This is a genomic window from Bacillus sp. FSL L8-0152, assembly GCF_038006365.1.
GTDB lineage: Bacteria > Bacillota > Bacilli > Bacillales > Bacillaceae_G > Bacillus_A > Bacillus_A cereus.
In genome coordinates this window covers 1,974,117-2,896,862 of record NZ_JBBOVB010000001.1, presented here as the reverse complement: position 1 = coordinate 2,896,862, position 922,746 = coordinate 1,974,117, and the positions used below count along the sequence as shown (strand labels likewise).

The window sequence follows — 922,746 nt, the reverse complement described above, 5'->3', positions numbered from 1 at the left end:
CCAAAGCTTCAAGTTAGCCATATTTTAGTAAAAGATGAAAAGACAGCAAAAGAAATTAAAGAAAAATTAAATAGTGGCGAAGATTTCGCGGCATTGGCTAAACAATATTCAGAGGATCCAGGTTCTAAAGAAAAAGGTGGGGAACTATCTGAATTTGGACCTGGTATGATGGTGAAAGAATTTGAGGATGCTGCGTATAAGTTAGAAGTTGGTCAATTGAGTGAACCTGTTAAATCTTCTTTCGGATATCATATTATTAAGCTAACGGATAAAAAAGAGCTTAAACCATATGAGGAAGAGAAAGAGAATATTCGTAAAGAATTAGAACAGCAACGTATACAAGATCCTCAATTCCATCAACAAGTTACTAGAGATCTGCTTAAAAATGCAGATATAAAAGTATCTGATAAAGACTTGAAAGATACCTTTAAAGAGTTAGAAAAATAATAAATGGAATGTAAGACAATCGATAGAAATATCGGTTGTCTTTTTCTCTATTTTTCCGGCTATTTGCCGGGCAGTAAGACCCCAAAACTCAAAATTCAGCGGAAGCAAAGAAGTTAGGTGGGGGCCCCGCTGCCCGTAAACGCCCGATTGGTGTGGGCTCACTTTATATAGAAGCTGGGAGTGGGAAAATACTTTCACACCTGTATTGAATTTTACTTAATAAGAAATCTTTGAGTTTCTCAACTATTATATAAAAATAAAACTGAATTTTCAGTTATTTTGTTATATAGTAAAAGAGAACGAATAAGGGGAGGGAACATTTTGAGTAAAAAGAAAATGGCAATTACACTGTCAGCAATGCTATCTGCAACAATTATACCTAGCTTTACTATGGATGTGCATGCAGAGAAGAAAGAAGAGACTAAAAATACGAAAATTGAATTAGAAAATGGGATGACAAAGCCGATTTATTCTCTCGATGAAGCCATTATCGAAAATTTATATGTAGAGACAGAAGTTGATAGTGATCGCGACGGTAAGAAAGACAGAGTATCGATAAAAGTTATGCGTCCAAAGACAGATTCGAATGTGAAGGTTCCTGTTATTTATGAAATGAGTCCATATCGATCTGGATTAAAAGATGTTCCTGTATATAATGTAGATGAAGAATTGTATGCGTATGAAGGAAAACCGTATGGAGCGGTTAATCTTGGTTCGTATGGGAACTATTACGTGCCAAGAGGTTATGCAGTTATTCTAGGCGAAAGTATCGGTACTGGAAAATCAGATGGATGCCCTACAACTGGAGATGAACAAGAAATACTCGGTACAAAGTCTGTTATTGATTGGGTAAACGGTCGCGCGAAAGCATTTACAGAACAGGGTGAGGAAGTTCAGGCAAATTGGTCTACAGGAAATGTAGGTATGACTGGAGTTTCTTATAATGGTACACTACCAAATGCTGTTGCGACTACTGGAGTTGAAGGTTTAAAAACAATTATTCCAATCGCAGCAATTAGTAGTTGGTATGATTATTATCGTGCAAATGGTGCAGTAATTGCGCCAGGCGGATATCAAGGAGAAGATACAGATAATATGGCAGAAGCAGTACTGACAAGGGAAAATCCTGAAGTTTGCGGACAAGTTATAAAAGAGTTAACGGCTGGACAAGACCGAAAAACAGGTAATTATAATGATTTTTGGGATAAACGCAATTATGTAAAAGATGCTAAAAATGTAAAAGCAAGCGTATTTGTTGTTCATGGTTTAAATGATTGGAATGTTAAGACGAAGCAGTTCGCGCAATGGTGGGATGCACTCGGAGAAAATCATGTACCTCGTAAAATGTGGCTACACCAAGGTGGTCATGGTGGGACATCAAATAATAACTGGCAGCAAACACAAAATAAATGGTTAGATTATTGGTTGTACGGAATTGAAAATGGAATTATGGATGAACCAATGGTTGATGTGCAAAGAGAAAATAAATCGTGGCAAAAGATAAAAAATTGGCCAGATCCAGCGGCTGTACCTTCAAAAATCCGTATGTATTTAAGTAATAAATCAGTCAATTTTCCACTAAGTATGGGATCTGTTAATAAAGTTTTCTCATTCTTAGATGATGCACAAATGAAATCAAATCAATTAGTAGCAAACCCAGAATTAGAAGTAGCCAATCGATTAGTATATACAATGCCTGTACTGCAAAAAGATACACGCATAAGTGGTACACCAAAGATTTCAATTACAGGAAATATTGATCGATCTGTATCAAATTTAACAGCATTACTTGTTGACTATGAAGGAACGAAGCCGGAAATCGTAACGAGAGGCTGGATGGATCCACAAAACTTAAATAATATAGAAGATTCAACAGCGATTCAACCGGGCAAAGATTATACATTCACATGGGACATGCAGCCAGATGATTATGTCTTTAAAGCTGGACATCAAATAGGGGTCGTTTTAATTGCTAGCGACTATGATTATACAATTAGACCGAAAGCGGGCACGAAACTTACAGTGAAATTAAGTGAAGTGACATTGCCGATTGTGAAATAAATATCTTTTCCAAAGAGTTTACTAAAGTAAGCTTTTTGTTTTATAGTCTGAATTTTTAATTTTATATTTCAAATTGGAAGGTTATGTAATACAATATCATTATATTCTATGGAAAGTGAGTGATATATTATGACAGTCAGCTCTTTCGAAAGCGCATTAAAATTAGAGGTACGAGAAGATTAGTTGAATTGGAATCTTCCGTACGTAAAAACGGAGGAGAAAATAAATGTTTAGTTTTTATAGTACACTTTGTACGGAACTGTATGATTACACAAAACCAGTCGGTTATTCTTTAAATGGTGATATTGAGTATTACAAAGAACGTTTAAAAGATTGTAGAGGTAGAATTCTCGAAGCTGCAGTAGGTTCAGGGCGTGTCATCATTCCGCTTCTAGAGGCTGGTTTTAAAGTGGATGGGATAGATTATTCACCTGAAATGCTTGATTCTTGCCGTAAGCGGTGTAAAGAGAGAGGCTTACATCCTAATTTATATGAAGGAAGCTTGCAACAATTTTCACTTCCGCATAAATATGAGGCGATTATCATTCCTACTGGATCTTTTTGTTTAATTGAAAATCGTGTGGATTCTATAAACGCATTGAAATGTTTTTATGAACATCTTAATCCAGGCGGACGATTAATCGTAGATATTATGCTTCCGCATGACTGGAAGACTGGGGAAATTCATACATCGACTTTTTCTTTGCCGAGTGGAGACGGAATCACATTAGAAAATAAATCAATTGAAATAGATTGGCTGAACCAAGTTACTGTATCATATTTGAAATATGAAAAGTGGAGTAAAGGACAGCTAGTACAAACAGAGTTACAACGTTTTGCGCTGCGCTGGTATGGAATAGTAGAGTTTAAACTCCTTTTAGAAAGTATAGGTTTCTCTAACATTACTTGCTCTGCTGAATATGTTTATGAAAAAGAACCGTCAAATGCAAATCAAATGATTACTTTTGAAGCTCTGCGAAACGAAAAATAGAGAACTATCTATGGAAACAAGGCAGTCAATACAAAATCGACTGTCTTGTTTCCATTGTCCAAGCATTCTCCTACTAACTACATATACTATTTATGTTAAAATCGGTCACTATTTTAAACAGGACTGCTATTTTAATATATATAACTATGCAGGGAAGAGGGGAGAATAAATTTGGAGAACGTAGAACAAGATAGAATTGAAAATCAAGTGTATTCAAATCGTGTAGTAAGATCAGAATTTGATTCGAATTGGGAAACTTGTATATCAAAGAGTGGTTATGTAATTTATGTAGCAACAAGTAATAATGCTGAAGTAATAGTGCTTCTTGCAGATGGTTCAAGTAAATTATTAATTTTCGAAAAAGGCGGTAAAGTAGTAGTTGGTGGCGGTGGAACAAGTCATTACAGTAAGCCGCATATTGCAAGAAATATTTAAGGTAAAACATGTTAATTGAGAAGAAGCTGAAAGACGGTTAGTCATTCATATTTAGAGAATGACTAACCGTTTTTAAATGTAGTTTTTGAAGAATTATATATGTTATAGTATAATAGTGTTTTAAAACAATGTTATTTTAATATATTTCAAATTTTGTTATGTATTATTTTTATATTAAATTAGCACCTAAAGTATTTTTTTATATAAGGAGTAGTAATTAGAGAAATGAAAAATATAGACTTTATACTAGAAAGTGATGAGGCATTAAAACCGTCTGAACGATTAGTACTATTATTATTAGAGAAGCATAGAATGTTATATACGAACGATCTATTGGCATTATCAAATTTATCATATAAAACATTAACAGATTCATTAACGGCGCTTGTTTTAAAATCGTATGTGTTAAAGGAAACAGGTAAGGGAAGAAGACAGAATTGCTATAGATTAGTATGATAAGGCAGCTGTTTTAGAGATTTTTACATATGTTTTTTAATCGTAAGGCGAAAATGTGTTTTTGGTTTTCAAACGAAAAACTTACTATAAGAGGGGCTAAGATAGTAGTATTTCATTTTTGTAAGTGTAATTATTTCGTCATTGAAAATACAAAAATAAAATAAACCGCATAAAACAGAAATAAAAAAACAATCCATTTTTAAAATGGATTGTTTTTTTATTGGAATAATATTATTTGATATGTTGAAAGCATGAATAGCAGAATAAACATTACCTGTTTTAGTTCATGCAACTGAACGAATACGATGAAAACTATGTGTATAGTTTTTTTAATTGCTTTTTTCAGTAACTCTAATGAAATCATAGTCTTTATTGTTTAAAGGTATTATTTTAAACATTATTGCTATTCAACATTAAGTACAAAAGTAATTTATAATATTATTATGTAAACTTAAGTTTTTAAAAGGAAAATGTAATAATTAATAGAACATGTAGAAGGGGATGCTTAAATATTTTGAAGGATAGGAGATTATTATGGAGCATTTACAATCAATAGTACAAGCTGTTTTAAGTGGTCATAAGGAAAAAGTAGTGGAGTTTATAAAGGCGAGTCCAAGTATTTATTGTTAACGAATGTAGTGAAGATGGATGGACACCACTTCATTTAGCAGCTTATTTTGGACAGAAAGAAATAGCGAGTTTTCTTTTAGAAAGCGGTGCAGATATACATAGTAGAGCGAAAAACGAAAATGAAAATACGCCTTTGCAAGCAGCAATTGCGAACAAGCAAAGTGAACTTGTTGCTTTCTTAATTGAAAAAGGATCAGATGTAAATATTATGCAAAGTGGTGGCTGGACAGGACTTCACGAAGCGGCATTATTAGGAAATGAAGAAATAATTATGTTACTCCTTAAAAATGGAGCTAATAAGATGATAAAGAAAAATGATGGGAAAACAGCGTATGATATTGCATTAGAAAAAGGATATGATCATCTATTACATCATTTGAAACAGGAAGTGAACTTATGATGAATAAATGGAGTGTTGGTATATTTTTATTTAATGAAGTAGAAGTGTTAGACTTTGCAGGGCCATTTGAAGTTTTTTCTGTAACTGAGGTGAATGAAGAAAAACCATTTACTGTTTATACCGTTAGCGAGAATGGGGAAATGATTACAGCAAGGAACGGATTGAAGGTACAGCCAGATTATAGTATTGAAAATTTACCATCAGTGGATATTTTAATAATTCCGGGTGGGCTAGGTGCTAGAGAATATGAAATAAAAAATGAAATAGTAATAAAATGGATTCGCCAACAAATGAAAGAAGTAAAGCTGATGACTTCAGTTTGTACAGGAGCGCTATTACTGGCGAAAGCAGGTTTACTGGAAGGTTTAAAAGCAACAACACATTAGGCTAGTATTGAAAAGTTTAAAAATGAGTTTCAAAATGTTGAAGTTATAGAAAATGTAAAGTTTGTAGATGAAGGACATATTATAACATCTGCCGGAATTTCAGCTGGAATTAATATGGCATTTCATATTGTGAAAAACTTGTTAGGTATGCATGTTGCGGAGGACACAGCGAAGCGAATGGAGTATGATATTAGTTTGCCAAATTAAAAAGCCCGGATTGGGCTTTTTATATTGAATGAATATAGTTAAGCTCTTCATCACTCAAAATAGGGCGAACAGATGCATTTGCATTTTCTTGTGCTTGCATTCCGGTTTTGGCACCAGGAATTACAACACTTACTGCCGGATGAGAGAGTACATAGCGAAGTGCAAGTTGCCCTAGGTTCTGATTTTTATTTGAGAACAATCGAAGTTTTTCTACGGTTTGTAAGTCTTCTTGAAACCAAGTTTCATTTGGCCATTCTTTGCGTAAATCTCCATCTGGAAAAATTGTTTTATTTGTGAATTTTCCAGTTAAAATGCCCATTTTTAATGGACCACGAATAATAGCTCCTAGATTTTTCTCTTGTAAGAATGGTAATATATCTTTTTCAGGTTTTCGATTTAATATATTGTAATCAAGTTGTACGATATCAATTTCGTTGTTGTTATTGAAATGATGAATGTATTGTAAATCATGAGTCGAAACACCGACTGCCCTTACTTTTCCATCACGTTTTAATATGTCAAATGCACGTAGAAATGCTTCTGTTTCTCTACGATTATGTCACCAAATATGACAAAAATAAAGATCAATATAATCTGTTTGAAGACGTTGTAAACTTGTTTCAAATACGGCGATGATTTTTTTGGGAGTATCATATACAGGAACTCCATTAGGGTCGTAGTGGTGTCCGATTAAACCACCTTTCGTTGATAGGATAATATCATTACGATGTCCTTTAATCGCGGTAGCCACCAACTTTTCACTATGTCCTAAACCATACACATCCGCAGTATCAATAAAATTCACACCACACTCAATTGCTTTTTTTATAGCAGTTATAGATTGTTTATCGTTAACAGGTCCCCATTCATCACCACCGATTGCCCATGCCCCAAAACCTATTTCAGAAACAGTTATTCCAGTTTTACCTAATGTGCGGTAATGCATATTTCCCCTCCTTGTAAGCATGTTATAACATGGATATGTGAGGTAAGAATTTTGTGTGTGAAAAAACTCTTCTACAATAGTAGAAAAAGAATTACAGAAACTACTATTTTATAGCAGCATGTATAAAAAAAAACGGTGTAAATGTAGAAATGTCGTCGAATGCTATCTTTAATTGGTTAATTTATGGGATATTTTTGTGAAGGAGTTTATTTTATAAGAATAGAATTTAGTTTAGTAAGAAAACGTGCCGATGGTAGTGAAAAATATGGGTTAGGGGGATTTGAATGAGGAAACTCAAACGAGTAAATGTTCCTAATATACCAGAACAATCATCACAACCTAGTGACAAGCGTAAGATAAATAAAAAGAAGTTAAGGCGTCTTATTTTAATGGTCCTTTTTATTGCGGCAACTACTCTGTACGTTCAATATATTTTAACGAAACAACAAGAAGTAATTGATAAAAAGAAAGATACGATTACGGATCAAAAGAAACAATTAGTATCTTTAAAGAAAGATAAAGGTTCTTTAAAGACTAACATAGAAAATTTAACAGACGATGAAGAAGAAATTTTGAAGTTTGCGAGAAAAGAGTATCAATTTTCTAAGTCAAATGAAACTATATTTGTGATGCCAAAGTAATAAAAAAACAGCTAGCCATTGAACTGCACCTCCAATTGTTAGACACCGTCTAACAATTGGAGGTGCAGTTTTTTATGTATGAATGTCATGGTACAAGGAACAATCACATATTGTAAAAATGAAGAGTTTAAGCTATTTGCATAAATATGGAATATGGAATATGCACTAAAATAAATGTTGTTAAAATTCTGTTAATTATATTATAATACAAGGTAAGCGGATACATTTTTTAATCAACGTTGAGTTCCTCGCTCATACGACTATTAAGAAACCCGTTATCCTCGTATAAGAAAGGAAGATAGCTGTGTACGCTTCAAATACAATTTATATCGTAGGGGATGCGAAAGCACCTCAAAATAATCCCATTACTGAAAAGTTTAAAAGCTATTTCGTAGCATTTGTACTTGTTAAGGATACAGGGGAAATTGTAGATGCAGACTGCTCAGCGACAATTGCATTAACATCTCAATTTGTTAAATATTTATTTCTACATAAAAATATAAATGACCCGGCGTTAGTAATGGAAGTAAAGAACCGATATTTCGGCTCTTCTCAAAAAGCGTTACTTGTAGCGCTAAAAGATGCACAGAAAAAATATAATCAGATTGCTGCTTTGTCTACTCAATCATAGACAAAATCCAGCCGTAAGAATCATTCTTATGGCTGGATTTTTTTATTTCACATTATCATCCTACACCAAAAGTAAACGAAAACAAAGTAGAGAGATAGGAGAGTAAATGCTCAATAGGTTTACCTAATAATCTGTGGGTATAAATTTCCAGTGGATTAAGATTTCACTTCATTGGAAGAAGAAAGGATGAACAAAATGAAAATTACAGACGTAAAAGTAAATCGTAGACGTATAAAACTGCATACACCGTTTAAAACCGCACTTCGTACTGTAACAGAAATTGAAAGTATAGATGTTTATATTCATACAGACGAAGGATTGATTGGTAAGGGGGCTGCAGCCGCAACGCCAGTTATTACGGGTGATTTCACCAGTGGAATGGAAGAAGCGATTTTAGGACCGATGCGTTCATGTTTAATTGGTCAAGATATCATTCAGTTTCAGCAGTTACTACAGCGCATTCAAATGAGTTGTATTGGAAATTCAAGTGCGAAAGCAGCGGTAGATATCGCTTTATATGATGTATATTGCCAATATCAAAATGTGCCGTTATATGCATTGTTAGGCGGGAAGAAAGAAATTTATACCGATATTACAGTGAGTGTGGATGAGCCTGTATTAATGGCAAAAGAAGCGAAGAAACATATAGAAAAAGGATTTCAAACATTAAAGATTAAAGTGGGTAAAGAGGCGCATTTAGATTTGGAACGTATTGAGGCAATTCGAAATGTGGTACCAAGAAATACGACATTACGTTTAGATGCGAATCAAGGTTGGAGTCCAAAAGAAGCGATCTCTATCATTCAAGAGATGGAAAATCGTAATTTAAATATAGAATTTATTGAACAACCAGTACACGCGAAAGATTGGGATGGGTTAAAGTACGTCAAAGATCGTGTGCAAACGCCAATTATGGCCGATGAAAGTATATTTTCAGCAAGTGATGCATTAAAGCTCGTTCAAGGAAGATACGCAGACTTAATTAATATTAAATTAATGAAATGTGGTGGCATACGTGAAGCATGGCGTATTGCAGATATCGCAGAAACGGCTGGTGTGAAGTGTATGGTGGGAAGCATGATGGAATCTTCACTTTCCGTTAGCGCTGTTGCACATTTAGCGGCAGCACATCCTAATATACATTATTTTGATCTTGATGCACCGCTTTGGTTAATGGAAGAGCCAGAAGGAATGACTTATTCTGGATCAAAGGTAAACCTTCAATCGACAATGAATAGTAAGTCTTAGGAAAAGAGACTAGTAAATTATTTTTTTAAGGGGGATATATATGAAAAAAGTAGGAACTGCATTTTTAACAACTTTATTTATATTTTCATCGTTTACATCGGCAAATGCTGAAGAAAAGAAGGATAATAAAGCATTTATAGATGTATCTGCTGCAACGTTATGGACAGCACCTGATTCATTAAGGTCAATCGATACACCGAGTGCAACAAATCCAGTGGATCTATGGAAATGGACGAAATCAATGACACTTGACGAGAAACTATGGTTAACAAATGCAAATAAATTAGAAACACAAGCGTTACTCGGTCAAGAAGTAACCGTTATTGATAAGAAAGGCGAGTGGGTGAAGGTATTAGTGCATGGACAGCCAACACCACGAAATGAAGAAGGTTATCCGGGCTGGATGCCTGAAAAGCAATTAACATATAATCAAGAATTTGCAGATAAAACAAATGAACCTTTTGTGTTAATAACAAAGCCAACTGCGATTTTATATATAAATCCTTCTGAAAAACATAAATCACTTGAAGTCAGTTATAATACAAGACTGCCGCTATTAAGTGAAGACACAATTTCATACCGTGTATTGTTGCCAAATGGTCAGAAAGCATGGCTACGAAAAAATGATGGAACAGTTTACCGTTCTCAAACTGATATTCCAAAACCGACAGCTGATGATTTAATTAACACAGGGAAAATGTTTTTAGGTTTACCGTATATATGGGCTGGTACAAGTGGTTTTGGATTTGATTGCTCTGGCTTCACGCATACGATCTATAAATCGCACGGCATTACAATTCCGCGAGATTCTGGACCGCAATCAAGAGCAGGAATTGCAGTTGATAAAGAAAACTTACAAAAGGGAGATTTAATCTTCTTTGCACATGATCAAGGGAAAGGTAGTGTCCATCACGTTGCAATGTATATTGGTGATGGCAATATGATTCACGCACCAAGAGCTGAAAGGTCGGTAGAGATTATACCACTAAATACACCAGGATATATAGAAGAATACGCTGGTGCTCGTCGTTACTTACCTTAAAAATAGAGGGGGTTTTTAAATGAAAAAAGTTGTTCGTTACTCATTAGTTAGTACTCTATTAGTTTCTTCATTTTTAGTTGGCTGCGCAAAAGAAAAAACTACAACAAAGCCGAAAGATGAAAAGAAAGTATTACAGTTACTAGAAACGGGTGAAATTCCGTCGTTAAACTCAGTGAAAGTCACAGATGCAGTCTCGTTTAACGTTTTGAATAACGTAATGGAAGGACTATTCCGTCTATCGAAAAATGATGAAGTAATTGAGGCAGGCGCACAAAAATATGAAGTGAGTAAAGATGGAAAGATATATACATTTCATTTGCGTGATGCGAAATGGTCAAACGGAGATCCAGTAACCGCTCATGATTACGTATACGCTTGGAAGCAATTGATTAATCCAGATACCGCTTCTCAATATGCATACATTGCGTACGATGTGAAAAACGCTGAGAAGATAAATAAAAAACAACTAGGTCTAGATGAATTAGGAGTAAAAGCGAAGGATGATAAAACGTTCGTCGTAGAGCTAGAACATCCTGTACCGTATTTTACGAAATTATTAATTTTACCATCCTTCTATCCAATTAACGAAAAATATGCGAAAGAGCAAGGTGATAAATACGGATTAGAAGCAAATAAAGCGGTATATAATGGACCATTTACATTATCAGAGTGGAAGCATGAAGCTAGCTTTACAATGAAGAAAAACGATAAGTATTGGGATAAAAAAGAAGTGAAGTTAGATGAAGTAAACTATCAAATTGTAAAAGAAATTTCAACTGCGGTAAATTTATATGAAACAGATAAAGTTGATAGAGCTGTTATTTCTACAGAATTCGTGGATAAATATAAAAATAATAAAGAGCTAAAACAATATACAGATCCAGTTATGTACTTCTTCCGATTTAATGAAAATGTACCGATTCTTAAAAATAAAAATGCACGTCTTGCGCTAAGTACAGTTTTTGATAAGAAAGGACTTGCGGATTCATTTTTAAATGATGGTTCGGTTGCTGCAAACTATTACGTACCAAAAGGATTTTTAAAGGGACCAGATAAAAAAGATTTTAGAAGTACGGCAGGTGAGTTTAATAAAACTGATGTAAAAAAAGCGAAAGAATATTGGGAAAAGGCAAAGCAAGAAACAGGTACAGATGAAGTGACGTTAGAACTATTAAATTATGACTTAGAAAACTTTAAAAAAGTTGGAGAGTACATTAAAGAGCAGCTTGAGAAAAATTTACCAGGTTTAAAAGTGAATGTGAAATTGCAACCACATACGCAAAAATTAGCACTAGAGAAGAAGAAAGAATATGAAATGTCGTTATCACGCTGGTTACCGGATTATCCAGATCCAATGACTTACTTAGAAGTATTCCTTTCTGGAAGCAGTGTTAATAATACAGAATATGCAAACCCAGAATATGATGCGTTAATTAAGAAGATTAAAACAGAATTAGGTAATGATGAAAAAGCTCGCTGGAAAGCAATGCAAGAAGCTGAAAAAATGCTACTTGATGATGCAGTAATTGCACCGGTATTCCAGCGCGGATTATCTTACTTACAAAAACCATATGTGAAAGATTTATATGTACATCAATTTGGTCCAGCTACAAGTTTAAAAGGGGCAGATGTACAAAAATAAAAGAATGGAGAAACAGACTTCACGTATGTGATAGTCTGTTTTTTTGTACAGTTCCGAATGAAATATAGACATTTCATATGTTTTTTTACGACTTAAAAATAAAATTATTACTAAAATTCCAGTGTGAAATTTATGTAGAATCTTGTATAATTAACGTGTTTCTATGGAAACATTTTCTTGCGCTATTTCTATAGGATTTAATAGAACAAGGAAGGAAATACATACATGTATATAATAGACAAATAGAATGGAACATGTATAGAGAAAAAGGAGAGAAAAGATGGCGTGTCAAAGACAAGGGTTACAATTTAATAACGATAGAAAGAGGGACAGAAGATGAAAATGAAGCATGCTTTTGGTCCTATAATTTTAGCGTGTGTGCTTTTTTTCATTATCATTCTAATCCCATCGAAAAGTTTAGTATCGCTTATTAGTGATAAGAAGGTAGAAGATGCGGCTACTTCTTTACAAAAAGAGAAATTACAAAGTGTTTTCTTACAGCAAAAAATGTTAGAGAATTCACAGTATTTACCGATGTACGGTTCATCAGAATTTTTACGAATGGATGCATATCATCCGTCTAATTATTTCAAAGTAAATCCAGCTGGTTTTACACCGTTTTTAATTGGAACTGGCGGTACACAAAGCTTAGCTCATATTTTAAATATGACATCTACTATGGATGAATTAGAAGGTAAAAAAGTAGTCTTTGTTCTTTCACCACAATGGTTTACAAAGACTGGTGTCTCACAAGGGGATTTCACTAATAATTTCTCCAAACAACAAGCATATCATTTTATTTTTAATGATGAGATAAATCCAGAAATGAAGAAGCAAATCGCGAAACGGCTATTAGATTATAAAGTTGTTCAAGAAGATGATATATTAAAAAATTCATTAGAAGGTATTGTATATAATGATACAAAACATAACATAAAAGCAGGTTTAGCTAAACCACTTGCTTATATGCATCGAAATATTTTAGATCATAGAGATTTATTTAACTCTTTATTTAAAATCGAACCGATGAAAGAGAAAACAAATATCGGACTTCGTTCAATTTCTTGGGAAGATGCACGTAAACACGCGGAACAAGAAGGGAAAGCTGAGTCTACTACAAATACATTCGGAATTGAAAATCCGTATTATCATAAGAATAATCTGAAGAAAAAACTAAAAGGTTTAAAAAACTTTAGAGCAAATGAAACATATGATGAATCACCAGAATATGATGATTTACAAATTATTTTAGATTTATTTAAAGAGAAAAATGTCAAACCACTCTTTATTTCTGTACCTGTAAATGGGCCTTGGTATGATTATACTGGATTCCCGAAAGAACGCCGTGAAGTGTATTATAAAAAAGTTCGAGAACAGGTTGAGAAAGCAGGATATCCAGTAGTTGATTTCTCTGGTCATGAATATGATAAGTATTTCTTAAAAGATACGATTCATTTGGGCTGGAAAGGTTGGATTTATTTTGATGAAGCAGTGCATAAATTTAATTCTGAGAAATAAAGTATAGAAATCGGAATGGCTATGAGCCGTTCCGATTTTTTTAGTATAGAGGATTTTGGTGAGGACAATTTGGGAATGCATGTATATCTTGAATCTGTCTATAATCATAATGTTTCATTGCGAACTGGGATTGATAAAGGTATTCATACACATATAATTGACCATCATGAGCTGAACATAATACACCAGAAGTTCCTTGCCCATTTATGAAGGAAATACCGATAGGGCGTCTGATTAAGTATGGTATTTTTTGCTGCCAATGCATAGGGGAATCACTCCTTTTTGAGATAATATACGAAAGAAATGATCAAACGGTTGCTTATCCATGTAAATGTAGATGGAAAGGTGTTATATAATTCTTGAAGATTAATTCATATATAAATAAAAAACCGCTATAACTCCGAATGAATTTATAGCGGTTTTTGTTATATACTTAAGCAAGATTTTTACGCTTTTTTGTCCATTTTTTTATAACGAAGTATAAAAGTATAAGTACGACGCCACCAATTGCGAATGATTTCACATAAGGACTAGCAATATCGTTAATATTTTCCCAATTTTCACCTAGTTTTTCACCTAAATAAATGAAAATAATAGACCAAGGGATAATCGCAAGTGCTGTTAATGTAGTGAAACGTAGTAAAGGCATTTTTGTAATACCAGCAGGAATTGAAATCGCATGACGCACTACTGGAATGAAGCGTGCTGTAAAAATGACGCCAGTTCCGTAACGATTAAACCAATCTTCTGCAGCATCTATTTGTTTTTTATGTATGAAAATATATTTTCCATAACGTTCTAATATAGGGCGTCCGCCGTATCGTCCAAGCCAATAAATAAAGATTTGGGCAATAACACCGCCAATTGTACCGAATACAACTGCGCCTACAAATGAGATACTTCCATTGAATACTAAGTATCCTGCATAAGCAAGGACAATTTCACTTGGGATAATCTCAATCATAAGTCCAAGCATAATGCCCCAATAACCTAATCCTTCAAAAAACGTTAATACTGAATGAATAAAACTACTTAACATTGTTGCACCTTCTAGTTTATGAATTTTTGAGTATAAGAACCTTTTATTTAATTACGTAAAAGGTTCACTATATGTAGATTATACCTTATTTACATAGGGGATTGCTATTTCAATTCTTTTATGTCTCTCATAAGTATTATAGTAAAGGATATAAGCCGCGTTTTTATGAAGGGTTAATGAAAAGATTATTAAAAATTTCTCATATATCAATGATAATAGACTGAAAATTAAGTATAATGGTATAGGTCTTTCATTTACAAAAATAGGAGGAGAACGTATGTATATTACAGATCCGATTTATGGACCAATCTCTATTCGTGATAGAGATATCCTTCGATTGATAGATACAAAAGCATTTCAAAGGTTGACGCATATTAAACAACAAGGACATACTTATTTTTTACATGAGAACGCAATACATACAAGAGAAGAACATTCGATAGGTGTATATGTGCTAGTAAATAAAGTGATAGAACATCTTACTGAGATTGGTGACATACATTTATCGAAATATGAACGAAAGCTAGTATCTACTGTAGCCCTTCTACACGATGTTGGACATGGGCCATATTCACATTGTTTTCAGCAAATATCGGGTGAAGATCATGGTGAGTGGACGGTACGAATCATTCAAGAGGACGAAGAAATACGTACGATTTTAAATCAAACACCTAGATTATTAGATGATGTAACGAAAGCTTTAACAGAAGATGGAGTTTTTCCAATTATAGATGAGCTCTTATTTAATTCATTAGGAATGGATCAATTAGATTTTTGGAATAGAGATATATATTACTCATCGCTTGAATTAGAAGGTTTACAGATAGAAGAATTGATTGCTAACATGCGTTTAATTGACGGTAAACTTGTTATTGAAGAATCGGGAATCCCCTTCATTGAACAATTAATGAAAATGAAAGAAGGGCTTTACAATAATGGATTTGGCCACCCGTTTGTGATAGGAAAAGGCATATTGCTGCAAACAATTTTTAAAATGATAGAGGAGAAAAATCTTTCGTTCTATACTCCTGGACTTCAAAACTTCTTTCATAAAGGAGAGAAGTTAGAAGTAGAAGACTTTCTTCCGTTACAAGATGAAATGATTTTAAATGAAATACAGTGCTTTGCAAAATCAGATGATGTTGAAATAGTATCTTTAATTCAACTTTATGTTTCACCAACTAAAAGTTTATCATTTCAAAAAGGAGTGGAGGGTGATTTTAAAAAGGAAAATAACAATTTAGCGATAATAACTGAGAAAAAGGCGTACAGTTCATATGCAGGTGGTATTTACGTCCATAGTGAGGGGCAGTTAGAGGACATTTTAGAGAAATCAAATTTCATTCAAGAGATAGTAAAATTGCCTAAAAAAGAATATGCCTATTCAATTTGATTTGGCTCGAAAATAAAAAATGAATGAGATGGAAACGTAAATTTAGAGGAGGGAATAAAATACATGAAACATAAAATTGCTGTACTGGCAGATGTACATGGAAATGCAACTGCTTTAAAAGCAGTTATCGAAGGTTCTATGAAAGAAGGTGTGACTGATTATTGGTTTTTAGGAGATTTAATTATGCCTGGTCCTGGATCGAATGATTTGTTTGAAATATTAGAAAGTATTAACGTTGATACTTATGTACAAGGAAACTGGGAAGATAGTTTTCTTGACGTTCTTAATAAAAATATTGATATTGATAACGCAACTGATATTTATGTTTCTAGATTAGTTCAGTATCAATGTGAAAACCTGGATGAAAACTATATTAAACATGTTAAAAATTTACCATTACATATAACAAAACAGGTTAATGATTTATCAATCAGTATTAGTCATAATCTACAAAATAAAAATTACGGAGGAGATTTGTGGCCCACTAATAATCAGGAACAGTTTGATCGGCTATTTGATCGTGATTATGATATTGCGATTTACGCTCATACCCACCATCAATTGTTGCGCTATAGTAGCAATGATCAATTAATTATTAACCCAGGAACAGTTGGACAACCTTTTTACAAGTGGAATAAGCTAAACTCTGACTTGCGTGCTCAGTATGCAATTCTTGAAATTGATGAGGCAGGGATTACTGATGTGAGGTTTAAAAAGGTTTTTTACGATGTAGAAAAGGAATATAAAAATGCCATGAATAAAAATCTTCCTTACATTGATTTATATCGTGAGCTGTTAGAGACAGGAAAAACTCATACGCATGATATTGAATTATTACAAGAAATTAATGACAAATATAATTATAAAGATGAAGTAATTAAGTTTATCGAGAAAATCTGATAGGAATTTAATAGAAAGAAATGAACATTGTTGAATGTTAGGTTAGTAATGATTTTTACATAATACATAATCAAGAGTTATTTTATAATGAAACTTAGATGTAAAATGATTTTTGTATTTTATATTGATTGAAAACAAGCATCCCCCTGTCCTAGGTATATGACGGGGGGATGCTTGTTTTTTTAAGGCTTCACATCTAAGTTCTGTAAAAATAAAGTTGCTGTTACGTAACGCTTTGCTAACATTTGTACATAAGCGGTATGTACAGAAAGGGTCGCAATGATAATAGCGTTACGAATTGCTTCGCGTTGTTCGTTATTAATTTGATCGAACTTGCTTGCGATTTTATCAGCTTTTTCTTTTACGATGTTTTCAATTGTATGAACTGTATCTGTTGCATTTAGTTGTAAGCAATTCCCTTGATTGAGTTCTTCAAATAGAGAAGAGTATGCTACATATAAATGAACAGGATTGATTAAATCATCACTTCGATCGGCTGGGTCATTAACGATAAGGCGTAATAGCTTACGAATTGATTCAAAATCAAGTGCTGTTTTTAAATCTTCGACAATAAATAGTAAGGCTGCTTGTTCAATCGAATATTTTTTCCCTTTTTGAGGAGAGCCAATCATTTCTTTTATATCTCGTTTCACCCAGTTTTGCATAGCAGTTACAGAGAAACTTGTGTTTTCAATCTGATTTCCAAGCGCAACTATTTCATTTAAAGAAAAACCGACATCAGTATCGTCAATTTTAATCAGCTTTTCAAAAATAGGAGAAAGTGCGGTAGTAATAAAAGCTGTAACGCTTTGTCCGCTTTCAATATCTTTTTTATGTGACTTTGCCCAAGCTTCTTGTAAAATACCGAGAGGCTTTTTCGTATTCCATCCTCTTAGTGATAGAAGAAGGGTAGCCATTTCGTTTCGTGTGAGATGAAATGTTTCCATCTTTTCACCTCCAAAATAATAAAAAGTTCTTATGAACTTATAATATGTTTTGTTTCATTTAAAGTCAATTCTGTTTTGCTTAATTTTTCCTTTGTCACCAAACTGTTGAAAGTAAATAATACTTGCATATTTCGACAAAAGTTCATATAATAAGTTCATAAGAACCTTTAAAATGTTCTTAAAAACAAATCTATCATTCTGAATTTACTAGAAAGATAGATTTCACATATATCTATATAAAAGGAGAATGGATATAATATGTTGAAAAAACTTGTAGCAGTAATGACAGCATTCATGGTTATCTTTGGGGCTAGCAGCTTTATGTTCGTAGATCATGCAGCAGCGAAAAGTTACAAATCTGGTAAAAAATCATTTACACCAAGTTCAGGTCAAAAGTCAAAAGTTGATTTAAACAAAAAAGACTCAAATGTAAATTCTCAAAAAACGACTCCAGATTCAAAAACGAAAGCAACAAACACAGCACCAAAAAGTAATAAAGGAAGCTTTATGAAAGGTTTATTACTAGGTGGTCTTGGTGGTTTACTAATGGGTAGCTTATTTGCAAATATGGGAGCTCTTGGTTCTGTATTAGCATTTATGGTAAATATGTTAGTAATGGCTGGTATCGTAATGTTAGCAGTTCGTGCATTTAAATACTTCAAAGACCAACGTAAAAAGAAGGCAGATGAAGTAGCATGGAAACAATAAAAATTTCTGAACAAGAATTAATAAATGCGCTTTGCGTATATATAGCTGAAAAAAGACAAGTGGGTCCAGAAGAAGTGTTAGTTGAACTCATGTATGACGATGACTACGGTTTCTCTGCGGAAGTAGAGGTAAATGGTCGCCAGCAAATTTTAATTCAAGCAAACTTAATCGAAGCATTACGCTTATTGCTTGACAGAGAATATAATGTCAATTCATTCGCAGCGAGATTACAACTTGAATTAGATGATGAAGAAGGTATTTACGCATTAGCGAAATTTAATAGTGATGAACAATAAGACTGTTAGGGCTTTATGCTCTAGCAGTTTTTTATTTTAATTTATATTTTTAGTATGTTTCCTATTTTAGGATAAAATTCAATTTTTAATAAACTGATGAATTGGTAAAAATATGTTATTCTTATTAAGAATGTTTTATGTTAATAGGAGGATATTATGAAAAAGAAATTATTAGCAACAATTGCTGCGGTATGTTTATCTTTAACTGCTTGTAATTCAACGGAGCAAACAAAAGATGTACAAGCGAATGAAAAAAAAGATAAGAATACTGAACAGCAAACAGCAACAACTAGCCCGAAAGCTAAAGAGATAAAAGAAAAAAGTGCAGTGGAGAGATTATCACAAGATCATAGTGTTTCGTTAGAAGGTGATGGTGCGAATTCTTCTGATTTTTTTGAGTTAAAATCCGGATTTGTTATTGCGGAAGTAGAACATACAGGAGAAAGTAATGCAATTCTAGAGTTAAAAGATGAACAAGGTAATGACTCTGGTTCACTTTCGAATTTTATTGGTAATGGAAAAGAAAAACGTGTAGTTTTATTAAACAAGAGTGGAAAATATTTTATTAATCCAATGGCAGATGGTCACTGGAAAGTGAATATGTCTCAGTCTATTCCAATAGATAAAGTAGTAACAGCTCCAGGAACAATTAGTGGTCACGGATCTGATGTTGTTTTTGTGAAACTTGAAAAAGGTTTGAAAGAATTGCATGGTGTACATAAGAATGGTGAAAGTAATTTTGTAGTGGATTTAAACGATAGCATGATATTTAATGAAATTGGTGCTGCCGATACTACGAAAAAAGTACCTGTAAAAGAAAATGGTATACATATATTCACTATTCAAGCTGATGGTGATTGGACAATCGAAGTGAAATAATTTGAAAAGCTCTCCTTATGTTTTTGATAAGGGGAGCTTTTTGACAAATAAGTCTTATTAAATAATTTCTTGTTGTTTATAGAAATCTTTATCATTTGTTTGGAATTTATGCCATAAATCATTCATCTTTCGTCTACCGATATCTACCATCGGATTAAACTGAATTGCAGCTTTCTGACGAACAGAGTGAACGTTTTGAATGGCGTGATATAATTGTTGGTCGACTATATCATGTTGTTCACCTGCATATTTAGCAATAGATAGACCTGCAACAGTTCCTTGCGCCATCGCAATTTTTCCGCTTTCAATGCCTGTAATATTGCCAGCTACAAATAAACCAGGAAGAGGGGTTTCCATTGTTTCGGAATGGAGAGGAACGTGTCCACCTAATTCTGAAATGTAATGGAAGGGACAACCAGCTACAGCTGCAAGTTCGGCAAGTGGGTATAATCCCCCAGCAATACAAACAAAATCTGCTTCATATATTTTCTCTGATCCATTAATAACATTTCCTTTAGAGTCAATATTAGCAATGCGTACACCTTCAACTTGATCTGTTCCGATAATTTCAAGAGCTGCTTTCCGAAGGTGAAGTGGCGTTCCGTTTATTTTCATTCCGCTGTTTGGATAGAATGTTAATCCAGCTTTTCGAATCCAATCATATTTCATAAAGTGGCTACCTATTCGTAAAATAGCAGAAGGAGCGAGATGTGCTGCATTTAAAAGAGAGTTTAAAACTTCTTCAGGTTCACCAGCTTTTTGACTTAACTCGCTTTTTTCAGGGAGTACAATATGATCTACTTTAATTCCCGCTAATTGCAATTCACTTAAAATGGCGAAAGACAAAATGTTAGCACCAATAATGATTCCTTTTTTTCCAACTTGCACGCGATGAACATTTGTCATAACTTGAGCTGCTCCAATTGACATCACTCCTGGAAGTGTCCAGCCTGGAAGGGGAATAGAATATTCCGCAGCACCAGTAGCAAGTAGTACGAAAGGTGCTTCTAACGTACCGATATTAGTATGTACAAACCAATTGTTTTCATCTTTATCTAAATTATAGACCGAAACACCGCACCTGATATGTACTGAAAGTGATTCTGCTTCTTCATGAAGTCGCTTCGATTCCTCTATTCCGTTCCACCATTCTCCAGTAGGCTCTTGATGCAACTGTCCTAACAATCTCCCACCCGGCTTCATAAATTCATCAATAACGAGCACTTTTAGTCCGAAACGAGCACAAGAGATAGAAGCAGATAATCCCGCTGGTCCTGCACCAATGATAATTACATCACTCATCGTTTTTTCACCATCTCTCTCACGATATTCGGATGCTGTTTCCCGCTTTCAACAACCATGTTTTCTTCTACAACAGTTAAGCATGCGCGTACATTTGTTTGATTATTTACTGTCACGCGGCATTCAGAACAGTGCCCAATATTACAATAAATACCTCGCGGTGTCCCGCTATCTTCATGAACTCTTAATGTCCGTATTTCATTTGCTAACAGGGCAGCAGCTATCGTTTCATGTTCATATGCTTCGTATTGATGACCGTTAAATTGAAAAGTAATACGCTCACTACTTTGTAAAGTACCTAAAATAGGGTGATGTGTAATTCTACTCATTTACTTTCACCTACCGATCCAAAAGTAACTGCACGTATTGGTGGTTGATATTTTAACGGTAGTTCATTAAGAGTTACGTCAGGATTCGCATTTTCAATCATTCGATCTATCATTATTCTGCATGTACGACCACCGCAAAATCCCATGCCAGCACGTGTTCTTAGTTTTAATTCTCTTGCCGAGCAGTTATATTCAGCAATTGTCGATTGAAGTTGTCCGTATGTAACCTCTTCACAACGACAAACGATTAAGTTGTTTTTATTGGTCATGTGTATTCCTCCTCTAGTTCGGTTTGCACAAATTATATATGCAAAAATCATGCCAATATAGAGGAAGGAGAGAGAGCTACCTGTAAACGCCTAATCGGTGCATACTGCTTCTTTATTGAAGTCCAAGTTTTTTTAAACGGTTATATAAAGTAGCCCTTGTTACGCCAAGTTGTTTTGCACATTCTAATTTATTCCCATTTAAAATTCGTAAAGCCCTTTCAATAACTTTTTTCTCATGCTCATCCATCTCTTCTTGTAAAGAAAGGATTGTATTATTGTTGCTGAGTAATAAGGAATGAGCTGTATGATTGTCTAAATTTTCGGTTGTATGAAATGGTAAATATTCTTGTTTTATAATTCCGTCTGTCGCAAATACCACAAGTCGTTCAACAACGTTTCGAAGTTCGCGAATATTACCTGGCCAATTGTAATGAAGCAGTTCATGCATAATGCTTGAAGGTAAGTCACGAATTGGTCTGTTATAGTTGATTGAAAAATCGTTTAAGAATGAGTATGTGAGTTCGATAATATCCTCTCGTCTTTCACGCAGCGGTGGAATATGCAGGCTAACTACATTTAAACGATAATATAAATCTTCTCGGAAAGTTCCTTTTCTCATTTCTTCTTGTAAATCCCGATTTGTAGCAGCGATAATGCGGAAATCAATATTAATTTCTTTTTCTCCGCCAACTCGGTAATACTTTCGTTCTTGTAGTACACGTAACAGTTTTACTTGCATATCGAGCGGCATTTCGCCAATCTCATCGAGGAATAAAGTACCGCCTTGCGCGAGTTCAATTTTACCTTTTTTTCCTTTACTATTTGCTCCAGAAAACGCCCCACGCTCGTAACCGAATAATTCACTTTCAAATAACGCTTCTGGAATTGCCCCGCAGTTAATCGAAATGAAAGGCGCCTTCGCTGCCTCACTTGCTTCATGAATTGCTTTCGCAAATACTTCTTTTCCAACTCCGCTTTCCCCAAGTATTAAAACAGTTGATTTCACCGAACAAACTTTTCTAGCTAATTGTATCGTTCTTTGTATAACAGGACTTTTCCCATTCATCGCAAGGAATGGATCGGATTCATCTTTATACTTTGCCACTTCTTGTTCTAAACGGTGCATTTCATGTGACATATTAAATAGTTTTTCATTTAAAGCGACTTGATTTGTAACATCTGTTTCTGAAACGACTGCTCCTATAATTTCATCATTACAATAAACTGGATTTGAATTAATTAATACGAATAAATCGGGACGAGGCTGATGGAACTGAGCGACTATGCTTTTTCCATCATGTAAAGATTGTAAAATTTCCAAGTCTTTATAATCAAAAAAACGAGTAATCGGTTGCCCAATAATTTCATTATGGTTGACTGAAAATATTTTTTCAGCACCATCTGTCCAAGTTCGAACGCATTCTTTACTATCAATGACTGTAACAGAAGAGTCAGTTGTTTGTATTACGGTGTCATAAAATGCCTGTAGTTCATTGTAGGACTTATAAAGAAATGGAATCATTTGCTGAGAAGTTATACAGCATATCGGCTCATCGTTTTCGTTAAGGATGATAACAGCTAATTCATAAGAAAAAGCGTCAATTAGTGCAGTGAATGAGTCATCTACATAAATAATGGCGCAATTATATTCATCTGTAGTAGAAGGGAGATAATAAAACCTTTCGTTTACTTGCTTAATGTGATTAAGGCTACATGTATGATCGATTAAAACACGTTCCAAAAACTCTTGTATAGTCGGAAATGAAAATGCCATAATGCCCTCCTGTTATGTATAAAAATTTTGACAGTGATAAAAAAATAATACACCTATTTGCTGTAAATTTAAATTATTTTTACAAATAAAAATATTGTTTATGGAAATTGTATATATGAAGAATTGGCACGTCAATTGCATAAAAGAAAGTGAGAGGTTTAGGGAAAGGAGGAGTATATTGTGAGGCACTGCGACGTTTTAATTATAGGTGGTGGAATAATAGGGTGTTCTATCGCTTATTACACTTCAAAATACGGAAGAGACGTAACAATCATTGAAAAAGGAGAATTTGTCAGCGGGACGTCTTCACGGTGTGATGGGAATATTTTGGCCATTGATAAAGACCCGGGATTTGATAGTCAAATGTCTTTAGTAAGTCAAAAATTAGTAACTGATTTAAGTGAAAAATTAGAGCATTCATTTGAATATAGGGCACCAGGAAGTATTCTCGTATGTGAGTCAGACGAAGAGATGGAAGCTGCACAGCAATGGGTAGATCGGCAAAAAGAAGCTGGATTACCGTTTCGAATGCTTGATAGGCAAGATATAAGAGAAGAGTCGCCTTTTTTTGCTGATGATTTATTAGGCGGTTTAGAATGTGCGACGGATTCAACTGTGAATCCATATCTCCTTGCTTTCTCGCTTCTGTCAGAGGCACAAAAGTTTGGCGCAAAAGCCTTTAAGCAGACCGAAGTAAAGAGTATGAAAATAGAGACGAATGGTTCATTTGTTGTAGAAACTACGAATGGTACTTTTACAGCAAAACAAGTTGTAAATGCAGCCGGTGTGTGGGCTCCTAAGATTGGTCAGATGTTAAATGTAAATATACCAATTGAACCGAGAAAAGGGCATATTATAGTAGCATCAAGGCAACAACATGTAGGATGCCGTAAAGTAATGGAATTCGGTTATTTAATTTCTAAATTTGGCGGAAAAAGAAAAGTAGATGTTTTAACTGAAAAATACGGGGTTGCGCTCGTATTTGAGCCTACTGAAAGTCAAAATTTCTTAATTGGAAGTAGTCGTGAATTTGTAGGGTTTCATACGAGAATAAACAATGAAGTCATTAAATGTATCGCAAATAGAGCGATTCGCTTTTATCCGAAAATGGCAGATATGATGGTAATTCGTTCTTACGCTGGTTTACGTCCGTGGACAGAAGATCATTTGCCGATTATTTCACGAGTGGAACATATTCCGAATTATTTCATTGCCGCTGGACATGAAGGGGATGGGATTAGTCTTGCAGCAGTTACTGGGAAAGTAATTGAAGAGTTATTAAATGAAAAAGAGACAATTATTCCTATTGAACCACTTCGTTTGAGTCGTTTTACAGAAAGGGTGTTAAACGGATGAGGTCACAAAGAGTCTTTACGACTATTGATACACATACGGGCGGGAATCCAACGAGGACATTAATTAGCGGACTTCCAAAGTTGATTGGAGAGACGATGGCAGAGAAGATGTTACATATGAAAAAGGAATATGATTGGATTCGAAAATTGTTAATGAATGAACCGCGTGGTCATGATGTAATGTCAGGGGCATTATTAACAGACCCATGTCATCCTGAGGCTGATATAGGTGTTATATACATAGAGACAGGTGGATACTTACCGATGTGCGGTCACGATACAATCGGTGTATGTACAGCGTTAGTTGAATCAGGTTTAATTCCAGTAGTTGAACCGATTACTTCTTTAAAACTAGATACCCCGGCTGGCTTAGTGGAAGTAGATATTGCTGTTCAAGATGGAAAAGCAAAAGAGGTATCTTTCTGTAACATACCAGCTTTTTTATTGAAAAATATTACTGTACACGTCAAAGACATTGGAACTGTAGAGGCTGATATTGCGTATGGAGGGAATTTTTATGCCATTATTGATGCGAAGTCAGTAGGCCTAGAATTAGTACCAGAAAATGCATCTACAATCATCGATAAGGCGATTCATATAAGAAACACAATTAATGAGAAGTTTGAAATCATTCATCCAGAGTATTCGTTTATTAGAGGATTAACACATGTTGAATTTTATACAGATGCTACTCATGAATGTGCGCATGTGAAAAATACAGTTGTTGTACCACCAGGCGGAATAGATCGATCCCCATGCGGTACAGGAACATCTGCGAAGCTAGCTGTATTATACGCTCAGAAAGAAATCAAAATTGGTGAAGAGTTCATTCATGAGAGTATCGTTGGTTCTTTATTTAAAGGATATGTCGTGAATACGACACATGTTGAAAATATTGAAGCTGTCATAACGAAAATTACGGGATCAGCTTGGCTTATGGGTATGCATAAATTTTTTTACAATGAAATGGATCCACTCAAAGAAGGATTTTTGCTAATTCCGCCGATGGAACATGAAACGGAGGATATAAAATGAACATTCAAAAAATGTATACAGCAGTAGACGTACATGTAAATGGCGAGGCATTTCGTGTAATGAAAGACGTACCATGCAAATACTACTACAGTTTGGAGCAATTAAATGAACAATTTTCAGGTGAATTAGCAGAAGAGATGAAGCTTTTATTAAATGAACCACGTGGTTTTATCGGTTTGAATGGGTGTATTGTCGTTCCATCTATCCATAATGAAGTGGATGCAGCTGTATTATTTTTTAATCATGAAGGTTCGATTCCGCTTCATTATGGGGGCATTGTTGCGGTAATAACGATGTTACTCGAAAGTGGGTATTTAAAAAAGAGAGAGTCCAATCAATACAAAATTGAAACGTTATCTGGAATATTTTTAGTTCATGCGTATGTAGAGAATGATGAAGTTATATCTGTTTCGTTTGAAAGCAAACTTTGCTATTTGATTGAGGAAAATTTACAGGTTGGTAATGTAAGTTATTCTCTCATACAAGCAGATAAAGTATATGCAGTTGTAGAAAAAGGTGCGTATTCGCCAGAAATTCGTGTTGAAAACATTTCAGAATTGAAAAGATGGGGAGAAGCTACACTGCAGGCTATACAAAAACAGTCGCTAATAAAAAGGCTTATTTTAGTAGATCCTTCGCAAAAAGAAAAGAACCATATAAAGTCGATTACATTTCATGAAGATAACTTTATCGTACGTTCGCCAGGTTTTGTTTCTACTATCGTTTCCTATGTTCATGCATTATTTAAAAATGATTATATGGCGGATAAACCTTTTAAAAATGAAAGTATATTTAATAGTTTTATAACTGTGGAAAAAGTGAAGAAGGAGGAACTAGGATACATTTTCCGTTTTGAAAGTAGAGGATTTATTACAGGGATGCAGACGTTTCTATTAGACCCTACGGATCCGTTTCCGGCAGGATTCTTATTAAAATAAAATGTGATAGGGAGAGATAAATATGCAAAAAATTAAAGGGGCATTTCCAGTATTAATAACACCGATGGATGAATTTCAGGAAATTAATTGGGATGGGGTAAAACAAAATGTAAATTACTTTATCGAACAAAAGGTTGCAGGTATTATCATTAATGGAAGTACAGGAGAGTTTGTAAGTTTATCAAAAGAAGAACGATTTAAAATGGTAGAAACTGTGTTGAAAGAAATTGATGGCCGTATTCCAGTCATTGTTGGAACTGCAGCAGAGACCACAAAAGAAACAATTGAATATACGAAACATGCAGAAGCGCACGGAGCGGATTGTGCATTAATTATAAACTCTTACTATTGTAAACCGAAGGAAGAGGAGATTTATTTTCATTTTAAAGAAATCTCAAACTCTGTAAATATACCAATTATGCTATACAATAACCCATTTACTTCTGGTGTCGATATGAGTACAGAGCTAATGCTCCGTATTGGAAAAGAGTGTGAAAATGTTACACATATTAAAGAATCTAGCGGAGATATTCGAAAAGCGAGAGGTTTAGTAAGACAAAGTGAAGGGGCTTTCCAAGTCTTCTGTGGTTCTGAAGATTTAGTTATGGAATCATATTTAGTTGGTGCTTCGGGATGGGTTTCAGTAGCAGGAAATATCGTTCCCGGTCTCGTTACAAAAATGTATGAGCATTTTCAAAATGGTGAATTAGAAAAGGCGTGGGAAATAAACGATGCTATTTTACCACTTTGCGAGTTTCTTGAAGGATCAGGGAAATATGTTCAAATCGTTAAACGTTCCATGGAATTACATGGGCAAGCGGGAGGACCTTCTCGCTATCCAAGACTAGGATTAACTGTTGACGAAGATCAAAAGCTTCAAACGATTTTATCAAATATTGCAGCTCATGCAGCTGTTTAAATAAGGAGGAGAACATAATGTTAAAGACAAATATTGAGCTGAAACCAAAAGTGGAAGCGTTTTTAAATGAAGAAATTAAAATGTTTATTAATGGCGAATTTGTTTCTGCTATTGGCGGAAAGACGTTTGAAACATACAATCCAGCAACAGAAGATGTTCTAGCAGTCGTATGTGAAGCGCAAGAAGAGGATATTGATGCTGCAGTAAAAGCAGCAAGATCTGCATTTAAATCTGGTCCGTGGGCAGAAATGACTACTGCTGAAAGAGCGCATCTTATTTATAAGTTAGCAGATTTAATTGAAGAACATAGAGAAGAATTAGCGCAACTAGAAGCTTTAGATAATGGAAAGCCATATCAAGTAGCACTTGATGATGATATTTCAGCGACTGTAGAAAATTATCGTTATTACGCAGGATGGGCTACAAAAATTATTGGGCAAACAATCCCAATTTCAAAAGATTACTTAAATTACACGAGACATGAACCTGTAGGTGTTGTAGGTCAGATTATTCCGTGGAACTTTCCGCTCGTTATGTCTTCTTGGAAAATGGGAGCTGCACTGGCGACAGGTTGTACGATCGTATTAAAACCAGCAGAGCAAACACCTTTATCCTTACTATATACAGCAAAACTCTTTAAAGAGGCTGGATTTCCAAACGGTGTTGTAAACTTTGTACCAGGCTTTGGTCCTGAAGCAGGAGCAGCAATTGTAAATCATCATGACATTGATAAAGTTGCTTTTACAGGATCTACTGTTACAGGAAAGTATATTATGCGTCAGTCTGCAGAAATGATTAAGCATGTAACGTTAGAGCTTGGCGGCAAATCACCAAACATCATTTTAGAAGATGCGGACTTGGAAGAAGCAATTAATGGTGCATTCCAAGGTATTATGTATAATCATGGTCAAAATTGTAGCGCAGGATCACGTGTATTTGTTCATCGTAAACATTATGAAACTGTAGTAGATGCACTTGTGAAAATGGCGAACAACGTAAAACTTGGAGCAGGTATGGAGAAAGGAACGGAAATGGGTCCACTCGTATCTAAGAAACAACAAGAGCGTGTGTTAAATTACATTGAGCAAGGGAAGAAAGAAGGTGCTACAGTTGCGGCTGGTGGCGAACGTGCGCTTGAAAAAGGTTATTTCGTTAAACCAACTGTATTCACAGATGTTACAGACGATATGACAATCGTTAAGGAAGAAATATTTGGACCAGTTGTTGTTGTACTTCCATTTGATTCGACAGAAGAAGTAATTGAACGAGCGAACAACTCATCCTATGGCCTTGCTGCGGGTGTATGGACGCAAAATATCAAAACGGGTCATCAAGTGGCAAATAAATTAAAAGCAGGAACAGTGTGGATTAATGATTATAACTTAGAAAATGCAGCTGCACCATTTGGTGGATACAAACAATCTGGTATTGGCCGCGAATTAGGTTCATATGCGCTTGATAATTATACAGAAGTGAAAAGTGTTTGGGTAAATATAAAGTAATAGGGTGTTTTACTGACAAAAATTGAGGGATGAAATAATGAAAGATGCGGACAACTAGAAAGTTTGATAATAGTTGTCCGTTTTCTTATATACAAAATTGCTTTTCAAAAGAATGATAAGGGGGATTTGGATGGAGAATTTAGTAGAATGGTTAGTAGGGCAAGTGTGGAGTATCGGTTTAGTTGTTTTTGCATTAGGGGCAGGCGTATATTTCACGATTGCAACACGTTTTTTGCAAATTCGTTATTTTAAAGAGATGATTAAACTATTATTTGAAGGAAAGAGTTCCGAGACGGGAATATCATCTTTTCAGGCATTTTGTTTAGCCTTATCAGGAAGAGTTGGAATTGGTAATATTGCAGGGGTAGCGACAGCGATCGCTTTCGGCGGGCCTGGAGCTGTATTTTGGATGTGGGTAATGGCTTTGTTAGGGGCAGCGAGTGCGTTTGTTGAATCAACATTATCTCAAGTATACAAAAGTAAAGTAGGGAATGAATATCGCGGCGGTACTCCATATTTCATTGAGAAAGGTTTAAAAATGAAATGGTTTGCAGTCATTGTAGCGGTAGTTGTAACACTTTCATATGGCATGTTATTACCAGGTATTCAATCTAGTAGTATCGCAGTTGGATTCGAAAACTCTAATGGTATTAACAAATATATAACTGGTATATTTTTAGTCGTGTTACTAGCGGCAATTATTTTTGGTGGTGTAAAGAGAATTGCTGGCGTTTCTCAAATGCTTGTTCCATTTATGGCAATTGGTTATGTAATTGTTACATGTATCATATTAATTGCGAATGTAACGGAGATCCCAAGTATGTTTGCTTTAATTTTCTCTAGCGCATTTGGTGTAAATGAAATGTTTGGTGGAATTGTTGGTGCAGCTATTGCATGGGGTGTAAAACGTGCTGTATTTTCAAACGTTGCTGGTGTCGGAGAAGCGACGTATAGTTCGGCTGCTGCTGAAGTATCGCATCCTGCAAAACAAGGATTAGTTCAAGCGTTTTCCGTATATATCGATACAATTGTCGTATGTACAGCGACAGCTCTTATGATATTAATTACAGGTATGTATAATGTTATACCTGAAGGGAAAAGCACTATTGTAAAAAACATAGGAAATGTGGAAGCAGGTCCAATTTATACGCAACAAGCAGTTGAAACTGTGATGACAGGGTTTGGTCCAATATTTATTTCAATTGCAATTTTCTTTTTTGCATTTACAACGTTACTCGCTTATTACTATATCGCTGAAACGACACTTACTTATTTAGATCGTCAATTGAAGTATGGCTGGTTAAAACCAGTTTTAAAATTTGGATTTTTAATTATGGTTTACATCGGTAGTGTTGAATCAGCGTCGCTTTTATGGAATCTCGGAGATTTAGGAATCGGTAGTATGGCATGGTTAAACTTAATCGCGATTCTATTATTAAGTAAAATCGCATTAAAAGTGTTAAAAGACTATGAAAGGCAGAAAAAAGAAGGGAAAGATCCAGTATTTAATCCTAAAAATGTGGGGATTGAAGGATTAACATTTTGGGAAGAAAGAAGTAAAGAGGTTGAAAGAAAAAGTTCTAGAGAAAAAGTTATTGTAGATGATAATTTAAAATTATAACGTAAATTAACTGAAAATTCTTAATTTAAAAGAAGGTATATTGCCTCCATTTCATCGCATACTACAATAGGTATGGATAATATGACTGGAGGGAATAAGATGGAACATGAGCAACATAGTTCGATAAATGATATTCTACATCATTATAAAGAAGGTATAGGTAGTTTTACAAATCAAATTCCTGAAATCGCTGAGACATATAATGCGTTCACGCAAGCTTGTTTTCAAGAGGGTGCTTTAACAAAAAGAGAAAAACAACTTATTGCATTAGGAATTAGTTTAGCAACGCAAGATGAGTATTGTACAATTTATCATACAAAAGGTTGTCTTGATCAAGGATGTTCGGATAAAGAGATTCTGGAAGCATGTGGTGTTTCAGCAGCATTTGCTGGCGGAGCTGCGATGAGTCAAGCGGTAACTTTAGTGCAAGAGTGTTTAACAGAACTGAAAAATCAAAAGCATTGAATAAAAAACGTTTTAAACTTTATGTTTAAAACGTTTTTTATGTGAAATTAAATTTGAGTATAAACATTATCTAGGATGGGTTCAATTTTTATCGTTTTCAATTTGTATTCAATTTAATATTCTATATCTTCATAAATAGATTTTCCTACATCAGGAAGAATTGTGTATATACTCTTACCGATTAAAGCTTCTAATTCTTTCTTAATCGCATAAAACCCTTTCCAATGTAAAGATGTATGAGATGTTGTACCATGACGCAAACCAACGGAAATTAATCTTCTTTCCAGCGTAGTAAAGCCATCTGCGTCAGCAAGAGCGTCACAAAGAGTAATTACTTTATTATATAAGTCGTAGTTACTATGTTCATTCAATATTGCAACTAATCGGCTTTTCATATGGTCAGGAACGAGACTCCATTCCGCTGCGATATCTATATGTTCATTTTTACAGGGAAATGAGTGTGTCACACAAATAATGGCGTTTCCTGTATATCCTAAATCATTCATATACATATAACCATCATAGGAATGAATGACCGATTTGGTAAAACCTTTGTATCTTCCGATATCATGCAAAAGGGCAGCGTTATATGCTATGTCAGCATCTAGCTTGTACCCTTTTTTTATAAGTTCTATAATTATGTTTTCAGTTGCATGAGCAACATGTAGTGAATGTTCAAACCAAGGGCCCGGGTTTTGTTCATATGCCCATTTGAGTAATTCTTTTGCGTACGTTCTATCTAATATATATTTCATATCGTTATCCTTTCAAAAAAAATCATATCTTAATATAAATTCATCTTATTATTTCATTATTCCTTCTTTAAAAATTGTTACAATGAAACAAAAGGGGGAAAAGTAATGCGAAATTTAGTAATTGAAGAAATTAAGAAACTAGAAAATGATATGGAAGAACTTTCGAAACTTTTGAAAATGGTTGTAAATGATGGGGCATCAATTGGTTTTTTGCCTCCACTGGAACAAAAAGACGCAACAAAGTATTGGCAAACAGTATTAGCGCCAGAAGTGATATTGTATGTGGCTAAAATAAACAACGAAGTAGCAGGGAGTATTCAATTACAATTAGTTACAAAGCCTAACGGAATTCATAGAGCCGAGATTTGTAAATTAATGACTCATCCAAACTTTAGACGTAACGGTATTGGACGATCGCTTATGCAAAAAGCAGAGGAACGAGCAAAGCAAGAAAACAGGTCTCTTTTAGTATTAGATACTAGAGAAGGAGATCCTTCCAATAAATTGTACAAATCACTAGACTACCAAGAAGTAGGAACAATACCAGGGTATGCAATTTCTCCGAATGGAAAGTTAGATGCTACGGTTATTTATTATAAAAACATTTAAGGTATAATCAAACGGGGAGAGTGCTTAATTATTAGTAAGTGAATAATAAACGACTATTTTTAACACAGTCTATATTTTTCTGGCGGTGTTAAAATAGTTAATTATAATCTAATTAACGCACTAAATGAATTTGAGAAAGTTTTTAGAGGGTTCTTTTAGTAATGATTCTCGTCTTATAATAAATGTAGAGAAGATGACTAGGCAACTATAGTTATTTTCGCTTTATTATTGGAAGGGGATGAAAGAATGAAAAAGAATAGTTTACAAAAGATGAAGAAAGTTATTTTAAGTGGTGGCGTATTACTTACGGGATTATTAACATTTGGATTTTCAGAAAAGGCTTCAGCTCATGGATATGTAGAATCACCAGCGAGCCGATCTTATTTATGTAAGCAAGGGGTAAATGTAAATTGTGGACCGATTCAATATGAACCACAAAGTGTAGAAGGGATAGGTGGATTTCCGCGACTAGGACCTTCTGATGGACAAATTGCAGGGGCTGGTCATTTTCCTGCGTTAGATGTTCAAACTGTAGATAGGTGGAAGAAAGTTACGTTAAATGGCGGAACGAATACATTCAAGTGGAAACTTACGGCTCCTCATAGTACAAAAGAGTGGAAATATTATATTACGAAAAAAGGTTGGAATCCAAATAAACCTTTAACGCGATCAGATTTAGATTTAGTGCCATTCTATGTGAAAAATGACGGTGGAGCTAGACCAGGGACAACAGTAACGCACGAAGCAAATGTACCAACTGACCGTAGTGGATACCATCTTATTTTAGCTGTTTGGGAAATTGCAGACACTGGAAATGCGTTTTATCAAGTTATAGATGTAAACCTTTTGAATAATGGCTTAGCTTCAAATTTCGCTTTTAACAACGTAGTGCAAACTCCTACACTATTTTAATTGAAACATATATTTCGATCATCTAATTCATTTTAGATGATTTTTTTTATGAAAATGATGAAAAATATAGAAGAAAGTGCAATTATTTATAAAAAAATATGCTTTAAATATTGTCATATTTGCTTCTTTAAGATATCCTTTTCATGAAGAGGTGGAAAACATGGAAAAAGTACTAGTTTTCGGGCATAAAAACCCAGATACAGATGCAATTTGTTCTGCAATTGCTTATGCAGAATTGAAAAAAGAATTAGGAATGAATGCTGAGCCTGTACGTTTAGGCGAAATCAGCGGTGAAACTCAATTTGCGTTAGACTATTTTAAAGTAGAAGGACCGCGTTTTGTTGAGACAGTAGCAAGCGAAGTGGACAACGTTATTTTAGTTGACCATAACGAGCGTCAACAAAGTGCTAACGATATCGAATCAGTTCGTGTGTTAGAAGTTATTGACCATCACCGTATTGCTAACTTTGAAACAAGCGATCCTATATACTATCGTTGTGAGCCAGTTGGATGTACAGCTACAATCTTAAACAAAATGTACAAAGAAAATGGCGTTACAATTCGTAAAGAAGTTGCAGGTTTAATGTTATCTGCAATTATTTCAGATTCTTTACTATTCAAATCTCCAACTTGCACAGAACAAGACGTAGCAGCTGCTCGTGAATTAGCGGAAATCGCTGGTGTAGATGCTGATAGCTACGGCTTAGAAATGTTAAAAGCTGGTGCTGACTTAAGCGGAAAAACAATGGAGCAATTAATCTCTCTTGACGCTAAAGAATTCCAAATGGGTAATGCGAAAGTTGAAATCGCACAAGTAAACGCTGTTGATACAAACGACGTTCTTGTACACCAAGCGGAACTTGAAAAAGTAATCTCTGCAGTAGTAGAAGAGAAAGGTTTAGACCTATTCTTATTCGTTGTAACTGATATCTTAACTAACGATTCTGTCGGTCTTGCGATCGGTAAAGCAGCAAACGTTGTTGAGAAAGCATACAACGTATCACTAGAAAACAACACAGCTACTTTAAAAGGTGTTGTATCTCGTAAAAAACAAATCGTACCAGTATTAACAGAAGCATTCCAAGCTTAATTTTATTGAGTACACATAAACAGCAAGGACAAGTAGTCAGATTGGCTACTTGTCCTTTTTTATCTCTAAAAAACAGAAAATTAAAAACGGGAGGATTGTGTATGTTGAATGATTTGGAGAGTAAATTACAGTCACTTTTAGAGCGAAATATTACGTCGGTTTCAGAATTAGAGAGCTGGCTTTCGGAGGAGCTGCGTTTAAACGCAGAAATAGAAGAAGAGTTAACGATCAATTTAATCGCTATGTATAGAGATACAAAAGATAGTAATATACGTGATATACATATGTATAACCAAAATGAAATTCAGCCACTTTTAAAAAGATACAATGCAAAATTTGACCAGAAATTTAGAGATTGTCCGTTTTCTGATTTATTAGATGAGCAGAAATATGGATTTATGAAAAAAGCAAGATTTGTGAAGAGTGAAATGTTTAATGAAAAGAACATAGCGCTTTCCGTTAAAGAGCAAGAACTTATTACGAAATATAGAGAAATAATGTCTAACATATCTATTAATTGGGAAGGCGAGCAAAAGACGTATGCATACGTAAAAGCAAGGATAGATAACCCAAATAGAGCTATTCGTGAAAAAGCTTGGTACGCTTTATGCGAAGCAAGAAGTATAGTAAAAATAGAAATAGATTGTATTATGAAGGAACTCGTACAATTGCGGAATCAGATGGCTTTAAATGCAGGGTTTAATAATTATAGTGAGTATGCTTTTAAACAAAAAAATAGAGATTACAGTATTGAAGATTGTTATAAGTTTCATGAGTCGATAGAAAAGTGTGTTGTACCAATTTGGAAACAGTTAGGAAGTCTTTTTAAAAAGAATCTTGATGTAAAAACGTATCGTCCTTGGGATCTTGCTCCTTGTAATTTGCAAAAATCTTCATTTGAAAATTACATTGATTTATTGGATGGGGTTGAAGAAATGTTTCGGAAGACAGATTCATGTTTTCATGAGGAATTTACTCATATAAGGGAAGCGGGATTAATTGACGTACAAGAACGGAAAAATAAAGCATCAGGAGCTGCTTGCTTTACCTTACCTCATAGTAAAGACGTTTTTATTTATTCTAATTTTAGTCCGTCATTTTATGCAATTCATGCATTAATACATGAATTGGGGCATGCATTACATTTTCATAAACAATTTAACAATGAAAGTAGTATGCAGGAAAGATACCTTCGTGAAGAGGTGGCGGAACTTTATTCCCTTAGCCTGGAGTTATTATTAATGGATAAGCTTACTATTTTTTATACGCAAGAGGATGATTATAAAGAAGTACAGCGAGTTCAATTATATCGTACTTTATCGTTATTAATATCGTCAGTTTCAGGAGATGTATTCCAGCACTGGCTTTATACAAATCCAAATCATTCACCAGAAGAGCGAGATGAGAAATATATTGAACTATGTAAAAGGTATCAATATTCATCAGTTGATATTGCAGGAGTAGAGAATGAAATTGGTTCTAGTTGGTTCGAGTCATTTCACTTTGTTCAGTTTCCTTTTTATAAAATTGAATATGCAATTGCACAAATAGGAGCGATTCAATTGTTTCAAATTTATCGAGAGAATCCGGAACAAGCGATTACTTTCTTTAAAGAGGGAGCGAGTTCAGATTGGAATTTATCTATACAGGAAATATATATAAATACAGGTGTTGCGTTTGACTTTTCGGAAGAAAGGATACAAAGTACTGCAAGGGCTATTTTAGATTTGATTAACGAATTAAAATAAGGATAGCGTTAGCTATCCTTACAATTGTTTATTCGTAAGATTTTTTCTTGTTTATATAAAATGTGATTATCGCAGTAATGAAGAAAATAGGTATCGCATACACTTGCCCAACAAATAACTTCCAGCCGACATAATTGTAGCCTTCAGATGCTGGGATGATAACGGAAATAACGCAAACGATAAAATAGACTAATAGTGCAGGGATAATATTTTTCATTTTTACGAACCTCCTTTTTAATTTTTATTCGCACATCATAATATTGTGATTTGTTTTTATTATTTTGAAGAAAAAAAGAAAAATTTTTATGGTATTATAATATTTGCATTGAGAGTGATCCATAGCACTTATATGGTAAAATGTGTAATTAAAACTTTCAGAATTATTATATAGTATTTCGAGAGAAAAATGTACAAAATAATGGATTTTATTTATTGAAGTAAAGGGAGTAGAAATATATATGAAAAGGCTATGTATAATTCCATGTGGAAAAAAGAAAATTTGGGATAAGCATTCAAACTACGGACCGATGGAAGCAAAAGATGTATATATTAGTCCGTTCGGAAAAGCATGTCAGGCGTACGCATCCATGTTTTTCGAAAACTGGGTTATATTATCAGCGAAACATGGATTTTTAAGGCCAAATGATATTGTATTAAAAAACTATGATCTTGCATTTGATTCAAAAAGCGATGAGGTAATAAGTATAGAGAAATTACAAAAACAGATGGTAGATAAAAGTTTACTACAGTTTGACGAAATCGTCTTACTAGCAGGGAAGAAGCATAAAAAAGTAGTGACAAAGTTATATCCAGAAGAAATGATTACATATCCGCTAGAGGGGTGTAAAGGAATTGGGTATATGTTGCAGAGGTTAAAAGAGGCAGTGAAGGAGGAGGCGGAAATATAGGTATAGTTTCGGTCACCATGATCTTAAACTTTATTTAGGAAACTTAAAAGTAAAATAGAGTTTTTAAGCATCGCCAAAAAGGTGATGCTTTTTTGTTCGTGTTACCATTCAAGTTAATACAATTTAGAGAATAAAGAATCCGATTTGTGAAGTGACATCTCTTTTTTAATCGAAAACGAATTGCCTTCACTTTTAGAAAATGTATGACGTATTGGTCTGGAAATATCGATAAATTTACAGCTTGGTTAGATTCACGTAAGTGGTACTATGAGTATGTGAGATAAGACTAATTATTATATAATCTTCTAACTCTACTTATGATATGGAGAAAATAGACTAATATACAAGCCTTTGTATACTTTCAAACATAGAATATGATGAATTCTATTTAGGAGGAAGTATATTCATGAGGAATACTTGTCATTGTGGGCATTCCCGAAATTGTAATAAATTTTGGGATGATTTAATGTTTGGGAGATGTAGATGTAAACGCAGAGATTTTCACGAATGTTGTTGCAAAGAGAAACCGAAATGTGAGTGTGAAAAATGTCATTGTAAAACAAAACCGAAATGCCATTGTAGGGATGAAGAGGAAGGGAATTAATAATAAAAAAGAGTACGATACTGAAGTGACCCCTAAAAGTTAGACACGGTTATTTCATTAGGCAGCTTGATAAAAGTGAGTCCGGTATTGTACTGGGCTCATTTTTAATTTTGCCTTAATCCGTTTCGTATTATAATAATCTATATATTTTTCTAATTCTATTTTAAAGTGCTCTACATTTTCAAATTCTTTTATGTAGAGGAACTCCGACTTCATAATCCCAAAGAAATTTTCTATTACTGCGTTGTCGTAACAGTTGCCTTTTCGAGACATACTCTGAACGATAGCTCTTGATTCAAGTGTAAGGACGTACTGTCTCATTTGATAATGCCATCCTTGATCCGAATGCATCAGTAGCTGGTGGGTTTCAGGTAAACGTTCCAATGCTTTCTCTAACATGTCTGAAACAAGCGAATACGTCGGTCTAGAACCAATTGTATAGGTAATAATTTCACCATTATACAAATCTAATACAGGTGATACATACAGTTTTTCTCCAAACAATTTAAACTCTGTGATGTCTGTTACCCACTTTTGATTCGGTGCATCTGTATAAAAATTACGCTCTAAAATATTAGGTGCAATTCTACCGACTTTTCCTTTATAGGATTTATATTTCTTCATACGCACAACACACTTTAACCCAAGCTCTTTCATAATGCGCTGAACCTTCTTGTGGTTCACTTTCTGGCCACGATTCGTTAATTCATCACGAATGCGACGGTAACCATAACGACCTTCATTTTCCTCATAAATCGCTTTAATCTCAGCTTTCAAATCGGCATCTAGATCTGGACGATTCATTTTCTTTACTAAATCATAATACGTGCTTCGAGGAATAGTAGCTAGCTCCACGAGTGCCTTGACCGAATATTTATGCCTTAATTCGTAGACTACTTGCGCTTTGTCTTGTTTTGTGATTTTTCCTTGTTTTGAACTAAGGCATTTAACTTTTTTAAGTACTCATTTTCCATCTCAAGCTGTTTAATGCGTGCTTCAAGTGCTTCGACTGACCCTTCAGCTAAAGGTTGTTTTAATTGTTTATTTGAATCTTTTTTCATGGATGGACGCCCCTTTTTCTTAGATTGAAGGGCATCAATATCAATTCCTTGTGTTTCGAGCTGTTTTTTCCAAACAGAAATCGTTGAAGGGGCAGGAATATTAAAGATAGCTGCCGTCTCAAATAAGGACATACCGTTTTCAATCATAAAGTTTAGTACGTCTAGTTTAAATTGTTGTGTGTAATTTGTACATCGTTTTAGAAAAGCTTCCAGACCATTCTGTTTATATTGGTTTACCCAATTCAAAATGATTGTGTCACTTATACCGAGCGATTTACCTATTTCTCGATAACTTTCATTTCCGTTCAAATAACGTAGAACGATTTGTATTTTTTCATCAGCTGTAAATTTAGCCATAGAAAAACTGCACCCCCAATTGTTAGACTGTGTCTAACAATTGGGGTGCAGTTCATACGTACTCTTTTTTTGGGGGGGAATTATAATCCATCTTGAACAGATTTCTTTACAATTACCCATGTGTCTTTCTTTTTAACCGTTATAGCTACATTAGTTCCATTAGATTCCTTATAAAAGATATATCCATTGTTTGAGTTTACATATGTTACTGGTTCGCCTATGCAATCTCGCGAGCAGGATTTGTTGACCAATTCAATTAGGGATAGTTCGCTTGGATCGGTTTTGCTTGCTTCTATAACAGCATCAAGGCTTGTTTTTCGATAACCTTGCAAGTTTATATGAAAAAGCTGCTCTATTTCTCCTGTAATGCTAGTATTCATTACTTCTACTGAATTCTTTTTTTCTTGAAGAAAGCCGTTTTCATAAAGTAATTTTGTATAGCCAATCCATGCTATTAATACTAGCATGAAAAACATACCCGTCAGTTTAAGTATTCGAAGTCGTTTGCTTATAATTGTTTCTGAGTATTTCATTCAGTCTAATCCTCCAATGTTTTTAATTTAAAATATGCTTGGATACGTATTTTTAGAAGAGGATGAGGGTGAATGAGTTTTCAATAAAAAAGAAAACATCTAGAGTTAGATGCTTTCTTTTTTGTATTTTTCGCTATCTGTTAGTTACATGTTTCATAAGTGGTCTTATTTCTTTAACCGGTGGTTTCTTATCATAGGCATCAACGTAAGAAAAGTAGTAGTTTAAGTTTCTTAGAAGACCTTTTCCTATTTTTGCACTTAAGAAAGGAAATACTTGTCCGGTATAATCATCGAGAGATTTACAGTAATATTTTTCGTCTAAATATATGCTGTATTTACATGTTAGTTCTACTAAAGAATTACCTTCATCATCAAATACTTCTTTAGAATCAATAATATCTATTAGTGCAAATTTTTCATTTAGGTAAACTTTCTTTTTTTTCTCGTGTTTATTTGTGAGTATAAAAACGAGACCAATGGCGTTAATCAAACTATTTCCTCCTATAAAAAACGGATATTAATAAAATATATCGATATAAGCTAAATGTAAAGAGGAGAGGTGAAATATCATGGATAAAAATAAGTCGATTTATGTTGGGAAATCGACTTATTTTTATCCAGTATTAATGAGTAGTAACCTACTCTGATTAAAGTTTCACTTTATTGAAAGACTTGCGGGAATTGTTTTACGATTGCGTTTGTTATCATGTCAGCCATTTCTAATGCTTCTTTTTCAATTTTATCGTAAAGTTTTACTCCTGCTTCATAATCTTTATTTAGGAAGGCAAGTGCTTCTGCTTTCGTTAGTGCTAAATGTTCATAAAACATTTTTCTAAATTCTTCTTTATCTATATATGGGTTGATACTGTTAAGAAATTCAATAATTGCGTCACCATTAGCGTACCATTTTTTCTCTATAGCGGCCGCTGCATTTTGATTACCAGCTTTTGCGGCTTTAACAAGATCCGCTGCAATTACTAAGTGATCTTTAATTAATGCACTATATTTTTTCACTGCATCCTCACCGTAAAATGGTTCAAGTGATAGACCCATATGTGTTGCGTTTTGTAGAAGCCGTCCAACAGTAACGTTAACATCTGGTAAATTAAATACAATACTTATAATAGCCAATCTCGTCCAAGCGACGTGTTGTTCCCATAAAGAACGCATATACCCTTTTAAAAAATTCTCGTTTTTACTAATTCGGTAGTTACGCACGGATAAATCATAGTTTACATAAGGGTTATGGTAGGGGGAGTAATACGATTGCCAATAAGAATACATAAATAGTAACACTCCTTTGAACATGTATAACTCAAAGTATGATAAATATTTATTTTTAGTTACGTGTCCTAGATTATTTTTAGGGAATTTGAAATGGAGAAATTCAACGAATGATGTTGTGGTATATATGAATAAAATGAATATAAAGTAAAAGAGGGTCTGCAAGGGAAGTTGCAGACCCTCAAAAGGGTATTGCCGAGATGTCGGACTCGACTACGTAATGTTATCATAAAATTCTTTTGAAAAAACCTGGTAAATGTGTCCAAATGAAATTGGTACCGTCATAAAGTCAAAGGGACCTGCTTCCCGCGGCAGGCCCCATTAACTAGATAATGTCGATGAGCAAAAACTCATCTAGAGTACTTTTATAGTAACAAGTAAAATGTGTTTTGTGTATTGAGAAAGAAGAATTGCATAATTATATGTGAACAATTTAGATCCCAACAATTAATGATTATCATTAATTGTTGGGATCTAAATATGGTTATAAAATGGAGAAAAGACTTGGAAGTGAGATCGAGGTACACAGAAGTATGTAATCATGAAAAAGACCTGCTAATATAAGCAGGTCAACTTAAGGGGTTTATCCAACAGATTATTATATATGGTAACAACTGAATTGTAGTAAGTCTATACGTTTAATATTGAGAAAACTTCTGTGAATGATACATTTTTTGCGCATATATTAACGTCTAAAAAGTTGAGAAAGAAAATGTAAAAGCTTTTTATAAGAGAATAATGGCTGGTACTTATAGTATGATTCATATTTCCACGCATCATTATTAGAGAATTGGAGTTGTGTTGTTTTCTTTTTTGTTGTGATGGAACTCATATTACGATGTTTCATATAGAAACCTCCTGAATTTATATGTATACGATTAGTAGTATTCAAGAAAGGGAAATAAAATGAATATTTAAATTGAAACTCTTTCTTCATGTGTACTGGATTTACGTTATAAATGTTGTAAAACATATAAAACACGGATGCTAATTCATATTAAATATAGAATAATGAAAAAACAATAAGCATTTATTCATCCCTTTCAAGTCGTATAAGTGATTGATATAATAGAAGTAGATGAAAGATAAAGAAAAGCAGGTGACTCTTTTTTGTTTACTAAAGCACAAGAACTTTTAGCGTCCTACTTTGGTTATTCTTCGTTTCGAAGAGGACAAGATGAAACAATTAAAAATGTACTAGATGGGAAAGATACGGTTTGTATTATGCCAACGGGTGGCGGTAAGTCGATTTGTTATCAAATTCCGGCATTAGTATTTGAAGGAACGACGTTGGTTATATCGCCTCTAATATCACTTATGAAGGATCAAGTAGATACATTGGTACAGAATGGCATTTCAGCTACATATATTAATAGTTCTATATCTATTGCAGAAGCAAATCAGCGAATTCAATTAGCGAAACAAGGACATTACAAGTTACTTTATGTGGCGCCTGAGCGTCTTGATTCGATGGAGTTTGTTGATCAACTTATCGATATGAAAATCCCTATGATTGCGATTGATGAAGCACACTGTATTTCACAGTGGGGACATGATTTCCGTCCAAGTTATTTACATATACATCGCATATTAGATTATCTTCCAGAAAAGCCGCTCGTATTAGCATTAACAGCAACAGCAACACCGCAAGTACGTGATGATATTTGTAACACACTTGAAATTAATCAAGAAAATACAATTATGACAACGTTTGAGCGTGAGAACTTATCGTTTTCTGTCATTAAAGGGCAAGATCGAAATGCATATTTGGCGGATTATATTCGTCAAAATCAAAAGGAATCCGGGATTATATATGCAGCTACTAGAAAAGTAGTCGATCAGTTATATGAAGATTTGATGAAGGCAGGTGTTTCTGTATCAAAATATCATGCTGGTATGAGTGATAGTGATCGAAATGAGCAACAAGAACTCTTTTTACGAGATGAAGTAAGTGTAATGGTAGCAACATCTGCATTCGGGATGGGTATTGATAAATCGAATATTCGTTACGTAATTCATTATCAGCTTCCAAAAAATATGGAAAGTTACTATCAAGAAGCAGGACGTGCTGGTCGTGACGGATTAGATAGTACATGTATATTGTTATATTCTTCTCAAGATGTACAAGTACAGCGTTTTTTAATTGATCAATCAACTGGAGAATCACGTTTTTCAAATGAACTTGAAAAATTGCAAAATATGACCGATTACTGTCATACAGAACAATGTTTACAATCATTCATTTTGCAATACTTTGGAGAAGAACCGAAAGAAGATTGTGGACGCTGTGGTAATTGTACAGACAATCGCGAGAGCATCGATGTGACAAGGGAATCACAAATGGTTTTATCATGCATGATTAGAACGAACCAACGCTTTGGAAAGCAAATGATAGCGCAAGTATTAACGGGGTCGAAGAATAAGAAAGTTATTGAATTTAATTTTCATACTTTACCAACGTATGGGCTTTTATCGAACCGTAGTGTAAAAGAGGTCAGTGAGTTTATTGAGTTTTTAATTTCAGACGAGTTAATTGCAGTTGAACATGGCACTTATCCGACGTTAAAAGTAACTGAAAAAGGGAAAGAAGTATTACTTGGTAAAGAGAATGTTTTACGAAAAGAACGAGTAGAGACAAGACAAATTGTTCAAGACCATCCTTTATTTGAAGTGCTTCGTGAAGTACGTAAAGAAATTGCACAAGGAGAAGGTGTACCTCCGTTCGTTATTTTCTCTGACCAAACATTGAAAGATATGTGCGTGAAAATGCCGCAAAGTGATTCCGAATTGTTGACGGTAAAAGGTATCGGAGAACACAAACTTGTGAAATATGGCTCGCACTTCTTACAAGCAGTTCAGCATTTTATTGAAGAAAATCCAAATTATGCTGAAACGATTAAGACAGAAGTAGTTTCAGAGCGTAAAAAGTCAGGAAAAGCGTCCGCAAATTCTCATTTAGAAACGTATGAAATGTATAAACAAGGTATTGATTTGAATGAGATTGCAAAAGAACGCAACTTATCAAGACAAACAATCGAAAACCATTTAATTCGCTGCTACGAGGATGGAATGGAAGTAGAGTGGCAAAGTTTTGTTCCAGCAGAGTATGAATCTCTTATTGAAACTGCCGTTCAAAATGCAGAGGGTGGTCTGAAATCTATTAAAGAACAGCTTCCGAATGAAGTGAGTTACTTTATGATTCGTGCTTATTTACAAATAAGAAAGTAGAGACATATAAAGGGGATAAGAATTTATGTATCATGTTTTCGTTTATGGCACGTTAAGAAGAGGACAATCGAATGCTCATTATATGCAAGGTGCAACATGCATCGCAGACAGAGCTTGGACATATGGAAAATTATTTGATACGAATGAAGGATATCCGGCCATGACTTATTCGATTGAAGAACAGGTGTATGGAGAAGTTTATGTAGTAAATGATGAGATATTGTGTAAGTTAGATGAACTAGAAGAATATACAGGTAATGCGGAGACTGATTTATATGATCGAATCACGCAAACAGTATATGTTGCTGATAGAGAAATTGAGGCATATGTGTATATCGCTCAAGATAAAAAGATGTTAAAGAAAGTGATAGAATCTGGTGACTGGCTTATGTATCAAAAAATATAATAAGGTAGTTTTAAAAATTGGAAAGCAGATAATGACGAATTCATTATCTGCTTTTTATTGTGTGAATAATTGTCGTTCTCTTTTTATTCTTATAGTTCTTAGTACGATTCCAATTCCGAGAAATAAAACAGTAGCAGCGACCCCGCTAATAGGATTTAACCAAAAATCACTACTGTTTGTAAGGGTAATAATCCCTGTTATGGTAACTAAAACAGTAGGAACAGCATCCTCGATCGCATGCATGATAACGCATGGCCAGACGGATTTTGTAAGTCTATATATTTCAACATACATAATTGACCAACAAACCATAAGGATACAGCCAGATAAAAGCATATTTAATCTTGAGATAGATTCAAAATATTCATTTGGCAAAAAGACTATATAATATGCAGCATGCCAAAGTGCCCAAATTAAACCAGAAATAATATAAATGTACCAATCATTTAGATTTAGTTCAATCAACTTTGGAGTTAAATAACCACGCCAAGAAAACTCTTCAAAAATATTTTTAATAAAGTTACCAATAGTAGACATGACTATGAGTGACAATAACGTGGATATATCAAAACTAGCAATATGAGCTACTCCAAAAATGAGCGATATACTTATCGTTATTACTGTAACGAATGGATAAATAAGTAGTGCAGTGAAATACCATATAAAGTTTCCTTTCAAATTTGGCTTGATGCCAAAATCATTCCAATCTCGGCTAATAACTCTAAGTAAAATGCTTACGAGGAAAGGTAATATTAGCCATAACCCCATACCTAAAGTATTTCCTTCAGGTTGATTTGTTAGAAGAGAATCTAGAAATACCCCAATCCATCCACTGGCCAAAACAGTTAATACAAAAATAAGTAAATATAACTTTAGTGATTTCTTTTTCGCGACATTCATTTGAAGAGCCTCCTTTACTTTTGTTTATCCTACTATTTATGGGCAGTAAAACGCCCATTGATTAAAGTCTTTAATTTTTACAATGTTTTTTAATAAATAAATTAAATAGGAGACAAATAGAAAGTAGTATCTTTTGCATGCATCACTATACTATATGTGTATTTGTGTGATTTAGATGTTGCATGTTCTTTTTAAATTAGAAAGATGAAAAGTAAGTTTTTTCGAAAAATTCAAATGGAAACTATTGACTTTATGATTGGATTTTTAATACAATAATACTTCGACTGAAAAATTAGAACGGACAGGAGGGAATCGTCGAAATGAGCAACATATTTGAAGATGAGTTACAAAAAATGAAGGATACTTTACATACGATGGATGAGCAATTGGATAAGCTTGAAAAAATCCCAGTTTATTATGGAGAAGATTTTAAAGAGCAAATTCTTGAAAGTATGAGAGAGTCTAATAGACAAAATTTACGTATTGGTGTGCAAGAGCCGTACTTTGGAAGGTTAGATTTTCAGGAAGATGGTAAAGAAGCAGTTATGCCGATTTATATTGGAAAAGTAGGGGTTTCGGATATGGACACGATGAAACCAATCATTATTGATTGGAGAGCACCTGTCGCAAGTATGTTTTATTCATTTACCGGTGGAGAAGAATTAGCATTTTATCAATCACCAGATGGGTTAGTAGAAGGTGATGTGTATTTAAAACGAAACATTTCTATTCGAAAAAGAGAACTTGAACGTGTTGTTGATACATATGTAAAAGGAAATGAAGATGTATCGCATGCCGATGATTTTCTTCTATATCGATTAGGTGAGAATAAAGATAATAAGCTAAAGGATATTGTTTCAACGATTCAATCGGAACAAAATGATATTATTCGAGCGGAAAGAAATTTACCATTACTTATTCAAGGGGTTGCAGGGAGCGGAAAGACAACAATCGCTTTACATCGCCTTGCTTTTTTGATTTATGAATATCGTGAGCAGCTAGAAGCTGAGAGAATGATCGTATTTGCGCCGAATAGTCTGTTTTTAGACTATATTTCGAGTGTACTTCCTGAATTAGGTGTAGGGAATATTAGTCAAACAACGTTTTCGGATTGGGCATTACGTACGTTAGATGATTCAGTTATACTAAAGCAGACAGAAGAAAAATTGAAAGAAGCATTTTCAATTAATCGTGATGAAAAGAAGGTAATGCTAGGTAAATTAAAGGGTACGTTGGAATTTAAGACGTATATTGAAGAGAGAATGATCCAATTTGAAAATGAGTTAGTTCCGACAAAAGATTTTGAGGCGTGGGATAGAGCGATTATTCCAGTAGAAGATATTAAAAAATGGATGCAAGTTGAATATAAACATTATCCTTTAAAGAAAAGAAGAGAACGATTAGTAGGACGAATGAAGCGCTGGATTGAAATTGAACTTAAAAAATTCGGGGAAACAAACGAGAAAAAATTACTAAAAAAAGAAGCGACTAAGAGACTGAACGCATATATGAAGTTTTGGCCGAAAATGAGTGCTCTATCACTGTATAGTTCAATAGTAAAAAGTAAAGAAATACTTGAGGTATTACCTGAAGAACTTGTTCAAGAAACAGAAAAGAGTTGTCGTAAAAAAGAAATGTATGTAGAAGATTTACCAGCTTTAATATACATACATCATCGTATAACAGGGATTGAAATAGGGCAGAAGTTTCATCACGTTGTTATTGATGAAGCGCAAGATTTTTCGCCTTTCCAAGTTTATGTATTAAAAGAAATTACATTAGGTAATTCTTTCACTATATTAGGTGATTTATCGCAAGCGATTTATGATTATCAAGGAATTGAAGATTGGAATGCTTTTAAGGAAGTATTCCAAGAAACCGGTTATTATGAATTAACAAGAAGTTATCGTTCTACAAAAGAAATTATTGAATTTGCAAATGAAATAATTAAAAATGCAGAAATCCCAGTAGGACTCGCAACACCAGTCTTCCGCAGTGGAGAAGATGTGAAAGTAATTCATACAGAAAATCAATTTACTGAAATTGTGAAGACGGTAAAACATTTGCAAAATGAAGATGTGAAAACAATTGCGGTAATCGGAAGAACAGAAGATGAATGCCGTGATATATATGTGAAATTAACAAATGCAGGATTAACGGTAAACGTAATTGAAGCAAACCAAAGTAAATATGAAGGTGGTATATCAGTAGTACCTGTCTATTTAGCGAAAGGTTTAGAATTTGATGCGGTGCTTTTAATTGATGTGGATGAGGAACATTACAAAAATACAAAACATGATGCAAAGTTACTATATGTTGGATGTACGAGATCACTTCATGACTTATGGATTTTCCATAGTGGGGAAGCGTCACCTTTAATTAAAGGATTAAAATAAAGTAAAACTATAATCAGTGGGGAGTTTTACTGCAAGCTAATGTGGGATAAATATAAAAAGAGGATTTTCTAGTACAGTATGAAGATCCTCTTTTTTATATTAAAATGGTAGACGAATTAATGACTTGAGCTGTTGTTTAAATGATATACGATGCTTTTTTCTAATTCCTTAGTTTGTTCTTTTTCCCATGTACGAACAGCATCTACTGGAGTTTGTGTATGTTTTAACCAATCTAGAATAAGGTGTAGTTGTTCTTGTATTTGACCAATGTTTTGCTCCTTTATGTTCTTATTCTGAATTCTATTAGTTAATTGAAGCATATAGGGAAGTTTTTCTATACATTCGCTTAAATCTCCGCAATAACCTGAAGGGAATTCATGTGTACCAAATTCTAAAGTATTGATGTAATTAGAAACTAGGTATATCATGGCTTTTTGTTCGGTATCACCACCTAATTCAATCGCTTTTCGAAGGGATTTTTCTAAATCGTCTTCTTTATTGCTAGAGTCCATATAAATTCCTATCCATCTAAAAGGTCTTGAATCAATCGGGTTGTTTTCTGTCCATCTATATAGAATGTCAATTAGAAAACTATTTAGTGAGAAAGTTAAGCCCTCATCTTTTTCGTTTAATGCATCTAAAATAGTAAACAGCGAAATGGCAAACTCTTCTTGATCTTTTGATTCCCATGTTTTTGCATTGGGAATAAATGTCTCTAAATGTTTATAAGCTAATTTTCGAAGTCCCGCTTCGCGATGCTGACAGTAACAAATAAAATCATGCTAATGCTCATTTGTATTCATATGTATAATAATAGTTTGTAATGTAGTGAGAGGTTTATCCATTATAAGTCCCCAATCTATTAAGAACGTGTTGAAAATTTAGTGTTATTATATCATTACATAAATTAAAAAGGGAGAGTTACTATGATTACAAAAGTAATTGGGAAATCGCAAAAATAATTGGAAAAATTAATGAAGATTCCCTTATAGAAGAGGGATTTATTCATTGTTCATTAGTAGATCAAGCTTTAAGAGTTGCAGAAAAATATTTCAAGCATGAAGAAGATGTTTTATTACTTACAATTGATCCAGCCCTATTAAAAGCAGAAGTAAAATATGAACTTGCTTCAAACGGTCAAGAATATCCGCATGTTTACGGAGTAATTAATGTTGAGGCGATTGTAGAGGTTGTTCCATTTTCTAAAGAAAAAGGGGAATTTATATTACTTAAATCAGTTCGACTTTAGTAATAGGCGATGGAGTTCGCTATAATTGCTATATATAGCTAATGAATCCTATTGATAAACGAGATTTTTTGTTTATCAGTAGGATTTTTAATTTTATTCGAACAGACTTAAAAAGAGCACATTTGAATAGTGCTCTTTAAGAGAAAAGTGAATTAGGGTTTTTACTTCTAGATAATGTATGAGTGATTCATCATAATGTGACGATGAATCACAAAAGAGCAGTTAGAGTGGGAAGAATTTAAGATGGATTTTATTGGTCACGGGATCCAATCGATTGGTAATGAAGCAGTTCTAACAGGACTCATTATAGACTTTGAAGATGAAACGTAAAAAAATTATTACGTTTATCTGAATATTGAGGGAATACAAAAATTTTATTTATCTAATTTTTAGAAAAAATAGACTATAACATTAATAAATGGTATAATTTCCTTGTTATTGGAATTAAAATGAAAATATTAGAAGAAAAAGGATTGGGCTGGTTTTAATGGGGGATTCTGATCACAAAGAAACAAAGGCAATATTAAAGTTATGGTTTATTTATATACCACTTGCATTTGGAGAGTTTGTCTTTTCGAATATCATAGGTTATTTAAAAAAATAAAGATTTTGCATTTGAAAAACAATTAACCTAATTTAATTGTTTTTTTATTTTACTTTAATAAACCAAATAAAAATAGAGATTTTGAACAAGATGAAGTTTATGAAGGAAATAACGTTGATTAGGTGCTGAAAACAGTGTGAAATCAACAGTGCCTAAAGAATAAAACAGGAATCATTCAACCATGGTAATTTGCCGTTTTAATAGCTTCCTATAGTGAGATGTTATGTTCACATCATATGTATACGATATTTGTAACATAGCATTACTAGAACTTCAAAATTAGTAGTTAAGGTGCTACCTTTTAGAGTGCTATAGATATATAACTTAGCTAAAAAAGCACAAATCATATAATTTGCGCTTTTCATTATCTGTTTTTGGTAAAAAAAGCACAGTTTTTGTCACACTAATACTGTACGATACATAGTATAAAACACATACTGTATGACATATAGTAATGGAAATGAGGTGAGTGAATGGATACTTTATTAAACTCGTTAATTACTGAGTTAAGAAGAGGGACATTAACGTTAGCTGTTTTAAGCCAATTAAGAACGCCACAGTACGGATATTCACTTGTCCAGTTATTGGAGCAATCAGGGGTTACAATTGATCAAAGTACTTTATATCCACTACTTCGCCGATTAGAAAAGCAGGAATTAGTGACGAGTAGTTGGGATAAAACGGAGAGTAGACCTCGTAAGTATTATGTTTTAAGTGATTATGGATTAGAAATATTTTTGCAGTTGAAAAAAGAATGGATAAAAGATTCGAAAGAACTTTATAACTTATTAAAGGAGGAGGAAGGGAATGAATTTAATTGATCTCTATATCCAAGAGGTTGCGAAGAGATTACCTGAAAAAAATCGTGAAGATATTACACTTGAACTAAGGTCAACTATAGATGATATGTTACCTGAAGATTATAATGAGGAAGATGTAAAGAGCGTTCTCGAAAAATTGGGGAGTCCGGTTTCATTGGCTAATGGTTATTTGGATAGACCGATGCATTTAATTGGACCACGTTATTTTGATGTATATACAACGTTGTTAAAAATGATTATACCAATCGCAGCTGTCATTGCACTCATATCAATGGTTGCAGAAAATTTTATAGGCTATAATGGTGATCAAGCGGTATTAAATGTTATTTTACAATTGATAGGTAAAGGTATAGGGGAAATTTTTGAAGTGGGTCTCCATGTATTTTTCTGGTTAACACTTGTATTTGCTATTTTAGAAAGAACTGATAAAGAAAAGGATCCACACCCATTAACAACAAGCTTAAAAAAATGGACACCAGATGACTTGAAAAATGTTTCGTATATCCCGAAGAAAAAGGCGATTTCAAAGTTTGAAGTTTTTGGAGGTTTAATGTGGACAGCAATATGGGCTACACTTTACTTTTATGCGAATCATCTTGTAGGCGTATATCATGGTACAGAAAACGGATTGAAGTTTGTCGCGCCAACGTTTAATCAAGATGTTTTGCTTCAATACTGGCCCCTAATTTTGGTTATGATCGTTTTCGAAGTAGCTATATCACTTTATAAGTTAGTACAGGGACAATGGACGAAAAGGTTGGCAATTGGAAATGCTATTCTTCAAGTAGCTGGGACGATAGTATTCATTGTAATTGTAGTAAATCCACATTTATTAAACGAAGGATTCATTACGTATTTGGCAAATGCATTTACTACTTCCCCAGAGGAGTTTAAAACGTGGCTCATTGGGGGAGGAATTTTCTTTTATATGTTATCTGCTGCAATAAATATATTTGATGGTTTCCGAAAAGCTAGTATTCGTATGTAGATAAAAATCGGAAATTTGGATAAAATAAAACTATTAAAAAGATAGTGAAATAAGATGAACATGATGAAAGGAAGAAAATAATGATAAGGGAAGCAACGAAAAGAGATTTAGCATACATTTTAGATATTTATAACGATGCTATACTATATACAACAGCTGTATATGCGTATAAACCTGTAAACCTTGAAAATAGAATAGATTGGTATGAACAAAAAAAGGCTGAAGGGTATCCAATTTTCGTATATGAATTAGATAATAAAGTAGTAGGATTTGCGACATTCGGCCCATTTAGAGCGTGGCCTGCTTATAAATATTCAGTTGAACATTCTGTGTATGTAGATAAGGCATATAGAAAAAATGGCATTGGGTCTTCATTAATGAAAGAATTAATCAAAATTGCGAAGGAAAGAGAGTATATGACCTTAATTGCTGGAATTGATGCGGAAAACGAGAAAAGTATTGCTTTGCATCAAAACTATGGATTTGTTCATGCAGGGACAATAAAAAAAGCAGGTTATAAATTTGATAAATGGCTAGATTTAGCCTTTTATCAATTGGAGCTTAATGGACCTGTAAATCCTATAGAAGAATAGAAGTTTTTTGGGAAAATTTATTTTTAGGTAGCAAGGAATTATCCGTGCTACCTTTTTCGTATTGTAATAGCAAAAATTATCTTCCAGAAAAGGAATTTTATATTCTATATTGAATTATTAGAAGGTGATATAACGATGTGAAAAGAGGAATGGAAATGGAAACTGTTATTCGAAAAATAAAAGAGATACAATCTGGTCATGTAGGAGTAGCTATTTATTCTACAAAAAATGAACGTGTAATTGCTTCATATAATGATGAACTATATATTCCATTAGCATCAGCAGCTAAAGTGGCAATTGGATTTGCACTAGCAAAGATGGTGAGGGAGAAAAAAGTTTCTTGGAATGATATACTTCATCACATTACGTTTAATCCAGGTGAAGATAGTGCACAGCTATATCCACATTTACAAGGAAGAACTACATTAACACTTAATAAAGCGGTTGAAGTAATGATAGCTTGTCATGACAGTTATGTTGCGCAGTCAATTGTAATGCACTGCGGAGGATGGAATACTGTCAGAGAATATGTTTTAACATACTTTTCGAAGATTTATATCCAGGAAAACCCTAGAGACGAGAAAAATATCGGAGAGTTAAATCAAGTTCTTTCGCTTTTAGTTCATATTTTTCAAGGGTATAAAACAGAACCAGAATTATGGGAACCAATTGTAAACGGGATGGTAAGACAACAAGGTGAATATGATGGAATACCTTCATATCATTTAGCCCATATGACAGGTGGATTGCTCACAGCTACAATAAATATTGGTATAATAGGAATGTTTAACGAATTTCCGCTTCTTTATGTGATTGGGGGAAAAGATTTACCGAATCGCCGTGAAAATAAAGAGGTAGATGAAGCTTTTGCAGTAGTTTTAAAGTACATATACAAAGAATATAGTGAAAACATGCTAGGAGTGAGCGGTTGAAAAGAAACTTAAAGACTTCAACAATCATTATTTTAATTTTAACGATTATTGCTCTTGAAGTTGGAATCGCACTATATGATCACGATTTGTCATTAGATACAATTTACTTTACAGCGATCCTTATTTGTATTGTATTGCTTTTTGGCACACGTGTTTCTGGAGAGAAAGAAAGTACATCGAAACGAGGAAGAAGAAAAACAGCTCTTATATTTTGGCCATCTATTTTATTGTCTATCGTTTGTTTTGCGGTTATAAGTTACATAAGGGTAGGATATGTCTTTGTACCAGGGATAATTGGCTTTTCATGCTTTGTTACATACGGTGGATTCGTATGTATTAGTATTTTAAAGAGAAAAAATAAAATGTAGCTTACTAAGCTGAAAGGAAGCAATATAAATGAAACATATAAAGAACGGTACACGCACTGAAGGAGAATATATTAAAAATAAAGTTATTCAATATAATATGTCCATCTTAACAGATGAGGCAAGACAGACGATGGAAGAAGTACGCCTCGTAGTAAAAAATGAAGAAGGAAAAATTTTTGGTGGCGTAACAGGTACGATGTATTTTTATCATCTTCATATCGACTTTTTGTGGGTTGATGAATCAGTTCGTCATGACGGTTATGGCAGCCAACTTTTACATGAAATTGAAGGGATTGCGAAGGAAAAAGGGTGTAGATTAATATTGCTAGATTCATTTAGTTTTCAAGCACCAGAATTTTATAAAAAGCACGGTTACAGGGAGTATGGTATTGTTGAAGATCACCCGAAAGGTCATAGTCAGCACTTTTTTGAAAAGAGATTATAATAATATTATGTATACTGTTTGATAGGAGAAAGAATATGTACACGTATAAATTGCAACAAGAACAACCAATCTGTGCAGAAAAAATAAAAAAACTTTATGATTCTGTCGGTTGGTGGCCAGAAAGAAAAGAAGTCGATATTGAAAAAATATTAAAGAATAGCATAGCCATTGGAGTATGGGAAGAAAATGAATTAGTTGGATTTGCTAGAGTCGTTTCTGATGGTGTTTTTCGAGCATACATTGAAGATGTTGTCGTACATGAGAGTGTAAGAAATAAAGGTATTGGAGAGAAGATGCTAACAATATTACTTCGAGAAATATCTCATATTGATATTGTTAGTCTATTTTGCGGAGAGAAGCTAATAAAGTTTTATGGTGAGCAACAATTTCAAGCAACGAAGCAAATTGTGATGCATCGTAATTAAACAGGGAAGAATAAGAGGTGCCAATTAAAATGAATGCAACAAGAGCGTACTGTTTATCGAAAAGAAAAGCGACAGAAGATTCTCCAGATGGTTGGAGTGCAATATGTATGAGACTTAATAATAAAATATTTGCGATAGTAAATCATGAAGAAGGTGAAAAAGCTGCGATTACATTGAAGTGTGATCCAGAAGTCGCATTAAGGATAAGAGAAGATTATCCAGAAACAATTATTCCAGGGTATCATATGAATAAAAAACATTGGAATACCGTTTATATTCATAAGGGTATAGAACAGGAGCAAATAAATAAAATGATTGATTGGTCGTATGATTTAGTACTACAATCATTTTCAAAGAAAAAGCAGCAGGAGTTAATGAATTAATATGTATTAGGAGTGTGTGTAATGAAAGATTCGATTAAAGATACGTATGATAAATTAGCGAGTACATATAAAGAAAATCTAGATTTCGCAAATCCATATAACAGTTATTATGAAAGACCGGCGATGATGGAGCTTATTTCAAAGGAACTAGAAGGAAAAAAGATACTAGATGCTGGATGTGCAGCTGGATGGTATACTTCTCAATTCATAGGAAGAGGAGCAAATGTTACAGCAATTGACGTAAGTCCTGAAATGGTAAAAGCAGCAAAAGAATATATAGGAGAAGAAGCAACGTTCCTTTGTCATGATCTGCAAGAAACATTGCCATTTGAAGATAATACGTATGATGTGATTGTAAGTTCGTTAACTCTTCATTACTTAGAAAATTGGAATCAAGTATTTCAAGAATTTCGTCGCGTATTGAAGCCGGGTGGAGAACTTATATATTCTATCCATCATCCTTTTATGGATTTCACAAAGTTTCCATGTGAAAGTTATTTTGAAAAACAGCTATTAATAGATACTTGGGTTAAACCGAATATTACTATTGAAGTCGAATTTTTCAGAAGGTCACTACAAGACATAATAAATGAAACAACAAATTATTTTGTATTAGAAGAGATAGTGGAACCGAAGGCAGTTGAAAAGATGAAAGAAGTAGACGAAAAATCATATTATTATTTAAATACGAATCCACATTTTCTTATCATAAAAGCAACTAATAAATAGCTAGTAAAATAACTTTATTTTACTAGCTATTTACAGTTATACATTATATATTAGGAGACTTTAAAATGAATACGAAACGAAATAGAGTGTTATATGCACTATTTACTATAGTTGTTATTATTTTAGGTCTTAGCTCAAGAAAGTTTTCTTTTGCACTACCACATCTATTAAATGATTACTTAGGCGATGCTTTATGGGCATTAATGATTTTCACTGGCTTTGGATTTTTGTTTCCTAAAACAGAGACGAAGAAGTTGGCTTTTATTAGTTTAATGTTTTGCTACGGGATTGAAGCGAGCCAATTGTATCATGCGGAATGGATAGATAGCATGCGTGCAACGACTTTGGGCGGACTCGTGTTGGGATACGGTTTTTTGTGGAGTGATTTAGTGGCTTATACAATTGGTGTTGGAGTGGGAATACTTTTTGAGTTTATGTTACGGAGGAAATAATCGATTTTAAAAAGGAGCCCTTTATGAAAAAAATAATATTAATTGGTTCTGGTGGTTCAGGAAAATCTACATTAGCAAGACAGTTAGGAAATAAATTAAATATTAAGGTGCATCATCTTGATGCATTATTTTGGAAACCGAATTGGGAAGGTGTTCCGAGAGAAGAACAAATAACAGTTCAAAATAACTTAATTAAAGATGAGAAATGGATTATTGATGGGAATTACGGCGGTACGATGGGTATAAGACTGAATGCAGCTGATACAATTATCTTCCTTGATATTCATAGAACAATTTGTGTTTATAGGGCTTTTAAAAGAATTGCAAAATATCGAAATAAAACTAGACCGGATATGGGCGCGGGATGTGAAGAAAGATTTGATTTACAATTTTTTAAATGGATATGGGAATATCCTAATGCTAAACGACCTACAATTTTAAAAGGGTTAGAGCAATTACCCGAAGACAAAAAGGTTATTGTTTTAAAATCTCCAAATGAGGTTCGGAAATTTTTAGAGTACATATAATAATAGAATGTAACACAAAAATTCTTTGTGGATCATACCGATTAGTTTAATAAAACTAATCGTTTTTTATTATGAAAAATTTAACGCTTTTTGAAAATTGTATTTTGTAATGAGTATATGAATATAAGTTCATATAAAATGAACGTTTGGAGGAATAGAAAATGACTAACGATTTAATTCAACTAATCGATTCATTAATGGTCAATATTCCAGCTGGAGAGGTAGTATTAAGAGATGATCGAATAAAAAAAGAATGGCTAGTACAAATTCAACCATTTCTTCTTGCAAAGTATGCTGTAACAATGGAACTATATGATGCTATTACAAATAGTACATTAAATAATTTTGATAAAAATCATAAACCAGTTGTCAATATTTCATGGAACGATGCCATTGCGTTTTGTAATGTACTTTCAAAAAAAGCGGGATTAAAAGAATATTATTCTATTAGTGATGGTGGTCAAATTGTGAAATGTAATTTAGATTCAAATGGCTACCGATTACCATCTGAGGCGGAGTGGCAATATGCATGTAAAGCAAGTACAACCGGATATACATACGGGAAACTTCATGATATAGCGTGGTATAATGAAAATTCAAATGGAGAGATTCATGACGTTGGCCAAAAAGAACCGAATGCATGGGGACTTTATGATATGCTAGGGAACGTTTGGGAATGGTGTTATGATTTGTATGATGAAACAGTGTACGGATCATACCGCATTTTTCGTGGTGGTAGTTGGGCTGAAACAGCGAGAGGGTGCGGCGCTACTTGTCGTCGTCGAAGCCATCCTACATTTCATATAGATGATCTCGGTTTTAGACTCGCTAGGTCAATTTAGTAGGAACATGATACGAACAGCTAGGAAAAGAGTATGGAGAGAATCCGTACTCTTGCCAACATAGAAATGATTTAACGTAAGGAGTGTTTATTATGGCGCGTGTTTTATTTATTAACGCTGGATCAGAAGGACATATAAATCCAACTTTGCCAGTTGTAGAAGAGTTGATTTCTCGCGGTGAAGAGGTCGTTTATTTTTCAATAGAAGCTTTTAGGGAACGAATTGAGAAGACAGGTGCTACTGTACGAACGATTGACGATCAAAAATTTATAAAAGCGTTTCTATCTGGAGGCAGAAATTATTTACAGGAAAGAATAAACGCTCTTCTACATACAGCAGATGTTGTTATACCTAGTGTTCTAGAACAAATTGAAGGTGAACATTTTGATTACATAATTCATGATTCTATGTTTGGCTGTGGGCACTTAATTGCTCAAATTCTTAAATTGCCATCCATAAATTCATGTACATCTTTTGCGCAGGATGAAAAATCTTTTGAGCAAATGTTAGGTCATCTGTCAAAAAATATCCCAGTAGAAATTCATGATAAAATACAGAATGATTTTCAAAACTTAACGAAGGGAATTGCTGAAAAATATGGTGTTGAAATAAAATCATCGTATGAAGTTTTCTGTAATCCTGCACCCCTTACTATTGTGTATACAATTAAGGACTTCCAGCCTTTTGGTGATACGTTTGATGAAATATATAAATTTGTAGGACCATCTATCTCTGCACAAATGAAAAACAGAGACGTTGATTTTACTTCAATTGAAGAAAAAAGTCCGATTTATATTTCATTAGGTACTGTTTTTAATGAAGCGATTGACTTTTATAAACTGTGTATGAAGGCCTTTGAGAATAGTGAGCATACAATTGTTATGTCTATTGGTAGTAAAACAAAAATAAGTGATCTAGGCGAAATCCCTAAAAACTTCATTGTGAAAAACTATGTGCCTCAAACCGAACTGCTTACTTATACGAAACTATTTATTACACACGGGGGGATGAACAGTGCGCATGAAGGACTGTATAACGGGGTTCCGCTCGTTGTAATACCGCAAAGTGCAGATCAGCCAGTAGTCGCAAAGCAAGTGGAGAGTCTTGGAGCAGGAGTAAAATTACAAATGCAAGGATTAACTGTGGATCAACTAAGTGAAAGTGTAGAAATAGTATTAAATAATCGTTCATTTAAAGAAGTTGCTTTGAATTTGAAGGAATCTTTCCAAAAATCAGGTGGATATAAGGAGGCTGTTGATGAAATTTTTATATTTGTAGGTCAGTGAAAAAAATGAAATTATACATTAGAAAAGCATCTAAATAGGATGCTTTTTATTTAACTTTATAATTCTTATTTTTAATATCTAGTATGGTTAAAAATAAGGCACTGAGAAATCTAAGTATAAGAATAAAAGTTAACCAGTTAAATGTATTGTTAATTATGAAGTAAAGATGATAGATAAATATATTCAAATTTTATTTTAAAATGTTAGGACTTTGTTTTACATGTTAGTAATAATTTCACTGTTTCTGCACAACTTCTGCACATACTCAGGTAATTTCTATGTCATGATATATTCATAAAGTGAAATATTTCACAAGAAAAATATAATTTCACTGCGGTGTATGCATAATTAACACATACATCGGTACAAGTTTGTCTCTTGTTATTCTTTTACATCAAAGCCCACATTCCACTACAAAGTATAACAAGAAGGAGACATGAACATGAATAATCGATTTTTAAAACAACTACAAAATATGAAAATGAACAAAAAAAGTTTAGGAGCTGTAGCATTAACAGCTGGAATTATTAGTACGACACTTATTCCTCAAAATGCTTATGCGCACGGTTTTGTTGAAAAGCCCGGCAGCCGATCCGCTTTATGTAGTTCAACTTATGGTGCGCTAAATGTAAACTGTGGAAGTGTTATGTATGAACCACAAAGTTTAGAAGCTCCAAAAGGTTTCCCACAAGGTGGTCCAGTAGATGGACAAATTGCTTCAGCAGGCGGAAAATTTGGTGGTATTTTAGATCAACAAACAGCAAATCGTTGGTTTAAAAATACAATCACTGGTGGGGAAAATACATTTACTTGGAAGTATACTGCGCCTCACTTAACGAGTAAGTGGCATTACTATATTACTAAAAAAGGATGGAATCCAAATAAAGCGCTAACAAGAGCAGATTTCGAACCAATTGGAACTGTACAACATGATGGTTCTGCAGCTTCAAATAATTTAACTCATAAAATCAATGTACCTACTGATCGTAGTGGATATCATGTGATTTTAGCAGTATGGGATGTAGCTGATACAGCAAATGCATTCTATAATGTAATTGATGTTAATCTTATTAATGATGTGAAACCAGACATAGAAGCGCCAAGTATTCCAAATGGACTTCAGACGCAAAAAGTAACAGCGAATAGTGTAGAACTAACATGGAACGCTTCTACGGATAATGTAGGGGTAAAAGGATATCAAATCTTCCGTAACGGAGAGATGATTGATACAGTACCAGGGACTCATTTTATTGATAAGAAGTTACAACCAAGTACAGAATACTCTTATACTGTAAAAGCAATTGACGCAGCTGGCAATGTATCGAAAGAAAGTACAGCGCTTACAGTAAAAACGACAGTTGAGACTCCTGATACAGAAGCACCAACACAACCAAAAGGATTACATAGTATGGGAACGACAGCGTCAAGTGTGGATTTAATGTGGAGTCCATCTGACGATAATATTGGTGTAGACCATTATGATATTTATAGAGAAACAGAAGGGTCAATGAAAAAGATTGCAACATTCAATACAACTTCTTATATGGATAAAAATCTGCTCGCTAATACTACTTATAAATATGTAGTGAAAGCTGTTGATGTAGCTGGAAATGAATCCGTACAGAGTGATATATTCACAATTACTACAAAAACTGAAAGCGCTTCACATGAAGCGTGGGATGCAAAAAAAGCATATAAAAAGGGAGATAGAGTTCTACACGAAGGAAAAGTATATGAAGCAGTCCAGAGTTATCAAGGAAATGGTGATCCGAACTGGATTTATGCATTATCATTATGGAAAACAGTGTAAGCTTTACCTAGATATGAACTAAGAGATGATGGGCTTTGATTTCAAAAGAGAATCTTGAGAATTCACTTTTCTATTAATAATAAAGGGTAGTGTATGAATACATAAGATTCATACACTACCCTTTTTATTATGATAACATTTTCGTCATAAGTATATGCGGAATGCCATCTTCCATAAATATATCAGAAGAAGTTTCATAACCTAATTTTTTATAAAATCCTTCAGCTTGTGTTTGCCCGTGTAGTTTCACTTTTGTAGCTTGTTCGTTACGAGCAATTTCTTCTAACGTTTGAATGATGACTTTACCTAATCCGTATGTACGATAATCTTTTAAAATGCAAATACGTTCTAATTTTCCGACGCCATCAACAAATCGTATACGCCCTGTACCTACAGGAAGCTCATTATAATAAACTAAAATATGTTTACATTGCTCTCCGATTTCATCGAATGTATCGAATTCATCTGCAAGAGGGACACCTTGTTCTTTTACAAATACTTCTTTTCGAATATGAAAGGCAGTTTCTAAATCAGCAAGTTCTGTTATAAGTTTGGATTGCAAAATGTTCAGTCCTTTCTAGTGTAATCAGCTTGTGTTTTCATAGTATATCATAATAAAGCGCTATTAAGAGAAGAACATACTAAAAAGCCAACTTTAAAAAGTTAGCTTTTATTACAATTCCTTTATCCCATTTTTAGCGCCGATAATTACTTTACTCGTCATACTTATAAACAACCCTGTTTCAACTACACCAGTAATCATTTTTAATTGAGTGTGTAAATGGGCAGGATTAGAAATACGATTAGGGAATATACAATCGATAATCATGTTATTGTTATCGGTTATATAGGTTTCATTATTTTTCAAACGTAATGTTGTTTGACATCCTAGAGACTGAATTTTATTTTCGGTTTGTTTCCATGAAAAAGGGATGATTTCAATAGGTAATGGAAAAGTACCTAAATGTGTTACAAGTTTCGATTCATCAGCAATGATAATTAGTTCTTTAGAGGAAGAGGCAACGATTTTTTCACGAAGTAATGCACCGCCACCGCCTTTTATAAGTTGTAAATTTGAATCAATTTCATCCGCTCCATCAATTGTAAGATCAAGACTTTGTACGTCGTTTAACGAAATTAGGGGGATATTTAGTTGATGTGCTAATGCTTCAGTTTCCTTTGATGTCGGTACAGCTTGAAATGATAATCCTTCTTTTACACGCTCACCTAATTTTTGTATTGTCCAATATACAGTAGAACCTGTACCAAGCCCAATCTTCATGCCATCATTTACAAAGTTAGCGGCATATTCGCCAGCGAGCTGTTTTAAATTCATCGCTTTACTCCGCCGGACGCGGTCCAGCATCAAGACCTGAATTTTCAACTGTAAGTACCGGACGAACGACTATATCTTTATGTACACGCATTTGACAAGATAATCGTAAATGATCTTCAATCCCTTTTTCCGTCATTGCATGTTTCTCATTCGCACTCGCTTCACAGAAATCACCTGCTAGTATTTCTACTCTACAAGTTGTGCAACGTGCATTCCCGCCGCAACGATGAAGAATGTTGACACCGCTATCTTCAATTGCTAATACTAACTTCGTTCCTTCTTTTACATCAAATGTTCCCGCACCTTCAATTGTTAATTTTGGCAAATTTGTTCCTCCTCATGTAAAATTGTACATAACATATTTATGACCGCGAATTATTGAACATAAACATTATTTTTTTATATCCCCGTAACTTTTTTTAATGTTGAATCGTTTATTAAGTAAGCGCTGAAAAGGAGTGGTTATTTTGTGCACAAAAGTAACTCATGTTTTAAAGAACCGTATCGATATGAATCATTCAAATATAAACTTTTTAATTGAACAATATGGAGAGTTAAAAAGATACTGTACTTTTTTAACGAAAAACAAATGGGATGGGGAAGATCTCGCCCAAGAAACAGTGTGTAAAGTGCTTCAAAAATATAGAAATAAAGATATTTGTATGACACTCGTCTATAAAATAGCAAGAAATCGTTGGTTAGATCAGATGAAGTCTAAGTCTGTTCATGAAAAAATAAGAGAACAAATCACTTTTGAAGAACCACATGAGAACATTGCAGATTTGCATGAAATGGTAGGGAAAGTATTGTCTTCATTAAATGTACAGCAATCCGCAATTTTATTATTAAAAGATGTTTTTCAATATAGTATCGCTGATATTGCTAAAGTGTGTTCTGTATCAGAAGGTGCAGTGAAAGCTTCTTTATTCCGGAGTAGAAATAGGCTGAAAACTGTAAGTGAAGAAGGGGTCGAGATAGTCGAATTCACAGATGATATGGAAGTTGTAGTAACGTCTATTCGAGAAGAGAGACCGGAATTATTAACGAAACTGCTTCCGTCAATAGATTTTACTAAGTTACCATCTAAACAGCCAGTCTTATTATTTAATGTGAAACAACCTTCTTCCTACAGTTGTATGCTTTGCGCAGCATAACAAGTATTGGAGGGATTTAAAATGAATGCAATTCCATATGTAGTAGAACAAACAAAATTAGGAGAACGTTCCTATGATATATATTCAAGGTTATTAAAAGACCGCATTATTATTATCGGTTCAGAAATTAATGATCAAGTAGCGAGTAGTGTCGTAGCTCAATTATTATTTTTAGAAGCAGAAGATGCAGAGAAAGATATATTCTTATACATCAATAGCCCCGGCGGTTCAACGACAGCAGGTTTTGCAATATTAGATACGATGAATTTAATTAAACCAGATGTGCAAACGCTGTGCATGGGCTTTGCGGCATCATTTGGTGCATTGCTATTATTATCTGGAGCAAAAGGAAAACGGTTTGCGCTCCCTAACAGTGAAATTATGATTCATCAGCCGCTTGGTGGTGCACAAGGGCAAGCAACAGAAATTGAAATAACTGCGAAAAGAATATTAAAGTTAAAGCATGATATTAATAAAATGATTGCAGAAAAAACAGGCCAACCGATTGAAAGAGTAGCACATGATACAGAAAGAGATTATTTTATGACTGCAGAAGAAGCGAAGGAATATGGGATTGTAGATGATGTTGTTACGAAAAAATAAGATGAAAAAGGCTAGAGGATATATTAATTCTCTAGCCTTTTTATTAATCCTTTACCCATTCATCAACTAATGCTTGATTTTTTTTAATCCATTTTCGCGCAGCTTCTTCAGGATCTTTTGTTTTATTTAACATGACCATTAACGTACCGAGCTGTTCATCGTTCATTTTCCATTTATCAAAGTATTTTATAACATCTGGGTGATCTTTTTCGAAACCTTTACGAACGGAGTAATAAATGTCATCTTTTTCACCATATACTTTCTTAGGGTCTTTTAAATATTTCAAGTCAAATTCTGAAAACCCCCAATGCGGATTCCAAAGCGTAACAGCGATTGGTTTCTTTTTTGTATATGCTTTCTTTAGTTCACTCATCATCGCAGCTTCAGAGGATTGGACAAGTTTTAGTTTTATATCATATTCTTTCATTGCTTTATTCGTTAAATTCATAAGACTACTACCGGGTTCGATACCGACAATTTTATTATCTAGTTCATCTTTATGAGCATTTAAATCTTCGATACTGTTTATATTTTTCATATAAGAAGGGACGACTAAACCTAGTCCAGTACCTTCGTACCATTTTGATTTTAAGACAATATCATCTTTATAACGATCGTTTAGCGGTTTATCTGTAACTGGTAGCCATACTTCTAAATTCGCATCAACATCGCCACGAGCAACACCAGTCCAAATTGCGGCTTTTTCTAAATACATGAGCTCAACTTTGTAGCCTTTTTCTTCTAATAAAACTTTCCACATGTTTGCAGTTGCAATATTTTCTTTCCAACTTGTTACACCAAGTTTAATTTTCCCTTTCGAATTTGCATTTGTTGCATTACATGAAGTGAAAATCATAGTAATAAATAATGCAAGGCATATAAACCAAATTTTCTTTCGCATTGAAAACCTCCTAAGTAACGTTTGCCTTATAAAATAAATGTATAAGTAAGCATTCTTATTATGAACGGAAACGAGAATTTTAAAGAAATCTTATGAATGTCATTTTTATGTAATATTTCTTTGTAAAATCGCAACACTATGTGAATAGATGGGTAGAAAAGGAGTAGTGACATGGATAATACAAAGGTGCGTGTTGAAAACGTAACAAAAGTATTCGGGAAACATCCGCAAAGAGCCCTTTCCTTATTAAAAGAAGGAAAAAGTAAATCGGAAATTTTAAAAGAGACAGGAATGAACGTTGGGGTGAAAAAAGCAACGTTTGAAGTATACTCTGGAGAAATTTTCGTTATTATGGGTTTGTCTGGTAGCGGGAAATCTACGCTAGTTCGTATGTTAAATCAATTGATTAAACCAACTGCAGGTCATATATACATAGATGGTGAAGACATCGCAACGATGGGAAAAGAAGAGTTACGGAGAGTAAGAAGAACGAAAATGAGTATGGTATTTCAGAAATTCGCTCTATTTCCGCATCGTACAGTTATACAAAATGTTGCATATGGTTTAGAAATACAAGGAGTTCCAGTTGAAGAGCGAGAGAAAAAAGCGTTAGAATCGCTACAGTTAGTAGGACTCGATCATCATAAAGATAATTATCCAAGTCAACTTAGTGGCGGTATGCAGCAGCGCGTTGGAATCGCCAGGGCACTAACGAATAATCCAGATGTATTACTAATGGACGAGTCATTCAGTGCATTAGATCCACTTATTCGAAAAGAAATGCAAGATGAATTGTTAGAGTTGCAAGATAAAATGGAAAAAACGATTATATTTATTACGCATGATTTAGATGAAGCGCTTCGAATTGGAGATCGTATCGCATTAATGAAAGATGGAGAAATCGTTCAAATTGGAACGCCAGAAGAAATTATGATGAGCCCCGCTAATGAATTTGTAGAAAAGTTTGTTGCGGACGTGAATTTAGGAAAAGTAATTACGGCGGAGTCTATTTTAAAACGACCAGAAACTTTATTAATTGATCGTGGACCTCGTGTAGCCCTTCAAATTATGAGGAATGCTGGTGTTTCAACTGTATATGTTGTAAACAAAAAGTATGAGTTTTTAGGTATATTAACTGCGGATGATGCGAGTAAGGCAGTACAAAAACAGTGGCCGATTGCTGATTTATTACTTAATGATATTCCGCATGTGTATTTAGATACTTTACTGGAAGAGACGTATGCAAAAATGGCGGAGATGAAATATCCGTTACCAGTAATCGATGAGAAGAAAAGGCTAAGAGGAATTATTAAACGTGAAAGTGTCATTCAAGCTCTTGCAGGAAACATTGAGGAAGAGGTGAAAGACGATGAATAGTATACCGCGTATTCCATTAGGGGAATGGGTCGACTCATTTGTTGCAAGTTTATATGAGCACTTTGAAGGCTTATTCCGAGGATTCTCTTATATTATTGGTGGATTCGTTGATTTACTCACTAATTTTTTAACAATAATACCTGCCATATTGATGATTATTATCTTATGTTTCCTCATTTGGTACACAACGAGAAAACCATCTTTAGTCATTTTTACGCTTATTGGATTATTATTTATTTTGAATATTAACTACTGGGCACAAACGATGCAAACATTGGCACTCGTACTTACGTCAGTTATTATTTCAATTATTGTTGGAATTCCAATTGGTATATTAGCATCTCAAAATGAACGTTTCTCAAAATTTTTAAAACCAACATTAGATTTTATGCAAACAATGCCTGCATTCGTATACCTTATTCCAGCGATCACATTTTTCGGAGTAGGTGTAGTACCTGGAATTATTGCATCAGTAATCTTTGCAATGCCACCGACAATTCGTTTTACTGATTTAGGAATTAGACAAGTTCCAGAAGATTTAATTGAAGCAGCGAATGCATTTGGATCCACTGCATCACAAAAACTATTTAAAGTACAATTACCACTTGCAACCGGAACGATTATGGCTGGTGTGAACCAAAGTATTATGCTTTCGTTATCGATGGTTGTAACAGCGTCACTTGTAGGAGCTCCTGGACTTGGAGTTGATGTATATCGCTCGGTAACACAAGTTAATATCGGAATGGGATTTGAAGCTGGATTAGCTATCGTAGTAATCGCAATTATATTAGACCGAATTACACAAGGGTTCCATACGAAAAGAAAATAATGACCAAAAAACACACTTTTATACTACAAAGTGTGTTTTTTATTGCATCCAGTTTACATACGAACGATAACCGAACCTCCAGCTGGTGCACAAACTTGGTTTTGCTGTTGTTCCATGGATTTAATTAATTGATTATTTTCTTCGATTAATGAGATTAATTTAGTTAATTGATTTTCAAGACTTGCAATACGCTGCATCATATATTGTGAATCATGATGCAATGTATTCCTTGCGGGATGAGGGGAATAAACATACTGTTGATTTATATTTGGATTCCAATGAGGATACATTTGAATCGTTCCTCCTTCAATAAATTACGAAGCTTTCTTATAGTAAATGCCTATATATATTTAATGGTTACTTGAAATTTTTTCATTATAAAAGGAGTATGTACAGAAAATGGAAAATATTATATATGAAGTTAAAGTGCATTTTTTGAAAAGATTCAAGCGAGATAGTGCGTATATTAATACATTTAAGTGAATGCATGTTGTTTAGGGAGAAATGATGGGAGGAGATGCAATTTTGGCTAAAAATAAAAAAAGAAATGATGCTTTGGCAATAGGTGTCGGTATAGGGGTTGTAATCGGTGTATTTCAAGGGCACTTTACAAATAATTTAGTAATCGGAATTGTGATTGGGATTATAATTGGGATTGCGTTTTTGAAGAAATAATGAGGTGTAAATTCATTTCAAAAATTGCTGTATAAAGAGAATGAAAATTCGGAATACGAAACTTATTTTTCCTTTTTTTGTGATATTATATATGAAAAGGATGGTGATGGATATGTCAACAAACAATCAAGTAGAACAAAACTGCTTCATTTGCGAAAAACATAAAGGAAATATTATAGTTCCAGGTGGAGCTATTTACGAAGATGAACTCGTTTACGTTGGACATGTCTACTGGGATAGTGAAGAAACATACCTAGGTTATGTAATGATAGATATAAAAAGACATGTACCTGGCCTTGCTGAACTAACAGATGAAGAAGCGAAAGCGTTCGGACTTATAACAAGTAGAGTAAGTAAAGCGCTAAAAGAAAGCGAAGGTGCAGAGCATATTTACACTTTTGTTTCAGGAAATGGTGTACCACATATGCATATGCACATTATTCCACGTTATCCAAATACACCAAAAGAATTTTGGTCACCAACCGAAGTAGCGAAATGGACTGGTGCACCATATGGTGATGAAGAGAAAATAAAAAAACTATGCGAAAGAATACGTAAGTATATGGTAAATGAGTATGCATACAACAAATAATACACAATATTCATGGGTTGGAAATATAGAAATGTGTTTAGGAGAAATTTCAGTTAAGCAATATGGTGATATTGTACTTGGTAAATATGGCGGGAATATAAGTGCTGGAGCGAAAAAGAATGAAGATGGTGTATTAGTTTGGTCAAATGGTGAATGGGAATTTGCAGCTATATTAGATGGACATAATAGTGCAGAAAGTGTTGATTTAGTAGTAAATACAATCGAAAAAGAATATGAAAATATAAAAGTAATTTTGAATGAACCAATTAATACAATGTTTCAATCTATTGAAAATCATATACTGACAATTTTTCAGTCATCTTCATTTAAGGAAAAGTGCAAAAGAATACAAGGTGAAACAGCTTGCTTACTATGTGTAAGAAAAGAAAATTATATATGGTGGCTTTCTATTGGTGATTGTTTAGTGTATGTATTTCATGAAGAGTTACATAAGTTAGGACAATATGCATTAAATCAACGTCATTTTTACGAATGGATTGGAAATGTAAACACATTTGATTTACCTGTTCCTTGTTATTCATCAGGTATTCGTGAATTACGTACTGGAAAGAACCGAATTGTAATGGTGACAGATGGAGTATTAGAATGCGGGGAACGCCGATATGAAACGCCAGTAAATCTGTATAATAATATGAATAGAAATAATAAAAAACTTGAAGAAAGTGTTCATCATGTATTAGAGCACGTTCATCATCAATTCGGACGCGATAGTGCGACTATAATTAGTTGGGACGTTGAAAATAAAGAGAGTGCTACGTATCCGAGTGATCAGCCGGAGAAAAGGTAAAGGAGGAGGCCTTTCTGTTTCTTTTGAAACTAATTGTCTTATTGTTATGGATTATAATTTTATTCTTTTTAGAAAAAATTGTGAGGAAGAAGTTAAATATACCGAGACAAACTGGATGGAATAGTAAATATGTCAGCCAATCACATAAATGGGGGCAATGGATTATCATTATTTCTTATGTAGTACTTATGATGATAGGTTCAATTTTGAATCCAATATACATGACTTATATACCAATTTTCTTTTTTATGACGTTGTACATTTTTCAAGGATATATGCAGTGGAAATATGATAGGAAAGCAAAAGAATATATTATTTCGTTTGGAATTGTTCCGTTACTAATAATTACAGGTTTTATTTTGAATGTATTCTATAATACGTATTGGTGATGAATGGTCATACAAATAAAGGGTGAGAAAATGATAAGACCACGTTTACGGGCTGAAGTAATGATTGTAAACGACGAACATTCAAAAGTACTAGTACAATGTGATGAGAATGAATCATTTTATCGTTTTCCAGGTGGCTCTATTGAATTTGGTGAAACGTCAAAAGAAGCAATAATTCGAGAGTTAATAGAAGAATACGATTTGAAAGTTGATGTTCAAGAGTTAGCAATTGTAAATGAACATATTTTTGAGTGGGGCAACGAAAATGGTCATCATTGTACATTGATACATTGGGGGACTGTTGAAAAAATCATTACAAATGAAATAAGGCATAAAGAGCATGAGGATATTATATTAATTTGGAAAAGTCTAGAGGAATTACAGGAGAAGCCGACATATCCTGAAGGCATCATAAGTTATTTAGAAGGGGATAACCGTAATATAGTCCAATTTATTTCAAGTAATTAAATGAAATAATAGGAGGGGTGAAAATGGGAGCTTCTACTTTTGGGATTATAACTATTGTTTTTTGTATAGCTGTCTACTTTCTCGATAAGTTTTTAAGAAAAAAATTGAATATGCCCAAGGGTGGTTTTTGGGGATATAAGAAACATGTAAATAGTTTACATAAAAAATTGGAAATAGGACTACTTTTTATTTATTTAATAACTAGCTTTATATTTATCTTTAAATTTGAAAGTGTTAATATCGCTTATGTCATTTTTACTTATTTAGGTGGGACGTTAATCTTAAGAGCATTGATGGAATGGAAGTATGATAAAGAATCGAAAGAATATATATTTTCGGTAATTGGGGTATTCACGTTTATTTTTATGACTTCGATACTATTTTACTTCTTTCCACCTGCTGTATAATAAAAATTTGATAGTACAAATAATGAAATAACTAATAAGCAAGAAACCATTTACTACTAAATGGTTTCTTGTTTATTTAAGCATTTATTTTAGTTAATATAGATGTAATGAAATTAGTTTTATCCTCTGCATACTTATGTTTATCAGTAGGATTAGCTTGTGAAAGTTGAATTTTTAACTGTTCATACTGCATGCGTGCAGTTTTATTGTCTTTTAAGTAATCACGAAATTGTAATTGTTCTATTAAATATGTATTCCTTTGTTCATATATACGAATTTTATGAGTTCTTGGTTCACTTTTATTAAAATAGTATCTTTCGGGTAATACTTCTTTTCTATATTTATAGTTTAGTAGTTCTAACTTTTTAATAAAATGTATACCGTCCGTATAATTTTCTAATTCAATTGCTATATCAATAATTGGCTTTGCACTTAAATATGGAATAGAAGTACTACCAATATGGTGTATCGCTAAAATATGTTCGCCAATTTGTTCCTCAATGATTTGTTTCTCTTTCATAAACTCAATTTCCCATTCTTCAGTCCACGGCACTAAAAACACTTTCCCATACGGTAAACCTAACATTTAATTAGCACCTCTTTCAAAATAGTTTTCAAAAAGTTTATTACATCTTCTTAAAGCTTCTCAAAACAAGGTGTTCCCACAATCTCCAAGGAAGAATCTTCTTCGTAAAGATCATAAATTTTACACCTTTTCCAATAGGATATCGTAAAGTAGTACGCTTTGTTTCAGCAATTTCAACGATTTTATTAGCAACATCTATCGGATTACCAAATGTATCACTACCGCTATTAATATGTTTTTGTATTTTATCCATATATTCTTTGTAAGGAGATGTTGTATCAGATTGGTTTTCAGCTAGTTGTTTACCAACCTCCCATATATTTGTATTGTAAGAACCAGGTTCAATTAAAGCGACATCTATTCCGAAAGGTTTTAATTCTAAGCGAAGCGATTCACTCCAGCCTTCTAATGCATATTTTGAAGATACATAAGGAGATAAACCAGGGAATCCAACTTGGCCGCTAGTGCTGCTTATATTAATGATTTTTCCACTTCTTTGTTTTCTCATATATGGTAAAACAAGCTGGGTAATTGATATAGCTCCAAAAAGGTTCGTTTCAAATTGCTTTCGATATTCGTCTACTGGGATTTCTTCTACAAAGCCCCCATTTGCATATCCTGCGTTATTTATAAGGAGATCTATTCTATTAATTTCTTTTAAAAACAATTGGAAATTATGTATAGAATTTTGATCTGTTACATCTAATTGTTGAACTTTTATATTGTGCTGTAAGTTAAGTTGAGTAACTTGGGATAGTAAGGTTCCTTGTTTTTCTAGGTTTCGCATTGTAGCGATAACTAAATAATCTTTTTTTGCGAGTTCGAGTGTAGTTAATAGTCCAAATCCACTTGAGGCTCCTGTAATTATTGCGATTTTTTTATTCATTTTCCGCCAGCTTTCTTTTTCTTTTATCATAACGAGTTATGATAAGAAAATCTATTATTCTTACATTTAGTATGAAATCAATTTGTATGTAAAAAAAGGGGATCATAGGGAATCAGCGTATATAGAGTAGTGTATATTAATATGATAATGAAATGAGGGAAGAAAAATGGTCCATGTAAAAGATGTATTAGCAGATCAGCTATTAGCGAATGCAAATGATCCCAGTTGGTATATGCCATTTTCAGATGCAGTTAAGGATTTATCTGAGAGGGAAGCTTTCTGGAAACCGAATGAAGAGAGTAATAGTATAGCTGAAATCGTACAACATTTACTGTATTGGAACTCTACGTGGCAAACTAGGTATAAAGAATCAAATGTGAATGCAGTACCCGCTATAGGAGATAATAACAAAAGTTTTATGCTCTCAGATAATCAAACTTTCGATGAATTACGGGAAAAACTACTAGAAAAACTGTTACAATGGCAAAATCTCATAAATGAAGAAAAGGTTGAAAGTGATGTAGTGGGATTTCCTGTTTCTGCAAAGTGGTGGGAAGTGCTAGCGAATGTAACAACTCATAATGCATATCATATTGGTCAAATTATTTACATCCGAAAATTACAGAAGAGCTTTGATAATGAATAAAGTAACAATTCTCTTATTAAGGGAACAAAGGTGGACAAAACGAGACAAACGTCTCATTTTGTCCACTTTTTTATTGTTAAAAGATAGAGAAAACCTATTAAAACAAGGATTCGAAATTGGCACAATACTTGCAATATAAAAGACGAACAAGAAAATAGGAGGGCTGGATATGTTAAAAACAACTGAAAGTAAAGGGAATGAAATTACGAAAGAACAAGCTCATTGGATGTACGAAAAAATGTTAGAAATTCGTAAGTTTGAAGATAAGGTGCATGAATTGTTCGCGCAAGGCGTTTTGCCAGGTTTCGTTCATTTATACGCAGGTGAAGAAGCGGTAGCAGTTGGTGTATGTGCCCACTTAACGGATAGTGACAGTATTACAAGTACACATAGAGGTCATGGACATTGTATCGCAAAAGGTTGTGATTTAAATGGTATGATGGCTGAACTTTTCGGGAAAGCGACAGGATTATGTAAAGGTAAAGGCGGTTCCATGCATATTGCCGATTTGGATAAAGGAATGCTTGGTGCGAATGGCATTGTAGGCGGGGGTTTCCCACTTGCTTGCGGTTCAGCATTAACAGCTAAATATAAAGGAACAAAAGATGTAAGTGTTTGCTTCTTCGGTGACGGAGCAAATAATGAAGGAACATTCCATGAAGGGGTTAATTTAGCGGCGATTTGGAAGTTACCAGTTATTTTTATTGCAGAAAATAACGGTTACGGTGAAGCAACTACATTTGAATATGCTTCAAGTTGTGATTCTATCGCTGATCGCGCAAAAGCTTATAATATTCCAGGTGTTCAAGTAGATGGAAAAGATCTTCTAGCTGTATATAAAGCTGCTGCAGAAGCAGTTGAACGTGCGCGTAATGGTGATGGTCCAACAATTATTGAATGTATGACATATCGTAATTATGGTCATTTCGAAGGTGAAGCGCAAACATATAAAACATCAGAAGAAAAAGAAGAACATTTAAACGAAAAAGATGCAATTGTGAATTTCCGTAAGCATTTAATTCATGAAGGTTTATTAACAGAATCTGAACTTGTTGATATGGAAAAAGCAGTAGATGATGCAGTACAAAGATCCATTGAATTTAGTGAAAATAGTCCATACCCAGACGATGAAGAATTATTAAAAGATGTATACGTTTCTTACAAATAAGAGGAGGGTGAAAAATTATGACTAGAACAGTAAGTATGTCAACTGCAATTAATGAAGCGATGAAAATCTCAATGCGTCGTGATGAAAATGTAATTTTAATAGGTGAAGATGTTGCAGGCGGTGCACAAGTTGATCACCTGCAAGATGATGAAGCTTGGGGTGGTGTTCTTGGTGTTACGAAAGGACTTGTACAAGAGTTTGGCCGAAATCGTATATTGGATACACCAATTTCTGAAGCGGGTTATATGGGAGCTGCGATGGCAGCTGCTGCAACTGGGTTACGTCCGATAGCTGAGTTAATGTTTAATGATTTTATCGGTAGTTGTCTTGACCAAGTATTAAACCAAGGTGCGAAATTCCGTTATATGTTTGGAGGTAAAGCAAAAGTACCCGTTACAGTACGTACGATGCATGGCGCTGGTTTTAGTGCAGCAGCTCAACATTCACAAAGTTTGTACGCATTATTTACGAGCATACCAGGTATTAAAGTTGTTGTTCCTTCCACACCGTATGATGCAAAAGGCTTATTATTAGCGGCAATTGAAGATGATGATCCAGTAATCTTCTTTGAGGATAAAACACTTTACAATATGAAAGGTGAAGTGCCAGAAGGATACTATACAATTCCATTAGGAAAAGCAGATATTAAACGGGAAGGTTCTGATGTAACAATTGTCGCAATCGGAAAGCAAGTTCATACAGCGCTTGCAGCTGCAAAGCAATTATCGAAAAAGGGGCTTGAAGTAGAAGTAATTGATCCACGATCTTTATCACCACTTGATGAAGATACTATTTTATCATCTGTTGAAAAAACAAATCGTCTTATCGTCATTGACGAAGCGAATCCTAGATGTAGTATTGCAACAGATATTGCGGCAATTGTAGCGGATAAAGGTTTTGATTTGTTAGATGCACCTATTAAACGAATTACAGCACCACATACACCTGTTCCGTTCTCACCACCACTTGAAAAGTTGTATTTGCCAACACCAGAAAAAGTAATTGAAACTGTATCAGAAATGATCGGAGACCAATCTTTATTACATGTGTAATAAAACGATGAGAAGGGAGAGAGAGACATGGCTGTAGAAGTTGTAATGCCGAAGTTAGGTATGGCGATGAAAGAAGGTATTATTACGAGCTGGAATATTAAAGCAGGCGATAATGTAGCAAAAGGAGAACTAATTGCTAGTATTAATTCAGAAAAAATTGAAACGGAAATTGAAGCGCCAGCTGATGGTACGGTACTTGATATAGCTGTAAGTGAAGATGAAGGAGTGCCGCCCGGTACTGTAATTTGCTACATCGGTAAACCGAATGAAAAGGTAGAAATGCAGGAAAGCACACATGTTGTAGAAGAAAAAACATCTAATATAGAAGTACAAAATGTACAAAATCAAGAAGCAAATGGGAAAGAAGTATCGAAGCAAAGAATTAAAATTTCACCTGTAGCCAAGAAAATTGCAAAGTCTGAAAATCTGAATATCAAGGTATTAGTTGGTACAGGTCCTGGCGGAAGGATTACAAAGGCAGATGTATTAAAAGCACTTGAGGTAAGAGTAAACGTTCCGGAAATATCTGAACGAGAAGAAAGTAAAGCGATTCCTGTTACTGGTATGCGTAAAGCAATCGCAAATCGTATGCACGCAAGCTTACAAAATAGCGCACAATTAACGTTAACGATGAAAGTAGATGTAACAGATTTAGTTGCTTTACATAAAGAAATAGCGGAAGTTGTACAAAAAAGATATGATAATAAATTAACTATTACGGATTTCGTCTCGCATGCTGTTGTATTAGCACTTGGAGAGCATAAAGAAATGAACAGCGCTTATATAGATGATGCAATTCATCAATTTGAACATGTGCATTTAGGCATGGCAGTCGCATTAGAAAAAGGGTTAGTCGTTCCAGCTATTCGCTTTGCAAATAATTTATCTTTAGTAGAGTTGTCTAAAGAGATTAAGAATGTGGCACAAAAGGCACGAGCAGGTAGCTTAAGTAGTGATGATATGCACGGAACGACATTTACAATTAGTAATTTAGGTAGCTTTGGTATTGAATATTTCACACCGGTATTAAATACACCTGAAACTGGTATTTTAGGTGTAGGTGCAATTGAACATGTTCCTGTATTTAAAGGGAAAAAATTAAGAAAAGGAAGTATGTTACCTTTAAGTTTAACATTCGATCATCGTGTATTAGACGGTGCACCAGCAGCTGCATTTTTACGCACAATTAAATATTATTTAGAAGAACCTATAACAATTCTTTTATAAAGAGAAGGTGAGAGAATGAGTAAATTAGTTGTTATTGGGGGCGGACCTGCTGGCTATGTAGCAGCAATTACCGCGGCTCAAAATGGCAAAGATGTCACTCTTATTGATGAAGCTGACCTTGGCGGAACATGTTTAAATGTTGGGTGTATGCCGACGAAATCACTGTTAGAAAGTGCTGAAGTACATGACATTGTGAGAAAAGCGAATGATTATGGGGTTACGCTTAATACAGGAAGTATATCAATTGATTGGGATCAAATACAGGCGAGGAAATCACAAATCGTAATGCAACTCGTCCAAGGAATACAATATTTAATGAAGAAAAATAAAATTAAAGTTGTAAAAGGAACAGCGAAATTCGAAACGGATCATCGTATGCGAGTTGTACAAGGAAATAAAGAAGAAGTAGTTGATGGAGAGAGCTTTATTATCGCAGCTGGTTCCGAACCTACAGAATTACTATTCGCTCCGTTTGATGGAAAATGGATTTTAAATAGTAGCCATGCCATGTCTCTTGAGAGTGTACCATCTTCATTGTTAATCGTTGGTGGTGGTGTAATAGGATGCGAGTTTGCAAGCATTTATAGTAGACTTGGCACAAAAGTATCGATAGTTGAAATGGCACCGCAATTAATACCTGGTGAAGATGAAGATATCGCGAATACTTTAAGAGAGAAATTAGAAAAAGATGGGGTGAAAATTTTTACGGGAGCAGTTTTAAAAGGTTTAAATAACTATAAGAAGCAAGCTTCATTTGAATACGAGGGAATTACTCACGAAGTAACTCCAGAATTTGTTCTTGTTTCTGTAGGAAGAAAACCACGAGTGCAACAATTAGGATTAGAAAAGGCAGGGGTTCAGTTTTCAAATAAAGGGATTGCTGTGAATGAACATATGCAAACGAACGTATCGCATATTTACGCAGCTGGTGATGTGATCGGTGGAATTCAGCTTGCTCACGTTGCCTTCCATGAAGGAACGACAGCAGCATTACACGCAAGCGGAGAAGACGTGAAAGTAAATTATCACGCTGTGCCCCGTTGTATATACACAGCTCCAGAAATAGCTAGTGTCGGGTTAAGTGAAAAAGGTGCAAGAGAACAATATGGTGATATTCTCATCGGAGAATTTCCTTTTACAGCGAACGGAAAAGCTCTTATTTTAGGAGAACAAGTAGGTAAAGTAAAAGTCATTGTAGAACCTAAATACCAAGAAATTGTAGGGATTTCTATTATCGGTCCTCATGCAACTGAACTTATTGGTCAAGGAACCATAATGATTCATACAGAAGTTACCGCTGATATAATGAGAGATTATATTGCAGCACACCCTACTTTATCAGAAGCAATTCATGAAGCGTTAATGCAAGCGGTAGGACATGCTGTACATGCTTAAATGGAAATATAATAAACCACTATTCTCTAAACAAATAAGAGAATAGTGGTTTGATTTTTTATTAATAGAATATCTTATTATTTTTTAATTTCAATCGCTGAAGTAATATCGTTCCAATCAGGAGCTAAATTAGCAGTTTTACCATACCAATCAGCGTGTTTAAATATAACACCTTTTCCATATCCTTGTGTTGAAGTGTGCTCCCAAAGTGTCGTTGAATAACTTGCAGAAGGTGACGCTGTACTTACAGAAGAAATTCTGTCATTCCAGCTAGATGGTAAGTTTTTAAAGCCGCTGCTCCAGTAAATATATTGACCACCTTTATCTTTATGTTCGTAAAAATCAGTACTACCAGCACCGCTACCTAAAGGATTAATATTATTTTTAATTGCTTTTTTATCCTTTGCAATATACGCATCCAATGTTTCACGGCTAGTAAAACCATAAGCTAGCCAATCTCCATTTTCATTTTGCTCTGGTAATACCATAGTAATTTGGATATCTTTCTTATCCTGATCACTTAATTTTGCAAATGAATTAACATTTTGTTCATCCACTTTTAAATAATCAAATGACTTAATTGTGTTACTTTTTTCCTCAGCACTTACTGCACCTAGTCCTCCAGTTAATGCAAAACCAGCTACTAATGTCCCTGCTACTAATTTCTTCAACATATAACCATCCCTTTTTGTTTGAATTTTTGTACAGGTGAATCTTGTACAGCTAAAATGTATTCTAATTTTATACTTTTGTAAATATTCTGAAGTTTTAGAAATAATAGGCGGAATATTTACATTTTTACATTATTTCTTTAGAAAAAATGGTTATTGGAATGATATAATAAGTGGATGTATTGCTTTTACTGGATGTAAAGATATTTTAGGAGAGGTGTCATTGAAATATTTTACAAGAGAATGGTATAAAAAAATGCAAGTTTTAGAATTTGTAAGTTTTATAGAGTCTATAAAAGAATGGTCGGAAATGGATATACAAAGTTTAAAGGAAGAAATAGAGGAAAGGAAAATAGATTTATTAAAATTCCTTCCTGAATCGATATACTCAATTATACAAAACATAACAATTAATTCAGAATACCCATCAGGTGAACTGAAAAAACTTATGCAAGAGTGGACAACAGATTATGAGAAAAGAATGGCACAATTAGATCAATCATACGTAGAATATTTTAATTCCATTGAGAAAAAACTTCCGTCAAATGTCGCTCAGTTACACAAGACATCACTACACGATAGTGTAATTAAAGTAATAAAGAGAGATTCAGAAGATACTTTGTCTATCGTATTAGATTGCAGTGGTACTTTTAGTGAATTTGATAAACTTGAAGTAACCTTTATAGGAGTAACAAAGTGTTCTGTGCAGGAAAACTTTGACAGTTCTTGGTGGCTATATCATGAAATAGCTCTTACTGAAGATGGTTTTGAACTAGGTGTTTTATTTGACTCTCCATTTAGAGAAGTGACGATTTGCGCAGCAGATGTATTACTTGTGAAGAAATAATGTTGTATGGAGTATTACAAACGTTTGACATAATAAAAAAATAAAGTTATTGTAGATACATGAAGTCTACAATAGGAGCTGTACTATGAAATATTCTAAAGCTACAAATTATGCTCTTCATACAATGCTTTTTCTGGCAAAGGCCACACCAAATAAGTTAGTTAGTGTTCACCAATTAGCAGAAATGCAAAATGTTTCACCAACGTACTTGTCTAAAATACTAACTAAGTTGACGAAGGAAGGGATGATACACTCATCATCTGGTCCAAAGGGCGGTTACTCGCTTAGTAAGAATTGGGAAGATATTTCATTTTTAGATATTATACATGCAATTGAAGGCAAAACATCATTGTTTGACTGTTGTTTACATGACAAACCTGGATGTTTAATTAATGAGGCAATGCTCGCAGCAGAAGAGAAAATGGAAGAAGAGTTAAGAAATCAAAAAATCGTAGATCTTGCGAAAAAAATAAAAGTGGATTTTTAATCTGCTTTTATTTTTAAATTAATTAAGGATAAAAAGGCTCTTTAATATCTTTAATTGTAGTTAGAAAATGATATGAAGAAGGAGAGAAGATGATGAATAATTTTTGGAATGATCGATATAAATCAGATGAATATTTTTACGGGGAAGAACCTAATACATTTATTAAAGAACAAGCATTTCGTTTAGCAAATCACAATAAAGTAATAGCATTTGCGGAGGGAGAAGGTAGAAATGCTGTATTTCTAGCAAGACAAGGGAACGAAGTAACAGCTATTGATTATTCGGAAGATGGATTAGAAAAGACAAAAAAATTGGCAGAGAAGCATAACGTAAACGTGCATACAAAAAAAGTAGATTTATTAGCTGATAGTTTGCCAGAAAATGAATATGATGCGGCAATTATGGTATTTGGACATTTTCATGATGATTATAAAAAAATGATATTAGATAAAATGATACAAACGATAAAACCTGGTGGATTAATTATGTTTGAAGTTTACTCAAAAAAACAAATAAACTATAGTACTGGTGGACCAAAAGATGTTGATATGCTGTATGATCCAATTGATATCCTTACTTGGTGTGAAGAACATAAGGTAATTCATTTCTTTAATGGAGAACAAGAGCGAGTTGAAGGGAAAGGGCACACTGGTTTAGCTGATGTTATTCAAGTTGTTATTAGAAAATTAATATAAGTGTTAATGAAAGTGTTAAATGTATAAATGTAAAAAGACCAGTCGTATAAGACTGGTCTTTCTATTTAGATACTAAATTATCAAGCTTCCAATATGTATTTGTTAACGGCGCAGCTTTGCTATCTATGTATAAATACATATTATTTAAATCTTTTGGTGAAGTTTTCAGTTCAAACACAATGTCAGTAGTTAAAGAGAATTCGTGTGGAACATTTTTATAGTGCTCGTCATCTATCGGATGAGCTTCACCTTCATATTTCTCACCAGTTTTTTCATCTTGTATGAAATATTTTATTTCCGAAAGATCAATAGTTTGTCCATCGTCTCGAACATTATTAATCATAACACGAGTAGTAAGGCGCCGCTCTTTGTCTATTTTTTCAAACTTTGCATTCTCAACTGTCGCTCTATAGTATTCATTTTTAACTATTTCTCCATAGTGCATTGCATTCTTTTCGAGAGCGCTCTTTTCTTGTTTTGATGTAGTATTACTATTACATCCTGTTAATATTCCAGTAAATAATAATGCTGTACATGTCGTTTTGATTAATGATTTCATAGTAATCCCTTTCTGTATTAAAAAGTAAAACATAGGAATAATTTTACATCAACAGGAAGGTAAATGAAAGTATTTTTGCGTAATATACAGATATACATTTATTTGGTTGGCAAATTAATGGGATAGAAAGCGGGAGAAGACTGTATAAAACGGAATAAATAAGAACTGAAAATATTGTAAAACAGAAGAGGCATACATATAATTAAAATAAAGTTTAAGTTTCTGAATCTTCAATAACGGTGGTGATAACATGTTTACTGAAGAACGTCGAGAGAGAATCTTAGAACTACTTAATACAGATGGAAGAGTAATCGCAAAGGAACTTGCGGAAAGATTTGAAATGTCTATTGATTCTATAAGAAGAGATTTGTCTATTATGGAAAAGGAGGGTTTATTAAAAAGAACGCACGGAGGTGCAATTGAACTTACGCGAGTGAGGAACTTAGCTGCGGAACCAGCTAAACGTTATAGTGATAGCTCAATATATGAGAACACAATTGCAAAAGTTGCGGCATCTTATATACAAGAAGATGATTCTATTTTTATTGGCGGGGCTTCCATTCATAATGCGATGCTGAAATATTTACCGGAAGTATCATTTACGGTTATTACGAATTCTATAGAAATAGCTGGTCATCTAAGAGAATATAAGAACATCGATACATATTTAATTGGTGGAAAAGTAAAGCCTTCAGGAAATATTACTGATACATTTGCCTCTGAATTGATAAGTAGATTTTCTATTGATCTTTATTTCTCTACAGGTGGAGGCATTTCATTACAAGGTATTAGTACTGCAACACCTGAAGTTGCTTATTTTAGTAAAAGAGTAAGTGAAATTGCTAGAAGAAATATTTGTTTAGTTCCGCATAATAAACTTGGAATAGATTGTTTTATAAGAGGAGAGTCTCTAAAAAAAATTGACATTATTATAACTGACGAAGAGGCTAGTAAAGAAACTGTTCAGGACTTTGAGAAACAAGGTAAACAAGTTGTAATAGCGCCATTATATTCATTTGAAAGGAGTTTGACATGATTGTAAAAGAGCAAGAGTTTCATATAAATGGATTAACTTATACAATTCGTTCTGCAGCTGAGAAAGATGCTGACCAGTTATCGAAAATTAGAGTTCAGATTGATGGAGAAACTGAAAATATGGATAGAGATGCTGGAGAGGGATTTATAGATAATCTAGGATTTCAAAAAATAATAAAAACAGATAGTGAAGAGACGAAGAATCTCTTTTTAGTTGCAGAAGTGCACAATCGAATCGTTGGATTTTCAAGGTGTGAAGGATCAAATTTTAAGAGATTGTCTCATAAAGTGGAGTTTGGCGTTTGCATTTTAAAAGAGTTTTGGGGATATAAAATGGGTAAGAGCCTATTACAACAATCTATTAAATGGGCTGACGAAAATGCAGTAAATAAAATATCTTTACAAGTATTAGAGACAAACGAGAAAGCTATTCATCTTTATAAAAAATTAGGTTTTGAAGTAGAAGGCGTTTTGAAAAATGACAAAAGACTATCGGACGGAAAGTATTATAATACGGTAGTGATGGGAAGGTTTACTGATACTTTTCATAAAAGAGGTGAAGAAGTATGTTTTACAGAAGGAAGTACTATGTAGTGAAAAATGAATTCATAGAAGTATTTAATGATCATTTCAATAACACGAACTTACCTAATCAATTAAAGCATGGTTCTAAGCTAATAGGACGCTGGATGAAAGATAATAAGAATGGTACGTCTGAAGTATTTGCCATATGGGAATATAATAGTTATGAACAGTATAAAGAAATAGAATCGAAAATTAGAAGTGACGAGAGGCATATTAGAAGAATACATGAATGGTATGAAAACCATGGCGGGAAAGAATATGTTTTACAGGAGTACATAGTAGAGATGAAAAATGAAGAGTTAGTATGTACTGTAAAGTAATAGAGGGGTGAGGGATAATAGGAATGAAAACAAAATTATATTTTAGTTTAGCATCCACTATTTTATTTGCAATAGCCGTGATTGTTTTCTTTATAAACGGTAATCCACAAAAGTGGTTTTGGTTATGTATTTTCTTTGCTTTGCTTCCATTATACAAAATATAGTGCTACTAAAAAAGAATAAAGAAGTGCATTAAGATATTCAAATTATTAACATATTTGTGTCGTCTTTCTAGTTTTATTGAAAACGCTTTTATTCAGTTTTATAATAAAAGTATGTTTTTACAGATCTCCAAAACAATGAATAGGGAGATGATACAATGTTAGCTTCACCGTTTTACTTACATACATGGAAAAAGTTTATTAATGAAGGAGTCCTTGATTCGAACCGTATAAACGAAAGAATTTCAGAGTCATGGCATCGATGTAAACAAGCAAATGTGAACCCTCACATGAATAAAGGTCAGAAAATTTTGTCTTCTAATTTTTTTCAAGATCAAAAGAAAAAGAGTGAAATCTTCCTAGATATCGCAATCCCTCAAATACAAAATATGAGAAAAACCATTGATGAACTACAAATGATGGCATTATTAATCGATCCAGATGGTTATGTTCTATCGTTAAGTGGAAATAAACAAACGTTAAAGCGAGCGAAACATATTAATTTTATTGAAGGTGTAAAATGGACGGAAGAAGCTGTGGGGACAAACGCAATAGGAACAGCGCTAGAAATTGAAGAAGCTATTATGATAAGTGGTACTGAACATTACTCTGTGGTATCTCATAGCTGGAGTTGTGCGGCTGCTCCCATTCATAATGATGACGGGAAATTAATTGGTGTTCTAGATTTCTCCTGCCCAATTGAATTTTCGCATCCATATATGCTCGGTATGGTGACTTCAATTGCACATGCGATAGAACGTGAATGTAGCATAAGAGTTCATCAAAATGAATTACACTTAATTCATCGTTTTTTAGATGTCATTGATAGTGATGAACAAGTAGTTATTTGTAATCATCGTGATGTTATCGTTTCTGCGAGTAAGAGCGTTCGTGAACGAATAAATAATTGGTCAAGAATGAAACTTGAAGAGTTAATGCACCATGGATTAGAAACTAAATTAGAGATACCAGTATATAGTAATGAAAGAATGATTGGGAAATGTATGTATTTAAAGGAAAACGAACAAATGAATACATATTCTGCTCTCACATTTATAAAAGGAATTACTTTTCCAGGAGTTACTGGGACAAGCAGAGCATTTCAACACACACTAGAAGAAATTAAGCTTGTTTCAACGACTGATGCTAGTGTGTATGTATGTGGTGAGACAGGAGTGGGAAAGGAATATGTCGCGAGAGCGATTCATGAAAATAGTCCAAGAAAAGACGGGCCCTTTATAGCTGTTAACTGCGGTTCTTTGCCTAAAGAATTAATAGAAAGTGAATTGTTCGGTTATGCTGAAGGTGCATTTACAGGTGCGCGACGTCAAGGATATAAAGGGAAATTTGAACAAGCGAATGGAGGAACATTATTTTTAGATGAAATTGGTGAAGTACCACCAGAGATGCAAGTAGCATTATTGCGTGTTTTACAAGAACGTACAATAACTCCAATAGGAAGTTCAAAAGAGGTACCAGTAAATATTCGTATTATTACTGCCACACATAAAGATTTACTACGGTTAGTAGAAGAAGGGAAATTCCGTCAAGATTTATATTATCGTTTGCACGTTTATCCGTTATATGTTCCATCGTTAATAGAAAGAAAAGAGGATATCCCATATTTTATACAACACTTTTGCGAACAGAAGAATTGGAATGTTGTATTTCCGAAGAGTATTTGCAATCAATTTTTACAACATACATGGCCCGGAAATATTCGAGAACTAGTAAATGCATTAGAACGCATTTACATTTTGTCGCAAGGACGGGAAATATGCGAAAAACAAGTCGCTCTTTTGATACAAACAATGATGGGAAATCAACAACAACTTGAGTTACAAGTTGAAAATAAAACCGAACATACATTGAATTTTCGCGAAAAAATACAGCGTGATAGCATGATTGAAGCATTACAAAAGACAAACGGAAATGTTTCATTAGCTGCAAAACTATTAGATGTACCCCGTAGTACATTTTATAAACGAATGCAAAAATATAAGTTATAAAGTAGATTTTTGTAATCTACTTTTTCTTTGTGGGCTCATGTTCTGTCGGAATGTGCGCTTACCGGGGAAATAATAGAATTGTTAGAAAGGAAATTTCCTAATGGGGGTTAGTGTGTGAAGTATATTGAAATTGGCTTCGGAAATAGGTGGTTCGTTCGAACAGAAACTGAAAATAAAGATGGAACTGAATTTGAAGAACGAGGAATTATAAAACCTATTTATTTTGAGTCTTTATATGTACGAATTTGGTTTCGGAAAACGTGTTTTATTTTTGATACGAAAGAAGGGTTTAAAAAAACTAAGAAGAGGAGGATTGAATATAAATTTATAGTTGGAATTGTAAGTAGAATAAATAAAGAAAAAGTGTGCTGATATACGTTATTATATTGACCAGGAAATTCTTTGGACTTATATTAAATTCATAAAAAGCAATTTTACTAAATATAAATTGTTAATAAAACCACTAAAAATTATTATCAAGACCTAAAAGCTAAAAATCCTAAAAAAATAAAGGTGAGCGCATATTAGTCATGTATAATATGTACTCACCTTTATTTTCTTGTTCAAAGCACCCGTTAGTCACTCATGGAACATGGAATAAAGTGTGGTATTGATTTGAAATAAAGTTTGATAATTTATAAAAAAGATTGATAAAACCCTGTATTAATATAAGATTTTTCTTTTGCCCCTTAAATTTCAGTTGTATTGTTCAATTAAAGGGCCAGAGTGTTGAGGAAACAGGAATAATAAGAATACTCAAAAGATTGTTTGTGAAGTGTTACACTTAAACTAACGGGCAGTTTAGCTTAAGTACATTTTTTCACAAATTTAAATGGGGAAATTTCCCCATTTTTATACCAGCTTAACGTTGATTCGGGAATGTTGAACTTCGCTACCTGCTAATTGAATTCTACTTCATCTGGAGACCTTTAAATTAAAATGTTTCCTTTCTTCTGACAGACTTATTAAATTTCGAAAACAATCAATTCAATCATCTTTTCGTATAGAAAAACTTATTAAGAAACATGCACTAGAAAAAATATAAATCATATATAGGAGATATCCCGTTTGAATGCTTGAGGAGGATATTATGAAACCTATGTTACCTAGTGAAAAATATTTCGGTAATTTAGAACTAGTTTATGCATTTTATGGGGCTATGCCTACAGGTGTTACTGTTTCAGAAACCGGTCGTATTTTCATTTGCTTTCCGAAATGGGGAGACGATGTTAAATTTACGGTGGCGGAAATTTTTGAGGATAAATTGCAGCCTTATCCTAATTTACAAACCAATTTGGTTAACCCCGAGAATATCCCAATGACTTTCATCAGTGTCCAAAGTGTAGTTGCTGATGGAAGGGGAACGCTTTGGATATTAGATACAGCGGCACCCAATTTTTCTGAACCTATTAAAGGGGGGGCAAAATTAGTCGCTGTTGATTTAGAAACTAATACAATAAGAAAAGTATATACCTTTACAGAAGATGTTGTCCTGCCTACAACTTATCTGAATGATGTCCGTTTTGATTTTCGTGTTGGAAAAGCAGGTTATGCCTATATAACGGATTCTTCTTCAAGAGGACCAGGAGCTATTATCGTCGTAGATTTATCAAATGGAAACGCGTTTAGACGGTTAAATGGAGCAAATTCAACTTCACCCGATCCCTATTTTTTACCGAAAGTAGAAGGTCAAATTTTAATGAATCGAAACAAAGACGGTTCAACTTCTCCATTTAGGTTGGCGTCTGATAGTCTTGCGATTTCTCCCGATGGAAAGATATTATTTTTTGCTCCACTAACCAGTCGGCATTTGTTCTCGATCTCAACAGAAGCCTTGAGAGACAGAACGATACCGGACATGAATTTACCTTATCATGTGGAGTATTGGGGAGAAAAAGGTGCGTCTGATGGAATGATCACCGATGCAAAGGGAGCTGTTTATGCTGGAGATTATGAAAACAACAGTATCCGTAAGATATTGCCAAATGGCATAATGGAAGCTATCGCACATGATCCGAGAATTTTGTGGCCGGATACTTTTTCAATTGGTCCGGATCAATATTTGTATGTCATTGTGAACCAATTACATCGACAGCCTAGATTTCATTATGGAAAAGACTTACGACAGAAACCTTATAGTTTACTTCGTATCAAAATTGATGAATTTCCTGCTCCGACCTTTTCATAATAAAAATAGTCAATTAATTGTTTTCATTGATAGAAAATGATTAAACTTTTTTATAAAACCAAAACATAAACCTGCTGGATAAGAATCCATTTTGATCAATCTTTTTCAAAATGGATTCTTTTTATTTACCATAGAATACGGGTTAACACGATATTTTTAATCAAACTTTATTTGAAAATTACGAAGGAACTCATGAATGTTTTAAAAAATATGGTGAAGTAGTAATACCCCAACTTATGAGTGAAATTAATGAAAAGTTAAAATGGGATGTTGTTAGTTATGTAGATCATAAGGAGTATGCTTTATGGCCACTACTAAAATATTTTAAAAAGATAATTACCTCAGCCTAAAGATATTAAAGAACTTGTTTGTAATATTCTATTTGAAGATTTTTCATTGAAAATCTCAATAGCTCTTTCACATATTTCTTAATTAATACAAAATCTTTCTGTTATCCAATAATTAAGTTCAGAAAATGTAAGGCTTTGTTCTATTTTCTTACCTTGGGAATATTGTTTTAAAACATTATTATTAATAGAAGTCGGAATGCCATCGATATAACCGAAAATCTGAATTTTCTTTAATACAGGAGATATACGCCAATCATTAGACTTTGTAATGAGTTCTTTCATACTTGATAAATGTATTGGATCTGTATGTAAGATTTTTGCTGGACCTGGATTTCTAGCAATTTTAATCCTATTATTTGAGACTTCACAAGTGAAAGTTTCTCTTACATTACTTACTTGAAATGCTTCATAAAGTGGATAAGCTTGGAATAAAGGCGCACAGTAACCAACATCGACATAATAAGGTTGCTCTAAATTAACTCGTAAACATAAATGTCTAGGATCCATATACATACATATAATGAACATCAAAATCAAGATTGGATAGTAACCAATGGAATCCAATTGAGTGTGTCCAACAAGTACCGCCCAAACCTTTTGTTGTAATACGGTTTATGTATGTCTCAATGTAAGGAAAATAATCCTCTGTTTCATTACTTTTTTCCCAGTCAATTATTTTAGTAAGAGTTTCCCACTTTACCTTTTCTTGATGAGCTTTAATAAGCTCATTTAAAAACTTTAAGCTAGTAGGTTGTTTTGTAGCACCTAAAAACGATAGAAACTTGTTTACAAGTTTTTCTTGTGACATGTTCTTATCCTTTCTATATAGTAGTTTGTATTAAGAATATTATACAATTAATATCAGAAAATACAGTTATTAATAGGTTAGGAGAGAATTGTATGTCAATGTCGCTATATTATAAAAAAATTCGTGAGCAATTAGGCCATGAACTAATTCTAATACCGAGTGTAGCTGCTGTTATTAAAAATGAGCAAGGGAAAATCTTATTTCAATATCCTGGTGGAGAATACTGGAGTTTGCCAGCTGGAGCAATTGAGCCTGGAGAAACTCCAGAAGAAGCGGTAGTTCGTGAAGTGTGGGAAGAAACGGGTTTGAAAGTGCAAGTAAAAAAACAAAAAGGGGTATTTGGAGGGGAAAGGTTCCGTCATATATATCCGAATGGCGATCAAGTAGAATATATTGTTGTTGTGTTTGAATGTGAAATTACTAGTGGAAAACTGAAATCGATAGATGGTGAATCTTTAAAACTACAATATTTCTCATTTTCTGAAAAGCCTACTTTAGCACTACCATACCCAGATAATATATTTTTATAGATGTAAAATAGCACACCGTATTTATTGCAGGTGTGCTATTTATATAACCCCGTCGTATACATCTCCGTCAATGTATGTACTATCTCTTCTAACTCAAAATTTTTATCATTTTTCACAATTGCCCAAAGAAACATCTCATTCATTGCGAACCAAGCACGTGCTACAATTTCTTTATTTAATTCAGGCTGTGCTAATCCACTTTCTTGAGAGTATGTAATATCCTGCGTAATATTGTTTATGAAGCGTTCCCGTATCTCGTCCCATTTTTGACGTATCTCTTTTGATAATCCGATTGCTTCTTCTACAACTTGTAAAATAGCTCGTTCTTTCTTTGCTAGTTGTAGAAATGCTCTAACTTGATTTTGAATCATTTTATGTGCTTCTTCCTTTGTTTGAGGCAAAAAGGAGCGCTTGGCAATATCATAAAATTGATTCATAACATCTTCCATTAAAACGGTGAGGAGATCATCTTTGTTTTTAAAGTATACATATGCTGTTCCGTAACCTGTTTCTGCATGTTTAATAATTTGTGTAATTGTCGTTTTTTGAAATCCGTTATTTATAAAAATAGTGTAACCAGAGTGTAATAGTTTTTTCTTCGTTTCTAAGGAGCGGTGTTTTCTTGATGAAAGGGTACTGTTTTTCAAAGAATCACCTCTTTATACTGAAATATCTGAAAATATAACTGTATTGTAAAAGAAATTCATATATAAAGTCAACTGACATAATATCATTGACGTCGTATCAATTGAGGTGATATATTTCAATTAGTTAGAATAAAAAGAAAATTAAGAGAAGGTGACACCATGTATAAAGAACCATTTCAACCGAATTATGAATATGCGCTTGAATGTGATAAACATGATGAACTGAAAGATTTTCAAACTGAATTCTATAAAAAAGAAGGAACGATATATTTAGATGGAAACTCATTAGGACTACTTTCAAAAAGAGCAGAGAAATCATTACTTACGTTGCTAGATTCGTGGAAAGAGTATGGCATTGACGGCTGGACAGAAGGTGAGCACCCGTGGTTTTTCCTTTCAGAGAAATTAGGTAAACTTACAGCCCCTCTTATTGGTGCTTTACCGGAAGAAACTATTGTAACCGGTTCTACAACTACAAATATACACCAAGTTATTGCGACGTTTTACGAACCAAAAGGAATACGTACAAAAATACTTGCGGATGAATTAACTTTCCCATCAGATATTTATGCACTTCAAAGTCAAATTCGTTTAAAAGGATTAGATCCAGAGGAGCATTTAGTAAGAGTGAAAAGCCGAGATGGTAGAACACTTTCTGAAGAAGATATTATTTATGCGATGGAAGATGATATCGCTTTAATTTTATTACCTTCTGTTTTATATAGAAGTGGTCAAATTCTGGATATGAAACGTTTAACAACGGAAGCTCATAAACGCGGCATTCACATTGGATTTGATTTATGCCATTCAATAGGATCTATTCCGCATCATTTCAAAGATTGGGATGTCGATTTTGCTGTTTGGTGCAATTATAAATATTTAAATGCAGGACCGGGTGGCGTTGCAGGAATTTATGTAAATAATAAACATTTTAATAGACTACCAGGGTTGTCTGGATGGTTTAGTTCTAGAAAAGATAAGCAGTTTGATATGGAGCATACATTAACAGCCGCTGATCATGCAGGTGCTTATCAAATTGGTACACCTCACGTTTTAAGTACAGCACCATTAATTGGTTCACTTGAAATTTTCAAAGATGCTGGTATTGAGCGTTTACGTGAGAAATCTTTACATATTACGAGGTACATGCTGAATTTAATTGAACATGAATTAAAAGATTTCGAATTTACAATTGGAAATCCATTAGAGGATGAAAAACGAGGCGGGCACATTTATTTAGAGCATGCAGAAGCAGCACGTATATGTAAAGCACTAAAAGCAAATGGAGTAATTCCAGATTTTAGAGCGCCAAATGGGGTGAGACTTGCGCCGGTCGCTTTATATAACACATACGAAGAAGTGTGGAAATCTGTACAAATATTAAAGAAAATTATGAAAAATGAAGAGTATAAGCAGTTTGAAAATAAGCGAGAGGTTGTGGCATAAATATGAAAACATCAGAGTGGATTGATATTTCACAACCGCTAAATAATAATATTGCAACGTGGCCAGGAGACACACCGTTCTCGTATGAAGTTTCATGGTCAAAAGAAGAAAGTGGCTCGGTAAATGTCGGAAAGTTAACGATGAGTATTCATACAGGCACTCATATTGATGCACCATTTCATTTTGATAATGATGGAAAGAAAGTATTAGATTTAGATGTTCAAGTTTATGTTGGTCCAGCACGGATTATTGACGTTTCTCATTTTGAAAGCATCGGGAAAAAGGAATTAGAAAGCTTTCATTTAGAAGGTGTAGAACGATTATTATTACGTACATCTTCACATGGAAAAGCTGAAGAATTTCCAGATGTGATCCCTCATTTACGTGCAGACATAGCACCTTTTCTTTCAGAGAAAGGTATTCGTTTAATCGGAGTAGATGTACCATCAGTTGATCCGCTAGATGATAAAGAATTAGCAGCGCATCATCAATTATTTAAACATGGAATTCATATTTTAGAAAATGTCGTACTAGATCATGTAGCAGACGGTGATTATGAACTTATTGCATTACCACTTGCATTAACTGATGCAGATGGAAGTCCAGTTCGAGCCGTTATTAGACCAATATAAGTAGAATCATATAAAAGGGGCGTTTGGCTAATATGAAAGAAAATGAAAAAGTAATTATGGAAAAAGGGATTCATACGGATTTTAAAGAGAATATGACGTATGGGGAGTATTTACAATTAGATAGTTTACTATCTTCTCAAAAAAGATTATCGGACCATCATGATGAAATGTTATTTATCGTTATTCACCAAGCAAGTGAGCTTTGGATGAAGCTCATTTTACATGAGCTAAATGCGGCGATTGAATCTATTAAACAAGATAAATTACAACCAGCTTTTAAAATGTTAGCACGTGTATCAAAAATTCAGTCTCAAATTATTCAATCTTGGGATATTCTTGCGACATTAACACCATCAGAATATATTGAGTTTCGTGATTCACTCGGTCAAGCTTCAGGTTTTCAATCGTATCAATATCGTATGATTGAGTATGCACTTGGCTATAAAACGCCACACGCATTAAAAATTTATGAAAAGGATCCAGAATTACATGCACGACTTCATAAAGCGCTACATGCACCAAGTCTATATGATGTCGCGATTCAAGCATTAGTAAAAGAAGGATTCCCTATTCATAAAGATGTGTTAAACCGTGATATTACGCAACCTTATGAAGAAGATGCAACAGTAGAAGCAGCGTGGTTAGAAGTATATGCGGATGTGAAAAAATATTGGAATTTATATCAGCTTGCTGAAAAATTGATTGATATTGAAGACTGGCTACAACAATGGCGTTTTCGTCATATGAAAACAGTAGAACGAATTATTGGACATAAAATGGGAACAGGTGGATCCTCCGGTGTTTCTTATTTAAAACGAGTACTTGATCAACAATTCTTCCCAGAGCTGTGGAATGTTCGTACGAAATTATAAAAATAAACCTGTCAGTTCATTATGACTGACAGGTTTATTTTTATTTGAGCACAATTATGTTTAAAATGAAGGAACAAGATATAATAAATGGAGTAACTATTTAAATGGAGGTAAAGTTTTTGGATTTCAAGCAACTAGAAAATAAATTCGAAAAGAAAAAAGTGAATACATTTCTTGTTTATCAAAAAGGGGAATTAACAACTGAGTACTATAAAACACCTGAATGTGCAAATAAATTATATAAAATAAATTCGATTACAAAAAGTATTGTATCTTTATTAATTGGTATTGCTCTTGATAAGAGCTATATAAATGATATACATACACCGATTACAGAGTGGATTGAAAATGTACCTGGGGAAAAACATGATTTGACGCTTTATCACTTATTAACAATGACTACTGGTGAGGATTGGAAAGAGTTTGGAAATGGAGTAGTATTCCCAAATGACTTTGTAGAATCAGAGAACTGGGTACAGTACATATTAGAAAAGCCAATAATTGAAGAACCTGCTACAAAAATGAATTATAATTCAGGTTCTTCTCATTTACTGAGCTATATTATTCAAGAAGCTACTGGAATGTCGACAGAGCGGTTTGCAAAGAAATATTTATTTGATCCATTAGAAATTAACGAATACGAGTGGCAACAAGATCCGCAAGGTATATATGTCGGCGGCTTCGGTATGAAAATGAAATCTACCGATTTATTAAAATTAGGAAAGTTATGTTTGCAAAATGGATATTGGAATGAAAAAGAAATTGTATCAGCGAAATGGTTAGAAGAGTCAAGTAGGGCTCTATTTGAAACATATGAACATGTCGGTGCATATGGATATCACTGGTGGGTATTAGATAACGGAAGATTTCACATACCGTATTGTATATATTTTGCTATGGGATACGGCGGACAATACATCGTTATCATTCCTCAGTTAGAAATAGTAGCTATTATAAGTAGTCATATGCCAAAACGTGGGCTTGTTCCATTAAAACTATTTATTGAGCATGTACAGGGAAATTCTAATTATATATAAGAAAAGGAGGGAATGTATGAAGGATGAAAAAATTTTATCTTTATTTAGATTATGTTTAAGTCTTCTAGTGTGTAGCGCCATTATTACGCAATTCATAATTAGGGCACAAGTGAAGCCGTTTAATCCAGTTAACTTTTTTAGTTTCTTCACTATTGAAAGTAACATTTTAGTTGCATGTATTCTCCTTTTAAGCAGTATCGGAACAGCTACATTTGGTCGCTCAGAACAGTTTAGTATACTTCGTGGTGCGGCAACGGTATACATACTTACGACAGGACTCGTTTATTTTTTGTTACTAAGAGGGTTAGAAGAGTCACTTCAAACGGCAATACCATGGGTAAATACTGTGCTACATTATATCATGCCGATTGCAATGCTTTTAGATTGGATTTTAAATCCACCTATTAAGAAAATCACTTGGAAACAAGCTGCAAGTTGGCTCTTATTCCCGTGTTTTTACGTTGTATATAGCTTAATACGTGGTCCAATCGTGAATTGGTATCCATATCCGTTTTTAGATCCGAGAATAGGTGGATATGGTAAAGTACTTTTATATAGTATAGGGATAGCTGTAGTAATTGGCGCTATTTGTATATTGGTAAGATTTTTAGGGAATCGAAACTTTAGGAAAGAATTTTAGAAATGCAAGGAACCCCACTGTTTCCATTTTTAACAGTGGGGTTTCACTTTATCTACTCGTCTTCTGAAACGACAACTTTATAAATTTCTCCGTCTTCGTTTCAAATTCTACATCAACAAAAACACCATATTCTTTTCCATCTTCACGTAACCACAATTTAAATTTTTCAACAGTTATTTGAACTGTTTTTGGTTTTCTACCTATATGAAGATAGTCAATAATTTCTGCTTTTGGGTATTGTTCTTTCGTCTTTTCTACGGCAAGTTTACCCCATTTGGCATACGGCGGCTGCGCATGAACAATTGATGAGTCTGTATATATATTTGAACATGTTGTTAGGAACAGAATGACGAGTGCGACACGTTTTAACGATTTCTTCATGATGAACTCCTTTCATCCTTTTTTTATATTGTTTACATATTTTTTCAACGATATTAGTTTGGATTTTTTTGTCTTCTTTACATAAAAGCGAGGCTTTTACAAAACATAACCAAGAAATCATTTCCGTAATTAAGGAGGGAAAATTATGCGCCAAAAAGCTATTTTTAAAATAGCAGTTTTACTTGCGTTCATAGGACTGTCTTTAATGGTCAGTAGTATACAACTAAAGAATGTAGAAGCTTTTTCTAATCAAGTTATTCAAAGAGGAGCATCTGGCGAAGATGTCATTGAACTGCAATCTCGTTTGAAATATAACGGATTTTATACGGGAAAAGTGGATGGTGTTTTCGGATGGGGTACATACTGGGCACTTCGGAATTTTCAAGAGAAATTCGGATTACCCGTTGATGGTTTAGCTGGAGCTAAAACGAAGCAAATGCTCGTGAAGGCAACGAAGTATGACAAGTCAACTGCTAATAAAGGGACAACAACGAATAAAGGAAATAGCGGCGGAACTGCACAAGAGAATAAACCACCTCAAAATAAAGGGACAAATGTTCCGAACGGTTATTCTCAAAATGATATTCAGCTTATGGCAAACGCAGTATACGGCGAATCACGTGGTGAACCGTATTTAGGACAAGTTGCAGTAGCTGCCGTTATTTTGAATCGTGTTACAAGTGCGTCATTCCCAAATACTGTTTCAGGTGTAATCTTTGAGCCTAGAGCATTTACAGCAGTAGCCGATGGACAAATATATTTAACGCCAAATGAAACAGCAAAAAAAGCAGTTTTAGATGCGATTAACGGATGGGATCCAACAGGAAATGCTTTATATTATTTCAATCCAGATACTGCGACTAGTAAATGGATTTGGACTCGTCCACAAATTAAAAAAATCGGTAAACATATTTTCTGTAAATAGAGCGGAGGTGGGACAATGTTACGAGGTATTATCATTGTATTATTAACAGTCGGTGTAGTAGGAACAGGCTATTGGGGCTATAAAGAGCACCAAGAGAAAAATGCGGTTTTAATTCGAGCGGAAAATAGCTATCAACGTGCATTCCATGATTTAGCATACGAAGTCGATTTATTACACGATAAAATTGGCACAACACTTGCGATGAATTCACGATCATCTTTATCACCTGCATTAGCGGATGTATGGCGTTTAACATCTGAAGCTCGCTCAGATGTTGGACAACTTCCTTTAACATTAATGCCATTTAATAAAACGGAAGAATTTTTAGCGAATATCGGTGATTTCAGTTACCGTGCAGCCATTCGTGATTTAGAAAAAGAGCCGTTAAATGAGCAAGAATATAAAACGCTACAAACTTTATATTCAAATGCAGGAAATATACAAGATGAACTAAGAAAAGTACAACATCTTGTTTTGAAAAATAATTTACGCTGGATGGATGTAGAAATGGCACTTGCATCAAATCGTGATCCAGCAGATAACACAATTATTGATGGATTGAAAACTGTAGAGAAAAACGTAACATCATATTCTTCTACAAACTTCGGACCGACCTTTACAAGTGCGCAAAAAAATAAAAAAGGCGGATTTGAAGCGGAAGGAAAGGCAATTTCTAAAGATGAAGCGGCGAAAATTGCCAAATCGTTTTTAAATTTAAAAGGAAATGAAAAAGTAGATGTAGAGAAAAGTGGAAAAGGTGCGAAAGAATCCTTCTATAGTGTGAAAATTAAAGATGAAGCAACGAACAATGAGTTCTATATGGATATTACCGGAAAAGGCGGATATCCAATTTGGGTTATGAATAACCGCGAAATTAAAGAACAGAAAGTTAGTTTAAACGATGCAGGTAGTAAAGGTTTAAAATTTTTAAAGGACCATAAGTTTAATAATATGGATCTTTATGATAGCTCTCAATATGATAATGTTGGTGTATTTACGTATGTAGTAAATGAAAATGGAGTACGAATTTATCCAGAAGCAATCCAAATGAAAATTGCTTTAGATGACGGTTCTATCGTAGGGTTCTCCGCAAAAGAATATTTAGCGTCACATCAAAAACGAACAGTTCCATCGGCAAAGCTAACTGCAGCAGAAGCAAGAAAGAAAATCAATCCGGATGTAAAAGTAATGGAAGAACGTAAAGCTGTAGTAGTTAATGATTTGCATAATGAAGTACTTTGCTATGAATTTGTAGGTACTTTAGGAAAAGATACGTACCAAATATTCATTAATGCTAATAGCGGGGCCGAGGAAAAGGTAAAGAAAATGCAAGCTGTTGAAAAAATTTATGATTAAACCTTAAAAGTGAAGTGGTGAAAATAATGAAAACTCTAATATATATATTAATGCTTTGCTTCGTTATAACTGGATGCAGTATTGGAACAAAAGAAAACCCAAACGAAAAGCCGGAACAAAAAAATGTTTCAATGAAAAATGTTAATTATACGAATAAATCAAATAAGCCAAATGAAAAAGCGGCAGATCATTTAGCATCTTTAGCAGCAAGTGTGCCAGGTGTGAATGATGCGACAGCGGTCGTTGTTGGAAAATATGCTATTGTAGGTATAGACGTAAAAGCAAAACTTGATCGAACTCGTGTTGAATCAATTAAATATTCTGTTGCAGAAAGTTTAAAAAATGACCCTGACGGTGCTAATGCAGTCGTTGTAGCAGATGTTGATACGTATGAACGCCTCAAACAAATCGGAAAGCAAATTAAAAAAGGAAAAACAGGTGAAGGTATACTAGATGAATTAGCGGCTATTGTGGGACGAGTAATGCCACAAGTTCCAAATGATATGATTGAAAATCGAGAAACGAATCCAATTAAAGATAATGATAAACAATTACCAAAAGATGAAGAACAAGAGTTAAGAAAAGAACAGGATGATCAATCAAATAATCATTTGAATAAATGAAATTAGCCTCGTACTTAATTGTGCGAGGTTTTTAACTATAATATTAAATATTCAGTTTATTTTTAAGGGAATATATGGTTTAATTATGATGGGAGGGACAACTGTTATGATGAAAAAAAGCGCATGTATATTGTTTAGTTTATGCTTAGGTTTCAGTATGACAGCGTGTGAAAAGAGAAAAGAAGTGAAAAATCAAACAGCAACTTCTTCTACTGTGATGGAAAGGCAACAGAAAGAATCTATCAATATAAATCATTTCTCGAACATAAATGAAGGAATGACTTATACAGAAGTGAAAGATTTAATTGGTTTTGAAGGGGATTTACTTATAGAAGAAGGGGTAGAACATTCTACACAAATTAAACAAATTTTTGCTTGGAAAGGAAACAATCCAAATTCATTTGTTGAAATTACCTTTTTAGATGGAAGAGTGCATTCAAAAGCACAGCAAGGTATAAGTTAATAAGCTAAAAAATGGGAGAGTTTAGCATGAACATACACACAGGGGAAATTCAATTAGTTCCGTATAAGGAGAAATATAAAGAAGTTATACAAACATTTACTTTACCAAGTGAACAAGTTCAGTTTACAGCAGATCCAAGCGCATTACTGGAAAAAGCAAAAAGTGATCGTACAAAAAATGTGATTGTTATTTTAGATTACAATGGCGTACCGGTGGGTCTTTTCGCATTGGAAACGGGAGATAGAGTAAAGGAGTTCACAGATAATGAGGATGCTTTACTTTTAACGTCATTTTCTATTAATCACAATAGACAAAGAAAAGGATTCGCTAAAAAGTCATTGTTATTATTAGAAGAGTTTGTAAAACGCTATTTTCCAATAAAAAATGAAGTTGTACTTGCTGTGAATGAAAGAAATATTCCTGCACAAAATTTATATGCAAAAGTGGGCTTCGAGGATAAAGGTTTTAGAAGAATGGGACCAATTGGCCAACAAATAATAATGCATTTACCTATAATGAAATAATGAGATAGAAAACTTACTCTTGAATATTCACGTAGTAGGTTTTTTTATTTTAGTAATATATGTATATAAAATGAAACAGAAATGAAGGATCTAAAAAATGAATCAAGATAGAAAATGGAATATCGTTGGGGGAAGAGTGATTAAAACTGGGATTGCAGTTTTTCTTACAGTGTTAGTTTGTGAAATTTTTAACATTCCAACTATTTTTGCTGTAATAACAGCAATTGTTACAATTGAACCAACTGCAACAGACTCAATAAAAAAAGGGCTTATTCGCTTTCCGGCCTCAACAATTGGATCGGCATATGCCATGACGTTCACATTTTTCTTAGGTCATCAAGCAATTTCTTATGCATTAGCTGCGATGTTTACGATCGTTACATGTCAAAAACTAAGGTTACATGCGGGAACATTAGTCGCAACTTTAACTGCTGTAGCTATGATTCCAATTACGGCAGATCATTATTTCACTGTGTTTTTAATTCGTTTAGCTACTACATCTACTGGTATTATAGTATCTACTTTAGTGAATTTTTTCATTTTCCCACCACACTACACGAAAACGATTTTTGGATGTACAGAGGATCTATTTGCTAAAACAGCAAATATTATGGAAGAATGGATTACTGCATTAGTTGCAGGAAAAGGTATGAAAAAGGAGACCGCTCAGGATTTATCTAAATTGACTGTATTATTGCATAAGGCGATACAATTTGTTCAATATGAGCAGAGAGATTGGAAATATCATCAACATACAAAGAAGGAAATGAGAAGCTTTTTAACCATGCAGAACCAACTTCATATATTACAGCAAATCATTTACCATATAGATAATTTAGCTCGAGTGTCAATTGAGACTTGTGACTGGTCACAAAGTGAAAGGGAAATATTACAACGAACAATTCATTCTATAATTGCTATATTGAGAAACCGTTGTAATGAAATTGATGAGGAACATTTGAAACTTATTGCTGAATTAGACAAGCAATTTTGGAGTTATAAAAATGATTTAAAAGATTATAAACCAAATCATTATCATCACCATTTTTCAAGTGAGTCTATTATTTTATTTGAGGTATTATCTATTCATGATATGTTAGAAGAATTAAAACAAATATCCGAGAAATATGAGTGGGAAAATCGATTCAATTGATAAGTTTATTTTATTGTGAGGGGAATAATATGACACTTTATATTGCATTACTAAGAGGAATCAATGTCGGTGGACATAAAGTAATCAAAATGGCTGATTTAAAACGAGTGTTTGAATCAATAGGGTTAAAACAAGTGAAAACATATATACAAAGTGGTAATATCGTGTTCGAATCTGAGGAAGATATAAACTTTCTAAAGGACCGAATACAATCTGAAATAAAAAATGAATTTGATTTCGATGTTCCAGTCATGCTAAGAACATATGGTGAATTTATAAATATTATTAAACAATGTCCGTATGAAGTTCATTCATTGTTAGAAGGAGAAAGTGTTCATGTTGCTTTTTTAGCTAATGTACTTTCTGAAGAGGAAAGTAGTCAATTGCTTACATTTAAAAGTGAACTTGAAGATTGCTATATAGATGAGAAGGTTGCTTATTTGTTTTTCAAAAATAGCATTCGAAATTCTAAATTAATGAACCAGTTTCAGAAGTTACATACACCAGCTACAGTTAGGAATTGGCGTACTGTGAATAAATTAAAAGCAATTGTAGAGAGTATGTAAATATAAAAAGATGAGGTTTTCTACATGTAGAAAACCTCATCTTTTTACTTATATTGTTTTGCAACTATGAGTTCGACAATAGGATAAATAAAGAATGAAGAGCAAATTGCGATGAACAGAGGGAGGTTTTTAACGCCATCTAAATTAGCCTTCATAGAAAATCCTTCGGAGAAGATTAATAAAAGGAACATTACAACTACAAGCACAAAATACGCAATTTTAAAGCTTTTATATGTAATTTGCTGGCCCATTTCATCTTGACTTTCTTCTGATACACCGTGGGGATCTCCCCAAGTAATGTGATTAATTAAATTACTAAGTATTAACGAGATAGCAAAAATCGTACCACCCAAAATAGAACCTTCAGTGATGTATTTATATGTGCCATGTACTAGTATTGCAATTAATGCTAAAACAATGATTATAAAAATAGTTTTTTTAGTATTCAATAAATAATTTCCCCCCTCGATTGTAAAAAACTCTTTACAAATATAAGTATAAAATTGGAAAAGCATCATGTCAAATACTTTTTACATATAATATGTAAGTATGCAATATTTTGGTTTTATGATAAATAAAAAATTACAATACATTTGAATGTAAAAGAATGGGCTCGCATATATTTGGAAGGGATGTCAGATTAATTTAGGGGGTAGTTATGTCTATACTTTTAAAAGCTGGTGCAGATGCAGGAAACAACGGTTTGAAGTTAATGGTGAAAGGGCAAGACCCTATTTTTATTCCGAGTATTTATTCTTTATATATAGGTGAGCCTACAGGACTCTTAGACGAGGTAGATGTTTCATTATCTGAATTAGAAAACCACATTGATGTGACTATAAGTTCGCCATCGTTAATGCTAAATAATGTACGATACATCGTTGGAGAAAAAGTCATTCAAGATCAATTAAAAGGTACTGAGGTAGAGAAGAAATCAAATAAGTCAACGGATGAGTTAATGGTTATTACAATACTATCAGGTTTGGCGGTAAGCGCTATGCGTCAAAGTCCAACTTCTAGCCATATTAATATTCGATATGATTTATCTGTCGCTCTTCCTATGCAGCTTATTACACAAGAAATAGCTGCTGAAAATGCAAAACGTTATATGGGAAATCATAAGGTTATTTTCCATTATCCGAACGGACGCGATGTGACAATTAATGTTTCAATTGAGTATTGTAAATGCCTGCCTGAGGGTGCTTCTGGGACGTGGGGCATTGTATACGATGAAGAAGGAAATGTTGTGAAACATAAAATAGAATGTGAGCAAAATCAAGTTTCTGAAATTGATTTTGTAGATAAAACTCTACTCTCTTTTGATATTGGTGCAGGGACGACAGAAGAAGTCGTTTCATTAGGGGTAAATTTCCGTCCGCAACTAAGTAAAGGTTTATCTTATGGTGTAAAAGAGACGTTACTACAAATCATTACGAGATGGAACCGGAAGTATCCAACTAAGACGATTGATAGTATTACAGAATTCAATCAAATTTATTTAAATGATAAGCATCCGAGAAATACCTTATTAGTTGAGGAATCACAGCCAGCGCTATTAGGTTTAGCAGCACGTGTTGCAACAGATATTATAAATAAAATTGATGATATGAAAGACGATCCATACGTGTTTATTTATGGCGGGGGTGCAGTAATTATTAAAAACAGTTTAAAAATGATTTTAAAGCAAAAAGGACGACTCAAAAATGTAATCTTTGTAGATAATCCGTTATTTACAAATGCACGAGGATTATTAGTTTATACTTGTTCGCCAAAATATAGAGAGCATAAGCAAAAAGAGTTAGGATTTACAAACTTAACGATAAGTTAGTTGGTGGAAGTATGCGATCTAGGCGATATAAACGTGGTGATCGAGTAAAAATCAATATTCATAAATCGGTATCACCTGAAATGCTTGCGTGGCTGAATAAACAATCAAATCCAACTAATTTCTTCTTTTTTGCTGCGCAGCAATTATTTAAACAAGTAGGAGATATTGACGTTTCAAAAGCTTTACCAAGCAGCCATGTTTTCTCATTATATGTGGAGCCTTCATCCTTATTAAAAGTCGAAGTAAACCCTTTTAAAAACATGACACTAGAAGCAAATACATCCACTGAAAATGCAAAAAAAAAATTATGGGAATCTGTTGATCAATTAGATTGTCCATTTTTTTAAACATAGAAAAATATAAGAAGTCCCATCACTATACATACGAATACAGTGATGGGTTTTTGTTTGTAAATGGAAGGGGCACAATACAAATTGTGCCCCTTCTGTTAATTATTTGTTTGTCTAAATTTCAGATGTATGTTTAGAAACCGCAGTAATTATGCTTTCCCAATCATTTGGATGATTTTCATGACCTGCCCCTTTAAGAGTTAATAGTACTGAGTTTGGAATTTCATCAATTAGTGCGAGGCCATGTTCAAATGGGAGTGCTGTATCGTCTGTTCCGTGAATAACCAATGTTGGTGCTTGTATGGAGTGAAGTACACCTTCATATGCATCATCACCTTGAAGTAAAGCGTGATTAAACATACTTAATAAATTGTTTGCGCGTTCTATTTCTTGTTTTACTTGTGTATAAACTCTATTTTCATCAAATATTCGTTCTGATCCACATAATAGACGAGATCCTGAAACTAAATACTCTGCCACATCATTTTTATTTGTCCAATCTATACTTGCGCTCTTTACATGATGTGTTAAAATCCTTTCATCCATTGGGGGTAAATCGCGAGTATTATTATCAGATCCTATTATACTAGTCGCTAGTAAAGTTAGCGTCAAAATTCTTTCGGGATGTTTTACAGCGGCAATTTGAGCAATCATACCACCTAATGACATACCAAAAAGATGGGCTTTATCAATATGATAAGCGTCTAATACTCCGATTGCATCTTCAGCCATATCTGTTACTGAATAATTTGAAGTGCCAGGTTCATATGTAACAGAGCGTCCAACATCGCGATTATCAAAGCGAATAACAAATTTTCCTGTGTTCGCCAACTGTTCACAAAATTCTTCATCCCAATATATCATTGAACAAGTAGCTCCCATAATTAATAAAATAGCGGGATCATTAGAGTTACCGAAGCTTTCTGTACATATATCAATACCGTTTATTTTAAATATCTTTTCACTCATAAAGTTAGCCCCATTTCTTTTGAATTTAATTAAAAATACAATTTTGAATGATTCTAAGGTGTGTGTAAGATTCATTTTGGAATTCACAACGATTCATGCATAATTACCCCCAAAAATAAGTATATGGTAATTCAAGGAAAAAAATTTTGAGAAATAATTGTATGTTATTAAAATAAACAGCAAGGAGGAGAGGAAATGAAAGCAATTGTTATTGATCAATATGGTAGTGTTGAAGAATTAAAAGAAAGACAAGTTTTAAAACCGATTGTTAAGAATAATGAGGTATTAATACGTATTCATGCAACATCTGTTAATCCAGTTGATTGGAAAATAAGAAAAGGTGACTTACAAGAACAGTTACGCTTTTCATTTCCAATCACTTTAGGATTAGATGTAGCTGGAGTTATTGAAGAAGTTGGAGAAGATGTAGAGTGCTTAAATATAGGAGATAAAGTGTTTACGAAACCTGAAAATATAGGAAGCGGCTCTTATGCTGAATTCATTGCAGTACAATTAGATTTAGTATCACATATGCCTAATAATATTAGTTACGAAGAAGCAGCTTCTATTCCTCTTGCAGGACTTACAGCGTGGCAAAGTCTTGTAGATTACGCAAAAATAAAAGAAAATGACCGTGTATTCATTCATGCTGGAGCTGGTGGCGTTGGAAGTTTGGCAATCCAAATCGCAAAATCATTTGGAGCTTTTGTTGCCACGACTGCTAGTAGTAAAAATAAAGAATTTTTACAGTCTTTAGGAGCGGATCTCGTTATTGATTATAAAAAAGATAAATTTGAAGAACTAGTATCAGATTTTGATATTGTGTTAGATACAATAGGTGGCGAAGTGCAAGAAAAAAGTTTTCGAATTATTAAACCTGGTGGTGTTCTAGTTTCTATTGTTCATGAACCACTACAAAAAGTAGAAGGAATAAAATCAGGATTTTTATGGCTAAAACCAAATGGAAAACAATTAGAAGAATTATCAGCTTTAATTGTAAACGGAAAAATCAAACCAATCATAAGTAAAGTGGTGCCATTTAATGAAGCAGGAGTTCGAGAAGCTCATATTTTGAGTGAAGGACAACATGTTAGAGGAAAGATTGTAGTTAAAGTGGAATGATAATAAAGATTACAGCTTATAGAGTAACTAGATTTGAATAACGAAAAAGCTCAACAATAGATAATATCCCATACTATACATTTTCATTTGTGGGTATTATTTATTGTTGGCTATTGTGATATTACTTCTAACAAATACTGTTTCGTATTGTATCGTGTAATTTCTCTAATCCAATTTCCATATCTTTCTCGTTTAACATTGAATAGCTAATTCTTAATTGGTTATCATTTGTTTCGTAATTTAATAGACAAGCTGTTCCTGGTAAAAAAGAGACATCTACTTCATTTGCTTTTTGTAATAAGGTAAAGGGATCTATCGAATCAGGCAGTGTCACCCATAAATTAAAACCGCCATTTGGTATTTCAAAGTTTAGTTCTTTTAATGGCGATAATATATCAATTGTTAAATCACGTCTCATTTGTAAAGCTGTTCGTAATTTTTCTAAATGATTTTTCATACGTTCCGCACGTAAAAACGGTAGAAGTGCCTTTTGTGTTAATAAAGGACTACCGATATCCATCGAACCTTTCACTGCATATAGCCATTCAAAAATAGGGCCACCGGCAATAAGTGCTGCAATACGCAATCCTGGTGCTAACGTTTTACTAAATCCTTTTATATATATTACGTGGCCATCCTTATCAAAACTTTTGATTGGAGGTGGTACTACAGCATCTTCAAAATATATTTCTCCGAAAGAATCATCTTCAATGATAAAAAATTGATATAGCTCCGCTAGTTCTATAAGTTCCATTCTTCGTTCTTTACTCATTACTGTACCTGTCGGGTTTTGGAAGGTCGGATTCGTATACAATAAAACGGGATTTTTACTTTGACAAATATCATCAATTAAGTCGGAGCGAACTCCATGATTATCAAGAGAAACAGGAATGATTTGAACACCTTTATTGATGAAAACATCAAGCGCGGCACTGTAACACGGACTTTCTACTAATACAGTATCTCCAGGTTTTAATAATGTTTGAGCAATTAAATCAATTCCTTGTTGTGCTCCGCTTGTAATTAATAATTGAGATGGGTCCGTCACTAATTTCTGGTGTTCATTTAAGTAATTTGCTATTTCAACTCGCAATTCATAATCGCCTTGAACTGGCCCATAAGTTGCTAACAACATCGGATTTTTATCTAGCAATTTATGCATTTCGTCTGCCAAAAATGGATTTGGTAACAGACGGGGATACAGAATTGCTTGTGAAAAATCATAATATTTACGGTGTTTATTCATTGCATATTGAGAACGCATAACATTAATAGATCTTGATTGTTGCCATTTATACGGTATCGGTTTGAAATCTTTCTTTACACGTTTATATATGTAAGCACCTTTTCCTTGTTCGATGCGTATATACCCTTTCGTTTCTAACTGTTTATAAGCTTTACGAACAGTTAATACATTGATTTGTAAATCTGTGGCCATACAACGTAAAGAAGGAAGGGATTCACCATGTGAAAGCATACCACTTTGTACTCTTTCAACAATTTGCATATATATTTGCTTGTAATACGGTATGTTTGATTCTTTACGCAATACAATCTTCATAGGTTCACCTATTTTTCTTTTTAATTTAATTAAAGCGAAAAATATATAGGGAATCAACTACAACTTGAAGTAACTGTTATATGTACCGATACACTGTTATACACCATAGCCTCTATACTCATTTTAAGAGTAAAAAGGAGGAAGTAAAATGGTCATTTTTAATTACATTTTAGTATGTATTATTTTCGGGACAACATTTTTAACGATTAAAATTGGAATTGAAGCAGGGGCGCCACCGTTGTTTTCAGCAGGAATTCGCTTCTTTTTAGCGGGTATAATCCTTATGATTATTTTTAAATTAAAGCGAAAAGAAATTATGCCACATATATTTTCAAAACGTATTATGTATGCTGGATTTTGTTTAACATTTATGACATTCGCAAGTTTATATTGGTCAGAACAATATATTTCTTCGGGATTAGCTGCTGTTCTTTCTGCTACGGGACCAATGATGATTTTATTAATACAAGCAAAGAGGAATAGGGAGAAATTACAAAAGGAACAACTCGTTGCCTTAGTTATTGCACTAATAGGTGTTATATTTGTTTCTTTACCAGGAATGCATCAACAAGTAAGTTTCATATGGAGTATTGCTTGTATTGTTTTAGTTATAGGAGAGTTATTTTACGGAATAGGCTCTATTCGTTCGAAAGAAATACTTTCAGATTTATCAAATGTATCACCATTTCTTATTAACGGAATTCAAATGTTTTATGGAGGGATTTTACTATTAATCGTATCTATTATTGTAGAACAACCAAATGTAACTGTATTAACTTCATGGAGTGTACAATGGCCTATTTTATATCTCATATTTATCGGATCGATTGGTGGACACGGATTATATTACTGGCTCTTATCAAAAACAAATCCAGTATTTCCATCGACGTGGTTATATGTATCACCATTAATTGCAATAATTGTGGGATATATCATTTTAGGAGAACCTTTAAATTCTACAATGGGAATGGGGGCTTGTCTTATATTGATTGGTGTATTTTTGGCCAATCGTTCAACACTACGGACTTATTTCAAAAAAGGGCGGTTATTAGAGAAGGAGATGTAGTTTAATAAAGCAATAGCCCTGTATATTACAGGACTGATAAAATCAAAAACACAGTTGGAAAAATAACCAACTGTGTTTTTGATAATTAATTCACTTTTTTAATAAAGCCTTTATAATGACGTTTTACAAGCTGGCTTTCTAACGTCTTCATAGTTTCTAGTGCTACACCGACAATGATAAGTAAGCTTGTACCACCAATTTGAGCAGAAGGTGGTAACGTAGCAATTTTCGTGAATACGAGCGGTAATATAGAAATAGCACCTAAGAAAATTGCACCGATAAATGTTAAACGGTATAGAATTTTAGTTACATATTGTTCAGTTGCTTTACCAGGACGAATACCAGGAACATATCCATTTTGCTTTTTCAAATTCTCAGCCATTTGTTCAGGATTTACTTGAATAAATGCGTAGAAGTATGTGAAAGCAACGATAAGACCGACATAAAGTGTCATTCCAATTGGATGTGCGAAATCAAGATTTGCAACTAACCATTTTGATACGCTTGAATCAGGGAAGAGCTGCGCAATTGTACGCGGCGTCATTAAAAATGCAGAAGCAAAGATAACTGGTATAACACCAGCACTATTTACTTTAAGCGGTAAATGAGTGTTTTTTGCTCCTTGATATTGATTGTTTCCTGAAACAGCTTTTGCATATTGGATCGGTATTTTACGTACAGCTTGTTGAATGTAAATAACACCAACAACTATCGCTAAAATTACGAGTCCAATTAAAACAATTTTTATTATGTGCATAAATAGCTGATCGCCAGCATTTTGGAATTGTTGTAAATAAATTTGATTTGCAACATTTGGAATCGCGGCAACGAGACCTGCGAAGATAATCATCGAAATACCATTACCAACTCCGTTAGCGGTAATTTGTTCGCCTAACCAAAGTAAAAATGCAGTACCTGCAGTTAAAACTGTCGCAATAAATAAGTATGTAGTCCAGCTTTGATCTGTTATTAATTGTCCACCTGCTATATTATTAAAGCCATAAGACATTCCGATGGCCTGTATGAATGCGAGAATGATTGTAAAGTATCGAGTGAATTGAGCTGATTTCTTACGGCCCATTTCTCCTTGCTTTGCCCATTCCGAAAACTTAGGTATAACATCCATTTGTAGTAATTGTACTATGATGGAAGCTGTAATATATGGTGTAATACCTACAGCAAAGATTGAGAAATGTTGCAATGCTCCTCCACCAAATACGTTTAACATACCTAGAACGTTAGCTTGATCTTGTACTTTTAATACCTCTGCGTTAGTATGAGGAACTGGAATAAACGTGCCAATTCGAAAAACGATTAACATCGCTAGTGTAAAAAGGATTTTCCTTCTTATCTCAGCTACTCTCATGAAATTTGAAATCGTACGAAACATTATGTCGCCTCCTATATTTTTATCAGTAAAAACTGATTATTATACCCTATGAAGTAACCACAAACCTCCTTCCGCACTAAATTCATTTGACAAATGGATTTTCATACACTTTGTAGTTTTCACGGATATAAAAATATAAGGTGTTATATAAGCGACCTTTACACTTTACGTAATCATTCAATACCCATAATATATCGAATAAATTAACAAATGTACATACATACGCATTAAAAATGAATAAATAGGGCCATTTTTTACATTTATTTAATGATAAATTGATAGGAGATTATTATTCAAGATTGTTATACATGTTATAAAAATAAAGGTGAGCCATTATGATTTATAACTAATATTCATTCAAATGTGTCAGCTAATAGTGTCTCCCAATCTTTAAAGGATAATTTATCATTTATATGTTTTAGTGCGTTAGGTACAAAAATATGACAAATAAGTTCTAAGCTATTACCATCTGGATCAATAAAATAAACAGATGCATTACCTTGATGTGGACGGACAAATGGTTCAATAGATTCATTACTCCCAAACGGAACAGCTTTAATTTGAAGTGAGTGTAACCAATATAATGATTCTTTTAAATCCTCATATGAAACTCTAAATGCAATATGACGTAAAGAAGGATGATATTTTGTTTCGTATTCAGAGCCCGCCCATAATCCTAGCCAACTTTTCCCATCCTCAATCCAAAAGAATGCTGTTGATTCATCGCTCCAGGCTAACTTCAACCCTAGTTTTTCATAAAATCCGATAGATTTTTGTAAATTACTCACTGGTAAATGCGCTTCGTATATTCCTTTAATCAATTAAAATCCCCCACCTTTTTATTTTCTTACAATTAATATATCGATTTAAAAAGAATGTAAAATCAAATAAAAGTATGAAAGTACATACTACTTTAGTAGTAGTAATAGTAATCAATTATATTTCAATTAAAATTCATCTCCCGCTGATTAAAGTTTCACTTTATATGATTAGAGAATTCTTTTAATTTAAGAAGGAATAAATGTAAAAAAAAGCTAATTAAACAGTGTACATATTTATAGGGGAGAAGATATAAATGAAAGTTGTTATAAAAAAATTACCACCATTAGAAATAGCGTATATAAGACGAACTGGTAGCTACTTTGAACCGCAAGATCACTGGGGGAAGTTACTGAACTGGTCAATTGAAAATAAACTGTATCCACCAGAGCAATCATTTATCGGAATATCATTAGATAATCCTGAACTTGTTGCAAGTCATAAGTGCCGGCATGATGCATGTGTTACGATTCCTGAAAACTTCGATAAAGAAAAGTATCATGATGTGCAATTTAAAAGATTAGATGGAGGTACATATGGTCTATACCAGTTCTATGATGAACCTCATAAATTAAGTGAAGCGTATCAATACATGTATGCAGAGTGGCTACTAAATAGTGAGTATGGTGCAGATTATGATAGAGATAATTTAGAGTTTTGCTTAAATAATGTTGCTGAAGATCTAGAAGGAAAGTTAAAGGTTGATTTATTTGTGCCAATTAAAAACATACAAAAAAACAAATAACTTCATTTGTGGCTTTAAAATGAAATTGGAATAGTAGTGAAAGAAAATCTGTTTTCGAAGATAATATTTTTAGCGTAGAAATTTAAGTATGTAGGTTGCAATGAAAGGAGAATCCGCATGGATACATTTGTAAATGAAAAGTTTTATGAAACGAGAAATCAATTAGTTGAGGAAATTTCTTTGTTGAGTGATGCTCAATTTAATAGGAAACCAGATAAGGATAAATGGAGTATTGCACAAGTTTGTCATCATTTAGTTTTATTAGATGAGAGAGTGATAACAGTTATTTCCTCAGGGTTAAAAAAGTTAGATAGTACCCAAAATGTGCGTAAAGAAATTCATACTATTTTATTAGATAGAACGAAAAAGTTTATAGCTCCAGAAATGATTGAACCAAGTATAGAACCATTTGAAGTGGAGCAAATGCTCAATATGCTAAACGAATCAAGAAAAGAATTGATGCGTTTCCTGAGTACAATAGAAGATGAGTCTGTATTAGCGAAAAAATCAGTGATGCATCCAGCTCTTGGAGAATTGCCCCTTGATCAGTGGATAGAACTGATCTATTTGCATGAACAGCGTCATATGTTACAAATCAAAGAGATAAAATTGCTTTGTGAAATTGAAAAGTAAAAATTATTCCCTAGTTATTGATACGTATTATAAACAAGGAAAATGGTTGATTCATATTGATTCAGAAGAAAACAAAAATAGAATGAAATTAGTTGAAAGTGACCAATAAGCTTAAGAAAATATGAAACTATCCGATTTTCTGTATAAGTGTAACCCCGTCTTAAATGAAGAGCGGGGCTATTTTTTTTGAAAGTGTTTTTATTTAGAAGGAAATAAATCAGCAACGAAATTCAAAAAATTAATCATCATAACATATTGTATATGCCCGTTTTAATAAATTGAAATAATGATAAATGATATGTTCTTATTTTGAAAGTACACTTCACACGCTTAAGGAAGGAGTATTTTGTCAGAAAACGATAAAATACAATTCTGTTAGGGGATGTATGCAATTTATTCTCTTTATTTTTGCAACAGAACCACCTTCAAAATTATCTTTTGTAGTTGAAGTTTCCTGAATAATAAGTTACATTTTTAAAGTTCAAGCAACTTTATGAAAGTACAAAAAGGGGAGAAATATTATTATTATGCAAAAAATGAAATGGAAGAACTATGTATGTTACTTTGTAATTCTATTACTGCTTGGAACGGCAGTAATAGTCAAACCATCTATCTCTAAGGCTGAGGAATCTGAAGTTAATATTACATTGTTAGGTACTGCAGATATTCATGGTAGATTTATGCCTTGGGATTATGCGCTTGATGGAGCAAATATGAGTGGAAGTTTGACGCAGCTTTATACGGTTATAAAGAAGGTCCGTCAAGAAAATCCAAATACCATATTAGTAGATGCCGGGGATACAATTCAAGGAAACTCAGTAGAATTATTCAACGATAAGCCACAATCGCCAATGATGGTAGCGATGAATACAATGGGGTATGATGCCTGGGCATTTGGAAATCATGAATTCAACTTTGGATTAGATACATTGAAAAAAGTTAGTGAGCAATATAAGGGAAAAACGTTAGCAGGAAATATTTACAAGCAAAATGGAGGGCGCTTTCTTCCTGCATATACAATTGTAGAAAAAGATGGAATTAGAGTTGGGATTATTGGTATGAATACACCAATGATTAGTGATTTTGAAAAAGGGACAGATCACTTAGATGGTTTAGTGGTGAAAAATCCGGTAGAAGAGACGAAAAAGGCAATTAAGGAATTAGAAGGTAAAGTAGATGTAATGGTAGGAGTTATGCATATGGGATTAGAAAATGAGAATGGTATCCCTGGTACTGGTGTTCAAGATATTGCAAATGCTTGTCCGGAACTAAGCGCTATTTTTGCGGCTCACATGCATAAACTTGTAAAAAAAGAAGTTGTAAATGGCGTAATTATTACAGAGCCAGATAAATATGGAACACATATTTCACGTATTGACCTTACTTTTACAAAGCAAGATGGGAAGTTGGTTTTAAAAGATAAAACTGCTACCGCTATACCTGTAAAAAATGCTGATGGAACAACGATATTATCTGATCCTACACTTGAAGAAACACTAACACCTTTTCACGAATATGCGAGAGGAGATGCAAATGTTGTAGTCGCTCAATTAAAGGGTAGAAATCTTGTTCCTGAAAATGAAATAAAGGGTATTCCAAGTGTTCAGATTCAAGAAACACCTTTATCAGATTTCTTTCATGAAGTCATGCTCTACTACAGTAAAGCAGATGTAGTAGCCCATCAAATTGATAATGATTATGCCCGTTTGGATACAGGTCCTATTAAGAAAAAAGATATTGCGTACAATTACCAATATGCCTTGGGAGAAATTACAGTATATAAGATTTCTGGAAAAGATTTAAAAGACTATATGGAATGGGCAGCAGGATATTTTAACTCATCTCGTGCCGGAGATGTAACCGTTAGCTTTGATAAAACCCGCCGTGCATCTAAATACAGTACGAACGATTTCTTTGGAGGCGTAAAATACGAAATTGACTTAACAAAACCATACGGAAGCAGAATTACAAATTTACGCTCTATTCGTACAAACAAACCAATCAAAATGAGCGATGTTATGACGCTGGGAATGAATGCATATAGAATGGAGGCTCTTCAGGCAAAAGGGGGAGCTTTAGAGGGGCGTAAGTTTGAACAAATTTGGTCATCTAAACAAGAGAATGCATTTGGAGAAACAGGTGGAACCATTCGTAACCTTGCTATTACATATTTAAAAGAGGTAAAGAACGGTGTATACACACCGAAAGTTATGCATAATTGGAAAATTACTGGTGTAGATTTACATTCTTCAGAGCATAAGGCTGTAGTTGATCTTGTGAATAAAGGGATTTTAGAAATTCCAAAAACAGAAGACGGAAAATACACAAATATAGCATCTATAAATACGAAAGATTCAATTACAAAAGAAGAGATTGTAGCACTCTCACAAAAAGCAAATATTAATCCAAATCAGTTTAAGCATATAAAAACAAAAGGTGAATTTTACAAAAAACTTAGTAGGATTACTAAAAAAATATAAATTATAAGGTTTCTTATAGTAATTGTTATTTTAATAACATTAAACCCACTCTTAAAATAGTAAAGAGTGGGTTTTTATGTTGTTATTTAGAGGTAAGTATACTTTTATTACAATGAATATAGATAATTAATAACTAACCAATTGGATGAGCGCCTATAAGGACTCTTTTTTATTCAAATTAATGTTCATATGTGTTCCGTTCATTATTTATAATATTGACCACAATTTATGTAATTTTGCATAATGTTACATAAATTGTGTATTTTCTCTTTTTTCCGACAGAAATAGACAGTATACTTTGTACAAGCTTTCTATTTCAAAAATTATACGAGGTGAAATAATGAAAAACACAAAGACATTAACTAAGGTAGCATTAACAACAGGATTAGCTTTAACAGCTGTGGCACCATATGGGGTAGGTCATGCAGAGGAAACAGATCAGTTACAAGTTCAAATTCAGGAGGAATCGTTCCGTTCGGGTGAACTCACACAACCGTCACAAAAGGCACCAGAAAATGTAGTAAAGGATGCACTTAAGGAGAAAACAGAGCAAGCTCTCTCCCAAAAACAAGTCAATGGAGAAGCAGGAGTAGATTATAAAGTCCTTCAAAAACGTGGTTCGTATGATGGAACTACACTTGTACGTATGCAGCAAACATACGAAGGAAAAGAAGTATATGGTCATCAATTAACTGCACACGTAGATAATAATGGTGTTATTAAAAGTGTTTCAGGTGATAGCGCGCAAAATTTAAAACAAGAAGAATTGAAAAAACCTATTAATCTATCAAAAGATGAAGCAAAACAATTTATTTATACGAAGTACGGGAACGATATCAAGTTTATTACTGAGCCAGAAGTTAAAGAGGTTATTTTTGTTGATGAAAATAATGGACAAGCAAAAAATGCATACCAAGTTACCTTTGAAGCTGCAACACCAAACTATGTTTCTGGTACTTATTTAGTAAATGCACAAAATGGTGATATGTTAAAAAATATGGTACAAGAATCTAACTTAAAAGCCAGTGACAAACTAGTTGGAGCTTTAAAGAAAAGTAAACAAAGCAGTCTTACATCATTAACCGGAACAGGAAAAGATGATTTAGGTATTTCTCGTTCATTTGGTATCTCTAAACAAAGTAATGGTAAATATGCTCTTGCTGATTATACAAGAGGGCAAGGAATTGAAACATATGATGTGAATTACAGAGATATTACTAAAGAAGAAAGCTATTATCCTGGTACATTAGCGACTAGTACTTCGGCAACATTTAACGATCCAAAAGCAGTAAGTGCTCATTACTTAGCAACAAAAGTATTTGATTTTTATAAAGATAAATACAAGCGTAATAGCTTTGATAATAAGGGACAAAAGGTAGTTTCAGTTGTACACGCTTGGGATTCTGAAGAGACGAATGATCCGAAAAATTGGCAGAATGCATTAAGTGCTAATAATGGAAGTATGCTTGTATATGGGGATCCTATTGTTAAAGCATATGACGTAGCTGGACATGAATTTACACACGCTGTTACTTCTAGCGAATCTAACCTTGAATATTTCGGGGAATCTGGTGCGATTAATGAGGCGCTATCTGATATTATGGGAACATCTATTGAGAAATACGTAAATAATGGAAAATTTAACTGGACAATGGGAGAACAAACGGGATCTGTTTTCCGTGATATGGAAAACCCAGCTTCTGTTCCATCTTCACTAGGAGTACCTTATCCAGATGATTACAGTGAATTTAACGATTTTAATGGATGGGATCAAGGCGGTGTTCATTTTAATTCAAGTATTATTAATAAAGTTGCGTATCTCATTGCGAAAGGCGGAACTCATAACGGAGTAACTGTTAAAGGAATTGGTGAAGATAAAATGTTTGATATTTTCTATTATGCAAATACAGATGAGTTAAACATGACTTCTAATTTCAAAGAATTGAAATCAGCATGTATTCGAGTGGCAACTAATAAATATGGTGCGAATACAGCTGAAGTTCAAGCAGTTCAAAAAGCATTTGATGCAGCAAAAATTAAGTAATTTAGAAACATAGTCATCATTCATATATTAATACATTATGAAAAACAGTTAATATCATTTTAAGGATATTAGCTGTTTTTTTACGTAGCTATGTATTGTTGAAAATAAACTGACTAAGCAATAATTAGGTGCGTTATCTATAAGAAGTTGCGACAAATAAATAAGGTTTAAAGTGTGTAAAAACAGAAAATTAATAATATATTGACCTCTTGATAGAAAGTCTATAAAATGAAAGCGATAACAAACGATTGCTTTAAAATAATTTCCCTGACCTTTTAGCATTTACAAATATATGAAGGCATACACAAATCTATTTTTTTAACTATTAATGCAAACGTTTTCGTATTAAAAGGTCATTGAAATACATACGTGAAAATAGCCAATATGGAGGTGAATTAAAAGAGATTTCTAGATTAATTTAAGCAGTGTTATTCAGTGTAAGCATAATAAATCGCTAGTAATATTTGAAGAAAGGGTGTATGTGGTGCAAATTACAAAAAGATTAATTAATAAAACAGTTTTATTACTTACTTTAATCATTATGTTATCATCTGTTTTCTCCTTTCAGAGTGTGAAGGCAGTTTCAAATTCGAAAACAACTGAAATTATCATTCATTACAAAGAAAAGCTTGGAAATACAAAAGACTGGAATCTTTGGTTATGGGGAGAAAATGCAAATGGTACATCTTATGAATTTACTGGTGAAGATGAATTTGGAAAATACGCTAAGATAAAAATAGACGGTGACTATAATCGTGTAGGATTTATAGTTCGAACAAATGAATGGGAAAAAGATGGTGGGGATCGTTGGATTGAAAATATAAAGGACGGTCGTGCTGAAGTATGGATTCTTTCGGGTGATGAAAAAGTATATAACTCTAAGCCTTCATCGGATCTCTCAATTCAAAAAGCAACTATTGATAGTTTCAATGAAATTACTGTAACGACTAATGTCCCGTTTAATATTAAGGAAAAGAAAATTGAAATTGAAGGCATTAAAATTAAAAATATTACTCCTTATGATACAAACAGTGGAGATATTACTAATAAGGTTAAAATAATTACGGAACAGAAAATTGATTTAAAACAAACATACAAACTTAAAATAGAAAACTTAGTTGATACGAATACTGAAATTGGTAAAGTCATTCGTAGCGAGGAATTTGATAATTTATTTTATTATAGTGGTAACGATTTAGGGAATACATATACCGCGCAACATACAAAGTTCCGTGTATGGGCTCCTACTGCAAGTGAAGCGAAGTTAGTTACATATAAAAAATGGAACGATAAAATAGGTACTGAAATAAACATGCAACAAGGTGAAAAGGGAACTTGGACAGCAGAACTAAAAGGGAACCAAAAAGGGCTCTTTTATACGTATAAGGTCAAAATTGGTGATAAGTGGACTGAAGCAGTTGATCCGTATGCACGTGCTGCTTCTGTAAATGGAGATAAAGGTGCGGTTGTTGATTTAGAAGAAACCACTCCGAAAAAATGGAAAGCAAACAAAAAGCCAAAATTTAAAAATCCGGAAGATGCTATTATTTATGAGTTACATGTACGTGATCTTTCCATCCAACCTGAAAGTGGTATTAAACAGAAAGGGAAGTATTTAGGTGTAACAGAAAAAGGAACAAAAGGGCCAGAAGGTGTAAAAACAGGACTTGATCATATAAAGGATCTAGGTGTTACTCACGTTCAGTTTTTACCGATATTTGATTATGCTTCAGTAAATGAAGAGACTTTAAATGAACCGCAATATAACTGGGGATATGACCCTAAAAATTTCAACGTTCCAGAAGGCTCCTATTCTACAAATCCTTATGAGCCAACTGTTCGAATAACTGAATTAAAGCAAATGGTTCAAATACTACATGATAATAATCTTCGTGTGGTAATGGATGTAGTATATAACCATATGTATAACGCTGCTGAATCTAATTTCCATAAGTTAGTTCCAGGTTATTATTATCGTTACAATGAAGATGGAACATTTGCAAATGGAACTGGAGTAGGAAATGATACTGCTTCAGAAAGAAAAATGATGAGGAAATTTATGATAGATTCCGTCACATATTGGGCAAAAGAATACAATTTAGATGGATTCCGTTTTGATTTAATGGGTATTCATGATTATGAAACGATGAATGAAATACGTAAAGCTGTTAATCAAATTGACCCTTCTATTATACTACACGGAGAAGGATGGGATTTAAATACACCTCTTGCAGCTGAGCTGAAAGCAAATCAAAAAAATGCAGAGAAAATGAAAGGGATTGCTCATTTTAACGATAATATACGTGATGGGTTGAAAGGTAGTGTATTTGAGGAAAAGGAAAATGGTTTTATAAATGGAAAGGAAAACATGGAAGATCGTATTAAAAAAGGTATTACGGCAGGTATTGACTACGATACAAATTCGTCTACCTATCAAGATCCGGAACAGGTATTAACTTATGTGGAAGCACATGACAATCATACATTATGGGATAAACTTGAGTTAACTAATTCAGGTGACAGTGAAGAAGTGCGAAAACAAATGCACAAATTGTCTTCTTCAATTTTATTAACATCACAAGGAATTCCATTTTTACATGCAGGGCAAGAGTTTATGCGGACGAAATACGGTGATCATAATAGTTACAAATCTCCAGATTCAATTAACCAGATGGATTGGCTGCGCCGTGCAACGTTTAATAATGAAGTAGATTATATGAAGGGTTTAATAGAATTACGCAAAAAGTACTCAGCTTTTCGAATGACATCTGCAGAGCAAATAAAAACACACGTATCATTTATTGATGCTCCGAAAAATACTGTAGCTTATACAATAGAGGGGAATAAAAATGAATACTTTACAGTGGCTCACAATGCAAATAGAGAAGCTGTTGAAATAACACTTCCATCGAAAGGGCCTTGGAAAGTACTAGTAGACAGCAAGCAGGCGGGAAGTAAACCACTTTATGTTGTCCATGACAATAAAATTAAAGTTCCTGCATTAAGTTCATTTGTCTTAAAAACAGAGAAACCGATTAAATAAAAGCGAAGAATGTGGAAATAAATACTGCATTGAGCAAATTTAATAAGGATTGCAAATGAAAAAAGCGAAGTGAGATTATTCTCACTTCGTTTTTAAAGTTAATGTAATATAATTTCACATACTGTAATTATATTACAATTTAATAAAAGAAATAAGCAATAGATTATTTCTTTTGTGGCAGTAGGAGAAGAAGATATCTTTGAGTTTATTTATAAAATTATCTGAAATACATTCGTAATTCAGATAATGTTTATTATATATTCGAACATATAACGAACTAGATGTTCGAGTTGTATTAATTCCTACAAATCGTTTAAAAATAACAAAGGCGTAAAAAGTATATGGAATTAAAATAGAGAAAAGACACCATTCAAGGTGTCTTTTCTCTATTTTGAATATGAAATGTAAGTAACTCGATTGTATGTAATAGTATGTGATATTTTCACACTAACTGATTAAGAAAAATTTAAAACTCTTTTCTTAATCTATTTGTAATAAATTACATCATAAAATTTTATCGATATAATAAATAAAACTTTCTCAACATTATTTGATTTAATAACTATATTCAACCGCTCTCCAATCCATTACAATAATTTCACATTGGAAATACATGAATATTCTCAATGTTATAAATGGTTTATACCTTATAGGATTACTATGGGAAAGGATGTGAAATATCCAAAAAAAAATCATTTTTTATGATGAAATAAAAAATTTTAATGAAGAAAAAGTTATTTCATTATTTTCAAGTTTCGTTAAAGTGCATGTATTTATAATCACTATGAGACAAGGAATAGAATTTTTAAAAAAATTAGAAGATTAGAAAATTGCATTTCAAAAATAAGTTAAACGTTTATGGAGGGTTATATGAGCGAGAAAATTTATTACTGGTCTCCGATTAAGCATTGGGAGAAGTTGCATAATGAAGTTTTGATAGGGGAAATGAGATTTACAGGTATTCTGTCTGAGTGGTTTCCTGATCTTTATTTTATGGCTCAAAAAGGTGTGAAAATCAGTGAACTAGTAGAGCGCTTTTCATTAGGAAATGTAGAAGAGACACAAAAAAACATAGAGCTCATGATAAAAAATCGTGTGTTAGTAAGTAACATATTACACCCAAGAGAAGTATTTTCTTCACAAGAAAAGATTTTTTCAAATCCATATAGCAACCAGATTCGCTTTTCTAAAGAAAAGTTAGATAAGTATATGAGTGAACAATTAAATCGCACGCACGTTGCTGCACGGTCGACCGAAATTCAACTTGAAACAACAAATGAGCTACCTACTATAATTAAGGAACGTAGATCTTGTCGTCAATTTGATATGGAAAAACATATTAGTTTTTCGGAATTTTCCCGATTCTTATCAACTCTAAAACAGGTTAGGGAAGAAAAAATATACTATCATTACGCAAGTGCAGGCGGGCTCTATCCCATTGATATCTTTGTTTATGTAAAACCAAAACGTATAGAGGGTATGAAAGCTGGATTTTATTATTATAACCCATCAAAAAATAGTCTTGTGATTGTAAACAGCATTGATCAAGTAATCAAAAGTGATCATGAGTTAATTAATCAGGATTTATTTACTCAATCTGCCTTCTCAGTTTATTTGGTTTATAATGCGAACGCTTCCATCCCGAAATACGGTTCAGATGGATATTTATTTGCTTGTATTGAGTCAGGCATTATCACCGCTACCTTAAATATGGTTGCTGAAACATTAAATTTAGGGGTTTGTTCAGTTGGTCATATGAAATTTGAAGATATTCAGCAATTTTTATGTTTGGATAATCATCAAGTGTTTCTCCATGGGCTTGAAGTTGGCTTAAAAATTAACGAGTAGAAGAAATGAATATTAGGGGGATAAAGATAAAAATGCACATTAAAGATCGAAGTTCAATTCATGAAAATAAAGAAGTAGAAGCGTTTTGGAAGGAGCAATTATCTTCCGAGATTCTCGATTTTTCTGTATTTAAATTTAATAGCGATTACCAACTAAATAAAGAAACACCTTGTGAGTACGTTCAAGTCATAGTAAATGTAGAATTTAGTAAAAGTATACAAAAAATAAGTAAGTCTCAAGATTTATTATTATTTAGCTGGTTTCAAGCCGCTTTAAGGGTTTGTTTGGCACATTATACAGATCAAGAAAGAATTACTATTGGTATTCCTATAATTGAAAAGAATCTTGAACAAAGTGAGAATCTTAATAAGTTGATTCCTTTAGGAAGTGAAATCCATCCGCATCACACCTTTAAACAATTAGTAAATGAGATTGAACAAACGACTTTATTCGGGTATGAAAATCAGGAGTATCCGCTCTCTGAATTATTAGTTAAACACAATTTAACTCCTTTTCAAATTGTAATCGGGATGGAAGGATTACATAATGAAAATTCGCTAGAAGAATACGCAGAGAATAATTTAGCCCTATGGATACGAAGAAAATGGAATGAAATACATAATGAATTTGAATTTCAAATTTCTTGTAAGTCCCGTTCATTCTCTTCTTTGCAACAGTTTGCCAATTCGTATTGTTATGTTTTAAAGCAAGTTTCACAAAATCCGAATTTGGCATTGAAAGATATTTGTATTATTGCAGAAGAAGAAAAAGAGTTGTTAGAAGGATTGAATACTTTTCAAACGGGCATAGACTTGTTTCAATCATTTCAAGATTTGTTTGAAGCGCAAGTATTAAAAACTCCAGATCAAATTGCTGTTGTTTGTAATGATCAATCTTTGACATATAGAGAATTGAATAAGAAAGCGAATCAATTGGCTTCTATTCTTCAAAGTAAAGGTGTTTCAAAAGAAAGTATTATTGGCGTTATGGTAGATCGGTCATTAGAAATGATTATTGGTATGATGGGGATTTTAAAAGCAGGAGCAGCGTATTTACCAATCGACCCTAACTACCCAACTGAACGAATTGAATATATGTTACAAGATAGTCAAGCAAAATATTTACTTAGTAAGCGAACAGAGGAAGTATTGCCGCAATTTGCGGGTGAAGTAGTGTATCTTGATAAAGAATATCTTTTCCAAGGTGAAGAAAGTAATTTAGTACGAGAACATAATCCTAATGATTTGGCTTATGTTATTTACACATCAGGATCGACAGGAAATCCAAAAGGGGTAATGATAGAACAAAAATCGCTAGTTCATTTTTTAAATGTAATGAGAGAAAAAGTAAAAGCTAATCAATCATTCTTGTTTCTTGCTAGTGTATCTTTTGATATTTCCTTGTTAGAAATATGTCTTCCTTTAACGCAAGGTTCAAAAGTAGTAATTGCTACAGAGGAACAGTTTGCAACAAAAGAATTGGCTCATTTGGTCAAAAAACATAAGGTGGATTTATGGGAATCAACGCCATCGCGAATGGAAGTGATTTTGAGTGATCCAGAAGGGGCAAATTTTCTAAAAGATTTAAAATCTATTTTATTAGCAGGAGAAGCATTTTCCATTGATTTGGTTGAAAAAATTCGTTGTATCAGTGAAGCAACAATTTTAAATATTTATGGTCCCACAGAAACAACCATTTGCGCAACAGTAAAAGACTTGAGCACTTCCAAAGAAGTTACGATCGGCAAACCAAATCCGAATTATCATTCCTATATATTGAATAAGTATGGCCAATTAAAACCATTTGGAATTCCCGGTGAACTCTGCATTGCTGGAGTAGCGGTAGCACGAGGGTATCTTGGTAAAAGTAAACTGACAGATGAAAAATTTGTACAGAGTCCTTTTGCGGCAGGGGAAATGATGTATCATACAGGTGATCTCGTTCGTTGGTTGCCTAATGGAGAACTTGAGTATTTAGGTCGAATGGATCATCAAGTGAAAATTCGAGGGTATCGGATTGAATTAAGAGAAATCGAAACTCAATTAAGGGAATATCCAGAAATAAACCAGGCTATCGTTGTTGATCAAGTGTATGGAAATAGGAAATTATTAGCTGCCTACTATGTATCGGATAACAAGGTGTCTTTTGGTGAAATCAGAAAATATTTAAGTGATAAATTACCTGAGTTTATGATTCCTGAAAAAATGATTCAGGTAGAAGAGATTCCATTGAATCCAAATGGAAAAGTGGATAGAAAAAGGTTATTGGATATAACCCAAACGGATTATGTATCAATTCCATACGTTGCCCCGCGCAATGAAATTGAACAAAAATTGGTGCGTGCGTGGGAAAAAGTTATGGAGATTGAGGGAATCGGTATTCATGATAATTTTTTTGCATTAAAAGGAGAATCCATTAAAGCACTTCAGGTAATTAATTTATTAAGAAAAGACTGCTTAAAAATAAGTACAACAGATTTTTTTAAGCACCCTACAATCGCTCAACTGAGTTCTTGTGTAAAGTTAGAGCATAAAGAAGAAAACTTTGAAAGTAAACCAACTCATGTTAAAGATTTGTCTAATCCATTCTCCTTAACAGAAGTTCAGACAGCGTATATGTTAGGAAGGAATTCACAGTTTGAATTAAGTGGTATTTCCCCTCAAACATATTTTGAATATGAAACAGCATTGGATATCAATCGTCTTTCAAAAAGTTTTCAAAAGGTGATCCATCGTCATCCAATGTTGCGAGCTGTAATTTTACCAGAGGGAAAACAGCAAATATTACAAAGCGTTCCTGATTACGAGATTGAAATAGAGAGTCTCATAGATTTAGATGATAGGAATCAACATGCTCGCTTACAAGAAGAGCGTTCTCGAATGACTAACCATGTATTCCCTTTGGGGCAATGGCCTTTGTTTGAATTGAAAGCTTTTCTTTTAAAAGAAGACACGTATTTATTATGTTTTCGATACGATGCTTTATTAATGGACGGAGCAAGCATGAACATTGTTGGACAGGATTTGTTGCATTATTATTATAAACCAAATCAAAAATTAGAATCTTTATCTTTTGATTTTCAAGATTATATGTTTATCTATTATGAAATGGAACAAAGCGAAGAATATAAAACAGCAAAAGATTATTGGACAAGTAAGCTTCCTGACTTTCCGTTTGCACCTTCTTTGCTGTTAAAAAAGGATCCAGCAGAGATTGCTACTCCTAAATTCCAATCACTTACAAAAATCCTGGATAATAAAAAATGGACAAAGCTACGAAAGTTAGCACAAGAGAAAGAGGTAACGCCTTCCGCTCTACTTTGTACAATATATGGTGATGTGTTGGCATATTGGAGTAATCAACGTCGATTAGCAATTAACTTGACTGTATTTAACCGTTATCCTGTTCATGATGAAGTAGAACAGATTGTTGGAGATTTCACATCACTTATTTTATTGGATGTTGATGTAAAACCAGAGCAAACTTTCTTTACTAGAGTAAAAGAAACGCAAGCTACTTTATTAGATGGCCTTGAACATCGTCATTACGATGGAGTTAACTTTATTCGAGATTTTACTCGATATCATCAAATGACGCCAAAAGCAGTTATGCCAATCGTTTTCACCTCGATGTTAGCAGGTGCAGGTGCTTTCTCTTGGGAACAACTTGGTTCTCTTCGCTATATTCATGCTCGGACTCCACAAGTGTATTTGGATAATGTAGTAATTGAAAAAAATGGAGAGTTACTAATTAGCTGGAACTATGTTGAAGAGTTGTTTGATGTTGATGTAATAGAAGCAATGTTTTCCCAATTTGTTGACTTATTGGAACAATTGGTGAAACAAAGCGATATAACATCTTTGCAGATGAAAGAATCGGATCAAATTTTAATTAAGCAATACAATGAAACAACAGAAAAAATACCTTCAACTACTCTGTATCAATTATTTACAGACCAAGTAAAACGTACACCGGATGAAGTAGCAGTGGTATTTGAACAAGAATGGTTAACATACACGGAACTTCATAAACGCTCCAATCAAATTGCCCACTTCTTAAAAGAGCAAGGCATTGGTCTAGGTGACAAAGTGGGTCTTTTAGCAAAAAGGCGAGTTGACACAATTGTTAATATGTTAGGTATTTTAAAAGCAGGTGCCGCTTATGTTCCGATTGATCCCGATCATCCTTTAGATCGCCAAACATATATTTTAAAAAATAGCTCATGCAAGCTTTTATTAGAACCTAGTCTTTATGAAGAAAATCATTTGTCATTTTATACAACAGAAGATATGCCCGCTATTGCTGGTCCAGAAGATATTGCCTATATTATATACACTTCAGGAAGTACAGGAAAACCAAAAGGAGTAATTATTACTCACCAAGCGGTTACAAATACTATTCAAGACATAAATCAAAAATATGAGGTGAATGAAGATGATCGTATTATTGGTATCTCTTCCATGTGTTTTGACCTATCTGTATACGATATTTTCGGAGCTTTAAGCACAGGTGCAATGTTAGTAATGATTCGTGATCCGAGAGACATGCAAGAATTAATCCGCACTGTCGAACGTAGAGGGATTACAATTTGGAATACAGTGCCTGCAATCATGGATTTGGCATTGGATCAAGTAGGTTCTCATTTTGAACATTCTTCTTTACGTTTAGTTTTACATAGTGGAGATTGGATTCCGCTTTCTTTACCAGAAAAAATAAAACGACATTTTCCGATTGCAGAAGTAGTTTCACTAGGAGGGGCAACAGAAGCATCGATTTGGTCAATTTATTATCCGGTCAAACAGGTGGAATCACATTGGAATAGTATTCCATACGGGATGCCCTTGGCAAACCAAACGTATTATGTGTTGAACTATGAAAAGAAAATGTGCCCTGTTGGTGTAATTGGAGATTTATATATCGGGGGAGTGGGCCTTGCTAAAGGATATTTAAATGATGAAAAGAAAACAAATGAAGCGTTTGTGTCACATCCTGATTTTGGTCTTATATACAAAACAGGAGATTGTGGGAAAATGCATTCTGAGGGATATATTGAATTTTTAGGCCGCCAAGATTACCAAGTAAAAATTCAAGGGTATCGAGTAGAGTTAGAAGAAATCGCTCATTGTCTTCTAACTTATAAACAAGTCGAACATGCTGTCGTAATTGATCAAACAGATGAGAACGGAATAAAATTTTTAGTTGCATATGTGGTAACTGAGCAAAATATTAGTACAACAGAACTACGAAAGCATTTGCGAGATCACTTGCCAGATTACATGATTCCTTCTTATTTTGTTTATTTGAACCAATTACCCTTGACTCCAAACGGTAAATTAGATAGAAAAGCGCTCCCTACTCCCGAGAAACAAACAAATGAAGTATTTATTGCCCCAAAAACTGAAATGGAAAAAATATTAACTAGTATTTGGCAAGAAGTACTCAAAATAGATCAAGTTGGAGTAAATGATCATTTCTTCGCCTTAGGTGGAGATTCAATAAAAGCGATTCAAGTGTCCGTCAGACTGTATCGACAAGGATTCGAGCTTGAACCAAAAAATATATTTTCATTTCCTATATTAAGGGACATGGTTCAATTTGTTAAAAAGCTAGACCAGTTTTCAAGTTCACAAACAAATGATGTAAACATAATGAACGATAATAAAGCTACATTACTAAATGTTAAAGATAAACAACTTAATCAACATACACTTAACAAAATACAAGAAAAAATGCCGGATATAAAAATAGAACGTATTTACCCGTTAGCACCTTTCCAGGAAGTTATTTATGAGCATGCTACGAATGAACCTGATACAAATGCATATTTTGAACAAACAATTTGGGCACTTGAGGGGGAGCTGGATATTAAACTCTTTATTCAGTGTTTCCAACAATTAGTTGATCGTCATGATTCTTTAAGAACAATAATTGTGCAAGATGAACAAGCAAAACCTTGGCAAGCTGTTCTATATGATGTTCAAATAAATTCAGAAATAAAAAACTTGATTGAGATGACGAAACAAGAACAGCAAGAATTCCTAAAACAGTGGATGAATGAAAATTTAAGTCGAGGATTTAAAAATGATGAACTTATGACACGTCTCTGTATATTCCAACTAGGTAATAACGAGCATAAAGTAATTTGGAGTTCCCATCATCTATTATGTGATGGGTGGAGCGTCAGCATTTTGATAGACGAATTATTCCAGCTCTACGAAACTACAAATGCCGGAACTACGGCGGGGTTACCTATGGTAAAACCTTTTGAAACATTTATAGATTGGACTTTGGCACAAGATCATGAGAAAGCACGTCATTTTTGGCGAGATTATTTATCAGGATACAATCAGAAAATTAGTATTCCTAAAAAGAAAGTCCCATCTAAAAGTGAAGGGTTAAACTTCACTTTTATGGATTTAACATTAGACAAGGATTTGACTGATCAGTTACAGACATTTGTAACTAAAAATAATATAACTATGAATACAGCATTACTAGCTGTATGGGGAATATTGCTTGGCAAATTCAACGGAACGAGAGAAGTAGTATTGCCTAATCTAGTATCAGTCAGACCTCCCGAAGTAGAAGGAATTGAAAATATGTTCGGTCTGTTCACAAATGTTTTGCCTATCCGATTAGCATGGACAGAAACGCAATCTTTTGTGGACTTCTTGCAAAAGGTACAACTAGAGACATTGAAATGTAATGAGTATGCATACTATTCATTTGTTGATATACAAAAGCAAAGTGAATTAAAAACTGAGTTGACTGACCATCTTTGGGTTTTTGAAAACTATCCAACTAATCCAGCAATCTTTTCTTCAAATGAAAACAGACATTTTGCTATCACGGATTACGAAGTTGTTGATGAGCCACATGTAAAGTATGGAATTATGTGCTTCCCTGAAGAAAGACTTACAATAAAGTTTGGATATGATCAAACGGTATATGAAGCAGAGAAAATACAGGAAATATTAAATCACATCCATGGGTTAATCAACACGATTCTTCAAAATCCAATACAAACAATTTGTGATTACAAATTATAAAAAATGAAAAGGCGAGCAAGAACTCGCCTTTTTAAATAGAATAGGAGTAAATCAAATGACAAAAAAATTACAGTTATCAGCCGAAGAAATGCGTCAGTTAGGATATCAAGCGGTTGACTTGATTGTTGATCATATGAATCATTTAAAAAGTAAACCAGTTTCAGAAACGATTGATAGTAATATTTTTAGAGACAAGCTAATTGAAACGATTCCGGAAAACGGATCTAATCCAAAAGAATTACTTCATTTTCTTAATAACAATGTGTTTAATCAAATTACTCATGTGGATCATCCTCATTTTATGGCTTTTGTGCCAGGTCCTAATAATTATGTTGGTGTATTAGCAGATTTTTTAGCAAGTGGGTTTAATGTATTTCCTACAGCTTGGATAGTAGGTGCAGGTGCCGAACAAATTGAATTAACGACAATTAACTGGTTAAAATCAATGCTAGGATTCCCTGATTCAGCTGAAGGACTATTTGTCAGTGGTGGTTCCATGGCTAATTTGACTGCACTTACTGTAGCGAGACAGGTCAAGCTGAATAATGACATAGAAAATGCGATTGTTTATTTTTCTAACCAAACTCATTTTTCTGTAGATCGAGCACTTAAAGTATTAGGTTTTAAACAGCATCAAATTTGCCGAATTGAGACAGATGAAGACTTAAAAATTTCAGTTAGTACTTTAAGAAAACAAATAAAAGAAGATCGATTAAAAGGGAAAAAACCATTTTGTGTTATTGCTAATGCAGGGACAACGAATTGCGGAGCGGTGGACTCCCTCGATGAATTGGCTGATGTATGTGGTGATGAAGATATATGGCTACACGTGGATGGGGCTTATGGGGCTGCAGCAATTCTCAGTGAAAAAGGAAGGGAGTTATTAAGTGGAATTCATCGTGCCGATTCTTTAACGTTAGACCCGCATAAATGGCTTTTTCAGCCTTATGATGTTGGTTGTGTACTTATTCGAAATAGCCAATATTTAAGTGAAACATTCCGTATGATCCCAGAGTATATTAAGGATACAGAAACTAATATAGAAGAAAAAGTGAATTTTGGGGAGCGTGGAATTGAACTTTCTCGTAGATTTAGAGCATTAAAGGTATGGCTTTCTTTTAAAGCATTCGGAGTTACAGCTTTTCGTGAGGCAATTGATCATGGCATTATGCTAGCTGAACAAGTTGAAGAGTTTTTAAGGAAAGAAAAAGATTGGGAAGTAGTAACACCCGCCCAATTAGGAATTGTTACTTTTCGTTATATTCCATGTGAGCTAACATCTACAGATACAATTCATGAAATAAACAAAAAATTGGTGGAAGAAATTAATCAAAGAGGATTTGCTATGCTAAGTACTACTAAATTAAAAGAAAAAGTAGTAATTCGACTTTGCTCTATCAACCCAAGGACAACAAAAGAAGAAATACTTCAAATCATGATGAACATAAAAGCATTGGCAGAGGAAATAAACACATCGCCTAAACATCTTATATCTGTTTCTCAACCTTGATATATTAGGCGGATTTTACATATTAATAGCCGATTCTCATTTAGAATCGGCTATTATGTTTAAATGATAACATATATACTATTTATAAGTATTTATCTTGTAATGGGATTAAGCCTCAACCTTGGATACTCGTTTGAAACCAGTCTTTATTGCTTGTACTATTTCGTTCACAGCATAAATAGATACATCGGCATTTGGATTTAACCCTTCAAACCAGTGATAGGCATTTGGATATAAATGAAACTCCACATCAACACCAGCTTGCGCTAGTTTGCTTACATAGGTTAATGTTTCGCTGCGGAATGGATCTAATTGACCAACAAATGTGTAAGTATACGGTAAGTCACTATAATCCTCAGCTCGAGAAGGTGCTGCATAGGCAGGGATTTGATCCGTTCCATACATTTCTCCTAAATACATTTTCCAGCCAGCTTCATTTGCCTTTTGATTCCAAACAAATCCCTCTTTAATTTCATTCGCTGAAGGTGTATCATTTCTGTCATCAATCATTGGATATAGTGGCATTTGTAAACAAATTGAAGGATATTTTCGATCTCGGGCTAATAATGATAATGCTGCTGTTAGTCCACCGCCGGCACTTACTCCTGCAACCCCAATACAATTTGAATCAATGTTTAATGACTTTGCATTATCAGCAATCCATTTTAAAGCTGAATAACAATCCTCAATTGGTGCTGGGTAAGGGTGTTCAGGTGCTAAGCGGTAGTCTACAGACACGACCACACAGCTAGCTTCTTTTGCAAACCTCATACAAGTATCATCGTTATCATCTATCGACCCTAAGATATAACCTCCACCATGTATCCATAATAAGACAGGTAAAGATTCATGATTTGATTTTGGACGATAAATTCGTAATGGTAACGGATTATCATCAGGCCCAACAATGACTTTATCTGTTAAAGAAAGAGAGTCATCAACAACGGTAGGTGGTCTCATTTGAGCTATTCCTTCTCTGATTGATTGCAAATTTTCTGGGCGTAAATCGAGATCCGGAAACATCTCTAACCCTTGTAATAATTCTGGATTTACTCTAGTTTTCATTTTAGCACCTCTATTTGTAATTGTTTTCAAATAAATGAAGTGTATTCTAAGTAGTTTAATTGTGAAAGAACACCACAATTAAATTGTAAATTGGATATGTTATAACGGTCAACAGAATATTCGGAAATTAAAACCTTTCTCAAGAAGGAGTTTCATGCAATTAATAATACAAGTAGCGGATTTAAGAGCAAAGTGTTTTAATGTCGTTGTAATTATGTACATTAGAAAAATTTCTTTTCTAGACTCATGAAGAATTATAAAAAGCAAAATTTTATAGATAGTTATTTTAAAAATAAACAAAAAGAGAAGAACTAACCAATGTTCTTCTCTCTTTTTCATATGTAATTAGGGTATCCATAAATGTAAATACGGATGGTATAGATTAATGGATGAATAATTTATTTTTAAATTAATAACGTAATAAATAAAGATTTTTGTATGTAATATTGCATATACAGGGACCACTGGTGAAAATGCTGAGCAATGTTTTTCCACATGGTAAATTAGTTCCTTAGTTATTTATTTTATTTCATTTTCAATCGTGTAAGGCTTGGGGCTAAGATTTACAAAGGTGACTAGTAAAAAATATAACAATATAAGTATAAGATTTTGTACTTAGTAATCTCGCGATTTAAGGCATGACATTGGATAAGTGCGGGGAGTTCAATCGATTTTGAATAAAATCAATAGTATCAGTTGCAATTTTTTTACGTTTAAGAACGATCCCGGCATGCCCACATTTATAAATATATCGTGGAGGTCTTTCCCAAGATTCCCACAAGTAGTCTGTATCCTCAGAATGCACATATAGATCATGCTTACCTGAAATTAATAAAATATTTTCTTTTTTTACTTTTGGCAATGCTTGACTCGGTTCAGTGATTTTCCAATAATCTATTAAATCATCATACGTAACACCATGATGTTCCAAGTCTTCTCTAATAAATTTACCTGGAGTTGTATTCCAAATAGAATAAGAAAGTCGATTTGCATAGAAAATGGATGCTAACACATCAATTTCTTCTTCAACAAGAGAGGTTAAGTTAGTAATAAATCCGCCTAAACTAATTCCTATTAGAATGAGGGGCCCATTTTTATTTGCTTTAATCCATTTAATCAAAGCCCGTAAATCAGCTACCGCTTGTCTAGTTGCTTGTACTGTTCGTTCAATATTTGCACTTACCATGTACTCTCCACTGAATAAGGATTGATCGGGTTTTCTTTCAAAATGATAGGGTAGAGTGAAATAATACATATTCCACTTCAGGCTGGTCATATGGTCATGGAATATTTTTTTTACACGTTCGTTAGAATCCATTCTCCAACCGTGAACAAAGATAACATGAGGGGCATCTTCAGTTTTATGTAAGAATAATTCCCCAGTTACAGAATCGTTGCGTGAATCACCGGATTGAACCGAGCTTTTATAGTTGAATTGCCCAACCATGTATTCATTTTCCTGCTTTGAATGCTTAATGTCAAAATGAATATGTGATGGTTTTACTTTATAAAAAGATTCTATGTCCTTTATATTTAATGAAGTGTTAGAAAGGGAAGTATACTGAAACTCTACACTTCTTTTTTTATGTAAATCATACAAGGCGTACCGATCAATGAGTTTTGAAAAAATCAAATTAACCTCCTCCAAGATACATATTGTTTAAAACATGGACAAAATTTATGTTGTAAATTAATTATAAAATATTCTCTTTTCCTAATAGTAGGTGATAAATTTGTATATCATATTATAAAGCTTGCAATAAAATAAAACTATAAATATATACTAAAATTTAAGAAGTAAGTTAATGTTCATATCCATATAAAAGAATATTAAATTGTTTCTTTTCTTATTAAAAGATGTAATTTCTATTAGGAACTTACATTCTCATATAAATATTTACAAATAGGTTTCTCTATATTTATTGTATAGAAATTACACAGTAAATATTTTTTGTGCTACATACATTAAATTAATCTTAACCTTTAATAAATTTATTAAACGGAATAACTCCATATCAATATTCAAAAACGGCTGCATTTTTGAATTTGTGTTCTAGCTTTTCTGAAACAGGTAAATAACTACACATAAACTCCTTATATCTCTAGTTAAACTACCGATTAGCTCCATATAAACTCTAGATAACCTATATAGAATACAAGTTATCAAGGAGGTAAGAAAAAATGAATTTTATGAAACGAGCAATTCTCAGTATGAAAAAAAGGATAGGAACATCATTAATTTTGATGGCAGTTTTTCTGATTGTTACAAATTTGGTTCTTTCAGGTTTCACAATCCAAAATGCATCAAAAAAAGCAGCGGATGCTGCAAGAAAAAAACTTGGTGCAGATGTTACTTTAGGTCTTGATTTCGACAAATTAGGTCAAAAAGCTAAGGAAACTGGAGAAATGCCAAATCCGCCGCAGCTCGATGCAAAAGAAACAGATCAATTAGCGAAGTCCAAGTATGTAAAAGATTATAATTACATAGCTAACACTTTCGGTATTTCTGATGGGCTTAAACTAGTAGGAGCTTCAGAAGGAGAAGGAAAAGGTAAAGTGGGAATGGCGGCTGCGCGAGGCGGTTCAAGCTCTGGTACAGAAATCGATATGAACGCTTCTTTTATGATTGAGGGAGTTCGCAAGACTGCATTACAAGAAAGCTTTAAAAACGGAAAAAGTAAAATCATTGATGGAAAACCAATAACAGAGCAAATGAAGGATCAGAATGTAGCTTTAATGGAAAAACGATTAGCGGAATTAAACAATTTGAAAGTAGGAGACAAAGTTAAAGTGCAATCAGGGGATAAGAAGGAAACCCTTGAGGTTGAAATTATCGGTATTTACGAAACAAATGAGCAAGCAATGGGTCAACAGGCTCCTCCTATTATGGATCCAGCTAATAAACTATATATGCCGCATTCAACTATGAAAAAATTAGAAGTAGACCAAGGTATAAGTAGTGTTCAAGTCGTGTATTTCTTGAATGATCCACAATATATTGATGCATTTAAAAAAGAAGCAAGAAAATTTAATATTGATTTTAATTATTATAAATTAGATGCGCATGATTCATTGTACAAGCAAATGATTGGTCCTATCGAAAATATCTCTTCGACTTCTCAAATGATTATTTATATTGTATCGATTGCAGGTGCGATCATTTTAGGATTAATCATAATGCTATCAATTAAAGGGCGTCGTAAAGAAATGGGAATTCTATTGTCCATTGGAGAGAAAAAGTGGAAGCTGATGGCGCAATTCGTAGTAGAAGTAGTGTGTGTCGCTATTTTAGCATTTGGATTATCCATAACAACAGGAGCTAAAGTTTCTCAATATATCGGGGATAATTTACTTTCGAATGAAATTGCTACTTCAAGCGAAGAAACAGATACCTCGCAACATGGTACTGTAATGATGGCTGGACCTGATGGTACTCTACAAAATCAAAAAGAAGATCCGATTAATAAAATTGATGTAAGTGTAACAGGAGAAGATGTAGGAAAAATGGGTGGAATTGGACTAGCTATTGCTATAATAGCAACGCTTCTTCCGGCATTATCTATTCTACGTTTAAACCCAAAACAAATTCTTTTAAAAGATGAATGAGGAGGCTCGATATGGAGACAATTTTACAGTTTAAAAATTTAGATTATTATTATGAAAGTAATGGAAAAAATGTAGCGATACTAGAAAATGTTAACTTTTCTTTTCAAAAAGGACATTTCTACACGATTTTAGGACCATCTGGATCTGGTAAAACCACAACTCTAAGCTTAGGTTGTGGACTAGATGTCCCTAAAAATGGTTATGTACTGTATAATGGCAAAGATATTAGAAAAATTGGTTTGGATCGATACCGTAATCAAAATGTATCTGTAATTTTCCAATCTTATAACTTAATAACCTATATGACAGCTCTTCAAAATGTCTTAACAGCAATGGAAATTACAGGTGTTAAAGTGCAAAATAAAACAGCAAGAGCATTACAGTTATTAGAGAGGGTAGGACTCTCAGAAGCTGAAGCGAAACGAAACGTCCTGCAACTAAGCGGTGGGCAACAACAGCGTGTAGCAATTGCTCGAGCACTATCTTGTAATGTTGATTTATTGATTGCGGATGAGCCAACAGGAAACCTTGATGAGCAAACCGCAATGGATATTATAGAACTGTTTCAAGAACTTGCACATAAAGAGAATAAATGTATTATTGTTGTGACGCACTCACAGGAGGTTGCTAAAAAATCAGATCGTGCAGTGTATTTAAGTAAGAAGAAGTTGGTTGTAAATGAAATCTAATATAAACATCGTAGCTGTTCAATTCACATAATTTTCAAAATCTAGACCTTTCAAAAGCTTATATTTGTTTTATAATAAAATCAAGCCATAATCAAAATGGTCTCCCTGTACTGAATGTTAAAATAGTTTGTTGTTCCCGTTTTAATAATATTTGAAAAAGAACTTGTAGGATATTCTACAAGTTCTTTTTAGTATAATTGGTTACCTATATCATGGGATAATCATACATAAAAAACGGAACATTACCTAGATGTATAATCTAAATATCGTCCCGTTTACCTATCTATGTATCTGTATAGTTATTGCAGAATTAAACCTACAATCATAATTAAACTAAATACTATCATCCAACCAAACGCGCAATATCCAAAAATTTTAATCCATTTAGGTAATTGATTCATGTTAATTTTATTTGTGGGAACTCCTTGCATCGAAAACATCATTTTTTGATCTCTATCTCTATTATTTTGTTGTTCATACATAATATCATCACCTTTCCAGAACTATTGTGTTTATAGTATATCAACCTAAAGAAAATTATGTACAGAATAAAAGAGGATAGCATATATATTATGTGGTGAATTTTATAAATAAATGCATTTAATTGCCATGATTCTAAGTGCTAATACGTTATAAATACTGAACAAGAGCCCTACATAAATAGGACTCTTGTTCTTCAAATATTAACTTGCTGGATATGCATCAGAACCAAGATAACGTTCTTTTATAATTTGAAGATGATGAAGCTCATGACCGGCAATGATGTATGCTAATGCACGAACTGTAACTTCAGAATTATTCGCATTTCCTCTTTGTGACCAGGCTTCTTTATCTAAGCTTCTAAGTAAATACAGGGTAGATTGGCGAACAACTATTAAATTCTCAAGAAGATCTTGCATAGATTGCTTATCAAAAGCAGCTCTAAGAACATACATATCATCATTATAGCCTGGAAGTTCTGCTGTCTCGCCTCGAGCGATTGATAGCAATCGATACGCCATAATCCGTTCTGTATCTGCTATATGACCGATTACTTCTTTTATACTCCATTTAGTAGGAGTATACCGGAAAAGTCCCTCACTATTAGAAATTCCCTTTAATAAAAGATTCGTTTCCTTCATTTGTTGTTCTAGAATATGTATGATATTTCCGTCTGATACTAAGTTGGTATACGTTGCATAATAGGAGTTATATTCACTTATCTTTGGTCTTATTTGCATACGAATCATCCTTTATGTTTTATGTTTAATCTTTACATATAGCTTATCATAAAAGAATTCCAAATTAATCTGAAAAATGGAGGCAAATATGCATTTTTCATCCTCCTTTTCAGTTTCATAGATGAAATGCATGTCAAATAAGAGAATCTAATTTGCTGCTAAGCGGAATTTCGTTTTTTGCTGTTATAGTAGAAGGTAAATATTTAAGTTGACTTATGACAATCGCCATTTAAAAAGCAGCATATGTCATTAAATGAAAAACCTGTTAATAAGTTTATATTTACTACAAAAAACAAACAAACTCGTCCTATTTAAAGGAGAGTTTGTTTGTTTTTTTATGTTTAGATAATGGAATACTCATGCGAAATTGCACACTATGTTCCATATTTTTTATTGAATACTTTATATCTAGCGTCTCAAGAATTTGTTTAACAATATATAGCCCCAAACCACTTCCTCCAGTATTTCGATTTCTTGATTTTTCAATTCGATAAAATGGTTTGAAAATTTGTTGTAAATCTTCATCTTTAATATTGACACCTGTATTTATAATTTGCATTTCGATTTGACTTTGTTTAGAATCCTCATTTAATTTTATATAGACTCTTTCATTATGTGGGGAATACATAACCGCATTATGGATAATATTTTTACATGCTTTTTCTAAAAGAGCACAATCTGTATAAATAGAAAGGTCAGAATCAATTTCTTTTATTATTTCAATGCTTTTTTGAGAAGCAAAAAATTCGAGATCTTTTGTAATTGTACCTATTAATTTTGAAAGATTAACTTCTTCTACTTTTAGTTTGAAGGTGTGTTGTTCTAATTTCGATACACTTAAAATTTCACGAACTAATTGTTCTATACTTTCAATAATTTGATGATTTTTCTTTAAATATTGATCGCGATTTTGATAAGGGCCAATATTGTATATCATCCCTTCTAAGTATCCTTTCATTACAGTAAGAGGGGACTTTAATTCATGTGCTACAATCGCAAAAAACTCTCTGCGTTTTGTTTCTATTTCTCTTTCTTTTTCAATATCATTTTTTAATTGTTCATTTGCTTTTTTTAAATCAAACATAGCTTGTTGTAAGTTAATAGACATGTCATTCAAACTATTAGACAATTCTCCTAACTCATCTGTAGAGCGAACCTCAATTTTTTCGGAGAAATCTAAATTTGCCATCTTTTGTGCACCTTCATTAATATAAATAAGTGGCTTTGTAATAAACCTGGAATAAAAATAAGCACTCCCTATACCAATTACGAGTACAATGATACTAATATAGGGGAGAAAGCGTACTAAAACTTGTGAAGCTTCATCAATCGGTTGAAATGTAGCAAACACTACAAGTGTTAAACTACCATCTTGAAATTGAATTGGTTTCGTAACGTTATATGAATTGCTAAGGGTACCTACATTCTCGAACCGTGTTGCTCTAGTAACTACTGTTGTTTGCGAACCACTTTGAGTAAAAGAAAATGAAGGAGAGTATTTAATTATTCCCTCATTATTTTGAAGATAAAGCATCGCATTATTTTTTTTTGCATATTCATCAAAAAGTGGTATCGCATCTTGAAACGTAAGATCTTTAGACTTATCAATGATTTCTTTTATTCCTGTTTGAAGTTGATCTGTTTTGTATTGCTCATAAAATGTAGGGAGAAAGAAGTATAAAGTTAAATAAATCAATACTGCAAAGGATAACAAAATGAGAGATGTAGTCATAAAGAGTTTATAAGTAATTTGCTTCATTTTCATGAGTTTCACAATACTATTCATCAATTTTATAACCAATACCCTTTATTGTTTTAATATAAGGGATAGCTAATTTTTTACGTAGATTTTTAATATGTGTATCAATAATTCGTGTTTCTCCAAAATAATCGTACCCCCAAACCTTCTCTACGATATTTTCTCTTGTAAGTACTTTTCTCTCATTTTGAAATAGTAGTTGTAGAATTTCAAACTCTTTTGTCGTTAATATAATTTCAACGTCATTTACATACACTCTATATGCATCCACATCGATACGAACTTCTTTAAATATTAAATGATTATTTACATTTTTATCATAACTTCTTCTAAGTACAGCTTCGACTCGTCTAATCAAAACATGAAATGAAAAGGGTTTTGTTATATAATCATCGATCCCAAGATCGAATCCTTTCATTTGATCTTCCTCTTCTTCCAACGCAGTTAGCATAATAATTGGTACGTTTGACTGACTTCGAATCATTTTAGAAACTTCAAACCCATTAAGATTGGGCATCATAACATCTAGAAGAATTAAATCAAATGATTGCTTATTAAATTGTGTCATACCCTCTAGTCCATCTGAAGCGACTACCACTGTATACTGCTGTGTCATTAAAAATTGTTTAATTAATTCCTGAATTTCTTGATCGTCCTCAACCACGAGGATATGATAATTTTTCATAATATCACCTCTGGTAGTCATTATAGCCGTACAATCTGGAGTTTATGTGGAGATACAGTAGTAAACTTCATAGGACGTTTACTACCAAAAAGTATTATTAGCTATATTCCTTTTTTATGGAGAAATAATTGCTTAAAAAAACTTATCGTATGAATTGATGTACGATTAATATTTACGAAAAACTAATGTATAATAACGTGAATTGTATGTAGTTTCTTAAAATTCTCGAAAATATACTTTTGCTTCTTTACCAAAAGAGGAAAAGGAATTTCAATATAGAAGAAGCTACTGTAATACTAGAGTGTGTGCCAAGAACTATGGATTTTTTTCATCTAGTTTTTATTTAATCGTTAATCACTACATAACAATGTTCTTGCTAAACCAAAAGTTTAAAGGTACAAACTTGGAAAGATTTATATAATGCTAGAAAGGTTGTGAAATGATTTGATGGGTTATAAAGCGATGCTGTTTGATTTAGATGATACATTACTTGATAGGGATAAAGCAGTAGAGGCATTATTTTTAATTGTTTTAGAAAAGTGTTATGAAAATGTAGATGGTGCGGCTAAAAGCAACATGTTACAGAAATTCAAAGAATACGATAAAAGAGAATATGGCATAAGTAATAAAACGACAGTTTTAGAATCATTGTTTGATGAATTCACGCCGAAGTATAGATTGCCACGCAATTACATCCAAGATTTTTGGAATAATAATTTCCCTAGATGTTTTTCAATAGACCAAAATACTATTCATTTCTTAAATCAAATAAAGAAGCACTTTAAAGTTGGAATTATAACAAATGGCTCAACTCAGAGGCAAAAAGCTAAAATATTTAACACGAATTTAAATAGGTATTTTGAAACAATCATTATTTCTGAAGAAGTGGGATTTAGTAAACCTGATAAACGTATATTCGAACTAGCATTAAATAAGCTAAATTTACAGCCGGAAAATACTTTATTTGTTGGTGATGACTTAGAAAAGGATATTGCTGGTCCTCAAAATGCAAATATAAAAGGTGTGTGGTTTAACCCTCAGAAAATCAAGAATACTACCAAAATACAACCATATGCCGAGATTAACACTTTGAATAGTTTGTTAAGTTATGTTACTCCACAATATTTTTATAACAAGTAAAGGCAATTCCATATATATATTCAAAAATATAAAAAAGAGAAACTATCATTAATTTCATTGACCGTATTAGTAATAAAAAATATATACTTATAATAAAAAAATAGAGACAATTTTAATAGCTGTGGCTAATTTAATCTATGATTAATACGAAGTTTTGTAAAACAATTTTACTCATACTGTGTAAATTATAAAGGGGTGGGACTATGGAAATAAAGAAAGTAGTAATCGATGGAATCAATATTGCGCTCATTAGAAACGATAAGGTATTAATATCGGATGTTCAGTCTGCATTAGATACTATGGCAACAGTTCAATATGAGGTAGATGCGAAACATATTATTATCCATAAATCTTTAATAAGGGAAGATTTCTTTGATCTAAAAACACGGCTTGCGGGCGATATCCTTCAAAAGTTTATAAACTACAAGGTAAAGATTGCTATTGTTGGAGATTTCTCTATGTATACTAGTAAAAGCTTAAAGGATTTTATTTATGAATGTAATAAAGGGAATGACATTTTTTACTTAGCAACTGAACAACAAGCAATTGAAAAACTAAGTACATTAAAGTAATAATTATATTCTGCTAAATTCCCCCATTTCAATTAGTTCATAATTATATACGATATAGAAGAACTGATGTTTGTGGTAAACTAAGAGATGAATAAAGGGGGAGTTTTTTTGAACAATTTTAATAATATAATCCAAAATTTAAATAATATAGTTTACAAACCTAACAACTTAATGATTACGAATCTAAAAGAAGAAAAGCAAAACGCAGAATATGCCGGATGTTTATTCCACTTAAATAACAAAACCATTCGTTTTAGAAAATCAAAAGTTACTCCTAATAAAATTGGGCAATTTGTTTCTTTTTGGGAGAAAGATGAAAATATGCGAAATAGAGCTTTCTCTTATGAAGCTGCTCCTGATTTATTAGTAATCACTTGTATTGCTGATAATAAACTAGGGCAATTTATTTTCCCTAAAGAGATTCTTCTTAAAGAAAAAATATCGAGAACACCAAGTCAAACAGGGAAAATGGCAATGAGAATTTATCCTGTTTGGGATACCACTGTTAGCAATCAAGCTAAAAAGAGCCAAACGTGGCAACTTCAATATTTTGTTGATTTAAGTGATATTAATAATTTGCCTATAGATAAACTATTAAATTTATATTCGTAGCTTTTGATTTGCCCCAAAAAGAAGTAATTACAGAAAAGACATTTGTAATGACGCCTTCTATTAATTTACCTCGTGAATCGTAATTTTTGTACCGGTACAGTTAAGTGAAATGTACATTGTTACAGTGCCCCTTAAAATTTACAATCAGCATATATTATTTTAACTTATAAATTTTTAAGGGGTGCTAAATATGACAAGTTTACAAGATCAGCTTTTCACAAGATTAAATCTTAAAAAACGTAATGATGTAACGTTTGAAGAATTACCTACCATACTCTTTTCGTTTGCGCATACTATACCATTTGAGAATTTAGATGTTATAGCACGAAATACGAATCAAATCTCTCTGGAAAACTTACGAGAGAAAATTTTAACTAGTTCCCGTGGTGGACTTTGCTACGAATTAAATACTCTTTTTTACTATTTCTTAAGAGACTGTGGCTATGATGTACAACTGGCATTAGGTACGGTTTATAAAAACGATATAAATGCATGGGCACTTGAGGATGGCCATATAACAATTATTTTAACTTATAATAATGTACAGTATTTAATTGATGTAGGTATAGCTTCGTTAGTACCTCTTGTTCCTGTACCTTTTATTGGTGAATCTGTTTCTTCAAAAAATGGTTCGTACCGGGTGAGACAAAAAGCTACGAGTAGAGGAAATTATGTTTTAGAAAGAAAAGATGCTGCTGGAGAATGGAAAGTTTGTCATGCTTTTTATAAACATATTATTGATGAGATAGTAGTAAATGATGTTCAAAGAAGAGTGATAGAAGATGAGAAGTCTATTTTTAATAAGGGACCAATTGCAGTAAAGTTGACGAACTCTGGCCATATTTCATTAACGAATACAAGTTTAACCGAAATTATTCATGGGGAAAAAACTAAGCGTGAAATTACAGAAGATCAATATAAAGAGTTTTTATATACTTTATTTGCTATTAAGTTATGAATAATAAAGATAGCCGGTTCTTATTCAGAAGCGGCTATCTTTATTATTTTTGGTGTAAATGGTTTTCTTCTAATATGTTTCGGAAACTGCGGTATAGTTAATGTTTTTAATGTTTCCTCAGCTTCTTCATATGTATGAAAAATTGGTTCTTTTCCATCATCCCCTTGTAAAACTAGCCCTTCATCTCGGATTACATATGGCATAAAACTACCCCATCTAGTAAAGAATTGTGTTCTTTTGCAGCAGAATAATATGATTTAAAGTTTGATTTTCTTAATACATATAATACACTAGAACAGTACGAAAAAGTATGTACAATGAATTTTGAATGTAAAGGAAGATTATTATGTCAGTTATTGATAAATTGAAACTTAATAAGTATACAAATATGGTCGTTATTAACGAACCAAGTGATTATGACATTTTTACAGGTAAAGAAACTGCATTCTCAAAAGAACACGATGCTATCTTTATATTTGTAGAAACGCTTGATGAAATGGTGAAACAAACGAATTTTATTATTAGTAATGAAGAATTACTAATTGAAAAAGGTTACGTATTCTTCGCATATCCGAAAAAAGGTAATGCTCGTTATAGTACGTTTATTCACCGTGATGAGATGTTTCCGGCATTAAACGTTGGAGAAGATGGTTATGTGGGAGAAAGCGATATTAAATTTGCACGAATGGTAAGTATGGATGAAGTCTTTACTGTTGTTGGTTTAAAACGTGAAAAGAAAAAAACAACAAAAACATCTGCTATGAGTCAATGTGTTGCCGATTATGTAGATCGAATTAAAGATGTTGAAGCATTATTAGCTAATCATCCGAATGAACTTAAGTTTTATCAAAGTTTAACGCCTGGATATCAGAAAGATTGGGCACGTAATCTTTTTTCTGTAAAACAAGAAAAAACACGTGAAAAACGTCTAGAGAAAATGATAGAGATCCTTTCACAAGGCTATAAAACAATTGAATTATTCCGTAAGAAGAAAAAATAATGATTAAGAAAGTCACAATGCTGCAACAATTAATTGTGATGAGTGCATTGAAAAAAGCATTCCTTCCATTATACTAAGGAATGTTCTTATATTTATATAATTAGCAAAAGAGAAAAGGTGTTTGAAATGAAATCGTATATTGTAGTTGGATCTGGAATTTTAGGAGCGTCTACTGCTTATCATCTTGCTAAGGCAGGTGCGAATGTTACTATCGTGGATCGCCAACAATTAGGGCAAGCAACTGATGCAGGAGCAGGTATTGTATGTCCATGGCTATCACAGCGTCGTAATAAAGCATGGTATAAAATCGTTAAAGGCGGTGCACGTTACTATTCTTCGTTAATTCAGCAATTAGAAGAAGACGGCGAAACTGACACAGGATATAATCGTGTAGGTGCAATTAGTTTACATACTGACGAGAAAAAGTTAGATCAAATGGAAGAGCGAGCTTATAAACGACGTGAAGATGCCCCAGAGATTGGTGAAATAACTCGCTTATCAGCTGAAGAAACAAAAAAATTATTCCCAGCATTATCAGACGAATATAGTTCTGTTCATATTAGTGGTGCTGCACGAGTGAATGGAAGATTATTACGCAATGCATTAATAAGTGCTGCGAAAAAACATGGTGCAACTTTTATAAAAGGCGATGCAGTATTAGTCCGTGAAGGAAATCATATTACTGGAGTTACAGTAAACGATGAAACAATTTTAGCAGAAAAGGTTATTGTAACTGCAGGCGCATGGGCGAATGAAATCTTGAACCCATTAGGGGTTAATTTCTTAGTTACATTCCAAAAAGGACAAATTGTTCATCTGCAAATTGAAAATACAGCAACAGAAAATATGCCAGTTGTTATGCCACCGAACGATCAATATATTTTAACGTTTGACAATGGTCATGTCGTAATTGGTGCAACACATGAGAATGATACTGGTTTCGATCATCGTGTAACAGCAGGTGGTTTACATGAAGTATTCCATAAGGCATTAACAGTTGCACCTGGCTTAGAAAATGCTACAATGCTTGAAACGAGAGTTGGATTCAGACCATTCACACCAGGATTCTTACCTGTTATCGGGCCACTACCTAACTTTGAAGGAATTCTCGTTGCGAATGGATTAGGGGCTTCGGGTTTAACAGCTGGTCCATACTTAGGAGCGGAACTTGCTAAACTAGCGCTCGGACAACCGATTGAATTAGATTTAAATGATTATGACGTTGCTGGCGCAATTGAATAATATGGAGTACTGCTAACATTTATGAAAAACCATGCTAAACAAATTCGACAGAGAATAAGTAGTTTTTCCTCTGTTAAGAGTAAGCCTGTTTATGAAAAATAAAATTATTTAAAAATAGAGGGCCGACATTATAGACCTGCATTAATAATGTAGAATTGTGATGTCGGCTCTTTATTCATATTGCTTTAAAACTTATTTTCGAGAGGAGGTTAAGTAATGAGAGCGCCATATCAAGTATTGATATTTCCTTATATAAAAACTGCCGATTCTATTCAATATGCCATTTTTAACCGAAGTGATTATGGTTATTGGCAAGGAATAGCTGGTGGCGGAGAAGACGGTGAGATTCCTATTGAATCAGCAAAACGGGAAGCATTTGAAGAGGCTGGTATTACAAGAGAATGTCCATATATACAATTAGATTCTGTGTCTTCACTATCAGTAGAAGATGTAGTTGGAGGATTCCTTTGGGGAGAAGAGGTTTATGTAATAAAAGAATTTTCTTTTGGAGTTAAAGTCCCTACAAAAAACATATCATTATCTAAAGAACACTTCAATTATAAATGGTTATGCTTTGAGGAAGCAGTAACGTTTTTGAAATGGGATAGCAACAAAACAGCATTGTGGGAATTAAACAAAAGACTATTAAAACAATAAAAGTTTTAGCTAACAAAGATAGTATTGGAACAAGAATGGAACCATTAACAAACCTTTGCTACACTTCTAAACAATGTTTTAGATTATAAAATAGAGTAATATAGATTTTGTATAGGTAATTTACTAAGAGAACTTGTACTAAGAAAAGCCCTATACAGTTGACTCTGAAAAAATGAAAATAGTTAGAAATATTTTTATATCGTACGGTTTTTGGCTATGAATAACGGAATAGATATTAAGTATTCAACAGTTTAAATAAAACGAGTTAGCTTTTTATTTTAAGAAGAAAGATGACTCGTTTTATGCTAAAATTCGCTTAGTGTATATTTTCGTTAAAATGTGGGTGGGCCCCCTTTTAGCAAAACCGGAGTGGGAATGATGAGTATAAATAGTTTTGTGGGATTGATAAAGGACGAATTATTAAAAGAGGTAAGTATAAGAAGTGAGGATGAATTCGAGCCTGTAGTAGTTAAAGATATTCCTAGACTTTGGAAGTGTTTAGGAACAGGTAATTATGCCGCAGTATTCATGCACAAAGAATACAAAGATTGGGTAGTGAAAGTTTACGTGCGAGAAGGAGAAGGAATTGAAAAAGAGTCAGAAGTATACCGAAGAATTGGAGATCATCCTTCTTATTCAAAGCTTATATATAAAGGAGAAAATTTCATAGTATTGAAACGTTTAAAAGAAATTACCTTATACGATGCTATTCATAAGGGAATTAAAATTCCTAAGCAAGTAATACTTGATATTAATGAGGCTTTAGAGTATGCGAGGGAACAAGGGTTAACTCCTTGTGATGTTCACGGGAAAAATGTGATGATGGAAAAAGGAAGGGGATATGTAGTCGATGTATCTGATTTCTTAAAAACAAAAGAAGATAGTAAGTGGAGAGACCTAGAAAAGGCATATTTCACCTTTTATTTTCCTTTCATTTATAAATTGCCTTTCCCCGTTAAAATACCGTATTTTATGTTAAACATTGTTAGACGTTCGTACAGAAAATATAAGAAGCTTAAAAAGAACTTCAAATTGTAAAAGGACCACATATGTTCCTGAAAACGATTTGAATTCACATAAATAACTTTAGAAAAATTTAAAATTTTGTTTAGGGGCTACTTCAAGACCTTAGCTTGCTGGGTATGTGGTGCTACCCCACATCCATCAACTTAAGGATTTAGACTATTTTTGAAGTTAAAAGCACGTTACTATTTTCTTATGTTAATGAGAAAGGGTGACGTGCTTTTTATGAATATGCATCAAAAACAAGAGTTATCTTTATTTGCCGAAGAGCTATATCGATATATGTCTCCCGCTACACTTAATCAATTAGCTATAGAAGCAGGCGGAATGAAACGAAAACGCAAGTGCCACGGGCACCATTTCTTATCTTTGTGTGTATGGTTAAATCAACAAATCGCTACTACCTCTCTTACTCAACTTTGTAGTCAATTAGAAACTTCAACAGGAATTTTATTAAGTCCGGAGGGACTTAATCGACGATTTAATTCGGATTCTGTAGCCTTCTTTCGCACTGTATTTACTACACTTCTACAAGCTAAAATTGGAGGAGTATCTAAGATTTCTCATTCTCTTTCTTCTTATTTTGAGCGGATTCTCGTCCTTGATTCTACAACCTTCCAAGTTCCAGATCGATTCGCAACTACTTATCCTGGTGCCGGAGGGTGTAGTCATACAGCTGGTGTGAAAATCCAACTAGAGTATGACTTGTTGAGTGGAAAATTTTCTGATGTGGAAATTGAACCAGGAAAACGAAGTGATCAGGCATATAGTGCGACTCGAACAGGCATGGCACAAAAGAATGAACTATATATTCGTGACTTAGGATATTTTCGTCTACAAGACTTTAAGTCTATTCAAGATAAGCAAGGATATTATTTATCACGTCTAAAGTTACCCACTAAAATATATAGAAAAGAATTTGAAACAGTAGTATTTAAAACAAAACCCGCTCAATTAAAACCCGTATATATACAAATTCATTTGGAAGACATCATGAAACAATTGCAGCCTGGCCAAGTGTATGAATTACATGATGTATATGTAGGGAGTAAAGACAAACTGCCTACTCGAATTGTAGTTTATAGATGTACCGAGGAGCAAAAACAGAAACGTCTACGTGATCGAGCTATTCGCGAAAAGAAAAAAGGAATTACATATACAGAGCGTACAAAACTTTTACAAGGTATTACGGTATATATGACAAACATTCCTACGGAATGGGTACCAAAAGAGAAAATTTATGATCTATATTCACTGCGTTGGCAAATTGAGCTGTTATTTAAAATATGGAAATCTTGGTTTCAAATTCATCGTTGTAAATCTATTAAACAAGAACGATTAGAATGTCACCTTTATGGACAACTCATTAGTATCCTATTATGTTCTTCTACTATGTTTAAAATGCGAGAACTCCTGTTACGTAAGAAACAGAAAGAGCTAAGTGAATATAAAGCGATGTACATAATTAAGGATTATTTTTTACTTTTTTACCAAGCATTACACAAAAACACCCAAGAATTATCAAAGGTTCTCCTTCGTCTGTTTAACCTCCTACAGCACAACGGACGAAAATCTCATCGATATGAGAAAAAGACAGTCTTTGATATTTTGGGTGTTGTTTATGAGTATACCACTTCTACTCATCAGGTAGCATAGTAAAAAAATTGAAGCCCGTCAGGGTTTATTTGATATGCCTACTTTTATAAAATCTATAAAAGATAATAAAAAACTATATAGAAAGACCGCATTTTGTATAAAAATATACCTTAAGTTGATGGATGTGTGGTGCTACCCCAAAATAAAAAGATTAGGAGTGAATCCTAATCTTTTTATTTATACATATTATTGTTAGTTATATCACTATCAATTCCAAAACGGGATATTTTGAATAAATGAAACCGTCAAAATAAGTGTTGATACGGAACCAGCAGTTACTAAAGTTACCATTTTTCGTCCATTCTGTTCTTTTGAAGGTTTTATAAGTTCTGTAATTAACACAATCCATATTATGATAGAGATTATTGAAATAATATTTATAGACATATGTAACACATCCCTTCTTGTTTTCACATAAATATTTCTTCTTTTATAAAATAAAAGCAATTTAACAAGAAAATATGTAACGCATTACAAATCAATATTTTCCTGTTAAACCACCTTTTTTAAATAGAAATACGACTGATAAAACGATAACAACAGCCTTCAAACTGCCCCAATATGGATAAATAGCATGATCTGTTAGACTAGCATATTGAAAAATATTCTCTAAACCGAAAATTCCTATCATGACTGCTAAAATGAATGAAGCAGATCCATACGTCCCGTTATGATAGAGGGTAAATAAATAGACTGCGAAAATTAGTGGTAAGATGATTTGTAGTACGATTATCATAGTTCGTCCCCCAGAGTATTTATAATTATATTATATACAAAATTGTAATAAAAAGGAATACGACTTATTTGATACTAACAGAACTACTCTAATCATATTCTTCTATAAAAAGAAGAAAAAGGGGTGTACAGTTAATTGACAAAAGTTAAAGTTAGTTTACGACCCATTGTTCATAATATAAATTTACCAACCGTATTGAAAACAACAATACTTCCAGGCGAATCGACCGAAAGACTATTTATCGCAACCCAATTAGGAGAGATTTTTTACATAGGGGATGGCGTTATAAAGACATTTTTAGATATTCGTCAACAAATTATTAAATTAGGTACATTTGAAGAAGGTGTTTCTAGTAGCGGTTATGATGAACGCGGATTGCTAGGACTTGCGTTCCATCCACAATTTTATCAAAATAGGTTATTTTATCTACATTATTCAGTAGCCGGAACTCAAGGGCCAGGTGCACTTTCTGAACAATTTAAACCGAATCCTTGTGACCCTAAAACGTTAAATTTAAAGTGGGTTAATAGAAATACGCAATATGATCACATTGATACTGTGGAAGAATGGACTTTACAATCTAATGGTCAAGCTCAAAAGCGACGAACATTACTGAATGTAAGAAGACCATTTTTTAATCATAACGGAGTCAATAGTTTAAACTTTTCACCTGAGACTGGAAAACTTGTTTTTACAAATGGAGATGGCGGATCAGGTTATGATCCATTTAATTTAAGCCAAGATGATTTAGAAATAGCAGGAAAAATAATTGAAATCGATGTAAGTAAAAATACATTTATAAATAACCCTCCTGTAGTTACACGCTTTAATGAACTTCCTTTATCTATACAAGAAACACTTACAGTAATTGCAAAAGGATTACGTAATATAACCGGCATTTCATTTCAAAGCTTTTATAATCAATATATCAAATACGCTGGAAATGTTGGACAAGATATTGTAGAGTCTATTTTTTCATTTATTCAATATAAACCTATACCGGTTACAGAACTTGTTCAAATGCATTTTATGAGGTTAACTCCCAATCAAGATGGGGTTATCAATTTTGGGTGGCGAGGATGGGAAGGGGATTTACCTACTTCTTTTATACGACATTGTTCCGAAAATCAGACTTTGGATGAGAGAACAATGGTTTATTATGATGAAACAATGCAAACTTCAGTGAAGCGTATTCTGCCTCTACTTAGTTATTTTCATAAAGATTCTAGAACAGATAAGTTTGGAGGAACTTCACTTACAGGAGTTCAGCCATATATGGGAAATGCAATTCCAAATTTAACAGGTAGCGTAGTGTTTACTGACCTTGCTAAGAAAGAAGATTCTCGACCGCCAGTTAAGGGTGTTTTAGCTTATACTAGAGCAGGTACAGACGGTAAACATGCTGACTTTCATGCTATTGAAACCAATTATGATTTTGGTACGCAAGCAGCTTATTATATGAGTTTAGGAACAAATTTGAATCAAACTAGATTATATTTAGGAGTTTACGGTTCTATGAAAGTAACTGATTTTAACAAAGGTACCATTTTTGAAATTATCCCTTAATACGATACAAATTATCAGTCTAAAAATATAATATAAGGAATTCATTCTGTTCCCAAAACGCACGACTTAACTTATCCCCCTAAAAATCTTCAATGTATGAGCATCTATTAACTTGCAGAAAGTAACTCATAAACCGTATGTGTACGAATAATATAGAAAGTAATGAATGAGGTGTCTTTAGGGGGGATTTTAATGAATCGGTTTGTACGTTATTGGTATCAACTGATGATAGAGCATGATATAAGCTTTGTTCATAAAAGAAAATTGTCCCTTGCGAATAAGTTAGTACTTACAGCTTTGATGAGTGCATTAGCCACCATGTTTCAAGCAGCGGGTAACTTAGTTCCTGGTATAGGTTTGCTCATTAGTCCATTTTCGACATTACCGATTTTTTTTGCTATTTTCTATTCTATTCGTGAGGGAATACTTTCTTATATTCTTACTATTTTTCTATTATTTATTATTGAGCCAAGTGAACTAATTATCTTTCCTTTTACTACAGGCTTATTAGGTCTAGCCTTAGGACTAGCCTTTTTAAAATTTAAGAGGAGAATTTGGATAGTTTCTTTTTCAGCAACGTGTCTACTTATAGGTATTATGATCGTTCTCGATGTTTTCCGTTTTCCGGTACTTGGTCCTACTGTTCATACAACTATGGACATGAAAATTATTTTATTAATATTTATACTGAGCTTTCTATATTGCTGGATTTATGCAGGTTTTTGCAGAATAATGATGAATAGATTATGTAAAGTGTTGTATTGACAATGGCATAATGAAGATTGGAGAATGTATTCATGACTAACGTTGCAGTTAGAAGACCGAATTTGAATGATGTAGATGAACTATATTTATTTTTCCGTATCGTTATTACGAATACATACAAAAATGAAGGATTATCACAACTATTGGATGACATAGAAAATGAAATTAACATGAAAAAGCAATATTTGAAAACAGATTTTGATAGTAATGGAGAAAAACGTTACTTTTTATTAGCAATTGATACAAATAACAATAAAATCATTGGAACAATTGAAGTTGGTCCAGCAAGTACATTGATTAATAGTTGTACAGGTGGTGTACTTAAGGATTTGTATGAAATAGGAACTGTATTTATACTTCCAGAGTATCAAAGAAAGGGTATCGGGAGTTTACTGCTACATACAATGTTTCTTACGTTACTTAGCAGAGGAATAACAGAATTCTGTTTAGATAGTGGATACAGAAAAGCGCAAAGTATATGGACAAAGAAGTTTGGAGAGCCTAGTTATGTACTGAAAGATTATTGGGGAGAATCAAGTGATCATATGATTTGGAAGAAGAGTTTACATGATACACCTATAATATTTGAATTATAAAATGAAATATAACTATGAACGTAGCTTTTCTTACATATGTATGCTATTATTTATCTTTATAATAAAAGAGGACGTGAATGAACTTGATTAAAATTAGTATCCCTGAAGTTGATGTTACAATTACTGAACGTAAACAAGTTATTAAAGGAGACGAGCCAATCATTACTCCAATTAATGGATTTATCGATTTCCACTTGTTCCCTAGAGATAAAGGCGGCATTTTTATGTTTTACAATATTAATGACGAACTACTTTTCGTAGGTAAAGCTCGTAAAATTAGACAACGTATTAAGAAGCATTTTGAAGATAATGTTTCACCAATTAAAAATCACCGTGATGAAGTATACCGCATTGATGCATGTATCGTAGAAGATCCAACAGAAAGAGAAATTTACGAAACATATATCATTAATGAATACAAAGCGAAATATAACGTTGATAAAGTATTCTACAAATAATCAACATTAATAAAAAACAATCCTAGCTAATATGCCAGGATTGTTTTTTATTTAGATTTATTCTTCATATCTTTCTCCTTTTTTCAAATGATTAGCCACAATAAAACAGAATATCCCTATAAATATAAGTACAATACCAAGCGTTTTATGGTTTCCTTCAAAGAAAGGAATATCTGAAATAACATTTGTCATACATAGTCCTAAAAATACAAGGATAGGGCCCATCCAAAGTAATACATTACCGAATTTTGTGTGCTTCCACATAATAACCCTCCTTAATTCTCTTTACATATATATCCATAAACTAAAAGTAAATTCATAGAGAAATATAGTTTTTTTCATATCGAAAATTTAACCCTCATATATTGGTACAAGCAAAAGAGAAAGGAGACCATCATGAATTGGTTAGAAGCTTTCATATTAGGTATAATTCAAGGTTTAACAGAATTTTTACCAATCAGTAGTACCGGACATCTTTATTTAGGAAGGCATTTATTTCAATTAGATGAAGCAGGCTTATTTTTAGATACGATGTTGCATATTGGGACTTTACTTGCAGTGTTTATTTATTACAAAAAAGAATTTATATATTTAATTAAAAACCCATTTTCAAAGCTCATGTTATTACTTATTGTTGGGACGATACCTGCAGTTGTTATTGGTTTATTGTTTAAAGACTTCTTTGAAGATATTTCAAAAACAGGAATCACGATCGGTTGGGAGTTTTTAGTGACTGGATTCTTTCTCTACATGGCAGATAAACAAAAAAATGGTCGTAAAAAAATGGATGACATAACATATAAAGACGCACTAATTATCGGGTCATTTCAAGCGGCTGCTATTTTTCCAGCCATTTCTCGTTCTGGAATGACAATTGTCGCTGCATTATGGAGAAAATTAGACCGTGAAACTGCTGCTTACTTTTCTTTTTTACTTTCGACACCAGCCATTGTTGGAGCTATCATTTTGCAATTTGTAGACGTTTTTCAAGGGAAAGCAGAATCTATTTCTAGTACATCTTTAATTGTCGGAACGTTATCAGCAGCGTTTTTTGGATACATAGCCGTTTCATGGATGATTCAATATTTAAAACGTCACTCCTTAAAAGTATTCGCGTATTACGTATGGGGATTAGGTATTTTAATTTTAACTTTGCAATTTACTGATGTATTTTAAGTATAATGATAAAGAAGTTAATTAGTTTAAGATCCTGTTTCATTCATACAAGGCAGGATCTCTTTTTATTAAGGGGGAAAATATGTTTAATCAGGCTATCGTTATTGGTGGAAGTATGGCAGGAAAGTTTGCAGCAAAAGCATTATCAACTTTTTTTAAAGAAGTAATCATTTTAGAAGTCGGTGAAAAATGGGATGGAAAAGCTTCAAGAAAAAGAGTTCCACAAAGTAATCATCCTCACGTGTTATTAAAAGGTGGAGAAAAAGCAATTGAAGAATTGTTTCCTACTATTACGAATGAATTAATAGAAGCGGGTAGTATTATAAACAACTTTACACGTGATTTAAAATGGCATCAATTCGGTCTATGGAAACAACCGTTCATAGGGGAAGTACATATGATTCAACAAAGTCGTCCTTTACTAGAATGGCATATTCAAAAACGAATACATCAGATTTCAAATATTACTATTAAATATGAAACATTGGTTAAAGGGTTATTGGTAGATGAAAAGCTTAACAAAGTGTGTGGAGTAAAAGTTAAATATTTAGAGACAGACATACAAGAAGAAGTTCATGCAGACCTTGTAGTTGATGCGAGTGGATTTGGCTCAAAAAGTATAGAGTGGTTACGAGAATATGAAATTGAAGTACAAGAAGAGAAAGTTCGTATTGATTTATTTTACGCAACGAAAATGTTCAAACTTAAAGAAAATGAGAAATTAGACTGTTGCAATGTGCTAATGTCTCCGAGTTTCCCTGATAGCCCTTATGGCGTTCTTATTCAAACGATAGAAGATAATCGTTATTTTGTTACTTTCAGTGGATACGCAAACGAGAAAGCACCACAAACAGATGATGAGTTTTATGATTTTGCTGAAAACCTATCAATTTCTAATGTTACAGACTTCCTAAACAAGGCTGAGGGAATTACTGATATAAAGACATACAAAATTCCCTATCAAGTACGCCGGCGATTTGATTTAGTGAATAATGTACCAGAAGGCTTATTAGTTGTTGGAGATGCGCAATGTCGTTTTGATCCCGTTTTCGGCCAAGGCGTATCAGTTGCTGCTATGGAGGCTCACCAGTTGCAATTACTTCTGCAAGGTAGAAAACAACTTGATAAAACATTTACACAACAATTTTATAAAAAGGCAGCTAATATAATAGAACCCCCATGGGATATGACAACAACGGAAATATCACGTCATCCGCAACTAAAGAGAGAATTAACTACAAAACAAAAATTTCAGCTATGGTATACGAAACAAATATATCGACTATCCGCAAGTAATTCTGATGTTTATATTCGGTTAGTACGAGTGATGAATTTAATTCGTAGTCCATTTCATCTTTTTCATCCGAAAGTGCTACTATCTGTATTACTTAATCGAAAGTAATAGCAGGAATATAATTGATTAAAAAAGAATGTATAACAGTTAGTAAATCTAGAAGGAGAATACGGGATGAAAATATACATAGAGCAACTAAAGAAACAAGATGCTAAGGATTTATTTACGTTTGAACTTACGAATAAATCTTTTTTTGAAACAATGGTGCCAAATCGTGGCTCAAAATATTTTGAATTTGAATATTTCCAAAAACTACTAGACGATTTATTAATAGAACAAGCAGATGGAGATTCTTATTTTTATTTAATTCGTAATGAAGAAAAAGAAATTGTAGGGCGAATTAATTTAGTAGATATAGATACGGAAACTCAAATTAGTTCGCTAGGGTATCGGGTCGGAGAAAAATTTACTAAAAAAGGAGTTGCTACAGCAGCCGTAAAATTAATTTTAGATGTAGCGAAAAATAATGAAATTACTGAAGTTCATGCTAAAACAACTACTAATAATCTCGCATCACAAATTGTACTAGAAAAAAGCGGATTTTCTTCTTATCAAAACGAATCAGATACAACTTCTGTAGAATTAAATGGAGAACATGTGAAGTTTGTACACTATATTTGGAGAAATACTTCACGCTTATAATAAGGAGGACTTATTCATGAATGATTTACGTTATCCAATTGGCCAATTTACATACAAACGTCCTATAACTGAAGAAATGATTGATACATGGATTCAAGAAATTGAAGATTTACCAAATGAACTAACAAAGGCAATTAAAGATTTAGATCAGAAGCAGTTAGATACACCATATCGCGTTGGAGGTTGGACTGTACGTCAAGTAGTTCATCACGTCGTTGATAGTCATATGAATAGCTACATACGCTTTAAATTAGCACTGACAGAAAAGAATCCCACTATTAAGCCGTATAAAGAAGAGAAGTGGGCAGAGTTACCCGATTCAAAATTACCGGTAGATGTTTCACTAGTAATGCTAGATTCATTACATAAAAGATGGGTTAACCTTTTATATTCTCTAGAAATTGAAGATTTAGAAAAGACATTTAACCATCCTGAAACTGGTGAAACAAAACTTGCTGTTGCAATAGGACTATACGCATGGCATGGTCGTCATCATACCGCTCATATTACCTCGTTAAGAAAGCGACTTAATTGGTAACATGGAGATTACATTAGAGAAGGCGACAGAAAGTGATGCAGAAGTTATATTTCAAATGCAAATAGACTCATTTAGCCCTTTATTACATAAATATAAAGACTATGAAACAAATCCAGCAAATGAAACTATCGAAAAAACTATTTGTAGAATAAATCATGTAGACGGTGGCTTCTATAAAATAATAGTGGCAATGAATCTTGTTGGAGCGATATGCATTTCACCAAAAGAAACACCCTATAAATTTTGGATCAGTCCAATGTTTATTCACCCGAGTTATCAAGGAAAAGGAATTGCCCAAAAGGTACTTACATTAATTGAGGAAATGTTTCCTGAAGCAACGAGCTGGGAACTTGCTACTATTTTAGAAGAAGAGAAAAATTGCTTTTTATACGAAAAGATGGGTTATAAAAGAACAGAGGTTATAAAGAAATTAAATGATGAAACTACACTTATTTATTACAAAAAAGAAAGGTAAAGCATATAAAATACGCTTTACCTTTTTATGTTATTTTAGATTAAATATACAAAAATAATGTATGTTCTTCCAAAATACTCGGGTTAGTAATTTTAAAAATGAATAAAAATACAAAAACCACTACTTAGTCGTAAAGGTTACTAACGCTTTTTGAATGCTTAAAATACTATCGTCACCTTTAAATTCTTTCGTAATTGGATCCTCCATACTAGACACCCAAATTTTAAGTTCTGCATCTAAATCAAAATGCCCAGCCGTTTCGATGCTATATTGTGTAATACTTTTATAAGGAATAGAATGGTATTCTGTTTTTTTGCCAGTTACTCCTTGTTTATCTACTAAAATAAGACGACGATTTGTAAATACGATTAGATCACGAATTAATTTATAAGCATGCTCTACTTTTTCATCGTCTAGCATAATCTTCTCTAAATCACGTTCTACACTTTCAGAACTCGTATTTGATGCATTTCCTAAAATACCGCTAAATAAACCCATATTAAATTCCTCCTTTAATATATGTGGAATGAATTACTTATATTGTAACATGTTACTCACAAAGATATTATGACATTACTTTAGTAGTTTCTGGTTATTGTTGTAATTAGTTTATATAACCTCATCTTAAAATCTTATGCTAATATGAAATTAAGAAAAAAGAAGCAGAGGGATATAGCATGAAGAATATAGGTTTAGTATTAGAAGGCGGAGGAATGAAAGGTTTATATACTGCAGGTGTACTCGAATATTTCATGGAAAAGAACTTATTCTTTCCGTATGTAGTCGGCGTATCAGCAGGAGCCTGTATGGGAGCAACTTATTTATCACGTCAAAAAGGGAGAAATAAGAAAGTAAATACAGAGCTAGTAGCAGATCACCGTTATATATCTTATCGAAATTTGATTCGAAAACGCGAATTATTCGGAATGGATTTTTTATTTGATGAAGTACCTAATAAAATTGTACCATTTGATTTTCAAACTTTCTTAAAATGTAATGAACAGTTTGTCATAGGGACGACTGATTGCGAATCAGGACAAGCCATTTATTATAATAAAGCAGAACACGGAAATGATATTTTAAAAATCATTCGCGCCTCAAGCTCTGTACCGTTTATAGCACCTGCTGTAGAATATAATAATCGAAAATTATTAGATGGAGGGATTATAGACCCTATACCAGTTTTGAAAGCCCAAAAGGATGGTTATGAAAAGAACGTTGTCATTATGACAAAGCCAGAAGGATATGAGAAGCAGCGAAATAAATTTTCAGGCCTGGCTAAAATTTTATATAGAAAATATCCGAAAATCGCAGAGAATTTAGTAGACCATTATCGTTTTTATAATGAGACGATATCTTATATGAATCGAGAAGAACAAAAAGATAATTTTTATGTAATTCAGCCAAGTGTACAGCTTCCTATAAGCGGAATAGAAAGAAATAAGGAAAAGCTTGTTAATCTATATAATCTTGGGTATATCGATGCTCAATATCATTATGAAAACTTATTAAATTGGATAGAGAAATAAAGGAGGAGAAAGTTGAAGTTAGGAAAACGAATTATTTTTAAGGAATTGCAGAAAATGCATAGTCCACTTCATAAACCGTTTCCTTATCGTGCTACAGCAAAATTACAGCGAGACTTAAAAAGTAAATTTACCGAAGATGACTGTATAAACGCTGATTTTAATCATTATTGGATGCATACAGCAGCTACTTTAAATTCTGTACTAAATGGAAACGAACAGAACATTACGTTTCAACAAATAAAGTGGTTAAGAAAATCGTTTTTCGAGTGGTTTCCGCAATATCGTTTTCTAGAAACAGAACTTGTGAATTATCCCATTTTGTATAGAGATTTCATAAGTTATGAGAAGACCAGGAAGCTATTACTTTATTACCTTACTGAATAAAAGCGAAAACGTACAGGTTACATTACTTGTACGTTTTTTTGTTCATAAAACATTCAATATTAACAACTAGTTTATATAGGAATTCTAATAAGAAGAAAGAAGTACATATAATAGAATGCTACAGGGGAGGAGAGAGGAATAGCTGTTTTACTTTAAGTTATTGTCCAACTCGAATACAGTTAGTTATTTATGTTAAAATATTTCGAGTGAAATCAAGCTTTTAAGGATTTCATTGAACATTAAACAAAACAAGTTAGCAACGTAGAAGGGATAACATTAACATGAAAAACGTATCAAATATAGATAAAGTAGAATCAATAAAATCTTTACAGTCAACAATTAGTAAACTTGAAAATGCCTTATCACAGATGACTCAAAAAGGATCAAATACTACTTTAGTGAAAAAAAGACTCAAAGCAGCTAGTATCGGCTTAGCTATGTTAGAAAGTGTTTGGAAGCAAGAAACTCATCATTATACTCAGGAAGATTTAGCAGAAGCTCGTAATGTTCTAATTGGTTTGCTTCCATCAATTGAAAAGATTTACGTTAAGTCAAAGCTTGGGAGTCCTCAAAGAACGCTTTTAGAAAGAAGAATAAAATCATTGGAACTTTCTATTCAGGCAATTGATTATTTTTCTAATAAATAACTTCGCTAAACAAATAACTTACGACTACTTTTATATAGGGATTCTAATGAAAAAAACTACATATTGAATACTACAAAGGAGGAAGAGAGGTGACTACAATAATCAGTCCTAAGTTAGAGAAGCTTAAAAATCAATTAAAGAATGGAAACAAAAAAGCTCTTTATACTTTTTTGCATGAAATAAAGTCAAATCACACGCCACTAATAGAACAATGCCCTGCAGATAGTCAGTATAAGCTTATAACGTATATATGGTTAGGGGATCAAAACACTGAAAACGTTTATGTATTCGGTAGTTTTCCTGGTTGGGATTTGTCTGTAAATCAATTACAACGATTGTTACAGACAGATATTTGGTATGTAACGTTTAGGACGGATAAGAGTTTTATTTCAACGTACTATTTTTCAGTAAACGATGTTTTCGAAAATGATTGGATAAAGTGTAGTGAACAGTACGAAATAGACCAATTTAATCGAAATACATTTGGAGAAGGTACCAATAAAGCGTCTGTGTTAAACATAGGAATGGAGGTGCAATATAGCAGTCGTTTTCCTTCAAATGATTATCCATCCGGAAAGATTGAAACATATTCTTTTTATAGTTCGATTTTAAATAACACACGCAAAATTCATATTTATACGCCTCATGATTATTCTCACACTTCACATCTTCAAGAACTTCTCATTGTATTTGATGGGAATTCATTCATTAATGACCTTTCAATCACAAAAACACTTAATTATTTAATTTACGAAAAAGAAATCCCATCGTGTATTGCTGTTGCTATAGATCCTGTCGATCGATTAGAAGAGCTAACTTATAACGATAAAATGAATGCATTTTTAACGAAGGAATTACTTCCGTGGATTCAAGCTAAGTATCACGTTTATCAAGAAAAGAATCATACAACAATTGCTGGTTTCAGTCTTGGTGGCTTAGCAGCTTTTTATGCAGCACTTCAAAATCCACATATTTTCGGAAATGTGTTGTCACTGTCTGGATCCGTACATTGGAAAAAGGATAATTATGAAAATACAATTCCTTGGATTGAAAATCAAATTTCATCAATATATTCTAATGCGACTCATCTACATTCTTACATAGCAGTAGGTGAACTCGAAAACGAACCTCTTTTAACGGCTAATAGACGGATATATAAAGCTTTAGAAGAAAAGAAACGCCAAACCACTTACGAAGAGTTTCAAGGCGGACATGATAGCGTATGGTGGCGAGAAAAGCTATTCGATGGATTAAGGGCATTAGAATTTACAAAAACGACATTAGAAAATAAAAAGGAGAGAGAATCTATGAATCAAGAAGAACTAGATAAAAAACTAAAAAAACAAGAGATTTTAGTAAAAGATGAGAAAGTTTGGTCTTATACGTATGAGGATCATATTAGTTCTATCGTTAAACAAGCAGAACAGAAAGGAGCTTTTGATAATTTACCTGGTAAAGGGAAACCTCTTAATCTTGATAAAGATCTTTCTTACAATCCTGAAAAGCAACTTTATAGAACTTTAGCAAATAATCATGTTTTACCTAGGTGGATTGAGCTTTCAAAAGAAATTGATGATTTAAAAGAAAAACTAAAAGAAAATACAAATACTGCAGAAGCAGCGGACTTAATTCGAACTATTAATAAAAAGGTTTTAGAACATAATTTACTTTGTCCACCAAGCGCGCAAAAAATGAGGGTGAAAATGGATTTTTAACGATTTTCAATTAAGCTATCGCTTGCTATATAATTAAGTTAGGCATTTTCAATTCATTACTAAAGGGAGGCAAATGTAGTGAAGAATACGTATCAACTTCAAATTCCGAAAGAACTAGAACAGTATCGTAGTATTTTAGAAGAAAGTGTGAAACCGTATGTTAAAGTGTCTGGAACGCAAGCAGAGACAACGCTTTTTGAAAGTAAGTTTGGTGGATATCCGTATTTACCTATAGATCAAGAGCATCCTAAAGACTCAAACGGACAACCTATGATGCTACTTGCGCAGTTAAACTTTGAAGAAATTCCGCATGTTGAATATATGCCTCAAAAGGGAATGTTACAGTTTTTCGTAAGTGCTGATGATGAGCTTTACGGAGCAGATTTTGATCATCCAACAATCCAAAAAGACTTTCGAATTATTTATCATTCTACAATTATAGAAGATTTAAATAAGGTTATTACTGATTTTAGTTATTTAAACACCTTAGAATTAGAGGACTTTATCATACCTGAAGCAACAAAACTGAATTTTGAGTTAGCTTATCAACCAGTAACACCAAGAGATTATCGATTTGAAATGATTTTTAGTGATAACATTGATTGGGAAGAAATTGTTGATGAAGAAAATAATACAGAATTAGGCGAACTGTATGATGATTTATGTAAAGATCAAGGGCATAAAATTGGTGGTTATCCATTTTTCACACAGACAGATCCGAGAGAATGGGAAGAAAAATACCAACAACATGATATATTATTATTGCAAATCGATACAGACGATTCATTAAATATTATGTGGGGAGATTCTGGCGTTGCTAATTTCTTTATACGTAAGGAAGAGGTGTTAAATCTAGATTTTTCCAATGTCATTTACAATTGGGATTGTTACTAGAAGATATAAATAATATAATAGCAAACAAAAAATCTTCCTGAAGGTGAGGAGGATTTTTTTATGTTAAAAATAAGCGTTATGTTAACTAGAATAAAAAACAATGATTGTAATGAAAGTCAAGTCTAAATAACAGAAATAACAACAAATAATGTAAAGTTGTAAAACATGTGCAAATAGCAATAAATTCATTAAGTAAAACATAAAATAAAATTACTAATTTATATTTTGTATAGAAATAATTTTTCTGTATAAAAATTTCTTGCCAATCAAAAATGTTTTTAATTCGTTAAATCTTAAGCGATTATTGATTAAGATTTGCTGTGATGAATTTATAACAAATAAAAACGATAAAAGCTGAAGAAATTTGTTTAGATAAGATTTCATGTGAATTTCACTAAAAATCTCTGTTTCGTCTCATTAAGTATAGTTTACTTGGTTTTTGATACCTGATATTACTTTGTTTCTATAACTGCCTATAATATATATTATGTTAACTAACTTTAAATAACAAACTTATTATATGTAAGTTTGTTATTGTGATTAGCCTCCCCTCGTTCTTTTTAATCATTCTGTTTGATGGATTGTTTAGTTGTTTGTTTTATAAGTTGTTGATGAAAATGTCTCCAGATATAAATTATATTTAAGACAATAAAAAATGCAATTCGTTTTAACTGAACGCATTAACCGAATTGCATGGATATGATTCATAATAAGTTTTTAAAATTAGTTTGCTACAGCAATTGCTTCGATTTCAATTAAAAAGTTATCGTTAATTAACTTTCTAACTTCTACAGCTGAACTTGCTGGTGGATTTTTAGGATTTTATATTTAGTTATCGCTAGTGGACATTGTTAAATTAATCTTTTCATAATCTCTTTTAAATTGATTATCATTTTTTAGCCAACGTTTGAAAGCCGATTCGCTTATTTCTAAATTTGAACAAGTTGTAGTATTACATTTATTTTTCATATATTCTTCAAGGAAATTTTGTTTTCTTTGTTTAACGGCAGTTTGAGTTTGTTTTAATTTTCGATCTTGTAATTGATCTAAATTCAGACTTTCTTTCTGAAACACTTCATATTTTCTATGCAAATAAATATCTTTGTCTTTATAAATCCAATTTGAAAATAGTTGTATTGATTTTCTTCCAGATAAAATAACGCGATAATGTTTGTTTTGATTTAGTAAATCGGCTCGTAAATTGCGATTTTGAAGAATTTGATGTAAAGAATTCATAAAGTTATATGATCCACCTACGAAATTAACTGTATAAGTTTCATACTTGACGTAACCATCCCCATCAAAATACCCACGAACAAAATGATGCAAATATTCTTCTGGTACAAAAGGAAATTCGATGTTAAATGATTTACATGGCATAATTCCGTGTATGTTCATAAGGTCGTCTTTTATTGTTTTGCTATTAATATTTAGCATATATACGCCTGTTTTTTTGTTTTGATAAAGTGGCTGGTTTGTTTTGAGTTCTTTTTTTATATCTTCTAAAATATAACTTTCTTTTTGAGATATACTGACACATTGATTTTCCTTCTGTATAACACCATCTGCTGCTATAAACCCTAAAATATAAGCCATGTTATTTGACCACGTTTTAAAATAATCTTCTGTTATGTCATACTTTCTCTTCCAACTCCCTATAGCGCGCCTTGGTACGTTATTGTCTGATAAAACCATACGAATATACCTTGCAGACACATTAGCAAGTGTAGCGATCTCTGAGGTACTCTTCCCCTCTGCATATAGCTGCGTTATTTCAGATTTTGATAGTTTACATTTTGATTTCTTTTTTCGTTTTATGTGCACTTACATCCTCTCCTTCCTTTCTTTTATTAGAGACATATTTTCTTCTATAACATACAACGGAACGTATGTTCTTTGCTGCGTATAAGAAGGAATTTACTAAATAAAAACAATTTACATGTACTTAATATTTGTCTTAGCTGCTGCTGTGCGATTTGTACTTTATAGATACAAATAATGAATTTGACGGATTTATGAAATACAAGGCATTTTAGATGAAAGGTAAAATAATATAGTTTAAACTACAAATAGCTACAATAACAACATACGTAAATTGTTAATCGTAAAAAGGAGAACGAATGAATAAGAAATATACAAATCAAATTCATACTGATATGAGTTTTAAACCGAAAGATATTATAAGTTTAATGACGGATTACTTTAAAATAAAATCAAAGCTGCGTCCTATAAAGGATTTGCCTATCGTTTTATCAAATAAAGATAATGAACCGTTAGAGAGTGTTACATGGTTTGGCCATTCTGCTTCTCTTTTGAAAATAGAAGGTAAAAAACTGTTATTAGACCCGATGTTTGGAGATGCCTCTTCCCCATTTCCTTTGTTTAATAGTAAACGCTATAGTGGTGCTTTTTCTTTAGAACGTGATGACCTTCAAGAAATTGATGCGATTATCATTTCTCATAATCACTATGATCATTTGAATTACAAAAGTATTATGCAGTTAAAAGATCGCGCAAAGCACTTTTATGTTCCAACTGGAGTTGCACAATATCTTATTAAATGGGGTGTTTCGCCTAGTAAAATTAGTGAGCATAATTGGTGGGACGAAATTACGTTTGATAATATTAAGTTAGTATGTGCGCCTGCAAGGCATTTCTCGGGACGTGGTATGACAGATAGAGATCGTTCATTATGGTGTTCATGGCTTATTCTTGGTCAAGAGACTAAAATTTTCTTTAGTGGTGATAGCGGTTATGCCCCTCACTTTAAGGAAATTGGTGATAAATACGGTCCATTCGATCTTACATTAATGGAATGCGGGCAATATGATCCGAGGTGGTCTGCTATTCATATGTTGCCTGAAGAAACGGTACAAGCTCATATTGATGTTAAAGGAGAATTACTTCTTCCAATTCATTGGGGTGCTTTTACGTTAGCATTACACAAATGGAGTGACCCGATAGAACGTGTTACGAAAGAAGCCAACCGTTTAGGTGTTAAAATTACAACGCCTCAAATTGGCGAATCTATTACGTTAAAATCTACAAACTATCCTTCAACAGCTTGGTGAAGAGAAATTTAATTATAAATAGAAAAAGAGCGAACTCTCTTATAAGGAATTCGCTCTTTTTCTGTATTTAAACTTATTTCACTATATTTGATTTCCCACTATCTAAAATTCTATTTGCTGGTACACTGAACATTTCAATCACTGTATTCATACTTTTATCAGTTAGTTCAATGAGTTCGTTTTCATGTTTTATTTTATTTAAATCCCACACCATCCCATGAAATTCATTATACTGACCACTTACTTTTATAATGCTTTTTGTTTTATTTGAAGGCTGTATTTGAAGATTTGTAAATTGATTCCCACTAATTTCATTTGGCGTAGTTACTTGACTATCCATATAAATCATATTCACACAGTCTTCTAAAGAAAAGTTCATAAAACGATTAGCATTTATCCAAGCTTGTCCGGTGCTCGGTTTTTTTGCTACTAATTTTAGTCCGGTTTCCATTCCTACAATTTTAATGTTTTCGAAGTTAATAAACGAAATTTCATTTTCTTTTCCAGCAGAGTATAAAGAAATTCCGGTACCTTTATTCGTTTCCGTCCAATTAATAATATTTATATCTTTTATTTGTGTTTTGTTCCAAGTGTTATAATATTTATTTTTACCGTCTAAATAAATAACTTCAGAGTTAAATTTAGGATCGTCAATAGCTATATACGCTCCTTCAATGGATGCGTTTTTCTCTAGTTCTAGAACTCTAAAGTTTCCCTCAACCACAAATTGTGATCCATAACCAAATAATAATTTCACACCTTTTTTAACAGTGATTGGTGACGTGATTTTATACTTTTTATCATCAAGCAATACGGTTTTTATTTTACTAGACGCTGCTTTATTAATAGCAGATTGTATTTTTATTGAATCATTTGCCCCTTTAAAGTCTTCTACATACAAGTTAGTACTTTTAGCTGCATAGTCTTTTTTGTTGTATTGATAAAAAGCAAAAATAATTAAAACTATACCAATGAGTAAAACAATTACTTTCTTCATCGTACTCACCCCATATCGATTAATCTATGCTTTTATATTTAGGTTATTATTATTTTGCTTTGTATTTCAGATTACCATTGCTGCTTTGTCTATGATTGAATTATATTATGTAGGATTTAGTAAACTGTTTGCTTTACTAATACATCATTCTTATAATGTATTAATTTATGATTTCATAAAACAAAAGTCTGCTTGTACATAATGTAATCCCTTCCTCTATCCCTAATAAGCTCTTACTGGTGATATAAGATGTACTGCTGCAGATTGCTCTCCTGCTTCAATCAATATCGGTCTCATAGAACCGCCAAAGCTTAAAGTAATCGTTTCTTCTTTTATTGCTCTTAAAGCATCAACCATAAAACGCCCATCGAAAGATATATTTAATTGTTTTTCACCTTGAATCGCATCTATTTGTTGCGTTTCGGATATTTGCCCAATTTGAGAAGCGTTTGAAGAAATTTTAATTGTAGATTCGTTTATGATTTCTAAGTTAACATTGTTATTGGCCCATTCACTTGCTAATAAACTTGATCGGTCTACACCTTGTAATATCTTTTTTCTATCTATGTTAATAATCGTTTTAAAGTCATTTGGAATAAGGTTAGAAATATTAGGATATTTCCCTTCAATTAGTCTTGAATATAATGTAGTTGTTCCGAGCGTAAATATAATATGACTCTCTGAAAGGTAAATATATACGAATTCCGAATTGCTGTTCATTAATTTTAGAAGTTCACTAATGGTTGCGCTTGGTACAATACAATTTGCTTTTACATCTGAGGAAAGTCGCGTTTCACGTATCGCTAGTCTATGTGAGTCAGTTGCAGCACAAATAAACTTATTATTAGATAACTCTATATGCACCCCAGTAAGAACAGGTCTAGATTCATTTTTCGCTACCGCAAAGACTGTTTGTTTAAATACTTCAATCAATTGCTCTGTCTCTACTTTGATTTCTGCATGATTGTCTATAAGCGGTACATTCGGAAACTCATCTGCAGGAAATCCATTTAAACTTAATGTGATTTCTTCTGATTGTATCGTAATTAATTGCTCATTCTTACTTTTTATTGCTATATCACTTGGCATTTTCTTTATTATTTCAATGAAATACTTTGCAGGTACAACAATAGTTCCTGCCTTTAAAATAGTTGCAATCTTTTCGTCTTCAATTGAAACAGGAATGAATTTTTCGATAAAAATATTCGAGTTACTTGCAATTAAAGTAATTCCAGATTGATCTGCAGTTATTTTTATACCAGATAATATAGGAATTAAAGATTTTGTTGATATCGCTTTGTTAACTTCTGAAAGTGCTTGAGTAAATTGTTTGTGATTAACGATGAACTCCATGTTTTCCCCACCTTACATGAGATAATATTTTTATGAAGATTGATGAACGATTGTTCCGTTAAAAAAGTACGGTACTGTTTCTTTCCTTTGTAATAAATCTAGTAAATGTTCTGGTATGCGTAAATATGGAGCTGCTATATGTAATTCCATCCAAGTAATCTCTTCGATTTCTTTTGGTCTTGATATATATGTCTCCCCGCCAATTATTTCGCCTAGAAAATTAAAGAAAATTGCATGATGATCTCTTTCCTCAAAAAAGGCTTCGCTGATAGAACAAATCCCGTTTACATTTATATGTAACCCTGTTTCTTCTTTTACTTCTCGAATTACTGCTTCTTCTAACGTTTCTCCTAATTTAACTGCGCCACCTGGTAATGTATAATAAGAACCATTTTCCCCTTTGTTTTTTACCATTAAGATCTTTTCGTTTGTTTTATCGTATAAAAGTGCATATGTAACATTTACTTTTTTCATATGTACCTCCTCTATTTTTAATAAAAGGAATTTTCTGTCTTTTATTTATTTTACCATTAACTCCTTTTAATATATATAAGTTAGTTAAGTCTTGCCTTTACCAGTATTGGTGGAATTAATAAGAATAGGCTACTGATATAAAAAAGAACGTACCTTAGGAAGATTATCCAAAGGACGTTCTTGCAGTTTTAGAATAAAAATTGATTCAATTAATACTGAAATTAATAATAACCTCGCCCTTATTGCATGTGTATTCCAAATACTAATGTTAACAAATTCTATATACTTTTTAGCCGTTTTTCTAAATAATAATGATTATGTCCTTTCGGATGATCTTCACTTACTCCGATTACTTTATATCCATGCTTCTTATAAAAATCAGGTGCCTGAAAACTAAAAGTATCTAAATTGATTAACCTGCACTCTTTTTCAATTGCAAACTCTTCAATAAGTTTTATTAACTTGGTTCCGTAACCTTCATGCCTATATTCTTCAGAAACCCATAGAAAGTCAACGTGTATATGGTGCCAAAAAGTTATCGCTGTTACCCCGCCTACGATTTCTTCTTTTTCATCTCTTACTATGAAACTAACCTTTTCTGAAGGTGTTTTTTCTTCATCTGCGAGATATTTTTGATTATATTCAATTACTTTCTCTCTTATGTAATCACTATCTTCTTGTACCCACTGCTGTACTATTTTCATTTTAAGTGTCACGCTCCTTTTTACTTATCTATTCAATTTTAAAATGATATTGTCCTGTCTTTAATGAGTTGGTAAAGAAGCAAAGTTAATGGAATAAAAAAGAGCCCTAGTATGAGGACTCTTTTTAAAATTAAGCTACTTTCCGATGTAAATGTTTTAGTTCCTTTTTCTTTTCTACATTTGGTGGACGGATTAATATTGAAATAATGAAGGAAATAACACTTAAAACACCAATTATAATGAAAGTTGGTTGAAATCCTCCAAGTATCGCTCCAATAAATGATCCTGCAAGCGCACCAAATCCGAAACCTTGGTAGACAATGCCGTAATTTGTACTATGGTTTTTTAATCCAAAGAAATCTCCGACAATAGCTGGGAATATAGTTATATTACCGCCGAAGCAAAAGGCGACACTTGCTACACAAGCAAAATAGATTCCGTAATTTAGCGGAATAAAACTTAAAGTAAAGACTGACAAACCTATAATAATAAACGTTGCAGAGACAATTTTCATTCGCCCGATTTTATCTGATAACGTCCCAAGAATGATTCTACCTACTGTATTAAAGATTGCAATCATAGCAACGGCGTTTGCAGCGGTTGCTGCGCTAAGTCCAACAAGTTGTACGCCGATATCTTTTACCATACTGATTAAATATAAACCACCCATACACGAGGTGAATAACATAAAAAATAGCAGATATACTTGTTTCGTTCGCATCATTTCACGCGGAGTATAGTCATTGTGTAATGTTTCAGTTACAGCATTACTTACAATTGCCTCACGTAAGAAGAACGATCCGATTAACACTAAAAGTAACACGATAATACCCCAATATAAGAATGCTTGTGATACACCAAAGTTATCGATAAGATTTCCGTTTATATATCTAAAGATTAAGCTGCCCATTCCATACGCTGATACAGATATACCTGAAATAAGCCCTTTCCGATTTGGAAACCATTTAATTAAATTAGATAGTGATGTAATATAAGCTGTTCCATCCGCATAACCAACAACGACACCAGCTAATAAATATAATAGTGGTAAAGAAGAAACTTGTGAACTAAGTATTAAGCCGAGTCCTAAAACAATTCCTGCAGTAGCAATAAGTTTTCGAAGTCCTAATTTTTTCTGCAACTTGGCTGCAAATAAAGTTGAGAATGATAAAGAAAAACTAGTTATGGAGAAAGTTATCGCTACTGAATTAAGATTCCATCCAAACTTACTTACAAGGGGTTGATTAAATAAACTCCATGTATAAATTGTTCCAAGGCCAATTTGAACAATGATTGTACCTAGAACAATTAGTAACGGATTTATAGAAGTTTGTTTCATACTAACTGTCCCCTTCTTTTATCTTGACATGAATTTTCACAGTTAGTATATCCATCATAAATTGCAAGATACTGTACGGAAAATGGTAATTAAGTTCATATACACAAAAAGACACTTCATAAAGAAGTGCCTTTTGCAGGTTATATCAGATATTTCTAAAGAAAGCTTTGTTAAGATAAGACATTTTCAAATGCTTATGTATATATGTTATCAAATAATTTCTTAAATGTTATGAGACTTAAGACGTATTTTTCATTCATCATATAGTCGGATGAAAAATTAATATTCGATTTCATCAAAATCTTTCGGCTGCGGTACAGTTTGCATATTAGCTGCATCTTTAGGATCGCTATAAATTGCATTTTGCTCTGTATTTACATCTTTTATATTTTGCTTTTTATTTTTGTTCACGTTATCTTTCATTTTCAATCACTCCTTTTTGTTATAGGAGTAATTATGCCCTATTACCGTTACTAAATGTATCAGCGACTAAATTACTAAATTCACGTAAATAATATAAGTAATTATCACCACCGTAGTTATATCTTTTATTATACATTTTTGCAACAACTACATTATATTCAGGTATTACTAAAATAGTCGGTCCAGTAATCCCTAATATTTGATACGACCCTTTTGGAATACGTTCACCAATTTCGCTTAATTGTGCAGGCTCATTTTGGATGAACCAAAACACCCCATTTTGTGGTAGCTCTTTGTTTATAAATGTTGGGCTCTGCAAACTCGTAGCGATTTTTATAACTTCTTTTGGAACAATTTGTTTATCATCTATCATACCTTGATTTAAATGCAGATTACCCCACTGCGCAAATTCTCTAGCTGAGACAAATAAATTTTTTTCAGTACCGTCATCTACCGTACCAATTTCACTAATTGCGTCTTCATTTGGATTATTAACAACGTCAACTAAATTTTCATCTCGCTGAACTCTCCAACCTGTTTCTTGAAAATTAGCAGGTTTAAACACACGCCCCTTTAACAATTCAGGAAAACTTTTGTTATATAGCTGATAAATAAGACGTGTCATCATTCTTACATTAATATCTCTATACGCCCATGATTGTCCCGGTTCAAATTCACGAAAAATTGTCCCGTCATTCGTTTCTTCTAATCCGTGCGAATGTGTTACTAAATGTCTTATCGTCGTTTTACTAAGCAATACAGGATTAAAGTCTTTAAAATATTTTATCGCTTCATCATCGATAGAACTTATTTTCCCCTCGTAAAGCGCATACGCTATCATTAATCCTAAATAACTTTTTCGAGCAGAAGCAACGTTAAATTGTGAAGATGCTGTTACTCTCTTGGTTGTAGATGTATTTGAGTGATAACCACTATAATGCTCTAGTACGATTTTATTATCTTTTATAATACAAAGTGCTGTAGCAGAACTATGATTTTTTTCTTTTATATCCTCTACCCAAGAAATCAACTTATCATATATATACAAATAAATCCCCCTTAATACACATCAAAATTACAGCATGAAAGAAAAGTGCAAAATAGTTTTTACACCTTTCTTTCATATAAAATAACTTGAATTTTCTATACTTAAATAATCCACCAGTTCCAGCAATTAAAGCAACTGAAACATCCTGCGCATCCTATGCATCCGCCGCAACGACCTGCACAACCACCACATCTACCGCCACATCCACCGCAACGTCCACCACAACCTCCACATCCGCCGCAACGACGTGCATCGTCTTGAATGTAATAGTATGGATATTGACTTTGTTGTTGATCCCAATACACAACATTGCCAGTTTGATAATCATTAAGGTTTAATGATTGTAGTTCTTGTTGAAACTGATTCATTATGAAACCCTCCATTTATAAATGTAAATTCCGTCCAAATATTAAAGTTAATAAATTCTTTTAAACAAAGTAGAAACAAGACTATAGACTAAATGCGTACATCAACAAAATATGAACTTACACTAGGTGATGTACCTTGTTTTTCAGCCTATTTTCTTTATATTCATTCGATGGACGTATTTACTATAAATAAAGTGATTTAAAAATTACTAATCCAACAATTTAGGAGTTCATCATTTAACTTACTTTCTAATAATTCCTTTACTAAAGGCATTGGCATGATTTCATAATGATTTAAGGCTTCTTTATTATAAGCTATCCAGTGAAATGCTAAATGAGACTCGCTAGATTTCGGTGTTAAGTCCGTATGTAAATCTTGTGACTCTACTTCAAAAATGTGGTTAATTTCATGATGAAGAACTTCTTTATCTTGCCATTGATTTTCTATGACGCCTAAAAATTGTTGTATACTACAGTTTACTCCAAGTTCTTCTCTTAACTCTCTTTTTAATGCATTCTCTGCTGATTCTCCAATTTCAACATGGCCACCAGGTAAAAAATAATGATGGCCGATATATTCAGCAACTAATAATTTTTCATCTTTTATCATGACTGCTCGTACAATATGATGAAATTTACTTTTCAATTGATATTCCTCCTAGTTATTTAATGTATAGTTTCTCAAAATAGTCATTTAGTATTGGTATAATATAAATCATAGGTGTTTCATACGGATGAATATCTTTAATAACTTCAAGAGCATCTTTTACAAGTTCTCGTTTACACTTTATTTCAACTTTACATTCTTGTCCTTCGCATATTTGACCAATTTCTCCATTAAAAGGAGATGCCTCTTCTAAAGGTCTCCAATATCCTTTCACTGAACTATAGGAAAGACAATGGTCATATTCGCCCGTTTTACATGCTCCAATTTTATTTAATTCATCCCTTAATGTTTCAATATATTCTTCAGGAATGAACACTTCAATTTTCACTTCAGTAAATTGCATATTTCATTTCACACCTTTACTTCCTAATAGTTAAACAAATAAACGATATACTTGCTCACCATCATACTCCTGTCCTAATGATATGAAACCATATCGTTCATATAATTTCTTTGCAGAGATATTATCTTTATGTACGGTTAATCTAATTTCTTTACATGCCTTAAACGTATTTTTTATTATATTAATACTTTCTTGTAATGCTGCTTTTCCATAACCATTACCTTGTTGCGATTGATCAATAATAAATCCGTTAATCCAATACATATCCGATGTCTCTATTACAACAGCATGCATAACAAAACCAACCATAAGGTCACCATCGTATATAGCGAATGGTATGTACTCTACATTGTCACCATCTGGTTTTATATATACTTTAGCAAGTGAAACTGCTACAGCGGGGACAAATTTTCTTTGATCTTCTTTAACTTGTAACTTTAATGCATCTTCCCAATTGTCTCTCGTAACAACCTTTAACTGGACATTCAATATTGTAAGCTCCTTTATCTAGAGGATGTATTTTTATATTCAACGCATTGAAATAATTCCCTTTTTCGACAGCAACTTATAACATAATTTTTATAAAATCTTGAATGAATTTTTCTGCATCTATTTCTAAAGCTATACGGGCTCCTTCAGATTTAGAGTTAGGGCGAAAATCAGCAAATGTTTGTCCTTTCGTATCTCCGTATGTATCTACATTTACTGTACGATGCACAAATTCAAAAAAACTTGGATTTACTAATCCACTTATTGCAACCACATCATGTAGCAAAGGCCCTTCCATAGATGGATTAAGTTTTTGGTATGCGGATAGATAGTAATCATACATTGGTTTCATTATCATATGAAATGGATTCTTTGTATTAGCTTGAATATAGTTAAATACATTTGGTGTTAACACAGCTTTGTTTGTTACATTTAAAGGGAATATGAATAAATTCTTTGCTTGATGGAAAACAATTTTACTTGCTATCGGATCTCCATACACGTTTGCCTCTGCTAATGGCGTAACGTTTCCTACTTCTAAAAAAACACCACCCATGAAATAGATTCCTTTTACATTTAGCATTAAATCATTCCATAAATTAAAAGCAATTGCTAACGAGGTAGATCTTCCTACATCAACAATCGTTAAATCTTTTCCGTACTTTATAAGAATCGCAGCAATACTGCCGAAATTATATATTGGAATAGATAATATATTTCCTGGAACATGGATGGGCCCTAATCCTTCTGCTCCGTGAATTTCAGGATAGTACGTAGTGATTTCTTCTGTCAGTGGTTTTGTTGCACCACTAATGACAGGAATGTCTTGTCTATTTGCTAACTGTAAAATATACGCTGCATTATGTGCAGCATGTATATGCTCAACATTTCCGTATCCAGTTACAATACCTACAATTTCAATTTCGGGATGCAGTAAACCATACATAATGGCAAATGAGTCATCAATACCTGGGTCTCCGAAAAATAATACTTTTTCCAAGAAATACTCTCCCTTCATAAAAACATAGAGTCATCAATAACTATGTATATGAAAAAAGCAAGTATATCTATGCGAATTTTAGAATGGATAATGTTTTACAAAACATTAAAAAGGAACTAGCGAATGCTAATTCCTTTCTTCAGTAACCATTCTCAAATTTAATTAATTATCGTATCCTTCATAAATTGCATCATTTATTAGATTTTGTGTTTTTTTATCATCAGGTACAGGCTTCCACCAATTTCCTGTAATAAATAACATAGTTAATAAATTATAACTATCACTAAAATAACTTTCTCTCTTATTCTTCATCCAATCCCAACCGCTATTTACCCACTTTTGATTATTGCTACTCGTTATACTTGCAGCAATAAACGGTGAAACAAATACAGCAGTTGGATAACTACCAATATTGGATCCATTTAATTGATAACCATCCACAATTTTAGAAGGATTTCCATTCGTTTTATTTTGAATCCATGAAGAGACTTTATCAGAAATGACTTTACTTCGCTTCTCGCCGTACATCGCATAGTCCATTACAATTCTTAAAGGTACTCGACTAGCATTATAATAATATGCATTTGTATATTCTGACTCATCTAAGAAGTCTTTAGGTGCAGGTTGTGGTGGGTTTTTTACAACAAAATCTGAAATAAGTCCTGTATTTGAAGAGTACTTATTACTAAATTGCGTATAAACATCGTACAAATTATTAATAACAGTAAGCCAAGTTTTATCACCTGTAAATTCATAAAATGCTCTAAGATGTGACATCATCCAATCAGATGGTCTCGTATCAAGTGAACTTTTAGAATCCCAATCTCCTAAATTTAGTCGGTTATTATTTGTAACATTACTAGCTTTAATACCTTTTGTAATCATGTCTTGTGCTTCTTTCAAATAATTAACTGTTCCATTAGATCCCCACTGCTTATGAGCAAGAAGAAGCGAATACGCAATATCTAAATCTCCATCAGTAGCAGAATCAAAATGACCTTGTGCTTTTTTACTATCTGCGACAACCCATCCCATTAAATTAGGATTTTGAGAGCTTTTAAAAGTTCTTGCTGTTTTAAATAAACCGTCATAGATTTTTTGAGCATTCGAATCATAACCAGCCATTAATACTGTAATTATCATCCCATACCCTTGACCTTCTGAAGTTCCAAGTGGCTTAAACCCATCCGCATCACCTGTAATCTCTCCTTTTACGTAATAACCACCAGGTAAAGAAGATAAATCATTTTTCAAATATTTCTTTTTCCAATTATCGTAGTAACTTCTTACAGAAGCATTTAAACTTTCCTGTGTAACATGATTCGGTTTTATAACACCTGCATAATTAACTTGCTGGGGAAATGGTTTCATTTCCTTTGCAGCAGCTACTTGTTGATTAACTACGGGAATAGAATTTTGTATTGAATTGTCCGTTACACTTGCTGCGAAACTAGAATTAGAAAAACTAGCTAGTCCGATTCCTACAATAGAAATACATGTGAAAATTTTTCTTTTTCCATTCATTATGTTGTCAGCTCCTTTTAAAATGCTTACTACATAAAATGTAACATACAATATTTAACTGAAATACAAAATATTATATTTATCAACATAAGAAAGAAACTATATAAAAAAGTATCATAAAATTATTATTGAATTACATTATACAGATTGATTATTTGCTAAATTCCTATTTTTTTCTTTTCTTAATACCGGTATATGAGCAATCACAATTCCAAGTATAGTAATTCCTCCGCCAATTATCGAAACTAAAGTTGGCACTTCTCCTAACCATATCCAAGCAATGAAACACGCAGTTATTGGCGTTAAATATAGAGAACTTGTTGCTTCAGAAGCACCAGCACGAGATATAATATAGGCCAATGCAATATACGGGAGTACTGTTGGAAAGACACCTAAATATATAACGCTCAAGTTAACTTCAAGAGGAGCTACTAGTATTTCTTGATAAACTCCGGGTAAGAAAATAAGCATACATACAGTACTAGACAAAATTGTATATATGGTAAATGGTAAGAAGCCGTCTTTTTTTAAGGAAGATGTTTGGAAAACGAAAAATAGACTTTCTGAAATCGCCGCTAATAATATAAATAATCCCCCGCTATTCAATTGAATAGCATCGCCCTGGCTAAATGAAATTAAGGCAATTCCTGCAAAACTCATTACACCACCGATCCAGCCATTTAATTTCATTTTTTCATTCAAAAAAACAGAAGCAAGAATTGCCGTCACTATTGGAGTGACTGAAATTATTAAACTTGCAGATCCAGCATTTACTGTTTTTTCGCCGTAGTTTAATGCGATGTGATAAATAGTAAATCCTAGAGCACCAAATATGAAAATTGCTGGGATATCCTTTAAATCCGGTAGTCGTAGTTTGTATATAAATGAAAATAACAAAAGTATAAATGAGGCGATTAATAAGCGTAGTAAAGTAAGGTGTTCAGGCGTATAAGATTCAAGCCCCAGACGAATTGCTGGAAAAGCAGTTCCCCATATAAGAATTGTAAAAGCGTGAGCACATATAATGCGTAAATCCCATTTTTTATTATGCATATTTTCTCTCCTTCCCTAAAAAACCAACCATTTTTAAATTACCAATTATTTCTTTTCATCATATTTAATAGTTGATACAATGTCTTCAACCAGTTATTTATCGGAAAAACCAACCACTTTGAATCTTTTAAATAAACGAAGGAGTTTTTTATATGACGACCGATAAAAAAGTGCCCAAATATCAGCAGATAATAGACTATATGAAAGAAAAAATTGAAAACGGAGAATGGCCAATTGGAAGTAAAATCCCTAGTCAGCGGCAGTTAGCAAAATTATTTCATGTAAATCGAAGTACTGTAATTACTGCGCTAGATGAACTTATGGCAGATGGTTTAATTCAAGGACAAATCGGAGCAGGAACAATTGTAATGAATAATACATGGTCATTATTAGCAACTAATCCTCCGCCCGATTGGAGTGAATATGTAAAAGCCGGTATTCATAAACCAAGTAAGTTAATGGTTCGAGAAATAAATGAAGCAGAAGCAAATAAAAAGCTTATCCATCTTGGTAAAGGTGAACTTGCACCTCATCTTTTCCCGCTCGAAACTATGCAATCTATAATAAAAACCGTCAGTGAGGAATTAGATTATTTCGGATACGAAGAACAAAAAGGTTTTTATCCGTTACGTGAAGCAATAAGCAAATACGTAAAATCATTTGGAATACATGCATCACCGGATTCTATATTAATAGTCTCGGGTGCACTCCAAGCATTACAATTAATATCAATTGGTCTTTTACATAGAAAATCAACTGTTTTACTTGAACAACCTTCTTACTTATATTCACTTCATGTTTTTCAATCAGCAAATATAAATTTATCCGGTATATCAATGGACCATCACGGTATTTTACCTAACGATTTATTAAAACGAATTAAATATAGTCAAAAGAATAATATTTTATATTCAATCCCTTGTTTTCAAAATCCAACGGGGATATTGATGACCAAAGAGCGAAGAAAAGAAATATTAAAAATATGTGAAAAAGAGCAGTTGCCTATCATCGAGGATGATATTTACCGAGAGTTATGGATTGATGAATCACCTCCAGCTCCTTTAAAGTCGATGGATAAACATGGACAGGTATTATATATTGGTAGTCTCTCTAAAACACTTAGCCCAGGACTTAGAATTGGATGGATAATCGGATCAGAACCTGTTATTGATAGATTGTCAGATATAAAAATGCAAACAGACTATGGATCCAGCTCTTTATCTCAAAGAGTAGCTGCTAAATGGATAAATGAAGGTTTTTATGAAGAACATGTAGCAAACGTAAGAATGCACCTGAAAGAGCGAAGACAAATAATGATACGAGCTTTAAATAAATATTGTGCAGATATTGCATCGTGGGATATTCCTAGTGGTGGATTTTTTATATGGCTAAAGGTTGTACATAACATTCCGATGAAAAAACTATTTTCAGAGGCTCTATCAAAAGGAATTCTTTTAAACCCAGGACGTATTTATGAAGAAGAATCAGATCAGTACATTCGTTTATCATATGGATATGCTTCACCAGAACAAATGACTTACGGGATTAAATTGCTCAGTGAATTAATTCGAAAGTTAACGGCATAAAAAAATCCTCTTTTGTTTTTGGAGGATTTTTTTACGTATCTTATTTACCACAATTTCATTTCCTGCCCTAATAAAATAAGTTTTTCATAAGGATCTCCGTCAATATTTAATACTTGAGCAAAAGCAGGTTCTGTTTTTAAACCTTGTTCCTTTAAGCGAATAACTTCTTCCCTTATATGGGGATGTTGCATTAATAACATGTGTTCCACTATCATATGTCTATATGCATTTTGATTACGCACTGGCTTCGGTTGAGCAAATAATTCAAATTCAAAACCTTCGAATTCAAAATTCACCTTTATCGATTCAGTACCTTTAATTTTTTTCTTTTTTATGTTGAACCCTCCATAAGAACCATATAAAGATCTCATTTCCTGCTCAAAAACATCAAAGTTATATACTTCCATTACGATATCTAAGTCAGATTGAGGAGTATCAATTCTTATAGGGATTGTCCCGCAAAGAACGGGATTATATAAAGCTAAATCCTCCATTATGTTTAGGCTATTCAAAACATCATATATTTTTTGTTGTTTCTCATTGCCCGATTGTAAATATGTAATAGATGTAAACATAGAAGTCTCTCCTTCATTTAACATAATAATCATCTCACTAAATATTTAAATCATTGGGTTTTGTTCTAGGGGTACCTTTATTTCAATATATTAAGCCGAACTAACTATATTTTTCAACTTTTCTCCTATACTGCAATACTATAAAAATAAAAAAGGAGGAATTATTATGAGCATTTTTAACATTCTTTTAACCATACACATCCTATTTGGAACAATATGCTTAATCACTGGTATTGTAGCGATGGTTGCCCAAAAGAAGAAAGGAAAACATACCGAATGGGGCGAAATATATCATGCATCCTATGTTGTCATTACCCTTACGGCAATAATATTATCCATTATCAACTGGGATAAAATCGCATATTTATTTTATGTAGCAATCTTCTCTTATTCATTTGCGATTTATGGATACCTTGCACGAAAAAAACGTTGGAAAAATTGGCTCCATCACCACATTAGAGGTATGCTAGGTTCTTATATTGGTGCAGTCACCGCACTTTTAGTAAATATCGGCATCCATATTCCCATTTTAAATTTACTTCCGCCAATATGGTTTTGGTTTTTACCCACCTTAATTGGTATCCCCCTCGTAGCCAGTGTATCAAAAAAATATAAAAAGCGTAGTTGAAATTAATTACATTTTGATTACTTTCTGATTATTAGAATGAAAAATTATACTCTATGTATTACAAATAATATTATGAATGCTCGTCCTATGAATATTTAAAATAAAATGCCGCCCAACAGGACGGCTCTTATTTTTACTTTACAAACGTAACATATTCACCAGAAACCCATTGATTTCCACCAACATTATACCAACCATCTTTATATCCAAATGATTGATATTTTTCACCTTGATACACGTTTTTCACAATGCCGTAATTTGTTCCTGGGCCGGTACGAACACGCAATACATCAGCGATTATAGTAACTACACCAACACCCTCGTTTGATGATTGTGAAGGTGTTGGTACATTTCCTCCCGTATAACGAATATATGATGGATCGTTATAAATCCACTGATCGCCACCGAGATTTAACCAACCATTTGATTGTCCAAATACTTTGTAGGACTCTCCTTTCCCTAATTGACGAATAACGCCATATCCAGTACCAGGTCCTTTTCGTAAATTTACATTACTACCGTTAATATAAGCAATCCCTACACTATCATTCGACGGGGGAGGAGTCACTACGTTTTGAGCACCTTTTCCAAAAGTATCCGTTCCATATCCTTTGTAGTTATATTGCAAATGCGGGCTATCCACAAATCCTTTCCAGTCGCCGCCCCATTCAAAGCCAATTTGTTTAGCATAACGAATTGCTGATGCCCACGGTTCTTTATTATAGCCATTCCAATCTTCTGTACCATTCGACTGGATTGGAACAAAATCTAATGCCTGTCCTACTAAGTGATATGAGCGCATCGTTTGTGATGCTCCTTTACGAACATATTCACGTTGTTGCTCGACCGTACGGATTGTTTCATAAATTAATACTTCAATTCCATTGTCGATACAGTACTGATACCACTTAAAAGCTGCAGCTTTCGTATTATCCGCTAATTTATTCAGATTACTTACATTTCTATTGTGGTATTTCAATATGCAACATCTCCTTTTCTATTATCCTATGCAAAACTCGTCTCACGGGTTGTACATATACCTAGAACGATACGAAGTACAAATACATAGGAAGCCAATTCAGCTAAAAAGGTTTTCACTTCTAGCTTCAAACTTTGTAAGTTGAAATCGAAGCAATAAAAAAACCACAACCTAAGTCTTCAAGTTGCGGTTTTTGGTATTTTCTTTTTATATGCAACATGCCACCTTGCATTATTAATCCTAATATATAGGTTGTGTAAATTTTCCCTTTATGAATAACACTTCTTATTCATGACTTTTCAAATCCAATATTGAATGTAAACGATCCGGATAATTAGTAAACATCCCGTCGACTCCCCATGAAAGTAACTTTTTCATATCTTTTTCATTATCTACTGTAAATGGATGAACTTCTAATCCGTTTTTCTTTATTTTATTTACATAATCTGAATCAATATATTTGTAATTCATACCAAGACCTATGCAGTACGTTTTATACTTTTCTATCTCTAATTCTGTTAATTGAACTGCTTTTTTATTAGGTAATAATTGTACTAAAGATATATTACTATTTAAGCTATGAATCTTTTGCAGACTTTCTTCACTAAACGATTGAATAATAACTTTATCCTGTATTTCATAGTGATTAATAATTTCTAATGATTTTTCTTCCATTCCTGGATATTCATTAGGTGATTTTGTTTCAATATAATAGTTTGCGTTATGCCCAAACGTTTCAATAATTTCTGTTAATGTTGGGACTTTAGCATTTTCAAATTCTTTCTTTGCTAAGTTCGGATATTTTTCGTTGAAAAAAGAATCTGCATTTAGTTGCTTTATTTCTTCTAATGTATGCTCTTTCACTAGCCCAGTACCATTTGTTGTACGGTTTAAGGTTTCGTCATGCATTGCCACTAAATGCCCATCTTTTGTCATTTGGAGATCAATTTCTATATAATCTCCATTCATTTTTTGTCCTAATTTATATGCTGCTATTGTATGTTCAGGCGCATATGCAGAAGCACCTCTATGTGCGATATTTTTTATATGATTTGATTGATTAATAGCTTTAGTATACTTATGTTCATTTATTTTCTGAAAAACAAAGATACTTATTACTATAAATGCACAAATTATTGTAACGAGATATATCTTTTTCATAACGATTTATAAGCTCCTATATAAAGACGATTTAACTTGAATGATTTACTCAATTAAATGTCGATTTTCCAATACAGTCATTTTGCCGATAGCTTGAAATCCCGATTTTTTATAAATATTGATTCCATCGGGTGAAGCTTGTAATACACAATACGTATTTTTAAATTTATGTGCTTCTTGCAGCAGGAAATTGAACATAGCAGATCCGAACCCTCGTCCTCTCATTCCTTCTTTCGTTGCTATGTCATAAATACCAATACTATCTTTTGAACATATCAATGAACCAACAGTTACGACTTCACCTTCATATAACCCTAAAAATAATTTCAGATTCTCACTGTTACATATATCAAGATTAGAAATTTGATTATAGAATGCTTGTACATGTATACCTTCTTCTGATGTACCGAATAGATCAGCTAACGTTTCTCCAAATTTATTTATTTGTCCAGGTGAAGATGCTTGTTGAATAGTAAAACTTACTGGCATGTTTATTGTTGGGGAAATTGTTTTTAAGTCTGCTACCATCGCAATATTCTGTTCTACTTCTTTTAAACCGATTTTAATTAACTCACTTTTTATATCCCGCTCTTGCTCCTCATCCCATAACCAAACACTCATTGGAAAATTTCTTTGATAATAGTATTCTACCTCTTTATATAATTTCTCGATCCCTTCCGTTAAATTATTGTTTAGTAGAGTGATGATATTAAATGTATCGGCAGGTAATCCACAATCAACAGCAATATAATCTTTCGTTTTTTTTATACTCATTCCGGGCACAAATTGTGCAACATATGAAGTTTTAAATGCAAAGTTTTCTAGTAGTAGTTGTTTATAATTCATCAATAGTTCTCCTTTTCATAAAAAGTAACACTCGAATTTTTCTATATTAAATATAACATATTAGAAATTTACCATTTTCTATAAAAAGTATCTCTTTAAATTGTGCTCTATAGTTTAAAATAATTAAAAATGATATAACGTTGTCGGAATGAAAAAAGTGGTATATAATAAATATTAACATTACTAGTAATTATTTTAGGTATTCCTAGAATAAAGGAGCGATACATATGAAAATTACTATTTATTTCGGAAGTCATGAAGATCAAGATGTTCGTACTATGGACTGTCATTTAGATGTAGAAGATACAGAAGAGATTGTTTCTGTATCATAATATAAATAGTTAGGGTAAACCCTATCCCTTACAGCGTTTAAGGCACCTTTTATAAGGTGTCTTTTTTGTTATATTTTCATCAAAAACCCTTTACTTTATAGCGTTTTAATAGTAAAATGTAAATATACGAACAAACGTTCTTTTTATTTTAAACGTACATGAAGGGATGATTTTAACAATGGCTCCATTAAAGCGCAGAGGAAGAAAAAAGCAAGCACCTATTATTTCAAATACAGGCTTTATCGGCTCTGTCTTTATTGATACATTGGAGTTACAAAAGAAATCCTATTATTTCGCTCGTAAAAAACTTCAAATTGTTCATCACGTACTAGATGGTCTCTCTGGAGCAACAAGTGCTTTATTTAAAGAACATAACATTTCAGCATACATGTCATGTGTGTATTTACATAAACAAAAGAAAATTGGTTTTGTTCTTTCAACGAAACCATTTGAACAAAGTGATGGCGTTGCTTATTTTGTAAATTATTTAATCGAAAAGAATTTTTATGGCGGCCATGATGAAGATGTAGAATATCAAGAAGTATTTAATACAGGTTTTATCGGTGTAGTATTCGCTGATTTATCTAGTATAGATCGCTTTAATTTCGAGTTTGAAATGGGTATGCTAACGAAATTAATGAAAGATATGATTATTCCGGTTAAAGAACTCTTTTTACGCCATAATGTACCGGCTTACATCTCCACTTCTCACTTAGAAGAACAAAACAAATTAGGTTTCGTTCTCTCTGTAAAGCCATATGACGAACGCGCTGAAGCAGATTTATATTTTGAAGCATATTTAAAAGAACGCGGATTATTTATTGGTGATGAAGAAGATGATATTGATAAGATTGTCATTAGAAAAACCGCTGAATTACGATAGAAAAGCGCAGGATGCTGATCCTGCGCTTTTTATAATTTATGAAACTGATTTACCAAATAAACGGTATTAATTTTTTTGTTTTCTGTTTATAGACTGTAAATTGTTCTTCATACTTTTTCTGTAAGTAACCATCAGATTTTGGAATATATTCAAAAACGAATACAAAGAACAGGCCTAGAGGTATAAATAAACTATAAATATTGCTAGCGATAAATGCTAAACCTAACACCCAAAGGCAATCCCCCAGATAATTAATATGAATCGCATATTTAAATAAACCACCTGTATATAGCTTACCTTGATTTACAGGATTGTCTTTAAAGGATTTTCTAAGTAGCTCTGAAACTGTGTTTAACATACTTCCTCCTAAAAACAATATCCAACCTATTGTAAGTAATATTAAATTAGGATCCTAATTACTAGTAATCATTAAGATTGGAAAACCTAAATAATAAATTCCAAAAGCAATACTGTTCATAATGGCTTCTTGCCATGAAATCCCTCTAGACAACCATATAAACATCATAGCCGTTAATCGTAAAGCGGTGATAATTAAAGCTATAAACAGCCCTATTGAAATGCCTGGTTTGAAATAAGTAATGAAAAGTAAGTAATACGCAATGATTAGATAGATAATCTCAGTAACTAAAATTAATATTTTTTCTTTTATTGTTGGCCGGTTTATACCATACATTGTGATACGCTCCTTCCTTTATTCATTTTATAGGAAAATAAACTTCTATGATATTATTCTCCTCCTGTGTGCTATAAGGATTCGTTTTATAAACTTCAAACGGAGCTCCATTCAGTTTATAGTTATTTTCTTCAATCCAAACGTGTAGCTTTGTATGAATAAAAGGTAATTCTTCGTAAGAACCAATAAGCGTAGCCATTGCGCAAAGACCGGGATTAAACACTTTTGTTTTATTTGTGGCTTCTGCAAGGGGAATCGCAATTTCCACATCATAATTTTCAGGTACATATTCTGAACTATGGAAAATAGCAAGTGGTTTTGCAATAGGTAATAAATTTTCAAATGAAATTTTACTAAACAACTCATTAAAGTGTGTTAGGAAATCAACGGTATTAATTTGTTTTCGCTGAGATGATATATTATAGGTTAAGTGATTTACAAGATTAATCTCAATATGATTTAAGTAACCTATGATACTTTCCTCTTCATCTAATTGTTGAATATCACGCTTTAATTTTTTTAATAAAGAAGAATAATATGTTATCTGCTGTGTTAGATTTTCTTGTTTGGTTTTCATTTTAGAGTTAAGCAATTCAGTTTTCTCCCGATTTTCTAAAATATCCTTAATTTCTTCCAGCGAAAATAAATAAGTTTTTAATCGTGTAATCAATAAAGCTATTTCTAATTGGAAAATATCATAGTAGCGATATCCATTCTTAGGGTCTATGAAAGCTGGTTTTAAAAGCCCAATTTCATCATAATAGCGCAGCGTCTTCATTGTAAGATGAGATATTTTTGAAAACTCTCCAATTGAAAGCATAACACTCACCTCCTGTAATTAATTATTTTAAATATACTGCTTCCTGTAAGGGGAAGGTCAATCAACAAAGTTAAATTTTCTTATTGTATTTAGAACGATATTCATCCCCCTCAACCTACAATTTTAAAGTAGTCTCCAAAACGAATATGTAATCTTTTCAAAATTGTTCATGGGAAATCAGCCGATTTTTTCATTTTATAGTATTTGCATTTCTTATCTTGAAAAATGTAGCAGTATCCATTATATAAATAATCTAAGATCTACTAAGCGCTATAATCTTTCGAATGAACTTCTAATATGAAACAATTCGATGAAACTTTAATTACTATTAAATATAAGATTCCCCCTACAATTGTAATCATGTAGGCTGGAATATAATTTAATAATAGACCGGATAGCGCCATTGCTATAGGAAGCATCATTTTACTTATACTTAATCCAATGCTGAGAACCCTCCCTCTATATTCATCAGGAATCTCTTTTTGCATGAAATAAGCTATAGGTATATCAATAAGCACTATAATTAGTCCTAAAAAAAACATAACAACACAATAGGTAATAACGTATACAAAATCATTTACCTCAAAACTTTTGAATAAAACTGGAATTCCTGAAATAATCATAAAAACCGCCAACATAAAGCTTAACTTTTTCAAAAAGATAAGCGTAAGAAAAACGATCGGTTATCTTTTTTACTAAAATCGCACCAATTATCATGCCTACTGGAAAAGTCCCTTGAATCATACCAAATTGTTTAGAACCAAGATCGAGAACTGTATTAATAATGTATGGCAATGGAACAGTTACAGCAAACCCTAAGAAGAAATTAAGTGAAATTAAAATACTGAACGTATTTTTTAAGCTTTTCCGCTCCATTAAGTAAGAGTATCCCTCCTTTATATCTTCAATAAAATTAATTTTTCTAATTGAACATTCCTCATTTATGTTTTGCTCAAACAATTTAAAGTTAATAAATAATATGGAAATAGCCGAAAGGATAAATGAAATACCGTTTATAATTATAAAAATTTTAATATCAAAGACTGCAAAAACAATACCACCTAACATAGGACCTAGAATTAAAGATATAGAATCGATAATTTTACTTATAGAGTTAATGCTCATTAGCCTCTCTTTGGAGACGATATTTGGTTTTGCAGCTTCTAATCCTATTCCAAAAAATGTTGTAAATATCGTTATAAGAAAGGTAGTAGCATAAATGGTGAATAAGTCTAATCCATAATTACTGCTAAATATATAAACAGTAATTAATAAGCTTCCACTTAGTAAATCCATACAAATGACCAATTTCTTTTTATCAACTTTATCTGCAATTACACCAGCAAATGGATTCATAACAATCATCGGAATAGTTCCTAAAATAAGCGTAATGGCAAAATTTAATGCTGATCCGGTTATATGTAAAACATATAATCCTAATGCAAAACTATAAATAGAGCTACCAAATATTGATACTGTTTTCCCGAATGAATAGAGACACATATTTCTTAGTTCTTGGTTTCTTTTTTTATTTTCTATATGTAATCGTAAACTTCCCATCACTTTTCCCCCTACCTAACTTTGTGTTACGTACATTGTAAGTTCTTGGGTCAACCCAATAGCAATATGTACTATTTGAAAAGTTTTAAGGGGAAATAAATAAAAGATGGGGTTAACCCCATCTTTTTCCGAAAAATGAATATGTATAAATTTCTTCTCCTTGAACAAAGAAATCCTCGTACCTTCCCCCTCGTATCAAATAATTTGAAGTACTTTCATCAATAGATTGAAACTGTAAATTTTCGATTTCTTTTGTTACTTTTGCAGATGTAAAATTCTCTCTGAGTCTAGGTGCAATTTGGCTATTTATGCTGAATTTATTAAATAAAATAAATGAACTTAATAAATAACAATTGTGTTTAAAAAGGGAATTTAATTCACACAATAAGAACTCCTCATATTCAAAACTATAATTACTTGTACCTGATTGATCGATTACAATATCAACAGAATTATTCTGAATAGGTATGTTTAGAAAGTCGGCACAGATAAATACAATATTTCTTTTCACATTTCTTCTCTCAATTACATCTTTTAAAAGTAAAAGTTTATTCAAATCTCGATCAACAGCAATATATAAACACTCTTCCGGTAGTTCTTCATAAATATTTCGTAAAAAGAACCCAATACCAGACCCTAAATCAAGTAGTATTTTTTCATTTAAATCTAATTGCATTAGTTTCTTTTTCGCCCATTCTCCTCCTCTTTGAACATTTTCCAAAAAAGCAGTATCCGTTTCATGGATATAATCTGAAATAGAATCTTCAAGTGATTTCCTCTTATACACCTCAAATAATTTTCCAGCTGTTAAAACTCCGGAAGTAATCGCGTATTCTTCACCACAATTACAAATTAATTTCCCCTCAACAATTTGATTTTTATTAATAATGCCATCTTCAAGAATTAAATTTCCGTTACACTTAACACATTTAAATAAATGAAGTACTTTTAAATCTACCCCTAAAATTGAACTCGAAATTTCAGTTTCTATAGATAAATTATTTAACGTTTTCTTTAATTTATCTTTTCGTTCCTTTAAGGTTTTTATCTCTTGTTCAATCTTTTCATATTTTACTTTAAATAAAGATTGATAAAAAATATCCTTTTCATAGTCTAAGGATTTCCCTAAATTTTTATAAAGAAACAGTTCTTTAATTTCATTCAAGCTAAACCCTATCCATTTGTACTCTAATATAAGTTCTATATCCTTTTGACAATACTCGTCAAAAAAATAGTGACTTCCTTTTTTCTCAGGAATAACGAGTCCGAGATCCATATAATGTCTAATCGTATCTACACTTACATTATTTACTTCTGCAAACTTACTGATTTTCATCCTAATCACTACCATTTATATATTTGTTTATACATACTTCTTTATTATTTTAAAAAATCCTTTCATCTCCCTATATAAAATTGTTTATATTATGAAAAAGATGTAATTAATTTTAGAGTTCCGCCACATATCCATCAAGCTAAGCTTATTTAAGTTTAGCTACTCTTTTTAATCTTGAATTTTAAAAAAGAGTAGCAGGTAGTACGGTTATGTCTATATATCTAAAAAACTTAAAATTAAACTATGAGTTCATGGATAAATTAAAAACTGCGGCGTAAGTACTACAGTTTCTTCCTTCTTCATTGAGTTGAAATATGTAAAGTTACGTACTTTAACTGTAGCGGACTTGTACTACGCGTTCATATTAATTTTATAGACGTTTAAGGATTTTGTTTTATGGTAAGTATTTTTGCTGTGAAATCAGGATTGTAAATATAGATGAACGTGATTCAAATCAAAAAAAGGTACTCCTAGAAGTACCTTTTTTACTATTCTATATGTGCGAACGCTTTCAAGATTATTGGATATAAATTGATGTACGCATTGTATTAAATGGTGAATTTATAGATGTCTTTTGGTACTCAAACGTTCCTTGTTGGTGTCCAGAAGCATCCCATTTATAATACCAGCCAACGATTGGTCTTCCGCCAATTATAGTGGAATCAATACTTTTTACATTAGAACCATTCATTTTAGCAAATGGGTTTTGGCCATAGCCCATTTCTTTCGTTGTAATATATAAATATTTTCCCCCGTGGTTACGCGATGTGCTGAAGCTGTTCTGATTAATTGTTTCTACCCCGCCTAGCTCAGACTCTACTTGTACGACGTTTAGTGAAGTAAGTGGTGCTGCTGGTCCAGCTGAAGCTTCTGTTGCCATTCCTAATCCGACGAACGCTGTAATTGCTAACGATGAAATCCCTAGTGCTGCTTTTTTAAACATAAAAAACATCCCCTTCCATCTATTGTTTTCTCTTTCATTTTCAATATAATCCTAATAACCTTATATGTAAATAGATTGTAGCTGTATAAATATTAGTGCGAATATTCTATTATATATTTCTGCAATTTATTATTTTCATTATTAACTAGCGTATACCGAATTTAAACCATATGAACCATTGTCGCTATTTTTTTGGTTCATAAACAGATGCCTATATTTCTTGTTACTGTATAATAATGTTACATCAAACTGATGTCAGTACACATAGAAACAATAAAAGAGAGCATATTTTAAAAGATTTATTAAAACAAGCTCTCTTTTTATTAATTTGAATGAATCTTTCAGTAAAAAAGTACATTGATTTGTATCCTTTATGTAACAGAAATAATCGTTTTAAAAATCTTGTTTTTATGCTTTTTCCTATTATTCTTAAAGATAATTTATTGAATATTTTTATTGTATTCTAATTGATTTTGAATTCCTGATCTATCAATTTGAATCCAATACTCTGAAATTTTCCCGTTTTCTATTCTATACACTGCACTTGCTATTTGAATTATAGGGAGACCTGTAGGTTCATACCCATCTATTTCTCCTATGTGTGTACCTACTTGTTTCCAGCGTACATATACTTTACTATCTTGTACTAATAATTCTTGAATTTCTAAAGAGAAATTCCCATATACTTCAACCATCTCTCTTACATGCTCAGCGTAATCTTTTGGCGATCTATATACTGTTTGTTCCTCTTCAGATATAACTTGATGTGCCAATACTTTATCTGCCATATATCGATTTGAAAAATCCGGATTACTCCCTGAACGCACTTCTTTAAAGAAATTTCTGATAATTATTTCTGGTTTCATTAAACATCCCCCTTAAAAATAAATCCAATACTAATAACCCCTGAATGTATCGGATAAGTGTTATATTTTCATTCTCACTCTTTCTCAATAAGTATGTCAAGTTTGAAGTGTTGACATTAAAAATTGTAAATTTGCATAGGGTTAGCTGAGCAATGGTTTAAAAATGCAATATTACTAAGTTCGATGGAGATATGTCGAGATCCCATTTTGTTTTAATTAAATAAAAAACCCGTGAATAATTCACGGGTTTTACTTTAATAACTAATTGCTATTGTACCTTCACCTGCATGAACCGCAAATGAAATTGGTAATGGATATAATTTGAAATCCATTTCAGGGAATGCTTGTCTAATATCTGCAATCCATTCTTCGGCTCCATCTTTATCATTAGCATGGAACATATGAAGTACTTTTGGTAATTCTTTTTCAAGTTCATTTTTAATATATTCTCGACATTTTTGGATTTTACGAACTTTCTTTTCAAGTAAAAGCTCTCCACCTTTTACTTCTAATATTAAGTTAACACTTAATAAACTTCCAAGTAAAAATTGAATGCCCTTTACACGACCACTTGCATAAAGGCCTTTTAAACTTTTCGGGAATACGTGGAAAGGTCTTCTTTTTTCATCTACTAATGTTTTGTGTATATCTTGTAAAGTCATACCATCATTGTATAACGATTTCGCTTTTCTAATTAGTTCATCCATTGGATAACTTGTTGTTTCACTGTCTAATACCGTTAATGGAAAACCTGCCATTTCTGCAGCTAGCTTCATATTTTGATAGGTTCCACTTACTTTTCCGCTAATAGCAACTGCAAATCCTTCTTCATATTCTTCTTTGCATTTCGTAAATAACTCTACCATTTCCCCAATATTAGGTTGTGAAGTAGTGACTGTTTTACCTTCGTTTAACGCATTATAAACACGTTCACGTACACCTTCTTCACAATCTTTGTACGACATTCCATCAATAATAACTTCGATTGGGATAACAAAGTTATCTCCTTCTGTTTTTAAATTCGCAGTTGTACTATCAGTAATCCAAGCAACACGCTTCATGTTGTTCCTCCCTTAATTCAATTCCTCTTTTCTAATTTTTCTATATATTTATGTTATAAAAAGAGAATATCCCTGTAATAGTAACAGGACTTTATTGTTTTGGCTATAGTAGATGTATATTAAATGTGACTATTTCTTGTCTATTTCACAAATAAAAAAGAAAATCAAGGAATTTGCTCGATTTTCTTCTTATCATATACTATTTAAAAGTTTCATTATCTAAAATTACAACATAATCATTCGTTAATCTTCCAGCTTCTTTTGTATAACTAACAAGCCTTTGTATATTATCACAGCAAATTTTTGCTCCCCATACGAGTAACGGTACGCCAATAAAATCGATATGGAACCTTCTAGAAAACAGACCACCAAAAGTCATTGGTAAAGGTACAGTTGGTGATGTATTAGAAAAAATAATTTTTTCATGACTTTGATAATGTTTTTGCAAGATTTCTCCTAAATGCTTCATCGCAGGTACAACAACTTTTGATGCGCCACATCCAATCGTATATACAGGATGACCATGTTCATCAATTCCATGAAAAATAATTTTTCCCATATCTTCTGTTTTCAATTTATTAAAGTAATCTACATTCAAAATTTCTTCTTTCGTTAACTTACGATCCGTTGGTAATTTATTTAAATGATACGCTGCAGCAAGTGAAGTTGTATGAGTACCGCCGAAGTCTGTGTAAATGTATATCATATTATCATCCCTTGTTGTAAAAGTTCAATGTTAATTAGTATTACCGTTCTTAGCAATGTTAAACAAGGGATGAATGTATTTACGCTTTTTGTGTTAATTCATTATATTTTTTCCAAATATAATAACGTCTACTAATCACGGTGCCTAATGTAATACATAAAAAGGCGTTTGTTACAACCATTAATGTCTGGTGTGTACTACCAGAAAACATACTTTGTTTAATTATAATTTTTGCTCCTAAAATAATAAGAAGGATTATTGTACTTACCCAATTTCCTTTTCGTAGTACATGACCTGTTTCACTATCTACTCGAAATGTTAAAGCTCTTCCTCGTATAATTCCAAGACCTAAGCCGATTCCAAGCATTACAACAAACAGTAGTCCTTGCAGCAAAGTTATTTGTCCCATATGAATAATGGACTGGATTGTTACAAAGCACAACAAAGCCGGAATGAGACAAATACGGTTTATTTTCACTTTTCGTTCTTTACTTTGCATCAAAACAATAATAAGAACAACAAGTAAAATATCCATTTAGAATCCTCCTATAAACTTGTTTATCTTTAAAAATTATATTCTCCTCTTTTCATTCCATACTTGAAATACGATAGCTACTTTCAAGTGTAAGATGGAAAATGTGATTTCTCATCAGCCTTAAGCATTATTTATAAAAATAAAAAGACGTACTTTTTACTCGTACGCCTTTAATAACTCGTTTAAACTCCTATTTATCAACTAATTCCACACCTTTAGAATTAGTTTTACCCAACACTCGAATGTTAAATTTATTAATGGCTTTTAAAAAGATATTATAAATAGAATATCCAATAATAGAACCTATAACATTACAGATCACATCATCAATATCAGTAATACGTCCCACTCCACTAAATAAAGACTGAATTAATTGTAGCAATTCAATACTAACTGATATAGTAAATCCCAATAAAATAGTATTTTTGAACTTTTTATATTTATCCCATAAAATTGGTGCTAAAAATCCTAAAGGCATTAATAATAAAATATTCCCGCCTACATTTCTTACAATTAGACCAATCATAAATAGGGCATCCCCATCATAAGCACTACCAATTTGATTGATGTCTTTAATAATTGATGCAAATGGAATTATATTGACCGAGCGATTCAGATTTTCAATATTAGAAGGAAAACCGATTGGTAAAGGGAATAAAGTTACTGCAACAACCATACAAATGTAGACCACGAATAAAAAACTTATTATTTCTTTCCACCAAATCATATGTTTTTTATTTTTTGTACCAATTAATATTCCACGTACAATTAAATAACAAATAACCCCTAAAATAATAAACAAACTACCGTTGATCATATACAAATTGTTAACACATCCTTTCATATGAATTAATAATTTAAATTTACAATTATATAGTAATGTTTTTTAATTTAAAAATCCATATAAACATATGTAATTGTGCAGAATTACAAAAACCCCTTATTTAATCAATAAAGGGTTCCTCGTTAACTAAAATATTTTTCAGAACAGAAACAATCATAAACCCGTTTAAATTATTTTCGTATCTCTTCTTTTATATCCATATAATTAAAAAGCTCTTTCTATTTCTGTCATTAATTTTTCAGGTCCTGCCCCTTTATTCGATGGAATAACTAAAGTGATTCCTAATTCTGGATATATGGCCGAGCGAAAACTGACGCCTGGATCATATCCCATTACATGATATTTGAATACCTTGTTTTCTCGTGTTTCAATCCATATTCCATATCCGTAAGACTGTTTATCATTTACATGAATGTGGGGAGTTAAAAGTAACTTTGTATATTCCTTTCCTAAAATTTCATTATTAAATAGTGCCGCCCAAAATTTCAACATGTCTGGTGCAGTAACATATGCACCTCCATCAGCCCCTCCTTTTATTGGTATAGAGTAAGCGTTTGTTCTCCAATTTTGGTTGGTTTCGTCCTTTATATATCCTAGAGCTGTATGTCTTGGTAATTTATCTAACGAAAAATAGCCAGAATCATTCATGCCAATCGAATTAAAAATGTTTGTTTCTATATACTCCGTAAATTTAAGTCCCGTCTGTTCTTCTATTATTAATCCAAGTATGATAAAACCTGCGTTGTTGTAGTGAAACTTACTCCCAGGTGTAAACATCATATTACTGTTTTGGAATAATGGTAAAAAGTCTTTTAAGCTCTTTAATAGATACATAGGTGTTTGTTTCCAAAGATCCTCGAAGTTATCCATAATACTTTCATCAAAATAATCTGGTATACCAGAGCTATGCGTTAGTAGTTGATGTATTGTAATATCTTCATCGAAGTTTGGAAGTTTTATCTCTAGACAATCCTTTAATTTTGTATGAAAAGAAATAACACCTTTTTCAACAAGTTGACAGATGCCAATTGCAGTGAAAATTTTACATCCTGAAGCAATGCCAAATCTTGTTTGTATCGTATTGTTTATACATTCACTTTGGTTTGCGTAACCCATTGCTTTTTCATAGATTAAGTCTTTTTCTTTTTTTACTAAAACTACCCCAGAGAAATCTATTTTCTTTTGTATTTCTTTTACAATTTTATTAATTTCATCTTTTGTTTTTATCACGACAACCACCCTTGTCTTTCGGTATTGTTCTTTACCCTTATTAATTTTTCCATATAAAGGGGAAAGAACCCTTTTATTAAATACGATAAATTGTTAATGAGAACACAAAGTTCATTTCGAATGTATGCCGCTATTTGTGGGCAGTAGGACCCCCATCTCAAAATTCAGCGAAAGCAAAGAAGTTAAGTGGGGACCCTGCTGCCCGTAAAAGCCCGATTGGTGAGGGCTGATAATCAGTGGGGGATGCCCCCCTGATTAAAGTTTCACTTTATTGATTCAGTAGAATACAACTTAGATTGTGATGGGAATAAAGTAAACACACACAAGACGATAGTAATAAATAACATGATCAATGAACCTACAATAACTACAAGTTGTATAGAAATGAACTGAGTCGCAACACCAGATAATATTGTAATAAAGATTGTTACTAACGCAATAACAAGTCCATATATACTTCCGATCCGTCCCATTATATGAACGGGAACGTTATTTTGGTAAAACGTATAAAAGCCTGTATTTGCATATGCCATAGAGAAAGATAAAATAAAGAATCCAATAGCAGCTATTAAAAATATATTTGAAAAAGCATAAATTAAATAACCAATTGCGATGAATAATGATCCTATTCCAATTAGAAATGAAGGTGCTAATTTCTTTGACAAAATTGTATTTGTTATGGCACCTAAAATAAATCCTGCACCAGCTATACTAACTAGAAAACCATATTCACTATCTGTTAGTAGTAATACCTCTTTCGCAAACGATAGTTCAAGTGAATCAGTAGCAGTTGCTAATACGAACATACTTTGAAATAAGAAATACACACATACGACATACACATGTTTTCTACTAAAATTTATAACAGTGTTCCAATCTTTTTTTAATACTGTAAGAGATAATGTATTACTTGTTGTATCCGAAGCTTCTTTCTTATCAAGATTAGGTAAAAGTAATGTAATGAATCCTGATAAGAGAAATGCTATAGCATTCATATATATAGCAAACTCTGGTGTACCTGCAATTAATAATCCCCCCGCTACTGCTGGTCCAATTAATGATGCACCAGATCCTATTAAAGTACGTAATGAGTTGAAGCGTTGTCTTTGCTCTACTGGAATTAATTTCGTCATATACGTCATAGCAGTTGGCTCATAAATTGCACTGGCCATACTTATAAAGAATACGAATACATAAACAATCCAAAGTGACGGAAGTAAAGGTAAAATAGCGATAAATAACGCACGATATATATCGAGGTGAATCATTAATTTCCGTTTATTTAAACGATCAATCATACTCCCAGACCAAGCGTTTGTAAATAAAGTGGCTAATGGTTTTATTACATATAAAGTAGCGACCGCTAAGGCTGAGCCACCCATATGATAGACAAGTACATTCAGTGCTATTAAGTAAATCCATGCCCCTAAATTCGCAATACCAACACCGGACAGTAGTAATAAAGGATATTTCCAATCTTTAAGAAAATTTTTCATTTTTGGCCCCCGCTTTCAAAATTGTTTTACAACAATAAAAAAATCCCACCCCCAAGACTTTTAATCTTAGGGACGAGATTTATCATCGCGGTGCCACCCTAGTTTGTTAATATGTCACCATACTAACCTTATCAGGTACTGCATTCTAATTCATGCTTATACCATAGCTCTATAACGGGAGCTCCCGTCACACCATCCCCTAATAATAGGTTCCGATGTGCTGCTCAGAGGCTTGGTTCAATAAAGAATTTTTACTCCTTTTCAGCTACATGGAGCTCTCTGTGAAAAATTCATTTTATTTACTCTTCTCTTCACTGCATTTATTTTTTCCATATTATCACATATACATTTAACTGTAAATAAACAATAATTAGATATTTAACAACGTGTCACTGTTAGTTCTTTTATTTATTATTTTTTCTGAAAATTACGGTGCGTGAAATTACTCGCAACTCTAAAGAAAGAGCTATTTGCATATAGCTCCTTCCAAATGCCTGGATTAATTCGTATTCGCCTCTGTTAACGGTTGTAACGGCGGTTCTAATTCTAGTTCTAGTGTATCTCCTTCTTGTAAATCTTGTCCTTTTTCAATACTTTGACTCGTTACATAACCCGTACCAGAAGTTTTCAAATCTAATTTCAAAAGTTTAGAGAAATACATAACATCACGCATGGACCACCCTTTTACATTTGGCATTTGTGCGTTATTCCCTAATAAAAATATCCGATCACCTTCACTTATTACCTCGCCAGACTGTGGATATTGTTTTATTATTTTTCCTTCTCCTAAAATTATCGGTTGGAGTTTCTCTTTTTTTACATTATTCTCTACCGTATCCATGGATTGATTCACATAGTTTTGCACTTTTAATTGGGATTTTTCCGTTGCATCAGCTATTTGTTTTTCTGTATACGGTTTCACCTTTAAATATTCAAGGCTGTTTTTTATAACAGGTTTAAATATTTCAGCAAGAGGCTGAGCTCCATACTCATCTCCTTTTAACTTTGGCTGCTTAATAGCTAAGTATACGATTAACTCCGGATCGTCAATTGGAGCCATTCCTAAAAAGGAGAAAATGTAATTCTCTTTCCCTTCCATATATCGACCATTTTCAGGATTCGGGATTTGTGCTGTTCCTGTCTTACCTCCAATTGGATAACCATCCACTTTATACATTGTACCAGTTCCTTTTGAAGATGTTATAACACGCTCCATTAAGCTTCTAACCTTGTCCGCTGTTTCTTTTTTTATCGGATTCCCAATTTCTTTCGGTTGATTTTCCATAATAACTTCTTTGTTTGTTGGATTTACAACTTTATCAACGATATATGGTTGCATCATTTTCCCGTCATTTGCTATAGCAGTAGCCGCTTGGATTAATTGAATCGGAGTTACTGTAGAACCTTGACCGAAAGAAGTTGTAACCTGTTGAATTTGTGTATTTAATAATAAAGTATTTTTCCTTTCTCCAGGTAAATCTATCCCTGTTTTTTGATTGAATCCAAATTTATTCATATATTGCTTAAATTTATTTGGTTTCAGTAACTGATCTTCTAAAATAGAAAAAGCTACGTTTGATGACCTTTCAAATCCTTCATCAAATGTAATTGATCCCCATCCAAATCCACCATTATGGTCTTTTATATCAGATGAACCAACGGAATATTTTCCAGATTGAAAATATTCTTTTCCGTTATATACACCTTCATTAATGGCAGCTGCTAATGTAAAAACTTTCATTGTTGAACCTGGTTCATATGCATTTGCAATCGGGTCATTTAAAAAGTATTCGATATCACCTACATTAGGATTGTAACTAGGTTTACTAGACATCGCTAAAACCTTTCCTGTTTTTGGATCAGCAATAATGCCAATTAACATAGAAGGATCATAATGTTCTTGCGCTTTGTTCATCGCTTCTTCTAAAAAACTATTAATTTGTTTATCAAGCGTTAAATATACGTTATTCCCATTTTTAGCTGGTTCTACTTTACCTATATCATTTGTAAGCGGAATTCCCCTTCGTGTACCCACATATTCTATATTTCCGTTTGTAGAGCGCAAATATTTATCCAAACTCTTTTCAAGCCCAAACTTCCCTTCCGTATTCCCTTTATCATCTGGTCTAGCAAAACCAAGTATATAGGATGCAAAGTCTTCATTCGGATACACTCTTGCTTTTTCTGACATAAAAGATACACCTGGTATTTTTAAATCATTAATTTTTTCCTTCTTTTCCCTAGATAAGTTCCGACCAATTTTCCCAATTTCAACTTGCGTACGCCCTTCATGAAAGTTTTTTAATACTTCTTCTTTATCAATTTCAAGCGCATCGGCTAATTGTTGTGCGGTTTCATCTTTATTTTTCACTTTATCTTTTCCTTTTAAATTCACAACAACTCGATACGTTGTAGAATCTTGTACTAACACCTTTCCGGTTTGATCATAGATAGTGCCACGATTCGCTTCTAAAACACCTTTTTTATTATGTTGTTCATTCGCGAGATCCTTTACATTCACATTATGCACGACTCCTACTGCCTGAATATAGAATATACGCAAAATCATAATAAGAAACAAAACAATAAAAGCAATCATCATATATCGAGCGCCTTTATTCGTTTGGAGTTTTTGCATACTTATCTCCTCTCTTTTGGAATGGATTCGTACGAAGATCCGTTTTAAAATTTGTAGTTTTTGTTTACGATACTATATGTTTCGAAGTTTTCTTTTTAATTCCTTTAAAACAATGCAAAACTAACTGTTGTTATTTTGTGTTATTATTTTATATATTTAAAATACGGTGCGTGAAATTTCAGAATATTAATTAGTACAACTTGATTACAGAGCACTCTAAACTCTTTTCGTATTTCCTATAAAAAAATTCCCCTCTGGATGTCCAAAGGGGAACTTTTTATAGGAAAATTATGCGATATGGTTATATTTCGCTAAGAAAGGAATTCGTCTCGCTACTAATGCATACATTTTGAATACAAGTTTCGCTATTGGTTCAAACATACGTGTACTTTGCATTACTAAAGCACTCGTAATAAGTGTTAAGAATGCTGCACCAAGTATATCTAAAGGATAATGAACACCTACGTACATACGTGATATACCGACTAGTACTGCCCATAATAGCGCGATATATTTCAGTTTTTCTCCTCTAAGAATAAATACGAAGGCGATTGAAAATACAAGTACAGAATGATCACTAACGAATGATGAATCTGCTGCATGTGGTACTAATTGATGTACATCATGTGATACGAACGGACGCGGATGGTAATATACCGCGTGTATAAGAACATTTACTAATAATGCAATAATAACCGAAAGCGTCGTATATAAAACTGTATATTGTTTTCTAATTGCCTTTTCTTTCTTTCCATTATTAAACCATAAGATAAACATAAATAGAACGGCTACGTATGCAGCGCTATTTGTAATAGCAATCATTAACGTATCTAATAGTTTGGATGAATCAGCAAAATTATTAAACCACTGAAATACTGTGTAATTCATTAAACTCTCTCCTTACATACAAGTGTTCTTGATTTACACAGTATACAATACCATTATGAAAATAGGCTTAAACTTTTTTCATCTAATTCTCATTTTACTATTACTCATGTGACAATTATTAAACAAATTTTATACGCTATTTATGTATAAAGCCGGTAAGCCTTTATAATAAGGCGGTTCGTATTTTTTTCATGTTTGAAATACATAACATATTCATTTAAATATACTAATTGCAAAATCATATTTTTTAATTCATTTGAAGTACAATATTTCCGAATTGTTCCCCATGTTCCATACGGCTTAGTGCTCGAATTGCTTCTTCTAACGAGTAAACCTTATCAATAATTGGTTTAATTTGATATTTTTCAATAAACTTTATCATCTCATTAAATTCCTCACGGCTACCCATGGATGTTCCCATAATATCAATTTGATTATAAAATAATGCGCGTAATGGTAATTCAATTTTATCTCCTGAGCTTGCACCAAAATTCACGATTCTTCCATTTGGTTTTAATACATCAAAATATTTCAAGAAAGTTGGCGGGCCTATACTATCTATTATTAAATCTACTTTTTCACCTTGTAAGCTCTCTTCCCAATTTCCGGTACTATTAAAAGAAATATCTGCACCATATTTTTCAGCAAGTTCCCTTTTATTCTCTACCCTTGAAGTAACACTCACTTTTGCGCCGATTGCTTTCACGAATAACATGGCAAATGTAGCTACACCACCGCCTATTCCCGGAATTAAAACATGTTCACCGCACTTCAATCTACCCTTTGTAAAAAGTGCTCTATATGCTGTTAATGCGGATAAAGATAAAACACCTGATTCTTCCCAAGTAAGATATGCCGGCTTTTCTACTACATTTTCAGCCGGTACAATTACATATTCAGCAAACGTTCCATCTTTCGGTCCACCTAGCACTTCCGGTAACTCCGGTACTTCAGTAGCATGTTCCCATCCAATACTAGGATTAATAATAACTTCTGTATGTAGTGTAATATTTGAAACTCCTTCTCCTATTTCTGTAACAATTCCTGAGCCATCTGACCCTATTACTAATGGTAGATCCATTTCTTTTCTATTGTTTATAATAAATAAATCCCTATGATTTAACCCTGCAGCTTTTAACTTTATTTTTACTTCACCTGCATTAGGACTTATCTCAGGTGAAAATTTATATTCTAACCCCTCTAATCCTTTTTCATATTGATGTACAATAGCTTTCATTGCTTAATTCCCCCTTAATATTTCCAATGTACTAGAAATATCAAAATAAATAAAATAGTTTGCCTCCAATAATTAGAAATTATATATTTTGTCATGAAAAAAACAAAAAATCCTCTCCCTATAAAAAGTATAGGAAGAGGTTTCAAAACTAGTTAGATAAGAATCTATAAATTTATTGAATTCTAGCCAATTCTAATATTTTTCGAATAAATGGCGCTTTTGCCTTTGTATATGAAACACGATCAAAAGCATATGTAATAGCAAGCCTCTCTTTTAATTCTCTATATTCTTTACGTGCCCATTCATGGCTTATTAGAAAGTCACGAAATAAAATATTGTTTCTCCACTCATCACTATTATAAATATAAATATGCAAATGATGAGTACCCGCTCTCCATTTTCCCTTTCTAAAAAAACGCCAATTGGTTGCATCTTTTGGAACATACTCATATCCAATTTCCGATAGAACTTCAATCCAGTTTTCAGTAATTTGTAAGTCTGTTACGCCAATCATCATATCAATAAGAGGTTTAGCTCCTAATCCTTCTACTGCTGTGCTTCCTATATGTTCAACAGCAATTATTTCTTGTCCTAACAAGGAACAGAATTTCTCTTTTTCTTTTATATACTCTTCAACCCAGTCTTTTTGATATGCTTTAATAACAATTTGTTGATCCATTGTATTCACCTCTTTATAAGTGTTTATCATTATATTTATAAAATTTTATATTATTAGCATAGGATTTCCATAAAATATGTCGAATAGTGGCATGTACAACATAATTATATTAAATGTGAGGTAATCTATGAAAGATAATTCCGTGGAAATTCAGTTAAATAACGTAACATTCCAATTAAAAGAATATCATAATTTTGATTGGCTTATTAAATTAGGGACCGTATTTGCAGTTTTTGACCAGCAAGACTCAGGTAATATAAGTTTTGGTGTAGAAAAAGATGGGCATAAGAAATTTATCAAATACGCAGGAGCACAAGCAATTGCATTTGAAGGAACAACGGGTCACGCTATTAAAAGGCTAAAAAATTCAGTTACTATCTATGAAGATTTAAAACATGAATCGCTCATAAGACTAATTGATCATTTTCCAGCTCAATCTGGATATGTATTAATTTTCGATTGGTTTGATGGTGAATGTCTTCATTCGCATTGGAGTTTCCCACCTCCTGAGAAATATAAAAATCCAAACTCACCATTTTATAAATTTAGGCATTTATCTGCTATAGAACGAATTCATTCCTTACATTCCCTTTTTTCTTTCCATACTTATGTAGAAAAGAAAAACTATGTAGCGATAGATTTTTATGACGGTAGTATTTTATATAATTTTAATACAAACGAAACAAAAATTTGTGATATAGATTTATACAGTAAGAAACCTTACATAAATAAAATGGGCCGGCTATGGGGTTCCTCCCGTTTTATGTCACCAGAGGAATTTGAACTAAACGCAACAATTGATGAAAGAACAAATGTATTTAATATGGGAGCAATGGCTTTCTCACTTTTAGGCGGTGAAAAAGATCGTTCTTTTATAAAATGGGAAGCAAGTAAGGAATTATATGAGGTAGCGTATCGTGCTGTAAATAACAATCGAGCAGAACGGTATGCATCAGTTACAGAATTCTACGAAGCGTGGTTAAAAGCAGCTAATGCAGAAAATATATAACCTTAAATTATTAAAAGAAATATAGAGTTTATACTATACTTGTTTTGTTTTCTTTGCTATTGCAAACTTCAAAAAAGCTGCAAGTAGGAGGAGGAGCGGTATTCCCTGAATAAAGAGACATCCTCCAAAAAAATCAAGCGTAGTGCTATATGGAGAGTCTGTTGCCATCACACCTATAAATAAAGCCATTGGACTTGTGAGTAGATTTATCCCTAAACAGATCATTATCAATGATAGATTTTTAGCCTTAATTTTTGATGAACCAGACAAGAAAAATAAAAATATCGCAGTACCAAATATAAGAAACAATGTTACATAAAAACTTACCATAATATCCCTCCATGAATCTAATTGTACCATTAGAAAGGACAAATTTGAATAAATAGGATATTTATGTAAGTCAGATATAGTGTCTCTTTATCAGTGGCAAGAAAAAAGTGGATCCCTACTCTCTCACAAGGAATCCACTCTTTCTATTTCTACAACTCTATTTATATACGTTCCTCTTTTTGTCCTTACGAGAACTGCCATCAATAGATCATTAACATAATTATCTTTAGCGGAAGTTAAAGTTTTTTATTTTCTTGCTCAATTAAAGCACCTGTTAGTTAAAGATTATGGATAATTAATTTGAAAGTTTTTTATCTAAATACACCTTTTCTTTTGGAAAGCCAATCTTCTAAGGCATCTTCGTGTAGTTTTGTGAATAATTTTGGTATTTGGTCTATTGGGAAGTATTTTAAATCCAAAGTCTCAATACCATCTACAGTAAGTTCTCCACCAATTGGCTTACATTGAAAACAATGAGTGATAGTCTGAGCTTTATCTCCGTTCGGAAACTCACCAGAATATTTAGAATAGACACCTATAAGATGTTCAACTTCAACATTTAATCCTGTCTCCTCAAATATTTCTCGTTTAGCGGTTTCTTCAAGAGATTCTCCAAGTTCCATAGCACCACCTGGAAGACCCCATTCATTTCTATCTCCCCGTTTTTGTAAAAGAATTTCATTTCGTTCGTTATAAACAATACCTCCAGCAAAATTAAGAAATATTAAATCATGTCCTACTTTTCCCCGGATATAACGAATGTAGTCCTTATTTGTAGTCATAAATTCCCTCCTAATTTATATATAAAATACAAATTAATTACATATAAAGATAGAAGAAAATAGTAACAAAAATGATAATATTCCTTATTCTCATAAGGGATTTGCCCTTTACTTTTTATCAATCTATGCGTTTATTAACCATTTCTATTCTAATACCTTCATTTCCTAAATCCCCTTTCAAAATAAAGCGAACACCATTTCTTAAAACAATTTTATCGCAGTTCTAAAAATTGGTGTCCTCTAGTTTTCTAGCCGGACTATATTCTATTTTCAAGCCCATTTCTATCTCCCCATGAATAAAACTCAACGTTCTGTTTATACTACAACTACATCTAGAGACACATCACTGTTTAGAGCGGCTAGGTTTTGTTAGCTGCTCTTTTGTGTTTTACACAAATAAAATCAATAACTCCGCATATAATATCTATGTAGCTAGACTATTGCCTCTGTATCGAGCAGTTAGGCTGGGCTAAATGCTCTCTTATTTATGACAAAATAAAACTTTTAAACAGAATTACTTTCGTATAACATTTTCAATCTCGCTTACACTATAACTGTAAATTTAAGTTACACATCTATTACTTGTAGGGCCTAATTTTCTTTTGTGTAACAATTGGTTAGCTCATAAAGTTAACCAATTTGTTGCCTTAAATATTTTTTATTTCTCAATACTTAATACCTAGAATTAATTCTAATTTATTGGCATTAAACTATTGACATTGATTTTCCTCATATGCAATTTTTGAAAAGGCCTTTTCTCTCACATTAGGCTCTTTTATTTATTAAAAAAAAGATTATTTTATATAGATTACTATAAGCATCCATAAAGCCAAAGCACCAATGATAGCGAGTACTATACGTGTAGATAGTATCCTTACTTCAAAGTCTGTTTTCTTGGAGGGTTCAGGATATGCAATTATGTAAATTCCCTTTAATAATGCAAGCCATGCAATAACCGTTAGGAATCCCCGCCAGTTGAATCCCCATACATTATGTAGAATTACAGTACCTAATCCTAGGAAAATCGATAGAAAACCATACATAATACCAAACCCTCTGTCTTCAACCACTAATTTTTTTAAGTCATGTAACACCGATGGACGGACGAAAAGTATTCCCGATACGATAACCGTCATCCATCCCCAGAACAGCCCTAAAAAAGTACTAGTTTCCATTATTATTTCACTCCCCTCAATTATATTTATATTTCAGATATTCCTTCCTTTAGAACAATTCCAGCACTTTTCACATTTACAATAACTAAATATTCCCATCTTACCAGTTCTAAAATCTTCATTGTCATGACTATTAATAAGTTTATATCTTTGTATACATTTAGGTTATTTTAATTTACCCAACCAATTTCCTAACATAAATTAATTCCTTTCCTCTAGAAGATACTCTTTCTATTCCCACCCTCTTAAGGATATATCGGAAAATATCTCCAATCATTGTAACGTGGTAGCTTGTTTTTCTTTAAACAAAAGGATTATTTTGTTTAAAAATTCATTCCAATTTATAACCACTATATTTTTCTTATATTTTCCATTAAAATTTAATAGCAATATTTTGATAACAAAGGATCAACCTATGAAGCATAATATAAATCTATGGTCTTTTATTTTTTCATTCGTTTGCATTGCTTTTTTTCTTTTATATCTTGAAGTATGCACACCTGAAATGAATGCGTCGTTTATAAATATCGTTTATTTTCACCCTTTATTTTTTGTACTCATTTTTTCAATAGGAACTTTTTTTGCTGGTATTAAAGGATTCTCTAAAGCAGGTAATTGGATAACAATGCTTAGAAGCATAGTAACAGTTCTGCTAACATTGTTATTATCAGTGTTTTTAACACTAACTTTAATCATTGCTTATGCATTAAGTTAAATGTAATTCTTCACGAATAAAACTAAATATTACGTCAATACTATATATGACATTAGATTTTCTCCTTGTTCCCCCTTGGAGATGAGCAGTTAGTTTTTGTTAACTACTCTTATTTTCTACAATTGGTTTCATTTACCTGATGTATTTAACGTAATATTAAGTTACGATATAAACGAATAAAATATATTTGGCTGTTATACCATTACCCTAGGAAACTAGGGTTTTTATTTCTATAAAATGAAATTTTTATTGTAATTACTCACCTATAGTTTTATATTTTTCAAACATTCCTTCCGGAGAGTATTTACTAGCTGCCTTATCATTAATTCCGTTCTTCCTAATGCTAAAGCAATTTCCTTCACCTTTCCGAATCCATAATACTTATATATGTAGGCTAATCCTGTCGTTGTATACGGCTTCTTATGATTCGGATGGTAATCGGGATGATACTTCATTCGGCCCTGCGCATCATATTGAACTTCCACCTTGATCACTTTCCTTTCAAATGAAGTTTTTATTAAGCTACTTGATAAGCTTTACAAACTCATGATTCATCTTCGTCTGCATCAATCCGCAAAGAATATTTCTACCTTCAATTTCAAACCATTCTTCATTACGGCCGTCGCCTCAAATACTCCGCTTATATGATCAAATTTCTTGATATCCTCGTCCTCTAACATTCCGAATTCTTCTGGGAGACTATCGTAGAATTTTTCTACTGCATTTTCTAAATCATACTGACTTTTATATGTTTGTTCGTGAATTAACTGGACCTCCATTTTCATCCTCCTTTTCTAATAAAATAGCGTTTTTGTTTAGTTTCACTCTAAAAGTAAAATTTTCATTTTTTCATTCAACCAAGTTCATAACATATTCTTTTCCCCCGATAAAATAATGATTAGGTGTCCCATGCGCATTTTATTCATTGGAAATAATACCTTTCACGTACTTACGTATTAGAAACTTCATTTCTGCTTCTTCTCCACTAGCAATTTTGTTCACTTTTTTGATACATTTATGAAACATTCACATGTTATCTTCAATATGTTCTATTCTTTTTGAAAAACCATGTGAGAATACCAAAATAAGAAGCCCTAGAGCCCTAACTCTAGGGCTTCTTGTTTTCAAATAAGGATTTTGCTAAAAAACTACACATTTATTAAGAACATGCATAAAATATAATGTGGTATTCTTTTTCAATATTAATGTTTATCCGAGAGCGCCTTGAATGGCGCTCTTTAATTTCCAAATAACATTTTTAGATAATTACGAGAGCAGATTTTATTATGTTGTACAAGCACTACTTCATTTTATTAAATAGACTATATAGATATTTAAAAGAAGGGAGCTTTAAATTCATATGGCTGATTACTTTTATAAAGATGGTAAAAAATATTATAAAAACCAATCACATTCCAACAATCAAAAAAATAACTGTTTTATTGAAACTCATACGATAGCTGGTTCTGCAGAAAATGAAAATGGAAATATACCTGTGTCAGTTTTCCTTGAAACCACCGCTCCACAAACTGTATTTGAGGATTTTACAAACAATCATAACAAAACATTAATTCAGTTATTCGTTGTCGGTATGAGTGCACCCGTTCAAGTAACTATTCTAACAAGAAGATCTAACGTACCAATTACTACTACATTACAACCTGTTCAAACAAAAATATTTCAAGTTGAAGATTTTCAAAGTCTTACTCTTACAAAGCAGGAAGGTTCTACTAGTGTAGTTAGTTTATTTGTTCAAAAAACATTTTGTATATGCTGTAACGATAATAACGATTCATGTGATGAATATTACCAAGAATGTAATTGATAGATTAAATCACCAGAAAAACCCTTTATATAAAGGGTTCTTTTCCTTTTACTCCCCTCATTTTCCCGTTTTTTATTAAAATAACGATTTTATTATGTTTCCTAACTTACAGTAATGTCCTTAAAAAACATTCATATATATTTATCAGATGCACTTTTAAATCCCAGAGTATCAAATACTTTTAAGAGTTGACTGACCAATAATATTCGAATTATCTTTAAAAACTTATTAAAAATAACTTAGATACAAAAAAGCTACGTTTTATATAGGATAAAAAATTATCTTAAGTAAAGGAGCTTGATTATTTGTGAATTATCAAAATGATAACAACTCTAACATTCACAAACCTTGTTCTTGTCCATCTCCCACGGCTAACAGTTTAAATGTTGTTCAAACTACCCCATCAATAGTTTCTGTAAACTCTGCGATTCCACTAGATACTGTGGTAAATTCTAATGGCACGGCAATCTCATTCACACCACCAACAACTGTTTTACTTGAAGGTGGAAGAACCTATTTGGCAATCTATGAAGTGCAAGTTATCATTCAACCAGGAGGTAATTCGGCAGGTATCACTATGTATCTGAATAATAATCCAATCATTGGATCAGGTACTTCTCTAGGATATACAGCCGGATTCACTTCTGTATCAGCCCCCGCAATTTTCACTACACCTCCAGGTATAACAAGTACTCTTACTGTTAATGTAGGACCATATTCTAATACATTAAATACGTTGGGCTTAACTCTTGCTGTTGTAGCATTGACATAATGAAATGTAAAACTCTCTACTATGATTTTCTTTGTCCTTTAACTGTTTTTTGGGCTAGCCTCTAGGAACTCAACATAACTACATATAGAAAAAGAACATTATTTGGTTCGATAGTACTAGGTGACTCGGCTAGCACAATTGCTGAGTCACCTATTTATCTATAACAAAATAAAGCATTTGTTTAATTTATTACTTGTTCTTTTTAATGCATTATTCTATTACAATTCATTTTCATGTTATAATTACCAACAGTACATATTTTAATAGGCACAACAAATCTCATAAATATAGGAGGACCTTAATGATCCTAGCTCAAGAAAAGAACATAAAATTAATTATGCATTTTCTTACATTATTATCTTTTTTTATTCTTATTTTCTTTAGTGTCACAATTTTTTATATACCTTTGGTTTTCTATTTTGTATGTAAATCACAAAACATTCGGAAAAATATTCTTGAAGCTGTTTTTTTTCAACTATTCATTTGGATAATTACAGTGATTTGGAATCTTTTCATAATAAGAATCTTAATGCTATTTTGGTCTAATTTAGACTTGGCTTCAAATAACGCTTTGATTATTTTCGGGGTAGCTTCTTTATATCTAATACTGTTTCTCTTGTTAATTTTTGGACCTATAAAAGGAATTTTATATGTGCTACAAGAAAAAGACTTTCATTATCCTATTATTTCTAAATGGATTAACAAATAAAAATACGTGTAGAAGAATTCAGAGTTTCACTGAATTCTTTTTTTATGGATCTTTTAAAATCTTTTACATCTTCCTTCATTCCTTCTTTTTAATAAACTTCAACTTTTATTACAATAACGCTTTTTTAAAATACAATCGTTTTTCTATAAACTTTGTAACCTTCATTTCCTTTCCTATGATTACAATTTCCTACTAGCAACCAAGTATTGGCTATCCCCCCATATGAACACCTCAATTTTATTGGCATATACTTTGAAGGAAAAAACATTTCAATTAAACATATACCTACAAATTCAGTTGCTAATAATTTACCAAAAATTACTTAACATTTAATTTTTTAAAGGAGGTATTTATGAGATATAATCGAAAATCAAATTCGTGTGATAAATTTCAGCAACCCTGCTTTGTTTCTATATCCCCTTGTGATCAAATTAATTGCTGTACACCTGTTTTTTTCTCGAATGCTCAACAACAAGAATTATTGCAAATAATAAATCAATTAAATCAAGCCACCCTTTCTTTTTTCACAACACCAAATCCAACAACTATACAAATACTCCAATCAGCATTACAGGCATTAAATGATTTATTAATAGCAGTACAACCAAATATACCAAATAGAAATTTAGTTATAAGAACTATAAATCAATTAATTAATTCTTTACCTACCGCATCTCTCACTCAAATCTCAGCATTATTCCAATTTCTATTCCAAAGCTTGTCTTCACTTATAAGTTGTTCAAATATATCGGACCCCTTATTACAGCAAACATTCAACTTAATTTTACAAGGAATCTTAAATAGTTCGCTATTAAGTAACATCGGAACACCGGGGCCGACTGGAGCCACTGGACCTAGAGGATTTCCTGGACCTAGAGGCGCTCAGGGTTCTCAAGGTGTGCAAGGAATTCAGGGGCCTGAAGGACCTCAAGGTGTGCAAGGGATTCAGGGACCGGAAGGGCCTGAAGGGCCTCAAGGACCTCAAGGTGTAGAAGGAATTCAGGGGCCTGAAGGACCTGAAGGACCTGAAGGACCTCAAGGTGTACAAGGGATTCAAGGACCACCAGGACCACCTGGGCCTACTGGTTCAGGGACCGGAATGGGAATTCCTGGACCACCGGGACCTACTGGGCCTCAGGGTATCCAAGGGATTCAAGGACCGGAAGGACCGGAAGGGCCCACTGGACCTCAGGGTGTACAAGGAATTCAAGGGCCGGAAGGACCGGAAGGAGCCACTGGACTTCAGGGTGTGCCAGGAATTCAAGGGCCGGAAGGACCACCAGGAGCCACTGGACCTCAAGGTGTGCAAGGAATCCAAGGGCCGGAAGGACCACCGGGACCTACCGGAGATTGTGATTGTCCACCGGGACCTACTGGACCGACCGGACCTACTGGGCCAACCGGACCTGCATGTAATTTCCTAGTATATGCTACAAATGCAGGACTCATAGATGACCCTACAAATGATACAGTATCTGTAATTAACACCGGAACAAATATAGTAGTTGATACAATTACTGTAGGTAATGCACCACTTGAAGTAACGGTTTCACCAAATGGAGCTCGTGCCTATGTTACTAATATTTTTTCTGATACCGTTTCCGTTATTGATACTGCTACGAATACTGTTATCGCTACCATTCCCGTTGGAACTGATCCAATCGGTGTAGCTGTTTCTCCAGATAACACAACTGTTTATGTTGGAAATCATGGTAATAATACTGTTTCTGTTATTAATGCAGCTACCAATGCAGTTATCACTACCATTCCTGTTGGCCTCGCTCCACAAGGAATCACTGTTTCACCAAATGGGACCTTTGCATATGTTGCAAACGAATTAAGCAACACAATTTCTGTTATTAATACTGCTACCAATGCAGTTATCGCTACCATTCCTGTCGGTATTCGTCCTAGAATAATCGTCTTCACACTAGATGGTACTCGTGCTTATGTCACAAATCAAAACAGCAATACTGTTTCTGTTATTAACACCGCTACCAATGCAGTTATTAATACAATTAACGTAGGTACCGAACCTGTTGGTATAGATATTACACCGGGTGGAAATCTTATTTACGTTGTAAATAAAGTTAGCAATAATGTATCTGTAATAAATGTGGCGACAAATACTGTGATTGATACAATTTCTGTTGGTTTATCCCCTGATCAAGTAACTATCATACCTGATGGCACTCGAGCATATGTTACAAATCAAGCTAGTAATACTGTTTCCGTTATTGATATTGCTACGAATACTGTTATCACTAATATCCCAGTAGGTGTCGCTCCAACCGGAATAGCTACTGGAACTATTTGTGAATAAAATAAAGAAATGAAAGCCACAGATAGTTTTTATTAACATTGATAGTATGTGATATTCTTTCTTTAACTACGTTCAAACAACCAGGATAAACCTCTATATTCTGTTAATATTCTTTTCTGTTTTGTCTTACAGAACCTGCCGAGCCGCTAGCTGTTGTTAGCTGCTCTCTTTCTATAAAATCCAAATCAAATACCAATCAATTTACTGAAATTGATTTTTTTGGAATTACATGATAATATTTACCTATAAAATCATTACCCTTATACAAAGAGCTATGAGCCTTTCCACTCATGGCTCTTTTTTATTACGATTTTCACTTCACATCTACACGATCAACTTTACCGTTTATCCAAACCGCGACTTGCTCACCAAATCCACTCATTGGTGGATTGACTACTGTTACATTTCCGCCCTTCACTATTAAAAGTTTGTTGCTACCAACATCAATTTCTACTTTTTTCAAATATCCATCTCCCTTTTACTACCGCATGTACTCGACAACATCAGTTTTAAAGCCACTTCCCAAATAAACCCTTACTGGAATTACTACACGACCTAGCTCGTCCACTTTTCTTGCAACACCTGTTTTTTCATAGCTTACTCTCCTTTAGTATTTTTATATTTATTTAGAATCTCATCCAAACGTTTCTAATTACGAATGGTTTCTGCTTATCAAGATTTAGATTTAATTAATTGTAATAAATCGGTTGGGGGTTTATACAGAAATGCTTTCAGGGAAATTTTTATAAAGAAATAAAAAATGCAGCAGTGAAAAAAATTAAAACTCATAATTTAAGACATACACACGCAACTATACTATTGAAACAAGGAGTTAACCCTAAAATTATCAGTGAGAGATTAGGTCATACTGACATTTCATTAACTCTTAGTATTTATTCTCATGTTTTATCGAACATACAGGAAGAAGGAGTAAAAAATTTTGGTAAAAGTATCATTGGATAGTTAACGTTTGCAAACTGTTTGTATTTTATAACAAAAAGCCAAACAAATCTTGTATTAACAAGGTTTATTCACTTTAACATATGTTATCATGTATAATACATATGTTAAGTAAATTCAGAATAACGAGGCAAATATTATGGACTTTGTTTATATTAATCAAAACGTATTAAATAATCTTCTATACATTTTATGTAGTATATTTGTTTTTTATTTCATATATGATAGCAGGCATTATTTGAAAAAATACAAAATATTACTGATTACCCTTTGTTCTAGTATCCCGCTTATTTTATGTATGCGATACCCTATCTATATGGATGAAAGTTGTATTCATGATTTAAGACAAATTCCGGTCATAATAGGTACGCTTTATGGTGGATTCCCTGTCGGTATCATATTGTTTACAATTTTATTAATTACAAGATTTATATTTTATGGCTTTAATATGCTGACAGTCGTTGTTTACGGAATAATGTTCATCGTTACAGCACTCGCATCTTCAAAATTTAATACATATAATAGAAAGCTTAAAGTAGCTTTTTCCATGTTTTTAACCTTTTTCCTAGCAATATTTACAACTGTAATTGTATTAACTTTATCAGATTTTGAAGTGAATAATTTGTATATTATTTATTTCATGGTATTACCGACTACTTTAATGTTATTTATTGTTTATATAAATGAAGTTATAAAAGATGCTGTATTAATGCGCTCAAAATTAATTAAAATGGAAAAAATGGAGATTGTTAGCCAACTCGCTGCAAGTATATCGCACGAAGTAAGGAATCCTTTAACGGTTGTAAAAGGATTTACACAGCTTTTAAAAACACCAAATTTAACTCCTGAATCAAGAGACGAATATATTAAACATATACTTGAAGAGTTAAATCGTGCCCAAGAAATTATCGATGATTACTTAACGTTTGCCAAACCTGCTCCAGAAAAATTAGATCAAATTTCAGTAAAGCAAGAGTTAAATCGAGTTATTAATATGATATTGCCATTGTGTAATATGAATACGATACATATTACACAGGATTTTTCTGAGGCAACCATTGTTGGTAATAAACAGCACTTTCAACAATGTTTTTTAAACTTAATAAAAAACAGTATTGAAGCAATGCCTAATGGTGGTACCTTAAATATTTCCTCATCTATCAATAATAGTAAAGTTGAAATACGAATTGAAGATAGCGGAGTTGGAATGTCACAGGAGCAAATACATCGATTCGGTGAACCGTATTTTAGTACAAAAACAAAAGGAACTGGTTTAGGTACGATGGTTGCTGTTAAGATTATTGAGACGATGCATGGAAGTTTAAAAATCCGAAGTATCATTAGTAAAGGAACAACTTTAACGATTACGTTCCCGAAATATAGTAAGAATACGCATTTAAACAAATAAAAAAGGAGCATAGTTGCTCCTTTTTTATTTGTTTCGATACATAAGTATCTTCAATGTTTTTTTAGTTTACATTTGTGAAGACTAATTAAAAATTAGTATCCTCCGCCCCAGCAGCTGCATCCTACAATTATTAATAGAATGAATAACACAACTAATAAAGCGAAACCTCCACCAAAACCACAAGAACCACCGTAACTCATATTTTCTCCTCCTTTTGGTTTGAAAACTAATAGGTAGTTGATCATTTTAACTGGTTCGTATTATACATTATGTGTATATCCCTTTTTTGAGCATGTCTACATAAAAATAAGTAAAAGCACTCGTTTAAAGAGTGCTTTAAAATGGATACCAAAAGTTTTGAAATACGTTTAATTTTAAATATACCGCAACAATAAATATGAAAATACCGGCAAATAAAGCGATGAAATCTTCACGTTTCGCCTTACTTGTATAAAACCATGTACGTTTATCCTTCTTTCCAAATCCTCTTAAATCCATTGCATTTGAAACCGTATCTATTCTTTCTAGAGAATGAATGATTAGTGGCCAGAAAATTAAAACACGGTTCTTCATACGAACCCATAAACTTGCTTCTCCTTTTTCAAAAGCCACTCCTCTCGCTTCTTGCGCGTGTTTAATAATTTTATACTCAGACTGGATGTCAGGAATATAACGTAGTGCAATATTTATTGCATAAGTAATCTTATAATGAATACCAAGTTTACTTAAGTTACTTACAAATTCACTTGGATCTGTCGTGTAAATAAAAAGAAGTGTAAATGGTAACAACGTAAAATACTTTAATGAAAGTGTAGCTGCATAAAATAATGTTTCATATGTAATCGTTACATATCCAATATGTAAAAACGCGGTATATGATTCAGTTAATTCAGATCCATGAGTTGGTGTAATCAATAAAATCATGACAGAGTTTAATAAACTAAATGTAAATATGACACTAAAAACAATTAAAATTTTACGAAATGGAATTTTAGCAATGCTGAGCCCGATACACCCAATAATAAATAATATTAGCAACACCCGAAAATCAAAAAATAAAAAAGTAAGCGTCATACAAAAAATAAATAAAAACAATTTCACTACCCCATCCATACGATGAAAATATGTACTATGCACCTTCCTCCCTCCTATTACTATCTAAATAAAGCTCCATAAATTTTTCTGGACATGCAATCCCACTAAATTTAACAAGCTTGGTTAAAGAACTCTCTCTTAAGTTGGCTCTTTGTAACGTTTCTTGATCGCCTAATACATCAAACACTGTATTATCCGCAATAATTTTCCCTTCATGTAGAACTACTGCACGGTCTGTATATTCTAGCGCGAGATTCATATCGTGAGTGATAAAAACAAATGAAATTCCCTTTTTAGCTAGGTTTTTAATAAAAGACATAAATTGTTTATAGTGATAATAATCTTGTCCCGCTGTTGGTTCATCTAATATGATAAGTTTAGGATTTGTTGTTAATACAGATGCGATTGTTAATCTCTTTTTTTGCCCATAGCTTAGTGCTTGAATTGGCCAATTACGAAATGGATATAAACCACAAATTTTTAAAGTTCCTTCTACTCTATTCTTAATTTCTTCCTTAGAAAAATTATGTAATGTTAATGTAAATAAAACTTCTTCAAAAACAGTAGGCTGTGTAATCATATGATTTGGATTTTGCATCACGTAAGATATGATTTCCCCACGTTTACGAATAGACCAAGAACTAATATCTTCACCTTTTAACAAGATTTTCCCATTTTTCATTTTATTTATGCCTATAAGACTATGAGCTAATGTTGATTTCCCTGCTCCATTATGCCCTAACAGTGCCACAATTTCTCCTTCATATATTGAAAGGTTTACATTTTCTAATACTTTTTGTTTATTAGAGTATGAAAATGATAAATTCTCCACTTTAAGTAATTCCTTGTTTTTAGTATTCCCTTTTAATATGACTTGTTTCTCCATCCACTCTTTTATAACGTTGCTTACCTTTTCTTTTTGAAGGTTTTCCATTGGATATATTACGTCATTATTACTATCAAAATGTAATCTCTTTAATGCTTCGATGTAAATAGGCTCTCTTAAGCCGATACGTGGTAATATATTTGACGCTAAGATTTCTTTTGGTGTTCCTATCGCAATGACTTTACCTTCATCAATTAATATAACTTTGTCTAAATCCAGGTTTAAAATTTCTTCTATTCTATGTTCAATAATAACAATCGTTTTATTATATTGTTCATGTATATCTTTCATAAGTTTTATCGTATGTAAGGCACTTAGTGGATCTAAATTAGCTAACGGTTCATCGAACAATAATATATCCGCATTTGTTGTTAATAAACCCGCTAGAGAAACTGTTTGCTTTTGACCTCCTGATAATTCATGTGGACTTTGTTTATGAAACGTATGCATCTTCACCTTTCTTAATGAGTCCGAAACAATCTTTTTCATGTCATCTTGCTTTACACATTCATTTTCTAAATAAAAAGCTACATCTTCTTCTACTGTCAGACCAATAAATTGAGCATCTTGATCTTGCAAAATTGTTCCTACCTGCTTACTTTGTTCAAAAATACTTCCTTCCCTCGGGTCTTTACCGGCAATTAAAACGTTACCTGTACTAGTCCCTTCGTAAGAAAATGGGATTAGCCCATTTATACAATGAGCTAATGTCGACTTTCCTGAACCACTTCGTCCAGCAATTAGTACTTTTTCCCCAGGGTATATATGAAAGGTAATATCACTTAAAGTAGGCTGCGCAGCATGCCCATATTGAAAGGTGAATTGTTCAAACGAAATAATTGGTTTCATGTTAACATCCCTACTTTTCAATTTTTAAATGTGTATGTTTCTTATTAGATTTTGCCAAGCCAATTGTAAGTGGCAATCCAACTACTAAGAAAACGATAACATCGGAAATTGTTGCTCCTAATACTTGGATAACAATTTTGTCAAATGGTTCTCCCATCACAATAATATCGAATGCCCCAGCAAATATAATAGCAATGACAATACCAACTAGCCCAGTAATTGCTAAATAAGAAATATGCCCCTTGTTAAACGACCCGTTTTTCACACTAAAACCAACTCTTTTTTGAATAAGACCCATCGAAAAACCAATAATCCCTGAACTAGTAACCCAGCCCCACCAAATCCCCCATCCAGCAATCGTATCTGTTACGGTATGACCGATAAGTCCGATTAACAGTCCTGCCACTGGACCAAATAATGCTCCAAAAACAGTTAATATAGCTAATGCTGGTTTAATAAATGTATTCGGTGCAATAGAAAATCCCCAAAGTCCTAATATCCCGTATAATGCTGCTCCAATACCGATTGCTACTACTAACTTTGTTGATAATTTGTTCATTACAATTCCCCTCTCATATTAGTCAACTTTTATTACTCTATATTTAATTTAAAAATGAATTATGCATCTACACTCCCTTTCTATACAACAAAAAATGACCTCTTATATAAGAGGTCATTTTCTTTCACGTTCAAGAATCCTCTTATCTTTCAAAAAACACAACGTGTCCTCTGCGGAATTAGCACCTTCCTATAAAATTACATAGGGGTTGCTGAGGTTTCTTAGGGCCGTTCCCTCCACCTCTCTGGATAAGTATTAATTTGTAATTCGTATTATGGCACTAAAGAATGTAAATTTCAACACTTTTCTTACTATTTTTTTTTTTTGTTAAATAGATCATTTAAATCATTGTATTCTTATCGGAATTATGAAATAATAAATTCAAAATCGTTTCGGGAGGAATGCATTATGAAAGTTATTGGTTTGATTGGAGGATTAAGTTGGGAATCTACATCATTATACTATAAACATATTAATACACTTACACTCTCTCAATACGATCAAAATGCAAAGTTAGTTTTATATAGTATGGATTTTGGTGAAGTAACTACTTTATTACAAAACCATCAATATGAAGAAGTGAAAAATGAACTAGTTACAGTTGCAAAGAAAGTTGAAAAATCTGGGGCTGAATGTTTATTAATGTGTTCAAATACCGTACATCTATTTGCCGAGGAAGTAGAACAAGCAATATCTATCCCGCTTCTTCACATTGGTGATGTAAGTGCTAAAGAAATGGTAGAACAGAATATAAAACGTATCGGACTATTAGGAACAAAACAAACGATGGAGCAAGATTTCTATAAATCACGATTAGCGAAATATAACATTGAGACAATTATCCCCAATGACGAGGAAAGAACTTTTATCCACCATGTCATATTAGATGAATTAAGTAGAGGGATCATTTCAGAAACATCTAAAGAAGAGTTATTACAAATTACAAAATCATTAATTCAAAATGGTGCTGAAGGTATATTATTAGGCTGCACTGAAATACCTTTACTCATCTCCCAAAATGATCTCACTGTTCCCGTTTTTGATACTGCTTTTTTACATGCAAATACTGCTGTGCAATTTGCTGGATAAGAATATACAAGCATAAAGGTGAGAACCTCTATGCTTGTATACAGTTACGACTATTTATCCCGCTATTTATGGGTAGTAAAATCCCTACCGATTAAAGTTTTACTTTATTTAAAAGAGATTCAATAACTGCAATTGCTTCTTTTGAACCACCACATTCTAAAAAGCTATCATTAAGTTTTCTTATACCATGTTTATACTTTTCATTTGAAAGAACATCTGTTACGGCCTCTTTTAAAGTGTGCACATTAACATGTTCTTTCAATAGTCTATGTGCCGCTTCAAGCTCAGTTAGTCTTTGCGCTATCATAGGCTGGTCTTTATCATGCGGTATTATTACAAATGGGACATTATAATGAATGGCATCGTGTACGCTATTCATACCGCCATGTGTAATAAAAACATCTGCTTCATTTAATATTTCTGATTGAGGTACGTATGGAGCAATTATAAAATTATCTGGTGCTTTCTTAATTTTAGAAATATCATTTCTATCACCAATTGCCATTACAACTATCCCATCAAAATCTGAAAAAGTATCAATACAAGTATTAAAGAATGGTTCGAGTCCTTCAAGCAGTGTTCCCATTGAAATATAAATAACTTTCTTTTCTTTAAGTGATTCCAGTGGAAACTTTATATTTGTTTTACGCTTTGAAATACTCGGTCCAATAAAAATGTTATTTTCCCCGAACGATTCGCTATTAGGTTGGAAATAACAACTTGTGTATACGAGACAAACATCACCCTTATTATTCATAAATTGAAGATTATTCTTTGGTTTTACTCCAAATTTATGTTCCATCTGATTTAGTAATTTTTCAGAGATTTCCTCTGGTTGGAATGGCATATCTGCATTTGGATGAAAAGGTAATGTCTTCAAAAATTCTGGCGGAATTAAAAATATAGGTGAGGACACTACACCTGGAACTTGTAAATACTCCTTTACTAACTCTCCTGCGCCAAATATATCATAAATTACGAAATCAAAATTTATACTTTCACATAATTGTTTCGTAATTTCTAATATATATAAAGAAGTTTGAACATGCACATGAAAGAAAGCATTTAACCCAGATGAGGTTTCAGCATCAATAGAAATCTCTTTTAATAGATCCGGATGAGTATGTACAGTAGCTCCTAAATCTTCAATTCTATCCTTAAAGTTTGCCGTTGTAATATAATGTACATTATCCCCTCGTTCAGTAAAGGCTTTTACTAAATTTAATGTAGGGTTTACATGCCCCTCTGCTGGAAAATTAACTACTAAAATATTTAGCACTTATTTCTCACTCCTTACATTTCATTGTTTTAATTAAGCATACTGTTATTTGTACAAGTAATCTTCCCCTAATAGTCCTAATATGCTTGTTACATTATGTTGATAAATAATTTTCAGTCATCAACATAAAAAAAGCATCTACCTATGTAGATGCCTAACCGTGATAAGGAGTGTTCTGTGAGGTTAGAACAAGCTTTTCTGCTTGTCCTATGCTATCAATATATGATTTATTTTATAAAATGTGAATCGTTAATAGAATTATTTTATCCATTTTATATGATCAAATGGATAAAATACCATTTCTACCTTACCTATTATATTTGACTCATCAATAAGTCCAAGTGTATTCCTACTATCTTTACTATGATTACGATTATCACCTAACACAAATAATTTATGCGTAGGAACTTTTATTTCTCTAAAATTTGAAAAACGATTGGATACTTGTAACATATCTAAATGTATATACGACTCATCACGCTTTTTACCGTTAATATATACCTCATCCTCTTTTAATTGTATATTATCCCCCGATAATCCAATAATTCGTTTCACATAGTAAGTAGGCTCGTCTTCTTTTTTTATGATGACAACATCCCCATGCTGAAAAGACGATAAACAGACGTTTACCTTATTAACAAGTATATAATCTTTTTCATTTAAAGTAGGTTGCATCGAAATTCCTTCTACCATACAAAATAAAAATGACTTATTAATAAAAATAACCCCTATTATAATTAAGATGTAGCTACATATGTTCCTCCAATATTTTAGAATAAACAGCTTCATATATACCTCATTTCTAATCTATTCCCAGATAAAAACGCCTCTAGTTCACATGAATGCTAGAGACGTTTCGTCCATTTTAATTCTCTTTAGAGTTATCTGTTTTTTGCGCTTCACCAGTTAATCGCTTATTTTTCAAATCAAAATAAGCATCTAAAACTTCTTTTCCAATATCGGAGTTAATGCCCGATTTATCATTTTCAACCCACGGTACTACAACAGAAAACGCTACTTCTGGATCATCATATGGCGCATATCCAGCTAATGTTAAGTTATAACATTCTCTACGGTCGCCTTTCTCATTTCGCCCAATTTCATTTTCTCCACCATATACAGTTTGTGCGGTTCCTGTTTTACCAGCTGGTTTATATGGTGCTTTTTGGAACGCTCTTACTCCCGTTCCATCTCCGTCTTGAAATACTTTTCTAAATCCTTCTTTTACTTGATTAATATATTCTTGTTTCATATCGATTCTATTTAAAACAACGGGTTCTATTGATTGTACTACTTTACCAACCTCATCTTTTTGAACGGTTTGTTCTCTAATCTCTTGAACAATTTGTGGTTTCATTCGATACCCTCCATTTGCGATAGTCGAAATATATTGTGCAAGCTGAAGTGGTGTATACGTATCATATTGTCCAATAGAATAATCTAATAAGAAACCAGGCTGATTATCTTTTCTTCCAATTTGGCCTGCAGTTTCATTTGGTAAATCAATACCAGTTTGTACGCCTAGTCCAAATTGCCTGAAATAATACCTCATTTTATCAAAATATTCTTGTTTAATATCTAGCGAACTATTTTTTACATAATCCACTCCAGCAATTTTTAATGCTATATTAAACATATAAACGTTTGAAGAAACTTGTAACGCTCTTAGATCGTCTATATCACCAAAATTTTTCCAAGACTTCTTTTCCTTAGTTCCTTTAAACTTCATAGGTGCATCATAAAAATGTGTCCCAGGAGTTATTGCATTTGTTTCAAACCCTGTTAACACTGTCGCACCTTTAACCGTTGATCCAAGCTCATATGAACTTGTCAGCGTGCCTAAAGCATAATCTTCTACTTCCATTTTCCCATCTTTTTCTACAAGCCTTTTCCCAGCCATTGATAATACTTGGCCATTTTTAGGATTCATCATCACTACGAAAGCACGGTCTAACATTGATTCTGATCCTTTATATTGTTTTAATATTTTTTCTATGCTCTCCTCTACTTTTTTTTGCAATTCCATATCTATGGTTAAAGTTAAATTTTTACCGCTTTTTCCTTCCGAAACCGTTTCCGTTCTAATAGTATTTCCTTGTTTATCAGCAATGCTTCTTACTTCTTTTTTTGTACCATGAAGTACATCTTCGTATTGCTGTTCGATATAACTTTTGCCGACCCTATCATTTCGGCTATAATCACGCACTAAATAATAATCTAATCGTTCACGTGGCAATCCTTCATCAGCATTTGAAACGTTACCAAGGACAGAACGGAATAATCCATCATTTACATAGATTCTCTCCCAATCAACTGATGCGTCTACTCCTGGAAGGTTCGCTAAATTTTCACTAATCACCGCATATTCCTGTTCACTAACGTCCTTTTTAATAATTTGAGGTGCCATTTGAAAACCTGAGGTCATTTTACTTTTAATAGCTAACATTTCTATATCTTTAGCCGTTAGTTCTTGAAGATTTTTATCTGTAACGCGTTTCCTTTTTAAATCTTCTATTTTTTTGTCTAGCTCTTTTCCGGTAATATCCTTATCTCGGAACTTATCTATTTCTTTTTTTGATACTAAGTCTTGAGCAAGTTCTGGATTTAATTGCATCCAAAAGTCTTTCTTATCAGTCTCAGTTAACTTATCTATATCTTCTTGTGGCATTTCAATAATATCTGCAAGTTGTCTTGCTGATTTTAATATTTCTTCTTGTTTTACACCTTTCACCTTTGTATATGTAATCGTACGTAAAGACTTATTATCAACTACTGGATTTCCTTCACGATCAAATATTTTCCCACGCGGTACAGAAAGGCCCACGGTTGCATTTTCTCTCTTCTCTACTTCATTTTTATATGTTTCTCCATCAAAAATTTGCACTTTCCCTAACTGAATAATAATGCCAGAAAATAATAAAAATACACAAAGGAATAAAATATTTAACCGGAGAGGTACTACTCTACCACTTTTCTTCTCTTGCTTTTTCACTTTGTCATAATCTCCTCCTTACAATATTTCAAATAATAATCACATTTCTATATTAAAAGTAATGTACAATTTCTATACATTGCTTTGTACAAATATTAATATAATGTTTAAAACTTAATAGAAATTAAAACAAAGGTAAAGAAAAGGTAAAGTTTACTAAATTAAATATAAAAAATACCCAATAACAAAAAGCTTAGTTTTCACTAATCGCTTTGTTATTGGGTATTAATTGATTTAAGAATTACTACTAGTGCGTATTGGTATACATTTGTCGTCACAATTAGAAAGAGATTGTTTACTTAGTACTTTCGGTAAGTAAATAGTTACTGTTGTCCCGACACCAACCTCACTCATGATACTAATTGTCCCTTGATGACTTTCAATAATTTTATAACTTAACATTAATCCAATACCAGTCCCTTTTTCTTTCGTACTATAAAAAGGTTCACCTAATCTCTTAATTCTTTCTTCAGGTATTCCTATTCCTTCATCTATTACATGAATAATGACACCATCATCATTTATTTCTTTTATGTGAATTGAAATTTCCCCACCATTTGGCATAGCTTCGATTGAATTTTGCAAAATATTAATAAATACTTGTTTCAATTGATTTTCTGAGCATTCAATAATTATATCTTTGTCATCCGTAAATAGTTCAACTTGAATATTTGTCATAATTGCTTTTGTATTCATTAACGATACGACATTTTTAAAAATTTGATAAATATTTTTCTTTTCTGTATTTATTTCATCTGTTTTAGCAATTGACAGAAATTCTTGCAGGATCGCTTCTATCCTTTCAATTTCAGAAAGCATAAGATCAAAATATCTTTCTTGATCTTCTTTATTAATTTGGAATAACTGTATAAAACCTTTAATTACAGTTAAAGGATTTCTTACTTCATGAGCTACGCCAGCTGCTAATTGACCAATTGCTGCAAGCGTATCTGATTTGTTTAACAATTCTTCTGTCTTTTTTCGCTCTGTAATGTCGCGTATAATAATCATAATTTTATCACGTAATAATGGTAAACACCTAGCTTCAAAGAAATCAATACTTCCATTAAGTGTGAGTGGATATTCTACAATTACATTCGTTCCTTTTTCCTTCACTTGATTAATGGCTTCCTGAAACTGCTGCGCTACTGAAGATGGTAATACTTCGTAAAACTTTTTTCCCATAAAAGCTTCTGCGGGTACGTAAAACTTCGTAGGAGATCCTGCCTTGTAATCAATAATCGTGCCATCATCTTCTGTTAAGAAACATAAATCTGGTAAAGCTTTAAAAATTAATTCAAGTTCAGATGTTTGTTGTTTTAACTGCTCTTCTATCGCTTTTAAATGCGTAATATCTACACCAACAGCCCAATAACTATATCCTGTTACAGGAAACTGTTCTGATATATTCGACCACATTATTGTTTTGATTTCACCATTTTTACATGTTAAGTGCATTTCCCAATCTCTGAAATTTTTTCCACAAGTTAAAAATTTCTTTTGTATTTGCTGGCGATAATTATGATCAGGATACAATAATTGCAGTGCATTTGGATTTCCAATTATTTCTTCAGCGGTATAACCTGTTACGATTTCACATTCTCGGTTCCACAAAACAAAATCTCCATTATAATCAAGCGCATCGACCATAACAGGCATGTTTTGTAAAATCGTATGTAGTTCCTCCTCTTTCCGAGAAAGCAACGTTGTATTTTTACTTTGAAATACCTTTATTGCACCATCTAAAATTAAACTTGAGAGCATTTCAAAGTATTTTTGACAACTGAAAATTTCACTTTTTTTGGACCATACAACAAAAGATCCTAAATGTTGATTGTATAAGAAAATGGGGATTTCAATCTTTGGAAGTTTACTCTTTTTTATCTCATTCATTCCGAATGAAAAAACACACTCTTTTTCAGCATCAAGAAGTTGATGTGATATGTTAGTTAATTTATAAAATTGTTCTGCCATGGTTTCTATTGTACTCACATCAATAAGTTCCATTAGCCGCGAATTCATTCTTTGTTCACCTCAATATGTAAAATTAATACAAATCTAAAATTCATACTTCTCCATTATACGAAGAAAGCTAGTGTAGGTATATAGCTGTAGAATAATTATTCGAACAAATTTTATTTTTCAATTAAAACAAGAAAAGAATATATATACTGAATACACCTTTAATTAGTATATATTTCGTTCATTCCTCATTTATTGTCTAGGTAACTTGAATTCCTCCTTACATTCACTTAATTTTCACTTGAGAGTCATACGCGTCACTAATAGCGGTATAAACATGCAATAAGTATAAAGTTCATAAAATATTCACATTTTTATGAAAAATATACACATTTATTCCAATATATTCTATATAATGAAATGTAATAAGGCTTCTATGAATCTCATAGAATACCTTACCCCTAATAAAAAGAAAAAAGAATCCATTTGGATTCTTTTTTCTTTTTTTAATTACATTACATATTTATATAAAGCATGTGCCACACCATGTTCTTCATTTGATAACGTTTCGTATTTACACATTGCTTTTATTTCTTCAACTGCATTCCCCATTGCAATTGATATGTTCGCTTTTTCCATCATAGAAACATCGTTTAGCCCATCACCTATCGCTACAGTGTTTTCAACCGGAATATTAAGATGTTCTGCTAAAGTATATAATCCATTCCCTTTTTGAGCATCTCGATGATTAATCTCTAAATTGTGCCAATATGAAGATGTAATTGCTAAATCTGTATTATGAAGAAATGTTTCTTTGAGTTTTTTTAATTTCTCAATTTCATAAGAAAATGGTAATAGTTTATGCACATGTATATCTGTTTCTACAATTGGTTTACAACTTTCCGCACTATGAAACGCTGTATGCTCAAGATATAATGCTGCGATTGTTTCTAACTCTTTCAAGTCGAAATTTTCTTTTGAATTCTTCACATGCTCAATTTCATTACGTACACTCTCTACTCCATAATCCGGTACATACACACCTTTATCAGTATAGAGCTGATAATATAAACCATTCTCTTCAAGATATTCTACAATTTCAAGTGCCTGCATATTTTGAATTGGATATCTCTTCATCATTTTTTTATCTTTATATATAAGAGCACCATTTTCCGCAATGATTGGACACTCTAAATCAACTTCTAACAATAATCGCTCAATGTCAACAATAGAACGTCCTGTACAAATTGCTACAACATGGCCAGCTTCTTGGCATGTTCGAATTGCTTCTGCATTTTCTTTACTTATCATTTTATTCCCCGAAAGAAGAGTTCCATCTAAATCAATTGCGATTAATTTCATTATTTCTTCACCACTTTCTATAAATACACGAGTTCTAATTAATTATTAGGTATCGTTTTCATACAATCCTCGTGAGGTACTTCTTATTTATAATTTATGAAAAGCGTTTCAGGTCAAGAAATAATTAAAAATAAAATCCAAAGCTTTTCTTTTTAAAAAAGCTTTGGATTTTAAACTATGAATTATAACTAATGTATTTTGTCTCACACATGTACACATTTTTTTCTTCAGTTGGGATATATACTTTAAACTTTTCTAACCGTTTTCCATAGACATGAATCGTAATAACGCTTTCATTTTTGCTAATTTCAAGAATATGACAATCCGCTGGTGGAATTACTTTATCTGTTTCTCCTTCTCCCAAATAAAGATTTCCTGTATGTGTTAAATAAACAAGTGAATTTCCAAGTTGTTTCGTTTGTATAAAGTTCTGCACCATAATCCTTCCTGAAAAAACGCCTTCTACGCCCCATGTGCCGTCATGATCATGTAAAGGTGTAGATTGTCCATCTTTCCATACGAGAGCTAGTACTTCAAAACGTTTGAGCGGATCTTCATACAATAAATGTCGTGCATATTGAGTCAAATTGGCCTTCTGTTTATCTAACGGAAGCCATGTTTTCTTTTCTAAAAGTTCTTCTAGTAACTTTTCAATGCCACACACTATTTCTTCTTCAAATAAACCGTTTTCCATAAGATCTGTAACACCTTTAATAAACTTTTGAAATGATTTACTTCCATTACAAGTCAACATAAGAATCCTCCTCTACGTTTTATACAATTCCATATTAAGGTGATTACCGAAAACTCACAATTGAGAAACAAAAAACAAGATGCAAATGTATGCACCTTGTTAAGATTTTTATTTAGCTTTCAATCGAATAGGTAAGTATTTTAATGTTTGTTCATTTTCCAATATACATTTTTCTAAACAGAAAGATGGAGATAGCTCTATTTTTTCAAAAGCATTTATAAAGGTAGTTAATGCAATCTCAGCCTCTAAACGTGCAAGTGGTGCTCCTAAGCAAAAGTGAGGACCTTTCCCAAAGGTTAAATGCTTTTCATTTCCTGTTCGATGTACATTAAATTGAGAGGCTTGTGAAAATTTTTTCTCATCTAAATTCGCTGCACTAACCCACGCAACAATCATCTGATTCTTTTTCATGAAAGGACCAAATATATTTGTATCCTCTGTAATCCTCCGGGCCAATGTAACAGGAAAGCGATAGCGTAATACTTCCTCAATCGCTTTTAAAATTAAGCTAGGTTCTTTTCTTAACTCTTCATAAATTCCAGGTGAATCTACTAAAAAGCAATAAAAGCTATTAATAATTAAATTTGTAGTGGTTTCATTCCCAGCCGCTAGTAAACCTAATGAAAAGGTTACAATTTCTTCATCGGTTAATCTTTCGCCTTCATATTCAGCTCGAATTAAATCAGAAATGATATCATCGGTTAAATGATATCTCTTTTCCTGAACAATCGGTAGAAGGTATGCTTTGAATTCATTTAATGCTATCCCTTTCTCAGTATCCAGATCATTAAACTTTTCTTTACTATACGGCATAAATAAAATATCAGACCATTCTTTAATTTTTTTACGATCTGTTGTTGGGACTCCTAATAAATCAGAAATAACGGTAACAGGTAAAGGTGCAGCAAACTGTTCAACGATATTAACTTCACTACATTTTTCGATATGTTGTACAAGTTCATCTGCGATAGCCTGTATTCGAGGTTTCCACTGTTCTAAACTTCTTGGAGTAAATGCCTTAGAAACAATGGAACGTACATTGCGATGTTCTGGTGGATCTGTAGAGTTTATATTTATTCTAGTTTCTAAAGGAGGGATTGAGAATTGTCTGCGCTCCCTTCTACTTGAAAATAAGCGATAATCTGATAAAACACGATTTACATCATCATATAAAAAAACATTCCATACATCCTGCTCTTCATCATAATGAACTGGGTGATTATCCCTCATCAAACGATACCATTCATATGGATTCCATAATTCTTCTTTTGTTTTCAGCTTTGAAATTTCATGAACTAAAATAACATTTTCAGGTGAAGCCATAGTTCTTTCCTCCCTTTTCTTTTACAATAAAAGTGATAGGTCGGCAGTCCAAAGTTGTATAAACTATCATATGTTATTTTAACATATACCAAAGGGGATTTTTCATTAGAGAACTTGAGAAATATATAAGGGGGATTTTTATGTACGTTGACATTTTACTACTAGCAGAATTAACGACAGGACCAAAACATGGATATGAAATTAAAAAAAATGTTCAAAATCGTTTAGGTGAAAATTTCGAATTAAATCACAACATGCTTTATCCTGCCCTTCGGCGCTTTGAAAATATGGGTGCTATAACGAAAAAAATACATAAACAAGTCGGAAAACCAAACCGAAATATGTACGATATAACAGAAACAGGAGAAGAAATTTTTTCTGAAATGTTACGAGAGTTTCCCGAAAAACTTGCGACAAACAATACAGAATTTCTTGTTCGTATTGCGCTATTTGAAAAACTTGACTATGAGGATAGAAAAGAGATTTTGACTGTACGTCAAAACGTACTATATAATCAGCTTACTGCTATTCAGTCTCTAGATGTTACCTCATCTTTTATTACTGAAGTCATTGAATTTAGTAAATCACGAATTGAACATGAATTGAGTTGGATTACATCACTTATGAAAAAAATATGAAAAAATAACAAGAAAAGTTAAAAACAATGAATGAAAATGATATTTATTATCAATACTATAATTAATAAAAGGGCAACCACGATTTGGCTACCCTTCAAACATTTACACTTCTGGATCGAAAGTTTTGCAATCTGTTTCTTCCGTTGTAGATGCATGTTTACCTTTATGACTTACTACGTAAATTGCCTCTGCACTACATTTATTACCGTTCGCCCAAAATTTACAGTTATTTACTTCACATAAAACGTCTTGTGCCATAGTATCACACCTCCTTGTTCTATTATCATTAACAAAATTCGGAGGTATGATACTCTTTGTCATGCATTTTTTATTCCCTTTTTAGCTTTCTTAATGGTTCAATATCTCCTCGTACAATCACATCTATATTTTCAGTTATTTTTTCAATGTCAAAATGCCACCATTGAATTTGTAATAATTCTTCTATTATTTCATTTGAAAATCTCTCTTTTATTTTATTTGCTGGATTTCCACCAACAATTGTATATGGTGCGACGTCTCTAGTCACAACAGATTTAGCTGCAATGATTGCACCATCTCCTATTTTTATTCCGGGCATAATAGTTGTGTCCATACCAATCCAAACGTCATTTCCTATAACTGTATCGCCTTTGTAAGGTAAATCAGACAAACTAGGTGTATACTTCTCCCACCCATTTCCAAAGATATTAAATGGATATGCCGAAAATCCATCCATCCGATGATTCGCTCCGTTCATTATAAAGTTAACTCCAGATGCAATACAACAAAACTTTCCAATAGTAAGGCGATCCCCAAGAAATTCATAATGATGTAATACTCGATTTTCAAATGTTTCTCCATCTTTCGCATCATAATAAGAATAGTCACCAACAAGTATATTAGGTTTTGTTATTGTATTTTTTATAAATTGAACGTTTTGATTTCCTTCAATAGGGTATTTAATATTTGGATTAGGATTCATTTTGTACAGCACTTCCTTTACCACTTATTTCACTTTCTACCGCTATTACTGGCTTTAAATTGTATATAGGTAAAATAAACAATAATCCAATTATAAAAAGTAAAGCCGTCCCTTCATACATCATACTTAATGAAAACATCTCTTTTAATGAGCCAGCTATACTCATCGTTACTACCATTGAACCGGTAAATAGCGGACTTAAAATACCATTTACACGACCTATAAAATCGGTATCGCTATTTTGAATAATAAGCGTATTAATACCAATTTGGATACAAGGAAGAGCTAAGCCACTAAAAAGCTGAGCTGTAAGTGTCACCCATAAATTTGTAGAATATCCTATAATGCCAATACCAATTGCTTGACCAAGCATACCGATAATTAACATCTTTTGCGGAGCAACGTTTTTCGCAAATACCATTGCTAATGTTCCGCCAACAATCATTCCCGCACCATTTACTGTTAGTAGCCACTGTAAACTCTCTTTTGATAATCCTAGCTGCTCAGTCACAATAAATATACCTAATGGTTGAATTAATCCTATACCTAGTCCTGCAGCCATAAAGCAAAGCCCTAGCAAAGTTAATGCTTTTTTCTTTTTGACATACTTAATACCATCCTTCATCTCCTGCAGCAGAGTGATATCTTTCTTTTCTACGTCGTTTTCAAGATCTTTCGGAAGAAATAACAATACAACTGCCGCAAGTAAAAACGAGATACCTGTTATGATGATTGAAATATAAATTCCAAAACTATGAAAGATAAATGTCCCTAGAATTGGTCCTAATACCATAAATATTGCAAATATCGTTTGATATATAGACATCGCTAATTGAATTTGTTCCGTTGATAAATGTTGTTTAAACAACTTCATTCCAGATGGTTGTGAAAACTGTGAAAGGATTGCAGAGATGAGTGTCACAAAAAACACAATTTTCCACGTTCCAAACATAAGCGTAATTAAGACAGCGAATACTGAAATGGAACTTAACGTTTCACACCATATCATTGTCTTCTTTGGCTTCCACCTATCAGCAAAGGTACCGCCAATAAATGAAAAAATAAAAATTGGAGCGAATTCAGCAACTGAAATCATGGAAATAGCAAAAGCATCACCTTTTGTCATTTCCATTACATATAGTAATACCGCAAAGTTTCGAACCCATATTCCTATTTGTAAAAATAATGCTGATGCTAAAATCCCTTGTACAAACCGATTTTTTAATACTTGTGATACCCCATTGTTTTGTTTCGTTACTACATTTGTCGACATAAAAAAGCCTCCTATTTCATGTTCTGAACAGGAGGCAGCACAAATCATATAAAAAGACTATATATTCGCAGAGCGAAATACATCCCTTTTCTATAAATGTACAGACTAACCCTATTCAGAAGAATATTTCGTTTTTTAACGAAGATCTCTTACAAATAGAATTAGTTGATCATTGGGATGTCTTCACCCTTCCGTTTCGAATTTAAATAACACATACATACTCTATGTAAATCATTTTCGATGTATGCATGTCTCCTTTTAACTATTCTAGAAAGTTAAAGGTAATTCCTCTAAAGAACGCATTAAATAGTTACCTTGCCATTTAATTTCTTCACGATTCCCTTTTATTTGTAGTTCAGGCATTCGATTAAACAAAGTAGTAATAGCAATCTTTGCTTCTAACCTCGCAAGTGGAGCGCCTAAACAGAAATGGCTACCATGACCAAAGGCAATATGACGATTATTTTCCCGAGTAATATCGAATACTTCTGGGTTTTCAAATACAGTTTCATCACGGTTTGCAGAAGCTAAGGCAATGACAACCATATCTCCTTTTTCGATTGTTCGGTCGTGAATTTGAAAAGGTTCCGCTGCCCATCTTGCAGTTGTAACCTCAACTGGAGAATAATAACGCAATCCTTCCTCAATAGCCGAATCAATTAGTTTTGGATTATCTTTTAATAACTGTAATTGATTTGGATTTTCAAGAAGTGCTAATACCGTATTTGTAATTAAATTCACTGTCGTCTCATGTCCTGCGACAATTAATAGCATTATCATTGAATATAGTTCCCGAGCGCTAAGTTTACGCCCTTCACTCTCTGCAAGTATTAAAGCACTCACCAAGTCTTCTTTTGGCTCTTTTCTTTTAATATCAACTAAATATTGAAGATATGTAATAAACTCAGATAGTTGTTTTTCGGTCTCTTTTATTTCTTCAGGTGTTTCTGGTGATGCAATAACAGCATGAGACCAAATCCTAAATTTCGCTTGATCTTCTTTTGGAATACCGAGCATCTCACTTATTACAATAATTGGTAATGGAAATGAATAATCATCCACAAGATTTAATGTACCTTTTCGCTCTATATCACTTATCAAATTATCTGCTATTCTCTGAATTCTTCCGTCTAATTGTGCAATCATCTTCGGTGTAAAAGCTTTTTGAACTAAAGATCGTAAACGACTGTGGTTAGGTGGATCTGAATTTAGCATATGTGTTGTTAAGTGGTCACTATTATCAACGGAAAGATACATGTTCTTTATATCTTGAGAAAACACATTTGTCCAATCTTTTTTTAAACGATTATCTTTTAAAAGTGGCAGAGCATCTTCATATCTAGTAATGAGCCATTCTTTACCGATTTCAACTTGGTTTACAAATAATATAGGTTGTTTTTTTCGCGATTCTTTATAAATTTCATACGCATCTTCTTTAAACTGAGCTGAAGCTAAATTAATGCCATCCTCTATGCTTAACCCAACTTTGTTTTTCATTGACATTGTATTCCCTCACTCTCATTTGTTTTTGAAAACCAACCAACATATGCATTATACTCTAATAAAAACGTGAAAATTGTAAATTTTTAATCAAAATCTTACTTCGTATATTGAAAAATAAAAAAGTGAGAGAGTACAATCGTTTTACTCTCCCACCTCTCTTTATGCGAAGCACATAAAATTACTAATTTGTTGATAGCGATAACTTACTTTACGACGACGACCACCTTGCCAAGTGTAACCTGATACTCCGTTTCTTCTCACTTCAGTCGGAAAGAACCATAAATCCCTTCCAAAAGGTCCAGGACGATGTAAACGTAAATAGCCCCATCTTCCTAAACAGTTACACATCCATGATTTCATATTGCCTGGTTGTGCTGGAGAAGCAAATGTAGACGGTAACGATGGCGCTTGTGACGGTGGTGGTGACGTTGGAGCATCCTCCGCATCATCTGGTCTGTAATCTTCTTGTTCAATATCTCTCACTTCATTTGTAGGTTCATACCCGTAGTTTTGTGGATTATAATACATCGCTTGATCATATGGATAATTTTGTTGGTTATACATATTAACAAATCACCTTCTTTTCATTCATTACCTTTATCATTCATATGTGATATGCCCTCTCTGGGAAGCTTATGTATAGCCCAAATTCAACTTAAAAAGCTCGTATTATTAAAAATACGAGCCTTTCAAAAATAGAATGTGTTTATTATTTCCTTAACTTCACACTATAAAAACGCATTTCATCTAACGAACCTTCAAATTCAAATACTTCTTGTTTAATTAATTGTTTCAAGCGATATTCTAAGAAGGTATCTCCAACCAATTGTTCAACAAGACCAAGTGCTTCACCAATTACTCTAGGAGCTTTGAGGAACTCTCGATCAGCACCCACACTTTTCGCGCATTCAATTATAAATTGATCAAAATAATCTACTTGTACAAAATGCACTTCATTTTCTTTCCACACTCTTAAACATTCTATGCTTTCCGATAATCTATCCCACTCATGTTCAAAATTCATGCGCTTCTCTTCAGTTAAAAAAGGTAACTTTGCAAAACTTTTTTGGAATAGAGCTAAACTTTCAGGTGCTAATTCTCCCGTTCCACGAATATCATACTCTTGTTTTAATAATTCTCTACTTGCTTCAGACGTATTAATAATTCTAATGTTTTTCTTATCCTTTAACTGTGCCATTACAAAGCTTAGACCTACATGTTCATGTGCATTATCAGCCTTCCAAATTGTAATAGGCGTTTCAACAGAAATAGTATGTAGTTCCTCTATAGTTGCTATAAATCTTGATAAATATTCTTCTTCAAAATAACTATCATAAGCAGTTAAGTTATTTATTAACCACTTCTGTCTTGCTAGTTGCCCCTCATTCGTATGCAACCTATATATCGGTCCAATTGAAAAGAATTCCGAAAAAGCAACAACACTCTCTTCAAATAATTCTTCTTGACTTAACATATATTTTAAGCAACCAGCCGTTGAATCATCAAAAGCAATATGTATGTGCGTACTTTCTTTTACATTCCTTTTATAAGTAGGATTACTTGTTAATTGTTTCGGAATATCCATCAAATTTTTAATTGTATCTTCACTGTAGTTTTCTTCTAATAAGTTTAACTGTATGAGAATACTTTGAAGTAAATCTTTAGCCTCATCTTCGTACATATCCTCTACAGCATTTTTAATTTTATCTATCACACAAATCCCTCTATTCATTTCAAACATAACGTAGATTATAGTGTATCATTTTAGTATAGTTCTTTAAAGTCAAATCCAGATTGCTACAGCAATCTGGATTTTCAACAAAAGCTTTCCTTATATTTTTGAATTGCTAAATATTTTACTTTGAAAATCCTTGTATCTAAATGTATAATTATATAAAAACAAAAATATAGGAGCTATATTTATGGAGAAAGTACTTACTAATTATAAACATTACTTAAAAAATTGGAGATTTATATTTATTTGCATACTACCTGCTATTGCCTTATTCGTTACTTTCGATGTCATCTTTGAACTACTGTTTCATCAAAATTTCTACTTATCTAACTTAATTTCTGCTATCATATTATTTTTAATATTTATTAACGTTAAAGATAAATTTAAAATTAAAGGCTAAAAAACACTATTTCAAAATAGCCCTTTATTATTGCATCCTACTATAAAATAAGGCTCGTAGTAGATTTTCATAAAAAATAAGAGCACCCTGCAATTGGCCGCTCTTATGTGATTAGAGGTTTTTTCTGAGTATTAAGTAGGACACGAAGATTTTGTCCTACTACATAATATATGCTTGTACTTATTATTTCGTGCATGTATTAAGCACCATGTTCAGGTACTTAATATATGCATAGTCATTGCTATAAAATCTACTCAAATATTTACTGTACGATTATCATATTTATAAATTAAAAAACATCCCCAATGGATGTTTTTTATCTAACATTTTAAGCTTCCATAAACTTAGCCGGTACACCAATTTTTTCAACTGCAGAAGATATATTAGTAGGATTAATCATTACATTTTCAATACATACTAATTTATTTTCTAATATCCCATTCTCTGCAGTAATAAGTTCTTCAAACCGATCTAAAGTCATTGAGAATTTATGTTCACTTCCACCATTCATACTAACTTTTACATACTTCATAGTGTCACCGCCTTTCATAATAATTTACATTTCGACAAGAAGGCGCTTACATCCTTTTTATTTACCCTTAGATTTCTCACGTTTACATGTATTTTGAGAAAAGCAGCTACTATTATTTACTCACAAAATTATTGCTAATAAGAAAGATAAAGATAAAAATGCACAAAGTGGAATATATAAACCGGTATCCATTCTAGCAAAGTGTGTATCTTTTTGTCGTTTAAAGATACCAAAATAATTAAACTCACCAATTACTCTAATAGAAAAGACGATCATACAAATCCAGGAACCGACTTGAATAATAACATTAGGAACTGCAAAATGAAAAATTTTTGCTTGTTGCAACAAAATTATTGCTGCCATACTTAATAATAATGCAATGAACAATGTCATTCCGGCGCGAGGTGTAAACGCCTTTTCCCCTGATTTAGTTGGAATAACACTATTTGTCCCCCAATTACCTCCGAAAGCCCAATATACATGTAAAAAGCTAACTAAGAATAATATACAAACAGATATATATATAATGATAAGCATTTTATCCTCCCCTTATTTTAGTTCCTATCTATAAAATATGCTATTCCCCTCCGCAATAGCAACCTTCATTTCATTACATAAAAAAACCGTAATGATTCATCAATATTAAGATAAGTCATTACGGGGTTATTAAACTTCATTATGCATTATACCTATTTCTTCGGCGTTCCATCCTTGTTTGACCTTGAACTGCATTTTCTTTGTATGGATCTATTTGCTCTGTCATTTCATATGTTGCAACTGGTTCTTCGTACTTATACTCATGGATTTTTTCTGGCATTTTACTTTTAGATTCTTTTCCACCAAACTTAAATAGTTTTATCCTTAATTTCGGTAATCTTGGAAGACGAATCTTAAATGATAATCTTTTGTGTTTCTTTTTTGGTCCAAGTAGATTTATATTTTCTTTATTATTATCTTTCTCTTTGCGGTGAATGAACATCGCGAGTAATCCTCCTATTACAAGTCCTCCAATTAATAGTAATATATATACATAATGGCTTGTCATTAAACTCGTTATGCGTTCAAGTATGACTAACGACTGTACTTCTTTTATATCCCATAGTAAAGCGGCCCATAATGAGAATAAGCCCAAAGTAAGTCCATATGTACGAAAACGGAATAAACATGGAATTAACGCGACACATGCAGCAATTTTCGCATTTGCTATGATTGAGCTTGTTGCAATATCCTGATGCCAAATAACTAACAGTAATGTTATAAATGGCGCATACGCTATCCAGCTGCATATACGTGAATACATCTTTTTAGCAAAATAACTACCGAAACTAGTAAAAAATAAAAGCCCTCCAATATATATAGATTGTTCTAGAGGGATTTGCTTTGTAAGTCCTGCAATTGGAAAGAGGCCGCTCAGTAGCATTAAGAGCACATCTAATTTCTTCACAATTCCCCATTCCTTTCAAATTTTTTCAATTAATAAAAATCGTTTTTCCATATGAAATAGTTTTTGTATTTCTAAAAAACATATTAATCCTGTCTGCACATAAAGTAAATATGTAAACGAAAAGATACTTGACAAAGGATATCCTTATTTACATAAAAAAATGACAAATCCTGATCGATATAACGAGCAGGATTTGTTTACAAGTATTTAAAGTAGAATAATTGAATCTTTCTTTTCTACTTTTACTACATCTACATCCAATTCATCATTAAATTCTTTAAACTCTCTTGCATCTATGTCAGTAATATAACTCTTTATTATCTTTTCCATATGCATGGAATATGTCATGTGTACATTCTTTTTCGAAAGCATACTAGAATTACAGCACATGTAATGTATCATTTTAGCGATATAATCCCTTTCTACAGGTTTTACACCTAATGGTAGAATTTCAAGTATATATCGCTGAAAAATCCCACTACAAGTAAGTGAATATTCACCAGTGCTATAATACATCCCTTTTTGATCTGCATATAAGCCAATGCTATCTAGAGCATCATCAGATTCTATTACACCGTAACTTGGTACATCAAAACCTGTATTTATTCTAATAATATTTAAATTTGGAACCTTTAGCACCTCTGGAACAATATCAGGTAAAATATCTATATTAATTTCTTTATTTTGTAACTCTTTTATCCAATATTTTCTCAAATTTGCATCTACAATGAAGTAAACTTGTTTATTTTTTTCTTTTGCATATTGTACAATTTCCATTAATGTTTCGAAAACATATTGTTTAAAAAGAGCTCCCATATCATTTCTCTTTGATGGTTGTGGTAAAAATGCATTATGTTTATTTATATTTAATAATACGTAATCAATCGTTTGCCACTCTGTACTCCCATATAATTTATATAAAATTTCTTTTCCTTTTATTTTTGAAAAAATAGGTAAGAAATCGAATTTCGATATTCGTTCAATTGATAAACTAACATATGTACAAGGTAGATTTATCTTATTCCAACTACGCCTCAAAAATCCTTTTTGTTCTAATAGACTAAAAACACTATTTACAATTGTTTTACGAGATACATTTTGGCCTATAAATAAATTAATAAATGTTGAAATACGGTTTGTTCGTGCAAATCCCTCTCTAATGATTTGTTTTGGATCAATTTTTTCGCGTCCATCACAATTTTTCATCGCGATTAATGCTAATGTCGCATCACTGCGCTTACCCGCGGTAGCATAGACAGCTTTCTTAACATCATCTACAAGATTTGTTTTATATTTTTGGCAATATTGCATTTTATATGGATTTTGTAACACCTTTTCAATATTGTATCTCACAATCTTTAATAACACTGGAAAATCTGTATTCAATACATAAGAATTTTCACCAACTTTAGTCAAAACAATTTCGCTATCAAGTAATGCTTGTTCTATTTCCAGCGCTATATTTTCAGACCAAACTTCTAATATTAATGTCTCTAATCCTTTTGGTGCAAATAAAGGAAATAATTCATTTTTGTTATTTGTAGCTACCTTTTTACATTCTGGAAGTATTGTGAAATAAGAGAATTTAAGCTGAAATTCTTTAAATAAATACTCTCTTTCCTTTACTGTTATACCCGGTTCTATTTTAGTACCTTGAACTTTATAAATTCTCTCATTGTATGGAAATAACACCCTTTTATTTTCTCCTACAATATAATCTTTCGGATATTGGAGAATATGGTCTAAATCCACCTCTCCCCCTATTTGAAAATCATCTTTTAAATTTCTAAATATCTTAATCCATTTCATGCCGGTTGTAGCTTGTTGTATTTTTAGTTTTACAAACCGTATTTTTTTATTATTTGACGCAAACTCTGAGGTAGAAATCAATATCATGCCTCGTTTTCGTCTTAAAAGTAAAGGAATATCTGGATGATTATATTCTTGATAAAATCTCCGAATCCCTATTGAAATATTTAATAATGGAGCGTTCTCACCACCGCGGGTTATGCATTCGAATCGATATACATAGGAGAAAAAATCTTGTGTTTTTTCATCTTTTATCGGCCCTGACATCGCCTCACAAATATTTTGTGATCTAAGAGGGGAAAAATAGATTTCTTCTTCATTTGTATTTTCTAAATATATAGGACGCTCACAAAAAATATGTGAGATTAAAGCGGGCACCCACTTAGAATACGTTTCATTATCATGTAGTACTGGCAAATTAGAAATCAAATCGGATTGCCATTCATATTTTGGTGGTTCTACTAATCTATTTGGTTTCCAATCATGAATAATCTCATACCAACTTTGAAAAATATAATCGAGCTGCTCTTGTCTAATAGGTTCTTTCGATACAATCCATGGTGTATTTTCATTTAATACGTACGGGTTATGCTGAATAAACAATATATCCGAAAACATATCATACAATCTTTCATTCAAACGTTTCAACTTACTCGTTAATAAAAATGTCTTATAATGTATCTCTACGATGTCCAGCCATTCAATAGGAAAGTATATAAATGATACCTTTTCATTTAAAAGGGGTTCTACTATATTTTCAAATGTTAGCAGCCTTAATTTTTTCATAAAATGATTCCTTCCTTTCTTCAGTTGTCTTGATTATCAAAAAGCTAGAACAATAGTTACTTAATCTCATCCATTTAAACCAAGTATTTAAAAGAAACGTAAAAACTGTTTATCTACATAAATTATTATCAAACCGACTCTTTTAAAAATTCAAAGTAATTATCATGTATAACACCTCTATTATATTTGAATTTCGATACATTCGAATTATACATTACATTTAATGCATTGTACTTATCATTTACAATATCTTTACAAAAAAACCAAAAAAGAACACCTTAATTCGGTGCCCTTTTTACAAATATCAACCTTTATGTAATTGAACATATAGATAACAGTAATCCCCCAAATGAAATTGCTCCTAGTAAACCTACTACAACTCCTGTTAAACAAATACAATCAGCAAGACAAATAGAAGACTGCGATAATGGAACAAATGACCTACTTGTACTCGAACCATATTGTTTTATTTTCTCATAATTCACATCTAACATTAGATGTAAACATGTTACACCATCCTCAATAGTATGTAGAGGTTCTTTTTCTAATCGCTCCAATAATTTACTATCAAAAGCAACTGATAGAGGATACTGCTTATCTAATTTCATATTTTGATAAATTAGTTGCAAACGAGATAATATATTGTTTTTCTTCTTTTCAGATGTTACTGTACATTTCATTTTATTAAATTCATTTAATAACAGTGTCAATTCATCTCTTTTTCCGTATAAATTTTTAGCTATTTTTCTCTTTAGTTTATACGAATGGATAATAGATTTTAGTTCAATCATATTCATACACTTCCTAATTACATATTATTTACCCGATTATTTTATAGATAAACAGTACTTTTTAATCTTATTTAAATTACACTCAAGCATCTTCATTTACTATCGATTAACATTACATTAACCTTACAAAGTTGTAATAAATTCATTAGCTAGAAGAAATCAATCCCTAAACCAGACAGATATTTGATGATAAAACCATAAGAAAAAAGCAATGATTAGATTTTAAATCTAGTCATTGCTTTATCCATCACCTCTTGATTACACCTATATATCTTATTGTTACTCTTTCACTTGAATGACTGAATATATCCATTAATAATGGCTATATTCTTTGTCGGCAAGTACATATATAAAACTAATGTTTTTTAATTGATAAAGTGAAGCTTTAATCAGCTCTCACCAATCGGGCTTTTATGGACAGTCCGCCACCTAACTTCTCTTTGCTCTCTCTGAATTTTAAGGGAGATTTTATTACCCGCAAATAGTGGGATAAATGTAATTAATATTCATACGTTACAATAGTACCAGTAGTATCAGTAGTACCACTAAAACCATCAAAACAATTAGAGCAACCGCCACAACCTCCGCAACCTCCGCAACCAAAACAACCGAAGCAACCAATACAACGGAATCCACCACAACGGAATCCGCCACAACGACCTCCACCACAACCACCACAACGACCACAACCGCCACAGCGACGAGCAGCATCTTCAATATAGTAATATGGATATTGGTTTTGCTGGTCCCAATAGACAATATTTCCAGACCGGTAATCATTAAGACTTAACGCTTGTAGTTCTTGTTGAAACTGATTCATTTTCATAACCTCCGTTTATAAAATACAACCTCATTGATGCTTCCCTATATTTCTGTTCGTTACATCTAAGTAAAAATAGTGCTATAAACTAAGTTCAATACGTACACCAACAAAGTATGACTTATCACTAAATGATGCACCTTGTTCATATACCTATTTTTGCTATGGGCTCATTTTTATAAAGTGAAACTTTAATCAGTGGGGGGGGAGTTCATCCCCCGCTGATTATTAGCCCTCACCAATCAGGCTTTTACGAACAGCCCGTTAATGCGGGATAAATAAAAATTAAAAAATATGAATTCTAGCGTCATATCTTCATACCTAATAAATTCAATTAATTTCTCAATAATTATGTTGCCATATCCTATATATTTCCGTCTGCCGCTTAGATTTTTCTGTAATGTAAATGCGTTTCGCTATAACATCTCCTAGTGACCGGTTTCTATGACGGATAAAAAATTCCTACAAAGAAAAAAGCCCTTATTAGGGCTTTTCATTCTATTTCTCCAGCAAAACTCTCTATGAAATTCCTAATTGAAAAAAGACACACTTAGATTGATGCGTCTTTTTGTGATGCCTCTTTTGTGAAATCATATAAAGCAATTGCGCCTAAAAGAACAAGTATACCTTGAGGAACATCTAGTAAAATAGTTTTCCAAATTTCTGGAATTACCCATTTGATATCTGCTGCTGTTTCAAGATATGTTTGGAAATAGCTGATTGTAAAATTAATGATTCCTAAAAATACAAACAACGATAAACCAAATCGAATTAATTTCTTATTTGTAAACATATAACACCTCTCAAAATTAATTGGATATTCCTGCTTTTACTTCTTTATATTCCCACATCCCTATATTTGATTTTAACACAAAAAGAACTCAAAAAAACACAATATGCAAATATGCATATTGTATTAACAACACTCCATGATAATTTAGAAATTCCTGCAAAGAAAAAACAACTCCGTTCCAGCTAACAGCTCGGGTTTCTTTTCTTATTTAACTTCATACCACCAACATTTACGTTCTTTGATTGTAAAATAAATGTGACAGAAGTTTATCCAGTTAATGCGTAGACAAGTAAATGAGCTAAATTATCGATATTCTATTTCGCCACATCCGTAGCACTAATGACTTTACGCGAATTTGACAAGAAAAAATATATAGATAGGTATGATCCATACCTATCTATAACATTACTTCTATTCTTTATCCAATTACGTCTTTTACGTCTGTATCCACTGGCCACTTTTCTAATGTATAAGCCATTTCCCAAAATGAATATTCATATTGACTGCTAATAATAAAATGCTGTTTCATACGTTTGCGGTCTGCCTCTGTTACTTTTTCAGCGATAGTATCTAAACGTGTAATTTGTTCTTCAACTAGCGTACGGAACCAATCAGATCCATAAGCAGAAATCCATTCGTTATAAATTGGCTCTTCCGGCTGGCACTCTTTTAAGCGTTCGCCAATTTCATAATACAACCAATAGCAAGATAAAATTACTGCAATGATATCTCCTAAATGCCCTTCATACGCAGCACGATACATATGTGAAGTATACGCATATGCAGTTGGCGCAGGAATAAAATTATCTTTTTCTTCTTTTGTTATCCCTAGCTTTTTAGCAAAATTCTCATGTAAAGATAACTCGGCCTCATATGTATTTTGAGCATGATGTGCCATACGAGCTGTCGTCTCTAATTCAAGAGCTTTTGCAGCTCCTAAAGTTTGTACTCTAGCAAAATGACTCAAATAATATGAATCTTGAAGCACATAATAGCGAAAACTAGCTAAATCTAATGTTCCTTCACCAAGTTTTTTTACAAAAGGATGGTTAAAACTCGCTTCCCAAATTGAATCTACTTCTTTACGTAATGATTGTGAAAAAGTCATTTAAATCCCTCCAATAATGTATAAAATATAAGTATTTATCCACAATTATTAAAGCTGTAAAATAAAAAAACTTTCTTTACAGGCGTAAAGAAAGTGAAATTGACAGTATTTATTTACTCATTAAATAGCAACGTCTTTCCCACTTCCCTACGCTGGCATTAACCAGATCAGGTACTAAGAGTCTCAAAATCACATTTGATCTCAGCCTATAAAAGGCTCCCCTAGTGGATAAATATTTTGTTTTTATAATGTATTCATCATAGCATACTTCGTGAAACTGTCAAAAGAATTAGTTATATAATCTCCTTAAAACCCTTCTTCATTTCTAACTTTTAATGATGTTTCAATAATTATATCTAATAGTTTGCTATAACTAATTCCCGCTGCTTCTGCACTTTTGGGCAATAGGCTTGATTGTGTCATCCCTGGTAATGTATTAATTTCCATTACATATGGAATTCCGTCCTTCACCATCATATCAACTCTTGCATAAACACTACATTTTAATGCTTTATAACAAGTCAGTGAAGCTTTATTTACACGTTCATTAATTTCTGCTGGAAGTTCGATAACTTCCTCAACTGTACTAGTATCATCATATTTTGCATTGTAATCAAAGAACTCGGCTGCATGTCGAATTGAAACTATAGGTAACTGTTTTCCATCCAGAATAGAACATGTAATTTCATCACCTTTTATATACTTCTCAATTACTACTTCAGAATCCCATTCGAATACAGTTTCTAGCATTGAGATCAATTCATTTTTATTGTAAACGATTTTCACCCCGACACTCGATCCGCCAGAGTTTGGTTTTACCACTAATGGAAATCCTAACTTATCTAACTCATCAAGATTTAGATCCTCCATTTTTGTAAGTTCAATCCAATCTGGTGTTTCTACACCTTCATAACGTAAAATCTTTTTCGAAATATTTTTATCCATACATATACTGCTAGATAACATATTACTTCCGCTATAAGGAATCCCTAAACTCTCCAGTGTTCCTTGAACTGTCCCATCTTCTCCGTATTTTCCGTGTAATGCGAGCAATGCAAAGTCAATGTCTTTCGCTTTTTCAATTAAATCCATTTTTTCGTTTAATGTAATTGGAACTATTTCATACTTATTTTTATCTAAATGAGCAATCATTTCATTCCCCGTCATAATTGAAACTTGTTTTTCAGACGATACCCCGCCCATAATAACACCGATTTTCATTTTCTCAACTCCAAATTTCATTTTTTAATGTATCACCAATTATTTTAATTCCCCGAACTATTTCTTCTTCTTTCAAGCGCGAAAACCCTAATCGGAAAGTGTTTGCTCCTTCTCCATCAGAGTAAAAAACATCTCCAGGTGAAAACGTAACGCCTTTCTCATAACACTTTTGTAAAAGTGTGCGGGCATTCATACGCTCTTCTAGCTCTATAAATAAATGAAGTCCACCATCTCCAGTCATTCTTTTAAAAGGAATGTACTGGTTACATGCCCCGACAGCTAACTCATATTTTTTCTTATAAACAGATCTTGCCTTTTTTAAATATTTTTCAAAATATCCCTCATGTAAATATTGAAACAGAACAGCTTGATCTAGCGTAGATGTGTGAATCGTTCTTGCTCTTTTTACGCTTTCTAAATAATGAATCAGCTCTTTATCTGCAATAATCCAGCCTACACGTAAACCAGGGAAAAGCACCTTTGAAAAGCTACTAATATAAATCACATTATTGCCAGCTCCCGCAAAAGTTAATAATGGAGCTAAATGTGAACCTGAATAACGTAATTCTTCATTAAATCCGTCCTCTATAATAGGAACCTTGTATTTTGAGAATAACCTCATCAATTCCGTTCTTTTCTCTGAACTCGTAACAATACCGGTTGGATTATGATAAGAAGGAATTAAATAAGCAAAATCAAAATCTTTTTCACGCAAACTTTTTTCAACTTCATTCGTATCAATACCATCCTCATGCATATCAATCCCATGAACTTCAAGTCCATGTAAACGGAAAAGCTTAAGTGCAGCATGGTGAGTTGGATTCTCACAAATGACACGACCGGATTTTTTTGATAAAGAAGAGAGTACAATATCCAATCCTTCTGTAAATCCATTTGTAATTAGAATATCTTTATTCGAAATGTCTACACCTTTCATTTCCATGTAATGAAGTAAATAATTCATTAACGGTCTATATCCCTTTGCATATCCGTAGTTCAATACGATGTCCCCTTCAATGGACATACGAGTAAGAAAAGCTCTTTTGAAATTTTCAACATCAAATAGCTTCTCATCCGGGGCTATACTATTAAAAACAATCATTCCCTTTTCCCAACGAACACCATGTTTCATTAAATCTAATTCGTCCGCTAATGCGGTCACTGTATTAAGTTTATTTTTCCAATCTATTTCAACAGACGAAGTGTTAGATATATCCACCTTCGCAACAAAGTTCCCTTTTCCTTTAACTGCATAAATGAGTCCTTCTTGCTCTAAATCTGCATAAGCAGCGAGTACAGTGTTTCTACTCACACTTAGTAATTCACTTAGTTCCCTTGTTGATGGGATTTTTTGATCCCCGAGCAAATGCCCTTTCATAATCATCTTTTTCAAATAGTCTTTTAATTGAATATAAACGGGACGATCTTTAACAACTTTAAAATCCTTAAACAATTCCTTACCCCCTGCAATCATTTTTGCATATTTATTTCATTCTCAAAAGGTCCACGACATATGTATTTTTTATAAAGGGCGGTACGGTCTTACAAATCTTTTCGATATAAGTTAATTACATCTTTTAAAGCTGCAGCTGCAGCGCCTCGTGGATTAGAAGCCCCGCCAATTGTAGTAACTTGCCCCATCGTATCTGTAAAGAACGTAATTCCTTTTTCGGTCCCATTTACTTTTGCTAACGGATGATCTTTTTCTATTTCGCACGGTTCAACATTTAAATTCACATTGCCACCCTCATCCTTATATGTTGATGCTATTAATTTAATAATTTTATGTTGTTTCTTAGCATTTTGTATTTGCTGTTTTGTAACGTGCTCGATTCCTTTTATATGTATATCAGTAAGTGTTTTCTCTGTTTCCATTAAGCTGTTAGTCAAAAGTAACAATTTACACGCACTATCTGAACCACTTATATCTAATATAGGGTTTGTCTCAGCAATCCCTTTATTTTGTGCTTCTTTCAGCGCTTCTTCAAATGTCATATCTTCCTCATACATTTTCGTAAGAATATAATTAGTTGTTCCATTTAATATTCCTTCTATTTTATCAATACTGCAACCCGCTAAACTAAATTGTCCAATATCTAGTGTCGGTAGTGCAGCGGCTGTTGCACCGCTATATCGAATTCGTACATTTGCGCCTCTTGCTGCTTCATTTATTTCTCTCCAGTTTGTAACGAGCGCACCTTTAGAAATTGCTACTATATCCATCTGTTTCTCAATCGCTTGTTTCATATATTGTTTCCCTGGATTTCCATCTTTAAGATTTGTAACCGTTGATTCTACCAATACAGTACCACTTATGCTAGTTATTGCACGTTCCTTCGGATGATACTCTAAATATTTTTCAATTGCAGCGGTACCGCCACCATACATCAATAAATGATGAAGAGATAAGCCTTCTTCATTATGTATTGCAATATTTCTCCCTAATACGCCACTTACAACTAATTGAATCCCATATGTTTCATATATATATGAATATTTTTCATTTAATAATTTTATAAACTCTCTGCCTACTGTTCCGTATCCTGATAATACAACTTGAATTTTCATAATATCCCCCCATATTTTTCTACCAAATCCCTCTTTCAATATAATATAAAGCGCTCTCGAATTCCATCGAGAGCGCTTTATTATTACCTATTTCGGTAAACGTGATAGCTTTTCAGCAATTGTTCTATAAAACTCTTGAATGCTAGAAAAACCTAACGAGTCTGAAACACTTAACCCTACCATGTCGAGATGGTCCCAATTCGCTTTCGTTTCGATATGATTCCATTTTCCAACCTGTAATGACTCATTATTATTTACAGCAACATTAGAAGATGGTGCAATCATGGAATTTGTATTTACTACACCATCATTTTGCCACCAAGAAGTATCAACTAGCGGACGGTTTTCTTCATATCTCGCATAAGAACCTAAGAAAAATGCATTTCCCATTAACACTTTATTCATCGTTATATGAGGCAAATGTAGACCTGTTATAGGTGCTGCTTGTGATGCATGTCCACTATAGGATAAATAATACACATCTGGTTGCGTCTTTACCCAATTATTTAACTCCTTTGCACCATCTGTACTTAAATCCCACTGACTTATATCTTTTGTATTTTTCCAAAGTGAACTATTTAGAATACGATTACTATATTGGAAAAAGGACTCTCCAGCATTCTTCTTTATACCCCATTGATCCAATTTAAAATCATATAATGATAAATTATTGTTTCCTCCAAAGCTTGCAGCTGTAATGAGTAAATCTTTAACGAACGGCAGTAGAAGACTCCCATCCGCAAGTGTTGTACCGTTGTGAGGGGTTGCTAATGTTGTAACACTATGAACATATGATTTTCCGCCTTCAAATAGTGGTGATATTTTGGTGTCTGGGTGATTTTTCACATAATTATTTTCTTCAAAACTACCTTCTTTTAATAGCTGTACTAATGTTCTAATCGTTTGTCCACCCATGCTATGTCCAACTAAATGAACTTTATTTGTTTCAGTCCAATTCGGTGCAAAACCACTATAAGTTCTGCCAAAACGATTATGTCCATGTTTCTCAGCATGTACGGCACCATAGTCTACTGTCCCACCGTTAATTTGTGCATACAATTCACATGCACGATCCCAGTTACTAGAAACAGGTCCAACAGCAGCGGTATGTACCGTATAACCATTTCGTTTCAAATCTTCCTGTATATCATGAACACCACCCCAATATTTTACGCCCAGCATTTCTTCCCTACCCCATCCAGCAAATCCATTCACCAATATGATAGGATAATTATTTTGTTGCCTTTCTTCAGCGTATGATATTTTCGCTGCGAATGAACATACGGTCACTAATGCGAAAAAACATATTTTTAAAAATAACTTCCCCATACTTTCTCCCCCTAATAAAACGTTTACATTTTTCTTTTCGGAAAATTAACAGAATAATTTAACAACTTAAACATAATGTAAAGTATTTTATATACGTTGTATATATAGAAAACATATACAAATGTTGATAAATATTAATTCAAGTAAACATTTACTTTTTACAATATAACTTGTAAATCTATTTATTTAGATTTATAATTAGATATAGTTTCCTCATGTTAAAAAGATTTAAAAACCATAAGAAAACTAATCTCATTGCTTCAAAAAGGAGGAAAAAACATGCAAATCGGATCAAATATTCATACATTATCTCAACCTACTAAAATAACTCCATCTACTCTTGAGCATAATACTATCTCTTCTACTAAACTTGAAAGTAAGAAAGTAAATGATCCTATCAAGTTTGATATTCGTTCATCTGAAAAAGAAATGAAACAGCCTGAGCATAAATTTAATGAATTAGATTTATGGAAGATGTTAAAGGATAAAGGTGTTCCTTTATGGATCATCCTTGAAATGCTACAAAAGGCTCGTAAAGAAAAAGAAGCCCAAAATAATTCAGTTCAAAATTCAAATGCGATTGAGGAAACAAACGAGACTCGATTAAATGAAGTAATGTAAAACATAATAATTGATTTGTCTATAAACTAAAAAGAGTTCGAAGCTGATAAACTTTCTATCAACCTCGAACTCTTTTTTAAGATTTTTCTCCGATCGTTACAAACTGAACTGATACTTTCTCTTTAAAACCTTCAATTAGCTTTCTTACTTTTACTTTTTCATTAATTAATGTATTATCTGTCGACATTTTAGGTTTTTCATCACCTAACGACTTTTTTAAATGTAGAAGTTGCATATTCGTTTCATTCGCTTTTATTTCTTTATACACACTATTTTTCGCCACAATGATATACCATAGTGCTCCATAGTCACGTTTATTGCCAAGCCAAGCATCACTATCATATGCAACTGGTATCTCTTTTCCTTCTATTTTAATACTTTTAATATTCTTTTCTTCTTCATTTATATATAGTAGTGAGCTTTCTTTTGGAAAATTAGGTAACGTATCTACCAGTTTGGAAAGGGCTCCTTGGTCACGTTTACGAAAAATCTTTGCTTTAATCATCGCTTGTGCAGTAGATTCATTTAATATTAATACCTTTCCTTTTTCAAATTCCCCTGTTTTCACTGGGAAAATTTCATGTTCTTTCGTATTTTCCTTATAACGATTCATAATTGCTCCAGTATGATTCTCATCTCCAATGATTAATACACCGTTAGCTGGAAATAATTCTTCACTTTTAGCACATGCACTTAAACTAATTAAAATTAATATACATAATATGAAAATTGATAATGTTTTTTTCATTACAATTCCTTTCATAACTCATATTGTTTTTTTACATGCTTTTCTGCAATGTTACTTGCTGATGTTCTCTACTGTTCCATAGTTTTATAAAGCTTTTGTAGGTAACGCCAACGAGTGATAAAGAAGTATAAAACTTGTATACATATAAATGAAATTAAAATGGCGATAGAGCTATTTATGATAGAAAAGTCGACTAATTGTTGTAATGCCATATAAGCGACTACAGTATGAATCACTGCAACGACAATTGGTAAAAAGAACATTAATAATAACTGCCTCGTTACAACTTTTTTCAACTCACCTTTACTTAATCCCATTTTCGAAATCATTTTATATTGCTGTTGATCGCGATCTAAATCTGTATATAATCGGAAATAAATAAAACTAGCGGCGAATGTAAAGAAGACGATTCCGACTAAAATACTTACCATAAGTAATAAACCATTCTTTTGCTTTGCTTCCAACAAGTTTAATGTTAAAGCTTCAAAGTAGAAATCTCTGTCCCTAAGATCTTTATCAAATATACTCTTTAATTGATTGGAAATCTCTTTCGTTTTTATCCAATCATCTACAACAAATCCGTAAGTACGATATGAAATTTCTTCATTAACTGGGTCACTAGTAAGAGGCATTCCATCATATACTTGATCTTGAACAGCGATATAAATAGTTCTAGAATCATGTGGTAAAACTAAATTTTCTACAGCTTTTTTCACATGAAATGTCTTTGTCCAATCGCCTTGAATGACTTCTATATCCTTTTTATACTCGCCATTTTTAAATTCTTGTTTTTGTGATACAACTCCAGGGATTAATAAAATTTCATCTTCTTTTTCAATGGTTTCTTGTTGATAGCCTAGTGCTTTAGCAAGATCGTTGTATTCACTTAACTTCATTACATTTACGCTATTTTCTGTGTATATATATGAAGATGAAGCCATTCGATACGGAATATTAGCATCAGAAAGGTGTTTTTTTATAATAGAAAGATTTTTATTCAATACTTTGTCATTTTCCAAACTTCCATACAAAAATGTATACGGATTTGTCATCCTTACCAAATCCCTATTTCCAATTGCGGCTGTTGTACCAATTGCTGTAAATGCAACTGCTGAAACAATAGATACTATAAAAAACATCGTTGCATTATCTTTCATACGGTAAATTAATTCTGAAAATGTTAATATATTTGTTCTCTTTAAAAAGAAAGATTCTCTCTTTTTAGCAAGGTGCAATATATAAACGCTACACTGAGTATATAAAAAGTACGTTCCTATAATTACTAGAAGCACACCTATTCCAAGCGTAATAAAATTGGTACTTGGTATAAAGCGAAATACTGAAAAATATCCATACCCTATACTAATTAAAGAAAGTATCGATAATAAAACTGAAGATTTCGGTTCAGGTTTTGGCTTTTCCTCTGCTCGAATAAGTTCCACAAGTTCCGTTACTTTTATCATTTTAAATGTAAATAATGAAACAATTAAAAACAAGAAAAGAAATGTAATAACTGTTAATAATACAGCTCGGACTGGTATATAAAAAGGTAAACCATTATTAATCATTAATACACTTGCACTTATCAATAAGACTAGTTTAGAAAATATGAGTCCAATGAAAATCCCTATACAAATTGAACCAAGTCCAATCAACATATTTTCAATTAATAATAATTTCTTAAGCTGTCTCATTGACATACCTTGCATCATTAAAATGCCAAATTCTTTCTTACGCGTCTTTAAAAACGAACTAACTGAATATAAAATAAAGAAAAATGAAAATACAAAAATCAATCCTTGCGAAACTGAAAATCCCAATGTACCAAATGCACTTATTGTTGCACTTGTCGATTTCAACTCACCTTGTAAATCAGGATGAAATAATAAAAGAGCATACGTAAAGAAAATCATAATAGAAAATGCACTACTTAAAAAATGGGCAGCATATGTACGCTTATTGCGAAAAATATTATTAAATGCGAACTGACGAAAAGTCATGCCTTTTTCCTCCTAACAAAGAAAGGACATCCATAATCTTTTGATAAAAAGTTTGCCTACTTTCACCACAATAAATTTCGTTATATAGTTGACCATCTTTAATAAAGATTACTCGGCTGCAAAAGCTCGCTGCATACGGATCATGTGTAACTAACATCATCGTTGCTTTTTCTTCTTTATTTAGAGTATCAAGCATCTCCATTACATCATTTGAAGATTTAGAGTCCAAGTTCCCTGTTGGTTCATCTGCAAGTAATAATTGCGGCTTATGAACGATCGCACGAGCGATTGCTGTTCTTTGAGCTTGTCCCCCTGATATTTCAAACGTTCTTTTACTCAATATATCAGTAATGTTTAACTTCTTTGCAATCTCTTCTACTCGTTTATTCATTTCTTGGACGGAAACACCATCTAAAGTCATCGGCAATACGATGTTTTCTTTTACAGTAAGTGTGCTAAGAAGATTAAATGATTGAAATACAAATCCTAATTGTTTTCTGCGGAATAACGCTAATTCTTCTGATGATAATTGAAAAGGATTTGTACCATTAATAAATATTTCTCCCGATGATGGAGAATCAATAGTAGATACCATATTTAATAACGTTGTTTTCCCACTACCTGACGGGCCCATAATTCCTACAAATTCACCTTCTTGAATTGATAAATCAATATCTACTAATGCTTTATAAGGTACTTTCCCTTTATATACTTTACTAATACTATTTGCCTGCAAAATTTCCATTTATATTCTCCCTTCATTTCCACTGCTCACTATAGAGTGTAAATGAATTGTCTTACAGCTCATATTGATTCACCTTTCATTTATCTTACACGCTTGTAAGATTTCTAAAAAAACTGATAACAAACCTATTTTCAAATCTATAAACAAAGCATATCTATCTTATAATATTTGCATATTGGTTAGAATTACAATGCTATTTTCTAATCTTTATTTTATTAATAAGAAAAGACCGATTTTTTTATCGGTCTTTTTACTTTCAAATATTATATTTTAACTATTGTATGTAGTTGAAGCATATTTGAGTTACCCATTAAATACTATTTCACTTTATAATAACCTCTGCAAAAAAATGAGTGCTTCGGTTTCATTGCAATCAAAAACGAATTGTAAATATCTGAGGCGGAAATGAATGCGTTTATCCAACATATAAATAATAAAATTGATTTAATATTTCCTGATACAAAGAACGATATCATGGCAGGAACTACTGATAATACAATTATAGGCAAGCTCATAAAGACCCAAAATCTCGTTTTGGGTAAGACTGCATTTGTATTTAACCAAAAAAATCTTTTACTAAATGTTAAGCTAATATCCCCTTTTTTACTTATTACTAAAATGTGTAGACATTCGTGAATGATGAAGACTAACATACCTATTATGATAAGATAAAATATATTAATATGAGTGAAACCTGTTTCAAAAAAATAAGGTATTATAAAAATGATTATCTGAAGTAAATATACAAACTTCATATAATGTTTTCGGTACCAATTATTCTGTATAAAAGGAGTCCATTCTGAAAAATCCATACTTATTTGTGGCAAGTGACGAAACCAAATTATAATATGTGTTCCCCTCCCTCATTTAAACTAATTCCTGGCTTATAGATTTAATCTACCTACTAGCACTCAACCGTAAGTTTTATATGTAGCTCTTTAATAGACTTACCAGCAATTTTTGTTGACTAAGACTAAATGCTTCTTTATACCGCCCACTTTTCCCTTCCATTTTTTAAGTAATTGATTTGTAGAATGATTTGAGTAAGAAATTTGTATTATCATTGATACATAAATTCGACAAAATATTCCAATCACCTTTTCATAAATGATTTTCAACTTGATATCCCATGTACAGCTTGATTTCCCTATTTTGTTGAAAAGCAATTCCTTTAAGAAGTCATTACAATTGTACCTTTCTTATGTCAGCAAGTATAAAGTGAAACTTTAATCAGTGGGGGTTTTACTGCCCGGTAATGCGGGATAAAATGAATATAAAAAAGCTTAGAGTTTTAGCTCTAAGCTTTTTTATGATTTCGTTTTAATTCCTTTTACAGAGAAATATTTTTTATCCATTCAGATTTACTCAATACATAATGATTATATAGTTGATTTTCTATCTTCTGTTCACTCAAATAAGTAAACCCGCATTTTTTAATAACTTTATTTGATGGTGCATTGTTAATTAAAGCAATTGCGTTGAGGATAATTAAATTTGTTTCTTTAAACAAATAGTCAATTAAACCTTTAGTCGCTTTTGTAGCATAGTCATGATTTTGATGTTCATTTGAGATAGCATACATTATCTCTCTGTTTGGTGAAGGGAGTTCTTCTTTCATGCCTGTGCAGCACCATCCAATGCATTCATTTGTAGCTTTCTTAAATATTCCTAGCTTTAACATACGATTATCTATGTTATTCGTAGTTTTCACTGCCTCAAGAAATACTTGGTTTGCTGGTATTTCATAATTTGCAATCCAATCCATCCTTTGTTCTTTTGTTGATTTCCAGTCTGGTAAAAACTTTTCTATTTCCGGTTGATTTGCTATTTTATAAATACTCTCTGCATCTTTGACCATAAACTCTTGCAAGTATATATCTCCACAATCTATTCTAAATAACTTAGTCAAACTCTCTTCTCCCATATTAATCCCCCTTACTTACGTTATAGCGCCTTAATCTGCTTCGTAAGTTCTATAAATCGTTCATCAAGTTCTTTATATTCTTTGTCGTTAGAAGTTAAAAAGCTTAATTTTCCTAATACTTCTTGTCTCTCTGTTTCTAACTTTAAACGTAGCTCTTCAATATCATCTCTTGTTATAGTAGGTTCTTCTAGCTGCTTTTGTATCGTATTGTTTGAAAACACGAGTTTTGTGTTAGTTGTTTTCTCCAGAAAATATCGATCGTGAGATACAATTACTAATGTTCCGTTATACTCAGCTAATGTATTTTCAAGTTGTTCACGTGAAGGTAGATCCAAGTGATTCGTCGGTTCGTCTAAAATGAGTACATCTTTTTCATCTAAAATATAAGCCATTAGCTTACATTTTACTCTTTCTCCCATACTCATATGCTCAATCGGCTCTTTCCATTGAGACGCTTGGAATCCTAAATGTTTCATTAAATTTTGGACTTTTCCTCTTTCTTCAAACGTCTCTTTAAAAAATAAATTTTCCGGTGTTCTATCAAGCGGTAAATCAAAAACTTCTTGTGTTAAATAGCCTATGTTTGCAGATGGTGAAATCCATATTTCTCCTTCAGCAGTTTCCGTTCCCATAATCATCTTCAGTAATGTTGTTTTTCCACTACCGTTTGGTCCAACAATCGCAACTTTCTCACCGTGCTGAATTGTAAAATTAACGTTTTCAAATAATGCTTTCCCATGAAAGTCTTTTTTTAATTGCTTCACTTCTAAAAAGCGTTTTCCTACTTTTTTGTTCGCTTGAATAGAAAACTCAACTGAATATTCTTCTTTCACACGTTCTACTTTCGTTTTCTCCAGCTCTTTTTCGAGTCGTTTTCGTTTTGACTTCACTTGTGCATCCATTCGCTTCGCTTTTACACGATAGAATTCTTTCACACCTTCTTGTTTTGTAGACTGCGCGTGTGCCTTTTGTGACCATGAACTCAATTCTTTTATATGTGTTTCTACTTGTTCTATCTTTTTTTGCTGCTTTTCATATTCACGCTGCTGCGACTTCCTTCTTTGCTCACGCACTTTCATGTAGCTCGTATAATTACCACTATGCTCAATTAATTTTTTGTCCTCAATTGACCATATTTTTGTTGCGACAACATCTAAAAAATATCGGTCATGCGATACAACAATAACAGTACCTTTCATCTTTTTTATTTGTTTAATGAGAAATCCCGTACTGATCTCATCTAAATGATTTGTCGGTTCGTCTAATATTAAGACATTAGGATTTTGGGCAAATCCTTTTGCTAATCGAATTTTCAGCTTTTCACCACCACTTAAAGTATGAAAATCGTTCGTTGGCACGCCCCATTTCGCAAGAAGTTCTGCTTCTTGCGAAATCACATCATTACTAATAAAAGATTCTATTTCTTGCTCAACATATGCGGTTGTCATATTCATTTGCTGCCATTCAACAATCCCTTTTGAAGGCTCAATCTTTCCATTTATTAATTGAAGTAACGTTGATTTACCAGCACCATTTTTACCAATTAATCCGATAACATCCCCTTGTTTCACTGCTACATTCATTTTTTCTAACAAAGTATTTTCCATTATTTCAACGTAAACATCATTTAATTTTAAAATTCCTTTCATATTACCGATCCCTTTCATTAAGGGAGAACAAAAAAATCCTCCCAAAGTAATTTTGGCAGGATTAGTCGTTACATTATTTATACCCAAATAAGCTATTACGCAAATCAAATAGCAATACCGTTGTTTGGAATTGGGCAGACTAATCCTAATTTTTATAAATTGAAATTTATTTCATTTCAACATTAAAAAATAAGATTAGTTAATCATCGTCCACCCATCATTCCTTTCCGTCATTAATAACCATATTGTACCATACTAGTACTGTATGAGTAAATGCAATTATTTGTGCTGTTAAAAAGATTGCTTTCTTTTAGGCTTATTTATCATTTCTTAGCTTCATATTGAACAAGCACAAATTACATTGATTGTAATACGTCCTTTAGATTTCCCCAGTAGTAAACTTCTAAGCACTCTCTCTTATATAAATTTTATATAAAAACAAAATGTTATTCGTTACCCAATAACCACTTATTGTTTTTCGATAAATTTTTATTGATTATTCCCTTGTGATAAGCTATTATATCTTTACAGAAAATAATAATGTAAGGATTGAATTTATGGACAGGACATTAAAAATCACAAAGTTAAATATGTTTTTAAGGATTTTTCTCATCCCGATTATAGTAGGGATTATTGTTGGTATACTAACTAAATTGGGGCAAAGTATACTTCCTGGACACTGGAATTCATTAGCTAATCTAGGAAGCGTTTGGTTAGTTCCATCCTTTTTTGTGGCTAGCTTTAGTTATTCTAAGCGTTCAGCTATACTTTCTGGTATCCTTGCACTACTCGGTATGGTATTAGGCTACTATGGTTATGCAATAGTTATTAAAAATGTAGCTCACTCTATTTATTTTATATCTGTATGGATTGTATGTGCATGTATAGGAGGAACTATCTTTGGAATTGCAGGTTTTCTATGGAAAGATACTACAAATCCACTTCATAAATTCGGAAGCGCACTTTTAAGTGGAGTTTTTGTAACGGATGGACTTAACATTCTTTTAAATTTTGAACACTATAGTCACATGTTACCTGTTGGATATACCGAAGTCATAGTCGGGATTATCTTGATTCTTGTATTAGAACGCTCTAATGCTAATCGAATTTCTTCTTTCTTAATGATGGTTCCTATCACTATTTTAGGATTAATTGGATATAAATTATTAAGTTTGTTTGTTTAATTACAATACTGTATCATGAAAAAATAAAAGACTAATTCTATTATAATCCACAAAAAATATCACGAATTTGAACATTATACTTATTCATGTTAATACACTTATTCATAGGATGGATACATAAAGCTACCTCTTTCAAAGGGATAGCTTTTTTCTTACAAAATCTATTTATCAATTTATTATTAAATCCTTCTAATTTAACACCCGTATTTATTAACGTGTCATTATACATACTAAGATGACCTTTTACTATTTCATATAATTGCTATAAAATAAGGCTAAAAAACCTATCTCCAAAGTTTTTTAGCCTATATCACTTATCTACACATTAAAAAATTTAATTCGTACAACTGTACCTTTACTAACCTCTGAATTGATTTCTACACTATGTCCTAATTGTTTCGTAATTTCATATACAAGATATAGTCCCATCCCTGTTGATTCTTTAAAATCTCTACCATTTTCTCCTGTAAAGAAAGGTTTAAAGACTCTTGGTAAATCTTGCTTTGGTATTCCTACACCATTATCGATAATTTCAAGCACAACTGTATTACCTTCCTTACAAGCTTTCACTTTAATCTTTTCTCTACTACCTGATGAATACTTAATCGCATTCGATAGTATTTGTCCGATTAAAAATTGTAACCATTTCACATCACTTTCTACAGTAATATCCTTATCAATTTCAAGCTCTGGATATACAAAATTCCGGATAAAGAATCGTTTATGTTCATGTACCGAATCATTCACTATTTTATGTAGTTGTACCCTTTCTACATAAAAGTCTTGTGTAAACGCTTCTAAACGTGCGACATACAGAGCCATTTCTAATCCCTTTTTTAATCGATCAGTTTCCTCATTTATACTTTCAAAACGTGAATCTACTTCATCCTGTGTAATTAATTCTATTACAGATAAAGGTGTTTTCATTTGATGGATCCACTGATTCATAAAGGTTAAATGGTCATTATTTTTTCTCTCTTGCATTTGCAGCTGATTTTGATAATGTCTATATTGCACCTCAAGTAATTCTTGAAGAGCAGCCGATACAGCTGCAAAATCAGATTTTTGAACAGATTCATCCAAAGATTGCATGGGGTTTGCTAGGCGCTCATAAAAAGAACGATGTGTAAAATAACGAAACACTAAATAACTTCCCATAAAGAAAACACCTAAAAACATTGCATATAACGCCGTTGTAATATGATTATGCCCATCAAACCAATATACGAGAAATATAGCTAGTAGTTGAATTATGGTAAAGCAAATAAGTGGTATATGATCACGTATAAACAACCTTATCATTTTTCTATACCAGTATCCCAAGTAATATGCAATCTATATCCAACACTACGAATCGTTTCAATCGCACCTTCTATATGTAACATTTGTAACTTTTTACGCACACGTGTTGTATTTACACTTAATGTATTATCATCAACATAAGATTCACTATCCCATAATTTATTAAGTAACACTTCTCTACTCACAACACGCGGATAATTTTTCATTAATGTCTCTAATAAAATAGCTTCGTTTCTCGTTATATCAATCTCGTCATTTCTAAGTTTCAATACCAGTCTTTCAGGATATAAACAAAGGCCATGTTGCTCAATCATTCGCTCTTCTAGTTTCGGTGCATAATCTCCATATGCACGTCTTAAATGACTACGAATTTTCGCCACTACAACTTCATAATGAAAAGGCTTCGGAATAAAATCATCGCCACCGTTTTCTAACGCCATAACTTGATCCATCGTGCCTTCACGGGCCGAAATGAATAGTATCGGACATGTTGAAACTCCGCGAATTTGACGACACCAAAAGTACCCATCAAAACTCGGTAAATTAATATCTAATAAAACTAACTCTGGTTGTTCTTCTAAAAAAATGTTTAATACATTTTGAAAGTCCGATACAATAACTCCTTGATAACCATATTTCGCAACATGTGTCGATAATAGTTCTGCAATTTTCATATCGTCTTCTACAATCATAATTTTGACCATTATTGAACTCCTTTTTAATCCGCAATCTCAAATATACTTATATAGAATAAATACTACCTCTTTTCACAAAATCCGTAAATTAAAAAAGGATGCTTTTATACAAAAGTATCCTTTTTCGTCCCTTATCTATTTAATATGAAATTTACTAAAAATAAATCCTAGTTTCTCCACATAATCCATTCCTAGTTCCATACGCGCTGTTTTCAGCGGATCCACAACTTGGCAAACTTTTAAATTACCTGCTGCCGATAATAAAAGCGTTGCATCAGCTTTAGACATTGCTAATTCTTCATGTAAAAATGTCACCATATTACGTACAGCACGATTTGCTGCATCATCTAACAATTTCTCTGAAGCAATCGTCATCATTTTTTCTTTTTGAATAGCCATTGGTAATGGCCATTGTTTTCCTTTTATAATTTGAACTGTTACCGTTACCTCACCAGCAACCTCTACACCACTAACACCAATTTCACCATCACCCATTGCTGCGTGTAAATCACCTAATGCTAATAGTGCTCCTGGGACATTAACTGGTAGTAGTAATGTTGTTCCTTCTTTAATTTCTTTACAGTCCATATTCCCGCCGTGATCATGCGGTGTGCCACATGAAATGCTCTCTTCTTTCGGTGCAGTACCAATTACCCCAATCATTGGATTAATCGGGATTTGTAGTTCACTTGAAAACAAAACATATTCATTATGTATTGGGACAATTTTCACTGTATTTTCATTTAACTCATCACCCATTACACCAAGGTTTGCACCTGTAGTTAAAACGCCCTGCTCTGCAATTTCAATTTTTTCAATCGTTACGACTAATATATCGCCAGGTTCTGCTCCTTTAACATATACAGGTCCAGTCGCTGGATTAATTCGGTTCCAATCTAATTCTTGAAACACAACATCTTCAGAATCGATTTGATTTTCAAAGCAATCATATGTTTCAAATACAAGACTGCTCCCAATTTCTACTTCCATACACGGCTTATTTTCTGGTGACATTAAGTAAATGATATGGTCTTTATGAATTCGATACATAATACCTCTCCCTTTTATATTTATCTACTATTACTAATTAGCTTTTTTTATACAAGCTCCTCTTAAAATTAAATGTTATTTTTAAGTAAAAAAGCACGCAGATTGTTTTATAACATACACTCTTTACTATAACAGAAAGGTGGTATCACTATGCCCCTTATTCCATACAACGAAAGTGATGTTGATTTACTAGCTCGATTAATTCGTGCTGAAGCTGAAGGCGAAGGTCGCCAAGGTGAGGAGTTAGTTGGATGCGTTGTAGTAAACCGTGTATTTTGTGATTGCTTAGATTTTAAACAACTCCGTACCGTACGAGACGCTGTATATCAAAGCCCCGGCGGATTTGAAGCAGTACAATATGGATATTTTTATCAACGCGCTCGTGAATCAGAAAAAGAAATCGCACGAAAAGTTTTACAAGGTCAATGGCGCTGGCCTGCACGATGGGCTCTTTGGTATTTCCGTCCAGTTGGAGCTTGTCCACCTGAATGGTATAATCAGCCATTTGTAGGACAGTTTAAAAGCCATTGTTTTTATGAACCAAGTGGTGATGAATGTCCGAAAATGTATTCACGATAGTAAAATTTGCAACGCAAGTACTTAGAAATTTTGGTACTTACGTTGCTTTTAACTGTGTTTTAGAAATCTAATAGTGTGATGAATTTTTCTATGCCTACTACATGTATTAATAATGGTATACGAGGACCATTTGATTGATTCATAATGAGCTTATATATAATAGTGAATAATTGTTTTTGATTTTCTTTCATTATTTTTTTATTTTCATGATGACAAATCGCATATAATTGCTCCATTAAGTTAGAGTAATCTTTATTAGAACGAAGTATTTTACAAACTTCTACTAGCCATTCTTTCTGCCTTTCATCTAATGTGTAGTAAAACTCTGCATTTTTCTCCTGATTTACCGCGATTAATTTTTCAGATTGAAAGTTTCTTATCCAATACTCTGCGCGATTACTTATCGCTCTCATTTCATCTAATGCATAGCTCCTATCTATTTTCTTTAATATCCCCTGTAAAATAGTTGAATCAAAATTTAATAATGGTAACGTTCCTGCTACTTGATTAAATTTCGGATATTCTTTAAACTCACTATCAACTCTAGAGATTTTAATTGCATCAAATAAATCTTCATTTTTGAGCGTTTTATTTTCATAACTATCTTTCAATCGCTCATACTCTGTATAATTACGAATCACATCTTCATCCAACCCAATATGAAAAGCAGCGCCTGGTTTGTATTTTGCAAACATAAAGAGAATTACTTCTGGTATATACACTTTCAATAAATCGCTTGGTGTAATACTATTCCCTGAAGAACTAGACATTTTTTCATGATTCCCTTTAATACCAATGAAATCGTAAGCAACGTAATGAGGCGCTTCACAATTGAATATTTTCCTTGCAATTTCTTTTGATACATTATAACTACCCGTTTCTGATGAATGATCTCTACCGCCCGGTTCAAAAATAACATCCTCTATCATCCATCTCATCGGCCAATCGATTTTCCAGTTTAGTTTCATTTTATTTGTATTTAATACGGATAACTCTTTTTCATTTCCGCATTCACATTCATACCGCACTGTTTTTAATACTTCATTAAAATGTGTAATAGTTGTTGTATCTTTTCCGCACCTCTCACAATATAATGTAGCTGGATAAAAGCTCTCTCGCTCTTCTTCACTACACTCTCCAGTTTTAAAACCCATTAAAATATCATATATTTCTTTTCGTTTATACAAGGCCTCTAATATATTTTCGTTATATCTTCCGCTTCTATATTCATCATGTTGATAAATAAATTCTACTTCAATTCCAAATGCTTGAAGCGATTTTTCAAACTCTTTTTCAAAATGCTCCGCATACGAGTTATGACATCCATACGGATCTGGAATATCACAGTATGGCATACCAATATACTTTGCAAAAGATGGATCAATATTTTTTGGAACTTTTCTAAACCTATCATAATCATCCCACGAAAATATAAAACGAGTCTTTTTCCCTAAATCTTGAAGTGCTCTTACTACGAAATAAGTCGTTACGATTTCACGAAAGTTCCCAATATGAACAGAACCTGACGGACTAATTCCAGATGCACAAACAAACATTTCTTTATTTGGATGTTTCCTAATTAATTCATGTGCTACTTCATACGCCCAATGCATATATTACTCACCTCAATTATTTTTTGTTTCTCATTTCCAGTTTTATGCAACAAAAAAACTCCCACCCCCAAGATTATTCATCTTGAGGACGAGAGTTGTTAGCTTCGCGGTACCACCTCAGTTTGTTAATATGTCACCATATTAACCTCTTCAGGTACGGCAAAATATGCTTATACCCTATCTCTATAACGGGAGAACCCGTCGCACCATCCCTAAATAAATTAGTTCCTTGCGCAGCTCCAAGTCTTTTTTCATTAAGATGTATACCGCTCTTTCTCAGCTACCAGAGCTCTCTGTACGTATTCTTTCTTAACTACTCTTCTCTTCTATGCCTTAAATATTAGTTTTTTAATATGATAATTTATAACACTTTTATTGTCAAACTTTTCCGAATCGAAATCGTAAAATTATCTAAAAAAATTCTTTATCGCTTCTAATTGAATTTTGTGGCTACACTCATCACAACAATATGCCCCTTTTGGTTTCTCTTTAAATCGCTTATATTTTTCACTACCTTCGTAAACACGAAATATATTCTTACAAGAAAAGCAAACAATCTCATAAAACATCATATGCATTTTCCCCTCCGTGTTTATAAACCTTTTAATCACTTGAGAAGATTAGTTTTCTAGAGCACAAATCATAATATCCTCTGACTAAAAGGTTTACCTCTATTCTTATCGAATTATATTAATATCTTATAACGCGAGGTGAACATCTTGTTCAGTAATATAGACTTAGCTTTAAATGTTAAAGCAAGTTTAGCTGAAGGACCATGTTGGAATGAAAAAAAGCAACTTTTATATTGGGTTGATATTATGGAGAAAAAATTATGCATATATAATCCTACTACCAATACGAACCGAGTAATCGCTCTCAATCAACAAATTGGCTGTGTTGTTCCATATTTAGAGGACATATTACTCTTAGCTATGGAAAACGGCTTTTATTCTATTAATGTAAATACAGAAAAACTGACACATATGTTTGACCCCGAACCTCATTTAATAGAAAATCGTTTTAATGATGAAAAATGTGATCCCGCTGGTCGTTTCTGGGCAGGTACTACAGATACATACGGTATGAATGCTGCAGGTTCCTTATATTGTTTACATAATAATTTGAGTGTAGAGAAAAAAGTTTCACATGTAAATACTTCAAACGGAATCGCTTGGTCACCTGATCATACATACCTTTACTTTATAGATACACCTACTAAAAAAGTGGTTCGCTATCAATATAATATACGTACTGGAGACATTCATAATCCAAGTGATGTAATCATTTTCTCTGAAAATGATGGTCTACCTGATGGTATGACAATTGACGAAGAAGGTTGTTTATGGATTGCACATTGGGGAGGTTCAAAAATAACTAGATGGAATCCCTCTACTGGAGAACAAATATTAAGTATTCCAATTCCTGCGTTATATGTAACATCATGTACATTTGGTGGACCTAACTTAACTGATTTATATGTTACAACAGCCAGAACAAGAATGACGATTGAAATTAATCTTTTAACCGAAGAAATGATAAGTACTTTAAAAAGCATTTATAAAGAATGGAAAGAACTAAAAGTTGAAATAAAAGAATTAGCTTATAATATAGTTCGTAATGAAAGACACATTCGATTAAAAACAAATGCCATTACATTTGTCATTCGGAAATAATACTATAAAAAGTAAGGATATTTCCTCATATATTCATAGGAATACCCTTACCTTTTATTTTCATAAAATTATTTTGTTATTAGTTTTCGCATCATTTAAAATATAATTTTCTTTCGACATACTACTCAGCTATTAATTGAATTCATTAACTGGAAGAAATATTCTGCTTCATGAGTCTCATTCAATTTATACCATGAATGAAGTGTATCCGGCGCAAATACATCTAATTTTTTCAGTACTTCCATGGCAAATTCTAGAGGCGCTACACCCGATGCAGTAATAAGGTTTCTACTAGACGCTACAGGTCCCACTTCATAAAAATTTTCTCCTTTATAAGTAGGACAAACCATTTTCATATACTCTAAACTATTACTTGTGTGATTTATAGAATCCAAGTAACCGTAATTTGCAAGACCTATAGTTGCACCGCAAATTGCTGCTACAATTGTACCAAGTTTTAAAGCTTCATCAACTGTTTTCAAAATAGGTTTATGTATTTCTTCACTCCAAGTATTCCCTCCAGGTAAAATTAATAAATCGTTACTCTCAAGGATACATTCATCTAGGGAAATATCCGGCTTTATATTCAAGCCCCCCATTGAAATAATCGTTTCTCTATTTATTCCAACTGTAACTACTTTAAAAGGCGCTACATCTTTTTTGAAATATCTCCCTGTATTAAGTTCAGCAATTAAATGTCCGTATTCCCAATCAGACATCGTGTCAAATACATATAGATAGGCTTTTCTTGTTTGCATTCAATAACACTCCATTCATATACTACACTCTTAATTAAAACAAGTGCTCTTTTCAGTTTAACATTTTATTCAATATTTATGGTTTAAAATTCCAAATAAAAGAGCACTTGTTTCCGCAAGTGCTCTTTTGGGGATTTTGAGATACCCTATTAACGAAAGTTAAGGTTACTTAAAGTTAAAAGGTATTTATATTATATGCTTGTCCTTTTTATTTGTGCATAATCAATATATAAACATCTTTAATCATTCTTAATAACTTTTAGTTATCGTTCTTTCTTACATTTTATCATTAAGAAATTGATTGAAGGTTTATTTGCCATGTTCTTATTTGGTTCATCAATTTCCGAAACTTTTACTAATCTATATTGATTAAAATCTTTTTTTATAGATTCAGAATCATAAAAGAACATTTTTACACCTTCCATTATCTCATAATAATCTTTATCCAACTGTTTTCCTTTTCCGTACATGGGAGCTTTTTTAGAAACAGTTGTAAAAACCATATATCCGCCTGGTTTTAACTGATTATAACAATCTTCAATAAATTTCTCTCTTTCCTGTTCATTCAACAAATGAAGAAGTGCATGACTAAATATCCCATCATACAGTTTATTATCAAAAGGCATTTCGTTTACTGAACCGTGATACATACTAACATCTTCTAGTCCGTTTTCTCTTGCTAAATCGATCGCTGTTTTCGAAATTTCAATACCTGTTACATTTATACCATTATCGATAAAAACCTTTGCATTTCTTCCATATCCAATACCCGGAACTAATATATTCTTAACGTTCTTTTCAAGAAAAAAATCTTTTGTCAAAATTGCAGATTCTGTAGGTTCAAATCCCCACATCGTTTGTTTTTCGATAAAACTTGATTCCCAAAATTCCATTATGTATCTATCTCCTTATTTTCAATCCATTTTTAGTATCACATTAAAAACTTATAAATTTTAACGCTGCGTCTACCTATGCCAAATTAGTTTTTTACCACATTCACTATAAGTCCATTGAATATAGCACAATTATAAGCCTATATCTATTATAATGATTGGTTTAAAATCCACCCTATTTTATTAATCCTTACGTTTGTAGAAAAATAAAAAAGCCAATACTTCCGTTATAGTATTGGCTTTTTCTCACGAGAAATTATCTTTTTATATTGTACCGATCTAATACTTTTTCTAACATTTCTAAAGTTATTGGTTGTGCTTCTTTTATTAATTGATAACCAATACGACCATTCGGTTCCGCTGTAACTTGCTGTAAACTCTTTACGTCATGAATCCCTTTTTCTCTTAATTCCATATAAAGTTGTTGTTCCGACATTTTTGCCTGCATCAAATTCTCTTTTACAATCTCTCCGTTTTCAACAATTATAATGCTACTTCCATTTAAAAATTGTTCCACCTTCCTTGATTTCAATTCAAAGAAATGAATGATAAGTAATATGCTTGCAAATATGATAGCCGCAAATATAGATGGGACTACTTTTCTACTTAATACAGGTTCTACAATAATACGGCCAATTGATACAACTATAATGATTTCAGCTCTTGTCATTTGGCTCACAGATGTACTACCTGTCATTTTCAAAACAATTATTCCAGTAAAAGTTAATATAATACTTTCCAAAATTATATTCATAACTACCCAATCCTTTAATGGTGTATTTTACTATCATTCCCATCAAAGGTGTGTTTTACTTACCTATTAAGTTGTTAAATCCTTCAGACCATGATGGAAATAAAGGTGTCCATCCATACTCTTTACGTGCCTTATTATTGGAAGCTCCTCTTTCCCAACTATTTTTCCCATCTTGAACTTTAGGCTGAGGTGCCCCTATCGCTGCTGCATATATTGGTAACCATTCTTTACTAGTTGCTGGATGATTATCTACAATATTTACGATTCCTGCAGGCCAATTAAGGGCTAGCATAGTAGCTCTTGCAGCATCTTCAACATGTATAAACGAGCTTATCCCGTCTGATGCGATAATTTCATTATTACGAACTTGATTTGCTATTAATCCGTTTTCCGCATACCATGTTCCTGGTCCGTATAATGTGCCGTAACGAAGTATAACCGATTCAGGTAACTCAGTAACAGCTTTTTCTAATTTCAATATGCCATTAACAGTGACTTGCCGAGGCATAGAAGCAGTAATATGTAGTGAGTCTTTTTCAGTCGCAAATGTATCCCCTGATTCATACGCCCATGAAATACTTTGAGCGATTATTTTCTGTACCCCTACATTTTTAGCGGCATCGACAAGGTTACGAGTGCCTTTTGTTCTAATTTTTGCATTATCCTCAAAATTCCATGAAGACAATGACGTTAATTGATGAATAACTACATCGGGATTTGTTTCTTCTAATACAGAAAATACAGCCTTTCTATTAAATACATCAGCTATTACTGGTATGGCACCAATCTTTTTCATTGCTTCTACTTGCGAAGTATTACGGATCATCGCAAAAACTGTATGCCCATTTTTTATTAACATTGGCAATAAAGAACGTCCTATTACACCAGTTGCACCTGCTACAAATATTTTCATATATGTTCCTCCTCATTTAGTAATCATAAATGTGACGAAACATTTGTAAGGTATGTGACAAATATTTGCTTATTTTTTTCGTTATTCATATGAAACATATACTTTTAATGGTTTAATTATCCCTAAACTCAATTCATCAAAGCATTCTATGAGTGAAGTATAATGTATTTCATGTTGAAAGATCTCTTCTATAAATGGTGTTTTTCCTATTTCTTTAAAAAACCAATCTGCATGCTTTTGATAATCGTATCCGTCACTTGATCCAATGATTTGCAATTCTTTCTGATAAAAGTTAGCAATTAATGTTAGTTCTTCTATATTACCATCAGACAGTATACATATTTCACCATTAGTTTTAAGAGCTTTTTGCAAAGTATGGAACCCACTATTTGTAGCAGAACATTCAAAACCATAATTATATGTTTCTATTATTTTCTCTTCTGAATCATATATGTTTTTCGCACCAAACTTCTTTGCAAAATCTTTTCTATTTTTATTAGGCTCAACAACATCCACGTGCTCAACGCCTACATAGTATTTTAAGAAATAACAAGCGAGTAAACCAATAACTCCCATTCCAGTTATAAGTACTTTTTCATCCTGTCGCGGGTTTAGTTTCAATACTCCTTTAGCGGCATCACACGAAAGAATAGATAATAAAGCAACTTTAGGTTGTATAGAACTAGGCACTCGAATTACTTTATAACCCTTAACTATCCCTATCGTTTCATGTCCATAAAAAGAAACTACTTTATCGCCTACGTTTACATGTGTTACTTTATTACCAACTTGAATCACTTCACCATAACTTTCATATCCAGTTTTTCTTGGATAAAAAGGATTCGTATCTGTAACATCGGATCCATTATACTGTGGTAACTCGGCCCCAATGCTTATCGCTCCTGCGATTGTTTTAACGATAATTTCATCGTCCTGTATGTCCTTAATTTCATTTGTTTCCCACTCAAGTTGTTTAGGCCCTTTTACAATTAACTTATATTGTTCCATTTATATCCTCTCTTTTTATAAAGATGTTATAAGTAATATTGTTATCCATCTAGATTTCGACTAAATTTATTTACCTAATAGATGATAAATTACCCTTGCCCAAGTTTATACCTTTAATGCTCCTGTACATTTCTGTTCAGCGTCTAATACTTTAAAATTACTATTCTGATAACATTTTAAGAAAAGTTGTTGCCGCCCAAATGAAATACGCAAGTTGTGTCACGATATACATCGTAATTTCAAAACCTGTAAGCTTTCTTTCCCTTTTTATTTTCTTTAAATATCTATAAAAACAAAATGAACATAAAATCAGTAAAACAATAGACATTTGATATAGATTTTCCACTAAAAGAACTGCCATTTATTTCATCACCTTTCCAATAAAGTGAAACTTTAATCAGTGGGGGTTTTGTTCATCCTTCACTGATTATCAGCCCTCACCAGTCGGGATTTAACGGGATAAAAAATATATAGTTCAAGCATATCATTTTAACGGAACGAATTACCACAATTTTCAAATTGAATAAACTTCCTAAGTAAAAGAAGTCACTTTTCGGAAATGTTTCAATACAATATTATGTAATTCAATACTCACTATATAATATTAGATTAGGTTTTCTTTTACTGTACATGCTTAGGAGGAAGTTTTACATGCAATTGATTCATAACATACAAAAAACGTTTAATAACCTATGTAACTACGATACGGTCAATTTAATACACGCTATTCAATCATTAAATATTTCACTTCATAAAATATCTCCTTTTATTACTTCACCAGTTAATCTTGAATACGGAAGGAACGTTATCTATCAGTCTGAATTTGTAGAGATTTTAGTATTAAAATTCCCCAGCAAAGCAAAGACTTTTGTGCACGATCACGGAATATCTGTAGGATGTATACTAATAGTCAATGGTACGCTACAAAATATAACGTACGAAAATAATAGCGAGCGGATTGAAGAGTTTACAGAGGGAAATATTTTCACAGTAAAAAAAGATACTGTGCATAAAATGTATAACGCTACAGATTCAACAGCAATAACATTTCACGTATATTCCCCACCATTAAAAGATGTACAAATATATGAGTAGCCTTTAAAAGGAGGAAATATGCAAAATTTGAAGGATTACTATATAAAGAGCTTACAAGATGGTCGTAACGTTTGGCTCTATGGACAAAAAGTAGATGTAACTACAGACAAACATTTTGCAGGTACATTAAGTACCATTTCTAATTTATTTACATTGTTTGATGACCCCATACGAAGAGATTCTATTGGATATGTGAGCCCAAAAACGAAAGAATTTGTTCATACTGCATTTTTAGTTCCGAATTCCTATAATAAATTATTAATGAGAAGAACTGCATTTGAAACGTGGAGTTATGCTACAGACGGTGTAATGAGTAGATTATCTGATTATGCAAGATCGAGACTTACTGGCTGGTACGTATCAAGATATTTTTATAAAAAATTCGATGCACAGTTTCCAGATAAAATTACATCTTATTATGAAAAAGCGAGAGATAATCACTTGTTCTTAAGTGTAGTTCAACGTGACCCACAAATAAATCGTTCTACAGAATCAATATTGAATGCAAAAAATTTAGGGTTACTAAGAGTTACGAAGGAAACTTCTGATGGAATTTATTTAAATGGTGCAAAAATGGTAGGTACTGCTTCTCCTTATTCAAATGATTTATTAATCTATCCATTAGCAAAACTGACTGATACTCAAAAAGATTTAGCTCACTTTCTCATTGTGGCAGCCAATTCCCCTGGATTACATATGGTTTGTAGAGAACCATTTGCGAATGCAAACTCAAGTACAGTTGATTCCCCTCTTAGCTCACAGTACGATGAAATGGATGCACTATTAATCTTTGATAATGTATTTGTACCATGGGAACGTGTCTTACTGTATAACAACCCTGAAGCATTATGGAAATTAAAGTCAGATATAGCTTCTAGTAGTTTAGCTTATCATCAAGCAATTGTACGATTAGTAGTAAAACTAGAATTTATAACTGCAATTGCTTGTGAAATTGCTGAAGCGATCGGTGCTACTACTTATTTGCATGTTCAAGAGAAGCTTGGGGAATTAATTATGCAAATCGAAACAATTCGCGCACTTTTAATTGCTGCTGAAGTTGAAGGTACTACAAATGAAACGAAAACTTATTTGCCGAATTTTAAATATATCGAAACTGCAAGGAATCTTGGTTCCAAATATTATCCCCGTGCAATAGAAATTTTACAATTAATTGGAGCAGGTGGGTTCATTCAACTTCCTTCGAGCTCAAATGACTTCCAGAGTCCTATAGCTGATTTATTGAAAAAGTACTTTAAAGGAACTAATATAGATGCCGAACAACGCACAAAATTATTTAAGTTAGCCTGGGATACCATCGGAAGCCCCTTAGGATCTAGACACGAATTGTATGAAAGATTTTATGCTGGAGATCCAATACGAAATACAGCTATGCAATATGTAAATTATGATAAAAATCACTTTAAAAAGATGATAAGTAAATATTTACATTGATGAAAAAGAGCACTCTTTGCTAAGAGTGCTCTTAAAAAATATATAATTATCCAATTACATATATAATTGCTCCGGCCACAACTGCTACTTTTCTCTGTAATGGTTTCATCTTATTCACTTTTATTTTTATAATTCAGCTTTATTACTTCTGGTATATACTTCCTATCATATTTTCTCGTATAGATTTCTCTATCAGGAGTAACTAATTGTAAAACAATCTCACCACAAACCCCATCTAGTATTTCAAATTCACCTTGTGCATTTGAAATACTGCGTTCCTTACTTTCAATTGAATCTTCATATATTTTCACATTAAATATAGGTTCGTTATTTTGATCTACGATAATACCTCTTGAATACTTAGCAACTGCTATGCATTGATCCTCTTTTTTATAATATGTAATCACAACAATTGCACCTGCCACTATAGCGCTACATACAAACAAGAGAATGATTTTGCGCCTCACAACGAACCTCCTAATTCAAATTATTCTTTTCTAAACTGAAAATTAAACTGTCTTAATTGCTTGATTTCCTCAATTACTTTACGAATACCTTCTTCAATCTTATCTTCTTTTACATTCGAAACATTTAATTTTAATAGTTTTTCTTTAGGAAAATTCCTCATATAATTCTTATCAATAGTATCGACACTTATTTGCATGTCACCTAATTTTTGTATAAGTGTTTCTGTAACTGTGTTTTTCTGCATTTCTAAACAAGTGTGTATTCCAAATGTGTTTTGTCTATTATATGTAAATAATGATGGATTTTCATTTTGCACTTTTTCTAATGTTTCTGCTAGTTTTATTGATCTATTGTAGTAGGAAGAATTAATTTTACTTTTATGACGTTCAAACATACCGCTCTTTATATAAATTTCTAAAGCCGCTTGAGAAATCATTGGACTATCAATATCTAGTATCTTTTTGTATGTATAGAACGCATTTGCAATGGATGGTGGGATGACTGCAACTCCAACCCGTAAACCAGGAAAAATAATCTTCGAATAACTTTTCAAATATATGACATGACTACAATTATCCAAGCTATATAACGGATCTGCTTTTGAATCAGTTTCTAAATCTGCTAAATAATCATCTTCCACTATAAATACATTGTATTTCTTAGCCAATAGTGCGATTTTTTCTTTCTCATCTTTAGAATAAGAAGTTCCAAGCGGATGATGATATCTCGGTATCGTATAAAAGAATTTTATTTTTCCAGTTTGAAATATTTGCTCCAATTCATTCAAATCGATACCTTCATTCGTACGTTTAATACCGATTACAGGAACTTTATTTATTTCTAGATAATCAATATATAGATGATATGTTGGCTGTTCAATTAATACAGTTTCATTTCCATTCGGAAATGGTATAGAAGTTAATATAGCAAGCGCCTGCTGCACACCTGATGTTATAAAAATATTGTCTTCTTTCGTGAACACTTGATAATTTGCCAACTGTTTTTGAATGACTGGAATTAAAGATGGTAACCCTTTCGGTGTTCCGTATACGAACAAATCATTTTTATAAGTATCAATAGCCTTATTAATGCAATGCTGAAAATCTAAATATGGGAAAACATCTGGATCTGGTGCTGAAGAAGCGAAATCAATTATCTCGTTATTTTCTATGGTACTCCCAGATTTCTTAACAACGTAGTATCCACTTTGAGGGACAGAATATATAATGTGACGCTTTTCTAATTCATGAAGCGCACGTATAACTGTTGCCTTATTACATTCATATTGCGTAACGAGTGACCGTATAGACGGTAATTTCTTTCCTTCTTTTATATCTCCATTTTGAATCTTATTTTCAATGTCATTTAAAATATGTAAATACTTATACATATTACACCTCCTTCAGCAATTCTATATTTGATTCCATCGGTTTTCTATTCATATAGCATTCATTCCTCAATTAGTTAATTTTCCGATCATCTATATCGTAAATCCCAATAGCATATGAATCATTTTCAATCCATTTCTTTACTGCTTCTGTTTTAAGTACAACTTCAACTTCTTTTTCTATTTTCTGTCCAAGTTCTCTCGCCCCTACTTCATCATCGCTAATCTTAGTTTTTATATCAATGGTAACAGGTTGATTCTTTTTATAATTTATTTGCTGAATACCAAACCCTTCATATCCATTTTTTCTGAATACATCATCAAATATATGTCCAAAAACTTGATTCCATCTACTCTCTGCCTTTACAACTTCTCTATTTCTTTGAGTTATATTGATTTTATAAGACGTTACACCTTGTATCACCAATCTTTTATTAATATCATTTTTTATTTCGTTACTATCTTCGCTATCAGCAATCTCTAAATCTACTATCCTTTCTTTTTCATCTCTTATAGCAGCACTAAAAAAAGATTCCTCCTTTACCGCTGCTGTGGCAATATCCATCACTATAGAATCTTCACTTTTAGCATCTTCAATGTCATTCTCACAGGCACATAATAAAGCAAATGGAAATAAAAGTACAAGTAACTTCTTTCCCTTTCTCATGTAGCACCCCTCCAAACATTTTCATTTACGATAAACTTTTTACTTTGACATATAAATACCTTCTTTAATTATTAAATTTAACATTATTTCACATTTTCCCCACTTAACAAGGAAATTACAATTAATAAATAGAATATCTCTATGAATAAATAAAAAGTGAGGGATATATAATGCAACGTGTAAATACGATTGATATTAGTAATGTACTACAATTGGACAAAACTCTTTCGACTTTATTAAATAAAATGATTTCTTCAAAACTAGACCTTGAAAATTGGTTAAAAGAGCAGTCAAAAGTAATTTGGGACATCGAAGAACAAGTAAGATCACACTATATCGCCTTTCAATGTAATACCGATAATAAAGAAATAAAAGATACTTTTGAATATGATCAACAATTTGTAAGGCCTCTTTTGAAACGCTATCAAAATTCATTTGATAATAAATATTTAGAATCACCTTTTCGAATGGAACTTGACCCAAAAACGTATAGCTTACTTGATAAAAAAATAAAAAATGCACAGACATTATTCTGTGAAAAGAACATTGATTTAGAAGTAAACGAAGACAAACTGGTAACCGAGTACTTTGAAATTACAGGTGGTTTAACTGTGGTATGGGATGGTGAAGAAAAAACAATTACTGAACTACAGTCTTACTTACAAGATCCGAATCGTGATATACGAAGAAAGGCAAGAACGCTCATTTCTGAAAAATTCCTATCTGTCGAAGATAAATTACAAAATATCTTAAATGAATTAATCGTAATCCGTCACGAAAAGGCAAAAAATATTCAACTAGATAATTATCGTGATTATATGTTCAAAAAATACGAGCGTTTTGATTATACAGCGAAAGACTGCTATGAACTAGCTGAATCCATACGTAAGTATGTTGTGCCTCTTAAAAATAAAATATTGCTAGAGAAAAAAGAGAAACTGCAAGTGGATACGCTTCATCTATGGGATGTATCAGCTGTAACTCCAGATCAAAAAGTACTTAAACCAATTGCAAATGAAAATGATTTAATTAAAAAGAGCACTCATATCTTTAATAAACTAGATGTTGAATTTTCAGCACTTTTAAACCGAATGTCTAAACACAATTGTCTTGATTTAACAAGCCGCAAAGGAAAAGCAGCTGGTGGCTTTTGTGAGTACTTACCAGCTTCACAATTATCTTATATTTTTATGAACTTAAATTATACACAAGATGATATTGTCACTTTTATACATGAAATGGGTCATAGTATTCATAACGAACTCATAAAACCATTAAAATTACGACAGTATATAGAAATTCCAGCTGAAACAGCTGAGCTAGCCAGTATGACAATGGAGTTATTCTCGCTTAATTATTGGGATACCTTCTATACAGACAAAAAAGATTTAAAACAAGCAAAAATTAACTTCTTTAAAGATGTTATTTCATATTTACCCGTTATGCTTATTGTCGATCAATTTCAACACTGGCTGTATGAAAATCCAATTCATACTTCTGAAGAAAGAAATGAAAAATACTTACAACTTCAAAAACATTATCAGTCTAGCGTCATACATATTGATGGTTACGAAAACTGGATAGCAACGAGTTGGTTACCTGTACTCCATATTTTTGAAGTACCATTTTATTATATTGAATATGCGATCGCCCAACTTGGCGCTTTACAAATGTATAAACAATATAAAGAGGAACCTAAACAAGCACTAGAAAATTATAAAAAGGCATTATCACTAGGAAGCTCGCAATCTATAAAAGAAGTGTATGATGCAGCCGGTATTCGTTTTGATTTTTCTGGTGAAACAATTAAAGAACTAATGCTATTTGTAGAAAAAGAATTAGAATTACTTGAGCAATTATAAGAAGAAAGCTGCACCTATATTTTTGGTGTAGCTTTCTTCTTTATTTTATTAATCAGCTCTATGTACTGAGTATCCCCATATCCGATTGTTGGAAAAAGATAAAACAACTTTATTAATAACTCACGAGTTGATAAATCTTTATTTTTAGAGATGAATTTCATTACTGCATTATCTTCTGTTAACATTTCTAAAAATAAGTCTATAGCCTGATACATTACAGGTGGTACTTTATGAGAGGTCTTTTTATGGTTTACTAATACTTCATTGTATATAGAAGAATAATTCCCCAATTCAAGTTCAATTTGATTTACTTTAAATTCATCCTCTCTAAAGCTATTTAAGTATACCTTCCCTTCATAAGCAGACTGTTCAAGGTGAGAAAGTATGGTAAGTAGGTTCATTTGGCAAAACATATCTTCACCAAACCATAGAACAATACATTTATACTTTTTCGTAAAAAGGTTTTCTAACGGATCTATAACCTTTTTTATATAACTTTCTACTGAACTGTTATGTCCTTTCGCTCTTGTTTTAATAAACTCTTCATTAAAAACTTGAGTAGTAGCCGAGTTCACACACATTGCCTCATTAAATGGGGCATAATCAGAATTACCCATTAGCTTTTCGTTTTTAAATTCTTCATACATAACTTGACCATTTAATATGTTAAGTACCTCTTTATCAAATAGCTCACTCTTCCTATCTCGTAACTGTTCAACCTCTATTTTTCTAGAAATATTCATTTTAAACGCCCCTTCTTTATTTAAATTTAGTTTAACAAATGATTGAATAGGCATTTTGTTAAGTTGGTATTCTCTTGGATTCATTCCAAAAACATTTTTGAAAGCTCTACTATAAGCCTCTTGGGAAGAGTAATCGTAATCCAACGCTACCTCAATTATCTTCCTACCATTCTTTAAATCTTCCGTAGATACATATAACCTTCTAAGAAGAATATAACGTCTAATACTGAAACCCGTTACTTGATGAAATTTAAAAGAGCAATAATAAGGAGAATACCCCATGTAACGAGATAATTCATCTAAAGAAAATCTCCTTTTTAAATTGCTCTCAATCCAATTAATCATCTGCTGTATATGTTCATTCATTTCCTTCACTCCTTATTTAAAAGTATAGGAGAAGTGCGTTTCTTTCTTTTGATATTTCTTGTGTTTTATAACATGAGCCTTTCTCTAAAGTCTTTATAATCTATATATAAGTATTAATTTTTATTTTTTCATCTATCTTATTTTGTCATACCTTCTATTCATTTTTCAATTTAGCGTTAATGAGTATGTTGGCAACACCTTACTAATTATTAAAGGTCAATTTACATCATATTTCATTTTAAAGGATTTCAAAAATTAAACACGAATTTTATAAAATAAAATTCTTTTAATTCCCAAGTTAAAAAATTAAGGTTTGGAAAGGACGTTTCAATGAACAAGCTAGAAAAAGAAATACTTCAATTCATAAATGAACAGTATCCGTTGAATTTTATTAACATTAAGCCAATAACAAATGAGATGTATGAATGTCTTACAGAACAAGGTACATACTTCAGTAGAATTACAAACTACAAAACATATGAAGAACAGATAGAAGAAGTTATATATACGAATTTTTTATATCAAAATGGTTTAGGTGTTCCACCAATAATCCCTTCATTACAAGGGAATTTTGTAGAAAAATTCACATTAGACAAGGAGATTTTTGCTGTATTATATAAAGCTGCTCCTGGTATACATTTACCAAGGTCTGAATGGAATTCTAATATATTTAAAAAACTTGGTAAACAAATTGGAAAATTACATCGTATATCTAAAAGCTTTGAAAAGATTAAACCAGTAAAACATATAAACGATTGGTATGAAAATGAAGAATATAATTTTCTTAAATATATCCCTAAAGAAGAAAATACAATAAGAGAAATTGCATCTGACGTTTTAACTTCCATAAAAGAGCTACCAAAATCCTCTTCAAATTACGGCTTAATTCACGGAGATTTATGGTTAGAAAACATTTTAGTCGAAAATAATTCAAACTTAACAATGATAGATTTTCAAGACTGCGAAAAACATTTTTACATATTCGATTTAGCCGTTCCTATTTATAGTGCGATAGAATATTCATTTGCTGGAAATGGGAATATCGTTGACTATGAGTATTCAATTACAAAAGCACTATTTGAAGGCTACCAAGAGGAAAATGAGCTACCAAAAGAGATGAAAGACAAGTTTCCGTTATTTATTAAATTAAAGGAGATTTTTGAATATAGCTTAATGCATATGTATTGGGATAAAGAAGAATTAACGGAGGAACAAGTACGGATTATGAACCTTTATAGGATGAAGATCGAAAATAAGAATACCTATATCAATATTTAAGAATGCTGTTGTTTAACTGCAAGGAAACTTTGGTTAAACAACAGCATTTATTAATTAGCTGACAACCTTTTTTATGACTTATAAATACTGATTCAATAATCTTCTCAAATACACTTCATTTTGCGGTGATACTTTTTCAGAAAATCTAGCTGCAATAATAATAGGAGCCCATTGAAAAACTTCATCTCTTGATATGCCGGTACGACTGCAATATATATGTAAATACATCTCAGCTAATTCTACCGAAGATTGTGAGTACAACAAGTATGTTCGAAATACATCTGCGCGAATATCACCTGAACTAGCATCTACCCAATCTATAACTTTCACTTTCTCTTCCTTACTCAAAATCAAATTAAATGGATGAAAATCTCCATGACATAGCCTAAAATCAAATGTAATAAAATCTAATTTTTGTAATATATCCTTCTTTTTGCGTTCATCCAATTTATGCACAGATTTAATTTGACGCTCTAACCTTTCCCTCATTAACTCCATTTCATCTGTATTCACATGTATAGCATGGATCTTTTTTTGCTCATTAACACAAAGGCTGATATAACGCTCTGCCTCATTTAAATTATTAAGCAGAAGATCACCAATGTTGTCCCCTTTTACATGTTCCATAATAATTGCCTGGCTATTTTGTATCTTTTTCACTTCAAATACGTTTGGAACTGGCAACCCACATGAATACGCATATTTTTGTTTTTTTGCTTCATTCATAGACTCTGTATCTGGGAGGTAATCTTTCAATAATTTTACAACCTTATCATCAGTTAAATAAATTTCTGCTGTATTCCCTTTTGCAATTAGATTACCTAAAACCACTTTATTTCCCCCCTTAACATAAATTAGAATAACACCTTATATTTCTCTTTAAATTCACTATAATCCTAGCTAAAACCTTCTTCACGAATATACAAAAAACTTACCGCTTTCCATCCTTAAATAGAAAGCGGTAAGCTTAATTGTTTAGGAATATCCGAATGAAACTCTGATGTATGCACAATTGAAAATGTATATCCTTGCTCAATAAATGATACTTCATTACGTTTACATTCAAATGGTACACTATTTTTCTTAAAGTTATTATGGATTCGCTGTAAAAATGCGACGTCTGGTGTTCCTAAAGAAACGTGTACTTTCGGTGATAGAGCTTTCATTGCAATTGGAATCCAAGGTCGCTGCCACCAAGTCGCGACGATATATGCAGTGCCACCTATAACAAAGTTAAAAATATCCCCATCTTCCATCGTTTTCATATTTAGATTTGATTTTAACCATTCCGTAAAAACAGGTACACTTTTAACAGGAAGACCAATTTCCCTTACGTATAAAATGTTTAAAGGTGAGTGTGGTACTAATACATCCTCTTTAACATAACTATGTGCGATAATTTCGAGTAGATTTCCATCTCCGTCTTTAAAGTATAAATTGAATAGACCATTCTCTTCACCAATTACATTTCCATTTTGCCATTTTACAATGAGTAATCCAGAGTCCTTTAACCATTTTGCTGTTTCATGGAATTTTGAATATGGGATTTCAAAAGCAAAATGTGCAGGTGCGATTGTTTCATACACTTCTTGAAAACTAATTGTTGTATAAGGTGTTACTTCAAATTGAATGAAGGATGCTGTTTCTTTTTTTATTGGAAAAGATAATATGTCCTTATAAACTTGTTTTACCCCTTCTATGGAAACCGTTTGTAGTTTTATATCTGATATATGTGTAATCACTTTACATTCCCCCTCATTTCTTATTATCTATTTGTATTGTATTACACTTATAAATAGATAAAATCAAACGGAAGGATGGATTTTTCATATAGAAACTACAACTTTAGTATGAATATGTTAGCTTCTTTTATTGCTAGTACACTAACGTTTCAAAACAAATATCCTCCATATTTCGGTTTTTAATTAACACTTTACTTATTTCTATTTTTTCAAATTTCCCCTGCATTGTTTCCATATAAAAAAGCTGCCTTTCCTTAAATGAAAAGCAACTTTTACGATAAAATACATTAAGGTTTTACAGCAATAATCATAAATCTTTTTGAATTAGTACGAATCCCTTTTTCAGAACTATACGTATCAATGAACTTTTGTAAAATAGTAAAATCCTCTTCCTGTTCTCCAAATCTAGGAATAATAGGAGTATGTTTTAATAAGAAAATGAGATCTTCAGACCTACTGTAATAATCAGTAACATCATATTCACGTACTTGCACGAGATCAAATCCTGCACTAATAAGTTCATTCATATACTTTTCTTTTAAAGTACCATCCCGTTCACCTAAGCATTGTCCTCTACCAAATGCTTCTTTCAGGTTTAATTTATCATTCTCACTTACTTGTTGTGTTAAGAAAAAGGCACCCTTTTTCATTACTTTTGCTAACTCAGATGCCAGAAACGGGGCATGACAACTTGAAGTAATATCAAAATGTGCATGTGGAAATGTTAAAGCTTCAGAACCCATTTGAAGAAACTCAACATTTTGTACACCTGATTTTTTCAAGTTAGAATGTGCCGTCTCAATCATGCCGTTAGAATTATCAATTCCAATCAACAATTTAGCTGATGATGCTATGTTAAGTACATTTTCTCCTCCGCCTGTACCAACATCAAGTAAAATATGTGATGGTTTACACCTTTCTTTTACCTCACTATAAAAGTCCCATGTATCTCCTACAGTTTCACATTTTATTTTGCTAAAATCCCATCCATTTAATCTTCCTACTTTATCATAGAAGCTTTTATACTCTAATTCGTTCATCTTATTACTTCCCCTTTGTAAAAATAAATTAAATATGTATAATAACCTACGACACTCCTTAATTATATATTATAAAATACAAATTATTAAAACAATATTTCCCTTCACACTACAATAAGTTTACATAACATTTTTATGGTTTATCTTTATCTATATATTTTAAATGCCCTCTTCCCCAACTACACATACTATCCAAAACAGTACTGACTGTTTTTCCATGTTGAGTTAAGCTATATTCTACTTTAGGTGGTATTTCTTGATAAATTTCGCGTTTTATTAGTTGATCTTGCTCTAATTCACGTAATTGCTTTGCTAACGTCCCTTGAGATATATCTGGTATTAATCGCTTTAATTCACCAAAACGCTTCGTTCCATCTGTTAGCAAAATAAACAAAATGAGCGGCTTCCATTTCCCACCGATTATTTGTAATGTTGCTATTACTCCTTTTAACTTCGGTTCTTGTAAATCCATTTTTCTCACCTCTCCTCAGATATCATAAAGTGAAACTTTAATCAGTGGGGGTTTTGTCCATCCCACACTGATTATTAGTTGAACCAATCGGGCTTTTACGGGCAGTTGACCTCTTACCTAACTTCCTTACATTTTCCTAACTTTGAGGTGAGAGTTTTACTGCCCGTTAATGCGGGATAAACCATATTTAGCGATTTTTCCAATTACTTATCCGCATGTATAGCGATTAGTACAAAATTTACGACTATGTACATATAAAGTGCGTACTTTTCACTTGCTCCCTTTTAGCGAATAATAAAAGCATAGCACAGTTATATTCTAAATTTTTTATTAAAGGAGTGGCTAAAATATGTCTATTACTACATTAGAAAATAGTCGTATTGTTATCATTGGCGGGAGTTCTGGTATTGGATTAGCAACAGCAACACAAGCAATTAAACAAGGCGCACATGTTATTATTGCCGGACGCTCGGAAGAAAAATTAAAAGTTGCTCGAGAAGTAATAAATAACAATCATCTTCAAACTTATATATTGGATAATCAAAATAAAGAGCAATTACAAAATTTTTTCAAGATAGTTGGGAACTTTGATCATTTATTCACACCGGGAGCCTCTTACACACTTGGACCGATTACCTCTACAGAGGAAATTGCTGAAAGTAGCTTCATCGGAAAGTTTTGGCCTCAATATTATGCCGTAAAATATGCAATTCCTTTTCTTTCAAACTCTGGATCGATTGTGTTAATGTCTGGTGCATTTAGTCAAAGACCACTTAAAGGGGCACCTGCTTATGGAGCTTGCAATGGTGCTATTGAAAGTTTAGGGAAAGCTTTAGCTGTAGAATTAGCTCCTATTAGAGTTAATGTTGTTTCTCCTGGAACAATACAAAGAGAGAATGAACAAAACGAAAATAGACTAGCTGCTTATGAATCTTATAAATCTCTTTCTCTTGTAAAAAGGCCTGGCCATAATAATGAAATTGCACATACTGTTCTATATTTAATGCAAAATAGTTTTACTACGGGTAATGTATTGTTTCCTGATGGAGGGTACACATATCATTAAATTATTTAAGACAAAAGCCCCTTATTACGGTGGCTTTTGTTGCTCATTTAAACATTGCTGAAATTTCCAAATAGATGATTACATTACTTTAGTACCAACTGGTTGGTTTTTAGATGATTCATTACAATCCGCTCATTTTGTACATTTGCAAATAAAATTGTGCTAGTAGTTGACGAATCGAATCTCGAAGTAATTTGTCTTGATATTTATGGATAAGTTTCCAAAGAAAAAAGGCATATAATTAATGCCTTTTTTCTTTATCATTATTTAACTGGATAACAAACTTCTGTAACCCACTTATTAGGATCCGATTCCATCGCTGGGCTCACATGATAAATATTAAACATCGGGCCTGCTAATTTGTAACCTTCTGTCTCAATCCATTTTGCCGCAGCCTCATTTACAGCTGTCATCTGTTCATAACTTCCATTAACTATTATAGAAGCTACATTGGTTGATTTCATATTTTTAAATGTAACGTCTTTTGTATTTTCGTGCTTACCTAGAATACTTAGCTGTATTTCTATATCTACATCATTTTCTTTGTATTCACGATCATGGAAAACCGCAATACTATAACTCGGATGGGCAATACTAATATTTTTCATTTGAATTTCTTGCATTAATACACTCCATAAATCACCTTCGCAATTATACGATGGAATAATCTTTCTAACACTAGCTACAGTTCTTTCTGGAATTTCTTTTATTGAAACATGATAATTCATCTCAACAACATCCTCTCTCATCGTTTTCATTGAGTCTTCGAGGAGACGTAATTGTTTTTGGAGGTTATTCATGTCTTCTTTAATTTGAGCACTACGATTTAAAAATCGCTCTTTTATGCTATCTATATTATCGCATTCTATTATTTCTTTGATGGTAGCAATATTAAACCCCATAGCTTTTAATGTTTGAATTTGATTTACCTTTTTTAATTGGTCAGCTGAATAAAATCGATATCCACTCTGCTCATCGACTTTTACTGGTTGTAATAATTCCACTTTATCGTAGTGTCTCAACATACGTATACTAATGGAAGATAGTTTCGAAAAATCCCCTATTTTAAACATGATTTCCTCCTATAAGTTACATCTACTTTGAAGCTCAACTTCATCATAAACAATGACATTATGTGAGGGTCAACTATTTTTAACGATTTAAATAACAATTTAACATGTTATATTTATATAATTAAAAACCTATATTCCTGTTTTTATGACTACTGCAATTGACAAATCCATCACTAGTTATTTTTCTCAAGACATTCATAAACCGCCATCATATCTCGTTTATCCAACTCACGTATGCGATTGAAAATGGGTATTTGTCCAACAGCTTCTGTTAATAAGCTTTCATTCACAACATCACTTACTTTTCCAGTTAACCACGTTTGTACATCCACGCCCTCGACAACTTCTTTTAACCCTTCGTCATTAATACCACTTGCATTACAAGTTACACATGGAATTGTTAGTTTAAAGACACCATCATGTAGATTATCTTCGGTTATCACTTTCTTACCTTTACAAAATGGACATGGATTACTTTTTTTAATTTTATTAATTTGGGTAACTAATTTTTTGTATCCAAACGCTTCGTATACATACGTAAGTTTTTTATATTTACCATTTGTGAAATACTTATCTATAATGGTTTCTCTCGTTTCATAAACATTAGGGAAATCACAAACAGTTACCTGATTATTAACACTAATGGATTCGATATTTCCTTTTATTTCGCTCCAGAATGGTAAGACATTTTGTAACACCATTTCATAGTTTGAAAAGCTTGCTTGTTCTAATTCAAACATTTTCAATGCAACTTGTGCTTTTCTTGGCAATAAAGAAACATCTTCCGTCAATACCATATCGCCACCAACAATAGACTTCAATTTAACAAGTGCCGGTAAATCACCAACTATTTTCAATACTTTATTAATAGGCTGATTGATTATTTCACGAATATCTACGTTACCAAATTTAAGTGGTTTATGATGATTTAAAACCGTCCCCTCACAAATTGGACATTTCATCATTTTTTTTGAACTCTTAATTTCTTCTTTAATAGGTGCTTTTGAAATAACAATATATCCACCAATAATTGTATTAAACCCTACCCATGTTCTGCGTGTCTTTCCTTTTTTATCATAAAATGATTTTTCAAAATATCCGTACCAAAACGTATGCTTTTCTTCTTCTGACATATCATTATAGCTCTTTGACAAATCGTGACCAAGCTCATTTTTTATTTCTTCGAATAGAAATTCTATTTTTTCATGCTGATAAAATTTTAATACCTTCATGATTTCTGGATCGAATAGCCCATCCCAAAATGGAACACTTTTATCTTGAATGGCAATATCTTTATCAAAAACTTCAATTTGAAGACGTCCAGAACAAGATGGACAATGATTGTCCTGTGAATAGAAATCAAAACTTCTCGTATCTTTATTAATTGGATGAGCAGCTACAATATGATTAATTAATCCACCAAGCTCATATAAGAAACTATATTGACTATATAAATGTTTTTCAAGATCAATAGCAATAACAGGTGCGATTGTATTAGATTCATATTCACCATAAATTAACCTAGCCATTGATGATAAACTTTTTAAAATACCGCCCTTATAAATATTTTCGGCATTTTTAAAATAGTTAATATGATTTTCTTCTAAATAGTGAACCCCTTTTTTCTGCCTAAGCATTGAAGAGATGTGTATTTTCTCTGTGCTATTCACATTACTTTTTTGACGATAGTAATCCTCATGATTGACAACATCCAAATGCTCTATAGATTCATTCTGCCTTTTTCCAAAATCAACTATATAATCAGAGCTTTCTAACATGTAACGATTATGCTCAATCATAATGATCGAAACTGATTCATCTTGCAGAATACCTCTAATACTATCGATAAATTGATTTAAAATATTTTGTGATAAACCTTTTGAAGGCTCATCAAAAATAAATAATGTATGTGGATTTCTAGTGTTTGCAAATAATTCCGAAACTAAATGAACACATTGAAACTCACCTGTCGATAATGTTTGTGTTTTTCTCTCTAATGTTAAATAGCCAAGCCCTAATTTAATTAGTAGGCTCAAACGTTTATAAGCGATATCTTCATTTGGAAGTTCATCAATAATATCCTCAATCGAGCGCTCAAAAATATCATCAATGTCTTCACTATACTTTGTCAGTTTCTTTTTAATATCTAGGAAAGTTGCTACAGTTGATCGACTTGTAATTGATTGATTTCGGTCTTGTCCTACCATAACTAATTTATCTTTTGGATATCGTTTCAAAAAATCTGTAGCTAGACATTCGTTGACAAGTGTAGATTTCCCACATCCTGATTCTCCTGTAACTGTTACAAGCCTGTTTTTAGGAATTTGAAACTCAGCCATTTGGATATTACGGCAATATAAATCATAGAATGTATAATATTCTGTTGGTATTTCTTTATTTCGATCCCACAGTATTGACTTTGGTCTTGGTGATTCTTCCACAATTTTCCCGCCATATTTTCCGCTACCAGGTCCAAAGAACAATTGCTCATCAGTTGTATCTAGTACTGTATCTGAATGATCAATAAGCCAAATTTGATTTTTACACCCTAATCGTTTAATCTCTTCTAAAATTTGTAATAAAGTTTCATGATCAAGTCCAACTGAAATCTCATCAATAATAATTACAGCATTTTCACTTACTGCCATGAATTCGGCCAAATAAAGTCGTGTTAACTCTCCACCTGATAACGTACCCATAATTCGATTTAATGTTAAATAACCAATGTTCATATTAATAATATTTTGCAGTATATGCTGTTTTTCTTCACTAATATTTAACTCTTTTGCTAGTGAAAGAATAGATTCAATACTTAAATCATTAATATTTGAGATTGAATGTGGCTTGTCCAACAAATCAATTTCATGTTGTTCAATTTCTTCACTATAACGTTTTCCCTTACATTTTTTACACTCAACATTTTTTGTAGTACCACGGCCTTTACAACCAGTACACCAGCCTAATTGATTATTAAATGAAAAGACCTCTGGAGAAAGATTAAATACTTCAGCAAGTTTTTCCCGAACCTCTGTAAAAACACCAGTATGAGTACCAATCGTTGAACGCGGATTAGACGAAATCGATGATTTTCCTAGAAAAAGTACTAACGGCATTTCTTCCATCTTAATAGCACTAAAATTTGTTTCCATAATGTTAGGAAATAAATATTGATATTCAGCCTTTGGTAATAAAGAAACTAATCGTTTTTTTGACTCTTCACCAATTGTTTGGCAAAAAGTTGTTTTACCCGATCCAGATAACCCAGCAATTCCAAACGATTTATTAAACGGTATAGTTGCATCTAATTTATTTATGTTATTAGCAATTAATTGATTTACTTTCATATTAACCTCTATTCTTATTTATTCACAAAAGCATTTTTACAATATAATAATTACATAATGAATATTACCTATTATGCAATTATCCTCTCACTTCATGAATCTTATCCTTGTATATTTCAAACCATTGTTGCCATTCATCTTTAGAAAATTCTTTCTCTTCTCCTTTTAAAACGTAAGAAAAAAGATTTAAACAAATATGCCAACCAGCTATATCTCTCGGTGTATGATCTGTTAATTCATGAATGTACTCTTTAAGAAGTAAAAGAGTACCATTCTCCTCTTTATGTATTTCAAATCGGACACGGTCTTTATCCCAAGTAAATTCAAGTACTGAGTTTAGTTGACACTCTAAAATATCAATGTTTATGAATGAACCGTCCATCATGTCGAACTTTATTATTCCACCAGTTTTAAGGCTTTCAATCTGTAAATTGGACATCCATTTTTTCAGCTTACTGTTTTCTGTTAATACAGACCAAACTTCCTCTACCGTATATGGAAATTCGCGTTCAAATTTTACAATATATCCATCAGTTAGTTTCCCAATTTCAGCTATCATTTTGATTGCCTCCTTATATAGAATGTATGTTCTCACTTCATTTTACACGAATATAAATATAAAATAAATATTTATAACAACGAAGTGTTAATTTAAAGTGAATGGTGCTGAGAAAAACTTAAATATTTTCTAAATCGAGTTAAATAATATTGAAAATTAAATATAGATTTACGTACAAATAAAAAAAGCCGCATTTGCGACTTATGAAATAATAGGATTAACTCCTGTTTTTGTGGAATGATTAATGATTAACGCTTAATCGCATCGACAATTAGCGATGGAAAACCAAGTTTATCGCCTTTATTTCTAGAATCATACCTTTTCGAACGGAAAATAACACCGTCGTTTGCATCCCATTCGTTGTAATAAAACCGACCATTTTCATCACAATATTCAAGTAAAACTACCTCGAATCCAGCAGTTTCAAACATTTTCGTTAATGTTATATAATTATGAACGATTTTATGACTTGCTGCTGGATGATCTTTCGGACCGGGGCCCCCTATTTGAACTATATTTTGATATACCTCATCCTGAAAGAATGCATCAGGGACTCCGCACCGAATATGACCAGATGGTTTTAAAAATTCATAACAAATTTCAGCTGCTCTTACACCTTCTTCAAAAGTAAGGTGTTCCCATACATGCTCAGCTAAAATAGCTGAAATAGAGTTGTATTCAAATCTTTCTTCCCACGTAGCTTTATCTAGTAAGTTAAGTTCATCTTCTTGCGTTTGAATCCAACCTGGATTATTATTAAACACTCCAGCTCCGACAACTACTTTAATTTCGTCTTGTTTTATTGCCACCATGTTCACCTCTTAAATATTTTAATTCATTAATATATTCTATGTTTACTATTATCCTTCCTCCTTTAACAAATTTAGTACCATGAGTCCAGTACAATACCGAACTCATGTCCTAAAAACTCTCTAACGTAACGATCTGTCTAACTCTATAAAATTAGTTCATAATATACGATTTTTCTTACAGAAATATAGCACACCAAACATTAGCATAATACCAATTACGTAAAAAATTGTTGTTCCGCTCCCACCAGTATTAGGAATTACCCAATTATTCTTCGCATTTTTCACTGTTATTTTTTGTGTCTTTACTGCTTCTGTAATTTCTATTTCTATTGGATCCCTAAGTAACATATATCCGTTTGGCGCTTTTATTTCTTTTATCGTATATTTTCCAAGTACTAATTGACTGGAAATCACCTTTCCTTTTTCATCCGTTGTTAATCTAGCCACTTCTTTACCCTCTTTATCTAAGACTTGAAATATAGCGCCTTGTAGTTTTAAATTGATATCCTTATCATCAACTTTCTCAATTTCAAATTGTCCAGTCGGATCTGGTAATTTCTTATTTCCTATTTTAATTTCTACTACTGCATCTTTTTCTACTTTTACAGTTATTTTTTCTTTTAATAATTCGTAACCTTTAGGTGCTTCTACTTCCACTAAGGTATAGTTTCCTATTGGTAAGTCTTTTGATACTACTTCTCCTTCTTCATTTGTCACTAGTTCTCCAACTATTTTTCCTTTTGAATCTTCTATATGAAACTTTGCCCCTGCTAGTTTTTTATTTTTATCACTTATGTCTACTTTCACAAGCTTCATTTTCCCCATTGGATCTGGCAATTTCTTATTTCCTATTTTAATTTCTACTACTGCATCTTTTTCTATTTTTACAGTTATTTTTTCTTTTAATAATTCGTAACCTTTAGGTGCTTCTACTTCCACTAAGGTATAGTTTCCTATTGGTAAGTCTTTTGATATTACTTCTCCTTCTTCATTTGTTACTAGTTCTCCAACTATTTTTCCTTTTGAATCTTCTATATGAAACTTTGCCCCTGCTAGCTTTTTATTTTTATCACTTATGTCTACTTTCACTAACTTCATTTTTCCCATTGGATCTGGCAATTTCTTATTTCCTATTTTAATTTCTACTACTGCATCTTTTTCTATTTTTACAGTTATTTTTTCTTTTAATAATTCATAGTCTTTTGGCGCTTCTATTTCTACAAGGATATAGTTTCCTATTGGTAAGTCTTTTGATATCGCTTCTCCTTCTTCATTTGTTACTAGTTCTCCAACTACTTTTTTATTTGAATCTTCTATATGAAACTTTGCTCCCACCAATTTTTTATTATCATTATTACTATCAACCTTTTTTATTTTTACTTTTCCAGTACTAGGCTTGTTCCAATGTTGCCAGTTAAATTTGAAATTGTGAAATTCAAATCCACCAGTTTGTTGTACCGCACCAACAAATGCTTGTCCATTAATCGAACCGCCTTTTGTTTCTAATACAGCATTGGGGGCAAACACACTCCCAACGACACCATATCCCTCTGTTGTAATTTTTTTCGCATTTGGAAAAACCCAAATCACTTTCCCATATAGCTCAGTAAACGGCGAATTAGGAGAATATGGTTGTGATGTAGGAACTATATCTGTAGCCCTTCCAATATTGTTCGTGTCATATAGAATAGACCCATTTTTAAATGTAACCTCTGTTGCATCCGAATACATAACAATAAAATCTTTGTCCTTAGCACTCGGTAAAAATACATCTCTTATATCTAAATTGTTTTTCCCTGTCAATTCTGATGAAACATAAATATTAGAATTGTTTATATCTTTTCCGATTCCATAACTCATATTTGGAATTGGGGTATTCGTTTTATATTGACCAGCATTTTTACTGACTTGGTTCACTATATTGCGAAATTCATTAAATTTCGCGTCAATTTCTAGTTTTTCTTTATAAACGATATGATCATAAGAAGATTGTATGATGCGATCTGGATCACTCTCTTTTGTCATTACGACTATTCCGTTTTGAATGATAAAAGATTCTTCTCTTGATTTCTTAAATTTTCCAGACAACAACAAGGACGGATATCCCTCATCAACCCATTTTTCACCTACTATATTAGATGTTCCCGCTGCAGCACCTACAATTGTATACCCCGATGCATCCATATCACCTTGAACTGCAATTGCTCCTTCAATGTCGCCACCTATTGCTTTATGGTTACCAAAGACAACTGCATTATAACGCGATATATCACCTAGACCTTCTAAGTTTGTCGTGGATCCATATGCTTCTTGTGGTACATATACGACAAAACTTACACTTAACATTAACAAAACAATAAAATGAATACTTACCAGCTTTAATCGTAGCCTCAATTCCTTTGTTCCCACCTTTACCGTATTTTTTCTATAGTCGAATAAAATGACATGTTTATCAATGAGGATTTACTTCATTCCCTATATATCTTCTTTACTTATCTCTGAATTTCCGGTCCCAATGTCCATTAATGCAGGATAAATAAATACATTCTATCGAGTTAACCTTTTCTTATAAATTACGACTAGAAACACACATAACAATAGGATTGGAACTATTACAGTCCACTTATTAAATATAAATATCTCTGTACTCACTTTTTGTTTTTCATTCTCGTTTAACTCCACACGCACACCTCGAACTAGCAATCTATTGGTGTTTACTCCATAAGGCGTACACGTAATTAAAGTTGTATAATCTTTATTTTCTACAATTTGTAGATCGTCCGTTTCGTGTGGTAACACTACTTTAATTTGATCTACTTTATAAGCAAGAACTTTGTCTAAAGAATGAATATAAAAGAGATCTCCTTCGCTCAACTTATCTAAATCTGTAAATAATTTTGCTGATGGTAAACCACGATGCCCTGTTAAAATAGTGTGCGTATTTTCTCCACCTATCGGGAGCGAAGAAAAATCTAAATGACCTATCCCGCGGCTCAATACTTCCTCAGATGTCCCTTGATAGATTGGCAGTTTTATATTAATTTTCGATATTTCAATATACCCCATTACATCTCCTAAATTTAACGCATCAGCATATGCTTGATGATTACTTTTTTTTTCAGAAAATGGATCAGTAAATGTTTTCGTGGAAGTGTGAACTTGTTTATTATATTCGGCTGCTTCTTTTTTCCTACGTTCGACTTCTTTCTTTTGTAGCGCTTTGATCTTCTTATCGTAAGAGCTAATCTCAGAATAATGTGCACGAGTCGCCAACCAATTACTAATAGTAGGATATAAAAAAACGCCTAATCCAAATAAAAAAATACCTCCCAAAACAAGATTTCGTTTCATATTTCCACCTCTGTATATGCTTAAATATCGAAAAGAGGGAAGCATTTTGCTTCTCCCCTTTTCCCATAGTTACATGTTCCTAAAATCTTAATTATTAGCAAACTTTTTTCTAAAGAAAACAAATGCCGCTGTAACCATTAACGTAAGGCCTATTACAGTAAAAAGAGTCGTTCCTATGCCACCCGTTACCGGAAGAACCCATCCACTTTTATTATTTTCAATCGTTAATTTAACCGTTTGATTATTTTCGCTAATCTTTACATCAATGGGATCTTTTAATAATTGATAAGAAGCTTTTGTACCATCTTCTTTTGTATATGTTGGTGCTTTCGTTTCAAAAATTTGATAGTCTCCATATGGAATGTTAGACCATTTAATAACACCATTTTCATCTGATACACCTGTTACTTCTTTTCCTGCTACAACAACTATTTTTCCATTTTTATCTTTAAGTACAAACTCTGCACCTTTTAATTTATTCTTATTAGCACCATCAATTTTTGTTAACTCAATTATTCCAGTTGTCGGAACAACAACTACAGGTTTAGATTCCTTTTCTCCAATTACATCATTTTTATTTGTAAAATCAATTTTTGCTGTATTTAAAATTTCCGAACCAGATGGTACTCCTTCTTTTACTTGAGATTTAATTTGCAAATGAAATTCTTTTTTACCATCTAATTTTGTGAAATCTTTTACTGTAGCTGTTACCTTTTGACCTTCTATAGCTACCTCTACAATGCTTGCATTTACTTCTGCTCCATCAATTTTCACGATTGGCTTTCCTTGAATCACTAAACGATTATCCAAAGTATCTGTTACCACATATTTTTTGTATTCCTTAATGTCTTCTGGAATTAATGTTTTAATATCATAATTATAATTAGTTAACGGATTGATTGGTAACGCTTCCAATTTTCCGTTAATCTTTTTATCAATTGTTGGTTCTTCATAGTTTTTCACTTCTAATTTAACTACTGTACCAGAAGTAATAGTTCCATCTTCATTAATTGTTCCGGAGTTCTTAACAAAAAACTCACGTTTAGTTGGATCTATTACATAGCCTTTCGGAGCTTTTGTTTCTTGGAAATAGTATTCTCCATACACCAATCCTTGCACGCGAATATGACCATTAGCATCTGTTACTAACTCTTTTTTCACTTCTGTACCGTCTTTTTTAAATAAAGAGAATACAGCACCTGCTAATGCTTTTTCATTTACACCAGTTTTTATTAAATCAACTGCACCACGTTTAACCTCATTTTTAGGATACATGTGAACATCATAGTTTAGCACCTTACCCTCTTTATTCGTTAATGGGATATCCACTGTATACGTATTGGGATTTAGATTAACATGTGGAGGTCCTGCCACTTCTTTCACCTCATAACGTCCTAGCGGAAGATCTTTTAATACAGCTTGTCCGTTATCATCTGTTACTACTTGATTTGGAGTGGCTCCCATTACAGGTTTCACGTCTTCTTTTACGATTTTCCCATCGTTTGAAATTTTTTCAAAAGAAGCAACCCTTTTTACTTCAAACGTTACACCTTTTAATGGTTTCGCATCTTTTGGCACCTCTTGATTTGCAGAACCGTCACCTTCTAGTCCCTGCGCTCCATCTTTTTCTTGTTCATACTTATGAATCGTTAAAGTACCTTTAGATGGTGAATCCGCCTTTACTAATACACTAGACCATGTAGAAAATGTTAAGAAAAACACTAAAAGCACACTAAATATTTTTTTCATTTCTCTTATCCCCTTTACTACTTCTATCATTTTAAAAATCTCTTTATTACTATTACCTTCTTAAAAGCAATAGTGTGCCAAGTATCAGTTTTAAACGAATAACATAAAACATAGTCGTCCAACAATCCATTGTTTACAATCACTTATTCACTTTTCTTATCTTCTATTATTACGTTGTCTCTCCACATGATATATGTAATTTTCTCCCCTAAATTACACTTATATCCCTATTTCAAGAATCATTACATTTGTTACATAATAGCTTTCACTACTAATTTCGACTAGTCACTTACTGTCAATCTATTAATTTCTCACTTCCTATCCCTATTTAAAATCCAATCTTAATCATTTTTTAATACATATAAGTAATAACCAACAAATAAGTGTGACGATTCATATTTTACGCTACTGTCCAAAACTATTACCTGTATATTCAAATAATATGTGCTATTCATGTTAAATTATGGTATTATTCTTAGAAGTTTATAACTTTTATTTATATTTTTTATTAATAAAGGTTTTCCGTTTCTACTTATGAAAAAAGGAATATATGTTTATTTAACTATTACGCATAACTGTAAGGAGGAAGAATATGACTAAAAAGCTCAGTCTAGTTGAGATAGAGTACATTTGCAATATGTTTTTCCAATCTTTTGAAATTCCAGTTTGTTTTTTAGATTGTAACAAAAATATTCTTTTAGAATTCACATCAAAAAGTGATTCACATTCGTTGTATACATCAAAAATAGAGCAGTTACATGTGCTTTTTCAGAGAAATGATACATATAATTTCCCCATCTTCAGAACTCACGAACATCTAGGGCACTTCATTTTAATTCACATAAAGAGCGATTATATGGTGAACGGTACTGTTATTATTGGGCCCTTGGCACATGTAAATTTTTCTACAAGTAAAACGGATAGTAACCTTAATTTCATTCCAAATTATAAAAGAACAAGAGACCATTATTTTTCATTGTCAGTCAAAGATCAAAATTTCTTTGTAAATATAGCAATATTGTTCTATAACATTCTCTATAAAAAAAATTCAGATGTAAGCACATTTTCAAATAACAGTGACTCACTTCATATAAGTCATAGCAGAATCTTAAACAAAGATGTATATATTTCAATGCAAAAAGACGAATCCATTTATCATAATTTATATATAGAGCAGCAACTGCTTGGTTCTATAGAAAACGGGGATAAAGAAACCGTACTCAAATATTATTACGAATTCCAACAAGAGACTCTTTCATCTTTATCTTCATTCCATCAATTAAGACGTCATAAAAACATTTGTATTTCATCCATCACGCTCGCTACTAGATATGCGATAAAAGGGGGACTTCCATCTGGGATTGCTTACAAAATTTATGATTTACATATTCAAAGAACAGAAGATTTAAAAGACAAAGAATCTGTTTGGGATTTATTAAAAAATGCTTTTTGTACCTTTGCAGACCGTGTAAAGGCACAAAAAACACAGCAACATTCACAGACTATTGCTATTTGCAAAAACTACATTTTTAAAAACATTTACAATCCAATATCTGTTAAACAACTTGCTAAATTTGCAAATGTGAATTCAGATTATTTATCTATATTATTTAAAAAAGAAGTCGGTATTTCATTAATTGAGTACATTCAACGTGAACGAATCGAAGAAGCAAAGAAATTATTAACTTTCACCACCTATCCTTTATCAGACATATGCGCTTCGCTTAATTTTAGCGATCAAAGTTATTTTACTAAAATTTTTAAAAAATTCACCAATGAAACACCTGGTAAATATCGAAAATCTCATGTTGTCATTTAGAGTGACACTTCCATTAAAGCAAAGTGTTTTCAGTAACTTATCAATGGCAAATTAGAAGTACTCCTATATTCATGAGCTATAGGATTTATGCTATTTTCAAATCAAAAAACACGTTACTATTCTCATTAAAATAAAAGAATAGTAACGTGTTTTATATGTAATATAGTTCTGTAGACAGAATAGTATCCAACTGCAAATTTTTATAAAAGCCAAATGTACCGCTTAACTATTAAAATCTTAATAAGTAAAAAATCCATATTTCGTTTTATTTACTTTCTACTTTATTTCTTTTGAATACTGAACTCTTTTCTTCAAACGAATAATCCCTACTATTATTTTTGTATCTTTCTAAATTTGCGAATCAAAGTGAGTACTGTACCTGCAATAATCATCAATATGCCGATTGTTGCACTGTTAGTTGTACTTACACCCGTCTTTGGAAGCTCCTTATATGTATATTCTTTTTTATCGGTATTACTGTTGTTTGTCTTATTAGCAAGACCATTAGGTTTGCTAGTTTCTTTATCTTTCACTAACACTTTTTGTATTGTATTTACCTCATTACCCACGGAATCTCTTACACTATATATTATTTCATAAGTACCAGCTTTAGTTATATCTATAGTTCCTTCATACGCTACTTTAGAAGTAAGGTCACCGTCTTCTTTGTCAGTAGCTGATACTCCTACCAACGGATCAAATTGATCACCCTCAGTAATTGAAGTTGTAGCAGGTACTTTTAGTATTGGTTTATCATTTTTAACTTCTTCTCTAACTTTGACCGTTACAGTTTGCTCCGCCGTTACTTCATGACCTTTAGAATCTGTAACCGTGTACGTTAATACGTAAGTACCAGCTTTAGATGTATCTACTTCACCATCAACTTTGATTTTAGAAGTGAGATCACCGTCTTCTTTATCGCTAGCTAATACTTCTGCCATTGGAACAAATGAATCTCCTACATGAATTGTCGCTCCAACAGGCACTGTTAATTTAGGTTCTAAATCTGATGTTTCTCCATTTTTCTCTACAATTACAGTCTGTGTTGCCGTTGCATTCCGCCCTTGAGAATCAACAACCATGTATTCCATAATGTATGTACCTGATTTTGAAGTATCTACATCGCCTTTATGCTTTACTTTATTTGTTAAATCACCATCTTCCTTATCAACAGCTTTTACATTTCTCATTGGATCAAACGTATCTCCTACACGTAGTGTAATGGTAATCGGTACAGTTAACTCTGGAGCTTGGTTTTCTACTGCTTTTTCGTTTTCTTTCACTGTTCCTGTAATTTTTGCCGCATCAAAAGCATTTTGGATTGCTTGAACTTCAATTGAGTTCGTTCCATATTTATTAGTTGCAACTGTAAGGCATGCCAATCTCAATTCAGAGAAATCAGAAGTCATGTTTAATTCATCAGTATTTGCATAATAGAAAATATCAAACATTTTATCCTCACCAATACCATTTACATTTACACCGTTATGAGTACCACCTTGTGCAATTAAATACGCAACTTTATTAATAATACTTGAGTTAAAATGAACGCCTCCATAATCCTCTCCATTTAAATCATTATATTTACTATAATCATCAGGATACGGTAGTCCTTCTGAAAAATTAATTGCAGTTGGATTTTTCATATTACGAAAAGTCGATCCCGTTTGTTCTCCTATTGTCCAGTTAAATTCTCCATTATTTATGTATTTCTCTATAGCCGTTCCCATAATATCAGATAATGCCTCGTTAATCGCCCCAGATTCTCCTGAAAATTCAAGGTTAGATTCGCTAGATGTAACCGCATGTGTAAATTCATGACCCGCTATGTCGAACGCTTTTACCATAGGATCTCCATATAAAAGCATACTAATGTTATTAATATTAGTACTAAATGCATTCTCCCAATTTTCAGGATCATTTGTTCCTCCGGAATCCCATGCATGTACAACTGAAACTACTTTTTTCCCTTTATTATCAAAACTATTACGCTTATATTTTTCTTTATAAAAATCATATACCTTTGTTGCTAAGAAATGAGCGCTTACCGCCTTTGGATCATTAAATGTTGTTGAAACGCTAGTTGTTAGTATACCAGGATAATAACTTTCTTCATTTGTAATATCTCTATAATTTACATCATATGTCTCAATTCCTTGTCCTCTTGTGTAATCAGCAAGCGCATAATTCCCACTGGTCTGTTTAGAAATACCAAATGTACGAGTTACGCCTAAATCATCTTTTCCTGTTCCAGTTAATGATGTGAAATTGCTAGTTTTATTTTCCTTAACGGATTGAACATACTCTTCACTTATTTTCAAACTTGATTCTTGTACCATATCTTTTAACATTTCACCATTATGAGCATTCACTAAATAAGTTCCAGATACATAATTTGGTGTTGTAGCAGCAAATGTAACTTGATATGCATTGCTAGCCTGCCCATGATTTTCATCAACAAAAATAACTGCCTTAACTTCTGGCTCAGAAATAAATTTAGTATCGTTTCCGTACTTTTTATAAATATATTGTTTTGCTTCTTCTTTTGATAAATTAATAGGTTTCTTTAAATCTTCTTGTGTTAAATTTTGTGCGCTAGCTCCTGAAATGCTTTTAATAATACCTTTTTTATCTACGTGAGCAGTCAACTGGTGGCCATATACTTCTTTTCCTTCATATATTTGTTGCATGCGCACAAGTGTAGTTCCATCATAAGAACCACGTTTTTGAAGAACCTTGTAATCTACTCCTGTTTCTGCACTAACTTGTTTTGGAGACAAAGCATGCTCCGTATTTTCCTTAAGTGCATCTTTCACTACATTCTCTGGTGCCTTTTTTGATGGTTGTGTCAGATCACCTGTACGGAACGAATCCTCTTGAATTTCAACTTGCATTTGACCAGGTTCCTCTGCATGACCTACTCCATATGGTGTTACACTTGTTAAAACGAATCCTGTTGTTAATGCTACTATAGCTATTTCTTTTTTATTTCCCATGATATTTACCTCGTATAAATTTCTATTATTTATATGAAACTGCTAAAATGTATACAATCTATTCCTAACATAAAAAGATGACTTTTGTAATCTACAAAAGCCACCTCTTCAATATGTAATATCCCTAAAATGTTTTTAATACATAATTTCTATACAAAAAGAAAAAAGCATTCATTAACGAGCATTTTGCAATACTTTTATTAGGTCATTTATATTTTCAACTTTCTGCTGAAACTGATCAAGTCTGCTATGTAGCGATGAAGGATTTTTATCTTCAGTTGAAATAACTTGTTTTAATTCGTTTTCTAATTTATCATACATATCAAAGAAATTATCAAATTCTACACTTACAAGCTCTTCATTTTCGCGATAGAATCTTTTTGCTTCTATATAAGTCATATATGATTTATTTAAAAATCCTAATGAAATTAAATATTTAGAAGTGTTTTCTTGATAAATAGCAATATCACATGCCATTTTAATATCAGAATAAGTCTTTTGAACGAGACAATGCAATTCAAAAATCTTAAACTTTAATCCATTATTCATTTCATCCCCTCCCATCGTATCTATTCTACATAAAATTAGAATATTATACAAAGAAAATTATTAGTATGAAATTGACAATTTAAAAAATAACTTAAGGATAAACAAACTCCCTCGCATTATAAATTATAGTTACGGAGCATTTACCAACATAACAGCAAAATAAAAAGCGAAAAGAATAAATCTTTCCGCTCTTAGAGTAATAAATACATTTCATATTGTGCTAAAGAATTCTTTTCAAATCTACATTTCTTTAAAAAAACCTCCAGTAAATTATTGTTAGGAAACCCAATTGATAAACTTGATAAATGTAATTCTTCTCTTGCTACTTCTAATAATTTCATCCCAACACCAATATTTCTATAATCTTTATCTACGAAAATAAAACTAATTTTACCTTCTTCATTTACACATAGAGAGCCTTTTAAGTCATTAGTGACATATGCACCATAAAATACATTATTTGTTTTTTCGATATAATCAACATCATTTTGCCAATTTATATGGAAGTTTAACCATTTCTGAATTTCATCTTTAAAAGTTGGAAATTCTAATTGTTTTACTTCAATATCCTTACAATCTTTATTCATTATTTTAGTCAAATCATTTAAATTATAATAAGAAAGATCGTACACTTTTTCATAGCCCAACTTATTATAAAAATGAATCGCTCGGTCGTTTCCTACAATGACTTCGAGAAAAAGTTGCTTACATCCATGTTGAATCGCCTCTTCTTTATGCAGTTCAAATAATTTTTGACTCACACCAATACCGCGGTAATTAGGATGAACCGCTAATGTTCCACAGCGCATAGTCTTTATACTTTCATAATCCTTTATACCACCTAATATTACGCCAACTGATTTGTCACCGTCTAAAGCAAGAAAAGAATGTTCTAGCAAATTACCTTCTGGTCCCAAAAAACGGTGTATAAAATCACCTTTTGAAACTTCCATCTTAATAATATAATCGGAAAATCCATCTTTAAAAGCTTCATATACTAAATCAATATTTACTTCACTACATCTTTTATATTGAATCATATAAAATTGCCCTCCAATTGCTTGTATTAACCGCAACATGTACCCATATAATATATTCCATCTATTATAAATTTCAGCTCTTAATTTGAAATGAACGGACATTTCCCTACATATAACCCACTATTAATTTGTTTTATAACAAACTATCTATTATTTACTACATTAATCTCATAAACACGCAAAAAAGCAATTAAATGCTCACATGCTCTTTCGCATGCTAGCATTTTAAAGATTTTTTGTTCTTCTTTCGTTTTATCATTTGCTTGATCTGAAGCAGCTTTTAAACATAGAAATGGTTTTTTATTTATTTGGCATACATAGGCGAAAGCTGCTACTTCTTGATCAACTGCCAATGCTCCATATACGGTATGGAGTAAATATCTCATTTCTGAACTGCGAATACGTTGATCTCCGGATAAAAATGTACCGAAATGTATTGGATCATATGATCGTATTTTTTTTATTCTTCTTACAAGTGATTTTGTTGTTTCAATAGGTGCTGTTCTACCGTTATATAAATTAAAAACATCTTCCCCTGAGCCAGCTGCAGTAACATCGTGTTGTATTGCGTTTAGTGCCACTACAATATGACCGTTTTTCACCTTGTTTGATAAACTTCCGCATATTCCTGTCATAAACAACTCATCTGGCTGAAACTCACTAATTAACAATTGTACACAACTAGCGCAGCTTACTTTACCAACACCAGTAACAACTGATATAATTTCCAGCTCATTAATAGTATGAAAATGAAATTCCCAAGCTGCTCTTTTTTCAACACGTTCACTCGGATAATGTTGATGCAAATACGTCAGTTCTGGTTCCCATGCAGATACTATTGCAATACGTTTCATTACACGCTTCACTTCCCCTATTGTCATTTAAATAAGTTATCTATACTTTCTCGTTCATAATCTGGAATCCATTCTTTGTATTTCTTATATAAATCTCGTATTATTTCTTTATTCTTCGCAATTACTTTACATCCTCTATCATCACACATAAACATGACAATATCTTTCGTTGCATTTATGAGAAATACATCTGGATAAGAAATTTCTTTTTTTCGTCCAAATCGAGGATACAGAGCAGAGAAATCCTCGTGATTAGCAGCTTGTATAAGCAATTCATACTTAATATCTTCCGCAAGACATTTTAAAGAAAAATGATATGTACAATATAAATCTGCTTCTTCATCTTCAAATAGAAACGGTAACGTTTCTTGTCTTATATGAAATCTTAAATCTCTTTTCTTAATATATTTATTGTATACATTTATTTTCTGTGGAGTTTTTATGTTTTCCTTTTTAAATCTATAAACATTTGTCACTACAAACACTACATCTCCTTTTGAAAATATGTCTTCAAATAAGAATTTATTATATGTATATAGTTGAGAAAAGTATTCCATATTTAAATCGTCGGTTCCTTCTACAATTTGATATTTATATTTTCCGAAATCAAAATGTAAATGATTTCCCCACTGAGAATATAAGTAGGGTCCTAATGTAACTCCTGGAAATGTTTGATTCATATATTCTTTTAATTGCATTTCCTTGTCCTTTCTACTGTAAAATTCCTTTTAAATCCCAGTATGCTTCTTCTAGCCACGGATGTATAACTTTCAATGTATCTTTCCTTTCCCACAAATATGAAATATATACAAAAGCTGCTTTTTCCAAAGATTTTTCCAATCCTTTTTTTATTTCTATTAAATATGGTGGTATCCCGTTTTGATCCCATTCTATTTTATCTGCAACAAATAATACTAAATCCATCTTCGTTGCATGTTTACGCAACGTTGTATGGCAACAAATTGCATTTAAAATTTCTTCATTTTCTACTTTAAATATTTCTTTTGCGATTACTCTCGATAATTTTTGATGAATAATCATAGGAAACTTTTTTCTGCTTCCACTATCTCTACCCCAAACTCTTCAGCAACTGCAATCCTCTCCTCGTTCGGAAAAATGCCACTAATATCATGTAAATATCCTGCAATTGCTGCTTTTTCTTTATCTACGTGAAACTTTTCTGCAATCTTTTTGCCTCATTTGCCACACGAATTGAATGTTTATATGTAAACTCTTTATTATATTTTAGTAGAAAGGCTTTAATATCATTTTCTATTTTTCCAGTTGGAGTAAATGAATATATATCACTATATAACATAGAAAATCCCCCTTATAACTAACTTACATTATAATGTAGAATCTAAATATCCTTTTTATTTTATATTCGATATTAATCTTTTTACTCCTTTTTAATACGTTACATGAAATTTTATACAAAATCATCGCTACAAGTACATAAATGTTTGATATTATAGTAATGTTGATGATTTGTAAGGAAAGGAACTACACAATGAATAAAAACATATTAATTATTGATGATGATAAAGAAATTGTTGAATTACTTGCTGTTTATTTGCGAAATGAAGGCTATAACATTTATAAAGCTTATGATGGCGATGAAGCATTGCAAAAGGTTTCTACATATGAAGTTGACCTTATGATTTTGGATATTATGATGCCAAAACGAAACGGATTAGAAGTTTGTCAGGAAGTACGTGAAAATAATACTGTACCAATTCTAATGCTTAGTGCAAAAGCAGAAGATATGGATAAAATATTAGGTCTTATGACAGGTGCCGATGATTATATGATCAAGCCATTCAATCCATTAGAATTAGTAGCAAGAGTGAAAGCTTTATTACGAAGATCATCTTTCCAAAACGCTACTTCGCAAAAGAATGAAGATGGTATTATTCGTATTCGCTCTGTTGAAATACACAAACATAATCATACTGTTAAAGTAAATGGAGAGTATATTAAACTAACCTCTATTGAATTCGATATTTTATATTTGCTTGCAAGTAATACAGGAAGAGTATTTAGTTCAGAAGAAATTTTTGAACGCGTTTGGAATGAAGATGGTTACGGTTCAAATAAGACTGTAATGGTCCATATTAGCAACTTACGGGATAAACTTGAAACAGTAATAAATGGAGAAAAATTTATTCACACTGTTTGGGGAGTTGGCTATAAAATTGAGAAATGAAGCATTTGATATATTAAAAGATATCCCTAAATGGAAACTTATTTTTTGGCTCTTATTAGCTATCACACTCACGCCTATTACTGAATTAATTATTTATCGCCTCGTTACGAGTGTAATTGAGAGTTCACTTACTCTAACTGAACTCGGTAAAGAATTCATTCGAATTTTTGGTTATGAAAAGTATAAAGGGATTAAAGAATCGTTATGGATGATGATTGTATCTTATTTGTTTTTATTTTCTATTTTTTCATCCTATCTTTACATTTTTTATCGTCACGAGAAAAAACTTTACTATGAAACTTGTATTAAAAAAATGATAGAAGAAATTCGTTATATTGCAAATGGAAACTTCAATCATAAAGTTTCTATTGTAAATCATAATTATCTAGAAGAATTAGCAATCGGGGTCAATGAAATTGTTGAACAATTAAAAGTCTCCATTGATGAAGAAAGACAAGCGGAACAAGCAAAAAGTGAACTTATTACAAATGTATCACATGACTTACGCACTCCCCTTACTTCTATAGTTGGATACGTAAATTTAATCCATCATGATAATTATAGAGATGAAGTAGAATTGCGATACTATATTCAAGTCATTTACGATAAAGTAACTCGTCTTAATGCATTAATGAATGACTTGTTCGAATATACACGTGTTCAAAATAAAGAGTTAAGCTTGTATTCTGTCCCTATTGACATAGTAGAGTTACTTGGGCAATTAACTGTTCAATTCCGTATACAATTTCAAGAAGCAAATATAGAATGTCGACCTTCTTTCCCATCTCAAAAGCTCATGGTATTAGCTGATGGTGAAAAATTAGTGCGTGTGTTTGAAAATCTTATTATAAACGCTATCGCTTATGGAAGCGAAGGTCGCTATATTGACCTTACTGCTTATGAAAGCAATAATATGATTACAATTGATATAACAAATTACGGACAACCTATTCCTAGTACGGATTTACCTCATATTTTTGAACGTTTTTATCGCGTTGAGAAATCTCGCTCTACAAACACTGGTGGATCTGGACTTGGATTAGCTATTGCAAAAAGTATAGTCGAATTGCATAAAGGAACAATTGAAGTATATAGTGATGATGAAAAAACAACATTCACTGTAAAACTACTCCCATACAAATGTTAATATTATAAATAAAAAGTTCAATTTCTTATCATATAAGAAATTGAACTTTTTTCCATTAATACCCAAAATTTAATAATCCTTTATAATTCTTTAGAAATTCTTTACCTTTTCTTTCTTCCTAATTAAGCATTCCTTTTTACAATACTAGTATTGATGTCATAATAGGAGGATCGCTTATGCAATTCTTAAAGAAATTCGCTATTTTATTATTATCTTTTTTTATTACCGCACTTATCGTTTTATATTTTTATCTTTATGTAAATGGTCCGATTATTCAAGCTAAATCAGCTATTTTAATAAATGCTAATTCAGGTGAAATTGTTTATAAAAAAAATGAAGAAACTCCGGTACAATCAGCTGCTTTATCTAAATTAATGACAGAATATATCGTATTGGAGCAACTAAATGATAGAAAAATACAGTTAGATGACTTAGTACAAATAAGTAACGAAGTTTTCCGAGTAGAAACAAGCCCTATACAAGTAACATCGAATGATAAAACAACGGTTCGTGATTTACTTCATGCATTGCTACTGGCAGGGAATAATCGTTCTGCACTCGCTCTAGCAGAACACATTGCTGGAAATGAAGATAACTTTACAGTATTAATGAATAAAAAAGCAAAAGAACTAAAGTTATTACAACCATCTCCATTTCTAAACTCTACTGGAATTAATAATGATACAGATAAACAATCAACTACAACAGCGATAGACGCAGCTAAACTAGCAGCAAAATTAGTAAAAGATTTTCCAGATGTATTGAATATTACGAAACTAACCTCTTACCAATTTACCTTCAAAGATTCCCAGGTTTTCAATACGAATAAAATGATATATTCCCTTAATGAAAACATTAAACTTCAAGGTGTTGATGGCTTACAAACTAGTTTTTCAACTAACGGTAATTATAGTTTTGTCAGTACAGCAAAACTTGGAGATACTAGACTAATTTCAGTAATATTAGATGCAGATGAAGAAAACATTTCATTTATTGAAACAAAAAAGTTGCTACAGTATGGTTTTGATCCTTCCTCGTACTCTGCACTCCAAGCTTTTAAAGACGCCCTTACATCTTGGACAATATTGCTTCAGTTTAAAAATTTAATTATACAAACTATAATGATTTTTTTAATCATTACCACCTTAATGTTTTTACATATACGTCAGAAAAAATCCGAGGATTTCAATTAAGAAATCTTCTTATATATATAAAACCGACTTGCGCTTAAGATGCAAGTCGGTTTTTAATTCTATCATCCTCGTCCAATCAAATTTGCTGAAACAGATTGCAAGTTTAACTCCCTCGCCCATATAGATAGCTGACCAATATGATGAATTTCATATCCCATTACATGTCTTAAAACCTATGTTTTTCGAGGCATACATCCATCTCTGTTTCCTTTCGTTATGTTCTTTTGTTTGTATAAATGGGTTAATCTATTAATTCTATTAAATCCAACAATTGAACTATTACATTTTAAAGTTCTACTCATATACTATAGTAAATTACTAGAAAGGAGGTTTAACTATGGATAGTTGCGTTGTATTTGTAAACGGACAACCTTTTTTAGTTCTTTCAGTAGCTGGTATTGAAATTGCTAGATTAGAGATTTCCCTTCAAGTAGCATTAGCTCTAAGAGTGCTTGGGATACCAATCTGTGATTAATTACCAAATTAAAAGAAAAAGAGGGCATTAGCCCTCTTTTTCTATTTTCTTCTCATCTTTTTTTAACAACTAACAAAATTTAAATTTTTATTTTGTAATGAAAATCCGAAAAATCAATCCATTTTATTCAATAAAAAAGATCAACACCCATACCTCATTATCCGTTTCTAAAAAATTAGAATTCGGTTAATTACAAGAAAATTTAAATATACGAACGTTACATAAAATACTTGTTAGAATATCTGTCCTTCACACTATTTATTTCGCCGACGTTATATAATCAAAGCACCAATGATTAACTTTTTATACGGCTTATTTTAAGTGTGCTAGCATTCTAGGCTAGATGATCATGACTGCAAAAAAACTTCAAGTTCTCGTTTATATAAATCAGATCACGCTTTCACTTTTTGAATCGATTGATAATCTTTAAATTACGGTTCTCTATCTTCTTATCCTTGAAGAGCACTAATCCAACTATACTCTACATCTACAATATGAAATCATGTTTTTAACATACCCCCAGTTTGCAAAGTAAATCTTCCTCTGAAAGTTGTTCACACCACTTAAACCAATCATCTCTTACTTGCCAATTATATTGAAATAAAGTGTACACATTTATCTCTCCCTTACTTCAATTATCCACCTAACAGCATCTGTTATATAATGTGGTTCATCATTTTGAATATAATGACCACTTTGTTCTGCAATTATTAGTTTATTTTTGTTTGATAATCGTAATAATTCTTCTTGCAATTGTAACCATTTTATTTGTGCATCTTGCGAATAAAAAGCTTTTTTACCAGCAGCTAACACGACGAGTGGAATATCTCTCGTCGACTGACAATATTTATCTGCTTCACCCAGACTAAACATAAACTCTTCATAAGAACTTTCATGTACAAATTGTTTATAGTAAGCTTCTTGAAATTCTGGAGACATGATTGGCAAAAATGCTTCTTTATAATTTTCTGGTGTCGAATCAACCAAAACTATTCCCAACATATCTTCAGGATAAAAATCAGTAAATAAACGTGCATTTATACCACCAAAAGAATGTCCTACAAAAATATAAGGTGGCTTCAGTTGTAAAAGATTTAAGCATGTTCTCAAATCTTTTACCATTTCAGAACTAATACGTTTCTTGGAACTCTTCCCGCTTTTGCCTAATCCAGCCCGATCGTATGTAAGTATCGTACCATATTCCGTCAGTTCTTCAGCAGTTTGATGCCATGCCTTCGAATAATCACCATAGCCTGATTCCAATATAATAACAGGCTGCTTCTTCTTTCCTTGGAATATTTTCGTATACATTTTAAAATCAGCAATTTGTATATATTCCTCTATACATTTAACCATTGACAATCACTTCTCTTCGGCCAAGTTCCTCGACAGCGTGATTAATTATTTCACTTACAGATAAAGAACCATCCAATATGATATCTGAATTCGGCTTAACAGTATGAATTGCCTCTAAATAAGCTTTTCTCGCATATGTCATGTAATGTTCCAAATCATTATGTATTTCATCTATTGTACCTTCCTTAAAATCTCGCAAAATCCTTCTAGCCATCGCAATATCTAAAGGCGTATCAATAAATATAGTTACATCAATGAATTTTCGCATCTCACTATTTAAGTATGCAAAAGGATAATCTACAATAATATAGTCTAAGGTATTATTTTGTATAAGTTGCTCAATATCATGAATTAATGGTGTTAATACCCACTCATCGTAATTCGCCCCATCATCAATCCATTTACAAATATCAGCAGGAGAGTTATCAAATGTATAACTATCAAAATATAGAGCTTTTGAGTTTTTAAACTTATGCTTTAATCTTTCTGTAATTGTAGTTTTACCTCCCCCCGAAACAGCTGCAATTGAAATTATTTTTGTTTTATTATTCACTATACCCACCAAGCCCCTTTTGTTAACATAATATAATTATAAATTACTATCGTTGCTACTTCTTCCATTCATATTCTAACATACTCATTTCCCATAAATTCCAATACGTTTCTCCTACTCTTTTTGACTCTCTTAATAAGCCTTCTTTTACAAACCCTATTTTTTCGTAACATGAAATGGCCGATATATTAAAATCATACACACCAAGAGTTACTCTATGTAGTTTTAATTCGTCAAAAGCAATATGAAGTACTGCTTTCATCATATGTTTTCCTATAGAACGTCCCCTCATCTTCGTATTACCAACTAATACTTTTCCAATTCTAGCGGACTTATTAATATTATCTATTTGCCCAAGCGAAATATGACCAATAACGTCTGAAGTCTCTTCATCTACCACTTTGAAAGCGAGTGTATTTGCACTTTCTATATACTTCTCTAATTGCTGTTCGTCTAAAGGGAATGTGAATGCATTTCCTGACCATTGTATTAGAAATTCTTCGGAATTAATCCAATTTATTAATTGTTTAAAATCAGATTTTTTAAAGGTTTTTAGTTTAATCACTTCCATGCTCCCTTCGTACATCATACTTTATAACCTCAAACTTATTTCTATATAAAGAATATATTCTCCTTTTATATGAAATTAAAATAAAGCCATTCATGTGAATGGCTTTACAAAAAAGCAGCATAATTATGCCTTGTTTGCTACATCAATACCATTAAAATCAAAGTCAGCAGTAACCGTTGTAACAGGTGGGAAAATTGCTTCAATTTTACAAATGGAAATAATTACTCCAACCGATCCAGGAATAGCCGCAAGCCTAACTACATCACAACTTACAGACGAAACAGTACCTACATAAGTACGTCCCTCTGTATTAATTTGAACTGTTCGATTAATTAATTTCTTAAGTTCATCTCTAATTCCTTGTACACAAGAATTATCACATTTCTCATGCTGTTCTTTTTTACACTCTTCGAATACTTCCCAACAATCATCTTGTTTACATGTACACTTCTTTTTACAATTATTAAATCGAGAACCCAATACCTCACCCCCTAATCCTTTCTATTAGTAAAGTATGTCCACTAGCTTAAAAGGGTACGAGGCAAACACATAAAAAGAAAAAAACAAACAATTGTACCAAACCTTCTTTTCATTATTCATTATAAAAACAGACTTCTCCTAATTAAAATCTTGTTTAATGAGCGGCCGTGAATTTAGTCCTACTCCATTTAATGTTTAGACACCACTTTCTAAAACAAATCTTTTTCTTTTAATAAGACGCCCCTTAAAAACACACTAGATTTTCCCATTAACTCACATATACATAGACTTTATTTGTGGATTTCCCATTTTTCATTGTGAAATATACATTTAAAAAGCGTACTCGAAAATAAGATATTATTTGTAATCAGAACATTTTCTTCAATAAATGTTTATTGAAAAATACCATAACTAGTAGTAGTTCTCTCCACTTTCTCTTAAAAATTAGCATAGTTTGTATGAATTCTATATCGAGTAGAAGACACTCTATCATATAAAGATAAAATAGTAGGTTAATAAACAAGCCATTTTTTTATTAAAACATAGAATAATATGAACACTATTGAAAGGAGGTAGAAATAAATGTCCTGGAAAAATGATTGCTGGAGTTCTCAGAAAAAGCATTGTTGTGATGATTGGTGGAAATCTAAAGAAAAGCATCATTGTGATGATGATTGGAGTTCTCAGAAAAAGCATTGTAATGATGATTGGTGGAAATCTAAAGAAAAGTGTCATTGTGATGACGATTGGAGTTCTCAGGAAAAACATTGTAATGATGATTGGTGGAAATCTAAAGAAAAGTGTCATCGTGATGATGATTGGAGTTCTAAACGAAATAAGTGTCGTTGTAAATGTTTCTTTATTTGTTGCCATTGTAAAAGGAAAAATTGGTAATATTTTCGATGCCAACTTAAAGGAAAGAATATGTCTTTTGGAACCGATAAATACTAGAATGTATTATACAAAAAGCTGAATGAATATAATCAGCTTTTTATCAATGAACACGTAAAGATTTCAACAGACATATGTATTTACTGATTAGGTGGGCTATTAAGAAAAAACAAGCTAACTCTTATAAATCGATTTTTAATTACTTCACGTACGTATAAAGCTTTAGATGCCCTCATTACTTCAGACGAATTCACCAGTATTTTCAGCAAAAAATTCATGGAATCTTTAATTAGTCGAGTACTTTCATTGCCTTCAGAAACCCCAGAGACAAGCGGGGTTTCTTTTATTTAAATAAAGATTTTGTTTAAACTTTACAAAACTCACCTATATTAAAATATCTTCTAAAATCCTTATTGAACATTTATAATACTATTAAACGGTTTAAATTCGACAATCAGTAATGGAGGCATTTTAATGGGAAACATCCCAAAAGTATCATCACACCAATCAAATCCTAATATACCCTCACAGCAAGTGAATCCTAATACCCAACAAGGTAGTATAAAAAAAACAAGACGCCGTATTATAACTACTTTGGCTTTTATATTACCTATAATTTTTGTCCTTCAATATTCTCTGAATAACCAACAAGAAATGATTAAAGAAAAACAAATCACACTTAATACGGAACAACAAAAATTATCTTCTGTAAAGAAGGATGGTCATTCCCTTAACAAGGATGTCAAGGCTTTAACAAGTAGTGAAGAAGAAATTTTAAAATTCGCAAGGAAACTGTATGGATTTTCCAAACCGAATGAAACTATATTTCAAATAACTGAATAAAATTACACGGCATTACCTAAAAGGCGATTTGAAGATAATCGCCTTTTTATATTTAATTTCTAAAGGAATCATACTAATCTCTCTTTCTATCATATAACTACTTTGTTTAATTTGTTAAAATAAAACCGCTTGTCCGTTTCACTTTGCTCTATCATTACATTTACTATTAGTAATACGATTTTTAGAGGTGATAAATAATGGACGAGTTTTTATCTTTTGCTGCACTTAATCCCGGTTCTATTGGACCTACACTTCCAACTGTTCAACCTTTTCAATTCCCTACCGGTCCCACCGGTTCTACAGGAGCTACTGGATTAACCGGATCAACTGGACCGACTGGGCCAACCGGATCAACCGGACCAACTGGACCAACCGGATCAACTGGACCAACTGGACCAACTGGATTTAATCTTCCTGCTGGACCTGCATCTATTACCTTGACTTCTAACGAAACTACAGCATGTGTATCCACTCAAGGAAATAATACTTTATTTTTTTCGGGTCAAGTATTAGTAAACGGTATTCCTACTCCAGGGGTAGTGGTCAGTTTTTCGTTTAGTAACCCATCTCTTGCTTTCATGGTTCCTCTTGCTGTCATTACCAATGCCTCAGGTAACTTTACCGCTGTATTTCTAGCCGCTAATGGGCCTGGAACAGTAACCGTTACTGCTTCACTTCTTGATTCTCCTGGAACAATGGCTAGCGTCATTATTACCATTGTGAATTGTCCGTAATGATTTTATTTTTAAGAACTAAGCAATTTCTAATAAAAAGAGCACTGATTTTATAGCGCTCTTTTTTTATCATTTGGATGTGCCTTTCAAATTAAATTTCGTAACAGCCTATTAAAATAACGCTTTTATTGAATTTCATCCTTAACAAAATTTAATTACTCCAATGAATAAACATGCCACAGTATCGTATTTTAATAAAAACTATAAAACAGACATACTTAACACTAATAGTAGAATTTTTCTTCTTCATCAAATTCACTTCTTTTCTTTTTATAAACATAAAAAAGGATCTCTATTTATACAGAGATCCTTTCTAACTTTATAATTTACTAGACTGTAACCCCTGAATAAACGGAACTACTTCAGGATTTACAAGTGAAGACAAATCACCTAATTCTTTTCCTAAGTAAGCTGCTTTAATAACACGGCGCATTACTTTAGAATTACGTGTTTTCGGTAAATCTTCTACAACGTGGATGTCTTTAGGACACAACGCTTTTCCAATATGAGAGTTTACTAAACTCATTAATTCTTTCTTTAATTCTCCTGTGAATGTTACATGATCTCTTAATACTACAAAACAATGACAAACTTCACCTTTTACTTCGTCAGGTACACCAATTGCAGCAGCTTCAATTACATCGTTATGTTTCACAAGAATAGATTCATATTCAGCAGGTCCAATACGTTTACCTGCAATATTTAACGTATCGTCTGAACGCCCTGTGATGATATATTGTTCACCATCGTAAATGACCCAGTCACCGTGGACCCATTTATTTTCAAAACGTGACCAATATGTGTTCACGTAACGTTCATCATCTTCCCAGAAGCTTTTCGTCATACCTACCCAAGGTTTCTCTAAGCATAATTCTCCGACTTCATCTCGAATTGGTTTACCTTGATCATCCAGTACGACAGCTGCCATTCCTGGTAAAGATGCGTTAAAACTAATCGGTGCGATTGGCTTAATAAGAACATTACCGAAAATCCCACCAGAAATTTCAGTTCCACCTGAGTAGTTACAGATTGGAACATTTCCTTTTCCAACTGTTTCAAACAGCCACATCCATGGATCAGGATTCCAAGGTTCTCCTGTTGATGCGAATACTTCCAAACTCTTTAAAGAATGTTTATTGACATACTCATCACCTTTTGCCATTAATGCTCGGATTAACGTTGGCGAAATACCTAGATGAGTAATCTCATATTTATCAACTGTCTCCCATAACCGGTCTGCTTCTGGGAAGTCTGGAACACCTTCGTACATCACCATCGTTGCTCCATTAATGAGTGAACCGAATAATAGAAACGGCCCCATCATCCAGCCCATATCAGTTACCCATAATACACGATCACCTTGTTTAATATTCATTCCAAATCCTGCATCAAAAGCTGCTTTCAAAGGAAATCCTGCATGCGTGTGTACTGTTCCTTTCGGCTTACCAGTCGTTCCTGATGTATAAATGAGCATCAATGGATCATCACTTTGCATTTCCTCTGCATGTATGAATGGTTTTTCTTTTTCTAGCGTACTCCACGAAAAGTCATAGTTATGTGGTGTAAAATCATTTCCTGCATGACGAACGATAACAACTTTTTCAACAGTTGGGCAATGTTCACAAGCTTTATCTACTTCATCTTTTAAAGAAACAATTTTACCGCGACGTGAAAATCCATCTGCGGTAATAATCATTTTTGAACCTGCCGCTTGCACACGTGTCATAACTGCATCAGACGCAAAGCCTGAGAATATTGGTGAAATAATTGCTCCAATTTTCATTACAGCTAGCATCGCAACAACTGTTTCTGGAATCATCGGCATATAAATTGTTACACGGTCACCTTTTTCAATACCCGCGTGTTTCAAACCATTGGCAACACGGCTTACCCAGTTATCAAGCTCTTCATATGTAAATGATTTTGAAGTTCCATTTTCTCCTTCGTACTGAAGTGCTGGCTGTATTCTTGTCTCTTCATCCGCAAGCCAGCGGGATAAAGCTGATTCTACAACGTTACATGTTCCGCCATTATACCACTGTGCAAACGGTGTACCATTTTCTAAATCTAACACTTCTGTATAAGGTTTCATCCATTGATAGCCAACTGCTTTTTCTGCCTCTCCCCAAAGCCAAGCTGTTTCCTCAATAGATTTATTATAAAAAGTTTCATAGTCTTCATATCCCAATGATTTCATCCAACTATATAAACGTGTTTTTTCCTTGTACTCTTCTGTTGGAAACCAAACTGCTTGTTTCAATGTTTTCCCCTCCTTAACTTTTTGAGCAAGAAAGCCCTAAATAGGGCTTTTAAACTGGATATACAGGATGTTTACGATCCGTGAATACTTGATATTTACTCATATACATTTCGAAACGTCCTTTTAACTCTTCACGTAAATTGTTTGGATGAACAATACCATCAATCACCATCTCTGATGCTAAATGATAAATATCAATATCTTTCTTATACTCTTCACGTTTTTCAGCAATGAAGCTAGCACGCTCTTCTTCTGGTAAAGCTGCAATTTTATTTGCATATACAGCATTAACCGCAGCTTCTGGACCCATTACCGCAATAGAGGCTGTCGGTAATGCCAAACAGCAATCTGGTTCAAATGCTGGACCTGCCATCGCATATAAACCAGCGCCATATGCTTTACGAACAACGATAGAAATCTTCGGTACAGTCGCTTCACTCATTGCAGAAATCATTTTTGCACCGTGGCGAATAATACCAGCACGCTCTACTTTTGTACCGATCATAAATCCTGGTACATCCGCAAGGAATAATAATGGAATATGATATGCGTCGCATAAATTAATAAACTTAGCAGCTTTATCAGCTGAATCATGGAATAATACGCCGCCCTTCATACGCGGCTGATTTGCAATAATACCAACTGGCTTACCATCAATACGTGCTAAGCCTGTAATTAGCTCTTGAGCAAATAATTTTTTTACTTCATAGAATGAACCTTCATCAATAACTCTATTAATGAGATCTTTCATATTGAAAGGAGCATTTTGATTTTCTGGAATGATTTGTTCTAACGTTTTATCGAATTGTTTCGGTTCTTGGGGTGTAACCAATGGAGTCTTTTCTAAGTAGTTATTTGGAAAATATGAAATGTATTGTCTTGCTTGTGTAATCGCATCTTCTTCTGTCTTACATAAAACATCTCCGCATCCTGATACAGAGCAATGCATACGAGCTCCGCCCATCTCTTCTAAAGTTACCTTCTCACCGATAACCATCTCAGCCATACGAGGAGATCCTAAATACATAGATGCATTTCCTTCTACCATCATTACAACGTCACAAAAGGCTGGAATATACGCACCACCAGCTGCAGAAGGTCCAAATAACAAGCATACTTGAGGAACTTTACCTGATAACTTCACTTGATTATAGAAGATTCTTCCTGCACCGCGGCGCCCTGGGAACATTTCTACTTGATCTGTAATACGTGCTCCAGCAGAGTCGACTAAATAAAATAACGGAACACGTAGTTTTTCAGCTGTTTCTTGAATACGTAAAATCTTTTCAACTGTGCGTGATCCCCATGATCCAGCTTTTACAGTAGAATCATTGGCCATTACACACGCAGTACGACCATGTATTTTACCCGTTGCCGTTACAACGCCATCCGCAGGTAAGCCTGTTTGTTCACAGTTAGCAAATAATGCATCTTCTACATATTCGCCATTATCAAATAGAAGCGCTAAACGATCTCGAACAAATAATTTTCCTTTTGCTTTATTTTGCTCATGATATTTCGGTGCCCCGCCTTGTTTAATTGTTTCAACTCGTTCTTCAAATGAATTAGATTGTTGTTTTTGGTCTAACATATTTACTCCCCCTTATACATCGGTTTGCGTTTTTCTTTGAATGCCTGTAATCCTTCTATTCGATCTTTCGTATGGATTACACCTTCATACGCTTGTTTTTCCATTTGTAATCCGGTATGTAAATCAACTTGAATACCATTTGAAATTGCCTCTTTTGCTAATCGAACAGCAATCGGTCCATTACTAGCAATTTTCTCTGCTATTTCAATCGCTTTCTCTTCAAGTAAATTAGCTGGTACAACAAATTCTACTAAACCGTATTCTTTTGCTTCTTGCGCTGAAATACGTCTACCTGTATAAATTAATTCTTTCGCTCTACCAACACCAATTAATCTCGGTAAGCGCTGTGTACCACCTGCTCCTGGTATAATTGCAAGTGTCGTTTCAGTAAGACCAAGACTTGCAGATTCAGCAGCAATTCTAAAATCACAAGCTAAACTTAATTCCGTACCACCACCAAGTGCAATTCCATTTATAGCAGCAATAACTGGCTGTGGTAATTGTTCAACCATCTCCATAGTAGTGCGAATCATACTAACAGCATGGCGAACTTGTTCTTCGTTCATATCGGCACGCTCTTTTAAATCTGCACCAGCACAAAATGCTTTTTCACCAGCACCAGTCAAAATAACTACACGCACGTTTGAATCTTCACTTATTTGAGTTAATATAGTTTGTAATTCATCTAATAATGCTAAAGATAATGAGTTTGCTTGTCTTTCACGATATAACGAAATCTTTACAACGTGAGGTGTTACATAATCAACTGAAATGTTTTGTAATTGTAGCATCTTCTCACCTACTTATCGTTTTATGTTGAAGCGCTCTATACACATGACTCGGTAATTGGATATTTAATTTACTTTGAATAAATTGACTTGCTCTCAATAACTTCTCTTCATCAATATTCGTTTGGACTCCTAACTTATGGAGCATATGTACTAGGTCATCAGTAGCAACATTACCTGATGCTCCTGGTGCATAAGGGCAGCCCCCGAGTCCACCACAAGAACTATCAAACGTTTTAATACCGTATTCTAATGATTTAACTACATTCGCTAGAGCCATTCCATACGTATTATGAAAATGCATTGCAAACTGCGAAGCATCATACTTCTTTAATAGATGTTCTAATACTTGTTCTACTTGTAATGGATTCGCTACACCGATTGTATCCCCAAGAGAAACTTCATAAATGCCGTATGAAAATAGTTGATTACATAATTCGTCAACTGCTGTGACACTTATATCCCCTTCATAAGGACATCCAAATACAGTAGAAACATAGCCTCTTACCTTTTTCCCTTCGAATAATGCCTGTTTTGTTATATCTTCAATTACAACTAATGCTTCTTTAATCGATTTATTAATATTACTTTTATTATGAGATTCACTTGCTGATAAAAAAACATTCACCTCATCTACATTTTGCAAAAAAGCTCGTTCCAAACCATTTTGATTCGGAACAAGCGCAGCATATGTAACATTTGGGTCCCTTTTCAGCTCAGAAAATACATCATTTGCATCTGCTAATGCAGGGACCCATTTTGGGTGAACGAATGAGGAAACTTCAACATACGACAATCCTGCTTCTGTAAGTAGTTGAATCCATTTTACTTTATCTTTTGTGCCAACAATCTTTTTTTCATTTTGTAAGCCATCACGTGGCCCGACTTCTTTAATGACAGCAAAATTAGGTAGTTTCAATTCGCTTCCCCCTATATCTCCCTATTCAATTTCTAATAATACATCTCCTTCATTTACAAAATCGCCTTCTTGCACATTAATTTTCATAACTGTGCCAGCTTCTTCTGAAATGATTGGAATTTCCATTTTCATAGATTCCAAAATGACGACATCCTGCTCTTCCTCTACTGTATCTCCTACTCCTACAACAATCTTCCAAACGTTTCCTGCCATCGATGCGTATACTTTCGTCATCATTTTTTCCCCCTTAATATTGTTAAATCTTATTTTTTAACGAGTTGTTTCGTTACAAACCCCGTTGTATAAATACCCTCTTTGAACACTTCGTCTTCCAAAACTTGCAGTAGCATTGGCGTGTTCGTTTTAATACCTTCTACTTTTAATTCTTCTAGAGCATCATGTAATTTCGAAATTGCTTCTTCACGAGTCTCGCCATGTGCAATGACTTTCGCAATCATTGGATCATAGAAAGGTGTAATCGTTACATGATTTTCTAAGAAGTGATCAATCCGTACATTTGACGGTAATGTTAAATCTGTAATTTTCCCAGGTGATGGGAAGAATGTTTTCGGATCCTCTGCATAAATACGAGCTTCAATGGCATGACCACTACGTTTTACATCATCCTGAGTAAATGATAGTTTCTCTCCACTTGCGATAAGGAGTTGCTGTTCTACAAGGTCTAATCCCGTAATTTCTTCTGTCACTGGATGCTCTACTTGTAATCTCGTATTCATCTCTAAGAAATAGAAGTTCTTCTGATCATCTACAAGAAACTCAACTGTACCTGCATTTGTATAGCCAAGTGCTTTGGCAGCTTGTACAGCAACTTCTCCCATCGCCTTTCGTGTACCTTCATCTAAAAATGGTGAAGGTGCTTCTTCGATTACTTTTTGATTTCGGCGCTGTACCGAACATTCACGCTCCCATAAATACACTGTGTTACCATGTGTATCTGCTAAAAGCTGAATTTCAATATGATGCGCATCTGCTATATATCGCTCTAAATACATTTCTCCGTTACCAAAGAAGTTTTGCGCTCTTGTTTTATTACTTTCAAACGCTTTGGTGAGCGTTTGCTCAGTTTCCATCAACTGCATACCAATGCCTCCGCCGCCTGCGGATGCCTTAAGCATTAAGGGATAACCAATTTGTTTTGCAATTTCAATTGCTTCTTCAGCAGTTTCAATATTTGTAGTAATACCTGGGACTACTGGGACATCTGCTGCTTGCATTGCGATACGTGATTCGATTTTACTTCCCATCTTCGTAATGATTTCTTCTGAAGGACCGATAAATACGATTCCTTCTTCTTTGCAACGAACCGGAAAAGACGGATTCTCTGATAATAAACCATAACCCGGATGAATCGCTTCTGCATTTGTCTTCTTAGCTATTTCAATAATTTTTTCAAGGTTTAAATAACTTTCTTGAACACGCGGTCCACCTACTAAGTAAGCTTCATTTGCCATCTTCACATGAAGGGCATTTTCATCTGCTTCAGAATAAATAGCAACAGTGCGTATGCCAAGTTTTTGACAAGTTTTCATAATACGAACAGCAATTTCCCCGCGATTCGCAATTAATATTTTTTGAAACATAGTGATTCCTCCCTTTTATCTACATCCTAAATGTCTAGCAATTACGAGACGTTGAATTTCAGAAGTTCCTTCACCAATTTCTAATAGTTTCGCATCACGAATATGTCGTTCAACTTCATATTCACGCATATAACCATATCCACCATGAATCTGTACTGCTTGATTCGCAATACGGCTTGCTGCTTCCGATGCAAATAGTTTTGCCATTGCCGCTTCTTTGCCGAAAGGTTTATCGTTATCTTTTAACCAAGCTGCTTTATGTACTAAATTGCGTGCTAGCTCTACTTCAGTCGCCATATCAGCTAATTTAAATTGAATCGCTTGGAAATTAGAGATTGACTTTCCAAATTGTTGACGTTCTTTCGCATATTGTAATGCACGTTCAAAGGCTGATTGCGCAATACCAACTGCCAATGCAGCGATTGAAATACGCCCTCCATCAAGTGTATATAAAAATTGTTTAAAGCCTTTATTTACATCACCAAGAATATTTTCTTTCGGTACACGAACACCATCAAGTACGATTTCACAAGTATTAGAAGCGCGAACACCCATCTTATCGTAAGGACTTGAAATCGTTAATCCTTCACTCGTAGTAGGCACGATAAATGCAGAAATACGTTTTCTACCATTCTCTTCAATACCGTTGACAGCGGTTACAATAATTGTATTTGCATACTCTGCGTTTGTAATCCAACACTTCTCACCACTGATTACATACTCATCACCATCTAATACCGCTTTCGTTTGAGTACCACCTGCATCTGATCCAGCATTCGGCTCCGTTAATCCGAAGGCACCTAATGTTTTACCTGACGCCATTGGAACTAAATACTTTTGTTTTTGTTCTTCTGTACCGAAATAATAAATTGGAGAAGCACCTAATGAAATTGTTGCAGCATAGCTTAAACCGGTGCCACCACAAGCGCGACCAATTTCTTCAACTGCTAAAGCATACGATACTGTATCGCCACCTGAACCTCCATACTCTTCTGGGAATGGGATGCCTAGTAATCCTAGTTCGCCCATTTTTTGAAATGTTTCATATGGAAACTCTGCAGTTTTGTCATAATATACAGCTTTCGGTGCGATTTCCTTTTCAGCAAAGTCACGTACCATTTCTTTAATCATTTGTTTTTCGCGAGTTAGAGTAAATTCCATTCCGCTACACACCCCTTATCGAATATTGAGTTTCGACAGCGTGCGAGTTTCTACTACAAACATAACAACTTAAAAGACAAGAATATTAGTTAGACAATTGCTATAATTCTGTCATAACTTAATTTTAAAACAGATTCTGTACTAATGCACAAAAAAATTCCTACATTGTTCTACAACAACATAGGAGGTTTTGTGTCGAATTATGTAATTTATTGTTTAATAATCTCTACCTTTTCCGGAATCAGAAATTTCTACTAATGCTTCAGGATATGGTTCGAAATATGTTTGTCTTAATAAATACTTTTCATCAAATCGAATAGCCCATGATTTTAAAATTGTAAGTAAACTACTAAGTGGTATTTTCTTTTCTGCATACTTTTGTAACAGTTCTATAAAATGATCTTTTTCTTGTTTTTTTAACTTTGTTTTAAAATATCCAAAAATGTGCTCGCATACATTTACATTCGATGTATAACGGGGCGCACGCATAAATAATTCATATAAAGTCTTCTCATAGTTTTCAAATACCACTTCAATCTTTTCATTTTTTTGATTTGCAATTATACGACCTAATTCCTTTTGTTTCACCTGATTATATGCCATAAATAAATATTTATTATCCGACTGAAACGATACAAGTTCTTTCATATTTTTATTGTGTTTAATCATTTTGTAATATGCGATTGTAAATAGCCTTGTAAAGAAATGCTCTCTAATAATAAAATTCGACAATCTACCTTCCTCTTCAATAGGAAGATACGAAAAATTTTTTACTACTGCTCCGCCAAATAAGCCAGCTCCTTTTCCCTTTGCTGGCGCTTTTTCAAAACCAGAATAAATTTTCACATCACGCGTACCACAACTTGGTGAACGATTCTTTAAAATAAAACCATCCACATCCGATATCGTTTGTAAAAAGTCATTTGAAAACTGCTCCATTTTTTCAGTTACATCTTCTCGTGTCGACGGTTGCACAAGTCTATTCTCACCATTTTCTTCTACAATTCGTATCGTTTCACGAGGAGTCCCCAATCCAATCTCGACTTCTGGACAAACAGGTATAAATGTAACAAATGGCTGCAAATTTCGTATTGTTACATCTGGAATCATCTCTCCATTATAACGACAAGCATCAAATTCTAAACATTTACTTACGACGATTGTAGGTTTTGCAAATTGTCGCATCTTATTACCTCCTTATTACTAGTCCGTATAATATAAATTGTACTAAGATTAACATTTTAAGCAAAGTTTGATTCAGTTATTTTTATGAGAAATATAAATCCAATGATACATTAACAATCATTCAACTCTATTTTCTATAAATGTGCGCCCTATTAATGAGGGTTTAGATATTGTGAAATGAATAATACACACATGCTTCGGAGAAATTAATGATTAAGAAAGGAGGGATTGTTATGAAAAAGAAATTATCATCTATTTTGAGTGTTTTAACACTATCTATTATGTTTTTAGGTACATCTACGCAAGCTGAATACGATGGAAATAATATGAATAGAGTTAATAACACTGATATTTCAACTCGAGTAAATGACAATAACTTAGACAGAGTTAATAATGATGTAAGAACTCGAAATGTAAATACAACAAATGATTTAAATGATAATCGTGATAAAAATAATAATTGGGCTTGGCTTGGTTTATTAGGACTAGCAGGATTATTAGGTCTTAGAAGAAGAGACAAAGAAACACGCTGATTTAGAATGTTTTTAGTAAACAAGCACTTATTTATCAAAAATATATAATGAAAATAAATCGCCTTTTTAAAGGCGATTTATTTTTACTTAAAAGTAATGTATGTAATTCACACTTCAACGATTAAAATCGTGGAGTTAATCCATACAATATAAATTGAATCGTATTTTCAATTTCCGCTTCATCATTCCATTTTTCTTCAGGCAATAATAAAAATCGTGTTAATAATAAACCTAATACAGCTGATAAAGTAAGACGTAGTACGGAAGATGGTGATATCTCAATAATTTCCCCTTCTTCTTGAAATTTCACAATCAACTTTTTGAAATGTGAAAACAGTTCTGTTTCTACTAATTGCTGTATTTCATTTTTCAGTTCTGGTTGGAATGGCACCTCTTGAATTAATATTTTTATCATAGGAAAGTGTTTTTGAGCAAATTTAAACCTATTATGAATTACAACCCTTAAAAGTCTTTCATATGATTCATACTCCGATTTAAATATTTCTTTTGCAAAGGTTTGTACGAAAAATGGTGCAGCGAACTTAGTTAAAGTTGGCATTACGACCGCTAGTAATAAATCTTTTTTCGTCTTATAGTAGCGGAAGATTGTTCCTTCCGCTACACCAGCCCGTTTTGCAATTTCACTTGTTGAAGTTGAAGCGTATCCTTTTTCTCCAAACATATCAACAGCCGCCTCTAATATTCGCATTTGACGTTCATTTCTTTTATCCGTATTAGTTGCAGCTATTAATTCCTCCAGCCAATCCTTCTGCATTTATAAAGCTCCTTTTTGTCATTATTATATTTTGCGATGTTTCTTTAAAGCAAATACATTTCCTACTGCAAATAATATTGAAAAAAGTAATAATACAGCAAGATCTAATGCAATCTCTGTAAACCCTTGATTCCGAATCATCACTTGTCTCATTGCGTCAGCGCCGTATGTGAGTGGAAATACTTTCCCTAACATTTGTAGCCACTTGTTCATAGATTCCATTGGAAACAATCCAGAAAAGAAGATTTGTGGCACAATAACAAGCGGTATAAATTGAATCATTTGAAATTCATTATTTGCGTATGCCGATAAAAACGTACCTAATGTTAGTGCAGTTAAAGAGAGCATACATGTAATAAGTAGCGTTAGCCATATAGATCCAGCTACGTATAAATCTAAAATATAAACGGAAAAACTTACGATAATAATGGATTGTATAAAGGCAAAGATTCCAAAACCAATAATATAACCTGCGACTATTTCCCATCTTCTTATTGGGGTGGATAATAACCTTTCTAGCGTACCACTTAAACGTTCTCTTACGAAGGATACACCTGATAATATAAATACAAAGAAAAATGTAAAGAAACCAATTAATACAGGACCAAGCCCATCAAACATCGTAAAGTCTTTAGAGCCATGTAAAAAATTTACTTCAGGTTTCATAATCGATACATCATTCTTCTCTGTGCTTTTTTGCAATACTTGAAGTACAGCACGATTTTTTGACGAATCACTACCTTCCAACAGAAGTTTCATTTTTCCATTCTCTATTCGAAGTATTGCATCTACCTTTTGTTTTTCTAACTCAGAAATCGCGTTTTCTTTACTGTATTCATAAATTGACGCTTCTTGATTTTTCATCACTTTTACTATTTGAGCGGGCATATCAACAACAGCAATTTGCGGTATATAGTCTTTTTGTGTAAACACTAGCGATAATAGCCAAAGTAATAACATTGGTGCCCCAAACATCATCGCTAACGAACGCTTATCTCGAAAAAATTGGCGAATAATACGAATGATTACACCAGTAACTCTCATGATGACACCACCTCTTCCAACAAAAAGACATCTTCAATCCGTCCAGATGACACGCGTTTTTTCAATTCTTCAGTTGTTCCAACCGCAACTAGTTTCCCTTCTCTAATTAATCCTAGACGCTCACAAAATTCAGCTTCATCCATAATGTGCGTCGTTACAATAATCGTTGTGCCTTTCTTTTTAAGATCATAAAATTTTTCCCAAATCGTTTTCCTAAGAAGCGGATCTATCCCCACTGTAGGCTCATCTAAAATTAATATTTCTGGTTCATGGAGGAGTGCTATTGCTAATGATAAGCGTTTTTTCATTCCACCTGAAAATTGTTGTACTTGCTTTTTCATATACTGTGACAATTGTACAAGTTCAAAAACCTCTGCAATTCTTGTCTTTTTACTTTTTCCCTTTAATCCATACATCGTTGCTATAAAATCTGCATTTTCATATGCTGATAATTCTTCATATAATGCATCCGCCTGGGCCATATAACCAATTCGTTTCATTTCATTTAAATTAGGCATATTAGTATTATTAACAAGTACTTCACCTTTCGTTGCCTCATTAATACCTGCAATCATTTTAATGAGCGTTGTTTTCCCCGATCCAGAAGGTCCAACAAAACCAAAAATCTCTGCTTTTTCAACTTGCAATGAAAGATTGTGTAACACTTCTTTTTTTCCAAAACTTTTTGATACAGTCCGTAAAATAATTGAAGGTTGTTGCACGTTTCATCCTCCTTTTCCAATAAAAATGAGTGAGTACTCACTTTTATTTTACTCTTGCTTAATTATATGTCAAACTTCGTTGATTAGTATGTATGTTCAATCACCGATATTAAAAAATGAAACAGAGTCGACATTAGAATTTCATTTCCTAAAGTCGACTCTGTTTCATTTAAACTATAAATTTCACTTTACGTTTTTAAATTCATATACTTCCGAATTCTAGCAACGTCTAAAGAATATTCGATAACTAATTGCTGTAACGGTAAAATAACTGTTTCAGGATATAAATGTGCATATTGTAATGTTTCTGCATATTTTTCTAACCTTTTTTCTAAATACTTTATTATTTGATCAGGATGACTTACTAATAAACATTTACAATAATAATGGATTTGTTCCTCAATCGCCGTGTATTCTTCAATTTCATATTCTTTATGCATGTGTACACCCCTTTAAGTTTTTATATGAATTACTTATCACAATTTTCACTCGACAAATTTTAAGTTTTTTGATTATTTACACTATAACAAACACTGAGGGTCAAATTTTGTTACTTTATGTAACGTAGAAAATTTTTAACAAAATTGTAATGTTTACTCCTGCAAAATACAGAAAGCCCCTTTACTCATTTTTGTATAAAAAAAATCGTACAGCTTAATTTAGCTGCACGACTACAATTTCTGGCCTATTCAAAATCCTTTGCGGAATGATACTATTTCCTAATCCTCTACTCACTACCATTGATGTATTTTGTTCTACATATAAACCCGCTGTATATTTAGGTAAAACACCTTGATTTGGCGCAACTAATCCTCCGATAAATGGCAATCTAACTTGCCCTCCATGAGCATGTCCCGATAAAACCAAATCCAACCTCTCATTCGTATATTCCTTTATAAATTCAGGCCGATGGGATAATAATACATTATATTTATCTGGCTGCATTTCAATTTTCGCTTTTTTAATTTCATCTATTATAATATTTCCTTCATCACGGTTTCCAGTAACAAACTCTGGATCATCAATACCGAGCAAGTTTATTTCTTGCTCACCCTTTCGAATGCCTACATGTTCATTCCTTAAAACATTGACATCATATTTCTTCAACTCTTTTTCTAAATTGTTATACTTTCCAGACCATTGTTCATGGTTTCCTGTCACAAAATATACAGGATATTTCTTTACAATTTCTCGTATTAATTGCATACTAACTTCTGCATCGCATGATTTACTGTCAATTAAATCACCCGTAATCGCAATAATATCTGGGTCTATACTTTTTATTTTTTGAATTAACACATCTTGATTATCGCCAAATTTTTTATTGTGTAAGTCTGAAATTTGTAGAATTTTATACCCTTTAAAAGAGGATGGTATTTTACTAGAGGTTATTTTAACCTCAGTTATACTTATTAAATTGTTCTGTAAATATAAAAAGATACTACAACCTACTAATGTAGCAATAAGTAATATACTTCTTTTAATCTTCTTGCTCATATTCCCTCCTAAAATCTTCATCAATACTACAATTCTCAAAAACATTTCAATAGATTATTCTTTTTATCTAACGGTTCTCTTTTAAAGTGAAATCGATTTAACTACGATAATCAAGTACAAGTTTCTAATTTTAGGAACTGAAGAACTTATATCACTCTGTTGAAGTAAACATGCCCGGTTCTGTTCTAATCGTAACTCTATCATATAACATTAAAGCCGAAATTCCCAAGTTAAGGAATTTCAGCTTTTTGAGTTCGTATGAATATCTTAGTTTTAGTTCTATGTATCTTGCCGTTGTACATCATAGTACATACCAGTTGTCTCTCTATATGTGGTGAGTTTTTTATCTTTTTCAATAATCAACTATGTATAAAACATTTAACTTAGTTAATACCCTTAATGAATATCATGCTTTTTAAAGTTTCCGCCTTGTACTTCCGCAACATCATATACAGTGACAAAGGCATTTTCATCAATTTCATGAATAAGTTCCTTCATTGTTTCTAAATTTTAAAATTATGTAGCGTCATTCCATTCAGACTTCAATATTGAATATTGATATTCATCAATCCACTGCCCTTTTAGCATGTAATTCTGTAATAAATGACCTTCTCTCCTCAACCCCACTCGTTCTAGTACAGAAATAGACTTATTATTTCGAACGTCCGAAAATGCAATCACTTTATGTTTCCGTAATGAATGAAATATGTAATTCAGTAAGGCACAAACAGCTTCAGTTGCATAGCCTTTCCCCTGATATTCTGGAGAAAGAGTAAATCCAATTTCTACGATGCGAGGTTCATTTACAAGTGTGTGAAGTGCACAATCTCCAATTATTTTGTTATTTTCAGCCAAAGCAATTGCGAACTGGAACCAAGTACCTGGTAGATTAGGATTATTTTTAACTTGTTCATTTACAAACGTTTTAGCCTCATGATATTGATAATTAACCCATGACTGAAATCTAGCCACTTCTGGATTAGAACGATAAAAATGAAAGTAGTTAGTGTCATCCATACTAAACCTTCTCAAAACAAGACAATCTGTTCTCCAAAAGACTTGATTGTCATTCTCCATAACTATTCACCCTCTTTTCTACATTAATTATATCTTTATAATACATAGGTATAAATAGTTTACATGCTTATAAAAAAGCGATTCTTTTCACATTAAAAAGAATCGCTTTCCAAGTTCTTATTTTTAATTATATTACATAAAGAATTGAAAGATTATTACTTAAGAGCCTTAACTATAACTTCCGTTGCCTCTGCAATGAGTTGATTATCATAGCTAGCCTCTTTCTCATCTTTACTAGATAAAATTGCGATGATAATTGGTGCTCTATTTGGAGGCCAAACGATAGCAATATCATTTCTTGTTCCGTAACTGCCAGCACCTGATTTATCTCCAACTACCCAGTCAGTTGGTACGCCTGCACGAATAAGTTTGTCCCCTGTAGCATTTCCTTTCATCCACTCTGTAAGAATTTTACGTTTTTCAGCTGGAAGTGCATTTCCGACCGTAAAAGCTTTAAGATTCGTAGCAATTGCTTTCGCTGTACTAGTGTCACGAATGTCTCCTGGAATAGCTTCGTTTAATTCTGTTTCAAAGCGATCAGACATAGTAACCCGATCCCCCATCTTTCTAAGCGCTTTTTCATATCCTTTAGGTCCGCCTATTTTATTAAATAAAATGTTCCCTGCAGTATTATCACTTGAACGAACAGCAGCCTCAGCAATTTCTCCTAGTTTCATTCCAGTATCTACATGTTTCTCTGTAACAGGTGAATAATCCACTAAGTCTTCTTTCGTAAATGTGATTACTTCATTTAATGTATCAATTGAGTTTTGCTGTAGTAATACTCCTGCTGCTAAAGCCTTGTAGGTTGATGCGAAGGCAAATCTTTCGTTAGATCGATAAGAAATTGTTTGATTTGTACCAGTATCAATCGCATATACACCTACTCGAGCATCAAATTTTTTCTCAAGTTGAGAGAACTCTTTATGCGTCGCCTGATTTTTATGTTTCACTTGTCCAGTCTTTTCTTTCGCTTCAACTTGCAGTGCCCCTCCTGTAAAAGCTTCTAGGCTTGTAATACTTAAACCTAATATACCAACGCATATTCCTATTTTTAGCATCCTCTTATTTTTCAAAATCATCATTCCTTCCAAATTTTTAGCACCTTTTTATACGTACACATAATAGACAATCACCGAACCAAATTTGTTCCATAAACTAAAAAAATTATAGCTAGTATGAGAGTTATTAACAAAATAAGAGATAGTAGCTACGACGCCTCTATCTCCTATTTCATATTTCATTTTTTTACTTATAAATGGCTTTATATGAACAGGTTCTTTCCCTGAGAAAAGTACTCTAATTTTGCTTAGAACTACCTGTACTAGTAGCTTCACCATGTATACGTTGCTGTTTCAAATCAAAGTATACATCTAATACTTCCTTTCCGATTATAGAATTAATTCCATTTTTATCATCATGAAGCCATGGAACTACTATGGAAAATGCTACTTCTGGATTATCATATGGAGCATATCCAACTAACGTTAAGTTGTAACATTCCATACGTTCTCCTTTTGCATTTCTACCAATCGGGTCATCTCCACCATATACAGTTTGGGCTGTTCCTGTCTTTCCTGCTGGTTTATATGGCGCGTTTTTGAAATATTTCACGCCAGTTCCATCACCTTCTTGGAATACCCATCTAAACCCTTCTTTTATCCGATCAATATGTTCTTTCTTCATATCAATTCGATTTAATACGACAGGCTCTATGGAACGTATAACTTTGCCAACCTCTTCTTTTATTGATTGTTCTCGTATTTCTTGTACAATTTGAGGTTGCATTCTATAACCACCATTCGCAATCGTTGAAATATATTGCGCTAATTGCAACGGCGTATACGTATCATACTGACCGATAGAAAAATCTAGTAAAAACCCAGGTTGACTATCTACTTTTCTCGTTTGTCCAATTATTTCATTCGGTAAATCAATACCTGTTGGGACACCTAAACCAAATTGCTTGAAATAATAGCGCATCGTATCAAATGCTCCTTGTTTAATATCCAATGAGCCATTTGGTACGTAATTAACTCCCGCAATTTTTAAAGCTGTCTGGAACATGTATACATTCGAAGATACTTGTAAAGCCCGTAAATCATTAATATTACCAAATCCGGATACATTCCACGATTTCTTAGCTTGTGTACCTTTAAATTTCATCGGCGCGTCATAAAATTGATCTCCTGGATGTATTGCGCCTGTCTCATATCCAGTTAATAAAGTAGCACCTTTTACAGCTGACCCTAGCTCATACGAAGTTGTCATGTTTCCTAATGCCAAATCCTCAACTTCTATTTTCCCTTCTTTTTCTACAATCTTTTTGCCTGCCATTGATAAAATTTGTCCGTTATTTGGATTCGTCATGACAACAAAAGCTCGATCGAGCAGTGGCTCTGAACTCTTAAAAGCTCTCAAGTTTTTCTCTATACTTTCTTCCACTTTCTTTTGTAATTCCATATCAATCGTTAATGTTAAACTATTACCACTTTTTCCTTTAGAGATTATTTCTGTGCTAACAATGTTTCCTGATTTATCAGTAATATTTTTCACTTCTTCTTTTGTGCCGTGTAATACATCTTCATATCGTTGTTCAATATAACTTTTTCCAACACGATCATTACGGTTATATCCACGTACTAAATAAGAATCTAAATTTTCTTTCGGTAATCCTTCTTCACTACTCGTAATATTTCCTAATACAGAACGAAATAAATTACCGTTTACATAATTACGTTCCCAATCAACAGTTGCATCTACTCCTGGAAAATTCGCAAGATTTTCGCTTATCCGCGCATACTCTTCATCTGTTACATCTTTTTTAATGATTTGTGGTGTTAGTTGATAACCTGAACTCATTTTACTTTTAATAGCTAACACCTTTAAATCTTGTGCTGTTAATTCTGCTAATTCTACCTCTGTAACACGACCTCGTCTTAAGTCTTCTATTTTTTTATCTAACTCTTTTCCCTCTATACCCTTTTCTTTAAACTTTTCTATATCTTTCTTAGTAATCTTTGTCTCCGCACGTTTCGAATTCAACTGCATCCAAAAATCTTTTTTATCGATATCTGTTAATTTATTTATATCTTGTTCAGGCATTTCAAGTACTTTCGCCAAGTCTTTTGCTGTTTTTAAAATATCTTCACTCGTAATTCCCTTCACCCTTGTATACGTAATTGTGCGAAGAGATTTATTATTAACAACTGTTTTCCCTTCTCGATCTAAAATTTGTCCACGTGGAACTGGAATACTAGTTATTGCATTTTGACTACTTTCCACTTGGTTCTTATAAGCCTCTCCCTCAACGATTTGTACCTTTCCTAGCTGCATAATAATAGCTGAGAATAGTACAAATATGCAAAGGAACATTATATTTAATCGAATAGATATATATGTCTTCTGCTTGTTGCCTTTTTGTTCTTTCATAAATCCTCCATTTAATCCTTTCAGAAATTGCTACAAATACTAAAAGCATTCCTTATATATTAGATACCGATAATCGGTTATAAATATTGCCTCAATTTTTTGCTTAATCCTTGTAAGCAACCATTTCTTTTCGTTTAGATACGGAATTAATAACTCTCCCTTCCTGTTTTCTCTCTATTTTTTTGCCACTTGCATGAGAAGTGCTAAACTGTATAATGACTCTTATTAAACTCACATATAAACTTGCTAGTAAATTTTCATGCTAATTATTCCTTTCTTCATGCTGTAATACTTAATAGACAACCTAAACAATAAAGTTGTTCCACATTTACAAAAAAAATAATTAAATATAAGATGAAATAGGCTACATAAGGGAGGGTTATATGTTACATATAAAAAGATGGAGATTTTTTTCGGTTTTTTCTATCGTAGGTTTGATTTTACTAATTTTATTAAAAATCAACTTCATTTCAATTACTATCGCAACTTCTTCAGCTGAAAGAGGAAAGATTTTTGATCAAAATGGTGTAATACTAGCTACAAATAAGAAAGTTAAGTCTCTATATTGCACTTCTAATGACGAAAAGCTATCGAAACAAGATACATCAAACACATTAGCTTTTTTTAATCAATTTTCAAGCGAATTTCAACATGATATTTCTACAGAGAACATAAAATCTCAATTACAACAATCTTGTAAAAAGCAGACTATGAATGATATACCGTTATACTCTGATATAACTGAGAATGAACTTGCATTCATAAACAAAAACAAACCCAATAATGTAATAATTAAAGATGAATGGATTCGATATTATCCTAAACACGAAATTGGTTCACAAGTAATTGGGTATGTAGAAAATGACCTTAATTCAAAGCATTTGGCTGTTGGAAAAAGCGGGATTGAGCTGCAATATGAAAATGATTTAAAAGGAAAACCAGGTAAAACTCTTATTTTTAAATTGAATAATAAAAAGTTCTTATGGAACATTCAAAACGTACAAAAAGGTAAAGATGTACGGCTAGCTTTAGACTCTGAGTTGCAGCAAAAGGCAGAAGAAGCATTAAAATCTCAAATTAAGAAAACACCTGATGCTAAAGCTGGTTATGCTGTAGTGAGCGATGCGAAAACTGGCGCAATTTTAACTATGGCCAACTCGGTAGTTTTTGATCCAAATATATTAAATACACATGTATCTTCTAGAAAAGAAAACATTAAATCTCTTTCGCAAAATAAAGCAATTCAAAAATTAAAGTATGGTGAATCTTATGTAAATATGGCTTCTACTATAAAACCACTTACTATTTTAATTGGATTAAATGAAAAGCTTTTCCAACCCGAAGATACTTATTTAGATAAAGGTACTTTTCAGTATGATAATCAAAATAACATTACGAATGCGCCTGGAACACCAACAGGGGAGATTACACCGAGGCAGGCTATCATTAATTCATCTAACACATTTATGACAGCAAAAGTAGCTCTGCCCCTATTCAACCAAAATAATGGGAATATAGAAAAAGTGGCACATATATGGACAGATTATTTAATGCAATTCGGCCTACGTTCTAAAACCGGGATTGATTTACCCTTTGAAGAAGACGGACAATATGAATTCCATCCATCTAATAAGTTTGAAAATGGAATCTCCGCTTTATTAAACGCCTCTTGGGGAGGAAATGAAGTGCATACCCCTCTTCAACTCGCTCAATATGCAGCAACTTTGGCAAGTAAAGGTGATAAATATAAACCTCAAACTGTAAGTGCAATTATTAGTCCGGACGGTAAGGAAACAAACAAGTTTAAACCAATTTTAGAAAGTTCAAATCGTTACCCGATGACCTTTTGGAGTGTCGTGCAAGGTGGAATGAGTCAAAATATAGAGGAAATTAAAAAGTTGCCCTTTGACGTCGCAGGTAAAACAGGTATTACAGGTTTTCCGAATGAGCAAGAAAGAATGATAAATCATTCTCTTTTCATTGCATATGCTCCTACCGAAGATCCACAAATTGCCGTTTCTGTCGTTATTCCTGGTAGTAATTCAGAAAAAAACATCGCTGCTCTCGTTACATCAGAAATTTTAGAGTCTTGGCATACACTTCAAAAAGAGAATAAAAACAAAGAGGAAGGTTCATTAAAGTGAACCTTCCTCTTTTACCAAATAGAATCTATATTTATTATTTTCCATTCACCATTATCATTTTTTTCGAACATAAATGAATACTTAATATCAGTTAAAACATACTCTTTTTGTACGTATCCAGTATTGCCATTAATTGTCGATATTTTTATATATCCATCATTTTGCACTTTTTCTGGAATCCAAGCTTTTACCATTTCATTAGATACTTCATATAACACTTGTGATTCTCGTTTTGGTTCAGCTAAAATTTTCGTTTTATTTCCAGTAACCGTTGCATATATAAAATGCGCTTGCTTTGGTTGGTTACTTTCTGTCAATCCACTTGGTACTTTGTATACTTTTTTTGTATCATTTGCAAACTCTCCCCCCATTGTAAGAGCGACTTGCAACTCATGAAAAATATCTTCATCAAACTTCAGTTCATCCTTTTTATAACTCTTCCCTTTAAATAGAACTTCATCATTTAACGCTTTGTACAGGTCATTTTCATTTTTTGAGTTCGTACTTTGATATAGTTCATTCATAAATTGTTTTAATGATGGATCTTGAGCAGACTCATCTTTTGTTTTAGGCTTAATTTGAGTACTACTTTGTACCGGTGATTTATTATCATCAAGCCAAGGTTGTTGAACAATGAAAAATAACATTGTACAAACCAAAACAACTACAATAGGTAATGCTTTTTTACGAAATGGTCTTTTATGTTTTACAAAATCCACTTCATTATTTTCATATATAGACTGCTTTATTTTAGAAATAAATTCTTCTTCATCTTTACGATTCTCCATTGGCCCTTTTTTTATTTTTCTATACCAGTCAGGATTTTGTTTATTGTTCATCACTACTACCCTCCCCTATTAATTTTGAAACCTTACTTCTCGCTCTACTTAATCTCGATTTTACAGTTCCAATGGATACTCCTAATGTTTCAGCCATTTCTTCATAAGATAATTCATATTTTGCGTCCAATATAATTATTTCACGGTGCTTTTTAGGTAGTTCTAATACAACCTTCCACACATCATTCATTTCTTCTTGCTTAAAAAATTCTTGTTCTGCTGACAGGGATTGCTTATCGTCACTAAAAAATCCTATTAAAGATATCCTTTTAAAATAAGAGGATTTCAAATAGTTTATTGCCGTATTTCTTGTGATTTTTAATATCCACGTTTTAATAGATGACTCCTTTCGAAATGAATTCCAATTTTTAAACACCTTTATAAATACATCTTGCGTGATATCATCTGATAAGTGTGGATCTTTCGTAATAATAAATGAATAATTCCATACATCTTGCCAATAGTCTTTTATAACATAGTCCAGCTCATCATGATTACACTTTTCAATAAACGTCTGTTCCATTTCCACACCTCAAACTTATTTGAATAAACATAAAAACTGCCCTCACTTTTATTATGGTTTCAATATATAGACAAGATACAAGTTTCATTTGTTCCATTGTTTATCTTTTTTCAAGCAGAATAATACTACTAAAAAACAAGTAAAGCATACAATGATAAAATTCTACTCATGAAAATCTGTTTTTTGAATTTAACGTAACACTCCACTTGTCCATTTCAATTTGCTATCTCCTTCTATTTACCATTAGCAATGTCAACTTTTCTAGAATCACAGCAAAAAAGCATTCTTTCTAATCGAGAATGCTTTTTTGAAATTTAATTGTTCTATATTTTCCCCAATTTATATCTTTGAGTTAAGCAAACATGTAATAAATTTAGTCAAAAAATTCACCATATAATTAAGTATTATTTCTGAAATACATGTTTTACTTTTTCACCTGGAACGTTACTTCCTCCTCTTCCTTTTACATCTTCAATCATCATTGTAACAATCATGTCTGGCGCATTTGCATCGAAAGCTGCGAACCATCCCAGTTCTTTTCCGTCTGCTTCTTTCGACTCTTTCAGTTCTGCTGTGCCAGTTTTACCAGCAAGCGTTACACCATCAACCTTTGCAATTCTCCCTGCACCATCAGGGTCATTAATGACTTTGATTAATGCACTCTTTAATATCTCTTGATTCTTTTTAGAAACCACATTTTCTTTCCAATTCCCTGCTACTTTTGCTTCTTTTAAAAGATGTGGCGACGGAATATTCCCTTCATTCACAATCGGTGCATATGTTAATGCTAAATGAAGTGGCGTCATTAATACTTGTCCTTGTCCATAGCCCGTGTCTGCTAGTTGAATATCGTTTTTTATCCCATCTTTTGCAATGATTGAAATAGGAAATTCGTATTCGATTGGTAATTTTTCATGAAATCCGTACTTTTTAAATTCCTTTACATACTGATCTTTTCCCATTTTCAAAGCTTGTTGAGCAAAATAAATATTATCAGAGTACTTCATTGCCTTATCAAAATCAATTGGACTTGCATCCTTTACACGCGTTACATAGTAATTTCCCCAAGATGAATCTTTTGTCCACTTCAATCCTTGAATTTTAAATTCTTCCTTCGGATTTATTGTGTTTGTTTCCAAACCAATTGCACCTGTGATCGTTTTAAATACGGAACCTGGTACAAATGCTTGTGTAAAGCGATTCGTCATTGGTAGTTTCGAGTCGTTACTCCATGCTTCTCGTTGGGCTTTCGATGCTCCTCTAACTATTATATTTGGATTATAAGCAGGGCTACTTACAAGTGCGATTGTTTCACCTGTTTTAGGATTGACCGCTGCACTAGACCCTGCTTCAGTTTTCATCTCATTAAAGATTTTTTCTTGAATTGCAGCATCAATTGTTAACGTAACATTTTCTCCTTCTTTTGCTTCTTTTTTTGCTACGTTTTTAATCTCTTTCCCCTTCTCATCTTCTATAAATACGCGTCCACCCTTTTCACCACGCAATTTATTTTCTAACACTTTCTCTAAACCGGTCTTACCTACTAAATCATCTGCTTGATAACCTTGTTTTTGAAGTGATTTTAACTCCTCCGCATTCACCTTTCCGATATATCCAGTTAAGTGTGCCGCTGCTTCACCTAATGGATACGTACGAATATTTACTGGGCGAGATGAAACTCCTTCTAATTCAATATAATCATTCTGTCTGGTTCCCTCTTTTAAAATACCAATTGGTACAAAGGAGTCTGGTTTTATCCATTTTGCTGTGAGCTTTTGTTCGACCTCTTCTATAGACATATCAAGTAATTGTGCTACTATTTCTTTCGTTTGCACTGCTGTTTCGCCTAGTTTCTCTGGAATAATTCCAACCTCAGTTGCTTTACCATTCGTTGCAAGCCCTTTTCCATTGCGATCATATATTTCTCCGCGTTTTCCTTGCTCTATTTGCATACGTACTTTGTAATCTTTTTTCATACCTGGGAAGATGAAGTCTGGTGTCCAATCTGTTTTCCAAGACTCTTTATCTTTCACAAGTTTTGCTTCATGGATGAATGAAACTGGTCCTACATCCGTATCCATCTTAACTTCAAAAAGAAAAAGCTCTTTATCTTTCGTATTCTCTCCTTTCATTTTAACTTTTAAATTCTTAGCTCCAATCCCCTCATAGATTTTTTGATATTTTTCTGTAAATTCTTTTTTAGAAATCGATTTTTTGGCATGATCTGATAAATGATCATACATATTTGCAAACTTTTTATCATTCCATAAATTAATATATTCTTCAAATGCTTGTTTTGGCGGTTCGTTTTTATTACATCCTACCAACATAACTGCGAAACAAATGAAAAACAGCATCCATAATTTTTTCAATTCAATCTTCTCCCTTAGTTAAAAATGATGATTCCTTTCTTAATTTATTTAATAAAAAATGTTTTAACGCTTAATAGACAGTGAAAGTAAGGATATTGTTCCATATTTACAAAAAACTAAAAAAGAGTGATAAGAATTCCGTAAATTTGGAATCCTCATCACTCTCGTTTGATATTGTGCAAATCATGAATATGAAATAATAATTTCTAATTTTAAAAAATAATTTTAATTTTCCAACTAACGAGATAAAAATCATGTATTTGTTCTATTTTTAATAATTCATAAATTCGTTGAAATGTTCGCATCAAATTCATCTGATGTTTTGGTATCTATTTTTCTCCCATCAATTGTCATCTTTATTTTTTGTTTTTGGTTTGCTGTTACCACCCAAGCGTTCGGTAAATAACGATCTTCATGGGATAATGTAGACGGTGAATTTATAACCTTTCCTCCTAAATATAGCGTAGCAGAAGAACCTCCATCCATTGCCATTGCATTTATAGCGCCTTTTTCATATAGAATATCTTGACACTCTTTTAACGTAGCCCCTATACTATGCGTCTGTCTACCGTCAATAACTAGAAACATAATTGTACCATCTTCTTTTTGGGCCATAATACTTCTTGGAGCCGACCCCCAACCGCCGTCTCCTTCTGTAATCATTTTTTCTCCATTTACAATTAACTGTGGCATAAATCCAGCTGCGGAAACGACTTGTTTATCCAACAGTTGTTGGGTAGAATAATTTCCTGTTATCATTTGACCAAACTTTGTTAATCCCGTAATAATTGTAGGGGCATTTCTATCCATATTTGTATCAATAGCTTTCCCATTTTCTATCACAATTCCAGTAGCAACATTTCCTCCACCCCTTCCTGTTTCGTCAGCAAATCCACTTGCATTCACAGCAACAAGTGCATGATTACGTTTTGCCATTACGCTAATTTTTTCTCCCCTGTTAGCGCCCTGTGTTCCTTGATGGCTAACAAGTTTAACATTGAAGGGATTGCTAATAGTAACTAATTTTCCTTCAAAAAGAAAGCGACTATCTTTGTTACTTTTAATCGTTTCTACATCAATTTCTAATGGCTGATTTTTAAATTCTTCTAATCTTTTTCCTGCTATTTTTTTATAAATATGCTCATCACTATTTGACCATTTTGGATGATTAATTCTATCTTGCAATTTATCTAGTTCCTTTTGGGATAGGAATGTATACTTCGCATATTGTGGATGCTGAGAAGTTAGTATACTCCCAGCCATTGTTATGCGAAGCTCCCGGCCATAGCTAGTACCAAATAATATTCCTATGCCAATAAGCATGAAAATAGACAATAGAAGCAAAATTCGTTTGAAGATTTTTCTTAGATGTTTCATAGTTTTATCCTCCGGTATTAATTACATTCAATGAATCTTTTAAAATATTTTTTAATAAAGACAAAGGTGTTTGATTTCCTCATGCCTGAATTCCCCGCTATATTTTAGCAATTAGGGCAAAATACTTATTCCGAATTTCATTTTTTCAGTGTATATTTATAAATTTAATAACATTTTTGCAACCATGAAATAAATTACTAATCCTGTTCCGTCAACAAATGTTGTAATAAATGGACCTGAAACAACTGCAGGATCTAGTTTTAATTTTCTTAGAATCAAAGGTAAAACAGCTGCTACAAGAGAGGCCCAAATAACAATAAATAATAAAGTAATTGCTACAACTTGTGCAACTTCTGTTCCAACTCCTAACATATAAGCACGAGTGAGCCCAGCTATCCCAAGTGCAAGTCCAAGAAGCATACCTATTGCAAATTCCTTTTTCATTACACGGAAAATGTCTTTAAATTTCACCTCTCCAATACCAATTGCACGAGTAATTGTTGCTACAACCTGTGTTCCTGTATTCCCTCCAGTACCTACTAATAATGGAACAAAGAAAGCAAGGGCAACTACAGTTTCAATTTCGTCTTCAAAATACTTTAATACTGTACCTGTATATGCCTCAGCAACAAAAAGAAGTAATAACCATGGTAGACGTTTGAAGAAAATACTCCAAACGCTAGCTTCAAAGTAAGATTGATTCAACGGTTCACTTCCGCCTAACTTTTGAATATCTTCTGTAGCTTCTGCTTCCATAACATTCATTACGTCATCAAATGTTATAATACCAATCATTTTATTATTTACTGTTATCACAGGTATGGCTGCTAAATTATAATTTAGTAGCTTTTTTACAACTTCTTGCTGGTCAACTTCAGCATGTACTGAAATTACCTCTGGCATCATGATAGTAGATAATATCTCTTCATCTGCTGCTAGTAATAACTCATGTATGGAAACGATTCCCTCAAGATAACCATGACTATCAAGAACATAACTATAAGATATTGATTCTACATTTTCAGAATGTTCCCTAATGTACTTCAATGTCATTTTTACTGACCAATTTCCTCTAACTGCAACAAAATCACTTGTGACAAGACTTCCTGCCGTTTCAGGTTTGAAATTCATCAATTTTTTTACGTTATGTTTTGTAATTTTGTCTAGATACGCCATTAATTTAGCTTGTTTTTCAGGATGAACCGCTAGAAGTAAATCTACTAATTCATCAATCGGTTGTAAATTTAGTAACTTTTTAGCTTTGTTTTCAGATAAGTGAATTAAGATATTATATTTTTCTTCTGCACTCATATATTGAAGAATTTTAGAGCTTTTTAATACGGGAATCGTATTTAGCAATATGATTTGATCTTCAATTGAAAATCTTTTTACTTCTTGCGCAACATCATACGAAGGAAGACGTAAAACTTTCTCTGCATCCAAATTATTTTTGGTTACAAGTAATTCTTTTAATAATTTCTTCATGTTAACTCCTCCTCATATTGCTAAGGGAGACTCTAGAGTTTCATGAGTGGTTTTGTTTTATTTTATCTGTCTAAAATTTTTTATTAGAGCAATAATAGTTACATTGCAATCAATTCATTATTTAGAATTCCTCCTTTTTGAATATAGACAAGATAAAAATAAATAACATTAAACAGAAAAACCTTTACTCAAAAAGGAGTAAAGGTTTTATCACAATACAAATAAATGATTATTAAGACAGCTCTGCCGAAATCACAGAGGTGCCTTTCTACCAAATCGTATACCACTCCCTCGTTGAGTTTTAGCACTGTATAGCATAGGTTTTTATAACCAGCTACATTAAGAAGGGCCTTAATCCGACCGTTCCTGTTGACCCATTGGCGTCTCTCGACATTTTTGGGCAGCAGCGTTTCTCTATACAGGAGCCTCACCTAACAAAGTTTATTGAATTACTTCAAAATTTAAACCAGAATTTAATATTTGTCAACTGACTTTCAATTCCATTCATAAAAAAATCTTTTATAGAAAATGAAATTATATTTTATTATAAATTTAAAATTCCCCTTAAAAAACATAGAATTCAAATAGATTTAATTCGAAGAAACGTAATAAAACATATGAAACTTATTGTTTTTAATCAAATTCCAACTTTATAACAAAAGATGAATAATTAGTCATTCTGTATATCAAAAGAACATTCACAAAAAAATCTTCTTTTATGATTAAAATCTTCTTTACTGTTTATCAAATTTATATGGTTAAACTACTTAATCAAACGATACACTACAAGTCAAAAATATGTACTTATACAGAATGATTACAGACATTTTTTCATATCATTTCTCAAAGAACTATAAAGCAATAAAACAAATAAAATTAGCAATATGGTTGCTTGACAAGCAAAAAAAATATATTTATGCTTGCTACACGAAACAAACACATAAAATTTATATTGCTTAACCTGTTAGGTGAGGCTCCTATGCAAACACAGGCTATTGCCCAAAAATGTCGAAAGACGCCAATGGGTAGAACAGGAATTGTCGGATTAAGGCTCTTCTTAAGATAGCTAAGTAATGAATTTTCATTACTTTACGTTGTATAGTGCCAAAGCTCTACTAGAGGGAAAAAAGCCTTATTTACTCATGCCATTTTGAATCCCTCTAGTTACATACTAGGGGGATTTTTGCGTAAAAAACAGGGAATAAGCGATAGAATCTTCCTAAACAAAAGTCATATTTAGTAATTGACGAGAACAAGATTCTATTCATTAGCAAATGTAATATTATGTTTTGTTTTAAATCAGGAGGATATTAAAATGAAAAAAATATTAAAACTCGATTATCTATTGCTCCTTCCTCTATTCATAACATGTACTTTAGGTATTATCATGATGTATAGTGCAAGCTCCATTGTCGCTGTCCAACATTACGGTTATAACAGTAGACATTTTGTTGATTCTCAATTAACAAAGCTACTTTTAGGAACAATAGGATTAATAATTTGTGCTTTACTCCCATATGAAATATGGAAAAAACGAATAGTCTCAATCTGTATTATGGTTGGGGGGATTTTTTTATTAATTATGGTTTTATGGAAAGGAAAAGTGGTAAATAATGCTCAATCATGGATCTTTGGAATACAGCCAGCTGAATTTCTTAAATTAGGAACAATCCTTGTAACAGTCCGTTTTTTTGCATTGCGACAAGAACAAGCTAAAAATAACTGGAGTGGTATCGGAAAACTTTTATTTTTTTTAGCTACAATTTTTTTTCTTATCTTTAAACAACCAAATTTAGGATCTGCACTTTTAATATTAGGTATAGGTTTTAGCATATTTCTTTGTTCAGGAATAAATATAAATCTACTAATCAAAAGAACTACCATCGGTTCTATTTTATGGTTACCTATTTTATATTATTTGATTCAATATAGTTTATCAGAAGTTCAAAAGACACGTATTACTACGATTTTCAATCCCTTTCTTGATGCGCAAGGAAATGGATACCAGCTTGTAAACTCTTTTATTGCCATGGGCTCTGGAGGAATCACTGGTCGTGGATTTGGAAATAGCATACAAAAAACAGGTTATCTTCCAGAACCACACACTGATTTTATAATGGCAATAGTTTCTGAAGAACTAGGATTTATTGGTGTATTTATTCTATTGGTTGGAGTTTTGACTATAGTACTTCGCTCCTTAAAAATTGCACAATTATGTGTAGATCCATTCGGCAGTTTTATAGCAATTGGTATAGGATGTATGATTGGTATGCAATCAGTTGTAAATTTAGGTGGTATTACGGGACTATTTCCTCTTACAGGTACTCCATTTCCATTTGTAAGTTTTGGTGGAAGTTCTTTAATGGTGAATTTAATAGCAATAGGAATATTGCTTAATATCTCAATTTTCAATAAAATAAAACTTTCTCCTTTTTAAAATCTATTGTACTTTAGTCATTTTTGTTACATTTAGAGAGATTATGCAGGCTTTCATAATGATTTGATTAAACTGTAGATTTATTAATTTTAAACGAACATTTAAAATATTTTATAGCATAGAATAGACAGTATACAGTAGACACCACTAATATCTACTAGGTGAATAAAAAAGAAGGAGAAAATAAATGACTCTAAATATAAATAGAGTATTCCCACGTAATTGGTATGCTGTGAGTTATGTAAAAGATATAAAAAAGATCCCAGTAAAAAAAGAGTTGCTGGCAAAGATTTTGTATTATATCGGGATGAAAAAGGCGAAGTTCAGGCTCTATCACCTTACTGCCCTCATCGTGGCGCTGACTTATCACTGGGACAAGTAGTAAATGGTAAACTAGTCTGTCCCTACCATGGTTGGGAATTCGATAGTTGTGGTACTTGTGTAAGAATTCCATCCCAACCCAATAAACCTATCCCGAAATTTGCTCATACCTTCTCATACCCTGTAAGAGAAAAAATTGGGTTGATTTGGATATACCCTGATAGTGAGGAAACTCCACCTGAATGGCAAACTTTTCATGTAATGGAGAACACTCCTTTTAAACTCTCTTTCTTCCACGCCACTTGGAATGCACACCTTACTCGATCAATCGAATCTGTGCTGGATACTGCTCATCTTGCTTATATACAAAAAAAAACGATTGGTAGAAAAACAAAAGCCGAATCAACCAATTATAAGCTGGAGGGAACACTGGATCAGTTTATATTCTCAAATGGTGATGCTTACCTTGAATACAAATTCCCACATCAGTGGATGCTTCACAGTGGCAAACAGGAGAATGAGTCATTTATTCCGTATATTACGTTTACACCAATTGATGAAGAAGAGACATTAATTATGGGATATACCGGAAGGACATTTTTAAAATACTTCCCTTTACTAGACCAAATTTTAGCTAAATTTAGTTTAAGAGTACTAAAAGAGGATCAAATTATTGTAGAAAGTCAACATCCTAGACCTATACCAGAAGCTTTAAAAATGGAGGCCCATGTTCATGCAGATATGGCTCAAATTCAGTTTAGAAAACGTTGGTTTCAGTTTTTACAAAATGGGTCTTGTTTTTCACTTGATTAAAGGCACGTAACGCAGTATTAAATATAGGTGTAGTGATGTTGATAGACGTGGATGCTACCCCATCGCCATCAAGCTAAAATTTTATAGTACCCCCTGAACCCAATTTTGTACTAACTCGTAACAAAAAATCCCTTCAAAAAAAGAAAGGCGCCTATGCACCTTTCTTTTGTAATTCATTCTCACTCTCTTAGCATTCAGAATCCCTTATGAATCACTTTAATGCATCATTGTACGGACCTAATGACTCTTTAGAAAAGTAATAATTTGTCTCCTTACTTTTCAGTAACATATTTCCTCTTATTATTAAAAATAAGTCGTTTCTACTTAATATTTTTACTATAACTCTAACTAGTGCTAACCAAAGGATCATAATAAGCCAAATATAATTTATTAATCACGTTTAAAGTACATAAGTCTGCACTGATTGAAAATGCAGAACCAGCATTAATATCGTTTAGCGTATTTCTAATCCGCTAACGACTTAAATCACCTTATTTCACTCTCTTCGGTAAAGTTGAGCCTGAATGTTCAATTACTGGATGAACATAAACATTAATGTCAGCATTACTAAAATAATTTTCACCTTGATCCCAATTCTTACTTATTTTCTTCCATTCTTTATAATTATTCCGCTTATATACTTCTCCTAATGCTAATACATCCACCTTATATTTTTTTGAACAAGCTTTATTGATTTTTGAATCCTTTGCTCCATCTCTTTTGAAATATCCTTCGTTAAGCGTTTTTCATCCATAACTTGTTTATAATCGCTAAAATGCAACTCCGCCAAAGTACCCTCGAGAAACAAATAGACGGATGTTTCTTCTCATTTCATGATCACGAATATGTACATCTAGCGTATTCTGTAAAACATTAGGATTCGAGAGTAATTTTTCAGAAAAAATAATCACTTGTATATGCGGAAAAAATAATTCACGACTAATTTTTTTAGCAATAATTCGTATTTGTTCAAATACACTATCTGCTTTTGCACTCACATTAATATAATTATTCCCTGCCCCTTTTCCACCTTGCTGCGCTAACTTACTGGGAAGTACCATCTGATACGTCCCTTTCATAATTGGATTTGATTTCTTTTCCTTAACAATATCGTAAGACGCGCCTACTACAAATCCTCTTTCTTCTATCTCCATTAACTCAGAGCAACCACTGTATTTTTCTGTTTAACTGTTGGGATTCAGCTCATAATGAAACATATTTTTACATAAAAGACTTTCGTATATAAATTTTTCAAATGATTTATTAGCGAATTGTTGACCAATATCACTTTTTTGAGTGAGTAATTTTTTAGATTGATGATGTAATGAATTTTGTTCGTTTCTTTTATGTAAAATATTCTAGTTTTGCATTAGGAAAGAACTGTTTCATATAGGAATAGAGATAATTTTTTATATCCTCTTCTTCTTCTTTTTGATAAATGTATTTTCCGATTCCATATTTCCCCCATTTATACCTTCTTTTCTCTTCATCTAATTCTAATTTTGTCATCGGGTAGTTTTTTTCAATCACTCTCTTAGCTGGCTTTGTAAAACGATGTTGAATAAATTCAAATGTAATATCATCCCGTGCATCAAGAGGTAATTCAGCATTTAGGCGTTCAAACATATGATAGTATCCTTCCTTCCAGCCTTCATGTAGGTAAATAGGAGCTACAATGAAACCAAGAGGATATCCAGCTCTAGCTACTTTTCCTGCTGCCTCAATTCGCTTAGCTAAGGGAGAAGTTCCTGGTTCAAAGTTTTTAATCACATAATCAGCGTTTACACTAAAGCGAAATCTTGTTTTTCCATTATGTTTAGCATCAAGTAAATGATCTACATGGTGGAATTTCGTAACAAATCTCAATTTCCCATATTCAGATTCTCCAAAATGCTCAATGGCCCGTTTAAGGGTATGCGTTAAATAATCGATTCCTACAATATCTGAAGTACACGACGCTTCAAATCTTGTTACTTCAGGTGCACGCTCTTTCATGTATTTATCAGCAGCATCTAAAATTTCTTCAACATTTACATACGTTCGTATATAAGGCTTACTTCCCATCGTTGTTTGTAAATAACAATAATGACAATGTCCCATACATCCCGTTGCAAAAGGAATTGCATACTCTGCCGAAGGCTTGGAAGTATCGAATTTCAGTGTTTTTCTAACACCAACAACCAGCGTGGATTTTGCTACTCGATACTTTTGAAAATCGTTATCCCCTGGCAAATCTCTTACTTGATTATGAGAAGTAGTATGTCGAATTTCAACATCCATCTTTGAAAACTTCTCAAACAGCTCTTTCCCCAAAGGATAATCTAGTGCTTTCGGTTCAAAATATACGAGCTTAGGCATAAATGGCTTATTCATTCTAACATCCCCTCTGAAATATCACCATAATAGTAAGTGTAAGCTTGGTTTGCCTCATCTTCGGTAGCATATATAGCCATCTCATTTGTTAGTGGATAATACGTTTCGTAAAGAAATAGTGCTAATTCATTAGGTCTTTCAGGATTATTTACAACTGCTGCAGCTTGTATGTTAGCTACGTCTTGAGTATGAGGATTTCGGTAAAAAATATAAACAATGTCACCAGCATGATACGTATTACTTTCAGAAGAAAATTCCATTCCATCACCATCTCATTTCATAAAATTCAATGCTCACAGTTTTACTTTCTAATTTCCTTGTAGTGTAACTATTTAATTACATTGATAATGATTACGTCATACAAACATATTTGAAAAATGAATAATAAATGTACTCCCAAAAAGGCAAGCATATATCAATGCTTGCCTTTCGTTCTAACGACGATGTTCAACAAGATCGATTACACCTAAAACGACGTGTGCTAAACCAAAACCAAATACTGTATTTGCAATCATTTTATTAGTTCCACGAGTTTGTTTAAGAGCATAACCTGCTGCTGTCACTGCTGTACCTAAAGCTGTTGGAATTAATCCTTCACGAATGTCCACAGTGATGCCTCCTTGTTTCGCAGTTAGTAAATTTGTTTTAATAACTCTAGGTAAAGTATTAAAACAAGTATTAGTATTTTTCTTTTTAATAAAATTATGTGAAATTTTTATGAATAATATTTTAAATTCATAACAGCTATAAAGATTGAAAAAATTATTAATTAACAAATAAGAAAATATCTTCAAAACGTATTTTCATATGAAAATTTTATACCTCTGACAAAAAAACTTTGCGGAAATTCTCTCCATAAAAAGTGCTCCTAAATTTATATAGGAGCACTTTTTTATGAAACACTATTCTTTATTTGCTTATGAACCACTTTATTATAATAACCATGCTTTACAACCTGCCTAAAATCATCTATCTCGATATCCATTCTTTCCGCAATATCTACAACAATTGTATTTTGTAAAACATTCACCACAAATCCTATTAATTGCAAATTAGGATTTTTACGATATGAAAATTGAACGTAATCCCCAAGTGTTACTTCTTTATTATGCTTCATTTGGCGCCCCCTAAATTATCGATAATTATACAATAGTTTTCCCCTTTTTCACTTCTACATACTGGGTCACCAGTTTATCATTTTAGCCAATTCATCTCCCACCTACTTATTTCGCGTTCCTTGAGGAAGGGGTCTTCTTGGTTAAAATGATAAAAGTTATGCATATAATAAAAAAAGACAAACTCTCCAATGTGAGGAGTTTGTCCAAAACCATGATTTCTTTAGTTTAACAATATAGAATTCAGTTCCGATAAGAATCTTTCTTTTTTCCATATCCCACGATTTTTGCATCGATACTAACAATAGTGGATTAGAATAATGACTTAATACTTGCTAGGACAGTAAGAATACCTATAATAATGACAAATACATTGCTCGATTTCCCTTTGTATTTAGCAAGTACTGATACTTTATGGATTGCATACATTGGTAGTATACATAAGATAGCAGCAACTAGCGGACCGCTAAGGGCATCAATGATTCCAAGAATACTTGGATTTGTATAAGCAACATACCAGCATGTTAATACGACAAAAGTAAGAATCATTGTCTTAACTGTTTTTTCTCCTATATCTTTCCCACGTTTTTTACTGGACTTGATAATCATGTCACGCATTACCTCATACGCTCCTATATAATGACCAAGGAAAGACTTTGTAATAGCCACAAATGCAATGATAGGAGCTGCAATAGTGATTACTGGCGAATTAAGCTCATTAGCAAGATATGATAGGATTGACAAGTTCTGTTCTTTTGCCACCTTAAGATCATTTGGAGTCAAACTTAAGGTACTGCTCCAAACAAAGAACATAACAACTACGAATGTCATAATATAACAAACTTTTTGTATTTGAGCACATTTAGCATCAGTAGCATCTATTCCATACGTAGCTCTCTGTTTCATAACAAATGACGAAATCATAGGCGAATGATTAAACGAGAATACTATGATTGGAAGTATCATCCATATCGTTCCTAAATATCCTGTTCCTGTTGAAGCAGTAGAAACACTTGAAAAACTAAGCATTGACGTATTCCACTGTGGAATCAAAGATATTGCGATAAAAAGGAGAGAAGCTATAAAAGGATACACTAGCATGCTCATGATCTTTACAGTTATATCTTGACCAAAATTTAGTATAGCGATAAGACCGAGTACTAAGACAAGCGATAAAATGGACCTTGGAGGCTCCGACATGTGCAATTGATGCACGATAAAGCTACTAGCGGTATTTGTAAGTGCGACCGAGTACATCAGCACGATCGTATAAATGGAGACAAAATACACAATATTAAAAATGATACTTGCCTTATTTCCAAAATACTCTCTTATTGTACCTGTAATCCCCTCATCGGCAGAGTTCGAAGCGTAAATCATTTTAGCAAGCGCCCTATGTGAATAATACATAACAGGATATGCAAGTATGGTAATTAACAGCAATGATAATAAACCACCTGAACCTGCATTAATCGGTAAAAAGAGTACTCCTGCTCCAATTGCTGTTCCAAAAAGGCTCAATGCCCAGGTAGTATCCTGTTTATGCCACTTTTTAGGGTCTAGATATTGCTCATTTTTTACTGCAGTGTTATCAGCTTGAAATTCTATGTTTTTTGCAGTATTCCCATCCATATAATAATTCCTCCTTGTGTCCTATTCTTAATTTTCTTTTTTTAGATATAGGAATATAGACCGTTCTTGAAAAATGAATAGCTTATATAGTGCGCCACAACGAATATCCCCCTTCTAGGTTAATAAAAATCAAAAAATTAGCGAAGCATCAACCTGAAGGGTTTATTACCACTTATAAAATATTTTAATTATATAGTAGTATATTTTATTGATAACTCCCCCAATATACAGACATCCTTAGGCGAACAATAGAGTAAAGATTGTTAAAAATTTCACAATACACTCGATAACTTATTGATTTAATTGTTTCTCCCCAAAGATTTTATTTTTAATGGCAATTCCTGTAGGTGTAGCTGCAATACCACCTAAACCTGTCTCTCTTAATTCGCGAGGCATCTGTCTTCCAACTCTATACATGGCTTCAATCACTTCGTCAGCATTGATGAGATTGTTTACGCCGGCTAATGCGATGTCCGCTGCTGCTAAAGCATTTGCCGTTCCAATGGCGTTTCTCTTTACACAAGGAATTTCTACCAAACCAGCGACCGGATCACAAACTAAACCGAGTAAATTTTGTAATGCAATCGAAAAAGCTTCAGAAGATTGCTGTGGCGTTCCACCCGCAGCTTCTACCGCAGCTGCAGCCGCCATCGCTGAGGCACTTCCTACTTCAGCTTGACATCCTCCGTACGCTCCTGAAATACAAGCGTTGTTTGCGACTATCGTTCCAAATAACGCTGAAGTGAATAGAAAATGAATCATATCTTCATGACTTAACTGCAACGTATCTTTAATACTAAATAGGACTCCCGGAGTCGTCCCACTCGCACCTGCTGTTGGAGTTGCACAAATAGCTCCTAATGCAGCATTTACTTCATTAACACCGATAGCACTTTGAATCCCTAACACCATCAAATCTCCAGAAAGAGTTTTCCTATTTTCTCGATAGTTTTTAATTTTTACAGCATCCCCTCCGGTCAAATCTGTTGGAGAAAATACACCGTCGCCCTCGATACTTTTATTTATTGCATGTTGCATAGTCGCTAAATTTCGTTCCATTTTACTCCATACTTCTTCATAAGAAATTTTAGTTTGTTTGATTTCCTGTTCGATTGCTAATTCATAAATTTGCTTTTGGCTTTTATTAGCTGCATCCACAATTTCTTTTATGGCCATATACATATTTTTCACTCCTAAATGTGACTAAAGAATAATAAGATTAGCTATATTGCTTAAATCTCCTAATTCCTTCTGAGCATTACCTGGCAATATCGAATCCAAAGCGAATGCATATAAATATTTTGTTTTATCTTCCAAACTATGAAAGTTGTTAATTTCCACATCATATTGTTTAAAGATCCTGCGTAAAACAAATTCAAAGTCAGCTCTTTCTGAAATCGCAATAACAACTGGCAATGGCCCCTGCAGATTTAAGCTAAATCCATCAATTTCAACATGTTTGACTTCAATCAACCCACCACCGACCGAAATCCCCATTACTCTAATACTTCGACTTTCATCCTCTGCATATACATCTGCCGTATTTGGATGACCAGCAGGACTATTACCCAATTTTTCAATAAAGGTAATGTCAATTCCCTTAGACTCTGCTATTTTAATAGCATCTGGCACTTTGCTGTCATCAGCAGCAAAGCCTAATATACCAGCAATAATTGCAAAATCAGTTCCGTGACCTTTATGGGTTTCAGCAAATGATTCATAATACTTTACCACAACTTTTTTGGGAAGACCTTGAAATAATTTATTAGCAACTGTTCCAATAGCCAAAGCACCTGCAGTATGTGAACTTGAAGGGCCTATCATTATGGGCCCAATCACATCAAAACAACTTTTGTATTTAACAATCTTTTTTTCTTTAATAGATGCTACATTTATGTTCATATAAGCACCCCCATAATTTATTATTTTTAGCTGTAGTTGAATCTAAGTTGTTAGAATGATCGATTCAAAACAAGTTTCATTTGATAACGCTTTCTTTATTGAGTTGAATAAACTTTCCTTCTAATCCGCTATCCACCGTATAGTAATCATATCAGTATGTCCAATTTTAAAAAATTACTGGCAAGTTCTTTAGAATTTTTAATCCAAAACAAGGTTTGATATTTTCTCTAGAGGTAATAAATTGTGTCTCGACGCCCTCATTATAACTTGTATATTTATAAGTTTAATCTTTTTTTATTTTTAGAAAGATTGAATAGACAGAATTTTGAATAGGTAATAAATCACACTTAGTATGTAGCAATTGTGTCCTTTGTTTGAAGCTGTATTAGTTAGTAAAAAAGCAAAAATAACACAGAGTTCCTTTCATAAACACATTGATTATATTGAAAAATCATTATAAAGATACTTATATTGTCTTTTGTTTAAACATCTTATTTTGGACGGGAAATCTGTTGCAATAAATAATTCATTCAGATGAAAAGGAATACATTAATGAAATTTAAAACCACTTCCGTATACTAATTACACAATTTGTATAAATATTAATTATCAGAAAAAACAAACTTCCCATTCGGATCTTAACATAAAGGATACATTCCAAATAACAATGGAGATTCTGCTTTATCAATTTCTTTATACGTTATATTTCCCTCTTTACCTGCAACAGCAACTTGTACTTTTTCATTTGTTTTCACATCTTCTGCACCTATTGCACCACCCGCCAATAATCCTTTACTTAACAGACTCTCGTGAACAAAAGTTAGAGAGTTATGGAACAAAATATAATGTGTATGTACATACATTTCTTTTAAAAGAAGTTTTGTAGTATGCAACTGAATTAAAAAAATATAGATTTTTATGACTCTTTTTAGGGGATATAGCAAAGTGGGATCTTTTATATGCACATTGCTATACCGAACTAGATTTCAGCATAGTATTTTTTTGCAACTCATTGATTTTTACCAAACACGTATAAAAACCAAAAATATGAAAATAAATGACTGGCTAAAATTTTACTTTCAATAAAATAAAAAAGAACCTGCAAATTTGCAGATTCTCCTGATAATGATTTATATGAGTAAGACTCGGAAATATAATACAATGATTCAAAAATAAGTTCAAGTAAATTCAAAGAACCCGCTGGAGTTCGAGTTCTTTCAGAAGTGATGATGTTTTCTAGGCTTAGCAAAGTGAGAAAATACAAGAATATAATACATTGAGATTTAGAGAATTTCAATACTTAAATTAGAGGTTATTTTAATATGATGTAACATCAGCATTTTGAAGGAATAGCAATGAATACCTTATACATTCCCAGTCTACATAACGCTTTATTATCAGTAGAAAGAAAAAGGAAAATCCCTACTTTCACAATAAATCCGTCTTGCTACTCTATTCATTTTTTGATACATTCCTATCCACCGTTTTAGGCTTCTCTTTTGTACTGTGTTAGCCGAAAAATTGTATAAATCATAATTCGTTTTTCTTCCACCTGTTTCACCCTTTCTACACCCTAGTTTTACAAAATAAGAAGTCATCAAAACTTATATTTATTACTTTCTGTTATCTCCTTTCTCTTGTTCTATGCATAGTCTATCTGAATTTTTATTAGCTACTAAAAAAAGAATTTACAGGACGATTAAAAAAAGCCAAGTGCATTGCACTCGGCTTTATGGTCGATTAAACAATTTTACTTCAGACGTATTAAACTGATGTAGATAGTCTTTAGTAGAAGTATAGCCTGAATTCATGAGTGTTTTCTTTTCTTCTTCTGTGATATCGAAATTAAACGACGGCGTAAAGAATGTATTGATAAATACAGTACGGGCAGCATCTTCTTTGGTTGTTTTTCCGCTCTCATGACCTTTGATCATCGTTTGAGACAAATTCCATGCAAAATGAATAAGAGAATGGCCAATATGATGTTCTGTTGAAGTTGCGATATGTTTTAACATGGCAATCTCGGCCTGAGATTCTAAACGGAAACCCAGTGTTTCTTTGTTGTAGACAATTTCATCTGCAGGATCAAAGAAAGATGCATTGTATTTCGTGTGTAAGCTTCTTAGTGTAGAATGATCCTCCGTATTGCTTACCAGTTTATTAACCTCGTCAATCGTATCTGTGGTCGTGAAGTGTTCTTCTTTATTCACAAAACTTTTCCGATCAAATAAACGAATTGGGTAGTTATCCAGTACACCTCCGTCTACATAATAATCTTTATCCCATTCCACAGATTTAAAAAAGAATGGGATGGACATCGAAATCCGCACAGCAACTACTAACGGGACATCAGGTGTCGTTTCGCGAGAAAACGTACGAAGCTGGTGTGTAGAAATGTTCGTTCCTTGGAAAAACACGTCTTTTCCTGTTTTGTCATATAACTGCTGAAAGGTTGTGTCCTTACTCCCTGTCCACTTTTCAACGATCTTTCCTACCCACTCAGTGAAGAAATCCCCTTTATAGATACCAAAACCATCAAAAAATAAACGAATATTATCTTGTACAATCGAAAAATCATCATCTTTAAACGCTTTAAAATTCATGTCTTTGTGGATTTTTACAAGATCTGCGAATGGAATGGAAAGACCTAAAAGTAATGCAGTAATCGCTCCTGCTGAAGTCCCCCCAAATCGTTGTATTTCTGGTAAAATCCCTTCTTCATTTAGTGCACGGATGGCACCTATATAAGCGCTTCCCTTTACTCCGCCACCTTCAAATACTAAGTTACGAAATGGATATGCCATTATATACCTCCAATAGAGAAATTTTCGATCTGTTATAGTATCGGAAGTATATTGAAATATATTCCAAATGGTATTAAGAAAGCTTCATGCCCTCCGATACATATGGCGGAATTATCTTTATTCAATGGATGAATTGTTTGAAAGAGAAGGAATCTGCTTGGAATGGTAATTTAGTAGGATAGGAAACAGGAAACGGAGCGTATCTATGGATGCACTAACTAATAACCCTTTTTGAATCGTATATAACGTAACTTCTTTTCCGATGTATCCTCAAAGTAAAATCACGAGCAAAAAACCAAGAAACAATCTACATTTCATAAATCCCCCACCATCTATAACATACAATCCAGTGAAATAATTTGTTTCAGATACGTAGAAATATGATTTAACCAGCAATCAATAATCAGGTCTTCTTACCCTAAATATACCTGAATCTATTTGTTTCCATACCGGAAGAGTTAAATCATTTTGTTCCCATTCATGCAATTAAACAGATATGTATAATTGCATATCCATTAAATCGCTTTTAGTGCTATATTTTAATAGCGATGAATGCTATTATTTCATAAGTTGTCAACAAGCGTTATGTATGTATGAGAAAAAGGAAGGAGCCAAATAGGTCCCTTCCTTTTTCTACTAATTAAATAAATTACTCTCTGGTAAAAATTTAATTAGTGATGCTCCTTTACAAGCGTCTGATTATGCATTAAAAATGCTAGCTTTGCTTGCTGTCGGAAAAATTAAAGATGATAGCATTAAGTTATTAAGAGACAAAAATTCATCAACACGAAGACAGACTCGTCTTGGCTAGATAAATTTGGTGATAAATACAGGAAGTAACTCTTACGATTCAATGATTCCTTTTCCTGCCTTCTACCCTTGCCACTTCTGTTTCATGACTTGCAAATATAGATCTTCAAACTCGTTAAAATGGACGCGAAAAGCACCTAATGTATCGATATAAGCAGTAATCACATCTTCTTTATTAAAATGGATACCTTCCTGTGCAATATCATAGCTATCATCAAGGCTGTATAAATCAAAATATTCCTCTTCCCAATATACGCCTCTGTTTACTAGTAAACGAGTGGAGCAAGTAAGCGCTTGTTTCACATTACATTTCTGAGCTACTAACTTTTCATTTAAGACAGAAAGAAGGATATTTACCGAGTATTTTTCATCAACTATGCGGCTATATGACAGTAAAGCCGATTCTATATATATCAGCTTTGCTTTAGACATTAAAGATATCTCCATAATTTCATATGGCGGGTGCTCATTTGCTTCAATCAACCTATCGCACCATGAAATTACCTCCTCTCTATCCCAAAGCCCGCAGCCTAGTCCTAATGCATACAAGTGGGCTAACGTTTGATAAGATTTCAATATGTTTCACCTTCTATTTAACTGTATAGTGTTATTGCATTCATTTTGGAAATAATCACGTTTAGTAATAAATACAATAGACTCCCCAAACGGACAGCTTATTTGCATTAAAAACGCTACACATGAACTTTTGCTTTTTTTCGACGAATAAGCCACCAAACTAAAGATAGCAGTACTAGAGGGAACGGAATTACCTGAATAAAGAAAAATACTTTCCAAAAATCGTGCATCGTACTACCAGGGGAATCTGTTGCCATCCCGCCAATAAAAAAAGACAATGGAATGACAAGTATATTTATACCTAAACTAATCATTAGAAATGATAGATTCTCCTTCCAGATTATTAGTAATGCAGCCACTATAAATAAAACCAATGCAGTACCCAGTATAAGAAACAGTGCTCCAAAAAAAAATACAAAGTATAAAATACCATTGATTAAAGGTTCCACAATAGCCCTCCTAAGGATTCATTCTATAGAAACACTCATGTTATTTAGAAAGTCAGGATGCTAAACCTCTTAGTTCTCTTTCAATTTCTTCATTGCTATAGTCTTCTTGTCTTCTACCATTTTATCAGCTAAGAATACTTTATCTACATGCTTATATTCTGGACTGCGTTAGGACATATGTTTCTATTGTACAACCCGCTAACACTTAGACCTGCTAATACGATACCTTTAAAGGCTCTGTTCATATTCATTTGCCCCTTTTATCTTTTCGTATTTTTTTCTCCATCCATAGACAGTCCATTATGAACGTTTTCATTATAAGTATTGTCTGCTGTTACTGTTTTACTTTCCTTACTATCTGTTTCGGCCCTGATTCTTCTCGTTTACCGTTTCAGTATTACACTTCAATTCGCATTATCATTACATAAAAAGGACATACCTATTCATATATACCCCTTTATTATTTTATAAAGATTATACAAAAATTAACAATTAATCATTTACTCAACAATAGATAATATGGATAAAGAAAAAATACTAGAGAGTATCACAGTGTAGTAGTCTCCTAGTATCTGTTCATAGTATTTTAACGGCTATGCAAATGAGGAGGGATAAAAAAAGACCTCTTACGGAAAGATAAGAGGTCATCAAGAAGATAAAAATGTTGTATTTGAAACACGCGAGTTTCTAATTCACATCATAACACAGTATATCCATATATTCAATATATACATTAAATAAAGGAATGTATGTTCAAAAAAACACACGGAATATTAATTTGGAACAGTATGTTTTCTTCTTTTATCCTACTTTTTCTACACTGCCGTAATTGTAACAATGGATGGTATCCTCTGTATACTGATGAGCAATTGTAGCAAGTTTTTCTAAATTCTCTTCCGTTACCTCATGAGTAAACAGAACAAAATTACTGTCGGATTCGGAGTCTGTTGAAATGGAACCATCGATCCGTTATGAAATGTTGAGCTTGCATCTCCTAGATTCCATGTAAATATTCGCTAATTCCAATCCCCTTTCGTGTCATTTTATGTTTAATATAGTCTCGTACCGTACAAATGGGAAATGTTGTTAATTTGAAAAGAGAGCGGAATAAAATTTCTTTATCGCCTCTGTTCTTTCTTCTGTATGATAGAAAAAACGGAGAAAGATGGAATTTTATCTATCCTCATCACTTGTTAGAAAATTCTAATTTGATTAAATTAAAAGAAAATGATATATTGATTTTAGAATAATAATCCAATTAATGGATGACAACCTAATACCTGTAATTGGACTATGACAATGTCAGATAAACGAGAGGAATTTAATATGCAAAAATTATGTTCATTTGCTTTAATCGGTGCCTTAACCTTTTCGGGTTTTATCGTTTTAGACAGTACGCTACCTGATAAAGCGCGCGCTGAAGTAAATACGATTAAGCAAGCTTCAGCTGTTGTGGATGATTGGCCATGGCAGACGTATTTCTTATTGCATCACAACGTGGGCTATCTACAAGAATTAGCCCCTGGTACGTTAAAACAAGGTGATACGTTTGATACGACGGTATATATAGGCGGAAAAGATGTAGGTGTTGTAAAGATTTATCGATTGAACGGAGAAGGTAAATTGCAACGCTACAAAACCATTTCTGCAGGTGAGGCTGGACACCACTACTATTCTAGGTTCAAAACACCAATTACAACGGTTTACACACCAGGTACATATGTGGCAGTACTAAAAGTAGACAATTCATATTATTATGGTGGCTCCTTCCAAATTACAAAGTAAAACATATAGGTATATTTGTCTGAAACGCACTGGGTTACGGTGCGTTTTTGTTATCTAACGAATAAATGATCACGCGGGAAGTCAAAGCATATTATCGAAACGGAGCTGAATGTGATGAAAATTGTAACAGTTAATGCGGATGCAACAATCCATGTTGGTATTTTAAAAGGGATGACAGGATGTGTTACTAGTTATGATGCGGATACTGGGATGCCGAAATCTAATTGGATCCATTTACAACGGTTATAATTAGGTCTATATTTCTAACGCAATAAGGTTTGTATAGGATTCTTTAGAAAATTAATATTTGATTTTTATAGTGATTCAATACATTCTATGATTAAAACTAAGTTACATATTTTAAAATCATCACCAGGAGAATCTGCAAATTTACGGGTTCTTATTTAAAACATAATGCCAGAAAAGCTGAGGTGAATAAAGTGCAAAGTTTAAAATCTTTAAAACGTGACGTATACATTTTTCTTCCATTTTCTATTTATTTTTCCTCCATTTTTATTTCATTCTATATTATAGAGAATACATTCAACTTGCTAAGTTTTTTACCAGCACTTGGAACCCTGTATGTCTGGCTAACTAGTGTGATAGACATTAAAAATAAAAATTACAAAATAAAATAAAAAAGCATCTGAACTAGATGCTTTGCTCTTAATGTTATAGAATATTGACGCCCATGACCATACAGCTACCAAAAACAATACATACCAAACCTAAAAATATTAAAAACTCTGGCAGATCAAAATGTTCGAGTAACGCGCCTATTAATAATAAAAAGGGATATACTAGAATTTCAATCCAGGTTACGCCCCCTGCTTTCTTTATTTCTCGGTAAGATACAACGCTGACAAGTAAAACGCCTACTACAATCAACCCTATTCCTAACATCATCCATTCACCCTTTTGAAAATTTAGTATTTCACTTTCATATACTGCTCTTTTACGAGCACCAATAATTCCCTCAGTTTCTTCTCTACAGGATGTTCTTGATTTTCTGGTACTTCTCTCCCGTATGATGAGAAGCTTTGTGAGCAAGCACTAGTTGTAACTGCCAATTTCGCGTATGAGAATGTATGCTCATTTTCTTTACCAATGTTTTCAGTAGTGCCTCCATTTGAACCAACGCGTATACAGCTTTCATCAAGTTTGGTGCGCTTACCTTCCTTGTTAACCGTGTAATACGTGTCATTGACTTCCCCATATTTCATATCGGCTGTAGATGTAACTGCGGTCCCGTCTGCAGAAAAAGTGACGACACGAAATCCATCTTCTTCTGGCAACAACTCAGCTCCTGGAACATTATATAGTACCAAAAGGTCTCCTTCGTATGCTTCAGGAATGAGATAGATTGTATCTGTAATGTCTTTTCCGAATCGGATACAACCGCTTAAAAGAATCATAATAAAGATCCCGCAATACATTATAACTTTTCTCATAGAGTCTCTCCCGTTATGTGTAAGAATGTATAGTATGTATTATATAATTCAATATATTCCCTTGGATAGAATAAGTTTCTAGTTTGAAGACGATTTTACTATTGTCATATAAAAGAGTTATGTCAGTGGATGATTAGCACAAAGAGAAATGGAGTGAATTGATGAGCAGACGTTTTGCATTAACATATGAAAATAAGATTTTGAGAAAGATAATAATTACCGTAAGTATTGTCATACTCGTTTTCATTGCAACAGGGTGTGATTCTGTCCAAAATGATGCAAAGGATGTAACGGAGATTCCGCTAAACAGCAAATTAGAATCCCTTATTTCAGAAAGTATCATTGCCTGGAATCAAGACAAATTAAATCATACAGAAAAACAATTTGAGACGCATGTAATCTATGGAACTGAAATGAAGGATGAAAAAATGTATGTCTACCTTCATTCCCTCATGCAAGGATACAACCGCGAAACACAGACAGTTTCTCAAGCAGGACATTTACTTCCAGTCCGTGTGACGGTCACAAAAAATGGGGATGATTACATCATTGAAGATTACCGTGAACCAGGAGATGGTGCTGAAAATGAACCTACTTTGCGCAACATGTTCCCGAAAAAGTATGCGGATCAAGCACTCACTATCTCAAATGAAACGATTTAATCATTAGAATCTCGTATGCAAGAATATGTTTCTAAGTGGCTGGAAGATACAAGTAATAAGAGACAAGATAGATAACAAATAAAATATTCATAATCGAATATTTTACAAAAAAAGGAGAGATATAATCTCTCCTTTTTCTACTTTATACCTAGCATTATTTGTTATATCCACCAAGTTGCTGTTCTGCCATAGCAACGAGACGTTTTGTGATTTCTCCACCTACAGAGCCGTTCGCTCTTGCAGTTGAATCCGCGCCTAATTGTACGCCGAATTCTTGTGCAATTTCATATTTCATTTGATCTAGTGCGCTTTCTGCACCTGCAACCACTAAAGAGTTGTTACGATTGTTTGCCATCATATATCACCTCCTGTACGTTTAATATGCTACGAAACAAAGAAAATATTATTGGTAAATAAAACCATTTATAGTTTGTTCTTTTATCCACTATTTTACTTTTCCGTAACGATTTCAGCAGAATAACAGTATGAGTTTCGTTTATTCGCATTAATATACAGAATGGAAAATATGTTTACGAAGAGTTATATTTTTTATAAACATTTATCGATGTAGTTGTATTGCAAGTTCTTCTAAAATATTGACAGATAATATGCCGTGTGTTAAATTCAAAATATTTAAATATTAAGGAGATGAGTGACAGATGTCAGTTAATAAGATAGAAGAATATTGGTATATGTACGCTAAAGAAAATGAGTTAAACATGAGTGTTCCAGATGCATGGATGTTTGGAGATGGTTCCAAAGAAATGGGAGATAAATTAGGAAGTTTAGTAGTTAAAGGAATCAAAACAGGAACATGCGCTGCACATTGTGTTTATGAGCTTGAAGGGGAAGAAATTCAAAAAGTTGGTCAGTACGATATTGTATTGGATGGAGACAATAATCCATTAGCAATTATAAAATATACAAAGATCGATTTACTAAAAATGAATGAAGTAACAAGTAATTTTGCAAGATCTGAGGGTGAAGGCGATTTAAGCTATGATTATTGGTATAGTGAGCACGTTAAATTTTTCACTTGGGAATTAAGTCGGTATGGACTTACTTTTACTCCAGACTTAATGCTCGTTTGTCAAACGTTTAAAGTAATGGATGTTTATAAAAATTAAACATGGATGAAAATCAAACATGTTTATTTTATATTATGTTTTTAAGCATTTCGTCATGTAAAAAAACAAAATCCCCTTCAGGAAAGCTGCTAAGCTAGCGTAAGGTGCTAAATTCCCTCAAAGTATCTCAAAAGCTGGATAATCATTTAATATTTCTGTACTCTCCAACTTACAACAAAACACATCGCAAAATATTTTTACGATGTGTTTTAAAAGGGAAATCATCATCAAGTTTTTCACCCATATTTTTATAAGGAGTTTTACCATTGAGGATAAACGCCTTCATTTCAAAACAGTTCTTTTCATTTGTATACGATATGTCTCACACATATAGTATACAAATTATTACACTTACTTTTCTTCACCGCTTGCTTGCATGGAATTAAAAGTCCAATTTAATTTCAACGCATCTCCTTGAAATACATTTTGTTCTTCACCGTTATCTACGAATGTAAACATTACATAAAATGTATCATCATCACCTGGAGCAAGTCCATTTCCTTCTCGATCTACAATACCGTTCTTTACAAGATTAGGAATATTTCCATTTTGCATAGCTACCTTTAATTCAGATAATGTAGTAGACCAAATTGGAACCTCATTTTTATCCAAGTTCCACAAGAAATCAACACGGATATGATCACCAAAATCAGCATTTCCATTATCCCCTTTCGCATCGATTACACTGTAATCTGTCAGGAGTTTCACATCTCCTATTGCTAAGGTTCCTTTGTTTACTAATTGAAAACCACGTTCCATTTCATCACCTGGTTTCAGATTGTCGACATTAATAACAACTTCTGGATTCACACTCAAATCTAAAGTACCCGCTGCAAACGTGTTTTGTGATACTTCCTTATCACTAAAATATGCATATGTTCCCCCGCCAATTAAGGATAAGCCAAGCATTGCAGTTACAACACCCATACCAAGTTTTTTCTTCATACCCATTTCACAAGTCCCCCTATTGTTAAAGTTTAAACTACAAACCTTATTTCCATCCCACAAACAACAATAATAATTAAGCAACTTCCTTGTCCCATAATGAAAGCAAACTTACTTTAAACTAGTTACTTCATGTACCCAAACGACTATGACTCTTAAAATGACCGGTAATGTTACCGTAAATCATTTCCGGTCATTTGTTAACCAATCCATTTCATTTAATATCCATTGTCTGATGCCTTTATTTACTCTAGAAGTTTGTCCACTTATTTTTTTGGTTCTAAACCGATAGAGCGTAAAATTTTCTCTAACGTCACTGGCCCTACATTTTCTTTCGGTTTCTCGTTTCCTTTAGCATCTGGGCCCTTTTTCAAGAAGTTTTTCTCAATTAAACGAACATCCGTTTCACCTACAACACCATCTTGATTTATATCTCCATCTTTTACAGATACTTTTCCTTTTCCATACGATAAAGCTGCTATTCTAGCATCTTGAATATCTACCATTTTATCGCCGTTTACATCACCTGCAAGGTTATCATCCATGTCAGCTCTAAAGTTTTGTCCCACTAATTCTCCATCCTGCATTTTCCCTATTTTTGTTGTTAATTTACTATTTAAATGACCTGGCATTTCTACGAAAATATCATATTCTTTATCGCTTACTGGAACACTATGAATTTCAAATTGTCCGTTATCACCAATCGTTCCTGTATATTTCTTTCCATCCTTTCCAACTGCGTACACTTTTGCTCCTAGTTTTGTATAGTCTTTCTTACCTAAATACCCCTCTTCATTCAAGAAAGCTTCCGGGCCAATATATCCTGTAACCGTTGAATGTTTCGAAACAATAGCAAAAGATTTATCTTTAAACGCAGGAATCTCAATGCCTTCTGATGCACCAACTTTTGTATAAGAGAACTTATCTACTCCAAATGCAGTCAAATCATTAAAGTATTCATCGTTCGTCATCTCGAATGTAACATCTAAAAATGGTTTATCTCCATCTAATCCTTTAAATTCTTTTCCTTCCAATGATGCGCCAACTTTCACCTTGTTTTCCCAAGCTCCTGCTTCACTTATCTTCGGATCTTCTAATTTAAGGTTCAATCCATGTTGTTCTACATATTCCGTAAGTGCTGGATTTGGTTTCACATCTGTAAATTTAAATAGCTGCTTGTAATAAGGAATTTCAAATGTACCTGACATAAGCTGTTTTACATTATTAAGATTCAAAGTTAATGTAATTTTCTCTCCTAATTTGATTTTATCTTTGTCATAACTTGGAACAGCGTATTCTGTCCCTTCTTTTACAAAGACGTAATCTTTATATCCAGTTGCCATATTCCCTGCAGTTGCAAGATCATATCCAAATAATTTTAAATTTAACGGCTCATTTATTTCCTCTGGAAGTACTCCAAATTTAAAATCACCATTTGCTTGAATTGTATTCAACCATCCCGATGGGAAGGCTGAGTTTTGATAATATACAATTTGATTCGCTTTTTGATCATATTGCAAGCCTTTTGCCTTTAATGCATCTACTGTAGAATCATAAATATTACCATGCACCCATAATGCACGCTGGCCGTCTTCTTCTTTAAACATAGAATCATTGACTTCGTGTATACCAGGTTGTACATCCTTAAATTTCATTTCAGGTATTACATTATCAATGATAATGCTATCGCCTTTTGTATAAGATTTTCCTTCTTTATCATATCCAACGAAGTTCAATTCGTAATCTCCATCAGGCAACATAACAGGTTTATCCGCAATTGGATGAGCTGGATTTCCTGTGAATGGAAGTACATACCCTCCCATACCAGAAAACATCATATATTCAACATTCGGTGTTAGACTACTTGCATTAAGTGTACCAACGACTCCTAATGCCTTCCCTGTCGTTCGGTCCTTCACAATTGCATCAATGGTTTCGAGAGGACTATTTAATTTAAATGACAACGGCGAACTTGGTCTTTCCATAAATGGATGGAATTTAGAAGCATCTGTTGCCATTGCATCTCTCAGTAAATCTACAGACGCAATCCCTTTTTCTGTGAATTTAACTGCAAATGGTACTTGATATACTTCTTTTTCATTGTTTTTATTTGAAATATGAATATAGCCCTCATATCTACCAAATTCAGCGTTTTCTGGAATGGTAATTTCAGGGTTAATTTCCTCTGATGCACCAGGAGCTACTTTAATAGAATCTGGTACGTTTAGCTTCACACCATTCTTCGCTGCATCTTGCACACCTACACTTGTAGGTGAAAATTTCACCTCTAATTTAAACTCTTTCCCATCTGTTTTACTGCTGTTCTTAATTAAAACTTTTCGACTATCTTTAATAGGCCCATTTTCAATTTGATTTTTATACCCAAATGCAATAGAACCTGTTTTTTCTTCAATTTCTACTTCTTCATCACCTACAACGTTTGATGTTTTATCAACAACCTCGATAGATGTATCTGCATGAACTGCACGATATGCATCAATTCGTCCTGAGCCCACCTCAAATACAGAACGCTCTTCCTTTAAATCAACTGCGGTATTCATGAGTGCTTCTTTTACTTCAAATGGACTATAGTTTGGATGTTCTTGTAAAATAAGTGCCGCTACCCCTGCAGTATGAGGAGTTGCCATAGAGGTACCTGACATACGTCCATACGCTACCGGATAATTATCTCCATCTTTTGGATCATTAATATATTCAGGAACAGTTGAGAAAATAGACACACCTGGTGCTACAATATCTGGCTTAATATCATCTGTCTTAGTTGCAGGACCGCGGGAGCTAAAATCAGCTAAGTGATCTCCCTCTATTTTTATATTACTTAGTTCTCCAAACGCTAACGACACATCTCCTTGTACAGCTTTTACTTGTAATTTCTCACCATCTACTTTTGTTAAGCGGAACGATGGAATAGACGAAGTACTTTCCCCAAGATAACTTGTAATTTCACCATCTACATTGTTATATACGATTACCGCTTTTGCGCCTGCTTCCTTAGCATGCTTAATTTTTTCATCAAATGTAATCTCACCGCGTTGGATAAGAGCTAATTTTCCTTTTACATCTTTTCCTGTAAAATCATTTGATTTTCCAAGCCCTGCATATACAACTGATACGGATTGACCTTTCAAATCTTCAATCTTATCAGTAAAGCTTTTTCCAAGTAGCATCATCTTATCCACATGTAAATCACCTGCATCGATAGAAAACGTTGGGATCGTCATTGCAGCATCACTGGCTCCAACTGTAATTGGAAGTGCCGCTGCACTAGGTGATCCAATGGTACCTTCTTCCGGACCACTGTTACCTGCTGCTACTACTGTAACAACACCAGCTAACATCGTATTGTTCACTGCGACAGAAGTAGGATATAAAGGATCATTAATAGACGCTCCTAGTGATAAATTGATAACATCCATATCGTCTTTCACCGCTTTATCAATCGCAGCAAGAATACCGCTTGTTTGTCCACTTCCATATGGACCTAATACGCGATATGAATATAAATCTACATCTGGAGCAACACCCTTCACTGCATAATCCACACTATTCTGTTTGTCTGCAGCAATTGTCCCAGCTACATGCGTACCATGGGATGTATAATATGCACTCCGCTCATAAATCTCAGGATATCCTCCAGAATTTTGCCAATCCTTATACGTTGTCTCCATTGGATCAGCATCATTATTAACAAAGTCCCATCCTTTTATGGAGTTCGGATCTATTTTACTTGGATCTTCACCTTGTTTTGCACGATATCCTTTATATGCATCTTTCAAATCCGGGTGGTTGTAATCAATACCTGTGTCCAGTACACCTACCTTAATTCCTTTCCCTGTTATTTTTTCATCATGCAGCTTGTCCACACCAATTTGCGGTACACTATCCGCCATTTTCGGTTCAACAGCAGTCTTAGTTGTTTCTTTCGGCAAATCAATTTTAACCTCATGATCTTCCCATACGCGCTTAACGATACCGGTACGAACTAAGTCTTCGATCATATTTGCTGGTAAAGAAATCGCTACACCATTAAAAGCATTCTTATATTCTCTTGTTATTTTTGCAGATTTTACATTTGTTCCTTTCTCTTTATTCTTTTGAAGCTGCTCAAGCTCTGCTTTAAATCCTTTATGTGATGCCTCTACCTTTTGTTCCGCATTTGAAAGAGCTACTTTTTTCCCTTTAGCCGCTTGTTTTAATACCTCTATTTTGCTAGGCGCTTGCTTAAATTCTATAATCACATTCACATTATTAGGACTTGTTGTATTGATACCTGGCGAAATAACAAAACCTGGTTTTGTATCTAACGTTTTTAAGGCATTACGTTGTTCCTTTGTAAGACCTTTTAAGATAGCATTTGCATCATCAATTCCAGTTAAAGTAGATGTATTTACCTCTTCCGCTAATACGTTATATGGAATTCCTTGAGACAATAACATTCCAGCTGTTAACGTTCCAATAAGAATCTTTCCAAATTTCCCTCGTTTCATATTACATCTCCCCATTATTAATATTATTTTTTGAAACAAATTGATTCTTAAATTCCCATGTAGCATTGGAAACTCTATTAATCTTAATCTTTTGTATCATGAAAGACTTCCAACACTACTACCATCCCCATACCTTACATAGCTAACCACTCACTTTACTCTTTCTATAAGAGCCCTCCGTCATTTATTTCCAACAAAAGATTTTCACAAAATGAATTATTAACAAGATTAAAATGTAATTCTATTTTTATTATTCCACATGTTGATTATTCTGAAAATTAAACAAAAGGAGTATCTTTTCTCTAAGGATTCTATGCCTACATAGTACAAAAGAACTACCTTGTCCTTTATTCTTTGTAATACAGAATAAAGCGACACGATAGTTCTTTGATAGATTTCTTATTTAATCTAGCGGAACTAATTGATTTCGGACTGCATAAATCACTGCTTGCGATCGACTTTTCACATTTAGCTTTTTAAAAATTTTATTGATGTGAATTTTAACTGTTTTATCACTAATATATAAAACTTCAGCAATTTCTTTATTACTAAGTCCTTTTACTAGTTCAAAGAGAATTTCCTTTTCACGTTCCGTCAGTTCATTTTCATTTGATTCTACTTTCATTTTTTGCTGATGATATGTAATTAATTTTTTAGTCATACGCGGATGAATGACTGAATCGCCTCGATATAACATTCGAATTGCTGCTACTACCTGATCTGATGATGAATCCTTCAATAAATAACCATCAGCACCGGCCTGGAGTGCATCCATTAAATACTCGTCATGTTCATACATTGTAAACACAAGTACACGGCAACTCGGATATTTTTTTTTCACTAACTCTGTAGCTTCAATCCCATTTTTCCCTGGAAGATTAATATCCATCAAAATACAATCTGGTCGGCATTCTTCTACTTTTCCCAATACTCCATCTCCAGAGCTAGCTTCTCCAACCACTTTTATATCAGATTCATCCTCTAGTATGCTCCGAATTGCATCCCGTAAAAAAGCATGATCATCTACTACTAATATTTTAATCATTTTACGCACCCCTTGTTTGTGAATCTGGAATTAACAGTGTAATTTCTGTCCCTTTTCCTACAGAACTATCAATCTGTAAAGTAGCCCCTAATTGGTCAGCTTGTTCATTCATATGTAATATACCATAATGTGGCTCATTCTTCGTTTTAACCATAGACTCAAATAGTGAAAAGCCAACTCCATTATCCTTAACTCTTAAAAGCACGTGCTCCCTTTGATAACTGATTAAAACATCAGCCTTTTTTGCTTGCGCATGTTTTACAATGTTTTGCAAACTCTCTTGTAATGTATCAAAAATAACCCTTTCTTTTGAAAAACTAAGCGCACGTGCATGACCCCTTTCATGATATGTAATATCTAGTTCATATTCTTGTTTTAAAGATTTTATTTTACTTGCTATCGCCTGCTTAAGGCCTAGTTGTTGCGTCGGATATGGCTTTAAAGCATAAATAGAGTAGCGAACTTCTCCTAGGCTTCCTCTTAAATCTTTTATGCTTTTCTCTACTACCTGCTGCATATCAATTGGTTTATCACGGTATTTTTTCCGAGCGGATTCTAATTGGAATATCACCCCGGCTAATGTTTGCGCAATACCATCGTGAATTTCACGGGCGATTCTATTCCTTTCTTCTAAGATCATTCTTTTTTCCTGTTCAGAAATCAATAACCTTGTTTTAACTACGTTAGCTAATTGGTTAGAAAATGTAGCTAACGACTGTACATCTTCCGGAAAGAAACCCGCATTTCTACTTTTCCCTGCAACAAACATTCCGACTAGTTCATCATTTACTATAAGAGGAAAATATACAAGTGAGCGTATAACACTATCAAATATTTCATCTTCAGGAGCAGTACCAATTTTCCAATCATTAAATACAAGATTTTTAGAAAGTCCCTCAAACGCCTCTAACTTTTCTGAATCATCAGATATATCAGAACGGACTTTCCCATCTTTTAATAGAATATTCCAGTTACCATCATCTTTTGTCCATATTACATATGCTTGTATGCCAAAAAAACCTTTAAGTGCTTGTTTAATATGTTTCAAGTTTCCTCCGGTTAATCCTCGACTAATTTCGGTCGTAATAAGAAATAACTCATATAATCGTTCCTTTTCCATCCTTATCCGTACAGAAAAAGAACTAATTACTGAAGTTGCTACAAGTGGAAAAAAGAAAAACAGTACTGTAATTTCGTTTACTTCCACACTATATGTACTAATTAGTACATGCATCAGTGCCGCATAAGAGAAACCAAAAGTTTCGCAAAGAAATACCGTAATAGTTTTTTTATACCATTGATAAATTGAATATGGCTGCGGAAGAAGTATCATTAACAAATCATAAAAGCGATTGTTGAAAAAACAAAAAAACACGCAAAATAATAACAAAGATATTAAATTCTCATACAGAACTGACATACCTATCTTATTAATTATTAAGGACATACATTTGTCTGAAAACCATTTGGCAAAGATCAAACTAAGTGCATGTTGAGTACTATTAAATAACATTCTTTGTATCGGTGAACGACGATGCAGGTGAATAATTAGCGTGACAAGTACAATAGCAACAATAGTTATATGGATTCCAAACTGCCAACTCATAGCGTAAATTATCGGAAAGGTAAGCGAACTAGTTCCTCTCCAAAATCTTACAGGAAAATACTCTGCAATCCCCATAAAAAGTAACAACAATATTAGTATTGTTAGATGAGAAGGGATTTTAATTTCAAGTAAAGATATAGTTATAGTAACCAAACCAAGAAAAGAAATAAAATAAAGATAAAAACTAGCAATCTTTTCTCTCATAAAGATAGAATTTACATCTTTCAAAACAACCCCTTCTTTCCTTATAAAAACTTCATTTTCTCTATTATCCAACAAAAAACCGGCACTGGCAAAATGGAAGGACATCCACTAGCCAATCACCGGCTGTGTACTACACCTAAAAAGGCAAGACACAATACTAGTATATATCAGTTTGTGAAGTTTACCCATTAGTCAAATGGTGTAATTGTACATACTTTTAGACTTAGGTCTACTAATACAAAAGATGTATACGCAATTTAAATTTTGATTCACTAAAAAAATTCTAAGAAAAATAGGAAGGCAATCGTAGTAAATACTTATCTATATTAATTTCATCTAAATCTTTAGGTTATGTATGTGTCAAATACTCCCCATCTAATATTTGCAAATAACCTATGAGATAATCTCCTTATATACTACATATGAAGTTTATCACTTAATATTTATTGAAGAAAAGACGATGCATACAATATTCAAATCTAATTAACATATCATTTGATTATCGGTAGCGAGATTAAAGAGACTCCCTACTCTTAGAAAGGAACCTCCAATTCATATTATTACCCCATGCCCATCAACTTAAGAATTTTATAACACCCCAAAACAAAAAGTCATGACCTAACTTTCGGGGTCACCTCAAACGAGCCCATGACTTTTTATATGCTATCTCACAAATAATCCGGGAACACTTTACAGCCCTTTTCTTGCTCCATATCATGGCCAAAGAAAATAATCGGATTTTCTTTCTTAACAACATCTTTTAAACGTTTTATTGAAGATAAAGCTAAATCCGAATCAAACCCAGCAAACGGTACTTCATCTTCAAAGTTTTCTTTCGTATATGATGCATCAATAGTTAGCAACACTGGACCTGATTTTTCCGTCTCAATTAATAATGACTGATGACCTGGCGTATGTCCCGGTGTATATATTAATTGCACACCTGGCACTACTTCATAATCTCCTTCAATGATTTTATAGTTTAAATTCGGCAATATACATTCTTTCAAATATTCCTCTCTGTAGAGTGCTACCTCATATTCAGCACGCTGTACAATAATTGGTGTATTTGTAAAAACGCCATTTCCTCCTGCATGATCAAAATGCAAGTGAGAACTAATGATATAAAGAAGATCTTCTGGCTCATATCCGGCACGCTTTAAAATATTTGCGATCCTATCGTTCTCATTCATTTTAGGTAAAACTTGTCCTTCAACAAATGTACCTTTAAAAAGATTCTCATTATTAAGAGCACTTTCTGGCATACCTGTATCTACTAAAATAAGTCCCTCTTTTGTCTCCAAAAGATAACACCAAACAGGTAAGTTTAGTAGTTTACCCGGTGTAAGTGTACTATTAACTGAAGAATGATCCAACATACAACGACCTGCTGGGAGGAAATAAAGCTTCTTTACTGTCATTATGTATCCACCTTTACAAATAATTTAGGATAAAACAATACAATATAATATTTCGCTTATTAGAAATAAACTCCTTTTCACCTTTCATTATTTCAACCATTATTTTTTCAATTGTTCACAACTTTTCATTACAAATTCAGTGATACTGGAAAACCTATGCAGGAATTCAGTCCGCCTTTAGGCATAGGATAAAAGTGTCAACTTTCCATAGAAAAGTTAACGTCAAGTAACTCCAAAATATATAATAAAGGTTGATTTTAGAGTTACTTTTCCACATTGGAATATCTTGTCTTATTCCCCTTTTTCGGTGGATGGGCAAAAACACCCTAATTCTAGAAATTCATCAGTTTCCATAAAACCAAACTTCTTATACACTGGTCTACCCATTTTTGAAGCCCCAAGCCATATTTGTGAGATACCTGAAATCTTAACTTCATCAACTAATTTAGTTAACAGCTTTGTTGCGATTCCTTGCCCACGATAATTTTCATTAGTATACATATTTGTGATATAAGCCTTTTTTCCAGTCTTATTGGTGTAACAAGGTGGAAATTCATAAAAAATTACTGCACCACAAGCTATAGTTTCTTCATTATCTTCCACTAGCCATTCAATTAAAGTACCTTCACTTAGTTTATTTTTAAAGAAAGCATATAGTTCTCTACCAATATCTATATTAGGTTCTATCCCCTCATCAACTAATTGCTTTTTCTTAACTCGACCAATTTATCAATATCATCGATATTTGCTTTGCGATATTTCAACTTTTCACAACTCCTTTATAAAATTACAACTGACCAGCCCCATAGCATAATTAATTCTCATCATTTTACCATTGGTTCTTATTAAACTAAACTGCCATTAAGTTATTTGGGGTATTTGCTCTTCTTTGCTTGATAGCCATATGTGTACTACCACGAATAGAACGATACCTTTTATATATTTTCTTTCGTAATATTAACCCCATATTCCCTATAAAAATCTAAAATTACAGATGCATTCATACCCAAATCTAATAAATTTTCCGGAAAGTAAATTTTAGAATCCGGAACCATAATATCAGATGTTTGTAAAATGTTCTCTGCTTGGACAGCTGCTCCTAAAGCAGTAAGATGTGTCTGTCCTAACGGATCTGATATGTTCACACATCGCCTATGCAATACACCATTAGCATCATAACCTTTAAGATGAATAACTATGTTATGTGCACTTCCACTTCCGGGTTTATAAAGAATATTTTTTCGTAAGTCATTAAATTTTTCTCCACTAATCAGTTTCCAAATTCCTGTATTCACCAGAGAAACCAGTCCATATGTAGATATTTTACTATCAAAAGCAATCCGAAAGTTAGCCGAAACAGCATGAATTGATTCTGGCAGGGTTACGTGATCAGGAGTATCCAAACGATAACATTTGGTTATATAACCGTTGGGAAAGCGGACTTTGATCGGATCAGTCATTGGATAAGCCTGTCGCATTCCCTCTCGAGCTTTGACTTCAAATGGAATCGTTAACCGGTCCATATATGCTGTTGAATTTGGTCCTGCTTTGTCTTGAAGAGAATATAGTGCGTTGATATCAACCGTAACCTCTTGAATATCTTTTGAATACATTTTAGCAAAAAGGGCTGCTGTCCCTCCCATCCACCCTGAAGCTAATACAACAGGGGATTGGACCTCAACATTTTTTAATCGATCAATAGAACTCTTAAAACGTTCAGTCCAACGAGTAATGTCAACCAATGGAATTTTTTTTTGAACTGCAGATAGAAGTAGTCTATCTTGCGGGTCATTAACCGCATTAACAACTAATGTGAAATTATCATCCAAATTTCTTAACGGATCATCTGTTGTGTTGTCTACAGTGACTATTTTTACTCTATCTGATTCAAAAGGTAACGCTTTCCCTAAAGTTCTTCCTCCTAATCTAATTTCCAAATCAGGATGTCGATCATGTAAAATTTGAGCAATTTGACTACCAACAACACCATACCCACCAACAATTAATACTGTTTTCTTATTCATCTGAAACCTCCATTTTAATTAGTGTGAAATCATAAGTTTAAATGATTAAAAACTTAAACCTTTTAACATAATGTCGCTAAAAAAAGGGACAAAGGGTGCCCCTAAACTATAAATGAGTACCTAATTCTTACATTCATCTTCAACTAAAGAAACAAGTTCTTTTAAAAGATTTATTGTTTCATTAAATTCAAGACAATAATACATTTCAGTGCCTTTTTTCTGAACTCGAAGTAACCCTGATTGTTTCAATATTTTCAAATGATGAGATACAGTAGGTCTTGACATGGGAATATGCTCCGCAATTTGCGTCACATTCAAGCTATCTTTATCAATTAAAAGCGATACAATTTGCTGACGAGTTGGATCTCCCAACCCTTGGAAACATGGTCTTAAATTTTCTAAAATATGCATTACTTTATCATTACAGTTCATTTCGCTAACATTACCTTCCGTTTAAGAATTTAATCATTTAAACGTATTATAAATTACATTGCTATCTAATGCAATAAAGAAGTAGCACCAACTTTAATTATAAATATTGAAAGTTTCATAAACAGCCATTTTCAATTTTCCAGATTTGTAAGAATGTCAGTTCTTTTTTCTGTAACAATTGTCAAATTCATTCTAGCTATAACCAGGACAAACCCACGAAATTTACTAAGCTTATATCGGATTGTATCAAGAACTTTCAACTCAAGTAATTCTGCTTCGCCTGTTTATCCTCCTACAGAAAAATGGCGAAAGTTCCACTGTTATGAGAAAAAGAAAGTCTTTAATATTTTAGATGTTGTCTATAATTGTACTCTGTGTCACAAGAAAACAGCATAGCAATAAATAAAATGCCTTAACTTCTCATAAATGACTGTTGTAGTGATATAAAATTTTCGTTATGGGGGTAATTTAAAATATTAACTTAATAGCTATGGGGTACCGCCACACATCCATCAACTTAAAAATTCAAAAATAGGGACTTTGATTTGTCTTGCAATCCCATCCAATGATACTTAGCCTTTTATGAAGGTCATGTTCCTCAGACCGTAGATTTGTCATTGTCTGTCTCAACAATTCGGGTCTGGATCCCTAGAGAATATATGTATGCTAGTTGTGCTCAAGAAAAAATATAGTTTGTCTTCCTACTTTATAAATCCCTTAACATTTCCTGTAACTTTCCTCCGTGTTTTTCAGCAATTCGAAGTCTTCCGCACTTTGAATATCCTCATCAATGTCCATAATTATGAGGAGTCTAAAAATTTGAAGAAAACAACAAAAATAGTGTAAAAAAGCTACATACTATTTTTGTTGTTTTCTTTTTTAATCAGTATAAATTTGTTAATTATTACAAGCGTTTAATTTATTACACTTTTTGCGTGCTTTAATTTCCGCCGGCTGGGCACCAAGCCAATAAGTTGGAAAAGCTGTCCCTTCAGTAACACCCCCATCACGATGCATGTAATAACGCTCATCATGGTTAGCTTTAAAGTTTCCTTCAAGTGCAAGTTCCACCCACTCTGCACCAAAACGAAAAATTTCTGCAGCTACTCCACCAAGCGGGTGAAATTCATTCTCATAGACGCGTATCTCCTTTGGTGCTTCTACAAACTCATAAAGACTTAATGCTTCTTCCAAACGGGTAAGTTCATCAAATTCTCCTATTCCCATGAAGACTGGACAAGTAATCTTTGGCGCCAATTTCCACAGGTTCATCTGGCTACTCAACTCGTTTTCAAAAGCAACTTCATCAGTGTAACCAGACATGTACATAAAATTGGCTTTGAAACTCGGCTGAGCTCTGTTAAAGATGGTATCAAATTCACCATATACACCTTCAAAAGTGGCTATAGCGTTTATACGATTATCACTCGCAGCAGCTCGCATCCCCCAATACCCACTCATACTGATACCAAAAAATCCAATCCGTTTTGGATCAACCTCAGGCCGTTTTAATAGAAAATCGATATAACAACTAACGGCGCGTTCGTAATTAGTCAAATCGACTTTTAGACCTTCAGATACAGATTCACCTTGACCCGGTCCTTCAATTGATAGAGCTATGATACCACGAGACGTATAATAACGTTGCGCAATCTGTATATAGTCTTCCTTAATCATATCCATACCTGGACCTAATATTACTGCTGGTGCATTCTGAACTTCACCTGAGGGCAAATGAAGTAGTGCATATATCTGTTTGCCTTCAAATTCTAGTACTATACGTTGTACTGTTCCTCCTCCAAGTGATGAAATAGCTGCCACACATTCGTTACAACGTTCTCGAAATGCCAATTTTCGTGGATCATCATTAAAATATGAATATTGTGCACGTCCCCACATAACAGCAGCTCGCTGATATAGATCACGAGCAGTAACAGTGAATCCCTTTTGTTCATAATGTTTTGCACGTTCTTGAGCCTGAGAAGCAACCGTCGCCCATGCTTTTGGTATCATTGCTCCACTCTTTACTTGAGAAAAAACTTTATCAAAATCAGTGTGGTCATGTCCTAACTGTTCCATAGTTGCCTTTGCTTCAGGATGCAAAGCATCAAACCCACCAAGTGCAAGGGCTATATCTAAAGCCCATCCTTGAGATTGTGAACGTTGAGTCATAATAATCATCCTTCATTATTTTAATTAAGTACTTAACAATTAAGTACTTAATTAAAATAATGAAGTATAATATGTACTTTTGTCAAGACTACAAACCAAGTCGTCTTATTATTTTATTGATGATTTAAGGTGAGCATATATAATATTGCTTGGAAAATGAATAGCCAGTCTCTACTTAATTTGACTCTACTCTTTTTCATATGTTAATGTTAACACCATATAATTAAGTACTTAGTTAACGGGAAAATGGTGATGTTATGAAAAATTCTTCAAATAAGTTAACTGCGATAGACGAACTTAGTCAAGCTATATATAGTCTGACTGCAGCCGATGGACGTTTAAGAGGGCGAGCTACTCGTACATTAGGGGCAGTTTCAATGGTCCATGCTCGAACCCTTAAAGTACTAGCTGAAGAAGGCGAATTGTCAGTCAAAGAATTAGCTGATCGAGCAGAAACTACCGCCGCTGGTATTACTCAATTAATCAATGGATTACAACAGGCTGGTTACGTTGAGCGTGTTCGTTCAAATAACGACCGGAGAGTTGTCAATGTCCAACTTACGCCTAGTGGTTTAAACTGTCACTTAGAAAGAGAGAAAAAACTAAAACATATTCTTAATGCGAACCTTTCAGATTTTGATCCAGAGCAAATCGAGAAATCCTCTGAAATAATTAGGTGTCTAGTTCATGTCCTTGACCAACTATAATAGTATTCTAAAGCTTTCTTGAGTTTTTAGAACTAACACATCGCTATTATGCTAAAAGAACTAGTTATCCCAAAATAATAAAACCGCATCTCCAATTATTAGATAAATATCTAATCCATTGGAAATGCGGTTCACTTAGGTCATTGATGTTTCAGCTATTCTCTTTATTTGAAAATTACATCTACCATACTAATTTAATATTATATTCCTGAAGCCAACTATTAACTTGAAGTAAATAATCTATTATACCTCGTGCATCATTACCTGAAATTACTTCGTCTTTTCCTTCTGCAATAGCACGAACTCTTTCTACATTAATCAATGGCAAAATAGGTGATTCAGGATTGTTCAACACATGTAACATCCAATCACTAATACCTTGTACATAAGAGGCATCCTTTGTGCTTGGATATGCACTTTTTTTGCGATAACGCACATCTTCTGGAAGTACATTTTCAAAAGCTCGACGTAAAATACCTTTTTCAATATTGTCTATGCTTTTCATTTCGAATGGGACATTCCATAAGTATTCTACAAGCCGGTAATCGCAAAATGGAACTCGTACTTCAAAGCCATTCATCATACTTGTGCGATCTTTTCGTTCTAGCATAAATGGCAAGAAACGTGTAATAAACATGTAAGACATTTGACGTTGCTTCATTTGCAGATCACTTTCACCTTCTAAAAAAGGAACCTCAGCAACCGCATCTTCAAATTTTTGTTTTTGATATTTTTCAGGGCTAATCTTCGCTTTAAAATCCTCTGATAGAATTTCTGTGCTATACCATAAATTAACACTCCAAGGGAATATCTCTGCATCTAGAAACTTCTCTTGATGGAACCATGGATATCCTGAGAATACTTCATCTGCGGATTCGCCTGAAAGTGCAACTGTTGCGTCTTTTTTCATTTCCTTAAATAGCAAATAAAGAGACGTTTCCAGTTCTCCAACTCCAGGTAGATCACGCGCTCGCATTGGAGTTAATAAATACTCTATTAAACTATCTGATCCTAACTCTATAGAATGATGCTTTGTTCCTACATATTCAGCCACACGTTTCACCCAAGGTTCATCACGATCAAAACGAAGGAAGTCTTGCTCAAAGTCTTTTTCATCATTGATGAAATTCAGGGAATATGTATGAAGGCGTTCCCCTTTATTCCCAAATTCATTTCCTGCTAAACCTGTTAAACCACTGGAATCTAAACCTCCGGAAAGCATAGATACCACTGGTTTATCAGCAATTAACTGCCGTTTAACCGTATCTTGTAAAATGGAGCGGATTGTCTCGACTGTTGTATCAATATCATCTACATGTTTTTTACTTTCAAGTTTCCAATACTGTGTCGTAGTCGAGCCATTAGAGGTAAACGTCATATAATGGCCAGCACGCACTTCATGTATATCCTTGAAAATAGCATGACCAGGAGTACGTGTTGGTCCAAGGCAGAATATTTCAGAAAGTCCTTCTTTATCTACCTCTGCATCTACAAATGGATGCGAAAGTAAAACTTTTAATTCTGAACCAAAAAGAACTGCACTTCCCCTTTGAGCAAAAAATAAAGGTTTCACACCTAGATGATCACGACCAAGCATCAATTTCCCAAATCTTTCATCCCAAATACCAAAAGCAAAAATCCCATTTAAGTGTTGAACACAATCTTCTTGCCATTCTAAGTAAGCGTGTAGTAATACCTCTGTATCCGACTTGGTCTGAAATTCATGACCTTTCTCCTCAAGTTCTTTACGTAATTCTTGATAGTTATAAATTTCTCCATTGAACGTAAGGCCAATCGTATTATTTCCATCTTTATACAGCATAGGTTGAAGGCCACCTTCAGGATCAATGACGATGAGACGTCGATGACCTAATGCCGCTCGTTTTGAAAACCAATGCCCCTCTGCGTCAGGTCCTCGGTGAATGATAGCATCTGTCATTTTTTTTAACGTTTCTTGTTCATTAGACAGGTCTTTAGACCAGTCTATCCACCCTGCAATTCCACACATAGTGTCTACCTTCTCTCAAATAGTATAGAAACCGACTAAAATCAAATATCAGTCGGTTTTTCGTAAAAAAATCCGACTAAAATCATCTTTTAGTCATGTTTATATAATAAAATGAATTGAATAAAAAATCAAATAATTCACTCAAGAAAGAAATCACCGTCCCCTTTCACTTGAATTCTCATCGTCCGATTAAAAAATTATTACCTTAAACTTTCATTTTCATCCTAAGTGATACAGTTGCATTCTATTATAGTTATATACTAGAAATAAGAATGGTGTATGTTATTCTATAAGAAGCAAATAGAGGACTTTCTATTAGGATTTACAAAATTAGAAATGAACTAATACAGAATGTAAAGACAGAAAACTTCGCTAAATATTTCAAGGATAGGGTGTAGACAATGATCAAATTAGAAAAAGAAAATAAAAAAATGAAAATCATTCAATCTGCCACAATACTGTTCTCTACGCGTGGTGTCCGTAACACAACGGTTGATGAAATTGCAAAGACAGCTAAAGTTGGTAAAGGTACTATTTATTATTACTATACAGATAAAACTGAAATATTATGTGACTGCTATATGCGTCATATTCAGCTTAAACGCTCACAATTATTTAATTTATATAAAGAAGAAAAAGATGTTTTACTTCGAATACAAAAAATTCTTCATTATATCAGCCTAGAATATCATCAAGATCCATTTGTTTCTACACTCTTTCAAGAATATAAAGAGTACCATTCACCTGAAATTACAACTTGTTTTAAACAATCTGAAGAAGAAGCAATTAACATGATAAGTAATTTACTTGAAAAAGGTTATCAGCAAGGAGCTTTGCATAAGGTCCCATTACCGCTTACAGCTTTTATGTTAGTACGAATGATTTTTAACTACGAACAGGATTATATAAAAGATGATAAAAGTGATACAGAATTTCTGCAGTTGCTAAAACATATGCTTCTTAAAAACTAGTTTTAACCACATACAAAAAATAAGTGCGGTGCAATTATATGAAGAAGAACGTGAATAATGGCGGTTTTTTATGAGTTCTTTTCACTCTAGACAAACATACGAAATATCCAACGCTTATGTAGAAATGAATGAAAAAATCATATAAATTTTTCTGAAATTAGAAAGCCTATACTTAAATCTACAATAAAATAGCCCAGTAAAAAGAGCGTGTTTCATCTATCTAAACACGCTCTTACAAATATTTAAACCCTATATGATTTGCTTATTCCATTCTGATTTTCTTTTAACTAATACATCTCTTTATATACGATTATCATGCCAGAAGTTTATTGGAAAATGATTATTCTCATCATAAGCTTCAAATTCATACCCTTTTTCTTTTAATCCTTTTATTATTGCTGGAACTGCTGCGACAGATTGTGGATGAATATCGTGCATTAAAACAATTTCCTTTGAAGACGTCGCACCTGCTAAGACATTTTGAACAATTTTTGCGGCCGCTACATCCACAGGTAATTTATTGTATTTCCAATCTAAAGAATCAATTGTCCAATCCCATACTTTCAAATCATTTCCGACCACTTCATTTCGAAGTGATTCATTTAAGCCAGGCATTGATCCATATGGTGGACGTGTTAATTTCGGTGTGTTTCCAATAACATTTCTAATTAAAGATTGATCTTCTTTCATTTCCTTAACATATTCCTGATTGGTGTACAGCTTTTTAAAATCATGTGTCATACTATGCATGCCCACATAATGGTTTTCTACATGCTCTCGTTTCACTAAATCTGGGAACCTTTTCACGTTATCGCCAATTAAAAAGAATGTTGCTTTCACATCATTTTTCTTTAATACATCTAATAGATTAGCTGTATATTTTCCTGGTCCATCATCAAAAGTTAAATATACAACTTTTCTTTCTTTACCATCAAAACGATTAGGTATCGATTTTTTCAATTCATTTTTAGGTAGACTGCTCACTTGTTGAACACTATTTGCCTCTTCCGCATTTACCAGCTTAGGATTCGTAATAGATTGAAACATGTAATACCCTATTGCTACTAATGTAATAGCCAACAATACACTTATAATTCTTTTTTTCTTAAGCTTAATTTTCATATTATAATCTTCTTTCTATCAAATCATTCCACTTTATGTCGTTTAGTTTTACTATCCTATTTGTTTATTAAGTTTTTTAACTTAACCAATCTCAATTTTGGACTAATCATTTTAATAATCTATATAGGTGAAAATTAGTGCCCTGCACTAGCGTTCATGGCATTTCCTATAATAGTTAGAACTACTGGAAATAATACTGGTCCTAAGGTAAGGACAATGTTTAAAAGTATAATAAAACTATATAGTAAGCTGTAATTTTTACTATTACGGTTTTCGAATACTAGGATGACTAATGTTATTATAGTAATTAAATGTAATAATAAAATTATCAACCAATAATACATCATTATAGTAAGATTCCACTTTCCTAATAGTTGGTATGTTACCCCTATTATTATCCCTAATATAGTAGCATTAAAGGAAATAAACAAAGTTCTTTTTAGTATTTTAGGAAATGTTTTGTGATCCACAGTTTTATTATATAAACCGATTAAAATGCCCAAAGATAGATATGCCAGTAATAACCCTACCCAATTCCAGATCCAATCTTGATCCCCCATTAAATTAAACAAAAGCGAAAGGATCCCTCCTACTGCAAGAATCGAGGAGATCATAATACTATTTAAAGCTGATTTCATACTATTTTCACTTCCTTAAAAATTTTACAATACAGCATTGAAGTCTACTCTTAAGTTGTCCTTTACTTATTAGAATCCTTTTCATTAAAAATCTTGTATGGAAATCCCATCATATAATACGGTCATCATACCTATTAGCATATACGGAAAATGGTAGGCCCAACAAAAATTACATGTCCATGATCCCGTACAATAATTTTTAAACCGAACGAAACACCACCAAATCCTACTCCACACGGTAGATATACAAATAGAGGATGCGATTCATCAACTTTTATTTGTATATCAATTATTCAGACGAGTAGCAGCTACTGCATAACCTTAAAATAAATGCTTTGATTTTTCATCGTCAATCAAATAGCACATTTGATTCTTATTAACTTGTATTCTTCCTTCTTCTACTGCTTTACTATAGCCCGCTGTATATTCAAAAATAGTAGCCCCTTTGTTTCTAAGTAAATCTTTTTCCCACTTTTTCGCAGCTGCTGCCATATGTACATATGATGTTTTAAACTTAATCATAATTTATTATAATTAAGTATATATTAACAATATATTAAGTATAAGTAAATAAAATTAATAATTATTTAATTTTATTTACTTATTTAAAGGGGATTACATATATGAACGATATTAATGTTGGTCACAGAATTAGGGCATTTAGAAAAGGTGCCGGATTAACCAGTAAGCGTTTAGCAGAGTTAGCTGATATAACACCTTCCATGTTAAGTCAGATTGAAAAAGGAATCACAAATCCTTCATTACAAACACTAAAATTAATTTCTGTAGCATTAAATATTCCATTGTTTAATTTTTTCTTAGAGGATACCAATACAGAAGAATTAGTTGTACGAGCTAACCAAAGGAAAAAAATAATTTTTCCTGAAAGCGGCAATGTTTCGTATGAGCTATTATCTCCTAATTTAGATGGAGCACTAGAATTGGCTTTAATGAATCTGTTACCTCAAACTGCTTCATCTATGGAGCCTGTGGCACATAAAGGGGAAGAAATAGCATTTATTATGGAAGGACAAGTGAAACTATATCTAAATGATGCGGTTTTACTTCTCAATACAGGTGATAGTGTTAAAATCCCACCTTATGCAAAGCATAAGTGGGAAAACACTTCTTTAAACAAAGTCACTGTTATATTTGGAGTAACTCCACCATCTTTTTAATTTCAAATACTAGCGAAGAAAAGTTAGAGAAAATAATTCTCTAACTTTTCTTGTATACATAACTTTATTTTAAGAAAGTAAAAAACTTGTCTCTCAATTATATGAGATTAAAACTAGTGAAATAGATCTTTTTAATTACATACTTAATTTACTTTTTAATGTCCAGTATTTTTCTCCATTCGCTTCAAAAGAGAATTCTACCCATCCATTTGGATCTTCACGATAAATAAAGATGGTTGTTCCAGGAGTTACTGTACCAACTTTATTCTCCTCGACAGCTACATCTGGTCTACTTTTAATTTTTAAATTAAATGGATAAGGTACCTGATAGTAAGTAGCTGATGATACAACATTTGAGCTTGAATCGTCTGCATACATTTTATATGGAATTTCATTAGATAACGCGTCGACATCTAATGTTTCAGGATTCTTTGGTAATTTTTTTGCATATGTATAGTCTTCTACACGAAACGGTTTAATACGTTCCATAATGCCTGCAATTTTCTTAGCCCAGCCTTTATCTGATGCATATTTCACGTTCATGCCAGTTAATGTTGGCCCGTTATAATACATACCGCTTTCTTCCAAATATCTTTCTCGTACATAATTAGCATTATAAGCAATGCTATCGCCGTAGCTTGGTAAATATTTCGCATATTTAAACGGATCTCCATCATATGCACGTAGACCGAATAGATTATGTTTTTGATATGCGATTTCTGATTTTCCGTATCCAGATTCTAAAATCGCATGCGCTGCTAAATAATGAGCACTCACACCATATTGATTTTGCGCATTGATAAAATCTTGCCCATGGCCAACTAAAGGACTATCCGAATGATATTTCGCAATAAAACTATCAATCTCTTGAGCTGTAATTTTCGAAGCCACTGTTAAATTTAAATCTTCATATGAGGTAGCAGTAATAATCTCTTTTTCATCGTTTAAATTTTGTTGTAACATATCTGTTTTTGCAGTAAGTTGAGCAGCTTCAGCACGTGTTATAAATCTATTTGGTTGCCAACCGTTCTCGGTACCATTAGAGATTTTTAAATCTATTAAAATATTGGCGTATTTTTCTCCCCAATGCCCTTTTAAATCTACAAATCTAACCTGCTCGTTATGATTTGCTGTGCTTTGTAGTTTATATGCATTTACTAACATCGTAGCCATAGCAGCGCGAGTTACTTTTCCAGATGGATTGAAGATTCCATTACCTTCACCCTTAACAATACCAGCTCTTTCAGCAGCAGCAATATAAGGAGTAGCCCAGTGATTTTGTGAATCAGTAAAAGATGGTTTTGCATTAGGATCAATTTGTATCCCTAAAACTTTTGTCATAATTTTTGTAGCCGAAGCTCTGTCCAATGAGTCATTTGAACCAAAAGTTCCATCTGGATAACCATTCAATACCTGTTTATCAACTAAATAATTAACAGATTTATCGGCCCATACAGGAACATCAGGGAATGTATGAGTATCTGCTAAAATATTAGAAGAATAGGATAATATAGATCCTGCAAGGATACCTGTTGCAATTAATTTGTGCTTCATTAAAATAAACACCTCTACCATTGTATTTATCAAATTGGGATTTTCTATTTTTATATTTACATGTTTGTAATAATAATAAAATCGTATTATCACACATTCAATTTGATGTAACGAGTATAGTTACTTATATACACAAGTGTCAATGAGTGCCTTTTGCAAAAATGTATAATATTTACATTATTTTAAATTTACATGATCTTATAATTGACTTAGGTATAAATTTTGTAAAGGACTTTTTGATAGATTACTTATTAGCTTACCTGAAGAAATCTCTTTAGTTGTTAATTTGCCAACCTTCCTTGTTTACTATTAATTAATCAATTAAAAAAAGAATTTTTTTGTTTAAGAGCTACTTTAAAATCTTAAGTTGATGGATGTGTGAACGTACCGCTACTAAAATTCTTGCTTTTAAATCATTATTAATGTATTATATTTACGTAGAAATATAATGATTATAGTATATAAAAAGGAATCAAATCTATAAGTAAGATTTAAATCCTTTTCCAAGTCAAAAAGACTTTGCCAAAATCTAATATAATTTATGCTTGTCTTTTTAATATGTATCTAGTAAAAACATATTTTTTATCAATGGAATTCTGTTTTCAATATAAATTGAAACTTTTAAATAGATGTTTATTTAGTTTCAATAATAGAAATTAGTGTTCTAAATAAGGAATTATACAAAGTGATCTGAAAAACCTGAGAGATATTGTATGTAGTTTGCTCATCTCCAGGTACTACAATAAAAGAGCCTTACCTCTCTAGGCAAGACTCTACTAGTTTAGTTGTATAATATTTACATGATAACTAAGAAACAGAAAACATATAACACCAAATAACAGCCCCCTATTACTCCTCCTACAGCTAATACCTGTTTAACCCAACTCTTAAATTTTTGATTACTGTAAATCGCTTGCACTCTTTCCATATTTCCTCCTATTAAGGAGAACTCTTAAAGACTCTCACCTCGCTATAGTACCATTAAAAAATGAATAATAGAGATCCAATGTATAAATATGCAATATTGCATACGAAAATGTATTGTTATTATTATAAGCGGTTACTATGATGAGGTTATAAAGATTTATCACATCTTAATACGAAAAAGAGGAGAGAATAATATGGAAATCGCAATGGCAGTTTTAAAATTTATAGGTGGAGCAATCCCATTAATTCAAGAACTTCTAAAAGCATTTATGTAAATTTACTATTTAGCAATTATTTATAAAAATTATTATACAAATAATCTGTATATCAAAAATAAATTGGCTTACATATCATTTGCGTGATCAAGGTCCCTTTAACATGACTAAGGGGACTTTTTGAAATTTTCAAATAATTAACGTTACGTCACATCACCATCAAGTTAGCAAAATAAAATGAAACTTTAACTTGATGGTGATGGGAGTAACAGTTGTGATTTAGAGATAAGATCAGATTATACAAAGTTTTGCACGTCAGCGATACCGGAAATAAAGTTCGCCTTTAGTAGCAAGGATCCCCATTAAAGATAGCCAACTTGCCTATTTAAGAATAGGAGTGTCAATTTAAATGATGCGTTCCTAGGCACTACTCTTCTTCTAAAATAGCGTAATAATATTCATCCCACCATTCATTCCCATGTGGTATACACTTCCTGAAATAGCCTTCTCTTCTCATTCCAATCTTCTCCATTACTCGATATGATGGGGTATTTTGTGGCTGACATGTAGCTATAATCCTATGTAATTTCATTTCCTTAAAGCCATATTTCAAAGTAGCTTTTGCTGCTTCAGAAGCATATCCTTTATTGAAATATTTAGGATTGAACACCCAACCAATCTCATATGTATGCTCACCAAAATATTTATGAAAGACTATATGGCCAATCAGAATATCTTTATCAATTAATACTACAGGAAAGTTTTTAGCGTTTTCACCAATGTTTTCATTCACAAAGTTTCTTGTATTTTCTTCAGTAAAGACCCCTTCAGGTATGTATTTCATAACATTGATATCTGATGTATACTCATGAACAGCTTGCCAATCTTTGAACTCAAATTTTCGTATTAATAATCTTTCTGTTTTTATAAACATTTACTTTTCCCCCTCAAAAAATTGCAACTATATTTAAACTCCACTTTCAAGGTGAAAATACGGGCCAAACAAACTATCTTACAGCTTGAATTTAGAAACTTTAGGGGTAATGTTTTGACAAATATATTATATAACAAATATTAACATCCACGGGATTTGTTTTTGAAAATTATGCGAACTAAGAAAGAAAGTAGTTTTTTCTTAGATATTATTGTTAATAACTGATGGTATCATTATATTTCATTCTGCAACTTATTTAGAAAAGCTATGTACATTTTGAAGAAGTTCTTCAATAAGTTTTGTTTTTTCATTTACCTTTGTGGCATATGTGAAATCACCATAACAATATGGATACCTAAAATTATTTTTATTTTCACCACAAGTATACATGGCTGGATTTTGATCAACTTTCATCTTAGAAAATTTTTTGGCCGAATCCTCCGAGTGTTGTTTAACTTCTTGACTAGCAATAAAATCAATATACCCTGGCCCCATATTATAACTTTGAATAATTGTATCTATGCTAACATCTTTGTCCGTTCCATATTTGTACATTTTAGCAAAGTGCTTTACCCCTTGTTTAATGCTCAAGCTTGTCTCTTGAATTTCATTTGGCTTTAATCCAAGTGATTCGGATGACTGCATAGGGTCGTTTCCCTCACCTCTACTCTCTTGATACATAATTCCTAATAAAATTGGTGTTTTCTCTCCTAAATTATATTTTTCTAATTCTTTTTTTAGGGTAGACTCATATTGCAATACACGTTTTTCGGTGGCTTGCGCTTTATTTTGTTGAATATTGGTTTTATGATTAAAATATAGCATTCCAAGTATTGTTCCTAAGCCTAAAATACTAATAAGGAACGCTTTTATAATTTGATTTTTACTTGTATCCTTCATATATTCCTCCTCGTATAAGAAATTCAATTTTTCAAAGGTAATTGGTTATATACAAACTATGTAATGAACACCTATCTCCCACCCTTTTTAGACTCATACATCAATACTTTAAGGTTTCAAGTTTAATATAAAAATTTAAAGATAAGGTAAAGATAAGATAAAATAAAATAAAAGGTATTTTTAGCGTACTTTAAAAGATATTGCTACAAACGGATATATGGCACAACTTGTTGATATGAATGGATTTAGTGATAATTGAAAGGTTATTGTACAAGTTATTAATTATGGAGATATTATTCCAGAAGATTTAACCTATCTTTTCAATATGCTTTATATAAAAACTACAACATAACATATAATAAAAAACGGCGGACCCTCAACCTAGAAGAATCCACCATCACAAATAAATGATTATTTCACACCTAGTTTTTCTTTTGCTTTCTTCGGGAGCTCGTCTTCCTGCACTTCCTCCCAAGCTGTTACACCTTTTTATCTGAATAATATACACGTAGGAATGCTTCTTTACGAAGATTCTTTTGTGCAATAAATTCTAACTCTTTTTCTTTACCTTCCTTATCAAAACCCGATAATGTATATTCATACTCCTTTCGCGTCACTTTACCATCCATAGATTTTGAAACCCCTCCTTTTCCATCCATGGCAATTTAAACGTAATATTCACCTTTACCAATACAATTGATATCACACCCAACTAAAACACTTGCAAATACAACTTCCTTATTTTTTACGTACCTGTGTATTTTTATCTTTTTACTCACTTTTATTTTTCTTTTTTAACTAACTTATTTAAGATAATCTCATATAAATTAATTAACGAATTAATGCTATTTGCGACATAAAAAAAGAGAGGCGTCTGCCCCCTAATGATTAGGCCTACGCTACCTTCTTTCTTCACCTTCCCATAGAATTTGTTAACATTATCATCCTTCTCCTAACTAAGATCTTTTACTTTTACTAATTTCATATGAGAAATTCCCTTCAAATGTATACACCAAGAATGAGATTTGATAGAAGATACTTGTCTTCATTTTGACTTTTCCAAAATACGAATAATATACCATTCGTTAATAGTCTGATTCGACTTTCCTTATTGAAACTGGAATATTTAGTAAAATAAATTAAACACGCAAATAAATTGATATCGTATCTCATGATTTTTAAGAATGATTCTGTTTTTCATTGTAGTAGTAAAGTTGTTTATCTCATATTGAATTACCTTTCATCTTTCTTACAAGCTCGCAATATTTTTGAAAATACAGTTTATAAAGCCGAGAATTATTATTTTTTGAGAGATAACATTGAGGAGTTTTTCATATGCACTGTACTATACGGTACTAGATTCCCGTACAGATTTCATTTACAATTCATTGTATTTTCTCTACCGTTCACCAAGTTAAAATGGAATAAATTACCTTTTCATTATAAGGGCCCCGATATAACAATGGAACGTGTGCAAGGCCTAACTTTTTACACCATGCAACTGTTGCATCCCACGATAAACATTCATTTTTCTCATTCCATATTGAAAAGACATAAAAATAGGACGTCAGTGCTATATAGTGAATACTATGACAAGCATACACATTTTCACCACATATCCGCCAGCCTTCTGGAATTCTATACCCCATATTAGTGATATGGCTATAAAAGTATAAAAACTATTAACAAAGCATCTTAATGTTTATGAAATGCTTTGTTAATAGTTTCTCTTCTCCCTAATCTCCTGCGAGACTATATTTTTTTATTGAAATTTTCCATATCTTATTTGATTTATTTATTCTGTAACACCAGATTGGGTTACTTTTACGTCAGCTGTTACACGAAAACGTAAATGTTTATAGGATTCTTCCCATTCTTGACTGTTCCATTTTCTTACGTGAGTTCTACCAAGCTTTCTAAGTCCTATAGGATCTGTGTCTTTTTTAATAAACCTCTTTATCAATGTAGTTGCTTTTTTTTCTATTTCTTTTTCCATAATTTTTTCTAATTTTTTTATTTCTTTAGGATTATCTAGATTTTTTGTTTTTGTAAATTCTTGAATTTCAGCTTTAACTTGAATATGAGCATTTACGAATGGATGCTTACTATTCCCCTCCATCTTATATTTTGTTCTAGCTTTTATATTCTCTATCGTGGCATAAGTGTTTGAAGAACCAGGTAGTTTGAATTGGTATGTACCTTGTTTAAAATTATCTGTCAACAATTTAAATACAAATAAATCTTTAGGGTTCACTTTATCAACCATTTTACATCTTTTAAAAAGTGCTATTCCATTTAACTCCAACACATTCCCTTTTTTAGATATCATCGGTAAATAGGAATCTCTCGCATCATCATCAAGTTGATTTAAAAACATAAAAAAGTTTGTTTTTGGTTGCGTTCCATTGTTCATATTTTGCTCCAGTAAAGAGGATAGATAAGAAGCAATTTCTTTTTCTTTAGAATAGTTCCCCTTTAATAGTGATTCCCCTTTTACATTTGTAATTGCTAAATAAATTGCATTTCCTACACTAGGATTGCGGTTCAAAGTCTCTAAAATTTCCTGCATTCCCTTTTCAATTATTTTTTCATTAAAAATAATAACACGCAATTGCCCCAACTCTAGAGGTCCAGAAGATTTTTCGGATGCTCTTGCAAGAACTTCTCTACCAGTCTGGCCTGATGCTGAATAGATTTTTGTTTCACCTTCCCCGCCTCCTTTATAAGCTGAAATCGCAAAGGTTCCTTTTAGCTTACCTTCTGCTTCAGTATCATATGCCGCAACTTGAACTAAATCAATGTCATCCACAATTTTTGTTTTAGCACAACCTATTAAGAAGACACCCAATATAAGGAAAAGTATCCAGCGCTTCATATTTATCTCCTTAACTTTATTTTGGCCGTTTGAATTAGCCATAGTACAGGTAGGTATACATATATATATACAAAGCCAATTTGACCTGTCCAAGTATTTAATAAGTTAATTTTATTACGGTTATTCAAGAAAAATGACAAAATAAAGATGAATAGGATGATAACTGGCAAAACATATTTTTGCTTTATTCCCAGTGCCTCTTTTATACCACGACTTACTCCCCATAATGTAAAGGAAACATTCGGTAATATAAAAAAAGCCCAAACAGAAACAATAATGTATTCAAACCGCTCTATAAAGGGAAATTGTATAATTTTAATCATGCTTAAATATGCCCATATCGCGTTCGCAAGTTGCTTTTCACTAAAAAACGCAAGAGTTAAAATCATAAGGTATGTGTAGACAATAGTCGTTACTAAATTTGCATAGTGCGCATATTTTTGAGACGTTCTTGCCTTTTTAATAAATGGATAGTACAACAATAACATTTCAAATCCAAAAAAACTAAACATATTTCCTTTCATTCCTTTCATAATTTCTAGGAATGAATGCTGTGCAATTGGAAATAAATTCTGGAAATCTGCATACTGCAAAGGATAAAAAAATGTGAAGATTAGAATGCTTGGGATAACGATTCCAAAGAAGCCGATTCCGGCAACTACACGAAATCCTCCAGTCACAATGTAATAACATAGACCCAAAAACGCCCCCGCTATAACCCAAGATGAAATTGAAGGAAACATCCAAACATGTACTACTTCGATATAAGTATGTAGTGTTGTTGCACCTAATAATACAATATAGGATAAAAAAATGAAGTTGAGCAATCCACCAATCCATTTTCCAAGTACGTTTTGATTGATTGCAATGATGTCTCCATTGCCCTGATTTAAAATCTGATATATGATCCAAATCATAAGATTAACAGATATTCCAAAAAGTAGCGTGCTAATCCACGCATCATTTCCAACTAATTTTGCACTAATCCTTTCAAAACCAAGCATACCAACTCCCATCTGTATAGTAATAATTAAAAAAAATACCATATATGGAGAGACTTGATACTCAATTGGGATCTGTTTCATAATGCTCCTCCCTGTTAAATTCAATCATCAAAATCATTTCTTGATAGTATTTTATTTTTCTCTACCTCTTCTGGATTAAAGCGAAAACGCTGTTTAGACCTTGAAAAAATAGGACGTCGAAACATCGCTGAGATCGGCATACGTATAATACTGTCTTTCCAATCTGTAGGGCGTGTAGGATAAAAAGGAAACAAATAAGGACGTCTTAATGATTCTGTACGTAATAAACGTGCTAAAAGCAAAGAGCTTGTTAAAACAATTCCTAATAAGCCCAATAGGTGTGCAGATATTATAAAAGGAAAACGAATTACTCGAATTGTATTACCAATACGATATATTGGTGCTGTAAATGAACTAAGAGCTGAAAGTGCAACAATGATAATAAGTACGTTACTTGTAAGACTTGCTTCTACCGATGCTTGTCCAATCACAATACCACCTACTATACCGACAGTTAAACCCACTTTAGTTGGTAAACGTGCCCCCGCTTCTCTCAGTAATTCAATTGTTATTTCTAAAAAAAGTGCTTCAATTAATGGAGGAAAAGGTACTTTACTTCTCGATATGATTAACGTTTCAAGAAGTTCTTTTGGGATAAGCTCGTAATGATATGTTAAGATCGAGACATATAATGGCGTCGTTAAGACAGAAAATATAAAAGCAAAAAGCCTTAATAGACGAAAAAAAGAGGCTATAATCCAAGGCATGGTGTAATCTTCTGTCGTAGAAAAAAAATCAATTAATGTTGTTGGAAGAGTGATGGCATAAGGCGAGCCATCTACAAAAAGTGCAATTTTCCCTTCTGCTAATACAGCTGCCACACGGTCCGGACGTTCTGTATTCAAAAATTGAGGGAATATAGAATTCGGGTTGTCTGCAATTAACTGCATCAAATAAGTACTATCCAAAACATGGTCTGTTTTTATTTGACTTACCCTTTTTATAATTTCTTGTAGATTTTGATCATTTACAATTCCCTCAATAAATACAATCGCAACAGTTGTGTTAGAGAGAGATCCTACTTTCAATTCTTTCATTTGTAAATAAGGTGTTGGAAGCTTTCTACGTACTAAATTTAAATTTACATCTAAATCTTCGACAAATGCGATTTGCGGACCCACAATATTATATTCAATTTCAGCTTTTGTAATATCCCTTTTTTCTTTCTTTGACACATTTACTAACAAACAATTTAATTTATCTGTATCGAACTGAATAAGTATATAGCCATTTAAAATACTATCCTGAATATCTTCCATTTGATTTGTTATTTTTGAATTCTCAAAAGGTAAGACAGAGTGAATATCTTGTAACGAATCGAAGCTCTTCTCTTTTATATAAGTCAAAACCTCTTCATGAAATATATTTACATCGATTAATGTTCTAAAATATGAAATGACTATAGAGGAATTATTAGAAGCAATTTCCAACGTTATAAAATCTTTAGATTTTTTTAGTAATTGCATTAATTCCTGCAAAGATTTTATAGAGTGAACAGGTACTTTTTCATGTGGTTTCAATTGATAATACCCTTCCTTTCAAAAAGAACCTATAAATATTTTTTAGAAATTTCTATTTTAAAAATGAGGGATATTTATATGTCAATATGCTCATTAAAAATAATTCCTTTTTAACTAACTTAACCAAAATTAGTTAAAAAATGTATTACAAGTAAAAAATTGAAATGTCTCCAAGAAAAATTACAATATTAAAAACATCCTTTCTTTTGGTTCTAAAGAAAGGATGTTTTTATAACAGGTTTTTTCAAGTGTCTATTCTATAGGGTACATTTACCAGTATTCTTCTCTTTATTATTTCATTAAGTAACATTAGCATTACATTTTGTATGGTTTCTTAAAAAATTTCAGTAAAAAGAATATATTAATTTTGAAGTGTACAAATAGGTAGCGTGACTTCAACTATAGTCCCCTTATTCACTTCACTCTCAATAAATACCTTTCCCTGATGTGTTTCAATGATTTTATAACAGATCATTAATCCTAAGCCAATCCCCTCTTCTTTAATACTATAAAAAGGTTCTCCGAGGTATGGTATACGTTCTTTTGGAATCCCACACCCTTGATCGATAAAACGAATACTTACTTGATTATTATCAAGTATATTTAATTGAATGAGAATTTCTCCTCCCATCGGCATAGATTCAATTGCATTTTTTAATATATTAACAAATACTTGCTTTAATTGATTTCCTTCACATGAAATCAATGGAATACCAGGGTTAAGATCGATTCTAAATTTTATATTATGCATCATTGCTTGAGGTTGTAGTAGCATTAAAACTTGATCCATTAGCACACTAATGTTATTAGGTTGCATTTTTACCACCTGTGGTTTGGCTACCGCCATAAATTCAGTTGTAATGCTCTCTATACGCTCAATCTCTGATGATACTATATTAATATAACCCTGATTATTCTCACTTTCCGTTGATTTTAGTAATTGCATGAACCCTTTCATTGCAGTTAATGGATTATTAATCTCATGAGCCATTACAGTCGCTAATTGTCCTACAACAGCAAGTTTTTCAGATTTTCGTAATAATTCTTCTGTTTTTAGCCGTTCAGTGATATCACGAGAAATACTTAGGAAAACTTTTTTACCATTTAAGTTAAAAACACGAACACTAAACTCAGTTGTTATTACTTTTCCTGTTGGAAAAACATATTCATCTTGCAAAGTGAAGGAAGTTTGTCCTTTTTTAATTTTTTCTAATAACCTTACGATCATTTGAGAATCTTGTGGTACTATATTTGAAAATGATAATGAGAGCAACTCTTCTCTACTATATCCAAACCTTCTACACCCAACAGGGTTTACCTCAATAAATCGACTTGGAGCATTCTCTTCATTCAGCTCTACTACATATACCGCATCAGTTGCTTGTTCGATTAGTGCACGGTACTTCATTTCACTATCTCTTAATTGCTGGTGTAATCGATGTCGTTCTCTTTCTGCTTGTTTTCTTTCAGAGATGTCTCTACATATTGCTGATAAAGCTATCACATTTCCTCTTACATCTAGTATAGGGGAAACTGTCAGACTAACATCAAGAAGACTCCCATCACTCCTTTGTCTAACAGTTTCTAATCTAGTAACCACAAATTCTCCTGTTAGAATTTTCTGAATATTTCTAAGCGATTCTTCCATTAAAAAATCTGGTACACAAGGTAATCTCTTACCTATGATTTCTTGTGATGACCACCCAAATATCTTTTCATAAGCTTTATTCGCTTGTAAAATATGCCCTTCTCGATCAGAAATGGTAATAGCATCTAGATTGTGCTTTATAAATGATTCCAATAATTCTTTGGTAGCGCTTAATTCTGATTCTACCTTTTTCCTTTCGGTTATATCAACTGTAGAACCAACAACTTCAATAACTTGTCCATTTCGTTTAATCGGCCTAAGCGCAATAAGAATAATAGTTTTATCATTTGGCCAAGGTAATTCAAATATAATTTCTTTTCCTTCCCATGCCTGAAGATAGTACTTCATCAATTGTGGAACTAAATGTGGAGGAACAATAGAAGCATCAATAGTACGTAAGCTTTTTCCTACCACCTGTTCAGAATAAAACCCGTTTTGATAATAAAACTGTCCATCACATAAAGTGTGTATAAAGTGCTTACCCACTTTTTTAAATTTAAAAATTCCTCCTTGAAGCTCATGTACGGTATCTGCAAGTTCTTGCTTCGATTTTTTTAATTCTCGATTCATTTTAGATAAGTCCTGTGTTAAATGATACAATCTCTGGTAGGCTTCCATAAGAAATAGCCCAATTAAAAGTCCTAACGCTATATATAATAGGCCTCCTGTGTAAAGTAATGTATTATTAAATAATACGCCAACTAACCACTTTATTCCAATAAAAACAGAAAAATATAACGATGCACTTTTAAAAGGATGTAGTTTTTTAAAATAAGTTTTAAAAGTAGAAAATAGAATCCCCATACCTAAATAAGCAATCACAGGAGGTTCCCAATACCCTCCAGTGTAAAAGATGCGCATTACAATTATGCTAATTAACGTAATCCAACCAGCAATACGACCAAAGTAAATAAAAGATAGAATAAGAGGAACAACTCGAAGATCGTAGGAAAATCCCATGTATGGAAAAGAAAAGAACATTAACGTAACTGCAATAATCCCTCCATAGAGCTTTTCGAAATATCGACTAGAATTAATTGTAAACACTTGAATAAATATTGCTGCGCTAACTAATAAAGAAAAAATAGAAAGGTTGATGAAATAATCTTTAATAATCATGTAATGTCCCTCCTTGCATTAAGTGTATTCGACAAAAAAGCTAAAAATCCTACAAATTGTATAAACAGTTCAAATGCATAAATTTTAAACTAGGATAAAATCTGGAAAAGTAAATAAGGAGCACAGCAGATGAGATATTTTAATGAAAAATAGTTCAAAAAAGATAATAGTAACCGTTGACTACTATTATCTTTTTTCTTTAAGTTATCGTAATACGTATGAAATTCTAAGGGACGTGGTATGTCATTTCATCAAACAATAATTATATGCTGATTCATGAATATAGAAACTTCAACAGTAATTTTTGAAAAATAACATAAAAAACAAAACTATCTTTGAAAATGAAAAAAATCTATATAAATGTCAACTAATCTATGTACAAAAACGTTCACTTAATTTTGCATAAAGTCACTCCACTTAGGAAGCTAAGTAGTTCTTCAAGGTCGATAAGAACACCTGTAGATGCTTCAGGATAACTACATAATTGTATGAGTAATGTACTTGAAACCTTTCGGTAAAACCATACACATAATACAACTAACTCCTTGGTTCAATATTTACTTTTTCGCTGAACAAATTCTTTTTCTTGAGCAAAATATTCTAGGATATAAGGAGATTTTTCAATTAACTTGGTGTCTAGTTTATTCTCCAGCTCCAATTACTTCGTTACTTTCAGATTCAGTTCATTATATTTTGTACTTTGTCTTTATACACAACATATTCTTTACCATCCACTACTGCTACTACCGCAAATTCATCATTTGGATTGAATGAAAGCCAATCAGCCCACATGTTAGTATTAGCCCCTCCACTCCACATATTATGAACAGTGTTTTTAGTTAAATTCATAACTTTATAAGACGCATTTGGCGCATTTGTTCCAGTCTTTATTTCAAAAGTGTATGCGTTATGAATTTTTTTATAAAAGTAAAAAACGTTTGATGGACGAAGCTGATTCAAAAAATCCTGTTCTTTTTTCTCTGCAATTTTTATCCCTTCTTGCAAAGTGACAACATCTGTTTTTAATGTTTTCCAACTGTTTTTCGCTGCATTCAAGCTGGGGGTTAAGAATTTATATTTATTTTGATCAGCTTTTTGATCAGCTTTATCAATATGTCCCAGTACACCCGAATATTGAGAATCTAAATCCTCCCATTGCGTAGACATATAAGTAAGAGCAGTGATAGCACTATCAAGCATACTATGCATATCACTAATATTATGAAATGCAACTCCAACTACACGATTCAATGTTATTTTATAATCTACAGTCTGACGTAATTGTGCTAATTCAGGTTCTAGCCAACCTAACTTACCTCTTGCATCACCTATCATTATGCCACCAGCAATCAAGGTTGGAATAAAGGGGATTTTCACCATGTCTAAGCCCTTAGATTCTATGTCTTTCTGATATTTTACTTGTCCTAAAAGGTCCTCTAGACGCTTTTGGTCAGCCTCTACATCAGCACCTTGGTTTTTTAAAATCGATTGCAATGTCTCTTTATGACTTCCAAATGTTCTAACATCTTCTCCAATAGCATTTTTTAATTGAATTAATTCTTCTTTTAATGCTTTTGCAGACTTTTGATTTTGTTGAATTCCTCCCTGTAAATCTGTGATCCCTTTTTTTAAAGTATCTCCATTTCCAGTATTGATCGCCTCTACTAATGTTTCATAATAATTTTCAAATTTTGTATCGTATTCTATAATGCCTGTCAATGTATCAAAAAGCTGTTTTTTTACTTGTGTATTCCATGTAACAGCATGTGCTCTTGCATTCTTTTGATCTTGTACAATTTTACTAGGTAAATCTGCATTTCCATTAATAGTTATTCCTTCAAAACTCACATCTGGATTATTAATTAGCAAATAAGAATATTCATTCATAGCTTTTGCAAATAAACCAGCATCTTGCAAAGCTTTTTTCATCTGTTCTTCATTTGCTGAAAGAGATATATTTTCATTGTTCGTTTGTTCAATTTCAATTGCAAAAGTTTCTAGTGGTATGACTGCATAAGTAGTTGTTATAGTTAAAAACGCTGATATAGCGAGTAGTTTATTAGGGATTTTTTTCATCATTTCGTATTCCTCCTATATAAGGCATGGTTTCAAGTTCTAATCTTATTAAAAAGCGATGTCTTTCAAAATGATTTCTACATCTTTTATCAATATCGTTTGAACTTTCTTTAGCAGCCTTCAAATCATTAAGTATTAAAGAAAATGTATATAATCTACTTCAAATTAACCGATTCTGTTACAAATTTAAAAAAAGCAATTAAACTACAAGGTTATTTTTTATTCGAATCATACTTATATATAATTGAAAGGCGAAGTCTTTAATGAGACTCCGCCTTTCTGTTATATAAGGATTTATTAATTATTACTTTTCTGTTTAACAGTGTAATCATAGACTTTCTATGTTTTAGTTCACTTTACAACAGAATTAATATTTCCCTATTTTTGTGGAGTAACAGTTTCCACTTTTAATTCCTTTATTCCTTCTTTTAATGTAACAGCATCTGTTCGTAATGTTTTCCAACTGTCTTTCGCTGCATTTAAATTAGGTTTTAAGAATTTAAATTTATTTTGATCGGCTTTTTGAGCTGCATTCTCAATATGCCCTAGAACGCCCGAATATTGAGAATCTAAATCATGCCACTGCGTGGACATATAAGTAAGAGCGTTAATAGCATCATCAAGGGCCTTGTGCATTTCATTAATATTACTGTAAGCAACTCCAACTACACGATTTAAGGTTACTTTATAATCCACGGTCTGACGTAATTCTGCTAATAAAGGCTCTAACTTACCTAAATTATCCCTTGCTACTCCCACTATAATACCGCCAATTATTGGTAGACCCAAAATAGCGCCCTTCATTACATTAAACCCATCAGATTCTAATTGTTTATAATAGTTTACTGATCCTAATACTTCTTCTAGACGCTTTTGATCGGCATCAACATCTGCACCTTGATTTTTTAAAATTGACTGCAAGAGCTCTTTATTACTTCCAAATGCTCTAACATCGTGTCCAATAGAGTCTCTTAATTTAGTTAATTCTTCTATTAGTTGTTGTGCATACTTTTGATTTTGTTGAATTTCACCTCGTAAATCTGTAATCCCTTCTTTTAAAGTTTCTCCATCCCCTGTATTAATCGCCTCTATCATTGTTTCATAATAATTATCAAATGTTGTATCGTATTCAACAATACCATTCAATGTATCTAAAAGCTGTTTTTTTACTTTCGTATCCCAAGTAACGGCATGTGCCCTTGCATTCTTTTGATCTTGTACGATTCTACCAGGTAAATCTACATATCCATTAATGGTAATTCCCTCAAAATTCACATCAGGATTCTTAATTAACATATAAGAATAGGCATTCATAGATTTTGCAAATAATCCAGCCTTTTGCAAGGTCTCTTTCATTCTCGCTTCATTTGCAGAAAGAGCCGTATCTCCATTGTTCGTTTGTTCAATTTCACTTGCAAAAGTTGTTACTGGTGAAACTACATTAGCAGTTGTAATAGTTAATAGCGTCGATACAGCGAGTAATTTGTAAGGGATTTTTTTTATCATTTCATTTTCCTCCAATTTAGGTTTTAAATTTCAGTTCTACTCCTGTTTAAAAGCAATATCTTTTGAAATGAATTCTGCATCTTTATGAATATCATTCCAACTTTCTTTAGCGGCTTTTAAATCATCTGGTATTAAAGAGAATTTGTGGTCTTGCATAGAATCGATATTATCCAGTAAATCTGTATAATTTGCGCCCATTGTATTCCATTGCTTTTGAATATTTGTTAGAGACAATATCGCTTGATCTACAGTCTGATATAAATATGCCAATGTTTCTTTCGCGTTAGTAAGTGAAAGAACTGCTTGATTAGCACGATCTGCTTTCATACTTAATTCTCCGATTTTGTTAGAAATTTCATTATAGGAGTCCATATGCTTAGATGCTGTGACACCAGCCGCAGTTCCTAGACCGATACCAGCTGCACCAAGAGCCGAGAGTCCACCAACAACAGCCGGTGTTGCTGTACCGCCAGTTACAACAATAACTACCGCTCCTCCAATAGCTGCAATAACTAAAATAGCTGCTCCCAATCCACCACCAATTGACCATGCTAATACATCATCAAAATGTTTTTTCTGAGTAGAACGAAGTTGCTCAATTTCAGCTTGAAGTTGTGGAATCGTTGCCTGTTGACCTGCTAATATTGCAGTTAATCCACCTTTCCCATCTGGACCACCAACATTATTTTTAAAATCTGTAGAATTTTGATATAGTTTTCCTTTGAAGTCTTGTAGCATCTTAATCACATCTGTAACTTCTTTTGAATTTGTATTGATTGTAGTAATTAAATCATTTATACCCTCTTTTAGACCTGCCTTATCTTTCTTTTGTACAGTTTCTACTAATGTGTCGTAATAATTTTGAAATTGTTCATCGTAATTTACAATATTACGAGCAGTTTTTTGAATCTGTGGCTTCGCTGTATCTAACCAGTAATTCGCATTGATTCGTGACAGCTCTTGATTAAGGTGAATATTTTTGAGCAACTCTCCCCCCTCTGACCCTAAATCGATATTAGATAAATTTACATTTGGTTGCTTAATCATTGTTTTTGCATATAAATCCATTACTAGAATATGAGACCCTGTTTCAGCCAATGCTTTCTTCAGTCCTTCGGGTCCTAATGCATAATTGCCTACTTTTTGTTCTTGAGCGGTCGTTTCTTGTGCAAATGCATGAATAGTGTTACCGGTAGTAGCAGTTATAACAGTTGCTAATGTAGCTAAAGTTAGTACTTTGAATGGAAATTTTTTCATGACTATTCTCCTTCTTTCGCTAAATGCTTATAATCTTTATGAATTCCCCAAAAACGCAATATTAAAATTTATATACTTGTTCTTCAAGGTAACTTATTACATTTTTTAATTGTCTTAATGTATCTTTTTGAGACTGCTCGTTAGTTGTATCAACATTAGTAGATAATTTTGTAATGCTATTTTTTATTAGATTTAAATCTTCTTTATAGCGCTTTAGTAGATCCAGTTCTACATCTACTTGATTTGCAAACGTATGCAAATCATTTTGTGTAAGAAGAAGCATTGATTTTTGTAAATCAGCTATTGATAGTTTCGTTGTTAAATCATATATTTTTTGATTTTGTTTCTCTAAATCATCTAAATATGCTCGCTGTTCTGCTGTTAATTTATTTACTTCAGCAAAAACACCAAATGTTTTCTTAATCTTTTCGGTATCAATGACCTTCATCAGGTCATACTCTTGTGTTTTTGCTGCGGCTGCGGCTGCTATTTCACCTTGTTTGCTTTTCTCAATTGCTTCACGAGCTGCTTTTTTTGCTGATTCAATCTCTAGAGCAGTTTTACCTTGTTCTGTCGCTTCTTGCGCCGCTTTTTTCTCCGCTTCTAGAATAGAGTTGTTAATTTCTTTTCCTTTGTTATACGCTGCCACCCCTGCTTGAGCAGCTGGTTCAATAATTTCTTTTGAAAGACTATAAACTTCTTTGAATATAGCAAATCCCTGTTCATTTAAAGCCCCTGGTATTAATGCAATTTGCTGTAAATCATTTTGAATTGCTTTTTTGGTATTTAATATTTCATTTTTTAACTGATCTATTTTTCCTGTTCCATCTGTACTTAGTATGCCTTGCGCAGTTGCCACATTAGTATCAAAATCTTTTAATTTTTTATCAAGCTGTAATTTAAGATCTGTTAATTCATTGATTTGTCGTTGCGCATTTTCTTGATTCGTCATAGCCATTTCTTGAAGTACTTCAAGTCTATCCGAAAACCCTTCTCTATCTTCTTTATTGTCTACAAACGATTTTAATGTCGGGTAATAACTATTAAATTTTGTTACAAATCCTTTACTTTTTGAATTTAATAGAATTAACTGTGGATAGAGTTCCGATGACCATTCCTTCATATCTTGTTTGATTAGGAATTGATTGGTATTTAAAGCTGGGACTTCCTCTAGCTGTACATTAGGACTCATTAAAGATTGATCAATATACGTTTGGATTAATTTAGATTGCGCACCTAATTTTCGTAATGATGAAGAAATATCCATATTTTCTTGTTGAGTTTCTGCTTGAACGATTGGTGTTGCGAGAGTATTGATAGGAATAGTTGCTCCAGTTACAATGGATGTTATTAAAAATCCTGTCATTATTTTAGTTTTCATTCCGTACACTCCTTTACCATTGTTTTTATAACTTAATTCATATAACTTGTACGACCGCTCTCTTTGTAAACTGGAGAAGAAGGAGAAATCTTTCAGATACGTTAATATCGTTGTTTTTTACTTCTAATAGGATGTAAGGATTTTATTTATCTCTCATTTCGATACTCTATTTTTTAAAATATAAATAACAAAAATTTATTAACTATATTTGAATCAGGCACCCTATGAGTAGTAAATTATTAATTCTTTCCTAAAGTTGCGGTTTAACTTACAGAATCGTGAGGATCAATAAACCAATGCTTACAGTTAATCTTGTCATAACATTGTTTAATTTCAATTTGATAATATCCCTCTTAGTTTTGTCAGCAAACTCCTTACTAGACAACAAAAGGTGAAATTATACTGTACATTGCTTATACTTTTATTGCGGAATAACTTCACTTTTGTTATGCAGAAACTTAGAACAAGTTTATTACCAATTTGATTCTTGACCTCTCATAAACAAAAAGACTATTCAGAAAAATATTCCCAACATAATGTTACTTATAACTTCACTATAATTCCTATTAGCGTAACCTTCTCCTTTCTGTCTGGTCATACCAGTTATGTTGTTCATTAAAACATTAAATTTTTAATGCGTAAATAGAAAAATTTTGTCGATTATGCTCGATAATTTACTGCTAAATAAAAATATGAACCGAAAAAAATTATATAAATATAGTTATTTGTAAATTTCATTTCTGTAATTGTAATGATTACAAATTAATGTGTATACGGTTAAAAATAACTATTTTAGCTCAACCAAGAAATTTTATTTTAGAAAAAATACTTATAGAATAATATAATAGGTTTTTTTATACTTTTTTACCTTTATTTAGTTATGTATAATTGCATAAAATGTAGATATATTTAGTAATATATGTTATATTATTGATTTTTTTCACGAGATATCCTAATATAAACATTAATAAATATCCAATATGAAGATATTAGTCTATAAACTTATCATCGTTATAAACATAGGTTTTAAATCACAAAAAAGCTGCAAAACTTCCTTGGAACACTTTGCAGCCTTCTGTATTTTTTTTTATTTCCTTTAGCAAAATAACGGTTAGTGTATTTTTTCAAATTAACAATATGGTACAAAGATTTCCATTGAGCTTTTGCTCACATATGTGTTTATTAAATCTTCAAGAGCTATTTGTTTGAGCTGACGTCAGACTAGTGTTTATCTAAAATAAAACTATACCTATAAATTCAGCACATGATTGTTATAAAAATTGAAACTGTTCCGCTAACAAGATAATATCAGGTTAATCTCATACGTCTATTTGAATACAAGTTCTTTTTCTAGACAAATCACAAACTCTTTCTAGCGTAATAAGTTCAGTATTTTCATCTTTTGGGATACTTACACCCATGTTTAAGTCTTTACATTGGAGACAGTAGATAACAAGCTTATATTACTGTATATTTTTCACGGTACTGCCTAGGAGTCATACTAGTGATTTTTTTGAAAACTCTTATAAAATAACTTTGGTCATTAAAGTTAAGCCAAGCACAGATATCTGATAACGAATAAGTAGTGAGTGTTAATAATTTCTTTGCTTCTTCCACTCGTTCCCTTTGAATATATTCGCTTAAAGTAATTCCCATTTCTTTTTTAAATAGTTTAGACAGATAAGTAGGCGTAATTTCTAAATGATTAGCAAGTTCATTCAGAGATATTCCATCGTAAACATTTTTATTAATATGTTTTATACATGTAGTAACCGCGTAAGAATACTTTTTTGCATTGTATTCTTTCACACGATCTGCAAAGGTACGTAAAGCATCCCCTGACAATCGCTTTACAGATTCTACATTATCTAATTGTTCCAGGGTTTGTATATATAAAATACTATGAGCAAAAGCAATATCTGGTGGCAGGTTTCCTTCTATTGCATATCGAGTGGCTAAGGTAATCGCAATAATTCCAAGGTTTTTTTGATTCCTGAGCGGATCCTCTATTAGCATAAGTTCAACATCTTCTTGTGAAACCGCATACATATACTGTATTAACTTTTTTTATTTCCTTCTTTAATAGTCGAAAAGAAATCATTTACTAATGCCATATTGTGCGTTTTAGGTTTGTTTTGTCGGCGTTTTAAAATATATAAATCCGGTTTCACAATTTTATTAGGAACTTCTTCTAGTACTTTATTTTTTTCCAAGACAATATCTACATCTAACTTTTCATTGAAAATCATGTAATGTAATAAAATTCCCATATCAATTAATGTAGTTTTTTTAATCTCAGATAAACACTGATAATAGGCAAGTCTTTCTTGAATGTTATCATTTGATTTAAATTCTTTCTGAAATTTTATGATCATATCATCTGAATCTTTTGGATGTATAGTAGGACCGATTATAATAGTCCCTTTAATATCATCATGATTTTCTATATGAATTAGAACAAAATTTTCAAGATAGTTGTTACTTCGGAAAAGTGGCAAGTTAAAGGGATCGTTTTCTTGATAAATATCAGTAAGATGTTCTTCTTTTGAAGAATAAAAAGGACTACAAACATTATCAGATGTAGAATGATATAAAATTTTTCTGTCTGCAGATAAAATATGTACAGGGGCATTAAATGCTTTATGTGCAAGATCACATAAGTGTTGTATATCGATAGAAGTATTCATTACATTCTCCTTTATAGATCCATAAAATATATTCTGTTATATATAATTCACGACAAATAATACTATAAAATATCAAATTAGTACAATTCACAGCAAAATATTACTATATCTTTTTTATAAAAATCATATATTATTTAATTGTAGTTAGCATCTAAATATCAGAGTAGATAAGTAAACGAAATAAGCTAAGTTCTTTTCTTAATTCTACAAGATATAATTATTGAACTTGAGAAAACAGTGAAGTACTACAAAATACAGTGGTAGTCAATGCGAGGACCAAGCTGGAAAAAGATTTAAAATAAAGCGAAAGTAACAGGAGATACTGTACCACCGCAAGAAACAACAGTCAAAGTTCCAATTCAATCATTTATACAAATTGAATTCAAAAAATAAATACTGCTAATTTAAATGTGAAACTGAAAAACTATTTTGCTCCAAATTTTAGAAAAAGATAATAAAGAATTTGTGAAATTGGAAACAGATGAAAGCGATACAGCTATTTTTGAAGCACTATGCTTTGAAAAGTACAAGATGGAGGAAATTCAAGTACTCAATTAAATATTTAATTGAGAGAAAGGTCTTTTCATCAACTAAAAATAAAAACAAAAAACGAATGGAATATTCAAAAAAATGACACTATATTACTGGTCGTAACAATAGTTTTACTTTCCACAAAAGAGGAAAAAATATATAGACTTTACAAATACTAAGAATAGCAAACTAGATAGTTTTATTACCGCATCACATAAAGTGAAACTTTAATCAGTGGGGGTTTTGTTCATCCCCACTGATTATTAGCCCTCACCAATCGGGCTTTTACGGACAGTTGATCCCCCACCTAACTTCTTTGCTTCCGCTGAATTTTGAGGTGAGGGTCTTACTGCCCGGCAAATAGCGAGATAAACTTATTAATAATTTCCAAATACAATAGTTGTTAATCAACAAAAAACTTCAATAACCAAGGTGCACAGTAAATTGACCTCAAATCAATAATTACTACAATATCAGGTTTTGCTTATTCTATAAAAAAGAAATATCACTTAAAAACTATTCCTTTATATCGATTTAGACATAAAACATTTTATTATATCGGCTTAAGTATTATGGAATTAAAATTACAAATAACATCAAAACCCTTTTAAGGGGTTATACATCGTTCGTATCGAATTTATCACCTTTTGATACCTATGTCATTAACACAACTAAAAAAGATTATTACAAAGGAATCTGAGAGGTTTTTTCAATTTCGAAATTTATTTTTTTGTAAATTAAAGGAAAAATAATCCGTATATATACGGATTATTTTCTTAGTGTAATCTGTATTGACCTGTTAACTGTTTTTCAGCCATTCAAACTAAGCGTTTTGTAATCTCTCCACCGATTCGAACCATTTGCAGATGATGTGATGTATCAGGTCCCAGTGTGACTCTTAGTTCAAAAGCAATTTCATACTTCATTTGCTCAATAGTACTTGTAGTAGCAGAAATAAGAATTTCATTTGTATTACTTTCGTATCTTTGAATATTTATAAATAACATGTGCCTAATTATGCTATTTACGCATGAGTAACCTAATTTATTCCAGTATTTTTATAGGAACCCTTTCCCTCCCCTTATTCCACCAATTAAATTTGAAACACAAATGTACATTACATTTCAATATAACAATAAAAGCTACAAAAGCAACGAATTTACTACTTTAAAGTTAAGTGCTTAACCTTGACGTACTTAAATTCTTTTTTCCAGATAAAGCATACATTATATCTTGATGTTTTATTGTCCTCTTATAATTATGTGGTATCGGGAATTTATTTCGGTGTTCTTTTATTATAATTAAAGTTTGAAGTTCTATGCTCAATACTTTTGCGAGGACATGATAGTTATATCCATTGTTTAACAGAGAAATTATGTCATAAAACATAGTTTTTCCACCCACTAATTTTACTAATTTATTCTTTAACTCATCCCCTTTTTCTTTAGCTTCATCAATTTCTAACAACATAGATTTTTTATTTGTCTGCTTAATGTATTGAGTATACAACTCTGGGAATTCTTTTTGTACTTCTTTGTTTAATACTGGTTTATATTTAATCATATAAGTAACTTGTAACAATGAGCGTTTTAACAAACTATCTTCAATGAGATACGCTACTTTATTAAATAAATGTACATATTCCTCAATATTGGAATAACTATTAAAATGAGCTAATACTCTACTTTTTATACTAAAAGCCTTGCCTACATAAATAATATTGTCATTATAATCTTTAATGAAATAAATACCACTATCAGATTTTTTCAATTTATTATCCAATTCTTCTATACTCATAAAATGCAATTCACTCATACTTCTCTCTCCTTAGCAGTTTTAAATCGTAAAAAACAAGCAAGGTTTCTAAAAAAGTACTTAGCTGCCCTAGCATCTCTTATTTTATCTCTTGCTAAATGTCAAAAAACTGTTTCTATGTTACTCAACTATCAATATGATTATTAATAAAATTTTCGATCGTTATTATCTCGCAATTTTATCATGTAATTTCGAGATCGTTTCCTCATTTAAATTACTGTGTTTTATCGAATAAAGGAAATATATTACTACCCCAATAGTAATCCAAATACTAAAGTACACCCATGTCCTTAACGGTAAATTTAGCATTAAAAACACACAGCATACAATTGCAACGCATGGTAATACAGGTACAAAAGGTACCATAAATCCACGTTTTAAATTTGGGTGTGATTTACGAAGGATAATAACTGATAGACAAACTAACGCAAACGTCACCAAACTACCGATATTAACTAAATTAACTAATTCTTTCAAATCAATAAACCCAGCTATTATAGAGCTCCCTATTCCTGCCAATCCAGTTATAAAAGTGGGTGCTCCAGTTTTCTTATTAACTTTCGCAAATGATTTCGGTAACAATCCATCACGACTCATTGCAAAGAATACTCGTGTTGCCGCATACATATTGGAAAAAATAACAGCCATAAGGCCAATTACAGCACCTGCAGCAATTGCACCAGCGACTTTTCCTTGTCCTACAACTTCCATTACATAAGCCATTGCCTCAGGGACATTTAATTCTTTATAGGAAACCATTCCTGTCATAACAAGGCATACCATAACATAAATAATTGTACATATGATTAATGATGCAATAATACCGATCGGAAGATTACGTTTCGGGTCTTTTACTTCTTCTGCTGAAGTTGCTAATATATCAAAACCCGTAAAAGCGAATAAAATAGCTGCTCCACCCGTAAAGACTCCACTTAAACCGTATGGTGCAATTGGTATCCAGTTCATTGGTTTTACATAGAATATACCAACCGTAATAAACAACAAAATCATTCCAATTTTAATCGATACCATTGTATTATTGATTCGTTTACTTTCCCTCGTACCACGGGATAACATCCATGCTAATATCAATGTAATGATTACCGCTGGTAGATTCACAATACCACCATGCGAAGGAATCGTTACTAGAGCTTTAGGTATCTCTAATCCAAATCCCTTTATTAAATTGTGGAAATAGCCTGTCCATCCAGCAGCGACAGCCGCTGTTGCCACGATATATATTAACAGCAATGACCAACCTACTAGATGAGCAACAAACTCACCAATTGTTGCATATGAGTACGTATATACACTACCAGACGCCGGGAGTGTAGAAGCAATTTCCGCGTAACATAATGCTATAAATCCACATATAATTGCCGCAAGTATAAATGAAAAAACAACTGCTGGACCAGCATTTCTTGCTGCTACTAATCCAGTTAACACAAGAACACCCGTTCCAACTATCGAGCCTACCCCTAACATAATTAAATCAAATGCTCCTAATGTTTTCGTTAAAGTCTTGCTTTGATTATGCTCTAACAATTGTGTAACGGATTTCTTTTTTAGTAAATTACTCATATTTTCTGTATCCCCTTTAAAATAAGGTTTGTTCTTCTCGTTAGTGTTGTATATAAATTTACTTAGTTATTAACTAGCCTCATAATATTTCTTTTACATTAAATAGATTTGAAATATTATATAAATTCGCTTCTCACTTACTAGTTAAACTAGACATTTCCATAGATTTTTGCGTACAACGTTTCATAGCTGAAATGATAGCTGTTCTTAAACCTTTTTCTTCTAGCGTTACTACAGCTTCTATCGTCGTTCCACCTGGAGAACAAACCATATCCTTCAATTCACCTGGATGTATTCCTGTTTCCAATACCATTTTTGCAGAACCTAATACAGCCTGAGCCGCAAATTTATAAGCTTGTTTTCTCGGCATACCGCCAAGTACAGCAGCATCTGCCATGGCTTCTATAAACATATACACATATGCTGGAGAAGAACCACTAATAGATGTAACAACATCCATTAGTTTTTCATTTATGACCTCCGTCTGGCCGAAAATATTAAATATGTTCAGTACCTCTTTTATATCTTTTTCTGTAACCATTTCATTAAAACATAACGCAGACATTCCTTCTCCAACAAGTGCCGGTGTATTAGGCATTACTCTAACAACTTTCAACTTTCTACCAAATTCATTCTCAGTGCTCTTAATACTTTTTCCTGCAGCAATAGTTACAACGATTACATCATTTTTTATTTGATCTTTTATTTGGTTAATTACCGATGAGTATAAATCTGGTTTGATTGATAAAATTAAAATGTCAGCGCTGTTAGCGACTTCATTGTTGTTAGTAGTTATAGTTATGCCATATTCATTACTAGCATTTTTTAAATTAATGACATTTAAATCTGAACAAATTATTTGATCTGGAGAAACTATATTTTTTTTAATCATCCCACCTATCATAGCAATACCCATGTTTCCACATCCGATAAAACCTATTTGTTTATTCATAATAATTTGCTCTTGCTCCTTCTACTCTAAATTTTATTGATTTTGAAATTATTATTCTAAATAAGGGCTATTACAATTACTTGGTTTATCAATAGAATTTCAAAATTCTCCTTCCTATATAGAGCTTACATATACCTCTAATAACTTCTTTGCTTTCGCTGAATTTTGAGGTGTGAGTCTTACTGCCCGGCAAATAGCGGGATAAAATCATTTCTTTAATCTATAATAAGAAGGACATAAAAAAACAAAAAGTTACAAAAATTTTCAAATTAAAACTTTTATAACTTTTTGTTTTGATTCAAATATAATTTCAATTAAGGTATCTCATCGTTTTAAACTTGACGCTCCATAATCTTGTATAGTTACATTTATATGATATTTAATCGGTACTTTACTAAATGTTTGATCCCAATCTTTTTTGACTTTCTCCCATGTTCTCGGGTGTTTAATTCTTAATTGGTTGCCAAAACCCGCAATATCGACTTGATATTCTTTTTGTATTTTTTTTGTAACATGATGTACTAAGTGCTTTACTTCTTTTTCAATAGCTTTTTCTTCCTTTTTTAAAAATTCATTTTCAAAATCTTTTCCTGATTGCATCCAATTTTCAGACAAACGCCCTTCTGATTCAATGTTTACATCAAAGGAAATATTATTTCCGTTAACATGTGGTATGATTTTGCTTTTTATTGACTTTATTTCGTATATAATGAGTTTCTTTGATTCTTTATCAAAAGTTTTTACCACACCACCATTCCTTTTTCCGTTTATCCATACTACTCCTTCCAATTCCTGTTCATTTAAAAAGCCCATCAACTTTTTTGTCTTCCCTTTAATTACAGCAGCTCCTGCAAATTTTGTTTCCCCTTTTATCGAGATTACATTTTGCAAAAGAAAACTGGACCCTGACCGCATCTTTCCTTCCAATTTAGCGAGCGATACAGGAGGTAAAATCCTTGTTGTTCTATTTCTATTATCTGCAATTCCAGACAAACGAAATGCTGGAATTTCTCCTTTTTTGTTTGATTCCAGTACCTCCTTCGCTAGCCCCTTGCTAATTAAGAGCATACAGCTAAGCCGAACTTCATTGTCACGGAGATACTGTTCAAGTAATTGTTCTAAACTGTATGTACGTACAAGACTATCACTAATAACAATGTTTTTTAAATGTGGGCTGAACATTGTGCTCTCTCTTTTCAATGAAAACTCACGAACAATTTGATGAATGGAATCACCTGTCTCAGAAACATTAATATAACGTTTTTGTTGTCCATTTCCTTTACTTTGTGCTTGCGAACTAACAATTTGATAAGTAGCTGTTATAAGATTTCTTTTAGGATAACCTCCTTCCTCATCCTCTTTCTCAATTGTTGAATCCTTCCCTTTATCTATTGCTATACCTGCAGTTAAACTCAACTCTTCTACTTCTTTACTGCTCCAACATCCTGTTAAAAATAGAAGCAAAAGCGTCCATAACAAAGCAAAATAGAACCGCATATAATTAAATTTATTTTTCACACTACTCCTCCTTTTAATCGCGTAATAATAAGAAGAAGTAGTGGCAGTAAACCAAATAAAAATAAAGCAGCATTACCGAGCATATCCCCCAATTTAAGCAAGTCATTTATATTTTTCGAAGTCATAGCAATGATGTAAATGATTGGAATCAAAGCAAAAATAAACGGATGAATACTCTTTTTAAAGAGTTGCGCTAATCCTAATGCAGCTGCATAATAACTAATCGTATAGGTAGCAAATATTTGCATAATCCATATTACAAGCAGTAAAGATTCAAAACGTTCAAATATCAATCCAGAAATTTCAAAACTGCGCATAAGGTCAATTGTCGGCCATGTTCTTGTTACAACCCCATCAATTGATAATGCACCAATGACCATTACAACAGTTATTACATAAAAGATTAACGGAATAGAAATTCCAACTAAAATAGCTTTTACTGCTTTATTTCGTTGTTCCATAAATACCAAAAGAATTAACATAATTTCAGGACCTGTATATGCGAGAGACGTTGTTTTTATCCCATCTAATACTGGTTTAATTCCCAAACCTAATACGGGACGGAGATTATCTATCTCGAATATTCCGATGCTCATAAAGGAAATGATTAAAAAAATAAAAACAGTAATAGGAAATATTATTTCAAACATCCGTGCAATTGAATTAATACCACTCATAATCAAATAGAGACCTATCCACATAAAAGGCATAACAATAGCCCATGTGGGGGTTCCTTCGAGCAAAAAAAAGCTTATTACTTCTGCCATTGAACGAATTTGAAATGCTGAAGTTGTAAGAAAATACCCTATAATAAGAAAACTAAGCAACCTGCCTATCCATTTCCCTACAATATCTTGACTGTATTGGTAAAATGTTTTTTCTGGAAACTGCTGACTTAATTTGACCATAATTACTCCTGAAACCATTGCCAGTATTCCACCTAATATCACACTTATCCATACATCTGGTGTTTTCACTTTTTCCACAGATGCTCTAGGCAGAGTGAGAATTCCTGTCCCAAGTATGTAATTTACAATAATAACAACTGCCTGTGAAGTTGTTATTCGGTCTTTAAGTTTAGTAATCACTGAAGGCCACTTCCTTTCGTCATCAGCTACCTTTTGCGGATATTTTTTTTGGTATGCATTATTTTTGGTCGACGTCTCATTATTTTTAATGGCATGCGAACCATAAAATCTTTCCAGTCACTGAATCGATATGGAACAGCAGGACTGGTATAAGGAACGCCAAAACTTTTCAGTTTCACTAAATGACTGCAAAGTAAAAGAAAGAAGAGAATAACTCCATACAAACCAAATATCGCAGCACAAAACATAGCTACAAAACGAAGAATGCGTAACGTAATTCCTACACTATATTGTGGAATAGTAAAAGAAGAAATAGCTGTTACCGCAACAACGATAACCATTATTGGACTAACAATTCCTGCTTCTACGGCAGCCTGACCAATTATTAAACCGCCCACAATTCCCATTGCAGGTCCAATTGGTTTAGGCAGACGTAAACCTGCTTCTCGCAAAACTTCGATAGCTACTTCCATAATTAACGCTTCTATTAAAGCGGGAAAAGGAACTCCTTCTCGCGATCCGATAATAGAAATAGCGAGCTTAGTGGGAATTAATCCTGGATGAAATGAAATAAAAGAAATATACAGTGCTGGAGCAAATAATGAAACAAAAGCTGTCATGAAGCGTAATAAGCGGAGAAGCGTACCAGGAAGCCACCTTTCATAATAATCTTCTGGTGATTGCAGCAGCATACTAAATGTAACTGGAGCAATTAAAACAAATGGTGTTCCATCTAACAAAATAGCTACTCGACCTTCCATTAAAGCACTAATAACACGATCAGGTCGTTCTGTATTTTGAATCTGTGGAAAAGGACTTAGATAATTATCTTCAATGAGTTGCTCTATATAACCAGATTCGAGTACACTGTCTATGTCAATTTTCTGAATTCTGTTTTTTACTTCATCCACCAATTCTGTACTAGCAAGATCTCTAATAAATGCGACAACTAACTCTTTCTTTGCACGTTCTCCTACTGGTAGCTTTACTAATGATAAACTCTCATCCGCACAATGTCGTCGCAAAAGTGAGGTATTATCACTTAATACTTCAGTAAAACCGACCCGTGGCCCTCTGACTAATGCCTCCGATACTGGTTCTTCAATGTTTCGTTTATTTGCTTTTGTTGTACCAAGAATAAACACATCTGCTAAACCATCAATTAAAAGAGCTGTTGAACCTATCAATACTTTGGGTATTAAATCTTTTATGTAATGGACTTCTGCTACTTCACTAATTGTAAGAACTTTATTTTTAATATATTCTTTTGAAACAGTCCCCTCCACATAAGAAGATTCATTTTTATATTCATCAGAAAAATCATCCATTAGTAATTTCATAATATGTTTGTCAATTATCTCTTTATCTGATAGGCCATCAACAAAAACGATCCCAGCCTGAATATCTGTGCGTCCAATATTAAACTTCCGAAAGCGAACATCAGAATTATGTCCGATTTGTTGCTTTATAAGTTCTAAGTTAGAGGCAAAATCATTTGTGAAATGAACGATTGCATTTTGAGAAGGTTTATGCTCTTGTTTCGTTTTACTTTGAATATTATTTTTTTTCACTTGTTTGTCTCTTGACTTCCACCAACTCATTCTTCCCACTCTTTCTCTGACATACGAACCCAATGAAAAACTCTTGAGATAGTATACGGAATTAAAAACAAGATAAAAGCTTGTACAAAGACTTTCCAATCTGGAAGATAAGAAGTAATTATGTTCCACATTTTTATCACCCAATTTATATACTCTGCTAGGATTGAGATTTCTAAAAAACGATATGTACTTAATAAAAAATAACGATAAGATTAAAGAGCAGAAAAGCGAGACATTATGCTTGTTTAGTACCAATAACCTAATTAGTATAAAAACATTTCTGACCTAAAATACCATTTCCAATTATAATTTGTTAAATATTATCTCCTTTTCCGTTATTTATATGCCCGCATTTGAATTTCAAATAATATAAGGATCAATGATATTTCCTCTTAAAGAAAAAAAGATGCTAGAAGATAGCATCTTTTTTTAAATTCAACTTACTATGTATTTATATTTTATTGTGAAAATATTCGTTTTTTTAATGAATATTAATGTTTAAAGAAATAAAAAATACATATTCTTTTGTTCTAAGTTCATACACTTCTACCAAATCGATACGGAATTTTCTGATTTTAAAACTAATATGAAATAAAGGAGAATAAAAAGAAAAACTATTATCAATCTATCAATTGAAAATAATACTTAGCAAGAGTTTATCATCTTAACTCCAAGTGTATTCGTTTTGCTTCAAAATAAAGAACTTGAATAAATTTTTTCGTATCAATACGAGCAGGTAATGTTGGTTCATTATTCAATTCTGTCATCTTTCTCCTTACGGTAGTAAAATCAAAAAATCTAGAAGCATAATTTTCGAACTTCGGGTTTAAAAAATCAGTAAGTCCAAGGGAAGCTAAATGGTTTAATGATTGATAAATTGCTCTCCGAATCCGTTGTTTGGAAGCTTCTATAAACCTTTTTAATTCGGCGTCTTCAGCTGAATCCCCAAGTTTTTTTTGAGCTAAATTCATAAAAATCTCTTTTAGTGAGGGAAAACCTTGTTCCAACGTGTTATCTTGTTCATATTTATATAAATAATCTAGCATATCCATTAAATCTTTACTTCCACTTTCACTGGCTATTCCTAATTCAGACAAAAGAAAATGAATGGAATTTTGAAAGTGATTAAAAGTATTTAAATGTTTTTCATTACGGTATTTTTCTTGCGCACTTGAATTACTATCCAATTTTAATACCATATTAAGCGATTCTTGAATGTTTTTTATCGATTTTTCCAAACGAATTCGTTCAATGACTTTCCGAACAACTGTTAAAACTTCAATCCGGTTAATTGGCTTAATAATATAGTATTCAACGCCAAGCGAATAAGCTTCAGCAATTAACTCTTTTGATTCTACTTGAGAAACCATGATGATTTTCCCTTTAAACGAAGGCTTTATTTGACGAATTGTTTTTATTCCATCTTGAATCGGCATTAACAAATCGATAAATAAAATGTCAATCTTTTTAAGGGTTGGCATGTTTTGCTCTAAAGATAAACCATCCTCAGCTTCTCCTATAACCTCTCCAAGATCTTCATCCTCGATAATTTGAGCCAACATTGAGCGAACCGCTTTTTCATCATCTACTATATAAAAATACATAGAATCACCCTTTCGAAATTATATGATCAATCCCTAATCTAATTATAAAAATTGATCCTTTTCCTTCGGTTCTGTCCTCAAGCGTAACATCACCTTCTAGTTGTTCGACCATTTCTTTAACATACGATAGTCCGATGCCTGTCGATGGATTGCCTAAATCATCATATTTAGAAGTAAAACCAGGCTCAAAAATTGAATCTTTATATTTGGAAGAAATACCTGGACCGTTATCTCCTACTCGAAATTCAACAAAATGATGGTCTTTATTAATGTCAATTGTGATGATTCCCATACTTTGGATAGCTTCTACAGCGTTTGTAACGATATTATTTATAATAGATAAGATTGTATAAATATGATAATGAGAATGCACACCATCAATTTTATACACAAATTGGATGTCTTTCTCTAGCAACCGTGCATATTTCGTATTTGCCCGTATAATGATATTTACTAGTTCATGTACAGACATATAATCTGTAAAACTTTCATCAGAAATTAATTTTGAAAGTCCCGCAAAAATACGTTGGTTATCCTTTTTAACGTCATGGACCTCACCAGCAATTTGTAATGCCTGTTGCCTTAAATCCCCAAACTGAAAATCCATCTGTTTGTGCTCAAAGGAGTCTAAAGTTTTATATAAATCATAAGATTTTTTTGTTATATTCTCAGCATCTTGTAATGTTTTTTTTAAATGAACAGCATCTTCATATAAATTAGAGATGAGCATGAGCATGTGTTCATTTTGCTTCTTTATATGTCTCTCCCTTGATTGCGCTTCATACAATTTCATCATATTGAAAAAGCTTAGAACTATAAAACTATGGGAACATGCGATAACAATGATCTCATTTATTGCCTCGGATGTGATTGATGTTTTTAATACGAAATATTGAATCATTAATTCCACACAGTCTGACAGTATTTCAATCATGCAACCAATCAAACCAATCATTAGTGGTTGATGATAAAAACGTTTGATTTTTGCTAAATGAAAGAGATACGAATAAGTAAAATAAAAGAAAAAACTAGGATAGTGAGTATGAAAAGCGGCTAGCCAATCCATATTTCCCTTTATAATGACATCCATTGAGATACGAAATACTACCACGACTATTGCTGTTAAAAAACCCGGTAAAAATGCTGGAATTCGTCGAAACAATAACAAAAAAAAGAAAAATGTTGGTGCACCAAAGCTCATTCTAAATGTTTCATTTAAAGGAAATGACTTTATTTCACCTACTAAGGGTACTGTAAGTATCATTAAAACGAGAATATAGATGTCTTTTTTTACTAAATTACTAAGATTCAAAATAATCACTTCTCACTTTCGCCTAACAGTCAGTATACAAACCTATTTGTATTAATACAATACTTACTCTATTTTTTTCAAAAACTGATAAATAAGATATAAACGAAAGCATTATAGATTGTGAGTATTCATTACACTCTTCTACTTTAGAAAGATACTTTATAACTCAAAAATGTTCAGACACAATATAAGGTCTGAACACTTTTGGACTCGCTCTAACACCAAAATACCTGTGCTCCTTTTTAAAATATACTTAAATCCCATTCTTTTGCAATATGTTCTAACAACATAATTCCTGGTAAACTATTCCCATACTCATCAATGGCTGGTCCGTAAATACCAATACCACATCCATCTTGGAACGGTAAATCCTTCCTAGATTTTGAGGGAACAAGTGTCATAATTCCGCCGGATACCCCACTCTTAGCTGGTAATCCAATGAAAGCAGCAAATTTTCCAGAAGCGTTGTACATTCCACAAGTAAGCATTAAAGCCTTTGTTAACCTAGCTACTTCTTTAGGGAGCACTTGTTCTTTGCGAATAGGATGATATCCATCATGTGCTAGTATAAGCCCTATTAAGGCAATATCTTCTGTATTTATTTCAATCGAACATTGTTTTAGGTAAACCTCTAGTGTCTCCTCCACATCTGATTCTAGAAAACCATTCTCCTTTAAATAGTATGCTAATGCTCTATTACGATGAGCGGTTTCCCATTCTGATTGAAATACTATTTCATTAATAGCGGGACGCTTCTCTATCATTTTTTCAATTAATACGTATATAGATTCTAATTTTTCTTGCACCGATGTCCCTGGCAAAAGTGAAGCTATCGTAATCGCTCCAGCATTAATCATAGGATTAAAAGGTTTTCCTGGTTTATGTATCTCTAAACGAATAATTGAATTAAAGGCATCTCCAGTTGGCTCTACGTCAACTCGTTCTAATACATAAGAAATACCGCGACTTAAACAAGCGGCTATAAAACCGATTACTTTTGATATACTTTGTAATGTGAAAGGTACCTCCCAATCTCCTGATTTTATCATTGTTCCATCTGGCTTTACTATACAAATACCTAACTGCGATACATTTATTTCTCCCAGAGCGGGAATATAACTGGCGCTTCGTCCCTTAGTTGCATACGTTCGATAATGAGCTACCCATTGATCTAAGCAAACTTTTTCTTGACCTTCAATTTGAACGCTATAATCTTTTATCATTTAAAAATATTCCCCCGTACTATTAACTTGATATAAAATAATTTTTTCTTTAATATCATCGATACTATTTACACTAGAACCAAGAAAAATATTCAGACATATTGCAGTCTGAATATTTTTCTTATTACACACTTTTCTTTTTTGAAATTTTCTCATAACTATCCCAACATTCAATATTTTCAAGTCCTTTAATGTTTTCTTTATAAAAAATAGGATCTTTACCAGCTTTTTTCTGGTTTATATAATCTTGTAACGCCGCAAATGCTACTTTTGAAAGTAAGGTAATAGCAATTAAATTAATAATAACCATAAAGCCCATAAATAAATCCGCTAAATCCCATACAATTTGGATCTTTGCAACAGAACCAAATACAATCATAGCCAACACACTTATTCTGTATATCATTAACCACACTTTACTTGTATGTAAGAAGCGAATATTTGTTTCACCATAATAATAGTTGCCAATTAACGCACCAAACCCAAATAAAAAAACAAAGATAGCAAGACAACCCGATGCCCAAGGACCGATGTGTTCACTTAATGCTGCTTGTGTCAGTGCAATACCATTTAATCCCGGTTGTTTATATGCATCAGACAGCAAAATAATAAAGGCAGTGCTAGTACAAATGATTAATGTATCCGTTAATACACCAAATGCTTGAATCAGTCCTTGTTTCACTGGATGGCTTGTTGTTGCTGTTGCGGCAACGTTTGGTGCACTTCCCATACCAGCTTCATTTGAGAATAAACCGCGTTTAACTCCATTCATAAGTGCTGCACCAATTGAACCACCTGCTATTTGTTTAAAACCAAATGCGTTTTGAACAATAAGAGAAAGAACTTCCGGCATTTTTGATATGTTGGTAACTACAACAAATAATGCAACTCCAATGTATAATACCGCTAAAAATACCACCTTGTATTCAGCCATTTTTGCAATACGTTGTACACCACCAAAGATAATCGCAGCGAAAGCAATAGCCATGATTATCCCAACTGTTAGACGATCTGTACCAAATGAGTTTTGAAAAGCGATTGTAACTGTATTTGATTGTACTGAATTGAATACAAGACCGAAAGTAATTGTAATTAAAATAGAGAATAATACTCCCATCCAACGTTTATTCAGCCCTTTTTCCATATAATAGGATGGACCACCGCGGAAACCAGTTTTATCTTTTACTTTATATATCTGTGCTAATGTGCTTTCGACAAAACTAGAGGCCGAGCTAATAATAGAAATAATCCACATCCAAAATACAGCTCCAGGACCCCCTAATGCAATTGCAATCGCAATTCCTGTGATATTCCCTGTTCCAACGCGGGCTGCCATACCAATACAAAACGCTTGAAAAGGAGAGATTTGATCTTTAGAACCACTTTTCCCCTCCATTAATACACGGACCATCTCTTTTAACATTCGAAACTGTACAAAATTCAATTTAAATGTAAAATAAATTCCGCAAATAACAAGCATAATAATTAACAATTTAGACCATAAAAAATCATTTGTTGATCCGACTAACTCTACAAAAAACCTTTCCATATCATCACTCCATGCTAAAATTTATCTATCATAATCTATATAAAATCACCTATATTTCCTGGTATAAATACCTCTTTCATATTCAAATACAACAAAGATAAAAATTTTCTATATGAATCGGATTGGCCTGTTTAAGCAAACATCACAACATGTAACCATAAAACTGAAATTTTGAAGTACTTAACGCTTATACAAACGGATGCTCTCCCCCTTTCTGCAAACTAATATTTTTATCCACTAACATTGTTGTACTATTATGTTTGTTTCGTTTACCGGTGATTTAAATCATAATAATCAATAGTGATTAAGTGGTTTTTTGTTAATTTTCTCAAGAACATGGAAATATCTCCTTTCTCACTACTAATCTCAAAAATAGGCTAGGTAAAAACTTCACGAAAAATCTATAAAGCGCTTTCAATCTTCAACTAAGAGAAGCTTGTCTTTAATTTATAATTAAAAGTACAGAATGTTACGAAAAAGTACAGATTTTTATAAAAACCAAAAAATATTTTAAGATTTTTCATCTAAAAAAACAGTGAGATTTTGTGAATTTTATACAGTATCCAAACGTCGCGGATGCTGTTCTACCTGATCTCTGACAAGCCTCTATTTTCTTCATAAAAACATGCATATTTTTTCTCTTTTAGAAGTTCATATAAAGTATTTGAAATCAAGAATCAACAGGATATTATAAGAATATTTAAAAAATAAAACATTTAATTTATTTATGGTATCATACAAAAAACATTTGGTTTCTCAATTAATCCCCCTAGTTGGGTTCGTCTATATTGCACATATTTACAATATTAAAGACACTAAGAAAAAAATGATTTTGTTGAAGGGATGAAACATTACAAAACTCTTATTTAGGACCTTATGACATCCTCTTTTCTAACAATATCGAGTTATCCCAAAAAACGTATATTTACTAACATAGATTACAGGTGGTGTATTGTGAAAGAAATAGTATTTGTTCAAAATAAAAAAAGACTCCTTATGAAATTCCAATTTTTAAAAAAGGATTTAGTACTTACCATTTCACTGATACTAGCAATTGTAAGCTGCTTAATACATTCGCCAAAGATCGAATATGTTAACTTTGAAGTGTTAATTAGCTTATTTAATCTAATGGTGGCCATTAAGGCCTTGGAACAGCTAAAGATATTAGACAAACTTGCCGTTGCGATTTTAAATAAATGCAATAACAGCAGGTCAATATCTATTATTCTAATTTTGTTATGCTTTATTTGCTCCATGTTTGTAACAAATGATGTCGCTCTCCTCACTTTTGTACCAATAACACTTGTCATTAGTAAAAAAACACAAATGAACATGATGGATACAATCATCCTGCAGACAATTGCGGCAAACATCGGTAGTAGCTTGATGCCTATGGGAAACCCACAAAATTTATACTTATATTCTTACTATGGAATTAAGCTCATCCCATTTTTAGGTTCAATCCTGCTTTTAGCTGTACTTGGAATTAGTTTGTTGTTTATATTTACTCAAAAACTTCAAAAAACAGATTTAAAAATAGAACTACCTGTTATTACCGTGAAGAATCGAAAAAAAGCTACCATCTGGATTTTGATACTTATCACTATCATTGCATCTATTTTTGGTTTCATTAATTATTACATTGCGCTAATAGTTACATTGATGGCAGCTTTTACGTTAGATAGAAACTTACTATTAAAGGTTGATTACTTTCTGCTAATAACCTTTGTCTGTTTTTTTATTTTCATTGGAAATATTTCTCATTCCGATGCGCTGGAGACCTTTGCTCGCGCTAATTTAAGAGGAGATACTTCAGTCTTCTTTAGTTCCATATTTTTGAGTCAATTGATTAGCAATTTTCCTACTTCAATTCTTCTATCAAACTTTACTTCTGATTGGAAAGCTTTATTACTAGGAGTAAATATTGGAGGGCTTGGAACAATTATCGCATCTTTAGCCAGTGTAATTTCCTATAAACTATTCATTCAGGCCAATGGTAAAGAGAGTAAGGCGTATTTCATTAAATTTAGCATTTATAACTTTGCATTTTTAATCATACTTACATGTATACAATACTTTATTTTTAAATTTCTATAACTTTAAAAAGTGATTACTACTAGAATAATAAAAACCAAAACTTTCTCAACATTAAATTGGGAAAGTTTTGGTTTTAAAGTACATAATACTTACAATTAGCATTATAAGCAAGATCCACAAATTGCATCAATTAACTCACCAGTTATCCAACGACTGTCTGATGATCAAAGAAAATCTCTAAAAACTAGTTGATAATCTTTTAAAATTAAACTTTCCTATAATACTATTTGCTATTTCTTCAATATTTTCATTTAGAAAGAAATGATTACCTTCAAAAGAATGAAAAGTACACGTTTTACTTGTGTATCGTTCCCATTTTATTACTTGATCATATGTAGTAAATTCATCATTTTCCCCATTAAATATAAGAAAATCAATATCACATGGTTGTGTATTTTTGTCATGAATATACGTCTCAACGATTTTAAAATCTGCTCTTAGAATAGGGAGAAAAATCTCCATTAATTCTTCTGATTGCAGTACCCCAGATGGTGTACCTCCCATTGCAATAACTTCTCTTTTAAATTGTTCGTTAGAAAGATTATGTCGGATGTTTTTTATTTTACTATTTGGATGATTTCTACCGGATAAGACAAGAAATTTAGGCAATACGCTTTTAGAATCTTGTATTTTTCTAGCTACTTCATAGGCAATCAAACTTCCCATACTATGCCCAAATAAAATATATGGCGAATCATCTATCTGCATAACGATATTATTATAGACATCATTTACCGCTTCTTCCATACTTCCGTACAAACTTTCTTCAATTCTATATCCTCTACCAGCTAACTCTATCGGGACTACCTCAATATATGGATTAAAGTAATTTTTCCATTTTGCGTAACTAAACGCGGATCCCCCAGCATGTGGAAAGCAAAAAAGTTTAGTCTTCTGCATTGATTTTCTCCTTACTTTCAAATTTGTATATAGTTTGGAAAATTGCATAAATGTCTTTAATTATTATCTCTTGCGGAAATTCATCCCTTGTTGCACAAGCAGATACCTTATAATTTGGCTCAATGTTATATTGTCTAAAGTAAAAGTTTTGAGGTATATACTTATATGAAATTAAAGTTGGTGACTCTTTTTTTATAGAGAATGAATTTAACGGGATATAAAGCCCTTTTCCAATCGTTTTTATATAACTTTCTTTTAATGTCCATAAATCATAAAAATAATTAATTTGTTCATCAGAATTTATATTAGATATATCATAAAATTCTTCCTCTGAAAAAAATTCATTTGCTAATTTAAGAGCCTCTATCTCTGAAATCTTTTCTATATCAATACCCACATTAAATTTAGCAGTAGTACAAACCACCCATTCTCCTGAATGTGACAGATTAAAATGAAAGTCAGAAAAGTTTTCAACAAAAGGTTTTCCATACTCATTATATATAAATTTAATTTCTTCATTATTAATTTTATACTTTTGGCAGATTAGAGATCGGATTAGTAAATCTCCTATCAGGGTCCTATTAATGTCGCATGAATTTAATAAACGCTTCATTCGTTCTTTCTTCTCATTTGAAACTAAGTTACTAAGTTGCTTAAACAAATGACTTTCAATATTCTTTGGTATTTTCACAGCTTGAATTTGTATGATAAATCACGTCCTTTTTTAAAGAATTACTTCATATATGAACGTTACATAAATTCAAATTCACATTACTAAATTGCATATACAATAGGAAAGGTGCATATTTACATATCAATGAAAATATGCACCTTTCCTCAGTAATATCATCAGGCATTCGCTTCTATTACAAAGATTTCTATGTCTCTACCAATTACTTTTTACATTATCCCCTTAAAAAGTAATGCTCTTAATATATTCATTATTCCCTACACTTGATATGCATGCAGGTATTGGTCTCCCCTTTTCGTTCATTGCGTTGCATCTTTTGCACTCTCTACTTTTCAGTTAATGAAAGGGATGTTTCTTTTATCCCTTCAAATTCATTTAATAGGTACTTAGCTATCTTTTCAACTGCGGGGAAGTCTACTATTTCCTCATGTGATCCAGGGACAGAATACTTATTTACTCTTCCTTTTAATAAAGGTCCCCAATCTGTAAACAACTCTTTTCCTTCCTCAGCACTAAAGTAGAGAACTTCTCCAGAGTATGGTATTAAATCATGCTCTGCCATTAAGTTCAGGCATTTCCTATGAGCATTGATAACTTGCTTCAAATTCATAAGATCTGCATCAGGCGGGAGTACTCCCTCCATAATTAATCGCTCCACAAGCATATCTTGTTTATGGATGAGGCCTTCTTCCTGCTCAGTAAAATCTCTAGGAATGAAATGCTCATATATATATGAGAGCATTTCTTCTCTTGTTTTATAGTCCTGCTCTGAAGGTACTTTAGTATCCATTAGTATCAACAACTCAACTTCCTCACCTTGATTCTTTAGTACAGTTGCGATTTTATAAGCAATTGCACCGCCTAAAGACCATCCTCCAAGACGATATGGACCTTCTGGCTGAACACGTTTTATTTCTTCGATGTAAAGTTGAATTACTTCCGGCAAAGTTAACTCGTCAATTTCTTTCTTTTCTATAAGAGGATTCTGTAAACCATAAAATGAACAATGGTTCTTAAGCAATCTTGCTAGTTGAATGTAACAGAATACATTCCCCATAAACGGATGAACGCAGAAGAAAGGTCTTTTCTCTGATTCTTGTAGTGGAACTAGCGCTACTACTGATTTCGTCATATCATGCTTATCACGAATAAGGCATGCGATTCCTTCCACTGTTGGATTCTTAATCAATGTAGACACCTTAATCTCTTTTCCAAACTTCTCCTTAATTTTTGAAACTAATTTAATTACAAGGAGAGAGTGTCCGCCTCTATTAAAGAAATCATCATTTACATAGACATCTTCTATCTGTAACACATCCTGCCAGATTTCAATCAACTGATATTCAATTTCATCCCTTGGAATGATTGGTGTAGAGAAGTTATTTTCTCTATGAATAGTTAAATTGTTCAATGCCTTTCGATCAACTTTGCCATTTGTTGTAAGAGGAATCTCGTCTACCTTAATAAAGTGAGCGGGAACCATATAATTTGGTACTTTTGTCTTGAGATATTCACGCCACTCATGCATACTACCATCTCCAACTACATAAGCAACCAATCTCTGCTCTCCTAATTTATCCTCTGTTACCAAAACTACTGCTTCTTTTACCAATGGATGCCTCTCTATACTCGCTTCAATCTCTTCAAGTTCAATACGAAAGCCCCTAATTTTCACTTGATTATCAATTCTTCTCAAGTAATCTAAATTACCATCAGGTAAATAACGAACCAAATCTCCCGTACGATATAAACGTTCTTCTTCATTAAATGGATGACGGATAAATCGCTCTGCTGTTAATTCTGGGCGATTCAAGTATCCTCTCGCTATACCTGCACCCCCAATATATAGCTCACCTGTTACACCAACTGGAACAGGTAACAAATTTTTATCAAATACATAAGTTTGAACGTTCGGCAACGGACGTCCAATTGTTACTCTCTTACTATCTTTTTTGATATGATAACACGTTGCATCAACCGTACATTCTGTAGGACCGTATACGTTATAAAAATCAATTTTTTCGGTCTCTACTAGCTGTTCCCATAATGACGGCATGATTGCTTCACCACCGACTAATATCTTACTTGGTATATGAACATCAGCACTTATTTCTAGCAATCCTCCATCTATAAGTAATTGAAGTAATGAAGGTGTCATATCAAACATTTCCAATTTATTCTCCCTAATATAGGACACAAATTGTTCCGGATTAGTGCGAACTTCACTTGGGATAATATATAAACTTGAACCATAAAGCAACATTTGTAATTGCTGAATAGATACATCAAAGGCAATTGACGCATTCAAACCGACGCGCATATTACTAGGTATGTCATGTGAGAAAACTTCTTTTTGTAAACCATAGGATAGGTTTATTACAGAATGGTGCTGTACTAAAGCCCCCTTTGGATTCCCTGTCGAACCAGAAGTATAGATAACATACGCTAAGTTTTCCCCTGTTACCTCACATATTGGTGAAAGTTTGCTTTCTTGAGAAAGCATTGCTTGGTCCCTATCTAGGCAAACTGTCTTGATGTCTTTAGGTATCCATCCTAGTAATACCTCATTTGTAACTAACACTTTAATTCCCGTGTCTTGTAAAATATATTGCAGGCGGCTTTCTGGATTCGATGGATCCAATGGAACATAGGCTGCTCCAGCCTTCCAAATTCCCATGAGACCAACAATCATCTCAACTGATCGATCAAAGCAGAGGCCAACTAATGACTCTGTCCCAATTCCACATTTCTGTAAATGATGGGCTAATTGATTAGCTCTTTCATTCAGCTCTCGATACGTTAGTTGCTGTTTTTCATCTACCACTGCCACCGCGTCAGGTGTACGATTTACTTGCTCTTCGAATAGTTGATGAATTACATTCTCACGTGGATAGGATATAGCATTATTATTCCATTCTTCCAATAGCTTTCTTTGTTCAGCCTCCGTAATATATACTAGCTCCGATAGATTTTGATCAATGTTTTTGAGCATTTGCATTAACACTTTGTGTAAATGACCCAGCATTCGTTCAATGGTTAATCTATTAAACTTACTACGGTCATACATTAACTTTAACGATAACTGGATTCCTGGAACTACAGCCAATCCTAATGGGTAGTGGGTTTGTTCTTCCCCTTTCAATTCACCAATTTCCAGATTTTCTGAAGATTCTTCTTTCACTGGATAATTTTCAAACACATATAAACAATTGAACAGCGGTGTACCTCTAGGAACCTCACTCCACCCCTGAATCTCTGTCAAAGAAGCATACTCATATTGTCTTCTTTCTAACTCTTCCTCTTGTAACTTCTGCAACCAATCTATTACTTTTATATCATCAATCAATTGAATTCGCGTCGGTGACGTTGTAATGAAAGGACCTACGATGTTTTCAACACCAATAATCTCCGTAGAACGCCCTGAGCTTGTTACACCAAAGACAATGTCATTTTCTCCACTATATCGGCTCATGAGATATGCCCATGCACCTTGAATTACTGTACTCAAAGTAAGTTTATTTCGTTTCGCCCATCCTTGTAACTCTTGAGTCTGCTCTTCTGATAAATACGTAACCTTCTCTGTGTAACCTTTTTCTTCCTCTTTATTTTCTAAGCCCAGTAAAGTTGGTGCAGTAAAACCTTTTAGCTTCTCTCTCCAGAATTGTTCCGCCTGCTCCTTATCTTGTTCTCTGAGCCATTGGATATATTTCTTATATGGTGAGGATTTAGGTAACTTTACAGCTTCTCCATTCATTCTCTTCTGATAGACTGTAAGTAATTCATTAAAGACCAATGGTAAACTCCATCCATCCAGTAAAATATGGTGATGTGTCCAAACAATCCGATATTCTTCCTCACCTTCTTGAATGACTGTTACCCGCATCAATGGTGCTTTATCAAATTGGAAGGCTTGTTTTCGATCTAATTCCAAAAAGACTTTTCTTTTTTCTTCTATCTCTTCACTTGTCATTGTACTCCAGTCTTCTTTGTTCACTTTAAATGGGATATTTTCATACACCACTTGTACAGGCTCTTCAATTTCGTCCCAAACAAATGCTGTACGAAAAATTTCATGCCGCTGAATTACAGATTTCCAAGCCTGCTCAAAAGTAGGAATATCCATTTCCCCTTGAATCATAAAACTCAATTGCACTATATACGGTGCAACATGTTCATCCCCTTGATCATGCAATGTGTGGAAGATCATACCTTCTTGCAAAGGTGATAGTGGATATAAATCAGTAATCTGATTTTTCTTTCCACGATGCATTTTATTTAGTACATTTGTCAAACCTTCTTGGCTAAGATTAGCCATTGCAAAATCCGAAATGGTCAGTGCAGATTCTCTATCTGAAGATTGAATCAATCTACTCAGTTGATATAGCATATTCTGTGCAATACTTTGAATCGTTGATTTGGCAAATTGTCCAACATTGTATACCCAAGTGAACTGAAGTTTTCCATCCGTTACAACCCCAATTACATCAATTACATGCGATCGCTTGGAACCGGCAGCATGATCTAAACGCTTAAATTTGTTCTCTGGAATAAACATTGCATCGCTAGAAAACATTTGGTCAAATTGTCCAAGATAGTTAAAACTAATAGACGGTGTATATTGGGAGCTTAATGGCTCACACATTGTTGTGTTCATGTAACGCAACACCCCATAATCAACACCCTTATTAGGAATTTTGCGAACTTGTTCTTTAACTGCTTTTAATGCTGCAATTGGCGTATTAGCATTAGTAATATTTAAATGAACTGGGTAAATACTTGTAAACCATCCCACGGTTCTCGATAAATCAACATCTTCAATAATCTCTTCTCGACCATGTCCCTCTAAATCTACGCTTAATATCGGCTGCCCCGTACATGCTGCTGTAGCTTGTACCAATGCTGCTAATAATACTTCATTGATTTGGACACGGTGAGTGCTTAAAGTCTCTTGCAATAACATACGGGTCTCATTCTCGTTTAACACCACAGTAATTTCCTCAGTTACTGCGCTTACTGGATTACTTATAGTACCATCTACTGGCAGTATAACTACGTCTTGTTCAACCTGCTGCTCCCAGTAATGTAGCACTTCTTTTGATATTCCAGTTTGAGCGTAATGTTGTAATTTCTCCGACCATTCTTTAAAAGATGTACTCTTCATAGGTAATTGAATTTTTTGCCCTTGGACCGCTTGCGTATATGCTGTTTGCAAATCTTCCAATAAAATTCGCCAAGAAACACCATCCACGGCTAAGTGATGAATTGTCCAAAATAATCGACCAGTCTCCTCACCTTCATCAAAATACACCATTCTCATTAAAGGACCATCATGTAAATTCAATCTTTCTTGTGCAACATTAATCTCTTTTTGAATAACTTCATGCCAATCCGCTTCCGGCACTTCGTCTAATGAAATGACAGTCAGCATCAATTGTTCTTCAATTCCTTCATTCCACTGTTCCCAAGTCCCATTAGGTAAACGTTCATATCTTAAACGCAGGGCATCATGATGAAGTAGAAGGTTACGCGCTGCCTTTTCCAGTGATCCTATGTCCAATTTTTCTTTCGTTCTAAAGAACATGGATTGATTCCAATGATGTGGATTAGGATGATTTTGTGCAAAAAACCTTTGCTGAATAGGTGTAAGTATCGTCTCTCCAGTTATAATTCCTTGTTCAGCTTGTACACCTTGTTCTTCTTTGACTACTTGCGCCAACTCAGCAATCGTTTGGTGTTCAAATAGTTGTTTTGGTGTCAACTGTAAACCAGCTTGCTTTGCGCGAGAGACAATCTGAATGCTAAGAATTGAATCTCCACCAATTTCAAAAAAGTTATCATAAATACCAATACGTTTTGAACCTAGCACACGTTCCCAAATGATAGAAAGCTTATGTTCACGTTCATTTCTTGGGGCCGCGTAGCCTTCTTGTATTCCTTGATAATCTGGTATAGGTAACGATTTCCGATCAACCTTTCCATTTATGGTTAGCGGTAATTCTTTCATTTCGACAAAGTAGGAAGGTATCATATGGATTGGCAGTTTTGTTTTAAGATACTCTCGCCATTCTTCTACACTACCTTCGCCCACTACATAAGCTACTAACCTCTTATCTCCCGACTGATTTTCCCTAACTATTACAACTACCTCTTTTACCAAGTCATGCTCTTGTAAAGTCGACTCAATCTCCCCAAGTTCGATTCGAAATCCTCTAATCTTCACTTGATTATCCATTCTTCCTAAGTAGTCTATATTACCATCAGGAAGATATCTCACAAGATCGCCTGTTCTATATAACCTCTCGCCTTCTTTGAATGGATGAGAAATAAATCGTTCGGATGTTAACTCTGGACGATTCAAGTACCCCTTTGCTAGACCTACTCCTCCGATATAAAGTTCCCCCATCACACCAACTGGAACTGGCAACCTATTACTATCTAATACATAAGTTTGGACGTTAGGCAATGGACGCCCAATTGTTACTCTCTTACTATCTTTTTTGATATGATAGCATGTTGCATCAACCGTACATTCTGTAGGACCATATACATTATAAAACTGTATTTTATCAGTCTCTACTAGCTGTTCCCATAATGACGGCATAATTGCTTCACCACCAACCAGTACCTTACTTGGAACATGAACGCCATCACACGTTTCTAACAATCCGGCATCTATAAGTAATTGAAGCAATGAAGGTGTTATATCAAAGATTTCTAACTTGTTCTCCCTAATATAAGCTACAAACTGCTCCGGATCACTTCGTACTTCATTCGGAATAATATACAAACTTGAACCATAAAGCAGCATTTGTAATTGCTGGATAGATGCATCAAAGGCAATTGACGCATTTAAACCGACATGCATGTTAGATGGTATCTCATGTTCGAAAACTTCTTTTTGTAAACCATGCGACAAGTTTAGTACAGAATGATGCTGTATCAAGACACCCTTTGGATTCCCCGTTGATCCTGAAGTATAGATAACATACGCTAAGTTTTCTCCTGTTACTTCACATTTTGGTGAAAGAATGCTTTCTTGTGAAATCATTGCTTGATCCCTATCTAGACAAACTATCTTGATTTCTTTAGGTATCCAGTCTTCCAATGACTCGTTCGTAACTAATACTTGAATTCCAGTGTCCTCCAAAATATATCGTAGACGACTTTCTGGATATGATGGGTCTAATGGAACATAGGCTGCTCCAGCCTTCCAAATCCCCATAATACTAACAATCATCTCAACTGAACGCTCAAAGCAAAGTCCAACCAATGATTCATTCCCAATCCCGCATTGCTGAAGATAGTGGGCCAATTGATTAGCTTTTTCATTCAGCTCTCGATACGTTAACTGCTGTTTTTCATCTACCACTGCTACCGCATCAGGTGTACGATTTACTTGCTCTTTAAACAGCTGATGAATTGTACTTTCCTGTGGATATGCTACAGCATCATTATTCCACTCCTCCAACTGTTTTTGCTGTAATCCTGACAATATAGGCAACTTAGCTAATGCTTTATCAGGATTCTCCACGATTACATTCAACCAGTTCCCAAAATGTTCAGCCATGGATTCAATAGTTAAGCTGTCAAATAAATCAGTTCTATAAACAAAAGTAAGTAATAAACCCTCTTCCACTTCTGCAGCAGTTAAACTTAAATCAAACTTAGCGATAGGAGCATTACTTTCCATTACTTCTATATTTCTTCCATGTAGTTCTGGTAGCTTCTGTCCCGTATTTTGCAAAGTAAACATGGTTTGGAAAATCGGAGAATGGCTTGTATTTCGTTCAGGTTGGATAACCTCTACAATTTTCTCAAACGGAACATCTTGATACTCATACGCCTTCAATGCTTTTATCCGCACTTGAGACAACAACTCTTGAAATGCCGGTGCATTACTTAAATCAGCGCGATAAACCAATGTATTGACAAAGAAACCAATCAGCCCTTCAATTTCTCGATAATTTCGATTTGCAATTGGGCTGCCAACAATAATATCCGTTTGTCCCGTATAACGAGCAAGGAAACTTTGATACGATGCCAATAAGGTCATGAAAAGTGTGGCCCCTTCTTGACGACTTAGTTCGTTTAATTTATCCAGTAATGAGCGCGATAACAAAACATTATGAGTTAATCCATGGTGGGTTTGCACTGGCGGACGCGGACGATCCATTGGCAACATTAAGACTGGTAACTCACCGGATAATTCTTCCTTCCAATACGCAAGTTGTTGATATAGTACTTCATCTTTCAACCATTCTCTTTGCCACTGAGCAAAATCGGCATATTGAACTGGTAGTGGTTCCAGCTCTGCTTGTTTTTCACCAATCGTATTCTCATAAAATGCCATCCATTCTTGAAGCAAGATTTCCATCGACCATCCATCTGAGATAATATGATGCATATTACACAGAAGAACCCATTCTTCTTCTGAAATTCTTATGAGTTTCCCACGGAACAATGGCCCTTTTTCTAAATCAAATGGAGATTCGACTTCAGTTTGAATCCATTGCTCCAACTTTCTTTCTCGCTCCTCTAATGAAAGCTTAGTTAAGTCCATTTGCAGAAGCGGACGGAAAACGTACGGTTGAATCTGCTGCATAGGATGGCCATCCTCTTCATAAAATACAGTCCGCAAAGATTCATGACGCTCTATCAACTGATTCCATCCCAACTCCAATGCCTCAGGTAACCAATTCCCTGTAAGACGGCATGCCATTGGCATATTATAAAGTGCACTATTAGGTGCAAATTGATCAATAAACCATAAGCGCTGTTGGGCATAAGACAGTGGAATATTTCCCCCTCGTTCCATCGGCATCAATGGTGGAATTTCTCGTTTTTCGCTCCCCTTACGTAACTGATCTATTCGTTTCGATAATGCTTCGACCGTTGAATATTCGAACAGTTCACGTACTGGCAATTTGATTTGAAAGACTTCCTGTAAGCGTGAGACCACTTGTGTAGCAAGTAGAGAGTGACCACCGAGCTCAAAGAATGAATCCTGAACATCAATGTCTCTTATTCCTAGCACTTGACTCCACACTGAAGCAATAAGTTCTTCCAGCGGAGTTCTTGGGTATACAGTATTTTCAGCGGATTGTTCACTAAGTATAGGCAATGCCTTCAAATCAAGCTTTCCATTCGGTGTAAGTGGTAAAAATTCCATCTCAATAAAGTTTGTTGGAACCATGTAATTTGGTAAATGTGTTTGTAGATGTTCTCGCCATTCATGGACACTTCCTTCACCAACTACATAAGCTACTAATCTCTTATCACCTTGATTATCCTCTCGTACCAATACAACTGCTTCTTTCACAGAAGAATGTGCCTGCAAAACAGCTTCTATTTCTCCCAATTCAATCCGGAAACCACGAATTTTTACTTGGTCATCTATACGTCCATGGAACTGGAGATTACCATCAGAAAGATAACTTGCTTTGTCTCCTGTATAATAGAGACGTTCTCCTGACTTGAAAGGATGTGGAATAAATTTTTCCTTTGTAAGATCCGGACGATTAGCATATCCACGTGCAAGACTCTTCCCTCCAATATAGAGATCTCCAATTACACCAATTGGTACTAGCTGAAGATGAGAATCTAACACATAAACTTCTGTATTCGCAATCGGTCGACCAATCGATGGCGTACCTGTTGTCACCCCTACAGGTACGTAACAATCTGTAGTAACAACGGTATTTTCCGATGGACCATACTGATTAATTACCGCAAAAGGAATATCGCTAGATGGATACTGCGTTAATTGATCCCCACCAGTAATGATAAAACGAAGATCCATTTTATCTGGCCAAGATAATTTCAAGAGTCTTTCCAGAATAGGCGTAGGTGCAAAACTAGCTGTTATTCGTGAATCAATGAGCCAGTCCCTTAGTGCTTCTGGATTAATTCTCAGTTCCTCTGTTGACAAGTAGAGTGCTGCGCCAGCAGTTAGATACGGCCAAATCTCCTGGACAGCCGAATCAAAAGCAACCCCTGCAATCTGAGTCGCACGATCCTCTGCTGAAATATGATAAACTTCTTGATGCCAAGAAACCATATTCATTAATGAGCGATTTTCAACCATGACACCCTTCGGTTTTCCTGTAGAACCAGAGGTATAAACAATATAGGCTAAGTTCTCTGGATTTATTTGACGTGTAGGTGCGATTACGCTTTCCACTGTTAGTTCTTCTAACCTCACCATTTCGACGTGTGCGAAATGTCCTTCTTGTCCTTCCGCCGTCACTACAAATTGAATTCCTGCATCTTCAATCATGTATTCTAACCTTGATTTTGGATATAACGGATCTAAAACAACATAAGCTCCACCAGCTTTTAAAATGCCTAGTAAACTTGCCATTAGCTCAGCTGACCTCGGAAGATAAACTCCTACCACTGACTCTGGGGCTACTCCCTTTCGCCGTAAAACATTTGCCAACTGATTTGCTTGTGTATCCAGTTCACCATAAGTCCACTGTTTTGTTTGATCAAATACCGCAATCGCATCCGGACGCCTTGCTACTTGCTCCTCAAATCTGTCGCAAATAAGACCCTGATGAGACATTTCCATTACAGTGTCATTCCATGTTTCTAATAACAAAGTACGTTCGGGTTCTGATAGCATGCTCAGGTCATGCAACGGATTTTGTGGGCGATGAGAAACTTCATGTAGCCATTTCTCAAAGTGTCCTGCCATCCGTTCAATAGTAGTAGCATTGAATAAATCCTTATTGTACTCAAAAGTAAAAAGTAATCCCTCTTCCGTCTCAACTGCCATTACACTTAAATCAAACTTTGCAATTGGACTATGGCTTTCTATCATTTCAATACTTCTACTAGATAACACCGGTAACTCTTGTTTCATATTTTGCAAGATGAACATAGTCTGGAAGATTGGCGAATGACTTGTACTTCGCTCCGGTTGCACAACTTCTACAATTTTTTCAAATGGAATATCTTGATATTCATACGCCTTCAATGCCTTTTGACGAACCTGATACAGTACATCTTGAAATGTCGGTCTACCACTCAAATTAGCTCGATAAACCAGTGTGTTAACGAAGAAACCAATTAGTCCTTCAATTTCTCTATAGTTCCGATTCGCAATTGGGCTTCCGACCAGAATATCTTCTTGTCCCGTATAACGAGATAGAAAACTTTGATATGCAGCTAAAAGCGTCATGAAGAGCGTAGCCCCTTCTTTTCGACTAAGTTCATTCAATTTATCATGTAGCGTGCTTGGCAGAACCATAGTGTATGTCGACCCGTGATGAGTTTGTATTGCGGGACGCGGGCGATCCACAGGAAGTTGGAGTACAGGAAGCTCCCCAGACAATTCTTCCCTCCAGTATTGGAGTTGTTGATCAAGCACCTCCTCCTTTAGCCATCCTTTTTGCCACTGAGCAAAGTCGGAATATTGAACCGGTAATGGTTCAAGTTCCGCTACCTTTCCATCCGTTGCTTTCTCATAAAATGCCATCCATTCTTCAAGTAGGATTCCCATTGACCATCCATCTGAAACGATATGATGTAGAGTACAAAGGAGTATCCATTCTTCCTCTCCCACGTGCAAAATACTTGTCCTGATTAATGGACCCTCTGTTAAATCAAATGGCACTTCTGTTTCTTGTTGAATTAAACGTTTAACTTCTTCTTCTTGATCTTCAGAAGAAAGCATAGTTAAATCCGTTTTCGGAATTGATTGAAAAGCATACGGTTCAATTTGCTGTACGGGTTGACCATTCACTTCTTGAAAGACCGTCCGCAGTGATTCATGACGTTCTATTAGTTGATTCCATCCCGTTTCCAATGCTTCAAGTAGCCAATTCCCTGTAAGACGGCATACCATTGGCATATTGTAAAGGGCACTATTAGGTGTAAATTGATCAATAAACCATAAACGTTGTTGGGCATAAGATAGTGGAATAGCTTCTCCTCGTTTCATTGGTATTAGTGGCGGAATCTCTCGTTTTTTATCTCCTTTACGTAACTGTTCTAATCGCTTTGCCAGTGACTCCACCGTTGTATATTCAAATAGTTCACGTACTGGTAATTCGATTTGAAAAATTCCCTGTAAACGTGACACTACTTGAGTAGCTAGTAGTGAATGACCACCGATTTCAAAAAAGGAATCCTGAACACTAATATTTTTTATTCCTAACACTTGGCTCCAAACGGAAACGATGAGCTCCTCCACTGGTGTTCGTGATGAAGTAATATCTTCACTTATGAACTGTTCTTCTAATTCCAATAATGCTTTCCGATTCACTTTACCATTTGGAGTAAGTGGCATACCTTCAATTTGGAAAAAGTATGCCGGAACCATATAATGTGGTAATTGCTTCTTGAGATATTCACGCCACTCCCCAGTATCCCCTTCACCCACTACATAAGCTACTAACTGCTTATCTCCTGGTCGATCTTCCTTCACCAACACGACTGCCTCTTTTACAGATGAGTGATCATGTAAAGCTGCTTCTATTTCTCCCAATTCAATTCGGAATCCTCTAATTTTAACTTGGTTATCTATTCTTCCAATATATTCTAAGTTACGATCATTTATATATCTAACCAAGTCACCCGTTCGATATAATCGTTCCCCGTCCTTAAAGGGATGCGGAATAAAACGTTCAGTAGTTAAATCCGGTCGATTGAAGTAGCCACGTGCTAATCCTACTCCTCCAAGGTAAAGTTCCCCTGCCACACCAATTGGGACCACTTGTTGATATTGATCTAACACATACAACTCTGTATTATCAATCGGACGACCAATCGGAATAAGCATTGGTTCTTTTTCTAAATCACAATCGTAATAAGTCACATCCACAGTTGCTTCAGTAGGACCATACAAGTTAATTAACTTTGTTTGCTGAGCATTGTAAAAGATCCCCTTAAACCGGCGAACCTGTTCAGTGTTTAACGCTTCTCCACTAGTAAAAACTTGAATTAAAGACGATACATCCCTTTTCGAATTATATAATTCCATATAATCTAAGAAAGTAGATAACATCGACGGAACAAAATGCATGGTGGACACACGGTATCGTTCAATATACTCCTCAATCACCGCAGGATCTTTCTCTCCTCCTGGTGGAAGTAAACAAACACGTGCTCCTACAAATGACCACCAAAATAATTCCCAGACAGAAACATCAAACGAAAACGGTGTCTTTTGTAGGATTGTATCCTCCTCAGACAATGGGTATTTTTTCTGCATCCACTGTAGGCGATTTATAACAGAATGATGTTCAATCATTACCCCCTTTGGATTTCCTGTCGAACCCGAAGTGTATATAATATAGGCTAAGTTATTTGCTGTTACTCCACTCACCGGAGCTAAATTACTCTCTTTAGAAATCATTACTTGATCCCGATCTAAACAAATTGCTTGAATATCTTTAGGTAACCAGTCCTGTAGTGCCTCTTTTGTTAACAGCACTTGAATTTGTGAATTCTCCAAAATGTATCTCAGGCGGTTTTCGGGATAACTTGGGTCCAGTGGGACATAAGCCCCACCTGCCTTCAAAATCCCAAAGAGACCGATAATCATATCAGGAGAACGTTCAATACATATACCAACCAATGATTCAGGTCCGATACCTCGTTTTTGTAGAAAATGTGCCAATTGATTCGATTTTTCATTTAGTTCTTGATACGTTAGCTTTCCACCCTCATAAACTACCGCCACTGCATCAGGTGTCCGTGCAACTTGTTGCTCAAATAGCTCATGAATCATACAATCATGACCATAAACTACGTCCGTATCATTCCATTCTTCTAGGAGTTGTTTTTGCTCAGTATCTGATAACATTGACAGCTTTGTATATGATTCATCTGGATGATACGTGATTTCATTTAGCCAGTTCTCAAAATGTCCTGCCATACGTGCAATGGTACTACTATCAAATAAATCCGTGTTGTATTCAAATGAGACGAATAGACCTTCTTCCACTTCATAGGCAGTTAAGCTCAAATCAAATTTAGCAATAGACATATTACTTTCTACCATTTCAATACTTCTATCAGGCAAATCTAGTCGTTCTTGTTTTATATTCTGTAGCGTAAACATGGTCTGAAATATAGGGGAATGACTCATGCTTCGTTCAGGTTGCACAGCTTCTACCACTTTTTCAAATGGTATATCTTGATATTCGTAAGCTTTTAACGCCTTTTTCTTTGTTTGGTTCAAAATCTCCCGAAAGGTAGGGGTGCCACTCAAATCTGATCGATAAACCAACGTATTAACAAAGAAACCAATTAATCCTTCTACTCCCTTATGGTTCCGATTTGCAATCGGGCTACCAACTAGAATATCTTTTTGTCCTGTATAACGAGCAAGAAAGCTCTGGTATGCGGCCATTAAAGTCATAAATAAAGTAGATCCTTCTTGTCGGCTTATATCCTTCAATTGACTAAGCAATTTATAAGGAAAAATCACATGATGCGTAGCCCCAGAGTAAGTCTGCTTAACCGGTCGAGGTCGATTCACTGGCAGTTGTAAGATAGGAAGTTCACCAGACAATTCTTCCTGCCAATACGTAAGCTGACGATTTAGCACATCACCTTGCAACCACTCCTTTTGCCACTTCGCAAAGTCTGCATATTGAATGGATAGTGAACTTAATTTAGCAGGATTTCCGCCCGTTTCTTCTTCATAGAAAGCAAGTAATTCATTCATGAATATACCAATGGACCAAGCATCAGAAATAATATGATGCATCGTACACAGTAATAACCATTCATCCTTCTCTAATTGAACAAGCTGCTTACGAATTAAAGGACCATTCATTAAATCAAATGGTTCTTGCGCTTCTCTCGCAATTAAACTATCTACCTCTTTTTCTTTTACTTCTAGAGGAAGTTGAGAGTAATCCCTTACAGGTAATGCTCTAGGAAGAAATTCGAGAATTTGTTGCACAGGCTGTTCTCCTACTTCTTTAAAAACAGTTCGTAATGATTCATGACGTTCAATGAGTCGATTGAATCCCTTCTCTAATGCTTCAGGTATCCAATTTCCTTTTAGATGCCATACTGTTGGAATATTATATAAAGAACTGTTTGGGTTAAATCTGTCCATAAACCACAAACGTTGTTGCGCATAAGACAACGGGAGTGCTTCTTTATTCTCCTTTTTTTGCATTTGCTTCTGAAGCCATGCTCTCTTCTCAGGAGAAAGTGAACTCAGCTTTGCAAGTAAATCACTTCTCATTTTTTTACCCCTTCCTCAATCAAATTACTCTCGAATATCCCTTGTGCTTCTTCCTCTGATAGCTCCTCTAATTGCTTAAGTAGTTCCAGTAATTCTTCATCATTACTCACTTCTGCTTCTTTTTGAACATAGTCTTGAAGACTTACATTCTCCTTACTATCATTCTGCATTTCTTGATTTTTGTTATCGAGCAATTGATCAATCTGTTCTGCCAATTGCTGCACCGTATGAAACATAAATAAATCATGCAATGGTATCTCGATTCCAAAAGCCTCTTTAAGATTGGAAACAGCTTGCGTAGCGAGTAGTGAATGGCCACCAATTTCAAAAAACGAATCTTGAATTCCGATGTTTTCCATACCTAAAACTTCATGCCATATCGAAACGATTGTTTTTTCCGTGGACGTACGAGGAGCAATATAACCACTTGCTATCTCCTGTCTCTCTGGTGCTGGTAAGGCCTTCCTATCAATTTTCCCATTAGGAGTGAGTGGAAATGCATTTAATCCAACAAAATAGGCTGGGATCATATAATTTGGTAGTTGATCCTTGAGATAATCACGCCACTTTTGAGCATCCCCGCCTCCTACAACATAGGCGATCAAACGTGGATCGCCAGGATAATCTTCCCGCACCATCACAATAGCTTCGTTAACTAATGTATGCCTTTGTAATGTCGCTTCAATTTCTCCTAGTTCAATCCGGAACCCACGAATTTTTACTTGATGATCGATTCGTCCAACATACTCCAAATTTCCATCCGGCAAATACCTTACTAGATCTCCAGTCCGGTATACTCGCTCGTCTTCTTTAAACGGATGCGGTATAAATCGATTTTCCGTTAAGTCAGGGCGTTTTAAATATCCACGCGCTAACCCTGATCCACCAATGTATAGCTCACCAACTACACCAATTGGAACCATTTTTCGTTCAGCACTCAATACATATACTTCTGTATTGAAGATTGGTTTACCGATTGGTGGTACCCTATGCATGACACCCTTTTCTAATTCCATATACGTGGAATACGTAGTATCTTCAGACGGTCCATATAAGTTGAACACCTTCTCAATCGTACTTCTCTCGTATAAATCTTGAACAAGCGGATATGGTAACGGTTCTCCAGCCAAATTTATTACCTTTACTGAAGAAGGAATTGTTTTTGCTCGAACCAGTTCCTTTGCTGCCGATGGCACAGTATTAACCAAAGTCACACCTTTGGTAGACAACTTGTCTAGATGTAGAGCATTTTCAGCGACAATCACCTTACCACCCATTGTTAAGGGAACAAATACTTCAAAAACGGATAAATCAAAAGATAGTGAAGTTGAAGCTAATACTCCCGCTAATTCCTTTCGAGAATACGTGTGATGCGCCCAATGAATCATTGTTACTGTATTCCTGTGCTCAATCATTACTCCCTTTGGATTTCCAGTGGAACCTGAAGTATAGATAATATAGGCTAAGTTATCGCCCGTCACTTCACTCGTGCATACCGTAGTAACTTCTTGTTCTATTTCTGCTCGATTACGATCAATACAAATGACGTTGACGAATGGAGGTATAACCATTTTTTGTTGTAACTTTTCCTGTGTCACCAGTACCTTTATTTGAGCATCTTCTAAAATGTACTGCAGTCGACTTTCCGGATACGCTGGATCAATTGGGACATATGCTCCTCCCGCCTTCATAATTCCTAAGAGACCGACAATCATCTCGGATGAACGTGTAACGCAAATCCCAACTAATGATTCGCATGTTACACCATTTTTTTGCAAATAATGTGCCAACTGATTTGAGCGTTCGTCCAACTCTCGATATGTTAGTTCTTCATCTTCGCACACTACTGCAATTGCTTCTGGTGTTTTTTCCACTTGTTCTTCAAACATTGTATGAATCGTACTATCTTCTATATCTATAACGGCTGATTCATTCCATTCCTCTAGTAGTTGCTTATATTCTACTTTCGATAACATATTCAGTTCTGATAGTATACATTTTGGATGAGAGACAATTTGATTTAACCAATGTTTAAAATGACTTGCCATACGTTCAATGGTTGTATCATTAAACAAATCAGTATTATATTCAAAGGTTAGTGATAATCCTTCTTCCGTCTCAGAAGCAAATAAACTCAAATCAAATTTGGCAACAGAAGCATGGCTTTTCATGAGTTCCATTTGTCTTTCAGATAGCTGAAGAAATTCTTGTTTCGTATTCTGTAAAGTAAACATAGTTTGGAATATTGGTGAATGACTTGTATTCCGTTCAGGTTTTACGGATTCTACCACTTTCTCAAATGGGATGTCCTGATACTCGAATGCTTTTAGCGCTTTTTTTCTTACCTGCGACAATAGTTCTTGGAACGTCGGATTTCCACTGAAATCAGCTCGATAAACTAACGTATTTGCAAAGAATCCTATTAATCCCTCAATCTCTTTCACATTTCGATTAGCGATTGGGCTTCCAACTATAATGTCGTCCTGTCCTGTATAACGAGAAAGGAAGCTTTGATACGCTGCCATCAATGTCATAAATAAAGTGCATCCTTCTTGCAAACTTAAATCTTTGAGCTTTTCCTGTAAGGAATTCGCCACTATTAAGGACTGACTTGCACCACGATGGGTTTGAACTGCAGGTCGAGGACGATCCATCGGTAATTGTAAAACCGGTAGTTCCCCAGATAATTCTTCCTTCCAATATTGAAGATGCTGATTCAAACTCTCCTCTTTTTGCCATTCCTTCTGCCACATGACAAAATCTGCATATTGGATAGATAACTCCTTCAATTCCACTGGTTTTCCGGTTAGTGCTCCTTCATAAAAAGCCATCCATTCTTCAAGTAAGATTCCCATTGACCATCCATCTGAAATAATATGATGCATCGTACAAATGAGAACCCATTCTTCCCTGTCCACTTTCAATATTCGTGTTCGAATCAGAGGACCTTGTCCAAAATGAAATGGTTCCTCCGCCTCGTTTTGAATAAGGCGTTTCATTTCTCTTTCCCTATCTTCCAAAGAAAGATCTGTTAGATTCGTTTGAGGAATATGCCTGAACACATGAGATTGAACCTGTTGAAAAGGTTCACCCTCTTGTTCTAGAATTGTCGTCCTTAATGATTCATGACGCTCCAACAATTGATTCCATCCGACCTCCAATGCTTCAATTGACCATTTACCTGTTAAGCGACACGCTGCATGAATATTGTACATAGCACTATTTGGCATTAATTGATCAATAAACCATAGACGTTTCTGCGCATAGGAAAGTGGGATAACTTCTTCTCGTTTCATAGGTACAAGAGGAGCAACCTTTCGTTTTTTATCTTCCTTTCGTAACTGATCCACTCGTTTCGCCAATGCTTCCACTGTATCGTGCTTGAAAAGTTCACGTAATGGAATTTTAATTTGGAACAGTTCTTGCAATCGAGAGACGATTTGAGTAGCAAGTAGTGAGTGCCCACCACGTTCAAAGAAGGAATCCTGAATGCCAATATTTTCTGTTCCTAACACTTGACTCCAAACCGAGGCAATAAGCTCTTCCGATGGCGTCCGAGGTAGCACATTTAAATCTTCAATAGCTTGCTCATCAGGTGCTGGCAAGGCCTTTCGGTCAATTTTCCCATTCGGAGTAAGCGGAAAATGTTCTAACTCTATAAAGTGCGCTGGAATCATATGATTCGGTAATTGGTTTTGTAAATACTCTCTCCACTCTTCGGTATTTCCATCGCTTATTACATATGCAACCAATCGTTGATCACCTGGACGATCTTCTCTAACTAATACGACAGCCTCTTTAATAAACGAACATTTTTCTAAAGTTGCTTCAATTTCTCCTAGTTCAATCCTAAAACCACGCATTTTGACTTGATGATCCATTCTACCTATAAATTCTATATTTCCATCATTTAGATATCTTACTGAATCTCCTGTTCGATATAGTCGTTCCCCCAATTGAAATGGGTGCGAAATGAATTTTTCAGCAGTAAGATTCTGACGATTTAAGTATCCACGCGCTAAACCAACACCACCAATATATAACTCACCTTCAGTTCCTATTGATTGCAAGCGTTGATTTTGGTCTAATACATATAATTGCGTGTTCTGTATTGGCTTCCCAATAGAAACAAATTCTTGATTAGGCTGAATATCAAATGCATTCACATAAATAGTGGCTTCAGTTGGCCCATAAAAGTTGGTTAATTTCACTTGTCCACTATAATCCCATTTCTGTTGAAAACGTCTAACTAACCCTGAACTTAGTTCTTCTCCACCAGAAAATACATGGCGTACGGACGAACAATTCATGTTCAATTCAATATGATTGAAGTAATCTAAGAAAACAGATAACATCGAAGGTACAAATTGAACTATAGTAACCTGATGTTGTTTAATCACTTCAGCTATAATAGAAGGATCTTTTTCTCCACCTGGAGGTAGGAAAGATACACTTGCACCAACGTGAATGCCCCAAAATAATTCCCAAACAGAGACATCAAATGAGAATGGCGTTTTCTGCAAGACCACATCTTTTTCAAAAAGCGGATATTTATGTTGCATCCATTCTAGATAATTAATTACTGAATGATGCTCAATCATTACTCCCTTTGGATTCCCTGTAGATCCTGAAGTATACATAACATACGCTAAATTTTCTCCTGTTACACCACTTATACATGGGGTTGTTTCTTCTTTTTCAATTGCAGTGTAATCTTTATTCATACAAATCGTTTCTATATTTTCAGATACAAACAAATTTTTAGAATTCTCTTCCGTCACTAGTACTTCGATTCCAGCATCCTCTAATATATATCGAAGTCGACTCTCTGGATAAGTAGGGTCAAGTGGAACATACGCTGCTCCTGATTTTAGAATACCTAATAACGCTATCATCATTTGTAATGAACGTTCCATATATACCCCAACTAGAGACTCTGGGCCTACACCATGCTTTTGTAAATAATGAGCTAACTGATTTGCACGCTTCTCCAACTCTTTATAGGTAATTTGTTCATTTTCGTAACTAGCCGCGATTGCTTCCGGTGTTTTTTTTACTTGCTCCTCAAACATCGTATGAATCATGCCTTCAGCCGAATAATTAACTTGAGTATGATTCCATTCCTCTAGTAACTGTATTTGTTCTTCTTCTGTTAAATGAGTAATTTCAAATAGTTTTGAATCTAGGCTCTTCGTCATCTGAATTAATATTTGCAATAAGTGATTCTGAATCCGATTTATTGCTTCTTCATTAAAATAGCTTCGATCATACATCAACTTTAAAGTAATTTTCTTACCGGGCATTACAATGAGTGTTAAAGGATAATTTGTTTGTTCCGTGCTTTTAACATCTAGTAATCTTAAATCATCATTTCTCTCACCTTGAATTGGATAATTTTCAAACACATACAAGGTATGAAATAAGGAGCAATTTCGCGGAACCTCACTCCAGCCTTGAATATCTATCAACGAATTATACTCATACTGTCTTCGTTCCATTTCTTTCATTTGTATTTTACGAAGCCAATCTACTACTGATGCATTATCCGTTAATCGAATTCTGGTAGGTAATGTGTTAATAAATAGCCCCACCATATTCTCTGCTCCTATTAAATCAGTAGGACGTCCAGCGCTAGTTACGCCAAATACGACGTCACTGTCACCGCTATACCTACTCAGCAAATAAGCCCATGCACCTTGTACTAACGTATTCAACGTTAATCGACTATTTCGTACCCACTTTTGTAAACTCTCAGTAAGTTCCTCAGATACTTGATAAGCAAACTCTCCATAACCCTTCTCTTGTCCTTGATCCTTTCTTTCCATTGCTAATGGAGTGGGTGCATAGAACCCTTTTAATTCTTCTTTCCAAAATTCCTCTGCTTGACTTTGATCTTGTTTATTTATCCATTGAATATATTTTTTATAAGGAAGAGATTTAGGAAGATTCAACAATTCTCCCTTTATCATCTTGAGATAAACTTCCATCACTTCACTAAAGACCAATGACACACTCCATCCATCTAGCAAAATATGATGATGTGTCCAGATAATTCTCGTTTCCTCTTTTGCTTCTTTAATCGCAGTGACTCTCATCAATGGTGCTTCATCCAATAAAAATCCTTTCCTACGATCTGCAGTCAAAAACTGTTGTAATTTCTTCTCCTTCTCCTCATGCGAATAGGTACTCCAATCCTCTTGATGAATAGTAAAAGGAAGACGTTCGTAAACTGCTTGTAGAGGTTTTTCTACTTCTTCCCAAACAAATACTGAGCGCAGAACCTCATGTCGTTGAATAACATATTCCCAAGCTTTTTCAAAAGTAGCAACATCCAATTGCCCCCCGAGCAAGAAACCTACTTGTACAATATAGGAAAAAGAATGTTCATCATCTTGATCGTATAAAGTATGAAACAGTATTCCTTTTTGCAAAGGTGATAAACCATATATATCAATAACGTCTCCCATTTTTACACCCTCTTTTTTGTTAATTTAAGTAATACTTTGCTTAAGCTTTCTTCCGTAAGATCCTCTGCATCAGCAAAATCTGATACCGTAAAAGCAGACTCTGTTGTTGGTTTATTTATAAGTTGACGGAGATGCCTTAACATACCATCTGCTATCACTTGAATTTTTAATTTAGAAAACTGTTCCCTACTATACATCCAAATAAAATGTAACTTTTCATCTTTCACCATTCCGATAACATCAATTAGATGAGACGGTTTGGAATCTGGAGCATGATCTAAAAATGTAAATCCTGTCTCTTGCATAAACAAAGAGTCCCTTGAAAACACCTGATCAAATTGGCCCAAATAGTTAAAGCTTATTGAAGGCTTTTGCTGATAAAACGGAAGTAATCCTTTATTCAAGTAACGTAAAATACCATAGTCAACTCCGCGATTTGGAATTCGACGTAATTGTTCTTTGACAGCCTTTAACCCTTCAATAGGTGTCTGAGTTCCTTGAAAATTGAGATGAACGGGATAAATACTCGTGAACCAGCCCACTGTCCTTGATGAATCAATACCTTCAATCATCTCTTCTCTTCCGTGTCCTTCTAGATGAATAGAAACGGTTTGCTGATTTGTACAATCGACGATAGCTTGTCCTAATGCCGTTAATAGTACCTCATCAATCCTTGTCTTATGAGTGACTAGAACTTCGTGTAACAATGTTTGTGTTTCTTCTATTCCTAAAGTCCTCGTCACTTGATCAATCGATTCTTCTGTTGTTTCTTGTATTGGATAGTCCATTGGAATTTTCATCGTTTCTTTTTCTACTTGTTCATTCCAATAATTTTGTACTTCTTTTGAAATACCCGAATCACTGTATGTCTGGAGTCGTTCAGACCACTCTTTAAAAGATGTACTTTTCGCAGGTAAGCGAACTTCTTGACCTTGTTTCATCTGGTTATATACCACCTGTAAATCTTCCAATAGAATCCTCCATGACACTCCATCTACTACTAAATGATGAATCACCCAGAATATTCGATCATTTCTAGTCAAGTTATCTTCAAAGTACACTACTCTCATTAACGGACCATTAACTAAATTGAAACTAGCTTGATTAATGTTCATCTCTTCTTGTATTATTTTATTCCACTCTTTTTCATTAACTTGATTACGTTTTACAACATGGAGTACTGACAGCTCATCAGTCCCTTCATTTCTCTGCCTCCACGTTCCGTTTGGTAACTGTTCGTACCGGAAACGTAAAGCATCATGATGTTTCAGTAAATTTAATATCGCTCCCTCTAGTAATTTCACATTCAATCTTTCTTTTACTCTTAAAAGCATTGATTGATTCCAATGCTCTGTATGTGGATGTTCTTGCTCGAAGAACCAGCACTGAATTGGAGTAAGAGGCACATCACCTATCACAATTCCCTGCTCCGCTTGTACTCCCTGCGTTTCTATAGCCACTTGTGCCAGCTCAGCGATAGTTGGGCATTCAAACATTTGCTTTGGAGTAAGTTTTAACCCCACTTGACTTGCTTGTGATATGATTTGAATACTGAGAATCGAGTCGCCACCAATTTCAAAGAAATTATCATAGATTCCCACCTTTTTAACACCTAATACTCGCTTCCAAATGGTAGTCAGTATCTGTTCGTTACTATTCCGAGGGCCAACACATTCACTATTAATCTGCTTTTCCTCTGGCATAGGTAAGGCCTCACGATCAACTTTACCGTTAGCTGTAAGTGGAATAGCTTCCATCGCCACAAATCCCGAAGGAACCATATAACTTGGTAGTTTCGCTTTAAGATACTCTCTCCACGCATCTACATTTCCATCTCCTACAACATATGCTATTAATCTTTTATCGCCCGGCTGATCTTCTCTTACAATTACAACTGCCTCTTTTACATATGCATATGTATGTAAAGTAGACTCAATTTCCCCAATCTCAATTCGGAAACCACGTATTTTAACCTGATGATCAATTCTTCCACGATAATCTAGATTCCCATCTGGCAAATACCTCGCTAAGTCTCCTGTCCGGTATAATCTTGCTTTCAGATCACTACTAAATGGATGAGATATAAAACGCTCTGCTGTTAATTCAGGTCTATTTAAATACCCACGTGCAAGCCCTGCCCCGCCAATATAAAGTTCACCATCGACACCTATAGGAACAGGTTGTTGATAAGCGTCTAGTATATACACTTCTAAATCGGGAATCCGCTTTCCAATATTACTTCTTGAAGCATGCTGCACATCATCTAGAGTAATTGGATAATATGTAACATGAACTGTAGTTTCTGTAATTCCATACATATTAATTAACTGTGGGTTTTTCTCCCCATACCTTTGAAACCACGGTAACAAGCTAGTAGGTTCTAACGCTTCTCCGCCAAATATGACATAACGCAGCTGCAAATTTTTATTCTTATCTTCTTGTTCACACACTCGTATTAATTGTCGAAATGCGGAAGGTGTCTGATTTAGAACTGTGACTTCTTCCTCCACCAATAATTGATAAAAATCCTTAGGTGATCGACTAATCCAGTACGGAACAACAACTAATTTTCCACCATATAATAATGCTCCCCAAATTTCCCATACTGAGAAATCAAATGCATACGAATGAAAAAGCGTCCAAGTATCTTTTTCATTAAACTGATACCAACAATCCGTCGATTTAAATAACCGAATGACATTGTGATGCTCTATCATAACGCCCTTTGGATTTCCCGTTGATCCCGAAGTATAGATTACATATGCCAAATTTTGGGGACCGACACTAGAAACCGGCAAAGTCTTACTTTCTTTCCCAATCTCATCTTGATCACGATCCAGGCAAATCGACTCAACATTTTCTGGTAACCAGTTCAATTCTTTTAAACTTTCTTGCGTTACGAATAACTGAATGCTAGCATCTTCTAAAATATATTGAAGTCGTTGCTCTGGATATGTTGGATCAAGTGGGACATAAGCCCCACCAGCCTTCAAAATCCCTAAAATACCTACAATCATCTCGTGGGAACGTTCAACGCACAGTCCAACTAAAGTATCAGGTCCTACTCCTTTTTTCTGCAGATAATGAGCTAACTGGTTTGCACGTTCATTAAGCTCCTTATAAGTAATTTTTTCTTTTTCATACGTAACTGCAATAGCATTTGGATAAATCATCGCTTGCCGTTCGAACATTTCATGAATAGTTACTTGAGGCGGGACATCCAGTTTAGGATTGTTGAACTCAACTAAACTTTTTCTTTTATCTTCCTCAGAAATGATTTCTATTTCAGCCACCTTCTGCTTTGGGTTTTCAAAAGTGTTTTCCATTATCGCTAACATCACGTTAAAAAACTGTTTTATCTCTTCCTTAGAAAATAGCTCCTCACGATAATCAATATGTACATGTAAAGAGTCTATATCAATTAGATTTTCAATATGCACTGCAAAATCTTGTACTTCTTCACGGTTTGGAATCCATAGTGAGTCACCACTTTCATCACGATCCCTATAATCAATCGTAGTTCCGAAAAGTCTCACATTACTGTTATTCTCTTTATTAATCCGCTTTAATAACAAATCAAATGGATATTTCTGGTGTCTTAATGATTTACTTTGTTTTCTGGACACTCTACTAATAAATGAAAGTACTTCTTCTTCTGGATCAATATCCATTCTTAAAGGAACTGTACTCACCATCATTCCAATCAATTTTCGTTCCATTTTAGTCATACGGTTGCCGTAAGCCATTCCTAAACCAATATTAAGCGATGAGGTCCACCGATACATGGACAACGAGAAAGCAGCAACAAAAAGGGTGTATAAACTAAATTTGGAATCTTCAGAAAATTTTTCTATCTTTCTCTTCAAATGCTCCGTTAATATAAACGTCTCACGTGATGCTTTGGTACTAACTTGGTACGTATTATAAGGCTTCAATCCAGTCGCAGATGGCAGTGTTTTAAATTCCTCTAACCAGAATTTTTGATCTTTTTGAAAGCGACTACTATTCAAGTATGTTTGTTCATTGGTCAGAAATTGAACATATGAATTTTTAATTTCTCCTTCTTCATTCTCGTTATGCATGTCATAATAATATTTTGCAATCTGCTCAGTAAATATTTGAATTGATAAACCATCCATAATAATATGATGAACATTTCCAAAGACTGCACATTCATTATCGTTTAATTTTATTAAAGCGAAATAGTATAAATTCGAATTAAATAATGTAAACGTTTCTTTTGTTTTCTGCTCAATCCATTCCTCAAGTAAATTTGTATTCTCCACATTACTGAAATCAAAAAACTCAAATTCTTGTTCTTCATGTTTAATAAAATATTGTTTCGGTTCCTGATGCCCATTTTCTTTTAACCTAATGCACAGACCGTCATTTTCACTGATAACGCGATTCACAACTTGGTTTAATTTTGAATAATTCATTTTTCGATGAAGTTTAAATAAAAATCTTAAATTACATATTCCTTTATCAGAATGAATAACTTCTGTATACCATATTCTTCGCTGCGGATGGCTTAATGGATAACATTCCTCATTGGTCATAAAAATCTTCCCTTCAAAAATTATTTGCTCTTATAGGTTCGTGTTTATGTTTACCCCATAAATATTTCTGCATTGAAACTCCAATTACTCCAATAATAACAAGCCCAATCCCTCCATAAACATAGAGTTGAGTTACTCCAAACAAATGCACTAATGGGCCACTCATAGCAGGAGAAATAATTAAAACTGCGTTTGTTAAACTACTTTGAATACCAAATACTCTTCCTACTTGATCTTGATCGGATTCTATTTGTAATATGACTTGATTAGATACAAGCATCAGCCCACTTCCGATACCAGCGATAAAACTAATTAAATAGGCTAAAACGAAGACCGTACCGGGCGTTATCAAACCAATCCCCCCAAAACCAATTCCCATTAAAACCATACCTCCACATACTACCCAGCCATATTGAAATTGTTTTAATTTCTGAGTTAGTAATGCACCAAGTATCCCGCCAAGACCAATAATAGAAATGATATATCCCATTTTACTTTTATCATGTGGGAATAGGCTCTTAAATAAAGTTGGGAATTGTGAGTCTACTAATTGTAATACTGCCATGGCTATTGTAACGAAAATCATGGTTGATAATATTATCCGATTAGATAACACATAACCCCACCCTTGTACCCAAGCGGTCCAAGTACTTTGTTTTTGCTTTTCAACAAATTCTTTCGATATAGTTTCTTTAAATTTTATTGTGGGTATGAGAACTAAGGTAGCTAATAAACAACTTATAGCTCTTATAATGAGGCAGAACTCTGGTTGAAACCAGCTCAGCAACATACCCCCTATAAGTGGGCCTACTATTTTGGTACCCTGCTCTACTATTCCGTTGATACTTACTGCTTTAGTAAGCAAATCCGGGGATACAATCTGTCTTGTTAGTGTTTGCTGTGCAGGATAATAGAAAACAATAAAAATGGAACGAATCATTAATGCCACTAAGAGCCAGTGGATATCTTGTACAAATAAAAGAGCAATCGTTATTAGACCAACCATTAGATTACAGAACATCATAATTGGAATTTTTCTAAAACGATCTGCAATAACACCTGCCCATGAGCCAAAAATAATTCCTGGAAGTGCATATGCAACAGGAATCAATCCAATCATAGTAGGATCTACTTCCCATTCAAACCCAACTATAGTCATAATCGCTAACATATCAATAAAAACACCAAGCATAAGCAATGAATAGGCAGAGAAAACTTGTAAATATACCCTATTTCCTAATAGGCCTTTTGAATCGGTAGTTTTCATAAAAGCAAGCTCCTTAGGTTACTAATATAAACGCTTTTGCGTATAAGGTACCTCTTTATTAAACCAAATTAATCATTATTGACATCTCACCTAAAATTTAACTTCGTCAAAACTTAAACTATTATTTTTTATATCTTTAAAATAGTCAGATAAAATAAAGCGTACCCATTTCTTCATTTTTATATCAACTGTTACAAAATATATCTTTCCCTTACACTAATAACAGCTAAACGTTGCCTTAATATAACCCTTTACAGTCGTTTGCACATTCAATTCACATCCTTTTTAAAGTTGGCTTTTTTCTATCTCAAATACTATCACACAAATATTTCACCTACTATATTCATAAAGTTGAAATATTTGAATCAGAAAATTCGGATAAAAAAACCAAATCCAAAAATCATACCAAACAATTATTTAGTTATATTGCCATTTTATAGATGGCTTTAGCCATAAGGATATCAAAAATTAAGTTTTTTAATTTTATTAACATAATAGTTTAAAGAGGCTATAAATCCTACTAAACAAAAAGATAAATATACAATAAAGTATATTTATCTTTTCTTATCCTACATATTTTCTATGCAAATTAATTCCAATAACTAAAATTGATAATAAAAATATAATACTACCAATTACTAATGTACTCATAACAGAATTGAATAATATAGTATTAATACTTCTGCACCTACTACCTATTTTATTTATTGGATATTTATACTTCAAAAAAATTACACATTATTCACAATTAGGATACATACCCAAAATATGATTTGAATATGTTATTATATTTTAAGATAATATAAAATCAGTTTTTCTATAAGAGAACTTAATTTTTATGTAGTACGAAATTGTTAGTAATACAGTATATATTTTAATTTAGTTATAAAAACGTTTAAAGATCACCTATTTCCATAAGTGATCTTTCTTTGTGATTCTACATTTATGCACTACTGTAGAAATATATCGTAGATACGCTTTGTTTGCTAAATGTTTAGTTCTTTCCATTTACTAAAAAACATAGCTTAATACAATTAATACCATATTCGTTACATTGCAAACTATTATTTTGTCTTCTGTACAGGCAAACTACTAAAAATTAATTCAGCAACTTTTACATATCCTTTTGAGTTTGGATGAATTAAATCCTTAGACCAAAGCGTATTGTCATTAACTAAATGATGATTCCAAAAATCAACATGATGAAGCTTATACTCTCTGCTCAATGAACGTATAACTTCATTTGCCTCTAATAATTGTTCTTTTATTACTTGTTTTTTTCAAAAGCAAAAGGAAGCCTAACTGTAAAATCCGGAAGGTTTGCTATAATAATATCAGCCCCTGCTTTACTTAATGTATCTACCATAAATTCCATATCGTTCTTATATGCATCATGATTCCAACGTCCTTTTAAAACATCGTTTGCCCCTGCAATGAGACTAACCAAATCTGGATTAAAAGTTAGCGCCTTTTCCAATTGCTGCGAGCGAATTTCTTCAGTTACTAACCCACGCTTTGCAAAATTGGCATATTCTACATCGTTTTCACACAGTTGAACAAAATGATCTACCCAGCTTTTTAATGCAATTCCCTCAACTTCATCCCCTATCCCCTCTGTAAAACTATCGCCAATTGCTACAAATCGCTTCCACATATGTATTCCCCCTTTATTATTAACCATATCTATACTATACAATAGCTCACACCGTAATTGTTATTTCTAAGTGGTTTTCGATTTCAATTATATTCCACTTTACTATATTTACATTTAGAATCTAAAATTGACCGATTCCTAAGTATACTTAGGAATCGGTCATATTCATATATTTACTAAAGAAATACAATCTATCTAGGAATTATACTTTTTTCAAAAAATTTGTTGTTCTTTGTTTTGCCCAGTTGATACATTTCTTTTCGATTAAATGATATGAAACTATAGAAAAAAGTAGTGTCATTGCAATGCACAAAGTAAGAAGGAAAAAGATAGGTATCTTTGTATACAAAAGTTTAAATAGTACCATCATGATTGGAAAATGACATAAATAGATACTGTATGAAATTTCTCCTAAATATACAAATACACTCTTATTTAAAAATGCTTTTACTTTTAGGTTACTCATAGCCATTATAATAAATATACTAACCCCCATTACGACACCCCAATCTTTTATTAAGAAAGTTGTATCATTACGGGAAAAACCATAAATTAAAATGGAATATAAATATAGAATAACCCCTAATGTAATAAGAAATCCTTTTTTAATTTTTTTCATATTCCTATATGAGTAGATAAGTTTTTCCTGATACTTAAAAAGTAACATTCCAACCATAAACATAGATGTAAAATGCAGTGTATCAGCATAACCATTATAAAACCCTTCAGCTTTCCCAATATGCAACATATTAAGAACAACACTAATTAATGAAAAGCTCAAAGCAAATAGTATCGTTTTCTTCCAATTCAGTTTATAAAAAAGAAGGAATAACAAAGGAAACACAATAGATATACGCATTTCTTGAGCCAATGACCAAATAACTGGATTATAATTTTCCGTAAAAAAGTTATTAAGAAGCACAAAGTGGTTTAGAATATCTAATTTTGTTATAGACCCTTGCCACCTATCATAGAACCAATCCCGTAATCCTACCACTTCATACGACGAAAATAAAATAAATAAAACAAAGGTAACGATTATCCAAAAATAATAAGGAATATAGATTCTTACAAATCTCTTAATTAAATATCCCCAATAATTTGTTTTTGAATGATAAAGTGCCATAGATAACACAAAACCACTTAGTACATAAAAAACGATAACAGCTTCCCCACCCGCCCATAAAAACCTAAGCGGGGAAAATTTAATAGAATTAGGCAACGATGGTAGCATTAAACAAAAATGTCCAAATACCACAGTAAGTGCCGCTAACCCTCGTATGGAATCTAATTCTTTTATTCTGTTACTCATAAAATGTTCTCCTTGTAAATTGTAAATTTTGCTGTTCATAAAGGCCACTATAAGAATGTAGTGGGAGAATTGTACATATTGTTTCTTTAAATTCCTAATATAAGCAGTACAAAGTTAATTTGACCTCCATTTCTTTATATACATAATTTAAAACAAAATATTTAATACAAAGAAAAGATTTTATTAAATTTTTATAAAGTGAAACATTTAGTTGTATCCTATAAAATTAGCTTTTTACTATATCAATCGCACTATCCCACATACCACTAAAAAAAGATCCTGTTTTACGTATAAAACGTGTAAACCAATTTGCTTGTTCCACATCAGATTTTGTTACAAGGTCTATTTGTAATGATTTACCTGATAAGAACCCAGGATCTGTATTATCTTTAGGCGAGATAATCATTTTGCTAATTGTTACACCTTTTTTAATAGGCGCTTCTTGTTCTTTATTCAATACTTTAAATTCTTTTTTATAAATGTCTTTATTGCCCTTCGGCATTGGAAGTGAAACAGCTTGCTTCGTTTGAACTACTACATCTTTGTCTTTTGCATTTGCCACTCGAACTGTTTCATATCCTTTTATTACTGAATCTTTTCCGTAGACATTCTTCACTTCAAAATTCGCAAATCCATAATCGTATAATTTCTTTGTTTCATCAAAACGTGCCGTATGAGATTTTGCTTTTATCACTACAGAAATTAGGCGCATACCATTTCTTTCTACTGTACCAGTGAAACAATCTCCCGCTTCTGGAGTCGTTCCTGTTTTCAAACCATCTACACCTTCATATTGCTTAATTAAACCTTTTAACATCCAGTTAAAGTTCGCCATATCAATTGGATATTTACCACCCTCTTGGAATGTTTTTTTAGGAATTTTTGCTGTATTTAATATTTGGGGGAAATCTTGAATAAGACGTTGTGCTAAAATTGCACAATCCCTTGCAGACATTTTATTTTTCTCGTCTAGAGTTGTCCCTTCTAGGTGATATCCTTTTAAATCTTGATTTGTTAAGCCTGTAGAGTTTACAAATTTATAATCTTTCATTCCAAACTCTTTCGACTTATCGTTCATCATTTTTACAAAATTAACTTCTTTACCAGCAATCTGTTCAACTAAAGCAATTGTTGCACCATTTGCAGAGTAAATTGCCATTGCCTCATATAACTCTTTTACCGTATAAGAGCCACCATTTTCTAATGGAACGTTTGATAATGAACGATCTTGCGAAATCTTATGTGCATATTCAGAGATTTTAACTTTTTGATCCCATTTAAGTTTTCCTTTATCCACCGCTTCATGAACTAAGTATTCGCTCATCATTTTTGTCATACTAGCAATTGCCAATGATTCATCTACATTTTTTTCATATAAAATTTTTCCGGAATTTGCTTCTATTAAAATTGCTGATCCCGCTTCAACGTCTATAGCAGAAACTGTTTCCGCTGCTGCTCTTCCAAATGTAACGAACATGCTAAAAAATAGTGTAAGCACTGTTACTATTGCAATAAATCTCTTGCAAAACATACCTTTCACTTCTGTTACCTCCAATTTCTCTGTACTTAAAAAAAGCGTTATTCTAACATAATCCCGCAAAAAAATAGAAAGTGTTCTCAAATTGTATATACATATAAAACGTTAGAATCGCTTTCATATAGACCATCTCATCCGACATTTTTAGGTGCGCTAATACTTTGTATTACCACACATATCCTTATTTTTAATCCCCTTATATTTTTCAAAATGATTCACACTTTCATATTTTTTTAGGATTACAGTTAATAGACAATCTAAATAATACATTTGTTCCACAGTTACAAAAAATAAAAAACTACACCCTATACTGGATGTAGTTTTTCTAACTGATTTATTTATTTTTCACTTCATTTTTATAAAAAGCAAATAATGGTTCGATGGATGGACTAGATAACAGCGGAATTGCCTTCTCAATCAATTTCCTATCCCAATCAAACCAACGCATTTCCATTAACATATTTATTTCTGTATCAGTAAATCGTTTCTTTATTTCCTTAGCAGGATTTCCACCAACTATTGTATACGGCGGAACATCTTTACTTACGACAGATCCCGCAGCAACAATTGCCCCTTCACCAATAGTAACGCCAGGCATTATTATAGCATTCATTCCAATCCAAGCATCACTTTTTATGACTGTATCGCCCTTAGGTTCATATGATTGTTCAATTTGCTCAGCAAATGGATATACTGTAATCCATTCTGAGTGATGATTATGGTTACCACCCATTAAAATGACTACTCCACTTGCAATGCAAACATAATTCCCAATAATGAGTTTATCAAGATGCCATCCCATCTGTTCAATTGGATTGAAAAGTGCTTGAGACTTAGCATCCCCCCACAAATACCTTACACAGCCATCTTCAAAATTTTGATGACTATAATAGCCTGAATAATAGGAGTACTCTCCCACTTCAATGAGTGGATTTGTTACTATATCTTTTATATACTGTGTTTCTGACCAATGATTAAATAATGGATACTTCATAACTTTATTCCTCGCTTCTAAGTATTATATATTTTGCTATTTACTTAGAAGCTTACTACGACAGCTACATTTTTTAGCTTTCTCAAACGACGAATCATTATCTTCAAGCCTTTCTTTTATACTAAAAAAAGCATAACGCAATATATTACACTAGTCAAATTGTGTAATTTTGAACACATCTTAAACAGCGTAATACTGCAATAAGAACATGAAAACACTCTAACTTTGATCCAAATAATATTTTGATTACATTTAGTTCATATTTTGTAAAAAAATTTTAATTGCCATGACAAAGCAAACACTAACCACTATTGGTCGTATTAATGACGTCCCTTTTGTAAGCACCATCTTCGCTCCAATATATGATCCTATAATTTGACCAAGCATCATAATCAACCCAATTGTCCAATCGATTTGGCCAAAAATAATAAAATATAACAAAGCGGCGAAATTACTTGTAAAATTCAAGATCTTAGCATTTGCAGTTGCTCTTGTAGCACTATATCCACATAAAAGAATGAACGCTAAAGCAATTAAACTACCTGTTCCTGGGCCGAAGAAGCCATCATAAAATCCAAGGAATGGAGCCACTGTTAACGCAAACAACAACATACTTATTTTTCTCGGTCGATCTTCGTTTGCTATATTTGGAGATAATAGAAAATAAAGACCAATAATAATAAGTAAAAAAGGTAATATCATGATTAGATATTCTGCCCGTATCTGTAAAACAAGCCATCCACCGAAAACGGATCCCAAAAAGGTCATTAAGATGGACAAACGCATATCTTTGAGATTAATTTCTTTCTTCTTAATAAAAATCATTGTTGCCATGAGGGTTCCGCTACTTCCTTGTAGTTTATTAGTTGCTATCGCTACAGAAGGAGACATACCTACTAATAACATTATCGGGATAGTTATCATACCGCCGCCCCCAGCAATCGTATCTATCCATCCTGCTAATACAGCTACTAAAAATAGTAGTATGAGTAATTCAATAGTAAAATCCATACAAAGAATATGGGAAGGCTTGAGCTATTATACCCCAAACCTCCCCATCTTCCCTCCTCTCTTTAAACTAGTTAATTAAATCTTTAAAGTAACTTTCTTTCTGATCACGTAATCGGCTGGAAACGTATTGCCTGCAAACAATTCTTCTTCCGTATTTATTATTTCCAATCGGGATTTTATATTCTTCCTCAGATAACCTTTCTCTACCATGAGTTACATTTGTTTGTTTACCATAGTATGAATTTGGTATAAGTAATAAATCTTCAGATGTAAGTGGAACCTTATAAGTAGGCGTTGTTCGTAAGAGTTCTAAAAACATGTCAAATTTCAATTTTTCTTCTTCACTTTCTCCCACATAAATCAATCTATTTTCTGCTCCATTTAAACAAGTTGCAATAATATCGCCATTATCATCCAAAAATATAATTTGGTTTATTTCCCCTACAAATCCAGATATTTCACCATCAGCCATTCCTGCGATATGAGCAATAGGCATTTTACTTATCGCCAATATGTCATCTTTACTGAAGTGATTTTCTTCAAGATGCTTTTGAAGTAATTTTGGCGTTCCAATATGAGTTTGAGTTTTTAAATTTAACACTCCTTTTAATAAAAGAGCATCAACTCTAGTAAATTTGCCACAAGTAATTTCAGACACTATTCGTTCCACGGATTTATTAAGTCTATTTGATACAATTTCTAAATTTGTATTGAATGTATTCAATCTCGCTTCAATATCTGAATGGTCTTTCATATCTGTATACACTGTGGCATCGTTATGTTGATAAAAGTTCCCGCCACCGGTGCTTGCACCGACATTTCGCAAAACTTCATCGTTATTTAAAGGCGAAATAAGATGAAATCTATTTTTCCCTGCATGTTCGGATGGGTGAATTAAAGCATCATAATTAAAAAGTGTGGCAAAAAGCCATGTGACCCATTCTGCATAAAAATATTTTTTCATTCTATCGTGTTCGTCTTCACCATAATTAAAACCTCTGCGATTTTCCCCAGGTAATAGTGTTTCTATAGGATCACATGGAGTATTTTTAATAAGGATAGGCGGTACGTTCCCACCACAATTCGCTATTTTTATCATATGTAGTAGGTTTTTCATATCTGAATTCGGATTTTTCTTTGAATAGTCAATCAAACAATTAAGCCACTCTTTTGAAAAATATGCTGCTATTTCTTGATCACAAGTATAAGGATTATGAGTTTTTAATTCATTTTCTATCAGATTCTTCATTTTATCCTTCAATAGATTCGGAATAGTAATTTCTTCAATTTCTGTAATCTGCAGTATTCCTTTATTCATTATAAAACCTCCGTTGTTTTATTTTTTCACACCATATCTTCTATTAAATGAACTACCTACTTCTTTTTTGCTCCTTTGCTTTTCTTCAAAGCTATTAGAACTACCAATTTACAGATAAAAAACGTGGAGTATAAGAGATTTCTTCTTAGTCACATTTCCCCCACGAATCTCCGTTAAATTGGCAAATTTAATTTGAAAATCTGATTCATTTTCATACTTTACTTTCAAACTATGTTTATATGATTTTCAATTCAAGTAAGAGTATTTCATTTTCTAAAGTTTTCCCGAGTTTAAAATCAGAATTTTCAAGATAAATATATTGACACTAAAAATATAACACGAAACCAAAAAATGTAAATAAATAGTTTTTTTATAAAAAATAGTCAGACTATTTATGAGTTAATTCGTATTTCATTGAACCAACTACGGCCTCTCAATTTTATTGATAACAATAAAAAGGTCCCCTAAATGGTGATAGAGGACCTTTTTCCAAGTATATTCTATTTTAAATTTCTTACTTACCTTTTATTTTAAAAGATATTGCTGTAACTTCTTTATTAACAGTTCCATGCCGTTTGGACTTACAATAATCTTCCCATTCGCTAACGAAATATTGCTGTCTGAAATATCCCCTGTAAGTGCACAAGCTCTTGGAGATTGATATTTTCGTAAAATAATCTGATCCTCTTCTATAAACATTTCAAGAGAATCTTTTTCTACAATTCCTAAACTCCGTCTTATTTCCATTGGAATAACAATACGCCCCATGCTATCTGCTTTACGAGTAATTCCTCTTGATTTCATAAAATGCCACCCTTTATATTTATCTAATATTACGGTATTTATTTTAGCAATAAATAACAATTAGGAATAGTTCGTATTACAGTACTTTTTTTAGGAATAAATACCAATTAGGAATAACTTATGTTAGAATTATTTCTTGTTTATTCTTGATTTTTAATATATTTATCCTTGATCATTTTTATATATTGTTTCCTTTCTGTTAATTCAAATATAAATAATGCCTTTTTTATGTATGTTAAACCAACTTCATTAGAGTGCTGAACTTTTAATAAAATTGCACCTTTTTCAAAAAACAATTCACCTAATAAGTATAAAGTATTCATATTTATAGCTAATTTTATGCCTATTTCACTATACTTTATTGCTTCTTCATATTGATTTGCAAGGTGTAAACATTTTGTTAACGTATGAATGAGTCTTAATTTGATTTCTTTTTCTCTAGGGAATTCTATCTTATTAAAATTAATTAAGCTTTGTTTTAATATATTTATGCTTTTCTCATAGTCTTCATTTTCTGCATGTATTATAGCAATTGAATTCATTATGCTTATTTCTTTTTCTGATAAAAAGTTACTACTACTTAAGGTTTGTTTTAGTGCTCTATTTAAAATGTCAAAAGCATTAATTGTTGCTCCATTTACATAATATATAGCAATCGCTTCATGCCATAATAGAAATTGTTTATCTTCTTTTGATTGGAAATTATTTTCGTTTTTCTCTTTTTTCACTATTTCGTAAAGCTCATTATATTCTTTTTGTTTCACACAATCTCTCATTACACATTTTACATTTTCAATATATTTTATTTTTTTGTTTTTCGTTAGCGCAAATATATAATTTGGATCAATACCAAGTCTTTCAGATAATTGATACAACAATATGCTAGATGGATAAATAATACCTTTTTCTATCTTACTAATTTGGCTTTGTGAACATATTCCATGACATAATTCAGATTGTGACATGTTTTTTTTCTTTCTAAGTTCTTTAATAATAATACCAAGATTGTAGAATTCCATCTTTCCTCCCTCAAATGTAACACTTTATGAGTATAAGAATATTTTCCAACTTTTAATGTAATGTAAAATTAATATAGTTATAATTACTAATTATATGGATTTATAGTTTCTTTTACAAACTTGTATCACAATACGAGAAATTATTAAAATATGGTTCACTAATAATCAATGGGAGTTTTATTCATCCCCACTGATTATTAGTCCACTCCAGGCAGGCTTTTTCAGGGAGTCCGACTTCTTTGCCACATCTAAATTTTGAGGTGGGAGTCTTACTACCCGCAAATAGCCAGATTAAAATAAATATGATTTTTCACCTTTATTTCTTTTAATAGTTTCTTTTGATTTTTATATAAATAATTTCGAAGGAGCGTATTTTATGAAAAGAATTTTGACCGAAAGAGAGTTAGAAGTGGCTATTTATGTAGCAAAAGGATTTACAGATGTAGAAATTTCAAAAAAAATATATGTTACCCCTCGAAGAATTTCAACGATAATTAATCATATTAAAGAAAAATGGCATATTAATTCTAGAGTGGAATTAGGTATTTTAGTTTATCATTATGGTTTTATAGATGCACCCTTATTTTCAAATAAAGAAAATCATTTATTCGAAAAGGTTGCACAATAATTGACCAAGTATAATGTGGTTCATTTACAAATAAAAACAGAAAAGTCGCTGAACTTTTATTATTTAAGGTAATTCTGAAGGTGATGGGCATGTATGGCTTGCTAAAAGAAAAAATATAGATTGTATTTAGATATTTTAGTAAGAATGATTGTACCAGAAACTTTTAAAATCCCAATAATAGAGGACTCTTTGGATGTTTTATTGAAGGGATTCGAACGACTTTTAAAAGGTAAAAACATACCTTTAGACAATGTTTCTTCTTCAACAGCAAGTATAGCTTTTAATGTAGAAAATCCATCCATTTTGATTAAGCTTTTTTCAAAAAGGGTGGGTTTCTTCAGTTTATAGGAAAGGTATACTTAACTCATAAAAATTACAATAAAATAGGTAAAAATGCCATCGCATCTTTACCTATCCTATAGATAAACAGGTTTTCATAAGAAATAGAAAACTCCACTGAACACTATAAATATATTATTTTAAATTAATTGGTTGTTGTTGAGTAATACAATGGATCATACCACCATTTTTATAAAGCTCTCTTACATCAATCCCCACAACTTTACGATCAGGATAAAGTTTTTGAATCATCTCATTTGCTATTTTATCATTAGGATCATTATAGTTAGGAACTAAGATAACTTGATTCGCTATATAATAATTAATATATGAACCTTTATAATCAAGCTGCTTCCCATTTTCTAATGTAACATTATTCTTGCTTAGCGGCAGATATACATACTTGTACTTATTCCCCTCAGCATCTTTTGCCTGCAACAACTTGTTAATATCTTTATCAGACGTTCCCCATTCAGCTAAATCTTTTTTGTTTAATGTTATAATAGTAGATTTATCGTGGAATTTTGCAAATCCATCAATATGAAAATCAGTAATATCTAAGTTAGGTACTCCATCTAACCAAATAAAATTTGTTACCCCAAGGTCACTAACATATTTTTCAATATATTTTTCTGACAATTTTGCATTTCTATTTTTATTCGTTACAGCACTTCTAGTTAGTAAAGCAGTTCCATTACCATCTAATTCAAATGCGCCACCTTCAAGAACAAATTTATTCCAATCAATTCTTTCAATTCCTAACTGTTTACTAAGATTCTCACGAAGACGAGCATCTTTCTTATATGGTGTTTTCTTTCCCCATCCGTTAAATCCTGGGTCTAATATCTTTAGATTTTTGTCATTATCATAAACAAAAATTGGTCCAGTATCTCTCGCCCATACATCGTCAGTAGGTGCGATAAAGAAATCAATTTTCCCCATATTTACCCCGTGATCTATTAAAACCTCAGTAATTCTTTCTTTTTCTTCTTGATCATATGCAACAATATGAACTTTTTCGCCTTTGCTTAAAGCATTTGTCATTTGAATCCAAATTGGCTCTACTTCTTGCTGATATTTTTGCCCATATGTAAATTCATGAGGCCATTGTAGCCATGTTCCTTCATGTTTGCTTTTTTCATCTGGCATTGTATACTTTCCTACTTGTTTTCGTACCTCTACTTTCTTCATATCTTTTCTTTGCGTTTTTTCAATTTCCTTCGCCTGAACTTTCTCAATCCCTTTCCCTAGAGCATAACCACCGAAAATAGATGTGGTTAGTATAGCACTCATACACAAATTCGTTATTTTTTTCATTTCTTAACCTCCTTTTCTGTCTTACTGTAAACCTTTACATAGTGTGAAGGTCAAGCTTTTCCGTTTGAATTATTTAAATATTTTAAATGTGAAGTGCAATTTGAATCGAACTCTATACAAAATAAGTAAGAATCAACTATTCCTACTATAATCATCATTTTTTCATAATATCTTACACTCTTTTTTTGTTATCCTTTTTATACCATGTACTGTATTATTTTCGAAAATAATACAGTACATGAAATTTCATATTAAATACATATATATATTTATTCAGTTTATATTTAACTATTCAAAAGCAGTTACAATTCTCTCTTTCATTTTCTGTATTACTTCACTGCTCAATACTTTTTGACCAGCAGGAAGTTTTAATATGGCAGCGGCACCTTTACTAAGGTATATTTCTTGATCATTATTTTGATTTACTACCAATATTCCTTGCCCTTCAAATTCGAAATAAATAATATCTTTTGTTTCATTTGTATTATTTTTTATTGATTTATATAATCCATATAAATCTTTACTTCTATTTTCTCCGCCCGTTCGAATCGGTTCAGTATCATTCGCAACAATCAGTCCTTCTGGCTGCTCATCCTTCATAATAAACCATAGCTTTTCATTTGTTGGTAATAGTAAATACTTAAATTCAGAGCTATTTAAAATTTGCTGTGCTGGAATTGTTTCATAGATTGGTAACGAAAATGGAGATGTTGTTATTTTTTCAAAACTTAAATTTTCTGAAGAACCTCCCTTACTATATTGATAATCTTTTAATGCAATCGATTGTACTGATTCACTTTTATTTTTTGATGCATAACTAATTTTACTAGCAAAAATAATAACAGTCATTAAGCACATGCACGGTATCACAAGCTTAAGTAGTTTTCCCATTTATGAACCCCCGCTTTTAATATTATTAGTTTGCATGGATATTATAAACAGTTTCACTCCACCAAAAATTATTATTGTTATGGAACGTACTGAAATTATGATTATAATGATCACCATACCAAGGGTCCATGTATGTTATATAATCTGTTCCATTTGTCCCTTTATAAAAACCATCAAGTACTAGAAAGTGTCCGATGTTAGCTCCATTTTGCCACATAATGAGTGCAATCATCGGCTGATTACTATTAATTTGACTTTTGAACCAATCATAAGATTTTGCTCCAGAACTTATAGCTGAGCTAACACCATATCCCGATAATCCATATTGTATTTCACGTGAAGTTGCAGGATTATTATATGATCCACCCTTAACATACCTAACGTACTGATCTTGTGATGGAGTTTTCCCAAAATAATTTAAAACTGAAACCGAAGTGCCTGCCCAACACCAATTTGACCTTTCTTGTAATATGTTAGGTACAGATAATTTACGATCTATTGATGTATTTGGAGGATTTCCATTAATATACGCTGACGTTACATATACTTTTTTTCCATCTTTAAAATAATAAAACCAACGATTATCTAAATTTCCTGTCCAGTAATCTTTAACCGCTTCACCATACTCCCATCCTTTAAAAGATACTTTTGTATTTCCGGGAATCACATCTACAATATTTGCATTTAAACTTTTTGCCTCTCTAACATTTACATTCAATGGAGCTGTTGTTCCTGAAAATTCAACTTCTTCTGCTATTATTTTCTGAACACCAATAAAACTAAATGTGAAGAACAATAAAAACATACAAACAATAAAATGCTTTCTTTCCTTCATTTCTCCACCCCTTCATCAGTACTAAAAAACATCAACAATTCATCCTTATTAATTGTTCAAGCTTAATATTACATACTAACGAAAAATGACTTCTCATAAAGTGAAACTTTAATCAGTAGTGGTTTTATTCATCCCCCACTGATTATTAGTTGAACCAATCGGGCTGCCCGGCAAATAGTGGGATAAATTCCAATACAAAAAAGGAGCCTATAAATTTTTATAGACTCCTTTTTATTTCGTCGTTATTACTTAGCTAATTCTTTCGTACCCTTCATTACATCAATGAAGAATCCCCAGTTATTCACTACAGAAGAAATACTGATATGTTCATCTGGAGTGTGGACGTTGAAAATGTCTGGTCCGAATGAAATTGCATCTAATTCAGGCATCTTTTGAACGAATGCGCTACACTCAATCCCCGCATGTACAGCGAAGATTTCAATTTCTTTATTGTATTTTTCTTGATGTACTTTTTCAAATAAATTACGAATTTGTGAGTTTGGATTGTATGGCCATTCTGGATACTCTGACTCTATTTCAAATGTAGCACCAACTAATTCAGCAATATATTTGATTTCTTCTGCAACATGTTGTTTTAAACTACTTACAGAACTTCGCACTTCGTTACGTAATTTAATTTCATCTTGCAACGTTTCAATAACGCCTAAATTCGTTGAGCTTTCTACAAGGCCTTTAATATCCATGCTCATACTTTGAATGCCATTTGGAATTAAGAATAATGATGAAGTAAGCTGCTTTTGTGTCTCTTTAGCAAATACTTTTTCAACTGTTTCATCCAATTTTGTCAGTGTAACATGAACATCTGGATCAACAGCACGCATTTCTTCTTGTAATACACGTGTCCATGATTCTAGTTTTTCTTCTACTTGTCCTACATCTTCTGTACGAATTAAAATTGTAGCTACACTTTCACGCGGAATTGCATTCGTTTTTAATCCGCCGTGAACTTCACTTATGTAAAACTCCGTATGTGCTGATAAATCACGTAATACTCGTCCTAATACTTTGTTCGCATTACCGCGTTGTTTATCAATTTCCATACCAGAATGGCCGCCTTTTAGACCACCAACATATAGACGGTATGCATCCATATTCGCTGGCGTTTCATCCCAAATTACGGGAATTGTTTCAACAGCTTTCGCACCACCTGCACTACTTACAAGTAATTTATGATCTTCTTCAGAATCAATATTTATAAATATCTTTCCTTCAAAATGATTTGGATCAATAGCAAAAGCCCCGCCCATTGTCGTTTCTTCTTCAGTAGTGATAACGACTTCAAGTGCTGGATGCGGAATTTCTTTTGAATCTAATAAAGCTAATGCATACGCAACTGCAATACCATTATCAGCACCTAAAGTTGTTTGATTTGCATATAACATGTCCCCAATGATTCTTAATTCAATTGGATCTTTTTCAAAATCATGTACTGTTGCTTGATTTTTTTCGCAAACCATATCCATATGACCTTGAATAATAATAGCTGGTACATTTTCATAACCAGCTGTTGCTTCTTTTTTAATAATGACATTTAATGCTTCATCTTGAATGACTTCTAAGTTACGCTCTTTTGCAAAGCCCACTAAATAATCACTAATTTCCTTTTCATTACCTGATCCTCTAGGAATCTTTGAAATTTCTGCAAAATGATAAAATACAGGGTGCTTTGTTAATTGTTCTAAAGTAGAATACATTTTTCAAGCTCCTTTCAAAATGAAAAAATAGTATGTAAGTCTTTTATCATTATACCATGATTCATTATTTTACCTTTCTTTTAACTTTTATTGTTCATTTTATGTAAAACACTCTTACAACATTGTAAGGGCATTGTAATCTATATCGATTTTTCTCATTTAATAATAGCCGTATACTTTTTAAAGAAACACATTAAAGGAGATAAAGAAAATGAAAAAGTTTTTAGCAATTATTACACTATGTTTATTATTTTCTAGTTTTACTATTGGCTGTGAGAGAGCGTCACTAAATAGAATTGGCAAAGATGTATATTACATGCAGATAAAAGGCGAAGGAACTATCGAAAAGGTAGATGGTAGAAACTTACGAAACTATACGCTGCCCGCATATGATGAAGATGGCGTCAAAAAACAAATTACATTTAGAAGTACAAAAAAAGAAAACAATCATAAATTAAATGCAGACGCGTTTTTACGCCTTTATGTAGATCAAGATGATAATAATAAAAATGAAATATCATCAATTGAAGTAAAGTCCTATGAAGAGATTCAGAAAGCAGATTTGCCTGAAAAAATAAGAGAAAAGTTTACTATTGAATAAAAAAACAAAAGAAAATGCTCTATGCATTTTCTTTTTTTCTTTTCACCTGTATATATTTTGAACTACTATTATTCATCAGTTTCTCTAACCGATTTATATTCTCCGTTAATGCACCTTTCACAAGAGAGAAATCTGTATTGGATTCTTCTTTTTTTTCTTTAAAAAACGAAGACTTTTGTACATTGACTTCAGCCATCTCTTCTCCCCCTTTTCAAAAAGATACAACCTTTTATTTATATTATATAGCAAATGTAGAAAGAGTGTACACTTATGATTTTCTTTTTAATTCTTCTTCTAATTCTTCTACTTGCTGCAACGTATCCCCTTTTATTAAAGAGAAATCTGTTGTATCTTCGTTATCTTCTTTAAAAAAATCATTGTCATAATCTTTTACCACTACAATCACCTCTACATGCTAGTGTAGGAATGATTGTCCAATTTTATTCAACTTTGTCGGATTTTGTTTTTAATTTATGTATAGAAGAAAAGGACAGAAAAAGATTCTGTCCTTATTTACTAAAATAACTATGATGTATTGTTAAATTATATACATTTTCAAAATCCCGATCTTGCAGGTTATTTTTCTTTCCATCAATAACAATGAAAACGTCACTTACTATTTTTGCTGGTATAATCCCGACATTTTCTACTTGCACCGCTTTCTGCTCATTCAATTGCTCTATATGTTCTAACGGAACGATAATACTAAATTGCGAGCGAATACCACGAAAGTTTGTATTTAATTCCTTCGCGGCTTCAAAAACAACAATTTTCGCACCAATCTTTTCCCCATATGAATCTAAAAATGCATTTAAGCTCTTTGTATATTCCTCTTCCGTATGCCATTCCATCGTACCGAATACTGATGGATTAACATTTTGAATAATTGTCGTGTATATTTCTCCTCTCGCCTTAGATGCAATTAATGATCGTTTTATTGATTGAACTGTTTTGCCAATATCGCTAAATTTCGCACCCCATATTTCAGAAATATTAGGTGTTAAAATGAACGCAATATCAACAAAAATAACCATTGCAGTAAACATTAAAAGATTTTTCCAGAGGGTTAAATCAATTCCTTTTATCATGAAATACACGGTGACAGATATGATAAACAAACCATACCAAGTCTTTCTAATACGTTGCTTTTTCTCCTCGTATAACTCCTCATTTTTCCAATAAAAGAAAACAAGGACTACAAAGACAATCGCTAAAACAAATAAGCCAATTCGAATGTTAGAGATCATTAATCACATCACCCTCCATTCAAAAACTACTCACGATATCATTACATGCGCAAGCTGCTCTCTTTATGACAAAAGACGTGGACAAGCTTCTAAAATTAGCTACATCGCATATATATTAGAAAGTACCACGTCTTTTATCCTGTTATTTGTGGGCAGTAAGACCCCCACTGATTAAAATTTCACTTTACCATGAGTCTATATTGTATATGTAGACAAGCATTCATTTCAAATTTTCGTATTAAAAAGAAATATGTTTCGGAATTTCCCCTTCAGGTACTTCTCCATCCATACTTAAATAATAATGACGAATCGGACGTAAGTTTTCGTCTAATTCATAAACAAGCGGAATGCTAGTTGGAATATTTAATGAAACTACACCATCACTTGAAAGGTTATCTAAGTATTTTACTAGCGAGCGAATTGTGTTACCGTGTGATGAAATAATTACTTTATTACCACTTTTTAATGTCGGCGCAATTTCTGAATGCCAATAAGCAAGTACTCTCTTCTCCGTATCCTCTAAACATTCAGTTAATGGGAATTCACCTTTTTTGAGTGTTTTATATCTTGGATCATTCGCTTCATATCGAGAATCGTCTTCAGTAAGAGCCGGTGGTCTTACATCAACACTTCTTCTCCAAATATGAACTTGCTCCTCACCATATTTTTGAGCAGTTTCATCTTTATTCAACCCTTGCAATGCACCATAATGCCTTTCATTTAGCTTCCAAGATTTATGTATTGGGACCCAAGTAAGATTCATCTCATGAAGTACAATCCATAACGTCCGAATTGCGCGTTTTAATACAGATGTATAAGCCACATCAAAAGTATATCCGTTTTTCTTTAATATTGCTCCTGCTTCTCTCGCTTCACTTAATCCGTTCTCTGATAAATCAACATCTGTCCATCCAGTAAAGCGATTTTCAAGATTCCATAAACTTTGTCCGTGACGAATAAGTACAAGTTTTATCATTATAATTCCCCTTTCGGAAATGTGAATTTTATTGTTCTATTGCGTACACGTATAAAGTATCTAGTAATGTATCTTTTTATCCATTCACTCTATGACCAAATCATAGTTGCCAAATGTATGGATAAAATTTGTTCTTTTTCAAACGATAAAAACAGAAGTTTTTTCATTATTTTTGATCGACTGGTATTTCCCGTTTTGATACCCAAGCATCAAAACCTGATCGGCTATTTGCCATTTCATTCATAACTTGGTGCCAATTGTCCTCACATGATTCACCAAATTTTGAAAAAATAACACCCATTTGTTGTCTTTGTACATCACTCAGTTTTTTCTCTAAATCTGCACCTTTTTCTGTTAAAGACAACTGTTTTACACGTCGATCATGCATAGCCTCATTACTCTCAATTAAGCCCTTTTCCACAAGTTGACGTAACGGTCCGTGAAGGGCTTGTTTACTTATTTCTAATAGTGATAATAACTCATTTACACTTATCCCTGGAAAACGTGCGATAAAAAATAAAATTCGATGATGTACTCGTTGAATGCCATATTCTTTTATAATTTCATCTGGCTTTTCAGTAAATGTTTTATATGCAAAATAAAATAATGCTAATGCCTCATTCATCTGTTCTTCTTTATGTTGTGTCATCTACTTTCCCCCTGTATGTAAATTATACCACAATCTAGTAATGAATATTTTAATCAACGCATTAGAACTTGTTCAGTCTATTGAAACATTCATTGCATAATTAGGAACTGATTCATTTGAAAAAACAATACACTGTAAGTACATATTTATTGGATAGACTACACGAATTAGGAATTGAACATATATTTGGGGTTCCTGGTGATTATAATCTTGCCTTTTTAGATGATGTGGTGGCACATAAAAAGTTAAAGTGGATTGGCAATTGTAATGAATTAAATGCTGCATATGCAGCAGATGGGTACGCTCGCATAAAAGGAATCGCTACTCTTATTACTACTTTCGGTGTTGGAGAATTAAGCGCTATTAACGGTATTGCTGGCTCATATGCGGAAAACGTGCCAGTTATAAAAATCACGGGTACGCCACCAACAAAAGTAATGGAAAATGGAGCAATCGTCCATCATACGTTAGGAGATGGAAAGTTCGATCACTTTTCCAATATGTATCGAGAAATCACTGTGGCACAAACAAATGTAACACCTGAGCATGCTGCTGAGGAAATTGACCGTGTTTTACGCGCATGTTGGAATGAAAAACGCCCGGTTCATATTAATTTGCCGATTGATGTGTATAATAAACCAATTAATAAACCTACAGAACCAATTTTATATAAACCGATTTTAAGTAATAAAGAAGCGTTGGATAAAATGCTTCTACATGCCACTTCAATAATAAATAATGCCAAAAAACCTGTAATTTTAGCTGATTTTGAAGTAGATCGATTTCACGCTAAAGAAAATTTACATCAATTCGTAGAAAAAACTGGGTTTCCCATCGCGACGTTAAGTATGGGAAAAGGAATATTCCCAGAAAAACACCCTCAATTTATAGGGATTTATACTGGTGATGTAAGTTCTCCGTACTTGAGAAAAAGAATTGATGAATCTGATTGTATTATTAGTATTGGTGTGAAGTTAACTGATACTATTACAGGCGGCTTCACACAAGGTTTTACAAAAGAACAAGTTATAGAAATCCATCCCTACACTGTGAAAATTATAGATAAAAAATACGGTCCAGTTGTAATGCAGGATGTTTTACAACATTTAAGTGATTCAATTGCGCATCGTAATAAAGATACTCTTGAAATTAAGCCATTTATTTCAGCACCATCACCTTTTACTGAAGAGTTCAATCCAAAAGCACAAATGGTCACACAAAAACGTTTTTGGCAGCAAATGTACCATTTCTTACAAGAAAACGACATCTTAATTGTAGAACAAGGAACACCTTTCTTTGGTAGTGCTGCTATCCCTCTACCTAATAACACTGCATATGTAGGACAACCGTTATGGGGATCTATCGGATATACACTGCCCGCTCTACTTGGTACACAGCTCGCCAATTTATCACGGCGCAACATTTTAATTATTGGTGATGGTTCTTTCCAAGTAACTGCCCAAGAGTTATCAACTATACTACGTCAAAATTTAAAACCGATTATATTTTTAATCAATAACAACGGATACACTGTTGAACGTGCCATTCACGGCCAAAACCAACTTTATAATGATATACAAATGTGGGATTACAATAAACTATCAATGGTATTTGGATCAGAAGAAAAAAGTCTAACATTTAAAGTAGAAAATGAAGCAGAATTAGCAGAAGTCTTAACAAATATAACTTTTAATAAGAATCAACTTATCTTTATTGAAGTTATAATGAGCCAAAGCGATCAACCTGAATTGTTAGCTAAACTCGGGAAAAGATTCGGTCAGCAAAATTCTTAATATAAAAGCATAACCTAATTATACAATTGGTAGTGTAAAACTTGTTTTGAGAATAGTTTCGACACTCAAAATACATAAGGAAAAGGATGGAAAGCACCATCCTTTTCTATTTTAAGAGCATTCTTCGACTAACGCCCCGTATGACAAGCAAAAATTCTTAATCCATCTTTAACTTTATAGCTTTTGTCGCAATAAATGTTTTAATATGCTTATCTAATATCCTTGTTCCACCAAAATCATCCTCAAAAAAACCTGTTATAGCAAAACCAGCTTCAACTTGGCCTTGGACTTGGTCTTCTAAAGTATGCGCATATTCTATTGTTTGATTTGAATCGATGTAATCTTGAACTTCATCCTCTGGTAAATAATCCAATGTTGATGAAGGAATTGAATGTTTAACATCAAGAATACCTTTTTGTTCTTGGTTATCATCAAAGATCCATAGTAACGGATTTGTAAATCCAGCAATAAGAATACCTTTATTCTTTAAAACCCTAGAAACTTCATTCCATACAAGATGAACATCTTTTACAAACAAATTAGAGACAGGATTTACAACAATATCAAAATAATCATCCTCAAAATCACCAAGGTCTGACATATCTCCTTGTACGGTTTTTAAAGACAAACCATCCCTTTTTGCTACCTTTTCATCTTGTTCCAATTGCTTCTTAGATATATCAGTTACTGTTACATCTGCTCCAGCAGCAGCTAGAACAGGTGCTTGTTGTCCACCACCTGATGCTAAACAAAGTATCTTTAATCCATCTAATGACTTTGGAAACCACTCTCTAGGAACTGATTTTTCCGTAGTGACTGTAATCTCCCATTCACCTAATTTGCTTTTCTCAACAATCTCGCTACTTACAGGCTGCGTGTATCTAGAACCTTCTTCAACCTTCTTATCCCATGCATTGCTGTTTTGTTGTGTAGTATCCATCGCGATTAGTCCTCCTAACTATCTAGTTGGATTTTAAGTGTAAACTTATTAACTATTTATGCTTTCCTTTTTCTATTAACCCGTCTGATAGTTCATACATAGTTGTCTATATTTATATTAACAGATAAACACTAATAATTACTAAAAATTCTAAAAAGACACAAAAAAAGCATTCCAAATCTGTTGACAGTTGGAACGCTTTTTTATGTTATTTAGTTTTTCAAGCTTTTAACTAAATCCATTAAACAAATAAGCTATGCTTTTTCTTTTTTATTCCGCAAGAGTTAACTGCCAAGATACACCATACTTATCATTTAACCAGCCAAACTTTTTACTAAACGGATAAGAACCTAAAGGCATGAGAATTGCTCCATCCTGCGCTAGTTTATGAAAGACCGTTTCAATTTCTTCTTCTGTCTCACAAGTTACATAAAGAGACATAGCTGGAGTGAATGTAAAATTATGATTTACATAACTATCAATACACATAAACTCTTGGCCATTTAGCGTAAAAGTTGCATGAATTACAGTTCCCTCTTTACCAGGTCCATTTTCATCGTAGCGAGAAATACTTACAATTTCCGATTGATCAAATAGCGACGTATAAAAATTCATTGCTTCTTCAGCTTTGCCCTCAAACATTAAAAACGTAGTAATTTTTTGATTTGCGTTACTCATATGGAGACAGCCCCTTGTTATGTATTTATGTAAAACATACGTCACTCAAAAACCGAACGTATATTCCTATTAATATATTGTCTATAAAAACGATGAGTTTGTCAATTATCTACTTTATTATTTCTTCTTAAATAATGCTGTCCAAAGAAATGATTCTCCAAACATTTCATTCGGTTGTTTCATTTGTTTCATCCTTCTAATCTCAATTACCTCAAATTCTTTAAATATCTCTCTTAACTTTTCTTCCGAGTATGCAAGACCACCTTGTAGACTCCATTCTCTATATACGTCCCAATCTGTTATTTCTGATCCATTTCGCTCATCTAAATCGCCTGCCGCAAAACATGTTAATCCGAAATAACCACCCGATTTTAATGAGTTTTTAATTAAATCCACATAATTTATTCTTCTATGCGGTGGAATGTGATGCAAACAGCCCGAATCATATACAAAATCAAATTCATTTTGAACCTCTAAATTAAAGATTGAATCACAAATAAAATGAATTTCTACCCCTTTTGCCAATGCCCTCTCTTTTGCCCAGTTAATGCCTTCTACAGATAAATCCACTGCTGTTACATCAAATCCTTCATTCGCTAGATAAATTGCATTTCTACCCGGACCACATCCAAGTTCTAATACTTTCCCTTTTAAAACTCTCTCTTTTTGTATATAAGAAACTAGATTCTCATCTGGAACATTTTCAAAAAACGGAACATCCTTTTCTCTATTCTCATAAAACTCATTCCAAAAGGGTTCAGCAGGTCTTAATAATGAATCAAGCATTTTTAAAATATCTTCTTGTGTGTGTAACGTTTCAGTTTTCATTAATACCCCTCCATAAATTAATAGTCAGAAAATTATTATATATCTTTTCGAACTTTCAAACAAAGAAAAAACTCCTATATTCAATAGGAGTTTTTGTCTTTAAAATCCGAGTACAGCTAACCATTTTAACAATTTCTCTTCTCACGCTTTTAAATCATCATTCCTAAACTTGCCTAGTTGTATTTCACTAACAACTTCTCCGTCCTCCATAAAAAGAACTCTTTTTGTTTTCTCTGCTACCTATACAACATGAGTCACTTAAGAAGGTTACTTTGCTGAAAAATAAAGCCGATTTCGTTAAGGGATATTTTTGCTAACGCCTCTTCTTTCATACATGTTATTTCATACAATCATACTTTTCTAATAAAATAACGCTTTTGTTCACTTTTTTGATACATTTACGAAACATTCATGTGTTACCTTCATTAAGTTCTTTTCTTTTTATAATGTCGTGTGAGATATACCAACAGAGGAAGCCCTAGATCCCCTAATCTTAGGGCTTTTTTATAAGAATTTTATACATTTTATTATTTCCACTAACTCTTTAAATTGTATATACATAATATAAAATTTTCATGTTGTTATATTTTTTGATGGCCTCTTATCTTTCCTTAAAAGGCTTTTTTTCAAATAACGCTTTTATTTAATTTATATTTAAAAAGTTCCTTTTCATAAAGACTTCCCTTATATGCTATACTCATTCTTAAATAATTGTATAAGGAATGTTAAAAATGGATGATAGATCGTCAAGACAATGGAAATTGCGACAAAAGTTAAGAGCACTGAAAACCAAAAACAACAATGACACAAACCCTTTGTTTAGTGAATGCCTTGAATCCCTAGGAAACGAAACTCTCATTTTCTCCCAAGAAAAAAGCCAACAGATTGCTACTATTTTAATGAATTCATTTCCTATAACTGTCTCGGGAAGAATAGATTGGGAACAGATAGATAACCAATTCATAGCTTCGAACAAAGAACAAATAATTTCCCTTATTAGAGCAAACCAACTAGATTTTGACGAACAGATTTTTATAATATGGGATAACTATGAAATCCCTGTAGTAAGTACAAATCTTGATAAAGTATTCCAATCACTAGTTGACGTTGATGCAGTCAGTTTTTATTACTGGCTATTAGACAAAGAATATAGATTCGTAATTGAAATAAATGATGAAGAATTGATTAGGGTTGGGTTTCGCTAATACTCTAAGCATATTTCCTCATTCTACTGATCTGCAAAATTTAAATTGTATTATTTATCAAAGACTTAAAATATACGAATGTCACGTAAACCGATTGGTGTTAATCATGTTTATGTTTATAATTACGTTGATTTGGATAACTTGCATTTATAAAATGTAAATGTTTTACAAATTCAAGTTAAACAAACATTGTTATATCAAGGTTTGTTTGACCTAACATGTTATATTCTTGATACTAAGACGGTTTTTATGAGCATTTCGTATAAGTGTGATTTAACTGATTAAGACTATTTTAAAAAACGACATATCAGCGATAATTTATGTCTATTCTGTATAAGTGTTAGCAAGATCGCTTGCAAACTTGTTAGCACTTTTTTAAAACTTAAACCAGAGGAGATTCATACAATTTAGTAACAATGTAAAATTGAATTTATCAAGGATAAACCATTTAACAAATAGTTTGCAGCACTGAATGATTTACAAAAGAATACCCATCGATACACTACGAATAAAAATAATCAGCTAATCGAGGGAATATAATTATTTTTATTTAATTCGCACTTGTACTTCTTGTTCTTGTATTACTTGAATGATTAACTCCAATACAATATTTTGCATTAACTGATGCTCATTATCATGAAGTTTACTTTGTTCTGATATGTATTCAATACATTGATATATATACCCTTCTACCAATAAGCTCCCTTTTTCAACTGTAAGTGTATTTTGCTCATTCTTTTTTACCTTTGGTATTAAAAATTCGGTTTTTGTCAAAATAATCTCCTGTTCAACCTCTTTTATTCCTATGACTTTTTCTTTAAATACAACCTTTTCTCGTAAACTAATTTCACCTTTATATCTTCCTATTTCTATTGGTAGTTTCGCTGTAATAAAATTATTTACGTCTTCCCCATTTTCACTCTCTAATATTATACTGTGAATAGGAATCCATGAAGATGCCTCTACCTTATTCTCTTCTTTATTCCCTTTATTTTTTTGGTTATATAATTCAAAATGAATTCTCTTCTCATGAAGATTTAAAGAAACTAATTTACAATAACTATCCGAATAATATTGTTGCACTGTAGTTAATAACTTACAATCTAATTCACGCCCTTCTACACCTTTTTCATTCCTAAATACAAATGCTTCTTGATTTTTAACATTTATTTTTGGAAATATTTTAAAACTAGTTACTTCTGAAAAAATAGAAAATGGAGTTTTGACCACCAGTGAGCGTATTAAAGGCCCTATTTGTGATCCAGACGCTTTACCTTCTTTCTCTAATTTTGATGCTACATATTCTCCCTTTAATTCAGGTGGTATTTCTTCTTTTCCCCCTCTTTTTTCGTGTAAATTATCTTGTATATTCAGTTTTTTATACTTGTAAATTTCATCCCATATCCCCTTACCAATCCATGGATTTTTCATCACCATCCCCCCGTCTAATGAAATTCAAAAAATTTGTTTTTTGTATGTGACCATTTCATCATTATATATGTTGTATAAAAATAAAAAAGAAATTGTCTTTTTAACAAAGACAATTTCTTTTTATTTTTATAGTGCTACTTGTACTTGTTGTACTTGTAAAACTTTTAAAGTAAGATCTAGTACAATTTTTTCACGAAGCGTATCAAATGGTTCGTTTAGGTTTGTAGGACAAGGTGAAAAGTCTAATTCAAAAAATTGAGCGCTTACTAATTCACAATATGGTTGTTCGTTATAAAAAACTGCATTTTCAAAGAAATATTTGTCTAGACGTGGTAAATCACCGTTTTTAGGATTTATAAAATGAGAAGTAGTGTCCGAAGAAGAAGCTACTAAAGCTAATGATAGAAAATCACCTTCTGTCAGATCTGCAAAACCAGAAAATGGAACATTTGCAATACGATCATATAGAACTCCATTACACTCGTCATTTGCATATTCAATATTTTTACGAATATAGCCTTGTACAAATAATTTCGCTCTTGTAACTCGTCGGTAAGGTGTACCTGGTACTGGTACGAATGCTACAGGCACTAACTTACATTGTGTTAAAAATACGTTTTTTAAGATGCGTTTAATTTCGACTGCTGGAGGCTCTAATGAAATATCGGACTCTACAACAATTTGAAGCGTTCTTTCTGCTAATACAACTGGAATCTTTACAATAGGTGCTCCTGGAGTAACAATTGGTGTTGCAGTCTCATCACTTAATGGTGTTTGGGTTTGTCCCGCTACCTGACATGGTACATTAATTGGACATTGTTCGCTCATGTTTTATGCTCCTCTTTTTATAAGATTTTAGAGTTTATGAAATTTTCAAACTCATAATACTTGTATATGTCTTTCTTCTACTAATGTTTGGGTTCTATAGTAGCCTTTTTAATCATTATCATTAAGTTAGTATAATCTAATCATTTTTATTGAAAATTCTGAAAATTAATATATTTAGAGGAATACAAATTCTGTTTTCAACGTATCTCGCAGATTCGGTAAAATTATGAAGTCTTTATTACATGAGTTATCTTGAATTTAATTTTGGATATCACGATATGAACATGGTTACCAAATGATGATTTTTATTTTTATCAAGCTATATATTCGTAAAAAATCGCTTTACATATACTGAAGTTTTATTTGTTGTTACATAAAATCTTTTACCTATTCAATTTTGAAATATACATTCAAGACAGTATACTCCAAAATAAGAAATTATTTTAAATTAGAATATTTTCTTTGATAAATGTGTGTTGATTAATTTCATAATCAGTAGTTCTATCCACTCTCCCTTAAAAATTAGCATAGTTTTTATGAATTCTATATCTAGTAGAAAGCTCTCTATCATATAAAAGTATAATAATAGGTTAATAAACAAGCAGTTTTTTTACTAAAACATAGAATAATACTGACCCTAATTGAAGGGAGGCATAAAAGATTTCCTGGAATAATGATTGCTGAAAATTTAAAAACAAGCACCATTGTGATGACGATAAATTTAGATATATTATTTAAATAATTTGTGTTATAGTTTCAAATGTTAATTAATTACAATATTTTTCAAAAAGAGTATACATAGTCATATAAATCATGTTATTTAAGATAGTTTGTTCTTTAAATTAGGAATTAAATAAAGAATTATAAAAACGCGCTAGGTACAACTAAGAAAGAAACAGGATAAAGAATAAGTCATATTACCTGTAGTAATAACACTAAGTGAATTGCACCTCTTATAAGTGACTTGTGTATCTCTTACTGCGTTTGAAGTTAATTGCCAATATTTCGTGTCGTTCTTCTACAAGACATTGCGTAAAACCGTTTGGTTACCAATTCCACCAACGTAATCTTCAACATCTTTCATTCACTTCATTAAATTGTCCTGTTGCTTGATTTTGTGCTTCTTGAACTTTTTTATTCAACTCTGTTTTTGTGGTTTCAATATCTTTGTTGACTTGCTCTAAGGTATCTTCCTTTACTTTGTCCATATCAGGAACAACCGACTCCCAATTGCCATTCTTCCATAATTTGAGGATGCCAGGCTTGCCGTTTGAAATATCTAACCATAAGGTTTTTCCATTTTCTAAACCGATTGTCGGTGGTTTTGCGCTTTCAATAATTTTTGTTTGATAATTTTTAAGGTTTTCTTGTACTTTTTCTGCTAACTTTTTTGCTGCTTCTGATTCCTTTTTCACAACATCAACTTGTTCATTTGTCTCTTTCACAAGTTCTTCCAACTTATCTAACAAGCCTTTATTTGCTTTTCCAGCTAGACTGCCCATAACTTGGGCATACATGTGATCTAACAGACTTCTCGTATCTTCTACTTCTTTAAAATCACCAAAATAATATTTATCATTTGCCGCATTTGTATCACATTCATCCGCTGCGATAAGACGTGCTTCTAAAAACAAAGGTGGCGTAAATTTTGTATCTTTGAAATGGACAATATCGCCCTTATTTACTTTTTCATGAGATAAACCAAATATCTTTTCTAATGCAATTGGAGTTACTTCATACTGTACAGTGCTATTAATACGTTTCTTTAGTTCCGCTTCCGTTAGTTGTTTTAATCTTTCGGCTGACATATTTTGATCTTATGTTTGTGGACTATAGATGTCATATTTGTGTGAACCATCTTCTGTCCAACGTTATATCAACTTTTCCATTTTTGAGGAAAATGTCATTGACCATTTTTAAAATCGTTATATTTATATTAATAATTTTATAACCTACATTTGAATTTAATCATTCGTATCTTTTTCTCTACTTTGACGATTTGAAATCATTATCTTCTTAATCCATACTATTTTCACAAAGTAATTAATATATCATTTCAAGTTCTCTATGACTTACCTATATCTTATATTGTGTGTAACTGCCCCCTTCGCTGAATCCCTTGGTATCATTGAATTTATAATACTTTCTTTTTTGAGTTACATAGTACAAAATTTATGAGTAACTGTAAGGAGTACCACCACATTGCTATCAAGCTAAGAATATGAATTTTATCAATCCATGTTTTTCTTTTGCATATTGGCTAGTATAGAACAAAAAGGTTATCAAATGCCGAGCGAACTCTCAGCAGATGATAACCCTTTGAACTAGCGTATCAATGATTTAATTAGATAACCTCACAAATATATTATTGAACCACTCCAAATACATTAATTTCAGCGGCACTTGTCCATGGATTGTTGTTTACCTCGCTTAATGCACGTAGTTTAATATAACGACCTGTCTTGTTTGCAAAGCTGACCTCTTTCAAGTTAGTATTGTTTGCAAAAGCACCTATGGATACCGCTGTTCCCCAGTTTACTCCATCACTACTGACGTAAAACTCATAGTCCTTAATCGTTCCATTTATTTGGCCGTCTTGCCTTGGCAAGTAGCTGAATTTGGAGAGGTTATAAGTTGCACCTAAATCAATTTGAATCTCGTGCGGCATTGGAGCTACGGGGCTCCAGTTTGTATGCCAAAATGTGTCTTTGTTTCCATCAAAGGCATACGTACCTAAATTGTACCAATTATAACTATCTACATATTTTAGTGTCCAGTTTGTTTGCGGAATTAAACTAGCTTCTTTTGTTGTGACTGCTACATTCATAGCAGAATTACTTGTACTTGTCGTTGTAATCGTTACTCCTGATTTTTCTCCCGTGTAGGTATTACTATTCGGATTAGTGTCTGGACCAAAGGTAGCAGCATGATTTTGATTCGTGTAATAGAACGGGTCTTGGTATTCACTGACTGATTGCTCTATATCAATGAAAGGATGAGGATCACTGGAATTATTATTCATGGATTCATCAATATGCCAAACCGCAATACCACCAGAATTTGTTGGTAAGCTTGCATCATACCCAACCTTTGCGCGATTCTCAACTAAAAAATACGTATTATCCTTTAAAGGAATCTTTAACACATTATAATTATTTGGGATCGCATTTAGAGTAAAGTTATTAGTGGTATTTACTACATTTGGTGTTACAAATCCTAATTTTACTTTTGACCAAGCATCCATATGATCGGGTGTAGCTCCATAATCTTCTCCTTGTAGATTATTCCAAGATCCATTACCCATTATACTTAAGCTACCCACACGATTATTATCACCATATAGATCTGGAAGGCCAAAGGAATGACCTAACTCATGAGCAGGGATACCAATCGTTGCCATATGACCATATTGTTTTTCACCCTGCGCCGTATACATGCCTGATACCGTAACACCATCGTGATTAGAATTGGGAGCATACGATTGATGTGCCCAAATATAAGGAAGTGGAGCACCAGGAGCAGCTTGTTCATTACCAGCAATTAAACTTACAATGTAGAAGCCATCTTTAGAGTCAATGACTTGATCATTATTAGTATCAAGACTAGCAAAATTCACCTGAGAATCAGCTTTAGCCAATGCATCTGTTATAACCGTACCCATACTTTTTCCCGATGTACTCGGATGAGCGTAATCTAATTTCACTTTAACTACTCCATCATTTTGAGTACCATATGTTTCAGGAGCTGGAGTTATCTGTACTTTTCCGTTACTTACTTCATTATAGTAATTCTTAACTGACTTTTGATTTGTAGAAAAGAATTTGTTACTCCAGTCGTTATCGTTATATGCAATATCAACATCTGTAAACCCAATTAACAAAACAAGTAATTTTTTATTTCCTAAAACTGGAGTGACAGTTCCATCAATATTTTTTGGTGATTCGTTTTGTAATTTATTCATGTGCTCCTGCTTTTTCTTTGCTTGAGGGTTGTATTTTTTTATCCACTTCTTCAAATTGTTCTCATTTACCGCCATTGAAGGCTTCTTATCAATTTTATATTTTGTACCCGTTGATTTCAGTTCATCTGATGTAAGCTCAGCGTAATTCCAATATCCCTTCTGATCTTGTAAAAGTACGTCGCCATCCTTTGTACTTACCCAGTGGAACCATTCATCTCCATGTAACGTTCCCTCAAAAGTTTCGCCTGACGGCTGCTTCATTTTGACAACTCCCTCGTATGCTGGTGCGGCAAAAGCATTCGTTTGAACATACAAAACACAAATCAAAGAAAAAACGGACATGAACAGGAATTTTAAAATTCTTTGCATAAACTTTCCCCCTTTTTCAATTGTGTGTGGAATATTCTGTTGATTGCCAGACTAGATTCATACATGGAATAGCTCGACAGATACATTTGTATAACACTAACAGAATACCTTTAATTATAATTACAGGAAATTTAAAAAATGTTATTTTTTTATTTAGATAAATATTTTCTCAAGATTATCAAACAGGATTGATGATGATAGTTCTTCAGAGAACTAATATTTTTCTGCCTAAAATGGGTCTTAACGTAAACTGCAAATTTTTTTGCTGTGGTGATCCCATCGCAATCAGACTAAGATTTTAAACTATCATAAAAGAAAAAGCAATGATTAAATTTTAAACCTAGTCATTGCCTTATCCATTGCATCTTGATTTACACCTATATAACGTAACGTGACCTTCTCTGACGAGTGATTAAATATCTCCATGAGCAATGCTATGTTTTTTGTTTGCATATACATATGATACCCATATGTCTTTCTCAATGTATGTGTCCCTATTTCATCTAACCCAAACTCTGCCGCTGCTCCACTTAATATCTTATATGCCATGCTACGACCAATTGGACGATTCTTACCTTGTCTGCTTTGCAATAAATACTCATTATTTTCTCTTTCTTCAATAAACCATTTAAGTTCTCTTTTCAGTGCTGCAGTAATTTGTATTCGTTTCTGTTTCCCTGTTTTCTTTTCCCGCATAGATATATGACTACCTTTGACATCTCCTACCTTCAATTTCAAAATGTCCGAGATTCTCAGGCCTGTATTGATTCCCATAATGAAGAGAATGTAATTACGTAAGCACTTTTCTTTAAAATACTCTTTAAGCTGCTGTATTTGCTCTGGATCACGTATTGGCTGAACAAAATTCATTATTCATTACCTCCAGTTTCTTCTGTCTCGTAAACTTCTAATCTAAGAGCAAAAGCAAGTTTATAAAATACTCTAGCCTTAACACGTCGATAAGTACGCTCGCTCATGCCGATTTCGTTATATACCATATAATCACATACATCTTCATCTTCTAAATAACGCTTAATGATGATGTCTCTTTGATCCTTTCCTGCACGTCCATTACCCAAACGACTAAGAAACTGGTCAATACGAAATGATGTTTGCTTAATCCACTCTTCTCTTTTACTTTGTTGAATATTAGCCATCGCTATATCTTCTAGTGGCTTCCCTACATCATTTGTAGGCCCGTGATATCTAATTTCATAAGAAGGAGTGACTTTCATTTCTTCACGCATCATTCCAAACTGCCTATACAAACGCACACTTTCCAGAACACCTTCTAATTTTTTCTGCGTTGCTACTCTATCAATTTTTGGTAAGAAAGATAATTATTCATGTAAGACCACTCCTTTTTATTTTTAAATTACTTTTGTCTTATTGCTCCGCGTCTTCGTTCATAACAAGGTCTATGCATCCCCATTAAATCCTCAATTTCACGAGTACTTAATTTCTCTTTTTGTTTTTTCTTGTTTTTCTTCTTTCCTTGCTTGGATTGCTTTTTCCATTCGCGTAATTGGGCTTTTAGTGCTCTCATATTTCCCCATCTCCCTTTTCAAAATAAAAAGGACACCTATTCCTAAAACAGCTTGAATTGCTGTTTTAATGAATTGGTGTCCTCTAGTTTTCTAGCCGGACTATATTTTATTTTTGTTCACCTTACAAAATTCAATCCTTCAGTATGGATTGTACTGTTAGATTTCTTATCACGTCGGTACCCAACTATCATAATTGCAACATCACTATTAAATATCTGTGTCATTATATCGACAACCTTTAACAGGAAAACCATTTCCATCAACACTGTCAGGCATTGGCATACCATTCTCATCTGTACACCATGATTGGCTTTGGAATGCTAAAAAATATGCTACCCATTTATTTTCAGTTGGAAAGTGCAGTAAAAACCCTCCATCATGCCAAGTTCCATTTTCCTTAACCTCAATCTCACTATTCCCTTGCATCATATGTATATTATCTATACCACCTGGAAATGTTGTACCATAGACATATATAACAGCGGAATCGTTTAATTCTTTTGCCTTTTTCATATTTTTATCGATAAATTCATTCAAGTCATTGTTCTCTCCAGGCTTATTAAAACTAACCACTTGCATTTTACGAGGATCAAACAAATTACCCCTAATATAATCTAGTGCTATATCAGGATTTATACCTTGATGATAATCAATTTTATGAAAATCTGATTCCATTGTAGGAAGTATTGTAATTGATTTGGCGTTAAAATCTTCATCGGCATAGTATAACAAATCTGGACTATTAGCTTCTTTCGAACGAACATTTATTTTAACACTATATTCCTTATTTTGTTCTGTCTTAACTTTCACCTCATAATGTGGATTATGATGATTATTTGCATTTCTATCCGGATGCGTCTCCTCTACTTTTCCTATTAGAACGCCATAATTCATTTTTATTCCCTCCATAATTACAATTTACTTTTCTACATTGAATGTAATTTAAAAATATAAATGAGATGTCTATAAGAAGATTTCCTTGTTTTAAAATTTATCTTCATCATGAACATTCTCAAAAAATCCTCCGGTAAACCTATGTTTTCCACCTCGGCGTAATATTTTTTCTAGACCATCCATATCTCCCGCAGGAAATACAGGAGTAGGCACTGTATTTATATTCTCCATGTACTCAGGTAATAACGATCTTAACGCGATATCCATTCTTATTTCGCCTGCACGCATTAAAGTATTAATCTCACTGTCATGAAAGCTATCTAAATCAGTACGAAGACCAGCTAACAGACTTTCAACCTCCTTAGAATCGGTTGGTAATTTATAATCAGGTAAAGATGTTTTATCATTATAAAAAGGATTATTATTCTTTTCGAATAAAGATTGAATAGGTTTACTAAGAATAAGTTGCAATCCTGGATATTTTTCGTAATCTAAGGTTTTTAATAATCTTCTCCTTAAAACTACAATTTGACTATTAGATGTATCTAAAATCCGTTTAGTTAATTCAAAATGTGAAGGTACTTCATCTTCCTTCCAAAATTTCTCAGATGCAGAAGCATCTAAAACAAGGTAAATTTCATCAATACTTGCATCTGGGTCGGGAATAAATTTCATGGGCTCTTTTCTGTGTTTTGTATTTGAAGGGGAACTACTGTTTTTGTTCTCGCCATCCGATATTAATATTGGCTCAGTCCCGATATTATCAAATACTCCTCCATCAGAAAACCAGAGTGTGTCAAATTTTAACAAAGGATTGCCTTGCATCCTATTTTCTGGATCACTAAAATTTCTTCCCTCTAATGATAGTGATATAGGTGCAAATAAAACTGGAAAAGCAGCTGAGGTCGCAACAGCATAAGAGACTGTAATATCATCAAAATCAAGTGATTTTCCAATAAGTGTTCCATATATTTCTTGATTGGAAAAATAAAACATCCTCATTGTATCTAAACACGTTGTATTACAGTACCATTTTATAGGGGAATTTTCCAATTCCTTCATTCTTACCCCTTCACATAAATATTTATCTAACATTGTCGGAAAGGCTTTGCTGCATTTTTCACGAATGGATTTGAAAGATAATGCTTGTTTTGTAAACGAGTTCGTGAGTAACTTTGTACGAAGGTCTAATTGTCCTAATTTTACCAATGGATTTACTACGCGTTCTTCAAAATCATTTACATTACGGAATGATCCACCTTTATGTAAAGCAAGCATAATAGCAGCGGCAGTAATGCTGCCACCTGAAACAGAACTAATACTATTTACACATTGATCTAGCTTGCATTCAACTAAACGTTTATATCCCCCTAATGCATAAAAGGTCGCTCTAAATCCACCTCCAGAAAACGCTAATTTTAGCTCCTTCTTCATCTATGATTCCTCCTTAACGTTTCCACCCATAAAGTTCGAGTAAAGATATGCGCGACGTTTAAATATAAAATATTTATTAGTAATAAAATAATTCATGGAATGTATCACTTACATGTGATACATTCCATTCAATAGATTAAAAATTAGTTTTATTTTTTTCTGATAATCAAACTTCTATCTGTACTCTTTCCCATGATATTTAATAAACCCTACAGGGCGATGAGTAAAGTGTATTACCGCATACCCTGGATTACCTTCGCTTGGAGTTGCAGTAGTTTTATCTAAATACTCACCTTGTAATTCAATTTCTTCTCCCTCTTCTAAATCTGGGATACGATTTGCTATTCCTAAATTATCTCCATAACGAATTGCACAAAATACTATAGTATCCACGGTTAATGATTCTGGTAATCCTTGAGCATCAATAAGTTCTACTTGATCAACTATAATATGTTGATGAGTACCCCCTTGAGGGTTTGTATCATCTTTTTCCACTTTTTTTATGATTCCTTTAACATGTACAATAGGACCGTGATGTGATAATGGATGTCGATGATGCTCCATAGGATGGTCAGCTAAAGTGTGACCATAGTGAGGATGTCGTTTTAAATTTTCAATCATAATTCTACCTCCAAATTTTATTATAGATATTGCCCTTTCTTGAACAATCTTTTGTATGTTATATCCAGATTATTCATTTTTTATTTATATTAGTATAAATAGAAATTCAAAGAATACCTTATAAAAAAGGACACCAATTCATTAAAACAGCTTTAATTGCTGCTTTAATGAATTGGTGTCCTCTAGTTTTCTAGCCGGACTAAATTCGAATGTTATTTTATATATCCCAATAGTCATTATTAACATCATTAGGATATTTGCTGATTTCCTTCTCTTTCCCACACTTTTCACATTTATAATAACTAACTATCCCCATCATATCAGTTTTAAAATCTTCATTGTCATGACTTTTAATAAGTTTATATCTATGTATACATTTAGGTTCTTTTAATTTATTCAACCACTTTCCTAACATAAATTAATCCCTTTCCTTTCACAGATATTCTTTCTATTCCCATCCTCTTAAGAATACCTTAGAAAAGATTTCCAATCAATGAAACGTGTTAGCTTGTTTTTCTATAAACAAAATGATTTTTTTGTTAAATTTCTATAAAATAGTAATTAGTATATAATTAAATTATTAAAATATTAGGTGGTGATGTAGATGACTGAAACAATCCGAATTGCTCTTTTCACTCTTGTAGGAATCAGTGCTTTATTCTCTGTAATTAAGGAATTTCAAAAACCAGAAAAAAGAAAATTTTGGATTACATTTGAAACTTTAGTGCTAATCGGGGCAGCCTGGATGTTAATAGGACTTCTCATGTAACCTACATAATTAGTAACCCCCTGAATAAAACTCAATATTCCGTTAATACTGTAGACAACCCATTTCGAACCATATTCCATTACCCGAGCAGTTAGCTTTTGCTAGCTGCTCTTTTATTTACGAACACTTTAGACAAGATTTCATACAATATATCCAGTCCTTTCTTATAACTTGAGCTCGTCACTTTCGTTATAAAAATAGGGTTATGTCCTATAACTTTTTTCAGGAATCATCCATATGTTATATCTGAAAAAGTGGCTCTGCTTTATAAAAAGGTGGTTGCGGAAACAACCGCCTTTTTATTTATGACAAAATGAAATTTTTATTAAGAAAGCTTATTTATACCTTTCAATTGATCGTTTTCTAATTCAAGCTCACTTATTCTTCTCTGCAATTTTTGTATGGTGTTTATAGCCATATACGCTGTTTCTTTAACCTCTTCTTCATATTCCTGGCGACTCACTTCTTTATCTGTATTACCTCTAAGGTGCCACAATTCTGATAAAGTTTTATCAACTCTCAATTAATCCACCTCGCTTTCTAACAAAATAGCGTTTTTGTTTAAAAATTACTCTGATTCAATTCCCTTATGGTATAATCTGTATAATTCATTTTTCGGGAAAGGATAACAAAATGAGAGAATACTTTGGTTTTATTTCAATGTTTTTAACTTCAATCGTGTTTTTTGCTTCATTATCTGGGCATACAAACAATTACTTAATTTATTTAATACCTATCTCAATTGTTTTAGCTATTCTTGCCCCGAAAGGAGATACAGCGAAAAAAATTACTTTTGCTATGTTAATTATTTTAGGTATTTTAATTACTTGCGCATTAATTATTGGTGCTATTATTGGCGCTGGAATGGCTGAATCGCAACTACAACATTTGAAATAATTCTTTTTCTCCCAAATAACGCTTTTATAAAGTAATTGGTAGCCCTGCAAAGCCTTTTATCATATATATAGAATTTTCTCCATACCGTATACAAAGATAAGATTTCTAGAATATGATGGGAGGTAACATATGACTAACTCAAATATTTACGACTTCATCATGAAATACGCCCGAGGACCCCATTTTCATCAAGAATTCCCCATAATATTATTTTGGAGTCAAAAAAGTGGATGTACATCACTTGCTCATTGGTTTTTTTATCAAATCAACTTGTTTAAGGAAGCTATTAAATATAACCCATTCATCCATAATTATGAGTTCGACATTTACAAAAATTCAGTATACTACTTTACTGGACTTGCTAATGCATTATCCACAAATGAAAAACCGACATATAAACTTGTAAGAAATCCCTATAAAAGGGCAGTAAGTTCATTTCTCTCACTAATTCCTCCACCAAATATTGAACATCCCGAATGGCAGCCAATTAGACAATTTTTATATCATGATAAAAACTGTAATAAAAAAATCTCCTTTAAACTTTTTTTATATTACTTAAAAGCACATATGAATAATTTAGATGATGTGAACCCCCACTATGTGCAACAATATGTACAAGATGAAGAAAAGTTTGTTACAAACTATATTCACCTTGAAAATTTCTCTTCTGAAATCTCAAATTTAGAGAATATATACGACTTAAAGAAGTCCCCATTAGATATATTAACTAAGTCATGGCATCATCAAAGTGGGATCACCATTTTTAAAGGTAACTATGCAGATGCTGATATTACTGACCCTCTATTCCCACGACTCCCAACATATGAAAGTTTTTATGACTCCGAAACTATTCAATTAGTTGAAGATATTTTCAAAAAGGATTTCACTGTATACAAATACTCCCTAACTCCCCTCTAAAATATAGGCATTTTTATAATCATAGATTCATAATTATTACAGAGAAACTTAAGCCACCTACTTAAGTTTCCTCATAATACTCCTGCGAATTGAAGTTGGGCACTATTTTAATAGTGCTCTTTTTCTACAAAACCCAAATTTTATACCAATTAATTGACTGACATTGAATTTTTTGGGATTATATGATAATATTTATATATAAAATCATTTGAACTGCACCCCAATTGTTAGACACAGTCTAACAATTGGGGTGCAGTTTTTCTATGGCTAAATTTACAGCTGATGAAAAAATACAAATCGTTCTACGTTATTTGAACGGAAATGAAAGTTATCGAGAAATAGGTAGATTGCTCGGTATAAGTGACACAATCATTTTGAATTGGGTAAACCAATATAAACAGAATGGTCTGGAAGCTTTTCTAAAACGATGTACAAATTACACACAACAATTTAAACTAGACGTACTAAACTTTATGATTGAAAACGGTATGTCCTTATTTGAGACGGCAGCTATCTTTAATATTCCTGCCCCTTCAACGATTTCTGTTTGGAAAAAACAGCTCGAAACACAAGGAATTGATGCCCTTCAATCTAAGAAAAAGGGGCGTCCATCCATGAAAAAAGATTCAAATAAACAATTAAAACAACCTTTAGCTGAAGGGTCAGTCGAAGCACTTGAAGCACGCATTAAACAGCTTGAGATGGAAAATGAGTACTTAAAAAAGTTAAATGCCTTAGTTCAAAACAAGGAAAAATCACAAAACAAGACAAAGCGCAAGTAGTCTACGAATTAAGGCATAAATATTCGGTCAAGGCACTCGTGGAGCTAGCTACTATTCCTCGAAGCACGTATTATGATTTAGTAAAGAAAATGAATCGTCCAGATCTAGATGCCGATTTGAAAGCTGAGATTAAAGCGATTTATGAGGAAAATGAAGGTCGTTATGGTTACCGTCGCATTCGTGATGAATTAACGAATCGTGGCCAGAAAGTGAACCACAAGAAGGTTCAGCGCATTATGAAAGAGCTTGGGTTAAAGTGTGTTGTGCGTATGAAGAAATATAAATCCTATAAAGGAAAAGTCGGTAGAATTGCACCTAATATTTTAGAGCGTAATTTTTATACAGATGCACCGAATCAAAAGTGGGTAACAGACATCACAGAGTTTAAATTGTTTGGAGAAAAACTGTATGTATCACCTGTATTAGATTTGTATAATGGTGAAATTATTACCTATACAATTGGTTCTAGACCGACGTATTCGCTTGTTTCAGACATGTTAGAGAAAGCATTGGAACGTTTACCTGAAACCCACCAGCTACTGATGCATTCGGATCAAGGATGGCATTATCAAATGAGACAGTACGTCCTTACACTTGAATCAAGAGCTATCGTTCAGAGTATGTCTCGAAAAGGCAACTGTTACGACAACGCAGTAATAGAAAATTTCTTTGGGATTATGAAGTCGGAGTTCCTCTACATAAAAGAATTTGAAAATGTAGAGCACTTTAAAATAGAATTAGAAAAATATATAGATTATTATAATACGAAACGGATTAAGGCAAAATTAAAAATGAGCCCAGTACAATACCGGACTCACTTTTATCAAGCTGCCTAATGAAATAACCGTGTCTAACTTTTAGGGGTCACTTCACTTCAGATAAGTGGCTTTTCTTATTCTTAATAGACAAAATTAATTTAAATTCATCATTTTCTTCACGCTATTTTTAAAATGAACATAATTATGTTTTTCTACTAAACGGCCTTTTACTCCAATCTGCAGATAAATTCTTTAACAAGAAAAGTGTATTGGGAACTGGTGATGGAAACCTCGCAGCTTGAAAATTTGTAAGAAGCGGAGATGCAATAACGCCATCTATGGTACTACCGGCTTGAACTTGCACCATATCCCCTGCATTCAATTGTACAATGGTAGAAACTGTTACCGCATTTAAAAGCCCAGTATTTCCACCAAAAAAGCTATCATCCCCCGCTATTAAAGCACTGTTAACTGTTATAAATACTTCCGTCACATAATTTAGAGTATCATCAGTAGGACTAAAAATTATAGTAGTAATAATTGAATATACTCCATCTTGTTGCGGTATAAATGTTGATACACCATCATATTCACCATTTAAATCGAATTGTGTAGTTTCAAATGTTACTATAGACAGTGTATTAGCAGTAACGGACTGATCAATAGATTTGAAAGCTCTGAATGCAGATTCAAACCCTGTTGCTCCCGTTGGGCCTATTGACCCCCCTGAAGGACCTGTTGGTCCTGTTGGTCCTGCCGGGCCTCCTGAAGGACCCGTTACTCCGGTTACTCCCGTTGGTCCCGTCGGACCTGTTGCCCCACTTGCTCCCGTTGGGCCTGTCGGACCTGTTATTCCACTTGCTCCCGTTGGGCCTGTCGGACCTGTTGCTCCACTTGCTCCCGTTGGGCCTGTCGGACCTGTTATTCCACTTGCTCCCGTTGGGCCTGTCGGACCTGTTACCCCCGTTGGTAGAGTAAATGATGGAATCGGTGGTAATGTAGGTCCTATTAAACTCGAATCCAGTGAACTACTAGATAGATTTTTAGCTTTTAATCCTTCCCATTTCTTTTTCTTCTCCATATATGTCACTCCAAATAAAAATTATGTGTAAATGAAGAAAACATCAATTGTACAAAATATGATATATACAAGATGTACTATTCCAAATAAAAATATTGTTTTAAGTATACAAAATTCTTTTATAAAATTAACTTTTGCAAAAAAACAACCAACATTTTAAATAATCGAGTTTGTTCATATATGGTAAAATATATCCATCGCTGATATGTCCAAACATGTAATTTTCATAGCAGCAAAATTACAACTAGACTTATATATACAAAAAAAGCACTCATAATGAGCGCTTTTTTACAAATTATAACCTATCCATTTTTGTCCTAAAGATGTATCAATTAAATACCAAGCTTGTTTTACAGTAACATCCTGCCATGCAACATAACCTACTATATTTGGGTTACCCGGGCCATTATACAAAGGGCGTGTCCCTGTTACTCTTAGCTTAGCGTCATATGCAAAATAGTTTTTTGGTAGTGCAGTTTCATCGTCATTATAGCCTATCCACTTAGGTCCTAAAGATGTGTTAATTAAAAACCATGCTTGATTTACAGTAACTGGTTGATCAGCAACATAACCTACTACATTTGGGTTACCTGGACCATTATAGAGAGGTACTGTATCAAACACATAATTCATTATTCTATCATCCCACCTAAGATAAAGATGCGATTCTTTACCTCCATAAGCCATTGCTGTTGAAGAATTGATAGACATAAATGCTAATGCTAGTACAAAAAACACTGCAAAAACCTTTTTCATTTTCTTTCCTCCTTAAATTATTTTATATTTCCATTATTTATATTACTTATTTTTCAGTATATTGTAAATATAAAATTAGCAGTATCTTACAACCGAATTTGTTCATATATGGTAAAATATATCCATCGCTGATATGTCCAACTATGTAATTTTCATAGCAGCAAAATTACAACTAGACTTATACAACATGATTCAAAACAAATGAAGGAGTGTTTTAAGTGAAAGGACATATTCAAAAAAGAGGAAATAAGTATTGTATTGTTATTGGACCTGATCCAGAGACAGGAAAAAGAAGACAGAAATGGTTTTCTGGATATAAGACAAAAAAAGAAGCACAGGCTGATGTTGCAAAGAAGATTACAGAATTGAATGAAGGGACTTTTATAGAGCCGTCTAAGGTTACATTAAAGGATTACCTAAATCATTGGCTAGAAATTAAAAGTATGAGTATAGAAAGAAGTACCTTTGTCGGCTATATGGCATTTATCAACCAACATGTTATACCTAGTATTGGAATGATTGCACTCCATAAGTTAAATGTTATGCACATTCAAAAATGCTATAAAACTGCTATAGATAAAGGTATTGCAAACAATTCTATTCTGCTTATGCATAGAATATTAAAGAGCGCTTTAAATCTGGCTGCTTTTGCTGAGATACCGAAAAAAGAAAGAACCTCTATCCAAACTTGGACAGAGGAAGAAGTAAAAAAGTTTCTTTTGCATTCACAAGAATCACGATATCACATTGGGTATCTACTTGCAATAACTACAGGTATGCGTATGGGAGAAGTTCTGGGCTTACGATGGCAGGACGTTGATTTTGAAAAACACACCGTTACAATAAACCAAACATCTGGCCATGACAATAAAATCAAAAAAACAGCAAAGACAAATTCATCAAAGCGTACTATTCCTGTACCTAAAGAAACTATAGAATCCTTAAAAAGACATAAGATTTTAATTAATAAAGAGAAATTAAGGTTTGGCTCTGCTTATCAAGATCAAGATTTAATTAATTGTAATGAGTTGAGAAGAATTATAAAAAAAGCGCATTTTAGAAAAAGTTTCATTAGAGATACACACAAAGCGGGTATAAAAGAAATTAAATTCCATGATTTAAGACATACACACGCTACTATACTATTGAAACAAGGGGTTAACCCTAAAATTATCAGTGAGCGATTAGGTCATACAGACATTTCAATGACATTAAGTGTGTATTCACATATTTTACCGAATATGCAAGAAGAAGCTGTTAAAAACTTCGGTAAAAGCATCTTTGGATAACTTATGTTTGCAAAATGTTTGCATTTTATAAAAATAAGTCAAACAAACGCTGTTATATCAAGGTTTGTTCGACTCAACATCTTATATTCTTGATATAACGCCCTTAAATCGTTGCTCTATATTTTCAGATTGCTGTAAATCTATCCGTATATCACTTTTTCCTGCCCCCATATAAAGAGCGATATTTGAGGTGAATACTTTTGTAACAAATCGTGAAAGAATATATCCACATATACATCCGCCAGCTGAAATAACAACATATTTTGTTACATATAGTTTTTGAATATCTTTACTTGTAATGCCGATAGCTTTCATAACACTAATTTCCCGATAGTATTCTTCCATCAGTTAATGAATTAAGTGTTTTAAAAAGAGGATAAGTAATAGAGGGACCTTTTTGAGGTAAGTTCGATGACTGGTATAAATCTTCAAATTCATTTATCTAATTTACATCTGTTAACTGAAATTCAATAAGATATTCTCTTTTCCCAAATTTCGTTTTAATCTTTCTAAGTCTTCATTGCTTATTACAAATCGCTTTGAACTAACGATTGATGGATTCATTTGAACATCACGAACACATGCTGATATTGTAAATTCTTGTTCCATATTATTTTTTATAATCCATATTTCATCTCCAATATGCAAATTGTATTTTTGCATAAAATAAATCGGTACACCTATTTCCCTTTTACTAATCTGTATCACTTTATTATTTAAATCTAATAAAAAATCAAAATTAGCGTTTTGTTTCACGGAACTGATATCTATTACACTATTATGTTCGCCTTATTTTTATTTTGTATAAAAATGTTATACCCGTTTACTTGTACTTGGATCATCTCTGCCGTTTGCTACTTTTTTACAAAAGGAGTTTTTTCTACAAATGAATCTATTGACTTTTGATTTATTTCTCCGGCATGCATCTGTACAACGTGCGGTGCGCTTGATACTTTAAACAATCGATCATAGATTTATAACGTTACTTGAAGCACTAGCCATTAAAAACTTGATAACTTGATAAACATAAATAAAATAATAATTATCATTTTATTTTTAGAGAAATCTCTTTTTAACATTCTCCTAATCATATGAAGCTAGTTCCCTTCATTTCTTAATATTTTCTTCGTCAATATAGCTATTATTATCATTATGAAACTAATAGCAAATATAGGTAAATAAATTTTCGCACTGAATCCTTCAAACATAAAACCATATACGACTTGCCCAATTGGTGCCATACATTGAGATACCACTGTTATAATTGCCATTACTTTTCCTAGATTTTCATTTGGTGTTTTCTTTTGGACTACAGTAATCACATAGATGGATACAATTGTCATAATCATTGCGATTAGAAGAGAAGAAAGTATAAAGAGGATAAATGGTGGATAGTATCCTAAATTAAGAGTAAACGGTGTAACTGATAGTGCCACTGGTATTACTAATAAAGCTATGATAAGCATCCAATTATATAATGTTTTCATCTGTAACTTTTTAGCAAAGAAACCGATTGACAATGCACCTAATATAGTTGCAAAATCAATTAATCCCATTCCAATTCCATACATCGTATCGCTACTCTGCATAGTTACTCGTAATATAATAGGTCCTCCAACAACAAATAACGGTGTCAAAATTAAGTTTAGTAAAGCTGCAAGTAACATAGCCTTCAAAATAAAAGGTTGCTTTAAAACATAAAGAAAACCTTCTTTCATATCTTTTACAATTATCGGTACGATATGGCCTTCCTGTATTCTTTTTATAAATGGTATTGTAATAAACATTTCTAAAATTGCAGATAAAAAGAAAGCGAGACAACTTATTATTACGAGCATTTTCAAACCAATTATGCCGTATAATATTCCTCCTAGTACAGGTGCAACTATATTAGATAATGCTTGCACACCATTTACGATACCGTTTGCTTGTTCTAACTTTTTCTCTGGAACTAATTGAGGAATACTCGCCATTACAACTGGTGCGTACATTGCACTAACGACTGCTAGTAAAAACATAATTGTTCCAATCATTAAAATAGATACCGATTCAGTTAATAACAAAACTATAAAAATTAATACAATAGCAGCGTTTATAAAATCAAAAATGACCATTACATTACGGCGGTTGAAACGATCTGCTATTGCTCCGCCAAGAGGTGCTAGCAGAAACGGAATACTCGTTACCGCATATAACCCTGCGAATATATCTGCACGCCCTGTTATATCTAGCACATATAGTGAGAGAGCAAAACGTAATAGTGTTGAACCTAAAATAGTAATAATTTGACCACTTACCATTAAGTGAAAATCTTTCAAGGAAGATTGAATACTTGCTGGCATCCTCGTCACATCCTTCATTTAACCTAGACCGACTGTCGGTCGATAATACTCAAACAGAAAATCACTATTTCTGTTTAATTAAAACTTCCATCATATAATCAAAAGATCCCTCTTTCGCTCCGACAGATGCTTCCATCATTTTGATATAAGCTTTAGCTCTGTTTATCATTTCTTCAGGTTTCCACTGGAATAAACTATCATCAAATATGACTTGCGCTGAGGAAATTAACAGTTCAATCGTTTCTTGTGGGTATGAGGTACAAAATATGCCTTCTTCTATTCCTTGCTCTAAAACTTCCGTTAATACAGGAGATAAATGTATAATGGACTGCACTAAACTTTTCTGATGCATTTCTGCATTATTTGGTTGATGGAATTGTTCAATCATTTTTTCTTTTACATCTCCCGATTTTGGTGATTGTTCCATTAAAATTTTAAATAACTTATCTAAAACGGGGATATCGGGATTGGAGACAATCCTTTTCGCCTTAGTGACATCCTCTTTAATAATCCTCATAATGATTTCATCCATTACTTCCTCCTTCGACTTAAAATAATGATAAAACGTCCCCTTTGCTATACCTATTTCTTTTAAAATGTCATTTACGGTTGTTTTCGTATAACCTTTCGTAAGAAACAAACGCTCAGCTGTTTCTAAAATTTCCTTTCTACGCTCCTCATACTCCTTTACAATTCGCATTCAAGTTCTCCTTCCCACCTGACCGACTGTCGGTCTATTAAAATTATATGTTTAGTTTGCAAAAAGTTTCCTATTATTGTATATACAACATCCTACTTTCTATTTCCTTTATAAATTTTTATTTTTTAACGTACGCTCAATTTGTTTAAAACGTATCTCATGTTTTTTATCGTCATCTTTCATTTTAGGAAAAGAACGATGCCCTCCGCTTGATCCTATTTTTCTCGATTCTTCATCCAGACGCACAACACTTTGTAGTTTTTCAGCTCCTTCACCACAAGTCAGCGCATCTCCTTTACATCGATGACTTCAAAAAATGACAATTGATTCATACGACACGGTTCCCCTCCGTTCGATCTATGTTCTTATCAATGGAGTATTTTGTTGAGTTCCAATATGTAATATTGCATATTTTGTACTTTTAATTTTTGTACATGCGATAATTTATTTATAAAAATATAAATTATTAATAAGGGTGATTTATATGAGCAAGTTCCAAAAGAAAATGATTAAATATTTGCAAACATTTTGGGGATGCTTAGCATTTGTTGTATTAATGTTTGCTATCTTCTTAATTACGGATTTAACAGATGCATCTTTAAATACATTAGGCTGGAGAGACTGGCTAGGTTCTATAGCAGGCGCAACCATTTTATCTGTTGGAATGTTTACTTTAAATAAATCGAATTTAAAATAAATATTCGGTCAATACTGTATGTAGGCTGTATGCCAACATTCATTTAAAGTAGTCTTCTCTGTATCTCCTTGTATTGAGCAGTTAGCTTTTGCTAGCCGCTCTTTTATTTTGTTCCGGTTCTTGCCTCTTAAAGAACTCTTTATCTACTTTCCCCCAATAAGTACACATATCTATTCCCCATTGCTACAAGATGAAATCTTTATTTTGTTTTACGCGTCGCTTCTTCAATCAGCCAAGATACAATATTAAAATCATTAGCTTCACCCTTTAAAGATGTTCCGTTCCAAAAGCATTCTTTCATCACTTCAAGTAATTCTTCAACAGCTTCAATTCATCTCATATTCATTTTCTCTTTCTCCCAAATAACTATTTTGTTTTACTAATTAGCCGATTAATTTCACAAACACCTTTATCAAACATTCCACGTTTCTTCACCCCGTGAATATTTTTCAAATAAAAATACATACTATTTTCAAGCCGCCGTGTCCACGGCTAATACCTCTTTCTTTTGTTACAGCAAAAGCAGGTAGGTTCTTCACTTATCTGCTTTCTCTGTATATTTTTTAAGAAATCGAAAATAATACCAACAAGCTGTTTGAACTAGCAGCTTCACTCTTCTCGCAATGGGGATGCAAATTATCACAATTAGCTAACTCATTGAACTCACTGGCAGACAACCAAAATCGTTGTCTGCTTTTTGTATGAGATTTTTCGTTTTACATATACTACTTTTGAACCTGCAGACCAATACGAGCCATTTTTGTGCTTGGGATTTCCCTTCCGGGGATAAGTATTTTTTACTTATCCCTTTTTTGTATAGACACGTATATTTAGGGTAAAACTAATTACAAGCAGATTTTCTGTTTATGCGTAGTTCTAAACAAGATTACTTTTTCTCCTATTAAAGGACGGCAGGTACGACTGCTAGTCCTTTTTTCTTATTTCGCATATTATCACTACATTACCTTCATCGTCGTAAGCAATTTCCTCATAAGGATGGCAGTGTTGCTTCTCGAGTTCCTCATCGATCAAAACTAACAAATTAGTTTTCCAGTTTCCAACGATCGTACACCAATACGAGTTTAATCCTTCATAAACTTCTCTTGTTCTATTTCGATAATTGCGGAATGTGTAATGAAAATACTCGCTCGCTTCAATACCTTTTTTTAACCAAAGTGTTCTGCTGAATGATAGTAATACCCTCGCTCTAATGGTTTTGGACTATAAAATTTCCTTTATAAATTTCAAATACGGTGAATGAAATTTTTGTTTTTTTCTTGCCATCATCCTTGTTGTATACAAACAAAAAAAGAGCCACAATATTTTGCGACTCTTTTACAATTATAACTATTTAACGGCCACGTCTTTGCTGACCTTGCTTTGTACTACCTTTTTTATTACTTGGCTTATTAAATGATCGGTTATTTTCATTTCTAGAACTATTTCTTGAATCACTTCTCGAGCTATTTCTCGAATCACGTCTTGATTCACTTCTTGAACCTTCGCGGCTATCTCTTTGACGATTTTGACCTGATTTCTTCGGAGCCGGCTTTGGTACCGGTTTTCCATTTTCATCTACACGTTTTATCTTCGGTTGTTCGATTATTTCTCTTTGTATTGGTGCACCAAGCGTTTTTTCAATTTCTTCTAAATGTTTTTCATCTTTCGCTGCAACGAACGTAATTGCAAGACCTGATCCACCTGCACGTCCTGTTCGGCCAATGCGGTGAATATAACTTTCTACATCTTCAGGGATATCAAAGTTAAATACGTGCGTTACACCATCTACATCAAGTCCACGAGCTGCTACATCCGTTGCGATTAAGTACTGAATTTTAGCTTCGCGGAAACTCTTCATAACTCTTTCACGTTTCGCTTGAGGTATATCACCATGAAGTTCAGCACAATTATAACCTAATCCTTTTAAATTATCATAAAGCTTACTCGCTCTAACCTTTGTACGACAGAAAATAACAGCTAAAAATGGCTGATCACGATCCATAACAAAACGAAGTGCATCTGGCTTTGCACGGTCTGTCGTCTCAATGACACGCTGCTCAATTGTATCAACCGTTACTTCTTCACTTTGTACTTGAATCATTTGCGGTTCATCCATATAACGCTTCGCCAATTTTTTAATATCTTTTGGCATCGTTGCTGAGAATAACATCGTTTGTTTACTACCTGGTGTCTCATCTAAAATATCTTCAATATCATATAAGAAACCAAAATAAAGCATTTGATCCGCTTCATCTAATACAATTGTTGAAAGATTACTTAAATCAATTGTTTCACGGCGTATATGATCTAATAATCGTCCCGGTGTTGCTACAACAATATGTGTATTACCTTTTAATTTTCTCAACTGTTGCGCAACATCTTGTCCACCATATATCGCTAGTACATTAATATCTTCTCTTTGAACAAGCATTTTTTTAATTTCAGTTGTAATTTGCAGGGCTAATTCCCTTGTTGGCGCAACGATTAAAGCCTGGACATCACTACACTCTGGATCAATTTTTTCTAAAATCGGTAACACGAATGCTAACGTTTTACCCGTTCCTGTTTTCGCCTGCCCAATAATATCTTTACCTGACAGAATAACTGGAATTGCCTTCTCTTGAATTGGTGTTGCTTCTGTAATTCCATTTTCACGTAATGTATGATTAAAAGTTTCACTAATTCCTAATTCTAAAAAGTTTTTCAAATAGACCACTTCTTTTCCTTATTTTTCACATTAGCTTTCATTGTACCATTTGTTTCGCCAAATATGAAAAATAAAAAAATTCTTATCTTCTTTTTTTATATTCATCCTGTACTAGATGAACAAATTCTTTTTGCTTTTTCTCAGATTTTATTAATGCTTCCATTACTACAATGAAGATATTAATGGGATTTTTAAAATCACTGTTTCACCAGTTCAAAACAAATTAGGCTTCTATGTACCTAGTGGAGCTAAGTTCTACAGCTTAAAAAATAATATAAAAGCATTATATAATCCTCATTTTGATTCAGCATATGAGCTTATCTTTCAGCAGAATGGTTTTCAATATACAATTGCAATTGGTAACAAACGCTATATACAAGGTAAAATAACGTAAAGGATTTAATTCAAATTGCAGAATCTATGAATTAAAAAACCAATCTTTTCTATATCAAAAAGATTGGTTTTTTATTATTTTATACAGTAAGCTTTCCTCCATGATAGCAATAATACTGTGCTGCTTTAAGACTTTTAATACTATTTAAAGACTGTTCCGCCCTTTCTATATCTAAACAAAAATTCGGATTAGCTATAACTAATTCTCGATTCTCTTGAACCGCTGCATCTCCTGTAATTACACAGTCTAAATTCGGAAAATATAATGAAATATGCCCCGAGGTATGTCCTGGCGTTGCCACTACTTGACATTCATTATTCAAAATCATTTGACCATCATGTACTTTTTCATCGACGGAAATATGTTTTATATTTTTTAACTGTTGTATAAACCATTTGCCAAATTCTTTTTCTTCATTTGGCATACGTTCTAACATTTCTTCAGCTTGAACTAACCTCTCTGATTTTATATCACCATTAATATAGTTAGATTCAATTTCACTAGCAATAACATTAATATTTGGATATTTCACTTTAAAATCATATACAGCCCCTATATGATCGTCATCATAATGGGTAATAATTATATTCTTTAAGTTTTTCATCTCATATCCATGTTTTAATATTGCATTTTCAATTAAAGGTAAAAAACTTGGATATCCTGTATCAACTAACGTTAATTCATTATGTAATATAATTAAACTTGGATAAATACATTGTTTTTGCCCGTTAAATTCGAATTCAATTGGTAGTTCTATTATTTTCATTTTTCTTCCCCCATACCGCTTATAAAATGCATAATAATAACTAAATCACCCACATACATCTTACAATATATATAATATGTAACGGAACACTGTGAATCGTTTCATAATCCAAATTATATTATTTTGAACAGGTATTCCCCTATTTTTATGGAAATATATAATTAAGAAAAACAATAAAATTGATTAATCTCTCACTTCTTTGTCCATCCTTTTAAAAAATCTATGTTTTTGTAAAAGGAGTGTTTATATGGAGAAACAGACACTTTGGAAAAAGTTCAGAAAAAGCTCTGTAAACCTCGGTAAATCCAGCGTATATGAAAGTATTATTTTATTCTACACAATGAAAAAGACAGAATTACCTACTAAAGCGAAATTCATAATATTAGCCGCTTTATCTTATTACGTATTAACAATCGATTTCATTCCAGATATAGCTGCTATTATTGGGATTGGCTTATTAGATGATGTTTTAGCAATCGCTGTAGCGCATAAATACGTTATGAGACACGCAGATGCTGAAATTCGAGAGAAAAGCAAAGTAAAGATGGAGTCATTATTTACTTCAGCACAAGCATAATTAAACTATCTAGTCATTTACCATGAGAGCATTGCAGAATAAATTCCTAAACAGTAAAAGAATTTCTCTTAGTCCTCAAACCGTAAACAAATAGGGTGTCAGCACTTATTCCTAAGTTCTGGCACCCTTTTATTTGTTCTTATTTCTATCTGTTATACAGTTGCATGTGTCCCCTTATACAAAACTGCTATTGCCGCGACTATAAGGATCACACCCATAAAAGCAGGTGCAGCATGACCAAGTGATACATAGATTTGTCCTCCAATAATAGGACCAAACATTCTTGCTAAAGCTTGAATAGATTGGCTTCCACCTTGAATCCTTCCTTGTTCACTAGAACTAACAGACTTTGAAAGCATCCCGTTGAATGAAGGCCCGAAAATTGAATCCCCAAAACCATACATCAGCATTCCAACGATAAGTAGTGGATAGAGTGAAAACAAAGCTGATGCCGCAATAAAACTGTATCCTATAATCTCCGAAACCATCCCAAGAATTGCTATTTGTTTATCACTAAGCTTGATCAAAAGCTTTGGCATGATAAAACTTTGTGAAACAATGTCTTGAAAACCCAAAATTGAAAACATAAGTCCGATTAATGCAGGTTTCCAACTGAAAGTATCCGTTGTAAATTGCGTGAAAATTGCTTGTAAAGATCCGTTAGGTATCCAAAGTAAAAACGCTGAGACAAGTAACCACTTTAAATTTTTCATGGAAAGTATGTTTGCTAGCTGTACAAAAGGATTTAACCTTACAAAAGTAATCTCTTTCAACCTATTATTTTTTTCAAGGCTCTCAGGCATATATTTGATCCCATATACAACATTTATTAACGTTATGATTGCACCAAAATATATAGGTACAGTATAACCAAACTTGGCAAGTATCCCCCCAATGGTTGGGCCAATGATAGTTCCCGCACCTACAACTGCACTCACCCATCCAAAGTATTTCGTTCTCTGCTCTTTTGGAATGATGTCTGCAAAGTATGCGAAGATAGTACTTATGCTCCCGCCTGTTATTCCTTCTATTATGCGTCCAGCAAATAGTACCCATAAAGCTCCTCCTATTCCAAAAACTAAGTACCCAATTGCAGAACCAAATAAGCATATTAAAAGTAATGGACGACGGCCATACTTATCGCTTAAAGCCCCGAGTACTGGGGCAGCTAAAAACACGCAAGCCGCATATACGGAAGTTAGTAGTGTTACAACTAATGCTTGTTCTTCCGGATTACTTATATATGGCTGTACTAAGAATGGGACTACAGGCATGATGATACTGAAACCTATACCACAAAGAAATACAGAAATAAGTCCGAATAGTAAAGCATGTTTATCTATGCTTTTTTCAGTTTCCCTTTCATTTTGTGATCTAAATATAGACATTTAACTTTTCTCCTTAAAATACTTTGTTGCTTCGTCAACAAAATAATAACTCCGTTTTGTTGATTAGTCAACAAAAATGACATAATAAAAAAACAGCCTATTCGCATTAGAGTAGGGCTGCCATTTCATTATTAAAATGTATTACGATTTAATATGTATACCTTGTTTCTTTATTTCTGCATCCAAATGTCTACTATACTTTTCCACGAAACGAATTATACTGTCGAATTCTTCTTTAGTTACTTGCTCAAATAAAGCTTTATCCCGCTCATGAAACTCTTTGTGCAGATTTTCATGGATTTTATAAATTTCTTTCCCTTGTTCGGTAAGCCTAAAATAAATTTCTTTCTTATTTTCTGACTTTTGGTAGCTTTCAATAAAACCTTTTTGTATGAGCTTCTTAGTCATTCTACTTATAGCACCGCGAGTCACATAAAAAGCCTCTGCGAGTTGTGTCACGTTAGAATCTGCATTGTTTTCAATATATTCAATGCAGTGAACTTCAGAAGACTTAAAACCTTTAAGACCTTCTTCCATCTTATCTTTATTAAGCCAAACCAGCTTATTATATAATTCCCTGAAACCGTTCATGACCTGTTCTTCTTTATTCATGACCTGCCCTCCTCACCGCTCATTAGCACATTAAAACTATTATATTAAATTTCTGCTTATATTTCGACAATATTGAAATAATTATTGTAACATTCAAGATATGTGTAAAAATTGGCGCTTAAATAAAACAATTCATTAAACAGTAAATTTATTGCTACTTACAGTAAACGGTAGACAAAAAGTAAGAGCTAAGATTATTTCTCTTAGCTCTTCTTTCATAAAACTATTTCACTTCATTAGCGACAAAAAAGTGCTCACATACACTTGATATACGCTGTAAGTCTACGTTCCCACCAGATATAACCGCTACTACTTTTTTTCCTTTTATATAGCTATCAACTTTTCCTGCAAGAAGTGCAGCAGTTGCTAATGCACCTGCACCTTCTACAACAGCTTTCCCACGTTGTAATAAATCTTTCATCGCTACTTCCAGTTCTTTTTCTGATACAGTTACAATATCATCTACTAATTCTTTTACAATTTCAAATGTTAATTCCCCTGGTATTTTAACAGCGCAACCATCTGCAATAGTAGGCGCCTCATAATGTTCTACAATTGCTCCTTTATCGTAAGATGCCTTCATTCCATGAACATTATCTGCTTGGACACCAATTATATTAATCGATGGATTAAAAGATTTTAATGCTACAGAAATACCAGAAATAATTCCGCCTCCACCTATTGGTACAATGACAGTATCTACATCCCACATATCATCAAGAATATCTAATCCAATTGTACCTTGACCAGCCATTACCTCTACATCATCATATGGATGTAAGTATGTCTCACCTGTTTCCCTTATAATTTCTTCACATTTTGCCTTTGCATCATCAAAGGTTTCACCATGTAAAATCACTTCAGATCCATATCCTCTAGTTGCTTCAACTTTTGCCTGAGGTGCAGAAATTGGCATAACAATTTTACTCTTAATACCGAGTAAATGAGCAGATAATGCAACTCCTTGTGCATGATTACCTGCTGAACATGCAATTACACCTCTTTCTTTTTCTTGACCCGTGAGCCGCGACATTTTATTAAATGCGCCACGAAATTTAAAAGAACCCGTTAATTGCATATTTTCTAATTTCAAATGAATTTCTCCGCCCGTTTTACTAGTCAAGTAAAACGATTTTACTAATGGCGTTTTACGAGCATTTCTATCTAGAATCTTGTGAGCTTTTTTAATATCGTCTATATGTAATGGTAGTTTTCTAGTTATCATACTTACACCTCTTCCACTGTTCTATTCCTAAGTTTTCGTAAGTCGTAGCTCCTTTATACGAAAAGAAAAAGTCTTTATATATGTACCCCACTCTGAAATAAACACATTTGCAAACAATTTAACATCCTCTTCACATCACGTTCTTTATAATGATTCAGGCATGCAATTTGGATCCAGTTATTCTTTTGTAAATACGCTGATTCATAATGGACAATATATCCTTGTAAAGCTAACGCATCACCTACCGTTTTAGAAGACTGACCTTCGCTTAATTGAATTGTAAATATAATTTTCGCGGCATGTTCTTTAGGTGAAACAAGCTTTAAGCTCATATCAGTAATAACTTCTTCAACATAATCGTATGTCTCTTTAATTTTTACAAATGCCTTTTCATCTTCAAATCTCTTCAACGCTTCTTGCAATGCATAAATTAAATTCCATGATTGTGAGTATGGAATGCTTTCATTTTCTTCATACATACCAATGTCCATATAAGCCGGCACAGCCTCGTTTATTTTTACAATGTGGTTATGAAAAATGAAAGAAATTCCTGTATATGATTTAATCGCTTTACCGCTAACACCACTTGCAAAATACACATCCTTCAAGTCTATTGGTATTGCTCCAATTGAGCTTATGCAATCTACACATAGTTTCATTTGATTCTCGTTACAAAGAGTATTTAGCTCGTTTAAATCGTTTAACATTCCAGTAGATGTTTCATGATGAACAAACCAAAGCCATTCATAATTTCCGGTTGTCATTATTTCTTCTAATTCGTTATAAATAAACGGCTCTCCCATTTCCTTTTTATACGTATCAAAATGTAATTGTGCTCGTTTTGCATGCCCAACTAATCTATTTCCAAATTCTCCATTTGTTAATACTAGTCCTTTCCCTTTTAAAGAACGTAGTTGCAAAGCAATTGCATCATTTGCTAACGTCCCTGTTCCTAACATAAGCTGTACATGTTTTGCTTTTGTCATGTGAAGTAACCGTTTTTTCACATTGTCCATCGTCACTTGAAATGACTTAGAGCGATGCGAAATAGGCCGCGTAGAAAATGCCTTTCGAACATTCTCTTCAATATCTACTGGACCAGGTAAAAACGTGTATTCTTTCGTCATAATACTTCCAACACTCGATTCTTCAAACATAGCAGGGGTAACATACATTGGCTGGAAGGCTGCTTCTTCTGTACCAACTAACGTATGGAAAGATTTGAATCCCATTTGCTCATATAAAGCTAGTTCACGTGTTGTTGCAGAAATGAATGCTAATTCATATCCATTTAGAAGCAAATAACGATGTAGAAAACGGATTAATCCTAACAACGCTCTTCCATTCCTATATTCACGTTCTACTGAAAGTAAACGAATTTCATACACTTTTTCTCCATGCTCTTGCAAATAAACATCTAAATTTGAAATTTTATAATCTAACGAGAATGGTCGTTTTCCCCGCACCGCGACCATACCTACTAATCTATCCTCATCTAAACAAATTAAATATGTATTTTCTTCATGAAACCGATCTATACGAAACCGGTCTTTCGTTTCTTCATGTTGCGGAATCTCTTCTACAAAAGTTTTATAATTTAATTTATGTATACTTTCAAATTCCCAATCTTGATCAGCAACTTTATAAATTAACCCCATGCCTTATCTCCTTTATCTATTTAATAAAAAATGATAAGTGGAGATTATCCCCACTTATTAAACATTTATTTTATTCTCGATTTACATATAGAATAAGTACAATAATCATTCCACTTAAAATAGTCGTAACAATAGAATAAGAATAAAAAATCATACAAATTGGTAAACAAGCAATCGTAATTAGTCCTGGCTTCGTAAATCCTTTAAATATTAAATAAAATACAATAAAAATGCCTATGAGGGTAAGCGCTATCAAATAATCAAATGCGATTAATCCTCCAATAAATGTTGAAATACCTTTACCGCCCTTACCTTTAAATAAAACTGGGTAAATATGTCCAATAATAACGGCCAATAATGTTAACATTACGAATGTAGGATCTTCAAAAAGATATTTTGCAACAGTAACAACGATTGCCCCTTTAATCGCATCACCTAAAAATGTAGCGATGAAATACCCTTTTCCATATACGCGCCCCATATTTCTTGCACCAGGATTTCCGCTTCCTTCACCCCTAATATCAACGTTATGTCTCAATTTTGTTACTATATAAGCGGTCAAGATGTTTCCAATTAAATAAGAAGCCATCAAATATAAAAACTGCATACTATTAATCATGTAATCATTCACTTTCTACATGGGATTACATATACAATATTCAATTACTACGTATATTGTACGTTTTAACATACATCCCTTTATACATTTTAACATCATATTTTTACAAATCATACAAAAATTCTCATACGCTATTTTTAAAAATATATATCCCTCATTAAATAATATGTTCCTTTCACTGCCATTTCTGCTTGTGATACAAATACAATTTCTTTAATACTTTCTTCACAGCATTTCTTAAATGCAGCAAATATTTCAGGAACTAAACGCAATATACTGCCACTTACTGCAATTGGAGTTGAGCGCTTAAATTGCATCTTGTTATAAACATCTACCGTAATTCTTGCTAATTCCTTTCCAGCTCGCATTATAATTTCATGCGCATAATCATTGCCATTTCTCGCTGCCTGAATAACTAATGGCGCGATTGCTGCAATTTTATCTTTAGAAGAAGTATATACTAAGCTTTTTATATGAGACGGTGTCAACAGTTGAAACTGACTTTGAATATTCAAACTCAATGGACAAAGACTGATTCCTTGATCGAATTGAATTGCCATTTTCTTTAAAGCTTGTAATGCAATCCAATATCCGCTCCCCTCATCACCTAAAATATGTCCCCATCCACCGCTATACTCATACACTTCTCCTTTCTTTCCGATACAAATTGCCCCTGTACCACCTATAGTTAATATTCCATCCTTACCTTTTAAAGCAGCTGCATGCGCAATCATTGCATCATTAAAAATTTCAATTTCTGTTCCGTATTTCTTTTTTAAACGTAATGTTAATTCATTTGTATTCGCGCCACTTATGCCGGCTAACCCTAAACAAACACAAACGCAATGCCCATTTATTAAACTCTTCTGGCATTGATCAATTGCTTCCATAATATGCAAAAGTGCCTCATCAAAATCTATTAATACATTTCCAAATCTGCTCATACCTCTTACAACTTCATTTCCATTTTGATCAAATGCAATTGCCTCTGTCTTCGTTCCCCCGCCATCTACTCCGATCATATACTTCATATGTTCGCCTCATTTTCATTTACATATTGGAGGGAATGTTACATTCCCTAAAACCACGGAATTCTTAGCACCTGTTGCGCTCGGCACATTACTCGGATTACGATAATACGTTTCGTTTGCTAAAACCGCAAAGGCAATCGCTTCTTTCGCCGCTGAGGAATAGCCTAAATTTTCTTGAATAAATATTTTGCATTTTTCTTCCTTTAATCCAAATCGTATCATTTCAACAAGTGTACGATTATAACTTCCGCCCCCGCCTAATATTACTTCATCGATTTCATAATACGGAAAAATAAATTCCTGATAATGATGAACAATTGAACTTGCTGTAAACATCGTGACAGTTGCCAATATATTTTCTCTACTATGCTTTTCAAATCGATTCAATAATTCAGTCACAAACGCTTCTCCAAACTGTTCTCTACCTGTTGATTTCGGTGGATTTATTTTCAAAAATGGGTGGTTCATACAATATGTCAAAATTTCTTCTACAACTACCCCCTGTTTTGCAATCTTACCATTTTGATCATATGACAACTGAAATAACCTTTGGCATACTTCATCCATTACCATATTACCTGGACCTGTATCAAATGCTATAACGCTCTTCTCACTTAGTTGACTTGGTATTACAGTCACATTACCAATCCCGCCGATATTTTGTAGTAGTCTATTTTTAGTTTGGTGACGATATAAAATAATCTCTGAATATGGTACAAGTGGTGCACCTTGTCCTCCAGCTGCCATATCCATCGTTCGAAAATTGGAAATAACTGTCGTATTCGTTTCATACGCTATTACTGCTGGTTCCCCAATTTGCAAAGTTGAAGAAAGAATATTACCTTCTTGCTTTGGCTGATGATAAATCGTTTGTCCGTGAGAGCCTATTAAATCTAATTGTCTCAAAGGAAAATTGGCCTCTTTACAAACTTCCTTTACAGCATTGGCGAAGCATAAACCAAGTTTAAAATTTAAACTACATATAAGTTGGACATTCGAAGTTTCAATTGATAACGCTTGTTGGATCTCATTTTTCATATCATTACAAAATGGAACAGTAGTAAAATGGATGAGTTCGATTTTAGAATCTACACCACTTCCTTCTATATGAACGAGCGCTACATCTATTCCATCTAATGAAGTACCAGACATTACCCCTGCAATATACATAACGTGCATGACCTCCTATTTACTAAAAAACAATCATGTAAGTAACGAACGTACAACCAATCGAAAACAATATAAATCTAAAAAACAACTGAGCTTTCGATGCAAACGATCCATCAATGAAAGAAACAACTACCGTAAGCAAAACGCTTGCCGCAATACTTGTAACGAGCCATATACTATGCATTTGTGATAGATTTAGCATGCCTAATAAAGGGACAAAAAGTAAATTTGCACAAATCACTCCAAATAATAATAAAAATACGCCTTTATAACTAAATTTTATATTCATTCTATTTCCCCCTTTCTAGTTTTAATGTGAAAGAAGTGATAGACAAAAAGTCTATCACTCAAAATAACAGCGTGCAGATTAAGGATTAACAGATTCCCCGTCACCATTCTTTTCAATTTCAAGCATATTTTTGTCGTACATTTTAAAGAATGGTAAATAAATAAGGAACGATATTGCTATATTTATAAAAACTAATACAATCGCACGCCAATCTCCACCTGTTGCTAAATATGCACCAATTGGAGCAGGTAATGTCCATGGCGGCATAATATGCGTTGGTGTTACAAATCCCATCGCAGTTGCTGAATATGCAACAGTTGCTGTTACAAGTGGTGTAATGATAAATGGGATAATTAAAATTGGATTTAGTACAATCGGTAATCCGAATATGACTGGTTCATTAATATTAAAAATACCCGGAACAATACAAGTTCTTGATAATGCTTTCGAATATTTCGATCGACCAAATATAATCATAGCTAATACAAGCCCTAACGTCGCACCAGAACCGCCAATCCATATAAACCATTGATATAACGGCTCTGGTGAAATAAATGGCAACTGATCTGCTCCACTAGCAACTGCTTCACCATTTTTCCCTAGGTATACTTCCCATAATGGCCGAGCAACAGTTCCAACAACCGACACACCATGGATTCCGAATGACCAAAAAAACGTAATTAAAAACACTGGAATCATTACACCGAAGTAACTATCCCCAGCTTTTACTAATGGTGCTGCTAATTTATCAACAACATGGTGTAAATCAATGCTAAAAACGACAGTTACTAGACTCATTATAATAATAACGAATGCAGCAGGTATAAGTGCTTCAAACGAACGCGACACAGATGGCGGTACTTGTTCTGGCATTTTAATCATTACATTTTTCTTCTTACAAAATCTTAAAATCTCTACGGATAAAATAGAAACAATCATCGTCACAAATAATCCATGACCTCCGAGATTTGTCATCGGAAGCATGAACCCTTTTTTATCAATTAACTCAGGCGTTAATGTTAAAAGTAGTGAACATACCGCAAGCTGTGCTCCTGATAAAGCATCTAATTTATAACTTTTCGCTAAATTATATCCTATTCCAAATGTTATATATAAGGACATAATAAACATAGTTAAACGATATGGTATCAATATACTTGTTTGATTCTTTAATGCCCAAACCGATATGAAACTATCTTTCGGCAGTGGTGGAAATGCTACTATTAAAAAGAAGCTTCCTACTATAATAAATGGTAACGCCGAAATAACTCCATCACGGATTGCTTGTAGATGCCTCTGCTCAGAAAGCCTTGCCATCGGGCCAGATAAGTTTTTATCAAGAAACGTGACAAACTTATTCATAACGCTTCCCCCTAACTGATTAATTCATTTACAGTTTTTAATAAAGTCGGGCCTCCAAGTGGCGTGTATGCTTGCGGTGGAATGATGCCACACGGAATAGATTCCTCCTCTGCAAATTTTTTTACAGAATCAAATCGGTGTCTTATTTGAGGTGCCACCATTACGACATCCCAGCCATTCTTTACTTCTTCCTCTACCTCATTCGTTCCAATTGCATGCACTTCCATGTTCACACCATTTTTCTCCGCTTCTTTTTTTAAAGCGTTTACAACAATTGCACTGGACATTCCTCCAGAACAGACGAACAAAACCTTCATTTATTAATCCTCCTATACTTATAATTTATTACCCTTCAAATGAAAGGAAGTTTCACTTTACTAACAAGCATATGAAGTAGTAAATGAATTTAGTTATAATGAAAGTAAATTTCATTAAAAATATTTTTCCTATTAAATTAATGTTTCAATATGCAATTTTCTCTATTGCAAGGTCAACCTTGCCTCAGATATTATTTTAAATAATCATATGATAGGGAGGCGTATAAATGATCGTTAAACGTTTATTAATGATATGTTGTATCGTTATCTTGTTCATCCCTTTCTCTTTCATTCCCCCTCACTCTACTTATGCTGAAGTAAATACTACGTACAAAAAACATGAATTACGTGCTGTATGGATCGCATCAGTTCTGAATATTGATTGGCCATCAAAAACTGGCTTACCTATTGAAAAACAGAAGCAAGAATTTATAAGGTTATTAGACAATGTAAAAAGCACTGGTATGAATACAGTTGTTGTACAAATTAAACCAACCGCTGATGCTTTCTATCCTTCAAATTACGGTCCTTGGTCTGAATACATTACGGGTACACAAGGAAAAGATCCTGGTTATGACCCGCTCGCATTTATGATTGAAGAAGCTCATAAAAGAAATATAGAATTCCACGCTTGGATTAATCCATACCGAATAACGATGAATCACACCGATATAAATCGATTATCAAACTATCACCCTGCAAGGCAACATCCCAATTGGGTTGTCCCTTATGGCGGAAAGTTATATTACAATCCCGGTATTCCAGAAGTGAAAAAATTTATAACAGAAGGTGCTTTAGAAATCGTACAAAATTACGATATTGATGCGCTGCATATGGATGATTATTTTTATCCATATAAAGTAGCCGGTGAAGAATTTCCAGATCAGAAAACGTACGAAACATATAATAACGGTAGATTTACAAATATAGAAGATTGGCGACGTAACAATGTAAATGAACTTGTAAAAGATTTAAATAATGCTATAAAACAAGAAAAATCATATGTAAAGTTTGGCATTAGTCCGTTCGGCGTATGGAGAAATATAGCTGACGATCCGACTGGCTCTAACACAACCGCAGGCCAAAGAAACTATGATGACCTTTATGCTGACACACGTGAGTGGATACAAAAAGGATATATTGACTACATTACACCGCAAATATATTGGAATATAGGTTTCACCCCAGCTTCATATGACATATTAGTAGATTGGTGGGTTAAAGAAACAAATAACAAACCGATTCACCTATACATTGGTCAAGCGGCCTATAAAATTAATAATAACTCCGTCCCTGCTTGGTCTGATTCAGAAGAATATCCAAGACAAATTGCATTAAACCGGCTATATCCTGAAATCAAAGGTAGTATGCATTTTAGCTTAAAAGATATTAATAACAATCTACTTGGAGTTAAAGATAGACTCTCAAAAGACATATATAAACACCCTGCATTAATCCCGCCTATGCCTTGGATTGATCATAATCCACCAAAACAACCGACTTTAAAAGGTGCCATTCCAAGAAATGAAGGTATTGCAATTGGCATCATTGACAATAGAGATAATGATTCTGCTTATTACGCTATTTACCGCGCGAATGGGAAAAATGAAGTGGATATACAAAACCCAAAAAATTTACTTACTACTGTAAGAAAAACAAAACTTGGAGAAATTTATGTAGATAAAACCGCTATTTCTGGAGAAACGTATACGTATGTCGTAACTGCAGTTGATCGATTGCATAATGAAAGTGTGGCTTCTAGTCATACTACCGTTAGAGCAAAATAAAGCCTCATAAAAAAAGCGCCTTAAAGCTGTGATATTTAGCTTTTAAGGCGCTTTTTGTTATTTATTCTTAAACTTCTCAGTCGCTGCTCTCATCTTCACATTTAAATCGTGATCAATCGAGTCGCGAATATCTCGCTCTACTACTTCCATTTCTTTTTTGAAATTTTCCAAGTAGATCTTCAGTTCTTCTTCCTTCTCTGGTCTTTGTGAAGGTGGTAATTGTACTACCAACGATAACATGGCCGTTAAATCTTTCATTAAGAATGTTTCAAGTTTATGTTGTTGTTCAAACATGCGTTGCTCTTGATAGTACGGAAGTGCATTTAATACTGAAATTGTAATATCATCAACCGTTCTTTGTAATGAAGGATTTATTGAGCGTTTATACGCTTGAATTGCATTTAATGCGTCTGGATAACGGTCATAAAAATACAATTTGTAAAATGATAAGTCTGTCGGTTTTACAGTTTGCTGCGTTTCTTGTCTTAAGAAATCTTTCACTTTCATCGCAGCCACATCAATATCTTCATTCGTAAGCTTTTTCGTAGTTTTTGCCATTACATGCACTTTTTTCTGCTTTTCTTTCGGTAACATCGAGAAGACTTGCTCTCTCGTACGTTGACCTGATGTACAAAATAGAGTATTTAATGTATTTTGTTCTTTCTTTCCTTCGGTGCGAATCCAGCGATAAAACAGTGGATGTTGTGTAAATTCTTGTAGAAACGGTATTGATTTGTTTGATATCTTATCTAGAGAATCTTGCGCTCTTTTATATGGCTTCGTCCATGAAAAATACAGTTTCCGCCCGAAGTATACGACTAAAACAACGACAGTAAATGCTATTAAAAGCAATGTACCGAGTAGTAATAGTACTGTTTGAATGAAACTCATTTGTTCACCTCCTCTAATAATCAGTTATTTCCTTGGACGCTGAATGAGTTTCTGCTTCATCTCATCATTAAATGTGTCTAGTTCAATAACGAACTTCTTACTTGACTCAATAATACGTTCTGAAGATTTTTCAGATGCTTCAATTGCAGCGAACACATTTTGGAATGATTCACGTAATTTATCCATGCTAATAGCAGGGTTTTCAAGCAATTTCGTCGTTTCTTCTGTATTTTGTTTTAACGCTTGAGAATTACTTAATACCATCGATTCAATTGCTTCATTCGTCGCATTTACTGCATCAATTGTTTTCCGTTGATTCGTTAATGCAAGCTGAATAGCAGCTGAAACTGTTACAACGTTTTGCGTCATCGTAATCGCATTACGTATTGCCTCTGTTAATTTTTCGTTATTTTTCTTAATGATGTCTACAGAAGCTATAGATTGTAATAATACACTTTTCGCTTGCTGCATATTACGTGTACGTACAAGTATCTTTTCTAATGCATCGTTAATTAACGGAATATCCCTTTGACGCTCTGGGTTTTGTTTCTCAGCTTCAAGCATGCCAGCAAGCTTTTTCCCTAAGTATACTTGTTTATCAAGAGCATGAATTTTATCGTGCGATTGTTCTTTTAACATTTCAAGACCAACTGTATCCTCTTGTAAGTTATCACGACCAATTAGAAGGGATCTAATAATTTCCTCGATTTGTTTATCTATAGATTGGTATTTATGCACGTATGTTTCAAGTGGATTTTTCTTGAATACTTTAAACATTATTTTCTTCATACCACTTGCTTTAAGTGAATTGGGATCAAGCTCTGATACCACTTTTCGTAATTCTAACAATGTATTTGGAATTTCTTCATTTTTCCCATTCATCATCGCTGTTACAGGGCGTTTTAAAGCTGATAACGTTTGTCCTGCTGCTTGTTGCTCTTTATCCCCTAAATCTCCTAGCTGAGACAATACTTTTGATAAATCTGTATTTTGCTCGCTATTTAACTTTTGTACATAAAGATCCGCTTCTTTATTTAGTTCCTCTAATTCTGCATCTTTTATAACTGTATCAACTACTACTTCTACATTATTATCTTTCACAATGGATACAGGTTCTTTTTTCTCGAGTTCAGTCAACAAAATCGCTCCTTTATTTATATGTGCGAATTTATATGCACTATATTTCATCAATTATATCGTATTTCATATACATTCTGACTGCTTGAAATCGACTTTTTTAGAAATGCCTGTTTATGCAGTCATTCCCTGTTTCTTACTATAAGTATACCTGTAATCAACATAATTTTCCTCAGACTTAAGACCTAGAGAACAACATGCTGAAGGCGGATTCTTCATATATTTCCTAAATAATTTACGTTCTTTCAATCGTGCTACACTCAATCTTTTGACATTCACCTGTTTTCAATGTGATAATTCTATTACACTCACTTCTATTTATTTTTGCGAGCTACAAATGCTCCCTTTTGAAACGCTAATAACACCGTTTCAAACGTATCATCTTCTTCAATCATTTTTATAAACTCATCTAATTCACTCGCATGAGAAGTTGCATTATCAACAACAAGAAAACCTTTTGGTTGTAACATACGTTTTATATGCTCAAACCACCACATGTATTGCGTGCGCTCTGAATCTAGGAAAATAAAATCAAATGAATGATCTAATTGCGAATCTAAAAATGCCCCGGCTTCTTGATTATGAATATCGATTCTTTGTAACAGGTTTGCCTTTTCAAAATTGACAAGTGCCTCTCCAACTCGTTCTGAAGAAAGCTCTACAGTTGTTACATTTCCATTTGTTTCTTCTACCGCATTAGCTAACCACAATGTAGAATAACCATTAGAAGTTCCAATTTCCAAGATATTTTTTGCATTACACCCTTTTACTAAAATTGATAAAAATTGCCCCATCTCACGAGAAACATTCCGTAATTTTTCTTCCCTTGTTTTTTTATTTCGATCATGCTCTTCTCCATATTGTTCAAGTTGCAATAATAATGAATCTACTGTATCCATTCTTTTCATCGCCTTTCCAAGCAATATGATGAAAAAGCTCTTGCTGCCCGTCTACTTTTTATTATATGCGAAACAAAAACCTTTTTCCTGTTATATGACAAAGATTTATAATTTTTTATAGCATATTGTTTCGTTTTTTGGTAAAGTTAATTTCTACGTGCAATTATTCCATTCATATTATTTCATATTAAAATTGCAGTTATTAAATTATATAAACCCCATTTAAATGAATCGGTATTTCAAATTCAATTAAGCGCCCTTTTCGGACGCATTTTCTTTGTTTATATATTTCCAGAAGAAAGGATGCTTACAAATGAACGTGATTAGCTTAGATGCTGCTCGAAAACGAAAGCAGCATAAAAAATTAATGATTACTATACCGATTATTACACGTATTTATGAAGAAGACGGGGAAATTAAATTTGAGGTAGCGGGCGAAAAAGATGTACCTCTTGAAATGTTAGAAAAATAATAAAAAACGCATTTCTGAAGAAATGCGCTTTTTTATATTTTTACATTTAAATGCATAAGTTTTTCAGGATTAACCATCATATAAATATTTGAAATTTTCTCATCCTCAAATGCAAACGAAAGAACATACGTTACTTTATTATTTATTGTAACTATAACTCCTGGTATACCATTTACCATTTTGAAATCAACAGTGTACTCTTCTGTCAATCGTTGTGCAATCCCAAAGAACAAACGTATAATTCGATCCGCAGAATAAATCGGATTAATCGCAGTCGTAACTTTACCACCACCATCAGCTTTGAGTATAGCATCTGTTTTTAATACTTCTAACATACCTTCCGCATCCCCACACTGTAATGATGATACAAACTTTTCAACATAAGAAGCCATTTTCTCCGTGCTTAATTTTGATTGCTTCGGTTTCTCCAAAATGCTTTTTCTTGCACGTTGAAAGATCTTCCTGCAGTTCACACTACTCTTATCAACAATTGAAGCTATTTCTTCGTATTCATAACTGAAAACCTCTCTTAATATGAAAACAATCCTTTCTACCTCAGATAGTTGTTGTAAAAGTAATAAATATGCGGTGGAAAGGGATTCTTTCATTATAAATGACTTTGATGGCTCATCACTCTCGTCTACAAGTGGCTCTGGTAACCACATCCCTACATACACGTTACGTTTATGCGCTGCCGATTGTAATTTATCAATTGAACGATTTGTCGCCATCTTACATAAATATGCTTTCATATTTTCTATAGATTGAGGATCTTCTATATTATTTAGCGAGATAAATACATCCTGAACGATATCCTCAGCATCCATAACACTCCCAAGGATTCTGTATGCTAACGAAAATAATAATGGTTGATACGCTTCATATAACTGCTCCGTTTCCATGATGAACTGCCTCACTTTCATATTGCTTTAAAATGTGTAACGCTGCTCGTTTCCCGCTTGCTACCGCAGCATCAGCTAATATTTCATCATGCCCTGCCCAATCTCCTGCAACATAAGCACCTGGCATTTCAGGTATATTAGGACCCGGCTTTTCAACACGGTCAATATGAGGAAAATCATGTACTACTGTTATTTTCGGTAAATATTGCTGTGCAACAACTTCTCTTTTCCAATTTGGATGTAACAACTCCATCGTACTTTCCAACTGTTCTTTATCTTCATGAATATGATTCATCTCTAGCATAGGATTATGGTACTTAATTAGACTCACTGCAATTGATCCATCTTCACTTAATTTAGCTGCTCTCGATTGATTTGTGAAAAATATAGGTTGATCTAATCCTAATACAAATTGATGTGTAGGATTGGGTAATTGTCTCAAGCCAATATCTAATGCAGCAACAGTAACCGGTACCGATTGTTCATTCCATCTATGCAAATTTGTTCCTTCTGCACCTTTTATTATTTTACAAGCCTCTTTTGGCGGAGTCGTCACGATGACTGTATCTACTGCAAAAACCTCATCATCAACACAATGTATTCTTTGTTTATCTTCATAATGCTCTATTTCCAAAACATGCTTTTTAGCCAAAAATTTTACCCCGACATCATTCGCTAAATCTCTTAATTTTGTTATTATCGTCTCCCAACCACCATCTACATAAAGCACTCCTTCTTTTATAGAAAGCTGTATTTGCTTTAGTACAGATGATGCTAATTGTATTGTAGGAGCAAACGTATATGTTGTTGTCCGGCATAGCGCATAAAATATATTACGAACCATTGGATCTTTTATTTCATTTTCTGCCCATGTAGTTAGACTCATTTTCGGAACTTCTCCTACATCTAAATTTCCTAAACGAATCATAAGACGTGAGAATTGTACTTTTGCAGACCACGAAAGTAGTGGTGTTGATAAAATTGAGCGAAAATCTGTTGGGATGGTGAATATATCCCCTTTCCATATTCCATGTGCTTTTGTAGATGGTATTCCACCTGGAAGATTCAAACCGAGCTCATTAAAAGTTATAAACGCTGCCCCGCCTCTATATAAAGCATGTGCACCAAGATTCATGCAGATTCCATTTTTATTTATAGTCATCCCTCGGCCACCGAATTGACTGGATTTTTCTAATACAATCACTTTCTTTCCAGCTTTCGCTAAATATATAGATGCTGTTAATCCAGCAAGCCCACCGCCAACAATTGCTACATCAAATGTATTCATAATAAAATCCCTCCTTATCGTTCTACATACAAGACGAACGATTAAGGAGGGATGTGACATGAAAATAAATTTTTATTACCCTACTTTATTTCATTATTTTTTAATTCGGTCATATTGCATACGAAATAACTCAATTGCAAATGGAATATCCTCTTCACTCTTTATATAATAACTGATCCATCCTGATTCAGGTAATACGTGATGTGGTTTTACCAATCCTTGCTTCACTAATTCATCTCGCTTTAACTTCGGAAATGGTAAATCAGCTAATTTATCACCATGAAGATGGCCAAGTTCTTTCTTACCATAATTTATTTCAATACCACCAAATCGATGCGGTTTTTCAGAAACACCCGCCCAGCTGAGTACTTCATTTCTAATCATTTCACTAAATGACATGAACATTCACTCCTTATAAATGATTGATGTACTTTTAAATTAACATTTTCATTACTTTTTTCCATCAATCCAAAGTATGAATGGGAATACGAATATAGTTTAATCTTTATACTTTATTCTTTATGGAATAAGTGAATTTATTAAGCTACCGACAACAGCACAAAACAAAGACTAGACACATATCCTAATTTTGTAACCTAACTTACCTATAGAAAGGCGGGTAATACAATTGACTGCCAACATCGACTATACCTCCCCCTCAACCAATTTTACTTATGATGTAAATAAAAGTAATTTTTTTCGGAAAGATGCCCAAAATTATATAAATGTACTTGGTATTAAACAATTAAACACTTTAGAAAATACTTCTTTATTAGATATTTATTTAAGTACAGGAAATGTTGTAGAACCACATATTCATCAAAATGCAGCTGAACTTGTTTATTGTATTTCAGGGTCTGCTGTTGTTTCTTTACTTAATCCATTTACGAATCAAATATTAAACTTACCGATAAAACCGGGGCAAGTTGCCAACATTCCACAAGCGTGGTGGCATTATGAAATTGCTACAGCTGATAATACTCATTTATTAGCTATTTTCAATGCCCCAGCGCCAGAAGTTATTTTCGGTTCTGATATTTTAAGATTAACTCCTGCTCATATGATGGCCCATACTTACTGCCTCAATGAACAACAATGGAAACAAGCGGTTTCTCCTATTCAATCAACTACTGTTATTGGCCCTCCGGCAAACTGCAATCAAAACCGTGGAATGAAAAATTACCCAACCCAACCCCTCCCTCAACAACATAATCCGTATCCCCAAGATTCTTATTACTTTCCTCTTTACTGGGGCTATTAATTTGTAAATTTTTAAAAGAATCATCATTTATCTCCTAGGAAAATACCGAGGAGATTTTTTTATTGTATGTTCTCTTCCTATTAATAATAGTAACAATTGATAGTGTACATACATATAATATTTATATATTAAATTGGAGGTGATAGTACTATGAGTAATTATAACTATCGAAAAAACTACTCTTATAATAAAAATAGTAGCTCTTCAGCATCCTCTCAATCTTCCAATTCTCAATCTTCCAATTCCCAATCGCAAAGAGACTTAGCCGAGCAAGGCTATGTAAAGAAAAAAGGATGTAACTGTAATAAAAATAAATAGTTTATTTTATGGATGAATTCTTTTTTAAAAGAATTCATCTTTTTTTGCTGATCGGAAATTTTTAAAGTTACATAACTTATGCCTTAAATGAGAAAGGGTAAATTATACTTTTTTATACGAACTTAATAAAGAGTAATTGTTCAATTGATTTATTACTTATTTCCTCAAAAAATATAGTCCTTCCTAAATTTATTAGGAAGGACTATATACAAACCCCTGTTTAATTTCCTACTAAACATTGTAACAAATTAAACGATATTAATACCTGCACTTACAAATCCAGCAACTGCAGCTATTGGACTTGCTGCTGTTAATGAAACATACAGTAGTATTTTATCTCCAGCCGCTACTGGAATAGCTTCAGCAATGATTCCTGATGCTGTAGAACCAATCGCTATTGCGGCAAATGCTGGTGTTAATAAAAGAGGTGCGCCTTGTACTGTAAACGTATTGCTTGCTGCAGGTGCAGTTAATATTTGTATTTGCACTTGAACAGGTGATAATGGAGCTAAAGCAGCTGTTGCACTAAAGAAACCAGCTAATGACGTAATAACCCCTGCGCGTGGTGCTACAAATGCATAATCACCTACACCTAATGCTAATGTGATACTTGTTCCACCAGTTAAAGCTACACCAGGCTGACTAAATCCAAATCCAAGAAGAGTTCCTGTATTAGCTATTAACGCGTTAACTAACGCAGATGGTGTTGTACCTGAAGCAAATGGAATAATAGCTCCGCCACCAGTTGCTCCTGTTGCACCAGTTAAACCTGTTGCACCAGTTAAACCTGTTGCCCCCGTTGGACCTGTTGCTCCTGTTGGACCTGTTGATCCTGTTGGACCTGTTGATCCTGTTGCTCCTGTTGCTCCTGTTAGGCCTGTTGCTCCTGTTACTCCTGATGGACCTGTTGATCCTGTTGCTCCTGTTGGGCCTGTTGATCCTGTTGGACCTGTCGCTCCCGTTGGACCTGTTGATCCTGTTGCTCCTGTTACTCCTGCTCCTGTTGGACCTGTTGCTCCTGTTGCTCCTGTTGCTCCTGTTGCTCCTGTTGATCCTGTTGCTCCGCCTCCTGGACCTGTTGGACCTGTTGGACCTGTTGGGCCGCCTCCTGGAGTAGCACCAATTAATTGAGTTAATAAGTTTAATAAAAGTTGTAAGCTTGCAGGGTCAATAATTAAAGAGAAGAAGAATGGTGCAAGAGCACTGTAGAATTGTTGTAATAAAGAAAGTAATTGACTTAGATTTGGGTTAGGAGATTGTAGTAAATTAATAATACTTTGAATTAATTGTTTTAAGAAATTCCCTTCTGGAGAAGGTGCTAATTCATTTAGTAAGTTCAATAGTTGAGTAAACAAATTGAGTAAAGCTAATCTGTTTGCATCACTTGGATTTGCAAAAAACGCTGCAATAGCCGAAATTAAAGAGTTTAGTAAAGTAATTAATCTACCTAATTGCTCACTAGTAATTGGAACTGTTTGTGGATTGTTACAGCAATCTGGAGTGAAAACAATCGGATTATTGCAGTGGTTATGACCGAAACAATTATTACTTGTCATTTATGTCCTCCTTACTTGTTTTATATTTGAGTTTTTCCTATTATAAGGATCATAAAGTTGTAAAAGAGTATGTGTTATATATTGACTTAAAATAGGAAACATGAAATATAATTAAACTTGCAAACGCTATTTAATTATGTTCATGACTCACATATTAATTATATGTTTTTAATAATTGACTGCTTAGATTAAATACCTAAACTTAAGAGTTTATTTTATTTTTCCACGTTTATCTCTTAGGTTTAAATACACATATTAATTTGAATATACTCAACAATTAACAGTGCCATTTTTTTCATATAAATATACCTTATTTCTTTACTAAGATTGTGTTCTCTTTTTAAACATGAAGCCGTTTGTATTATAGAGAACTCTCATATACTATGTTGCAAAATTCATTTTATATTTTATTCCAATACACTATGAAAAGGATTGAAGTTAAAATTCCTATCATTCAACCATTTATAACAGCTAGAAATTGAATGTACCTTCACTTAATTTTAACTATTCAAATATAAAACAAAAAGGACAGATTCCTTTTCATTAAGGAACTGTCCTTTTAATTAATAATGATAAATTGTAATATAATTGAAGATCCTTGCGATGGTGGTTGCGTATCCAATAAAGTTAATTTACCAGCACTCACTTCATATAATGGTTGTGGTTGCAGTATTCCGTTAACAAACAAATTAATATAAGAAACTTCACTAGGAGACAAAATATTCGTTGTACCATATTGAGGTATCCCGTCAGCATCTGTATATATAAGTTTCTCTCCATCTGCAAAAGTGTAATATAACAAATTGGTTGTGGTTATAGGACCAATGCCCCCAGTAGGACCTGTTGCTCCGGTTGCTCCCGTTATTCCAGTTGGGCCTGTTGCTCCGGTTGCTCCCGTTATTCCAGTTGGGCCTGTTGCTCCGGTTGGAATATAAATTGGTGGAAGAATCGGAAATGTAGGTCCAATATTTTCTGGTCCTATCATCCCCTTATTCAATGATAATTTGTCATTGCGTTTCAAGTTAATACCTCATTCCACATGTTTTTTAACCCATACATATCATTTAGAACTTATCATTAAAGAATAACTTTATAACTATTCTCTTTTCTTCTCATAATAATTATTACATGTATTAAACATTTTACCGTTGCTATAGCCACTATTATTAATATAATAAATTGATCATTCTATTTAAAAAGTAGTAAATCTATAACATTCTTATTTAAAAAGATGAGGTGATTTATATTCAAGATAATAATGAAATTAGAAAAAAGGAACTAATGTCAATGGCTCTTGACATTATTTTCCCTTACAGGCTTACGGGGCCTACCGGAAGTACTGGACCTACCGGGAGTACTGGACCTACCGGAAGTACTGGACCTACCGGGAGTACTGGACCTACCGGGAGTACTGGACCTACCGGGAGTACTGGACCTACCGGGAGTACTGGACCTACCGGGAGTACTGGACCTACCGGGAGTACTGGACCTACCGGGAGTACTGGACCTACCGGGAGTACTGGACCTACCGGGAGTACTGGACCTACCGGGAGTACTGGACCTACCGGGAGTACTGGACCTACCGGGAGTACTGGACCTACCGGGAGTACTGGACCTACCGGGAGTACTGGACCTACCGGGAGTACTGGACCTACCGGGAGTACTGGACCTACCGGGAGTACTGGACCTACCGGGAGTACTGGTTCAATCGTTACAACAAACTCTATGTTCGCTAATAATACATCAGGTGGTTCTGTTTCAGTCGTATTAGGAGGAACAAACATTCCACTTGCAAATAACCAAAGTCTCGGTAATTTTACAGTTAACGCTTCAAATGACGTATTTACAATTCCTGTAACTGGAAGATATCATTTAACCTATCAAGTTAATACGACAACCGCTCTACTTGCTGGAACTAGACTACTATTAAACGCTTCTACGCCAATTCCTGGCTCTATTTTTTCTCCCACTTTATCCACTTCAAATTATAGTAATAACTTAATTACTAATTTAAATGCTGGTAATACAATCTCACTACAATTATTTGGTATATTATCCGTCGTGAATTTAGTTGGAGGCGGATCAACAGGTGCCTCTCTTACAATTATACGAATTGATTAAAAAAATGATTCATTCTTTTTATAATAAACAATCTAAATACTCAATTGATAAATATTACGATAGTGATTAAGTAATAAAAATAAATTTTACTATATCCATAGTAGAAAACATCTATACTAAATTTTCCGTATATATATTATCAATTTACACTTCACCCATGTCGATGTTACATTAAAGATGAAGATTGTTTCTTCTTTACAGACCATCTCAATATGTATTTGAGGAACATCTCCAATCCTATACGCGAGAGCAATACTATATTGACACTCAATTGAGTGTCTTTTTTTATATTCAAAAAATAAAACCATCTCTTATAGATGGTTTTAACAATACATATTTACTTTTACTCTTTATATTATTGCCAGCTTATAAAGCTGGATAATAAATAGTCATACTTAACCGAGTTAATGTTCTTCCTGAATTAGTATAAGTATGCGGTCTATCCGCCTTAAAGCGAATTGAGTCTCCATTATTTAACGTATATTGACAATCATTTATGTCAATTGTCAATTTCCCTTCAAATACCGTTATAAACTCTTCTGTTCCTTCTTTATGCGCTTCTGAACTTAATTTCCCTTCTGTATCAATTTCAACCATATAGATTTCAAAATTCCTATCATCTTGGAAAGGAAATGAGGGATACACCTTATATCTCCCATTGTCTTCAGACAATACTTGAACATCATTTCGTAAAACTACTTTCGTATCAGGCTGTGGATTATTAATTAAAGAGGTAAATGATACTTTCAAACCATTAGCAATTTTCCATATTGTTGTTAGTGTCGGGCTTGAATCTCCTCTTTCTATCTGTCCAATCATTGTTTTACTTACACCTGTTAATTGAGAGACCTTTTCTAAACTTAATTTTTCTTTTTCACGTATTGATTTTAAATTTTTTGCCAGAATAAGTTGAATTTCTTCCATAAAAAACACTCCTACACTGTATACAATATAACGACCGTTATGTATAATAAAAAGCACACGTTATATTGTTCTTTTTGGTCATTATAACACACAAAAAATAGGGGGTTTTGAAATGCCTATATTTTCTTTTTTGTTATTTGTATTTATAAGTAGCTTCACACCTGGTCCCAACAATTTCTTAGCTATGACATACGCAAATCAACATGGATTAAAGAGAAGCATAAACTTTTGCTTCGGAGTAGCTTTTGGTTTTTTCATCCTCACTTCTTTATGTAGTTTTTTTAATATTGTATTAATTAATATTATCCCTTTAATTGAATTTCCTTTAAAAATTTTAGGTGTCGCGTATATGCTATATTTAGCCTTTAAAATAATTACTAGTAAAGGCGGTGCAGATCACAATGAAAAAAATAATAAAAACTTATTTACAGTGGGTATTTTCATTCAATTTGTTAATCCAAAAGGAATATTATTCGGACTCACAGTAGTCTCTACTTTTATACTCCCCTACTACAATTCATATTCAAGTTTTCTGCTTTTCTCATTATTTCTAGGTATAGTCGGTTTACTGAGTACATTTAGTTGGAGTTTATTTGGTTCAATATTCCAAAAATTATTAGTAAAACATAACCAATTATTCAACATGATTATGGCTGTTTTATTAGTTTTCAGTGCCGTTTCAATCGTTATACACTAATTCGATGCTCATTTTAGATTTTGTACTTTTTAATACCACTCTTTATCAATCAGACTACTTTATATACTAATCCATCCACATACCCTATGTGGTTTAAAACTTTTAAGAGGAAACCTTCTAACAATAGGTTTCCTTCCATATCATATTAAATAAGAAGCAGGTTAAATACGGAGGTGATTTTGATTAAGACTACTTTAATTTCTCATTTTTACAATGAAGAATATTTACTTCCATGGTGGTTAATGCACCATACAAAGCTATTTGATCATGGCATTCTTATTAATCGTGGATCCACTGATCGTTCAGTTGAAATCTGTAAAACATTCGCTCCTAATTGGGAAATACGAAACTCAAAATCACTCGAATTTGATGCTTATTTAGTTGATCAAGAAGTTATGGAAATTGAAAGAGAAATTCCAGGATGGAAAATGGTATTGAATACGACAGAATTCCTGTGCTGTTATAATAAAGAACAATTTTTTAAATCACTTAGCACTATGGGCGGCAATATGTTTTCAATAAGAATGATTATGATGATTGATGAACCGACTTATGGCTACACTAATCCAAGATATAGTTCTCCGCTTGTTAAACAACGTTATCACGGCATAATAATTCAACCTAATCCAAATCAACTATATCTTAACGGTAGATTAATTCACAATAATTCGCACGGGAACTATAGAGTCGGGAGACATGGTTCGCATTATCCTTATAGCATTTACATGGAACCTGCTTTTATTTTTAAATTTTTTTACAGTCCATGGAACGATCCAATGAAAAAACGAAAATTACAAATTGGGCCGACTCTTTCTCAACATAGTGTACGACGTGGATTAGGTTCTCATCACTTAACAACAATTGAAAAATTAGAAAAAAAATACAAATACTATGCAACCTTAACTACGGATCTCCGGTTATTCCCAGAATACCAAATTATATTTCCTGATCTTTGTCCTTAATGTCATGAATATTTAGTTTCGACATCTATCCGTTTTTTATTAACATACCAACTCCAACTAAATACTTTTCTCTAGTAGAAATCTGAGCTAGAACTCTTGCAGCACGCAAATTCCTCTTATTTAATCTCGTATCACTAGCCTATAATCTTTCATACCATTTCATTAAGCACTTGATGTTGGATCAGAAATAAAAAATGGTAATTCATTTGGAAAATTTTCAAATTCAGATTATATACCTTCTAAAACAAAGAATTCAAACAATAGAACCTAAACTAATGTTTTAAGTTATGGCTTTATTTTTTTATTATTCACTTTAAAATCTTTTTATAATAATATTGAAAAATACGGTATAATATAAATTACTGTGCTTTAGGAGGATTACAATGGCTGATAAGTATAAATTTTTCATTCTCATTGTTACCGCATTTTTTTCATTCTTTTCTTTAATAAAAGATTTTCGCAACACTTCAAAAAGTTTCTTTTGGGGTAGTTTTATCATTCTTACAAGCTTCATGATACTATTAATACATGCTCTAGATTTAACTCAAATACTTTTTTATCCAAAGCAAATTGCGCTTGAATTTATTACAATACCACGGAAATTATTTTTACCATCTGTCACTGAGGCCGCCAGTCTCCCTCCAACACTAAGATAATAATTTGATTAAGAGCTCTTTCTAAAAGCGCTCTCTTTTTTTTACATAAACATACCATATACAAAATCCAACCTTAACCACTTAATTACTTATAAGAACCTAACTTATAAAACGCATAATAATTATACTTATTTACTAGTATACAAGCCGTATCTCTTAGTAGAAGCACAGCATATTATACGATACAGGACAAAACTTTCAAAACACTTGTCCGAGTTAATTTTCAAAAAGGGGTGAACATAAATGCCTATCGTTAAACCTTTTATAGCTGGAAGACGATTTGTAAGTACAGCCGCAACAGGAACTGCTGCTGGTGCAGATTTAACTTTTGCTAACACAGACTTCACTGATGACACTGGTGCTGTAACAACATTCCCTGCTTCTTATGCCTTTTTAACACTTTATATTAATGGTGTTATTCAAACAGGTGATACTATTACTGGTGTAACTACTACAGCTGCTACTATTGTAGGAGGAGCAGTCCTAGATGGAGGCACTCCTATCGCAATTGAATTTACTATAACGTAAATTTAGTTTTCTTTTTAGAGGTTTCATTGAAAGAAACCTCTAATTTTAAAAATTCACATCAATTTTAGTAGCAACTACATAATACAGTGCACATACTAGATAGAATGATAGAATTTTATACTCACTCTCAAAAAGAGCACTTATCTATAGCGATCTTTTATATAGCGCAATAATTTTTCGCCTATTTGCTCTTGGAGAACCGACTAAGCAGTTAGTTAAATTAGCTAACTGCTTTTTCCATATAGTATTTATTATTATTCATAGCTTTATCCGTAATAGTAATGCTTGTGCACTATCTACTATAAATTTTCATATATTGTATTATGCTTGTCCAAAATGTGAAGTTAATACTCACGAAATCTAAATACAAGAAAGGAGTGAAAATATGCGCTCATCCATTTGTAAATTCGCTAATTTTAATTGTGAAGCACAAGCACCTAGTTCACTACCTGCCCTAGGTTTTGCCTTCAATGCTACTTCACCTCAATTTGCAACATTATTTACACCACTACTATTACCTAATACAGGCCCAAATCCTAACATTACTGTCCCTGTAATTAATGATACAATTAGTACTGGAACTGGTATTAAAATTCAGGTAGCTGGTATTTATCAAATTAGCTATACATTAACGATTAGCCTTGATAACGTTCCATTAGCCCCGGAAGCAGCTCGCTTTTTCTTGACATTAAATTCATCGACTAATATTATTGCAGGATCCGGATCCGCAGTCCGTTCTAATATTATTGGAACTGGTGAAGTCGATGTATCAAGTGGGGTCATTCTAATTAACTTAAACCCTGGTGATTTAATTCAAATTGTCCCCGTTGAAGTAATAGGTACAGTAGATATTCGTTCTGCAGCGTTAACAGTTGTGCAAATTCGTTAATAAAGTGAAACTTTAATCAGCCCTCACCTAACTTCTTTGCTTCCGCTGAATTTTAAGGTGGGGGTCTTACTGTCCGGCAAATAGCAGGATAAAAACAAAAGACTTAGCTAATTAACATTTATTGTTCCTTATACACAATATCTTTTTATAGATTTGACACACATTTATATTAAACAAGCATATTTTATTGTATGACTATATAGTCATACAAATCTAAAGCGTTCATAAAAGCACACTTATATGTGTGCTTTATTTTTAATTAAAACCTACAACATTCTCACACAATATCCATATATTATCTTGATTCCTCTCTAAATGTATGGTTTGTCTCAGAGCGCTTTTAACAGCGCTCTTTTTATTTAAACTCCGATTTTTAAAGTTCGATTTTATGATTTACGTTATTATACACATGCCACGCTACTTTTGAAACAAGGTATACATCCAAAGACTGTAAGTGAGCACTTCAGTTATAAAGATATGTTCATAACATTAAATCGCTATTCACATGTTTTGCCTGGAATGCAGGTGGATGCTGTTAAAATATGTAGTGAAAGACCATTTGGATAGTAATATTTGTAAATATAAAAAATGCGGTTTCTCCTCTCAAGAGAAACCGCAACATATCAATGCTTTTACTATATTTTAAACTGACTCGTATACAAATCAAAATAAAACCCTCTATCTTCCATGAGAGATTCATGATTCCCTCTTTCTAAAATATTTCCATCTTTTATAACAAGAATTTGATCTGCTTTTTCAATTGTTTTAAGTCGATGAGCGATCACAAAACTTGTGCGACCTCTCATTAAATTATTTAGTCCTGCTTGTATTTGTAATTCTGTTCTTGTATCAATATTTGATGTCGCTTCATCGAGAATTAATATATCTGCATCTGCTAAAATTGCTCGTGCAATCGCTAGAAGTTGTTTTTGCCCTTGACTTAAATTCGATCCTTCTGAAGCAATTTCTGTTTCATATTGATTTGGCAAATGCTTAATAAAAGAATGTGCAGATGCTGCCTTAGCTGCAGTGATAACTTCTTCATCAGTAGCATCTAAGCGTCCATAACGGATATTATCCATAATCGAACCAGCAAATAAATACGTATCCTGTAAAACTACTCCTATTTTACTTCGTAAAGAATTAATATCATAATCTTTTATATCTTTTCCATCAATATGAATTTGTCCTTGCTGTATATCGTAAAAGCGAGTTAACAAATTAATGATTGTTGTTTTCCCTGATCCAGTCGGACCAACTAAAGCAATTGTCTCTCCTGGCTGCGCTTTAAGACTCACTTCTTTTAAAATCGTTTTATTTTCTGCGTAGCCAAATGAAACATTCTCAAGTGCAACATGCCCTTGTAAATTTTGTACAACGAATGCGTCTTTTTTATTTTGAATTTCTGGTACCTCATCCATAATTTCAAAAACACGTTCTCCACCAGCAACTGCCGCTTGAATTGTATTCATTAAAGTCGCAAATTGACTTAGCGGTCTTGAGAATTGACGAGAATAATTAATAAAAGCCGCAATAACTCCTACTGTTGTCATTCCGTTTAAGACCATAACTGATCCAGTCCCAATGACAAGGCCCATACCTAAATTATTAATAAAGTTCATACTTGGAAAAATAAAAGCTGAAAATGTATCAGCCTTCGTAGCTGAAACTCTTAGCTGTTCATTAATTTTATTGAAATTTTGTACAGTTTCTTTTTCTTTTCCGTACAACGTTGTAACATCCGCACCTGTAATTGCTTCCTCAATAAATCCATTTAATTCACCTAAATCTTTTTGACGCTTCGCAAAGTTTTTACCACTATATGCAACTAGTTTTTTTGTAACGTAAAACATAATAGGTACTGTAATTAAAGTTACAATTGCTAAAATCCAATTTAAGGCGAACATTGCAATCGTTACACCTATAAAAGTTAATGCTGATGAAATAATTTGTACAACGCTTTGTGTCAAAGCTTGATTCAAATTATCTATATCATTTGTCACACGGCTCATTAAATCACCTTGAGAACGCACATCAAAGAACCGTAAAGAAAGCGTTTGGATTTTCTCAAAAATATCTTGTCGTATTTTTTGAATTGTTTTTAATGCAACGTTAATCATGACAAACGTTTGTAACCATGTTAAAAGTACAGTTACACCATAAATCGCGATAAGTAACATACACATTCTTGCTGTACCACTTAAATCTTTCGGTACAATATATTGATCTATAATGACTCCCATAAAATAGGGACCTAATAATCCAAGTAATGTAGTAACAACGACTAGAAATATAACAAACATAAGAGCAGCTTTTTGATAGCCCATATAGTTCCATACCCGCATTACAGTTCCTTGAGCATTTTTAGCTTTTCCCATCTTTGGGGTGTTTCGTCCACCTTTATTAGCAAATTGCCCTTGAAAATTACGCATGTTCTTCCCCACCTTCTTTATCTAAATTACCACCTTGGGAAAGATAAATTTCCTGATAAACCTCACTTTGTTCTAACAATTGTTCATGTGTACCATTGCCAACTAATTCACCATTATCTAATACAAGTATTTTATCCGCATCCATTATGGAAGAAATTTTAGACGCAATTAATAAAGTTGTTGTGCCTGTATATTTTGTTTTTAAAGCTATTTGAATAGTAGCCTCTGATTTTGCATCAACTGCTGATGTAGAATCATCTAATATGAGAATCGGTGGCTTTCTCACAAGTGCCCTTGCAATTGATACACGTTGTTTTTGTCCACCTGATAGATTTGTCGCGCCTTGTGTTAAATTATATTGATAAGATTCTTCCAGCTTATTGATAAACTCAGTCGCACAAGCTGATGCAGCTGCTACTTCCAGCTCGTCATGTGTTGCATCTTCTTTACCATAACGTAAATTTTCTTCTATACTGCCTGAGAACAACAACGCCTTCTGAGGTACAAACCCTATTGAAGCACGGAGTTTTTGCAAATCATATTTTTTAACATCTATTCCATCTATACATATTTCACCATGATCCACATCATATAGACGTGGTAACAGTTTCGCTAAGGTAGATTTACCACTTCCAGTTGATCCAATAATCCCTACTTTTTCACCTTTTTGTATGCTAAACGAAATATCTTTTAAAACGTATTCATTATTTTTCGTATAGCTATAACTAACATTTTTAAATTCGATATTTCCTTCAATTTTCTCAGGTTCGATCGCATACGCTTCGCTTATAATATCAACCTCGGTATTTAACACTTGCTGTACACGATCCGCAGATGGAAAAGCTCGCGCAATTTGAATAAATACCATGCTAATCGACATAAGTGACATTAAAATGATATTCAAGTAATTAATAAATGCCAAAATCGCTCCTACTTGAAGCGTTCCATCGAATACTTTTTCTCCACCAATCCATAATGTTGCGACAATCCCGCCACTTACAACTAGCATAATGATTGGCATCATTAAAGAAATAAGTTGCACAGCTCGAATATTTATCTTCGTTAAATTTGTATTTACATTTCCAAATTGAGCGATTTCGTATTTTTGTCTTACATACGCTTTTATAACACGCACACCAGATAAATTTTCTTGTAGCTTTGTATTCACTTTGTCTAATGCCTCTTGCACCTTTTTAAATGTACCACTTGCTTTACTTGCAATTAAAATAATCGCAAGTAATAAAATCGGAACAACTACAAGTAATATTGGAAATAACTCTCGCGCTGTTACAAAAACAATAATTATACTTCCGATAAATAACAGTGGACCACGAACGAGAACACGTAATGTCATCGTCATTGCCGATTGAATGGAAGTGATATCATTTGTCACGATCGTTAATAATTTACCTGTTCCAAATGAGTCCCGATTATTACTAGAAAATGTTTCTATTTTCGCAAACACATCTTTTCGTATGTCTGTAGCGAAATTAACAGCTGCTTTTGTAGAATACATCATACACCCAAGCCCTCCAACTAAACCGAGTGCTGCTGCTCCTATCATAAGAAGCCCCATTTTTATTACATAATTTAAATCCCGATTTGCAATCCCAACATCAATGATATGTTGCATAATAGTCGGTTGAATTAAGTCCATCGCAACCTCAAGTACCATAAATAGCGGCCCAATAATAGCGAAGAACATGTATGGTTTTAAATACTGTAATAACTTACGAAATGATTTCATACATAATCTCCTTTTCCCATGAAATTACCACTGAATAATTCATATCCCTCCTTATTTAAGCTATATATTTTGTAATTTCTTTATTACTTCTATTATATTATGTAAATTAATATTTAACATTATTAAATGATAAGTATTAATGACTTTGTAGTCAATAAATGTGCTTTATATTATATAAATACAAAAACCGTATTCTTAATGAAAAGAATACGGTTTTTCATCTATATTTCTTCAATTGTAAAATGTAAAAACTCAGTCTCAAATCCCTTATTTTTAGAAGGACTACACGTGTAAAAACCTATTTTAACAGGCTCCTTCCCTATATCCTCCATTAAATGAGCGATTCTTATTTGTTCCCATTGATGGCCCTTTTTCACATATATTGTGTAATCACCGCTTTTTCGAATAATTCGAAAACGAAGTTGTTGCTTAGCTGCTTCAGTTGGATAATTTTGCGTTGACCAGTCAGAATATCCATTATTCGTTACGACAGCACCTAAGTGAGATGGCCCTTCAGGGATATATTCTAAAGATGTTTTTAGCCAACAGTTCTCCGAAATCATAACAAAAAGACCTGCTTGATCGAATTTTGAATTTGGATTCATACGTAACTGAACTTCAGCTTGAAAGTCTGTCATCATCTCATTATAAAATACATGACCATTCATTACTTCAAAACCATAATGTGTTTTAAGCCAAAAATCAGTTTCTGCTTTCGAACGGACAATAAACGCATGATTATCATTAATTTTATAGTATTCAGGTACATTCATTATAGTGAGTTGCTCAATATGTTCTGGTATATACGATATATTCATAGCTCCTCCATAATAAAGCATTTATATAGACATTTAAAACTCCGCTAATACTGGGAATTTATAACCTTTAAAATCTAACTCTTTATCACTTCGAACCATTAAATACTTGCTAGACTGTACTTCTGTAAACTGTACATCCTCAACCCCTAATTGATCCGGAGAAAAATAAAATTCGATTTCCGTAAACCTTTCATTGATTTCTCCACATAATTCATCTAAAACCGGAAGTACTGGCGCAAATACTCCAAATAATTTCAACTTTTCATTTTCTACTTCATAAACGATTAGAGCATCTAGTTTCTCTGAATAATACAATTTCTCATTCCATTCCGAATCATACATATTCAAATAAAATGAAGGATGGAAGTTTAAAGTTGAAAAACTATTTGAAAGTCTTTGGCTACTATCAATAGTTTCATGTATTAACTGTCTATTCTCTATATTATAGTAATCTAACTTTTTAAGTAGTGAATCGTTATTATTAATATTTTTATCATATGGTATAGTCATCAAATATTCCTGCACAACTTTAAATCCAAATGCTGTATATAGTTCAGGGTTTTCCGTAAACAATAATGCACATTCACATTTCTTATCGATTTCTTCTATCATTTTATCCATTAATTGTGTCATTAACCCTTGTCTACGGAAATTAGGGTGTGTCATTACTGATTGAATACCCGCCGCATTTATTTTTTCACCATTAATTAATAATGGGAGTGAAAATGCCGCAACATTTGCAATCACTTTATCTTCTTGTAAAAACGATAAAGCTTTATATGTATCATCCCAATATCCTTTATCCGAAAAATCATTCAATGTTTGAGTTTTAATTCCAAACACTTCTTCAAATAAAGGAAATAACTGCTCTCTTTTCGGTTCTTCTATTAGAATACTTGCCAATTTTTCAACATTCCCCATGTTGTACCTCCAAATGTTAAATTCCATTAAATTAGATATACTTATATGACCTACTCTTAAAAATAGAGGTCTTACCAATCAATATACTATCATAAAACATAAAAAAAAAGTCTAATTAATTTTATGTTTTGACTATTTGAAAATAAGTCGAATAAAACAATATTAAGATTTCTGGATATTAATTAGTTTATTATATAAAAATAGCGCCTTCTAATTAGCTTTTACTAATAGAAATACACTATTTATAATAAAATATTTTTATTCTTTTATCCCTTCAAGTCTTTCCTTCGTATTAATTTCTTCTCCACTTATACGCTTTTCAAAAGACTTTCTCCAACTACTTGAAAGTGCATTTACTTCTAATATTCTTTTTACCCCTTCAATATTTTGTTTTTCCTTATGCATGATACGATTAGCAAACGCTATTGAAACACCTTTCGGATCAGACTGTAGACTTTTTAATGTATCGACTGATGATACCCATCCTTCTTTTAATACACGAAAATAAAATCCTGTATATCCTGTTTCTTGAAAATATAGTGGTAACTTTGGAATATTATATTTTTTTGCTAATTTAAAACAAGGTTGCCTTGGTTGTGTTACCTGTACGATTGCCTCTCCGAGCTCAAACGTATCACCAATACAAACATCCTCTTCGCGCATACCACTAACTGTTATATTTTCTCCGAAAGCCCCATATACAAGATCTTGATTCAATTCTTTTTCCCAGTATGGATAGTGATCACCAGTATAAACACAAACTGCTTTATCTACTCCTCCATGATGAACTAAGTCCGCCTGTCCATCTCCATTAAATTTTACAAAGGATAAATATACCGGTTCCTTTACTTGTTTCTTATTTATGCCTGTATGAATTACTTTTCCGCCGTATATAAACTCTTTTGGTAATCCTATATTTAAAGATAATAATTGATATTCATTAGCCATTCTATTTCCTCCTTTAAAGGTGTTACATGTATTTTCTCTCGATTAATTTTTACAACCCTCTCTGTTACATAAAGATGATTATAAAACCTCTAAAATCATTGTTCAATTCAATTATTTATATAATAATGATAGGTATAACCTATCATTATACTTGAGGTGATTCCAATCGAATTACGACAACTTGAATACTTTTTAGCTGTTTCAAAAGAATTACATTTCACAAAAGCAGCTGAAAAATTAAATATTTCACAGCCTTCACTAAGTCAACAAATACGTGCATTAGAGCATGAAGTAGGAATGCCACTTTTCGATCGAATTGGTAAAAAAATATCATTAACTGAAGCAGGGAAGATTTTATTATCACATAGTAAAACCATTTTTCATGAAGTCGAACAAGCTCGTTCAGCTATTCAAGACCTAAACGGATTACAGCAAGGTTCCTTAACAATAGGGGCTTTGTTAACCGTCGTAAATTATTTACTACCAACAGCTATTTTAAATTTTAATAATTTATATCCTAATATAGAGCTTTCTGTATTAGGGCTTCGTACAGGAGATATTCGTGAAAAATTATTACAAAACGAACTAGATATTGGAATTACATTTCTCCCGGTGCAAGATAAAGAGATTATCTCCATCCCTCTATACAAAAGCAATCTTACATTGGTCGTGCCCACTGGTCATCGATTAGCTGAACGTAATCATGTATCTATTGCTGAATTACAGAACTACCCTTTAATTCTTTTACCTAAAAATTTCTTTTTAACCGAACTAATTACATCTCATTGTCAAAAGTTAAACTTTAAACCAAGGCCAATTTTAGAAATTAGTACGATGGAATCTTTAATCCAAATGGTTTCCAAAGGAATGGGAATTACAGTGTTACCCAAACCATATATAGACTTTTTACAAAATAAAAACATTCAAGCTATTAAAATAGAAAACCCTACTCCAATAATTGAAATAGGGCTAATTTATAGAAAAGATAAATATATGTGTGCTGCAACTCGAGAATTTATTGAGCAACTAAAAATCACAGTACGTTCTTTCCAAAACTAAACAAAAGAGATTATCCTATGAAACCGTTTCACAACAATTTAGTAGAATAATCTCTTTTCAAAACAAAGTAAACATTATATTTAACTCTTATAAACTTTAATGTACCTTTTTAGATATTGGAATATATTTAGTAAAATATGCACCAACTAGCAATAATACAATTGAAAATAACCAAGTAAAAGCACCGCCAAAATGAAACCAATATGCAAACATATTTAAGATTGCAAGTGAAAAGAAGCAAATAGAAGTTACCGCACTTTTCAATCCTTTTATCCCAGACTTTTTTCTCTTTTGATAAGCAATATACATCGCAATGACAAGAAAAAAGATAAGAACAAATGGTAACATAACTTTTAGTATTGATAATCCCTCCAGTATAAATGCACTCTTTACATCACCATCTTATCCCATTTATCTTTTAGGTATCAATTCATTCTTATCTTCCTTCCAAAAGTCAGTATAAGTTTTATTTTTAAAGTTCACGTTCACCTCAGAAAACGGCATACTTCCTCCAACTTTCAATGAATACCAGTCGTTTAAAAGTGGTGATCCGAAACAAATCTTCATTGTACGATCATGTAAATCGAATAATACAGAATGTAAAGTTCCAAACCATTCTTCATAGTTATGCACAGTAAGTCCAGCAGGATATTCTTCTTCTACTAACTTTTTTAAAGACTCTATGCTTACTTGTTCACATCTATTTAAATGCTCATGTAAAAGGTGATATCTCTTTGTTGATTGTTCTAATTTCCTATTATTTAATTTCTGAATTGATGAACTAACTGCATGGTTTGTTGATACAATAAAAGCTTGTTTTTCACCATCAATCGTTATTGTGGATTTATGACCGTCAAATATTTCAATATATGCTGCATTTAAAGGATCAGCTATTATTAAATTAATATTACTAGCAATTGGGATTTCTTCTATTAGTAACTTAGCTTCCTGCACATTTTTACATTTCTCCAACAACAATCGAATTACCGCAAAACATTGTAAACCACTCACCATTGGCTTTCTTAAACCTGCAATATTTCCTACTGGTTGACCACATGATGAAAATGTAACAGCTAATCCATGCTCGTTTATCCCTTCCGTTCGGCCAAAATATTGAGTAGAAAAGCCACTATGTGCATACGCACCTTCAACATGAGTTGAACAAAAACGCATATCATCTATTACTGGTGACAAATCATAATTCCTTAATACATATGTGTGCTCTAAATCGGTCTTTTTAGGTAATACTGCACAATGACTACAACCTGCTTTCAATAGTGTTTGATAGTAATACATCATATTTTTTGAAGGGATTTTTAACACTTCACAAAACCCCTCAATTTCTTCATTTATGCCTGGACAATGTTTGTTTAGTATATTTCTCGATTCTGTCCAATGGTTATTAGATATTACATTTTCTTCGTGTATAAATTGCGGGATGAGATACGGATTTTGTTTCACGAATTCCCCTTGTTGCTTTCCAATCTCATAATAACTTCCTTTTAATGATGAAAAATACCCCTTTACTTGATACATCAAACTCCCCCTCACATTGGATATATCCATATCGTACCAAATGAATTTCATTCATCCTTGATGTTTTTTACTATCTTTCTTTAACACCATCCCATTTTAATATCTCCACTAATAATTATTTACTAGACAATTAAAGTTTTGTTAATATTGCTGTAATAGCTTTATTTCAAAATAAAGTAGTTTGGATATCAAATGAGCAAAATACTTTGTTAAACCCACTTATAAGCAATCATCTAATTCATGAAATCAAAAAACTTATTTATCAAAATAAAAGGAGAATTTATGTATGAGTAGTTGCAAACCAATTGATAAATTAACTATTGAGGACCTAAAACAAAACCCCATTTGGGAATGGGCAATACATGAAGAGGAAAACGAAGAACATGACGAAACATGGGTAAAACCAGCGGCAACTACTAATTTTACAGAAGAATTAAACGGTTCAATCGTACTAGGCGAATTATTCTTACATAATGGTAAAAAATTCCCTATGATGTGTGAAATTGATATTGAAGGTGACGAGGCCGTAATTCGTTCTGTTGTTTATTATAAGGAAGCAAAAAATGAGTATATTGCTATAGAAGATATTGTGAAAACGGTCGAAATGCCGTTATCGATTATTATTAATCTTACAATTCATGCAGAATCCAAAACCTTACGCTTCACTGCACATAAAGTAGATATTTATAAAAATTCAATAACGACTAATTTTAATTAAAGTCGGCCGAAATAAAGAAAACAATTATGAAATACAAACTGGGGAGTCATTAACGATTCCCCAGTTTTTTAAACTATATTAAAGTATCCCCTTTTCCACTAAAGTCTCTGCGATTTGAACTGAATTCCAAGCCGCACCTTTTAATAGGTTATCGGAAACAATCCAGAGGTGGAATCCGTTTGGCGTATCAGGATCTTTACGTATTCTTCCGACAAATGTATCTATTTTCCCTTCTGCATATAATGGCATTGGATACAGCTGTTCACTAGGGTTATCCTGCAAAATAACACCTGGTGCATCCATTAGTATTCCCTTGATTTCCGCAACGCTTGCTTCTTTTTCCAGTTCTATATAAACCGATTCTGAATGCCCCGATACAACTGGAACACGTACACAAGTAGCTGCCATTTTCAAGTTTTCATCTTCTAATATTTTCTTCGTTTCTTGAATCATTTTGACTTCTTCAAAAGTAAAATCATTGTCTGTAAATATATCTACTTGAGGCAGTACATTAAATGCTATTGGATAATGTTTTTTATCTTTTTTCACCGGTAATATATCACTCTTCACTTCTTCACCTGCAAGTATAGACTTAGCCTGCTCTTGTAATTCATGAATCGCATGAATGCCAGAACCCGATACAGCTTGATATGTTGAAACGATAATTCTTTCTAAACCAAATGATTTTCGAATCGGCTGAAGTGCTGTTACCATCTGTAATGCTGAACAATTTGGAACTGCAATGATACCTTTATGCTGTTTTAAAGTGTGCGCATTCACTTCCGGAACAACGAGCGGTACACCTTGTGCCATTCGGTACTCACTTGTGTTATCAATTACAATCGCACCACTAGAAACTGCATGAGTTACAAATTGTCTAGATACTTCTCCCCCAGCGCTAAAAAAGGCAATATTTACACCTTCAAAGCTAGTTGTTTTTGCCTCTTGTATAATTATCTCTCGTCCTTTGAATCTTACTTTCTTACCAGCGGATCGTTTTGACGAAAGCAATGTAACTTCAACTATATTAAACTTCATTTCATTCTCTAACAGTTCAATAATTTTTTGCCCTACCGCACCTGTAGCCCCAACAACAGCTACATGATAGCCCTTTTTGATCATCTTTTCTCCTCCAATATCACCTGAATGAATATTTCTACAATTTCATTTTATACAGAATTTAATCATTTGGAAAATTAAAATACATGATATAATCATTCACAAATCATGATAATAAAAGAGGGATCGCTTATGGAAATGAGACATGTTAAAACATTTTGCGCCATTGTGAAGTATGGTAATTTTTCTAAAGCTGCGCACGCGCTAGGTTATGCGCAATCTACTGTTACAGCACATATGAAAGCTTTAGAGAACGATTTACATATTCCTCTTTTCGATCGGTTAGGGAAAAAAGTGCTACTTACAAAAGCAGGTCATCAATTTCATCCTTATGCATTAGAATTACTTTCAATATATGAAAAAGCGCAAGAAATCCCCCAAAATACAGATTATTTAGAAGGTACATTAAGTATTACATCTAATGAATCATTAGCGGTATACCGATTACCACAATTATTACGTACTTACAAACAGAAAAATCCGAAAGTAAATATCGTACTTGAAACAAACACAAATGAACAAGCATTACAAAAATTACGTGAAGGAGAAACAGACGTTGTCTTCATAATTGGAGAAAGTATAGAACATAATGATTTTATTACGCGTACTTTTAGTAATGAAACATTTGGATGGATTTTACCACCTTATTCCGCTGCACATACAAATCCATTCCAGTTATTACAGGAAACTCAGTTCATTTTTACAGAACAAAGTTGCGGCTATAGGACAATGGTAGATCGTTTTTTACGTCAAAGCGGAAATATTCCAGCTAAAACATTTGAAACTTCCAATGTTGAAGTCATTAAACAATCCGTCATGTGTGAGTTAGGCATTTCAATTCTTCCTTATATCGTTGTACAGGAAAGTTGTCAAAAAGAACAACTATGTTTTCAGCCTATCGAAACTCCATCCGTTATTCAAAGTCATGTAATCTATCATAAATCCAGATGGATTTCCCCGGTGTTACAGTCGTTTCTTTCCTTACTTGAACGAGATTAAGATATTAAGAAGTACATATAAAAAGAGTAATTGCCTAATAAGCAATTACTCTCTTACATTAATTAGTATATTATTTATTAGTCTGTCCGCCACCTGCAATTAATTTACTCCCTGAATATGTACCTTTGTTCATAAACACTTGATTAATTAATTCTTTTTGCTCAGCTTCCGACATTACTCCTTTTCCTTCTCCTAAATTCCCACTTTGTAATTTCCAAATCTTATTGTGATCCCCATCAACCTTTTCATATTTCCCTTGTTTCCATCGTTCTAAAATTTCTACATATGTACTTCCCTGTACAAGATCATTACTCTTTACAATATCAATTAAGCTTTCAATCCGCTCTTGTGTAATAAAAATATAACCCCACTTTTGATCAGCTTTCGCTTTTTGATGTGCCATTTCATGTAATGCTGTCTGTATGTTCTCATCTGTCCATTTAAAATTTTTATTAAAACCACTATTCGGCAATGAATAATTGCCATTTTCTAAAAGCTTTGCATCTTCTGCTTTTACGTTACTATCAGCTAGTACTTCTACTGCTGGAGCAGCTGGTGATGCCTTTTTCGCAGCTGGTTTACTATTATTTAAATAATGCAGCATACCATATGTTAAACCTACTCCGATTACCGCCATACCAGCTAGAATACCGATTATTTTAAATAGTGTTTTCATCGCGCTTGTTTCCTCCCAAATATCTCTGTTCTGACTACCTAATTATTTTTTATATAAAAACTGTTACTTCATTTAAAATATCGCATCCCATCCCCTATCATATTATTTATATATACTTTCTCATATTGTATTTCTTTTTCTTTAAAATTGAAAGATTATTCTGTTAAATATTGAAAGTATTCTACAAATTTTTCCTTTATATTTATAAAAAAGCAAAAAAAACAACGAGCGCGTTCTACAACACTCGTTGTTTTTACTTTATGCACGATTTTCTTTTAACCACTTCGTAATAGCATCTAACCTCGAAACATCAAAACGTCTTTCTTCACACACGTTCAAATTTTTTGAGTTTCTCACTATTTCTAATTCATTATTTCTTACACTTTTCGCCTCAATTAATTTACAATACCCATCTGTAACAGTATTTAAATTTTCATAATAACGCTGAAACGATTTTGATATATGTAAATGTTTTTCAAAGTTTCTCCTTCTTTTCGTTTCATCATATACTTTCCGCTTTCTAAGTTCTTCATCGTTCGTATATAAATAAAAATATTGATCCGGAAAACCAATTTCCCTATTTAACATCTTTTCTTTATAAAAATTTTCTATTAAAGATAATGGCTGATTAAATATATCAAAATGAAAACACCAATTATAACTAAGTGGCTGAAATATATCACCATCGAGTATTACGAATTCATATTGCTCTGACTTCTGAACAGCTATATTCCAGCGCTCAACTTGTTTTTCAAAATACCATGTTCTATGTTCATTTTTTGGTCTTTCAAATAAAGAATTCACTTCAGGTATTATATAAGCACCATAATTCTTTTCTAATTCACGGCACGTGGTACTTTTACCAACAGCGCTTGCTCCCTCAAATGCTATTATCCCCATAGTTTCTCCCTCTTTCATTAACTAAAATTTCGTTGTTTCACTTTTCTTCCCCATAACTTTCTCCATAAAACAATTGAAGCAATAGCGAGCATGATTGTTGTAATGATACTACCTTCAATTCCAAACGTGCCTCCATGAAGGAATACGGGGCCATTTGTTGCAGGTTTAAATAACGGCGTTGAATATATGGTCATCCCGCTAACTGCAAAACCGTAGACGTTATATTGTGCCCAATTCCAAATGGAATGCCATGCGCAAATCCCCCACAGACTACTGTCTTTTAAAACGTAAAAAGCTGCAAATACACCAACTAATATTATATTCGATATTGAAAGAATTGTAATACCTGGATTAAGTAAATGAAGAAAACCAAATAAGAAAGACGTCACAACAATCCCAACCCATATACGACTTCTAACAGAAAGAACCGGGAATAACCAACCTCGTACAATAATTTCTTCTGTTGCCCCTTGTATTAAAAATGCGACTAAAGAACCTACAATACCCAATATAGCGGTTACTGTAATTTTTTGTATTTGTAATGTTACAACTCCTGCTAATAGGAGTAAAATTACTGGTATTGAAATGAAAACAAATCCTATTAATGCACCTCTCAAATATTTTCTTATCCATTGATTCCCCCAAAAACCAATGGATGAAAATGATCTTTTCTCTACAAATCTAATCCATAAAAACACAAAAAATATTGCGCCGCCAAACGTTAATATCATCTCAATGTCGCTATAAATCGCCTTCATAAAAGTTGTTTCTGCTTTCGGTAAAATCAGCATAAACAACATAAATAATTCACCTAAAGTTAAAAATATAATCGCGAGTATGACAGCAAAAACAGGATGAACTTTTCTTCTTCCTTCTTTTGCTGCTTCAATTATTTTAAATTGTTTATTTTGCAATATTCTATCCTCCTAATTATGGTACTCATCAGCAATATTAAAATGATATTTAGCCTTTTATTTAAACTTATTTTTTCATATAAATGATTTTTGTTTGGAATAAATTCAAATTAGGAATAATATATAAATAAAAGAGATGCCTTTGTGCCTTTACTATTATCACCCAGATTAGTCAGTGGTATTACCAGCACTTGCTATTTCCCACCATTTGTTGTAAGATAGTAATTAAGGTCAATTTAACACTATATTTTCTTTGCATATTATCAAGTATCAATCAGGGACATTTTGTACTCCTTATGGGTTTTTGATAATATGTGAACTTTTATTTTCATTCAAATAAGGCCGATCATATTGTAATTTTTCTACTTTTAGGAGGCATTACCATGACATTAACAGGTAAAGTAAAATGGTTTAACAGCGAAAAAGGTTTCGGTTTCATCGAAGTTGCAGACGGTAACGACGTATTCGTTCACTTCTCAGCTATCACTGGCGACGGCTTCAAGTCTCTTGACGAAGGTCAAGAAGTTAGCTTCGAAGTTGAAGAAGGTAACCGCGGACCTCAAGCTAAAAACGTTGTAAAGCTATAATTCAAACAATAAAAAGGTTGTTACCAGCAAGGTTAACAACCTTTTTATTATATAACTAAAATTTTTTACATAAAAGGAGTGGTTACATGTATCGCAATCGAAAGAACGATGTAGCAGAAGTACCACCAGAACAAACCCCTGTTTGGGAATGTGAATCAGAGGATTGTTTAGGATGGATGAGAAAGAACTTTTCATTTGAAGAAGAGCCTAAATGCCCTTTATGTAAAAGTAGCATGAAAAGCGGAGAACGTTTATTACCTAAATTAGGTTAATTTATAATAAAAAAAACCTCTTTTAATTAAGAGGTTTTTTTTATTATAAATTTATGTCCTCAATATCAGTTCGCACTATAGAATACAATAATGCATCGTGTTGCTTATTTCCTTGATGAATATATCCGCGCAATAGACCTTCTTTTTGAAAGCCGATTTTAGATAACATTCTACAAGAAGTAACATTTTCAGGATATGTAATAGCTCCAATTCTAAACAAACCCAAATCTTTAAACCCATAATCAATAATTTCTCGAGCCGCTTCTGACGCATAACCATTTCCCCAATAACGAGGATGCAGGTCATATCCAATCTCAGATCGTTTACTCCATAATTGTAAATTGTTTAGTCCAATTGTTCCTATTAAAACGTTCGTTTCTTTTAACACAATTCCCCATCGTATTGCCTTTTTCTCAAAGTAATTTTTCGAAAAAGATTCGATCATACGTGAAGCTTGTCCAAACTCCGTAAAAGAATTCATACCGTAATAACACGTTACTTCATCCAATGAAAAGATTTCATATATTTTTTGACAATAAGATTGTTCTATTTCAACTAAACGTAAGCGTTCTGTTTCTAATATAGGAAATGCCATAGGATCACTCCTTTCTCTCTACTCATTCATTATATCAGAAAAAATATTTATAATTACTAAAGTCCTTATTGTTCCATAAATCAAACATTTCTAATGACGCATTCCCTCTTTATTCTATATACACGAATTGGATACCTTCTGATTACTACTCAAACATTACGCTATAATTTCCATAAATCGAATTTCAAATTATCAAGAACTGTAAAAAAATTGTTTCTTCATTTTCTCCTTCCAAACAACCACCCTACCCCATACATTTATGGTAAAATATAGTTAATATATTATTTTATTGTGGAGGTGTAAATTTCCTATGTATATATTCATCGGCTTATCCCTCTTACTCATATTACTTATTTTTTTATTCGCAAAAAAATTCACACCAAACTCTTTCATGATGACTAACTTTAAAGGCAATAGCTTTAAGACATTTTCAATCGGTATTTTAATCGCTGCCATACTCTCACTTTCATATGGAACTTATCATGCAGTAACATATCAACCTAGTTATTTAGATATTAAATTAAAAAATCAAAACTACACTGTTTTCGGTAATGTAGGCGAATTCGGTTATTTCTCCGAAGAATTATTAAAAAAAGATACAGAAGTTCAACTATATTTCGTCTCTTGGAAAAAAATGCAGTTAAAAAATCCGGTAATACTTATAGAATATCCTTCAGGAAAACAAGAAACATGGAAGCCAAATATCGTATTAATACCGATAAGTAAATTACAAGAAAAACATGATATAAAAGATATTTATCAACTATCACCGTATTCATTTAAAGAATCTGGAGAAATAACATTAACAATAAAAGAAAACAATGTAAAAAACAATAAAATTTCCATTCAAATAAAATAAATAAAAACTGTTCCTTCATTTTGCTGAAGGAACAGTTTTTATTTATTCTACAGTATTATTTATTTAATGTAGCCATTATTTCATTGGCAATATTCTTTCCATTTCCAATACACGCACCAATTCCAACACCGTAATATGAGGCACCAGCTAAATATACATTTGGATAAAGATTTGTCATTTTTTCTTGCAATGCTTGAACCGCTTGATTATGTTCTAAATGATATTTCGGCATTAAATCTTTCCAATTTGTAACTTCAACTACTTCTGGTTCACCTTTAATTCCGAGACTCTTTTCAATATCATATAAAGCTACTCGTACTAATTCTTCTTCACTGTAATCCTTGATTGTTTCATATACCGGATTGGTACTCTTATAAAACATTCTAACTAATAATTTTTGTTTACCCGATGTATGTTTCCACTTTCGACTTGTCCATGTACAAGCATCACAATGTAAATCACTGTTTTCCGTTACAATAAACCCCGTACCGTCAGCTGGTAGTTGTTCATCTAGTATGTCAAATCCTAAATAAATACTAATAAGAGATGAGTTTTTAAATGTATTAAACTGCTCATTTAACTCATTAGACTGTAATAAAGTTTGCGCTATATCATGTGGAGCTGCTAAAACAACATAATCTGCTTGTATTGTTTCATGATTTGCAAAAGAAATCTCATATCGATCTTCTTGTTTACTTACAGCCGTCGTTATAGCACCTTTTTTTACGACAGTTTCAGTCAGCACTTCTTCTAAGCGATTAATTATCGTAGATAGTCCACCTTTAAATGATACGAATTTTTTATTTCCTGCTGATTGAAATTGTTTTTTATTCTCTTCAAAACCTTTAATAATACTTCCATACTTATTTTTATAATCCAGTAAATACGGTAATGTAGATGCCATTGTAAGCTCATTCAATTTACCAGAATATACGCCTGAAAGCACAGGAGCAATTTGTCTTTCCACTAACTCTTTCCCTAAAAAGCTTTCTAAAAATAGAGCAAGTGATGTATCTTTCGTAAACTCTTTATTTTTCGTTATGAAATCTTTTAAAGCTACGATTTTCCCCTTCGTTGAGACTAGCGTACTGCTAAACAACGACCGGGCACTCATCGGTATCCCAAATATAGTATCAGAAGGAATTGGATGTAACATGTTTTCAGAATATATGTAAGAAATACCCGTTTCATTATATACCATTTCATTTTCTAAATTTAAATCTTTTACAAGTGGCATAACGTGTTCATTACGAGCAACGATTGAATCCGCCCCTGACTCCATAATGAAATCCTTTTCTTCCACACTATGGATTTTACCACCTAAATACTCTTCTTTCTCAATAAGAATTAAATTTAAATCGATATTATAATCCTTTTTTAATTTTTCTAAATAAAACATAGTAGAAAGTCCCGTTATACCTCCACCGATAACAACAACTGTTTTCATATGTGCTGCGCTCCTAACCGATACAATTAATAATTCCTTTTTATTATAACCAAAAGTCCTTATATTCGACTAGCAAGTTGCGCATTCTGTAAGAAATTAGACAATATATTTTAATATATTTTCAAATTACCTAATAAAAAAGAACTATAACATTTACAAACCCCGTCATAGTTCTCTTTATTTTAAAAACATAAAGTAATTGATTAATTTGTCTAGTTCTTGACTCAATGCCAATACTTTTTCATGTTGAATTCCATAATCCGATACTAAATATAAAAGTTCTTCTTTTTTTATTTCAATTACTTTTTCCAATTTCGCTAGTTCCATGTCGTTTTACATCTCTCCAAAAATAAAATGTATGTATTTCAGTATAGCCTACTTACATAATTAGTAAAAGTAAAATACGCATGTAAAATCTTACATATTTGAAAAAATAATATACTACTAACAAAAAAGAAACTAGATTAAACTTCCTTTTACAGATCATTAACGTTCATTAAGAATTAATAACATAACGGAATTTTTCTAATGTGATATCTTTATAATTTGGAGCTCTCTGTATATGATTAAAATAACTATATGAGAATTTAAATACATGACCAAAATCCCAATCGAATTCACTATAGTCTTTTATCCAAAATATATTTTCAGTTGGTAAAATATTTGCACGTTTAGATTGAATTAAAGGTAATCGATCTATAGGTGAGTGTAAAGTTATTTCCGTATTCAGCTTGAGCTTTTGGCTAGCTCTTAGTACGTATACTAGTTTTAACAGCGGACGTATCCCTCGTTGAAATATATCTATATGTCCTAAATCGTACATTATATTAATTGCGTGGGAGTATGTAAGCAAATGCCCAATTAAATCATGATGTGATTCCGCTCGATAAATACTATTAAATTTCGATAACTCATTTAAAATGAACTGAGATACTTGTGTTGGATTACTCAATTCACTTTGTATCTCATCTTCAAAACTTAATTGTTTTACTTCTTTCGTCGTATAACCAATCCACGATCTACCTGGAATTGTTTTTCGAAATGATAAAATAAGAGTAGTAATCCCTTCAATTGCTTGATTATCACCCCATTTTTGTAGCTCTTTCATAGCTAATAAACTCAATGACGCATAAATGACGTTATGCCCCACCCAATGAAGCTCATCAATCGTTTGTTCTAAAGATTTTATAATCATATTCTCCGCAATTTGAAAATTCATTTCTTTTTTATCATCAATCATCTCACCAATTTTTTTCTTGTTCAGCATCATCCTTGTTTGCGAATACATATTACGAGCTGTTTCTTCATCAATATTATTATCTTTCATAAAAAAATAACTAGCAATTGCAGCTGCTCCAAAATGCGCATGCCAAATATCATTTGTTTCTTTTTTACATTGAGAAATAATTGAAAGGCCGCCTTTTAAAATACTTTTGTTTTCCATTTTCTATCTCCCCTAATAAAGTGAAACTTTAATCAGTGGGGGTTTTGTTCATCCCCCCACTGATTATTAGTTGAACCAATCAGGCATTTACGGGCAGTTAATCCCCCACCTAACTTCTTTGCTTTCACTGAATTTCGAGGGAGGTCTTACTGCCTGTTAATGCGGGATAAAAATCACTATATTTTCATCCTAAAGATGGTGTCAGGACAAATAAAATGTGATTCGATTCATCACTTTTATTCAAAAATCGATGCTTCACATTCGGTGGAATACGTACAACATCGCCTTCTTCTAAAAAATATTCTTTTCCCTCCAATTCCACATACACTTCCCCTTTCATAATAACAGCAATCTCTTCCTTATCTTCATGGGAATAATGGCTTTCTGTTGTGTTTGCTCGTTTATTTAAATCCATCATTAGCATTTCAATACGTGCTTTCATAAAATCAGGTGTTAATACATCATATACAATGTGATCATTGTTTTCCCGATATACTTTTTTTCGATCTTTTTTCTTAGAAATGAGTGAATCTGTATCAATATCGTTAATAAAAAGTGTAAACAGCGGTACATTTAATGCTTTTGCAATTAATTCCAAAACATTTAAAGAAGGATTAGCATGTCCTCTTTCAATTTGGCTAATTAACGACGTACTAATCCCTGCATAATCAGCGAATTCACGAATTGTCATATTATTTTTCTTACGATAACTTAATACCGTTTGTCCAAGCCTATCATGTATCACAGTAAAACTTCCTTTCGTCCATCATAATGCATGTTTCGTTGTCTTTGTGCTGACATACTAAACAAAGGCAAATAACCCTTCCCTATTATCTCCGGGACTTATATACTTACTTTTGTACATTATATCGTATTAAGTTTATTATAATAAACATTCTATCGGAGGGACAAACTTTGAAATCACCTATTCTTTCATATTGCATCTTATTTTTTGGTGTATTCGCCTTATCAACTTCAGCTATTTTTGTAAAATTGGCAGATGCTCCTGCGACAATCATTGCTTTTTACCGATTATTCTTTGCCACACTAATTCTGTTACCGTTATTACTATTTAATAAAAATAGTCGAAATGAGCTAAAAACTTTAACGAAAAAACAATGGGCACTTGGATTCGTATCTGGGCTATTTTTAGCTGCACATTATGTACTATGGTTTGAATCATTACAATATACTTCTGTAGCAAGCTCTACAGTTATCGTAACGTTACAACCTTTGTTCTCAATGATTGGTGGTTATTTTTTATTTAAGGAGAGATTTACGAAAGGAGCAGTTATTGGTTGCCTCATCGCTATTTCAGGTAGTATCATCATTGGCTGGCAAGATTTCCAAATTAGTGGAGAAGCTTTATATGGAGATATTTTAGCACTTATCGCTGCCGGTATCATTACTGCTTATTTTTTCATTAGCCAACACGTTCGTAAAGATTTGTCACTTATACCATATTCGGTAATTAGTTATGGAAGTAGTGCTGGCTTTCTTGGCATATTTGCTTTCACACAACAAGAATCTTTCATCCATTACTCTACACAAACTTGGTTGTGCTTTATTGGATTAGCTTTCATCGCTACAATTTTAGGACAAACCATTTTTAATTGGTTATTAAAATGGATAAGTGCTACTGTAATTTCAATGAGTATTTTAGGTGAAACAATTGGCACTTGTATACTAGCGTACTTTATATTACATGAGACCATTTCTTTACAACAAGGACTAGGAATTACCGTTATTTTTATTGGTTTAGTATTATTTTTAATACAGCCAAATTCTAATAAAAAAGCATGACAGTATACTGTCATGCTTTTAACTACTAATTATGTACAATTAAACCATCCGGTCTAAAACGACTCATCATAATTTCATTAATAAACTTTCCGTGAGCTTTCAAATTCCCTATCTTTACTCCCTCTTCTACAAATCCAAATTTTTCATATAAAGCTTTTCCTTTTGGATTCGTTTCTAACACACCTAGTTCTACTCTCTCTAACATTAACCAATTATCAGCCAAATCAAGCATCTTCGTAAGAAGTGCTTTCCCAATTCCTTTATTATGATATTCACTATCAACCCCAATGAATAAATCGCCTGAATGAGATCTTCGGCCCGGACTTTGTGTTAAACCTACAAATCCAACAATTTCTCCATCATATTCTGCAACAAATTCAAATTGATTTGGTGCTAAATTTCGAATTCTATTTTCCATAGCTTCTACACGCATGCTAGGTAAGAAAACCATATACGGTAAAACGTCATCCTGCATACATATACGATGAATTGCTCTAGCATCTTGTATTTCTACTGCTCTAACATTGATCTCCATCTTTCTCTCCTCCATATAAATAACAATATATTTGTGTGTATTCTAGAAACGTTCATGAATGACCTTCTCGTCCGTATTTCTTTATGTCATTTTCACATAATTATTTCGATATAATACTTAATTTCCAAAAAGATTATAATAACTATATCTATATGGTTAACTTTTCACTTTATTATATAAATTAAGCAAATTTTCGATCAGAATACCATTTAGTTTCATGCCGACTATATCACAATTTTCTATTTCAATATTTTTCAGATTACTATTACTTATGGTGCTACCTTCCAAATCACATTTATCGAATAAAATAGGTTCCTTCTCATCTCCGAGACTTGTATTTTTAAATTGCACTCCACCTAAAGTCACCAAATTAAATTTACTACCAGAAAGATTTAAATCTGCATATGATGACCATCTAAAATTTATATTTCTAAACTTTGATTGACTTACATTACAATTACTCATATTCGTATTCATTATATTGCTACCAACAAATGAACTGTTTTTTAAATTCACTTGATAATACTCTGTATTTGCTAAATTACAGTTTTCGTATTGACTATTTTTCATATCTTTATTTGTAACTACACTCTCTTTATTTGAGCTTGTTTTTATTCTTTTCACGTAACAATACTCATCTTCCGATTCAAAAATCATTTGGTAGCCCATCTTTTTATAAAAGTGATGATTATTAATTTGTCTACTAGATGTTTCGAGATCCCAAATCTTTATGTTTGGATATTCCTTTTCTATTAATTTCATAACATGTGATCCAATGCCTTTTCCTTGATAAACAGGATTTACAAAAATACGATCAATTCGACCGTACGACTTACCAGAAATCGTAACTATTATCCCTCCGATTATTTCTTTATCCATTACAACTTTGAAAGAATCCAATTCTTCAATGGAATATTCCATCATTTCAACTGAAGAATATCCTGGCGGTTGAATGTTATAATCAATGACATCATCTTGGCCGTATAGCCATTGTTTTGCTTCTGCATCAAATGTTCTTTTCATTATTTCTGTTAATTTCTCAGCATCTAAAATTGTAGCTTTTTCTATAGATATCATTGTTGTTTTCCCCTTCATTATTACAAACCAATAATTTTTGTGAATGCCATAATTATCAATTCACTTTTGTTTTTAATGCTTTTCCCATTATTACATATGGAACATCATTTTTACTTGGATGAAATGGCTCCAATACATTTATCCAATCTAATCTTTCATATAACGAACGTGCTTTTTCATTGTTTATTTGTGTTGTTAAAACACTCGTTCTATTTGAAACTCCTTCTAGTAATTTATTATGTAATTTCGTTCCAAGACCTTTATTTTGATATTGTGGGTGAACTGCTAACTCTACAAATTCAAAACAATCTTGCAACCATTCGTCTACTTGCTCTAGATGTAACGCTTCTCTCATTAATTGATTATAGTACTGTCCCTCCATTGAGCGATAACCATAAGTAAAACCAACTACTTCATTTTCATCATTTATTGCTACTATACCTTTAAAACCTGTATATTCTATATGCCTATTCATTCGCTTGATCATTTCATTGAAATTTGTTTTCTCAAATACTTTACAATACAAATTTGCCATATTCCCAATTAGGATCTCCTCTTTTACAATGCTTACAAATTTCACTTTACTCCCCCCTATTAAAACATTTATATCCTTTTTAAAAACTAAGAAAATTAACACTAATCACTCTCTTTACTATTAAACTACAAATCACCCTATATTTTCCACAGTTACTTAGTATTAATGAATAATAAAAAGAGACCATGTAATATAAACATGTTCTCTTCTTTTATTCATTTTTAATTTTATCCCGCTATTTGCCTGGCAGTAAGACCCCCACCTCAAAATTCAGCGAAAGCAAAGAAGTTAGGTGGGGGATCAATTGCCCGTAAAATCCCGATTGGTGAGGGCTGAACCCCCCCACTGATTAAAGTTTCACTTTATATAATTAAAAATTAGATATTACTTAAGCCACTCGTTGCAAGTATTACTTAACTGCTGTAAATCTTCTATAAATTTACTCGCATCATATCCATCACAAACCGAATGATGTACTTGCAATGAAACTGGTAGCATAACCTTGTTTCCTTCGTTAAAATATTTCCCACAAGTTATAATTGGCAATAGAAAATTTTCATCATTATTAATATTAAGATTAAATCCAGTAAAACTAGTCCAAGGTATGCTAGAAATCGGAAATACATTAGGCGGAATATTTTCTTTCGTGAAAAGACCATGAACACTAGCATAGTATCTCATATCATCTTCATACTTTTTATAGAAAGTGCGGAAATCACTTGAATAATCCGTCCATATACTTGAAAAAGACTTATCATCTTTATGAAAGATTGTATAACTCGGTATCATTTCCTCCCAATAGCCTAAAACTCCTTCATCGTTAAAACATGTTCGAAATTTTTTATGATTATTTACTACTCTAGAAATTAAATATATAAAAACGGGATAAAATTTTATTCCCTTTTGATATACTTCCTCTAATAACATCGTGATATCAACATTCACAGTCATACTAAATGTACATTTCAACTTTAAATAATGCTCAAAATACCGCTCTCTATTCCAATCTTCTCTATCAATTACATGAAACTTCATTCTAATAGCCTCCTAAAATTTTCTTTTTATTTTAGAAGGCTAATTCCCTTGCTCTCACCATACTTGTTCACTCCTAACAGTTTACAATTCACCCTAATTATTCATTTAATTATATAACATATGTAAGAATCAATTCACATATTTCTGGAAATCCATCCACATACTATAGATAAATCAAATGAAATTTGGAGGATACATACATGAATAACAAAAATATGAATAAAAAAGAACATGTTACTGAAAACACTACATCTATTCAAAATAATAATACTGCAAATCTTACTATCGAAGAACAAGCAATGAACGGCTTATATGGAATGCCCGAAACAACAATTGAAGATGCTGATCACGCTGCAGCTGATGATTTGACTTCAAAAAATTAATTAACTACATTGAAAAAAGCCAAGGAAAATATCCTTGGCTTTTTTAACTATGCATCCACCTTTTGTATTTCTTCACTCTTTCTTGAAAGTTTACCTGGCCAAAAAGCAAATCGGCCTAAAACTACTGTAATCGCGGGTACAAGTAACGGTCTTACGATAAACGTATCTAGTAATACGCCAATTGCAGTTACAATACCAAATTGAACTAATACTTGAATTGGAAGTGTACCTAACACTGCAAAAGTTCCTGCTAAAATTAAACCAGCCGATGTAATAACACTACCTGTTTGTATTACACCATTTTTTACTGCATCCAAGTGATTTTGTGTCTTTCTGTTTTTCCATATTTCTGAAACCATAAAGATATTATAATCTTCACCTAAAGCAACTAAAAATACGAATGCGTACAACGGTATCGCACCTTGAATGGCCGGCGCACCCATACCGTAATGAAGTAATATCCATCCTGCTCCTAACGCTGAGAAGAATGATAAAACGACAGTTACAATTAAATAAATCATCGCAACAACCGATCGTAAGTAGACAAGTAATAGTAAAGCGATAATGCTAATCATTACTGGAATAATTACTGATTCATCACGTTCCGTAATTTGCTTTGTATCATATAATGAAGCTGTTTCCCCACCAATCCATAATTGATCTTTAGCATTACTAATCCCAGCATCTTTTAATACTTTTTCTATACTACTTTTCAATTTAGGAATTTGATCTAACGCTTCAATTGAGTATGGATTTTCCGCTAAAGAAACTTCATACATTTGTATTTGCTTATTTTCTTTTCCCTCTTTTGGCTCTTTCACTGTATTTACGAAAGAAAATTTCTCTAGTTCTTGTTTAATAGGAAGCTCTTTGCCTTTCGTATCAACAACAACTTTTATTGGTGCTAGTTCACCAGCTGAGAAATGATCACTAATTAACGTAAACCCTTCACGAGAAGGCATATCCTTTGGAAACGACTCTAATAAGTCATATGTGTATTGAATACGTGGTACGAATGAAGCCAATCCGCCTAATACAAATACAGTTAGCATAATTATTGTCCACGGTCTTCGTACTACAATATCTCCAAGTTTTTTACTAAAGGAGCCTTTTGATTTTTCAACTTTTACAGCCCTCTTTTTCTTTCTTGCAAACTCCTCATTCATTGAAGTTGTTCTCGGTATAAACGGGAAAAATGCAATCCTACCGAATATTAATAATAGTGCTGGTAAAATCGTTAAAGCAGCGATTCCCATTATAAATACAGCAACACTAAATGGTACTGCAAATCGATGAAAGGCTCCATAATGAGCAAGTAGTAATGTTCCTAATCCAAGTACAACAGTTAATGCACTCATTATAATTGCACCGCCAGAAGCTTTAATCGCAAGTTGTAATGCTTTATATTTACTTTCTTCTTCTAACAAGTACTCTCTATATCTCGAAATTAAAAATAGACAATAGTCCGTTCCAGCGCCAAACAATAATACTGTCATAATTGATATCGCTTGGGCATCTACTTTAATCCATCCGTGATCAGCTAAAAAACCGAGTGTAGGACTAATAATACCGTATGCAAAGCCAACAACAAGTATAGGTAAAATCGCTAAAATTGGTGAACGATACAGTAAAATTAACAAAACTAACACTAGTAGTACAGTAGCCACTAACAATTTCACATCTGCTTGACTAAATAAACTAACTGCATCCGTTTGAATACCTACAGGTCCTGATAATCGAACATGTAAACCAGATTCACTTATTTTTTGTTTAAATGGATCTTCATCCACCTTACTATTCACTATTTTTCTAAACTCTTCAAGATTTCCTTTTAATATATCTGTACCAGCAGATTTATTAAAAAATACCGGTGTAACAAATGATGTACCATCTTTTGATGCACTTTTTGATAATACTTGCTCTGGGATTGTATCAAATGGTGGTAACGTTGATTGTTCTTTTAAAGGACTAGCTTTTAACTCCTTATAAACATCTTGTATGAGTTTATAATCCTGTGACTGTAATCCACCATCTCTATACCATACTACTAACAACGGATTCCCTGCATTATTCGGAAACTCTTTTTTCATAAGCGCTTCCGCTTGCTGTGACATAGCTGTTTCAGGTAAATTTTTCGGATTCGGTTCTTTCGTACTGTTTACTTGTGGTAACGTAAATGAAAGTAATAATGTAATAAGAATCCACACCGATAAAGTGATCCACTGCGTATTTCTCCCTGCTACAAGCCTCCCTAACATATGTAACGGGTGCTTTTTCATAAAAACCCACCTTCCTTTTTTCCTCCATTATTAATTATATATACTGGTCGGTTAATTAATCAAGAATGATTGAAAATTATGTTATAATTATCTCAATCATAAATGTCAGGAGCGAATGTATTTGGAACAAAAACAACGTCCTCTCGGAAGGCCGCGTCAAAATAAAAATACAAAATCTACAAAAGAAACCATTTTAGAAGTAGCAACCCGCTTATTTCTTACACAAAATTATCAAGTCGTTTCTATGGATGAGGTCGCAAAAGTTTGTGGTGTTACGAAAGCAACTGTCTACTATTACTATTCAACAAAAGCCGATTTATTTACTGCTACTATGATCAAAATGATGGTACGTATACGTGAGAATATGTTTCAAATACTCTCTACAAACAAAACGTTAGAAGAAAGATTATTAGACTTCGCTAAAGTTTACTTACACGCAACGATGGATATTGATATGAAAAATTTTATGAAAGATGCAAAACTGTCGTTATCTGAAGAACAATTGAAAGAATTAAAAAATGCTGAAGATAATATGTATGAAGTACTAGAAAAAGCACTCGATAATGCGATGCACATCGGAGAAATCCCAAAAGGAAACGCTAAATTTGCGGCTCATGCTTTCGTATCTTTATTATCAATTGGGAATTTTAAAGATGAAAATCACAATCCTATTCTAGCAAATATAGATGAATTAGCACAAGAAATCGTTTCTTTTTATTGGAATGGGTTAGGTCATTCATATTAAACTGATTTACTTTAATAAAAGAGCATGTTTAATTTTTTCAAACTGAACTGCACCCCAATTGTTAGACACAGTCTAACAATTGGGGTGCAGTTTTTCTATGGCTAAATTTACAGCTGATGAAAAAATACAAATCGTTCTACGTTATTTGAACGGAAATGAAAGTTATCGAGAAATAGGTAGATTGCTCGGTATAAGTGACACAATCATTTTGAATTGGGTAAACCAATATAAACAGAATGGTCTGGAAGCTTTTCTAAAACGATGTACAAATTACACACAACAATTTAAACTAGACGTACTAAACTTTATGATTGAAAACGGTATGTCCTTATTTGAGACGGCAGCTATCTTTAATATTCCTGCCCCTTCAACGATTTCTGTTTGGAAAAAACAGCTCGAAACACAAGGAATTGATGCCCTTCAATCTAAGAAAAAGGGGCGTCCATCCATGAAAAAAGATTCAAATAAACAATTAAAACAACCTTTAGCTGAAGGGTCAGTCGAAGCACTTGAAGCACGCATTAAACAGCTTGAGATGGAAAATGAGTACTTAAAAAAGTTAAATGCCTTAGTTCAAAACAAGGAAAAATCACAAAACAAGACAAAGCGCAAGTAGTCTACGAATTAAGGCATAAATATTCGGTCAAGGCACTCGTGGAGCTAGCTACTATTCCTCGAAGCACGTATTATGATTTAGTAAAGAAAATGAATCGTCCAGATCTAGATGCCGATTTGAAAGCTGAGATTAAAGCGATTTATGAGGAAAATGAAGGTCGTTATGGTTACCGTCGCATTCGTGATGAATTAACGAATCGTGGCCAGAAAGTGAACCACAAGAAGGTTCAGCGCATTATGAAAGAGCTTGGGTTAAAGTGTGTTGTGCGTATGAAGAAATATAAATCCTATAAAGGAAAAGTCGGTAGAATTGCACCTAATATTTTAGAGCGTAATTTTTATACAGATGCACCGAATCAAAAGTGGGTAACAGACATCACAGAGTTTAAATTGTTTGGAGAAAAACTGTATGTATCACCTGTATTAGATTTGTATAATGGTGAAATTATTACCTATACAATTGGTTCTAGACCGACGTATTCGCTTGTTTCAGACATGTTAGAGAAAGCATTGGAACGTTTACCTGAAACCCACCAGCTACTGATGCATTCGGATCAAGGATGGCATTATCAAATGAGACAGTACGTCCTTACACTTGAATCAAGAGCTATCGTTCAGAGTATGTCTCGAAAAGGCAACTGTTACGACAACGCAGTAATAGAAAATTTCTTTGGGATTATGAAGTCGGAGTTCCTCTACATAAAAGAATTTGAAAATGTAGAGCACTTTAAAATAGAATTAGAAAAATATATAGATTATTATAATACGAAACGGATTAAGGCAAAATTAAAAATGAGCCCAGTACAATACCGGACTCACTTTTATCAAGCTGCCTAATGAAATAACCGTGTCTAACTTTTAGGGGTCACTTCAAACATGCTCTTTTATAATTTATTTATATACTAATAATCAGATTATACTTCAACGTCAATTAACAAAAAACTCCATTTTAACTTTACAAATTTTGAAGTTGAACATTTATATTCTCCTTACTTAATCCCCCATGGTAACAAACTACAGATTCAATATGTAAATTTAAATACTTCTTCAAAGACTGCTTTGCTTCCTTAATATTTATAGTTGTTTGGGCGTGAATTCCTCCTAACATCCCATTCACACTATACATAGAGTCTCCTGCAATAAGAATTTTGCTTTGTTTCAAATATAAACTAATATGACCCGGAGTATGCCCTGGAGTATGAAGAATTAGTATTCCACCGCAATACGGAAGTTCTTGCCCGTCAATCACAGTCTCACTCACTTTTCCTTTTGGGCGGTTCTCTACATTTCCGTCCTTCAATAAAGGTAAATCCCCCTCGATATATGGCTTATCTAGTTCGTGCGCATAAACTTTAATATTACTTCGACAGCGCTGCAACAACTCCGGAAGACTACCTATATGATCAATATCCTGATGCGTCAAAATCACGACTTTTAACTTATCAAATGATACCCCAACCTTTTCCATCTCTACTTGTATATCTTCAATTTGTCCTGGGAAACCCGTATCTATTAATACTGCCATTTCATCATCCCATAAAAGAATTGGATGAATAACAAATTCTTGAAATTCAAGTTGTAACATTTCTATCCCTTTAGCGATCTCCATACAGCCATTCTCCTTTATATTAAAGTTTAAAAATATGTACGAGTAAACTGAAAATATAAAGTGAAACTTTACTCAGTGGGGGTTTTACTGCCCGGCAAATAGCGTGATAAAGCTCCTCTATCTTATAATATGTTTTGTCATACCAATAGAGAATGCCTCAAACCCTATAGATTCATAGTAAGATTGCAATTTTTCTACACACATAAGTTGTGGAATAACCTTGTTTTGTTCACAGTGCTGGATTAATCGTTTCACTATTTCTTTTCCGATGCCACTAGACTGATATTTTGGCAATACACCAACTCCACAAATAATGCCTGTTATGACTCCATCTGATATGACACGCCCCATCCCTACTAACCTCTTATCATCAAAAACATAAATTGCATACCAACTTTGCTTACACATTCGTTCTAACTCGTTAACAGTTAATTTAAGAGAATTCCATTCTAAAGATTCGTATAAGGATAATAATCCATTAAAATCTGTAGGATGTTCACTAGCGTATACTATTTTCCATGTAAATACTCCCTATTCTCTGGCTTGTTTATATTTCATAAAATTCCCATTACACAAATCTGATCGATGTAAAAATAACTAGAACAAACTTCAATAAGAAAGATAGAATTCCTTCTCAATATAAAATAAAAAGAAGTTATCTCACTTAAGATAACTTCTTTTATATAAGACTCTCATTATATTATCAACCAAAAAATATACAACTGCATACGATTAGCACAAACAAAACTAATAAACCATTTGAGAAATAACCCATTAAATACTACCCCTTTATTAAATTATGTAAAAGATTTTATCATAAAATGATTTACAACTTAATAACTGAAAAAGACATTGTATTCATTAGTTATATATGTTAAGTAATATTTTATTTTCGGGTATATTCTGCTTAACTTAAACCACTTCCCATTCCCTTATACTTAAGTTCTGGTAACTTCAGAACAATACATAAAGAAGACCTCAACTTATTGACGTCTTCTTTTCAACTACACTAATAGCTAATTCACGTTTTTTTTCGAATATATATAGACCCTTCACTAACAGAGACATATATGAAATGTATTCCCACTACATAAACATCTATAATCTGATTATCAACATCCTTATAACCTTTAAATCTCATCCTCGGTTATTCTAATAGCTCTCTTGTTCGAAAAGATATTTTTAAAAATTCCTACTCCCACAATTAATAAACCTATACCAACTAATTTATTTATTTGTAATGGAATGCTCTCCATTCCAAATAATCCAAATGTATCAATACATAACGCAACGACCAATTGAGTAATAAGACTAATTAGCACCGTATATGCTGGACCTAAACTCTTTATTGCACCCATTATACAAATAATTAACCCGATGGCAAACAGTCCACTTACATAAAACAAATAATTTGCAGTATACACTTTAATGCTAATACTGTTTTCTGTAATGATATAAAATAGAATAGAACTAATGAGACCTATTCCAAGGACACATGTAGTCGTTAACCACTGTCCTACATTTTCATTTACTTTTGCATTAAAAACAGATTGTAAGCTAATTAATATTCCTGCTAATATAGCTAAACTAAATCCAATCAAAATCTTCCTCTCCCTTTCATTGCTCATATATATTATCTTTAGCGACTTCCTTCATTCTAGAAAAATCTTTAATGACAATAACTCCATTACTTTTTTCAATTAATTTTTCATTATAAAATCTTTGTAATACCCGAATTACGTGCCTATAACTTACCCCTATAAAGCCTGCAATACTCGTTACCGATGTCGTATCCAAATCCCCTTTGTACATATTTCCGTTACTATCTGTTGAAATTGAAAGTAAATAACTAGCTACACGTACTTCTACAGGATAAAGTAAATTAAGAGCAGTAAAACGAGTCGATATTTTTAACGTGTTCGCAATGTTTTCAAGTAAGAATTTCATAAATATAGGATCATGTAATAACTTGTTTCTAATAACCGTATTAGAAATGGAAATCGCTACAACATCTGAACAAGCTTCAACGACATTATGTGCTTTGCTATTTTGAATTAATTCAATATCACCAACAATTGCGAGTGGATTAATAAAGCGAAGGATTAGTTTCTTCCCTTCAGGTGTAATCGTATAAACTTTTACTTTACCTTTAACAACAAAATATAAACGATCAATTTCGTCATCTATATTGCAAATAAGCTCGCCTTTTTCAAAATGATTTAATTGAAAATATGCTGTATCTATTTCGGAAAAAAACTCGAGCATTTTATTGATTTTCAAATAATGCGTAATTAAACTTGATCTATTCTCCATATTCATTTCCTCCTTTCATTTACATATTAAATACAACAATACCTATAATCATTACTATTGTTCCCACAATATGATATCTCTCCATCTGTATCTTTTTTATATGAAACAGTCCTTTCATTTCAATAACTGTTGCCGTTAACAATTGAGCAACCATTAGTGTGCCAGCTGTCAATGTAACTCCTAGTGAATATATCGCCATAGTTTCTGCACAAATAATGAATCCACCAAATGCACCCGCTACTAAATATATTTTTTTTACACTCTTTAAATCCGTTACTTTCTCTTCTTTCTTTAACAAAAATACAGTTGTTGCAATAATGAATCCAATTAAATGGGTTATAATACTCGTCGACCATATACCGATATGTGAACTAAGTTTCGCATTAAAGGTTCCTTGAAGTGTTATAAATATCCCCGCAAAAACAGCAAATAGAATACCTTTCAAAAAATCATCTCCTCATCCTTTATTTCTGACTTAATTAAAAACCATCATCCTATAATGGCAAAAGGACAAATGTCACATCACTATGAAAATAACTTGGAATGAAAAAAAACACACCTCAAAAATGCGAGATGTGTTTTTCGTTATTTATATATAATGTTTTATAAATAAAAATTACGCTACATTAAAAGATTTCTTTTTCATAACAAACTTTGCAAATAAGAAACGTACAAGCGGTCCCATAATAATTAATTGTAATGGATATGCCATTATGAAATTTTTAATAAAAATCGAAAAATAAATTGAAACAAATGAATCTCCTTGTAGTCCACCATGTAAATGCATCATAGCCATACCGAAAAATGACATAAAGAACACCATTCCGATTACCATAGTTGTCGCCATTGCAACGATAATATTTATTTTCTTAGATTTATCAAATGGCAACATGAATACAATTTTTTTCGCACAAGGTCCAACTATACTTATTTCAATTAATAGCGCAATAATAAAGCCAATTAATAGTTCTAATGCAATCTCTTTAATATAAATTGGTCCTCCTGTTTCATTCATTAGTAAATTGTAAAACGTCATTACGATAACCATTCCAAGGCACATCATCATGCCAAATTGGAGGTTTTCTTTTCTTGTTGTTGGCAAATTTCATCATCCTCTCTCTTTGAGTCTTTGTCATTATATCGACATTGGAACCCCCTTCGTAAGTGAACATTTTGTGAACAATTTTAAAACGTTTTCATGTATTTTCTTTACTTTCAACTCAAATTCTCACTTTTACTTATAAAGGTTTTATATATATCAATGTTGAATTACTAAATTTAACATTGCATTACATTATTACTAGGAGGATAACCATGAATGAAACAGAATTTTACGCATATCACATCGTAACAAGGAAAAGAATGCATATCGGACAAATGATTCCTTTTAAAAAAAATCAACACAATACTCTATATCACTTCTTTTTTGAAAGAGAACAATTAAATGTTAGTGGTGAAGATGGCATACAAATTTTAAATAATCACTATAAAAATGACGAATTACATATAAATAATGAAAATGCTAAAGTAGTTATGAATTATATGAATCAAACAATTAGAGCAGTTAGAGAAACAATTGTAGAAATGGTTAGACTACAAGAATTCCCTGAATACCCTTCCAGGTTATCTTGTTTATACGCTGCTAAAAGCTATGAGGATGCTTTGAAATGGAAAGCGCTATTTGATTCTTACAATCGAGAAGTTTTACAGATTGTTAAACTACGAGTAATCGGAAGTTCTTTTGAAGGTGACGGGAATCTTTTACCGAAAGAAGATGGTATTCCTTTTTCTCAAAAAATCGAACAAGCTAGAAAGTATTGGAAAGGAAATATTAGAAATGAGCTTCCTGAGCTACTGATTAATGGAGAAATTGAAGTGGTGGAAATTATTGATGACTTTTCCTCAATTCATATTTAATTTCTAACTAAATCATATAGGATGGAGATTACAATGAAGAAAAAAGTATACTTCAATCATGATGGCGGCGTAGATGATTTAATTTCATTATTTTTATTACTTCAAATGGAAAACGTTGAACTTACCGGTGTATCTGTTATCCCAGCAGACTGCTATTTAGAACCTGCAATGTCCGCAAGTCGTAAAATTATTGATTGCTTCAGCAAAGATAATATTGCAGTAGCCGCTTCAAACTCTCGCGGGCAAAACCCGTTTCCGAAAGACTGGCGGATGCATGCATTTTATGTAGATGCTTTACCAATTTTAAATGAGTCTGGAAAAGTTGTAGCACCCATGGCAGCAAAGCCTGCACATCACCATTTAATAGAAACACTTCTACAAACGGAAGGAAAAACAACTTTATTATTTACCGGGCCCCTAACTGACCTTGCTCGTGCGTTATATGAAGCTCCCATAATTGAAGATAAAATTGAATGTCTCGTTTGGATGGGTGGTACATTTCTTACAGCAGGCAATGTACATGAACCAGAGCATGATGGAACAGCTGAGTGGAATTCGTTTTGGGACCCTGAAGCAGTAGCTCGTGTATGGGATGCAAAAATTAAAATCGACTTAGTGACACTAGAAAGTACAAACCAAGTTCCGTTAACTATAGACATACGTGAACAATGGGCAAAAGAACGGAAGTATATTGGTATGGATTTCCTTGGTCAATGTTATGCAATGGTCCCCCCTCTCGTTCACTTCTCAACGAACTCTACCTACTATTTATGGGATGTACTAACTACCGCGCTTGTCGGAAACACTAACCTTGCAAAAACTGAAACAATTAATAGTATCGTTCATACATACGGACCAAGCCAAGGACGTACAGAGGAAACTGCTGATGGACGACCTGTAAATGTCGTTTATGATGTAAAACGTGATGTATTCTTTGAATATATTACTGAATTAGCAAAGAAAGCTTCTACTTGAACCACTATCTATACGAAAAATAAATAGAATAAAATCACTTCAGACGATGAACCCCTATATTTAGAATTTAGTTGAAACTACATATTTAACTATTGAAAAGAGTATTGAATTAAATTTCAATACTCTTTTTGTGCAATTTAATTATATTGGATTAATGTAGTGTCTTATTGATTACTCATTTCATAACCATTGACAAAATAAGTTATTGTTTCTAACTCATCTTCATTTAATTCTCTATCTAGTTCTTGTTTATACGCTGCCTTTATCTTCTCTTCATCACCTTTATGAGCTTCTGTATAAGTTCCTACTGTTTTTAACATACGAATCTCTTGTAAAAACTCCTCTCGATTTATCGCTTCCCCATGAGAGAGAATATATGTCTTAGCATCAAATTTCTCTAATTCATCTATCAATTTAAACGTTCTTTTCGTCGTATAGTTCCACTTCGCAGAAAAAATATCTGCATATATACAGTCTCCTAAAAATAATATCTTTTCTTCTTTTATGTACATAACAACTGAATCATGTGCATGATCTCCGCCCACATGTTTTAACACGCATGTCACCCCACCAAGGTCTAATTCAATTTGATCCTGGAACGTTAAGGCCGGAGGAATAATGTTAATATTTCTCGCTTTTTCTTCAAACTCTTTCTTGATGCAATCCGCACAAAATGCAATTTCAGTACCCTCTTTTACGCGTGCGTCCAAAGCTTCATCTGTCCATTCATAAGAAACAAGTGTACGCATCTCTTTTTTCGTTTCAGAATGTGCAATAGACAATGCATCTTGTAGTACAGGCAATCCAAAAATATGATCCCAATGCCAATGGGTTAGTGCTACGAAATCTGGATTCGATACATTTTGTTCTTTTAACATTTCTAAAAATAATTGTGCATGTTCCTCTGAATTCCCTGCATCGATCATTAAAGTTTTTTCTTTTCCAACAACCATTCCTAATATAGGTCTATCTGTTTCAGAAACTGGTGTCATATACCAAAATGAGTTTCCTATTTTTTTAATTTGTTGCATAACCAATTCCCCTTTTCATTTTCTCACTTAAATTTAATATATAAATTATAACGAATCACTACTTTTTTCTCTATAATCAAACACAATTACTTGGACTATTCTAACTTTCCTTTTCGTAAGCTAAAAATAAGTGGAAGAATCGGAGTGTGATACTATGGAACGATTATGGATTCCAATGATTGTAACATTTTTTTCGTTCGGTGGATTACTATTAGGCGGTGCTGTTGGAGTAGCAACACGCCAGCTAATTGAAGAAAAGATGCATCGTTTATACGCATTATGTGGCGGAATTTTACTTGGGCTTTTATCCCTTGAAATTATTCCTGAAACATTTTCAAGCTACGAAATGATTGGGCCTATACTTGGTATAGCCATCGGTATTTTAGTTATGAGCTTATTAGATAACTATTGTCACCATCCAATGATACATAAAAAAGATCAACAAGCATGGCAAACCTTCCTTTTTCTCTCTTTCGCTATATTTATTCATAATATACCTAGTGGATTTGCGTTAGGTACAGCTTTTATAAATCATAATGACTCTGCCATTCCCTTTTTAATAGCAATCGTCGTTCACCATATTCCAGAAGGATTAGCTTTAATTATTCCATTTCTTTTTACAAAACATAAATATATTTCCTTTTTATTAACGACTTTATTACTTTCTCTTATTCTCGGTACTGGCACAGTTTTTGGCATTTTGATGGAAGGAAAAGCTCTTCACCTGCAAGGCCTCATTATGGGAAGTGCTATTGGTTCACTTGGATATGTCACAATTCATGAAATGCTTTGGAAAGCTAAGAAACAGCTCTCTTTCCTTACATTTCTAATGTGGGCAACTAGTGGTTTTTTACTAATAACAGTGTTCACTTTATTCGCTGGTCATCATTAAAGTTGCTAAAGTGAAACTTTTGTTCCTCCCACACTGATTCTTGGATTACAAATAACCAGATAAATTTTCTTATTTGTATATTTTCCCTTTTTATCCAAAACATAATGTTATCTACCTATTATAAGGAGGAACAATTATGTTTGGGAAAACAGCCGGTGAAGCATTAGTTGATTTATTAATTGACTGGGGAGTAGAACACATATACGGTATGCCTGGAGATTCCATCAATTCTATCATTGAAGCTTTAAGAAAAAAACAAGATCAAATTAAATTCATTCAAGTTCGCCATGAAGAAGCTGGTGCATTAGCAGCGGCTGCCTATGCAAAATTAACAGGAAAACTTGGCGTTTGTATGGCAATTGCAGGGCCTGGTGCTATTCATTTATTAAATGGTTTATATGATGCGAAACTCGATAAAGCCCCTGTTCTAGCAATTTCAGGTCAAGTAGAAACCGATTTACTTGGAACGGACTTTTTCCAAGAAGTAAATTTAGAAAGAATGTTTGATGATGTTGCGGTTTATAACCAGCGTATTATGTCAGCAGAGCAACTACCTGCCGTAGTGAATCAAGCAATTCGAATGGCTTATACGAAAAAAGGTGTATCCGTTCTTACTATTCCAGATGATGTCCCAAAATTCGAAGTGAAAAATGGTGCCCGTGTTACAAATACTTCTTTTACTTTGCCTGAGTTGTTTCCACAAAAAGAAGATTTAGATGCAGCGAAACTCGCAATAAATGAAGCGAAAAAGCCTGTGATTTTAGCTGGAAAAGGAACAAAACATGCGAGAGAATCTTTACTTGCATTGGCAGAACATATTGGTGCTCCAATCGTACTTACATTACCAGCTAAAGGAATTATTCCTGATGAACACCCTCTTTGTATTGGTGGATTAGGATTAATTGGAACGAAACCTTCTTATGAAGCAATGAAGCATGCAGATACTTTAATTATGGTCGGTACTTCTTATCCGTTCACCGGCTTCTTACCTGAAAAAGCAAAAACAATTCATATCGATACAGATCCTGCCCAAATCGGGAAACGTTATGCGACAGATATTGGTTTAGCTGGTGATGCTGATAAAACATTACGATGGTTAATTGAAAATGTTGAAGAACACACAGACCATTCCTTCTTAGAACATCACCAAGAAATGATGAAAAAGTGGGAAGAAAAATTACACGATCAAGAAGAAGACTCTTCCATTCCAATTAAACCACAACGCGTTATGCATGCTCTGCAGCAAGTAGCACATGATGACGCAATTCTATCAGTCGATGTCGGAAATGTAACAGTATGGACCGCAAGACACTTCCGTATGACAAACCAGCAATTTGTCATTTCTAGCTGGCTCGCAACACTTGGCTGCGGTTTACCTGGTGCACTTGCTGGAAAAATTGCTTTCCCGGATAAACAAGTATTTGCAGTTTGTGGTGATGGTGGATTTGGAATGACGATGAATGACTTCGTAACAGCTGTAAAATATAAATTACCAATCGTTGTCGTCGTATTAAACAATAATAAAATTGCGATGATTAAATTTGAACAAGAAGTTATGGGTAATATCGAATTCGAAACAGACTTAACGAACCCAGATTTCGCAAAATATGCAGAGGCGTGTGGAGGTATTGGATACCGTGTTGAGAATTTAGATGAGCTACTTCCCGCTTTCGAAAATGCAGTAAAACAAAATAAACCGTGTATTATTGATGTAGTTGTAGATGCTAACGAAGCACCAATGCCAGCAAAAATCACATTTGGTCAAGCCGCTGGTTATACGAAGCATATGATAAAAGAATTATTTGAAGAAGGTAAGATTGATTTACCTCCACTTTAAACGAAAAAAGATAGCTGAAAACAATTTGTCTTCAGCTATCTTTTTTTATTTTTGTATCTCTTTATAAAAAAAAAAGTCATTCATAGTTGGTTGTACTTGTTTCTCTACTTGCAATTCTTTACTTGCAATTCTTTACTCTCCTTCTCTGTCCTTCTCACATTTCCTAGCTTAATCGCATCTTGCATGCTATTACTAATTAGGTTTCCAGCTAAGATTGTCATACTATAAAAAGCAATCGGTATAAGTACAATCCATGTATGAGTAGTTAAGTGCCGGAAGTTTTGACCAATTAATCCTGTCCATTCTTTTGTTACACTATCTGGATCCATTCCACTGAAGGTTATTGTTCCACCAAAAAATAATTGCAACAAACCAAGGTGTAAAAGAAGTAATAAAGTACTCACAAATTGTTGTGCTATTAATAAAAGAAATGATGGTAACATATGAGGCCATATATGGCGCTTCAACCTCTGCCATTTACTCCCGCCAAGCACAGTGGCTGCCAACATAAATTCTTCTTTCTTAATACGTTTAACTTCTTGCGCTACATACAACATAACTGTTGGTACAGCAAGACATGTAAGAACTATAATTTGAAATGTCACCCGCAAATACAACGGCACAACTTCCGCTCCACTATCAAACGTTAAAACTTCATTTAACATAAAATAAGAAATCATAACCATTGGTACAATACTAAAAGGATCAAAAAAGGATGAGATAACCGGAAAAGATCGCTTACCATACATACCAAGAAGTAAACCAATCCCTCCTCCAACTATAACTCGTAAAGTTGCTATAATTATACTCGCTCCAACTGTCCATTTCGCGCCTTCTATTATTAATTGGACAAGGTCACGGCCTTTCGTATCACTTCCGAACCAAAATTTACTTGATGGCGAAAATGGAGCAGCCTCTAGTTCTCCTTTTTCATTATACATCATCGTAAGTTCACGAATATTCCCATCGAAAAATAACGTATATCCAATACTAATAATCATTAGTACACTCAGAAAAGTAACACCTATCCAAAATCTCACATCTCTTTTTACAACTTGCCACATGTTACACACGCTCCCTTATAACATTTTGTAAAAGCGTATGTAATATACGAAATAGTATAAAAAGCGGAACGTATAATATAACTAGACTCACTGTAAATATTTCTAATTTAGAATTTTCTTTTACAAATACAAACATTCCATATGTATTAAAAATCCATTCGATAATATATAAATTGGATAGCATAAATAAAATATTTGTTTTCGCATAGTAAATTGTCGTCAATAAAACATTCCTTGAAACATGATGTGTTAAAATATGCTGCAAACTTAGTCCTTTACTCTTCGCAAATATACTATAATCTTTCTCCATTTCTTCTTTAAAACGTAATAACAATAGTTTAATAAATAATAACGTTGTTGGTATTGTAAGACATATAATCGGTAACAATCGTACTCTCTCTTCTCCTAATCCAGCAAGTTTTATTGGCATAAAACCTGTTTTTTGAAAAACAATTACGACAAGAAGTTGTGATAATAAAATAAGTAATATATCCGGTATACTCTCTAGCGTAAGAAAAACTCCATTCCACATTTTTTGCTTCATATGAGAACGCTGCAATACCCAAACAACAAGTACATACGCTATAAGCAAAGATAGTAAAAAAGCTGATAGAAATACAATCATAGTTTCACTATAATGAATCCATATTTGTGGAAATAATTTCCTCGAGTCTCGAAATCCAAATGTAATTTCCCATGGTCGGAGTAACTTTCCTCCAATAAACACAATCGTGTTCCAAAAACCGATTAAATCAATTTGCAATCCCTTAAATAATCGAGGGAGCGCACCTAAACAGATTATACATAGAATTGCAGCTAATAATTGTAAACAAGTAATCCAACACCACTTAGCAGTTCGCATGAACATAACTATTACCCCTTACCATTCGATAGAATATCTAGAAACAAAAAGAGCTAAATATGTCACATCTCTTTAGCTACAACATGTACTCGCTTTTGCCCACTAGGTAAAATAGCTTGGTATAAACACGTAACAAAAAATAATAAACCAAATAAAATAATATACAAAGTATCCGCCTCAATCCATTTTGGGAATAACATAGCTATCGCTCCAAGAGATAACAATTGAAACCCTGTCGTTAATGGACTTAGCAAACTTTGAACACGCCCCATAAACGATTCTTCTACGATCTCATACATCCATCCTGATATTGCAACATTAATAAACGGTAAAAAGAATGTCGCTAAAGCGATACATACATAAAAAGTCCATACGTAATTTACAAAGTAACACATACCAAAGAAGACTCCTGAGCCTGCCATACCAAAAACTATAATAGATTTTGGCGCATATTTCTTACCTATACTCGTTGCTACTATGCTTCCAATTAGTAATGAAATCCCTCCAACTACACCGCCCACCATTGCTAAACTTTCATACGTTTCTGGAGCTAGTTTGTATTTTAATATGTAAGTAGTGGATACACTTAAAACACCATTTAATAATCCAAATACGATAAATCCTAAAAGTAATTTTTTTAAAGTTTCATTTTGGTATATATACCTAATCCCTTCTTTAAACTCTGTTATTAACATCTTCAAATTAACTTCTTTCCATTTTGTTCTACCATTTGGTAAACGAACTTTTTCTGGAATGGAGATTGTTTGAATCAAAATACCACTCATAATAAAAGTGAGCGTATTTACTAAAATGCTCCCGTAAATTCCAAAAGTCCAGTACACCATCGTTGCAATTCCTACACCAAACAAAGCATACAAACTATTTACCATTTGATTAATACCCGCTGCTGCACCGTATTGGTCTGATTCAACTACTCCCTGTATCATCGATTGTTCTGCTGGAGAGAAAAATTGTATACACGCATTTTCCAAAAATAAAAATATAAAGACAAGTATAATCATCCCGTAATAAAGCGAAATTAGGATTCCAATATTACAGAGCGAGCAACATATGTTACTTACTGTACATATACGTTGTCTATCAAATCGATCCACTACTGTCCCTACCAATAGAAAAAAGATTAATGCAGGTAATGCAATCATAATTTGTGTCATCGTTGCGTAAACTGGTTGTTTTCCGTATTGATCTAGCAAATAAAACATTAAAGAAATTCCAGCAATCATAGAACCGAGTCGCTCTAAAATATTTGCTAGAAAAAAACGTGCATACACTTTGTTGCGAAATAACTGTAGCATTTCTTTCATACTTCGTATCCTTTCTCTCGACAAAATAGTATTGTTTTAGTAATTTCTTGGAAGTTACATTATATTTTTCGACCATTATCCAATCTTTTCCTTCTTTATAAAAAACATAAAAAAAGAGCCCTTATTCTCAACATAAGGACTCTTTTCATAAACTATTTAGCTACCTCTTCTTTCGGCATTACCATACCTTTATAAAGTTGAACAGTTATCCAGTAATAAATGAAATAAATGACTAAGAAAATCCCTATTGGCACCCACACTTTCACAAACGGGTCAACTAATATAAAGCTAAATAAGTTAAGCCCTACTAAAACGTGAGAAATGCCAATGATCGCTGGGAAGATAAATAAATATGAAATTTCTTTATATATACTTTTCGTTAACATACTGCGTCTCACACCAATTTTTCGTAACATTTCATAACGGTGTACGTCGCGAGAAGCACCTGTTAATATTTTGAACATAAGGGAACTTGCCATCATTGCTAAAAAGGCAATTCCGAGGAAAAATCCCATAAACATTGTTCCGCTCATGAAGCTGTTCATAAACTGATAAATTGTCATTTTCGTAAATAAGTCTACCTTTTCACCTGTTGCTTTTTCAATTTGTGCTTTTTGTCTCTTGTCTATTTCGATCAATAACGGTTTATATTTTTTCATATCATCTACTTTTGCTAATATTACAGTGTGTTCTGTTCCTTGAATTCCTTTATAATGCTCTTCGTCTGCAATTCTTACTGGTTTTCCGCTAAATTGATTATGCGTAATTTGTATCTCTCTTACAACTGCGTCTTCCCAATCCTTTGGCATTTGAGGGAATTTTGCTAATTCAGGAGCCTCTAAAGCTGAATATACAGGTTCAGTTAAAGGCTCAGTCACACGTTTACGAACAGGCTCTTTTAACGTTTTTGTATCAAAATGGTCTGAAACAAGTGGTGGTTTCGCAGTTAAGTCGTTACGTAAATAATAAACCGCTTCTCCATCTACTTTATAGTTGTACTTGCTTTCTTCAACAATTTCCATTTCTTTTAAGGCAGCTTTGTCTTGATCATTCGGATCATGAATTACAACATCATATACACGAGAAAAGTCTGTCATAATACCTACATTTTTTTGGAAAGCCATACCTGCCGTCATCGCACCTGCGCCTAATGCAATTAACATTGCTACAGTACCTAATACTCTCGATAAACTATTTACTCGAAAGCGTAGCTGTGCATATGTAAAACTATTTAGACCAGTTTCATTTCGTTTTTTATTCCCCTTAATTTTCATCACAAAAAATGGGAGTAATGAACTAAAGATAAAATATGTTCCAAGTGTTGTAACGATGGTTGCTATAATAAAACCTAATTCAGCATATATTTTTACATTGATCATAAAATAGTACCCTGTACTTACTAGTAATACACCAAGTACTGTCATTATAATAATGCGAGTTTTACTTTTCTTTACTTCATCTAGTGTTTCATCTTCACGAATTAACTCTAGTTCAGTTTTACGTAACAATCGGACACTGTTCATTAAGCCAGTAATGAAAAATAGTATTAAGAAGAAAATAGCTGTAACTAAAATTGCTGGTGTGTATACAGATGCATAACTACCTTTTGCTGAAATTTCCATTCCATTCATTAAAAAGTTTCCTGCTACACTTGCAAGTAACATCCCTACTAAAATACCGATAATAATACTGACAATACCCATACCGAATGTTTCAATAAATAATAACTGTGCTACTTTTTTCTTTTTTGCACCAAGCATCATGTACATACCGAGTTCTTTTCTTCTTAACGTGAGTAAGAAAGAGTTGGCATATATAATATAAAATACAGTAATGAAAGATAATAGTATTGCACCTACCCAAAAGACGAGTCTAATACTACTAATTAGGCTATTATCTTTCGTAAATTCACTATTCATCGCCATTGTTTGGAACATGTAGAAAATACTAATACTAATAACGAGGCCAATAAGTAAAACCATATAATCTTTTAACATCTTTTTCATACTATGACGTGATAATTTAAATAACATAGTTTCGCCCCCCTACTTAGACTCAGCAGCTGAGCCCATATGAGCGAGCACACCTAAAATGTCTTGATAGAAATTCTCTCGAGTGCCTTGACGATTTAATTCTTTATAAAGAAGACCATCTTGAATAAATAAAATACGCTCACAATAACTTGCACTAAATACATCGTGTGTAACCATCAAAATACTTACATTATGATTTTCATGTAAATCTTGCATCGCTTCTAATAAACTTTTTGCATTTTTACTATCAAGCGCTCCTGTCGGTTCATCTGCTAATACAATTGCTGGATTATGTACTAAAGCTCTTGCCGCCGCTGTTCTTTGCTTTTGTCCCCCAGAAACAGCCGTCGGATATTTTGTTAAAATTTCAGTGATGCCTAATTTCTTCGCAACGTCATTTACCTTTCCAGTAATCTCACTTGATGGTACGCCTTGCAAAGAAAGTGGTAAAGCGATATTTTCATAAATTGATAAATTTTCTAGTAAGTTAAAATCTTGAAAGATAAAACCTAATTTTTGAGATCGAAAATCTGATAATGCATTACCTTTCATAGAAGTAATATTTGTACCAGCTATCGTCACACTACCACCTGTCGCCTGGTCAAGTGTACTTATCACATTAAGTAATGTCGTTTTTCCAGATCCAGAAGGCCCCATGATCCCGACAAATTCTCCTTCTTTAATACTTAACGATACGCCTCTTAATGCTTTTGACTGATTCTCATTTCTTTTCCCATACGTTTTTTCTACACTTTCTACAGTAACTACATTTGTTGACATCTCTTTCACTCCATCCCTTTTGTATAAAATCAATTTCTCACATATTTCTTATTATTTTGTCATGTAAATTCTTAAGAATTTTTTAATTATTCATCCAATAAGAGTTACACCCTTAACATGAACCTATTTCCTACTTCATATTCTCATTTTTCTACAACTCGTTCCCTCGATTTCGCTTACATTTACCTTACATTTTTGTAAGATAAAAAAGAAAACACACTAATTTCTAATAGTGTGTTTTCTTTACAATCAATATTTTCTATTCTTTATTTCTTCTTCAATACTTGCCACAAATACATCTAGCGCAACAACTTCTGACTTCTCTTCTCCATATTTACGTACATTTACAGCTCCGTTTTCCATTTCCTTATCCCCAATAACAAGAATATACGGTACTTTTTGCATTTGTGCTTCTCTTATTTTATATCCTAATTTTTCATCTCGTGCATCCTCTTCAACACGAACTCCAGCTTGTGCTAATTTATGTGCAATCTCATTGGCATATTGTTCATGTACTGCATTTGAAACTGGAATTACTTTCACTTGAACTGGTGCCACCCATGCCGGGAACGCCCCTCCAAAGTGCTCAATTAATATTGCTAAGAAGCGATCTAATGACCCTAAAACTGCCCTGTGAATAACAACTGGTCTTTTCTTTTCATTATTTTCATCTATATAATTTAAATCAAATTTCTCTGGCATTTGGAAATCAAGCTGGATTGTTCCGCACTGGTGACTTCTATTTAAAGCATCTTTAATATGAAAATCAATTTTCGGCCCGTAAAATGCACCGTCACCTTCATTTAGTCTATATTTATAATTTAGCGATTGTAATACATTTTCTAATGCTGCTTCTGCTTGCTCCCATAATTTATCGTCACCCATTGAATCTTCTGGACGAGTAGAAAGCTCTACTTCATATTCGAATCCAAAAGTTTTATATACGTAATCAATTTGCGCCATTACGGATTTGATTTCATTTTCAATTTGTTTTGGAGTTACAAATAAATGTGCATCATCTTGGCAGAAAGTACGTACTCTTAATAATCCGTTTAACGCACCACTAAATTCATGGCGATGTACTTGACCGAATTCACACATACGAATCGGTAATTCACGATAAGAATGCAATTTATTTTTAAACATAAGCATGTGCCCTGGGCAGTTCATCGGTTTTAATGCAAAACTTTTATTATCTACTTCAGAGAAATACATATTATCTTTATAATGTCCCCAGTGCCCTGATCTCTCCCATACTTCTTGGTTCATCATGAACGGAGTGCGTACTTCTTGATAATTGTACTCTTTTTGAATTCCTCTTAAAAATGCTTCCAATTCGTTACGAATCATTTGTCCTTTCGGTAAATAAAACGGCATTCCCGGAGCCTCTTCAGAAAACATAAATAACTCAAGCTCATTGCCTAACTTACGATGATTTCTTTTTGCTGCTTCTTCAACGAAATGTAAATACTCTTCTAATTCTTTATGAGAAGAGAATGCAACACCATATATGCGCTGAAGCACTTGGTTATTACTATCACCTCGCCAATATGCACCGGAAACATGAGTTAATTGAAATGCTTTCAAATAACCTGTTGATGGTAAATGTGGCCCTCTACATAAATCTACAAATTCACCTTGTTTATATAGTGTTACACTTTCCCCACTAGGAATTGCTTCTAAAAGTTCTAATTTCAAGCGATCGTTCATTTCTTGAAACAGTTTTGCTGCTTCTTCTCGAGAAACCTCAACTCGTTCTATCTTTATATTTTCATTTATAATCTTTTTCATTTCTTTTTCGATTTTTCGTAAATCTTCTATGTTTACACTACTTGGAAGATCCATATCATAATAAAATCCATTTTCAATAACAGGCCCTACCCCAAGATTTATATCACCATACATTCTTTTTACAGCTTGCGCTAAAATATGTGCCGCAGAGTGTCTTGCAATTTCTACACCTTCATTTGAATCTATAGTAATGATTTCTACTTCCGCATTTTCTTCAATATTTCGGCGTAAATCATATAATCCATCATTTACTTTCCCCGCGACTGCTTTCTTTTTCAAACTACTACTAATAGATCCCGCAATTTCTTCTAAAGTAATTCCTTTTCCAAATTCTTTCACGCTACCATCTGGAAATTTAATTTCAATCATTTGTTCTTTCATTTTTCATCTCTCCATTTCATAATAAAAAGCACACTCATCCCTAAAATAGGGACGAGCGTGCTTATACCCGTGGTTCCACCCAGATTCCCATCACAAAATGCAATGGCTTCTTTTACGGTAACGTCGTTTATACGGCACTAGATACTTAATTTCCCCAGTGCAGCTCTAAGGTGGTAAGTTATTTTTCTGCGTTAGGAAGTTCTCAGCTTTCCTTCCTTCTCTGTATAACCGGGTAAAATAACTCGTGTCCTTTTCTTCGCTTATTATGAAATTGAATGCAAAAAAGCATATTCATCCCTAAATATAGGGACGAATATGCTTATATCCGTGGTTCCACCCAGATTCCCATCACAAAAAACATAATGGCTTCTTTTGCTATAACGTCGCATACACGGCACTAGATACTTAATTTCCCTAGTGCAGCTCTAAGGTGGTAAGTTATTTTTCTGCGTTAGGAAGTTCTCAGCTCTCCTTCCTTCTCTGTATAACCGGGTAAAATAACTCGTGTCCTTTTCTTTGCTTTTTGTAAAACATCCATTTATTGTTATTTAATATATCTTATTCATTTTATTTTTGCAAGTGTTTAAAAAAATTATTTATTTAATTAAAAAAGTGAAACCAAATTTTTTTGGTTTCACTTCACAATTTTACCAATCTTGTGGTTCGTAATTTAAGTCTGCAAATAGACGTCTTTTCTCTTTCTTCGTTAAATCTCTCCACTGCCCAACTGGTAAATTATTCAATTCGATATTCATAATTCTCGTACGTTTTAACGTGTATACTTGATAACCTAAAGCTTCACACATACGGCGAATTTGACGATTTAGCCCTTGTGTTAAAATAATTTGGAACTCATATTTTGATAACTGTGTAACCTCACAAGGAAGCGTTTTTGTTCCTAAAATTTTAACACCCGCTGCCATTTTCTCTAAGAAATCAGGTGTAATTGGCTTATCTACTGAAACGATATATTCTTTCTCATGTTTGTTTTCAGCACGTAAAATTTCATTAACAATATCACCATCATTCGTTAATAAAATTAAACCGTCTGAGTCTTTATCAAGACGTCCAATGTGACTAATTCGTAAAGGATGGTTCACTAAATCGATAATATTACCTTTTACAGCTTTTTCACTCGTACATGTAATACCTACTGGTTTATTTAAAGCGATATATACGTGATCTCGAGCAATTCGAAGCTGCTCTCCATTTACTCGTACATCATCACCTGGGTTCACTTGGTCACCAATTTTTGCAACCTTACCGTTAATAATTACTCTTCTCTCATTAATTAGTTTATCCGCTCCACGTCGAGACGCTTTTCCAGCTTCACTAATAAATTTATTGATACGCAAATTAGGCACATCCTTTTCTAAAAAAATTTCAAGCTCACACTGCTTCTACCGTACAATACAAAAGGGTAAGCCTCCTATTATAACTTAAATATATTAACATGAAAGGGTATATAACGTCTTCTATTAATTACTTGTTTATAAGAAAATATCGTTATTATACAATCATTTATGCACTTTTTCATCGTTTAATATACAAGCCATTCTTCCTTACATACAGCTTGTTTTCCTTGTATCTTTTCTATATCTTCATGAATATTAGCTAATTTATATAAATCTGGGAAAATCTCTTCCACATAATGTTGGTGCGCTATTTCATCTTTCCAATACGTTAACACTATGTAACGATTTTCATTTTTTAAAGACTTCCCAACTACTCCACCTAGCATTCCTTTTGCTTTTTCCATTCCTTTATTCCAAATTGTTTCTTGCTTATGTAAAAAATACTTTTCCTTTTCCAACTTTACATCACATATAGCAACTCTTACGAATGCCCCCTCTATTACAACGTCTTTCAAATGCATATCAGTTATATCATACAACGTTTGAAATAATTCAATTTCACATGAAAGAAACGTATCCTCTTGATTACTATTTAAATAAATTGTATCGTGAGCTCCATTCATAAATGATTGATATACACTTCTATCTTCCCATAAAGTAAATACACATGCCTCATCTTCATTCCATCCACCAAATTGTCCATGAAAACCCTCTAGGTGTTGTATATCACGCCATTTTTCTTGCGCACTGGAAAACAATTCTTTTTTCTCTTCTTCCACCTTACAGTAGATTGTTTTTAGTAACATTTTTAATTCCCCCTTATGATTCGATCCATTTCCCACTCGCCATACTTTCTATTTTTCCATATACACAAACGTTAATTTATTTTGTTATCAACTCCATTACTTATTCAAAGTTTGATGCCCTCCGTAAATGTTGTAAGTTGATTATTGGAATACTTACCGTGTAAAAATACATCTAAAATATAAAAATTAAAATCTCTTGCTTTCTTACCCTGTTTATAGTTTACATAACATTATTATGTATTACCGATTATCTATATCATTCAATAAAACATATTATTTTATACTATACGCATAATAATTTTAATTCAAACAATTCAGAATTAAAATCCAAAAAAGATAGAAAGTAAACAATCTTACATTATCATCTACTCCCTATCTCTTTTATCATCAATTATTTTTCAAACAAATAATACGTAATTTCTCCTGGATAATGTAATACAGTTACCTTCCGCTCCCCCTTTTTAAAACTAACAGTATGCCCGTTTTCCCCTAAGTTCTCCCATCCACTCGCCTTTGTAATTGGCATTACACTTATATATTGATAATCCTCTTCCTTATCATCGTTAATATGAATTGCTGACATTGGTACTGGAAAACCTTTAATTTTAGATTCTTTATTCATAAATATGAATGCAATTACACCAACTAATAACATAGCCATTGAAATACTTGAAACTAATTTTCTTCTATTCATTTTCACTAAAAACCCTCTTTTCTCACATATAACTTTCATCATTTTACTAACTTTAATTATTTATGTATAGAAAAGATATAATTTAAATCATTTCCAACCTATTTTCTCTACTCCAAACAACATTATTGTTATATATTATAATTATAAGTTTTTAAATTTTGGAGGCGTTACATATTGCAGAAATTACTTTTTACTAAATGGACAGTTATTATTTCTATTTTCATCATTTTCGGTACAATTTTCTACGTTACTAATGTTAAAAATAACAACGAAAAAGCACCTGTAGAAACAGCGGATACAAAAACTTTCAAAACGAAATTACAACCTAAAATTAATGAATTGACTACTAATTATAATGAAATCATTGAAAAAGATTGGTTGCCTGCCTGGGAAGAGATTAACACGAATGGAGATTCAGTAGATCGAAATAAACTATTAGTTACAATGAATGCCGTTTCCAAGCAGTATGAAACAATTATGAACGAAATAGACACACTTAAAATTGAAGAAAACATCACAGATATAGATATACAAAAACAACTAATTCAATTCACAACTCAGTTTAAATCCGCATCAAATTTCATGAAAAATGCAGCAAATTTGATTATAGACGGAACAAATGACTCTATTCCAACCAATGAAACTATTGAAAAAACAAAACAAGCTTTAGGACTTGCGGATCAACATATTGTCATCGCTTTATCTACTTTAAATGAAGTTGAAGATAAATTAGGACTTACAAAAAAATAAAACTATTTACTATTTTAAAATAAAAAATGATTGCAATTCACAATTTGTATGTCTATAATATTTTTATTGATTTACAATCAATGTGTTTATAAATTTTATAATTCGGATGAACCATTCAGGAGAAGGTCTATTGATCTACCGACGGGGCAAAAAGTTGTTATACCAACTTTGAAACTCTCAGGTCTTGGTTACAAGTAGAACTGCATGGGGACGAATCTCTGGAGAGACTCCCTCTCGCTTTTATAGAGCGCGGAGGAAAACGAGCACCGAAGGAGCAAATCCGCTACTTTAGCGGATAATCTCTCAGGTAAAAGGACAGAGACAAGCGAAAGAAAAAGCCGATTGTATCGGTTTATTTTTCTATCCCTTGTTTCTCCAGAGACCATTTCATTTACTTGAAGTGGTTTTTATTTTTTCTAAAAAAGGAGAATAAAGATGGAGACAGTAAGTAAAGTATTAGAACAACTAAATCAATACGTGTGGGGATTACCAACTTTGTTGCTACTCGTTGGAACTGGTGTCATTCTCACAATGCGTTTGAAAGGTTTACAGTTTAGTAAACTATTATACGCTCACAAACTAGCGTTTAAAAAATCAGAAGATACTTCTTCTTCTGGAGATATTAGTCACTTCCAAGCACTCATGACAGCTATGGCCGCAACGATTGGTATGGGAAATATAGCCGGTGTTGCAACAGCTGTCACTATAGGTGGACCTGGTGCAATATTTTGGATGTGGATTACCGCATTGTTCGGTATGGCAACAAAGTATGCTGAAGCAATACTTGCAGTGAAATACCGTGTTAGTAATGAAAATGGTGAATATTCAGGTGGGCCAATGTATTATTTAGAACGTGGTTTGGGTAAGAAATGGCTAGCAGTATTATTCGCTATATTCGGTACAACTGCTTCTTTCGGTATTGGTAATATGGTGCAATCTAATTCAGTTGCAGAGGCAATGCGAATTAATTTCTCTTTCCCTCCTGCTTTAACTGGTATACTAATGGCATTTTTAATCGCAATTGTTATTTTAGGCGGTGTAAAAAAAATCGGGAAAGTGACGGGTTATGTCGTTCCTATTAAAGCTTTCTTTTATATAATTGCTGGTCTTATAATTATTTTCTATCACTACGACCAAATTCCTGAAGCATTTTCACTTATTTTTTCTGGTGCATTTAATGGTACAGCAGCTGCTGGTGGTTTTATTGGGTCAACAGTTGCATCAGCTATTCAAATTGGAATGGCGCGTGGTGTATTTGCGAACGAAGCTGGTTTAGGGAGTGCACCAATTGCTGCTGCGGCTGCAAAAACTGATTCACCTGCAAAACAAGCTTTAGTTTCAATGACTGGTACTTTTCTAGATACGTTTATTGTATGTACAATTACAGGACTAGTATTAATTACTACAGGTGCTTGGAAATCTGGTAAAACTGGCGTTGAAGCTACAACACTTGCATTCCAATCTGTATTTGGTACTGCTGGTAGTATGATTCTCGGTATCGCAATTATTTTATTTGCCTACTCTACTATTTTAGGCTGGTCGTATTATGGAGAAAAATGTGTAGCTTATTTATTCGGAGAAAGTGCTGTTAAATATTATAAAGCAATCTTTATCGTCATGATTGCAATTGGTGCTAATTTAAAGCTAGGAATCGTATGGACATTTGCTGATATTGCAAATGGACTTATGGCCATTCCAAACTTAATTGGTCTAATTGGATTAAGTAGTATTGTTGTTGCTGAAACGAATCGCTTTTTACAAGCAGAGAAATTGAAAGAAAATAATAAAAAACAGGCAAGTTAATCTATGAAAAAAGGAATGACTCATACACGATGAGCATTCCTTTTTTCATCCCCTCTTTTACTTAATTACTATCATTAAAAATATATTTATATCAATGTTTACTCCTTTTTATTCCTCCAAAAGTTTTTCACATAAATGTCATAAATCGTATGGTCTAACTATATAGTTGAAAAGGAATGCGACATTAAAGTGTCGCTGAAAAACTCATCCAAGAAAAGGGAGGAAAAATCTTTTGAAAAACAAAATCATTGTTTTCCTATCTGTTTTATCATTTATTATTGGTGGTTTCTTCTTTAACACAAATACTTCAAGCGCTGAAACATCATCTACTGATTACGTTCCTAACCAATTAATCGTTAAGTTCAAGCAAAATGCATCTTTAAGTAATGTGCAATCTTTTCATAAATCTGTCGGAGCTAATGTCTTATCTAAAGATGATAAGTTAGGTTTTGAAGTCGTACAATTTTCAAAGGGTACTGTAAAAGAAAAAATAAAGAGTTATAAAAATAATCCAGATGTAGAATATGCAGAACCGAATTATTACGTTCACGCCTTTTGGACTCCAAACGACCCATATTTTAAAAATCAATATGGATTACAAAAGATTCAAGCTCCACAAGCTTGGGATAGCCAACGAAGTGATCCTGGTGTAAAAGTAGCTATTATTGATACAGGAGTTCAAGGTTCACATCCTGATTTGGCTTCGAAAGTAATTTACGGGCATGATTATGTTGATAACGACAATACATCTGATGATGGTAATGGTCATGGTACACATTGCGCTGGAATTACTGGAGCACTTACGAATAACAGTGTCGGAATTGCTGGTGTTGCCCCACAAACTTCAATTTATGCTGTCCGCGTATTAGATAATCAAGGAAGTGGTACTCTTGATGCTGTAGCGCAAGGTATTCGAGAAGCTGCTGATTCGGGTGCAAAAGTAATTAGTTTAAGTTTAGGAGCTCCAAATGGTGGTACTGCATTACAACAAGCCGTTCAATATGCATGGAATAAAGGCTCTGTTATAGTTGCAGCTGCTGGAAATGCTGGAAATACAAAAGCTAATTACCCTGCTTATTACAGCGAAGTAATTGCAGTTGGTTCTACAGATCAATCAGATAGAAAATCTTCATTTTCTACTTATGGTAGCTGGGTAGATGTTGCAGCACCAGGTTCAAATATATATTCAACATATAAAGGAAGCACGTATCAATCATTAAGTGGTACATCTATGGCAACACCTCATGTTGCAGGAGTCGCTGCTCTTTTAGCAAATCAAGGATATAGTAATACACAAATTCGCCAAATTATTGAGTCAACTTCTGATAAAATTAGTGGTACAGGTACGTACTGGAAAAACGGTAGAGTCAATGCATATAAGGCTGTACAATACGCTAAGCAATTACAAGAAAATAAAGCTTCTTAAGAAAACTTTAATCAGTCGATCTACCATGAATGCGGAATAAAATAGAAGGAGAGACTTCTATAATTAAAGCCTCTCCTTCTTACAAACTATATTACTCTCCCTGCTTTTTAACCATATGTAAATACAGTACAAAATCCATCATTGTCGACGAATGACCAAGTTGACGGATCATCGCTGTTATATTTCCTCTATGATATGTACCATGATTTACGACATGTTGCACTAATTCTAAAATCGAAGTTTCTAATTTCCCTACATATGGATTCTCAATAACAAATACAGCATTCACATCTTGTATTGTAATTAAAAAATCTTTATATTGATTTGCCATGTTTTCAAACATTTTTTCTAATTCATGTAACGATTTAGTTTCAATTTGTTTTCGTAAATCTTCTCGGTCTTGTATTGCTTCATTCATACTTTTACCATGCAATATATGTAACCACACTTGATCTGTAATATAAATATGCACAAAAGTATCCTTAATGGATGGAAATACACTCTGTATCTGCTCCTTAAAAATGGTCTCATAGTTTGGTAACTCTTTTAATTGATTGAATAATCTTGTATTAGCCCAAGCATGATAATCACACTGTTTTAATATATAATCTTTCAATTTATATTACCTCCTTATTGTATGAAACGAATGGTTTGTTTCTTCATTTCTGATTCTCTATCAGCCTTTGCAATCCCTTTTTCTTTCATTTCATGCTTATTTATCGTTTTATATTTTACATACGTATAAAATTCCGTTTGAAATGGAAATGGTGTAATCCGAATTGTTTCCTCATCCACCCATTCAGCTTGAATAAGTTTCTCCTCTTTACTATTAAACATTTCTGTTCCTTCAAAACCATCTTTAAATAAATCAATTTCATCTTTCTTTTTGACACCAGGCTTATTCATACATACGTATAAAGAAAGTTCATCACAAAACTTTAATAATCTATAATGTTTATCGAACATCGCAAACTGTTCCTTTGTTAACGTTTTCAAGATTCTTTTTTGTCGTTCTAATTCATGTTTATAAAATGACATCATCTCTTCATCTTCCTCGTTTAGTGGAAATGATAAAAAATGTTTACTACAAAGCAATGCCCCGTATGGATTAGAATTTTCAATTTCATTCAAACCAATCGTATAAAAAACAAAACGTAATGGGCTTGGACAATCCATAAATGTATATGGAATATTTTTAGCATCATTTAAAATTGGTACTTTATCAAGCTCTATCCATCCTCTGTCATGCTCATATATTGCATCAACTGTTTCTTTTAAATATGTTTTACCTTCAAAAAAGTGTTCTTTTATATGCTTTGCAATCTCTCCAGCTAAAAAACCATGATCATGTTGACGAATTAATATACTTTCCTTCTCATTTTTTTCACGAAAAATCATTCGTATACTCCCCCTCATCCTCATACTAAAGCTTTTTATATGCATCGATTCTTAATTAATCCCCAAATAATAGAAGGGATTCAGTCTCTTGCAACGAAATTAACATAATTATATAGTATTCTTTCTAATCATAGTGATAGCTTTATCTTTACTATCTATTATACTAAAACATTCATTCCAAAAATTTTTTTATGAGGTGAAAACATGAACAAAACAGAATTAATTAAAAACGTAGCACAATCAGCTGATATTTCTCAAAAGGACGCTTCTGCAGCTGTACAATCCGTATTTGACACAATTGCTAATGCATTACAATCTGGCGATAAAGTTCAATTAATCGGATTTGGAACTTTTGAAGTGCGCGAAAGATCTGCTCGTACAGGACGTAATCCGCAAACTGGCGAAGAAATTCAAATCGCAGCTGGTAAAGTTCCTGCATTTAAAGCAGGTAAAGAATTAAAAGAAGCTGTTAAATAAACAAGAAACCAGCCATTTTATAGGCTGGTTTCTTGTTTTTATTTAAGCAATTGCTTTATATTCTCTGCATGATACACTTCACAAATATAAAATACACATTTGCAGTTACTGACAATTTGATACTTTCTAGTTGGATACACATTCGCTGTAACAGAACATCCATCAAACAATTCGATAATATTTCCAGATGGCTGATATCCTTCATATAATACGTTTCTTCTTACTTCCATCTTTTCTATAAGCTTTTCAACAGGAATATTTCCACTCTCTAATTCACTCTTTATTGCGTCCGGTAAAAACGAAGTGTCTGCAAAAATTAGATTTTCAGATAACACCTTGCCTTTATAACTAACATTAGATACACGGTAAAGAAATGTTCCATCTTTATCAAAGAAATTCTTTGCTTCTTTCGGAATGTACTGTCTACCAAGTGCCTCTTGTTCAAGAACATCAAACTGAACTGTATCATTTAAAAGCTTTTCTAAAGCATGAATGGATGATGTATCTCCAGAAAATAAAATATTTTTAATTGCTTGTATGTTATAAGTGAATTCATTCTTTCTATTTTCCGCCACTAACATGAGGAACACCTCTTCTATAATTTTTTTATTTAAGATTTAAAAGTGCTACCGCGTCTAATTGCGTAATTTCAGTCACTTCCTTACTGAATACTGCAACAGAAGCCATATAATCTAAACTAGGCCTTACATCTTCCATCATTGTATTATCTGCCAACTCTTGCTTATCTTTAAAAACTAACAATTTTGGAGGAGTATTTGGAGCTGATACTGTAATATGTACTGGTGGAATCAATAGTCCTTCGCCTGTCGCTTTCAGCACCGCTTCTTTTCGAGTCCAATATGTTAAAAAACCTTCTATTTTCTGTTCATTTGGTAGTTTCATAACTTGCACTATTTCAATGTCTGTTAATACACCTTCTGCCATTTTCATAACATCTACATTTGGATTCATTTGTTCTACATCTATGCCAACAGGTGCAGATTTTGTAAATGCAACGACAACCCACTCACCTGAATGCGAAACAGATAATTGCGGCATACCTTCTGGTAATTGTGGTCTACCATGTTGCAATTTACATACTGAGCACATTCGATCAATTGGTACTTGGACTGGTGACATAGAAAGTATTTTGCCGAGAACTAATCTACTAATTACGCAACCTATTATAAAACGAGCTCGATCTGCCGAATGATGATACGAATTTGCTTTCTCTCGCTCTATATCATTTAGTAAATTGTAATGCCATGATTGTAAATCTGAAATTCTTGCCCACCATATTTGACAATCATTCTCATTCAAAGTTGGAACAGAATCTGCAACTTTACTTTCTATCATGTAAACTCTCCTTTATTCAACGAATATCAATTTTCATAAAAAAGCATACGTATATTGTTATTCATTGACGAGTGCTTTCTCTTTTTTTGATACAGATAATGTTTTTTCTTTCTTATTTGACATTACCTCTTTATCGGAAATACGTAAAGAAAATAGTAGTGCTATGAGCAAAAATATTGCTGATCCAATTAATGCTGCTTGATATGGTAAAAAATCGGATTGAACGTTATTACTTCCAAAACCAGCTAGTATACTAGCTAAAACAGCTACTCCTATCGCTGAACCTAATCGATTTTGCACATTGAATATAGTAGTCGCTCTCCCCATGGAAGGCGGCGTGATATTGTTAAAGGCAGAAAATTGAACCGCACCGACAGATTGACCTAAGAAAATACCGATACCAAACAATAATGCCCGAATTTGCCACGGATTCGTATCGTGATTTACAAAACTTAATAAAACAAAGATAATCGCCGTACAAATTAATCCTATAGAAATTACCTTTCGAGCTCCTAATTTCTTATATGACCATGGCACAATTTGTGAAGAAATCATTAATCCAATCGCCTCTGGAAATGTCGTAAGTCCTGATTCTAGCGCGGAAACTCCTATCACATTTTGATACATAAGTGGAAAAATAAATAACATTCCTAGTAAACCAGCTGATGAAAATAATGATATAAGGCTCATCTTTCTAAAGACTGGTTCTTTTAATAAGCGTAAATCTAACATTGGTTGCTTTACTTTCAGTTCTACGATTATAAACAATGTAATGAATACAACCCCAGCTATCCCAGTACTCATAATTTCTGGAGAAATCCACCCTTTTGATGGTCCCTGGCTGAGTGCATATATGAGCATCGCAAATCCTGGTGCTGATAAAATAAAGCCGAGAGAATCAAAGCGACCAGCTGATTTTTCAACATGCTCTGCTAAAAATAGAAGTCCAAAGAGCAATGCAACGATTCCAAACGGTAGATTAATATAAAATGCCCAACGCCAAGACATTTGATCTACAAAGAAACCACCGATGATAGGACCAATTGCTGGTGCTACAGCAATTGGAAGTACAATGAACCGAGAAATCTTCGGTCTTTCCTCTGGTGAAAATGTTCGAAATAACATCGCCATTCCGACCGGTGTTAAAAGCCCTCCACCAGCACCTTGAATAATACGGAAAATATTCAATGAAGTAATATCGTTAGCCATTCCGCATAAAGCAGAGGCAATTGTAAATACGAAAAGAGCAATTAAAAATACTCTTTTCGTACCAAATCGATCTCCTAACCAACCAGAAATCGGAAGGAAAACAGCTAAACTAACTAAATACCCAACATTAACCGTCCCCATTGCAGATGGAGGTACTTGTAGTTCTTTACTTATCGTTTGTAGTGCTACATTTACAATCGTTGCATCCATCGCAGCCATAAACATCGCAGTTATATAAACGATACTTACGACTACTTTTGGATTTAGTTTTGCTTTCATTATCGTTTTCCTGCTAATGTTTTTTCACGAACTTGATTACTTTTTGGATTCAAATCTTTCCAGTTATATTCAACATATTCTAAGCAACTCTGCCTACTAGCTTCTTCATATACGACACTCCAGCCAATAGGTACATCGAGAAAAGCAGGCCAGAGAGAATACTGGCCCTCCTCATTTATTAATACTTTATATGTGTAATTATCATTTTCAAATGGATTCGTCATACTCTACTTACCCCTTTCTTATTCTGCAAATATTTCGCTAATACTTGTCCAATTTCCGTAAGTGGACCTGGCTGACATAAATCTTTATGTCTACAGTCAATATCATGCTGCACAATTTGCCCATCTAAATAATTTAGCCACGTATTTGGAGAAATAGGATCAAACCAGTCTGGTATAACAGTAGATCTAAAGAATAAGATGTCTCCGTTATAAACTTTCGGTACATATTTCCCTAACAACCCTACTGAATTTACATATGTTTCTTTCAAGTTCAATATAGTCTCTTCTTCAAGACTTGCTAATGCACTTCCATCTTTACGAAGGATTTCAACTGCACTTTCCATTGTAAGTGGTTTACCATCCATGTTATCTGGGTCATATCCGCCTAAAGCGAGTAATGCGATTAACGCTTCCTCTTCAGTAGGCGCTTCCGTATTCGGTAAGAAGTGTCCAGGATAAGAATCAAGCATAACGAGTAATTCTACTTCTTCCCCTTCATTTTGTAGTTGCGCCGCCATTGCATGCACAACATTTCCTCCAAGCGACCAACCTAATAAACGATATGGTCCATGAGGCTGTACTTCGCGAACGTGTTTCAAGTAATCCGCCGCCATCTCCTCTAAACTTTTTGGAAGTTCTTCATTTTTAGCGATACCACGTGCTTGTACACCATAGATTGGATAATCTGTTCCTAAAGATTTCATAAGTCCTGCATAGCACCAACTTAATCCACCTGCTGGATGTACACAAAATAGTGGTAATTGCTCCCCGCTTGCTCGTAATGGAAGCAACACATCAAGTGCACTTTGACCATTCCCCATCTCAAGTCTTTCAGCTAACCCTGCAACAGTCGGTGCTGCAAATAAAGTACCAATGTTTAGTTCCACTCCAAGCGCCTCTTTAATGCGGCTCATAAGCTGCACTGCAAGGAGTGAATGGCCACCAAGATCAAAGAATCCGTCATCAATTCCAATTTGAGGTACACTTAGCACTTCTGTAAACAAGTCACATAACATTTCTTCTTGCGGTGTTCTTGGACCACGACTAGAAGATGATGCGATAAATTCTGGAGCTGGCAATGCCTTTCTATCTAACTTACCGTTTGGAGTTAAAGGTAACTCATTTACTACTACAAAAGCGTATGGAACCATATAATCTGGTAAACTACCACTAGCAAACTGACGCATTTCATTCGTATCAATCGCTTCATTATTTGATGCAACGATATAAGAAACTAACCGTTTATCCCCTGGTTGATCTTCCCGTACAATAACGGCTACTTGCTCAACTTTAGGGTGCTTCATTATGACTGCTTCTATTTCTCCTAATTCAATTCGAAATCCACGAATTTTTATTTGATGATCTGCACGTCCTATATAATCTAGCGTCCCATCTTTACGCCAGCGAGCTAAGTCTCCTGTACGATACATTCTTGTACCTGGCTTGCCAAATGGATCTGCGATAAAGCGTTCAGCCGTTAATCCTGCTCTTCCTAAATATCCACGTGCAAGCCCTGCACCTGCAACATACATTTCTCCAACTACTCCAGGTGGCACTGGTTGTAAATAGTTGTCTAACACATACACTTTAAGGTCAGGTATACTGCACCCAATTAAACTATTTGCTCGTAAAGAGACGATAGTTTCATCTAATTCAATATAACTAACATGTACTGTCGTCTCCGTAATACCGTACATATTAATAAGCTTTGGTGCGTTATGAGGATGTCGACTATACCAATCTTCTAAGCGACTTAGCTCAAGTGCTTCTCCTCCAAAAACAACATATCGTAAAGATAATTTTTGGCCAATCTCTTTATTTTCACGATCTGCTTGCATCAATTGATAGAACGCTGATGGAGTTTGGTTTAAAACCGTAACCTTTTCTTTAACAAGAAGCTGTAAAAATTCTTTCGGTGAGCGACTTACAGTATGTGGCACTACAACTAAACGCCCTCCGTATAATAAAGGTCCCCAAATTTCCCAAACCGAGAAATCAAAAGCGTATGAATGGAACATCGTCCAAACATCGTTTCCGTCAAACTGGAACCAATGATCAGTTGCTCCTAAAAGTCTTACTACATTTTGATGAGGTATCATAACGCCTTTCGGTCTACCCGTTGAGCCTGACGTATAAATAACGTAAGCAATATGTGATGGAGATAATGGCTTAATTCGTTCCACTTCATCAATATTGTCATCACTATATTTCTCAACTTCTGCTATTACTTTCACATCATCAACTAAAACTTTTAGTGCCTCATCACATTCAATTTCCACTTCTGAATTCGTTAAAACACATGATGGTTTCGCATCGTGTAGCATAAATGAAATGCGGTCTGCTGGGTAATCTGGATCTAATGGAAGGTATCCAGCACCAGCTTTAAGAACAGCTAATAAGCTTACAAACATGTTTAATGATCTTGGCATCGCTAAAGCAACGAGTTGATCAGGACCAATCCCTTTTGCTATTAGGAATCGAGCTATTTTATTTGCTTTTCTATTTAACTCTTCATAAGTTAATTTCTTATTTTCAAAGACAACAGCTATAGAATTTGGATTTATATGAGCCTGCTTTTCAAACAATTGTGGCAATGTCATTTCTGGTGCAATTTGAAAACCACCATTCCACTTTTCTAACACTGTATTTTTCTCTGCTACAGTTAATATTTCTAATCTGCCAATTGATTGATCCGGATTTGTAGCTGCATCATCTAATAACAAAATGAATCGTTCTATTAGTTTTTGAACCGTTTCACGTTTATATAAATCGGTACTAAACTCTAGTAATCCATGTAAACCGTTCGGAGTACCATCAACCTCGTTACTCTCACTAATTTCAAATGTTAAATCAAATTTTGCAGAACCAACGCTTTGAATTTCAAGGCTCGCTTCTAAATCTGGTGCATGAAACGTTGCTTCTGGTGTATTTTGAAAAGCTAACATAACTTGAAACAACGGGTGGCTGTTTCGAGTACGTACTGGATTTAACACTTCAACAAGCCTTTCAAATGGAACATCTTGATTTTCATAAGCTGCAAGATTTACCTGCTTCACTCTATTTAATAATTCTTTAAAACTTGGATCTCCCGACGTATTTGTACGTAACACTAATGTATTTACAAATAAACCAACGATATCTGAAAGTACATCATCATTTCTTCCAGCAATCGGACTTCCAATTGGTATATCAGTGCCTGCACCTAATCTTGTAAATAGTGCACTAAGCCCTGCTTGCAATACCATAAACAAACTAACTCCATTTTTACGTGCAAGCTCTACTAACCTACTATGCATACCTTCATCTACATGAAAATGAATTGTTTCCCCGCGGTAACTCGTCTCAATTGGACGCTGGAAATCTGTAGGTAACTCCATTTGGTCTGGTAAACCTTTAAGTTCTTCTTTCCAAAAATCTAATTGTGTTGAAATAAGACTCTCTGGTGTCGTTTCATCACCTAGCAATTGCTGTTGCCAAAGTGCATAATCTGCGTATTGAACTGGTAGTGTCTCCAGCTGAACTCTGTCACCTTGACATCGTGCTTTATACGCCGCTGTAAAATCTCTCGTTAACGGCTGTAATGACCAGCCATCACCTACAATATGATGTAATAAAATTAATAATACATGTTCGTTTTCACTCACTGTAAAAAGTTGCAAACGAACTGCCGGCTCAATATCGAGGTTAAAGCTATATCTTACCGCCTCTGAAAGTACACTTTCTAATTCATCTTTACATGTATTAGTTATAACCATTTCTAGATTTAAATTTTCCATATCTAAAATTTTCTGATAGGAACTACCTAATACGTTAGGGAAAATTGTTCTAAGTGTTTCATGTTTCTCAACTACATCATAAAAAGCACCTTGTAATGCTTCCCGATTCAATATTCCATTCATACGAATGACTAGCGGAATATTATAAGTAGGACTTGGACCTTCTAAACAATTTAAGAACCATAACCTGCGCTGTGCAAATGAAAGTGGAACTTCATTTGGCCTACTTGCTTTCTGAATAGCTGGTCTTGCGCTTTTTGCATGGTTTAATTGTTTCGCCAGTTCGGCAACAGTTGGTGATTCAAATAGTTTCCCAATTCCTAATTCCACACTTAACGTTTCACGAATTCTTGCCATTAAACGAGATGCGAGAAGTGAATGTCCACCCATTTCAAAGAAATTATCATCAATGCTAATTCGAGAAACACCAAGTACTTCTGCAAATAAATCACATAATATTTCTTCTTTCGGATTTCTAGCAACTCTCTCGTTGTTCATTCCATTAAAATCAGGAGCAGGTAATTTCTTTCTGTCAACCTTACCATTTGGCGTTAATGGTAATTCTTCTAGCACAACAAATGCCGATGGTATCATATAATTCGCTAAACTTTCTGAAACATAAGAACGAATTTCTGAAAGATTAATCGGTTCCTTTTCTTCTGCAACGATATACGCAATGATGCGTTTATCATTTGCACGATCTTCTCGTACCATTACTACCGCTTGTTGAATATTTTCATGTCGTTGTAATACCGTTTCAATTTCAGCTAATTCAATTCGGAATCCACGAATTTTAATTTGATGATCTGCGCGACTAATGTACTCTAACGCACCATCACTACGCCATTTCACAAGATCTCCTGTACGGTACATGCGCTTCCCTGATTCTCCATAAGGATTTGCAACAAACCGTTCAGCTGTTAACTCAGGTTTTCCTAAATATCCGCTTGCAAGTCCTTCCCCTGCAATATATAATTCACCAATAATTCCAGGTGGAACTGGTTGTAGCCCTGCATCCAATACATGCACTTCTGTATTGCAAATTGGCTTTCCAATAGGTGGTATACCCTTTTCACCTTCATCAATGTTCATGAAAGTAGACCAAATCGTCGTTTCAGTTGGTCCATATAAATTAGTTATTGAACAACCTAATTCTTTTAATTTATTTGCTAAATGCGCTGGGAGAGCTTCACCACCAACAAGTATATTTAGCCCTTGTAGCTTCTCTGGATAATCAGTTACTAACGCCTGCCAAAGCGTCGGTGTAGCCTGCATAATTGTCACTCTTTCTTCTTGTAAAAGTGTCGTTAATGCTGATGGCTCTTGTATGTCTTCTTTTTGCGCAATTGTTAAACTTGCACCACTAATAAGAGGTAAATAAATTTCTAGAGCAGAAATATCAAACGCAAACGTTGTAACTGCTAATAAATGATCATTTTCATTTAATGAAAACTTTTGCTGCATAGCCATTAAAAAGTTACTTAAACCTCTCATAGGAACAATTACACCTTTTGGGTTTCCTGTTGAGCCTGAAGTATATATTGTATAGGCTGGGTTTAAAAGTGATACATCATTCTTACATGCTATATTCATACGAGAATATGTATGTAACGCTAGTTTCGTTTCTTCGTCATCTAATACAATTTTTTTCATATCCTTTTCTATAACTAACTTAGATGAAACAGATGAATGTGTTATGATACAAACTGGTTTTGCATCATTTACTATATAATTAACTCTTTCTGCTGGGTATTCTGGATCTATTGGTAAATACGCTGCACCAGCCTTTAAGACTGCTAGCATACTAACTACCATTTCTATTGATCTAGGGAATACTAAAGCTACAAACTGATTTGGTCGTATTCCTTCTTCTACTAAATAATGTGCTAGTTCATTCGCTCGTTCATTTAGCTCTTTATACGTAAGGATTACACCGTCACAAGTAATCGCTAGTTTATTTGGATTTTTTTGCACTTGTTTTTCAAATGATATAGGTAAACTGATTAACTCATCGTCTTCCTTCGTTTCATTCCATTCCAATAAAACTTTATGATTTTCTTCAGGCAGAGTAATGTTTATTTTTCCAATCGGCTCGTTTTTCTCATAATTATTTATTACTAATTCAAATAGATTCATAAATCTTTCTTTATGCAATGCTAGCTCTGCGCCATTATATACTTCGGGATTCGCATCAAAATGAATCATTAGCTCATTTTGATCAAAACGTTTATATACATTTATCGATAAATCATCTACAGGTCCTGCTGATAAGTTATGCGTAATACCACGATTTCCAGCAAAATTAAGCCCGTAATCAAAAGGCATAACATTCACTAACGGTCCAAACAACCTTTGATTTTCACCTAGTAACTTTAAGTCTCTTCTTAATTCCTCATGACGGTATTTATAATGGCGACGTACATCTCGGATTTCTTTAGAAACTTGCTGCAATAATTCCGCAAGAGTTATATTTGGAGTTACTGTGATACGAAGTGGAACTAAATTCATTACCATACTTGGTGTATGAATAGATACAGAACCTAGACGTCCCATCATCGGTAAACCTAAAACAATATCATTTTCACCTGTTAATTTATGCATATAAATACTTGTTACAGCCACAATGAATTCCGGCCAACTTGTTAACGAAATATTGATATCTTCTAGTAAAGTTTTCGTGCTAGAACTAGATAAATAAGCTGTTTCTCGTGAAAATCCATTTGATGTTCTCGGTGCTCGTTCTGCCAAACTTACAACTTCTGGGGCATCTGCAAACTTTTCTAACCAAAAAGTACGATTTTCCTGAAATTGTTTAGACTCACGATACTCGATATCTTCTTGTACGACTTTTGCAAGAGAACCAAATAGCTTTTCACTCTTGTTTGTTTCTTCTATAAGTGATGTATACTCATTCGCTACCTTTTGGCTAAGAAGTGAAAATCCATAGCCATCCATCACAATGTGATGGATGCGCTGATACCAAAAGAAACGATTATTTTCAACTTGAATAAGTGCTTCAGTAAATAATGTATCTTTTTTCAAATTGACTGGTATAGATAAATCATTTTTCATCCATACTTTAGCAGCTTCTTCAGGGTTTTCTTCTTTCCGAGCGTCAATAAAATGCATATGAAACTGTGATTCTTCAATAACTTGCCATGGGCCAATTTCATCCTCTTCGAAGCGAACGTGAAGTGCTTCTGCTTCCATTACAACTTTACGTACAGCTAATTCAAAAATGTCTTGATGAATATTCCCGTTTATTTCTACATATTCCCCAGTATTATATATCGGATTAAGCGGATCTAATTGTTGCGCAAACCACATGCCAGACTGCGCAGATGATAACGAATGACGAATCTTTTGACTGTTAGGCATTCTTTACTACCCCTTTATTATGTAGTCTATTTGTTACAGCACCTGTGCTGTTTGTGAAGATAGTAAGCTGTACCAACCTGCAACAGTTGGACGTTCTGCTAAATCTGCAAACGTGATTTCTTTCCCTTCACGACGCCACTTCTCTACTAAACTCATAATTCTGACCGAATCAAGCCCTCTATTTAATAAGTCCTCATCAATATCAATACTCTCTACTGACTCACGAAGTAGTTGTGCAACTAGTTCATGTACTTGCTGTATAGTGATTCCTTCACTCTCATCACCTTTTACACCTTGTAAATCTTTTAACAGTAGGTTTGTTGATGTCGTTACTGCACATCTATTAGATGCATACTCCAATGCTTGTTTATGATGCTCTAGTGAAAAATCAGCAACTGCATCTGCTACAAAGAACGGCTCTATACCATCCATAAATGCTTCACAAGCTGTTAAAAGGCATCCAATATGCGCATAAATACCGCAAATAATGAGTTGATCTCTTCCTTTTTCATTTAAAATTTCTAATAGATTTGTCTTTTTAAATGCACTATATCTCCATTTTGTTAGGAATATATCATCCTCATCAGGAGTAAGTTCATCAACAATTTTCTTTTTATCTGGTCCAGCAGGAATACCGTCACCCCAAAAGTCTTGTAATAAACCTCTTTGTTCTAACGTTTGTCCACCAGGTTGCGCTGTATAAACAACTGGTATACCAAGTTGTTTACATTTTTCTCTTATCATTTTAATATTTGAAATAAGTTCTACTTTTGGTGATTCTTTATCGCTATATGCATCAAGAAAATATTCTTGCATGTCATGAATTAAAAGTACTGCACGTTTCGGGTCTGGTGTCCAATTCACTTTATTTTTTGGTAGTTCTGATTCAATTGGCATTTTATATACTGAAATAGATGGGATAGCCATCTAATCACTTCCTTCCGGTTTTTATTATTGTTTTACTGTAATAAGTTTTTCAGCAATGACTTTACGTAGTTCTTTTTTGCTGACTTTTCCGACTCCTGTTTGCGGGAATGATTCAATAAATTCAATTCGATCTGGAATTTTATAAGCCGCTATACCACGTTCTCTTAAAAACATTTTTAATTCACTTACTGCCGGAACTTGTCCGCGAGCTATAACAAAAGCACAGGTGCGTTCACCTAAATAATCGTCAGGCATAGATACAATTGCTACGTCATGGACCGCATCGTGTGCTAATAAATGGTTTTCAACTTCTTCTGCAGCAACTTTCTCACCACCACGGTTAATTTGATCTTTATCTCTTCCTTCTACAATGATGTATCCTTGTTCATTTACTTTTACAAGATCACCTGTGCGATAAAATCCATCCTTTGTAAATGATCGTGCATTATGCTCTTCAGCTTTATAGTAACCACGAATTGTATATGGACCTCTTGTTAATAAACTACCTACTTCGCCAGGTTGTACATCGTTGTCATTTTCATCAACAACTCGTACTTCATCGAGTGCAGACATTGGTCTACCTTGTGTATGAATAATAATTTCTTCCGGATCGTCTAATCTTGTATAGTTCACTAATCCTTCCGCCATACCGAATACTTGCTGTAACGTACATCCAAATGTAGGGCGTATACGTCTTGCAACCTCAGCGCTAAACTTAGCACCACCTACTTGAATAACCACTAGGCTCGATAAATCGGTATTACGAGAAGATGCAGCATCAAGCCAAATCATTGCTAATGGCGGAACGAGCGCTGTAATTGTAACTTTTTCTTTTTCAATAAGAGCAAATGCCTCATCTGGACTACCACCAGTTGCCAATACCACTTTTCCACCCGCATAGAAAGTTCCAAATGTCCCTGGAGAACTCATTGGGTAATTGTGTGCTACTGGAAGAACTGCCATATAGACGCTTTCTGCATTCAAATTACAAATTTCAGCGCTTACACGTAAACTATAAATATAGTCATCATGTGTTCTAGGAATTAATTTAGAAAGACCTGTTGTCCCTCCTGATAATTGGAGAAATGCAACATCACTTGGCTGAACTTCTGGTAATGAGACGGGATCCATATACAGATCATTTATGTTCACAAACTCTTCTTCTTCCCCCACTACAATTACACGTTGTAAAGTTGGCACTTTCTCTTTCACTTCTCTTGCTAGTTTTCGATAATCAAAACCGAGAGCCTTATCTGAAATAACGTAAGCGCTCGCCTCGCCAAACTCACAAAAATAACTAATTTCACTGCTTCGATGTGAAGGTAGTGCAAAGACAGGAAGCGCTCCAATTCGAAATAGTGCAAAACATATTTCGAAAAACTCGATAATGTTAGGTAACTGGATTACAACTCTGTCCTCTTTCTTTATTCCTAAATTCAGTAAACCTGCTGCTAAACGATCTGCATTTTTATCAAGTTCACTATATGTTATATGCTTCTTACCACTTACAACCGCGATTCGATCTCCATATTTCTCAGCCCGCTCTCTTAACACTCCTCCAAATGTTTCACCAAGCCAACATCCTTCTTCTCGATAATGATCGGCAAATTCTTTTGGCCATTCTGTATAACCTACTAGCATTCTTTCTTCCCCCTATTTTTCATTAAGTGAACTATCTCTTAATCCTAAAGCTTTTAGCATTGTTTGGAATTTAGCTGATGTTTCTGCTAACTCATCTTCTGGTTTTGACTCAGCAACAACTCCAGCTCCTGCATATAAACGCAGTGTATTTTCTTGTACTTCGGCACAACGAATTGTAACAATCCATTCTCCATCTCCATTTAAATCGCTCCATCCTAGCATTCCTGTAAAGAACTCGCGGTCAAATGGCTCAATATGCTGTATAGCCTCTCTTGCTTTTTCCATCGGAGTTCCGCAAACTGCTGGCGTAGGATGAAGGGCAATTGCTAATTGTAAAGAAGAAGTATTTTGATCCTTCAGTTCACCTTTCACTTCTGTAGACAAATGCCACATCGCTTCACTATGAATAACTGATGGCTTTTCTGGAACATGTAATGTATGACAATACGGACGAAGTGCAGCGGCAACCGCTTCAACTACTACCGCATGTTCATGTAAATCTTTTGGAGAAGAAAGTAATTCCTCTGCTCTTCTTTTATCTTCTACTGGGTCCTCACTACGTGGCCTTGAACCAGCTAACGGATTAGAAATAACTTGCATACCATTACGTGAAACAAGTAATTCAGGACTTGCTCCAATTAGCGTCTTACTGTTCTCTTTTTCATCTTTCGGTAAATTCACAGCAAATGTATAACCATGCTTATTATGTTCTGCTAATTCTCGCAGAAGTTTTTGCTTATCAATCTTTTCCGAAGATTTAACATCTAACGATCTAGATAGAACGATTTTCTTTAAATCACCGTCCTGTATTTTTTTAATTCCTTGCTTCACACCATTCATATAAACTTCAGGGTCTGGTACTGGCGTCATTTCAAATGTTACGTTCTCATTTGTTTCAAGCTGATTTGTTGTATCCAATTGTAAACGCTCAGAAATCCTACTATATTCTGGTACGATAAGTTGGACTTCTTTTCTACGATCGAATGGCAAAGCACCCACAACGATAGGATTTGGATTTCCAGCTTGTTTCGCATTACTTAATGTCGCTTGCACAAGCTCTGGGAAATTTTCAATTTCACGATGCTTTACTGTAGTAAACTCTCCTTCTGCTAATATAGTTCGAGTTGGTGAAGCGAAAAAGAATGAAGATTCAGTCTTATAATCTTCTAAAAGTTTTTCTGACAATTCCTTTACAGCTATATGTTCATTCATAATATAATAACCTCCTGAATTTTTATTAAACTCCTAACGTAGCACCGCCATCGACACATAAATTGTGCATTGTAATATGACTTGCTCTATCTGAGGCTAAAAATAACACTGCTTCAGCAACTTCTGAAGGTTGTGCAATTTTTTGTAATGGAATTCCGAGTCTATATGTATTTTGAGAACCAGTAATTATATTTTTAGCTCCATTCTCATCAGCCCATAGTAATCTTTGCATCTCAGTTTCAGTAGAACCTGGAGAAACTAAGTTGCAGCGTATATTGTATGTCGCAAGCTCTAGTCCTAAACATTTCATAAACATCGTCGTTGCAGCTTTTGACGCAGCATACGCAGCCATCTCCATTCTCGGCGTATTTGCCGCATTTGAACCGACTGTAACAATTGCCCCTGATTTTCTTAACATCATATTTTTACTTACCGCTCGGGACATATTGAAAACCCCTGTAGTATTTACAGAGAATGTTTTATTCCAATCTTCATCACTTAACGAATGAATTGGTCCCATACGTAAAACCCCTGCAACATTTATTAAAATATCTATTGGCGCTATTTCATTTGCAATATGATTTACCATGTCTTCAACAGCAGCGCTATCACTCACATCTAAACGAAACGTTTTCATACGTGTATTATTTAATTCATTTTGATTTAAGAGTACATTTAACCCCTCTTCATTTTGATCAACCGCAATAACTGTGGCTCCTCTTTCTAAAAACATTTTGGCAACAACACTGCCTATGCCTTGTGCTGCACCTGTTACTAAAACTGTTTTCCCATCAAATTCCCCTAAGTTCATTTTCTCTATCCTTTCACATAAACATTAATTTCATTAAGCAACACCACTGATATTGATTTTCATTATCAGTGGTGTTGTAAAAAATAATACACTTACTAAACTAATTGGTCAAGTGCGCATTACTTTAAAATCCATTTTATTGATAATGTTTTTCATTTACTATCTTACACCGAAATGATAATGTTTCTCAATAAACTTGTCAATCTTTTTTTATTTTTCAGACAAAGTATTTTAATGCTTCTTAATAAAATCATATGTAAACGTATTAAATGTACTTATATTATAAATAAAATTCTAAATCCTCTTTTTAAAATTGAAGAAGACAAACTAGAGATACGTTCATTTACAATGCTTTATGAAAAACTCAAGTATATATTTTCTCAATATTTTTCTGAAAATATATCTTACAAATACTAACGAATGTCTTCTTTATCATTTAAGATTTAATATATATTTCAAATGCGATGTATCAATTCATTATATTCCAATATATCCCACTCACTTTTACATCTATAAAACTCCCAAAAGTAATTTAACCTTGTTAAAATAACTCATAAAAAAAGCATCCTAATTAATAGAATAGGATGCTTTTTCGTAATCATAGCGTTATAGAAGATTTGTATACTTACGCTACGCTGCGATACTCTTCTTCGTGTTCTTTTTTCTGTTTAGGTGCTTGAATTAAAATTGCGATAATGAATGACACGACACATAATACACCGATCACCATGAACGTTGGTTTGAATCCACCTAGAAGTGCACCGATAAAGGAACCTGCAAGCGCCCCGAATCCAAATCCTTGATACACAATTCCGTAGTTCTTACTATGGTTTTTCATACCGAAGAAATCACCAACAATAGCTGGGAAAATAGTGATATTTCCACCAAAGCAAAACGCTACACTTGCTACACATACGAAGTATATACCGTAATTTAAATCTACAAAACTTAGAACTAATACTGAACTCGCCATAATAACAAAAGTACCAGTAACGATTTTTAAACGCCCAATTTTATCCGATAACGGTCCTAAAATGATACGACCTAATGTATTGAAGATTGCAACCATAGCCACCGCATTAGCTGCTGTTGCTGCGCTAAGTCCTACAAGTTGAACACCAATGTCTTTTACCATACCAATTAAGTATAAGCCACTCATACATGATGTAAATAACATGATAAATAATAAGTATACTTGTTTTGTGCCTAACATTTCTTTCGTTGTGTATTCCTTAGTTTTTGTTTCATGAACTGCTCCTTGATCTGCAGCTTGATGGATTAAACAAGCACCAATTACAATCATAGTTGTAACAATTAAACCCCAGTATATAAATGCTTGCGATACACCAACTGATTCAATCAACTTTGCGTTAACGTATTTAAAGATTAAGCTACCTGAACCATATGCAGAGACAGAAATACCAGCAATTAAACCTTTACGCTCTGGAAACCACTTTATTAAATTTGATAGTGAAGTGATATATGCTGTACCATCTGCATAACCTACAACAACTCCTGCTAGTACATAAAGTAATATTAATGAGGATGCTTGTGAGCTAAGTATTAACCCTAGTCCTAATGCTAATCCAGCTATCATAATAAGTTTACGAAGTCCCCATTTTTCTTGCAATTTACTCGCAAATAAAGTTGAAAATGCTAAAGAAAGACTAGTAATTGAAAAAGTTATCGCAACAGCGTTAAGACTCCAACCGTATTTACTAACTAAAGGCTGATTGAATAAACTCCATGTATATATCGTCCCAAGCCCCATTTGTACTATGACTGTGCCAAGGACAACAAACCATGGATTAACAGTTGATTTTTTCATATCTTTCCGCCTCCTCTTTCTATTTCAATGCTATTCGCTAAATTTACTTTTTTTATGTTCATTTTGGTCACCTCTTTTGATTTGACACCTTCATTGTATAAGATGTTTCTGTTTATGTAAGCACTTACAAGATAGAGCGTCAAAAACATGGAATCAGTTACAAAAAACGAAGGATGAAATACAAAAAACTACTGATTAAATACAATAGAAAAATTTTTTATACTTCGATTCACCTTATTTTTTATAAAATCACAAATTTTTTTCCAATAAATAAAACTAAATATTCACTAATATATCTATCCGTGGTTTAATATATATAATAAAAAAATATTTCTGTCTTTAATGAGGAGGTACTATGAAAGCAAACGTAGGGGATACTATACTTTTTCAACGAAACAATTTAAAGATTACAGGATCTGTACTAAAACTTTATACTGAATCGGTCTTAGTTGAAATTACAAATGTAAGCGGTGGTACTTTTGAATTTGATCGAACAATTGTAAATCATAAAAACTATAAAGTTTTAAATACAAATACATAAAACAACACAAAATAGCCCCTGCTAAACAGCAGGGGCTATTTTATATAAAAATATTTCACTAGTTTATATACCCTAAAACATTAACAATCTTACTCGCTTTTAAATTGTTAATATGATAATAAATTTCTAAACCTCTCCTCTCTGCTCGTAACACTTTACCCTTCATTTTTGATAAATGTTGTGAAACAGTAGATTGCGGGATGTTCAGTAACTCTGTTAATTGTGTTACATTACAAGTTTTTCTTGTACTTAATTCATTTACAATTTGCAGTCGGATTGGATGCGCCATAATTTTTAAAATATCTACATCTTCTTCTGAAACTAAAGTTTTTTTCATTTCACTTGTATATGTTGTCATAAGACATTCCCCTTTTATATGAATTCCATTTTTATAAGATCTATTTCCAAAATTTTTAAAACCCTCGATTAAAACTTTCATATAGAAATAAAAGGATTTTAAATTTTTGAAAACAGAACTTACATTCACTTTATTTATTTGGTACATATACATAATACAATGTTAATATGTGCTCTATGTGAAGTTCGCATAAATTTGTGATGAAGATTTATTTAGCCACTCGCATCCTACTCATCTAATTATCCACTACATAAAATCATCAGTTATTTTAACATATTTTAGGCGTTTGTATATACTATTTATAAAACAACTTTTATAAAGGGGGATTCATATGCCTACAGCGTTACAAGAAGAAGTCGAAGAAGCACGGGAAACATATGTCAGTCGTATCATCTTAGTTGGAGGATCGACTTTATTTTTAGTAGGCGGGGTTATATCGGCAATTTCAGCTTTTAAAGCTTATAATCGTTTGGAGAATACGCCGCCTTCTACAGATAATTCATAGATATTTTATAAAATAAAACGTCGCCTCTAATATGAAGAGACGACGTTTTATGATTCATACATATGACACTAAAAGTATCGATAGATTCCCTACTCCATTTTCTAAGCTTACTTCACCACAAACCTAGTCTGACTACACCCATCCTTCTGCTTCGTTACTTCTAATACAGCTGGCATTGCGTTTTTCAGCTCTTGTACGTGTGAAATGACACCGATAAATCGGCCTGATTTTTGTAGGTCAATTAAGGCATCAACTGCTTTCGTTAATGATTCTTCATCTAATGAACCGAACCCTTCATCGATGAACATCGTTTCGATGGAAATACCACCTTCATATGCTTGAATGACATCTGCCATTCCTAGCGCTAAGCAAAGTGATGCGTTAAATTTCTCTCCGCCGGATAATGTTTTTACATCGCGCGTTTGGCCAGTGTATGCATCGTACACATCTAAGCCTAATCCACTTTGACGGTTTCTTTTTTCAACTCGTTCACTTCGTTTTAAATAAAATTGTCCATTTGATAATTTACGTAGTCGTTCGTTTGCGATTTGAACAATTTGTTCTAAATACTCAATTAAGATGTAACGTTCAAATGATATACGACTTTCGTTATCACCTTTCATTACTTCATATAAATCAACAAGTTCTTGGAAGGCTTTTTCTTCCTCGTGAATTTGTTCGTCAATACGTCTAATGTTTTCATGTAAATCAGAAATATATGTTACCGCATTTTGCGCACGTTGACGTTTTTCTTTAATTATATCGAGATTAATTTCTAGTTCTTTTATGTGTTCACCTAAAGATGTAATATCCATATACTCTTTATCTTTTAATTCTGAGTTTAGCTCTTCAATTTGTTTTGCAAGCACTTCAAGAGATGAATAATAACCTTGAATTTCTTTCTGTAACATCTCCATCTCGGCATCGCTTAATTTGGCTTCTTTATACGTGAATTGATCTGTAAATCCGCTTTGTTCTAGCTCTTTCATAAAGCGTGCGAAAGTCTCTTCTTTCTTCAATTTTGCACTTTCAAATTGATTAGAAGCACCTTTCTGTTCTGCTTGAATACGTATATTTTCATTTTGCCAATGTTGATACGCTTCCTGCACTTTCTTCCATTCGTCCTCCATTAACCTAAGTTCGTGCATAGCTTGGTCAAACTGTGCTTTCCAAGCTTGTACTGTTTGCAAGTTTTCTGGAATATTTCGTTTATCATGTTCATATGACGTACGAAGTTGCATGCACTCCATTTCTGTACGGTGCTGCATTGTTTCTACTTCCCGTTTTTGTTTCTGAAGTTCTTCTATTTTTTCTTCTACGCTTTTCATGTTCGCAGCAATCTGCTTACGTGTTTCTTCACTTGCTTTTAACGTATTAACGTCTGCAGCTAATTGTTTTCCTTTTTGAACAAGTGCACTATATGTTTCAACTAATTTTTCGGAGTTATACCCACGCTTCACAACTTCTTCTATCACTTGTTCATATTGTAGTCGATAAAAATTCCATTTCTCCTCTACTTGCACATGTAATTTTTCAGCAATGTTCTTCTTATCTCTTAAATCGTTTAACTCTTTTTCATCGATCGCATTACTTTGCTCTGTAGCTTTTTGCGGATGATTCGTACTACCACATACCGGACAAGATTCACCGTCATGTAAATGAAGAGCTAATATACCAGCTTGTTCACTTAACCAGCGGCGCTCCATGTTTTCATATGCACGAACTGCCACTTGCATTTTATTATTTGCCGCTTCTTTTTCTTGCTCGAATTTTTGTTTTTCTTGCCAAACATCATATGCTTGCTTTAAAACTTTTGCATCTTCTCGCATATTCGTTAGTTCTTCTACTTTAGCTACATATTGCTCAAGTGCTTGTTCTAATTGCTGCAATTCATCAGACATTCTCTGTTTTTGGCTTGTATGCTCTTCTAGTTGTTGATCCAACTTTTGCATACTTTCTTTTAATTTCCCTATTTGAATTTCGGCATTTTGTAAATTCAGCTTTCTCTCAGCTAATGATTCAATGATTGCTTGTAACTCTTCTAATCTTTGAACAAGTTTTTTAGCCTCTTCTCGTTCAGCTTCTTTATTCTTTACTACTTCATACTTCTCCTGAGCAAGTTCAAAGCTGTTCATTATCTGTTCTTGTTTGACGATTATCTGTTTTAACAAACTTTCAGCTTTCTGCTCATTTTGCATCGCTTCTTCATACCATTGTTCAAATGGTAATAAGCGCTTTGCTTGTTCCGCACGTTTAAAGGATTTTTCTTTCCTTTCAATTGCTGCACGGTTCTCTTGTAAAGTGTTATATTTCTCATTCTTTTGTTGTAAATCTATAAATTTCTCATTTACAGATTTTGCTGCATGAAAACGTGTTTCTGCATCCTTTAATTGCTTCGTTTGAACATCTTGTTCTACTTGTAATTGCTCAACCTCTGCCTTATACACTGTTGTTTCTTGTTCTAACGCTTCTACTACTTGATGCGTATTTACATGTTCTTGTGCCGCTAATGTCTCTAATAATGCTCCATCACGGATTGGTAATTTAAAAACATTACGGAAATAGAGCTCTCTCTCTTTTTGTTTTTCTTGCAAGACGTCTTTCCATTGTTTTCTCTTTTGATCAAGTAACTCACGCATTAATTTATAACGATCCGTTTTAAAAATACGACGTAAAATCTCTTCTTTGTTTTCCGTCTCAGATGTTAATAGTTTTCGGAATTCACCTTGTGGTAACATAACAATTTGACTAAATTGATGTTTACTTAACCCAATTAAATCTTCCACTTTTTTGTTTACGTCTGTTACATGAAAACGATCGACGGCTGGAACGTTTTCTCCATCAATAACTTCATATAATTCTACTGCATGTCCTGTAATGGTCTTATTCCCTTGTTTTTTATGTCCAAGTTGTCTTTTTATTTCATAGCGTTTCCCTTTTAATTGAAAGGTTAGTTCTACACTTGTATAAACATCATCATCAGCAAATTGACTTCGAAGCATGCTCGTATCACTACGTTCTTCTCCACTAGCCTCACCATATAACACATAACAAATCGCATCAAAAATCGTTGTTTTTCCAGCTCCCGTATTCCCAGAAATAGCGAAAATACGATGTTCTCCAAGATCTTCAAAATCGATTACTTCTTTCTGTTTATATGGCCCGAATGCTGTCATAATAAGCTGAATCGGTCTCATCCTCGTTCACCTTCCCGTTCTTGCACTGTTTGTAATACATCTATAAATAGGCGTTCTTTCTCTTCTGATAAATCTAATCCTTTCATTTCTTTATAGAAAGCCTTTAAAAGAGATAAATCATCCATTTTATGTCTTGAAACCGTTACTTCATTTGTATCTGTGAGTTCTCGCCTTTGCATCGCTCTTTCAACGTGCATTGCATTTGGATATACAGATCGTATTTTCTCCATTGGCTGTAAGACAGGGTTTTCATCTAATAATTTTACAAATACGTAATCTTCACTTACTGGGTGCTGTAATAATTCATCTATTTTCGCTTCTACTGTTCGCATTTTACGACGTGGTGAAAGTAACCTTTTTTCAATTGCTACTTCACCAGTTTCATTCAGTTCTACAATGTAATAACCTTTTTTATGTTTCTCTTCAGAAATTGAATAGGCAAGTGGTGAACCTGAATATCGAATGGTCTCATTACGTACGAAATGCGCTTGATGTAAATGTCCAAGCGCTGTGTAATGAAACTTATCAAAATAATGACTATTTACATATTCAGCACCACCAATTGAAAGTGGTCGTTCTGCATCACTTGTATTCTCCTCCGCTTCTCCTGAAGAAGTTACAAATGCATGTCCAACAAATACATGTCTAGCTTCTTTATCCATTGTTTCAGAGAGCTCATTCATAAAAATGCGCATCGCATCATCATGAGAACGTACGTCTTCATTTTTCAACACGTGTCTAACTATGCTTGGGTCTGCATACGGTATTAGATGGAAGTGAATCTCTCCATATTCATCATTTAGTACAACAGGTTCATACGGGAATTGAAATTGGCCTGCAATATGTAATCCCTGTTTTTTCATTAAACTACTCCCAAAATGGATACGATCCGGACTATCATGATTACCAGCTACTGCAATAACTGGTGTTTGTAAATCAATAACTATTTTTTGCAGCACATCATTTAATAAGTCTACTGCTTCTGTAGGTGGAATTGCTCGGTCATATAAATCCCCTGCAATAATTACAGCATCTGGTTTTTCTTCTTCAACAGCCTGTACAAACTGATCTAATACAATCTTTTGGTCTTCAGTCATATACACGCCATGAACAAGCTTACCTAAATGCCAATCCGCTGTATGAAATAACTTCATATTTTTCTACTCCTTTTAATTTACTGATTTTAGTGAAACGAGTTGATAGTTTATTGTAGTTTTTCCGTTCTCCCACTCTAGCTTCAATATCGTTGCACTTCCAATTCTTTCTTCATTTGATTTATATAAAGGCAATATTTCTTGAATTGTAAATAAGTGATAACCATCCAATATTAATTGAAATATATTTTCTTCAATATGTAATCTTACTTCTTTTTCATTTGAAATAATTTTTGTGTGCATCTCAAATTTCATGATAGATACAACCCCTTTTTATAATCTCTACATTTTAATAGTATAGTGGCTATGCAAGATTGACAAGTACATACACAGCAAAGTACACACTTTTCTATTGTTATATGTTTTATGTATTTTATATAAAGTACGGTATGTGAAATTTTATATTTTCTCCAAAATAAAAATGCCTATTGTGACATCTTTATTTTTGTATAAAGTCTTTCATTACATAATATAAAACGGTAATTAAAACGATTGCGACGAAAAATGAGAACACTGCGACAATGTACCCATCTTTATTTAATAAAATACAGAATGAAATAGATATTATAAAAATCGGAAATACGAGACGTACTTTATCCTTCACTTCTTCTGTCGTATCTGTATGATGAAAATACTGCGTTATCCCTATCATTAAAGAAGACAAAATAATAACCGACAATAGTAAAGGTCCTGGCATTCCGATTTCTCCTTTCTCTATTTCTAATTCAGTGCAAAATTTCTTATTACAATTGTACGATTCATTTTTTCTTCAAACACTCTTTTTAGAATTGATAATGAACAATTCACACCTATATAATAGCGCTTTTATCATTATAACTTCAAATAATTACACTTACAGTAATGTTGTAATATTCCCCCTCAGTCTCTGAAATCCTGCAAAGATAACTCGTCAAAATATGCGGTGACCAAATTAATATTTACCGTCAACTTTTGACAAAATTTATAAAGGACATTTCAGTACATATCAAGAATTAAGAATAAGAAGATATGTAAGGGAGGATGCATTATGACTGAACACGTTTTATTTTCTGTTAGTGAAAACGGCGTTGCAACAATTACTTTAAACCGTCCAAAAGCACTTAATTCTTTATCTTATGACATGTTACAACCTATCGGACAAAAACTTAAAGAGTGGGAACACGATGAGCGTATTGCACTTATCGTGTTAAAAGGAGCTGGCACAAAAGGTTTTTGTGCAGGTGGCGACATTAAAACTCTTTATGAAGCGCGTTCCAATGAAGTGGCATTGCTACATGCAGAACGTTTTTTTGAAGAAGAGTATGAAATTGATACATATATTTATCAATATACAAAACCGATTATTGCTTGTTTAGATGGAATTGTAATGGGCGGTGGTGTCGGTCTTACAAATGGTGCGAAGTATCGCATTGTAACTGAACGTACGAAATGGGCAATGCCAGAGATGAATATCGGCTTCTTCCCAGACGTCGGAGCTGCATATTTCTTAAATAAAGCACCTGGATATACAGGACGCTTCGTTGCTTTAACAGCATCTATTTTAAAAGCTTCTGACGTATTATTTATTAATGCTGCTGATTACTTTATGACATCTGATTCATTACCAGAGTTTCTTACTGAACTTGAAAGTGTAAATTGGCATAAAGAAGATGATGTACATACTAATTTAAAAGAAGTTATTCGTACATTCGCAACTGCTCCAAACTTAGAAAGCGAGCTGACTCCTTCATTAGAAGTAATTAATTCACATTTTGCTTACGATACAATTGAAGAAATCATCCATTCATTGGAGAAAGATGAAAGCTCCTTTGCTCTAAAAACGAAAGAAACACTGTTATCAAAATCACCTATTTCACTAAAAGTAACATTAAAACAGTTTATTGATGGACAAGATAAATCCGTTGAAGAATGTTTCGCTACGGACCTTATACTTGCTAAAAACTTCATGAGACATGAAGATTTCTTCGAAGGAGTACGCTCCGTTGTCGTTGATAAAGATCAAAATCCGAATTATAAATATAAACAGTTAAGTGACGTTTCAGAAGAAGATGTGAATCGTTTCTTTAATTTACTTAATGCATAAAATGAAACTGTAATGAGTGGGTGTTTTGTTCATCCCCCACCTAACTTCTTTGCTTCAGCTAAATCTTGTGCGGTGGAAATCTTACTACTCGCAAATAGCGGGATAAAATCGAGGCTATATAGTAGTGAAATTACAGCTACTATATAGCCTTTTTTTATTTAATAATTTTTAATAAAATTTAATTTTATTAAATCCATTTTTGTGCTACACTGATTTTAATCAAATATTCTAAAAATAAAAAGGAGGGGCGGCTATGATAGAAAATTATCTTCTTTTCATCATTATGTCTATTTGCCTTATCATTTTACCTGGTCCAGATACAGCAATGGCTACGAAAAACACATTGGTTGCTGGTAAAGTCGGTGGAGTGAAAACAGTGTTTGGTACATGTATTGCACTATTAATTCATACTTTAGCTGCTGTAATTGGTCTTTCTGCACTTATTGTAAAGTCAGCTCTTTTATTTTCTATTTTCAAGTACGTTGGGGCTCTCTATTTAATATATATCGGTATTAAAGCCCTTTTAGCAGTAAGAAACAAAGAAAACTTAGATACAAATGATCTATCTTTGAATAATGAAAACGAACATACTTCTTGCTTTCGCCAAGGATTTCTTACAAATTTATTAAATCCTAAAGTTGCAGTCTTCTTTTTAACTTTTTTACCGCAATTTTTAAATCCAAATCATAATACATTTATTCAACTTCTTGTAATGGGCCTTACTTACCTCGTTTTAACAGTCATTTGGTTTGCATTTTATATATTTTTAATTGATAAAATTAGTGCTTTTATGAAAAAACCAAAGACGCAACGTTATATTCAAGGGCTAACAGGAGTCGTCCTAATTGGATTTGGTATTAAACTAGCTTTTGAAAAAAATAATTAACAAGATGAAAACCACCACCACTATTAATAGTGGTGGTGGTTTTCATTTAATAGCTGATTTGGCTGTTTACTCTATATTAAAACCAGCGCTCAGTTACAACTTTTTTACGTGTATAGAATTGAACGCCATCTGTACCATTTGTACCTAAATCACCAAAGAATGAAGCTTTATTTCCTGCAAATGCGAAGAATGCCATTGGTGCTGGAACATTTACATTTACACCGATCATACCAGCATCGATGTTATCACGGAATGTTTGTGCATGTTTACCATTTGACGTATAAATAACCGCACCGTTTGCAAATTTAGATTGATTTGTTAGTTTAATACCTTCTTCTAAATCTTTAACACGTACAATGCTTAATACTGGAGCAAAAATTTCATCTTGCCAAATTTTCATTTCTTGATTCACGCCATCAAAGATTGTCGCACCTACAAAGTAACCTTCTCCAACTTCTTCATTAATTTTACGGCCATCTACTAATAAAGTTGCCCCATCTGCTACACCGCTATTAATATAGCCTAAAACGCGCTCTTTATGAGATTCACGGATTAATGGTCCAACATAGTTATCTTCGTTAAAGCCATCGCCTACTTTTAATTTTTTCGTTTCTGCTACTAATACATCAATGAATTCATCAGCAATTTCATCCACTACTGCTACTACTGAGCATGCCATACAGCGCTCTCCACTACTTGCAAATGCAGATCCAATTACACCTTGTACTGTTTTCTCAAGATTGCAATCTGGCATTACAATCGCATGGTTTTTCGCACCTGCTAACGCTTGTACACGTTTTCCGTGTTTTGTACCTGTTTCATATACGTAACGAGCTACCGGCTCAGAGCCAACGAACGAAACAGCTTGAATATCTTTATTTTCTAAAATGCTATTTACAACATCTTTTCCGCCTTGTACTAAATTTAATACGCCTTTTGGGAAACCTGCTTCATAGAATAATTCTACAAGTCGCTCCGCTAAAAGTGGCGTTCTTTCCGATGTTTTTAATACGAATGTATTACCGCAAGCAATTGCAAGTGGGAACATCCATAATGGAATCATCATTGGGAAGTTGAACGGTGTAATACCAGCAACAACTCCGATTGGGTAGCGCCAAATTGATCCATCAATTCCGCTAGCGATATTCGGAAGTGCTTGACCCATCATTAAATTTGGCGTAGATGTTGCAAGTTCTACCGCTTCAATACCACGCTGTACTTCACCTGTTGCATCTGTTAGCGTCTTACCATTTTCTAGCGTAATAATTTTTGCAAGCTCATCTTTATTTTCTTGTAATAGCTGTAAATATTTATATAAATTTCTTGAACGATTCGGAACTGGTACTTTAGACCATGTTTCGAATGCTGCTTTTGCCGCTTCAACAGCTTTTTCAACATCCTCTTTTGGAGATAGTGGAACGTAAGCGATAATTTTTCCAGTCGCTGGATTTGGAACTGCTTCTACTTCCGTACCTGTCGATTCAACCCACTCACCGTTAATGTGATTTTTCACTCGTTTAATTTCAGTTGTAATCATTGTATTCTCTCCTTTGTATAATTTATTTTTGATTAGAAATTAATTGCTCGCTAACTTTCTTATATAAAGCAGCCATATCGTTTTCACCATATCCAGCTTGACTCGCTTCGTCATATACATTTAATAACATTTCGCTTACCGGTAAATGGAGTTCGCTTTCCTTAGCTAAGTCAACTGCAAACCCTAAATCTTTCTTCAATAAGTTCACAGTAAATCCTGGCTCGTAGTTTTCAGGTGCTATAAAACTTTTAAAATTACGTTCATAAATTCTGCTTTGGCCGTAACTTACATTTAAAATATCAAACATTTTATCTAAATCCATATTGTTCTTTTTCGCTAATGTTAAAGCTTCACTTACACCAGCTGTATAAAAACCAATTAATAAGTTATTAATTAACTTAACAGTTGTACCACTATCAATCTGCTCACTAACATGGAAAATGTTCGCGCCTAGAACGCCCATGATAGATTCCGTTTTCTCATATACCTCTTTTGATCCACCAACCATAAACGTTAATGTACGATTTTCGGCTCCAATTACACCGCCGCTCACAGGTGCTGCTAAAAAGTTTACTTTCTTTTCCTTTGCAGCTTCCTCTAATTGTTTGTTTAACTGCGGCGATACCGTACTTGTATCAATGAAAACTACATTCGAGTGACCATTTTCAAATAATCCTTCTGCTCCAAAATATACCGCTTCAACAGCGCGAGGTGAAGGTAAACTTGTAAAAACTACATCACATGTTTCTGCTAGTTTTGAGATTGATAGACCGATAATTCCGCCTTCTTTTTCAAAGGACGCTTCTGCCTCTTTATTTAAGTCCACGCCATATACTGTGTAACCTGATTTAGCTAGATTTTTTGACATCGGAAGACCCATGTTACCTAAACCGATAAAACCAATCTTTTTCATATCGCTTTCCTCCTATTTACACAATATATTTCCCACGATTTATAATAGCTTTCGCAATTTCTCTCTTCTTCGTAAATACGTTCGTGTATAAAGGTACTAATAATTGACGGATTTCAGCTAAAATCACATGTCTATCTTGTTCTTCTGTGACAGCCGCCGAAAGTACAGAAATCGCTGCTTCTTCTACTTTACGGTATCCTTCTTCACAAATAACATCCGTTATGAGTTGCTTCGTACGTTCTTTTTCCTCACCATTTTTACTTACCGCTTTTCTCGTACGTAAAAACGCTGATTCCATGACGTACACGTCCGTCAACATATTTGAAATTACACGTGAATATTCTTGTTCTTGGTCAATTTTTAGGGCTGGAGTTTTAGAGAGCGTTTTCAAAGATTGTTTCAACAATTTTTTCGCTAATAAAATGTAACGATGGTTTCTTTCGACATTTGCTACATCACTTTCTACTGCAGTATCTTCTAATTGTTCGATTTGCTTCATTAACATTTTGGCAACTGTTAATCTATTAATTTCATTCGTTCCTTCAAAAATACGACTAATTCTAGCATCACGATATAATCGTTCTACCTCATACTCTTGCATATAACCGTAACCACCATGAATTTGTACAGCTTCATCTACGATATAAGCAAGTGTTTCAGAAGCGTTCACTTTATTAAGTGCACATTCAATTGCAAATTGGGACATTTTCTTCATAAGATCTTCATCGCTCTCATGAATTGCTTCATCGATTACACCTGCTGTACGATAAGCTGCACTTTCTGCTCCATATGTAGCAATGATCATATTTGCAATTTTCTCTTGAATCATTGTAAAGTCTACTAATTCCGTTTGGAACTGTTTTCGCTCTTTTCCATATTGAACCGACAAACCAATTGCTTGTTTTGCTGTTCCAATATTTCCAAAAGCAAGTTTAAGTCTAGCAAAGTTAAGAATATTAAGGGCTACGTGATGCCCTTTCCCAACTTCCCCTAAAACATTTTCAGCAGGGATGACAACATCTTCTAAAATAAGAGTCGCTGTTGAAGAACCTTTAATCCCCATTTTCTTTTCTTCTAATCCAATAGATACACCTTCACATGTTCTTTCGACAATAAATGCTGTCATTCCTTTATTTGTCTTCGCAAAAACAACGTATACATCTGCCATATGAGCATTTGTAATCCATTGCTTCTCACCATTTAACTTCCAAGCTGTTCCCTCTTCATTCAATACGGCGCTTGTTTTTGCACTTAATGCATCCGAACCAGCATTTGGCTCAGTTAAAGCATAAGCCCCAATCCATTCTCCCGATGCGATTTTCGGTAAATATTTTTCTTTCTGTTCTTTCGTTCCGTAATATATGTAAGGCAATGTACCAACACCAGCGTGTATATTAAAAGAAACGCTAAACGCACCAGCGTAACCCATTTTCTCTGCTACAAGACCTGAGACAGCCTTTCCTAACTCGAACCCGCCATAATCTTCTGGTACCTCAATGCCTAATAATCCAAGTTCCCCAGCTTTCTCAAATAATTGACGAGAAACTTTATAGTTATGTTGTTCAATATTCTCCATTTGTGGAACAATTTCTTGTTTAACGAATTGTTCTGTCGTTTTTGCGATTAAATCTTCATCACCTGAAAAATCTTCTGGTGTAAAGTAAGTATGATTTATATCTTTATTGAGTGAAAAAAATTCATCCCATGGTAACTTCGTTTTCTCCATATGTATCCCCCTATCATTCGGCTTTCATAGCTTTTTGCTTATGCTCGTCTACGATGAGTGGAATATCTTTTTTGAAAATAGAAGGCGATGATTTTTCACATCAAGCATTTTATTTTGCCAAAGATGTATTTTCATCGCCTTCGCTGCTTTATCTATTGATCTTCTGATAATACTGTTTTTGCAATACCAGTATCTAACTCTTCAAAGTCATGATATGAAATTGTTTCGTATAATTCACTTCTCGTTTGCATATTAGAAAGTGCATCTTTTTGAGAACCTGTTTCTTTAATTAAAGTAAACACATTTTCATACGCTTTCGCTGCAACGCGAAGTGAAGTTACAGGATAAATAACCATTTGGAAGCCCATATTTGCAAATTCCTCTGCACTATAATATGGAGTTTTTCCGAATTCAGTCATATTCGCAAGTAAAGGTGCATTTACCTTACTATTAAATAGACGGAATTCTTCCTCTGATTGAAGCGCTTCAGGGAAAATTGCGTCTGCACCTGCTTTTACATATGCATTTGCTCTTTCAATTGCTTCATCTAATCCTTCAACGCCACGAGCATCAGTACGTGCTACAATGTATAAGCTCGGTGCAACTTCTTTAATCGCTTTAATTTTTTGAACCAATTCTTCTGTAGTAACAAGTTTCTTACCATTTAAATGCCCACATTTTTTTGGTAATTGCTGATCTTCAATTTGGACAGCTGCTACTTTCGCTTCCACCATTTCTACAGCTGTTCTCGCTACATTTAGTACACCACCAAATCCTGTATCAATGTCAACAAGAACAGGTAAGTCTGTAGCTCTTACTAAATCTCTTGCTCTCTCAGCCACTTCAGTAGACGTCACGATACCTAAATCTGGTAAGCCTTTACTTGCAGTATAAGCAGCTCCTGATAAATAAAGAGCTGAAAAACCTGTATTTTTTGCAACTAAAGCCGCCATTGCATCATGAGCACCTGGAATTTGCAAAATTTCATTTGCTTCTACTAAAGCTCGGAATCGATTCGCAAGCTCCTCTTGTGTTGACTGCTTTTTCACAACCCAAGCCATTCTAAATTCCCCCTATTATTAAATTAAGAATAGATCTACAAATTCATTTACATTCATATTTTCTAGCTTTTCTTCATTTAAACAAACTTCATGAATTTGTTCTTGTTGCTTACTAGAATAATGACCTGCCATATTTGCAGTGAATTTTTGAACAACTTTTGGAATTGCTTCGTCTCTACGGAAACGGTGACCAAGTGGATATTCACATTCCACATTTTCTGTTACTGTGCCATCTTTAAAGTGAACTTGAACAGCGTTGGCGATTGAGCGCTTGTTCGGGTCAAGGTAATCTAAACTGTACTGTTTGTTTTCAACAACAACCATCTTATTACGTAATTCGTCTACACGTGGATCGTTTGCTACTGCATCTTCATAATCGTCTGCAACGATATCTCCTTTTAATAAACCAATTGCCGTAATGTATTGTAAGCAATGATCACGATCAGCTGGGTTATTTAATGGGCCTTCTTTATCAATAATACGAATTGCTGATTCATGAGTCGTAATTGTAATACGGTCAATTTCATCCAATCTCTCTTTAATTTCCGGATGCAACTTCACTGCACATTCTGCAGCTGTTTGTGCATGGAATTCTGCTGGATATGACACTTTAAATAATACATTTTCCATTACATATGACTCTAGTGGTCTTGCTAATTTTAATTCTTGTTTATTGAATAATACATCTTGGAATCCCCATCCTGGCGCAGATAATGCTGTTGGATAACCCATTTCACCTTTTAGAGCAGTCATTGCAAGATGAACACCGCGGCTCGTTGCGTCACCTGCAGCCCATGATTTACGTGAGCCCGTATTTGGAGCATGACGATATGTACGAAGACTAGAATTATCAATCCACGCATGTGATAATGCATTAAAGATTTCTTCACGTGTTCCGCCAAGCATTTTCGCAACTACTGCAGTTGTTGCTACTTTTACATATAATACATGGTCAAGACCAACTCTGTTTAAGCTGTTTTCTAAAGCAAGCACGCCTTGAATTTCATGTGCTTTAATCATCATTTCTAATACTTCACGTACTTTTAAAGCTTCTTTTCCTTCTGAAATGCGAACACGGCTAATATAATCTGCGACCGCTAAAATTCCGCCTAGGTTATCAGATGGATGTCCCCACTCTGCTGCAAGCCAAGTATCGTTATAGTCTAACCAACGGATCATACATCCGATATTAAATGCACCTTTTACTGGATCTAGTACATAAGACGTACCTGGTACACGTGTACCATTTGGCACGACTGTTCCTGGCACAACTGGTCCTAGTAATTTCGTACATTCTGGATATTGTAGTGCTAAAATTCCACATCCAAGTGTATCAAGTAATACGTAACGAGCTGTACTGAATGCTTCTGCACTAGTAACCTCTTTATTTAATACATAATCCGTAATCTCTTCTAATAATGCATCTTTTTGCTTAATTTCATTTGTTTTAATCATGCTATCCTTCCCTTTCTGTCGAAAATTCGTTATTATTAATGATGGGTGTCGGTCAAACACCCATCTGGCGGGCGGTGCTAACAACTCCCCAGTTGTTCTTATTTACTAAGTACATGTCGCTCGCCAATATAATTTACACGCGGACGGAACAAACGATTATTTGCATGTTGCTCAATAACGTGCGCACATAATCCCACTGTTCTAGAGCTAAAGAAGATAGGTGTGTAAAGTTGAATTGGAATACCTAGCATCCAATATACTGGAGCTGCATAATAATCAAGATTTGGATAAATTCCTTTTTCCTTTTCCATAATCTTTTCTCCAGCTTCACACATTTCATATAGTGTATAATCACCTTTTACATCACATAACTGTTTTAAAGCTTCCTTCATCATAAGTGCTCTTGGATCCATCTTCTTCATATAAACACGGTGTCCAAAGCCCATAATTTTTTCTTTGTTATATAGTTTCTTCTGTAATAACTCTTCAAATTTCTCAACATTACCAGCTTCTAAAAGCATGTGCATAACCGCTTCATTTGCACCGCCATGTAAACTTCCTTTTAAAGATGCAACTGCACCTGTTAAAGCACCGTATAAATCTGATTGTGTTGATGCAATAACGCGCGCTGTAAATGTAGAGTTTGGCATTTCATGCTCACTATATAAAACAAGGGAACGATCAAAGATCTTTTCCTCAAGTTCAGTTGGTTTTTTACCAGTTAACATATAGAAGAAATTCGCACTATAAGATAATTCTTTAAGAGGTTCAATTGGCTCCTCATTATTTAAAATATGATAGCTATTCGCTACAATGTTTGGCACTTTACTTAACAGCTTGTACCCTCGGCTTTTATTCACTTCTAATGAGCGGTTTTCGATATCATTATCGTAACCAGCTAACGCTGACACACCTGTACGTAATCCATCCATGGGATGCGTCTCTTTAGGCAATGCCTTTAGTACGTTGAATACACCTTCTGGTACTGCATATTCTTCTTTTAATTTCTTTTCAAGTGTTGCTTTTTCATCTTCATTCGGTAGATGTTCCTCCAATAAAAGGTGCACAATGTCTAAATACTCTTTTGTTTTTGAGAGTTCGATTAAGTCATACCCTTGAATTACAATTTCACCTTTTACTGTGTCAAGAAACGAGATTTTCGTCTCCGCTGCCACTATACCATCTAATCCCGGGGAAAATTTTTCTTCAGCTTTCATCATTATTTCCTCCAATCCTAATAGATCTTCGTGCACATAACTGTAAGCCTTTACAATATTGTGAAACTACATTTCTATTTCAATGTATCAGAGTTTTTAGAAGATTTCAATTTATTTTATAATGATAAGTTTCCTACACTTTTCTTACTGTAACAATACAATTTTTTGAAAATAATTCTTATATTTTATAAAGAAAGAATAGACTTTTTTGCGTATTTTCAAAAACAAGATATAAAGATTTTTCATATAACACCTCCAAATATACAATTATTCTAATTTTATTTGAGAAATAAAAAAAACGAGCTGTACATAAATACAGCTCGTTACTATATGATATTTATTTCACTATCTCTTAAATATAATTTTTATATAAAACTTATTCATTTTTAATAAAGTTATTATTTTACATAATTAAATTGAATTTCTTCCATTTCCTCATGATAACTTACAAATAAATCATAGTTTTGAAAATACCAAAGATCATCAGAATCTACAAAAAATATAATACCTTCCTTCTCAACTGACACTATTTCCCCATCTGGTTTCTCAGCAACAACCCCTAAAGAATATCCGGGCTGAATTGAACTATCCCCTCCGTACCTTACAGTAAAACGTACAGATTCACCGTGCTTTATACGTAATTCTTCCTGGAACCATTGCAGAGCTTTACGATCAATTGAAATTCTCATCTTTATTCCTCCAGTTTACGCAAACTCTTTTTTTCCTAATCGTTGTTTTACAAAGAAGACGAAAATGATTAAGGCTATTAATGCCGAAATTGCACTCCCTGAAAATAAAATACGATAACCAAACATTTGTGAAACAACTCCAAGTAAAATAGCACCTAACCCGATTCCTAAATCAAACGCTGTAAAAAATGAAGCATTTGCAACTCCTCTTTTACTCGGATCGACAATTGTAAGCATTGCCGCTTGCAAAGCTGGCTGCGCTGAACCAAATCCAATACCGTATAATGTTGCTGCGATAATTACACCTAACAAACCATTTGAAATAGTTAAAACAACTATAGCTAAAATAGTAATACATAATGCTGGGAGTATGATGAATACTTCTCCATACTTATCTAATAGTTTCCCTGAAATTGGTCTTACAATTGTTAATGCAATTGCATATACAAGAAAGAAAGTTCCTGGATTCACATGAATTGATGATGCAAATAACGGTAAAAAGGTTGTTATTCCTCCATATGCAAACGATAAAAAGAATACTACAATCGTGATTGTTAATACAGATTTCTCAAATAGCTGAATTTTCCCTTTTTCTTTTTGTGGCGTAAATGGCATCTTCGTTATTAGTGATAATACGACTGCCATAAAAGATAACAACGTCGCTAATAAAAATAGACCATGAAATGAATAATTTTGTACAACCCATAGTCCAATCATTGGTCCGATCGCCATTGCAATTGTCATCGCCATCCCGTACCAGCCCATACCTTCACCACGGCGTGAATCTGGAATAATATCCGTTATTGCTGTTCCAACAGCTGTTGTAGAAACAGCCCATGTTACTCCGTGAATAACACGTAAAACAGCTAAAAGGACAATAGTCGATGCTATATTATAGGAATACATCGTTAATCCAAAAAAGATGAGTCCGAAAATAATAAAGGATCTTCTACCATATTGATCTAACATTCCTCCAATAATCGGTCGTATTACAACAGCAGCTATTGTAAACATTCCCATCATGAGTCCAACTTGCGATTCATTGCCACCTATCTCTTTAATAAAGAGCGGGAGCGTTGGAACAAGTAAATAAAATCCTGTAAATAAAAATAACATTGCGAAAGTCATTTGAATAAATGATTTCGTCCATAATCGTTCCATAAAAATACCTCCATACACTCGTAAAATATTACGATTAACACCCTCATTGTACATTTTTTTTATCTCTTTTCCCTCCGCAAATAGACGTATCTTTTCATATTAAATAGTCCACCATCAGCTTACATTAGTCTTAAGACTTTGTACGCATGTTTTAAACGAAAGTCCTATATATGTGCCTTTATATGTGTGAAAAGAATATACTAATTTATTATCACAACTTAGGAGTGAATATTTCATGTGGGTATTATTAAGAGTAACTGCCGTAGTTCCTTCGACTCCTGGAATACATGTTCCTGCAGTTCATACAGCTAGCTCCGATGTAGGAATTGAACTTCCCGCAACTTGGCAGCAATATCAAATTCCCGGTCAAGTTACCCCATCATTTTGGCATCATGGTACACACCCCAGTAGTACTCCCATTCATAGCCATAGTTATCCTCCACTACCTCCGACTCAAGTCTTTTATCATTTCCCTTCAATTTTTTTTCAAAATTTTTATGGTACGTTTAACATTTAATAGCTATCACTGTATTACCCCTACATTTTAATAAGGCGAACCTTTAATCCAGTTTCAACATAAAAAGTCGAATTCCTTAAATAAGAAATTCGACTTTTTAATTGTTTTCCAAACTAAAGTAACCGTTAAAGAAAGACATTTATTAAAGATTTGAATATAATTCCCACTCATTTAATGGTTTATGTAATCCATCACAGTTAGTCCCTTTCCGGGATAACCCGCACGTACAATCATTTCTCTCTTTACGTTATATTTCACATAAACTACATTCACTCTTTTTCTATCCGGCCCTTAACATTACATTTTCTGTAGCAAAATGAAAAGAGCACTTAAGATTGTAAATTCCTACAAATCTTAAGTGCTCTTTTGAAAACTTTTCTATAAATTTTTCTTATTGTCCATTATTGGCAGGAACCTCTCCTGCATTTCCACCATTATTTGGTTGTACTGTTGCAGGTGGGGTTGGAGTTCCTTGACCTCCATTATTATTCGCTGGAGGTGTCGTTCCTTGACCTCCTCCGTTATTTGCTGGAGGTGTCGTTCCTTGGCCTCCTCCATTATTCGCTGGAGGTGTCGTTCCTTGACCTCCTCCGTTATTTGCTGGAGGTGTCGTTCCTTGGCCTCCTCCGTTATTCGCTGGAGGTGTCGTTCCTTGACCATTTCCGTTATTTTGTTCATTTTGTTTCTTTTCTTCTTCTTGTTTCTTTTGCTCTTCTAGTTTCTTTTGTTCTTCTTGCTTCTTAAGTTCCTCTTGTTTCTTTTGCTCTTCTTGTTTTTTCAGTTCTTCTTGTTTCTTTAATTCTTCTTGCTTTTTCTCTTCTTCAGTTTTTTGCTGTTGATCTTGTTTTGGTTGCTCCGTTGTATCCGGTACGCTAGTATTTGGCGATGAATCACGTTTTTCACCTTTTATACGTAGCTCACTACCTTCTTGAATAACGCTACTTGGCATTTTAAAGCGTGATTTATCTGTAGCCATTTCACTCATCATTTCTTTAAAGATCAACTGTGCAATTTTCGTATTTTTACTACTAATATACTCGTCTTTACCATCTTTCATATACCCCGTCCATACTGCCATCGTATATTGCGGTGTATATCCAGCAAACCAACTATCACGAGTTGCACTTTCTGGAATTTTATATTGAGCTAATTGTTTTGATGAGTAGTTTGTCGTACCCGTTTTACCAGCTACATCTAAAGATGCTATATTTGCAGATGTACCAGTACCTGATGTAACTACAGAACGAAGCATATCTGTAATCATATATGCCGTAGAATCTGTCATAACTTGTTTTGGCTTTTGTCCAAAACTTTGTGACTTACCATCTGGATAAACAACTTTCTTAACAAAATGCGGTTTCGTATATTTACCATCATTACCAAATGCCGCATAAGCGCCCGCTATTTCAGTTGGTGATACTTCATTTGTACCAATCGCTGTTGATTCAGTCGGTGCCGCATTAAATGTAATGCCTAATTTCTCAGAGAAGTCTTTTGATTTATTAATTCCAACTTCTTTCGCAGTCTTAATTGCTGGGATATTTCGTGACTTTTCTAATGCCACACGCATTGTAATAGGTCCCATATGACTTCTATCTGAATTTCGTACTTCTTGTCCCGTTGAATACTTAAATGGAGAGTCATCAATTTGATGGTACGTGGCCCATTTTAAATATTCAATTGCAGGAGCGTAGTCGAAAATCGGCTTCATCGTTGAACCAGCTGCACGATCTAATTCAATTGCCATATTATGCCCTTTAAATACAGCTTTATTTTCTCCACGGCCACTACCTATAGCACGAACTTCTCCTGTTTTCGTATCCATAAATGTAAATGCACCTTGGAATTTATCGTTCGGATAATCAATGATATTATTATTTAAAATATTATCAGCGAGTTTCTGTGCTTTCGGATCTAACGTTGTATAAATTTCTAAACCATCAGAACCAATATTAGCATCTGGCAATTCTTTTTCTACTTCTTTCACAACTGCATCCATAAATGCAGGGTATGGCATTGTTTGTAGTTGAGTTGCAGGCTTGAGTCCCTTTTCTACGTCAACTTTTAATGCTTCTTCCATTTCCTGTTTTGTTATATATCCATGTCGATTCATTAAGTTTAGAACAACATTTCTTCTTTCTGTTGCTTTTTGAACATTTTCTTTTTTCGTTGGATCATAGTTATTCGGTGCTTTCGGTAAACCTGCCAACATCGCAACTTCTGGTAATGTTAAGTCCTTCAATTCTTTACCATAGTAGTTTTGTGCTGCTGTTGCGATCCCATATGAACGGTTTCCTAAGTTAATTTTATTTAAGTACATCTCTAATATTTCATGTTTTGAATACTGTTGTTCTAGCTTATAAGCTAAATATATTTCTTGCGCCTTACGCTTTGGTGTTTTGTCCATTGATAAGAAGTAGTTTTTAATAACTTGCTGTGTTATCGTACTTCCACCTTGAGAACCGTAATCTCCTTTAAGACTTACTAGAACAGCACGCGCAGTACCTTTAAAATCTACTCCGCTATGCTCATAAAAACGTGAATCTTCTGTCGCTAAAAATGCATTTTCTACTAATTTAGGTATTTGCTCATACGTAACATTCGTCCTTTTTTCTTTTCCATATTCATATACCAAATCCCCGTTTTTATCATAAATTTTTGAGGATAACGGATTAACAAGTTTTGCTTTCTCAAGTTTTGGTGCATCCTTAATCATTACGAAAAAGGTAGCAACCCCCGCCACTAAACCAACAATACCAAGTAATAAACAAGTAATTAAAAACTTGCGAAAGAATGATGTTTTACCTTTTGGTTTTTGTGTTTTAGAAGCTGGTTGTTTTTTCTTTTTAACTTGTCGTCGTTCCTCTCGAGAACGATAATTTTCTGACATGTTACTTTCTCCTGCCTTTCAATTCTCCCGTTGATTTACTTAAAAATATTGAGGTCACTTTCTAAAATGCATTTGATTAAGAAAGTATATTGACCTGGAGCATTCAATATTTTCCCAATTCACAGATTATAAATTTTAGAATACTTCTTATACAAACTATTTTCACTTCTATTTTTCCTAATAACGCTGCCCCTTTAAGCATAGAATGTAAAAAGTGAATTTTTAATACCTCGTATAAATAATATACCTTTTTTTCAAATGGTCAATATTTTCTTATTTATAAATCAAAGGTGAAATAAAAATAGCACAACGATATGTACTTCGTGTGAACTTCCTTATAATTACGTATAACAAACATTTAATATATTGCATATAAGTATAATACCTCTTAATTTATAAGGATTTCAACTTCACAACCTCAATATCTACAAGAAATTATTAAAAATGAAAAGTGAGGAGTTGCGTAATGATGAAGCTATCTCCCGTGATTTCAAAAAATATAGTTGCTGTTGGCTATAATCCTTTTTCTATGATTTTGCGAATCCAATTAAAGAATGGTATGTACGATTTCTTTAATGTACCAGAAAGTATTTATACTGGCCTATTACATGCACAATCTAAAAGTTATTATCATAAAACTTATATTAAAAATTCTTTCCGCCACACAAAAATTTAAACTTAACACCCACTAAAAAAAGGAGGTTAATCCTCCTTTCTTTTAAAAACATTTCACAGATGAATTATCTTCGATTCCTCTTATTAATTTCATCATATGCTTGAATTTGTTTTTTCAAACGCCGATCAGCTTTTTTATCATGCACTACAAGAATTGCATGTATAACTCCTGGCACCCAAAATATTAATGTTAATATGAAATTTATTATTGCCTGAATTGGTTTTCCACAAAATAGTACAGCAACAGGTGGAAGAAAAATTGCTAATAAATACATCATCCCTTGAAAACTCCTTATTTTGTATTTTATATATCCCTTTTCAAAACATACGTAAAGAAACCTTATGATGTTGTTGTTACATAAATTTTCATTAAGTATATATAACATCTCTTACTTTATATATTCTATCTATAGGCAAAAAAACCTACTACTATTTTAATCTTAACGTACCTATAAAATTCATGTATCTCCTTCTATTTATATAAGTATTTCAACCTTTTCATTGTTTTCTAGCCTATTTTCTTCCTCTATTGCAGTTACTCCAATTGCAGAAATTAACGTTCCTATCGCTTGTATCCAAATACCAATGAGTGCAATTATTCTCTCATCCTTCTTATCAAAAATACTATCTTCATTTTCTCTCTCATCTTTCAATACATTTGAAACACCTTGATACGCTTGTAATCCAGCACCTAAACTTTGCATGGAGTTACCTAATATAATAATTTTCTGTAGTACATTTATATCCATCAAAGCTGCTTCTACTCCTAAAAAAGCACCGATCGATTGTAAATTGTTCCCTGTAATAATAAGATAATCATTTTCTTTCGATTGTTCATTTATATTAAAATATGTTCCTATTACATTTGATATATTCCCTAATGCTAATAGCTCAATTCCTATTTGATCAAGTAATTTACTTTGATTCTCTAAGCCTATATTTTGATTTTCTCTTTTTTCTTCCCCATCATCATAATTGCTCGCAATGATTTGTAATATATACCCGAGGGCTTGTAATGAGCTTCCTACAATAACGAGATCCGATTCAACTTTCTCTTCTCCAATAAATCCTCTTGTCGTTCCAATTGCAGCTGTAAGGTTCCCACCTACTTGAAACCATGCCCCTGTAACTTTTAAACCGCTTGGATTCATTTTTATCACCTATTTAAATATTTTCTAAACCTTTCAAAATAAAGTGAAACTTTAATCAGTGGGGTTTTCTTCATCCCCCTCCTAAATTCTTTGCTTTCGCTGAATTTTGAGGTAGGGGTCTTACTAATCGGCAAATAGCGGAATAAATAAATTCCACCCTTAATCTTTTATTTTATTTTTTAAATGTAATTTTGTGAATGATATAATGTGCTACTAATATAAAAAGCACCTTAAAGGTGCTTTTTATATGCATGCTGGGCATGTCAGTGAATCTCCATTTTTATCTATTGTTATATTCAATATATATTGAGTTGCTTTATGTGACCAAGTTTCAGGTGTAGGTGATTCATTTATATATTGTGGCGCACATGACTTCAGCATTGGAGTACTAATACTCCCTCCAGGATCTAAAGCAACTACAGCCATGCCATGAGGTAATTCCAGTGCCATAGATTTAGTGATACCTTCAATTGCAAATTTTGAGGCACAATATGGCGCAAGCTCAGCTTCACCTTCTCTCCCCCAACTAGAACTCATATTAATGATAATTCCTTCTTTCCTAGCTACCATTGCGGGAACAAACGCTCTTATTACATTTACTACACCATTCACGTTTACATTCATTACATTTTCGAATTCTTGAGCCGTAATTTTCCAAAGTTGTGCATTTTGATTTACAATCGATGCATTATTTATTATCATATCGGGAGCCGTATGTCTATTAAGTATATAATTTGCCCAGTTGTTAACTTGCTGAGAATCTGAAACATCAATTACTTGAAAATCATGTATTTTACTGTACTGTTTTTTTAGTTCTTCAATTTTATCTTTTGAACGTCCACAACCATATATGTTCCACCCTAATTCATCAAATCGGTCAACCATCGCACGTCCTAACCCTTGTGTCACACCTGTAATAATTACAGATTTACCAATTTCTTTTCTCTGCATTTCTCTCATCCTCCTTCCCTATATCTTACTCTCTTCATTTTTATTCAGCCATTTACTATAGTATCAACTCAACTCATACTTTAGTAATGGTTTTGATATTGCATACATAAATAAAAAAAGTAACCATCATGGTTACTTTTTGCTATATATCTAAAAATTCATTGTTTATTTCATTATCGTTTTTACATTTCAACTTCTCTTTTCCACATTTTTCACACTGGTAAATATAAACTACACCTAATGTATCTTTTTTAAAATCCTCATTATCCTGCATCTTAATAAAAATATATTTATGTTTACAATGCGATTCACCCAAATAATTTTCAAACCACTTTTTCAACACAACACATTCCACCTTTATGATAGAACCTTTATTTAGCTGCCTTATTACATACTTTTATTTAAATATTCAATCTCATATTGCAATTTTTTAAATTGCTCAAAATGCATGGTAATAGATTGGCTACTACCATAATCAACATTTTGTTTCACTAATATAACACCCGTATCATGAAAAAGCGCTTCAAGTTCTTTCCTAATAGACACTTTCGCAATATGAGCTGTTTTAATTGCAGATAAAATTGCAATTTCATTAAACTTTAATTTTATTTCATTTGGACAAAATGCGTCTTCAACTAATATAACTTCATTACTATAAATTAGTGCAACAAGATTACTTGATTTGGCATCTGTTAAATCAACTTTTTTCATAATATCTTTCATTACATTTTGCCTCCTTTATTTTCGTATATATCAATTATACAAATTTTTTAAAAAAATTACTCAACTTTATTATATTAATTTTAACACACTTTTATTGAAATCCATGCTCCAAACGTTTTACTATTCCACAATTTTTATTATATGAACCATCTGGACTATAACTCCATATAGTAATGTTAACAACTTATTATAAAGCAGGTGAAAATTATGCCATCAGTTGTAGGGAATTTAGTTGTACAAAATAGTAATGGTTCATTTAACTTAGGTGATTTCTACAACGTTTCTCCAAAAGAAAATACGAAAGCTTATAATGGCTCTGGCGCATCAAACGTTGGTTTTGTTGTTAATACTTTTAGCGGTGTTAGCGCGACCAATACATTTGATTCTGACCTTGCAGATCAAAACCAAGTGGGTACAGCCTAATCTTATGTTCAACTTTTAGTATAGAAAATCTTAATTTGTCTATACTATAATCAGGCTGTTTGACAGCTCTTGTTGATTTTGGAGTACCCTATCTTTTTCTCCCTTTCCCTGGGGCTCAGCAGCTAGCACGAAGCTAGCTGCTTTTTCTTGTATTATTTGTCTCATAAATCAGAAATAAAAGAAGCTGCCATTTAATATTCAGCTTCTTTTACGTTATTTCAATAATATCCATAGCGTTAAATACGTAAGTTTTATAAAAGGCGTCTGTACAAATTACAATTTGTTTTACCGGATTGATATGTACAACAGTCATGTAGTTTGTTAGTATGTAACCATCTTCAAAATATGTTACCAATATTTCTTTCTCAGACAGTAATGACGTTAATAATTTATCAGAAATTCTCTCTTTTGCTTCGTTTGTTAAAAGCCGTTTTTGTACTTTTAATTTCTCTCCAATAATCTTTCTCATATTTAAAAGTTGTTCGGATATTACTGTAAACGGAACCCACTCTCTTTCTTCCTTTTGTATCTTTACATCGTTCATTTTTATCTCCTTGATCATTTATACATTTATTTAGCCATACTATCCCTTAGTTATTTTTAATACGCACTAAACTCGGATTTACTTCTAAACTATAATTAGGTTACCTCTCAAAAGAACATTCGTTCTTATTATACACGAACTTACGTTCTTTTGAGAAGAGCCATACTTATTATTTTTTAACAAAAAACATAATTTTATTTATCTCCATACTTTTTTCCTTTATCAAATAAACTTCTCATTTCTTATGTAAAATGCATATAACAACTAAAAGGCGACTTCACACAAAGTGAAATCGCCTTTTCTTAAAAAATATTTCAATGTTTATTTTTCTATCCTAACTAATGTTCTTTCTGGAATACATAATTCATCTATATTAAAATGATTTATTTTTAATTTCAATTCCCCTACTCGTTCCTTATCTTCATCACCAACCCAACAACTGAATAATTCGAAATAGTCTCCATCTTCCAAATAACCTTCCATAATCTTGCATAAAGTTAAAAGTTTTTCTTTCGCTTCTTTTTTTTCCTTTACGTTTTGCCACTCGACAAGTTCAATTCCCCAACTAGTTGAAACCTCATATATGTAATTTTTTTGGAATTGATACTCTTGTACCATTTCAAGCATACTTTCCTCTGCAAAACATGATCCAAAAACAATTACATCATTAGAATCGGGCTCCGTTAACGGAATTTCTACATTACAGCCTATGTAACTTGCTAAACTCATTTTATACTCCTCCAATATTCGTATAAAAAATACTTCATAGTATATTTATTTACTTAAATATAAAATCCCTGCCTAAACAAAAAAGTTTTAAATTTTTTCGTTTATTAACCATCTATAACTGAACACATATACTATGATGAACGAACTCACAAAGCATAAGAAAAGAGAGCATTTACAACACTCTCTTTTCTTACATACTCTATGAAACTTTACAAAACTGAATCAGTGATTTTTATTATTATATTTCATTACATATACTTAGGTTGTACTATTATATGTAACTCTCTCTCTGTATCCGCTTTTTTCGGATGACGAAAATAATTAAGTTCGTACTTTAACACTTTATACTCAACAATCCCGATTTTAATCCCTTTCGTTTCTTTTAATATAGCTAATAAATCACTTACATTTTCATCATATGACTCAAAAATTTTCGCGCCGCCCTCTCCTTGAAAGATTACTTTCATATATTCTCCCCACCTTAATTTATTGATGTGGTAAATGACGCGTTTAATACGATTCATTATTTATCCTAAAATTTTCACACCAAAAAGAACATCCTTTCCATTCGAATGCTCAGCTTTTTACTAATTATCCATATTAAATATTTATTCAAAAACATTATATGTATTATTTTTTAAATTATGTTCGATATCCATTATTTCCCATTGTAATTCTTAATATTTAAATGTAATATTGTATTGTCTTACTATCTATTTATAACTCACACACTAATTAGAAAAGGGAACTCTATATGAGTTCCCTTTTCTAATTATGATTACAATCATTATTTCTTTTCTAGAAATTTAAATGTATCTTTAAATTCTTTATTATTCACTTTAATATCAGCATCTTTCAATAAATCATTGACTACTTGTTGTTTCCATTTACCTGTCGTATCTTGTAGTCTTTGTTGTTCTAAATCTTTACGAATTTTTTCCTTTACTTCATCAAATGGCTTCAATTCTTTTTTATCCGTCACTTTAATAATATGGTAACCGTAAGTTGTTTTAACTGGATCACTTACTTGGCCTGCATCTAATTTATACGCAGCTTCCTCAAATTCTTTCACAGTTTGTCCAGGAGCAAAACCAGATATTTCCCCGCCCTGTTCCTTTGAACCAGTATCTTCTGAATACTGTTTTGCTAAGGCAGCAAAATCTTCACCATTATTTACTTTCTCCTTTACTTCTTTAGCTGTCTTTTCATCTTTCACTAAAATGTGACTTACTTTCATTTCTGGTTTATAGTTATTTTTCACATCTTTTTCTTTGACTGTTGCTTTAATCGCTTTCTCAAATGCAATTTCTGGCTTCATTTTTTCTTTTAATTCATCTTCATTTTTCAATCCAAGTTGTTCTAAAGTTGATTTAAAGTTCTCACCCATTTTATCTTTTGCTTCTTCTACTTTCTTTTTTGCTTCCTCATCCGAAACTTTATATTTATCTAACAATGCCTTACTTAACATCATTTGATATAAAGTACTTTCTCCATATTGTTGTCTTAATTCTTTACTTAATTCTTTCTCTGTAACATTTCCTACTTTTGATGTTACTACGTTGTCTGAAGAACCACATGCAGATAATGCTAGCATCACGCATGAAATAATTGTTCCAATAAATATTTTTTTCTTTTTCAATTCAAATACCTCACTTTTATCATTATGCAAATTAACTATACACAGGCATTGTGAAAACAGTGTGTTTTCTGCATGTAATTCATTTCATATGAGTTGACTATGTATCATGCATTTCCATTTTTAAACATAAAGAGTCTTCTTACTATTATGTATAGTAAGAAGACTCTTTACATACACCTCAAAAACAATACGGCTGCTATAGTTACTTAATACTTACATGTTCTTCAGGTATCCAACTATTCTGCCCGATATCTACCGCATTTCCCACTCTACCCCACACTCGAAAAGATGTCGATCCATCTATATTTCCTTTATAATTCATACATTCAGGCTCTTCATAATAATTTACTCTGTAGCCGACAGGATATTTCGAAGTTGCATAAAACCATTTCACCTTAAAATGTTTTAAATATGCCCACTGCTTATCGTTCCCTAAACAAATCATATCTTGCTCACCGCCTCCCCAATAACCTGTTAAGATTAAATATGGAATTTTCTGAGTGAGTGCACCTGTAAATTGAGGATTCATGGGGTTCTCATATAAATTTATTCCGTATCCATCAGGATATTTCGAAACTGCAATACCAATGCCATTCGGTTGCTGTTTATACACTATGTTAGATTGATTTGCTTTGTTCGAATCTATAAACCAAGAAAGTGACTTATTTCCTACTAATCGATTCAGATCACATTTCCCAATCCCAGGAACATTCCCTGAATCCGTATATTGCCAAATATCACATGGATATGCTGGCTTATTCCCTCCATAACGAGGGATCCATACGAAATCAGCTTCAATATTACGTGCTCCAAATGATAAATACATGTGATGCCCTACATATAATCCTACTTTTTCCGCACCTAAACGGCGTAATTCATCAATAAATGCCTGTGTCCCGCCTTGCATATCTGCCATCGTTTGAACTTCTACGTCCGCCACCCAAAACTTAGCTGATTGATCACCACGATTCCAAAAATCTTGTGCCTCTTTCTTTGCATCAGCAATAGATATAAAACGGCAAAAAGCATAATTACCGAATGGGATACTATACTTTTTCATTTCACTAACATAATTTTGATACATAAAATCCACCGTATTAGAGCCATCTTGAACTCTAGCAATCACTAAATCTAGCTGAGATGCTGCAATATCCCAATTGATAGTTCCATTCCATTTTGAAATATCTACAATATAACCCATACATTCCAGCTCCTTTTTAATGTCTTATTCATAGCTTGTTTTATTGTAAGCCTTATCTCTCTAAAACTAGCTATCTATAATATAAATAAAAAGAATCGTTACTGTTTTAAAAAATATATTCTCTTTCAGAAATATTTCTATTAACTTTAACATATATACCATATAAAACATTCTCATATTTGAAATATACCCTACTATTCATTTGTTATGTAATCTCGTCCTATCAATCCAGGTATCAATCATTTTTACGGATATTAGAAAACATCCCCCTACATTATTAAATTAAAACTTCCAAACTTAACGCATGCACTAAAATAATATAATTACCACCAACAGGAATAAGCGGCCCAACTGTAACAGTTGGATCAGCACCTATTGAATTTTTTAATTCATTAAAATATGTGATCCACGGTGGCGAAAGCTGAGCTTGTACATTTTCTTCCACTATTTTATACTACCTCCTTATACAATTCTTACTAACATAATATGTAGAAAATAAAAAAATGCATTAGTTATATTAACCATTTGCGTATTTATTGATTATATTAATTAAACGTTTTATTTCGCATTCTCAATTTCCCCTTTACATCTTTAAGCAATTTTACTACTATGAAATTCTTTATTATAAGCAAATCCACTGAAGTTTCATATTATACTAATACGACTCTACATCCTTTAACTTATAATACTCAATATTAGGAGCTGATTTCATGGAAAAAAAACCTATCGTGTTCAAAATCCCACCAAATTCAAAACTAAAAGTTACATTTTTCGGTCCTTGTAACGAAGTAATTACAAATGTGTCTATAATTAATCAACTATGCACCCCTAAATGTCAAACTATCACGCAATATCCAGACTTTAAGAAATATGTGACTGAAGTACGATCGCTATCCCGTTGTTAGTTCGCATAATGTACGATTTTCACAAATTTGTTACCTAAAATAACTGAGAAAGAAAATAAATGCATTCCTAAACTAAAATTACACATTTTATGATATTCCATTGATAATTCATTGATTTTTTACACGTTTTTATTAAAAGAACATATATTATCGTATGGAGATTATCCACTCATAAAACCTATCTTTCTTTAGAGCGTACTTATTATGTATGCTCTTTTTTTATGCAACCGTCCCCCTTCTAAATTGACCAATAATATATTAAAATTCTTTATATACTCAAGGAGGTCAAATATGTTCAAGCTGCATCCAATACTACTCATCTTAGGATTGATTTTGTTTTTATATAGTGTAATCGCCTTTATGTTATTCTTTTCAGTGTATTAGTATTACCTTCACAAATCTATGTTCAATATATAATTTCTATATAGTAAAGAAAAAACGTAACGATACGATCTTTTATGTATTCCTTCTTTCTTGTTCTATAAGAAAACTAGTAAACTTACTAACAATGAGTTTGTACAAGCATGTTACTTATTATTCTGTTTATTATCTGAAGAAGATTGAAACCCTTACAAATTAAACTATACTTAACCTGTTTACTTATATATTTTAGAAAAACAATAATAATCCCCCACCATTTGGTAAGGGGATTAACTAAACCTACTAAAAAACATTTAATGATCTGTTTTATTTAATTGGAGAAGGAAATCTTGCCACTTCAAAGTGAACCGTATTTACACCATTAACATTTTGTACAATTACGCCAGCAATACTACTTTCTGCAAAAATTTCAACTACATCTCCTGCTTCTAATTGAAGAATAGTAGTTACGGAAACATCATTATTAAAAAATACTCCTGTTCCAAAGAAATCATTATCTATCGCTATTGCTGGATTTCCATTCACACGAATTTCTACTCTAGCTCTGTAATTCACATTAAAATCATTTGGAGAAAATGTTATATTTCCTAATACACTATATACCCCTCTAGTTTTCGGAGTGAAAATGGATGTTACTGGATTATATTCATTCGCTAGATCAAATTGTTCATTTTGAAATAATACTTTAACAGGAGTATTTGCTAGAACAGGTTGATTAACTGTATTCACAGCTCTAAATGCCGATGCCCTTACAAGCTCCTCTTTCTTATCATCACAACACTTCACCTTTACATACTTCCTATCACATTTACTACTTTTCCTATAACAATCATGACTTTCCTTTTTATAATCTTTACAATACTTACAGTAATAATAAGACATAGTTAGTCCCCCTTTACACTTATTTTTACATAGTATGCTATATAGATTAGAATAGCTTGGACGACCTGTTACTATTTTTAATAGAGTAAAAAACCCTCACCATTTCGGTGAGGGTTTACCTTTAAGCTTCTGTAAACTCATTGTTTAATGACTTTATTTAATTGGAGAAGGAAATCTAGCTGCTTCAAAATGTGCACCATCTTCTAAAGGACTTAAAACTCCATCTATACTACTTTGTGCATAAATCTCAACTTCATCCCCTGCATTCAATTGAACAATCGTCGAAACACTTACTACATTTCCAAAACTTATTGGACCAAAAAAGTCATTATCTATAGCTATCGCTGCGTTTCCATTCACACGAATTTCTACACGCGCTCTATAATTTAAAGTTGGATCGTTTGGAAAGAAACCAATCGTTCCAATAATAGAATATACTCCTTTAGTCTTCGGCATAAAAATAGATGTTGCTGGATTATACTCATTCGCTAAATCAAATTGTTCATTTTGAAATAACACTTTCACAAAAGTATTAGCAGGAACATTTTGATTTACTGTATTTCTAGCTCTAAATGCGGATGCTCTAACAAGATTGTCCTTGTTATCATGGCACTTACTAGTGTTCTTACAACAATCATGATGCTTCTTTTTATACTCCTTACAATACTTACAGTAGTAATAACAAGACATACTAATTCCCCTTTCAAACTTATTACTACATATTATGTAAGATTGATTTATAAGGTTTGGACTAGCTATTTTTATTATTCATAAGGGCGCTATTAACCTGCACCCTTATTTATATACACCACTTCATTCCTTACTAGTTATAAGTTGTATACAGTTCCATATGGAATAGTAAGAAAAGAACTTCCGTACGGTGTAACATGATGTACTGGGTAAAAATACTCTACGGATGAATAATACGGTTGTACACCTTGCTGCTGCATTTGCAATTGTTGTTGCATTTGCAATGCTTGTTGAATAGCTTGGACTGTACTTTGTGCTCCACTATACGTTATAGATGTACCATACGCTGGTCGCATACCAGTTTCAGAATTAAAATATGAATAAAACATGATTTTCAGCTCCCTTCCCGTATAAGTTATTACAAATTATATTATGATTCTTTATTTCAGTGGGTACTATAAAGCTAGTCCACTCGCTTATATTCAAATAACAAAATAAAAAAGTAGCTGCTAGACTACTTTGACTCCTTCTTATTACCAAATGAAATGATATACATATTCTCCTGTTACACGCTCATTAATTCCCGCAACCCTAACGAACCTAAGTAAATCCGCCCCTTGAAGAAAATATATCGACATCGTAACCGGTACTTGTGACCACATGAATTGAAAAAGCTCATTCACCCTCTGATTCGTCGTAATGATTAAATCATTTACAGGTCCATGATTCCATGCAGAGGTTTGAACTGAAGTGAAAGAAAGGTCTTTCCCATTAACCACTATTCTTGCCACGCTTTGAGTTATGTCCACAATAATCCCCTCCAACATTACAAAAATTGGACCTTTTTTAGTTCATATTATTATAAATATTCTTGACTGTAATAAATGTTTAAGGCAAATCCCTAATAAAGTGAAACTTTAATCAGTGGGGGCTTACTGCCCGTTAATGCGGGATAAAATTTTTTATTCATATCCCTCAATTCCCATTACAACCATATAATTTCTAACCTTATTCAATTTTTGTAATTAAAATAAAAAATAGCTAATTCACTACTTAAAAAGTAAAAAAGCATCAGATTGACTAGTATGTAGATGGTTAAATGAATGTAAAATGTTTTTAAATTATCTACTCTTTTTTTAGTTTGGAAGTAACTCTCATCTCGTCCCATCTTTATACACCACTTTCTTAATCACACTGAACGCAATATTCAATTGATGAGTTTGTCATTTCGTTACCTCCAATTAACGCCTTTGTTCAATGTAGTAATTTTCTTGTATAATAAAAGTTAATTAATCTAGAAGGGACTGAATTATGCGCAGATATCAATATTTTTAATCTACCTATCATTACAACATAACGGAGGTAAAAGTATTGATTACAGAACTACACTCACAGAGATTATATTTAAGGAAAATGAAAGCATCTGATTCACTAAGTATGTTTAAAATATGGTCTGATCCTGATGTTACTAAATTCATGAATATAAGTAATTTCACTGATGAGAACCAGGCAAAAGATATGATTCAATTCCTTAACGAACTCGCTCAAAATAATAAAGCTATACGTTTTACTATTATTGAAAAAGAATCTAATCACATTATCGGTTCATGTGGCTATAATTCCTTAGATTTTGAAAACTCAAAGACTGAGATTGGCTATGATATTTCAAAAACATTTTGGGGTAGAGGATATGCACCTGAAGCAATATCCTCTTTATTAGATTATGCTTTTACACATCTAAAACTATATCGTGTTGAAGCAAAAGTTGAACCTGCAAATGTAAATTCCATAAAAGTATTAGAAAAATTAAACTTTACTTTTGAAGGTACTCTGAGAAAGAGCGAAAAATCAGCTGGAAAGCTTATCGATTTAAATATCTATTCGAAATTAATAAGCGATTAATTTTAGTCCCTCTGCCCATACTCAATCAAAGTGTGGGCTTCTTTAATTTCTGTATAAAATTCAAAAGTTTGACACAATCCTGGAAAAAGCTTATAAAGAAAAGTGAGGTTCCGTTATTTTCACACTTAGTAGCGCAGTCATGTTACATACAATTTTATAAGTGTGAACGAACTACAAAACTAAAAAACAAATAATAAGTTTGCAACATGTTTGCAAATACGAATTTTGCATATAAATTCGTGTGATATTGAAAGGAGTTTTACTTATGAAAGAAATTAAAACAGAACAAGAATTCAAAGACATCATCGCAAGCGAGGAGCCTGTAGTTGTTAAGTTCTTTACTACATGGTGCCCAGATTGCGTACGTATGGACAACTTTATCGGAGATGTAATGGAAGAGTTCAATAAATTTGAATGGTATTCTATTAATAAAGATGAGTTTCCAAGTATCGCTGAAGAGTATCAAGTAATGGGTATTCCAAGTTTACTTGTATACCAAAATGGTGAGAAGTTAGGCCACTTACATAGTGCTAACGCAAAAACTGAAGAGCAAGTTACTGAGTTTTTAGAAGCATACTAAAATAAAAGCCCTCTGGAAAATATTTTTCAGAGGGCTTTCATCTATTTTCACACTTATCTTTTGACGTTTTTCATCGTTTAATGAATTACACCTTGTCATTATAAGAATAATACATAGTAAGAAAAGTATTCGTTTCTTCATCCATCTCCCCTCCTATCTCTTTAGTAAATAAACTCCAATTCGGTTTCCACCCTGACTTTGTACTTTTCAACATATTTTTCCTTCACGAAACTTTGTTATCCCCTTCTTAAAAAGCTATAAAACGTCAACAATGTTTGTATAGACCCACACGACTTTCGTTTGATACTCTATTTATAGAAAGAATTCCTTTAAAGAAAGGTGAGTGATTAAAATGGATACTCTTTCTCATAAAGAAGCTGATAAAGGTGCTATTGTCAGCATTATGGCCTACATATTTTTATCCTCTATGAAAATCATCATCAGTTATATTACCCTCTCTAGTGCATTACGTGCTGACGGTTTAAATAACTTAACGGATATCGGTGCTTCTTTAGCGATATTAATTGGTCTAAAAATATCTCGTAAACCTCGTGACCCAGATCATCCGTATGGGCATTCGCGGGCCGAACAAATCGCATCACTTGTTGCGTCCTTCATTATGGCAACAGTCGGATTAGAAGTTGTTATTAGTGCCATTCAATCTTTCTTAAATCCGAAACAAGCAGCACCTAATGTACTCGCTGCATGGGTTGCTTTATTTTCTGCTGTCGTTATGTACTGCGTGTATTTGTATACGAAAAAAATTGCAGCACGAACAAAAAGTAAATCATTAGAAGCCGCTGCAAAGGATAATTTATCAGATGCACTCGTAAGTATTGGTACTGTAGTAGGTATTGTCGGTTCTCAGTTCCAAATGCCTATTTTAGACCCTATTGCCGCTTTAATTGTAGGTCTTATTATTTGTAAAACTGCATGGGAGATTTTCGTAGAATCTTCTCATATGCTAACAGATGGAATTGATCCTGATAAAATGGAGGAATACGCTGATGCTATTGAGCATATTGGCGGTGTGGAAAACATTGTAGATATTCGAGCTCGTATGTACGGGAATCAAACGTACGTTGATATTACAATTGAAGTAGATGCTCGTATGGATGTTGGAGAAAGTCACTGTATTACTGACAATATCGAGGCTATGCTTCGCAAAAAGTTTGGAATTTACCATGCACACATTCATGTTGAGCCAATGAAAAAAGAACCTATTATGACATAGGTTCTTTTTTTATGAACGTTTTATGAAATATAACACATAAAACGAGCCAGCTACCGCCAGCTGCCCATCCTGCTAATACGTCAGATGGATAGTGCACGCCAAGATATATTCGGCTAACTGAAATAGATAATACAACAAAGCTTGCTATAAGAATAATTAATAATTTTTTATGCAATGAAATACGATCTTCAGTAATTGTGACGTATGCAATAAATCCTAAAAAAGCAGTAGCATTCATCGTATGACCGCTCGGAAAACTATATCCAGTTGCAGTAACAAGCTGCGTGACATCAGGTCTTGCTCGTTCGTACCATAGTTTAAGCATACTGTTTAAATAACGAGATCCGTAGTAATTAATTGTTAGAAGTAACGCACTAAGCAACTTTTTTCTAACGAGAAAATACATTACAAGAATAATGAGTAATGGAAAATATATTCTTTTGGAACCGATAAAAGACACCCAAGTAAAATAGGTCGTCAAATAATCGTTTCGAAAGCTTTGAATAAAATGTGCGACTATATTGTCGAAATTCTCAATACAAGCGGTATGATACGAAAGTGATAATACGACAAAACAAATGAGTAACGTAAAACTTAGCAAGTATAAATGTCGATATCGTTTCACATACATAACCTCACTATGCAAAAAAATGGAGCGGTTGTTTTAGTTTTCCTCTCCATTTCTTTTTTATGCATAGTTTATTAAAAAATATAATTATTAATTTTTTGCTTCATCTCAGGGATATCTTCTCTTGTTACGGTAAAACGAATCACCTTCTCATCAAGATCAAGCGCCTCAGCGAATAATCCAGCTAAACCACGGGATTTTCTATCTACTTCCATAATAATTTCTAGTCGGTCGTATGCACGTGGCAAGATTAATAATTCTAATTCATCTAATTTCCCATAATGCTCTCCAGAAACCGGAATAAACTCAAATTCTTGTGCGAATGGAACTTGCTTACATAATCGATGCGGTAATTCTTCACATTCTATATGACGTGCTTTAAACCCTAATTCATTTACACTATCTAAAACACTACTTAATAATGCATTGGGTAACACTTGAACGTAGTCGCGGTCACTTGGGTCTATACTACGTTTAATATCAAGACCTGTATGAATCCAAACCGTTTTCATACCAAGTGTAAGTGGTGCTTCAATTGGCATTGGAAAAGAAAATGGAATTTCAACTTTTTCATTCGGTTCTACAGAAAAAGGTTCTGTTAAGCGTACTCGCTCTAAATCATATGTTGCTGTTACTTTTTTATCATCCACTTCTCGTACATAAGACGTCGATAATGTTAAGTAAATGCTTTCAATTTGTTGGCTAACTGAACCTCCAGTTATATGAACCTTTCCAACTATTTCTTCCCCAACAATATACTCATCTTTTTCAAGAACAGTATCTACCTTTGCACTTCCAATACCAACGCTTGCTAAAAATTTTTGAAACATGGAGTCTTCATCCTTTCTAAAGCAGAAGCTACATCTTGTTTTAAATCTTGTACATTCTCATAGTACGGCGTTTTTATTTGTAACATTCGCATAAGCATTTCGCGATTATAATTTTCCAAAGTTAATTCTTCGTACCATGGTTTTTCCTTTTTTTCATTAGATTCATATCCTGCATATAATAAAAATAATGAGAAATGACCGAGCGCATAAAAGTCACTACGAAAGTGAACTTCTCGCATCAAAGCTTGTTCACCTTCGTAAGTTGTAGCTCGCTCATCATCCTCACCTTTCCATTTAGCCAATCCAAAATCAATAATACTAATTTGATTTTCTTTCATTAGTATGTTTGGAATGCGTAAATCTCGATGAATAATGCCTTCACTATGAAACACCGATACAATTTCTAATATTTCATATAAAATCTCAAAAACTTCACGTTCTGTATATACATACCCATCTATGAAAATATAATCTTCAAAATTTTTACCAGGCATGTACTCCATTACAAAGAAGCTCTTTTTCTCCCATATGAAATGATCATATAGACTAGGAATTGCATGATGATTCAATGTTTGTAAAATCATTTTCTCTTGTTCAAATGATTTTCTACCAGACTCATATCTTTGTTTACTTTGTCTTAATTGTTTTAAGACTTTATATCTATTTATTTGTAAATCATTAACGACATATGTAACCCCATAACTGCCCATTCCAATTACTGATTCAATTTTATAACGTTCTGCAACAATTGTATTTTTTCGCAGTGGTCTATCAAATAAAGCTAGTACACGACGCCATTTCATCAGCTACTTGAAAAGAAGCTACGGCTTTTACGTTTTCTTTTATAATGTTGATGTCCATAACCAGATGAACGTCGTTTATAATCGCTACTTGAATAAGAGCGCCCTCTACGACGATAATCACTACTTGAATACGAACGATATTTTTTCTTTCCTAATAAAGAATCAATAATTTTTTTGAACATTCCTTCACCTCTTGAGTAAAATTTCCTTTTCATTATACCAATAATTATTGACTATATTTGTGACAGGTTTGTAAAGAGTAAAAAACGACGAGTTATGCCCGTCGTTACTTTCATTCATCCTCTTCATCAAAAACTTCATCAATCATACATTTCTCTAATAAATACTCAAATGTAATATCTGCGAGATCTTCAATTTCTTCTCGTTTTGGGACGTACCCTCTTTCAATTAGTTGCTCATAAAAAAACTCCGCAATCTCTTCCGTATCAATCACGACTTCAATTTCCTTCATGAGCATCACTCCTTTATTTCTGTTTTATGAAAAAATCTCAAAATTATGTATATGAGATTAGAAAAATAGATTTTATTTTTTTATAGGTCATAAGCTTTGGACGAGATGCATACGATTGTAGTACAAGCTATTCAAAGGGGGAAATAATAATGGAAAATCAATATGAAGTAGGACAAACAAAAGAAGAGTTCATGCATGAAGATCAATGGGCAGACTCTCTTATAAAGTGGCTTTTTATTTTTTTAATAGTTGTAGGCATACCTTATACTGCATATGTTGTTGTTCAATTTATTCTCTCTTTCTAGTTAACTATTTTTTCTCTGTCAATTTAACTAAATAATTATGAACAACATCCATTACAATTTTATATTCTTCATCTTTAAATGTATCGAACAATAATTGATAATCGTTATAAATATCAAGTAACCCATCAATGATTTCTTGACGATTCGTCTTAACACTCACTTTTTTCGAGTTGTTAATTGACTTTAACTTACCTAAATCTAATTTATTCATACCTGCTTTATCTTGTTTCAGTTTCTTCAAAATTGCATTTGCCGTTTGAGCATTCGCAAGTAACGTTAAATCTGACTCATCCGCTTCTAACCATTCACCATCCGTAATCCGTGACAATTCATAAATTGTATCTTCCCATGCGTCATTCTTATATCTCCATACTTCTGTACGAAAACCAACAATACGGAAAACATCTTTATCATATCCAGTTACTTGCACAAGATCACCAAACGTGAAATTATAATTTAATTCAATCCACTCCGTATCGCCCTTTTTCATATCTTGCTCTGTAACGTGCTGCAATGTTTGCTCTACGTAAAATCCATCGTGATTATTGACTTCGTATACATAAACTCCATCTAAAATCTTCATATTTGTGATTTTCCCAACGGTTCCATATAGCGTAATCACGACTATGTCCCCTACGTTGTATTTAGGTTGTTTTTTTCTTGCCATCTCTATCTCTCCTTTTTTTGACGTCGTGATTTTGATATCAGTATATGCAACCTACATAAAAACGCTTATCACAGAAGCTTATATTCATAAATTTTTTCAATAAAAATTATAATCTTATAAAATTTACGTTACACTCAAAAAAAAGCTAGTAACTAGACTAGCTTCAAATCAACAAATTTCGTATAAAAAAACATACAGAATACTTCACTTTAAACAAAGTAATGTATTCTGTATGTTTTCAAATAGTTTTTATCTATCTTGTATGTATAAATCCCAGGCTTCATCAAATATAGACATACTTTCTAGCATTCCGCTCAACTCTAAGTATGAACTAATTTCATCATAGTCTTCAGATTGCTTCGGAAAACTTAAATCATCATACATCGCCTCTGCTAAATCTGAAATTTCATTTCTAAATAAAGCTGCACGATGCTTCATCATATAATGGTAAAATGTTTTTTTCAAAAATATTCCCTACCTTTCTAACTTGGGTACATTATACAAGGCGAAAAAGAAAAAAACCAGCATAAAAGCTGGTTAAAAGTCGAAATAATTTCTTTTTAATAGACGCGGTCTTCCCATTAATTCTTCATACGTTAGTTGTTTTGGTAAATCTTTCGTGTAAATTAAAAATAATTGATCTTCAATTTCTTTTACTGTATGGTCTGATTGATAGTCCATCCCGCACGAGGAACAAGAAATACATGGTGTCTTTTGGATTTCAATGGCTTTCGTACCATCTGGTAATTCCCAATATACAGTATTCAAGCTTTCTTTCGCTTCTGTACTGTCACACCACATACAATTCATACTGCATCACCCTCAGTTTTTTTGTCGTTTTCTTCTAATTTAGCCATTTGTGCTTGATATTTTTTATCTTTTAATTGATCACGCTTATCACGTTTATCTTTTAAAGATGCATGCGTATCATTATCTTCATAGTCTTTACGACGGTTCATACGCTGTAAGTCGTCTGGAACGAGGTTAAATTTCTTATCGCTCATAAGACCTGCGATACCAACATCTGAACGTTTTTCTTCGTAGTTCGGATAAATCTCTTTAAAGTATCCTTCCGCTCTTCCTGGAATATAGCTCTCTGGCTCTGGATACGTCGTAATAACACCTTCAAAGTTACGAAGTACAACTTTATCTGCACTTTGTGAGATTAAATAGTTTGGTTGAAGTGCAATTTTACCGCCTCCACCTGGCGCATCAACAACGAATGTCGGAACAGCATAACCAGATGTGTGTCCACGTAAACCTTCAATAATTTCAAGACCTTTAGATACTGGTGCACGGAAGTGACCGATACCTTCAGATAAATCACATTGATAAATGTAATATGGACGTACACGGATTTTTACTAAGTCATGCATAAGTTTTTTCATAATTGGAACGCTGTCGTTAATACCAGCTAAAATTACTGCTTGGTTTCCGACTGGAACACCAGCATTCGCTAACATTTCACATGCCTTTTTCGATTCTTCAGTAATTTCAATAGATGTATTGAAATGTGTATTTAACCATACTGGATGGTATTTTTTAATAATGTTACATAAATTTTCTGTAATACGTTGTGGGAATACTACTGGTGCTCTCGTTCCGATACGAATAATCTCAACATGCGGAATCTCACGTAAATTTTTTAATACATATTCTAAAATTTTATCGTTAATTAGAAGTCCATCACCACCGGAGATTAATACATCTCGTACTTGTGGTGTTTCACTAATATAAGCAATCGCATCATCTAATTGTTTCTTCGGTACACCCATTCCAATTTGTCCACTAAAACGACGGCGTGTACAGTAACGACAATACATAGAACATTGATTTGTTACTAAGAATAGTACACGGTCCGGATAACGATGTGTTAGCCCTGGAACTGGTGAATCTTCATCTTCGTGAAGCGGATCTTCTAAATCATATTTTGTTTTATATAACTCTTCCGAAATCGGTACTGATTGCATCCGAATCGGACAGCGTGGATCATCAGGATTCATTAGCCAAGCATAGTACGGTGTAATGTTTAACGGGATCGTTTTCGTTGAAATTTTAACGCCCTCTTCTTCTTCAGGTGTTAAGTTAATTACTTTTCTTAAGTCATCTAACGTTTTGATCGTATTCGTTAATTGCCAAACCCAATCATTCCATTGCTCTTCAGTAACATCTTTCCATAATTCGATATCCTTCCAGTGACGATTTGGTTTGTATACATCATGTAACATTGCTATTCCCCCTTTTTATACGCTCATCCTTTATATAAGCAATAGTTATGCCAACTTTACATTGTTGATAAGTAAATGTGCGGAGAACCCTATTACATAAGCGAAAAAATATTTTTAAGCGTTGTATGAAATCAATACTTAACATCATATTCATTACTTTTTATATATGTAAACGCTCTTTTATTCGTGCAAACACACAAAAACCGCCGATTATTCGGCGGTTTTGTCGTACTTGCTCAGTTTATATTGAAGCGTTTGACGAGGGATACCTAACATTTTTGCGGCTTGTAATATATTCCCTTCCGTTTCAATCAACGCTTGATCTATTAATTCTTTTTCTGTTTGATGAAGTGCTTCTCTAAGTGGCATTATACCCTTCTTCTTCGAAAAATTCTCTTTCCGAAATGTACGTGGTAAACAATTGGCTGTTAATGTATTCCCTTCTGCAATAATAACAGCATGTTCAATCGTATGTTTTAACTCTCGGACATTTCCAGGCCACTGATAAGCTTGCAGTCTATCTTTCGCTTCCTCATCAATTTGAAGTACACCTTTTTTATAACTTTTATTATATTCTTTCAAAAAATAAGATGCTAATAATAGTACATCCTCAGTTCTTTCACGAAGCGGTGGGATATATAATGAAAATACGTTTAAGCGATAATATAAATCAGTGCGAATTTTATTCTCTCGTAAACATATTTCTGGAGGCTGGTTCATTGCGGTAATAACACGAACATCTACTTTTCTCGTCTTATTATCACCAATTCTTCTAATGACTCCATCTTCTAACACTCGTAACATTTTTGCCTGCAAATCAAGAGGCATTGAATTCAGTTCATCTAAAAATAATGTACCACCATCAACAAGTTCAAATAGCCCAGCTCTTTCAATCGCTCCTGTATAGCTTCCTTTTGTCGTTCCAAACAATAAACTTTCTAATAGCGACTCTGGTAAAGCTGCACAGTTTTGTGCAATAAATGGCTTGTTTTTTCTTTTAGAAGCTTCATGAATTGCTTGTACGAACAGTTCTTTTCCTGTTCCTGTTTCACCATATATTAAAACATTTGCGTCTGTTGGTGCTACTTTTTGTGCTAACTCTTTCGTCTGTTTAAACCGCGTATCATTTGTCACTATCGTCTCAAATGCAGCATGCTTTTTAATCACTTTTTTTCTAGATGATCGCTTTATTTTCGACTGTAAGTCAACAATTGTGTCAGTAAGTTTTTGAATTGTAGAGTAATCCTTTGCAATTTCAACAGCCCCAGCAATATTCCCATCTATAAAAATAGGTAACGTCGTATTTACTGTACAAACATCTTCACCATTTAAATTTTGATAATGCTGTGCTTGATGTACGATAGGTTTTTTTGTATCTAGTACTTTCATCAATGTACTCGTTTCCCTTGATAAAGACGGGAACGCTTCTAACAGATGTTTCCCTAACACTTTTTCAATCTTCGATCCATCGTGTTTCGCAGCTACAGAATTGTAAAATATTGTAATTCCATTCTCATCTACAGCGTGTATAGCCTCATCAATACTGCCCAAAATCGCTTCAATGACTTCTTGTGTCGAAACTGCTAGCAATGTCATCCCCCCTCTTGCCGAAAATCCAGCAATTATATGCCGAATTTTCGGCACACCTATGTGCGATTGTAAGCATGACGATTCCGTTCTATAATTTTGACCAATTTTATATTTTCATTAGATAACTCGAAACTCTAATTAGTACAGCTTTTCGAACACCCAGCTCCACCTAACTGTTTTGCTTTACAGCCGAATTTTGAGGCGGAAGTTTTACTGCTTTCGAATAGCTAGATAGATCTTTCACCCATATATTCATATCTTCCAACTTATCGAAAATGTAGCAATTATTCGCCAGTCTTCCTGTATACGTATAACCTAATTGATGAAAGGCAGCATTCATTCCGAAAGAAAGCGATCGAGCAATTGTATAGGAGCAGAAAATAGATCTTTCTCGAAGCTCTTCCTCTAATTTAATTAGTAAACTTTTCATAAATCCATGTTTACGATATTCAGGTAAAGTAGCACAATTCGTTAATTCTGCATTCCCTTCTTTTATATTCATTTCTGCAGATGCTGTACTAATAATTTTTCCCTCATATTCATATACGTAGTAAATTGTATCGTCTTCTTTCATCGTCTGTAATACATAACTCGCTTCATTTAAAGGTGTCGGATACACTTCAAATACTTTTCCGAATACAGTTGCTAATTCTTCTGCATCTTCTTCAGTCGCTTTTCTCAGCAAAAATTTCTCTGGAACTACTTTTTCTTTTATTTCTTTTCCTTTTACACCGCTTAATATAGTATCTTCCTCAGTCCAATGCATACTATTTCGTCTTTCATCATTATTATATTTCACCAAAAAGTATGCATCGTGTCCTTGAAAATAATGAGGTATCGTTGCTTCCAACAAAAAACCGAAAGAGAGCCATGTTGAAACATGCTCTCCCTTTCCTTTAATAATACATTTAGTGAAAGAATGTTCCTCTGCTAGTTCGTCAATTGTCTGTATAATACTTTCAACATTTCCTGTATAGTGATCTACCCGAATACGCTTATTAAAATAATCTAAAACGCCTTCTACTGTATAACAATTCGTCTGTTCTCTAAAAGATTCATAGTATTTCATTTTTTCACCTCACACCAATCTAGTAATGTACATGCAATAATTTTTGCGGCAGCTATCATTTTATCAACTTCTATATATTCGTTTGGATAGTGTGCTACTTTCGTCTCTCCTGGACCAAATACTATTGTTGGTACGTTTGCAATTTGTGTAAATAAACCTCCATCAGTCCCCCACGGAGATGCTTCAATAATTGGTTCGTTCCCTTCGATTTCAACAAAGTTGTGATGAAGTGTTGTAATGAGTTCATGATTCTCTTCTAATTCACCAGGAACCCATCTCGCTCCAAACCACTCTACTTCTACTGGATTTTCAACAAACCAATTGTCCACATCATTTAATTCAACAATCCAATTCTCAAACTCTTCTTTTGCCGCCTCTATAGTCTCATTCGGCGCAACACCGCATCTTCCTTCTAAAATTAATTCATCTGGAACAGAACTTGGCCAACTCCCTCCTTCAATTTTCCCAATGTTAATTGGAATTGGAATCGGAATCCCTTTAAATAAAGGATCTGTAATTCGACTATTTCTTTTCTCCTCTAGCTTTCTTACATGTTCTATAACAAACATACTTTTTTCAATTGCACTAACCCCTTCATAACGCGTTCCACCGTGTGCAGCTTTCCCTTTTACACGTAAACGAAACCACATGGAACCTTGTTGTTTCGGGAAAAACTTCATATTAGTAGGCTCTGGAATAATGACACCATCTGCCTTATATCCTCGTAATATAGTTGCTAATGTCCCTGCTCCGCCACTTTCCTCTTCTATTACACTTTGAAAATAGATGTCTCCTTTTAATTCAATGCTAGATTCAATAATCGCTTCCATTGCAAGCATGAGTGCGACATTTCCACCTTTCATATCCGTCGTTCCACGGCCATATATACGATTTCCTATTTTCTCACCGCTATAAGGATGATGTTCCCACTGATTCACATCCCCTTCTGGAACTACATCAATATGCCCATTTAATATCATAGATTTCCCGTCGCCACTTCCTTTTAAAGTTGCTACAATATTTGGGCTATCTGAAAAACTTGTACGGGGTGATACAAAATAAGGATGATCTTTCATTTTAGAAAAAGAAGGCTCCCATATATCGAGGTCTAAACCTAATTCACGTAATTTTTCAATCACAATCGCCTGCGCACCGCTTTCATCACCAGATACGCTCTTTTCTTGAATTAATCGTTTTAAAAATTTCACACTTTCCTCTTCATGGCTCTCAATATAATCACAAACTTGCTTTTTTAATTGCTCCATATATTACATCTCCCTTCATTCAATTACTAGTAAGTTAGAATTAATTTGAAAATCAGCTTCTGTATGTCGTTTTATATCTTCTACTGTGTATGGGCTCATTAATTCTTGTAATATAAGTCCACTCGGAGTTACCTCCATGACTGCCATATCAGTAATAATTAAATCTACACATTTCTTTGAAGTTAATGGCAATGTACACTCTGAAACAATTTTTGCATTTCCGTACTTATCAACATGATTCATCACAACAACGACCCGCTTCGCTTTTTGTGCTAAATCCATTGCTCCACCAATACCTGGAACACGTTTTCCAGGTACAATCCAGTTTGCTAAATCACCATTTTCACTTACTTGTAATGAACCAAGAATCGTTATATCTAGCAAACCTTTTCGAATCATACCAAACGCTGTGCAACTATCAAAATAACTCGCTCCTGTTATAAGAGAAGTTGGTAAACCTGCTGCATTACACAAATTTTCGTCTTCATTCCCTTTACTTGGCGTTGGTCCCATGCCGACGATTCCATTTTCCGCATGAAACATAACATTTATATCGTCAGGCAAATGATTTGGTACAAGCGATGGTATGCCAATACCTAAATTTACAATCATACCATTTTGTATTTCTTTCGCCGCACGCCTAGCAATCTTATCCCTCACTTCTACGCCCATACCCATTTCCAGTTCACTCCTTCCGACGGTACAATATAATTTACGAAAACACCTGGAACGACAATTTCCTCTGGATCTAAACTTCCAAGCGGGACTATTTCTTCTGCTTCTACAATTGTTATATCCCCAGCCATCGCTACATGAGGATTCATATTTCGTGCACTTTTGTCAAATACAAGGTTACCAAACGGATCTGCCTTTTTCGCATATACAATTGAAACTTCAGCAGTTAATGCTGTTTCAACTAAGTAGGTCTTACCATTCATTTCAACTGTTCGTTTTCCCTCTTCCACAATCGTATCAACACCAACATCAACTAAAACACCACCAAGACCAACGCCACCAGCGCGAATGCGCTCTGCTAATGTTCCCTGCGGAGAAAACTCAATTTGTAATCTTCCCTCGTTTAGTTGCCTTCCTGCATTTGGGTTGGAGCCAATATGAGAAGTAATTAGTGATTTAACTCTTTCATTTGTAACAAGACGACCGATACCTACATCAGGGAATCCAGTGTCATTTCCAATCAAATTTAAATTTGTAACGCCTTTTTCTAAAATTGCCTGTATTAAAGATGGAGGGGATCCAATCCCTCCAAATCCCCCAAACATTAATGTCATATCATCATGGAACAAAGAAATTACTTCCTCAATTTCTTTTAATTTACCGAATGTATTTGTAATAGTTGTCATGCGATACTATGCCCTCCTTTTTGCATCATCTCTTCCACACTTTTAGAGAAAATTGAAAGTAATTCATCTAACTCGGAATATGTAGTTGTCATTGGCGGTGCTACAAGCAGTGCACTATCTTCTTTTCCTGCTTGCCCTGAAACTGCTTGGTATAAAAGTAGACCATTTTTAGCTGCAACTGAAATAAGCTCCGACGCTTTTGTAAACGGTTGCAATTCTACTCCGATTAGCAACCCTTTTCCGCGCACATCAGCAATGATTGTCGATTGTTGCTGAACTTTCTGTAAGCCTTTTATTAAATACTCTCCCTTTTCTGCTGTTTTTTCAGGGAGATTATGTTTCTCCATATATTCAATAACAGCTAAAGCCGTTGCTGCAGACAATGGATTGGCACTTAACGTATGACCGCTCATTACTGAACGTGACCCACGTAATATTGGTTCCATAACACGATCACTTACAACTGTCGCTGCCATCGGTGTATATCCCGCTCCTAACCCTTTACCAAGTGTCATGATATCCGGTTCTACACCCCAATGCTCCATTGCAAACCATGCTCCAGTACGACCAAGCCCAGTCATCACTTCATCCGCAATAAATAAAATATCGTAATGGTCGCAAATATCTTTAATGACTTTATAATAGTCTTTCGGCGGAACAACCGCGCCTCCAGCTGCTCCGATAATCGGCTCAGCAATAAAAGCAGCAATATGCTCTGCACCAATTCTTTCAATTGATCTTTCTAGTTCAGTCGCACATGCCAGCTGACAAGTTGGATATACCTTTTGAACAGGGCATCTGAAACAATATGGAGCTGGTATAGTCGGATAATCTTCCAAAATAGATACGAAACGTTGTCTACGTAGTGGGTGGCCAGACATCGATAACGCACCCATCGTAATACCGTGATAACTCATCCATCTTGATAATATTTTATGTTTCCCTTGAATACCTCGCTCTTGAAAATGCTGAATTGCAATTTTCATAGCTGTTTCATTTGCTTCCGTACCACTATTTACAAAGAAACTCCAGTTCAAATCTCCTACACTTAAATCACTTAACTTCTTTGCTAATTTTTCAGCTGGTTCACTCGTAAACTGTGATCTATAAACAAAAGCAATCTCCTCAGCTTGCTTTTTAATAACGTCTGCAATCTCCTTTACGCCATGCCCAATACCTGCCGTAATTGCTCCTGACGAACCATCAAAATATTTATTACCATTTTGATCATACAAATAAACACCTTTTCCATGTGAAATCATTGGATACGGCTGACCAACAAGTGGTTTAATTAAGTAATCGCGCATAGCGCTCCCCCATTTCTCCAATTTGTATATATATATGAAGAAAATTGACGTTTCTTTCATAAAAAAGAATCCTCTGCAAAAGCAGTGAATTTATCAAAAAACTATTATAAAATATACAAATGAGTGCTTAAAAATATTTATAAAACAGAAAATTCAGAACTCAAAGTGAAGACCAATCCTTTTCTATACGCCCAAATAACCCTCCCTTTTATATGAAATGACTACATCACCAAATGTTTTTATAGCATAATGCCAGCTGCCCTTAAATGCCGACATTCTGTACACTTCGACGGAACTCCCGTTAAACTCCTTCCTAATATCCTACTTTAAATTGCATATTTTAAAACAAATTTCGACACCCCACCTTACTAACCAATTCAGGTTCATATTTAATATGTAAACTTTTCATTTTTAAACTATAAAAAAAGAACCGATTAACCACACTAATCAGTTCGTCATGACGCTCTCTTATGGGTTAATACTGTCAATTGCTAAAATAAATAGAAAAATCATGTTTACAAATTCATCCTACAGCCTATAAGACAAAACCTTTTCATAACTTCATTCACAATTACTATCGGGATATCCCTATCCCGAAGTGGCACCCCTTTCCTCAGATTCAAACTACCTTTCCTTTATAATTTATGTAGGACAATTATCACTTTGTATGTGTATTTGCCTATAATTAAAAAAAACTCTAGTTTTCTAGCGATTGCTGGACATGTATTCAATATGTTAATTGAAATGCAGTTTCAATTTGGCATTTATTTTACTTTCGTGCAGTCATATGTACTGCTTTACTCTGCCAAATACTCGTAAGCACCAGCACCTCTTTATGAAAACATATTTGTTGTCAATTTTTAATTTTCCCTTTATAAAATTATTTTTTTCGCATAACCGCTTTCTTGCTTCGCATATAGTTTTAATGATGACAAAGGAGGAATGTTCATGTCTCAATCTGAAATTGAAAAATATGGACAAGAAGTTACGCAATACGAACAGCTCGCACGTTACTATCAGTTTCGTAATCCTAAAAAATATATAGAATTATATATGAAATATTGCGATGCACTTTCAAAACTTGTACAGGCGCATGAGAAAAGGGATTCACAAGAAGCTGCTTTACCGTCACATATAAGAATTTTTCATGCCGATCCAAATATATCAGCGGTTGATATTTTAGTAAACGGACAAAAGGTTATTAAAAGTATTTCATTTAAGCAATTCAGCCCTTATTTATCATTAGTGCAAGGTAAATACCGTATAGATATTGTCCCTGTCGGAAATGAAACTCCAATCTTTTCAGCATTGGTACCAATAATGGGAAATCATACTTATACTCTTGCTGCAATAAATAGTGATAATCACCTACAATTACAACCTATACTTGATAATACACATTTACCAGCTGGTCAAGCTAAAATACGCTTTGCACATTTCTCTCCAGATACCCCTGTTGTAAATGTAGATTTAAAAGATGGAGATCATTTATTTGAAAATGTACTCTTTAAACAAATAACAGATTTTTTACAAGTTAGCCCTGGTACAGCAGATATTGAAATTTCACTCGCAGATAATAAAAACGTTTTATTGACTATTCCGAAATTCAATGTTGAACCAAATGTTATTTATACAATTTCAATAGTAGGTTATTCAACTAAAGATCCTAAATTAGAAGCCGTTATACTTACAAATTAAAACAGTCTACACCATTCATTTGGTGTAGACTGTTTATTTTTGAAATGCAATTTGAAATTCTGTCCAATCGTTATCTGATCGACACATAATGGATCCATTATGTTTTTCCACAATTTGTTTACATACAAATAATCCAATACCAGTTCCTAACTTTTTAGTAGTTACAAATGGTTCAAAAATCGTTTCTACATTTTCAGCTGGAATCATTGGTCCATTATTTTTTATCACAATTCGAATAGCTTGATCTTCTTCAAATACATCAATGATAATTTTTCGTTCTTCTTTCATTGATTCAAGAGCATCAATTGAATTCATTAATATGTTTAAAAATACTTGTCTCACTTCACTTCGATAACCAACAAGCGGAATTGGATACGGTAAATTCTTTTCAATCAAAACATTCGCATTGACCAAACTCGGATATAAGAATTGTATAATGTCTTGAAACAAGTCATTAAGCCAAAACCGTTCCGATTCATTCCACATTTCTTTTTTCGATACGAGTAAAAATTGCGAAATGCGAAAATTTAATTGATCTAATTCATGCGAAATAATATCTAAATACGATAAACTCGGATGATCTGCCTTTAATAATTTGACAAACCCCATAATGGAAGTAAGCGGATTACGAAATTCATGTACAAAACTAGCTGACATTTGTCCTAAAATCGTCAGCCTTTCTTTATGTGTTTCGTTAATATATTGCTGTTTTTCCTCTAAATTCTTCGATATAATTTCCGAGTATTTTAAAACAGTATAATAAATTAATTTGTCAAAACAAGTATGTATTTTTGCCATAATTGGTTTCAATTCACGAGCGCTAACATCTAATTCACACATCGCTTCGAAAAGTTCATTTCTTCCCACGTTTGCGTTATAAACAAAATCTCCAATATTCGCATCTGCTCCAGCACGTTCAATAGCAATTTTCTCGCATAACGGTTGAAGATAATTTATATCTTTATCTTCCATAGTAAGTTCGATAATTAACTCTAGTAAATCCTCTCCATTTTGAACTACTTCTAGTTTAAATGGATCTTTTTCGGAAATTATCATTTTGTTTTTCCAGTTCTCTACGAATTGGTGCCTATTGTTTTTCAAGTGTGAACAAAATATTTCTTTAATATCCTTATCGATTGGAAAAACCTCCATTCCCTCCATTTCCATACGACGAATACCCTTTATATTTTGAATATTAACACAAAAAATACGATTCGTTAATAGATTTTTGTCACATTTTGTTAATTTCTGTTGATAAAATTATTTTTTCTTTCTTATTTAACTAATTGTATGCAAATTCCCTTTTTCCTTCACATATTTTCATTATTTCCGTAGTCAAAACGACTTTTTTTTGCATCATTTTTAATTCTTGCGTACAATAGAAAATGAAAGGTGTGAAAAATATGGTAAATAAAAATGTGGAAGATTATCTCCAAGAAGGCATTTACGGCCAAAAGCAAAACAAACCAGAAGAACGTAATATGTATTTAACTACATTACGTGAGCGTGTAGAAATCGCTTTAACGATCGGTCAAGTAATGCAAAGTAATGTATACTCTGAAGTGGCAGGTAGCATGCGCTCTTCTCAATCATTACAACTTCTCCTAAATGGTAGCATTGCTTACCCACATTTATCAAAATACATTAAATTAGCAAACGAAAAAAATGTTCCTTTTACAATTGTTCAAAATAAAGATACAGAAACACCAATCGGTTTAGTATTAACTCATGCTACTGCTGTAGATAAAGAACAAATTTATGTAGAAGATACTATTTTCAAACAAGAAATGAAGTAAAAGTTACACTTAATTAAATAGTTACTAAAAGCGTAAAAAAACGAGTATGGAATCGTAAACATTCCCTACTCGTTTTTTAGCGCAAATTTTAAGTTTTCTATTTTATTTTTTAATACATACTAATTTCATTTCTGTCATTTCTTCTATTGCATATTTAATTCCTTCGCGCCCCGTGCCACTTTCTTTCACACCACCATAAGGCATATGATCTACTCTGAACGTTGGAATATCATTAATCATGACACCACCAACCTCTAGCTCATCAATTGCACGCATTGCTTTAAATAAATTATTTGTAAATACTCCTGCCTGTAAGCCGTAACGCGAATTATTTACTTGCTCAATCGCTTCATCAAATTCTTTAAATGTATTTACTGTCATGAGTGGACCGAATACTTCTTGGCACTGCACAGATACATGATCTGGAACATTTGTTAATACAGTTGGTTCAAAAATTCTTGCATCCCGCTTCTTACCACCGCATAAAACAGTTGCTCCTTCCTTAATTGCTTCTTGAACCCACATATCAATTCGCTCTACATCTTTTTTTGAAATTAAAGCTGATACATCCGTTTCCTCAAGCAGTGGATCACCAACAACAACTGATTCCATCGCTTTCTTTAGCTTCGAGAGAAATTCATGCATTTTCGTTTCATGTACAAAAACACGTTGTACGGAAATACAAACTTGCCCATTATTAACAAATGCTCCCCATTTTACACGTTCAATTATTTCATCTGTTAACTCTACATCTTCATCAATAATAACAGCAGCATTTGAGCCTAGTTCTAACGTAACTCGTTTTAGCCGAGCCTTTTGTTTTATTCCGATTCCAACTTTTGGACTTCCAGTAAAAGTAATAGAAGCAACGTAATCATTTTTGACGATTGCCTCACCAACCGTGACGCCAGGGCCAGAAATGATATTTAAAGCTCCATTTGGCAATCCTGCCTCTTCAAATAACTCAACTAATGCATAAGATGATAATGGCGTTTGATCAGCTGGCTTTAATACAACTGTATTTCCAGCAGCAATTGCTGGTCCAACTTTATGCGCTACTAAATTTAACGGGAAATTAAATGGTGTAATAGCCCCTATAACCCCAATCGGCTTTCGGATTGTATATGCAATACGCCCATCCGCACCAGGTGCGGCGTCTAATGGCAATGTCTCACCATATATACGCTTCGCTTCTTCAGCTGCAAATTTGTACGTTTGAACAGTACGATCTACTTCTCCCCTTGCAGCACGTATTGGTTTTGCAGCTTCTTTTGCAATAATCTCTGCAAATTCTTCTCTTCTTTCATCCATTTTTTGTGCAACTTTCTCTAAAATAGTCGCACGATCATATGCAGATAATTTATTCATTTTTATCATTGCATTTTTTGCAGCAGTAACAGCCTCTTTTACATCTTCTTCCGTTCCTTGTGCAATTTCCGCTAATGTTTCTTCAGAATATGGTGCGTATAATGGTTTATACGTGTTTACAGATTTCCAATTTCCGTTTATATATAAATGCTTTTTCATACTTCTTCTCCTTCCAAATATATGTATACAACAATACTTCACCTAGTGAAGGTTTCAACTTATGTCATTGTATCATAGCCCTTATCCCTCAAAAAACATTATGCTCAAAAAAACTCTGCTATATAGCAGAGTTTACGAGCTAATTTGCTCTTGTAACGAAATTTGTTTTTCATCTTCTAAAATAACAATCGATTCTACTATCTTTGTAACTTCTAATCTTTTTATATAATGTCCATCTAATTCTTTCACACAAAACTTATAATTTTCAATTTCAACGGAATCCTCTTCAGCAATCTCTATATTCTTCGTTAAAATCCAACCACCGATTGTATCAACACCATCATCATCAATCCCTAAACCAAATAACGTATTCACTTCACTAACAAGTACTTTTCCCTCTAGTATCGTCTTCGTTTCACTAACCTTTTGAATTTCTGGCTGCTCATCCGTATCAAACTCATCCTGAATATCTCCAACAATTTCTTCCAAAATATCTTCAACAGTAACAAGTCCAGATGTCCCACCATATTCATCTATCAATATAGCAATATGTGTTCTTTCTTTTTGCATTTTTAAAAACAAATCATGAATTGGAATAGAATCGATAACTAAAATAATTGGTCTCATATATTGCTCTACTGTCTTCTTATTAACAGCTTTATGTTGTACAAACTCAGTAAAAATATCTTTAAAATTCACAAAACCTATTACGTGGTCTTTGTCGCCATCAACAACTGGATACCTTGTATATTTTTCGCGAGACATTTTTTGCAAAGCTTCTTCAGCAGGCATTTCTTTACTTATAATATTCATTTCAGTTCGAGGTACCATTATTTCTTTTGCAATCCGATCATCAAATTCAAAAATTTTATTTACATATTTATATTCAGATTGATTAATCTCACCATTTTTATAACTTTCTGAAACTAACAACCGTAATTCTTCTTCTGAATGAACCTCATCATGCCCCTTCGGCGGTTTCAGCCCTAGCAGCTTCGTAATGATTCGAGCTGAACCATTTAATAGCCAAATGAATGGGAATGCAATACGATAAAAGAAAATTAACGGCTTAGAAACAAGCAAACTCACTTGTTCAGATTTTTGAATTGCAAATGTTTTTGGGGCCAATTCCCCTATTACAACATGTAAAAAAGTAATTAACAAAAATACTAAAGTTACAGCAAAAATGTCTGCTAGTTGAGTAGAGATATTCCAATTTGCAAAAAGCGTATCAAACATTTGCTTTAACGCAGGTTTACCAAACCACCCAATTCCTAAAGCTGTAACAGTAATTCCTAACTGACAAGCAGATAAATATTCGTCTAAGTTTGTAATGACTGTTTTGACCGATGTTGCACGATTATTTCCTTCTGCAATTAAATAGTCAATTCGTGAACTTCTCACTTTAACAATTGCAAATTCTGCTGCAACGAAAAATGCCGTTAAGGCAATTAAAACAATCACTATACTTATACTATATATGTCCAAATACTTTTCCTTACTTACATTGTAAGCAAGGAAGCCACCTCCTACTTAATTTTATTCAAGTGAAGTAAGCATTCTAATACTCTAACAAAATTCTACATTAGCAACCACCTTTTTATATATTATATGCATACATAAAAAAGATATTTATCATTATGATAATCTAATTCATTTACACTCGTCAAATTATTCTAAATGTTACGATAAAACATTTTTATTTAAACTAACTATTCTTCTCAACTCAATTTCGTGAAAAAACACTTTCTTTGCCGATTCCACACTTCTTTTGTCGCACTAGAAGGGAACTTACTTCATAGCTCGAAATCATTTAACAGGATATATATAGGAGGGATTATTTTGGAATATAAAACACCATTTATCGCAAAAAAATTAGGTGTTAGCCCAAAGGCTGTTGTCCGGATCGCGCAACAATTAAATCTTACGATAGAAAAAAACAAATATGGCCACTTTATTTTTACACAAGATGATGTCGATCAAATGTTAGAACACCATCTATTTCAAATAGAGCAGTCTCAAAATCCTCAACCTACTCAAAAGACTTCCTCAAATGAGGTTGAAGAATTAAAAACTCAAGTCAATACAATTGTTCAAAACATATCATCGAATGATTTTGAACAATTAGCTGATCAATTAAACACTATTACGAGAAGACTCGATCGAATGGAAGAACAAATGCAAGATAAGGCAAATGATGTCGTCACGTACCAACTTTTACAACACCGTCGTGAAATGGAGGAAATGTTAGAACGAATTCAAAAGTTAGAAGCTGCCCTAACGAAAGAAGAACCCATTTATATTACTCCTGATTCAAAACCAACATACGAACGAGAAAAGAAACCGAAGCGCCGCAAAATGATTTTTAGTATATTTGGATTATAATTTTTAGACCCTTATTAAAATAATAAGGGTCTTTTTTTATGAAGAGTTATATCTTATAAAAATATTATTCTCTTTATTATACATATTCACTTCGTTTTATTTCGTTAACATAATATTTTTACTGTATTCTGCAATTAATGCCTGTGCATGAGCATTCCCTTGAATCACATCGCGAAATTCTTTTAAAGAATACAAATGCGTAACCCCTTTTCGAGCATGAATTCTTACTGGTACACCTTGTAAAGTATCATGAAACTGAAATGGATTATCTATCGGTTCAATTGGAAAACCGAGTGTAAGTAAATACATATACATTCTTTTTGTTACTGCTGCAATGTACCATTCAGCTTTTGTTTCTAACGCATGTATAAATAAAATAGCTGTTAGCCTTTTGAAATGTCCTCTCCCACGAGACGTTTTCGAAATACTTAACTTGCCTATTTCATACACATTCTTCAAATCTTTTACTAAATCATTTTTAGAAAACGGATAGAAAAACTCAGAATTTGATTGTTCAGGTACCGTATACTTAATACATTCTACTGTACCAATAGGATGTTCATCTTCTATTAATAAAAATCGTGATGGATTTAAATTACGTTCTACGAACATTAAGTTTCTTTCTTCACAAAAATCTCCCCATAGTTGCTCGAACCCAAAATGTTCTTCCTTTGTTTGAACACGCTGGAACATATTTAACCGCCTTTCCCATCGTCGCTCTGTTTTTGATAACGCTTTCACTATCTATCATATAAGAACAAATCTTCGTATGCAACTAAAAATATTTATTACTTATTATATTCTGCAAAATGAATTAGATTCCAATTTAATCGACTTTTATCCCGCGCTCACATTCCTTTTAATAACACATTTGTATCACTTTTCAAATCTAACTTACAATATGTTTCTTTCCATACAGCATATAATTCTTCTTAATCTAAAAAAATCCTTTATGAAAAAGGATTTCTTTTACTTCTCAATGCTTTTTAACCACTTTTCAAAAATTTGTACCATCCCATGTTTTCCAGCTAATTTCTCTTCCCCTTGTTTCGTCTTATATGGATATAACTGCAAGAAAACACCGCATCCAGACTCAATTTTTTTACTATGCATATGGCTTCCTGGATATACACAAATGACTTCATAAATTGACCTTCGATAATAGACTCGCTTTCCATCCTGTTCTTCTACATACTTTATAGACCAATACTTATACATTTGCTCAGTTGCTTTCGTATTTCCGACGTGCTGAAAAATATTGTACATTGGACTATACTTCACTTCAATAATAATAGAAGATTTATATACGTATTTCCCATCTTCTTTTACATAACAGTCTAAGCGAATATCTGGCTTCTTCGTATCCTCACCATTGTAAAAATTACTCCCTTTACTTAATGCAATAAGGGGATGTGTTTCAATTAAGTCATTAAATGCGACATGCACCTTTAAATCATCTCGTTGTAAAACTACTGTCGTTCCATCTTGTAATCCATCTACATAAAAATGTTCTTGTATTTGTTCACGAATGGAATTTCTAGCCTCAAAACCAATTTGCTCTAAAATTGAAATAACGATAAAAAAAGCGTAATATTCATACACTAAAAACGTTGGCTTATAAACAAATAATAACGATGGAGATTGATCCGTATATTGCGGGAGTACTTCTAAATGATGTAGTAATTGTTGATGTGGTATCGGTAAATCATGTAAGTTCATGTTACTTATTTCAGTAACTTCCCTCCAAAACGAGGAGTGCATTAACATTTGAAAGTATTGTACATTTTCATGAACAATGTGCGCCAATATTTTATATTCTTGTATTTTCATTGAGCTCTTTCGTAAATCGGCTTCTTTTAGTAAATGTATATTTTTATATTTTTGCTTCTCTCTATCGGTTACTGATCCATTACGCTCAATTGTTTGTATAATTGTTTTTACGGCTTGAAACTCTTCTGATTTTTTCTTTTTTTCTCTTTCTAATATTTCAATTGTTTGACGTAAAAAACTTTTAGCTTCAATTAAATAATGATAAAATTGCATCGATTTATATTTAAGAAATGCATTTTCCTTACTATTTTTTTGTTCCATAAACTTACGATTATAATGTTTTGCATAAGGTTTTCTTTCTGCCACTATGGTTCCTTTTCTTGTTGGCTTTCTCTCTTTTCCTTCCCATTTATATGCATTTATAAATTTTGAGCTTGATTCTATTTTCTTAAAGATTTGCTTTATCATCTTCATTTTTTGGGGTAACTTTCTAAGCAACACTAAATAAGAAGAATCCTCAATATCGCTAAGTGCAGAGAAAGTCTTTTTATAATAACCTCTATCCAAAATCAACTCATTTAAAATTGACTTCACATAGTCTTGAATCATTTCAAATTGATCATCAAAAAAGTTTTTCGGTACGATTTGAAAAGCACCATAATACGTTGTATCTTCTATACGCACTTCAAAATGGTATAAACCACAGCGCCATGGATAAAAGAATTCTGTTTTCCCATGTTCATATATTAATACTCTTTGTTTTTTTTCATTTATTTCATATTGAGCCTCTTTTATATTTTTCTGTCCCTCATATACTTTATTCCATATAAAAGTAATATTCATTGGGATTTCATAATTGTACTGCAATCTAATCGGTTTTAATTCTTGTACTTTATAAATGCATTGAACTAATGCTGTAGTAGATGTACAAAGACGATTTAATAAAATATAATCTCCTTTTCCCTCATTTCCAATGATTAACTTTAATACAAAAGGGAGCGTTTCATTCGTATCAACGATTTTTGTTTCGTAACGCCCTTCATTTTGCATATCCATACAGCTCCAGTTCCCTACGTTTTTCTCGTATATATGATAAAGAGTGTTCAAATGTAGATACTCTGTTTGCAAGTGCAGATTGCAAAAGAGGTACTAAGGTCGCTCCCCTTTTTGCTTCTTCAGAAAGTAAAGAACCAACCATCATTTCGGTCCCTCTGATTTTCGTCAATACACGCTGCTTTATTTGTAAATCAAACCCTTCTTCTCTACTGATCATATAGGTATGGTTATTTTGGAACGGTATATTTTGCAAATAAGTCGCAATTGCGTTTGCACATCGGAAAGAAATTCCCTTAGACGCATCATGTGATGACAATACGACATGCAACTTATCTAATAGCTCTAATTCTTCTTCAGAAAACACTTCAATCATCGCTTTATTTCTCATCCAATTTATCCGAAATTCTCCCGCTGTTACTTTCAAAGGTGGGTGTAATACGACTTTCCCCAGTTCCATGCCCATCTCACAAAACGGAATTTTTTGTAACGTTATTAAGTTCGTTCGGTCTAATAATCGATCGGAGAGCTCTTTCGTTGTTTCATCAAAATTCACAGTACCTACAAATATAATATTTTCTCCAATTTCAATTGTTGATGGAATTGAATTCTCAATGTCCTGAACACCCTCATACAAGTTTAAAATACGATTTTTTGTTTCAAGTTGAAGAACAGATAAAAATGGAGTAAACCAATGCTCAATATGTGACATGTTCATTTCATCAAAAACGATAATATACAGTTGATTGGGATTTTCTTTCGCCTTCATTAACGTCCTAACTAACTTCGTTTCACTTTCAATAAAAGTACCATTTGGATGAAGGTAACCAAGTAAATCATGTGGTTCTTGATACGATGGTGAAATTGGAATCCAAACCAATTCTTCCCCATACTGTAATCCTAATGCTTCTGCATAAGTTTGCACAAAACGTGATTTCCCAACGCCCGGTATACCACCAAGAATCGTTAACATATTTGTTTTTACACTTATATGGAAATTATAAATATCCGTTGCATCCAAATATAGCCCTTTATTATGCACCATACTTTGTACATACTGTAAAAAGGACGATTCACGCTCATCCCATTCCCATTCATCTTTTTGCACTTTTATATCCTCTACTTCAACTAGCTTACCTTCTTCATGCATTCGTTTTTTTAATTGCTCATACACATGATCACTTACAAAATATAATTGATCTTCTACCGCTATTTCTACATACTTCGTCCAGTCACTGCAGTTTATATATTTACATTCACGTTTCTGTTCAAAATATGCGATTGAGCTAATTGATGACTTTAAGGATATGTTTCCATACAGTCTTCCATCGTGCCACAATAATTCGGGAGGCTCAAAGTCCTTCGGAAATTTAGGCATAAGAAATGATAAATAACCGTTGCTAAGTTTTCGTTCTAAAGATTCTCTTTTTTTATTATTTGTAACTTTAGGTGCCGGAATCATTTTATAGCTGCTTGCTATTTCTTTCGGTTCTTCTGTACATATTAACTCCACGTATACATTTCCTCTTTCATAATAAAGACGAAACATCACTAATTGCTTTTCTAATTTCCTCTTCTTTAATTCCAAAAAGATTTTTTCATTCTTTTTATTACTACATAATCCTTCAAATACATATGGTTCATTTGCAAATTGTTCCTGTAAAGTGAATGGTATTGGCGATAAGCATTGTACAAAGAAATTCTCTCCACTCTTCTCTTTTTCAGCTTTTGTAAATTTCCCTAAAAATCTCATATAGTACATTCGTTTTATAAAACTTGGCTGAAGAGCTTTATGTAATTTCACCTTAGTCACCTTCTTTTTTCATACTATTCTTAGTGTATGAAAGAAACGAAAAACTAGAAATAAAAAACCTGACGTTATCCGCCAGGTTCAAAATTAAAACGTATATTAATGAGAAGGAAATGCTTTTTTCTCTTGTAAAATTGCATTATGAGCAATTTTCATTTTAGCAAGTACGTAACGTAATCGATCTTCAGCATTTTCATCTTTACTTTTTTGCAATTCCGCCAAATTTTCAACAGAACTTGCTAAATTCTCAATGACTCCTCTCAGCTCAGGATGATGATTAAAAAAAGATTCTTGCACTAATACTTTCCTTAACTCACTAGCTAAATCAATTATTCTAGACAACTGTTCTTTTTCTTCCATTCTCATCCCTCCTGAATATCTTATGTAGTAAATATTCTCTAAACAAAGAAAAAAGCCCTTTAAATGAAAAGGACTTTTTACATTTTTATATTTCCAGTTAATAACATATACAGTGATGTGATAGCCGCAATAATAATTGCCCACATCACATATTTCTCTGCACCTGCAAAGCAACGGTTCCCTTGTTCTTTTCTTGCAAACGTGTAAACAATAATTCCAATTCCATACACAATTGAAACGAGTAGTAAATTCTTTAAACCAGCTGCATAAAGAAGCCATACAGAGTAAATAGAAGCAATTAAAGCTAACGCTCCATTTTTTAATTTAGCGTCTTTTAGCTCGTTTGTAATGACTAATTTAAATTGGAATAACGCTGATAATAAATATGGTAATAAAATTGATGTTGATGCAATGAAATACATAATTTGATATGTTGATTCTGAAAACAGAACGATGATAAATATAATTTGGGCAACACCATTTGAAATCCATAATGCCATGTGCGGTGTTTGCTTTTTATTTGTTTTCGTAAAGACTTTCGGAAATACGCCATCTTTTCCGGCTACATGAGAAATTTCAGAAACAAGTAAAAACCAGCCAATTAATGTACCGACAAGTGAAGCAACTAACCCAATGTTAATCGCAACTGCCCCCCATGGACCAACAACATGCTCTAATACATGTCCCATTGACGGAGTTTCTAGCACAGAAAGTTCGCTTCTTGTCATCGCTCCCATTGACAGAACAGAAATTAAAATATATATGGACATTACTAAAATAAGTCCCATTACTGTTGCCTTACCAACATCTCGGCTATTCTTCGCTCTTCCGGATAATACAACCGCTCCTTCAACTCCAATGAAAACCCAAAGTGTTACAAGCATTGTATTTTTCACTTGACCAAGTATAGCGGAAAGTGAGAAGGTTCCTTCTCCCCAAAAATCATGTGTAAATGTGTCCCAGCGAAAGGCTGTTACCATTACAACAATAAATAAAACGATTGGAACTAATTTCCCTATTGTTGCGATCACATTCATAATAGAAGCTTCACGGATTCCAAATAAAATTAGAAAATGAAGTGTCCATAATAAAAGTGATGCCCCAACGATAGATGCAACATTATTTCCTCCTTTGAAAATTGGAAAGAAATAACCTAATGTACTAAACAGTAACATAATTGTTGCGACATTACCTAAGATTCCTGCTAGCCAATATCCCCAAGCACTATTAAATCCAATATATTCACCGAAACCAGCACGTGCATAACTATAAATTCCACCTTCAAGTTCCGGTTTTTGTCTTGCTAACGTTTGATATACGAGCGCAAGTGGAATCATTCCCATCGCTGTAATACACCAGCCAATTATTATTGCACCACTGTTTGCTCCTACTGCTAAATCATGCGGTAAACTAAAAACACCGCCACCAACCATTGTTCCAACTACTAATGCGATTAACGGAAAAAACCCTAACTTCTTTTCTATTTGTACCACCCCATCTGTCATTCTAGGTGTTATGTTCGTTCAACTATTAAAGTCACCTTTTTCTCTAATAGACGTTTCTCTTATATTTTTTCAGGAAAACATTACTTATTCTAAAAGAAAATGAACAAAAATGGAATACTTTTTTGAAAAAATGTATAAGTATGCACAAAAAAACCGCTCATTTTGTAATGAACGGTCATTTCAAACATATAAATTTGTATATTTCTTGTAAATTTAACGAAGTAAATTCTCTTTTTCTAAAAATTGTTTTGCGACTTCTTCACTACTTTTACCATTTACGTTAACTTCATAATTCATTTTTCGCATTTCTCCATCTGTAATCTTTCCAGATAATTTATTTAATACCTTTTCAAGTTCAGGATATTTCTGTAACGTTTCTTTTCTTAATAATGGTGCTCCTTGATAAGGTGGGAATAACCCTTTATCATCTTTTAGCACTTTCAGTCCGTATTGCTCCAATTCACTATCTGTTGAATATGCATCAATTACGTTAACATCTCCAGATTGAATTGCGCTATAACGCAGCTTCGGCTCCATCGTTTTAACATTCGAGAACTTATAGTTATATAATTTTTGCATTCCTTTATAACCATCTTCACGATCAGCAAATTCCAATGTAAACCCTACTTTGGCTTCCTGCGCAACATTCCCTAAATCAGAAATTGTATTTATATTCTTTTGATCTGCTATTTTTTTCGGCATGGCTAGTGCATATGTATTGTTATACTCCATTGGCTTCAACATAACCATATTATATTTCTTTTCCATTCCAATGCGAGCCTGATCATATACTTCATCACGATTTGTGCTCTTTGGTTCTTCTTTCACGAAAGTAGATAAAGCTGTTCCTGAAAATTCTGGGTATATATCTACTTCCCCGGATTTCAACGCTTCAAATACAAATGCTGTTTTTCCAAGACCTGGTTTTAATTGTACGTTTAAATCGGTATCTTGTTCAATAAGCTGCTTATACATTTGAATTAAAATTTCAGGTTCTGATCCAAGTTTGCCCGCAATAACAATATCTTTCTTTTCTGTACTCCAAAGAAATGGAGAAGCAATCATTACTACAACTATACATATCGTCAATATAACACGCTTAGAAGAGCGTTTCGGTCGTTCAAGTATGCGAAGTACTATATCAAAGAATAAAGCGAGTAACGCGGCTGGTACGGCCCCTAAAATGATAAGTGCATGATCATTTCGATCTATGCCTAATAATATAAGCTTACCGAGCCCACCAGCACCAATGAGAGCTGCTAATGTAGCCGTTCCAACAATTAATACCATCGCTGTACGAATACCGGCCATAATGATAGGCAATGCAAGAGGAAGCTCTACCTTCCACAGCCTTCTCCAACTATTCATCCCCATAGCTCTCGCGGCTTCTATTAGTGATTCATCTAATTCCCTTATTCCTGTATATGTATTTCGTAAAATAGGTAATAGTGCATACACAACTAATGCAATAATCGCTGGAAGTTTTCCGATTCCTACTAACGGAATTAATAGTCCGAGTAATGCAAGTGACGGCACTGTCTGCATTACTGCAGAAGTTCCTATTATAAATTCAGCCATTCGTTCTTTTCTTGTTAATAAAATGCCAAGTGGCACCGCTATAATTACTGCAAAAGATAATGAAATAAGCGATATTTGTAAATGCTCACTTAATGCAGTTAGTAATTCTATTTTTCGTTCTTGGAACGTTTGTATAAAATTAGTCACTGTTTAGCCTCTTTCCTTCATTTGTTCAACAATGTAATTGACGATATGACGACTTGTTAACGCTCCAATATATTGACCGTTTTCTTCAACTGGAACGATCTCCTCATCACGCACACGAACTAACGCTTCTTGTAAAGAAGAATGTAATGATAGTGCCTGCCCTTCTAATTGCACACTTTGATCAAGCGGCAATACATCTGCTACACTTTTCTCCTCATACCAAGTTCGTCCACGATTTCCAATGAACTCCTCTACAAATTCATTTTTCGGATTATGTATAATTCCTTCTGGTGTATCTAGTTGAACAACTTTTCCATCTTTCATAATACAAATGCGATCTCCAAGTGATAATGCTTCTTGCATATCATGTGTTACGAACACGATTGTTTTTTGAATCTTTTTTTGCAACTGTACAATATCCTTCTGAAGCTGTTCCCTACTTAATGGATCTAACGCACTAAATGGTTCATCCATAAGAACGATTTTCGGGTTTGCGGCTAATGCTCGCACGACACCGACACGTTGTTTTTGTCCTCCTGACAATTCATCAGGCATACGATCTCGATATATATCCGGATCTAATCCAACCATATGTAACAAGTCATCGACGCGTGCTTTTATTTCCTTTTTGCTCCATTGCCTCATTTCAGGAACAACTGCAATATTTTCAGCGATTGTCATATGAGGAAACAATGCAATCTGTTGCAACACATATCCTATATCCCAACGTAATTCGTTTATATTATATTGTTGAATATCTTTTCCATCGATTAAAATCGATCCTTCAGTCGTTTCGATTAAACGATTAATCATCTTCATTGTCGTTGTTTTCCCGCAACCACTCGGACCGATGAGAACGAAAAATTCTCCCTTTTTAATTTCTAAATGCAATGAATCCACTGCTTTCGTGCCATCTTCATACGATTTTGACACATGATTAAATTGAATCACAAACACAACTCCTTTACTGTTGTTTCCTTTATTTTGATGGAATATGGCATTCATTTCAAATGATACGCTTTTAAATTAAAAAAGAGCTCGCATTTGAGCTCTAACGGTCGAACAATATTGTTTTCATAATAGCAGCATATTCGCGAACATACATTTTTCTCTTAGAACGAATTGGTGTTTCAGCAGCTAGCGCCTCCATCTTCATACCTAAACGCTTTGCAATTATTTTCGTTCGATATAAATGATATGTATTACTTACAACTACCGCATGTTTCACATTATATAAATCCATACTAAATTTTAAGTTTTCATACGTATTTGTAGATTGATCTTCTATTAAAATACGACTCTCATCTATACCGTGTACCATTAAATAATTTCTCATGCTATGAGCTTCCGGTATATCTTCATCTTCTCCTTGACCACCTGAAACAATTACTTTCGCTTCAGGATGGGAAAATAAATACTCCAACGCTACATCCAAACGATTTTGAAGAGATAAAGACGGTCTATCTCCAAATAACTTTGCACCCAGTATAAGAACGTACGGAGAGTGATAGCTCAACTTTTCACGAGCAACTTTGTTCATTCGAAACGTCATATAAATGATGTATAGTGGCGGTAATAATAAAATCATAAGAAAGATCCATTTGTTCATAAATAAGTATTCACTCCCTTTCTTGTTATTATATAGAAAAAGAAAGGGAGGCAGAAGTGTTTTTTCAAACGATTGATTTATTAGAAACATGCGCCGCTACTTTACGTTGTGATAGTACATAATAAATAGCGATTCCTAATGAGAAAATCAATATGCAGCTTAATACGTAAAACGGCAGCATGACTCCGACTTTAGATACACCCGCTGTAAACAACATTAATAATAAAATTCGTATTCCAGTACCAATTAGGCGAAATAAGCTGTCTACACGTCCCATTACTTCATTTGGAATTTCCTCCATCATCAATACATTTCTCGCCACTCTTGTACCCGCATTTCCAACTGCATGAAAAATTGCAAGTCCATATAAGAAAATTACGGAAGGTTCAATAATCATTGCGGTAATTGAAATTACATAAATAAACATCGTTATAACGATTGAAACTTCTGTTTTTACATATTTCATTATGAGTGGAATACAGATTCCTGCAACAACCGCTCCAACACCGTACATCATCCCCTCTATTGCGTATACAGAGGCATTGGCTTTAAGTATATCCGAAATATAAACTGGTATTAAATAATTTGCCATCATAACACCTATAAACGGCATATAAGTGGCCAGTAAGAACCAAAAGAGCTTAGGACGTTTTTTCATAAAGTGAATTCCTTCAAACAATTGCTTCTTAAATGTTATTTTTCTTTTCACTTCTTTTTTCTTTACGTACGGTATACATAAGAAAAGAAAAAATGCTCCAGCAAAAGTTAACATGTCTACTAACAAAATCCACTTCAAAGATACAATTTCAATTAAGAAGCTCGCGGCCGCTCCAGAAATAACTTGTGTTAACTGTCCTTGTATTTCCATCGTTCCACTTAAACTTTTATAATGTTCCGCTTGAAATATCTCTTGGTTGAACGCAAATATTGTAGGATAAAATAATAAATAGTAGAATGATCCGGCTATATAAATAAGAATATAGTGAATAGAATGATAAGGTTGCCCCGCGAATCCCCATATAACCATTATTCCAATTACGGCAATTCCGATTCCTTCGTTACATAGCAATAAAGATTTTCTTGAAAAACGATCAATACTTTGCCCAATGAATGGTGTTAATAAAAACATAATGAGGGTTGCAATGATAGAAACATAACCAAATGTTGTCTCTCCTCCACTCTCTTTAATTAACAGCCACGGAATCGTTATCATAACAATTCCGGAACCAATAGCAGATAGACTATTGGCCCCTAGAATGTAATACAAGCGAGAATCATGATAAAGTGAGGACATATCACTCCACTCCTAGTTGCTTTTTCACCTCTTTATATACGCTCATATATGCTTTTAATTCTTTAACTACATCATGAATTAATGGTTTGGCATCTTCCCCAAGTTCACCATCTTGCACATGTAATCCATCAAGCACAACTTGTTTTGGAATGGCATTTGCATAAACACCTCTAGCGACCGTTCGCATGCTGTTTAATGCATTTATTCCACCTTTACCTCCACCAGCAACCGCTAACAACGCAACTGGTTTATGAATAAATTCACTACTACTTAAGTAATCTAAAGAGTTTTTCAGCGCACCGCTCATCGCATTATGATATTCTGGTGTACATAATACAACCCCATCCGCAGCTTTCACTAACGTTTTCAATTTTTTTACTGCCTCTAAATCACGTTGTGACTCTTCTCCATTGTATAAAGGTAACTCCTCAATTGCTAAATCATATAATTCCCCTTCAAATTGATCCGCAATATATTTTGCCACCACGCGAGTTCTACCAAATTTTCTTGGTGTACCGTTAATAACGACTAGTTTCATGATTATTTCTCCCCTTTGTTTTCAAGTTCTACTTATATATTATCAGAAATTTCTATACAAAACACAATATAAAGAGTTAACTTGTTTCATAAAATAGTATGATAAACAAAAAAGAACTCATACTTTCGTATGAGTTTCGCACAATTACTTCGTTTCATCTCTCAGACTCAATGTACCTAAACTTTCATTTGCTTCAAAATGATTATATGCTTTTCCCGCTAATTTTTTCCGTTCTTCTGGTAATTCTATATATTTCATTACGTTTTCAATTATTTTTTCGTACGGAGTAAATACAATTCCCGGCCACTCTACCTCATCTTCTGGATTACTATTTTCAGAAATAATAAATTTCTTATTTGCGACTGCATAAGACACGCGAGGTGTTTCAAGAATTCCTGATAAGTAAAAATGAATATTTAATATAATTTTAGCTCTAGCAATCAATTCATTTCTAACAATTCCCCACGCATTATTTTTAAAAACTATATTTAAATTTGGGGCAATCGCTTTTAGATGATCAAAAATAGCTTGCCGCCTCGGATTAAGAGCACCTATAAACAGAATATCAATATCTTCAGTAATGTCATCTTCAAATGCATCTTTTTTTATTTCCAAAGTTGGAGCATAGTTCATTTTTACATGTTTTATTTCTTTTCCTACCCCTTTTTGTTTTAGCCATTCTATATTTTGTTTACTATAATCCCAAATCACTCTATCTTTTAATAATATTAAATAAAGGGGGTGTGCATATGGACTTCCTTCGTATAGCTGTTCTAAATTATAAATAATTGCATCTTTCGGAAGAAGATTCGGGTTATATGCGTATGTATGTGCTCCAAAAACAACTGTATTCTTTACATTTTCCAGTATTGTTTCTGATATAATTACTGTATTTCCCTCCTGCTCCAACCGCCACTTTAAAGCTCGCGCAACATCTATGAAACTACCGTATGTCTTTGGGCATATAAAAAGACAATAATCATATTCTTTATTCAAATAAGCTTCCATTAATTTTAAATTATTTTTATATAAATCTACATCCGGATGTTTAAGCACTAACTCATTTGCATGTTTTCTTGCTACTTTATATAATCCAGCATAATAAGCAGCGATGCATCTTCTTAATTCGATTCTTTCACGATGTTCATCTAATACATCCATGTTTAAAAGAAGATTTGCGATACAATACGCTTTTAAATGATCACGGTCATAATAATAGTCTAGTAGTGGCATCAATTCTTCATACGTATTTCCATGCACCGATTCTCCTAGTTCAATCGCCCATCGCATTAATTCCATGATTACTCCACTACTCCTTTAACCGAAAATGTATTTAATAAAATTTCGCATTATTCTCTACTACATTTGCTATATGAAATGGAATCTCTTCTTTAATCGATTCCAAATACTTTTGCGACACGGCCCCTAAATGTTTTTTATGAGGTATATAGAAAGCACTAATAGAAATTTCATAGTCAAATAAGTAATCATACACATGATAATCTACAAATAAAAGATCATCCTTTGGAAAAGGAATTTCCTTCCCTTGCAGAGCATACATCAAAGCAATATTGTTTTGAGATCGTAATCGATACAACCTTGCAAGTTGGTATAATGGTTCAGCCCGAGTTGGTCTATATTCCCACGCTTTTTGAAAATAAAAAACAGCTAATGCTAAATATTGCTCTTCTTGCCCTTTAACAGTTTCTTTTTCATCAGCATCTGTCACTTCATTTTGTTTATTTGCTGAACGATTTGCTAACTGCTCATAACAAAATCCTATTCGCAATAACGAATAGAATACCTCTTCAACCCACCCCCCTGCTTCCACTCGTTTTTTATACCATTTAATCGAATCTTCAAATTGACTTAAATGAAAATAAGTTTGGGCTAAATAAAATAAATATCTTATATGCAAATCTGGCGTTGTTTCTGGGTCGTTTATTCCTTGTAACAACAACCTCTCATCTCTTTCAAATTTATCAGCTTTACTCCCGCCATCTCCGGGATCATTCACGACAAGAGTCTCTAACCGATCTACCCTCGTATTGTAATTCGCTCCAACTTTTGAGCGATCTATATCCCAATACTCATGAGTAACACCGACAGATTTCCATGGTAAAGAAGCTTTTAATAGACGTGTAAGCCAATATTTAATATGAACATCATATTGCAATGTAAGATAATGATCTTCCGTTAAGCTCGTTTTATCGAAATTCGGATCAACCTCTAAAATCATATCCGCATCTAATATTAATAAATAATCCGCTTCTGGATATGTTTTTTGCGCTAATGAAACTGCTAAGCTTCTGTTATAACCAAAGTTTTTAAACGGCTCATGATGAACTGTCCCAGGTATCTCATTTTCCTTACACCAATTTTCTATAATTTCAGGCGTATTATCCGTCGATCCAGTATCACAAATAGAAACATAATCTACAATTGATTTTGTTGCATTTAAACATCTTTCCATAATTCTAGACTCATTTTTGACAATCATACAAAGACATAACTTTTTTTCTTCCTTTACAGACTTCACTTGCTCATTTCCCATTTAACCACCTCATATTTTATTAACACGCTCTTCTCATATGTAACAACATTTTTTAGCTATACTGATGACATAAGCACCCTTTTACTATTTATGAAAACTTCATTTTATTTATTCTTACTTTTATGTTGGGACATATTTCATGCTTCGCTTTATATTTGATACAATCAATACAAAAAAACATAATACGGGAATCCGTACATTTCAAAGTATAAGAGGAGGTTATATTTTGTTGGATTACATTTGGCTAAATGACAAATCACCAATTTTAGAACAACTACCAAGTAATTTTAAATCTGCAGCTATATTGCTACATCCATTTGTCCAAATGCCTTTAGGATGGGAAAAGTCTGTGAGAAAAAGACCATATGAGCACATCTATCCTAGCGCTGAAGAAATCATTCACAATGGGAAATCCGTTTCTTGGAAGGAAATGATGTCTTGTAGTGGATTACATTCATACGCAGACCTAGCAATGGCCATGTTGACTTCCATTAGTGCCTTTTCAGAAGAATATAAAAGAGAGGATTTAGCTGAAAAGCTACATTCAAACTTAAAAAAAGATCTTTATTATCCAACAGAAGATTATACGTCTATATTTTTATTACACAAATTACTTAAACTCCTCGGTTCTAAAGGTGCAAAAAATCTATATTTCTCTGAACCAATTCTTGATACAAACGGATTATTACAGGTAAATAATACTACTCCATTAGATATTTGGGACATTAGCAATAATGAGTTAATTATTACTGGAGAAGACAATGAGTATATACGATTCCTTTACAACCTTATTATTAGCTAAAGAAGAAAATATAGAATATATTGTTCAATCAATGAATGTTGAAGCTGTCATTTGTGACAAAAAAACGATGATTGATTGGTATTTTTAAATTAGTAATTTCTTAAACTATAAAAAAGAAACTTGCGCTTATGCACAAGTTTCTTTTCAAAAACATCCTTATTTTTTTACAACTTCATGTCCACCGAACTGATTACGTAGTGCTGAAACTACTTTTCCATGGAATGTATCATCTTCCTGAGAACGATAGCGCATAAATAATGACATCGCGATTACTGGTGCCGCTGCTTGTAACTCAAGCGCAGTTTCAACAGTCCATTTCCCTTCTCCTGAAGAGTTCATTACACCTTTAATGCCATCAAGTTTAGGATCATCTGCAAATGCTTTTTCAGTTAAGTCCATTAACCAACCGCGGATTACTGATCCGTTCGCCCATACTTTTGCAACATCTTCATAATTGAAATCAAAGTCACTCTTATCTAGTACTTCAAATCCTTCAGCAATTGCTTGCATCATGCCGTATTCAATACCGTTATGAACCATTTTTAAGAAATGACCACTACCAACGCGGCCAGCATAAGAATAGCCATTTTCTACTGCTAAATCTTTAAATAAAGGTTCTAATTGGTCGTAAATTTCTTTTTCTCCACCAACCATTAAACAAGCACCGTATCTAGCTCCTTCTACACCGCCAGATGTACCGATATCTACATAATGTAATCCGAAGCTTTTTGCTTCTTCAGCACGGCGTAACGTATCTTTATAGAATGAATTTCCACCTTCAATAACGATATCACCTTCATCTAATAACGGATACACATCTTTTAATACTGACTCTACAACTTCTCCTGCAGGCACCATTACCCAGATCGTACGAGGAGCTTCTAATTCAGCGATCATTTCTTTTAATGTATGACGTGCAGTAATTCCTAGTTTTCCTGCCTTTTCTACAAGCTCTTTATTTACATCGTATACAACTACTTCATGCTTGTCTTCATGTAAGTGTTCAGCTAATGGGAATCCCATTTTTCCTAATCCAATTAATCCTAGTTTCATATTAATCAATCTCCTATTCTATACAAATATATTTAATATCGAAATTAGCCCAAGTGCTACTACAGATAATATAGTCTCCATTGCAGTCCATGTTAATAACGTTTCTTTCACAGTCATTCCGAAATACTCTTTAATCATCCAAAATCCTGAATCATTCACGTGTGATAAAATTAATGACCCTGCACCTGTTGCAAGTGCTAATAATTCAACATTTACACCTGGTGTACTTGCTGCAATCGGCGCAACAATACCAGCTGCTGTCATCATAGAAACAGTTGCCGATCCTGTCGCAACTCGGATAAGTGCAGCAATTCCCCATCCAAGTAATATTGGTGAAATATGTGATTCTTTCGCCATTTCAGCAATTGTAGTACCAATTCCAGAATCTAATAATACCTTATTAAATGCACCACCAGCACCAATTACTAACAGTATGTTTGCAATTGGCCCAAGGCAATCATTTGTAAATTGTAATACTTTATCTTTAGAAAATCCTTTTGCATAACCAAGGCTAAAGAAAGAATAAATCGTTGCAATTAATAAAGCGACTATTGGATCTCCAATAAAGTGTAACACTTGTGCAAGTTGACTCGTTTTATGTAACGCTACTTCAGCAATGGATGCACCAAGCATAAGAAATACTGGAAGTAAAATAGTAAACAATGTATTTCCGAAGCTAGGAAGTTCTTTCTTCTTATCTCTTTCAATAAATTGCTCCGCTATATCTAATGGTACTTCCTTATGTATACGAGCACCAATCCATTTCCCGTAAAGTGGACCTGAAATAATTGCAGTTGGAAGTCCGACAATTAACGCATATAAAATTGTCTTCCCTACATCTGCTTTAAAAATACCCACTGCCGCCATTGCCGCTGGATGCGGTGGGACAAGTCCGTGTACGACTGACAGTCCTGCTACTAGCGGAATACCGATTGTAATAAGTGATACCCCAGTTTCTAACGCAATTGTAAATACTAACGGAATTAATAGGACGAATCCAACTTGGAAAAATACCGGAATCCCTACTAAAAATGCAACGAACATCATCGCCCAGTGAACTCGTTTCTTCCCAAAACGATTAATTAATGTGTTAGCGATACGTTCAGCACCGCCAGATTCGGCCATCATTTTTCCAAGCATCGTTCCTAGTGCTAAAACTATCGCTAAAAAGCCTAACGTATTACCAAGCCCTAGTTTAATAGAATCAATAATCCCTGGATCTTTTGGTGAAGTTCCAATTAAAGGCATTCCCATTGCTAAACCTACACCAATTGCTGTTAAAATTAATGCGACAAATGGATGCCATTTTACTACCGTAATAAGTAAAAGTAGTATGACAACTGCCGCTAGTACGATCCCAACTACCATTTCTCCCAATCCCCCTATTGTTTACGTTGGAAAGCAGCTATACAATCAAATTCTTCTTTCAAGCGATTGTAAAGTCGTTCATACATATAAAACATTTCTAAATATATAGCCGTATTTTCTTTATTCGGTACATGATGATGGACAATATCAATCCAATCCTTTACCTCTTCAAGAGAATCAATTTTTCCTACAGCATATAAAGCAACTGCCGCTGCCCCAAGCGCAGATGCTTCATGACTTTCAGGTACAAGCAATTCTTTTCCCATCATATCGGACAACATTTGTCTCCAAAATGCAGATTTTGCAAACCCTCCTGAAACTCGTATTTCAGTAAGTGGCCCTGTACAATCCCTGATTGCGAGTGCTACTGAATATACACTCATACAAACACCTTCCATCACTGCACGTATAAAATGTTCTCGCTTATGTTGAAGATTGATTCCAAAGAATGTACCACGAGCGTTTGCATTCCAGTAAGGTGCGCGTTCTCCAGATAAGAAAGGTAAGAACAATAGCCCATCCGCTCCAGCTGGTACGCTTTCTGCATATTTAATTAATAAATCATAAGGATCAATGCCGAGCTTTCTTGCTACTTCTTGCTCTGGACTACCAAATTCATCACGTAACCATCTCAGTAATATTCCGCCGTTATTCGTTGGACCACCGATTACCCAGTGCTCATCTGTTAATGCGTAACAAAACGTTCTCCCTTTCTCATCTGTATTTATATTTGATGAGATTGTTCGAACCGCACCACTCGTTCCAATCGTAATTGCAGCCGCACCCGGTGATATCGCACCAACTCCTACATTTGCAAGAACCCCATCACTTGCTCCGATGACAATTGGTGTTTCTGCACTTATCCCCATCTTCTGTGCTAATTCTGGCTTCATACCTGATAAAATATATGTAGTGGGTACAGGGGTTGATAATTGTTCTGGTGACATATGTAACATAGTCAAAACATCTTCATCCCAGTTTAATGTTTCTAATTTAAATAACCCTGTAGCAGAAGCAATCGAATAATCAACTACGTAGCGTGAAAATAATTGGTAAATCACATACTCTTTAATGGAAATGAATTTATAGGCACTTGTATATAACTCTGGTTCCTCTTCTTTCATCCATAACAATTTAGAAAGTGGTGACATCGGATGAATCGGTGTACCTGTACGTCTATAAATTTCATGCCCATTCATTTGTTGTAATAATTTTTCTGATTGCTTCGTACTTCGATTATCTGCCCAAATGATAGAACGCGTTAATGGCGCACCATTTTCATCTACTGCAATTAATGCGTGCATAGCTGTACTAATACCGATTGAAGAAATATCTTCTGGTAATACATTACCTTTTTCAATGGCAACGCTTACACTTTTGTATACAGCGGCACATATTACATCAGGATCTTGCTCAGCCCATCCTACATTCGGTTGAATAATTGGGTAATCGATTGCATGTGATGCAATGACTTTTCCTTTTTCTGTGAACACAACCGTTTTTGTACTTGTGGTACCGATATCAATCCCGATTACTCTCCCCCTTGTTTCCATGCGAATCTTCCCTTCATTTCTAGCAAAATACGATTTAGTAAACCGTTTACATGAATTAGTATATAAAATATTTTTTCATTTATCAAGTTATAAAAAGAAAATTTTTTTCACAACAAAAAGTAAATCCCCTCATTCCATTTCACTTATATACTAAATTTAGCTTTTCCGTGCGGTAAAATTACGTTATCTTCTTTACGCAATACACTCTTTCCTCTCATTAACAACACATACATAGTCCTCCATACGTTCTACTCATTTGCATGAAAAAGCGTTGAAAAGCAATATTCATTTTTAGGGATCACGTTACATAACCATCAAGCCAAGAAAAGTAACTACCCGCAGAATGAGAATTCTGTGCATTTTGCTCTTGTTTATTGTTTTAGATTCACTAGTCCTTTTATCTTGATAAACATAGAGCGCGGCCCCCCTGCTATCACTTTTTTATCTTGTAAATATATCTTACATACTATAAAATTTAATAGTATTTTTATTTTTTAGAAAAATAAAACAATAATATAGAATTTATTGTATAATGTTGTAAAAAGATGTCGGAGGGATTTAATGTTAAATAAAATATCTCAATTCACAATTAAGCTTTCATCAATTCTTTTATCACTCTTACTATTATTAAATTTACCTTATTTATTTATCACTCAACAAGGGTTTACCTTTCAACCAATTTATTTTTTTAATCAGATCGTTACCATGTTAAAACAGGTCTTCTCCCCTGAATCATTAGTGATTATAGGATCAGACCCGAAGTTTGGCCATTTCAAAAAAACACCATTATTTCCAACTGTTTTAGAACCTTACCTATATTCATTTACTATATTATTTTTAGCCTTTTTTCTTGCTCTCTTTCTATCATCTAGCATGGCATTTTTTTATTTTTTAGCGAAAGATTATATAAAAAAATGGATAAACCGAATTGTGTTCATATTAGAAGCTGTCCCTGATATGATGATGATGATTTGTTTGCAAATATTCTTCATATGGGTACTTCAAAAATTCGGGGAATCTCCTGTCACTATTATTTCTTTTAATGAAAATCGAGCTTATTTACTCCCTATTTTATCATTAGCTGTCTTACCTACATTACAAATGTTTCGGATGATGGTGTTATACATAAAAGAAGAAGAAGGAAAACATTACGTAGAGGTTGCATATGGAAAAGGCCTTTCATCAAGTTATATACTCTGCATTCATTTATTCAAAAATATATCTATCCACTTCTTTCACCATTTAAAAACGATTTTTGTTTTCTTACTTTCTAATTTATTCATTTTAGAATTTGTTTTTAATATGGAAGGCATTATTCAATTTCTATTTAATAAGGCGTTTGTTTCACCTCCCGCTGCATTTATCATACTTGTTATGATTATTTTACCGTTTTATGCCATTTTCCAAATAGTCTCATTCATGATGAATAGATGGAAAAAGCAATTGAAAGGAGTATCATTATGAAATCTATTTGGAAATCAAAACGCTTTTTAATCGGCTTTATTTATCTATTCATACTTATTTCAGCTAGTTTTATTTATAGTTGGTTCTTTAAAGATAACATCCCAAAACCTCCTCAGTTACTTTACAATGACAATAACGAATTACTTGGAAAGGCCCCCTTTCCGCCATCGTTAATTCCACCTTTTGGATCTGATCGTTTTGGAGAGTCTGTTTTCTTACAAATTGTAGAAGGAGCAAAATTCACTATTTTATTAGCCGTAGCAATTAGCTTCTTTCGAATTTTATGCGGAACATGTATAGGAATCCTCTTAAGTTTATATGCTCCAAAACTCAAGAGATTTTTCCAGTCATGCTCAGAAGTTTTTTATTATATTCCAACTCTATTTATCGCATTCATACTCATCACGCCCGTTAATATTATAATCACATCAAATGCTGATGGGGTAGATCCAAATATTTCATTTACGTTTTATCAAGTACTCGTACTTATTTTCGTCGCTCTGCCTACACTTTCTTTATACATATCCTCAGAGGTTGATGAATTTATGAAACAAGATTACATCTTAAGTTCACAATTACTGGGGGCTAGTCGTTTTCATATTATTAAAAAACACTTACGAGTCTTATTACTTGACCGCTTATTTGTATTATTTATGGAACATATCGTCCAAACACTCATACTCGTTATCCATTTAGCGTTGCTTAACATTGTAATTGGCGGCATACAAATGCGTGAACTCTATGACGGAGTGCTCAAACCTGTTTCTCTATCTAATGATTGGGCAGGTCTTATTGGATTAAATCGTAATGAAATGAATCTTTCATGGTGGATTATTTTTTATACTCTCGCTTCATTCTTTATTACGATTCTATTTATTAAGCTTATGACCATCGGGATTCAAGATGCACTGAAAGCAAGAGATTCGCAAATTGTAGCAATTCAAAACGTTCCAGATCATAAAAAATTTGTTAAACATAAAGATTCCTTTTCGTTTGCAAATAAAGTAAACCTTTAATCATTTCTCATTAATCAAGTATTAATTGGCATCGATATTAGTAGAAAATAAAGAAGATGATCCCTATTAAATACAGGGATCATCTTCTTATGCTGTCTAACTTTTTTACATGTCCTTTGCTAGACTCATGCTTTTTATATTTAAAGTGAATTATTTGCAATCACAATTATGTTTTTTAAAATCAATTACCATACGCCCTTGAATTCTACCTTGTTCCATTTCTTCGAATACATTTTGTACTTTATCTAGCGAACAAGTTTGAACAACCGGCACTACTTTTCCTTCTGCCCCAAACATAAACGCCTCTTCCAAATCTTTACGAGTACCCACTAGAGAACCAACTACTTCAATTCCATCCAGTACAAGTCGCGGGATGTTTAAGTCCATTGTTTCTACTGGTAGCCCTACTGCAACTACTTTACCGCAAGCACGTACTGCATCAACTGCTGAGTTAAAGGCTACTTTAGAGACTGCTGTTACTACCGCAGCATAAGCGCCACCAAGCTCCTCTTGAACAATTTTATCAGCAGGACCTTGAGAAATTGGATTGATAGTCATATCAGCACCAACTTCTTTCGCTAAGGCTAATTTGTCGTCATTAATGTCTACTGCGATTACCTTTGCACCAAATACATTTTTAGCATATTGGATAGCTAAGTTACCTAATCCACCGCAGCCATAGATTACAATAGGTTGACCAGGTTTAATATCTGATACTTTAATAGCTTTATATGTAGTTACACCAGCACATGTAATTGATGATGCTTGAGCAGGATCTAATCCTTCTGGTACTTTTACCGCATAATCAGCTGTAACGATACATTGTTCAGCCATACCACCATCTACTGAATAACCTGCGTTTTTAACTTCACGGCAAAATGTTTCTCTACCAGTTACGCAATATTCACAACGTCCACAAGATTGGAACATCCATGCAATACTTACACGGTCACCTATCTTTAGCGAATTAACATCATCAGCTATTTTCGTAACAATACCTACACCCTCATGACCAAGAATACGGCCATCAGTGTTACCAAAATCATGATTCGCAACGTGTAAATCAGTGTGGCAAACTCCACAATACTCTACATCTACTAACGCTTCGCCTGAGCGTAACGGACGTAATTCTTTTTCAATCACTTCGATGTTTGCTTTGCTGTTTTTATTAACCACTACTGCTTTCATATGTGATCTCCCCTTTAGTGTTTTAGTGTTTTAGCGTTTTAATGAGTTTATCTCACAACTACTTTCCTCACTACTTTGGCTAGTTATTGTACCAAATTTAAGTGTTCAATCATCATTACATCTTCATCATAACATGACACTTCATAAACAAATTGTGAAATTATGAACAATATTTGAATTATTACACAAATCGGTCTTTATTTTAAATTTTTAAAAATGAAAGTTTATCACTGACTATAAGTAAGTCATACATTTCTAAAAGAAAATACAGTAACAAACTTCTCATCGATAAAAAAGCTCTTCACTCAATATTTTCTATATTTAAACACTTAGTTTCACAGTAATAGCCTTTACCGCCAACATAAACTTTTTCTATTTTATTTTTGCTATTGGTTGCTAATTTAACTAATATTTCAGAAGGCAAGTGTAATGAATAACCTTGTTCAAATACATAGACTTCTTTTTGCAAGTAGTGCTGTTCATAAAGGTAGCAAGCTAATGCACCGTTTGAAGTTCCAGTCGCTGCTTCTTCATTAATGTCGTATAGTGGAGCAAAATTTCTGCATATAATTCGATTGTCATTAAAAGTATATAGATGCATCCCGACAACATTATAATACTTGCTGATTTCTTTAATTTTTTCAAAATTAGGTTGTAGCGCATGTAATTGTGTTTCGCTTTTTATAGGAATTAAAATATCTTTTAAGCCCGTGGAGACAATTTGAATTGGGTAATTATTGTCTATATCTTTAATGTCAAAACAGTCGATGAACTCGTTTGGAGATACAACATCATAGAATATCGGTTTGTTTTGTTCCATGAATATGATGTCATCTTTTATAGTAATAGTAAGAACACCGCTGTTCGTTTCAATCGTATAGCGATTCTTGAAATTTTTATTTAAATGCATCAGTATCGTGAAAAATCCGATTGTGGCATGACCACATAAATCAACTTCTTCTTTTGGTGTAAAATACTCAAATTTATAATCAGCAATTTCAGATTCTGATATAAATGCGGTTTCCGCATAACCCAGTTGTTTCGCTATTGTCATTTTTTGAGTAGTGGTCAATGTATTTGTATTCTCAATAAATACCACTCCTGCTTTATTTCCGCCTTTATGATCCTTGCTAAATGCACTTGCAACATAAACAGATATTTTCATAAGACACCTTCCTCGCCTATAGTAAATTCCAATATAATAATCACTATATATAAATATAATTGGATAAATTATCAATAAAACAAGAGACAAACTATTTTTTTTAGCATTTGAACTCTCCAAAAATAGTTTGTCTACAGTCTACAAGCTCTTCATTTGAAGAGCTTTTTTTATATTCGTTTCATCGAAATCGTTTCACGTATACTTTGTAAATTTTTTAGCGTTTCCTCTTGTCGCTGCAACGACAACCCTACATACAAAGTATCTAATAAGCTTAACTGTGCTAATCGTGATGAACTTGCTTCTGTGCGGAACTCAGTCTCACGTGTTGATGTATATAACGTAATATCAGCAAGTTGACTTAATGCTGATTTCTTATAGCTCGTAATCGCAATAATTTTGGCCCCTCTTGCTTTCGCTACTTCTAACGCTTCAAGTAACCCTTTATTGCTACCAGAATGAGAAATGCCAATAACAACTGAATTTTCCGAGAGTAAACCTGCTCCCATAATTTGAAAATGCGAATCAGTATGAGCGATACAAGAAATACCCGTTCTCATAAACTTATGATACGCATCCATCGCAATAATACCAGAGCCACCATTTCCATAAAACTCAATTCGCCTTGCTTCTTGCAAAGCTCGTACAGCCTGCTCAAGTGCTGTTTCATTTAGCAAATGTAAAGTATCTTGCAGTCCTGTAATATGCGAATGAAAAACTTTTTTAGCAACAGTTACCATACTATCTTCTGCTGATACCTCTTCATGAATATTTTGCATCGGTGTATGTACAATTTCACGAGCTAATGTAATCTTTAAATCTTGAAAACCTTGCAAACCAAGGTGTTTACATAAGCGGAATATCGTCGCTTCGGAACTACTCGTAACTTCAGCTAATTCTGTAATAGATTTATGTACAACATCTTGTGGATGTTTCAAAATATGTTCGGCAATACTTCGCAATTTCGGTGATAAACCATTTAACGAAGCCTGAATCTTTCCAATCCCACTCCTTGTACCAGGCATAGCATATCCTCCTCTTCTATCGTAGCTTTATCCTGTAAAAACCGATTAGTTTAACTTTATTGTACCTAATTATTGAAAGAAGAAAAACCTATATTAGGGATTACTATAAATTTTAATTGCTCCTATGTATTCTGTCATACGATATAACAGAATTATTCATGCTTATGAATAATCCTCCCCATGCTTCACTGCGTATAATGCGGCTTGCGTACGATCATCCACTTCCAATTTAGCTAAAACGTTTGAAACGTGTGTTTTCACAGTTTGTTCTGTAATATGAAGTTCTGCTGCAATCTCCTTGTTGCTTCTTCCTTTCGCAATTTCGCGAAGTACCTCTTGCTCTCTTTTCGTTAACATTGAAAAAGGATTTTCTATTTCCTTCTTTACTGCGGTACGCCCCATTAATGCAGGTGTTACTTTCGGGTGAAAATTCGCATTTCCTTGATGTACTGCAATAATAGAAGCGACAAGTTGCTCAGGTTGTACTTCTTTTAATTGATAACCATCTGCTCCAGCTTCAAGTGCTGGTATAACATAATCTTGCTCTGAAAAACTACTTAATATAAGTACCTTTATCGTCTCATCGTATTGCTTTAGACGTTTTGTTGCCTCAATTCCATCCATTTTCGGCATCGATACATCCATTAGTACGACATCCGGTCTTTCTTTTTGCACGAAATGTAATGCCTCTTCGCCATTTTCCGCTTCCCCAATAATTTCAAATTCTTCTCTCGTTTTCAAAAAGAATACAAGTCCTCTTCGAACGATATGATGATCCTCAACTAGTAGCAATTTAATCTTCAATCTTATTCTCCCCTTCAAATCGGCAATTGAATTTCTATTTTTGTACCCTTTCTCAGCTCTGTTATAATTTGAAACGACCCCTTCATTAACTGAATACGTTCCTTCATACTTTTCAGGCCAAGTGCTGACTCCCTTACTTGCTCTTGGATAAATCCTATTCCATTATCTTCTATGTAAAAATGTAACTGGTTATTTTCTATTTTCAAAAGAACATGTACCTTTTCACACGAAGCATGCTTTTTACAATTATGTAGCGCCTCTTGGCTAATACGCCATAAAACTTCTTCTATTTCATCCCCAATTGAAACCATCCCATCAATTCGAACTTCCACTTGAACTCCTAATAACTTCCCGTAATTTTGAATTGCTTCTGCTAACCCTTTCTCTAATCCTTCAGGTCTTAATTGCCAAATTAATAGAGTCATCTCTTGTAATGCTTCTTGTGATAATTCTCCAATATAACTTAACATCTCTTGCAATTCTCTATCTTGCGTCATATTCAAAGTACCTTTCGCTGTTAGCATAATAGAAAATAACAATTGTTTTACTGAATCATGTAAATCACGTGCAAGTCGATTTCTTTCCGCTACCACTACATATTTACGTTCTTTCTCAACTAACTGAATACGTTGTATTGTTGTTCCAATTTGAAATGCAATTGATTCTAATAATGCTAACTCTTCCTCTGAAAAATGAGTCTTATGAGGCGCAGCCACATTTAGTAGACCAAATTTTTCTGATCCAGACCTAAGCGGAATTGTCGCATGATGTGTAACATCTTCTGTCTCTCCCCAATTACATTCAATTGCATCTTCTATTCGCTTACATTCAATAATATTAGTCGCTTTTTCTAATCTCCCATTCACAAAACGTTCTACACACCAACAGTTTCCTTCACACATCGGCTTCTTCTCTTGCCACGTAAGAGCCTCTGGTAAATTTTCGTCTACAAGCATGCTATGCTTTCCACTTTCATCAATAAAGAATATCCACCCTGTTTGTAAATTCATTACTTGTAACAATGTATGCAACACTTTTTCTAACATATCCTGTAAGTTTGTTGCTTCATTTAATAATTCAGCAATTTCTTTTAATGCTTCTAAACGATGCATCTCTTTTTCTTCAAAGTTCATTCTCATCACCAACTACAATTATAACATTAAGAAATTTCTAAATTCTACAAATAAAAAAAAGAACCGAATCTCTTCAGCCCTTTCTTTATATCAATCATTTTATTATTGTTATTCTATCCAATGTTGGAATCAGAATTTTTGTTAACAAACGATTCTACTTTAGCTGTCCGATAAAGATTTTCCACCATGGATATGCTGTAAATTTTCAGTAGTAACAACCATATTCGCTGCTGGCATTTGCACTTGATTCTTATGAAACATAGACATTAATTCAAATCTTACTTGTCTAGAAGTTTCAAAATAATCTTCTGGCTTTATTAAACCTGTAATACAAAATTCATAGCCAACATATTTCAAGTTAGGATTTAAGTCTGTAACACCGACGTATTTAAATGGCTCAACAGCGTCATCCTCTACTCTATAAAGAGTTTGATCCAATTTTTCATTGCATATAACACATACTTCTTCTAACAATTCCTTCACTCTTGTTGGATCTTCCTGATAACTTACCGTGATGCGTTCAATTACACGCATCCATCCTTTATTAAAATTTTGTATTGTTCTAATCTCTCCGTGCGGGATGGTAAGTAGTTTTCCTGACCATTCACGAATTTGCATAAAACGAATACTAATCTCTTCAATAGTTCCTGAATTTGTTCCGTTAAAAGTTACAAAATCACCAACTCGAAACTCTTTGTCCGCTAATCTTGCAAAGCCTAATATAACATCTTTTAGCATCTGTTGTGCTGCAAAACCGATGACAACTCCAGCTATCCCTGCACCTGCAATAATACTTTTTATATCTACAAATTGGCTAATTAAATATATGATAAGACTGATGATAATGATATATCTAAAAATAGATCGAATTACACTTTGAATCGTCTGCTCTACCTCTTCATCAAAAAAGCTTGATTTCCTAAAAAACCAATCAATAATCCGGTTTATTACAAACGAAATAATGATTAAAACTAAAGCAAATAGTAAAAATCTTAAAAGTAAAAACTCCCTTACATAATTAAAAAATTCTTCAGTATACGTTAATAAACTCATCCATCCACTTCCTTAACTAATAAAAATTCTATACAAAGCTGCTATATTTTTAAAATTCATTAGACATTCTTCTATAAATATACCCTTTTTCATAACCTAAAGGGAGCTAGCAATTGAATTTTTTTATGACTTCACTTTAAGACTACACAACCCATCCCAATAAAAGGAAAACATTTACATAATATCGAATAGTTCATTTGAAAATATTATTACTCACGAGGGTTACAAGCAATGGGATATATTGAAGAACTAAGAGAAGTTGTTGGATCAAGACCGCTTAATTTAGCAGGCGTTGCGGTAGCTGTTTTCAATGAACAAGGACAAATACTACTACAACAAAGGCGAAATGGCATGTGGGGCGTTCCAGGAGGTTTTGTAGAACTTGGTGAATCTATAGAAGCAGCTGGAAGACGAGAAGTACTTGAAGAAACCGGAATCGAAATTGGTACACTTCAGCTAGCAACTGTGTTTTCAGGTAAAGAATGTTTTGTGAAATTACCGAACGGAGATGAATTTTCCCCTATAACAATCGCTTACCTTTGCAAAGATATTACAGGTGGCTTGCTAAAAGCTGATGGAGTCGAATCATTACATGTACAATTTTTTACTTTAAATGAGCTACCACAAAATATTAACCCATTCATAAAAAAATTAATTGAACAAAATGTCGTCTCAGTTTAAACGCAAAAAAGAGACCTTTTTAAAGGCCTCTATTTCATTTCACTTCTGCATGTAAACAAGATTTAAAATGTCCAAGTGCAAATTCATGCCCTTGCGCATTAAAAGATGCAACTGCCTTTTCATAAACAACAATTTTAAATCCTTTATTATAAGCGTCTACTGCTGTGTGAAGAACACAAATATCAGTACAAACACCTACAAGATGAACTTCTTCTATTCCTCTTTCTCTTAACTTCATTTCTAAGTCGGTTCCTGCAAATGCACTATATCGTGTTTTATCCATGTAATATACATTTTCAGCATTTTTATATGTTTCGTATACATCTTGTAATTCCCCAAACAAATCTCTTCCACTTGTACCAGCTATATTATGGGGTGGGAATAATTTTGATTCTGGATGATATACATCATTTTTTTCATGTTTATCAATCGCAAAGACAACGTAATCTCCATTTTCAATATATTGCGTCGTTATATGTACAATTTCCTTCTCAATTTCTTGACCTGGTTTTCCGCAAGTTAAAGCACCTTTTTCCGCTACAAAATCATATGTATAATCAATATTAATAAGAGCTCGTTTCATAACTACTATCTCTCCTTCTTCTGTTTCACAGTAAACAATAGAAAATTTGTTATTACGACATCGTATGTACTATTCGACATTTCAAATGAAATACCTACATTTTTCTTGTAAAACTTACCTTAATTCGAGTTTATCATAAAGTGAAACTTTAATCATTGGAGAGTTTGTTCATCTCCAATGATTATTAGTTAAACCAATCGGACAGTTGATCTCCCACCTAATCTCCTCACATATACCGATTTTTAAGGCGAGGTCTTACTGCCCATTAATGCGGGATATAATAGATACACAATGGTAAAACAACTAGCTCCTATTACTAAGTCATGAATTTGGTAATTAAACGTAATTTGAATCACCTCTTGTATCGTAAACCAAATTACTGCCATCATTATACTAATCAAGACGATACGAATACACCGATTCACATCTTCAACCTCTTTCTCTGTCATAGTAGTAGCAAGTGATTTCTTCCTATTTAATCGTATTAGAAAACGAAACAAGTTATTCACTCTTGCACACTCTAGTCCAAATAAAAAAGCACACTACTTTTTTAAGTAATGTACTTTTTATTCTTATTAAGACGCAGGCTTTGTCTCAAATGTTGCTTGATTAAAACTAATAACCTTTCCTTTCGGGTCATTGTTTTCATACTGAACTGCAGTAATCGTATGACTACCTGTTTCAAGCGTCTTTTCTTTTAATTGTACTGTTGTCTGCGTTGTACTAGTTACTTGATGTCTATCTGTATACATTTGATCTACAAATATGAAGGTTTCTTTATCACTTTGAAAATTAGAAAGTTCTAATTCAACTTGCTGAATTAAAGTATCCTTTTTAATGAATACAGTCGGTATATTGCCATTTTCAGAAGTACCATCTGGAGTAATAACTTTTACTTTCCCTTCTCCAATTGACATTGCACCTTCAGGAAATACAACCATATTCTCATCACTTGCGTTTACAACTTGTTCTTCCTGTTTTGATTGCGCGTCCTCTTTTTCCTGTGGAGCACCGCAACCTACTAATAACAATACAGACAATCCAGTGATTATGAATTTTTTCAAAATTCATCCCCCCTGTCATTTGATTATAATTTATTATACAAAAATAACTTTTAAATTTTAAGACAACTTTTAAAACTTTTATGAACATATAGAAGCTTGCTCACGATTAATGTATCATACTTTCCTTAATAGAACATTAATTTTTTTTATGAAATAAATAGTAATTCCTTCTTATTTATCATTTTAGCCCAACAAATCGATATAATACCCCCTCAAAAATAAAAAGACATTGATATGTCCAATGTCTTTTCTATGTAGCACTTTAAAAAACAAATGTTGTGATTTCTTCTACTTCTTTTCTTGGAAGTTTTTTTGGCTTATCTTTCGGAAATCCTAGTGAAATAACCATATTTATTTGTTTTTCAGGCTCAATTTGTAAATATTGGCGCAGTTCATCTTGAGCTAGCAATACTGGCCCTGTCATTGGACAAGTACCAAGTCCCTTTGCATGTGCAGCTAACATTAAGTTTTGTGCCGCTAAACAGCTACTCTTAATCCCTTCTTCTTCCCAAACTGAATCTGGAACAAAAGCAATTGGATCAAATATCTTTTCACGGAACTTTGATTCATATGGTGTTGCCAAACATACGATTAATACTGGTGCCTCCGAGAAAGCTGTTGCATATGGTCCGAAAGAACGTGTAAGTAATTTCCCTGCTTTCTCTTCTCCATTTTCTGCTGCTTTTGCCGCAAGTTTATGTAATGCATCCCATGTCATTTGTTCAATTTCTTTAATCTTCTCTCGATTCATGATAACTAAGAATTCCCACGTTTGTGAATTCGTATCACTCGGTGCGTAACGCGCACAATCAATTATTTCTTTTATATCATTAGTAGATACTTCTTGATCTTTAAACTTTCTAACACTTCGTCTTCCGTGAATTACTTCTTTAAAATCTTCATAATTCATATATTAAATCCCCTTTTTACAGCGTTTTCAAAACTTGTCCTATGCTTGAATTATATCATGAAAAAAAGCCGGAAGAATACCAGCTTTTTTCTTCATGATTAATTTGTCACTTTAAACAAACGAATACTCTCTTCATATGCAGCTTGTAATTTTTTCGTAATTGGTCCTCTTTCACCAGCTCCAAACTGTTCATCACCAATCTGAATGACTGGGAATATTTCAAGTGGCGTCGCTGTAAAGAAGCACTCATCAGCTTCATATACTTCTTGTAACGAAAACTCTCGTTCTTCTACTTCGATATGTAACTCTTTCGCTAATGTAATCACGTAGTGACGTGTAATACCATGTAAAATGAAATGATCCGCTGGATGTGTAATTAACTTATTATTTTTCACAATAAAGAAATTGGAATGACACCCTTCAGTCACAATGCCATCCCGTACTAATATTGCTTCTTGATATCCTTGTTCATTTATTTTGTTTTTGATCATAATATTAGGAAGTAAATTTAAAGATTTTATATGGCAAAACTTCCACCTGATGTCCTCTTCTACTGTTACCTTAATCCCTGCCTCCATTGAAGCAACTGGTCTTGGGAACGAAACAAGATTTGCAAAATATGTCGGTTGTAAATCTGATTCATATACATGATTGCGCGGTTGTGCACCTCTTGATATTTGTAAATATACATTCCCATCTTCTTGAAATTGATTTTTTTCAATCATTTGATATAACTCTTCTACTAATTCTTCCTTCGTAAATGGTGGAATTAGTTTTATTTCTGCCATAGAGTTAAAGAATCGTTCTAAATGTAAATCTAATAAATGAGGCTTGCCATCGTATAGTCTAAATACTTCATAAATACCATCACCAAATTGGAAACCGCGCTCTTCTAATGCGACCATCGGCTGGTCTTCCTTCGTATTAATCATTCTCCCATTAAACAAGATCCAATCTTTATGAGTAGCTTTCATTCTTCCCCACTCCTTTATCACATGATTGATTTTATTGTACAACTTATGTCACCCCGAAAGAAGGAATTTTCTGTATTTTCACAAACAAAAAATACATCACTTCGTAAAAGTGATGTATTTTATCATTTATTTAAGGAAATATTTTTCAATATCATCTAACATAAGGTTCGCAGCTTTAATACCGCCTGCTGTATTCCAGATTACCTCATCTGCTTGGAATACTTTATTATTTTTAGAAGCCTGTAGTTGCTTAAAGAGTGGATCTTCTGTCCATTCCTTTGCTAACGAATTTCCTTCATTATTCTTATCTGCATCTTTATCAGACGTGAAATAGAATAAGTAGTCTCCGTCCATATTTGGAATTTGCTCTTTTGTAATTCCTTTTATCGCAAAATCATCTTTATCTTGTAATGGTGGTCGTTTAAACCCAATATCATTTAACACAACTCCCGAGAATGAGTTTTTTTGATAAATACGAACATCACCTGGCACGAAACGAATAATAGAAACTTTAGAATTCAATTTATCGCCTAACTTCTCTTTCATTCCTTCAATACGTTTTTTATAATCATCAAGAGCTTTTTGCCCTTCTTTTTCTTTATTTACAGCTTTTGTATAAAGCGTAAAGTTTTCTTTCCAATCACCGCGTAATGTTTCTGCATAAACAGTTGGTGCGATTTCTTTTAGCTGATCATATATTTTTTCGTGACGCATTTTATTTCCGATAATTAAATCTGGCTTAAGCTTCATTACAGCCTCTAAATTAATATCACGTTCAGTTCCTACAACTTCCGTATTTTTTAACTCTTTCGCTACATGAGGATACCATTCATCACCAGCACGTGGTTTTGTAGTCCCCACTGGAGTTACGCCCACAGCTAGAAGAGCCTCTGCACCTTCATTCGTTAAAACAACAACTTTTTTAGGTGTACCATTTACTGTCGTTTCGCCCATTGCATGCTTTACCGTATATGAATCTTTTGCTTTCGCTGATATATCATTTTCCTTTTTCTCTTCTTTACTACATCCTGCAATTACAACCATCAGTATCATAATGCAGAACATAATTAGTTTTTTAGTATGTATCATATGTCCTCCCTAGATGAAATCGATTATCATTAACAATTAAAGATTAATGTATCCTACATACATTGTCAATGTATATCAGAAAACTTTTTTAATATATACTATTTAGATTCTATCCGCTTTTCTAATGTTTCTTTTTAAAACATAGGGCATAAGTATGAAAATAAATGTTGTTATTAAAATGCGTATCTTTGTTATACATAACAAAGATACGCATCCATATTGCATTATCATTTTAATTGCTAATATTGAGTATACTTAATATACGATGGATCATTATATACCCACTGATTTCCACCAAGGTTTAACCAACCATTTTCATTTATATATACTAAATAAGATTCTGGAGAATTTAATTGGCGGATAACTGCAGATGTAGTTGATGGACCACTTCTTAAATTTACATTCATCCCTTGTATATATGCAACCCCAATCGGACTTCCATCACTATTACTTGTCTTTACAAAATTAATGTAAGAAGGATCATTATACACCCATTGTCCATTCCCCAAATCTAACCATCCGTTACTTTCCTGATATACAACGTAAGATTCTGGAGAATTTAATTGACGAATAACTGAGGAAGAAGTTAATGGACCATTTCTTAAATTTACATTTTTCCCAAGGATATAAGCGATTCCCTTCGTTTGAGGTGTCGGTTGTGGGTTAGGAGGTTGTGGATTTGGAGCTACTCCAAAAATAGCCGCTATTCCATTCGCATACGCTTGACTTAGATCTTCAATAAATTGTGGATTTTTTAATAAATTTGCATCAAACGTTGTATCAATAAAGGCAGTCTCAGTTAAAATTGCATCCATTGCGGTTTCTCTTAATACCGCATAATTTTCTTTTTTTGCTCCTCGATCACGAAGACCGTATTTTGTTAATACAGGATTTACTGCTGTATGCATCTTTTGTTGCTTTGCATATGCAGTGCTGCTGTTGGATAACGCATTATAAATATAGCTTTCAAAACCTGTACCCCCGCCGCTATTAATATGAAATGAAATAAAATAATCCGCACCAAAAGCATTGGCAATATTAGCACGTTCCGATAAAGAAATAAACACATCACTATCACGTGTCATTTTAATTGTAATTGGGTAATTTACCGTTAAAATGTCTCGAACGCGTCTAGCAATTTGAAGTGTTAAGTTTTTTTCTACTAAACCATTACCAACAGCACCAGAATCATATCCACCGTGCCCTGCGTCTATAACAAGTTTCATTTTATTGCCCCGCCCCTTTCTTGTAATATGTTTGCATTGCTACTCGTCCTATTTTATGTGAAATGTACAAGTTCTGTTACAATTACAAATAAAAAAAACGCCTTATGTAAGGCGTTTTCTATCATCTTGCTTTAACCAATTTAAAATAAATATATACGATTGATAGTGAACATAACGTATGCAAAATAAAATAAATAAAAGTGTTATTCCAGCACCACTATAAAGTAAACCGAACTTTAAAAAAACATTCACAAGTGGTGGAAAGTTCATTAGATTTTGTAATGTACTAAGCATACAAAACATAATGAAAAAGACAGGGACGTATTGTAATTCATACGGCTTTTTTTTCTTACTCATTCTTTTCCGAATGAGTATATGACATAATTCTGCTACTATAAAGCACCCTCCAATTAAGACAAGACCAGAAGTCATCGTCATACATCCACCTGCCTTATATTTATTTTATCGCATAAGTAATCATCGTTATATTTTCTTTACATACTCTTCATCTTCTGAAGTAAAACCAAAACTCTCTATGAAAGACTTCGCCTTTTCTGTTAATTCCTCTTGTAGCACTTTTATTTCTTTCACATTTCTTTGTTTCATCATTTCTTCAAATGTAAAATACGTATTTGCACCATAACCGTAACCTTGGTAATCAAAATGAATAATTAGCTGTGATAAAACAGCTCGTTCCTCTTGAACACTATAATCTATTACACCAATATATGTATCATCAACTTTCACACAGTACTGTACCTTTTTCTCACCTAAACTATGCGATTTAAACATTTCTTTAACAACGCTTTCATTTTCTACAGTAACTTTCTCAAACGTAATCATATGTCGTCCATCCTTTTACTATTATTGTATCAATAATATTTCCTATTTATGAAAAAAACCTTAAGACCGTATGCGATCTTAAGGTTTTTCTAATTAAACTAAGCTATACGCACGTTTTGTTTCTTCATGGAACTTATTCGTATCGTATTTATGCTCAACATAAATTTGGTGCCATACCATAAACGCAAGGACAGTCCAAATTTTACGGCTATAATCGCCTTTATCTGCACAATGTGCTTCCAGTAAGTTTAATACATACTGTTTGTCGATTAAATGCTCTGTTTTACTCTCGTTTATAATATTGATAGCCCAATCATGCATTTCGTCTTTTAACCAGTGACGAATTGGTACTGGGAATCCAAGTTTTTTACGATCTAATACGTGATCTGGAACGATTCCGCGTGCTGCTTCACGTAAAATAGCTTTCGTAGTTCCGTTAGCAATCTTAAATTCAGTTGGAATTTTAGATGCAACATCGAATACTTCTTTATCTAAGAACGGTACACGAAGTTCTAATGAGTTTGCCATTGTCATTTTATCAGCTTTTAATAAAATGTCACCACGTAACCATGTGAACATGTCAATGTACTGCATTTTGCTTACATCATCATAATCTTTAATCTCGTTATACAATGGTTTCGTGATATCCATATAGTTAACACTTTCATTGTAATACTTCATTAATTCAACTTTCTCTTCTTCACGGAAGATTTTCGCGTTTCCATAGTAACGCTCTTCAATTGGCGTACATCCACGCTCTAGGAAGCTCTTACCTTTAAATCCTTCTTTAAGAGCACCACTTAATGCTTTTAGAACGCTCTTACCTGGGCTAGGAATGTAAGAGAACATTTTTAGTGAGTTTGGCTCACGATAAATGTTATAACCACCAAATAGCTCGTCTGCACCTTCACCTGAAAGAACAACTGTTACATGCTTACGTGCTTCTTTTGCAACGAAGTACAATGGTACAGCTGCTGGATCTGCTAAAGGATCATCCATATGCCAAATGATTTTTGGGAACTCATCCATAAACTCTTTCGCTGAAATGAATACGTTATGGTTTTTAACGCCTAATTTCTCAGCAGTTTCTTTGGCAACATCAACTTCACTGAAACCACGTTGTTCAAAACCAATAGAGAATGTTAAAAGATTTGGATTCATTTCTCTTGCGATAGAAGCAATAATAGATGAATCGATACCACCAGATAAGAATGAACCTACTGGTACATCACTGCGCATATGCACTTTTACTGAATCGTATAATACATCACGAATTGCTTGGATATGCTCCTCTTTCGTTGCGCTTGAAGCATTGAAATAAGGTTTCCAGTAGCGATGGATCTCCATCTCTTTACCGATTTCTTTTACGAAATAATGACCAGGCTCAATTTTATTAACATCAATTGTTAATGTTTCTGGCTCTGGACCATATTGGTACGTAAAGTAATGTTGTAGTGACGTTGGATTAACTCCTTTATCTTCCATCACATGCATAATACTTTTCTTCTCAGATGCGAAGAATGTAGTATCACCTTGTTGTGCGACGTATAAAGGTTTAATACCGAAGTGGTCACGTGCACCGAAAAGTTTCTTCTCTTCACGATCCCAAATCATAAATGCAAACATACCACGAAGATAGTCTACACATTTTTCTTTCATATGTGCATACAATGCAATGATAACTTCTGTATCAGATTGTGTTGCAAACGTTGCACCTTTTTCAAGTAACATTTCACGTAATTCTACATAGTTGTAAATTTCACCATTAAAAATAATTACATATCGATCATTTTCATAAGTTAGCGGCTGATGTCCTGCCTCTAAGTCAATGATACTTAAACGGCGGAAGCCAAATTGTACATGTTCATCACGAAAATATCCTTCGTCATCTGGACCACGGTGGAAAATCATCGTGTTCATATTTTCAAATTGATGTTTTTCTGTTTCTGAAAACTCTCTAGGGTTTTCACATAAACATCCTACAAAACCACACATACTTCTTACCCTCTTTCGGTTTTCATTCTGTTTCTATACTACTATATCAACCCTATTTATACTAGCATAATCAACTGAATATGGCGACCAAAAACTATAAAAAAATCACTCCATTTCACATTTTTAACAATTTTTTATGAAAACATGAAAACTAGGCACTCACCTTTCTCCGCTTTTGTCATATGATATTGCAAATTGATTTCTAGGAGGGAATACCATGAGTGAAGAAAAAAAAGATTCTTCTCGCCCACCGGTTCGTAATTACTTAAAGCAAATTGATGATTTCTTCGAGCAAACACCTCTTCGCAATGTAATCGCTGATTTAAATCATTTTTTCCAAAAAGGAAACCGTTTATTAACATTCCCTGTAGATTTATATGAAGTTGGTGAAGAACTCGTTGTTACAGCTGAACTACCAGGTATACAAAAAGAGCAAATTCAAATTGAAATACAAAGTGAATACTTAAAAGTCTCTGTAAAAGAAGAGATACTCGAAGAAGAAGAAGAAACATCCCATAACTATTATCGCCGGGAACGTTCCATTTCAGAAGCATCAAGATTGATTAAGTTGCCGTATTCAATTAATAAAAAAGCAGCAAAAGCTTCTTATCAAAACGGCGTATTAGAAATTCGGGCGCCGAAACTTCCCCAACAACATGACATTTTATCCATAGACTAATGCAAAAAAATAAGGGTGCATAGCACCCTTATTTTTAATCCACTAATCGCTTCATATCACGTATAATGTCTTCATATGGCGTATTACTAATTCCACTATACTTTTTCATTACTTTTCCGTTTTGATCAATTAAATAAAATGATGTACCATGCATGACCTGACCATTCTCCGGCTTATCTACAAGTGATTGGAAATTATCTTTTGAAAACTTCGTAATATCTTCTAACGAATATCCCGTTAATAAATTCCAGTTACTAGTATCCTCTGTAAACTTTTGAATAAAAGCTTTCAGATTTTCCGGCTTATCAAGGTCTGGATCTACACTAAATGAAACAAACTGAACGTCTATCTTCTCTTCTTTTGCCATCTTTTGCAGCTTGGCCATATTTGCAGTCATTGGTGGACAAACTGTTTGACAATTTGTGAACATAAAATCTGCAACCCAAACTTTCCCTTTTAAATCTTTTGTACCAAATTGCTTTCCATCTTGATTTGTAAATTGGAAAGTTTCTAAATCCCAATTTAATGGTTTACGAAGCTTTGAACCTGATTCACTACATCCAGCAAGTACAAAGAGACAAAATACAACCATAAGACCAATTATTTTTTGATAACGCTTCATTTATAAACCTCTTTTCTCTATCCTAAATTTAAATAGGTTATGTTTATAATAACAAAAGTTAACACTACGAGAAAATTGTTTACTACATTTGTTCACGAAATCGTACGAATTTACGTATGTTACTTCTTTATTTCAAGCGAATTACTAGACAAAATATATTTTTTTACTATTATTTCTATAAATAGAATTGATAAAACTAATTTTATTGTTACTTTTGTAAATACCTCTCCCTATTTTTTAACAATTCCTTAAACATTAATCCATGTTTTACACTGTATTCCTTAACAACATTTCGGTACAATACAAATACAACGATTGTAAATGAGGTGATGTTCATGGCAAAGCGCTATGAAAATATGGATAATGTTAGTACAAAAAAATCAATTCGCTCTTTTTTACGCTGGCGTAAAGAACGAAAGCAAAACAAAAAAGATTTTTCTTTCTTAGTAGAACAATCACCCGTTAAACAAAGTGCATTTTTGCAAAGTAATGTAAAAAAAACGACTGTCACATGGATTGGGCATTCTACTTTTCTTATCCAAACGAATGGACTTAATATATTAACAGATCCAGTATGGGCCAATAAATTAAAGCTAGTTACAAGACTTACAGAACCTGGACTCTCTATAGAAGCACTGCCTAAAATTGATATTGTCCTTATTTCACATGGTCATTATGATCATTTAGATTTTTCAACTCTTCGTCAGTTGAATGATGATGTTCTATATCTTGTACCTATCGGATTAAAAAAATTATTTACTCGTAAGAAATTTAAACATGTAGAAGAGTATAAATGGTGGGAAAGTACGATAATTAACGAAGTTTCTTTTCACTTCGTACCTGCTCAGCACTGGACGAGAAGATTCTTATTTGATATGAATACGTCTCACTGGGGCGGATGGATTATTGATAATGAAACGACTATGGAAACCATATATTTTTGTGGCGACAGCGGCTATTTCCAAGGTTTCAAAGAAATCGGTGAACGCTTTTTAATTGATATTGCTCTTATGCCCATTGGCGCTTATGAACCAGAATGGTTTATGAAAGTATCTCATGTTTCACCTGAAGAAGCTGTGCAAGCTTATTTAGATTTAAACGCTACGCATTTTATACCGATGCATTACGGAGCTTTTGCACTCGCCGATGAAACACCTCGTGAAGCAATAACTAGACTTCGAAATAATTGGAATTTGCGCATGTTACCATGGGAACAACTGCATGTACTCTTTTTAGGCCAAACTTTTATTTATAGTAACGCAACAAATGATAAGCAAGTAAATGAAAAAATTGAAACTTTACATGTGTAACGTAACGACTGATTTTCTATATCCAACATATAATATAGAAAATCCTATAATGAAATTTTAATCAGTGGGAGTTTCTTTATCCCCACTGATTATTAACCTTCACCAATCGGGCTTTTACGGACAGCCCGCCACCTAACCTCTTTGCTCCAGCTAAATTTTGAGGTGGGAGTTTTACTGTCCGCAAATAGCAGGATAAAGGGTGTTATCTATGAATGAATATTTACAGACTCGCTATATCATTAGCGGTAGTGCCTGTATAGCTCTTCTTATTTCTTACTTTCTATTTACATAAAAAAGCTACTTGAAATATATTTTCAAGTAGCTTTTTTATTACTCTGCTAAATACATAAATCCGATTGCACCTGGACCTGTATGAGTACTAATTATAGGCGTTGTATAGAAAATTTCTGATTGAGCAAACCCACTCACTTTTTCAACCGCCGCTTTCATACTTTCAGCTAAAGGAATTGCTTTCGCATGCGGAATTGCAACAGCCTTTACAACTTTTCCAGCTGTATCTTGCTCAAATAACTTAGCTAATGTTTTTACAATTTGGCCTTGGCTACGAACTTTCGTTACAGGATTATAAACACCATCTTCAAGACTAGCAATTGGCTTTATATTAAGCAGCGAACCGATAAACGCCTTTCCTTTACCGATACGTCCACCCTTCACTAAGTTTTCTAATGTATCTACTACTACATATAAACGAGTATTCTTTCTTACTTCATCTACACGTTTTAAAATTTCTTCTAGTGAGCGTCCTTCATTTGCCATTTTTGCAGCTTCAATCACTTGATATGCTAAAGCATGTGTAATAAATTGAGAATCAACAACTGTTACTTTTGTATCAGTCATTGATGCAGCACTATTTGCAGTTGCTACAGTACCACTCATTCCACTTGTCATATGAATGGAAAGTACTTCACTTCCATCTTCACCTAACTTGTCGTACATTTCTACAAATGTACCCATTGCAGGTTGTGATGTTTTTGGTAGTTCCTCTGATTTAATCATTTCTTCAATAAATTCATCTGGTTGTAGATCAACGCGATCTAAATATGTTTGTCCATTTACAGAGATTGATAATGGTAGAACATGAATGTCATACTTCTCGATTACCTCTTGTGATAAATCTGCCGTTGAATCTGTTACAATTTTAATTTTTTGCATATTATATTCTTCCCTTTCCAATACGCTCTCCTTGTTATTATACTAGTATTCCCACTGCTTTCAACAATTTGGAACGAAATTTCATCAAATTAATTATATTTTTATATCTAAAATGAAAAAGACAGAGCTCCTAACCCTGTCTCTACTCTATATCATGCATTTTTTTCAAGAGTATTTGTTTTATATACATTTAAATAATCATTCCACTTCAAACAATTTTGTAAATATTCACGGAAAGAATATGAAAATCTTGGATGTTTTTGTTTTTGAATTTTTGCAATAAATAATTGAAGACGAGACTGAATTAGAAACGATAATGGATGCTGTGCCTGTAGGACAGGGATTTCGAATATTTTAATACAATCCCCTGTTGAATGAGTGAAATAAAAACTTTTCGTAATCACAATATCAATCCTCTTTTTCATTGGATTTTTGAACTTCCTCTACTTTGCGCTGTAAGACGTTGTTTAAAGTGGAGTAAAATCAGACTTATATGATTTCTGTAGTCCTTATGGCTAGAAGATTTATACTCTATTCATCTCCACCTAATCCATCTTCCCGTCCTAAATATCCCTGAGACGGGAACCTCATTACCCATCAATTGTTTAATACATTTAGTATAAGCTTATAAAAGCGCAAAGTTTGTCTAAATTTTGGAGATTCTATAATTTTTTTCTTCTATATATTGTATACGTTTATAGCTATAGTATAACAAATAAATAAAAAAGTGCCTTTATAACGAGGCACTTTTCGACTGCATTTCTTCTCTTTTCTTTTTCCTCTTACTTACAACCTTTGATAAAGCAATACTTACTTCATAAATACAAATAAGCGGCACCGCAACTAAACTATGAGATAAAAAGTCAGGCGGTGATATACAAGATGCAATGATAATCAATGCTACGTAAGCGTACCTTCTTATTTTTATTAAAAATTCCGCCGTAAGTATTCCAATACTAGTTAAAAACATTACAACAACTGGCAATTCAAAAATCACCGCAAATGGAACTGTTAAATTAAGTACAAAATGAAAATACTTTTCTGTCGTAAACATCGTATTAAACATTTCATTACCTATCGTAGTTAAAAAGTGAAATAGAAACGGCATTACAATAAAGTATCCAAAACATAAACCTGCGATAAATAATATAGACAATACCGGTATATACATTATTGTCATCTTTTGTTCATTTGGATGTAAACCCGGTTTTACAAATAACCAAATTTGTATAGCAGCAAAAGGAATTGTACAAACGATAGCAAATACTGTAGCAATCGAGAAAAAAATCCACAATACATCACTTGGACCGAGAACAGTTAATTTCATTGGTAAATCTTTTACAAGCCAAAAATAAATATCCTTTGTAAAAGTAAATCCAATAATTAAAAATAGTACAAAGGATAACACTGTATATATTACTCTTTTTCGAAGTTCAACAATATGTTCTACTACGCTCATTTCCCGATCTTCCATCTCGTTCACCACACTTTATTTATCCATTACAAGGAAAATACATTACAGTTTTTCTTTCTTTTCCTTTTCTTGAAATGCGTCATCTGTCAATTCTTTCGTTGATTTTTTAAACTCTTTTAACGTTTCCCCTAAAGCCTTCCCGATTTCCGGCAATTTTTTAGGTCCAAATAAAATGAGTACTGCTACTAAAATTAAAATTAACCCTGGAAAGCCAATATTTGAAAACATTTCCCCATCCCCTTTATTAGTAGTTTCCTTGTCCTACTATTACATAATTTTATTTTGTCAAAAAAGTTTGAAAACGTCAACAAATCCATTGCCTTTTGTCAAAAAAATTCAAAAATATAATCAATTATACAAATTTCATTTTCTATTGCTCTTGTGTATGATATGGTAAGGGAAATGACATATTATTTTATGATAGTAGAAAGGATTTGCATTATGACTGAAAAAATGACACGAATGACCCAATTTGTAAAAGAAGAAATTGCAAATGCAATTACACATGGTATCGGTGCCATTTTAAGCATCCCTGCCTTAATCATATTGATTATTCATGCTTCTAAGCACGGTACCGCATCAGCTGTAGTCGCATTTACTGTTTATGGTGTAAGCATGTTCTTACTGTACTTGTTTTCAACATTGCTACATAGCATTCATCATCCTAAAGTAGAAAAAATATTTACTATTTTAGATCATTCAGCCATTTACTTATTGATTGCTGGCACGTATACTCCTTTTCTACTTATTACACTTCGTGGCCCATTAGGATGGACGTTGCTTGCTATAATTTGGACACTTGCAATCGGAGGTATCGTCTTCAAAATCTTCTTTGTACGTCGCTTTATAAAGGCATCAACTTTATGTTACATCATTATGGGCTGGCTCATAATCGTTGCCATTAAACCACTTTATGAAAATCTAACTGGACATGGTTTTTCACTACTTTTAGCAGGTGGAATTTTATATTCTGTCGGAGCTATATTCTTCCTTTGGGAAAAGCTACCTTTCAACCATGCCATATGGCACCTGTTCGTTTTAGGTGGTAGTACGATGATGTTCTTCTGTGTACTCTTTTACGTCTTACCTACAGCATAATAAAAAAGGTTTCAGCTTACTATAAGCTGAAACCTTTTTTATTACTTATGTAATTGTGATGCGATAACTTCCTGTGTATGCTTCGTTAATTCTTTAATATCCATATTCGCATACTCTTCAGGTGTAATCGGCTTAGAAATTGTTACTGTTGCATGAGCTGACTTCATACGATTTCCATTCGCTTCAAACATCTTATATGTACCATCTAACGTTACAGGTAAAATTGCTACACCTGATTTTACTGCAAGATGGAAACTACCAGCCTTAAACTCTCCAACTTCGCCACCTTTACTTCTCGTTCCTTCTGGGAAAATTACGATAGAATGTCCATTCTTTAATAGTTCGATTCCATCTTTAATTGCTTTAAGAGATTGACGACGATCGCTACGATCCATAAATACACAATTCATAAGTTCCATCCAAGTTGGTACAACTGGGAACTTTTTAATCTCTGCCTTTGACACGAATCCAATTGGTTTATTTAAGTAACCTAGTAAAACAGGGATATCCATATTACTTTGGTGATTACTTACAACTAGTACCGGCTTGTCTTTCGGAACATTTTCAAGCCCTTTCACTTCTACTGTCCCTCCAGCTACACGTACCATTTTCTTACCAAACCAATTTGTCGTTTTATACACAGCATTATCTTTTTCTTTTGGCGCCATCGTATTTACTTGTCTTTTAAGACGCCACATTCTCGGTGTAATCGCAATTACAATTAAAATTAAATAAAAGATTTTAAAAAACGTTTGAATCATACAGAACCCCCACCTATTATCATTCCGACCTTCATTATACTAGACAAACGAAGGAAAAAGAAGAAAAAAAGTCCAAACAGCAAGTGTTTGGACTTTTTAAGCATTCTATATTAGAAACGTTTTGCTAATTCACGAGCATTAGCAATTGCCGCTTCTTTAATTTCTTGTGCTTTTTCAGGGTTTGCATTCATACCCTCAACTGCAATATAATCAGTATCATTTACACCGACAAATCCTAATACAGTTTTTAAATGATTGCGTCCGAAGTCTACAGCTGCGTATGCTCCTTCAGAATATACGCCACCTGTTGCTTGAATGTGAAGTGCTTTTTTACCTTCTAATAAGCCGACTGGACCATTTTCAGTATATTTGAATGTTTTACCTGCGATTGCTACGTTATCTAAGTATGCTTTTACTACTGGTGGATAGCTAAAGTTCCACATTGGAGTTACGAATACATAACGATCTGCATGCATAAATGTTTCTAAGTTTGTGTTCATTGCTGCTACTTTTTGTTGTTGAGCTTCCGTTAAAGTTTCAAAGCCTTCACCTGCTGCAAATTTACCCCAAGCGGCAAATACATCTGCATCGATTGCTGGTACAGTAGTATTGAATAGATCAATTGTTACAACTTCGTCTTGTGGATGCTCGTTTTTATAAGCCTCGATGAAAGCTTCCCCTACTGCCATTCCGAAAGAACCTTCTGCTGAATTTGGATTTGCTGTAATAAATAGTACTTTTGTCATTGTATTCTCTCCCTTTTTTCTCTTTATCTTCAATTCAAGATTTGTTTTTTAAAAGTTAATAACTTACCTTATGTAAGTATAATACAAAAAGTTTTATTCAATGTCAATAAAAAATAGCTACTTTTTTTTCGTAAGTTAATGATTTATTTTGTTTCTCTAAAATTTAGTATACAGATATTAAGACTTCTCATACAAAAAGGCTACCTCTATAAATTATAGAGATAGCCTTTTATTACATATTATTTTTGAAAAACATGTTTTACTTTTTCAGCTGGAATGTTACTTCCACCTCTACCTTTTACATCTTCAATCATCATTGTAATGACCATATCTGGCGAATTCAAATCAAATGCAGCGAACCAGCCTAGTTCTTTTCCTTCGGCTTCTTTAGATACTTTTAATTCCGCTGTACCTGTTTTTCCAGCAAGAGTCATTCCATCAATCTTAGCAATTTTCCCTGTACCATCCGGATCATTAATTACTTTCGTCATAGCAGTTTTTAATATATCCTGATTTCCTTTAGAAATTACATTTTCTTTCCAAGCTTTTGGTTGTTTATCTGTTTTAATAATATACGGTGATGGAATCGTTCCATCATTTACAATTGGCGCATACGTTAAAGCTAAATGAAGAGGAGTCATTAATACTTGTCCTTGTCCATATCCTGTATCTGCCATTTGAATATCATTTTTAATGCCGTCATTTGCAATTTTAGAAGCAGGGAATCCATATTCAATTGGTAGTTTCTCATCGAATCCGAATTTTTTCGCTTCACTCATAAACTTGTCTTTTCCGATTTTCAAAGCTTCTTGTGCGAAGTAAATATTATCCGAGTATTTCATCGCCTTATCAAAATCAATCGGATTTGCATCTTTCACACGCGTTACATAATAATTACCCCAAGAAGAATCTTTTGTCCATTTTAATCCTTCAATTTTCAACTCTTCTTTTGGATCGATTGTTTTCGTTTCAAGACCAATTGCAGCTGTAATTGGTTTAAATACAGAACCCGGTACCGATAATTGTGTAAAGCGATTCGTCATCGGTTTTTTCGGATCATTATTCCAAGCTTCGCGTTGCGCTTTCGATGTTCCTCGTGCAATTAAATTAGGATCATATGCTGGACTACTTACTAGTGCAATTGTTTCTCCACTTTTCGGATTGATTGCTGCACTTGAACCAGCTTCGCCCTTCATTTCATTATACGTTTTTTCTTGAACAGCACTATCAATAGTTAAAGTTACATTTTCTCCATCAACAGCATCTGTTTTTGCCAAGTTTTTAATTTCTTTTCCTTGCGCATCTTCTACAAAGACACGGCCACCTTTTTTACCGCGTAGCTTTTCCTCTAATACTTGCTCTAAACCAGCTTTACCAACTGGGTCATCAGCTTGATAGCCTTTCTTTTGTAGCGTTTTTAAATCTTCAGCATTTACCTTTCCAATATAACCAGTCAGATGAGCTGCCGCTTCCCCTAACGGATATGTACGAACATTTACAGGTTTTGTTGAAACACCTGGTAAATCAATGTACGTATTTTGCGTTGCCCCTTCAGGCAAAATTCCAATTGGTACGAGATACCCTGGTTTTACCCATTTAGCAGCTAATTTTTGATCAATTTCTTCTACAGACATATTTAATAACTTCGCTACTGTTTCTTTCGTTTGCGGAGCAGTATCGCCTAACTTTTCAGGAATCAATCCGATTTCAGAAGCTTTCCCATTCGTTGCAAGACCTTTTCCATTACGATCGTATATTTCACCACGTTTTGGCTGTGTTGTCTGCATACGCACTTTACTATCTTTCGTCATGCCAAGGAAAATAAAATCAGGAGTCCAATCTATTTTCCAAGATTCTTTATCTCCATCTTTTTCTTTCACCATTTTTGCTTCATGGCCAAAAGTAATTTTACCACCAACTGTATCCATGCTTACTTTAAAAGGAACAGGGCCTTCATCTTTTTTATCTTCTTTTATTTCCCCTGTTTCTACCTTTAAGTCTTTCACTTCGATACCAGAATAAATTTTTTCATATTTCTCAGTAAACTCTTTCTTTGAAATATCTTTTTTTGCATTTTTTGATAGTTGATCATACATATCTGCAAATTTTTGTTTATTCCACGCTTTTACATATGTATCAAACGCTTCTTGTGGTTTTTCTTCTTTACCACATCCAACTAACATGAATGTTAAGCAAAGAAAAAGAATCCCCCATATCTTTCTCAATCGATTCTCCTCCTCTTTCTATATTAGTACTTTTGAAAATTTTAGCATTTTTACATGCTACCTATCATTATAGCACTATCGAATCTCATCTATAAACTTATATTGGTGAATATAAATAAAAAGATTGATGCGAATTCTCACATCAATCTTCTTTATTATTGTTGTTTCTCATATACGTGGTAATAATACGTATACGGGTTTTTTTCATCTGTTAAACCTTTTTCTACAAAAATCTCTTTCCAATTTGTCATATCCATTTCTGGGAAGAATGTATCTCCTTCAAATGCATAATGAATTTTTGTTATATACAACTTGTCTACGTATGGTAAAAAGAGATCGTAAATTTGCGCTCCGCCAAAAATAAAAATCTCTTCTTCATTTTTACATAGTTCGAATACTTCTTCTACAGAATGAACAACTTCACATCCTTCAACGTGATATCCTTCATTACGAGTTACAATAATATTACGTCTTCCAGGCAGCGGTCTACCAATCGCTTCATAGTTCTTTCTTCCCATAATAAGCGGGTGACCCATCGTTGTTTTCTTCACGTATTGTAATTCACTCGGTAAACGCCAAGGTAAATTATTATCTTTACCAATTACTCTATTTTCGTCCATTGCGACCATAAATGAAACAATCATTTTTTCATCTCCTCTACAATTATACTGCAACCGGTGCTTTAATTGCTGGATGCGGATCGTATCCTTCAATCGTTAAATCTTCCATTTCAAAATCGAAAACAGATTTCACATCTGGATTTAATGTAAGTTTCGGGAACGGACGTGGTTCACGTGCCAATTGCTTTTCTACTTGTTCAAAATGATTTGTATAAATGTGTGCATCACCAATTGTATGAACAAATTCCCCTACTTCAAGACCACATTCGTGTGCAATTAAATGTGTTAGTAGTGAATAACTTGCGATGTTAAATGGTATTCCAAGGAATATGTCACCACTTCTTTGATATAGCTGACAAGAAAGCTTTCCGTCCGCTACATAAAACTGGAATAATGTATGACAAGGGGGTAATGCCATACTTGGTACGTCTTCAGGATTCCAAGCAGAAACGATTAAACGACGTGAGTCTGGTGTTTTTTTAATCATTTCAATTACATCTTTTAATTGATCAAGTGTCTCACCAGCTGTCGTTTTCCAAGCTCGCCACTGTTTACCGTAAACGTCTCCTAAATAACCATATTTATTTGAGAAATCATCATCTTCTAAAACGTTCTTTTTAAACAATTCCATCTGCTCATCGTACTGTACTTTAAATTCTTCATCTTGTTGTGAGCGAAGACCAAAATCCGTCATGTCAGGACCAGTATACTCATCACTTTCTACCCAGCTCTTAAACGCCCATTCATTCCAAATATTATTATTATGCTGCAATAAATAGCGAATATTTGTATCACCTTTCATAAACCAAAGTAGTTCACTTGCTACAAGGCGAAATGGTACTCTTTTTGTCGTTAATAAAGGAAATCCTTTACTCAAATCAAAACGCATTTGATATCCAAATACAGATACCGTTCCTGTCCCTGTACGATCTTCTTTCTTCGTACCATGTTCCATTACATGGCGGCATAAATTTAAGTATTCATTTTCAGCATGTTTCATATGTAGGAAAACCTTCTTTCAATCGTATATGCAATTTATCATAACATGAAAAATGGTAAATTTAATAATCCTAATTAATAAAATTTCTTCCGCTAATTCTTACAAAATTATTAACTTTCCAAATTTAAAAAGGTTTTCATTTTCTATTACCGAAAGTATAGTGCGGTAGAACAAAATTTATATTTGGAGGTTAGAAGTATGTCTAAAATTGAAACGCCTGTTATGACTTCTTTACAAACAGCGGTTGAAAAAATGATGAAGGATTTAAATGTTCCTGGTGCTGCTGTCGCTGTTATAAAAGACGGTGAAGTTATTATTTCAGAAGGTTTCGGCTATCGTAATATAGAAACAAAAGAGGCTGTTACACCGAATACTCGATTCGCAATCGGTTCCTCAACGAAAGCATTTGGCACACTTTCATTAAGCTTGTTAGCACAGCAAAAAAAGTTTAATTGGGATACCCCTATCCAGTCTTATATACCTAACTTTACTTTATCTGAACTACTTGCTAGCTCACAAGTTACAGGACTGGATTTAGCTTCTCATCGAACTGGAGTGAGTCGTCATGAGGCTCTTTGGTATAGTTCTTCCTTATCTCGAAAAGATCTCGTTGAAAAAATAAAACATTTACCACTTGATGCACCGTTCCGGACTGCATTTCTATATAACAACTTAATGTATGCAACAATTAGCTACATTGTTGAAAACATTACAAATCAAACGTGGGAGCAATACACTACAGAACATATTTTAGAACCTTTAAATATGAGACATACAAACTTCTCTGTTAACGATTCACAAACTACAGATGATTATGCTTTACCTTACATTGAAAATGACGGTGAAATAAAAGCAGTTCCATTCCGTAACATCGATACAGTTGGCGCTGCTGGGTGTATTAATTCCACAATTGAAGATATGGCAAATTGGGTACTTCTCCACTTAAATGAAGGAAAATTTGGAGATCATGAATTAATCTCCTCTGAATTATTACAACAAATGTATACACCACACAATTCAATTCCAGACCAACCGGTTTTATCACTCCCTGAATCTCCATTAAATAGTTACGGTCTTGGTTGGTTTATTAGCGCTTATCGTGGTAAAAAAGTGATTCATCATGGCGGTAATATCGATGGATTTTCAGCGCTTGTTTCATTTATACCAACAGAAAACATAGGCCTTGTCATTTTAACGAATGCTGGAGGAACATTACTTCCTACTTATCTCGCTAATCAAATTTATGACGAACTACTTGAATTAGAATCCATTGATTGGCATAAACGTGCTGTAGAAGATACTAAAAAAATGAAGGAAATGATGAAAGAAGCAACTGAATCCCTCCCTGAACAAATTAAAGGGACTACACCTTCGCACAAGTTAGAGGATTATACTGGTACTTTTGAACATCCTGCATACGGAACATTACAAGTATACAAACGAGATGATTCGTTATATGTACAATTTATGGAAATGGATATTCAATTAGGGCATCATCATTACGACATCTTCTCTACAAAAGTTGACTTATTCCAAATGAAAATGAGCTTATTATTCGCTTATGAAATGAATGTAAGTGGTGAATTCCCATCCCTTCAGTTACATGTACCTGCTATGTTAAGTACACAGCCGCTTACATTTAAGAAAATTAAATAATTATTTTGATGGTAAAAAATAAAGGTAGGTGCAAATCACACCTACCTTTTCTATTTCATATCAATCTTATCTGGTTGAAACCAACTTGGTTTTGATAACTCAAAGTTTTTATGATCTTCCAATACAATAGTAAGACGCTCTAACGTATCATCCAACATATGTGGTGCTGCTCTTAATGTCCAGACAACTGATGAGAAAACTGTCATGCCAACGTACACCGCATATAATTTCCAGAACTCCTCTGGTATTCTCCTATTAAAGTATCCTTCTATTTGTCCGATTGAATACGGAATACTAATGTCCCTTGCAAATAGTGCAATTTTCACGAAATCATGCAGTGGATCGCCCCAGTCATAACCATTAAAATCAACTACACCTACATATTTCCCATCCCGTACAATTATATTTTCTAAATGAAAATCATCGTGTTGAAATCGATTTGGGCGATCCTTTACATACATTTCATTTTCATCTATAAACTTAATAATCTTATCATCATTTTTTATTTTTATTCCGCATGTTTTGTATGCTTCTAAATATTTACTATGTTTTTTCATTGCTCTTTCATGCCATGGAAGTATATCATTAGGAGCTTCATATGTATGCATTTTTGCTAAATCTTTTCCTGCCTCTATGCCAATATCATATTGTTCTTTTGGTGAATACGTAGGCAATAGCTTCTTCGCATCTTCCCCTTCTAAATATGAAAAAATACTATAGCATACACCTTCTTCTTCCAATATACCTATTTCAATTGGCCTTTGTGCCTGTATGTTACGTTTTACCATTTCATTTAAAATTTGAAACTCTATTTTCTTTCTTTCATACTCTTTTATATCTCCTGTCCGAAATAAATATTTTTCATTATTTGCATTCGTAATTACATATTTCTTATCTGGAGAGAAACCTTTAGAAATTTCTTCAATATTCGCTGCATCTTTTACAATTTGTATATTGTTTTGCCGTGCTGTAATTATCTTCATATCTATTCCCCTCACATTTCTGCATTTGGTGTATAGGCTACTTCTACAATAAATCCATTCGAATCGTAAAAATCAATCGTATAGTACCTTTTTGAATAATGATTCATTTCAATTGGACCACGTATTACCTTCACTTTCGTACTAGAAAGAAAATCTGCTACTTCATCAACTACTTCTCTATGAATAGCTTGATAACAAATATGTCTAGGACCTAACGTCCTTACGATTTCCTCATCTACTTCTTTAAAGTATATTTCACTTTCTCCCGTGCTATATGCTACTTCATTTAACTTTCTCCATCCAATTATCGGAAACAACTTATCATAATAAGAAATGGATTCCTCTAAATTTGCTACTCAAAATTCAATATGATGAATACACTCCTTGTACTACTTGCACAATTTCCATCGGCTTATGAACCATATAATCGGGTGCGTCTTTTTTCACTGTTTCAATAACATCATATCCCCAAGATACCCAAATTACATTCACCCCAGCCTTTTTACAAGCTGCTACATCTCGCTGTTCATCACCAATGTATAACATATCTTGCTCTGTTATCTTTTTCGATTTTAAAAATCTTTTTATCATTTTATCTTTACCAAACAAATTTTTAGAACAATACACTTCTTGAATATTTTCGATACCATTATTGTGCAAAAACGCCCGAATATGCTCTTCTGAGTTAGATGATATGACCGCAATACCGTATCCTGTTTTATGTAGTTCATCTAATACATCCTTCATCCCATGAAATAAAACAAGATTTTTTATAGCAGGCTGATACAATTTATAAAATTCCAAAGCTAATATCGGTAATTTATACAGTGGTACATCGAGTTGTTTACATCTCTCTGTCATCGTTAATTTACGTAAATGTTCAATTTCGTCTTCCTTTACTGCTTTATATCCATGTTTTTCAGCAAGTTGATTATAAATCGGTACAAATATATTTTGTGAATCTACTAATGTGCCATCAAAGTCAAAAACAATATATTTTTGCATCTCCATACTCCTTTTGCTTCTTTTTTCTAAACCTATGTTATTCAACAACATAGTTGTCTGTCCCTTCTATAAAAATAAAAAAGAACAAGATTTTCTCTTGTTCTTTTTAAGACAACCATTTCGGCGGTACATTCGTATTCCAATAAATATTTCCTAACTCATGATGTCCAGAGTATCCATCATCAAAACGGTGATAATGGAAATTAAAATAATAACCATCTTGCGGCGGATGATCTCTTCTTACATGGAAACGCAATAAATCATTTCCTGATTTCGTATCGTAGACGTGAAAAATCTTTTCATTATTTCCACCAGCTGGTTTTTGAGAAATCGCTAATGATTGTAGTGAATCTTCTGGTACATCACTAGCAAGCTCAGCAATTGCCTCTTCAATTTTCGGTAATATTACATCTTTAAACTCATCTTCAATTACTGGACCAATTTTAGTACCAAACTTTTGCATCGACTGCTTTTCTGCTTCTTGCATTGCATAAGTAATAAAAGTATCGGTGGTTAACCTGTCATTCGTTTCTTCATATGTATAGGACGTGCTCTCCAAACTTTGTTGCCCAGCTGTGCTCGTAGGCTTGTCCGCAGCTTTGGCATTATCAAGTAATATGGAAGGAGGCGTCACTAAACCAAATGTAAATACGGTAATTAATGCGACTAAGGTTTTTCTAAACCAATTTGGCATTTATGTTCCCTCCCCTTTCACTCATTATTTTTTTATATAACGGTGGTTTCTTCTATTATACAAAATGATTGTAATTTTTGCACTTTACAATTTTGTTAACGTTCACATATTTTTCACTTGAATATGAAATTGTAAGGTTTCATACAATAAAAATACAACAATAATAAGGAGGCGATTAGATGACTTTAGATGTCATGTATTCCGCCGCAAGCATACTCGTTTTAGTATATTTTATTTATCAAAGTGTTACAGACTAGAAAAAGAGCCGTCAATGGCTCTTTTTTAATGGTAAAAATACAATCCATACAATTAATAAAATAAAAATAATGCCACCAATCACAGCTGGCAATAAATAAAACTGGGCAAGTATAACTATTCCATACAAAAGTATTGCTGGTAGTAGTAAATAACGATTTGCCTTCCATCTTAACAAAAGTAAGTTCCCTTCATCACAATATAAATGAAGAAACATCTTATTCGTAAATTCATTCCAATAATCACGTGCATAGCGAGAAATTGCAACTACAGCAAATACGAGAACAATAGCTGCAATCCACCTAGGAGTCATAATTATACTTGCAGTACTGATACATACAATTTGAATATAAAATATTCGTGCAGTACTTGTACGGAAAAATTCTTTCAAAAAAGATTCGACAATACGAGAATCAGCTTTTTTTCCTAATAGTCTTTTAGAGTACGGAAACATCCACGGTTTTTTATTCGAACTACTCGGTTTAGCCGCATGACCACCAACTTGCATAATTCCGCTCGTCCAGCGCATGCTTTCCTCCTTTTCTTTCTCAATTTCTTTAAAAAAGAACTTTTTATAATTCATTTTCGCTTTTACTAATACACTACTTAAGAAAATTACTAAACCGATAAATAGAATTGAATAAAATGGATTTTTATAAATAAAAAATAAACTAATTCCAAAAAAGGACACGCTCATAGAAAATACTACATTTTTTACAATCCATAAAACCCATCGTTTCTCCGCATGTACATGAATAAATCTCGTTAACAACGACATCATAAATCGAAATATAGTAAAGAATACCCAAAATAATAGGACTTGTATCTCTGTTACTCCGATACTTTTCATCAACACCGGTAACATAATAACGACTAATATTATATTCGTTATCGCTATTCGAACAAATGTGTACATCATGCCATACTGGACTAATTTTTGCATATGTGTTGCATACGAAATTAAAAATAAACTATCCGCTTGCTCAAAAAATGAACGAACTCCTCTCGGATATGTTACTAGATAAAATGCGAGTAATCCTAATCCGAAATAAATCGTCTCTTCCGTTGATAATTCATTTATCCATAGTGACCTATAATAGATTCCCATAAATATAAGTGCTGGTATAATAATATATAATGCGACTGTCCAATCTGTTACCGAACGTATAGACTTCCACTTCCGCTGAAGCTCATGGCGTAATCTTTTATAAAATTGTTGTTTAATCATGTTGTTCACGCCTTACGATTACATCAAAGCAGTCTAGTAATGAGCTACCCGGCATTTCCGCTAACATTTGAATAGATTCTAAATGTCCATCTGCGACTAATGTACCTTGTGAAATGAGTAAAAATCTTTCACAAATTTTTTCAGCAGTATCCAATACGTGCGTACAAAGTAAAATTCCTGCTCCGCGCTCTTTTTCTTTATATAAATAACTTAAAAACTCTTTCGTAGCTACTGGATCTAAACCGATAAAGGGTTCATCAATGATATAAAAATCTGGCTCAGTTAAAAACGCCAATATTAGCATCGATTTTTGTTTCATACCTTTTGAAAACTTTGATAAATACTCATGTTTATGCTTATCCATTCGAAAAGTATGTAATAATTGTTCCGCTCGTTCTTCCCAGCTTCCCATTTCACTTCCACGAGCAGCCATTAATAATTCAATATGTTCCCAGAGCGTCAAGTAATCATAGTATGTTGGATGTTCTGGCACGTATGCATACGGATTTTTCTTTTCACCGAATGATATTTCACCGTCCATATTTACAAGTAATCCGAGCATCGTTTTTATCGTCGTACTCTTCCCAGCACCATTTGCTCCAATAAGAGCAACTAGTTCACCTTTTTCGATAGAAAAAGCTATATTATGAATTGTTTCTTCGCCTATTTCATATCCAGCTGAGCGGATATTTACTTCTAACATGTATTTCCCCTCTTTCCATTTCCAATACAATCAAGGAAAAGAATAACATATAACTATCTATATATCATTATAAAATATTTATTTTCATAGCAGGAAAAAACATTTTTTAACAGAATATTAAATGTTTGATTACATTTTATTGGAGTGGATAATATGTCTTTTCAAATTCGTGAAGCAACGATAGATGATATAGACGCACTTTGTTCTTTAACGAAAGAATTAAAAGGTTCCTCTATTTCCTATGAAGATATGAACAATCGATTACAATTCGTACAAATGAGTCCGTTTGATTTTTTATATGTTTACGAAGAAGAAGAAGGAGCTATATTTGGATTACTTGGATTTCGTATACGTGAAAATTTAGAAGATGTAACACGTTATGGAGAGATTTCAATTATTAGCGTCGATTCTAACATACGACGGAAAGGCATTGGACAAGTGTTGATGGATTATGCAGAGCAATTAGCAAAGAAACATAATTGCATTGGCACATGGCTAGTTAGTGGAACAAAAAGAGTAGAAGCTCATCCTTTTTACAAAAAATTAGGGTATGAAGTAAATGGCTACCGATTTGTAAAACATTTTTAAACTACTTATAATTGAAGGGACTATAACTATGACAAACATTAAAGCAATTTTCATTGATCGTGACGGTACAATTGGTGGTGACACTACAATACATTATCCGGGATCTTTTACATTATTTCCATTCACAAAAACATCCTTGCAAAAACTAAAAGCTAAAAATATAAAAATTTTCTCTTTCACAAATCAACCTGGTATCGCAGATGGAATAGCAACTGTAGCCGATTTTGTACAAGAATTAGAAGGCTTCGGTTTTGATGATATTTATGTATGTCCTCATAAACACGGTGATGGTTGTGAATGCCGTAAACCAAGTACAGGCATGCTGCTTAAAGCAGCAAAAAAACATGGGCTTGATTTAACACAATGTGCTGTAGTTGGTGATCGCTGGACTGATATTGTTGCAGGAGCAAAAGTAAATGCAACAACGATTCTAGTCCGAACAGGCGCTGGGTATGATGCTTTGCATACGTACCGAGACAAATGGGCACATATTGAACCAAACTACATTGCAGATAACTTTGAAGATGCAACAAACTGGGTTTTAAATCAACTATAATACAAATGAAGATTTTGATTCACTCAAAATAATTTAAAACATAGTTAAAATAGCCTTTTTGGAAAATAATTGTCTTCCATAAAACGGATCACCTCAAAAGGTAGCAAGTTCCCTTTTGATACGCAAACATTGCAATTCAAATTTTATTTTTTATTAGTAACAGCAATTAACGTAAAGAAGGAATAGCTTAGTGGCTATCCCTTCTTTATTGACTTCTATTATTTACATTTGTTATCTTTTTTTATTGAGTATTCTCATCGTTTTTATACTCCAAAATATCCCCTGGCTGACACTCCAAAGCTTTACATATCGCTTCTAATGTTGAAAAACGAACCGCTTTTGCTTTCCCATTTTTCAAAATAGAAAGATTCGCCATCGTAATTCCAACCTTCTCCGAAAGCTCCGTTACACTCATCTTTCGTTTTGCTAACATGACGTCAATATTAATAATAATTGTCATATCAACCACCTCAGACTGTCAAATCATTTTCTGATTTTATGTTAATTGCTTCTTGTAGAAGGCGTTGAAGGATAGCGGCAAAAACGGCGATAACGAGCGAAGCAAAAACGATAATAAGTCCCACTAACCCAATAGGAGGGTCCATTTTTTTCGCTATAAAATGAAAAAGTGGCAAACCCAATACATACAAACCACTGATTGTAACTGCACAGTGCTTTATATTCTTTAACGCTTTTACAGTATATTGACGAGAACGCTGTGTTCTCGTCAATATACTGTAAAAGATTGAAAGCCTGATAAAGAGCAACGTAAAAAGGCACAGCTGCTCCATACATCACAATGAAAACAAGATATTTTATCGAAGCAATATTAGGATACAAATTCTCTGTGAAATCCGCCATTTCCGGCACTAAAAATATGCATAAAGCAAGTACTGAAATTCCAGCAAGAAAAATAATTACTTTTAAGAACGTTGTTGAACTTCGGTTAAGATTCATTTACAATACCTCATTTATTTAATGATAACATAATTTTATCATATTATTTATCGTTTAACAATAAATAAATATCGTTTTCTTCATGTTTAATTTAGGCAAAAATAAAAAAGAATTTCTCATTACAAAGAAATTCTTTTTCTTGAAAATGTCTCTTTCAACTTAATTTTTTAAAACGTTAATTCGTAATGGAAATAACGATTATCTCTCAAATAACCATTTTCAGCATATAATCGTTGTGCTGATAAATTATCAATCTCTGTTTGCAATTTTACACCTTTTGCTCCATTCTCTAATGCGTATTCTTTAGCAGCTTCTAATAATTTTTTACCTGTTCCGGCTCCACGCTTCGCCGCTTGTACAAATAAATCATTTAAAATCCATAATTCTTTCATTGAAATGGAAGAAAATGATGGATATAGTTGTGTGAACCCAATATATTCGCCGTCTTCAACTGCTACGAAAATAACGGACTCTTTTTTCTCAATTCGATTTCGTAAAAATACTTTTGCACCTTCTAAATCAGAATCCTGCCTATAAAACATGCGATAGTTATTAAAAACTGATGCTAGTCCATCTAAATCTGCAATTGTTGCCTCATATATTCTCATTTTACTCCATTCCCCTTCCAATACTGTCTCATTATATCCGTTGCCCATTTAGGCTGGTGTATTTCTTCTTTCGGCATAAACTCTTTCATTATTGGTTTTATATCCAATATAGGAGTACCATTAATAGCATCTAATCCCTCAACAATAATTGATTTACCTTCTCTTTTGATCACCTTTACAATTGTTACACCTATGCGATTCGGGCGATTTTTTCCGCGCTGTGCAAAAATACCTACTTCAGGATAATCTTTATTATTTCTAGGATGTCTAGCAAAATACTGAATTTGCTCGTCAGTTACTTTATGAAAATAAAAAACAACTTCAATATGGGAAAAATCTTCAATCCCTTGTATACTTTCTTCTGCATACATTTCAGTTAAAGTTATACGGGATCTTACTTCTCCCCAATCATCATCTTTTATTTCCTTTCTTTCATTATGTACAAATGCGATTGGTTGAACTGAAAACATACGCATTCCCCCTTAAATGTAACCACTTACATTATAAAATATTTTCTGAATGTTTTCCAGATATATGAATTAAGTTTACATAATATAATTATAATCTATTTATCTAAAGCTACCTTGACTGCTTCAATTGCATGTATATAAGTCGTATCAAATATCGGGACTGATACGTTTTCTTGCTTTATTAATAAACCTATTTCCGTACAACCTAATATAATTCCTTGTGCTCCTTCTTGTACTAATTCTTCTATAACCCTTTTATAATACTCTCTAGATTGAAATACTATTTTTCCTAAACATAATTCTGTATATATTACTTTATTTATTTCTTTTCTATTTTTTTCTGATGGTACTATTACTTTTATATTATTTTCTTCTATACGTGACTTATAGAAATCTTGCTCCATTGTATATTTAGTTCCAAGCAGACCAACCTTTTGAATGTCTTTTCTTTTAATTGCTTTTGCAGTTGCATCAGCAATATGTAAGACTGGAATATCAATTTTCTCCTTTATTTTTCCAACTACCTTATGCATTGTATTTGTACAAATGATTATAAAGTCCGCTCCTCCCTTCTGTAATGAATACGCCGCATTCGCTAAAACTTCACCTGCTCCATTCCAATCTCCTCTAGACTGGAATCTTTCAATCTCTTCAAAGTCCACACTATTAATCAAACATTTTGCTGAATGTAGCCCTCCTAATCTCTCTTTTATTTCTTCATTAATAATTCGATAATATTCAGAAGTTGATTCCCAACTCATACCACCTATAAGACCTATCGTTTTCATACAAACACCTACCTAAACTATTTTTATGAAACTAATAGCAATGTTTTATTATGTATATTATACATAATAAAACAAGACTTTAAGTTTGGAATATAAAGTCTTGTTTTAACGGAAAATACGGAAATAATAAAGAATAATTCTACTTTCATTTCCAAGGAAATTTTTATAGAATATTCTGAAATTAATAATCTGATTTTTTTATGAATTCTTTATACTTATAATTAAAACACTCTCGATACAGCTCTTTGATTTCATCATATGATGGAACACGTGGGTTATTAGCTGGGCTACCACTTTCAATTGCATCTGATGCCATTTTAGAAATAGCATTTTCAAATTCAATTTCATCGATTCCGTATTCTTTTAAATTTGGAATACGAAGATCAAAGCAAAGTTTTTTTATTTCACCAAGTGTGTAATCTGCTACTTCCTCATCAGAATTCGAATACAAATCCTTATTTAAACTACGTCCAATTTTTGCTAACCTTTTCATTGCACTTGTTTTTGTAAACTCTAACACTGTAGGTAATAATATGGCATTTGATATTCCATGCGGTACATGAAATAATGCTCCCACTGGCCTTGACATTCCATGAACTAATGTAACTGATGCATTAGAAAATGCAATTCCAGCTTGTAAGGAAGCAATCATTATCGCTTCTCTTGCCTCCATATTACGTCCATCTTCATATGCTATACGTAAATATTTCATAATACTTTCAATAGCTGAAAGAGCAAGTACATCTGTAAGTGGTTGTGAAACTTTAGAAATATACGCTTCAATTGCATGACATAACGCATCTATTCCTGTTGCTGCCGTAATTTGTGGTGGTAATGAACTTGTCAAAACTGGATCTATAATTGCTACTTTCGGTATAAAACTAGGATGCTTCATCATCATTTTTACATCTGTTTTTTTATTCGTAATTACTGCTACGCTTGTAACTTCCGATCCAGTACCAGAAGTTGTTGGAATTGCAATAAGTGGTAGTGGGTTGTTTTCTATTTCAATATCCTTTTGGACATAATCCTCAACTTCTCCACCATTTGTATATAAAACCGCTACTGCTTTCGCAGCATCAATACAACTTCCACCACCAATACCGATAATAAAATCACACTTTTCCTCTTTACAAAGAGATAACGCTTCTAACACGTGTATATTTGTAGGCTCAGCATCTACTTTATTATATGTACTAACAGTAATACTTTTCTTATTTAGTTGTTGTATACACTTTTCAACATATCCTAATTTCTCCATAATTGTATCAGTAACTATAAAAGCTCTTTTCCCTAACTTTTTTGATTGTTCCCCCAGTTTTTCAAGCGAATTCCTTCCATATAATACCGACTTTGGCATACGAAACTCAGAAACTTCTTGCAAGTACTCCACCCCTTCTTATCCTAATTAATATTTTATGATATAAATTATCGATTTGATGAATCTTTACGATTCGAATGTTTAATAGAGTCCTGTTAAAGTATAGAACGCGATAACTAAAAATACAGCAACCGTTTTCAAAATTGTAATAGCAAATATATCTTTATAGGACTGTTTATGTGTTAATCCTGTTACTGTAAGAATAGTAATAATAGCCCCGTTATGCGGTAGTGTATCCATTCCTCCTGATGCCATTGATACGATACGGTGCATAACTTCTAATGGAATATCAAATTGATTGGCCGCTGCAATAAATTTATCTCCCATTGCACTTAATACTATTCCCATACCTCCTGATGCAGAGCCTGTAATTCCAGCTAAAATATTCGTCGTTACTGCACCATTCACTAACGGATTTGTGAAAGTAGCAGAGATACCATCTCTCATAATTGCGAAGCCTGGAAGTGCTGCAATAACACCACCGAATCCAAACTCAGCTCCTGTATTCATCGTTGCAAGTAGTGCTCCACCAATACTTGTATTCAATCCAGCTTGGAAACCTGTTACTACTCGCTTCCAATATAATAATAACGTTGTTAAGATCCCTATAATAAGTGCCAATTCTACAGACCAGATTCCTACTACTGCACTTAATTCTACTTTTCCAAATGCTTTCATACCAATTGCAGAAAAATCAAAACCGCTTGGATACCACTTCGGTATCATAATAGTAAACACTTTATTCATTACACCTACTAAAATAAGTGGTATAAATGCAATAAGTTGTTGTGCTCTTGTGATTTCAATGTTATTAATTAATGGCATATTTTTTTGTTCTAATTGCAAAGATGCTGCCATTTCAGTATTTCCATCATTAAAACCAAAATATCCTTCACCTGCTGCTTTTGCCTTCTTACGTCTACTCTCTAAATATAGTAAACCTAATGTAAGAACAAAAATTGCTCCTACAATCCCAAGTATCGGTGCAGCATAAATATCCGTTTTAAAAAATGTTGTAGGTATTACATTTTGAATTTGTGGTGATCCAGGTAGCGCATCCATTGTAAACGTTACTGCTCCAAGAACAATCGTTCCAGGGATTAAACGTTTTGGAATATTAGCTTGTCGAAACAACTTAGCTGCGAACGGATAAACAGCAAACACTACTACATACACACTAACACCACTATACGTTAAAATAGCCCCCATTAATACAATCGCTAATATAGTACGTTTTTCACCAACTAACTCAATAATCGTTTTTGCGATAGAATCTGCAATTCCTGACATTTCCACTACTTTTCCAAATATTGCTCCTAATAAAAACACAGGAAAATATAACTTTATAAATCCAACCATTTTCTCCATAAAGATATTAGAAAAGAAAGGTAATACATAACTAGGTTCTGTCAAAAATACTGCAAATAATGCAAATATCGGTGCGAATAGAATAACAGAAAAGCCTCTGTATGCTACGAACATAAGTAAACTTAGTGCTAATAATATAATAACTAACTCCAATTTTACCCCTCCTTTAAACAGAATATTCTAAAATTTGTTGATAAACTTCTACTAATCTTTTAATTCTGACATCCCTCCTCTTATTCATACAATTTTTTCATGCTAAAAATGTCTAATTATAAATATTCGATTACATATGAAAAATCCCTTTAAACAGAAACGAATTCCTCATCATACGTTATAAAGGGATTGCTAGCATCTATATTTACTAATTTATTAAACTTTTTTCTGCACAAAAATGATACAGTTCTTCAACATCTTTCACTATGTAAGTCGCACTAACTTCAGTCAGTTCTTTCTCACAGCCATAGCCATATAAAACACCAATTGAAGCAATTCCATTCTGATTCGCACCTATTATATCGTGCTTTCTATCACCAATCATTATCATTTCTTCTTTATTTAGTTCTTCATTTGTTTGTAAAATATGAGCAATTATTTCTTCTTTTTTTATTCTCGTACCATCTAAATTACTTCCAATGATATCTTCGAAATAATTCGTTAATTGAAAATGCTCTATAACTTGTTTCGCAAATACAGTGGGCTTTGAAGTAGCTACGAATATGCGATTTCCTGAACTTTTTAATTGTTGCAAGAGCTTCAGAATCCCCTCGTATACATTATTTTCAAACAATCCACGCTGCTTTAAATACTCACGGAAGTAAAAAACTGCACGTTCAACCTCTCCTTCACTCATATTATATCTCTCTACGAATGATTGCTGAATAGGAGGACCTATAAATGAATCTAACTCACTTATATGTACTTCTTCAATTCCTACTTTTTTTAACGCATACAAAACCGAATTTACAATCCCTTCTTTCGGATCCGTTAAAGTTCCATCTAAATCAAATAGAAATGTTTTATACATGTTTCATTCCTCCACTTAATTTGCTGTATAAATAACTGCTAACATCTCTTCCACTTCTCCCTATTATACTATCATTATCTATTTTTTCGAAAAATCAATTTCCATATGTCACATACTTTCAGTTACAAAATACGATAGATATGATAAAGTAAAAAAGTTACAATTATTTTAATAGAAACTGGTGAAACAAATGTCAATTACGTTAATTTTTATAATGGCTTTCACAATTGTAATCCACGCAGTTGAAACAAGCTCTTATAGTATTCGATTAGCCGGGGTTCGTTTAAAGAAGATTGCTGTCGCATTATCCGTCGTAGGAATCGTATTACTCATTTCAAGAACGTCAAACTTACTACAAGCCTTTTTACTTGGCGGGATTGTGGACGAAGCAAAACTAGATCCTTCTATTGATTTAGAGCATATTATACGTCTTGTACTATTATCTGCTTCTATCGGTACATTGCTTGCGATTATACTGTATCCAACTTTGACAAAACTATTTGGATATGTCATTCAAAACTTTGAAACAGACGGTTCTTTCATTCGAATGATGAAAACGAATAACATTCAAAAATTAAAGTACACAAAAAAATATGTCCGCTTTCCAAAGTTAGAAATGATTCATAGACTGCGTATCGGCGGTATTCCAAAGCGTATAATGCTTATTAACATGTTCGCTACTGCAATTTATACAGCGGGAGTTCTTTCCGCACTATATGCTTCTTTTTTAATTCCAGCTTTCGCAACAAAAGCCACTACAGCTTCTGGTCTTATTAATGGTTTTGCTACTATTTTATTAACAGTGCTACTAGATCCACGTATTGCTCTTTTAACAGAGCGAGCTCTTCAATCAGAAGAAGGTGCTGAAGCAATGAGTAAAATGTATGCTTGGCTAATGATTTCTAGACTTTTTGGTACATTACTTGCTCAACTGTTATTCATACCAGGTGCTTACTGGATTACATGGATTATAAAGCTTATGAATTAAATTTACTCTCTAAAAAAAAGCAGGTGAGATAACAAATGACTATACAAACAGAACAAGATATCATTCGCTTAATAGAAAACGACGAATGGATGATGAATGTATTACAAATGGCAAAATCACTAGAGTTACCTGATTGGTGGGTTTGTGCCGGCTTTGTTCGTTCTAAAATTTGGGATACTTTACATGACTATGAAGCTAAAGCGGCTATGCCTGATGTTGATGTAATTTATTATGATAGTCTACATCAAGATGAGATATACGAACAATCATTAGAAACGAAATTAATGAATATGGATGCTACTATCCCTTGGTCTGTAAAAAATCAAGCTCGTATGCATGTAGTGAATAATATGCCACCATATTCTTCTTCTGTTGATGCTATTTCTAAATTTCCTGAAACAGCAACAGCTTTAGGAGTTACACTTGATGAACTAAACAACGTCATATTAACAGCCCCATGTGGTATTGAAGATGTCCTTTCCTTACAAGTGAGACCAACAGCTCATTTTCTTGAATCGAAAGAACGATTACATATGTACAAAAACAGAGTTATAAAAAAGAATTGGCAAAGTAAGTGGCCTAACATCACAATCACATATCCAGAAATATAGAAAGGGTGCCTCTCATTTATAGAAGCACCCTTTTCTTCATTTCAAAAAATGTATGACTGTTTCTGCAAACCTATCTGCTTCCTCATAATGAGGTGAATGACCGCTCTCTTCAAATACGATATACTTGCCGTTTCGGGCATCTTTATTAAATGTTTTAATTTGTTCTTCACACGTTACTACATCATGTTTTCCTACAATTAATAACATTTGATTCTGTACTTCTTTTATTTTATATAATAATGATTTATGACATGCACCCTCTAATTTTAATCTATCAAAATGAATTTGAGAACGATTTGAAAATACTTCCCACTCTTCATCACTATATAAACTATAGTCTGTTTCATCTTCCTTATAATTGTAAATCTCCATTCTTTTTTCTTCTAATTCAGCGCTTAATCTTATATAAGCTTCTAACAACTCTTCTGAACTAGCATTGCTAGATGAATAAGCAAAGCACTCTTTTGCTACTTCTTCTTTTCCATGCTTTTTTAATAAATGCCCTGTCTTTTGCAACAAAGCTCTACTTGTTAATGCAAAGTCGAAAGTTGGCCCTTCAAATATTATTTTCTCTATTGAACTTGGATATATCGACGCATATAACAATGCTACATATCCACCGAAAGAATGTCCAATTATAGACCACTTCTCAATTTGTAATACTTTTTTTAATTCCTCACAGTCTTCAATCAAATCATTTAATCCAAAAGCTTCGTCTTCAGTAATTTTTTCTGAACGACAAACACCTCTTTGATCTATCATAATTACATATAAAGAATCTTTTAAACGTTCCGCTTGGTGAAATGAAAAATCATAACAACTCTCTCCTGGACCACCATGCAAGTATAAGACTGGCTTATTTTTAGGATTTCCATGTGTTTCAACGTATAGCTTTTTCCCTCTAATATTCATATACTCTCCTGTTTCTATCAAATTCGCCATAAACATCACCATCTTCTTTTTTTACTGAATATTATAACATTTAATGTTAAATAATCCCTATTACATTTAAGAAGACGATAATTATTGCGAGTGGTGCTACAAATCGAAGTAAAAATGCCCAACAAATAAATACTTTCTTCCCATAATTTCCACCTACAAAAAACTCTGCTTCTAGTACTTTCTTTTCCATCTTGAATGATACGAAAATACTAATAAATAGTGCACCAAGCGGCATTAATATATTACTAGATAAAAAGTCTACTGCATCAAAAATATTCTTTCCGAAAATCGTAATATCACTCCATACTCCAAATGATAACGCTGATGGTATACCTACTAAGAAAATGCCGAAACCGATCAGCCATGATAATTTCGTTCTCTTTTCTTGTTCACCATTTGCTAATGCTGAAACAACAGTTTCTAGTAGAGAAAATGCTGATGTTAATGTCGCAAATGTAAATAGTGCAAGAAATACTGTTAAGAAAAATCCACCGAATGGGATTTGACTAAATACAGATGGTAATACGATAAATAGTAATCCAGGTCCTTCTGTTGGCTCCATTCCTAATGAAAATACGGCTGGAAAAATAGCAAGACCCGCAAATAAAGAAACAAATAAATTCAATCCAACAATTGTTATTGCTGATTTTGGTAAGCTTTCTTTTTTATTTAAATAGGAACTATACGTGACCATAATCGAAATCCCGATACTAATCGCAAAGAATGATTGCCCCATTGCGAACAAAATACTTTCCGAAGTAATCTTTGAGAAATCTGGTTGTAAGAAAAACTTCACACCTTTCATTGCATCATCAAGTGTTAACGAACGAATAATAAGAGCGACAAATAAAACGAACAATGCTGGCAACATATATTTACTTGCTTTTTCAATTCCATTTTGTACACCTTTTGATACAACCCATATCGTAATGAACATAAAAGCGAAATGTCCTATAATCGCCCAAGTGGGATTTCCAATTGTTTCAGTAAATAATGCTCCGTAATTTTGTCCCGGAGTAATAAGTTGTCCCGTTACTCCTCTGAATAAATAAATTAACACCCATCCACCTACAACGCTATAAAACGAAAGTAGTATAAAACATGTTCCAACGCCAAGTCGTCCAATCCAGTGCCATCCTGTATTTGGCGCGATACTTTTAAATGCTCCAACTGCTTGTTTCTGTGTACTGCGACCAATCATAAATTCAGCTATAAGTAGCGGTAGCCCAATTAATACAGTAAATAATATAAAGATTAAAAAGAATGCTCCTCCCCCGCTTTTCCCAGCGATATAAGGAAACTTCCATATCGCACCAAGTCCAATTGCTGATCCGGCTGCTGCCATTATAAAACCTAATTTCGAAGTCCATTGCTCCGTCTGTTTCATCTCATTTTCCTCCTAATTAAATCTTTTTATATAAATAAATAAATTTTATAGACCTATCCAAATAAACCCTCCATTTCTTCTTCCATATAATAAAAAAATGGCCTAGCATCTCTATATAAAGAGACGCTAAGCCATTTACTTAACGCGGTACCACCCTTATTGATTCCATTATGAATCCACCTTAGTAGTAATCGTTTGATTACAAACCTAATATCGAAGGTTAACCGTTAAGATTTACTAAGAATGTGATTCCGTTCCACCTTACTGCTCCTAGGCGAGTTCAGGATGTCATTTGACTATGTCGCACCAACCCATAGCTCTCTGTACAAATATACGACCTTACTACTCCTATTCAACACATTTTAATATTTAGAATATATTTTCTTTTGAAATTAATATGAAGTATATCGGTTATATTTGTAACTGTCAAGGGATATATTATTTTTTTGTCAAAAAAGATTTCTCAAGACGTTAATATTGGTCTAATAGCTCTAACATGCCATTCACCAAAAAGTCATTTGGTTCATGTGTAAATACTATAGATTGTTCAATCGCCTTCACATCTACTTCATATTTCTTTAGTTCTCGTTGTATTAATACTTTCGCCATATCGGACAATAGCGCTTGTAGTCCATCACGTACTTGTCCTTCCGTTAAAACGTACTTTACGATGACTTCAAAAAATAATACACCCCTTTAGTTTTCCCTCTACTATCGTCGTACACTGTACATAGCCATTACAATCTATAAAACAACAATAAAAATTTAACACTTAATGCACTAATAAAATTATAATGCTCTTTTAAATTTCTACGCTAAAACGCTAAAAAGCACTTGTTGCCTTTAATTAACAATCAAGTGCTTTAAGTTCATATGTTTTTAAGTAGCGTAAATTTGTAAGTTTTGTAGTAACAGTATGACGCCTTTTGTACATCATGACAAATACTATATTAAAACTTACGAGTTTGTACGAGCTTGTTAGTTTAATATACATTCCATGTGTTTATATTTATCGCCCGGTAACTTGCCACTTTTCCAACAGGAACAAAGTTTAGGAGTGTCCAACCTGCGGCGATGAGTCTTTCTTTTGTTGATAATTCTTTTCCTGTAATAGGGTCTTTACCGGTAACTACACGAATTGCATCATTTACTCCGATGAATTCAGCTGCTCCTTCTAATCTATTTTCTTATACTATTTGCTGAAACAACATATGTACTTATTATTTATTATACTATCCTCTCTTCTATCTTAAAATGCAAAAAGCACTTGTTGCCTCTCATAGACAATCAAGTGCTTTAAGTTCATATGTTTTTAAGTAGCATAAATTTATAAGTTTTATAGTAACAGTATGCCAGCTTTTATACATCATGACAAATACTATGTTAAAACTTACGAGTTTGTACAAGTTCGTTAGTTTCATATACAGTCTATGTGGTTTATATTTATCCCCCGGTAAAATATCATCTCGCCTAAACTCGTACTTCTTTTTCTACTCTATCATTGCACATAGTACTCCATGATGGTACAACTTTCATGAGTTATTAATTCAATTTAGATATATCTATTACTGTAAATTTTTTAGAGGTTATTATTTTTCACTTCCTCAAACCACTCATCAGCAAAATCATCAGCCGTTTTTATATCCTCATTTGTATGTATTAAATCATACTTATATTCAGCTTTAAACTTACCACTCTTAGCATCGTATATTAATTTCATCTCAGTTGGCATATCTTTTTCGTATTCTTTGCATAATGTTTCAATTTCTTCGATATCTTCACCTATAATTTGTAGCACCTAAAACATTCGTTCTGGAGATACATCATATTTTTCTTCTCCATTTTCCAATGCATCATTAACCTTATGACACTCTACATACTTTTTGTTAATTAAATAAAAGAAACTACTAGATATCATATCAGCTTGCAATTCAATAAATCTATCTTCAAATTCTTTCATACTATCTTCTCACTCCTTAGATTAATTTTTAAGAACTTTAAGACCAGGATTACCATTAATAAGGTAATTAACTATAAATTTTTCTGGAAGTATATCATTCAGTACTGAGTAGCCTCTGAATATACGCATTTTAACATTGGCTTTTCCCTCTTTTTATTTTTTAGCATGATGCAAAAAAGCTTACTCCTCCTCAAATTTCGAGTTAGAATAAGCCTTCTACGTATGTCGATCAAGTCTGTTCAGCAAGTTTACACAGAATTCAAAATAAACCTCTATATCATTTGCAATACTTGTTCCTTAACACCTTCGTCAAACTTAGCACCTTCCACATTTGCTCCCTTCCAAACTACATTGTCAAGTTTGGCACCGGTAAAATCCGCATCCATAAAATTCCCATTTAAAAGGGTCGCTCCTGTTAAATCTGCATTTGTTAAATCCGCATTTCTAGCATCTACTTCTGATAAATTAGCATTTTCCAAATACGCTTTTTCGAAGTTACCATCAGTAAGATTGGCACTACTAAAATCCGTCCCAGTGCACTCTGCTTGTTTAGCATTGATTCCAGATAAATTTGCATGGCGAAAAGTAGCATGATTTAAAATTGTTCCAACTAATTCACCATATGAAAAATCAACTTCGTCAAAACATGTTTCAAAACAACTACTTATATTCAATTTTGCATATTTCATATTCGATGTAGAGAAATCCGCTTCACCAAACCTACAATCTGCAATGTGTATTTCCTCTAAATTACAACTTCTGAAATCAGCAAACTCAAAATCACAATCAAAAAACGATGCTCTCATTAATGAAGAAGCTCTTAACAGAACTCGTTTTGCCATGATACGCTCTGCCATTACCTCTGACAAATCTGAAAAAGTAAGGTCTAAATCACTCATATCTAACTGATCTATAACCTCATCATTGTATTGAGATCTATTTAATATTTCCATGACTCTTATTCTATCATTACCATTCTCATTCATTATTATGATCTCCTTTCATTTAGCTTTTCAGATAGTCCTTCCAAGCAACATTTGGAGAATAAGTTACCCCCATCTGATCTTCATCAAAACTTGGTATAGCCATTACTTGTGCTTGTTCCAAATACTTCATTACTTGTAGCCAATTATCAAGTAATGTATCACTATCACTCTCTAATGGATTATTTAAAATATCAATACAAAGGCCACCCCAATCTAGCTCAGATACCACAGCTGGACTATTTTGTAATAATTCCTTATCAAACATTTCTAAAATATGACCGCTAAAGTATGTTCTAGCCCCTATCCCTAAGGGACCGTTAGGAAGAAACCTAACTGGTATTGGTTGGGAAGATATTTCCATCCACATTTGTAATCGCTCACGTTGGGTATTCCACGGATATGATAAAGGCCAAAAAATTTGAGTTACTCCATAACTTGGTTTCGCAATTTCTGCAATTTGGTCAGATAACTCAAAAAAAGCAGGCCATAATTTTTTAGGTATCGATTTATGAAACTCAAACTTCAAAAATGAGCGATGACTCCAGTTAACTTCAAAACTCCCACTATAGTTCACCGATTTATCACGATAAAGGTAAACTTCTGATACTTTATGCTCTGAAACTACTTTTTCCAGGATTTCCTGACGATTATATTCTACTCGTACCATTTCACTGTTACCCCAATGAGTAGGAGCAAATTTTTCATTTGACTCAAACACATCCAAAAGACGACCTAATACTTCTTCTTCGTTAAAAGATACTGTAGGATACATTGTAATTGAGAAAAAATCAGGTTTCATGTATATCCCCCTTAATACTAAAAAATATAGTCACATAATAATTTTTATTCATAGTTTTTTCCATCGGCCTCCACCAGGTAAACGTGAATTGCCCTCCCATTTATGAGTCACTTTTCCACTACTTGGGTCAGTATAGTAAATCTCACTCTTTTCTCCTAAAGGCCCACTTGGTCTTGGCTTAGGAGGAATCCCATTTAAATCGGGTTTGTCACTTGATATTGTCACAACATGACTCCCATTTTTATCTTCGAGCATTTCTCTTTCAGCTCGCATTTGGCTGTCGTTATGAATAGTTTGCTCTTTTTCACCCATTTTGTGTTTGTGATCATGAACTAAATCAATTTCCCCCTTATCATTACGCCCAATGCTATCTGGACGCGTAAGATGCCCTTCACTAGATGTATATGTAACAACCTCACCAGCATTATTGTCCTCTAATTGGCGATCAAGATGTTCTCCCAAAGCTTTTCTCCCTTTTATTTCTTCTTCTCTTCCACGCTCTTGGCTCTTTCTTAAATTTTCAGTCCTAGCATCCCAATCTTTACGCTCTAAAGGTTTTTTCGTTTCTTCACAATGACGATCATATCTAATATCATCTGCTGCTTTATAATCTCCTCGCGCTTTAGCTTCATCTATTTTCTTTCGATAGTATTCTTCTCGTTCTGAAGTTAGTTTAATTTTGTTTGGGTTTGTATTACTACCTTTACCCGTACCCTTAACAACCTTACTCTCCATATACTGATAAGCCTCTTTCAGAGAATACTGTCCTCCTCCTGAGACATTTCCTACTCCAGCCATGGCGAAGCCTTTTCCCTCGCCTGGGATCCATTTGTATTCCAGTAATGTTTTTACTGCGTGCTGGATTTTTTCATTCCCCTGCAAGAAGGTTGTTTTTACGGTTGTGGCGCCTTTGTTCCATAGATTTCCGATTTTGTCGGCAAATCCTTTTGCTGTGGAGGCTACAAAGTTTACACCCTCTTTTACTTTGTGGCTGGCTGTTTTTATGCCATCGACAGCTGCTTTTCCAGCTTTTCCAGCTACCATTTTTACGCCTTCGCCTAGTTTTTTTCCTGCTTTTACAATCGTCTTCCCAAAGCTAGAAGCGACATACTTTATTCCTTTTCCAGCAAGACTTGCCACTTTTCCAACAGGAACAAAGTTTAGGAGCGTCCATCCTGCGGCGATGAGTCTTTCTTTTGATGATAATTCTTTTCCTGTAATAGGGTCTTTACCGGTAACTGCACGAATTGCATCATTTACTCCAATGAATTCAGCTGCTCCTTCTACGCCCTTTTCCCACCATGATTTTTCATGTTTCTTTTCTGTTTTATGGGTTTCTTTCAATTTTTCATTTTGTTTCTTTTGATATTCTTCATCTGCTTGACGAAACTTTTGAGCAATACGCCGTAATTCTTTTTCTGTAACTTGTAAGTTACGTATGTAAGATTCCATGAGTCTCATTGATCTCATATATTCCCCATAAAAATGCTGACTCGTTGCTCCTTGCCATTGCATTTGAATACTAAACATAGATTGATTGAGATTTTGTTGTATGGTCTGGCTGTGTGTTTGCATCTCTGATATGTTTTTGGCAATTTGTTCGAGTTGTTCAGGTTTGACTTTAATCTCCAAACCTTCTCCCACCTTCCTCTATTTTATACCAAAAAGAAATAGAACTGCATCATTTTTTACTTATTCTCTTTAGAGAAAACATCAAAAATACTGTTATCACAAATCGCTTCAATTTCTTCCTTTACAAATAATTTTTGAAATTTTGTTCCTGGGTTTAATATTACATTTGCCTCTAAATCTATTGTTTTTAATAATTCAACTGCATTCATAGAGACATACGGACATTCTTCTGGAATAACCATTTCTAGATGCTTTAAATCCGAATACAGTGGTAACATTAATCCTTCTTCCATTTCAAAATAATGAATTTGTAATTGTGTATTATTAGTAGAAATCAAATTTCCTTCTTCATCTACACTTGTATCCCCTTCGACAGAAGCAACAACGAATAAATTTGATTTCTGTAATATCTCATAAAAATAGCCTCTTTTCTCTTCGTTTTGTAACGCTTCCACTAACGCCTCATCTAATGGACTAATTTCTAGTAAACTCATTAACTTTCACTCCTATTTGGAATAATTTCGCCATCTTACTTGGAATAAGATGGCGAATTCATTATCTATTTATTTTTTTGTGTCCATTTCTTTTATTTTGTCTAAGTTCTCCATTGCTTTTTGGCGCACTTCTCCAACAATCGTTGTTGCATATTGTGGTCGAGTTAAAAACTCAAAACATTTATATGCATTATTGTTTTCATTTTTGTCTAAATACCCTTTACCTGTTTGTAACATTTTTTCAGAGACAACTTTCATAAATTCTTTTGCAGGTGCCTGCTGATATCCTAAGTTCATGGCTTGATGAGTTAGCTCAACTACTGACGCTAAATCTTCAATAGTGTTTATACGAGTAGCCTTTTTATTAGCAGCATCAAATGTACTTAAATATTCAATGGCAACTTTTGCTTTATCTTTCACTCCAGTCATTTCAATCCCCGGTGTTTTATAAAGAATTTGATAGATTTCTAAAGCTGATAGGTAATTACTCTTTTCAATTTTTTCCCCTTCTTTTAATACGCGATTTGCGACATCCGAAAATCCTTTTTTATCATTAACCCCACGATAGGAAGCTTGTCCATAATAGTGTAAAGCTTCGTAAAGCTTTCCGTTCTGATTCGCTTTTGTATTTGCTACTTCTATTAGTTGGATTCCCTCCCTCTTTTTCGACGCATTGTCAATAACACTCATACCAACGATTTTTTCAATTGTTTTATCGATATCTTTCAACTGTGCCAATAATGTATACGATGGAAGTACAGTTTTCTCAGCCTTTTCTTGCCAATCTGGTGTTCCATTGATTTGCTCCCATTCGACTTCTGTTTTTTCCCATAGTTTATTTGCATAATTCACCATTTCTTCTCTTGAACGCTCTAATGGATGCTTTGTACGAATTGCATTAGCAATATTCAATACAGCTGTATAATATTCTCCTTTATTTGCAGCCTCATTTGCTTTTCTTTCAAACATAAGTGGCATTAACATTTTATTTGCTTCATCTCGAACAGATTGTTCTACCCTTGCCGTACTTGCTAATAGGTTTGCTTTCTTTAAAGCATCTTCCACTGAAAATTTTGGGTCTTTCATCTGTCCCCTAAGTCCATCTACAGCTATACTAAATTGCTGATTTAATTTTTCTTTTTGTTGATCTTTTGCGACATCAATCCATTGATTTGCTAATAGTAAAGCATTTTCATAGTTTAGACTTTCAGGGGTTAAATATGTTTCAATTTTCTCAATCGCTTGATTGATCGGATTTGGTTTTTCCGGTTTTTCTGGTTTTTCTGGTTTCATTTGACCATCTGTATCATTGCTATTTGTTTCTTTATGATTTACTTCTTTCGTATTTTCTTTGTTGTTTTTATTAGCTTCAATTAATTGATCTTTTTGCTCTTTCTCACTAGCTATTTCTGACGCCCCAGTTTTATTCGTATTATCTTCTTTAACAACCACTTGTCCTCCATTACTGCTAGTTACAGTTTCTTTTTCTGGACTTACGTTTTCTTTTGTATCATTTTTAGATGTCACTACTGGTGCTTCGATGTTAATATTTTTTAATTCTTCTTGTAATAGTTTATAGAAAATCTTTTCTACACGTTGATTTGCAGCCTCTACTAATTTAGGATCCACGCTTTCAAGCACCGAAGTAACTAAGTAATATTTACTTAAAGATTGTTCTAGAGAAGCTATATCTGTTTGGTTATTTAACCAAACATTCTCCTCTTGTACAGCCTTATCGTATACTAACTTTGCAACTGATTGAATATACTCTTTCTTATTTTCTTTTAAATACTCTTGTAATTCTTGTTGGGTTGTAACTTTTTCCTTAAGTGTATTCATTTGGTTACGTAAATAAAATAATTCACTTTGATTCGAATAATTCTCCTTATTAGCTAAAATTTCTCCCAAATTGTCCAATGTTAATCTATGATCAGCAACTGTCTGTGCATTTGAAGATGCATTCAATTGAGATATCAGTGTTAACTCTTTATTTTCCTCCGAATATTTAGCCCTACTATTTAACGTGTCAGAATTTTGCCCTTTTCCATAATACTCATTAAAGAATACAGATGAATACCTCTCTCCATTCCCAGCATACCACTCAACTAAAATATCTCCCGTTATTGGTGATACTGTAATTTGATCGTGTGGCACTGGTGGTTTTGGTTTTTCTGGCTCTTTATCACCATCTGGTTTTGGTTTTTCTGGCTCTTTATCACCATCCGGTTTTGGTTTTTCCGGCTCTTTATCACCATCCGGTTTTGGTTTTTCTGGCTCTTTATCACCATCCGGTTTTGGTTTTTCTGGTTCCTTATCACCATCCGGTTTTGGTTTTTCTGGTTCTTTATTACCATCTGGTTTTGGTTTTTCCGGCTCTTTATCACCATCTGGTTTTGGTTTTTCCGGCTCTTTATCACCATCCGGTTTTGGTTTTTCCGGCTCTTTATCACCATCCGGTTTTGGTTTTTCTAGTTCCTTATCACCACCTGGTGTTTTCCCCGTATCCACCAAACTATCCGGTAAATTTTTACTCGGCTCCACCACAGGCCCCCCCATATTAGTTGGCAGTTCCGGCTTTTGTGGCGCTGGTGCATCTGATAATTTGATTTGTGGATCTTTCTTTTCTACCGACACATCATCTGGCTTATACGTCACTGGTGTAATCGGTGATTTATTATTTCCGATTAAATCTGCTAAATTAATGTTTGGTTTTTCTCCAGGTTTGTCATCTTTTTTTGCAGGATCAGCAACTAAATTTGGGAACATAGACTGTAAATTACTTCCTGTAATACGGTCATCTTTTTTCTCTTCTGTATTACTTGCTAGTTTTACCGTTTCTCTTCCTGCTGTACTAAAGCCTTTGTCATAAACAAGATATCCTGACGTTCCAAATAAAGCCACCGACATTACTGATATAGCAACTTTTTTTCCTAGATTGTTGTTGTTTTCTTCCATGTTTCTTCCCCTTTTCACATCTTTATTGAATCCAGCCGTTTGTTTTCATCTCTGTTAGTTTTTCTTGTGCTGCTCTTACTTCAGTTTCATTTTCATTTGCTTGTACCGTTTTTCTTAAGAAACGACTCGCTTCTTCATATTTTTTTTGTTTAATTTTAAACATCCCGAATGCAAAATTCACATGCGGATCTTCATCATTTTGTGAATATGCTTCCGTGAAAAATTTCTCGGCTTCATTTCCTTGTCCCACTTTGTCGTATAAAATCCCTATATTCACAAGCGTATTTGTGTCACGAGTCCCGTTGTTAACAACTCTATTGTAAGCCTCTAACGCTTGTTGATACGATGCATTACTTTTTCCGCCATCTCGTGTTTCATAAAATTGACCAGCTTCATAATATACAATTCCCAATTGATTTAGTAACTCTATATTTTTCATATCTTTTTGGATTGCAGCTTGTAATACTTGCGATGCTTGTTGATAATTCACTTCTTTTTTTGCACTATCAATTAAATTTGTTTTATTCCAAAGTACATATAAATTCGAAAGTTCAATTGCATATATAGCATTCTTTGAATCTTGCATAATGGCTTCTTTAAAGAAAGATTCTGCTTTATCTAATTGCACAGTTGCAGTTGCTAGTTGTCCTTTTAAATACGAAACAATTGCCTTATCTTCATTTGTTTTCGTACTCATTTTGACAATAACATCTTCTGCTTTTTCAAATTCTTTCATTTTCATATGACTTACAGCTAAATCTCGCATCGCATCTTTTTTATATGGTTCAATTCCTTTTGCATTATTCGCTAATGCTTGTTCGAAATTCGGAACTGCTTCTTGATATTTTCCTATACGGAAATTCGCTGAAGCTAATAGATATGCCGCTTCATTATTTTCTTTATCTATTTCTCTATCTTTTATTAATTTTGTAAGGTAGTCGATTGCAATTTTATTTTTCCCTTCAGCAATGTAAATCGTTGCTAGCTGAAGATGAGCTTCATCTTTTCCTTTCACTGCGATCGCATGACCAACAGCTTCTTCTGCTTTTATATATTTTTTATCATGATAGGCTTGGCGTGCTTGTCCCATAAATTTTTGGTATTTAGCATTTGTTGTATAAAAGTAAAATATTGTTGAACCACCTATAACAACTACTACAATTGAGCCAATAATCAAAACCCGTTTTTTATTCTTGTTCCACCAAATTGAGAAGGCGGACGGTTCTTTTTGTTCATGCGTTAATGTAAGAGGTTGATTCGATGCTTTTGCATTTAAAATTTCATCATCTATATCATATTCAACTTGTTTTTTTGTTTGTTTACGGCTCTGTAAAATGCTATTTGGAACTGTGATTGTAGCTGCTATTTCTGGTATTGTTGGCTCTTTTTCTTCTTTTATCTCTTTAATAATGCTTTCAATTTCCTTTTTTAACGCATGATCAATGTTTGGAAATTGTACGATTCGTGAATAGACGAAACAAGCATATTCTTTATTATTTTCTCGCTCCAATTCAGTAGCTAGTTCCACATAACTTTGCAGCACCTTTTTTTGATTTATTTCAGATTCTTGATTCTCTAGTAGTTGAATAATATATGCGAGTTCTTGTTTTAGAGCTGTTGATGGATTGAGTGAATTAAAAATTGTTTTATATTCATATAATGCCGCTTGTTTAAATCCTCTCTCTTCTAATAATCTTGCAATTTCCAAACATTTCGATACAAAAAGAGAGTGTTCTTCTTCTGACTGCCTTTTCGCATCAATTTTTACTATTTCTCTTGCACTATGAAATACATCGTACCATTGTGCAAAGCTTGGACATTCTGCGAAAGTGTTACTATTCCATGCTTGATTAAATAACTGTGCGATTTCCCCATTCCATTGATTATGCAATTCTTGCTGAAGTAACGTATATCTTTCACATTCCGTCTGCATTTCTTCCGTTTTAAAGTAACTGGCATCCGTCCATTTGTTATTTCGAATTTCCTCACTACACCAACTTAATACTTCACCTAATAAAATGGCGCCAGCAAAACGGTCGGCTTCTTTTTGCCATATCCCATTTTCCAAATACACTGGTGCATAACCCGCTGAACCTGCTGGCAATAATGAAGGTCTTTTACTTTTTGGTCCATACATTTGCTCAACATCAACAAGTTCAATATAATGTTGGCCTTCAATTGGATTTTCACTTAAAAAAGGTATGAGTACATTACTGGATGATAGATCATTATGAGCAACCTCATTTTCCTCCATCATTTTAAGTGTTGTAAGAAATGCTTCTGCAATAAAGAAACATTGTTCTTTTGATAACACTCGTTGTTCTTGTAAAATATCAGCCCAAGTTGGCCCTTTAATCCAAGGCATTACAATACTATTAGCAAGATCTTCTGATTTTTCGATAGCAGATGTATGTTCTTCTGTAGTAACGATATAGCGTGAGCATACTTTAAGACCAGCTAAGGAGGAAAGTGGCTTTAAAAATGCTAGTTGATGTTTTTCATCACGATAGCGCTCTTTAAAAACTTTTAACGCAATTCGTTCCACACCATTTTCATGTTGTAATTGATAAACTGTTCCTTGTCTTCCCTCTTGCCCATATGGCATTTCAATCCCAATAACTGCTGGATGTTTCTCAAAACGATAAACATCTTTATTAAAAATAATTTTTTCTCCTACTTCTGGTCGGAATCCCATTTTATCCCCTTACTCTCATATGACAATTTTTAAAGAAAAGACCAGGAACAATAGCTCCTGGTCTTTTGCAATTGTTCTATTATTAATATGCGTTATCTGTGTTACGGAATTTATCAGAAATACGTTTTAATTCTGATGAAATACCTTCTAAAATTGGAATGTATTGTTGCATCGCTTGTTTAGATTGAGCAAATTCGCCTCGGAACTTCGCTTGTGTTGCCCCAGCCCATTGTCCTTCTAAACTATTAATGTCGCCTTCAAGTCTATTAATTTGGTTTTGAGCTTCCCCAGCTGCGTTTGTAAAGTTACTAGCAATTCGCTCAAGTTCTTCTGGTGTAATTTTAATTTCTGCCATTGTATATATTTCCCCTTTCAATTCTTAAATGATACAACAATTAGATTATAAACTATATTCAAACAATTTTAAAAGGGGTAAATTACAAAAAAATTCTATTTTCTTGTAATTTAACCCTTTTTTAATATTATTTAACCTTTAATTCTGACCATTTCACAATAATTTTATTTGTCATTTTGTAAAGTAAATGTGGTGGTGTATATGCACATTTTATTTTCATTGGCTTTCTACGTATACAATATCCATCCCCACTTGATAATTCTCGATCCATCTCAGTATGTGGAAGCTTTATATTAAAGAAATAGACATCACTATTTTGAGTCGTACCTAATAAATAACCAAAACTTCTCTTTCTAATTTCTGTAAACCATTTTTCATGAGAATAGCTATTTACACTAGACGTTGTAGCGGCCACAACAAAATGAATCCCTTTATTTTTACAATTTTGAACCATTTGTTCCATTTTATTTTTCGAATCAAAGTCGTTAGATAATATCGCTAACATTTGATCAATATCATCAATTGCAATAATTATTTTCTTATATGGCATTTCCACTTCTTCTTTTGAATCTAAAGATGGCATAACTACTTTTCTATTATTTATTACTTCTAGCAGATCATCTAACATTTCTTTTAATTGTATACCATCTGTAAACCTCTTCTCTACATGAGGCAAATCTCCCAGAGCTAAAATACCTGTAGGTCTTTCACCAAAATCTACTAAGTATAATTCGACTTCATCCGGAGAATATTGATAAGCAGTAGAGAACAGAAGTGTTTGTAATAATGATGTTTTCCCACCTTCTATTCTTCCACCGATAAATATATGATTCATTTCGTCCAATGAAAAACTTTGTAAACGAATATCGTCTGTTTCAACTCCTGCAGAAATTTGAGCTGGTTTTAATTGCTCAACTAAATCTTCTACAAATATTTCTTTAGGAACCATTGGAATCTCTCTTGCTTTTTCACCATTCCATTCACTGCTCATTGTTTGAATAATCGTTTTTAACTGCTGTGAATATTCTAATTCACTTTCACCAATAAACGGCAATGCTGCTTGGAACAATTCAGGCGGTTGTCCTTTCATTAACCCACGACCAGCAGGAACTTCGATTAATGGGAAATTAGGTCTACCAACTAAACTATGATATTCAGTTCTATCTTGCAATTCAAATGTAATTGCCATCGGTATATTATTACGAACACGATCAAACATATCAATAGTTTGATTAAGCGAGAAATAGAAGTACACGCCGTATGTGCTTGATTCTCGTAATAACATTTCTAATATTTCATTCTCTTTTTCGAATTCATTTTTAAATCTTATATAACCATCTACCATTACAACAATAGCAGGAACTTTCTTTCCGACCATTCGATTATACATAGAAAATGACTTTGCACCGATGTTAGAAAAACTCTCTTTTCTTTCTGTAATTTCTTTCTTCAAAAAACCAAATAAACGTTTCATTTTTTCATATTCGTCCTCTTGTACAATCCCGCCTACATGAGGTAAATCTCTAAAATCTAAAAACATACGTCCAAAATCAATAATATAAAAATTCACTTCAGCTGGTGTATGAGATACTGCTAGAGACATAATGATCGTTTGTAACATCGTTGTTTTTCCTGTTCCTGGCATACCATATATATTTAAATGGCCTTCTTGTAAATCGAGCTTTAAAGGATACTGCGCTTGATTTCCGACATCATCAATTAATCCAACCGTAATTTGTAAATTTTCTTTCTCCTTATTCCATACATCAGCAGTCCAATTTTCCATTTCATAAAACTCTTTTAATAATAATTTTTCTGGTAAAGGTGCCAACCACGGCCCTGGCAATGCTTTAATATTTTCTTTCTCCGATACGTTCTGTATATAGTGAATAAACGCTTGTAATTGCTTTGGACTATTTGTCATTGGTTTTGGGCGCTTTTTCACTTTTATTCTTTCACCCGAAAGCTTAACTTCTGTAAAATCAACCACAGCAAGAACTTTCTCTTCATCTGGATTATAAGGTGCTCCACTCCATGCAGATTGGAACAATTCCAATATTTCATTACTTCCAACCTGTAAATAACCTCTTCCCGGTACATTAATTTTAGAGGCATCTGGAATTTTTAACATTTCACGACTATCGGCGTCATCTTGTACACGTAAACAAATTCGAAAACGTGAGTTACTCCAAATCTTATCATTTACAACCCCTGAAGGTTTTTGTGTAGCTAATAATAAGTGAACTCCTAATGTCCTTCCTATTGCAGCAACACTAATTAGTTCGTCCATAAATTCTGGTTGTTCCTTTTTCATTTGAGCAAACTCATCAATGACAATAAATAAATGTGGCAAAGGTTCTTTTTCACGCCAGCTTGTTTCATAATATTCATCTAAATGTTGAACATTTCCAGCCTGAATAAACAATTTTTGTCTTCTCTCTAATTCCGCCTTTAATGATATTCTTGCACGCTCAATTAAGTTCGGATCTTCTAAGTTTGTAATAGATGCGATAATATGTGGTAATCCTGCAAACGTGTTTGACATTCCGCCACCCTTATAATCGATAAGCATAAATGCCATCTCATGAGGATGATAGGTAGCCGCTAACGCTGCTATAATAGACTGGATCACTTCACTTTTCCCTGAACCTGTTGTACCAGCCATTAAACCATGCGGACCATGTCCTTTCTTCTCAATTTTATCGTGAATATTTAGAAACACAGGTTTACTTCCTTCTCTTACACCTATTGGAACCGGCAATGAAGTCGGATATCGATTTTTATTCCATCTCTCTAGCACCTGTAACTCTTCCATTTTTTTCACTTGGAACAAATCTAAAAAAGTTAATACTTTCGGTATGTTAGCCGCTGTAGAACTTTTCATTCGAATAGGAGCAATACTTCGCGCACCTGATTCGCATCGTTCAAATGAAAGTCGGTCTACTTTAAAACTAGCACGCGTTGTCCCGCTATTTTCAGCTGAGCTTGAAAATGTTTCTACTAACTCACCGTTTTCTCCGTTTAAGCTAATAACAAGATCACATTCCATCGGCAATCGTTCTCTCTGTTCTGCAAATATAAATGTAGATGCTCCGACACTTTCCCCTTCTCTAAGTAACATTGGAAGTATAGGATCATCTTCTAAAAATTCTCTCGCGGATAAGAAAAAAACATACATTGGGATTAAAGGTATTTTCGCATCTACCTGTGCAGAGGAATTATAAATTCTACGCATATTAAGTGGTGTGAACAACGCTTCAGCTAATTTCTGCGCTTCTTGTTGATTCACAGATAAAAAACGCATGCTTCTCTGCTCATCCCACACATGAGGAATCCACCTCATCCAATCCCATTCTTTCTTCTCCTTCTCATGATAGAAGGCTGCTATTTTCACTTCATTTGGAGCATGATGTGTCATAATTTGCGTCGTTACAATTCGAGTGAAGTTCAATCGATCTTCTTTATTGCCAACCACACCAATTACATCATTTTTTTTCAATGATATTGAAATATGCCCATTAGGGATTGTATTAAAATCTCTTTTCACATTTTGTGCTTCTGTGATTAATGGATTTTCCTCATAACCTTGCTGTTCAGGCACTTTCAATTCAACATAAAATGGTCTCTCACCTGTTCCAATACGGATATCTAAAAAGTCTGGGCTTTCAGGTGTTCGCTCCCATAAATTACTTTCTCGATTTTCAATTCTTTGTACACTCTTTAGTGGACTTGGATTTTGTGTTATTAAATATTTCGCTTGTTCAACCTTTAACGTATCTAACTCCACTCGATGCTTTTGAATTTGCTCCAAATATCTTTGTTGTAACTGCTCCACCATTTGCCTATGTTCTTTCTTTTTACGGAAATGCCCCATCGTTGTAATTGCATACGATCCTAACATTGGGATACTCGAAACCATCATAAGTGGCATATAACTTGCATTCATCTTCATAAATTTCATCATCACAAAATACAATATCAATGTTAAAATTGTCATCATCGCTGGTAATAACATTGTTTCAATAGAAAATTTAGGTTCTTCTGGTATATTTGGCGGATCATGAATAATAACATCCCCTGTTGGTATATCTACTTTCACACGCGGAGAGCGCTGAAAATATGGTGATTTTTGCACAAAGCATTTCTCCTTCCCCATTCAAAACTATTACTCAATGATTTTCCATACATAATCTTCTTCACTAGAAGATATACCTTGTTTAACAGGTTCATTATTAACTTCTTCTGCCGGTAACATTTCAAAAGAAGGGATAATCGCCCCTTTTTTATTTAGCATTACATATTGTCCATCCCAAACATCATTATCTCTCAAAGTCTCGTCATTTCGAATAGAATGCCACTCTTCTTTATCCTTTGTCACTCTAATTTCGTAAATTTCACTTAATGTTTCATCTATTTTTTCGTGATGTAAAATTGCTTCAATAATTTGTATTACTTTCACATCATTTGGGATCGCAATATCTATTTCTTCATTTGATTGTTTTATGTACGTCACAATAATCTCTTCCACGTATATTCACCTTTCCGTTGTATTCTTACCAAGAAATATCTAAAAACGAAATATCATCGCTCGTCGGTGAGCACTGTGCCCTCTCGATTTTTTGTAAGACTTCCTCAAAGTTATACTGCATAAGCGACATAAGTCCATCTGAATGAATTACAATTCTAGTTACTTCTTCTCTAGATAACTTCTTTGAAAAAATATCCAATTCACCACCAATAATACCATGATGTGTAGACCATCTTTTCCCTACACTTCTCTCAAAATTCAATTCATTTAGGCACTTTTTCTGATTTTGGAACAATTGTACAAAAGAATCGCCATGTGTAACTATTGTTACATCTACTTCGTCTTGATTTGGAATGAGCTCTATTTTCCCAGCAATGAACATAGCTTCACTACCTTTTCTCCTCTTTTCTTCCAATACATCGAGAAGTAACCATGGTGTTTCTTCTGGCAATTGAAATACCCTCACTTCCTCTGCTGCTTCTTCTTTCCACTTTTCCAACTCTTCATTTAATAGAATAGAAATATTCTTTTCCTGCAATGTTTCAAATAAATTTAATAATTTCATACCAAGAAATTTCGCAGCGATTTCACCATGAAAAGACATTCCTACACCATCACATAATGCAAAGGTAATACTAGTCCCATTATCTTGAAATATAAGAAAATCTTGTCCACTCTCATTTAAGTCTTGCGTTTCTTTAGCTCTTACGTAACTATATCGATATGTAAAATTTTCACCTTTCTTCTCTTGTAATACTGTTTCTTTTTCTTGCGACAGGATATACTTCACTATTTTTCTCCCTCCTATCGAACCGGCGTTGCAGCAGACATTTGAAATCCAAGTGATACTAAATCTGCATTTGTACCTGGAAACATCATCACTGCACCATCCCCAATATGAAAACCATACTCAGTCATCATCTCACGATAACTTTGAGGGATAGGAGAGGAAAGTCGTTGCAACTTTGCACCATATTCATCCGTAATTTCTGTATGTGGCATAATCCCTTCCCACTTCTTTATACTAGTAATTTGTTCTTGCATAATTTCATCCGAAATAAAGATATTTTCAATTAGTACATTTCCATCAGGTACAGACATATTCATAATTCTTCGCACAATTAATTCTGGATCTTCGCCAGTTGAAGCACCATCTGTCATATGACAAACAACAGGAGCTGGCCCATCTTGTAAATTCGGTAATTCCTTTTGCAATAACTTCTCCACTACAGAGAAAGCCTTTGCTGTATCAGTTAAGCGATGCGTTTGAATTTTTTCTAGTGGACGTAGTCTTGCTACTTCATCTATTGTTTTCACCCCACCCAAAAGATCAAAAACTTGATCGCTATAAGCTAAAATAGATAACTTATATCTTGGAAGCAATCGACTACCTTTTGTCGAACGAAATACCATTTGGCGAATCGCTAAAGAAAGAGCATCTGTTACAATGTCAATTCTCCTTTTTTCTTCTCCCTCTACATCCATCATTTGATTCATTGATGCGCTTACATCAAGAAGATAGATTATATAAGCTGGTGTTTGTTGTGTTGCTTGAGTTTGATATAACATGTTTCATACCCTTCCATACATTATTATATGAACTTTTTTTATATTCACATTTCATTATAACTTATGAATTTTCTTTTTCTCAATTTATTATAAAATGTTCTCGATATAATTTACATATTTTCACACAAAAAGACATTTTTCTTCTCTTTAACTTATGTTTAAATATACAAAACCCTTCTATATTCATAGAAGGGTTTTAATATTATGGTATAAGACGAGTACAATCTCTCGGAAAAGCACTCGCCTCTCGTACATTTGTTAATTCTAATAGTTTATATACAATCCTTTCTAACCCAATTCCGAAACCTCCATGCGGGGGACAACCGTATCGGAATGTATTTAAATAAGATTGAAATTTCTCTGGGTGTAATCCTTTTTCTTTAAACGAAGCGAGTAACATTTCATAATCATGAATTCGCTGTGCCCCTGACGTTATTTCTAACCCTTTATATAATAAGTCGAATGAATCAGTAATAGCTGGATTCTCTTTATTTTGCATCGTATACATCGGTCTCGCTTCTTTCGGATAATGTGTAATGAAAACAAATTCACTATTATATGTTTCCTTTACATATTTCCCTAGTAACTTTTCACCTTCTGTATCTAAATCCCCTACAGGAGATTCTTTACGATACTTACTTTTCAAAATTTCTTGTGCTTCTAACAATGTAATTTTAGGTATTTCAGTAATAACAGGTACTTCTATTTGTAATAGCTGTAGTTCTATTTCACATTTTTTCGCTACTTGTTGAAACATATATCGTAAAACATCAGTTTCTAGTTGCATCACTTCATAAAAATCATGAATAAAACCAAGTTCTACGTCTAACGATATATATTCATTCAAATGACGGGAAGAGTTATGATGTTCCGCTCTATATACAGGTGCAATTTCAAAAACTCGTTCTAACCCACCCGCTACCATCATTTGTTTGTAGAACTGTGGTGATTGTGCTAAATAAGCTTCTTTTTGGAAGTATGGAAGCTTAAAAACATTTGCTCCTCCTTCTGCCCCTTGCGAAACAATTTTCGGCGTAAATATACGTGTGAAATCGTTCTCTATAAGAAATTCACTAAAGCTCTGAACGAGTGTAGATTTCACTTTAAAAATCGCTGCGGTTCGCTCATGTCTTAGTGAGAGTACCCGCTCATTCAATAGTTGATCTAATCCAACTTGTAACTTCTTTTTGTTTATTTCAAATGGAAGTGGTTCTGCACCGTTTATTACTTTCACTTCATGAGCAAGTACTTCAACACCCAATTCTGTTTTCGATGTCTCGACTATCTCACCGATTACATGGACAACACTTTCTACATCAACTTTATATCCGGCCAATTCATTTTCTAATACACATTGAATTACTCCTGTTCTGTCCCGTAATAATAAAAAACTAACATTTCCAAGGTGCCGAATTTTTTTACCCATCCTTGAAGTAATACAACCTTTCCACTTTGCTTTGTACATTCTTTTGTGAGTGAACGCTTCATTATTGAATCCATTATTTTTCCCTCCAGTAATTTTATATTTATTTACGTTATTGTTGTCATCGTCATCATCCACGGTCACTCACCCCCTTTCAAAGAATACAAAAATCCGCCCCTATAAATAGGGACGGATTTTTTTCCGCGGTACCACCCAAATTGTCATACTGACCATCTTAACCCTGATAACGGTAGGTACCGTTTGCTTTTACTAATAATCACGTTCAAAGCAACACTCACAGGTGTCTTTCCATCATGCGGTATCGCAACCTTCCCAGCAACCGGCTGCTCTCTGTAGACCTTTGCATCATGTACTTTTCCTGATCATCACTTTTTATATTTACAGAGTATTCTAACTCTTCTTTTTATAGAATGCAAGCCTTTTTAAAATATATTCTGATTTTTCACATCCACTTTTGTACAATCTCCTCTAAAGCCATGCCACGTGAACCTTTCAGTAAAACAACATCTTTTTTCGTTATAACTTTCAATACTTCCTCTGCTATTTTGGCTTTATTATCAAATGACTTTATTTTTCCTGTATGATAGTTCTTTCTTGCTTCTTCCGCTACAATTTCGGCTAACTCTCCATACGTAAATACATATTGAATGCTCTCCTCATTTAACATTTTACCAATTTCTCTATGATATGTTTCAGCTTTCTTGCCTAACTCCAACATATCCCCAATCACTATAATTTTTTTCTTATAGGCATTTAATTTCTGCAACGTTTCAATTGCAACCTTCATGGAGGAAGGACTGGCATTCCATGCATCGTTAATAATTGTAAAACCTGTTTTAGCGGTTAAAAACTGAAAGCGCATTTGTGTAATGTTTATTTGCTGCAATGCTTCTTGTATTTTTTCTATAGGGACTTTGTAAAATTGACCTACAGCAATTCCGACAATCGTATTAAAAATATTATGTTTTCCATGTAAGGGAACATCGTACTGTATTTTTGAATGATTTAATTTAAAATGAACACCATATTCATCTAATTGTACGTTCGTTGGAAACAAATCATTTGTATACTTTCCACCAAACGACTTACTTTCTATACCTAGCATATTAATATTTTGAGAAAGTAATGGCTCATCACCATTATATAAGAACAGTCCACCGTCATTTAATCCGTCTACAATTTCAAATTTAGCCTTCGCAATCTCTTCTCTTGATCCAAGCGTTTCTAAGTGTGACTGTCCAATCATTGTAATGATCGCTACATCTGGCTGTGCTATTTGTGCTAAGTTTCGAATTTGTCCCGTTTCGCTCATTCCCATTTCAAGTATTAAAAACTCTGTATCCTGTTTCATTTCTAAAATCGTTAGTGGTAAACCAATTTGACTATTTAAATTTCCCTTCGTTTTATGCACACGATAAGTTGTACTTAATATCGTGCTTATTATATCTTTTACCATTGTCTTTCCATTACTACCAGTAATTCCGATAACTTTCACATTACTTGTCTTTCGGTAATATCGCGCTATTTTTTGCAGTGCAAGTAATGTGTCATCTACAAAAATAATCGGTATTCCTTTTGGAGGATCACCGTAAGACTTTTTCCATAAAGAAGCAGCCGCACCTTTTTCCATCGCTTCTTTTACATAATCGTGTCCATCTTTCACCCTAATAATCGGAACAAACAAATTCCCTTTCGTAATTTTTTTAGAATCAATACAGACGCCTTGCATCTCTATATAATGAAATGATTCTTGTAATCCTTCACCATTTACTATCTCTTCCAATTTATTTAATTGTATTTGAATCAAATTGTCACCCTTTTCCATTTTATTACATAAAAGTTGTATTTTTCACGCATATTAATAAAAAATTTTATAGCGAGGTGTGTATATGCAAAAAGCAATTAGTTTCTTTTTCCTATTGTTTTGCCTAATTGTAGTAAACGAAACATACGCCTATTCACCAAAATCTTTACCAATCTCTCAAAACTCTGATCAATGGCAAGTGAATATTGATAAACCGAAAAAAACAAACAAGAATATGCTTCAAGCTAAAAAAGATGAATTTCAAACATATCATTTTTCAGTAAAGAATGTTGGGAATAGTGAGGTATATAACGTAAACGTCGAAGTATTCCGCAACGAACCAAATAAGAAAACGAAATATGAACTGTTTTCCCTAAAGGAAAGTCGTTTAGCAAGTGGAAAAACTGGATTTGAACACGCTAATTTACCTGTTGCTACAAAAGCGGATGAGGTTGATGTTATTATTACATGGCAAGAACACCCATTCCGATCTATGCGAAATGGTCAAAAAGTTGAATCTAGAAAATTTAAAGAGCATTTTGTTTTTAAAGAAGCTAAAAAGTAAATGGGATCCGGATATATTCACACTAACATTGATATAGCTTTATTTACTAGTACCAGTTCGTAAGCAAATTAAAAAGTCGTGGCTTAATGCCACGACTTTTTATATTAATTCGTACTAATGCCTCTCGCTGCCCAAATGCGATCGATATCAGCAGCATGTTGTCCGCCATATAAAAGAGCATCCGCTTGCTTAATCGCTTTTGCTCCATCACTGAATTTAGAGTTTGGTGTTAATGACCAGTGTGATTGTAAAATGATTTTCGTTGCTACATCACGGCCAAAAGCTTGTGCCATTTCGTATTGACCTTGAGCCCAAATTTCACCATCATCATGCACTTCATTCGTTATATCTTTCGGATATACTTTATTCGTATCTAATCGGCGTAAGCATGTTGGATCTGAACTAGAATAAGCTGTCGCATCCCATTCTCCAACACATGCTTTACCATATCCAGTAGTCGATACTGCATCTTCATATGTAGCACCTAAGAAGTCGCCAAATCCTTCTCCCATCGCTCCACCTTCTGCTGAACTACCAAAGCCAGGAACTTGGTTATCTTGAATCGAATGCCCATATTCATGTGCGATAATACCAGCATCTTCTGCATCATCAACACCGCCAGTACCGAAAGTTAAAGCTTTTGTTGATGGAGAATAGAATGAGTTATCATCAGTTGTACCATTAACATTCACTTTTATCGAACGGTTATTAATATTTTTAAAACCTAGACTTTGAATGTAACGTTGCAATGTGTCGATATGATAGTACGACATAACATCTTCAAAGCTATCATTTGCGCGTGTATAGTTAAATTGTAAATTCGTAGATTTTGTTTTCGCTTTTGAAGAAATCGTTACATATTCTCCAATTAAAAATCCTGTTCCATCTAAACCTTTTAACGTAACAGTTTTCAGTTGGTTCGTTAGAGCTGTTGAATCTGCATCGTTATTATCTTTTAAGCCTACTTTACTACCGCTAGATACGACTGGGTTAGGTAAAAATACTTTTCCTGACCCTTCAGCTTTTCGATTTATATCAACCTTTTTAATTAACTTTCCATTTTCTGCATCAATAAATGTTTCCCATGCACCAAATGGATTATTAGAATGGACTACAACTTTATATACTGGACGAGCAATTCCTTCTTCAACAATATATCCGAACTCTTTATCTGTAGGAGCCCATAAATTTTGCTCACTTGCTTCTCCAACATACGCCATTGATTTTTGTATTGCATCTTTTTCACTAATTTTTGTCGTTACTTCCTTCACACCTGTAACAGGCTGATAATCAGAAACAGCGAGTACTCCCTTTCCCTCTCCGTTAAGCGTAACTGTTATTTGTTTTGAAAATACAGGTGCACCATTAACAACTTGTTGGAACCTAACATATGAAGCTACTGACGTTTCTGTTGTAGAAATATATTGCAAGTCTGAAAGGTCTGTTTTCAATCCATACTGCGCAGCATTTTCTTTTAAATATTCAGTTGCTTTTTTCTGTGGCGAATAAGCTTCTAACTTTACTTGCTGTTGTTTTTCCAATGCCGAAACCGTAGAAATCGTCCCCATTACTAACGGTACAGTCATTGCCATTGCCACCATTTTTTTATTAAACATAGAACCACTCCCCCTAATAAAGTAGCTCAACCTTATCCCATTACCACTCGGCAATCATTCCCCACAAAATGGGGGGATAAAAATTGAATCTACGAGTAATTCTCTATGGACACTTCTATTACCTTTCCATTTAGGGTAAGTGAAATTTTCTCAATATTTATGTGTAAAGTGAACACAATATTTTAGAAATATATTTCTAAAGCAATTCCTTAACTCTTAAACTTTTTAAATGACTTTGTAAAAAACAGGCCACTTTTTTACCTAACGGTAGGTTGAAAAAAATATTAATGAATGATACGATTTATATAACCTTTTTTTAGGAGGCTTTATTATGAGCAAAAGTGCAGAAACACTCTCTTCAATTATGGAAGCAAGCTATCGACTGTTTGCCGGACATGGTATTACCAAAACGACTTATTCAATGATTGCTGAAGAAGTCGGAATTGCTAAACCGTCCATTTATTATTACTTTAAATCTAAAGATGCATTAATCGAATGTATTTTCACAGAATTATGTGCTGCGATGCAGTTTTCTTCCTTCTTCCATACAGAAGAGTTTACGAAAGAAAATTTTATTGAGAAATGCATTGAAATTGGATTCAAAATAATTGATGAACAGCAGAACGATCCTTATTTTAATCGTGTGTTGCAAGAATATGTATTACTATCTTCAAGAAATGATATGTACAAAGATCGATTACTAACTGTGCAAACAGAATATTTACAAGGATTTGAATCCCTCCTTACAAAAGCAAATGAGCTTCAATTGATTGAAAATAAAAATCTAGTTTCAAAAGCTCATATGTTAGCATTAGTGCTTGATAATGTCGGGAATTTTATGATGTTACATGTGGATATAGATTATAGACAAATATGGATGGAAGCTGTAAACAGTATTTTTGAAAGAAGGGATTGAATTGAATACTAAAAAACGAATTATCGGCTTAGACTTTGCTAGGGCCTTGGCGATGTTTGGTATGCTGCTTGTTAATTTTATGGTTATAACAGGTGCAGAAGGAAATGGTCCCCCATTTTTAATAACCTTCATGTCACTTTTTGAAGGTAGAGCTTCTGCCTTGTTTGTTATACTTGCTGGAATGGGCATATCTTTAATGACTAGATCCTCTGTTGCTAGAAATGAAAAAATAAAAATTTCTAATAGCCGAAAGATCATATGGAAACGGGCACTATTCTTATTTATTTTAGGATTACTTTTATACGTAATGGAGTGGACTGGGGATATATTACACTACTATGGTGTTTACCTTTTCGTTGCTGCCTTACTCATTACAGTCCGAAAAAAAGCATTACTCTTCTTATCTATTATTATCCTACTCTTGGCACAATCTCTTCAGCTTACTTTCAATGCTTTCGAAGGTTGGGGAGGCCCTACTCCATTTATAAACTATGTAGACTTCTGGACAGTTAACGGTTTTCTTCGCAATTTATTCTTTAATGGTTATCACCCTTTTTTCCCATGGTTTTCATTCTTCTTAATCGGTATGATAATTGGCAGATTAGATCTTCATAATAAAAAGATTAGAGATAGGTTGCTCTTGCTCGGTATTACATTCACCATACTGATAGAACTTTTATCAAAAGGGCTCACGTACTACTTCATTCCACACATTAGCAAAGCAACTGCTACATTTTTGTTTAATACAGGACCCATTTTACCAAATGTATTGTACATTTTATCTGCAACAGGATCTGCTATTGCTATATTAATACTTTGCCTCTATATCACTGAAAAATATGAAAATAATTGGTTTGTTACTTCCATTATACAAACAGGTCAATTAACATTAACTCATTATGTAAGTCATGTATTTATCGGGATTGGGACATTAATTCTATTCAATAGAATGGAACATCAAACACTACTTTTCGTTTTATTATTTGCTACTATATTTTTCATTTTCAGTATTTTGTTTAGCGTATTATGGAGAAAGAAATTTTCTAGAGGACCTATCGAATGGATTATGAGGAAATTAGCTAGTTAATTTACCTCCATACGAAAAAGGAAGTTGGAATCATTCCAACTTCCTTTTTTCTTTAATTAGCTGCACTTAATTTAATTCTAAGTTTTGTTTCACCTAAAGAAAGTTCATCGTCTTCGTTCGTTAAGTGACCAAATGTAAATTGTTTAACGAGTAAGTTTTCTTCCAATAAATCTTTATGGTTCGTTAACGTTCGTTGTAGCTCTACTTCTGTATCAAGAATAACATCGACTCGTAAATTAACTGGTAAATTCAACTGTTTACGATATTCTTGAACCGCACGAATGAATTCACGCGCTACTCCTTCTTGTAACAATTCTTCCGTTACATTCGTATCTAACATAACCGTATATTGTCCGTTAGTCGTGTTAGAGAATCCTGATTTTGCAACTTTCTCAACTAACACATCTTCAGCAGTTACAACTACTTCTTCTCCTGGTGTTGCTTCGTAAACTGCTCTTTCTGTTGATACAAAGTTTTGTACTTCTTCTTGTGATAATTGTTTTAGCCAACCATTCACTGCATTCACATTTTTACCGAATTTCGGCCCCGCTGTTTTAAAATTAAGCTTCAATTGATATGATGTGTATTTTGTTTCATCGAGTTCAACATGGAACGCTTTTACATTTAACTCATCCATAACGATATCACGATAAGATTCCCAATCCATATCATTCTCGTTATGCTCAAGTAATACAAGTTCTGCTAGCGGCTGTTTTACTTTTAAAGAATGCTGATTACGGTTACTTCTTCCAAGTTCAACAACTTGTAAAACAGCATCCATTTCCGCTTCTAATTTCGGCTGAAGTAGTGATTCATTTACAACTGGATAATCAGCTAAATGAACGCTACTTCCTTCTAAATTAAGATGAATGTCTTCCGCGACAAACGGTGTGAATGGTGCAATTAATTTACTAATTGTTACAAGTACTTCATGAAGTGTCTCATACGCAGCAGCTTTTTCAGCGTTCATACCAGATTCCCAGAAACGATTACGTGAGCGTCTTACATACCAGTTACTCACTTCATCTACAAGTACTGCAATTTCACGAGCTGCATTCGTAAATTGATAATCATCAAGTGCTGTTCTCACTTTTTTCGTTGTACTATGCAATCTTGATAATACCCATTCGTCTAATTTTGTAAGCTTTACATCATACGTTTCTTTCGGATTATACTCATCTAAATTTGCATATAAAACGTAGAAGCTATACACATTGACTAATGTATCTACAAATTTAGATTTCGCTTCCAGTACGGTTCTTTCAGAAAAACGCTTCGCATTCCACGGAGCACTATCAACAAGTAAAGCCCATCTTAGCGCATCTGCACCAAACTTATCTACTAAATCAACTGGATCTAGTGCATTCCCTTTACTTTTAGACATTTTCTGCCCTTCTTCATCTAAAACATGCCCTAGTGATAACACTCGTTTATACGGTACTTTTCCTGTATACAGTGCTGAGACTGCTAATAAACTATAAAACCAGCCGCGTGTTTGATCAATTCCCTCTGCAATAACATCAGCTGGAAACTGCTCTTCAAATAACTCTTTATTTTCAAATGGGTAATGATATTGTGCAAATGGCATGGAACCACTATCAAACCAAACATCAATTACTTCTGGTGTACGATTCATTGTGCCTCCGCATTTTTCGCAGCAGACTTGAACTTCATCTACATACGGCTTATGCAATTCTAAATCTTCCGGTGTTTCTTTCGTACTATGCTTTCTTAATTTGGCAATGCTTTTCGGCGCAAACTGATGATCACAACTTTCACATTCCCATACGTTTAATGGCGTTCCCCAATATCTATTTCGGCTAATATTCCAGTCCACCATATTTTCTAAAAACTTACCAAAGCGTCCATGTTTCATATGATCCGGATACCAAGTAACTGAATCATTATTTTGTAAAAATGTATCTTTAATTGCAGTTGTTCGGATTAACCAACTTTCTCCTGCATAATAAAGAAGTGGTGAATCACAACGCCAGCAATGTGGATAGCTATGTTCATATTTTTCTTTATGATATAGTAAACCTTCTTTCGCTAAATAACGAACAATGTCAACGTCACAATCTTTTACAAATTTACCTTTCAAAAATGGTACCGCTTCTGTATACTCACCTTTTTCATCTACAACGTGCAAGAATGACAATCCTTCACTTTGAACAACTCTATAATCGTCCTCTCCATATGCTGGAGCAATATGAACAAGTCCTGTACCACTATCTGCCGTTACAAACTCTGCTGCGATAACGCGGTAACCATTTGTAACTTCTTTCATCGGAAATGGCGCTGTATAAGATGTGTTTAATAATTCTTCGCCTTTATGAACAGATAATACTTCATAGTTTTCTTTTAATACTTCTTGTACACGTTCTTTCGCAACAATGTATACATGACCTTCTTGTTTTGCTTTAACATATTCCATATTTGGATGTACAGCAAGCGCTACGTTTGCTGGAAGTGTCCAAGGCGTTGTTGTCCAGCCTAAGAAATACTCATTTTCACTATCTTTCACTTTAAACTTCACAGTTGCACTTAAATCTTTTACTGTTTTATACCCTTGTGCAACCTCATGTGAGCTCAATGAGGTTTGGCAGCTTGGACAGTATGGTGAAACTCTATGTCCTTTATATAACAATCCTTTTTCATGGATTGTCCCCAAAATATGCCATACACTTTCGATATATGGATTCTTTAAAGTTACATATGGATCATCCATATCTACCCAATAACCAATACTTTCAGTGAATTCACGCCACTGCTTTTCATATGTGAAAACACTCTCTTTACACTTTTGAATAAATGGTTCAATGCCATATTCTTCGATCTCATGTTTACCAGAAATACCAAGTTGCTTCTCAACACCTAGTTCTACAGGTAAACCATGTGTATCCCATCCTGCTTTTCTTACTACTTTATAACCAGCCATCGTTTTATATCTTGCTACTAAATCTTTAATTGCCCGACCAAGTGCATGGCCGACGTGTGGTAAACCGTTCGCCGTTGGTGGTCCTTCATAAAACACAAACGATTGCGCGCCTTCTCGATTCTGAATTGATTGTTCAAAAATGCTTTGTTCGTTCCACTGCTTACGAATACGTGTTTCTCTCCCTACAGCTGACTCTTTTACATCTACTTTCTTCATCTACAATCACTCCTTTGAATGTTTTAAAAGCACACAAAAAACCCGTCCCTATGAAGTAGGGACGGGTTTACCCGCGTTACCACCCTAATTCTATTAGCTTTTTCACTAATAGCGCTTAGCAACGTACTATCATACGTGTTCTTTGTAACGGTAGACATCCGTCCGGGCTTACTCACTTTCAGCCTCGGCTCCTCGGAGATGATTTTCAAATAACGTCTGCCCACCGGCTTTCAGCAATATACCGGCTCTCTGGAGAACAGTTCACTATTTTACTCTTTCTCGTCTTCAGATTTGTATACTTTGTTAAAAGTTATTTTATGCCATTTGACAACTAATTGTCAACTAATTCAAAATATATCCTTATCTTTTCCCCTATTCTTATACAATTACTTTTCAAATTCTCGCAATGCTGCTAAATTTTCATCATCCTCAATAAGTTCAGCAAAGAATCCCGATTCATCCTCACGAAGGACAATTTCAAGCTCTTTCTTCGCCTCTTCATTTCTATTTAACTGTGCTAAATAACAAGCACGATCATATCTTGCTAACAAATCACTTGCATCCATTGTTAATACTTCATTTGCTATTTTTTCTGCCTTTAGTGTTTGGCCGGCACCATGATATGAAGACGCTAAAGAAAGGAGAATTGCTGTTTCATTTGGATGATGTATAGAAGCATTTTCTAATACATGAATTGCCTCTTCAAACCTTTCTTGACTTTGATACATTTCTCCTAAAGCAAGAAATGCTCTACTTACGAACGGTGTTTGCTCCGTTAATTGTAAGGTCATCTTTTCTGCTTTTCTTTCTTCCCCTGCTTTAAAGAATACTTGTGCTTGCAGAAGAAGTGTATCATAATCATCTGGTAGTTCTCGAACCATTTGCTTCGTTAATTCCAAAGCATCTCTTAACATATCTTCTTCCTCGCACTCAACGAAAAGATTTACAAGTTGCTTCGCTACTTCATAATCCCATCTATTTTCTAGTGACGTGTGCAGAATCTCTATTGCTTCTTTATTCATCTCTAAATTCTCATAAAATAGCGCAAATCGCTGTGCTGCCATACTATTTTTCGGATTTAACTTTAAAGAGATTTCATATAAATCAATTATCATAGTAACCATTGAAATTTCTTTCGCACGATTTTTCATACGATAAAAAGCTCTCGTAATGATAGATCGTTTCGGCTGTTCATGCAGCTGGCGTTCAATCCATATTTCCGTAACCGCAGCTGCAGCATACATGAATGCTGTACTTCTTTCTGCTTTTTTCACCTTTAACGTATGAAGAAAATCTCGTATGTTAGACAATTTTTTATGTTGCTCTACTGCTTTTACATAAACATCAAATATACGTTCATTATCAAAATCTTTTTGTATTACTTTCATTGCAACTTCAATTGCTTTTACATTTCTTTTTTTCACTAATACTTTTGCATAATGATATAGAACTTCTATATGCTCACCATCTAATTGTAGCGCGTATTCAATCTGTGCTTGTTCTTTATCTATTTCATTCATCGCTCCGTACACATATGCAATCGCATCTAAACGCCATATTTCAGGTACTTCTTCCTCTAATTGTTCTAGTTCAGTCAGCAATTCTTCCTGAAGATTCATATCTACTGAAAGCTGTGCCAAATATTCCATATTAATATGCAACGGCTCTTCCTTCATCGCCTGAACCATATGACTTTGTTCTTTAGAACGGTTTTCTTCTTTTTCGTATATTTCCGCAAGCTGTAAATGTACACCTACGAAATTCCCATCAAGCTCTAAACATGTTTCATACGCTTGTTTTGCTTCCGTCAATTGCCCTAATGCCATAAGTGTTTCACCAATTCGGTAATACGGTAATGCCGTTTCCTTTTGTTCTATCGCCTTATTATATCTTTTCATCGCTTGGCCGTACTGTCCAATAGATTCATATAAAATACCTGCATAACAACCGTACTCACTTACTTCATTACTTTCTTTGTGTAACGTTCTTAAAAACGCTATACCTCGTTGTACAAATTCCGTTCCTTTAATTCGATTCACATATTCATCTAACGCACTTGCTACATTATAATCGCTTTTCTTTATACCATTTTCTAACTTAGATAGCGCTACTTTAAACCCTTCTTCATTTCCACCAAGTTCAAGTTCAGCATCCCATAAAACCATTCCTGCATTCATGAGGAAATCTTGGCTCTTTTCAATTTGCTTCTCAAGACCAAGAATGTATTCTTTTGCTTCCTTGTATTGTTCTCTTGCCATATACACTTGTGTAAGTCCGAAGTGAGAATAAACATCCTCATCGTTTTCTTCTAAAGCACGCTTATACAATACTTCTGCTTCTTCCAAGCTATCATTTTGAAAATGATAGTCACCTAATTTTACGTAAAGAGGTGCTTTATCATCACAATTCTCAATACCGTTTAATAAAATTTCTTTCGTACTTTCCTCATCCTTCAAATCAGATTCGTATATTTCCGAAAGTTTCGTATAAATGTAAGGTGCATTACTATCCAAATGAATCGCTACTTTAAGCCCTTTTATTGCTAAATATAATTTTCCTAGTTGATGTGCACATCTCGCTCGTTCATACCATACATGTGCTTCATATTTATACTCTTTTAACAAGTCATTAAAGATTTCATATGCTTCTTCATATCTTTCTAAATCTATTAATATTAAACCGTGATTCGTTAAAGTGAACCTTTCAGGACTGCGCTCTAACGCAACTTGAGAGTATTGCAATGCTTTTTCAGATTGATCAATATACATATAGGATAAAGCGAGAAAACTCCAAGCAATAGGCTGATCTGCGTCTAATTGTAACGATGAACGAAAGCTTGAAATTGCTTCTATATAACTTTCCTGCTCAAAAGCATATCTTCCATTTATCAAATGATATAATGCACGATTATTTTTCTTCTCAACGCTTGTCAGCATTTGCTCCGCTTTCTCTACTTCCTGAAGACGAATAAAACACTGTGCACCATGCAATTTAACAAAGTCCGAGTTCGGAAACTTTTCCATTAACTTATCGATACAATATAAAATAAATTCTTTATCTACTTCAACATCTAAGTGCTTTATCGTATATAGCCACGTATTTGGATTATCGCTCGTTTCTTTTAAAAATTGTACTAAGTTACTAATTCCCTCTTTGTCATGTTCATCTAAATGATCCGTAAGAGAAAAAATAGATTTAAAATAACGATTTTCTTCCTCACTTAGAAACGCTAGTTGCGCCTTCTTTTCTTTCGGAACAAACGTGATTGCTAAACAGCCTGTATAACGATATTTTTCTTGTAATTTACTATATTCTACAAGAACTGGTTCTATAAAGTTTGGATCTTGAACATAGAAAGCTTGCAATGTATCATCATATCCAGATAGAACTTGTACGTGTGAAGCATGCTCAATATCTATACTTAATAAAACAGGAATTCCTTCATCAATCAGTCTCTTATAATTCTCTTCATTCCCTTTAAAATAACGATATTCATAACCTAATTCTTCTAAATAAGAAACAGTATCTGAAAACTTCGATCCTGTCATATCAAAAATAAACTCTGCTATTTCATCTTGTGTACGTGTCTCTCCCCATATACGCAACATCATCTCTAAACTTGTCGGAACACAATAATTATCCTTTTGTACAATAGGAACTATCGGCAAGTGAACCTTTTTTCCATCCGGATTTTTTTCTAAATTATGATATAAAGATTCTTTTAAACTCTTTTCTTTTTTTAATAGCTTTTGTAAATCTGCAAATTTATTCATTTTGTAAAGCGCTTCTGCACGTAAATGTACAAAGTAAGTATTATAGGCATGATATGGCAGCTGAGTATTTATGTTATCTATTACCGCTAACATCTCTTCATATTGCTCTAAATCTAATAAATACTTTACCTTCTCAAAATGAAAATATGGTACTTGTGGGAACTTTACAATCGCATCATCAATTAACTGTATCGCACGTTTTTGTTCTCCTTTATTTGCATACAATTGTGATAATAAATAGGTAGATAACTCTTCACAATCTTCATGCTGCATGCCAGCAATAAATTGTTCTTCCGCTTTCTCCCATTCGCCTGTATGCATATAAACGTAGCCCCATTTATCAAACACTACGCGCGTACTGTACTCCTCTGCTTTTTGCATATACATTAGCGCTTCTTCATTTCTTTTCATTTCTAAAAGACATCGTACTAACGTAAAATATGTTTTCGCTAAAAAATCTGCATCTATTTCTTCTTTATTACTCTCTTCCAAAGTTTCTTTTAACAGCTGCTCTGCTTCAAGAATTTTCCGCTCATCAATTAGCTCATCACAATATAAAGAGAGCGTTCTCATATTTGGGAATTTTTTATAAGCGTAACGAATGAGGAATGAACTGTATTGGTGCATAAGCCCTTCATCAGTAAGGCGAATTAATATATCGAACTCCTTATGCGAAGTAATATTGGCAAGCCAATTCTTCACATAGGATAAAGTATTCGTTTCTTTTATATATGCAATTTCATTATTTATTTCCTGTAATCCATCTACAAATCTCTTGTCTTTTAAACAAGTTTCTAACTGCTTAAAATCTAGCATGCATTCACCTCGAATTTATATTTATACTGCTACTTGCTTAGATTTTACACACCATATAGTATGTATTCAACTAAAATCTCTTATAATGAATGGTATTAATTAATATTATTCAAATTTATAACAAAATATAGTAAAAATGATTGTTTTTCTCCGTATTTTGTTTAATTATATGGAATAACGTAACATGCGGTTTTAATCTTGTAGAAGCTGAAATTAGTACATAAAATTATATCAGCGATAATTCAAATATATCGGCGATTTTCAAATTATATCGACATTAAACGACGATCCTTATATATCATGACTTTTAACATACTATGTCACCAAATGTAATTTTCATATTCGGAGCGTATACTAAAGAAGAATGCACATGAAATATTTTAAAAAATCGTAGTTCAGCTTCATATTGAGCTAGCGCATCATCATATGTTAATCCTCTAGCCATTAAACATTCTACAAATTGTTGCTTATCACCCGGATCACCTGCAATCCCCTCTTCTTTTAATGATTGATACAAATCGTTTTTATCATTGTGATGCATATTTGAATCTAAAAAGTTCACTTTATCGCTTACTCTACATTCAATATTTTTCACACCTAATTCACTTAAATATATCGGTATTTTCATACCAATATTTCCATCTTTTCCACTCCTCTGCGTGTCACTTTCAAATAAATTCTGCAAAATGCCTAGCTGGATAATTTCCGATTGGTTCTCTCCATCCAAAGTGTATGAAGACATATTTGATATCCAATGTGGTTCAAAACAGATTATTTTCCCGCCACTTTTAACTGAATGAGTCATTTTTTGTAGTATCGTTTTTGGTGAACTCATATGTAATAAGAAGGCATGACAAATTGCTATATCGTATGTATCGTTCAATTCAATTTCTATAGCATCTCCCTCCAGAAATTCTGACTCGTACGGAAGTGAACGAAACAACTCTCTCGCTTCAGCTAATAATGTTTCTCCACTATCAATGCCTGTATACTTTGATCCTTCTGGAAGTAAAGGCATTAATAATAAGCCTAAATAACCATATCCACAACCATAATCAACAACATGGACTGGCTCAGAAATCTTCCAAACTGAATTCACTAGAAAACTTACATAATCGCTATTGTAATATAAATCTCTCGTATTTTTTAAATACGCTAGTTTACTGTTCCAATCGTATGTTTCCAACCTCTAACGCCTCCTTTTATATACACCCCTTACAATTCTCCATTTAACAAAACATTCCTACATTTTTAACAATTACCCAAGAAATTGGTTTTAATAAGGTGAGATTACTGCTTACATGACTCCTATACCAAATAAAAAGGCATACATATCTGTAATGATACATACACCTTTTATGCTACATCTCCTCAGGAGCCTCCACCCCAAGTAAACGTAATCCTTCTTTTAATACAACCGTCACAGCATAAACCAATGCGAGTCTGCTGTCTTTTTCTTCACTCTCTTCTAATATACGAACATTACCGTAATATTTATTGAACGATTGTGCTACATCTAATACATATTTCGAAATAATCGATGGCTCATTTTTATTGAAAGCTGCTTCAATTACTTGTGGGAATTTGTTTAGTAATTTTACGACACTCCAGCTATGATCGTCTTTTAAAGCAAACGTACATGTTTCAAATTCTACACTTTCTTTTCTTAAAATAGAGCAAGCACGTGCATGTGTGTACTGTACGTAAGGGCCTGTTTCTCCTTCAAATTTCAGCATGTTTTCTAATGAGAATTCAATATTGTGCATACGCTCATTTTTTAAATCGTGGAAGATGATTGCACCAACACCGACTTGCTTTGCTACTACTTCTTTTTGTTTTAAGTTTGGATTTTTCTCTTCAATATTTTGTTTTGCAAGTTCGATTGCTTCTTCGAGTACTTCTTCAAGTAAAATAACTCTTCCTTTACGTGTCGACATTTTCTTACCATCTTTTAAAATGAAGCCAAACGGTACGTGTTCCATACCATCAACCCAAGTATAGCCAAGTTTTTTTAATACGGTGAAAAATTGATTGAAATGTAAGCTTTGTTCTGGACCAACAACATATAGCGCTTTATCAAACCCATAAGTGTTTTGACGATATAAAGCTGCCGTTAAGTCACGCGTTGCATAAATCGTCGCACCATCTGATTTTCTAATTAAGCAAGGCGGCATTCCTTCTTCTTCTAAATTAACGACTAATGCACCTTCTGATTCTTCAAGCAACTCATTTTCTTCTAAAATCCCAATAAAATCTTCCATTAAATTATTATAAAATGCTTCTCCCTGAAAATTAGTAAATTCTACGCCGAGAAGTTCATAAATGCGCGAAAATTCTTTAAGGGACTCATGACGGAACCAATTCCAAAGCTCTACCGCTTCTTCATCACCTTCTTCTAATTTCTTAAACCAAGCACGTCCTTCTTCTTCTAGTTCTTCGTCGTCTTTTACCTCTTCATGGAATTGGACATATAACTTAAATAGCTCACGTATTGGATCTTCTTTAACTACTGCTTCATTTCCCCATTTTTTATAAGCCGTAATTAACTTTCCAAACTGTGTTCCCCAATCTCCTATATAATTAATCCCTACAACTTCATAGCCACATTTTTCAGCGATATGTTTCAGCGAATTTCCTATCATTGTAGAACGTAAATGCCCCATCGAAAAAGGTTTCGCGATATTAGGAGAGGAATAATCAATTACTACTGTTTTTTCACAGCCAAAGTGGTTTTGACCGAACTCTTCTTTCTCCGCTAAAACTGTTTTTAATACTGCATCACTTACAGTTTCACGATTGAAAAATACATTTACATACGGACCAACGGCTTCTACTTTCGTAAAAAACGGATCATTTAATTTCTCAGCAACTTCCTTTGCGATAAGAGCTGGTGCTTTTTTATATTGCTTCGCTAATGAAAAACATGGGAACGCTGCATCTCCAAATTCATCTTGTTTCGGTGTTTCAATTAAATCTAAAATTTGTTTTTGCGTTAATTCATTCGTGAAAATATTAGATAAACTTTCCGCAAACTGCATTTTATAATCCATGATACAACCTCCTTATTTTTTAAAACACAAAAAACTCGTCTCTAAAAAAGAGACGAGTTTTAACCCGTGGTACCACCCTTGTTGTTCGTTACGAACCACTTTCCCGTTTATAACGAGGACAGGGGGGCCTCGGCTTTCTCTACTATTCGTTCAAGAAGCATCTCCGAAGTGCGCTTCATCTTTTTCTTCCGTACTAGGCTCACACCATCCCTAGCTCGCTTTCCTTCTAAAAAAGACTACTCTCTTCATCACAGACAGTATATTTAATTAATTATTGCTTATTATACATCTTTTCAAACAATTAGCAAGGGTCAATTACACCAAAATGAAACTTAGCACTTTTTCTTTTGTATACATGAAAATTGTGTTTTTCAAATCTAGAACTACGAAAATGATCTTTTAAAACAACACGTTTTCTCGCCACTCGTTTTGCCTCCGCAATTGTTTCGTCAGTAATATCATGATACAAAGCGAAGTGTTTTAATCCTTTAATTCCATCGGATTCTATGACAGTTTCTTCAAACATCGGATCAAGGTAAACGACATCATAACTATTGTCTTCACATTGCGCTAAAAATGAAAAATGCTCCGTTTGCTTTACTTGGATTCTTTGCATTGCTTCATCGATTTCAGAAACAGATGAATACCATGTTTTCAAACCATTTTCCATAATATAAGCCATATATTCATTGCCTTCAAGTCCTGTTACTGTTCCACTTTCACCAACAACATAACTAGCTACAACACTATCTGATGCCATACCAAGCGTACAATCTAACACTCTCATTCCGCTCTCTAATTTAGCAGCTTGTACAAACGGATCGTGCTCTCCACGCATTAACCTTTTCACACGAAACATCGCTGAGTTCGGATGAAAGAAAAATGATTCTTCCGTACCTTTCGGATAAATAGCTAATCGGTTCTTTCCTACGACAAGTACATCTTGTTCATACTGTTCATGCAGCTTATGTACTGGTATGTCATTACGTTTAACGAAAGAAGCATTTAATTCTGCTGCTACCTTGTTTGCATAATCTGTCATTTCTTTGTTCGTTCTTCCTGCTGTTGTTACTATCATTCTTTCACCTCTATATAAAGAAAAGAGGGAGATTTACTCTCCCCCTTCTTTTAGCAATTCTTTTCGAAAGCTTGCTCTAAGTTCGTAATAATTTCGTCCATAGTTGCACCTTCAATTTCATGACGGTGAATGAAGTGAACAACTTCTTTTCCTTTTAATAATGCCATAGATGGTGAAGATGGAGGAATTTCTCCGAAGTATTCACGCATTTTTGCAGTAGCATCTTTATCTTGACCTGCGAATACAGTTACAAGATGATCAGGTTGTTTTTCAGCACGAACAACCGCTTGACCTGCTGATGGACGTGCTAAACCAGCTGCACAACCACAAACAGAGTTTACAACTACTAAAGTTGTACCTAATGTATTTTCCATAAATTCTGTTACAGCTTCTTCTGTAGTTAACTCTTCAAACCCAGAACGCACTAACTCTTGGCGCATTGGGATTACCATTTGGCGCATGTATTCTTCATAAGCATTTGACATCTTGTAATCTCTCCTTCAACTTTCATTCCAAATTCATCATATCACGCTCTATTAATAGGTGCAAAAGAAAGATAACGATGATTTCATTTTTTTGTAGGGATTTCACAAACCCCACCGCGGCAATGTCCCACTGGAACAAGTTTTCTATTATTAGCGATATAATCGTATACTTTACTTCCAAAACCAAGTACGATGGATAGCTTTATAAAAGGAACGGCAAACCAATAAGATGGAACGGCCTTTGCTAATACATCTATGCTCTGAATGCCGTCATACCACTTATTATTTTTAAAAATATACAGTCTTTGTTCCATCTTACTTTGTAGTTCTTGAGAAAGCTTATATTTCTCAACTACATCTTCATTTCGAAATGAAACAAATTTCATCTTACCCTTTTTATCTAATTTTTTCGTACGTTCTGCAACGGCCGTACACATCGGACACCAACTATCATAGAAAACAATCATACATTATTCCCCTTTACGAGACTCCGTCATTTGTTTCCATACAGAACCTTTTGCTTCTTCTCCGCCTTCAATACGCTCTAATGCTAGACGTGCTTGCATCGCTACTTCAAACTCTGGATCATCTTGCGCTGCTTTTAATGCTGGAATCGCACTTTCATCTCCAAGTTCAAATAAGAACATCGCTGCACGCCAGCGTACTAATTTACTTGGATCTTTCAGAGATTTAATCATAACGAACATCGCTGCCGGATCACCTACATCTGATAAACAATCTCCTGCAGTACGACGAACACTTACAGAGCGATCTAACAACGCTTTATATAATAGCGGTAATACTTCATCACCTTTTACCATACCTAAATACGCTGTTGCTAAACGGCGTATTGAAACTTTTTCATCATCTAACGCCATCTTCAACACTGGAATATCTTCTTCAGTAGGATCCATTTGTTCTAATGCTGCAAAACGGTTTTTCCAGTCAGAATCTTTCATCATCTCTTCTGTTACTTTATATGGCTCACGCTTTTGAATCGTTACTTCAACAGCACCTGCTTGATTTAATAATTCTTTAACCGTTTCATTTACACGTTCTTCTGAATAAGCAGCAACAATCTCTTCTACTACTTCTTTCCCGATTTCTTCAAAATTACCGTAACGTGTACTTTGTTCTACCCATTTACGCTCTTTTACAACGTTTGGTGCAGACATTTGTACTTTCATGATTGATTCTTTGAAACGATCTGGTAAGCCAACGCGTTCTTCCGATGTTCCATCTGTTAACTTTACTTGCATTGGAATTGTAAAGAACATTTGAACAAACACTTTCACTTCTCCAAAATGAGACAGTTGTTGTTCTTCACTTTCTTCCACTACTTCTTCGCCAAAAACAGCACGAACTTGTTGTAATAATACTTTCCAGTCATACTTTGCATTTCGCTCGACTGCTAAAAAGTCAGCTACATGATACACACCTTTAATGCCTTCAATTTTCAAAATTTCTTGCACTTGCATTGGTGCTTGTTCTTTATTTTCATTTGTATAATTATTACGCGCTCCTGATGGTAATACTTCATTCAAAATAACTTTCATTGTATTTGGACTTGGCGTCGGTTCAATTGCTTTAATCTTCACGTAAAAAACTCTCCTTTATTGCGTGTTCTTAGCTGTATTGTAACATGTTATCACTCTATACTCCTACTCGGATGCTTAATTTTACTACTTTCTTCCCATTACCATACTATTTCATTCTTTTTACATTTCAAATTAGGAATGAGGTTTTAAAAGCTTTCGTTTCCGATGCTTTTTATTTTTTATCCATTTCTTGAGGTACCGCCAGTATTAAAAAAAAACACACGCTAAGCAAAAAAATATAATAAGCTGTCCATATAGACAGCTTATTTACATATTTTTCGTTCTCGGAAGTTGATCTTGTAGCGCTCTTTCTCGTAATTCACTATGTTTTCCAAAGAAAATATTGAAAGACAAGGCGATGAATACATTTGCAAAATGACAAAACTGTAAGAATACACGAGTATTTGTAAGAAAGTTCGATGTTTTCCTTTTTCTTTTTTTATTATAGTGAAAAAGAAGAACGAAATATTCTCTTATGTAGGAAAGGAAGATAATAATGATTGATTTATTAAATAAATGGATGTTAGAAAGTACAGGAAATTTCAATATCGTTGTAGGACTTACAGCACTTCTATTTTTGGGTTCAGTAATTACACTTATTATTATTTACAAAAAAATTGGTAAACCAGATGAAAGAACAACTCCTATTTATTTTAAAATTATTTCTTGTATGTTTACTACTCAAATTCTAATGAATTGCATATTTATTTCTTTAGTTGGTAAAGATATTGAGAATTTCCGTCAAATCTTTATATTATTTGAAGCCTTTGTATTCTTCGTTGGAGCTATTTATTCGTTTAAATTATATAGACAAGAATTTAAATAATTCACTTGCAAGAAACAATAAAAGGGGGATTCCTTACTCTCAGAAAGGATCCCCTTTTTTATTTTCTATCACTCGATTCTTCTTTTTATACATTCCTATCCTGGCATGGGTTTTACGGTTCTCGATTGTTACTGGATTAGCCGAAAAACGTAATAAAATTTTGTATACTCTTTACTTGTTTTCCAAAAAAAAGCTGGCGGTACTCCTTCTTTAAGTTTATTAAAATACTTTCCACAATTTTTTCCGTAGCTATTACTTAAAATCACCTTTTATTACGATGCCCCCTCCCGCCTTCTCTCCAAAAAGGTAATACTCTCAATCACAACTTCAGTTCTATATATTCTCTTGCCTTGTTCATCATCGTAATTACTCGTCTGAATACGCCCTGTAATCCCAACAAGTGATCCCTTCTTACAATATTCAGTTACATTCTCAGCCGATTTTCGCCAAACGACACAATTAATAAAATCGACTTGTTGTTCACCTAAACTATTTCGAAATCCTCTATTCACCGCAATACATATTCTTGCATAAGCAACGCCTTGTTTTGTGTAGTATAATTCTGGCTCCTTTGTCAATCTACCGATTAATACAACTCGATTCATCATAAGTTATACCACCTCACATATTTTTCTTCATTGTAAGGAGAAGTATTTGAATAGTAAAAAGCACAAAATGATATATCCGTAAGTAAAAAGTATTATTTTAGACCTTACAAAACAAAAAAAGAAACCATACATAGTTCAAACATGTATGGTTTCAAAATTTATTACACTTCAGTACAAGATATGTAATATCCTCCGCGAGCCATCTTTATTTCAGCACGGTACATTACATTTTCTAAGTAAAAAGTAATCGGTTTAACTTTACTCTCAAATTTTAGTCTTTCATTGCATTCAGTTGCATATCCTTCAATCGCTGAAGTAATAACTTCAGATGATGGATACGTTAAAGCTTCATCTAGTTCTATGAAAAAACTTTTAGAAAATAGTTTTTTCATAATCCCCTTCTTCTCTTTCATCATATTCCATCTCCTTCAATTCAAGTTGATAACATCCATATTATGCCATACGTTCAATATATCTTTGAAAATAAAAAAAACCTGCATTTTTCATGCAGGTTTTTTTATTAGTCATTTTTCGTAAAGTAAGAAACGAAACGAAGAATTTCTAAGTATAACCAAACTAATGTAAGCATTAGTCCCATTGCAGTGTACCACTCCATATATTTCGGAGCTTGACTACGTACACCATTTTCGATTAAATCGAAATCTAGTAATAAGTTTAATGCAGCAACTACAATAACAACTGCACTAATAATAATACCGATTGTACCACCTTGGTGAATGTATGGAACAGTTACACCAAACATATTTAGTAGGAATACGACTAAATACATAACCATAATTCCGAGTGTTGCTGCCATAACGCCTGTACGGAATTTATCCGTTACTTTTACTACGCGTGTTGCATATAACACTAACATTGCAAATAGAATTGAGATTGTTAGTAATACAGCATTTAAAACGATAGAATCGCCAAATTTCATTGTATAAACTGCTGAAATACTTCCTAACACAACCCCTTCTACCGCCGCATAGATTGGTGCACCAAAAGGTGAAATACGCGGGAAGAACATAGACGCAAATGCGATGATTGCCGCAACGATTAAAGCACCAATTAATACTGGCATCTTCATCGTCCCCTGCATCATCTGTATGTATGAATAGACAGACGTTGCAAGTAGCAAGATAAGCATAATGAACGTTTTGCCTACTGTTCCGCCAATCGTCATCGCAGAAGCGCTTGCTCCCTCTTTACGGAATGCCTCTTTTTTCAACATTGGATTAGATGTTCTCATTTTTTCCCTCCTAAAATAGGTTCTACCAATAGTGTAAAGTTTTTCTCTTTACTTTTCAATATATGCAGCTTGTTTTTATTTTAATCCTTCAACGATGTCTGATAGTTCACTCCATCTTTCCATCTTTTTTTCTAGCTCTTCTTCTGTTTTCTGCTGTGCTTCAGATAATTCTTGTGCCTTTGTGAAGTCAGATCCAACTTTCGCAAGTTCTTCTCCAATTGACTCAATTTTTTCTTCAAGTTCGGCAATTGTATCTTCAATCGTTTCCCATTCACGCTGCTCATTGTATGAAAGTTTACGTTTACGTTGTTGTTTTGGAGCTTCTTCTACTACTTTTTTCTCTTTTTGAACTTCCGCTTTCTCCATAAGTTCTCTCGTTTTTTCCATTTCTAAATAATCTGTATAACTACCTAGGAACTCACGCACTTCGCCTCCGCCAGTAAAGATGAACAGTTCATCTACTACTTTATCTAAGAAGTAACGGTCATGCGATACAGTTAAAACGACACCTGGGAAATCTTCTAAATAATCTTCTAGTACTGTTAATGTTTGTGTATCTAGATCATTCGTAGGTTCATCAAGTAAAAGTACGTTTGGTTCTCCCATTAAAATACGTAATAAATATAAACGTCTTCTTTCACCACCAGATAGTTTACCAAGCGGTGTACCATGTGAATGAGTCGGGAATAAGAAACGTTCTAACATTTGAGATGCACCAATTACTTTTCCATCTGTTGTATGAATAACTTCTGCAATCTCTTTAATGTATTCAATCATACGCTGATTTAAATTCATCTCTTCATTTTCTTGCGTATAATAAGCAACTTTTACAGTTTGCCCAACTTCAATTTCACCACTATCAGGAGATAACTTACCTGCAAGCATATTTAATAGGGAAGATTTCCCGCTTCCATTCGCTCCAATAATTCCGATGCGATCGCCTGGTTTCACGATATGATTAAAGTTGTTTAATACCGTTTTATCACCAAATTTTTTCGTCACATCTTTTAACTCAAGTACTTTTTTCCCAAGACGGCTACCGCTAAGTGCAATATCAACTGACTGTTTTGCAGCTGGCCCTTCTTGGCCCTTTAGCTCATCAAATCGTTGAATACGTGCCTTTTGCTTTGTTGAACGGGCTTTTGCACCGCGGCGGATCCATGCTAGTTCGCGGCGATATAAGTTTTGACGTTTTGATTCTTGCGCAATTTCTTGTTCTTCACGAAGTGCTTTCGCTTCTAAAAACGTACTGTAATTCCCTTCATAACTATACAGTTTCCCATTATCTAATTCGAAAATACGATTCGTCACACGATCTAAGAAATAACGATCATGGGTTACAAGTAATACTGCGCCATTATATCGAGCTAAATATTCCTCTAACCATTCCACTGTCTCATGATCAAGATGGTTCGTAGGCTCATCTAAAATTAATAGATCCGGTGTTTCAATAAAACATTGCGCCATCGCAATACGTTTTTTCTGTCCACCAGATAAATTTCCAACAGTTGCAGTGAAGTCCGTAATTCCTAATTTCGTTAAAAGAGATTTCGCATTTGCATTTGCTTCCCATGCACTCATTGCATCCATACGTTGCTGCACTGCAAATAATTGTTCCTGTACTTTTTCATTACTTGGATCTTTTTCGATATGTAATAGCGCCTTTTCATACTCACGAAGAAGACGAATTAAAGGAGTATCACCATGGAAGACTTGCTCTAGCACTGTTAGTTGTTCATCAAACTCTGGTTGCTGTGATAAATAACTAATTGTATACCCACGAGAATGAGTCATATCACCTGTATCAGGAATTTCTGCCCCTGCAATAATTTTTAATAACGTCGATTTACCAGTTCCGTTTACACCGATAATTCCGGCACGGTGTCCTTCTGCAATACTAAATGATAATCCATCAAATAACGGTTTTTCTCCATATGATTTTGATAAGTTTTCCACAGTTAACATTTTCATATTTGTGCATTCCACTCTTTCATAAATTGTTCAATAAACTGTTCCATATAACGATGACGAACTTCCGCCTCTTGTTTTGCTGCGTTCGTGTTCATTAAGTCTTTTAATTTCAAAAGTTTTTCATAAAAATGATTTAAAGATGGATCGTTATTTTTTCTATATTCATCTTTCGTCATCACTTCACGCGGAGTAATAGTTGGATCATACATTAATCTCCCTTTCGCTCCACCATACGCAAATGTGCGAGCTATTCCAATTGCTCCAAGGGCGTCTAAGCGATCCGCATCTTGAACAAGCTTCCCTTCAAGTGAATCCACTTTACCGCCATGACCACCTTTATAAGACATATTGGCGATGATATGAAGAACATGTTTACTTTCCTCTTCTTCCACATGTAACTCTTCTAACCAATCAGAAACTTTTTTCATTCCTTCTTCTTCACTTTCATTTAACTTCTCATCTGCCACATCGTGAAGTAATGCTGCCATTTCAATTATAAAACGATTTCCCCCTTCTTGCTCGGATAAAGAAATCGCCAGTTTATGTACGCGTTCAATATGATACCAATCATGCCCACTCGCATCTTTTTCTAAAATATGTTTTACAAAAGTAATTGTTTTTTGAATCTTTTCTTGTTTTGTCATTTTATCTTCACCCAGTTACTTATTGTAACACGCCCGCATTTTTTCATCACATATTTTCTTGTCCGCCCATACACTGAGTGGTAAGCATCATCATGAAGGAGGAATAAATATGTTCTATAATAATCAACCGCCTTATCCAAGGCAACCATTTTACCCTCAACAACAAGAACAAAGATACACAGAACAATACGAAGAACAAGAGTTACAACAGCAAGAACAACAATATGACGAAAACCCATATGCAACAACGCAAAATCAAGAAACTGAATTTCAACAAAATCCATATGAAACACGTCCAAATTATGAATATCCTCAAAATCCATATGCGGTACCACAAAACCAAGAACAACCATATCAACAAAATCCATATGCAGCACCACAAAACCCATACACAACTCAACCACAACAACCGCAATACCAACAACAAATGTATCAACCAAGCTACGACGCACGTGTCTCACCACCTAAACCACCAACAATAGATCCAACGCAGCCACAAATTTTACCGCCAGGACCAACATTAGACATTACACAACCACAAATCTTACCACCTGGACCAATTACTGAACCAACACAACAACAAATTCAACAAGTTGTCGGTACACAGTTTTTACCTTTCAAGAAACCCGTACTAGATTTCGTAAAACCATGGGTAGATTACGGTTTAAATGAAGCAAAACATACATCACACGAACACGCATTAACAGAAGTTGCTGCGATTATGTTTTTAGTTGGTAAAGGCTTCAATCCGACGATTGCTCATTATATCGTAGAATCTTGGGAGAAGAATGAACAGTTTTAGGGTTGTTTATTTTATGTTCAGAAAAACTATAAAAGCGTCGCAAATGCCTGTTATACAAGCATTTGCGACGCTTTTTATTTGTTATATTATATTCTACTTCAAAAGGGTATTTCATATTTTTTCACATGTTTTTATATTATTTGTGAGCAAATAATAACCTTTTAATTAAACTGTATTAGATCCCCTTGATAAATAAACATTCCCCTTCCATTTGTTGAACTTGTGTTCTAAAAATATACTTTCATATTATATAGTTTCATTTCGTTTCATAGGTCTTATTAAATACGTCTTTATTTGATAAGGTTTTTCTACGATATCACTACTTATTATTAATTCGTGGCTGTTTTTATTCTTGATATTAAGACTGTTTTTATGAGCATTTCGTATAAGTATGATGTAACTGATTAAAGCTATTTTCAAAGACGACATATCGGCGATACTTTATGTCTATTTCTTATAGGTGTTAGCAAGTTCGTTTGCAAACTTGTTAGCACTTTTTTATATTTCTTCTATAAATAAATGCCCCTTAATATAATCTAAATTTTATATATTTACTTTTCTTCTATTTATCTTATAATCTTAATTGGGAGAGGGAGGAAAATATATATATGTCTAAAAATGCAAATGTACTATTAAGTCAAATCAAGATAGTAATTGAAATTACAAAAAATAAACAAAAAGAAAAAGAAGATCCATTCTATGAAGATTTACTAAAACGATTAAATCGTTTAGCTAATTATCTGCAAAGTAACGATTATACTAATGACGGATTAGAATCTCGTCGAATTAAAGGCGCAGTGAGAGCCTATACTGATACCGGTCTCGTAAAAAGCTTTGACGACCCTCTACTTATTGAATTAGATAAATTAGAGACTATGCTAAATGAAAATTAACAATTCCTTTCAAAGTATATTAATTGTAAATAAATAAAAATAGACCACCTATTACAGGTGGTCTATTAGAATCTTGGGAAAAGAATGAGCAGTTTTAAGGGTGTTTATTTTTAAGTATCTAGAACACTCGCTAAGTTTAAGGAGAACTTAACAGACATGCGTCCGGCATAATGCCATGTCCACACCCAAGGATCGGTTACATAAAATAACGTATCTAACATCGGAAGTCTATTGGTCTTTCCCCCTTATAGTAACACTCTCTTCTACTAAGACCTTTTCTTTCTAGGGCCTACAATTAATTTAATCGCTGTTCTTTCTTCATTATTGATAGAAATCTCTTGAAACGCTGGAACAAAAGCTAAGTCAATACCACTTGGAGCGACGAACCCTCTTGCAATCGCAATTGCTTTAATCGCTTGATTTATAGCTCCAGCCCCAATCGCTTGAATTTCCACATTACCACTTGTTCTTAGTACACCCGCTATTGCACCCGCGACTGAATTTGGGCTTGATTTTGAAGATACCTTTAATATATTTTCCATGTAAGTTGCTCCTTCTATTATTTAATCTCTCTTTCGTTACAATTTTAAATATTTTAGCGTATCTTTAATTACTATTCACACCAAAAACAAACGATGCTTCATATGTACATTTATTCTATATTTTCTGACTTCTTCCTGCCCAGCTACACAAATAAAAAAATAAACTAAATAATCTAATATACATACGATTAAATATCATAACTTCACCAAACGATAACATCCAAACAGCAAAAGATAATATTGCTGTTTGTCAGACGAAATTAATATAGTAAAGTGAAACTTTACTCAGTGGGGGTTTTGTTCATCCCCCAACTAACTTCTTTGCTTTCACTGAATTTTGAGATGGGGGTCTTACTGCCCGGAAAATAGCGGGATAAACGTTTCCTCGTTACTTTAATCCATTTAGAAATCCCATTCATTTTTCTATCAAATTATGAACCTTATCATCTTCAAAAAGTGTTACAGGTAATACCCCAATACTATATTTCATCATTTGAGCACTTTCTATTCTAAATCTATTTCCTTTTATAGTACAAGCATACACGCCAATTGTGATTCATTTTCATAAACTATTATGTGTTTTACATTTATTAAGAATAGGAGGTAATATATTGGGTTCATACTATCATTCTTCAAACTCGTATAAAAAATGCTCATGTAAATCTTCTTCCAGTTCAAATAAAAAATGTTCATGTGACCATTCAAATAAACGAAGCTGTCCTGCATACGGAACTTTTTGGCAAACTGAATTTATAACTGTTCCTTTTGGAAACCCTTTTCCATTTAATCACGTTGGACCTTTAGCTGGAGGCGTTTCCTTACTAAACCCTACTACTATACAATTTAGACAAGCTGGTGATTATAGAGTTTCGTTCATTTCCAGTATTAATACTACTTTAAATCCTGTATTTCCACATATCCCAGTCATAACTATATTTTTAAATAACAATCCACTTGCTAATAGTCAAGGTGACTTCGCTATTCAAATGAATACTTCATCAAATAACGAATGTCTTCAACTCGTTGGCGAAACGATTGTTACAGTGCCAGCTAATTCAACTCTTCAACTTAGAAATAATAGTGGCTTTAATCGTCAAAGTATTGTAACTTGTGACAATGGTATAAATTCAGTTGAATTAACAGTTACAAAACTAAGTTAATATTATTTCTTCACATTCAGATGCTATTTCAGCATCTTTTTTTATTGAATAACAGTTTTCTTCGACTTTTATTATCTCTCATCACGCAAAAAAAGTGCAGAATTCTTTCTAACACAAGATTTCTGCACTTTTATATTATGCTTATTTATTCTTCCTTATTTCTCTACATAAACCGACTTAACAATCGTACGATTATATGGTTTTCCTTCTTTATTCATCCCTTTTATATCCATCGTAACGTTATATACTCCCGGTTGTTTTATATCTTTCAAAGCACCTGTAAATGTATTCGTATTAACATTTTGTAATTCATTAAATTCAGAGACTAACTTACCTTCTTTATTAACGACTCTTACTGTTATGGATAGATCCCCTTTCATTTCAGGTGCCACTGGTGATTTTTTCAGTTTATACTCAGGTTTATTTACTTTAACCTTTGTAGGCATTTGAAGAACAAATGGCGCGTCATTCTTGTAATCGCTTACAACTAAATATGCATCTTTCGACTGCTTCGCCATCATTTTGATTTTCCATTCGCCTACTTCCAATTTATCAAACTTGAATGTTCTAATTGTCGCCCCATTAAAGAAAGATTCGCCTTCACCAGTAGTTATAGCGCTATCTTTGTTTGCATAGATTTTTCCTTTTGGAGATACCATTTGTACTTCTACATCAGAAGAAGCAGTTAGTACAGAAACTATTCCTTCAGCCTTTTTATCAACAGAAATACTTTGCTCTATCCACTGATTTTGTGGTAATTCGCCTCCTAAAATATTTTGATTTGAAGTTGTATTTAATTGTTCTAGATTTTCATTTGAACTAGTGCTGGATGCTACTAAAGCTGGTAATCCCACATTTGTCGTACGTAAATATGGTTCAATTCGTGCAAAAACAGCTGATCCTTTTCTTATATTGTCATGATCAAATCTGGAATCTGTAAATAAATGTGTACCGTACGATAGCTTCGCACTCCATTCATTTACTAGTCCATCATTTGAACCGTACGACGATAAATATAACCCGCCCATAGATAATGCAGAAAATGTTGGCCCCCAGCTAGTCCCAGTAGCCGTATAGTAACGGTTTAATTTAGCTGCTGGGTTGTTATCTATTGTTGAACGAAACTTTGCCATTTCACCTATTTGTAACGAATACGTACCATCATCTTTTTGACCTAATATAGAAGCAAGCCACCCTGCCCACCAACTATATGATAAATCTGCTAAATTTGAGCCGTGATGCGGTGTAGCAAGTGTAATAACATTTCCAACAAATCGATTCGCACCATATTCAACTAATGCGGCTTGTGTATCAATACCACCTTTACTATGCGCTACAATATTAACTTTTTTACCGAAATGATTATATATTTCTTCAAGTTTTTGTGCTAACAATTTTCCGTTATCCCACTGACTAGCCGAACCTTTCCCAGCAGCATCATACAATTGTATAAACACTGTTTGATAGCCTGCTTTTAAAGCATAATCATACATATCATTTATATCATGATATACTGTCTTTCCATACCAACTATCAGCATTACCATTTCTTCCTTGTACAAAGAGAATTGGCGGTTTATTCTCATCATAATTAGCAGGTTTTTGGCCTAAAAACCATTCTCCAGGTGTGAATACTTCTGTGTCAGGAAACCCCTTTCCAAGCTCTTTTACAACTTCTGCCTGTACATTTGTGCTAATCGTTGGAGCCATGATAAAAAATACAATTAGTAAGACCACAAATCTTCTCATCAGTCGCATATTACTCCCCCTATTTTTTTGAAAGAAGGTGTTCTTTATAATATTTTTATATTTTCCCTTCCTTAATAATAGCTAATCTTTTATTTTAAAAAGATGTTAGCCCTATTTTTAGAAGGTTACTAGTTGTGTACCCTCTTCCTTAACTCTCGTTATTCTCTTTGTTTCTACCTCTTCCTTTTGATAGAATACGACAAAAAAGTTTCTCAATAATTGTTAACTTCGCTACATCCAGATATTTTTTAAATCATTATTGTTTATATAAAGCATACAAATCTTGAAAAAATTTTAGTAAAAAAACATTTTATTACTAGTTAGTTATTTAAAAATATAATAAAGATATGTACTTTCTTTTCATTAAATACAAACTAATTTTAAAGGAGCTTATATTATAAGACTTTCCTACGATTAAAAATTAAACTGAAATTTCAGAATATAAAATCACATTTCCAGAAATATATATTATGATAATTTCCGCGCACTTGAATTAACTTTTTAGAAGTACTAACCTATCGGTGAGCAGAAGAAAATTCTGTAAAAAGAAAGGAGAATACTTTATGATGACTAATTTACAAAAGGAGTTTTTTAAACGCTTAAAAATTCCTGCAAAAGAAATAACATTTGATGATTTAGATGAAATTCTCTTAAAAATGGGAATGATTCTCCCCTATGAAAATCTTGATATTATGGCTGGTACTATTAAAAATATCTCAAAAGATAACTTAATAGAAAAGTTACTTATTCAAAAACGAGGTGGACTTTGTTATGAATTAAACTCCTTATTGTATTATTTCTTAATTGATTGTGGGTTTCAAGTATACAAAGTAGCCGGTACTGTTTATGATCTGTACGATAATAAATGGAAACCCGATGATGGTCATGTCATTATCATATTAAGTCATGAGGATAAAGATTATGTTGTGGATGCAGGTTTTGCATCTCATCTCCCTTTACGTCCAGTACCTTTTAACGGAGAAGTCATCTCCTCTCAAACAGGAGAATATCGAATTCGTAAGCGAAATACTCGAAAAGGTACGCATATTTTAGAAATGAGAAAAGGAGCTAACGGAGAATCTACAAGTTTCTTACAATCTGAACCTTCAAACGAATGGAAAATAGGCTATGCTTTCACTGTAGATCCAATAGATGAGAAAAAAGTGAATAATATTCAAAAAGTGATTGTAGAGCATAAAGAATCTCCTTTTAATAAAGGAGCTATCACTTGTAAATTAACTACTTATGGTCACATATCATTAACAAATAAAAATTATACAGAAACCTTTAAAGGCACCAAAAATAAACTACCAATAGAATCTAAAGATTATGCTCGCATTCTTCGTGACTCTTTTGGAATAACGCAAGAGAAATATGTAGGAAAAACACTAGAAAGAGGCTAGTTGACTACAAGTATTTCATAATAAAGCAGATTCTATATTTAGAATCTGCTTTATTTTATATTTTGTTATAAATTAATTTAATTTTGTTGTTACCCTTTAATTTTCAATTATATATTCATCATCATATTTATCGTATTGTAACCCTTTCCCTATCTTTGATTCTGTAACTTGATCTCTTAAAAACGGTGCAGCATCCATTTTGCTAGTTGCAATTTCAATTCCATATTTTTTCGTTAAATGAGCTAACTCTATTAAAAACCACTCTCTTCGCAATGTAACTGGAATATCCAATGTTTTTCTTTTCATATATAATAGCACCTCTTTTATTTTCATAGCTTAAAAACATCACTGGATGCACTTATTAAAACTACCTTTCACCTCTAACATCCAATGAAACATTATAGTATATGCATGTCCATTTCAAACGTGCTATCACAAATATGATATTTAAGTTTACATAATTATATTATGTAATAGTAGAAAAGGAAGGCATGTCCCTCCCCCTTCTACTATAGAGATTTAAATTAAGAACATCTTGGTACACCTAAAGCTAAAAATAAACCTGCTACTCCCGCAGTAATCGGTACTTTTAACGTAATAACATCGTCTACCTTCGTTACTAAAAAGTAAGCATTACCTTCTTGTAATATACAAGTTACTAACAATTGAAATTCCATTCAAATCTCCTCCTTTCAATCGATATACTATAATTTATGAAATATCTTTCAAAAAGTAATAGGAAATATATCTATTTTTCTCTATATACAAAATAATCGTTTATAAGTCTAGTAAAAATATTAATTTTCTAAATTTATATAAAACGTGTAATATCCAATAAGTTCCTATATAATCAATAAGAAAAATCTTACAAATGCAGGTATGAAAATGGCGATTTTGAGTAATATTGGTGCAGCTTTATTTTCTATTGCTTTTATTCTTTTAATCTTATGTATCATTTCATTCTTTAAGAAAAATGGAAAAGCAAAACAATATGGATGTCCTACCGTTATTCTTTTTATGATTTCTATTATATTAATAACGACCGGTACAACAAAATCGGAACACCCCGTCGTCGAGTTTTTTTCTACTTTAAGTTTCATTCTATTTATATTCTTCCTTGTTATAGCAATCTTATCTGTAATTAAGAAAACAGGTGTAGCGAAAAAACAATTTATTATTACAGCCGTATTATTTGTCATTTTTGTTGCGCTATTAGTGATTTCAGCTCCTTCTTCTGAAAAAACGACAGCAACTAGTACAAAAGTTGCCTCTAACAATGAAGAACAAAAAAATAGCGAACAGAAAAAAGAGCTAGAAAAGAAAGAGGCGGACGAAAAAACTCAAAAGCAAGAAGATGAGAAGCGTCAAGCCGAGGAACAAGCTCGTAAGCAAGAAGAACAAAAACGACAAGCTGATGAACAAGCTCGTAAACAACACGAAGAACAAAAACGTCAGGCTGACGAACAGGCTCGTAAACAACAAGAAGAGCAAAAAGCACAGCAAACTCAAACACAACCCGCTTCAGGAAATACTAGTAGTGCATACTACAAAAATTGTGCTGCAGTTAGAGCGGCTGGGAAAGCCCCTTTACATAAAGGACAACCAGGTTATGACTCACATCTTGATCGTGATGGCGATGGAGTTGCATGCGAAAAATAGTAATAAAAAAGAAGCTTCTAGTAAGCTTCTTTTTTATTATCAGAAACTATTACGACGAATTCCCCTCCCACTTCCTTTTATAAAATTCATTTTATTATCCTTAAAACTGACACATAATAAGTGATTTCAATCACCACATTGATTTTCATTTATCGCTATTCTTAATTTAGTTATTACATTCAAACTTTATGGAGGCGTTCATATGAAACATGCATTTACTGAAACTTCTATTGTCGGTGAGATCGTTACACAATTCCCGAAAGCTAGTGATCTTTTTAAATCATATAGAATAGACTTTTGTTGTGGTGGTAATAAACCACTTATTGATGCAATTCATGAAAGAAATTTATCAGCAACAGAAGTACTTACAGAATTAAATACACTTTATAATAATACGAAACGATTAAATGAATCTGAAATTGATTGGAAAAATGCTTCTTATCGTGAATTGATTGATTATGTTATAAATAAGCATCATCGCTATTTAAATGAAGAATTACCACAGTTAAGTCCGTATGTGACGAAAGTATTACGCGTCCACGGAGCAAGTCAGCCTCACTTAGCTCAAATTCATAAGCTATTTCACAAATTAAAGATGGAATTAGAACAACATTTAATTAAAGAAGAAACAGAAGATTTTCCATTAATTTTAGAATTTGAACAAAATCCAATTGAAGAAAACTATGTGAATTTACGTAAAGTAGTAGATAAGTTGGAAAATGAACATAACCACGCAGGCAACATTATTAAAGAGCTTCGTAAAGTTACAAATGACTTTACTCCTCCAGAAGGAGCTTGCGGCACTTATCGACTTGTTTACCAACGCCTTGAAGCACTAGAGTCTGATTTATTTGAGCATATTCATTTAGAAAATAACATTTTATTTCCACGTGCAATTACGAGAGTATAAATCAAGTGCAGGACATGAGTATACATACTTATGTCCTGTTTTTTCATTTGGTAAAGAATATACACATCCCTCTCGAATAAATCCGAATTTTAACAATTTGTGAATCATTATAAAAATGTGATAAATATCACATCTCCCCTTTTTTGGATTTTCTATAATAGAAATATAATCCTTTGTTCAACATTTCACAGAAAAAGGGGAAACGAAAATGAAAAAACGTTTAGTTATGATCGGAAATGGTATGGCTGGAATACGCTGTATGGAAGAAATATTAAAACATAATAGTGATTCATATGAGATTACTATTTTGGGAGATGAACCGCATCCAAACTACAATCGCATTATGCTCTCTCACGTTTTACAAGGCAAAACAAATATGCAAGATATCATTATGAATGAATACAGTTGGTATGAAGAAAACGAAATAACTTTATATACAAACGAAAGAGTTCAAATTATTAACCGAGAAGCAAAAATCATTATCACAGAAAAAAATCGTACTCTTACATATGACAAACTCATTATCGCAACAGGTTCTAGTGCTTTTATTTTACCTGTTGAAGGTTCTACTCTTCCTGGTGTAACAGGATTTCGAACAATTGAAGATACACAATTTATGATAGACACCGCTAAAGAAAAGAAAAAGGCCGTTGTTATTGGTGGTGGGTTACTTGGTTTAGAAGCCGCAAGAGGTCTTATTGACTTAGGGATGGACGTACATGTTGTTCATTTAATGCCAAACTTAATGGAGCAGCAACTAGATACGAAAGCAGCTTCTCTATTACGCGAAGATTTGGAAGCGCAAGGCATGAAATTTCTAATGGAAAAGAAAACTGTAAAAATTCTTGGTACAGACCATGTTGAGGGCATTCAATTTGAAGATGGTGAAGTTGTAGATTGTGATTTAGTCGTAATGGCTGTCGGAATACGCCCAAATACGCAAATAGCAAAAGATGCTGGTTTAATTGTAAATCGCGGTATTGTAGTCAATGACTATATGCTAACAAATGATGAGTCCATTTATGCAGTTGGAGAATGTGCAGAGCATGACGGTATCGCATATGGACTTGTTGCTCCTCTTTATGAACAAGGTGCGATATTAGCAAAACATATAACAAATTTACAAACTGATGGATATTCGGGCAGTATCGTCGGTACGCAATTAAAAGTTGCAGGTTGTGATTTATTCTCTGCTGGTCAAATTTATGAAGATGCTCAAACGAAAGCAATATCAATCTTTGATGAATGTAAACGTTCCTATAAAAAAGTATTAATTCGTGACAATAAAGTCATCGGTATCGTTTTATATGGTGACACAGCTGACGGAACACGCCTCTTTAGCATGTTAAAGAAAGAAGAAGATATACAAGAATATACAGCCGCTTCTCTTCTTCACAAAGCTGGTGAAGAAAGTGAACTTAACGTTGCTACTATGAGTGCTGATGACACGATTTGCGGATGTAATGGTGTTACGAAAGGTACAATCGTTCACGCCATTTTAGAACAAGAGTTAACGACTTTTGAAGAAGTTAAAGGCTGTACGAAAGCCGCAGGGTCTTGTGGTAAATGTCGTCCGCTTGTGGAACAAGTTTTATCTCATACACTTGGAGATGCTTTTGATGCCTCAGCGCAATCTGCCGGTATGTGTGGATGTACACCTTTATCCCGTGATGAAGTCGTAGCGGCCATTCACGAGAAAGGCTTAAAATCTCCAAAAGAAGTACGAAATGTTCTTGGTTTTGCACATGAAGACGGCTGTTCGAAATGCCGCCCTGCTTTAAACTACTATTTACGTATGGCGATTCCAGAAGAATATGAAGATGATAAATCGTCCCGTTTCGTTAATGAAAGAATGAATGGTAACATCCAGCACGATGGTACATTCTCTGTTATTCCACGTATGTACGGAGGCGTTACAACAGCAGACGATTTAATGAAAATTGCTGAAGTTGCGAAGAAGTATGATGTTCCACTTGTGAAAATTACCGGTGCAAGCCGAATTGGCTTATACGGTGTCAAGAAACAAGATTTACCTAACGTATGGGCTGACTTAAATATGACTTCTGGATATGCGTATTCAAAATCTCTTCGTAATGTAAAATCATGTGTTGGCTCTCGTTTTTGCCGTTTCGGTACGAAAGATTCATTAGGACTTGGTATGTTGCTTGAACAATCATTAGAAATGGTAGATACACCTCATAAAATGAAAATGGGTGTAACTGGTTGTCCGCGTAACTGTGCGGAAGTACTGACGAAAGATTTTGGCGTTGTTTGTGTCGAAAATGGATATCAACTTTATATTGGCGGAAATGGTGGTACAGAAGTACGTGAAGCTGATTTTGTAATGATTGTCCCTACTGAAGATGATGTCCTTCGCATCGCTACAGCTTACATGCAATATTATCGTGAAACTGGTATTTACGGAGAGCGTACTGCCTACTGGACAGAACGTTTAGGCTTCGATCACATAAAAGAAATACTGCAAGATGCAAATATGGTTACTACGTTAAATGAACGTTTCCAAAAAGCTCGTGGCACATATAAAGAAGCATGGGGACAAGCACTAGAAACGAAATCATTAAAAGCGATGTATGAAGTAGAAACTGTGAAATAAGGAGCTGTGACCTATATGATACAAACGAAAGAAAAAATAAAAGTTATGCGTGCAGAAGACCTTCCTATTCAAATCGGTAAAGAGGTGCAAATGAAAGGTATGTCTTTCGCCCTATTCCGCCTTTCAAATGGCGATATTCGAGCTGTAGAAAATCGTTGTCCTCATAAAAACGGGCCATTAGCGGAAGGTATTGTATCTGGAGAATTCGTCTTTTGTCCACTACATGATTGGAAAATTTCACTACTAACAGGTGAAGTTCAAAAACCTGATGACGGTTGTATTCAAACGTATGAAGTAGAAGTTATTGACGGAGATATTTATATATACATGTAATTTACAAAAGGAAGCCTCCCCTGGCTTCCTTTTAAATAAAAATAGACGAGGTGCGAATATGAACGGATATGTATATTTAGTTGGTGCAGGACCAGGTGATGAAGGGCTTATTACAAAAAAAGCGATAGAGTGCTTAAATCGTGCAGATATCGTCTTATATGACCGCTTATTAAACCCTTCCTTTCTTAATTATACAAAAGAAACATGTGAACTTATTTATTGCGGAAAAATGCCAAAGAATCATACTATGCGTCAAGAAATGATTAACTCACACCTCCTTCAATTTGCGAAAGAAGGAAAAATCGTAGTCCGCTTAAAAGGCGGAGATCCATCTATTTTTGGCCGTGTTGGTGAAGAAGCAGAAACTTTAGCATCAGCAAATATTCCATATGAAATTGTACCAGGTATTACATCTAGCATCGCCGCTAGTATCTATGCAGGTATTCCCCTCACCCACCGTGACTACAGTAATAGTGTCACTTTATTAACCGGACATGCAAAAGGTCCTTTAAGCGATCATGGAAAATATAATTCATCTTACAATAGCGACACGATTGCCTACTACATGGGTATAAAAAACTTACCTACAATTTGTGAAAACTTACTACAAGCAGGAAAAAAAGAAGATACGCCAGTAGCAGTCATTGAATGGGGTACAACTGGTAAACAGCGCGTTGTCACAGGGACACTGTCTACCATTGTTTCTATTGTCAAAAACGAAAATATTTCTAATCCTTCTATGACAATTGTTGGTGATGTCGTTTCCTTACGTAATCAAATCTCTTGGAAAGAACGCAAGCCATTGCACAGCAAGAAAGTTTTATTTGCATCTGCAACAAATAAAAAAAGCGCAATAAAGCAAATGTTACAAGAGTCCGGTGCAGAAATATATCAAATTCCAACTTTCAAAAAGAAAGAATACACATTAACCTCTGAACAAATCAATAAGATTTTCAGCGTTGATCGTCTTGTATTTTGTTCCGCTGACAGTGTAGACATCTTAATGCACTCATGCAGTAAATATCATAAAGATATTCGTTCCTTACAGGCAGAACTTCAGTATATGAACCTTTCTATTCAAGAAAAGCTCATGCAATATGGATTGTTAAGTAAACCTGCGCAATTTTCTTCGAATTCAACGATTTATTTAGGACGAAACATTAACCGAATTGCTGTTATTCAAGAAAAAATTGGTGCTGGTTCCTATATGATGACTCATGAGTACACAATTGATCATCGCTTCGATGAAATTCATTCACGTATGCTTTCTGAATTCTCATGGGATAGCATTGTATTTGAAGGTCGTGCTTCTATTGATACGTTTCTAGCAGAAATAAAACGCCTTGGCTTTATCAATATTCTTACTCTCCCATTCTCGTATACCGACGTTCCAACTTTATACTATGCAAATAAAGTTGGGTTTCATAACGTAGATCATCAATTACAAGAAACTCTTATGAGGAAAGACATGGTGAGACAATGAAAGGAATTGTATATGTTGGACATGGGAGCCGGCTACAAGAAGGTAATGAACAATTCATTCAATTTATTCAATCTGTTATGAAAGAGCGAAACGAAAGAATTCAAAAAATAGCTTTTCTAGAACTAACGACACCTACTATTTCGGATGCAGTTACAGAAACGATAATAGAGGGAGTAACTGAAATAATGATTGTACCTGTTTTATTATTTGCAGCAGTTCACTATAAACGTGATATTCCTTTTGAAATAGAGCAACTACAAAAGAAATATCCACAAATAACATTTTCAGTTGTACCTCCTTTTAGTACACATCCACATATGGTGGAACTTGTAGTGAAAAGAATACGTGAAGCTATGCCAATGCAAAATAGTAGTATTTTACTCGTAGGACGAGGCAGCAGTGATCCACAACCGATACATGAATTACAACAAATCGGAGCAGCTGTCGAACGCAAACTCGGTATGCCAGTATCCTGTTCCTTTTTAACGAAAGGAACTCCCTCTTTTACTGCCGAGCTCAAGGCTATAACATCGACTGCGTCCCACGTATATGTCATGCCGTACCTTCTCTTTACCGGATTATTACTTCAAAAAATTAAATTGCATACAAAAAAATATAATCACGTTACGACTTGTAACTGTCTTCAGTTTGATACATACATGAAGTTAACATTATTAGAACGAATGGAGGAATGCATATATGTATAACATGTACCCTCTTATGTTTAATCTACAAAATAAAGTGGTCGTTATCATTGGTGGAGGTAAAATTGCATATCGAAAAGCGTCTGGATTAAAAGATACAGGTGCTTTCGTCACTGTTGTCAGCCCAGAAATTTGCGAGGAAATGAAGGAACTTTCTTATATTACTTGGAAGCAAAAAACTTTTAGTAATGATGATATTAAAGATGCTCATCTTATTTATGCAGCTACAAATCAACATGCTGTAAATATGATGGTCAAACAGGCCGCTCATGATTTCCAGTGGGTTAACGTTGTAAGTGGTAGTACAGCATCATCTTTTCACACACCTGGTGTCATTCGAAATGATGAATATGTTGTCACTATTTCAACTTCCGGTAAGGACCCATCGTTTACGAAGCGCATGAAGCAAGAATTAACATCTATACTTCCTAAACTTATAAAAAAACTTTCTCATACTCGCAAATTGTAATCTATCACTCAGCTAAAATAGTAATTAACTTTGAACAAACGTTTTTAGAGGCGTTTGTTCTTTTTGCTTTAGTTTCGTTTTTTAGGCTCAGACAAGCAATTGGACAAGAATCTGTGAAGAAAAATAACGACAACAATTACGGACATAAAAAACAGTTGCTTGAGAGCAACTGCTTCAATACAGGTTTTATATTGGATATTCATTCAACCAAATTAGCGCTTGTTCATAATCATCAAAAAATCTCACAGATTCTTTCGTATTAGATTGTTGTAAATAATCCATTATCTCCCCCTCTTCAAGGAGAAATGCAATTGCCTTACTGTGATTCAAAATGGTTTCATTGAAAAACTTCTCTTTCCATACTTTTTGAACAGAAAAATGATTTGGCGTGTATCCTTTTCTATCCACCAACAATTTGTATTTCCGCCCTTCGGAAATGAATTGCTGACAAACCTGCTCGAAACCATTAAACCATTCATACACATCATCTGTTTTTATATTACCAACTAGATGGGTAACAATTATATCTCCTGAAACTGTTGTGCTGATATTCTGTTTACTCAACTTGGAATCATCCCCCTTATTTACAATAATACGGAAAAACTACATGGAATCAATAAAGATAAAATTCTTACTTGACGCTCCCCCATCACTATCAACCTAAGCTCATGTAACGTCAATTATAAGCGAGATTATGTCTTTTTTCGCAAATCTATATGTAGATGCTTTAAAGATTTACATACGAAATAACCCCTAATGAGTTTCCTTTTTTTGAATTAAGCCACTTGATTATCAGACATAGTACAATTGTAAACGACACTCAATATATTTAAGACTGTTTTCTTCTCATATCGATGGGATTTCCGTCCATCATTTACCACCTCAAATCTATTCGTTTTTTGCACGTACATTCAAAACAAAATATATGACAAATAAATAACGACAGTTACTGTAATAATGCTGAAAAGTGTTGAAAATAAAACGATTTGTGCATGTAATTCAGGTTCTATTTGATACTCCATAGCAATGGTTGATGTATTTCTTGACGTAGGAAAAGAACTTGCAATAAATAATGATTGTGCAACAATACCATCCATGTTTAGTAGATATATCATAGCAAGTGCTAATAATGGTCCCATCAGTAACCTTCCAATTAAAGCCCATGTTATGACTCGATGGAAAAAATTAAGCTTAATGTTGGATAATTGTGCCCCTAGCAATATGAGTGCTATTGCAACAAAACCATTCGCAAGCTGATTAAGAGGAATAAAGATAGAATTAGGTATTTGAATTGTAAAAGATTGAAAGAAAACCCCTAATACGAGTGCATGAAATACAGGCAGTCTTAGAAATGATTGAATAATACCTCCGATTGTTTTTGTTGCTGATAGTAAGTTATATATCCCATATGAATAAGTTAAAAGATTCTGGAAAATAACAATAAAAATTTGAATGGAAACCCCCACTGGATTGTGACTGAAAATCAATTGACTTACTGGTAACCCATAATTACCGGAATTCATTAACGAAATGCTATTTTTTAGAGCTGCACTTTCTCCTTTTTCTAACTTTAATATTTTTGAAATGAAATGACTTACTATGATCAGACTCAGACTATAAAGCATTAAATAGTATATTATCTGGAGCAACAAACCTGTTTCTATACGAATATCATATATATTCACAAATACAGCCGCTGGCATCAAGCAATAAGTAATAAGTGTAGATAGCTGCTTTAAGTTAAATTGAAACTTTCTTTGTAAGATTGCACCAATTAGCATCAATATTAATATTGGTAATATCACGTCTAATATAATAAAAACAAACATGTAAAACCTCATTCCAAATATATTATAGTTGGATTAAACTCTTTACTAAATATGGACCACATTTAATTAGTCTGAAAACACCCTCAGTTCTTAATAACCAGAAAACTTAAATCAATAATATGAAAATGCTCATCAAAAATTCTTATTTCATTTCCCTCCCCTCTCTTTTCTTTAACATATCAAATATAACTCATAAAGAAAATTATGGATTGTTTATACAAATTCATAATTTTATCTTATCAACCTAAACGGTATTTTTTATTTTAAGTATTCTTTTTCACAATATCCATTAGCCTTACCAAAAAATCTGGCCCTAGAAAAATCTGATACTGCAGTTACTATGCGAAGAATACTTACATCAATTCCATACTTGTCGCTTAAAACACCTAACATACCTGATACTTGTTTATCTTGAGTGGACTTATATTTTTTTCATCTAAACATCCCGATTCAATTAAATATTTGCATTCTAAAAATGAGTTCGATCTTTAGAATAGATTTAAGATTTCCTTCACTAATCTACCCTTTAATTGAATAACTTTTGACTTCTATATTTTAAAATAAAATTCCATAAACCTTCTGTTTTTCATTTTAAAAACACATTCTTTTAGAAAACGAGCGTTTGTTGAGATAGCAATAAAAACATGTTGAAGCCTATTACAAAAAGAACCATCCCAAAATACTTTGGGACAGTTCTTTTTCCTTATTAATGATTCTTTAACATCACTAACAATTTCTCTTGGCTATACATCCATACTGTAATGATTAAACAAGCAAGTGCGACTTCTGATAACGCCATAAATCCAATTGCATAATGACCTGTTAATTGGAATAGTAACGTTAAAATTAGCGGTGGGAAGAATCCTCCTAGTCCACCTAAAGCTGATACGAGACCATTTACAATACCAGCTTGTTCTGAGAAATACATTGGAACGAGTTTAAAGATTGTACCATTACCTATACCTGCACAAAATGCGACTAGTAGGCAACCAAATGTATACACGTTCATGCTAGGCATAAATGATAAAATAATACCTGAAAGTGTTAAACCGATAAATACAAAGATTAATATTTTAAATGGATTAAACTTATCACCGAGCCAACCACCAATTGGGCGCATAATTGTTGCGAGTACGATGAATCCAGCTGTCCGCATACCTGCATCTACTTTCTCTAATCCGAAGTGAGATACTAAAAAGTTTGGTAAGTATACGGTAAATGCGACAAATGATCCGAATGTTAAAAAGTAAAAGATACATAAAAACCAAAGTTTTTCATTTTTATATACACCTTTTATTTGTTCCATTAATGGTGTATTCACCTTTTTCTCTTTACAATCGCCTAATAAAAAATTCATAAGTGCAAATGCTGCAAGTAAAACCAAATAACATTGTACTGTCGCTCTCCAGCCAACTGAAGTTGCGATAACAGGCGCTAAAAATGAAGTAATTGCTGTTCCGGCATTACCTACACCGTAAATACCATTTACAAAACCGTGACTCTCTTTCGGAAAGTATTTTGGTAAAGAAGTTACCCCTACAGAGAATACAGCACCACCGATTCCGACAAATAATCCACCAATAATTAAATCCATCATAGAATTGGCAACACTAATATAAAAGACAGGAAATAATAATAAAATAAAACTAATAAAGAATAATTTTCTTGCTCCGAAACGATTTGTCCAATAACCAATTGGAATGCGAAGAACAGAACCTAAAATAACCGGTACTGCTGTTACCATAGAAATTTGTCCCGCAGTTAATGGAATATCCGCTTTAATATAAGGCATTAATGATGATAAAATGACCCATACCATAAAACCGATAACTAGATTAGAAGTTTGTAAAATTAATTAAAAATTAGGACTTTTCATCTTGTTCCCTCCTATGTATGCATAGTTATATTTATTCTCTCCAGCCTAATCACGTCCTAACATGATTAGGCTGAGAAGAATCAACCACCACTTACTGGCGGAATCATTGCTACGACATCGCCAACTTGAATGATGTCATCCTCATTTGCATACTCTTCATTTATCGCGACCATAATCTCGTTTGAAATTGCTACATTATATTCCTTAATCAGAACTTCCTTCAGCTTCGCAACTGTAATATTTTCACAATCTATGTGTAATGCTGGCTTACTTACTTCTTCTTGTAAATGTGCAAATAATAGTACTTCAATCATATACTCCTCTCCTTTCCAGGCTCACCATTTGCATATGTTACCTTCTCTAACTGATCACCTATCCATGACTCACCATCTTCCCAAAACTCTTTCTTCCAAATTGGAACAATTTGTTTAATACGCTCCATAATATATTCGTTCGCCTCATATGCAGCTTTCCGGTGTGGTGTAGAAACAGCGACAACAACAGCAAGATCAGAAATTTGTAATGTACCAATACGATGTGTAATAGCGACATATGTCCCCGGCCACTTCTCTCCTACTTCAGTGCCAATTCTCTCAAGTTGTTTCTCCGCCATTGTCTTATAAGCTACATACTCTAAACAAAGTGTACGTCGACCTTTCGTAAATTCTCTAACAGTACCAATAAAAGTAGTAACCGCACCACACTCACGACGAATTACTTTGTTTGTAACTTCTTCAATTGAAATAGGTGTATCAATTACTTCATAATACGTATGTGTCATCTTGCACCTCTGATCCTTATATAAGTTAGCAATCTCTTTTTCTATTACTTGTATGATCGAAGCGGCTCTTCCCACGGCCACTCACTTCCGACGTTCGATTCTAATAACAGTACCGAAACGGTTATTCCTGTTTCAAATCCTCTTGTTCCTCCCGGCAGAACGATAAATGCATTCGCTTCTGCAATTGAAGAAATTGCGCTAGATTTATCTAAACCGACTGGTGTAACTTGCAATTGCCCATCTACAATTTCTACTCTCCCTCTTACAAAACGAGTAAACGGATTTGCTTTCGAAATGTCTTTCTGTAAAATTGCCTCTGCACGATATATGTGCGGATCTTTCCTATGCAAGTATGTTCCAATGACAGGTCGAACATACAATTCACATCCGACATAACAAGCAGAAGGATTACCAGATAGACCAAATAATAGTTTTCCCTCTAACTCAGCTACAGTTGTCACACTTCCTGGTCGCATCGCTATTTTGTTAAAAAGTACATTAGCTTGTAATCTCTCATAAATAGCCGGTAAATAATCATAGTCTCCTACTGAAACGCCACCGGTTGTAATTAATATATCAACTTCTTTTATCGCTTTTTTTACAGTGTTATAACACGTCTCAAAATTGTCAGCGAATTGCCCATAATACTGTACAATTCCACCTGCTCGTTCAATTTGAGCAGCTACCATATAAGAGTTACTATTTCGAATCTTCCCTGGCTTTAATTGTTCATGTACTTCGAGCAGTTCACTTCCTGTCGTTACAATTCCAATGACTGGCTGTTTTACAACATATACCGTACTATAACCAAACGTAGCAAGAAGTGCTGCAACTCCAGGATTAATAACAGTCCCTTTTTTCACCAGAATGCTATTTTGTTTTACATCTTCTCCTTTAAAAGAAATGTTATCCCCAGCAACAAAGGAGCGTTTCAATTTCATATAAGTCTTTTCGTTTTCTTCAAATCCTTCCGTTAGCTCTAACATAACTACTGCATTACACCCCGCAGGAATTGCCGCACCTGTCATAATACGGACAGCTTGAAATGCTTTCACATCTTCTGTAAAAACAAAACCTGCTCCAATTTCACCAATCACTTCAAACAGAATGGGATTACTGCTACTTGCTTCTTTTGTGTCTTCCGCTCGAATCGCAAACCCGTCGTACGGAGAGCGATCAAAATGCGGGACATCATGATCTGCAATAACATCTTTTCCAAGCGTTCTACCGTAGCTTTCTATAAGAGAAACCTCTTCTATTTCACCCTGATAAGCATATTCCATTACTCGTGCAACTGCTTCTGCCACTGGAATTGGATTACGTTTTAATAACATTCTTTTTCACCTCGTTTTTGGAAAGTGAAACTCACTTTCTATTCAGCCTATATATTTTGCGTATAATCGTTTTGCTATTTTCACATCATTTGTTCCATGAATAAATGCCCTACCGTCTGTAAATAAAACGAAACGATATTCATCAATTAGAAATGATAGTAAGTAAGGCGTTTTTTGGACAAGTACACTTTTTTGTAATCGTTTTTGAACTTCCTCTAAATGAAGAACACGTTTTACCCCTGAACGGATTTGAACCGTATTCCGTCCGCATAGCACTTCCATTTTCATCTGTGCTTCAAATGTTAAACTTGGGTACGTGCGTGTATTTCCACAAGATGGACATGTATTTTTCTTCTGTCTATTTACTTTTAATGAGAGATATTGATTGTTCCAAATATCAAATGATAACATTGTTCCTCTTAGCGCCTCGAAATCATCCACCAATATTTTCATCGCCTCTGTTACTTGATGAGTAACGACCATTTGTACAGCTGGTTGAATGATTCCTGCTGTATCGCATGTTGCACTGCCCATAGGATGATCCATTAAGCAGCGAAAACATGGTGTTTTCCCTGGAAGAATTGTATACGTTACACCGTAACTTCCAATACATCCACCGTATATCCAAGGTATATTTTCTTTTTGTGAAATGTCATTTATAAGTAGGCGCGTATCAAAATTGTCAGTCGCATCTAATATGAGATCCACTTCTTTTGTTAACTCTTTTATTTCTTGCAGTGTGACATCCGATACTACTGGTACAATTTCCACTTCAGAATTAATCTTTCTTAAATGCTCTGCCGCTGCAATTGCTTTCGGTTTGCACTGCTGTGCATCTTCTTCTGTATATAACTGTTGCCGTTGTAAATTACTCCATTCGACGTAGTCACGGTCAGCAATTGTCAATTTCCCAATTCCCATTCTAACAAGAGCTTCTGCATTTGCAGCTCCTAGTGCACCCGCACCGATTAGGAGCACATGCTTTTCTCTTATTTTTCTTTGTCCCATTTCACCAATTCTAGAAAACAATACTTGTCTTGCATAACGCTCTTGCATAAGAACTCCGCCTTTCACTATCCACCAATGTAAGACATTTCAACTTTTGGACGTTTACTTGTACTTTCAACTGTTCTTTCATCTGAATATCGATCTGTTCTATATCGCCATGTATGTTGTAAAATTTTTAATAATGAAGCGTCAGAAATATTTTCTCGAAGAAGCGTTCGCAAATCCGTTCCTTTTGTTCCAAATAAACATGTAAAAAACTTACCGTCTGCCGAAATACGGGCTCTCGTACAAGAAGAACAAAATGACTCAGAAACAGAAGTAATAAATCCAACTTCTGCATCGCTCCCTACATATCGATACATTTTCGCAACCTCTCCAAAGTAACGAGGTTTAACAGGCTCAATCGGATATACACGATTAATCTTCTCTATTAATTGTTCCTTCGTAATAACTTGTTCAAAGTTCCAGCCGTTTGTACTGCCCACATCCATAAACTCTATAAAACGGAGCTGAATTTCTTTTTCTTTAAAGTAACGAGCCATATGAAGAATTTGACTATCATTCATTCCTTTTTTTACGACCATATTTACCTTTACTTCTAACCCTGCGTTCTTCGCTTCTTCAATTCCTTTTAATACAGGTTTTGTGCTTACATTTCGTCCATTAATTTTTTTGAAGACATAATCCTCTATCGCATCTAAACTAATATTTACACGTTTTAATCCCGCTTCTTTTAACGCCTTTGCTTGTTTTGCTAAATGAATACCGTTTGTTGTGAGTCCAATATCTTTTAAGCCTTCTAGCTTTGCAAGTCTTGCAATTAACGTCGGTAAGTCTTTACGCAATAAAGGTTCACCGCCAGTAAGCCTAATTTTATTGACTCCCATACTTATAAATAATCTCGCTAATCTTTCTATTTCATCGAACGTTAATAAAAGCTCTTCCTTTAAAAAAGCGTAATCAGGTCCGAACACTTCAGCAGGCATACAGTATGTACACCTAAAATTACAACGATCAATAACTGAAATACGTAAATCTTGAAGTGGCCGTTCTAAAGAATCTTTCATGTTCTCATGCATCTATATCCCTTCTTTTCTGCTGCAATCCTTAGTAAGCTTTCAATTTTTTTATTTGCCTTCATTATAAAAAAGAAGCTACATATTCAATGTGACTTTTCTCACATTACTTTCCCCATTCAAAAATTCTTCACAAATCCGTTCGAATTTTGTTCACATCTTTAATCTCATCCACTTTGTCTATTGAATTTTTCAAACTAAAAACTGAAGATTTCTTCCCCTTACGGTCATTGAAATTTCAATTTATTTTTAAAATAGCTCTTGCATTTTCATCATACTTACACTCAAAATAGGAAATGTATTGCTTATAAGAAGAAAGGTGATCACTGTGGCAAACAGTATGACATTATCTCAAGATTTAAAAGAATTACTTGCATCTGTTGAATATAAAATGCAAATTAAAAAAGGTAGTTTTATTTTTCAAGAAGGTATGGAGGCAACAGAGCTCTATATCATCCACTCAGGAAAAGTACAAATTAGTAAATTAAGTGCTGACGGACAAGAATTGACACTTCGAATTTGTTCGGAATATGACATTATTGGAGAACTAACATTATTCACGGACAATGCGAAATACTTATTAAATTCAAAATGCCTTGAAGATGTTGAAGTAGGAGTTATAAAGCGTGAAGCGTTAGAAAAAGCATTACTCCAAAAACCAGCACTTGTATTTGAATTTATGAAATGGATTAGTGAACATTTAAGAAGAATGCAAACGAAGTTCCGAGATTTAGTATTACACGGCAAAAAAGGTGCCCTGTACTCTACTCTTATACGAATGACAAATAGTTACGGTGTATTAAAAGAAAATGGGATTCTCATCGATTTACCATTAACAAATCAAGAACTTGCTAATTTCTGTGCAACTTCACGTGAAAGTGTAAATCGAATGTTAAATGAATTAAAAAAGCAAGGTACAATTTCGATTCATAAAGGAAAGATTACAATCCACGATTTACAATTTTTAAAATGTGAAATTGCTTGTGAAGATTGCTCTGCTTCTGTTTGTAGCATTGATTAGCATCTTATTTAGATGCTAATCTTTTTTCAATTTAAACTACTTATTAACGGCTATTCCCTATATAAACAAAAACGAGGCCTTCCATATTAGACCTCGTTTCGTTTTAGCTGCTAACTCCTATCTGTTTACAGCAGTATTATTTTTTCAACTCATTAGGAATACGTCTTCTGTAAATTACATAACTACGGCTTACATATTTAATTGGGGCACTAAATACATGTACTAGTCTTGTAAATGGCCACACTGCGAATAAACCCATCCCTGCAAGAATGTGAATTTTAAACCATACTGGTACTTCCGTCATATATTCAACTTTCGGTTGGAAAATAAAGAGACTTCGGAACCAAGGGCCAATTGTTGTACGATAATCAAATCCTTTTGAATCGATATTTAAAAATGTTGAAGAAAGTCCTGCTAACATTACGATAAGTAATAAAATAAGCGCAATATAATCTCCCTTTGTGCTCGTTGCAATGATACGTTTTACAGTTACGCGGCGGTACGTTAATATAATTAAACCGATGATAGAAGCAACACCTGCCGGAAGCCCGAAACTAATTGCCATTATGTGATACGTATGCTCAGAAATACCTATCGAACGGTATACAGCTTCTGGAATTAATATCCCCATAACATGACCGGCAATTACGAACATAATCCCAAAGTGGAATAATAGACTTCCGATTCGGAGCATTTTCTTTTCTAATAGTTCACTAGATTTTGATGTCCATCCAAATTGATCATAGTTGTATCTAAAAATATGTCCACCGATAAAGATTGCAAAAATGATATAGGGAAACAATACCCATAGAAATTGATTCATCATTTTAACAACTCTCCTTTCTAATTTGTCTGTACATCCCATGCTTCGATAGCGAGTAGAACAGCCGCAAGAATTGGTTCATACATACTACCTGCTTCTTTTAACTGAACGTGTAATGCTTGTATATTCTCCTTGTATTTATTCATAATTGGTTCACTGTCTTGCTCATTTGCATTTGCAAAAAACTCAAGAAAAAGTGGTAAATAATCAGGTAGTTCTTTATCCGTTACTTCAAAACCAGATTTTTTATAATGCTGCTTTAACTCTAATAATTCAATACCTCTTTCTCTTTGTTCACCAGTGTTCATATAAGTAAGATACATATTTGTTTTCTTACCAAAATCGAATGTATATACGTAACTATCAATGAGTTGATCATTCGTTTTATGTAGCGCTTGCTTTATAAAGGCTGTAAGTGATGCTTTAACTTCTTCCTTTTCTATCGTTTCAATCTCTTCTTGCAATTCAGTTACAGCTTCTCTCCACCCTAGTTCAGGATAGGAGAGAAGAAAAGAAGAACAAGAAAAAGCAGTTTGTAAACTTTGTTTCATCATTTTCTGCCCCCTTTATTTAAGAAATTGTCATACAAGAGCCTGGACCACCTGCGAATGCTAAACCACAGCTTCCTTGTTCGCTATATAAATCTGTCACTTGTTCACGGTGAGTGCCCGGAATGACGAAGCGATTTTTATATTTCGCAATAGCAAGAAGACGATACATATCTTCTACATCCTGTTTTGTTAAACTAAGTTCTTTTAATACAGCTTCATTTGGCTCTTTATTAATTTGCAGCGCTCTCATATGCGTTCGCATAACAGCCATTTTCTTCAATGTAAGACGAATGTGTGATTCATCTCCTGCAGTGAGTAAATTCGCTAAATATTGAATTGGAATACGCATATTATCGATAGCAGGGAAAATCTCTTCTGCTTGCCAGTTACTGCCTTTCCCTTCCACCATATTCATAATTGGGCTAAGCGGCGGAATATACCAAACCATCGGCATTGTACGGTACTCTGGATGAAGAGGCAGAGCAATTTTCCAATCGATAATCATTTTATAGATTGGTGACTCTTGTGCTGCTTTAATCCATTCTTCAGGAATGCCTTGTTTTTTCGCTTCAGCTGCTACTTCTGGATCATTTGGATCTAGGAAAACAGTAAGCTGAGATTCATATAAATCTTTTTCGTCTTCAACAGAAGCTGCTTCTTTTACTTTGTCAGCGTCATATAGCATTACCCCAATATACCTGATACGTCCCACACATGTTTCTGAACAAATTGTTGGCATACCAGCCTCAATACGTGGGAAACACATTGTACATTTTTCAGCTTTATTCGTTTGCCAGTTAAAATACACTTTTTTATATGGACAAGATGATACGCAGAACCTCCAAGCACGACATGCATTTTGATCTACAAGAACAATGCCGTCTTCTTCACGTTTATACATCGCACCAGATGGACAAGATGATACGCAAGACGGATTCATACAATGTTCACATATGCGTGGTAAATACATCATAAAGACGTTTTCAAAATCTGTTTTAATTTCTTCTTCCATTTTCTTTACGTTCGGATCTTGTAATCCTGTTATATGTCCACCAGCTAAATCATCTTCCCAGTTCGGACCCCATTCAATTTTGTCGATAAATTCGCCTGTAATTGCTGATTTCGGACGAGCAACTGGTTGATGCTTACGCTGCGGGCTATTTGTTAATGTTTCATAATCATAATTCCAAGGTTCAAAGTAATCATCAATTGTTGGTTGATCTGGATTGTGGAAAATGTTCATAAGACGTTTCATTTTCGAACCAGATTTCAGCTGAATTTCACCATTTTTCAATTCCCATCCGCCTTTATATTTCTCCTGATCTTCCCATTGTTTCGGATAACCAATTCCAGGCTTCGTTTCTACGTTATTGAAGTACATATATTCCGCACCTGGACGATTTGTCCAGGTGTTTTTGCACGTTACGCTACAAGTATGACAGCCGATGCATTTATCTAGGTTCATTACCATTCCGACTTGCGCTTTAATCTTCAAGCCAATCTACCTCCTTCAGTTTACGGATTACAACATTTAAATCACGCTGGTTCCCAGTCGGACCATAATAGTTAAATCCATAGCTTAATTGGCCATATCCACCAATCATATGTGTTGGTTTAACATGAATACGGGTTGGACTATTATGCGTTCCCCCACGGGTGCTTGTTAATTTCGTACCAGGCACGTTAATGTGGCGATCTTGCGCATGGTGCATAAATGCCATTCCCCTCGGTATACGGTGCGTTACAACAGCACGCGCTACGACAACACCGTTACGGTTAAAGCACTCGATCCAATCATTATCAGCAACGCCAGCTTCTGCAGCGTCCTCTTTATTCATCCAAACAGTTGGACCACCTCTAAACAGCGTTAACATCGGTAATGAATCGAAATACATACTATGAATCGACCACTTATTATGCGGTGTTAAATAGTTTAGTGTAATCTCTTTCCCTTCTACTTCAGGGCGTGACTTACGGAACGGTTTATGTTGCAGAATTGGTTTAAATGTTGCCATCGTTTCACCAAATTCTTTCATCATGTCATGGTCTAAGTAGAAAGATTGTCGACCAGTTATCGTTCTCCAAGGAATAAGACGTTCCACATTTGTTGTAAACGGTGAGTAACGTCGTCCACCTTTTTCTGAACCTGTAAAGGCCGGAGAAGTAATTACTGTTTTCGGTTGTGCTGTAATTTGTTCGAATGTAAAGCATTCTTCTTCACGTTCTTCTGCTAAATCACGTAATTTTAGATCTGTTTGTTTTTCAAGTGCTTCCCATGCTTTTACTGCCATATGACCGTTTGTTGTAGAAGAAAGCGTTAATACCGCTTCAGCAGCATTGATTGCTTCTTTTATGTCTGGGCAACCTTTCGCAATAGTATCCGTTCGAACAACTCCTAATTTGCTCTTTAATTGTTCATACTCTTTTTCTGCTGACCAAGAGATCCCTTTCGTACCAATCGGTTGTTTTCCGGCATTTGGTCCAAGTGCTGTCATTTTGTCATAAATCGTTCTATAATCCCTTTCAACAACATGAATTTGTGGCATCGTTTTACCCGGGATTGGTTCACATTCACCTTTACTCCAATCTTTAATCTTGCCAAGTGGTTGCGCTAATTCTTGCGGTGTATCATGAAGAAGTGGTGTTGCAACAACTTCTTTCATTGGTTCAAGATCTATTTTCTTCGCTAAATCTGACACAGCTTTAGAAAGTGAAGTGAAAATATCCCAGTCAGAGCGTGCTTCCCACGGTGAACCGATTGCTGGATTAAATGGATGCACAAATGGATGCATATCTGTACTACTTAAATCATGTTTTTCGTACCAAGTTGAAGCAGGTAAGACGATATCAGAATACAGCGCTGTTCCAGCCATACGGAAATCTAAATTAATGAGTAAATCAAGCTTCCCTTCTGGTGCTTCTTCATGCCACTTAATTTCTTCTGGTCGTAATGAATCACTATCGTCATTCATTAATCCGTTTGTTGTACCTAATAAATGTTTTAAGAAATATTCATGCCCTTTACCAGAACTTGAAATTAAATTCGCACGCCACACGAATAAGTTGCGCGGGAAGTTGTTTTTATTATCAGGATCTTCAATCGCAAATTTCAGTTCTTTTTCTTTTAATTTTTGTGCAACATATTTTCCGATTTCTTCTTGCGTTGTTGCACCAGCAGCAACAGCTTCTTTATATAATTCAATTCCATTTTTCTCGAATGTTGGATAAGAAGGTAACCAGCCGAGTCGTGCTGCTAATACATTGTAATCACCGTGATGTTGATAACGTGAGTTACCTTCAATTGGTGATGCTAAATGTCCAACAGGTGTATCTTCATAGCGCCATTGATCTGTTACGAAATAGAAGAAAGACGTACCATTTTGTAATTTTGGTGGCCCTTGCCAATCTTTTGCCATCGCGATTGTTTGCCATCCTTCTGCAGGTCGTAACTTTTCTTGACCAACATAATGCGCCCAACCACCGCCGTTTACACCTTGTGCTCCAACGAGAAGAACAAGATTTAAAACAGCGCGATAAATCGTATCAGAGTTAAACCAGTGGTTAATACCCGCTCCGACAATAATCATTGAGCGACCATTCGTATCAACAGCATTTTGTGCGAACTCACGAGCGATTTGAATAATAAGCTCACGTTTTACTCCTGTCATTTTCTCTTGCCATGCAGGTGTAAACGGTATGTCATCATTGAAGTCTTTCGGCTCTTGTCCGCCAAGCCCTCGGTTCACTCCGTAATTTGCTAACGTTAAGTCGTATACAGTTGTAACGAACACTTCGCCTTCTTCTGTCATAACCTTTTTCACTGGAATTGTACGTTCTAATACTTTGTTTCCATCATCAGAGAAGTACGGAATTTGTACCGTTCCAATCGATTCTTCCATTCCAAGTAAAGAAAGACGTGGATCAATCTTTTCACCTGTTTCTTCATCTTCTATACGCAAGTTCCATTTCTTTTCGTTATCCCAACGTGAGCCCATTGTGCCTTGAGGTGTTGCAAAATCATTCGTGTTCTCGTTCCAAAGAACAGGTTTCCATTCTCCTAACTTCGTTTCGCGTCCAATATCAGCAGCGTTTAAGAAACGATCAGCAACGAATTGATCTCCTTTTTGTTTCAATGTGACAAAGAAAGGAAAATCAGTATATTGCTTCGCATACTTTGTGAAATATTCCACTTGATTATCTACGTAAAATTCTTGTAAGATCACATGCCCCATTGCCATCGCAAGTGCACCATCTGTACCTTGTTTCACACTAATCCAATCATCCGCAAACTTTGTAGATTCAGCGAAGTCAGGGCTGACAGAAACGACTTTCGTTCCTTTATATCGAACCTCTGCTAAAAAGTGAGCATCTGGTGTTCTCGTCATCGGTACATTTGAACCCCATGTCATAATGTAACCAGAGTTATACCAGTCACTACTTTCTGGTACATCTGTTTGATCGCCCCAAATTTGCGGAGAAGCTGGTGGTAAATCTGCGTACCAATCATAGAAACTAAGCATCGGCCCACCCATAAGTTGCATAAAACGACTACCAGCAGCATGACTTAACATCGACATAGCTGGAATTGGTGAAAAGCCAACATTTCGATCTGGCCCGTATTTAATTACTGTATAAAGTAGAGAAGCTGAAACGAGTTGTAATACTTCATCCCAATTCGCACGAACGAATCCACCTTTACCACGCGCCTGCTTATACTTACGTGCTTTTTCAGGGTTTTCCACAATGTTTTTCCAAGCATCTAGTGGTGACTTGTGCTTTTGTAGTTCCTCTTGCCACATACTCCAAAGAACACCACGTACATACGGATATTTCACACGAAGTGGACTATAAATGTACCAAGAAAAACTCGCTCCACGCGGACATCCTCGTGGTTCAAAATCAGGCATATCTGGACCTGTTGTTGGATAGTTAAGCTCTTGCCCTTCCCAAGTTACAATTCCATCTTTCACATATATATTCCAGCTACATGAACCAGTACAGTTCACGCCGTGTGTAGAACGAATTACTTTATCATGCTGCCAACGCTTTCTGTACACATTTTCCCATTCGCGATCTTCATATGTTTCTTGTGTATGATTATCGTTATAACGATCTATTGGTGAAAAATATTTTAAACGTCTCATTAGTGCTGAAGTTTTTTTCTTCATACTGTTCACTCCTTTAATACGTCTCTCTTACATACCCTTACTATAAGAGAGGTTGTAAAATACAGATGTGACATTTCGCACAGTTCAAGAGATTGTCAAAAATTCAGTAGAAAATAAGTTTGTGAGAAAATCTTGTGTTCCGTTGTGAAGATTATGGTTAATCTTAATTATTAGGAGAATGGTATTTTGAGGTATCGACTATTTTGCAAAAGAAAAAGAGTTTTGATATTATTTCAAAACTGCCATAAGGAAAAGAGTATAAATTGTATGTAAAAAAATTTTTCCCAATGTTATTATTTTATATCGAGTCTGATTTTACATAAAAATACAAATCATTATTTACTGTATTGCCCTTAGTTACGGAAACAATTATACTAGATGTAATCGAAATAAATAATCTGAATATTCTCAGAATTTAAGGTAGAAGTTTTACTATCTACATATAGAATTAGAAATATGTCCACTAAATTGATTAGAAAACGATAATAACATTAGGAGGATTACGATGCCCCAGCTTGATTCATTACATCCCACTGTAGAAAAAATAATCAATAATATTGAAAAAATAATGGTCGGAAAACGAAAAGAAACAATCTTAGCTTTGACAGCTCTCTTAGCTGAAGGTCATGTGCTATTAGAAGATGTTCCTGGTGTCGGGAAAACAATGCTAGTACGTGCCCTTTCTAAATCCATTGATGCTGATTATAAGCGAATTCAATTTACACCTGATTTATTGCCGTCAGATGTAACAGGAGTTTCTATTTATAATCCGAAAGAGCTCCAATTTGAGTTCAAGCCTGGACCAATTATGGGGAATTTTGTACTTGCTGATGAAATTAATCGTACATCTCCAAAGACACAATCTGCTTTACTTGAATGTATGGAAGAAGGCAATATTACAATAGATGGCATTACAAGACCTTTACCAAAACCGTTCTTTGTCATGGCTACACAAAATCCGGTCGAATATGAAGGAACATATTCTCTACCAGAAGCTCAGCTCGATCGTTTCTTATTGAAACTAAAAATGGGATATCCTACACCAGAGGAAGAATTTGAAATTTTAAACCGGATGGAAAAAACAAATCCACTCTCTCAATTACAGACCATTACTACAATAGAAGAATTAATTTATTTACAACAAAGCGTACGGGTAGTAAGTATGGACAAAGCAATTAAGCATTACATTGTAAAGCTTGTTAATCAGACTCGTACGTACAGTTCTATACAGTTAGGTGCAAGTCCACGTGGCTCGATTGCTTTAATGAAAGCTTCACAAGCTTATGCATTTATCCATGGCAGGAATTATGTTATTCCAGACGATGTTAAATTTTTAGCTCCTTACGTTTTAGCACATAGACTCATTCTAAAAATGGAAGCAAAATTTGAAGGAATAACAGGAGAACAAGTTATCGGAAAAATCGTTGCACGAACTACCGTGCCTACTCAAAGGACGATGAACCCTTGATGAAACGAATGCTGCGAGCGCTATATCACGTTATGAAGTTATTGCTACTCCCTTTATGTCTAGTCTTAACATTTGTGTACGCTATGCTTCAAGGAGGGTTTGTCAGTTGGTTTTTGTTTTACAGCACAATTCCCATTGCTCTTTATTCGCTACTACTCCCCTTCTACGCTTTACGGGACGCTGAAGTAAAACGAATAACAAACCAAAATGGATATGTAGTAGGAGAACAATTTGTAAGCACGATTACAATAAAAAGAAAATTTCCTTTTCCCTTACTTTATTTAGTTATAGAAGATGAACTGCCACCACAATTTATAAGTTGTAAACAAACAAAGATGAATAAGGTAGTACTCTTCCCAGGATTGAAACGAAATATTTCGTTTCAATATGTTATTAACACAATCCCTAGAGGCGAGCACACTTTTTCAAGCGTTCGTGTCAAAACTGGCGATTTATTCGGCATGATAGAGAAAGAAGTAACTTTTTCAGTTCCAGATACATTTTTAGTCTATCCCCAGTATGTAGATATAGCATATCGACAATTGGAAAATCATTTCGAACAAGGAGCGCTTTCAGCAAATATAAATTCAGCAAAAGACTCTACAATCTCTGTCGGTGTCAGAGACTATAAACCTGGTGATCGCTTTTCATGGATTGATTGGAAAGCAACTGCACGAACAAACACTATTATGACAAAAGAGTTTGAACAACAGCGCAGCCATAATGTCATGATATTCATAGACAGAACCGAGTCTCCTCTATTCGAATCAGTCGTCACATTTACTGCCTCTATCGTAAGGACTGTCTTGAAACAAAATTCACCAGCATCATTCGTGTCTATCGGAAAAGAACAAACTATTTTCCCTTTAGACAATGGAGATACGCAGTTACAACAAATCCTTTGTCATTTAGCAAAAGTGCAAGCAGACAGTGTATTCCCGCTCTCCCAGAGTGTAGACATGGAACTAAGAAAAATTTATGAGCCCGTCACGGTTATACTCGTGACCAGTAATCTTTCTCCCGATATTCAAAAGGCGGCTGATTGTGCCGCTATAAGAAATAGAAAATGTATGGTTTTTGTCGTGAAAGAAAAAGCGAATCAACTTTCACACCGAGAAATCAGTATAATAGAAACTCTAAAAAAACGACAAATATTTGTAAACACGGTTTATGAAAACCGTTATACAAACGTGTTTTTTGAGGTGAGCAAATGATAACATTACAAACAAAATACAAGTGGGATACGAACAGATTCTTTATGCATGCATGTGTATTTCTTCTTTTACTAGAATGGCTAAGACCTCTTATAGGTATTACAAATGTAGGTAGATTAGATATTTTCGTAACATTTATAGGAATTTGCTTCGCTCTCTCTTTTTTTCAAACGAGGTGGCAGATTCCAATAAAAATTGTCACAGTCCTATTTATCATTCATTCCCTATATTATAAAAATGCTTTTATAAATCCATCTTGGCTAACAGCATTCTTTTCTGATATGTTTCGAAATTCCTCCCTGTTTTTCCAAGGGAATTTACTAGATATTTCTCCAGTTTTTCCGACGGTTTTATTTTTTCTCTCATTTTGGTTTTTGAGTTCTTTTACTTCATTTTGGATTATTCATAAAAAACGTGGGTTTCTATTTCTTGTATTGACTATTATTTATATCGCAACTTTTCATAACTTACATTTATACAATGCAAACTACGCTATTATTCGTACTGTTGTCATCGGCTTTTTTATGCTTAGTCTTCTTCAAGTAGAACGAATAAAAGAACGTGAACACTTACAAAATTATGCTAGGGAAATCTCAAAATTACTTAGACCACTTACAATATTTATTGTATTATTAGCAACCATCGCATACTTTGCTCCAAAATTTGGCCCTCAATGGCCAAACCCAATGGATTTCTTAAAATTCAACACATCTGAAGCAAGTAAAGAAAAAAAAGTTTCTACAATTGGGTATGGTTTAGATGACTCACGATTAGGTGGTCCTTTTAAGGCGGATCCTACAATTGTTTTCACAGCACGAACGCAAAACAAACAATATTGGAGAGTCGAAACGAAAGATTTTTATACCGGAAAAGGCTGGGAGGTTTCTGAAAATCCGAAAAAGGTTTCTTTTAAAAATAAAAACGACGTCGTAAGCTGGTACGAACAAAATACAAAAACAGAAACTACTGAGGCAACAATTACCATGCAAAAAAGTTACCCTCACCTTACCTATCCAGCAGGATTAGTAACAGTTGAAGCTTCTTCTGATGTATCATACAGTGTTGACCCGTTTTCAGAAAAAATTTATACAATGAATGGAGACTCTTCTACTACTTTACATTCGTATAAAGTAACATATGAGATCCCTGAGTTTTCCATAAAAAACTTGAAAGCTGTAAAAACAAATGAAGGTCAAGAAACAAATCCTTATTTTATGACAAAGTACACACAACTTCCCGAGTCATTACCACAGCGCGTAAAAGACTTGGCTATCAATCTTACAAATGATAAAGACAACCGATATGATAAAGTATTAGCTATTGAAAATTACTTCACAGACAACTCTTTTACATACGAATCAACGAATGTCTCATTCCCTGCCAAAAGCCAAGATTATGTAGATCAATTCCTTTTCGATACAAAAAGCGGCTACTGTAATAATTTTTCGACGTCTATGATTGTACTACTTCGTTCTGCCGGGATTCCAGCTCGCTGGGTGAAAGGCTATACAGAAGGAACTCTTGACAATACACTTGCCTCTGCAGAAGGTGAGGATGTTTATACAATCACGAACGATAACGCACACTCTTGGGTCGAAGTATATTTCCCAGAATACGGATGGATTCCATTCGAACCGACAAAAGGATTTACTAATCCCTATAATTTTATAAATAATACGCCTGCTCCTATTTCACAAAATAGCGAAGCAAATAATTCTAATAACGAGCAAATACAACAACGAAATAATGAAGCAAAACTTAAAAGTTTAATTGAAAATACAGAAGAAGCTTCTACTAAAAAGGTCACAAATTCTAAAACTAGTTTTTCTTGGTGGTACGTATTCCTCTCTACGATACTAATTAGTATTATAGGATACATTCTCTTCACCACTAGAATGAAATGGATGACATTTCTTATTATTCATTTCTATAAATACCGAAAAGATGATGCTGTTTATCAAAAAGCTTACGGTGCACTTTTAAAACAATTTGCGAGAATTGGCATACCACGGGGTGAAAGTCAAACATTCCGAGAATACGCTCTCCATATCGATACACTTTACAACTCGGCCGATATGCAACAACTTACTGCCAGTTATGAGAACGCTATGTATCAACAGGGGCAGGCTACGGTAGAATGGAAAAAATCCGTACACTTATGGGAAGTACTTATGAAAAAAGCAGCTTCTCCACCTAAATCAGATGGCTTTGATACAGTTATTTAATCTTGAAAATTTGAGTTTAAAGAAAACGTCTCAAAGAACTACATTGTTCTTTGAGACGTTTTTTAATAAAGTGAAACTCCTACTTATTCCCCAAGCACCTTCTCAATCTCAACCTCTAAATCTACCGGCTTCGTCTGTGGAGCAAAACGCCCTACTACTTTCCCGTCTTTTCCGATTAAAAACTTCGTAAAATTCCATTTCACTGCTTTCATACCAAGTAAACCTGGTGCTTGTTCTGTCATGTATGTATATAGAGGGTGAGCCTTATCACCTTTCACATCAACCTTTGCAAACATCGGGAAGTTTACACCGTAGTTTAATTCACAAAAACTAGTAATGTCCGCTTCTGTACCTGGTTCTTGTCCCCCGAATTGGTTACAAGGAAATCCGAGTATTTCGAGTCCTTGGTCTTTATATTTATCATATACCTCTTGTAATCCTTTATATTGTGGTGTGAAACCACATTTGCTAGCTACATTGACAATAAGAAGTGCTTTTCCTTCGTAATCTTTTAACGATTTTTCTTCACCTGTAATTGTTTTAGCTGAAAAATCATAAACTGTCATTGTCTTTGCCCCTCTCTTCACTATCATTCTATGTTTATACTATACTACATTCGTGAATATACAGCTCTTATTACGTACTTATAAGTTGTAATGATAGCGCTTTATTTCTGTTCGAAAATTCGACACAAACTACTAGACTTTTATGATGGAAAGTTTTACAATTGAAATGTGAACAAAATGTGACAGTTTATATTCCATTATAAAAGAAAAGGATGGTGTTCATTATGAAAACTGCACAACATGAAACGATTTCAAATCGCGAGTTTTATTTCGTACTATATATGATGTTATTGTTTGTTACTGGCTGGGTAATCGATGTAAATGGTTTATTCTTAAGCTCCTACTTTAATTTAGCAGGAGAGATTATGCTTCCATTAGTAGGCGGGATTGTTGGACTGTTCATTATGTCTATTAATAAACAACAAACGAAATAATAATATTACAAAAAGGCAGAAGACGAGCTTCGTTTTCTGCCTTTTTTCTATTTTAGCGTATAATAAAAACATGCAGTATATAAGGAGTGGTAACTATGAAAAAAGTAGAGCAATTATCTTCTCACCTATATCTTATTGATGATTTCGATTTACAGCATAATGAACGAACAGGTACGTACGTTTTATTAGGTGACGATATTACTTTAATTGAAACTTGTGCAGCCCCTTCTCTTCCGTATATTTTAGACGGCTTACAACAATTACATATTGATTTAAACGATGTTAAAAACATTATCGTTACACATGTGCATTTAGATCACGCTGGAGCAGCTGGTTTAATGATGGAAAAGTGCCCAAATGCTACGTTATATGTGCATTCTCGTGGTGCTCGTCATATGATTGATCCAACAAAACTTATTTTAGGTGCAAAAGCTGTCTACAAAGAAGATTTCGATAAACTCTTTGATCCAATTCTTCCAATTGAAGAAGAACGTGTTCATATTGTACAACATGGTGATACGTTAAAAATTGCAAAAGATCGCACCCTTACATTTTATGATACACCAGGACATGCGAAGCACCATATTAGCATTCACGATTCATTAACAAACGGGATTTTTACTGGCGATACAATTGGAATTTATTATAGAGAACTCGCAGACGTTGATGTAGAGTTATATCTACCATCAACGTCCCCTTCACAATTCCAACCAGATGCGATGATTACTTCTAAAAATCACATTCAAAGTATGAATGTAGATACTATTTATTTCGGTCATTACGGCGCATCCTCTCATGTTACAGAAGTATATAATCAACTGGAATATTGGCTACCTATTTTCGTTCATACTGGTAAGGAAGTCTTTGAAAAGTATAATGATTTCGATGAAGCAACTAAAGCTTTACAAACTTTGTTAATGGATAAAATCTCTTCTCATCTTACAAAGTTAAACGTTCCATCAGATCATTCCGTTTATAATATTTTACATTTAGATATAGAAATTAGCGCAATGGGCATTATTGATTATTTCACGAAGCAAGAAAAATCAAACTCCACTATTAACTAACAGTAAAAGAAGAGATATACAACAGTAGTTATTGTATATCTCTTCTTTTTTTGAATATATTTTGAGTAAAGGATGGTGGAATATAATGCAAAAAGTGATGCTATACCTCTGCTTCACATTATTTATCGTCTTATTATTATTTGTAGGAGTAAAAATTCAATTTTATTTAGATACAGATGCACAAGTGAACTTTAACGTTTATCCAAGATTATTCTACTTTACACTCTTCCCTCTTATAGTTGGCATTTTATTACGCTTCCTTCAATCTATTAATCGCGAAACGAGTAAACAAAACTGGAGCTTTCAACCGGATAAATTTATTGCTATTACAGTGCCTACACTATTCATTTCCTTTTCCCCAGCACTACTCTTTTCACCACTTGCCGAATACCTACCTTATTTAGTTAATATTATTCTAATAAATACAACTTTTGTTACGATTATTAGTTTAATAGCTGGTTATTCACTATTAGATTGTTTTATACAAAAGGACAATGCAACGATGAAAAAATATAATTGAATGCTCTATTTTCTTTTAATAAAGAAAGCTCAAAGCTAAAGCTTTGAGCTTTTTTACTTATCTCACCTTTTCATCTACATACTCCATAAACTGCTCCGCTTTAATAAATCTTTCTTTGTACGCCTCAGGCACTTCTTCTACTGTTATCCCGCCACTCGATTTCGTTTTTACTAACACAGTTTGATGTGACATTAATGCCTCCATATATTGTTCATACTCTTCAGGAGTTAGTACTTCTTTACTAGATTTATGGCCATTTAATTTATCAAAATACGGATGAAGCTCCATTACTACCTTTTTCAATTCCTCTTTTTTAGCTGGTGATAATTGATCATAATCTATATTACCATTCGAATCCCCGTACGCAAGCTTTGCATTAGTTAATTTTTTCAGTTCTTTTGTAAACTCTTCATATTCCTTCGAACTCATTTCATCTTTCGCTTCTGATAATTTTGCATTAAAACGCATATACGTTTCTAATGTCATCGCTCCGGCGTGTTTTTTTAAATTCTCAAAAGATCCGTATATACCATCCGCCATAATAGATTGATATACAAAACCGGTCGTAGGGATTAAAAATGCTGCTGCAAGCACTCCGGCGATAAGACGTTTCTTCACCTTACTTCCCCCGCGATTCATTTTGATTTGAACAATTACTTTTTCTTTTAACTCCGGCGGGGCAACAATCCCCTTCGCTTCTTCTCGTATAGATTCTCTAACTCTACAATCTAAACTCATTTCACATTCCCTACCTCTCCTAAAAAGATTTCTTCTACTTGCTCTTTTTGACGTAGTTTCTTTAATGCCGCATGAATTCTAGACTTCACTGTACCAATTGGAATATGTAATATTTGTGCTACTTCTTCTTGTGAATATTCGTATAAGTATCTTAAGATAATAACTTGTTTCAATTTATACGGTAATTTATGAATGAGTTCGATTAGTTTTTGGTTTGATATTTTACTTACAACATCGTTAGAAAAATCAATTTGCACTGGCTTTCTTTGCTCTTCTGCTTTTTTCATAATTCGTAGTCGCATCCACCTCTTTCTTCTATAAGAATGAATTTGTTTAATCGCAAGCCCAATTAGCCAAGGGCGAAATGGCTTCTCGCTATCATATTTACGAAGCGATTCATATAGCTGTATGTATACTTCTTGAACGACATCATCTACATCCGTTTTATCTTCAATTAAAAAATGTGCTGTTTTATATACTTCTTGAATCGTTACATCATACAATTCGCTATACGCTTCTTTATTTCCTGATAAAGTTAATCGAATTAAATGTGCGTAATCTATTTCAGCCTTCATATTCCAGCCCTCCTTTGTCTTACACTATATATTGGCAAGTAATTCATATTTCGTTCGATTTTTCCGAAAAAATTTTTTATATAAATTAATATTATGATCCGATGAGTTCATAAGCTTCACTTATAACCACACATAACTATTATATAATTTTCCAATTTCTGATAAAGATTTAAAATGATTTATATAGTCAAATTTAGGAGGATATATGATGAAAGCTATCGTTGTAACGTCGTTCGGTGGTCCTGAAGTGATGAAATATACAGATTTGGATATACCGGCTATTTCAGAAGATCAAGTTTTAATTCGCGTTGTTGCTACTAGTGTAAATTTCGCTGATATTAAATCACGTTATGGCAAAAAAGGAAATAAAGCACTACCTTTTATTCCAGGTATAGATGCAACTGGTATTGTAGAACGCGTCGGTTCTCATGTGAAAAATATTCAACCTGGACAGCGTGTCATTGCTTTTCCTCAAAATGGATCTTACGCAGAGTACGTTGTTTCAAATGAAAATCTCACTTTCGTTTTACCCCATGAAGTCGACTTTCAAACCGCAGCTGCTTGTCCGATCGTATCTTTCACAAGCTATAATTTACTCGTGAATGTTGCAAGGCTTCAACAAAATGAATCCGTGCTGATTCATGCAGCTGCTGGCGGAATTGGTACTACCGCGATTCAACTTGCAAAACGATTAGGGGCTGGAACAGTTATCGGTACTGTCGGAAGTGAAACGAAAAAAGAAATCGCTTTAGATGCTGGAGCTGATTATGTTATTTGTCATCAAGATGAAGATTTTGTAGAGAAAGTCAATGAGCTGACAAACGGAGAAGGAGTGAATATAATTTTGGACTCTATTTCTGGAACTGTCTCTGAAAGAAGTTTAAACTGCCTAGCTTATTACGGTCGCCTCGTTCATTTCGGTAATGCAAGCGGTAAAATTGGCAATTTCAAAACGAAAGATTTACACGCAAGTTGCCGCTCTATACTAGGCTTTAGCTTTGGCACTACACGGAAAAAACGTCCTGAACTACTCCAAGAAACGGCAAATGAAGTTTTCCGTTATTTGCGTGACGGAAGTTTGCAAATGAAAGCTACAAAATCTTTTCCCCTTCAAGATGCAGGGAAAGCACATGAATGGGTCGAAAGTAGAAAAAGTACAGGGAAAGTAATACTAACTGTTCAGTCTTCTTCCTGAAATGAATACTTGAAACAGAGGTGGCATTCATGGGATCACGAATTATGCATGTTATTATCGCTAACGGTATTGCTGAGAAACTATCTATTCAAGATAAAACTTCTTTCTTACTTGGAGCTGTAGCCCCTGATGCTGTTCATTCAAAAAAAGAAAAAGGAACCTCACATTTTTATGCTGGTACAACGAAGAACTATACGAGAAGAATAGATTATGATTCATTTTTTCATAAATACGAAGCACATATAGATTCCCCCTTTATTTTAGGCTATTACACCCACCTCATTGCCGATGATAATTGGCTAAGTGGCTTTTTTCTACCATGGTTAAAAAATAGAATAGAAAATGACGAAACTATCGCCCCCCTGTACTATAACGATTTTAAATTGTTAAATGCAAAGTTGCTTCATCATTACGATAAAGAACAACAGCTCTTCTCTCTTCTCAATCGAGAGGCTCACATTGTGGATATTGAAGAGGTTTCTAAAGAAAACGTTTCAGCTTTTCGAAAGTATCTTTTTGAAGATATGTTGTATCCCGAGCAACATTTGCATGAAGACTTACAGGTGTTTACGTTTAATCAAATTGTCGGTTACATTGAAACCGCTATTGAAAAAGGTGCATTTTTTATTAAACAACTCTCTCATGAAAAATCCACTTCAAAGATTTAATCCCCCTCAATATATTCGAGGGGGATTTTCACATAGCAATATTATTATTGATTCTTCTCCATAACCGCAAAATAATTCCCTTCACTATCAGCAAAGTTAAACACTTTACCAGAAGGCATAGTTACCATTTCTCCAACAGTAACATTTTTATTTTTTAAACCTGCATATAATTGATCCAGATTTTCTGAGAAGAACATTAAGGACGGTGTACCAAGATTTAATTCTGGGCTCATTTTCGAAATAACTTCTTTATTATGTAATATAATGCTCGTTTCAGCACCATTAGTTGGAGCAATTTCAATCCATCTCATTCCTTGCTTGTTATCTTCCTCCGCAACTACATGAAACCCTACCTTTTCCGTCCAAAAATTTACTGCCTCATCTTGATTATTTACATATAACATAATTTGTCCTACTTTATGAATCATTTGTATTCCTCCTATTGTTTTTTTACATTCTATGTAGCTTTCTACAGCTGGTATCGTTATTCCTTTTGAGTTGGTATGTACTTCTTTGCAAAATTTATCGACTGACTCATCCCATCCAGTTCGTCAAAATAATTGTTTCTTTCAATCATGTTATATCCGTCGAATCCAATTTCATCTAATACTTTGAAGAATATATCGAAATCCACTTCACCATTTCCTACCCCTACTTCTATATACTTACTTGAACTATTACTTTTCACTTCTTTACAATCTTTAATATGAGTTTGTACTATATAATCTTTTAATAGTAATAAACCTTCTAACGGATTTTCATTTACATCACTTATTAAATTTGCTGGGTCAAAGTTAACAGCTAGTCCTTTCGAGTTTGCATTTTCTAAAAATCGTTTTAATACTATTGCTTTTTCAGATCCTGTCTCAATAGCAAAGACTCCCCCAAATTTGAATGCTAATTCCCCTATCTCATAACAAACCCGCACCATTTTATCATAGCTCTCACTTTTTTCATCATCTGGAACTTTCCCAATATGAGCTGTTATTATCTTTGCTCCCAGCTCCAAACCTCTGTCAGTAATATATTTAATCTGATTTATTGCACTGTCAGCTTCTGTTCCTGTAATTCCATTTTCTCCAAAACTAATTGCTAATGATGGAATCTTTATCCCATTAAAAGATAAGCTTTTCTTTAAAGCAGTCCATTCTACCACTGGAATATTAGCTAAGTTGAAGTTTTTATTCATAGCATATAATTGAATATATTCTAAATCCCATTCCCTTGCTTTTTGTATTCCTTCGTTTACTTCAATATGTTTCGTATTCAAAAACATTCCTAATTTCCTATCCATATATGTACCTTCTTTTTATTATTTCGCATCAGTTTAATATTCGACTTTTTTTATATTACTTCCTTGTACATATGTTGATTAAAAAAGTGATAATAGATACATTTCAATAATCATTAATAAAACTCCTTGTATTATTCAATTGCAAATAAAAAAGACGTAACTACAAATAGTTACGCCTTCCCCATTATTTATCTAGGCTTTTTCTTCCCAGTAAATGCTGGTTTCTTTTTCTTAGGTGCTGGTGGCTTCGATTCTACAAATGTTCCTTTGAACATTTCTTGCTTCGTAAATACGATGCCTAGTTTTTTCGCAAATTGTAGTAATTTGCGCTCTTCTTGTGGAGTTACAAGAGATACGACAGTTCCTTCTTTACCCATACGTCCAGTACGTCCTGAGCGGTGAATGTATTGGTCTACTGTGTCTGGTAATTCTAAGTGAATTACATGTGTTAAATCATCAATATCAATACCGCGTGCTGCAATATCAGTAGCAAGTAGGATTTCTAATTTTCCACCGCGGAAAGCACGCATCGTTGCTTCACGCTCTTGTTTACTTGCTTCTGCATGAAGAGCCGCTGCTTTCATTTTACGGAATTTCAATTTCTGAGTAATTTCATCTAAACGGAATGGATCGTTTAAGAAAGCAACTGCTTTTACATCGCCCATATGCATAATTCTTCTTACGTAATCATTTTTTTCGCGTCGCTCACAAATGATATACGTATGCTCAACTAAGCTTTTTGATTCTGCACGTGTTACACGTACTAATTGTGGTTCAACTGCTAAATCACGTGCCGCATCTTCTGCCGCTTTTGTCATTGTCGCCGAGAAGAATACTAATTGACGATCGCGCATCGTTGATTTAATTACATCTTGCACTGCACCCATCATTTTTTGCTTTACAATTTGATCAAACTCATCAAATACAATTGTTTTTACTTCATGCATTTTTAGCTTTTTCATACGAATTAATTCTAAGATACGGCCTGGTGAACCGACAATTACTCTTGGGTGTTTCTTTAATTTTTCAACTTGGCGCTTAATATCTGCACCACCAATTAAAGATGCACCTGAAATTTCAGTTCCTGCTGTAAATTTTTGAACCTCTTCATGAATTTGCATTACAAGTTCACGCGTTGGAGCTAAAATAACAACTTGTGGCTGTTTTACTTCAGGATTAATTTTATGTAAAAGGGGTAATAAGTACGCTAATGTTTTTCCTGTTCCAGTTGGAGATTCAGCTATAACGTCTTGTCCTTCTAAAATAGTTGGAATCGCTTGTTTTTGAATTTCAGTTAATTCTTTAAAACCAGCCTTCTCCCAAGCTTCTTGTAAAAATGGTTGCATATCTTTTATCATTTGTTTTTCTCCTTTATCTCTATTTTTGAAGAAAATGCTGTATTGTTCGCACCGTTTCTATCATGTGTGAAATAACAGCTATTAAATCATCAACATGGTCTTCTGTAATCGCTTTTTGAAATAGAACCTCTACCTTATTATGATATGAAATCGCTTGCTTATTATATTCGTATGAAACTTTCTGCATAATCATTCTTTCTTTTCCCCATATAGAACGCATTAAAGTTTCAATTTCTTCGCATCCTACTTCTGGTTGTTCTAACGGGAATGAAAATGCTAGCTTCATTTCACAACCTGGTGTAAACTGAGGCACTTCTAGTATTTCACCAGACAAGTTCTTTGCATCCACAGATAATGAAAATGTTGCTTCTACTAATGGTTCGAACGGTTCTGTTAATTGAAATGAGATATGATATATACGACTTAATGAGGCAAGGTCCATCATATCTTTTCGATCTGTTACAAGAATATCTCCATGTAGATCAAAATCATACACAGCACCTTCTACGATTACTTTTAAATTGTCAAAAGCAGTTGGATCAAACATAATTTCCTCCAAAAAACAGGCGCCTTTCGATGGAAAGGCGCCACTTGATGTATATATAGTTTACAGATAAACGAGATGAATTACAACCTTTTAGAATAAACCTACTGCTTTTCCATCTTCATTTACATCCATTTGAAGTGCTGCTGGTTGTTTTGGAAGACCTGGCATTGTTAACATTGTACCTGTTAACGCAACGATAAAGCCTGCACCTATAGATGGTTTTAACTCACGAATTGTAACGATAAAGTCAGATGGACGACCTAATTTTGTTGCATCGTCAGAAAGAGAGTATTGTGTTTTCGCCATACAAACTGGTAGGTTACTCCAACCTTCTCCTTCATATTGAGCTAATTGCTTACGTGCTTTCGGAGCAAATTCAATATCTTTTGCGCCATACACTTTTTGAGCAATTGTACGAATTTTTTCTTCTAATGGTAATTCTAATTCATAAAGTGGTGCGTAGTTGTTTTCACCTTTTTCGATTTCTTTTAGTACTTTTTCAGCAAGGTCAACTCCGCCTTGGCCACCCTTCTCCCAAACTTCTGTTAAGGATACTGCATAGCCACGCTCATTACACCACTCTTGTAAGTATGTAACTTCTGCATCTGTATCTGTAATGAATTTATTAATTGCAATTACGAAAGGCACACCAAAGCTTTGAATTGTTTCAACATGCTTCTGTAAGTTTTCCATACCTTTTGCTAATGCATCTACATTTTCTTCTTTTAATTGATCTTTTGCTACGCCACCATGCATTTTAAGCGCACGAATCGTCGCAACAATAACAACTGCTTCTGGTTTAATGCCAGCTGCACGAGCTTTAATATCTAAAAACTTCTCAGCGCCTAAATCAGCACCAAATCCAGCTTCTGTAATAACATAATCACCTAATTTTGCTGCCATTGTCGTAGCGATAACACTGTTACAACCGTGAGCAATATTCGCAAATGGTCCGCCATGAATAATAGCTGGTGTATTTTCTAATGTTTGTACTAAGTTTGGTTTTAATGCGTCTTTTAATAATAGCGTTAACGCACCTTCTACACCTAAATCTTTAACCGTTACAGGTTGATTTGCAAAGTTATAAGCAACTACGATGCGAGATAGACGCGCTTTTAAGTCTTGAATATCTGTTGCAAGGCAGAATACGGCCATAATTTCAGATGCGACTGTAATGTCAAAACCGTCTTCACGTGGTACACCTTGTACAGGTCCACCAAGACCAATTACTACGTTACGAAGGGCACGATCATTTAAGTCAACACAGCGTTTCCAAACAATTTTACGCGTATCAATTCCAAGTGTGTTTCCTTGTTGGATATGATTATCAATAAACGCTGCTAATGCGTTATTGGCAGTTGTGATCGCATGGATATCTCCAGTAAAGTGAAGGTTAATGTCTTCCATTGGTACGACTTGTGAAAAACCGCCACCTGCTGCTCCACCTTTTAATCCCATCGTCGGTCCAAGAGATGGTTCACGAAGTGCAATTACTGTTTTCTTACCAATTTTGTTAAAAGCTTGACCTAAACCAACTGTTACTGTTGATTTACCTTCTCCAGCTGGAGTTGGGTTAATTGCTGTTACTAAAACAACTTTACCGTCTTTCTCATCTTGTAAGCGCTTAAAAATATCAAGAGATAACTTACCTTTATAATGCCCGTATGGCTCTAATTCATCTTCTAAAATATTTAAATCAGCTGCAATTTCTTGAATCTTCTTCATACTCGCTTCTTGTGCGATTTCAATATCGGATTTCACTGTTGTAGTAGTTGTCATATACCCTAGTCCCCCTTTAATTGGTTCTGATGATATTGTATCAGTTTTTTGTATTTTCTGCACTTATTTACCTCCTAAAAATTCTTTCATTTCTTTATACGTTTTTTAGCATAAATACCCATAAGAATGTTAACGATTGTTGTAACTCTGTAGGTAGTTGACCTAACATCTTCTCATTTACTCCGCGCTTATATACGCCGATGCCATCTATAACTTTAAAACCTTGTTCTTTCGCTAACTGTTCAAATTCCCAAGGCATCATCGTATTACAAACAACGTCTTTTCCATACAAGCGAGGATAACTGTTCTCTCGTGGCTTTGCTGTCGGTCCTAAAATTGCAATACATGCATATCCATCTTTCTTTAACACACGCTTTATTTCATTTAACGCTCGTAATGGCTCTTCCGTCCATTCTAAAGAATTAATTGCCATAATTGATTCAAATTGCTCATTTTCAAATGGTAATGCAGAAAGATCTCCTTTTATAAAAGATAAATTTGGTCCTTCTCCGCGCTCCTTACCTTTTTGAATCATCACTTCCGATAAATCTACTCCCACTGCTTTATAGCCTGCGCTACTTAATTTATATGTACCGTACCCATCACCACAACCAACATCGAGCACTTGTGCTTCTTTCTTTACGTATTGTTCAAAAAACGGAATAATTGTGCTCCTACTCCCGCTATCCCACATTTCCTGACTATTTTTATTCCAAAACTCCGCACTACTATCCCATTTCTTCTCTGCTGATTCATGCCAATTAAATGTTGTCATACATTCCCCTACCTTCACGTATTATCATTCATTTCATTCTACATCATTTTCCAAAATTCCTGTTTTATCCTGCTTGCAGTAAGACACCTACCTCAGAATTCAATGGATGCGGACCAGTTAATGGGAGAGAACTGCTCATAAAAATCCAATTGTTGCTGGCTGATAATCAGTCGTGATGGAAAAAATCCCGCACTTTATCTTCAATAGGAAATGGATATGTTAACGATGGAATACGTATTCTCCAATTTTTGCTTTACTTGGGTTTAACTCATACTCATGTTCTTCTCTTTATGAAAGATACTATAGATACACCCAATTGAAAGAGAGGGATGTACATGCGAAGAAAGAGAAATCATCATTTTAAAAGTGGTGAAAAAAACGAAGAGTATGCTGCTGAAATATCACCAGCTGGCATTCCAATTAGACATAAGCGTAAAGAAATTGCAAATGAGATAGAAGGTACAAATACCGGCGCAATGGTAGGCTATGTCGCTTTATTTCTTTCGTTATTCTCCATTGCTTTTTATCCAGTTACGCTCGGCTCCCTAGCAATTTTAGTTGGCCTATTAGCTGTCAATTTCGGAGCAAGAACACTTGGATATACAGCAATTGGTTTTGGTAGTTTTTCTGTTTTATTTACTTTACTTTATCCGCTTGCTTTGTCAGCGTTTTAAAAAAACACACCAAGTTATACTTGGTGTGTTCATTCATGATACAACATAATATGACCGCATCCACAACAATGTTTCGCTGTAATTTCTTGAAACACTGGATAATTTTCTTCATCCCTATGCTCAATAAATACTTTTTCAAACCGATACATGTTTGGTGCATATGCCCAATCTTGTTTCGTACGTGCATATAATGTTGAGGAAAAAAACTCCTCACCACCGCAAACGATACATGTGTTCTTCATCGCTATCCCTCCTATGCTTGTCTTACTTCATCTATATGAACATAAGCATAAAAAAAAGACCTTCTATTACTAGAAAGTCTTCTCTGAAACAAAAAGAAATGTACCAAACATTCCTACTCCGCTATATTCTTTTGAAACACCAGCTTCTGTTTTAAATGTTTGCTTTACAGTCATAAAGAATACACCATTTCGTGCATCTGTACTTTCAAATTGTAGTTTTTCTTTTTTACCATCTACATTTTGCGTGCATTCAAAACTACTCTCATTACAATTCAACGCATACTTATCCTCTACATACACTTTAAAATCTGATTCTTTCGGACAAGTTATAAGTAATATTGCCACGAGAATAATACTTACAATACCCACAATTGTATAATATTTCTTCATTTGTACTCCTTTCAAATGACAAGAAAACTTGACTTCATGCGCCAAGTTTTCTTAGTCAACAACCCATTGCCACTCTTGTTCTTTCTTATCAAAAATGAGCCAACCTGTTTCTGTTGCTTCCTCTTTCAATTCATCGATATTATCTAGCACCTCATCCGTACTTTCATACGAACCAACTACATATACCGGAATTTCAAGACCTCTTCTTGACTCAATCTTCCCTGCTAGATCTATGTAAAGACCATCTTCCATTAGTGGAATAAGTCCCATAATCAATTCTTTTGAAATTGCCGGGAAAATTTTTGATTTTTGGAAGAAAGAAAAACGTTTCTTACCGAAAGCACCGAGTTTATACGGAATGACTTTACTTAACATTCCTACAAAATCGGCAATTCTACGATAATACACTTTGTTGTACCATCCGTCATCATGTGAAAAATAAACAAATCTATTTTTCAGTAACGGAAAGAATGTTCTTGCAAGTGGTTCTTTTTTGTGAGCCAAATATAATAATTCTGCAATTTCTTTCGGCTCTAATTCATCTAAATCGCTTGCATCATCAAAATCTACCCAACAAAATTCATCAAATTCATCAATCTCTGCTTGAATTAACTTATGTATATTTTCTTCCTCAACATATTCAAATAAAGTATGATAATGAAAATCCGTCCATTCAAAGTTGTGCTTCAAAAGCAACACTTGATGAAGCGGTGAAGGGATGTTACTCGCAAACTCTTTAAACGTAATTCCTGATGTAATAAAACAATGACCTCGACGATTACCATTAATATATATCATATTCTTTACTTGGTCAGATCCTCCAGACAAAGCACCTAGCCACCTTCGTTTTATATGTTTCAATTCTATAGCATATTTTAACATGAAAAATTTTAGAAACATAGAAAAAACTTCAAAAACTATTTACAATTTCATGTGTTTTATTACATAGTGATTACAAGAAAAAACGCCTGCTCATAAGCAGGCGTTTTTAAAGGATTTCATCAGGGTTTTGAGGATGATGATTTCCCTCTTTCTTTTCTTCTTTTTGGAACATCGATTGAATTTTATCAATTGTTTGTGGAGCTAATTCAATCATTTTTTCTGCTAAATGTGTCGCATTTTGTAAATGAAGAATATTTACTCCATCTTTATTCACCACAAGAAATGCTACTGGTGTAATCGAAACACCACCCGCGCTACCGCCACCAAATGCAGGGTTACCGTTCGCTCTTTGTCCATCATTCGTTTGGAAATCAGAACCTCCTGCTCCAAAACCGAACGCTACTTTAGAAACCGTTAACACCACACCACCGTCAGCCGTTTGAACAGGCTCTCCAACAATCGTATTTACATCAACCATTTCTTTTAAATTTTCCATTGCTGCTTTCATTAACCCTTGAATTGGATGATCCACCGTTCATAACCTCCTTTGTCATATCTTTCCTAGTTTTTCCGAAAGTTTGTGAACTAAACATAAAATTTTATATTGATTTCAAAAAACTTAAGTTGTAATATTTAGAAAAATAAAAAAGAGGTCGATTCTTTATGATGCGAAAATTAACAAAGAAAGATCATGAACAAGTATTCGCTTACCTAAAAGAAGAAGCAGCCATTAACTTGTTTATTATTGGAGATATTGAAGCTTTCGGTTATGACACAGATTTCCAAGAATTATGGGGAGTATTTAAAGAGAATGGGACATTAAAATCAATTCTACTCCGATTCCACGATTCATTTATACCATATAGTAAAGAAGACTTTGTTACCCTAGATTATGAGGCACTTCTTTCCGCATATAAACCGCTTAAACTCTCTGGCAAGTCAACTATTGTAGAAAGATTTGAAACTTCTCCAAGTCTACAATTAGGCGCCAAAAATGAAATGTATTTTTGCGAATGTCTAAATGACAACAACTTACCTAGCACGCCTATCCAAGAAACAATTAAACTTGCCACACTAGATGATGTAGAGCGAATTATGCAATTGCGAGGTAACATTGCTGAATTTCCAGTTGCTAATGAATCAGAGAAAATATTAAGACAAGCTCTCAAAACAAATACAGGACGCACATATTATATTGAAAAAGACGGTGCTATTATTGCATCCGCCTCTACTTCCGCTGAAAATTCATTATCCGCTATGGTAGTTGGTGTATGTACACACCCAAATTATCGCGGAAATGGATATGCTTCACTCATATTGCAAAAAATGATTCAAGACTTTACGAAAGAAGGCCGAACGCTTTGTTTGTTTTATAACAATCCAGCTGCTGGACGTATTTACAAACGATTAGGGTTTAAAGATATTGGGATGTGGACTATGTATCGATAATTAAAAGCCGATTTAAAATCGGCTTTTATACATACTGTGCTATTCCAGCTTCAAAGGCTTTCTTATCATTATTTAGTACACCAAATAATGCTTCTTGAAGAGCAAATGTACTTTTGTAAAAATACATTCGTTCCCTTACTGCTTCTAAATTAGGATAATGTGCTGCAAATAGTTGTAAAAACTCTCCTCCATAACTAGCTAATATACCTGCAAAATCATAAGCAGGATCTCCAATGCTCGCACCACCAAAATCTATGACCCCTGAAATATCCTTTTTTGTTGCACTATATAAGATGTTTGTCATGCCAAAATCCCCATGAACAAGACTCGGTGTAAAATTAAAATGGCTCTCTTCATTTAAATACGTTTCAAAAGATAATGAAACTTCTCTTTTTGCCTCTTCTCTCATGTATGGATAAACATAATCTTTTAATTGACTATATAAACTATTTGTTTCTGCATATATATCAGCACTATCATTTTGCATAATACCTTCAAATGTGGATAACGGAATTTCATGCAATTCTTTTAAAAATCCCGCCAATGTGCACGCAAGTTTCTGTAATTGCTTTTCATCATTTATTCCCGTAAAAGTATTTTTCCAAAACGGTTCCCCTTCAATCATTTCATATCCTGCAAATACTTTTCCTAGCACTTCATCTTGCAATCTTTGATAACTTGGATCAGGAATTTGGATCGTAATAAATGGTCGTATTTTCTCCAGTAACTTTGTTTCTACTCGAAGTTTTTGAATACCTTTTTCATATTTCGGAAAACGAAATACTATATTATCATTTATAATTAAAACATCATTATTTTGGCCAATTTCATTTACATGTGCCGATTTTATTTGTAGTTCAGGATACACACTTTGTAAATACGCTACATACTCATTTTCTTTTCTCATGCTTTCTCGCTTCCCTCATTCAGACTATTATACTCACTTCAAAGTCATAATTACCTGCCTTTCAACAAACCCAAACTCTTCGTACATCTCTTTTGCAAAATTCCCAGTAAATACATTCAGACTAATTTCTGAATATTCCTCCTTTAATTCCTTAATACCAGCTTCCATCAGTTCTCGCGATAATCCTCTCCCGCGATATTCTGGGAAAACGTACAATTCATATATAAATCCAAGTTTTTCACGAGAAAAATAGTCTGTATTTTCCCCTATTAATATCCATCCCATTACTTTATTTGCTTCTTTAACGATTAAATAATATGCTCCTTTTTCTACAATCGGCTTTGTAATTTCAATCGCTTTCTCGGTACTTAATTGACAATTCCCTCTCGTCCCTTCAAAAAGCGATTGCGCCGCATATTTTAATATTTCATTGGTATCTTCTTGATTCGCCTTAATTATCATTTTTCACAACTCCCCTTGAATAATAGGCATTACTATCCCTTGTTCAAGATTCTCCGCTTCCATAACAATTGCCGTTAATCCTTGTTCTGTACTTGTTTCATGGAGCTCTCCCTTCTCCCAAAACACAGCTTGTCCCGCCTCTACCTTTATCTTTTTTTTATTTGCCCCACATACATATCCTGCTCCGTCCACAATAAGAAGCAGTTGAGATACAACTGCTTCATGACATCCGATTATTCCATTGGCTTGTAAATGCATAGCACCGATATGTACATTTCCTTGATGGTTTACTATTTTCGACATTATGAAATTAGATTGAAATACTGATATGTGCTTTCCTACTTTTTCACTAAAATCAAAAATTTTCATTGCTAGTCCTCCTTATACGTATAAAACCATCCTTACTGTCTGCATCATATGTCCTTCAAAGTCTTCTTCAAATTGCTCTAATTCAGCAAAACCTTTCGCTTCATAAAAGCGTTTTCCTTTTTCATTTGCTGCTTCTACATGTATGTACAATTTACGTATCCCATTTAATTCCTTAATCCCTCTTTGTAATAAAGCACTTCCGATCCCTTTTCCTTGCTGATCTGGTAACAAATAAATCGCACCTAATTCCGCTTCATTTTGTAGTCTAACAGGTGAAAAGTTAGCAAATCCTATTACTTCTCCCTCTTCTTCCGCAACGAATAAATGTGTATTTTTAAGACGATATTTCATTTTTTCATCAGAATATGCCTCGTCTAAAAAACTGTCTTGAATTTCTCTTGGAATAATGCCTTCATATGTATCATGCCAAGCTATTTTTGCTACTGATTGTACAGCGTGAATGTCTTCTTGCTTCATTTCTCTAATTACATATGTCATCTCGATGTCTCCATTCTCTTTAAATTATATTCTGCTAATATACTAGAAGAAATGGCAGAACCATTTTTATAATTCACCTTAATTAATTTTAATTTCTCAATTGAAGCTGTTGCAAAATCAAATTTTTCATAAATATATTCCATTACACTTAAAAACTGCTTAGTATGTAATCTATTTGCAATCGTACAATGCGGAACCCATTTTCCCGGTACGTAATATGAATTTGGATTGTCATGAAAATTTTTAAAATAATCATGATAAGAATGATGAAGTTTTAACAATTCATCGGTAACAATCGGTGCTAGAAAGACCGTTCCATTAGTAGGAAAAATTCCAACAGAAGGAAAAGTTACTGCGTCCATATTTTCTTGAATAGCTACAAACTCCCCTAGTTTCTCCGTATACAAATGAACATCTAACTCATTATAATCCGCAATCGTGATATGAGGTTCTACTCCAGCTAATTGATTTGTTCCCATTATATTCGTTAATTCATTTTGCAGTTCTGTAATTTTATTAGTAAATACACGATCAAATGTAGCAATAATAGCGTACAATCTTTCTCACCCCTTCGTTACACATAGTGCTTCCCATTCTTCACGAATCATTCCCATTCGAATAGAATCATAGTATGTTCCTTTATAATAACGACACTTTCGCATTCTACCTTCTAAGCTCATTCCTATTTTCTCCGCTACTTTCATCATTCGTTCATTGCCAGACCAAGTCGTGATTCCTACTCTACCAATCTCCATTTTTTCAAATAGCAAATCTCTATATAATGTCAATGTTTCTGTACCGTATCCACCATTCCAGTATGTTGGATCATAAATCACAAGCCCCATCTCTAACCAACGCGTCGGTTTATATTCCCAATAAAACCCGACTGTCCCAATGATTTGACCGTTATTTTCTATAATTAAATTTGACAGTGGTTCTTCTTTCAAACGAGTTTGCATCTTCTCTTTATAGGAAGAGTATTCTTGCATTGAGAACGGGAAATATGGCGCATCCCATTTCTTCCATTCTGGGCTTTCTTCTTTAAATATGATATTCCATAATGTTTCTATATCCGATTCTTCTATTGTACGAATTGTAACTTTCTTCCCCTTTAATACAACGTTTTGCATAATTCCCTCCTGCATTCACCTTTATTTCATATATAATTATAATATTTTTTCAGAAAAATCAAAACTAATATCATATATTATATTGTATAATTTTGTTATAAGATACCAATTATTGATTTAGAAAGCTGGTGATTCAATGAATAATCAATTTAGTATTGCTTTATTTCTCACTATTATTACGACAAATATTATTCTATATTTCTTCTTACCATCAAATATTGTTACGAAATGGGACTTCAATGGAACGCCTACATCAACAATGGATAAAAGCACTTTTGTAATCGTAAATATAATTATATGTTCCTTCTTATTCTTTGTATTTTTAGCTTTATCTAAAGCAGCGAGTAACCAGAAATTTCTCCATTGGATCGGCAATACAATGTTACTATTCTTATTTTTTGTCGATATTGTCATTGCCCTCATCGCTCTTGACTTTTCACTTCCTCCTGATCATTTCATATTTTTAGCATTAGGGCTTTTATTTATATTAATAGGTTATTTCAGTTCCAAAATTGATACGACTAAATCAACCGTTTCATTAGAATGGAATGATAAGCACCTCGAAAAAAGAGCTTCAAATATTAGTAGTATTTCAATGATGATAGCAGGGATTTTTTTAGCGATACTTCCTTTTAGCGTTTCTGCTCCCTATAGAGGTTATGGCATACTAGCAATTCTTTTAGGAATGACGCTTATCATTCTACCGAGTACGATTTATTTACTTATTAAAGACAGCAGGCAGTCCACTAATTTAAAAGGTTAATTGAAGTACGAAGGCGCAAAATAGGCAATAAAAAATAGGAGGTTACATCCCTCCTATTTCAGCTCAAGCAAAATGCCTTTCTCTATCCACCCCTCTACACCATCTTTTTTAATTAAATCATATCCTGAACAACTACCATCAATGAGAGAAACGATCTCTCCTTTTCTAACGCTTATTTGCGCACAAGAAATATCAGTTTTCACTGTATATTCACCTGACTCAAGTTGTTTCATGTATTCATTTTTTACAGTGAGTAATTTATTTGTTTCCTTTTGCTTACATATTGTGTAATCTTGCATCTTCTCGATAGGCTCTATGTAATAATACGGATATGTCACTCCGCCCTGCATTTCTGAATTCGCATTAAAATCCGCTATTACTTCGTACCCTGGAAAATAGTCTACATATGTATAAGAAAACGTATCGCCCGTTTGTTTCCTCTGAATGATAAATGCATTTAATTGTCCTGCTTCTTTAATTGCATTTCCTCCATCTATTGCAATAATTTTTTTCTCCTCATCAATAACTGGATTGTTAGACGGTGCTTCTTCAGAATAGTTCACGACAGGCCAATGACCAACTATTACATATTTATTTGCTTTATGTGATTTATTAAAAAACTCTGGCATTGCTATCGCATTTTTGCGCTCTGTTTCTTTCCAATCTACTCTATCTTCTAGCCCGGCATGCACAAAAATATAATCTTCTGTTTCAATCGCTGTCGGTAACTCCGTTAGCCAATGTATTTCTTGTGAAAATTCACTTTGCAATGCTTCTCTCACTTCACGAATTGAAGTGCCTTCATGAACTGAAAAATCCAATTGCTCTAGCCATTCATTAAAAATCGAATGCTTTCTCGTACATAAATAATTAATAAGACGAGGATTTTCATTTAGAAGAGCATCAACTAAAACTTCACAATTTCCTTCAACAACGTGAACCTTTGAATTGTTCTTTACAAGATTCATAACATAGTTTACTACGCCTACGCTATCTCGTCCTTTCTCGCAAAGATCTCCATTAATAATTAAATAATCTTCATCTTTAAAGTTAACTTTATGTAGTGCTTCTTTTAAAAGATTTAATTCTCCATGAATATCAGATATGACGATAACTCTAGCATCATTAGGGATTGATAGTTTCTTTATTTTCTTCAAGTATAAGCGCTCCAATCATTCTCTTTATTAAATTAAAATAATTCGACAAAATACACTATATAACCTTTTCAAATACATATACCATAACTTACAACCTATTTACGGTTTAATAATAACTTAAAAAATAAGAAGAAGCTGTTCCCAACTTTTGCGGGACAACTTCTTCTTATTTTTTATAATTCTTTATGAAAAGAATAACTCACTTTATCATACCCTTCTCTTTCATAAAAACGATGCGCATCAATTCTTGCAAATGCTGATGTGAGGACGATAGATTCACATCCGTTTTCCTTTCCCCAGTTCTCTATATACGAAAGTAATATATTTCCATGTCCTTTTGAACGATGTGCGTCTGCCGTTACAAGGTCATATACGAAAACGTGCTTCTTATTATAAAAGTTCGTACAAATCGCTACACCTGCAAGGCTAACAACTTCATCCTCCTCATTACGCAGCGAAAATAGTTTATAATTTTCTTCTTTCATATTTCGAAATAAAGAGCTTGTTTCCTCTTTTGAAAGTTTCGTTCTTAATTGCTGTAAAACAGGTAATACTTCATGTAATTGCTCTTCTGTTACTACTTCTTTAACATTCATTTTTAACTCTCCTCTAACTATTTATTTAATTTTCTAAATGTTATATCATTATTATAGAAAGTAACTGCCCTTTACTTAAGTGACAGTTTAAGTATTTTTTATAAGGCCAGTTTTAAAGGAGAGTTTTATATGGATTTTACTATCCCATTGCAATTACAAAGTAACACACCTATTTACTTACAAATTTACGACTATATAAAAGCTGAAATTATACAAGGGAGTATTTCTGTTGGCACACGTCTACCCTCACACAGAAATTTAGCATCACAACTTAATATTAGCCGCATCACTGTTGAATCAGCTTATCAACAATTATTAGCTGAAGGTTATGTAGAAAGTAAACCGAAACGTGGTATTTTTGTAGCAAATTTCGATATTGACGTTATCCCAAATAAAAAACGAAATGCAGCAAAGAAGACGAACAATTTGATAGACGAAAAATTTGAATATGATTGTAGCCAAGGGCTTATTGATCAAAATGCATTTCCGATTACAAATTGGAAACGAGCATTACAAGAATCCATACTTACATACGAAAATGCACTATTTGCCAAAGAAGATCCTCAAGGTGAATTCGCTCTTCGAGAGCATATATCAATATATTTATATCATTCTCGCGGTGTACATTCTTCACCTGATCAAATTGTGATCGGCGCCGGAACACAGCCACTTCTCTGGCTACTACTTCAACTGCTTGGCCCTACAAAAGAATACGGCATTGAAAACCCTGGATTTCACCGTATACACGCAATTATTAAAAGCTGTGATAGACAAATTCATCCCATACCATTGGATGAAAAAGGGATTGATATTTCTAGTTTATACAATACAAATGCCAATGTCGCATACGTTACACCATCACACCAATTTCCACTCGGGATTATTATGCCTTTATCTAGAAGAACAGAATTGTTAAAGTGGGCTAATGATTGCAATGGATACATTATTGAAGATGACTATGACGGAGAGTTTCGCTACGCTGGTAAGCCAATTCCTTCTTTACAAAGTCTTGATTCAAATGAACGCGTTATTTATATGGGAACTTTCTCAAAATCTTTTTTACCTTCTTTACGAATGGGATATGTTGTTTTACCACCACATCTTTTTAAAACATATCAAGAACTGCATGGAATTTTCAAACAAACAGTCGCTACAATACAACAACTTGCTTTTGCTAACTTTATACAAAGCGGGAATTGGGAACGTCATCTTAACCGGAGTCGTACACTATATAAAAGAAAACATCATGCGTTAGTAAAATCCATTATGAAAGAAATGGGGGCTAATGTTCAAATTCTTGGCGAACAGTCCGGACTTCATATTGTTTTATGTGTCCATAACAGTATGAATGAAAACGAACTGATTGAATCCGCTAAAAAACAAAGCGTTAAATTATACCCGCTTTCTCCATATGATTTCGTGAATGATTTACGTAAGGAATCATACGTATTACTCGGTTTTGGTAGCATTCCAGAAAATAAAATTGAAACGTTGGCTATATTATTGAAAAACGCTTGGTTCCCTAGTTGCAAGGAAACTTGTTAACAGTGGGTTTAACTTGTAACATACTAACAATTCAACAAAATAAAAAAGAAGGCTGTTCCAAAATAACTTTTTGGACAGCCTTCTGCTAGTTATTCACCTGACCTAGCTTTCCTTCCCGGACGTTTCACACCAGTCGTTTCTGTTGAATAAGAAGCTTCAATTATAGCGGTTGGATCTACAGAGAGAACGAGATCTTTCATTTTCGGATAAATGAATCGGTTTGTAATACAATAAATGATTCTCTTATGCTCCCCTAAAAAACCACCTTCTCCATGTAGATACGTAACAGATAGTTGCAATTCTTTCATAAGTAAATCGCCTATTTCTTTATTCTTACCAGAAATAATCATAACGCTCTTACCTTGATTTATACCATCTAATATAAAATCAATCATTTTCGTAACAATATAGAAAATGGCTAATGAGAACATCGCTTGTTCGATTGAAAATAAAATGGCAACAAAGATGAAAATAACTGCATTTACTGCAAGTAAAAATGTACTAATCGGTACATTAAAGTGTTTATTCATCCAAACTGCTAACATTTCCGAACCGTCAATTGCTCCACCCATTTTAACAACAATCCCAACACCAATTCCGAACAGCACTCCACCATAAAGTACAATTAATAACTCAGAAGTCGTAATTGCTGGAAATGGTTTTAAATAAATTAATCCGAGTGTTGTAACTACATTCGCATAAGATGTACGGATAAAAAATTTCTTTCCCATTACTTTTGCAGTAAATAATAAAATTGGGATATTAATTCCTAAGAACACACCATAAAGCGGCAATCCTGCGACTTTATTTGCCATAATAGCAATAGCCGTTACCCCGCCATCTACTAATCCATTAGGTGCTAAAATAAGCTCTAATGAACCTGCTACTATAATTGAGCCAATTGTTAATAATACGTATTCAAATACTTTCTTCATTCATTACCCCCAAAACTTATATATTTTCTTAGTATTATTTTAACGTAATTTTACTACTAATTCAAAGGTATCGATTTATATACAAAAAAGTTTCACCTTTATCGCTATTTTTATGTAACACGTAATACTAGAAACACACTTACAAATTAAAAGTAAGTGTGTTTCTAACATCTATTTAATCTTTACGTACGGCTTCATTTTTAATTCAAATATTTCCTCAACTGCCCTTTGATATCCACCAGCATTTCTAAGCGACTCTCCCACTTTACGACTATTTTCCTTAAACGTCACATCATCCATTACTTTCTTTACAGTCTCACGTAACAATTCAGAAGTTAACTCGTTACGATTAAGTGTTATGCCTGCCCCTACTTCAATCAATCGTTTTGCAACGAATGGCTGATCTCCTGTTACCGGAATTACAACTAATGGAACACCGTAATATAACGCTTCACTCGAACTATTCATACCACCATGTGTCACGAATACATCAGCATGCTGTAAAACTTCTAATTGCGGGACATAATTATACAACTTAAAGTTTTTCGGGATATTTTCAAATTGACTTATATTTATCTTCTTACCAACGACTAATACGACTGTCGCATCTACATCTTTAAACGCTTCAAAACATTTTTCATACAAAGCAGGTTGTTCATTAAAAACTGTTCCCATAGAAATGAAAATCACTTTTTCATTTTTTAAATCTTCGGTAGGAAAACTCCCCACTTCTTTTCGAGTAGCAACTGATGGACCTACAAATTTATACGATTCATCAAATAAATCTGAACGCGGCTGATATTCTTTTGAAGTATATACAATCGTAATATCACCAGGATGGTTCATAATATCATACATACTATTACATTTCATTCCATACTGCTTATTCCATCTTTCCATTCCCGCTAAACAAGATTGATATAATGGATTCATTTCGTCTACTTGTCTCGATTCTTGCCCATCATGAAAATTAATGTACTGATTAACAGCAAACGTTGTACAAGATGAAACGCTTGGTAATTGTAAAATATTCGCTATAATACGTCCTACTGGAAAATGATTATCATATATTAAATAATCATATTTTTCCTCTTTTGTTTCTTCTACAATTTGAGTAACAATACGCTCTGATGCTTCAATCATATGAGATAGCATCGTCAAAGGGCTCCCACCTTCATTTACTCGTTCCATAATATTAATTTGAGAGAGAAAATTCTCAAACACTCGGAATTCTGCACCTGTTGCTTCAATCTTCTTTCTATAATCTTCAATACAATACGAAACAACTGTTTCTCCTCGTTGGATTAACTCACTTACAATAGCTAAAGTCGGATTAATATGACCTTCCCCAGGGAAATTTATTACGAGTACATTTGCCATAATATTCTCTCCTATCCAGTCAATCTTATAAAGTTAACAATTAATTATATTAATTAATTTAAGTCTATTATAAATGAATGCATTCTACTTCTTCATGCTTTTCTCTTCATTTTATTATTGAGAAATATTTTCTATAGTCTACATTATTGTGATTCACAATCTTATAAATGAATGCTTAATTTTACTTTTACTCTTCATAGATTTAAAGATATGAGTCTTACATTCAAGTCTTACTACTATATTTTTTTAGACAATTCACACAAAAATGTAGAAATATAATGTTTTTAATGAATTTTCGCTATAAATGTAACTATGCTTTCAATCTTTTTATCTTTATCCTCATAACACATCATCTGTTATATAATAAATTTATAGAATTTACAGAAAAGGGAGTCTTTTCATGCTACAACAACTATTCAATTCACCTATTCTATCCGTTCAGGCCTTGCACCCAGGTTATGAAGATCATGCAAGTGATGTTTTTCTCGTTCAAACAGAAGATACAGAAGTTATCGTTCGTACTTCTAAAATGAATGAAGAACCAAATAATGATTTTTGGTGGGGATGTAAAAATCTATTTGGAATTGATCCAAGGAACGTCCATCATTTAGAAACTGTACATACATTGCTGCAAGAACATACGAATCTTCCTATCCCAACAATATTAGAAAAACATGTTTTAAATGGCCGTGAATTTGTGGTGGTCGAAAAGTTAGTAGGTAACACAGTTCAATCTTTTATCGAGCAACCAGATTCTATTTTATTTAGCCTAGGAAAAGGACTTGCAGAAATACATAAGTTTAAAGCCGATTTTATAGGAAATCCGTCAGGCACGTTCCAAGTTCCACTAGATGAATTCCAATCACATATTTTAAACGTGAGTAAAGAGCTTGTGAATATGTTTTATTCCGATGATGAAAGCATACAAAATGCTTTTCCTACCTTTGAATCACAGCTTTCTTCCCTGTCCGTACCAAAAGAAGCTACACTCGTCTTACTTGATATGGACCCTACCCAATTTTTATATGACGGTACAACTATTACGGGTTTAGTAGATACTGAAGCTTACGCGGTTGCCCCGCGAGAGTTTGATTTTATCGGACTAGAATATGTACTTACCGAAAAAGAAGCACATGCCTTTAAAAGTGGTTACGAAACAATTATGCCTATTCCTCATCTTGAAGAATGTAGACGACCATATCGTTATTTATACCGACTGTTATCTGTGCAAGGTAGTGTGGAATTAAAGGAATGGTTAAGTCACCCATCCTATTTTTAAATACAATTGAGAGGGAGTATACAATGGATATTCAGAAAAAGCGTTCTGTAACAGAAAGTGAAATACAGCAAATGAAGGATTTAGCTTATATTTGCGGGCAACAAGACAATCTTGATTACTCTTCAGATTTACATATCAACTTTTTAAAAAATCGAAATGAAGATCATATAAACGATTTTCTTCTTTATAACGGTACTCAATTAATTGGCACTTTAAATATGTATGATTTCGAAAGACCAACAAAGCTTGAACTAATAGGCTTTGTACATCCTCATTTTAGAAAACAACGTTTCGGAACTACCCTTTTACAAACTGCAATGAAAGAAATACAAAATAGAGAGGCAGATGAAGCTCTTCTTATTATCAATGGGGATTCTATTTCTGGGAATGAATTTGTAAAACATATGAAGTTACCGTATTTATATAGTGAATATAGTATGGAGTTCAAAACAAACGAAATTCAAAAAACAACAGAAAGTAATATACAGCTTACTCTTGCAGCTTCAGAATCACTTCTTGACCTTATTGAAATTTCTAGTAAAGCTTTTGGTGATTCAGTAGACAATACGGCTACATGGTTACAAAAAATGATGACTTCACCTTCTCATAAAGTTTACAGTGCTCTTATTAACGAAAAAGCTATTGGAACAATTACAGTTACTGAGCAAGAACAATCTACTACATTATCAGGATTCGCCGTTCATCCTTCTTATCAAGGTAAAGGATATGGAAAAGATATTCTTAGTTATATGGTACATACCCTTATTACAGAAGGAACTTCAACAATTGAATTAGACGTCGAAACGAAAAATAACCATGCTTTAAAACTATATACACAATGTGGTTTTAAAATTAAAACGAAGCATGACTATTATAATTTAATGAATAGCACGGAGAATATTTATGTCTAAAAAACTTATTTATTCTGATTACGATATTTTCGCATCTATTTATAATAAACATTGGGGACATTTTGCCGAACACTCCTATCTTGCTTTTGAAAAACTCGTTTTACAATATGCACAACCACATTCTCATATTTTAGATCTTTGTTGCGGGACTGGTCATCTTACTAGGAAACTACTTGATAATAATTTTGTAGTAACTGGTATAGATGGTTCTACTCAAATGATTGAATATGCAAGTGAAAATGCGCCAGATGCAACCTTTTTCGTCGATGACGCTCGCTATTTCAATATAAATGAGCAATTCCACTACGTCATCTCTGCCGGTGATAGTTTAAACCATATTATGAATTTAGATGAACTAAAAAGTGTGTTTCACAACGTTTACTCCGTATTACATAACGAGGGTATATTCGCATTTGATATGAATATGGAAAAAGGATTTCTTGAAAACTGGATTGCTTCGTTTCATATTTCAGAGAAAGAATATGTTTGTACGATTGATTCTACATTTGATAATAAAAACAAAAAAGCAGAAATGAATTTCATATTATTTACACGTGATACAAATGATATTTGGAAAAGAAGTGACTTTTCTTTTAAAGAAACATGTTACACTAAAGACGAAATTACTCATGCATTACAATCTGTAGGTTTTAAAAATATTCAATCGTACGGTACAAATAGAGCATTTTTCACTTGCCAAAAATAAAAAAACTGAATCTAAATGATTCAGTTTTTTCTTAATATATTTACAACTGCAGTTGTTTCGTCATTTTCTTTATAAACACGCGGAATTCTTCTATCTAGCATACATGTAACTTCATAGTTTATTGTACTTAACATATCCGCTATTTCTTCTACTGTGATATTTTCTTCACCTTGTTTACCGTAGAATACTACTTCGTCTCCTACTTGTACTGGCATCGCTTTTGAAACATCCAACATTAACTGATCCATACAAACACGGCCAATTACAGGTACTCGAACCCCGTTAATTAACGCATAGCCTTTATTAGATAATTGACGATTATAACCATCAGCATAACCAATTGGTACAGTCGCAATCCATTCTTCACCAGTTGTTACATACGTATTCCCATAACTTACACCACGATTTTTCTTCGCATGTTTAATATGAGCCACTTTTGATTTTAACGACAACGCAGGCTGTAAAGAAACGACTGAATGATCCACCTCTTTTGATGGATACATACCGTACACTCCTATTCCAACGCGCACCATATTTTGAAATGTGTTACTTAATTCCATTGATCCTGCACTATTTGAACTATGAATATATGGTATTTGAATTCCTAATTCTTTCGCTGTATTAACAGCTTTTTCAAATAAACTTGTTTGCATATTCGTATATGATTTATCGATTTCATCTGCCGTAGAGTAATGCGTAAATATCCCTACTACTTCTATATACTCCATACGGTTTAATTCTTCTAAAAATGGTTTAACTTCTTCTTCTTGTAAACCGATACGACTCATTCCTGTATCAATTTTCACTTGAATTTGTACTTTCTTTTGAAGACGGTTTGCAATTTCATTTATACCATGTAAATCTTCTACTCTATAAACAGTCATCATAACGTCATATTGAATTACATCTTCTACAGCCGCTACTGGTGTGTATCCTAAAATTAAAATCGGCACAGTAATTCCTGCTTCTCTTAATTCTATTGCTTCATCTACAAATGCAACTGCAAGTTGATTTATTCCAGCTTCAATTGCAGCTTTGGCAACTTCAACTGCCCCATGGCCATACCCATTCGCTTTTACAGCAGCCATCATCTTAATTTCTTCATCATTTACATGTTTTTTAAATTCTTTTACATTATGTTTTACAGCATTTAAGTCAATTTCTACAATTGTATCTCTTCCATATTTCAAACTCATTGGTCTAACTCCTAACTCAATAATTGCATTCCATTCTATTTCACGTTTCATATGACCTTTTACAATATAATACTTTTCATTATGCTAGTCAAACTACTAGAATTTTCGGAATTTTGAGTATGATATAATATCCTCAAGAAACTATTATATACGGAGACGAGGAGAATTACAATGTTTGTTCACTCTGCATTACATCAACTAAAAGTTGCTATTGATACTTCTATTTATATGCTTAACCAATATAGTGAAAACGATTTAAAAATACAACCGATTCACTCAAAACGATCATTATTTGAAATGTGTACACATCTTTCTCTTATTTGTCATGCTGATTTGCTCATTTTAAATGGTATTCCAGAAAAAGAATTACATACCTTTTATATAGAACATACGCCCGTAACAGTTGCTCAAATGCAACAAACGATGATTGAAGGATACAACCTTCTCTCCAAAACATTTCTTTCCTACTCCCAAATAGAATTAGCAGAAGTTATGACTGCCTATTGGGGTATTTCTTATTCGCGCTTTGAATGGTTACTTGAAATCGTTGCACACTTTTATCATCATCGTGGACAAATTCATCTTTTATTATGTGAGCATATGAAAGATCCTCGCATTCCTTTATTTGAGTGATTTTCCACTTATTCATTAATTATAAATAGAGAAGCTACAAAACCAATAAAAAGTAGCATTCCTAATAAAATAAATGTTTGAGCATACCCTCCTATTTTCATTAGATAAATAGAAATGATAGGTCCTATACTAGTACCTAAAAATAAAATAAAAGTATAAATAGATACCGCTATTCCCCTCGCTTTCCCTCCTAATTGACCTACAAGAGAAACTAAAGACGGAACGGATATAGCAATACCTATTACAAAACAGACACTCATCATTACAAGTAGAGATAGATACGAAACAAATCCCATTGAACTTAGACTAAAAATAGCGATCAACAATCCTCCCTGAAGAACTTTTCTTACTTCAAACCTCTTCGTTAAACGACCTGCAAGCGGTGACAGCAACATACCAAATAGCCCCGCTAAGCGAAAATAAAGAATTTGTTCTGCAGTTAAATTGTAAGTAGGAGAGCTCAAATAATTCCCTAAAACAGTATACATATTAACAAAAGCCATTAATAAAACAAATGCAATTATATAGCTTAATACTAAGCTTTTATTTGTAAAAACTTTACCCATCTGTTTAATTGGCCCCAAAATATCAGTATAGGATTGAGACGTCTCTCCTTTCGGAAGAGAATAATAAACCCATATAGCAGTACTTATATAGACAATGCTAAGAAGAAAGAAAACCATATGCCATCCAAAATGCTGACTAACAGCAGTACTTATTACCTGTCCTACAATTCCAGCTACTAAAAAACCAGTACTAACAAATCCTATTGTTGTAACCCTTCTTTCTACTGGGAACATTTCTACAACGTAGGCTAGCGCTACTGGAGAAAATGTAGCTGCTGCTATCCCTTGTATACCTCTAAAAATAACAAGCCAAAATAAACTATCTACAAACCCTAAGCAAAAAGAAACAATCGACAGTGCAAGCAATCCAATAAAAATCACTTTTTTTCGTCCATATTTATCAGAAATTGCCCCAAATAACAAACACCCTATAGCAAAGCCAACAGAAAATATACTTCCTGTAGCTGCCGATTGTGCTAATGACGTATTAAAAATGTTTGAAAATAGAGAGATTAAAGGTATTGTTACATATAGGCTAGACATAACTACCATACCCGACCAACATAATACTGCTGTCATTATTGTATAATTCTTTTCACTATTTACTTCCTTTCCTATTTCCATCATAAACTCTCTCCCTTATTACGATTTGTTTTTATTAGTTTAAACTCTCTAAATTACTAAAATAGCATTCCTTTAACTCTTATTTATTTTAATTACATAGCAAAAATTATCACCGTTCATAAAGTTAGTTAAGCATATAATAAGGCAAGCTAATTATATGTCCAAATAAATAAGTTGATCTTCATAATCAACTTATTTACCTACCTTCTCCTAATTTCACCTGCATAGTTGTTTGCATTTTATTTAATAACTTTTCTAAAACTTGACGCTCTTCTTGATTAAAGCCATCAACTAACGAAGCGCAAGATAACCAAAAAGTTGGTAAAGAATGTGTAACTAGTTCTTTTCCTTTCGGAGTAATTTTCACCTTTAATCTTCTTCGATCTTCAGAATGGTGGAATCTTACGATTAACTCTCGTTTCTCCATCCAATCTAATAAGCCAGTGACAGAAGCACGTGTAATCCCTAATCGACTCGCAATATCCGAAGGACTCATGTTCACCTCTTCCCGATTCGCTTCCATTTCACGCAAAATAAACAATAGTAAAAAATCTAATTTACTCTCTGAAATACCAAGCGGAGCTAAATCTACGTCAACCGCATCAAGAACATTATCAGACGTCCATAACATTAACAAACCAAGTTTTGCTGCGATTGGATCCGTTTCCGCTGATGCTGTCTTTTTGATTAACTCTGCGTACGGCTCAATCCCTAAAGGAAGAGAATCTTTTCTTGAATCCATTCATCTTCACTCTCCTTTCTCATTAAATGATTAGCTTACCTAATTACTTTCTCATTATACTCATATTTTTCCTTTTATTGCAAGCACATTGTTGAACAAAAAAATCCTATTATTAAAACAGGATTTTTCACACTGACTAGCTATCCGTTTTAAATAATGTGCAACTTCTTTAAGGCATAAGAAATTCCGCCTTCACTCGCCTTCGTTGTAACGAAATCAGCCCTTCTCTTCAACTCCTCTCCACCATTTCCCATCGCAACTCCTAATCCTACATACTGCAACATCTCAATATCATTTCCACCATCACCAAAAGCAATGGCTTCTGATTTACTAATATTTAAATGTTCCAATACTTTTTGAATTGCAGTTAGCTTCGATACTTTACTATCTTCCAATACATTCATAACGTAACCATGAAAACGGTCAAACGTAAGTGCTGGATATCTTTCAATGAATTTTTGAGCTTCTGCTTCATCAGCATACAGACATATGCAATACATCTCATCTGACAAGTTTTTAACTCTGTCAGGATACCTCTCTAAATTTAAAGTTTCATTTAACGCTCGTATGACACGTTCATCTTTGGAGGCAATATCATTCATTGCAAATTCTTCTGTAAAGTAAGAAACACTGTGACCATGTAATTCAGCAAAAATTGAAATATCATGAACGATTTCGCTTGAAAGTACTGATTTATGTATAACTTTTTCCCCACATTTTATATGTGCACCATTTGCAGAAATATACGTTTTTATGCCTAGCCCCTTAAATTGTGAGCATAAACTATATGGTCTCCCTGTTGTAACAACTACGTGAATCCCCTTATCTATTAATCTTTGTACCGCTTCTTTTGTACTTTCGTGCATACTTCTATCAATCTCGCTTAAAAGCGTACCATCAACATCAAAAAATGCAACTTTGTACATAAGTCTTTACATCCCGTCCAAATGATTCGTATCATTAATGAAATGCACCGTTTTTTGTTCACCCTCAATTTCAATTAAACTTATTCCCGTATCTCCCATTTTGAAATAGTAGTCCATTGAAATTGGCATTTTGAAAAATGCACGTAATAGACTATTAATTACGCCTCCATGGGCAACAATTGCAATTCGATCATATGTATTCTCTGTCATAATTTTAGAAAAAATCCCTTCTATTCTCATTCGGAACTCAATAAATGACTCTCCGTTTTCAAAACGGTCATGAAGAAACTTTGGCTCTGGATATTTCTTTGCTTCTTCAAATGATAAACCAGCTTGTATTCCATTATTAAACTCCATTAATTCCTCTTCTAATTGAATTGGACAACCAATTGCTTCTGCTAATGTTTCACCCGTTTCGCGAGCGCGTTTTAATGTGCTTGCCCAAATGAAATCTGGTGCAAAATCTTTTTTCACTTTCTGTACAAGTCTTTGTACTTGTCGTCTCCCTTTGTCAGTCAACTCAAAATCAGCTCGTCCTTCATGCACATGTAAAATATCAGCTTCTGATTCTCCGTGGCGTATTAGTAGTATTTGCATGTTTCTCTCTCCCCCTTTATTTAACATTCACAAAATTCTATTATATCACATTTTAAGATTTCAAAATAAAAAGGAACGGTCTCCCGTCCCTCATCCATTCACTTTTTCCGCATCATTCCAATAATATTTACTAAACGCTTCTGTTAACACATCAATTGTGTTATATAATTCATCTAACGTATTATCAACACCACCAACTTCAATTAACATCGCATTTTTCGATAGATCTTGGTTATAAACGCCATTTCCATCTTTTTTATACTTCGGAAAAATCCCTCTACTTAATCCGTAATAGTTTTCATCTAAATAACTATTGATCGCTCTTGCAATTTTTTCATTTTCAGCACGGCCTTCATTTTCCATCCCAATAATAAAATATAATCTTGCATACGATTTTCCATTAATTACTTTTGTTGTTACTTTCTTACGCTGATCATCACGATGTATATCAATCGGAAACGCAATTTTATTATTTTGTGCTAATGCTCCTTTTACATATTCATGAGATGCTTTATATGACTGATACCATACCCACTTTTTACTCGCTAATAAATCACCCATATTCGTTTTATCGTGAATTACTGGAATTCCTTGCCCCTCAAGTTGTTCCTTCATACGTTTTCCTAGTAAGGACACATTTACATCTGGGCTAGATGGATCAGTTGCCCCTGGTAATAATGGAAAGAAGGATTCCCAGCTATGTGTATGATAAATATATACTGCACTTTCACCTTTTTTCGCTCCGTTCTTTTTCTGAACCGGATTATTCTTTTCCGCTTCTGTAACTTTATCTTTTGCTACTTCCCGTTCTTTCGTTACTTCTTCAATCGGTACACTAGATTCATTTGGGATATTCGTCAAGTTTGTCCCTTCCCCAGCTACGATAATATTAGAATAATACTTTGACATACCAGGTACTTCTTTACCGACGAATGTTCTTAAATCTTTAATTTTCAAATCTGTCGCAATAGAGAACATTAAATTCCCAACTGACTCTCTTTTATTCTGCTTAAAATAATCAAATCCGTAATAGTGATTCTCACTTTCTATCATTTGAACAAAACCTTGCATCGATACTTTTCCAAACCATTGATTTGCATAATTCGATTTCATTGTATGTAAAAGTGACGTCAAAATCGACGCTATTATAATTACTATTAGCGCATATAAAAGGAGTAACGAAATTAATTTCTTCCCATGTATTCGAGTTGCATACTTTTTCACTGCATCACCTTCTTTATACATGGATATGTACAAGCTTTTCGGAATATACGCACAAAAAAAGAGAAATGGCATCCCATTTCTCTTCCTCACTTTTATTGTTCTTTTCCTGTATCATTTGAAGGTAGTTTCTTCGCTTGTTTTTCTTTAAATATTTCTCCAATTGCCCCAAGAGTACCAAGTGTTTCAATTGCATTAGACGGAATAAAGACTTTATTTGCTGGTCCTTTTGCAACTTCAGCTAATGATTCGAATGATTTGTAAGCAAGTATGCGCTCATCCAAATTCGCTTCACGAAGCAATTCAATACGGTTTTGTTCTGCTTTTGCGATTTCTTCAATTGCTCGCGCTTCCCCTTGTGCCTCTAATTCTTTTGCTTCTCTTATACCTTCAGCTTCGCGAATACGCGCTTCTTTATCCCCTTCAGCCATCAAGATTTTACTTTGCTTTTCCCCTTCAGCACGAAGAACTTTATCTTGTTTTGCTGCTTCAGCTTCTAAAATAATTGCACGTTTATTACGCTCAGCCTTCATTTGTTTTTCCATTGATGCTTGCACATCTTTTGGCGGGTTAATATCAACAACTTCGACACGTTCAATACGTACGCCCCATTTTTCTGTTGCTTCATCAAGCGCTAAGCGGATTTCTGTTGAAATTTTTTCACGACCAGATAACGTTTCATCCAGTTCCATTTTACCGATAATTTGACGCATCGTTGCTGAAGTAATATTACGAACACCATATTCATAGTTTGAAATACCATATGTCGCAAGTTCTGGTTCAACAATTTGATAGAAAATAATTGTATCTATTTCTACTTGAACATTATCTTTCGTAATTACTTTTTGCGGTGGTACATTCGTTTGTTGAATACGTAAGTCGTGATATACACGAACACGATCTACAATTGGGATTAAAATATTTAATCCTGGGTGCATGATACGTTGAAACTTACCAAATCTTTCAACAACCCCAACTTTTTGCTGAGGAATAATTTTAATTGTTAATGCGATAAATGTAACTACAATTAGTGCGAATATAATCGTTAACGTTAATGCTACCATATTTATTCACTCTCCTTTTTTACTTGTAATATAGTACTATGCCTCTTTATAACAACGACTTTTTCTCCAGCATCAATTGAAGAATCTGCAATAGCTGTCCAAGTATCTCCATCCACCTTCACAATACCATTCGCTTCATTTGTAATCGCTTGCATAACAATCCCTTTTTTACCAACAAGCATATCTACTGTATCCGTAAAACCTTTTGCTTCTCGAAAGTTTTTTGAAATTCTTTTCGTAAAGAATGTCAAAGTTAAACTTATAATTGCGCCAACAGTAACTTGTAACAGTAGTGCATCAGGAGCAAACAAAGCAATAAGACCTCCGACAACAGCTCCAATTCCAAGCCAAAGCATGTAAAATGTAATCGACAACATTTCTGCAATAAATAAAATACCAGCTATTATAAACCAAATTACCCAAGCAGCCATATGCAACCCTCACTTTCTTTCTCATTTTCTATATGTATATGAAGAAAAGAATGGTTTATCCGCCCTTTCTTACACTTGGGCGTTTGCTACAAGCTATTGTACATACTCACTGTTACTATGATTATTAATATAATACTATATCAATATATTCTTCATTATACATGAAAATTCCTTTCAAAAAGTGACAAAAAATTAAATTCTTTAAAAATTTCATTTTTTAAATTACAATTATTCTAATTACTAAATACTATTTTTATAGAGGTGTTATTCTTATTGAGAAACCTGTCACTAACCTACTACTTAGGTTCCAAAACATGCATTACTCTCGCTGACATCGTATATGTAATGATTATTACAACTCATATTTATATAGCAACTAAATCAGCTACTATTACTGCTCTTTTTCCATTATTACAAGTTATCACAAATCTAATTGCTAACATCTTTGCACCACTAATAATAAATCGTTTTCCGTCTTATACGTTGTTATATACGCTACAATGGCTAAAAACAGTCTTTTTACTATTATTAATGATTTTGTTTCCGGTCTTATCCACAAACATTATAGCTCTATTAACTTTTATTTTTTTCATTTCATTATGTAGTGGATGGAGCGCTCCATTACTATACAGCATTCTTCCGCGCCTTACACCGAAAGAAAAATTAGTAAAAGTAAATAGTATCTTTTCCTTTTCAACACAAATTGCGCAAGCCGCCGCTTATTCATTTACGAGTGTTATCGTTCTTCTCATTGGCGCTACATCTACACTCATGATTAATAACATGTTAATGATTTTTGGATGTATTGCATTACACTTTTCATTACGTACCATACATACTGAACGAATAGCAGATCCTCCCTCTTCAAAAAGTACTGCTTTATCGGAAGGTTGGAAACTCTTATTTCAAAATCCTTCTCTCCGTACCGTTACATATATGGACTTAATTGAAACTTTCGCCGGGACAATATGGATTGGTGCTATTACGATGGCATATGTTACGACTATTCTTCATAAAGGCGAAGAATGGTGGGGATATATTAATACAAGTTATTATGTTGGCACGTTAATCGGTGGTCTATTAGCATGGAAAATGAGTTCCTATATTCAAAACAATTTAATACGATCTATGTCGATTGGCTCTCTTATATTTAGCATTCTTACATTTTTATATGGTATGACGAGCAGCGGATTTATTGCGCTTTTTCTATGTGTTCTAATGGGACCATGTTATCAAATTAGAGATATTTCTCAAACGACTGTTTTACAATCAAGTGTCACCCTTTCTTTATTATCAAAAATGTATACAGCACATGGCGCCCTTCTTTCAACAGCTTCTGGTCTTTCTATGCTTAGCGTTGGCATTATTACTGATATGTTCGGTGTTCGTACAATTTATATCATCGCATCTATTCTTATTTTATGTTCCGCTTGTTTATCTTTTAGTTTATTAAAATATCATAAAACAGAGCAGAACGATATTTCACTTTAATCACTAAAACAAAAAGGACAGGCATTCCCTGTCCTTTTTATTTATTCTATTCATGACAAGTTTGGGATTTTTCTATGTTTTGTCGCCTGTTCAAAAGCGTAAGCTAGCTTAATTAACATCCCTTCACTAAAGGCAGTACTTGCAATCGTAATTCCAAAAGGTCTCCCGCTTTCCATATATCCTGCAGGTATTGCTATAGACGGATAACCCGCTTTCGCACATATAGTAGAAGCTATATAGGAAGGAAACAGTATCGCATCAAGATTATATTTTTCCAATGCAAAATCAATGCCTTGTTCTTGTGAAAAATATATATCTTCTAATCTTGCATTTAAATATTCTGGATTTCGTAACGTATTAGGAAAATCTTTTCTTCCCTCTAACTTAGTTTGTCCATATTTTAAAGCTCTTTCTGCTATGTTTTTATTAAACTCCATTAACTCCGAAATAGAATGTACCGGAATAGTAGAAGGTAATTTAGAAAGATAGTTATCTAAACTATGCTTCAGTTCATAAAGCGGCACTCCCCAACTCCATTCTCTATGAAAAGAAGGAATATTAATATTTTCTACTACTGTCGCTCCTTCATTACGTAATACTTGGATCGTTTCCTTAAACAAGATTTCATCATACTCACCATTTTCGTAATAATCTTTTGGTGCATCGTTAAACACACCAATCTTCGCTCCATTTAAGCCATTAACATTAAGATATTTTGTATAATCCTGCTCTGCCCTACCTTCACTTCTATGAGTAACAACATCTTTCTCATCTACTCCAATTAAACTCCCTAGCAAAATAGCAGCATCTGTTACCGTTCTAGCAAATGGTCCAGCTGTATCTTGCGAATAAGTAAATGGAATAATTCCTCTACGACTAATTAAACCGACAGTCGGTTTAATACCTACTACAGAATTTTGAACAGCGGGGCTCAAAATAGAAGCATCGGTTTCTGTCCCAATAGATACTACTGTAAAGTTAGCGGCAACTGCTATCGCAGATCCTGTACTAGATCCGCCAACAAACATATGGTCCTTGCCTGTTCCGTATGGATTGATTGTTTGACCACCTCTTGCACTATATCCAGCCCACATTTCAAAAGACATTGCATTTGCTAATTCTGTCATATTTGTTTTTCCTATTATTACTGCTCCGGCTTCTCGTAATTTTGTAACGAGAAATGCATCTTCACTGCTTATATTTTGTTCTAGAGCAATCGTACCTGCACTTGTATGCATGGAGTCATTCGTTTCAATATTGTCTTTAAGCAAAACAGGTATACCATGTAATGGACCCCTTATACCTTTTGTCTTTCTTTCATAATCTAACGCTTCTGCAATAAAAATAGCATCTGGATTGATTTCTAAAATAGAATTAATTTCCGGTCCGTCTTGGTCATACTTTGCGATTCTATGAAGATAATACATCACTAATTCCTTTGAAGTTAACTGCCCAGATTCCATTTCGGTTTGTATATCATGAATTGTTAATTCTTTTTTTAATACTGGATTAAACTGAATCTCCATTTATATTCTCCCTTATAGCAACTTTTTTGCGTATAACTCTTACTTTTTCATCTTTTCACCCCAACTATTCCAAACTAATATTCCTTTAAAGAAATTCAATTTATCTATTCAAAAAGCCTTTAATTTCCCAAAAAATAAAAAGAGTCTGAAACGAATGAACTTTCGCTTCAGACTCTTTTATTACTTTACATATATCTCATCCAATAAGTGTAAAAACTCTCCTTGTTTCCCTGCTAATTCAGGGCATTTTGCAATATTAACCCATTCGTAGCTAAACGCTAAACCTTGATCTTTCTCACCAGCACTTACTATATGTTCCCATGTATCTTTTACATCAGTTAGTAAAGTTACATGAAAAAAGTGACGTTTTTCATATTCCTGTTTTTCCTTCACATGTATAATGTAATCTGCTAAAAAACGCTCTATACATAAATGACGTAATCCGGATTCTTCCTGTACTTCACGCAATATAGCCGCTTCTAACGTTTCACCTTCATCAACCGTTCCCCCTGGCACTTGAATACCAGCTTCATGTATATCACGATGTTTAAAAACCAGTAATTGCATAACCCCCTCTTTTTCTCTTGTAATATATGCATGTACTTTTTTCTTATATAACATCGTCATTATACGTCTCTCCCCTCAATCATTTACTCTGTTACTTCTTCAAGCGTCAGTTGATTATCATACAAATATGTAGCTTGTGGATTTCCCACATACCTTACGTGCCATGGTTCATACCGATAGCCCGTAATCGTTTCTTTCGCTTTTGTGTATCGAATCACAAAACCAAATTTATGGGCATTTTCAGAAAGCCACTGACCTTCTTTCGTTTCCCCAAAAAACGTCTCTAACTGAAATTTAGCAGATTGAGACGTAATATCCATAGCTAATCCAGTTTGATGCTCACTTGTGCCAGGAACCGCGCTAGACATTGCTGTTTTTGCTTCCCCATCTTGTTTTTTATACATCGTATTTAATGCTTTTTGTCGATCAAAGGATCTAAATCCAGAAACTGCAAAAAGGAAAATACGCTCGTTGTTAGCTTGCTGGAACATTTCCTCAAGCGCCCTCGCTGCCTCTTTTCTCATCTTTTTCTTTTCTTGATCACCTTCACTAGAGTAGCGCACTTTCGGAATAACTAAATCTGGCGGTCTATAACCATCTGGTAAACGCCTACTTTTATTCACAAGTACAAGCATTGAATTCGGATTATTAATTACCGCAATATCCCCATCCATATTAGCAATCGTTTCTTTCGCTTTTGGAAATATACTATTTACACTTACTTCCCGCGCCTGCTTATCCTTATACATTTTATAATTGATTCCTGCTACTCCAACAATAATTATTGCAGCTACGATACCGAGTAGTGCCCATCTTTTTTTCATATAACGACCTCTTATTTTAATAATTTGGCCATTTCATACTCATCGATGTCCTTTCCATCGATAATAAGAGCAGCTTTTTTGACACCTTCTTTCTCAAATCCAGCTTTTTTATATAGTGCCTGAGCTCTTGTATTGTGGGCCATTACTGTTAATTCTAAACGCCATACATCATGTAATTTTGCCCACTTCTCAACCTCTTTAAACAATCTCGTCCCAATACCTCGCCCGTTATACTCTTGCAAAATACCAATTACAATGCTTGCCACATGCCTCTTTCTTTGAATGTTATTTCCATTCACTAATATAAAACCTATTATTCTCTCATCTTCAACTGCTACAAATATTGTTGCATATTCATTTTCTATAAATCGCTGGATCATTTTTTCTTGTTGCTCAGCTGTAGTTTTCCTTTCTCCTGGTTCATATAACATAAACTTCGTTTCTTCATCTAATTGCTTACTTAATTGCAAAAATGATGCTGCATCTTCTACTTTGATCTCCCTAATCACCTAAATCACCCTATCAATTTCATAATATAAAAATTTTCCTTGTAAAAAGATTTTCTCTGCCATTTCAAAAATCCCTTTCTAATTCTCCTATTATAATTAGACAAATTTCGATATCGCTATAATAATTATTAATCATGTCCATTTTGTGACATCTTGCTATCCACATTTCAAACCAACACAAAAAACGTAAGCATTACACTTACGCTTTTCCAAGATTGAAGTGAGCTAATAATTATCGATAGATACCCTGGCTAATTCAAGTTTCACTTTATCCATTCACTTTTTCTGCCTGCCAAAAATATTCACCAAATGCTTTAGCAAGTGCATCAATTGATCGATTCAATTCTTCCTCCGTATTATCTACACCGCCAACTTCTATTAATATCGCTTGTCCTGATAAATCTTGATTATAGATTCCATTTCCTGTTTGAAAACCTTTTTGAATGACCCCACGACTCACTCCTGGATATTTCTTATTAATCGCCTCATGTAAAGCTGTCGCTAATTGTAAGTTTTTTTCATAATTTTTATTTCCTTTCCCTACTACAAATGCAAGCTTCGCATATGATTTATCTCCAATTGTTTTTGTCGTTACATTCTTTCGAGCACTATCACGATGCAAATCAAAAAAGTATTGAAGATCTTTATTTCCAGCCATAGCTTGCTGCACAATTTCTCGTGACATTTTATACGAACTATTACTGTTTAAACCCTTACTTATTAACTTTTGACCAACATCACTCTTATCGTTAGTAGCTCCAATCCCTTCACCTTCTAGTTGTTCACGGAAACGATCTCCTAATATAGAAATATTCGATACAGAACTCGTTGCTTTATTCGGATTCGGGTCATTCGTTAAGTTAAGTAAAGGTAAATAAGATTCCCAGCTATGTGTATGATAAATAAACGCAACTTGTCTTTTCCCGGTCGTTTGGGACGGCTGTTTTTTCTCTTTATTCGTATCTTGTTTAGGTGCTTGTCCAGTTCCACTAGTCCGTTCTTTCACTACTTCTTCAAGAGGTACACTCGACTCTATCGGTAAGTTAGAATAGTTTGTGCCCTCACCCGCAATAACAATTTCTGTATCGTACTTACCAAACCCGGGTAGCTCTTTCCCGACAAAACTGCGTACATCATTAAAGCGAATATTTGTAGCCATAGAAAAGAGAAAAGAAGAAATTGAAAAATCTTGATTCAACTTTCGATACTCCTGTGTAAAATAATGATTCTCTTTTCCAAGTACATACATGTAACCATTCATCGATAACTCATTTAACCAATTATATAAATACGTTGACTTCGTCTCTTTCATAGAGGTTACCATCATACTAATAAGAAAAAAAGTCGCTAGCACTGTAGTAATAACAAATAAAACTAACTTACGCATACTTGTAAACTTCATAAAAAAAAAGCCCCGATTCATACTATCACCTCTCTATTTCAAGTTATGTACAAGCCCTAGAGAATAGACCGTTAAAATTTCGGCTATATTGTTAATGAGGTGAAATGAATTGAAGCTATTAATAGGAATATTACCAATCGCTCTATCATTCATTTTTTATTTGTCCGCTAAGCATCCAAAAGTCTTTATTGTACTACATATTTCTGCGTACTTGGCACTGTATGTACTCGGTACAATTATTTCCATTAATATATACGATGTTTTAATACAAGATTTAGTTTTCATGACGAGCATTCATGGGATTTTACTGAATCCATTTTTCCTTATTGCAGGAGCGTATATAGGAACATACACGTTGTACCTACTTATGTCTCACATTATTATAAAAATAAAAAATGGAGCGTAATGAAATGCAACCAACATTTATCTGTCATACATGCAAAAAAAGAATTGTGAGAAAGAAAGATCTTATTACCGCCACATGGTACTTCCGCTTTTATTTATTTCACAGTGATTGTTTTAAACGACAGCAAGTGTTCGTCCCACGATTTATCCCTGTGAATACACTTTTCAATTTCTTTCTTATTATGTATGGACTTATTTTTGGCAGCATTCTTATGATTACAGAACCGTCTATTATTTGGCTGATTCTCTTTTTTCCCATTTTTTATCGGTTTCTTTCTTATTATTATGTGGAACGTTTTTTCTCTACATAACGTGCAGACTGACCTCTCGGAATACTTAAACATTCCCACTCATTTTCTTTTAACATCTTCCCAATGTAAATAATCTGACCAATATGCAATGCATAATGGGAAATTTGCCTTTCAATTGCTTGCATGACAGTATGTGCTTCACCGCGAATGTATACCGTCTTCAATAAGTGTTCCGGTGTTAAAGTATTCATCGTATTAAAAACATATTTCCATCCTTCTTGCCAAGCTATAAGGGCTTCTTCTTTTGAATGATAGCATCCCTCAAATTCACCATCTCGATTACGATCTGTTTTTTCACCATCAGACGTTAAAAAATCCGTCCATCTAGAACGCATATTACCGTGCAGATGCTTTATAATAATCGCTATACTATTTGTTTCTTCATGAGAATACCATTGTATTTGTTCATATGATAATTGAGAAAGTGCCCGTTCCCCTTGCTTCTTTGTTGCTTTAAAGTTCGAAATCGCACATTGTAAATATTCTCGTCCGATATCCATATTAGCCCCTACCTTCACCCTAGCTAATTTTCGTTCCATTTGGCAATTCCATATTAGGCTGAAGCAACACAACATCATCAGCTTCAGGAACGCCGCCAAGCACAAGCACTTCTGATTTGAATCCAGCTACACGCTTCGGTGGAAAGTTTACAACCGCAACGATTTGTTGACCGACTAAACCTTCTGGACTGTACCTTTTCGTAATTTGGGCACTTGACTGCTTTATCCCGATTTCTCCAAAATCTATTGCTAGTTTAATCGCTGGTACTCTCGCTTCTTTAAATTCCTCTGCATGTATTACAGTTCCAATTCTCAAATCCAAATTTAAAAAATCTTCAAAATTAGCCATTTATCATTCCCCCCAATTATTACTTAGACAAAATACAAAAATCCCCTTCAAAAAAAGAAAGGTGCCTAAGCACCTTTCTTTTGTAATTCACTTGATTCATTTGATTTATAGAAGAAGAAACCGAGAATCCCGCCAATACATGATGGAATTAACCATCCGATTCCTTCGTTATATAACGGTAACATTTGTAGTACATTAGAAATTGCGTCAATTTTAATTTTCGCACTTTCTAAACCGTTAAAGAAACTAATTAACAATGCACCTAAAATAGCTCCAATATAAATTGTATTACGCTTCCCAATCCACTTATGGAAATACGAAAGTACGATTAATACAATTGCAACTGGATAAATGATCATTAACACAGGTAATGTTACTGCGATTAATTGTGTTAAACCTAGGTTAGATACAATTAAACTAAATACACATACCATTGTTACAATCGTTTTATGCGAAAGTTTTGGGAATAAGTTTGTAAAGAAACCCGCACACGCAGATGTTAACCCAACAGAAGTTGTTAAACAAGCGAGTATAATAACAAGCCCTAATAAAATTTTACCACTCGTCCCATATAGCTCATTTACAACATTCGTTAAAATAAGACCACCGTTTTCTGAAATACCAAGTGATGTACTTGTTGAACCAAGATAAGCAAGTGATAAATAAATTAACGTTAAACCAAGTACAGCAATAATACCTGATACGACTGTTATTTTTGCAATTTGACTACTCTCTTTTATCCCTTTAGAGCGGATAACTTGTACAACGACAATCCCAAATACGAGAGCACTAATTGCATCCATCGTTAAATATCCTTGAATAAATCCACCAAAGAAAGCATTTTCTTTGTAAGCAGCTAACGGCGCAGCTGGCTCTCCAATTGGATCAATAATTGCCTTTCCGACAATAACAGCGACAATTAATACTAATAATGGTGTAAGAAACTTTCCAAACCAATCCACTAATTTAGATGGATTTAATGATAAATACCACGTTATTCCGAAGAAAACTATCGTGAAAAGAAATAGCATGTACCACTCTGAAACCATTGCCTCTGATAAAAACGGCTTCATACCCATTTCAAACGAAACAGCTCCAGTACGAGGAATCGCGAAAAATGGTCCAATTGCTAAATAACTAATCAATGGGAAAATAAACGCAAATATAGGGTGGACTCTAGAAGATAGCGCTTTCAAGTCCCCCTCTACAAACGCGACAGCTGTTACAGCTAGTAGGGGTAATCCGACTCCCGTTACAAGGAATCCTATTGTAGCAATCCAAACATTCTCTCCTGCTTGTTGACCTAAAACTGGCGGGAAAATTAAATTTCCTGCTCCTAAAAATAATGCAAATAGCATTAAACCAATTGCTACCGTATCACCTGGCCTTAAACGTCCCTTCATGCTCTTCATTTGCATAGCATTTTTTCATTGTTTATCTCTATATTTTACAATATGCTATGCATCCTCCTCTCTGCTCAAGATGATAAAATATGCCCCTTACAAAGCAGTGTCTTTCTCCATAATTTCTCCATTCCCCTTATTTTTACTCTAATCATTAATACAATTGTTATTTTTGAATTTTGAGTTTTTTGAATTTTTAAATCATTAGAGTGTTATTACGTGGAGTATAGTTGTCAGACCTCTTTGTTTTTATCACACATATAGTAACATATTTAGTTGCAAAATAAAAACATATTTTCAAATTGATTTTTTTGAAAATCGAAATTATCTACATTTTTTATTCTCTTACACAAATATTGTTATAATCTCACCTATTATCTTGTCGTTATTTTAAAATAACTTTATACACGTAACATAACAAAAGCCATCCAAGATGAAGTGACCCCCGAAAGTTAGACAGGTCGTTTCATTAGGCAGCCTCTAGGGTATGAGCCCGGTATTGTACTGGGCTCATACCCTTTAATTTTGCCTTAATTCTTTTATGATTATAGTATTCTATATACTTTGCTAATTCTTGTTTGAAATGTGTTATACTTTCAAATTCTTTTCGATACAGAAATTCCGATTTCATAATACTGAAGAAATTTTCAATAACGGCATTGTCATAACAGTTTCCTTTGCGAGACATACTTTGAGTTATGCCACAATTCTTAAGAGAATGGCGGTATTGTTTCATTTGATAGTGCCAACCTTGATCAGAGTGAATGAGGAGTTTATCCGGATCGGTTACACAATAAAGGGCTTGGTCCAACATCGTTGAAACAAGGGAATAGGTCGGTCTGGAACTAATTGTATACGTGATAATTTCACCATTAAATAAATCCAACATTGGTGATAGGTATAACTTCTCCCCAAATAACTTAAACTCCGTAATATCTGTAACCCACTTTTCATTTGGTTTTTCAGCTTGGAAGTTGCGATTTAAAATATTTGGCGCAATTTTCCCAACTGTCCCTTTGTAAGAGCGATATTTTTTCATACGAACCAGACATTTTAACCCTAATTCTTTCATAAGGCGATATACTTTTTTATGATTTACTTTGTGTCCACGATTCATAAGCTCATCACGAATACGACGATAACCATAACACCCATCGTGTTCATTATAAATAGCTTGAATCAGTTCTTTTACCTCCGTATTTGGATCAGGACGATTAAAATGTTTCATCCAGTAATAGTACGTACTACGTGGAATGTTTGCGAGTTGAAGTAACTCCTTGATAGGAAATTCATGCCTTAACTCGTAGATTACTTGCGCTTTGTCTTGTTTGGTGATTTTTCTTTGTTTTGAACTAAGGCATTCAACTTTTTTAAATATGCATTTTCCATACGTAAACGCTCATTTTCCGCTTGTAAGGCTTCGATTGATCCTTCATCTACTGGTTTTATTTTTTTATCTTTCATGGTTGGACGCCCCTTTTTCTTTGATTGTAGGGCATCCAATCCTCCTGTTTCATAAGCTATTTTCCATTTCCGAAGTGTTTCATAAGACGGTATATTGAAAAGTGCCGCTGTTTCTCTGATAGATGTCCCGTGTTCATTCATATAATAAAGTACATCTAGTTTATACTGGGCTGGGTAGAATGTATAGCACTTTTCAAAGGCCTTTTCACCTGAAGACTCATATCGTCTAATCCACTCACGAAGTACGCTAGGGTTAACTCCTATAGATTTAGCAATTATTTTTCCACTTTCTGTACCATCTAAATATCGTTTCACCGCTTGGATTTTTTCTTTTGAAGAAAATTTAACCATAAAAAATGCACCTCCAATTGTTAGACTGTGTCTAACAATTGGGGTGCACTTCAAGATAATTAGATGGCTTTTGTATGTTACTCTATCGTTTCAACTTCACGTGGATTTTTCATCTCTTCCACATATACAACTCTAAATCCGTGATCTTCTAAATCTTTCAATAATGTCTCTAATTCACCGTCGTTAAACTCTTCTCCTAATGTAAACATAATTCTACGAACTAATAAGGCATCATTATCAAAAGTCATCAAACTTTGAATACCAGTGTATTTCTTTAAAACTGTCGATAACTTTTGGATTGCTCCATTATAGTCTTGCGTTCCAATCATGACAGAGTATTTACTAGAGTGAACGCCCCAAGCATCCTCTAATAACTCAAAAACTTTTTTATGCGTTAAAATTCCAAGGAAAACCCCTTTTTCGTCAACTACTGATAAATAAGGCAATTTTTTTATTGTAAAAAATACTTTAAAGAAAGAAGAATCTTCTCTCACAAATCCCTCTTTATCGTTTAATAATTGCATTACACTCTCGTCAAGTGATCCTTTATATTCTAAAATATCTACTTTATATATATTCCCTAAAAATTTCTCTTTTTTTTCATCTAAAACTGGTACACAACGATACCCCGTTTTATTTAAATGCTCTAACGCTTCCCCTATCGTAATCGAACTTGAGCACAGTAAAACTTCCCTTTTTGGCACGTAATTCCCTTTAATCCTCATAAAAAGCCTCCTTATGTTAAAATACTTTCTGTGCCATAACTATATTATATTTTCAGAAAAAAATAAATAATTTATTTTATTTTTCTGAAAATTATTCATTTTCTTGTCATAATTTATTCATGAATCCTTCACTTGCACTTTCTTCCGCATCCAAAACCCTCCCTCTGAATTCTGAATCACTTCAATGTATCATTGTACGGACCTAATTGTTTTTTAGAAAAGTAATAATTTGTCTCCTTACTTTTCATTAACATATTTCCTTTTATAATTAAAAAATAGGTAGCTATTAGAAAGTAGATCACCCCAAATAACCAATCCAAATTTGTAGCCAGATTGTGTAAAAGAATATACCTCATATATACATAACCAATTGGAACATGTAGTAATACAACCGCACCTAATCCCGGATTATATATTGTTTTAGCTTTTATATTCGCAAAAATACCATGCCATATGAATTGAAAAAATCCCATTAAAATAGGTGCCAACCCAAGCCATATTATATTTTGAAAAAAAACCGGGAGTAAATAAAAAACATAAGCAATCAAAATATTTATTACCATAGCAGATTGCGTATTTAATGGATAGCGGTCTGGTATATCACTTTTAAATATAACTACATTAAACAGACCAGCAAAATAACCTGGCCAACGATACTCTTCAAATTGATGCACTAAAATGGCCACAAAACTTAACCCTAACAGTACTTTTATTTCACTCATTTCTCCCAAATTCGCGACTAAAGAAACAACGACAATAATAGCGACAACTAACCCTATATCACACCAATGCTTTCTAAAGAAACTAGCCACCTCTATCACCCACTATCTCAATTTTTATAAAAATAGCGTTCAAATAGGAAATCAATCTGTTTTTCTACAGATGGTACTTTTATATCTGCCCCTGATTCGAGAATTGGCATCATTAATGTGGGAAGAAAAATGGATCCAAATATTTGCACCGTCATCATCATTAAAATTTCCCGATCCGTTTCATTTGTTATCTCGCTCAAAATATTCTTCACTTTACTGAAACCTAGCCTCTTCAAAAAATCCCCATATTCGTATTGAGATGTAAATACCGTAGTTCCCATTGCAATAATCTTCCTAACTAACTCCGGATATTGCCGAATTACTAGTACATAATCCAATAAAAATATTTTTAATCTTTCTTTTGCTGGCACTGTAATATTATCTAAAATAGAAAAAGTGCCTTGAAAGCTAATTAATAAAACTCTAATCGTCTCACTAATTAACTTTTCTTTTGAACCAAAATGGTAATTTACTAGCGCTATATTTATATCTGACAATGCTGCAATTTTTCTTATCGTTACCTTTTCAAAACCTTCTTTTTTAATTAATTCCAATGTTGTATTTAAAATCTTTTTTTTCGTTGATACGTTTTCATTCCCTCCCAATTTATCTCCCCCTCTAGAATGTATCAGTTAAACAACGATTTAAACATCGTTTAATTTTATGGTATCACTTTCCAATTTTAAAAATCTATTTAATCCTTTCGACATTTCCCTACATTCTCTTCATTCCACACAAAAAATAGATTTCTAAATACAATTTAAAATTATCCATATGCCCATACATGAAGAAAAATATATTGTAACTTGCTCCAAAAACGGCTAAAATAAGAATAAGAATTTTCTGAATATTCTAAGAGTAGGTGGTTTATATGTCCTTATTACGCTCACATATATGTAAATTTATAATTGGTGTTATTGTTATTTTTGCCATAAGTCCTATTCCAGCTCTTTTTATTACACACAATTACTCTTATCAAAATGGATTTATTAGCATTTTTCAAAACTTCGCACAGCTTTCTTCTATATCAATTCCAAAGGTTGATTGGATGCATGAATCTATCTTTTTCTCAGCAAATCAAATGATACATACTTCTAATCATTCAACACCATTATTCCCTTACATATGGGAAATATATTTTATATCGATTGTTCGTTTTACTTTTACCCTTGCGATCGGATTTTTCATAAGTTTGGGTATCGGCCATTTATTTTTCAAAGTACCTAACTCGTTTAAAAAGTTTACTACTGTATTGAATTGGATACCTTACTCTTTTTGCACTGTAGTATTACAATGTTCAGTCTTATTACTACTCCTATACGTCGCACAATTTATAAACCTTCCTTACTACTCATCTTTTATCATCGTATGTAGTACTTCCATGATTATCGTTATGCAAGCAGTAAAAAAATGGATTCCTTTCTTGAAAAACACAAATGAATATGAAATAAAACATGATTCTTTTCTTGTGGATACATTGTTTTTGGCGCTTACTTCGAACCATAAATCAATTTTAGGTTCCATCATTCTTTCATTCGTTTTTATGGAATGCGTTTTTCATGCAAGTGGACTGTTACAATTTATCGTTCAATTTGGCGGAAATTCACCCATAATTGTTACAATCGGCTTATTACTACTCTATATCCCATATAGCATACTTTCTTTCCTTCAAACACTATGGACCACAAACTACTCCAAGCAACAGTCATACACTTTAACGAGAAGTGTTCCAAAACCTTAATTGAACTAACCCTCTATAATCTAAAAGTAGGGGGTTATTCCTTTTGTATAGCGGACAAAATAACAGCAAATTCAAAAACTATTACAGAAACATACCAATATTTGCCCTTTTCCTTTGACTATTCTTTTCATTTGGATTTATTATAAAAGTATAACATAATTGCAGGAGGTGACATCTTTATTCCAAACCTTGGAATGGAGAACACACTTGGACATATTAAATATTTTTCTCATCTTTGTACTTATTCTTATTTCTGGCTTTTTCGTTGCATCAGAATTCGCTGTTGTAAAAGTACGAAAAAGTCGAATTGACCAACTTGCAAATGAAGGTAATAAACAAGCTTTAGCTGCAAGAAGCGTCCTATCTAATTTAGATGTTTATTTATCAGCTTGTCAGCTCGGGATTACGATCACTTCTTTAGGGCTTGGTTGGCTTGGTGAACCGACTGTGGAACATATACTACGACCGCTCTTTGAAAAAATTAATATTACTGGAACAATGGCTAACACTTTATCTTTTGTTATTGCTTTTAGTGTTATTACATTTTTCCACGTTGTATTAGGTGAGTTAGTTCCAAAGTCTTTCGCAATTCAAAAAGCAGAAGCAATCACACTCAAATTTGCAAAACCTCTTATTTTATTTGATAAAATTATGTATCCATTTATTTGGTTACTCAATAGTGCAGCTATATTTTTCACAAAACTACTCGGATTAGAACCTGCCAAAGAAAATGAACTTGCTCATTCTGAAGAGGAATTGCGACTCATTTTAGGTGAAAGTTTTAAAAGCGGTGAAATAAACCAAACCGAATATAAATATGTAAATAACATTTTTGAATTTGATGATCGAGTTGCGAAAGAAATAATGGTTCCTCGTACCGAAATGATTTGCTTATCTACTGAAAATACGTTAGAAGAAAATATGGATATCGTCGCAACTGAAAAATATACACGCTATCCAATCATTGAAAAAGATAAAGATGATATCATCGGGATGATTAATACGAAAGAAGTATTCCATGATCAAACGAAAGGTATTTATAAACCACTTGAATCTTATATACATCCTGTTTTAACAGTATTTGAAACAGTTCCAATTCGTAAAACGTTAGTCCATCTTCAAAAAAATCGCGTTCAGATGGCAATCGTTATGGATGAATATGGTGGCACTGCCGGACTTTTAACGATGGAAGATATTCTTGAAGAAATCATTGGAGAAATTCAAGATGAATTCGATGCGGATGAATCACCTATGATTGAAAAGCGTACACCTAAGCTTACTGTTTTAGATGGAAAGGTGCTCATTTCTGAAGTAAATGATATGTTTGGCCTACATATTGATGATAGTGATTTAGATACAATTGGAGGATGGCTTCTCTCTCAAGCAGTTGACTTAAATATTGAAGCTGGTTATTCCATTGAATATGCTGGTTTTCAATTTAAAGTATTAGAAATTGATGGACATCAAGTCAAAAAAGTTGCTGTACATAAACTAGATATTAAAAAGGAGCTATAAAGTGACTGTTTTATTAACAATTTGTATCATTGCCTGTTTCCTTGTTTCATTTCTCGCCTTTATTTATCCCATTATCCCTGGCATATTTGCTGTCTGGGCTGGATATTTAATTTACCATTTCGGTATAAATGGAGGAGAATTAACAACTTCTTTTTGGATTATTCAAGTCATTTTCACTCTTTTCATTTTCGTTGCTGATTTTATTGCAAATGGATATTTCTTAAAAAAATACGGTAGTTCTAAATGGGGCGAACGTGTCGGAATGATTTCTATCATTGTCGGATCGTTCTTCTTCCCACCATTCGGACTTATTATCATACCGTTTTTATCAGTATTTATAACAGAACTAGTGCATAAAAAAGCGCCAAAAGATGCCTTTCTAGTTGGAGTCGCTACTGTAGTTGGTTTTTTAAGCAGTACAGTAGCGAAAGCAATTCTCCAAATCATTATGATTGTCATCTTCTTGTGTTATATCATATTTTAACCATCCCGACTTCGGGATGGTTTTTTAATATGCAATACCTACTCGACTATTTTCATATATGTTTTTCTTACATAGATCCCATGCAAAGTGTGCTGTATCACCCACTGTAATTTTTGATCCACCTTCTGGCAATATATCTTTTTCAGTTCGATATACCTCTGTCGCCTCACCGTCTATTAAATGTGTCGGACAAACAACTGTCCAACATAAATTATTACTATTACTTAGTACCTTATATGCAGCCAAATGATCTTCTGCTGCTGTTGTCGTTTTCCTTTTTGATTCCGTTGATTGAAAACGATATAAATTTAGATCCGTTCTTGCTTGTAAAATACCAGCCGTTCCTATTGTTATGATCTTATGAACCCCTTCTTCTTCCATTTGCTTAATAATTTGTGGCATACTCTTCGCTAATGTTCCATTTTGATCCGTTCCAAGTGCACTAATTACTATATCGCTTCCTTCTATCGCTTTTTTTATATCATTTTCGTTCAATACATTACCTTCTATCACTCGTAACCTTTCATGTTGTATTTCTATTCTATTAAAATCACGCGCTAATGCAGTCACTTCAGCTGAATCCTTTAATGCTAAATTAATTATGTTTGAACCTACTCGTCCTGTTGCTCCCAATATACATACTTTCATTTGTTTTCCCCCTCTTTCATTCTCTTTCTATTTTTCAATAATATCAATCAATTTACAACAAAAAAGCTTCCTCATATATGAGAGGAAGCTTTATTATTACTTTATTTTTTCTCTTTAGAATCAGTAGACTTCTCGGTTCCGCTTGTTTCTTTATCCTTTTTATCCTCTTGTTGTGTTGTTGTGTCGTCTTCTTTCTTCTTGTCTTCACCTTTACTACAACCTACCATTAATAAAGAACTTGCAAGTGCCATAGCAGTTAATGATTTAACCCATTTGTTCATTTGCGTTTCCTCCCTGTGATAGAATATGTACAACCTCATATTACTCTCTATTTTTAAAGGAGAGATTGAAAAACAGTAAATATACGGTAAATTTTTGTAAATATTCCGATAACAAAAACTAATTTAAATTTACATATTTCATTTCCAATCGATACACAATAAAACTAATTTTTTCTCTAAATGGACATAAAAAAAACTAAGGCGCATACCATTCCGCCTTAGTTTCTCATGCAAACTTTTCATTTTCATATAGATGTGTAATCTTATATTCCTTCTTCATAACATATTGCCACACACTATAAGCGTAACGGTTCATTTTCAGGAAACAATTTTCCAAAAATGAGCGGAACTCCGGATTAGCAACTTCCACTGCAACTTGAGCAAACTTTAGAGCTAATCGTTTTAAGTGCGCAATATAACATGTTGCAATATGAATATCCCCTGTATATTTACTAACTGTTTCCTTTTCCATTTCATGCAAACCAAACTCCGTTGTTTCACAGGTTATATGTTGCACATTCTCTCCTTCTTGAAAATTTACTTGTTCATTATATGCTTGTAACATATATGGTAAATGGTGCTGTAATAGATTTTTTAATTCTTCGTCTCTGACCTTTCCAGCATACTCTCCAACCTTGTATATTAGCATATAACTATATCTCATTAACTCTTTCATACAATCCATGAAAGTGCCTCCCTTCTCTAGGGTCTATATGTTATAAATATGATGCTAAAACATTTGCTATTCTTGCTAAAAACCAATCCCATCTACTAATTTTCTCAAAATCTTCTTCAGAAAATCGTTTTGATTTATGAAAGTCTACCTTTAATCGACTCCATACTTCATCAACAACTGTTTTATCATATATGATACAGTTAGACTCACAATTTAAATAAAAACTTCTATTATCAAAATTCGCTGTCCCAATATCAACAATTTCTCCATCAATGATTGTTACTTTCCCATGAAAAAATCCATTTCGATATTGATAAATCTCCGCTCCAGCATGTAACATATCTTTCAAATATGGATAGGCAGCTTGTTTTAACAATATGGCATCACTTTTAAATGGCACGAGAATTTTCACATTAACACCACGATTTAATGCAGCTTTTAGCTCTTTCACCATTTCTTTACTTGGTACAAAATATGGTGTAGCGATAATTAAAGACTTTTTAGCCTTTTTTAAAAGTGCCCCATACTTTTCCCATAAGCCTTTTCCATTTGAAAATAAATATTGATATTTTACATTCCCTAATGTCGGTATACTTTCATGTATAGGCATTTTTTCTCCTGTATCTTCTTTCCAATCTTCGGCGAACTTTCTTTCCATATCCGCTGCACCCTCACCATGGATGCGCACGTGATAATCACGCCATGGCCCAAACTTCGGATCTTGTCCAAGGTACTCCTTTCCGATATTAAAACCACCGACGTATGATACCTTTCCATCTATCGTAACAATACGTCTATGATTTCGTTGATGCAAAGAATAGAAAACATTTTTCAGTTTCGGTTTTTTACTAAATGTAAACTTCACACCGTTTTCCTTTAATCGGCTAATTACCTTTTTCTTCAGCTTATATCCACCTATCCGATCGACTGACAATTTCACTTCTACTCCACTAGATGCTTTTTTCTCTAATAACTGTAAAAACTCTTCGCTTATTTCATCTTTTCCTACAATATAAAAATGGATATATATATACTTTTCTGCTTCGTTTATATCCTCAAATAATTTTCTATATAACTCTTCACCGTTCGTATATAGTTGAAATTCACCTAATCGAACTTGTCCTAATTCATATTCACTAGCCATTTCCTTCCCCATTTCCACATCGATGTTCATCCAAATGAATACACCTATTAAACAAAGGATTATAGCGAAAAAGTGCTTCATGGATAAATTCCTTTCTCCACTTACTGTTATTTCTATATCTTCCCTTTTTTATTACATTATCATTCAAGAAAATATGTCATTGCATGATATATGTCCATATCAAACAATAGCTCATTTGCATATTGTATGTTGTATCTTAAAATAAAAGGAGGAAATAACAATGGGCTTCGCACATGGTAATGGATTTGCGCTATTAGTCGTATTATTTATCCTCTTAATCATCGTCGGTGCTGCTTGCTTCTGCTAAGTAGCTACTGTCATATGATATGTGGATGAAAAAACTATAAAAGCGGACACCTATTTTTAGGTGTCCGCTTTTCATTTTAAAACCATTTCCGCCTGCTATTGTAACTTAAATGGCTAAACATTTATCTCAAAAGGTTAACAATGTAGCTACTTTCTTACTCTCTGCCTTACGTATATGACGCTGCTCTGCACGTAACACTGCAATACGATGTAATTCTTTCTCTTCTTCTGTTTCAGGGATAACACGCGGTACTGGAACTGGATTATTTCCCTTACTAAGTGCAACAAAAGTAACGAATGACGTTGCCGCTATACGCTTCTCACCTGAAATTAAATCTTCAGCCACTACCTTCACAAACACTTCCATCGAAGTTCTTCCCGTCCAAATTACGAAAGATTCATAACTAACACAATCTGAAGAACGAACAGGATGTAAGAAATCAACCCAGTCCATAGATGCTGTGACACATTCCTTTCTCGAGTGTCTGGATGCTGAAATAGAAGCAACCATATCCATCTCCGCTAATATCTTCCCACCAAATAGCGTGTTATGATCATTTAAATCTGTTGGGAATACCCGGCTCGTTTTGAACACCCTTGACTCATTGGCTGTTTTCCCCTTTACTTCTGTCATTGTTATCACCCCTTTAATGATCTATCCCTAATATTTCAATAATCCCTATACCAAATGAACTACACATTTAATATTAGCAACATTCAGAACTTTTAGTCCACAAAAAAGAACCGATTTTATCAATCGGCTCCTCTAAATACATATTGTTCTTTCGGCTGTTCAACTTTATTCCATTTTGTTACTTCTAATACAGGAATATTCGCATGAAACGGCTGATAAAACTCAGTAGTTATCTCTCCTTCTACTTGAATCCAGTCATCATTATTCCACTCTACGCCTTCTGGTTTTTTCACTAACATACCATATACACCAGAATCCGCTACACAGTGTATAATACCGAAACGGAATAAGAAATATTGTTCTTTTTTAGAAGAATCATCTCTAAAAACAAACCCTTTAAAAGATAATTTTTTCCCAGTAAACTCGCCAGGATAATTATAAATTGTTTCCATACCCTTTAGGAAGTCTTCATCTTTCAAATTAATATTGTCTTTCGTAACAAACTCTTTCTTCCCTTTTTCCATTACACCTCGGTATCCTTCTTTCCCGTAATAAATGCTCGTATCAGGTCTTAGAAATTGTCTTGTCATAAATGGATCCTTACTTTCTGCTTGTGCAACAGGAAAATGAAATCCTTTCGCCTTAACAATATCTGAATCTAACGTTGCAATCGGGAAAAATAAGCCTGAGATAATTGGAAAACAAAACAAGGAGTACGAAAATGCTTTTTTCCACCATGTATTCTCATCTTTTGAATGATCATGTCCGCAATGGCTATGGTCACAACTGCAATCATTTTTCTCTTTTTCCTTTTGGTGCTCTTTTTGGAAAACGACGATAATTTGTACAATCGTTAAGAAACCTAAAATAATTGCTGCTGTTGTTGATAAATAGGCATACTTCATATTGATATACTTCGTAATGTTACCGGAAATATGAAGCTGCGCAATTAATATTGTAAAACCTAATAATATATATGCTCGAAACATAACCTACCACCCCATCGCATAAATGAGTAGTGAGCTTGCATAAACAACAAGAGTAACTGTAACTATAACAACAATTACAAATTTAGTTTTAAATGTCGCAAGCATCATAAACATATTTTTAATATCCACCATCGGTCCGTAAACGAGGAACGCGACAAGTGAAGCTGTTGAAAACGTACTTTGGAACGAAGAAGCGATAAATGCATCTGCCTCTGAACAAAGTGATAATATATAAGCAAGTCCCATCATAACAGCTGATGAAGAAAACGGACCTTGTCCAATAGCAAGAAGTGTTGAAGTTTGTACAAACGTTTGTACCGCTGCTGCAATTAATGCACCTAGTACTAAATATTTTCCCATTGAGAAGAATTCCTCAACAGCGTGTGTACATACATCCCACATTTTTTTACGCAGTGGACGCTTATTATTCACTTCTGGGAAGTGATCATCTCTTAATTGATGTTCTTTAAACATAAAGGATAATATAATTCCAACGATAATGGCTACGATAATCGCTACAATAGAACGATACCATACCATGTGCATACTACTCCCAAAGGCAACGTATGTTGCAAATAAAACAACTGGATTAATAATTGGACCAGTTAACATAAATGCAATCCCTGCGTATGGTGGAACGCCTTTTCCGATTAATCGTCTTACAATCGGAACAATTCCACATTCACAACCTGGAAACAACATGCCTAAAAAAGTAGCTAATAAAACAGACAGAAATCGGTTCTTCGGCATCCATTTAGCCACCATATCTTCTGTCACGAACATTTGAATGAATCCTGAAATAAATACACCAATTAGCACAAACGGAAGTGCTTCGATCAATATGGAGATAAAAATTGTATTCATTTGCAGGAATGCTTTCGGTAATTGAAACAATTCCATGATGTATTTCCTCCAACTTTTCATTAACAATATGTAATTTTAACCCCATTTCATTAATTGGACAAGGATTATATGGCATACATAGCCTTTATATACATTACATTGTACAAGTTATATTCTATTCAAAATTTGAGATTTCATAGCAAAAAAGCTGCTCTAGCGTAGTTATATAACTATGCTAGAGCAGCTTTTTTATCGTTAAAAGTAACGTTTCTTCCAAAAAACAAAAGCTAACGTGAAAGATAGTGTTACACATATGATGAGTACAATTACAAAACCGTGGGCTTCCCCTTCAAACGGAACCTTTACGTTCATTCCAAAGAAACTAGAAACCATCGTCGGTAAAGATAAAATGATTGTAATTGACGTTAACAGTTTCATAACACTATTTAAATTATTTGATATAACGGAGCTAAAAGTATTCATCATTCCACTTAAAATGTGACTATATATTTCCGCCATTTCAATAGCCTGCTTATTTTCAATTAATACATCTTCTAATAAATCTTGATCGTCTTCATACATTTTTAAAAATGTACTATTACGCATTAACTTTTGAATTACAATTTTATTAGCCTTTAATGACGTTGTAAAGTATACTAAACTTTTCTCAAGGCCTAATAATGTGAAGATCTCTTTATTTTTCATTGACTGATTTAATTGATGCTCTAAATCAATTGTTTTTCGATTTATTTGCTTTAAGTATCTTAAATAATAAGTAGAAATCGTATATAAGAGCTGAAGTGCAAAGCGCGTCTTTTTAAACGTATAAAATTCTTTAATACGTTGATTAATAAAACGTTCAAAAATTGGATTCTCTTCTAAGCAGATTGTAACAAAACAATCCGGCATCACAATCATACCTATTGGAATCGTGTCATAAATCGAATTTCCTTCTTCGTCATGTCTAACTGTCGGAATATCCACGATAATTAAAGTATTATTGTCTTCCTTTTCAATACGAGAGCGTTCTTCATCATCCAAAGGGTCTTTAATAAAATCTAAGTCTACATTTAAAGTTTGTACTAGATATTGAATTTCTTCTTCTGTTGGATGAAGTACATTAATCCAGCACCCCTTTTGCATTTCCTCAATCTCTTGTAGTTTTCCGTTTCGGTCTGTTAAATATATATTTAACATACTATCACCCCGATTCTTTTTACATGTAGGAATCTACCTCTCTTAAATCACAGTTTTTAAACCGCCATTCTCAGCATATGAAACATACGTTTAAATTTCAATAGAAAAATTATTTTGAAAACGTTTTTATAGGAAAAATATTATAAAGTGAAACTTTAATCAGTGGGTGGCTTCATCCCCCACTGATTATTAGCCCTCACAAATCGGGCTTTTACGGGCTACCCGCCCCCAACCAAACTTCTTTTCTTTCACTGAATTTTGAGGTGAGGGTCTCACTGCCCGTTAAAGCGGGATAAACATAGAAAAAGACAGAGTGCTCTCTGCCTTAAAAGCTTATGTTGCCTTTATAACATATTTAGAAAGCATCCACAAGTTAAACCCGACTGAAATCGTATAGCCAGCGTATGTTGAAATGATAAAACTTACATAATCGAAATACGGAAGCAATACAATATTTAAAACTATCTTCACAATAATTCCAATCACTAGTCCTAGCACCGTCTTCTGCTGTTGATTGATTCCTTGTAGCATAGCAGCCGTTACTGTAAAAAGAGAAAATAATATGCAAGCAGGAGCATAATACTGTAAAATGATTCTCCCCATCTCTGGATCATTTCCAGCACCGAATAAAAGAGTATATACAGGCTTGGCTAACACCATCATTCCAATTGCCGCCGGTACCGTAATCGCTACTACTAATACATTTGTTCTCGTAAAATGTTTGTACAATAGCTTCGTATTTCCTGCTGTGTAAGCTTTCGTCATCTCTGGTACGAGAGACATACTAAAAGCTGTCGCAACGGATACCGGGATAAGCACAACCATTTGAACAAGACCAATTATCGCATTAATTTTTTCCGCTTCTCCTTGCATATACCCTATTTGTATAAGTAGTTTATTAATTGTAAATGTATCAATCGTCTGATACAACGGAATTGCTAAGCCCACCACAACAAAAGGAATAGAATATGTAAAGAGCTCCTTATAAAGCGAGAAAAAAGATTTCGTTGTTTGTGGTATACTTGCCATTTCTTTTTTCTTTAAGTGCCTTCTCCTTCTCATATAATACGCACTTAAAACAGTTAATCCACCTACCGCTCCCATAAAGGCACCAAATGTTGAAATACCAACTGCTAGCGAGACAGATGCTTTTAAAATATATAAAACGACAAAGCTTCCTATTAAAATGGTTAAAACCCGAAAAAATTGCTCTACAACGACACTTAATGCAGAAGGCCCCATCGATTGGAATCCTTGAAAGAAGCCCCTTAATAAACTCATTACTGGCACAAGTATTAACGCAAAACTTACAATTCGAATATTAGTAGTAACCGCTCCTACACTATTCCCCGTTTGATCATTCCCATCGATGACAAGCTTAGCTAAATGCGGAGCTAGCATATATAACGTAAAACACGAAATGACTCCCATTATAAACATAAACACGATTCCACTTTTCAACACTCTCTTAACCGTATGATAATCATTCAGTTGATCATATTTTGATACCATTTTTGAAACTGCAAGTGGTAATCCCATTGTCGCAATGCTGAGCATAATGGTATAGGGACGATATGCATACGTGTATAAAACATACCCACTCGTACCGACCATTGCTGTAAATGGTATAACATATATAAATCCTAACATTTTTGATATCATCGTTGCCATCGTTAAAAATATCGTTCCACGTATAAACGGTGACCCTTTCATCACATTCCTCCGCTACGCTTTATTATTACACATTATGGACAACTCCTTTTTTTTAGAACCGGAAACAAATAAAAAAGCCAATGAAAAATCATTGACTTTAACGCGCAGCTTTTTTCTTTTTGAAATACTTTAAACCAAAGTATAGAGCAATAAAAAGAACAGCTCCTATAATTATGTAATGTGTGTAATCAGATGCATACTCTTTAATTTGTCGCCAATTCCCACCAAGTTTTTCACCTAAGTATATAAATAGAATTGACCACGGAATGATCGCTACAACCGTATAAAGTGTAAATAGTTTTAATGGCATCTTAGCTAGTCCTGCTGGAATAGAGATCGCATGACGTACTACTGGGATAAAGCGCGCAGAAAATATTACGCCTGCTCCATAACGTTTAAACCAACCTTCTGCTATGTCTAAATGATGTTTATTAATAAGTAGATATTTCCCGTATTTCTCTACAACCGGACGCCCTCCGTAGTATCCAAGCCAGTATAAAAAGATTTGTGCTAAAGTACCACCAATCGTTCCGGCGATAACTGCACCAACAAAACTAATTTTACCATTCGCTACTAAAAAGCCAGCATACGAAAGTACAATTTCACTTGGGATTACTTCAATCATTAAAGCAAGAGCTACTCCAAAGTAACCTAAGCTTGCAAAAAATTGCAATAACTGATCTATTATGTTTGCTAACATGTTCTTTTTTATCTCCTTTTTTCTTCACATACCATCCCATTATTACATAAAGGCTGCAATCTGCCAATATCTTCATTTTAACAATATGTACAATTCAAGCAGGATTAATCTATTAATTTCTCTTTCTGTGGGTCTTTCATGTAGGCAAACATCTCTTTAATTTGGTCTTCTGTATTTCTAGCAATTGATAAATTAGGCAATTCATTTTCACAAAAAAACTCCACCTCTTCTGTTTCAATGCTAGTTTTCTTTTCTCCACCAATAATCTCGCATCCAATGAAAATCTTATATACATGCGTCGCCGATGGAGATGGTTGATGTTTTTCTTTATCAAATATAGCTAGTAACTTAAAATGATCTACCTCATAACCAGTCTCTTCGAAAACTTCTTTTGCTGCAACTTCGGTTGGCGTATAACCGACATCAGCCCATCCACCTGGCAATGCCCATTTCCCATCGCTTTTTTCTTTCACAAATAATAACTTTTCATTTTGAAAAACAACCGCTCTTATATCAACTTTAGGTGTTTGATAGCCTGTCTCACTTGCAAATAATTTCTCTACGACTTCCCAATCTGTTTTCGTGTAATGTGACATCATTGAAATAGAAATATCTCGTAATTGCTGGAAACGCTCAATATCATACACATCCTTAGAATACGTTAAACCCGCTTGAGCTATAGATTGTATTTGTTTTACCCAATCAATCCATTTAATCGTCATATATCCGCATCCCCATTCTCTATCAAATATATTACTTCATTTTTATTGATACATCTTTATTATACAAAAAAAAGAGATTGATAACGTTTCAATCTCTTTCAAAATTAATCCAATTCATGTAAGTGGTCTTGTATATACTTTCTTCTCTTATTTATATATTCATAAATCATATCAGCCTCTTGATCAAATGTTTCTAATTTTTCTTTCATGTATGGATCTTGTAGTAAATATGGACGAATCAATTCACACAACCCTTCTACTTTCGGCCTCATAAACGAAACTGTAAATTGATCTTCTAATATTTCTTCTAAAATACTTCGATACTGCTTTCTAAATACAGGTATGTCTAGCAATCTTGCACTTAACGTATTATACCCTTGAATGCGAATATATTCATGATTAAGTGGTCTTCCTTGTACATCTCGCCCCCAAGTCGCATCATAATCCCACGGTATAACTTCAAATAAATTTGTTTCATCGTTATGATATAGTGCGTAGTTATGAACGAAACCATCAAAGTTTTGTGTAAAAATAACTCCTGCTAACCATCTTAAATATTTATCGACATGTAGAAACTTCCCAATCTCTTTTTCATAGGCTTCCCTCGTCAAAGTATTCGCTTGAAATACAAATTCACTCAGTTGTTCTTCACTATTTTTATTCGAATATTTAAATTCATAACCCGCAAAGAGCTCTGTCTTAACATCTTTATCTCGTTCACTCATTAATGAAAAATTCGCATCATCATCTATCGCATAATAAATAGAACCACTCGGTAATCCTCTATTTTTCAAAAAATTTTCATCAACCGATTCTAACTGTAAATACACACCTTGAATTTGACCATTAATTTTTATAAATACATGTTGTGATTTTGGCGAAAGTACACCAATATCATGAAAAAAATCTAAAGATAATTTATTTCGTATGAGAGACGGATCCATAAACTCCGAATTCAAATGAAACTCTTTCGCACCTTGAAATTTTTTAGGCTTATAAAACATAACATGATAAGACTTTTTCTCAAATTCGCGAATATGAGCTCCTCGGTATACGATATCAATATCATACTTCTTTTTTCCATAAGTTAATTTTGCTGGCACTGGACTATCTGACCAAATGTCCTTTTTCAATTCCACTAAGTACATTGGATGAACAAAAAAATCATATGAAGGCAGCATGTTTTCTCATCCCTTCTCAGTTCTCTTCATTCAATGTATGCGCCTTGTCTTGTCCATACATCCGCAATCATCTATTTATATAAAATTACACTCTTGTCCTGTTCAGAAAGATGCCTACATACATATCATGTTAAGGAAAAAGAATACCTTTTCACTTTAATACATGATAAGGAGGATTTCTATGAAACGTGATATTAGAAAAGCTGTCGAAGAAATCAAAAGTGCTGGGATGGAGGATTTCTTACACCAAGATCCAAGTACTTTTGAATGCGATGATGATAAATTCACTCATCATCATTGTACAACTGGATGTAAATGTACAACTGGGGGTAAATGTCCAAGAACAAGATGTACTCGCGTGAAACATTGTACGTTCGTTACAAAATGTACGCATGTAAAAAAATGGACATTTGTTACGAAATGTACACGTGTACGTGTTCAAAAATGGACGTTCGTTACGAAAGTCACGCGTAGAAAAGAATGCGTATTAGTTACAAAACGTACTCGCAGAAAACATTGTACATTCATTACAAAATGCATACGCTTTGAAAAGAAATTTTTCTGGACAAAACGAAGTTTCTGTAAAAAATGCGAATTCTTCCCTAACAGACACGATCACTCTTGCGATGATTCATGTGATCATGGTAAAGACTGTCACGATAGCGGACACAAATGGAATGATTGCAAAGGCGGACATAAATTCCCATCTTGCAAAAATAAGAAATTCGATCACTTCTGGTATAAAAAACGTAACTGCTAGTTTTTATACCACCCAAAAAAGGCCGTTTTGCGGCCTTTTTTACATTTATTGAAAGTGACTTATATCTGCAAATTGTTTCACTTTACCAATACCCTCTTCAAATTCTATTATGCTCAAACTGGCACTATGCATAAATGGATCATCCCACACATTTTCTATTTCAATTCCCGCGAAATGCCCTACAAGTAATTTTGCTGCTGCCGCATGAGAAACAATCAATATGTTTTGTCCTTTATGCCTCTCTAAAAGAAGCTGCATCCCTTCAATTACTCTTTCATAAACGGCCTCGAAATTTTCGCCTGATGTTGACTGAAAAAGATGTGGCTCATTCCAAAATAGATGTACTTCTTCTGGAAATTGCTTTTCTATATCCGCGATTGTTTGTCCTTCCCATATACCCATGTTGATTTCATAGAAATGCTCATCCGCTATAATGGGTATATCACGTTCCCCTTTTATTAACTCTGCCGTATGAAGTGTTCTTTCGCTCGGACTACTATAGATCGCATGGATTGGTAAATCTTTCATTCGATTCCCTAATTGTTTCGCCTGAACTATACCATTTTCAGTTAAAGCAGAATTTTTTCGTCCCTGCATTCGCTTCGCTACATTCCACTCTGTTTCACCATGCCTTGTTACATATATAGTTGTTTTCATTTCTTACTCCCCCTCACCATGTTGGTCGTAATTCCCACGGTTCAACTCTCCCTACAATCCACTCCGCTCGTTTACTTTCAATCCCTTTTATAACTCCATCAGCTATCTCTTCATGCGTAAGCCATCTTCCATATGTATCTTCTAAAATAAAACCTAAAATAATTCTATAATAAATACATCGCGTACTTCCTATTTTTTGTGCAGGCATACGTGATGCTTTACTACCTAAAATATGAAATAAACTATATGTTTTAGACGACAAATCTAGTTCTTTACAAATATTTGATAGTGCATGCTTTGCACTTGTGTGTACCCATGCAACAACTAATGTGATCGGGCCATTTTTCTTAATTGTACTTTTAATAGCTAGCTTTACATCTTCATCCTTATGATAATCTAACGAAAGGCATGTAATATTTTCTGGTGCAAAACTCATTCTCTTAACATTTTCTAAATTCACTTCATCTCGCCCGATAATAGAAACATAAAATCCTTTCTCACAAAGCCACATAGAAACTTTCTTTAGCATTCCTGTTCCACCAATTACAAGTGCATGCAAATGCTATCCCTCCCTAATAAAATGTCATATGAGGTTTCTCATCCCTATAATAATTTAAACGGTCTTGCAGTGTCCCTGAGTGAAACTCAAATTTATGACCGTCAGGATCAACAAAGTATATAGATTCACAATCTCTGATATCACGTTCTCTTCCTTGTAAAATATGAACATCATTTTCTTCTAATCGCTGTATTAAACATTTAAAGTCTTCTCGTTCAACAGAAAATGCAATGTGCGTATAGGATTGATGAATCTCATTTCTCGGAATATGCGTCTCTTCATTAAGCGCTATCCATACTCCACATATGTTAAAATAAGCCAATTTTCTTCCTTTAACTAATAATTCTCCTTCTAATACTTTTTCATAAAACATAATAGAGTTTTCTAAATTAGATACCGAAAAACAAATATGATTGATTCCCCTTAACAACTATAATTCCTCCTTATACAAATAAAAGATGAGCGAAAATTCACTCATCTTTTATTATACTATTTTTTTGTAATATATGCCCATTTATAACTGAAGTCCCCACCAAACGTATGATTAGCAATACCTTTTACAAATGGCTTCTCTAAATAAGCTGTACTTTGTTGGTACGTAGGAGAAATTGCTGCGTCTTGACCAATTAAGATTTTTTCAGCTTCCGCAAGTGCATTCCAGCGTGCTTTATCATCTTTTAATAGCTCTCCTTTTGATTTCGCTACTAAATCATCATACTTCGGATTAGAATAATCCATTTCATTAAATGAGCTTCCAGTAACAAACATATCAATATAAGTCATTGGATCCGGATAATCAGGGCTCCATGCAGATAATGAGAATTCATATTGGAATTTCTTTTCTAAATCTAGCTTCTGCTTGTATGGTTGCTGTTTCAAATTCACTTTAATACCAGGCAAGTTTTTCTCTAGTTCTTCCTTAATAAAGTCGCCCACTTTTTTACGGCTACCGTTATCATCGTTTAGTAATTCAACCGTAATTGTATCTTGACCAAGCTCTTTCTTCGCTTCTTCCCATAATTTTTTTGCTTTCTCTGCATTATCTTTACTATCACGGAAGTTTTTATTTACAGAGCGGAAATCTTTTCCATCCGGACCTGTCGTAAATTTTTCAGGTACTAAGAAATATGCTGGCAATGAACCGTCATTTAAAATGACATCAGCAATTCCTTTTTTATCGTATGCTAAATCAATCGCTTCACGTACTTTTTGGTTTTTAAATGTTGCATTTTTTTGGTTAAAACGCAAGAAATATATGCGTGGATCTAACTTCGTTTTAAATTCATCTGGCTTATTCTTTTTATATTTATCAACAAATTCAGAAGTTAAAATAACTCGATCTGCTTGATCACTATCATATAAATTTACTCCCGTGCTTGTTTCCTTCACAATACTTACATTAATTTCGTCTAATTTTACAGTATCTTTATCCCAATAATTAGGATTTTTCTTCAACTGATAATTTTGTTCATGTTTCCATTGACTCATTGTAAATGGTCCATTATATAATAATTTATCTGCTTCTAATCCGTATTTATCTCCTTGCTCTTTCACATATTTTTCATTTAATGGGAAAAATGTAGGGAACGACGTAAGCTCAAGAAAATAAGGTGCTGGTTGCTCTAATTCTACTACCAACGTTTTATCATCCTTCGCTTTAACACCCAATTGATCTGCTGGTAATTCACCTTTATTTACTTTCTGTGCATTTTTCACATCAAATAAAATGAATGCATATTCTGCCGCTAATGCTTTATCTAATGTACGTTGCCATGCATATACAAAATCTTGTGCTCGAACTGGATCACCATTTGACCATTTCGCATCACGTAATTCAAATGTATATGTCTTTTTATCTTCACTAATCTTCACATCTTTTGCCATACCTGGTGTTGGTTTATTATCTTTATCTAGACGATATAAACCTTCCATTGCATTTACAAATACACGGAAAGATACAGAATCCGTTGATTTAGATGTATCCATTGAAGGAATTTCAGCTGTTTCTAGCAAATTTAAAACTTGTTTATCGGCCATTCCCTTATTCGATTCTTTCTTCGTTGTCGAAGCCTTCTCACCATTCCCACATCCTGCAACCAATACACTTGTCGTTAACGCAAGTGCAGCAATTCTTGTTGTCTTTCTCTTCATTCTTCCTTCCCCCAATCTATATGTATAAGTTAAATCCTATATAATATATTTCATTATACAAAAGATTCTGATTATTTTAAATATTTATTTTAACAAACATAGAAAAAAGCGATCGGAAATTTCTTTCCAGTCGCTTTCTTGAATAGCATTTACTTGTAATCCATCCTCTATATCAAATGGATTTTGAACTTTAAATATTTCTTCCATCAGCTTCAAAAACTCTTCTTCAGTTTTAGATTCACCATTAACCATAAGTGAGTATGGTTCCACTTCACCTAATTTATAATCGACAACAAATTGAATCTTCACCTTTTGTCTTGGCGTTCCGGTGTTATATCCTTGGAATTCTACTAATTCTAACCCTTCCGTTCCACGATAATATATCCAACCTGAATTTTGAAAATAATTTTCGAAAGATTCACCTATTGAAAAGAAAGGATATTCATAAAGCGAGCTTGTACGAACCTTTTGAATAACGTCTCGATCAGTCGGAAAAAAGAAATGACTAAAAAATATGCTAGCAACTGCTAAAATAGTAACAATTGTCGCTCCCATTTTGCTCGTTCCGCCGCTATCATTGATTAGATAGTTTTCAACTGATTTATCTTTTATTTCTCTTGCTTTTATTCGGTATATACGTCTTTCCGCAAATTGATAGTATAATCCATTTGCAAAAATCCCCATTCCAAACAGAATAAAAATGAGTAATAAAAACGTCAGAGGCACCATATTAATGATTGGCAACGCTACATTAAATCCCATATAGTACGAAAATGCATCACAAGCTACTAATAACAGCATAAATAAAGCAGCTGGTATATAATATTTACGATATCCTAGCCAGCCTATATTGAAAATTCCAGCTCCACCTAGCAATCCGCTTATTCTCAAGCTCCCATTTCCTTTGATAATACGGATATTGTCTCCCTACATATACTTCCAGTTCTTTATCTATTAACGAGCTACCTTCATCTTGTTCATTATCCAAGTTTCGCTGACAACTTGCACAATTTAACTGTTCCTCCTCGCAAGGTTGCCCACAATTTATACATTTCAAAACAATCCCTCTTCCCATCCATACGTCATTTCAAAATACCTTCGTGTTTTAATAACCACTCTTTCCTCCATAAACCACCAGCATATCCAACAAGCTTTCCACTCTTTCCTATTACACGGTGACATGGAACAATTATTGAAATTGGATTCCGACTATTCGCCCCTCCTATTGCCCGTACAGCTTTTATATTTCCAACTTTCTCTGCAATATCTAAATATGAAGCACTTACGCCGTATGGAATAGTATAAAGTGCATCCCATACATTTTTTTGAAATGCTGTTCCCTCTGCAGACAGCGGGACCGTAAACTCTTTTCTTTTCCCTTTAAAATATTCATCTAACTCATTTATACATTGTTCTATCATTTCATTTTTATTTTCTTCTTGTCGTTCATCAACAAATATAACAGACGTAATTCCTTCTTGATTCGCTGTAATTTCAAGCAAACCTACTTCGCTCTCATAATAAGCCTGGTACATATGCCATCCTCCAATTCAGTTCATATTAGTCATTGTAACACGAATATACAAAATTTTTCGTATAAGCGTTTTATTAGAGAAACAAAAAAGAGAATGGTAAAATATAAGAAAATTCAATCAAGGAGGCTATTTGATGAATTCCAAGCTTTTTTCACCTTATACAATTAAGAACGTTACACTAAAAAATCGTATCGTTATGTCGCCTATGTGTATGTATTCATCAGGGAGTGAGGATGGCAGCGTTACGAATTTTCATCTCATTCATTATGGAACTCGCGCTGCTGGCCAAGTAGGTTTAGTTATGGTTGAAGCAACTGCGGTGTTAGCTGAAGGACGAATTTCTAACAAAGACTTGGGCATTTGGGATGACAACCTAATTGAAGGCTTACATAAAACAACTACTTTTATACATGATAACGGTGCAAAAGCTGCCATTCAACTCGCTCACGCCGGAAGAAAAGCTGAATTAGATACGAATGCTTTCGCTCCTTCTGCAATTCCTTTTAATGATACGATGAAAATACCAGTAGAAATGAATATACAACAAATCAAAGAGACTATATTAGCTTTTCAGAAGGCCGCGTTACGTTCAAAACAAGCCGGATTTGATGTTATCGAACTACATGGCGCTCACGGTTACCTTATCAATGAATTCCTATCACCACTTACTAATAAACGAACGGATGAATACGGCGGCTCACCTGAAAACCGTTATCGTTTCTTACGCGAAATCATCGACTCTGTAAATGAAGTTTGGGACGGACCAATATTTGTTCGTATTTCAGCAAATGATTATCATCCTGACGGGCTAACAGTTCAAGATTATGTTCAGTATACAAAGTGGATGAAAGAACAGGGAATAGATTTAATCGATTGTAGTTCTGGTGCAGTTGTACCAGCACATATTGATGTGTATCCTGGTTACCAAGTACAATACGCCAAACATATTAAAGAGCATACTAAGATTGCAACTGGTGCAGTTGGATTGATTACGACTGGGTCACAAGCAGAGCAAATTTTAAATAATAACGAAGCAGATTTAATTTTCATCGGACGTGAATTACTTCGCAATCCGTACTTCCCAAGAATAGCGGCCAATGAACTTGGCTTTGAATTGCAAGAACCTCACCAATATAAGCGAGCACCAGGAAAAATTCATACGAATAAATAAAGCCACGAAGAATATGTAGGACTGAACCTAAAATAATTAAAGATATACTACAGGACAACACATGTTGTTTAACAATGTAGTTTTAAGGTGTATCAACACTTTGCTTGATACACCTATTTTTTATGTTTTTATCACCCATTTATCACTACATTCATTAAGTCAACAAATATGTTATGTCCTTTCTTTTAAAACTGCCCTCTTTACTTTAAGTACAATACTTCACGATTTTTCCACCTAAATAAATTCACTCTCTTAAAAGTGTTATCCATGTGAAAAAATACCACCTTATTAAAGAAAGGCCTTTGATAGTGAGAGTAATAAAATAGATAAATAGAAACAACTTAGTTTATTCCTATTCAAATAACGCAACCGTTGTAGCTTGAAATTATTTATACTTGCTTTAATTGTAATATAAGTTTAGACACAGCACTGTCTAGAAAATATGTAGATTTGCAACGTTAAGAAAGTTTCAGTGAACTAAGGGGATCTAATAAGGTCAATCTCTATATACTAAAATATCATTCTCCTGGTAGGAGTCACTATATCAAAAAAGAAAATAGTAGCTTCGAACACAATTTAGACACAAAACATCCGATTCACAATTAAATATACCATTATGTTAAATGACTAAATAATACAAACGGTATGAAGAGAATTTCTGGTCTTTTCATACCGTTTTACGTTTGTTCTTAAGTTTCATACGAAATTCGTGGAAAGAAAGCAGCATCTATTTTTATAAATAAGGCTCAAAAGTTACCACACCTGACAACGGAAATATTAATGCAACCCTAGTTCCCTTATTAACTTCAGAATCAATGGTAATTTTCATACCTAATTTTGAGCACAGTTTTTCGCATAGATACAAGCCCATTCCTGTACTTTTGCTAAATCTTCTTCCATTCTCTCCAGTAAATCCTTTTTCAAAAACTCTATTTATATCTTTAGTTACTATCCCTACGCCATTATCCTCTATAGTTAATATTACTGAGTTAGTTTTCTTAATTGAGTATATACGTATCATTTGTTCTTTGTTATTTGAGTACTTTATAGAATTTCCTATTATTTGATTAATAATAAATTCAACCCATTTTACATCACTATATACAATCTCATCAATACCCTGTATATCTAATTTTATTCTCTTATGAATAAAATCCCTATAGTTTCTTTTAATTACATTCCTTACTACATTATCAAGATTGATTGGCTTTATCATATAGTCTTTATTCACGTTAGAGCTTCGAGAATAATACAGAACCTGTTCAACAAACCCCTCAATCCGATCCATTTGAGAGTCAATTTTATTCGTTACTTCATTTTGATTATTTTCAATAATAAGCTTTGTAGAAGCTATTGGTGTCTTAATTTCATGCACCCATGTCTCTATATATTCTCTGTAATCCAATTGCATATCTCTATAATAATTTACATTTTCATGCATATCTCTACTTACTTCTTTCAGTATAGCGTTAAGCTTTTTCCCATGTATAAAGTTTGCTTCCTTTACTACCTCTGGAAGTAAGTATTTTTTCTCCAAGTTTTCTAATATACCGTTAATCTCATTATAATAAATTTTACATTTTATAAATTCTATAACCATATATGAAATCAATGGAAAAAACCAAATACAAAAGACAAAGAATATGATAATGAGCGGAACATGCGCAGTCAGCAATATACCTGCTAGTATGATATATACCAGTACATTAGATAGTATTACTACTATTTTATCTTTAATAAATTCACCTATATTCATGGCATTATATACCCTAAGCTTCTTCTTGTTGCAATTGGATTTTCTATACCTATCTCTTCAAGCTTTTTTCTTAATCTATTGATATTAACAGTTAAGGTGCTATCATCCACAAAATAATCAGATTTCCATAAAGTTTCTATGAGTGAATCTCTTTTTACAATATTTCCGCGATTATTTATTAAGCATGAGAGTATTTTAACTTCATTTTTAGTTAATTCTACAGACTTGTCTTGATAAGTAACTGTTGCATTTGAAAGATTTAAATTAAAATCTCTATAAATTAAGATATGATTCGTCTTGAAATCTCCAGTTGTTCTTCTTAAAATGTTTGTTACTCTTGCTAATAGTATTTCTGTATTATAAGGCTTTGTTATAAAATCATCTGCTCCTAAATTCATACTTATTAGTTCATCGACATCACTATCTCTACTTGTAACCATGATGATTGGAACAGCTGAAGTTTTACGTATTTCTCTGCATATATAATAGCCATCGAACACAGGAAGATTTATGTCTAGTAATATAAGGTCTGCATTCTCAATTTCTATATATTCGATAATATGATTAAAATCAGTAGGAGCCTTTACTTCATATCCATACTTTATAAAAAAATGTTGTAATTCTTCTCTGATGATTTCATCATCTTCAATCAGAATGATTTTTTTCATGATTTTTCCCTTCCTATATAGAATATAAGGCTATTACATCTTGAGAAACAAAGTGTAATAGCCTTAATGAGCATTATAAAATTAAGTATTACTTTTTACAATATTTTTATACCCGACATATGTCGTGTAGAAATATCCTACATACACTACAAGAAATACTAAGCCAGTCATCAATGCTGGTAAAATAATTTCTGTTTGTTGAAATGCGTTAATAAAATCATTGACTACATAAATTCCAACTACAGAATGAATTAGGGCAAGAATAACTGGAAGACTAAAGTATACGAAAGTTTGAATAAAAATCGTTTTGTCGATCATTGCTCCGTTTGAACCAATTCTCTTCAATGATTTATATCGATCTATGCTATCACTGGCTTCTGATAATTGTTGAAGAGCTAATACAGCCATACTCGTTATTAAAAATACAATACCTATATATATCCCAATAAACAGTATGATAGTTTTCAATCCCTTACTTTCTGCACAAACTTCATCCTTTGATTTGCCAGCTATACGATTAATATTTAATTTCGGGCCATTTTCGTCATAAAAGCCCCGTGCAACGTTATCATATTTTTTATTATATTCTTTTCTATTTCCATCTAAATAATTTACATTAAGTACGGATTCAGTAATTTTGTAGCCTGATAAAAACTCATCATTTATAACGATTGTGAAGTAATTAGTTCGCACATCAGAAGTGTAAAGATTCTCTTGTATAACTTTAGCGTTTTTTACCGAATATTCTTTTTCTTTAATATTAATCTTATTGCTATTTTTTAATCTATCATTTGTCGAATTAACAAACCGGCCTTCATTTGATAAAAGTAAAATTTCATTGTTATTTAAAGTGATTTCCTTTTCACCTTTAAGATTTAAAATTTTATTATAATCAGATACTTTAATAAAATCTATACTCATATTATAATCTTTAAGTTCTGGTACAAAGTCCACCACTTCCATCCCTGTTCGATATACATTATAAGATATATATTTTTCGTTATTACTTATTTTAAAATTAGCTTTCTTTAATACTTCTTCTATAGTGTAACTTTCATCCTTATTCTCCAACGTAATACTGGCATCAAATGGTGTTACTTCTTTCGTTGTTGCGTCCATCATTCTGTTAAAGCTGATTCCTGTAGATAAAGCCACCATTGTGATGCATAACATTAAACAGATTACAGACATGGATATAAAATTTGTATTAACCTTACTATTTATTTGTTTGATGATAAATATATTTAAACCCTTAAAATAGACTTTTTTATTCTTCTTTACAACATATAATATAAATCCAGATAAACTAAAGAAAAACAGAAATGTACCTAATATGCCAAGAAGGATTGATACCACGAGCATAGGATTTTGATAATTCAATCCAATCCTTAGTACAGTCACATATGCATATCCAAGTGATGCTACACACATAATAAATGTGATTACATAGATAAGAGGATTTCTAAATTTTACATCTTCATTTTTTCTACCTGCTGTTAACATATCAATTATTTTGTATTTAGAAACAACATATATATTAAATAACATAACAAGCAAAAACATGATTCCAAAGTATAATACGCTTTTACCTATAGCACTTGTTGAAATTATAAATTTATATTTATTGATGGGCAATTCAAATAACTTTAATGCAAATGTAGATAATCCCTGCGATACTCCAATACCTATTATAAGTCCACTCACTAAAGATATAACGCCAACTAGAAATGTCTCTGTTACTAATATTCTGGATATGTTTCTTCTTCCCATACCTAAAGTCATATATATTCCTAATTCTTTTTTACGTTTTTTAATTAAGAAATTATTTGCATACAATATTAAACCACCTAATATTACTGATACAAATACTGACACATTTGAGATAGCGTTCATTACTGTTGGCACATACTTTCTATCTGAAGCGTTAATTTCCATAAGTGCCTTTTGTGATTCTATTGAGTTAAAGCTATAAAATATACAAACAGCCAGTGTTAGTGTTAAGAAATATATCGCATAATCTTTAAAACTTTTCTTTACATTCCCAATAGCAATCTTAGAGTACATTATTATCGTCACCTCCAAGAAGGGTTATAACTTCGATAATTTTAGTGAAGAATTCTTTTCTGGAATCATTTCCTCTTACCAACTCGATAAATATTTTGCCATCATTAATAAAAAGAATTCTACGAGCATAGCTTGCTGTAAATGCATCATGAGTAACCATAAGTATTGTAGCTTTTAAATCCTTATTAAGACTTTCAAATCTTTCGAGTAATAATCTAGCTGATTTAGAATCTAACGAACCTGTTGGTTCATCTGCAAGTACTAAAGATGGATCTGTTACGATAGCTCTTGCCGAAGCAACCCTTTGTTTTTGTCCACCTGATATTTGATAAGGGTATTTGCTTAATACTTGTTCAATGTCTAAATATTTTGCAACTGCTTGTATTTTGCCATCAATTTTTGAACTTTCCTCACCTTTTATAGTTAAAGCTAGGGCAATATTTTCATAAGCAGTAAGAGTATCTAATAAATTAAAGTCCTGAAATACAAACCCTAATTCATTTTTTCTAAACTTGTCTAGTGACTTTGATTTTAACCGAGTAATGTCACTATTATTGATTATTATTTTTCCCGTCGTAACATTATCAATCGTTGATATACAGTTAAGTAATGTCGTTTTGCCACTTCCTGAGGGCCCCATTATCCCAACAAATTCTCCCTCATCTACCTTAAAACTAATATTATCTATAGCCTTTGTTACATTATCTTTATTACCATAATATTTTTCAATTTTTTCTACACTTAATATATTTCGCATTAATACTTCTCCTTTTTCATTATAAAAATTCTTTAACTCCCCTTCATTTTATATAATTTCATTAATAGTATCGGTGGAATTACATTTCATTAACATTACATTTTTGTTATATTGAGTGATACCTCTACATGTAAGTTATCAGAAATCGCGATGGTAAACGTAAGGTCTATTCGATTCCTTAACCAAATGGGCTGATAAATGTAGGGATTATCGTTTCTGGTGCAAAAATGATAAAACTTATGTAATTATAGGTTATAAAAAAACTCTAGATTTTCTATGTAACATAGAAAATCTAGAGTTTTCATTCCGAATATTGATTAAACATACTTTATCTACGTTTGGCAAACATATTAGAGCAAGAACTTTACTATTAATAAAATATCATTAATTTTCTCCCAAAAAAATATTTTAGATCAAAGGACTAATTATCCATTTCTAATCTAACCTAATCTTAAAGTTCAAATTTTATTTAGAAACCCATATCTTTTTTGTTTTTTAAGCATAATTTTAATCCTAAACCAATTACCACAACCACAATTTTGGATAAGAAAATGTCATTTTCCCTAGCAATAGAGGCATCTATTGAAATTGTTTCTTTCAGCTTTTGAATCGCATCAGCTGACATTCGGATCATCTCAGATTTATGTTCTTTTAACATTTCTGTACCATAAAATCAGGCGTATTTGGGACGTATGAGGGATAAAAATAGAATTAAGATCATAAATTGGCGTGATAAAAGAAGTGGATTCCCCACTCTTCTTTCATTTTAGTATAAGTGTTAAACAACATGTATTTACTGTTAATCCAAGACTAAAACCCTATTTCCTTCGTCTTTCAGTAAAAGTCATTCTTCTCGGTTTTATTTATTCTATCGTTGTAATTTCATTTGAATTATAAGTATGGATACCCGATTCTTCTCGCAGCGCGGTTATATACATACCTTTCGCCACATCTTTAGCTGAAATTGGTTTATACTTTTTGAAAGCCCCTTTAAAAATAAAAGGAATAATACGAGATAACTTTTCAGCCATTCGTTCGCCGAAACGAAATTCTTGTCGGTTTCCTACTAATAATGATGGTCTAAAAATGTGAATACCACCGACCACTAACTTTTGCAATTCTTCTTCCATTTTTCCTTTCACTTGTGAATAAAAGAAAAATGATTTAGGATTCGCTCCCATAGAAGACACAACAAGGAAATTTTGCACCCCTTGTTTTTCAGCTAAACACGCAGCTCGTAACGTATATTCATAATCTACTTTTTTAAAATTTGCTTTTGTTTTTGCTTTTTTTATTGTTGTTCCTAAGCAACTAAAAACATCATCCACAGCAAAGAACTCTTTATATTCCTCTAATACCGAAAAATCAACTTGTTTCTGCTGTAACTTCTCATGTTGCATTTGCATTGGCTCTCTTACAAAAATAGTAACCGAATCGTAGTAATCTGATTCAAGTAATAGACGCGTTATCTCTTGTCCAACTAAACCACTTGCACCAAGTATTAACGCTGTTCGCTTATTCATATATGCATATACCTCTTATTTTACTTTTCTCTCCTTCAGTAAAATACAACCTTTAGGAGTTTCCTGCTCTTATTTTACCACAAGTAAAACACTATGCGTACGCATAGTGCTCTACTCACTCTTTTTTCTCATCTCTCTCTTGTAATTTCGTTATTGTTGTAGCGTCCCCTAAATTACTTATTAATCTTTTTAAAAAAATTAATACAAAAGATAATGGCAATACTACCGCTAATATTAATAAAATAGCTTCCATTAAGTAACCCAAGCGCTCATCCCCCTCTTTACCTCCTTTTCAATATATGAAAACATCGTTGTCACATATGCATGCATTTGCAAAAATAATACACCTATATTTGACAACTTTATAACAAAAACAAATCGGAATGATTATTATTTATTGCAACTTTATTAAAGATGTATTATACTAAGTTCGCAAACTAAAACGTAATTATTCCGTTTTGTATTAAAATGATATTTTTCTTCTATAATTGGAGAAAATATATCCGTAAAAAAGAAAAGAGGAGAAATTCATGCCTAAAAGATTGACTATATTTTCATTCTTACTTATTTTTACCTTAATTTTCGCTGGCTGCTCAAATAAAAAAGAAAGTAATGCCAAGAAAGATGGAAAGCTAACAGTTTATACAACGATTTTCCCACTTGCTGATTTCGCAAAGAAAATCGGTGGCGACTATGTAAATGTTGAAGCGATTTACCCACCTGGTGCAGATTCACATACATTTGAACCAAGTCAAAAACAAACAGTACAAGTTGCAAAAGCCGATTTATTCGTTTATAACGGCGCTGAATTAGAACCATTTGCTGAAAAAATGGAAAAAACATTACAAAAAGAAAATGTTAAAATTGTAAATGCATCTAAAGGTATTGAGCTTCGTGCTTCTACTGAAGAAGAGCATCATGATCATGGAGATGGCCATAAAGAAGATGAACATCATCACGATAAAGACCCGCATGTTTGGTTAGATCCTACTCTAGCAATGAAACAGGCAGAAAAAATTAAAAATGCACTTGTAGAATTACAACCTGAACATAAACAAGAATTCGAAAAAAACTTTGCAGCACTTCAAACTAAATTTACTGATTTAGACGATGGATTTAAGGCAGCTGTAGCGAACGCAAAAACGAAAGAAATTTTAGTTTCTCATGCTGCCTATGGTTATTGGGAACAACGATACGGCCTAAAACAAATTCCTATCGCTGGAATTTCAGCTTCTGATGAACCATCTCAAAAGCAGCTTGCTGACATTACAAAAACAGTAAAAGAACATAATCTAAAATATATTTTATTCGAAACATTCTCTACTCCAAAAGTAGCATCTGTTATTCAAAAAGAAACTGGTACAAAAGTTTTACGCTTAAATCACTTAGCTACTATTTCTGAAGATGATGCAAAAAATAATAAAGATTACTTTACTTTAATGGAAGAAAACGTAAATACATTGAAAGAAGCAACAAACTAATCCATTATATTTTCTAGGCAGCTGAATCTAGTATTCAGCTGCCTTTTTATGTATTTATCCTTGACTTGACCAAAATAACAAGTAAAATTATCCATATTAGCTTTAAAGCTATATTAATTTAGAAGGTGAGTTGGAATTATGAATCTTCACATTTGTGAAGTAACAGCAAAAAATTGGCGTTCAGTAGTTGCTTTAGACGTCGCAAAAGATCAGCAACAATTTATTGAAAGTAACGCGTTTTCTTTAGCAGAATCATTATATGAAGGAAACGGAACGTCAGTAGGTTTATATGATGGAGAAACACTTGTAGGATACGCAATGTATGGATGGTATTCAGTAAAATATAAAAGTGTCTGGCTCGATCGCTTTATGATTGACCAACAATATCAAGGAAAAGGATACGCAAAACGTTTCCTTCGCTTACTCATTCAATTCTTACAAGAAAAATTTGAATGCAAAATAATTTACTTAAGTTTACATCCAGACAACAAACTTGCAATGGGACTGTATGAATCATTTGGTTTCCGCTTAAATGGGGATATTGATGATGAAGGTCCAGTTGTAGGTGTTGTAATGGAGTTACTAATAGACGAAAATACAAGCCTGTGAAAACAGGCTTTTTATTATACATGTATCAATTTTTAGTTTCTTTCCCTTATTTAATTCTGTTTTGCAATCTAATAGAATGTTCATAAAAAATAAGTCTGCAATTTACGCAGACTTATTTCACACACTCCTCGAAATGTTCTTGGAACCACTCTTTATTAATATCTCTTCCGATAAAAACTACTTCACTTACTCGCTCTTCACCCTCTTGCCACTCTCTATCATACGAAGCAGCAAATAACGTATGTACGCCTTGGAAAACGATACGTTTATCTACTCCGTCTATCGATAAAATTCCTTTGTAACGATATAAATATTCCCCTAGCTCTTGAACGACAGCTGACATCCACTCATTAAGCTTTTGTAAATCCAGCGGACGTTCTTCACGTAATACAAATGATTTCACACCTTCTAAGTGGTTATGTTCTTTATGAGGGTAAATTTGCAACGTATCTTTCGTTTTAAACGTTTGGATTTGTAATAAAGATGGTATATCTACCTCACAGTTAGTCGCCTCAATTAACTTTGCAGTCGGGTTAATCCCTTGAATTTCATGCAAGAGATTTTCTTTCTCATTCTCTTCAATTAAATCTAATTTATTTACTAAAACGACATCAGCAAACGCAATTTGCTCTTTTGCTTCTAATCCTTTTTCAAAATGTTTATGTATATGATAACTATCTACCACCGTTACAACACCGTTAATTTGGTATGCAGATTGAATGACTGGATCTAAAAAGAATGTTTGAATAATCGGCCCTGGATTTGCAAGTCCAGTCGTTTCAATTACTAAACCATCAAAATCCATTTTCCCTTCTGCTTTTACGTCCAGTAACTGTTTTAAAGCAACAAGTAAATCTTCACGTACAGTACAGCATAAACAGCCATTTGTCATTTCCATAATTTCTTCTTCTACATTCATAATCAACTGATTATCAATGCCAATTTGCCCTATTTCATTTACAATCACCGCTAATTTCTTACCGTGATTTTCTGATAAAATACGATTTAATAAAGTCGTTTTCCCTGATCCAAGAAAACCAGTTAATATTGTTACTGGAATCATTTCGTACCTCTCCTTATAGCTATATGTTTCTACATTATAGCATATAGAGAAAATCATTTTTGTAGCAAAACATATTTATTGTCTGTACACCTAATTAACTATATAATAACATGTAGTAAGAAAGCCTTTTCAAAACAATATTATTCATCAAGGGGGTACTTATAATGGAACGAGTTCAAATGAATGAAACGCTAGAATTCTCTCGTATTATTCAAGGATTTTGGCGTTTAGCAGAATGGAATATGACAAAACAAGAATTACTTTCTTTCATTGAAGATTGTATGGATATGGGAATTACTACTTTTGATCACGCTGACATTTACGGCGGATATACGTGTGAAGGATTGTTTGGAGAAGCTTTACAATTAAAGCCTTCCTTACGAGAAAACATGCAAATTATTACAAAGTGTGGAATCGCTCCCCCATCACCGAAATTTCCAGAGCGATATGTTGCTCACTACAATACTAGTGCAGAGCATATTATGCAAAGTGTAGAAGCATCACTTAAAAATTTACATACAAATTATATTGACGTATTACTTATTCATCGCCCCGATCCTTTTATGGATCCAAATGAAGTGGCAAAAGCATTTTCACAATTAAAACAAGAAGGAAAAGTTCGTCACTTCGGTGTATCTAACTTCTTACCTTCACAATTTAATATGTTAAGTTCGTACTTAGATTTCCCGCTTATTACGAACCAGATTGAAGTTTCTGCATTGCAGCTTGAGCATTTTGAAAAAGGGACAATTGATTTATGCCAAGAAAAACGAATCAATCCAATGATTTGGTCACCTCTTGCTGGTGGGGAAATCTTTACTGGTCAATCAGAACGCGCCGTACGTGTACGTGAAACTATGCAAAAAGTTGCTACTGAGCTAGGTGTTACTAGTATCGATACGGTTATGTATGCTTGGTTACTTGCTCATCCAGCTAATATGATGCCAATCGTTGGATCTGGTAAATTAGATCGTGTAAAAACGGCGGCTCTTGCTACAAACGTTAACTTAAATCGTCAACAATGGTTTACAATTTTCGAAAGCTCTAATGGACATCCTGTACCATAATGCATAAAAAGAAGAGCTGTTTTCTTACAGCTCTTCTTTTTCATATGTATTTCTAGTCATGGCAAATACACACATATCCCTTAATCCGTTTCCATCTACCGCAACACTCGCATTTTCTAACGTACCTTCTAACTTAAAGCCTAATTTCTCAGGTATCGCTCTACTCTTTTCATTTAAAGAATCACAACGAATTTCTACACGGTTTGCTTTCAATTCAGAAAAAGCGTAATCCGTTATACCTTTCGCAGCCTCTACCATATAGCCTTTTCCGCTAAACCTTGTATCAATCCAATATCCGATTTCAAATTGAGGTATATCCCAATTAATACGATGTAATCCGGCTGAAGCAATAAATTCACCTGTTTCTTTCGAAAACACTAGTAATCTTAAATCCTCACGTTGCAAAAATTGAATATGTGATTTTCTAATACTTTCTTCTATTTCTTGCTCTGTTTGCTCTTTTTGTGCAAACACCATCCAAGGTTTTAGTTCTTCTATTGAAGCCTGAATTGCATCATATACAACTTTACCATCTCCTGGTTTCGGCATTCGAATAAAAAGCCTGTCAGTATAAAATTCAGAAGGAAAATCGAATAATAACGGATTCACTGTAAACACTCCCTATATTTCTTTTATATATAATAATATCCATCTCAAATTATATAGTAAAGAATTTTCTGAATTGAAAACCTTTTACTCATTCACTTCCACCGCTACACGAATTCCAGATTCAATCGCACCTTGAATCCATCCGTGATATAGCGTTGTATGATCTCCAGCGAAGAATATTCTCCCCTCTGGTTTGACAATCGCTGGTTGCAGCTCAGATTCTTGACCTGCTTGAAAAAGTGCAAATCCTCCAAGCGCATACGGATCCAATGTCCAGCTTTTTGATATTCCAGATATGAACTCATCATACACTTGACCACCTAATATTGTTGCTAAGTTGTGTAATGCGTAATAAATACGATCACCTTTTGATAAACCATCCCATAACAATGCGTCATAAGACCATGTATAGCTACCTAACATCATAGCCGGTCCTTTCTCACCAATTCCATAACTTGGATAATAGGCATAACGAATTGGCAAATCTGTTATAATTCTGCCACCTAATTGTCCTTGTTCTTCCCAAAATCGGCTTTTAAATTGAATTCCTATTTTCGTCGCAGGCATATAATGTAATTCACGAATTGCTTTCCATTTTTCATGAGATATAGAATCAAACGGATCTACTTCTACAAAACGCATTGTCGAAAACGGAATGGTAACAATAACTAAATCTCCTGTAATACTGCTATATTCAAAAGTTTCCTCGTTCCGATAGAAAGCTGTCACACCATTATCGTGTTGATGTAGCTTCATTAATTTTTGATTATATATAATATTCTCTTCTAATTGCGGTAAAAATGACTTTGGCAATCTATCGTTCCCGCCCACAATTTCACAAAATCCGCTCTCCTCTTGCATAATGTATAGAAAGCGTAAAGTCTCTACAAACGATCGTTCCAAAAAACCTTCTAAATCTAATAGAACACCAATCATCTCAATTGTTACTGGCGAAAAGTAAGTATTATACTGATAAGGGTGATACTTCAAAAATTGTCCTGTGGAATATCTCCCAAAATCCTTCACTACAACATCCCAATTTTTCTCTGGATTTCTTTTAATAAAATTTATTATCGGCTGTACTGCTAATAACAATAGTTCTTCAGACGTTTTTCCCACTTCATTCATTTCCACAGGATACCTTAAAATACTTGGATCCTTTTCATATTGTTTCAACGTCGTTTTTCGTCCATTTACGTATATAATATCCGTCTCATTTCTATTAATAAATGGACTCACCTGTAGCCCAAATTTTCTTATATAAGCCATCGTTAATGTATGCGAATACGGAATTCTCATTGCTCCGACATCTAAATATAATCCGGTATCTTCCATTCTAACCGTTTCTATACGGCCACCTACCCGGTTGTTTGCTTCAAAAATTTTCACATCATGTCCTGCAGCCTTTAATAAAGATGCTGAAACTAATCCAGCCATACCAGCTCCCACTACAATAATTTGTTTTGGATTTATCGTCTTCTTCAATCCTTTATCTATAACTTTTAACGCTTCATCCATTTCAGTGTTATACATTATATCTTTCTGCACAATTCCACCCCTTACTTCATCAAATGGACGTTAGTGGTTTAGTGCATTTTATTCATAAATCTCCATAAACATAACACCATTGCAATTTGAATATTCACTAAAAGTACATAAGAGACAGATTTCATATTTCTTTATGCTTCGTATAATATAGCAACCGCAACGAAGGAGTGACTAAAAAATGAAACATACTTATGATTACCATGCTACAAAAAAGCATTTAGAATTAAAGAAACAAAACTTATGTAAAAAACTTAGCAATATAACACTATCTGAAAAAGAACGTGAACAGCTAAAATGTGAAATTGACAACTATGAATATATTTTAAATCTGGTCGAAATGAATCATTATGAACGCGGATTTTCTCGTTAAAAGCGGAAATAGGATTATCCGCTTTTCATTTTGAGCATTTCACTACGCATTTTTCATAAGTAAATATATAATAGGATGTACATTAAGATTGAGAGGTATATTCTATGATCAAGTTAAGTGTATTAGACCAATCACCTATTTCAGATGGTAGCACAGCAGCCCAAGCTTTTTCACATACAGTTACGCTTGCACAAGAAGTTGAAAAACTCGGATTCACACGTTTTTGGGTATCCGAACATCATAATTCCGTAAGCTTAGCTGGTTCAAGTCCAGAAATACTTATTTCTCATATTGCAGCAAAAACGGACCGTATTAGAGTCGGTTCAGGTGGTGTTATGTTACCACATTATAGCCCATATAAAGTTGCTGAGAATTTCCGTGTTCTAGAAGCACTGTATCCGAACCGCATCGATCTCGGTGTTGGTAGAGCTCCTGGTGGTATGCCAATAGCAACTCGCGCACTTCAAGAAGGGAAAATGGTCTCACTTGATCAATATCCAGAACAAATTGCAGACGTTGCAATGTACTTACATGATCAAATACCAGAAAACCATCACTATGCAAACTTAAAAGCTACTCCAGTTATCCCAACATCTCCTGAAATGTGGATGCTCGGTTCTAGCGGAGAGAGCGCTAAAATTGCTGCAAACAACGGAGCTTCTTTCGCATTTGCACAATTTATTAATGGCTTCGGAGGCCCTGAAGTTATGAGGGCTTACCAAGAACAATTTCAGCCTTCATTTTTAGGAGATAAGCCTAATTCAATCGTTGCCATCTTTGTTATATGCGGAGAAACAAATGAAGAAGCGGAAAAAATTGCTTCTAGTTTAGATTTATCAATCTTATTATTAGAGCAAGGAAAACGAACTACTGGTACACCTTCTATTGAAACTGCTCAAAATTATTCATACAGTGCTTATGATTTATTCCGTATAAAAGAAAATCGTCAACGTATGATTGTTGGTGATCCGTCTTCTGTAAAAGAAAAAATAATAAACTTAAGCAAAGCATACAATACTGACGAATTTATGATTGTCACGATTACCCATCAATTTGAACATAAATTAAAGTCTTATCGCTTACTAGCAAATGCTTTTAATTTATAACTCTAAAAAGAGATGCATCACATATGATGCATCTCTTTTTCTTACTACTTATTGTTTTTATTTCCTATATATTCAATAGCTTCTTTTAATAGCTCATCAAAGTTAATAGGATAATCATGATCTAAGTTAGGCACAACTTTATACTTATGTTCTATATTCTTATCTCTTAATAATCGTACAAATTGCTGCGTGGATTCGAAACAATCTTCATCTTGATCCCCGCATACTATATATCCTTTTATATGTTTATCCTGCAGCACTCTTAGCAACTCATCCCATTCTTCAATCTCAGGAAGCCATGGTGCCATAAAAATAAAACCATCTACATCTATATCTTTTTGTAAAATCGTATATAAAGCTACTCTTGCCCCTGCAGAAAAACCACCAATTATCACATTTTCTACTGTATGATTTTCTATAAACTTATTGTAATGCTCTTTTAATTCTTCTTTCCCTCTCTCTATATCATCCCAAACAAATCCATCTGAAAACTGAATTTGTGAAGACTGTGGTAAAGCTAACGTGTAATCTTGTGCCAAAACTGATTTCCAATATGGCTCTACTATTTGAATATTTTCTTGGTCACCATGTAATGTAAGTAGTAGTTTCCCCTCTTTCTTGCTGTATATATATTTCACATCTGGTCTTTCCTTTTTATGTGCTAATTCTTCTCTTTTTTTACATAATTGCACCATTGTATGAAATTCTTTAAATTTATGTAGTGATTTTAAATCTTCGTCGGAAATTAAATATTCATTTCCATACCAGAATCCCTTTTCTATAATGGCCTTCCTCATTAAATGTAATGCTTCTTTTTCAAGTCCTGATGCACTTGCGAGCGCATACTTAAAATTATATATTTGCGCCTCATTCCCTATTACACCTGTAGCGTTTTCCATTATATAATTGTACGCTTCAAAACTTCCTTTATTTGCATTACAACGTAACGTTTCATTTAATAATTGAATGTAAGTCATACTATTTTTCATGTACCAATTCCCCCGAAACTTTTTATAATATTTATTTTGCGAATCTTTATACCACTTTGTGAAGATTTTATATAACTCGCCCTAGCAATATCTTATTCTCCGAATGATACTTAATAGTTATCCTTCTCTGTCCAATACATTTAATATAAATATTAATAAACTGAAAAGTCAATATTTTAACAAACAAAAAAAAGACAACAATATATGTATTGTTGTTTTCATTACGTCTACCCGCTCTTTTGTTTTTTTCTATCTGGTTTACTTGAAACTAAATAATGTTTTTCTGAAATATATAAGTCTCTTTTTAAGCTACGATTTAAGTAAGGTCCTAGTTTCATTCCGCATATGAGGCGATCTTCGCTACCTTCAACAATTGGGAACATTTCTTTTTCTGTTACGTATTGATCTACTGCCTTTTGTACGACATCAATTTCTTTCACTAGGTTTAAATTTTCTGCTGTATGTTCAAATACCTCAAGCGTTTCCTTCGTTATGAGAAAATCATTTGTTGGAAATGCAGGTAAATACGGTTTTAACAAATCATAATTTACTGTATAATCTTCATTTACTAATACTGTATAAACGATATTAGCATTCGTTTCTAAAAACTGAGCCATCGCTTGTTCTAATTCATCTTTCGTAATTTCCCGCTCTTCTTTTCCAGTTCTGAAAAAGCGAAACATCGCATCGCCTCCTTTTTACTATATTATAGCATAAAAGAAAACTGAAAAATCATAAAAAAACCCATTGAAATAATTTTTCAATGGGTTTCTTTATATTTTTTATCGTTATTTTAAGAATGCACTTAGCATCCATACATGTTGTTCTAATGTTGTATGAATTGCTAACAGCATGTCAGCTGATGTTTCATCGCCAGCTTCGCCCGCAACTTCCATACCTTCTTTTAATTCTTGAATAAGTGCAGAATAATCATTCACTAATGTTTGCACCATTTCTTCTGCAGATTCTTTGCTTGTCCCTTCGCTGACACTAGATGTTGCGAGATATTCTTTCATTGTCGCTAATGGTTTACCTTCTAAAGCTAAAATACGTTCTGCTAACTCATCAATATACGTTCCAGCTTCATTATAAAACTCTTCAAATTTCTCATGTAATGTAAAGAAGTGTGGCCCTGTCACATACCAGTGATAATTATGTAATTTCACATATAACACATTCCAGTTTGCTACCTGCTTGTTTAATACTTCAACAACATTTGTTTTCGTACTCATACAATCCACTCCTCTTATCATTTTGTAATGTTTATCTTTTAATAACCTAATTACATTTTACCATACATTCCCTTTCCTTTCGAACAATCGGCTTATATGTAACAAAGTTTTAACACCTTTAATACTTCCCTAATATCATTTAATTCATGTATTTTTTCAAACACTTCATACGTCTAATTGTCCAAGCTCATACATATGCATAATAGTACATCAAGCTCATCATAGTAGAAAGAGGGATAACATGGACAATCAACAATGGCAAGTAGCAAAGAAAGTAGCTGCTACTTATATCGGAACTGTCGTTGGAGCTGGATTTGCTACTGGACGAGAAATTGTTGAATTTTTCACAGTGAATGGATTATACGGGACAATTGGCATATGTGTAAGTGGATTTTTTTTTATTTGGCTCGGCACAAAGATGATGTTACTTTCATCACAAATCGGGGCATTTTCAGCGCAAGAATTTAACAAATATTTATTTGGGGATGTATTTGGGAATGTTGTAAACACATTATTATTACTCGTTTTATTCGGTGTAACGAGCGTTATGTTATCAGGGGCTGGTGCAGTATTTGAAGAGCAACTTCGCTTACCAAGACAACTCGGTATTCTCATTACAGTTATCGCTTGTCTCATTATAAGTAGCCGCGGATTACAAGGTGTTTTTGAAGTAAATACACTTGTCGTACCTATTATGATGATTTTTATTATCGGACTTGCTATTACAACCTTTTTTCACGGTACACCTTCCATTAATAACACTATTCCTGCAGAGAGTTGGAATATGAAATGGATTACTAGCCCTATTACATATGTCGCCTTAAATCTTTCTCTCGCCCAAAGTGTTCTCGTCCCATTAGCCAGTGAAGTAAAGGATCGAAAAGCCATTTTTTTGGGTGGGATTTTAGGTGGTGCTGGACTTTCTTTAATTTTATTATGCAGCCATTTAGCAATCTTATCAGTCGATCAATTTTATCAATATAACATCCCAATGGCTGAAGTCATAAGAAGATTTAATGCAACTTTTCACTTCTTCTTCGTTCTCATTATTTTCGGTGAAGTTTTCACAACTTTAGTTGGTAATGTGTTCGGAATGACAAAACAGATGCAATCTATTACTGGGTGGAAAAATCACAATATTATTTTCTTCATTTTACTAATTAGTTATTGCTTTAGTTACATCGGTTACAGTGACTTACTTCATATTCTATATCCTATCATCGGATGGGTAAGTATTGTTATACTTCCAATCATTGCGTTTAAACAACTTCAAAAAACATAAAAAAGCATCCATGTTATTGGATGCTTTTTTATGTTCATTCACAATCATCACATACTTCCCAGTACGGTCCCATCTCTAATGCTAAATACGGCTTTAACTGCAACCGGATCATTCGACTAGGTATGCGCTCTAAAACAAATTGAATACCTTCTTCATCTTCGTCTAATTCAACTTTTGAAATCACAATTCTTTGTATAGTCGTAATGGGAATTCCATCTTTATATAAAGTGATTTTCACCTCATCGTATTCATTAAAATACAATTCGACACTCATTTGATTTTTCAGTATTTCATCAACAATTTTATATGTATCATTTTGTTCTTGGATTATATATTTCCATCCGCCTCTATCTTCTTTCGGAGCTGTTTGAAATAATGTCTCCAAATCCTCGTATAGCATAAGATAACCCCTCTCTTACTAAAAAACGATGAGTATTTTATATACCCTTTATCTCTATCACTATCCATAGCTATTGTACCATATATCACCGTTCTTACCGTATTCATTTGCTTCATAGATACTTATAAAATAACTAATTCTATCTCCATTATTATGTATATTACCTCATTACTCCATACACTCTTACAAGTTTAAATAGCGTCAGACTTTAATCCATGCAAATATTGTCTACTCTCCGCTTTTATTAGCTCACAGCATTCATACTTTTACATATAATAAGACTACCACAAATAAAAAAGGAGAGTGACTTATACCACTCCCCTTAAAAGAACTTCCCTATAGCTGCTAAAATTAATACGATTATTAAAATTGCAAATAATAATGAGACAATGAAACTAAAAATAGGTAACGCTTTCTTTTCATTCTTCTTAAATAGTAACTTTAAACTAAGAAAAATATTTACTGGTACAAGTATAAAATAAAAATATTTAACAATTTGTACCGAGCTATTCGAAAGTGTTTTTAATATAAACACTTCAATTAGAAAAACAATAAAAAATGAAATACTTAGCCAAAATGAGACGTAACTAAGCCAAGAATGTCTTTTTGTCCCCCAATACACTCCCATAATACTCTCCTTTTATTTGTATTCTATACGTTAATAATTATACACAAAGCTAACAAATACCTCTATTTTTCGACAAACATTATGTAAAATGCCATTTTAAACGTCATAAAGAAAGTCTACATCCCTATTTGATTTTACACAATAAAACAGACTACCCTCTAGTGGCATAATGCTACTAGGGGATAGTCTGTTCTCTATTAAACTTTAAATCTGTCAATTAGTCCTTGTAACTCTTCAGCCATTTGAGATAGCGTGCCCGCTGCGGATCCAATTTCCTCCATCGAAGCTAGCTGTTCTTCAGCTGAAGCCGCAACGTTTTGTGTGCTTGTCGCATTATTTTGCGCTGTCATTGCAATTTGTCCTACCGAAATAGATACTTCATTTGCCCCTTTTGACATTCCATTAGCCGTTTCAACCATCGTCTTAATTTGATTAGCTATTTCATTTGTAGATTGTAAAATTTCAGCAAAGTTTTGCTTCGTTTCATTTGCGATAACAAGTCCAGATTGAACTTCCTCATTTACATGATTCATAGATTTGACTGTCTTACCCATATCATCTTGTATTTCACATATTAATTTACTAATTTCACTAGAAGATACGCTAGACTGCTCTGCCAATTTACGCACTTCATCTGCAACAATTGCGAAACCTCTTCCATGCTCACCGGCTCTTGCGGCTTCAATCGCCGCATTTAAAGCTAGAAGGTTTGTTTGATCTGCAATATTTTGAATTACTTCTAAAATATCACCAATTTGTTTTGATTTATTATTTAGTAATTGTATAACTGCATCTGATTGTGACACAGATTCTGCAATAGACTGCATCTGGTTTACTGTTCTTCCTACTAGTTTCCCACCATCTTCTGCTTTTTCACGAGTATGTGCAGAAGCCGTATTAATAGATGATGAACTATTTGCTACATGCTGAATTCCTTCCGTTACATCAAACAGTAACATAGCGCCATTTTCTACGCTTGTTGTTTGCGTCGTTGCCCCACTTGATATTTCATCCATTGCGATTGTGATTTGCTCAGTCGCTTCACTTGCTTGCCTTACACTTGCAGTTAGCTCTTCTGATGCCGCTGCAACATGCCCAGCTGAATCGTTAATTCTTCCGATTAACGTCCGTAACGAATTCGTCATCTCATTAAATCCTTTAGCAAGTTGGCCGATTTCATCATTAGAATGAATTTCAATTGTTTGCGTTAAATCCCCTTCACTTATTTCTTTAGAGGTAACAACTAATCTCTTTAAAGGCTTCGTAATTGAAAGTGTTACAAAATAAATAAGTGCTCCACCTATTACTAATGAGATAAGCATAACAATTAACATATTATAAAATACAGGTTGAGCAGCTTCAATTACTTCACTTGAGTACATAGTCCCACCAATTTTCCAACCTGTTTTTACATTTGTAGCAAATACCATATTCTTTTCACTACCGCCATAAGAATATGAAAAAGCACCGTGATTATCTTCATAAATTTTCTTTGCCCAAGAATCAGCCGCTTTTTCCCCTGATTTTTCTTGTGGATGAGCAATTATTTTTTGCTTTCCATCTAAAATGAAGGCATATCCTTTTTTACCAATATTAATTAACTTTGATGTTTTTAATAAATTATCTAAACTTAAATCTAGCGCAACAACCCCATTTTTATCTTCTGTTTGTTTTGCGATTGTTACGACAATATGTCCATTTCCTTTTGCCTTATATGGCTCAGTAACAACAATACCACCTTGTTTTGCAACCGCATCTTTATACCAAGAACGCTCTGTTGGATCATAGTCTGTTGCCATTTGTATATTTGGTTCTTGTACAAATTTTTTATCATTTCCGGCAACATATACTTGTTCAACATCTTTATTTAAATTTATATATTGAGATAACATTTTTCTTAATTCATCCTGATTATCTCCTTGATACATATTCCCCTGAATCACCCGTGCAAAATTATTCACATCATTAAATTTTGCATCAATCATTTGATTGATTAAATTATCCAGTATTTTTATATTGTCGTTGGCACTACTCTTAATTTGCGATTCAAAATTCTTTTTGGCTGTTTGATAAGACATGCCTCCGATAATAGACACAGCCGCAATTAAAATTACAAAGAATGAAATTAATAGCTTTTTTGCTACTTTCATATCACGAAACAAATTTAATAGTTTATCCATTATGAACCTCCTAATTTTCAAATTTAAAAGTTAAATTGAGTTAATTATGAATATTTCCCAATCCCTAATTATTATTTTCATAACCTATTATGATGAATACTTTGTAAAGTTTAAACAATTAAATTCCCTTTGTCTATATATATGAATAATATTATTATAAAATTTACAAATAGAAAAAACCAAAGGGGCACCCTTTGGTTTTTACATTTTTTTATGTTGTTTAGAAAGCTTTTTCCACTTATCACGCTCTGCTCTGGCAAGGATTACATCTTGTTTTCTCATAAAATACGCCAGTTCTCTTTGTAATTTTTTATAGCTTTTCAAACGATCTATCGTAATAAGTCCGTTATCAATTGCACTATGCACCGCGCATCCTGGTTCATTCTCATGCTTACAATCACGAAAACGGCATGTTGTCGCAATTTTTTCAATATCAGAGAATGTTGTTTGAATCGCTTCGCTTCCTTCCCACAGTTGCAATTCTCTCATGCCGGGAGTATCAATTACGAGAGCGCCACTTGGCAATTGAAATAACTCTCGATGCGTTGTCGTATGCCTCCCCCTACTATCCTCTTCACGTATATCTCCCGTTTTTGCTACCTCAATTCCTATTAGCGCATTTAACAAAGTTGACTTTCCTACCCCTGATGACCCAACTAAAGCAATTGTTTTCCCTGAAGAAACGAATTGTTTCAACGAATCAATACCTGTATGCTCTAAACTATCAACAACGAAAATAGGAACACCAATTGCTATAGCTTCCGTTTCTACAATTTTCCGTTCCACATCATTACATATACTACTCTTTGTTAAAACAATAACTGGCATAGCACCGCTTTCATACGCTAATAATAAATAACGTTCCATCCTTCTAACATTAAAATCATGATTAAGTGCATTCACTAAAAATAAATAATCTACATTTGCTGCTATTACTTGTTCTTCCGTTCGAGTACCAGCCTCTTGTCTAGAAAAAGAGCTTCTTCTCGGAAAAATACGATGAATGATAGCTTTCTTTTCATTCTCTATTTTCTTTATATACACCCAATCACCAACAGCTGGATAATCTCCCTTCGTTACTGCTTCATGCCGAAACTTTCCAGACAGTTCTGCCATATATTCACCATCATTACAAATAATTCGATATATATGCTTATGCTCAAGTAAAATACGCCCTACTTCAAAGTTCTCTACAGCTTGTTCCTCAAAAAAAGAATCCCAGCCATACGATTCTAAAATATTTTGATTCAAATTGATATCCTCCCTAGTTTAAGCTAAGTGGAAGGATAGTGCGCTCACTTATATCGTTTCGCCCTTTCCATCCACCTTTGTATTTGATTTATTATTCATATAAGTTATTTTCGCCATAATACATCACCCCGTTCTTATTTTAATTACTCTCATTATATGGAATTCTCCTATAAAAAGCTACATCATTTAACGTAATTTTCAAATAACTTGTTTTTGAGCATTCTAATTTGTCCTCGGTGACTAATTTCATCTTCTAGCACATGAAACCAAAGATAGTGCTGGTTATATACTACACCGTTAGGCCACTTTCTTTCTGACATGAGCCACTCATTACCTTGTTCACTTAAATACTTCAGAGATTCTTCTCGAACACTTTGTAGAAGTTGTACATAATACTGTATTTCATGACCACAGATTGCTCTACCCGCTTCCCCTAAATACAGTGCATCTTCCCATATTTCTAATTCTTCTTTTGTAAAGTCACGATCTTGAAATGAAATAAGCTGATGAACTTTTTCAATAGCTGCTATATGCTTTAATAAGGCGCCAATTGAATTTCCGCTGCTTTGCATAATTAAATCTAATTGCTCAACTGATAAATTTTTTACTTCGCCTAATGTTACAGCTCTCGTATGCTCAAGCAGGCTTACTAATTCCCCTATTTTTTTGTATAACCATCTACACTTCTTATTCGATAATCTATATTCATATGACGCACCCCTTTCTGCATTCATATTATTGTAAAAATGATTCATATAATAGACTGAAATCTATCTAAATTTTCTGTTATAATTAATTTGAATACAAAATATACCCAAACAAACTTTCTCAATATGCTTATATGAAATATTAAAAGGAATCAATATAAAATAATCGAATCTTATTCACTAAAAGGAGTGGATTCGATGGAAATGTATCAATGGCTAACCGCTGTTCTCGTTGGTGGCATTACCGGCTTCGTTTCCCATCTAATCAATAACCAAGGTAAGTTATTGCTTCCACGCCGTTTGAAAACATTTTTTCATTTTGGATTTTTAACTGATATTTTTACTGGTAGCCTAGCCGCACTTCTTGGGCTCGTTTTATTCGATGTCACCGCAATAAAAGAAATTATAAAAGTATCCATTGTAACTGCTATTTCCGGTCAAACTTTTTTACTACATCAAGCTCTTGGTGGCGAACAGGCTAAAAATACGCAAATTGGGAAAGCTGATGAGAAGATTCAAGAAATTGACAAATTATTGCGACGTTAGTGTATACTTTCTTTTAAAATTATTGTTATAATGAGAAATAAATATTTTCTATTGCGTCGTTTGTCAGGAGAAAGGGTGTTTCGTATGACAAAAAAGAAAATAGAAGATTTCTTAACAAACTCCGAAAAAGAGGAACTGCTAGAAAACTATAAATGTTTACGAGAAGCCCGCACAAAAAGCGAAGCTAACTATTTTGGCGAAGCAGTAAACCATCTATTAAATAAAGCAAAACAACGAATTATTAAAGATGCAGGTATACATGATGAAAATGCTGCAACTGTTCAATCAAAGAGAAAAGCACTGTTTTAGCTACATTAGCTAAAACAGTGCTTTTTATTACAACATTTTTCACATTACTTTCACATCTATTTCACAATTATAAGTACTCCTATATGTTAAACTAGGTATATCCTTTTCCGAGGAGCTATATGCCGATATATAAACCCCTATCTATATAGGGGTTTTTTATTTTCCCATAATTTTATTACAAATCCTTTTCAATCATACAGCTCAACGACGAATTATTAAAAATACAGCAACTATGCAATCAAAAAGCACCTTTTTAACTTATCCTAAAAAATTGTTTTTTGATTTACTAAAACTTTATGATGCAATTCCTTTTTCATTATCTTTACTAATGTGTTCACCTTTTCTAAGCAGAAATAAAGCTACAACATATAATAACGCTGTAAAGCTACCTACTAGTATAAAATTGTGAGATGTTGCAAATAACATTCCTGCTATTACCGCACCAATCATTTGGCCAATGTACATCGAGGCGTTAGCAAGGGCAGCACCTGTTCCCCGTGCTATAGTAGACATGTTTTGTAAATGTCCCATCATTAATACAAACAAAATTCCTGTCACAAAAAATAAAACAAAGAAAAAGAATTCAACAAAAATAAGATTCTTTAAATAGGGAAGTATTACATATAACACTGCCGTAAATACAATTCCACCATAGAAAGAAAGATTGTATCCAATTTTATTTACAAGTCTAGGGCCAAAAATATTACCAGCTAAATTTCCTAATCCTAGTACAAGCATAGCCGTACCTACTTCATGAACCTGTAAGCCAAATTGAATGGAAAGCCATACACCAAAAAATGAAAATGCAGCAAAATTTCCGGTTTGAAAAACAAAGTATGCAAAATAAGAAAGTGAAACCTTTGAATCTGTAAGTAATTGTTTATAACGCTGTAAAATCACTTTTTTATTTCCATCTATATGAACCGACTGTATTTCTGGTAATACAACATAAATAAGAATAACAAGTAGTGCTGATAATATACCAATGAAATAGAATGGGATTGTATAATGTATCGTTGCTAAATAAGCTCCCAGTGGCAGCCCTAAAATTTGAGAGATTGATAACCCTGCTGTTGCAACCCCAATTGCTTTCACAATTTGCTTTTTCTCTATAAGGAGCGGAATGGATGCCCACACTTGTGGAGATACAAAAGCTGCACTTACACCTGCTAAAAATCTAAATGTTAGCATCCATAAAAAACTCGGTGCAATTCCACACAAAAACGTACTTATTGCAAAAAAACTCATACCTAGTACCATCACTTTTTTTCTGTTTAATCCATCTGATATAGGACCAGCAATAAGCGCAAATCCCGCATACCCTAAAGCATACGAACTCACCATCCATCCTGACAACTCGGTTGAAACATGATACACCTGTTGTAATGTCGGCAACAGTGGTGAAATTAAGAAAGTGTCTGTACCGATCATAAACATTATCGTGAAAAATACAGCTAGTACTCTATTCATTTAGACCTTCTCCTTATATAAACAGAGGGTACTATCCCTCTGTTTCACTAATCTTCTAAAATAGATTGGATTTCTTTCATGACTCTTTCATTCAATGAAACGTCTACCGCTTTCACACTTTCTCTTATTTGCTCTGCCCGCTTTCCACCAGGTATAACTGTATCAATTCCTTCTTTATTTAATAACCATGCTAACGCTAAATGAGACACTTCAATATCATTTTCTTTAGCTAGCCCTTTTAACTTTTCCACTTTCTTAAAATTACTCTTATATGTATTTTCTTCAAATAGATTTACATTTTGGCGCCAATCGACTTCGTTCAATTTAAAATCTTCTGTATATTTCCCACCTAATATTCCAAAAGCAAGAGGCCCATATGGAATAAATGAAATACCCGCTTCTATACAATACGGCAACAGTTCTTCCTCTGCCGTACGTTCTAACACATTGTACGGAGATTGTACAACATCTATATGACCATGTTGGTTCGCTTCTTTTAATTGTTCTATGTTTACGTTCGATATTCCAATTGAACGAATTTTCCCTTCTTCTTTTAAACGAGTAAGCTCTCCGATTGAATCTATGTAACTTGTTTCAGGATTTGTAAAATGTAAATAATATAAATCAATATAATCAGTCTGTAATCTTCTTAAGCTATTCTCCACAGCATTTCTTAAATAACTTGGTTCATTGTTAATATAAGTTTCTCCATTTAACAACGGTTGAATTCCACCTTTTGTAGCAAGTATAAACTCATGACGTTTTCCCTTTAATACTTCTCCTACTAATTCCTCTGATCTACCAAAACCATATGAATCTGCTGTATCAAAAAATGTAATCCCTTGCTGAATAGCTTCTTCTACTAATTGCTTTCCCTCTTCTTCATTCACATCAGCATATAAATTATGTCCCCCTACTGCATTTGTACCTAAACCCAACTTTGAAATATTTAGTCCTGCCTTTTGCAATTTTGTATACTTCATTTTTTCTCCCCCTATATTTCTATTGTTCGAATATATTCGAACAATAGAAATATATCACTTTATATGTTATAGTGCAAATATCTTAACTTATACAAGTAGGTGAAATATGCGTACACTCTATCATCCGAATCGAGAAGAAATTCAATTTTCTTCTGTCTTATATGCACTTAGCGATCAAATTCGTTTACAAATTGTAAATATGTTACTAGAGAAAAGTGAACAATCTTGTGGTGCTTTAAACATCCCTATTGCGAAATCAACTTTATCTCACCATTTCAAAGTTTTACGTGAGTCAGGTGTTATGTACACGCGCCTTGAAGGAACACAACGTTTCATTTCAATTCGTGAAGAAGATTTAAATGCTAGATTCCCAGGTTTGTTACAAGTTGTATTACATGCGACAAAGCCATATTAAAAAACATCTCATATTCATATGAGATGTTTTTTAATATGGCTATTCTTTTAATAAATCTATTAATCCATTCCCTTCAGATGTACGTTCGTACCCTAAAGGTACAGTTCTTTTAATAAGTTGTGCATATACTTCCGGCTCTGATAACTTTCGACCGTATTCTTTCTCACACTGTTTAATGAGCAAGGCGAGCGCCCCAGCAATATGCGGCGTCGCCATGGAAGTTCCACTTAACACAGCATATTTCCCATCTGGATACGTAGATAATATTTCATCACCTGGCGCTACTAGATCAATTTCTTGATTTGAATTACTAAAACATGCAATCTTCCGCTCTAAATTAACAGCACCAACTTCAATTACCTCAGAGTAAGCACCTGGGAAATCTAATTCCTCTGTTTCATCATCGCAATCTCCATTATTTCCAGCAGCACATACAACGAGAACATCCTGCTTTACCGCATTTTGAATTGCTTCATGTAATTCTGGAACATCTTGCGGACCACCAAGTGACATTGAAATAATTCTCACTTTCTCTTGATTCGGCCCTCTCCAATTTACAGCATAATGAATTGCCTCAATAATTTGCTCATAACTTCCAGAACCATCTCCCGCTAAAACTTTTAATACTAACATTTTAGCAAGTGGTGCAACTCCTAATACACCGACACCATTTTCAGTCGCGGCAATCGTCCCCGCTACATGAGTACCATGTCCGTTATTATCAAGATACACATTTGGATCAGCTTCATAATCTTTTGTGAAATTTCTTCCGTCGATAATACGATCTTTTAAATCTATATGATTAGTATCACACCCTGTATCTAATACGGCAACGACTACATCTTGCCCCTTCACACTCTTTTCCCATACTTGCGGAGCGTGAATCATTTGTACACCTGGTGGAATTTCATTTACTTGTTCTACCACCTTATTTACGGTAAACGGAATCAATTGTATACCTTTTTGTTTATTCACTGTACTACTCATCGTAATCCCTCCTGAAAATGTATTATTTTCATTTCAGACCACTTTTGAATACGTGTAAATGTAACATTCGTTTTATTCTTTTTGTTTTCCTTCATTTCAAATATTTCTCAACATCATTTACTAACTCTATACTACTTTTTTATTTTCCCTATGATTTGTAGGAAGTAACACCCCATGTCGTTCAACTACTAACCAAAATAAGAGAACCAATTAATGGTCCTCTTACAGTCTTTTAAAAGAATGATATGTAATTTGAAAAATAATATAAATTAAGACTAAACCTCACTCTTGTTTAAAAACTTTTCTATCTCTTTTACTAAATATTCCGCTCCCTCTATCCCAACAGTAATATTTCCATTTGCTAATGATATGTTCTGTTCTGAAACATCACCTGTGATTTGGCAAGCATTGTAAGGTTGATATTTTTGTAAAATGATTTTATCTGCTTCTACAAAAATTTCAAGCGGTGATTTGATTTGTATTCCCAATACATCGCGTAATTCTTTAGGGATAACAATTCGTCCTAATTCGTCTACTTTTCGAATAACTCCTGTTGCTTTCATATTTCTCCCCCCTTACTCTATATTAATTTTTTCACCTCGCTTTTTCCATTTTATCACTTTTTGGCAATACTTGCCTCTTTTTAGAAAATTTTGTACTCGAGTTAAAAAAACACATTTAATGCATATGTAATCTCTCTTTCAATTGTTTTACATAACGGGATCTTATAAGTAAGAAGTATACAATTTGAATACCTATGAAAATACTTAATACAACTGTATTTTCTTTAAACAATGAGTACTCAAACATTTGCCCTAACGCAGTTAAGGCTACTGCCCCATGTAATGTTGCAACACCAATTGGAACGAAGAATAAAAGCGCCAATCGAATTGTAACTACCTTCGATAATTCCCCGCTCGTCAATCCAACTTTTCGAATCATTTCGAACAAGCGAACATCATCCTCCAAATCGGAGAATAAACGGAAGTAAAGGAAACTTCCTGCGCAAACGAAAAATACTATACCAATAAAGAAACCTACAAATAAAATCGGTCCTGCAATTTGTAAACTTTGGTTTTGTTCGTACTCTTCCGCACTAAACGTTGACTGTTCTTGATACGGTTTAATTTGATGAGTAAGCTCTTTACCAATTTCAATCTCATCTTTCGTTCTTTCAGTTTTATACATATAATCTTTTGTCTCTATAAATCCATCTTGTAATGAATCATATTGATTATTAGAGATTACATAAACATTTCCTCTTAATATTTTCCCCAATGAAGATGAAGTAACTTTTTTCACCTTTAAACTTTCATTCATATTGGGTAAAGTAATTTCTTTTCTTTCTTTCATCGCTGGCCCTGGTATATCAGCTGACAAAAATACAATCTCTTTATTGGCTACAGTATTAAATGGTTCTCCTGTTAACTTTGCATATTCCTTATAATCTGATTCTTTTATAAAAGTGGCGCTTCTTAACGACTGTTCCTCCGTTTTCTTTGTCGAAATATTAGTTTTTAAAGCTGCTATATTATGTTTCTTTAATCCTTTGTCAATCATTTGTATATGTTGTGATTCGTTACTATTCCCTTGCTTAGAATGGTAATGAAACGCAATTGGTCTCTCCATTATCCCTTTCGTCATGGATGCGAAGCCGACTAATGTCCCTATTGCGGAAAATGCTACAGTAGAAATAATGGTTACAATAAAGAACATTCTTGCGTTATCTCTCATGCGATACGCTAAATCTGATAACGTAATAATATTAGTCTGTGTCCAATAGAAACGTTTACTTTTTTTACATAATCGAATAATAAAGACACTCAGCTGCTTGTACAACAAATACGTCCCAATAATAACTACCGTTGTAACAGGAATCATCATAATAAATACCATTGCGCCATGCGATAGAAGAGCTCCTACATAGCCAGCACTAAGCAATACTACTGCTAATATTGAAGAAATGATTGATGCTTTCGGTTCCGGTTTTGCCTCTGCTGACCCTCTAAACAACTTCATAATTTTATTTTTACGAATCATTCCTGCACTAAACAATGATATGATCATAAATAATATGAAAAACATAATACTTGTTACAACAATTGCTTTCATCGGTATGTAATAGGATAAGGATATATCTAGTTTTAATATCATCGGGGCGACAAATAATAATACCCCTGAAAATAACATACCTGAAAGAATACCAAAAATAATTGCCCCTATTCCAATCATAATATTTTCAAAAAAGATAAGACGCTTTAATTGATATTTCGTCATACCTAGCATCATTAAAATTCCTAGCTCACGCTTTCTCGTTTTTAAAAACATTCCCATCGAATATAAAATAAAGAAGAATGTAAATAAGTAAATAATAGACTGTGCAAAAGACATACTTACGAATACGTACTGACCCAATTCTCCTGCACTTAATGCCGGATGAAACGCAAAAAATGAATACACAAAAAAGGCCATAATAGCAAATGCACTACTCAAAAAATAGGCTGAGTATGTCCGTCTATTTCGCGTTACATTCCGATATGCGAGTTCTCTAATGTTCATATTACTTCTCCGCCCTTCTTTCTACTAACTATGTTTTTATATTAGTAAAGTACGGAAATACCTTCCATCGATTCAAATGACAAAAACCTTACAGTTTTGAAAGGTTTAAAAAAATTGCTTATACGTAGTACTTTATTTATAATGACTACATTCATATTCATACACACATCCTATTGTATATTCGTTAGTTTTGCGAAATAATAAAGGATAGAAGTATGTACCATTATACATATAAACTTATTTACCGCTTTAATATGAATAGGAGGAAAACATAATGACATTACAAGAACAGATTATGAAAGCATTACATGTTCAGCCTGTAATTGATCCAAAAGTTGAAATTCGTAAACGAGTTGATTTCTTAAAAGATTATGTAAAAAAAACAGGCGCAAAAGGATTTGTACTTGGTATTAGCGGCGGCCAAGACTCTACTTTAGCAGGACGCTTAGCACAACTTGCAGTTGAAGAAATTCGTAACGAAGGTGGTAATGTAACGTTTATCGCCGTACGTCTTCCTTATAAAGTACAAAAAGATGAAGATGATGCACAATTAGCATTACAATTCATTCAAGCAGATCAATCTGTTGCATTTGATATTGCTTCAACTGTTGATGCTTTTTCAAATCAATATGAAAACTTATTGGGTGAATCATTAACAGATTTCAATAAAGGTAACGTGAAAGCACGTATCCGTATGGTTACTCAATATGCAATTGGTGGACAAAAAGGGCTACTTGTTATCGGAACAGATCACGCTGCAGAAGCTGTAACAGGGTTCTTTACAAAATTCGGAGATGGTGGTGCAGATTTATTACCATTAACGGGATTAACGAAGCGCCAAGGACGTGCATTATTACAAGAGTTAGGTGCAGACGAGCGACTTTACTTAAAAATGCCAACAGCTGATTTATTAGATGAAAAACCAGGTCAAGCTGACGAAACAGAGTTAGGTATTACTTATGATCAATTAGATGATTATTTAGAAGGTAAAGCAGTTCCAGCTGACGTTGCAGAGAAAATTGAAAAACGTTACACAGTGAGTGAGCATAAAAGACAAGTACCAGCGTCAATGTTTGATGATTGGTGGAAATAAAACATAAAAAAGAAGCTAATCTCATTTAGCTTCTTTTTTATATGTTAACGATATACCCCTACTCTTTTCTCCAATAAATCTTGCAGGCAATCTTCATGCTGTTTACAAAATAACGGTGGCATGTCGTCTAACGGGAAAAACTTCAAATCCAACGTTTCATCACCATCTACTTTTTTGTCGCCCCCAACTATTGAGCATGAAAAACACATCACAATTGACTGTGCCTTGTCTCCATTTGGATATGATTGAAAATATTTTGTATACACTCCAATAAGCTCATTTATTTCTACATCATACCCGGTTTCTTCTTTTATTTCTCGGATTGCAGTTTCCGCAGCCGATTCTCCTATCTCCATTGCGCCACCTGGAAAGCCCCAAGCGTTAAAGTCTCCTCTTTTTTGCAGTAATACTTCTCCTTCTTTATTAAATACACAACCACCGGCAAAGTTTAAGAAAACATAATCATGCCCTACTTTTTCACGTAATTCTTTTATATAATTCGCCATTCTCTTCCCCTTTTCATACTTCTTCTATCGCTATTTCTTATCTTTTTCAAGCAATTCAATAATTCGATCTAGCTTCTGGTTCATATTAATCACGTGGTGTTTCTTTGCAACGCTGCTTTGTAATACTCTTCTAATAAACAAAGTAAATGATATGAAAAACAAAACGATAAGTCCGATTACTAAACAAGTATATATCAATGTAAAAATATTACTTTCGAACAAGTTCATTCAGCATTCACATCCTCTCCTTTTTATTTTATCACATAATTCCTAATATTTTAAAGTGATCAACAAATATAAAAAGAGCATCTTTTACAGATGCTCTTTCTCATTGCTTAATACGTAAATGTAATTGTCGCCAATGAATAACCCGCCAGTGCACTATAAGGTGCTACTTGATAAGACACACGCTTTGCACCTTTTGGCCAATTTATTTCATTTAATACTTTCTTTATATCTTGCATCGTTCCATCCATGGACTGCTTATATCGTACTTCTACTTTTTCTGGTTTGGCTGCAAACTGTTGCTGCAACTTTTGCTTAAATTCATTATAATTTTCTGCTCCGTATTCTGCAGATAAGTATTGTAAATTTGTTTCTTTTAACATCTGCTCATATACAATAGTTTTTGAGCTACCAGCTTTTATTTTATTTGTTAATTCACCAAAATAACTTGTAGTTGCCGCTGGATATTTGCTACGATCCCATTCATGATCTTTACTTAACTGTTCGTCAGACATATTAAAATATGAGTAAGTTACACGCCCTGCTTTATCTGGTACTGGATCATCAAATGTAGTATCTAGGTGATACCATTTGTTTTCAATGTTCACTAAATTCCACGCGTGAGCTTGTCCATTTCCTGTGCCTGTTACAATATGATTTTGAATACCTGCCTCTTTTAACAACTCATACGTTAATAATGTATATCCTTGGCAAACGGCAGAACGATTCGCTAATGCTTCATATGCTGTATACGCTTGATAAGACGTATCATAAGACACATGCTTCACAACGTAATCGTGAATAGCTTTTACTTTCTCATGCTCATCCATTCCTGGTTTTACAATTGATCCAACAATTGATTTTGCCTGAGCTTTTACATATTGAGTTTGTTCTTTTGATTCACGGTATTTTACTTGCAGTGTAAACGTATAGTCCCCTGGCATTCCTTTAATAGAATATCTAGTAGACGCTACATTATATTTTACATACTCATCAGCATCTACAATTTTATTAAACTCACCATACAATTGATCCATAATATTTCTAGCATTTCTATCTTTTGTTTTATATGTGATTGTAATATTTTCTTCTCGATTATCAATCTGTTTTTTTAATTCTTTTCTGAAATCATCTAATAACTTTACATCTGATTGTGCTGTCACCGTAGTCGGATTTGTAGCTGCATAAGATACAGATGACGCTTGTAAGCCTCCCATTACTATAGTTGAACAAAGTGCGGCAGCTGTCACATACTTACTTGTCTTTCCCATCTTGTCACTCCTTATATTCTATAACTATACGAAAAAGTATCGTATAGTTTCAGAGTATACAATACTTTTTCGTATAGGTCATATGAGATTATGCATATTAACTAATTCACATAAAAAGGTTGTTCTTTTTAAAAGAACAACCTTTTTTCATTAGCATGTTTGTAATACACAGCATGTATTTTCAAAACGTTGATTTTTCAAATCTTCATTACTAATACAGAAATATAGCATCCCTAGTTCTCCCCAAACCATATTACAATTTTTATGATCTGAATCAATTTGGAATAAAAGAGTCATTTGCTGCGGGTCTACTCCCATATATTCTCCTGTCTCATATAACACTTCTTCTTGTACAGAGAATGGCTCACCAAACATTTGATGGTTATCGTAGTTATCTGGAATTAGCTCTTCAAGTAATTGCAAGAAACGATCTGAATCAGCCTCATCTTCAATGAAAAGTTCTGGTAATTTGTATGTCAGTTCAAAAGTAATTGCACACTGGTTATATTTCGCTTGTATTTCATTTTCTCTTCGTAATTGCTCTACAGGAACATCATAATAAAGTACACGCCCAGCTTCTGTTAGATTCACATTTTCTTCAAAATAATTTTCAATACAAAAGAAATACAGCATCCCCGTCTTAGGAAGATTGTGATCCATACCAACGTTTTGTAAATCACTTAAGTTAAATTGTGCGATAAATTGTAGTGGATTTCCCTTATACTTTGGATATTCAAATAAAGCTGGTAAATCAGGAACTCCTCCCATTTTCGAACTACCTATCGCAACAGTTTCCTGCTGCTTTGGCACAACTTTTATACAAGGAAATACAGTATTAATAAGTTCTTCTTTCAAGTGTGTTAGTTCATATTTATCAATTAACACTTCAATTTTTTTATTCATAAATTCTCCTTACATTTACATACTTATTTATATCATAGTACAAAGATTATACTTCATTCTTTACAAAATCAACAAGCCTCAAAAAAACGGGCTCATCCTTCGTACGCGAACAAGTTTAAAAAAGCATACTATACATTGTTCCTACAAACACGATAATTCTTTAGTTCTTCCAGTACATTTTCCCCTCGTTCATTTTTATTTTTAATATAAGGAGGAATTCCACATGGGTTACGGATATAGTTGCGGCGGTTACGGTTACGGCGGTAGCTGTGGTGGTTGTGGTTACGGAGGTTTCGCTTTATTAATCGTTTTATTCATCCTTCTAATCATCATCGGAGCTAGCTGTTGGGGCGGATTTGTAGGCTGCTAGTAAACTTAAAAACCATTGTAAAAAAGCACGTACAATACGTGCTTTTTTGCCATTTCCAAATCTTTCATTTGAAAGGAAGTATGTTTAATGAAGATCGATGGTGTTTTTGAAGGAGGCGGTGTGCGCGGTATTGCGCATGTTGGGGCAATTTGCGCGTTAGCCGAAAAAGGTTATGAATGGGAACGTGTAGCTGGAACATCAGCCGGTGCAATTATCGCGGCACTTTTAGCTGCAGGATATTCTTGTTCAGAGCTAAAAACCATTATAACTGATATCGATTATAACAAATTTACGAAGAAAACCTTTATTGACAAAATCCCCTTTATCGGAAAAGGACTAAGTGCATGGACTACTCTAGGTATATACTCTAATGTATTTATAGAAGAATGGATTGAAGAATTACTTCGAAAAAAAGGTGTTCATTTATTTACTGATTTACCGGATCTAAACAAACTCAAAATCATCGCTTCTGATATTAGTAATGGTAAAATGGTTGTCTTTCCTGACGACTTACCAAACTACGGATTTTTAAATTATCGCTTCTCTATTGCTAAGGCGGTAAGAATGAGTAGTACAATCCCCTTCTTCTTTGAACCTGTAAAATGGAGAACTCCAAAATGGAAGCAGCCTTGTTATATGGTTGATGGAGGAATTCTAAGTAATTATCCAATTTGGATCTTCGATTCACCTACCGCTCCTCGCTGGCCGACTTTCGGATTTCATTTTGTAAAGGATGAAATTCAAGCTGACCCTGCTCACTATAACGAGCCTATTTCTATGTTCAAAGGACTATTTAAAACAATGATGCAAGCTCATGATTTACGTCATTTAGATAAGGAATCAAAAGCAAGAACGATTACAATTCCAACAGGAACGATTACAAGTACTAATTTTGAACTGACGAAGGAAGAAAAAGACTGGCTTTACAATTCTGGTTATAACTCTGCTAATAAATTTTTACAAGCTTGGAACTTTAGGCAATATATTGATGAATATAGAAAAGGTAATCAAGACCGAAAGACAAATCGATTTTTTCGTCAACTTGACTCATAATATTATTACTTTGCGTATAAATACAAGAACGTTTAACAACTTAATAGTAAATAAGCCTAGTAATTTCTTATATTACTAGACTTATTTACTTCCTATATAATCTCATACATTGTTTAAGGATACGTTAAGCCTTCGGCTTCTTCTGCAGTTATAACTATGTAACGATTTCCCGTTCTTAATCCTAACAGTTCTGCTTTTTCAATTGCCTCTTGCTTCGTCTCCGCATAAGCAGCTAAATATTTTTCTCCATTGATCATTTGGCAAATTACATATTGTTTCATTACTTTCTCCTCTTACTTTTTCATTAGTTGTGCAAGTTTTTTTATACCTATTTCAATTTCTTCTAACGTTGCGTATGAATACGATAGGCGCAAAAATTGATTTGCACTTCTATCATATAAAGTACCTGGGTTTAATAAAACCTTTTCTTGCAGAGCTTTATCAAATAAACTGCGATATGAAATGGGTACTTTTATATGTACCCATATATAAAATCCGCCTGTTGGTTCATGCCAAGTTGCTATTTCACGAAGATATTTATCTAACATTAGTAACATAAAATCTCTTCGTTTTTTCAATTCACTTCTTACAAAGTGCAAATGCTCATCATATAGACCATTTGTAAACCACTCTGCTGCAATTTGCTGGGATATAGTGCTTGAACCATAATCTGTTTGCATTTTTATGTCTGACAATCTTTGAATTACTGGCTCGGGTCCAACAATCCATCCAATTCTTAAACCTGGACTAATTACTTTGGACATGCTTCCAATATGTAGTACAATTCCATTTTTATCATAGGCTTTTAAAGGTTTCGAACTAGGTGCATCAAACCATAAGTCTTGATACACTGCGTCCTCTATAATAGGTAATCCAATTTCATTACATACTTCCATTATTTCTTTTCGCTTCTTAGTATTCATACTAAAATTCGTCGGATTATGAAAAGACGGGATCGTATATAAAATAGAGGCATTGAACTGCTTCTTATATTTCTTAATATATGATGTATGTAACCCGCTCTCATCCATTGGGATTCCAATTAAACGTACTCCTGCTGATTGAAAAACATTAAGCGAATATAAATAGGATGGTTTCTCTAATAAGATGGATGCCCCTTTCGAAAGAAGCCCCATAGAAATAAGTTGCAGCGCTTGAATTGCTCCTGAAACAATTAATATAGAGGCAGGAGATACATATACGCCATGCTCCTTTAAGTATTCGGAAATCTTTTCCCTTAAATACAGATTTCCTTTCGGCTCTTCATACCCAAGCGTCACATTTGACTTTAAAAGCTTATTCATAATTTCTTTCATCTTTTTCTCAGGTAAGAGACTCGGCGCGAGCTCACCTGTTCCTAACCGAATTACATGTGGATAAAATTCAGCTTGATTAATCTCTTGAATAGCTGGGAGATTCGGATAATGAACTCCTGTTTCTACATAAGACTGCCAATTAGGCGGGGGTGCGTAAGTTGAAGCATTCTCATTATTATTTACAACAATTGTTCCTTTCCTGCCATTCCCTTCAATATATCCCTTCGCAACTAGTTCATCGAAAGCCATTACAATTGTGCTTCGATTCACACCAAATGTATGGGCCAAATCTCTTTGTGAAGGTAATTTTGTTCCAACGGTCCATTCTCCATTAACAATCCTTTCTTTTATATACGTTTCTATTTGTTTATACAGCGGCGTCGCTAGAGACATATTCGGTTTCCAAACGAATCTTTCCATCATATCACCTTATATTCTTTTTGGTTGGTAACCTCCCCAACCATATGGATGGATACAAATTTTCATTTCTTCTATACAATATACACTATCATAATGAATTAAAATAGGAGGTAATATGATGAGTGAAGCAATTATTCATGGTATCATTCTTGCATTTGGACTTATCATTCCATTAGGTGTACAAAATGTTTTTGTCTTTAACCAAGGCGCTAGCCAACCAAACATTTGGAGGGCAGCCCCTGTAGTATTAACTGCCTCTATATGTGATACGTTACTCATATTGATTGCGGTGCAAGGTGTCTCCCTTGTACTCCTTACTTTTTCTTGGCTAACTAACTCGTTATATATAATTGGATTTTTCTTTCTCCTATATATGGGCTTTGTTATTTGGAGAAGTAACCCTTCCAACGATGTAAAACAAGAAAAAAGTATGCCCTTAAAAAAGCAAATCCTTTTCGCAGCATCAGTTTCGTTATTAAATCCACATGCAATTTTAGACACAATCGGTGTAATTGGAACAAATTCTATTCAATACATAGGAAGTGAAAAATGGGCTTTTACACTTGCAACTATTATCGTTTCTTGGATTTGGTTTATAAGCTTAGCTTTAGCGGGGAAATTTCTAAAAAGACTAGACTCAACCGGAAAGACAATCTTATTATTAAATAAATTTTCTGGTCTCATCATATGGGGTGTCGCGCTTTATATGTTAAAACAAGTTATTTATTCTTAATGAACGAAAGAGAATTGCATGTTACTGAAAACATCATGCAATTCTCTTTCAAATTATGAAGTAGGTTCCGGTTTCTGTTTTACCGTCTTTGCATCTTTTGCTGGTTTAATCCAAATGATTGCTATAACAGCACCAATGGCAGCGAAAATACTTGTCAAATAAAACACTTCATGGTCCGCCCCTTTCAAAAAAAAAGAATATAAAGGTGGTCCAGCTGCTACACCGATAAATCGCATTGAACTATAAAAGGACGTAACCGTTCCCCTTTGCTCCTTTTCAATCCCTTGTGTAATGAGAGCATCTAAACATGGGAGTGCCATACCAATTCCTATCCCCATAATAACGAGACAAAGAAGTAGTAAGTAAATCCCTTTTATAAATAAAGGAATGATGACTGATGCAGCTGCCATTAAAAAACCAATATAAATACACTTCTTCATAACATTTTGATTATCTCCAATTTTTTTACCGGCCATATAGGAACTAAGTGACAGTACAAGTAACGGGATAGCAAGCACACACCCTTTCCATATACCATGAATGTCATACTTTGATTCCAGTATAGTCGACAAATAAAAGAGAATTCCGAATAAAATAAGCATAATAATTGCACCTAATGCAAAAATGGCAATTAACCATCTTCCCTTTTCTCGAAACGTAGAGATAATAGATCGAATAAACTCTTTTAGTGGCGGTACTTCCCCTTCTTGTTTTTTTGCCTTTACTAATACCAGCAATAAAACAATTGCTACGACACATAAAACTGGAATCGCCCAAAATGGTAAGAACCATACAATGGCAGCAAGAGCAGATCCTAAAATAGGGCTCAGCACTTTTCCAAATGTATTGGATGTCTCAATGATTCCCAAACCTGTACTAACTTGTTTTTCATCTTTGTATAAATCACCAACACACGGTATAACAACCGGCATTGCACCAGCAGCACCAATACCTTGAATCGCTCTACCGATTAGTATCCAAATGTAGGGATTATCAACTTTCCATGATACCCAACCAGTTATCGCTCCTCCTATAGCCGCAATCAGCAAACTCGGAACCATTACCATCTTTCGTCCCCATCTATCTGATAAATAACCAGCAATCGGTATAAGTAAAATGGCTACGATAGAGTAAATTGTAATAATCATGGATACTTGAAACGATGAAATATGTAATTTCTTTTCAATTGTCGGCAAGATTGGAATGAGCATTGAATTCCCTAATGTCATGACAAGTGGAACTGATGCAAGCGCAATTAAACAACAGTTTTCTTTTTTTAACATGTTGATTTCGGAACCTTTCATCATATATTTCTTACCATATAATAGCCCTGCTGGAACATAATTTTCATTCCACCAGGGCTATTACATCTTTAATACTTCCCATTCACAACAAAAGAAATTGGGTAAAATATAGTATTACTTCTATTCTTTGAATTCTGTTCACTATATATCCATACCAATTAATTGAAAAAAAAAGAAAGGAAGAATCCTTCCTTTCTCCTATAACCTTCTACATTTAGCGAGTATATCCGCCACCAAGCTGTTGTTCTGCCATCGCTACTAGGCGTTTTGTGATTTCACCGCCTACAGAACCGTTTGCACGTGAAGAAGTATCAGCTCCAAGTTGTACACCGAACTCTTGTGCAATTTCATACTTCATTTGATCTAAAGCTGCTTGTGCTCCATGTGATGCTAATTGATTAGAATTACGATTTCTAGCCATTACCAATCACCTCCTTATTTATATATAAATTGTGTTAAATTCAAATTAAAATACATGGAAATTTTTGGTTATTTTTTACCATAAAAAAAGAGCCTCTAAACGAGACTCTCACATCATTTCACATTACGAAGTTACTACTTCTAATTTTCTATTTATTAATACTTTCATTTCTTCTTTTAATATCTCTTTTGAATTATGTCCAAACCATTCTAAGGAAGCAAAAAGATCCGTATTTCTCACTTCCTGAATAATCTCATCATAATTTACAATACCTTCAAATAACGGAACCATACCTATACGACTTCCTGCTGCAGCATATACATTATTAGGTTCAAACACATGCAAATAATCCGCTGAAGATATATTCTTAAAATGGTAATGTAGTGTCCACGGCTTTAATCGATGGAAACTGTCTATTGGATCTGCGCCAGACTCCCATATATGAAGAAAATCAAGATTTATTTTTAAATTCGGATGGTTTACTTCTTCTAATAACTCTATAGTAGAAGGCAATGTGTCCGTTAGTGTATTGGGATGTGTTTCTAACAGCACATACATATTGTTCTGAGCAAACACATCACAAATCTTACGTATTCGCTTCACATACTCTTTTCTCTCTTGTTCCGAGAAGTCCTTGCTCCCTTTTTGCCCAGCAAACGTGCGAATTTTATTCGTATTAAACCAATTAGCTAGTACTACAAGTTGTTCACTTTTCTCTATCGTTTTTTCAAAATCTGCTGATAATGATATATCTAAGTAATCACTTATCATCGTAATTTCTAAGTTTTTATCCTTTAGAAAATTCAATTCTCGTTCTGTCGTTTCACGTTCTTGCATGTACAAATTTTGTGCATGCGTCCCCCATAATTCAATTCCTTCAAAACCGTTTTCATATGCAAATTGAACAATATCAGTAAATGAAATTAATTGATGACGAAATGAAATGGTACATAGCGAATATTTCATAGTATTAAACTCTCCTATCTTAAATTCAGTTAGCTTATTAAAGAGTTGCGACAGATTGATTTGTTTTCATACCTTTCCATGATAGAAACTGTCTCTCTAATTCCTTCTTAATTTGCAGTTCAATTGCATTCATTTCATCCAGTTTTTCAATAATCGATACTAGCATACCTTTATTATTCGTCATTGCCATTTTAATTGCACGATACTGTACATTTGTAAATCCTTGTACAATATCCTCTACTCGATCACACCAATAATCAAATTCTTGCTCCGAATATTGCAACGTTTCACGGAAGTATGCAAAGGCATGCTCATAACTATATTTACGAATTGCAAGTACTGGTATTTGTTTTACTGCTGCTACAAGTCCAGAAAGCGCATATCCTTCTTCCTCATTTGCCATTTTTACAATTAAATTTTTCAGTTCCATAGTCAGTTCATTGTCGTTCTTTTTGAATGTTTCTGTGAAATAACTAGCTACTGTTTCTTGCGTTGGCTCTCCAATTCCTTCTATATCAATGAAATAACCTCCACCAAATGGGTTATCTTGAATAGAGTGAAGTACTTTTTCTCTTTCCATATTTCCTTCCCAACGAAAATCAGGATCTAGCATGAACCATTCTTCTTCTTTCTCTGTTTTTGATATCATTAAATAATGTGGAAACGGTTTTTGATGAAATTTATTTTCCCTCTCTGGTAATAGAGACATATCAACCATTACAATGACATAACGATTTTCCGGCTTGTTTTCTACTAATTCTAAAAACGTTTCTACATTGCTATCTTTATCTTTTGCATGATCATACCATTCGTTTACTTTAATACCGTACAATTTTTCAAACCAAATTAAATAATGATCATGGTTAATGTTTTCAGAGTGATATGAAATAATTCCGCCTTGTGTTATATCAAAATCTCCATCCCATAGTCCAAAATAAAATGGACGAAAATCAATGTCGCTACGCCTTTTTATAATTTCACAAAAACAACTCACTAAACAGTGCACTTTAATTGAAGTCATACTCTCATCCACTTTCCTAAAGGTTAGTTATTCACATTTACTTCCTGTAACGGCTCTAACTCTTCCATAAAATCAAGCAAAGATCCTACAGTAAGAAATGCCTTTGGGTCTACCTCATCCTCTGGAACGCATAGCTTTACATCCATTTCTATGTATACAATAAGCTGTAACATCATTACCGAATCTATATATAAATCTTGATTTAAGCGCATCGTTTCTTCTAAATGCGTTACATTTTTCAGTTCCATTTTTTCTATCATAATTTTTAACACGGCATTCTTTAACGCTTCCCGTCTCATGTTGTAACCTCTCCCATCTCTAGTAACTTTCTACTTACTTTTCCAGTTTTATTTTTAGGAATTTCATTTACACTTTCAATTTCATGCGGAACTTTATAAGAAGGTAAGTGCTGAATACACCATTCTCTTATTTTCACTGGATCAACATGAGAGATCACTTTCGCTTTAACTATTTCGCCCATCACAGGATGTTTCCCCCGATATACAATTGCCTCTTGCACACCTTCCAATCGAAGCATCGTTTCTTCTACCTCTATAGGAAAGACTTTTAATCCTGAGACATTAATTACATCGTCCATACGCCCCATAAAATGAATGCCACGCTCAGATTTATACCCTAAATCCTTCGTGAAAATTTCCTTATCATTCATTTTCACGACGATTTCTTCCGGTGCATTTTCATCTGAACCTATGCTTATACTTGCATGAGGTAGAGGGTTTCCTAAATCTAAATGGCTTTTCATATCATGACATATACTAATACAACCTGCTTCAGAACAACCGTATTGCTGCATCATATATGTTGTCATTTTTTTTAGTTTATAAAATAGTGCTTCTGGCAAAGGCGATCCTGATGTCATAATTTTATGAAACTGGAACGTTCCTAATGGAAAACTCCCCATAATGTGTAACATAAGTGGTACTGCATATATAATATGTTTTTCTGTATTGCGAACTATATTTAATGCGAATTTAGGATTTTTGTTCGTAATGATTACAGGCTTGCTCCCCCTCGTAATTGCTGATAACGTACCACATATTAGTCCGTATGAATGTGAAACAGGAGCCATAACGATTGGCACTTCATCTACTTCACAGTTTAAAGCTTCATTATAGGCAGTAATTTCTGTATCAACTTCCGTCCATGCTCTACGAATCAGTTTCGGTTCTCCCGTAGTTCCCGAACTATATTGCAATAAAGAAGGCTCTTCTAGTAAAAAGTTCCCTACTTCTAATTTTGTAAAATCGCCATATTCTCCATATAAAATCCCTACACAATTTGCACGCTTTGCCATTTCAATAGCCGTTTCTTTTGGCGTATCTTCATGTATAAGTAATACTGATGATTTCTTTTCTTTTAAGAAAAACACAAGCGTAATAATATCGAATGGATCTTTCAGACAAAGTGCAAATCTATTTCCTTCTGCTTTTTGAAATTGTTCCATTTCCTCATAAACTTGTAATCTCAATTCAAAATCACTTTTGCTATACTCTTGTTTATTAACGATTAGCATAATTTCCCCCTGTAACAGCTGATTTTTGTTTCATAAGTTGTCTTACTCTATACAATGGATTTGGAACTTCATGAACAAGCGATTCCACATCCATATATAATCGACGTTTCGTTAATTGTTCAGCATAGAATGTAGGTGCATATAATTGAATATTTTCAAATCTACCTTTCAAATGTGGATATATTCTTAAATGATTTTCAATTTCTTCAACAACCATCATCCAAAAATGTTCTTCTTTCAATCCATACTCATCCGCAAGTACGAATGCTAATTCTCCTAAATTAAACAGAAATAGTGCATCTAACACCATCTCTTGCAAACATTCAATGCGATCCATTTCAAAGAAATCATTCATTTTTCCATTCGCATATGTTTTATGCATTTTAGTAAAGTCGGGACATTTGTCAACTTCTTTCAAATATGGACGATAAAACTCAAGCCCTTCATGAAAATCCTTTAACGCAATACGAACAGGCACCCCTTCTTTATGGACTAGAATCATATTTTGTCCATGTGATTCCAGTGCGATGCCATGCTCTACAACAAGATGTATAACTGGTATTATCGCTTTTTGAATAAGTAATTGTAGCCAATCCTTCATTCCATATTTATTCAACCACGCATCAATAATTGGTGTACCATCTTTCTCTTTAGCGTATAAACCATTAAAAGGAATTGCATCCTCTTGTGCATCTAAATACTTGTGAACGCTTTCGCGCCAAATACATCCTAATGAACCATATATAGCTTTCTTATTCGTGTCATACGTTACACTTGAAAACTCACTTAACAAGATTAAACGTGCTTCATCCATTAAATAGGCGTCATTACTTACAACATCATTTAACCAATTTGATATTACTGGTGCACTTACAACAGAGTATGGTTTCAGTGTACGGAGTGTTGAAGTGTTGAGTAAATTCATCGATAATTTAACGTACGGTTTCTTTTGACTCGTAATATTTCTTAACGTTCTCATTGACTGTTGCGCGCAATAATCGTCCTCTGATGTTCCTAAATAAATAATAAAATTACCCTGTATATGATCCCCATAATTTGAAATGATGAAATTCTCCCACTGCCATGGGTGAACAGGTATAAACACGTACTGTTTTGGATAACATCCCCTATTACGAATTCGTTCCATAAACTCTTCTAATTTACGATCGCCAATCTCCTCTTTTAAAAGGTCGTTATACATCACTTCATTCTCATAACCTACAGTCGCATAATTCTTATGCGCTGCAATCCATATGAGTTTTATTGGCTGCATAAATTCATATCCATATTGAAAATTGTCACGATATTGAAATCCAACACGTGCTTTATAACTAGGGTGATATGGATGGCCGTCTATTAAATGGCTTTCAAACTCATCGTAAGATTTTTGAGTATATTCTTTCTTATTATTTCTTTCATATTGTGCAATCGTGTCTTTAAATATTGTTTGTTCTAATTCGTGCATAAAAGAATCTAATTTAGCTTGTTCTACACTAGCAACCCGAAAAACTTCTTCTAGAAATTGCGAGACAGATTGTATTTCTTGCTGTTCATCTTGGACTCTTACTATTAATGAGTCTAAAGAAATACGTCCAAATGTCATCCGTTCCCTGCCATAGCATTTGTACGTGACACTTTTGTCTTCTTCATCAAGTCCTTGTATTATAAAAAGAATTTGTTCTTCTTTTTCTATGCGAACCGGTGTAATAATCCCCTCATAAATTAACGATTCTACTAATTGACGTAGCACTCTTCTTCGTACTGAAATGTAATCTTCTGATTCGAGCGCCTTCAATACTTTCGTATGATACATGTCCACTCTCATAAAACCCTCCACCTTATGACAAAATACCATTATTTGTATTACGTGAAATTTTAACGCTATTTATGAACGAACAGCCACTTCTCTAACGAGCGGATTATGTACTTGCACATAAATTGCTTGCTCTAATGGATTACTTAACTCATCGACATCGAAAAATCTCGTTAGTAAATTTGCTTTACACGCTAACTTATCTTCGTCCAATAATTCTCTTAAAAATGTTGAAGGTTCCCGGTTATACGGAAGGAATGATTCAAGTACAGACCTTAATTCCGAGAGAAGAATTTCCTCCTTAATTAATCCTGCTGTGCCAAAACCATTAATGAGACCAAACATATGATTGAAAATTAAGTAGTAACGAAATCTCTCATCCACAATATAGTCGTCATATAAATTTCCAGTACGTTCTCCAATACCAACTAATTCATTATTAAGCATCTCTTTCATTGAATTACAGAAATAAAATCCTTGATTATCACGGAAATAATATTTGACCGGATAACCATCTTTTAGCTGAACAACGCTATTTTGCTGATGAGCTTCTAATGCAACACCATACTGTAAATACATCCATACCATTGGCTTTAAAGAAATATTCATATATCGTCTAAACCACTCTAAGCTTACTTCTTCACAGCTTTTACTTTCTAAATCTGCTAGGCGATGAATAATATTCGATAACCGCGTACGCTCTCCAGGTATAGCGTCTTGAACTAGCCCAGCAATTAATGTTGCGTCGTTTGCATGTTCACTATAAAAAGGGTTCTCGCGAATAATCACTTCAAATCCAGATTCTTGTGTTCCATAATTTAATGTAATATAGGCTGGATCACAAATAAAATCAAAGCCTGGAAACCTTTCTCGTACTTCACCAATAGCCGTCTTTAACATTTCCTTCCCTTCAAGACCACTCTCAAGTTCCTTCAGTTTATTAATACGCATTGAATTCGTTACTTTCACCGGAAATGAAAACTTAAGCATATACTTCGAATCGGGATGATATAGCGTCCTTAGTGATGATGTTGCCATATAATACTTACCTACAGGTCCAATATACTCAAGCAATTCTTGAACTATCCAATCTTGTACGTAAGCTTGATGCAAGAGCCATTCTGCCTGAAGCGGATGAATTGGAATTAATGCATATTGATCTTCCTTACAGTACTTCTCTATAAATTCCTTACTAACCATCTCATCATTACTTAATTCTTCTTTTATAATCGTTGTTGTAGAATCTGATAATAATGATTTTTCATTTACTATACTTTTATGGGCCAGAAAATAATGAAGCTGACATTCTCCTTTTAATTCTGGAGAATACATTGCATTTTTCCAATCCAATATCCCCTGTCTACTCTTTGGTGTAGGATGAGTTAAATGCCCAAATAATAAAGACTGCTCCGCTTCTATAAAAGTTGTATGGAAACCGTATAATGCGGACGTATCTTCTATTCTCTCTTTTGTAAATTCCTCAATATTTTGACAACTACGGATAACTCGAAGCATAAGTTCCGCAGGATTCGTCCCTTCTCCGTAGTTGATAGACATCTCTTTTATTAAAAATGTAATAACTGTAACGTAATCTGCTTTAATAACAGAATTACTATCTCCAATTTGATAATAAAATTGTTCTCCAAACAAATGACGATCTGTTGATGATTTATATATAACTTCTCCATACAAAGTAACGTTCTGTGCCGATAGCCGACAACATAAATATGTGGGGACTGTATCTCTATTCAACGTATTACTGAAGATAATCTTCATTCTTTCATCCTCTGTAATCCATTCTCCACTCCCTGTTTCTCTTAAATAACAGTTTAAAAAGCTTTGTAATGTTGCATGTTCTGCGATTTGTTTCGCATGCTGCATGTTGGTCCTCCTCTTTATATTAAAGCTATCGAAATTTTATATAATAAACGATAATTGAATGTCGTTATCAATTATGATTCTAATTGATAATGATATTCAATTCAAGAGTATATTTCAGAATTTTTTTATCTGATTTAATTTTTCTTGTTTTCTCTCTTTTCTTTAATCTAGTTAAAAATACAAGAAAAAAATACTCAGTTTCAAACTACATACTTACTATTTTTCATTAGTAATCTATCCAAAATGGTTAAACAAAAGAGGTATACCTTAATTGGTATACCTCTTTCAAACATAAAGTTTACATAATAATATTATTTAAGCAAATCTATATAACTTTTTGTATAACAAATTCAAATCTCTCCAACAATACGCTGTTTCTTCTACCCTTACTCTCTCTAAAAATTTCGTATCAATTTTTTCAGGGTTAAATTTTTCATAAAACTTTTTAGAAGGATTATTCGTAACAACCCAAACTAAAAGTGATTGCATATCATTGTTTATACAATCCGATAATAAAGCTTGAAATAACTTTTGTCCTATTTTCATTCCTTGATACTCTTGTAAAAGGTAGATTGCATATAATTCTCCATCACAATTATATGTACCAGTTCTTTCTACTCCCCCATCGACGAATCCAACTATGTCTCCATTTAAATTCTCTGCTACAAATCTAAATTGATGATTACCTTCTTTTTGAAAAATATCTTCCCATTGTTTTTCTCGTTTCTCATATGCTACATTATCTAGAATTTCGTCAGCAAATATCCCTTTATACGTTGTTTTCCAACTATCAACATGCACCTTTGCTATACCTGGTATATCATCCTTTATTGCTCTTCTAATATGTATTCCCATCATTTCTCCCCCTTGTTACTCATCATTATATCAATTTCATTCCTTAAAAATCCAAATAAAAAAGAGTGAATTCACTTCACTCTTTTTTATCACAATTATCTACTTTCCACTTCAACTGAAACTACTCGATCAATCTCTTTCAGGGAACTATATAACTCTGTTGTATATAAATCTTCTGGAGCTAAAATAACCATCTCCAGTTGCTGAAATGCTCCACTATCTATATCTTTAATTTTCACGCGTTTCACATGCATGCCTAAATTTTTAATTTGCTTAAATATACCATCTAACTCATGATGCTCTTTAACAGTAATTTTTATAGATAAATCCTTTTGTCTTAATGAATACGGTCCTGCAATTTTCACAAGTTGCGGAAGTACATTAATCGCTAAAATAATTAAAACCATAGCAACTGTCGCTTGTAAATAGAATCCCGCACCAATTGCAATCCCTAAAGCTGAAGCAGCCCACACCATAGAAGCTGTTGTTAATCCAGAAATAACATCATTACTTCTTCGTAAAATGACACCTGCGCCAAGAAAACCAATTCCACTAACAATTTGAGCGGCCAGTCGCATCGGATCCATATTTGTATGTCCTGGAACAGAATATACATGCACAGATTCAATTGAAACCATCGTAATTAAACAACTTGCTACAGAAATAACCATACTTGTTTTCACACCAAGTGGTTTATTCTTTAGCTGCCTATCTATCCCGATGAATAATCCTAAAAAGAGTGCTAAACCTAATTTGAGTAAAAATTCATATGACATATTTCCATTCTCCTTACTTTACAATGTTTCCCTTAGAATAACTCACTATAACTCTTTTATGATATCAATTCCAGTCTTTTCTATTCATTTAACGTAAAAAACCGAAAAAACATTTATAACGATGTTTCTCCGGCTTTTTATTACACTTTAGATTCTTCTTTATTTCTGATCTTTAATCTTAATTTCTGCATCTTTGTAGAATGCTAATTTACTGTCATTATACTCTTTTGTAAATTTGTTAAACTGCTCTTTCGACTTTTGTGCTTCCACATTTAATTCATTAACAGTTTTAACTTTTTCACCGATTTCTTTTAATTTCGTTTCTTTTACTTTTAATTTTTCATACAGTTCTTTTTCAGTCGCTAACACTTTCGTGTAATTTTCATTCATCTTTTTGAATGCATCATAACGGTTTTTATACGACTCTTCTACTGCTTTTGCTTGTTTTTGTAACTTCTTATCTTCAATCTTCTCTATATTACTTTGAACAGATTTTGTTTCCTTCTGTGCTTTTTCTAACATTTCTTTTTCACTTTTCAATACTTTTTCACGATCATCTACATTTGCAGTAGCTTGCTCTATTTTCTTCACAACTGCTTCATTATGATCTTTACCTTCTTGCAAAATTTGAGCATATAATTCTTGCCCTTGTTTCTCTAACTGCTCTAATTTTTTTGCTTCATCCACTAAAGATTTTTCTTGTGTTGCTGCTGTTTCAAAAGCTGTATATAGATTTTCTTCTGGCTTTTCACCGAAACAACCTGTTAAAAGTCCTACTGATAATGCTCCTACTACTGCTACTTTTCCATACTTCAACGTTCATTCCTCCATTACATACGGTTATCATGCCAGAGGTTCACTGGGAAGTGATTCTCTTCATGATAAGCTTCAAACTCATAACCCTTTTCTTTTAGCCCCTTTAAAATTGCTGGCACAGCAGCAACTGATTGCGGGTGAATATCATGCATTAAAATTACTTCTTGTGGTTTTGTTGCGTTTGTTAATACATTTTGAGCAATTTGTGCTGCAGCTGCATCAACTGGCATTTTATTGTATTTCCAATCTGATGAATCAATTGTCCAATCCCATACTTTAAATCCGCTTTCTACCACTTTATTTCGAAGACCTTCATTCAATCCAGGCATCGAACCATATGGAGGACGTGTTAATTTAGGTGATTTCCCAATAATATTAGCGATTAAACCTTGATCTTCTTTCATCTCATTTACATACTCGCCATTTTTATATAACTTTGCGAAATTATGTGTCATACTATGCATGCCTACATAATGACCCTCAGCATTTTCACGTTTCACTAAATCAGGAAATTCTTTGACATTCGCTCCAATTAAAAAGAACGTCGCCTTCGCATCATGTTGTTTTAGCGTATTTAATAATTCAGCCGTATATTTCCCTGGCCCATCGTCAAATGTAAGATAAGCAACTTTTCTTTCTTTTCCATTAAAACGACTTGGTGCCGTTTTATTCATTTCAACTTTCGGCTGTTCACTTGCAAGCTGCACTACATTTTCTTGTTTCGCAACAGCTTTTGCTGGTGAAGTAATTGATTGAAACATGTAATACCCAATAGCTACTGCGGCAATCGCTATTAAAACGACTACTATTTGTTTAATTTTTAAAGCTTTTTCCATTCTATCGAATTCCTCTCCCTATTAATCTTATATATAAATCGCCCAATATAATTATACATCTATTTATTTTTATTTCACCATATAAATAGATTTTATTTGTATTATAATGGGAGTTTTATCAAAATTGTTGTTCCTATTCCTTCTTTACTTGTAACACTAAGCGCACCGCCATGAAGCTCCACCATTTTTTTAACGATAGCTAAACCAATACCTGCACCTGCAGCATGATTATTAATTTGGTAAAATGATTGCTCAATATATGGTAAATGTTCTTTAGCAATTCCAATTCCTTCGTCTCTTACCTTAATCACTGCTTGTCCTTCTATTTTAGTCGCTTCAATGTGTATTGTGCTTTTTTTATGTGAATACTTAATTGCATTTTGAACAATATTCAAGAAAACTTGCTTTAGCCTATTTCGATCTCCCATCAATTCAATTCGGTCTATAGTAGTAATAAATTGAATTTCCTTCTCTTCCGATTTAGGAGTTAATTGCCAAATCGTCTCCTCTAGTATATCGTACAATTGCACCTTTTGTTTATATAAATTAAAATGATTTGATTGTAATCTTGAAAAATCTAACAATTCTTCTACTAAATGAATCAACCTATCTGTCTCACCTGAAATAATGCCCATACCTTGCTTTATTTCTTCTTCTGTTAAATGATCTACTGTTTTTAACGTCTCACTCCAACCTTTAATTCCTGTTAAAGGCGTTCGTATTTCGTGCGAAATAGAAGCAATGAATTCATTTTTCATCTGCTCAGCCTTATCTATTTTATAGGCCATATAATTTAAACTATGTGCCAAGTCACCTAATTCTCCAGGATAATCTTCTTTAATTTTTTGCTTTAATGTGCCTTCTGCAATTTGTGAAGAGGCTTGAATAATGGATTCAATTGGCTCAACAAATGAATTTGCCAAACGTCTACTAATTAAGAAGACGACTCCCGAAATAACAATACCTACAGAAATAGTAAACGTAATAATTTCAATAATCTTTTTATTTACATTTGTTAAAACAGTCGTATATTTTAAAACACCAATAGTTTGTCCTTGATGTATAAGTGGGCTTAGCACCTCTAGTTGTTTTTTATTACCTTTCTTAGTAACTTGATTATACATTTCACCTTCTAATAATGATTGTGGAATATTGACTTTACCTTCTATCTTTTCACCACTTGAAGATTGTATAACCGAGCCGTGACGATCAATTAACTGTAATTCTGTTCCTTCTAATTGAAAGCTACTAATTATGTCACCACTATATTCTTGTAACCGAATAAAGTATAGTGAATTGTATTCTGAAAAAAAACGTGTACTCGTTTTCGCATGAGACTCTATATATTGCACAATACCATTATAATAGTATCGATAAATTGAGACTGAAAATACAACTTCAAATAATACAAGCATAAGTGTAATGACCGTCATAAAATATAAAGTCACTTTCCGTTTCATCTTATACTTTCCTTCCACACATATCCTTTTCCCCACACCGTAAGAATAAATTCAGGTTCTGATGGATTACATTCTATCTTTTGACGTAACCGTCTCATATTTACATCTACCACTTTCGTCTCACCTACGTAATTGGTTCCCCAAATCATATTTAAAATTTCATCACGCGAAACTGGCTTTGAAGCCTGATTCATTAAATACTGTAATATCATATACTCTGTAGGTGTTAAATCAACTAATTGTCCATCTTTATACAATCTTTCTTCTATAATATTTAACGAAAATGGACCTGACGTAACAATATTCGTTTTTTCTTCATGTACTTCTATTCTTCTTAATAAAGACTGTATACGTGCAGTTAATACTACTGGACTAAACGGTTTTGCAATATAATCATCTGCACCTATTCCTAGTCCTTGCACCTTATCTTCATCTTGTACACGTGCGGTTAACATAATAATACCCATTTTTTTATTTTCTTTCCTGATAGCCTTACAAACTTCTAAACCATTAATCCCCGGTAACATTACATCCAGCAGTGCTATATCAACAGTTTGTTCACTCAAAATTTGTAACGCTTCTTCTCCAGTAGTAGCTTCTATTACATAAAATCCAGCACGTTTTAAATTTAAAACAATAAAGCTACGGATTGTTAATTCATCTTCTAAAACTAAAATTTTTGACATAATTCTCACCTCCTACTCTTGTTGATAATCCGCTAGCGGTTTTATATATGCTTTCACTTTTTCAAATTTTGATTGCTTCGGTACTGCATATACGTGAGAAGCCGTTTTAATTGCTGCACTGTAGCCTTTTATATTGAACCATTCTTTCCGCTTAAAAATATGAACTTCAAGCCATATTTCATTTGTTCTTGTATCCAAAAACTTTTGAGAATTTGATTCTTTTTGCTGATCTGGTATTGTAATTTTCCCTATTAACTCTTTAGGGATTTTCACATAATACCCTTTTTCTATATCTATATATCGTTCTTCAATTGGTTTAATTCCAGATTCACTCCACTGTATGTAACGTTCGAAAAGCGGACTATCACCATGTGATTTATCTTCCCAACCTTTTGGGCGTACAGTACGAACAAATTCAATAATGCCGTCTTCATTAACATCTTTACTTTCTACAACATATTCATTAAATAAATCTTCTTTCCCATCTATAGGTAATACTTCATAATGATCCTGATCAAATTTTGCTACATAAGTTATACCTGAATGAGCCCCTGTTCCCGCATCGATTACAACTGCCTTTAATGATTTAGAAATACGACCCATTTGTATTCTTTGAATACTATTTATATACGGATCAAATGTAACCTCTGACAATACCTTAAACTTTTCAATGAACTGAACCTTCAACTGTTCATCTTTCATATGCGAAACAAGGCTTATGTCTTTAAAACCATTTTTGTTTAAATCATCTATAAATAACTTTGTATACTTCTGTCTATAAAATTCCTTTATATCGTCACTCTCATCGGAAAAAACATACATTGTGTTTTCTAATAAATCACGATTGGTAGTTATTCCTATCAATAGTTCCCTTTTCCCACTCCCTGTGAAATCTCCTACCTCAACAATATCTACTTCTTCCCCATCAAATGTATAGGTTGACTTCATATTCCATCCATTATTTTTCTTCTCATATACGGCTAAATATATATGATAATCTTCATTAGGTATCTTATATACGATGACAGCTTCTTTTTTATTATCTCGCTCGAAATTCATTGACCATGTCGTCTGTTTATCTCTATTAGACATTGGAGTAAGTAAGCGATAATTAACAGGTAAATCTTTATCAATTTGTTCATTTAATTCATTAATCCATTTTTTATTTGTTGGAGCTTCCATTAGACTTGTTGGAGCTTCAGACATTTTACATCCAGTCAATATAAAGATAATTCCCATCATGCTTAACCATTTCTGCATATGATATCTTTCCTTACCACAAATTTTGAATATGTCCTTTTACTTTTTTACCTATCCATTATACTCATACATATGAGTATAATTTTTCTAAACTAAAAAATCGTTACAGAAAAGTTACAAATACATTCCAAAAAAAAAGATTGGCAAAAGCCAATCTTTTTTTATTATTCGTTTCGAACTGGTTTTGGCGTTACACCTAAATGATCATTTAATTTTTTTGAAATATCTTTTACATTTTTTTCATTTGGAATGTAATAATAAATACCACCGATACGTTTATCTGTACCTTCTATTTGCATTTTTTCCATTTCCAAATTAGATCCTGCCATATTTTTTGTAATGGCAAGCATATCGTCAAATGTTAAGTTCGTTTTCATGTTTTTATCAACCGCATCTAGTAAAGAGCCCATTTTGCTAATTGATTGAACAGACATCGCTTTTTTGGCAATTGCTTCTATTACAAGTTGCTGTCTCTGTCCACGCATTGCGTCACTATCAATTTTACGCGTTCTTGCAAGTGCAAGTGCTTGTTCTCCATTTAAATGTTGGTAACCTTTTTCTAAATGTATCATACCAGCTTGGTCTTTACTATCTTGTTCAGTGAAAGTAACTGGTACATCAATATCAATACCACCAATTGAATCGACAATTTGTACGAATGATTCAAAGTTAAACTTCACATAATAATCAACAGGGACATTTAAAAATCTTTCCACCGTATCGCGTGTGCTTTCTACGCCACCAAATACGTGAGCATGAGTAATTTTATCTAATTTTTTTCTAGTTGGAATATAAACACGTGAATCACGTGGAATACTTACTAGCTTAACAGACTTATCATCTTTATTAATTGTTGCTAATAAAAGTGCATCTGTTCGAACTGCTTCGCCATATTGGCTTTTTCTCATTTCACTTCCATCTACACCCATGATTAATATTGAAATATTATCCTTTAAAGGTTCAACTTCTTTATCACGCTTTGATGACTTTTCAATTTTCGCATACGCATCATTTACAACAGCTTTTGCTTTATTATATATAAACGAACCATATCCTACTCCTCCAAAAATAAGTAGGAAAAATGGAATTAATATGAACCATTTTATTGACTTTCTTTTAGAACGCTTTTTATTACTTCTCGTATTTTGTTCTAATTCAGAGCTCATACCCATTCGC

The 922,746-nt window shown here is 33.5% G+C and carries 865 protein-coding genes, 45 pseudogenes, 6 riboswitches and 8 other annotated features (1 of these 924 cut by a window edge); of the genes and pseudogenes, 293 read left to right on the top strand and 617 right to left on the bottom strand.

The genetic code is table 11. The features are described 5' to 3' along the window. The 7 genes and pseudogenes from MHH27_RS14580 to MHH27_RS14550 form a co-directional block, all read left to right on the top strand. A protein-coding gene (locus tag MHH27_RS14580; RefSeq protein WP_001987511.1) for a peptidylprolyl isomerase PrsA crosses the window boundary here: on the top strand, positions 1-447 show its 3' portion. It extends 396 nt beyond the left edge of the window; 447 of the gene's 843 nt are visible here — the last part of the coding sequence; the start codon falls outside the window, past its left edge; it ends in the stop codon at positions 445-447. Positions 448-768: 321 nt separating this feature from the next. Continuing rightward, on the top strand, positions 769-2,508 hold the full coding sequence (locus MHH27_RS14575; protein WP_340943062.1) for a Xaa-Pro dipeptidyl-peptidase: 1,740 nt from the start codon (positions 769-771) through the stop codon (positions 2,506-2,508). A 226-nt stretch (positions 2,509-2,734) separates the two neighbouring features. Further along, positions 2,735-3,499 (top strand): class I SAM-dependent methyltransferase, encoded by a 765-nt coding sequence (locus MHH27_RS14570; protein WP_000490914.1) that lies wholly within the window; start codon positions 2,735-2,737, stop codon positions 3,497-3,499. Positions 3,500-3,670: 171 nt separating this feature from the next. Further along, complete coding sequence (locus MHH27_RS14565; RefSeq protein ID WP_000432429.1) at positions 3,671-3,934, top strand: hypothetical protein; 264 nt, start codon at positions 3,671-3,673, stop codon at positions 3,932-3,934. A 225-nt stretch (positions 3,935-4,159) separates the two neighbouring features. Beyond that, the gene (locus tag MHH27_RS14560) at positions 4,160-4,390 is read left to right on the top strand and encodes a hypothetical protein (RefSeq protein WP_000789031.1); all 231 of its coding nucleotides are present in this window, start codon (positions 4,160-4,162) and stop codon (positions 4,388-4,390) included. Between the two features lie 534 nt (positions 4,391-4,924). Next, positions 4,925-5,420: pseudogene (locus tag MHH27_RS14555) on the top strand (ankyrin repeat domain-containing protein). After that, a pseudogene (locus MHH27_RS14550) lies at positions 5,417-6,013 on the top strand (DJ-1/PfpI family protein). The pseudogenes MHH27_RS14555 and MHH27_RS14550 overlap by 4 nt, the downstream one beginning before the upstream one ends. Before the next feature lie 19 nt (positions 6,014-6,032). On the opposite strand, the pseudogene MHH27_RS14545 reads toward MHH27_RS14550, so the two are convergent. Then, a pseudogene (locus MHH27_RS14545) lies at positions 6,033-6,959 on the bottom strand (aldo/keto reductase). Between the two features lie 284 nt (positions 6,960-7,243). Between MHH27_RS14545 and MHH27_RS14540 the strand changes: the two are divergent. From MHH27_RS14540 to dltD, 6 genes are all read left to right on the top strand, one after another. Beyond that, positions 7,244-7,600 carry an FtsB family cell division protein gene (locus MHH27_RS14540; protein WP_001228739.1) on the top strand — a complete coding sequence of 119 codons (357 nt, stop codon included), beginning with the start codon at positions 7,244-7,246 and terminating at the stop codon, positions 7,598-7,600. A 304-nt stretch (positions 7,601-7,904) separates the two neighbouring features. Further along, entirely contained in the window at positions 7,905-8,231 is a 327-nt protein-coding gene (locus MHH27_RS14535) for a DUF3870 domain-containing protein (RefSeq protein ID WP_000271314.1), read from the top strand. A gap of 186 nt (positions 8,232-8,417) precedes the next feature. After that, complete coding sequence (locus MHH27_RS14530; protein WP_140158900.1) at positions 8,418-9,479, top strand: dipeptide epimerase; 1,062 nt, start codon at positions 8,418-8,420, stop codon at positions 9,477-9,479. Between the two features lie 40 nt (positions 9,480-9,519). Continuing rightward, positions 9,520-10,521 (top strand): C40 family peptidase, encoded by a 1,002-nt coding sequence (locus MHH27_RS14525; protein ID WP_340943057.1) that lies wholly within the window; start codon positions 9,520-9,522, stop codon positions 10,519-10,521. A gap of 19 nt (positions 10,522-10,540) precedes the next feature. Beyond that, positions 10,541-12,163 carry a peptide ABC transporter substrate-binding protein gene (locus tag MHH27_RS14520; protein ID WP_000758268.1) on the top strand — a complete coding sequence of 541 codons (1,623 nt, stop codon included), beginning with the start codon at positions 10,541-10,543 and terminating at the stop codon, positions 12,161-12,163. 336 nt (positions 12,164-12,499) lie between these two features. After that, positions 12,500-13,681 carry a D-alanyl-lipoteichoic acid biosynthesis protein DltD gene (dltD, locus tag MHH27_RS14515; protein ID WP_000782299.1) on the top strand — a complete coding sequence of 394 codons (1,182 nt, stop codon included), beginning with the start codon at positions 12,500-12,502 and terminating at the stop codon, positions 13,679-13,681. A 40-nt stretch (positions 13,682-13,721) separates the two neighbouring features. Here dltD and MHH27_RS14510 read toward each other — a convergent pair whose 3' ends face one another. Both MHH27_RS14510 and MHH27_RS14505 read right to left on the bottom strand, forming a co-directional pair. Then, positions 13,722-13,946, bottom strand: coding sequence for a hypothetical protein (locus tag MHH27_RS14510; RefSeq protein WP_000558699.1), 225 nt, complete (start codon positions 13,944-13,946; stop codon positions 13,722-13,724). A 168-nt stretch (positions 13,947-14,114) separates the two neighbouring features. Then, positions 14,115-14,720: a DedA family protein gene (locus MHH27_RS14505; protein ID WP_000952916.1), complete on the bottom strand. Its 606-nt coding sequence runs from the start codon at positions 14,718-14,720 to the stop codon at positions 14,115-14,117. A gap of 277 nt (positions 14,721-14,997) precedes the next feature. On the opposite strand from MHH27_RS14505, the gene MHH27_RS14500 reads away from it, so the two are divergent. Next, on the top strand, positions 14,998-16,113 hold the full coding sequence (locus tag MHH27_RS14500) for an HD domain-containing protein (RefSeq protein WP_340943055.1): 1,116 nt from the start codon (positions 14,998-15,000) through the stop codon (positions 16,111-16,113). Positions 16,114-16,176: 63 nt separating this feature from the next. After that, on the top strand, positions 16,177-17,013 hold the full coding sequence (locus MHH27_RS14495; protein WP_340943053.1) for a metallophosphoesterase family protein: 837 nt from the start codon (positions 16,177-16,179) through the stop codon (positions 17,011-17,013). Between the two features lie 182 nt (positions 17,014-17,195). Here MHH27_RS14495 and MHH27_RS14490 read toward each other — a convergent pair whose 3' ends face one another. Next, positions 17,196-17,960 (bottom strand): DUF1836 domain-containing protein, encoded by a 765-nt coding sequence (locus MHH27_RS14490; protein WP_000447231.1) that lies wholly within the window; start codon positions 17,958-17,960, stop codon positions 17,196-17,198. A gap of 258 nt (positions 17,961-18,218) precedes the next feature. On the opposite strand from MHH27_RS14490, the gene MHH27_RS14485 reads away from it, so the two are divergent. From MHH27_RS14485 to MHH27_RS14475, 3 genes are all read left to right on the top strand, one after another. Next, positions 18,219-18,668, top strand: coding sequence for a hypothetical protein (locus MHH27_RS14485; protein WP_000914478.1), 450 nt, complete (start codon positions 18,219-18,221; stop codon positions 18,666-18,668). Next, positions 18,656-18,964 (top strand): YxcD family protein, encoded by a 309-nt coding sequence (locus tag MHH27_RS14480; protein ID WP_000447760.1) that lies wholly within the window; start codon positions 18,656-18,658, stop codon positions 18,962-18,964. Before MHH27_RS14485 ends, MHH27_RS14480 begins: the two co-directional genes overlap by 13 nt. A 156-nt stretch (positions 18,965-19,120) precedes the next feature. Then, positions 19,121-19,843, top strand: a complete 723-nt coding sequence (locus MHH27_RS14475) for a hypothetical protein (RefSeq protein WP_000727976.1) — start codon at positions 19,121-19,123, stop codon at positions 19,841-19,843. Between the two features lie 57 nt (positions 19,844-19,900). Here the strand turns inward: MHH27_RS14475 and MHH27_RS14470 are convergent, their stop codons facing one another. The 4 genes from MHH27_RS14470 to MHH27_RS14455 form a co-directional block, all read right to left on the bottom strand. Beyond that, the gene (locus MHH27_RS14470; protein WP_001286084.1) at positions 19,901-21,145 is read right to left on the bottom strand and encodes an NAD(P)/FAD-dependent oxidoreductase; all 1,245 of its coding nucleotides are present in this window, start codon (positions 21,143-21,145) and stop codon (positions 19,901-19,903) included. Continuing rightward, complete coding sequence (locus tag MHH27_RS14465) at positions 21,142-21,474, bottom strand: (2Fe-2S)-binding protein (RefSeq protein ID WP_000087063.1); 333 nt, start codon at positions 21,472-21,474, stop codon at positions 21,142-21,144. The genes MHH27_RS14470 and MHH27_RS14465 overlap by 4 nt, the downstream gene beginning before the upstream one ends. Continuing rightward, complete coding sequence (locus MHH27_RS14460; RefSeq protein ID WP_000182619.1) at positions 21,471-21,743, bottom strand: (2Fe-2S)-binding protein; 273 nt, start codon at positions 21,741-21,743, stop codon at positions 21,471-21,473. The genes MHH27_RS14465 and MHH27_RS14460 overlap by 4 nt, the downstream gene beginning before the upstream one ends. A gap of 112 nt (positions 21,744-21,855) precedes the next feature. Beyond that, the gene (locus MHH27_RS14455) at positions 21,856-23,517 is read right to left on the bottom strand and encodes a sigma-54 interaction domain-containing protein (protein ID WP_000885730.1); all 1,662 of its coding nucleotides are present in this window, start codon (positions 23,515-23,517) and stop codon (positions 21,856-21,858) included. A 180-nt stretch (positions 23,518-23,697) separates the two neighbouring features. On the opposite strand from MHH27_RS14455, the gene MHH27_RS14450 reads away from it, so the two are divergent. The 7 genes from MHH27_RS14450 (at position 23,698) to MHH27_RS14420 (ending at position 31,352) form a co-directional block, all read left to right on the top strand. After that, on the top strand, positions 23,698-24,873 hold the full coding sequence (locus MHH27_RS14450) for an NAD(P)/FAD-dependent oxidoreductase (RefSeq protein WP_001215274.1): 1,176 nt from the start codon (positions 23,698-23,700) through the stop codon (positions 24,871-24,873). Further along, positions 24,870-25,907: a proline racemase family protein gene (locus MHH27_RS14445; protein ID WP_001257537.1), complete on the top strand. Its 1,038-nt coding sequence runs from the start codon at positions 24,870-24,872 to the stop codon at positions 25,905-25,907. The genes MHH27_RS14450 and MHH27_RS14445 overlap by 4 nt, the downstream gene beginning before the upstream one ends. Next, positions 25,904-26,845 carry a proline racemase family protein gene (locus tag MHH27_RS14440; protein WP_001025560.1) on the top strand — a complete coding sequence of 314 codons (942 nt, stop codon included), beginning with the start codon at positions 25,904-25,906 and terminating at the stop codon, positions 26,843-26,845. Before MHH27_RS14445 ends, MHH27_RS14440 begins: the two co-directional genes overlap by 4 nt. Before the next feature lie 22 nt (positions 26,846-26,867). Then, positions 26,868-27,764 (top strand): 4-hydroxy-tetrahydrodipicolinate synthase, encoded by an 897-nt coding sequence (dapA, locus tag MHH27_RS14435; RefSeq protein WP_340943048.1) that lies wholly within the window; start codon positions 26,868-26,870, stop codon positions 27,762-27,764. A 17-nt stretch (positions 27,765-27,781) separates the two neighbouring features. Next, entirely contained in the window at positions 27,782-29,266 is a 1,485-nt protein-coding gene (locus MHH27_RS14430; RefSeq protein WP_000920979.1) for an aldehyde dehydrogenase family protein, read from the top strand. Between the two features lie 130 nt (positions 29,267-29,396). Next, on the top strand, positions 29,397-30,887 hold the full coding sequence (locus MHH27_RS14425) for an alanine/glycine:cation symporter family protein (protein WP_340943045.1): 1,491 nt from the start codon (positions 29,397-29,399) through the stop codon (positions 30,885-30,887). 72 nt (positions 30,888-30,959) lie between these two features. After that, positions 30,960-31,352 carry a carboxymuconolactone decarboxylase family protein gene (locus tag MHH27_RS14420; RefSeq protein ID WP_001999958.1) on the top strand — a complete coding sequence of 131 codons (393 nt, stop codon included), beginning with the start codon at positions 30,960-30,962 and terminating at the stop codon, positions 31,350-31,352. A gap of 113 nt (positions 31,353-31,465) precedes the next feature. Here MHH27_RS14420 and MHH27_RS14415 read toward each other — a convergent pair whose 3' ends face one another. Beyond that, positions 31,466-32,107 carry an HD domain-containing protein gene (locus MHH27_RS14415; protein ID WP_000875116.1) on the bottom strand — a complete coding sequence of 214 codons (642 nt, stop codon included), beginning with the start codon at positions 32,105-32,107 and terminating at the stop codon, positions 31,466-31,468. Between the two features lie 105 nt (positions 32,108-32,212). On the opposite strand from MHH27_RS14415, the gene MHH27_RS14410 reads away from it, so the two are divergent. The 4 genes from MHH27_RS14410 (at position 32,213) to MHH27_RS14395 (ending at position 36,466) form a co-directional block, all read left to right on the top strand. Beyond that, positions 32,213-32,716 (top strand): GNAT family N-acetyltransferase, encoded by a 504-nt coding sequence (locus MHH27_RS14410; protein WP_001245255.1) that lies wholly within the window; start codon positions 32,213-32,215, stop codon positions 32,714-32,716. Positions 32,717-32,962: 246 nt separating this feature from the next. Further along, positions 32,963-33,628: a lytic polysaccharide monooxygenase gene (locus MHH27_RS14405; protein WP_340943042.1), complete on the top strand. Its 666-nt coding sequence runs from the start codon at positions 32,963-32,965 to the stop codon at positions 33,626-33,628. A gap of 160 nt (positions 33,629-33,788) precedes the next feature. Next, a complete protein-coding gene (ppaC, locus tag MHH27_RS14400) occupies positions 33,789-34,718 on the top strand; it encodes a manganese-dependent inorganic pyrophosphatase (RefSeq protein WP_000416871.1) in 930 nt (309 codons plus the stop codon). Between the two features lie 101 nt (positions 34,719-34,819). Further along, the gene (locus MHH27_RS14395) at positions 34,820-36,466 is read left to right on the top strand and encodes a M3 family oligoendopeptidase (protein WP_000930874.1); all 1,647 of its coding nucleotides are present in this window, start codon (positions 34,820-34,822) and stop codon (positions 36,464-36,466) included. Between the two features lie 28 nt (positions 36,467-36,494). Here the strand turns inward: MHH27_RS14395 and MHH27_RS14390 are convergent, their stop codons facing one another. Beyond that, complete coding sequence (locus MHH27_RS14390) at positions 36,495-36,683, bottom strand: DUF4017 family protein (protein WP_000789485.1); 189 nt, start codon at positions 36,681-36,683, stop codon at positions 36,495-36,497. A gap of 241 nt (positions 36,684-36,924) precedes the next feature. Here MHH27_RS14390 and MHH27_RS14385 point away from each other — a divergent pair, with 241 nt between their 5' ends. The 3 genes and pseudogenes from MHH27_RS14385 (at position 36,925) to MHH27_RS14375 (ending at position 38,021) form a co-directional block, all read left to right on the top strand. Then, complete coding sequence (locus MHH27_RS14385; RefSeq protein ID WP_000824876.1) at positions 36,925-37,374, top strand: DUF6884 domain-containing protein; 450 nt, start codon at positions 36,925-36,927, stop codon at positions 37,372-37,374. Positions 37,375-37,583: 209 nt separating this feature from the next. After that, positions 37,584-37,658: pseudogene (locus MHH27_RS14380) on the top strand (N-acetylmuramoyl-L-alanine amidase C-terminal domain-containing protein); the annotation flags it as partial. Between the two features lie 186 nt (positions 37,659-37,844). Continuing rightward, on the top strand, positions 37,845-38,021 hold the full coding sequence (locus tag MHH27_RS14375; RefSeq protein WP_176545983.1) for a hypothetical protein: 177 nt from the start codon (positions 37,845-37,847) through the stop codon (positions 38,019-38,021). 14 nt (positions 38,022-38,035) lie between these two features. On the opposite strand, the gene MHH27_RS14370 is transcribed toward MHH27_RS14375, so the two are convergent. The 5 genes from MHH27_RS14370 to MHH27_RS14350 all read right to left on the bottom strand — a co-directional run bounded on the left by MHH27_RS14370 (position 38,036) and on the right by MHH27_RS14350 (position 42,060). After that, a protein-coding gene (locus MHH27_RS14370) for an IS3 family transposase (RefSeq protein ID WP_340942218.1) occupies positions 38,036-39,396 on the bottom strand; the annotation gives its coding sequence in 2 pieces (ribosomal slippage) (positions 38,036-38,937 and positions 38,937-39,396; 1,362 coding nt in all). Positions 39,397-39,476: 80 nt separating this feature from the next. Next, positions 39,477-39,929, bottom strand: coding sequence for a hypothetical protein (locus tag MHH27_RS14365; protein ID WP_000877567.1), 453 nt, complete (start codon positions 39,927-39,929; stop codon positions 39,477-39,479). A 133-nt stretch (positions 39,930-40,062) separates the two neighbouring features. Further along, positions 40,063-40,419 carry a hypothetical protein gene (locus tag MHH27_RS14360; protein ID WP_023522187.1) on the bottom strand — a complete coding sequence of 119 codons (357 nt, stop codon included), beginning with the start codon at positions 40,417-40,419 and terminating at the stop codon, positions 40,063-40,065. A gap of 170 nt (positions 40,420-40,589) precedes the next feature. Then, positions 40,590-41,213 carry a hypothetical protein gene (locus MHH27_RS14355; protein ID WP_000287727.1) on the bottom strand — a complete coding sequence of 208 codons (624 nt, stop codon included), beginning with the start codon at positions 41,211-41,213 and terminating at the stop codon, positions 40,590-40,592. Positions 41,214-41,898: 685 nt separating this feature from the next. Continuing rightward, a complete protein-coding gene (locus MHH27_RS14350) occupies positions 41,899-42,060 on the bottom strand; it encodes a hypothetical protein (RefSeq protein WP_000682745.1) in 162 nt (53 codons plus the stop codon). A 263-nt stretch (positions 42,061-42,323) separates the two neighbouring features. Between MHH27_RS14350 and recQ the strand changes: the two genes are divergently transcribed. Both recQ and MHH27_RS14340 read left to right on the top strand, forming a co-directional pair. Beyond that, positions 42,324-44,441 carry a DNA helicase RecQ gene (gene recQ / locus MHH27_RS14345; protein WP_000494271.1) on the top strand — a complete coding sequence of 706 codons (2,118 nt, stop codon included), beginning with the start codon at positions 42,324-42,326 and terminating at the stop codon, positions 44,439-44,441. A 25-nt stretch (positions 44,442-44,466) separates the two neighbouring features. Beyond that, on the top strand, positions 44,467-44,847 hold the full coding sequence (locus tag MHH27_RS14340; RefSeq protein WP_340943037.1) for a gamma-glutamylcyclotransferase family protein: 381 nt from the start codon (positions 44,467-44,469) through the stop codon (positions 44,845-44,847). A gap of 54 nt (positions 44,848-44,901) precedes the next feature. Here MHH27_RS14340 and MHH27_RS14335 read toward each other — a convergent pair whose 3' ends face one another. Beyond that, a complete protein-coding gene (locus MHH27_RS14335) occupies positions 44,902-45,747 on the bottom strand; it encodes a CPBP family glutamic-type intramembrane protease (RefSeq protein WP_001099770.1) in 846 nt (281 codons plus the stop codon). A 320-nt stretch (positions 45,748-46,067) separates the two neighbouring features. On the opposite strand from MHH27_RS14335, the gene MHH27_RS14330 reads away from it, so the two are divergent. Further along, positions 46,068-48,143 carry a HelD family protein gene (locus tag MHH27_RS14330; RefSeq protein ID WP_000065167.1) on the top strand — a complete coding sequence of 692 codons (2,076 nt, stop codon included), beginning with the start codon at positions 46,068-46,070 and terminating at the stop codon, positions 48,141-48,143. 116 nt (positions 48,144-48,259) lie between these two features. Here the strand turns inward: MHH27_RS14330 and MHH27_RS14325 are convergent, their stop codons facing one another. Continuing rightward, on the bottom strand, positions 48,260-48,916 hold the full coding sequence (locus MHH27_RS14325; RefSeq protein ID WP_340944848.1) for a hypothetical protein: 657 nt from the start codon (positions 48,914-48,916) through the stop codon (positions 48,260-48,262). A gap of 119 nt (positions 48,917-49,035) precedes the next feature. Between MHH27_RS14325 and MHH27_RS14320 the strand changes: the two genes are divergently transcribed. The 15 genes from MHH27_RS14320 to MHH27_RS14250 all read left to right on the top strand — a co-directional run bounded on the left by MHH27_RS14320 (position 49,036) and on the right by MHH27_RS14250 (position 60,597). Beyond that, positions 49,036-49,392 carry a DUF952 domain-containing protein gene (locus MHH27_RS14320; protein WP_050457840.1) on the top strand — a complete coding sequence of 119 codons (357 nt, stop codon included), beginning with the start codon at positions 49,036-49,038 and terminating at the stop codon, positions 49,390-49,392. After that, positions 49,389-49,450, top strand: a riboswitch (Fluoride riboswitch). (Overlaps the previous gene by 4 nt.) Positions 49,451-50,469: 1,019 nt before the next feature. After that, positions 50,470-50,817: a PadR family transcriptional regulator gene (locus MHH27_RS14315; protein ID WP_000380302.1), complete on the top strand. Its 348-nt coding sequence runs from the start codon at positions 50,470-50,472 to the stop codon at positions 50,815-50,817. After that, positions 50,804-51,805, top strand: a complete 1,002-nt coding sequence (locus MHH27_RS14310; protein ID WP_340943032.1) for an HAAS signaling domain-containing protein — start codon at positions 50,804-50,806, stop codon at positions 51,803-51,805. The genes MHH27_RS14315 and MHH27_RS14310 overlap by 14 nt, the downstream gene beginning before the upstream one ends. An 80-nt stretch (positions 51,806-51,885) precedes the next feature. Beyond that, entirely contained in the window at positions 51,886-52,398 is a 513-nt protein-coding gene (locus tag MHH27_RS14305; protein ID WP_098250635.1) for a GNAT family N-acetyltransferase, read from the top strand. Positions 52,399-52,553: 155 nt separating this feature from the next. Continuing rightward, on the top strand, positions 52,554-53,330 hold the full coding sequence (locus tag MHH27_RS14300; RefSeq protein ID WP_098250636.1) for a serine hydrolase: 777 nt from the start codon (positions 52,554-52,556) through the stop codon (positions 53,328-53,330). Next, the gene (locus MHH27_RS14295) at positions 53,327-53,698 is read left to right on the top strand and encodes a hypothetical protein (RefSeq protein WP_000827989.1); all 372 of its coding nucleotides are present in this window, start codon (positions 53,327-53,329) and stop codon (positions 53,696-53,698) included. Before MHH27_RS14300 ends, MHH27_RS14295 begins: the two co-directional genes overlap by 4 nt. A 28-nt stretch (positions 53,699-53,726) precedes the next feature. Beyond that, positions 53,727-54,143 (top strand): GNAT family N-acetyltransferase, encoded by a 417-nt coding sequence (locus MHH27_RS14290; protein WP_000680536.1) that lies wholly within the window; start codon positions 53,727-53,729, stop codon positions 54,141-54,143. 35 nt (positions 54,144-54,178) lie between these two features. Continuing rightward, positions 54,179-54,568, top strand: coding sequence for a GNAT family N-acetyltransferase (locus MHH27_RS14285; RefSeq protein WP_000288963.1), 390 nt, complete (start codon positions 54,179-54,181; stop codon positions 54,566-54,568). A 29-nt stretch (positions 54,569-54,597) separates the two neighbouring features. Then, positions 54,598-54,951, top strand: coding sequence for an MmcQ/YjbR family DNA-binding protein (locus tag MHH27_RS14280; RefSeq protein WP_098250637.1), 354 nt, complete (start codon positions 54,598-54,600; stop codon positions 54,949-54,951). A gap of 21 nt (positions 54,952-54,972) precedes the next feature. Continuing rightward, positions 54,973-55,680: a class I SAM-dependent methyltransferase gene (locus tag MHH27_RS14275; protein WP_000655266.1), complete on the top strand. Its 708-nt coding sequence runs from the start codon at positions 54,973-54,975 to the stop codon at positions 55,678-55,680. A gap of 65 nt (positions 55,681-55,745) precedes the next feature. After that, positions 55,746-56,132 carry a ribosomal maturation YjgA family protein gene (locus MHH27_RS14270; RefSeq protein WP_098250638.1) on the top strand — a complete coding sequence of 129 codons (387 nt, stop codon included), beginning with the start codon at positions 55,746-55,748 and terminating at the stop codon, positions 56,130-56,132. Positions 56,133-56,155: 23 nt separating this feature from the next. Next, complete coding sequence (locus MHH27_RS14265) at positions 56,156-56,659, top strand: DNA topology modulation protein (protein ID WP_098250639.1); 504 nt, start codon at positions 56,156-56,158, stop codon at positions 56,657-56,659. A gap of 161 nt (positions 56,660-56,820) precedes the next feature. Further along, positions 56,821-57,501, top strand: a complete 681-nt coding sequence (locus MHH27_RS14260; RefSeq protein ID WP_000180345.1) for a formylglycine-generating enzyme family protein — start codon at positions 56,821-56,823, stop codon at positions 57,499-57,501. Between the two features lie 92 nt (positions 57,502-57,593). After that, positions 57,594-58,787 (top strand): macrolide family glycosyltransferase, encoded by a 1,194-nt coding sequence (locus tag MHH27_RS14255; protein WP_098235411.1) that lies wholly within the window; start codon positions 57,594-57,596, stop codon positions 58,785-58,787. 442 nt (positions 58,788-59,229) lie between these two features. Next, positions 59,230-60,597 carry a lytic polysaccharide monooxygenase gene (locus MHH27_RS14250; RefSeq protein WP_340943024.1) on the top strand — a complete coding sequence of 456 codons (1,368 nt, stop codon included), beginning with the start codon at positions 59,230-59,232 and terminating at the stop codon, positions 60,595-60,597. 127 nt (positions 60,598-60,724) lie between these two features. On the opposite strand, the gene MHH27_RS14245 is transcribed toward MHH27_RS14250, so the two are convergent. The 3 genes from MHH27_RS14245 to MHH27_RS14235 form a co-directional block, all read right to left on the bottom strand. Beyond that, on the bottom strand, positions 60,725-61,159 hold the full coding sequence (locus MHH27_RS14245; RefSeq protein ID WP_001190868.1) for a GNAT family N-acetyltransferase: 435 nt from the start codon (positions 61,157-61,159) through the stop codon (positions 60,725-60,727). A gap of 111 nt (positions 61,160-61,270) precedes the next feature. Next, positions 61,271-61,933 (bottom strand): ribose 5-phosphate isomerase A, encoded by a 663-nt coding sequence (rpiA, locus tag MHH27_RS14240; RefSeq protein ID WP_340943021.1) that lies wholly within the window; start codon positions 61,931-61,933, stop codon positions 61,271-61,273. A 4-nt stretch (positions 61,934-61,937) separates the two neighbouring features. Then, positions 61,938-62,258, bottom strand: a complete 321-nt coding sequence (locus MHH27_RS14235) for a 2Fe-2S iron-sulfur cluster-binding protein (protein WP_001125388.1) — start codon at positions 62,256-62,258, stop codon at positions 61,938-61,940. Positions 62,259-62,400: 142 nt separating this feature from the next. Between MHH27_RS14235 and MHH27_RS14230 the strand changes: the two genes are divergently transcribed. Then, positions 62,401-63,087, top strand: a complete 687-nt coding sequence (locus tag MHH27_RS14230; RefSeq protein ID WP_000337521.1) for an RNA polymerase subunit sigma-70 — start codon at positions 62,401-62,403, stop codon at positions 63,085-63,087. A 21-nt stretch (positions 63,088-63,108) separates the two neighbouring features. Further along, positions 63,109-63,690, top strand: coding sequence for an ATP-dependent Clp endopeptidase proteolytic subunit ClpP (clpP, locus tag MHH27_RS14225; protein ID WP_000991612.1), 582 nt, complete (start codon positions 63,109-63,111; stop codon positions 63,688-63,690). Between the two features lie 43 nt (positions 63,691-63,733). On the opposite strand, the gene MHH27_RS14220 is transcribed toward clpP, so the two are convergent. Next, the gene (locus MHH27_RS14220) at positions 63,734-64,591 is read right to left on the bottom strand and encodes a glycine betaine ABC transporter substrate-binding protein (RefSeq protein WP_001227615.1); all 858 of its coding nucleotides are present in this window, start codon (positions 64,589-64,591) and stop codon (positions 63,734-63,736) included. 171 nt (positions 64,592-64,762) lie between these two features. On the opposite strand from MHH27_RS14220, the gene MHH27_RS14215 reads away from it, so the two are divergent. Both MHH27_RS14215 and MHH27_RS14210 read left to right on the top strand, forming a co-directional pair. Next, positions 64,763-65,968: a quaternary amine ABC transporter ATP-binding protein gene (locus MHH27_RS14215; RefSeq protein ID WP_000370606.1), complete on the top strand. Its 1,206-nt coding sequence runs from the start codon at positions 64,763-64,765 to the stop codon at positions 65,966-65,968. Beyond that, positions 65,961-66,797: an ABC transporter permease gene (locus MHH27_RS14210; RefSeq protein ID WP_016081306.1), complete on the top strand. Its 837-nt coding sequence runs from the start codon at positions 65,961-65,963 to the stop codon at positions 66,795-66,797. The genes MHH27_RS14215 and MHH27_RS14210 overlap by 8 nt, the downstream gene beginning before the upstream one ends. 53 nt (positions 66,798-66,850) lie before the next feature. Here the strand turns inward: MHH27_RS14210 and MHH27_RS14205 are convergent, their stop codons facing one another. After that, complete coding sequence (locus MHH27_RS14205) at positions 66,851-67,087, bottom strand: hypothetical protein (RefSeq protein ID WP_141541686.1); 237 nt, start codon at positions 67,085-67,087, stop codon at positions 66,851-66,853. Positions 67,088-67,304: 217 nt separating this feature from the next. On the opposite strand from MHH27_RS14205, the gene MHH27_RS14200 reads away from it, so the two are divergent. The 6 genes from MHH27_RS14200 to MHH27_RS14175 all read left to right on the top strand — a co-directional run bounded on the left by MHH27_RS14200 (position 67,305) and on the right by MHH27_RS14175 (position 70,136). Next, positions 67,305-67,472: a hypothetical protein gene (locus MHH27_RS14200; RefSeq protein ID WP_000508401.1), complete on the top strand. Its 168-nt coding sequence runs from the start codon at positions 67,305-67,307 to the stop codon at positions 67,470-67,472. Positions 67,473-67,563: 91 nt separating this feature from the next. Then, on the top strand, positions 67,564-68,064 hold the full coding sequence (locus MHH27_RS14195) for an HIT family protein (RefSeq protein ID WP_025118383.1): 501 nt from the start codon (positions 67,564-67,566) through the stop codon (positions 68,062-68,064). After that, positions 68,048-68,872: a PP2C family serine/threonine-protein phosphatase gene (locus MHH27_RS14190; RefSeq protein ID WP_340944845.1), complete on the top strand. Its 825-nt coding sequence runs from the start codon at positions 68,048-68,050 to the stop codon at positions 68,870-68,872. The genes MHH27_RS14195 and MHH27_RS14190 overlap by 17 nt, the downstream gene beginning before the upstream one ends. A 23-nt stretch (positions 68,873-68,895) precedes the next feature. After that, a complete protein-coding gene (locus MHH27_RS14185; protein ID WP_000767735.1) occupies positions 68,896-69,261 on the top strand; it encodes a DUF4181 domain-containing protein in 366 nt (121 codons plus the stop codon). 30 nt (positions 69,262-69,291) lie between these two features. Continuing rightward, positions 69,292-69,729 carry an NUDIX domain-containing protein gene (locus tag MHH27_RS14180; RefSeq protein ID WP_000620919.1) on the top strand — a complete coding sequence of 146 codons (438 nt, stop codon included), beginning with the start codon at positions 69,292-69,294 and terminating at the stop codon, positions 69,727-69,729. 23 nt (positions 69,730-69,752) lie between these two features. Continuing rightward, positions 69,753-70,136: a DUF4181 domain-containing protein gene (locus MHH27_RS14175; protein WP_000501282.1), complete on the top strand. Its 384-nt coding sequence runs from the start codon at positions 69,753-69,755 to the stop codon at positions 70,134-70,136. 76 nt (positions 70,137-70,212) lie between these two features. Here MHH27_RS14175 and MHH27_RS14170 read toward each other — a convergent pair whose 3' ends face one another. Both MHH27_RS14170 and MHH27_RS14165 read right to left on the bottom strand, forming a co-directional pair. After that, positions 70,213-70,722, bottom strand: coding sequence for a GrpB family protein (locus MHH27_RS14170; protein WP_340943014.1), 510 nt, complete (start codon positions 70,720-70,722; stop codon positions 70,213-70,215). Between the two features lie 40 nt (positions 70,723-70,762). Next, a complete protein-coding gene (locus MHH27_RS14165) occupies positions 70,763-71,608 on the bottom strand; it encodes an oxidoreductase (RefSeq protein WP_340943011.1) in 846 nt (281 codons plus the stop codon). A 166-nt stretch (positions 71,609-71,774) separates the two neighbouring features. On the opposite strand from MHH27_RS14165, the gene MHH27_RS14160 reads away from it, so the two are divergent. Genes MHH27_RS14160 through lpdA form a run of 6 tightly spaced genes read left to right on the top strand, consistent with a single transcriptional unit; the run spans position 71,775 to position 77,096 of the window. Further along, positions 71,775-72,254: a DinB family protein gene (locus MHH27_RS14160; protein WP_000233794.1), complete on the top strand. Its 480-nt coding sequence runs from the start codon at positions 71,775-71,777 to the stop codon at positions 72,252-72,254. After that, entirely contained in the window at positions 72,247-72,393 is a 147-nt protein-coding gene (locus tag MHH27_RS14155) for a hypothetical protein (protein WP_001045415.1), read from the top strand. The genes MHH27_RS14160 and MHH27_RS14155 overlap by 8 nt, the downstream gene beginning before the upstream one ends. Positions 72,394-72,423: 30 nt before the next feature. Next, a complete protein-coding gene (gene acoA / locus MHH27_RS14150) occupies positions 72,424-73,422 on the top strand; it encodes an acetoin:2,6-dichlorophenolindophenol oxidoreductase subunit alpha (protein ID WP_000921262.1) in 999 nt (332 codons plus the stop codon). 17 nt (positions 73,423-73,439) lie between these two features. Continuing rightward, complete coding sequence (gene acoB, locus MHH27_RS14145; RefSeq protein ID WP_000198898.1) at positions 73,440-74,474, top strand: acetoin:2,6-dichlorophenolindophenol oxidoreductase subunit beta; 1,035 nt, start codon at positions 73,440-73,442, stop codon at positions 74,472-74,474. 27 nt (positions 74,475-74,501) lie between these two features. Next, positions 74,502-75,701 carry a dihydrolipoamide acetyltransferase family protein gene (locus MHH27_RS14140; RefSeq protein ID WP_340943007.1) on the top strand — a complete coding sequence of 400 codons (1,200 nt, stop codon included), beginning with the start codon at positions 74,502-74,504 and terminating at the stop codon, positions 75,699-75,701. A gap of 15 nt (positions 75,702-75,716) precedes the next feature. Then, the gene (gene lpdA, locus MHH27_RS14135) at positions 75,717-77,096 is read left to right on the top strand and encodes a dihydrolipoyl dehydrogenase (protein ID WP_000041188.1); all 1,380 of its coding nucleotides are present in this window, start codon (positions 75,717-75,719) and stop codon (positions 77,094-77,096) included. Between the two features lie 77 nt (positions 77,097-77,173). Here the strand turns inward: lpdA and MHH27_RS14130 are convergent, their stop codons facing one another. Continuing rightward, the gene (locus MHH27_RS14130) at positions 77,174-77,770 is read right to left on the bottom strand and encodes a hypothetical protein (protein WP_000914433.1); all 597 of its coding nucleotides are present in this window, start codon (positions 77,768-77,770) and stop codon (positions 77,174-77,176) included. Positions 77,771-77,990: 220 nt separating this feature from the next. Between MHH27_RS14130 and MHH27_RS14125 the strand changes: the two genes are divergently transcribed. From MHH27_RS14125 to MHH27_RS14115, 3 genes are all read left to right on the top strand, one after another. Then, a complete protein-coding gene (locus MHH27_RS14125) occupies positions 77,991-78,614 on the top strand; it encodes a DUF4085 domain-containing protein (RefSeq protein ID WP_141544067.1) in 624 nt (207 codons plus the stop codon). An 85-nt stretch (positions 78,615-78,699) separates the two neighbouring features. Continuing rightward, the gene (locus MHH27_RS14120; RefSeq protein WP_000877649.1) at positions 78,700-79,101 is read left to right on the top strand and encodes an Rrf2 family transcriptional regulator; all 402 of its coding nucleotides are present in this window, start codon (positions 78,700-78,702) and stop codon (positions 79,099-79,101) included. 89 nt (positions 79,102-79,190) lie between these two features. Continuing rightward, a complete protein-coding gene (locus MHH27_RS14115) occupies positions 79,191-79,796 on the top strand; it encodes a class I SAM-dependent methyltransferase (protein ID WP_002094049.1) in 606 nt (201 codons plus the stop codon). A 61-nt stretch (positions 79,797-79,857) separates the two neighbouring features. Here the strand turns inward: MHH27_RS14115 and MHH27_RS14110 are convergent, their stop codons facing one another. Beyond that, entirely contained in the window at positions 79,858-80,355 is a 498-nt protein-coding gene (locus MHH27_RS14110) for a hypothetical protein (RefSeq protein WP_000838465.1), read from the bottom strand. 250 nt (positions 80,356-80,605) lie between these two features. Here MHH27_RS14110 and MHH27_RS14105 point away from each other — a divergent pair, with 250 nt between their 5' ends. The 6 genes from MHH27_RS14105 (at position 80,606) to MHH27_RS14080 (ending at position 86,653) form a co-directional block, all read left to right on the top strand. After that, complete coding sequence (locus MHH27_RS14105; RefSeq protein ID WP_340943002.1) at positions 80,606-81,391, top strand: DeoR/GlpR family DNA-binding transcription regulator; 786 nt, start codon at positions 80,606-80,608, stop codon at positions 81,389-81,391. Beyond that, the gene (locus tag MHH27_RS14100) at positions 81,388-81,984 is read left to right on the top strand and encodes a GNAT family N-acetyltransferase (protein ID WP_000635672.1); all 597 of its coding nucleotides are present in this window, start codon (positions 81,388-81,390) and stop codon (positions 81,982-81,984) included. The genes MHH27_RS14105 and MHH27_RS14100 overlap by 4 nt, the downstream gene beginning before the upstream one ends. Continuing rightward, positions 81,957-82,295 carry an NIPSNAP family protein gene (locus tag MHH27_RS14095; protein ID WP_086421824.1) on the top strand — a complete coding sequence of 113 codons (339 nt, stop codon included), beginning with the start codon at positions 81,957-81,959 and terminating at the stop codon, positions 82,293-82,295. Before MHH27_RS14100 ends, MHH27_RS14095 begins: the two co-directional genes overlap by 28 nt. 319 nt (positions 82,296-82,614) lie before the next feature. Beyond that, a complete protein-coding gene (locus tag MHH27_RS14090; protein ID WP_098250650.1) occupies positions 82,615-84,465 on the top strand; it encodes a sigma-54-dependent Fis family transcriptional regulator in 1,851 nt (616 codons plus the stop codon). Between the two features lie 114 nt (positions 84,466-84,579). Continuing rightward, positions 84,580-84,837 carry a DUF3977 family protein gene (locus tag MHH27_RS14085; RefSeq protein WP_000873825.1) on the top strand — a complete coding sequence of 86 codons (258 nt, stop codon included), beginning with the start codon at positions 84,580-84,582 and terminating at the stop codon, positions 84,835-84,837. 718 nt (positions 84,838-85,555) lie between these two features. Then, positions 85,556-86,653 carry an L-dopachrome tautomerase-related protein gene (locus MHH27_RS14080; protein ID WP_033657518.1) on the top strand — a complete coding sequence of 366 codons (1,098 nt, stop codon included), beginning with the start codon at positions 85,556-85,558 and terminating at the stop codon, positions 86,651-86,653. Positions 86,654-87,081: 428 nt separating this feature from the next. Here MHH27_RS14080 and MHH27_RS14075 read toward each other — a convergent pair. Further along, positions 87,082-87,811: pseudogene (locus MHH27_RS14075) on the bottom strand (hypothetical protein). A 92-nt stretch (positions 87,812-87,903) separates the two neighbouring features. Here MHH27_RS14075 and MHH27_RS14070 point away from each other — a divergent pair. Next, positions 87,904-88,341 carry an NUDIX hydrolase gene (locus MHH27_RS14070; protein WP_025118390.1) on the top strand — a complete coding sequence of 146 codons (438 nt, stop codon included), beginning with the start codon at positions 87,904-87,906 and terminating at the stop codon, positions 88,339-88,341. A 35-nt stretch (positions 88,342-88,376) separates the two neighbouring features. Here the strand turns inward: MHH27_RS14070 and MHH27_RS14065 are convergent, their stop codons facing one another. Further along, positions 88,377-88,988 (bottom strand): TetR/AcrR family transcriptional regulator, encoded by a 612-nt coding sequence (locus MHH27_RS14065; protein ID WP_098250651.1) that lies wholly within the window; start codon positions 88,986-88,988, stop codon positions 88,377-88,379. A 159-nt stretch (positions 88,989-89,147) separates the two neighbouring features. Between MHH27_RS14065 and kynU the strand changes: the two genes are divergently transcribed. From kynU to MHH27_RS14040, 5 genes are all read left to right on the top strand, one after another. Continuing rightward, the gene (gene kynU, locus MHH27_RS14060; RefSeq protein WP_000276261.1) at positions 89,148-90,434 is read left to right on the top strand and encodes a kynureninase; all 1,287 of its coding nucleotides are present in this window, start codon (positions 89,148-89,150) and stop codon (positions 90,432-90,434) included. 2 nt (positions 90,435-90,436) lie between these two features. After that, positions 90,437-91,066 carry an arylformamidase gene (kynB, locus tag MHH27_RS14055; protein WP_098250652.1) on the top strand — a complete coding sequence of 210 codons (630 nt, stop codon included), beginning with the start codon at positions 90,437-90,439 and terminating at the stop codon, positions 91,064-91,066. Positions 91,067-91,098: 32 nt separating this feature from the next. Next, on the top strand, positions 91,099-91,938 hold the full coding sequence (gene kynA / locus MHH27_RS14050; protein ID WP_000661957.1) for a tryptophan 2,3-dioxygenase: 840 nt from the start codon (positions 91,099-91,101) through the stop codon (positions 91,936-91,938). A gap of 119 nt (positions 91,939-92,057) precedes the next feature. Next, positions 92,058-92,975, top strand: a complete 918-nt coding sequence (locus tag MHH27_RS14045; protein WP_000346232.1) for a serine hydrolase domain-containing protein — start codon at positions 92,058-92,060, stop codon at positions 92,973-92,975. A 16-nt stretch (positions 92,976-92,991) separates the two neighbouring features. Beyond that, on the top strand, positions 92,992-93,615 hold the full coding sequence (locus MHH27_RS14040) for a Pr6Pr family membrane protein (protein ID WP_000650960.1): 624 nt from the start codon (positions 92,992-92,994) through the stop codon (positions 93,613-93,615). A 48-nt stretch (positions 93,616-93,663) separates the two neighbouring features. Here the strand turns inward: MHH27_RS14040 and MHH27_RS14035 are convergent, their stop codons facing one another. Then, on the bottom strand, positions 93,664-93,996 hold the full coding sequence (locus tag MHH27_RS14035) for a DUF3889 domain-containing protein (RefSeq protein WP_016512695.1): 333 nt from the start codon (positions 93,994-93,996) through the stop codon (positions 93,664-93,666). 145 nt (positions 93,997-94,141) lie between these two features. On the opposite strand from MHH27_RS14035, the gene sleB reads away from it, so the two are divergent. The 7 genes from sleB to MHH27_RS14000 all read left to right on the top strand — a co-directional run bounded on the left by sleB (position 94,142) and on the right by MHH27_RS14000 (position 99,606). After that, complete coding sequence (gene sleB / locus MHH27_RS14030) at positions 94,142-94,921, top strand: spore cortex-lytic enzyme (RefSeq protein WP_001249053.1); 780 nt, start codon at positions 94,142-94,144, stop codon at positions 94,919-94,921. A gap of 15 nt (positions 94,922-94,936) precedes the next feature. Further along, the gene (ypeB, locus tag MHH27_RS14025; protein WP_098842005.1) at positions 94,937-96,277 is read left to right on the top strand and encodes a germination protein YpeB; all 1,341 of its coding nucleotides are present in this window, start codon (positions 94,937-94,939) and stop codon (positions 96,275-96,277) included. A gap of 26 nt (positions 96,278-96,303) precedes the next feature. Next, positions 96,304-96,900 (top strand): YhcN/YlaJ family sporulation lipoprotein, encoded by a 597-nt coding sequence (locus MHH27_RS14020; protein WP_000854060.1) that lies wholly within the window; start codon positions 96,304-96,306, stop codon positions 96,898-96,900. Positions 96,901-97,006: 106 nt separating this feature from the next. After that, positions 97,007-97,363, top strand: coding sequence for a hypothetical protein (locus MHH27_RS14015; protein ID WP_016512697.1), 357 nt, complete (start codon positions 97,007-97,009; stop codon positions 97,361-97,363). An 11-nt stretch (positions 97,364-97,374) separates the two neighbouring features. Then, positions 97,375-97,887, top strand: coding sequence for a GNAT family N-acetyltransferase (locus tag MHH27_RS14010; RefSeq protein ID WP_072938688.1), 513 nt, complete (start codon positions 97,375-97,377; stop codon positions 97,885-97,887). Positions 97,888-97,984: 97 nt separating this feature from the next. Then, a complete protein-coding gene (locus MHH27_RS14005) occupies positions 97,985-99,040 on the top strand; it encodes an aromatic acid exporter family protein (RefSeq protein ID WP_340942989.1) in 1,056 nt (351 codons plus the stop codon). 29 nt (positions 99,041-99,069) lie between these two features. Then, positions 99,070-99,606 carry a DUF1697 domain-containing protein gene (locus MHH27_RS14000; RefSeq protein ID WP_000177384.1) on the top strand — a complete coding sequence of 179 codons (537 nt, stop codon included), beginning with the start codon at positions 99,070-99,072 and terminating at the stop codon, positions 99,604-99,606. Between the two features lie 44 nt (positions 99,607-99,650). On the opposite strand, the gene MHH27_RS13995 is transcribed toward MHH27_RS14000, so the two are convergent. Further along, positions 99,651-100,055, bottom strand: a complete 405-nt coding sequence (locus tag MHH27_RS13995) for a hypothetical protein (RefSeq protein ID WP_001093142.1) — start codon at positions 100,053-100,055, stop codon at positions 99,651-99,653. 209 nt (positions 100,056-100,264) lie between these two features. Between MHH27_RS13995 and MHH27_RS13990 the strand changes: the two genes are divergently transcribed. Next, positions 100,265-101,434, top strand: a complete 1,170-nt coding sequence (locus tag MHH27_RS13990) for a ParM/StbA family protein (RefSeq protein WP_000025622.1) — start codon at positions 100,265-100,267, stop codon at positions 101,432-101,434. Positions 101,435-101,445: 11 nt separating this feature from the next. Beyond that, positions 101,446-101,781, top strand: coding sequence for a hypothetical protein (locus tag MHH27_RS13985; RefSeq protein WP_001257761.1), 336 nt, complete (start codon positions 101,446-101,448; stop codon positions 101,779-101,781). 117 nt (positions 101,782-101,898) lie between these two features. Here MHH27_RS13985 and MHH27_RS13980 read toward each other — a convergent pair whose 3' ends face one another. After that, on the bottom strand, positions 101,899-102,753 hold the full coding sequence (locus MHH27_RS13980) for an alpha/beta fold hydrolase (protein WP_001290781.1): 855 nt from the start codon (positions 102,751-102,753) through the stop codon (positions 101,899-101,901). 195 nt (positions 102,754-102,948) lie between these two features. Between MHH27_RS13980 and MHH27_RS13975 the strand changes: the two genes are divergently transcribed. After that, positions 102,949-103,875, top strand: a complete 927-nt coding sequence (locus MHH27_RS13975; protein ID WP_340942986.1) for an NADP-dependent oxidoreductase — start codon at positions 102,949-102,951, stop codon at positions 103,873-103,875. A gap of 127 nt (positions 103,876-104,002) precedes the next feature. Here MHH27_RS13975 and pdxR (MHH27_RS13970) read toward each other — a convergent pair whose 3' ends face one another. After that, a complete protein-coding gene (pdxR, locus tag MHH27_RS13970; RefSeq protein ID WP_000706779.1) occupies positions 104,003-105,436 on the bottom strand; it encodes a MocR-like pyridoxine biosynthesis transcription factor PdxR in 1,434 nt (477 codons plus the stop codon). 148 nt (positions 105,437-105,584) lie between these two features. Between pdxR (MHH27_RS13970) and MHH27_RS13965 the strand changes: the two genes are divergently transcribed. Then, the gene (locus tag MHH27_RS13965) at positions 105,585-106,502 is read left to right on the top strand and encodes a DMT family transporter (RefSeq protein WP_098352727.1); all 918 of its coding nucleotides are present in this window, start codon (positions 105,585-105,587) and stop codon (positions 106,500-106,502) included. Positions 106,503-106,587: 85 nt separating this feature from the next. On the opposite strand, the gene secY is transcribed toward MHH27_RS13965, so the two are convergent. Next, positions 106,588-107,892 (bottom strand): preprotein translocase subunit SecY, encoded by a 1,305-nt coding sequence (gene secY, locus MHH27_RS13960; RefSeq protein WP_000490135.1) that lies wholly within the window; start codon positions 107,890-107,892, stop codon positions 106,588-106,590. 353 nt (positions 107,893-108,245) lie between these two features. Continuing rightward, positions 108,246-108,713, bottom strand: coding sequence for a VOC family protein (locus MHH27_RS13955; protein ID WP_061660929.1), 468 nt, complete (start codon positions 108,711-108,713; stop codon positions 108,246-108,248). A gap of 254 nt (positions 108,714-108,967) precedes the next feature. Between MHH27_RS13955 and MHH27_RS13950 the strand changes: the two genes are divergently transcribed. The 8 genes from MHH27_RS13950 (at position 108,968) to MHH27_RS13915 (ending at position 128,063) form a co-directional block, all read left to right on the top strand. After that, a complete protein-coding gene (locus MHH27_RS13950; RefSeq protein WP_061660930.1) occupies positions 108,968-109,456 on the top strand; it encodes an AraC family transcriptional regulator in 489 nt (162 codons plus the stop codon). Positions 109,457-109,573: 117 nt separating this feature from the next. Next, the gene (locus tag MHH27_RS13945; RefSeq protein ID WP_000379380.1) at positions 109,574-110,089 is read left to right on the top strand and encodes a DinB family protein; all 516 of its coding nucleotides are present in this window, start codon (positions 109,574-109,576) and stop codon (positions 110,087-110,089) included. 527 nt (positions 110,090-110,616) lie between these two features. Beyond that, positions 110,617-112,569, top strand: coding sequence for a bifunctional metallophosphatase/5'-nucleotidase (locus MHH27_RS13940; protein ID WP_340942982.1), 1,953 nt, complete (start codon positions 110,617-110,619; stop codon positions 112,567-112,569). A gap of 340 nt (positions 112,570-112,909) precedes the next feature. After that, positions 112,910-114,613 carry a M4 family metallopeptidase gene (locus tag MHH27_RS13935; RefSeq protein WP_097821832.1) on the top strand — a complete coding sequence of 568 codons (1,704 nt, stop codon included), beginning with the start codon at positions 112,910-112,912 and terminating at the stop codon, positions 114,611-114,613. A 484-nt stretch (positions 114,614-115,097) separates the two neighbouring features. Then, positions 115,098-117,656, top strand: coding sequence for a type I pullulanase (pulA, locus tag MHH27_RS13930; protein ID WP_340942979.1), 2,559 nt, complete (start codon positions 115,098-115,100; stop codon positions 117,654-117,656). An 870-nt stretch (positions 117,657-118,526) separates the two neighbouring features. Next, complete coding sequence (locus MHH27_RS13925) at positions 118,527-119,504, top strand: SagB/ThcOx family dehydrogenase (RefSeq protein ID WP_137073756.1); 978 nt, start codon at positions 118,527-118,529, stop codon at positions 119,502-119,504. Positions 119,505-119,536: 32 nt separating this feature from the next. Beyond that, complete coding sequence (locus MHH27_RS13920; protein ID WP_340942976.1) at positions 119,537-126,553, top strand: amino acid adenylation domain-containing protein; 7,017 nt, start codon at positions 119,537-119,539, stop codon at positions 126,551-126,553. 55 nt (positions 126,554-126,608) lie between these two features. Further along, the gene (locus tag MHH27_RS13915; protein ID WP_000162820.1) at positions 126,609-128,063 is read left to right on the top strand and encodes a pyridoxal phosphate-dependent decarboxylase family protein; all 1,455 of its coding nucleotides are present in this window, start codon (positions 126,609-126,611) and stop codon (positions 128,061-128,063) included. Between the two features lie 108 nt (positions 128,064-128,171). Here the strand turns inward: MHH27_RS13915 and MHH27_RS13910 are convergent, their stop codons facing one another. Both MHH27_RS13910 and MHH27_RS13905 read right to left on the bottom strand, forming a co-directional pair. After that, a complete protein-coding gene (locus MHH27_RS13910; RefSeq protein ID WP_340942974.1) occupies positions 128,172-129,128 on the bottom strand; it encodes an alpha/beta hydrolase in 957 nt (318 codons plus the stop codon). A 631-nt stretch (positions 129,129-129,759) separates the two neighbouring features. After that, positions 129,760-130,761: an alpha/beta hydrolase gene (locus tag MHH27_RS13905; RefSeq protein ID WP_000577725.1), complete on the bottom strand. Its 1,002-nt coding sequence runs from the start codon at positions 130,759-130,761 to the stop codon at positions 129,760-129,762. Between the two features lie 548 nt (positions 130,762-131,309). Here MHH27_RS13905 and MHH27_RS13900 point away from each other — a divergent pair. Both MHH27_RS13900 and MHH27_RS13895 read left to right on the top strand, forming a co-directional pair. After that, positions 131,310-132,734, top strand: coding sequence for an ABC transporter permease (locus MHH27_RS13900; RefSeq protein WP_340942972.1), 1,425 nt, complete (start codon positions 131,310-131,312; stop codon positions 132,732-132,734). Between the two features lie 11 nt (positions 132,735-132,745). Continuing rightward, entirely contained in the window at positions 132,746-133,423 is a 678-nt protein-coding gene (locus MHH27_RS13895) for an ABC transporter ATP-binding protein (RefSeq protein ID WP_000447865.1), read from the top strand. Between the two features lie 299 nt (positions 133,424-133,722). On the opposite strand, the gene MHH27_RS13890 is transcribed toward MHH27_RS13895, so the two are convergent. From MHH27_RS13890 to MHH27_RS13875, 4 genes are all read right to left on the bottom strand, one after another. Continuing rightward, on the bottom strand, positions 133,723-133,905 hold the full coding sequence (locus tag MHH27_RS13890; RefSeq protein WP_000273237.1) for a hypothetical protein: 183 nt from the start codon (positions 133,903-133,905) through the stop codon (positions 133,723-133,725). A gap of 201 nt (positions 133,906-134,106) precedes the next feature. Continuing rightward, complete coding sequence (locus MHH27_RS13885; protein ID WP_098250658.1) at positions 134,107-134,643, bottom strand: DinB family protein; 537 nt, start codon at positions 134,641-134,643, stop codon at positions 134,107-134,109. Positions 134,644-134,950: 307 nt separating this feature from the next. After that, complete coding sequence (locus tag MHH27_RS13880; RefSeq protein ID WP_076876335.1) at positions 134,951-136,429, bottom strand: sensor histidine kinase; 1,479 nt, start codon at positions 136,427-136,429, stop codon at positions 134,951-134,953. Continuing rightward, positions 136,422-137,087 carry a response regulator transcription factor gene (locus tag MHH27_RS13875; RefSeq protein ID WP_000800739.1) on the bottom strand — a complete coding sequence of 222 codons (666 nt, stop codon included), beginning with the start codon at positions 137,085-137,087 and terminating at the stop codon, positions 136,422-136,424. Before MHH27_RS13875 ends, MHH27_RS13880 begins: the two co-directional genes overlap by 8 nt. A gap of 447 nt (positions 137,088-137,534) precedes the next feature. Between MHH27_RS13875 and MHH27_RS13870 the strand changes: the two genes are divergently transcribed. The 4 genes from MHH27_RS13870 (at position 137,535) to MHH27_RS13855 (ending at position 140,369) form a co-directional block, all read left to right on the top strand. Further along, on the top strand, positions 137,535-138,227 hold the full coding sequence (locus MHH27_RS13870) for an HAD family hydrolase (protein ID WP_061660936.1): 693 nt from the start codon (positions 137,535-137,537) through the stop codon (positions 138,225-138,227). A 203-nt stretch (positions 138,228-138,430) separates the two neighbouring features. Continuing rightward, entirely contained in the window at positions 138,431-138,799 is a 369-nt protein-coding gene (locus MHH27_RS13865; protein WP_090977891.1) for a DUF4180 domain-containing protein, read from the top strand. 87 nt (positions 138,800-138,886) lie between these two features. Continuing rightward, positions 138,887-139,411 carry a MepB family protein gene (locus MHH27_RS13860; RefSeq protein WP_340942967.1) on the top strand — a complete coding sequence of 175 codons (525 nt, stop codon included), beginning with the start codon at positions 138,887-138,889 and terminating at the stop codon, positions 139,409-139,411. Between the two features lie 190 nt (positions 139,412-139,601). Next, on the top strand, positions 139,602-140,369 hold the full coding sequence (locus MHH27_RS13855) for an arylamine N-acetyltransferase family protein (RefSeq protein ID WP_098211303.1): 768 nt from the start codon (positions 139,602-139,604) through the stop codon (positions 140,367-140,369). Positions 140,370-140,389: 20 nt separating this feature from the next. On the opposite strand, the gene MHH27_RS13850 is transcribed toward MHH27_RS13855, so the two are convergent. Further along, a complete protein-coding gene (locus MHH27_RS13850) occupies positions 140,390-140,572 on the bottom strand; it encodes a hypothetical protein (RefSeq protein WP_001147158.1) in 183 nt (60 codons plus the stop codon). A gap of 143 nt (positions 140,573-140,715) precedes the next feature. Between MHH27_RS13850 and MHH27_RS13845 the strand changes: the two genes are divergently transcribed. The 5 genes from MHH27_RS13845 to MHH27_RS13825 all read left to right on the top strand — a co-directional run bounded on the left by MHH27_RS13845 (position 140,716) and on the right by MHH27_RS13825 (position 145,947). Continuing rightward, the gene (locus MHH27_RS13845) at positions 140,716-141,369 is read left to right on the top strand and encodes a YdeI/OmpD-associated family protein (protein WP_070757832.1); all 654 of its coding nucleotides are present in this window, start codon (positions 140,716-140,718) and stop codon (positions 141,367-141,369) included. 126 nt (positions 141,370-141,495) lie between these two features. Continuing rightward, positions 141,496-142,611, top strand: a complete 1,116-nt coding sequence (locus tag MHH27_RS13840; RefSeq protein WP_098250684.1) for an NAD(P)/FAD-dependent oxidoreductase — start codon at positions 141,496-141,498, stop codon at positions 142,609-142,611. 216 nt (positions 142,612-142,827) lie between these two features. Further along, positions 142,828-143,268 carry an NUDIX hydrolase gene (locus MHH27_RS13835; RefSeq protein ID WP_001202588.1) on the top strand — a complete coding sequence of 147 codons (441 nt, stop codon included), beginning with the start codon at positions 142,828-142,830 and terminating at the stop codon, positions 143,266-143,268. Positions 143,269-143,646: 378 nt separating this feature from the next. Beyond that, a complete protein-coding gene (locus MHH27_RS13830; RefSeq protein ID WP_000026522.1) occupies positions 143,647-144,306 on the top strand; it encodes a serine/threonine protein kinase in 660 nt (219 codons plus the stop codon). A gap of 210 nt (positions 144,307-144,516) precedes the next feature. Continuing rightward, complete coding sequence (locus tag MHH27_RS13825) at positions 144,517-145,947, top strand: IS4 family transposase (RefSeq protein ID WP_097833444.1); 1,431 nt, start codon at positions 144,517-144,519, stop codon at positions 145,945-145,947. Between the two features lie 207 nt (positions 145,948-146,154). Here the strand turns inward: MHH27_RS13825 and MHH27_RS13820 are convergent, their stop codons facing one another. Both MHH27_RS13820 and MHH27_RS13815 read right to left on the bottom strand, forming a co-directional pair. Beyond that, complete coding sequence (locus tag MHH27_RS13820; RefSeq protein ID WP_340942961.1) at positions 146,155-146,334, bottom strand: hypothetical protein; 180 nt, start codon at positions 146,332-146,334, stop codon at positions 146,155-146,157. Between the two features lie 91 nt (positions 146,335-146,425). Then, positions 146,426-146,683, bottom strand: a complete 258-nt coding sequence (locus MHH27_RS13815; protein WP_000587696.1) for a hypothetical protein — start codon at positions 146,681-146,683, stop codon at positions 146,426-146,428. Between the two features lie 135 nt (positions 146,684-146,818). Between MHH27_RS13815 and MHH27_RS13810 the strand changes: the two genes are divergently transcribed. The 4 genes from MHH27_RS13810 (at position 146,819) to MHH27_RS13795 (ending at position 150,068) form a co-directional block, all read left to right on the top strand. Then, a complete protein-coding gene (locus MHH27_RS13810; RefSeq protein WP_340942959.1) occupies positions 146,819-148,249 on the top strand; it encodes a PQQ-dependent sugar dehydrogenase in 1,431 nt (476 codons plus the stop codon). Between the two features lie 192 nt (positions 148,250-148,441). Beyond that, positions 148,442-149,014, top strand: a complete 573-nt coding sequence (locus tag MHH27_RS13805; RefSeq protein ID WP_053564289.1) for a hypothetical protein — start codon at positions 148,442-148,444, stop codon at positions 149,012-149,014. A 32-nt stretch (positions 149,015-149,046) separates the two neighbouring features. Then, a complete protein-coding gene (locus tag MHH27_RS13800) occupies positions 149,047-149,610 on the top strand; it encodes a GNAT family N-acetyltransferase (protein ID WP_000185959.1) in 564 nt (187 codons plus the stop codon). Positions 149,611-149,687: 77 nt separating this feature from the next. Then, a complete protein-coding gene (locus MHH27_RS13795; RefSeq protein WP_001048947.1) occupies positions 149,688-150,068 on the top strand; it encodes a nucleotide excision repair endonuclease in 381 nt (126 codons plus the stop codon). A gap of 57 nt (positions 150,069-150,125) precedes the next feature. On the opposite strand, the gene MHH27_RS13790 is transcribed toward MHH27_RS13795, so the two are convergent. Continuing rightward, positions 150,126-150,332, bottom strand: coding sequence for a hypothetical protein (locus MHH27_RS13790; protein WP_025709423.1), 207 nt, complete (start codon positions 150,330-150,332; stop codon positions 150,126-150,128). A gap of 132 nt (positions 150,333-150,464) precedes the next feature. Here MHH27_RS13790 and MHH27_RS13785 point away from each other — a divergent pair, with 132 nt between their 5' ends. From MHH27_RS13785 to MHH27_RS13765, 5 genes are all read left to right on the top strand, one after another. Beyond that, positions 150,465-151,244 (top strand): undecaprenyl-diphosphate phosphatase, encoded by a 780-nt coding sequence (locus MHH27_RS13785; protein ID WP_001104274.1) that lies wholly within the window; start codon positions 150,465-150,467, stop codon positions 151,242-151,244. A gap of 82 nt (positions 151,245-151,326) precedes the next feature. Further along, positions 151,327-152,646: an FAD-dependent monooxygenase gene (locus MHH27_RS13780; RefSeq protein ID WP_340942956.1), complete on the top strand. Its 1,320-nt coding sequence runs from the start codon at positions 151,327-151,329 to the stop codon at positions 152,644-152,646. A gap of 66 nt (positions 152,647-152,712) precedes the next feature. Further along, positions 152,713-153,240 carry a GNAT family N-acetyltransferase gene (locus MHH27_RS13775; protein ID WP_078401728.1) on the top strand — a complete coding sequence of 176 codons (528 nt, stop codon included), beginning with the start codon at positions 152,713-152,715 and terminating at the stop codon, positions 153,238-153,240. Positions 153,241-153,256: 16 nt separating this feature from the next. Beyond that, on the top strand, positions 153,257-153,778 hold the full coding sequence (locus MHH27_RS13770; protein ID WP_000999070.1) for a YfiT family bacillithiol transferase: 522 nt from the start codon (positions 153,257-153,259) through the stop codon (positions 153,776-153,778). Position 153,779: 1 nt separating this feature from the next. Then, positions 153,780-154,253, top strand: a complete 474-nt coding sequence (locus MHH27_RS13765) for a GNAT family N-acetyltransferase (RefSeq protein ID WP_090977900.1) — start codon at positions 153,780-153,782, stop codon at positions 154,251-154,253. 120 nt (positions 154,254-154,373) lie between these two features. On the opposite strand, the gene MHH27_RS13760 is transcribed toward MHH27_RS13765, so the two are convergent. Beyond that, positions 154,374-154,751, bottom strand: a complete 378-nt coding sequence (locus MHH27_RS13760; protein ID WP_000522472.1) for a PH domain-containing protein — start codon at positions 154,749-154,751, stop codon at positions 154,374-154,376. 179 nt (positions 154,752-154,930) lie between these two features. Between MHH27_RS13760 and MHH27_RS13755 the strand changes: the two genes are divergently transcribed. From MHH27_RS13755 to MHH27_RS13735, 5 genes are all read left to right on the top strand, one after another. Further along, on the top strand, positions 154,931-155,782 hold the full coding sequence (locus tag MHH27_RS13755) for a patatin-like phospholipase family protein (RefSeq protein WP_000789260.1): 852 nt from the start codon (positions 154,931-154,933) through the stop codon (positions 155,780-155,782). A gap of 12 nt (positions 155,783-155,794) precedes the next feature. Next, complete coding sequence (locus MHH27_RS13750) at positions 155,795-156,166, top strand: YxiJ-like family protein (protein WP_340942952.1); 372 nt, start codon at positions 155,795-155,797, stop codon at positions 156,164-156,166. A 281-nt stretch (positions 156,167-156,447) separates the two neighbouring features. After that, positions 156,448-156,813 (top strand): hypothetical protein, encoded by a 366-nt coding sequence (locus MHH27_RS13745; protein WP_000800305.1) that lies wholly within the window; start codon positions 156,448-156,450, stop codon positions 156,811-156,813. Between the two features lie 89 nt (positions 156,814-156,902). Next, positions 156,903-158,528 (top strand): DnaJ family domain-containing protein, encoded by a 1,626-nt coding sequence (locus MHH27_RS13740; RefSeq protein ID WP_340942950.1) that lies wholly within the window; start codon positions 156,903-156,905, stop codon positions 158,526-158,528. Between the two features lie 78 nt (positions 158,529-158,606). Then, a complete protein-coding gene (locus MHH27_RS13735; protein ID WP_340942947.1) occupies positions 158,607-159,422 on the top strand; it encodes a YwqG family protein in 816 nt (271 codons plus the stop codon). Between the two features lie 723 nt (positions 159,423-160,145). Here MHH27_RS13735 and MHH27_RS32025 read toward each other — a convergent pair. Together MHH27_RS32025 and MHH27_RS13730 are read right to left on the bottom strand one after the other, a co-directional pair. Then, positions 160,146-160,238, bottom strand: a pseudogene (locus MHH27_RS32025) (RidA family protein); the annotation flags it as partial. Between the two features lie 12 nt (positions 160,239-160,250). Then, positions 160,251-161,246, bottom strand: a complete 996-nt coding sequence (locus MHH27_RS13730; protein ID WP_090977903.1) for an LAGLIDADG family homing endonuclease — start codon at positions 161,244-161,246, stop codon at positions 160,251-160,253. 296 nt (positions 161,247-161,542) lie between these two features. Here MHH27_RS13730 and MHH27_RS13725 point away from each other — a divergent pair, with 296 nt between their 5' ends. Then, complete coding sequence (locus tag MHH27_RS13725; protein WP_340942945.1) at positions 161,543-162,493, top strand: MBL fold metallo-hydrolase; 951 nt, start codon at positions 161,543-161,545, stop codon at positions 162,491-162,493. 73 nt (positions 162,494-162,566) lie between these two features. Here MHH27_RS13725 and MHH27_RS13720 read toward each other — a convergent pair whose 3' ends face one another. From MHH27_RS13720 to MHH27_RS13655, 14 genes are all read right to left on the bottom strand, one after another. Then, positions 162,567-163,490 (bottom strand): hypothetical protein, encoded by a 924-nt coding sequence (locus MHH27_RS13720; RefSeq protein ID WP_090977905.1) that lies wholly within the window; start codon positions 163,488-163,490, stop codon positions 162,567-162,569. A 222-nt stretch (positions 163,491-163,712) separates the two neighbouring features. Beyond that, on the bottom strand, positions 163,713-164,843 hold the full coding sequence (gene dnaN / locus MHH27_RS13715; protein WP_097923842.1) for a DNA polymerase III subunit beta: 1,131 nt from the start codon (positions 164,841-164,843) through the stop codon (positions 163,713-163,715). A 30-nt stretch (positions 164,844-164,873) separates the two neighbouring features. Continuing rightward, the gene (locus MHH27_RS13710; RefSeq protein WP_029442479.1) at positions 164,874-165,317 is read right to left on the bottom strand and encodes an NUDIX hydrolase; all 444 of its coding nucleotides are present in this window, start codon (positions 165,315-165,317) and stop codon (positions 164,874-164,876) included. Positions 165,318-165,595: 278 nt separating this feature from the next. Further along, on the bottom strand, positions 165,596-166,021 hold the full coding sequence (locus MHH27_RS13705) for a GNAT family N-acetyltransferase (protein ID WP_098289742.1): 426 nt from the start codon (positions 166,019-166,021) through the stop codon (positions 165,596-165,598). A gap of 130 nt (positions 166,022-166,151) precedes the next feature. Then, on the bottom strand, positions 166,152-167,360 hold the full coding sequence (locus MHH27_RS13700; RefSeq protein ID WP_335467342.1) for an L-lactate MFS transporter: 1,209 nt from the start codon (positions 167,358-167,360) through the stop codon (positions 166,152-166,154). 279 nt (positions 167,361-167,639) lie between these two features. After that, a complete protein-coding gene (locus MHH27_RS13695) occupies positions 167,640-167,783 on the bottom strand; it encodes a hypothetical protein (RefSeq protein ID WP_097923838.1) in 144 nt (47 codons plus the stop codon). Positions 167,784-167,814: 31 nt separating this feature from the next. Further along, the gene (locus MHH27_RS13690) at positions 167,815-168,831 is read right to left on the bottom strand and encodes a serine hydrolase domain-containing protein (RefSeq protein WP_098289741.1); all 1,017 of its coding nucleotides are present in this window, start codon (positions 168,829-168,831) and stop codon (positions 167,815-167,817) included. Positions 168,832-168,932: 101 nt separating this feature from the next. Beyond that, positions 168,933-169,199 carry a heterocycloanthracin/sonorensin family bacteriocin gene (locus MHH27_RS13685; RefSeq protein ID WP_001071389.1) on the bottom strand — a complete coding sequence of 89 codons (267 nt, stop codon included), beginning with the start codon at positions 169,197-169,199 and terminating at the stop codon, positions 168,933-168,935. A 199-nt stretch (positions 169,200-169,398) separates the two neighbouring features. Beyond that, on the bottom strand, positions 169,399-169,845 hold the full coding sequence (locus MHH27_RS13680; protein ID WP_000836831.1) for an NUDIX domain-containing protein: 447 nt from the start codon (positions 169,843-169,845) through the stop codon (positions 169,399-169,401). 16 nt (positions 169,846-169,861) lie between these two features. Continuing rightward, the gene (gene cutA / locus MHH27_RS13675) at positions 169,862-170,209 is read right to left on the bottom strand and encodes a divalent cation tolerance protein CutA (RefSeq protein WP_100910218.1); all 348 of its coding nucleotides are present in this window, start codon (positions 170,207-170,209) and stop codon (positions 169,862-169,864) included. Between the two features lie 30 nt (positions 170,210-170,239). Further along, complete coding sequence (locus tag MHH27_RS13670) at positions 170,240-170,698, bottom strand: GNAT family N-acetyltransferase (RefSeq protein ID WP_001102673.1); 459 nt, start codon at positions 170,696-170,698, stop codon at positions 170,240-170,242. 76 nt (positions 170,699-170,774) lie between these two features. After that, positions 170,775-171,698: a nucleoside hydrolase gene (locus tag MHH27_RS13665; protein ID WP_090977911.1), complete on the bottom strand. Its 924-nt coding sequence runs from the start codon at positions 171,696-171,698 to the stop codon at positions 170,775-170,777. Between the two features lie 162 nt (positions 171,699-171,860). Continuing rightward, complete coding sequence (locus MHH27_RS13660; RefSeq protein ID WP_097987280.1) at positions 171,861-173,222, bottom strand: glycosyl hydrolase family 8; 1,362 nt, start codon at positions 173,220-173,222, stop codon at positions 171,861-171,863. Between the two features lie 138 nt (positions 173,223-173,360). Further along, the gene (locus MHH27_RS13655; RefSeq protein ID WP_340942933.1) at positions 173,361-174,275 is read right to left on the bottom strand and encodes a DMT family transporter; all 915 of its coding nucleotides are present in this window, start codon (positions 174,273-174,275) and stop codon (positions 173,361-173,363) included. A gap of 152 nt (positions 174,276-174,427) precedes the next feature. Between MHH27_RS13655 and norG the strand changes: the two genes are divergently transcribed. Beyond that, complete coding sequence (gene norG / locus MHH27_RS13650) at positions 174,428-175,861, top strand: efflux pump transcription regulator NorG (RefSeq protein WP_340942930.1); 1,434 nt, start codon at positions 174,428-174,430, stop codon at positions 175,859-175,861. A 44-nt stretch (positions 175,862-175,905) separates the two neighbouring features. Here norG and MHH27_RS13645 read toward each other — a convergent pair whose 3' ends face one another. Then, the gene (locus MHH27_RS13645; protein ID WP_069355698.1) at positions 175,906-176,436 is read right to left on the bottom strand and encodes a DUF4269 domain-containing protein; all 531 of its coding nucleotides are present in this window, start codon (positions 176,434-176,436) and stop codon (positions 175,906-175,908) included. Between the two features lie 166 nt (positions 176,437-176,602). On the opposite strand from MHH27_RS13645, the gene MHH27_RS13640 reads away from it, so the two are divergent. Further along, entirely contained in the window at positions 176,603-177,064 is a 462-nt protein-coding gene (locus tag MHH27_RS13640; RefSeq protein ID WP_053564312.1) for a DUF2306 domain-containing protein, read from the top strand. A 133-nt stretch (positions 177,065-177,197) separates the two neighbouring features. Here the strand turns inward: MHH27_RS13640 and MHH27_RS13635 are convergent, their stop codons facing one another. The 3 genes from MHH27_RS13635 to MHH27_RS13625 all read right to left on the bottom strand — a co-directional run bounded on the left by MHH27_RS13635 (position 177,198) and on the right by MHH27_RS13625 (position 180,050). Then, positions 177,198-178,043 carry an SH3 domain-containing protein gene (locus MHH27_RS13635; protein ID WP_000873736.1) on the bottom strand — a complete coding sequence of 282 codons (846 nt, stop codon included), beginning with the start codon at positions 178,041-178,043 and terminating at the stop codon, positions 177,198-177,200. A 285-nt stretch (positions 178,044-178,328) separates the two neighbouring features. Further along, on the bottom strand, positions 178,329-179,204 hold the full coding sequence (locus MHH27_RS13630) for a glycerophosphodiester phosphodiesterase (RefSeq protein WP_072938612.1): 876 nt from the start codon (positions 179,202-179,204) through the stop codon (positions 178,329-178,331). Between the two features lie 45 nt (positions 179,205-179,249). Further along, positions 179,250-180,050 (bottom strand): GNAT family N-acetyltransferase, encoded by an 801-nt coding sequence (locus tag MHH27_RS13625; RefSeq protein WP_072938610.1) that lies wholly within the window; start codon positions 180,048-180,050, stop codon positions 179,250-179,252. Positions 180,051-180,560: 510 nt separating this feature from the next. On the opposite strand from MHH27_RS13625, the gene MHH27_RS13620 reads away from it, so the two are divergent. Then, on the top strand, positions 180,561-181,265 hold the full coding sequence (locus MHH27_RS13620) for a hypothetical protein (protein ID WP_000035355.1): 705 nt from the start codon (positions 180,561-180,563) through the stop codon (positions 181,263-181,265). A 49-nt stretch (positions 181,266-181,314) separates the two neighbouring features. Here MHH27_RS13620 and MHH27_RS13615 read toward each other — a convergent pair whose 3' ends face one another. The 17 genes and pseudogenes from MHH27_RS13615 to MHH27_RS13535 all read right to left on the bottom strand — a co-directional run bounded on the left by MHH27_RS13615 (position 181,315) and on the right by MHH27_RS13535 (position 198,798). Next, positions 181,315-181,623 carry a methyltransferase family protein gene (locus MHH27_RS13615; protein ID WP_326040746.1) on the bottom strand — a complete coding sequence of 103 codons (309 nt, stop codon included), beginning with the start codon at positions 181,621-181,623 and terminating at the stop codon, positions 181,315-181,317. Between the two features lie 54 nt (positions 181,624-181,677). Continuing rightward, on the bottom strand, positions 181,678-181,959 hold the full coding sequence (locus tag MHH27_RS13610) for a hypothetical protein (RefSeq protein WP_340942924.1): 282 nt from the start codon (positions 181,957-181,959) through the stop codon (positions 181,678-181,680). 22 nt (positions 181,960-181,981) lie between these two features. Further along, positions 181,982-182,779 carry a MerR family transcriptional regulator gene (locus tag MHH27_RS13605; RefSeq protein ID WP_000948769.1) on the bottom strand — a complete coding sequence of 266 codons (798 nt, stop codon included), beginning with the start codon at positions 182,777-182,779 and terminating at the stop codon, positions 181,982-181,984. Between the two features lie 263 nt (positions 182,780-183,042). Further along, a pseudogene (locus MHH27_RS13600) lies at positions 183,043-184,339 on the bottom strand (MFS transporter). A gap of 112 nt (positions 184,340-184,451) precedes the next feature. Next, the gene (locus tag MHH27_RS13595; protein ID WP_000703280.1) at positions 184,452-185,675 is read right to left on the bottom strand and encodes a MerR family transcriptional regulator; all 1,224 of its coding nucleotides are present in this window, start codon (positions 185,673-185,675) and stop codon (positions 184,452-184,454) included. Positions 185,676-186,192: 517 nt separating this feature from the next. Continuing rightward, the gene (locus MHH27_RS13590; RefSeq protein ID WP_000472917.1) at positions 186,193-186,618 is read right to left on the bottom strand and encodes a DUF4879 domain-containing protein; all 426 of its coding nucleotides are present in this window, start codon (positions 186,616-186,618) and stop codon (positions 186,193-186,195) included. Between the two features lie 440 nt (positions 186,619-187,058). Beyond that, complete coding sequence (locus MHH27_RS13585) at positions 187,059-187,484, bottom strand: ester cyclase (RefSeq protein ID WP_053564321.1); 426 nt, start codon at positions 187,482-187,484, stop codon at positions 187,059-187,061. A gap of 254 nt (positions 187,485-187,738) precedes the next feature. Further along, positions 187,739-188,545 (bottom strand): DegV family protein, encoded by an 807-nt coding sequence (locus MHH27_RS13580; RefSeq protein WP_000831926.1) that lies wholly within the window; start codon positions 188,543-188,545, stop codon positions 187,739-187,741. Positions 188,546-188,744: 199 nt separating this feature from the next. Beyond that, the gene (locus MHH27_RS13575; RefSeq protein ID WP_000639421.1) at positions 188,745-189,251 is read right to left on the bottom strand and encodes a DUF3189 family protein; all 507 of its coding nucleotides are present in this window, start codon (positions 189,249-189,251) and stop codon (positions 188,745-188,747) included. A 79-nt stretch (positions 189,252-189,330) separates the two neighbouring features. Beyond that, positions 189,331-189,786 carry a DUF1453 family protein gene (locus MHH27_RS13570; RefSeq protein ID WP_090977932.1) on the bottom strand — a complete coding sequence of 152 codons (456 nt, stop codon included), beginning with the start codon at positions 189,784-189,786 and terminating at the stop codon, positions 189,331-189,333. Positions 189,787-189,976: 190 nt separating this feature from the next. Further along, positions 189,977-190,609 carry a VanZ family protein gene (locus MHH27_RS13565; protein ID WP_061660852.1) on the bottom strand — a complete coding sequence of 211 codons (633 nt, stop codon included), beginning with the start codon at positions 190,607-190,609 and terminating at the stop codon, positions 189,977-189,979. A 225-nt stretch (positions 190,610-190,834) separates the two neighbouring features. Further along, on the bottom strand, positions 190,835-191,860 hold the full coding sequence (locus MHH27_RS13560; protein WP_100910222.1) for a serine hydrolase domain-containing protein: 1,026 nt from the start codon (positions 191,858-191,860) through the stop codon (positions 190,835-190,837). Between the two features lie 263 nt (positions 191,861-192,123). After that, positions 192,124-193,356, bottom strand: coding sequence for an MFS transporter (locus MHH27_RS13555; protein ID WP_097923833.1), 1,233 nt, complete (start codon positions 193,354-193,356; stop codon positions 192,124-192,126). 65 nt (positions 193,357-193,421) lie between these two features. Further along, positions 193,422-193,680, bottom strand: a binding site (T-box leader). A gap of 175 nt (positions 193,681-193,855) precedes the next feature. Further along, positions 193,856-195,994 (bottom strand): penicillin-binding protein, encoded by a 2,139-nt coding sequence (locus MHH27_RS13550; protein ID WP_098235449.1) that lies wholly within the window; start codon positions 195,992-195,994, stop codon positions 193,856-193,858. 288 nt (positions 195,995-196,282) lie between these two features. Then, positions 196,283-196,882, bottom strand: a complete 600-nt coding sequence (locus MHH27_RS13545; protein ID WP_001110124.1) for an undecaprenyl-diphosphatase — start codon at positions 196,880-196,882, stop codon at positions 196,283-196,285. A gap of 247 nt (positions 196,883-197,129) precedes the next feature. Further along, positions 197,130-198,119, bottom strand: a complete 990-nt coding sequence (locus MHH27_RS13540) for a zinc-binding dehydrogenase (RefSeq protein ID WP_340942916.1) — start codon at positions 198,117-198,119, stop codon at positions 197,130-197,132. A 172-nt stretch (positions 198,120-198,291) separates the two neighbouring features. Beyond that, the gene (locus tag MHH27_RS13535) at positions 198,292-198,798 is read right to left on the bottom strand and encodes a GrpB family protein (RefSeq protein ID WP_000372679.1); all 507 of its coding nucleotides are present in this window, start codon (positions 198,796-198,798) and stop codon (positions 198,292-198,294) included. A gap of 127 nt (positions 198,799-198,925) precedes the next feature. Between MHH27_RS13535 and MHH27_RS13530 the strand changes: the two genes are divergently transcribed. Continuing rightward, positions 198,926-199,807 (top strand): protein kinase domain-containing protein, encoded by an 882-nt coding sequence (locus MHH27_RS13530; protein WP_000654531.1) that lies wholly within the window; start codon positions 198,926-198,928, stop codon positions 199,805-199,807. Positions 199,808-199,840: 33 nt separating this feature from the next. On the opposite strand, the gene MHH27_RS13525 is transcribed toward MHH27_RS13530, so the two are convergent. The 3 genes from MHH27_RS13525 to MHH27_RS13515 form a co-directional block, all read right to left on the bottom strand. Continuing rightward, entirely contained in the window at positions 199,841-200,137 is a 297-nt protein-coding gene (locus tag MHH27_RS13525; protein ID WP_000253417.1) for a hypothetical protein, read from the bottom strand. 311 nt (positions 200,138-200,448) lie between these two features. Further along, complete coding sequence (locus tag MHH27_RS13520; protein WP_000210489.1) at positions 200,449-200,919, bottom strand: NUDIX hydrolase; 471 nt, start codon at positions 200,917-200,919, stop codon at positions 200,449-200,451. A gap of 794 nt (positions 200,920-201,713) precedes the next feature. Further along, complete coding sequence (locus MHH27_RS13515; protein ID WP_098256568.1) at positions 201,714-202,094, bottom strand: hypothetical protein; 381 nt, start codon at positions 202,092-202,094, stop codon at positions 201,714-201,716. A 415-nt stretch (positions 202,095-202,509) separates the two neighbouring features. Here MHH27_RS13515 and MHH27_RS13510 point away from each other — a divergent pair, with 415 nt between their 5' ends. After that, positions 202,510-202,809: a hypothetical protein gene (locus tag MHH27_RS13510; RefSeq protein WP_098256567.1), complete on the top strand. Its 300-nt coding sequence runs from the start codon at positions 202,510-202,512 to the stop codon at positions 202,807-202,809. Between the two features lie 255 nt (positions 202,810-203,064). On the opposite strand, the pseudogene MHH27_RS13505 reads toward MHH27_RS13510, so the two are convergent. Together MHH27_RS13505 and MHH27_RS13500 are read right to left on the bottom strand one after the other, a co-directional pair. Next, positions 203,065-203,294, bottom strand: a pseudogene (locus tag MHH27_RS13505) (DNA-entry nuclease). A 59-nt stretch (positions 203,295-203,353) separates the two neighbouring features. After that, positions 203,354-203,588: pseudogene (locus tag MHH27_RS13500) on the bottom strand (hypothetical protein). Positions 203,589-204,169: 581 nt separating this feature from the next. Here MHH27_RS13500 and MHH27_RS13495 point away from each other — a divergent pair. The 4 genes from MHH27_RS13495 to MHH27_RS13480 all read left to right on the top strand — a co-directional run bounded on the left by MHH27_RS13495 (position 204,170) and on the right by MHH27_RS13480 (position 208,438). Next, entirely contained in the window at positions 204,170-204,634 is a 465-nt protein-coding gene (locus MHH27_RS13495; protein ID WP_098289732.1) for an exosporium protein D, read from the top strand. 307 nt (positions 204,635-204,941) lie between these two features. Next, positions 204,942-205,406, top strand: coding sequence for a hypothetical protein (locus MHH27_RS13490; protein ID WP_001109242.1), 465 nt, complete (start codon positions 204,942-204,944; stop codon positions 205,404-205,406). A gap of 301 nt (positions 205,407-205,707) precedes the next feature. Further along, positions 205,708-206,115 carry a DUF4870 domain-containing protein gene (locus MHH27_RS13485; RefSeq protein ID WP_340942909.1) on the top strand — a complete coding sequence of 136 codons (408 nt, stop codon included), beginning with the start codon at positions 205,708-205,710 and terminating at the stop codon, positions 206,113-206,115. Positions 206,116-206,467: 352 nt separating this feature from the next. Further along, complete coding sequence (locus MHH27_RS13480; protein WP_340942906.1) at positions 206,468-208,438, top strand: YVTN family beta-propeller repeat protein; 1,971 nt, start codon at positions 206,468-206,470, stop codon at positions 208,436-208,438. Positions 208,439-208,751: 313 nt separating this feature from the next. On the opposite strand, the gene MHH27_RS13475 is transcribed toward MHH27_RS13480, so the two are convergent. Beyond that, positions 208,752-208,901: a DUF3954 domain-containing protein gene (locus tag MHH27_RS13475; RefSeq protein WP_000754941.1), complete on the bottom strand. Its 150-nt coding sequence runs from the start codon at positions 208,899-208,901 to the stop codon at positions 208,752-208,754. Between the two features lie 189 nt (positions 208,902-209,090). Here MHH27_RS13475 and MHH27_RS13470 point away from each other — a divergent pair. Further along, positions 209,091-209,401 (top strand): annotated as a pseudogene (locus MHH27_RS13470) (tyrosine-type recombinase/integrase); the annotation flags it as partial. A 136-nt stretch (positions 209,402-209,537) separates the two neighbouring features. Beyond that, the gene (locus MHH27_RS13465) at positions 209,538-210,806 is read left to right on the top strand and encodes a sensor histidine kinase (RefSeq protein WP_002094037.1); all 1,269 of its coding nucleotides are present in this window, start codon (positions 209,538-209,540) and stop codon (positions 210,804-210,806) included. A 92-nt stretch (positions 210,807-210,898) separates the two neighbouring features. Here MHH27_RS13465 and MHH27_RS13460 read toward each other — a convergent pair whose 3' ends face one another. The 4 genes from MHH27_RS13460 to MHH27_RS13445 all read right to left on the bottom strand — a co-directional run bounded on the left by MHH27_RS13460 (position 210,899) and on the right by MHH27_RS13445 (position 214,195). Next, positions 210,899-211,006 carry a YjcZ family sporulation protein gene (locus MHH27_RS13460; protein ID WP_000120182.1) on the bottom strand — a complete coding sequence of 36 codons (108 nt, stop codon included), beginning with the start codon at positions 211,004-211,006 and terminating at the stop codon, positions 210,899-210,901. 136 nt (positions 211,007-211,142) lie between these two features. Further along, positions 211,143-211,943, bottom strand: a complete 801-nt coding sequence (locus MHH27_RS13455; RefSeq protein ID WP_098834828.1) for an energy-coupling factor transporter transmembrane component T family protein — start codon at positions 211,941-211,943, stop codon at positions 211,143-211,145. Beyond that, a complete protein-coding gene (locus tag MHH27_RS13450) occupies positions 211,936-213,636 on the bottom strand; it encodes an ABC transporter ATP-binding protein (protein WP_340942902.1) in 1,701 nt (566 codons plus the stop codon). The genes MHH27_RS13455 and MHH27_RS13450 overlap by 8 nt, the downstream gene beginning before the upstream one ends. A 10-nt stretch (positions 213,637-213,646) precedes the next feature. Beyond that, positions 213,647-214,195, bottom strand: a complete 549-nt coding sequence (locus tag MHH27_RS13445) for an ECF-type riboflavin transporter substrate-binding protein (protein ID WP_090977954.1) — start codon at positions 214,193-214,195, stop codon at positions 213,647-213,649. A 139-nt stretch (positions 214,196-214,334) separates the two neighbouring features. Beyond that, positions 214,335-214,450, bottom strand: a riboswitch (SAM riboswitch). A 153-nt stretch (positions 214,451-214,603) separates the two neighbouring features. On the opposite strand from MHH27_RS13445, the gene MHH27_RS13440 reads away from it, so the two are divergent. Then, positions 214,604-215,284 (top strand): aspartate/glutamate racemase family protein, encoded by a 681-nt coding sequence (locus tag MHH27_RS13440; RefSeq protein ID WP_053564339.1) that lies wholly within the window; start codon positions 214,604-214,606, stop codon positions 215,282-215,284. Between the two features lie 91 nt (positions 215,285-215,375). On the opposite strand, the gene MHH27_RS13435 is transcribed toward MHH27_RS13440, so the two are convergent. The 7 genes from MHH27_RS13435 to MHH27_RS13405 form a co-directional block, all read right to left on the bottom strand. Next, positions 215,376-216,563 (bottom strand): macrolide family glycosyltransferase, encoded by a 1,188-nt coding sequence (locus tag MHH27_RS13435; protein ID WP_000932146.1) that lies wholly within the window; start codon positions 216,561-216,563, stop codon positions 215,376-215,378. 258 nt (positions 216,564-216,821) lie between these two features. Then, positions 216,822-217,352: a signal peptidase I gene (gene lepB, locus MHH27_RS13430; protein WP_002094036.1), complete on the bottom strand. Its 531-nt coding sequence runs from the start codon at positions 217,350-217,352 to the stop codon at positions 216,822-216,824. 76 nt (positions 217,353-217,428) lie between these two features. Further along, positions 217,429-219,555: a peptidoglycan D,D-transpeptidase FtsI family protein gene (locus tag MHH27_RS13425; protein WP_340942896.1), complete on the bottom strand. Its 2,127-nt coding sequence runs from the start codon at positions 219,553-219,555 to the stop codon at positions 217,429-217,431. A gap of 234 nt (positions 219,556-219,789) precedes the next feature. Beyond that, positions 219,790-221,577, bottom strand: coding sequence for an ATP-binding protein (locus MHH27_RS13420; protein ID WP_141541677.1), 1,788 nt, complete (start codon positions 221,575-221,577; stop codon positions 219,790-219,792). Positions 221,578-222,027: 450 nt separating this feature from the next. Next, positions 222,028-222,879 carry a Cof-type HAD-IIB family hydrolase gene (locus MHH27_RS13415; protein ID WP_000766385.1) on the bottom strand — a complete coding sequence of 284 codons (852 nt, stop codon included), beginning with the start codon at positions 222,877-222,879 and terminating at the stop codon, positions 222,028-222,030. Positions 222,880-223,054: 175 nt separating this feature from the next. Next, positions 223,055-223,633, bottom strand: a complete 579-nt coding sequence (locus MHH27_RS13410) for a cysteine dioxygenase family protein (protein WP_000954437.1) — start codon at positions 223,631-223,633, stop codon at positions 223,055-223,057. 108 nt (positions 223,634-223,741) lie between these two features. After that, complete coding sequence (locus tag MHH27_RS13405; protein ID WP_098251514.1) at positions 223,742-224,956, bottom strand: cytochrome P450; 1,215 nt, start codon at positions 224,954-224,956, stop codon at positions 223,742-223,744. Positions 224,957-225,096: 140 nt separating this feature from the next. On the opposite strand from MHH27_RS13405, the gene MHH27_RS13400 reads away from it, so the two are divergent. Further along, positions 225,097-225,594 carry a PadR family transcriptional regulator gene (locus tag MHH27_RS13400; RefSeq protein WP_000289127.1) on the top strand — a complete coding sequence of 166 codons (498 nt, stop codon included), beginning with the start codon at positions 225,097-225,099 and terminating at the stop codon, positions 225,592-225,594. 102 nt (positions 225,595-225,696) lie between these two features. On the opposite strand, the gene MHH27_RS13395 is transcribed toward MHH27_RS13400, so the two are convergent. From MHH27_RS13395 to MHH27_RS13370, 6 genes are all read right to left on the bottom strand, one after another. Beyond that, positions 225,697-225,852 carry a DUF1540 domain-containing protein gene (locus MHH27_RS13395; RefSeq protein ID WP_000046095.1) on the bottom strand — a complete coding sequence of 52 codons (156 nt, stop codon included), beginning with the start codon at positions 225,850-225,852 and terminating at the stop codon, positions 225,697-225,699. Between the two features lie 70 nt (positions 225,853-225,922). Then, complete coding sequence (locus MHH27_RS13390; protein ID WP_001069204.1) at positions 225,923-226,555, bottom strand: Vat family streptogramin A O-acetyltransferase; 633 nt, start codon at positions 226,553-226,555, stop codon at positions 225,923-225,925. Further along, positions 226,545-227,828 (bottom strand): MFS transporter, encoded by a 1,284-nt coding sequence (locus tag MHH27_RS13385; RefSeq protein WP_098014922.1) that lies wholly within the window; start codon positions 227,826-227,828, stop codon positions 226,545-226,547. Before MHH27_RS13385 ends, MHH27_RS13390 begins: the two co-directional genes overlap by 11 nt. 267 nt (positions 227,829-228,095) lie before the next feature. Then, a complete protein-coding gene (locus MHH27_RS13380) occupies positions 228,096-229,331 on the bottom strand; it encodes a cytochrome P450 family protein (protein WP_098014921.1) in 1,236 nt (411 codons plus the stop codon). Between the two features lie 159 nt (positions 229,332-229,490). Then, a complete protein-coding gene (locus MHH27_RS13375) occupies positions 229,491-229,895 on the bottom strand; it encodes a hypothetical protein (RefSeq protein ID WP_000282687.1) in 405 nt (134 codons plus the stop codon). 145 nt (positions 229,896-230,040) lie between these two features. Beyond that, positions 230,041-231,045: a DUF1835 domain-containing protein gene (locus tag MHH27_RS13370; protein ID WP_340942890.1), complete on the bottom strand. Its 1,005-nt coding sequence runs from the start codon at positions 231,043-231,045 to the stop codon at positions 230,041-230,043. A gap of 208 nt (positions 231,046-231,253) precedes the next feature. Between MHH27_RS13370 and MHH27_RS13365 the strand changes: the two genes are divergently transcribed. Then, the gene (locus MHH27_RS13365; RefSeq protein ID WP_000416826.1) at positions 231,254-231,466 is read left to right on the top strand and encodes a hypothetical protein; all 213 of its coding nucleotides are present in this window, start codon (positions 231,254-231,256) and stop codon (positions 231,464-231,466) included. Positions 231,467-231,794: 328 nt separating this feature from the next. Here the strand turns inward: MHH27_RS13365 and MHH27_RS13360 are convergent, their stop codons facing one another. The 13 genes and pseudogenes from MHH27_RS13360 to MHH27_RS13300 all read right to left on the bottom strand — a co-directional run bounded on the left by MHH27_RS13360 (position 231,795) and on the right by MHH27_RS13300 (position 244,667). Continuing rightward, entirely contained in the window at positions 231,795-231,998 is a 204-nt protein-coding gene (locus tag MHH27_RS13360; RefSeq protein WP_340944843.1) for a hypothetical protein, read from the bottom strand. Positions 231,999-232,118: 120 nt separating this feature from the next. Next, positions 232,119-232,535 (bottom strand): DUF3995 domain-containing protein, encoded by a 417-nt coding sequence (locus MHH27_RS13355; RefSeq protein ID WP_340942886.1) that lies wholly within the window; start codon positions 232,533-232,535, stop codon positions 232,119-232,121. A gap of 139 nt (positions 232,536-232,674) precedes the next feature. Then, complete coding sequence (locus MHH27_RS13350) at positions 232,675-233,442, bottom strand: DUF3959 family protein (RefSeq protein ID WP_000732179.1); 768 nt, start codon at positions 233,440-233,442, stop codon at positions 232,675-232,677. 207 nt (positions 233,443-233,649) lie between these two features. Further along, positions 233,650-236,037 (bottom strand): RNaseH domain-containing protein, encoded by a 2,388-nt coding sequence (locus MHH27_RS13345; protein WP_340942884.1) that lies wholly within the window; start codon positions 236,035-236,037, stop codon positions 233,650-233,652. 311 nt (positions 236,038-236,348) lie between these two features. Then, positions 236,349-236,834 carry a homoserine dehydrogenase gene (locus MHH27_RS13340; RefSeq protein ID WP_340942882.1) on the bottom strand — a complete coding sequence of 162 codons (486 nt, stop codon included), beginning with the start codon at positions 236,832-236,834 and terminating at the stop codon, positions 236,349-236,351. A 209-nt stretch (positions 236,835-237,043) separates the two neighbouring features. After that, positions 237,044-237,175, bottom strand: a pseudogene (locus MHH27_RS13335) (site-specific integrase); the annotation flags it as partial. Positions 237,176-237,327: 152 nt separating this feature from the next. After that, the gene (locus MHH27_RS13330; protein ID WP_142952860.1) at positions 237,328-237,648 is read right to left on the bottom strand and encodes a heterocycloanthracin/sonorensin family bacteriocin; all 321 of its coding nucleotides are present in this window, start codon (positions 237,646-237,648) and stop codon (positions 237,328-237,330) included. 550 nt (positions 237,649-238,198) lie between these two features. Then, positions 238,199-238,441 carry a DUF3937 family protein gene (locus tag MHH27_RS13325; RefSeq protein ID WP_000494855.1) on the bottom strand — a complete coding sequence of 81 codons (243 nt, stop codon included), beginning with the start codon at positions 238,439-238,441 and terminating at the stop codon, positions 238,199-238,201. Between the two features lie 418 nt (positions 238,442-238,859). Further along, positions 238,860-239,549, bottom strand: a complete 690-nt coding sequence (gene tenA / locus MHH27_RS13320; RefSeq protein ID WP_340942878.1) for a thiaminase II — start codon at positions 239,547-239,549, stop codon at positions 238,860-238,862. 127 nt (positions 239,550-239,676) lie between these two features. Then, positions 239,677-239,782: riboswitch (TPP riboswitch) on the bottom strand. Positions 239,783-239,855: 73 nt separating this feature from the next. Beyond that, on the bottom strand, positions 239,856-240,770 hold the full coding sequence (locus MHH27_RS13315) for a D-alanine--D-alanine ligase (protein ID WP_002094034.1): 915 nt from the start codon (positions 240,768-240,770) through the stop codon (positions 239,856-239,858). A 4-nt stretch (positions 240,771-240,774) separates the two neighbouring features. After that, positions 240,775-242,223, bottom strand: a complete 1,449-nt coding sequence (gene pdxR, locus MHH27_RS13310; protein WP_097822283.1) for a MocR-like pyridoxine biosynthesis transcription factor PdxR — start codon at positions 242,221-242,223, stop codon at positions 240,775-240,777. An 89-nt stretch (positions 242,224-242,312) separates the two neighbouring features. Then, a complete protein-coding gene (locus MHH27_RS13305) occupies positions 242,313-243,338 on the bottom strand; it encodes a homoserine dehydrogenase (RefSeq protein ID WP_340942875.1) in 1,026 nt (341 codons plus the stop codon). Positions 243,339-243,425: 87 nt separating this feature from the next. Next, positions 243,426-244,667: an esterase/lipase family protein gene (locus MHH27_RS13300; protein ID WP_340942874.1), complete on the bottom strand. Its 1,242-nt coding sequence runs from the start codon at positions 244,665-244,667 to the stop codon at positions 243,426-243,428. A gap of 279 nt (positions 244,668-244,946) precedes the next feature. Here MHH27_RS13300 and MHH27_RS13295 point away from each other — a divergent pair, with 279 nt between their 5' ends. After that, positions 244,947-245,288: a DUF3914 domain-containing protein gene (locus MHH27_RS13295; RefSeq protein WP_001165517.1), complete on the top strand. Its 342-nt coding sequence runs from the start codon at positions 244,947-244,949 to the stop codon at positions 245,286-245,288. 76 nt (positions 245,289-245,364) lie between these two features. Here the strand turns inward: MHH27_RS13295 and MHH27_RS13290 are convergent, their stop codons facing one another. The 6 genes from MHH27_RS13290 to abc-f all read right to left on the bottom strand — a co-directional run bounded on the left by MHH27_RS13290 (position 245,365) and on the right by abc-f (position 252,354). Continuing rightward, complete coding sequence (locus tag MHH27_RS13290; RefSeq protein ID WP_002094033.1) at positions 245,365-246,036, bottom strand: lipoprotein BA_5634 family protein; 672 nt, start codon at positions 246,034-246,036, stop codon at positions 245,365-245,367. Positions 246,037-246,104: 68 nt separating this feature from the next. After that, a complete protein-coding gene (locus MHH27_RS13285) occupies positions 246,105-248,036 on the bottom strand; it encodes an ABC transporter permease (RefSeq protein ID WP_340942871.1) in 1,932 nt (643 codons plus the stop codon). Then, positions 248,011-248,781 (bottom strand): ABC transporter ATP-binding protein, encoded by a 771-nt coding sequence (locus MHH27_RS13280; protein WP_000404441.1) that lies wholly within the window; start codon positions 248,779-248,781, stop codon positions 248,011-248,013. Before MHH27_RS13280 ends, MHH27_RS13285 begins: the two co-directional genes overlap by 26 nt. 317 nt (positions 248,782-249,098) lie before the next feature. After that, a complete protein-coding gene (locus MHH27_RS13275; RefSeq protein WP_080126419.1) occupies positions 249,099-249,593 on the bottom strand; it encodes a DUF3267 domain-containing protein in 495 nt (164 codons plus the stop codon). Between the two features lie 518 nt (positions 249,594-250,111). Further along, the gene (locus MHH27_RS13270) at positions 250,112-250,705 is read right to left on the bottom strand and encodes a GNAT family N-acetyltransferase (protein ID WP_340942868.1); all 594 of its coding nucleotides are present in this window, start codon (positions 250,703-250,705) and stop codon (positions 250,112-250,114) included. A 20-nt stretch (positions 250,706-250,725) separates the two neighbouring features. Continuing rightward, positions 250,726-252,354 (bottom strand): ribosomal protection-like ABC-F family protein, encoded by a 1,629-nt coding sequence (gene abc-f / locus MHH27_RS13265; protein ID WP_340942865.1) that lies wholly within the window; start codon positions 252,352-252,354, stop codon positions 250,726-250,728. Between the two features lie 557 nt (positions 252,355-252,911). Here abc-f and MHH27_RS13260 point away from each other — a divergent pair. Further along, positions 252,912-253,538 carry a DUF6518 family protein gene (locus tag MHH27_RS13260; RefSeq protein WP_340942863.1) on the top strand — a complete coding sequence of 209 codons (627 nt, stop codon included), beginning with the start codon at positions 252,912-252,914 and terminating at the stop codon, positions 253,536-253,538. Between the two features lie 318 nt (positions 253,539-253,856). Here the strand turns inward: MHH27_RS13260 and MHH27_RS13255 are convergent, their stop codons facing one another. The 3 genes from MHH27_RS13255 to MHH27_RS13245 form a co-directional block, all read right to left on the bottom strand. Next, the gene (locus tag MHH27_RS13255) at positions 253,857-254,840 is read right to left on the bottom strand and encodes a sensor histidine kinase (RefSeq protein WP_340942861.1); all 984 of its coding nucleotides are present in this window, start codon (positions 254,838-254,840) and stop codon (positions 253,857-253,859) included. Beyond that, a complete protein-coding gene (locus tag MHH27_RS13250) occupies positions 254,837-255,544 on the bottom strand; it encodes a response regulator transcription factor (protein ID WP_098236968.1) in 708 nt (235 codons plus the stop codon). Before MHH27_RS13250 ends, MHH27_RS13255 begins: the two co-directional genes overlap by 4 nt. A gap of 126 nt (positions 255,545-255,670) precedes the next feature. Beyond that, positions 255,671-256,585 carry an acetamidase/formamidase family protein gene (locus MHH27_RS13245; protein ID WP_061660667.1) on the bottom strand — a complete coding sequence of 305 codons (915 nt, stop codon included), beginning with the start codon at positions 256,583-256,585 and terminating at the stop codon, positions 255,671-255,673. A 150-nt stretch (positions 256,586-256,735) separates the two neighbouring features. Here MHH27_RS13245 and MHH27_RS13240 point away from each other — a divergent pair, with 150 nt between their 5' ends. After that, a complete protein-coding gene (locus MHH27_RS13240; RefSeq protein ID WP_001128402.1) occupies positions 256,736-257,164 on the top strand; it encodes a cell wall hydrolase in 429 nt (142 codons plus the stop codon). Positions 257,165-257,223: 59 nt separating this feature from the next. Here MHH27_RS13240 and lysS read toward each other — a convergent pair whose 3' ends face one another. Together lysS and MHH27_RS13230 are read right to left on the bottom strand one after the other, a co-directional pair. Continuing rightward, positions 257,224-258,777 (bottom strand): lysine--tRNA ligase, encoded by a 1,554-nt coding sequence (gene lysS, locus MHH27_RS13235; RefSeq protein WP_016512788.1) that lies wholly within the window; start codon positions 258,775-258,777, stop codon positions 257,224-257,226. A gap of 81 nt (positions 258,778-258,858) precedes the next feature. Beyond that, positions 258,859-259,115, bottom strand: a binding site (T-box leader). Positions 259,116-259,184: 69 nt separating this feature from the next. Beyond that, positions 259,185-259,355 (bottom strand): DUF2197 domain-containing protein, encoded by a 171-nt coding sequence (locus tag MHH27_RS13230; RefSeq protein WP_000551042.1) that lies wholly within the window; start codon positions 259,353-259,355, stop codon positions 259,185-259,187. A 141-nt stretch (positions 259,356-259,496) separates the two neighbouring features. Here MHH27_RS13230 and MHH27_RS13225 point away from each other — a divergent pair. Next, positions 259,497-260,282 (top strand): annotated as a pseudogene (locus MHH27_RS13225) (SMP-30/gluconolactonase/LRE family protein); the annotation flags it as partial. A 293-nt stretch (positions 260,283-260,575) separates the two neighbouring features. Here the strand turns inward: MHH27_RS13225 and MHH27_RS13220 are convergent. From MHH27_RS13220 to MHH27_RS13195, 6 genes are all read right to left on the bottom strand, one after another. Beyond that, entirely contained in the window at positions 260,576-261,208 is a 633-nt protein-coding gene (locus tag MHH27_RS13220) for a type 1 glutamine amidotransferase family protein (protein WP_001194780.1), read from the bottom strand. Between the two features lie 263 nt (positions 261,209-261,471). Next, positions 261,472-262,101, bottom strand: a complete 630-nt coding sequence (locus tag MHH27_RS13215; protein WP_000397611.1) for a class I SAM-dependent methyltransferase — start codon at positions 262,099-262,101, stop codon at positions 261,472-261,474. A 256-nt stretch (positions 262,102-262,357) separates the two neighbouring features. Beyond that, complete coding sequence (locus tag MHH27_RS13210; RefSeq protein WP_001021414.1) at positions 262,358-262,855, bottom strand: DUF421 domain-containing protein; 498 nt, start codon at positions 262,853-262,855, stop codon at positions 262,358-262,360. A gap of 55 nt (positions 262,856-262,910) precedes the next feature. Further along, positions 262,911-263,768, bottom strand: coding sequence for an NAD-dependent epimerase/dehydratase family protein (locus MHH27_RS13205; RefSeq protein ID WP_098841969.1), 858 nt, complete (start codon positions 263,766-263,768; stop codon positions 262,911-262,913). A gap of 81 nt (positions 263,769-263,849) precedes the next feature. Then, positions 263,850-264,776, bottom strand: coding sequence for a zinc-dependent alcohol dehydrogenase (locus MHH27_RS13200; protein WP_016512790.1), 927 nt, complete (start codon positions 264,774-264,776; stop codon positions 263,850-263,852). A 160-nt stretch (positions 264,777-264,936) separates the two neighbouring features. Beyond that, on the bottom strand, positions 264,937-265,137 hold the full coding sequence (locus tag MHH27_RS13195) for a hypothetical protein (protein WP_000279697.1): 201 nt from the start codon (positions 265,135-265,137) through the stop codon (positions 264,937-264,939). 290 nt (positions 265,138-265,427) lie between these two features. Here MHH27_RS13195 and MHH27_RS13190 point away from each other — a divergent pair, with 290 nt between their 5' ends. Both MHH27_RS13190 and MHH27_RS13185 read left to right on the top strand, forming a co-directional pair. After that, complete coding sequence (locus MHH27_RS13190) at positions 265,428-265,871, top strand: cysteine dioxygenase (RefSeq protein WP_001176002.1); 444 nt, start codon at positions 265,428-265,430, stop codon at positions 265,869-265,871. An 18-nt stretch (positions 265,872-265,889) separates the two neighbouring features. After that, a complete protein-coding gene (locus MHH27_RS13185) occupies positions 265,890-267,323 on the top strand; it encodes a 4-hydroxyphenylacetate 3-hydroxylase family protein (RefSeq protein WP_097924129.1) in 1,434 nt (477 codons plus the stop codon). Between the two features lie 110 nt (positions 267,324-267,433). On the opposite strand, the gene MHH27_RS13180 is transcribed toward MHH27_RS13185, so the two are convergent. From MHH27_RS13180 to MHH27_RS13170, 3 genes are all read right to left on the bottom strand, one after another. Next, positions 267,434-267,790: a hypothetical protein gene (locus tag MHH27_RS13180; protein ID WP_001253116.1), complete on the bottom strand. Its 357-nt coding sequence runs from the start codon at positions 267,788-267,790 to the stop codon at positions 267,434-267,436. A 20-nt stretch (positions 267,791-267,810) separates the two neighbouring features. Continuing rightward, positions 267,811-269,181, bottom strand: coding sequence for an aminotransferase-like domain-containing protein (locus tag MHH27_RS13175; RefSeq protein WP_098839843.1), 1,371 nt, complete (start codon positions 269,179-269,181; stop codon positions 267,811-267,813). 70 nt (positions 269,182-269,251) lie between these two features. Then, positions 269,252-269,845, bottom strand: coding sequence for a DUF4030 domain-containing protein (locus MHH27_RS13170; RefSeq protein WP_001225391.1), 594 nt, complete (start codon positions 269,843-269,845; stop codon positions 269,252-269,254). Positions 269,846-270,015: 170 nt separating this feature from the next. On the opposite strand from MHH27_RS13170, the gene MHH27_RS13165 reads away from it, so the two are divergent. Then, positions 270,016-271,707, top strand: a complete 1,692-nt coding sequence (locus tag MHH27_RS13165) for a M3 family oligoendopeptidase (protein WP_340942854.1) — start codon at positions 270,016-270,018, stop codon at positions 271,705-271,707. Positions 271,708-271,721: 14 nt separating this feature from the next. On the opposite strand, the gene MHH27_RS13160 is transcribed toward MHH27_RS13165, so the two are convergent. Then, complete coding sequence (locus MHH27_RS13160) at positions 271,722-272,816, bottom strand: helix-turn-helix domain-containing protein (protein WP_048564648.1); 1,095 nt, start codon at positions 272,814-272,816, stop codon at positions 271,722-271,724. Positions 272,817-273,146: 330 nt separating this feature from the next. Here MHH27_RS13160 and MHH27_RS13155 point away from each other — a divergent pair, with 330 nt between their 5' ends. Beyond that, entirely contained in the window at positions 273,147-274,094 is a 948-nt protein-coding gene (locus MHH27_RS13155) for a phosphotransferase enzyme family protein (RefSeq protein ID WP_090976675.1), read from the top strand. 78 nt (positions 274,095-274,172) lie between these two features. Here the strand turns inward: MHH27_RS13155 and MHH27_RS13150 are convergent, their stop codons facing one another. From MHH27_RS13150 to MHH27_RS13135, 4 genes are all read right to left on the bottom strand, one after another. Continuing rightward, positions 274,173-274,925 carry an aminoglycoside phosphotransferase family protein gene (locus MHH27_RS13150; protein ID WP_090976674.1) on the bottom strand — a complete coding sequence of 251 codons (753 nt, stop codon included), beginning with the start codon at positions 274,923-274,925 and terminating at the stop codon, positions 274,173-274,175. 116 nt (positions 274,926-275,041) lie between these two features. Next, a complete protein-coding gene (locus MHH27_RS13145) occupies positions 275,042-275,836 on the bottom strand; it encodes a VOC family protein (RefSeq protein ID WP_098509211.1) in 795 nt (264 codons plus the stop codon). A gap of 287 nt (positions 275,837-276,123) precedes the next feature. Beyond that, complete coding sequence (locus tag MHH27_RS13140; protein ID WP_090976669.1) at positions 276,124-276,876, bottom strand: class I SAM-dependent methyltransferase; 753 nt, start codon at positions 276,874-276,876, stop codon at positions 276,124-276,126. A 133-nt stretch (positions 276,877-277,009) separates the two neighbouring features. Then, entirely contained in the window at positions 277,010-277,348 is a 339-nt protein-coding gene (locus MHH27_RS13135) for a winged helix-turn-helix transcriptional regulator (RefSeq protein ID WP_029442367.1), read from the bottom strand. 349 nt (positions 277,349-277,697) lie between these two features. Between MHH27_RS13135 and MHH27_RS13130 the strand changes: the two genes are divergently transcribed. Beyond that, complete coding sequence (locus tag MHH27_RS13130) at positions 277,698-278,414, top strand: SDR family oxidoreductase (RefSeq protein ID WP_090976667.1); 717 nt, start codon at positions 277,698-277,700, stop codon at positions 278,412-278,414. A 263-nt stretch (positions 278,415-278,677) separates the two neighbouring features. Here MHH27_RS13130 and MHH27_RS13125 read toward each other — a convergent pair whose 3' ends face one another. The 7 genes from MHH27_RS13125 to MHH27_RS13095 form a co-directional block, all read right to left on the bottom strand. After that, on the bottom strand, positions 278,678-279,487 hold the full coding sequence (locus MHH27_RS13125; protein WP_090976665.1) for a MerR family transcriptional regulator: 810 nt from the start codon (positions 279,485-279,487) through the stop codon (positions 278,678-278,680). Positions 279,488-279,660: 173 nt separating this feature from the next. Beyond that, positions 279,661-282,831: an ATP-binding cassette domain-containing protein gene (locus MHH27_RS13120; RefSeq protein ID WP_340942848.1), complete on the bottom strand. Its 3,171-nt coding sequence runs from the start codon at positions 282,829-282,831 to the stop codon at positions 279,661-279,663. Positions 282,832-282,910: 79 nt separating this feature from the next. Next, positions 282,911-283,390, bottom strand: coding sequence for an SRPBCC family protein (locus MHH27_RS13115; RefSeq protein WP_050843667.1), 480 nt, complete (start codon positions 283,388-283,390; stop codon positions 282,911-282,913). A gap of 248 nt (positions 283,391-283,638) precedes the next feature. Beyond that, positions 283,639-284,199 (bottom strand): class I SAM-dependent methyltransferase, encoded by a 561-nt coding sequence (locus MHH27_RS13110; RefSeq protein WP_025118314.1) that lies wholly within the window; start codon positions 284,197-284,199, stop codon positions 283,639-283,641. 159 nt (positions 284,200-284,358) lie between these two features. Continuing rightward, positions 284,359-286,596, bottom strand: a complete 2,238-nt coding sequence (locus MHH27_RS13105) for an MSCRAMM family protein (RefSeq protein ID WP_098289496.1) — start codon at positions 286,594-286,596, stop codon at positions 284,359-284,361. A gap of 153 nt (positions 286,597-286,749) precedes the next feature. Further along, a complete protein-coding gene (locus MHH27_RS13100; RefSeq protein ID WP_340942843.1) occupies positions 286,750-287,553 on the bottom strand; it encodes a class C sortase in 804 nt (267 codons plus the stop codon). Between the two features lie 87 nt (positions 287,554-287,640). Then, on the bottom strand, positions 287,641-289,302 hold the full coding sequence (locus MHH27_RS13095; protein ID WP_090976738.1) for an LPXTG cell wall anchor domain-containing protein: 1,662 nt from the start codon (positions 289,300-289,302) through the stop codon (positions 287,641-287,643). A gap of 592 nt (positions 289,303-289,894) precedes the next feature. Here MHH27_RS13095 and MHH27_RS13090 point away from each other — a divergent pair. Further along, positions 289,895-291,121: a helix-turn-helix domain-containing protein gene (locus MHH27_RS13090; RefSeq protein WP_139213236.1), complete on the top strand. Its 1,227-nt coding sequence runs from the start codon at positions 289,895-289,897 to the stop codon at positions 291,119-291,121. 332 nt (positions 291,122-291,453) lie between these two features. Here the strand turns inward: MHH27_RS13090 and MHH27_RS13085 are convergent, their stop codons facing one another. The 6 genes and pseudogenes from MHH27_RS13085 to yqeK form a co-directional block, all read right to left on the bottom strand. Next, on the bottom strand, positions 291,454-294,117 hold the full coding sequence (locus MHH27_RS13085) for a M4 family metallopeptidase (protein WP_340942839.1): 2,664 nt from the start codon (positions 294,115-294,117) through the stop codon (positions 291,454-291,456). 174 nt (positions 294,118-294,291) lie between these two features. Further along, the gene (locus MHH27_RS13080; RefSeq protein WP_001059026.1) at positions 294,292-294,666 is read right to left on the bottom strand and encodes a hypothetical protein; all 375 of its coding nucleotides are present in this window, start codon (positions 294,664-294,666) and stop codon (positions 294,292-294,294) included. A 191-nt stretch (positions 294,667-294,857) separates the two neighbouring features. Beyond that, on the bottom strand, positions 294,858-295,706 hold the full coding sequence (locus MHH27_RS13075; RefSeq protein WP_340942836.1) for a GNAT family N-acetyltransferase: 849 nt from the start codon (positions 295,704-295,706) through the stop codon (positions 294,858-294,860). A gap of 143 nt (positions 295,707-295,849) precedes the next feature. Continuing rightward, positions 295,850-296,587, bottom strand: a complete 738-nt coding sequence (gene mtnN / locus MHH27_RS13070; RefSeq protein ID WP_000151939.1) for a 5'-methylthioadenosine/S-adenosylhomocysteine nucleosidase — start codon at positions 296,585-296,587, stop codon at positions 295,850-295,852. Then, entirely contained in the window at positions 296,584-297,258 is a 675-nt protein-coding gene (locus MHH27_RS13065; protein WP_340942831.1) for a DUF3885 domain-containing protein, read from the bottom strand. The genes mtnN and MHH27_RS13065 overlap by 4 nt, the downstream gene beginning before the upstream one ends. Before the next feature lie 13 nt (positions 297,259-297,271). Then, positions 297,272-297,878 (bottom strand): annotated as a pseudogene (yqeK, locus tag MHH27_RS13060) (bis(5'-nucleosyl)-tetraphosphatase (symmetrical) YqeK). Between the two features lie 192 nt (positions 297,879-298,070). Here yqeK and MHH27_RS13055 point away from each other — a divergent pair. The 3 genes from MHH27_RS13055 to MHH27_RS13045 all read left to right on the top strand — a co-directional run bounded on the left by MHH27_RS13055 (position 298,071) and on the right by MHH27_RS13045 (position 301,106). Then, positions 298,071-298,766, top strand: a complete 696-nt coding sequence (locus tag MHH27_RS13055; protein WP_001038807.1) for a response regulator transcription factor — start codon at positions 298,071-298,073, stop codon at positions 298,764-298,766. Beyond that, positions 298,756-299,913, top strand: a complete 1,158-nt coding sequence (locus MHH27_RS13050; protein ID WP_001243309.1) for a sensor histidine kinase — start codon at positions 298,756-298,758, stop codon at positions 299,911-299,913. Before MHH27_RS13055 ends, MHH27_RS13050 begins: the two co-directional genes overlap by 11 nt. A gap of 176 nt (positions 299,914-300,089) precedes the next feature. Beyond that, positions 300,090-301,106, top strand: a complete 1,017-nt coding sequence (locus tag MHH27_RS13045; protein WP_001160052.1) for a D-alanyl-D-alanine carboxypeptidase family protein — start codon at positions 300,090-300,092, stop codon at positions 301,104-301,106. Positions 301,107-301,168: 62 nt separating this feature from the next. Here MHH27_RS13045 and MHH27_RS13040 read toward each other — a convergent pair. Continuing rightward, positions 301,169-301,279, bottom strand: a pseudogene (locus MHH27_RS13040) (DinB family protein); the annotation flags it as partial. Positions 301,280-301,443: 164 nt separating this feature from the next. On the opposite strand from MHH27_RS13040, the gene MHH27_RS13035 reads away from it, so the two are divergent. After that, the gene (locus MHH27_RS13035; protein ID WP_000376554.1) at positions 301,444-301,581 is read left to right on the top strand and encodes a DUF3956 domain-containing protein; all 138 of its coding nucleotides are present in this window, start codon (positions 301,444-301,446) and stop codon (positions 301,579-301,581) included. A 395-nt stretch (positions 301,582-301,976) separates the two neighbouring features. Here the strand turns inward: MHH27_RS13035 and MHH27_RS13030 are convergent. The 5 genes and pseudogenes from MHH27_RS13030 to MHH27_RS13010 form a co-directional block, all read right to left on the bottom strand. Then, positions 301,977-302,194 (bottom strand): annotated as a pseudogene (locus MHH27_RS13030) (DinB family protein); the annotation flags it as partial. A gap of 2 nt (positions 302,195-302,196) precedes the next feature. After that, complete coding sequence (locus MHH27_RS13025; protein WP_340944840.1) at positions 302,197-302,937, bottom strand: alpha/beta fold hydrolase; 741 nt, start codon at positions 302,935-302,937, stop codon at positions 302,197-302,199. Further along, positions 302,930-303,490, bottom strand: a complete 561-nt coding sequence (locus tag MHH27_RS13020) for an AAA family ATPase (RefSeq protein ID WP_072939479.1) — start codon at positions 303,488-303,490, stop codon at positions 302,930-302,932. Before MHH27_RS13020 ends, MHH27_RS13025 begins: the two co-directional genes overlap by 8 nt. A 55-nt stretch (positions 303,491-303,545) precedes the next feature. Then, entirely contained in the window at positions 303,546-304,079 is a 534-nt protein-coding gene (locus MHH27_RS13015) for a GNAT family N-acetyltransferase (RefSeq protein ID WP_340942829.1), read from the bottom strand. Between the two features lie 105 nt (positions 304,080-304,184). Further along, entirely contained in the window at positions 304,185-304,541 is a 357-nt protein-coding gene (locus MHH27_RS13010) for a hypothetical protein (protein ID WP_000535577.1), read from the bottom strand. A gap of 595 nt (positions 304,542-305,136) precedes the next feature. Here MHH27_RS13010 and MHH27_RS13005 point away from each other — a divergent pair. The 3 genes and pseudogenes from MHH27_RS13005 to MHH27_RS12995 all read left to right on the top strand — a co-directional run. After that, a complete protein-coding gene (locus tag MHH27_RS13005) occupies positions 305,137-305,514 on the top strand; it encodes a hypothetical protein (RefSeq protein WP_098251480.1) in 378 nt (125 codons plus the stop codon). Positions 305,515-305,906: 392 nt separating this feature from the next. Then, complete coding sequence (locus tag MHH27_RS13000) at positions 305,907-306,275, top strand: FtsB family cell division protein (protein ID WP_000526886.1); 369 nt, start codon at positions 305,907-305,909, stop codon at positions 306,273-306,275. A 197-nt stretch (positions 306,276-306,472) separates the two neighbouring features. After that, positions 306,473-306,529: pseudogene (locus MHH27_RS12995) on the top strand (exosporium leader peptide-containing protein); the annotation flags it as partial. Positions 306,530-306,546: 17 nt separating this feature from the next. On the opposite strand, the gene MHH27_RS12990 reads toward MHH27_RS12995, so the two are convergent. The 10 genes from MHH27_RS12990 to MHH27_RS12945 all read right to left on the bottom strand — a co-directional run bounded on the left by MHH27_RS12990 (position 306,547) and on the right by MHH27_RS12945 (position 316,514). Then, positions 306,547-306,747, bottom strand: coding sequence for a hypothetical protein (locus MHH27_RS12990; RefSeq protein WP_340942825.1), 201 nt, complete (start codon positions 306,745-306,747; stop codon positions 306,547-306,549). Positions 306,748-306,777: 30 nt separating this feature from the next. After that, positions 306,778-306,993, bottom strand: coding sequence for a hypothetical protein (locus MHH27_RS12985; RefSeq protein ID WP_000236250.1), 216 nt, complete (start codon positions 306,991-306,993; stop codon positions 306,778-306,780). A gap of 335 nt (positions 306,994-307,328) precedes the next feature. Next, positions 307,329-309,269, bottom strand: a complete 1,941-nt coding sequence (locus MHH27_RS12980; protein WP_071730016.1) for an AMP-binding protein — start codon at positions 309,267-309,269, stop codon at positions 307,329-307,331. A gap of 49 nt (positions 309,270-309,318) precedes the next feature. Beyond that, on the bottom strand, positions 309,319-310,860 hold the full coding sequence (locus MHH27_RS12975) for an acyl-CoA carboxylase subunit beta (protein ID WP_000886744.1): 1,542 nt from the start codon (positions 310,858-310,860) through the stop codon (positions 309,319-309,321). Between the two features lie 2 nt (positions 310,861-310,862). After that, positions 310,863-311,651, bottom strand: a complete 789-nt coding sequence (locus MHH27_RS12970; protein ID WP_000939814.1) for an enoyl-CoA hydratase — start codon at positions 311,649-311,651, stop codon at positions 310,863-310,865. Between the two features lie 4 nt (positions 311,652-311,655). Then, a complete protein-coding gene (gene mvaB / locus MHH27_RS12965; protein WP_000775435.1) occupies positions 311,656-312,567 on the bottom strand; it encodes a hydroxymethylglutaryl-CoA lyase in 912 nt (303 codons plus the stop codon). A gap of 21 nt (positions 312,568-312,588) precedes the next feature. After that, positions 312,589-312,804: an acetyl-CoA carboxylase biotin carboxyl carrier protein subunit gene (locus MHH27_RS12960; RefSeq protein ID WP_001987345.1), complete on the bottom strand. Its 216-nt coding sequence runs from the start codon at positions 312,802-312,804 to the stop codon at positions 312,589-312,591. Positions 312,805-312,830: 26 nt separating this feature from the next. Further along, the gene (locus MHH27_RS12955) at positions 312,831-314,168 is read right to left on the bottom strand and encodes an acetyl-CoA carboxylase biotin carboxylase subunit (protein ID WP_000486742.1); all 1,338 of its coding nucleotides are present in this window, start codon (positions 314,166-314,168) and stop codon (positions 312,831-312,833) included. Between the two features lie 15 nt (positions 314,169-314,183). Next, positions 314,184-315,329: an acyl-CoA dehydrogenase gene (locus tag MHH27_RS12950; RefSeq protein WP_000397279.1), complete on the bottom strand. Its 1,146-nt coding sequence runs from the start codon at positions 315,327-315,329 to the stop codon at positions 314,184-314,186. 216 nt (positions 315,330-315,545) lie between these two features. Beyond that, positions 315,546-316,514 carry a YbgA family protein gene (locus tag MHH27_RS12945; protein ID WP_001248644.1) on the bottom strand — a complete coding sequence of 323 codons (969 nt, stop codon included), beginning with the start codon at positions 316,512-316,514 and terminating at the stop codon, positions 315,546-315,548. A gap of 233 nt (positions 316,515-316,747) precedes the next feature. On the opposite strand from MHH27_RS12945, the gene MHH27_RS12940 reads away from it, so the two are divergent. After that, positions 316,748-317,047, top strand: coding sequence for a WGxxGxxG family protein (locus MHH27_RS12940; protein ID WP_000728159.1), 300 nt, complete (start codon positions 316,748-316,750; stop codon positions 317,045-317,047). 121 nt (positions 317,048-317,168) lie between these two features. On the opposite strand, the gene MHH27_RS12935 is transcribed toward MHH27_RS12940, so the two are convergent. From MHH27_RS12935 to MHH27_RS12895, 9 genes and pseudogenes are all read right to left on the bottom strand, one after another. Continuing rightward, positions 317,169-317,822 carry a TetR/AcrR family transcriptional regulator gene (locus MHH27_RS12935; protein ID WP_001168196.1) on the bottom strand — a complete coding sequence of 218 codons (654 nt, stop codon included), beginning with the start codon at positions 317,820-317,822 and terminating at the stop codon, positions 317,169-317,171. Between the two features lie 24 nt (positions 317,823-317,846). Continuing rightward, positions 317,847-318,866, bottom strand: a complete 1,020-nt coding sequence (locus MHH27_RS12930) for an ABC transporter permease (protein ID WP_001266734.1) — start codon at positions 318,864-318,866, stop codon at positions 317,847-317,849. After that, positions 318,863-319,588, bottom strand: a complete 726-nt coding sequence (locus tag MHH27_RS12925; RefSeq protein ID WP_001187075.1) for an ABC transporter ATP-binding protein — start codon at positions 319,586-319,588, stop codon at positions 318,863-318,865. The genes MHH27_RS12930 and MHH27_RS12925 overlap by 4 nt, the downstream gene beginning before the upstream one ends. 188 nt (positions 319,589-319,776) lie before the next feature. After that, positions 319,777-320,028 (bottom strand): hypothetical protein, encoded by a 252-nt coding sequence (locus tag MHH27_RS12920; protein WP_340942817.1) that lies wholly within the window; start codon positions 320,026-320,028, stop codon positions 319,777-319,779. Between the two features lie 214 nt (positions 320,029-320,242). Next, a complete protein-coding gene (locus tag MHH27_RS12915; protein WP_000037685.1) occupies positions 320,243-321,085 on the bottom strand; it encodes a metallophosphoesterase in 843 nt (280 codons plus the stop codon). Between the two features lie 396 nt (positions 321,086-321,481). Continuing rightward, positions 321,482-321,583 (bottom strand): annotated as a pseudogene (locus MHH27_RS12910) (DUF2179 domain-containing protein); the annotation flags it as partial. Positions 321,584-321,601: 18 nt separating this feature from the next. Beyond that, on the bottom strand, positions 321,602-322,162 hold the full coding sequence (locus MHH27_RS12905) for a GNAT family N-acetyltransferase (RefSeq protein ID WP_025118371.1): 561 nt from the start codon (positions 322,160-322,162) through the stop codon (positions 321,602-321,604). Between the two features lie 155 nt (positions 322,163-322,317). Beyond that, a complete protein-coding gene (bla, locus tag MHH27_RS12900; RefSeq protein WP_002152885.1) occupies positions 322,318-323,244 on the bottom strand; it encodes a class A beta-lactamase Bla1 in 927 nt (308 codons plus the stop codon). 217 nt (positions 323,245-323,461) lie between these two features. Beyond that, on the bottom strand, positions 323,462-325,594 hold the full coding sequence (locus MHH27_RS12895; RefSeq protein ID WP_340942813.1) for a peptidoglycan D,D-transpeptidase FtsI family protein: 2,133 nt from the start codon (positions 325,592-325,594) through the stop codon (positions 323,462-323,464). Between the two features lie 383 nt (positions 325,595-325,977). On the opposite strand from MHH27_RS12895, the gene MHH27_RS12890 reads away from it, so the two are divergent. Then, entirely contained in the window at positions 325,978-327,738 is a 1,761-nt protein-coding gene (locus MHH27_RS12890) for a peptidoglycan D,D-transpeptidase FtsI family protein (RefSeq protein ID WP_340942810.1), read from the top strand. A gap of 11 nt (positions 327,739-327,749) precedes the next feature. Here the strand turns inward: MHH27_RS12890 and MHH27_RS12885 are convergent, their stop codons facing one another. The 5 genes from MHH27_RS12885 to mgtE all read right to left on the bottom strand — a co-directional run bounded on the left by MHH27_RS12885 (position 327,750) and on the right by mgtE (position 334,334). Then, positions 327,750-328,577 carry an SH3 domain-containing protein gene (locus tag MHH27_RS12885; RefSeq protein ID WP_001060761.1) on the bottom strand — a complete coding sequence of 276 codons (828 nt, stop codon included), beginning with the start codon at positions 328,575-328,577 and terminating at the stop codon, positions 327,750-327,752. Further along, on the bottom strand, positions 328,567-329,100 hold the full coding sequence (locus MHH27_RS12880; RefSeq protein WP_000438327.1) for an RNA polymerase sigma factor: 534 nt from the start codon (positions 329,098-329,100) through the stop codon (positions 328,567-328,569). Before MHH27_RS12880 ends, MHH27_RS12885 begins: the two co-directional genes overlap by 11 nt. 404 nt (positions 329,101-329,504) lie before the next feature. Then, positions 329,505-331,472 carry a penicillin-binding transpeptidase domain-containing protein gene (locus MHH27_RS12875; protein WP_016512814.1) on the bottom strand — a complete coding sequence of 656 codons (1,968 nt, stop codon included), beginning with the start codon at positions 331,470-331,472 and terminating at the stop codon, positions 329,505-329,507. Positions 331,473-331,751: 279 nt separating this feature from the next. After that, positions 331,752-332,849 (bottom strand): phosphodiester glycosidase family protein, encoded by a 1,098-nt coding sequence (locus tag MHH27_RS12870; RefSeq protein WP_000681834.1) that lies wholly within the window; start codon positions 332,847-332,849, stop codon positions 331,752-331,754. 156 nt (positions 332,850-333,005) lie between these two features. Continuing rightward, positions 333,006-334,334: a magnesium transporter gene (mgtE, locus tag MHH27_RS12865; protein WP_000734827.1), complete on the bottom strand. Its 1,329-nt coding sequence runs from the start codon at positions 334,332-334,334 to the stop codon at positions 333,006-333,008. Between the two features lie 280 nt (positions 334,335-334,614). After that, a riboswitch (M-box (ykoK) riboswitch) is annotated at positions 334,615-334,780 on the bottom strand. 507 nt (positions 334,781-335,287) lie between these two features. Beyond that, a riboswitch (M-box (ykoK) riboswitch) is annotated at positions 335,288-335,464 on the top strand. A 185-nt stretch (positions 335,465-335,649) separates the two neighbouring features. Here mgtE and MHH27_RS12860 point away from each other — a divergent pair. Both MHH27_RS12860 and MHH27_RS12855 read left to right on the top strand, forming a co-directional pair. Beyond that, positions 335,650-336,771 carry an FtsW/RodA/SpoVE family cell cycle protein gene (locus tag MHH27_RS12860; protein WP_340942806.1) on the top strand — a complete coding sequence of 374 codons (1,122 nt, stop codon included), beginning with the start codon at positions 335,650-335,652 and terminating at the stop codon, positions 336,769-336,771. Between the two features lie 187 nt (positions 336,772-336,958). Continuing rightward, positions 336,959-337,905: pseudogene (locus MHH27_RS12855) on the top strand (Rieske 2Fe-2S domain-containing protein). 211 nt (positions 337,906-338,116) lie between these two features. Here the strand turns inward: MHH27_RS12855 and MHH27_RS12850 are convergent. The 13 genes and pseudogenes from MHH27_RS12850 to MHH27_RS12790 form a co-directional block, all read right to left on the bottom strand. Beyond that, positions 338,117-338,215 (bottom strand): annotated as a pseudogene (locus MHH27_RS12850) (HXXEE domain-containing protein); the annotation flags it as partial. 181 nt (positions 338,216-338,396) lie between these two features. Continuing rightward, positions 338,397-339,077 (bottom strand): annotated as a pseudogene (locus tag MHH27_RS12845) (Ger(x)C family spore germination protein); the annotation flags it as partial. A gap of 172 nt (positions 339,078-339,249) precedes the next feature. Then, positions 339,250-340,278, bottom strand: a complete 1,029-nt coding sequence (gene splB / locus MHH27_RS12840) for a spore photoproduct lyase (RefSeq protein WP_001039638.1) — start codon at positions 340,276-340,278, stop codon at positions 339,250-339,252. Then, on the bottom strand, positions 340,275-340,538 hold the full coding sequence (locus MHH27_RS12835) for a transcriptional regulator SplA (protein ID WP_000396091.1): 264 nt from the start codon (positions 340,536-340,538) through the stop codon (positions 340,275-340,277). The genes splB and MHH27_RS12835 overlap by 4 nt, the downstream gene beginning before the upstream one ends. Before the next feature lie 174 nt (positions 340,539-340,712). Continuing rightward, positions 340,713-340,886, bottom strand: a complete 174-nt coding sequence (locus MHH27_RS12830; protein WP_000354585.1) for a hypothetical protein — start codon at positions 340,884-340,886, stop codon at positions 340,713-340,715. Positions 340,887-341,170: 284 nt separating this feature from the next. Beyond that, positions 341,171-341,395 carry a DUF2187 domain-containing protein gene (locus tag MHH27_RS12825; RefSeq protein WP_090976639.1) on the bottom strand — a complete coding sequence of 75 codons (225 nt, stop codon included), beginning with the start codon at positions 341,393-341,395 and terminating at the stop codon, positions 341,171-341,173. A gap of 310 nt (positions 341,396-341,705) precedes the next feature. Then, a complete protein-coding gene (locus MHH27_RS12820) occupies positions 341,706-343,025 on the bottom strand; it encodes an aromatic amino acid transport family protein (RefSeq protein WP_090976637.1) in 1,320 nt (439 codons plus the stop codon). Positions 343,026-343,316: 291 nt separating this feature from the next. Then, positions 343,317-344,207, bottom strand: a complete 891-nt coding sequence (sdaAA, locus tag MHH27_RS12815) for an L-serine ammonia-lyase, iron-sulfur-dependent, subunit alpha (RefSeq protein ID WP_340942804.1) — start codon at positions 344,205-344,207, stop codon at positions 343,317-343,319. A gap of 21 nt (positions 344,208-344,228) precedes the next feature. Beyond that, positions 344,229-344,927: an L-serine ammonia-lyase, iron-sulfur-dependent subunit beta gene (gene sdaAB / locus MHH27_RS12810; protein ID WP_001024890.1), complete on the bottom strand. Its 699-nt coding sequence runs from the start codon at positions 344,925-344,927 to the stop codon at positions 344,229-344,231. 638 nt (positions 344,928-345,565) lie between these two features. After that, the gene (locus MHH27_RS12805) at positions 345,566-345,820 is read right to left on the bottom strand and encodes a hypothetical protein (protein WP_000557539.1); all 255 of its coding nucleotides are present in this window, start codon (positions 345,818-345,820) and stop codon (positions 345,566-345,568) included. An 837-nt stretch (positions 345,821-346,657) separates the two neighbouring features. Further along, positions 346,658-347,731: a patatin-like phospholipase family protein gene (locus MHH27_RS12800; RefSeq protein WP_000331130.1), complete on the bottom strand. Its 1,074-nt coding sequence runs from the start codon at positions 347,729-347,731 to the stop codon at positions 346,658-346,660. Positions 347,732-348,604: 873 nt separating this feature from the next. Further along, the gene (locus tag MHH27_RS12795; protein WP_000844532.1) at positions 348,605-349,117 is read right to left on the bottom strand and encodes a hypothetical protein; all 513 of its coding nucleotides are present in this window, start codon (positions 349,115-349,117) and stop codon (positions 348,605-348,607) included. Between the two features lie 116 nt (positions 349,118-349,233). Continuing rightward, a complete protein-coding gene (locus MHH27_RS12790; protein WP_000433527.1) occupies positions 349,234-349,566 on the bottom strand; it encodes a hypothetical protein in 333 nt (110 codons plus the stop codon). A 1,326-nt stretch (positions 349,567-350,892) separates the two neighbouring features. On the opposite strand from MHH27_RS12790, the gene MHH27_RS12785 reads away from it, so the two are divergent. Beyond that, a complete protein-coding gene (locus MHH27_RS12785) occupies positions 350,893-351,351 on the top strand; it encodes a DUF5065 family protein (RefSeq protein ID WP_340942796.1) in 459 nt (152 codons plus the stop codon). Between the two features lie 114 nt (positions 351,352-351,465). Next, positions 351,466-351,600, top strand: coding sequence for a hypothetical protein (locus MHH27_RS12780; protein WP_255259031.1), 135 nt, complete (start codon positions 351,466-351,468; stop codon positions 351,598-351,600). Between the two features lie 423 nt (positions 351,601-352,023). On the opposite strand, the gene MHH27_RS12775 is transcribed toward MHH27_RS12780, so the two are convergent. Together MHH27_RS12775 and MHH27_RS12770 are read right to left on the bottom strand one after the other, a co-directional pair. Further along, positions 352,024-352,257 (bottom strand): hypothetical protein, encoded by a 234-nt coding sequence (locus tag MHH27_RS12775; RefSeq protein WP_002152897.1) that lies wholly within the window; start codon positions 352,255-352,257, stop codon positions 352,024-352,026. Between the two features lie 20 nt (positions 352,258-352,277). Continuing rightward, entirely contained in the window at positions 352,278-352,802 is a 525-nt protein-coding gene (locus MHH27_RS12770) for a DUF6843 domain-containing protein (protein WP_340942792.1), read from the bottom strand. 161 nt (positions 352,803-352,963) lie between these two features. Between MHH27_RS12770 and MHH27_RS12765 the strand changes: the two are divergent. After that, positions 352,964-353,539 (top strand): annotated as a pseudogene (locus MHH27_RS12765) (peptidase M56). A gap of 79 nt (positions 353,540-353,618) precedes the next feature. Here MHH27_RS12765 and MHH27_RS12760 read toward each other — a convergent pair. Beyond that, positions 353,619-353,819, bottom strand: a complete 201-nt coding sequence (locus MHH27_RS12760) for an alpha/beta-type small acid-soluble spore protein (protein ID WP_000002881.1) — start codon at positions 353,817-353,819, stop codon at positions 353,619-353,621. 304 nt (positions 353,820-354,123) lie between these two features. Here MHH27_RS12760 and MHH27_RS12755 point away from each other — a divergent pair, with 304 nt between their 5' ends. After that, positions 354,124-354,591: an ASCH domain-containing protein gene (locus MHH27_RS12755; RefSeq protein WP_340942790.1), complete on the top strand. Its 468-nt coding sequence runs from the start codon at positions 354,124-354,126 to the stop codon at positions 354,589-354,591. Between the two features lie 351 nt (positions 354,592-354,942). Here MHH27_RS12755 and MHH27_RS12750 read toward each other — a convergent pair whose 3' ends face one another. The 8 genes and pseudogenes from MHH27_RS12750 to MHH27_RS12715 all read right to left on the bottom strand — a co-directional run bounded on the left by MHH27_RS12750 (position 354,943) and on the right by MHH27_RS12715 (position 366,776). Next, a complete protein-coding gene (locus tag MHH27_RS12750) occupies positions 354,943-355,542 on the bottom strand; it encodes a TasA family protein (protein WP_090976628.1) in 600 nt (199 codons plus the stop codon). 260 nt (positions 355,543-355,802) lie between these two features. Beyond that, positions 355,803-360,044, bottom strand: a complete 4,242-nt coding sequence (locus MHH27_RS12745; protein ID WP_340942788.1) for a S8 family serine peptidase — start codon at positions 360,042-360,044, stop codon at positions 355,803-355,805. A 403-nt stretch (positions 360,045-360,447) separates the two neighbouring features. Next, positions 360,448-361,089, bottom strand: a complete 642-nt coding sequence (locus MHH27_RS12740) for a response regulator (RefSeq protein WP_000590664.1) — start codon at positions 361,087-361,089, stop codon at positions 360,448-360,450. Between the two features lies 1 nt (position 361,090). Beyond that, entirely contained in the window at positions 361,091-362,923 is a 1,833-nt protein-coding gene (locus MHH27_RS12735; RefSeq protein WP_090976624.1) for a GAF domain-containing sensor histidine kinase, read from the bottom strand. Between the two features lie 644 nt (positions 362,924-363,567). Beyond that, entirely contained in the window at positions 363,568-364,320 is a 753-nt protein-coding gene (gene aiiA / locus MHH27_RS12730; protein ID WP_000216603.1) for a quorum-quenching N-acyl homoserine lactonase AiiA, read from the bottom strand. Positions 364,321-364,611: 291 nt separating this feature from the next. Beyond that, positions 364,612-365,084: pseudogene (locus tag MHH27_RS12725) on the bottom strand (GNAT family N-acetyltransferase). A 171-nt stretch (positions 365,085-365,255) separates the two neighbouring features. Beyond that, positions 365,256-366,344 carry a saccharopine dehydrogenase gene (locus tag MHH27_RS12720; protein ID WP_098235915.1) on the bottom strand — a complete coding sequence of 363 codons (1,089 nt, stop codon included), beginning with the start codon at positions 366,342-366,344 and terminating at the stop codon, positions 365,256-365,258. A 120-nt stretch (positions 366,345-366,464) separates the two neighbouring features. Beyond that, a complete protein-coding gene (locus MHH27_RS12715; RefSeq protein ID WP_000995770.1) occupies positions 366,465-366,776 on the bottom strand; it encodes an ArsR/SmtB family transcription factor in 312 nt (103 codons plus the stop codon). A 247-nt stretch (positions 366,777-367,023) separates the two neighbouring features. On the opposite strand from MHH27_RS12715, the pseudogene MHH27_RS32020 reads away from it, so the two are divergent. Then, positions 367,024-367,172, top strand: a pseudogene (locus tag MHH27_RS32020) (IS4 family transposase); the annotation flags it as partial. A gap of 501 nt (positions 367,173-367,673) precedes the next feature. On the opposite strand, the gene MHH27_RS12710 reads toward MHH27_RS32020, so the two are convergent. Continuing rightward, on the bottom strand, positions 367,674-368,948 hold the full coding sequence (locus MHH27_RS12710; RefSeq protein WP_061660955.1) for an alpha/beta hydrolase: 1,275 nt from the start codon (positions 368,946-368,948) through the stop codon (positions 367,674-367,676). A gap of 257 nt (positions 368,949-369,205) precedes the next feature. Between MHH27_RS12710 and MHH27_RS12705 the strand changes: the two genes are divergently transcribed. Continuing rightward, positions 369,206-369,655 carry a MarR family winged helix-turn-helix transcriptional regulator gene (locus tag MHH27_RS12705; protein WP_000798525.1) on the top strand — a complete coding sequence of 150 codons (450 nt, stop codon included), beginning with the start codon at positions 369,206-369,208 and terminating at the stop codon, positions 369,653-369,655. Positions 369,656-369,836: 181 nt separating this feature from the next. On the opposite strand, the gene asnB (MHH27_RS12700) is transcribed toward MHH27_RS12705, so the two are convergent. Further along, positions 369,837-371,663 carry an asparagine synthase (glutamine-hydrolyzing) gene (gene asnB, locus MHH27_RS12700; protein ID WP_071714852.1) on the bottom strand — a complete coding sequence of 609 codons (1,827 nt, stop codon included), beginning with the start codon at positions 371,661-371,663 and terminating at the stop codon, positions 369,837-369,839. Positions 371,664-372,064: 401 nt separating this feature from the next. Between asnB (MHH27_RS12700) and MHH27_RS12695 the strand changes: the two genes are divergently transcribed. Beyond that, positions 372,065-372,634, top strand: coding sequence for a TetR/AcrR family transcriptional regulator (locus tag MHH27_RS12695; protein ID WP_000593069.1), 570 nt, complete (start codon positions 372,065-372,067; stop codon positions 372,632-372,634). A gap of 300 nt (positions 372,635-372,934) precedes the next feature. Here the strand turns inward: MHH27_RS12695 and MHH27_RS12690 are convergent, their stop codons facing one another. The 3 genes from MHH27_RS12690 to MHH27_RS12680 all read right to left on the bottom strand — a co-directional run bounded on the left by MHH27_RS12690 (position 372,935) and on the right by MHH27_RS12680 (position 374,886). Continuing rightward, positions 372,935-373,756, bottom strand: a complete 822-nt coding sequence (locus MHH27_RS12690; protein WP_016083086.1) for a peptidoglycan-N-acetylglucosamine deacetylase — start codon at positions 373,754-373,756, stop codon at positions 372,935-372,937. 134 nt (positions 373,757-373,890) lie between these two features. Continuing rightward, positions 373,891-374,394, bottom strand: coding sequence for a DUF3902 family protein (locus tag MHH27_RS12685; protein WP_000833547.1), 504 nt, complete (start codon positions 374,392-374,394; stop codon positions 373,891-373,893). A gap of 321 nt (positions 374,395-374,715) precedes the next feature. Further along, on the bottom strand, positions 374,716-374,886 hold the full coding sequence (locus MHH27_RS12680) for a serine dehydratase (RefSeq protein ID WP_306802062.1): 171 nt from the start codon (positions 374,884-374,886) through the stop codon (positions 374,716-374,718). 131 nt (positions 374,887-375,017) lie between these two features. Between MHH27_RS12680 and MHH27_RS12675 the strand changes: the two genes are divergently transcribed. Then, positions 375,018-375,572, top strand: a complete 555-nt coding sequence (locus tag MHH27_RS12675) for a helix-turn-helix domain-containing protein (RefSeq protein ID WP_000997928.1) — start codon at positions 375,018-375,020, stop codon at positions 375,570-375,572. A 135-nt stretch (positions 375,573-375,707) separates the two neighbouring features. Here the strand turns inward: MHH27_RS12675 and MHH27_RS12670 are convergent, their stop codons facing one another. Further along, entirely contained in the window at positions 375,708-377,126 is a 1,419-nt protein-coding gene (locus MHH27_RS12670; protein ID WP_025118711.1) for an S-layer homology domain-containing protein, read from the bottom strand. Between the two features lie 796 nt (positions 377,127-377,922). Then, positions 377,923-378,054, bottom strand: coding sequence for a hypothetical protein (locus MHH27_RS12665; protein ID WP_000442767.1), 132 nt, complete (start codon positions 378,052-378,054; stop codon positions 377,923-377,925). An 88-nt stretch (positions 378,055-378,142) separates the two neighbouring features. Between MHH27_RS12665 and MHH27_RS12660 the strand changes: the two genes are divergently transcribed. Next, positions 378,143-378,328, top strand: coding sequence for a hypothetical protein (locus MHH27_RS12660; protein ID WP_002094014.1), 186 nt, complete (start codon positions 378,143-378,145; stop codon positions 378,326-378,328). Between the two features lie 367 nt (positions 378,329-378,695). Here MHH27_RS12660 and MHH27_RS12655 read toward each other — a convergent pair whose 3' ends face one another. From MHH27_RS12655 to MHH27_RS12585, 14 genes and pseudogenes are all read right to left on the bottom strand, one after another. Beyond that, positions 378,696-379,202 carry a GNAT family N-acetyltransferase gene (locus MHH27_RS12655; protein WP_000470143.1) on the bottom strand — a complete coding sequence of 169 codons (507 nt, stop codon included), beginning with the start codon at positions 379,200-379,202 and terminating at the stop codon, positions 378,696-378,698. A 252-nt stretch (positions 379,203-379,454) separates the two neighbouring features. Then, entirely contained in the window at positions 379,455-380,102 is a 648-nt protein-coding gene (locus tag MHH27_RS12650; protein ID WP_000655741.1) for a lysozyme family protein, read from the bottom strand. Between the two features lie 411 nt (positions 380,103-380,513). After that, a pseudogene (locus MHH27_RS12640) lies at positions 380,514-380,761 on the bottom strand (YxeA family protein). Positions 380,762-381,523: 762 nt separating this feature from the next. After that, a pseudogene (locus tag MHH27_RS12635) lies at positions 381,524-381,754 on the bottom strand (RNA ligase family protein); the annotation flags it as partial. Positions 381,755-381,897: 143 nt separating this feature from the next. After that, positions 381,898-382,977 (bottom strand): Ger(x)C family spore germination protein, encoded by a 1,080-nt coding sequence (locus MHH27_RS12630; RefSeq protein ID WP_000832858.1) that lies wholly within the window; start codon positions 382,975-382,977, stop codon positions 381,898-381,900. Between the two features lie 2 nt (positions 382,978-382,979). Next, the gene (locus tag MHH27_RS12625; protein ID WP_000809705.1) at positions 382,980-384,062 is read right to left on the bottom strand and encodes a GerAB/ArcD/ProY family transporter; all 1,083 of its coding nucleotides are present in this window, start codon (positions 384,060-384,062) and stop codon (positions 382,980-382,982) included. A 20-nt stretch (positions 384,063-384,082) separates the two neighbouring features. Beyond that, positions 384,083-385,582 carry a spore germination protein gene (locus MHH27_RS12620; protein WP_000802303.1) on the bottom strand — a complete coding sequence of 500 codons (1,500 nt, stop codon included), beginning with the start codon at positions 385,580-385,582 and terminating at the stop codon, positions 384,083-384,085. Positions 385,583-385,943: 361 nt separating this feature from the next. After that, positions 385,944-388,349 (bottom strand): PAS domain S-box protein, encoded by a 2,406-nt coding sequence (locus MHH27_RS12615; protein WP_340942780.1) that lies wholly within the window; start codon positions 388,347-388,349, stop codon positions 385,944-385,946. A 430-nt stretch (positions 388,350-388,779) separates the two neighbouring features. After that, positions 388,780-389,007, bottom strand: a pseudogene (locus MHH27_RS12610) (hypothetical protein); the annotation flags it as partial. Between the two features lie 20 nt (positions 389,008-389,027). Continuing rightward, a complete protein-coding gene (gene hblB / locus MHH27_RS12605) occupies positions 389,028-390,428 on the bottom strand; it encodes a hemolysin BL regulatory component HblB (protein ID WP_340942777.1) in 1,401 nt (466 codons plus the stop codon). A gap of 375 nt (positions 390,429-390,803) precedes the next feature. Then, positions 390,804-391,931 (bottom strand): hemolysin BL binding component B, encoded by a 1,128-nt coding sequence (gene hblA / locus MHH27_RS12600; RefSeq protein ID WP_000591969.1) that lies wholly within the window; start codon positions 391,929-391,931, stop codon positions 390,804-390,806. Positions 391,932-391,967: 36 nt separating this feature from the next. After that, positions 391,968-393,188 (bottom strand): hemolytic enterotoxin HBL lytic component L1, encoded by a 1,221-nt coding sequence (hblD, locus tag MHH27_RS12595; RefSeq protein WP_000714435.1) that lies wholly within the window; start codon positions 393,186-393,188, stop codon positions 391,968-391,970. A 61-nt stretch (positions 393,189-393,249) separates the two neighbouring features. Beyond that, on the bottom strand, positions 393,250-394,569 hold the full coding sequence (hblC, locus tag MHH27_RS12590) for a hemolytic enterotoxin HBL lytic component L2 (RefSeq protein WP_000850229.1): 1,320 nt from the start codon (positions 394,567-394,569) through the stop codon (positions 393,250-393,252). Positions 394,570-396,027: 1,458 nt separating this feature from the next. After that, positions 396,028-397,256 (bottom strand): annotated as a pseudogene (locus tag MHH27_RS12585) (helix-turn-helix domain-containing protein). A gap of 429 nt (positions 397,257-397,685) precedes the next feature. Between MHH27_RS12585 and MHH27_RS12580 the strand changes: the two are divergent. Beyond that, positions 397,686-397,814 (top strand): peptidase, encoded by a 129-nt coding sequence (locus tag MHH27_RS12580; RefSeq protein ID WP_080126379.1) that lies wholly within the window; start codon positions 397,686-397,688, stop codon positions 397,812-397,814. A gap of 791 nt (positions 397,815-398,605) precedes the next feature. On the opposite strand, the gene MHH27_RS12575 is transcribed toward MHH27_RS12580, so the two are convergent. The 11 genes from MHH27_RS12575 to MHH27_RS12525 form a co-directional block, all read right to left on the bottom strand. Next, a complete protein-coding gene (locus MHH27_RS12575; protein WP_000897404.1) occupies positions 398,606-398,794 on the bottom strand; it encodes a small, acid-soluble spore protein, alpha/beta type in 189 nt (62 codons plus the stop codon). Between the two features lie 166 nt (positions 398,795-398,960). Then, entirely contained in the window at positions 398,961-399,602 is a 642-nt protein-coding gene (locus MHH27_RS12570) for a nucleotide excision repair endonuclease (protein WP_065228847.1), read from the bottom strand. Positions 399,603-399,767: 165 nt separating this feature from the next. Further along, complete coding sequence (locus MHH27_RS12565; RefSeq protein WP_000067460.1) at positions 399,768-401,183, bottom strand: amino acid permease; 1,416 nt, start codon at positions 401,181-401,183, stop codon at positions 399,768-399,770. Positions 401,184-401,316: 133 nt separating this feature from the next. Further along, complete coding sequence (gene proC / locus MHH27_RS12560) at positions 401,317-402,135, bottom strand: pyrroline-5-carboxylate reductase (protein WP_001041290.1); 819 nt, start codon at positions 402,133-402,135, stop codon at positions 401,317-401,319. 324 nt (positions 402,136-402,459) lie between these two features. Further along, positions 402,460-403,653: a Ger(x)C family spore germination protein gene (locus MHH27_RS12555; RefSeq protein WP_340942772.1), complete on the bottom strand. Its 1,194-nt coding sequence runs from the start codon at positions 403,651-403,653 to the stop codon at positions 402,460-402,462. Continuing rightward, on the bottom strand, positions 403,650-404,741 hold the full coding sequence (locus tag MHH27_RS12550; RefSeq protein ID WP_000628928.1) for a spore germination protein: 1,092 nt from the start codon (positions 404,739-404,741) through the stop codon (positions 403,650-403,652). Before MHH27_RS12550 ends, MHH27_RS12555 begins: the two co-directional genes overlap by 4 nt. 26 nt (positions 404,742-404,767) lie before the next feature. After that, positions 404,768-406,342 carry a spore germination protein gene (locus MHH27_RS12545; RefSeq protein ID WP_000119223.1) on the bottom strand — a complete coding sequence of 525 codons (1,575 nt, stop codon included), beginning with the start codon at positions 406,340-406,342 and terminating at the stop codon, positions 404,768-404,770. 659 nt (positions 406,343-407,001) lie between these two features. Then, complete coding sequence (locus MHH27_RS12540; RefSeq protein ID WP_098251396.1) at positions 407,002-407,946, bottom strand: response regulator; 945 nt, start codon at positions 407,944-407,946, stop codon at positions 407,002-407,004. 4 nt (positions 407,947-407,950) lie between these two features. Then, positions 407,951-409,267, bottom strand: a complete 1,317-nt coding sequence (locus MHH27_RS12535; RefSeq protein ID WP_033692146.1) for a sensor histidine kinase — start codon at positions 409,265-409,267, stop codon at positions 407,951-407,953. Between the two features lie 233 nt (positions 409,268-409,500). Next, positions 409,501-410,481: a glutaminase GlsA gene (gene glsA / locus MHH27_RS12530; protein ID WP_001968441.1), complete on the bottom strand. Its 981-nt coding sequence runs from the start codon at positions 410,479-410,481 to the stop codon at positions 409,501-409,503. A 124-nt stretch (positions 410,482-410,605) separates the two neighbouring features. Continuing rightward, positions 410,606-412,030 (bottom strand): alanine/glycine:cation symporter family protein, encoded by a 1,425-nt coding sequence (locus tag MHH27_RS12525; RefSeq protein WP_340942763.1) that lies wholly within the window; start codon positions 412,028-412,030, stop codon positions 410,606-410,608. 954 nt (positions 412,031-412,984) lie between these two features. On the opposite strand from MHH27_RS12525, the gene MHH27_RS12520 reads away from it, so the two are divergent. Then, entirely contained in the window at positions 412,985-414,127 is a 1,143-nt protein-coding gene (locus MHH27_RS12520) for an anion transporter (RefSeq protein ID WP_098251395.1), read from the top strand. A 177-nt stretch (positions 414,128-414,304) separates the two neighbouring features. Here MHH27_RS12520 and MHH27_RS12510 read toward each other — a convergent pair whose 3' ends face one another. The 14 genes and pseudogenes from MHH27_RS12510 to MHH27_RS12445 form a co-directional block, all read right to left on the bottom strand. Continuing rightward, a complete protein-coding gene (locus MHH27_RS12510; protein ID WP_340942758.1) occupies positions 414,305-415,027 on the bottom strand; it encodes a thioesterase II family protein in 723 nt (240 codons plus the stop codon). After that, a complete protein-coding gene (locus tag MHH27_RS12505) occupies positions 415,014-415,718 on the bottom strand; it encodes a 4'-phosphopantetheinyl transferase family protein (RefSeq protein WP_098251394.1) in 705 nt (234 codons plus the stop codon). The genes MHH27_RS12510 and MHH27_RS12505 overlap by 14 nt, the downstream gene beginning before the upstream one ends. A 325-nt stretch (positions 415,719-416,043) precedes the next feature. After that, positions 416,044-430,926 carry a non-ribosomal peptide synthetase gene (locus MHH27_RS12500; RefSeq protein WP_340942756.1) on the bottom strand — a complete coding sequence of 4,961 codons (14,883 nt, stop codon included), beginning with the start codon at positions 430,924-430,926 and terminating at the stop codon, positions 416,044-416,046. Then, the gene (locus tag MHH27_RS12495) at positions 430,923-437,393 is read right to left on the bottom strand and encodes an amino acid adenylation domain-containing protein (protein WP_340942751.1); all 6,471 of its coding nucleotides are present in this window, start codon (positions 437,391-437,393) and stop codon (positions 430,923-430,925) included. The genes MHH27_RS12500 and MHH27_RS12495 overlap by 4 nt, the downstream gene beginning before the upstream one ends. A gap of 2 nt (positions 437,394-437,395) precedes the next feature. Continuing rightward, on the bottom strand, positions 437,396-441,952 hold the full coding sequence (locus MHH27_RS12490) for a non-ribosomal peptide synthetase (protein ID WP_098235909.1): 4,557 nt from the start codon (positions 441,950-441,952) through the stop codon (positions 437,396-437,398). Between the two features lie 13 nt (positions 441,953-441,965). Beyond that, entirely contained in the window at positions 441,966-443,219 is a 1,254-nt protein-coding gene (locus MHH27_RS12485; RefSeq protein ID WP_000858616.1) for an MFS transporter, read from the bottom strand. A gap of 1,064 nt (positions 443,220-444,283) precedes the next feature. After that, positions 444,284-444,873 (bottom strand): annotated as a pseudogene (locus MHH27_RS12480) (SGNH/GDSL hydrolase family protein). Positions 444,874-445,075: 202 nt separating this feature from the next. After that, positions 445,076-446,224 carry an acyltransferase family protein gene (locus MHH27_RS12475; protein WP_090976599.1) on the bottom strand — a complete coding sequence of 383 codons (1,149 nt, stop codon included), beginning with the start codon at positions 446,222-446,224 and terminating at the stop codon, positions 445,076-445,078. A gap of 187 nt (positions 446,225-446,411) precedes the next feature. Further along, positions 446,412-447,725, bottom strand: coding sequence for a D-alanyl-D-alanine carboxypeptidase family protein (locus MHH27_RS12470; RefSeq protein ID WP_000677652.1), 1,314 nt, complete (start codon positions 447,723-447,725; stop codon positions 446,412-446,414). Between the two features lie 331 nt (positions 447,726-448,056). Next, positions 448,057-448,716 (bottom strand): CatB-related O-acetyltransferase, encoded by a 660-nt coding sequence (locus MHH27_RS12465; protein ID WP_016512833.1) that lies wholly within the window; start codon positions 448,714-448,716, stop codon positions 448,057-448,059. 252 nt (positions 448,717-448,968) lie between these two features. Beyond that, positions 448,969-449,727 carry a TSUP family transporter gene (locus MHH27_RS12460; protein WP_340942745.1) on the bottom strand — a complete coding sequence of 253 codons (759 nt, stop codon included), beginning with the start codon at positions 449,725-449,727 and terminating at the stop codon, positions 448,969-448,971. Between the two features lie 67 nt (positions 449,728-449,794). Next, positions 449,795-451,045: a hypothetical protein gene (locus MHH27_RS12455; protein ID WP_340942743.1), complete on the bottom strand. Its 1,251-nt coding sequence runs from the start codon at positions 451,043-451,045 to the stop codon at positions 449,795-449,797. A gap of 525 nt (positions 451,046-451,570) precedes the next feature. After that, positions 451,571-451,849 carry an AbrB/MazE/SpoVT family DNA-binding domain-containing protein gene (locus MHH27_RS12450; RefSeq protein WP_000842216.1) on the bottom strand — a complete coding sequence of 93 codons (279 nt, stop codon included), beginning with the start codon at positions 451,847-451,849 and terminating at the stop codon, positions 451,571-451,573. Positions 451,850-451,989: 140 nt separating this feature from the next. Then, positions 451,990-452,868, bottom strand: coding sequence for a helix-turn-helix domain-containing protein (locus MHH27_RS12445; RefSeq protein ID WP_000397972.1), 879 nt, complete (start codon positions 452,866-452,868; stop codon positions 451,990-451,992). 376 nt (positions 452,869-453,244) lie between these two features. Between MHH27_RS12445 and MHH27_RS12440 the strand changes: the two genes are divergently transcribed. Both MHH27_RS12440 and MHH27_RS12435 read left to right on the top strand, forming a co-directional pair. Next, positions 453,245-453,496: a response regulator transcription factor gene (locus MHH27_RS12440; RefSeq protein WP_044306588.1), complete on the top strand. Its 252-nt coding sequence runs from the start codon at positions 453,245-453,247 to the stop codon at positions 453,494-453,496. A 144-nt stretch (positions 453,497-453,640) separates the two neighbouring features. Next, entirely contained in the window at positions 453,641-453,844 is a 204-nt protein-coding gene (locus MHH27_RS12435) for a hypothetical protein (protein ID WP_340942742.1), read from the top strand. A 126-nt stretch (positions 453,845-453,970) separates the two neighbouring features. Here the strand turns inward: MHH27_RS12435 and MHH27_RS12430 are convergent, their stop codons facing one another. The 4 genes from MHH27_RS12430 to pepD all read right to left on the bottom strand — a co-directional run bounded on the left by MHH27_RS12430 (position 453,971) and on the right by pepD (position 458,593). After that, positions 453,971-455,152 (bottom strand): agmatine deiminase family protein, encoded by a 1,182-nt coding sequence (locus MHH27_RS12430; protein WP_340942740.1) that lies wholly within the window; start codon positions 455,150-455,152, stop codon positions 453,971-453,973. Between the two features lie 288 nt (positions 455,153-455,440). Then, positions 455,441-456,043, bottom strand: coding sequence for a hypothetical protein (locus MHH27_RS12425; RefSeq protein ID WP_000517268.1), 603 nt, complete (start codon positions 456,041-456,043; stop codon positions 455,441-455,443). 25 nt (positions 456,044-456,068) lie between these two features. Further along, positions 456,069-456,878 (bottom strand): papain-like cysteine protease family protein, encoded by an 810-nt coding sequence (locus MHH27_RS12420; protein ID WP_000664543.1) that lies wholly within the window; start codon positions 456,876-456,878, stop codon positions 456,069-456,071. 245 nt (positions 456,879-457,123) lie between these two features. Beyond that, positions 457,124-458,593: a beta-Ala-His dipeptidase gene (pepD, locus tag MHH27_RS12415; protein ID WP_340942737.1), complete on the bottom strand. Its 1,470-nt coding sequence runs from the start codon at positions 458,591-458,593 to the stop codon at positions 457,124-457,126. A 211-nt stretch (positions 458,594-458,804) separates the two neighbouring features. Between pepD and MHH27_RS12410 the strand changes: the two genes are divergently transcribed. Beyond that, positions 458,805-459,194: a YxeA family protein gene (locus MHH27_RS12410; protein WP_098329469.1), complete on the top strand. Its 390-nt coding sequence runs from the start codon at positions 458,805-458,807 to the stop codon at positions 459,192-459,194. 19 nt (positions 459,195-459,213) lie between these two features. Here the strand turns inward: MHH27_RS12410 and spoIISB are convergent, their stop codons facing one another. From spoIISB to MHH27_RS12385, 5 genes are all read right to left on the bottom strand, one after another. Beyond that, positions 459,214-459,390 (bottom strand): stage II sporulation protein SB, encoded by a 177-nt coding sequence (gene spoIISB / locus MHH27_RS12405; protein ID WP_088024060.1) that lies wholly within the window; start codon positions 459,388-459,390, stop codon positions 459,214-459,216. Between the two features lie 72 nt (positions 459,391-459,462). Beyond that, positions 459,463-459,591, bottom strand: a complete 129-nt coding sequence (locus tag MHH27_RS12400; RefSeq protein ID WP_000237818.1) for a hypothetical protein — start codon at positions 459,589-459,591, stop codon at positions 459,463-459,465. Positions 459,592-459,703: 112 nt separating this feature from the next. Next, positions 459,704-460,441 (bottom strand): type II toxin-antitoxin system SpoIISA family toxin, encoded by a 738-nt coding sequence (locus tag MHH27_RS12395; protein ID WP_000624982.1) that lies wholly within the window; start codon positions 460,439-460,441, stop codon positions 459,704-459,706. Between the two features lie 238 nt (positions 460,442-460,679). Continuing rightward, complete coding sequence (gpmA, locus tag MHH27_RS12390; protein WP_098533817.1) at positions 460,680-461,417, bottom strand: 2,3-diphosphoglycerate-dependent phosphoglycerate mutase; 738 nt, start codon at positions 461,415-461,417, stop codon at positions 460,680-460,682. Between the two features lie 166 nt (positions 461,418-461,583). Next, a complete protein-coding gene (locus tag MHH27_RS12385; protein ID WP_000191887.1) occupies positions 461,584-462,066 on the bottom strand; it encodes a MarR family winged helix-turn-helix transcriptional regulator in 483 nt (160 codons plus the stop codon). Between the two features lie 107 nt (positions 462,067-462,173). Between MHH27_RS12385 and MHH27_RS12380 the strand changes: the two genes are divergently transcribed. Then, positions 462,174-463,859, top strand: coding sequence for an alpha-keto acid decarboxylase family protein (locus MHH27_RS12380; protein ID WP_340944832.1), 1,686 nt, complete (start codon positions 462,174-462,176; stop codon positions 463,857-463,859). 157 nt (positions 463,860-464,016) lie between these two features. Here the strand turns inward: MHH27_RS12380 and MHH27_RS12375 are convergent, their stop codons facing one another. From MHH27_RS12375 to MHH27_RS32015, 4 genes and pseudogenes are all read right to left on the bottom strand, one after another. Further along, positions 464,017-464,799: a class I SAM-dependent methyltransferase gene (locus tag MHH27_RS12375; RefSeq protein ID WP_098533822.1), complete on the bottom strand. Its 783-nt coding sequence runs from the start codon at positions 464,797-464,799 to the stop codon at positions 464,017-464,019. A gap of 270 nt (positions 464,800-465,069) precedes the next feature. Continuing rightward, a complete protein-coding gene (locus tag MHH27_RS12370) occupies positions 465,070-465,477 on the bottom strand; it encodes a VOC family protein (protein ID WP_000063589.1) in 408 nt (135 codons plus the stop codon). Positions 465,478-465,594: 117 nt separating this feature from the next. Then, complete coding sequence (locus MHH27_RS12365; RefSeq protein WP_340942715.1) at positions 465,595-466,305, bottom strand: class I SAM-dependent methyltransferase; 711 nt, start codon at positions 466,303-466,305, stop codon at positions 465,595-465,597. 141 nt (positions 466,306-466,446) lie between these two features. Beyond that, positions 466,447-466,545 (bottom strand): annotated as a pseudogene (locus MHH27_RS32015) (ABC transporter ATP-binding protein); the annotation flags it as partial. Between the two features lie 491 nt (positions 466,546-467,036). Here MHH27_RS32015 and MHH27_RS12355 point away from each other — a divergent pair. Next, on the top strand, positions 467,037-467,510 hold the full coding sequence (locus MHH27_RS12355) for a CDI toxin immunity protein (RefSeq protein ID WP_048558849.1): 474 nt from the start codon (positions 467,037-467,039) through the stop codon (positions 467,508-467,510). Positions 467,511-468,056: 546 nt separating this feature from the next. On the opposite strand, the gene MHH27_RS12350 is transcribed toward MHH27_RS12355, so the two are convergent. From MHH27_RS12350 to MHH27_RS12300, 11 genes and pseudogenes are all read right to left on the bottom strand, one after another. Then, the gene (locus tag MHH27_RS12350; RefSeq protein ID WP_340942712.1) at positions 468,057-468,941 is read right to left on the bottom strand and encodes a BC_2427 family protein; all 885 of its coding nucleotides are present in this window, start codon (positions 468,939-468,941) and stop codon (positions 468,057-468,059) included. Between the two features lie 126 nt (positions 468,942-469,067). Beyond that, on the bottom strand, positions 469,068-469,769 hold the full coding sequence (locus MHH27_RS12345; RefSeq protein WP_001294982.1) for a CsxC family protein: 702 nt from the start codon (positions 469,767-469,769) through the stop codon (positions 469,068-469,070). 1,070 nt (positions 469,770-470,839) lie between these two features. Continuing rightward, positions 470,840-471,640, bottom strand: a pseudogene (locus MHH27_RS12340) (distal tail protein Dit); the annotation flags it as partial. A 494-nt stretch (positions 471,641-472,134) separates the two neighbouring features. Beyond that, the gene (locus tag MHH27_RS12335) at positions 472,135-474,099 is read right to left on the bottom strand and encodes a M6 family metalloprotease domain-containing protein (protein ID WP_340942709.1); all 1,965 of its coding nucleotides are present in this window, start codon (positions 474,097-474,099) and stop codon (positions 472,135-472,137) included. A gap of 327 nt (positions 474,100-474,426) precedes the next feature. Then, the gene (locus MHH27_RS12330; protein ID WP_340942706.1) at positions 474,427-474,969 is read right to left on the bottom strand and encodes a site-specific integrase; all 543 of its coding nucleotides are present in this window, start codon (positions 474,967-474,969) and stop codon (positions 474,427-474,429) included. Beyond that, positions 474,969-475,421 carry an ArpU family phage packaging/lysis transcriptional regulator gene (locus tag MHH27_RS12325; RefSeq protein WP_340944830.1) on the bottom strand — a complete coding sequence of 151 codons (453 nt, stop codon included), beginning with the start codon at positions 475,419-475,421 and terminating at the stop codon, positions 474,969-474,971. Before MHH27_RS12325 ends, MHH27_RS12330 begins: the two co-directional genes overlap by 1 nt. A gap of 53 nt (positions 475,422-475,474) precedes the next feature. After that, on the bottom strand, positions 475,475-475,645 hold the full coding sequence (locus MHH27_RS12320; RefSeq protein WP_340942700.1) for a hypothetical protein: 171 nt from the start codon (positions 475,643-475,645) through the stop codon (positions 475,475-475,477). Between the two features lie 208 nt (positions 475,646-475,853). Continuing rightward, complete coding sequence (locus MHH27_RS12315) at positions 475,854-476,540, bottom strand: YukJ family protein (protein WP_340942697.1); 687 nt, start codon at positions 476,538-476,540, stop codon at positions 475,854-475,856. A gap of 90 nt (positions 476,541-476,630) precedes the next feature. Then, positions 476,631-477,974, bottom strand: coding sequence for a patatin-like phospholipase family protein (locus MHH27_RS12310; protein ID WP_340942693.1), 1,344 nt, complete (start codon positions 477,972-477,974; stop codon positions 476,631-476,633). A gap of 174 nt (positions 477,975-478,148) precedes the next feature. Next, positions 478,149-478,595, bottom strand: a complete 447-nt coding sequence (locus MHH27_RS12305; protein WP_098974172.1) for a hypothetical protein — start codon at positions 478,593-478,595, stop codon at positions 478,149-478,151. A 217-nt stretch (positions 478,596-478,812) separates the two neighbouring features. Beyond that, positions 478,813-479,010 (bottom strand): hypothetical protein, encoded by a 198-nt coding sequence (locus tag MHH27_RS12300; protein WP_340942690.1) that lies wholly within the window; start codon positions 479,008-479,010, stop codon positions 478,813-478,815. Between the two features lie 189 nt (positions 479,011-479,199). On the opposite strand from MHH27_RS12300, the gene MHH27_RS12295 reads away from it, so the two are divergent. After that, positions 479,200-479,364, top strand: a complete 165-nt coding sequence (locus MHH27_RS12295) for a hypothetical protein (protein WP_000140899.1) — start codon at positions 479,200-479,202, stop codon at positions 479,362-479,364. 325 nt (positions 479,365-479,689) lie between these two features. Here the strand turns inward: MHH27_RS12295 and MHH27_RS12290 are convergent, their stop codons facing one another. Next, on the bottom strand, positions 479,690-479,887 hold the full coding sequence (locus MHH27_RS12290) for a hypothetical protein (RefSeq protein ID WP_061666382.1): 198 nt from the start codon (positions 479,885-479,887) through the stop codon (positions 479,690-479,692). 110 nt (positions 479,888-479,997) lie between these two features. Between MHH27_RS12290 and MHH27_RS12285 the strand changes: the two genes are divergently transcribed. The 3 genes from MHH27_RS12285 (at position 479,998) to MHH27_RS12275 (ending at position 482,797) form a co-directional block, all read left to right on the top strand. Beyond that, positions 479,998-480,261: a hypothetical protein gene (locus tag MHH27_RS12285; protein ID WP_080773562.1), complete on the top strand. Its 264-nt coding sequence runs from the start codon at positions 479,998-480,000 to the stop codon at positions 480,259-480,261. A gap of 129 nt (positions 480,262-480,390) precedes the next feature. Continuing rightward, positions 480,391-481,179 (top strand): sulfotransferase family 2 domain-containing protein, encoded by a 789-nt coding sequence (locus MHH27_RS12280; protein WP_254488457.1) that lies wholly within the window; start codon positions 480,391-480,393, stop codon positions 481,177-481,179. A gap of 263 nt (positions 481,180-481,442) precedes the next feature. After that, a protein-coding gene (locus MHH27_RS12275; protein ID WP_340942635.1) for an IS3 family transposase occupies positions 481,443-482,797 on the top strand; the annotation gives its coding sequence in 2 pieces (ribosomal slippage) (positions 481,443-481,896 and positions 481,896-482,797; 1,356 coding nt in all). Between the two features lie 124 nt (positions 482,798-482,921). Here the strand turns inward: MHH27_RS12275 and MHH27_RS12270 are convergent. Together MHH27_RS12270 and MHH27_RS12265 are read right to left on the bottom strand one after the other, a co-directional pair. Then, on the bottom strand, positions 482,922-483,800 hold the full coding sequence (locus MHH27_RS12270) for an exosporium leader peptide-containing protein (RefSeq protein WP_340942686.1): 879 nt from the start codon (positions 483,798-483,800) through the stop codon (positions 482,922-482,924). A gap of 288 nt (positions 483,801-484,088) precedes the next feature. Continuing rightward, complete coding sequence (locus tag MHH27_RS12265; RefSeq protein ID WP_340942682.1) at positions 484,089-484,556, bottom strand: hypothetical protein; 468 nt, start codon at positions 484,554-484,556, stop codon at positions 484,089-484,091. 218 nt (positions 484,557-484,774) lie between these two features. Here MHH27_RS12265 and MHH27_RS12260 point away from each other — a divergent pair, with 218 nt between their 5' ends. Beyond that, positions 484,775-485,845 carry a site-specific integrase gene (locus tag MHH27_RS12260; RefSeq protein ID WP_340942679.1) on the top strand — a complete coding sequence of 357 codons (1,071 nt, stop codon included), beginning with the start codon at positions 484,775-484,777 and terminating at the stop codon, positions 485,843-485,845. Positions 485,846-485,992: 147 nt separating this feature from the next. Here MHH27_RS12260 and MHH27_RS12255 read toward each other — a convergent pair. The 4 genes and pseudogenes from MHH27_RS12255 to MHH27_RS12240 all read right to left on the bottom strand — a co-directional run. Next, positions 485,993-486,936: pseudogene (locus MHH27_RS12255) on the bottom strand (ABC transporter permease); the annotation flags it as partial. A 6-nt stretch (positions 486,937-486,942) separates the two neighbouring features. Next, positions 486,943-488,187, bottom strand: a complete 1,245-nt coding sequence (locus MHH27_RS12250) for an MFS transporter (protein WP_141541758.1) — start codon at positions 488,185-488,187, stop codon at positions 486,943-486,945. 64 nt (positions 488,188-488,251) lie between these two features. After that, entirely contained in the window at positions 488,252-488,887 is a 636-nt protein-coding gene (locus MHH27_RS12245) for a TetR/AcrR family transcriptional regulator (protein ID WP_048558446.1), read from the bottom strand. A gap of 108 nt (positions 488,888-488,995) precedes the next feature. Then, the gene (locus tag MHH27_RS12240) at positions 488,996-489,133 is read right to left on the bottom strand and encodes a hypothetical protein (protein WP_002041130.1); all 138 of its coding nucleotides are present in this window, start codon (positions 489,131-489,133) and stop codon (positions 488,996-488,998) included. A 238-nt stretch (positions 489,134-489,371) separates the two neighbouring features. Between MHH27_RS12240 and MHH27_RS12235 the strand changes: the two genes are divergently transcribed. After that, a complete protein-coding gene (locus tag MHH27_RS12235) occupies positions 489,372-489,584 on the top strand; it encodes a hypothetical protein (RefSeq protein ID WP_340942673.1) in 213 nt (70 codons plus the stop codon). Between the two features lie 1,351 nt (positions 489,585-490,935). On the opposite strand, the gene MHH27_RS12230 is transcribed toward MHH27_RS12235, so the two are convergent. Continuing rightward, positions 490,936-492,300: a DEAD/DEAH box helicase gene (locus MHH27_RS12230; RefSeq protein WP_002182751.1), complete on the bottom strand. Its 1,365-nt coding sequence runs from the start codon at positions 492,298-492,300 to the stop codon at positions 490,936-490,938. A gap of 154 nt (positions 492,301-492,454) precedes the next feature. On the opposite strand from MHH27_RS12230, the pseudogene MHH27_RS12225 reads away from it, so the two are divergent. Then, positions 492,455-492,720, top strand: a pseudogene (locus MHH27_RS12225) (hypothetical protein); the annotation flags it as partial. Positions 492,721-492,764: 44 nt separating this feature from the next. Here the strand turns inward: MHH27_RS12225 and MHH27_RS12220 are convergent. Next, positions 492,765-493,451 (bottom strand): MBL fold metallo-hydrolase, encoded by a 687-nt coding sequence (locus MHH27_RS12220; protein WP_089170985.1) that lies wholly within the window; start codon positions 493,449-493,451, stop codon positions 492,765-492,767. 247 nt (positions 493,452-493,698) lie between these two features. Between MHH27_RS12220 and MHH27_RS12215 the strand changes: the two genes are divergently transcribed. Then, positions 493,699-494,028, top strand: a complete 330-nt coding sequence (locus MHH27_RS12215) for a YkvA family protein (RefSeq protein WP_340942669.1) — start codon at positions 493,699-493,701, stop codon at positions 494,026-494,028. A 152-nt stretch (positions 494,029-494,180) separates the two neighbouring features. Here the strand turns inward: MHH27_RS12215 and MHH27_RS12210 are convergent, their stop codons facing one another. From MHH27_RS12210 to MHH27_RS12165, 10 genes are all read right to left on the bottom strand, one after another. Next, on the bottom strand, positions 494,181-495,416 hold the full coding sequence (locus tag MHH27_RS12210) for an MFS transporter (protein WP_340942666.1): 1,236 nt from the start codon (positions 495,414-495,416) through the stop codon (positions 494,181-494,183). 141 nt (positions 495,417-495,557) lie between these two features. Next, positions 495,558-496,028: a MarR family transcriptional regulator gene (locus tag MHH27_RS12205; protein WP_340942664.1), complete on the bottom strand. Its 471-nt coding sequence runs from the start codon at positions 496,026-496,028 to the stop codon at positions 495,558-495,560. A 223-nt stretch (positions 496,029-496,251) separates the two neighbouring features. Beyond that, positions 496,252-497,253, bottom strand: a complete 1,002-nt coding sequence (gene tdcB, locus MHH27_RS12200) for a bifunctional threonine ammonia-lyase/L-serine ammonia-lyase TdcB (RefSeq protein ID WP_090976568.1) — start codon at positions 497,251-497,253, stop codon at positions 496,252-496,254. 74 nt (positions 497,254-497,327) lie between these two features. Next, complete coding sequence (locus MHH27_RS12195; RefSeq protein WP_340942662.1) at positions 497,328-498,911, bottom strand: aminotransferase class V-fold PLP-dependent enzyme; 1,584 nt, start codon at positions 498,909-498,911, stop codon at positions 497,328-497,330. Between the two features lie 70 nt (positions 498,912-498,981). Next, positions 498,982-499,530 (bottom strand): glycerol-3-phosphate 1-O-acyltransferase PlsY, encoded by a 549-nt coding sequence (plsY, locus tag MHH27_RS12190; protein WP_000610838.1) that lies wholly within the window; start codon positions 499,528-499,530, stop codon positions 498,982-498,984. A 137-nt stretch (positions 499,531-499,667) separates the two neighbouring features. After that, positions 499,668-500,561, bottom strand: a complete 894-nt coding sequence (locus MHH27_RS12185; RefSeq protein WP_000876626.1) for a BadF/BadG/BcrA/BcrD ATPase family protein — start codon at positions 500,559-500,561, stop codon at positions 499,668-499,670. Positions 500,562-500,576: 15 nt separating this feature from the next. Then, on the bottom strand, positions 500,577-501,731 hold the full coding sequence (gene anmK, locus MHH27_RS12180) for an anhydro-N-acetylmuramic acid kinase AnmK (protein ID WP_044307164.1): 1,155 nt from the start codon (positions 501,729-501,731) through the stop codon (positions 500,577-500,579). Positions 501,732-501,753: 22 nt separating this feature from the next. Next, positions 501,754-502,020, bottom strand: a complete 267-nt coding sequence (locus MHH27_RS12175; protein ID WP_001021963.1) for a hypothetical protein — start codon at positions 502,018-502,020, stop codon at positions 501,754-501,756. 78 nt (positions 502,021-502,098) lie between these two features. Then, entirely contained in the window at positions 502,099-503,382 is a 1,284-nt protein-coding gene (locus tag MHH27_RS12170; protein WP_340942660.1) for a PTS sugar transporter subunit IIC, read from the bottom strand. 11 nt (positions 503,383-503,393) lie between these two features. Then, positions 503,394-503,699 (bottom strand): PTS sugar transporter subunit IIB, encoded by a 306-nt coding sequence (locus MHH27_RS12165; RefSeq protein ID WP_000865907.1) that lies wholly within the window; start codon positions 503,697-503,699, stop codon positions 503,394-503,396. Between the two features lie 227 nt (positions 503,700-503,926). Here MHH27_RS12165 and MHH27_RS12160 point away from each other — a divergent pair, with 227 nt between their 5' ends. Further along, a complete protein-coding gene (locus MHH27_RS12160) occupies positions 503,927-505,486 on the top strand; it encodes a glycoside hydrolase family 10 protein (RefSeq protein WP_340942658.1) in 1,560 nt (519 codons plus the stop codon). 57 nt (positions 505,487-505,543) lie between these two features. Here MHH27_RS12160 and MHH27_RS12155 read toward each other — a convergent pair whose 3' ends face one another. The 3 genes from MHH27_RS12155 to MHH27_RS12145 all read right to left on the bottom strand — a co-directional run bounded on the left by MHH27_RS12155 (position 505,544) and on the right by MHH27_RS12145 (position 508,422). Continuing rightward, the gene (locus tag MHH27_RS12155) at positions 505,544-506,377 is read right to left on the bottom strand and encodes a DUF3974 domain-containing protein (protein WP_000008373.1); all 834 of its coding nucleotides are present in this window, start codon (positions 506,375-506,377) and stop codon (positions 505,544-505,546) included. 24 nt (positions 506,378-506,401) lie between these two features. After that, positions 506,402-507,514, bottom strand: a complete 1,113-nt coding sequence (locus tag MHH27_RS12150; protein ID WP_000137396.1) for a toxic anion resistance protein — start codon at positions 507,512-507,514, stop codon at positions 506,402-506,404. Positions 507,515-507,828: 314 nt separating this feature from the next. Next, entirely contained in the window at positions 507,829-508,422 is a 594-nt protein-coding gene (locus MHH27_RS12145; RefSeq protein WP_002094007.1) for an O-methyltransferase, read from the bottom strand. 304 nt (positions 508,423-508,726) lie between these two features. On the opposite strand from MHH27_RS12145, the gene MHH27_RS12140 reads away from it, so the two are divergent. Further along, entirely contained in the window at positions 508,727-508,885 is a 159-nt protein-coding gene (locus MHH27_RS12140; protein ID WP_001100984.1) for a hypothetical protein, read from the top strand. Positions 508,886-508,917: 32 nt separating this feature from the next. Here MHH27_RS12140 and MHH27_RS12135 read toward each other — a convergent pair whose 3' ends face one another. The 3 genes from MHH27_RS12135 to MHH27_RS12125 all read right to left on the bottom strand — a co-directional run bounded on the left by MHH27_RS12135 (position 508,918) and on the right by MHH27_RS12125 (position 511,474). Beyond that, a complete protein-coding gene (locus MHH27_RS12135; RefSeq protein WP_340944827.1) occupies positions 508,918-509,787 on the bottom strand; it encodes a sigma-70 family RNA polymerase sigma factor in 870 nt (289 codons plus the stop codon). Beyond that, positions 509,765-511,075, bottom strand: coding sequence for a phytoene desaturase family protein (locus MHH27_RS12130; RefSeq protein WP_340942655.1), 1,311 nt, complete (start codon positions 511,073-511,075; stop codon positions 509,765-509,767). Before MHH27_RS12130 ends, MHH27_RS12135 begins: the two co-directional genes overlap by 23 nt. A 93-nt stretch (positions 511,076-511,168) precedes the next feature. Continuing rightward, positions 511,169-511,474, bottom strand: a complete 306-nt coding sequence (locus MHH27_RS12125) for a luciferase domain-containing protein (RefSeq protein ID WP_000010317.1) — start codon at positions 511,472-511,474, stop codon at positions 511,169-511,171. 229 nt (positions 511,475-511,703) lie between these two features. On the opposite strand from MHH27_RS12125, the gene MHH27_RS12120 reads away from it, so the two are divergent. Then, positions 511,704-512,336 (top strand): cupin domain-containing protein, encoded by a 633-nt coding sequence (locus MHH27_RS12120; RefSeq protein WP_000126322.1) that lies wholly within the window; start codon positions 511,704-511,706, stop codon positions 512,334-512,336. A gap of 566 nt (positions 512,337-512,902) precedes the next feature. Here MHH27_RS12120 and MHH27_RS12115 read toward each other — a convergent pair. Next, positions 512,903-514,210 carry an exosporium glycoprotein BclB-related protein gene (locus MHH27_RS12115; RefSeq protein ID WP_340942653.1) on the bottom strand — a complete coding sequence of 436 codons (1,308 nt, stop codon included), beginning with the start codon at positions 514,208-514,210 and terminating at the stop codon, positions 512,903-512,905. A 559-nt stretch (positions 514,211-514,769) separates the two neighbouring features. Then, positions 514,770-515,231 (bottom strand): DUF4183 domain-containing protein, encoded by a 462-nt coding sequence (locus MHH27_RS12110; protein WP_340942652.1) that lies wholly within the window; start codon positions 515,229-515,231, stop codon positions 514,770-514,772. A 281-nt stretch (positions 515,232-515,512) separates the two neighbouring features. On the opposite strand from MHH27_RS12110, the gene MHH27_RS12105 reads away from it, so the two are divergent. Beyond that, a complete protein-coding gene (locus tag MHH27_RS12105) occupies positions 515,513-516,331 on the top strand; it encodes a BclA C-terminal domain-containing protein (RefSeq protein ID WP_445688693.1) in 819 nt (272 codons plus the stop codon). A gap of 366 nt (positions 516,332-516,697) precedes the next feature. Here MHH27_RS12105 and MHH27_RS12100 read toward each other — a convergent pair whose 3' ends face one another. Then, positions 516,698-517,312, bottom strand: a complete 615-nt coding sequence (locus MHH27_RS12100; protein WP_130813712.1) for a helix-turn-helix domain-containing protein — start codon at positions 517,310-517,312, stop codon at positions 516,698-516,700. Positions 517,313-517,367: 55 nt separating this feature from the next. Here MHH27_RS12100 and MHH27_RS12095 point away from each other — a divergent pair, with 55 nt between their 5' ends. From MHH27_RS12095 to exsF, 5 genes are all read left to right on the top strand, one after another. Continuing rightward, positions 517,368-517,952 carry a LysE family translocator gene (locus tag MHH27_RS12095; protein ID WP_048558440.1) on the top strand — a complete coding sequence of 195 codons (585 nt, stop codon included), beginning with the start codon at positions 517,368-517,370 and terminating at the stop codon, positions 517,950-517,952. Positions 517,953-518,131: 179 nt separating this feature from the next. Then, positions 518,132-518,914: a glycosyltransferase family 2 protein gene (locus MHH27_RS12090; protein WP_000598282.1), complete on the top strand. Its 783-nt coding sequence runs from the start codon at positions 518,132-518,134 to the stop codon at positions 518,912-518,914. 383 nt (positions 518,915-519,297) lie between these two features. Next, the gene (locus MHH27_RS12085) at positions 519,298-519,570 is read left to right on the top strand and encodes a hypothetical protein (RefSeq protein WP_000774116.1); all 273 of its coding nucleotides are present in this window, start codon (positions 519,298-519,300) and stop codon (positions 519,568-519,570) included. A gap of 243 nt (positions 519,571-519,813) precedes the next feature. Further along, a complete protein-coding gene (locus tag MHH27_RS12080) occupies positions 519,814-520,098 on the top strand; it encodes a DUF4183 domain-containing protein (protein ID WP_001123247.1) in 285 nt (94 codons plus the stop codon). A gap of 385 nt (positions 520,099-520,483) precedes the next feature. Then, the gene (gene exsF / locus MHH27_RS12075) at positions 520,484-520,987 is read left to right on the top strand and encodes an exosporium protein ExsF (protein ID WP_340942649.1); all 504 of its coding nucleotides are present in this window, start codon (positions 520,484-520,486) and stop codon (positions 520,985-520,987) included. A gap of 635 nt (positions 520,988-521,622) precedes the next feature. Here the strand turns inward: exsF and MHH27_RS12070 are convergent. The 5 genes from MHH27_RS12070 to MHH27_RS12050 all read right to left on the bottom strand — a co-directional run bounded on the left by MHH27_RS12070 (position 521,623) and on the right by MHH27_RS12050 (position 527,853). Beyond that, on the bottom strand, positions 521,623-523,419 hold the full coding sequence (locus MHH27_RS12070; RefSeq protein WP_016081661.1) for an ABC transporter ATP-binding protein: 1,797 nt from the start codon (positions 523,417-523,419) through the stop codon (positions 521,623-521,625). Further along, positions 523,412-525,166, bottom strand: coding sequence for an ABC transporter ATP-binding protein (locus MHH27_RS12065; RefSeq protein WP_097925449.1), 1,755 nt, complete (start codon positions 525,164-525,166; stop codon positions 523,412-523,414). The genes MHH27_RS12070 and MHH27_RS12065 overlap by 8 nt, the downstream gene beginning before the upstream one ends. Before the next feature lie 221 nt (positions 525,167-525,387). Continuing rightward, positions 525,388-525,984, bottom strand: coding sequence for a DUF1349 domain-containing protein (locus MHH27_RS12060; RefSeq protein ID WP_090976545.1), 597 nt, complete (start codon positions 525,982-525,984; stop codon positions 525,388-525,390). Between the two features lie 33 nt (positions 525,985-526,017). After that, positions 526,018-526,905, bottom strand: coding sequence for a GNAT family N-acetyltransferase (locus MHH27_RS12055; protein ID WP_090976543.1), 888 nt, complete (start codon positions 526,903-526,905; stop codon positions 526,018-526,020). 258 nt (positions 526,906-527,163) lie between these two features. Further along, positions 527,164-527,853, bottom strand: coding sequence for an MOSC domain-containing protein (locus MHH27_RS12050; RefSeq protein WP_340942645.1), 690 nt, complete (start codon positions 527,851-527,853; stop codon positions 527,164-527,166). Positions 527,854-528,009: 156 nt separating this feature from the next. Between MHH27_RS12050 and MHH27_RS12045 the strand changes: the two genes are divergently transcribed. Then, a complete protein-coding gene (locus MHH27_RS12045; protein ID WP_053564520.1) occupies positions 528,010-528,912 on the top strand; it encodes a LysR family transcriptional regulator in 903 nt (300 codons plus the stop codon). 96 nt (positions 528,913-529,008) lie between these two features. On the opposite strand, the gene MHH27_RS12040 is transcribed toward MHH27_RS12045, so the two are convergent. Together MHH27_RS12040 and MHH27_RS12035 are read right to left on the bottom strand one after the other, a co-directional pair. After that, on the bottom strand, positions 529,009-529,260 hold the full coding sequence (locus tag MHH27_RS12040) for a hypothetical protein (protein ID WP_000936604.1): 252 nt from the start codon (positions 529,258-529,260) through the stop codon (positions 529,009-529,011). Between the two features lie 63 nt (positions 529,261-529,323). Next, a complete protein-coding gene (locus MHH27_RS12035) occupies positions 529,324-530,448 on the bottom strand; it encodes a C45 family autoproteolytic acyltransferase/hydolase (RefSeq protein ID WP_090976539.1) in 1,125 nt (374 codons plus the stop codon). Positions 530,449-530,734: 286 nt separating this feature from the next. Here MHH27_RS12035 and MHH27_RS12030 point away from each other — a divergent pair, with 286 nt between their 5' ends. Beyond that, entirely contained in the window at positions 530,735-531,166 is a 432-nt protein-coding gene (locus tag MHH27_RS12030; RefSeq protein ID WP_098284435.1) for a hypothetical protein, read from the top strand. 78 nt (positions 531,167-531,244) lie between these two features. Here the strand turns inward: MHH27_RS12030 and MHH27_RS12025 are convergent, their stop codons facing one another. Next, entirely contained in the window at positions 531,245-532,288 is a 1,044-nt protein-coding gene (locus tag MHH27_RS12025; protein ID WP_098284434.1) for an aspartate-semialdehyde dehydrogenase, read from the bottom strand. 129 nt (positions 532,289-532,417) lie between these two features. Here MHH27_RS12025 and MHH27_RS12020 point away from each other — a divergent pair, with 129 nt between their 5' ends. Next, positions 532,418-533,284 (top strand): LysR family transcriptional regulator, encoded by an 867-nt coding sequence (locus MHH27_RS12020; protein ID WP_090976533.1) that lies wholly within the window; start codon positions 532,418-532,420, stop codon positions 533,282-533,284. A gap of 70 nt (positions 533,285-533,354) precedes the next feature. Here MHH27_RS12020 and MHH27_RS12015 read toward each other — a convergent pair whose 3' ends face one another. The 3 genes from MHH27_RS12015 to MHH27_RS12005 all read right to left on the bottom strand — a co-directional run bounded on the left by MHH27_RS12015 (position 533,355) and on the right by MHH27_RS12005 (position 535,774). After that, a complete protein-coding gene (locus MHH27_RS12015; RefSeq protein WP_053564524.1) occupies positions 533,355-533,960 on the bottom strand; it encodes a PRK06770 family protein in 606 nt (201 codons plus the stop codon). 258 nt (positions 533,961-534,218) lie between these two features. After that, entirely contained in the window at positions 534,219-534,878 is a 660-nt protein-coding gene (locus MHH27_RS12010) for an AAA family ATPase (protein ID WP_141553440.1), read from the bottom strand. Further along, entirely contained in the window at positions 534,878-535,774 is an 897-nt protein-coding gene (locus MHH27_RS12005) for a CPBP family intramembrane glutamic endopeptidase (protein WP_090976529.1), read from the bottom strand. The genes MHH27_RS12010 and MHH27_RS12005 overlap by 1 nt, the downstream gene beginning before the upstream one ends. A 383-nt stretch (positions 535,775-536,157) precedes the next feature. Here MHH27_RS12005 and cspD point away from each other — a divergent pair, with 383 nt between their 5' ends. Together cspD and MHH27_RS11995 are read left to right on the top strand one after the other, a co-directional pair. Further along, positions 536,158-536,361 (top strand): cold-shock protein CspD, encoded by a 204-nt coding sequence (gene cspD / locus MHH27_RS12000; protein WP_000176366.1) that lies wholly within the window; start codon positions 536,158-536,160, stop codon positions 536,359-536,361. Between the two features lie 86 nt (positions 536,362-536,447). Beyond that, positions 536,448-536,633 (top strand): cold-shock protein, encoded by a 186-nt coding sequence (locus tag MHH27_RS11995; RefSeq protein ID WP_000286203.1) that lies wholly within the window; start codon positions 536,448-536,450, stop codon positions 536,631-536,633. A gap of 43 nt (positions 536,634-536,676) precedes the next feature. Here MHH27_RS11995 and MHH27_RS11990 read toward each other — a convergent pair whose 3' ends face one another. Beyond that, entirely contained in the window at positions 536,677-537,228 is a 552-nt protein-coding gene (locus MHH27_RS11990) for a GNAT family N-acetyltransferase (protein WP_000885398.1), read from the bottom strand. Between the two features lie 310 nt (positions 537,229-537,538). Here MHH27_RS11990 and MHH27_RS11985 point away from each other — a divergent pair, with 310 nt between their 5' ends. Then, a complete protein-coding gene (locus MHH27_RS11985; protein WP_000275232.1) occupies positions 537,539-538,087 on the top strand; it encodes a hypothetical protein in 549 nt (182 codons plus the stop codon). A 55-nt stretch (positions 538,088-538,142) separates the two neighbouring features. Here MHH27_RS11985 and MHH27_RS11980 read toward each other — a convergent pair whose 3' ends face one another. The 4 genes from MHH27_RS11980 to MHH27_RS11965 all read right to left on the bottom strand — a co-directional run bounded on the left by MHH27_RS11980 (position 538,143) and on the right by MHH27_RS11965 (position 541,723). Beyond that, positions 538,143-539,534, bottom strand: coding sequence for a protoporphyrinogen oxidase (locus MHH27_RS11980; RefSeq protein ID WP_061661081.1), 1,392 nt, complete (start codon positions 539,532-539,534; stop codon positions 538,143-538,145). A gap of 177 nt (positions 539,535-539,711) precedes the next feature. Further along, a complete protein-coding gene (locus MHH27_RS11975) occupies positions 539,712-539,861 on the bottom strand; it encodes an aspartyl-phosphate phosphatase Spo0E family protein (protein ID WP_000417698.1) in 150 nt (49 codons plus the stop codon). Positions 539,862-540,030: 169 nt separating this feature from the next. Then, positions 540,031-540,978, bottom strand: a complete 948-nt coding sequence (locus MHH27_RS11970) for a hypothetical protein (protein WP_098284431.1) — start codon at positions 540,976-540,978, stop codon at positions 540,031-540,033. A gap of 184 nt (positions 540,979-541,162) precedes the next feature. Beyond that, on the bottom strand, positions 541,163-541,723 hold the full coding sequence (locus MHH27_RS11965) for a helix-turn-helix domain-containing protein (RefSeq protein WP_000581031.1): 561 nt from the start codon (positions 541,721-541,723) through the stop codon (positions 541,163-541,165). 170 nt (positions 541,724-541,893) lie between these two features. Here MHH27_RS11965 and MHH27_RS11960 point away from each other — a divergent pair, with 170 nt between their 5' ends. After that, complete coding sequence (locus MHH27_RS11960; protein ID WP_000841797.1) at positions 541,894-542,781, top strand: DMT family transporter; 888 nt, start codon at positions 541,894-541,896, stop codon at positions 542,779-542,781. Between the two features lie 25 nt (positions 542,782-542,806). Here MHH27_RS11960 and MHH27_RS11955 read toward each other — a convergent pair whose 3' ends face one another. From MHH27_RS11955 to catA, 4 genes are all read right to left on the bottom strand, one after another. Further along, positions 542,807-543,316 (bottom strand): GNAT family N-acetyltransferase, encoded by a 510-nt coding sequence (locus MHH27_RS11955; protein ID WP_090976523.1) that lies wholly within the window; start codon positions 543,314-543,316, stop codon positions 542,807-542,809. Positions 543,317-543,472: 156 nt separating this feature from the next. Continuing rightward, entirely contained in the window at positions 543,473-544,411 is a 939-nt protein-coding gene (locus tag MHH27_RS11950) for a GNAT family N-acetyltransferase (protein WP_025118050.1), read from the bottom strand. 37 nt (positions 544,412-544,448) lie between these two features. Further along, positions 544,449-544,973, bottom strand: coding sequence for a GNAT family N-acetyltransferase (locus tag MHH27_RS11945; RefSeq protein ID WP_090976521.1), 525 nt, complete (start codon positions 544,971-544,973; stop codon positions 544,449-544,451). Between the two features lie 339 nt (positions 544,974-545,312). Continuing rightward, positions 545,313-545,963 (bottom strand): type A chloramphenicol O-acetyltransferase, encoded by a 651-nt coding sequence (gene catA, locus MHH27_RS11940; RefSeq protein ID WP_000668543.1) that lies wholly within the window; start codon positions 545,961-545,963, stop codon positions 545,313-545,315. A gap of 200 nt (positions 545,964-546,163) precedes the next feature. Here catA and MHH27_RS11935 point away from each other — a divergent pair, with 200 nt between their 5' ends. Next, positions 546,164-546,346 carry a DUF4021 domain-containing protein gene (locus MHH27_RS11935; protein WP_053564536.1) on the top strand — a complete coding sequence of 61 codons (183 nt, stop codon included), beginning with the start codon at positions 546,164-546,166 and terminating at the stop codon, positions 546,344-546,346. Positions 546,347-546,393: 47 nt separating this feature from the next. On the opposite strand, the gene MHH27_RS11930 is transcribed toward MHH27_RS11935, so the two are convergent. Then, complete coding sequence (locus tag MHH27_RS11930) at positions 546,394-548,625, bottom strand: MMPL family transporter (RefSeq protein WP_071730178.1); 2,232 nt, start codon at positions 548,623-548,625, stop codon at positions 546,394-546,396. A gap of 121 nt (positions 548,626-548,746) precedes the next feature. Between MHH27_RS11930 and MHH27_RS11925 the strand changes: the two genes are divergently transcribed. Continuing rightward, complete coding sequence (locus tag MHH27_RS11925; RefSeq protein WP_141549170.1) at positions 548,747-549,370, top strand: TetR/AcrR family transcriptional regulator; 624 nt, start codon at positions 548,747-548,749, stop codon at positions 549,368-549,370. Positions 549,371-549,467: 97 nt separating this feature from the next. Continuing rightward, positions 549,468-550,822, top strand: a protein-coding gene (locus MHH27_RS11920; RefSeq protein ID WP_340942635.1) for an IS3 family transposase whose coding sequence is annotated in 2 segments (ribosomal slippage) — positions 549,468-549,921 and positions 549,921-550,822 — 1,356 coding nt in all. Because the reading frame shifts where the segments join, the coding sequence is not laid out codon by codon here. 118 nt (positions 550,823-550,940) lie between these two features. Here MHH27_RS11920 and MHH27_RS11915 read toward each other — a convergent pair. The 6 genes from MHH27_RS11915 to MHH27_RS11890 all read right to left on the bottom strand — a co-directional run bounded on the left by MHH27_RS11915 (position 550,941) and on the right by MHH27_RS11890 (position 555,009). Then, entirely contained in the window at positions 550,941-551,594 is a 654-nt protein-coding gene (locus MHH27_RS11915) for an MBL fold metallo-hydrolase (RefSeq protein ID WP_044584446.1), read from the bottom strand. Between the two features lie 117 nt (positions 551,595-551,711). Continuing rightward, positions 551,712-552,107 (bottom strand): GNAT family N-acetyltransferase, encoded by a 396-nt coding sequence (locus MHH27_RS11910; protein ID WP_340944825.1) that lies wholly within the window; start codon positions 552,105-552,107, stop codon positions 551,712-551,714. 617 nt (positions 552,108-552,724) lie between these two features. Further along, complete coding sequence (locus MHH27_RS11905; protein WP_098834796.1) at positions 552,725-553,195, bottom strand: DMT family transporter; 471 nt, start codon at positions 553,193-553,195, stop codon at positions 552,725-552,727. 16 nt (positions 553,196-553,211) lie between these two features. Next, positions 553,212-553,907: a Crp/Fnr family transcriptional regulator gene (locus MHH27_RS11900; protein ID WP_141526277.1), complete on the bottom strand. Its 696-nt coding sequence runs from the start codon at positions 553,905-553,907 to the stop codon at positions 553,212-553,214. A 19-nt stretch (positions 553,908-553,926) separates the two neighbouring features. Beyond that, complete coding sequence (locus MHH27_RS11895; RefSeq protein ID WP_000676258.1) at positions 553,927-554,352, bottom strand: DMT family transporter; 426 nt, start codon at positions 554,350-554,352, stop codon at positions 553,927-553,929. Positions 554,353-554,523: 171 nt separating this feature from the next. After that, positions 554,524-555,009 (bottom strand): hypothetical protein, encoded by a 486-nt coding sequence (locus MHH27_RS11890; protein WP_053564543.1) that lies wholly within the window; start codon positions 555,007-555,009, stop codon positions 554,524-554,526. A 212-nt stretch (positions 555,010-555,221) separates the two neighbouring features. On the opposite strand from MHH27_RS11890, the gene MHH27_RS11885 reads away from it, so the two are divergent. Next, positions 555,222-555,824 (top strand): DUF2441 domain-containing protein, encoded by a 603-nt coding sequence (locus MHH27_RS11885; RefSeq protein WP_075717869.1) that lies wholly within the window; start codon positions 555,222-555,224, stop codon positions 555,822-555,824. A gap of 21 nt (positions 555,825-555,845) precedes the next feature. After that, a complete protein-coding gene (locus MHH27_RS11880) occupies positions 555,846-556,799 on the top strand; it encodes a nucleoside hydrolase (protein WP_141505493.1) in 954 nt (317 codons plus the stop codon). Positions 556,800-556,963: 164 nt separating this feature from the next. Here the strand turns inward: MHH27_RS11880 and MHH27_RS11875 are convergent, their stop codons facing one another. After that, a complete protein-coding gene (locus MHH27_RS11875; protein ID WP_340942628.1) occupies positions 556,964-557,830 on the bottom strand; it encodes an MBL fold metallo-hydrolase in 867 nt (288 codons plus the stop codon). A gap of 154 nt (positions 557,831-557,984) precedes the next feature. On the opposite strand from MHH27_RS11875, the gene MHH27_RS11870 reads away from it, so the two are divergent. After that, complete coding sequence (locus MHH27_RS11870) at positions 557,985-558,722, top strand: ZIP family metal transporter (protein ID WP_000440626.1); 738 nt, start codon at positions 557,985-557,987, stop codon at positions 558,720-558,722. A gap of 136 nt (positions 558,723-558,858) precedes the next feature. Then, positions 558,859-560,559, top strand: coding sequence for a pyruvate oxidase (locus MHH27_RS11865; RefSeq protein ID WP_000467249.1), 1,701 nt, complete (start codon positions 558,859-558,861; stop codon positions 560,557-560,559). A gap of 45 nt (positions 560,560-560,604) precedes the next feature. Here the strand turns inward: MHH27_RS11865 and MHH27_RS11860 are convergent. The 9 genes and pseudogenes from MHH27_RS11860 to MHH27_RS11820 form a co-directional block, all read right to left on the bottom strand. Continuing rightward, a pseudogene (locus MHH27_RS11860) lies at positions 560,605-561,623 on the bottom strand (ABC transporter permease subunit). A 1-nt stretch (position 561,624) separates the two neighbouring features. Continuing rightward, positions 561,625-562,491 carry an ABC transporter permease subunit gene (locus tag MHH27_RS11855; protein WP_000481000.1) on the bottom strand — a complete coding sequence of 289 codons (867 nt, stop codon included), beginning with the start codon at positions 562,489-562,491 and terminating at the stop codon, positions 561,625-561,627. 56 nt (positions 562,492-562,547) lie between these two features. Next, a complete protein-coding gene (locus tag MHH27_RS11850) occupies positions 562,548-563,819 on the bottom strand; it encodes an MFS transporter (RefSeq protein WP_254904529.1) in 1,272 nt (423 codons plus the stop codon). 143 nt (positions 563,820-563,962) lie between these two features. Further along, the gene (locus MHH27_RS11845) at positions 563,963-565,843 is read right to left on the bottom strand and encodes an FtsX-like permease family protein (protein ID WP_090976505.1); all 1,881 of its coding nucleotides are present in this window, start codon (positions 565,841-565,843) and stop codon (positions 563,963-563,965) included. 12 nt (positions 565,844-565,855) lie between these two features. After that, positions 565,856-566,623 (bottom strand): ABC transporter ATP-binding protein, encoded by a 768-nt coding sequence (locus MHH27_RS11840; protein WP_340942625.1) that lies wholly within the window; start codon positions 566,621-566,623, stop codon positions 565,856-565,858. 249 nt (positions 566,624-566,872) lie between these two features. Beyond that, positions 566,873-568,795 (bottom strand): threonine--tRNA ligase, encoded by a 1,923-nt coding sequence (gene thrS / locus MHH27_RS11835; RefSeq protein ID WP_090976503.1) that lies wholly within the window; start codon positions 568,793-568,795, stop codon positions 566,873-566,875. Positions 568,796-568,839: 44 nt separating this feature from the next. Continuing rightward, positions 568,840-569,061, bottom strand: a binding site (T-box leader). Between the two features lie 36 nt (positions 569,062-569,097). Further along, positions 569,098-569,321: a binding site (T-box leader), on the bottom strand. Between the two features lie 121 nt (positions 569,322-569,442). Then, on the bottom strand, positions 569,443-570,150 hold the full coding sequence (gene rluF, locus MHH27_RS11830) for a 23S rRNA pseudouridine(2604) synthase RluF (RefSeq protein WP_001222162.1): 708 nt from the start codon (positions 570,148-570,150) through the stop codon (positions 569,443-569,445). Between the two features lie 185 nt (positions 570,151-570,335). Continuing rightward, entirely contained in the window at positions 570,336-570,956 is a 621-nt protein-coding gene (locus MHH27_RS11825) for a YdbC family protein (RefSeq protein WP_000925176.1), read from the bottom strand. Between the two features lie 391 nt (positions 570,957-571,347). Further along, positions 571,348-571,692, bottom strand: coding sequence for a hypothetical protein (locus tag MHH27_RS11820; protein ID WP_003278183.1), 345 nt, complete (start codon positions 571,690-571,692; stop codon positions 571,348-571,350). A gap of 132 nt (positions 571,693-571,824) precedes the next feature. On the opposite strand from MHH27_RS11820, the gene MHH27_RS11815 reads away from it, so the two are divergent. The 3 genes from MHH27_RS11815 (at position 571,825) to MHH27_RS11805 (ending at position 575,629) form a co-directional block, all read left to right on the top strand. After that, entirely contained in the window at positions 571,825-572,400 is a 576-nt protein-coding gene (locus tag MHH27_RS11815; RefSeq protein WP_340942620.1) for a hypothetical protein, read from the top strand. A 208-nt stretch (positions 572,401-572,608) separates the two neighbouring features. Next, positions 572,609-572,729: riboswitch (glycine riboswitch) on the top strand. Positions 572,730-572,835: 106 nt separating this feature from the next. After that, entirely contained in the window at positions 572,836-574,203 is a 1,368-nt protein-coding gene (locus tag MHH27_RS11810) for an alanine/glycine:cation symporter family protein (protein ID WP_016512868.1), read from the top strand. A 232-nt stretch (positions 574,204-574,435) separates the two neighbouring features. Then, positions 574,436-575,629, top strand: a complete 1,194-nt coding sequence (locus MHH27_RS11805) for a S8 family peptidase (protein WP_000790932.1) — start codon at positions 574,436-574,438, stop codon at positions 575,627-575,629. A 91-nt stretch (positions 575,630-575,720) separates the two neighbouring features. Here the strand turns inward: MHH27_RS11805 and MHH27_RS11800 are convergent, their stop codons facing one another. Both MHH27_RS11800 and MHH27_RS11795 read right to left on the bottom strand, forming a co-directional pair. Beyond that, positions 575,721-576,245, bottom strand: coding sequence for a DinB family protein (locus tag MHH27_RS11800; protein ID WP_340942618.1), 525 nt, complete (start codon positions 576,243-576,245; stop codon positions 575,721-575,723). A gap of 14 nt (positions 576,246-576,259) precedes the next feature. Continuing rightward, a complete protein-coding gene (locus MHH27_RS11795) occupies positions 576,260-577,027 on the bottom strand; it encodes a DUF3891 family protein (RefSeq protein WP_000577301.1) in 768 nt (255 codons plus the stop codon). A gap of 204 nt (positions 577,028-577,231) precedes the next feature. Between MHH27_RS11795 and MHH27_RS11790 the strand changes: the two genes are divergently transcribed. Further along, positions 577,232-577,504 (top strand): HU family DNA-binding protein, encoded by a 273-nt coding sequence (locus MHH27_RS11790; RefSeq protein WP_001043905.1) that lies wholly within the window; start codon positions 577,232-577,234, stop codon positions 577,502-577,504. 38 nt (positions 577,505-577,542) lie between these two features. Here MHH27_RS11790 and MHH27_RS11785 read toward each other — a convergent pair whose 3' ends face one another. The 10 genes from MHH27_RS11785 to MHH27_RS11740 form a co-directional block, all read right to left on the bottom strand. Beyond that, a complete protein-coding gene (locus MHH27_RS11785; protein ID WP_000959120.1) occupies positions 577,543-578,085 on the bottom strand; it encodes a hypothetical protein in 543 nt (180 codons plus the stop codon). Positions 578,086-578,110: 25 nt separating this feature from the next. After that, the gene (gene sfp, locus MHH27_RS11780; protein ID WP_000572987.1) at positions 578,111-578,860 is read right to left on the bottom strand and encodes a 4'-phosphopantetheinyl transferase Sfp; all 750 of its coding nucleotides are present in this window, start codon (positions 578,858-578,860) and stop codon (positions 578,111-578,113) included. Positions 578,861-578,917: 57 nt separating this feature from the next. Next, positions 578,918-580,348, bottom strand: a complete 1,431-nt coding sequence (locus MHH27_RS11775; protein WP_097925202.1) for an MDR family MFS transporter — start codon at positions 580,346-580,348, stop codon at positions 578,918-578,920. Further along, on the bottom strand, positions 580,348-580,572 hold the full coding sequence (locus MHH27_RS11770; RefSeq protein WP_000184060.1) for an MbtH family protein: 225 nt from the start codon (positions 580,570-580,572) through the stop codon (positions 580,348-580,350). The genes MHH27_RS11775 and MHH27_RS11770 overlap by 1 nt, the downstream gene beginning before the upstream one ends. Then, positions 580,569-587,726, bottom strand: coding sequence for an amino acid adenylation domain-containing protein (locus tag MHH27_RS11765; RefSeq protein ID WP_340942614.1), 7,158 nt, complete (start codon positions 587,724-587,726; stop codon positions 580,569-580,571). The genes MHH27_RS11770 and MHH27_RS11765 overlap by 4 nt, the downstream gene beginning before the upstream one ends. A 33-nt stretch (positions 587,727-587,759) precedes the next feature. Continuing rightward, entirely contained in the window at positions 587,760-588,653 is an 894-nt protein-coding gene (locus MHH27_RS11760) for an isochorismatase family protein (RefSeq protein ID WP_340942612.1), read from the bottom strand. A 24-nt stretch (positions 588,654-588,677) separates the two neighbouring features. Next, complete coding sequence (locus MHH27_RS11755; protein WP_098236207.1) at positions 588,678-590,294, bottom strand: (2,3-dihydroxybenzoyl)adenylate synthase; 1,617 nt, start codon at positions 590,292-590,294, stop codon at positions 588,678-588,680. Between the two features lie 12 nt (positions 590,295-590,306). Continuing rightward, positions 590,307-591,506: an isochorismate synthase DhbC gene (dhbC, locus tag MHH27_RS11750; RefSeq protein ID WP_065228799.1), complete on the bottom strand. Its 1,200-nt coding sequence runs from the start codon at positions 591,504-591,506 to the stop codon at positions 590,307-590,309. 25 nt (positions 591,507-591,531) lie between these two features. Then, positions 591,532-592,317, bottom strand: coding sequence for a 2,3-dihydro-2,3-dihydroxybenzoate dehydrogenase (gene dhbA, locus MHH27_RS11745; RefSeq protein WP_340942607.1), 786 nt, complete (start codon positions 592,315-592,317; stop codon positions 591,532-591,534). A gap of 625 nt (positions 592,318-592,942) precedes the next feature. After that, positions 592,943-594,145 (bottom strand): L-lactate MFS transporter, encoded by a 1,203-nt coding sequence (locus MHH27_RS11740; protein ID WP_340942604.1) that lies wholly within the window; start codon positions 594,143-594,145, stop codon positions 592,943-592,945. A gap of 355 nt (positions 594,146-594,500) precedes the next feature. On the opposite strand from MHH27_RS11740, the gene MHH27_RS11735 reads away from it, so the two are divergent. After that, on the top strand, positions 594,501-594,686 hold the full coding sequence (locus MHH27_RS11735; RefSeq protein ID WP_000646793.1) for a YkvS family protein: 186 nt from the start codon (positions 594,501-594,503) through the stop codon (positions 594,684-594,686). A gap of 58 nt (positions 594,687-594,744) precedes the next feature. On the opposite strand, the gene MHH27_RS11730 is transcribed toward MHH27_RS11735, so the two are convergent. After that, positions 594,745-595,044, bottom strand: coding sequence for an ArsR/SmtB family transcription factor (locus MHH27_RS11730; RefSeq protein ID WP_000214794.1), 300 nt, complete (start codon positions 595,042-595,044; stop codon positions 594,745-594,747). Between the two features lie 331 nt (positions 595,045-595,375). On the opposite strand from MHH27_RS11730, the gene MHH27_RS11725 reads away from it, so the two are divergent. Next, positions 595,376-595,549 carry a hypothetical protein gene (locus MHH27_RS11725; protein WP_001141668.1) on the top strand — a complete coding sequence of 58 codons (174 nt, stop codon included), beginning with the start codon at positions 595,376-595,378 and terminating at the stop codon, positions 595,547-595,549. Between the two features lie 107 nt (positions 595,550-595,656). Here the strand turns inward: MHH27_RS11725 and MHH27_RS11720 are convergent, their stop codons facing one another. The 4 genes from MHH27_RS11720 to MHH27_RS11705 all read right to left on the bottom strand — a co-directional run bounded on the left by MHH27_RS11720 (position 595,657) and on the right by MHH27_RS11705 (position 600,597). After that, positions 595,657-598,746, bottom strand: a complete 3,090-nt coding sequence (locus MHH27_RS11720; protein WP_098236205.1) for an AAA family ATPase — start codon at positions 598,744-598,746, stop codon at positions 595,657-595,659. Then, positions 598,743-599,900 carry an exonuclease SbcCD subunit D gene (locus MHH27_RS11715; RefSeq protein ID WP_098236204.1) on the bottom strand — a complete coding sequence of 386 codons (1,158 nt, stop codon included), beginning with the start codon at positions 599,898-599,900 and terminating at the stop codon, positions 598,743-598,745. The genes MHH27_RS11720 and MHH27_RS11715 overlap by 4 nt, the downstream gene beginning before the upstream one ends. A 15-nt stretch (positions 599,901-599,915) precedes the next feature. Beyond that, positions 599,916-600,155, bottom strand: a complete 240-nt coding sequence (locus MHH27_RS11710) for a DUF2584 family protein (protein ID WP_000667344.1) — start codon at positions 600,153-600,155, stop codon at positions 599,916-599,918. A gap of 184 nt (positions 600,156-600,339) precedes the next feature. After that, on the bottom strand, positions 600,340-600,597 hold the full coding sequence (locus MHH27_RS11705) for a hypothetical protein (RefSeq protein ID WP_001119409.1): 258 nt from the start codon (positions 600,595-600,597) through the stop codon (positions 600,340-600,342). A 330-nt stretch (positions 600,598-600,927) separates the two neighbouring features. Between MHH27_RS11705 and MHH27_RS11700 the strand changes: the two genes are divergently transcribed. Both MHH27_RS11700 and MHH27_RS11695 read left to right on the top strand, forming a co-directional pair. Further along, the gene (locus tag MHH27_RS11700; protein ID WP_327904352.1) at positions 600,928-601,983 is read left to right on the top strand and encodes an enoyl-CoA hydratase/isomerase family protein; all 1,056 of its coding nucleotides are present in this window, start codon (positions 600,928-600,930) and stop codon (positions 601,981-601,983) included. Between the two features lie 253 nt (positions 601,984-602,236). Next, complete coding sequence (locus tag MHH27_RS11695; protein WP_000572360.1) at positions 602,237-602,869, top strand: LysE family translocator; 633 nt, start codon at positions 602,237-602,239, stop codon at positions 602,867-602,869. 76 nt (positions 602,870-602,945) lie between these two features. Here MHH27_RS11695 and MHH27_RS11690 read toward each other — a convergent pair whose 3' ends face one another. The 8 genes from MHH27_RS11690 to MHH27_RS11655 all read right to left on the bottom strand — a co-directional run bounded on the left by MHH27_RS11690 (position 602,946) and on the right by MHH27_RS11655 (position 612,628). Then, a complete protein-coding gene (locus tag MHH27_RS11690) occupies positions 602,946-604,406 on the bottom strand; it encodes a CoA-acylating methylmalonate-semialdehyde dehydrogenase (RefSeq protein WP_000633344.1) in 1,461 nt (486 codons plus the stop codon). Between the two features lie 22 nt (positions 604,407-604,428). Then, the gene (locus MHH27_RS11685) at positions 604,429-605,319 is read right to left on the bottom strand and encodes an NAD(P)-dependent oxidoreductase (RefSeq protein WP_000719400.1); all 891 of its coding nucleotides are present in this window, start codon (positions 605,317-605,319) and stop codon (positions 604,429-604,431) included. A gap of 16 nt (positions 605,320-605,335) precedes the next feature. After that, positions 605,336-607,045, bottom strand: a complete 1,710-nt coding sequence (locus MHH27_RS11680) for an acyl-CoA dehydrogenase family protein (RefSeq protein WP_090976485.1) — start codon at positions 607,043-607,045, stop codon at positions 605,336-605,338. 152 nt (positions 607,046-607,197) lie between these two features. Further along, positions 607,198-608,106 carry a methylisocitrate lyase gene (prpB, locus tag MHH27_RS11675; protein ID WP_000312640.1) on the bottom strand — a complete coding sequence of 303 codons (909 nt, stop codon included), beginning with the start codon at positions 608,104-608,106 and terminating at the stop codon, positions 607,198-607,200. 18 nt (positions 608,107-608,124) lie between these two features. Continuing rightward, a complete protein-coding gene (gene prpD, locus MHH27_RS11670) occupies positions 608,125-609,561 on the bottom strand; it encodes a 2-methylcitrate dehydratase (RefSeq protein WP_000598139.1) in 1,437 nt (478 codons plus the stop codon). Positions 609,562-609,659: 98 nt separating this feature from the next. Next, positions 609,660-610,781: a citrate synthase gene (mmgD, locus tag MHH27_RS11665; RefSeq protein WP_340942596.1), complete on the bottom strand. Its 1,122-nt coding sequence runs from the start codon at positions 610,779-610,781 to the stop codon at positions 609,660-609,662. Between the two features lie 395 nt (positions 610,782-611,176). After that, complete coding sequence (locus MHH27_RS11660; protein WP_001222842.1) at positions 611,177-611,467, bottom strand: HesB/YadR/YfhF family protein; 291 nt, start codon at positions 611,465-611,467, stop codon at positions 611,177-611,179. Between the two features lie 15 nt (positions 611,468-611,482). After that, on the bottom strand, positions 611,483-612,628 hold the full coding sequence (locus MHH27_RS11655; RefSeq protein WP_014482022.1) for an MFS transporter: 1,146 nt from the start codon (positions 612,626-612,628) through the stop codon (positions 611,483-611,485). Positions 612,629-612,863: 235 nt separating this feature from the next. Between MHH27_RS11655 and MHH27_RS11650 the strand changes: the two genes are divergently transcribed. Further along, positions 612,864-613,145 (top strand): hypothetical protein, encoded by a 282-nt coding sequence (locus tag MHH27_RS11650; protein ID WP_000270089.1) that lies wholly within the window; start codon positions 612,864-612,866, stop codon positions 613,143-613,145. A gap of 391 nt (positions 613,146-613,536) precedes the next feature. Here MHH27_RS11650 and MHH27_RS11645 read toward each other — a convergent pair whose 3' ends face one another. Next, positions 613,537-616,035 carry a transglycosylase domain-containing protein gene (locus MHH27_RS11645; protein ID WP_025118549.1) on the bottom strand — a complete coding sequence of 833 codons (2,499 nt, stop codon included), beginning with the start codon at positions 616,033-616,035 and terminating at the stop codon, positions 613,537-613,539. Between the two features lie 466 nt (positions 616,036-616,501). Here MHH27_RS11645 and MHH27_RS11640 point away from each other — a divergent pair, with 466 nt between their 5' ends. Next, on the top strand, positions 616,502-616,711 hold the full coding sequence (locus tag MHH27_RS11640) for a KTSC domain-containing protein (protein ID WP_000977080.1): 210 nt from the start codon (positions 616,502-616,504) through the stop codon (positions 616,709-616,711). 64 nt (positions 616,712-616,775) lie between these two features. On the opposite strand, the gene MHH27_RS11635 is transcribed toward MHH27_RS11640, so the two are convergent. From MHH27_RS11635 to MHH27_RS11615, 5 genes are all read right to left on the bottom strand, one after another. Beyond that, a complete protein-coding gene (locus MHH27_RS11635) occupies positions 616,776-616,988 on the bottom strand; it encodes a YqaE/Pmp3 family membrane protein (protein WP_000990219.1) in 213 nt (70 codons plus the stop codon). Positions 616,989-617,186: 198 nt separating this feature from the next. Then, positions 617,187-617,861: a DUF6944 family repetitive protein gene (locus tag MHH27_RS11630; RefSeq protein ID WP_098235643.1), complete on the bottom strand. Its 675-nt coding sequence runs from the start codon at positions 617,859-617,861 to the stop codon at positions 617,187-617,189. A gap of 243 nt (positions 617,862-618,104) precedes the next feature. Continuing rightward, on the bottom strand, positions 618,105-618,812 hold the full coding sequence (locus MHH27_RS11625; protein WP_001189038.1) for an SDR family oxidoreductase: 708 nt from the start codon (positions 618,810-618,812) through the stop codon (positions 618,105-618,107). A 142-nt stretch (positions 618,813-618,954) separates the two neighbouring features. Further along, the gene (locus MHH27_RS11620; RefSeq protein WP_000915134.1) at positions 618,955-619,155 is read right to left on the bottom strand and encodes a hypothetical protein; all 201 of its coding nucleotides are present in this window, start codon (positions 619,153-619,155) and stop codon (positions 618,955-618,957) included. 44 nt (positions 619,156-619,199) lie between these two features. Further along, on the bottom strand, positions 619,200-619,535 hold the full coding sequence (locus MHH27_RS11615; protein ID WP_000651909.1) for a hypothetical protein: 336 nt from the start codon (positions 619,533-619,535) through the stop codon (positions 619,200-619,202). A gap of 207 nt (positions 619,536-619,742) precedes the next feature. Between MHH27_RS11615 and gerPF the strand changes: the two genes are divergently transcribed. Next, entirely contained in the window at positions 619,743-619,958 is a 216-nt protein-coding gene (gene gerPF / locus MHH27_RS11610; protein ID WP_001141569.1) for a spore germination protein GerPF, read from the top strand. Positions 619,959-620,166: 208 nt separating this feature from the next. On the opposite strand, the gene MHH27_RS11605 is transcribed toward gerPF, so the two are convergent. The 6 genes from MHH27_RS11605 to MHH27_RS11580 all read right to left on the bottom strand — a co-directional run bounded on the left by MHH27_RS11605 (position 620,167) and on the right by MHH27_RS11580 (position 624,516). Continuing rightward, positions 620,167-620,502 (bottom strand): YolD-like family protein, encoded by a 336-nt coding sequence (locus tag MHH27_RS11605; RefSeq protein ID WP_340942588.1) that lies wholly within the window; start codon positions 620,500-620,502, stop codon positions 620,167-620,169. A gap of 321 nt (positions 620,503-620,823) precedes the next feature. After that, positions 620,824-621,231, bottom strand: a complete 408-nt coding sequence (locus MHH27_RS11600; RefSeq protein ID WP_061660149.1) for a hypothetical protein — start codon at positions 621,229-621,231, stop codon at positions 620,824-620,826. 248 nt (positions 621,232-621,479) lie between these two features. Further along, a complete protein-coding gene (locus MHH27_RS11595; RefSeq protein WP_000864277.1) occupies positions 621,480-621,698 on the bottom strand; it encodes a hypothetical protein in 219 nt (72 codons plus the stop codon). A 320-nt stretch (positions 621,699-622,018) separates the two neighbouring features. Continuing rightward, positions 622,019-622,870, bottom strand: a complete 852-nt coding sequence (locus MHH27_RS11590) for a peptidylprolyl isomerase PrsA (protein ID WP_340942584.1) — start codon at positions 622,868-622,870, stop codon at positions 622,019-622,021. A gap of 202 nt (positions 622,871-623,072) precedes the next feature. Beyond that, complete coding sequence (locus MHH27_RS11585) at positions 623,073-624,071, bottom strand: glycoside hydrolase family 25 protein (protein WP_000540668.1); 999 nt, start codon at positions 624,069-624,071, stop codon at positions 623,073-623,075. A gap of 277 nt (positions 624,072-624,348) precedes the next feature. Beyond that, positions 624,349-624,516 carry a hypothetical protein gene (locus MHH27_RS11580; protein WP_000392277.1) on the bottom strand — a complete coding sequence of 56 codons (168 nt, stop codon included), beginning with the start codon at positions 624,514-624,516 and terminating at the stop codon, positions 624,349-624,351. Between the two features lie 265 nt (positions 624,517-624,781). Here MHH27_RS11580 and MHH27_RS11575 point away from each other — a divergent pair, with 265 nt between their 5' ends. Then, a complete protein-coding gene (locus MHH27_RS11575; RefSeq protein WP_000412557.1) occupies positions 624,782-624,976 on the top strand; it encodes a hypothetical protein in 195 nt (64 codons plus the stop codon). Between the two features lie 687 nt (positions 624,977-625,663). On the opposite strand, the gene MHH27_RS11570 is transcribed toward MHH27_RS11575, so the two are convergent. The 5 genes and pseudogenes from MHH27_RS11570 to MHH27_RS11550 all read right to left on the bottom strand — a co-directional run. Then, complete coding sequence (locus MHH27_RS11570) at positions 625,664-626,239, bottom strand: hypothetical protein (RefSeq protein WP_000122945.1); 576 nt, start codon at positions 626,237-626,239, stop codon at positions 625,664-625,666. Positions 626,240-626,392: 153 nt separating this feature from the next. Beyond that, positions 626,393-626,929, bottom strand: a complete 537-nt coding sequence (locus MHH27_RS11565; RefSeq protein ID WP_001278088.1) for a C1q-like domain-containing protein — start codon at positions 626,927-626,929, stop codon at positions 626,393-626,395. 137 nt (positions 626,930-627,066) lie between these two features. Continuing rightward, positions 627,067-627,318, bottom strand: a complete 252-nt coding sequence (locus tag MHH27_RS11560) for a DUF3947 family protein (protein WP_000500095.1) — start codon at positions 627,316-627,318, stop codon at positions 627,067-627,069. Positions 627,319-627,462: 144 nt separating this feature from the next. Continuing rightward, positions 627,463-627,738 carry a hypothetical protein gene (locus MHH27_RS11555; RefSeq protein ID WP_000355690.1) on the bottom strand — a complete coding sequence of 92 codons (276 nt, stop codon included), beginning with the start codon at positions 627,736-627,738 and terminating at the stop codon, positions 627,463-627,465. A 212-nt stretch (positions 627,739-627,950) separates the two neighbouring features. Next, positions 627,951-628,097: pseudogene (locus MHH27_RS11550) on the bottom strand (2TM domain-containing protein); the annotation flags it as partial. A gap of 203 nt (positions 628,098-628,300) precedes the next feature. Between MHH27_RS11550 and MHH27_RS11545 the strand changes: the two are divergent. Continuing rightward, entirely contained in the window at positions 628,301-628,831 is a 531-nt protein-coding gene (locus MHH27_RS11545; protein ID WP_000627262.1) for a GNAT family N-acetyltransferase, read from the top strand. A gap of 265 nt (positions 628,832-629,096) precedes the next feature. Next, on the top strand, positions 629,097-629,411 hold the full coding sequence (locus MHH27_RS11540; RefSeq protein WP_000658787.1) for a thioredoxin family protein: 315 nt from the start codon (positions 629,097-629,099) through the stop codon (positions 629,409-629,411). Between the two features lie 85 nt (positions 629,412-629,496). Here MHH27_RS11540 and MHH27_RS11535 read toward each other — a convergent pair whose 3' ends face one another. Next, positions 629,497-629,622, bottom strand: coding sequence for a hypothetical protein (locus tag MHH27_RS11535; protein WP_340942582.1), 126 nt, complete (start codon positions 629,620-629,622; stop codon positions 629,497-629,499). Between the two features lie 141 nt (positions 629,623-629,763). On the opposite strand from MHH27_RS11535, the gene MHH27_RS11530 reads away from it, so the two are divergent. After that, positions 629,764-630,645, top strand: a complete 882-nt coding sequence (locus tag MHH27_RS11530) for a cation diffusion facilitator family transporter (RefSeq protein WP_000380385.1) — start codon at positions 629,764-629,766, stop codon at positions 630,643-630,645. Here MHH27_RS11530 and MHH27_RS11525 read toward each other — a convergent pair. From MHH27_RS11525 to MHH27_RS11505, 5 genes are all read right to left on the bottom strand, one after another. Beyond that, positions 630,635-631,270, bottom strand: coding sequence for a phosphatase PAP2 family protein (locus MHH27_RS11525; RefSeq protein ID WP_000833369.1), 636 nt, complete (start codon positions 631,268-631,270; stop codon positions 630,635-630,637). The two genes, MHH27_RS11530 and MHH27_RS11525, sit on opposite strands and share 11 nt — an antisense overlap. Before the next feature lie 77 nt (positions 631,271-631,347). Beyond that, positions 631,348-632,103, bottom strand: coding sequence for a sporulation protein (locus MHH27_RS11520; RefSeq protein ID WP_000486624.1), 756 nt, complete (start codon positions 632,101-632,103; stop codon positions 631,348-631,350). Next, positions 632,085-632,906, bottom strand: coding sequence for a serine/threonine protein kinase (locus MHH27_RS11515; RefSeq protein ID WP_000872058.1), 822 nt, complete (start codon positions 632,904-632,906; stop codon positions 632,085-632,087). The genes MHH27_RS11520 and MHH27_RS11515 overlap by 19 nt, the downstream gene beginning before the upstream one ends. Beyond that, positions 632,906-633,088 (bottom strand): hypothetical protein, encoded by a 183-nt coding sequence (locus tag MHH27_RS11510; protein ID WP_000473371.1) that lies wholly within the window; start codon positions 633,086-633,088, stop codon positions 632,906-632,908. Before MHH27_RS11510 ends, MHH27_RS11515 begins: the two co-directional genes overlap by 1 nt. Before the next feature lie 110 nt (positions 633,089-633,198). Beyond that, positions 633,199-633,378, bottom strand: a complete 180-nt coding sequence (locus MHH27_RS11505; RefSeq protein WP_000658451.1) for a YozD family protein — start codon at positions 633,376-633,378, stop codon at positions 633,199-633,201. A gap of 149 nt (positions 633,379-633,527) precedes the next feature. On the opposite strand from MHH27_RS11505, the gene MHH27_RS11500 reads away from it, so the two are divergent. Further along, positions 633,528-633,683 (top strand): DUF3930 family protein, encoded by a 156-nt coding sequence (locus tag MHH27_RS11500; protein WP_000431486.1) that lies wholly within the window; start codon positions 633,528-633,530, stop codon positions 633,681-633,683. Positions 633,684-633,687: 4 nt separating this feature from the next. Here MHH27_RS11500 and MHH27_RS11495 read toward each other — a convergent pair whose 3' ends face one another. The 10 genes from MHH27_RS11495 to MHH27_RS11450 form a co-directional block, all read right to left on the bottom strand. Beyond that, the gene (locus tag MHH27_RS11495; RefSeq protein WP_000101490.1) at positions 633,688-634,350 is read right to left on the bottom strand and encodes a hypothetical protein; all 663 of its coding nucleotides are present in this window, start codon (positions 634,348-634,350) and stop codon (positions 633,688-633,690) included. Positions 634,351-634,599: 249 nt separating this feature from the next. Next, a complete protein-coding gene (locus MHH27_RS11490) occupies positions 634,600-634,815 on the bottom strand; it encodes a YozE family protein (protein WP_000750717.1) in 216 nt (71 codons plus the stop codon). A 72-nt stretch (positions 634,816-634,887) separates the two neighbouring features. Next, positions 634,888-635,160 (bottom strand): YokU family protein, encoded by a 273-nt coding sequence (locus tag MHH27_RS11485; RefSeq protein ID WP_000995766.1) that lies wholly within the window; start codon positions 635,158-635,160, stop codon positions 634,888-634,890. Beyond that, positions 635,157-636,578 (bottom strand): lysine 2,3-aminomutase, encoded by a 1,422-nt coding sequence (gene ablA / locus MHH27_RS11480; RefSeq protein WP_000902145.1) that lies wholly within the window; start codon positions 636,576-636,578, stop codon positions 635,157-635,159. The genes MHH27_RS11485 and ablA overlap by 4 nt, the downstream gene beginning before the upstream one ends. A gap of 210 nt (positions 636,579-636,788) precedes the next feature. Continuing rightward, positions 636,789-638,174 (bottom strand): arginine utilization transcriptional regulator RocR, encoded by a 1,386-nt coding sequence (gene rocR / locus MHH27_RS11475; RefSeq protein ID WP_023521852.1) that lies wholly within the window; start codon positions 638,172-638,174, stop codon positions 636,789-636,791. A 163-nt stretch (positions 638,175-638,337) separates the two neighbouring features. Continuing rightward, complete coding sequence (ablB, locus tag MHH27_RS11470) at positions 638,338-639,237, bottom strand: putative beta-lysine N-acetyltransferase (RefSeq protein WP_000878591.1); 900 nt, start codon at positions 639,235-639,237, stop codon at positions 638,338-638,340. After that, complete coding sequence (locus MHH27_RS11465) at positions 639,234-640,502, bottom strand: peptidase (protein ID WP_000436691.1); 1,269 nt, start codon at positions 640,500-640,502, stop codon at positions 639,234-639,236. Before MHH27_RS11465 ends, ablB begins: the two co-directional genes overlap by 4 nt. A gap of 15 nt (positions 640,503-640,517) precedes the next feature. Next, positions 640,518-641,180, bottom strand: coding sequence for a CoA transferase subunit B (locus MHH27_RS11460; RefSeq protein ID WP_000525276.1), 663 nt, complete (start codon positions 641,178-641,180; stop codon positions 640,518-640,520). After that, entirely contained in the window at positions 641,165-641,863 is a 699-nt protein-coding gene (atoD, locus tag MHH27_RS11455; RefSeq protein ID WP_000208107.1) for an acetate CoA-transferase subunit alpha, read from the bottom strand. The genes MHH27_RS11460 and atoD overlap by 16 nt, the downstream gene beginning before the upstream one ends. After that, complete coding sequence (locus MHH27_RS11450; protein ID WP_001205877.1) at positions 641,860-643,170, bottom strand: aspartate aminotransferase family protein; 1,311 nt, start codon at positions 643,168-643,170, stop codon at positions 641,860-641,862. The genes atoD and MHH27_RS11450 overlap by 4 nt, the downstream gene beginning before the upstream one ends. Before the next feature lie 948 nt (positions 643,171-644,118). On the opposite strand from MHH27_RS11450, the gene MHH27_RS11445 reads away from it, so the two are divergent. Next, complete coding sequence (locus MHH27_RS11445) at positions 644,119-644,868, top strand: DUF4397 domain-containing protein (protein WP_000083276.1); 750 nt, start codon at positions 644,119-644,121, stop codon at positions 644,866-644,868. A 33-nt stretch (positions 644,869-644,901) separates the two neighbouring features. Here MHH27_RS11445 and MHH27_RS11440 read toward each other — a convergent pair whose 3' ends face one another. Then, positions 644,902-646,035 carry a BA2291 family sporulation histidine kinase gene (locus tag MHH27_RS11440; RefSeq protein WP_000425086.1) on the bottom strand — a complete coding sequence of 378 codons (1,134 nt, stop codon included), beginning with the start codon at positions 646,033-646,035 and terminating at the stop codon, positions 644,902-644,904. A 236-nt stretch (positions 646,036-646,271) separates the two neighbouring features. On the opposite strand from MHH27_RS11440, the gene MHH27_RS11435 reads away from it, so the two are divergent. After that, a complete protein-coding gene (locus tag MHH27_RS11435; RefSeq protein WP_000247562.1) occupies positions 646,272-646,664 on the top strand; it encodes a YueI family protein in 393 nt (130 codons plus the stop codon). A gap of 102 nt (positions 646,665-646,766) precedes the next feature. Here the strand turns inward: MHH27_RS11435 and MHH27_RS11430 are convergent, their stop codons facing one another. Together MHH27_RS11430 and MHH27_RS11425 are read right to left on the bottom strand one after the other, a co-directional pair. After that, complete coding sequence (locus MHH27_RS11430) at positions 646,767-648,191, bottom strand: aldehyde dehydrogenase family protein (protein ID WP_000716481.1); 1,425 nt, start codon at positions 648,189-648,191, stop codon at positions 646,767-646,769. Between the two features lie 132 nt (positions 648,192-648,323). Then, positions 648,324-649,679, bottom strand: coding sequence for a hemolysin family protein (locus tag MHH27_RS11425; protein WP_000356253.1), 1,356 nt, complete (start codon positions 649,677-649,679; stop codon positions 648,324-648,326). 354 nt (positions 649,680-650,033) lie between these two features. On the opposite strand from MHH27_RS11425, the gene racA reads away from it, so the two are divergent. Next, complete coding sequence (gene racA / locus MHH27_RS11420; protein WP_000456013.1) at positions 650,034-650,576, top strand: chromosome-anchoring protein RacA; 543 nt, start codon at positions 650,034-650,036, stop codon at positions 650,574-650,576. A gap of 96 nt (positions 650,577-650,672) precedes the next feature. On the opposite strand, the gene MHH27_RS11415 is transcribed toward racA, so the two are convergent. From MHH27_RS11415 to MHH27_RS11360, 12 genes are all read right to left on the bottom strand, one after another. Next, complete coding sequence (locus tag MHH27_RS11415; protein WP_000487795.1) at positions 650,673-651,269, bottom strand: hypothetical protein; 597 nt, start codon at positions 651,267-651,269, stop codon at positions 650,673-650,675. Between the two features lie 276 nt (positions 651,270-651,545). Then, entirely contained in the window at positions 651,546-653,396 is a 1,851-nt protein-coding gene (locus tag MHH27_RS11410) for a hypothetical protein (RefSeq protein ID WP_071730211.1), read from the bottom strand. After that, the gene (locus MHH27_RS11405; RefSeq protein ID WP_142669934.1) at positions 653,386-655,203 is read right to left on the bottom strand and encodes an AAA family ATPase; all 1,818 of its coding nucleotides are present in this window, start codon (positions 655,201-655,203) and stop codon (positions 653,386-653,388) included. Before MHH27_RS11405 ends, MHH27_RS11410 begins: the two co-directional genes overlap by 11 nt. Before the next feature lie 105 nt (positions 655,204-655,308). After that, positions 655,309-655,569 carry a hypothetical protein gene (locus MHH27_RS11400; RefSeq protein ID WP_000391447.1) on the bottom strand — a complete coding sequence of 87 codons (261 nt, stop codon included), beginning with the start codon at positions 655,567-655,569 and terminating at the stop codon, positions 655,309-655,311. A gap of 77 nt (positions 655,570-655,646) precedes the next feature. Beyond that, on the bottom strand, positions 655,647-657,074 hold the full coding sequence (locus MHH27_RS11395) for a basic amino acid/polyamine antiporter (RefSeq protein WP_000129441.1): 1,428 nt from the start codon (positions 657,072-657,074) through the stop codon (positions 655,647-655,649). A gap of 213 nt (positions 657,075-657,287) precedes the next feature. Then, positions 657,288-658,799 carry an ABC transporter permease/substrate-binding protein gene (locus MHH27_RS11390; protein ID WP_340942574.1) on the bottom strand — a complete coding sequence of 504 codons (1,512 nt, stop codon included), beginning with the start codon at positions 658,797-658,799 and terminating at the stop codon, positions 657,288-657,290. 3 nt (positions 658,800-658,802) lie between these two features. After that, on the bottom strand, positions 658,803-659,750 hold the full coding sequence (locus MHH27_RS11385) for an ABC transporter ATP-binding protein (protein WP_000614073.1): 948 nt from the start codon (positions 659,748-659,750) through the stop codon (positions 658,803-658,805). A 100-nt stretch (positions 659,751-659,850) separates the two neighbouring features. Continuing rightward, positions 659,851-660,408, bottom strand: a complete 558-nt coding sequence (locus MHH27_RS11380; RefSeq protein WP_001045718.1) for a YdcF family protein — start codon at positions 660,406-660,408, stop codon at positions 659,851-659,853. 64 nt (positions 660,409-660,472) lie between these two features. Then, positions 660,473-661,702, bottom strand: coding sequence for an MFS transporter (locus MHH27_RS11375; protein ID WP_000097160.1), 1,230 nt, complete (start codon positions 661,700-661,702; stop codon positions 660,473-660,475). Between the two features lies 1 nt (position 661,703). Then, positions 661,704-662,240, bottom strand: coding sequence for an NADPH-dependent FMN reductase (locus MHH27_RS11370; RefSeq protein WP_000780355.1), 537 nt, complete (start codon positions 662,238-662,240; stop codon positions 661,704-661,706). A 144-nt stretch (positions 662,241-662,384) separates the two neighbouring features. Then, positions 662,385-663,539 (bottom strand): hypothetical protein, encoded by a 1,155-nt coding sequence (locus MHH27_RS11365; RefSeq protein ID WP_000422334.1) that lies wholly within the window; start codon positions 663,537-663,539, stop codon positions 662,385-662,387. Between the two features lie 34 nt (positions 663,540-663,573). Beyond that, on the bottom strand, positions 663,574-664,794 hold the full coding sequence (locus tag MHH27_RS11360) for a glycosyltransferase (RefSeq protein WP_053564595.1): 1,221 nt from the start codon (positions 664,792-664,794) through the stop codon (positions 663,574-663,576). Between the two features lie 139 nt (positions 664,795-664,933). Here MHH27_RS11360 and MHH27_RS11355 point away from each other — a divergent pair. Next, a pseudogene (locus tag MHH27_RS11355) lies at positions 664,934-665,684 on the top strand (DUF2711 family protein). A 68-nt stretch (positions 665,685-665,752) separates the two neighbouring features. On the opposite strand, the gene gnd reads toward MHH27_RS11355, so the two are convergent. From gnd to gntK, 3 genes are read right to left on the bottom strand one after another with little or no spacing between them, the layout of a single operon-like run. Beyond that, entirely contained in the window at positions 665,753-666,649 is an 897-nt protein-coding gene (gene gnd / locus MHH27_RS11350; RefSeq protein WP_000765981.1) for a phosphogluconate dehydrogenase (NAD(+)-dependent, decarboxylating), read from the bottom strand. Positions 666,650-666,667: 18 nt separating this feature from the next. Further along, positions 666,668-668,017: a GntP family permease gene (locus MHH27_RS11345; protein ID WP_000260205.1), complete on the bottom strand. Its 1,350-nt coding sequence runs from the start codon at positions 668,015-668,017 to the stop codon at positions 666,668-666,670. A 14-nt stretch (positions 668,018-668,031) separates the two neighbouring features. Beyond that, entirely contained in the window at positions 668,032-669,570 is a 1,539-nt protein-coding gene (gene gntK / locus MHH27_RS11340) for a gluconokinase (protein WP_000449995.1), read from the bottom strand. Positions 669,571-670,131: 561 nt separating this feature from the next. Between gntK and MHH27_RS11335 the strand changes: the two genes are divergently transcribed. Beyond that, positions 670,132-671,034, top strand: a complete 903-nt coding sequence (locus MHH27_RS11335) for an ABC transporter permease subunit (RefSeq protein ID WP_000932680.1) — start codon at positions 670,132-670,134, stop codon at positions 671,032-671,034. Then, positions 671,031-672,050: an ABC transporter permease gene (locus tag MHH27_RS11330; protein ID WP_141549174.1), complete on the top strand. Its 1,020-nt coding sequence runs from the start codon at positions 671,031-671,033 to the stop codon at positions 672,048-672,050. Before MHH27_RS11335 ends, MHH27_RS11330 begins: the two co-directional genes overlap by 4 nt. A gap of 150 nt (positions 672,051-672,200) precedes the next feature. Here MHH27_RS11330 and adhP read toward each other — a convergent pair whose 3' ends face one another. From adhP to MHH27_RS11300, 6 genes are all read right to left on the bottom strand, one after another. Further along, on the bottom strand, positions 672,201-673,238 hold the full coding sequence (adhP, locus tag MHH27_RS11325; protein WP_000649129.1) for an alcohol dehydrogenase AdhP: 1,038 nt from the start codon (positions 673,236-673,238) through the stop codon (positions 672,201-672,203). Between the two features lie 301 nt (positions 673,239-673,539). Then, positions 673,540-674,403 (bottom strand): PhzF family phenazine biosynthesis protein, encoded by an 864-nt coding sequence (locus MHH27_RS11320; protein WP_258131617.1) that lies wholly within the window; start codon positions 674,401-674,403, stop codon positions 673,540-673,542. A gap of 167 nt (positions 674,404-674,570) precedes the next feature. After that, a complete protein-coding gene (locus MHH27_RS11315) occupies positions 674,571-675,425 on the bottom strand; it encodes a MurR/RpiR family transcriptional regulator (RefSeq protein ID WP_001119651.1) in 855 nt (284 codons plus the stop codon). Between the two features lie 162 nt (positions 675,426-675,587). Further along, complete coding sequence (gene casR, locus MHH27_RS11310; RefSeq protein ID WP_000694630.1) at positions 675,588-676,229, bottom strand: two-component system response regulator CasR; 642 nt, start codon at positions 676,227-676,229, stop codon at positions 675,588-675,590. Between the two features lie 14 nt (positions 676,230-676,243). Further along, positions 676,244-677,341, bottom strand: a complete 1,098-nt coding sequence (gene casK, locus MHH27_RS11305) for a two-component system sensor histidine kinase CasK (RefSeq protein ID WP_170925745.1) — start codon at positions 677,339-677,341, stop codon at positions 676,244-676,246. A gap of 180 nt (positions 677,342-677,521) precedes the next feature. After that, positions 677,522-678,415 (bottom strand): mechanosensitive ion channel family protein, encoded by an 894-nt coding sequence (locus tag MHH27_RS11300; RefSeq protein WP_069355526.1) that lies wholly within the window; start codon positions 678,413-678,415, stop codon positions 677,522-677,524. 231 nt (positions 678,416-678,646) lie between these two features. On the opposite strand from MHH27_RS11300, the gene MHH27_RS11295 reads away from it, so the two are divergent. Further along, on the top strand, positions 678,647-679,096 hold the full coding sequence (locus MHH27_RS11295; RefSeq protein ID WP_258131619.1) for an NUDIX hydrolase: 450 nt from the start codon (positions 678,647-678,649) through the stop codon (positions 679,094-679,096). A gap of 34 nt (positions 679,097-679,130) precedes the next feature. Here the strand turns inward: MHH27_RS11295 and MHH27_RS11290 are convergent, their stop codons facing one another. From MHH27_RS11290 to asnB (MHH27_RS11245), 10 genes are all read right to left on the bottom strand, one after another. Next, positions 679,131-679,679: a cysteine hydrolase family protein gene (locus tag MHH27_RS11290; protein WP_000816771.1), complete on the bottom strand. Its 549-nt coding sequence runs from the start codon at positions 679,677-679,679 to the stop codon at positions 679,131-679,133. Positions 679,680-679,921: 242 nt separating this feature from the next. Beyond that, positions 679,922-680,188 carry a hypothetical protein gene (locus MHH27_RS11285; RefSeq protein WP_033667345.1) on the bottom strand — a complete coding sequence of 89 codons (267 nt, stop codon included), beginning with the start codon at positions 680,186-680,188 and terminating at the stop codon, positions 679,922-679,924. Positions 680,189-680,254: 66 nt separating this feature from the next. Continuing rightward, on the bottom strand, positions 680,255-680,743 hold the full coding sequence (locus MHH27_RS11280) for a hypothetical protein (RefSeq protein ID WP_000713495.1): 489 nt from the start codon (positions 680,741-680,743) through the stop codon (positions 680,255-680,257). Between the two features lie 262 nt (positions 680,744-681,005). After that, positions 681,006-681,653: a nitroreductase family protein gene (locus tag MHH27_RS11275; protein ID WP_001105280.1), complete on the bottom strand. Its 648-nt coding sequence runs from the start codon at positions 681,651-681,653 to the stop codon at positions 681,006-681,008. 98 nt (positions 681,654-681,751) lie between these two features. Further along, positions 681,752-682,627: a D-amino-acid transaminase gene (gene dat, locus MHH27_RS11270; RefSeq protein ID WP_340942561.1), complete on the bottom strand. Its 876-nt coding sequence runs from the start codon at positions 682,625-682,627 to the stop codon at positions 681,752-681,754. Positions 682,628-682,753: 126 nt separating this feature from the next. Beyond that, positions 682,754-683,716 (bottom strand): ABC transporter substrate-binding protein, encoded by a 963-nt coding sequence (locus tag MHH27_RS11265; RefSeq protein ID WP_340942560.1) that lies wholly within the window; start codon positions 683,714-683,716, stop codon positions 682,754-682,756. 239 nt (positions 683,717-683,955) lie between these two features. Beyond that, on the bottom strand, positions 683,956-684,942 hold the full coding sequence (locus MHH27_RS11260; RefSeq protein ID WP_340942557.1) for an N-acetylmuramoyl-L-alanine amidase: 987 nt from the start codon (positions 684,940-684,942) through the stop codon (positions 683,956-683,958). Positions 684,943-685,044: 102 nt separating this feature from the next. Then, positions 685,045-685,374, bottom strand: a complete 330-nt coding sequence (locus MHH27_RS11255) for a hypothetical protein (RefSeq protein WP_000200465.1) — start codon at positions 685,372-685,374, stop codon at positions 685,045-685,047. Positions 685,375-685,425: 51 nt separating this feature from the next. Continuing rightward, entirely contained in the window at positions 685,426-685,785 is a 360-nt protein-coding gene (locus tag MHH27_RS11250; protein ID WP_000627519.1) for a GNAT family N-acetyltransferase, read from the bottom strand. 93 nt (positions 685,786-685,878) lie between these two features. Further along, on the bottom strand, positions 685,879-687,780 hold the full coding sequence (asnB, locus tag MHH27_RS11245; RefSeq protein ID WP_000333826.1) for an asparagine synthase (glutamine-hydrolyzing): 1,902 nt from the start codon (positions 687,778-687,780) through the stop codon (positions 685,879-685,881). 217 nt (positions 687,781-687,997) lie between these two features. On the opposite strand from asnB (MHH27_RS11245), the gene MHH27_RS11240 reads away from it, so the two are divergent. Then, positions 687,998-688,459: an Hsp20/alpha crystallin family protein gene (locus MHH27_RS11240; RefSeq protein WP_001288086.1), complete on the top strand. Its 462-nt coding sequence runs from the start codon at positions 687,998-688,000 to the stop codon at positions 688,457-688,459. Positions 688,460-688,493: 34 nt separating this feature from the next. On the opposite strand, the gene MHH27_RS11235 is transcribed toward MHH27_RS11240, so the two are convergent. Beyond that, a complete protein-coding gene (locus MHH27_RS11235; RefSeq protein WP_000833332.1) occupies positions 688,494-689,081 on the bottom strand; it encodes an SCO family protein in 588 nt (195 codons plus the stop codon). A 335-nt stretch (positions 689,082-689,416) separates the two neighbouring features. Here MHH27_RS11235 and MHH27_RS11230 point away from each other — a divergent pair, with 335 nt between their 5' ends. After that, positions 689,417-690,391: an MBL fold metallo-hydrolase gene (locus MHH27_RS11230; protein ID WP_001129640.1), complete on the top strand. Its 975-nt coding sequence runs from the start codon at positions 689,417-689,419 to the stop codon at positions 690,389-690,391. A 330-nt stretch (positions 690,392-690,721) separates the two neighbouring features. Here MHH27_RS11230 and MHH27_RS11225 read toward each other — a convergent pair whose 3' ends face one another. From MHH27_RS11225 to MHH27_RS11210, 4 genes are all read right to left on the bottom strand, one after another. Next, positions 690,722-691,564, bottom strand: coding sequence for a DegV family protein (locus MHH27_RS11225; protein ID WP_029948540.1), 843 nt, complete (start codon positions 691,562-691,564; stop codon positions 690,722-690,724). 152 nt (positions 691,565-691,716) lie between these two features. Continuing rightward, on the bottom strand, positions 691,717-691,968 hold the full coding sequence (locus MHH27_RS11220) for a DUF2535 family protein (protein WP_000629012.1): 252 nt from the start codon (positions 691,966-691,968) through the stop codon (positions 691,717-691,719). Between the two features lie 329 nt (positions 691,969-692,297). After that, complete coding sequence (gene tatC / locus MHH27_RS11215) at positions 692,298-693,038, bottom strand: twin-arginine translocase subunit TatC (protein ID WP_000390119.1); 741 nt, start codon at positions 693,036-693,038, stop codon at positions 692,298-692,300. Between the two features lie 42 nt (positions 693,039-693,080). Then, positions 693,081-693,266 carry a twin-arginine translocase TatA/TatE family subunit gene (locus tag MHH27_RS11210; RefSeq protein ID WP_000492442.1) on the bottom strand — a complete coding sequence of 62 codons (186 nt, stop codon included), beginning with the start codon at positions 693,264-693,266 and terminating at the stop codon, positions 693,081-693,083. 213 nt (positions 693,267-693,479) lie between these two features. Between MHH27_RS11210 and trhA the strand changes: the two genes are divergently transcribed. Then, complete coding sequence (gene trhA, locus MHH27_RS11205) at positions 693,480-694,136, top strand: PAQR family membrane homeostasis protein TrhA (protein ID WP_000136890.1); 657 nt, start codon at positions 693,480-693,482, stop codon at positions 694,134-694,136. Between the two features lie 41 nt (positions 694,137-694,177). Here the strand turns inward: trhA and MHH27_RS11200 are convergent, their stop codons facing one another. From MHH27_RS11200 to MHH27_RS11180, 5 genes are all read right to left on the bottom strand, one after another. Next, entirely contained in the window at positions 694,178-694,897 is a 720-nt protein-coding gene (locus tag MHH27_RS11200) for a lysophospholipid acyltransferase family protein (RefSeq protein WP_000616582.1), read from the bottom strand. Between the two features lie 110 nt (positions 694,898-695,007). Then, positions 695,008-695,643 carry an FMN-dependent NADH-azoreductase gene (locus tag MHH27_RS11195; RefSeq protein ID WP_000170028.1) on the bottom strand — a complete coding sequence of 212 codons (636 nt, stop codon included), beginning with the start codon at positions 695,641-695,643 and terminating at the stop codon, positions 695,008-695,010. Between the two features lie 239 nt (positions 695,644-695,882). After that, positions 695,883-697,868, bottom strand: a complete 1,986-nt coding sequence (pbpC, locus tag MHH27_RS11190; RefSeq protein WP_340942549.1) for a penicillin-binding protein 3 — start codon at positions 697,866-697,868, stop codon at positions 695,883-695,885. 155 nt (positions 697,869-698,023) lie between these two features. Next, positions 698,024-698,512 carry a dihydrofolate reductase gene (locus tag MHH27_RS11185; RefSeq protein WP_000637207.1) on the bottom strand — a complete coding sequence of 163 codons (489 nt, stop codon included), beginning with the start codon at positions 698,510-698,512 and terminating at the stop codon, positions 698,024-698,026. Positions 698,513-698,531: 19 nt separating this feature from the next. Beyond that, the gene (locus MHH27_RS11180) at positions 698,532-699,488 is read right to left on the bottom strand and encodes a thymidylate synthase (RefSeq protein WP_000679600.1); all 957 of its coding nucleotides are present in this window, start codon (positions 699,486-699,488) and stop codon (positions 698,532-698,534) included. 198 nt (positions 699,489-699,686) lie between these two features. Here MHH27_RS11180 and MHH27_RS11175 point away from each other — a divergent pair, with 198 nt between their 5' ends. Then, positions 699,687-701,144: a serine hydrolase gene (locus MHH27_RS11175; RefSeq protein ID WP_000034316.1), complete on the top strand. Its 1,458-nt coding sequence runs from the start codon at positions 699,687-699,689 to the stop codon at positions 701,142-701,144. A 50-nt stretch (positions 701,145-701,194) separates the two neighbouring features. Here MHH27_RS11175 and MHH27_RS11170 read toward each other — a convergent pair whose 3' ends face one another. From MHH27_RS11170 to MHH27_RS11145, 6 genes and pseudogenes are all read right to left on the bottom strand, one after another. Continuing rightward, positions 701,195-702,127, bottom strand: a complete 933-nt coding sequence (locus MHH27_RS11170) for an aminoglycoside phosphotransferase family protein (RefSeq protein ID WP_340942545.1) — start codon at positions 702,125-702,127, stop codon at positions 701,195-701,197. A gap of 11 nt (positions 702,128-702,138) precedes the next feature. After that, positions 702,139-702,504 (bottom strand): annotated as a pseudogene (locus tag MHH27_RS11165) (VOC family protein). Next, entirely contained in the window at positions 702,491-703,132 is a 642-nt protein-coding gene (locus tag MHH27_RS11160; RefSeq protein WP_001174995.1) for an HAD family hydrolase, read from the bottom strand. The pseudogene MHH27_RS11165 and the gene MHH27_RS11160 overlap by 14 nt, the downstream one beginning before the upstream one ends. 106 nt (positions 703,133-703,238) lie before the next feature. Continuing rightward, on the bottom strand, positions 703,239-703,826 hold the full coding sequence (locus tag MHH27_RS11155) for a YpjP family protein (protein WP_001134421.1): 588 nt from the start codon (positions 703,824-703,826) through the stop codon (positions 703,239-703,241). A 268-nt stretch (positions 703,827-704,094) separates the two neighbouring features. After that, positions 704,095-705,309 carry an ABC transporter permease gene (locus MHH27_RS11150; protein ID WP_000595455.1) on the bottom strand — a complete coding sequence of 405 codons (1,215 nt, stop codon included), beginning with the start codon at positions 705,307-705,309 and terminating at the stop codon, positions 704,095-704,097. After that, positions 705,302-706,012, bottom strand: a complete 711-nt coding sequence (locus MHH27_RS11145; RefSeq protein WP_053564612.1) for an ABC transporter ATP-binding protein — start codon at positions 706,010-706,012, stop codon at positions 705,302-705,304. Before MHH27_RS11145 ends, MHH27_RS11150 begins: the two co-directional genes overlap by 8 nt. Before the next feature lie 153 nt (positions 706,013-706,165). Here MHH27_RS11145 and MHH27_RS11140 point away from each other — a divergent pair, with 153 nt between their 5' ends. Both MHH27_RS11140 and MHH27_RS11135 read left to right on the top strand, forming a co-directional pair. Then, positions 706,166-706,600, top strand: a complete 435-nt coding sequence (locus MHH27_RS11140; RefSeq protein WP_340942540.1) for a GNAT family N-acetyltransferase — start codon at positions 706,166-706,168, stop codon at positions 706,598-706,600. A gap of 28 nt (positions 706,601-706,628) precedes the next feature. After that, positions 706,629-707,156, top strand: a complete 528-nt coding sequence (locus MHH27_RS11135) for an HAD-IIIA family hydrolase (RefSeq protein WP_000181782.1) — start codon at positions 706,629-706,631, stop codon at positions 707,154-707,156. 241 nt (positions 707,157-707,397) lie between these two features. Here MHH27_RS11135 and MHH27_RS11130 read toward each other — a convergent pair whose 3' ends face one another. From MHH27_RS11130 to MHH27_RS11095, 8 genes and pseudogenes are all read right to left on the bottom strand, one after another. Then, positions 707,398-707,616: a helix-turn-helix domain-containing protein gene (locus MHH27_RS11130; RefSeq protein WP_000152534.1), complete on the bottom strand. Its 219-nt coding sequence runs from the start codon at positions 707,614-707,616 to the stop codon at positions 707,398-707,400. 10 nt (positions 707,617-707,626) lie between these two features. After that, positions 707,627-708,113: pseudogene (locus MHH27_RS11125) on the bottom strand (DUF2975 domain-containing protein). Between the two features lie 167 nt (positions 708,114-708,280). Continuing rightward, the gene (locus MHH27_RS11120) at positions 708,281-708,721 is read right to left on the bottom strand and encodes a GNAT family N-acetyltransferase (protein WP_001223866.1); all 441 of its coding nucleotides are present in this window, start codon (positions 708,719-708,721) and stop codon (positions 708,281-708,283) included. Beyond that, a complete protein-coding gene (locus MHH27_RS11115; protein WP_072938307.1) occupies positions 708,718-709,191 on the bottom strand; it encodes an SAM-dependent methyltransferase in 474 nt (157 codons plus the stop codon). Before MHH27_RS11115 ends, MHH27_RS11120 begins: the two co-directional genes overlap by 4 nt. Positions 709,192-709,286: 95 nt before the next feature. Further along, positions 709,287-709,979 (bottom strand): aspartate/glutamate racemase family protein, encoded by a 693-nt coding sequence (locus MHH27_RS11110; RefSeq protein WP_069355519.1) that lies wholly within the window; start codon positions 709,977-709,979, stop codon positions 709,287-709,289. A gap of 181 nt (positions 709,980-710,160) precedes the next feature. Then, positions 710,161-711,363 carry an iron-containing alcohol dehydrogenase gene (locus tag MHH27_RS11105; protein WP_340942536.1) on the bottom strand — a complete coding sequence of 401 codons (1,203 nt, stop codon included), beginning with the start codon at positions 711,361-711,363 and terminating at the stop codon, positions 710,161-710,163. 78 nt (positions 711,364-711,441) lie between these two features. Then, entirely contained in the window at positions 711,442-712,881 is a 1,440-nt protein-coding gene (locus MHH27_RS11100) for a GntP family permease (protein WP_000424326.1), read from the bottom strand. A gap of 208 nt (positions 712,882-713,089) precedes the next feature. Continuing rightward, positions 713,090-713,752, bottom strand: coding sequence for an HAD family hydrolase (locus tag MHH27_RS11095; RefSeq protein ID WP_069355516.1), 663 nt, complete (start codon positions 713,750-713,752; stop codon positions 713,090-713,092). Between the two features lie 190 nt (positions 713,753-713,942). Between MHH27_RS11095 and MHH27_RS11090 the strand changes: the two genes are divergently transcribed. Together MHH27_RS11090 and MHH27_RS11085 are read left to right on the top strand one after the other, a co-directional pair. Continuing rightward, a complete protein-coding gene (locus tag MHH27_RS11090; protein WP_000028911.1) occupies positions 713,943-714,740 on the top strand; it encodes a lipid II flippase Amj family protein in 798 nt (265 codons plus the stop codon). Positions 714,741-714,775: 35 nt separating this feature from the next. After that, on the top strand, positions 714,776-715,351 hold the full coding sequence (locus MHH27_RS11085; RefSeq protein WP_340942533.1) for a nucleotidyltransferase family protein: 576 nt from the start codon (positions 714,776-714,778) through the stop codon (positions 715,349-715,351). Positions 715,352-715,387: 36 nt separating this feature from the next. On the opposite strand, the gene MHH27_RS11080 is transcribed toward MHH27_RS11085, so the two are convergent. The 18 genes and pseudogenes from MHH27_RS11080 to MHH27_RS10995 form a co-directional block, all read right to left on the bottom strand. Next, a complete protein-coding gene (locus MHH27_RS11080) occupies positions 715,388-716,293 on the bottom strand; it encodes an alpha/beta fold hydrolase (RefSeq protein ID WP_081367215.1) in 906 nt (301 codons plus the stop codon). A 46-nt stretch (positions 716,294-716,339) separates the two neighbouring features. Next, positions 716,340-717,680, bottom strand: a complete 1,341-nt coding sequence (locus MHH27_RS11075; RefSeq protein WP_071714357.1) for a sodium-dependent transporter — start codon at positions 717,678-717,680, stop codon at positions 716,340-716,342. A 116-nt stretch (positions 717,681-717,796) separates the two neighbouring features. Then, positions 717,797-718,045, bottom strand: a binding site (T-box leader). Positions 718,046-718,154: 109 nt separating this feature from the next. Continuing rightward, positions 718,155-718,319: pseudogene (locus MHH27_RS11070) on the bottom strand (recombinase family protein); the annotation flags it as partial. A 383-nt stretch (positions 718,320-718,702) separates the two neighbouring features. After that, positions 718,703-718,867: pseudogene (locus MHH27_RS11065) on the bottom strand (pre-toxin TG domain-containing protein); the annotation flags it as partial. A gap of 392 nt (positions 718,868-719,259) precedes the next feature. Then, positions 719,260-719,640, bottom strand: a pseudogene (locus tag MHH27_RS11060) (DUF600 domain-containing protein). 272 nt (positions 719,641-719,912) lie between these two features. Next, entirely contained in the window at positions 719,913-720,626 is a 714-nt protein-coding gene (locus MHH27_RS11055; protein WP_098250529.1) for a pentapeptide repeat-containing protein, read from the bottom strand. A 19-nt stretch (positions 720,627-720,645) separates the two neighbouring features. Next, complete coding sequence (locus tag MHH27_RS11050; protein ID WP_090976435.1) at positions 720,646-721,425, bottom strand: hypothetical protein; 780 nt, start codon at positions 721,423-721,425, stop codon at positions 720,646-720,648. A gap of 48 nt (positions 721,426-721,473) precedes the next feature. Continuing rightward, positions 721,474-723,057: a WXG100 family type VII secretion target gene (locus tag MHH27_RS11045; protein WP_340942529.1), complete on the bottom strand. Its 1,584-nt coding sequence runs from the start codon at positions 723,055-723,057 to the stop codon at positions 721,474-721,476. 56 nt (positions 723,058-723,113) lie between these two features. After that, positions 723,114-723,551 (bottom strand): SseB family protein, encoded by a 438-nt coding sequence (locus tag MHH27_RS11040; protein WP_053564628.1) that lies wholly within the window; start codon positions 723,549-723,551, stop codon positions 723,114-723,116. 69 nt (positions 723,552-723,620) lie between these two features. After that, positions 723,621-726,506 carry a hypothetical protein gene (locus MHH27_RS11035; protein ID WP_340942526.1) on the bottom strand — a complete coding sequence of 962 codons (2,886 nt, stop codon included), beginning with the start codon at positions 726,504-726,506 and terminating at the stop codon, positions 723,621-723,623. A 22-nt stretch (positions 726,507-726,528) separates the two neighbouring features. Next, the gene (locus MHH27_RS11030; protein ID WP_340942524.1) at positions 726,529-729,201 is read right to left on the bottom strand and encodes a tetratricopeptide repeat protein; all 2,673 of its coding nucleotides are present in this window, start codon (positions 729,199-729,201) and stop codon (positions 726,529-726,531) included. Positions 729,202-729,283: 82 nt separating this feature from the next. Beyond that, positions 729,284-729,556 carry a WXG100 family type VII secretion target gene (locus MHH27_RS11025; protein ID WP_053564631.1) on the bottom strand — a complete coding sequence of 91 codons (273 nt, stop codon included), beginning with the start codon at positions 729,554-729,556 and terminating at the stop codon, positions 729,284-729,286. 127 nt (positions 729,557-729,683) lie between these two features. Continuing rightward, positions 729,684-733,691: a type VII secretion protein EssC gene (gene essC / locus MHH27_RS11020; RefSeq protein ID WP_340942522.1), complete on the bottom strand. Its 4,008-nt coding sequence runs from the start codon at positions 733,689-733,691 to the stop codon at positions 729,684-729,686. 30 nt (positions 733,692-733,721) lie between these two features. After that, a complete protein-coding gene (locus MHH27_RS11015; protein ID WP_000391135.1) occupies positions 733,722-734,084 on the bottom strand; it encodes a hypothetical protein in 363 nt (120 codons plus the stop codon). Between the two features lie 25 nt (positions 734,085-734,109). Next, positions 734,110-734,877, bottom strand: coding sequence for a hypothetical protein (locus tag MHH27_RS11010; protein WP_053564633.1), 768 nt, complete (start codon positions 734,875-734,877; stop codon positions 734,110-734,112). Between the two features lie 11 nt (positions 734,878-734,888). Next, entirely contained in the window at positions 734,889-735,653 is a 765-nt protein-coding gene (locus MHH27_RS11005) for a vWA domain-containing protein (protein WP_000966848.1), read from the bottom strand. A gap of 202 nt (positions 735,654-735,855) precedes the next feature. Then, a pseudogene (gene aspS / locus MHH27_RS11000) lies at positions 735,856-737,153 on the bottom strand (aspartate--tRNA(Asn) ligase). Between the two features lie 105 nt (positions 737,154-737,258). After that, positions 737,259-737,472: a binding site (T-box leader), on the bottom strand. Between the two features lie 67 nt (positions 737,473-737,539). Then, entirely contained in the window at positions 737,540-738,922 is a 1,383-nt protein-coding gene (locus tag MHH27_RS10995) for a UDP-N-acetylmuramoyl-tripeptide--D-alanyl-D-alanine ligase (RefSeq protein WP_340942519.1), read from the bottom strand. Positions 738,923-738,986: 64 nt separating this feature from the next. On the opposite strand from MHH27_RS10995, the gene MHH27_RS10990 reads away from it, so the two are divergent. Beyond that, on the top strand, positions 738,987-739,466 hold the full coding sequence (locus MHH27_RS10990) for a hypothetical protein (protein ID WP_069605045.1): 480 nt from the start codon (positions 738,987-738,989) through the stop codon (positions 739,464-739,466). Between the two features lie 104 nt (positions 739,467-739,570). Here MHH27_RS10990 and MHH27_RS10985 read toward each other — a convergent pair whose 3' ends face one another. Next, positions 739,571-741,082: a M36 family metallopeptidase gene (locus MHH27_RS10985; RefSeq protein WP_000482274.1), complete on the bottom strand. Its 1,512-nt coding sequence runs from the start codon at positions 741,080-741,082 to the stop codon at positions 739,571-739,573. 331 nt (positions 741,083-741,413) lie between these two features. On the opposite strand from MHH27_RS10985, the gene MHH27_RS10980 reads away from it, so the two are divergent. Together MHH27_RS10980 and MHH27_RS10975 are read left to right on the top strand one after the other, a co-directional pair. After that, positions 741,414-741,998, top strand: a complete 585-nt coding sequence (locus MHH27_RS10980) for a TetR/AcrR family transcriptional regulator (RefSeq protein ID WP_016512885.1) — start codon at positions 741,414-741,416, stop codon at positions 741,996-741,998. 1 nt (position 741,999) lies between these two features. After that, positions 742,000-743,085 (top strand): DUF418 domain-containing protein, encoded by a 1,086-nt coding sequence (locus MHH27_RS10975; RefSeq protein WP_142327656.1) that lies wholly within the window; start codon positions 742,000-742,002, stop codon positions 743,083-743,085. 52 nt (positions 743,086-743,137) lie between these two features. On the opposite strand, the gene ileS is transcribed toward MHH27_RS10975, so the two are convergent. From ileS to MHH27_RS32010, 9 genes and pseudogenes are all read right to left on the bottom strand, one after another. Further along, a complete protein-coding gene (gene ileS / locus MHH27_RS10970) occupies positions 743,138-746,239 on the bottom strand; it encodes an isoleucine--tRNA ligase (RefSeq protein WP_098451708.1) in 3,102 nt (1,033 codons plus the stop codon). A gap of 54 nt (positions 746,240-746,293) precedes the next feature. Beyond that, positions 746,294-746,534, bottom strand: a binding site (T-box leader). Between the two features lie 91 nt (positions 746,535-746,625). Beyond that, positions 746,626-750,828, bottom strand: coding sequence for a bacteriocin-processing peptidase family protein (locus MHH27_RS10965; RefSeq protein WP_151527464.1), 4,203 nt, complete (start codon positions 750,826-750,828; stop codon positions 746,626-746,628). 307 nt (positions 750,829-751,135) lie between these two features. Further along, entirely contained in the window at positions 751,136-752,014 is an 879-nt protein-coding gene (locus tag MHH27_RS10960; protein WP_340942513.1) for a class I SAM-dependent methyltransferase, read from the bottom strand. 175 nt (positions 752,015-752,189) lie between these two features. Beyond that, complete coding sequence (gene argS, locus MHH27_RS10955; protein WP_340942510.1) at positions 752,190-753,878, bottom strand: arginine--tRNA ligase; 1,689 nt, start codon at positions 753,876-753,878, stop codon at positions 752,190-752,192. 45 nt (positions 753,879-753,923) lie between these two features. Further along, positions 753,924-754,139, bottom strand: a binding site (T-box leader). Positions 754,140-754,179: 40 nt separating this feature from the next. After that, complete coding sequence (locus MHH27_RS10950) at positions 754,180-754,956, bottom strand: class I SAM-dependent methyltransferase (protein ID WP_340942508.1); 777 nt, start codon at positions 754,954-754,956, stop codon at positions 754,180-754,182. A gap of 50 nt (positions 754,957-755,006) precedes the next feature. Beyond that, positions 755,007-755,441, bottom strand: coding sequence for a BrxA/BrxB family bacilliredoxin (locus MHH27_RS10945; protein WP_340942506.1), 435 nt, complete (start codon positions 755,439-755,441; stop codon positions 755,007-755,009). A gap of 83 nt (positions 755,442-755,524) precedes the next feature. Then, positions 755,525-755,908: a thiol-disulfide oxidoreductase DCC family protein gene (locus tag MHH27_RS10940; protein ID WP_000634891.1), complete on the bottom strand. Its 384-nt coding sequence runs from the start codon at positions 755,906-755,908 to the stop codon at positions 755,525-755,527. A gap of 3 nt (positions 755,909-755,911) precedes the next feature. Beyond that, positions 755,912-757,039 carry a conserved virulence factor C family protein gene (locus MHH27_RS10935; RefSeq protein WP_069355503.1) on the bottom strand — a complete coding sequence of 376 codons (1,128 nt, stop codon included), beginning with the start codon at positions 757,037-757,039 and terminating at the stop codon, positions 755,912-755,914. 282 nt (positions 757,040-757,321) lie between these two features. Further along, a pseudogene (locus tag MHH27_RS32010) lies at positions 757,322-757,396 on the bottom strand (transposase); the annotation flags it as partial. A 139-nt stretch (positions 757,397-757,535) separates the two neighbouring features. Between MHH27_RS32010 and MHH27_RS10930 the strand changes: the two are divergent. Beyond that, entirely contained in the window at positions 757,536-757,865 is a 330-nt protein-coding gene (locus MHH27_RS10930) for a 6-aminohexanoate hydrolase (protein WP_097911860.1), read from the top strand. A 272-nt stretch (positions 757,866-758,137) separates the two neighbouring features. On the opposite strand, the gene MHH27_RS10925 is transcribed toward MHH27_RS10930, so the two are convergent. The 5 genes from MHH27_RS10925 to MHH27_RS10905 all read right to left on the bottom strand — a co-directional run bounded on the left by MHH27_RS10925 (position 758,138) and on the right by MHH27_RS10905 (position 762,340). Then, a complete protein-coding gene (locus tag MHH27_RS10925; RefSeq protein ID WP_000982013.1) occupies positions 758,138-758,473 on the bottom strand; it encodes a single-stranded DNA-binding protein in 336 nt (111 codons plus the stop codon). Positions 758,474-758,634: 161 nt separating this feature from the next. Then, positions 758,635-758,889, bottom strand: a complete 255-nt coding sequence (locus MHH27_RS10920) for a DUF4318 domain-containing protein (protein ID WP_000975133.1) — start codon at positions 758,887-758,889, stop codon at positions 758,635-758,637. Between the two features lie 104 nt (positions 758,890-758,993). Next, the gene (locus MHH27_RS10915) at positions 758,994-759,725 is read right to left on the bottom strand and encodes a Bax inhibitor-1/YccA family protein (RefSeq protein ID WP_001260655.1); all 732 of its coding nucleotides are present in this window, start codon (positions 759,723-759,725) and stop codon (positions 758,994-758,996) included. Between the two features lie 75 nt (positions 759,726-759,800). After that, complete coding sequence (locus tag MHH27_RS10910; protein WP_000783191.1) at positions 759,801-761,696, bottom strand: ABC-F family ATP-binding cassette domain-containing protein; 1,896 nt, start codon at positions 761,694-761,696, stop codon at positions 759,801-759,803. Beyond that, entirely contained in the window at positions 761,693-762,340 is a 648-nt protein-coding gene (locus MHH27_RS10905; protein WP_097911861.1) for an HD domain-containing protein, read from the bottom strand. Before MHH27_RS10905 ends, MHH27_RS10910 begins: the two co-directional genes overlap by 4 nt. A 109-nt stretch (positions 762,341-762,449) precedes the next feature. Between MHH27_RS10905 and MHH27_RS10900 the strand changes: the two genes are divergently transcribed. Both MHH27_RS10900 and MHH27_RS10895 read left to right on the top strand, forming a co-directional pair. Further along, a complete protein-coding gene (locus tag MHH27_RS10900) occupies positions 762,450-763,142 on the top strand; it encodes a hypothetical protein (protein ID WP_340942499.1) in 693 nt (230 codons plus the stop codon). Between the two features lie 608 nt (positions 763,143-763,750). Next, positions 763,751-764,035 (top strand): hypothetical protein, encoded by a 285-nt coding sequence (locus MHH27_RS10895; protein ID WP_023521790.1) that lies wholly within the window; start codon positions 763,751-763,753, stop codon positions 764,033-764,035. Positions 764,036-764,301: 266 nt separating this feature from the next. Here MHH27_RS10895 and MHH27_RS10890 read toward each other — a convergent pair whose 3' ends face one another. Continuing rightward, complete coding sequence (locus tag MHH27_RS10890; protein ID WP_000427801.1) at positions 764,302-764,577, bottom strand: stage V sporulation protein S; 276 nt, start codon at positions 764,575-764,577, stop codon at positions 764,302-764,304. 611 nt (positions 764,578-765,188) lie between these two features. On the opposite strand from MHH27_RS10890, the gene MHH27_RS10885 reads away from it, so the two are divergent. Then, complete coding sequence (locus MHH27_RS10885; RefSeq protein ID WP_000536160.1) at positions 765,189-765,737, top strand: hypothetical protein; 549 nt, start codon at positions 765,189-765,191, stop codon at positions 765,735-765,737. A 155-nt stretch (positions 765,738-765,892) separates the two neighbouring features. Here MHH27_RS10885 and MHH27_RS10880 read toward each other — a convergent pair whose 3' ends face one another. Then, the gene (locus MHH27_RS10880; protein ID WP_001238730.1) at positions 765,893-767,494 is read right to left on the bottom strand and encodes an esterase/lipase family protein; all 1,602 of its coding nucleotides are present in this window, start codon (positions 767,492-767,494) and stop codon (positions 765,893-765,895) included. 554 nt (positions 767,495-768,048) lie between these two features. On the opposite strand from MHH27_RS10880, the gene MHH27_RS10875 reads away from it, so the two are divergent. Beyond that, positions 768,049-768,888, top strand: coding sequence for an arylamine N-acetyltransferase family protein (locus tag MHH27_RS10875; protein ID WP_000988904.1), 840 nt, complete (start codon positions 768,049-768,051; stop codon positions 768,886-768,888). 96 nt (positions 768,889-768,984) lie between these two features. Here MHH27_RS10875 and MHH27_RS10870 read toward each other — a convergent pair whose 3' ends face one another. Together MHH27_RS10870 and exsG are read right to left on the bottom strand one after the other, a co-directional pair. Continuing rightward, positions 768,985-769,194, bottom strand: coding sequence for a hypothetical protein (locus MHH27_RS10870; protein WP_000824207.1), 210 nt, complete (start codon positions 769,192-769,194; stop codon positions 768,985-768,987). A 218-nt stretch (positions 769,195-769,412) separates the two neighbouring features. Then, entirely contained in the window at positions 769,413-769,565 is a 153-nt protein-coding gene (exsG, locus tag MHH27_RS10865) for an exosporium protein ExsG (RefSeq protein ID WP_000395679.1), read from the bottom strand. A gap of 208 nt (positions 769,566-769,773) precedes the next feature. Here exsG and MHH27_RS10860 point away from each other — a divergent pair, with 208 nt between their 5' ends. From MHH27_RS10860 to MHH27_RS10830, 7 genes are all read left to right on the top strand, one after another. Next, positions 769,774-770,547 (top strand): excalibur calcium-binding domain-containing protein, encoded by a 774-nt coding sequence (locus MHH27_RS10860; RefSeq protein ID WP_097877413.1) that lies wholly within the window; start codon positions 769,774-769,776, stop codon positions 770,545-770,547. A gap of 202 nt (positions 770,548-770,749) precedes the next feature. Beyond that, positions 770,750-771,457 (top strand): iron-sulfur cluster repair di-iron protein, encoded by a 708-nt coding sequence (gene ric / locus MHH27_RS10855; protein WP_340942494.1) that lies wholly within the window; start codon positions 770,750-770,752, stop codon positions 771,455-771,457. Between the two features lie 208 nt (positions 771,458-771,665). Beyond that, positions 771,666-774,071 carry an NADPH-nitrite reductase large subunit gene (nirB, locus tag MHH27_RS10850; protein WP_061661178.1) on the top strand — a complete coding sequence of 802 codons (2,406 nt, stop codon included), beginning with the start codon at positions 771,666-771,668 and terminating at the stop codon, positions 774,069-774,071. 15 nt (positions 774,072-774,086) lie between these two features. Next, positions 774,087-774,404: a nitrite reductase small subunit NirD gene (gene nirD / locus MHH27_RS10845; protein WP_000616683.1), complete on the top strand. Its 318-nt coding sequence runs from the start codon at positions 774,087-774,089 to the stop codon at positions 774,402-774,404. Positions 774,405-774,462: 58 nt separating this feature from the next. After that, complete coding sequence (locus MHH27_RS10840) at positions 774,463-775,887, top strand: uroporphyrin-III C-methyltransferase (protein WP_267414345.1); 1,425 nt, start codon at positions 774,463-774,465, stop codon at positions 775,885-775,887. Beyond that, positions 775,884-776,594, top strand: coding sequence for a sirohydrochlorin chelatase (locus MHH27_RS10835; protein WP_061661181.1), 711 nt, complete (start codon positions 775,884-775,886; stop codon positions 776,592-776,594). Before MHH27_RS10840 ends, MHH27_RS10835 begins: the two co-directional genes overlap by 4 nt. Next, positions 776,587-777,060: a precorrin-2 dehydrogenase gene (locus MHH27_RS10830; protein ID WP_061661182.1), complete on the top strand. Its 474-nt coding sequence runs from the start codon at positions 776,587-776,589 to the stop codon at positions 777,058-777,060. The genes MHH27_RS10835 and MHH27_RS10830 overlap by 8 nt, the downstream gene beginning before the upstream one ends. A 186-nt stretch (positions 777,061-777,246) precedes the next feature. Here the strand turns inward: MHH27_RS10830 and MHH27_RS10825 are convergent, their stop codons facing one another. The 8 genes from MHH27_RS10825 to moaA all read right to left on the bottom strand — a co-directional run bounded on the left by MHH27_RS10825 (position 777,247) and on the right by moaA (position 784,967). Next, the gene (locus MHH27_RS10825; protein ID WP_232292659.1) at positions 777,247-777,654 is read right to left on the bottom strand and encodes an STAS/SEC14 domain-containing protein; all 408 of its coding nucleotides are present in this window, start codon (positions 777,652-777,654) and stop codon (positions 777,247-777,249) included. A 317-nt stretch (positions 777,655-777,971) separates the two neighbouring features. Beyond that, entirely contained in the window at positions 777,972-778,889 is a 918-nt protein-coding gene (locus MHH27_RS10820; RefSeq protein WP_000497496.1) for an AEC family transporter, read from the bottom strand. A 706-nt stretch (positions 778,890-779,595) separates the two neighbouring features. Next, positions 779,596-780,708 (bottom strand): nitrate transporter NarK, encoded by a 1,113-nt coding sequence (narK, locus tag MHH27_RS10810; RefSeq protein ID WP_340942483.1) that lies wholly within the window; start codon positions 780,706-780,708, stop codon positions 779,596-779,598. A gap of 137 nt (positions 780,709-780,845) precedes the next feature. Beyond that, positions 780,846-781,079 (bottom strand): molybdopterin converting factor subunit 1, encoded by a 234-nt coding sequence (gene moaD / locus MHH27_RS10805; RefSeq protein WP_000573676.1) that lies wholly within the window; start codon positions 781,077-781,079, stop codon positions 780,846-780,848. Continuing rightward, positions 781,076-781,546, bottom strand: coding sequence for a molybdopterin synthase catalytic subunit MoaE (gene moaE, locus MHH27_RS10800; RefSeq protein ID WP_016512948.1), 471 nt, complete (start codon positions 781,544-781,546; stop codon positions 781,076-781,078). The genes moaD and moaE overlap by 4 nt, the downstream gene beginning before the upstream one ends. Before the next feature lie 44 nt (positions 781,547-781,590). Continuing rightward, the gene (locus tag MHH27_RS10795; RefSeq protein WP_098851256.1) at positions 781,591-782,880 is read right to left on the bottom strand and encodes a molybdopterin molybdotransferase MoeA; all 1,290 of its coding nucleotides are present in this window, start codon (positions 782,878-782,880) and stop codon (positions 781,591-781,593) included. A gap of 42 nt (positions 782,881-782,922) precedes the next feature. Beyond that, positions 782,923-783,936, bottom strand: a complete 1,014-nt coding sequence (locus MHH27_RS10790; RefSeq protein ID WP_258131636.1) for a molybdopterin-synthase adenylyltransferase MoeB — start codon at positions 783,934-783,936, stop codon at positions 782,923-782,925. 17 nt (positions 783,937-783,953) lie between these two features. Continuing rightward, positions 783,954-784,967: a GTP 3',8-cyclase MoaA gene (gene moaA / locus MHH27_RS10785; RefSeq protein ID WP_000545008.1), complete on the bottom strand. Its 1,014-nt coding sequence runs from the start codon at positions 784,965-784,967 to the stop codon at positions 783,954-783,956. Positions 784,968-785,292: 325 nt separating this feature from the next. On the opposite strand from moaA, the gene MHH27_RS10780 reads away from it, so the two are divergent. Beyond that, positions 785,293-785,985 (top strand): Crp/Fnr family transcriptional regulator, encoded by a 693-nt coding sequence (locus MHH27_RS10780; RefSeq protein WP_000013866.1) that lies wholly within the window; start codon positions 785,293-785,295, stop codon positions 785,983-785,985. A 136-nt stretch (positions 785,986-786,121) separates the two neighbouring features. Here the strand turns inward: MHH27_RS10780 and narI are convergent, their stop codons facing one another. The 4 genes from narI to MHH27_RS10760 are packed head-to-tail and all read right to left on the bottom strand — an operon-like array spanning position 786,122 to position 792,527. Then, positions 786,122-786,811: a respiratory nitrate reductase subunit gamma gene (gene narI / locus MHH27_RS10775; protein ID WP_098235608.1), complete on the bottom strand. Its 690-nt coding sequence runs from the start codon at positions 786,809-786,811 to the stop codon at positions 786,122-786,124. 17 nt (positions 786,812-786,828) lie between these two features. Next, positions 786,829-787,359, bottom strand: coding sequence for a nitrate reductase molybdenum cofactor assembly chaperone (gene narJ, locus MHH27_RS10770; protein ID WP_063220184.1), 531 nt, complete (start codon positions 787,357-787,359; stop codon positions 786,829-786,831). Between the two features lie 19 nt (positions 787,360-787,378). Further along, the gene (gene narH / locus MHH27_RS10765) at positions 787,379-788,854 is read right to left on the bottom strand and encodes a nitrate reductase subunit beta (protein WP_340942478.1); all 1,476 of its coding nucleotides are present in this window, start codon (positions 788,852-788,854) and stop codon (positions 787,379-787,381) included. Next, a complete protein-coding gene (locus MHH27_RS10760; protein ID WP_340942474.1) occupies positions 788,844-792,527 on the bottom strand; it encodes a nitrate reductase subunit alpha in 3,684 nt (1,227 codons plus the stop codon). Before MHH27_RS10760 ends, narH begins: the two co-directional genes overlap by 11 nt. Before the next feature lie 505 nt (positions 792,528-793,032). On the opposite strand from MHH27_RS10760, the gene MHH27_RS10755 reads away from it, so the two are divergent. From MHH27_RS10755 to MHH27_RS10745, 3 genes are read left to right on the top strand one after another with little or no spacing between them, the layout of a single operon-like run. Continuing rightward, complete coding sequence (locus MHH27_RS10755) at positions 793,033-793,995, top strand: AAA family ATPase (RefSeq protein WP_001135807.1); 963 nt, start codon at positions 793,033-793,035, stop codon at positions 793,993-793,995. Beyond that, a complete protein-coding gene (locus tag MHH27_RS10750) occupies positions 793,995-795,209 on the top strand; it encodes a DUF58 domain-containing protein (RefSeq protein ID WP_097821811.1) in 1,215 nt (404 codons plus the stop codon). The genes MHH27_RS10755 and MHH27_RS10750 overlap by 1 nt, the downstream gene beginning before the upstream one ends. After that, positions 795,206-797,434, top strand: a complete 2,229-nt coding sequence (locus MHH27_RS10745; protein WP_089170882.1) for a transglutaminase TgpA family protein — start codon at positions 795,206-795,208, stop codon at positions 797,432-797,434. The genes MHH27_RS10750 and MHH27_RS10745 overlap by 4 nt, the downstream gene beginning before the upstream one ends. Positions 797,435-797,517: 83 nt before the next feature. On the opposite strand, the gene bsaA is transcribed toward MHH27_RS10745, so the two are convergent. Continuing rightward, positions 797,518-798,000 carry a glutathione peroxidase gene (gene bsaA / locus MHH27_RS10740; protein WP_000219434.1) on the bottom strand — a complete coding sequence of 161 codons (483 nt, stop codon included), beginning with the start codon at positions 797,998-798,000 and terminating at the stop codon, positions 797,518-797,520. 224 nt (positions 798,001-798,224) lie between these two features. On the opposite strand from bsaA, the gene MHH27_RS10735 reads away from it, so the two are divergent. The 3 genes from MHH27_RS10735 to MHH27_RS10725 all read left to right on the top strand — a co-directional run bounded on the left by MHH27_RS10735 (position 798,225) and on the right by MHH27_RS10725 (position 800,021). Further along, positions 798,225-798,434 (top strand): DUF3925 domain-containing protein, encoded by a 210-nt coding sequence (locus MHH27_RS10735; protein WP_043938462.1) that lies wholly within the window; start codon positions 798,225-798,227, stop codon positions 798,432-798,434. Between the two features lie 95 nt (positions 798,435-798,529). After that, positions 798,530-799,501, top strand: coding sequence for an MBL fold metallo-hydrolase (locus MHH27_RS10730; protein ID WP_043938463.1), 972 nt, complete (start codon positions 798,530-798,532; stop codon positions 799,499-799,501). An 85-nt stretch (positions 799,502-799,586) separates the two neighbouring features. Beyond that, positions 799,587-800,021, top strand: coding sequence for a hypothetical protein (locus MHH27_RS10725; protein WP_001174535.1), 435 nt, complete (start codon positions 799,587-799,589; stop codon positions 800,019-800,021). 57 nt (positions 800,022-800,078) lie between these two features. Here the strand turns inward: MHH27_RS10725 and MHH27_RS10720 are convergent, their stop codons facing one another. Together MHH27_RS10720 and MHH27_RS10715 are read right to left on the bottom strand one after the other, a co-directional pair. Further along, entirely contained in the window at positions 800,079-800,759 is a 681-nt protein-coding gene (locus MHH27_RS10720) for a DUF3600 domain-containing protein (RefSeq protein WP_340942471.1), read from the bottom strand. Beyond that, positions 800,756-801,334, bottom strand: coding sequence for a sigma-70 family RNA polymerase sigma factor (locus MHH27_RS10715; protein ID WP_000642664.1), 579 nt, complete (start codon positions 801,332-801,334; stop codon positions 800,756-800,758). The genes MHH27_RS10720 and MHH27_RS10715 overlap by 4 nt, the downstream gene beginning before the upstream one ends. A gap of 208 nt (positions 801,335-801,542) precedes the next feature. On the opposite strand from MHH27_RS10715, the gene MHH27_RS10710 reads away from it, so the two are divergent. Then, complete coding sequence (locus MHH27_RS10710) at positions 801,543-802,529, top strand: quinone oxidoreductase family protein (RefSeq protein ID WP_000644636.1); 987 nt, start codon at positions 801,543-801,545, stop codon at positions 802,527-802,529. A gap of 29 nt (positions 802,530-802,558) precedes the next feature. Continuing rightward, positions 802,559-803,197 (top strand): zinc dependent phospholipase C family protein, encoded by a 639-nt coding sequence (locus MHH27_RS10705; protein WP_340942469.1) that lies wholly within the window; start codon positions 802,559-802,561, stop codon positions 803,195-803,197. A gap of 44 nt (positions 803,198-803,241) precedes the next feature. Here MHH27_RS10705 and MHH27_RS10700 read toward each other — a convergent pair whose 3' ends face one another. The 6 genes from MHH27_RS10700 to MHH27_RS10675 all read right to left on the bottom strand — a co-directional run bounded on the left by MHH27_RS10700 (position 803,242) and on the right by MHH27_RS10675 (position 808,950). Continuing rightward, positions 803,242-803,625 carry a VOC family protein gene (locus MHH27_RS10700; protein WP_000581475.1) on the bottom strand — a complete coding sequence of 128 codons (384 nt, stop codon included), beginning with the start codon at positions 803,623-803,625 and terminating at the stop codon, positions 803,242-803,244. Between the two features lie 56 nt (positions 803,626-803,681). Then, the gene (locus tag MHH27_RS10695) at positions 803,682-804,491 is read right to left on the bottom strand and encodes a sugar phosphate isomerase/epimerase family protein (RefSeq protein ID WP_141541705.1); all 810 of its coding nucleotides are present in this window, start codon (positions 804,489-804,491) and stop codon (positions 803,682-803,684) included. 188 nt (positions 804,492-804,679) lie between these two features. Then, positions 804,680-805,849 (bottom strand): DEAD/DEAH box helicase, encoded by a 1,170-nt coding sequence (locus MHH27_RS10690; RefSeq protein ID WP_000588597.1) that lies wholly within the window; start codon positions 805,847-805,849, stop codon positions 804,680-804,682. Between the two features lie 19 nt (positions 805,850-805,868). Next, positions 805,869-806,396, bottom strand: coding sequence for a hypothetical protein (locus MHH27_RS10685; RefSeq protein WP_000460216.1), 528 nt, complete (start codon positions 806,394-806,396; stop codon positions 805,869-805,871). A 90-nt stretch (positions 806,397-806,486) separates the two neighbouring features. Next, on the bottom strand, positions 806,487-808,175 hold the full coding sequence (locus tag MHH27_RS10680; RefSeq protein WP_014482011.1) for a formate--tetrahydrofolate ligase: 1,689 nt from the start codon (positions 808,173-808,175) through the stop codon (positions 806,487-806,489). A 94-nt stretch (positions 808,176-808,269) separates the two neighbouring features. Next, the gene (locus MHH27_RS10675) at positions 808,270-808,950 is read right to left on the bottom strand and encodes a class I SAM-dependent methyltransferase (RefSeq protein WP_000206577.1); all 681 of its coding nucleotides are present in this window, start codon (positions 808,948-808,950) and stop codon (positions 808,270-808,272) included. Between the two features lie 335 nt (positions 808,951-809,285). Between MHH27_RS10675 and MHH27_RS10670 the strand changes: the two genes are divergently transcribed. Then, positions 809,286-809,624, top strand: a complete 339-nt coding sequence (locus MHH27_RS10670) for a hypothetical protein (protein WP_001253201.1) — start codon at positions 809,286-809,288, stop codon at positions 809,622-809,624. A gap of 29 nt (positions 809,625-809,653) precedes the next feature. Here MHH27_RS10670 and MHH27_RS10665 read toward each other — a convergent pair whose 3' ends face one another. The 4 genes from MHH27_RS10665 to ytfJ all read right to left on the bottom strand — a co-directional run bounded on the left by MHH27_RS10665 (position 809,654) and on the right by ytfJ (position 811,670). Continuing rightward, positions 809,654-809,866: a hypothetical protein gene (locus MHH27_RS10665; protein ID WP_000798747.1), complete on the bottom strand. Its 213-nt coding sequence runs from the start codon at positions 809,864-809,866 to the stop codon at positions 809,654-809,656. A 69-nt stretch (positions 809,867-809,935) separates the two neighbouring features. Then, positions 809,936-810,256 (bottom strand): hypothetical protein, encoded by a 321-nt coding sequence (locus tag MHH27_RS10660; protein WP_000761184.1) that lies wholly within the window; start codon positions 810,254-810,256, stop codon positions 809,936-809,938. Between the two features lie 51 nt (positions 810,257-810,307). Next, positions 810,308-811,084, bottom strand: a complete 777-nt coding sequence (locus tag MHH27_RS10655; protein ID WP_000014087.1) for an oxalate:formate antiporter — start codon at positions 811,082-811,084, stop codon at positions 810,308-810,310. A 160-nt stretch (positions 811,085-811,244) separates the two neighbouring features. Continuing rightward, positions 811,245-811,670, bottom strand: coding sequence for a GerW family sporulation protein (gene ytfJ / locus MHH27_RS10650; RefSeq protein ID WP_000349991.1), 426 nt, complete (start codon positions 811,668-811,670; stop codon positions 811,245-811,247). A gap of 131 nt (positions 811,671-811,801) precedes the next feature. Here ytfJ and MHH27_RS10645 point away from each other — a divergent pair, with 131 nt between their 5' ends. Beyond that, positions 811,802-812,587 carry a GNAT family N-acetyltransferase gene (locus MHH27_RS10645; RefSeq protein ID WP_098250463.1) on the top strand — a complete coding sequence of 262 codons (786 nt, stop codon included), beginning with the start codon at positions 811,802-811,804 and terminating at the stop codon, positions 812,585-812,587. 25 nt (positions 812,588-812,612) lie between these two features. On the opposite strand, the gene MHH27_RS10640 is transcribed toward MHH27_RS10645, so the two are convergent. The 6 genes from MHH27_RS10640 to MHH27_RS10615 are packed head-to-tail and all read right to left on the bottom strand — an operon-like array spanning position 812,613 to position 815,953. Next, entirely contained in the window at positions 812,613-813,494 is an 882-nt protein-coding gene (locus MHH27_RS10640) for a phosphotransferase family protein (protein WP_098127110.1), read from the bottom strand. 33 nt (positions 813,495-813,527) lie between these two features. After that, positions 813,528-813,956, bottom strand: a complete 429-nt coding sequence (locus MHH27_RS10635) for a GNAT family N-acetyltransferase (protein WP_098250462.1) — start codon at positions 813,954-813,956, stop codon at positions 813,528-813,530. 3 nt (positions 813,957-813,959) lie between these two features. Further along, entirely contained in the window at positions 813,960-814,325 is a 366-nt protein-coding gene (locus tag MHH27_RS10630; RefSeq protein ID WP_098250461.1) for a cupin, read from the bottom strand. Positions 814,326-814,337: 12 nt separating this feature from the next. After that, complete coding sequence (locus MHH27_RS10625) at positions 814,338-814,823, bottom strand: GNAT family N-acetyltransferase (RefSeq protein ID WP_000222825.1); 486 nt, start codon at positions 814,821-814,823, stop codon at positions 814,338-814,340. Further along, positions 814,820-815,380 (bottom strand): 2'-5' RNA ligase family protein, encoded by a 561-nt coding sequence (locus tag MHH27_RS10620; protein WP_023521767.1) that lies wholly within the window; start codon positions 815,378-815,380, stop codon positions 814,820-814,822. Before MHH27_RS10620 ends, MHH27_RS10625 begins: the two co-directional genes overlap by 4 nt. Positions 815,381-815,386: 6 nt before the next feature. Beyond that, positions 815,387-815,953, bottom strand: a complete 567-nt coding sequence (locus tag MHH27_RS10615) for a GNAT family N-acetyltransferase (protein ID WP_001181849.1) — start codon at positions 815,951-815,953, stop codon at positions 815,387-815,389. 136 nt (positions 815,954-816,089) lie between these two features. On the opposite strand from MHH27_RS10615, the gene MHH27_RS10610 reads away from it, so the two are divergent. Continuing rightward, positions 816,090-816,716, top strand: coding sequence for a DUF1648 domain-containing protein (locus MHH27_RS10610; RefSeq protein ID WP_340942460.1), 627 nt, complete (start codon positions 816,090-816,092; stop codon positions 816,714-816,716). A gap of 53 nt (positions 816,717-816,769) precedes the next feature. Here the strand turns inward: MHH27_RS10610 and MHH27_RS10605 are convergent, their stop codons facing one another. Then, entirely contained in the window at positions 816,770-817,873 is a 1,104-nt protein-coding gene (locus MHH27_RS10605; protein WP_053564674.1) for a metallophosphoesterase, read from the bottom strand. A 173-nt stretch (positions 817,874-818,046) separates the two neighbouring features. Continuing rightward, the gene (locus MHH27_RS10600; protein WP_098235597.1) at positions 818,047-818,469 is read right to left on the bottom strand and encodes a GNAT family N-acetyltransferase; all 423 of its coding nucleotides are present in this window, start codon (positions 818,467-818,469) and stop codon (positions 818,047-818,049) included. Between the two features lie 129 nt (positions 818,470-818,598). Here MHH27_RS10600 and pdxR (MHH27_RS10595) point away from each other — a divergent pair, with 129 nt between their 5' ends. Then, positions 818,599-820,014 (top strand): MocR-like pyridoxine biosynthesis transcription factor PdxR, encoded by a 1,416-nt coding sequence (gene pdxR, locus MHH27_RS10595; protein ID WP_098235596.1) that lies wholly within the window; start codon positions 818,599-818,601, stop codon positions 820,012-820,014. Positions 820,015-820,103: 89 nt separating this feature from the next. On the opposite strand, the gene MHH27_RS10590 is transcribed toward pdxR (MHH27_RS10595), so the two are convergent. Together MHH27_RS10590 and MHH27_RS10585 are read right to left on the bottom strand one after the other, a co-directional pair. Next, positions 820,104-820,949 (bottom strand): YitT family protein, encoded by an 846-nt coding sequence (locus MHH27_RS10590; RefSeq protein WP_000755126.1) that lies wholly within the window; start codon positions 820,947-820,949, stop codon positions 820,104-820,106. 171 nt (positions 820,950-821,120) lie between these two features. Then, the gene (locus tag MHH27_RS10585) at positions 821,121-822,329 is read right to left on the bottom strand and encodes a macrolide family glycosyltransferase (RefSeq protein WP_053564676.1); all 1,209 of its coding nucleotides are present in this window, start codon (positions 822,327-822,329) and stop codon (positions 821,121-821,123) included. A 400-nt stretch (positions 822,330-822,729) separates the two neighbouring features. Between MHH27_RS10585 and MHH27_RS10580 the strand changes: the two genes are divergently transcribed. The 3 genes from MHH27_RS10580 to MHH27_RS10570 are packed head-to-tail and all read left to right on the top strand — an operon-like array spanning position 822,730 to position 825,225. After that, positions 822,730-823,608: a nitrate reductase gene (locus MHH27_RS10580; protein ID WP_097925303.1), complete on the top strand. Its 879-nt coding sequence runs from the start codon at positions 822,730-822,732 to the stop codon at positions 823,606-823,608. A gap of 23 nt (positions 823,609-823,631) precedes the next feature. Beyond that, on the top strand, positions 823,632-824,519 hold the full coding sequence (locus tag MHH27_RS10575; protein WP_069355469.1) for a GNAT family N-acetyltransferase: 888 nt from the start codon (positions 823,632-823,634) through the stop codon (positions 824,517-824,519). Further along, positions 824,512-825,225: a class I SAM-dependent methyltransferase gene (locus MHH27_RS10570; RefSeq protein ID WP_088020757.1), complete on the top strand. Its 714-nt coding sequence runs from the start codon at positions 824,512-824,514 to the stop codon at positions 825,223-825,225. Before MHH27_RS10575 ends, MHH27_RS10570 begins: the two co-directional genes overlap by 8 nt. A gap of 20 nt (positions 825,226-825,245) precedes the next feature. On the opposite strand, the gene alr is transcribed toward MHH27_RS10570, so the two are convergent. Beyond that, positions 825,246-826,421, bottom strand: coding sequence for an alanine racemase (gene alr / locus MHH27_RS10565; protein WP_002093966.1), 1,176 nt, complete (start codon positions 826,419-826,421; stop codon positions 825,246-825,248). Between the two features lie 171 nt (positions 826,422-826,592). Between alr and MHH27_RS10560 the strand changes: the two genes are divergently transcribed. Next, positions 826,593-827,054, top strand: coding sequence for a DinB family protein (locus MHH27_RS10560; RefSeq protein WP_340942456.1), 462 nt, complete (start codon positions 826,593-826,595; stop codon positions 827,052-827,054). An 8-nt stretch (positions 827,055-827,062) separates the two neighbouring features. On the opposite strand, the gene MHH27_RS10555 is transcribed toward MHH27_RS10560, so the two are convergent. The 7 genes from MHH27_RS10555 to MHH27_RS10525 all read right to left on the bottom strand — a co-directional run bounded on the left by MHH27_RS10555 (position 827,063) and on the right by MHH27_RS10525 (position 833,225). Next, complete coding sequence (locus tag MHH27_RS10555; protein WP_023521758.1) at positions 827,063-828,244, bottom strand: MFS transporter; 1,182 nt, start codon at positions 828,242-828,244, stop codon at positions 827,063-827,065. A 196-nt stretch (positions 828,245-828,440) separates the two neighbouring features. After that, the gene (locus tag MHH27_RS10550) at positions 828,441-828,986 is read right to left on the bottom strand and encodes a MarR family winged helix-turn-helix transcriptional regulator (RefSeq protein ID WP_090976270.1); all 546 of its coding nucleotides are present in this window, start codon (positions 828,984-828,986) and stop codon (positions 828,441-828,443) included. Positions 828,987-829,135: 149 nt separating this feature from the next. Further along, positions 829,136-829,912 carry a Cof-type HAD-IIB family hydrolase gene (locus tag MHH27_RS10545; protein WP_098250458.1) on the bottom strand — a complete coding sequence of 259 codons (777 nt, stop codon included), beginning with the start codon at positions 829,910-829,912 and terminating at the stop codon, positions 829,136-829,138. A 6-nt stretch (positions 829,913-829,918) separates the two neighbouring features. Further along, on the bottom strand, positions 829,919-830,509 hold the full coding sequence (locus MHH27_RS10540; protein WP_001166441.1) for a histidine phosphatase family protein: 591 nt from the start codon (positions 830,507-830,509) through the stop codon (positions 829,919-829,921). A 90-nt stretch (positions 830,510-830,599) separates the two neighbouring features. After that, positions 830,600-831,805: a stage II sporulation protein P gene (gene spoIIP / locus MHH27_RS10535; RefSeq protein WP_307838012.1), complete on the bottom strand. Its 1,206-nt coding sequence runs from the start codon at positions 831,803-831,805 to the stop codon at positions 830,600-830,602. A 20-nt stretch (positions 831,806-831,825) separates the two neighbouring features. Next, positions 831,826-832,794, bottom strand: coding sequence for an SPFH domain-containing protein (locus MHH27_RS10530; RefSeq protein ID WP_000226254.1), 969 nt, complete (start codon positions 832,792-832,794; stop codon positions 831,826-831,828). 2 nt (positions 832,795-832,796) lie between these two features. Continuing rightward, positions 832,797-833,225, bottom strand: coding sequence for an NfeD family protein (locus MHH27_RS10525; RefSeq protein WP_000741971.1), 429 nt, complete (start codon positions 833,223-833,225; stop codon positions 832,797-832,799). Between the two features lie 273 nt (positions 833,226-833,498). Here MHH27_RS10525 and MHH27_RS10520 point away from each other — a divergent pair, with 273 nt between their 5' ends. Then, positions 833,499-834,716: an MFS transporter gene (locus MHH27_RS10520; protein WP_340942452.1), complete on the top strand. Its 1,218-nt coding sequence runs from the start codon at positions 833,499-833,501 to the stop codon at positions 834,714-834,716. Positions 834,717-834,766: 50 nt separating this feature from the next. On the opposite strand, the gene MHH27_RS10515 is transcribed toward MHH27_RS10520, so the two are convergent. The 5 genes from MHH27_RS10515 to spoIIP (MHH27_RS10495) all read right to left on the bottom strand — a co-directional run bounded on the left by MHH27_RS10515 (position 834,767) and on the right by spoIIP (MHH27_RS10495) (position 839,565). Beyond that, positions 834,767-836,242 (bottom strand): amidase family protein, encoded by a 1,476-nt coding sequence (locus tag MHH27_RS10515; protein ID WP_097925305.1) that lies wholly within the window; start codon positions 836,240-836,242, stop codon positions 834,767-834,769. Positions 836,243-836,422: 180 nt separating this feature from the next. After that, entirely contained in the window at positions 836,423-836,869 is a 447-nt protein-coding gene (locus tag MHH27_RS10510) for an NUDIX hydrolase (RefSeq protein WP_016512975.1), read from the bottom strand. Positions 836,870-836,892: 23 nt separating this feature from the next. Beyond that, entirely contained in the window at positions 836,893-837,633 is a 741-nt protein-coding gene (locus tag MHH27_RS10505; protein ID WP_090976264.1) for a M15 family metallopeptidase, read from the bottom strand. A gap of 11 nt (positions 837,634-837,644) precedes the next feature. Beyond that, on the bottom strand, positions 837,645-838,142 hold the full coding sequence (locus MHH27_RS10500; protein WP_002093964.1) for a GNAT family N-acetyltransferase: 498 nt from the start codon (positions 838,140-838,142) through the stop codon (positions 837,645-837,647). Between the two features lie 268 nt (positions 838,143-838,410). After that, positions 838,411-839,565 carry a stage II sporulation protein P gene (gene spoIIP / locus MHH27_RS10495; protein WP_001079282.1) on the bottom strand — a complete coding sequence of 385 codons (1,155 nt, stop codon included), beginning with the start codon at positions 839,563-839,565 and terminating at the stop codon, positions 838,411-838,413. Positions 839,566-839,653: 88 nt separating this feature from the next. Here spoIIP (MHH27_RS10495) and MHH27_RS10490 point away from each other — a divergent pair, with 88 nt between their 5' ends. Further along, positions 839,654-839,950 carry a hypothetical protein gene (locus tag MHH27_RS10490; RefSeq protein WP_090976262.1) on the top strand — a complete coding sequence of 99 codons (297 nt, stop codon included), beginning with the start codon at positions 839,654-839,656 and terminating at the stop codon, positions 839,948-839,950. A gap of 4 nt (positions 839,951-839,954) precedes the next feature. Beyond that, positions 839,955-840,260, top strand: a complete 306-nt coding sequence (locus MHH27_RS10485; RefSeq protein WP_139213215.1) for a permease — start codon at positions 839,955-839,957, stop codon at positions 840,258-840,260. Here the strand turns inward: MHH27_RS10485 and MHH27_RS10480 are convergent. From MHH27_RS10480 to MHH27_RS10450, 7 genes are all read right to left on the bottom strand, one after another. Further along, complete coding sequence (locus tag MHH27_RS10480) at positions 840,233-840,799, bottom strand: DUF1572 domain-containing protein (RefSeq protein WP_139213214.1); 567 nt, start codon at positions 840,797-840,799, stop codon at positions 840,233-840,235. The genes MHH27_RS10485 and MHH27_RS10480 overlap by 28 nt on opposite strands. Beyond that, positions 840,780-841,109 (bottom strand): chaperone CsaA, encoded by a 330-nt coding sequence (gene csaA / locus MHH27_RS10475; RefSeq protein ID WP_340942446.1) that lies wholly within the window; start codon positions 841,107-841,109, stop codon positions 840,780-840,782. Before csaA ends, MHH27_RS10480 begins: the two co-directional genes overlap by 20 nt. A gap of 65 nt (positions 841,110-841,174) precedes the next feature. Beyond that, entirely contained in the window at positions 841,175-842,512 is a 1,338-nt protein-coding gene (gene brnQ4 / locus MHH27_RS10470) for a branched-chain amino acid transport system II carrier protein BrnQ4 (protein WP_011110049.1), read from the bottom strand. A 469-nt stretch (positions 842,513-842,981) separates the two neighbouring features. After that, a protein-coding gene (locus tag MHH27_RS10465; RefSeq protein WP_340942444.1) for an IS3-like element ISBth10 family transposase occupies positions 842,982-844,327 on the bottom strand; the annotation gives its coding sequence in 2 pieces (ribosomal slippage) (positions 842,982-843,886 and positions 843,886-844,327; 1,347 coding nt in all). Between the two features lie 77 nt (positions 844,328-844,404). Continuing rightward, on the bottom strand, positions 844,405-845,052 hold the full coding sequence (gene cbpA / locus MHH27_RS10460; RefSeq protein WP_001220528.1) for a cyclic di-AMP binding protein CbpA: 648 nt from the start codon (positions 845,050-845,052) through the stop codon (positions 844,405-844,407). Positions 845,053-845,228: 176 nt separating this feature from the next. Continuing rightward, positions 845,229-845,873 (bottom strand): HXXEE domain-containing protein, encoded by a 645-nt coding sequence (locus MHH27_RS10455; RefSeq protein WP_003270331.1) that lies wholly within the window; start codon positions 845,871-845,873, stop codon positions 845,229-845,231. A gap of 8 nt (positions 845,874-845,881) precedes the next feature. Beyond that, the gene (locus MHH27_RS10450; RefSeq protein ID WP_089170849.1) at positions 845,882-846,469 is read right to left on the bottom strand and encodes a TetR/AcrR family transcriptional regulator; all 588 of its coding nucleotides are present in this window, start codon (positions 846,467-846,469) and stop codon (positions 845,882-845,884) included. A 266-nt stretch (positions 846,470-846,735) separates the two neighbouring features. Between MHH27_RS10450 and MHH27_RS10445 the strand changes: the two genes are divergently transcribed. From MHH27_RS10445 to MHH27_RS10435, 3 genes are all read left to right on the top strand, one after another. Then, positions 846,736-847,605, top strand: coding sequence for a hypothetical protein (locus MHH27_RS10445; RefSeq protein WP_000055272.1), 870 nt, complete (start codon positions 846,736-846,738; stop codon positions 847,603-847,605). Positions 847,606-847,812: 207 nt separating this feature from the next. Continuing rightward, complete coding sequence (locus MHH27_RS10440) at positions 847,813-849,120, top strand: hemolysin family protein (protein WP_340942442.1); 1,308 nt, start codon at positions 847,813-847,815, stop codon at positions 849,118-849,120. A 1-nt stretch (position 849,121) separates the two neighbouring features. Beyond that, positions 849,122-849,604, top strand: a complete 483-nt coding sequence (locus MHH27_RS10435) for a DUF456 domain-containing protein (RefSeq protein WP_053564685.1) — start codon at positions 849,122-849,124, stop codon at positions 849,602-849,604. Between the two features lie 24 nt (positions 849,605-849,628). On the opposite strand, the gene MHH27_RS10430 is transcribed toward MHH27_RS10435, so the two are convergent. From MHH27_RS10430 to cls, 4 genes are all read right to left on the bottom strand, one after another. Then, complete coding sequence (locus tag MHH27_RS10430; RefSeq protein ID WP_053564686.1) at positions 849,629-850,252, bottom strand: NAD(P)-dependent oxidoreductase; 624 nt, start codon at positions 850,250-850,252, stop codon at positions 849,629-849,631. A gap of 101 nt (positions 850,253-850,353) precedes the next feature. Then, positions 850,354-850,533, bottom strand: coding sequence for a hypothetical protein (locus tag MHH27_RS10425; protein ID WP_001045960.1), 180 nt, complete (start codon positions 850,531-850,533; stop codon positions 850,354-850,356). Positions 850,534-850,759: 226 nt separating this feature from the next. Continuing rightward, positions 850,760-851,218, bottom strand: a complete 459-nt coding sequence (locus MHH27_RS10420; RefSeq protein WP_000340543.1) for a spore coat protein — start codon at positions 851,216-851,218, stop codon at positions 850,760-850,762. 31 nt (positions 851,219-851,249) lie between these two features. After that, positions 851,250-852,434, bottom strand: a complete 1,185-nt coding sequence (gene cls, locus MHH27_RS10415) for a cardiolipin synthase (RefSeq protein ID WP_016512978.1) — start codon at positions 852,432-852,434, stop codon at positions 851,250-851,252. 160 nt (positions 852,435-852,594) lie between these two features. Between cls and MHH27_RS10410 the strand changes: the two genes are divergently transcribed. Next, on the top strand, positions 852,595-852,681 hold the full coding sequence (locus tag MHH27_RS10410; protein ID WP_000505094.1) for a YjcZ family sporulation protein: 87 nt from the start codon (positions 852,595-852,597) through the stop codon (positions 852,679-852,681). Positions 852,682-852,807: 126 nt separating this feature from the next. On the opposite strand, the gene MHH27_RS10405 is transcribed toward MHH27_RS10410, so the two are convergent. From MHH27_RS10405 to cotH, 8 genes are all read right to left on the bottom strand, one after another. Next, positions 852,808-853,314: an acyl-CoA thioesterase gene (locus tag MHH27_RS10405; protein ID WP_053564687.1), complete on the bottom strand. Its 507-nt coding sequence runs from the start codon at positions 853,312-853,314 to the stop codon at positions 852,808-852,810. Between the two features lie 119 nt (positions 853,315-853,433). Beyond that, a complete protein-coding gene (locus MHH27_RS10400; protein WP_000488059.1) occupies positions 853,434-854,303 on the bottom strand; it encodes a TIGR03943 family putative permease subunit in 870 nt (289 codons plus the stop codon). Between the two features lie 3 nt (positions 854,304-854,306). Then, positions 854,307-855,203 carry a permease gene (locus MHH27_RS10395; protein ID WP_000418716.1) on the bottom strand — a complete coding sequence of 299 codons (897 nt, stop codon included), beginning with the start codon at positions 855,201-855,203 and terminating at the stop codon, positions 854,307-854,309. 198 nt (positions 855,204-855,401) lie between these two features. Next, positions 855,402-856,343, bottom strand: coding sequence for a magnesium transporter CorA family protein (locus tag MHH27_RS10390; RefSeq protein WP_000932389.1), 942 nt, complete (start codon positions 856,341-856,343; stop codon positions 855,402-855,404). Between the two features lie 333 nt (positions 856,344-856,676). Continuing rightward, the gene (locus MHH27_RS10385) at positions 856,677-858,056 is read right to left on the bottom strand and encodes a putative polysaccharide biosynthesis protein (RefSeq protein WP_000678842.1); all 1,380 of its coding nucleotides are present in this window, start codon (positions 858,054-858,056) and stop codon (positions 856,677-856,679) included. 97 nt (positions 858,057-858,153) lie between these two features. Beyond that, complete coding sequence (locus tag MHH27_RS10380; protein WP_000880691.1) at positions 858,154-858,756, bottom strand: DedA family protein; 603 nt, start codon at positions 858,754-858,756, stop codon at positions 858,154-858,156. 104 nt (positions 858,757-858,860) lie between these two features. Continuing rightward, positions 858,861-859,478 carry an NUDIX hydrolase N-terminal domain-containing protein gene (locus tag MHH27_RS10375; RefSeq protein WP_069355460.1) on the bottom strand — a complete coding sequence of 206 codons (618 nt, stop codon included), beginning with the start codon at positions 859,476-859,478 and terminating at the stop codon, positions 858,861-858,863. Positions 859,479-859,582: 104 nt separating this feature from the next. Beyond that, positions 859,583-860,659: a spore coat protein CotH gene (gene cotH, locus MHH27_RS10370; RefSeq protein WP_000937999.1), complete on the bottom strand. Its 1,077-nt coding sequence runs from the start codon at positions 860,657-860,659 to the stop codon at positions 859,583-859,585. A gap of 181 nt (positions 860,660-860,840) precedes the next feature. Here cotH and exsB point away from each other — a divergent pair, with 181 nt between their 5' ends. Continuing rightward, on the top strand, positions 860,841-861,419 hold the full coding sequence (gene exsB / locus MHH27_RS10365) for an exosporium protein ExsB (protein ID WP_098251533.1): 579 nt from the start codon (positions 860,841-860,843) through the stop codon (positions 861,417-861,419). Positions 861,420-861,464: 45 nt separating this feature from the next. Here the strand turns inward: exsB and MHH27_RS10360 are convergent, their stop codons facing one another. The 6 genes and pseudogenes from MHH27_RS10360 to MHH27_RS10335 all read right to left on the bottom strand — a co-directional run bounded on the left by MHH27_RS10360 (position 861,465) and on the right by MHH27_RS10335 (position 866,321). Beyond that, on the bottom strand, positions 861,465-862,076 hold the full coding sequence (locus MHH27_RS10360) for a phosphoserine phosphatase 1 (RefSeq protein WP_053564690.1): 612 nt from the start codon (positions 862,074-862,076) through the stop codon (positions 861,465-861,467). Positions 862,077-862,089: 13 nt separating this feature from the next. After that, complete coding sequence (locus MHH27_RS10355) at positions 862,090-862,635, bottom strand: short-chain dehydrogenase (protein ID WP_098235588.1); 546 nt, start codon at positions 862,633-862,635, stop codon at positions 862,090-862,092. 13 nt (positions 862,636-862,648) lie between these two features. Then, positions 862,649-863,065 (bottom strand): FosBx1 family fosfomycin resistance bacillithiol transferase, encoded by a 417-nt coding sequence (gene fosB / locus MHH27_RS10350; RefSeq protein ID WP_053564692.1) that lies wholly within the window; start codon positions 863,063-863,065, stop codon positions 862,649-862,651. 59 nt (positions 863,066-863,124) lie between these two features. Beyond that, complete coding sequence (locus tag MHH27_RS10345) at positions 863,125-864,786, bottom strand: peptide ABC transporter substrate-binding protein (protein WP_098235587.1); 1,662 nt, start codon at positions 864,784-864,786, stop codon at positions 863,125-863,127. A gap of 84 nt (positions 864,787-864,870) precedes the next feature. Then, positions 864,871-865,861 (bottom strand): annotated as a pseudogene (locus tag MHH27_RS10340) (DUF2628 domain-containing protein). 7 nt (positions 865,862-865,868) lie between these two features. Beyond that, the gene (locus MHH27_RS10335) at positions 865,869-866,321 is read right to left on the bottom strand and encodes a methylated-DNA--[protein]-cysteine S-methyltransferase (RefSeq protein WP_000283912.1); all 453 of its coding nucleotides are present in this window, start codon (positions 866,319-866,321) and stop codon (positions 865,869-865,871) included. A gap of 133 nt (positions 866,322-866,454) precedes the next feature. Here MHH27_RS10335 and namA point away from each other — a divergent pair, with 133 nt between their 5' ends. Beyond that, positions 866,455-867,492, top strand: a complete 1,038-nt coding sequence (namA, locus tag MHH27_RS10330; RefSeq protein WP_053564694.1) for an NADPH dehydrogenase NamA — start codon at positions 866,455-866,457, stop codon at positions 867,490-867,492. A 733-nt stretch (positions 867,493-868,225) separates the two neighbouring features. On the opposite strand, the gene MHH27_RS10325 is transcribed toward namA, so the two are convergent. From MHH27_RS10325 to MHH27_RS10295, 7 genes are all read right to left on the bottom strand, one after another. Next, positions 868,226-869,248, bottom strand: a complete 1,023-nt coding sequence (locus tag MHH27_RS10325; RefSeq protein WP_098235586.1) for a sensor histidine kinase — start codon at positions 869,246-869,248, stop codon at positions 868,226-868,228. Continuing rightward, positions 869,245-869,916, bottom strand: a complete 672-nt coding sequence (locus tag MHH27_RS10320) for a response regulator transcription factor (protein WP_097821634.1) — start codon at positions 869,914-869,916, stop codon at positions 869,245-869,247. The genes MHH27_RS10325 and MHH27_RS10320 overlap by 4 nt, the downstream gene beginning before the upstream one ends. A gap of 81 nt (positions 869,917-869,997) precedes the next feature. Next, entirely contained in the window at positions 869,998-871,980 is a 1,983-nt protein-coding gene (locus MHH27_RS10315; RefSeq protein ID WP_097821633.1) for an FtsX-like permease family protein, read from the bottom strand. Next, positions 871,970-872,737 (bottom strand): ABC transporter ATP-binding protein, encoded by a 768-nt coding sequence (locus tag MHH27_RS10310; protein ID WP_069604209.1) that lies wholly within the window; start codon positions 872,735-872,737, stop codon positions 871,970-871,972. The genes MHH27_RS10315 and MHH27_RS10310 overlap by 11 nt, the downstream gene beginning before the upstream one ends. Positions 872,738-873,206: 469 nt before the next feature. Then, positions 873,207-873,362: a hypothetical protein gene (locus MHH27_RS10305; protein WP_170965743.1), complete on the bottom strand. Its 156-nt coding sequence runs from the start codon at positions 873,360-873,362 to the stop codon at positions 873,207-873,209. 238 nt (positions 873,363-873,600) lie between these two features. Continuing rightward, positions 873,601-874,260, bottom strand: coding sequence for an oxidoreductase (locus tag MHH27_RS10300; protein WP_097821632.1), 660 nt, complete (start codon positions 874,258-874,260; stop codon positions 873,601-873,603). Between the two features lie 115 nt (positions 874,261-874,375). Further along, on the bottom strand, positions 874,376-874,525 hold the full coding sequence (locus MHH27_RS10295; protein ID WP_176520583.1) for a hypothetical protein: 150 nt from the start codon (positions 874,523-874,525) through the stop codon (positions 874,376-874,378). Positions 874,526-874,790: 265 nt separating this feature from the next. Between MHH27_RS10295 and MHH27_RS10290 the strand changes: the two genes are divergently transcribed. Both MHH27_RS10290 and MHH27_RS10285 read left to right on the top strand, forming a co-directional pair. Continuing rightward, positions 874,791-875,741 (top strand): metal ABC transporter substrate-binding protein, encoded by a 951-nt coding sequence (locus MHH27_RS10290; RefSeq protein ID WP_001126151.1) that lies wholly within the window; start codon positions 874,791-874,793, stop codon positions 875,739-875,741. A gap of 138 nt (positions 875,742-875,879) precedes the next feature. Then, positions 875,880-876,350, top strand: a complete 471-nt coding sequence (locus MHH27_RS10285) for a GNAT family N-acetyltransferase (RefSeq protein ID WP_097821631.1) — start codon at positions 875,880-875,882, stop codon at positions 876,348-876,350. Positions 876,351-876,462: 112 nt separating this feature from the next. Here the strand turns inward: MHH27_RS10285 and MHH27_RS10280 are convergent, their stop codons facing one another. Then, positions 876,463-877,413 carry a CobW family GTP-binding protein gene (locus tag MHH27_RS10280; protein ID WP_000613422.1) on the bottom strand — a complete coding sequence of 317 codons (951 nt, stop codon included), beginning with the start codon at positions 877,411-877,413 and terminating at the stop codon, positions 876,463-876,465. A 164-nt stretch (positions 877,414-877,577) separates the two neighbouring features. On the opposite strand from MHH27_RS10280, the gene MHH27_RS10275 reads away from it, so the two are divergent. Further along, entirely contained in the window at positions 877,578-878,480 is a 903-nt protein-coding gene (locus MHH27_RS10275) for an aldo/keto reductase (RefSeq protein ID WP_098235585.1), read from the top strand. A gap of 24 nt (positions 878,481-878,504) precedes the next feature. Here the strand turns inward: MHH27_RS10275 and MHH27_RS10270 are convergent, their stop codons facing one another. Continuing rightward, positions 878,505-879,089, bottom strand: a complete 585-nt coding sequence (locus tag MHH27_RS10270; RefSeq protein WP_340942422.1) for a GNAT family N-acetyltransferase — start codon at positions 879,087-879,089, stop codon at positions 878,505-878,507. 84 nt (positions 879,090-879,173) lie between these two features. After that, positions 879,174-880,637 carry a flavin monoamine oxidase family protein gene (locus MHH27_RS10265; RefSeq protein WP_141541691.1) on the bottom strand — a complete coding sequence of 488 codons (1,464 nt, stop codon included), beginning with the start codon at positions 880,635-880,637 and terminating at the stop codon, positions 879,174-879,176. A 178-nt stretch (positions 880,638-880,815) separates the two neighbouring features. Here MHH27_RS10265 and MHH27_RS10260 point away from each other — a divergent pair, with 178 nt between their 5' ends. Beyond that, on the top strand, positions 880,816-881,007 hold the full coding sequence (locus MHH27_RS10260; RefSeq protein WP_000683362.1) for a DUF3896 domain-containing protein: 192 nt from the start codon (positions 880,816-880,818) through the stop codon (positions 881,005-881,007). 104 nt (positions 881,008-881,111) lie between these two features. Further along, positions 881,112-882,113 carry an LLM class flavin-dependent oxidoreductase gene (locus tag MHH27_RS10255; protein WP_000594038.1) on the top strand — a complete coding sequence of 334 codons (1,002 nt, stop codon included), beginning with the start codon at positions 881,112-881,114 and terminating at the stop codon, positions 882,111-882,113. Between the two features lie 44 nt (positions 882,114-882,157). Here MHH27_RS10255 and MHH27_RS10250 read toward each other — a convergent pair whose 3' ends face one another. The 3 genes from MHH27_RS10250 to MHH27_RS10240 all read right to left on the bottom strand — a co-directional run bounded on the left by MHH27_RS10250 (position 882,158) and on the right by MHH27_RS10240 (position 884,334). Next, complete coding sequence (locus MHH27_RS10250; RefSeq protein ID WP_340942419.1) at positions 882,158-883,102, bottom strand: alpha/beta hydrolase; 945 nt, start codon at positions 883,100-883,102, stop codon at positions 882,158-882,160. Positions 883,103-883,329: 227 nt separating this feature from the next. Then, the gene (locus MHH27_RS10245; RefSeq protein ID WP_000488209.1) at positions 883,330-883,785 is read right to left on the bottom strand and encodes a DUF3939 domain-containing protein; all 456 of its coding nucleotides are present in this window, start codon (positions 883,783-883,785) and stop codon (positions 883,330-883,332) included. 105 nt (positions 883,786-883,890) lie between these two features. Beyond that, complete coding sequence (locus MHH27_RS10240; RefSeq protein ID WP_000105199.1) at positions 883,891-884,334, bottom strand: Dps family protein; 444 nt, start codon at positions 884,332-884,334, stop codon at positions 883,891-883,893. A 241-nt stretch (positions 884,335-884,575) separates the two neighbouring features. On the opposite strand from MHH27_RS10240, the gene MHH27_RS10235 reads away from it, so the two are divergent. Then, a complete protein-coding gene (locus tag MHH27_RS10235) occupies positions 884,576-885,616 on the top strand; it encodes a YkvI family membrane protein (RefSeq protein WP_097912479.1) in 1,041 nt (346 codons plus the stop codon). Between the two features lie 34 nt (positions 885,617-885,650). Here the strand turns inward: MHH27_RS10235 and MHH27_RS10230 are convergent, their stop codons facing one another. The 6 genes and pseudogenes from MHH27_RS10230 to MHH27_RS10210 all read right to left on the bottom strand — a co-directional run bounded on the left by MHH27_RS10230 (position 885,651) and on the right by MHH27_RS10210 (position 890,784). Beyond that, a complete protein-coding gene (locus MHH27_RS10230) occupies positions 885,651-886,016 on the bottom strand; it encodes a DUF3979 family protein (RefSeq protein WP_098235582.1) in 366 nt (121 codons plus the stop codon). Between the two features lie 322 nt (positions 886,017-886,338). Continuing rightward, positions 886,339-886,644: a hypothetical protein gene (locus MHH27_RS10225; protein WP_065211650.1), complete on the bottom strand. Its 306-nt coding sequence runs from the start codon at positions 886,642-886,644 to the stop codon at positions 886,339-886,341. Between the two features lie 197 nt (positions 886,645-886,841). Next, a complete protein-coding gene (locus MHH27_RS32005; RefSeq protein WP_406741423.1) occupies positions 886,842-887,660 on the bottom strand; it encodes a methyl-accepting chemotaxis protein in 819 nt (272 codons plus the stop codon). A 123-nt stretch (positions 887,661-887,783) separates the two neighbouring features. Further along, positions 887,784-888,722 (bottom strand): annotated as a pseudogene (locus MHH27_RS32000) (HAMP domain-containing protein); the annotation flags it as partial. Between the two features lie 303 nt (positions 888,723-889,025). Further along, complete coding sequence (rsgA, locus tag MHH27_RS10215) at positions 889,026-890,075, bottom strand: ribosome small subunit-dependent GTPase A (protein WP_340942414.1); 1,050 nt, start codon at positions 890,073-890,075, stop codon at positions 889,026-889,028. 182 nt (positions 890,076-890,257) lie between these two features. Then, positions 890,258-890,784, bottom strand: a pseudogene (locus tag MHH27_RS10210) (DinB family protein). 196 nt (positions 890,785-890,980) lie between these two features. Here MHH27_RS10210 and MHH27_RS10205 point away from each other — a divergent pair. Further along, positions 890,981-891,328 (top strand): DUF4257 domain-containing protein, encoded by a 348-nt coding sequence (locus MHH27_RS10205; RefSeq protein WP_000426317.1) that lies wholly within the window; start codon positions 890,981-890,983, stop codon positions 891,326-891,328. Between the two features lie 84 nt (positions 891,329-891,412). After that, positions 891,413-891,637: a hypothetical protein gene (locus MHH27_RS10200; protein WP_000162602.1), complete on the top strand. Its 225-nt coding sequence runs from the start codon at positions 891,413-891,415 to the stop codon at positions 891,635-891,637. A 294-nt stretch (positions 891,638-891,931) separates the two neighbouring features. Here MHH27_RS10200 and MHH27_RS10195 read toward each other — a convergent pair whose 3' ends face one another. Then, positions 891,932-893,107 (bottom strand): MFS transporter, encoded by a 1,176-nt coding sequence (locus tag MHH27_RS10195; protein WP_097821626.1) that lies wholly within the window; start codon positions 893,105-893,107, stop codon positions 891,932-891,934. 47 nt (positions 893,108-893,154) lie between these two features. After that, entirely contained in the window at positions 893,155-894,090 is a 936-nt protein-coding gene (locus tag MHH27_RS10190) for an aldo/keto reductase (protein ID WP_097821625.1), read from the bottom strand. A gap of 106 nt (positions 894,091-894,196) precedes the next feature. On the opposite strand from MHH27_RS10190, the gene MHH27_RS10185 reads away from it, so the two are divergent. Then, the gene (locus MHH27_RS10185) at positions 894,197-894,505 is read left to right on the top strand and encodes an ArsR/SmtB family transcription factor (protein WP_053564708.1); all 309 of its coding nucleotides are present in this window, start codon (positions 894,197-894,199) and stop codon (positions 894,503-894,505) included. Positions 894,506-894,544: 39 nt separating this feature from the next. On the opposite strand, the gene MHH27_RS10180 is transcribed toward MHH27_RS10185, so the two are convergent. The 3 genes from MHH27_RS10180 to MHH27_RS10170 form a co-directional block, all read right to left on the bottom strand. Then, positions 894,545-895,492: a S8 family peptidase gene (locus MHH27_RS10180; protein WP_000099763.1), complete on the bottom strand. Its 948-nt coding sequence runs from the start codon at positions 895,490-895,492 to the stop codon at positions 894,545-894,547. Between the two features lie 275 nt (positions 895,493-895,767). Further along, positions 895,768-896,055: an AbrB/MazE/SpoVT family DNA-binding domain-containing protein gene (locus tag MHH27_RS10175; RefSeq protein ID WP_000648324.1), complete on the bottom strand. Its 288-nt coding sequence runs from the start codon at positions 896,053-896,055 to the stop codon at positions 895,768-895,770. 115 nt (positions 896,056-896,170) lie between these two features. Beyond that, entirely contained in the window at positions 896,171-898,051 is a 1,881-nt protein-coding gene (locus tag MHH27_RS10170; protein ID WP_097821623.1) for an FtsX-like permease family protein, read from the bottom strand. A gap of 274 nt (positions 898,052-898,325) precedes the next feature. Here MHH27_RS10170 and nadE point away from each other — a divergent pair, with 274 nt between their 5' ends. Next, a complete protein-coding gene (nadE, locus tag MHH27_RS10165; RefSeq protein WP_000174904.1) occupies positions 898,326-899,144 on the top strand; it encodes an ammonia-dependent NAD(+) synthetase in 819 nt (272 codons plus the stop codon). 44 nt (positions 899,145-899,188) lie between these two features. Here the strand turns inward: nadE and MHH27_RS10160 are convergent, their stop codons facing one another. The 4 genes from MHH27_RS10160 to MHH27_RS10145 form a co-directional block, all read right to left on the bottom strand. Continuing rightward, positions 899,189-899,650: an NUDIX hydrolase gene (locus MHH27_RS10160; RefSeq protein WP_000024996.1), complete on the bottom strand. Its 462-nt coding sequence runs from the start codon at positions 899,648-899,650 to the stop codon at positions 899,189-899,191. Positions 899,651-899,680: 30 nt separating this feature from the next. Continuing rightward, positions 899,681-899,878, bottom strand: a complete 198-nt coding sequence (locus tag MHH27_RS10155; RefSeq protein WP_001048104.1) for a DUF4083 domain-containing protein — start codon at positions 899,876-899,878, stop codon at positions 899,681-899,683. 107 nt (positions 899,879-899,985) lie between these two features. Then, complete coding sequence (locus tag MHH27_RS10150) at positions 899,986-901,146, bottom strand: transglutaminase domain-containing protein (protein WP_097821621.1); 1,161 nt, start codon at positions 901,144-901,146, stop codon at positions 899,986-899,988. 150 nt (positions 901,147-901,296) lie between these two features. Beyond that, positions 901,297-902,049, bottom strand: a complete 753-nt coding sequence (locus MHH27_RS10145; protein WP_090976248.1) for a YwqG family protein — start codon at positions 902,047-902,049, stop codon at positions 901,297-901,299. A gap of 223 nt (positions 902,050-902,272) precedes the next feature. On the opposite strand from MHH27_RS10145, the gene MHH27_RS10140 reads away from it, so the two are divergent. After that, entirely contained in the window at positions 902,273-902,419 is a 147-nt protein-coding gene (locus tag MHH27_RS10140; RefSeq protein ID WP_000540425.1) for a YjcZ family sporulation protein, read from the top strand. An 87-nt stretch (positions 902,420-902,506) separates the two neighbouring features. Next, positions 902,507-903,472 (top strand): patatin-like phospholipase family protein, encoded by a 966-nt coding sequence (locus tag MHH27_RS10135; protein WP_000686789.1) that lies wholly within the window; start codon positions 902,507-902,509, stop codon positions 903,470-903,472. A 113-nt stretch (positions 903,473-903,585) separates the two neighbouring features. Here MHH27_RS10135 and MHH27_RS10130 read toward each other — a convergent pair whose 3' ends face one another. Both MHH27_RS10130 and MHH27_RS10125 read right to left on the bottom strand, forming a co-directional pair. Beyond that, positions 903,586-903,753 (bottom strand): DUF3933 family protein, encoded by a 168-nt coding sequence (locus MHH27_RS10130; protein WP_000816389.1) that lies wholly within the window; start codon positions 903,751-903,753, stop codon positions 903,586-903,588. A 12-nt stretch (positions 903,754-903,765) separates the two neighbouring features. Next, positions 903,766-905,208, bottom strand: a complete 1,443-nt coding sequence (locus MHH27_RS10125) for an aminotransferase-like domain-containing protein (RefSeq protein ID WP_097821620.1) — start codon at positions 905,206-905,208, stop codon at positions 903,766-903,768. Positions 905,209-905,326: 118 nt separating this feature from the next. Between MHH27_RS10125 and MHH27_RS10120 the strand changes: the two genes are divergently transcribed. Beyond that, a complete protein-coding gene (locus tag MHH27_RS10120) occupies positions 905,327-905,941 on the top strand; it encodes a LysE/ArgO family amino acid transporter (RefSeq protein ID WP_001287303.1) in 615 nt (204 codons plus the stop codon). 53 nt (positions 905,942-905,994) lie between these two features. On the opposite strand, the gene MHH27_RS10115 is transcribed toward MHH27_RS10120, so the two are convergent. From MHH27_RS10115 to MHH27_RS10040, 16 genes are all read right to left on the bottom strand, one after another. Further along, positions 905,995-907,224 carry an MFS transporter gene (locus tag MHH27_RS10115; RefSeq protein WP_340942406.1) on the bottom strand — a complete coding sequence of 410 codons (1,230 nt, stop codon included), beginning with the start codon at positions 907,222-907,224 and terminating at the stop codon, positions 905,995-905,997. A 235-nt stretch (positions 907,225-907,459) separates the two neighbouring features. Then, complete coding sequence (locus MHH27_RS10110; protein ID WP_000113545.1) at positions 907,460-907,666, bottom strand: alpha/beta-type small acid-soluble spore protein; 207 nt, start codon at positions 907,664-907,666, stop codon at positions 907,460-907,462. A gap of 123 nt (positions 907,667-907,789) precedes the next feature. Then, positions 907,790-908,632, bottom strand: a complete 843-nt coding sequence (locus tag MHH27_RS10105) for a sugar phosphate isomerase/epimerase family protein (protein WP_000877687.1) — start codon at positions 908,630-908,632, stop codon at positions 907,790-907,792. 37 nt (positions 908,633-908,669) lie between these two features. Further along, positions 908,670-909,653 (bottom strand): DUF6005 family protein, encoded by a 984-nt coding sequence (locus MHH27_RS10100; RefSeq protein WP_139213213.1) that lies wholly within the window; start codon positions 909,651-909,653, stop codon positions 908,670-908,672. 23 nt (positions 909,654-909,676) lie between these two features. Further along, positions 909,677-909,952 carry a petrobactin biosynthesis protein AsbD gene (gene asbD, locus MHH27_RS10095; RefSeq protein ID WP_001250560.1) on the bottom strand — a complete coding sequence of 92 codons (276 nt, stop codon included), beginning with the start codon at positions 909,950-909,952 and terminating at the stop codon, positions 909,677-909,679. Continuing rightward, positions 909,949-911,187 carry an AMP-binding protein gene (locus MHH27_RS10090; RefSeq protein ID WP_000909573.1) on the bottom strand — a complete coding sequence of 413 codons (1,239 nt, stop codon included), beginning with the start codon at positions 911,185-911,187 and terminating at the stop codon, positions 909,949-909,951. The genes asbD and MHH27_RS10090 overlap by 4 nt, the downstream gene beginning before the upstream one ends. Next, on the bottom strand, positions 911,174-913,012 hold the full coding sequence (locus MHH27_RS10085; protein WP_053564713.1) for an IucA/IucC family protein: 1,839 nt from the start codon (positions 913,010-913,012) through the stop codon (positions 911,174-911,176). The genes MHH27_RS10090 and MHH27_RS10085 overlap by 14 nt, the downstream gene beginning before the upstream one ends. A gap of 60 nt (positions 913,013-913,072) precedes the next feature. Next, complete coding sequence (locus MHH27_RS10080) at positions 913,073-914,881, bottom strand: IucA/IucC family protein (RefSeq protein WP_340942400.1); 1,809 nt, start codon at positions 914,879-914,881, stop codon at positions 913,073-913,075. Between the two features lie 315 nt (positions 914,882-915,196). Beyond that, complete coding sequence (locus MHH27_RS10075; protein ID WP_061661211.1) at positions 915,197-915,739, bottom strand: GNAT family N-acetyltransferase; 543 nt, start codon at positions 915,737-915,739, stop codon at positions 915,197-915,199. Between the two features lie 92 nt (positions 915,740-915,831). Then, positions 915,832-916,512 (bottom strand): MgtC/SapB family protein, encoded by a 681-nt coding sequence (locus MHH27_RS10070; RefSeq protein ID WP_000119510.1) that lies wholly within the window; start codon positions 916,510-916,512, stop codon positions 915,832-915,834. Between the two features lie 159 nt (positions 916,513-916,671). After that, complete coding sequence (locus MHH27_RS10065; protein WP_000873563.1) at positions 916,672-917,328, bottom strand: YkyA family protein; 657 nt, start codon at positions 917,326-917,328, stop codon at positions 916,672-916,674. Between the two features lie 14 nt (positions 917,329-917,342). Then, positions 917,343-918,164, bottom strand: coding sequence for a peptidoglycan-N-acetylglucosamine deacetylase (locus tag MHH27_RS10060; RefSeq protein ID WP_061661212.1), 822 nt, complete (start codon positions 918,162-918,164; stop codon positions 917,343-917,345). Positions 918,165-918,265: 101 nt separating this feature from the next. Beyond that, a complete protein-coding gene (locus MHH27_RS10055; RefSeq protein ID WP_000824526.1) occupies positions 918,266-919,624 on the bottom strand; it encodes a sensor histidine kinase in 1,359 nt (452 codons plus the stop codon). Next, the gene (locus tag MHH27_RS10050; RefSeq protein ID WP_000036074.1) at positions 919,621-920,310 is read right to left on the bottom strand and encodes a response regulator transcription factor; all 690 of its coding nucleotides are present in this window, start codon (positions 920,308-920,310) and stop codon (positions 919,621-919,623) included. Before MHH27_RS10050 ends, MHH27_RS10055 begins: the two co-directional genes overlap by 4 nt. 12 nt (positions 920,311-920,322) lie before the next feature. Next, on the bottom strand, positions 920,323-921,570 hold the full coding sequence (locus tag MHH27_RS10045; RefSeq protein WP_001174878.1) for a hypothetical protein: 1,248 nt from the start codon (positions 921,568-921,570) through the stop codon (positions 920,323-920,325). Between the two features lie 164 nt (positions 921,571-921,734). Further along, positions 921,735-922,736 (bottom strand): LCP family protein, encoded by a 1,002-nt coding sequence (locus MHH27_RS10040; RefSeq protein WP_002093954.1) that lies wholly within the window; start codon positions 922,734-922,736, stop codon positions 921,735-921,737. Between the last annotated feature and the right edge of the window lie 10 nt (positions 922,737-922,746).

Excerpts from the sequence above, each read along its gene's own strand:
- MHH27_RS13570 (WP_090977932.1), bottom strand. The coding sequence starts at position 189,786 with ATGGATATTTTACTTGTTGTTCTTATTATTGTTTTGATGCAAAGTAAA.
- MHH27_RS13835 (WP_001202588.1), top strand. The coding sequence starts at position 142,828 with ATGAGAGCGCCATATCAAGTATTGATATTTCCTTATATAAAAACTGCC.
- MHH27_RS12690 (WP_016083086.1), bottom strand. The coding sequence starts at position 373,756 with ATGAAAATTAAGCTTAAGAAAAAAAGAATTATAAGTGTATTGTTGGCT.
- MHH27_RS14365 (WP_000877567.1), bottom strand. The coding sequence starts at position 39,929 with ATGAAATACTCAGAAACAATTATAAGCAAACGACTTCGAATACTTAAA.
- nadE (WP_000174904.1), top strand. The coding sequence starts at position 898,326 with ATGACATTACAAGAACAGATTATGAAAGCATTACATGTTCAGCCTGTA.
- MHH27_RS12270 (WP_340942686.1), bottom strand. The coding sequence starts at position 483,800 with ATGGAGAAGAAAAAGAAATGGGAAGGATTAAAAGCTAAAAATCTATCT.
- MHH27_RS13390 (WP_001069204.1), bottom strand. The coding sequence starts at position 226,555 with ATGAATCCTAATCCAAATATTAAATACCCTATTGAAGGAAATCAAAAC.
- MHH27_RS12085 (WP_000774116.1), top strand. The coding sequence starts at position 519,298 with ATGGCTGATAAGTATAAATTTTTCATTCTCATTGTTACCGCATTTTTT.
- MHH27_RS13510 (WP_098256567.1), top strand. The coding sequence starts at position 202,510 with ATGAAGCATAATATAAATCTATGGTCTTTTATTTTTTCATTCGTTTGC.
- gntK (WP_000449995.1), bottom strand. The coding sequence starts at position 669,570 with ATGGAAACAAGGGGGAGAGTAATCGGGATTGATATCGGTACCACAAGT.
- MHH27_RS13830 (WP_000026522.1), top strand. The coding sequence starts at position 143,647 with ATGAGTATAAATAGTTTTGTGGGATTGATAAAGGACGAATTATTAAAA.
- MHH27_RS14285 (WP_000288963.1), top strand. The coding sequence starts at position 54,179 with ATGTACACGTATAAATTGCAACAAGAACAACCAATCTGTGCAGAAAAA.
- MHH27_RS12135 (WP_340944827.1), bottom strand. The coding sequence starts at position 509,787 with ATGGAAACGGAGCAGTTATATGAAGCGTATCAACCATTATTATTTTCG.
- MHH27_RS13205 (WP_098841969.1), bottom strand. The coding sequence starts at position 263,768 with ATGAAAATATTTGTAGCAGGTGCAACTGGTGTAATAGGACGTTCTTTA.
- MHH27_RS10760 (WP_340942474.1), bottom strand. The coding sequence starts at position 792,527 with ATGAAGAAAAAAACTTCAGCACTAATGAGACGTTTAAAATATTTTTCA.
- MHH27_RS12140 (WP_001100984.1), top strand. The coding sequence starts at position 508,727 with ATGAACGTGATTAGCTTAGATGCTGCTCGAAAACGAAAGCAGCATAAA.
- MHH27_RS11360 (WP_053564595.1), bottom strand. The coding sequence starts at position 664,794 with ATGGGAAATGAGCAAGTGAAGTCTGTAAAGGAAGAAAAAAAGTTATGT.
- plsY (WP_000610838.1), bottom strand. The coding sequence starts at position 499,530 with ATGATTAATAGTATGCAGTTTTTATATTTGATGGCTTCTTATTTAATT.
- MHH27_RS14395 (WP_000930874.1), top strand. The coding sequence starts at position 34,820 with ATGTTGAATGATTTGGAGAGTAAATTACAGTCACTTTTAGAGCGAAAT.
- MHH27_RS14015 (WP_016512697.1), top strand. The coding sequence starts at position 97,007 with ATGATGAAAAAAAGCGCATGTATATTGTTTAGTTTATGCTTAGGTTTC.
- MHH27_RS10050 (WP_000036074.1), bottom strand. The coding sequence starts at position 920,310 with ATGTCAAAAATTTTAGTTTTAGAAGATGAATTAACAATCCGTAGCTTT.
- MHH27_RS13710 (WP_029442479.1), bottom strand. The coding sequence starts at position 165,317 with ATGAAAAAAGTAAATGTTACATATGCACTTTTATACGATAAAACAAAC.
- MHH27_RS10965 (WP_151527464.1), bottom strand. The coding sequence starts at position 750,828 with ATGCTAGATTTTAAGCAGTTAGAAACTTGTTTAAAAGACAAGAGATTT.
- MHH27_RS13760 (WP_000522472.1), bottom strand. The coding sequence starts at position 154,751 with ATGGGTTTATTTAGCGGTATTTTAGGAAATGCATCAAATACGAGTTCT.
- MHH27_RS12760 (WP_000002881.1), bottom strand. The coding sequence starts at position 353,819 with ATGGCAAACAATCGTAACAACTCTTTAGTGGTTGCAGGTGCAGAAAGC.
- MHH27_RS10285 (WP_097821631.1), top strand. The coding sequence starts at position 875,880 with ATGAATCTTCACATTTGTGAAGTAACAGCAAAAAATTGGCGTTCAGTA.
- MHH27_RS11080 (WP_081367215.1), bottom strand. The coding sequence starts at position 716,293 with ATGGCGAATTTGATAGAAACAGGAGAGTATATGAATATTAGAGGGAAA.
- argS (WP_340942510.1), bottom strand. The coding sequence starts at position 753,878 with ATGGATTATAAAATGCAGTTTGCGGAAAGTTTATCTAATATTTTCACG.
- MHH27_RS11870 (WP_000440626.1), top strand. The coding sequence starts at position 557,985 with ATGGAACGATTATGGATTCCAATGATTGTAACATTTTTTTCGTTCGGT.
- MHH27_RS12370 (WP_000063589.1), bottom strand. The coding sequence starts at position 465,477 with ATGAGTAACGCAAATCAAAAAATTACTACGTTTTTAATGTTTGAGGGC.
- MHH27_RS13465 (WP_002094037.1), top strand. The coding sequence starts at position 209,538 with ATGGACTTTGTTTATATTAATCAAAACGTATTAAATAATCTTCTATAC.
- MHH27_RS11035 (WP_340942526.1), bottom strand. The coding sequence starts at position 726,506 with ATGGAAGAAAACAACAACAATCTAGGAAAAAAAGTTGCTATATCAGTA.
- MHH27_RS12305 (WP_098974172.1), bottom strand. The coding sequence starts at position 478,595 with ATGATTGAAAATTTAAAACGACATCCTCACTATGGTCACACTTTAGCT.
- MHH27_RS13480 (WP_340942906.1), top strand. The coding sequence starts at position 206,468 with ATGAGATATAATCGAAAATCAAATTCGTGTGATAAATTTCAGCAACCC.
- tenA (WP_340942878.1), bottom strand. The coding sequence starts at position 239,549 with ATGACTTTTTCACAATCATTACGTAAAGAAGTAGATTCAATTTGGGAA.
- MHH27_RS13155 (WP_090976675.1), top strand. The coding sequence starts at position 273,147 with ATGAACAAGCTAGAAAAAGAAATACTTCAATTCATAAATGAACAGTAT.
- MHH27_RS11685 (WP_000719400.1), bottom strand. The coding sequence starts at position 605,319 with ATGAAAAAGATTGGTTTTATCGGTTTAGGTAACATGGGTCTTCCGATG.
- MHH27_RS10140 (WP_000540425.1), top strand. The coding sequence starts at position 902,273 with ATGGGTTACGGATATAGTTGCGGCGGTTACGGTTACGGCGGTAGCTGT.
- MHH27_RS12525 (WP_340942763.1), bottom strand. The coding sequence starts at position 412,030 with ATGGAAAGGTTTTTTGTAGAGTTAGTCGGATCAACAAATGATTTTTTA.
- MHH27_RS13280 (WP_000404441.1), bottom strand. The coding sequence starts at position 248,781 with ATGGAAATTTTGCAGGCAAATAGTATTAGTAAAGTATATAAAGGGAAA.
- MHH27_RS11500 (WP_000431486.1), top strand. The coding sequence starts at position 633,528 with ATGGAAAATCAATATGAAGTAGGACAAACAAAAGAAGAGTTCATGCAT.
- MHH27_RS14440 (WP_001025560.1), top strand. The coding sequence starts at position 25,904 with ATGAACATTCAAAAAATGTATACAGCAGTAGACGTACATGTAAATGGC.
- MHH27_RS12440 (WP_044306588.1), top strand. The coding sequence starts at position 453,245 with ATGAAAAGAATTTTGACCGAAAGAGAGTTAGAAGTGGCTATTTATGTA.
- MHH27_RS12975 (WP_000886744.1), bottom strand. The coding sequence starts at position 310,860 with ATGTTAGACCAAAAACAACAATCTAATTCATTTGAAGAACGAGTTGAA.
- MHH27_RS10835 (WP_061661181.1), top strand. The coding sequence starts at position 775,884 with ATGAAAGGAATTGTATATGTTGGACATGGGAGCCGGCTACAAGAAGGT.
- MHH27_RS12420 (WP_000664543.1), bottom strand. The coding sequence starts at position 456,878 with ATGAAGGAAAGAAAGCATTTTATTGTTTGTATGTTTTTATTGTTCTTC.
- MHH27_RS12800 (WP_000331130.1), bottom strand. The coding sequence starts at position 347,731 with ATGGCATATCCATTTCGTAACTTAGTATTTGAAGGTGGCGGAGTAAAG.
- MHH27_RS11415 (WP_000487795.1), bottom strand. The coding sequence starts at position 651,269 with ATGTTCCAGCGTGTTCAAACAAAGGAAGAACATTTTGGGTTCGAGCAA.
- MHH27_RS14355 (WP_000287727.1), bottom strand. The coding sequence starts at position 41,213 with ATGTATTCTTATTGGCAATCGTATTACTCCCCCTACCATAACCCTTAT.
- MHH27_RS11450 (WP_001205877.1), bottom strand. The coding sequence starts at position 643,170 with ATGCGCGATTACTTAATTAAACCACTTGTTGGTCAGCCGTATCCAATG.
- MHH27_RS10260 (WP_000683362.1), top strand. The coding sequence starts at position 880,816 with ATGAAACATACTTATGATTACCATGCTACAAAAAAGCATTTAGAATTA.
- sfp (WP_000572987.1), bottom strand. The coding sequence starts at position 578,860 with ATGATAGAAAGTAAAGTTGCAGATTCTGTTCCAACTTTGAATGAGAAT.
- adhP (WP_000649129.1), bottom strand. The coding sequence starts at position 673,238 with ATGAAAGCAGTAGTGGTTAATAAAAACAGCAAAGCAAACATCGAAGTG.
- MHH27_RS13375 (WP_000282687.1), bottom strand. The coding sequence starts at position 229,895 with ATGTATAACCAACAAAATTATCCATATGATCAAGCGATGTATTATAAT.
- MHH27_RS11040 (WP_053564628.1), bottom strand. The coding sequence starts at position 723,551 with ATGAGTTTACTAGAAATTAGTCCATTAGATGAGGCGTTAGTGGAAGCG.
- MHH27_RS11605 (WP_340942588.1), bottom strand. The coding sequence starts at position 620,502 with ATGAACGATGTAAAGATACAAAAGGAAGAAAGAGAGTGGGTTCCGTTT.
- MHH27_RS10735 (WP_043938462.1), top strand. The coding sequence starts at position 798,225 with ATGAAAACTGCACAACATGAAACGATTTCAAATCGCGAGTTTTATTTC.
- MHH27_RS12050 (WP_340942645.1), bottom strand. The coding sequence starts at position 527,853 with ATGGCTAATGAATATCAATTATTATCTTTAAATATAGGATTACCAAAA.
- csaA (WP_340942446.1), bottom strand. The coding sequence starts at position 841,109 with ATGGCTAATTTTGAAGATTTTTTAAATTTGGATTTGAGAATTGGAACT.
- asnB (WP_071714852.1), bottom strand. The coding sequence starts at position 371,663 with ATGTGTGGAATTGCAGGGTGGATAGACTGGTCTAAAGACCTGTCTAAT.
- pdxR (WP_000706779.1), bottom strand. The coding sequence starts at position 105,436 with ATGAAGATTGTATTGCGTAAAGAATCAAACATACCGTATTACAAGCAA.
- MHH27_RS13460 (WP_000120182.1), bottom strand. The coding sequence starts at position 211,006 with ATGAGTTACGGTGGTTCTTGTGGTTTTGGTGGAGGTTTCGCTTTATTA.
- MHH27_RS10155 (WP_001048104.1), bottom strand. The coding sequence starts at position 899,878 with ATGAACTTGTTCGAAAGTAATATTTTTACATTGATATATACTTGTTTA.
- exsF (WP_340942649.1), top strand. The coding sequence starts at position 520,484 with ATGCGCTCATCCATTTGTAAATTCGCTAATTTTAATTGTGAAGCACAA.
- MHH27_RS12485 (WP_000858616.1), bottom strand. The coding sequence starts at position 443,219 with ATGAAAACTACCGATTCAAAAGGCCTATTAGGAAATAGGGTATATTTA.
- MHH27_RS10145 (WP_090976248.1), bottom strand. The coding sequence starts at position 902,049 with ATGAATAAAAAAATTGAAGTGTTAATTGATAAATATGAACTAACACAC.
- MHH27_RS11570 (WP_000122945.1), bottom strand. The coding sequence starts at position 626,239 with ATGTCTTATTATTACTGTAAGTATTGTAAAGATTATAAAAAGGAAAGT.
- MHH27_RS11380 (WP_001045718.1), bottom strand. The coding sequence starts at position 660,408 with ATGAACAAATGGATCTTTCTTATGATTTTATTATTACCGCCACTATAC.
- MHH27_RS14160 (WP_000233794.1), top strand. The coding sequence starts at position 71,775 with ATGGTCCATGTAAAAGATGTATTAGCAGATCAGCTATTAGCGAATGCA.
- dnaN (WP_097923842.1), bottom strand. The coding sequence starts at position 164,843 with ATGGAGTTCATCGTTAATCACAAACAATTTACTCAAGCACTTTCAGAA.
- MHH27_RS13015 (WP_340942829.1), bottom strand. The coding sequence starts at position 304,079 with ATGATGTACGAAGGGAGCATGGAAGTGATTAAACTAAAAACCTTTAAA.
- MHH27_RS11840 (WP_340942625.1), bottom strand. The coding sequence starts at position 566,623 with ATGTCAACAAATGTAGTTACTGTAGAAAGTGTAGAAAAAACGTATGGG.
- MHH27_RS11430 (WP_000716481.1), bottom strand. The coding sequence starts at position 648,191 with ATGAAAAAGCATTTATATATAAACGGAAATTGGAAATCTGTAAACACG.
- MHH27_RS12575 (WP_000897404.1), bottom strand. The coding sequence starts at position 398,794 with ATGTTATTTATAAATATTCAAAGATACGAAAGTAATACAAATGAAATT.
- MHH27_RS11175 (WP_000034316.1), top strand. The coding sequence starts at position 699,687 with ATGTCTAAAATTGAAACGCCTGTTATGACTTCTTTACAAACAGCGGTT.
- MHH27_RS11575 (WP_000412557.1), top strand. The coding sequence starts at position 624,782 with ATGGAAAAAAAACCTATCGTGTTCAAAATCCCACCAAATTCAAAACTA.
- glsA (WP_001968441.1), bottom strand. The coding sequence starts at position 410,481 with ATGATAAAAGATTATAGCGTTCAAATTGAAGGTCAAGAAAAAGTTTGC.
- MHH27_RS12350 (WP_340942712.1), bottom strand. The coding sequence starts at position 468,941 with ATGAAAAATCCATGGATTGGTAAGGGGATATGGGATGAAATTTACAAG.
- MHH27_RS10640 (WP_098127110.1), bottom strand. The coding sequence starts at position 813,494 with ATGAGAAAAGAAAATGAGTATGTAGCGTATTTACAAAGTGTGTATCCT.
- MHH27_RS12155 (WP_000008373.1), bottom strand. The coding sequence starts at position 506,377 with ATGAGTTTCATTCAAACAGTACTATTACTACTCGGTACATTGCTTTTA.
- cbpA (WP_001220528.1), bottom strand. The coding sequence starts at position 845,052 with ATGAGGATTAAAGGGAATTACGTGCCAAAAAGGGAAGTTTTACTGTGC.
- MHH27_RS10725 (WP_001174535.1), top strand. The coding sequence starts at position 799,587 with ATGCAAAAAGTGATGCTATACCTCTGCTTCACATTATTTATCGTCTTA.
- MHH27_RS12835 (WP_000396091.1), bottom strand. The coding sequence starts at position 340,538 with ATGGAATTTTCTTCTGAAAGTAATACGTATCATGCTGGTGACATTGTT.
- MHH27_RS10400 (WP_000488059.1), bottom strand. The coding sequence starts at position 854,303 with ATGTTTCGAGCATATATATTATTAGGTTTTACAATATTAATTGCGCAG.
- MHH27_RS10900 (WP_340942499.1), top strand. The coding sequence starts at position 762,450 with ATGTTCTATAATAATCAACCGCCTTATCCAAGGCAACCATTTTACCCT.
- MHH27_RS13925 (WP_137073756.1), top strand. The coding sequence starts at position 118,527 with ATGAGCGAGAAAATTTATTACTGGTCTCCGATTAAGCATTGGGAGAAG.
- MHH27_RS13165 (WP_340942854.1), top strand. The coding sequence starts at position 270,016 with ATGCAACGTGTAAATACGATTGATATTAGTAATGTACTACAATTGGAC.
- MHH27_RS12250 (WP_141541758.1), bottom strand. The coding sequence starts at position 488,187 with ATGCCAGCAAGTATTCAATCTTCCTTGAAAGATTTTCACTTAATGGTA.
- MHH27_RS11760 (WP_340942612.1), bottom strand. The coding sequence starts at position 588,653 with ATGGCTATCCCATCTATTTCAGTATATAAAATGCCAATTGAATCAGAA.
- MHH27_RS13845 (WP_070757832.1), top strand. The coding sequence starts at position 140,716 with ATGTCAGTTATTGATAAATTGAAACTTAATAAGTATACAAATATGGTC.
- MHH27_RS13590 (WP_000472917.1), bottom strand. The coding sequence starts at position 186,618 with ATGTTTAAAAAAGCAGCACTAGGGATTTCATCGTTAGCAATTACAGCG.
- MHH27_RS10610 (WP_340942460.1), top strand. The coding sequence starts at position 816,090 with ATGAATAATCAATTTAGTATTGCTTTATTTCTCACTATTATTACGACA.
- MHH27_RS13080 (WP_001059026.1), bottom strand. The coding sequence starts at position 294,666 with ATGAATAATGGATTAAAGTTTAAGATTTTTGAATTGCATTGTCTCGTT.
- MHH27_RS10120 (WP_001287303.1), top strand. The coding sequence starts at position 905,327 with ATGAGTGAAGCAATTATTCATGGTATCATTCTTGCATTTGGACTTATC.
- MHH27_RS13945 (WP_000379380.1), top strand. The coding sequence starts at position 109,574 with ATGGATACATTTGTAAATGAAAAGTTTTATGAAACGAGAAATCAATTA.
- MHH27_RS13140 (WP_090976669.1), bottom strand. The coding sequence starts at position 276,876 with ATGAACGAATTAGAGTATAAAAGCTTCTATGATAAAGTAGGAAGATTA.
- MHH27_RS11155 (WP_001134421.1), bottom strand. The coding sequence starts at position 703,826 with ATGCCAAATTGGTTTAGAAAAACCTTAGTCGCATTAATTACCGTATTT.
- MHH27_RS13585 (WP_053564321.1), bottom strand. The coding sequence starts at position 187,484 with ATGAAACCAGAAATAATTATCAGAAATTTCTTTAAAGAAGTGCGTTCA.
- MHH27_RS14190 (WP_340944845.1), top strand. The coding sequence starts at position 68,048 with ATGCATACAACAAATAATACACAATATTCATGGGTTGGAAATATAGAA.
- MHH27_RS11565 (WP_001278088.1), bottom strand. The coding sequence starts at position 626,929 with ATGTCTTGTTATTACTACTGTAAGTATTGTAAGGAGTATAAAAAGAAG.
- MHH27_RS10665 (WP_000798747.1), bottom strand. The coding sequence starts at position 809,866 with ATGAAGAACACATGTATCGTTTGCGGTGGTGAGGAGTTTTTTTCCTCA.
- MHH27_RS11995 (WP_000286203.1), top strand. The coding sequence starts at position 536,448 with ATGTATCGCAATCGAAAGAACGATGTAGCAGAAGTACCACCAGAACAA.
- MHH27_RS14305 (WP_098250635.1), top strand. The coding sequence starts at position 51,886 with ATGATAAGGGAAGCAACGAAAAGAGATTTAGCATACATTTTAGATATT.
- proC (WP_001041290.1), bottom strand. The coding sequence starts at position 402,135 with ATGAATAAACAAATAGGTTTTATCGGATGTGGAAACATGGGTATTGCT.
- MHH27_RS13705 (WP_098289742.1), bottom strand. The coding sequence starts at position 166,021 with ATGAAAATAGTACAGCAGTGGGTACAAGAAGATAGTGATTACATAAGA.
- MHH27_RS10315 (WP_097821633.1), bottom strand. The coding sequence starts at position 871,980 with ATGTACTCTAAGATTGCTATTGGGAATGTAAAGAAAAGTTTTAAAGAT.
- MHH27_RS10420 (WP_000340543.1), bottom strand. The coding sequence starts at position 851,218 with ATGGATTGTATGAAAGAGTTAATGAGATATAGTTATATGCTAATATAC.
- tatC (WP_000390119.1), bottom strand. The coding sequence starts at position 693,038 with ATGGAAGATCGGGAAATGAGCGTAGTAGAACATATTGTTGAACTTCGA.
- MHH27_RS14175 (WP_000501282.1), top strand. The coding sequence starts at position 69,753 with ATGGGAGCTTCTACTTTTGGGATTATAACTATTGTTTTTTGTATAGCT.
- gnd (WP_000765981.1), bottom strand. The coding sequence starts at position 666,649 with ATGAAACTAGGATTAATTGGATTAGGAAAAATGGGATTCCCATTAGCT.
- MHH27_RS11250 (WP_000627519.1), bottom strand. The coding sequence starts at position 685,785 with ATGATTACGTTTGAGAAAGTTACTGTAGAAAATGAAAGCGTTGTTAAA.
- rpiA (WP_340943021.1), bottom strand. The coding sequence starts at position 61,933 with ATGAATTTAAAACAGCTCGCTGGCGAATATGCCGCTAACTTTGTAAAT.
- MHH27_RS14485 (WP_000914478.1), top strand. The coding sequence starts at position 18,219 with ATGTTGAAAAAACTTGTAGCAGTAATGACAGCATTCATGGTTATCTTT.
- MHH27_RS11440 (WP_000425086.1), bottom strand. The coding sequence starts at position 646,035 with ATGGAAATGGAGGGAATGGAGGTTTTTCCAATCGATAAGGATATTAAA.
- MHH27_RS12655 (WP_000470143.1), bottom strand. The coding sequence starts at position 379,202 with ATGTTTATAAAAACAGAAAGATTATTAATACGAAAATTTGAGTTCAAA.
- MHH27_RS11130 (WP_000152534.1), bottom strand. The coding sequence starts at position 707,616 with ATGACAATTATTATTAATATTGACGTCATGTTAGCAAAACGAAAGATG.
- MHH27_RS13200 (WP_016512790.1), bottom strand. The coding sequence starts at position 264,776 with ATGGAACAATATAAGTTAATTGTAAAAGGGCCTAAACAACTTGAGTGG.
- MHH27_RS10225 (WP_065211650.1), bottom strand. The coding sequence starts at position 886,644 with ATGGGAGTGTATTGGGGGACAAAAAGACATTCTTGGCTTAGTTACGTC.
- MHH27_RS12745 (WP_340942788.1), bottom strand. The coding sequence starts at position 360,044 with ATGAAACGAGGGAAATTTGGAAAGATTCTTATTGGAACGTTAACAGCT.
- cls (WP_016512978.1), bottom strand. The coding sequence starts at position 852,434 with ATGAAGCACTTTTTCGCTATAATCCTTTGTTTAATAGGTGTATTCATT.
- MHH27_RS10950 (WP_340942508.1), bottom strand. The coding sequence starts at position 754,956 with ATGATAGTAACAACAGCAGGAAGAACGAACAAAGAAATGACAGATTAT.
- ppaC (WP_000416871.1), top strand. The coding sequence starts at position 33,789 with ATGGAAAAAGTACTAGTTTTCGGGCATAAAAACCCAGATACAGATGCA.
- trhA (WP_000136890.1), top strand. The coding sequence starts at position 693,480 with ATGACTGAAAAAATGACACGAATGACCCAATTTGTAAAAGAAGAAATT.
- moaE (WP_016512948.1), bottom strand. The coding sequence starts at position 781,546 with ATGACACATACGTATTATGAAGTAATTGATACACCTATTTCAATTGAA.
- MHH27_RS11150 (WP_000595455.1), bottom strand. The coding sequence starts at position 705,309 with ATGATTAAACAACAATTTTATAAAAGATTACGCCATGAGCTTCAGCGG.
- MHH27_RS14000 (WP_000177384.1), top strand. The coding sequence starts at position 99,070 with ATGACACTTTATATTGCATTACTAAGAGGAATCAATGTCGGTGGACAT.
- MHH27_RS13245 (WP_061660667.1), bottom strand. The coding sequence starts at position 256,585 with ATGTATCGAATTCATAAAGACCATATCATTTACTTAATGTCACCAGAA.
- MHH27_RS10645 (WP_098250463.1), top strand. The coding sequence starts at position 811,802 with ATGATGCGAAAATTAACAAAGAAAGATCATGAACAAGTATTCGCTTAC.
- MHH27_RS11445 (WP_000083276.1), top strand. The coding sequence starts at position 644,119 with ATGTCTCAATCTGAAATTGAAAAATATGGACAAGAAGTTACGCAATAC.
- MHH27_RS11300 (WP_069355526.1), bottom strand. The coding sequence starts at position 678,415 with ATGAGTTTATTAACGTATACTGAAGAATTTTTTAATTATGTAAGGGAG.
- MHH27_RS12365 (WP_340942715.1), bottom strand. The coding sequence starts at position 466,305 with ATGAAAACTGAAACGTTACACACACAAGAAGATATTTTAAAAATGCTT.
- MHH27_RS10425 (WP_001045960.1), bottom strand. The coding sequence starts at position 850,533 with ATGAACAAATGGGTTAAATCATTAACTGCTATGGCACTTGCAAGTTCT.
- MHH27_RS13295 (WP_001165517.1), top strand. The coding sequence starts at position 244,947 with ATGCAAATCGGATCAAATATTCATACATTATCTCAACCTACTAAAATA.
- MHH27_RS10555 (WP_023521758.1), bottom strand. The coding sequence starts at position 828,244 with ATGGAAATAGGAAAGGAAGTAAATAGTGAAAAGAATTATACAATAATG.
- MHH27_RS12125 (WP_000010317.1), bottom strand. The coding sequence starts at position 511,474 with ATGTCATTTAGTGAAATGATTAGAAATGAAGTACTCAGCTGGGCGGGT.
- acoA (WP_000921262.1), top strand. The coding sequence starts at position 72,424 with ATGTTAAAAACAACTGAAAGTAAAGGGAATGAAATTACGAAAGAACAA.
- splB (WP_001039638.1), bottom strand. The coding sequence starts at position 340,278 with ATGAATAAGCCATTTATGCCTAAGCTCGTATATTTTGAACCGAAAGCA.
- MHH27_RS10590 (WP_000755126.1), bottom strand. The coding sequence starts at position 820,949 with ATGAAGAAAGTATTTGAATACGTATTATTAACAATTGGCTCAATTATA.
- MHH27_RS10300 (WP_097821632.1), bottom strand. The coding sequence starts at position 874,260 with ATGAATAAGCGAACAGCGTTAATACTTGGTGCAAGTGGTTTAGTTGGA.
- MHH27_RS10390 (WP_000932389.1), bottom strand. The coding sequence starts at position 856,343 with ATGTTAAATATATATTTAACAGACCGAAACGGAAAACTACAAGAGATT.
- MHH27_RS11585 (WP_000540668.1), bottom strand. The coding sequence starts at position 624,071 with ATGGGTTATATTGTAGATATTTCAAAATGGAATGGAACTATCAATTGG.
- narI (WP_098235608.1), bottom strand. The coding sequence starts at position 786,811 with ATGATGAATCAATTTCTATGGGTATTGTTTCCCTATATCATTTTTGCA.
- MHH27_RS11725 (WP_001141668.1), top strand. The coding sequence starts at position 595,376 with ATGCCTACAGCGTTACAAGAAGAAGTCGAAGAAGCACGGGAAACATAT.
- MHH27_RS12210 (WP_340942666.1), bottom strand. The coding sequence starts at position 495,416 with ATGTCTATATTTAGATCACAAAATGAAAGGGAAACTGAAAAAAGCATA.
- MHH27_RS14335 (WP_001099770.1), bottom strand. The coding sequence starts at position 45,747 with ATGAATGTCGCGAAAAAGAAATCACTAAAGTTATATTTACTTATTTTT.
- gpmA (WP_098533817.1), bottom strand. The coding sequence starts at position 461,417 with ATGATAAAACTTGTACTTATTCGTCACGGACAAAGTTTATGGAATCTT.
- MHH27_RS13775 (WP_078401728.1), top strand. The coding sequence starts at position 152,713 with ATGAAAATATACATAGAGCAACTAAAGAAACAAGATGCTAAGGATTTA.
- MHH27_RS12060 (WP_090976545.1), bottom strand. The coding sequence starts at position 525,984 with ATGAATATATCGTATATACCAGAACATATTGAGCAACTCACTATAATG.
- MHH27_RS13445 (WP_090977954.1), bottom strand. The coding sequence starts at position 214,195 with ATGAACAAATTATCAACAAAGTTAGTAGTAGCAATCGGTATTGGAGCA.
- MHH27_RS13520 (WP_000210489.1), bottom strand. The coding sequence starts at position 200,919 with ATGACTACAAATAAGGACTACATTCGTTATATCCGGGGAAAAGTAGGA.
- MHH27_RS12330 (WP_340942706.1), bottom strand. The coding sequence starts at position 474,969 with ATGAATTTTGTTCAGCCAATACGTGATCCAGAGCAAATACAGCAGCTT.
- MHH27_RS10235 (WP_097912479.1), top strand. The coding sequence starts at position 884,576 with ATGGACAATCAACAATGGCAAGTAGCAAAGAAAGTAGCTGCTACTTAT.
- MHH27_RS14465 (WP_000087063.1), bottom strand. The coding sequence starts at position 21,474 with ATGAGTAGAATTACACATCACCCTATTTTAGGTACTTTACAAAGTAGT.
- spoIISB (WP_088024060.1), bottom strand. The coding sequence starts at position 459,390 with ATGGCTGAAGTCAATGTACAAAAGTCTTCGTTTTTTAAAGAAAAAAAA.
- MHH27_RS12860 (WP_340942806.1), top strand. The coding sequence starts at position 335,650 with ATGAAAAAAATATTAAAACTCGATTATCTATTGCTCCTTCCTCTATTC.
- MHH27_RS11200 (WP_000616582.1), bottom strand. The coding sequence starts at position 694,897 with ATGATTCAAACGTTTTTTAAAATCTTTTATTTAATTTTAATTGTAATT.
- MHH27_RS14430 (WP_000920979.1), top strand. The coding sequence starts at position 27,782 with ATGTTAAAGACAAATATTGAGCTGAAACCAAAAGTGGAAGCGTTTTTA.
- MHH27_RS14425 (WP_340943045.1), top strand. The coding sequence starts at position 29,397 with ATGGAGAATTTAGTAGAATGGTTAGTAGGGCAAGTGTGGAGTATCGGT.
- MHH27_RS10505 (WP_090976264.1), bottom strand. The coding sequence starts at position 837,633 with ATGAAAAAAAGATGGGCACTACTCGGTATCGTAGCTGCAATAATTATT.
- MHH27_RS10070 (WP_000119510.1), bottom strand. The coding sequence starts at position 916,512 with ATGTCATATGAATTTTTACTCAAATTAGGTTTAGCACTCTTTTTAGGA.
- MHH27_RS12885 (WP_001060761.1), bottom strand. The coding sequence starts at position 328,577 with ATGAACAATAAACAAAATCCTGACTGGTATAGAAAAATAAAAAAAGGG.
- MHH27_RS11740 (WP_340942604.1), bottom strand. The coding sequence starts at position 594,145 with ATGAAAAAATCAACTGTTAATCCATGGTTTGTTGTCCTTGGCACAGTC.
- MHH27_RS13965 (WP_098352727.1), top strand. The coding sequence starts at position 105,585 with ATGGTCATTTTTAATTACATTTTAGTATGTATTATTTTCGGGACAACA.
- MHH27_RS12040 (WP_000936604.1), bottom strand. The coding sequence starts at position 529,260 with ATGTTACCATTTGTTCTTATCTTTTTTCTTGTCATTGCGATGTATATT.
- MHH27_RS10730 (WP_043938463.1), top strand. The coding sequence starts at position 798,530 with ATGAAAAAAGTAGAGCAATTATCTTCTCACCTATATCTTATTGATGAT.
- dat (WP_340942561.1), bottom strand. The coding sequence starts at position 682,627 with ATGAAAGCTACTCATAAAGATTGGATCTTGTTTAATGGGAGAATGATT.
- MHH27_RS13440 (WP_053564339.1), top strand. The coding sequence starts at position 214,604 with ATGAAAGTTATTGGTTTGATTGGAGGATTAAGTTGGGAATCTACATCA.
- MHH27_RS14250 (WP_340943024.1), top strand. The coding sequence starts at position 59,230 with ATGAATAATCGATTTTTAAAACAACTACAAAATATGAAAATGAACAAA.
- MHH27_RS13985 (WP_001257761.1), top strand. The coding sequence starts at position 101,446 with ATGCGATCTAGGCGATATAAACGTGGTGATCGAGTAAAAATCAATATT.
- MHH27_RS14095 (WP_086421824.1), top strand. The coding sequence starts at position 81,957 with ATGTTTTACAGAAGGAAGTACTATGTAGTGAAAAATGAATTCATAGAA.
- MHH27_RS12695 (WP_000593069.1), top strand. The coding sequence starts at position 372,065 with ATGATCAAATTAGAAAAAGAAAATAAAAAAATGAAAATCATTCAATCT.
- MHH27_RS13885 (WP_098250658.1), bottom strand. The coding sequence starts at position 134,643 with ATGCAAATAAGACCAAAGATAAGTGAATATAACTCCTATTATGCAACG.
- MHH27_RS13035 (WP_000376554.1), top strand. The coding sequence starts at position 301,444 with ATGGATAGTTGCGTTGTATTTGTAAACGGACAACCTTTTTTAGTTCTT.
- MHH27_RS14445 (WP_001257537.1), top strand. The coding sequence starts at position 24,870 with ATGAGGTCACAAAGAGTCTTTACGACTATTGATACACATACGGGCGGG.
- MHH27_RS10130 (WP_000816389.1), bottom strand. The coding sequence starts at position 903,753 with ATGAAACAATATGTAATTTGCCAAATGATCAATGGAGAAAAATATTTA.
- MHH27_RS14470 (WP_001286084.1), bottom strand. The coding sequence starts at position 21,145 with ATGAGTGATGTAATTATCATTGGTGCAGGACCAGCGGGATTATCTGCT.
- abc-f (WP_340942865.1), bottom strand. The coding sequence starts at position 252,354 with ATGAAAGGAATTTTAAAATTAAATGATGTTTACGTTGAAATAATGGAA.
- MHH27_RS13785 (WP_001104274.1), top strand. The coding sequence starts at position 150,465 with ATGAATTGGTTAGAAGCTTTCATATTAGGTATAATTCAAGGTTTAACA.
- MHH27_RS10920 (WP_000975133.1), bottom strand. The coding sequence starts at position 758,889 with ATGATGAAAGAGAAGAAGGGGATTATGAAAAAACTATTTTCTAAAAGT.
- MHH27_RS13300 (WP_340942874.1), bottom strand. The coding sequence starts at position 244,667 with ATGGGGAAGTTATTTTTAAAAATATGTTTTTTCGCATTAGTGACCGTA.
- gerPF (WP_001141569.1), top strand. The coding sequence starts at position 619,743 with ATGCCATCAGTTGTAGGGAATTTAGTTGTACAAAATAGTAATGGTTCA.
- MHH27_RS13805 (WP_053564289.1), top strand. The coding sequence starts at position 148,442 with ATGAATCGGTTTGTACGTTATTGGTATCAACTGATGATAGAGCATGAT.
- MHH27_RS11505 (WP_000658451.1), bottom strand. The coding sequence starts at position 633,378 with ATGAAGGAAATTGAAGTCGTGATTGATACGGAAGAGATTGCGGAGTTT.
- MHH27_RS10915 (WP_001260655.1), bottom strand. The coding sequence starts at position 759,725 with ATGAGAACATCTAATCCAATGTTGAAAAAAGAGGCATTCCGTAAAGAG.
- MHH27_RS10205 (WP_000426317.1), top strand. The coding sequence starts at position 890,981 with ATGGAAATGTATCAATGGCTAACCGCTGTTCTCGTTGGTGGCATTACC.
- pdxR (WP_098235596.1), top strand. The coding sequence starts at position 818,599 with ATGGATTTTACTATCCCATTGCAATTACAAAGTAACACACCTATTTAC.
- MHH27_RS13940 (WP_340942982.1), top strand. The coding sequence starts at position 110,617 with ATGCAAAAAATGAAATGGAAGAACTATGTATGTTACTTTGTAATTCTA.
- MHH27_RS12960 (WP_001987345.1), bottom strand. The coding sequence starts at position 312,804 with ATGATGACGAAAGTATACGCATCGATGGCAGGAAACGTTTGGAAGATT.
- sdaAA (WP_340942804.1), bottom strand. The coding sequence starts at position 344,207 with ATGTATATGGCCATAAAAGAAATTGTGGATGCAGCTAATAAAAGCCAA.
- MHH27_RS10840 (WP_267414345.1), top strand. The coding sequence starts at position 774,463 with ATGAACGGATATGTATATTTAGTTGGTGCAGGACCAGGTGATGAAGGG.
- MHH27_RS14500 (WP_340943055.1), top strand. The coding sequence starts at position 14,998 with ATGTATATTACAGATCCGATTTATGGACCAATCTCTATTCGTGATAGA.
- MHH27_RS10675 (WP_000206577.1), bottom strand. The coding sequence starts at position 808,950 with ATGACAACATTTAATTGGCATGAATCAGCAGAGAAGAAATGGGATAGT.
- MHH27_RS11730 (WP_000214794.1), bottom strand. The coding sequence starts at position 595,044 with ATGACAACATATACAAGTGAAATGAAAAAAACTTTAGTTTCAGAAGAA.
- MHH27_RS12460 (WP_340942745.1), bottom strand. The coding sequence starts at position 449,727 with ATGGATTTTACTATTGAATTACTCATACTACTATTTTTAGTAGCTGTA.
- MHH27_RS13800 (WP_000185959.1), top strand. The coding sequence starts at position 149,047 with ATGACTAACGTTGCAGTTAGAAGACCGAATTTGAATGATGTAGATGAA.
- MHH27_RS12130 (WP_340942655.1), bottom strand. The coding sequence starts at position 511,075 with ATGAATACATTTGATGTAGCAATTGTTGGCGGTGGGCTTGCTGGATTA.
- MHH27_RS14490 (WP_000447231.1), bottom strand. The coding sequence starts at position 17,960 with ATGGAAACATTTCATCTCACACGAAACGAAATGGCTACCCTTCTTCTA.
- MHH27_RS10180 (WP_000099763.1), bottom strand. The coding sequence starts at position 895,492 with ATGAGTAGTACAGTGAATAAACAAAAAGGTATACAATTGATTCCGTTT.
- MHH27_RS12450 (WP_000842216.1), bottom strand. The coding sequence starts at position 451,849 with ATGAAATCAAGAGGAATTACTCGTAAAGCAGATAGCATGGGGCGTATT.
- MHH27_RS11880 (WP_141505493.1), top strand. The coding sequence starts at position 555,846 with ATGGAGATTACAATGAAGAAAAAAGTATACTTCAATCATGATGGCGGC.
- MHH27_RS10985 (WP_000482274.1), bottom strand. The coding sequence starts at position 741,082 with ATGTTTAATAAAAAAATGGTGGCAATGGCAATGACTGTACCGTTAGTA.
- spoIIP (WP_307838012.1), bottom strand. The coding sequence starts at position 831,805 with ATGCCATTTCTCTTTTTTTGTGCGTATATTCCGAAAAGCTTGTACATA.
- MHH27_RS13095 (WP_090976738.1), bottom strand. The coding sequence starts at position 289,302 with ATGAAAAAAATATTTAGTGTGCTTTTAGTGTTTTTCTTAACATTTTCT.
- lpdA (WP_000041188.1), top strand. The coding sequence starts at position 75,717 with ATGAGTAAATTAGTTGTTATTGGGGGCGGACCTGCTGGCTATGTAGCA.
- thrS (WP_090976503.1), bottom strand. The coding sequence starts at position 568,795 with ATGAAAGAACAAATGATTGAAATTAAATTTCCAGATGGTAGCGTGAAA.
- MHH27_RS13855 (WP_098211303.1), top strand. The coding sequence starts at position 139,602 with ATGACAAGTTTACAAGATCAGCTTTTCACAAGATTAAATCTTAAAAAA.
- MHH27_RS14495 (WP_340943053.1), top strand. The coding sequence starts at position 16,177 with ATGAAACATAAAATTGCTGTACTGGCAGATGTACATGGAAATGCAACT.
- norG (WP_340942930.1), top strand. The coding sequence starts at position 174,428 with ATGACGACCGATAAAAAAGTGCCCAAATATCAGCAGATAATAGACTAT.
- MHH27_RS10160 (WP_000024996.1), bottom strand. The coding sequence starts at position 899,650 with ATGGCGAATTATATAAAAGAATTACGTGAAAAAGTAGGGCATGATTAT.
- MHH27_RS11645 (WP_025118549.1), bottom strand. The coding sequence starts at position 616,035 with ATGTCAGAAAATTATCGTTCTCGAGAGGAACGACGACAAGTTAAAAAG.
- MHH27_RS10540 (WP_001166441.1), bottom strand. The coding sequence starts at position 830,509 with ATGCAAATACTACTAATACGCCACGGAGAATCAGAAGCTGATATTTTA.
- MHH27_RS13240 (WP_001128402.1), top strand. The coding sequence starts at position 256,736 with ATGCCCCTTATTCCATACAACGAAAGTGATGTTGATTTACTAGCTCGA.
- MHH27_RS11765 (WP_340942614.1), bottom strand. The coding sequence starts at position 587,726 with ATGCCTAACAGTCAAAAGATTCGTCATTCGTTATCATCTGCGCAGTCT.
- MHH27_RS13640 (WP_053564312.1), top strand. The coding sequence starts at position 176,603 with ATGAGCATTTTTAACATTCTTTTAACCATACACATCCTATTTGGAACA.
- MHH27_RS13660 (WP_097987280.1), bottom strand. The coding sequence starts at position 173,222 with ATGAATGGAAAAAGAAAAATTTTCACATGTATTTCTATTGTAGGAATC.
- MHH27_RS10990 (WP_069605045.1), top strand. The coding sequence starts at position 738,987 with ATGCAAAAAGCAATTAGTTTCTTTTTCCTATTGTTTTGCCTAATTGTA.
- MHH27_RS10660 (WP_000761184.1), bottom strand. The coding sequence starts at position 810,256 with ATGAAGAAATATTATACAATTGTGGGTATTGTAAGTATTATTCTCGTG.
- MHH27_RS13720 (WP_090977905.1), bottom strand. The coding sequence starts at position 163,490 with ATGAAGAAAGTAATTGTTTTACTCATTGGTATAGTTTTAATTATTTTT.
- dhbA (WP_340942607.1), bottom strand. The coding sequence starts at position 592,317 with ATGAACTTAGGGGAATTTGATGGGAAAACAGTTTTAGTAACAGGTGCA.
- MHH27_RS12945 (WP_001248644.1), bottom strand. The coding sequence starts at position 316,514 with ATGCGACAATTTGCAAAACCTACAATCGTCGTAAGTAAATGTTTAGAA.
- MHH27_RS14270 (WP_098250638.1), top strand. The coding sequence starts at position 55,746 with ATGAATACGAAACGAAATAGAGTGTTATATGCACTATTTACTATAGTT.
- MHH27_RS11110 (WP_069355519.1), bottom strand. The coding sequence starts at position 709,979 with ATGAAAACGATAGGTCTTATAGGTGGTATGAGTTGGGAATCAACTTCT.
- MHH27_RS10750 (WP_097821811.1), top strand. The coding sequence starts at position 793,995 with ATGAAACGAATGCTGCGAGCGCTATATCACGTTATGAAGTTATTGCTA.
- MHH27_RS13975 (WP_340942986.1), top strand. The coding sequence starts at position 102,949 with ATGAAAGCAATTGTTATTGATCAATATGGTAGTGTTGAAGAATTAAAA.
- MHH27_RS11185 (WP_000637207.1), bottom strand. The coding sequence starts at position 698,512 with ATGATTGTTTCATTTATGGTCGCAATGGACGAAAATAGAGTAATTGGT.
- MHH27_RS11515 (WP_000872058.1), bottom strand. The coding sequence starts at position 632,906 with ATGAAATGGCGTCGTGTACTAGCTTTATTTGATAGACCACTGCGAAAA.
- casK (WP_170925745.1), bottom strand. The coding sequence starts at position 677,341 with ATGCATCGTTTAGAAGCATTAAAAGAAATTGCTGAATTATTAAATGAA.
- MHH27_RS11395 (WP_000129441.1), bottom strand. The coding sequence starts at position 657,074 with ATGACAGATGGGGTGGTACAAATAGAAAAGAAGTTAGGGTTTTTTCCG.
- MHH27_RS13865 (WP_090977891.1), top strand. The coding sequence starts at position 138,431 with ATGGAAATAAAGAAAGTAGTAATCGATGGAATCAATATTGCGCTCATT.
- MHH27_RS11025 (WP_053564631.1), bottom strand. The coding sequence starts at position 729,556 with ATGGCAGAAATTAAAATTACACCAGAAGAACTTGAGCGAATTGCTAGT.
- MHH27_RS12905 (WP_025118371.1), bottom strand. The coding sequence starts at position 322,162 with ATGGAGAATGACAATCAAGTCTTTTGGAGAACAGATTGTCTTGTTTTG.
- MHH27_RS13910 (WP_340942974.1), bottom strand. The coding sequence starts at position 129,128 with ATGAAAACTAGAGTAAATCCAGAATTATTACAAGGGTTAGAGATGTTT.
- MHH27_RS13130 (WP_090976667.1), top strand. The coding sequence starts at position 277,698 with ATGTCTATTACTACATTAGAAAATAGTCGTATTGTTATCATTGGCGGG.
- prpD (WP_000598139.1), bottom strand. The coding sequence starts at position 609,561 with ATGATTAAAACAAATGAAATTAAGCAAAAAGATGCATTATTAGAAGAG.
- MHH27_RS10360 (WP_053564690.1), bottom strand. The coding sequence starts at position 862,076 with ATGAAAACAACTATATATGTAACAAGGCATGGTGAAACAGAGTGGAAT.
- MHH27_RS10945 (WP_340942506.1), bottom strand. The coding sequence starts at position 755,441 with ATGTCAAATGCTTATGAAGAATACATGCGCCAAATGGTAATCCCAATG.
- MHH27_RS14420 (WP_001999958.1), top strand. The coding sequence starts at position 30,960 with ATGGATAATATGACTGGAGGGAATAAGATGGAACATGAGCAACATAGT.
- MHH27_RS11275 (WP_001105280.1), bottom strand. The coding sequence starts at position 681,653 with ATGAATTATGAAGATTTTAAAGAAGTAATTCACGGAAGACGAAGTGTT.
- MHH27_RS12565 (WP_000067460.1), bottom strand. The coding sequence starts at position 401,183 with ATGAGTAATTTACTAAAAAAGAAATCCGTTACACAATTGTTAGAGCAT.
- MHH27_RS13535 (WP_000372679.1), bottom strand. The coding sequence starts at position 198,798 with ATGGATCAACAAATTGTTATTAAAGCATATCAAAAAGACTGGGTTGAA.
- MHH27_RS11055 (WP_098250529.1), bottom strand. The coding sequence starts at position 720,626 with ATGAATGAGAATGGTAATGATAGAATAAGAGTCATGGAAATATTAAAT.
- MHH27_RS10345 (WP_098235587.1), bottom strand. The coding sequence starts at position 864,786 with ATGAAGAGAAAGACAACAAGAATTGCTGCACTTGCGTTAACGACAAGT.
- MHH27_RS13990 (WP_000025622.1), top strand. The coding sequence starts at position 100,265 with ATGTCTATACTTTTAAAAGCTGGTGCAGATGCAGGAAACAACGGTTTG.
- MHH27_RS12375 (WP_098533822.1), bottom strand. The coding sequence starts at position 464,799 with ATGGATACTACACAACAAAACAGCAATGCATGGGATAAGAAGGTTGAA.
- MHH27_RS13895 (WP_000447865.1), top strand. The coding sequence starts at position 132,746 with ATGGAGACAATTTTACAGTTTAAAAATTTAGATTATTATTATGAAAGT.
- MHH27_RS10575 (WP_069355469.1), top strand. The coding sequence starts at position 823,632 with ATGGATATTCAGAAAAAGCGTTCTGTAACAGAAAGTGAAATACAGCAA.
- MHH27_RS11715 (WP_098236204.1), bottom strand. The coding sequence starts at position 599,900 with ATGAAGTTATTTCATACAGCGGATTGGCATTTAGGTAAGCTTGTTCAT.
- MHH27_RS14390 (WP_000789485.1), bottom strand. The coding sequence starts at position 36,683 with ATGAAAAATATTATCCCTGCACTATTAGTCTATTTTATCGTTTGCGTT.
- MHH27_RS11140 (WP_340942540.1), top strand. The coding sequence starts at position 706,166 with ATGTCTTTTCAAATTCGTGAAGCAACGATAGATGATATAGACGCACTT.
- ablB (WP_000878591.1), bottom strand. The coding sequence starts at position 639,237 with ATGAAATACTATGAATCTTTTAGAGAACAGACGAATTGTTATACAGTA.
- bla (WP_002152885.1), bottom strand. The coding sequence starts at position 323,244 with ATGATTTTGAAAAATAAGAGGATGCTAAAAATAGGAATATGCGTTGGT.
- MHH27_RS11520 (WP_000486624.1), bottom strand. The coding sequence starts at position 632,103 with ATGTTTCAAAAATTTTTAGCAAGCGTTGGTATTGGAAGTGCAAAGGTA.
- MHH27_RS10925 (WP_000982013.1), bottom strand. The coding sequence starts at position 758,473 with ATGATGAATCGAGTTGTATTAATCGGTAGATTGACAAAGGAGCCAGAA.
- MHH27_RS14530 (WP_140158900.1), top strand. The coding sequence starts at position 8,418 with ATGAACAAAATGAAAATTACAGACGTAAAAGTAAATCGTAGACGTATA.
- MHH27_RS10080 (WP_340942400.1), bottom strand. The coding sequence starts at position 914,881 with ATGCAGCATGCGAAACAAATCGCAGAACATGCAACATTACAAAGCTTT.
- brnQ4 (WP_011110049.1), bottom strand. The coding sequence starts at position 842,512 with ATGAAGGGACGTTTAAGGCCAGGTGATACGGTAGCAATTGGTTTAATG.
- MHH27_RS11375 (WP_000097160.1), bottom strand. The coding sequence starts at position 661,702 with ATGTCCTCACTTTATCATGATTCTCGCTTGTATTACATTCTAGGGGCC.
- MHH27_RS10115 (WP_340942406.1), bottom strand. The coding sequence starts at position 907,224 with ATGTTAAAAAAAGAAAACTGTTGTTTAATTGCGCTTGCATCAGTTCCA.
- MHH27_RS12170 (WP_340942660.1), bottom strand. The coding sequence starts at position 503,382 with ATGAATAAGTTTGTCACGTTTCTTGATAAAAACTTATCTGGCCCGATG.
- MHH27_RS11410 (WP_071730211.1), bottom strand. The coding sequence starts at position 653,396 with ATGCAAAATGAAGGGCGTTACGAAACAAAAATCGTTGATACGAATGAA.
- MHH27_RS13815 (WP_000587696.1), bottom strand. The coding sequence starts at position 146,683 with ATGATAATCGTACTACAAATCATCTTACCACTAATTTTCGCAGTCTAT.
- lepB (WP_002094036.1), bottom strand. The coding sequence starts at position 217,352 with ATGAAGCTGTTTATTCTAAAATATTGGAGGAACATATGTAGCTACATC.
- MHH27_RS13900 (WP_340942972.1), top strand. The coding sequence starts at position 131,310 with ATGAATTTTATGAAACGAGCAATTCTCAGTATGAAAAAAAGGATAGGA.
- MHH27_RS14195 (WP_025118383.1), top strand. The coding sequence starts at position 67,564 with ATGAAAAGGATGGTGATGGATATGTCAACAAACAATCAAGTAGAACAA.
- MHH27_RS12345 (WP_001294982.1), bottom strand. The coding sequence starts at position 469,769 with ATGAGCGAACAATGTCCAATTAATGTACCATGTCAGGTAGCGGGACAA.
- nirB (WP_061661178.1), top strand. The coding sequence starts at position 771,666 with ATGAAAAAACGTTTAGTTATGATCGGAAATGGTATGGCTGGAATACGC.
- MHH27_RS13485 (WP_340942909.1), top strand. The coding sequence starts at position 205,708 with ATGATCCTAGCTCAAGAAAAGAACATAAAATTAATTATGCATTTTCTT.
- MHH27_RS10090 (WP_000909573.1), bottom strand. The coding sequence starts at position 911,187 with ATGCTAATCGTTAATAAACAAGAGTATAGCAAAAGTGATTTTGAATTG.
- MHH27_RS14155 (WP_001045415.1), top strand. The coding sequence starts at position 72,247 with ATGAATAAAGTAACAATTCTCTTATTAAGGGAACAAAGGTGGACAAAA.
- MHH27_RS11180 (WP_000679600.1), bottom strand. The coding sequence starts at position 699,488 with ATGAAACATGCTGAAAATGAATACTTAAATTTATGCCGCCATGTAATG.
- MHH27_RS12545 (WP_000119223.1), bottom strand. The coding sequence starts at position 406,342 with ATGAGTTGGTGGAAGTCAAGAGACAAACAAGTGAAAAAAAATAATATT.
- MHH27_RS12355 (WP_048558849.1), top strand. The coding sequence starts at position 467,037 with ATGGATGATAGATCGTCAAGACAATGGAAATTGCGACAAAAGTTAAGA.
- MHH27_RS14020 (WP_000854060.1), top strand. The coding sequence starts at position 96,304 with ATGAAAACTCTAATATATATATTAATGCTTTGCTTCGTTATAACTGGA.
- MHH27_RS10310 (WP_069604209.1), bottom strand. The coding sequence starts at position 872,737 with ATGCGAAATATATTAAGTGTAGAAAAAATTGAAAAATATTATGGTAAT.
- MHH27_RS14120 (WP_000877649.1), top strand. The coding sequence starts at position 78,700 with ATGAAATATTCTAAAGCTACAAATTATGCTCTTCATACAATGCTTTTT.
- MHH27_RS11810 (WP_016512868.1), top strand. The coding sequence starts at position 572,836 with ATGGAGACAGTAAGTAAAGTATTAGAACAACTAAATCAATACGTGTGG.
- MHH27_RS11600 (WP_061660149.1), bottom strand. The coding sequence starts at position 621,231 with ATGAGTTTAGCAAGTTACATAGGCTGTAATGTAGAAATTCCGTTAACG.
- MHH27_RS13005 (WP_098251480.1), top strand. The coding sequence starts at position 305,137 with ATGATTGCTGGAGTTCTCAGAAAAAGCATTGTTGTGATGATTGGTGGA.
- MHH27_RS11695 (WP_000572360.1), top strand. The coding sequence starts at position 602,237 with ATGATAGAAAATTATCTTCTTTTCATCATTATGTCTATTTGCCTTATC.
- MHH27_RS12685 (WP_000833547.1), bottom strand. The coding sequence starts at position 374,394 with ATGAAATCAGCTTTAAATAGTATTATGATCTCCTCGATTCTTGCAGTA.
- MHH27_RS12475 (WP_090976599.1), bottom strand. The coding sequence starts at position 446,224 with ATGAACAGCAAAATTTACAATTTACAAGGAGAACATTTTATGAGTAAC.
- MHH27_RS11335 (WP_000932680.1), top strand. The coding sequence starts at position 670,132 with ATGTTAAATAAAATATCTCAATTCACAATTAAGCTTTCATCAATTCTT.
- MHH27_RS11785 (WP_000959120.1), bottom strand. The coding sequence starts at position 578,085 with ATGTTAGTGGCGGAAAATAGAAAGAATGAATTCACTTATAACATACAA.
- MHH27_RS14415 (WP_000875116.1), bottom strand. The coding sequence starts at position 32,107 with ATGAAATATATATTAGATAGAACGTACGCAAAAGAATTACTCAAATGG.
- MHH27_RS11640 (WP_000977080.1), top strand. The coding sequence starts at position 616,502 with ATGATGAAGCTATCTCCCGTGATTTCAAAAAATATAGTTGCTGTTGGC.
- moaD (WP_000573676.1), bottom strand. The coding sequence starts at position 781,079 with ATGATTGAAGTACTATTATTTGCACATTTACAAGAAGAAGTAAGTAAG.
- MHH27_RS12220 (WP_089170985.1), bottom strand. The coding sequence starts at position 493,451 with ATGAAAATAATAGAACTACCAATTGAATTCGAATTTAACGGGCAAAAA.
- MHH27_RS12035 (WP_090976539.1), bottom strand. The coding sequence starts at position 530,448 with ATGTATCAAGTAAAGGGGTATTTTTCATCATTAAAAGGAAGTTATTAT.
- MHH27_RS10190 (WP_097821625.1), bottom strand. The coding sequence starts at position 894,090 with ATGAAGTATACAAAATTGCAAAAGGCAGGACTAAATATTTCAAAGTTG.
- MHH27_RS10290 (WP_001126151.1), top strand. The coding sequence starts at position 874,791 with ATGCCTAAAAGATTGACTATATTTTCATTCTTACTTATTTTTACCTTA.
- asbD (WP_001250560.1), bottom strand. The coding sequence starts at position 909,952 with ATGAGACGGGAAGCGTTAAAGAATGCCGTGTTAAAAATTATGATAGAA.
- MHH27_RS11885 (WP_075717869.1), top strand. The coding sequence starts at position 555,222 with ATGAATGAAACAGAATTTTACGCATATCACATCGTAACAAGGAAAAGA.
- MHH27_RS10630 (WP_098250461.1), bottom strand. The coding sequence starts at position 814,325 with ATGAAAATTTTTGATTTTAGTGAAAAAGTAGGAAAGCACATATCAGTA.
- MHH27_RS14475 (WP_000727976.1), top strand. The coding sequence starts at position 19,121 with ATGAAAAAGAAATTATTAGCAACAATTGCTGCGGTATGTTTATCTTTA.
- MHH27_RS10410 (WP_000505094.1), top strand. The coding sequence starts at position 852,595 with ATGGGCTTCGCACATGGTAATGGATTTGCGCTATTAGTCGTATTATTT.
- MHH27_RS10040 (WP_002093954.1), bottom strand. The coding sequence starts at position 922,736 with ATGAGCTCTGAATTAGAACAAAATACGAGAAGTAATAAAAAGCGTTCT.
- MHH27_RS14130 (WP_000914433.1), bottom strand. The coding sequence starts at position 77,770 with ATGTTGAAGAAATTAGTAGCAGGGACATTAGTAGCTGGTTTTGCATTA.
- MHH27_RS13980 (WP_001290781.1), bottom strand. The coding sequence starts at position 102,753 with ATGAGTGAAAAGATATTTAAAATAAACGGTATTGATATATGTACAGAA.
- MHH27_RS13645 (WP_069355698.1), bottom strand. The coding sequence starts at position 176,436 with ATGTTTACATCTATTACATATTTACAATCGGGCAATGAGAAACAACAA.
- MHH27_RS11260 (WP_340942557.1), bottom strand. The coding sequence starts at position 684,942 with ATGAAACTTGTTATAGACGCAGGGCACGGTGGATATGATTCTGGTGCT.
- MHH27_RS10405 (WP_053564687.1), bottom strand. The coding sequence starts at position 853,314 with ATGACAGAAGTAAAGGGGAAAACAGCCAATGAGTCAAGGGTGTTCAAA.
- MHH27_RS11295 (WP_258131619.1), top strand. The coding sequence starts at position 678,647 with ATGGGATATATTGAAGAACTAAGAGAAGTTGTTGGATCAAGACCGCTT.
- MHH27_RS13185 (WP_097924129.1), top strand. The coding sequence starts at position 265,890 with ATGCAAAATTTGAAGGATTACTATATAAAGAGCTTACAAGATGGTCGT.
- MHH27_RS12015 (WP_053564524.1), bottom strand. The coding sequence starts at position 533,960 with ATGAAAACACTATTTAAAATAATCGGTATTCTAGCTGGTATGGCGGTA.
- MHH27_RS13605 (WP_000948769.1), bottom strand. The coding sequence starts at position 182,779 with ATGCTTTCAATTGGAGAGTTTTCAAAAATATCTCATCTTACAATGAAG.
- MHH27_RS11235 (WP_000833332.1), bottom strand. The coding sequence starts at position 689,081 with ATGAAGCGTTATCAAAAAATAATTGGTCTTATGGTTGTATTTTGTCTC.
- ric (WP_340942494.1), top strand. The coding sequence starts at position 770,750 with ATGAAACATGCATTTACTGAAACTTCTATTGTCGGTGAGATCGTTACA.
- MHH27_RS13870 (WP_061660936.1), top strand. The coding sequence starts at position 137,535 with ATGGGTTATAAAGCGATGCTGTTTGATTTAGATGATACATTACTTGAT.
- MHH27_RS13875 (WP_000800739.1), bottom strand. The coding sequence starts at position 137,087 with ATGAAAAATTATCATATCCTCGTGGTTGAGGACGATCAAGAAATTCAG.
- MHH27_RS10685 (WP_000460216.1), bottom strand. The coding sequence starts at position 806,396 with ATGTTTGATCCAACTGCTTTTGACAATTTAAAAGTAATCGTAGAAGGT.
- MHH27_RS12680 (WP_306802062.1), bottom strand. The coding sequence starts at position 374,886 with ATGGCAGCAGCTGCGAAAAAGTGGGAAAAAGATTTACTTAGAAACAAA.
- MHH27_RS14460 (WP_000182619.1), bottom strand. The coding sequence starts at position 21,743 with ATGACCAATAAAAACAACTTAATCGTTTGTCGTTGTGAAGAGGTTACA.
- MHH27_RS13290 (WP_002094033.1), bottom strand. The coding sequence starts at position 246,036 with ATGAAAAAAACATTATCAATTTTCATATTATGTATATTAATTTTAATT.
- MHH27_RS11660 (WP_001222842.1), bottom strand. The coding sequence starts at position 611,467 with ATGAGAATTTCAATTGATCGTAAAGCTCTGCAATGGTTCCAGGAAGAA.
- MHH27_RS11330 (WP_141549174.1), top strand. The coding sequence starts at position 671,031 with ATGAAATCTATTTGGAAATCAAAACGCTTTTTAATCGGCTTTATTTAT.
- MHH27_RS10195 (WP_097821626.1), bottom strand. The coding sequence starts at position 893,107 with ATGAATAGAGTACTAGCTGTATTTTTCACGATAATGTTTATGATCGGT.
- MHH27_RS11240 (WP_001288086.1), top strand. The coding sequence starts at position 687,998 with ATGAGTGAAGAAAAAAAAGATTCTTCTCGCCCACCGGTTCGTAATTAC.
- MHH27_RS13695 (WP_097923838.1), bottom strand. The coding sequence starts at position 167,783 with ATGAAAGATAACGTGAACAAAAATAAAAAGCAAAATATAAAAGATGTA.
- exsB (WP_098251533.1), top strand. The coding sequence starts at position 860,841 with ATGAAACGTGATATTAGAAAAGCTGTCGAAGAAATCAAAAGTGCTGGG.
- MHH27_RS10790 (WP_258131636.1), bottom strand. The coding sequence starts at position 783,936 with ATGCAAGAGCGTTATGCAAGACAAGTATTGTTTTCTAGAATTGGTGAA.
- anmK (WP_044307164.1), bottom strand. The coding sequence starts at position 501,731 with ATGTATATTGCAGGGGTAATGTCTGGTACTTCATTAGATGGAATAGAT.
- MHH27_RS13325 (WP_000494855.1), bottom strand. The coding sequence starts at position 238,441 with ATGTTTACAAATAAGAAATTAATTCGATTTGGTTTATCGTTGTTTGTA.
- hblA (WP_000591969.1), bottom strand. The coding sequence starts at position 391,931 with ATGATAAAAAAAATCCCTTACAAATTACTCGCTGTATCGACGCTATTA.
- moaA (WP_000545008.1), bottom strand. The coding sequence starts at position 784,967 with ATGCATGAGAACATGAAAGATTCTTTAGAACGGCCACTTCAAGATTTA.
- MHH27_RS14455 (WP_000885730.1), bottom strand. The coding sequence starts at position 23,517 with ATGGCATTTTCATTTCCGACTATACAAGAGTTTTTGGAACGTGTTTTA.
- MHH27_RS13285 (WP_340942871.1), bottom strand. The coding sequence starts at position 248,036 with ATGACTTTTCGTCAGTTCGCATTTAATAATATTTTTCGCAATAAGCGT.
- MHH27_RS11900 (WP_141526277.1), bottom strand. The coding sequence starts at position 553,907 with ATGGAGAATAGATCAAGTTTAATTACGCATTATTTGAAAATCAATAAA.
- MHH27_RS11985 (WP_000275232.1), top strand. The coding sequence starts at position 537,539 with ATGTATATATTCATCGGCTTATCCCTCTTACTCATATTACTTATTTTT.
- MHH27_RS13125 (WP_090976665.1), bottom strand. The coding sequence starts at position 279,487 with ATGTTTAAAATAGGGGATTTTTCGAAACTATCTTCCATTAGTATACGT.
- MHH27_RS12425 (WP_000517268.1), bottom strand. The coding sequence starts at position 456,043 with ATGGGAAAACTACTTAAGCTTGTGATACCGTGCATGTGCTTAATGACT.
- kynB (WP_098250652.1), top strand. The coding sequence starts at position 90,437 with ATGAAAACATCAGAGTGGATTGATATTTCACAACCGCTAAATAATAAT.
- MHH27_RS14290 (WP_000680536.1), top strand. The coding sequence starts at position 53,727 with ATGAAACATATAAAGAACGGTACACGCACTGAAGGAGAATATATTAAA.
- MHH27_RS11950 (WP_025118050.1), bottom strand. The coding sequence starts at position 544,411 with ATGAAGGGGAAAACAACAATGATATCTATAGAAAAAGCTACAATTTTA.
- MHH27_RS12070 (WP_016081661.1), bottom strand. The coding sequence starts at position 523,419 with ATGCGTAATTTTCAAGGGCAATTTGCTAATAAAGGTGGACGAAACACC.
- MHH27_RS12430 (WP_340942740.1), bottom strand. The coding sequence starts at position 455,152 with ATGAAAAAAATAACGAATTTGTGTATGAGTGCTATACTAACCACATCT.
- MHH27_RS11290 (WP_000816771.1), bottom strand. The coding sequence starts at position 679,679 with ATGAAACGAGCTCTTATTAATATTGATTATACATATGATTTTGTAGCG.
- MHH27_RS13275 (WP_080126419.1), bottom strand. The coding sequence starts at position 249,593 with ATGGATTTTTCAGAATGGACTCCTTTTATACAGAATAATTGGTACCGA.
- MHH27_RS13220 (WP_001194780.1), bottom strand. The coding sequence starts at position 261,208 with ATGCAAACAAGAAAAGCCTATCTATATGTATTTGACACGATGTCTGAT.
- MHH27_RS10305 (WP_170965743.1), bottom strand. The coding sequence starts at position 873,362 with ATGTCAGCTGATGCGATTCAAAAGCTGAAAGAAACAATTTCAATAGAT.
- MHH27_RS12295 (WP_000140899.1), top strand. The coding sequence starts at position 479,200 with ATGACTGAAACAATCCGAATTGCTCTTTTCACTCTTGTAGGAATCAGT.
- MHH27_RS10170 (WP_097821623.1), bottom strand. The coding sequence starts at position 898,051 with ATGAACATTAGAGAACTCGCATATCGGAATGTAACGCGAAATAGACGG.
- MHH27_RS11465 (WP_000436691.1), bottom strand. The coding sequence starts at position 640,502 with ATGGAGCAATTAAAAAAGCAAGTTTGTGATTATATTGAGAGCCATGAA.
- MHH27_RS12160 (WP_340942658.1), top strand. The coding sequence starts at position 503,927 with ATGATCGTTAAACGTTTATTAATGATATGTTGTATCGTTATCTTGTTC.
- MHH27_RS12715 (WP_000995770.1), bottom strand. The coding sequence starts at position 366,776 with ATGAACTGTAATGATAAAGTAATGCATATTTTAGAAAATTTAAGACCA.
- MHH27_RS10600 (WP_098235597.1), bottom strand. The coding sequence starts at position 818,469 with ATGAATGTTAAAGAAGTAGTAACAGAAGAGCAATTACATGAAGTATTA.
- dhbC (WP_065228799.1), bottom strand. The coding sequence starts at position 591,506 with ATGAATGAACATATAGCTGTAAAGGAATTGTCAGAAAAACTTTTAGAA.
- MHH27_RS14080 (WP_033657518.1), top strand. The coding sequence starts at position 85,556 with ATGAAACCTATGTTACCTAGTGAAAAATATTTCGGTAATTTAGAACTA.
- MHH27_RS14100 (WP_000635672.1), top strand. The coding sequence starts at position 81,388 with ATGATTGTAAAAGAGCAAGAGTTTCATATAAATGGATTAACTTATACA.
- sleB (WP_001249053.1), top strand. The coding sequence starts at position 94,142 with ATGCGCCAAAAAGCTATTTTTAAAATAGCAGTTTTACTTGCGTTCATA.
- MHH27_RS11820 (WP_003278183.1), bottom strand. The coding sequence starts at position 571,692 with ATGATGAAAGTTATATGTGAGAAAAGAGGGTTTTTAGTGAAAATGAAT.
- spoIIP (WP_001079282.1), bottom strand. The coding sequence starts at position 839,565 with ATGAATCGGGGCTTTTTTTTTATGAAGTTTACAAGTATGCGTAAGTTA.
- MHH27_RS13880 (WP_076876335.1), bottom strand. The coding sequence starts at position 136,429 with ATGAATAGTATTGTGAAACTCATGAAAATGAAGCAAATTACTTATAAA.
- MHH27_RS12540 (WP_098251396.1), bottom strand. The coding sequence starts at position 407,946 with ATGTATTTTTATATAGTAGATGATGAAAAAGCGGTTCGCTCAATGTTG.
- ypeB (WP_098842005.1), top strand. The coding sequence starts at position 94,937 with ATGTTACGAGGTATTATCATTGTATTATTAACAGTCGGTGTAGTAGGA.
- MHH27_RS14200 (WP_000508401.1), top strand. The coding sequence starts at position 67,305 with ATGGGAGGAGATGCAATTTTGGCTAAAAATAAAAAAAGAAATGATGCT.
- bsaA (WP_000219434.1), bottom strand. The coding sequence starts at position 798,000 with ATGACAGTTTATGATTTTTCAGCTAAAACAATTACAGGTGAAGAAAAA.
- MHH27_RS13355 (WP_340942886.1), bottom strand. The coding sequence starts at position 232,535 with ATGCTTATCATTATATATATATCTGTTTGTATATTATTCTTAGTTAGC.
- MHH27_RS10395 (WP_000418716.1), bottom strand. The coding sequence starts at position 855,203 with ATGGAATTGTTTCAATTACCGAAAGCATTCCTGCAAATGAATACAATT.
- MHH27_RS10060 (WP_061661212.1), bottom strand. The coding sequence starts at position 918,164 with ATGGAAAAAGCTTTAAAAATTAAACAAATAGTAGTCGTTTTAATAGCG.
- MHH27_RS13385 (WP_098014922.1), bottom strand. The coding sequence starts at position 227,828 with ATGTCGACAAATGTAGTAACGAAACAAAACAATGGGGTATCACAAGTA.
- MHH27_RS10700 (WP_000581475.1), bottom strand. The coding sequence starts at position 803,625 with ATGATTCATAAAGTAGGACAAATTATGTTATATGTAAATAATCAAGAT.
- MHH27_RS11370 (WP_000780355.1), bottom strand. The coding sequence starts at position 662,240 with ATGAAACTAGTCGTTATTAACGGTACACCAAGAAAATTTGGTAGAACT.
- MHH27_RS14265 (WP_098250639.1), top strand. The coding sequence starts at position 56,156 with ATGAAAAAAATAATATTAATTGGTTCTGGTGGTTCAGGAAAATCTACA.
- MHH27_RS10045 (WP_001174878.1), bottom strand. The coding sequence starts at position 921,570 with ATGCAGAAATGGTTAAGCATGATGGGAATTATCTTTATATTGACTGGA.
- MHH27_RS12445 (WP_000397972.1), bottom strand. The coding sequence starts at position 452,868 with ATGGAATTCTACAATCTTGGTATTATTATTAAAGAACTTAGAAAGAAA.
- MHH27_RS12495 (WP_340942751.1), bottom strand. The coding sequence starts at position 437,393 with ATGGGAGACGTTATTGATATATATGGTTTATCACCTTTGCAAAAAGGA.
- MHH27_RS13365 (WP_000416826.1), top strand. The coding sequence starts at position 231,254 with ATGGAGAAAGTACTTACTAATTATAAACATTACTTAAAAAATTGGAGA.
- MHH27_RS12675 (WP_000997928.1), top strand. The coding sequence starts at position 375,018 with ATGAACGATATTAATGTTGGTCACAGAATTAGGGCATTTAGAAAAGGT.
- MHH27_RS13405 (WP_098251514.1), bottom strand. The coding sequence starts at position 224,956 with ATGGCTTCACCTGAAAATGTTATTTTAGTTCATGAAATTTCAAAGCTG.
- MHH27_RS13580 (WP_000831926.1), bottom strand. The coding sequence starts at position 188,545 with ATGAAGCGTGTTGCTTGGATTACTGATAGTACAACTGCGAATTTAAAA.
- MHH27_RS13540 (WP_340942916.1), bottom strand. The coding sequence starts at position 198,119 with ATGAAAGCTATTGTACATCAATATGAAAAAGGATTAGAGGGGTTAGAA.
- MHH27_RS13555 (WP_097923833.1), bottom strand. The coding sequence starts at position 193,356 with ATGAAAAATTTTCTTAAAGATTGGAAATATCCTTTATTACTACTGTCC.
- MHH27_RS10550 (WP_090976270.1), bottom strand. The coding sequence starts at position 828,986 with ATGGATTCAAGAAAAGATTCTCTTCCTTTAGGGATTGAGCCGTACGCA.
- MHH27_RS10135 (WP_000686789.1), top strand. The coding sequence starts at position 902,507 with ATGAAGATCGATGGTGTTTTTGAAGGAGGCGGTGTGCGCGGTATTGCG.
- MHH27_RS11690 (WP_000633344.1), bottom strand. The coding sequence starts at position 604,406 with ATGATTACAACTGAAATTAAACGAGTGAAAAATCACATTAACGGTGAG.
- MHH27_RS12825 (WP_090976639.1), bottom strand. The coding sequence starts at position 341,395 with ATGAAGCATAATAAAGAAGTAACACTTGGGGATTACGTTCAATTTTCA.
- hblD (WP_000714435.1), bottom strand. The coding sequence starts at position 393,188 with ATGAAAAAATTTCCATTCAAAGTACTAACTTTAGCTACATTAGCAACT.
- MHH27_RS14140 (WP_340943007.1), top strand. The coding sequence starts at position 74,502 with ATGGCTGTAGAAGTTGTAATGCCGAAGTTAGGTATGGCGATGAAAGAA.
- MHH27_RS14005 (WP_340942989.1), top strand. The coding sequence starts at position 97,985 with ATGAATCAAGATAGAAAATGGAATATCGTTGGGGGAAGAGTGATTAAA.
- MHH27_RS12775 (WP_002152897.1), bottom strand. The coding sequence starts at position 352,257 with ATGATGTTAGGAATAGGGTTGATTGTAGTAGGCGTTTTACTTGTCAGC.
- MHH27_RS12115 (WP_340942653.1), bottom strand. The coding sequence starts at position 514,210 with ATGACAAGTAATAATTGTTTCGGTCATAACCACTGCAATAATCCGATT.
- MHH27_RS12755 (WP_340942790.1), top strand. The coding sequence starts at position 354,124 with ATGTCAGTTAATAAGATAGAAGAATATTGGTATATGTACGCTAAAGAA.
- MHH27_RS13090 (WP_139213236.1), top strand. The coding sequence starts at position 289,895 with ATGACTAAAAAGCTCAGTCTAGTTGAGATAGAGTACATTTGCAATATG.
- MHH27_RS11615 (WP_000651909.1), bottom strand. The coding sequence starts at position 619,535 with ATGAAAGATATTATGAAAAAAGTTGATTTAACAGATGCCAAATCAAGT.
- MHH27_RS12145 (WP_002094007.1), bottom strand. The coding sequence starts at position 508,422 with ATGAAAAGAATGGATACAGTAGATTCATTATTATTGCAACTTGAACAA.
- MHH27_RS13195 (WP_000279697.1), bottom strand. The coding sequence starts at position 265,137 with ATGGCAGTTCTTTTAGTGGAAAATCTATATCAAATGTCTATTGTTTTA.
- MHH27_RS13420 (WP_141541677.1), bottom strand. The coding sequence starts at position 221,577 with ATGAATTCGCGGCTAATGGAACTTATTGATGTGAGTACAATAGAAACC.
- MHH27_RS12880 (WP_000438327.1), bottom strand. The coding sequence starts at position 329,100 with ATGGAACAGACGTTTATTGAAAAGTGTAATCATGATGAGCTGGACTAT.
- MHH27_RS11085 (WP_340942533.1), top strand. The coding sequence starts at position 714,776 with ATGACTATACAAACAGAACAAGATATCATTCGCTTAATAGAAAACGAC.
- MHH27_RS12185 (WP_000876626.1), bottom strand. The coding sequence starts at position 500,561 with ATGAAGTATATGATCGGAGTAGATGGCGGGGGAACGAAGACAGAGGCA.
- MHH27_RS14180 (WP_000620919.1), top strand. The coding sequence starts at position 69,292 with ATGATAAGACCACGTTTACGGGCTGAAGTAATGATTGTAAACGACGAA.
- MHH27_RS13610 (WP_340942924.1), bottom strand. The coding sequence starts at position 181,959 with ATGTATGGTATAAACCGGCCAACAATAAAAGAAAAAATATTAATTTTA.
- MHH27_RS12615 (WP_340942780.1), bottom strand. The coding sequence starts at position 388,349 with ATGATTATTAAAGATTATTTCATCAACCTTTCTATTTTTTCTTTATTA.
- MHH27_RS12510 (WP_340942758.1), bottom strand. The coding sequence starts at position 415,027 with ATGCAGAAGACTAAACTTTTTTGCTTTCCACATGCTGGGGGATCCGCG.
- MHH27_RS10795 (WP_098851256.1), bottom strand. The coding sequence starts at position 782,880 with ATGTTATTAAAACGTAATCCAATTCCAGTGGCAGAAGCAGTTGCACGA.
- prpB (WP_000312640.1), bottom strand. The coding sequence starts at position 608,106 with ATGGCTTGGGTTGTGAAAAAGCAGTCAACACAAGAGGAGCTTGCGAAT.
- MHH27_RS12720 (WP_098235915.1), bottom strand. The coding sequence starts at position 366,344 with ATGAATAAGAAAACAGTATTAATTGTTGGTGGGTATGGTGTTGTTGGT.
- MHH27_RS11510 (WP_000473371.1), bottom strand. The coding sequence starts at position 633,088 with ATGTTCAAAAAAATTATTGATTCTTTATTAGGAAAGAAAAAATATCGT.
- MHH27_RS10670 (WP_001253201.1), top strand. The coding sequence starts at position 809,286 with ATGCGAAGAAAGAGAAATCATCATTTTAAAAGTGGTGAAAAAAACGAA.
- MHH27_RS12030 (WP_098284435.1), top strand. The coding sequence starts at position 530,735 with ATGAGTAGTTGCAAACCAATTGATAAATTAACTATTGAGGACCTAAAA.
- MHH27_RS13330 (WP_142952860.1), bottom strand. The coding sequence starts at position 237,648 with ATGAATCAGTTTCAACAAGAACTACAAGCGTTAAGTCTTAATGATTAC.
- MHH27_RS10125 (WP_097821620.1), bottom strand. The coding sequence starts at position 905,208 with ATGGAAAGATTCGTTTGGAAACCGAATATGTCTCTAGCGACGCCGCTG.
- MHH27_RS12080 (WP_001123247.1), top strand. The coding sequence starts at position 519,814 with ATGCCTATCGTTAAACCTTTTATAGCTGGAAGACGATTTGTAAGTACA.
- MHH27_RS11630 (WP_098235643.1), bottom strand. The coding sequence starts at position 617,861 with ATGAATCCAAGCGGTTTAAAAGTTACAGGGGCATGGTTTCAAGTAGGT.
- MHH27_RS13780 (WP_340942956.1), top strand. The coding sequence starts at position 151,327 with ATGTTTAATCAGGCTATCGTTATTGGTGGAAGTATGGCAGGAAAGTTT.
- secY (WP_000490135.1), bottom strand. The coding sequence starts at position 107,892 with ATGTTTCGTACGATTTCAAATTTCATGAGAGTAGCTGAGATAAGAAGG.
- MHH27_RS11710 (WP_000667344.1), bottom strand. The coding sequence starts at position 600,155 with ATGAAATTTGAGATGCACACAAAAATTATTTCAAATGAAAAAGAAGTA.
- MHH27_RS12165 (WP_000865907.1), bottom strand. The coding sequence starts at position 503,699 with ATGAAGGTTTTGTTCGTCTGTTCTGGAGGAATGTCCAGTGCAATTGTT.
- MHH27_RS14210 (WP_016081306.1), top strand. The coding sequence starts at position 65,961 with ATGAATAGTATACCGCGTATTCCATTAGGGGAATGGGTCGACTCATTT.
- MHH27_RS10100 (WP_139213213.1), bottom strand. The coding sequence starts at position 909,653 with ATGACTTCAATTAAAGTGCACTGTTTAGTGAGTTGTTTTTGTGAAATT.
- rocR (WP_023521852.1), bottom strand. The coding sequence starts at position 638,174 with ATGACATTGCTAGCAGTTTCGACACAAGAAGTCATTGAAGCGATTTTG.
- asnB (WP_000333826.1), bottom strand. The coding sequence starts at position 687,780 with ATGTGTGGTTTTGTAGGATGTTTATGTGAAAACCCTAGAGAGTTTTCA.
- MHH27_RS14310 (WP_340943032.1), top strand. The coding sequence starts at position 50,804 with ATGAATTTAATTGATCTCTATATCCAAGAGGTTGCGAAGAGATTACCT.
- MHH27_RS12385 (WP_000191887.1), bottom strand. The coding sequence starts at position 462,066 with ATGACACAACATAAAGAAGAACAGATGAATGAGGCATTAGCATTATTT.
- MHH27_RS14275 (WP_000655266.1), top strand. The coding sequence starts at position 54,973 with ATGAAAGATTCGATTAAAGATACGTATGATAAATTAGCGAGTACATAT.
- MHH27_RS11435 (WP_000247562.1), top strand. The coding sequence starts at position 646,272 with ATGGTAAATAAAAATGTGGAAGATTATCTCCAAGAAGGCATTTACGGC.
- kynU (WP_000276261.1), top strand. The coding sequence starts at position 89,148 with ATGTATAAAGAACCATTTCAACCGAATTATGAATATGCGCTTGAATGT.
- MHH27_RS10515 (WP_097925305.1), bottom strand. The coding sequence starts at position 836,242 with ATGGAGATTCAGTTTAATCCAGTATTAAAAAAAGAATTAACAATTCAT.
- MHH27_RS14340 (WP_340943037.1), top strand. The coding sequence starts at position 44,467 with ATGTATCATGTTTTCGTTTATGGCACGTTAAGAAGAGGACAATCGAAT.
- MHH27_RS10240 (WP_000105199.1), bottom strand. The coding sequence starts at position 884,334 with ATGAGTACGAAAACAAATGTTGTTGAAGTATTAAACAAGCAGGTAGCA.
- MHH27_RS12915 (WP_000037685.1), bottom strand. The coding sequence starts at position 321,085 with ATGAGCAAGAAGATTAAAAGAAGTATATTACTTATTGCTACATTAGTA.
- MHH27_RS14090 (WP_098250650.1), top strand. The coding sequence starts at position 82,615 with ATGTTAGCTTCACCGTTTTACTTACATACATGGAAAAAGTTTATTAAT.
- cotH (WP_000937999.1), bottom strand. The coding sequence starts at position 860,659 with ATGCTGCCTTCATATGATTTTTTTGTTCATCCAATGTACTTAGTGGAA.
- MHH27_RS13075 (WP_340942836.1), bottom strand. The coding sequence starts at position 295,706 with ATGATTCAATATAAAAGATGTAGTGAAGTAAATATTGATTTAGTATAT.
- MHH27_RS10380 (WP_000880691.1), bottom strand. The coding sequence starts at position 858,756 with ATGTTAGCAAACATAATAGATCAGTTATTGCAATTTTTTGCAAGCTTA.
- MHH27_RS11170 (WP_340942545.1), bottom strand. The coding sequence starts at position 702,127 with ATGAAGATAATTACAGCACGGCAAAACAATATACAAATTGTAAAAGAT.
- MHH27_RS13120 (WP_340942848.1), bottom strand. The coding sequence starts at position 282,831 with ATGAAAGTAAATCAATTAATTGCTAATAACATAAATAAATTAGATGCA.
- MHH27_RS12310 (WP_340942693.1), bottom strand. The coding sequence starts at position 477,974 with ATGAAGAAGGAGCTAAAATTAGCGTTTTCTGGAGGTGGATTTAGAGCG.
- MHH27_RS11970 (WP_098284431.1), bottom strand. The coding sequence starts at position 540,978 with ATGGAAAACAAAAGTATTTTAAAAGGCGGCCTTTCAATTATTTCTCAA.
- MHH27_RS10980 (WP_016512885.1), top strand. The coding sequence starts at position 741,414 with ATGAGCAAAAGTGCAGAAACACTCTCTTCAATTATGGAAGCAAGCTAT.
- MHH27_RS13625 (WP_072938610.1), bottom strand. The coding sequence starts at position 180,050 with ATGAATTATAAACAACTACTACTAGAAAACTTTGCATTTAAAACTTCA.
- MHH27_RS14105 (WP_340943002.1), top strand. The coding sequence starts at position 80,606 with ATGTTTACTGAAGAACGTCGAGAGAGAATCTTAGAACTACTTAATACA.
- ablA (WP_000902145.1), bottom strand. The coding sequence starts at position 636,578 with ATGTTACATGATGTATACAAACCAAATCGTCACTGGAAGGATATCGAA.
- mtnN (WP_000151939.1), bottom strand. The coding sequence starts at position 296,587 with ATGACAATAGGGGAAGTGAAGCGTGTAATGAAACGTATTGCAATAGTA.
- MHH27_RS12935 (WP_001168196.1), bottom strand. The coding sequence starts at position 317,822 with ATGCAGAAGGATTGGCTGGAGGAATTAATAGCTGCAACTAATACGGAT.
- MHH27_RS12740 (WP_000590664.1), bottom strand. The coding sequence starts at position 361,089 with ATGATTAAAATATTAGTAGTAGATGATCATGCTTTTTTACGGGATGCA.
- MHH27_RS13100 (WP_340942843.1), bottom strand. The coding sequence starts at position 287,553 with ATGAAACGAAATCTTGTTTTGGGAGGTATTTTTTTATTTGGATTAGGC.
- MHH27_RS12215 (WP_340942669.1), top strand. The coding sequence starts at position 493,699 with ATGGAGAAACAGACACTTTGGAAAAAGTTCAGAAAAAGCTCTGTAAAC.
- MHH27_RS10830 (WP_061661182.1), top strand. The coding sequence starts at position 776,587 with ATGTATAACATGTACCCTCTTATGTTTAATCTACAAAATAAAGTGGTC.
- MHH27_RS12055 (WP_090976543.1), bottom strand. The coding sequence starts at position 526,905 with ATGGGGAATGTTGAAAAATTGGCAAGTATTCTAATAGAAGAACCGAAA.
- mgtE (WP_000734827.1), bottom strand. The coding sequence starts at position 334,334 with ATGAAGAAATTATTAAAAGAATTACTTGTAACCAAAAATAATTTGGAT.
- MHH27_RS10860 (WP_097877413.1), top strand. The coding sequence starts at position 769,774 with ATGGCGATTTTGAGTAATATTGGTGCAGCTTTATTTTCTATTGCTTTT.
- exsG (WP_000395679.1), bottom strand. The coding sequence starts at position 769,565 with ATGGAATTTCAATTGTTAGTAACTTGTATATTACAAGAAGGTAATGCT.
- MHH27_RS11865 (WP_000467249.1), top strand. The coding sequence starts at position 558,859 with ATGTTTGGGAAAACAGCCGGTGAAGCATTAGTTGATTTATTAATTGAC.
- MHH27_RS10325 (WP_098235586.1), bottom strand. The coding sequence starts at position 869,248 with ATGAATATAGGTGAATTTATTAAAGATAAAATAGTAGTAATACTATCT.
- MHH27_RS11075 (WP_071714357.1), bottom strand. The coding sequence starts at position 717,680 with ATGAAACAGACGGAGCAATGGACTTCGAAATTAGGTTTTATAATGGCA.
- MHH27_RS11720 (WP_098236205.1), bottom strand. The coding sequence starts at position 598,746 with ATGAGACCGATTCAGCTTATTATGACAGCATTCGGGCCATATAAACAG.
- MHH27_RS11770 (WP_000184060.1), bottom strand. The coding sequence starts at position 580,572 with ATGACGAATCCATTTGAAAATGATAATTACACATATAAAGTATTAATA.
- MHH27_RS13790 (WP_025709423.1), bottom strand. The coding sequence starts at position 150,332 with ATGTGGAAGCACACAAAATTCGGTAATGTATTACTTTGGATGGGCCCT.
- MHH27_RS10585 (WP_053564676.1), bottom strand. The coding sequence starts at position 822,329 with ATGGCAAATGTACTCGTAATAAATTTCCCTGGGGAAGGTCATATTAAT.
- MHH27_RS13045 (WP_001160052.1), top strand. The coding sequence starts at position 300,090 with ATGCAATTCTTAAAGAAATTCGCTATTTTATTATTATCTTTTTTTATT.
- MHH27_RS14350 (WP_000682745.1), bottom strand. The coding sequence starts at position 42,060 with ATGAAACATCGTAATATGAGTTCCATCACAACAAAAAAGAAAACAACA.
- pepD (WP_340942737.1), bottom strand. The coding sequence starts at position 458,593 with ATGTATTCTACTTTAGAACAATTAACAAAGCACCCTGTATTTTATCAT.
- MHH27_RS14010 (WP_072938688.1), top strand. The coding sequence starts at position 97,375 with ATGGGAGAGTTTAGCATGAACATACACACAGGGGAAATTCAATTAGTT.
- catA (WP_000668543.1), bottom strand. The coding sequence starts at position 545,963 with ATGAAGTTTCATGTAATTGATAGAGAAGATTGGAATAGAGAGCGGTAT.
- MHH27_RS11625 (WP_001189038.1), bottom strand. The coding sequence starts at position 618,812 with ATGCAGAGAAAAGAAATTGGTAAATCTGTAATTATTACAGGTGTGACA.
- MHH27_RS11315 (WP_001119651.1), bottom strand. The coding sequence starts at position 675,425 with ATGCCTGGTACAAGGAGTGGGATTGGAAAGATTCAGGCTTCGTTAAAT.
- MHH27_RS11115 (WP_072938307.1), bottom strand. The coding sequence starts at position 709,191 with ATGTTTTCAGTTCAACCAATCGCATTTGTACATAATGAAAGAAAGGAA.
- MHH27_RS11195 (WP_000170028.1), bottom strand. The coding sequence starts at position 695,643 with ATGACAAAAGTACTATTTATTACAGCAAATCCAAATTCAGCAGAAGGT.
- MHH27_RS10545 (WP_098250458.1), bottom strand. The coding sequence starts at position 829,912 with ATGTACAAAGTTGCATTTTTTGATGTTGATGGTACGCTTTTAAGCGAG.
- MHH27_RS11700 (WP_327904352.1), top strand. The coding sequence starts at position 600,928 with ATGACTGAACACGTTTTATTTTCTGTTAGTGAAAACGGCGTTGCAACA.
- MHH27_RS11365 (WP_000422334.1), bottom strand. The coding sequence starts at position 663,539 with ATGGAATTAATGCGATGGGCGATTGAACTAGGAGAATCGGTGCATGGA.
- MHH27_RS13820 (WP_340942961.1), bottom strand. The coding sequence starts at position 146,334 with ATGTCTATAAATATTATTTCAATAATCTCTATCATAATATGGATTGTG.
- MHH27_RS11655 (WP_014482022.1), bottom strand. The coding sequence starts at position 612,628 with ATGGAACGATTATGGACGAAATCATTTATTCAAATGACTTTCGCAATG.
- MHH27_RS12020 (WP_090976533.1), top strand. The coding sequence starts at position 532,418 with ATGGAAATGAGACATGTTAAAACATTTTGCGCCATTGTGAAGTATGGT.
- MHH27_RS12985 (WP_000236250.1), bottom strand. The coding sequence starts at position 306,993 with ATGGTAATAATGACGCTAGCCATTGTTCCAGGAGAATCAAGAAGTGAA.
- MHH27_RS10695 (WP_141541705.1), bottom strand. The coding sequence starts at position 804,491 with ATGGATAGGAAATTAGGAATGTTTTTGAATACGAAACATATTGAAGTA.
- MHH27_RS14510 (WP_000558699.1), bottom strand. The coding sequence starts at position 13,946 with ATGCATTGGCAGCAAAAAATACCATACTTAATCAGACGCCCTATCGGT.
- MHH27_RS13210 (WP_001021414.1), bottom strand. The coding sequence starts at position 262,855 with ATGAATATAATTTTGGAAAGTATTATATTAACTTTTACTGGAATAATT.
- MHH27_RS10690 (WP_000588597.1), bottom strand. The coding sequence starts at position 805,849 with ATGATAAAAGATATGCAACCATTTTTACAAGAAGCTTGGGAGAAGGCT.
- MHH27_RS13615 (WP_326040746.1), bottom strand. The coding sequence starts at position 181,623 with ATGTTAAACACAGTTTCAGAGCTACTTAGAAAATCCTTTAAAGACAAT.
- MHH27_RS10560 (WP_340942456.1), top strand. The coding sequence starts at position 826,593 with ATGTTTGTTCACTCTGCATTACATCAACTAAAAGTTGCTATTGATACT.
- MHH27_RS10525 (WP_000741971.1), bottom strand. The coding sequence starts at position 833,225 with ATGGCTGCTTGGGTAATTTGGTTTATAATAGCTGGTATTTTATTTATT.
- MHH27_RS14255 (WP_098235411.1), top strand. The coding sequence starts at position 57,594 with ATGGCGCGTGTTTTATTTATTAACGCTGGATCAGAAGGACATATAAAT.
- MHH27_RS10335 (WP_000283912.1), bottom strand. The coding sequence starts at position 866,321 with ATGTACCAGGCTTATTATGAGAGCGAAGTAGGTTTGCTTGAAATTACA.
- MHH27_RS12265 (WP_340942682.1), bottom strand. The coding sequence starts at position 484,556 with ATGAAAAAGGTTTTTGCAGTGTTTTTTGTACTAGCATTAGCATTTATG.
- MHH27_RS11595 (WP_000864277.1), bottom strand. The coding sequence starts at position 621,698 with ATGAAAGTAATCTTTCAAGGAGAGGGCGGCGCGAAAATTTTTGAGTCA.
- MHH27_RS12065 (WP_097925449.1), bottom strand. The coding sequence starts at position 525,166 with ATGAAATCATTTCGTAAGTTATTACAGTATTTAAAACCATACATGTTC.
- MHH27_RS13450 (WP_340942902.1), bottom strand. The coding sequence starts at position 213,636 with ATGAAACCAATTATTTCGTTTGAACAATTCACCTTTCAATATGGGCAT.
- lysS (WP_016512788.1), bottom strand. The coding sequence starts at position 258,777 with ATGCATTGGGCGTATGAAGTAGCACATGAATTAATTAGGAAACATCCA.
- MHH27_RS12870 (WP_000681834.1), bottom strand. The coding sequence starts at position 332,849 with ATGAAACATCTAAGAAAAATCTTCAAACGAATTTTGCTTCTATTGTCT.
- MHH27_RS12500 (WP_340942756.1), bottom strand. The coding sequence starts at position 430,926 with ATGAGAAGTGATTTACTTGCAAAGCTGAGTTCACTTTCTCCTGAGAAG.
- MHH27_RS13065 (WP_340942831.1), bottom strand. The coding sequence starts at position 297,258 with ATGCAATTAAAAGAATATATGAATCAAACATTTCCAGGAGTTACATTA.
- MHH27_RS10430 (WP_053564686.1), bottom strand. The coding sequence starts at position 850,252 with ATGAAAGTATGTATATTGGGAGCAACAGGACGAGTAGGTTCAAACATA.
- MHH27_RS13085 (WP_340942839.1), bottom strand. The coding sequence starts at position 294,117 with ATGGGAAATAAAAAAGAAATAGCTATAGTAGCATTAACAACAGGATTC.
- MHH27_RS11975 (WP_000417698.1), bottom strand. The coding sequence starts at position 539,861 with ATGGAACTAGCGAAATTGGAAAAAGTAATTGAAATAAAAAAAGAAGAA.
- MHH27_RS13935 (WP_097821832.1), top strand. The coding sequence starts at position 112,910 with ATGAAAAACACAAAGACATTAACTAAGGTAGCATTAACAACAGGATTA.
- MHH27_RS14115 (WP_002094049.1), top strand. The coding sequence starts at position 79,191 with ATGATGAATAATTTTTGGAATGATCGATATAAATCAGATGAATATTTT.
- MHH27_RS13380 (WP_098014921.1), bottom strand. The coding sequence starts at position 229,331 with ATGTCAATGAAAAACAAAGTTGGGTTAAGCATAGAGGATGGCATTAAT.
- MHH27_RS13495 (WP_098289732.1), top strand. The coding sequence starts at position 204,170 with ATGGCTGATTACTTTTATAAAGATGGTAAAAAATATTATAAAAACCAA.
- MHH27_RS10275 (WP_098235585.1), top strand. The coding sequence starts at position 877,578 with ATGGAACGAGTTCAAATGAATGAAACGCTAGAATTCTCTCGTATTATT.
- MHH27_RS12175 (WP_001021963.1), bottom strand. The coding sequence starts at position 502,020 with ATGAATATAAAATTTAGTTATAAAGGCGTATTTTTATTATTATTTGGA.
- MHH27_RS13270 (WP_340942868.1), bottom strand. The coding sequence starts at position 250,705 with ATGGGAGAAGAGAGTTTGACTAAGTTATTTAGAATAGATTGTGGAGAT.
- MHH27_RS13950 (WP_061660930.1), top strand. The coding sequence starts at position 108,968 with ATGAAAGTTGTTATAAAAAAATTACCACCATTAGAAATAGCGTATATA.
- MHH27_RS12410 (WP_098329469.1), top strand. The coding sequence starts at position 458,805 with ATGAAAAAGTTTTTAGCAATTATTACACTATGTTTATTATTTTCTAGT.
- MHH27_RS11795 (WP_000577301.1), bottom strand. The coding sequence starts at position 577,027 with ATGATTTTTCGTGAAAAAAATGAGAAGGAAAGTATATTAATTCGTCAA.
- MHH27_RS13410 (WP_000954437.1), bottom strand. The coding sequence starts at position 223,633 with ATGTTGACTTGTAATGGAAGTAAATCATTTCAAAAGTTTATTAAAGGT.
- MHH27_RS13170 (WP_001225391.1), bottom strand. The coding sequence starts at position 269,845 with ATGAGAAAGGGAAAGAAGTTACTTGTACTTTTATTTCCATTTGCTTTA.
- MHH27_RS14315 (WP_000380302.1), top strand. The coding sequence starts at position 50,470 with ATGGATACTTTATTAAACTCGTTAATTACTGAGTTAAGAAGAGGGACA.
- MHH27_RS12940 (WP_000728159.1), top strand. The coding sequence starts at position 316,748 with ATGAAAAAGAAATTATCATCTATTTTGAGTGTTTTAACACTATCTATT.
- MHH27_RS13395 (WP_000046095.1), bottom strand. The coding sequence starts at position 225,852 with ATGGCACAAGACGTTTTATGTGAAGTAAATAACTGTAAATTTTGGGCG.
- MHH27_RS12625 (WP_000809705.1), bottom strand. The coding sequence starts at position 384,062 with ATGAAACAGATCCCAATTGAGTATCAAGTCTCTCCATATATGGTATTT.
- alr (WP_002093966.1), bottom strand. The coding sequence starts at position 826,421 with ATGAGTTTGAAATATGGAAGAGATACAATTGTAGAAATTGACTTAAAT.
- MHH27_RS14260 (WP_000180345.1), top strand. The coding sequence starts at position 56,821 with ATGACTAACGATTTAATTCAACTAATCGATTCATTAATGGTCAATATT.
- MHH27_RS10680 (WP_014482011.1), bottom strand. The coding sequence starts at position 808,175 with ATGACAACTACTACAACAGTGAAATCCGATATTGAAATCGCACAAGAA.
- sdaAB (WP_001024890.1), bottom strand. The coding sequence starts at position 344,927 with ATGAACATAAATGTAGCATCTATTAAAGAAAAAAAGATTGTTAAATAC.
- MHH27_RS14570 (WP_000490914.1), top strand. The coding sequence starts at position 2,735 with ATGTTTAGTTTTTATAGTACACTTTGTACGGAACTGTATGATTACACA.
- MHH27_RS11845 (WP_090976505.1), bottom strand. The coding sequence starts at position 565,843 with ATGTTATTTAAATTATCACGTCATAGTATGAAAAAGATGTTAAAAGAT.
- MHH27_RS12670 (WP_025118711.1), bottom strand. The coding sequence starts at position 377,126 with ATGAAGCACAAATTAATTGCAACAGGTATCCTTGCAGGATCTATATTA.
- MHH27_RS11530 (WP_000380385.1), top strand. The coding sequence starts at position 629,764 with ATGGATACTCTTTCTCATAAAGAAGCTGATAAAGGTGCTATTGTCAGC.
- MHH27_RS12205 (WP_340942664.1), bottom strand. The coding sequence starts at position 496,028 with ATGAATAAAGAAGAACAGGTCATGAACGGTTTCAGGGAATTATATAAT.
- ileS (WP_098451708.1), bottom strand. The coding sequence starts at position 746,239 with ATGAAGAAAGTAGATGTAAAAGAGTCAGCTGTAGGGAGAGAAACACGT.
- MHH27_RS14040 (WP_000650960.1), top strand. The coding sequence starts at position 92,992 with ATGAAGGATGAAAAAATTTTATCTTTATTTAGATTATGTTTAAGTCTT.
- MHH27_RS14505 (WP_000952916.1), bottom strand. The coding sequence starts at position 14,720 with ATGTTAAGTAGTTTTATTCATTCAGTATTAACGTTTTTTGAAGGATTA.
- cspD (WP_000176366.1), top strand. The coding sequence starts at position 536,158 with ATGACATTAACAGGTAAAGTAAAATGGTTTAACAGCGAAAAAGGTTTC.
- nirD (WP_000616683.1), top strand. The coding sequence starts at position 774,087 with ATGATACAAACGAAAGAAAAAATAAAAGTTATGCGTGCAGAAGACCTT.
- MHH27_RS10875 (WP_000988904.1), top strand. The coding sequence starts at position 768,049 with ATGATGACTAATTTACAAAAGGAGTTTTTTAAACGCTTAAAAATTCCT.
- MHH27_RS12710 (WP_061660955.1), bottom strand. The coding sequence starts at position 368,948 with ATGACTCAACGTTCACAATCTCAAGGATGGGCTTTAGATATAGCCCTT.
- tdcB (WP_090976568.1), bottom strand. The coding sequence starts at position 497,253 with ATGATAACTAGAAAACTACCATTACATATAGACGATATTAAAAAAGCT.
- MHH27_RS10530 (WP_000226254.1), bottom strand. The coding sequence starts at position 832,794 with ATGGTAGCATTAACGTTAACGATTATATTCGCACTAATTGTAGTTACA.
- MHH27_RS13550 (WP_098235449.1), bottom strand. The coding sequence starts at position 195,994 with ATGCAAAAACTCCAAACGAATAAAGGCGCTCGATATATGATGATTGCT.
- MHH27_RS11955 (WP_090976523.1), bottom strand. The coding sequence starts at position 543,316 with ATGGAGATCAATGTTAGAGCAGTAGAAATACAAGATGCTAGAGCAATT.
- cutA (WP_100910218.1), bottom strand. The coding sequence starts at position 170,209 with ATGCAATTTACTGAAGTGAAAATTGAAGTGTTCATTCCTGAAGAATAT.
- MHH27_RS13230 (WP_000551042.1), bottom strand. The coding sequence starts at position 259,355 with ATGCATATGATGTTTTATGAGATTGTTTGCTTTTCTTGTAAGAATATA.
- MHH27_RS14170 (WP_340943014.1), bottom strand. The coding sequence starts at position 70,722 with ATGTTAGGTTTACCGTATGGGAAAGTGTTTTTAGTGCCGTGGACTGAA.
- MHH27_RS14300 (WP_098250636.1), top strand. The coding sequence starts at position 52,554 with ATGGAAACTGTTATTCGAAAAATAAAAGAGATACAATCTGGTCATGTA.
- MHH27_RS11635 (WP_000990219.1), bottom strand. The coding sequence starts at position 616,988 with ATGATGTATTTATTAGCAATTTTTCTTCCACCTGTTGCTGTACTATTT.
- MHH27_RS10150 (WP_097821621.1), bottom strand. The coding sequence starts at position 901,146 with ATGGGAAAGACAAGTAAGTATGTGACAGCTGCCGCACTTTGTTCAACT.
- MHH27_RS11560 (WP_000500095.1), bottom strand. The coding sequence starts at position 627,318 with ATGTTTTATTCATATTTTAATTCTGAAACTGGTATGCGACCAGCGTAT.
- atoD (WP_000208107.1), bottom strand. The coding sequence starts at position 641,863 with ATGACAACTATTACAAATACATTCGGTAAATTAAAAGAAATTGAGGAA.
- MHH27_RS10940 (WP_000634891.1), bottom strand. The coding sequence starts at position 755,908 with ATGATTGTTTTCTATGATAGTTGGTGTCCGATGTGTACGGCCGTTGCA.
- MHH27_RS10635 (WP_098250462.1), bottom strand. The coding sequence starts at position 813,956 with ATGATAATTAAGGCGAATCAAGAAGATACCAATGAAATATTAAAATAT.
- MHH27_RS10880 (WP_001238730.1), bottom strand. The coding sequence starts at position 767,494 with ATGCGACTGATGAGAAGATTTGTGGTCTTACTAATTGTATTTTTTATC.
- MHH27_RS10745 (WP_089170882.1), top strand. The coding sequence starts at position 795,206 with ATGATAACATTACAAACAAAATACAAGTGGGATACGAACAGATTCTTT.
- MHH27_RS10175 (WP_000648324.1), bottom strand. The coding sequence starts at position 896,055 with ATGAAAGCAACAGGAGTTATTCGAAAAGTAGACGAATTAGGACGAATT.
- MHH27_RS10055 (WP_000824526.1), bottom strand. The coding sequence starts at position 919,624 with ATGAAACGGAAAGTGACTTTATATTTTATGACGGTCATTACACTTATG.
- MHH27_RS14520 (WP_000758268.1), top strand. The coding sequence starts at position 10,541 with ATGAAAAAAGTTGTTCGTTACTCATTAGTTAGTACTCTATTAGTTTCT.
- MHH27_RS12650 (WP_000655741.1), bottom strand. The coding sequence starts at position 380,102 with ATGAAGGATACAAGTAAAAATCAAATTATAAAAGCGTTCCTTATTAGT.
- MHH27_RS10250 (WP_340942419.1), bottom strand. The coding sequence starts at position 883,102 with ATGAAAAATAGTATGACTTACATTCAATTATTAAATGAAACGTTACGT.
- MHH27_RS10905 (WP_097911861.1), bottom strand. The coding sequence starts at position 762,340 with ATGACAAAACAAGAAAAGATTCAAAAAACAATTACTTTTGTAAAACAT.
- MHH27_RS11160 (WP_001174995.1), bottom strand. The coding sequence starts at position 703,132 with ATGCAAAAATATATTGTTTTTGACTTTGATGGCACATTAGTAGATTCA.
- MHH27_RS13515 (WP_098256568.1), bottom strand. The coding sequence starts at position 202,094 with ATGGAAACTAGTACTTTTTTAGGGCTGTTCTGGGGATGGATGACGGTT.
- MHH27_RS11090 (WP_000028911.1), top strand. The coding sequence starts at position 713,943 with ATGTCAATTACGTTAATTTTTATAATGGCTTTCACAATTGTAATCCAC.
- MHH27_RS12950 (WP_000397279.1), bottom strand. The coding sequence starts at position 315,329 with ATGGAATTTACTCTAACTCGCGAAAAACAAATGATTAAAGAAATGGTA.
- MHH27_RS13765 (WP_090977900.1), top strand. The coding sequence starts at position 153,780 with ATGGAGATTACATTAGAGAAGGCGACAGAAAGTGATGCAGAAGTTATA.
- MHH27_RS10245 (WP_000488209.1), bottom strand. The coding sequence starts at position 883,785 with ATGTTTCGCTTTTTCAGAACTGGAAAAGAAGAGCGGGAAATTACGAAA.
- MHH27_RS10280 (WP_000613422.1), bottom strand. The coding sequence starts at position 877,413 with ATGATTCCAGTAACAATATTAACTGGTTTTCTTGGATCAGGGAAAACG.
- MHH27_RS14560 (WP_000789031.1), top strand. The coding sequence starts at position 4,160 with ATGAAAAATATAGACTTTATACTAGAAAGTGATGAGGCATTAAAACCG.
- hblC (WP_000850229.1), bottom strand. The coding sequence starts at position 394,569 with ATGAAAACTAAAATAATGACAGGATTTTTAATAACATCCATTGTAACT.
- narK (WP_340942483.1), bottom strand. The coding sequence starts at position 780,708 with ATGGTATGGGTCATTTTATCATCATTAATGCCTTATATTAAAGCGGAT.
- MHH27_RS11005 (WP_000966848.1), bottom strand. The coding sequence starts at position 735,653 with ATGTTATATCAAACTCAAGCAACACAACAAACACCAGCTTATATAATC.
- MHH27_RS12490 (WP_098235909.1), bottom strand. The coding sequence starts at position 441,952 with ATGACCAATGAGGAATGTTATCCATTAAGCCATCCGCAGCGAAGAATA.
- MHH27_RS11915 (WP_044584446.1), bottom strand. The coding sequence starts at position 551,594 with ATGGAGATCGCTAAAGGGATAGAAATGTTACAACTTGAATTTCAAGAA.
- MHH27_RS10385 (WP_000678842.1), bottom strand. The coding sequence starts at position 858,056 with ATGAAAGGGTCACCGTTTATACGTGGAACGATATTTTTAACGATGGCA.
- MHH27_RS10570 (WP_088020757.1), top strand. The coding sequence starts at position 824,512 with ATGTCTAAAAAACTTATTTATTCTGATTACGATATTTTCGCATCTATT.
- clpP (WP_000991612.1), top strand. The coding sequence starts at position 63,109 with ATGAATGCAATTCCATATGTAGTAGAACAAACAAAATTAGGAGAACGT.
- MHH27_RS13415 (WP_000766385.1), bottom strand. The coding sequence starts at position 222,879 with ATGAAATTAATCGCAATTGATTTAGATGGAACTCTTCTTTCGGGGAAT.
- MHH27_RS10105 (WP_000877687.1), bottom strand. The coding sequence starts at position 908,632 with ATGAAATATTCGCTATGTACCATTTCATTTCGTCATCAATTAATTTCA.
- MHH27_RS10710 (WP_000644636.1), top strand. The coding sequence starts at position 801,543 with ATGAAAGCTATCGTTGTAACGTCGTTCGGTGGTCCTGAAGTGATGAAA.
- MHH27_RS13260 (WP_340942863.1), top strand. The coding sequence starts at position 252,912 with ATGGACAGGACATTAAAAATCACAAAGTTAAATATGTTTTTAAGGATT.
- MHH27_RS11990 (WP_000885398.1), bottom strand. The coding sequence starts at position 537,228 with ATGGCATTTCCTATATTAGAAACAGAACGCTTACGTTTAGTTGAAATA.
- MHH27_RS11855 (WP_000481000.1), bottom strand. The coding sequence starts at position 562,491 with ATGTTCATGCGAACTGCTAAGTGGTGTTGGATTACTTGTTTACAATTA.
- MHH27_RS12890 (WP_340942810.1), top strand. The coding sequence starts at position 325,978 with ATGTTACATATAAAAAGATGGAGATTTTTTTCGGTTTTTTCTATCGTA.
- MHH27_RS13890 (WP_000273237.1), bottom strand. The coding sequence starts at position 133,905 with ATGTATGAACAACAAAATAATAGAGATAGAGATCAAAAAATGATGTTT.
- MHH27_RS11825 (WP_000925176.1), bottom strand. The coding sequence starts at position 570,956 with ATGTTACTAAAAACAATCTACTGTAAGGTGGAAGAAGAGAAAAAAGAA.
- MHH27_RS14525 (WP_340943057.1), top strand. The coding sequence starts at position 9,520 with ATGAAAAAAGTAGGAACTGCATTTTTAACAACTTTATTTATATTTTCA.
- MHH27_RS12785 (WP_340942796.1), top strand. The coding sequence starts at position 350,893 with ATGCAAAAATTATGTTCATTTGCTTTAATCGGTGCCTTAACCTTTTCG.
- MHH27_RS12455 (WP_340942743.1), bottom strand. The coding sequence starts at position 451,045 with ATGAATAAAGGAATACTGCAGATTACAGAAATTGAAGAAATTACTATT.
- MHH27_RS13315 (WP_002094034.1), bottom strand. The coding sequence starts at position 240,770 with ATGAAAATCGGTGTTATTATGGGCGGGGTATCGTCTGAAAAACAAGTT.
- MHH27_RS13725 (WP_340942945.1), top strand. The coding sequence starts at position 161,543 with ATGAATAAGAAATATACAAATCAAATTCATACTGATATGAGTTTTAAA.
- MHH27_RS14205 (WP_141541686.1), bottom strand. The coding sequence starts at position 67,087 with ATGTATCCTCATTGGAATCCAAATATAAATCAACAGTATGTTTATTCC.
- MHH27_RS10485 (WP_139213215.1), top strand. The coding sequence starts at position 839,955 with ATGCAACCAACATTTATCTGTCATACATGCAAAAAAAGAATTGTGAGA.
- MHH27_RS13620 (WP_000035355.1), top strand. The coding sequence starts at position 180,561 with ATGGCTCCATTAAAGCGCAGAGGAAGAAAAAAGCAAGCACCTATTATT.
- MHH27_RS12335 (WP_340942709.1), bottom strand. The coding sequence starts at position 474,099 with ATGCAAAGAATTTTAAAATTCCTGTTCATGTCCGTTTTTTCTTTGATT.
- MHH27_RS10870 (WP_000824207.1), bottom strand. The coding sequence starts at position 769,194 with ATGAAAAGAAAAACATTGGATATTCCAGTTACATTGCGAAGAGAGTGG.
- MHH27_RS13360 (WP_340944843.1), bottom strand. The coding sequence starts at position 231,998 with ATGAAGTATGTAAAAGTTAGTATGAATGGTGGAAGTGAACATAAATTC.
- MHH27_RS10230 (WP_098235582.1), bottom strand. The coding sequence starts at position 886,016 with ATGCTATACGAGGATTTGGAGACATTATTTCAAACAGCTCCGAAAGAA.
- MHH27_RS14215 (WP_000370606.1), top strand. The coding sequence starts at position 64,763 with ATGGATAATACAAAGGTGCGTGTTGAAAACGTAACAAAAGTATTCGGG.
- MHH27_RS12780 (WP_255259031.1), top strand. The coding sequence starts at position 351,466 with ATGAAAATTGTAACAGTTAATGCGGATGCAACAATCCATGTTGGTATT.
- MHH27_RS13595 (WP_000703280.1), bottom strand. The coding sequence starts at position 185,675 with ATGAAAATCAGTAAGTTTGCAGAAGTAAATAATGTAAGTGTAGATACG.
- MHH27_RS14070 (WP_025118390.1), top strand. The coding sequence starts at position 87,904 with ATGTCAATGTCGCTATATTATAAAAAAATTCGTGAGCAATTAGGCCAT.
- MHH27_RS11265 (WP_340942560.1), bottom strand. The coding sequence starts at position 683,716 with ATGATACATACTAAAAAACTAATTATGTTCTGCATTATGATACTGATG.
- MHH27_RS11135 (WP_000181782.1), top strand. The coding sequence starts at position 706,629 with ATGACAAACATTAAAGCAATTTTCATTGATCGTGACGGTACAATTGGT.
- MHH27_RS13755 (WP_000789260.1), top strand. The coding sequence starts at position 154,931 with ATGAAGAATATAGGTTTAGTATTAGAAGGCGGAGGAATGAAAGGTTTA.
- MHH27_RS11210 (WP_000492442.1), bottom strand. The coding sequence starts at position 693,266 with ATGTTTTCAAATATTGGCTTTCCAGGGTTAATTTTAATTTTAGTAGCA.
- MHH27_RS12285 (WP_080773562.1), top strand. The coding sequence starts at position 479,998 with ATGAGAGAATACTTTGGTTTTATTTCAATGTTTTTAACTTCAATCGTG.
- MHH27_RS11145 (WP_053564612.1), bottom strand. The coding sequence starts at position 706,012 with ATGTTAGAAGTAAATATCCGCTCAGCTGGATATGAAATAGGCGAAGAA.
- MHH27_RS10705 (WP_340942469.1), top strand. The coding sequence starts at position 802,559 with ATGGGATCACGAATTATGCATGTTATTATCGCTAACGGTATTGCTGAG.
- MHH27_RS11225 (WP_029948540.1), bottom strand. The coding sequence starts at position 691,564 with ATGCAAAAAATTAAAATTGTAACAGATTCAACGGCAGATTTATCACAA.
- MHH27_RS11460 (WP_000525276.1), bottom strand. The coding sequence starts at position 641,180 with ATGGGTATGGGCGTAGAAGTGAGGGATAAGATTGCTAGGCGTGCGGCG.
- MHH27_RS11980 (WP_061661081.1), bottom strand. The coding sequence starts at position 539,534 with ATGAAAACAGTTGTTGTTATCGGTGGAGGTATAACGGGACTTTCTACT.
- MHH27_RS11345 (WP_000260205.1), bottom strand. The coding sequence starts at position 668,017 with ATGGTAGTTGGGATCGTACTAGCGGCAGTTGTCATACTACTTTTACTT.
- namA (WP_053564694.1), top strand. The coding sequence starts at position 866,455 with ATGAATTCCAAGCTTTTTTCACCTTATACAATTAAGAACGTTACACTA.
- MHH27_RS12570 (WP_065228847.1), bottom strand. The coding sequence starts at position 399,602 with ATGAGTGAATTGCATTTTATGAGTATAGAAGAATTGGATAATAAATTG.
- MHH27_RS13850 (WP_001147158.1), bottom strand. The coding sequence starts at position 140,572 with ATGCCATATGTAATCCGAGATGAAGGGCTAGTTTTACAAGGGGATGAT.
- MHH27_RS12095 (WP_048558440.1), top strand. The coding sequence starts at position 517,368 with ATGCCTATATTTTCTTTTTTGTTATTTGTATTTATAAGTAGCTTCACA.
- hblB (WP_340942777.1), bottom strand. The coding sequence starts at position 390,428 with ATGATGAAAAAAATCCCTAATAAACTACTCGCTATATCAGCGTTTTTA.
- MHH27_RS12970 (WP_000939814.1), bottom strand. The coding sequence starts at position 311,651 with ATGCTACAATTACAAAACATTTCAGTTGATTATGTAACACCTCACGTT.
- MHH27_RS14480 (WP_000447760.1), top strand. The coding sequence starts at position 18,656 with ATGGAAACAATAAAAATTTCTGAACAAGAATTAATAAATGCGCTTTGC.
- MHH27_RS13840 (WP_098250684.1), top strand. The coding sequence starts at position 141,496 with ATGAAATCGTATATTGTAGTTGGATCTGGAATTTTAGGAGCGTCTACT.
- MHH27_RS14280 (WP_098250637.1), top strand. The coding sequence starts at position 54,598 with ATGAATGCAACAAGAGCGTACTGTTTATCGAAAAGAAAAGCGACAGAA.
- MHH27_RS14385 (WP_000824876.1), top strand. The coding sequence starts at position 36,925 with ATGAAAAGGCTATGTATAATTCCATGTGGAAAAAAGAAAATTTGGGAT.
- dapA (WP_340943048.1), top strand. The coding sequence starts at position 26,868 with ATGCAAAAAATTAAAGGGGCATTTCCAGTATTAATAACACCGATGGAT.
- MHH27_RS14220 (WP_001227615.1), bottom strand. The coding sequence starts at position 64,591 with ATGCGAAAGAAAATTTGGTTTATATGCCTTGCATTATTTATTACTATG.
- MHH27_RS12665 (WP_000442767.1), bottom strand. The coding sequence starts at position 378,054 with ATGGAAAGAGTGCAAGCGATTTACAGTAATCAAAAATTTAAGAGTTGG.
- MHH27_RS12630 (WP_000832858.1), bottom strand. The coding sequence starts at position 382,977 with ATGAAGCGCTGGATACTTTTCCTTATATTGGGTGTCTTCTTAATAGGT.
- MHH27_RS11230 (WP_001129640.1), top strand. The coding sequence starts at position 689,417 with ATGGCAAAGCGCTATGAAAATATGGATAATGTTAGTACAAAAAAATCA.
- MHH27_RS10720 (WP_340942471.1), bottom strand. The coding sequence starts at position 800,759 with ATGAGTTTAGATTGTAGAGTTAGAGAATCTATACGAGAAGAAGCGAAG.
- MHH27_RS10755 (WP_001135807.1), top strand. The coding sequence starts at position 793,033 with ATGCCCCAGCTTGATTCATTACATCCCACTGTAGAAAAAATAATCAAT.
- MHH27_RS10200 (WP_000162602.1), top strand. The coding sequence starts at position 891,413 with ATGACAAAAAAGAAAATAGAAGATTTCTTAACAAACTCCGAAAAAGAG.
- MHH27_RS12820 (WP_090976637.1), bottom strand. The coding sequence starts at position 343,025 with ATGGATGGGAATACTGCAAAAAACATAGAATTTCAAGCTGATAACACT.
- MHH27_RS13745 (WP_000800305.1), top strand. The coding sequence starts at position 156,448 with ATGAAAAACGTATCAAATATAGATAAAGTAGAATCAATAAAATCTTTA.
- MHH27_RS11255 (WP_000200465.1), bottom strand. The coding sequence starts at position 685,374 with ATGACTTCTGGTCTTGTCTTAATTGGAGGGTGCTTTATAGTAGCAGAA.
- MHH27_RS11030 (WP_340942524.1), bottom strand. The coding sequence starts at position 729,201 with ATGGGATTCCGACCAGAAGTAGGAGAAAAAATTATTTTTAATAAAGAT.
- MHH27_RS14165 (WP_340943011.1), bottom strand. The coding sequence starts at position 71,608 with ATGAATAAAAAAATCGCAATAATTACAGGAGCCTCAAGTGGATTTGGA.
- MHH27_RS10615 (WP_001181849.1), bottom strand. The coding sequence starts at position 815,953 with ATGCAAAACGTTGTATTAAAGGGGAAGAAAGTTACAATTCGTACAATA.
- MHH27_RS10255 (WP_000594038.1), top strand. The coding sequence starts at position 881,112 with ATGATCAAGTTAAGTGTATTAGACCAATCACCTATTTCAGATGGTAGC.
- MHH27_RS14405 (WP_340943042.1), top strand. The coding sequence starts at position 32,963 with ATGAAAAAGAATAGTTTACAAAAGATGAAGAAAGTTATTTTAAGTGGT.
- MHH27_RS13135 (WP_029442367.1), bottom strand. The coding sequence starts at position 277,348 with ATGGATTTACAAGAACCGAAGTTAAAAGGAGTAATAGCAACATTACAA.
- MHH27_RS12395 (WP_000624982.1), bottom strand. The coding sequence starts at position 460,441 with ATGATCTCTAACATTCGAATTGGCTTATTTGTTTTAGCGATTGTCTTT.
- MHH27_RS13545 (WP_001110124.1), bottom strand. The coding sequence starts at position 196,882 with ATGAATTACACAGTATTTCAGTGGTTTAATAATTTTGCTGATTCATCC.
- MHH27_RS13700 (WP_335467342.1), bottom strand. The coding sequence starts at position 167,360 with ATGAAACAAACTTCTATAAATCCGTTACTAATTGTTCTAGGTACAATC.
- MHH27_RS13685 (WP_001071389.1), bottom strand. The coding sequence starts at position 169,199 with ATGAATCAGTTTCAACAAGAACTACAATCATTAAACCTTAATGATTAT.
- MHH27_RS10820 (WP_000497496.1), bottom strand. The coding sequence starts at position 778,889 with ATGTTTGTTTTTATTATATTAGACGTGATATTACCAATATTAATATTG.
- MHH27_RS13525 (WP_000253417.1), bottom strand. The coding sequence starts at position 200,137 with ATGGTAAGTTTTTATGTAACATTGTTTCTTATATTTGGTACTGCGATA.
- MHH27_RS10890 (WP_000427801.1), bottom strand. The coding sequence starts at position 764,577 with ATGGAAAATATATTAAAGGTATCTTCAAAATCAAGCCCAAATTCAGTC.
- MHH27_RS13345 (WP_340942884.1), bottom strand. The coding sequence starts at position 236,037 with ATGAAAAAATTAAGGCTGCTAACATTTGAAAATATAGTAGAACCCCTT.
- MHH27_RS11755 (WP_098236207.1), bottom strand. The coding sequence starts at position 590,294 with ATGCTAGTAGGTTATACAGAATGGCCAAAAGAATTTGCCGATCATTAT.
- MHH27_RS11875 (WP_340942628.1), bottom strand. The coding sequence starts at position 557,830 with ATGCAACAAATTAAAAAAATAGGAAACTCATTTTGGTATATGACACCA.
- MHH27_RS13305 (WP_340942875.1), bottom strand. The coding sequence starts at position 243,338 with ATGAAAATTCAAGTTGTATTATCAGGATACGGAACAGTAGGCAGAGAG.
- MHH27_RS12930 (WP_001266734.1), bottom strand. The coding sequence starts at position 318,866 with ATGAGAGTTACTGGTGTAATCATTCGTATTATTCGCCAATTTTTTCGA.
- mmgD (WP_340942596.1), bottom strand. The coding sequence starts at position 610,781 with ATGATGAAAGCTGAAGAAAAATTTTCCCCGGGATTAGATGGTATAGTG.
- MHH27_RS10375 (WP_069355460.1), bottom strand. The coding sequence starts at position 859,478 with ATGACGATTAAATGGATTGATTGGGTAAAACAAATACAATCTATAGCT.
- MHH27_RS12770 (WP_340942792.1), bottom strand. The coding sequence starts at position 352,802 with ATGAGAAAAGTTATAATGTATTGCGGGATCTTTATTATGATTCTTTTA.
- MHH27_RS12195 (WP_340942662.1), bottom strand. The coding sequence starts at position 498,911 with ATGGGGTTAATTTATAAAGTTGCTGATCAAGATTGGGAATTTGAAAGT.
- MHH27_RS13190 (WP_001176002.1), top strand. The coding sequence starts at position 265,428 with ATGCAATTGATTCATAACATACAAAAAACGTTTAATAACCTATGTAAC.
- MHH27_RS11930 (WP_071730178.1), bottom strand. The coding sequence starts at position 548,625 with ATGAAAAAGCACCCGTTACATATGTTAGGGAGGCTTGTAGCAGGGAGA.
- MHH27_RS10580 (WP_097925303.1), top strand. The coding sequence starts at position 822,730 with ATGCTACAACAACTATTCAATTCACCTATTCTATCCGTTCAGGCCTTG.
- MHH27_RS12245 (WP_048558446.1), bottom strand. The coding sequence starts at position 488,887 with ATGCGAATTGTAAAGGAGTATGAGGAGCGTAGAAAGGAAATTTTAGAA.
- MHH27_RS11680 (WP_090976485.1), bottom strand. The coding sequence starts at position 607,045 with ATGGAGAAAACGAAGTTACCATGGGATGAATTTTTTTCACTCAATAAA.
- kynA (WP_000661957.1), top strand. The coding sequence starts at position 91,099 with ATGAAAGAAAATGAAAAAGTAATTATGGAAAAAGGGATTCATACGGAT.
- MHH27_RS13055 (WP_001038807.1), top strand. The coding sequence starts at position 298,071 with ATGAATAAAAACATATTAATTATTGATGATGATAAAGAAATTGTTGAA.
- MHH27_RS11775 (WP_097925202.1), bottom strand. The coding sequence starts at position 580,348 with ATGAAAGCAAAACTAAATCCAAAAGTAGTCGTAAGTATCGTTTATATA.
- MHH27_RS12955 (WP_000486742.1), bottom strand. The coding sequence starts at position 314,168 with ATGTTTCAAAAAATATTAATTGCGAATCGCGGGGAAATTGCTGTTCGT.
- MHH27_RS11650 (WP_000270089.1), top strand. The coding sequence starts at position 612,864 with ATGTGGGTATTATTAAGAGTAACTGCCGTAGTTCCTTCGACTCCTGGA.
- MHH27_RS13770 (WP_000999070.1), top strand. The coding sequence starts at position 153,257 with ATGAATGATTTACGTTATCCAATTGGCCAATTTACATACAAACGTCCT.
- MHH27_RS12320 (WP_340942700.1), bottom strand. The coding sequence starts at position 475,645 with ATGAGAGCACTAAAAGCCCAATTACGCGAATGGAAAAAGCAATCCAAG.
- MHH27_RS11400 (WP_000391447.1), bottom strand. The coding sequence starts at position 655,569 with ATGGAAGAAAAAGAACAGTTGTCTAGAATAATTGATTTAGCTAGTGAG.
- MHH27_RS13250 (WP_098236968.1), bottom strand. The coding sequence starts at position 255,544 with ATGGTCAAAATTATGATTGTAGAAGACGATATGAAAATTGCAGAACTA.
- MHH27_RS10910 (WP_000783191.1), bottom strand. The coding sequence starts at position 761,696 with ATGAAAATGTTAACTGTGGAAAACTTATCAAAATCATATGGAGAAAAA.
- aiiA (WP_000216603.1), bottom strand. The coding sequence starts at position 364,320 with ATGACAGTAAAGAAGCTTTATTTCCTCCCAGCAGGTCGTTGTATGTTG.
- MHH27_RS12660 (WP_002094014.1), top strand. The coding sequence starts at position 378,143 with ATGCAATATTGCATACGAAAATGTATTGTTATTATTATAAGCGGTTAC.
- MHH27_RS10075 (WP_061661211.1), bottom strand. The coding sequence starts at position 915,739 with ATGATGGGAATACATATTAGAAGAGCAATAAAGGATGATATACCAGGT.
- MHH27_RS12280 (WP_254488457.1), top strand. The coding sequence starts at position 480,391 with ATGACTAACTCAAATATTTACGACTTCATCATGAAATACGCCCGAGGA.
- MHH27_RS11935 (WP_053564536.1), top strand. The coding sequence starts at position 546,164 with ATGAATAACAAAAATATGAATAAAAAAGAACATGTTACTGAAAACACT.
- dltD (WP_000782299.1), top strand. The coding sequence starts at position 12,500 with ATGAAAATGAAGCATGCTTTTGGTCCTATAATTTTAGCGTGTGTGCTT.
- MHH27_RS10480 (WP_139213214.1), bottom strand. The coding sequence starts at position 840,799 with ATGGAACGAAAATTAGCTAGGGTGAAGGTAGGGGCTAATATGGATATC.
- MHH27_RS13795 (WP_001048947.1), top strand. The coding sequence starts at position 149,688 with ATGAACTTGATTAAAATTAGTATCCCTGAAGTTGATGTTACAATTACT.
- MHH27_RS10625 (WP_000222825.1), bottom strand. The coding sequence starts at position 814,823 with ATGACATATGTAATTAGAGAAATGAAGCAAGAAGACATTCACGCTGTA.
- MHH27_RS12435 (WP_340942742.1), top strand. The coding sequence starts at position 453,641 with ATGATTGTACCAGAAACTTTTAAAATCCCAATAATAGAGGACTCTTTG.
- MHH27_RS10510 (WP_016512975.1), bottom strand. The coding sequence starts at position 836,869 with ATGACGATGTTATATAAGAAAAAAGTACATGCATATATTACAAGAGAA.
- MHH27_RS12300 (WP_340942690.1), bottom strand. The coding sequence starts at position 479,010 with ATGTTAGGAAAGTGGTTGAATAAATTAAAAGAACCTAAATGTATACAT.
- MHH27_RS11540 (WP_000658787.1), top strand. The coding sequence starts at position 629,097 with ATGAAAGAAATTAAAACAGAACAAGAATTCAAAGACATCATCGCAAGC.
- MHH27_RS10320 (WP_097821634.1), bottom strand. The coding sequence starts at position 869,916 with ATGAAAAAAATCATTCTGATTGAAGATGATGAAATCATCAGAGAAGAA.
- MHH27_RS13400 (WP_000289127.1), top strand. The coding sequence starts at position 225,097 with ATGTACGTTGACATTTTACTACTAGCAGAATTAACGACAGGACCAAAA.
- MHH27_RS14540 (WP_001228739.1), top strand. The coding sequence starts at position 7,244 with ATGAGGAAACTCAAACGAGTAAATGTTCCTAATATACCAGAACAATCA.
- MHH27_RS13025 (WP_340944840.1), bottom strand. The coding sequence starts at position 302,937 with ATGGTTAAATGTATAGAGGAATATATACAAATTGCTGATTTTAAAATG.
- MHH27_RS12750 (WP_090976628.1), bottom strand. The coding sequence starts at position 355,542 with ATGGGTATGAAGAAAAAACTTGGTATGGGTGTTGTAACTGCAATGCTT.
- MHH27_RS10995 (WP_340942519.1), bottom strand. The coding sequence starts at position 738,922 with ATGGAAAAGGGTGACAATTTGATTCAAATACAATTAAATAAATTGGAA.
- MHH27_RS10715 (WP_000642664.1), bottom strand. The coding sequence starts at position 801,334 with ATGAAGGCTGAAATAGATTACGCACATTTAATTCGATTAACTTTATCA.
- MHH27_RS11120 (WP_001223866.1), bottom strand. The coding sequence starts at position 708,721 with ATGAGAATATATGAGGCAACAATTGCAGATTTAGATGGACTAGCATCA.
- MHH27_RS12705 (WP_000798525.1), top strand. The coding sequence starts at position 369,206 with ATGAAAAATTCTTCAAATAAGTTAACTGCGATAGACGAACTTAGTCAA.
- MHH27_RS14035 (WP_016512695.1), bottom strand. The coding sequence starts at position 93,996 with ATGAAGAAATCGTTAAAACGTGTCGCACTCGTCATTCTGTTCCTAACA.
- MHH27_RS10445 (WP_000055272.1), top strand. The coding sequence starts at position 846,736 with ATGTCCTTATTACGCTCACATATATGTAAATTTATAATTGGTGTTATT.
- MHH27_RS13215 (WP_000397611.1), bottom strand. The coding sequence starts at position 262,101 with ATGGAATTTTGGGAATCAAGTTTTATCGAAAAACAAACGATGTGGGGA.
- MHH27_RS11495 (WP_000101490.1), bottom strand. The coding sequence starts at position 634,350 with ATGGCAAGAAAAAAACAACCTAAATACAACGTAGGGGACATAGTCGTG.
- MHH27_RS13575 (WP_000639421.1), bottom strand. The coding sequence starts at position 189,251 with ATGATATACATTTACACAGACTTCGGCGGTACTCATACAACTTCACTT.
- MHH27_RS13000 (WP_000526886.1), top strand. The coding sequence starts at position 305,907 with ATGGGAAACATCCCAAAAGTATCATCACACCAATCAAATCCTAATATA.
- MHH27_RS13860 (WP_340942967.1), top strand. The coding sequence starts at position 138,887 with ATGAATAAAGGGGGAGTTTTTTTGAACAATTTTAATAATATAATCCAA.
- MHH27_RS10185 (WP_053564708.1), top strand. The coding sequence starts at position 894,197 with ATGCGTACACTCTATCATCCGAATCGAGAAGAAATTCAATTTTCTTCT.
- MHH27_RS10110 (WP_000113545.1), bottom strand. The coding sequence starts at position 907,666 with ATGGCTAGAAATCGTAATTCTAATCAATTAGCATCACATGGAGCACAA.
- MHH27_RS12465 (WP_016512833.1), bottom strand. The coding sequence starts at position 448,716 with ATGAAGTATCCATTATTTAATCATTGGTCAGAAACACAGTATATAAAA.
- MHH27_RS14330 (WP_000065167.1), top strand. The coding sequence starts at position 46,068 with ATGAGCAACATATTTGAAGATGAGTTACAAAAAATGAAGGATACTTTA.
- MHH27_RS13160 (WP_048564648.1), bottom strand. The coding sequence starts at position 272,816 with ATGAATGAACATATACAGCAGATGATTAATTGGATTGAGAGCAATTTA.
- MHH27_RS13825 (WP_097833444.1), top strand. The coding sequence starts at position 144,517 with ATGAATATGCATCAAAAACAAGAGTTATCTTTATTTGCCGAAGAGCTA.
- MHH27_RS14410 (WP_001245255.1), top strand. The coding sequence starts at position 32,213 with ATGCGAAATTTAGTAATTGAAGAAATTAAGAAACTAGAAAATGATATG.
- MHH27_RS12315 (WP_340942697.1), bottom strand. The coding sequence starts at position 476,540 with ATGAATTATGGCGTTCTAATAGGAAAAGTAGAGGAGACGCATCCGGAT.
- MHH27_RS12235 (WP_340942673.1), top strand. The coding sequence starts at position 489,372 with ATGAGCAAGTTCCAAAAGAAAATGATTAAATATTTGCAAACATTTTGG.
- MHH27_RS13255 (WP_340942861.1), bottom strand. The coding sequence starts at position 254,840 with ATGATAAGGTTGTTTATACGTGATCATATACCACTTATTTGCTTTACC.
- MHH27_RS13530 (WP_000654531.1), top strand. The coding sequence starts at position 198,926 with ATGAAAGATAATTCCGTGGAAATTCAGTTAAATAACGTAACATTCCAA.
- MHH27_RS11320 (WP_258131617.1), bottom strand. The coding sequence starts at position 674,403 with ATGAAAATATCTGTTTATGTTGCAAGTGCATTTAGCAAGGATCATAAA.
- MHH27_RS13340 (WP_340942882.1), bottom strand. The coding sequence starts at position 236,834 with ATGAATATGATTGAACTAAAATCTATTATCCATTCGTATAAACTAAAG.
- MHH27_RS10895 (WP_023521790.1), top strand. The coding sequence starts at position 763,751 with ATGTCTAAAAATGCAAATGTACTATTAAGTCAAATCAAGATAGTAATT.
- MHH27_RS11790 (WP_001043905.1), top strand. The coding sequence starts at position 577,232 with ATGAACAAAACAGAATTAATTAAAAACGTAGCACAATCAGCTGATATT.
- MHH27_RS12920 (WP_340942817.1), bottom strand. The coding sequence starts at position 320,028 with ATGCATAAAGAATATGAAATTGAAGAATACACGGCGATTGAGGAACAA.
- MHH27_RS10930 (WP_097911860.1), top strand. The coding sequence starts at position 757,536 with ATGATTGATTTATTAAATAAATGGATGTTAGAAAGTACAGGAAATTTC.
- MHH27_RS13630 (WP_072938612.1), bottom strand. The coding sequence starts at position 179,204 with ATGAAAAAGATATATCTCGTTACAATAATTTGTGCATTTATAGTAATA.
- MHH27_RS12025 (WP_098284434.1), bottom strand. The coding sequence starts at position 532,288 with ATGATCAAAAAGGGCTATCATGTAGCTGTTGTTGGGGCTACAGGTGCG.
- acoB (WP_000198898.1), top strand. The coding sequence starts at position 73,440 with ATGACTAGAACAGTAAGTATGTCAACTGCAATTAATGAAGCGATGAAA.
- MHH27_RS13115 (WP_050843667.1), bottom strand. The coding sequence starts at position 283,390 with ATGATAGCTGAAATTGGGAAACTAACTGATGGATATATTGTAAAATTT.
- MHH27_RS11735 (WP_000646793.1), top strand. The coding sequence starts at position 594,501 with ATGAAAGCAAACGTAGGGGATACTATACTTTTTCAACGAAACAATTTA.
- MHH27_RS13655 (WP_340942933.1), bottom strand. The coding sequence starts at position 174,275 with ATGCATAATAAAAAATGGGATTTACGCATTATATGTGCTCACGCTTTT.
- MHH27_RS13915 (WP_000162820.1), top strand. The coding sequence starts at position 126,609 with ATGACAAAAAAATTACAGTTATCAGCCGAAGAAATGCGTCAGTTAGGA.
- MHH27_RS12895 (WP_340942813.1), bottom strand. The coding sequence starts at position 325,594 with ATGAAAGAACAAAAAGGCAACAAGCAGAAGACATATATATCTATTCGA.
- MHH27_RS12010 (WP_141553440.1), bottom strand. The coding sequence starts at position 534,878 with ATGAAAGAGGGAGAAACTATGGGGATAATAGCATTTGAGGGAGCAAGC.
- MHH27_RS14110 (WP_000838465.1), bottom strand. The coding sequence starts at position 80,355 with ATGAAATCATTAATCAAAACGACATGTACAGCATTATTATTTACTGGA.
- MHH27_RS13175 (WP_098839843.1), bottom strand. The coding sequence starts at position 269,181 with ATGTATAAGTATTTACATATTTTAAATGACATTGAAAATAAGATTCAA.
- MHH27_RS11050 (WP_090976435.1), bottom strand. The coding sequence starts at position 721,425 with ATGAAACCTGATTTTTTCTCAATTACAATGTATCCTACAGTATCTTTT.
- MHH27_RS10085 (WP_053564713.1), bottom strand. The coding sequence starts at position 913,012 with ATGAGAGTGGACATGTATCATACGAAAGTATTGAAGGCGCTCGAATCA.
- MHH27_RS11705 (WP_001119409.1), bottom strand. The coding sequence starts at position 600,597 with ATGCCAGGACCTTTACTATTGTCGGTTATTATTTTGTCTTCTTTAATG.
- MHH27_RS32005 (WP_406741423.1), bottom strand. The coding sequence starts at position 887,660 with ATGGATGAAATATCAAGTGGGGCAACGACGCAAACAACAAGCGTAGAA.
- MHH27_RS13920 (WP_340942976.1), top strand. The coding sequence starts at position 119,537 with ATGCACATTAAAGATCGAAGTTCAATTCATGAAAATAAAGAAGTAGAA.
- MHH27_RS11095 (WP_069355516.1), bottom strand. The coding sequence starts at position 713,752 with ATGTATAAAACATTTCTATTTGATTTAGATGGAACTTTAACGGATCCG.
- narJ (WP_063220184.1), bottom strand. The coding sequence starts at position 787,359 with ATGAAACAAAGTTTACAAACTGCTTTTTCTTGTTCTTCTTTTCTTCTC.
- MHH27_RS11485 (WP_000995766.1), bottom strand. The coding sequence starts at position 635,160 with ATGAATTGTATGTGGTGTGACAGTACAGAAGCGAAAGAAAGCTTGAAT.